Source organism: Psychrobacillus sp. FSL W7-1493 (assembly GCF_038004905.1).
GTDB lineage: Bacteria > Bacillota > Bacilli > Bacillales_A > Planococcaceae > Psychrobacillus.
The window spans coordinates 1-922,746 of sequence record NZ_JBBOSB010000001.1 but is presented as its reverse complement, the minus strand read 5'-3'; the positions used below and the strand labels follow the sequence as shown (position 1 = coordinate 922,746).

The window sequence follows — 922,746 nt, the reverse complement described above, 5'->3', positions numbered from 1 at the left end:
TCCATAGTCCAACTCCACTACTTCTTCCACAGTGTGAGTCGCTGTTGGCAGCTCAACCATCGGGAATTGCCACATATTAGCAAGTAAACCTTTAGAAGGACGCTTCTCTAAAAGAATCTTTCCGTCATCTCGTTGGATCACTACTGCCTTCATTTTATGTAATTTTGTCTTTTTGTTAATCGTTTTTACCGGAAGCTCTTCTTGAACTCCTTCATAAAATGCTGAACAAAATTCTCTTACTGGACAAAGTAAACATTTCGGCTTTTTTGGAGTGCATATAATAGCACCAAGTTCCATTAAACCTTGGTTAAAGGCAGAAGGATTTTCCTCATACATCAAGTTCATCACAGCATCTTCAAATATCTTTTTCGTCTTTGGTTTAGCAATATCCTCTTTTATCAGTAAAATCCGAGATAATACTCTCATTACATTTCCGTCTACCGCATGCTCAGGAACACCGTATGCGATACTGAGCACTGCTCCAGCAGTGTAGGGTCCAACACCTTTTAGCTTAGATATTTCCTTTCGGTTATTGGGTACGATGCTATTATATTCTTCTACAACTTCCTTCACTCCTGCTTGGAGGTTTCGCGCTCTAGAATAATAGCCCAAGCCTTCCCACTCTTTTAGTAATTCTCCCTCATCGGCTTCTGCAAGGGATTCAAGAGAGGGATATTTAGAAATAAATCTCTCATAATAAGGGATAACTGTATCAACCTTTGTTTGCTGAAGCATGACTTCAGAAACCCAAATTTTATAGGGATCCGTGGTTTTTCTCCAGGGTAAATCACGTTTTTCTTCTAAAAACCAGGAAACTAATGCCTCGCTCATTTGCTTATTGTATAATTCGTTCACAGTTAGAATCCTTTCTTGCGATTATTGTATGAGATAATAGGGTATAACACTAATAATTGCTTTGTTAATTTATATACTTTATCTTATGATTAAGATAACTTGTTTCCTTAAAAGGAGCTGGTCACACATGGATACAGGCACACATATAGTCATGGGTATTGCACTTGGTGGTTTGGCAATGGCAGATCCTGTTGTTACAAGTAGTTCTTTGACTACTACAGCGGTTATTGCAGGAACTATCATTGGTTCCCAAGCCCCTGATATAGATACTGTTCTAAAATTAAAGAATAATGCCATTTACATACGTCATCATCGTGGTATAACCCACTCTATTCCTGCCGTAATATTATGGCCGTTACTTATATCTGGAGTATTGTGGCTGATTATTCCAGAGGTGAATTGGCTTCATCTTTGGCTTTGGACATTTTTAGCAGTATTTCTTCATGTTTTCGTGGATATATTTAATTCCTATGGTACCCAAGCATTACGACCCTTCTCTAAAAAATGGGTTGCACTAGGTGTCATTAATACATTTGATCCGATTATCTTTGGCTTTCATGTATTAGGATTATTATTATGGATGTTTGGCTTTAACCCAGTACCTACATTCCTAACAATGTACGCTATTATCGCTATTTATTATATGCTACGCTTTGCAGTCCAAAGTGCAGTTAAAAATAGCGTGAGAAAAACAATTCCGGATACCACAGAAATTATTGTGGCTCCAACTATTAAGTTCTTTCAATGGAGGATTGCCGCAAGCTCCGAGACGCATCATTACGTTGGCAGAGCATACGGGCGTTCCATAACGATATACGACAAGTTTGAACGAGAGGAAATTCCAGACTCTCCTTTAGTAAAAGCTGCATTAAAGGATACAAACCTAAGTGCCTTTACTTCGTTCTCCCCTATTTACAGATGGGAAATAACACAATTCGATCATATCCATGAGGTTCGGTTAATCGATCTGCGTTACAGAAGTAATGATTACTATCCTTTTGTAGCAGTTGTACATTTGGATGAAGACCTTAATATCATCAACTCTTACACTGGTTGGATTTTCAGCGAAGATAAGCTAAGAAAGAAATTAGACTTTTTACCACATTAAACAGAGACGCTAGGAATTTAAATTCCTAGCGTTTAGTCTGTTTCTAATAAATGCTTGTACTTTTCGTTAGTACCCGCAAACTCGTGTAATTGTTCACCATATCCATCTATCCACTTTTTAATAACCATCTCAGTTACTGCAGCACCTTTATATTCATAGCCTGCACGTGCATAAGATGATTCAAAGTCAGACCAAAGTAATTCAATCCATGCTCTTGCCTTTTCAAAGGAAAGCTTGTCGTTTTTTTCAAGTAATAACTCTGTTAGTTCTAATATTTTAGTTTCCATATTATTTTCCTTCCTCTAACGGCTGTAGTATAGAAATCGGTAATGCTTCCTCATATTTGTCTCCACCTAAACGATATCCCCAAGCAAATTTACCTTTTAAGTACTCTACTTGAAAAAACATACCAGGATCACCACTAATTCGATACATTTCACCAGGTTTTATAGAATTTACATCTGTTAGAAATGACTGAGCCATCATTGCTTTTCGTTCATATACTGCATACTCATTCACAATGCCTAGTTGCTCAGCCTTTCTTGCCTTTTCCTTGAGGCTAGCAATTTCAGTTCTAAGCTCTTGCTCCGTCATCTGACTATATTTTTTATTGCTCATTTTGTACTTCCAGCTCCTTATTTTCTATATACATATCTATGTGCTCTGACGGGAATCCTTTTATATAAAGGGCCTGTTTAACACGATTTCTCAGGTCAAATCCACTATATTTTGCAGAATACTTTCTCCAAATCTTTTCTCCTTGTGCAGCAATTATTTCAAGCCATTCGTCTTCCTTTTTCTCTAAATCAAAAGATTCGATTGCCTGAGAAATGATGCTAAAGTTATACCCTTTTCTTTGAAGATTTTCCTGGACCTTTTGTTTAATTTGGCGCGGAGTCTTATTTTGGTTTTGATGAATAATTTTTTCTGTTAGTGTTTTAGCAATAGAAACTTGCTCCTCCTCCGAGTAGGTGGCAAGCACTTCCTCTTGGAGCTCTTTCTCTATCCCTTTTTTCTTCAGCTCCTGGCGAATTGCCGCAGGACCTTTTTTACTGCTATTCTTTTGAGTTTCTACCAAAGCCTTCGTAAAGCTAGCATCATTCAAAAATCCATGCTCATATAACTTTCGAATCGCCTCTAAAATTACCGCTTCTCCAAACTCGCTCTGCAGTAATTTTTGTTTGACCTCATGCTCACTTCTCATTCGAAAGCTTAAATAATTGATCGCTTTATTATATGCTTTTCTTACTTCATCATCAAAAACAATTTCATCTAGAGTAAAGGCTTCTATTACCTTCCCCTTCGTTAGCTGGTATTTTATAAGTACTGCTTCGTCCACACTAAAGGCATACTTTTCATCCAAATATAGATTATACCGTTCATTATTTTTTTTTTGACGTCCTATTTTTGTAATAACCGGCATTTTGTTAATCTCTCCATTCGCTTTCCTTAATTATAACGTAAAAATTAATATGTGATAAATGATTGAACTGGTATTATTGTGTTAAGAGGAGGCTGATTTCGATGAGAGTAGCAATTACTGGTGGAACTGGTTTTGTAGGAAGGGCTTTGACTGAGCTACTGCAGCAAAAGGGACATGAGGCTATTATTTTATCACGGTCGAGCTCGCACTCAGCAAGCAATGTTACTTATATTAACTGGCTTACAAATGATTCTAAACCTGAGGAATATTTAGAAGGTATTGATGCAATAGTAAATCTTGCTGGAGAATCTATAAATAACGGTAGATGGACAGAAAAGCAAAAAGCAAAAATTTATGCTAGTAGGATGGAAGCAACTGATGAAGTCATACGTATTATACAAGCATTAAAGCAAAAACCCGAAGTTTTAATCAATGCAAGTGCTATTGGAATTTATCCAGCTTCCAACACGGAAATTTATGATGAACAATCAACACAACGGGGTAATGATATTCTAGCCAAAACAGTTGCAGATTGGGAGCAAAAAGCATTAATTGCAGAGCAGCTTGGAGTCCGCGTAGCTTTAGGTAGATTTGGGATTATATTAGATAGAAAAGAAGGAGCACTTCCCTTAATGGCATTACCTTATAAAATGTTTGTAGGTGGTCCAATAGGAAAGGGAGATAATTGGATGTCATGGGTTCATATTCAGGATGTTGCTAGTTCCCTGTTATTCGCTATTGAAAATAATATTCAAGGACCTTTTAATATAGTTGCACCAGATCCTCGCAGGATGAATGAATTTAGTAAAACATTGGCTAAAGTATTAAATAAACCTTATTACTTCCCAGTACCGGCATTTGCTTTGAAATTAGTGCTTGGTGAAAAAAGTCAGCTTGTCTTAGAAGGACAAAAAGTAGTTCCAGACGTATTAATAGCTAATGGCTTTTCCTTTAAATATCCCGAACTTACGAGCGCATTGATCAATATATATAGTCAGTAATCGAGCCATTTTCCACAGGTGATGGTTTATTTCTCACCCTACGAAAAAGCGTCCGACTGGTGCGGAAATCAATTCTACTTTCTAATGTAAAGATTTATTATCAACCCTACCCTTTAACATAACCTTTTCTTAAAAAGGAATTATGAAATTGATTCATATAGTAAAACTAACCAACGAGTAAAAATGAATAAATATCAAACCCAGGTGCAATCTACTTTTAAGTTGATTGCATTTTTTTATGCAAATATATATTAAAAAGGAGCAAAAATCATGTGGAAGCATCATGTAATAGGAATTATTATAGCAGCCTTTATTATAAGCCTTGGCTTTTCCTATGAGCCATTTACGGCGGAAGCAAAAGAAATTCACTGGGGATTTAAAAAAGCCAGAGATGAAATTCCACCAGAGGCCGGAGCAGAACTCGACGCGTTATTAGAAAAGCACGGAGCCATTTATAAAGGACCAGCTAACAAAAAGGTTATTTACCTGACGTTTGATAATGGTTATGAAAACGGCTATACCGAGAGCATTTTAGATACATTAAAGAAAGAGAACATTAGCGCTACCTTCTTTTTAACTGGTCATTACCTCGAAAGTGCCACACCACTAGTAAAACGGATGATCGAAGACGGACATCAAATAGGTAACCACTCGTATGGACATCCAAACCTAGCTAAACTGTCAAAGGATGAAATAAAAAAAGAACTACAGAAATTTGATAATCGCCTAAAGGAGCTTACCTCTTTAGAAAGAACAACTGTCACTCGACCACCTGAAGGAATCTTTGATGAGGAAGTATTAGAAGCTGCAAACGAAATTGGTCACCAGCACTTTTTTTGGTCCATCGCTTTTATCGACTGGCATCGAGATCAGAAAAAGGGCGGACAATATGCATATAACGAGCTAATAACACAGATCCATCCTGGGGCAATTATCCTCATGCACACTGTCTCCCCAGACAATGCAGAGGGACTTCCATCATTTATCAAGGAAGCGAAAAAACGAGGCTATACATTTGGAAAGATTAACGATCTTAACTTATCCAAGCTTCAAATACCTGATTATTCTCTTCCTCAGTAAATTCCTTTATAATAGATAGAATGTAACTTGGTGCCAGTTTCTTTTAAAAACTGGCACCTTTAGCTTGCAATGATGCCTATAAAAAAGTTATACTGTTTTATTGGTTGATAAAGGACGTGAAGGAAATGACAGAAAAAACAGCAATACAGGCGGGACAAGAATTTCCACTTACTATAAAAAGATTAGGCATTAATGGAGAAGGTGTCGGGTTCTTTAAACGAAATGTAATATTTGTTAAAGGAGCACTTCCTGGAGAAGTAGTTACAGCACAGGTAACTACCGTAAATCCAAAATATGCAGAGGCAACAATTAAAAAAATTCGTCAGGCTTCTCCTGATAGAGTAAAACCACCATGCCCCGTTTATGATGCATGTGGAGGTTGCCAGCTTCAGCATATGACTTATGAGCGAGAGCTTATTGAAAAAAGGGATATAGTAATTCAATCCCTTGAGCGCTATCTGAAAGACCTTGCCACCACAATCGAAGTAAGACCTACTCTTGGGATGGAGAATCCATGGCTATATCGAAATAAGAGCCAGTTCCAAACTAGACAGCTAGGTAATGATGTAATTGCAGGTCTATATGCAGAGGGCTCTAACAAGCTTATCGATATTAACGAATGTATGGTACAGCACCCTGTCACCACTCGAATTACTAATGAAATAAAAGCTTATTTGAAAGAGCTTAATATACCAATATATGATGAAAAAAATCCTCAAGGTATTGTCCGTACAATTGTTGTGCGTACAGGAATTAAAACAGGGCAAATCCAGGTGACTTTAGTAACGACACAAAAGAAAATGCCAAATAAAGAAAACCTTGTACAAATGATTCGTAAAATCGATTCTAATATCGTATCCATTAGCCAAAATATTAATCCAGGAAAAACATCCTTAATATTTGGTGATACAACCTTTAACTTGTTCGGTAAAGAAATCATCCATGAAAAACTTGGAGAATTAGCTTTTGACCTATCCGCTCGTGCTTTTTTCCAATTAAATCCGGAACAAACAGAGCATCTCTACGATGAAATTGAGAAGGCTGCCAAGTTAACTGGTGAGGAAACCGTAGTGGATGCATATTGCGGCGTTGGGACGATCGGGCTTTGGTTAGCTAAAAATGCTAAAGAGGTTCGTGGTATGGATATTATCGAGGAATCTGTTAAGGATGCCAAGAAAAATGCTAAACGCAACGGCTACCATAATACAAAGTATGTTCATGGAACTGCAAAGAAATGGTTAAAGCAATGGCAAAGTGAAGGTTTTGTACCGGACGTACTGACAGTAGATCCTCCTAGAACTGGTTTAGACCAGGAACTACTGAAAACAGTTTTAGAGATAAAACCGAAACGCTTTGTCTATACTTCCTGTAACCCATCTACACTTGCAAAGGATCTACAGGAGTTAACAAAGCTTTACGAAGTAAAATATATGCAGCCAGTGGATATGTTCCCACAAACATCGCATATAGAGGTAGTTACGCTGCTAACACTAAAATAATAACTAAATTGAAAAGGATCCGGGAATCTGAATGATTTTCGGATTTTCTTCTAATCGTTTATCTCCTTCTGATGAAGGCTATTACATAATAGTAAATATATACGCAATACAATGCTTGAGGAGGATGTTTTAATGGAAAACAACGATATATTGATACGTTTGAGATATGCACTAGATATTAAAAACAAAGAAATGGTAGAAATCTTTAAACTAGGTGGAGTAGAAATTTCCAAAGAGGATGTCCTAAAGCTTTTAACTAAATCTAAGGATAACTATGAAAACGACTATGAAGAAGAGGCTGAAGAAAACGACAATCAGCTCAAATGTAACAATAAAATGTTAGAATCTTTTTTAAATGGACTCATCACATTCAAAAGAGGACCACAGGAGTCGAAGCCTGGACAGCCAGCCGCTCCGCCCTCCACATCTGGAAGCACTGAAAGTGTCAATAACATGCTTCTCAAAAAAGTAAAAATAGCACTGGCTTTAACAAGCGAGGATATGATTGATATTTTGGAAGAAGCCAGGGTAGCAATAACAAAAAGTGAGTTAAGTGCCATCCTTCGAAAAGAAGGCCATCGCAACTATAAGGAATGCGGCGACAAATTCGCTCGGAATTTCTTAAAAGGATTAGCAATCAAATATAGAGGGTAACAAATAAACTAATCATAGAAAGGCAAGAATGGTGTTAATCCACGTTCTTGCCTTTCAATACGTATTAGAATAATTTATTTCCCTTCCATCATCTTTAGAGATTTACTTAAATCAGAGTTTTAATTTTCAACATCTTACTTCCAGTTCTTTCTATGAAATTTATGAATAAATATACATAATTTATTCATAAAAATTTAGTATAAAGATGATTTATCTGTTATATTACATCTTAATAAAATCCAATAGAATATAAATAAAGTTGTTATATACCAATCAATTTTGGTAAATAAATGTACCTTAACCAACTGTATATTTTCAATTTTAAAAAGAAACTTTTAATTTCAAATGTGAATAAAAATTGAAGTTTCATCTTGCTTTCTTTTTTTAATTGGTGCATGATTTGATTATTGCTACGACGTCTGACGTCTAGCAGATCGCACTATAAAAATTTGGGGGTAAGAATATGATTTATGCTAATCCTAATACTGCTGGTGCAGTAGTTGATTTTAAAGATCGTTATGAAAACTTTATCGGTGGAGAATGGGTAGCTCCAGTTAATGGAGAATACTTTGATGTAGTTTCACCACTTACAGGTAAAGTGTTTACTCAAGCTGCTCGTTCTACTGAAGCAGATATCGAGCTTGCTTTAGATGCTGCTCACGCTGCTAAAGGTGCTTGGGCTCAAACATCTGTTGCATACCGTGCAATTATTTTAAACAAAATTGCTGATCGTATGGAACAAAATCTAGAAAAAATTGCTGTTGCTGAAACTTGGGACAATGGTAAAGCTGTTCGTGAAACATTGAATGCAGATATCCCACTAGCAATTGACCACTTCCGTTATTTTGCAGGAGCAATCCGTGCTCAAGAAGGTGGAATTAGCCAGATCGATAACGATACTGTAGCATACCACTTCCATGAGCCAATCGGTGTAGTTGGACAAATTATTCCTTGGAACTTCCCATTATTAATGGCTGTTTGGAAAATCGCTCCAGCTTTAGCTGCTGGTAATACAATCGTTATGAAGCCTGCTGAACAAACTCCTGCTTCATTAATGGTTCTTTTAGAGCTTATTCAAGATATTTTACCAAAAGGCGTCCTAAACGTTGTAAACGGTTTCGGTGCAGAAGTTGGGAAACCACTTGCGACAAACCCACGTATTCAAAAAGTAGCATTCACTGGTTCAACTGGCGTTGGTCGCTTAATCATGCAATATGCTACTGAAAACATTATTCCTGTAACATTAGAGCTTGGTGGTAAATCACCTAACGTATTCTTCGAGGACGTTATGGATGCAGACGATGAGTTCTTAGACAAAGCAATTGAAGGTCTTGTACTATTCGCTCTAAACTCTGGTGAAATTTGTACTTGTCCATCTCGTGCACTTGTTCAAGAATCAATCTATGAAAAATTCATGGAGCGTGCATTAGAACGCATCAAAGCCATTAAAATTGGTAACCCACTTGATACAGAAGTTATGATGGGTGCTCAAGCTTCTAACCAACAGTTACAAAAAATCCTTTCTTATATCGAAATCGGTAAAGAAGAAGGCGCTGAATTGTTAATCGGTGGAACACAAAATAAACTTGAAGGTGACCACGATGGCGGTTACTATGTTGCTCCTACAGTATTCAAAGGAAACAACAAAATGCGTATTTTCCAAGAAGAAATCTTTGGACCAGTACTTTCTGTTACAACATTCAAAGACTTTGACGAAGCAATGGAAATTGCTAACGACTCTGAATTTGGTTTAGGAGCTGGTGTTTGGTCTCGTAACATTGACATTGCTTACCGTGCAGGTCGTGCAATCCAAGCAGGTCGCGTTTGGACAAACACTTATCACCAATACCCAGCACATGCTGCATTTGGCGGATTCAAACAATCAGGTATCGGTCGCGAAAATCACTTAATGATGCTTGAGCATTACCAACAAACAAAATGTATGTTAGTAAGCTACAATAAATCTGCAATGGGCTTCTTCTAAGAAGTTAGAAAAGAGATGACAGAATGGTAGAACGCATCGTAGCAACAGATAAAGCGCTTGAGCTAATTCAAGAGCTTGAGGCAAAGCATGGGGCAATTATGTTCGTACAGTCTGCTGGCTGCTGCGATGGTTCTGCTCCAATGTGCTATAAGCAAGGTGACTTCTATATCGGAAGTCGTGACTTGCTTCTTGGAACACTTGGAAATGCACCATATTATATGCATCAGTCCCACTATAATTATTGGCAGCATACACAGCTAATATTAGATGTAGTTGATGGAATGGGAGCTGCCTTTTCTCTTGAAAGTACAGAAGGTATTTCATTTCATATTCATTCTCGTGTATTTACAGATAAGGAAAGAGCAGAGTTATCTCCGCTTTAACTAATTTATGGATAAAAAGAGCTATCTTTTTATCCATTTTTTTTATATCTCTTGCATATATAATACATTTTCACTTTCTTCTTTGATTTTTTTGTTATAATACCATTAGGTAATTGTAATATTTCAGATAGTAAATAGAGTTGGTTTTTATAAACCAACTCTATTTATTTATCCATCACATTTCACTTTATACTTGTGAAATGTTATAGAATAGCTTAATTAAAGCAATCTATATACGAAGTTTACATAACAAGCGTTACCGATTTTTAGGAGGAATTAATAATGGGTTTCTTTGAAAGTATGTTACAGGATGTGAATAATGCCTTATATTCTTACGTCTTGATCGTACTCTTGGTAGGAGTAGGAGTATTTTTTACAGTAAAAACTAGATTTATTCAAATTAGATTAATACCAGAAATGTTCCGTGTTGTTTCGGAAAAAGCGACGATAGATAGTACCGGAAAAAAAGGAGTTTCCTCCTTTCAGGCCTTTACAATATCCGCTGCCTCTCGCATTGGGACTGGTAACATAGCTGGGGTTGCAACTGCTATTGCACTTGGCGGCCCTGGAGCGATATTTTGGATGTGGATGATCGCTATTATCGGAGGAGCATCTTCTTTAATTGAAAGCACTTTAGCGCAAGTGTATAAAGTTAAAGATGGGAGAATGTATCGCGGTGGTCCAGCCTATTACATGGAAAAAGGCTTAAACAAGCGGTGGATGGGAATTCTCTTTGCAGTAGTTATCTCCCTCACCTATGGATTTGTATTTAACGCAGTACAAGCCAATACAATTACTATTGCATTTGAAGAAAGCTTTGGTTCAAGTCGAGTAGTAGTTGGCGTTATTTTATCTATTATTACTGCTGTCATTGTTTTTGGTGGTCTCAAACGAATAGTTAGCGTCACACAAATATTAGTACCAGTTATGGCAATAGCTTATATTGCAGTTGCTCTTCTTGTAGTATTTTTGAATATTAGTGAGCTACCAAATGTATTCATCCTTATATTCAAATCTGCCTTTGGCTTCGAAGAGGCTTTTGCTGGTATGGTCGGGGCTGCTATCATGAATGGGATTAAGCGAGGGTTATTCTCAAATGAAGCTGGGATGGGTTCTGCACCAAACGCAGCAGCCACTGCATCTGTATCTCACCCTGTAAAACAAGGGCTTATTCAAACACTCGGTGTATTTATTGATACAATAATCGTTTGTACATCAACAGCTGCGATTGTTTTAATGAGTGATGCTTACCTTCATTCAGAAGCTGCTTCGGTCAACCTGACACAAGTTTCTTTAGTTGATAATCTAGGTGGCTGGGCAAGTACATTTTTAGCTATAGCTATATTCATGTTTGCCTTCAGCTCAGTAATAGGGAATTACTACTACGGGGAAACGAACATCGGTTTTATTAAGGAATCTAAAACTATGCTGCTTATTTTCCGTGTGCTAGTAGTGGCTTTCGTTATGTTTGGTTCTGTTGCAAAGGTTCAGTTAGTTTGGGACTTAGCGGATCTCTTTATGGCTGTAATGGCTATCATTAACCTTTTAGCTATTCTAATGCTTTGGAAGATTGCTAAACGTGTTATTAATGATTATGTATTACAACGTAAAAAAGGTTTAGATCCTGTATTCTACAAGAAGAATGTTCCTGATATTGGAGAAGTAGAGTGCTGGGGCGATGAAGATAAAGATCGATAATATTTAAAACAAAAGGCGACGAAAACTTTACTGTTAGTAAAATTTTCGTCGCCTTCTTTTTTGTTTTATCTACATTAGTTGCTTTAGACTTCTATCTTTCTTTTATATGTGTTGCTATTTTTCAGAATTTATTATACAATAAAAATAGAATATACGTTCTCTTTTTGGAAAGGTAAGGTGATTACATTGGTTACTAGATGTGGATGGGTTGTTGGAAAAGATCAGTTATACTTAGACTATCATGATAAGGAATGGGGCGTTCCTGTGTATGAGGATAGACTATTGTTTGAAATGCTATGCCTAGAAGGAGCTCAAGCTGGCTTAAGTTGGTGGACGATTTTGCAAAAACGAAATAATTATCGACAAGCATTTGATAATTTTGAGGCAGAGAAAATTATTCAATACGACGAGGATAAAATTCAATCTCTTCGGGAAGATAGTGGAATTGTCCGAAACCGGTTAAAAATCCTCAGTGTGTTAACCAATGCACATGCTTTTCTCAAAATCCAACAGGAGCATGGCTCTTTTTCTAATTACATTTGGAGCTTTGTAAATGATAAACCCATCATCAACCATTGGAGCTCAATAAGTGAAGTACCCGCTTTTACTGAGCTAAGTGATTCAATGAGTAAACGTCTGAAAAAGGATGGCTTTGTCTTTGTAGGTAGCAAAGTTTGTTATTCGTATATGCAGGCAGTGGGCATGATTAATGACCACACAATAGACTGCCACTGTTACCCCTCTATAGAAAAATCGAAAGTTTTATATAATAACTAGCTCGCGAAATATTTTTTCACGAGCCTATTTTCTTAATCCAGTTTGTTACGCTTCAAAGAATTCATTTGTGAGTCTTTCCATATATTCTGCCTCACTTTCTCCCCCACCTTGTTGATACTCTTCCATTAGTATAGGTGTCAGCTTGGACCATAGGACATCCATAATATAGATATCTCTATCAAAAATGTTATCTAATTCTTCTAAAGTCACTCCTATACTTTGAGCGTATAGCTTCTTTTCCTCAGGCACTACTTCTTTTACATTCTCATCAATAAAATTAGTCACCTCTGCTTGTGTAACCTCGACATTATATTTTTTCTTTGCTATTTCTATGGCTAGTAAATCTTCTTTTACATAGTACTGGGCGTATGCATCTAGCTCTTGTCTATTGTATTCTTGGTTGCCTAGCACACTCTCTACTTTTAAACGGAATGCCATTTTATCTGTATTGAAATAGTTAAATAGCTCACCTGATACCCCCTTATCCACTTCATTTTGAATAGAAAAGCCAGGGGATTCCTTTAAAACCTGTCCAATAGCTTGATCCAATTTGGTATAATCTAAAGCGGCAGTATCGTCTTCATCATCGTGGTCATGTCCATCGTGTTCATCATGATCATGATCTTCATGCCCCTCTTCAGCTTCATAAGCTTCTTTTGGACTAGCCTCTTCTTTCCCACACGCTACTAGTAAACTAATAAGCATTATTCCTAATAAAAACATAATTTTTTTATTCATTGATACCCTCCAATTCTAAAATTTTGTTCAAAAACAATAACCAAATAAATATATAGACAAATATGTCATCTTAATTCAACAATACTTTGAAGACTCATTAAAAATGATATCTTTTTTTATGTTCGTATTTTATTTTTAATTGTTTAAAGTTTTTTTTATATCCTCAAGGGTAATAACTAATTAGAAAGAAAAAAGTTATTAGGAGGAGATCAATTGAAGGCTGTAACATACCAAGGTGCAAAAGATGTTCAAGTAAAAGAAGTACCAGACGCAAAAATTGAAAAAAGTGATGATATTGTCGTGCGTATTACTACTACAGCTATTTGCGGGTCCGATTTACATATTTACAGAGGTGCAGTGCCAGCTCGTAAGGATTATGTAATTGGTCACGAACCAATGGGAATAGTTGAAGAAGTTGGCCCCTCTGTTACAAAAGTTAAAAAGGGTGACCGAGTTGTAATTCCTTTTAACATCTCCTGTGGAGAATGTTTTTATTGTCAAAACGAAATGGAAAGTCAGTGTGACAATTCCAATGAAAATCCGGCAATAGATTCAGGAGCATACTTTGGATTTACAGAACGATACGGTGACTATCCTGGAGGTCAAGCTGAGTATTTACGTGTACCATACGGAAATTATTTACCTTTCAAAATACCTGAGACTTGTGAGCTAGAGGATGAATCATTATTATTCCTCTCAGATGTTCTACCTACAGCTTATTGGAGCGTAGAGCACTCAGGTATGAAAGAAGGCGATACGGTAGCTGTTTTAGGATCTGGACCTATTGGATTAATGGTACAGAAGTTTGCATGGATGAAAGGTGCTAAGCGTGTTATTGCTGTCGATCATTTACCATATCGTTTGAATCATGCAGTAAAGATGAATAAAGTGGAAGCATATAACTTTGAAGAATATGATCACATGGGAAAATATATTCGAGAAATCACAAATGGTGGTGTAGATGTTGTAATCGACTGTGTAGGCATGGACGGTAAAATGTCTACTTTAGAAAAAGTTGGGCAAAAACTAAAACTCCAAGGTGGTACTTTAAGTGCCCTTGACATTGGAATTGATGCTGTACGTAAATTTGGTACGATCCAATTAACCGGTGTGTATGGATCGAATTACAATATGTTCCCTCTTGGAAATATTTTCGAGCGAAATATTAATATTAAAACAGGACAAGCGCCTGTAGTACACTATATGCCAAAGATATATGAAATGATTACAAAAGGTGACGTTGACCCTACACAGATCATTACACATAGCGTTCCACTTGAGCAGGCTAGTGAAGCATATAAAATATTCCATGACCATGAGGAAGAAAGCATTAAATTTGTTTTAAAGCCATAAAGACTAACCCCTAAAAATAAAAAGCTCTAATGATTTTACAACTGTAAAATTTAGAGCTTTTTTGTATTTATCTTTAAACCTGATTTCATTAACTAATATTTTTACAACTCATCTGCAATACCTAATAAAGCAATTCCGACAATCACTACGATAATTACAGCATATTGTTTTTTCGTTAGCTTCTCTTTCAAAAAGATTCTGGAAAGTAACACAGAAAAAATGCTATAGGATGCAATAATTGGAGCTGCAATAATGGCATTTGAGGACATTGCAAATACATAGAAGAATTGACCAATAGTTTCTAAAATAGCAGCACTTGTCTTATCTCTTTCTTTAAAGATGTTGAATGGGACTTTTTTGACCGCTTTAAGATAAACAAAAGCTACCACAGCGCAGATGAAAAATGTAAACTCATAAGCAAGTAGTGCTGCATCCTCTCCAATGAGACTAAGCTCATCCAAATAAACTGCATCTGCAAACGTTCCAAGCCCATCAATCAATGCATATAAAATAGGGAAAATAATAGCCATGAATCCAATTGTATATTTAGTATCGATCGTCTTAGGATTAGCTTGAAGTACTTGTTTTTCCAGCTGTTTTTCAAAGACTGCCAAGCCAATTACCCCTAGAGTAATTATAATAATAGCCATGATTTCTAATGCACTTAATGAATGAGTAAAGAAAATAAATAAAAGGATTGTTGTAATAGCTCCTGATGAATTTTGAACTGGAGAAGCTATTGATAGTTCTAAATATCTCAATCCTATATATCCGATTGCCATTGATAGTATGTAAAGTGCGGAAACTGGTAAATATAATACCATGTCCATTGGGTCAAATTGAATACCTTTTAATAGCATATACACTATCCCGTGAATCCCCATAACTAAACCTACCATAACAACTATTTTAAGATGACTAAATTTATCTCTAGGGTCTGTTCCCTTTTTATAAAATAAGTCTGCTCCTCCCCATGCTAAGGCAGTTATAAGAGCAAATATAAACCACATAAGTCTTTCTCCTCTTCTATAAATAATATGTAAATGAAGCTTTACAATTATAATAAACGAGACTCGAATGTCAATACCCTAGAAATAAGTAAGAATACAAAATAAATTCGACCACCATAGCTCAGTTAGAGTCATAGTGGTCGAATTCATTTTTTGTAATTGGTTATACTATGGTAGGACGATTAGATTTTGTAAAAAATATCACGATTGCCAAAGACCCTAAAAGGATAGATATTAGCAATAAAAAGCTTACTCCCTCAAATAGCTGAATGAACAATCCACCAAAGAAAGGACCTGAAAGACTACCTAAGCTAAAAAATATACCACATATTAAGTTTCCTGTTGGTAAAAGCTCTTTTGGGGTTAAATCTGTCATATATGCGATACCAAGTGAAAAAGTAGATCCTACAAACATTCCTGCTATGAAGAAAAATGTCCCAACACCTATTGCAGATGCTTCAAAAAAGCTTGCTAACCCAAATGTTAGGGCACCTAACCCAAGCATACTATATAAGACCTGCCTTCTTCCTAGGCGATCACTTAACATACCAAGTGGCAATTGTGACACTACTCCACCAATAGAGAAAGCAGCTAAAATATAGGATAAATCACTAATTTCAATAGAGTTACGAAGTGCGTACACAGGATATATCGCATTTAGAGATGATTCTAAGAAGCCATAGCTAAAGGGTGGGATAAATGCTATCCATGCTACTGAAAAGGCAGCTCCAAACCTTTTCCATGTGCCTGTCATTGAAGACGTAGCAGCAAATGTTTCTGGCTTTTCATTTTTGAGGAAAAATACAAGAACCCATGCACACAAACATAAAAGTCCAGAAACGATAAAAGGAAGTCCTTCAAAAATTTCTACGAGTTGGACAAACAAAGGACCAACTGCAAAACCAACTCCAAATGATAAGCCATAAATGGCTATATTTCTACCCAACCTGTGCTGTGGTGAAAAACTTGTAATCCATGTTTGGGTAGAGAAATGTAGAGCATGATCACCAATCCCTATTAATAAACGAAGTACAAACCAAAACATTACGCTCTTCCATAAAGGGAAAAGGAGAAGCGATACTATAACGATAAGCCCTCCTACTACAATCATAGGCTTGTACCCATATTTTCGTAATGGTGGCTCTATAAAAGGTGATATTAACAAAGTACCTATGTATAAACCTGTAGCACTTAATCCATTTAAAGTAGCGCTGACCCCATCCTGTTCAAAAATAACTGAGATCAGAGGCAAAAGCATTCCTTGGGAAAACCCTGATATAGAAACAATAATAACTAAAATCTTAAAACGTCTGCTCTCCATAGCTGTAAATTGTTGCATAAGATAACCTCTTCACTATTTAATTTCAATCCAGGTTATCATAACAAAATTTAGCTTTTCTATAAACAACAAAAGGCCCAGTCAATATCGTTTAAGATTGACTGAGCCTTTATATATTACTTATATCCTTGTGAGTATTCATAACTGCATTTGCGGCTAGTTTGCCGGTGAAATGTCTGAACCGCCTCCTTCAAATGGTTGATTGGTTTTCGACTCTTCACTACGGCCTCCTTTCGTATAACTTAATGTTACTTTATCATATAAACTGAATAGTGTAAATATTTTAAATACATTAATTAATAAAATAACTCTTTTTACCTATCTTTTAATGTCATCTTGTTATATTCTTATCTTATAAAGTGAGGTGTTTTTCTGTGGGCAATCAAATATCAAATTCAGAACAACAAGTATCTTATTTAAAAGACCGACTTCAAATGTTTTTAGAAGTACTTGATTCTATTGAACCTGAGACGACTAATTTAGAAGATATAGACAGACTTATTCAAATGATGGATGACTTAGAACTAAAAATGGAACAATTTAAAGACTCTAAGGAGTAGTATTTAAAGGCATCGGAAAATTATATTTCTGATGCCTTTTATACGGCTCTTTTTTTCATTCTTGTAAAATAGTATACTTGTTAATGTTTGTAACTACATATAAAGGGGCATAACTAAATGCAATTGAAACAATTAGAAAAGAGTATTTATGATTTGATTACCGAAACTTCTACTAACTTACCTAAGGATGTTAGAAGAGCCATTCAAAAAGCAAAAGCTGCTGAAAATGAAGGCACACGTGCGGCCATGAGTTTAGATACAATTACAAATAATATTCAAATGGCAGATGAAAACATTTCACCTATTTGCCAGGACACTGGATTACCTACATTCAAGGTAAAAACTCCAGTCGGGGTAAACCAACTAGAAATTAAGGAAGCAATTAAACGAGCAATCGTTGCTGCCACGAAAGACGCTAAGCTTCGCCCTAACTCTGTTGACTCTTTAACTGGGAAAAATAGCGGTGACAACTTAGGAGAAGGCGTTCCCGTAGTGAAATTTGAACAATGGGAAAAAGATTACATAGAAATGAAGCTGATCCTCAAGGGTGGCGGATGTGAAAACAAAAATATACAATATAGCCTGCCTACTGAATTAGAAGGACTTGGACGTGCAGGGAGAGACTTAGATGGAATACGTAAATGTATTCTACATTCAGTGTACCAAGCTCAAGGTCAAGGCTGCTCAGCCGGCTTTATAGGGGTAGGAATAGGTGGGGACCGTTCATCAGGATATGATTTAGCAAAGGAACAGTTATTCCGCTCAGTAGACGATATAAATTCAAATGAAGATTTAGCAAAACTAGAAGCTTATATCGTAGAAAAAGCAAATACATTAGGAATTGGAACAATGGGCTTTGGTGGGGAGGCAACGCTACTAGGTTGTAAGATTGGTGTCATGCACCGTATTCCTGCAAGCTTCTATGTATCAGTAGCATACAATTGCTGGGCTTATCGCCGTATGGCCATTAATATTGATCCTTCTACTGGAGATATTACAGAATGGCATTACCAAGATGGGGAAAAAATTGAGTTTAAAGATGAAGCTCAAAATGAAACACCAAATAGAGTTGTTGAGCTTTCTGCTCCTATTACAGAAGAACAAATTCGCTCTCTTCAAGTAGGCGATGTTGTTTCTATCACTGGACGTATGTATACAGGGCGTGATGCTATCCACCATCATTTAATGAGCCATGATGCACCTGTAGATCTTGATGGTCAAATTATTTATCATTGTGGACCAGTAATGCAGAAGGATGAGGCTGGAAAATGGCATGTTCGTGCTGCAGGCCCTACAACTTCCATACGAGAAGAGCCATATCAAGGTGACATTATGAAAAAGTTTGGTATACGCGCAGTTATAGGTAAAGGTGGAATGGGACCTAAAACATTAGCTGCACTTCACGAACATGGTGGTGTTTATCTAAACGCAATTGGCGGAGCTGCCCAATACTATGCAGACTGCATTAAAGATGTAGAAGGTGTCGATCTGATGGAATTTGGAATTCCTGAAGCAATGTGGCATTTACGTGTAGAAAACTTCACTGCTGTTGTTACAATGGACTCTCACGGCAATAGTCTTCACGCTGATGTAGACAAATCCTCATTAGAGAAATTAGCCTTGTACAAGGAGCCAGTATTCGCTTAAATCAAATGGTTGACAGTTAAATTTCTCTAGATTATAATCATTATAAAGTAATATTTAATTTAATCTACTGGGTTTTCCATAGTGAAAATCCAGTTTTACTCTATTTTAGAGAGAAATAATAATGAAAATCAATATCAAGAGGAGGATTTATATGTCTGCTATAGAAGAAAAAAATACATTTTTATCTAAAGTTATGCCCCATCTAGAACTAGTTGCAGCACTATTTTCTGGTCTTTTAATATTAATCGCATGGCTTATAGGCAACTCAGGTTCTGAAACAGCCTCCATCATCTTCTACCTGTTAGCTTTTGTAATTGGTGGATTTGCTAAGGCTAAAGAAGGTATCGAAGCGACAATAAAAGAAAAAGAATTAAATGTAGAAATGCTTATGATTTTTGCAGCGATAGGTTCATCCATCATCGGTTACTGGACCGAGGGAGCCATACTTATTTTCATATTTGCAGTAAGTGGAGCGTTGGAAACCTATACGATGAATAAAAGTCGAAAAGAGATTTCTTCGTTAATGGAGCTTCAGCCTGAAGAAGCCTGGAAGCTTCAACCTGACGGGAGTACTAAACGTGTTTCTATTAAAGATTTAACACTAGGTGACAAGCTCGTAGTCAAACCAGGAGAAAGAATTCCCGCAGACGGTATCGTTATTAACGGAATGACATCTGTTGATGAAGCCGCGATTAGCGGTGAGTCTCTACCACTTTCTAAGCAACCGAAAGACCCCTTATTTGCTGGTACAGTAAATTTAAGTGGTGCTATCACAATGGAAATGACTAAAACTAACGAAGATTCCTTGTTTCAAAAGATAATCGATCTTGTCCAAACAGCACAAGATGAAAAATCTCCAGCACAGCAGTTTATAGAACGCTTTGAAGGTACGTATGTAAAAGTAGTTTTAATCGCTGTGGCAGTTATGATGGTCCTCCCTCACTTCATACTTGGGTGGGATTGGACTACAACCTTTTATCGAGCTATGGTTTTATTGGTAGTTGCTTCCCCTTGCGCACTTGTTGCATCTATCATGCCGGCTACTTTAGCAGCTATTTCAAATGGAGCAAAAAGTGGGATATTGTTTAAAGGCGGTATGCATTTAGAAAATATTAGCGCAATGAAAGCCATTGCATTAGACAAGACTGGTACATTGACTCAAGGGAAGCCAGTAGTAACAGACTTCTTTGTAAGAGACGACTTAGATCGCAAGTCTACACTTACTACTCTTGCAACAATTGAAGCACAGTCCAATCATCCGCTTGCTCAAGCAATCTCAGCATTTGCATTGGCAGAAGGAATTACCCAGCTACCAATTATTCCGATAGAAGACAAACCAGGATTTGGACTAAAGGCCAATATTAATGGTGTTGAAATCTTAGTAGGTAAACCAGAATTCGTAAATAAAGCCGATGCATTTGCGTTCCAAGGAGGAGTTGCAGCAGCTCTAGCCGAAGAAGGAAAAACCATCATTTTCATGCGTGACGATAAAGGAATAGCGGCAGCAGCAGCGCTCAAGGATACAGTACGAGAAGAAGCCAAAGAAGCCATTAAGCTACTGCAATCCTTAGGTATAAAAACAGTGATGCTAACTGGTGATAACGAAAAAACAGCAAAGGTAATTGCAAAAGAAGCTGGAATCGACCAATATATTGCCGAGTGTCTTCCCGAAACAAAGGTCCTGCATATGAAAGAGCTCTTAGCAGAGCATGCATTCGTCGGCATGGTAGGGGACGGAATTAATGACGCTCCCGCCCTAGCAACTGCAACAACCGGCTTTGCCATGGGCGAAGGAACTGACGTAGCCTTAGAAACCGCCGATGTCATCCTAATGAAAAATGATTTAAGCAAAATAGCATATGCAGTAAAAATGTCTCGCAAAATGCAGCGAATCGTAAAACAAAATATTTTCTTCTCTATCGCAGTAATTGCCATACTGATTATCTCCAACTTCCTGCAAGTAGTAGATCTTCCTATGGGCGTTATTGGTCATGAAGGAAGCACCATTCTAGTAATTCTAAATGGATTGCGAATGTTAAACCGTAACATTTAAAGTAAAAAAAGTATCCGACCTTTCTAGGTTGGATACTTTTTTATTCGCTAGTGTTTGAAAAGCTTAGGATGTTAAGAAGTTATAGGGGTCCACCACATAAACACCTTCTGTGGGGAGAGATTTGGCTTTATGGGCGGCTTGTGGCTTTTTATAGGACACTTTCCGATTGTTTATGGACCACCTTCTACGCTTTATGGGACAGTTATGCTCCGCTTATGGGCGTGCCCCCTCTTTATGGGCGACTTGTGGCTTTTTATGGGACACCTCCTGGTGGTTTATGGGCGACTTTCTACGCTTTATGGGACAGTTATGCTCCTCTTATGGGCGAGCCCCCTCTTTATGGGCGACTTGTGGCTTTTTATGGGACACTTTCCGATTGTTTATGGGCGACTTTCTACGCTTTATGGGACAGTTATGCTCCTCTTATGGGCGTGCCCCCTCTTTATGGGCGACTTGTGGCTTTTTATGGGACACTTTCCGATTGTTTATGGGCCACCTTCTACACTTTATGGGACAGTTATGCTCTGCTTATGGGCGTGCCCCCTCTTTATGGGCGACTTGTGGCTTTTTATGGGACACTTTCCGATTGTTTATGGGCCACCTTCTACACTTTATGGGACAGTTATGCTCTTCTTATGGGCGAAACTTCTCTTTATGGGACACTCCACGCCAGTTTACTGGAGGGTTGCCATCTCTGCTTTTATTACCTCAACAAAAAAACACCCATGGATTGGAGTGAAAAAGTCTCCAACCTATAGGTGTTTTTTTTGTGTTATCTACGTCGTTTTTTATTATCCATCTGTAACTTTCTTTCTTGCATAACAGAATTTATCTGGCCACCGACCAACAGGATAATTCCTGAAATGTAGAGCCATAGCATGAGGATAATAATACCCCCGATACTTCCGTAAGTTGCAGAATAATTACCAAAGTTACTTACATAGAAAGAGAATCCTAGAGATACAATGATCCATCCCAAGGTTGCAAATGCGGCCCCCGGGAAAACGCTTATTAGACCTAACTTTATGTTTGGTACAATCCAATATAATGCAGCAAGTACGATAAACATAATAATAGGACTAAGCGTCCATCTAATATTATTCCACAGGTTAACAAAGTCGTCTTGGAAACCAAAATAAGAAAATAAAATCGTCCCAATTTGTTGACCGAAAACTGGTAATACTAGTGCTACAGCAAAAAGTAAAATCATTAGCAAGGTAAATACTACTGATAACGCTCTAACGATAAAAAAGGGTCTCGTTTCCACAATATCATAAGATCTATTTAAGGATTTTACGATTGCGTTCATTCCATTAGAAGCAGACCAGATCGTACCGAGTATCCCTATAGATAATAAACCTCCGTTACGACTTACTAAGACATCAGAAATTGTCCCCTCAATTAATGTATAAACTTCCCCTGGTGCATAGTTTTCTAAAAAGCGGAAAATTTGAGCCTCATCTAAATTGAGATAGGGCAATAAAGTAACTAAGAAAATCAATAAAGGAAATAGAGAAAGGAGGAAAAAGTAAGCTAATTGAGCTGCAAAACCTGTAATATCCGTTCGCTGTATATGGGTTATTAAATGCTTGAAGTAGCCTGACCATGTAGTTAAATCATGATTTTCCGTTTTCTTTTGCTCCTTCTTTTTAACGTTTAAAAACTTTAGCTTAGTATACCAAGTTGGAGAGGCAGATTTTTTATTGTTCTTATCATCTCTATTCATGTGTGAAACCATCTATTCCTCTCCCTTCCTTGTTTATTGTAATTTTGGTTCGTAAATACTTTTAGGCTCCTCGTCCTCTGGTACAACAATAGATTTATACTCTTCTTTGGATTGAGAAAATGTATCCTTAGTCTCAGAAACAAGTGTCTTCACTTGAGGAGTAATTTCTTTTACTTCATTTACTTTTTGTGAAATATATTTTGCATCAGATGAAAATTGATTGTAAACAGATTGCCATTTATTAACTTGTTGATCAATCATTTTCTTTAGCTCGTCTCTATTTTTGTTGTAATATTTTATTTCATTTCTTACCATTCGAGATCTGTTCATTACGGAATCTCTTGTCTTACGATCTAACATAGTTAATGCTCCACCAAGAACTGCTCCGCATAATACACCTTTAACAAATTTGCTTTCACTCATACTAATTACCTCCATCGAATATCTATTTATATTAATTTTATTATACCCTGGCTTTTGCGAATCAAACTATTAATAATAATAATTTCAGAAATTAACCTTGACTATTTAAGAGAATTTTACGAATATTGTTACAAGGATAAATTTAATTGAAAGGAAATGAGAGCTTCAGAAATTTTCCAGGAGTGTATTACAACCAAGGAGGTAAATTAATTGGATAAGTTACTAGAAATATTAAAAAGCGTTTCAGACGTACTATGGGGTATCCCGTTACTAATACTAATTGTAGGAACCGGAATCTTTTTAACGGTTAGAGTTGCCTTTCTACAAATCAGATTACTGCCGGTAGCTTTAAGACTTACTTTCTCTAGAAAGCATGACAAAAAGGCAGAAGGAGATATTTCACAATTTCAAGCCCTGACTACTGCTCTTGCAGCAACTGTTGGTACGGGTAATATTGTCGGTGTTGCCACTGCCGTATTATTAGGAGGTCCTGGTGCAGTTTTCTGGATGTGGTTTTCTGCATTTTTTGGAATGGCAACAAAGTATAGTGAAGCCATCCTTGCCGTTAAGTACCGAGTAAAGGATGCCAATGGACAAATGGCAGGCGGTCCAATGTATTACATAGAACATGGTTTAAAACAAAAATGGTTAGCGGTTCTATTCGCTATTTTTGGCGCATTGGCTGCTTTCGGTATTGGAAACGGAACACAAGCTAACTCTGTTTCTTCAGCAGTAGAATCTACTTTTGGTATAGAAACGTGGATAACTGGCCTAGTTCTAGCGGTATTTACTGCGCTTGTTATTTTGGGAGGTATTAAATCTATCGGTAATGTGACCGCTGTTTTTGTACCTGTAATGGCTTTGTTTTACATACTAGCTGGTCTTTTCATAATGGTGACTAACATTTCAGCTGTCCCTGAAGCATTTGGCATTATTTTCAAATCAGCATTTACTGGAGAAGCAGCTGTTGGTGGAGCTATTGGTGCAGCTATCCGTTATGGTATTGCTCGTGGTGTATTCTCCAATGAAGCCGGCCTTGGATCCGCTCCAATTGCAGCTGCTGCTGCAAAAACGGATTTACCAGGACGCCAAGCGCTCGTTTCCATGACACAAGTATTTATAGATACTTTTATCATCTGTTCGATTACAGGGGTTACAATTGTAATGTCCGGTATGTATAAGGATACTAGTATCGGTGGTGGAGATTTAACATCAGCAGCCTTTGGTCATTTCCTTGGAGACTGGGGACCAATTATAATTGCAGTTGGTTTAATTTTCTTTGCTTCTTCCACGATTTTCGGATGGGCATATTATGGAGAAAAGTGTTTCCAATATCTATTCAAGAATCCAACGCTGTTAATTGTTTATCGTATTGCATTCGTTGCTATGGTATTCATCGGTTCGGTTGTTTCTCTAGATTTAATATGGACTTTCTCAGACATTACCAATGCATTAATGGCAATTCCTAACTTAATAGGTTTGCTAGGACTTTCAGGTGTTGTAGTTTATGAAACAAAACGTATTCAGAACAAGTTAAAGGAAGAAAAACTAGCTAGCAAGTCTTAATTAGTATTTGACATTCTAGGCTATGCGTGAAATGATATTTCTAATGTATGAAAGGCAGGTACAAAAGAATGGATTTAAATCAACCTTCCGTTGAGAATATTAGCTTTATGCTTGAAACAATCAAGGAAAAATTACGTATGGTCAATGTGGATGCCATGAAATCTGAGGACTTTAAAGCTACAGCCTATGATGATCTTGTGTATTTATATGAAATGGTCAACAAACGAGATTCTTTTAGTCCAAGTGAAATGCAAGCAATCGTCGCAGAACTTGGTAGTTTAAGAAAGTAATCACTTTATAATTCTTAATAATGAAAGAGAGGTAACCTGTTTACACAAAGGCTAGCTCTCTTTTTATATGTATAATAATTAATCATCCTTCTGGAGTTTCCTTTCCATTACTTTTGCGACTTGGTGAGAGTTCGTAGTCTTTTCCTCATACAGTTTATGAATGATGTTCTGGTAATCCTCTTCGTTACGGTTTTGACTTAGTTTATCCACAGCCTGAATTTCTTTTATCTTAATCTTAAATCCAACAATACCCTTCAGTTCTTTCTCTAATAACTGTGGGGATAGATTTTCCCATAAAACAGGATTTTTTCGATGTTTCTCATATTTTTGCAGCAACCATGTCAGGTCTTGTTTTAACTCGTCCTCCGTCATTATCATAGCCTTCCCATATACATGGACAGCTTGATAGTTCCATGTTGGAACATTTTCATGTTCATACCATGAAGAAGATACGTAAGAGTGAGGTCCTTGGAAAATAACCAATACATCTTCAGCTGTTTTAAATGTTCTCCATTGAGGATTCCCATAAGCCATATGCCCTGTAACGTAATAATCTTCCCCTTCATTATGAATCTGTAAGGGTAGGTGAGTTGCAATCGGCTTTTCTTTTTTCGTCGTAATAAGAACTCCGAATGAATTTGTTTGAATGAACTCCTTAATCTCTTCCCAATTTGTCACCTTATAATATTTCGGAATATACATAATGAGCAACCTTTCCATTCAATATGATGATTTTGTCCATTATTTACTTCGGTACTACAGAAAGAAATTCCTCCCTAAGCTTCTAACTCACTACTGCTCTTCCCAGGAAAGCGGTCGATAGTGGAAAACATTTGCACATTAAAATAAAAAAATCCTCCCCTAATTTTATAGGGAAGGATTAATACTTATTTAGATAGCTTATTTAACTCTACTGCAATTTTAGCTCCAACTCTTGCATTATTGTATACAAGCTCTATGTTAGATTCTAATGACTTACCTTCTGTTAACTCTTTTACTTTACCAAGAAGGAATGGTGTTACATCTTTCCCCTTAATCCCATTTGCTTCAGCTTCTTGCAATGCTGTTTGAATGATTCCATTCATGTATTCCTCATCCAATGAATATTCTGCTGGGATTGGATTAGCAATGATAGCTCCACCATTTAACCCTAGCTCCCATTTAACGTTTAGCATTTCAGCAACTTCTTTTTCTTCATCCATACGGAAGTCTGATTTAAAAGGGCTAGTGGATGTATAAAATGCTGGGAAAGCTTCCGTTTGGAATCCTACTACTGGTACACCCTTTGTTTCTAAGTATTCTAACGTTAATCCGATATCTAAAATTGACTTAGCACCTGCGCAAACAACTGCAACATTTGTAGAAGCTAACTCTTCAAGGTCAGCAGAAATGTCCATTGTCGACTCAGCACCTCTATGCACCCCGCCGATACCACCAGTTACAAACATTTGAATTCCTGCAAGGTCAGCACAAATCATTGTCGTAGCTACAGTAGTTGCACCGATTTCCTTTGAAGCAACTACATAAGGTAAATCTCTTCTAGAAGTTTTACGAGCATTGCTGCTAGTTGCTAAAGTTTCTAATTCTTCATTGGATAAACCAATTTTAATCTTCCCGTCCATAATTGCGATTGTTGCAGGAACTGCTCCATTATCACGAATAATTTGTTCCACTTTTCTTGCCATTTCAATGTTTTGTGGATAAGGCATCCCATGAGAAATGATAGTAGATTCTAGTGCTACGATTGCTTTTCCTTGTGCCATTCCTTGTTCAACCTCTTGTGAGTACGTTAGATATTTTTTCATTTTAAATATTCCTCCAGTTCATTAGTTAACTTTAATTTTGTTAGTTCAGTTCGTACTGTGTCTACAGATTGGAGTGTTTTGGTAGCGTTAATCATCCCAGTCAGCACAGCCTGCTTTACTTCTACTCCATCCAACGAAGCATGAAGAACCCCAGAAACAAAGGCATCTCCTGCGCCAGTCACGTCTACTACCTGCTCTGTTTGGATGGCAGGCATAAACAACGTCTCAATCTCTTTCCCTGCACATACTACTCCCTTACTGCCATTCGTTATAATGACATGGCGTATGCCTTTTTGGACAAATGCCTCGGCAGTACGTTTCCAAGATTCCTCATCCACAATCTGCGTTTGAAAGTATGTTTCTGCTTCATCCTTATTTGTTATAAGCCACTCTATTCCTTCCAGGTTCTCCGGCATTCGATTCATCTTCGGTGAAGACACTGGAATAATCGCAAGAGGAATCTTATTGCCGACCGCCAATGCGTGAATGTATTCCATTACATCTTTTGGACAGTTCATATCTATTATGAGCATTTGCGCATTGGTAAGATAAGCCTCTTGTTTTTTCATGTATTCCACTGTTAGCTGATCATAAATATCCATATTAGCCAGGGCAAAAAGCATTTCACCCTGTTGGTCTAGTACGGCTGAGTACGTTCCCGTAGAGTAGTTAACAAGCTTTTCTACAGAAAACAAGTTCATCCAGTGACTAGATGCCTTTTCGATAGAAGCGTATTCCATATCGTTTCCGACTACTGTAAGTAGCCTGACGGTATTGCCAAGCCTTCCTAAGTTTTCAGCAATATTTCTTGCAACTCCGCCTATACTTTGCAGGCTTGTAGTTGGATTAGAAGTACCCATTTGTAATTGATCTTTTACTATATACTTTCTATCTACATTAGCTCCGCCTATACAAATAATCTCTTTATTCTCTGGTAAAATGTATGCTCTGCCAATAATCTTCCCACTTTTAATGAGCTGAGAAATGATATTAGCAACTGCTGGCCTGGACATCTTTAAGGCATCTGCCATTTCTTGTTGAGATGCATAAGGATTGTTACGCAAATAGGTCAGAACTTTTAATTCCTTTGATTCCATTCGGACAACCTCCTCTCTTTAAACTTTTGTTTTAATTATAAACTTTTGTTTTGAAAAGTCAAAGAAAAACTGACAACTATTTTAAATAATTGTCAGTTTCATTTTATTGGGGTTGGTCGTTTAAGCTGCCATCCTCTAATACTCGAGGCTGTATCAGCACTTCGACACGTCTATTTTTTGCTCTGCCTTCTTCCGTATCATTAGCAGCAACCGGCTTGAATTCTCCGTAGCCCTTTGCACTGAAGTACAGAGGATCAATCGTATTATTGTTTACTAATATTTTCAAAAAGTTCACCGAGCGCATAACACTTAACTCCCAGTTAGAGGCATAAACACTACTAGATATCGGAATATTATCCGTGTGTCCTGTAATCACAACATTCCGAGGCGGATCAAACACCAGTAAATCTGATATATCTTCTGCAATTTGTCGATACTCTTTTTTTACCTCTGCCTGTCCCAAGTCAAATAAAATGCTATCTCTAATTGTCACTAAAAGACCTTCGCTTGTTAACTCAGTTGCAAATTGTTTCTCTAGCGCATTAACCGCTATGTATTCATCGACACTGTCTTGAATCTCAGATAAAGCTTGCTGATCCTCGATGTAAGCCATGCTTTGATTGGAATCACCGCTATTATTGTTTCTAGGTACGTCCATTGGCGACGGCTGTTCCATTAGTCCGGTCCCCCCATCAAACACTTGATTGAATACCGCGGACATTTGGTTTAGCTTTTCTTGATCAACAGTACTAGAAGCAAATAACACAATAAACAGTGCAAGTAGTAAAGTTAAAATATCTGCGTAAGGAAGAAGCCAAGATTCACTCATTTCCTCTTCATGCTGATGTTTTTTATGCTTCTTTGCCAAGGCCTGCCTCCCCGCTTTCATTTAAAACTTTTTTACGTTCAGACATAGATAGATAAGAAGCCAATTTCTGCTCTATCACACGTGGTGCATCTCCTTCTAAGACAGAAAGGATTCCCTCTAACATCATAGTTTTTTGTCTAACCTCTTGCTTTGACTTTCGTTTTAACTTGTTGGCAAATGGATGCCAAAGCACATAACCTGTGAATATCCCTAATAATGTAGCTATGAATGCAGCGGAAATTGCATGTCCTAATTTTTCTATATCATTCATATCACCTAGCGCTGCTACTAAACCAACTACTGCACCTAACACTCCAAGAGTAGGTGCATATGTACCTGCCTGCGTGAAAATCTGAGCACCAGTGGAATGCCTTTCTTCCAAGGCATTAATTTCTTCTGTTAACACATCTCTAATATAATCTGCATTCTGTCCATCGATAGCTAAAGTAAGTCCATTTTTCAAAAATGGATCTTCCACATCGGTTGTTTTACTCTCTAATGCAAGTAACCCTTCTCTACGAGCTAAATCAGCCCAGTTAGAAAACAATTTAATAACTTCATGATCTGGCACTAACTTCTGTTCTTTAAAAATTACTCCGAAAAGCTTAGGTATTCTTTTTAGCTCATCCATCGGGAAACCAATTACGATAGTCGCAATTGTTCCAACGATAATAATTAAAATAGCTGCTGGATTCAACAGCGCAGCTAATCCTACTCCCTTCAGAACCATTCCTACACCTAACGCAACAATTCCTAAGACGAGACCAATTACTGTAGACTTATCCAATTCATAAACCCCCACATTCTATTTCTGTTCTTTATTTCGGTTAATATATCAGGATTTTAATATTAGTTTCTAACTATAAATTTTATTTCAATTAATTTGAACTCTTTTTTGTCTTAATTGGCAGAGAGTCATTGATAAATCCCTCTATAAACTGATACTATAATCTTAAGAAAAGAAAGGATGTATGGATATGTCAACCTTTGAAAACAATTTAGAAAAGTATGCTGCTTTAGCTGTTGAAGTAGGAGTAAATATACAAAAAGGGCAAGATTTATATATTGCGGCCTCTACAGAAACGGTAGAATTTGTCCGACTTGTAACTAAAAAAGCTTATGAAGCTGGAGCTAAGACTGTTTACGTAGATTTTTCTGATGATGAGTTAACACGCATCCGTTATGAGCTAGCCTCAAAAGACTCTTTCGACTTCTATCCACCATGGAAAGTTCAAGAAAGAGAGCAGCTTGCTGAATCAGGCGCTGCTTTTATGAGTATCGTAAGTCAAAGTCCCGATTTACTGAAGGGTATAGATTCTAGTAAAATCTCAACTTTCCAAAAAGCTGCAGGTCAAGCTATGTCAAAATACCGCCAGTATGTTCAGTCAGATAAAATTAGCTGGTCTGTAGTTGCGGCACCTTCTAAAAAATGGGCTGCAAAAGTATTTCCAGAGCTTCCTCAGGAAGAGCAAGTTCCAGCATTATGGGAATCTATCTTTAGTGCAGTAAGAGCTGACCTGGAAGACCCAGTATCTGCTTGGAAAGAGCACGATCGTTTGTTGCACACAAAAGTAGACTACTTAAACGAAAAAAATTATAAAAAACTTCATTACACAGCTCCAGGCACTGACCTAACAATCGAACTTCCGAACGGCCATCTCTGGTGCGGAGCTAGTAGCACGAACGAAAAAGGCGAAGATTTTATGGCTAACATGCCTACAGAAGAAGTATTTACAGTTCCTTTAAAAACAGGGGTTGACGGGTATGTAGCAAGCACGAAGCCTTTAAGCTATGGTGGAAATATTATTGATAATTTCACTATCATTTTTGAAAATGGTCGCATTGTAAAAGTAGAGGCAAAAGAAGGTCAAGAAGTACTAGAGCAATTAGTTGATACGGATGAAGGCTCCCATTACCTTGGGGAAGTTGCACTTGTACCACATGACTCACCAATCTCTAACTCTAACCTATTATTCTATAATACATTGTTTGATGAAAATGCTTCGAACCATTTAGCAATCGGTAGTGCATATGCGTTCTGTATCGAAGGCGGCAAAAAAATGAGTCGTGAAGAGCTTGCAGAAAACGGATTGAATGAAAGTATCACTCATGTAGACTTCATGATTGGTTCTGAAAATATGAATATTGATGGGATCAAAGAGGATGGTACTAAGGAACCCGTGTTCAGAAACGGTAATTGGGCATTTTGATCACAATCTATTCATAAATTTTATGTTTTAGTGTTACAAAACTAGTGTAAATAAGTTATAATGATATTAATATGAATAGTGAGGTGTTAAAAATGGGCTTATTCATAGCTACAATTCTTGGTTTCTCTGGCGGTATTTTAGCCATTGGAGCGGTAATCATGTTTTACTTCTCTAAACCAATGAACAACCAAGATGCAATTATCGTCGATCCGAAACCAACTAATAAGTTTTAATATGTCAACCGCGACCTAAAAGTCGCGGTTGTTTTTTTGTACAAAAAACACAATAGTTCCTTACTAATGGGGTGCAACCGTTTAGGTGCGCTTTCGTGTTGGTTAGGTGTCATTTCTATAGCTTTTAGGTGCGCTTTTGCTCCGATTAGGTGCCACTTTTTTTCTTTTACGTGCGTTTCCCAGGTTTAGGTGACACTTTCTACTTTCTAGGTATCACTTCTCTATACTTTAGGTGCGCTTTTGCTCCAATTAGGTGTCGCTTCTTTTCTTTTACGTTCGTTTCCCAGGTTTAGGTGACACTTTCTACTTTTTAGGTATCACCTCTATAGCTTTTAGGTGCACCCTTGCTCCGATTAGGTGCCACTTTTTTTCTTTTACGTGCGTTTCCCAGGTTTAGGTGACACTTTCTACTTTTTAGGTATCACCTCTATAGCTTTTAGGTGCACCCTTGCTCCGATTAGGTGTCGCTTCTTTTCTTCTATCTCCGGCATCTTGCCCCTCGGGATCAAATGGGAAATACTGCGGTGGCTGAGAAACTGCCTCCTCGCATTTTCCCATTTGCCTGTCGGGGCAGACCAGGCGCCTTCGCTTTTCTTATTGTCTAGCTCCGGCACCTTGCCCCTCGGGGTCAAATGGGAAAATACTGCGGTGGCTGAGAAACGGCCTCCTCGCATTTTCCCATTTGCCTGTCGGGGCAGACCAGGCGCCTTCGCTTTTCTTATTGTCTAGCTCCGGCACCTTGCCCCTCGGGGTCAAATGGGAAATACTGCGGTGGCTGAGAAACTGCCTCCTCGCATTTTCCCATTTGCCTGTCGGGGCAGACCAGGCGCCTTCGCTTTTCTTTGTTATTTCTTATTTTTTTCATTTCATTTTAGATAAGATTGTATTACAAAACGAATACAAAATAGGTTTTTGTCATTATTTTTTTTCCTATAAATGCCCCTTACTACCCACAAAGTATTGAAACATACGTAAAATTCCATTATGTTACAAATGGCAATTGTGCTATTTTCCATTATAATAACGTAGAGCAAGTGAAATGGAGGAAGACATATGTTGTCAAATTCACATATCGGTATTGATTTAGGAACTGCTAATACTTTAGTTTATACAAAAAATAAAGGATTACTTATAGATGAACCAACTGTGGTGGCAGTAAACACAAAAACAAAAGAAATAATAGCCTTTGGATCAGAAGCCAAAAAGATGATAGGTAAAACACCAACATCTATTGAAGTAGTTAGACCTTTAAAAGATGGGGTTATCGCAGACTTTGATGTTACTACCCAGTTGTTAAAACTTATTATGCAAAAAGCTAGCAAAAAACTTGGTACTTCTCTACGTAAGCCTACTGTTATTGTTTGCACACCTTCAGGAGCAACTTCTGTAGAACGCCGTGCCATCCAAGATGCGGTACGTCAAAGCGGCGCTAAAGAAGTACAACTAATGGAAGAACCTGTTGCTGCTGCAATTGGAGCTGGATTGCCAGTCAATGAGCCAGTAGCAAGTATGATTGTAGATATCGGTGGAGGTACTACAGAGGTAGGGATTATCTCTTACGGAGGTGTAGTCGCGTCTAGTACTGTGAAAGCTGCAGGAGATCGAATGGACGAGGCAATTATCCACTATGTACGTAAAGAGTTTAATGTAATAATTGGTGAGCCTACAGCAGAATTGATAAAAATGACTATAGGGTATGCCCTTGTTCCTCATACAGAAGAAGTAATGGAAGTGCGAGGAAGAGATGTAGTGACTGGTTTACCAAAAATAGTGAAACTATCTTCTACTCAAATACAGGGAGTTTTAAAAGAATCGTTAGAGACAATTCTAGAAGCAATTCGTGCGACACTAGAAATTTGTCCTCCTGAGCTTTCAGGAGATATCGTAGACCACGGTGTCATATTGACTGGTGGCGGAGCGTTGCTAAAAGGATTAAAGGAATGGCTTAGCGGTGTAATTGAAGTACCTGTCCACCTTGCACCAGAACCATTACAGTCAGTTGTAATCGGTACAGGGAAGTCTTTCTTTATCAATGATCGCAAAAGAAACATTGCAAGATAATTTCTTTAAACAAATATTAAGTAAATTTCTTCTTTTTCGTATAAAATATATTAAGAAGGAGGAATTACTATGCCAAGTTTAAACGACATACTAACCTATAACAAATCATTTGTAGAAAACAAGCTGTATGAACCTTATGTAACTACTAAGTTTCCTGATAAGCGAATAGTTATTCTTACTTGTATGGATACACGTTTAGTAGAAATGCTTCCTAAATCAATGAATCTTAAAAATGGAGATGTAAAAATCGTTAAAAGTGCAGGGGCTGTTATTAATCATCCATTTGGTGGTATTATGCGTAGCTTAATCGTTGCAGTTTACGAGCTTCAAGCAGATGAGATTTATGTAATTGGTCACCATGATTGTGGAATGAGCTCCATCCAAACAGATAAAATCCTTGAAAAAATGACAGCTCGTGGAGTAGATCCCTCTACTTTCAATGTGCTTAAAAACTCAGGTATTGAAGTAGAAGAATGGCTTGAAGGTTTTTCAGATGTGAAAGAAAGCGTCTTACATAGCGTTGAAATGATACGTAATCACCCCTTGATGATTTCTGAAATTCCAGTTCATGGACTAATTATCGATCCACATACAGGAAGACTAGATTTGGTAACAGACGGTAAAATCGACAAAAAATGATGTATTTCCCGGGAAATCGTCAAGTAGTAAGAGCTTGCCTATATGGTAGGCTCTTTTTTTGTATTGTAATAACAACTGCATATCTTAACTCTCCATTTTTCTTCCATATAAAAAAGCCGTTGGCAAACTAACTAAGGTAGTTTGCTAACAGACTTTTGTACTCCCTATTATTCTCCTCTTAAAGAGGAATACATATAGTGATCTTCCCATTTCCCATTAATGAATAACAGTTTACGTAGCAATCCTTCTCGATCAAACTTGTTATTCTCTAACACTTTGATAGAGCCAAAATTTCTAGGGGATACATAAGCTTCTATTCGATTTAATTGAACGTCATTAAAGCCAAATTGCTTTACTAGACGAACGGCCTCAGACGCAATTCCTTTACCAATTTGCTTTTGGTCAACCGAATAGCCAATTAAACCACTAGAAAACGGCATTCTTTTCAGGCTATAAAGTGAAATGCTGCCTATCAAAATATCTTGTTCATGAGAAAAAATACCAAAGCTATATTCCCTTTTTTCCTGCATGAGCATGATTGATTCACGAATCTTTTCTCTTTGGACGCTAGCAGTATAATATTCTTCTTGGTGTAATGGTTCAAAAACAGACCAGTACAACTTGTTGTCATAGACTAAATTTGCAAGAGCAGGTGCATCCTTTACATTTAAAGTCCTTAAGTAACAACTTGCTCCTTCTAGATAAATCAAGTACCGTCACCCTTTAGCGTTAGTTAATTGCAAAAACTCTTGGACGTCTTGAATACAAAGGTCAATTCCCTTCTTCCAAAACGCTTCTTTCGTTATATCCTCTTGTAAATGTTTCATCGCTAAATCCTCCACAGACATTACTGCTGTGTCCTGTAATAAAGCAATATACTTCTCCTCAAAACCAGATCCTTCTTCTTTTGCCTTTGAATATATACTTAAAGAAAATAAGTAGCCAAAGGTATAAGGGAAATTATAAAAAGGAACGCCTGTAATATAGAAGTGAAGCTTAGATGCCCAGAAATGCGGATGTACCGTGTCTAAAGCATCCCCATAGGCTTCTCTCTGAGCTTCTTCCATTAGTTCGTTCAACCGGTTTGCAGAAACAATGCCATCTTTTCGTTCCTCATAAAATCTAGTTTCAAACAAGAAGCGAGCGTGAATGTTCATAAAGAAAGCAACACTGCGTTGAATTTTATCTTCCAACAAAGCAATTTTCTCTTCTTCGGACTTTGCTTCGCGAACAGAGGCATCCGCCACTATCATTTCGGCAAAGGTAGATGCAGTTTCTGCTACTCCCATTGCATATCTCCGGTTCATCCAATGCACTGGTCTTAAAGCATATGAGTGGAATGCATGACCTAATTCATGCGCAAGTGTAGAAACATTTGACATGGAACCACTATAAGTCATAAATATACGGGATTCCTCTGACACAGGCATTCCTGTACAAAATCCACCCGGTCTCTTATTTGGACGATCTTCTGCTTCAATCCATCCATTTTCAAAAGCATTTCTTGAAAAGGCTTCTAGCTTCGGTCCAAACTCTTTAAAATGCTTTAGGATAAATTCCGCTCCTTGTTGGAACTCCATTTTTTCGGTAGACGTACTGATAGGTGCATCTAAATTATACCAATGCATCGCTTTTTCGCCTAGCATCTCCGATTTCCTATTTAAATATTCCACAAATGGTGCTTTATTTTTAGAGATTGCTCCCCACATTGCATCCAATGTATCTTGCTTCATACGATTGATGGCAAGAGGTTCTTCTAAAACAGATTCCCAGCCTCTTTTTTTATACGTAGCCAGACGGAAGCCAGCTAAGTGATTAAGCGTTTTCGCAAAAACTTCTTCTTTTTCAGTCCATACACTTTCTAACGCTTCAAAGGAATTTTTACGAATTTCAGCATTATCACTCGAGCTTAAGTTATCAGCTTGTCCTACCGAAAGTGTTCTTTCTTCCCCATCGATGGTCATTTTTATTTGGATGTCCCCTACAAGCATGTTATATAGTTGACCCCATGCATCATAACCGTCTACTTCTAAGGTAGTTATTAAATCCTCTTCTTTTTCGGAAAGCATTTTACTCGCTTGCTCTCTCCATTCATTTAATATAAATTTAAATGGGGTTAATTCGTCCGTATTTAAAAGCTTTTCCCATACGGTAGATTCTGTCTTACTAAGCGTTTGTTGTATTGTAATCATTAATGAAGATAACCTTGCATACAATGAACCAACCTCGCCTTGTAGGAGCGTCGCTTTTTTATCTGTTGTATCCTGAGCTAGATAGCAGCCAATAACTGCCCCTGCTTCTGCTAAATGGACGGCTACATCTTTTAGTTCCTCGATTATTTGCCTAATTTGGTTAGACTCTTGAGCTGAGGCTGGGACAACTATTTCCTTAACATTTATTTCAAATATTTCTAGTTTTCCCTTAACTTTATCTAGGTGCTCGCGTAATTCAGAGGAGCTGCTACCACCAAGGAAAAATCGATCTAAATCCCACACGATTGGATAATTTTGTTTTAACATCTGAATATTCCCCCTATTTAAAAACTTTTACATTTTTCATTATATCATGAATTACTTTCTTAATTATTCATTTTTTTGTCACATAATTTCTATAATTGAATTTGTGTGCTCTTAGATTGAAAGGTATACTTATTAAATATAGAAGGAGGCGAATCTTTTGGTCAAAATAATCCTTTTGATTTGCGGTTATTTCGCAACAATCCTTGTTAATATACTTGCTAATACGTTACCTATTAATGGTCAAACGACTGGGGAAATCTCTGCTAGGATTCCAGCCCTCTTTACACCTGCTGGTTATGTATTTTCCATATGGATTGTCATTTATATACTATTAGCATTTTGGATATGGAATATTATAAGAGAATATAGAACCGAACAGAAGATTCCCTTACAAAGAGTATTATTATTTCTAGCGACTTGCGTATTTAATATTTCTTGGATTTTCCTATGGCATTACGAGCATTTTAGCTATGCTTTAATTACAATTTTAGCCTTGCTTTGGTCCTTATTCCTATTGTATTTAACTTACTCAAGTAATGAATCGAATTGGAAAAGAAGATTACCTATTTCCATTTATCTAGGTTGGATTTTTGTAGCTACTATAGCGAATCTTGATTATGTTTTGACATATTATGAGTTTAGCGGCTTTGGAATAACTACCTCTTTATGGGTGGTAATATTCTTAACTTTGGCGACTGCAATTGCCTTACACTTTAGATACCATTTTGATGATCGTGCTATCGTTTTAGTCTTTATATGGGCCTTCATCGGTATTGCTGTGCGTCATAATGTCAACGAATTATTAATATCTGCTGCTTCCCTCTTCTTAAGCGCTGTTTTAGTAGCTGGAATATTATTTATAAAAAAAACGCCAACGAAAAGTTAATTTCGTTAGCGTTTTTTATTTAATCTATTTTAGTTAAAATGATTGGTTGGTCTTTTGTAACGATAACTGTATGCTCGATTTGAGCAACTAAAGATTTATCTGGAGTAACAAATGTCCAGCCGTCTCCAGATTCAACGATATGTTCTGCTTTTTCGGAAATGAAAGGCTCTACTGCTAAAACCATGCCTTCTTTTAAAATGGTGGATTCCCATGCATCATAATAATTCAACACATGCTGAGGTGCTTCATGCAAGGATTTCCCAATACCGTGACCTGTTAGGTTCATGATGACATGTAGACCATTTTCCTTCGCTTCTCTCTCCACTGCCTTACCTATTTGGTTAAGACGAGAACCAGCTTTTACTTTAGTCATAGCACGATTAAATGCGCTTTCTGCAACCTGACAAAGCTTTTCCTTATCCTCGTAGCCATCTCCAACTACAAACGATATTCCAGTATCTGCGAAGAATCCTTCGTATGAACCGGAAACATCAATATTTACAAGGTCTCCTTCTTTAATCACTCGAGAGCCTGGAATTCCATGTGCAACTTCTTCATTGACACTTATGCAAGTATACCCTGGGAAATCATACTCACCCATTGGTCCAGAAACAGCGCCTTTTTCTTTAAATAGCTTACCGCCTATTTCATCAAGCTCTTTAGTAGTCACGCCGGGTTTTGTTGCCGCCTTCATCGCATCTCTAACCTCAGCTACAATGTGACCAATTATTTTTAACATTTCTAACTCTTCATTTGTCTTTACTATCATCTTTACAAGATCCCTTCTTCACTTAGATGTATGAATATCATATCATATATCTTATGACTTCGGGAGTAATAGGCGCGGGGCTTTTACGAATAGTATGGAACATATAAAAGCTGCAAATAGAAATACTGGTATCATATAAGTAGAATTATAAACTAATGAATACACAATTACATTTTGACCCTCAGCAAATTCCCCAAAGAATAATATTCCCGATAACACATGGGCTAAATAACGTAAAAAGGAAGCGATAAGAGCACCTAACACAATCGCTATCGTCATTTTTTTCTTATTTAGATTTTCATATGCTTTAATATATGCTGGTCTTAATAGTCCTGCAAGTCCTGCAACCATAAATGCTATAAAATAATCAATACCTACTTGCATAATTACTATTTCAAATGATAGCGGTGCTGGATAAAAGCGTCCTGTCACCACCTGCAGTAAGCCTATTAAAAAGCCTGTCACTATACCTGCCACTACACCTCGACGAAAGGCAATTAATATTATTGGAACAAGAACAAATGTAACACTGCCTCCCTGTGGCATACCAAATCCAATTAAATCTAATACATAGCCTAATGCTGCAAAAATAGCAATCTCCACGAGTAACACAACACGTTGATTTCCCATTGTAATCCCCTTTTTTGACCACAAAAAAACGCCGAAGGGACAGAGCCAGACATCGCGCGATTGCCAGTTTCCATCCACATCCCTACGCAAGTATGAACTTACAGGTTCTAAGGGTACTATCTCAGCCGCTCTTGCGACGCCCCTTGTGGTTTCGAATTTATTTTATTTGAGTTCATTGTAGCCGATAGGTGTTTAGAATGCAACCCCGATTGGTATTATATAATAATACAAATTTATTATTAGGGGTGTAATAGTTGATTAATTTACTTACGGATTTAATTAAAATAAAGAGTGATGATTTGAAAGGTGCAAATGAGGCACTGCTATACTGTAAGAATTGGCTCGAAAAACGAGGAGTTACGACAAAGACGTATGAGCTAAACAACAAACTAATGCTTGTAGCTGAAATTGGGAAAGGTGAAGAAACAATTATCTGGAACGGCCATATTGACGTAGTTCCAGGAAGCCCGGAACAATTTGAACCAAAAATTGAGGAAGATCGACTATATGGACGTGGTTCGGCAGATATGAAGGCTGGTGTTGCAGCGATGATGGAGGCTTTCTCGATACTTTCACAGCAGCAAGAATTACTTACGAAAAAAGTACAGCTACACATAGCTACTGATGAAGAAACCGGAGGAAAAACATCAAAGCATTTAGTTGAACAGGGACACCACGGCGACTTTGTTATTTGTGGAGAGCCCACTCATGTTAATATAGGCCTTCAAGCAAAGGGTATATTACAATGGGATATCCACCTAAAAGGTAAATCTGCTCATGGAAGCCGTCCGTGGGAAGGAGTAAATGCAATTGAAAAAGCCATGCTATTTGATCAAGACCTAAGAAAATGCTCTTTCATGCATGCAAGTAATGAATATTATGAATATCCTTCTCTAAATTTGGCAAAAATAGAAGGAGGAGACCGATATAATATGGTACCAGACGAATGTATCATAAGTTATTCTTTAAGGTTTGTTCCTGGACAAGATGTGGAGGAAATCTCCAAAGAGTTAAGAGACCTTTTAGAGAAATACCCTGGCAGTGAAATACATTTCCAAGGTCATACTCCAGCTATTACTAATAAAGAAGATGATAAGTATATACAGAAGCTTTTAGCTACTTGTAACTCTATCAGACAAACTCCAACTACCCTTTTCGGACAGCATGGTGCTGCAGATACTCGTTATTATGCAGCGAAGGGTGCGGTAGCCATAGAGTTCGGGCCAAGCGGCTCTGATTGGCACGGCGATCAGGAATCGGTTTCTATTTCATCCGTTGAGGAATATAAAGACATACTTGTTAAGTTTGTCTTAGACTAATTAAAAAAGTAGCGAGAATATGTGAGGAGACCATGTATGGATACCAATAAAATTTTAAGTGCATCAACCTATTTTTCTATTTTATTTGCTCCCTTTATTCTTCCAATAATTGTTTACTTCCTTACAACCGATAAAGGGGTAAAATACCATGCAAAAAGGTCTTTAATCTCACATATTATTCCTACTATTTTCTTTGTGCTTCTTATGTTAGCAGTATTTGCAAACTTTTCCCCACTTAGTTATACAGGCGACACAACAAACATGTGGTCTAGCATGACTACAGCATTAATTTTTATGGGCTTATATACGTTGATTAATATAGTTCTGTTCATTTGGAACATTGTCCAAGGAATCAAGGTATTGCGTCATGATGTTTAATTGCTTCTAGAATGGGAATAACATAAGTATAGAAAAGCAAGGAGCGGATTGATTATGAAAGTAGGCAGATTAGTAAAGTCAGCTATTAAATGGGCACCAGTAGTATATCCTATTGTTCGTAAAGTATTGAAATCGAAAAAAACAGTAAAGCGCTGAACTTTTTAAGCTAAAGCTATATAAAAGAAATTAAAGACTGAAGACAAACTCAAAGATATTTGAGTTTGTCTTCAGTCTTTTACCATTTTTGGTTAGCTTCTGCAATAGCAGAGACTACAAAAAAGAGCCGCCAATTTTATGAGTAATAAAATTGGCGGCTCTTGAAGTTCTCAGCTAATTTGATTGCTGATATTCCTTTTAAGGATATTAAATTTGAGCAATGTGACTTATGATAAAATACGTTGCAAGACCATAGCTATATAATTACCGTTTGTAAACGATAGATAGCGATTAATTGGCAATGCATTTGCCTGCGTTTGCGTTGAACCATTATTACTTTGATTTCTATTTTCTATAAGCTCTTCAAAGGTTAACGGATTAGGCTTAGGCAATTCGTGCTCATACACAAGCATACGGGAATTGTACTTACTAAAGAATGAGTTAGCCATTTGACGGTAGCCTTCTAGGGTAGGATGAACATCACCAACACTTGGTACCAATTCTTTTTCTTTCCCATCGAAAGACTCTTCCACTGAGATGTATGTTGCTCCATTTTGCTCTGCTACAGTTTGTAGAATCGTATGGAGCTTATCTAACTCTTTGCCGACACCTTCTTTTTGAGACTCATGCACATGAGGGTACGCAAAATAGTATCCCATCACGTATATTTTAGCCTTAGGTGCAGTAGCTTGAACTTCTTTTATGATTTCTTGCATATTTTTTCTAACATTATTTAGTGCAAAATTAGCGGAAACTTGTGAGTAAGTGACCATCCCACTCGCAGGCTTAATCTGTACTAGCCTCAACAAATCGTTAGCCCCTGCAGAGATGGTAACAAGTGTGGCATTTGCAAGAAGTTCCTTCGCTTCAGTTGACTGAACGGTTTTTAAGACATCACTAGTTGTATATCCTGGAAATGCTAGTCCTTTGGAGTAGAATCCAAGCAGATTGGCTCGCTTTAACTCTTGTGATATTAAGTCCGTATATCCTGCATCAATTGCCATATTTGGTGTTTGACCCGCGGCAAGTGAATCACCTAAAGGAATATAAACCTCTGGCGACTTTGCCTCTACTGCATACACAGGAGATAAAACTAAAAGAATCATAAGTAAACTTATCCATCTTTTCACTGAAGATCAGCTCCTTAAAATGCCCATGCACCTTTAATAAAGATTGGTTCCTTCGTTCCATCTGCTAATTCGCCTGTTATATCCATACCTGCACTTCCGATCATAAAGTCTTCATGGACGATAGAAGTGTTAATACCCATTCTTTCTAATTCCTCTGCTGTTAAACCTCTAGCTCCCTCTACACACGTCGGGTATGCTTCTCCGATAGCAAAGTGATTAGAGGCATTTTCATCAAACAAAGTGTTGAAAAACAATACATTAGATGCTGAAATAGGCGATTCATGTGGTACCAATGCGATTTCACCTAAATATTTTGCGCCCTCATCCGTTTGAATCAGCTCTTGCAGAAGCTTCTCACCAGAAGCTGCCTGAACCTTAACAATCTCACCATCTTTAAATGTCAATTTGAAGCCATCAATCACGTTCCCTTGGTAGACAAAAGGCTTAGTATTGCTTACAAAACCGTTCACACCAGTTTTGAGTGGCGCTGTGTAAACCTCCTCAGTAGGCATATTAGCGATAAATGGCACTGCTTGAGCGTTTTTACTAGCTCCAGATTGCCAGATGTGTTCTTTTGGCAATTCCACTTCAATATCTGTACCTTCTGCCTTGTAATGCAGTTTTTTATATCTTTTTTCATTCAATAATGCTGCACGTGACTCTAAATTATTAATATGCTCCTGCCATTGCTGAACCGCAGTTCCTTTTCCAATACGCACTACTTTGAAAATAAGCTCCCATAATGCATCCATTTGTTCTGTTTCGTTTAGGTTAGGAAATACCTTTGCTGCCCATTTTTTAGAAGGCATTGCTACAATCGACCAAGTAATCACGTCATTCATTACCGCCTTGCGGTAATTTTCTAATGCCTTACCTGAAGCCTTTTGATAGTTGGAAATCCGATCTATCGCAACTCCCTCTAGCAAATCTGGATTATCTGCATCAATCCATAACAAGGCCCCTTTATTTTCAATTAATTCATCCCGCTGTGCAACCACCCATTTTGGGACTTCATGAAATGCTTCATCAGGTGCCATATCATAAAACAATCTTGCATTTACTTCATCTGTATAATTGACCTCAACCCTTTTTGCTTCTGCTTCATATGCCTTTTTAACAATCAGTCTTGTAAAATCGATCGTATCCGTAGTGGTATTAATTAAAAGCGGTTGTCCCTTCTGAATGTTCAAGCCAACCTTAACAACTAACTCAGCATATTCCTCTAGATTTTGTTGGAACCCCATTACTTACTTCCCCTTTTTATCGATCGTTTTGGATGAACCTTCTATTAATTCACCACGATACCATATTTTTTGAACGGCTTTACCCGGAATGTCTTTTGTCCATTTTTTATAGGTTTTTTCATCGTTATATGATAAAAGTGTTAAAACTTCTCCATTTTTGCCTGCTCGTCCCGTACGTCCTGAACGATGTAGGTACTGTTCAATAGAATGTGGAACATCTACATGAATGACGTGTGTAAGTCCAGAAATATCTAATCCTCTAGCTGCAACATCCGTCGCTATTAAGATACTCACTTTTCCATTTTTAAAATCGTCTAGCGCTTTTTTACGTTCCTCTTTTTTCATCTCCGAATGCAAGGAAACGATAGGTGCATCTCTGTAGGATAGCTTATAATCCTTCATTAGCAACTGATCTAAGCTATTAACAAATGCTAGCCCTCTCATGCCTGGTAGGTGAGACAGCTTTCTTAAAAGCTCCGTTTTGTCTCTAGTTTCTGTTTTAACAAAGCTATGGATGACTTCACCTTTAGCTGGCACTTCCTCAGCTGTCACATGGATTCGGACAGGCTCCTTCATCATACGCTCTGCAACTAGCTCTATTTCCTCAGTAATCGTAGCAGAGGTTACGACAAGCTGTCTTTCAACAGTCGCATCTATTAAACCCTTTACAGTTGTACGATGCTCTCTGCTTAGGAGCTGGTCTCCCTCGTCTAATACGATTGTATTAATTTCATGCATTTTCAGCTTTTTCACTTTTACAAGCTCCTGCAGCCTACCTGGTGTTCCAACTACAATATTTGGTTTTTTCTTTAATCCTTCAATTTGACGATTAATATTCGCTCCACCGATTAATTGAGCTACAGAGACACCCGTTCCTGTAGCCCATTCTCTAAATACCTCTACAATTTGCATCCCTAATTCTTGTGAAGGGACTACGACTAGCGCTTGTATCTGTTTCTTAGAAGAATCAACCTTTTGTAGTAAAGGAAGAACGTAAGCCAATGTCTTACCTGTTCCTGTCGGGGACTCTGCTACTATATCTGAACCGTTAAGCATATGCGGGATTAGTTGGGTTTGGATAGGCATTTCAAATGCAAATTCAGCCTCTGCCCATTTTTTTTGTAATGTTTCATTTAAATTCTGTATAACTGTCAAGTTTTTCTCCACCTCATCTGTGTTTGAATCAAGTGTACCACATTTTTATTATCGACCATTAGCCATATAAGTAGATTAATGCAATTAAAAAAAGTGCCTTTTAATAGGCACTAATTTGTTTGTTTCTCATCATTTATATATTGCTTCATTAATTGATAAAAATTCAGTTCATATAATTGTTTTCCATCAATTTTAAAAACACCTTTGTTTACTAAATCCTCTATAATATTGTCTCTTCTTTTTTCTGTTTGTGTGTCCTTCTGTATCATCATTCTTGATGTCTCCTTGCTTTATACTGTCCGTTTCATATTTACCCAAACCGGAACCATTATAAACTCGTAGGTTGAATTTTTTTGAACACCCTACAAAAAGCAGGAAATTTCCTTTTAATAATTAGATAAAAAATATATCCTACTAGCGCTCCTAAGCTATTTAACCAAAGGTCATCTACGTCACTACTTCTATTTTGTGGAATCTGTACGATTTCTATAAATAGCGAAATAAAGAAGCCAATGAGTACAGGAAAGGGAAAAATCTCCATACGTCTAAAAAGAAGTGGAAAAAGAAAACCTAGTGGTACAAACAGAGCAATATTGCCAAGGAAGTTAATATAAAAGGGTTCCCAATACCCTAAGTAAATAATAGCATTCCAAGTTTCCTCTATTACTCGAAATAATTCTAAGTTTATACTGTGCACATATGCTTGCTCCTCTTTAGGCTTTGGAACAATAGTCTGTGAAAATAATCCCACTAATACAGCAATCAGAAATAGCACGCCAAGCTCGTATAACCCTTCCCTTAAATGAAAACCACGCCTTTTCCATCTGATTAGCCGCCAAATAATCAGGACCGGTAAAAAAATCATAATTGCATAAAGCATCTCATCTAGATAATCTAAAATCACTGGCATCTAATCACCTTCCAATAACTCTTTTAAAAATTTCTCCCGGTGATCTAGAAAATATTTAGTTGTTTGATAATGTGCTGTTTGCTCATATTCCACTTCTTCTATTTCTCCGTCATCAAAGCTAAGAATTGTCGCTTCTGGAAAACCTAAAATTATCGGCGAATGTGTAGCTATAATAAATTGGCAATCCTCTTCCTGAACTAAATCATACATTATCTTTAAAAAGGCCAACTGTCTTTGCGGGGAAAGTGCTGCCTCTGGCTCGTCCAATAAATAAATAGCTCTCCCATTAAAACGATGCAAAAATAAGGATAAAAATGATTCACCATGTGATTGCTCATGAAGTGATTTCCCACCATAGGATCCAATACTTTCACTTTCCGTTACGTGGGATGCAAATTGGTAGAAGGTCTCAGCTCTTAAAAAGAAGCCATTGGTCACCTTTGGCATCCAAGAGAGCTTCAAATGTTTTCCTAATGCACTCTCTGCAGCATCTACCTCATAGTAGTTGTTTCTTCCTCCGCCTGCAGTATTAAACTCGCATTGATCTGCGATTGCTTCTAATAGAGTCGATTTCCCTGTGCCATTTTCACCTACAAAGAAGGTGACGCTATTTGTTATTTCAAGTTCCCTAAATTTTTGGATAGTAGGTATAGTAAAGGGGTATTCTTCCCTTAATATGTTCTCATCAGTTCTCATCATCACTTTTTTTAAAAACATATGAAACTCCTTTCATTCATATAATTACTATTATGTTTGAAAGGTTGTGAACAGTGGATTTTCCAGTTTGCGTTACAAACAAAAACATTACCCATTCAAAACCTAACATTTCTGTTAATTATCCTCATATTACTAACTTACCTCATTCTTTAACAGAAAAAAAGATTAATGGAGATATTGTTTCTCTTTTAAATAATTTACTCATTGAACAGGGCTTTTATAATGAGTCATTAGTGGAGATGGTAGGAACTTATGAAATTAAGACAAACGAGCGAAATATTTTAAGTCTAAGCCTTACCGTTTATTCCTTTACAGGTGGTGCTCATGGTTTAACTATTACCAAGTCATTAACCTTTGATGTTACGACTGGCAAGCAATATGCATTAAAAGACTTGTTCAATCCAAATAGCAATTATGTAGAAAAGCTTTCTCAAATTATTTCGAAGAAAATAGAAGCCTGGGATGTTCCTCTTTTAGAAGATTTCACTACTATCAGACCCGATCAGGATTACTATCTGGCGGATCATACTATCGTCATATACTTTCAACTTTATGAAATTACCCCTTATGTATATGGTTTTCCATACTTCCCTATTCCGATTAAATCAATTGAAGATATTATTCGCACAGAAGGCCCGCTCAATACATTATTAACATTTTAACTAACGGTAGTGACATACATCCCTTTACTGAGGTAAAGTAATAAGTAAGTTAGTGGAGGGGGTACATAGATGAAGAAAAAGGCTATATTTTTTGATTTGGACGACACCTTACTATGGGACAAGAAAAGCGTAGAAACGGCTTTTCAGAAAACCTGTGATTATGCTGCTGCAAAGGCTGGCGTAAATTCTGAAGAGCTCGAAAAATCCGTTCGTGATTCTGCAAGCCAGTTATATGATTCATATGAAACACGTCCATTCACCCAAATGATTGGTATTAATCCTTTTGAAGGACTATGGGGTACATTTGATGATCCAGGGGAAGATTTTCAAAAGATGAAGCTACTAATTGCAGACTATCAACAACATGCTTGGACACAAGGCTTACAAAAGCTTGGCGTCGAGGATGAGACCCTTGGAAAGGAACTAGCAAGTTATTTTCCACGTATGCGCAAGGAAAGCCCTTTTGTATATGAAGAAACATTTGAAGTACTAGACATATTAAAGAATAACTATACGCTACTACTAATGACAAATGGCTCGCCAAGCCTGCAAAACACAAAGCTTGAAATTACTCCAGAAATTTCACCATACTTCGATCATATTATAATCTCTGGAGCATTCGGAAAGGGAAAACCAGATCCATCTATTTTTAAGCATGCCCTTGAGCTCGTTTCAGTTAGCAAGGAAGAAGCATTAATGGTTGGAGACAATTTAATGACCGATATCCTTGGAGCATCTCGTGCGGGTATTCAATCTGTATGGATCAATCGAGAAGCTAAGCAGGTATCGGAGGAAGTTCAGCCTACGTATACTATTAAAAGTTTACATGATCTACTTAATATATTAGAACAATAATTATATAATTTATTATTTTAAATTAGGCAAGAATGCTGTTAAATCAGCACTCTTGCCTTTTAATAGTTTGCTTATATAATGCTACTATAGAAAATTATTTCAGAATACTCCACTCGTTTATTTTCAGGTAAACCTTTGAATTGGATATTTATGTTAAAATAAGAATTATGGTCATAAAAAGAGTATATCCTCGAAAGGGAGAAGGATATTATTTTGAAGAAGATAGTTGGAGCTGTAGTACTTACTTTTACATTGCCAATCGTTGCATTTGTAATATTTATTTATTATGTTTTATACACTTGGGAAATGGAAAACCAAGGAGAGTTTAGAGATTATGATAAAGGAGTTACTATAGAGGTTAATAATTTGAGTAATCAAGATCTCTCTAATTTAATTTTTTCATATAGTGCCACTTATGGAGTCTTTGAAGAAGTCGGGACGATAAAAAGTCTTAAAGCTGGAGAGTCAGCCCGAATTACTGGAAGCAGCAAAGAGATTAAATCAAGTGATACAAGCTTGTATTTGCATTACTACATTGATAACGGTGGAAAAGCGGAAGAGAGTTTAGCTTATTATAATACAAGGGAACCATCAAAAGCAGTAGTTGTTTTAACGATACATGAAGTAGAACCCATTGGATTTTTAAAGTTCGAATTTAGCGGATACAATGGCTGGTCGCGATATGGTCCCATTAAAGTTAACTATGAATAAATCAAGTTAAGATGAAATTTTTCAAGTAAAAATCTTAGGTATTTTGCGGAAAAACTTCACAGGAGGTAATTAAATGGATGCTTTGATGTTAGAAGGATGGACTCCTATATTGCTTTGCGGCATTGTGTTTGCAATTGGTATGTTCATAATATCTCGTAAAGTTTCAAGAAAATCTTTATTTTCTACTTCTACTGTATTAAGTATGATGTGCATTGGGGTAATTATTTTTAGCGTAATTGGAGTTGGTGGTTGGGAAGGTATGGGAATCGGCTTATTTACAATCAGTATATTAATAGGAATATGGGTAGGTACTGGCATTGGATTTATTTCAAGGAGTTCAAATTAATAAAGTAGAATTTATTCGCCTCCCTCTCTCGTGTGGTGAGCAATAAGCCTTAACCCATCGTTTACGTCGATGGCCTCTCTAGACTTATTGCCCCTTCTATTTGGAATGTCACTTTGCAGCTTGGAACAGCACCATTTATTCAAACTCGATTTGTATCATCACTATCTCTGAGCGTGTACCAATCCGTATAGGCGGACCCCAAAAACCAAAACCGGATGTCACAATTGTATGCATCTGTTCTTTTTGCAAATGTCCCCAATCGTTTTCATAAATTGCATTAGTAATTAGGTTGCCCGGGAAGACCTGACCGCCATGCGTATGACCTGATACCATTAAGTCAATGCCTTCCTGCTGTGCTAGATCCAGCTCATATGGCTGGTGATCCAATAAAATGTTAGGTTTTGAAGGGGTTACATCTTTCATCAATGAATCTAAAGGTAACCTGTCCCGATCGATTCGGTCCTTGCGCCCGATGAGCGTAAATTGCCCTTGGACCTCTATTATTTCATCGTATAGTACATGGATTCCACTGTGTTCCAATGCTTCGATTAGTTCCTGCATCGTACCATCGTGTCTATCATGATTTCCAAGCGTTGCATAGACTCCAAATGGTGCATCAAGCCCGGAGAGTATTTCATCAATTTTCTGATCAAGGAATGGTTGAATATCATCATCGAAGAGATCGCCTGGCAGTAGGATCACATCTGGATTGAGCGCATTGATTTCCTTAACTAAACGCTCAGCGTGATCTTTACCTGATAATAAACCAAAGTGTGTATCTGCCGCCATTGCTATATCAAGGCTATCAAGAGTTGAAGTGCCTTTTTCTATCCTGATATCATAGCTTCGAACAACAGGACTGTACGCGTTATAAGTGCCGTATGCTAGAAAAAATACAACCAGTCCCAAAGTGACGAAACCAGCCCATTTTTGTGTTTTATGTCTAGGCAGCCGGGTATAACGCAAGAGGATAACCGTAATATGAGCAAGAGGAACTAAGAGCAACAGTAAATAAAAACATGCCATCCAGTAAGCACCTACAATGTTTATAAATGTGATACCAGATGTAAAGCCAACGATTAAAGAGCTAGCTGCCAGTACAACGATGAGGCTGTAAAGTAATTTGAAACGACGGCTTGATGATTCCGGACGGAGCCAACGATACCCCCGCCAGCCAATATAATAGACTAGACCGCCATAAAGCAGCAATGTGATGATGAGAATTAGGATGACCATATGTATGAGCTAGACTCCTTTTTATTATGTCAGATTTATAACCTATCCCCTCTATGAAATAGAGTATCTACCCAAGAAGGCAAGTTTAATAATCCTTGTGAGAAAGTTAGTTTGAGGCAGACCTTCAACACGTATAATAATTTTAACATAAATATCCAATAAAAAATCACCTCTCAGAAGACCTCGAGAGATGATTTTTCAATTTTAAACTAAGCTTTTAAATTTTCACTTATAAATCTATAGGTGTTGCATCGAATATATCTGCTAGACTCTTTAACTTCTCGACACCTTTACCCTCTATATGCTTGTCGATTGTAAGCATCATGATTGCATCACCGCCTACTTCAGAGCGTCCCACCTGCATCGTTGCAATATTCACGCCTTCCTCTGCAAGCAGCATACCTACACGCCCAATTGCACCTGGTTGGTCTTTATGACGAATAAATAGTAAGTATCCGTTAGGGACCACATCTACGATAAAGTCATCCACTCGAACGATTCGTCCGCCCAGTCCATTCAATAATGTACCAGACACTTTTCGTGATTCAGTAGCAGTTTTTACTTCCACTGTAATTAGACTTGTAAATCCTTTAGAGTTTGTCGTTTTTAATTCATTAATAGAAATGCCAAGACGATCAGCAAGGAATTTGGCGTTCACATCGTTTACAGACTCGCCTAACTTGCTTTTTAGGAAGCCCTTAACTGCGTTTCGAGATAATGGGCGTGTATCAAAATTAGAAAGCTCGCCAGCGTAGGTAATATTTATTTCTTCTGGAGGTCCCTCCACTAAATCGCTCAAGAAGGATCCAAGCTGTTCGACCAGGTTGAAATATGGTTCAATTTTTGCCAATATGTCCTTCGGTACTGAAGAAAGGTTAACTGGATTTTTTACGACTCCTTCTGTTAAAAAGCTCACTACATCGTATGACACGTCAATCGCTACTATTTCTTGTGCTTCTACTGTGCTAGCCCCTAAATGTGGGGTAGCAATAACCTGTGGCAATGTTAACAACTTATGCTCTACGAATGGTTCTTCTTCAAACACATCTAGTGCTGCCCCAGCCACCTTGCCCGAAAGAATAGCATCATATAAAGCATCCTCATCAATAATTCCGCCGCGGGCACAGTTAATGATTTGTACACCGTCCTTCATTTTTTCAAATGCGTCCTTATTAATTAAGTGGCGTGTTTCTTTAAGTAAAGGAGTATGTATAGTGATGAAATCTGCTGCTTTAATAACATCCTCCACTGTACCAAATTGTACGCCAAGCTTTTCTGCTTTTTCAGGGGTTAAGAAAGGATCGTAGGCAATTACGTTCATTCGTTGACCCTTTGCACGAACTGCAACCTCTTGACCGATTCGACCAAATCCAACGACACCCAATGTTTTATTCTTTACCTCTACTCCAATATACGTTTTGCGATCCCATTTTTTATTTTTTAAGGAATGGAATGCTTGCGGAATTTTTCGAGCAAGCGACATTAACATTGCAATAGTATGCTCAGCAGCAGAGTTGGTGTTGCCATCCGGTGCATTAACAACAATGATTCCACGCTCTGTTGCTGCAGGAAGATCGATATTATCTACTCCAACTCCAGCTCTGCCTATGATTTTTAGGTTCGTTGCCTTTTCAATAATTTCTCGAGTAACCTGAGTTTGACTTCGCACAAGCAAAGCATCGAATTCTCCAATTTTTTCTGCAAGTTGATCAGGGGTTAAATCTGTATCTACTACTATATTAAATCCCTCTGCCTCCCTTAAAGGGAAAATACCATCCTCGCTAAGTGGGTCGCTAATTAGTATATTGTAAGTCATCATTCATCTGCTCCTTCTCATTAAGTTTTACTTATGCTAAATAAACTCGTTGCGCCGCTGCTGTTCCTTTTCCAAGCTCAATATCTTTACCTATTTTTTTTAGAGCTATCTCTATCGCACTAATGATCTGCAGCTGATCTGCTGGAGAGCAATAGCCCATATGCCCAATTCGGAAGATTTTGCCCGTTAAATGCTGTTGGCCGCCTGCTATGGATATCGCGAATTCATTCTTCAGAATTTTACGGAACTCTTCTGCATCAAAATCCTCTGGCTGAACAGCTGTAACAGTTGGGGAAGCATCCTTATCTGTTGTCAGTAATGGAATGTCTAGTGCTTTAAACGCTGCACGAGTCATATTTTTCATTAGCTCATGGCGAGCATATACGTTTTCAAGACCTTCTGTCTCCAATAAGTTCAGCACCTGCTCAAGTCCAAATAATAATGACAAGGCGGGAGTAAACGGTGTAGTATCTTTTAGTAAATTATCTCTATATTTTTTTAGGTTCAAATAAAATCTAGGCTGATCGTTTTCTTCGATCACTTTCCAAGCTTTTGCACTAGCAGCGACGAACGTTAAACCTGCAGGAAGCATGAATGCCTTCTGAGAACCAGTGACCATTACATCGATTCCCCACTCATCCATTTTCGTTTCTACTCCTGCCACACATGAAACTCCATCTACTACGATTAAAGCCTCTGACACCTCTTGTACGGCTAAGGCTAGCTGATCAATTGGATTTAAAACTCCAGTGGATGTCTCACAATAAGTAGAAAATACTGCTTTTACTTGTGGATGCTTTACTAGAAATGCCTTAACTTCTTGTGGATCTAATGCCTTGCCCCATTCAGTACTTAATACGTGTGTTTTAATATGATAGGCCTCACAAATCTTAGTGAAACGATCTCCAAACGCACCTGTTACTACAACAAGCACTTCTTCCCCTGGCTTTACGACATTCACAACTGCCGTTTCTAAACCTGCAGTCCCACTCCCAGCAATAATGGCAACCTCTTGGTCTGTTCCAAACACTTTCTTCAACCCAGGGGTAATACGCTTAAGCATATCTGAGGTTTCTTTTCCTCTATGACCAATCATTGATTGATTCATCGCTCGTTGCACACTCGGTGGAATTGGACTTGGTCCTGGAATACGTAAAATGGTTTGATCTTGAAGCATACAAATCTCCTCCTTATTTTGGAAAAACAAAAAAGCCCTTCGTCCCCTACATTAATGTAAGGGGCGAAGAGCTAAAATAACTCACGCGGTACCACCCAAATTTACTGCAAACATACTGCAGCCTCTTAAGTCACATGCTTAACGCGCATTCACGGATGAGCCTACTGACTTCAGCCCACCGATTCAAGAGTGCTACCTCACATACGAAACCACTGATTTGCACCAACCATCAGCTCTCTGTAGATTTACAAAATGTAAAGCTTATCTCTGTCAAAATCGTTTATCACTTATTGAATTATCCCTATCATACGCAGGATATTTTTAGTTGTCAATATAGTTTGAAAACTTGAAAACGCTATCATTTTATTACATCGTATATAAACGTTGATATTATGCTATTTTAAAAAATTAAAAATATTTATTATTCGTATATAAAATGATTCAAGATGGACAATCCGTTGTTTTATTTAATTAATTAACCTAATTACGAACAATAATATAATTAATCACAGAATCATACACTTATATGAAATATTTTTTATTAAATATTGACTAACGTATTGACGAATATGATTAATATTTGTACACTGTATAAAATCATTTGTTTTTCCCATAAATACAATTAATCGAAAATAGTAAGGATTTGATGAGATGATCGTAAGTAAATTTGGAGGAACATCGGTAGCGAGCGCAGAACAAATTAAAAAGGTTGCTGAAATCGTAAAGGCTAATTCTAAAAGAAAATACGTAGTCGTTTCAGCACCAGGCAAACGTTTTGAACAAGATAAAAAAGTGACCGATTTATTAATAAACCTAGGCAACGCTGCCTTACATGGTGAAAATGTAGAGCCTTGCCTTGATGCTGTGTTAGATCGCTACAAGGAAATTGCTCTAGGCTTAGACTTAGATTTACTCATTTGTGATGTAATTGAAGAGGATTTACGTTCAAGGCTATCTATGAAACAAGAAAATCATAGTTTATTTATGGATTCCTTAAAAGCGAGCGGAGAGGATAATAATGCGAAGCTTATTTCTACTTATTTCACAAGCATCGGAATTCCAGCTAGATACATGTGTCCAAAGTCAGCAGGTCTGTTAATAAATGACTTACCCGAGCGGGCAATGGCACTCCCGGAGGCTTATAAAAACCTCCATACGAGTCTAAAAAATACTAGTGAAGTGATTGTTTTCCCTGGATTTTTTGGTTATACAAAAAAGGGCTTACTACGGACTTTTGATAGAGGTGGATCAGATATAACCGGTTCCATATTAGCAGCCTCTATTCAAGCTGAGCTTTACGAAAACTTTACCGACGTGGATTCGGTTTTTTGTGCAAATCCGAAAGTAGTTAACTGTCCTGTGGAAATCGAGGAAATCACATACCGAGAAATGCGCGAGCTTTCGTATGCCGGTTTCTCTGTATTCCACGACGAAGCATTAATGCCGGTATACAAGGCTAAAATTCCGGTATGCATAAAAAACACGAATAACCCCTCTGCACCTGGCACCAAGATTGTCTCATCCAGAAAAGTGAATCGAAGACCTATAACTGGGATTTCAGCTGATAGTGGATTCTCTATACTATACGTCAGTAAGTATTTGATGAACCGAGAGATTGGTTTTGGCCGTAAGCTACTACAAATTTTAGAGGAAGAGCATATTTCCTATGAGCATACTCCTTCGGGTTTAGATGATATATCTGTGATTTTTCGAAGCCACCAGCTGACACCCGAAAAAGAGGACAGAATAGTAAAGAGGGTTAAGGAGGAATTACACGCAGAAGATGCCCATTTCCGTCATGAGTTTTCCATGATTGTAGTTGTTGGAGAAGGCATGAACAATAGCACTGGCCTAGCAGCTAGAGCTGCCACAGCAATCGCTCGAACTGGAGCTAATATTGAAATGATTAACCAAGGATCGTCAGAAGTCAGCCTTTCCTTTGGTGTTCATCAAAGCAACGAAAACAAAATCCTTCGAGAGCTCTACCAGGAGTTTTTTGCTCCTGTGACAATATGATGCAACTTCCCTAGAAATTTCAAAAGCCTCAGAAATATAAATTTCTGAGGCTTTTTTTATTTGGCTATGTTAAAGATAAAGGTGGAATTGTGTTAAATTTTACATTTAAACGTGAGAAGGTTAGTCAAAGAAGGAATTTGACTCAAAACAAAGAATATAAAGGTATTGATCACATTAAATGTGACATCTATAAGGGGTGGGTATAGTGACTCAAAACGAGTATGAATGGGTTAGACAGACTCGAGTAACACTTCTTGACTTTTGTAGTGAACTAGATCCAAGTGACTTTACTCAAGAAAATAACTTTGGTTGGCAAAGTGTAAGAGACACGCTGGTTCACATAGCAGACTGTTATCATGCTTGGCTTGGCTCATTTGTTTTATTGAAAACAAAGAAACCTCTCACTTCAAAGGAAAAACTGTTGGAACTCGGTTGGAATGAAATAAAAGTACACTTTGAACAAGTAGATTCTTATGTAAATGAGGTATTTGAAGTATTCGCACAACAAATGGATAAGCCGATAAAGAGGCAGATTCCTTGGAGAGAAGGAGGAGAACCGATATCAATGACACCTCGTAAATTGCTCATGCATACAATCACTCATGAATTCCATCACAAAGGACAGATTATGGCTATGGCACGCCAGATGGGTTATGAACCTCCTAATACAGATGTGTTAGGAACAGTAGATTAAGGTGATTATACGTAGTACTTTCTAAAGTATGCTTTAGAAAACATGACCCACATTACGGTTGTCTGTTGTTATATTCAAAACATTAACTTTGCTCCATTAAGAATCGTATCCAATATACAAATATAGATTTAGAGAAAAAACAAGTTACAGGGGTAATAAAATATGGCTATGTTAAAGGGGAGAGTTGATTTATAATGCAAAGAAATCTTAAATCAGAGAGTAGAATTGATTTCCGCCCCAGCCGGACGCTTTCCTCGGGGTGAGCGATAAGCCATCACCCATCGCTTACGCGCGTGGTTGTGATGTCTTATCTGTCTCACTCATCCCGTAGGAGTCGCCGTCTGGTGCTCCAATCAATAAATGGGAACAGCTTTGGCATCGATAAAGCGCTAATAAATTTACTCGCATAAACAAAGCTAAAAACTGTCACCAACCCCAATTTCATCATCTATTTATGTTCTTAATAGCCATTTGAAAGTTCCTTTGTTTATGTTTACAGTCACTATAAAAAAAGAATTGTTAGTCAAAATCAACCAATAACTTTAACAAAGCGTAAAATATAATGGCGAAGCATATTTAACTATAATTGTGGATGTTCAAAACAATAATATAGAGAAGGGTTGCTAGATTAATAAACCCTTTCATAAAGCTAACTACATGGAAATAATTGAATCTGAAGCCAAATATTTAATAGAAAGTAGAATAACAAATCCAAAATAGTATGATTACCTAATCGTTAATTCCTAATTTAACCTGTGCTTCAGTAAAAAAATAACACATATAAAAAATGAGCTTAGATATACATTTTCCAGCTCATTTTTTATGTGTTTATAAATCAACCTCTAACCTTATGGTCATTTTATTTAATTGCCAGTGTTTCTGCTACGGATTTTCCTCGTTCTAGAAAAATTTACGACAATGACCCCATAATTTGCGACAATCCATCCTTACTTTACGACAATCAACCAATAAATTACTACAATCACTCAGCAACTCTTTCGTTCTAGAAAAATTTACTACAATGACCCCATAATTTACTACAATCCAGCTTTACTTTACGACAATCAACCCGTAGATTACTACAATCTCTCAGCAACTCTCTCGTTGTAGAAAAATTTACGACAATGACCCCATAATTTACTACAATCCAGCCTTACTTTACGACAATCAACCCGTAGATTACTACACTCATTCAGCAGCTCTCTCGTTCTAGAAAATTTTACGACAATGACCCCATAATTTACTACAATCCAGCCTTACTTTACGACAATCAATCAATAAATTACTACAATCACTCAAACCATCCACTAAAATTACATCACTTGTTCCATCACGTTTTAAATCATTATTAGCATTGCTGGATTTCTTTACTTTCCTCTTTGTATACTAGCCCCTCCTCCAAGTACACCTTTAGAAGTGTTAAAGTCTCTCCCCAGCCAATTGCACAGTTCAAGCAGGCTTTTATATCCTTATCTGAATTGGAATAGCCTGTTTCCTTAAATACAACAAGTGTACCATCTCGATAAGGTTCTAATTTAAACTCAATTGTTGTAACACTTTCTCCTGGAGTCCATTGAAAAATGAAGGATTTATTCGAAATGGTCTCCAATATCTTACCGCCATCCACTAAATCCTTTTTGTCCTTACCTAAGCCAGTCCATCTCAAACGTATCTCACCAGTTCCATCTGACTCTTGATGTATTGATGTTTGATCAGTAAACCAAGCGTTCCATCCTTCTGCCGTTGTTAGTGTATCAAATACTCTAGCAATACTTTCCTTAATGTATACTTGATGATTGATTTCTGGCATCGGTATTCCTCCTATAAAGGTTGTAATTGGCTAAGTCCTATATGTTTTTCATAAGAAATTATAGTCATGTTATCGTTAATCTTTTTCTGTTCTCCTGTACGTACATAGCCCATTTTTTCATATAAATAGCAGTTTTTTTCTTCTTGGAGAATGGTATCGAGCTCCCAGCTAGTCACTTCAGGATAGATCATTTCTAGCCGTGTCATTACCTGTTGAGCCAAACCCTTTCCTTGAAAGCTTTCTAATATATTGATCATATGCAAACGCATTGTTTGCGATGATTTTTTGTACACATGTACACTACCTGCTAATTCATCCTCTACTATAATTTTATAAAAGATACCTTGATGCAAGCGTTCTTGAAATCGTTCAAAAGTTTGTAATACAGGAGTCGTTTGATGATCCTCATATTTTTTATAAAGTGGCAGGAATACTTGTTTTTGAATTTCATATAGCACTTGCGCATCTTCTATTGTTGCTTTTCTTAAGCTAATTTTTGATGCTATTATGTCAAATACATTGTCTAATATATGATAAGCAATAAACTCTCCACGCTTCACCATTTCTTTTATTTCCTGAATCGTTGCCCATTTAGCATCTGCCACTTCTTCATATTGAAGCTTTAAATCCTCTTTCTCTACATTTTGTTTTATTAAATAATTATCATCGAAGCCTCGTAAGAATTTAACTGTGAATAAAACCTCTGCTTGCTCCATATTTATATCAATTCCCAGCTCTTCCTTTGTTTCACGGACCGCAGCCATTTCTGAGGTCTCTCCAGTTAATACAGATCCTGCAGCGGCACAATCCCACATATTTGGCCAGCCTGTTTTCCAAGCCTGACGTTTTTGTATTAAAAGCTGTCCTTCATCATTCATGATCCAAACATGGACAACTTCATGAAAGACCCCCTCTTCCATTTCTTCTCCACGGATATGAGTTTTTCCTGTTTTCTCTCTGTAATGATTAAACGTATCCCATACTTCCATTTTCCCACCAGCCTTGTCATTGTTTAGAATAGTTTATCATAAATCTATTGACCTTCAATAAAAAATATGATATATTATAGGTTGTTAACAATTTAGGTAGAACATAAAAAAGAAATTTGGCATTCTACAAACGTGTTTTTGAACATACTTATTCACACTGGAGCGATTATAGGGTCGCAAGGACGTAAAAGAAGGTAGGGTTTACGTTGCTTAGGTTAGAAGACAACCAGTGGAACAATTTACCGCGGCATTGAAAGCTTAAACCTTTCATGGAAATTATTCACCGAACATTCGGGATGAAATTTAAAAATTCAAAGATTATGTTTTACCTCATACAAATCAAGGGCTGGTCTCCAATGGAGATCAGCCCTTGTCCAATTTATTGGAGAATATAAAGTTACCCCGATGTATCTCTGATACGTCGGGGCTGTTGTTATAATTCGCTACTTTTCGCTAGACTATTTTGTCTTTTGTAGTATTCCTTAAACGTTAGTAGATAGATAAATCCGCTGAGTAATGACAAAACAGCAAGTAGAACAAACGTCCACGTGAAGCCAACCCATGTGACAAGCGGCAGAACAAGCGGTGCTATCGTTCTCCCTATAGTATATCTTAAGCTAGCGGCCGCAAAGTACTGTCCACGCATATCCTCTGGTGCTAGCTTAGATACAAAGCTTTCCTGCAATCCTACTGTTGCTAGTTCTCCTAAAGTAAATACAGCCATAGCAAACACGAATACCCAGAAGTTAGCCGTCATAGGGAAGATGAGCATGGCAATCGCATATAAGAGCGACGACAAGAAGAATACTTTGTGCTCCGGATACTTCGTCATCCAACGAGTGACAAACACGGTGAAAATAACTACTAATAAGCCGTTTTCAGATAAAAGTATACCGAAGGAGCCTGCTCCAGTTACCGCCCATTCACGACCAAATAGGTTACCAAGAACTTGAACATCAATTGCTTCCTTCATATAGACAGGAATTAGCATATCCAACTGCATATATGTTTGGGCTAGCAAGATTCCCGCAATGATAAATAGGAAAAATACTTTGTCCTTAACAATTAGTCCATATGCTTTTATTTGATTAATAACTACTTGAACCCAACCGTTTCCACCACTTTCTTTTAATTGCTGCTTTACCTCATCTGGTAATGTTTCCTCTGTTAGGAAACGTAGTGCTAATCCTACTAAACAGAAGATAACGCCTGATATTAGAAGCAATAAGAAACGATGGTTAAAGAATAAAACAGCTCCCACTATAGGTCCAATGACAACCGAAATATTAATAGATGTATAAAATACAGAAAACACCGTACTTCTGTCCTTTTCTGGCACAACATCAGCAACAATTGCCTGACTTGCAGGGTGATAAAATGATCCGCACATACCCGCTATCGTAAATGCGACAAAGCTAAGCATTGGTGAATCATACCAAGGAGAATTAGCAAAGGCAAATAAAATAAAAGCAAAACCTTCTGCGGTTGCAGAGAAAAATAACATCGTCCTTCTACCGAATCGGTCCGCACAATAACCCCCGATTAAATTAGCTCCAACAGAAAACACTTGGGATAAGACCAGCAATACCCCTGCCATACTAGCCCCGAATTCATCTGCAAAATAGATAGCTAAAAACGGAAAGACCATCCAAAAGCTTAAATTACTAAAAAATTCACCAAACAAACGAACCTGTAAACTACGATTCCAATCTCTAATTCTCATGATGTTGACCTCACCTAGTATTATTCTTGCAAATCCATATATTATTTCGACTTACGTAATAGTTATTTAAATAGTACTATAGTATAAAAAAAGAACTCTCAAAAAAAGTCGTAAACCCTAGGCTGGGTTTACGACTTTTGACTTTAACTAATCAGTCCCTATATGTAACTGCAGTACCTGTAGCTACACACATCATCATGCCCTCACGGATTGTTTCAAAGTCTAAATCTACACCAATTACAGCATTAGCTCCAAGCTTACTAGCAAGAGTCTTCATATCCTCTATAGCTATTTCTCGGCCTTGAGATAGCTTATTTTCATAAGCAGAGCTTCTTCCTCCTACTATATCTGTTACTGAGGCAAAAAGATCTCGTACAACATTTGCTCCCATAATAGCTTCTCCAGACACGATGCCGTGATATGTTTCAATTGTCTTTCCCTCAATGGTAGGCGTTGTAGTTACTAACATAAACATTCCTCCAATAATTGTAGTTACCTTTATCATACAACACTATCAGTTTATAAGCATTTATTATTCTGAATCTACTGTTTTTTCTTTCTAGTAGGTAGCATATTGAACAATATATTCAATATGATTGCCGTGAAGCTTCCCGCTACAATACCATTACTTGTTAAGATTCGGACACTCTCTGGTAAGGATATGAATAAGTCAGGAACAACCGTCACACCTAGACCTATACCAATCGAACACGCAATGATCATAGCGTTATCAGGTGAATCTGAATCGGAAATAATGGTGCTTAGCATTTTAATTCCTTGTGAGATTATCATCCCAAACATCGCAATCATTGCCCCGCCTAGGACAGCCTCTGGAATGATTGTAGTAAGTGAAGATATCTTTGGTATAAACCCTAGAAATATTAGCATACCTCCCGCAATATAAATAACCTTGCGTGTTTTAACTCCAGAAATCTGCATGAGCCCTACATTTTGTGAAAATGTAGTATATGGGAAAGAGTTAAAGAATCCACCTAATACCACTGCGATTCCTTCAGCTCGGTAACCTTTTGTTAAATCTTTCTTCTCTATTTTTTTCCCAAGCATATCCCCAAGTGCAAAATATACCCCTGTAGATTCTACTAACGAAACGATAGCTACTAGAGTCATCGTAAGAATAGGAGACCATTCAAATGTAGGCATCCCAAAATACAAAGGCTGAATCATATGAAAAACGTCTGCTTCTTTCACAGCGGTAAAATCTAAAATACCCATAAAATAAGCAGCAACCGTTCCACCAATAATACCTATTAATATAGAAATAGCTTTAACGAACCCTGTGGAAAATCTGTATAATAAAACGATAAAAATTAGCGTACCAAATGACAATAATACGTTTTGAATAGAACCGAAATCTTCTGCACCTTGTCCTCCACCCATGTTATTAATAGCAACAGGAATTAGAGTAATTCCAATAATAGTAACAACTGAGCCGGTTACTACTGGTGGGAAAAATCGAACTAACTTACCAAAAAAACCACTGATCAAAATAACAATAATACCAGAAACAATAATTGCTCCGTAAATAGCAGATATTCCATAATCTCCACCGATTGCAATCATGGGTCCCACTGCTGTAAATGTACATCCTAAAACTACTGGTAAACCAATCCCAAAAAATCGATTGCTCATTACCTGTAAAATAGTTGCAACTCCGGACATTAAAATATCGATTGCAACTAAATAGGTTAACTCCTCTGAGCTGAGCCCAAGAGCCCCTCCTACTATAAGAGGTACAATAACTGCTCCTGCATACATTGCTAATACGTGCTGTAAGCCAAGTGTGGTGTTTTTAAATATATTATTCATATGTAGGTGCACCTTCTAAAAATTCTACTTTGCCATCTTCCAAGGATTGAATAATGGCTAGTGATTCTACGCGAATACCTTTTTCGCGAATCAATTTCCCACCAGGCTGGAAACCTTTTTCAATAACAATACCTACACCAGCAGTAGTAGCTCCTGCTTGCTCGATAATTTCAAGTAATCCAAGGACAGCTTGTCCATTTGCTAAGAAGTCATCGATGATTAATACAGTTTCTCCTTCGTGCAGGAAATCTTTTGAGACAGAAATATCGCTAGTAATATTTTTTGTAAAGGAATGTACCTGTGACGTCAGTAAGTTTTCAGACAGAGTTACAGATTTGCTTTTCCTCGCAAATACAACAGGAACCCCAAGTTCAAGACCCGCAAACATAGAAGGAGCAATCCCAGAAGACTCAATCGTCAAGATTTTTGTTATTCCCGCTTCCTTATAACGATTGGCTATTTCTTCACCAATAGCCTTAATCACAACAGGATCAATTTGATGATTTAAAAAAGCATCCACCTTTAAAACGTCCTTTGATAAAACCTTGCCTACTTCTACAATTTTATCCTTTAATAACTTCACTTGGATTCCTTCTTTCCTCATATTTGGATACAAAAAAACTCGAATGACAAAGCCCCACCCTAAGAGTGGAGCAATGGCATTCGAGTTATAAATCGAATAATAAAATAGATGGTACACAAAGTGTCCCAATCATTTAACCATGCCACTCATAGTCGACTTCTTTACGGTAAGTCGGTAGAAACTTGCAGGCCATATCCCTGCTATTATACGAGTATACGAAATTTGATTGTTCTCATTATAGCACGGTAAAATTCTTTTACAATAATGAGTTAAAAAGTTCAATCATTCTTAAAATTCTGTTCATATTACAGGTGCCAGGCACCTGTAATAAATCTGCAATACAAAAACTGTCTATATCTTAGCTATAAAAAAACACATGATAGGCTCATGTGTTTTGGGGTGGGGATTATTTATAAGATGATTTTAATGTTTTGAAGGCCTCTATAAAATAAGCAGGATTTTCTTTAATATTGTAGGAAAAGACACCTTGATTGGTATGCAGATATAGTATTCCTGCTCCATACGAAAAGGGCTTATAGGATATATCATGTACATTTTGAAATTTAAATTGATGCTGAGCCGAGACAATTGCCATTCCGTCCATCTGCAGAGTAAAGCTAGACTCTATATGCTGCATTTGAAAATAGAAATCGATTTCTCTCTTAACTTCGATATAAATGATAGTATATTCACTCAAAACGGCACCTCCTATAACACTTCATAGTGTAACATGTTTTTATATAATCATTAAACCATAAGGAGTGATGTCGGTTGATAAGAGCAGTGCTTTTTGATTTAGATGGGACTTTGTTAAACAGAGAGGAATCTTTAAAGAAATTTATTAGCTGGCAATATAATGTGCTCCACACTCATTTAGGTCATGTTCCAAAGGAAAAATTCTGTAGTCGTTTTATAGAGTTAGATGATCGAGGCTATAAGTGGAAGGATTTTGTTTATAAAACCCTAATACAAGAATTTAACATAAAGGATATAACAGAAATGGAATTATTAAATCATTACATAACCAACTTCCATTCGTATTGTGTACCATTTTCAAATCTATTATCCATGCTGGATCAATTAAAAAAACTGTCCCTGTCGCTTGGAATGATCAGCAACGGAAAAGGACAGTTTCAAATGGACAACATTGTTTCTTTAGGAATCAGACCCTATTTTAAAACTATATTAATCTCAGAGTGGGAGGACATGAAAAAACCAGACCCTCGGATCTTTGAAAAGGCTCTTAGACAGCTTAATGTTAACGCTGAAGAAGCTGTCTATATAGGCGATCATCCTATAAATGACATAATTGCCGCCAAAAATGTTGGACTTCATACGATATGGAAAAGAGACATATATTGGCCTGACGCTAATGCCGACTACACGATAGACAATTTGGATGAAATTCCGTTTCTTCTAAACAAAATTAGATAAGCTTGCTAAATTCTTTAGTCTGATGCTCCAGTTTTTCAGAAGCAGTTGAAATATCCTTAAACTCTTCTAGTGCAGTTCTTATTTCCTCTTGGCTTTTTTCGATAACCGTCTGCGAGTGACTATTGCTCGCAGTTACCTTATCAACTTGTTTAGCTATTCCTTCAATATTCTCTCTTACTTCTACGATTGAAGCCTCGACTCTACCAGCCAGCTTACGCACTTCTTGAGCGACAACGTTGAATCCACGGCCGTGCTCTCCAGCTCGTGCTGCCTCAATAGCAGCATTTAATGCTAGTAAGTTCGTTTGTGCTGCAATCTCTCTGATAGTTTGAACAATCCCTTTAACTGAATCTGCCTGTTTTTGAAGGCTTTCTAATGTATTTGTATTTTCTCTAGAACCAGCAGCAATTTCATCTATTCTTTCTAGAAGGTCTTCGCTTCTTTTAATCCCCACTTCGGCACGATTACTCAATTCTTCAGACATATGATTTAATTCTTCTGTAACACCCATTAGAATTTGATGACGTCCCGTTACGTTAGTAGCTACTTTGGTAACCCCAAGTACTTTGCCGTTCCCCCCAAAAATAGGCATATAAGAAGCTTCTAAAAACACACTATTGCCATGTTTATCTTTTCTTTCTACCTTATCGAAAAAGGACTTACCCGCAAACAGATCCTTCCAAAGCTTTTCGTATGCCGGGCTGTTCACAAAATCTGGAAAACAGAATTCTCTGTGATGCATGCCTTTTACTTCACTTACAGTATAGTTAAGTTCTTTTGCAAAATTTTCATTAACATACGCCACACGGCGGTTCATATCAAAACGAATAATCGCCAAGTTTTTTTCTAGCGCCTCTACCACGGTCATATCATTAACTTCTTCTGTTTGTATGTAACTCATTTCTCTTCCCCCACGCCCTTTTTAATTGGGTGTATATTTTTCTAATTCTAGTATCGTTTCTCTTCCTAACACTAGCTTAGCTAGCTCTGAACCAACAAATGGCCCAGCCGTTAAACCAGATGCCCCAAGACCGTTCGCAAAATAAAAACCGTGCTGTCCCTCCAGCTTACCAAGCACAGGTAGAAAATCCGGAGTATACGGACGAAAGCCTACTCTTACTTCCTTTATTTTCTCATCTTTTAGGCTTTTTGCAACACTTATTGCATTATCAAGCAGTTCTTTTTTCCCTTCCTCAGTCACTTGAAAATCATACCCTGTATTTTCTTCATAGGTAGATCCGGCAACCACTTGTCCATTTTCAAAAGATAGCATATATTGATTAGTTGGAGGTAGGACAACTGGCCATTCCCCCGTAGACATATCATTCTCCAATTGAAAATGCATTATTTGAGCCTTTTGAAAGGTCACATTTAGATCTAAGCCTAACGTAGATGGAATCTCATTGCCCCAAGCACCGGCCGTTAATATAACCGCCTCTGCATCTGTCCGTACTCCGTCTATCCATAATTCATTGTTCTTCCAGACAGCTTCTCCATACACTATCTCTGCGCCTAGCTTTTTAGCTCCATTGATTAGAGCATCCCTCATAGCCTTGCCATCTACTCTTGCTCCCCCTTCTACAAAAAGAGCATGCCATTCACCTGAAATAATAGGAAACTTTTCTTTCGTTTCTTCTGGAGAAAGGATTTTTAGCTCTCCTATTTCTGGAGCATCCATTCTTTTTTCCAACGCTCTCTCTAACATCTTTTGCAGCTTCTTTTCATCATTCTGTAAAGCAATCGCACCCACCTGCTTATAACCGGTAGTATTTTCCCCTAACTCCTCTAGCTCTGCTACTAGCTGCTTATAGTATTTGGCACCATTTTTCACAAGCTCATACCATTTCTTATTTCTCCTTTGGGAAATCCATGGACATATTATACCCGCTGCTGCAGCGGATGCTTGTCCCTTATCCTGACGATCCACCAAAGTTACTTTCACACCAAATTTTGCGAGATGAAAAGCGGTAGAAGCACCTAAGATTCCACCGCCTACTACTACATAAGAAGACATCTATCACTCAACTCCACTATCTATAATCGAAAATTTAACTTCCTCACAATTAATCTCTGCCATTGCCCCATATGGAATGACAAACTTAGGCTCTGTATGACCAAAGTTTAAATTATATAAAACTGGCAATTCATTTAATCCAAGCTCATGCAAAATGGTAGCAATGGATTCTTTGTATTCTTCATAATACTTTTCGTGCTGTGGCTTTGCAAAAATAATACCTTTGATCTCTTGTAGTATTCCTTGGGTTCCATAATTTCGTAGCCAATATTCAATGTTAGCTGGAATAGGAAGATCCTCTGACGTTTCGAAAAACAATATGGAATCCTTAAAATATGCTTTATCTGGCCAAAGTGAGGTACCTTTAGCAAATTCCAACACTTCAATACACCCACCAATTAGTCTTCCTTGTGCAATGCCTTTTCCCTGTAGCAATTCATATCCCTTATTATCTTCATTCATTTCTCGGCTGATGTGCTTATTTTCAATAACCCATTCTAATCTTTGACTAGTCCAGACTGGTGACGGTTTAATTTCACCAATCACTTCATTAGCGAAAAGTGTTTTTTTAATCGACTCTACTGTATACTCATGCATCTGCACATTCTCTGCAAAGTCAGTTAGAATAGCTGGACCATAAAAGGAAGAAATACCTGCCTTATGGCAAAATAAATGCGTTATAGTAGCATCTGAAAACCCTATAAAAACTTTAGGATTCTCGCGGATTACATCAAAGTCTATGTAAGGGAGTAATCGTATGCTCTCACTACCTCCAATATTGGATACAATCCCTTTAATAGAAGGATCCTTAAAGGCATTCATTAAATCCTCTGCTCGAGCCTGAGGATTCTCATATAAATACGCTGCTCCCTTTAAGCTATTTGGCATAGCGACTACCTCTAAACCAAAAACATTTTTTAATCTTTCCACCCCTTGCTCATATCTCCACCTTAATTCAGGCTCACCTGCTCCGCCCCACGACAGACTAATCGTTGCGACTGTATCTCCACGTTGAAGCATTTTTGGTTTTGTTAACATGATTATATCCCCCCTTCCTTTATTATAATTCAAACCCCATCATTTGGATGCCTATTCTTTTTGCTAAATGGGTATAAGAAGATAGAAGACATGAAATAGGTGGTGAAGAGCATCAAATATAAAGGTCGTACACGTAGTTCAAACGTAGAAGATCGACGCGGTATGGGTGGCGGCAAAGCAATAGCTGGCATTGGTGGTGGCTTTGGTTTAATCATTATACTTTTAGTTACGCTGCTCGGAGGAAATCCCGAGGAGCTCTTAGGAAGTTTAAATGGGAATGAAGCAACTACTGGCTCTGTCCCTTATGAGGAAACGGCAGAGGAACAAGAACTCGTCGAATTTGTTTCGGTCGTTTTAGCAGACACAGAAAAGGTTTGGACGAAAATTTTTCAAGAAAATGGACTTACATATGAGGAACCAACACTTGTTTTATACACAAATAGTGTAAATTCTGCATGTGGTACAGCTGGTGCTTCTGTAGGGCCGTTTTACTGTCCAGGAGATCAAAAGCTTTACATAGACTTGAGTTTTTATAAGGAGCTTCAAACACAGTTCGAGGCTCCAGGGGATTTTGCAATGGCATACGTCATTGCTCATGAGGTTGGTCATCATGTTCAAACCCTATTAGGAAAAAGCAACGAGTTAGCTTCCCTTAGACAACAGTTAAGCGAAGAGGAATACAATCAATATTCTGTTCGCTTTGAACTACAAGCTGATTATTATTCTGGAGTTTGGGCAAAGCACGCTCAAGGAATGGACTTATTGGAGGAAGGTGACTTAGAGGAAGCACTAACAGCTGCAAGTGCTGTTGGAGACGACACTATTCAAAAGAAAGCCCGAGGCTATGTGGTACCGGAAAGCTTTACTCATGGTACGTCGGAACAACGGAAGCAATGGTTTTATAAAGGCTTTGAAAACGGAACTATTAAAGGCGGAGACACATTTAATATTAAAAATCCATAAATAACTATCTAAGCCCAATAGCTATGATGCATTGGGTTTTTATTTGTAAAGAAAAGCATTAGAAAAAATTATAAACACTATTTAGAATATTTATTGACCACCTTTCTTCCTAATTCTATAATAAAACAAATTGCCAAATGGAAGAAGGTTATAAAAATGATGATACCTTTTACGAAAATGCATGGCTGTGGAAACGATTATATTTATATCAATTGCTTTGAGAATGTAATAGAAAATCCTGAATCGTTAAGCAAGAAAGTATCCGACCGTCATTTCGGTATTGGTGGAGACGGTATTGTTTTAATCTGTCCTTCTGAAGTGGCTGATGCTAAAATGCGAATGTTTAATATAGACGGCAGTGAGGGAAAAATGTGCGGTAATGCCATTCGCTGTGTAGCTAAATATATATATGATAATGACATTGTCCCAAAAGAGATTCTAAAAATAGAAACACTAAGCGGTGTTAAAATAATTGAATTGCATATGGAAAATGGTGTGATGCATTCTGCCACTGTGGATATGGGGCAAGCAATATTGGACCCTGCTGAAATCCCTGTAGATCTAAACGGTAACAAATCTGAAGGGTTTGTGTTCCCCCTTACTATCGATAATGAGACCTATGCTATTACCCCAGTATCTATGGGTAATCCACATGGAGTAATATTTACTAATGACATCCTTTCATTAGATCTTGCCACTATTGGGCCTAAAATCGAACATCATTCTATGTTTCCAGCCGGTGTAAATACGGAATTCATAGAAATTGAAAATAGGAATTCACTTAAGATGCGTGTTTGGGAACGAGGAAGCGGTGAAACATTGGCTTGTGGAACTGGAGCTTGTGCTGCAGTGGTTGCCTCCGTATTAAATGGTTACTGCGATAAGAATACCGATGTGATTGTAAAGCTCATTGGTGGAGAGCTCATCATTCGCTATACAGAGGATACAGTTTACATGACAGGTCCTGCGACTACCGTCTTTACAGGTCTCATAGAATTCTCATAGTCACAACATACTATTTATAAATTAGTAAAAAATAGACTTACAACCTAATAAGTTTCATCTGACCAAGAAATTTAACAGAAAATACTGTCAATTGTAACGATAATGGAAATTCATTGTAATCAACCTGTAACATTCAACTGCTACTATATGTTTAGACTAAATAGCAGGGGGATAGTGTATTTGAAGAAAATCTTAGGAACACTTATCATAACAATTGTACTATTGGTCAGCGGAGTAAATGTTGCTTTTGCCGCAACCACGACTCACTCAGTAAAAAAAGGAGAAACTTTATATACGATTTCTAAAACGTATAAAGTTTCCGTTAACAACTTAAAAACATGGAATAAATTAACTACAGATAAGATTAAGCCTAATCAAAAACTAGCTGTTGCTGCTCCAGCAAAAAAAGAAAAATCTAAAACACCATCTAGATCTAATGACAAAGTAACAAAAGAAATTACCGTTTCAGCAAGTGCATTTACCGCAAACTGTAATGGCTGCTCTGGTATCACTAGCTCTGGTATTAATCTAAAGAAAAATCCAGATGTAAAAGTAATAGCTGTTGACCCAAGTATTATTCCGATTGGGACAAAAGTGCACGTAGAAGGCTACGGTTATGCAATCGCAGGCGATACGGGAGGAGCAATTAAAGGCAACAAAATTGATGTATTCTTCCCTACTAAGAACGAGGCTTACAAATGGGGACGCAAAAATGTAACGGTTAAAATATTGGAATAGGATTAAAAGCCATTAAATAGCGTGGACTATAGACAAATTCAAAGAAATTTGAACTTGTCTGTAGTCTTTTTTTATTTATACTTAATTTCAAGTTGCTTCAATTTATTGAGATATTCTTTTCACTTGCACTGCTTCGGACACTATAAACAATATAGTTTAAATTCCTTTATCCTCCTAAATATACTAATTTTAAAAGGCTATGTTAAAGTCTAGGGTTGATTTATGTAAAACTCTAAACCAGAAAGTAGAATTGATTTCCGCACCAGCCGGACGCTTTTTCGCGGTGTGAGCGATAAGCCATCACCCATCGCTTACGCGCGTGGTTGTGATGTCTGATCTGTCTCACTCATCCCGCTGGAGTCGCCGTCTGGCACTCCAATTACATTTCATAATCAATTTTTGTATAAGTCATTTGAATTGTCCCTAGTATTGTTTTCAGTCAATTTTTAAATTTTTTTATTCAAACTCAATCAATATCTTTAACAAAGCTTTTTAAAATTAGTAATCTACACCAGAAATTGTTTTAACACCTCATTTATCGACTTAATATGGTTATACTAGGATTATATAAAGTATTTGATTTTTATAAATACATAGATAAGGAGTCACAATACATGAATAGGAAAGACATAGGAAAAAAAATAAAAAGTGTTCGATCTAAGAGAAAACTCACTCAGCAAGTATTAGCCGACCTTGCTGGCATTACTAAAAGTCATATTTCAAAGATTGAAAATGGCTTGACTACCCCTACTCTAGTAACTCTTTCAAAAATTGCCAAGGCTCTTGATAGTCCAACATCTTGGTTTATTGAACAAGAAGAACATGGAGAACTATCCATTGTTCGAAAGGATAATCGTGAAGCAATTGAAGAGAAGAACGAAATTGGATACGAATATGAACTATTAGCAAATAAAAAGAATATGAGTTTAATTACTCCCACTATAGTAAGTGTTCTACCAGGAGCAGAAACTGTAGATCCATATATACATGAAAATGATGAGTTTATTCTTATTCTGACAGGCTCTATTATTCTTTCTTATGATGGGAAAAAATATGAAATGAATATTGGAGATTCCGCATACTTTTCAGGTAAAAAACCTCATATTTTTTTATCCAACAGCGAACAGCATACAACTGTTTTAACAATCTATATAGATAATAATTAAAAAATTCTAAATAAATAGCATATTAACTTTACAAACAATATATAATATTATACATTGAGTATAATGTTATTCAACTTTGTTGAATGACAGTTTATTTGTTGAAAGGAGAGTTTATATGTCTAGTTCTAGAATTAAAGGTTTTTATCACCTTAGCCTTGAAGACAGAGTGAAGATTGTTACTCAAGATAAGGGATTAACTGATGAGGAGAAAAATATCCTAACAGGCGAAACAATATTTCCCATGACACTTGCAGATTCTATGGTCGAAAATGTCATTGGACAATTTAGTGTACCCATTGGGGTGGCTGCTAATTTTAAGGTAAATGGAAATGATGTATTTATCCCTATGGCTACTGAGGAGCCCTCTGTCATTGCTGCAGCTAGTAATGCAGCACGAGCTGCTTACGATTTAGGTGGTTTTTATACCTCTTCCTCTGGAACAATTATGCGAGGACAAATTCAAGTGTTGGAGATATCTGATCCATTTGGTGCTAAGGCAAGAATATTTGAGAATAAAGAAGAAATACTAGTAAATTGTAATTTAAAAGATCCTACGTTAGTAAAACTAGGCGGCGGGGCTAAAGATTTAGAAGTCCACTTAATAAATACTGTTAGAGAAACAATGTTAGTTGTTCATCTATTGGTAGATACAAAGGATGCAATGGGAGCTAATGCTGTTAATACAATGGCTGAAGCTGTTTCCCCTCTTATTGAAAGGATTACAGGTGGAAGGGTTGTATTGAGAATTATAACTAATCTTGCAGACAAACGATTAATTAGAGCTAGAGGTGTATTCTCTGCAGACGCACTTGGGGGGCCTGAAGTTGTAAATAACATTGTAAGCGCTTACGAATTTGCTGATGCTGACCCATATAGGGCGGCTACCCATAACAAAGGAGTGATGAATGGGATTACATCCGTAGTACTAGCAACGGGAAATGATACAAGAGCTGTAGAGGCTGGAGCACATGCTTATGCTTCAAGAACTGGGAGATATCGTTCTTTAACCACATGGGAGATAAATGCAGATGGAAATCTAGTTGGTTCTATCGAGCTTCCAATGGCTGTTGGAATAATTGGAGGTGCTACTAAGACACACCCTGTAGCAAAGGCTTCACTCAAAATAATGAATATTACTTCAGCTATAGAGTTAGCTGGAATAATTGCATCAGTTGGTTTAGCAGAAAATGCAGCTAGTTTAAGAGCTTTAGCAGCAGAAGGCATTCAGTCTGGCCATATGAGGCTTCATGCAAAGAACCTTGCTGTAATGGCAGGTGCCAAAAAAGAAAATATAGATTTAATTGTTCAAAAAGCTATACATGAAAAAGATTTACGCTACGACAGAATCTTGCAGTTAACTAAAGAAGTTCAGGAGGGCTAAAATGGAGGAAAAGTTGAATAAACATAGTTTAGTAGACAAAGCTAAAAATGATAGCTTTGTAGAAATACTGGGGGATACCATTTCTGGAAAACAACTTATTTTCTCTATTTTACTTAGCGTTTTTGTTAGTATAGGTGGGTATAAATTAGGACAGTTTATTTTCCCTAAAATTGCAGAAGCACAAATGGTTAACTCTTATTCTCTTTTGCTAGGTATTGCTGGAACTGTTACCATATTAATTATCAATTCTATAGCGTTTAAACCAAAGAGAATTCTGGTCGAGGATGAGATTTCTTCCGAAAATATGGCTGAAATTTATGAAGACTTGCAGCTTGATTATGAAGAAGAAATTAGTTTAATAGAAAATGATCCTATTACAAGAAAAGAGCTTGAAGACTTAGGAGTACTTTCAAACTTTAACCTTCCTCAAAAGGAGGTTAAAAAATGAGTATTTATTTAGTTGCCCTGTTATTTGCTTTACTTGGAGCAATTGTCTTTTCTTTAATCGGGCTTATTTCTGGGACTGATGAAACTGCTATTATGGTCCCCCTTACCTTACTGGTAATTCTTTTAGGAGCGCCGCCTGAAGGTGTATTTGCCTTTTTCATGGCAGCAGTTTTAGCAAAACATTTAACACACGCTGTTCCTACAGCATTAATGGGTATCCCGGGTGATACTACAGCAGTCCCTTTAATTGATCATGCCAATACATTGAGACGAATGGGCATGCCTCATATAGCTTTAAGAAAAATGATTTCTGGCGGAATCATTGGAGCGTTTATTGCATTACCTACTGCAGTTTTACTTGGACAGTTTTTAGGGCAATTCGCAGATTTTTTCAAATCATCTTCCGGTCTTATTTTTACATTAGCTGCATTTTTAATTGCTTACTTCTCAAAAGGAAGATGGGCCAGTGTTCTATTAATTATTCCATTTGCATTTTTTATAAAAAGCCTAGATACATTAAGCTTTTCAATTTTAGACAAACATTTATCCATCACTTTCTTTCTTGGAATTGCAATAGGTCCCATGCTATCTGATATATTAATCGCTGCTTCTTCGAGTGCAAGGAAAAGTGTTTTAAGAAATAAAGCGAACGAGTATCATTTAGCTCCAGAAACAAAATCTTGGAAAGGGTATTTTCCTAATCCATTTAAAATTCTAACTGGAAGACAGACAATCTTTACTTCGATCACTACATTTATATCATCTCTTACGTTTGTATTTAGTCCAGTTGGGATGACTTCTCTTATGGGAGAAATCGTAGGATCTAGAACAAAAGGAGCTTATAAAAAATCTACTACTAGCTTAACAGTCATGAATGGGGTAACCGAATCTACCTATATTGCGGAAGCAATCATTCCGCTAATTGCCTTCGGAATTCCGTTAAGCCCTGTGGCTCTGGGACCAGCTTCTCCTTTGTTTAATGCTCCACCCGTTTTTACAGTAGAACCAATAAATAATCTACACACCTATTTAACGTCGTGGGATTTCTTTATTTTTGGTTTAATCGGAATTACAGTTGCTTCTTTAATTGCATATCCATTTTCGATGAACTATGCACGTAAAGCATCAGTCCTAGTCTTAAAATACGTTAGTCAAGAAGCAATTATTGCAATGTTTATTGGGCTAGCATGTTTATTAGCTTACCATGAAGCTCAGCTTGTAGGGATTGTGTTAACACTTACAGTTGCTACAGTAGGCGGACTTTTAAATCGTATTTTAGGTATTGGAGCTGGGGTTCAGTTTATGGTATTTTACGCATCAAGCTGGATTATTCTTCAACTATTTGGTTTTTAAAAATCTAAGAGAATGGACAAAACTTGTAAATAAATTTAAAAAACGTAAAATCAAGATGTCGATTTTACGTTTTTTTCCATTTCAAAGCCAACTGAATTACTGTAAGACATCTCTCCACCCTATTGTTTGGAAAGGAGGCGCCGACTCCAAGTGGACAGCACGTGCAGAAATCCCAAGCAGGAGCAAAGCGACGAGGAGATTAAGCCGTTCTCCTGTAAAGCGTCCGTCGTAACGGAAAACAATTATATTTTATGTTGAGGAGAGTTCTGTCCCATCCTCCTTTAGACTTCAGTGAGTAAGCCTTAGCTTTTCCTCTATTCTCTCTAGAACTTTTTCAAAGTAATCTAATGGATGAGGCACAAAGCTCTCCTTACCTACATTTTTTTCTATTCTACTCCTTACTCCTTGCTCGTCGACCAGTATTCCTTCTATCTTTATAGATTCTACGTCATCCTTCCATAGCCCCATAAAAGAAGAAAACTTGGTTCTAACAATTCCAGCTACCTCTTCTGTTTGTAATGTAAATGCATCCCATGTGGGAGTAGCTTTATAAACAAAGGTATGAGCAAACTCCTTATCGATTAACTTCTCTGAGATAATCGTGTAGCCTATTACCCCTAAGGACTCCAGCTCTCTAAAAGCCACTTCGATCCCTAGTTCCTCTTCTACCTCTCTGATCCCGTCTTCTACTGATTCTATTGATAATAAATGACCCGCCGCCGTAATATCCAATAAGCTTGGGTAATCTTTTTTCTTATCACTTCTTAGCTGGAGATAGATGTAATCCACTCCTTCTTCTCTACAGACAATCCAGCAATGGAAGGTTTCATGCCAAAGTCCTAACCTATGTATTTCCTCACGAGTAGCCACTCCCGTAACATTTCCTCTATGGTCGAACGTTTTCAGCAATTCCATTTTAAGACCCCTTTTAAAAATAATCATTTTTTATTCTATATGGTGTTTGAGTTGAATATATTTAAATATTGCAGTCATATAAAACTCGTAGAAAGAAAATAGGTGATTCCAATATGATAAAGCTTCTATTATCCTTCAGTCTGACATTACTAGTTTTTATTCTACCATTTCCATCGGTTAGTCTCGCCACTGAAAGCAATTCAGCTGTGGATCATACAGTTGTAGAAAAGCATATTAACAGATTACTAAATAAGAAAATAGAAGATAGCCGTCCTCCCGTTTTCCCCTCACCAAAGAAAGCTAACGTTTACCTAACCTTTGATGATGGGCCAAATGAGTTTACGACTATTAACCTTCAAACCCTTAAGCAATACGAGGTTAGTGGCACATTCTTTTTTTTAGGAAAGCATATGAAGGCACATGAATCCATTGTGAAAGCTGTAGCAAAGAATGGACATTATATTGGGACACATAGCATGACGCATGACAAGACTAAGGTTTACAAAAGTGCAGAATCCTTTATACAAGAAATTAATAGCGGTGTTAGCCTGATCGAACAGATGACGGGGCACAATCCAAGGCTGATTCGTGTACCTTACGGAAGCAAGCCACATGTAACAACAGCCATGAAGGATAAACTGATTAAACAAAATTATAAGCTTTGGGATTGGGATGTGGACACAAATGACTGGAGATATACGGATAAGCAATATAAAGAAATCGTTAAAAACGTCCAATTGGAAACAGAGAAAGCGTACAAATCGGGGGATAAAGATATCATTATACTCCTTCATGATAGAAGCCAAACTACTAAAGCACTCCCTCTTATTATTGAATGGCTCCAGAAAGAAGGCTATACACTTAAAACATATGAAGAAGATAAGCATATAGTTCAAAATTTCCTTCGTGACAAATCATTATAAAAATTACTTGTTAAACCATGAGAGGGCACCTGCCTCTTCATGGTTTTTTATATGACTCATGTTAATCTTTAAACTAACAATAGCTTGGAACTTCTTGACATCCTACCTCTATTAGCCTATTATTATGGATTGTTCGATAAATTAAACGTGGTTCGAGAACCTCCCACGGAAAAAAACTAAGGAGAAATGAATATGAACATAAAAACAATTGCTACAAGTGGAATTATTGCAGCTTTATATGTAGCTGTCTCTATGCTAGTGGCTCCTATCGCATTTGGTGCTTTTCAGTTTCGGATATCCGAGATGTTTAATCACCTCATAATATTCAACAAAAAGTATTTCTTTGGAATTGTAATTGGTGTTTTTATTACAAACCTTTTCTCTCCATTAGGACTCTACGATTTAACTTTTGGAGTAGGACATTCCATTATCACTCTATCTATTAGTATACTGATAGGGAAGTTCGTAAAGAATCAACTATGGCATATGATTTTAAACACCATTTTATTTACATTTACTATGTTCATAATTGCCATTGAATTGCATCTTGCGTTCGATATTGAACTATATTTTGCATTCAATATTGCTAATCCTTTTTATTACACGTGGTATACAGTTGCTTTAGGTGAATTTGTGGTAATGGCAGTAGGCATACCATTAATGCTTGCCTTAAATAAACGTTTAAAATTTAAGGAACTAATATAAAAAATGAGCCCCCATTTTCTTCTCAGAATTTGGGGGCTTATTTTAAGGTCACTTCCTACAAAGGAAATGACCTTTTTCAATTTACTCTTTTTTAAACTCAATTGTACTTCTTACCGTATCTATAGGTCTTACTAGGCCTTCAATTTGGGCACGTTTTGATTCTAAGAATGGAGGTAAGGAAAGTTTTTCTCCCAAAGTCTCATAAGACTCGTCTCCCATAAAGCCGGGACCGTCCGTAGCAAATTCAAATAATATCCCGTCTGCCACTCGAGCATATAAAGATTGGAAGAAGAAGCGATCTACAAACCCAGAAGTATGGAATCCAAAGCTTTCCATTCGCTCTGTCCACTCATCTAACACTGCTCTATCTTCCACTCGGAATGCAGCATGATGTACTGTTCCGAAGCCTTGACGACCTGGTGGTAGGATAACATTTTTCTCAATAATGACGCGTGCTCCATTTCCACCTTCTCCAACCTCAAATAAGTGAAGATCACCCTCTTGCGCAATTTCCTTAAACAGTAATACTTTTTCTAGTACTTCCTTCATGTAGTCAAACTGTGCAATGCGAATATGAATGGGACCTAAACCAGTAATGGCATGCTCTAAGGGTATTGGTCCTTTTTGCCAAGGAGTACCAGACTCTACACCTCTATTGTTCTCATCCGAAATCAATTCGTATTGCTGGTCGTCAAAGTCTACAAAAGATAGAACCTTCACTCCGAATTGCTCTTGAATACCTGTGTGTTTCACATTTAAACGGTCAAAGCGTTTCTCCCAATAATCTAAAGATGCATCGGTTGGAACACGAAAAGCCGTTTTATAAATCTCATTCGTCCCATGGGTGCCTTTAGGGATTCCTGGGAAATCAAAAAATGTCATATCTGTTCCTGCTCCACCAACATCATCTGCAAAGAATAAATGATAGGTTTGAATGTCATCCTGATTTACTGTTTTCTTTACTAATCGCATACCTAATACGTAAGTAAAAAATTTATAGTTTTCTTCTGCACTGCTTGTAATAGCAGTCACATGATGTATACCTTTTAAGTGATTCATTTATAATCCTCCTATTTTATCTTTAATTTAAATATCTTTAATTCGAGATAATTTTATCATGTAAAAAAATAGAAGTCAATCAGAAAAGCATAGGCGCCTATCCCTGCCCCGACAGGCAAATGGGAAAATGCGAGGAGGCAGGTCCTCAGCCACCGCAGTATTTTCCCATTTGACCCCGAGGGGCAAGGCGCTGAAGCTAGACAACAAGAAAAGCGCAGGCGCCTATCCCTGCCCCGACAGGCAAATGGAGAAATGCGAGGAGGCAGTTCCTCAGCCACCGGAGCTTTTATCCATTTGACCCCGAGGGGCAAGGCGCCGGAGCTAGACAACAAGAAAAGCGCAGGCGCCTATCCCTGCCCCGACAGGCAAATGTAGAAATGCGAGAACAGGTTTCAGAATTTTATAGTTTTCTACACAATTAGAAAAGGCCGAACAGCATAATTTGCTACTCGGACTTCTTTTTATACCTCTATTTCTGTACCAATATTATGTTCCCTTGCTTTTACAAAAACACCTTTTGCAACTGCTAAATCATAGTATGCTGCACCGACAGATTTAAATAATGTTATTTCTTCTTCATGCTGTCGTCCCTTCACCGCACCAGTAACAAGTGCTCCTATATCTCCATAAACTTGATCGAAGGACCATTCGCCAATCTCTACTGCATGCATGAGTTCCCCTGCCTCGCCCTTAACCCCGTCCAAATCATCTACTACAATTTTAGAGGACTTGGTTATCGTAGCTACATCCATTTCAAGCATATGAGGTAGATAAGAGCCAACTCCATTAATATGAGTACCCGGTTTTAAGTCACTCCCTTTAAAGACTGGCTCGTTAGATCTCGTTGCACAGCAGATAATATCTGCCTCACCTACAGCTCCTGAAACATCATTAAATACTTCATAAGGAATATCAATCCCGAAATCTGCTAGCTTTTGGCCAAATTGTTCTGCTTTTGAAATAGTTCTATTAACTAGCACAATACGTTCTATATCTCTCACTGCAAGAACTGCAAGTACCTGTTCAAATGCCATTGCTCCTGTTCCTATTACAGTTAACACCTTCGAATCTTTTTTTGCGAGATAATCGGTAGCAATACCGCTAAGCGCTCCAGTTCGTAATCTTGTTAAATAGGAAGCATTTAACATGGCCAAATGTTCTCCATTTTTTGCGTCCGACAGCAAGACAATCCCCTGTGTAGTAGGCTTTCCCTGTGAAGGATTGTTTGGGAAAATGGTCACTACCTTTACAGCTGTCACCTCCCCTATTAAATCAGCGCTTGGCATATACAACGCAGATGCTTCATGTTGTGGAAATTCAATTACTGTTCTATGTGGACTCGCTAATTTTTCTGCTGCTTTTGCTTCCAATATCTCTTTGATATCTTTTATTGCATCCTTCATCTTATATGTAGACATAATTTCCTGTTCATTAACCACTAGCATCATTATAGCCTCCCTAAAAAATACAAGCTCGCCTTGCCTAAAGTAGCGTAAGACGAGCTTTATGTTCACATCATTATACTTTACTAAGTTCTTTTTCATTTGTCTTTGAGAATGATTCATCTGCATTTACTGGAGTTACATCATCTAAATTTTGCTGGCTTCTATCCTTAACTGCCCAAATGGCCAATAAAGAAATAACAGCAGTGAAAATAATATAAAATGCAACTGGAACATAGGATCCATTAAACTGTAGCATAAGACTTGCAGCTATCAATGGTGCTGTTCCACCAGCTAGGGCAGCTCCAATTTGGTAGCCTAGTGTGATTCCTGTATAACGAACCTTCGCGTCAAAGATTTCTGAAAACATCGTTCCTAGCACGGCTGTAATCGGTGCCCAAATAATTCCTAACCCGATGATCGTTGCAACTACTAGTAACACAAGTGACTGCTGCTGAAGCATCCAAAAGTAAGGGAAGGCAAACAAAATCATCCCAACCGTTCCAGCCACATAAACCTTCTTCCGCCCGATTTTATCTGACAGACTACCCATGATAGGTATAAGAATAGTCGTCACAATTGTCGCTACCATTACCGTATTTAATACAGCAGTACGTGAGAAACCTAACTCAGCAGTAGCATAAGAAACAACAAAAGTACCAAAAATGTAGAAAGGTGCAGTCTCAACAACCTTTGCCCCTACAGCTATAATAACCTCTTTCCAATGATACTTTAACGTATCAGCAATAGGCAGCTTTGGAATCTCCCCTGACTCCTGTACCCTTTTAAAGGAAGGTGTTTCTTCAATTCCTTTACGGATCCACAAGCCAAAAATAACAAGTAACGCACTCATGATAAATGGAACACGCCATCCCCATGTCATGAAAGAACCTTCAGGTAATAGAGTCATAATGGACAACGCAACAGTACCCATTACCATCCCGATTGTTACACCCATTTGTGGAATTGCACCGTACAAACCTCGTTTTTCCTTTGGTGCATATTCAACTGCTAGTAATAGTGCACCTCCCCATTCTCCGCCGATACCCAGTCCTTGGATTAAACGTAGGGTGATTAATAGAATAGGAGCCCATACACCAATTGCTTGGTATGTAGGTAGTAGCCCCATCCCAAAAGTCGCAACTCCCATTAGACTCAATGTAATAACTAATGTTTTCTTTCTTCCAATCCTATCCCCGATATGACTAAATATGATCCCACCGAATGGTCGGATAAAAAATGCTAAAGCAAAGGATGCATAGGAAAGCAATAATCCTACAGTTGGCTCCTCTGTCACAAAAAATACTTGATTGAAAACGAGTGCGGCAACTGTACCATATAAAAAGTAATCAAACCATTCAATGGAGCTTCCTACTAAACTAGCAATCCAGACCTTCCTCATTTGTTTTGGATCCATCTTTCATCTCCCCTTTAAAATTGAAGTAACACTTTAATTTCTCCCTGTTTTTATTTTAGATAGTTTATAATTTTCTGTCAATGGTTATTTAATATGAATCATTGAGGGATACCTCATTACTAGGTATGATAAATAATAGAGAAGAAAAAAGGAGAGATAATATGTCTTCTAATTTAATAGGTACTATTCTAAAAGACTTAAGAAAAGAACGTAAGCTCACTCTAAAGGAACTTGCCGAGATGACGGATGTATCGATTAGCTTCCTTTCACAGGTCGAAAGAGGAAAATCTAGTGTGACGTTAGAATCTCTAAAAAAAATAGCGGATGCCCTAAAAGTCAATCCGACCGTTTTCTTTCCGGATGTAACTCCCCATGATGAATTAGCTGAAATTAGACAACAGTTTTACTATAAGGATTTATCCAATGGTATACAGGATGCGGCTTATGCACCTATTTTTGTTACGCTACAACCAGGGGAAAATAAAGGTAATGCATTCTCACATAGCGGCCATGAGTTTCTATTTGTAGTAGAAGGAACATTAACAGTAGTAGTTGGTAGTCAGGAGATGGAACTGAAGGAACAGCAGTCTACGATGTTTGACGCAAATCTATTGCATTACTGGTATAACTTGACGGACAAGCCTGTTCGCTTCCTAGTAGTATCCTCCCGATCATAGGTAGGACAAGAAAACACTTTTCTAAAACTTTGCACGCTAAATGATAAAGATAATCCGCTACTCCCTTTATGTTACCACTAATTGGATTATTCTATTTTCTATGAATTAATAGTAAATTTAACTAGTACGGAACAACAAAGTAAGGGGATGGGGAAATGAATCAACAATCGAGCAATAAAGAAATACAAGCAACAATTTCTATTACCGAAGAGAATATTGAAACTATAATGAGCACGATATTAGAGGATGAGAGATGGGCCATACATCAGGAAGAGCAGTCTAACTGGAGCAAAAAACCCTCGGGAATCTATCAAGACGAATGGGCAACTGAACTACTGCTTCAAGGAGAAACACTTAGGTTGACTGACAAAAGAAACTATTCCTTATGTTCAATGACTTTAGAAGACTTATTGGAGGGCATTATCTTAAGCTTAAAAGAAGGTAACATTAATCTCTTTCAAACCGTTACAAATAAGTCTGCAGATCGAATTATTCAATATGCATTATTCAAAAGAATTCTTTATTTAACTTAAACTTTCTTTAACTTAGCAGTCTATTTTTAGACTGCTTTTTTGATGGTCTTAAAAATAAAAATTGGACAGCTAGGTGCTTGTATTTATTCGTATTTACATTCAAGAATATCTTAATACATAAAGATTAAGGGGGTGTTTGTTTGCAACAAAGAAGAAAGAGAAAACGTGGCTTTTGTCTTCCAGGTTATAATTGGTGTGGACCAGGATGTAGTGGACCAGGGGCGCCCGTCAACGAAGTAGATGCTGCCTGTATGATGCATGATCTTTGTTATGAAAGTGGAAGAGGTAAATGTGACTGTGACCATGAATTCTTGAAAAGACTTAGCCCCCTCGTTAATCCCCATACTGAGTTGGGAAGACATGCCCGTTTAATACACAATTATATGCGCGTCCGAAGCAATATTAACTGCAGATCCCCTCGACATAAATTATATTAATTAGATACATCTAAAAAACTACCACTCAATGGGGGTAGTTTTTTTAGTGTGAAGCTTTATCATTACGCTATTATTTACTCAATATCTTTCATTCAACTCCCTCTTTTCTCTCGTCTTAAGAGTTATCTCCATTTAGTTTTGGACTCTAAGAATTTTTTAAATCAGAAAGTAGAATTGATTTCCACACCAGCCGGATATGCTTTCCTCAGTCTGTGAAATAAGCCATCGCCAATCGCTTATGCGCGTCGTTGTGATGTCCTACCTTCTTCCGCATCCCGTAGCATGCCACTTTTTTCATGTATTCAGTCACTAAAAATAAGAATCAACCAATACTTTTAATAAAGCTGAGTTTTTGATTAAAACACTTGAAGCTGACGTTACGTCATTTTATATAATCGAGAAAAGGGAGGAATGAGTTAGAATGAAACAAGGGGATATTATTCTTTACGGTTGCGTTATTATAGGAGCAGGTGTTGGTTTAATTTTCGATGCTGCATTTCCAGGAGTCTTGATAGGATTAGGAGTCGGCTATGTTCTACAATACTTTACCAAAAGGGAGGAAGGATGAATTGCTTCATATAAATAAAGTTGCTGAATTGACCGGAGTCACCGTAAGAACGTTACGGTATTACGATAAAATAAACTTGCTTAGTCCCGCTTCCAAGACAGAGGGTGGACATCGCTTATATAATGAGGAAAACCTACAAAGGCTCTTACAAATACAATTTCTAAAAAAAACAGGTTTGACACTAGAGGAAATCAAACAAATGCTTTCCTCTAGCGAATGGAGCTGGTCTACTAGCTTAAAAGAACAGCTGGATTATGTCGTAGAAGAGCAGGAAAAATTACAAAAGATCGAGCAGTCCTTGCGAGAAATGATTAATGCTTTTGACATAGAAATAGGAGATAGCGAAGTTGTATTAAAAAATCTAATGCAACTAGCAGCAGAGGACAAAGAGAAACATAAGCTGTACAGAGAAGCAATTTTTTCCCAAGCCGATTTAAAGAAATGGAATCAACTGCCCCATATGGCAAGTAATGAAATAGCATCTCTCGAATGGATCAGCTTGGTAGGACTATTAAAGGAATCTATGTCAGAGGATCCTCATTCTCCTAGAGTACAACATATCATTCTACAGATGGAAGAGAAACGAATAAGAGAATACGGGCAACAAAACGACTTTCTCGATAAGCTTTGGGAACTAAGACAATCCAAAACAGAATCTGAAAAACTAGGACTCTATCCTCTGGAAAAAGAGTTGCTTGAATTTATGTCACGTGCCTATTCCATCTATCTAGCTAGAAAGGAATAGAGCCTTTATGAATGTTGAAATTTTACTAATCATTATTGGATTGGCACTTATAGATACACTTAGCCCAACCGTAATTGGCATAACTCTCTATTTGTTACTAAGAGAACAGAGAAAGTTATATAGACTTTTAATAGTGTACCTGATGACTGTAGCTATTTTATATTTCCTTTTTGGCTCAGCTCTTCTGCTTGGCATTTCCTTATCAATCAGCTTTCTCCAAGGGCTCTTCCAGAACCGAGTTATTAGCTGGACAATCTTTTTAACAGGAATTATTTTATTTATCCTAAGCTTTTATATGCCTAAGAGGAAAGCTGCCGTCACTTCTTTACCGAGCATTATTAATAGTTCCTCTATGATATTTTTAGGGGTTATTACGTTCCTAATAGAAGGAAGTACAGCCCTCCCTTACTTTGCTGCTATCGGTCTAATGAGTACGTCTAACCTGAACCTATTTGAGTGGATACCTATACTTATCTTGTACAATCTAATTATGGTGCTGCCCAGTCTATTATTAATGATCTTTTATAAGCTATTCAGTCGCTTGCTAAATCCCCTTCTTCAAAAACTTAACAATAGGTTAGCAAACAGTAAAGAATCTGCTCTTTCTTGGGTGGTATGTATTGTTGGATTACTTTTGGTATTCATAAGCTTAGACTATCTTTAAAAAAGACCCCAACGCTATCAAGCAATGGGATCTTTTTTCATTAATTTACTTTCTTCGGTCCGTTCCAATACATTTCTCTTAGACGGAATTTTTGTAGCTTACCAGTAGCGGTTTTAGGAAGTGACTCTACAAAATCAAATGCTTTTGGAGCTTTAAAGTGAGCCATTTTAGAGCGACAATAATCAATTAGCTCTTGTTCTGTAATGCTACTTTCCGGCTGAAGTACGACAACTGCCTTTGGTACCTCACCCCACTTTTCATCAGGTACCGCAATGACAGCTACTTCTAATATATCTGGATGCTTATAAAGCACACCCTCTATTTCAGTCGAAGAGATATTCTCTCCTCCTGAAATGATCATATCTTTAATACGATCTTGAATCTCAATATATCCATCTGGATAGGTAACTGCTAAATCTCCTGTATAAAACCAACCATCTTTAATCGCTTCCGCAGTTTTTTCCGGGTCCTTATAATATCCTTCCATTACTACGTTGCCACGTGTAATAATTTCTCCTAGCTCCTTACCGTTCCATTCAACCTCCTTGCCATCCTCCTGATTAACGACCTTTGTTTCTCCATTAAACGCTAACTCGATTCCTTGTCTCGCCTTAATAGTAGATTGTTCATCTACAGTTAGATCATTAAATCTTTTTTTCCATTCGCAATATAGAATGAATGGAGATGTTTCCGTTAGACCGTATACATGCATCATATTAAGTCCAAGGATTGATTGCGCTTTTGCGATTAAGGCCGCGGCAGGCGGAGCCCCTGCAGTAGCCATACGCGGATTAGTTGTGATTTTCACATCTTTTGCCTTCGGTTCATTAACAAGCATATTAACAACGGTTGGAGCCCCGCATAATAAAGATATTTTATGCTTTTCAAATAAATCTAGTATTAACGGAGGATCTACTTTTCGTAAACAAATATGGGTAGCCCCTACTGCTGTGAGTGCCCAGACTCCTCCCCAGCCATTTGCATGAAACATAGGTAAAGTATGAAGATACACATCATCATGATTTACATTTAAATGATACATAAAGTTTGCTGCGTTCAAATAATTTCCTCTATGTGTCAGCATAACCCCTTTTGGCTTAGAGGTAGTTCCACTTGTATAGTTTAAGGTAAGCAACTGATTTTCATCTATCTCCGGGAATTTTAATGCCTCTGTCCCTGCTGTGATAAAGTCCTCATAATCCTTTGCTTTCAATGTATGACTATGTCCTTCAACAGCCACTACTACGATTTGGTCAAAAGGTAGATTTTCCTCTATCTTCTCAATCGGGCCTGTAAACTCTGCATCTACTATCAACATCTTAGAGTCGCTATGCTTGATAATATACTCAATATCTTCCGCATTAAGACGGTAATTTAATGGTACCATTACCGCTCCCAGCTGACAGATCCCATAAAAGCACTCCAGCATATAATGAGTATTCGGAAGCATTACTGCTACATGATCCCCTTTTCGAATACCTGCTTTATATAAAGAATAAGATAGCTGGTCAGCACGTTGTGAAAATTGCTTATATGTAAATTCCTTTTCTCCATCAATTACAGCTACTTTTTCCGGATAATACTTAACTGCTCTTCGTTTCCAATCTAACGGCGTTAACGGCGAGAACATAATTACCAGCTCCTTTTCTTTGCTTTTATTTTATTTGAGTAGATTCATTCTTATGCTTTGATTTCTCCAAAAACACCGTTTTCGGCAAGGGACTGAATCTCTGGCAAGTCCATTCCTAAACTCTTCAAGATTTCCGGAGTATGCTTACCTGTTGAAACACCTGCAAAGCGGTACTCTGGCCTACTTGCTGAAAATTTTATAGGGAAAGCAATTTGCTTTTGCTCTCCTCCTTCACTTTTCGGCACAGTGGTCACCATATTTCTAGCCTGTATTTGAGGGTGATTAACGGCTTCGCTAATATTTAACACTGGCTCTACACAGCCATCAAAATTATCTCCAAGAATTCCAAGCCATTCTTCAAAGCTTTTTGCCTTAAATTCCTTTGTCAAGATTTCTTTGAATGCCTGCTGGTCTTCCTTACTATTGCTGTTACTAAGCTTTATAAGATTCCTATCTCCTAATAGCTCACAAAGTTTTTGCTGAAACTTCGGCTCCAAACTTCCGACTGAAAAATGTCGACCATCTTTTGTCTCATAATAATCATAAAAGGTCCCGCCATTTAGCAGCATTTCCTCTTCCTTCGGATTTTCCCCGCCAACTAGAAAGTTCGGTCCATACATAGCGTTCAAAGAAAAAGCAACATCTGTTAGGCTTACATCAATATGCTGTCCTTCTCCAGTACTATGTCGATTATAAACAGCTGCAAGGATTCCAATGACAGCTGGCATAGACCCCCCAGCAAGATCAGCCACTTGGATGCCCGTTGGAACAGGAAGCTGATTTTTCCGTCTGGAATAGCTAGCTACTCCAGCTATAGATAAATAGTTGATATCGTGTCCTGCTCTATTTCGAAGAGGACCAGTTTGGCCATATCCTGTAATGGAACAGAAAATGATCTTAGGGTTTATTTCCTTTAACTTTTCATAGCCAATCCCGAGCTTATCCATAACACCGGGCCGAAACTGCTCAATGACAATGTCATATTCCTCTATTAGCCTATAGATAATATCCTTCGATTTTGCTAGTTTTAGATCTAAAACTAGCGATCGCTTAGAGCGGTTAAGATGAGCAAATGTTGCAGAAACCTCACCATCCTTTGGCTCAATATGCTTTAAAAAATCCTCTCGATTTGGATTCTCAATCTTAATGACATCTGCTCCCATGTCAGCTAACATCATCGTGGCAAAGGGTCCCGGCAGAAGAGTGGAGAAATCTAAAATCTTTAATCCATTTAATATTCCCATTGTCTCACCTCTCTATTAAACTAATTTGGTGAAAGCACTTACAAATTTAATTGTAAAGATTAATTTAAATATTTTCAATAGTCTTACTAATTAAAGTGTAGATAACCAACTTACAAATAATTAAATTATTTTTAAATAAAATGGATATTTATGTTAAAATTAACTTAAATAAGTCAAATGAATGAATAAATAGCAGTTTATAATAAAACAGCTCCTACAATCAATATGATGCCGTTTTAAAAAGCATCCGCCAGAGTGAAGTCAATTCTACTGTATTCCACAAATCCCCTTCTAAAATTTGCTAGTTTTTTTTAAAAATATGAAATCATAAATTAATTAAAACTTATAAAATCATCCAAGAGCCGGTTTAGACACACGAATTACAAGTTAAACAACAAGGAGGGGAAAAGTTGGCATACAATGCAAAAGTCCAGCGAGGAATTATGGTTTTTTTATTTGTAATGACGGTGGTTTTATTACTTTCAAACATTATAGGTAATAATTTTTCCAAAGGATTGTTATATTTTCATATTATTATTCTTTTATTTTCACTGTTTTCATTTTTTATTCAATATAAACTGGAAATAAAGGATGGTTATCTGACGTATCAATTCCTTTTCATCGAAAGGCCACTTTATAAACGAGTAATACACCCCTACCGAATAACAAATATTAAATTTGTCCGTTTTGGTTGGTCTACTAAAGGTGCTATTATACAAATTAATAAGGGCATCAATATTCGTGTTTTTAACTTCGAGCCTAACAACGTATTCTTAGATTTACTCGATTTTGCAAATCAAAATTCTATATCAATCAAAAAAACTAAAGATTACCAAATTTTAGAACGAATGAAGGAAACTTAGTCAATAGTCTCTCTGAATCTTTACATATGATGAATCTTACGAGGGAGCGTTTGTGTTGAAAATTAAAATTACAATAAGTTTTATATCATTGATTTGTTTGTTTTTGGCTGGTTGTGCTGATGATTACCAAGAAAGTTTTACTTTCTCCGGAACAGTCGAGGAGTTAGACGCTCAAGAAGAGATATTAGTTATTAAAGAACACAACAACATTAATAAGGGCATACGAGGAGGAAATGTATACGTAATACCTGTTGTTGATGTGAAGAGGTATAATATTGGTCAAAATGTCGTTGTAACTGTCTTTTCTAATACTGATGAAGATGTTTGGGATGTAGATCATATGAAATTTGATATAAATATAGTCAAAGAATAACCATGAGCTAGGAGATACTTTTCCAAGCTTTTTTTGTTTTTAGGCTATGTTAAAGAGTAGGGTTGATTTATGATGCAAAGAAATCTATAAATCAGAGAGTAGAATTGATTTCCGTAGGAGTCGCCATCTGGTGCTCCAATCAATAAATGGGAATGGCTTTCCTTTATCGATAAAGCGCTAATAAGTTTACTCGCATAATCAAAGCTAAAAAACTGTCACCAACCCCAATTTCATCATCTTTTTATGTTCTTACTAGCCATTTGAAAGTTCCTTTGTTTATGTTTACAGTCACTATAAAAAAGAATTGTGAGTCAAAATCAACCAATAACTTCAACAAAGCTTATTTTATTAAATATACGCTCTTCACTAATGAGGGAAGTGGCTATGGCACCCACTTCCCTTTTAGAGTTTAGTGTAAATAGCGCAATGCCCTACTCAAAACCGTAGGCACCACTGAGGCATGGTTTTCATCCTGAGCTATATATAGTTCCGTTTCTATACTTTCATGTAATACCGTATATAGTTGTTTTGCATCCTCACACATAAAGCCTTCTTTGCTACCGGCTGATATAAACAGTTTTTTATATTGAAGATTGGTTTGTAAACGAACAAAATTTTCTGCTTCCTTATATAGCTCGTATTCATTCCACCATACAGAAGGGCTTATTGATAGGTAGCAGGAAAATAGGGCTGGTTGTTTAAATAATGTCCACAGAACAAAAAGGCCACTTAAGGAGTGACCAAAAAGTGCCTGATTCTGTTGGTTAACAGGATAACGCTTATGTACATCCGGCATTAGCTCATCCTTTAAAAACGCTAGGAATTCCTCTGATCCGCCATGCTCTCCTAAGTCCTTCCCCTGCAAACGTTTTGGATAGATATATGCTTCTGCCTTGGGAGTAAAATCTAAAAATCTTCTTTTGCGAGCATCCTCTTCCCTACCAGAATGTCCAATCCCAACCACAATGGAAGGAGAAATAAGTGTTTTAAGGGAATTTTTAGATTGCAGCTTTACTACATCTCTTGCAAGCTGGAAATACCAGTTTCCATCTAGCATATAGTAGACAGGAAAGCCTTCCTTAGGAGGTTCCACATTTGGGATAGAAACCTTTATATCATACAAATAGTTTGTGTACTTGGAATCGATTTGAAAATGCTCTGTATTCTCTAACAGTACTTTATCCATCTATTAAACCTCCTCTAAAGTTTCATATCCATAGCAAACGGGTGCCTCTGTTTCCTCATCGAACATTATCTTTGCATCTATTTGGAACACGTTTTTCATAACTTCCTTTGTTAATATTTCCTTAGGAGTACCCGTTGTAATAATCTCTCCGCCTCTCATTGCAATAAGCTCATCCGAAAAGCGAGCAGCATGGTTAATATCATGCAATACCATCACTACTGTACATTGATGCTCCTTATTTAGCTGCTCCACAATTTTCAACATCTCTAGCTGATGGGCCATATCTAGGTATGTTGTTGGTTCATCGAGCAGGAGAATTTCTGTTTCCTGTGCTAGTGCCATCGCAAGCCATACCTTTTGACGCTGACCACCTGATAGCTGATTAATTTCCCTATTGCGGTATTCGATTGTTTTAGTGACAGTCATTGTCCATTCAATTACTTCAATATCTTTTTTTGATAGTGTTCCAATGTTTTTTCGGTGTGGAAACCTTCCATAGGAGATTAACTCATCTACCTTCAATTGAGCAGGAGCTACAGGGCTTTGCGAAAGCATAGCAAGCCTTTTCGCAATAGCCTTTGTAGGCATAGACATCATGTCTTCTTCCTGTAAAAAAACCTTTCCGTTCTTTTGATGAATAATACGTCCAATCGTTTTTAATAAGGTTGACTTTCCACAGCCATTGGGACCAATAATAGTTGTTATTTTTCCCTTTTTAATGGATGTATTTAAATTAGTGAACACGGTTTGTTTTTCATAACCAGAGCTAAGCTCCTCAACTCGTAATATACTCTCTATCATAGGTACCCTCCTATGCTTTTGTTTTGACTAATAAATATAAAAAGTAGGGAATTCCAATGATTGCAACGACAATTCCTACTGGCAGCTCGGAAGGCTCAAAAACCGTCTTAGCAATGTAATCAGAGATGACTAATAAAAACATTCCAATTGCACCACTCATCGGAACAACAAATCTATGCTTGATGCCAACCAACCTTTTAGCAATATGAGGTGCCATCAGTCCGATGAATCCAATCCCACCGGACACCGATACACAGGCACTGACAAGTCCTATACTACATAATAATAGAATAGATTTCTCTTTTTCCACTGAAATTCCTAGACTCTTCACATTGGCATCCTCCAACTGAAGATAATCTAGCAAATGACTTTTCAGGTAGATTACGTAGCTAAGAATAACAACCCAAGGCAGAATGGATAAAACGAAAGCCCAGTTAGCATTATAAATACTCCCGGAAATCCAAACTGCAGCCATCTCATAGTCACTTGCATTCATCTTAAGTGATACATATAAGGATAAGGCTCCGAAGCCACTACCTATTGCAATACCCGTGAGGATCAACCTTTGCATATCCAATACTCCATTTTTCCAAGAAAAGATAAAAATAATTGAAGCTGCAAGCGCACCTCCAACAAACCCAAAGAGTGGCATTAGAAAAATCGTATACCAGCCATCTCCCGCAATATTGGTAGCAGTCATTTGAAAAAAGAACATAAAAATCACAATAGAAGCTCCTGCACCTGCATTTATACCTAAAATACCAGGATCCGCCAAGCCGTTCCTTGTCACTCCTTGTATAACAGTTCCTGCAATCCCAAGACCGATTCCTACTAAGGCTGCAATGACAATCCTTGGTAATCTAAACGCAAATATAACCAAATCGTGTTTATCATTTGGATCAATTCGTAAAAAAGTTTTGAGAACCTCTAGGATCGTCATATCAAAGATTCCATTAGTAATGTGAAAATAGAAAGCGATAAGAGTCAACCCAGCAAAGATAGACAGCATCGTGATGAAACGTATAAACGGACCTTTATGCACGCTGTCCTCCCCCTCTCGTCCGAATTAGATAAAGGAAGAAAGGAACACCAATAATAGCCGTTACTACACCAACGGGAGTCTCAAATGGAAAGTTGATAAAGCGACTAATTACATCACAAAAAGCTAAAAACAACGCTCCGATTGCTGCAGAGCATGGAATTAGAACTCTGTAGTCAACCCCTACAAGAAATCGAGTAATATGAGGAATTATTAATCCAACAAACCCTATCTTTCCTACTAAGGCAACTGCCGTACCAGTCAGGCAAACTACCGCAAGAATACTAATGATTTTGACCATTTTTGTTCGTTGCCCTAAACCTACTGCAATGTCATCACCTAACGAGGCAATGGTAATTGACTTCGAAATCCCTAATGCTAGCATTAACCCGATTAGACCAAAAGGAATGGACAGCCATAGCATATCAGGATTTACTATATGTAATTTTGCGTTATACCAAACACTAACGCTTTGAGACACTTGAAAGTACATCGCAATAGCAGAAGATATACTGCTTAAAAATGTTCCAATGACTGTTCCAATAATGGCCAATCGAACAGGTGATAAACCACCCTTTATCAAGGAGCCAAAACCAAAGACAAGACCTGCACCAATAGCAGAGCCAATCATCGAAAGAATAATCATTTGATAGTTAGGAAGCCCCGGGAAAAAGACCATTGCTATTGTAATAACAAATGCCGATCCATCGTTTACTCCCATTATAGAAGGAGATGCCAAATAATTTTGTGTAATCCCTTGCATAATTGCCCCAGCAACAGCTAGAAAAGCTCCAACCAATAAAGCAGCGATTACGCGTGGTAATCGTGATGTCATAATAATGTTATGGTCCACATTATTTCCATCGAATTGCGTAATCGCCTGCCAAACTGTTAATAGACTAATATCTTTAGCACCATATAAAATAGATAAAGCTATTGCTAGTACGATGAACAGTGGAGAAACTATTAAAATGATGACAGCTAACGTATTTTTGTTTTTCATAATTCATCGCACCTAACTTTACTTCGATAAATTCTCTATCGCTGCATCTAAGAATTTCACTTTAGACCAAGCAGTACCACCTTGCGCTAAAGGGTCTACTACGTTTACAAACACCTGTTCATTTTTCGCTGCTTCTATGCTACCGAAAATCGGATTGGCTAAAAGCTCATCTAAAGCTGCTGCATTATCTGTATTTTCACTAGTTTCGAATTGAAGAAAAATGTAATCTGGGTTCGATTCAGCTAAAGCCTCAAGAGATAATTCTGATTGCGCCTCTGCTTTTGCAACTACATCTGGAACCTTCAGTCCTAAATCATTATAAAGAACTGGGTTAAAGTAAATAGATTCAGGATAAGCATTAATACTTCCTTTGCGTATACGTAATACAAGTGCTTCCTTATCCTTCAATGCTTCACCTAATTCAGCTTTAGCTTGTCCAGCTTTTTCCTCATAGTCTGTGATAATTTTTTCTGCCTCTGCTTCTTTATCGCCTAATTGTCCTAAGAGAGTAAGATTTTCTTTCCAGTTCGTAGATACATGCGAATAAGGAATCATCGTTTGAATTTTATTTAATGCTGTAACAACTTCTTTTCCATGCTTGGAAGAACCTAAAATAACATCGGGATTTAAATTTAGGATTGCCTCATTATTGGGGGCAAACTTATCTCCAACCAGTGCTGCTCCTTCTAGCTCATCCGCTAAATAGGTAGGGATGGCATCTGCAATTGCAAGCACTCCTACTGGCTTAATACCTAAAATAGCCGCATCTTCCATGGACTCCAAGCTCGCTGCTACAATATTATTTACTTTGGAGGGTACTACATAGTCTTCCCCTAAATATGTAATTGTTTGTTCTGTATCTAACCCATCAGCTGAAGCTTCTGTTGATTCCGCTTCAACTTCAGCTTTTTCTGTAGAGCCTTTTTCCTTATCTCCACAAGCAGCTAAACTTAGAGCTAGCACTGCTGTCGCGCCTAACATCCAATACTTTTTCATACTCAATAGTTTCATCTCCTACATTTTTAATTGATAACGATTATCATTATCATGATAACGTAAACTTTACTTTATTACAATAGTGATTTTAAAAACATATAATAATTAAATAATTGTACATATTTGATGGATTAGTAGTTTTGCTGACTACTAATATGGGAATATTATATTTAAAATAGAAGTTTTATAGGAGGAGTTTTCTCATGGCTAAAAAAACTAAAAAGCCATGGAGCAAAAAAAAGCGCATTATAGTCTCCTTAATAGGCGTGTTTGCTCTTATTTACATAATCGTTATTGCTTGGCATACATTTAAACCGCTTCCCCAAGGAGTTTCCTTTGCAGGTGAGTTACATAAGACGAATAACATTCAACTTTTAACGGATTTGACCTTTGCACAAGATCAAAAAGGTACAAATACCATTCATGAAAATCATATTTTTGATGAGGTATATCGAACGATTGAAGAAGCTGAGGAATTTGTGGTGTTAGATTTCTTTTTGATGGATGGCTATTATGATGAAGATGAGGACTTCCCTAATATAGCAGAGACACTTTCCTCCACTGTCGCAAAAAAGAAGAAGGCTAACCCTGACATGCCAATCGTTTTTATTACCGATCCACTTAATCGAGGGTATGGATCTTACGAAAGTGAATGGTTTAAAAAAATGCGTGATGCGGGTGTTGAAATTGTATATACAGATTTAGATGAGCTAAGGGATTCTACACCTGTTTATTCTGGTATTTATCGTATTTTCTTTCAATGGTTCGATATTGGTGGCAAAGGTTGGATTGCTAATGCTATGGCAAGTGACGCGCCTAAAATGACTATAGCTTCCTATATGACTCTATTGAATGTAAAGGCAAACCATCGGAAGGCTTTAGTAACAGAGAAGGCCGCTATAATAACAACCTCTAATCCCCACGATGCCAGTGGCTTTCACGGAAATATTGCTTTGAAGTTAGATGGACCAATCATTAATGATATTTTAGAAGCAGAAGAGGCAGTTTCTCTTTTTTCTGGAGGTCCTAAGCTTCCTAGAATAAAGACGGAGAACGCAGAAGGTGAGTATCAAGCCCAATACTTAACAGAGAAAAAAATATTGGATGCATTGCTAAACGATATAAATGATACTAAAAAAGGAGATACCATTTGGCTAGGCATGTTCTTTGTAGCCGAACGGAGTATAGTCAATACATTAGTGGAGGCTGCAAATCGAGGGGTAGAAGTAAATCTTATATTAGATCCGAACGAAAACTCCTTTGGTCGAGAAAAGTCTGGACTACCAAATCGCCCAGTCGTACAAGAACTAGTGGAGGATACGAATGAGAAGATTAATATACGATGGTATAATACCGTAATCGGTCAGTATCACACAAAGACTATATGGATTCAAACACCAGAGCATACAGTGATTTCAAGCGGTGCAGCAAATTATACAGAACGTGCTTTAGAAAATTATAACCTAGAAAGTAACGTAAGAATCATTGCCCCCAATGAGAGTGAATTAGCCTTAGAGATGGAGCAATATTTTCATAGATTATGGAACAATGAGGATGCTATGTATACTGTAGAGGTAGATGAATATCAAAGCAATTTCACTTGGTGGCAGCGTTGGATTTATGCTTTCCAAACCTATACCAAAATTACAACTTATTAATACTCATTGTAAAAGTACAGCTAGTGATGCTTACACTAGCTGTACTTTTTTTTCACGTTTATGAACGTGTGATTAGGTGAGTATTAATAGACATTAGATAAGTTACTTCGGTTCAAACGTTTTACAATCTGTTTCATCACTGTTGGAAGCTTGGTTCCCTTTACGACTAACTACATAAATAGCTTTTGCATTACATTTGTTCCCTTGTCTCCAAAATTTACAGTTGTTCACTTCACAAAGTACATCTTTAGCCATTAGTATCACACCTCCTCGTTACTAGCATGAACTTTTTCGAGAAAAGTCATACTATATAAAACGATTTACACGCTATTTAGTCTCTACTAAATGAGTAATCTGTTGTGGCAAGTCGTAACACTTTTCTTTTAGAAATAAAGGATAGACATTGAGCTTTTGTAATTCATCAAAAGTTTTCCAATAGTATGTATGAATTTTTCCATTTTCATTTTCCATAAAAGGATTGCCCTTGCTTAATAAATCTTTATTTTTTAAAGAGAGAAGATAGAAAAAACATATTTCATGAAATCTTTCTTTGGAAACTTCCTCTTCAAAAAAATTTTCATTCACCCATAACAGTCGATCAACGGAAATTTCAGTCGAGAGTTCTTCTTTAATTTCTCTGTGAATGGCATCCTCACTCTTTTCATGTAGGCTAACCCTTCCTCCAGGAACGTAATAATAAGGAGACCTTTCATCCTTCATAATTAATATTTTCCCATCGTTTATAATTAATCCTGCAACACGATAATTAAACCTACCCTCGTCTGTTTTAAATGATAAATCCATTTTGCACCTCCACTTTTCATTTCCCCACACTTTACAAATATTTATTAATTCTAACTTTTTTATATCAACTAGTAAATAGCTTGAGTATGTTGATTTCCACTGCGAGCGGACGCTTTCCGCGGGCACGGCTTCAGCCGCTTCCCTCGCTACGCTCAGTGCAGGGTCTTCAGCTCGCGCTATTTCCGCTGGAGTCGCCGCTCTCCCCTCCAATCAACAGTGCTCCTGTTAATGAATATATTAAAAATCAAATTTAACAACGCGAACAGTTGGAGATGTTGACCATAGCAGTTGGTTCCTAAAGAGCGGCTGGTGCTCAAACTAGATGCAGCAATTGATTTCTCCTTTATCTATTTATTAGTTGAAGACCTTTAATCAACGTTGGGAGACCCAGCATAGACCCTGTAGTAATGATCAAGATAACAATCATCCCATTTAGCATCCGTTCCATGACTCAGACAACCAAGGAAATTGAAACGTATTTGGCATAAGTTTGTTTCTCCTTTCTGGCCAAGAGGATGTATACTCCGTGTTAATATTTGTCATTTAAAGTCATTTAAATACCCCATGTGTATAATCTTTTGTATAATAAAAAGGGAAGAAGATTTATATAAACTTAGATTGGCTTTATTAGCTACAGGGGGAAAAAGCGATGACGATTTTACTGGTAGATGACAACACGGTCAATCTATTTGTAATAGAAAAAATGTTAGATAGTGCTGGTTATAAAGATACAGTATCTCTTAAATCAGCCCAGGAGCTATTTGACTATTTACAGATCAATGAGCAGAATCCAACCTGTAATTCGGTAGATTTAATTTTACTAGATATTATGATGCCTGAAATAGATGGACTTGAAGCTTGTAGACGAATTAAACAGCAAGAAAGATATAAGGATATCCAAATAATTTTTGTAACAGCCTTAGAGGATAAGAAGAAATTAGCAGAGGCATTGGATGTCGGTGGCAGTGATTATATAACGAAGCCGATCAACAAAGTAGAGCTATTAGCTAGAATTAGAGTTGCCCTTCGTTTAAAAGCAGAGTTAGATTGGCATAAGCAGCATGAAAACAAAATCCAGTATGAATTGGATTTAGCCACTCATGTGCAAAGAAGCCTTTTAAGCCCTCCTCTAAAAAGAGATGATATTCAAATCGAAGTGTCCTACCTCCCTTCCTTTAATTTAGCCGGAGATATGTATTATTGGCATAAAATAAGTGACAATCGATATGCTGTTATATTACTAGATATGATGGGGCATGGTATATCTGCTTCCCTAGTATGTATGTTCATATCCTCTGTTTTAAGAGAGGCCATTAAACAATTAGTAGAGCCAGAGCTTGTAATTAAAGAGCTAAATCGCTATATGGTTTTGATACATAATGAAAAGGTGGGCATACCATATTATTTTACAGCTGTTTATATGGTTGTAGATACGGATCAAAAAACGATAGAATACGTCAATGCCGGGCATCCACCTGGATTTGCTTTAATTGATGATGAAAAGGTTGTACCTATAAGTAAAAGCTGCTGTGCAGTTGGCTTCTTTGATGAAATTGAAGTGAAGAAAGAAGTCATTACCTATAAAAAGGATATTCAAATTGTTTTATACACAGATGGAGTTCTAGAAGGAATGGGACCAGATGAAATAGAGTCTGAAAAGCAAATTGAAATATTAACATCTAAAAAATGGGATCATTCTCATGCTTTAATTGATAATCTATTACCGAAGGAAAAACAACAGGATCAACCGGATGACATGTGTGTCTTAATGATTCAGTGTAAATAAAATAAGAAGCTTCGAAGATTTTACAAACAATAAATCTTCGAAGCTTTTTTAATGTTACTTTATTTAGTACCGACAAAAATTAGCTATTTGATAAGATCTTTTAACTTCAAAAAAAAGTGAAATCAAATATCTTGATTTCACGTTTTCCTCTTTTTATTTAAATCGTTGATAGATTCTTTCGCTACCAACTAATTCTTGATAGTTTTCCATTACACGCGAAAACTTCAAGGTTTCTTTATCACCTAAGCCTAAAACTCCTTCGGGACTTAAGCTTTGATAAAACAATTCCTGCACTTGCTCCTGTAATTCAGAGTTAAAGTAAATGAGTACATTTCGGCAAATGATTACATGAAATTCATTGAATGACTGATCAGTTACTAGATTATGCTGGGCAAAGATAATATTTTCTAAAATTGATGGATGAAAGTAAGCATGTTGATAGTCGGCCTTATAGTATTCAGAAAAGGCTTTGCTCCCACCGGCAAGCATATAGTTTTTCGTATATGCTTGCATCTTTTGAATTGGGAAAATCCCCTTGCTAGCCTTTTCTAACACTTGCTCATTCATATCAGTGGCATAAATAACTGCTTTATCCTTCAGCCCTTCTTCTTCTAATAAGATAGCCATCGAGTATACCTCTTCCCCAGTTGCACAACCTGCATGCCATATGCGGATTTCAGGGTATTCTCTTAGAATTGGAACTACTTCTTCTCTAAACGCCTTAAAAAAGCTTGGATTACGGAACATTTCTGTTACATTAATCGAAAAGTCATTCAACAACTGCTCTAAGTAACCCTCTTCATGGATAACTTTTTCTAGCAAGCCCGTTATTGTAGAAATGCCATTTATTTTCATTCGATTGTGTATTCGACGTGAAATAGAAGATTTATTGTACTGTCTAAAATCAAATCCTGATAACCGATATATAGCTTCTAGAAGAAAATCTACTTCCATTTCCTCATACTGAATATTAACTCCCTCGAGCTCCCCATTTTCATAATAATTGTCCATATCATTACTCCCTTAAGATGCTAACCAAACTCGAAGAACTGAGAATAATTGATCTAGATTTAATGGTTTACTAATGTAATCAGAAGCTCCTGCTTCTAGACATTTATCTCTATCATTTTTCATCGCTTTTGCAGTCAATGCGATAATCGGTAATTCCGTTAGAGATAGTTCATTTCTAATTCTAGACATTGTCTCATATCCATCCATATTAGGCATCATGATATCCATGAGTACCACATCTATTTCTGAGTTACTTTGAACTATATCTAAGCATTCTAAGCCGTCTTTCGCAACAAGAATATTAATACCTCTTCTTTCTAAAGCTGTTTTCAGTGCATAAATGTTTCTGTAATCATCGTCTACTATTAATACGTTTTTATTTGAGAATACATTTGCGTCCTCAGGTAGAGACTCCAGCTTTTCTTCTTGGGCTTTTATCTTCTGTTCTTGCTCTTCCAATGTTGGATGTTCCTCCACTACTTCTTGGACTTCTTCCACAGAATGGTCTGTAAGAGCTACTTCTTCTAGACCTAAGTGTATCTGCTCCATAATAGGAACATTAGGAAGACTTGGTACAACTAGAGTAAAGGTACTACCTAACCCTTCCTCGCTTTGAAGAGTAATCCAACCTCCAAGGAGATTAGCAAACTCTCTACAAATAGATAATCCTAAACCAGTTCCTCCATATTTGCGGACTGTTGCCCCGTCCGCTTGCTGGAATGATTCAAAGATTAGGTCATGCTTATCTTTAGGAATACCTATTCCAGTATCAGTGATGGAAATCTCAATCCATTCTTTACTGATTTCTTGCATTTGTTTAGTTTGTTTTTTAGCTTCCAATTGCTTGATTGATAAATCTACGGACCCTTTTTCAGTAAACTTAAATGCATTTGATAATAAATTTTTAATAATTTGTTGGAATCGTTTTTCATCTGTGAAGAAAATATCCGGTACATCTTGTTCCTTCGTAACATGGAACTCTAGGTTCTTCTTTTGTGCAACAGGTGAGAATATATGATCCATTTGAGTCGGAAGCTCGCTTAAATTAACTTCCTCAAATAATACGTCAATCTTCCCTGCTTCTACTTTGGAAAGATCTAAAATATCATTGATCAAGGATAGAAGATCTTCACCAGACGAATGAATAACTCTCGCAAACTCTACCTCGTCTTCAGTTAAGTTCTCTTTTCCGTTTTCTGAAAGCATTTCTGACAGTATTAAAATACTGTTCAATGGTGTTCGTAATTCATGTGACATATTTGCTAGAAACTCTGATTTATAATTGGAATGAAGTGTTAACTGTTCTGCTTTTTCTTCTAATTCTTGACGAATTTTTTCTAGTTCTTCTGTTTTAGCTTCTGCATCCTTTGTTCGTTCTTCTAATTGTTCATTTATTTGAGTTAGTTCTTCTGTTTGCATTTGAAGCTCTTCCGATTGTGTTTGAAGCTCCTCAGATTGAGTTTGTAGTTCTTCTGATTGTGCTTGTAATTCTTCTGTCATTGCTCTAGATTCGTTTAGAAGTCGTACAATTTCCATACGGCCCATTACACTGTTAACAGATAAACCAAACGTTTCGACTATCTGTGTTACAAGCTGTTGCTGAAGTTTGTCATACTGAGACATAGTGGCTAGTTCTAGCACTGCTATTACTTCACCCTCAAACAAAATTGGAACTATAAATATACTTTTTGGTGGTACTTCACCAAGTCCAGTAGAAATGAAACGATAATCGTTTGGAATTTCATTGAAAACAAATGCCTTGCTCTCAAGGGCACATTGTCCAACTAATCCTTGTCCTAAACGGAAGCTTTCTCTTCCAATCTCTTTTTCTGGATTAGAATCAGCAAAAGCAGCTTTCTTCACAAAACGTGTTTCTTGCTCGTTAGACTCTCTCACGTAAAATGCTCCATAAGAAGAATTGGTCAGTTTAGATATCTCGGACATAAACACACGAGCAAGCTTATCAATGGATCCTACTCCCTGATATTTCGTTACTGTTTCTGCAAGACTTGTTTGTAGCCATTCTCTATCTTCTAGATTATCTAATAACTCATTTGTTGCATCTGCTAAGTCTCTAATCTCGTCATTTGTAGTAACAACTATTCTCTCTTTACGGTCTCCGTTCTCGGATGCTATCTTTTTAATAGTGTCCGTAACATCTTTAACCGTTTTGACGATTGATTTAGAAATCTGACTAGCCATCGTTATCGCAATAGCTGATACAAATAATAAAATACCGAATAACGCTATAGTCAGCATATTATTTCGATCATCTAATTTCTGAGCATCATTTTGTGCCGAGTCTCTTTCAATCTCTCTAAACTCATTGAACTGGTTTCGAATAGATTGCATATATTCTCTACCGCGATCATTTGCATAGAACTGCTGAATTGATTCGTCATCGTTATTTCTTTTAAATACGATGGCGCGTTCGCCTGCTTCTGCCATCCATACTTCAATTGTCCCTTTAACCTCTGCTAGCTTTTCTTGCTGATTTGGCTTGTCCTTTAATAAGTTATAGAGCTGATCAAACTCTAACTGCCATTGCTCTTCAGCCTTATAGTATGGCTCCAAATAACTTTCATTACCTGTGATGATGAACCCTCGCTGACCAGCTTGCATATCCATAACATATTTTTCTACATTATTTGTCAATGTTTCAACTTCAGTATTATATTTTATTAAATTATTTCTCTCTTGTTGGAGTGAACGAATTTGACTGTTTAATATGATAACGGAAGCAAATAAACATACAATAATAATAATGTAGCCGACAGTAATTTTAGAACGTAGGCCGAGCTTTAATTTATCCCCCATGTTTAATTCCTACCTTTTTATAGTTTTTCACTCTATTAATAGTATATGAAATGGATATAAAATAACAGTTTTTCCCCTTATTATTTATTTACTAATTAACTATATTTATGTATGTGAGATTTGAAATGGAAATAGGCTTGGATACTAGGTAATTTTATTCAGCACAACGCACTATATATAAGAGAATACGTTAAAGGCTAGTTTATTTTCCATAAGATTGTTTGTTTTGAAATGTTACACTTCAACTAAAGATGCAATTTATTTGAAGAAGGGTTTTTGAATAGAGAGGTAGAAGGTGAATATACAACAATTAAGGAGCTGGTTATGTGAATCTGCCTTTGTTAAGGGCTGAAGGGATTATCGTTAATGAAGATAAGACCGAAATTCTTGTGCAATGTGATTTTGTTGAAAGTTTTTACCGTCTTCCAGGGGGAAGTATAGAATTCGGCGAAACAGCAGGTGAAGCTATAAAAAGGGAGCTAATTGAAGAATTTGATTTAGCTTTGAACATTGGCCAACTTGCTTGTATTTGTGAAAGTATTATTCTGTATGATGGGAAGAGAAGGCATGATTTCACCTTAATCCATTGGTGTTCAAGTAATAATACACTGAATTACCTTTTGCATAAAGAAGTTCCAAGTATCAAGCTTGTTTGGCGTACAATTTCTCAATTAAGCGAAAGACCATTCTATCCGGAAGGAATTTTGGATATTATTGTTTCAGGTGATAATTTTATTAAGCATATCAAAAGAGAAAAGACTTATGAATGATTTTTATTAAACTCCCGGGTACTTTCCTTCAAGATATAGTTCAGTTAAATGCAATAAAATATTTTAGGTATGGGAGGAATATTAATGGACGCATTTTTCTATTTTAATATGTTTAGAAATATAATTTCTAAATTTTTCTTAGATGGTATCTGGGTAGTCGGATTTTTTTACTTGTTAACCAAGACATATGAAAGTGATAGACTTAAACAGGTTTCCAAATATGTAATGGGAACTTCTTTGGCATTATTATTTATTTATTCCGTAATGGGAAGTATATAAATACTTCCTTTTCAACTAACAGGGTATCTTTACTTCAATTAGGAGTAAGGACTTTATTCTTCTACAACTAAACTTGCAGTTAAGTTGAGAAGGAATAATTTTTGAGGTTAGAATAAGTAAATAGAGATATAAAACTGGGGGAAAATAAATGGAGGAAAAGGATAGAGGCACTTTATATTTTAATATGGCTATTGGTACACTAGGACTTCTCGTTATTTTAGTAGGATTATTCAAATATGTTGAAACCGTCGGTGGGAATGCTTCATTTGCATTAGTAGGTTTTCCTTTAACAATGATTTACTTAAATTATCTTGAAGGGAAAGCTGGTATAAGTAAAAAAATATTATGGATTAAATCTATCATAGCGATTTCCTTGCTGATTATAATTTACATCTTCATTTTTAACTAATGAGGGAGGCTTTTAAAACAACATCTACCTTTATCATATACATAAAAAAACTGCATACACGCCTCAAGTTTCTTTGAGTGGGTATGCAGTCTTTTACATATTATTTTTTGATTAACTCTAAGTCAACCGGGATAGAAGCTTCCACTTCTTCTCCTTTTAATGCTTTGATAGCTGCTTCCATTGCCTTTTCACCAATTTGTTCTGGCTTTTGTGCAATTGTACCAGCAAGCTTACCATTTTCTACAGATTTTACAGCATCATCAGTAGCATCAAAACCGATGACAATAATGTCTTTTCCTGCAGATTCAATTGCTTCTAAAGCTCCTAGTGCCATTTCATCATTGTGAGCAAATACACCTTTGATGTCTGGATTAGCTTGAAGAATGTTTTCCATTACCGTTAAGCCTTCTGCACGGTTAAAGTTAGCAGTTTGCTTTGCTACTACGTCTAATTTACCATCGGCAACATTGTTAAATCCTTCTCCGCGGTCACGAGCAGCAGAAGATCCTGCAACACCTTCTAATTCAACTACAGCTGAACCTTCTCCAACTAATTCAAGTAAGTATTCACCTGCAAGCTCTCCACCTGCAACGTTATCTGATGCGATATGAGCTACAATTTCTCCACCCTCTGAGCTACGGTCAACTGTTACTACCGGAATATTAGCTGCATTTGCAGATTCCACAGATGAAACTACCGCTTGAGAGTCAACTGGATTAATAATAATCAAATCTACTCCTTGTTGGATTAAATCCTCTACATCACTTGCTTGTTTAGAAGCATTATCCTGTGCATCGACCACCGTTACGGCTGCACCCAATTCCTTAGCCTTCGCTTCTGCTCCATCACTTAATGTTACGAAAAATGGATTGTTTAAAGTAGAAACAGATAAACCAATTTTGTAATCACCCTCTGAACCAGTAGATCCTTTTTCAGAATCAGATTTCTCAGAGCCAGGTGAATCCAATGAACATGCTGCTAGAAACATTGATACGATTAACAGTAAAGCAAAATAAAGTTTTTTCATGAAGTTATTTCTCCTTTATGCTGTTTTTTTACGATCGATTAATACTGCTAATAATATAACTGCACCCTTCACCACTTGCTGGAAGAAAGAGGATACCCCAATTAAATTTAGACCATTATTCAAGACACCGATTATAAGTGCCCCGATTAAAGTACCAACAATCCAACCACGACCACCTGTTAAGCTTGTGCCACCAAGTACTACCGCTGCAATGGCATCTAGTTCAAACATGTTACCAGCAGTAGGCTGAGCTGAATTCAAACGAGATGTTAAAATAAGAGAAGCAAGTGCTGCTAGTGCACCGGTTAATGCGTAAACATATATTTTAATACGGCCAACCTTAATACCAGAAAGACGAGAAGCCTCCTCGTTACCTCCGACCGCATAAACTCGACGACCAAATGTCGTCTTTTTTAAGATAAAGTATAGAACTCCAAATGCAACAGCCATTGTTACGACTGGTACAGGTATACCTAAGAAATATCCTTTCCCAATCATTTGAAAAGATACAGAATCGCCTAAACCTGATATTGGTCTACCTTCTGTGTAAACTAATGTCAATCCTCGGTATATAGTCATTGTTGCTAAAGTAGCGATAAATGGAGCAACATTTCCTTTAGAGATAATAATTCCGTTAATTGCTCCTAGAACAGCTCCCAGAATAAGACCTATTAGCATAGCTAAAATTGGATCCATTCCACTAGCAAGTAATCCTGCTGTAACTGCTCCTGTTAGAGCTAAAATTGATCCAACTGATAGATCAATCCCTCCAGTTAAAATGACGAAGGTCATCCCAAACGCGATAAGCGCATTAATAGAAACCTGTCTAAGTACATTCATTAAGTTATTTACGGTTAAAAAATTTGGGCTTAATATAGTGATGATGACCACTAGTAAGATAAGTCCTAGCAACGGTCCTAATTTTTGTAGTACTGATTGTGAACTAGATTTTAGCAACTTTGTCCCCTCCGGTAGCGTAATGCATTATTTTTTCTTGTGTCATTTCTTCTTTGGTAACTTCACCGGTTAACTTTCCTTCATGCATCACGAGCACTCGATCGACCATTCCAATGATTTCAGGAAGCTCGGAGGATACCATAATGATAGATACTCCATTTTCTGCAAGTGTGTTAACAATGGAGTAAATTTCTTTTTTCGCGCCTACGTCTACACCGCGTGTCGGTTCATCCAATATTAAGATGTCTGGCTCAATACCTAGCCATTTGGCAATGACTATCTTCTGTTGATTCCCTCCACTTAATGATTTAACGGTTTGATCTGGACCAGAAGTACGTACACCTAGTCTTTTTACCATGGAATCATAGAGGCTTTTTTCTTTTTGCGTATTCACAACACCATTTTTAGATATTTTACTAAAATTTGTAATACCTAAATTTTCTTTTACGGAGAAATCTAAAATCAATCCTTCAGATTTTCTATCCTCTGTTACGAAGCCGAAACCGAGCTTTATCGCATCTTGCGGAGTATTTATTTTCACTTGTTTACCATCAAGTATTAGCTCTCCACTATCGAGCTTTTTATAACCAAATAGGGATTGAACTACCTCTGTTCTTCCTGCACCCATTAGGCCAGCGATACCAAGTATTTCTCCTTTTCGTAACTCAAACGAAATATCCTCGAAGTAACCTTTTCTAGTTAAGTTTTTTGCTACTAGCTTTACATCCCCAATTTTAGATTCTCTATCTGGAAAACGTCCGCCTAGCTCTCTCCCAACCATCATTTGTACAATTTCATCAAAGTTTGTTTCTTTTATATTTCTAACACCTACATAGCTTCCGTCACGTAGAATAGTGATGCGGTCACATATAGCAAATATTTCTTCCATTCGATGGGAAATATAGACGAAGGATACACCTTTCGCCTGCAATGCTCTAATAGTCTCAAAAAGTGTCTCTATTTCTCTATCGGTTAATGCTGCGGTCGGCTCGTCCATGATGATGACCTCTGCATTAGAAGAAATGGCCTTTGCAATTTCAACTATTTGCTGCTTACCAACTGAAAGATTTCTTGCAGTCGTCTTTACGTCTATATCTAAGCCCAGACTTAGCAGCACCTCTCTAGCAGCCTTGTTCATTTCTTTTGTTTTTAAAATACCCGATCTACCAAGGGTTTTTTCGTTCCCAAGAAATAAGTTTTCAGCCACTGATAGATCTGGAAGAATATTAAGCTCTTGGTGGATTACAGCTATCCCAGCCTGCTCTGCTTCCTTTGGGTTTTTAAATTCAACAGGTTTTCCTTTAATAGTGATTTCACCAGCATCTTTTGTATAGATACCTGTAAGAATCTTCATCAAGGTAGACTTACCTGCACCGTTCTCTCCCATTAGCGCATGAATTTCTCCTGGTGCTATTTCGAATTCCACATTATTTAACACCGTATTTCCATTAAAGGCCTTTGTAATACCAGTCATCTGAATCATTGCTTCCACCACCTTTAAAATATGACACCAGCTTGTAAGATTATATTTGCATAAGGACTAGCCTCACCAGTTCTTATAATAACTTTAGATTGTCTAGTCATTGCTTTAAATTTTTCATGTGAGACTTCAGAAATTTGTTCAATGGATTTATTCACTACATAGTGCATTTTTGCATTAGCGACCTTCATCTCAGCAGCAACATAAGCCTTTTCCACTACTAAATCGTCTAACACAATTGCTAAAATTTCATCGAATGATGGTTTCCCAAGGATATAAGATAAATCGATGCACGTAACGCCATTAGGAATTGGTAATCCACAATCGCTTATTGTAATTTGATCGGTATGCCCTAGCTTTGCAAAAATTCCAGCTAAATCACGATTTAATATGCCATGTTTTTTCAATTGCTAACACCCTCTAATCTTTTTACTACTTCCGTATGGCTTGGCATACCGCCTTGAGCACCAAATTTTTCTACAGACAAAGAGGCAGATGCATTTGCGTAACGAACCGCTTCTTCTAAACTTAAACTTTGTCCAAGTGCATGAGCGAGTGCTCCGTTAAATGTATCACCTGCACCCGTCGTATCTACTGCAGTTGTTTTAAATCCGGGTACGAGTATATGTTTCGTTCCATCAAAATATCTAGCACCTTCACTACCTAACGTCACAATTAGCTTGTTTGGATATTTCTCTAAAGTTGCTTCCATATTTTGACCAAATATTAGCTCACACTCCGTTTCATTTGGTGTTAAATAGGCAACATAGTCCATAAATTCTAGCTGAAAACCACTAGCTGGCGCAGGGTTAAGCAATACAGGAACGTTTAACTCTCGGCAAAGCTCTAGCGTGTATTTCACCACAGGAATTGGAATTTCTAGCTGCATGATCACAAACTTGCTTTGCTGAATTGTTTCTTTCATCCTTTTGATGTTTGCCTCAGTTAACAAATAGTTTGCTCCAGGGACGACGATAATTCTGTTATCGCCTTCGGATAATAAAATATTAGCGATTCCAGTTGCAGCCTCCTCTGTTTGCATAACTGAATCGGTATTTACTCCATTTGCTTTCAGGTCCTCTAATAATTCTCTTCCAAAGCTATCTGTTCCAACGCTAGCAAGCATATGTACATTGCTTCCTAAGCGTGCTGCAGCAACAGCCTGGTTTGCTCCTTTGCCTCCGGGGATAGTCGTAAAGAGTTGTCCTAAAACCGTTTCCCCTTGGACGGGAAAGTTGTCTGTTTGCACTACAATATCCATATTCATACTTCCTATAACTGTAATCATCGTTGTCCACTCCTTGTCGTTCCCCGTTCCACTAGCTCTACAGGTACTTGAATCACTCTTTCTTCTATCTCAATTTCTTCAATGATTTTAATGAGTACACGGGTTGCCAAAGCACCCATTTTGTAAATGTCTTGGGCTACCGTCGTCAGTCCTGGAGTCAACATTCCTCCAAGTGAAATCCCATCAAACCCCATAATTTGTAGCTGGTCAGGAACACTAATACCTAATGAATGTGCAGCCTTCAAAGCACCCGCTGCAGATACATCAGTACTCGCAAATATGCCGTCTACACCCTTAATATCTGCTAAGAATTCCCTTGCAATCTTTTCTGACTCCTCAAAATGAAAGGGACTTTCAATAATATGAGTTTGTACTGTTTTTCCTTCGACAGCCTTCAGAAACCCAGTCAATCGATCATCAGCTGGACCGAGCCCTTTAGGCCCTCTCATAAATACAATATTTTGGCAGCCTTTTTCCAGCAAGTAATTCGTTCCCATCCGTGCTCCTTCCACATTATTGGAGGAAATGGTAGGAATAGATTCGTGAATCATCCGATCTAATGCCACAAGCGGTACTTTTAAATCTTCATAGTGGCTTGCACGAAGCTGGTTTGTCGTTACGATAAACCCTGCTACATATTTTTGCTTTAAAGTATCTATATAATGTATTTCTTTTTCAGATTTTTCATCAGAATTACACAAAACTACTGTATATCCATAAGATAATGCGATATCTTCAACCGCTCGAGCGAGCTCTGGAAAGAATGGATTCGTAATATCTGGAACAATTAACCCTATAAAGTTTGTTTGCTTTGTCGTTAAAGATCTTGCTACTTGGTTAGGTATATATTCTAATTTTTCAATAGCTCTTTTAATCTTGAGCTTTGTATCTTCACTGATATACCCTTTTCTATTTAAATAACGGGATACAGAAGCAACGGAAACACCAGCTTCTTTTGCTACGTCTCTAATGTTTGCCATCTGTTTTCCCCTTCTCCTTTAAATGTGTAACCGGTTACACACAATATAACAAGGAGTTTTCAAACTGTCAATAAAAAATTATACTACACTTTCCCTCCCCTACATTTTTGTTGTATAACAGTGCGTTCTCTAGCCTTCAAGGAACTTAAAGACCTATTATTCGTAATATTCATTGAATATAAAAATAAAACTAAAGGATGAAACCTATGATTTTTAAGATATGGAAGATTACGAAGCATATTGTTTTAGGAGTGGTTGCTCTATTTGTTCTATGGTTTGTTGGTCATCAGATCATGTCTTTATATGAAATAAACAAATATGAAGCAATTGGCCAGCACGTTGAGGTAGATGGAAAAGAAATGCATGTCTATGAAAAAGGAGCAGGAGATAACACAATTGTTTTATGGACGGGACTCGGAACTGCTGCCCCTGCCCTTGACTTCGAGCCACTAGTGAAAGAACTATCAGTAGACAATAGAGTTATTGTTGTAGAGCCATTTGGATACGGCTGGAGTGAGAAAACTGATAAAAAACGTAGCGTGGAAAACATCACAGAGGAAATAAGGACTGCTATATTACAGTTAGATATTCAAGAACCATATATTCTCATGCCACATTCTATTTCAGGTGTTTATAGCATGTATTATGCGAACAAGTACCCTGAAGAGATAAAAGCGATCATCGGCATTGATCCAACCTTGCCCCAGGCTCTTGAGTACTTTGAAGAAGATGCTCCCACCATGCCAAAGGCTTTAAGCATTATTGCTCCTAGTGGGTTGGCGCGATTGGCTATGTACATTACCCCTGATAGTTTTTTACCAATAGCAGCGGAAAGTACATATTCTAAAGAAAACTTAAAGATGACTAAGCTTATTTCATCCTGGAGTGGATATAACGGAAATGTCATTAATGAAACCAACCTTATCCAAGAAAATATGGAGTTAACAAAGGAACTTACCTTTCCTCCAGATTTGCCTGTCATGATATTTACGAGTGACACCGAAAAAATAAATGAGGACGGTAAATCGAATATTACTTTTTATGAAACACAATTAAAAGATAGCACTTTAAGTAAGCTTGTTCCTTTAGAAGGTCATCATTATTTACATTGGACCCAATCGGAAACCATGAGTGATGAGGTGGGGGAATTTATAAAGAGGATGGAGTAGAATTTTTGGAGGGTAGGGAAATAACTAATTCACGTCTTTACATTTTAAAGAGTAACTAATTTCTTCTCAATTATCGTTGTTTGGAGAGGAGGCGGCGACTCCTGGGGGAACAGCGCGAGCTGAAAGCCCCGCAGGAGCAAAGCGACGAGGAGATTGAAGCCGTGCCCCCGGAAAGCGTCCGCTGGAACGGAAAACAACTATATATTATTTTGATGAGATTTTTGTCCCATCCTCTATCCATTTATGGAGTATATTTTTCAGAGACCTTCACTACAACTCCATCTTCTAAAGTTATATCATATGGCCCTTTTACAACTGCTAAGTAAGAAACGAATTCCTTTTCCTCTACTTGCTTTGGTTTGGCTGTATCATCTTGATTAACCAAATAGAACTCAGCATCTTCCGCTAGCTTTAAGCTTTCTGCCTTTTGTGATTCATCGTAAATCATAAATCCAGTAGCTAAATCCTTTTCCGTATCTAGCCCTAGTTCCTTGATACGATCCGTATCGGATTCCTCAATCCACTCTACTTCATCAATGATTAGACTTTTATTTGGTAGATCGAAGTCTCTTACGTAGGCTAGCATTTCTTTTTTCTCTTCCTTTGCCTCTTCTTCCTTCGGCTCGTCGCTACAAGCACCTAACAGTAAAAGTGCTCCTAAAGTTGTAAGGAGAAGCATAGACATTTTATTTGATAGTAGTTGTTTCATATACAATCATCCTTTCCTGGTAAGTGATTAGACGGAAAAACAAGTAAAAGGTTCTACCTATTTTAAAAATTCCAACTTCCAAGATATAAGTTTAATTTACTTTTTCTTAAAAAGAAACCATAAAAATATGAATATTATAAATGCAACAAATTCTAATGATAGAATATAGTACGGATATGGCCCAAGGAAATCCAACAAACTTCCTCCAGCTGGCTTCCTTTGTAGAAACATATAGTTTCCGTCCACAAGAGAGTTAATCCAAAAAACAAATGGTAGCAAAATATTTAAGGCAAGCATCGTTGTAAGAATTCCCTTAAAGGTCGGTCGATATCCTTTGACCCAAGTAAAGTAGAACGCTGCCAGTATGATCCCCGCATGTGTATAAAAAAAATGAAAATATCTAAAGTGAGGGTAATTCATATCCAATACAGGTGTAATCATGGCCTGTATTGCACCACCTATGCCCGCAAAAAAAACAAACTGATAAACTAAACGATTACCCGTCCATAGCAGAACGATTGTCAGTAGAAGGCTAATACTGCATAGTTCAAGAGGCAGTGAATTCCTTAGCTCCCATCTGTCTGTTTGAATGAGCCAAATATGATATAAAATATCCATCACTAACAACGACAAGCCAAATAGACGTTCACCTCGAAGAATCCCCTTCTCAGATTGTGGCCAACGATTCCTTGTGAAAAAAAGAAGAAGTATGAAAAGAATAAATGCAGCTATCGCACTCCAATGCTCGACTGAAAACATGATAAATCGCTCTTCCAACTAACTCACCACCCAATTTTATTACTATAATACTATTCGAGTTAGCTAGAGTATTTACCTTTATCTATTTGGTTAATATTGAAGCAGTAAATATTTGTGGGAACCTATTTTTTATGGGGACCGACCGATTATTTGCCGGAACCGACCGATTTTGCGGGAAAACCGACCGATTATTGGTAAGAACCGACCGATTCCTAATTTTTGGTGTGCTGTTCTATGGTAGCTACGATTTCTGCAACACTTAATGTGCCATCCACTACTAAATCAGAATTAGGCATTATCGTTTTTAGCATTTCTAGATATCCCGCTCTCCCACCAGCATTGTAATTTTCCATATCTTTTATTATTTCCTCTCCAGATTTCCCCTGGAAATCCCTCAAGACTCTACGTGCCATTGCAATATCCAAAGGGGTATCTATAAATACAGTCATATCAATATAGACGCTTCCTGCCGTATGCATTTTGGCGAAAGGATAATCTAACACAATATACTCCAATGGTTCTTCGATTAAATTTATTAAGTCCTTTTTGAAAGGGGCTATATCCCACTCATCATAATTAGCACCTCTTATTATCCATTCTCTGAAATTATGTGGACCACCTAATTCATAATCATCAAAATAGAGTGCCTTAGAATTATGTAATGCTTTTATTAGTTCTTTAACTACTGTAGTTTTCCCCCCGCCTGAGACTGCTGCTACAGAAATGACAAATGGTCTTTTTCTTTTATTCATTTTTTCTCCTTAAAATTTAATATTTCCATTAATGATGAGGTTAAATGACTATGCATAGAAAAAAATTAGTTAAAAAGCGCATCTCTATGCTCACTTACTTTTGATACTATATCTAATAATGAATTTGCTAGGTTCGATTAACCGGGACTTTTTAATCGAAACTTATACCTTCGACATCACACCTCAATCTGAAAAAGAATTGAATACTTTCATGCTCATTTTTAATAGGTTCCTTAAGTTTCTGCAATGTCCTTTTTCCTACTCGTCTATCAATTACAGCAAGAATTTTTATAATCATATCAGCTGACTTTAAAGACACTTCAATTGGTGTATTAAAGTACTCTTCCAATGCATCAAAAAAATCATATTGTGCTAAGATGCCTTCTTTTTTAATTATATTATGAGCCTGCAATCCAACTTCCCAATTTAACTTTCGATTATCAATATCATATTGGATATTTTGTTTCTCTCTAATATCCCATTCTTTAATATGCATTGTTCTATCAGCAGTAATTGTACACATACTTAATATTTCCTTTTTATCGACTGTAATAACAGCTCTTCCCAACTGGTCATGTGCTTTGCGATAATTAATAATGTGAAAATCAATTCGATCTTTTAATGAGTCACAAGTAAAACTTTTCAAATGTTTTTTTACTTTACTCCATTTCGGACTATACATTTTATACCCCTTTATCTTATAGACTTCTTTTTACAGCAATCATCAATTTAAGTGTAACATTTCAAATACGGTACTCCCTTATGAAATTAATTTTAATTAAGATATCAAAAAAGAGCATCGCTTAATAGCGATGCTCTCCTTTGGAACTAGACTTCTAGTTCCCAGCGTTTTTGTTCATCTTTTTTCATTTTATCTTCGATTTCTTTTGGCCATGTAGTACGGTATTTGTGGTTATCTGCCGGGATGATCTCAATCATTTTATCAATCATGTCTTGAGGGTCATATTGATTCTTCAAGGACTCCTCTTGCTCTTTCATGTCTTCCTTCTTCGTAAAATGTTGCTCTTCATTAAACCATTTATATTTTTCCTCTGCGCTTCGATCGTTAAAGCCTGTATTATATGGGCCTGGATTGATCGTAGCTACCTGAACGCCAAATTCCTTTAACTCCTGCTGCATCGTTTTCGCAATTGCTTCCACTGTATGCTTAGTTGCCGTATACGGTCCTACATATGGAGTAGCAGATAGACCTGCCACGGAGCTAAGGAAAACAATTTTACCGCTCCCTTTTTTCACTAGCTTGCGTGCTGCAATTTGTGCTGTCTCTAAAGTAGCAAATACGTTCACTTCGAATAATGCACGAAAACGATCCATTGGCACCTCTGCAAGTGGTCCACCTTCATTAATAGCAGCATTCGCTACAAATATATCAAAGTCGTAGTCTTCCATTTGGGCCCGATCTCTCGCATTCGTTATATCTAATTTAAAAATTTCCATATCTAAACCTAGATCTCTAGCTTCTCTAAGTAAATCTGTTTTTTGGGAAGTCGTTTCGGTGGTTGCAATTAAGCGATGCCCTTTTTTAGCTAGTCCTATAGCAGTCCCTCTTCCAAGGCCACTTCCGGCTCCAGTGATAAAAATTGTTTTACTCAATTGTATTCCTCCTAACAAAATAGTAGTCTATTTCTTTTCTTCCCTTTACAGACTAGCTAAAACATAGATACCTATCAGCTACCGACCTGATCCAATTCCTCCTAACTCCATTTATTCACCATTACACGGTCATACTGATAACGTCTAATAATAATGCTTAGCTTTTGATGCCATTCATTACAAACTCCCTTAGCCTCTTCGTATTCCTCATATTCCTTGTACTCCTCTTTATAATCTTCCAAGTAGGTAAAATAGTGAATAGGCTCCGACAAATCATCCGTGACGATTTTAAAGCAAAGACTGAATTCTAGCTCCTCGTCTTCTTCCTCATACTCTTCTTCTAGTTCTTCATTTTCCTCTTTATCCTCTAACTTAATCTGGCTACTTAGTATTCCCTCTTTAGGGAATACGGATATCGTTTTTCCGTCTTCTATTAGGGCTGCCTCTAATACTTTATTAAAAGATATATCTTTTATTTCAAAATCACTTCCTAGCTCGTCTCTACTAGCTATATAGAGAATTTCCGTGACTTCATTTATGAGTAAAGCATTGAGATTATTTGGTGTTACTAGTTTCTGAGTATGTGGAATTTCGTCTAGAATCTCTTCTGTGATTCTTCTATTCTCTTCATTAATCTCTTCATTTCTCCTCTTCCATTCCCAAGTCCCCCAGAAAAACAAGGCAACTGAAATAATTAAATATAAACCTATCGATCGCATATGGTCCATTGAAAAAGACAGGAAAAAATAAATAGCGCTAAGTAGATAAATTACGATAATTTTCATATGCATTGCCCCTTATTTTTAAACTTCTTATATAGACTTTATTCGATAGATTATAAATTTATACTTCTAATCTCATAGTTAATGCTCCAAGGAGACAAATTTATATACTTTATGTAAAATTAAGGAATGAGTTAATTTCCATAGGGGGTCTTATTATGAAGGAGCTTGTAGTTTATCAAAGTAAAGGAAAACAATTAAAGTTTGTTTTACTTGCATTTGTCATGGTTGCAGCTAGTTTAGTAGTCTTCCTGACGGGACTTGGGAGCCAAGATTCAAGGAACATCATTTTTATAGCTATTGGTGTAATCGGAATACTATTTTTTGGTTTCTGTCTTTTGTATATAATTAAAGATTTCATTGTTGGAAAGAAAATACTTGTTGTGAATGAAAAGGGGTTTTATGATTATTCCTCAGCAATTGCTAGTAAGGATTTTATCGGATGGGAGCGTGTCCAGGAATTAGGTACATACACTATACAAGGACAAGTATTTATAACTGTCTTTTTATTCGATGGTGATGAGTTTATAAAATCTCTACCCGCCATGAAGAGGACGGCGATTAAGGCTAATATAAAACTGGGTGCTGGACACATTAATATTAATACACAAGCAGCAAAAGGAATTACTCGGGATGAGATTCTACATGAGATGAGCATTTATTTCGATGAATATTTAAGAAAATCTTCCATAGTGGTTGAGGAAATTAGCATTTAGTAAAGCATATGTTTTTCATGGATAAAATTAAAAGGCATCCTTTGATTTTCTAGGGATGCCTTTCATTTTGCTTTATAAGTATTTAGACATTGTACAACAATTCTAATGTTCGCGATTGATAAGATAGTTTAAAAAGTGTTTTAAGAAGGTTGTATCTATAGAAACGTTTTGAAGAACATCCATAGCTAGACAGTAGTTCTCCCACATTTCTATAGTGGCACCCTCCTGACCCATAATAGAAACGAACGTCGTGCTATTGTTTTCTGCATCTCTACCTAGCCCTTTTCCGAGTAGCTCTGCATCTCCTTCTACATCAAGCAGGTCATCTTTAATCTGAAAGGCGATGCCAGCATAACGAGCAAATTTCTTTAGAGCAACAATCTCCTGTTCATTTGCTTTGGCTAAAATCGCAGGCATTACCAAGGCGGCTTCAAATCCTATTCCTGTCTTATAAAAACATAAGGTATTTAACTGCTCCCTCGTAAGTGTTCTATTTTTAGAGTCCAAGTCCATCGCCTGACCTTTACACATTTCAGCTATTGTGTGGGAAGAATATTGAATCATCTGTAGCACAGTATTTGCATCAAATTGTTTTAAGTTAGTTTGCTCCTCAATAGCTTTTTGAGTGAGGAAAAGACCTGTCAACTCCGCAACAGCTACATTATAAACTTCATGAAGAGTAGAGCGTCCGCGTCTTATTGGAGCATTATCCTGAGCTGGTAAATCGTCAAATATAAGAGAGGCAGTATGAAGATATTCCAATGATTTTAGTAGTGGAGCAATAGATGCTTCATCTAACTTGTAAATCTTCACTCCCATAAACCACGCTACGATCGGTCTTAGCCTTTTACCATCTCCTTCTAAGCTGTAATTGGTCGCTTCAGTTATAGAGTCTTCGAAATCGGTATTGTTAGAAGAAGTAATAGACAATGTCTCGTTAATTTCATTACGAACAATTTTTATCGTATTAGAGAAATCCTCTCTTTCTTTACTTTCACTCTTTAATACTGTAATCATATGATCTCTTAGTAATTTATCAAAGAAGTCCACATCATCTGCTTTTCGAACCATCTTTTGTAGAAGCTTATTAAAACCTGACGTCCCGAAACGAAAGAGATCCATAATTTCTTTGTATTTACTTTTGCCTACCCGCTTCTTTAACCGTTTAAGTCCATTAATAGCTCGATCTAATATTACTTCTCGTGTTTGTTCGTCGGAATGATAGACATTATGAATTAAATTACTAATAACAGCCCAATACAATTCAAAAGGGTTGATCAGGTCTGGACGTTCTTTATGATACTTTAAATAATACGTATAAGGAGTCACTGCTCCGTCCTTCATATCTTCGAACATATCAGCGAAATCATCTGAGAGCTGATTATAAATACCATAAAAAAATGTACGGTTATCCATCTCTTGATTGTCAGAAGTACTAAGGACTGAACGAACAATTAGCCTTGATGAGGAGGCTTTTAATATAACCGGTATATAAAGCTCCTGATTAGTATAGCTCGAATTCATTAAACTCTTATCACGATCCACTTCCTGCGAATGAAAAAACACATACGCTTGCTCAAAGAATTTTTTCCTTGTCTCAGGTCGCTGATTTTGCTCAATATACTGAAAAGCCTCTCCAAGCTCTTGGTGTATATAAATTATCAACTCTGCATTTTCGCCAAGCCACTCTCCAAGTACAGGCACAATACCCGTAGTGAGTGTTGTTCTTATTAAATTGGCATATTGTTTTTCCTCTTCGTTCGAAAGTATTTTGGCATCTAGCAAATCATCAATAAATGGATAGGTCAATCCATAGGAATAACCCAGTCTGATTGCCTTGTCGAGCCTCTTAGTACGCTCTTCAGGAGATACATCGCTGTCCATCTCTTCAATCTCTTGCATGATAACCCCTGCTATAATTTTAACAAGTTTTCGCTGTGCGTGTTCTGCATCCATACCTTTAGGTATATGGTTAGACACTTGCTTTAGCTTGTTTAATAACCAAATATAAGTTAATTCTACATTCTCATTTTTTGCCATACGATACAACTCGACCGCATTAAACCCTGCTACTTCCGTGTCTTCCCCGCTTGAATTCGTCAGCTTATCCTTTAAGCTACTTACTACATCCGAAATCCTGTCTTGAGTTTCATGAGAATCAAGGGATTTTCCTAAATCACGGAGAAAAATGTATGAAATGCTTCGATTTAAGTAACTGTCTAGCTTACCTCTGTAATTTAAATACTGTATGTAATGGTTAAAATCCTTCGTATCAGCGTTTCCTTTTGTCTTTGTAAAAAGGGATAGGATGGGATTATTAACATGATTAGATTTCCAAATCCTTATATCTTCCGTTAAAAGGGGGATATAGTTTTTTTCCTTAACCTGTATATGAAGCTCATCAAAATATTGGGCGGCTTTCTGATTGGCTTGCCTATAGCATTCATCGGCATTTATTATTGAGTTTAATTGAATATTCATCTGTCACCTTCATTTACATTTTTTATGATTTCCTAGTAATTATAACCTATATTTCATTCTCAGTTTTCATCTAGTTACTTACAATTTATTCTTAAGGTCAATCCGAAATGCCTAATTTTAAGAGGATAAAAAATAAGAAGGCAGCTACCTCTAGGGTTGCTACATTCCTTCCCCCTTTACTTAACAATAAAAAAATCCATCTAGCATAAGCTAGATGAATTTTTCTATTCTTTATTAAACCATAGCTCTTCTTGGTCATCCTCATCACCATTATAATTGATGAAAATCTCTTCTCCGGCTTTAATATCGGTATACGCATAAAAGTCGAAAGTCTCGTTTTTAAAATTAATCTCGTAGGTAGCATTTGGCTCATACGAATGGTTAAAAAGCATTCCATAGCCAAGTAGGATAGCTGACCTACCAATACCATATTCAAAGGCATAATCACCTAGTGTAGTTTTTTCTATATACTTATGTTGCTCGTTTGGATAAGAAATGACCGGTGCCTCATGTAAAAGCTCACCTTTTTTAATATCTTTAGTTGCAAATAATCCTCTGTTAAATTCGCCATCACTTACTTCAGACTTTTTTACTTCAATCATGTAGTTCTCCTATTCACGTTAAAATTTACTTATTAAGGATAACATTAAAAATCGTATCTGGCTCTAATAATGATTAATTATCTTACATTCGTAAATAGCAATCGATATAGGGTACGTCACTTCGGATAGATTAGATGCTCTTGTGGAATGGACGGGATAATATTAATTATGATTAAAAAGGATGCTCTCATCAGTCATAGTAACCTTGAGAGCATCCTTTTATTCCATTATCCTGCTGTAATTACATTAGGCGCTTTCTTACTTCTAAGATGATTAGTAATAAAAATCGCCGCTACAATAATCGTCCCAATTACTGTTGAATATGTCTCTGGGATTATCATACCTAAAGACGCTGCACCTAAAATGATGCGCTCTACGACTTTTAAGTTTGTAGAGAAATACCCCTCAATAGCCGCACTTAGACCTAATATTCCAACAATAGCGATAAAGGACACGAGTAAAATCGAGCCAATCGAGGCCATTGGGAAGTCTACTGCGTTTGTTGCTACATTTGTTGTATCAACCATTAATAATGCTGGCTGGTAAACAAATAGGAACGGTACGATAAAGCCTGCAATCGCTAAACGTACAGAGATAAAGCTTGTACGCATCGCATTTCCTCCTGATAAACCAGCTGCTGCAAATGAAGCTAATGCTACAGGTGGTGTAATGTTCGCGAAAATACCATAGTAGAATACAAATAAATGCGCCACTAAAATTGGTAGGCCGAATTCAGCTAATGCTGGAGCTGCCATTGTTGCAGTAATAATATACGCTGGAATAGACGGTAAGCCCATCCCTAAAATAATAGATGCAATCATTGTTAAGAATAAAGTTAAAAATAATGAACCTGCACCTACTTGAGTGATTGCCGCTGTTAATGTAGAACCAAAGCTTGTTAAGTTCACTACCGCAATGATAATCCCTACAACACCACAGGCAACAATTGTGGAAAGAGACTGGCGTGTACCTTCTTCAAGTGCCGTTAAGATATCCTTTAAGCCCATGCGTGTACTTTTTCTTAGCCACGACACCGCAATTGTTATTAGAATTGTATAGAATGCCGTATTGGCTACAGGAACCCCTGAACCCAGCATCCATACTAAGGCTACTAGCGGAATCATTAAATGTCCGCCCTCTTTTAATACCTCTTTCATACGGGGAAGATCCGGCTTTGGAATACCCTTTAAGTTTGAACGGCCTGCTCTAAAGTGTACCTGTGCTAGAGAGCCTAAAAAGAATAGTAATGCTGGAATCGCTGCTGCCAACGCGATGGTACCATACGATATACCCGTCGTTTCAGCCATGATAAATGCGCTTGCCCCCATTACTGGCGGTAAAATCTGTCCACCAATGGATGAGCTTGCCTCAACTGCACCGGCAAAGTTTTTCTCGTACCCAATTTTTTTCATTAATGGTATCGTAAATGCTCCCGTACCTACTACATTTGCTACGGCAGAACCATTAATACTTCCCATGAATGCACTTGAAATAACTGCTACTTTCGCTGGACCACCTTGTCGATGTCCCGCAAGTGCTAGTGATAAATCATTGAAAAATTGTCCCATCCCTGATTTTCCAAGGAACGCACCAAATAAAATAAACAAGAAAATATATTGAACAGAAGCCCCAATTGCTGTTGAGAATAATCCCTCTGTTTTCGTGTAAATTTGACCAAAAATATCTCCAAAGTCAAACTCACGCGTCATCATAATACGGGGTAAAAACTCTGCATGACTAAAGAACGGATATGCTAAAAATATGAGTGCTAATATCGGTAATATTAAACCTGTCACTCGTCTAGCACCTTCTAGTACCAGTAAGACAGTTAAAATCGACATCACAATATCCATTGTATTTGGAATACCGCCGCGCGTCGTCATAATATTATCGTACTCAACGAATAGATATATAAATGAAGATAAGCTTAGGGCAAAGAATATCCAATCATAAATAGGAATTTTTGTACGATCTTGATTTTTAAATGTCGGGTAAATTAAGAATACTAATCCTAATGCAAACATTAAGTGGATACTGCGCATAATTAGTGTTGGGATTGGATTAAATATCGCATATATATGTAGCAAAGAAAACATAACACCCATAAAGCTTATTATAAATACGATGCTTTTGTTATTAAACTTCCTGACCTTTGCATCACTATCGTATTTTTCAAGTACCTTCTGTATTTCTTCATTTGATATTTCTTCAACGATAGGCTCTTTTGTGCTATTGACGCTCATAAAAATTCCCCTCCTAAGTACTGCCATATGAAGATTTTCTTAACTGAGATTAAGACTGTGTCATAAGTCTCACCATAGTCATATATTTTAATTTCCTTATCAGCGAAGTAAATCGTAGTGTCTACATATTCTGAAATAGTGAGATTTAATTCTTTGTACGGTTGATTGATTTTCATCATAACGTAACCGTCCACTAACTCTACGTCTTCAGCTATAGAGGGAACTCCTGCACCAAAAGTTTTAAACTTTGTGCTAACTAAAAGTAGTTGATCCTGATCAATCTCATAATGTTCTATCCATTCTTCTTTTTCTACGGAATGAATCCACCCTAAGTCGAACTGCGTAGTCTTAGCAAACATAACTTTATCGGAGAATTCAAACACTACAACAGGAAAACGAATGAAAAAAATTGCCAGGAGTATAAGTAAAATCCCTATACTCCCGAACAATTTTTTATTGCTCATCGTAATAACGTTTTGCTCCTGGGTGAAGGTCACCGATAATACCTTCTTGTGCACCTTCTAGTGATATATCTCCAGCAGCTTGGTGAGAGTTTACTAGCTTAGGCAAGCTTTCGAAAAATGTTTTAGTTAATTTATACACATCATCTTCACTTAAATCACTTTTTACAACTAATGCATTTGGTACCGCTGCTGTAAATACTGGCTCTGTATTACTATATACATTGGCAGCGATTTCATAGGAGATGAAATATGGATGCTCTTTTGCAATTTCTTCTACTTTTTCTGGGCTAACTGTAACTAAAACGATGTCAGTTGTTTCAGCTAGTTCCATTACAGAAGCGTTTGGAATACCACTTGTTAAGAATGCAGCATCAATTGTGCCTGCATTTAAACCATCTGCAGCTTCAGCATAGCCTAAGTAATCTACTTTAATATCATCATATGTAATGCCATGACCATTTAAGAGAGTACGTGCGTTTACTTCTACCCCAGAATTTTGATCCCCTACTGCAACACGCTTCCCTTTTAAATCTTCAATTGTTTCAATCCCTGCATCTGCTTTGGCAATAATTTGTACTACGTTTGGATAAAGTGTAGCCATTGTGGAAACGCCTTCAATTGGCTCTTTAAAGCTAACTTCACCGTTGATTGCCTGTGATAAAGCATCACTCATTACATAGGCCATCTCTACTTTTCCTTGTGCCATTAAATTTAAGTTTTCTACAGATGACCCTGTCGTTTGAGTACGAGAATTGACGTCATACTCCGTTGTATAGATGTCAGCTAATGTTGTACCAATAATGTTATATGGACCTGATGCTCCTCCAGTTGCGATTGTTACGATATTAGTAGACAATCCATCATCTGATGAACTTTCCCCTTTGCTACCTCCATTTTCCGTGTCATCCCCACACGCAGCTAAAATTGCTCCTGCAAGTAACAAACTGGATAATAACGATAATTTTTTCTTAGAAATCATTTATTATCTCCCCCTTATAAAATAATTATATATTACAAAAATTGCAAAATAAAGAATTTTAATTATATTCAGTGTATTAGGTTGTTTTTTCTCTCTAAATTTTATTAATAACTAAGTTAATAATAGAGCTCTATAAAGCAGTGTTAGGACATCACTTTCCTAAAAATTAAAAACCCCTCGCTTTCCCCTCAAACAACTAGTTATGGAAAGCTATTCTCACAAGAAATGGGCTAAACAATATTAAAAAAAGACGGTTTAGAGGTGCATTATTACACTACTAAATCGTCTTTTATGTTATCCAAACAATCTTCATAGTAAGTGGAGTCAATGTTCCACTCCTGAGATGTTAGTCTTTTTCTATCCCTGCAATTCCAAATCCTCCAGGTCCAGCATGGGTAGAAATCATGGCACCCGCCTGCATCCATGTTATATTTTTAAAGCCTGCTTCCTTGGCCATTTCATCTATTCGACTCTTAATACTTTCATCGAGTCCGATAGAGTAAATCAGGTATAGCTGTTTTCTATCAATATCGTATTGGTTCAAATAATCTTCCATGAGCTTTTCCGCAACTTTGCTCATATTCCCACGGTATTTTCTAGTTGAAACAAGCTTTCCTTCTTTTAATTCAATGCATGGCTTTATTTTTAGCAAAGACCCTCCAATGTAAGCCATGTTACTTACCCTTCCACCTGATCTAAGAAAGTCTAAGCTTCCAGGGATGAAAGCCAGCTTTGTTTTTGAAACCACAGATTCTACTTTTTCTATGAGGCTAACATGATCCATGTTAGGTTCTTCCTCCAGTAAAGTGGCTGCATATAACACCACTGCGGCTAGTCCCCCTGTTACGTTTAGCGTATCAACCAGGTAAAGATTTTCAAATTCCTCAGCTGCAATTAATGCACTTTGAAAGGACGCAGATGCTTTTGACGTATAGCCAATGTGAATAATGATGCTCTCGGGATAGTTGGTTCTGATTTTTGTAAACAACTCTTGATACTCATGTACATTCGTTGCTGTAGTAGATGGGATTTTTTTTGTGCGGCTATGATAATCGAAGACGTCCTCTACAGGTAACTCTCCATCCAAATAATCTTTCCCATCCATGACCACATGCATCGGTACTACTTGAATCTGATATTTTTCTACCAGGCTCTCCGGTAAATCCGCTCCACTCTCTGTCGACAAGATAATTTTTCTCATAATACATTCCTTTCAACATGCGCAGTCTTTTCTGCGTTCTTGTTTATTTTATTTATCCTAAATATACACTATAAGGGGAAATTATACAGTTAAATAATCAGAAAATTTATACAATCTATCGCTCTATTTTGTCTAGAATTTATCTACGATACTAACCTATACCCTTTTGACGATAAATATAAAAGCAGATTGTCCAGATATGCATTTTAGCACTTCTAGACGATCTGCTTTTTTTGAATCATAAGCTTTTTTATACCATTAAAGTAGAATTGATTTTCGCTCTCGGCGGACGCTTTCCGTGGGGTGAGTGATAAGCCATCACCCATCGCTAACGCGCGTGGATGTGATGTCTTATATTACTCACTCATCCCACAGGAGTCGCCACCTGCCGCTACAATCAATCATTTGTAAATGTTCGTGTTTAATCAGTAAATTCCTATATTTATAACATTGACTCATTATAGAGAATAATAGATCCCCCCTCTAACTTTACAATCATTTTTAATATCAAAATAAGTTTGATGTATAATTCAATACTTTAGTGAAAACTGCACTATTTAATAGAAATGATACTGCTGTTATAAATTCTTTCGTCTAATTCAGTAACGGAAATTTTTTTGCCTGAAGGACTCCATTTGGTTTTCACATTTCCAATGTCTTGAACAATTTGTATGGATTCATCAGATGTTACTTCAAATAGGTATAGCCCACTAACCTCTTCACCGTTTATGACAGAGTTTGACTGATATACAATCATTTGCTGATTCGGAGACCAAGAAGCGCCTGTCACATCAGAACCTTCTGCAATTGTACTTTGTATATTTCCATCAGTATCCGCAATTATTAGCCTTTTCGTATTCCCTGTTATCTGCGTAACAAGTAATTGATTTCCATCAGGAGAAAGTGTGATTCTCTCTGCATTTTCCAATGGAAGTTTCTTTTTTTCTTTGGTCTTTAAATCCATCTTATATACTTGAAAGGAAGGGTTTTCTGTTGTTATATAGTAGATTTTTTCTTGCCTTTTATGAGCATTAAACAATTGCTCCTCTTGAAGCTCGGCAATTTGAGTTACATTCCCTTCCTTATCAGCCATAACTGCACCACCCGCATAGGAAGCACCGATTATATTGTTCTCGTCAGTCCACTCAGCGGTATAGACACTACCAATAATATCCTCGGTAACGGGTGTTTGTTTCCCTTCCTCTAGACTCATCTGATAAAAGGCGATATCTCCAATTGAATTTTCATAATATAAGAGGTGTTTTTTATCCGGAGACAAAGTTGCACCACCGAGAAACATATTTTTTTGGGCCTTGATCGTTTTAAATTCTTTAGTGTCCAAATTGTACGTATATAGACTTCTAGGATAGAACTCTGCATTTTCTAACAAACTCATTTTTTCTAATTCCTGGTTTTCTTTGGCAAGCACGACGGTATGTTCATCTATCCAGTCGGTAATTTCCATACCCTCATACTTTTCAACTTTTTCAACTGAAATCAGTTCTCCTTCACCTTCGTTAGTTTCGTTTCCACTATCAACAATTACTTCACCTGGCTCTTCCTTGTCTGTATTGTTTTCCCCCTGCCCTATACTGCAAGCAGAAAGAGTCAGTGTAACTAAGATGAGCATAGCAAACTTAATGAATTCCAGCTTTTTCATCTGAATCATCTCCCTTCCCTATCTTATGTAAAAACATCAATTAAATCTCGAAAATCCACAATCAAAGCTCTAGTATATGAAATTTGGTTCACAAAAAGAACGTATAACTCCTTTTGGCTTTGTTCTTAAAGTTGTTCGAAGCGGCAACCTATAATTAGACGTTAGCTTTCTTTTCGAATAGGAGTAATTTGAATTACCCAGGTAAGAATCAACCCAAGTCCTATTTACGACCATAACAATCAATTGGATAATTGTTGCCATTATGTGGCATTTAACAAAAGATGTCAATTTATTAACCTACTTTTTAACTTACATGTAGAAGACGGCATACCACTCAAATTCATTTTCAACATACAAAAAAACACCCTGTCACTGACAAGGTGCTTTAAAAATTTCTGACCTATTTATGATAAATAATTTTCTGATCAATTTCACTAATAAAAGTATTTAAGACATCGATTTGCTCTTCTAATTTTTTCTTGTGCTGAATTAATATAGCCTGCGTATTAATCTCTTCCTGTTCTAAACTAAGCTTTGAAATATTTTCTCTTATATCTTCAATTGCCATGCCTAGGCTTCTAAAACATTTAATTAATTTTAAAAGTTCAATGGCTTGTTCATCAAATATTCGATGCCCTTGTTGATTTCTTTTTATTGGTGGAATTAAATTTATTTTTTCATAGTATCGAATTGAACTTGCAGGAATTTCTATGAAGAGGCTCGCTTGTTGAATTGTATACACGAAGTGTCCTCCTTGACTTAAAGTATGGTTTAACCTTTAAGCTTGATAGTATCAAAATTAAAGGAGATTGTATAATGAAAAAGATTTTATTAGTAGTAACGAATACCTCTAAGTACCCCAATTTAGATCGTGCAACAGGATTATGGTTAGGAGAAGCTGTCCACTTTGCAGCTGAAATAGAAAAAGCAGGGTATCAAATTGATTATGTGAGCCCTAAAGGTGGTTATACACCACTTGACCCACACAGCTTGCAAGCTGATCAAATGACCGAATTAGATTGGGAGTATTACACAAATACTGATTTCTTAAATAAACTAAGCACTACTTTGCCTGCTGACTCTATTAACCCAAATGATTACGATGCTATCTATTATGCAGGTGGTCATGGAGTGATGTGGGATTTCGCAGAAGATGAAAACCTACAAAACATTGCAAGTACTATTTATGCTAACGGTGGCGTTGTTTCTGCTGTTTGTCATGGAGTTGTTGGTTTATTAAATATTAAAAATGTTGACGGTGAACTTTTAATTAAAAATACTAAAGTGACTGGTTTTACTAACACAGAAGAAATTGCTGTTGGCCTAGATAAAGTCGTTCCATTTTTAACGGAAGATGAACTTGTTCGTAAAGGGGCTAATTACGTAAAAGATGCTGATTGGTCAGTATTCACGGCAACTGATAATCGTATCGTTACAGGACAAAATCCTGCATCAGGTGGCGCGGTTGCCAAAGAGGTAATTAAATTATTAAAATCACTTTAATCTTTACTTATGTAAATTTCGTTTAAATAACTACTTGCAGAGCTAAAACAAAGTTCTCTCCATTTTTAAATTGATGAGCATAAGCAGATGTTTTAAGGGTGAGATATGTTCACCTCTAAAACATCTGCTCTTTTATATTTAACACGTACAAACAATTAGAGCTAACAAATTAAATTGACAATGATTTAAACTTCAATAGTAGAGGATGGTTAATATGCTACAACAAAAAACAGCTTTAGAAAAATTAATGGATGAACGTAAATCAGTGCGTAAATATGAGCCTAGTGTTACAATTCCTCGCGAAACAATCCAACATATACTAGAGCAAGCAACATCCGCTCCATCATCAAGTAACTTACAGCCTTGGCGCTTTCTTGTTATCGATGATCAGGAACAAAAGAAAGAATTGCGTATTGCTGGTTTTAATCAAGCACAAATTGAAACATCATCAGCGATTATTGCCGTTATAGGCGACAATGAAATGTATAAAAACGCGAAACAAATTAATGATTTAAACGTCGAACTAGGCTATATGCCACGTGATATTGCGGATATGATGATTTCAAATTCTGAATCTGCATATAGTAATTTTTCTGATATTGAACGAACAAACATTGCACATTTAGATGTCGGTTTAATTTCTATGCAAATCGTACTTTTAGCAAAAGACATGGGCTATGAAACAGTAATAATGGGTGGCTTTGATAAAGTAGCTTTCGCTAAAAAATACGAGCTTCCTGCAAACGAATTACCGATGATTTTAATTGCTATCGGAAAAGCTGCAGAACCAGCACGTAATTCATCCCGCTTACCATTCGAACAAATTATACGTTTTTCTAGTTAAGATCGTTTTCAACCTAAAAAAAGCTGTGCTAAAATCCCCTACAACTTGGATTTTTGACACAGCTTTTTTTATTGTACTTTCTATACTAACTCCAACCAAGTAACAACTTCACAATGTGGTGAGTGATGTGGCAACACAATGGTGCTGGTGGGTTTAATTAATTTGGTTCGGTTTCTTTTTAAGTGAATCGAGCCTCTTTATTTTGTCGGAGCGTAGGTTGGTTAACCAGTGTATTTAATCCCTTCATTCAAAAAAAATTAAATGGTCAGGTTCTTACAGCAAGATATGGATAGTGAAACAATTTTCACCGTGATAAATTTAGATCAATGGATTTGGCCAATTCAAACAGAATCATTTAATTATGATTTTCATCAACCCAAATTATAAATTTGAATCAATTGGCAGCTTTTTAATAGGAGTAAATATATGATAGTCCGAATCAAGATGATGAACGCTTCTAAAAACTTGAATAAGTTCAATCTCTGATTGTTCTCTTTCTTGCTTTGAAATTTTTAAAAATCGTGCGAAGTCAGTTTTAAACACATCCCCTACATCAAGAAGGTCACCCGAGTATTGGAACTTAGCACAAAAAATTTGCGGCACATCTACATTGAAGTAGAACGGTTTATCTATTTGTATATCATATGGAATGCCAAATAGAGCATTGAAGCGAGTTGAATTTGGATGGCAATTTGAATAGACCATTAAACAAGGTCCAGATATGGTCTCATCTATTGTTTCTAGGAGCATTTTCGAATGAGCGTGAATCTGTGCTTTGTAATCCTCACATGCCAAGTCAACTTCAAATGCGATGCCCGTCAATCTGATAGCATCAAATTCCGTTAACGTAAAATCGGTTACTACATCACCATTCATGTTTTTTAAAGGGCGTTTAACTACTGAAGGTATGGGTTCTGGAGATATGACGGTATCTTTTTCTTTTAGTAAGCTAGGAGCTAGTTTAAATTGACGTTTAAAAGCACGAGTGAACGAAGATTGTGATCCGAAGTTTAACTGATAGGCAATCTCCGTCAATGATAATCGATCTTCTTGTATTAATGTAACCGCGTTATTTAATCGTCTCGACAAAATGTATTGGTTCAAGGAACAACCCATAATTGCAGAAAAAAGTCTATGAAAATAAAATTTCGACATGTTGAATTTTTTAGATACCAAGTCCACAGACAAAGGTTCCTCAATATGATCTTCAATAAAAGCTAAAGAGGTTTCAATAATTTTATAATGATCCATAAGGCTTCCTTCCCTTCATAGGTTATCCAGAATATAACGTTGCAAATAAGGAGAAATCATTTCAAGGAGGTAAATGTAATGAAAAAGGATAGAGTGAATGGAATATTAATCGGTATATTTTATATCGTGGCAGCAACCAGTGCTGTTATTGCTGTACTATTATATCAGCCGATATTATCAGGAGATTGGTATATGGCTGTGGTGAATGGCTCGAAAACAGCCGTTTTGGTTGGTGTTATTAATGACATTTTGCTTATTTTGACGGCAGTTGGAACCGCAGTTATGTTATTTCCGTATGTACGACTTTGGAATGAACATTCTGCATTAGCATATCTTTGTTTTCGATTTATGGAGGCTGTTTTTATAGCGATTGGCGTAGTGAGTATATTAGGTTTGTTAAGTCTTAGTTCTGATTACGGAACTGGACAATTTGTTAATGAAGGAGCATATCATCACATAGGAAGCGTTCTTCAATCATTTCATGCTTGGACTGCTATATTGGGACCAAACTTGATGCTCGGCTCGAATACATTCTTGTATAGTTACTTATTATATAAAACGGAAATCGTGCCTAAACGGCTAGCGCTATTTGGAATGTTGACGGCTGTTATGGTATTCCTTGCTGGATTGCTCAATATGCTTGATATTATTGAACCATTCTCTACTATAAAGGGACTTATAGCCCTGCCAATCGGCATCTATGAGTTGAGTTTGGCAACCTGGTTAATTATCAAAGGCTTTAATACCGAGAAATTAGAAATATTAAGAGGAAGCAAGAACTAATATAATGCTGAGTGATGCACTAAGAGAAGAATTACTACACTAAACCACCTTTGGAATTACTCTACTCGATTTTAAGAATAATCTTCCCCTTTGTGCGTCCATTTTCCATGTGCCTATGTGCATTTACAATATCAGTTAAGGGAAAGCACTTTTCAATTACCGGTCTTAATCTTCCCATTTCAATAAGGACTCGTAATATGTCCAAATCACTATCATTAGGATTTGCAAGATGAATTTTAGCTTTCTTACTTCCTACGATAGAGCTTATCATCAGCTGAAATGGATGGTATTTGGGATAGAGTGGGTGTTCTGTTATATAAATACCGTTTTCGGTTAGAGAACGCAAACAACTGAAAAAAGTTCTCTTTCCGACAGCATCGAGTATGACATCATATTTTTTTCCGTCGTAAGCGAAATCCTCCTGGATATAATCAATTACATGATGAGCACCTAGACTTTTAACCCATTCAATATTTGACGTACTACAAACTGCGGTTACTTCAGCACCAAAATACACAGCAAGCTGAACAGCAAAATGCCCCACTCCACCCGATGCCCCGTAGATTAAAACCTTATCGCCTACTTTTATCTTCCCTACATCTCGTAATGCTTGTAGAGCGGTCTGTGCAGCACAGGGTATTGCGGCTGCCTCATCAAAGCTAGCGTTATTTGGCATAATGGATAAAACACTTTCTCTTGGACAGACATATTCAGCATGTGATCCGACGCAACTTCCAAAAACATGATCACCAATTTTAAATTTTTTCACATTTTTCCCTACTGCTTCAACGATACCTGCACCGTCTATTCCTAAAATTTGTGTTTTTGGCTTTGTAAGACCATTCTCCATTCTCGTAGGTAAATAACCTTTTCGATATAGCGTGTCATATTTATTAACAGATGCGGAGACCACTTTTATTAATACCCTATCTTCATCTTTGATGAACGGTTTCTCAACATCCATAATTTCCATTACTTCAGGGGAACCATAAGAACTATAAATTGCTGCTTTCAACTGTTTAACCTCCTGTAATTATCAAATCATTCGATATCTTCAATTCCTTTCCCAAAAATTGAGCCCACATTATATGGGGTTTACTTGATACCTAATTAATAAATTCACTCAGCAAATTTAATTCAGTTTATTCCTTAAATGTTCCTCATAAGTAATTATTCCTTTCTTCTGCATAGGATTTGTATTTTTTCCTTCCTTTAAAGAATTGTATAGTTTTCCTGAGAAAGGAATGCTTAAAATATCATTGGTTTCATTGTTAACCTTAATTTTCAACTCCGCCATTTCTCTTAATGTCATTATCTCTGGTCCGCAGAAATCATCTAATTTACCTTGTGGACCTTCATTAACTAAATCGATTAAATATCTAGCAAATTCATTAACATCGACACTTTGAAATTTAACCCTTCCAGGGATTATATATCTTTTAAAGAAAGGTTTTGATAAGAGTAAATTCTCAACAAAGCTATGAAACTGAGTTGCACGAGCAATTGTATAGGGTACAGAACTATTTTTTAATAATTCTTCTGCTTTGTATTTAAGTCTATAATATTGGAAGGGGATTTCCTCAATTCCTACAATTGATGGATAAATAAAAAGTTGTATATGATTCACCTTGCTTAATAATTTTTCTAACCCAGCAACCTCTATGCTTTTAGAATTTTTTATCGGACTAGTTGCTGCGTGAATAATGACATCCACATCTTTTACTGCTTCTTCTAAACCTTCACCTGATAATAAATCACTGTAAACCCATGTGAAGTCTACATCTTCTGGTTTTCTTCTCGAAGTTATTTTTACTTGATAATCTAAAGCTTTTAATTGCTTTGACAAAGCCGACCCTAATTGTCCTGTTGAACCAGTTACAAGTATTCTCAAGTACAACTCTCCCATTCAGATGGATTATCTTCCTATTCTAATATTCACAAGTTGTTACTTTATTCTAATAACCTACCAACTAGTTTAATGCGTAATCCATTCATAAATTCTTTATACCATTATATATATTACCTATATATGTTTTACTTTCCTCCACAATCTGGCCTAATTGTGGAATAAGAAGAAATCTTGCATAACAACACAGAATTTTTAATCAAACCTTACTATAAGTATCTGAACTTTGTTTTAAATGATTATTCTTTTTTTAATGCTACAACTTATTCCAATCGCGCCTGTTGATTTTTAGGTGCTATTTCGATTGCCAAAGATATTAACATTTGGAGGGGATTTTTATGGGTTTAATTATTTTGTATCGATTCTATTTAAGTGGGATCGAGCCTATCTTTCTTCAAGTAACTGACCCGTTAGTGGAGTAAGAAACTTTCCAAAATAAAAGAGACTGCCCCCATTAGGAGCAGCCTTGTTCGATATTTATCAAATTGTCACGAGAAAAGGGATTTAATTGTATCTTCAACTTTCTTTAACATACCTTTTTTATCAAAAACTCCTTATGTGAAATTTTTTTATCTGCGATCTGATTATTCAATTAAAAATCGTATTCTTCTTCCTTAGCTTTACGAATGCTCGTATATGTTTCCGTTAAAACTACTGTATCTTCAACCAACCGATTGATGCGGAATATCACATCGTCATTTATAATTTCTTTGCGATGGAAATCTTTCTCTTCAATGAATACATACGTTTGAACAATCTGTGCTTTCATATAAGATAAAATCGGCTTTAACTGTTGTTCAGCAATTAAGTAGTGCTTTGATGAGCCGGCTGTTACAAGCATACTCACGACTTTATCGCGAAAAGCATTAACCGGCAGTAAATCAAAAATGTTCTTTAATGTAGCTGGAATGGACGCTTGAAAAATAGGCGTCCCAATGATAATCGCATCTGCTTCCATAATCGTTTTTGTAACAAATCCTGTATCACCTTCATATTCCAAGTAATTGCGCCCATCACTAAATTGAACGTTATAGTCAGCTAAATCTATTAATGTAACTTCTGCATCGGGATATTTTTCCGTGATTGATTTTACTGTATAATCCATAGCGGTCCGTGTTTTTGAACCTACAATTGATCCTGATAATCCAACAATCTTCATGTTAGCATCCCCCTACTTCTTCGCTGTATATTTTTTAATTGCTGGTAAAATTTCAGTTCCAATCAACTCGATATTTTTCAATAATCGCTCAAATGGAACTCCACCGAAATCAATCTGTGCAATATAGCGCTGATGTCCAAACACTTCATGTTGATAAAGAATTTTTTCAATAATTTCCTGTGGACTGCCGACATTTATAATACTGTGCGGATCTACACTCTGTGCAAAAAGTTGCTTTGCAAAACCTTGTCCGTTCGTTTTCTTCATTCCTTCATTAATATGGGGATACATTTCTTTTATCGCCTGCTGAGATGTTTCAGCGGCATAGAAAAAGCCTGCTGTTGCTACAGGTAGCTCCGCTGGATTATGGCCACCACGTTCTGCAGCCTCACGATAGGCATCAATTGTTCGCTTAAATACAGAAACCGATCCACCTAAGTGAGCCATAAACATCGGAACACCAGCATACCCTGCTTTCATCGCACTAGCAGGTGTTCCACCAACTGCACGCCAAATAGGCATTTTGCCATTTTTCGGACGTGGAAGCACCTTTGCATTCTTTAATGGAGCACGATATTCTCCACTCCAATTGACAACTTCTTCTTCATTGATTTGACGTAGCAGATCAAATTTTTCCTCAAACAACTCTTCATAATCCCGAAGATTATAGCCTAACAAATCAAACAGCCCTATTCTTGATGCTCGACCAGCAATTATTTCCGCACGGCCCTTGGATATTAAATCAAGCGTTGCAAAGTCTTCATATACACGAACAGGATCTGATGTACTAATAATGGTAGAAGAGCTTGCAATTTTTATGTTTTCTGTTGCCTGAGCAATTGCAGCTAACACAACAGAATGTGCTTGTGTTGTGAAATACTCCTGGTGACTTTCCCCAACACTAAAAAAATCGATACCTGCTTGATCTGCTAGCTTTGCTAAATCAATGATTTCATGAATACGCTGCTCAGCGGAAATACGCTTTCCTGTGTGCGGATTCGGGAGGTGATCCCCTAGTGTATATAGTCCAAACTCTAGACCTTTACTTTGATCAATTCGATAGTTTTCCATATTAGCCAACCTTCCTTTTTATATATAGATACTTTTCCTTTTCAATTGATAATGCTATTATTAATCATAATTGTCATTTTAAAAAGTACGTACTTAAAAGTGGTATAGTATACAAAAAGATACTAAAGGGGCATTGGAAATGAAACTAGAACCAGAATTATGTCGTGTAGAAGATGCTTTAGGTATATTAGTTGGGAAATGGAAACCAATTTTATTATTGTATTTATTGAAGAACGGTACTCAAAGATTCAGCGAGCTAAAACGAAGTGTGCCTGGAATCACCCAAAAGGTGCTGACAAACCAGTTGCGAGAATTAGAAAAAGAAGATATTATTCAACGAGTTGTATATGCACAGGTTCCTCCCAAAGTTGAATATTCGATTACTGAATACGGCAGGAGCTTGGAATCGATTTTAGAAGCTATGCATGAATGGGGAACAAAGCATACTTTGCATAAAATGCAAAAATTGAAAGCAAATAGCCAGTAACCTAAAAAAGCCGACTTTATTAACAGCTTTTTTACTTTATATATATTAATTAGTACGTTTAAAATTTCTTTAAAAGTGTTGTTCAACAATCAGGTATATCTTTTCATACAGATAGTCAATTTAAGCTAGAAATATTTCGCACAACAATCTGGCCCGATTGTTGAACAAAGCTAAATACGATTATTAAATTAAGCTGTCCGTTAGTTCAATAACTTCAAAAAAACAATCTATAATCCTTTTTAGAACAACAAGAAAAAAAGAACGAATTCCATCATTGGGAATTCGTTCTTCTTTCATTATACTAACTCCAACCAAGCGACCGCTTCACAATGTGTCGTCTGAGGAAACATATCTACAGGCTGAATCTCCTGTGTCTTATAGCCGCCGTCTTCTAAGATGCGAAGATCACGCGCTAGAGTTGCTGGATTACAGGAAACGTATACTACACGTTTTGGACGTTGTTCAATGATTGTTGTTAGTAGTGCCTCGTCGCAGCCTTTTCTTGGAGGGTCAACTACTAATACATCTGCTGTTTTGCCTTCCTTATACCAGCGTGGGATAACTTCCTCTGCTGGGCCTGCTTCAAAGTACGTGTTCGTAAAGCCGTTCAACTCAGCGTTTCTTTTTGCATCCTCAATCGCTTGAGGAACAATTTCAACACCAAGTACTTGCTTCGCTTTTTGAGCAAGGAATAATGAAATTGTCCCGATTCCGCAATAGGCATCGATTACCGTCTCCCCACCTGAAAGCTGTGCATAATCTAGTGCCTGCTGATATAACACTTCTGTCTGCTCTGGGTTCACCTGATAGAAGGAACGAGCGGATATTTCAAAGCGTACATCTCCGATTAAATCCTCAATTGTTGGTTTCCCCCACAAAAGGTTTGTTTGGTCTCCAAAGATGACGTTCGTGTTTTTGGAGTTAACATTTTGCATGATGGAGGTAACTTTTGGCTCAACCTCTTTAATAAGCTCAATAATTTCTTCCTTTTTAGAGAGCTTAGGATGCTTCGTCACTAGAACAACCATTACCTCGCCGGTAGCTTTTCCTTTACGCACTACTAAGTGGCGCAGCTGACCTTTTTTTGTATCCTCATTGTAAGGGACTAAATCTAGTTTTAAGGCATTTTCCTTGAATGCTCTCATCAATCGGTCTGCTTCATCGGATTGAATTAGACAAGTCGGTGTGTCTGCAATACGGTGAGATTTTGCCTGATAGAACCCTGCAATCACCTTTCCATCGACTAAGCCAAATGGAATTTGAGATTTGTTACGGTATTCCCATGGGTTGTCCATGCCTTTTACAGGTAACACGGGAGCATCAATCTTACCTAGTCGCTGCATGACATTTCGAACCATCTTTTCCTTCCATTTCAGCTGACCTTCATAATTAATGTGCTGAAGCTGGCAGCCCCCACACTCATAAAAAACCGGACATGGAGCTTCTACTCGAAATGGAGAAGGCTCTACAATATGAAGTAATTTAGCAAAGCCATAGTTTTTTAATGTTTTTACAACACGTACCTCTGCTTTTTCATCAGGAAGACCCCCGTGGATAAACAGTGGGTAGCCATCGACCTTTGCTACTCCTGACCCATCATGTGTCAAATCCTCTATATAAACTGTTAACTGATCATTCTTATTTACTGGTGTGTTCACGTTAAATCTCCGTTCTTGTGTAATGGATATTATTATATCAAATAAAGGCGTCCAATAGTATTAGCTAGCTTATTTTCATTTTCCTGCTTATTTTAGCCACAAAAAAAAGTAAGGAATCTCCCTTACTCGTTTATTTTTAATATTAATGAATCTTCTATGACGGACCACTGCTTGTTAGGTAATATTCTTTTATTTAATCGAGCTACAAACTGTTCTGCCTCTTCATAATCATAAAATACTTTTACCAATTGGCTATTTGAGTTTTTCAAGACTTCTGTAACACCATTCGTGTTACGTGCAATCACAAACATGGTCAACTCCAAGTTATGTCTTTAACAATTATTATTGTTATAAAAACATTATCTCATATATTGGTAATTATGTATACATTTTTTGGAAAATTTTAAAAATTTATTTTATCTAAATGTGAGTTTTTCTAATTTATTTTTCTAATAATTGACCTTTCACAATTCCATTGAGCTGACTCCAATTCTTTATTTCATATGTAGGTAGTATAGCTGTTGTGTTTTCCTTTTGGTTTGGATTAAACCAGCATGTATCTATTCCAAATTGGCTTCCCCCCTGTATATCAGAAGTCAGAGAATCACCAACCATCAATACTTTAGACTTTTCTGTTATTCCTAATTTCTTAAATGTATATTCAAATATAGAAGGCTGTGGCTTTTGATAACCAGCTTCTTCTGAAGTGATGATAGCTTCAAACACATCCTTCAATGGTGAACCTTTGATCCTAGCATGCTGGGCAATTTGAAATCCATTGGTTAATATAGCTAAACGACAGCCAGCCAGACTAGCCAGCATTTCCTCCACCCCAGAGATTAAGTGAATTTCTCTCCCTAGATTTTCTATGTACTTATGACTTACTGCTTCAAGATCTAACTTTAGATTATGTTCTAAAAATAAACGTTTGAATCTCTCTATTTTAAGTAGCTCTAGTGTTGTGGTACCCTTTTCTAATTCATCCCATAAGACCTTACTAATTGCCTTATAGCTGCCTAAGTAATCGTGCAGACCGTTTGGCAGTCCATATTCTAAAAATAAGTGATGGAAGGCATTTCTCTCGGTCATTCCAAAATCGAATAGAGTATCATCCAAATCGAACAATATTACGTCATATTTCATTTATCTCTCCACTCCTCTATATCTATTTTAGCATTTAGCTTTGGTATTAGTCTGCATGAAAAAGGACCTCTCCACCTGAGGTCCTGGACAATTATTCATCTCTTACTGGTCCATCCATGGTAGATACCCAGAAGGCTATAATAATGGAGCCGATCAGTACGATGAAGGGAGCATAAAATATTAGGAATTCCATCATAACGTTCATTCCTCCTAAGCATGATTTTTCTTTTTCCCTTTTACATAGTCTTTATTGAACAGGAATAGCTTTAGTAACAGATATAAGGATGGAATTAGTAAGGCCAATCCTAGTATAAAGGCAATGATTAAGGAGATGGCCATAGCCTCGTTTGTAAAACTATCGTTTATAGTCAAATATGGATAAAGTAAATAAGGTAAATGGGAGAAGCCATATGCAAAAAAGGCGATTAAAAATTGTCCTGCCAAAAGTCCAAAGGCTAGACCATACTTGCTCTTTTTCCAAAGTAACCAAACGGTACCTAAAAACATGAGAAAGGATAAACCAAATGCCCACCAAATATTGAGCATATTATTATAATGCTCCACATTGTGTGAACGTAATTCTACAATTATGCCACCTGCAGTTATAATCGTTGGAAATGACCAAATCAGTGCATACTTTCTCATCAAATGAGTAGCTTTTGCATCCCCAGCCTTATTAGCATACCAAGTTAAGAAAACTGCAGAAATATATAAAACAGATGTCAGACTTAAAGCGACTATGGCCCAGGTTAAAGGACTTTTGAACAAGGTATCATAATTTAAACTTGGAGAGCCGTTGACCAGATCAACGAAACCGCCTTCAGAAATAGTCAGTACGATTGATAAGGAAGCAGGTAGTAACAATCCAGATAAACCATACATAAAGGAATATCCTTTATGGCCCCTTGATCCATACGTTTCAAACGCATAATAGGAGCCTCGAATTCCAAGCAGTATTAATGCTATGCCTACTGGCACGAGAAGAGTAGTTCCATAATAGAAGGCTGTCTTAGGAAAAAAGCCAATAATTCCTACGAAGAAAAATACAAGAAATACATTTGTGACCTCCCAAACAGGTGACAAATAACGCTGAATAATATTACTCAATATATGTTGCTTACCAGTTATCAAGCTATACGCATTAAAGAAGCCAGCACCAAAGTCAATGGAGCCTACCACTACATAACCAAATAGAAAAGTCCATAAAACGGTGAGACCTATAATCTCTAAACTCATGTAATGTCACCGCCTTTGTCCGATTTTCTATCCTCTATTTCCTGTTCAACAGGATTTCTTCGGAACATCCGAGTAAGTACTACAACACTTCCAACTCCAAGAACTAAGTAAAGGCCTGCAAACAGAACTAACATAAAATCTACCTGCCCACTTGTCGTTGCTGCATCCTCCACCCTCATGATTCCTCTTAATATCCATGGCTGTCTTCCTACTTCAGCTAGCCACCAGCCTGCCTCAATTGCAATTACGGCAGCAGGGCCACTTAAAAATAAGAGCCATAGAAATAATTTAGAATTAACGAAGGTCCATTTTAAACGTTTACCTAACCAATAGAATGCTGCTAATGCAGCAAGACCCATGCCGATTGCTACCATGATATTAAAGAGATAATGGATATAAAGAGGAGGCCTTTCATCTTCTGGAAACTGATCGAGCCCAATAACCTCTGCAGTTGGATTAGAATACGCTAGTATGCTCAAAGCATACGGAATCTTAATCGCATATTTCACTTCTCCATCGTCTAATATTCCAAACAAAATGAGAGAGGCGTTTTCCTGCGTTTCAAAATGCCATTCAGCAGCTGCTAGTTTTTCTGGCTGATACTCTGCTAAATATTTTCCGGAAAAGTCTCCTATAATAGCTGTGGCAATCGAAAAGATCAATCCTAGCTTAACGGTTAAGTATAAAGCTTTTTTATGATAAACATGGTTAGACCCCTTTAACAAACGAAATGCAGCAATAGATGCCAATACAAATGCAGATGTCATATACGCCGTTACAACAACATGTGCTACCTTTGTTGGCATAGCAGGGTTAAACATCGCTATCAGCGGATTAATATTGACCAACTCTCCATTTACCATATCAAAGCCCTGTGGAGAATTCATAAACGCATTCACAATCGTAATAAACACGGCAGAAAAGGAAGCACCGACTGCAACGGGAATAAGTAACAACAAATGCTTTTTCTGATTCTCAAAACGATCCCATGTATACAGATAAATGCCTAAAAAAATAGCTTCAAAGAAAAATGCAAAAGTTTCCATAAACAATGGTAGGGCAATTATATTACCAGCTAGCTCCATAAAGTTTGGCCACAATAAGGAAAGCTGCATCCCGATTGCAGTTCCCGTAACAACTCCTACTGCGACCGTAATCACAAATCCTCTAGCCCAACGCCTAGCGAGTAATATGTAATGTTCGTCATTCTTTTTTATACCTACCCACTGAGCAATCATAATCATCAGTGGAACTCCAACACCGATTGTCGCATAAATAATATGAAAAGATAAGGTTAACTCAGTTAAGACACGACTATAGAAAACTGAATCAGCATTTCCCATACTTGACTCTCCTCACCCTCCAAAAATTCTTCCAGCAATAGATAGTATCATAATACCTGCCACTACAAAGGCGAGCCACATTAAGTATCTCTCTTGTCTCTTATACACTAACCATTCCTCCTTTATGATGCCCAGATATATTATTAAATTATTCCCAATATTATTGGATTCATAACCTTTTAGAGAAGAAAGTCAAAAAATAAAAATCCTTTTGCAATAATTAAGAAAATAATGAAGTCTAATATTCATTTCAATAAGAGAAGATCGAATTCATAACAAGTGCTGATTAGTCTTCTAAAACTTCTAAATGCATAAGGTTATTAGAATCACTTTGTAATTCAGATGTACTCCACCCTAATTGGATAACATCACCTTTGTTACGAGCGAAATATTTATATTCCACTTGTGGTTCAGTATCAAATATTACTCCTATGTGATATGGATTTGAGGATTCATAGCCGTCCTCACGGTGAGGCACCGTCCTATATTCCCAAGTTTCCACAGGGTACCGCTCTTCCAAATAGTTCTGTATATAACCTACTTTTTTTTCTATTTGCATATCAATCCAATACGGACGAACAAAATAAAAGATAACGAAGGACACCAAAAACAAAAGAGCCAGTCCCTGAATAATTTTTCTCCATTTTCCTTTCAAAATAAAAGAAATTAATAGAGTAACTAGTAAAGTTCCGCAAACTATCACTAATTCAAGTAATTCTACTGGATGCATAATTATCCCCCTTTTTAAATCCATTGCTTACGTTTGTTCAATAAGAAAAAGGCTTTACTCCTTTTTGAAGTAAAGCATCTGTTCATATCAGTTTTGGCGTTCAATTTCTATTTGTTCTATTTGGTCTAAAATCCAAGGATGATTACCTTTTTTCGAATAAGTTGTAAAATATTCTTTACCTTCCTCAATTAGATGCCAAGCCATCTCTTCATCTACAACAATTTTAAAAGCATGTTCCTCTGTGTCATTATTGGGGTCATAAGCTTTTACCCAGTATTCCTTATAATCGTCTGAGTGACCTTTTTCTATAACTTTCAAAAAAGAAGATGTCGATGAATATGGTCCTCCACAAGATGTTAGTATCAATAATACAAATAAGAGTATATAAATCAGATTTTTTGTCATTGTCCCTCCCCCAATTATTGTTCCCTAATGTACTGTTCTCTGTACAATCTAATACTTCCTTCTTAAACTGGCTTTTTTAGCTAACCTATAGCATAACTGTAAATAGAAAAACGTGAAATCGGCAACTAGATTTCACGTTTTTACCACTTTTAAAGCTAGCTTATGGAGATGGCAACTCTCCTAGGAGACCATCCCCTCCGTAAGCATCTCAGGATTGAAGAGGATATGGAGAAGTGCTCCTGAAAAAGCGTACGCTTTAACAAAGAACACTATAGATAATTAGAATAGAAGCCCCAAAAACTTCACAAGATCGTAAAATTTTCGAGGCCTTATTAGGTTGAGGAGAGTTTTGTCAAAACCTCTTCATTTTATGGTCTATCTTGCTCACGGATCTCATCGATTGGAACAAAGACATCTATATGTCTATATAGGTTTTGGAATATGGCAGGAATAGTTCCTCCATACTCTCCATCCAAATTTAAGAGAACCTTATCTTCAGAGGTCACTTTAATATGCTGGGCTTTTTTATAAATGACATGAGGATCTTCTAAATGTTCTCCACGAAGAGCTAAACTGGCAAGTCTTATAAACTCAGCAATATTTACTTTCTTTAAGATAAGCAACGAAAAGTTTCCATCATTAATACTTGAGTTTGGAGCAAGCTTTTCGAAGCCACCTACGGAGTTGGTAAGGCCCACAAGGAACATCATCGCTTCATCTTCAAATACTTCCCCGTCATATTCAATTCGAACCTTCGTGGCATTTATCGATGGAAGCATTTCAATTCCTTTTAAGTAATAGGCTAGTTGTCCAAGCATTGTCTTTAATTTACTAGGAACTTCATAAGTAAGCTCTGTAATTCTTCCGCCGCCAGCAATGTTAATAAAATAACGGTCGTTTACTTTACCAACGTCCACTGGAATAGTATCACCCTGTAAGATAATATCTACTGCGCGTTTAATATCCCGAGGTATATGAACTGCTCGAGCAAAATCATTTGTCGTTCCCATTGGAATGAGACCAATCTTCGGGCGATTTTCAAATTCACTTACACCAGCAACAACCTCGTTCAGTGTTCCGTCTCCCCCAGCAGCAATAATTATATCAAAATTATTTTCTACCGCTTTTTTTGCTGCACTAATTGCATCTCCTTCACCAGTCGTTGCATGGCAGGACGTCTCATATCCAGCTATTTCTAAAGCTTCCAAAACTTCTGGAAGATGTTTCTTAAATAATTCTCTCCCTGAGGTAGGATTGTAGATAATTCTTGCACGCTTCATACGGATTTCCTTTCTACTTTACAATTTCTTCATTATAAAGACTCTATTTCCTCACAAAAAGTTCCTAACATATGAAAGAGCCGACTAAAGCCGACTCCCTAAAATATGCGGTTCGCTTATTTTTGAAGAATTGGCAGCCAGCTACTGCGGATTTCTTCGTAAACTGCCAAGTGAAACTCTTTGTTTGCTATAAATTCCTGTGTCATTTGCTCATAAAATTTCTTTTGGATGTCTTCGAATGCCGAATCTTCCTTATCAGGAAACTTGGCTCTTCCTTCCATCACAAATTTTTGGACCATTTCAGCACGAGGACCCCATTTAGAAATTACTTCTCCGTCCTGACTTAGCAATAAATAAACTGGAATGGAACGCCCTCCATTTGTTAAATACTGGTCCATCAGTTCTAGGTTCTCATCGCGGTAGACAGTGCGAATGTCCAAATTTCCAGCTTCTGCGATCTTTCGTACGATAGCATTATTCATCATGGCATCACCACACCAGTCTTCCGTAATAACTAATATATGCGGCTTTTCTGCTTTTAATATCTCAATGAATTCATCATCCGCTGGCACTTGAAATTGGTCGTATATACGAAAGGATTCCTCTTTTTTGGTAGTCATATCATTCATATACTGCTCTAAGGTTTTAGCTTCTTCAAAATATTGTTGTTCAGTTTTCAATGAAAAATCCCCCTTTTTCCTTAAGTATACTTTCTTTAGCCACTTGTTTCAAACAAGTTGTTGACAGGCGACCTGTTCAGGATTAAAGTAGTTATTATTTTACATCCAATAAAAGGAAGTGTCCCAATGGAGAAAAAGCTCTCTTTTTCACCGCCTGTTGTGATTGCAAGCAGCTTTGCCACCTTAATCTTTCTAGGAACAGTTTTGATGAAGCTTCCTTTTGCTACGACAACTCCGATTTCCTGGGTAGATGCATTCTTTCTAGTTACATCAGCTACCACGGTTACAGGTCTCAGTGTTTTTGATCCTGGTAGCACTCTAACAATGTTTGGAGAAATTGTATTACTAGTCTTAATTCAATGTGGTGGTATTGGGTTAATGACGTTTGCAGTAGCTATACTTATTCTTCTTCGCAAAAAAATTGGTTTGCAGCACCGTATTTATTTGCAGGAATCTTTTAATCAGCCTTCCATTGGAGGTATCGTCAAGCTAGCTAAGCATATTCTCTTATTTGTTCTTCTTACAGAGAGTATAGCTATTGTCTTCTTAACACTCCACTGGATACCAAGATTCGGCTTAGGAGATGCATTATATTATAGTTTGTTTCACGTAATTTCTGCCTTTAATAATGCAGGCTTCTCTTTGTTTCCGGACAATTTAATGAGCTTCACTAGTGATCCTCTAGTTATATTGATTATTACTAGTCTAATAATCATTGGAGGAATTGGATTTGTCGTAGTAATAGATATCTCTCGCAAAAATAAATTTCGTGCATGGTCACTTCATACCAAGCTTATGGTTGTGGGCACATTAATTATAAATGCAATTGCTACACTTATTCTTTTAATCTTAGAATTTAATAATAATGATACAATTGGCAAAATGGGAATCTTCGAGAAGATGATGACCTCCTACTTTAATGCAGTAACTCCAAGGACGGCAGGCTTTAATATGATCGATTATGGCCAAATGGAGGACCCATCTCTATTATTCACAATGCTTCTCATGTTTATCGGTGCAGGTAGTGCCTCTACGGCTTCTGGCATAAAGCTTACTACCTTTATTGTCATCATAGCAGCAACGTTTGCATTTTTCCGTCAGCAGGAGGACCCAGTGCTATTTAAAAGATCCATCTCACGAGAAATAATTATCAGGTCTCTCGTTATTAGCACAGTTAGCTTAGCAACCGTTTTTATATTTGCTTTTGCTTTAACTATAACAGAGCAGCTTCCTCTGCTCCCTTTGCTATTTGAGGTGTTTTCCGCATTCGGAACTGTTGGTATCTCAATGGGCATCACTTCTCAGCTTTCAGAGTTTGGCAAGGTATTCATTTGTGTGCTGATGTTCTTAGGCAGAATTGGACCGCTCACGTTATTTTTCATCTTAACTAAACCTAAAAAGGTTAAATATAAATATCCAAATGACCAAGTGTTTACCGGTTAAGGATAGAAACACCCCTGCACTAGCCTGTCTGCAGGGGTGTTTTTTTATAATCGGTCGGTTTTATGTAATAATCGGTCGGTTCTGGCTAAAAATCGGTCGGTTATGCACGATAATCGGTCGGTCCAAGTCCATGCCGCCCTCACTAGCTGAAACATTTTTTCTTAGTCCCGTTCTTAAAGGTAATGATTTCATTTATTCTTGTATGTATGGTGTCATTTTTATATAAGATTGCACTGCCGTCTGGTAGGGCATAGATTGTTCTATCCTTGGAAAGAGTCAGCAGCTCCTCATCTGATTCTGGACGATAGTGAACTTCTACACTAAAATCGACTAACCCTAATCCCTGCAAAATAATTGTGTCGGGGTAGTCCTCATCCTTTGTTAATATGCAGTCTGTGCAAAAAGCTAATGCACCTGCGCTATAGCCAATCATTAAGCCTGGAAAACTATTAATCGCAGCAGTCAGCTCTTTATCCAAAATAACCTGAAGTAAACGCTCAGGTTGTCCTCCTATAATATAAAGAACATCATACTCTTCAATCATATTAATCATGTCTTCTTTTGATAGCTTTTCATGCAACAAACCAAGCGTCACGTTAGGAATGCGTGTAAACGCCTGTTGCAGGCTTTCCATCCAACTCTCATATCTAGATTCATCGGTTGCAAAGGGCACTACCAGCACTTTCGTATTCGGACTTATTTTACACTCTAATTCTTCAAAAACATCATCAAGCTCACCCTTTAACACATGTCCCCCACCGATAAAACAAAGCTCCATAATAATCCCCCTTTTCATATATCTCATCATAGCATCTATAAAATTAAATGTAATTACAACTTTGCTAGATGAATAGCTTGGTTGATTTGATATTTCTTATTGGATCTAACTATTCTTAGCCTTATTGATATTGTTATTTTGCTGTAGAATGTAATTACTAAATGGTTATTTGGAGCGAAGGTGGCGACTCCTGGCTGAGGGCGTCCACCCGTAAAGCTCCGGTTTAATGGAAAACAACAATTGACACTAAAAAAAGCTCCTAAATTTTACTATTCGTAAAATTTTAGGAGCCTTTTATTTTAGTGGGAGGTTTTGTCCCAGTCATCTTCTTTTTATCGTTTCACGATTTCTTCGTTTAGGATTTTGTTAACAAGAGGTGGATTCGCTTGACCTTTTGTTGCTTTCATAATTTGTCCTACTAGGAAGCCGATAGCACGATCTTTACCATTTTTAAAGTCTTCAATTGATTGTGGGTTAGCATCTAAAGTAGCAGTTACGATTTCACGTAAAGCGCCTTCGTCTGAAATTTGTACTAAGCCTTTAGCTTTTACTACTTCAGCAGCATCTCCGCCGTTATCCGCAAGCTCTTTAAATACTTTCTTCGCGATTTTAGAAGAAATTGTACCATCTGATATTAGCTTAATCATGCCAGCAAGATTAGAAGGAGAAAGCTTGATATCCTTCAATTCTTTTTGATCTGCATTTAGATAAGCAGATACCTCACCCATTAACCAGTTAGATGCTAGCTTAGCATCTGCACCAAGGGCGATAGTTTCCTCGAAGAAATCAGACATTTCTTTTGTTAAAGTAAGTACCATTGCATCATATGCAGGTAAGCCTAGCTCCTCGATATAACGAACTTTACGTGCATCTGGAAGCTCAGGAATTTCAGAGCGAACTCGTTCTCTCCACGCATCATCAATGACAATTTGCACTAAGTCTGGCTCTGGGAAGTAACGGTAATCATCCGCTCCTTCTTTAACACGCATTAATAGTGTTTTACCAGTTGACTCATCATAGCGACGAGTTTCTTGTGGAATAACCCCACCTGATAGTAGAACCTCTGCCTGACGAATTTGCTCATGCTCAAGACCACGACGAACAAAGTTGAAGGAGTTTAAGTTTTTAAGCTCTGTTTTCGTACCGAATTTTTCTTGACCATATGGACGTAAGGAAATGTTCGCATCACAACGAAGGGAACCTTCCTCCATTTTACAGTCAGAAACTCCTGTATATTGGATAATTGATTTAACCTTTTCAAGATAAGCATAAGCTTCCTCAGGAGTGCGGATGTCTGGCTCTGATACGATTTCAATCAAAGGAGTACCTTGACGGTTGAAGTCAACAAGAGAGTATCCATTGCTTGTATGTGTAAGCTTTCCTGCATCTTCTTCCAAGTGAAGACGAGTAATACCAATACGTTTCTTTTCTCCGCCCACTTCAATTTCTACCCAACCATTTTCACCGATTGGCTTGTCAAATTGAGAGATTTGGTAAGCCTTTGGATTATCCGGATAGAAGTAATTTTTACGGTCGAATTTAGTTATAGGTGCAATGTCCATATTAAGTGCAAGAGCGGCTCTCATACCCCACTCAACTGCTGTTTTATTTACAACAGGTAATACTCCAGGGTAACCTAGGTCAATTACATGTGTATTTGTATTTGGTTCTGCTCCAAAGTGAGCTGGTGCTGGTGAGAACATTTTAGAGTCTGTTTTTAACTCTACATGAATCTCTAATCCAATAATCGTTTCAAAATTCATTATTTTGCTCCCTCCCATATTTGCGGAGTTTGTTTATGGAAGCTTGTTGCTTGCTCATAAGCATGTGCCACACGATAGATAGTTGCTTCATCAAAGTATTTACCGATAATTTGTAATCCTAGTGGTAGACCGTCTGAGAATCCGCAAGGAATAGAAATTCCAGGGACGCCAGCAAGGTTTACTGGAATTGTTAAAATATCATTGGCATACATCGTTAATGGATCCTTAACATTTTCCCCAATTTTAAATGCTGGAGTTGGTGTCGTTGGTCCAATGATAACATCGTATTTATCAAATACATTGTCAAAGTCTTGCTTGATCAAAGTACGTACTTGCTGTGCTTTTCTGTAGTAAGCGTCATAAGAACCAGCGCTAAGTGAATAAGTTCCTAGCATGATACGACGTTTTACTTCATCACCAAAGCCTTGTGCACGAGTTTCTTTATAAAGCTCCATTAAGTTTTCTACGTTGTCTGCACGGAAGCCATAACGAATTCCATCAAAACGAGCTAAGTTAGAGGAAGCTTCTGAAGAAGACAATAAATAGTAAGCTGCTAAAGCGTACTTAGAATGTGGTAACGATACTTCTTCCCATGTTGCTCCAAGTGATTCTAAAACTTTTAGAGCGTCAAGTACAGATTGCTTAGATGCTTCTCCGACACCTTGTCCTAAATATTCTTTAGGAACAGCAATACGAAGTCCTTTAATGTCACCTGTTAATGATTTAGTAAAGCTTGGTACTTCCACATTTGCAGAAGTAGAGTCACTTGCATCTAAACCAGAAATAGCCTCTAGTAAAAAGGCATTGTCCTCTACATTACGTGTAACAGGTCCGATTTGATCCAAAGAAGAAGCAAATGCCACTAATCCAAAACGTGATACTCGGCCGTATGTTGGCTTCATCCCAACCACTCCACAGAATGAAGCTGGCTGACGAATAGATCCACCAGTATCAGATCCTAATGAAAATGGTACCTCTCCTGCTGCTACAGCTGCAGCCGAACCACCTGAAGATCCACCAGGTACATGATTTAAATTCCAAGGATTTCTTGTGTTTTTAAAGGCAGAGTTTTCATTCGAAGAGCCCATTGCGAACTCATCCATGTTTAACTTACCAATTGTTATTAATCCAGCATCACGTAGTTTATGTACAACAGTTGCATCATAAATAGGGTTAAAGCCTTCTAAAATTTTACTTGCACAAGTAGTTTCAATACCTTCTGTTACGATATTGTCTTTTACTCCGATTGGCATTCCGAAAAGGGGGCCTCTTTCCTCGAAAGGAACTTGATCCATTTCTTTTGCTTGAGCAGTTGCTTGCTCTTCATTTAACGCTAGAAAAGCTTGAACTTCTCCGTCCACTTTATTAATTCTTTTATAGGATTCAGCAGTTAGCTCTTCAATAGATACTTCTTTCTTTTTGATCAAATCTTGAAGTTCTACTGCTGAATGTTTGAATAATGTCATCAGATGCCCTCCTAACTTTTTCTTATTCGATAATAGTTGGTACTTTTACTTGTCCTGCTTCTTCTTCTTTAACATTTTTCATCATTTTCTCACGTTCTAAGCCAGGTACTGATTTGTCCTCACGAAGCACATTCACTAATGGTAATACATGAGTAGTTGGAGCTACATCAGTAGTGTCTAATTCGTTCAGCTCATCTGCAAACTTAGTAATTGCAGCTAGTTGCTCTGCAAACATCTCCGCTTCTTCTTCAGTAATAGCAAGTCTAGCTAAATGCGCAACATGTTTTACTTCTTCTTTTGAAATATTCGCCAATTTTTACACCTCCGAATTCAATAAACCATAACAATAATCATATCATTTTTCACACTAGTTGAACAGAGTACGCATCGTTTCCTTAATGGTTATAGATATGAACAAATGCGTCCTCTTCACCAGCCTCTTTAACTAGCAATGCCTCAGCACCATCCAATGAGTTCACTTGAATTTCTACATTCATCGAAGCAGGGAAATTGGCTTTCATATATCCCGCAAGCTGCTGTGTAAATCCAATTAACTCTGCAGAACCAAAAAACTGTATTGGTATTTCAATAGTTAGCTTCTGTAGTTGCTCGTCCTTAAAGTATCCTGTGCCAATAACACTAGTATAATTAGAGAAATACTCTTCCACATCCCTCTTAAAGTTACTAAAGATTGTATTTAAGTCACGATATTTTTTTTCAGCATCGGAAGACGGGAACATAATATATTCTTCATTGATAGGCTTCCAATCAGACAAATTCCCTCCTTTAGAAGCAACACCGTATTCAAAATAAGTACCTGGAACAATAGCATTATTACTATTTTGTTTAAACAAACCTACAACAATAGGTACCTCTTCCAGGCCAGCTATTTTTCTCATACGACTAACAACTTCTTTAGCTATTCTTTCCCCATTCTGCTTGATTTGCTCATCTGTTAAGGCTTGTTCATATTCTGCCCCATATTCTTCCTTTGTATAATAATAAATTGAATTTAAGGAAAGACCTACAGATACTCCCGCTAACCTAGCTTTATTGTCCACTACCTCTAAATAGTTTTGTTCTACAATATGTGTGATATAAACAGGTGTTTTTAATGCTTTTTCTTCTCCTGTGAGGCCTTCATCATTCGGATTTAACCCTTCCTTTGTTTGACCTTCTCTGGCCAACCATTTCTGCAAGGTGTCTTTTTTTAAGTATTGTCCCTCTTGGAACATATACTTATCTGGTGAAAATTCTGTTTGAGAAATTCGAAATAGACCTAATTCTACTTCTTTCATGTCGTATTTCGTATTAAGATTTGAGACAACTAATCCTCTGCTTGCACTCTCTTCATACGGCATCAAAGTACGATAATAGGTTTCATCCAGCTGAAGACTTGGAATCACAACTGTTTTCGCTTCTTCCTCCGTATTTTGCACAACTTCTGTATCGTTTTTTTGATTCGGAGTACATCCCGTTATAACTAACGCCAAAATCAAAAGAGCTAACACTAAATATTTTTTGGTCATGCTTTTAACTCCTTTTATCCTTCTAAATGGTCCAATAGCTTTTGCTCATCCCAGACTTCAATACCAAGATTAGTAGCCTTTTCTAGCTTAGATCCAGCATCCTCTCCTGCAATAACTAAGTCTGTTTTTTTACTTACGCTGCCAGCTACATTACCACCTAATGATTCTATTTTTTCCTTTGCCTCTGGACGTGTCAATTGTGTGAGTTTCCCTGTTAAGACAACCGTTTTACCGGCAAATGGACTGTTTTCCATTGTAGCAGCATCAATAACCTTACCTGTGTATCTCATTGCTAATCCTGCTTCTTTTAATCGATCAATTAGCTTTTGAACCTCTTCCTGTTCAAAATAAGTTACAAGAGAATCTGCCATTTTTTCACCAATTTCATGAATGTCAGTAATTTCATCTCGTGTAGCATGCATTAGTGCATCAAAATCTAGGAACTTTTCAGAAAGAATTTTTGCTGCCTTTTCACCAATATGGCGTATGCCCAATCCAAATAATACTCTCTCCATTGAATTGGATTTTGAAGTTGTGATAGCCTCGACAAGATTAGTAGCAGATTTCATACCCATTCGCTCTAGCTTTACCAAGTCCTCGATCGTAAGCTTATATAGGTCCGAAACATCCTTTATAAGTTCTTCTCTATAAAGCTGTTCTACAACCTTACCACCTAGACCTTCTATATTCATCGCATTGCGGGAAGCAAAGTGATAAATTCCTTCACGAATTTGAGCTGGACATTGCGGATTAACACATCGTAGAGCGACCTCTTCTTCAATACGTATCAGTTCACTATCACATGCAGGACAGTTTGTCGGCATTTCATAAGGGACTAGGTTATCCTTTCTTTCTTGAAGGATTACTCCCACTACTTCTGGGATGATGTCCCCAGCTTTTCGAATGATTACTCGATCGCCTATTCGTATATCCTTTTCGCGAATAAGATCCTCGTTATGCAAGGAAGCTCTTTGTACTGTTGTACCCGCCACCTGTGCTGGTTCTAACAATGCAGTTGGAGTAACTACACCAGTTCGTCCCACTGTTAGGTCGATTCCGATTATCGTCGTAACTACCTCTTCAGCAGGGAATTTGTAGGCAATAGCAAAACGTGGACTTTTAGCTGTGAAGCCAAGTTCCTCTTGCTGCGAGTAATTATTCACTTTAATCACAATTCCATCTATCTCATAAGGAATATCATTTCTTTTGGTCGTCCATTCTTCAATAAAAGCCATAACCTCTTCAACAGAATGACATTCTCTTGTTTCATTGTTAGTAGGTAATCCTAGCTTTCTCATATACTTAAGGGCTTCCGAATGATCGTCAATATTAAACTCTTCTCCATCTCCCCCCATGCCATAAATGAACATGGACAAATTACGGCTTGCCGCAATTTTAGGATCTAGCTGACGCAAGGAACCAGCAGCTGCATTGCGAGGATTCGCAAATAATTCTAACCCGTCTTCTGCTCGTTGTTCATTTAGCTTTAGGAAAGAAGATTTAGGCATATATGCCTCTCCTCTAGCCTCTAACGTAACATTTTCCTGCAAACGTAAAGGGACAGCACGAATCGTTTTAATGTTACTCGTGATATCCTCACCTGTTGTTCCATCACCACGAGTAGCTCCGCGAACGAGTTGTCCATTCTCGTATAGAAGTGAAACAGCAAGTCCGTCTATTTTCAGTTCACATACGTAGACCGGTGTCTCATCAAGAATATTTCGGATACGTTTATCAAAGTCTCTAATATCCTCTTCATTAAATGCATTGGATAAACTTAACATTGGATTGGCATGGGTCACTTTTTTGAATCCTTCACTTATAGTTAATCCCACACGCTGAGTGGGAGAATCCGGGAAAATCAAGTCCGGATTTTCTTCCTCTAGTGCAATCAGTTCATGCAAATATTGATCATAGACAGCATCGGGTACTGTCGGTTTATCTAATACATAGTATGAGTAGCTATAGTCATGCAATATTTTATGAAGCTCTTTTACTCTTTCTAATTTATCCATCGATTTTCCTCCGCTAAGAAAATTATACTTTTTCAATCGGTGCATATTTAGCAAGTAATCGCTTGATCCCAGTCGGACTTGGGAAAGCAATATCAAGCTCTGTATTCTCACCATCGCCACGAACGCTGACAACCATACCCTCGCCCCATTTTTTATGGGCTGCCTTGTCACCAACCTGCCAGCCTAAACGCTCTCCACCGGTCGATTGATACGCTGGTCTAGAAACTGCAGCGCGAGGAACTGGTGCAATTACTTTTGTATCTCTACTTTTGTTTTTGCGGATATCTCTGGACCACCCTACAACCTCAATAATTTCATCTGAAATCTCCGCGATGAAACGAGAGGGACTGTTAAAGCTACTGCGTCCAAATATAGTTCGTGCTTGTGCACATGTGATAAATAATCTTTCCTCAGCACGAGTAATACCTACATATGCTAAGCGACGTTCTTCCTCCATCTCCTCATCGTTTCCAATGGAGCGAGCATGTGGAAAAATATTTTCTTCCATTCCAATGATAAATACTACAGGAAACTCCAGCCCCTTAGCAGCATGCATTGTCATCAGGATAATATTGCCCTGTGACTTGTCCTCATCTTCATCGAGCTTATCAATATCTGAAATGAGCGCCAAGTCTGTTAAAAATGCAACAAGAGATTTATCGTCACTTTTTTCTTCGAAGGCTTTCGTTACAGATAAAAACTCCTCGATATTCTCTAGACGGCTTTCCGCTTCAATTGTCTTTTCATTTTTTAGCATCGTTTTATATCCAGTTTTCTCTAATACCTGTTCCACAATCTCAGTTACTGACAAGAACTCCTGCATTTGAGTTAGGTTTTGAATGAGTCCATGGAAGCCTACTACAGAATTCACTGCTCTAGCAGGTAATCCCATGAAGTCTACCTCGTTTAAAGCGTCTAAAATGGAACGATCTTGTTCTATAGCATATCTCGCTATTCGGTCAAATGAGGTTGCTCCTATGTTTCGCTTAGGCTCATTAATAATTCGAGCAAGTGATAAATCATCATCATTATTGGCGATCAGTCGTAGATAGGCAAGTAAGTCTTTAATCTCTTTCCGATCATAGAACTTGGTACCTCCAACAATCGTATAGGCCATGTTCGATTTAACGAGCACTTCCTCCATTACACGTGATTGGGCATTCGTTCGATATAAGATAGCAAAATCGTTTAGCGTTCTGTTTTCTGTTTCTATTAGCTCTTGAATCTTTTGAACAACATATTGAGCTTCCTGCTGTTCTTCATTTGCACGGAACAACTCAATCTTTTCACCTTCAAGGTTTTCAGTTCGCAACACTTTTGGATAACGACTTTGGTTATTACAAATGACGTCATTTGCTGCTTTTAAGATTCTTTGAGATGACCGATAGTTTTGTTCCAGCATGATCACTTTCGCATTTGGATAGTCTTTTTCAAAGGAAAGGATGTTTTGTATATCCGCGCCGCGCCAGCGATATATGGATTGATCGGAATCACCTACAACACAGATGTTTTTGAACTTGTTTGCAAGCATTTGAACTAGCTCGTATTGAGCCTTGTTCGTATCCTGGTATTCATCTACATGGATATACTGAAACTTATTTTGATAGTATTCCAATACATCTGGCACTCGCTTAAACAATGTTAAAGTAGTCATGATTAAATCATCGAAGTCTAGCGACTGGTTTTTTCTCAGACGTTTTTGATACCCTTCGTATACCTTTGCTACTGTTTTCTCAAAGGGATTGGAATCATTCATTTGAGCCTTATATGTATCTGCATCAATACATATATTCTTTGCACTACTAATAGCATTCAGCATAGAGCGAGGATCATATTGTTTCGTATCAATATTCAAATCCTTCAAAATACCTTTAATAACTGTCAGCTGGTCAGAAGTATCTAATATAGAGAAACTTTTAGAATAACCAATTCGATCGATATCTCTTCTTAAAATACGTACACACATCGAGTGAAACGTAGAAACCCACATTCTCTCTCCAGTGCCTTCTCCTAAAATACTATTGATACGCTCTCGCATTTCGCGGGCTGCTTTGTTGGTAAAGGTAATGGCCAATATTTTAGAAGGATAAACTTCCTTTTCCACGATTAGATAAGCTATGCGATGTGTTAGCACTCTTGTTTTACCAGATCCAGCTCCAGCCATAATCAGTAGTGGACCGTCAGTTGATTTCACTGCTTCCTCTTGCTCTTTATTCATCCCGTTTAATAGGGTTTTAGCTATAAGTTCCATACTTTACTACACTTCCTCTACAAGAACATTTGTTCTTTCTATTATACCCTTGGCTATCTATTTCCTCAATTCATTTTACTGCATTAACAGTTTTCAAGGCTTCATTCAAATTATCGTAAATTTGGTTTCCTACAATAATGGTATGTGCATAGGCGGCCATTTCGCGGGCTTGTGCTTCTGTTTTAATCCCCCCACCATAAAAAAGCTGGGTTTGTTTTAAACCAGATCTTACCTTGGCTACAGTTTGAACATCACCGTATTTTCCGCTGTATTCCATGTAGAAAACAGGGAATTTGAACATATGCTCTACCATTTGAGCATAAGCAATTATATCATCGATTGTTTCAACTGGCTCCGCTTGTGTCAGCATAGCTGCCTTACAGTCAGGGTTTAAAATACAATAGCCTTCTGGGATTATTTCCTCCCAATTCATAACCTCACCAAATTCCTTTGTCGCCTTATGATGCAGGTCCTTCACCCATCTCGTATCGGTGCTGTTCAAAACACTAGGAATAAAATAAAAATCAAAACCAGGGGTTATACTATCTATCGTAGAAACTTCCAACGCTACCGGAACTGCGTATCTACGAATTCTCATTAATAGATCTATTACGTTGTCTAAGGTCACGCCATCAGAACCGCCAATAATAATAGCATCTGTTCCAGATTCGCATACCCTCTCTAATGCCTCGGAAGAAATCTCCTTCGCAGGGTCTAGCTTAAATATATGTCTCCACTCTTTATAATCCATTTTTTCACCTACACAATAGTTGTTTGATAACATTACTCCATTATACCAAAAATACCTGCTGACATCGCTCATAAGCCATGAGGAATCCAAATTTGTAATAAAAATTCAACAATCGTCAAGAGACTTCCCATAAATTTATTTTTCAGAGCTATTAGGTACTTCTCTTAACAAACAAAAAAACTCTCCCGAATAAGTTTCGGAGAGAGCTCTTCTCTATTACTCTTTTCTATTTAACACTGGTTTCTCGTCTGGATATAATCTATCTAACATTTCGTCATACGCATCATTGCCATAATCAAATGCTCGTCTAACACGTGAAATAGTAGCAGTGCTTGCACCAGTTTCTTTTTTAATAGATTCATAAGTTTTCTTTAGACGAAGCAAATGGGCTACTTCAAATCGCTGAGCAAGTGATTGAATTTCGCTGATTGTGCATAAGTCGTCAAAAAATCGATAGCACTCATCTATATCCTTCAACTGCAGAATAGCATTGAATAGTTGGTCTGTTTGTTTACCTTTAATTTTTTCAATCTGCAATGTATTCATTCCTTTCTTTAGTCGTTTACGGTATATACTTAACCATATTTTCTATCCCAGGACTTGTCGGAACAATACTAATCCATGTTTTTCCTTGAACTAGCTTTGCTGGTACACCATTTTCCATAGGAACCAATATACCTTCTATATTTTTCCACTCTATTTCCTTCATAATACCGGCTTGGAAAAGATATGCTTTTCCTCCATTAGCTAATGTTAACTGCTGACGCCCAGAATTATCAATGGTTTTATGTGGGATTTCCATAAAAATAAGATTTGAAAGTTTTACAGGAGTCTCGTTCTCCTTATCGGTTGTAAGGACTCCAGCAGACTTTCTTTCGTAAATCCCTTCGTCTGAAACATAATTATATTCGTTCTCAAAGCTAGTACCATTCCCGTAGCGAATAGTTATATTGGAAGCTGGATTTCCAATCTTAGCACCATCTATAGATTCTAAGAAAGAGAAGGTCGGTATCTTGTTCAATTCCATTGAAGCCCCTACTCGCTCTGCTCCAGCTAAAATATTCTCACCTGAAATATAAGAGTTGTGTGGTGCTTTTCTTTCTTTTGAACGTTTAAAGTAGATTCCATCATACTGCATACCGTTTATATTATCTACTACTCTTGCGTTTAACATTTTCTGTGCATCTGGACTATAGCCATGCGCCACATAAAAGGCATCTAACCCCTTGGATAGCTCTACAAAGTAATCTCTAGCACTTCTAACTGGTCCAATATTATCTGGAATCTCACTTTGAAAAACTGCCAAAAATCGAGTAACATTTCCCTCTGCAATGACTTCATAAACTAGATCTGCTTGAGATATCCCTGATTGCGGACGAGCTTGTGGATGGTTATTGATAGTTACCATAACTGGTCTTTGCTTTAACTCTTCTTCTGATCCAACCCCAGTAAATGGAGCAGTGAACGGCAAGACTGTCGGTTCCTCTTCAATTATTTCAGCCACACTCTCCTCTACCTCTTCTTTAATATCTTCAGCAACTACTTCCTCTATTACTGCTTCCTTTGAGCACCCTGAAAGTAAAACACAAACAACAGTAATCATTCCCCATTTTTTTAACACGCTAAAGCCTCCTACCTCATTACTGCTGGAAATAAAACCTTCTTCTTCATCACATCGAATATCCCTTTTTGAGTTACACGGACATACGGCAAATGAGTAGATTGTAAAAACAGCAGTGTGTATATAGCATCCCCATGCTTAAATCCTCTATTAGCTAGTTCTCTCTTTAACACTATCTCTTCCTCTATAAGCTCTTCCATTGGCTTATCAGAAAGCCCCCCACCTATTGGAAGATGGATTGAACAGACAACCTGGTCATCTTCTACAATGACAATCCCGCCGTTCATTTTCTTCATTTCATCAAAGGCCTGCATCATACTTTTTTTACTCTTCCCAATCAATAATATATCCCCCGTATTTGAATAGGAAGAAGCAAATCCCATTAAGGACGTTGCGAAGCCTTTTATTAAAGTAGATACTTTCCACTTACCATTTCTATCTATAAGTAGCAGGAAGCTTTGGTCGTGACTTTGAGACAATTCATTGTCCGTTGTATCAACACTAATGGAATAAGGCTTAGTAATGACGTCATTCACCATTTCAATACCAAATGGCATCGAGAATTGAAAATCGCTATCGGTTAAATCGAAGTCTAGCTGAAGCGGCGGCATATTAGACCAATCTACCTCTTCTAACCCTCGAACTTTTTCTCCGTCTTTTCTTAACCATACTCCTTTTGATAAAACTGCTATTGGGACAGGATTTCGCTCGTCCTCTAGGAAATTCAATGTTGCAAGTCTACCTGTTGCAATAACACCATGTAAATTTGAAAGATTATAGTACTTTGCAACGTTAAATGACGCCATCAAGTACGCATCAATCGGATCTACACCTGCATCTAATGCCACCTGGATACATTTGTCCATTACACCGTCGGTATGAAAAGATGGTGTCGAACCATCTGTAGTCATCATTAAATGATCAAAAATACGTAGATCCTTCTCTAAAATATCCTTTAGTAGGTTTGGTAAATCTGGACGAATAGAAGAATGACGTAAGGTAACTGCATAACCATGCAGTATCCGTCTCTCTACTTCCTCGATTGTCATAGACTCATGGTCACCATCTGCCCCTAATAATCTCATTCTAGCAAGTGTTTTCTCAGATGCACCAGGAAAATGTCCTTCGATTTTCATTCCTTTGGTTTTAGCCTGCTGAAGCCAATACAGCATCTGGTCATCTCCGGATAGTAATCTAGGCCATCCCGTCAGCTCACCACCCATAATGACATCCGGTCGATTAATCCATTCTCCTACTGTTTTGGAGTTAAAAAGCTGCTCCTCATTTTCTAATTCTGTTTGGGAATCAAAACGAGCCCACCAATAAAAAGAAAAAGGTAATTTTTTTAACTCATCCATTATTGAAAACGCTTTCTTATTTTCAAGCATCAGGAAAAGGATTAAATTATCTGATATAAATGTTGTGGTTCCAAGCTGTGAAGCGTAATCTGCAAATGTTTGTGGGTTATAAAGCTGGAATGGATGTACATGGGGTTCAATATAACCAGGTACAATCTTTTGCCCTGCAGCATCGTAGACTTCAGTCTCATCCGTAATGAGAGGTGTTTCAGTCCCTGAATACACGATACGGTCGTTGACGATCCAAATGTTTCCACTTATCCACTTTTTTAAATGACTATGTAAGTAAGTAGCATTCTTAATAAGAATGTCGGGTGCTTTTGTACCGTTAACCACTTCTATTTGATGCCTTATATGTTCGATTTTCCATATTGGATAATGCATGTAGCCCTTCTCCTTCCCGTATATTCTTTTCATAAAAATAATACTAGCACAGTACTTTAGTAAATCAAAGTGTTGAATTATATTTTTTGTAAATTCTGATAAACGAATAGGTAAATTTATCTGCTACTATATTTATCGACCGAATAATCTCTATTTTAAAGACAAGTAAAGTTTATATATTATAGTTAGAAAATCTATCGCATAGTTTCGTAGCCTTCTCTTATATAATAGTCACAATAAAGGAAAATATGATAAATATTATAAAAGATCATTGTTTAGAGCTAACAAGCGATGGCAGATTTCTACTCTTAGTGGACGCTTTTTCATGGTGTGATATAAACTTTACTGTTAAATTAGCAATTAAATTAAAGATAGGTAGAACAACCATTAAATGAGTGATAATAGATATTAATTTATAATAGCAAAATGCAACATCTGACCATTAGTTTTAGTTTAAAGAAGAATGAACTGTGAAAGTGATATAAGTCGGTTCTTTATTTCCTACATACTTATGATTGAAGCGACAGGTGGCGACTCCAGTGGGATGAGTGAGACAGATAAGACATCACAACCACGCGCGTAAGCGATGGGTGATGGCTTATCGCTCACCCCACGGAAAGCGTCCGCCGAAAGCGGAAATCTGTATCACTAAATTACTTACCTTTAGAAGTACAAGCAGCTCTCACACATTTCTAAAAAAAGAATGTCCAAGCGTATACCGGACATTCTTTTTCAAATTATTTAAATGTTCGCCAACCAATATCGGTTCTATAGAATAAACCATTCCACTCTGTTTTAGAAAGCTTCTCATAGACACTTTGCTGTGCAGCCTTTAAGGTTGCTTCTTTTCCCGCTACTAATAAGACACGACCACCGTTTGCTACTAGCTCTCCATCCTGCAACTTCGTACCTGCATGGAATATATGTAGTCCCTCTTCAGTCAAATAATCTAAATTAGGAATCACTGCACCCTTTGCCGGATTCATTGGATATCCCTCAGCAGCAATTACCACACCTAACATTGCCTCGTCGGACCATTCTACATGATAAGACGTTCCTTCCATCAACGCTTCCATAAATTCACCAAAATCACTCTTCATTCTAGGAAGAACTACTTGAGTTTCAGGATCTCCAAAACGAGCATTAAATTCGATAACTTTTGGACCTTCCTTTGTCAGGATAAGACCAGCATATAAAATACCTGTGAAAGGATAACCTTCCGCAGTCATTGCTTGAACGGTTGGTTCCACAATCGTTTGGTAAGCAGTCTCTATTACGTCCTTAGAGATTTGTGGCACAGGGGAATATGCACCCATACCTCCGGTGTTCGGGCCCTCATCCCCATCGAAAGCACGTTTATGATCCTGAGCTATTACCATTGGATAAATAGCTCCGTTGTGGACAAAGGACATATATGAAAATTCTTCTCCATCTAAAAACTCTTCTATAACAACACGAGAGGAAGATTCTCCAAACAATTGGTTACCAATCATGTCCTCTACTGCGGCTGTCGCCTCTTCAACCGACATCGCAACTACTACGCCTTTCCCAGCAGCAAGACCATCCGCCTTCACAACAATTGGAGCTCCAAGACGTTCAATGTATTCTTTTGCTTTGTCTACCTCTGTAAATGTTTCATAAGCAGCTGTTGGAATGTTATACTTGTCCATTAATTCTTTTGCAAAGGTTTTACTTCCTTCAATTTGTGCTGCAGCCTTAGTGGGGCCAAATATACGTAAGCCTTGTCCTTCGAAGAAATCTACAATCCCTTCTGCAAGAGGTTGTTCTGGTCCGACAAACGTTAAATCGATTTTGTTTTCTTTTGCAAACTTGGCTAACTCGTCAAAAGCTAATGCATCGATTGGAACAATCTGAACGTCCTTTTCCATCCCAGCGTTCCCAGGTGCTACAAACACTTTCTGAACAGACGGAGATAGCTGGAACTGCTTAGCAATTGCATGCTCTCTCCCTCCACTACCAATAACAAGAACTTTCATATAAGGGGAAGCCTCCTTAATGTTTAAAATGGCGCACGCCAGTAAATACCATCGCAATTCCATACTCGTTTGCTTTATCAATTGAATCTTGGTCTTTCACAGATCCACCAGTTTGTATAATTGCTGTAACACCAGCTTTGGCAGCTGCCTCTACCGTATCATTCATAGGGAAGAAAGCATCTGATGCAAGACTAGCTCCTTTTGCAAGATCACCTGCTTGTTCAAGAGCAATTTTAGCAGATCCTACACGGTTCATCTGGCCTGCTCCTACACCTACTGTCATTTCTTCATTCGCTACCACGATGGCGTTAGATTTAACATGCTTTACAACATTCCATCCCAATGTCATCGATTTCCATTCTTCCTCTGTAGGCTGACGTTCTGTAACTACTCGAACATCTGCATCTTTTAACCCGTAAGTATCTGGAGATTGTATTAATAATCCACCCTCTACTGAGACCGTATTCCATTTGTCTTTTTTCGTTTGCTCATAGGAAATAGTTAAAAGACGAATGTTCTTCTTAGCAGTTAGCATTGCAATGGCTTCCTCGGAGAAGGACGGAGCAATAATAATCTCTAAGAAAATGCCTGCTAATGTTTTAGCAGTAGTAGCATCCACTTCACGGTTTAAAGCCACAATTCCTCCAAAAATAGATGTAGAATCTGCTTCATAAGCTTTTTGGAATGCCTCGGAAATTGTGTTTCCTGTACCTACTCCACATGGATTCATATGCTTCACAGCAACTGCAGCTGGTAATTCAAATTCCTTAACAATTTGGATAGCAGCATTTGCATCTTGGATATTGTTATAAGAAAGCTCCTTACCGTGTAATTGCTTAGCCGATGCGATCGAGAAATCAGAACCAAGTGGGCGTTTGTAGAATGCAGCCTGTTGATGAGGATTTTCTCCATAACGCAAAGCTTGCTTACGCTCATATGTAAGAGTTAATAGCTCAGGGAATTCTTCTCCCGTAAGATTTGTCATATAATCTGCGATTAACGCATCATAAGCTGCTGTGTGACGGAATACTTTAGCTGCAAGTCTACGACGTGTTTCAATAGTAGTTTCTCCAGTTTCTTTTAGCTGACTTAACACTTCTTCGTAATCAGTTGTATCAGTAACTACTGTTACATACTGATGATTTTTAGCTGCTGAGCGTAGCATAGACGGCCCACCAATATCGATGTTTTCAATAGCATCTTCAAATGCTACATCAGGTTTTGAAATAGTTTCACGGAAAGGATAAAGGTTTACGCAAACCACTTGGATTGGGGTTATGTTATGTTCTTCTAATTGAGCTTGGTGAGAGGGATCATCATGCTTTGCTAGTAATCCACCGTGAATCATTGGGTTTAATGTTTTTACTCGACCATCCAAAATCTCTGGAAAATTAGTTACTTGGTCAACAGAGGTAATAGCAACTCCATTTTTCTCTAAAAATGATTTGGTACCTCCAGTTGATAAAATTTCATACCCAAGCTGTTCCAGCTCTTTTGCAAACTCAAGAATTCCTGATTTATCAGATACACTGATTAACGCACGTTTAGACACAATAATTCCTCCTAATTTTTTTAAAAATCGATATTAAAGTAAAGCTTATTTTATCCCAGCTTTAAAAGTAAATAGTAAAATAAAATACATTGATTTCCGCTCATATCTCGGACGCTTTTTCGCGGGGGGAGCGATAAGCCCTCATCTGTCGCTTCAATCAAGCATGGATAAAGGTAAAATAATCTCTTAAAAAAAGTGCTAAGTAATTGACCATGAAGAAACTTTCATACGTTTATTAATAAAGTTGAGCTTTTGGAAGTACTTAAGCTTATGTCCATTAACTCCACAGCTGTTGCAAGGTCTTTACGTATAATTCATGCTCTACTGCATGGATTCTTTCCTCTGTCTTCTCTCGGTCATCACATATGACGTCTACAGCACATTGAGCTAATATTGGTCCTGTATCCATACCTGCGTCTACTATGTGCACGGTGACCCCCGTAACTTTCACACCATGCTCCATTGCCTGTCCAATAGCGTCTTTTCCAGGGAAGGCGGGTAACAAGGAAGGATGAATATTAACTATACGATTCGGATATGCATCCAGTAACACATTGCCAACCAATCTCATGTAACCAGCAAGCACTAGCCATTCTACCTGTAACTCTTGTAATTCGTTTAAAATTTCCTGCTCATAAGCTTCCTTTGTAGAATAATCGGATGGCTTACATATTAGCGTTTCAATTCCTACTGCCTTTGCACGATCCACAACATATGCATCTGGTCTGTTTGTTACAACTAAGACGGGTTCACCTACCAGCTTACCCGTCCTAACCGCATCATAGATTGCTTGAAAATTAGTGCCGCTTCCTGAAGCGAAGACGGCAAACTTTGGACCTGTACTCATTACACTAAACTCCCGTCATGTGTTCCGTTGAATAGTACGCCTTCCCCTTTTACCACACGACCGATTGTGTATGCTTTTTCTCCATGAGTCTCAGCTATAGCAATCGCCTTTTCTGCCTCTTCCTCAGTTAAAGCTAGTACAAAGCCAATTCCCATATTAAATACATTGTAAAGATCTCTATCAGTCAGCTGCCCCTTTTCCTTGAGGAATTGGAATATCGGTAGCACTTCCCAAGAACCAAGATCTATTTCAGTTGCCAACCCTTCAGGCATCATCCGTGGAAGGTTTTCATAGAACCCTCCGCCAGTTACATGCGCCATACCATGGATGTTTAATTGCTGATGTAACTCCATTACTGGTTTTGCATAAATCTTAGTAGGAGTTAAGAGAGCCTTGCCAATTTCTCCAAGGTCCTCAAAACCCTCCACTATCGTATTTGCTGTATACCCTTGCTCTTCAAATACTATTTTACGTACAAGAGAATATCCATTGGAATGAACACCACTAGAGGCTATACCAACTAATACATCTCCTTCACTAATCTGCTCACCTGTTACTATTTTTGCTTTTTCACAAGCACCAACAGCAAACCCCGCTAAATCGTACTCATTCTCTTCATAAAGCCCTGGCATTTCTGCCGTTTCTCCGCCTATTAAGGCTGCACCAGACTGAACACATCCATCTGCAACGCCCTTTACAATTTGTTCGATACGAGTCGGTACTGCCTTACCTACCGCTACATAATCTAAGAAGAATAAAGGCTCTGCTCCTTGTGCAACGATGTCATTTACACACATAGCAACACAATCGATACCAATTGTGTCGTGACTGTCCATCATAAAGGCAAGCTTAAGCTTTGTTCCTACACCATCAGTCCCAGAGATTAAGACTGGTTCTTTATAATTTAAAGAAGATAAGTCGAACATTCCTCCAAAGCCACCAAAAGTACCCATGATTCCTTTTCTAGCTGTACGTTCGACATGTGATTTCATGCGTTCAACTGCTTCATAGCCAGCTTCAATATTTACACCAGCTTTTTCATATGCTTTTGACATCTATAATCCTCCTATCGAACAAGCTCTTTTTCATGTGGTAATTTTGTGTCTGGAAATATATCTGTCGGGTATTCTCCAGTAAAGCAGGCTAAGCAATGACCACAATTTTTTTCACCGTCTGGTCTGCCAATCGCTTCTACCATTCCCTCCACCGATAAGAAGGAAAGGGAATCTGCACCAATCAATTCACGCATTTCTTCAATAGAATTATTTGCTGCAATCAGTTCAGAATCAGAACTAATATCTATCCCATAAAAGCACGGATTCTTTAAAGGAGGAGAACTAATAACTACGTGAACCTCTGTCGCTCCTGCCTCCTTTAGCATATTTACAATTCTTCTAGAGGTAGTTCCACGAACGATAGAGTCATCAACCATAACAACACGCTTGCCTTTCACGACTTGACGAACTGGTGATAGCTTCATCTTAACTCCACGCTCACGCAAGTCCTGCGATGGCTGGATAAACGTTCGGCCAACATAACGGTTTTTGATCAGACCTAGCTCATACGGAATACCCGTTGATTCTGAAAATCCTATTGCTGCAGAAATACTGGAGTCTGGGACACCTGTTACCACATCTGCATCGATGAATACTTCATTTGCTAGTTGCTTTCCTAAACGCTTTCTTGCCATATGAATATTTATGCCATCTATATCAGAGTCCGGGCGAGAAAAGTAGACATACTCCATTGTACATATCGCACGGTCCTTTTTTTCAATATAACGTTCCGAACGACAACCTTCGTCATTAATAATTAAAAGCTCTCCTGGATGGATAGAGCGTACTAGCTCTGCTCCGATTAAATCGAAGGCACTTGTTTCAGAAGCCACTACCCAAGCATCGTCTAATTTCCCTAGGGAAAGAGGACGCATGCCTTGCGGATCCTGCGCGACTAGCATGCCATCCTCGGTCAGAATGATGAAGGCAAAGGCTCCTTCTAGTAATCGAAGAGATTGCTTTGCACGCTCTTCAAAGGAGGGTAATTTACTCTTTTTTAATAAGTGAGCAAGCACTTCTGTATCTGAAGTCGTTTGAAAAATACTTCCTTGCTGCTCTAGGTTACGCTTCAAACGAGTAGCATTGACGATGTTACCATTGTGCGCAATGGCTAAGCTGCCTGTCGTAGAATTGAATAGTAAAGGCTGTACATTCTCTAGTCCAGATCCTCCTGCTGTTGCATAACGAACATGAGCAATAGCCGAGTGCCCTTCCAGCTGCTCCAGCTTTCCATTATTAAACACGTCATTCACAAGGCCTTCGCCTTTTACGGCGCGTAAGGATTTGCCATCGGTTACAACGATCCCTGCACCCTCCTGTCCACGGTGCTGTAATGCATGCAGTCCATAATAACTCATGGCCGCTGGCTGGGTGTGACCCCAAATACCAAACACACCACATTCTTCGTTTAAGCCTCTGAGTTCAGCAAGCATGGTATGGCTCCTTTCCAAGCGGAACGGAATTCGTCAACAGAACCGCTGATCCATGTAGTTCCGTCTTCTTGAGAGATTACTAGATTATTTGTATCAGTTACCTGGCCAATTTTCACAGCATCTTCTACAATTGCTTCAAACTGTTCAACATCCTCTGGCTTGATCGTCACGATGAAACGAGATTGGGATTCACTAAATAAAGTCGTTACTGCTGAACCTTGAACCGTCACTTCTACTCCAAGACCTTTAGCGCCAAATGCTTTTTCAGCTAATGCTACTGCAAAACCACCCTCTGCGATATCATGGGCTGACTGTACTAAACCAGCTTGAATAGCTGATAATAAGGCTTGTTGGCGAGCTGCTTCTACCTCTAAATCGATGGAAGGCGCTTGACCAAAAATGCGACCTTCTACTAATTTTTGTAGCTCCGAGCCACCGAATTCTGTTTTAGTGTCACCAATCAAATAAACGAGATCTCCCGCTTGCTTAACAAATTGAGTTGTTACATGAGCCAAATCCTCTACTAATCCTACAAGACCAATGGTTGGTGTTGGATAAACGGCTGTTCCACTTCTTTCATTATAAAGGGACACATTTCCTCCAATTACCGGTGAGTCTAAGGCGATACAAGCAGCAGCTATCCCTTCTGCTGACTGATCTAACTGCCAGAAGATTTCCGGGTTTTCAGGGTTACCGAAATTCAGACAATCAGTAATTGCCAATGGCTTAGCTCCTGAACACACTACATTACGTGCTGCCTCTGCCACTGCAATTTTCCCTCCGGCTACTGGATCTAAATAAATATAGCGAGAGTTGCAATCTGTCGTCATAGCAAGGCCTTTATTTGTCCCACGAACACGTACAACTGCTGCATCGGAACCAGGAGTAACTACTGTACTAGTTCTAACCTGATAGTCATATTGATCGTACACCCATTCCTTTGAAGCAATTGTAGGCTGTTGAAGAAGCTTTATAAGAGCTTCGTTATAGTCCGTTACTACAGGTTCTTTGTTTTCCATAGCTTGGAATTCTGTGTAATAAGCAGGAATTTTAGAAGGCTTATGATAAACCGGTGCTTCCTCAGCAAGTGCATCTGCTGGAACCTCGGCTACAATCTCGCCATTATGAAGAAGGCGAAGCATTTTATCATTTGTTACCTTACCTACAGCAACACAATCTAGACCATACTTTTCAAAAACCTCAACGATTTCTTCTTCACGGCCCTTTTTAACAACAATTAGCATGCGTTCCTGTGATTCAGATAGCATCATTTCATAGGCAGTCATACCAGTTTCGCGCTGTGGAACAAAGTCTAAGTTCATCTCTACTCCGTGCCCAGCTTTTGAAGCCATTTCTGCCGAGGAAGAAGTTAAACCAGCTGCTCCCATGTCTTGAATCCCGATAATTGCATCCGATTTAATAACCTCTAGACATGCTTCTAATAAAAGCTTTTCCATAAATGGATCCCCTACTTGAACTGCAGGACGCTTTTCTTCAGAAGCTTCCGTCAATTCTTCCGAGGCGAATGTCGCACCATGAATTCCATCACGTCCTGTTTTTGCTCCAGCATACATCACTGTATTACCTTCACCAGCTGCTATTCCTTTTTGGATATCCTCATGGTTGATTAAACCGACACACATAGCATTTACTAGTGGGTTACCCTCGTAACAGTCATCAAACTGAATTTCTCCGCCAACTGTTGGAATACCAATACAGTTACCATAGCCAGCAATACCTGCCACTACTTCTTCAAACAAATATTTAACGCGTGGTGTTTTTAGTTCACCAAATCGCAAAGAATTTAACATAGCAATTGGACGTGCTCCCATTGAAAAGACATCTCGAATAATTCCGCCTACTCCTGTTGCAGCTCCTTGATAAGGCTCGATTGCAGAGGGATGGTTATGCGATTCCATTTTAAAAACTACAGCCTGCCCATCACCAATGTCGACAATACCTGCACCCTCTCCTGGCCCTTGTAAAACTTGAGGTCCCTTTGTAGGGAATTTACGTAGAACTGGCTTAGAATTTTTATAAGAGCAGTGCTCCGACCACATAACAGAGAATAAACCAGTCTCTGTATAATTAGGCAGTCTTCCTAGGATTTTTTCCACCATCGCAAATTCTTCATCGGACATTCCCATTTGAGCATATAGCTTTTGTTCTTTAATCTGCTCCGCATTCGGTTCAAGCATGACTGACATGAGATTCCCTCCACTGTTTCAAAATAGATTTGAATAATGCTAATCCATCACTTCCACCCATCATTTCGCTTACAGCGCGCTCTGGGTGAGGCATCATCCCAAGTACATTTCCTCTTTCGTTTACAATACCTGCAATATCTTCTATGCTTCCATTTGGATTGTCAGAAGCATAGGTAAAGACAATTTGGTTGTTTTCCTTTAGTGACATCAATGTTAGTTCATCACAATAATAATTACCTTCTCCGTGGGCAATCGGGATCTGAATCACATCATTCTTCTTATAAGCAGAGGTAAATTGGGTTTCATTATTTACTACTCTTAAGTCAACCGTGCGACACATAAACTTTAAGTCTTTGTTGCGCAATAAGGCACCTGGTAAAAGGCCAGCCTCTGTCAGCACTTGAAATCCATTACAAACACCTAGAACTGGCTTACCAGCTTCTGCAGCCTTCACCACTTCAGACATAATATTTGAGAAGCGAGAAATGGCACCACAACGTAGGTAGTCACCATAAGAGAACCCACCTGGCAGTAAAATGGCATCAAATTTGCTTAAATCCTTCTCATCATGCCAAACGTATTCTACTTCTTCGCCAAGCTCATCTTTAATCGCATGGTACATATCTAAATCACAATTGGATCCTGGAAATACGATGACAGCGAACTTCATTTGCTGACAGCCTCCTCCACCTCATAGCGATAATCTTCAATTACTGTATTCGTTAAAAGCTTTTCACACATCTCTCTTATCATTGCATCTAAATCACGTGTTCCTTCTTCTATTTGGAGCTCCAGATATTTACCAATTCTCACGTCCGTAACTTCTTTGTATTCCATAGAATGTAGTGCACCCATTACTGCACTCCCTTGTGGATCTAATACACTTTCACGAAGTGTCACATATACTTTAACTTTTTTCATTTTGATAGTCCTCCTAGACGGGAAAGTATAATCTCATAAACTTCTGTTAAGCTTCCTAAATTGCGTCTGAACACGTCTTTATCTAGTTTTTGGTTTGTTTCCTTGTCCCAAAGTCGACAAGTATCCGGAGAGATTTCATCGGCAAGCAAAATAGAACCGTCCGCTGTTTTACCAAACTCTAATTTGAAATCTACTAAAGTAACACCAATATCAGAGAATATTGGGAGAAGCACTTGGTTAACCTTGAGTGCCATCGTTTGAAGCGTATCTATTTCTTCAGAAGAAGCAATTTCCAATAAATCTAAATGTGCATTTGTTAAAAGTGGGTCACCAAGCTCGTCATCCTTTAGATAAAACTCAACAATTGGATGTTTTAGAAGGGTCCCCTCTTCCAAACCAAGTCTCTTAGAAAGACTTCCGGCAGCTATATTTCTTACAACAACCTCAAGCGGGATAATCTCTACTTTCTTTACCAGTTGGTCATTTTCAGAAAGCTGCTCAATAAAATGAGATTCAATCCCATACTTCTTTAGCTGTTCGAAAAGAATAGTAGTAATTTTGTTATTTAATATGCCCTTACCATTGATTTCTGCCTTCTTCTCTCCGTTAAATGCAGTTGCACTATCCTTATATGTAACGTAGAGAACCTCTTCGTTCTCCGTTGCATATAATCTTTTTGCTTTACCTTCGTATAATAGATCGCCTTTTATCACGATAGTTTCCCCCATATAATCAGATATGTCTTGATGTTTTTGTTAACTCTATTTATTTAAGCCTAAGCGGTCAAAAATCATATCGACGTGCTGAATGTGGTAATTGTAGTCAAAGCAATCATCCAATTCTTCTTTAGTTAATAATGAAGTAATTTTTTCATCTGCATCCACAAAGCTACGGAATGCCTTTTGAGATTCCCATGCCTTCATAGCAAGTGGCTGTACCGTATCGTATGCTGTTTCGCGCGCCAGCCCTTTGTCGATCAATGCAAGTAAAACTCGCTGTGAATATATTAAACCTAACGTGGAATCCATATTACGTTTCATGTTCTCAGGGAACACGGTAAGGTTCTTCACAATGTTACTAAAACGATTCAACATATAGTTCAATGCAATGGTTGCATCCGGTAAGATTACACGCTCTGCAGATGAATGAGAGATATCTCTTTCATGCCATAGCGCTACGTTTTCATAGGCAGTCATCATATAACCACGAATAAGTCTTGCCATCCCAACCATATTCTCAGATCCAATTGGATTACGTTTATGTGGCATTGCTGATGAACCCTTTTGTCCTTTTGAGAAAAACTCTTCTACTTCACGAGTTTCTGACTTTTGCAGTCCACGAATCTCTGTAGCAAATTTTTCGATAGAAGTAGCTACTAGCGCTATTACACTTAAATATTGAGCATGACGATCACGCTGTAAGGTTTGAGTAGAGATTGGAGAAGCTGCTAATCCGAGCTTTTCACATACGTACTGCTCTACAAATGGATCGATATTTGCATACGTACCAACCGCTCCTGACATCTTACCTGTCTCAATTACTTTAGCTGCTGCTTCAAAGCGCTCCAGGTTACGCTTCATTTCTTCTGTCCATAGTGCTAGCTTTAAACCGAATGTAGTCGGCTCTGCATGAACACCATGAGTACGTCCCATCATTACCGTATATTTATGTTCTTTTGCTTTATTTTCTAAGATTTCGATAAAGCTTTGAATGTCTTTTCGTAGTATACTGTTCGCTTGTTTAATCACATAAGAAAGAGCAGTATCGACTACGTCTGTAGAAGTTAATCCATAATGTACCCATTTACGCTCTTCTCCTAATGTTTCAGATACTGCACGAGTGAATGCTACAACATCATGTCTTGTCTCTTGTTCAATCTCTAAAATACGGTCTACCGAAAAGGAAGCATTTTTACGAAGAAGTGCGACATCCTCCTTTGGAATATCACCTATTTCTGCCCATGCCTCACAGGCTAAAATTTCTACCTCTAACCAGGCATTGTATTTGTTTTCTTCTGTCCAAATCGCTCCCATTTCAGGGCGTGTATAACGTTCTATCATTTTTATTCCTCCAAATTAAGACCAAATTTTTGATTGTTCGATTTCTACTAGTGTTTTCTCAATATCGTCCGAAAGAATCGTAACGTGTCCCATCTTTCTGTTTTCCATAGCCTCACTTTTGCCATACAGGTGTAGCGACCAATTTGGATACTTACTGAGCGAGTTTGTTACAGGAATTACATGCTGTCCTAGTATGTTGACCATAACTGAGTTCGTCCATAGCTTCGGTTGTCTTAAAGGCCAGCCACACACCGCTCTTATATGCTGATGGAATTGAGATACATTACAAGCTTCTATAGAATAGTGACCTGAATTATGAGGTCTAGGAGCTAACTCATTTATTAATATCTTGTCGCCTTCAAGCACAAACATTTCTACAGCAAGCGTTCCTACAAGATTCAAATGGTTCGCAATTACTTCCGCAGCCTCTACCGCTTTTTGAGATAGAGATTTACTAATTCTCGCTGGCACTATAGTTTCATGTAAAATATGATTCACATGAATATTTTCTCCGATTGGTAAGCAATACGTTTCTCCATTTCCATTTCTTTGTACAATTACTGAAATCTCTTTAGTAAATGGTACAAATGCTTCCGCTATGCATGGTGAGTGTTGAAAAAGAGGCTTAGCTAGTTGTAACTCTTCCTTACTTTTAACAATCTGCTGCCCTTTTCCATCATACCCTCCACGTGTAGTTTTCACCACGCATGGATAGCCGATATTATCTATGTTGGAGGATAGCTCCTCAAAGCTTTGTACCTCTATAAATTTTGCCACTGGCACTCCAGCTGCTCGAATCGATCTCTTCTCCAAAATTCGGTCTTGTGTAATTTTTACAAGCTCCGCTCCTTGAGGAACATAAGCAATTTCTGTAAGTCTCTTTAAACCTTCATAATCTATATTTTCAAATTCATAGGTTATCACTTCACTAACTTCGGCAAGCTCTTCTAAAGCTGCCTCATCGTTATATGGTGCAACAATTTGAATATCTGCAATCTGACCACAAGGAGAGTCCATCTTTGGTTCAAGGACAGCCACTTTAAATCCAGCTTCTTTAGCTGCAAGGGCCATCATTCTGCCGAGCTGTCCCCCGCCAATAATCCCTATTGTTTGTCCCGGATAGATTGTCTTCATCGTAGCTCACCATTACTTTCTAAGACATTTTTTTTAATTGCTTCTCTTCTATTTTCTAACCGAATAGCAATTTCGTCATTTTGAATGGAAAGAATTTGTGCAGCTAGTAAACCTGCATTTGTAGCACCGGCCTTGCCTATTGCCACCGTTGCTACTGGAACTCCTCCAGGCATTTGAACAATTGATAACAAAGAATCCAATCCATTCAATGCCTTGGATTGAACTGGTACACCTATAACCGGAAGTGTCGTCTTTGCCGCCACCATTCCTGGTAGATGTGCTGCTCCGCCTGCTCCAGCAATAATTACCTGAATACCTCTTCCTCGCGCTTGTTCCGCATATTCAAACATAAGATCAGGAGTGCGATGTGCAGATACCACCTGTTTCTCATATGGAATATGTAACTCCTCTAATATTTCACAGCTATGCTTCATCGTTTCCCAATCACTAGAACTACCCATAATTACACCAATTTTTGCGTCCATTATTTTCGTCCCTTCCTTTTAAACAAAAAATTCCTCAAATAAACTACTTTCTTTAAGAAGAAAAGCAGTTTACTTGAGGAACATAGTAAGGGTGTTTGATACTTGCATATGCATAGAAGAACACACCCTTTTAGCAGTTTCCAAAAGTCGCTTTCCCTCATAGTCCTGTCATTTACGGTGACTTGGTAGAAACGCTAAAGCCAATTCTTTAGCATATATGGGGATTAAATCGTTCTATTACTATTAATATTCTAACAAGTCTAGATAGCAACGTCAACGCCTAAAAGCGAACAATAAATTTTCAGAAAACTACAATGTTCGGTTTTTGATGTATTTTCTATTATTTCTTTTCTTTAATACCTTTTAATTGAATAATTTGCCTGATAGGAACAGGTTTTCCATCCACCTCTGCAAATAAAGGCTCTTCTCGCCTACCAACCACTTGAAAGCCATGCTCTGCCATCTTTTCCATACAGGCTGCAATGCTTTCGTTTTCTTGCACTTCAAACCATTGTGTTTCTTGCTTCATCTAAAGAGCTTCCCTTTCCTAATCGTTTTAACCCAGAACCCGCCATGAATAGTTTTAGGCTCATGTGCAATAATAAATATTTTTGGATCAATTTCCTTTAATCGAGCATATAACTTATTCTCGTATTTCCTAGGCGTTAATATTTGAAGGGCTTGTCTTTGCCCAGCTAGACCATTTACCGTCCAATCTGTAACCCCATATCCTTCTTCTCGAAGGATATTAGATAAGTGGTTTACATCACTTTCCACAGAAATAGCATTAACCATAATATATCCTAAAGACATCTTTTCCTCAAGCTTAGAACCAACAATGATTCCTGTTCCAAAACCAAGTGCATAGGCAACAAGATTTTGAATAGCATCCAAGTTATCTAACACTAGGCCAAGTCCTACTACATATACAGTAACCTCTACAATACTCATAAATGCAGCAATATATCGATATCCCTTTAACGTAAGAATCATCCTAGTAGTGGATAACGTAACGTATACAATGTTAATGACAAAAATCGTCAACACCATAATCCATGCATTTTCTAACATTCTTCCAACTCCTTTAAATAATAGTTCCTCATAGGTAGAAGATATTCTAATATATACCCTTTATGAACATATATAATCTGGGAACCTGCATGGAGTATGGAAACATGTAAAATGAATTTCATTCTATATATCGGTATTCAATTAATGTATAAACCAATTAGAAAATTGAAAAAGAAGGGAACTACAGAGCATTTATTGATTGGTTAAGAAGGAAGGACATTTTGAATTTGAATGAGAGTAAATTTCACCTCTGAGGGTAACGATGGGATTGTTACGTGTGGAGAATTTTCAATACAACATTCGTTATATGAATGATATTTTATATAGATTATACGGAAAGAAATAAACTCCCTAGTATTAAATTTAATACCCGGGAGCCCCCATTAACTATAACTCATAAGCCTTAAGACGATTAATAGATTTTGTTTACAACAGCCTTTGCGGTTTTCTGCTTCATCTCTAGTGATTTATCTTTTGATTGTAACGCTAATCCTGTGCATAAAAGATCGACGATAAAAAGCTGAGAAATTTTAGCCGTTAATGATCCACCTTCCAATGGAGACTCTTTTGCTCCGCCTAGTAAGACAATATCTGCAAATTGAGTAATAGGAGAACGTGAATAATACGTAATGGCAATGATTTTTGCTCCAGCCATTTTAGCTATCTCTAGCGCCTCCAATGTATCCCTAGTACTTCCAGATATACTAAGGCCAACTACTACATCCTCTGCAGTAAGCGTGGCCGCAGACATAGCTTGTAAATGTGAATCCGTAATTGCTTCTGAAGGTCTACCGATTCTTAACAATCTACTTTTCGCGTCTAATGCAGTTATTCCAGAGGTACCAACTCCAAAGAAACTAATGGTTCGAGCCTTATTTAATAGTTCGATAGCTGCCTCTAAATCGTTCTCAATAATCATAGAAGCTGTATTTTCTATTGCCTTAATGGTATTCCCTCTAATGGATTGGATAAAATTAGATGCTTCCGAGTTATCTTTGTCTCTTTCACCCTCAGACAAGTTTTGAGCAATCGTTAGTTTAAATTCTTGATACCCTTTTAATCCTATCTTCCTACAAAATCTAAGTACAGTAGTTTCTCCAACGCCTGCTTCATCGGCTAAATCTGTTACCGAATAATAAATAACCTTACCCAAATTTTCTTGGACAAATGTTGCTACTTTTTGCTCTGAGTTAGTCAATGATGGATAGTAACTATTTATTATTTCTATTATAGGCATTTTCATGTATTCTACCGTCCTTATCTTAGGAAATGTTAATATAAAATATATACTTCTATTTTATACTATTACTTCTTTGAATACAGTTTTTAGCTAAACCATACCTCTTCGGGAACTTTACATCCGAAAGACTGTGCGTCCGCGTTAATTATTGTCTATGCCGGTACTTAGCTTCACTTTTTCAAAGACTACCTGCATTTATGCATTTTTAATGTTCAGTGCTTGAACGAACTTTTCCGTAATATGCTGTGGTCTTGTAATGGCTGATCCAACAACTACTGTGTGTGCCCCTTTTTCTAAAAGGATACTTACTTCTTCTGGGTTATTCACCCTACCCTCTGCTATTACTGGTTTACTCGTTAACCTAGAAAGCTCCTCTACCAATTCTATATCGGGACCGCTGTTACTACTTCTAGTATATGATGTGTACCCTGACAGGGTAGTTGAGACACAATCTGCACCATATTCTAAAGCCTTCAAGCCCTCCTCGACGGTAGAGATATCTGCTAGCACTAATCTGCCATGTTGTTTAATATACGTAATCAGGTCAGGAAGGTTTTCTTCGTTGGGACGACTTCTAGATGTTGCATCTAGTGCAATCATAACCACACCTGTATCTAGTAGCTCGTCTACTTCCTTTCTAGTAGGTGTGATATAAACCTCACTATCCTCGTAGTCTCGCTTTACAAGACCAATTATCGGCAAGCTTGTCACTTGCTCTATTGCCTTAATATCTTCACTTCCATTTGCCCTTATTCCAGAGGCACCACCTTGTTCTGCTGCTACTGCCATCTTAGCCATTATGTTTGAGCCATGTAAAGGTTCATCCTCTAGAGCCTGACAAGAAACAATCAATTTACCTTTAACCTTACTAAAGAAGTCCGACTTTCTCATCTAATCACCACTGTTTGTACTAATCTATAAGATTATTATTTTTGTTCAATACCGTCACACCGTTCACCATACAGATTTATTCCGTAATTCCATGTAACTTTTCATATTTTGTTTCAATCTTAGCCTTTACAATTTTGTTCATGCAGGTTATCCATAAAAAGATTACCCCACCTGACAAAAATAGTAACGAAATCGGATAGATGATAGTTATAAAAGTTACCGTCAATACACCTAAAAGGTTAATGAAAGTCCAGTGTGGATAAGAAAACCCTGTAAAGAATGCTGTCTTAAGCGTATCTTTCATACTTAATTCGGATTCTACTATCATTGGGAAAGCATAAAAACTGATTACTAATAAAAAGACTAAGAAAATAGAAAAGGTAACTATTAAAGAACTCCAAATTATATTACTTTCAAAAGAAAGAAATAATCTAAGATCTATAATAAGGATAAAAAAGATTAACCCTAGCAAATAGCCCATTGATTGCGACTTCCAATAATTCTTTTTAAAGGATGTTTTAAACGTCCCCCAAACAGATATATCTGTATTTCCTTTTGTCCATTCATTTGTTACTACAAAAGCTGCTCTTGTAGCCGGAAACATACTAAATATAAAAACTCCAGCTATGCATGAGAATAGCCATAACAGATTGAGCTTAACAATTCGTATAAACCAATCAAATCCAGCGTAGATACCAGAAGTTATTGCATCCAAAACAGATTTACCTCCTTCGTAATCTTTTACCCCTTCACTGAGCTAGAATATGCAGCCTCTATAAAATAGCGTTGAAATGCTATAAACACGATAATAATTGGAACTAAAGCAATCATAGCTCCAGCTGCAACAAGTCTTGTGTTCGCAGAAAATGCCCCTTGAAGTTGATACAGACCTAAGGTTATCGGATAAGTACTTGGATCGTTTAGGATAAGTAATGGCCATAGGAAACTGTTCCATGCCCCCATAAAGCTTAGGATGGTAAGAACACCGAGCATCGGTTTAACCATAGGGAACATGATTTTCCAGAATACTTGCCACACGTTTGCCCCATCAATAATAGCAGACTCTTCCACTTCCTTAGGAATGCCCATAAATCCTTGTCTCATCAAGAAAATACCCATAACACTTATTGCCCCAGGTAAAATAACACCAGCATAAGAGCCCATTAAACCCAACTTATCGATGATTAGGTAGGTTGGAATCATTGTGACTTCTCCAGGGATCATCATTGTCGCAATAACTAGCAAAAACACGAAATTACGACCTTTGAAGGTCATTCTTGCTAGTGGAAAAGCTGCAAAGGAACATAACATTAAGGGAAGTACTACCCCAAAAAAAGTTAGGATTACACTATTCATTAAGTATCTAGCTATAGGCAATGTATTCCATACAGTAATGAAGTTATCGAAAGTAATATTCTTTGGTATTAATTGAGGTGGTATAGAAAATAAGACATCATTCGTTCCTTTTAAAGAAGTGGATAGCGCAAATAGGAAAGGGACAATGGTAATACATGTTATTACTAAGAGGAGTAGATAAGATAACAATTTAAATAATAGTTTTTGTTTATTTATTCTTTTGCTTGGATTATCAGACTTAGATTTTTTGCCGGTTTGATTTGTCGTTTTATTCATATCTTCTTCGATTATCGATTGTGCCAATGTATTCACCTCCGTTATTTCTCCGGATTATTATCCAACAACTTTTGATTTATAAGTGTGATTATTAGAATAAAAACAAATAAAATAAATGAAATTGCGCTCGCATATCCCATTTCAAGATTTGTAAATGCTTCTTTAAATACTAGAAATACAGCTGTAGTAGTTGAGCTCAAGGGACCACCATTTGTCATGGTTAACATCAAGGTAAATTCTTTAAATGCTCCCATTGTTGATATAACGGCCACAAAAAAGATCATTGGTTTAATCATAGGTATCGTAATATGTAAGTGTTTTTTCCAAGAACTAGCTCCATCTAATTCCGCTGCTTCATACAAGTCGTTTGGTACCCCTTGGAGAGCTGCTAAATAAAAAAGCATGTAATATCCGAATCCTTGCCAGATTGTCACTATTGCCAATGCAGGCATAGCGGTAAACGTATTGGTTAACCAGCCAACTGGATCTATTCCTACAAGACTAAATAAATAATTAATGATTCCCTGTTCGGCAAACATCCAAGTAAAAAGAATTGCAGTTACAACTACAGAAACTAATGTAGGAAAATAAAAAATAAGCCTGAAAACCTTAACTCCCTTAAGCTTCTGATTTACTAAGATAGCTACGAAAATTGGTAATATTACTAATGCAGGCGTAACAAGCAACCAGTAATAAACAGTGTTAAACATTGCCTTTCTAAATGTTGCATCCATAAATGCATCGATATAGTTTGTTAATCCTACAAATTCCAATGGACGAAACACATTATAGTTTGTAAAACTCAAAACAAATGCTGCAATAGTTGGAATAAATGTGAAGAGAAGCAGTAGGAGAAGTGGCAGAGATAAAAATCCCCAAGCATGTCTTGCTTTATACATAAGTTAACCTCCTTAGAAGAGTAGTGGACCCCCTCTAATCGGAGGTCCAATAAATTTATTGAAGAATATTGTTTACTTCTGCTTCAGCTTCTTTTAGCGCTTCTGCCGGATCCTTATCTTCTAAAATTACTCGTTGGAAAGCAGTATGAATAGCCTCATTAACTTTAGACACATGCTCAGTTGCAGGAGTCATATTTACTGCATCTGCAAGTGATTGTGCTGCATAATACTTTCCTCTCTCAGTTGCATCCTTTGAATCTGCTCCTTGTGCAAAAAATTCATCATTAACTGCCTCTTCAACTGGAGGTAATACAGATGCAAGTTTACCAAATTCCAATTGGTTCTCTGCATTTGTTACAAACTTAGCAAATGCAACAGCTGCTTCTTTCGATTTACTAGATGCCGACACGGCAATATTCATTGGGTTAGCATGTTGCTTTCCAGCATCACCTTTTAATGCAGGAGCTGCCATGGATTTTTCATACACTTCTGGAGAAAGATCGTTTACTTGACGGAAAAGCTGAGGACCTGTCGACCACCAAGCAACTTTTTCCTGTGCATATAGTTCAGGCATTGACACTTGCTTTAACATAATATCTAAAGGAAATAATCCTTCGTCATGATACTTTTTATAAGATGTCCATAGTTCTACAGCTTCCGGTGTATTAAAGGCCGCTGCTGTATAATCTTCATTCAAAATATTAATACCATTCTTTGGAAACAATAAATGCATATCCGGTGCAATTACTTCTCCATAAGCTCCTGTTTTTTCCTTAATAACTTTAGACATTTCCCATGCCTCTTCAAATGTTGAAGGTGGTTCGTCAAAGCCTGCTTCTTTTAGAATATCTGGATTGTAAATCATTCCACTAGTAGTGGTATACCAAGGTAATGCATAAACAGAACCGTTTACACCACCCGTTTCCCATAGTCCTTCAAAGAAAGTATCCTTGACGTCTGCTGCAGCCTCATCCATATTAACTAATGCTCCATTTGCTGCTATTTTCTTCACAAATTCGGTATTAAGATTCATTACATCTGGCATATTCCCACTTGCTGCAGATGTCAAAATTATTTGTTCCACTTGTTCATAAGGTACATCTCTAATAGATACCTTTACTTTTGGGTTTTCTGTTTCGAACGTTTCTTTTAAATTATTCAAGTACTCGTCAAAAGTAGGACTTAATGAGATAGTCATAAATTCAACTTCCCCAGATAGCTCACCGGATTCCTTTACGTCATCTGGTGAATCCCCTTTCGCTTCTCCAGCATCATCATCCGAACACGCTGCCATAAAAAACAACATCGCTCCCAAAACAAGCATCAATAAAAGACTCTTTTTCATCTTGAAACTAGTCAATATAATTCCCCCTCAATATTTTTTAATGAATAAAATCGGAGTAAATCTCCTTTTATGTAAATAAAAGCGAATATTTCCTCCTATTCCAACTATATCCTTCCAGAATATTCATGTCAATTTAATTTTTTGAATTTTAAGACTTTTTTCTTAGTAGGATTTATATAGTCGTGATTTCTGGCCAGTGAAGGCTGATGCCTCTATCCATTAGCAGACTTTGATATTCCTTAATTCGATCTGGGCTATTATATATTTCATGTAAACTTATATCCGAGTTAATAGAAAATGCGGCTAGTGTTCCAGCTGCTTCTCCTATATTCCATTCCACAGGGTGAACTCTAAAACAACCATTGGTAATTTGAGTTGTTCCAATATTTTTACAAGCAGGGATTAAATTCTTTATTCTCACGGGTATTAGGCTGCCCAATGGGATTTCAAATGGATAGCTTTTTGCATAAAATAATCGATTACTTTTCGTTGTTGGGTGTAAATCTATTCGATAGGCGCCTATTCCAACTGAATTTTCTAACGTTTTAATCCCTGCTTCCCCTCGTAGATCTGCATTTATATCTTCTTCTACGACTGTTTGTAAACCTTTAATCCTACGAGACTCACGGATGTATGGATGCATTGCAAAACCATCATGCGTTCCTGTAATATCAGGTCTTAGCTTCAGCTCTGGATAACCCATGCCTCCATCAGCTCTTGGCGCTTCCGTTTGTAGCCAATATAACAATGAAAGGCTTAACTGTTTCGCTCCTTTTAAATGAGTAGCCTTTTCTTCGGGACTTACATCAATAATTGATCCTAACCAATAATCATTTTGTGGCCAATTAATCAGAGAAATATCACCTTTAAAGAATTCATTTGTGAATTGATTAGCGTCAATGATTCTACGATATTCCCATAATGGTAGCTTGCCGCTATCGTCATTGAATAATGGTAGTTTCTTAGATTCACCTGTATCAGCCTCTGGTATATACTCACTTATTTGTTTATGCTTTAAAAATGGGGCTTGATAGTTTCTCCAAAATTCATATTGCTCCGGTTTTTCGATTGTATGGTTCTCCCCTTCAGCAAACTCTAAGGCAAATACATGTGTTATCGATTGCATATCTTGTGGGTCACCTACATCTAAAGCGTGGTACTCAGCTGTTTCACTCTTCGCCTCAGCCCCTATAGAATATTCTGCACCAGCTAACGGTAATACATCACCAAGTTCCGTAGCATCGAGGAAAAATTGTGCTTCAATTTCTATTTCCTCTTCCGTTAAAAGGTTTTGTACATATACTTGTTTAATTTCATCATTATTAACTTCTACTCTAGTAATTTTATGCTCCAGCAATAGCTCGATTTGTCCATTCGATAGATAAGGCTGTAGAAAGTCATATAAAATATTTAAAGCAACCCTTGGTTCATGTGCAATTCTACTAACCCAGCCGTTTCCAGGATTCAAACGATTATTATTTTTTGCATTCTCGTTTAAGGGATAATTCTTTTTATAATAGTCTCTTACTTCGTTTCTAAACTTCCTATATGTCTCTGTGCAGCCAAACTCTTCTATCCATGGATGCTCATCGGGTGGTACTGCTTGACTTGTTAGCTGGCCACCAATCCACTTCGTTTCCTCTGTCATGACCACTTTCTTTCCTAGCTTGACTGCTGACAGTGCTGCCATACAGCCTCCAATACCTCCGCCTATGATTGCTATATCTTTTTTCAAGAGAAACCCTCCTGTTCATACGACTTTACCTCTATACCAATCTCAAATGATCGATCCCAAGGAAGATAAATAGAATCTACCTCGTATTTCATATTGGTTTGTTCGATAAATGTAGTCGATGATTCTTTAAATAATTCCCTTACCTTTTCCAATAGCACGTCGTTTTGAACTTGTTCTTCATCTACTGTTTTTCTAACTTCCTGTCTGACAATTGTTTGATATATGTAATCATCGAGTAATCGGATTAAAATTTGCTTATCTTTTACTTGGCTGGTCACTCTTCCTTGTTTAGCAGCTAAATAAACTAAAGCAGCTTGCGCTATAGTGGTACCAATCGTGTTGCCTGCTGTATTCCATGCGGCAAATCCAGAAAGTTCTTCAATTGAAAAGACTGATAACAACTGAGGAATCATCGTCCGATCTGCCCCATTTGCATAAGCAACGTCCGCAATTGCAACTAATTTATCACGCATAAAATAATAGCGGAGTTTTCTTATCCACTCGCCTATATTTCTGTCATTTGTATCTACTTCATTTAAATTTACTTGTAAGGCCAAATCACCTTGTTTCCTACCCGGCACATTTACTCCAATTACAATATCTGCTTCCTCAGGGTGTTCAACTGTATGGCTACCAAAAGCATAAATTTGTCCTTTTACAGACTCAAAAAGAGGTCGGTCTTCATACATTGCTATAGATAACGCACCCTTCATACCACTGTATATCGGATAGAATGTTGGGAATGCTTCTTTCTCTAATTCATAGATCATTCTAGAGGTAAGTACACTTGCAACTTCATCTGCTCCTGGGTAAATAAATATTTTTTCATACAGACCCTTTTGAAAAATCTTTTCCTTTAATTGCTCCTGTTCCATAATATTCAAACCGTATTCACTCGTGTCATCCTGAGGAAATATCAACAAATCGATAATCCCTTTTTCCACATAATCTATTAAGGTTAGATTTACCTTAAAGTTTCGTTCCCTACTCGTTATATAGTCTGCAAGAAGATGATCTGGAATTTTACTTGTTAAATCATTCATAATGTCCCGGTCCGCATTCAATTGATACTTTTGAAATAGGTGGTAATGATATGAATAAGCCCATAGTTCTTTTCCATACACATTCCAGTAATCCTTTTCCTCTTGATTGACGTAATTATTGGAGATTCGCATCGTCGAGCTAAATGCCATTAACTGGACAGTTGGATATAGCTGTTTTATCTTTACTAACCAATCCAATCTTTGCCGGATGATCGATTCACTTTCGTTATTAATTCTAGAAGGAACCAAGCCACCGTAAAGAAGCATATCAATGGAAATTACGAAACCGTCTACACTTTCCGAAATATCTTCAATCCACTGAAACAAAGCGGAAAAGTTAGCTGCTTCCTTTAAAAAACCAAGCTCTGATTTTGGGGGTGTAATTACTTCCCAATCTGCTAGTTGAGCAAGATCCTTCGGTAAGTCGTAGGTTACTGGTCTTGCATCTACTGGTATTAAAGCTAGCTTTCTCATATGCATCCCTCTTTAGCTTTCCTTAGATATATTCAGTTCCTCAGCAAGGATATCCCACCAGTTATATTCCTCTAAATACACCGTATCAAAGATCATGACGCCAGCTGATTTTTCCTTACACATTCTAATCGCTTTTCTAAATTGATCTGGATTGTTTGTATAGTCTTTCAGAAATAGACTTCCTACAACAGGGATACTACCGTTAATGACTTCCAGACTTTTATCAATTGCACCTTCAACACTGTACCACTCGGCAGGACGTCCATTTTGTTCGGCTTCTTCAACATATACTTCTGGGTAATAACAGCCCGTCATAATGAAGTCCAATTGTTCTGCAAGCCCAGAGACATTATGGGTTTTGGATGTCCATTCAAGGTCTGGATGATATGTTTCACTCCCCCAATTGACTCCTTCGCTATAATATAGTGGGTACCAGGAGCCAACGTAATCAGAAAATATAAGATTTGGATTTGCTGACTTTACCAATTCCCTTGCCTTGCTTACAAAATTCTTGATGTTTAACGCTCGCCACTCTGTCCATTTTGGGAAAAGCGTTCCTCGATTAATTTCTTTTGTTACCTTGTCGATAGTAAAAATATCCTCTGGCCAATTGGTGACTTTTTTATCTATATAGGATTCAAAGCCACTTCTGCTTCGTTCACTAAAATCTCCATAGATATTAGGATAACGACAGCGATCTACGACAATTCCATCTAAATTATAGGCACAGATTTCTTTTATAATATTAAGTTCGTATTCCACTACCTCGGGATGAATTGGATTTACAAAAATGGTAGCCGCATCCGAGTATTCAGCTGCATTTGACTCATTAGAAACGGCGTCGTTATAAAATGTAATTTGCCACTCCGGCTTATCGTATGCCATTCCATCACGGGAAGAAGTTATACCTTCCGAAAAGACGTCCACGTTCGCTAAAACTTTAATGTGCTTGATGCCTTTCATCTTACTTAAAAACTCTTTTAAAAAATCACGATTCTCCCAAGCACTAAATGAGCCATCCGACCAGCTGCTAATATGGTGAGCATAGTTGCTTGGATAAGTAGTTTGACCAAAAGGCACCTTGGCATCAATAATCATATGTGTAATTCCAGACTCTACTGCTTGTTTGATCAATTTTACTTGTTCCTCTTCGTTAGCTAGACGTTCCCCATTTGCTAAAAAATCGACCCACAAAATATTCGCGTTTTCATTAAAAACATCATTCATATAAATTCCTCCTTTTAGTTTTTATCCATCCATACTTGATAAGCTGCTCCAATAAGCCCTGCATCTTGACCCAGTTTGGAGATCTTTAACTCTACATCCTTTACTAATGAAGACATCCCTATTGTCTCCAAACTCTTTTTTACTTCTGAAATCAGCCAACTGTTCGCCTCAGCTAGCCCACCTCCAAAAACAATCATAGATGGATTGAAAGTATGTATAATATTCACTACTCCAAAAGTTAATGCTTTTATGGTTTGATCGATTATCTCTATTGCTTCAATTGAGCCCTGTTCTCTCCAGACGAATACCTCTTTGCTCGTGAGTAGATGAGGATTCTCTTTATAATAAGTAAATTCTGCACGATTAGAGAGACATAACTTTTCCTTCATTCTATTGGCGATGCCCGTGCCCGAGGCATATGTCTCTATACATCCTTTAGAACCACAATTACAATCTGGTCCATTAAAGTTCACAGACATATGACCCAATTCCGCTGCACCTCCCCATTTACCACGAATGACATTCCCACCAGATATAATTCCGCCACCGATCCCGGTTCCTAGGGTTAGGCATACTACGTCATCCACACCTTTACCGCTTCCAAGCTGATGTTCCGCTATAGCAAATGTATTTGCATCATTATCAAGATATATTGGAAGGTTAGTTATAAGAGATAGAGATTTTCTAATATCAATATTGTTCCAGTCCTTGATATTTACCGTACCTGAGAGTATTTTCCCCCTTTTATAATCTATTTGACCGGCAGAACCTATTCCCACACTTACTAGTTCCATACCTTTTTCAGTTGCAATCCTTAAATAATCATCCACTGTTTCTGTTAAAAGTTCTACTATTTCCTTATTTGTAGAACTAGGGGTTGGGTAAATTCTTTTAGACAGTACATTGCCTTCACGTCCTACGATTCCTGTGGCAATCTTAGTACCCCCGATATCTATTCCGATACTATATTCCATTCCAATCTCTCCCAACACTTTTATGTAATGAAAGATAATGCGTCTTAACTCTAATAAAATAATGATAGAAATTATCCATTATTCAAAAAGTATTGAAGAGCCGTCGGTAAGTCTCTTCGCCAGAAATCCCATAAATGGTTTTCCTCTTGCACTTTGTATTCTATATCTGTATTTTTTTCCTTAAAGATTTGGTACATTTTCTGATTATGGGAATAGATATATAGCTTTTCATTAGAAATAGGGGAGATAAACTCATCCTCATAAATGCCGACCGTTTGATAAACATGCCAGGGTAATGTACTGAAACCTTCTAAATCACTTAATTCCCTAGGAGATATCGCTGACGACTGTAACAATAGATGCGACCAATTCTCTGGCTTTTGCATAGCAATATTTAAGCTAATATTCGCACCCAAAGAATCTCCTAGAAGTCCTCTTTTGCCTACCTGCAGATTTAATTTCTCTTCTACGAACGGTACAAGTTCCTCATTGAAAAAGGAGATATAATTATTAAAATTGGCTCCTCTTCTATCATAGGAATGCCATCTTTCAATCGAATCCCCAGGTGATACCAGTACACAAATTAGATTTTCACCTTGTTCTTTATACATTCTTATCAAGCTATTGTAGACCTTCTCAATTTCACCTAACTCCAAATAATCTCCGCCATCTTGTACATAGAGAAGGTTTACTTTTCCATTCGCTTCATTTACAGAACCTAATAGATGGTATTCGTAGTCTCTATTACAATAATTGCTCCTCAATACTTCTTTATCCATGTGCATATGTATACCTCCAACATAAGTCTGGGGTGTCGCTAAAGTTTCCCTAACACCCCAAACAATGAAAAACATTTGTTATTTAGGTAAAATTAATCCAATCATGCGTATAAGCTCTGTAGCATCTTCTTCACTGATATGCTTGCCTGCATGCTGCTCAATCATTTTCATCGTTGCTTCAAGCTTTTTATCTCCATTTTCTTGATGCTTAGCTGCTAGTTCTTCTTCTCCTTTATCCTTATATTCAGCCGCTTTTTTATAGTCTCTCATAGCATTATCGATTTGTGTAAGAATCGCATTTTTAATCCCATTTGGATTTATATCCGTTCTTTCTACCGCTTCCTTCAATTCTTCAATCGTTAGTTTTCCTGCATTAACTTCCACTACTTTAAAGTGAGTTTTATATCCATCTACATGAACAACTACTTCAATTTTGTTTGTTCCTGGCTGTAGCTCGACATTAGTGGTGAAACTACCATCTTCTTTTAAAATAGCCTCTGCCCCGTTTATCTCTACTTTTGCTTCACCTGGACCAACTACTTGAACACTTCCTTCGAGTTCAAGATTATGGTTATTAAACGTTTTTCCTTCATAATCTAAAAATCCACTTAATAATGCTGCTCTTACTTCGTCACCAATATCATATGCGAATGCTACTGTTTGTCTTTTTTCACGAGAACCAGATGGATCTTGTGCAGAAACAACAAAGCCGCCTTCTGGAATTAGGCTATTATTATCCTCTTGTGAGCCCCAACTCCATTCCATCGCCTGTCGTTTATTAACCATTTTGACAACCTGTCCTGATCCGTCGACTACCGCTTCAACCCCCCATTTATTTGTTGCAGTTGATGGTCCAAAAGCTTCTGAGTAAACATTGATATTCCCATCATTTCGGTTAATGTTGAGGAAATCGCCTTCTATAAAATTAGAGTTTTCTTTTGGATTACTTATTCCCAACTGGTAATCTTTAATATATTCCTCGTTATTAATGGAGGCTTTAATAACAGGAAAGTTTGCTTGCGAATAGTCGAAAAGCATAAGACCATCCGTATTTGCCAATCCAGCTTGAAATACTTCTCTTTGAACAGATGGTTCTTGAACATTCTCCAATGCCATTCCTGCATATAGTGGCAGCTTCCCATCAGTCAAAATATTTCCTTGCGTAATATACTTTTTCACTTCATTTGCCGTCGTTTGATATGTGCCGATCATTAGGAAGTCTAAGTCTTCCGTATAACCTGTTTTTGCATATTCCTCTGTATAAAGGCTTTCCTGTGGATAGTTCAGTCTTTCATCATATTGGAATGTCGGGCTTGCCCAGTTCACTCCGTTTAAATAATAAGATTCGTACCAGGAACCAACATAAGCAGATAGCAATACATCTCTATTTTCTGCTACATTATATGAATCTACTAAGTCCCTTACTTCACTTGTAAAGCTTTTAATCACACTAGATCTATACGTAAACCATTCATCAATTAGTGGCCCATCCATACGATTGCTACCGTTATAAGTGAATATATCCGCCGGCCAATTCGTTAGTTTTTTCCCCTTTTTACTCAAATATGCTTCAAATTGTACCCTGGATTCCTCACTAAAATCCGCAAAGTAGTTATCATATCTACCGCGATCTAAAAGCACTCCATCCACATCATAGTTCTTAATAATCTCTTCAAATGTATCTAATTGATATTTACGAGCTTCTAAGTTTGCTGGATTGACAAATGCAACTAGTGCACCGCCTTTCCCATATTTACTATCTCGTAATCGTAAAATTTCTCCGCCATCCTCATAGCGATAGACTTCCTCTTCCCAATCCAAATGATTGTTAAGCACCGCGTACTCACCATGAGCAATAGACCCTTCTGCAAATACGTTTATCGCTGCATGTACTTCCAAACCAAGCGTACGGGCATGAGTAATAAATTCCATCAATAAATCAAGATTAGGATTTGATCCAGCTCTTGCAGGCGAGGTCATTTCACTAATATATGGCCTCCCAGTTAAGTCACTTTCCTTATAAGCTGCAAATCCCTCTACTCCTTTAACGTCCAACGCAATTGCCGTGACACCAGCATCCTTTGCTTTTACGAGCATATTATAAACATCCTCTGATGATTGAAAATGACGTGCGTTTGGACCTTGTTCAACCCATAAGAAAACCTGCTTGTTTGCTGACTTCGTATCCTTAAAGTAAACAATCAGCGATTGAGTTTCATGCAAGCGATCATTTTTATAAATTTCTAAGTCTATATAATTGGTGCCATTACTAACTGATTGTGTGAAATTAAACGTACCGTCTGCTGCTAAGTTTATTTCTTGTCCATTCGCTAATAGCCGGTACCTTTCACCACTTTCAAAGTTCTTAATGGTTCCCGATATTTGCGTGTGAGGTTCTGTGACCGTATACATTAACTCATTATTTAATTGAATCCCAGCAAGTAACCCTTCTCCTGTCATGAATTCTGAAATTGGAACAACTTCACCATTCTTTCTTAATTTAATTACGTCAGCAGTTTTAAAGTTTGTAGCCAAAAATTTTCTGAAATCCTTGTTTCCCCAAGAGTCATCATGTGCTAATAGAATATATCCGCCCTTGGGAACTGAAAGTAATTGTTCATCTTCCCAGATAGGTACTGCTCCATTATTGGATTGACTTACAACCCTTACCACTCGGTTGTTTTGGTCTACCTGGACTGCAACCCAAAACTTTTTCACAAGTATTTCTCGAGCATACTCTTCAGTAAAAATAGCAATAAAGTCAGATTTACCTTCTATACTCTCATCAACAAAATCAATCTCATGCCTTGGACCTTCTACACTAATTGTTGGATCTACTGGTGCAGCTTCTACCTCAATAAAATCATTTTCTAAAACTTCTGCTGCTACCGAAATAGGTAGTAAACCAATAATAAGTAACAAAGAAACTAGAAAACTTACTTGTCGCCGGTAATACTTCATACAAATTTTCATCTCCTTTAAATTTATTAATATAGCTAGTTAATCTTATAGTTTTTTGCCTGGATGTAATTTATATAGGTGTTTATGGAGAATAATATTTCCTAAATAATTATAAATACTGGAATAATCCTTCATAATTAAAATACACCACCCTTGTTTTGTAGTCAATATAATAATTAGAAATTTCTAATTATTATATATAATTATTCTTTTTTTAATTTCTTTTACCTTAGCAGCATAATAATATTTATTAAGACATTAATTTTAAATTCAAATGAATATTCTGCTCTTTTCCGTTAAAATATACTAGGTAATTCTTATTTTTTATATTTGCTTTGTCACATCTAGTTTCTATTTCCCGGGAAATGTAAATTAAGCGCGAACACTTAAAATATCTTTCGACATTAAAGATGTACACTAAACAAAAAAACGCCACCGATTCTCGGTGACGACTTCCTTTAGTGCCCAGCGACGTCCTACTCTTGCAGGGGTGATCCTACAATTACCCTCCGAGTTCACAAAACCAGATTGGCTACAGATTTCTCTCTTCCTTGCTTCCTCGAACTCTTTGCCCCTCCGCTTTCTCGCTCACCTGCTTAGGAAGAGAGTCGCCTTCGGCTTTTTCCCGTATAAAATCAATACAAAAAAGCCGCCACCGATTACTCGGTAACGACTTTCTTTGGTGCCCAGCGACGTCCTACTCTTGCAGGGGGAGACCCCCAACTACCATCGGCGCTGAAGAGCTTAACTTCCGTGTTCGGTATGGGAACGGGTGTGACCTCTTCGCCATCATCACTAGACCTTTTCGGCTTTCAATACATGTATTGAAACCCTACTGAGTTGTTCACTCAAAACTGGATAAAAGACATCATATTAGAAACAAACCATTTGGTTAAGTCCTCGATCGATTAGTATTCGTCAGCTGCACGTGTCGCCACGCTTCCACCCCGAACCTATCTACCTCATCGTCTTTGAGGGATCTTACTTACTTGCGTAATGGGAAATCTCATCTTGAGGGGGGCTTCGTGCTTAGATGCTTTCAGCACTTATCCCGTCCACACATAGCTACCCAGCGATGCCCTTGGCAGAACAACTGGTACACCAGCGGTGTGTCCATCCCGGTCCTCTCGTACTAAGGACAGCTCCTCTCAAATTTCCTACGCCCACGACGGATAGGGACCGAACTGTCTCACGACGTTCTGAACCCAGCTCGCGTACCGCTTTAATGGGCGAACAGCCCAACCCTTGGGACCGACTACAGCCCCAGGATGCGATGAGCCGACATCGAGGTGCCAAACCTCCCCGTCGATGTGGACTCTTGGGGGAGATAAGCCTGTTATCCCCGGGGTAGCTTTTATCCGTTGAGCGATGGCCCTTCCATGCGGAACCACCGGATCACTAAGCCCGTCTTTCGACCCTGCTCGACTTGTAGGTCTCGCAGTCAAGCTCCCTTCTGCCTTTACACTCTTCGAATGATTTCCAACCATTCTGAGGGAACCTTTGGGCGCCTCCGTTACACTTTAGGAGGCGACCGCCCCAGTCAAACTGCCCGCCTGACACTGTCTCCTACCCGGGTTACGGGTATGGGTTAGAATTTCAATACAACCAGGGTAGTATCCCACCGACGCCTCCTCCGAAGCTGGCGCTCCGGGCTCTAAGGCTCCTACCTATCCTGTACAAGTTGCACCAAAATTCAATATCAAGCTACAGTAAAGCTCCACGGGGTCTTTCCGTCCTGTCGCGGGTAACCTGCATCTTCACAGGTACTATAATTTCACCGAGTCTCTCGTTGAGACAGTGCCCAGATCGTTACGCCTTTCGTGCGGGTCGGAACTTACCCGACAAGGAATTTCGCTACCTTAGGACCGTTATAGTTACGGCCGCCGTTTACTGGGGCTTCAATTCGCACCTTCGCTTGCGCTAAGCACTCCTCTTAACCTTCCAGCACCGGGCAGGCGTCAGCCCCTATACTTCACCTTACGGTTTTGCAGAGACCTGTGTTTTTGCTAAACAGTCGCCTGGGCCTATTCACTGCGGCTCTTCTAGGCTATTCACCCAAAAGAGCACCCCTTCTCCCGAAGTTACGGGGTCATTTTGCCGAGTTCCTTAACGAGAGTTCTCTCGCTCACCTTAGGATTCTCTCCTCGACTACCTGTGTCGGTTTGCGGTACGGGCACCTCCCACCTCGTTAGAGGCTTTTCTTGGCAGTGTGAAATCAGGAACTCCGGACATACGTCCTTGCCATCACAGCTCAATGTTACAGAGTGCGGATTTGCCTACACTCACACCTCACTGCTTGGACGTGCATAACCAACAGCACGCTTACCCTATCCTACTGCGTCCCCCCATCACTCAAACGGTGGGGTGGTGGTACAGGAATATCAACCTGTTGTCCATCGTCTACGCCTATCGGCCTCGACTTAGGTCCCGACTAACCCTGAGCGGACGAGCCTTCCTCAGGAAACCTTAGTCATACGGTGGATGGGATTCTCACCCATCTTTCGCTACTCATACCGGCATTCTCACTTCTAAGCGCTCCACCAGTCCTTCCGGTCTGACTTCAACGCCCTTAGAACGCTCTCCTACCACTGATACCAAAGGTATCAATCCACAGCTTCGGTGATTTGTTTAGCCCCGATACATTTTCGGCGCAGCGTCACTCGACCAGTGAGCTATTACGCACTCTTTAAATGATGGCTGCTTCTAAGCCAACATCCTGGTTGTCTAAGCAACGCCACATCCTTTTCCACTTAACAAATACTTTGGGACCTTAGCTGGTGGTCTGGGCTGTTTCCCTCTTGACTACGGATCTTATCACTCGCAGTCTGACTCCCAAACATAAATCATTGGCATTCGGAGTTTGTCTGAATTCGGTAACCCGGGATGGGCCCCTAGTCCAAACAGTGCTCTACCTCCAAGATTCTAACGTTTGAGGCTAGCCCTAAAGCTATTTCGGAGAGAACCAGCTATCTCCAGGTTCGATTGGAATTTCTCCGCTACCCACACCTCATCCCCGCACTTTTCAACGTGCGTGGGTTCGGACCTCCAGTAAGTGTTACCTCACCTTCATCCTGGACATGGGTAGATCACCTGGTTTCGGGTCTACGACCACATACTCATTCGCCCTATTCAGACTCGCTTTCGCTGCGGCTCCGTCTTCTCAACTTAACCTCGCATGTAATCGTAACTCGCCGGTTCATTCTACAAAAGGCACGCCATCACCCGTTAACGGGCTTTGACTATTTGTAGGCACACGGTTTCAGGGTCTATTTCACTCCCCTTCCGGGGTGCTTTTCACCTTTCCCTCACGGTACTGGTTCACTATCGGTCACTAGGTAGTATTTAGCCTTGGGAGATGGTCCTCCCGGATTCCGACGGAATTTCACGTGTTCCGCCGTACTCAGGATACACTCTGGAGGGAATGAACTTTTGACTACGGGGCTTTTACCCTATCCTGCGGACCTTTCCAGGTCGCTTCGTCTAGCTCATTCTTTTGTAACTCCGTATAGAGTGTCCTACAACCCCAAGAGGCAAGCCTCTTGGTTTGGGCTCTTCCCGTTTCGCTCGCCGCTACTCAGGGAATCGAATTTTCTTTCTCTTCCTCCAGGTACTTAGATGTTTCAGTTCCCTGGGTGTGTCTCAGATGCGCTATGTATTCACGCAAATGTACTGCCCCATTACGGGCAGTGGGTTTCCCCATTCGGAAATCTTCGGATCGAAGCTCACTTACAGCTCCCCGAAGCATATCGGTGTTAGTGCCGTCCTTCATCGACTCCTAGTGCCAAGGCATCCACCGTGCGCCCTTATTAACTTAACCTAAAAGTTAAAAGTACTACACTTGCAATCACGTAAGTGATCACAATTTGAATATCTTGCGTTTGTTTCTTTTTTTGATGTCGTTTTATCCAGTTTTCAAAGAACAAGTTAAAAAGCTTTAAATGCTCATATAGAATGAACATTCAAAACTGAACTGCAAAACGTTAAGATACAGATAAAGATCTGTATTCCGAATATATCCTTAGAAAGGAGGTGATCCAGCCGCACCTTCCGATACGGCTACCTTGTTACGACTTCACCCCAATCATCTGTCCCACCTTCGGCGGCTGGCTCCCAAAAGGGTTACCCCACCGACTTCGGGTGTTACAAACTCTCGTGGTGTGACGGGCGGTGTGTACAAGGCCCGGGAACGTATTCACCGTGGCATGCTGATCCACGATTACTAGCGATTCCGGCTTCATGTAGGCGAGTTGCAGCCTACAATCCGAACTGAGAACGGTTTTATGGGATTTGCTCACCCTCGCGGGGTTGCGACCCTCTGTACCGTCCATTGTAGCACGTGTGTAGCCCAGGTCATAAGGGGCATGATGATTTGACGTCATCCCCACCTTCCTCCGGTTTATCACCGGCAGTCACCTTAGAGTGCCCAACTGAATGCTGGCAACTAAGATCAAGGGTTGCGCTCGTTGCGGGACTTAACCCAACATCTCACGACACGAGCTGACGACAACCATGCACCACCTGTCACCGCTGTCCCCGAAGGGAAAAGCCTATCTCTAGGCCGGTCAGCGGGATGTCAAGACCTGGTAAGGTTCTTCGCGTTGCTTCGAATTAAACCACATGCTCCACCGCTTGTGCGGGCCCCCGTCAATTCCTTTGAGTTTCAGTCTTGCGACCGTACTCCCCAGGCGGAGTGCTTAATGCGTTAGCTGCAGCACTAAGGGGCGGAAACCCCCTAACACTTAGCACTCATCGTTTACGGCGTGGACTACCAGGGTATCTAATCCTGTTTGCTCCCCACGCTTTCGCGCCTCAGCGTCAGTTACAGACCAGAAAGCCGCCTTCGCCACTGGTGTTCCTCCAAATCTCTACGCATTTCACCGCTACACTTGGAATTCCGCTTTCCTCTTCTGTACTCAAGTCCCCCAGTTTCCAATGACCCTCCACGGTTGAGCCGTGGGCTTTCACATCAGACTTAAAGGACCGCCTGCGCGCGCTTTACGCCCAATAATTCCGGACAACGCTTGCCACCTACGTATTACCGCGGCTGCTGGCACGTAGTTAGCCGTGGCTTTCTAATGAGGTACCGTCAAGGTACGAGCAGTTACTCTCGTACTTGTTCTTCCCTCACAACAGAGTTTTACGATCCGAAAACCTTCTTCACTCACGCGGCGTTGCTCCATCAGACTTTCGTCCATTGTGGAAGATTCCCTACTGCTGCCTCCCGTAGGAGTCTGGGCCGTGTCTCAGTCCCAGTGTGGCCGATCACCCTCTCAGGTCGGCTACGCATCGTCGCCTTGGTGAGCCGTTACCTCACCAACTAGCTAATGCGCCGCGGGCCCATCCTGTAGTGACAGCCGAAACCGTCTTTTAACATTTCCTCATGTGAGGGAATGGATTATTCGGTATTAGCCCCGGTTTCCCGGAGTTATCCCAATCTACAGGGCAGGTTGCCCACGTGTTACTCACCCGTCCGCCGCTAAATCAGAAGAAGCAAGCTTCTTCATCATCCGCTCGACTTGCATGTATTAGGCACGCCGCCAGCGTTCGTCCTGAGCCAGGATCAAACTCTCCATAATAGAGAACTTAAAAAGCTCATTTTGTTTTGCTGGCATCATCATTAAATGATGTCAAAAATTGTTTTGCGTCAATCAAGCCGAAGCTTGTTGATGCTATATGTCTTAACGTTTTGCATGTTCAGTTTTCAATGTTCATTGTGCCGATTTGTTTCGACAGCTTTATTATCTTATCAAATCTAATTATCATTGTCAACAACTTTTTAAAATTTGTTTTTTGTAATCAGAAGTAAAAGTAACAACTTGATTACTATACCACCCTTTTAAACTATTCGTCAACACTATTTTTAATAAAATACGCTTAAATATAATAACAATTTATTCAGATAAATCTCCCGAAAGTATATAGGATTTATAGAACCTAAATCATTGACTTCTATTTAGCCGCTAAGGGCATAATATCTTCCCACCCGTATACTAGCTCATTAAGCTTTACTCCACCGATTTCTACTATTATACTATCTATCTTCTTTGCACCAAGCTTCTCATAAAAATGTCGCGAAGGGTTATCTTCTAGAACAAGTACTAACATAGTAAAGACCCCCTGGTTCGTTAGCTCTTTTACTATAGAATCGATTAATAACTTACCAATACCTATCCCCTGATATTCTTTTAAAATATAGATGGCATATATTTCCCCATTATAATTCGAGTAATCCCCACTTCGTTCCTTTCCCCCAGAAGCAAAACCAACGATTTGATTATTTTCATCTTCAGCTACATAAACTCCTCCGTCTGGAATAACAGAAAACCAGTAATCAGCTCTCCTTTCAAAAGAAAGGTTATTTAAAAATTCCTCCGGTACAATATTTACATAAGTAGACTTCCAGCTTTCCACGTGAACTTTGGTAATTCCTTTTGCATCATATGGTACTGCTTTTCTTATATAAATCACTATGTCATTCCTCCAAACTTAAAGTGAGTTTCTTCTATATACTATAGGTTCTATTTACACACTCTATATCCTTCTTAATTAAAATAAAAAAAGAGAGGCATAAGCCCCTCTTTATAAAATGCTATTTTATAAGAATATGAAGTAGCCAACAAATACTAGCCACATGCCATACATGATTGGGTGAATTTCTTTTATGCGACCTGCAACGATCATTGTAATTGGATAGAAGATAAATCCAATAGCGATACCAGTTGCAATAGAGTACGTTAAAGGCATTGCTATAATTACAAAGAAGGCTGGTACTGCAATTTCAAAACGTTTCCAGTCGATTTGACCAATAGAAGAAACCATTAGTACCCCAACAATAATTAAGGCTGGTGCTGTTACATAAGAAGTAATGACATCTAACAGTGGGAAAAAGAATAAAGAAAGTAAGAACAGAACCCCGGTTACTACTGCAGCAAAACCAGTTCTTGCTCCAGCCGCTACCCCAGCTGTTGACTCTACATAAGAAGTAGTAGTAGAAGTTCCGGAAACAGCTCCCGCTACTGTAGCAATAGAATCTGCTAACAATGCTTTACCTGCACGAGGTAACTTTTCACCCTTCATTAAACCTGCTTGGTTTGCTACGGAGATTAAAGTACCTGCCGTATCAAAGAAATCTACAAACAAGAACGTTAACACAACAATTAAAAATTGAGCAGTAAGTAATGCGGTTGGGTCTTCAAAAAACACGTCAAATGCTGCTCCGAAAGTAGGAGCCATTGATGGAACGCTTCCTACAACTGCATCTGGAACTGGAACTAAGCTTAGAATCATACCGACGATCGCAGTCACTAACATACCGTAGAAAATTCCACCCTTAACTCCTTTTACCATCATAATCACAGTAATGACAAGTCCAAAGATTGTTAATAGAATGTTAGGGTCTGTTAAATCACCTAAGCCTGCTACTGTATTTGGATTGGAAACAATAATTTTAGAGTTTTGTAGGCCGACAAATGTGATAAATAAACCAATACCTGCTCCTACTGCATATTTCAACTCAGATGGTATAGCGTTAATAATTGTTTCTCTTATTCCTGAAAGGGATAAGCATATAAAAATGAGACCAGAGAATAGAACGCCCGTTAAAGCGATTGGCCATGGGATTTCGAACTCAAGTACAACTGTATAAGCAAAGAATGCATTTAATCCCATACCTGGTGCAAGTGCGATTGGGTATCTAGCCAGCACACCCATTAATATAGATCCGATTGCTGCAGCAATAGCTGTTGCAGTAAACACAGATCCTTTATCCATGTACATAAACTCTGGTAACCCTTCGATTGTTTCAAGAGATAAAGTCATCGGGTTAACCACTAAGATATAAGCCATTGCCAAGAATGTTGTCAAACCACCTATAATCTCACGGCGATAGTTTGTTCCTAATTCCTCAAAACGAAAATACTTTTTCATAAGTTCCTCCATTTTTATCGCGACAACGAAAAAAAGTATACTACCATTTCTGGTCGTATACCTCTACTAACCCCAATAAGTGAATATAAATAAGCATCACTCATCGTAGTCGGATCATTTACGGTGATCCGGTAGAGACTTTTGGGCCTTATTCCCAACGTTATACGACGACATAATTAAATTATGTAGTAAATATAACATCGAATTATGACGAAATCAATAGAAAAACCGAACATTTTTTTCATTAACCAAATAATAGTTCGTTTTCTGCTTATAGATAAAGCAATTTTTGAAGGAAAATAGACCTATTCTATTATAAATAAAAAACTTGAAAACCAACAAATTAGTTTCCAAGCTCTTCACTAGTTATTATTTAACGTCATTTTTGGGTAGTTCTACAGTATGGGGAATCCTTAAAATTCGGTATTGGCTACCCATACATTACCGAGCCTATTCATCACTCTTAAAAATTTAAAACAAGTTAAACATCTTCCTATGTTCACATTCATATTATTTATCTGTTTGTTTTTGCTTGTTCTTCAAATACTCTGTACGTATTTTTTCAAGTTGCTGCTTTTTATCAAATTTAGCTGGCTTTTGTTTTTCATGATACTTTGCCACAGCCGCCTTACCTTTTGTATCCAATTGATATTTTCCCATTTGTTCACCTACTTTTCTTAACTCTTATAGAGAATCTATTCAACAAATATAATATACCTTATCTTACTGAAGTTAACCTTATACTTTATATTCCCCGCTAACGTTCCATATATCAGTAAAAACATTAAAAACTTAGTATAACAGTTCATCGCCAAAAGGTATTCATATACTTACCTTTACAATCTCAAATAAGATTATTCAATTAAACATCATCTTTCAACTATTTTAACCAAATAAAAACCCCTTTTAGTTATCTGTTATCAATAACTAAAAGAGGATTTAATATTTGAGATATGTTAATCACAAGGTATAACTTTGTTTATAATTAAAATACAGTCCTATTCCCACTCAATCGTAGCTGGTGGTTTACTCGTAATGTCATACAGCACGCGGTTGATGTGTGGTACTTCATTTACTAATCGAACAGATACCTTTTCTAGAACGTCCCATGGGATACGTGCCCAGTCAGATGTCATACCGTCGATAGAGGTAACTGCACGGATACCAATTGCGTAATCGTAAGTTCTTGCGTCACCCATTACACCAACGCTGCGGATATCAGGAAGTACAGTGAAGTATTGCCAGATATCGCGGTCTAAGCCTGCCTTAGCTATTTCTTCGCGTAGGATTGCATCCGATTCACGTACGATTGCTAGTTTTTCTTCTGTTACTTCTCCTAGAACTCGGATAGCTAGTCCAGGACCAGGGAATGGTTGGCGCCATACGATTTCATCAGCTAAGCCTAGCTCTGAGCCTAATGCACGAACCTCATCTTTGAATAAAGTTTTCAAAGGCTCAATTAATTTGAACTGCATGTCCTCTGGAAGTCCACCAACGTTATGATGAGATTTGATTGTTTGAGCAGTAGCTGTTCCACTTTCAATAATGTCTGTGTATAGTGTCCCTTGTGCAAGGAAGTCCATGCCTTCAAGCTTGGATGCTTCATCATCGAACACATAAATAAATTCATTACCAATAATTTTACGTTTTTTCTCTGGATCAGAAACTCCAGCTAATTTAGTCATAAAACGCTCACGCGCATCAATTTTAATAACGTTCATATTGAAGCCCTCAGTGAAGGTTTTCATTACGCCTTCTGCTTCATCTTTTCGAAGTAGATTATGGTCTACGAACATACAAGTAAGTTGGTCACCAATTGCTTTATGGATTAGGACTGCAACTACTGAGGAATCTACTCCTCCACTTAGCGCACATAGAACTTTCTTGTCCCCAACTGTTTCACGAATTTTTTCGATTTCCATTTCAATGAAACTTTCCATTGACCAATCGCCTTTTGCCTTACAAACGTCAAATACGAATTGGCGAAGTAGCTCTAGCCCATATACAGAGTGACGTACTTCTGGGTGGAATTGTACCGCATATAAACCTTTTTCAACATTTGCCATTGCAGCAACATCACAAGATGGGCTTGTCGCAATCACTTCAAAGCCTTCTGGTGCAGCAGTTACATGATCTCCGTGACTCATCCATACTACATGCTTAGAAGGAAGGTCGCCAAATAATGCTGTCGGATTCTTAATGTCAATCTCTGCTCTACCATATTCTCTTGAAAAAGCCTTTTCTACTTTTCCGCCAAATTGATAGGCCATTAACTGCATACCATAGCAAATTCCCAGAATAGGTATATTCAAATCATAGATTGCCTCATCGATATGAAAAGCATTCGTATCATATACAGAGTTAGGTCCACCTGAAAAAATGATACCTGTGGCATTCATTTTTTTAATATCCTCGGCAGTTACAGTATGGGGATGTAATTCACTATACACTCCAAACTCACGAATACGACGAGTGATTAACTGATTGTACTGACTGCCGAAATCTAGAACGACAATCTTTTCTTGTTCTTTCAACAATGGAGTTGAAGACATATGCATTCCACCTCTTCTATATATATTTATCCCAATCCGTTAAACCCAATACGTATTAAAAAAACGCGTGCGAAAGTTCCTCTTTCTACGCGTTTTTGCTTTCTACATTAAAAGGTGAATGCAGATGTCCTTAAAAAAGACATGACTGCATTCACCTTCATAGTCAAGTTATTAACGGTAACTTGGTAGAAACATCCGAACCATATTATCGGACATATACGAGGGCAACTTGGTCAAATTTAATTTGACTTCAGTTTACAGGTTGTTGAGGGTAAAATCAACCGCTTATACGATTGATTAAATATTCCCAACTTTCTCTAATCGACGCATAATTAAGTTCCGTTTTATTGTTCCCATAAAAGCCCTGTTGATACACCTTGGTTAAATCAGTCATATGGTTGGTACCGATATCCTTGTCCACTTTTTTAGCAAAGTCCAATAAGGTTTGTCCCTGCTCTCTTCGCATTCCATGAAGACTTAGCTGCTGTAGAAGCTGATGGTACATTTTCTCGAAAGAGTTCCAATCATTTTTACGCATTCTACCTACTGGTATTAATACCTTAGGTAACCACTTTCCGCGACGGCTATAAGCAAACAGGCTTATGATCCCAAGAATTATAAGACCCCAAATGATAGCTACCTTTCTTTCCGCCATCCAGTCTAAAGTATCTTGAAGGAAGGTCGTAAAGCTAAAGGAAACACCTTCATCATTTTTTCCTGTGGCAGCCTGATCCTCTGGTTTCTCCTCTTGTTGTTCTGGAGTCTGAGGTTCGTCAGTCTGTGACTCTATGTCGTATATAACATTGGCACTTGAGGAAAAGCCAATGGTCGGCTCAAATGTTACCCATCCTACGGTTGGAAAATAAGCCTCCACCCACGAGTGGGCATTATTATTCGTTACCTCATAAACCCTTCCAAGTCCCTCTACGTTTGTTCGTTCTCCAGGAGCAAACCCTTTCACCCATCGTGCAGGGATATCAAGGGAGCGAAGAAGGACAACCATTGAAGTTGAAAAGTTATCACAGTAGCCTACCTTCGTTTCAAATAAAAACTGATCTACATAATCGGTGTCGCCCTTTGGAACCGCAGCCATCGTTTGATTGTAGCTAAAGTTATTTCCTCTGAAATAGCGTTCAATATTAAGCGCCTTATCATAGAGACTTATCCGATCTTCTGTAATGGTGACAGCAAGCTCCTTTACCCTCTCTGGTAGTGTGTCAGGCAGCTGTAAATATCGCTGTAATTCAGCTGGCACCATACTTAAATCATCTACAGAGGTTTCCCGCATCGCTTTAAGACTATAGGTAGGCTCACTAAATGTCACATTGTAATCCCATAGAGCAGAATTACCGCTATTAAGAACAGAAATTTTTTGGGTTAGTGGATTACTTGTAAACAAAGCTTCTTCATTCGTTTGTATGCTTTTCATACCATAAGGCTGAAGAATTAATGGAAATTCTTGCGCCAACATTATATTAGCTTCCTCTGTATATTCCGCTTCTCCGGGTGGGAAATCCGTTTCAAATAGTTCTCCACTTCCAAAGCTTAGTAAAGGTGTCTCTTCCTCGGATTGTACCCAACCTTTAGAGGTATAAGTATCTTTGGTTTCAACTTTCCAGTATTGCGGGGTATCAGTCTTTGCCCAAAAAACAGGCGTGTCATCACTTTGGAAGGCTCCTCCTAATTGCTCATCGTTTTCCCCGTAGCCAACCCTCTTCACACCATTTACACTAGTTCCATTCCCTTCACGCTCATCCACTTCAAGTGTAGAGGTAGTGAAAAAAGGGACGGGATCGGGCCATATCGGACCTGCTTTTGGCATTGCATATGCCGTTATACCACTGATCATAACTAACAAGACTAAGCTAGTAATAGAAGCTGTGACAAAGGTTCCTTTTATGGAGACTTGATTTTCTTTTAATAATTTTTGGATATAGAGTAACCCCATAATGATAAACCCAGAAATTAATGTAATGACTATAGAATTTTTAGCATTGTAAGGACTGAATGTATCCAAAATAGTGATAAATAAAACGGTCAGTATGAAAAACAATAAAATTGTCTTTCTAATGGTGATCCAATAGTTTAGTAAATAGGTAGTCATCCAAAGTAGAGCAAAAAACAAAAAGGTCCGAAACGGATCCGTTATTGCTCCCCATTCCTGGCTAAAAATAGAGACAAAGTTGTGTTGAAGTGCTTCACTTAAATAATTCAATGCGTCTCTAGATAAAAAAGAATAATCCGTGTAGATATGAACAATAGTCCAACTGATAAATATTAGCTTTATCGGTATAGTAACCTTCCAGTTAAGCTTTATAAAGTAAAAAAAGAAGGATACGGCCAGATATATGACAAACAAAGATAAGTGGTCGGTATTAGTCAATTCCATAACTGGCTTCAACCATTCTACTATTAAAAAACAGGTGAACGTATAAATTAGGAAGGAAATGATCCCTTGTAAGTAGTTATCTTTCATGAACGATTCACCTCCATAAACGCTTGGGCAAAACGGTCCTTTGTAATATTATGAGCGTCTATTCCTCTACTTTTTGCGTATTGGTAAAGTGCAGTTTCATTTTTATTTGGTTTCTCGTTTTTGTTTTTTACGACAAAGCACCTACATAAACGTAGGTTTCCTGCGTTACGGTTTATCCCATCAATCCACTCATGTGTTAGCTCGCTTGTTATATATAATAACGAAGTTGCTTGAGCCAATGCTGGCTCCTGAGATATGACTTGTTCAATCGGCTTATTTAAATCAGGTTGCACCTTCGTTAAATGGTATAAGACTTGATGTAGCTGGGTCTCATTCTCTACATTTGGCAAGAAGAAACGATCTTCTCCAAGAGATAAAAAAGCACTGCTTGCTTGATGGCGAACAATGGCCTGCATAATAGAGGCAGATAAATCTACGACGTCCTCAAACATAGGAGTCAACGTTCGATCGATTAAGATGAACAAATCCTGAGATTGACGATCTTCAAATTCCTTAGTTTTAAGAGTTTGGGTACGGGCAAATGACTTCCAATGTATCCAAGAAACCCGGTCTCCAGGCTGATAGGAACGGACCCCTGTCGCCATAGTCGTATCCTTCATCACTTGAATTCTTGATGCAGCTGCTCCCTGATCATATCTAGTTTCCATCGGAATATAAATCATATCCGTTAGATTCGGAAAGACTAGTAAGGTTTTTGGATTCGAAATAAAAATACTTTTTTTCATCCATCCAAACAGATCGCTCACTTCAATTGTTGTCCCCTCTAATACATGCTCACCGCGTGGCATATGTTCTATTTCATACGTCCAGGTAAACTCTTTTTTTATTCCCCAAAAAACAAGCTGTCTTCTTGACCCTGTGTGCCTAAGAGAAGGTCCGACTCTTTCCTCAAACCACACAAACAACAGAGGAAAACGATTATTTCTTGTCACCCTGACCGTGGCAGAAAATCTTCCCCCGCTATACACTTTTCGTGTTTCAATTATCCTCTCTGCTTCTATCTTAGAGAGTGGGTAAAAAAACAGTAGAATTGAGTATATAGAGAGAGGAACAATGAGGTAAAAAAGAAACCAACTGACGAAGCCCCCCTGAAACATTGCATACACAAATGCCACCACCAAGAGAAGAAGGATACCAATAAAACCTTTATACTTCTTTAATCCTTCTGTCCGCTCAATCATCCGTGTACCTTCCTCTTGATAGGGACAGGAGTTCGTTTAACAATACGGGAAAGTACTTCCTCAGAAGAAATACCATCATACCTTGCCTCAGGACGAAGAATAACACGGTGCCCAAAAACAAATGGCAATAAATATTGAATATCATCTGGAATCACGTAATCTCTTCCCTGTAGTAAGGCATAGGCCTGAGAAGCACGCATCAACGCAATGGATGCTCGAGGGCTCACTCCAAGATAAACATAAGTATCTACTCGTGTTCTATTAGCTAAATCCACAATATATCCCTTCATTGTCAAATCTACGCTAACATTTTTCACTTGTTTCTGGAGGTGAATAAGCTCTTCAAGAGAAACTACTGGCTGGAGGCTATCAATAGGAGATGCATGCTCTAATCTATTTAATACTTCAATCTCTTCATGTTGATTAGGGTAACCCATTTTTAATCTCAACAAAAATCTGTCTAGCTGAGCCTCAGGTAAAGGGTATGTACCCTCATGCTCAATTGGATTTTGGGTAGCCATAACAAAAAATGGCTTTGGAAGCGGCATCGTAATGCCGTCAATTGTAACGGAAGCTTCTTCCATTCCTTCTAGTAATGCTGATTGTGTTTTCGGGGATGTACGGTTGATCTCGTCTGCTAACACAATGTTTCCTAGAATAGGTCCTGGTCGAAACTCAAACTCCATTTCCTTGGGATTATATATGGAGACTCCTAATACATCGGATGGCAATAGGTCTGGAGTAAATTGAATTCTTTTAAAATCGGCGCCGATAGATTTAGCGAGCGCACGAACCATCATCGTTTTTCCCACTCCCGGAACATCCTCGAGCAATACATGTCCATCTGCCAAAAGGGATACAACTGCTAATTCTGCAATGTCTTTCTTCCCTATCATTACTTTTTCTATATTAGAAATAATTGCTTCTATCTGTAATTTTTCATTCATCTGTTTTCCCCCAAAATTATAATTAAATGATTAGTTAGAAAATTTTTATAATACAGTATAAGCATAACCAAAAAAGGAAGATAAAACAATTTAAATTACTTTTTCAGTAGCCTTCAAAATATCTTTTCAAACCAAAAAGCATGGAGTCTCTATGATAAGAGATTCCATGCTTTTGTTTAGGCTATGTTAAAGGGTAGGGTTGATTTATGATGCAAAGAAATCTTAGATCAAAGAGTAGAATTGATTTCCGCACCAGCCGGACGCTTTCCTCGGGGTGAGCGATAAGCCATCACCCATCGCTTGCGCGCGTGGTTGTATGTCTTATCTGTCTCACTCATCCCGTAGCATAGCTATCAAGTTAAGAAAAATTTACGTCATTCACTCTCATATGAACTGGTATTTTTGAAAATTAGACCATATGAAATTAACACTTTTTGGTTTAACCAAAAAATGTAAGTTTAATTTCTTTCTATACAGGGCATAGAATACTAACTGTAATTTGCACCGAGTATAATCAATGGATCCTTTTCAGGTGGCCCTTTTGTTTTCAATGCATGTTTACAAAGAGCACCATGAAACCTTTTCAGTACCCCATTGGTAAGCTTGGTGTATTTTTTTATGCTTTCAAACATCAAGCGAATAAAGCGTAGTGCAACTGAGATGCCCTTTTGAATGCTTATCTCTATTCTAGATTTCTCTAGCAAGAATAAACGTGCCTGATAAGTTGTTGTAGTTGTGATTAGAAACAATAATAAATGAGCGAAAAAATGACATAGGACACGTTCTTCCTTTATCTGTTTATAAAAAGTGGTCGGGAAATTAGATTTCCATCCTTTAAACAATAACTCGATCTGCCAGCGCAATCGGTAAAGGTCCATCACTTTCTCAGCTGGGATAGTATCCGGGAGGTTTGTCATAATAATCGTCGCCCCATCTAGCGCTCTTACGTGCTCCTTTGTCTGGTAACGTGAATGTTTACGTTTATACTGATCACTTTTATCTTGTTCCTCTGTATGGCGATACAAAATTAAACGGGTAGGGAATTTATAGTCATACCCCACATAAACTTCCTCCCATTCCCTTACGGAGCCACGCTCCATTTGTTCCAGGTGCTCTGCCAAAGATTCCTTCTGATAAAAAGAGGATTTGACGACCCTGCCATCGGCATGGTAACGAGGGTTGGGATTCCCTGTATAGATAGAACAATCTGGTCGAACTCTAGAGACGAAATAGCCCCCGGACTCATCAATTTTTTGGAAGGTGGGTAGATGGAAATAACCCAAGTCTTGTAGAAATAAATCGCCAGGTGAGACCGTCTCTAATCGATTCTTCCCATATAGAGAATCGTTTTCCTTTCCGTTCATCCAGTCAGCCAATATGAACTGTCCTGTCAGGAATTCATACTCCAGTTGGCATTTTAATTCGGCTCGATAGACGCCAGGAAAAGTCTCCTTCAAATCCGAAGGAAGGGAATGGATGGTCGCGTCTATTATACGGATCCTCTCACAAAATTTTCGTAGTTCGTCACTGATCGGCAACTGATAATTTAACTCCACTTGTATAAAATGTTCCAAACACTTTTTTAGAAATACGATTAATTCTTTATTTAAACGTTGGTTTATTGCCTCTGGAGTCATAGAAATATGACAGGTTTCTTCTAATGACAGGCTGAGCTCGCGTAGCGAACTGCCGGCCAGGTTTCCGCAATGATAAAGAAGGATGTGGAGAAATGAATACGCATCAAGCTTTCGTTTTCGTTTGATCCATCCTGATTCTTTGGCCCAACAATCCAACTTATCTGGGGAAAATAGTTTATACAATTGTTCCATTAAGAGTTTCCATTCGTCTAAATCTGTTTTTTTCATGTGAAGCACCTCCTGTTGGTTAGTTTTCTATACCAACCTCGAGGGTTTTTATAAACTTCTTAACTTGATAGCTATGTCATCCCGTAGGAGTCGCCGTCTGGCGCTCCAATCAATAAATGGGAACAGCTTTAGCATCGATAAATCGCTAATCAATTTACTCGCATAAGCTAAGCTGAAAAACTGACACCAACCCAATTTCGTCATCTATTTATGTTCTGAATAGCTATTTGAAAGTTCCTTTGTTTATGATTACAGTCACTATAAAAAAGAATGGTTAGTCAAAATCAACCAATAACTTTAACAAAGCTTTTATTTATTTCCAGAAGTCGTCAAAAATTGTTATCGGTAATTGTCGTTTGTGTTCAGAACGATCATAGAATCCAACGATTTTCTCTTCTATTTCTGGAGACACATTCTTACCTTCTAGGTAATCATCAATATCATCGTAGCTCACACCAAGTGCAACCTCATCAGGTAGAGCTGGACGATCTTCCTCTAAATCGGCAGTCGGTACTTTAGTGTACAGATGCTGAGGTGCACCTAAATGTTTTAGCAATTGCTTCCCTTGTCTTTTATTGAGACGGAAAATTGGGGTTAAGTCTACTCCACCATCGCCGTATTTAGTATAAAAACCTGTGACAGCTTCAGCAGCATGATCTGTACCTAGCACAACACCGTTATACGTTGCTGCTATTGAATACTGAGCCTTCATACGTTCTCTCGCCTTTTCGTTCCCTTTTGCAAAATCACTGAGTGTGATACCAGCTTCCTTCAATGCACGGTCACTTGCGTCTACGGCTTCCTTAATATTAATCGTTACACGTTTGCTTGGCTGAATGAAGTTAAGAGCATCCTGACGATCGGATTCATCAAATTGCACCCCATATGGCAAACTAACAGCAATAAATGAATACGTGCCCGCTCCCATTTCATCATTTAACTCATCCACTGCCATTTGGGCAAGCTTACCAACTAAAGTGGAGTCTTGCCCTCCTGAAATACCCAAAACCATACTTTTTAAAAATGGATGTTTCTTTAAATAGTCTTTCATAAAATCGATACTTATACGAGCTTCCTCTTTTGGATCAATCTCCGGCTTTACTTTTAAGGCTTCGATAATTTCTCTTTGTTTGTCAGACATCTTAAATCCCTCCATTATTTGAAATAAGATTTTGCTCCATTTCCTTTACTTCTTGAATGTTACGCATTTTATTGTCCCAGCACTTCTGACTTAAATCGACTGGATATTCCTCTGGATTAAGAGAGCGCTTATATTCCTCCCACAGCAAATCTAAATTGTCATGAGCATAATTACGAATTTCAGTTAAATCTGGATTTTCATAAATCACTGCCCCGTTTTCAATTACTTTTACATGTAAATCCTTAGCTTCAAAGTTCGTTACAAACTTAGAAACGAATGTATGAACTGGGTGGAACATTTTTAGTCGTTCTTCATGAGCAGGGTCTTCATCATGCATGGCAATGTAATCGCCCTCTGCCTTACCATTTTCCTTATCTATAATACGGAAAAGCTTTTTCTGCCCAGGAGTAGTAACTTTCTCAGTGGTAGAGGAAATTTTAATAGTATCCTCCATTACACCTGCTTCACTTTCAATTGAAACAATTTTATATACAGCACCCAGTGCAGGCTGGTCATATCCAGTGATTAGCTTAGTACCAATACCCCAGCTATCTACTTTTGCTCCCTGAGCCTTTAAGTTCAAAATAGTATACTCATCTAAATCATTAGAAACGATGATTTTAGCATTTGGAAATCCTGCTACATCTAGCATTTTTCTGGCTTCCTTTGATAGGAACGAAATATCTCCTGAATCTAAACGAATACCGATAAAATTAATTTTGTCCCCTAGCTCTTTTGCTACTTTGATAGCAGTTGGCACACCTGTTTTCAACGTGTTGTAAGTATCTACTAGAAAAACACAGTCCCTGTGTCTTTTTGCATATGAGTGAAAGGCGTCATATTCACTCTTATATGCTTGCACCATGGAATGTGCATGTGTTCCAGAGACAGGAATACCAAACATTTTACCGGCGCGTACATTACTGGTAGCTTCGATTCCTCCGATAAAGGCTGCACGAGTTCCCCAAATTGCAGCATCCATTTCTTGAGCCCGTCGAGAGCCAAATTCCATTGCTACCTCGTCCTTGACAACCTGTTTAATACGAGATCCTTTAGTAGCAATTAACGTTTGATAATTTACGATATTAAGCAAAGCGGTCTCTACTAATTGTGCTTCTGCTAGAGTAGATTCCACTCGAATAATTGGCTCATTAGGAAATACTAATTCCCCTTCTTTCATCGAATAAACATCACCAGTAAAACGAACGGTTTTTAAGTAATCTATAAAATCATCACGATACCCTAATCCATTCTGCAAGTATTCTAAATCACTTTCCGAAAAGTGAAAATCTCTTAAGTATTCCAGACATCTTTCTAGTCCAGCAAAAATGCCATAACCATTCCCAAAAGGAAGCTTTCGGAAAAATAATTCAAACACTGCTTTTCTCTCATGCATATTATCAGCCCAGTAGGCCTCCACCATATTTATCTGATATAAATCAGTATGTAATGCTAAACTGTCATCGGCATAAATTTTTTTCATGATGATCTCCTTCTAATAACTATTGAACTTAGTATACACTATTTACCCTTTAGCATGGAAAATTAACCACAACAAAGCCAGCCCCTAACAGGACTGGCTAAACTGCCTATCTTATTATTTACCTAAAGGAGAGATGACCGTCAAGACATAATCCGCAACTGCATCTATTTCCTCTTGGGTTAGTGTCTCATTAAACGAAGGCATAGTAGTTCCCCCATTAGTGATTCGATCTATTACATTTTCTCTGCTTTCTGCAAACTTGCTATCTTGTAGATTCGGACCATTATGTCCATTGGCACCTTGATCTCCGTGACAAGCTATACAGCTATTAGTATAAATAGAGAGCCCAAAATCAGAACTAACCGTCTCCCCTACCGTCTCTTTACTATCACTTACCTTTTCTTTAACAGAGCCATCAATCACTTGCCCTTCAGGTAAGCTACCTCCAAGCTTGAAGGTATATATTTTATCTCCATGCTTCGATCCCGCTAAAGCATTACCCGCCACATAAATAGAAATATACTGCTCTCCATCTATTTCATATGTGATAGAAGGAGCATTTGCCCCAGCATCCATCATATATTCCCATAATTGGTTACCTGTTTTTGCATCAAAGGCTATGAGCCTTCCATCATTGTGACCTACAAAAACTAGATTACCTTTAGTTGTTAATACTCCACTGTATGCTTGCGCATCCCAATTTTGCTGCCAAACTATTTTATTTGTTTTCACATCTAACGCGGTGACTGTACCCCTTACCGGAGCATTAGAAACTGGTTGCATTATACTTCCTATATACATAGAACCCTCTTCGAAAGCTTCATCTTCTTGTCTTGCAAAGGAAAAATAATTATCATTCCCTAGCACATAGAACAACTCAGTATCCGGATTGTAAGCAGAAGGTGGCCAATTTGCTCCGCCTGCTGGACCTGGCTTAAGTGTGATTGGCTCCTCCCAAAAAGGAGTAAATATGTCTCCTATTTGCCCTTCAAATGTATCTCCTAAATCCTTATCAACGTCATCCTGAAAAACTCCTTGAGGAACGAATGCATCCCCAACTGGGAAAGGTTGTGTAGGAGAGGTTTTTTGTTCTGCCAATTGTGGAACGGGCTTTTCTTCAATACCAATAAGCGGTGTCCCGTCCGTTCGATCTAAGAAATACACCCAGCCAGTTTTTCCTGCCTGCCCAAGTCCCTTTCTCATAACACCATCTTTTTCTACGTCAAACAAAACAACAGGATTGGCTGGATCCATATCCCATATATCATGATGCACCTCTTGGAAGTGCCAAACATAGTCGCCATTTTCTGCATTTACAGCAACAACCGAGTTAGCATATAAATTATCACCCTCTCGATTGCTTCCATCTAAGTCGGGTGCTGTATTGCCAGTAGCAAAGTAAATATATCCAAGCTCAGGATCTACAGCTGGAGTATTCCAAACAGGTCCTCCACCAGTCAACCAAGAATCATTGTCTGGCCATGTATCGCCATTTATATCACCTGGACCTGGTATTGTATAGAATCTCCATACTTCGTATCCCAAATCAGCGTCATATGCCATTACACGACCACGGATTCCATATTCTCCTCCTGCCACTCCGGTGTAGACCTTACCATTATAGTAAAGAGGGGCACTAGTAACTGTATAGCCTTCCTCCCATTCTGCAACCTTTGTCTCCCATTGCAATTCTCCCGTTTTTTGATCCAAAGCTATAAGACGTGCATCTAGAAGACCTGCATATACTTTACCATCTCCTACTGCTAGACCACGCGTAGTCCAACCACAGCATACGGTATCCATCTCTTGGCTAATATCCGGCTCGTAGGCCCATATCAGTTCTCCAGTTTTGGCATCTAAAGCAAATATATCATTAGCACCGGTTGCCACATACATAATTCCATCCACAACTAATGGAGTTGCCTCACCTGAATACTTAGGCTCTGCTCCAGAACCTAAACTAGTAACCCAGGTTGGCTTTAAATCTCCAATGTTCTCTGATGTAATTTGATCGAGTACCGAATATCTCCTATTATAGTAATCTCCACCGTGAGTCACCCATTCTTTAGAGGAGTATTCTACTTTAACGTTAGGATTTGAAGGACTCGGAGTCGTCTTTCCTTCTACCTGTGGCTCTTCTTTTTCAATCTCCGTAACTGCGTCAACTTCCTCTGTCTCCACAGACCGTTCTTCCTTGTCCTTGTCAGCAATAAGATACAAACCAAACAAAACAACCATAGCAATACAACTACCTATAAATATTTGAAATATGACCGATGACTCTCTTCTTCTCCGCATTTCAATCCCCCCTTTTTTCTTTCGAACTACTAAAGAAAATAGATTTAATACTCTATAAAATATGCGTACCAATTGGGATTAATTCTCTCGGAAGGAAATACAATCACATATTTAATAAATATAAGTAATGTAACTGCCGATAAGTTTCCTGTCCTATTCAAATCTCTCTATAAGATAAAATATGCTATAGATTTCCACTATTCTATCTCTAAGTTTAGATGCTAAACTCCTTAAAACCGCAAAAAAACTACCTAAGTTTTTCGAGGGCACTGAAAAAGTCAATGAAATTACTAAAGCGATTGCGTGAACAGATTTCTGTTCACGCAATCGCTTTTTCTTTATCTTACATCCTCTTATCATAGTATAATGAGTAAAACTAACTAGAGGTGACGCAGCCATGATTTCCAAACAAGAAACACTAAATTTGAGCCCTTATATAGCTTTGTATGATTTAGTTATCCCAAAAGATAATATGCTTCGCCAAATCAACGAGCTCGTCGATTTTTCATTTATCTTAGACGAATTAAAATCAAAATATTGTTTGGATAATGGTAGAAATGCGATTCCACCTATTCGTATGTTCAAATATTTACTGTTGAAAGCCATACATGACCTATCAGATGCCGATCTCGTAGAGCGTTCAAAATTCGATATGTCGTTTAAATATTTTCTAGATATGTCACCAGAAGAAGAGGTCATTGATTCCAGTTCTCTTACAAAATTTCGCCGCCTTCGTCTCCAAGACATGAATCTATTAGATTTACTCATTGGAAAGACGGTTGAAATTGCGTTGGAAAAAGGGCTTATCACCAGTAAAACCGTTATTGTCGATGCAACTCACACAAAAGCTCGTTATAATCAAAAATCACCAAAAGAGTTTTTACAAGAAAAATCAAAAAATGTGCGTAAAACGGTTTACCAACTCGAGGAAGAGATGGTCGGAAAGTTTCCTAAAAAGCCAACTTCAAATGAAGTGACGGAGGAATTGGATTATTGCCGCCGAGTTGTGGAAGTCGTCGAAACACAATCAAAAGTAGCACAAATCCCTGCTGTGAAAGAAAAATTAAATGTCTTAAAAGAAGTCATCGATGATTACGATACACAGTTGGGTCATTCAAAAGATCCTGATGCGCGTGTCGGACATAAATCGGCAGACTCGGCTTTCTTTGGATTCAAAACGCATATCGCGATGAGTGATGAACGAATTATCACAGCCGCGATTGTAACAACTGGTGAAAAAAGTGATGGTCAATATCTTCAAGAATTAGTAGAGAAAAGTAAAGGGACAGGGATGGACATCGAGACGATCATTGGAGACACGGCTTATTCAGGCAAAGATAATTTACAATACGCCAAATCGGAAGAACTTCAATTAATTTCAAAATTAAATCCCGTTATCACAAATGGTAACGGTCAAAGAAAAATTGCATTTGATTTTAATAAAGATGCCGGTATGTTTGTGTGCCCAGTCGGGCACATGGCGATTCGAAAAGCACGGACTGGAAAGAAAAATGAAAATCAAAATCAAAAAATCACCTTTTATTTTGACATCGAAAAATGTAAAGTTTGTCCAATGCGTGAAGGCTGCTATACAGAAGGTGCGAAAAGTAAAACGTATAGCATCTCATTGAAATCAAATGAACATGAAGAACAAGAGGCCTTCCAAGAAACTGAGGCCTTCAAAGAACTAGCCAAAAAACGCTATAAAATTGAGGCGAAAAATAGTGAGATTAAAAATCCGCACGGCTATAAAACGGCAAAATCAGCGGGTTTATTTGGCATGGAAATACAAGGTGCCACAACGATATTCGCTGTCAACCTGAAACGGATCATGAAACTACTAAATGAAAAAGAGTAAGAAATAGACAATGAAATAAGGCACTTTCCGTTCGAATTGAACAGAAAGTGCCTTGTTTTTGGTTGAAAAACCAATTAGATTTTAAAACTCGTTAGTTTTTCAGTGCCCTCAGTTTTTCTTAGGTAGTTTTAACAGGCCAAATTATTTAGTTAGATCTTGGCAGCCCTTATAGATTAGGTTAAATAGCTCCTCAATATCCTCTTCTTCTACACAAGAGAAGGCTACACGAATATCAGTTGTATTACTAGCTATAACGCCAACACCATATTGATCTAGTAAATGTAGACGAAGCGTTTCCGCATCTAAATCATGAAGTTTTAAGCACATAAAGTAGCCAGAGTTAAATGGATAGTACGTCCAGTAAGCATTAAATCTTGCATCTGCAAGCACTTCTTTTGTTTTAGTTGCTCTTCCTAGCATAATATTGAACTTCTCTTGTTTTTCCTTTTGGAAGTCATCTGATTGAAGTGACTCTAAAATCATCGTTTGGGAAATATGAGACCCACTTGAGATCGTACCTCGAATAATACCCTTTGTCTTTTGCTCTAGTGCGTCTAATACGTCCGGAGAAGCAGCATAGGTGATAAAACCAACCCGGAGACCCCAAACGTAATTTTCTTTCGTTGCTCCATCTACTTTAATAGGTAATATATTAGAATGGGCACCCGCTAGTAGGGCAAATAGTGATTCCTTCATAGAATCCTCATAAAAAAGACCGAAATAGGCATCATCTAATACCACTACTATATCTAAACCGCCATCAGCCGCTTCCTTCAAAGCATCAACAATTGCTTCTCCTTCTTGAACAGATGGAGTAAAGCCAGTAGGGTTGTTAGGAAAGTTTAATAATACAATAGCTTTTCCTGTCTGCTTTAAAAGTGTAGCTCGGAAGCCTTCTACGTCAAAGCCACCATTTTCATTAAATAGAGGGAAAGTTTCCACCTTTCCTCCTCTTCTTATTTGAAAGACTGTATTGTAATTGCCCCAGTATTGATCGGGGGTAATAACTACATCACCGGCATTCATAAATAAATCGGCAACAATACTTAGTCCATGAGTTAATGCATTAGTAACAATCGGTAGCCCAAAGTTTTTCCCTTGGAGAGAAGGGTTGTCGATCAGTAGTTTTTCCTTCCAAGCAGAACGAAGTGCTTCCTTCCCTTGAGGTGGGGCATATGGATAAATGTCGCTAGGACTATAATCTAATTTATCTTGAATATGACGAAAATGCATAGGCTCTCCATTTTCAATAGCAATCCCAATAGTAGCATTAAAGCGATGTGCTTTTTTTCCAGCCTCTGCACTTTGACTTAATATTCCTTTTGGGTAGTATAGATTTTTGCCTAAATCGGATAACATATTAAAAATTGCAGGATTCTCTTTTTGCATTTTCTCATTTAATTGGACAGCTAAAGCATTCATCTATTGGTACCTCCAGAATTTTTCTATTTTAAACACATTGTACTCTATTTTATTAAGGGATAGTATCCTTTCCCTTAATATATTGAATATTTTATAAGCTATTCATGACTTTTAGTCCTTTATTTCTAATAAAATGGGACAGTGATCGCTACCTAACACATCTGCGTCAATCGAAGCACTGATCAGTCGTGGGCTTAACCTTTCGGATGCTATAAAATAATCAATGCGCCACCCGATATTGCGCTCCCTCACCTTACTCATGTATGACCACCACGTGTACGCGCCCTCTTGGTCTGGATGGAAGTATCGGTAGGTATCGACAAATCCTTCTGCCAATAACGAGGTCATCTTCCCTCTTTCCTCTGTCGTAAATCCTGAATTACCTTTATTGGATTTAGCATTTTTCAAATCTATTTCAGTGTGAGCCACGTTTAAATCTCCACACATGAGAACAGGCTTTATAGTATCTAACTGCTTTAAATATGTACGCATGTCGTCTTCCCACTCTAATCGATAAGCAAGTCTTGTTAAATCACGTTTGGCATTTGGAGTATAAACATTCACTAAATAGAAATCCTCGAACTCCATTGTAATAATGCGTCCTTCATCTTCGGTTTCTAAATCCCCTACACCATACTTAACTGAAATAGGTTTAATCTTTGTAAAGATAGCAGTTCCCGAGTACCCTTTTTTCAATGCATAGTTCCAATACTGCTCATAACCATCTAAAGCTAATGAGATTTGACCTTCTTGCAGCTTGGTTTCCTGAAGGCATACAACATCAGCATCTACCTCCTGAAAGTAATCTAAAAATCCTTTATTCACACAGGCTCTCAGCCCATTGACATTCCACGAAACGAACTTCACTTTAGTACCTCCTAAATAAGAAAGCGCTTAAATACAAACAACGAGAGGTAGCAGAGACATCTATTATAAAGAGCTTCACACATACGACTCAAAAAACAAAGCGCACTATATAACTCTTTTATTATAGAGGGAAACTAAAAGGTCTGTAAATTAACAAGGAAACCAATGTATAGTAATACATTTTCGAGGCAACCTAACTTGTACTATTTAATAGCATGCGAGATATAGTAAAGACTACAAATTGGAGGAACTGTTTATGACTAAACGTTTTAATGAAAAGGTAATTATTATAACTGGAGCTGGTTCAGGTCTAGGACAGGTCACTGCCATAACTTTGGCGAAAGATGGAGCTAAACTGACATTGGTAGATTTAAATAGCAATGGCCTAGAGGAAACTAAAAGTCGTATCCTAGAAGTGGCACCAAATACTGAATTACTCCTAGTTACAGCAAACGTTGCAGAAGAGGCAGCAGTTAAAAACTATGTGGATGAAACAGTTAACAAGTTTGGACGTATAGATGGATTTTTCAACAATGCTGGAATTGAAGGCAAGCAAAACCTGACAGAGGATTTCGGTATCGAAGAGTTCCACAAGGTCGTGAATATTAATCTAAACGGAGTATTTTATGGTTTAAAATATGTACTAGCTGAGATGAAAAAAAATGGAGCTGGTTCTGTAGTAAACACTGCTTCTGTCGGCGGTATTCGTGGTGTCGGGAATCAGTCGGGTTACTCTGCTAGTAAACACGGTGTAGTCGGACTTACTAGAAACTCTGGAATAGAGTACGGTCAATTCGGTATCAATATTAATGCAATTGCTCCCGGTGCAATCATGACTCCTATGGTAGAAGCTTCGTTAAAGCAAATCGGTGGAGAAGAAGGCTGGGAAGAGGCTGGAAAAGCATTTGTTTCCGTTAACCCTATGAAACGTTTCGGTAGACCTCAAGAGGTAGCAAACGTTGTCGCATTCTTGTTATCTGATGAATCTAAGTTTGTAAATGCGTGTGTTATTACAATCGATGGTGGACAATCCTATAAATATTAAAAGGAACGACCGAACGCTACTTTGCAATCGGTCTTTTTATTTTCAGCTAAAATCCTTTTACTTCTTAGATGTTTTCATCAACAAATAGATGATTCCTGTTAAAATAGCTACACCAAAAACAACTACCAATAGACTGATCAATAAAGCTACAAAGCTCATTGTTACAACTCCTTTTATATCACCATTTAGAATAGCTTCGCTTAATCTATTTTTTCTTTAAGCAATTATCTTCTCTAGATCCTCTATACTATCAACAATGTAAGTGGCACTTGCATGCTCCAACTCTTCAGACGAACCAAATCCATACGTTACCCCTATGGAATCTATGCCCGTTAAATTAGCTCCAATCATATCATGCTTTCTATCTCCAATCATGATAAAACTATCCTTCGTATTATCTTGAAACTCATCTAGAACATATTGTATGATTTCTGCCTTAGCTGACCTAGTTCCATCTAATTCACTACCAACCACTACATCAAAGTAATCTTCAATTTGGAAATACTTTAAAATTCCAATAGCAAATACCGTAGGCTTAGAGGTAGCAACTGCAAGCTTTTTCCCTGCCGCTTTTAACTTTTCCAACAACGGGATAATGCCCTCGTAAAGTTCATTCTCATACATGCCAGTTTCTATAAATCTCTCTCTATAAAAAGAAATGGCTTGGTGGCATTGCATTTCATTAAAGCCATAATGATCTGCAAAAGAAATCTGTAATGGCGGTCCTATAAAGCACTCTAACTTTTCAAGATCCTTCTCCAAAATCCCCATTTTTTCTAATCCATATTGGATAGAGGTTGTAATTCCTATTTTAGGATCAGACAACGTTCCGTCCAAATCAAATAAAATAACTTCATACTTTTTCATATTTCCCCTCTTTTCTCTATAATTAGCTTACTACCATTATATCTAAATAGTCTTTCTTTTTTTAAAAATAAAATTATAATGGAAAGAACTAACAAAAGGGAGGATGTTTTGGAATGGAAATTCAAACGATTTATGGGGACTTGCCACAATTGGAGACTGAAAGACTCATACTGCGGAAAATTACGCTAGGTGATGCAGAGGATATGTATACATATGGATCCAATCCAGAAGTATCTAAATATGTTACTTGGGATCAGCACAATACAATAGAGGACACGAAGGAATTCATTCATTTTATTCTAAAGCAGTACGAGAAAAAAGATATTGCACCGTGGGGGATTGAATACAAGAAAACAGGTCAGTTTATCGGAACTATCGACTTCGTCCAATGGCAAATTAAACATGATAGTGCTGAAATCGGATACGTTCTTTCCCCTGAATACTGGGGACAAGGGTTAACTACTGAGGCTGCCAAAGCATTGATACATTTTGGTTTTAATCACATGGACTTAATACGCATACAGGCTAGATGCTTTGTCAAGAATATCGGCTCCTCGCGTGTAATGGAAAAAGTGGGGATGTCCTATGAGGGTACTATGAGAAAAGGGATGAAAGTAAAAGGGAAATATGTAGATTTAAAAATTTACTCCATTTTAAAAGAGGATTTCTCTTAAAATATTACATATCTATGAAAGGAGAGGCATGAATTTCTCATGTCCCTCCTTTGTTCATTAGTTAAATGCTTTTAAGCTTTCTAGTGTTGCTCCTAGAAACTTAGCAAGCTCTAGCATGCCGTATTTTCCAGCCTTTTCCTCAGCGTCCGCATTGTAATTCGTATTCGTGTTTACATCATAGGTGTAGACTTCACCATTACTATCCCGTATGAATTCAATACCTGCAACATCTATTTTGTTTTGTTGAAGGAAGGCTTCATATTTTGCAATCCATCCTTCTTCTAAATCCTCTTGGATCTCAAACTTTGGTTTAACAGTTGGCTCCTCTCCCACTGGACAGAAGGCATCCCCAATTTGGCACGAATCAGCCGGGCAGAGTTCAAATCCCTCAGAGGTATCAACTCTAACAGCATATAAGTACTTTCCTCCGACAAACTCTGCTCTTGTAATATACGATTCTGGAGATTGAATATACTCTTGAATTAATGTAATGCCATCCACAGGTTCATCAAACATTGGGCCATAAATATATTCCTTTAATGCATCGACTGTTTGGAATAATTGAACCCCTAGTCCTTTCCCTGCTCTATTATGTTTGGTTATAAAAGGGACGACCCCTAATTTTTCGGCAGCAGAAACGATGTGTTCCTTACCAACGGCAGCTATTGTTTTAGGTGTTCGTATACCGCTTGCTTCTAATGATGCATACTGATTGATTTTACTCAGTTCCAAGCTTAATGCTTTTGTTCCATTAAATACCGTTCTTCCATGATGCTCCAACCATGTAAGCATACCTCCAGCCAGCTCTGGTGCATACCTATGTCCCCTAGTATGAGAAGATGCGCTCATGCGGTTATAAAATACACCATTTGGTGGTTCGACCGTTAAATCTACAATTCCTTGGTCTAAATGCCAACTTTCATAAGGCAGATTAAGTTCCTCTAATCTTTTCGTTAAATGAATCGTCCACTCATCATTTTCATGAATAATATAAATTTTTGACATATCCGACATCTCCTCATTATTAATCTATTTAAAGTCTAATCATGGTTAAGAAAAACAAGATTATTATATTATCATTAGTATATAGGAACTCTATTCCCTAGTACAACAATAGGTTTTAAAAGTAAGAAAAACTCTCTGAATTTTTAAATCCTTAGACCTTGTTATTTCCTCTCGTAGCTATATAGTTACCAACTGAGAAAAATAAAAACGTGAAATCAAGGAGCGATTTCACGTTTTTTTATATAAGGGTAGGGTTGATTTATGCAAAGAAATCTTAAATCAGAGAGTAGCATTGATTTTTCGCACCAGCCGGACGCTTTCCTCGGGGTGAGCGATAAGCCATCGCCCATCCCGTAGGGGTCGCCGTCTGGCGCTCCAATCAATAAATGGGAACAGCTTTAGCATCGATAAAGCGCTAATAAATTTACTCGCATAAACAAAGCTAAAAACTGTCACCAACCCCAATTTCATCATCTATTTATGTTCTTAATAGCCATTTGAAAGTTCCTTTGTTTATGTTTACAGTCACTATAAAAAAGAATTGTTAGTCAAAATCAACCAATAACTTTAACAAAGCGATTTTTTATATCAATAGGGATCTGATTCATGACTATTTTCTACTGCTTTCTGTGGAGCTTTCTCCCCATCTACATCACCAAGCGGGTGCTGACTAGAGCCACCTTTTGGTGCATTTTTCAAGCCTTCCTTAAGAAGTCTTCCATACTCTTCATCCGCTTCCTCTGCCAAGGCAATCATTTTGGCTTGGATTCTTGGATCACACTTGGATAAGTCATTCACTAAATTGGACAATAGTTCCGTTTTCTCCCATTGTTCAAAATTGCGATAAGTCTCACCAGCTTGCTTCGTATTACTTTGGCGATCTATCGATTCTCTAACTAAGTTTCCTTTAATCATTGGGGTGTATTCCTTACCGGTTTGCTCTGCCTCATGTAATCCATCTAAAATAGAAGGCTCATAGTTAATATGAGGATTTTGGAAAGGTCCTCTATCTAAACGATATGCCATTTGGCCGCCAGTTTGATTGGTTGCTACACGCTTTTTCGGTGCATTAATAGGAAGCTGTAAATAGTTAGCTCCTACACGATGGCGCTGCGTATCAGAATAAGAAAATGTACGACCCTGAAGCATCTTATCGTCTGAGAAATCTAACCCATCTACTAATACCCCTGTACCAAATGCTGCTTGCTCCACTTCCATGAAATAATCCTGAGGATTACGATTTAACACCATTTTTCCAACTGGCATCCAAGGAAATTGATCATTCGGCCATAATTTTGTATCGTCTAGCGGGTCGAAATCTAACTCAGGGTGATCACCATCACTCATAATTTGAACGTTTAACTCCCACTCAGGGAAATCCCCCTTTTCAATAGCATCGTACAAGTCTTGAGTAGCATGGTTGAAGTTTTTCGCTTGAATTTCTTCTGCTTCTGATTGAGTTAAATTACGAATTCCTTGTTTAGGTTCCCAGTGATACTTTATGAGAACTGCCTCACCGTCTTTATTCACCCATTTATATGTGTTTACTCCTGAACCTTGCATCATACGGTAATTTGCTGGAATGCCCCAAGGCGAATAGATGAATGTAACCATATGAAATGACTCTGGAGAACTTGCACAAAAGTCAAAAAATCTTTCTGCATCTTGAATATTCGTAACAGGGTCTGGCTTAAAAGCATGAATCATATCCGGAAACTTCATCGCATCCCGAATAAAGAAAATCTTTAAGTTGTTTCCCACTAAATCCCAGTTACCATCCTCTGTATAAAACTTAACGGCAAAGCCTCTTGGGTCGCGTAACGTTTCCGGTGAATGTCCTCCATGAATAACGGAAGAAAAACGCACGAATACAGGGGTTCTTTTCCCTTTTTCCTGAAACAACTTTGCACGGGTGTACTTTGCGATGTTCTCTTCTCCAGCCGCTCCGTATGCTTCAAAATAGCCATGCGCTCCAGCCCCACGTGCATGCACTACCCGTTCAGGGATTCTCTCTCTGTCAAAATGACTTATTTTTTCTATAAAATCATAGTTCTCAAGCGTTGCCGGACCTCTATTTCCAACCGTTCTAATATTTTGATTGTTTGTAATCGGATGTCCCTGTCTATTGGTCAGGGTATCCTCTGTCTCTCGATTGGTCTTGTTGTTAGAATGATCTTTTTCCATCTTTTATCCTCCTAGCTCAAACTTTACTTCCACTCCATTCTTTCCAAAAGTAAAAGTAAATATTCCAGTAAAGGAAAAAGGAAGTAGCTATAATATGCATTCTTTTCCTATTAAACTAACCATTTCTTCTTCTAAAAAGAATTGTATCCTGCCTTCATAAATTGGTTGCATACTAGGATATTCAGCAAAGTGATGCGGTTGTACTTGAGAAGGTGTTTTTATATTTAAAGATGATTCATTTAAGATTGTCGCAACAAACTGGGAACAAAAATAGGCATTTTCCCTTTGAATATTTAACTGAAGTGCAATTCCTAGCAAGCCAAGCAAATTATATTTATACCTCTCTTGGCAAGCTTTAAAGGTAAGCACCTTATCACGCATCCGATTATATTCGCTCAAAGATACTTTATATTCAAATATAGAACAACTTGCATTTGAAAGTAATCCTACCCTCGCGTTTTCTTGAACGAACCCCCCATTGATTGGATTATATCGTTGCTTTCTTCCAAAGCTATACATTTCCTTCAATTGCTCATCAAAGGCAATCGATGCGTGATTTTTGTTCTTGCCAGTATATAATCCTATTAACTTAGAAAACCACGTACCCGAGTCGCTCAATACAATATACACCGCTCTCTCCATCTTCCCACCCCACAAACAATACTTCTTTTTCCTTATCATCTCTTAACAAGAAAATACTAAGAAGAGACTGCGGATTGAATAGAACTAAGACCTGAGACGTATTCTTGTAAACTATTTTTTAAAAAAGCTTAGTTAAAGTGATTGGTTGATGTAAACAATAAAAAATGACATTTCAAAGCTATTAAATACATAAGTAGATTATGAAATATGGTTGGATCAGTTTTCCAGCTTTGTTTATGCAAAAAATAGAACTTTATCGACGAATGAAAGCCGTCTCCATTTATTGATTGGAGCACCAGACGGCGACTCCAGCGGGATGAGTGAGACAGATAAGACATCACAATCACGCGCGCTAGCGATGGTTGATGGCTTATCGCTCACCCCGAGGAAAGCGTCCGGCTAGCGCGGAAATCAATTCTACTCTCTGATTTGATTATGGATCACCCCTCCCCTTTAACATAGCCTTTAAAAAGAGTTACGTAATCCTCTGCTAAAACTTTATTAATCCCATTAGTTGGATAAAAATATGACCAAACACTATTTATTATTGTAATAAATTATGTAATTCACTCTCTTAAATAGACACTTCTAATGATTCTGTTGTGTAGGTAGTCGATTCTCGCATTATTAATGATTGAAGATAAAAATTTTAACTGATAAAATTCTTTCGTTACATAGTTCTATATGAAATAGTATTGAAATAAAATTTTCATCTTATAAAGGAGGATAATAATGTCTAATTATAATAGAGAAGAACTAGTTCTATTAAATCAAATCCTACTAGCTCTATTTCTAGTAGCTGATTTTGCACTTTTTCTACATTTCTCAAACAGTTCTTTCCCTTGGTTTGCATTACTTGGTGCGGGCGTCGGTTTAGCTATTATTGTTCTTTGCTGGGCAGAGAAAGTACAAATCTATTTTATTGCCAGTTTGATAGTTTTTACAGGTTTCTTTTTACTAATCTACAATTGGCATTCGATATTCCATTAAGCAAATCATAATAGGGGGTTTACAAAAATGTCAGAACAAGAAAACAAACAAACTTTTTTAGATAAGCGTTCTTCAAGACGGAAGTTCATCAAAAACTCTGGACTTACAGTTGGAGGTTTAGTACTAGGTGGTGCACTTGGTAGTTTAGTCGGTGGCAAGACGGAAGCTACACCTACTGCATCTCCAGCGCATAAAACTGTAGATTATAGTGAGACTCGTCAGTTTTTTGTTCGTCAAAAGGATTTTGACGCATTAGCTGCTGCTACTGAGCTAATCTATCCAGAGGATGAACATGGACCGGGAGCAATTGCTTTAGGTGCACCATACTTTATCGACAAGGCATTAGCAAGTCCATGGGGAACTAATGCGGATGATTACCGCAAGGGACCATTTAAAGCTGGCGAGGTTCCTTTGGACAACAGTGTAATTTTCCTTCAAGGTGTCCGTAAGCTAAATGAGGTTGCCGAAAAACAGCATGATGGAACTCTTTTCAAAGATTTAACAGAAGAACAACAGATTGCAATCTTAACTGCATTCCAAATGGGTGAGGTAGAAATGCAATTTATGAACTCAGCTGTGTTCTTCAATAATTTAAGAACTGTAACATTACAAGGCTGCTTTGCAGATCCACTATATGGCGGTAACAAAGATATGGCTGGCTGGAAGATGAAAGAATTTCCTGGAGCTCAAATGTCTTACACTGCTTATTTAGATGAAGAAGAATTCGTTTCAATAGCACCTGTTAGTCTAGGTGGACATAAACATTAATCAATAGAAAATGGAGGTTACTAAGTTATGGTTACAAAATTACCAAAAGTAGACGTTGTAACAACTGGTATGGGTTGGACTGGCGGAATAGTTGCTGCTGAACTGACTAAAGCTGGTTATCAAGTAGTTGGTCTTGAACGTGGAGTTGAAAGATCTATCGAAGATTATCTTCATGGACACGATGAACTAAAGTACAATGTACGTAAAGAACTAATGCAAAAACTAAATAAAGATACAATTACTTTTAGAAACACATTAAATGACGAGGCTCTTCCTGTGCGCAGTGAAAATGCGCTCGTTGTAGGTACAGGAACTGGTGGCGGTGGTGCTCACTGGGGTGGTCAAACGTATCGTTACTTCCCATATGACTTTGAAATTCGCAGTAAGACAATTGAAAAGTACGGCGAAGGTAAAATTGGGAAAGATGTAACTATTCAAGATTGGGGTCTTACTTACGATGAAATAGAACCGTACTACTCCAAGTTTGAGCAAATGGCTGGTATTTCTGGGGAAGTAGATCCTATGGCTGGTCCACGATCTATTGATTACCCTACTCCACCTTTAAAGAAACTTAAACAAATGAAAATGTTCCATGAAGCAGCAGAAAAGCTTGGTCGCCATCCATTTGTAGTTCCTACAGCAAATGTTTCCGAAACATATGTAAATCCAGATGGAGAACAACTAAACGCTTGTCAATATTGCGCTTTCTGTGGTAATTATGGTTGTGAATACGGAGCTAAAGCAGATCCGATCGTAACTGTTATCCCAACTGCTAAGAAGACAGGTAACTTTGAATTACGTACTCACTCTTTAGTTACTCGTGTTCTATATGAAAATGGAAAAGCAACAGGCGTGTTGTACAAAGATATTAGAACTGGTGAAGTATTTGAGCAACCAGCTGATATCGTTGCTTTAACAAGCTATACATTTAATAACGTTCGTCTACTTCTTTTATCTGGAATAGGACAACCTTATAATCCTAAAACAGGTACTGGAGTAATCGGAAAAAACTATACAGATCATCATACAATTACCGGAGCAATCGGTTACTTTGAAAAAGAAAAATTCAACAGTTTCATCGGAACAGGTTCATTAGGTTCAGCATTTAACGATTTCAATGCCGATAACTTTGACCATAGTGATGTTGATTTTATCCATGGTGGTCAAGTAGAAATGCACTTATTTGGTAACGAACCAATTGCGAACAATCCAGCTCCTTTTGGAACACCAACTTGGGGTAAAGAATTCAAGAAAAACTCATTACATTACTACCATAGAAATGTAACAGTTGTTTCACAAAGAGCTATTTTACCGCATAAAGAACATTACTTAGACTTAGACCCTGTCTATAAAGATGACAATGGAGATCCACTAATCCGTGTTACATTTGACTACACAGCAGAAGATCATAAACGTAATGAATTCCTTGTAGAAAAATGTGCCGAGGTTGTAAAAGAAATGGGTGCTGATATAATAGACGTTATCCCAATGGCAGAACATTTTGGTGGAAGATTTACATTCCAACATGATGCTGGTGGAGCAATTATGGGTGAGAATCCTGAAACGTCTGCAGTAAATAATTATCTTCAAATGTGGGACGCAGAAAATCTATTTGTATGTGGAGCATCTGCTTTCCCTCACTTTGGACCAACTAATCCAACACCAACAGCTGCAGCTCTTACTTATAGAGCGACAGAAGGTATGATAAAGTATCTGAAAAACGGTGGCGGACAATTAGTTGCAGCTAAAAAAGAAAAAGAATTAGTGTAATCTCTATATAGATTAGTCAACGAATCTAAGCTAGGGAAGACCATTTTTCTGTAATGATATGTTATAGTAAACGTGCACGGTCATTCAAATTACAGACAAGGAGGAAACAATATGCCAAATATAGGTATCCCGGGTCTAATACTAGTTTTAATTATTGCTCTAGTAATCTTTGGTCCCTCCAAACTACCTCAACTAGGTAAAGCGGTTGGTCAAACCTTAAAAGAATTTAAAACTTCTACGAGAGATATCATCAATGATGAAGAAAAAGATGATAAAAAACTTGTGGACTCTGAAAAAGAAAAACAATTATAATATATATTTACAAGAAAGTGGACTAGTAGCAGTAACTACTAGCCCACTTTCTTTGTGAGATTTATGATCAAGTATTGAATGTTCTAAATGAATGAATAAATAGATAATAAAAAGGCACTTTCTGTTCAAGAAGAACGGAAGTGTCTTTTTCTTTTAGCCAATTAGCTATTGGAAGTTTAGTTTTCCTAGAACATCATTTTCTAATAGCTGGTTTTTCTAGCTTAAAGGCACTTTCTGAAGTTTTAAAGATTTCTAAAAGTGTATCTGCAATTTCTTCAGGGGTTTCTTTACATCCTTCTTGTAGCCATTCTACAATCACTCCGTATGACCCATACATTTTATAAGTATTGAAGTGTTTAATCCCAATGACTTCATTGGACTCATTCAGATAGGTTATACCGTAGAATATTTCCTTGAATTTATTTAAAAAACAGTCTTGAAATCCAGGGATTGAATCTTTTACATATAAAAGACTATAAACACTTCTATGGTCATATAAATGTTTGAAGAAAGCATTTGATGTAGAAATAATTTTGTTATAATCTACAACAGCAGTTCCTAAGAACGGGCTGTGAAAAGCATATTCTAAATCCTTTAAAGTTTCTAGCACTAGCTCCTCCGCAAGATCCTCTTTATCCTTATAATATATATAAAATGTACTTCGATTGTAGTCCGCTCTTTCTACTACATCCGTAACGGTAACATTTTTATAGCCTTTTTCTTTCACCAATTCTATAAAATGAGACTTGAATATTTTCTTTGTTCTTCTCACTCTTCTATCAACCGTACTATTATCAGCGTTCACATATATTCTCCTTTGTTAAAATTACCCCTTATTACGGACATTTAATATATCTCTGATTCACGAGGAATATTATATCCTATTAAGCGTCGTTAAGGTAGGAAAATTTTCTATGCACCCCTCAAAATCAATAGTCCTTATAGACTACAGGAGTGCAGAAACTTCTTCTTTTTCTATTCGTCCCCTTTTATATGTGTTTGTTTAAACCAAAAAGACCATCAGTTAGGAGGTAAACCATGACGTGAAGAACTTTATATATTTTGGTTACCTACAAGCTATTTCATGCATTTTTCCTGTAATTATTTTTGGTGCTCTAGCCCTTTCCAAGACATTTTCTATACCTTATTTACCCCGCTATGATTTCATCCTCATTATTTGTATTATTGGCCAGGTCTTTATGCTAGCATCTAAATTAGAAACTTGGGATGAATTTAAGGTTATTTGTCTATTTCATGTGATTGGCTTAGCATTAGAACTATTTAAAGTACATATGGGTTCCTGGGCTTATCCAGAGGATGCACACAGTAAAATTTTGGGTGTCCCGCTTTATAGCGGATTTATGTATGCAAGTGTAGCAAGCTACATTTGTCAGGCATGGCGAAGATTTGATCTGCATATTTATCAATGGCCCGCATCCATCTTTGCAGTGCTGATAGGTGCTTTAATTTATATGAACTTTTTTACACACCATTACCTTTATGATATTCGCTGGATTTTAAAGGCCCTCTTATTCCTTATATTCTTTCGGACTATCGTAAGTTTTCGTGTAAATGAAAAGATATATAAAATGCCTATTATTCTATCCTTCTTATTAATTGGTTTCTTTATTTGGGTTGCTGAGAACATAACTACTTTTTTAGGAGCTTGGCAATATCCTAACCAAGAGCAAGCATGGTCCATCGTTCATATTGGAAAGATTAGTTCTTGGTTTCTTCTAGTAATTATCAGCATAATAATAGTCGTCCAGCTAAAAAAAGTGAAGAGTGGCACAGAAGTTATACGTTAAATCTATTTTCTCTAAATCAATATTGATCTATGTATATCCGAGGGTGATTATGAAAAATCACAATCATCCTCGTTTTTTAATCTTTATTTTATCACTACAGTTAAGAATAAATGTCTAGAAGATGTAAGAAAATTAGTTTAAATAAACTAATTTATATCCTATATAATTTTCTTCATATATCCCTCTATTTGATCTACTACATGCTCGTATCGAAAGTTTAATGCAGTTTGCCTTCCATTAGCGCCTAACAATTTCCTTAGTTCTATATCATTCAGAAGCTTCTCCAAATGCCCTGCTAGTTGGTTGGTATCTCCAGGATCCGCCATTAAGCAATTATAGCCATCAATCGCAAACTCCCCTACTCCTCCACAATCTGTTGTTACAACAGGCAAACCACAAGCCATTGCTTCTAAAGGAGGCATTCCAAATCCTTCGTAAAGCGAGGTAAATAAAAAGAGATCAGCTTCTTGGTAGCTTTGCACTAAAACGTCTTGAGGGGGATGGACAATTAATTCCATAGGAAAATTCACAGTGTAACCAGGATGCGATTGACACACCCATTTCACCTTAAACTTATAACCTTTATTCCATAACAAATCCAACGTACTTATCGCATCACCAAATGCTTTAAATCCATGATTTGGGTTGCCGACCAATAGAATAGTTGGTATTTCATTAACTTCTATCTTGCTTATAGGTCTATAAACTTCAGTATCTATCCCATTAGGAATAATCTCGGTATCTAGACCATATTTAGTTTTCAATATATGAGCGATACAGTTTGATACACTTACAACAGGCAATCCCGTTTTATAGCAATTTTTCAAAGTGTTTCTTATTTCTTCATAATTACTACCGGGGATATCGCCAAATAACCACTCATGCCCTTGTTCCCAATAGAAAACTGCAGGCGTTACATCCTGTAGCTCCGCCATTTGGTATACCCACCCTACGACAACTATGTCGCACGCCGCTACATAACTATTTGTTGGTGCACCATAAGGGATAATAACCTCCTTATCCACCTCAAGATTTGACCACGTAGGGATGACCTTCTCCTGTTCCAAATTACCTCTTAAAAATGCGGTAATATGGTGCCCTTTTTTGCGAAGCATTTCCATTTGCGATAACAGCATCTTCACTCCTCCAGTTAAACCCTGGTGAGGTAAAAGGTAGCCGATCTTTAAATAATCTTTTGGTGAAGAAGATTTCTTCCGAGGGGACGGATAAATTTTAAATAAACTTGCCCCATTATCATGAATTTTCACCTGACTATATCTGAAATCATAATCAATGAAGTCAATGATGTTCCACCGACTTTTATGGGTTTCTAGATCATTCCCTAAGTACTCCCCTTGCTCTGCTGGATATAGAGGGGTCGATATAATAATAGATTTATTCGTGATTTTTAATAAGTCGTCTATTAGGCGCAACCCATCTTTTTTATCGAAATGCTCCAGTACATCTATCAATAAGAGAGTGTCGTATCTCTTCGTTAAAGTAGGAAGCACCTCGAAAATATTCCCATAATAAATATTATTATATACATAATCATGTACTGGATTATTATATTCCTTAAAGCCTTCTATACCGTCCAATTGAAGACTCCAGGATTCCTTTTCATAACGTTCGTAAGGGATATCAAAAACCTCCCTTAGTAATAATCCATATTTTCCAAATCCAACACCTATATCTAAAATTGACCCTGGAGCGTCTTTTACTACTAAGTTCACAATTTCAGGGATTGCTTGATACCAGCTTGTAGGCATAATTTGTGCTCCTTACTTTTTTTTAATAACAAACCTAACCTCATACTTTCTATATGTATGATTTATTTGCTCGCATAGTTACTCGCTTTATCAAAACGAGAAAAAACCAATCACTTGAGCAAAAAAAAAAATAGACGAGGCTGGGACAAAATTCTGTTCAAGATACAACGTAGTTGTTTTACACTACAGCGGGCGCTTTCCGGGGGGAGGGCTTTCAGTTCGCGCTGTCCCCACCACGAGATGCCGCCTCCTCTCCTAAAAACAAGAATAGAGAACTCTTTTATTAGAAATCGGTTATCTTTAAAAAAGTAAAGACGTGAAATCAAGTTGCTGATTTCACGTCTTTTATTTATTGACTAGTTATGTCCTAGCCTCGTCTTTAGTAATGAATTACTTCATCTTTTCTACAATTCGTTCCGCTGTTTCTTTACCATTTTTGATACAAGGGCCAATTCCTACTCCATAATATGAGCAACCAGCCAATATTACTTGAGGGAATAGATCATTCATTTTTTTCTCAAGGGATTTGATCGCTTCTGCATGTTGCAAATGATAATTTGGCATCATATCGTTCCATTTTGTTACCTCAACTACGTGAGGAATGCCATCTAGCTTAAGACTATTTCTTATATCCTTCATAGCAACCTCAATTAGTTCTTCCTCAGTCATATGCTTCATCTGTGTAAATTCTGGGTTCGTGCTCTTATAAAACATACGAACCAATAACTTACTGTTTTTTGAAGTATGCGTCCATTTACGGCTAGTCCATGTACAAGCATTACATTTCACATCTGAGTTTTCCGATACAATATAACCCGTACCCTCTGCAGGTAGCTGCTCATCAGGTATATCAAAACCAAGATAAATACTAATGAGAGACGAATTTTTAAGTTTATTGAAGTCAGTATCTAATTCCTTATGCTTTAGTACTTTTTGTGCTACATCATGTGGTGTTGCTAGAATAACATAATCAGCTTCTTTTACCTGATGATCCGATAGAGATACATAATACATACTATCCTTTTGCTCTATATTAGAGACATAAGCGCCTTTAATAATAGTAGATCCTATAAGTTCCTTTTCTATCCCGTCAATTAATGTAGACAAACCATTTGCAAAGGATATAAACTTCTTATTGGCAGATTTTTGAAATTGTTCCTTGTTAGCCCCGAGTCCTTTGATAATACTACCGTATTGATTTTTATAATCGACCAAATAGGGCAACGTTGTTTCCATAGTCAGCTTGTCCAAGTCTCCGGAATATACGCCAGAAAGAACAGGAGCAATCTGTTTCTCCACAAGCTCCTCCCCTAAAAAATGCTTTAAAAAAGATCCAATAGAGCTTTCCTTCGTAAACCCTTCGTTCGGCATATCTAAATCCTTTAAGGCTTCCTCTTTCCCTTCATCTGACACAAGGGTACTACTTTCAAGCGATTCTACACTTGTAGGAATCCCAAACACAGAATCAGCTGGAATGGCATGCAGTTCATTATTCGTATATAAATAAGAAATTCCTGTTGCATTATATACTAGCTCATCCCCTAATCCCAGTTCCTCCACTAAAGGTAATACTGATTCATGACGTGCGACTATAGAATCTGCGCCCACCTCCATAATAAAGTCACCCTTATGTACAGAATGGATTTTCCCACCTAAGTATTCATTTGATTCGATTAAGGTCATTTCCAAATCTAAGGATTTCTCCTTTTTAAGCTGGTGCAAATAATGCATGACTGAAAGTCCTGTTATTCCCCCGCCTACGACAACTACCTTTTTCAAAGTAACCACTCCTCCTGTGCTTCATACATACCATGTTATCTTAAGTATAAACTTGTATAAAAAGATATAGTATGATTACTCTCACTCTCCAGGATGATTTTGAAGGAACGTTTACAGGATTGTCAAATTTAATGTAATAGGAGACAGCCGCTATACATACTTTTTGGTGTTATTTTAAAATATTAAAGCTGTGTTAAAGTTATTGGTTGATTTTGACTAACAATTCTTTTTAATTGTGACTGTAAACATAAACATAGGAACTTTCAAATGGCTATTAAGAAAATAAATAGATGATGAAATTGGGGTTGGGGACAGTTTTTTAGCATTGTTTATGCGAGTAAATTTATTAGAGCGCCAGACGGCGACTCCTACGGGATGAGTGAGACAGATAAGACATCACAACCACGCGCGTTAGCGATGGGTGATGGCTTATCGCTCACCCCGAGGAAAGCGTCCGGCTGGTGCGAAAAATCAATGCTACTCTCTGATCTAAGATTTCTTTGCATCATAAATCAACCCTACCCTTTAACATAGCCAATATTAAAGTGCTCTTAAAACAGCTCTGACCGGACTTCCATCTGCTCCAACTATTTTTAAGGGCAACGCGATTAACTCATACTCCCCTTCCGTAACATCTTGCAAGTATAGGTTCTCGATAATATTTACACCATGCTGATATAAAGTATGATGTATCGGAAGTTCCTTACTTTCGATATCATCTACAGAAGGAATATCCAAGCCCAATAAAAATATCCCCTTTTCTTGTAAAAACTCACCTATATCTTCTCTTAACAAAGGTATGGAGCTAGGAAACTGTTCCACATTGGTCACTTTTTTCGTTTTCAATAATAACCGTTTTGTACCATCTAAATGAAAGCCTTCTAATTCCTCACGACCAATCAAGTCCAAGCCTGTTACATCAACGACTTTAGCTGTTCCAATATAATTATTAATATTTAACTTATCTATCGTATCGGCACTATTATTAAAGTGAAATGGTGCATCCGCATGAGTTCCGGTATGCACACTTGCAGTAATCTGGCCAATATTCACTGAACCTGTTTGTTGCTTAGTATGCACAACTTCAAAGCTAAATGGTGTGTCTCCTGGCCAAACCGCAATTTCTTTAGATAATGGTAGCGTAATATCTATCCACCTATTAGACATATTCCCTCACCCCTATAGATTAGTTCGCAAATCCCATAACTCTGGAAAAAAACGATGATCTAGAACCTTTCGTAAATAATTTACTCCAGAGGAGCCCCCTGTCCCTACTTTAAAACCAATAATTCGTTCTACTGTTTTCATGTGACGGAATCTCCACTGCTGCAGCCAATCCTCAATGTCTATTAACTTTTCTGCCAGCTGATAAAGCTCCCAATGCTGATCCACATTTTTGTAAACTGTCTTCCACGCCTCAGCGACACTCTCGTCACCGGAATACGTGATTGAGTAATCCCTTTTCAATAAATCCGGATTAATAGGAAATCCTCTTCTAGCCAAACAGTCAATGGACACATCATAAATACTTGGTGATTTAAATGCCATTCCTAGCTCATGATGTAGTGCCGTATCCTTTTCGTAAATTTTTAATATATGTGCTGTTTTGTACCCTAGAGCAAACTCAATTTTACGATATTGATAAGACTGAAAACCGGATGACTTCCCTAAATGATCTCTAAACTCTAAATATTCAGCAGGAGTTAAAGTAGACAATACATCCCAGGCTTGAATTAACTGTGATTGTATTTTTGTTACTCTCGCTAACATTTTAAAGGCTGTTTGCAAATGATCCTCTTGAATAGCTTGAATAGCACTAGTCAATTCATGCAAAATAAGCTTCATCCATAATTCATTCACTTGATGAATGATTATAAAAAGCATTTCATCGTGATGAGTAGATAACGTATTTTGACTAGCTAAAATGGTATCCAGTTTAAGGTAATCTCCATAGGTCATATCCTGTACAAAATTTGTATGAATTCCGTTTTCGTTAGATTCTCTCTCTTCAGAATTAGCAATTGGATTAGACAATAGTTTTCCCCTTTCTAGGCTATTACTTCTCTTTCATTATCATATTGGGAGTATTCCTTTTTCTCCATAATTTCTTTTAATATATTTACAGTTATCCAAACCTCTTCAAACGTGTTATATAGAGCTACAGGGGCCAAGCGTATACCATTAGGCGGACGGTAATCAGGAATTATATTCCTAGATTTTAACGCTTTGCATATTCTTGCTGCTTCCTTATGCTTAAGAAACAGATGGCCACCTCTTTGTTCTCTTTCTCTTGGTGTAATAATTGTAAATTCAAAGTTACTTAGCTCGTTCTCTATTAGAATTCTCATAAATTCTGTTAGTTGCTCAGACTTTGACCTTATTTTGTGTATGCCTACCTCCTCAAACATTTCGAGAGAGCCTAACAACGGGGCTGCACTTAATATATGAGGGGTTCCTATTTGAAAAGAACCAGCTTGGCCAGCAGGTGTCATGAAGATTTCTAAATCAAATTGCTTCTCTTTTTGAGAACCAAACCAGCCTGCAAGTCCTGGCCTCTTGCCAAGATGCTTTCGATTTGTATAAAGACCACCTACAGATCCCGGACCTCCATTTAAATGCTTATAAGTACACCAAAACGCAAAATCCACTCCCCATTCATCTAAAGAATGAGGGATTGCACCAATCGAGTGGCAAAGGTCAAAGCCAATTAAAATATCTCTTTTATGTGCTTCATCTGTCAGCTTTTTCATATTTAAAATTTGGCCACTTCTATATAGAACACTAGGTAATACAATCATGGCTACTTCTTCAGTCATTGCTTCTATAATATCTTCCTCGAGTAAAAGCCCATCCTTCCCCTTCACTATTACAATATCCTCTTCCGGTGATTTCCCATGTAAGGATAGTTGACTGCTAACAGCATACAGGTCAGATGGGAAGTTCAGTTCATCTACTAAAATTTTCGTTTTCTTGCCTTGAGGCTTATAAAAGGTAGCGATTAACTGATGTAGATTAGTTGTCGTGGAACCCGTAATTATTACTTCCTCTGGCATAGCTCCTATCAATGGGGCACACATCTCCCCTAGCTTTTCAGAAAGATGAAACCAAGGATGCTCACCTTTTGTCCATCCATCAATTCCAAACCTTTTCCATGAATTCAATAAATTTAAAACGGCTAATTCAGCTCGTCTAGATAAAAGTCCTAGCGAATTGCCGTCCATGTATATAGTATTTGCTGGGATATAGAACTCTTGACGATAATGATTTATATCATCCTCTTGATCAAGCTTTCTAGCGAATTCGATATTACATTCCATTCTAGCATCATCCTTTTACCGAATTTTCTTTCTATTATATCAAAAACATGCATACATATGTATGCGATATAAAAGAACCGGCGACTTACATTTTACATATAAATATAAGGAGCAAAGGGGGAATTAATATGATTACTATAAGTTTATGTATGATAGTAAAAAATGAAGAAGAAGTTATTGGGAGATGTCTTGCATCAGTTAAAGACATAGTAGATGAAATTAATATTGTCGATACTGGCTCAACTGATCAAACAAAGGAAATAGTAAAACAATATACAAATCGCATATTTGATTTTAAGTGGATAGATGATTTTGCTGCCGCTCGAAATTATTCATTTGATCAAGCAACCAAAGAATATATATTATGGCTCGATGCAGATGATGTTTTTACGGAGGACGATCGAAATAAGCTTAAGCAACTAAAAAAGTCCCTTGATCATTCCTATGACGCTATTTCTATGAAGTACCATTTAGCCTTCGATGAAAATGGGAATGTAACCTATCTATTACGTAGGTATAGACTTGTTAATAGAAAGAAGCATTTTAAATGGATAGGTCAGGTCCACGAATATTTAGCAGTAGAAGGTAACCTTTTAGATAGTGATGTTGCAGTGAGTCATCTGCCTTTGAGTCATGATTCCAATAGAAATTTAAGCATCTACCAAAAAATGATAGATGACGGCAAACAACTAACCCCACGTGATACGTTTTATTTTGCAAATGAATTAATGGATCATGCTAAATATAATGATGCAATCATTTACTATGAAGTGTTTTTACAGTCAAATAAGGGCTGGATTGAAGATAATATTAGTGCATGCTTTAAGCTTGCTGATTGCTACTATGAATTAGGCAACAATCATCAAACATTATTATCAACGCTAAGAACTCTTTCCTATGATATACCACGTCCAGAGGCTTGTTGCAGAATAGGTTATTATTTTATGGAACAAAATAAAAATACAGAAGCCATTTATTGGTATAAGGAAGCTCTCAACTATAAAAATAATGACTTACTAAGTTTCCAGAATACTAACTTTTCTACCTGGTTACCTCATCTACAGCTTTGCGTCCTTTATGATCGAATTCAAGAACATAGAATTGCCTACTCTCATAACGAGGAAGCAAGAAAATATAGACCGACCGATGAACGAATAATAGGTAATAAAAAATATTTCGAACAAATATTGAACGTTAATTTAGAAGAATAGAACCTAGTAAATTAAACATTTTACCTATTTAAAGCCACTTATCTCAAAAAAAGTGGCTTTTTTTTTTGAATTTAATTAGACAAGTAGTCCTTTGACCTCCTTCAATCTATTTTCAACGAATAGGATGTGACAGAGAGGAGGTGAAACAATGGATTTAAATAATTACTTTAGTAGAAATGATGATTGTAACAAATGTAGAAAATGTCCTACTGGACCTACTGGGCCTACTGGACCTGCAGGAGGACCTGCTGGACCAACTGGTGCTACCGGACGTACTGGCGCTACCGGAGCTACCGGGGCTACCGGCGCTACGGGGGCTACTGGTGCTACTGGTGCTACTGGCGCTACGGGGGCTACTGGTGCTACTGGTGCTACTGGTGCTACTGGTGCTACTGGTGCTACTGGAGCCACGGGTGCTACTGGCGCTACGGGGGCTACTGGCGCTACTGGTGCTACTGGAGCCACGGGTGCTACTGGAGCCACGGGTGCTACTGGTGCTACTGGTGCTACTGGTGCTACTGGTGCTACTGGTGCTACTGGTGCTACTGGTGCTACTGGTGCCACGGGGGCTACTGGGGCTACTGGTGCTACTGGAGCCACGGGGGCTACTGGCGCTACTGGTGCTACGGGGGCTACTGGAGCCACGGGGGCTACTGGTGCTACTGGAGCCACGGGGGCTACCGGGGCTACTGGGGCAGATGGAACTTCAGCTGTAACAGAATTTGCTCATGTCTTTAACAGATCTACACAAACAGTACCTGTAGGTGGATCCGTAACTTTTGATACCAATGGACCAATAGTTGGTGATATAACCCACACTCCTGGCACAGCTACTCTCACTATCGGTAATTCAGGATATTATCTAATTACCTATTCTGTTACAGGAATCGAAAATAACCAATTTGCAATATTCGTTAATGAAACTCCACTACCGGAAACTCTTTACGGTACACGTGCTGGTACTCAACAAAACAATGGTCAGGCAATTGTATTCTTAAACGCTGGAAACGTTATTTCTTTAAGAAACCATGGCTCTGATCTTTCCATTTTCCTATCAATTGAAGATGGCGGTAATGAAACAAACGTAAATGCTTCAATTATCTTACAAAGATTGACGTAGTTCCTATAAGAAGACTATCTTTTCCTCTACAACTAGAGAAAGAAGCTGATAACTAGCTTCTATCAAATAAAAACCGTGAAACGTATAGTTTCTCGGTTTTTATTTTTGATTGTAAGAAGGTAGACAATATCTTTATCTAGGCAGATATACCTCCAGCTCTATTAATAGTAGTTTTAGTAGCTTTTCATTTCCACCATAAATAATTTATTTAAAATTATTATTTCTTTTTAAAGGGAACAAATGAAAAATCCCTATGATAGTTGTTATTATTAAGTTGTAGCAGAATAATCTGTCGTAGTGCTTGTGTTATTAAAAACAGCATTGTAGGCGATTAAAGTCACACCTAGCTTTTCTTCTAACTCGTGCACTTCCTGCAATTGTTCTTGATCTAACTCTGCAAATTTATAGTCTTCCACCTTAAATCATCCTTTCTTTCCTTTATAATCTCCGTCTCCAAATAATTTATACATTTTTAATCAAATGCTACTGTCTTCGTCATGCTAGTGTATTTTGAGAGAAAATATAGAGCTTTAACTATGAAGTAACTAAAAAAGCACCAGAAATTTTACGATTGGTAAAATTTCTCGTGCTTTTCGATTCTAAGGTAGACTTCAGCCTCAGTTAGTTTTCTATGTTATTCAGCTTCTGCAGCCATGAAAGCAGCAGATACTTTTTCAAATTCTTCATCACTTTCGATATTAGCTAGTTCATCTTCGCCTTCTATACGTAAAAAGAACACATCGAAATCTTCCTCTGTTTCTTTTTGAATTTCATCAGCAAAGCCAACAGCTGCATAGGTTTCACCTTCAACTTCTAGTAAACCTAAAACCTCAATATCCTGTTCTTCATCATTTTCATCAATAACAGTAAAAATGTCGCCAATTTCTACTTTTCCAGTATTTTCTTCCATTCCAATCTCCTCCTAACAAAGTTCTGTTCAAGTACCCTTTTTACTTTCACTTGATATTTCATCATTACACATTTACTAGCAAAAAGAAAGAAGTAAGATCACAGAAGATGTTCTTTTACATATTGTGATACTTCTTTGTCGGTTGCCAACGTTAATATGTGCTTAAGGTGTTCGCTTAATTCTTCTTTGTTTAATTTTGTAATTTGAGATCTAGCCCTTAAAATAGCAGAAGGATTCATCGAGAACTCATCTATACCAAGTCCTAATAAAAGTGGGATAGCTATTTGGTCTCCTGCCATCTCTCCACAAATCCCAACCCATTTGCCTTTCTTATGTGCTGCTTCTACCACAATCTGAATTGCTCTTAAAATAGCAGGATGGTAGGGCTGATATAGATAGGAAACCTGCTCGTTCATGCGATCAGCTGCAAACATATACTGAATTAAATCATTGGTGCCAATGGAAAAAAAATCAGCTTCCTGTACAAAAAAATCGGCAATTATTGCAGCAGCAGGCGTTTCCACCATCATGCCTATCTCAATTTCCTCTGAGACAGGAATTCCTGCATTTAAAAGCTTTTGTTTTTCTTCTAACAGAATAGATTTGGCAAGTCGAAATTCCTCAAGTATTGAAATCATCGGAAACATAATTTTTAAATTACCGTGAATACTAGCCTTTAATAGCGCACGTAGCTGTGTCCGAAAAATGTGCTGTCTATCAAGACTGATACGAATTGCCCGATACCCTAGAAACGGGTTACTTTCTTTAGGAAGCCCTAAATATGACAAGCCCTTATCTCCACCAATATCCATAGTACGAACAACAGTCGGCTTATTTTGCATTTTCAACAGTACTGTTTGATAGATTTCCAATTGTTCCTCTTCAGTTGGCAGCTCGCTTCTGTTCATATATAGAAATTCTGTACGAAATAAACCAACACCCTCTCCTCCATTAGCGAGCACGGCATCTATATCATGAGTATTACCGATATTTCCACCGATATGAACGTTATGCCCGTCGGCAGTAGTGCTAGCAATAGAAAGGTAATGACTTAAAGACCTGTCTCCTTCTACTAATACCTTTTGTTTATTCAAATAAAACCTTTTTATATCATCTACAGGATCAATAATTACTCTTCCCATTTCTCCGTCTACTATGAGAGGGATACCATGCTTTATATCTATTGTTCCTTTTTTTGTACCAACAACTGCTGGAATATCAAGTGAACGCGCTAATATAGCCGAATGAGAGGTTTTTCCACCAATGTTCGTGACAATTCCTTTTATATATTGCTTATTCAATTGAACTGTAAGGGAGGGCACTAAATCATCTGCAACTAGTATTACCTCTGATTGAATTAAACTAAGGTCGGGTAAATTTACACCTAACAAATTGGACAGCATACGTTTGGCCACATCTCGAATATCTGCTACCCGCTCTTTCATATAGTCATTTTCCATTTCAGCGAATGTTTTTGCATATACATCGGCTACGTTAGTTAGGGCCATCTCCGCATTGTTGCCTAGTTGGATTTGATCCGATATTGCAGATAACCAGGCAGGATCTTCTAGCATTAATTCTTGGGCGGCAATAATGGTTGCCTTCTGTTCCCCCATATATTGCTTGGTCGAATCATAAATAAGCTTTAACTGTTTTTTTGTATTAGAGATGCTCTGTTTCAATCGTTCCATTTCAATCTCAGGATCATGGACTCCCTTTGGGTCAAACATGAGATTGGGCTCAATTAAACAATATGCAGGCGCAATAGCCAATCCACTTGAAGCACCAATTCCCTTTAGTTCTCGCATGCTTCACCAATTCCTTGAGAAGATATCACTTCAGATAATTTATCCAACAGTTCTTTCGAATCGTCTCCCTTGGCAACAATCGTAATCATTGAGTGTACTGGAACGCAAAGAGTCATCACAGAAAGTACGGATCGTAAATTTGCAGATTGGCCATTATATTTCAGCTCAACCGCTGAAACGAATGGTTTTATCGCTGAAACTAGTATAGCTGCTGGTCTTGCATGTATACCCTCTGTAGCGGTAACTTTAAAATGTCTTTCCATCGCTTCTCCTCCATAATTCTTAATAGAAAAAAGAGGCAGACTCCTCTCAGAGTCGGCCTATCTTGAGCTAGTTTAATTACTCAGATATTTAATGCGCGAATTCTTTTACTTTCTCAATTTATCTACCTCATCAGCTACAAATTGAACGTTTGTGCCAACAATGACTTGAATACTTTTAGGTCCTACTACATTAATGCCATGAATCCCGGAAGATTTGATTTTCATTTGGTCTACTAGATCCATATTTTTAACTTCTACACGTAAACGAGTAGCACAATGCTCTGCAGACGTTAAATTTTCCTTGCCACCTAGTCCAGCAAAAATTTTAGCAGCCATTACTGCAAACTTATTATCAGCAGAAGTTGCCTCTGTTACCACCTCTACCTCATCCTCATCTTCTCTTCCAGGTGTTTTTAAATTGAATTTTATAATTAGGAAACGGAATAAGAAATAGTAGATAGCTGCAAATACCAACCCTTGCACTATGAGCATATAAGGCTGGTTGGCGATTGGAATACTCAAGCTTAAGAAATAGTCTATAAAACCTGCACTAAAACCAAATCCGGCTGTCCACTGAAAGGATGCAGCAATAAATAAGGATAAACCTGTTAGAGCAGCGTGAACCACATATAAAGCAGGTGCCAAGAACATGAAGGCAAATTCAAGAGGCTCTGTTACACCAGTGAAGAAGGATGCAAATCCAGCTGCAAGCATTAAGGATGCCGCTTGTTTTTTCCGCTTCGTTTTAGCTGTATGGTACATAGCTAACGCTGCTGCTGGTAAACCAAACATCATGATTGGGAAAAACCCTGCTTGATACATACCTGTTATCCCTTTTTCCCCTGTGCTCGACCAAAAATTCTTAATATCACTGATCCCGATCGTATCAAACCAAAAAACTGCGTTTAAAGCATGATGAAGACCTGTTGGAATTAAAAGACGGTTGAAGAAGCCATAAAGCCCTGCTCCCGCTGCTCCTAGTCCACTGATTGTTTCTCCAAATGAAACCAACCCTCCGTAAACAATCGGCCAAATGAAGAATAGGGCTACGGAAATAGCCAGCATCACAAAAGAAGTAACAATTGGTACCATTCGTTTTCCACTAAAAAAAGCAAGGAAGTCTGGAAGCTTTACATGACTGAAACGATTGAACATTGCAGCCGCTATCATTCCTGAAAGGATTCCGACAAAGGCATTATTTACTTTTCCAAATGCTGCATCTACCTCGCCCACATCAATTCCTTGAAGCAAGGAAACGGTAGCTGGAGAAAGCATAGTAGTTACGACTAAAAATGCAACTAGCCCACTAAGTGCTGCTGCACCATCTCTTTCCTTCGAAAGTCCAATTGCCACACCAACCGCAAAAAGGACCGCTAGATTATCTAATATTGCCCCGCCTGCTTTAATAAGAAAAGCGGCAACTGCATTGTCAGTTCCCCAGCCTGTTGGGTCGAGCCAATACCCCACTCCCAGCAATATTGCTGCAGCAGGTAGTACTGCAACCGGAAGCATTAATGAACGACCAAGCCTTTGAATATAGCTCTTCATTGTTTGCATCTCCTATTCTTTTCATAGATTCATGGGATAAAAGATAATGATTGCCTTAACTAATTCCACAAACTCTTATACTACTTTCACCTCTATTCGTTTATTTCGAAGAAACCGTCATAAGAATTGTTTTCCCTTCTTCAGCTTGTGGAGTGTCTATTAAATTGACTTTCTTCTCGTTACTATTAGTCACTACAATAGGAGTTACTAGATTTATGGCTTTTTCACGTAAAAAATCCCAATCTACCTGGATTAGTAATTGTCCTTTTTTTACTATGTCGCCTTGTTCTACACATGCAGTAAAGCCTTGTCCACCCAAGGAAACTGTCTCTAAACCGATATGAATGAGTATCTCCGTCCCATCTCCTGCTCGAAGACCGATCGCATGCTTTGTGGTCGCAAGATGAATAATAGAACCATCGCAAGGAGCAAAAACATCTCCGCTAACTGGCAGGATAGCTACCCCCTCACCTATCATCCTTTCACTAAATACTGGATCTGGAACTTGATCTAGAGGGTTTACAATGCCGCTAAACGGTGCGTAGATATTCAACTTTTGCTTAGAGAAGAATTTAGAAAGCATACTTTTGGTCCCCTTTATCCGTCTTTTAAAACGTTTACATATCCCTATACACCAATATATTGTCTAGTCCCACATTAAAGAACAGAAAAAGAAGCTGGCATAAAATTAATGCCTGCTTCTTTAATAAATTATTTGATTGAACTATTTTAGGAATCTTCAAAGTGGGTATATATAAAAAACGCTCATTGATTGACTTGCTTCTATCAATGAGCGTTTATGAATTTACATTGCCAAAAAACTCTGTCAGCTTAGTAGAATCTGTTATATTTTCATTGCATTTTATACTATCCATGCAGATCGTATTTCCTTGCTTCGTGAATGTCCCCTCACTACCTTTTTTGGAATTCATCATAAACAAAGTTACTTCTTCTAAGTGGTTACAGATGGCGCAAATGCCTTTTTTCACTTGGTTTCCGTACGTTCCCCGTCTTCCAAAAAGCTCACCAGCAATTTCAAAGATTATATATTTACGGGTAGTACCTAAATCAGTTACACAAAAATATACTATGCTACTTCTTTCTTCAATTGTTTGTTTAGGTGCCTTTAGTTTTTTATCTTTTGGAAAAAACTTTTTAATGGTTTGTCCCGTAATCTCTGGGAAAGGAATAACATAGTTCTTAGCTTCTGCCAAATACACTTCAAGTTGCTCTTTATTTTCTAGCTCCAACACTCTATCGATTAACATTTGCTGTGCTTCATTTAAACCTGTAAAAACCTCAGCACTTTTTTCCTGAACAAGCTCTTTTAATGCTTTTATAACAGATCTATCCCTAGTAACACCGAGACCTTTTACTAACTTTTTAGCTTGTTCCTTTAATATATTATATTGAATTGGTACCATGAACTGCTCCATTGCTCTAACTCCCTACTTTAACTTTGATACTACTTAAATTACCAACCTTTGTAAGTGAGTGCAAGTGAAGTTACAAAATAATATCCAATAGCTCCTCCAATCTATAAATTACAGAACAAGGTATAGCTTCTCTTGGAATAGCTCTAAAATTAACCTGTGATTCTCTCATCAGTTTAGCTAGGATAATATCCACGACCCCATCATGTCGGGTTCTTAACTCTAGCTTGATAGACTTTAGTTGCTCCGGTAAGCTTCTGTTAATCCAGATTGCCTTAGCTCCCCAAGTATTTGCAGGTATGATATCGTGATCAATTCGGTCTCCTATATGAGCTACAACTTCGCCTAACTCCATAAATACTCGCTCATCTGGCTTTGCATAGCCGATAATGTCAGGTGTAATTATTCTATCAAAATACGGGATCAGTCCTAAAGCCTCCATTACTGGCATCTGAAAGTTAGAGTAGCCATTTGTTATGACCGCAAGAGAATATCCCCTTAGCTTTAGCTCCTGCAGTACTTCTAAAATTCCTTCCTCTAAAAGATAGATAGCACCTGGAACACAATATTTTTTTACTATCTCTTCCACGTTAATCAACAAATTTAACTCATGTAACTGAATATAGGAAGTGATGATTTCTTCCCAATCATATGCCTCCACGTATTGTCGTTGATTCAGGCGATTCCTATGCTCAGCAACAAATGATTCTACACAATTTGTTAAGTTTCCATTCTCCCTACAAATGGCATTGCGTATTTCAGGAAATACATAATCAATAAAAGGATTTTGCATAATCGTTCCATCTAAATCAAAAGTGATCCATCTATTTACCATTTCACACCCCTCTAACAAATTTATAGAAGTAGAAAAGCCCTCGCTTCAACGAGGGCTCCTAGCTTAATGATTAATAATTATTGTATCTTCCCTTTTTAGCAATTTCATGCGCTAAGCGTATAGTAGAAACCGACATTTCTGCATAAGTAACTTCCTGTTGCGGATTAAATTGATTTTTTTCAGTGGCAAATAGCCCATATTTATTCGCTAACGCTACATACCCAAGGTAGTCTGATTTAATTTTATTTGTATCCTCAAAGTTAACCTTGTATATATCATAATGCTTAGCTGCATGCTCTAGCCCTAGCACACGGATATACCAAGTAGAAAGTTCTTCTCTTGTTACTGGTGAATCAACATCAAACTTCTTATCTCCAGCCTTTATAATTTCAGCACTTACAGCACGCTCAACCAACTGAAATAATGGATGTTTTGGATCTATATTATCGAATGTTTGCTCCACCGTTTCGTTGCCATAATAATACCTTCCCTCGTAGAAGTAGGTTAAGGAATTCATTAATATTTTTAGAGCCTCGCCCTTCGTAATAGCTGCATCCCCATTAAAAGCCTTAGCATCTTTTACATCTAAAATTTTTGTGCTTATTAGATAGTTTAGCTCTTCCTGTGCAGTTGGATGAGAAACAACCACAGAGCTTTGCTCTCCACCAAACAGACTGCTCCATTTACCAGTCGTAGCATCTAGGGTACTATAAGAGCTGTCGTTATATACAGGCACATATAGTAAGTCATAGTGCTTATTATCTTTCTTTTGCATTTGCTTTGAATAATTCAGCTTAACTTTTAAAGAATTATTTAAAAGTGTCTTTGCCTCTTTTGCGGAAATCACTTCCTTAAGAGAAGGCCACTCTTCCACCTTTTGTTCATTTACATATAAGCTGCTCAAGGAACCATCCGCAGAAACTCCAACGTTTATGGAATCTCCACTTACTATTATGCCATTAACCACTCGTGGGAAGGAGAAGTTATATGCGCCCATATTTTCCTCATAATAAGGCTCATCGACAGGCATACTAAAGTTGTGTAAGTAAGAAGGAATCCATTCTTTAATATAGCTTGTTGCTTTCGCTAAAGCATCCTTCTGAGAAATTGGCTTGGCAACCTCCTGTTTCTCTCCAAGTTCATTCATTAAATACCCTAACATATTGTGATATTGAATGACTTCCCCAGTAGCCTTGTTAATTTCAATACTAGCACCGCTACCACCGTTTCTATGGTTATACATATACTGAATACTGTAGACCGTCTGACCATTATAGTTCTCAATCTCATCAATGGATTGAATGCTCAATTTAAGCTTGTCAGATTTATTTTCTAACAGCTTTTCAGCTGCTTTCTTCGCTTGTTCCATAGTGATCCCCTTCTGCTTTGCAGGCAGAGGCTTCTCTACAATCTTTTTAAGCTTTGCTTTAGATGGAAATTGATCCGTATATCCATTTGGAGTTAACCACTTACCTGTAGCAGCACTCAATCCAAGAAAATTTCCTGTCGGTTGATAGACTAGCTTAACCGTACGCTCACCCGATTGATAGTCAATATTTACCTGGTATTGAAGCTCTACCCCTAGATTCTCTTTTAATTTGTTTAATATATCTTTTTCAGACTTAATATTTTTTACTTCGTCAAATGTATTCTTTTCTTGTGTAGATGGATATTTATAAAAACTAGTAATTTGACCATTTCCAAGAACATTTATATCTACACGGTTATCGGATATAGATATATCATTTTTAGTTTTAGTGAATGAAAAAGAGTAGTTAATTGGTTCTGTTAAAATCCTTGTTGGATAATAGTAATGATTATCGCTTTCGAGCTGATAGGAATCCTCCTTCAACAAGCTTTTCACAAAGTCTACGGCTAATTTTCTAGCTTCGTCCTTAGATACCTTTGCCGGGAATAAGGCATCTGATCCAATTGGTGGAGAATACGAAAAATGCTCGATATCTAAATTATCTCCAACAAACCCAACACTTCCATAAACTCGTTTACCTTCTATCGTCTGGGTAAAGCTAAGACTATACCGGGATGTCTCATCCTCTGGAGTATAATAGTTGCCACTACTCATCTGAAAATCACTGCTTTTCAATGAATCAAACTGCTTTGGAAAATACGAGCGAAACTTTTTAATTAAATCGTCCTTTGTATAAACAACGTTTGAAGCAGCTACCTGTACAATCGGTTTACTAGTCTGATTCGTCCCATTTGGAGCAGCGCTTACAGTAGTAGAAAATAACCCAACGGTCAATGCCGATGAAGTTAAAATAATCCCAAGCTTATTTAATCTCACCTAAATAGTCCCCCATTTTATTACTATATTTTCATATCTATATCTTCCTATGCTTGTCTATTAACTTATCTATGGAATAGGTTGCTTGAACATAATCTGTTTCCTAACTCTCCTCCCTTTTAAACACAAACTTATTTATATATATTCTCTATAAAATTAGAATATTCCATTTTTATTAAGATTTTTTTGACTTGAGAGGTAAAAGAGTATTTAGAGTGGATGATAGAGAACTATTTGGGAGAGTGTGGTGAAGTGAAAAAGGGATTGTAGTAAATTATGTGGGGATTGTCGTAATCCATTTAGATTGTAGTTAATCGAGGTGGCATTGTCGTAATCCATTGCTCGATTGTCGTAAATTTTGAGTTGAATGTAGTAATCTAGCCAGGCATTGTAGGAGTCCGAGCTGACATGATTGCAAACAAAAAAATGGCCGCGATTTTCATCACGACCACACACTTCTTCTAATTATGGATTAGTTGACCATAGTCCTGCAGATTTAAGCAGAATTCTTGGGTTCATTTTCAGCTGAGCTACCATAAAGTCAGCGATGTCTTCTGGTTGCATTACTTTTTCTGGATTTCCGTCTGTCAGGTTTAATTCGATTGCCATGTCCGTAGCAATAGTACTTGGTGTTAATGTGACAACGCGGATATTTTGCTTTCTTACTTCTAGCATTAGAGATTCACTAAGTGCGATTACCGCAGCTTTGGATGCACTATAGGCACTTGTAACTGGAGCGCCCTTTTGACCTGCAGTAGAAGAGATATTAATAATGTCCCCTGCATTTTTCTCGATCATGTCTGGTAATACTGCTCTAGTTACGTAGTACACACCCATCACATTTACTTGAATGATCTTAGCCCAATCCTCTGGATCTACTTCAAGGAATTTACCGAATTTAGAGATCCCGGCATTGTTTACCAAGATTTCAATTGGACCAAGCTCCCCACGGATTTTTTCAACTGCACTGTTTACAGATTCCATGTTGGATACATCAGCAGCAGCTATGGAAACTTTAACACCATATGTTTTTAGCTCACTTGCAACTGCCTCTAAGTTTTCGATTGTTCTTCCTAAAAGTCCTAGGTTAATACCCTCTTTAGCAAAGGCTATAGCTGTTGCGCGACCAATGCCTCGACCTGCACCAGTGATTAATGCTGTTTTCCCTGTAATTGCTTGCATGCAAATCTCTCCTTATGTATAAGTTTTTCTCACACATTTAGAGTACCCTCATTTGGAGAAAAAATATATTATTTTGCTTTAAAGGACATTTGCTTTGCTGGAGGTTTTATTTCCTTCACGCTTTCAAGCACGGCAAAAATAATCCCCAGCATTAACTGGACAAATCCGAAGGTTCTTAAATCTTCATTTGGTAATCCCAAAAATGCAGTGATAACCATCACCATTCCAAATGTCATCATATATATGCATATTACTATTGGCTTTACATTTAACTGAATTTGTTCGAGCTTAGTTAGCATAAAAATAACACCAATTATTAATAGGATAGAGCCAAGGTATACTAGAGAAATATTCTTCTGAATGTAACTTCCAAATAATAAAATGAGCCCTAAAACAGCTAAAGAGATCTCCGTCCGTTTGATGTTCAAAGGCTTTCTTACTCGTTTCGTTTTTCTCGAGCCAAGCACCAATGCACCTAACAAAAATAAACCTATCCCATAGATCAATAAATATGAGTTACCAGTCGAGCCTAGCTCATCAACTGTCAATGACATAAAAAGAGAACCAAACAACAAAGATAATAATCCTAGAAAAAGTGCCATAGTACCTCCCGCATTATTTTTCCTAATTATCCCACAACAAGAAACTAAATGGTATTTATTTTCTTGTTTTAAATTAATGCGCCCTAAATGGTATTATTTTTTTTAATGACTATGTTTTAACCTCCTATTTAACCTTTATGCGTGTTTCGTTCTCCAAATAGTTAGGATATCCCTGCAGTACAAAGGTTACTGGATTATTCTGGGTTCCTTTCTCTAAAGTAAATACTTGAGAATTAGTCGTGTCAGAAATTCGATGAGATATAGCTAGCGGTACTTTACGGCCATTTCTATCCTCGCCCATAGTGAAAATTGTTTGATTAAACCCTAAATAATTATCAAAATCTACCTTAAAGCTAGACTCATCTATTATTTCTAGCTGCAAAGGATATTGTTTAGATATAGAAGCCACTTCTTTTTTATCAAAGTCTATAACGATCTCTCGCTCATCCCTTGGCATAGCCAAAATATCACCGATAATTAAATATAATTCTTCTGATTCCTGAAAATAATTGCTTTCTAAATAAATCGTTCTTTTCGTAGTATCAGCACTTCCAAAGCCACTAATGGATGTGGATCCACTTCCCCATACGTTTCCACTTTCATTTTGCAACTTAATAGAAGAAAAATCAAAAATAACCATATCATTTTGTGGATCCGTTTTTATATCAATCGCAGCATGCAAAGGAGATATTTTTACCTGTTCTACAGTAAATTTTTGTCCTTCTACTACCACCTCACGATTTAGCTTGTAATGCTTTGGCTTGGCAACTTTATTTTTTAACTCAAATGGTATGACAAATTTTAAATCCTTTTCTCCACGTATTGAAAACTTTAATGTAAAGGCTGGATTATTATAATCGATCGCACCACTAGGGTCAGAAATCCTAATGGTGCTCTCCACTTTTTGGACCACTTCTTCTTGGGCATGCTCGGAAGTTACGTAAGCAAGACCAAGCTCTTTCTCATTTTGGAGCAGGACTGTGTCTCCTAGATGATAATCATTTACGGGATTAGGAGACTCGAGGGTATAGGAAAGTAGCATACCAGTATCATCTGCTATCACCCCATCCAACGTAAAAGTAACATCATTTTCTTTTACAGATTCACCAATTGCCTCAAAATAGTTGTTTATGACACTTTCTTCTACCCCTCTATCATATTCTACGATTGCTACGATAGCCCCCAAGCCCGGTACATCCTCAAAAATCTGGGCAAAGGCTGGAGAAATGCGTGTCATAAAGGCGAAGCCAAAGAAAAGCACAGCTATAGCTGAGAGGCTAAATACTATTTTAGACCTGCGCTGTTTTTTTCTTTGCGCTATTTTAATACCGTTTAATATGGCGCTTCCAGTAGCTGAACTAACCTGGATATCTTCCATTTGTTCGTTTACTAAATGCTTGATTTGTTTTACATTGGTCATTAAACATCGCCCCCTCTCTCTCCCATAAAAACACGAATTTTCTTTAGCGTATGATGTAACCTTGACTTAACTGTCCCCTCTGGAATTTGTAGCCTTCTTGCGATTTCGCTCACCTTTAATTCATTAAAGTATTTTAGATGAATGAGCTCTCGTTGTGCACTCGGCAACTCTCTAAGTGCAAGCATAAGATCCTGGTTAGAGGAATGTTCTTCTTTTCCTACATCTTCATTTAATGAAAATAAATTACCCTGCTTCTTCAATGTGTCCATACAATAATTTAACAGGATTCTCACTAGCCACGTTTGAAAGAAGGACGGCTCCTTTACTTGGTGACGCTTGGTGTAAGCTCGAAACGTCACTTCCTGAAGAGCCTCCAACACATCATGTTCATTTTTTAAATATATAAAGGCAGTTTTATATAAAACATCACGATGTATTTGCATTAGCTGTAAGAAAGCATCGTCATCTCCTGTGATTGCTCTCCTAACTAGGTGCTCCATTTTTGTTCCCCCTCTTTTGTAACAGTTAGACGTTAATTTACATAAAAACGTTCAATGTAAATAAAAAATATTTAAATGGAAAATGACTGCATCTTACGTACTGAATTCTTCTATTTCTCTTTCACTCTCTTTTACTTGTATGTTAAGATAGTGACCGATTGAAAGAGAGAGGTATGTAACATGAAAAAATGGATTATGTATATTTTATCCTTAACCATCTTATTAGGAGCATGCAGCAGTATAGATCAGTTAGTGGTGGAGGACGAAAATCCAATCACTGAGCAGGAAACTTCAGAGAAAGCTGAGGAAGCTCCACAAAAAGAATCATCTGAAGCTACGTCGAGCACTACTCATGACGTATCTAAGCTTGAAGAATTTCCATTGGTCAGCGTGATTGATGGGGATACGATTAAAATAAAATACAATGGTGCAAATGAAAACGTCCGTTTTTTATTGGTAGACACTCCCGAAACTAACCATCCTAAGCTAGGAGAACAGCCTTTTGGACAGGAAGCAAAAGATTTTACGAAACAATTACTAAAGGGTCAGGATACTGTCTTCTTAGAGTTCGATGTCTCCTATAGGGATAAATACAATAGGCTTCTTGCTTATATCTATACTTCTGATGGAAAGAGTCTGCAAGAAGAACTGTTAAAACAAGGTCTTGCCCGTGTTGCTTACATTTACGCACCTAACACTAAGCATGTAGACTGGTTTGAAGCCATTCAGAAAAAAGCTCAACAGCAAGCAATCGGGATATGGTCAGTGGAGAATTATGTAACGAACAGGGGTTACGATAAAGATGCTGTTGAAGAAGTGAAAGTAGTTGATAAAACTAATGAGGAAAAGAAGCCGAATGATATTACTGATTGTACAATAAAAGGTAATATCAACTCTAAGGGCGAGAAAATCTTTCATGTCCCTGGTCAGCAATATTATGAAATGACAGTTGCCGAAGAAATGTTTTGCAGCAAGGAAGAAGCTGAAGCAGCAGGGTTCCGAGCAACACAAAGATAATAATATCATCAGCCCCATCACTCGGTGATGGGGCTTTCTTTTATTTGTAACTTATTAAAAAAGCCCTCACTCAACCTGCTCCAGTTAGAAAAATGTACAAAAACTTCTCAAAAAAATGTTAATAATACATTAGAAGAGGGTATCTAGTTACCACAAATATATTTTCTGAATAATATAATAACATAGAATTAGTTTTAATTCTTAATTCTATATCTAATAAAAGGAGTGATTAAATGGAAAAAACAATAAAAAAACCATCTTTACTCTATTCATTATTCATCCTCATATTAATGGTTGCGGTTATATCCACTGGATTAATACTATTGGAAGCCCCTATCCAAATTATGCTGTTCACTGCGATCGTTGTTCTCATCCCTTTTGTTTTACGTCTTGGCTATTCTTATGAAGAAATTGAAAAAGCAATGTTCGCTTCCATGCTTAAAGCCCTTAAGCCTTCCTTAATATTAATGGCAGTAGGAATATTAATCGGTACATGGATAGCATCTGGTACAGTTCCTACTTTAATCTATTATGGAATACAGTCCATTTCCCCGCAATTTTTCTTAGTAACTACCCTCTTGTTTTGTTCCGTAGTCTCTATGGCTACTGGTTCTTCTTGGGCAACTCTAGGAACTGCAGGCATAGCTATGATTGGGGTTGGACAAAGCTTAGATATTTCTCTAGCGATGACAGCTGGTGCAATAGTAAGTGGAGCTTACTTTGGGGATAAGCTTTCACCCTTATCAGATACAACAAATCTCGCTGCAGCAGTCGTTGGAATAGATGTATTTACCCATGTAAAGCATATGCTTTGGACAACTGTTCCCGCCTACGTTTTATCAGCCATTATATTTACCCTTATTGGTTTAAATACAGAAGTGACGGCTGTTAATTCAGCTGAAGTTAATAGCTTGACTGGATATTTAGCAGCAAACTTTAATTTAGGTATTGTCTCCATTATTCCAGCACTATTTCTCTTTGTACTACTAATTACAAAACAACCTGCTATCATCTCCGTATTTTTAGGAGGAGTCGCAGGTGCCCTAATCGCCATTTTTTACCAAGGTATAGATATGACAAGTATTTTGGGAGTAGCTTATAATGGCTTTTTTGTGGAATCAGGTATTGAAGCAATCGATTCCTTGCTACAGCGAGGGGGATTAGTAAGCATGCTGCCTATGGTAGCAATCTTTATTTTTGCCCTTGGCTTAGGGGGGTTATTGAACATCTCGGGAGTTCTAGTAACCATCATTGATTCTATAGTTAAAATGATCAAGAGTAGAGGTTTACTCGTTTTTGTAACTATGATCATGTCCTATTTTACACTCGGTCTTGGGGGAAGCTTTTCATTTGCGGGTGTTATGACAGGAACGTTCATGAAACCGTTATTTGATAAGTTTAACTTACGGCCTGAAAACCTTTCAAGAGCTATGGAAGATACAGCAACTCAGGGCTGCGCTTTGCTGCCTTGGACTGCAAGTGGCGTCTTTACTGCAGCTACACTAGGCGTACCGACATTGACTTATCTTCCATTCTGCTTTTTAGCATTGCTAACCCCAATTTTTACGTTTGTTTACGGACTCACTGGTTTTTCAATGAAAGAGAAAACTCTTGCCAGTCGCTCGCCAAAAGAAGTTCCCACAACCTGATTAGCTTGTAATTCTCTGCAACATCGTATGAATGCAAAAATCCACTCTTCCTATATAGTAGAGTGGATTTTTGTAATTGTAAGCTATTACGAGGAACTGCCTCCTCGCTTTTTCCCATTTGCCTGTCGGGGCAGACACAGGTGCTTACGCTTTTCTTCTATGTCTAGCTTCAGCACCTTGCCCCTCGGGTCAAATGGGTAAAAGCTCCGGTGGCTGTGGGACTGCCTCCTCGCTTTTTCCCATTTGCCTGTCGGGGCAGACACAGGTGCTTGCGCTTTTCTTCTATGTCTAGCTTCAGCACCTTGCCCCTCGGGTCAAATGGGTAAAAGCTCCGGTGGCTGTGGGACTGCCTCCTCGCTTTTTCCCATTTGCCTGTCGGGGCAGACACAGGTGCTTGCGCTTTTCTTGTTATCTAATAGTTTTTAATGCTGTTGCCCATGGGATGACCTGATCTAGCATTTGATTTACTGAGTCTGCTTGAACAGTTGCTGGTTTGAAATCCGTACCATTTTCAAAGTCAGTAAATAATGAAAGAGCCGGATGTACACGTACATCTGCTACTAATAATTCTCCTAAGATTCCTCTTAAATGTTCCGTTGCACGTGCTCCACCAACTGATCCGTAAGATACAATGCCGGCCGCTTTGTTATTCCACTCCACACGAAGATAGTCGAGCGCATTTTTTAGTGCACCTGTAATTGAGTGATTATACTCTTGTACGATAAATACAAAGCCGTCACAATCAGCTACTCTTGCTGACCAAGCTGTAGCTCCTGAAGCATCGCCACCAGCTTCCCCTAGTAATGGTAGTTTAAATTCAGCAATATCAATAATTTCATATTGAGCATCTCCACGTTTGTCTGCTAAATCTTTTACCCAGTTACCTACTTGTGGACTTAAACGACCTTCACGAGTTGACCCTAAAATAATTCCTATTTTTAACATTGTTATTCCTCCTATTTGTTCTAAACTATTTTATCCAAAGGCTTTGTAGCCTAAACTCATTAAGCTTCCAGATTATAAAAAGCTAATACAATTCCTATAAATAATACTTTTAATTAATATATCTCTAATTCGAGATAATAATAACATATTCCAAAGTTAAAAGTCAAACAATTCTATACTTTAAATTTCCATACCGATACAGGTAAGCTTCGATTGAAAACTATTATTCTCTTTATAACAATTGAACTATCTTTTTCCTTCTCTTTTACTACAAATCATTCATCTAAGTTTCCAATAATCCCATGCTATTAAAATCACCACTTGCTTCTTCCATACAAAAACAAAGAGTCCCTCAACTAAAAGGGGCTCTTTGTTTAGTCGTTATAATCAGCAGCGACATCTGCTGTTGTACGTTTATTTTTGTAAAATACATTCCCATCCAAATATTTGTGGAAGAACCATTCGCCTGCTCCAATAATTACTGCTGCTATTAGTGTACCAAGAGCAAGGTTTCCATCAGCGTCTACTAAAGCAATTTGCATAAACCAAATGGTTAAAAAGGCTAATATAATATCTCCACCTGTTGCTATCATGTTTCTTACATTTTGGCTGGAGCGATTTGCCGCAAGTCGGAACAATAGGAAGTCTCCTAAAATGTAAGCTAAAACAGTCAACACTAAGCTAGTCCATATAGAATCTAGGAATGGGACATCAAATATTAATGTCAAAACAACTAAAAGGACTACTGTTATCATAAGAAATTTTATAAGAAGTGCTTTTAAATGCTTCATTTGTTTGTCCTCCTTTTTGTATTTGTTCTATTAAAATGTTCCCTTATTCTTTCCAATTAAACACAATGATTTTAAAATATAATTCTAGTGATGAAAGACCTCAACTTTTAAGCTGAGGCCTTTCTTATTGTTCTATTAAGCTTACTGAAACCTTTACTTCTAATGAATGACTTCCCCCTCTATACACTCCCTGAACAGGACTTACATCGTTATAGTCGCGTCCCACTCCTACGCGTATATGATTTTCTAAAGCTTCCACATTATTTGTTGGATCAAGACCAACCCAGCCAATCCCTGGAACCATTACCTCTACCCAGGCATGACTAGCTGCATCACCAACTAATGCCGAATTTTCACCAACATACAGATACCCACTTACATATCGAGCCGGTATATTCTTTGTTCTTAATACCCCAAGCATCACATGAGAAATGTCCTGACACACGCCTTTTTGAAGGTCAAACGATTCCAACGCCTTAGTGGTAACAGTAGTAGATGAACCATCATATGTGAAATGATTGAACAAATATCCCATTAAATCAATAGCGTACTTAACTGGGTTTACCATTTCCCCGATTTCTTTATCCACTTTTTCTATTTGCTCAGGTGTCAAATAAGTATAAGCTGTATTGCTTAAGTATGCTAAGTAATGGCTTCTAAAAAGCTCTGAATGGAAAATGGCATACATTTCCGGTGAATAGTCAATTCTATGAACCCAAGGACTTCTTTGGATACTGACAACAGAGGTTGTCTTAACCTCTAAATGACGATGATGATCTGCGATAAAAAATGATTCTACTACGTTGCCCCATATGTCAACATGCTCTTTCGTTAGTGCCACAGGGGTAATATCTGCTCGGTAAGAAAGCAAACGCTGACACTCATCCGTTCTAGGCTTTAAACGAATTGAGTTCATACTTTGATCGACCATAGTCTCATAATCAAAAATATTAGTATGCTCAATTTTATATTTTAAGGATGAAGGTCTTTCAATAACAGGCATCTGAGAATTACTAATCCAATTACTATCACCTTGTGATTGTATTTGGATAGCAGGTGTATACGGTTGCTTAATAGGTTCAATTAAATAATAGGTTTCAGAGAAGGTTTGCCCAATTTCATTACATTGATTTTGAAAACGATTCAGAAAGTCCATCATTTCTTCGGAGTCTAACTCCTGAATAGTCATTTCATCAAAGTCTTGATGAAGCCTTTGTAAAAGATAATGGAGCTTTTCTGAGTGTTTAGCCTTCTGTCCTCCCAAATTATCAATTGCATTTTGCACACTATTCATATTGTAATGAATGGATCTAGGAAAGGTTTCATCGACAATAAGAAAAGCAAGAATTGTTCGTGGATCCATTTTTGGTCTATTCACCTTCAAATAGGCCTCATACCCATTCAGCATTCTAAGTGCTGATAGCCACGCATAATATTCATCTCTTTTATAAGAAAGCTCCGCTTCACTTGTATGTTCACACACCACATTTAAAATTCTGGCAGTCTTTTCAGCCCGTTCTAACCAATTTCCTATTTTCATCATATGGTAAGCTATACCGCGAGACATGTTTGACTCAATAATTCCTTGAATAGTGAAAGAAGCCTTTTTAATCTGGCTTAGAAATAACCTCATGTTCTGAAGAGAATAAGGGATATTTTGAGCATCTTTTGTATATAAAAAGACATCATTCCAAACTTCAAACAGTTCATTAGGTATGTGATCACGACAAACCCTTGCATTCTCTCTAGCAATTCGTACGCAATTGAAAACCGAATTTGGATTTTCATGACTTAATGCCAAGTAAAATATTAGGTCTTCTTCTTTGCTATTCTTTTTATTTTCCAATGCCTCTAATTCTTCTAGAGTAGAACACGCTTCATATAATAGCTTCCACTGTGTCTCTTTAAATGATTCATCACTAGAGGTTTCGACCATTTGAGTTAAATGAACATCTAAAATTCTAGCGTTTTGTTCGGCTCGCTCAAAATTTCGAGACATCCAGTATAAAGAATCTGCTACACGACTTAACATGAACTAAAACCCCCTGATTTCATGACCCATGTATCTTTACCGCCACCACCTTGTGAGGAATTTACTACTAGCGAGCCTTTCTTTAATGCTACACGTGAAAGACCACCTGGAAATACATGTGTATCCTCTCCTCTAATGACAAACACTCGTAAATCTACATGACATGGATAAAACGCTTCTCCTTGATACGCAGGTGCTCTTGAAAGCTGAATAGTCGGCTGCGCTATATACTGCTCCGGTGTCTTTAAAATCTTCTCCCTAAATCTCTCTATCTCTTTTTTAGTAGCATGTGGGCCTATTAACATATCATAGCCACCTGAGGCACCAACATTTTTTACGACCAGTTCTGATAAATGCTGCAGCACCCATTCCCTCTGTTCTAAATCATCCAGACGATAGGTTTTCACATTATCAATAATTGGCTCTTCCTCTAAATAATATCTAATCATATCGGGAACATAGGCATACACTGCTTTATCATCAGCAACACCATTCCCTATACCATTTAATATTGCCACATTGCCTAATTTATATGCATCTATTAAACCAGGAACTCCAAGAGTAGAATCCTCACGAAATTCTAAAGGATCCAAAAAGTCATCATCAATTCTACGATAAATAATATCTACTTTTTCAAGTCCGCGGATTGTTTTCATATATACAATGTTATCAACTACTGTTAGGTCACGGCCTTCGACCAATTGTAACCCCATTTGTTGAGCTAAAAATACATGATCGTAATATGCAGAGTTATATATTCCTGGAGTAAGCAGTACTGCCTTAGGATTGGTCACTCCCTCTGGAGCATGTTCCACAATTGCTTCATAAATATAGGTTATTTGCTGTTCCAAAGCATGAATGGAGTGGTTAGCAAAAAATTCGGGATAGACCTGACGCATAACGTACCTATTTTGGAATACATAAGAAAGACCAGATGGGTTTCTTAAATTATCCTCAAGCACCAAATACTTACCCGTTTCATCACGAATTAAATCTATTCCTGCTAAAAATATGTTGTTATTTAACGGAATTTTAATATTTTTAATTTGCTTGTGATAATAATATTTATTATTTTCTATTAAATCTCTAGGAATAATTCCATCCTTTATAATTTTTTGCTGATGGTAAATATCCTGTAAAAAGCAGTTCAATGCCTCTGTACGTTGAATCATTCCCTTTTTAATCGTTTCCCAGTCTTCCGGAGGAATTATAATTGGAATGAAATCAAAAGGCATAGTACGCTCTGCTCCCATATTATTGTTATACACTGTAAACGTTATGCCTTGTCTTAAAAATGAAAGTTGGGCTGTTTCATGTTTTTCTTTTAATTCTTCTGAAGAAAAACGGTGAAGAATATTATAGAAGTTTTGATAGTGCGACTTGGGCTCACCGCACGCTTTTAACATTTCGTCAAAAAAAGGTTTAACTTCATAGGTTTTAAACATTTTCCAACTCTCGCTCTCTATATAGTTAATTTATGTAAATGGTGCACTCTATTTATCACACCCTTCATCATTCTATTACCCATATATAGTCATTAATAGACATCTTCTAAAAAAAATGCTTCTCGCTACATTTCAAGTCATATTAAACAGAGGCGGGGACAAAATTCTCTTCAAAAAAAAAAAGTAAAGACGTGAAATCAAGTTGCTGATTTCACGTCTTTTAATTTATTGACTAGTTATATCCCAGTCTCTTTAAAATTATTATTTAGTTGTTGGCTTTACTTGATTTTCTTCCTCTAGCTTTTGTAGAGCTGCTGGGCTAACATCTACTCGTTTCAAGAAGAAGGCTAAGACTAACGCGATTATGTTCATAACCAAAGCAACTAGGAAGGAGTATTGAATCCCTGCTAATAAAGCTTGTTGACCTAGTAAGCCCATTGTTTGCTCGGTCAGTGTAGTAGGGTCAACGTTTGCCATTAGGCTTTCCCCTTCTTTTGTTGTCACATAGTTCATAATGGAAACTAGCACTGCCGTACCAATGGAACCAGCAACCTGCTGAGCGGTGTTGTTAACTGCTGTACCATGCGGGTTTAAACGTGTCGGTAACTGATTTAAACCATTTGTCATGATTGGCATCATAACCATAGACATCCCTAGCATCCGTATCGTGTAGATTATAACAATAAATAAATAGGTAGAATCTATTTGTAATCTAGATAATTCAAAAGTAGAAATCGCTGTAATAACCAATCCTATTAATGCTAAAGTACGGGGACCAAACTTATCGAACAGTTTTCCTGTTATCGGAGACATAATTCCCATAACAATTGCCCCAGGTAGCATTAGTAGTCCAGAGTCTAAGGGAGATATACCGCGTACACTTTGCACATAGGCTGGTGTTAAAATCATACCCGAGAACATAGCAACTGCATTAACAATTGAAATAATGGATGCTAAAGCAAACATCGGATACTTATATACGCGTAAATCTAACAATGGCTGTTCTAACTTTAACTGACGAATTACAAAAATAACTATTGCTACTAATCCCACGATTAGTGTGGTTAATACAATTGGATCATCCCAGCCAGCTGTGCTTGCTGTGCTGACTCCATATAACAGACCACCAAAACCGAATGTCGAAAGAATTATTGATGCAAAGTCAATTGTTGCAGTTTTATCAGTTGTCATAACATTCCCTAGCTTCCAAACAGCTAGTAACAAGCTAATAACTGCTAATGGTAAAATCATGATGAAAAGAACGCGCCAGTCATAGTATTGTACTATGAACCCCGATAATGTCGGCCCAATTGCAGGAGCTGTGATCATAACTAAACCAAAAATCCCCATAGCCGCTCCTCTTTTTTCACGTGGGAAGGCAACCAGCATTACGTTCATCAGTAAAGGTCCCATTACAGAGGAACCAGCCGCTTGGACCATACGCCCTGTTAAAAGGAAGCCAAAGTTTGGAGCAACTGCTGCCATAGCAGTACCTAACGTAAATATTGCCATGGAGGTAAGAAACAAAGTTCTATTCGAAAACCTTCTTATTAAGAAGGCTGATGCAGGTATTAGGACTCCGCTCACTAACATATAACCAGTTGCCAACCATTGGACAGTAGAATATTCCACATCTAAGTCCACCATAATGGAAGGTAATGCTACATTTAAAAGGGAGTTATTTAAAAACGATACAAATGCTCCAACAAAGAGTACTGCGAGCATTAAATACGTAGCTTTTTTATTTTCAGTGTCACTCATCTTTCGTTTTCCCCTATTCTATTTTTCTATATTTACTTCATTACTCGAATTATATTAAACCATTAGTTCATTTTTTTCAATATATTTGTACACCTAGTTTAAATATAGTTGAACTTTGTGTTCACAATATATATACTAAAGCCATCAGAAAAGCATTCGGAGGACTTATGAATAAACGTAAAAGACATGTTGCAGATGTAGCTTTAAAGCTATTTGTAGAAAAAGGAATCCAACAAACTTCTATCCAGGACATCATTGATAGAGCAGCTATTTCAAAAGGAACCTTTTATAATTATTTTAGTTCAAAAAATGATTGTATCGCAGAAATACTAGAAGGATTAAGATATGATGCTAGTCAGCTTCGTATGCAAATCCAAGTTGGGAAAAACGAAAAGGACCAACAGATTTTAGCTCAACAAATATATAGTATTATTCAGTTAAATGAAGAACGAAGCCTATATGCTCTCTTTGATGCAATCCTTAGCTCCAATGAAATAGATCTAAAAAAACTTGTGATGCAGCATCGTATATTCGAGCTAGAGTGGTTAGCGATTCGGTTTAAATCTGTATTTGGAGAGGAAATTTCTGAAAACGCCTTTGAAAGTGCTATACTATTTCACGGCATGCTCCAGCACTTACTATTTACAAAACGTGTAACAAATGCAACGTTTTCACTTCACCGAATTGTAGCAGTCCTGCTCCAATATATCGGTCTTATCATTCCCTATATGCTTCAACATAATACTTCTTTAATTGACCCTTCTTCAGTCCATTTAATGAGGATGAATATAGATCGAAAGCCAGTAGAGTTAAGCGAGCTCATGAAAATGGCAAAGAACATTAAAGAGGAAGAGAATTTTACGATGGAGCAAGAGGACCTCTATGAGGCCATTATTTCTGAGCTCAACAAAGAACGTGTTCGCAAAAGCGTGCTTCAGCCATTGCTCAATCCTTTCTTATCATCTTTTGATGACACCTCTAGTAAAGGTCAAGTACAAACCTTCATCAATGCCATTTGGTTTTATCTAAAACTGAAGTAATACAAAAACTCACCAAGCTAATATGAGGGCACTGAAAAAGTCAATGAAATTACTAAAGCGATTGCGTGAACAGATTTCTGTTCACGCAATCGCTTTTTCTTTATCTTACATCCTCTTATCATAGTATAATGAGTAAAACTAACTAGAGGTGACGCAGCCATGATTTCCAAACAAGAAACACTAAATTTGAGCCCTTATATAGCTTTGTATGATTTAGTTATCCCAAAAGATAATATGCTTCGCCAAATCAACGAGCTCGTCGATTTTTCATTTATCTTAGACGAATTAAAATCAAAATATTGTTTGGATAATGGTAGAAATGCGATTCCACCTATTCGTATGTTCAAATATTTACTGTTGAAAGCCATACATGACCTATCAGATGCCGATCTCGTAGAGCGTTCAAAATTCGATATGTCGTTTAAATATTTTCTAGATATGTCACCAGAAGAAGAGGTCATTGATTCCAGTTCTCTTACAAAATTTCGCCGCCTTCGTCTCCAAGACATGAATCTATTAGATTTACTCATTGGAAAGACGGTTGAAATTGCGTTGGAAAAAGGGCTTATCACCAGTAAAACCGTTATTGTCGATGCAACTCACACAAAAGCTCGTTATAATCAAAAATCACCAAAAGAGTTTTTACAAGAAAAATCAAAAAATGTGCGTAAAACGGTTTACCAACTCGAGGAAGAGATGGTCGGAAAGTTTCCTAAAAAGCCAACTTCAAATGAAGTGACGGAGGAATTGGATTATTGCCGCCGAGTTGTGGAAGTCGTCGAAACACAATCAAAAGTAGCACAAATCCCTGCTGTGAAAGAAAAATTAAATGTCTTAAAAGAAGTCATCGATGATTACGATACACAGTTGGGTCATTCAAAAGATCCTGATGCGCGTGTCGGACATAAATCGGCAGACTCGGCTTTCTTTGGATTCAAAACGCATATCGCGATGAGTGATGAACGAATTATCACAGCCGCGATTGTAACAACTGGTGAAAAAAGTGATGGTCAATATCTTCAAGAATTAGTAGAGAAAAGTAAAGGGACAGGGATGGACATCGAGACGATCATTGGAGACACGGCTTATTCAGGCAAAGATAATTTACAATACGCCAAATCGGAAGAACTTCAATTAATTTCAAAATTAAATCCCGTTATCACAAATGGTAACGGTCAAAGAAAAATTGCATTTGATTTTAATAAAGATGCCGGTATGTTTGTGTGCCCAGTCGGGCACATGGCGATTCGAAAAGCACGGACTGGAAAGAAAAATGAAAATCAAAATCAAAAAATCACCTTTTATTTTGACATCGAAAAATGTAAAGTTTGTCCAATGCGTGAAGGCTGCTATACAGAAGGTGCGAAAAGTAAAACGTATAGCATCTCATTGAAATCAAATGAACATGAAGAACAAGAGGCCTTCCAAGAAACTGAGGCCTTCAAAGAACTAGCCAAAAAACGCTATAAAATTGAGGCGAAAAATAGTGAGATTAAAAATCCGCACGGCTATAAAACGGCAAAATCAGCGGGTTTATTTGGCATGGAAATACAAGGTGCCACAACGATATTCGCTGTCAACCTGAAACGGATCATGAAACTACTAAATGAAAAAGAGTAAGAAATAGACAATGAAATAAGGCACTTTCCGTTCGAATTGAACAGAAAGTGCCTTGTTTTTGGTTGAAAAACCAATTAGATTTTAAAACTCGTTAGTTTTTCAGTGCCCTCGCTAATATTGGTGAGTTTTTTCTAATTTAATGATTTATTACTAAGCAGGTGCAGATATAAGCGTCTTCGCCTAGTTTTAGGGTTTGCGCAAGGTTCAACCTCGTTTTTACAAGGTTCTCTCATGTTTATGCAAGGTTCAGTGGGATTTGTTTAAAATTCATCCTACTAACAATAACTTAGTAGCCGAATCTATAATCTCTTCCCTTTTTCGATATCTCATGTCCCAAACGAATTGTTGAAACAGCAAGCTCTGCATAGGTCACTTGCTTCGTAGGGTTAAACTGATTTTTCTCTGCCTTTACTAATCCTAGAGAATCAGCCAACACAATATAGCCAGTATATTCAGCCTTTATCTTCTTGCTATCCGTGAAGTCATTTTTGTATATCTTAGTTTGCTTAGCTGCTTCCTCTAAGCCTAATGCACGAATATACCATATAGACAGCTCTTCTTTAGTAATTGGACTATCTACATCAAAGGTTGATTTGTCTGCAGTTATTACACCAAGCTCTACTGCTCGTTCGATCGCCTGATAGGAAGCATGCTTCGCATCGATATTGGTAAAGGTTTGCTTAGCATTCTCGGAGTCCCCCATAGGATAGCCCTGGTAAATATATGTTAAGGAATTCATCATTACTTTGATAGCTTCTCCTTTAGATACTGCGGCATCTCCATTAAAAGCCTTAGCATCTTTTACGGTTAACACTTTAGATTGGATTAAATAATTTAGTTCGGCTGCTGCAGTAGGATGAGAAACTTCTGGTAGCACCTCTCTATTGTATTCGTTAAACCATTTACCAGTGCTTGCCTCTAATACCTGATGTTCTTCTTGATTAAACAATGGGGAAGATATTAAATAATAGTTATTATTTTCTTGCTTCAAATATTCTTTCATGTAGCTTGTCTTTAACGTAATGGCCTTTTTAAATGTCTCTGTTGCTTCTTTCTCAGAAATAATTTTTTCTTTTGATGGCCACTCATCAATTAGAGGTCTATCAATGCTTATGCTACTTAGAGAACCATTCTTATTAATATTTACGCTAATTTGGTCTCCTGAAACAGATATTCCATCAATAATTCGAGGGAACGAGAAGTAATATCCGCTCATCTGGTCGGCATAGCTGGTCTCAGTAGGAAGAGCATACTCGTGTACGTAAGAAGGCAAATACTCTTTTGCATACTCCACTGCCTTAGCTAACGCATCCTCATAAGATAGGGACTTCTGATCTATATTCTCGTCTAACATTTCCTTAATTTCTTGCTGCATACTATGAAAACGAATTAGCTCACCTGTTTTCTTATCGAATTCTATATTAGATCCAGAACCGGAACCATTAGAATAATGATACATATAGCTAACACTGATTACATCTTGTCCGTTATAATTTTTCATCTCATCTACAGATTGAATTGTTAATTTGATCTTATTGGAATCGACCTTCAGTAAACCCTCTGCTGTTTTCTTAGCCTCTTCTTTTGTAATGCCATTGTGTTTAGCAGGCAATGCCTTTTCTACAATCATTTGATATTCTTTAGGAGCAGGATATTCTTTTAAAAACTCATAGGAATTAAACCACTCGCCAGTAATAGCATTCACACTTAGTATTTCAGGCTTATAAACTAGCTTCACCTCTTGCTTATTACCTTCGTTTGGATAGGTAATTTGATATTGCAGCTTAGTGGTCAGCTTGTCTTTTATTTGATTTAAAATCACTTCAGCATCTTTCACCTTTTTAACATCATCGAACGTAGGAGACTTGCTTGGAATAGAACGATTAAACCCTACTATCTCTCCACTGCCTAGAATAGTCACATTAACGTGCTGATCCCCAATAGTAACCCCATCCTGCATACGGTTAAAAGTAAAAGTATAGCGAATGGGTTGGGTTAAAGTTTGTGAACTATAATAAAAGTCTTCCATTCCTTTATCTAACTGGTAGTTTCCATCCTTCATATACTTTTTCATAAAGTCATGAGCAAGTTGTTTAGCTTCCTCTTTAGATACCTTCCCTGGAAATAGCGAATCTGCAGTTGCTACTGGGTCATATTGAAAAGACTCTATCTCATAATTATCCCCATAAAAACCTATGCTCCCCGAGATATCCTTCCCCTTTTCTTGCTTATGAAAAGACATACTATGCCTAATTGCCTTTTCATTTGGATGATTAAAGGAATGCAAGTAAAATTCGCTTGGCTTGATCGAGTCGAAAATCCCCGGAAAGCTAGCTTTAAACTTTTTAAGCAATTCCTCCTTAGACACTAAAACGTCTGTAGCAGCAACCTGAGTCACTACATTATAAGGCTGTGTTCCTGTCGTATTTGATGCATTTGCAGTAGTCGATAACATTCCTAGCGATAATGCTGACGCGGTTAAAATAATCCCTATCTTCTTCAGAAAAAGTCCCCCTTTAAGGTAATAACTATATTATAAGCTAATATATGGAAATTAGAAACATATATTTTCCTAATATTTTAACTATTTAATTAAATTTACCTATAAAAGTGTTGTTCGTTTGAAGATTCCTAGTCTCCTATTTACAATTATTAAATTCGTAAAAAATCCTTCTCCACAGTCTACCAAAGTCCTTATTTTATATGTCATCTCTAGACCCATCTAACTATTTTCTCAAAATTCAAATAAAATATGAAGCTATTATTTTCATATCTATTAAGGTTTGATTACAATTAATAAAAACCGACAGTTTGAGCTTTAAAGCGGGAGGATTAATATGAAGAATAACAAAATGGCCGTAGCAATTGTTAGCACTACACTTTTATTAGGAGGCTGCAACATGGAAGTAGAAAGCAAAAAAGAACCTGAAATAATCGGTAAAGGAGATGTGGCTTTAGATTCTTCAAGCTTTGTTAGTGTTCAAGATTACACGGGGGAGGAATATACCCTACAGGATGGCGCGGAAACAGATAAAATAGCTGAAGCGAATCGAGAGGAAATTGAACAAGCGGTAAAGGACTTCTTTTTAAACAACTATAAAACAGAAGTGAAAATCCATAACATTGTGGGAGCTGTGGACGGTGCCTCTGTATTCGTCGAATCTTTAGGAGAACCTCATTTTTACACATTTGCCATTGTACCTATTGATATTGAAAAAGAAAAAGTAGAAGCAGATAAAGTATGGTCTCAAGAGGGACAGATAGAAGATGCCATTACTACTGGGCTTTATGCTATGATCCATGATCAGGAATTTTCTACACTTGATAACTACTTAGAGAAACTCACTGAAGAAAATCCTATTGTAGGTACCCGTATGGAGGCAGTTGAAAAGGTAGGAGCTAATGGATTTGCAACTCCCTATTATTATACAAGCGCTGCTGGTGAATACTTTACCGAGCTTTACAACAAATATATAGAAAATCCTACCATTAGCAAAGAAGAGCTAAAAAGCTCGATGAAAAAGTATGATTTAGATTCAAATCTAATGCTTATTACGGTTACTTTATATATGAAAGAATCCGATACCAACCCAGATGAAGTACTCTATGACAAAATAGTTTCAGATATCGAGCAAATGGACGGCCTACCACCAGGTTCATATTCCGTCATTTTACATGATAACTTGATAAATGCAGAATATGCTGACGGCTCCAAAAAAAGCTCGATAAACAAAACTGCCTTGAATGAAATTAGAAAAGAATAGGAGTGGAAATCTAGGTGACTACTATTAATCCTGTTTCTAACGTCCAGACAACTGACCAAGATTTAGTAGAATTAGCTGGTTTTCATGCGTACCGACATTATCCACCCGGCAAAATTATAACCGTTAACGATAAAATATTTAAAGTAGTAGATACCCAATATGGGATGTCCTCTGGCCTGGATGCTGTTACTGTCCAAAACCATGAAACAAAGGAATTAACGGTAGTTTATATAGGGAGTGAGGACAATAAGGATTGGATCGATACCAATGCAAAGCTACTCGCTGACACTCCCCCCGCACAAGTAAGTGATGCACAAGAATACTTTGACTGGGTAAATGCTAACCTTGGGAAAGTAGATTCCGTAACAGGTAACTCCCTAGGTGGAGGACTAACTAATGCTGTGGCTATTGAAAATCCTCAGGTGAAGGCTGTCACTTTAAATCCAGCCATCCTTCCTGCTGGTTTAGTAGATCCTACAACGATGTACGATAATATAACTAATTACTATAGCCGCTTTGACTTCCTTACGAGTACAGAGGAATCACTTGGACTAGGTAATAGAATACCAGGGAAAAAATATAGCATTAATAATGGGGTGCCCCTGCTTTCCATGATTGCCTCGAATCATACAGGTTATGTAGATCCAGATAAAGATGGGAACTTCGTGATTGAAGTTGGTATAAAGGGACAGCCTGGACATGGATTTATCCATATTGGGGCCGACGATCATATTGTAACAAGTATTTGGACAGGAAACCCTATTTATGCAGGCTATAGTGAAAAAATTGAAATTAATCAAGAAAATATGATTTTACTCTCCAATGGAATTAGAGACCAAGTAAAAGGTCGAATTACCAATGTCCAAGAGTATATAAGTAACTCAGTCAGTATTGTAGAGGACGAGAATGCAAAATTCAGTCAGCGTGTCACCACACTTCAAGAGACATTCCAACAAAAGTTGGAGGAAATAGCTGTAGACCCACTATTTAAAGGAATAGCGGAGACAGGGGCCATTATCAAAGCAGCAATCGATGACTTAATCGACCTTCTTAATAAGGCTGAGGATCGTTGTCTTATATTAAACAGCATTCTAAACTCAAAGCCTGCAGAACTTATTGAGTTTATTACCTCCACTAACATAAGTGTAGAAACGCTCTTTGCTCCAGCTAGGGACTATTTAAACCAACTCAAGCAAGATGTAGATCACCTAGTCGCTAGTGCTAACAATATCCTTTATAACGAAATCCCTGAACTATTTAGAGGAGGCACAGACAATTTTATTGATGCAGTTGTAGGGGAGCTCGGTGCACATTATAATATCTTAAAGATAAACAAAGAAGAAGTATATAATCAATTAACTGAGTACGAAGCTCAGGTTAACGATATTGCCCATTCTTTTATTAATCGAGATGTGAGCTTAGCAGATGCTATCCAATCGGGAGCCACACCAGGAGAACGTGTAGATGCTGTTCAAAAAACAGAAATTAAAACAATTCAGGAATCTTCTTATTTGGTAATCGGAATGAAAATGAAGGAAGTCCAAGTAGAATTAGCTCATAATACAATTGTTACTGTAGGAACAACGATATTAAGACCTATCCTTTCTAGGCTGGAACAAATTGTACTTTTAATAGAAGTTGCATTGACTGCCATTATTCTCGCTGTAAAGGCTGCTCAAAATATCGCTTTATATGGAAATCCAATCAGCTTGTTAATGAGCCTATTTACAGATTATGAGCAACGAGTTAAAAGTGCTGTTGCCAGTGCTCTAGAGCCTCTCATAGAAATGGAAGTCTTAATGGAAAGTTTCCGTGTTGGATTTAATCGGATGAATGCAAACCTACCGGAGATGCTTGATAACTTTAAGCCTTATCTGGATACCGCCATCTTTGAACCATCTAAGTTTGAAAATGTACGATTATACAATGTGGCGACCTTAGCCATTTTAGATGAAATGGAGCTACTGTTTAATGAAATCATTTACCAGCTAGCAGATGAAAAAGCTAATGCCATCGAAGAAACTTTAGAGGTCTCCAAAAATGTGTTAGGAAACTTACAGATTCTAAAGGAGCAAGTAGATAGAGGTACTTTATAATATAAAGCTTTGGGACTCCAGTGCAGCACTGCTACATTAGAGTTCTTTTATTTTGCTTATGTATGTTATCTAGTTCTTCTGTTCTCTAATCTTGCATTGTCTTTCAATAGTCTATATACTAGTCTTTGTGCAAAAAACAAACCGACCGTTCTGTTTTAGAAAGGAGTAATAGATATGCCCCCAGGGATGGAAACTAAACAACATCTCATTCAAACTGCTAGTCATCTATTTAGTTGTTATGGTTTTGAAGCGGTAAGTATCTCCACTATTATCAACGAAAGCAACACAACTAAAGGCGCTCTTTATCATCACTTTCCGAACGGTAAGGAAGAGCTACTCCTTGCTGCTATCCAATATACAGGAGATTTGTTACTAAGTGATACTAAAAATCTATTGAATAAATCTGCTGATCCTATTGAAATGTTATTAAATCAATTGCATATGATTGCTACGCAAATTGAGCAAAAGCATGAATTATATGGTGTTCCTATTGGTAATATTGCAGGAGAAATGGCTCTTAAAAATAATGGGATACGTCTAGCCTGTGATCACGTTTTTAAAAGCTGGCAAAAATTAGTAAAAGAGAAGTTTATCGAGTATGGTATGTCGGAAGAATGTGCAAGTAATCTTGCCATCACATTAAACGCATTATTTGAAGGTGGGATATTGTTGAGCGTCACAAGCGCTTCTGGTGATCCATTAAGAGCTATCGCCAAGCAAATACCCAATTTAGTACCACCAAAACAGTAATTTATAATAGAGAGTAGGATTTACATGTCACAACCAATTAAAAAATTACCTATACTCTCTGCTTTCTTAATAGCAGGCTTTGTAGGTCTCTTCAGTGAAACAGCACTAAACATGGCATTAGGACAACTAACTGTCGAGCTAGGCGTTGAACATACAACGATTCAATGGCTGACAACTGGCTTCCTGCTGACCCTAGGTATACTTGTCCCGATTTCCGGATTGCTAATCCAAAAATTTACGACTCGTCAGCTATTCTTAACCTCCTTAACATTTTCTATCGTAGGGACAATAATTGCAGGACTTGCGCCAACCTTTGCCTTCTTATTGATGGCACGTATTGTACAAGCAGTTGGTACTGCTATCTTATTGCCTCTGATGTTTAATACGGTTCTATTAATCTTCCCAGTTGAAAAACGTGGATCCGCGATGGGTATCATGGGACTTGTCATTATGTTTGCACCGGCAATCTCTCCTACCGTATCTGGAATCATATTAGAATACTTAACTTGGCACTGGATTTTCTGGACTACACTTCCATTCCTTGTATTTGCTTTAGTTTTCGGCTATTTCTATATGCAAAATGTTAATGAACTAACTCATCCGAAGATTGATGTACTATCTGTTCTCTTCTCCAGTATTGGATTCGGAGGAATTGTCTATGGCTTCAGCGTTGCTGGAGAAAATGGTTGGGGGAGTACTATTGTAATTGTTGCGTTAGCTGCAGGTATAATTGGTCTTGCTCTATTCACTTGGCGCCAGCTGAACATGGAAAAACCAATGATCAACTTGACTGTATTAAAATATCCTATGTTTGTATTAGGACTCATTGCGGTATTTATCGCATTTATGTGTATTCTTTCTACCATGATCTTGCTTCCGCTTTACCTACAAACAGGCTTAGCCTTAGCAACATTTACAGCAGGTCTGGTTTTGTTACCAGGTGGTGTCATTAATGGGATTTTCTCACCTATTGTCGGACGTCTATTTGACGAATACGGCGCAAAGGTATTAGTAATGCCAGGGTTTATCTTGATTGGAATTGCGTTTGTATTCTTTATGCAAATTGACCAACAAACATCTCAACTAACGATTATCGTGCTTCATAGTGTTATGATGATTGGCGTATCACTTGTGATGGCTCCTGCTCAAACAAACGGCTTAAATCAGTTACCGCGTCATTTATATCCAGACGGCACTGCCTTAATGAACACGCTACAGCAAGTATCAGGTGCAATTGGAACTGCCGTGGCCATTACTATTATGTCCACTGCTCAAACTTCATATATGAATAAAGAAGGTACTCCTATCCCTTCAGTAGATTCATTTATTTATGGAGTACAAACATCTTTTAAATATGCAATTGCATTAGCAGTAGTTGGTTTGATTCTTTCATTCTTTATTAAAGGAAAAAAACAAACGATCAATCAACATAATTAAAAACAAAAAAGAACCTTCAAGCTTAATTGCTTGAAGGTTTTCTATGTCTTTTCAGAGGAAAATGAAATTTTCACGCTTATCAATTTCCACATTATATATAATCGCTCTATTCCATATAAACATCTGTTTTTGAATGAAAACCATCTGAAATTACAGTCGTATTAATATTAGAATCATTTACTGGTATAGGTGTTAATAATACGGAAGGAACTTCTATTTTTCCATTATTCACTTTCTGCTTCGCTGAAATCTCCTTACCCTCCGCCATAGAAACTGCGAGTCTAGCTACTTCCTCTGTAAGCATACGAATAGGTTTATAGACAGTCATCGTTTGGGTTCCCTTAACGATCCGCTGTACGCCTGCCAGGTCTGCATCCTGTCCTGCCACTGGTATTTGTCCTGCTAGCCCATTCGCCTCCAGCGCTTCTATCACACCGCCTGCAGTAGCATCGTTTGCTGCTATTACTGCATCGATTTGCAAGTTTGTGTTTTGAAGAGCTTGTATCATGTTGGAATTAGCATTGACCGGAGTCCAATCTTTTGTCCACTGGTCATAAATAATATTAATATCCCCATTATCGATATATGGACGGAGTACTTTAAACACTCCCTTTTTTAGAAGATGCGCATTATTATCAGTAATGGCTCCTCCTATAAATACGTAGTTTCCCTTTGGAACACGCTCAATCATAGCCCTGGCTTGCATTTCTCCCACTTGTTCATTGTCGAAGGAAACATATAAATCGAGGTCTGCATTTTTCACGAGTCGGTCATAGGCAATGACTTTTATTCCCGCAAGATGAGCCTTATGGACAATAGCAGCAGTTGCCTCCGCATTATGAGGAACTATTACTAAAACATCTACACCGCTTTGAATAAGACTTTCTGCTTGTGAGATTTGAAGCGCGTCATCTCCACTGGCGGCAACAATCTCCACCTTGGCTCCCAAAGCTTCTACAGCCTCCTTGAACAAATCTCTATCCTTTATCCAACGTTCTTCCAGTAGGGTATCCATCGAAAACCCAATGCGAATGGGCTCTTCGTCTTTAATAGAGGGAGAATCTTTTTCGTGTTTGATAATCTCTGTAGGCTCTGGGACACAAGCTACCAATAGAAGTATGATTCCCACTAGCCAAATAGAATTAGCCTTTCGTTTCATCCCTTCCCCCCTTACGCTTTTGCTTTCTTACTTAACATTGTTTTTCTGTAATCCTTTGGAGAAACCCCACACATCTTTTTGAATACCTTACTGAAATAATTGGGATCATGATAACCAATTTCAAACGTAATTTCCTTCAAACTACTCTCGGAATTACTAAGAAGCTTCTTAGCCTTCTCAATTCGGCAATCTGTAAGAAAATCAATATAGTTAATACCTAACTTTTCCTTGAACATTTTGCTAATATAGATGGGGCTTAAGTCTACTCTCTGTGCTAGGATATCTAACGAGATATCCTTATGCGAATTATCATATATAAATTGTTTAATTTGGTGTATTTTATCTGCTTCTATTTTCTCAAAATGAACTATATAAACCGTTTTCATATGGTTAAGTAAATGGTTAGTTTCCACTCGCAATTGCCGATAATCACGTGCTTGTAGTGGAAAAACCGGTGCTTCTGAGTCAATTCCTAACTCATTCATCACTCTATGTGCAATCCAGAGTAGCTCCAATACTCTTTGTTGCGTGTAGATTAAACCATTCCCTTTGCTCTCATGCTGCTGAATCATTTCAAATACAAACAAACGAATGGACTCCCAATCTCCAAGTCGTAGTTGCTCGAAATAATGTTTTTCCTGCTGTCTGATAATCTTATAATCTGTTTCAACTGTAATAGTCTGCATTTCCGAATAAAACCGATATTTGACTATCAGGGTGGGATCCATTGTAGCTATAAGTGCTTCTTGGTAGGATTGTCGAATGTCCTCAAGTTCTTTGTAGACTTGGCCAATTCCCATGAACCAGTTCAAACCATTACTTTCTTTATTTAATGATAAAATTTCTTTTACAAATGCGATTGCTTGAGCTCGGAAGCTAATCTCTGGTTTTCTAAAAACAATAATAGGCAATTGTCTGCCGTATAGAGCACCTACCCAAGCATTAGTTGATTGCCGAGCTTTCTGCTTGATATTTGCATATAGGTGCTCTGTCCCTTCAGGTAGTAGAAGCACCACAACAAATTTTTCCAGTGTAGCAGGGGTATCTAACAGTTCAACAAGCAAATCTATATGCACTTCATGAACATGATCAAATAATAGCTGTGTTACAATATCTGTCTCCGCAAGCGTCAGTGTTTTTTGCCACATTTCATTTGCTAGCCGGCTGCTAGCCTCTGCTTCCTTCTCGATTCTATATTCCTCTAGCACTTTTTCAACCGTAGTAATAATTTCGCTTACTTTACTTGGCTTGAGTAAGTAATCCTTTACCCCAAGCTTAATAGCTTGTCTGGCATAATCAAACATGTCGAATGCAGTTACCATTACAAACTTTATCGATGGATTGATTTCTCTTATTTTTTCTATCGCTTCCAGACCTGTTATCCCAGGCATCATAATATCCATTAATACCAAATCTGGCTGAAACCTATTTGCCAGTTCAATTGCCTGCGTCCCATTTTTAGCCTGATAAAATGTAAACTCTGGAAAAGACTTTTGAAGAATTGCTTGCATGCCTTCACGTTCTATCGGTTCATCATCGACGATCAGAAGCTTCATCATCATTTTCCTCCCATGCTATTGGAATTTGTATGATTACCTTTGTCCCTTGACCTTCTATACTATGAATATTCATTGTACTTTTATCTCCATAAAATAGGGATAGCCTTTTTACAACATTTTGAAATCCCATTCCCGTAGAATGCCCTTCGCTAGGTATAATATTTCCCTTAAGCAATTCGTCTATTTGTTTACTAGTCATACCTTTACCACTGTCTTCTATCTCTATCATTACAATTGAATGCTCTTTATAAATTCTAAACCAAATAGTGCCTCCATCTATTTCGGGCTCTATCGCGTGGATTACCGCATTCTCAATGATAGGCTGAAGCGTCAGACCTGGAATATTAATATGTAAGCAAGAATCATCAATGTCGGATACAAATCGTAAGCGATCGATAAAGCGAGCCTTTTGGATTTCCATGTATTGATTGAGTACTATAACCTCCTCTAGTAAGGTGACAGTCCCATCCCCTCGCTTAAGATTATAACGAAGTAATCCTGCTACACTAACTAGGAGGTCACTCGTTTCCTCCGCTCCATCCAAATAAGCCTTTTTGGAAAGAGTATTTAGTGTATTAAACAGGAAATGGGGGTTTATTTGACTTTGTAGAGTTTTTAATTGGCTCTCCTTTAGGAGCAGTCTGCTTTGTTGAAGCTCATGCTCCAGCTGGGCCTTTTGCTGAATTTCCTGTATTAAATCATTAATATTAATGCGCATTTTATCAAATGTTTTAGCTAGAAAGGCTATTTCATCATTAGATTTAACCTCAATCAGCTGGCTAAATCTCCCTTTTGATAATTCATTGGCTGCCTTGGTTAGCTGATGGATAGGCTTTGTGATACTCAGTGAAAACCAATGTGTCGCTAGTAGTAACACACAAGTTATTAATAGTAACAAGTAGATTCCTAGCTTTTGGAGCTCTTCAGATTGTTTAATGATATCCCGATAAAACTCATTATAAGTTTGTAGTTCACTATCTAAAATCGTCAACGTCATTTCTGATATGTACATAGAAATACGATTTGCTTCGTTAAATTCCTTAGTAGATTCTTCTATACTTTGCTCATTCAAGAACATAATAGAACGCTCTGTTGTTTCAATGAGACTATCGATTAAATGAATATAATTGGTTAAGGAAAATGAGTTTTCTACGTTTCTAAGGTCTGCAGCATCCTGTTGAACCTCTTGTATATCTACTATACTTTGATCCAGCTGTTGTCTATTTTTCTCTGTAGGACTTAGCAAATAGTTATTTAAGCTAGTTATTATTTTTTGACTTGCTGTCGTAACCTCATTCATCCTTAAGTAACGCTGCAGTACATCATTTGTTTGCTCTTGAGTTTGCTGGTTGTAATACGTAAGCGTTAACCAAATGATACCCATGATAACGAGAACAACTGTTACGAGTATCCAAATCTTCTTATGAATTGTCGTCATTGTTCCGTACCATCCGATTGAGACATCCTTATTTCAGTTAGGTAGCCATTGGAATCAAGTGGTACCACTTCACCTGTCAGCCACTTCATTAGTTGTTTGACGCTTTCTCTACCCATTCTCTCAGGCTGTTGTTCCAACACACCATCTAGCAATCCCTGCTCTAGTAATGCTTTTGATTCTATACCATCATCAAATGTATAAATGTGGTATGGCTCTACCTGAGTGCGTCTGCCAATTTCCTGGATCATTGGTCCAGCAAAGTTAGCGTTTATCGCTATAAAAGCTTGAGCTTGAGGAGTTTCATTCATCAGTTGCTGCGTAGTAGCCATCACCTGCTCCTTTGTATCCTCTGTCCCTCTCTCAATAACACGAATTCCTTTATAATGTTCAAGCACTAATTGAATCCCTTTCAAGCGCTCTTCTTGATAATGTGCTTGTATCTCATCTCTTAGAATGATGATTTCTCCAGCGGTGCCCATTTCACTAACTAAACGTTGAGCAACCATTTTACCTGCTTCTAGCTGATCTGAACCGACATAGGTCTTTCTTAAACTTTCCGCAACTGGTACATCATTAGCGACTGTAATTACAGGAATACCATAGAAAGCAGCCTTAACCTTGGTTAGTTCTTTGAATTCTTCATTGTCTAGACCTTGAACGATAATTCCACTAACCTTAGAATGAAGAGCAACCTCTATCCGCTTCAAAAAATCTTCCTGGTTATTCCCATAGCTTCCCCAGACCTCTAATTGAACCTTTTCTTCTTCCGCTTTTTCAACCGCCCCTTGTCCAACCTTATTCCAAAAAGGAGTGTCCAGTTCTTGGGTTATAAGAACAAGTCGAATGGTACCCTCATTAGAAGGAATGGTTTCAGGTATTTTACTAGAAGTAAGGAAAGCCTTTGTTGCAGAGGAAAATGTCAAATAACTAAAGATCAATATAAGTATTCCAAGTATAAAGACTACTTTTTTCCTCATTCCTTCTCCCCTTAGCTCATCTTTTTCTACTATATTACCATTTGTCCATTAATTGACAATAACTTATCTCCATTATTAATATGATTCAAGATCTATTCCTATATAGAAAAACAAAAGGTATAAGCCCACTATACCTTTTGTCTATTTAACCCACACTAAGCTCTTTGTTTTCGAGTCATCACATCGAAGATTACAGCTCCAGCTAAAACTCCTCCGCGAATCATATATTGGTAAGATATTCCGACACCTAATAAATTCATACCGCTTGATAGAGAAGCCATAACAATAGCACCAATGATGGCACCAGTTACCTTTCCTACTCCCCCAGCTGACGAAACTCCACCTACATATGCAGCTGCTATAGCATCTAATTCAAAAAGAGTACCAGCAGTAGTACTTGCTGATTGAAGACGAGAAGTAAATAAAATTCCTGATAGCGCTGCAAGCATCCCCATGGAACCGAAGACGATATATGTAATCTTTTGTACGTTGATCCCACTAAGGTGGGCAGCTTCCGGGTTACTTCCTACTGCATATATATGACGACCAAGCACTGTCTTTGTTGTTAAAAAATGATAAATTATAACGACAATGACCATAATAACAACCGTCCAGGAAAAACCATTATATCCAGCTAAAATCCATGTAATATAAGCAATAATCCCTGAGATTAAAACCAGTTTAATAGTAAAAATCCCATTAGACATCACTTCAAATCCATAATTCAATTTATTTTTACGGTTTGAAAACTCACTATAGATGTACAAAATAATACCGATTAAGCCAACAAGCAATGTCATAAGGTGTAGTCCATTAATCTGCATAATGGAGGGAATGAAACCATTTCCAATCGCGTTAAATTGACTGTCCTTAATACTAATCGTACCTGTTTTTTCTGTAACCTGTAGGAGTGCCCCTCTAAATATGAGCATCCCTGCTAATGTAGCAACGAAGGAGGGAATACCAATTCGCGCAACCAAAACACCGTTAAATAAACCGATGATTGCCCCAAAAACTAAAACAACCGGTATTGTAATCCAGATGGAAACACCCCATTGTGTGAGGAAAATCGCTGCTACTGCTCCTAAAAACCCTGCAACAAAGCCTACAGATAAGTCAATATGACGGATAACAATGACTAGTGTCATTCCAACAGCTAGAACAGCAATGTAGCCTGCTGAATCTAGTAAGTTACTTATATTACGCGAAGACATAAAAAGTCCATTGGTCATAATCGTAAATGTTAATAGAATGACGACTAATGCAATATACATTCCATAATCTCGTATATTATCTTTCACAAGAGTTTTGGCCTCTTTAAATAAATTCATGATTCTTCCCCTTTCTATCTATTGAGTAGCGAGTTCCATAATAGCTTCCTGAGATGCTTCTTCTGCACCCAGTTCCCCTCTTATAGCCCCATTCGCCATAACATAAATACGATCACTCATTCCTAGCACTTCACCAAGTTCAGAGGAAATCATAATAATACTCATACCTTCATTAATTAACTGGTTCATAATGGTATAAATTTCAAATTTCGCACCAACATCAATTCCTCGTGTCGGTTCATCCAAGATTAAAATCTTAGGTCCAGTAAACAACCATTTTCCAAGAGATACCTTTTGCTGATTTCCCCCGCTCAATTTGCCAACTATTTGCTCTAAAGAGCTTGCTTTTATATATAAAGAATCCTTGTATTCTTGACCAACCTTCACTTCTTCATTTAAGTTGAGGACTCCTTTGTTTGAGATCCCTTTCAGATGAGCCGCCGAGACGTTACTTTTGATATCTTGCAACAAAAATAATCCATCTCCCTTTCTATCCTCTGTAACATAGGCAATACCAGCTTTTATCGCGTCACTAGTATGTTTCAACACTTTAGTAGTTCCTTGCAGCTCAAGTGTTCCTTGAAGCTTATAATTTTTGGGGTTTCCGAAAATACTTAATGCAAGCTCAGTACGCCCAGAGCCCATTAGACCTGCAATACCAATAATTTCTCCCTTCTTGAGTTGAAGGTTTACATTTTTCACCGTGTTTCTACCTAACTGGGGATCGTAGGCAGACCAGTCTTTTAAAGATAAAACGGTCTCTCCGATTTTCTTGTCTTGTCGCTTTGGATAAATATCTTCAATGGCTCTCCCAACCATATTCTTGATGATGACATTTTCCGTTACCTCTCCCGTTCCTGCATCTAATGTACAAATAGTTTTTCCATCCCGAAGGACAGTTACCTTGTCCGCTATGTGAATAACCTCTTTTAGCTTATGGGAAATCATAATACAACTGATACCTTGACCTTTTAACTCTTTTAAAAGATTTAATAGATTCTCGCTATCATCCTCATTAAGTGCAGCGGTTGGCTCATCTAATATAAGCAAATTCACGTCTTTGCTTAATGCTTTGGCAATTTCTACGAGTTGTTGTTTTCCTACACCTAATTCCTTAATCAAAGTTTCTGGCGTTACCTTTAAGTTCACTTTTTCGAGTAATTTAGTTGACTGAGCAATGGTTTGATTCCAATCTACAAAAGGACCTTTTTTAATCTCATTTCCAGCAAAGATATTCTCGTAGACCGATAAATCTGGAAAAAGTGCTAGCTCTTGATAGATGATTCCAATACCAGCCTTCACGCTATCACTGATGACCTGAAATTGTTGTACTTGACCTTCAAATACAATATCGCCTTCATAAGTACCATAAGGATAAACCCCGCTTAAAACTTTCATTAAAGTAGACTTGCCTGCGCCATTTTCTCCTACTAGGCAATGGATTTCACCCTTACCTACTTTGAAATTTACATTGGATAAGGCCTTAACTCCCGGGAATTCTTTAGATATATTGTTCATTTCTAAAATATAGTCACTCATTCTAATACCTCCCTCACCTATACAAATTAAAGATAGAGAAAAAGTGATTGAAAGTTACAACACTTTTTCTCCTATAGTTAGCTTTTACTCTATACCGGTGAACTCACTTGCTTCGTAATACTCTGAATCAATTAACTCTGCCTTCACATTGTCTTTATCAACCACAATTACATCTGTTTGTTTTGCTTTTATCTCCGCTGCTCCATTATCGTATGAACCAGTGGTTTCAGGAGTTTTACCGTCCAAAATTTCCACTGCCATACCCATAGCATCTTTTACTAATGAACGAACATCTTTAAACACTGTCATGGATTGTTTTTCATCAATAATGTATTGAACAGAAGCCTTCTCTGCATCTTGACCTGTGACAAAATAGCTTGTAATAGCACTATCTGAACCAAATACATCGGCAATCGAACGAGCCGTCCCATCATTAGGAGCAAGTATTAATACATCTCCTTTTAAGTCCTCACTAGCAGCAGTCAAATGTGTCTGTGCTTTGTTTTTTGCTTCATTAGGATCCCAGTTCGTTGTAATTTGCCCAATGATTTTCCCAAGCTGATCACGAGAAAGCTCTGCGGAATCTTTTAATGCCTCTGCTTCACTTGAGTTAACAATTTTAAACGTTCCATCGGCGATTTTAGGCTGAAGTACCTGCCAAGCCCCCTCAAAGAATAGGAATGCATTATTATCTGAAGCTGCACCTGCATACAAGTACAGAGGAACATTAGAACCATTTGCATTGTCCACTAAGTACTGAGCTTGTGCAGCACCTACTGCCAAACTATCAAAAGTTACATAGTAATCTACTGCGTCCGTATCTGTTATTAGACGGTCATATGCAATTACAGTTACTCCCTCTTTCTTAGCCGCCTCTACTGCAGAAGCAGCTGCCGCGCCATCATGTGGAGTAATAATTAATACCTTGATGCCTTTATTTAATAACGCCTCAACATTTTCTTTTTCTTTTGCAGACGACCCTTGGCTAAATAAGATTTCCGTAGAATAATCCGAGTCAGCTAAGGCATCCTTAAAACGCTGTTCATCCTGAACCCAGCGTGGTTCATCCTTTGTAGGCAATACAATCCCTACATCTACTGCGCTGTTTCCACCTGCGTCACAAGCAACAGCTACTATGGCAAAAGCCATTAACATAAGTAAAAATGTGAACCCCTTGAACTTCTTCAACATTTTTAACCCTCTCCCTTTGTATAAAATCCTTACTATTTTATTATAAATTCAGATAATTATAATGAAAGCGCTATCAATAGCACTCTTTTAACATCACCTATACTTTTTTATCTTTTGGGGAAAATAAAAAAGACAAACCAATTAAGGTCGTCTCTCAAAGTCAAAAGGAAATATGGAAGTTGGAAGGTTAACCAACTGATATTCCCAGATTATTTAATCCTATATGGGGTAAATATAAATAAAGATACTAAATGATAGATTACTTAATTTTTAAAGTTGTCAGGAGGAAGAAAAGAAACATGCGAAAATTTTTACTGTTCTTAGTTGTGGGTGCTCTGTGGGCTGCCTTTCCTACAAGTTCTATAGAGGCTAAGGCAGAAACCTATACGATCACGCCAAACAGCGATACATATGGACATAAGTTCGAGAGCGCTACTACATATAATTCTCATACGAAACATTATTATTTACTTCGTTCCTATCTGGAACAGCTCGAAAAGACAAATGGTGGAACGCTCATCTTAGAAAAAGGTACCTATACAGTTTCCAATGTCCTTTTTGTCCCTTCCAATATCACGATTAAGTTAGAAGACGGTGCAAAGATTGTCAACGGCGATGAAACTGGTACCTCTGAACTCGACGCCGATAAATCACTTTTTCATCTTATACGTCCTTCGTTAGGAAAAGAAGAAGGTGTATACGGTAAACACGAAGGTGAAAAAAATATCTCTTTCATTGGAGCAGGAACAGCTACCATGGATTTAAATTTTGACAAGGATGCAATTGCTATTATTGCAGGACATAATAAAAACCTTAAGATTGATAATATTCATTTTGTAAACATGTATTCTGGTCATTTTATCGAAATTGATGCCACAAAAAATTCGGTTATATCCAACAATAAATTTATGAATTCAAAAGCTTCCCCTACTGAGATAAAAGAAGCCATTAATATCGATACCCCGGACAAGCTTACGAATGGCTGGAGCTCAAAGTGGAGTAAGTTCGACAAGACACCAAACGTCAATATGTTAATAGAAAATAATGTGTTCTACGATTTAGACCGTGCAATCGGCACTCATAAATACTCTGGTGGGAAATATCACGATCAGATTGTTATTAGAAATAACAAAATAAAAAAAATGCGTCAGGACGCAATACGAGTGATGAACTGGAGTAATGCTACGATAGAAAACAATCACTTTGAAAACGTTGACCCTGGTGACTATAATTCGAATCGGGGAATTATGGCAAGTGGTGCCTTAAATCCTACCTTCCAAAATAATTTTTTTAGAGACATACCGCGAGCAATACAATTTATAGCGTGGAAAAACGATGATTCTGGTTCTGAGTACGATATAACCTACAATAAATTAACGGAGGATAATAAAGATGCGCTTTCAACCAACACCATTTTTGATTCTAAAGAGGATTACATTCGTATAAATCCTAAATTCAAGAAATATGATGACGAGCATACGGAATTTATACCGATAAAAACAGCGTTGACTCCGCCATTGCCAAATGTGTCCTCCCGTTCATCTAAGACATTAAATTATATAAAACATAATGAAAATAAAGAAAATCCTCAGGAGACACTTCCCTTTTATGAAGATCTATTTATCTCGGTGGAGCTACCGATAACTCACCAAAGCTATCGAAGCAAGTATCAGCAACATATTACAAATACATTTATAGATTTGTAAACCTACAACTCTATTATTCGATATCAGCGTGCATCAGGCAATTAGTAACTTTATTCCATAAAAGTATAAATACTCATAAAACCTTAAGATTTCCGCTAACTTTCCCTTAAGATTTCTTTGTTACGATAAACGTATCAAAGAACTTGGGAGGTTACATTTTAATGGATTTAATAAGTATAGTGTCTGGTCTTTTACCGTATGTAAAATATTCTATTATTATTTTCATCATCTTAATAATTGGGTATTTCATAATTAAAAAATTTTTTCCGAAAAAGTTTTCCATACGGCTATCTAAATCAGTTTTTATCATTTTGCTTCTTTGCTGGGGGATTGTTGTCTTAGGTATTACAACGTTAAGTAGACCAGCAATGTTTACTGGCCAATTTAATCCTAGTCTTTTTAGTAGCTACGTGAATGCCTGGAACAAATGGTCCTTGCCTGAATTGCAGTTAATCATCTTTAATATGTTAATGTTTGTGCCATTAGGAATTTTATTACCCTTGATCCACTACAAAAACAAATCGTTTTGGCGAGTATTCTTTATTTCGATTGTAGTTACACTTTGCTTAGAAACATATCAATTCATTTCAGGTAAAGGGATTTTTGAATTGGACGATCTTGTCCATAATACAATAGGGAGTTTAGCAGGCTACTTTTTCATAATGGCAATACTGACAAGCATTGAGCAACGAAAGTTAAAATCAGCTCCAATTGTAAAAGCGTTTGCTATTCCACTTAGTTTCGTGATGTTATTCGGTATTGCCAGTGTTGTATACAACGCACAGCAATTTGGAAACCTGCCATTTAAACCTGCCCAAAAGCAAAGCATGGAGCAAATTGCCGTGCAATTAGAGACACAGCTAACTAATGATTCGTCTAACGCTTGTATTTATTACAATTCCAATGTTAGAAATATCAATAACTTTAAAACCATCTCACAATCCATCTCCCGTCGATTTGATTTACAACAGCAAGGGGATATACGTATGGAGGGTGAAAATCGACAATTAACATTTATAGACGGTGAAGGTGATAACTATTATTTAACTTATTTCATGTCTAATGGTTCCTGGTCCTTTTCATCCGATGCTTATAGCGAAGGGGTTCCAAAAGTGGATATTAAACAGCAAAAGCAGTCTATGGAGGAATGGTTAGAAGATGAAGGTTTATTCCCTAGTAATGCTACCTATGAGCAGCAAGATGAACGTACTATTCGTTGGGATTTAGACGAGCCAGAGAATTTACAATCTACGTGTGAAGACATTACACAAGGTTTCCTCATCATTACACTTTCTGATCAGCAAACGCCCGACAGCATCGCTTATTATGTGAGTAATAATCAAATGGCCGGGGAGAAGGAAATTATATCTCGACAGGAAGCATATGAAGCGTTATTAAATGGAGAGTTTAGTTTATTTAATCCTCTACAAGAAGGAGATACGTTAACGATAACGGATGTTCGCATAGACTATACTTATGATACTAAAGGTTTTTATCAGCCTGTATATATTTTTAATGGTAACGTGAACAATCCAGACTCCACCGTTGAAATTTCAATACCAGCAATCAAATAAATAAAATAGCACTTTACTTTAATGAGACCAAAGTAAAGTGCTATTTTTAATTAAGAGATTAAATTTTAGTCTGATTGTTTCCATTACCGCTGTCTACCACTTCTTCTCCCGCTTCTTTCACTTTTCCACTTATTTCTTTTATATCAGAGGTGATTTCTTTAGCACTCGAAATAATTCCACTTGAATCTTCCTTTACTTGGCTAACTGGTCCAAGAATGTTCTCGTTTACTTTTTCATATAGCGATTGCGCGTCATTTATCGCATCTTTCAGAACTGTAGAGGCAGATTTCAGTCGCTCTTGTAAATCGTTTTTTACTTCTACTGGATTGTTTCTAACTTGGCTATACATATCCAATGTTGAGTCTTTCACGTTTTTGGTTGTGGATGTTACTTTGTTTCTTGTATTGGAATCAAGCATAGCAATAGCAGCACCAATCACAGCACCAACTACTAAACCTTTTAAAAGCTTTCCATTTTTTTCTTCCTCCGCATTACTCAGTGAGTTGTTATACGTAGCAATTTGTGTCATTAATAATTCCTCCTGTCTGTTTTTTGAAATTGTTTCCTTACTACTTTAAATGCCCTTTTTTCTTTTATTTAAACTAATGGTTTACGACAGAAAGTACATGAGGAATTTTTTAACGGACAGTTTAACTATATGAAACCTCTAATATTCAAACAGATAATAAAAATTGAAAAGCTTCACGAAAGTTTATAAACTTTCGTGAAGCTTCCATTAATTAAGTATTAAGATTTTAATTTCTCCTTACATTCAAACCCTTATATATCAAGCATCAAGAGATTGCAGACAGATGAACTTAGGCTAAGACCGCGACGTCCTGTCGCAACGCCTAAGCCACCACATCCTGTGGAAGTTACATCATGCCGCCCATCACTCAACCCTATTAACACTTATATAGAAAAATAAATAGAAGTGGTCAATCTAAAACTTTTATCTTAAACAAACTCATGTGGTTATTGTTAGCGTAGCCACTATCTTGTGAGACATTCACATCTACTTGTACATTAACTCAATCACATATTTTGTATTAGTTAGTTTAGAATCAATTCGAAAAATACTAATCCAAAGAACATGCCTAACATCCATAATGCAAAGTAAAGCAATTTAATTTTTAAAGTTTGATTATTAAATACCCTTCCAGAATAACGATAAACCCAGTAGATAATTGGAAATAAAATAATAAAACAAAAAATATATTCTTTTGAAAAACTATAATGAAAATCTTTATTTCTTTCAGAAATAAAGAAAGTCAGACTACCTAATACAAAACCAATTGTATAACTACTTAATAATAAATGAGTTAGTGTTTTATCTTTTTTTATTTCCATGCTCTACTCCACCCATTTTGCCGTTCATTTCTTGAACTTGCCATTGTTTTCTTAATGTCAGATACTAAACCATTCATATTTTTTTCCCATTACTATAAGCTTTAATACTATTTGTCACTCCCTTTAATATTTTTTCTCCAAATAGAATGTAAGGAACAGGATCTAGTGACATAAACACACCCGTAATATTTGCGTAAAGAAGGATTTTCTATGGTAATAAAACTTGTTACAACAAGGTTACAACGCATATTATCAAAATCCGATATCTCGAAACATACTATACTTCATGTTTTCCGACACATCCATACATCACTATTAATTGAAGCCGGTGCAGGTATTAAAGAAATTCAACAACGATTAGGCCATACCGATATAAATACCACTATTAACATCTAGCATATCTGACGAAAAACATGGAAGAAAAGGCCTCTCAACAGTTTAGCAAACTGATGAAAGACCTTCTCTAGAATTAGTCATATGCATTTTTTTACACACCGAAGTAGTCAAAAATTGGCCATGTAGTGTAGAACGAACTCGAAACCTCTCATTTTCAAAGGGTTTCTTGATCTTATTACATCATGCCGCCCATTCCGCCCATGTCAGGCATACCCATGCCGCCTGATCCTGCTGGTTCTGGAATGTCTGCTACTACTGCTTCTGTAGTTAAGAATAGAGAAGCTACAGATGCAGCGTTTTGAAGAGCTGAACGAGTTACTTTAGTTGGGTCTACGATACCTGCTTCGATCATGTTAACCCATTCGCCTGTTGCTGCGTTGAAGCCCATGCCGATATCTTCGCGTTTTAGGCGATCTACAACGATAGATCCTTCTAAACCAGCGTTGTTAGCGATCTGACGAACTGGCTCTTCTAATGAACGAAGAACGATACGGATACCAGTTGCTACGTCGCCTTCTTTTGTTTCTGCAAGCTCAGCTACTTTGTTGTATACATTTACTAGTGCAGTACCACCACCAGATACGATACCTTCTTCTACAGCTGCGCGAGTTGCGTTTAGTGCATCTTCAATACGAAGTTTGCGTTCTTTTAACTCAGTTTCTGTTGCTGCTCCAACTTTCACAACAGCTACCCCACCAGCAAGTTTAGCAAGACGTTCTTGAAGTTTTTCTTTATCGAATTCAGAAGTTGTTTCTTCTAATTGGCCACGGATTTGAGCAACACGGCTAGAGATGTTTTTCGTATCTCCGTTACCTTCTACGATTGTTGTGTTATCTTTTGTTACTACTACTTTAGAAGCGCGTCCTAATTGAGTGATGTTCGCAGATTTAAGGTCTAAGCCTAAGTCTTCTGTGATTACTTCTGCACCAGTTAGAATAGCGATATCTTCAAGCATAGCTTTACGACGGTCACCGAATCCAGGAGCTTTAACAGCTACTGCATTGAATGTACCACGTAATTTGTTTACTACTAGAGTAGCTAAAGCTTCCCCTTCTACATCCTCAGCGATTAGTAAAAGTGGTTTACCTTGTTGAACTACTTGCTCTAGCACTGGTAAGATTTCTTGAATGCTTGAGATTTTTTTGTCTGTGATTAAGATATATGGGTTGTCTAAGTTAGCTTCCATTTTATCTGAATCAGTTACCATGTATGGAGATGCATATCCGCGGTCGAATTGCATACCTTCTACCACATCAAGCTCTGTTGTGAATCCTTTAGATTCTTCGATAGTAATAACTCCGTCGTTACCAACGCGCTCCATTGCCTCAGCGATTAATTCACCAACTTCTTCATCACCAGAAGAAATAGCAGCTACTTGAGCGATCGAATCTTTACCTTCGATTTGTTTAGAGATTGCTTTAAGCTCTGTTACAGCAGCAGCTACAGCAAAGTCGATTCCTTTACGGATACCAACTGGGTTAGCACCAGCTGTTACGTTTTTAAGTCCTTCACGGATCATAGATTGCGCAAGAACAGTCGCAGTAGTTGTACCATCACCAGCGATGTCATTTGTTTTAGAAGCAACCTCAGCTACTAATTTTGCACCCATGTTTTCAAAAGCATCCTCTAGCTCGATATCTTTTGCGATTGTTACACCATCATTTGTAATAAGTGGAGAACCAAATTTTTTCTCTAAAACTACGTTACGACCTTTTGGCCCCAATGTTACTTTAACAGCGTCTGCTAATTTATCTACTCCACGCAGCATTGCACTACGAGCGTCTTCACTAAATTTAATTTCTTTTGCCATGTTAGTATGCCCTCCTAATTGTTCTTTTTAATTTCTTTTATTAGCCGATTACAGCAAGAATATCGCTTTCGCGTAAGATTAAATAGTCGTGGCCTTCATATTTCACTTCAGTTCCAGCATATTTAGAGAAGATAATACGGTCCCCTTCTGTTACGTCTAATTCAACGCGGTTTCCGTTTTCTAGTACTCGTCCAGTACCTACTGCAACGACTTTACCTTCTTGTGGTTTCTCTTTAGCAGAGTCTGGAAGTACGATGCCAGATGCTGTTTTTTCCTCAGCTTCGATTAATTCGATTACAATACGATCACCTAATGGTCTTAACAAGTGAAACTACCTCCCTAAAATAAGTTGAATTTAATATTTATTAGCACTCTCACACTTTGAGTGCTAACACACTTATAATAATAATTAAACTACGTAAAATTTGCAAGTCAGAACCTAAACTTTTTTTAAATTTTATTATCTTCTTTCTCCTCTTAGATCATGAGTATTTCACCTTGCCCTTGTGCGAAAGCAAGTCCCTTTTAAATACTAAAACTATCCAAGAATAAAATAGCTAACAAGCGATTTTATTTTAGTTTTCCATTACAATAAGGCTAGTACATATAATAATTACCCGCATGCTATTGCAATGGAAACTTTATAGAAGACGGAAAGGATATTTAGATGAAAAAACAACAAACAGCCTTATACATATTAATCACCTACTGTGTCATGCAGCTCTCCGGAATCATCTTTGCTTCTCTGCTATTTATGGCTTTTAAATACTATAACCTGGAAAATCCTATGTTACTGGCTAACGGCTGGTGGACTTTCATCGGAATGGGAACTGCAACAATCATCACTTTACTTATCATACGAAAAGACAAGAGCTTTATCCGACCTTTAAAGGGACAAGCTTCGAGCACACTTAAATCAGTTGCCTGGGGAGTATTGGGATTCATAATGGTTTTGTACGGCCAGGCCCTTGCTGCTAATATTGAGATCAAGTTTTTTGGAATCGAGCCCGGTTCTGAAAATACACAAGACTTCATGGAACTAGCTAGTTCGGTGCCCTTTGTTTTTTTCTCTATCGTATTCTTTGCCCCAATCTTAGAAGAGCTCATCTTCCGTCGTATCATTTTCGGAACATTATTACCTAAAACAAACTTCTTTGTAGCAGCACTTATAAGCTCACTGTCCTTTGCAGTCATCCATTTTGAGTTTACGCACATACTAATATATGCTGTGTCTGGTTTTATATTCGCATTCATTTATTATAAGACAAAACGAATCATTACTTCTATTATTGCCCATATGCTTTTAAATGGATTCGTAGTAATTGCACAACTATATAATGAAGAAATTATTAACTTCTTTGAAAGATTAGCAGAAATGTTGCAATAAGGAGGAATCATTATGACTTTTTCATTTACCAAATTTCCTACAATAGAAACGGAAAGACTTATTCTCCGAAAGGCAACCGAGCAAGACTCCGACGACATTCTAGAATTGTATGCCAATGAAAATGTTGTACAGCACATGCCACTCGATCCGTTTACTTCTATTGAAGATGCAAAAGGCGAGATTAGTTGGTACGAGAAAATATTTTTGGAGCAAACTGGTTTGCGTTGGGTAATAGAAAAGAAAGTAAACAAAAAAGTGATTGGTACGTGTGGTTACTTAAACTATGAGGTTGAACATAACCGGATAGAAATAGGATATGACCTCTCCCCTGAATCATGGGGAAAGGGAATTATGACGGAGACATTAAAGGCTATTATTCACTTTGCCTTTTTAGAGTTAAACGCAAACAAAATTGAAGCTCAAATTACGTCAGAAAACGATGCATCCCTTCACCTAGTAAGTAAGCTAGGCTTTCACAGAGATGGTGTTCTAAGGGAACATGAATTTGAAATGGGACGCTATATCGACCTTGTCATTTATTCCCTTCTTGCTAGAGAATATACGAATAAGCCTTCGACTAAATTATAGTCGAAGGCTTATTTCTTAGATATTTTTGTGGGAAAATACTTCGGTGGCTGAGGAACTGCCTCCTCGCATTTCCCCATTTGCCTGTCGGGGCAGTGACAGGCGCCTGCGCTTTTCTTGGTGTCTAGCTACTCCGCCTTGCCCCTCGGGGTCAAATGGGTAAAAGCTCCGGTGGCTGAGGAGCTGCCTCCTCGCATTTCCCCATTTGCCTGTCGGGGCAGACATAGGCGGTTTCGCTTTTCTTATATATCGTTTCGAATCATATAGATTAGTGTTTGAAGTTCTACGGAAAGGTCAATCGTATGTACGCGAATCTCATCCGGTGTGCTGATTGGAACAGGGGTGAAATTTAAAATCCCTTTTACATCTGATCCAACTAGGAGGTTGGCCACCTCTTGGGCAGAACGGCTTGGAAGAGTGAAAATGACTAATTCAATTCCGTATTCCTTCAGTTTTTCTAGCATCACACTGGAATGAAATACAGGGATATCACTGATAATTGTTCCTTCGAGTGGTGCCTTCGTATCAAATGCTACTACTATTCTAGTATTATGATTTTTTTGGAAATTATATTTTACAAAGGCTGTCCCTAAGCTACCAACACCTATCAATGCAACCTTCGCTGCTTCGTCTTGATCTAATGTTTTTCTGAAAAACTCTAGTAGATGGGGTACATCGTAGCCATAGCCTTTTTTACCTAATGCACCAAAATGAGAAAAGTCTCTCCGGATGGTTGCCGAGTCGATTTTCATCGCTTCACTTAGCTGTTGGGATGAAATACGTTTATGCTCTGCATTGTGAAAGCTTTGCAAAAATCTATAATATAAAGGAAGTCGTTTCATCGTCGCTTGAGGAATGCGAGGTACATCACGTTTCATAAGTATCCTCCTAATGTATAAGGCAAATTCATTTTTTCACGTTACCTTTCTTTCATTGTAAAGGGAGAACGTTGCAACGACAAGTCCTATCTATTACACTTAGGATAGAATTGAGGTGCAAATAATCGTGATCGTTTTACAAGTAAACCAAGTAACTAAATCCTTTAACGGGGAAGATATATTAACAAACGTAAAGCTAGAGGTTCAAGACCGTGACCGAGTTGCACTAGTCGGTCGTAACGGTGCTGGGAAATCTACCTTACTTAAAATAATTGCTGGAGAAATGTCCTATGATTCCGGTGACATTATCCTGCCAAAAAATATTAGACTAGGCTACTTAGAGCAGCATGCCGGTTTAGAATCCAAGCTGACCATTTGGGAGGAAATGAAATCCATCTTCAGTCATTTAATAGACTCCGAAAAAGAATTACGTTCATTAGAAGCCCAAATGGCTGACCCTGCTGTCTATGAGGATTCAGAAGCCTACGCTAAAGTAGCTGCTACATATGACGAGTTACAGCTTGCATTTAACGAGGCTGGTGGCTATCGCTTTGAATCTGACATCCGCTCTATCTTACATGGGATGCAGTTTTTCCCGGACGACTATGACAAGCCTGTACAAGCCTTATCTGGTGGACAAAAAACGCGCCTAGCTTTAGCTAAAATGCTATTAAGTAAGCCCGATTTACTCATACTCGATGAGCCTACAAACCATTTGGATATCCAAACACTCAGCTTCTTAGAAAACTATTTGAAAAACTATAGTGGAGCCATTTTAATCGTATCCCATGACCGGTACTTCCTAGATCAGGTAGTAAATCTAGTATACGAGGTTTCTCGCCATAATGTTACGAGATACGTTGGTAACTACAGTGCCTATCTAACGCAAAAGGCAAAAAATTATGAGCTGGATAAAAAGAAGTATGAGAAGCAACAAGAGGAAAAGGCAAAGCTAGAGGATTTTGTTAGCCGTAATCTCGCTCGTGCCTCCACAACCAAGATGGCGCAGTCTAGAAGAAAGGTAATCGAGAAGACAGACTGGATGGATGCACCTGATGGCGATGAAAAATCCGCTAACTTCGGTTTTACCATCGACCGCCCAAGTGGGAACGATGTACTGCGCTTAGAGGATGTTGCAGTTGGCTACTCCAATAAAACCGTCTCCTCTAACATCTCATTTTCTGTGTACAAGCAGGACCGGATAGCATTAGTAGGACCAAATGGTGTCGGTAAATCCACCTTGCTGAAAACAATTATGAAGCAGCTTCCAACTGCTGATGGTCATATTCAATACGGGACGAATGTCCAATTTGGTTACTATGACCAGGAACAGGCAGCTCTTTCCGGTAATAAAACTGTTTTGAAAGAGCTATGGGATGAATGGCCTCTCATGAATGAAAAGGATGTTCGCAATGTACTAGGTCGCTTCCTGTTCTCTGGAGACGATGTGCAAAAAACCGTCTCTACTCTATCCGGTGGGGAAAAGGCTAGACTTGCACTTGCCAAGCTTATGCTATTGAAATCAAATACGCTAGTTCTAGATGAGCCTACAAACCATTTAGATCTAGACAGTAAAGAAGTTTTAGAAAATGCGTTGCTTGATTTCCCTGGTACAATTATTTTCGTGTCTCATGACCGTTATTTTATTAACCGAATTGCAACGAAGGTAATTGAACTCTCCTCCAAAGAAGCCACACTATTTTTGGGTGACTATGACTATTATCTAGAGAAAAAGGAAGAGCTCGAAGAATTAGCAATGGAGAGCTCGATTTCACAAAATACAGTCGTACAAAAGATAAATACATCGACGATTGATAAAGAAGCGAAGAAAAAGGAAAGACAAATTCGACGTCAAATAGATGAGCTCGAGGAACAAATTCCTGCTATCGATTCAGAAATTGCTTTAATCGAGGAAAAGCTCTGTGATCCGGAAGTCTTCCAGGATCACGAGGCCGTCCAAAAATTACAGAGTGAGCTGGATACCTTAAAGGATAAGCAAGACACCATCTCCAACGAATGGCTAGAGCTACAGGAACAATTAGAAGACATTACAGGGTAAGCCGATTGACTCGGTTTACCTTTTTTTATATGGGGAAAAATATATAATGTCGAACTATTTATTTTCGGGCTTAACTAATCAATTTATAAAGAAAACAGTCAGATAAATGGGACAAGCCAACCAATTATTTAATTTATCGAGTCGGTTTATGGTTCAAAGTTGTCAGATCGTTCAAACAGGATATCCGTTACCTATGTTGTATTTTGTCGAACGATGGCATATATAGGTCAACCCCCTTTTTCCTTAAATTCTTTTTCCACATATTTATTAACATCAAAAGTACTGTCATATCAATCTATCAACAGGTTTATCCACATTGTCCACAGATTAAAAACTTAGTTTTCCACAAGTTGTGAGTATAAATAACCACAATATATTGAAAACACACAACTTACTAACAAGTTATCAACAAATTGTGCATAAGTACGAATGTTCTCTATTGACAACCGAAATAATACATGGTAAAAAATCCTCTTTTCTTGTCGAAGAAAAGAGGATTTCGTTTAGTTCCAGCTATTTAATTCTAACCCAGGACGACCGTTCATCGCTAAATCGCCTGTTTGCCCAGCTGAAAATTTAGAGCTACCGGCAGCGGCGATCATGGCTGCATTGTCCGTACATAATTTGATTGGAGGCACATAAAAAGGAATATTCTCTTTATGGAATGCTTCTTCCAATGAATTTCGCAGTCCTTTATTTGCTGCTACACCACCAGCAGCAATTACTTGTTTCACTTTAAACTCTCTAGCTGCTCGAAGAGTTTTAGTAGTGAGTACTTCTATTACGCTCTCTTGGAAGCCTGCGGCAAGATGGTTAGGATTGATTGCTTCCCCTCTTTGCTCCGCATTATGCTGATAATTGATGACTGCTGATTTTAAGCCACTAAAACTAAAATCATAAGAGCCTTCCTCTAGCCAAGCCCTTGGAAAAGGCACTGCTTGATCGCTCTCATTTGCTAGACGATCTATGTGTGGACCGCCAGGATAAGGGAGATTCAATACTCTAGCCACTTTGTCATAGGCTTCTCCGGCTGCATCATCGCGTGTTTCTCCGATTAGCTCAAACTGACCGTCTTCCTTCATCAACACTAGCTCGGTATGCCCTCCTGATACTACTAGAGCAAGTAACGGAAATTCCATCGGCTGAACCAACGCATTTGCATAAATATGTCCCGCGATATGATGGACTCCTACTAAAGGCAGACCATTTGCAAATGAGAATGCTTTTGCCGCGTTTATTCCTATCAATAGGGCACCTACTAGCCCAGGGCCTTCGGTTACTGCCACTGCATCTAAATCCTGAGGAGTCATGTCCGCTTGCTTTAAAGCCTCTTCTATAACAAGTGTGATTTGCTCCACATGATGACGAGAAGCCACCTCTGGAACTACTCCACCAAAGCGCTTGTGACTTTCTATTTGTGATGCTACGACATTGGAGATAATTTCTGTCCCATTTTTAACAATGGACGCTGCGGTTTCATCACAGCTCGTTTCTATTCCTAATATATATTGATCTTTTGTCATTTAAATTCCACCCACATTACAAGAGCATCCTCTTGTGTATCTGTATAATAGTTTTTACGAATGCCTCCGTCCTGGAAGCCAAGCTTGTAATATAAATTTTTGGCAATCGTATTGGATACGCGCACCTCTAACGTCATGAGGACTCCTTTTTGTGACTTTACAATACGTATTGCCTCGCGCATTAAGCCTTCCCCAATTCGATGGCCTCGCATACGTTCTGCAACTGCCACATTCGTGATATGACTTTCATCCATGACAATCCACATTCCACAATAGCCGACAATATCCTTTTCCTCTGTCTCCGCTACTAAATAGTAGGAATATAGATTAGTCGTCATTTCATGCTCGAATGCCTCTCTAGTCCATGGATGTGCGAATGCCTCTTCTTCTATTAAAAGCACCTGGTCTATGTCTTCTAGTGTCATTTTGCGATAAGTAATCGTTTTAGTTTCCATTTTTCTTCTGCTCTTTCATCCAATTTGCTTCTGCCTCTGTTATTCGCAAATATTCTGGAACCGTAGTATGTACGTCTACCGACTCCATATTTTGCGCAATTTCTATTAGGACTGCAGCACTTGGTAACGAAAATGATGCGCCTGCCTGATTGGCTTTATCGCCAAGCTCCTCTTTTATTTGGTTCCAATGAAGAGCTACATCCATTCCTACAAATAAAACCTGGTGCCCCATATCATCTAGGGTAGCTAGCAAATCTGCCATAGACATATGAGATTCCTTCACTAATTTTCCGTCCGTATAAATTCCCGCAAATACATTTCCACGTCGAGCATCCATAATGGAACACACCGTTCCTTGGAAATATGGTGCGTTCCCTGCAAGCACCTGCAAACTTGAAACCGAGTAAATTGGAATATTTAACGTCCAAGCGAGCGTCTTTCCGATTGTCACACCGATTCGCACTCCCGTATAAGAGCCTGGCCCTTTTGCTACCGCAATCGCATCTAGCTCGTTAGGCTGGATATTAGCTTTTTTCATAAGCTCCTCTATTGCTGGCATCGTTCCAATGGAATGAGTTACCTTCACAGAGGACTTATATTCTGCAAGCACCTGCCCGTCCTTTACGACTGCTACCGCAAGCGGTGTATGAGATGTATCTATTCCTAACCAAATCATTCAAAAAGCTCCTCACATAATTGTTCATATCTCTTTCCAAAAGGCTCAAACGTAAATCGACGCTTATCATTCTCCAGTCGATGAATCTGTATTGCCAATCGTTCAGGCGGCAAATCCTCCTGTATTAAATGAGCCCACTCAATAATGCTTACTGCATCACCGTAAAAAAGTTCGTCCCAGCCCAGATCCTCATCGCTATCCGCTAAACGGTAAACATCCAAATGGTTTAAAGGTAGCCTACCCTCATATTGCTTCAATATTGTAAACGTTGGGCTGTTCACGTTTCTTGTGATTCCAAGACCCTTCGCCACACTTTTCGTAAATGTTGTCTTCCCTGCTCCCAAATCTCCCTCTAATGTAAGGACATCTGCAGGCTGTAATAACTCAGCTAGCTGTCGGGCCAATACTTCCGTTTCCAGCTCCGAATCAATCAATCGCTCATACATCATCGTTCGCTTTCCTTTCAAGTACAAATCTATTTGACTCTATTATAAAGAATAACCGCTCATAATGTAACTCTAGGACATTTATATGTACAGAACTCTTTGAATGAAGAACAGCTCTAAGATAGAGCTGAATGCTCCGATTACGACAATCAAAGCCTAGATTACTACAATCAACCGGTAGTTTGCGACAATCAACCGCTCGGCTACCCTGAACACCCCTTTTTACTACAATGCTGGCCAAGTTTACTACAATCAACCTCTAGATTACTACAATCCTCACATAGTTTACGACAATCAATCGCAGACTCGTCCACATCTCCTATCCTATCCCTTACCAGCTTGCGAATCCCTACTCCAACACACAAAAGGACCGACTCACCTATGTGAGACGGCCCTGAGATAAATGTTATTGCAATAGTCGAAGCACTTTTTGTACTTCTTGCTCACCAGCATGCTCCCAGCGATTTTTGTCGGAAATGTTGCCGTCCTGGTCTATCGGAGATTGAAACTGATCAAATCCTGTCGTGGTTAGCAACGAATTTTCATCCTTATCTAATCCAACATTAACGACATGTTTTATTAAATAAGGAGATTGGAATTTAATATGCGCCTCATAATCATCAAGCTCTCCTTGAGTCACCGTAAAAGGGATTCGAAGATAGATGGTTTCTCCTTCCTCGCGGCAAAGGATAGAATCAAAGCTACCTTTATGGTAATCCCAGTTTCCTCCAATTGTATAACCTAAACTCGAAATACGGTCCTGTAAATCTCCAAAAAATGCTGTCTTACCTTCTAATTCTGTGTTTAACTGAAGCATTGCTATCACTCCTTCATTGGATACTCATGTATAGAGTTTCCCAATGCCAGTAATAACATACGTTATTTTTCTTTTTCAAAAAACAAGCCGATTACCTTTTCCAATAAACCCTTTTTCGGATGATTCAAGTTTATATCCATAAGTTTTTGAGCGATTAAATCGGTCAGCATGTTATAGCCTGCTTCCCCAAAATGAAGACCATCGTCCTTTTCGCCAACTAGTAGCTCTTTGTAATCTTCTCTTGAATACATAGCAGTAAAAAAATCTATGTAGTGACTACCTGTCTCTTCAGCTACCTCTCTTACAACGGTTGTATATTGTAGCAAGGACTCGTTAGAGCGATTCTCCTGCAAAGATTCGTCTACTGGAGGCGGTGAAATAAGAATAGTCTTACTTGGACCAATGACCTTCGCAAAGGTCGTTATATTACGCTTGAATAATTCTAAGTCTACTAAACGATATGTGGCAGAATCATTCGAACCAAAAAGAACTGTGACATAGTCAGGTTTTTTAGCAATTACATCCGCAGCAAAACGTTCAATCGCCTGTTCAGTTGTATTGCCCGAGACTCCGGCGTTGATAAAATTATAGTTCAGTAATTTCTGAGATAGCTTATACGTAAGCGCCGGACTTGGATTTCCTTCCTTTCTAGCGGTGATACTATCACCAAAGCAAACAACAGTTGTCATTTTTATCAAGCCTCCATTCTATTATTTTTTTCTCGCTTTAAGTTTATATTCACAAAAAAGTGGCTATACAAACATATGAGACGGCTATGGAGGAACATCATGAACAAGAAAAGAGTCACATGGGTAGACGTAACAAAGGGTTTTTTAATGATCCTCGTTGTTATAGGACATTACCCAGGAGAACTAGATTTCCCTCTATCAAAGTATATTTACTGGTTTCATATGCCAGCATTTTTTCTATTGAGTGGAATCTTCTTCAAAGAAATCAAAGAAGATACATCATCTAATAAAACAGTAAAGAAAAGATTTTTACAACTAATGGTACCTTATCTATTTTTCCTTTTAACGATCACAGGTATTCGATATGGTATGGAAATATCCCAAGGAAATCATGATTTTTCTTGGTATTTAAATGATTTGTGGAAATTATTCATTGCCGGTAGATTCGTACGAGGTGCTTACGGAGTTTTCTGGTTTGTCACTACTCTATTCTTTACTTATCTATTATTTATGTGGATGACAAAATATTTAAGCAAAGTACAACAAATAAGTCTCCTTGCGTTTTGCTATATTGCAGCGCATCTTCAAAGTATTTTTGCTAGAGAAGTAATCAGTGAATCAGCAGTAGAATCAGCACAATCTATCCCAATGGTATGGAATTTAGATGTCGTATTGATGGCAGTAGTATACTTTTCTTTAGGCTACTACGGTAAATCACTGTGGATGAATGTGACCAAGCCTTGGCTATTCAGCGCAGGAGCGTTAGCTTTTGGAATGATTCTACTAGATCAAAATGGATTGATAAATTACAAACTAAGCATGAAATTTCTTCGTTATGATCATATGCTATTAGATTTAATCATCCCGATTTCCTTTATCATTGTAATCGTAGGCTTCTTCCAAAGAATTACTAAAATTCTTTCACTGGAATGGCTTCGAAAAATTGAAAATCATTCCATAGCTATTATGTACTTACATATTTTTACGGACATGATTTTGAACGATTACTTTGAATATGGGGTTGTCGGTTACACTATATTATGTACAGTTATTCCAATCATTGTTTCTATTATCATTCAAAACGTTATCCCATATGGTAAATTTTTGCTCGGAGATATCCGCGCGAAAAGACCAATGCAGATAGAGATTTAAAAACCGCCAAATGGCGGTTTTTTAATGTTTAAACAAGTATTACATAAATAAAATAGAACATTAGTTCGTAAATATGTTATAATAGAAAGTGCAATTGCATACCAGGTTGGGCGGCGGTCACTTCTTTCAAAGGGGTGATGCCAATGACAATTTACGAATCGATCAATTTGTTAATGCAGCTAAGTGCTGTCTTCCTAACAGCTTTTTCTATCGTAGTGACATTGATTATTTTCTTCATAAAAAAGAAATAACCGTCCCCTGGCAAAGGTTTGACGGTTATTTCTGACCTAGGACCAACCGCTCTTTCTGCGGCTGCATATTGTAGGACTGGATATTGCAGTATCCAGTCCTTTAACTTGCTTATTTAAAGCTATTATATACAGAAACCGACATACATTCAACTTATAGCTGGTCAAATATGCCTTACTTTTCTGCATATCTCCCAGTATTATTAATACTAATGAATTACTTTATGATATGGAATATTCTCTTATAACGTTCAAAGATTCTTTCAACAAGAAAAGCGCAAGCGCCTGTCACTGCCCCGACAGGCAAATGGGGAAAAGCGAGGAGGCAGTTCCTCAGCCACCGCAAACGCTCTTGTTTGCGACGAGCTTGCGCAGGAGCACCTTTTATCCATTTGACCCCGAGGGGCAAGGCGGTGGAGCTAGACATCAATTTATCCACAGGTTCAGTATTTTATAATTTCCTAAACAATAAAAAAAGTAGACATTGAAACGTCTACTCTTTTGTCCTTTATGCTCAGCTGTCCAGTCGTCCTATATATCATTGCCAAAATACGTAGGAACAACCGTTTCATAAATTTGTCCGTCCATTTCATGTCTCAGACGCTTTACAGCAATTTGGAAATAATCTAAAATATTTTTCTCCGTCATAATATCTGACACACTTCCAGTTATCACAGGCATTTCTTTGGCAACCATTAATACTTTATCTCCTAGATAAAATGCATGATTTGCGTAATGAGTATTGATGACACAGGCCAAGCCCTTTTCTTTTGCTAGTCTTTTTATTGTTTGCAGGATAACCTTTTGCTTTTGCATATCTAGATGGGATTCCGGCTCGTCTAGTACTAAAATTTCTGGATCTGCCACTAGGGTTCGGGCGATTAGTGCTAATTGCAGCTCCCCTCCGCTGACAGATGTGCATGATTCCTCTGCTAAATGCTTGATACCTACTGAATCTAAGGCTTCTAAAGCCAAGGCATAGTCTTTTTTAGATGGCTGGGCAAAGGAGCGTATATAAACTGCTCTACCCATTGTCACTAAATCCAAAATGGAATAGCTGAATGTCATACTGGATGCTTGAGGTACATAACCAATCTTTGTCCAAACTTCCTTGGAATTCATCTGAGAAAGTGGCTTACCATCTAGTAAAGTTTCTCCTCTTTTCCATTCCTGTAAGCCCATCATACATTTTAACAGCGTCGTCTTTCCCGCTCCATTCGGACCTAGAATGGACAGTATTTCTCCAGGACGAAGCTCAAAGTTAATATCATTCATATACAAAAATTTTTGAGAATCAGGAGCCTTCACTTTTTTATAAAAGTAGTTTCCATCCTTCACCTGTAAAATCAATTCCAGCCACCTCCTGTTTTACGGAGCAAATATGCGAAAAACGGAGCTCCAATAATAGCTGTTAAAATAGAAAGTGGGATTTCAGCTGCCGTTAGACTACGAGCAAGGTTATCAATTATTAACAAGTACACTGCTCCTATGGAAATAGATGTTGGAAGTACATATTGATTGTTACTTCCTACTATCATTCGAGCGATATGTGGAATGATCAGCCCTACCCATCCGATAATTCCAGCAATTGAAACTGCTGCTGCAGTGATTAACGTTGCCCCTAAAATAACTAGCCATTTTAGCTTGTTAACAGATACTCCTAATGACAATGCCTCTTCCTCTGAAAGTGACAGGATATTTAGTCTCCAACGAAGTACATATAATATCAGAATACCAACCAAAATAATTGGACCACCAATCATTAAATCGCTATAGCTGGCAGTACCAAGACTTCCCATTAGCCAATATGTAATAGCTGGGAGCTTTTCCTCGGGGTCAGCAAGGAACTTCACAAGCGAGATTAGCGCCTGAAACAAAGCACTAGTGACAACTCCCGCAAGAACTAGCATAAATATAGGCATATCTCGCTTTACCCCACCTATTAGAAAGGTGAAGCCAATCGCTAGCATACCCATCACCAATGCCATGATTTGCATCGTAAAGCTATTACCAAATAATAAAATTCCAATGGAGGCTCCAAATCCAGCTCCTGCTGAAACACCTAGAATATCAGGGCTAACTAATGGATTGGCAAACATCCCCTGGAATGCTGCACCAGCGATGGACAATCCACCACCAATTAGCATAGCTAATATAATCCTTGGTAGCCGCACATTCATGACTACCGTCTCTTCCATGTTAGTCCATGTTTGCTCCATAGGAACTATTTGAGAAAGCAGTATTTGGATTTGAACAATGAAATCAATTTGATACCGACCTACCCCAATCGAAATCAACCCAACTATGATAGGCAATGTCCAAAGTAATATCTTGATTAATTTAGACTTCATTTTATAGACACCTTTGTATTAGTATTTTGCTGCTTCCGATGGTGGATTTAAGATCTCTTCCACTTGTGTATCAGTTAAATCATAATTATAGTAGCGTTTGTAATAGTCTTTTATTTCTTCGTTCATGTCATACGTAAATAGCTCTGGATGATTTTTTTGTGCCATCCATTTTAGCATCAATGGTGCATCTCCACTTGGTGGATACCAGCGATAGATACCGAGCGGCATTTTATAAACCTTTTTATCCTGAACGGCCTTTACTTCACTCCAGTCTTGGCTTTCAAAAACGTTGTTATACAAGTCCTCAGGCTGAGTTTCCGTAAAATTAGTAATATAAATGATATCAGGGTTCCATTTATAAATTTGCTCCATATTTACTGCTTTAATACCATCGACCTCTTCGGCTGCTACATCTGTTCCGCCAGTGGAGTTCAGCCAACGGTTTCCGTGCATTCCCGTTCCTGCTACAGAAATCTCTCCATCATTATGGTATTGCAATACCATCACTCGTGGCATGTCCTTCTCTTTGACACCTGCTTCATCGAGCGTATCGTAAATCATTTGTTGGTTTTCTTTACCCTCTGCAATAATCTCAGCAGGTCGATCTGTTATACCTGTAATTTCTCCTGTCAGAGTTAACCAACGATTTAATGTATCTAACGGATTAAGTGAATCTGTTGCAGTGTCTAAAGCAACAGTTGTAATTCCCGTATCTTCAAGCTTTTTCACTGTTTTCTCTTGGTTAGCTATCTCAAAATATACATCTGGATCTAAAGATAGTAACTCTTCCACGTTTACTTCACCATTTTCAATAAAGTTCGTTTTAGCATCTAGTATAGATGGAGAAATTTCCTTCAAAATAGAATGAGAAGCTGCATTATAAGAGTTTGGATGAATCCCTGCAATCTCTTCAGTAGAATTGGTAGCGATAAACCATGTGGAGAAGTACGGTAGTATCCCTCCCATTACAATGCTGTCTAGCTTTCCAGGAATCTCTACCTCTCTATTTAATTCGTCTACAATTATCTTTGTTTCTTGACTAGCCTCTAAATCCTTATTTTCCACTTCATTATTATTACTACCGCAACCAGCTAGTAATAACGCAATAGAAGCGGAGGCAATTATGTATCTATATGGTCGTTTCTTCATTATATTTGTCTCCATTTCTCATTGAGAATCATTTTCAATTCCTAACTAACTTATAATAATTTTCCCAAAAGGTCAAGAATGCTTATTAAAAAAACAATATTCAGAATGCAATATAGTAAAATTTTGCCTTTTTAATTTTTTTGTGGATATGATATGATGCAAATAAATGAGAATAGTTATCAATTATTTCAAACGATGGAGGGCTCTTTTTGACTAACATAAATAACATACTCTACTTGGATCCAGGTCATGCGTTTGGATTGTCCAACCGTACCAATTCTTTTATGAACGAACATTTTACGATTATCGATCAATATCAATTAACCGAATATCCGTTAGAGCCGTACTGTTGTATAGTCGTGCACGATTTTGCAGATCAAGAGTACTTATATAAACATAAAGCAATTATAGAAGACTTTTTAGAAGCAGGGAAAGTTGTCATATTCGGTGGGCACTTATTTAGAGAATGGCTTCCTGGTTGTCCTATCTTTACACCTAGAACGATTGAAAGCCATGAAGATTACAATGTTTTTAAGAAAATAGATCATCCTATTTTTAAGGGAGTAGACACCGATGATATGACCTACAATAAAGGAGTGGCCGGCTTCTTCGCAAGAGTGACTCACTCCCCTGTTCCAAATGGTGCGGAGGTGCTTTTAACTTTCCGCGATGGAATGCCTATTACATATATAGATCGTCAGTCAACGAACGGAACAATTTTAGTTCATTCTGGTCGAGATCTTTTTGCTCATCGCATGCAAAATAAAACGACGGATCGAATCAGCATTCAGCTCTTACAATGGATCCAAGATGAATATAAAGAATTACAAAAAGGGGGCAGCTCCAAATGAGAAAAATTGCTGTAATTTATAGTGGACATGCACCTCATCAAAGAACATTCAATGAACCAAAATATAAACAATATATCGACAGACTAATATATTTTCCAGACTTCCAGAATACTTCATTGGAAGGGGTAGATGTTTTGTTTGTCCCCTCTCAATTAAATGAACATTTATTGAAGGCTGCGAAGGAGAAAATTCATGCTTTTGCAAATGCGGGAGGGATCGTTGTAGCCTTTGGACCGCAACCGTGGGAATGGCTCCCAAATCAAAAATGGGAGGAACGAGAAACTAATTTCTGGTGGTGGCTCGAAAAGGATGCAAAAAGTGGACTAGTGCTAGCTGATCCAGAATATGATTTATTCAACTATATAACTTTGCGAGATGCGACGTGGCATCAGCACGGTGTGTTTTGGCCAGTGGAAGGCGCTCAAAAACTTATTACGACCGAGGATGGCGGAGCTGTTCTTTACGTTGACAAGGTGAGCACAAAGGGTACTTGGATTATTACTACCCTAGATCCTGACTATCATTTTGGCTCCTACTTCATGCCAGCAACCGAGCGATTCCTAGACGGATTTTTGCCATGGCTAGCTAAAGGTAATATATAAGAAAAGACCTGATACTCTTTTTAAAATACAGAAAAAAACGTGAAATCATTGCTTGATATGCTCCCCAATAGGTAGACAGATGAAAAAACAAAAATCTGTTTATCTGTTGGGGGGTATTTTTTTATGGCGCGAAGTAAGCATACAGTTGAACAAAAATTAACCGTTCTCCAACTGTTAGAGGATGGAGAATATACATTAGAAGAAATTTGTAGAATGCATGAATTGACCTATACCACACTTTACCGTTGGCAAGTGAAATATAAAGCTGAAGGATTAGAGGGTTTGAAGGAATCAAAAACTTGGAAACCTTACTCAAAAGAACTGAAGGAAGCTGCGGTACAAGATTACACCCGTGATGGATTAACCATTAATGAAATACTCTCAAAATATCAAGTGAGTAGTGATTCTGTTTTGTATAGTTGGATTCGCAAGTATAATAGTCATAGCGAATTAAAAGACTCAGGAAAAGGAATGAGTGAAACTATGACTAAAGGTAGACCAACAACGGTAGAGGAACGCATTGAAATTGCACAATATTGCTTAATCAATCAACGAAACTATCAAGCAACTGCAGAAAAATATGGGGTTTCGTATCAACAAGTGTATAGCTGGGTGAAGAAATTAGAAACAGCAGGCGAAATGGCATTAAAAGACCGTCGTGGGCGCACGAAATCAATGGAAGAATTAACAGAAGAAGAGAAAAGAAAATTACGCATGCAACAAATGGAACGTGAAATGGAACGCTTGCGTGCAGAAAACTTATTCTTAAAAAAGTTAGAGGAAATCGTTTACAACAGCGTTATCTAGCGATTCGAGAACTACATACAGAGGAACATATTCCGGTTACCGTCTTATGTAAAATCGCTAAAATTTCACGTGCTGCCTATTATAAATGGTGCGCGCGCACCTCATCAAATCGCGAACAAGAAAACGAAGCTTTAATAGAGGGGATTCGCCTACTGTATGACCAGGTTGATGGGATCTATGGATACCGTCGTATGACGATGACGATCAATCGTTATCGTGAAGTGGCAGGCTTACCTACGTACAATGAAAAACGAATTTACCGTTTAATGTGTATGTATCGAATACAATCTGTCATTCGTCGAAAACGAAAAGGATATAAGAAATCTACACCACAGCACGTTGCAGAAAATCTTTTAAATCGCGATTTTAAGGCTTCTAAGCCCAATGAAAAATGGTGTACAGATATTACCGAATTCAAATATGGTGTCGGAAGAAAAGCATATTTAAGTGCGATTATTGATTTACACGATGGGTCAATTGTTGGTTATAAACTAGGTAAATCCAATAATAATCGTTTAGTTTTTGACACGATTATTCCAGTGATAGAGCAATTACCAACTGGTGCCTTCCCGATGATTCATAGTGATCGTGGCTTTCAATATACTTCGAAGGGATTTAAACGCATCGTAGATGGCGCTAAAATGACGCACAGTATGTCTCGAGTTGGCCGTTGTTTGGACAACGCTCCAATCGAGAATTTTTGGGGTACACTGAAATCAGAAATGTATTATTTACGGGAATTCCAGTCGTTTGAGGAATTAAGAAAAGCAATTGATGTGTATATTTACTTTTACAATCATCAACGTTATCAAAAACGACTAAACGGCCTGAGCCCTCTAGAATTCAGAGCTCAAGCCGCTTAGTTCATTTTTTATTATTTCTACTGTTTACTTGACAGGGAGCAGTCCAGCTTTCGATTTCACGTTTTTTATATTTAAACGATAGTTTTGTCTAGCCTATTCACTTCAAATAAATTTCTTTCACTTTAAGGAGTTTTTGCGTTTATGAAATCCAAATGCTAGTAAGCCACCTATTAGAACGATGCCTATTGCTAGAAAGCCCGATTTGTTAGTTGTAGAAATAGAAGACTCTTCTACTGATTTTGGTTGAGTAGTTAGTGATGATAACTGTTCATCTAGTTTAGCTGTTTCTACAATTTGAGGAATCTGTTCTTCTGTGAATGCTTTTTCTTCCGCTTGAAATACAGGTTTTACCGAACGATCACCAATAACAATGAATTGTAGTGCAATGTCAGCTACTGTATCTTCTGAGATACCCACCGGTTGCTCATTGCTAGCCTTATTTTCGTCCTGATGCAGATGCCTAGCAGTATCTGTATCGAAGTTTGAACCGTACCATGATTCTGCAATATGTTGACCTTGCCAAACGAGCGGATCTACTGAATCTGCAATTGCTCGAGGGTGAAGACCTAGCTCAAACAATTTACCATCGATTGTTAACTGGTAGACATTCACGTTCTCACCTTTTGGCGTTTTCTTTGTCTTTCGCTCAACCCTTTCAATAACTCCTGTGGGACCAGACGTAAAGCCTGCCTTGTCCATTAATGAAAGACCATTTACCTTTTTATGTACATGAGCAGCAACAAATTTAGCAAATTCATCATGTGTCAGCTGTTCATTTGGGTTCTCTAATTGTAATTCACCTAAAAAGAAAGCTTCATTTACTAACGAATACGTTGCATTTCCTTCCATCGTTGATATTAACCCTTCCTCTACTGCTGCTTTAGACAATTCATTTAAGGTTTTCCCTTCCAATCTATTATAATAACCAATCCATCCCGCCAAATCCCTAGCAGTTAGTGTGTCTAGAGGTCGAAATGTTTGCTCCATATCTTGAGACGGAATCACACCTAGTGCTGAAAGTAATACTACCTCTTGCGCTGCTTCGGTAATGGACAAATCTTCTAGTAAATTTGTTTCATTCATAACATGAGCAAATGCTGGTGTTGTTGTAAGTATCAATATAGAAAACAGTATCCCTACTTTTTTAAACATACACTCACCCCTCTTTTGTATATAACAACAAGCCTCCATTAAATTGTTTAAAATATGGCTGCTGTATAGCTTTAAGTGTTTGTACTTTCTCATATTCTAGAGTGAAACTCGGTAGCTCTTCTAGCAGTTCCTCTGGTAAGAAGAATCCATTGTAAAAGCCAGCTTCTATGACAAGTTTAGCTGCGTCTCCTGCTCCGTTTTGCAATACCTGTCCCAAAAGGAGAACGTGTGCATATTCTAACTCGTATTCAACATATACATGGTCATTGCGAAAATAATAGTGAAGATTACTTTGTTCATTTAGCCATTCCTCATTTAATTCATAAGGGAGCGTCGGTGACTCTTTTACCCATTTTAGTAAATTCTTTTCTACTAACTCCGTGTCTTTTTGTAAATCTTCAATAATATGTTCTTCTACTTCGGCTGTCCAATCAATGTCTAAATAATTTGCTATTATATCTAATTCAAGACCTGCTGTTTCCTGAAGAAAGTCTTCTCGTGCGCTTAGATTCTTTTCGATTGCTTGTAGTAGCTGTTCATGGCCCTGTAGAGTTTTCTTGCTAATGAGTAGTTGTTTGTATTGTAAATATAAACCATTCAAATCCACTAGGTAACTTTCAATTTCGGATTCTATCACCCACTGATTTCCAAGTAAATCTGTTATATCTGCACCTTGTTGCATGAAGGCTAACCACGTATCTAATCCAATTTCGGAATAAAATTGCAATTGTTCAATTGCCATTTGCTGATCATTTGTAAATTCTTTTTCTGCTGCTTCAATTTTAGGTTCAAGTTCTTCCATTTCTGTCTTTGTCCGTTGCAGATCAATTTGAAGTTTTTCAATGGTTGATTCATCGTAAACAATCCCTAAAAAATCAGCAAATGCCCCAGTTAAATGAGCATAAGCAGGTAATCCCAATAGACAGCATAATCCGGCAATACAAATTATACGTTTACACATGTCGGATCAACTTTCTTGTAGATAGATAACTTGCCGCTAGACTCAACAACACACCTATTACAGACTGAATAATAATCGTCCCGATTAAGTCCGATAAGTTTAAGCTTCCAAGGTATGGAACTGCCTGTTGAATTTTTTGAAAGATAGTCCGATGAAATGCAGTAACAACTAATGCTGCTAAAAACGATCCTGCTATGCCTAACAAAACACCCTCAAGTAAAAACTGCAAGCTTACTAATCGTGGATCAATACCTAAAAGCAACTTCACCTTTAACTCCCGGTTCCGCTGATACATCGCTAAATGGAACGTGATGTATACCATAACAAATGCCAAAGCTAAAAAAATGATGAGGGAAATAGTTCCGTACAGTTCCATTTTTGTAATCCACTTTGACAAAATTTCAGCCATTTGCTGTGGGTAAACTACTTTTTTAATACCTTTAATTGCCTCTAGCTCTTTAGCAATCACCGGCATCAGTGATTTGTCCGTTATTTGAAATTTAACAGCATCCTCTACACTTCCATTTGTAAAAGTATCTAGTAAGTGCTCCTTTCCTTGAAAGAAAAATGCAAGCTCTCCAATGAGTTCCTCACCTGTTTCGATTTCAACACTATGAGTATAGTTCTGTTTTTCTAGAATCACTGCCACATCTTCCACTAGCCCATCCTCCACATACACCTTCATGGCTAGCTGGGACTCCACATAATCGACAGCATCTTGAACGAAAGAGCGTGTTAATAACAAACAACCAATCAACAGTAAGGCTATGAACAGCAAGACGATTGAAGCAATCGCACTACCTTTATTTCGTGTTAGCCCTAACCTAATGTCCTCCATCATATATTTAAAATGATGCTTGTTCATACAATCTACCGTCCTCCATCATCCAACATTTTGCAACAGAACTCAGCAGTCTATCGGAGTGTGTCACGATTAAAATTGCAATATTTTCTTCTTTATGTAATTCATCTAATAACACCATAATTTCATCAGACGTTTCGTTATCTAAATTTCCAGTTGGCTCATCCGCCAATAATAACAAAGGCTTGTTAAGTAGTGCACGTACAATTGCGACACGTTGTTGCTGACCGCCCGAGAGCTCCGGTGGAAAGGCATTTATTTTATCCGTCAGGCCAACTCGCTCAATTAATCGTAATGCCTCTGATTCCATTTCATGTAACGGGCGTCCAAGCACTCTTCCCGCCAACATAACATTTTCGATTACTGTCTTTTGCTCAATAAGTTCAAATGATTGAAAGATTATCCCTATTTTGCGGCGTAGCTCAAATTTTTTCATCGTGTTTATTGGTACACCGTCAAATTCTATCACTCCCCCGCTCACATCCACTTCTCGATAGAGCAGCTTCAATAAGGTACTCTTACCTGAGCCTGAACGCCCACGTAAAAAAACGAATTCGCCTTTCATTAATTGAAAATGAATGTTACACAACACTTCCATATCACCATAACGCTTTGATACATCTGTAATGCGAATCATCTTAAATTTGACCTTCCTTCAACCATGGAAATAAGCCACTTAGAAATCGCTCGGTTGCTGGCATAAAATACGAGCCAAAATGATAATCTGGATCGAGTGTTGTATTTACCCAAACCCCAGCAGTATTTACACGATCAATATATAACACCGACCCACCATCTACTGTAGAAACTAATGTTTCACAGCCCTCTGTCGGCCAATAAACCCCATGCTGATGCCAAGTTGCATCTGCTAAGGTTAAATAATTTCGGAATAAGTCATGCTCTTTACCCGGTAAACGTAATCCACTGTCTGCTCCTGGCTCTCTCCACCACCAAAAGTTGGTTGGACGGAATTCCCACTTATGTGCAGGAAGCCATTCACGATGTTGTGGCCCCATTGTCACCACAATTTTTCCCTCATTGGCAAATTCATAAATTTTATGTATGTTTTCATCTAATAAACGAGTATGAGTCTGTGATGGAATAATTAATACATCATATTCAGCGAGCGATGCTTCAGCAAACTGGCGAATGGGGATTAGCTGATCGATATACTTACCAAATGTTGAAGTCTTATACGTCCGGGAATTCTGTGAACTTCCACCATACATTACAGCAATATTACGCATCTATAATCACTCCCTGTTGTAAACGTTTATATTCTTCTTGTGTCCATCTTATAATTTGCGGTGAAATACGCTCTGTTGTTTTCTCCCCGGTTCTTTGCATACGTACATACTGAAACAAATTTCCTCCAGAGTGAACTAAAATGGTGCCCTCTGTTGTTTCACGGTCAATATACGTTACTGGCTCTCCTCCAGGCAGTGTTAATAAAACTTCTGCTCCAGTAGGTAATGGATGATGGCCACGTGCAAAGAACCCTTTCACGCCTTTATTAACTGTCATATCCTCTTCTAATACACCCTCGAAGATGGGATGGGGCTTCGCGATGGAAATATCATAATCCATATGACTGTGAATTTCTTTTGGGATAAATGGTTTTGCACCCGGTAGCCATTCTGTAACTAAATTGCCAAAGAAACAAACAATTTTCCGATCTGCTAAAAATCCTGCAATAATATTACGATGTTCGTATAAATAATCTTGGTCAACAAAGTTAGTAATAATCATGCATTTATAATCTTTTAAATCCTTCTCATGTAGTTTGTACATATCGACAATATCAAATTGCTCTTCAAACTCTGGGATAGATGGGTTCCCTTGTGAAAATACGTTACAAGAATGAACAATAATATAATCTTTTTTCATGATGAAAATACTCCTTCCTGTCTTTCAAGTATTAATAGTGCTTTAAGAAGTGATTTTGTAAATGGATGAGTTGGTTCGTTAATCACTTGTTCAGTCGGACCTTCATCGACAATTTCTCCTTGATGCAAAACAATAATGCGATCACAAAAACCGTTCGTTAATGCTATATCGTGCGTTACAAAAATGTAGGAAATATTGAATTGTTCATTCATCCGTTTCAATAATTGAATTAGCTCCAACCGAAGAGAGGTATCTAACATGGAGGTAGGCTCATCCGCAATAATCAGTTTGGGCTTACAAACAAATGCGCGCGCTACACCGATACGCTGACGTTCTCCTCCTGATAATTCATGTGGGTAACGATTCAAGTATTTATCAGGATCTAATGAAACGAAAGCTAATGCCTCCTTCACCATTTTTAATCGTTTCTCTTTTACTGGCTCTATTTTTTGGATAATTAATGGCTCCTCCACTAGCTCAAAAATTTTCATCCGTGATGACAATGATTCATAAGGATCTTGGAATATCATTTGAATATGCTTTGCAAAACTTCGACGTTCCTTAGCTTTCAATGTTGTCAGTTCAATATCTTCAAAATAGATTTTGCCACTACTTGGTTCCTCTAAGCCCGCCAATATTTTACCAATTGTACTTTTACCAGCACCTGAAGCACCAATTAGTCCAATAATTTCTCCTTGTTCAAATGAAAATGACACATCTTTTAATACCGCAACTTTATCGCTCTTTGAATGTCCATATATTTTCATCAGATGGTCAACTTTGACTAGCGTACTCATATTCAACTTCCTTTGGTTTTATTTTCTGTTTTAATAACGGTATTGCATCAATTAGTCGCCGTGTATATGGGTGTGTGGAATTTTCCGCAAGTTCTATGGATGGACCACCGTCAACAATATGTCCATACTTCATAATGATTAAATGATCTGTAATGGATAATACAGCCGGTAAATCATGCGAAATGAATATCATCGATAAATTGAGCTCTTTTTGAAGCTTAGCTAGTAGCTGTAAAATTTCTACTTGCACAATAACATCTAACCCGGTTGTCGGTTCATCAGCAATTACAAATTTTGGTTTATTAATCAGTGCCATTGCAATAATGACACGCTGACGCATCCCGCCTGACAACTCGTGTGAAAAGGCAGAACGCCATTTCGGATCAAGCCCCACCTGGATTAAAACCTCGTCGATACGTCGGTTTATATCCTTCACTGACATTTTTTGATGTGCTAAAATTGCTTCTTTTAATTGTTTTTCTACAGATAATACAGGATTTAATGCATTCATCGCGGCTTGCGCAATATAGCCAATTTGCTGCCCCCGAACATTGCGAATCTCTTCATCACTAAACAACTGCAAATCTTTTCCTTCAAAATAAATGGAACCATTCGGTACATGTGCAGATGATTTCAATTGCTGAATAATAGCAGAAGCAACCGTTGTTTTTCCACTGCCCGATTCTCCGACAATACCAAGTACTTCACCTGTTTTGACTTGGAAGCTAACACCCGATACAACGGTTGAATACGCTCCATTTTTAGGGAATTGAACCGTTAAATTTTCTACATCTAAAGCTATCTGTTGATGTACCAATACATCGTTTTGAACAAGCCGTTTCTTCGGTCGTTTCTTAACAGCAACATAATCACCTAAACGAGGGTTTACTTTCTCCTCTAAGTAATAGCCCATAAACGAAAACGCAAGTACAACTAGCACAATACAAATGCCTGGAGGAATAATCCACCACATCCATGCTTCTGTTAAGAAGGCACTTCGACTATTCGCGTAATACAATATACTTCCCCAGCTTTTCATCGTCGGATCGCTCATCCCTAAAAAGCTTAGCGATGATTCCAGCAAAATCGCTGCATTAACTGCTCCAACAAATTGAGGAATAAATAATGGAAATACTCCAGGTAAAATATGCTTTTTAAAAATATAAAAATTCCCCGCTCCCATTGTTTTAGCAGCTAGTACTGGACCAGCCGTTTTAATGGATAACGTCTGAGCTCGAATTTGACGGGCCTTGCCAGCCCACATGACGAGAGTAATAACGAACACTTGTGTAAAAACCCCAGGGCCAAGATAAACAGCAACAACAATCATAAGTGGTAAAAATGGCAAAGTTAACACAACGTCTATAAAGCGCATGACAATAGTTTCAAACCAACCGCCAATATAGCCTGAAAGGACACCGATAATACCACCAATTGCGGTCGCTAGCACAGCTGTCACAATTCCAATAAATAAGGAAGTTCTTGCTCCTACAGCTAACTCCGCTAAAATATCCTGTCCCATGTCATTTGTCCCTAACCAATGCTCACTACTAGGTGCAGCAAACGAGGGACCCGTTTGTTTATATGCATCATATGGTATGAATTGTGGACCTAAAATAGCGAATAACAGTACAAAACTAAACATAATGAGACCTATGACTCCAATAATTTTCGTTGCCTTGCGCATTATTGTCCCACCTTCGTTAACTTTGTTGATTTTGCCCGCGGATCAATAAGTGGATACGTTATATCTGCTAGAATATTCGCTGCAATTACACCTATCGTAATCATTAAAAACACACCCTGCATCATTGGGAAATCCCTTGCAACAACACTTTCATATAACAATCGGCCAATGCCTGGGTATGAAAATACAGTTTCAACAACGACTGAACCACCAATTAGCGTCCCTAAAGTCATCGTAAAATGTGTATAAATCGGTAACAGAGCATTTCGCAAACCATGGTTAAAAATCAATGTTCTTTTATGTACACCTTTTGCTTCCGCCATGGATATGTAATCTTGACCCAATGATTCCAACATGGATGACCTTGTTAATAAATAATTGGAGCCAACTGTTGCGATGCTCAAAGTCATAATAGGTAGTATTAGATGCCATACTACATCTTTTATGAAACCAATCGTTGTCCCATCCTGTACTATTGAGACAGCACCGTATGTTGGAAACCACCCCAGTTGAACAGCAAAAATAGCTATAAAAAGCATACCTATCCAAAACCCAGGAACCGCTTGAAAAGTTAACATTGTTGTTAAAAATGTGATATCCCGTCCTTTCCCTCGATTCCAAGCAGAGTAAGCTCCTAACATCACCCCAATAATCGTACTTAAAATCATTGCTGGTCCAATCAAAATGAGAGTCCATGGCAAACGTTCACCAATCATTTGAACAACTGGCTGTGCATGTTTGATAGACGTTCCTAAATCCCATGTAAATATTCCACTTATGTAATTTATATATTGCTCCCATAGCGAACCACCGAGTCCAACTGACTCAAGCACTGACTGTTTTTGTTCCTCCGAAAGCTCTCTTAGCGTGCCTTCGTCAAAGAAAAATAGTAACGGGTCGCCAGGGGCGAAGCGTGGCAACACGAAGTTAATCGTTATTGCCACCAAAAGCACCAATGCATATTGAATGAACTTTTTTCCAATAATCGAAGACGTTCTGTTCATTTACTTTTGCCACCTCATTTTATGGATACTGGTTCTGTTGCTGAAACGGCTGTTTGAACATCTTTCGATAAAAATGAATATTTATTAATGATGCCGTAGCCTAATGATTCTACGTACTGATCAAATACTTCTGCGTTGTATGCATATACCTCTTTTGGATAGTACAATGCAATAGATGTTGGTTGTGAATTGTATTGTTTTTGCATATCAAAAGAAATCAATTTACGACTTTCAATGTCAGTTGCTGCCATCCAATCAGAGATTAATGCATCCATCTCAGGGTAGGCAACCTCTTTTGTCCATAAGTAGCCTGAACGGTGAGACATAATAAATTGGTCTGGATCGGCTACGCCATGCGGTCCAATCAGACTTATCGTAGCTTGATAGTTCTTTTCACTTGAATGAGCAGCAAATGTTGTAGCATCTAATGCTTGAACATTCATTTGGATTCCCACGTTTGTCGTGAAATGCTCCGCCATTAATTCTGCTGTTCTAACAAATATTGGTTCGCCCGAAGATACTTTAATCGTTGTAGTGAGAACTTCCCCATCTGCTGTTTCGAGTAAACCGTCACCATTTGTGTCTTTATATCCAAGTGCAGCAAATTTTTCTTTAGCCTGCTTTAAATCATAAGGTGTTGACAAATCTGGATTTGTCCAAGGAGATGCTGGGTGTGGATAGCCTTTTGTTCCTGCTTGTCCTTGACCCAATAAAATCGTGTCAACAATCGCCTGGCGATCGATTGCAAGTGACATTGCTTCACGGAATTCTGGATTGTCATAAGGCTCTATTCCGTAATTTAAATTGAACTGAACAATAGATAATGCAGATGCTTCTGCTAGCTTGAAATTATTATCATTGATAAAAGTAGAAATGAGCTCTGCTGGTACTGGACGTGAAGAAACATCAACCTCTCCAGATTTCAGTGAGTTAAACATTGCAGTTGCATCCGAAATAATCGGAAGCGTTAGATTTGCAACAGTTGGTTGCCCCATGAAGTAATCATTATTTGCTTTCAATTTATAATGTTGGTTAGTTACATATTCCGTTAATATAAAAGGACCTGTACCTACCGCTAGTTCCGTGTGTTTACGTGGATTTTCTACTTTGCTCCAAATGTGCTCTGGTAAAATTGGTAAGTCTGCAAAGGTTATAGTTAAAAGTGATGGACATGGATAACCGCACTCAAAACGTACTGTCTTACCGTCTTCCTGTACCTCGATTGTGTCGATTTTCGGTACTTCGCTCACATGATGGGTATGACGATTTGCTGGACCATCACGGTAATACTCATATGTAAATTTTACGTCTTCTGCTGTGAACTCTTCACCGTCATGCCACTTAATACCATCTCGAACTACCACATCCCAAGTAGTGTCATCAATCTGTGTTGCTGACTCTGCTAACCACGGCGTTGGTTTTTCTACATATGGGGAAGGAGAAAATAATTTATCATAAACTAAATCCGTTAACCAATCTAAGTTTCCTGTATAAATATTTAATGGTCCTACATCATTCGTTAGACCAATCGTTAAATTCTCTAATTGCTGTGACTGAACAGATTTCTTATTGTCCTGCTCGCTTTCTTGTCCACTACTATCATTCACGCCTTTCTCATTTGATGAACAAGCTACCAAAACAAACATCAATAAAATCGTTAATGTTGGCAAGCAACACTTTATAAAAAACTGTTTCATTCTTATCCTCCTACAATATTATTTCAAACTGCATGTTGAATATATCAAGGTTGAGAATGATTATCAATATCACCAAAAATATGATTAACCATTTTAACTGAAGTCTCTAGGATGAAAAGAGCATTATTAAAATATGTTATACAATTATTAGAATTTCTAATAATTGTGCTAGATGAATCAATTTCATAAATAGGCTTTACCGATGAAATACGAACATTTTCTAATTGTTTATTGAAGTGACAGGCGGCGAAACAAGTAGGGATGAGTGAGATAGATAAGCCATCACATCGTGCGCATAAGCTACGGTGATGGCTTATCGCTCACCCTACGGAAAGCGTCCGCTAGATGCGCGGAAATCAATTCTACTTCATACATATAAAAGCATATTAACTTCATTATTCTCTATTAATTGTTCGTGTTTTTAGCTAAAAATAGAAATTATGAAATTGATTCACTCAGATAATAATATAAATCTATTGGTAGGCTCCATGACGACATTTACCTTTATCATCTATCTATGAAAAAAACTAAAATCCTCTTGTATGCCTTAAGAGGATTTTAGCTTTAAATTTTTTCGTATATGATTACAAAATGATTGTTCGGCAGTTGATAACGGTTGTTTACGATCGTACACTATACCATTCTTGCGTTTAATCGTCAGGCCCTTTACTTTTTTTACCGTAAGTCCCTCCAATCCATTCTCCATTAACTTAGAGGGTAAAAAGGAAATTCCAAATTGATGCTGAATAGCTTTAACTATTAGTTCAAAACTGGTCATTTGCATGTAATATACCGGCACATTTTTTTGTTCGATAGCTTGTTTGATATGTTGACTCAAATAAAAACTTTGCGGAAGCAATATCGGTAAATTTCTTAAATCTCGGGCATAAATAGTTTGCCGACTAGCTAACGGATGATTCTCAGGCATAACAAGTACAAATTCCTCTTCAAATAAAATATCGACATCAAAATTATTTAAGACGGTGTGATCATCCTCATAAATGGGCATAATCGCAAAATTTGTCTTTTTTTCTAGCAAACACTGCTTCAAATCTTTATAACAATAGCTATTAATTTCATAGGGACAGTGGTTGCACGCCATATTTTCTGCATCAAATAACTCGCAAAAAAAATAATTTGCTATGTATTGACTAATATAGAGTACCGTATTTTCTTCTTGTAAAGATTCATTTAGATCACTCTGCATTTTGCTCTCTAATCTTTTTACTTGTTTAGCATAATACAATACTATATCGCCCTGCTCTGTTAGCTCAACTTGATTTTTTCTTCTATTAATCAATTGACAATTCAGCTCGATCTCCAACTGTTTAATATGTTGTGTGACCGTAGGCTGGGAGCAATATAGTTTCTTTGCAGTTTCCGTAAATGTTTTATTCTGTGCCAACGCTATAAACGTTTTGTACTTATCACTTATCATATAAACTGCCTCTCCATCTAATTGATATTGATTATCAATATCGATATTACTACACATCGTTCAGGTTGTAAATCACCTATCGTGGAGTATGAAATTAGAGTTTTTATTTTAAATAAAAAAAAGTGAGCTTCTTCGGCTGGTATTATCCAACATCAGAAGCTCTCTTATCTTACACTCTAATGAAATACAATGGTTTTATTGCCCTCTACGATTACTCGGTTTTCAAGATGCCATTTTACAGCTCTCGCAAGTACACGTCTTTCGATTTTACGTCCAATTTTCTTAAGTTCCGTTACATCATCCCGGTGGTCTACCCGTTCCACATCCTGTTCAATAATAGGTCCCTCATCCAAATTGTTCGTTACATAGTGAGAAGTGGCACCAATTAGCTTTACTCCACGCTCATATGCTCGTTCGTATGGCCCTGCTCCAATAAAAGCTGGGAGGAATGAGTGATGAATGTTAATAATGCGACTCTCAAAATGAGCAACAAAATCTGGAGTTAGTATTTGCATATATCGAGCTAAAATAAGTAAGTCTACATCATACTGCTGCATCAAGTGGATTTGCTCTTTCTCCACCTGCTTACGAATATCCTTATTAGCCGGAATATAATGATAGGGGATTCCTAGTGCCTCTACCATTGGACGGGCAGTTTCGTGATTACTAATGACTGCCACTATATCTGTGTCGAGGTCCCCATTTTGCCATTCCCATAAAAGCTCTATTAAGCAATGAGTTTCTCGGGATACAAAAATTGCTGATCGAATGCGTTCTGCAGGATAAGAAAACTTATATTCCATTCCATGCTCAAGTGAAATTTCTTTAAAATCACTCTCCATTTGTGCAGCCCGTTCAGCCAGCTGACCACCGTGATATTCAATGCGAATAAAGAATGTTCCGTTTTCTGGGTCACTTGAATACTGACTAGACTCAATAATGTTACATTCATGCTTGTATAAAAAGGTCGATAATACTGCCACTATTCCAGGTTTATCAGGACACTTCACTAGCAGTCGACCTTTATTTTCCTGTGGTTTATGATACTTTTTCGTTTGTATTTTATCCATAAAGTATAACATCCTTTACTAAGGTATTAATTTTTCATTATCCTTTATTCTATTCATCTTCTCAAGTACTTTTTATATAGTATGTAACTATAAAAACCCATGTAAAATTACATGGGTTTTTTACGTTAGTTTAATATGATGAGTTTAACTTGTTTTCTACCCCACTGTATTGCATTATCATAGGATGGGATAAATACGTCAATTTTATTCCCTTTGATAGCCCCGCCAGTATCTCCAGCGATTGCCTCACCATAGCCCTCTACCCATACCCTTGTCCCCAGGGGTATAACACGAGGGTCAACGGCTATTACCTTTTCATTTGGATTGGCCCTTAGATCAATTCCATAGGCAGTCGTTCCTGAGCATCCTGTACAGTAGGCTGTGTATGCTGTGGCTTCCATCGTCATTTCAACAGAGCCTTCTGTTTTAGGTTCTGCTGTTACAACTGGCGCTGATGTAGCAACTTTTGTAGAAGCTGTATTCGGTGTTGAAGCTGCACTTGGAGCTACTGGTTCAATTGGTGGAGCAGTAACTCCCATTACTTGTCTTTTCGGTGTGTCCTCTAAGTCTCCTGTCCCCTGCTTTACAATGAGTTCGTCTCCCGGAAATATTAAATCTCCTGTTATATTATTCATATCCATAAGTTCATTGAGTGACAAATCATTTGCAAGGGCAATTCTATAGAGGTTGTCCCCCTCGGCAACCGTATAAGTTACTGGCTCAGAACGAAGCTTCATAAGCAATTTCATTGCATATAAGTCATCAAAGTGTATATTAAAGTCGTCCATATCGCTCTCTAAGTCAGCTTTTTTGTCTACTAGATTCCTGTGGTGTGAAGTGTCGGTAAGAAAAATCGATTCATCCTCTTGAGTTATAGGGGAGAATAGACTCTCTGCATGCGCTACTGTGTTTGTGGTCAACATCATTAGCACTACAAATAAAATAGTCCTAACCTTGAACATAAAGTTCCTCCTTTGTACCTCTTTTCGTAAACTCTTTAGAGTATTGCCCCAAAACTTCAAAAAACAAACCCTCTAAATAAAAAAATAGAAGTTTTCGTTCAAAACAACTAAAAAATTCAGAGAAAGGAAAGACTTTATATCATACTAGACTGAGAAATAATTCATCAAATGTATATTAATTCCACAACATAAAAATATCAAAAGACTGGTAGTATTAATTACAAATACCACCAGTCTTTTTTATTAAACCTATGTCTAGCATGGATTCTGGGTTAAGGTTGGTTGTTTAGATGATCACCGCTGTTTCGTGGGATATTGTCTTATTTGCTATCGGGATTGGTAGTCAATTTTATGTCTCACTTTTATGGGCGCTGCAGCTCGGTTTATGGGACACTTCTTGCCTTCATATGGGCTCCATACGCCTATTTACGGGCGCTAGTTGAATTTATGGGCGATTTTCTCCTTTTTATGGGCGCTATGACTTGCTTTATGGGACACTTTCTCCCTTCGTATGGGCTCTGCGATGGCTCATATAGAATGATTTTTTCCTCACTATGTATATACAAACAAAAATCCAAAAAGGATAACGAAATCTCGTTTCTTTTTGGATTAGCTTATTATGTCCATTTTAAATTCTCCAATAGCTGATGAAAGCTTTCTAAAAAATTCTTCTTGCTCTCCTCGTTGTTTAAAGATTTAACGTCTACTCCGCTCATAAATTGTAAAATCTCCGGGTGATGATCCCAATCCTGTTCAAATTGACTCTTAAAATCTACATACCAATCATACTGATACATCCTTTTCATATGTCGGACGGCTCTTCGACTCTCTTCCGTGACTTCTTCCTTTGTCCTCTCACCTAGAATAAAAATGGATTCTGCAAACCTTGAAATTTTATTTTTATATTGGGTAAACGCAGTGGATATCCTTTTAATCATACAATTCCTCCCTGTCCCATTTACTATTATTATACGCGAAATCATATAAAAAAGATTAATTTTTCAGTTTATTATTCAAAGAAATCCATTTATTCATGGCTGAACATATAACTAAAAGTCACTATAAAGCTACCCCTATCTAAAAAGATGGACATGCTGCTGGGTCTCTTCAAAAAAAACGTTCGGCTAGAGGCAGCCAAACGCTTTCTTTAAAAACAGTTCTCTATCTGACTTTGCATCATCGTAGCCTTATAAGGCCTCAAATTTCTTCACTCGATGCTGGTAAAAAGATGCCAAAAATGTTAAAAAGGCATAGGTTGTTGTCTTTACAGTTGCCTGCACCGAATTATCCTTTGTTGGATCAATGCATACGAAGTCGATTGCTCCTATTCCATCGCATTTCCCGACCTCATACAAAATTTCGAATAGCTCATCAGATCTCATGCCACCTGGTGTAGAGGCTGGAACACCAGGAGCGTATGAAATATCCAGAACATCCATATCAACCGTTACATAAATAAAGTCTACCTGCTCCATCAAAACGGATAGTATATCTTGTATCGTTTGCTCGATGCCCTTTTGACGCAGTTCCTTTAAACGAATACGATGAACCTCATAATCGTTTGCTGCCTCGATTAGAGAAGGAGCGTTATAAAACCCATGCAATCCAATATTATAGACATGCTTTCCCTCAATCACTCGACCCTCTATTAATTGACGAATGGGGGTTCCGTTTGTCGGACCGTGGTCATCTGTTGAACGTAAATCCAAATGAGTATCTAACTGTAAAATACCAATCTTCTTCTCTGGCATTACCTTCTTTAGTCCACGAATAGTTGCTGCCGTTACCGAATGGTCTCCACCAATGGTCACCTTCAGTGCATTTGGATAAGTCTCTGCGACACTCTCCATCGCATCCTCGATGTGTTGATGGCAGCGCAAAATATCAGTAACATGCATCTTTACATTTCCGATATCTGCTACGGTTAACTCACGAATATCTATATCTTCATCAATATAGTAGGTTGAGAATTTTTCCCACGATTGGCGAAAGGCATTTGGAAACTCGGAGGCTCCTGAAACACTAATAGAGGATCTGGAAAGCGGTGCTCCTAGAAGCACTACATTCCAATCTTTTTTCTCACTTTGCCACTGAGGAACTATCCAATCCTTTACTTTCATATCCTGATGTACTGTCCTTTGCCAATCAAATGGCGAGTGATCTATCGGAGCTTTATTATAGTCCATCGGTAATCACTCCGTTGTCCAAAACTACTTTTCCATTTTTGATAACAGTTTTTGTATGATTCATACCGTAGAAGTATTGCAATTGCTGATAGTTTGCTACATTTAGAATAAGTACGTCTGCCTTCTTACCCACCTCTAGAGAACCGATCTCATCTCCACGATTAATAGCATAGGCTGCGTTAATAGTAGTCGCAGTGATTACCTCTTCCATTGTCATACCCATGTTCATGCACGCTAAATTCATGATAAAAGGCATAGATATTGTTGGGGAAGAACCTGGATTAAAATCAGTGGATATAGCAACTGGCACCCCTTCATCTATCATTAGCCTTCCGCGAGCAGAAGCTGCCTTCAGGAAAAATGCTGTCCCTGGCAATAAAACAGCAACAGTTCCAGCCTTCGCCATTGCTTGTATTCCTTTATCCGATGCTACCAATAAATGCTCTGCAGATATGGCTCCAACCTCTGCTGCTAGCTCCGCCCCCTCATATGGTTCAATTTCATCTGCATGAATTTTAGGGATAAGCCCGTGCTCCTTGCCTGCCAATAAAATCCTACGAGACTGCTCTGGAGTAAATACTCCCTTCTCACAGAAAACATCATTGAACTCTGCTAACTGTTGCTCCACAACCATTGGAATCATATCATTCACAATCAGATCGACAAACGCATCTGGATTTGCTTTGTACTCAGCAGGTACCGCATGGGCTCCCATAAACGTTCGAACAACGTCGACCGGATGATTTTCCTGAAGCTTCTTTGCAACAAGTAGCTGTTTTTGCTCGGTCTCCCAGTCCAACCCGTAGCCACTTTTCGCTTCTACCGTCGTTACCCCGTGGCGAAGAAAATCATTTAGATGATTATATGTTTTCTCGTATAAATGATCGAACGATGACTCTCTCGTTTTCTTTGTGGTCGCATGAATTCCTCCACCAGCATTCATGATTTCCATGTAGGTAGCACCGTTTAAACGCATTTGGAATTCGTTTTCACGAGTTCCTCCGAAGACAAGATGCGTATGGGCGTCTACTAGACCCGGCATAACTATATGGCCTGATGCATCTATAATCTGTGCTTGCTTGATGAGCTCAGGATGCTGCTCCTGAAGCTCTTCCTTTGTACCGACAGCGACAATGCGATCATCTTCTATTAACATACTTCCACTTTCTATAATGTTAAGCTCGCTCATTTCTTTTCCTGTGCGTGCTTTTTTACTAGCCGATGCTAGTGTAATTAATTGGTTGGCATTTGTGATTAGTAATGTCATTTATCCTCATCCTTTTTTGTTTAGCATTGGTATATGAACATTCTTCTCTTGGGCAGTTTTTATAGCAATCTCATAACCGGCATCTGCGTGACGAGCAACACCCATTCCAGGATCTGATATAAGTACTCGGCTAATCTTTTCTGCAGCCATGTCGGTACCATCTGCCACGAGTACCTGACCTGCGTGCTGTGAATAACCCATGCCTACACCACCACCATGATGTACACTCACCCAGCTTGCTCCACCAGCCACATTCACTAATGCATTTAATATCGGCCAATCAGAAACTGCATCAGAGCCGTCCTTCATTCCCTCTGTTTCTCGATTAGGGGATGCTACAGAGCCTGAGTCTAGATGGTCTCGCCCAAACACAATGGGAGCCTTAAGTTCTCCTGAAGCGACCATTTCGTTTACCTTTAGCGCAAAGCGGTGGCGATCACCATAGCCTAACCAACAGATTCGAGCAGGGAGACCTTGCCACTTCACCATTTTCTGTGCCATATCAATCCAGTTTACAAGCGCCTCATCTTTTGCAAACATTTCCTTAGCCAGCGCATCCGTCTTTAAAATATCCTCTGGATCCCCGGACAATGCAGCCCAGCGGAAAGGGCCCTTCCCCTCACAGAACAGAGGTCTAATATAAGCTGGCACAAATCCCGGGAAGTCGAAAGCATTCGCTACACCCATCTCCTGTGCATACTTCCGAATGTTATTACCATAATCAAACACCTCTGATCCAACTTTTTGGAAATCGAGCATGGCCAGAACATGATCTGCCATAGCCTGTTTTGCCTTATGCTCATATGCCTTTGGGTCTTCCTTACGAAGCTTAAGTGCCTCTTCTAAAGACATATGATTTGGAATATATCCATTTAACGGATCATGTGCGCTTGTTTGATCTGTCACTAAATCTGGAACGATTCCACGCTCATATATTTCTCTATAGATATCCGCACAGTTTCCAACTAACCCAATGGATGCTGGCTCTTTCTTATCCTGTAACTCCTTCGCCATTTTCAGTGCCACATCTAAATCTTCTACTAAATAATCGCAATAGCCTTCCTTCATTTTCCGTTCAATCCGTTTTTTATCGACCTCTACAACCAAGATCACTGCCCCTGCCATTTTCCCTGCTAATGGTTGAGCACCACTCATCCCACCCATACCACCTGTTAAAATTAGTTTTCCGCGGAGGTCTGCACTACCAAACACCTTTTTACCTGCCTCCACAAAACTCAAATAAGTTCCCTGCAAAATTCCTTGAGCACCAATATATATCCAGCTACCTGCAGTCATTTGGCCATACATCATCAAATCCTTATCCTCTAGCTCATAAAAATGCTCCCAGTTAGCCCAAGCTGGTACTAAGTTAGAGTTGGCAATGAGAACGCGTGGCGAGTGCTCATACGTACGAAACACCGCTACCGGCTTACCTGATTGAATGAGTAACGTTTCATCATTTTCTAGCTTTTTTAGTGACTCGATTATTTGCTCAAAGCTCGCCCAGTTTCGTGCTGCCTTTCCTATTCCCCCGTACACCACTAGCTCATCTGGATTTTCAGCCACCTCGGGGTCCAAATTATTCATGAGCATACGCATAGCAGCCTCTTGCGTCCATCCTTTACAGGAAAGCTGGTTTCCTGTTGGTGCTTTAATATTTTGCATAACATGTTCCATCACACAACACTCCCTTTAAAATAATAAAAATGCGATTGGTGTAACAATGATTAAAGTTAGAACAACTCGTTGGAACCATATAATCACCATCTGACGGATTGTCAGTGGAATATCTGTAGAGAGAATGACTGGAATAACAGCCGAGAAAAACAAAATAGCCGACACCGACACAACAGCCACGATGAATTTCGTCATAGTTGTAGCAGAAGTAACTAATAACGCTGGAAGGAAGATCTCTGCAATAGAAACAGACAATGCCTTTGCCGTAAGCAATGGTTCTGGTATTTGCAAAGCCCATGTAAAAGGTAGGAAAATATACGCCATCCAATCAAACACTGGCGTGTACATAGCTAGGAGCAATCCTAAAAGTCCAATTGAAAGAATGGATGGCAGTACACTCATTGTCATCAATAATCCTTCTTTTAAATGTTGTAATAGGTTTTTCCATAAAGGAGGATTCGTTCGCACAGCCTGCATTGCCTCGGACCATGCTGTCTGTAGTCGATTCTCAGTTACAATTACCTCCGGGTCACCTTCCTCTACAATGTACTCATCCTTCAGCGTTGCTAAAGGCCAAATACGGGCAGTGATAGCTGTCACTAAAAATGTTACGACAAGCGACACCCAGAAAAACCAGCTCCAAAAAGCCATTAAGTCTAATGTATTTGCAATCACGACCATGAAGGTCACAGACACGGTGGAGAAGCCAGTTGCTATAATCGCTGCCTCTCTGATTGTGTACTTCCCTTGGTTGAAAACTCGGTTCGTTAGCAATAGGCCAACTGAATAGCTTCCTACAAAAGAGGCAACCGCATCTACTGCTGAGCGACCTGGAGTTCTAAAAACTGGTCGCATGATAGGTTGCATAAACACTCCTATAAATTCAAGCAGGCCATAGCTGACGAGTAGTGCTAAGAAAATAGCGCCAATTGGAATTAGAACTCCAACAGGCTTAATGAGCTTATCCATTAAAAATGGGCCTACACTTGGGTCGAAAAGCCAAGCAGGTCCGACACCTATCAATAGCATTATCCCTACCCCTAGACCAATAATTTTAAAGAAAGACATGATAATACTGACCTTATCTTTATTCCATATTTTAGTAAAAAAAGGATATACGGCGCCAGCTACAAGCATAAGGACAATATAGACCGTTACCAGTGTTGGAACATTTGTGGACAGCCAGGTTACGATATGATCAAGTAAAATGGAAGATTTTCCGTTATACGTAAAAGTAACAAAAAAGCTGAAAATCCCTATTAAACTACATACAACAAACTTAAATACCGAAATCATATCTCTCTTTCCCTCTTGTATCAGCCCTTTATTCGGGATATTTACCAAACCCACCACTCCTTTTTATTTAATTATAAAATTCAGAAAAAATAATATATATATAATCCAGGTTTAAAATAAAGGAATTTTATTAGATGAGCTGGAATTTTATAAAGATAAATAGAGAATAATTTATGATTTTATGAATTAAGGAATAAAATCATAAGAAAATCTCTACCGATTGATTTCAAACTAAACAATGAATAGGGGTGCCAAAGTGAAGCTCTTAATTATTGACAGGGATCAAACAGAAAGAAATGGTATAGAGTGGTTTATCAAGCGATATCAGTTGGATGTTATGACTGTTTTAGAGGCAGGAAATTTTAAGGAAGCAGTGGAGAAAATCGAGGCCGAAAGCCCAGAGGTTATCTTACTCGAAATGGAGTTACTTGCTCATGGTGATTCGAATCGATTGAGAAAAGCATTATCGCTTCATTCTGCTCACATCATCGGGATGACTGCAGAGCCGCTTTTTAAGCATGCTTTAGAAGCACTGTCCCTGCGAGCACTCACTCTACTGGTGAAACCAATTGACTTAAGCCTGCTTAAACAATATTTAACTCATGCAGTGAGAAATGAATTAAAAGTACAGCAAGAGAGTCTACCTTTAATAGGAGAGCATTCGATTTACCCTTCTTTATTTTTAGATCGGTATGAGATAGAGCAAGAATTTACATTTTGTCTGATGTTAGAGTCTGAGATTTTGGAGCAGAATGAACAGCTTTTTCATTGGCTAGAATCTCTAAATCATTTGACTCTCTTCCCCCTTTCTAAACGTATTGTGGCATTCTCAACAGAAGAAACACTAGAGGAGCTCCGTAAAAAAGCAAAGGCAATTATAAGGGAATGGTCTAACTCACAGAATGCCAACTTAAATATAGCTATCTATGATTTACCGAGAAAATCTGTAAAGGATATGTACCAAGCTATAAAAGAAACTCTAAAACTACGTTTTCAGCATGGCTTTGGGCAGATTTTTCTTGTGAGCGAACTTCCTACCTTTCAAGGTTTGGAACCATTCTTAACAATGGAGCAGCAACGACTTTGGATGTCGAGCTTAGAGCAAAATGACGTACAGACAATTAAGCATTTTTTATATAGCATCTCTACCATCAAAACGTATTATCATCCCGACACTATTCGCATCCATTTGACTAGCATTCTCGCACAAATTCGGAGATTCATGCTTAAATACCAAATGGAAAAACGAATAGATTTGGAACATCGCTACAATCAACTCTTTGAACTCATTCTAAATCATCCAGTCCTTTACACGATTATCCAGGAAATCGTTCTCCTCTGTCAGGACATAATGAATCAGGTGGAAAAACAAAAAGAAAAAGGCCAGTTCGACTACGTAAATGCCGCATTGGACTTCATCGACCTCCATTATACAGACGATAAGCTTAGCCTTGACGAACTCGCAAATTTTCTAGGAATCAGTCCTAGTTATATAAGTATGCTTTTCTCGAAAACAAACGCTTTGACCTTCAAGCAATACGTTACCAAGAAGCGACTCAACCATGCCATGCAGCTACTTCAGGAGACCAACCTAACTATCAACGAAATAGCAGCAAAAAGTGGCTTTAATGACGCCAACTACTTTTCTAAGCTGTTTAAGGCCAATCATAATATTAGCCCGTCCTATTATAGGCAGCAGGTAATAGGTTAAGGAGACCTCTACTATATAATTCATTTGTAAAGAGATATACGAAAGGTTTAAGATTAATATCAACAGTAGCAAACTAAATCAATAGTAAGGAGGAACAATTTTGCCAGTTTACAACAAGCTAGTACGTGATCAAATCCCCCAGGTAATCGAGAAATCTGGAAGTAAGTTTTCCACGCGCATTTTAGATAAATCCGAGCATTTGACCGAAGTGAAAAACAAATTATATGAAGAAGTGAAGGAATTTGAAGCAACGGATAACCGAAAAGACGCACTTGAAGAGCTTGCAGATATACTAGAATTAATCCATGCAGCTCTTCCCGTTCATGAAGCTACATATCAGGAGCTCGAGCAAATCCGCCTTGCCAAAAAGAAGAAGCGCGGAGGATTTAAAGAAGGAATCTATTTGCTAGAGGTTGAGGATGAGTAAGCTAAGGCTGATCCTTTAAGATTTGAATGTTCAAATGTTACTTATACTTAAAAGCTTAGTCATTACTTGGCTCCATCCTTTTGTAAGGAAGGTGTACATTCCCCTATATATAATAATGTAGAGTTTTTCTTTTCAAGTTATGAATGAGTAAGAATTGTAATCTCACAGTTTTCAATCGATAACTTCTTTAAACATTCTAGTGCCTCTATAGTAACAACTAGTTCACCTTTTGATGATAAAGAGAAGTGATGTCCCGACCATTCCTTAAAGCTTTTTCCTTCTACTTCAATTGTTCCAAATGGGATTAATCTACTGAAGGAAGGGAGGTTACAATCAGGTAATAGCTCCTTAAACCTCTCACTCATAGTAACAAGACACCTTTCAAGTCTATAATCATTAATCCCATCCTTTACTAACTCTTCTCCTAAACGGCTCGATACTATAAAGGCTGGTATTGACTCCAAAAGGTCATCTCCTAACCATCCTTCAAACTCATAGTGTAAGAACTCAACTCTACCTGAAACTCCTTTTTTTATTACACTTTCTTTCTTTCCATAAATTGTTTGTTCACCATGCCCACCAGCAACCTCTGGCTCTAAAAAATATAAATTCATAAGACATTAACCTCCTAGCCTTACATTTTTATAGAATAGCCACTTACTAGCTTCTTTCTTTTTGAATATTGGCCTATGTACAGTTAATCTTTATCAGCATACCCAATTGCCAAACAAGAGTTAGATATTACTAAAATTCATGGAAGAAAAAGAGAAAAAAGTAGATTGATTATGATGGTATTTGACCATAATCACCTGCTAGTTGTTTCTTTGTATGATTTCATTTAAACTTTTTAACTTATCCCAATAAACTCTTATAGCATGCAATTATTTAAGCTCATTAATAATTCCATTTACCCCGTGTACAACCACACTACTAAGTACGTCAGTATAATTATTGTAGTCATCTGACTTCTCGATGATCGTATCAAAGACTTCTTTTAACTTGCCATCAATTATAAGTGTAAGCCCTTCTACTTGTTCCTCGCTTCCCTCTTTCCCAAACATTTCTTTCATTATAGTAAAGGTTTCTGTCTTATTCATCGTCATTCTCCTTTTGAAATAAATTTTCGCCAGTGATTATCCAATATTGATAGTCTCTTTAATGATCAAACCATTTGCGTACGCATGGTACTTTATATTTTCTCCAACGTTTTCTTCAATTAGCGAGACTTTCATCTCTTCAAGGGTCTCAAAAGTATTCGAATTGATCGTTGTTCCAATTAACTCTTCATATTCTTCTACCCATAGATTGTTAGGATCTAAGAATACTTTAGGAAAGAGTTCTGTTCTAATCCCACTACCGAAGGTTATTGCTTTCCATTGACTGGACTGGAAAGAAGTGACTTTTACCCCTGCACCAAACATTCCTTCCATAAGTATTATCCATAAGCCTAACTCTTGTAGATTCTGTTCAACGGTGCTTAATGATGTAGTCTGGGAAGTATCAAATTGATGTAGATCTGCAATTGTGTTGTCACGTTTCTTTTTGGAATTTCGTACTCCCTCTTGCACCTCGCTATCATCTAGGGGTGGTAAGGCAACGATATCACTGACGGTCTCCATAATACTGTTCGCATCGTTGGTAAATCTTTCAGTCAAAGTACCAATCTGGGTAAGTCCCTGCTCCAATTCTCCTTCTAAAAACTGTTCAAGGATGTGACCAGCAGTATCAGGCTCTAACGATGTGAGCGCTGTCTCTATTTGTTGAAGCTGTTCCTTGAACCTTTTTATGAACAAAAGGAAGTAATTCAGGAATGGGAGATGAACTTCCGAGTAATAATTTCGAATTGCACTGCCTCCAGCGCCCTTCAATACTTCCTCCATTGCAACAAGTCCCTTAATAGAATCACTAATATTACTTACTTCCGTTTCTAGACGTTCCAGCATAGCCACATTGCGTTGTAACCCATCTTGAAGTAGGTCGACATCTAACGTTTTCATAAGCGTGCCCTCATAGAATCAAGGCTTAAATATCTTCAATTTGCTTTATTATATAACACTTCCTTACATATTATAGACATAATCTCTCCTCCTATAGTAATCTATTATTATCTATAATATTCCATTTTTTATATTGAAAGGTAAAGTGTGGACTCACCTATAACTCTAAAATGATTCGAAAGAAATATTAATTTTCAGTTAATTAGTTATTTGGAATTAGAATAACAGGGTTATCATTATTCTAAATTAAGTGTTACTGTACTTCAGTCCACATACGTTAAAAAACCTTGAAAGGCATATAAGCTTTCAAGGTTACGAGAATTCTCTCTACTGAACTTGATCTATTTTGTTAGGTCATATTCTAAACTTTCCTCATCCCATACGAGATTGTGGTCATCTACATGGACATCCCATTCTGCACCATCAATGACATTACGAATGTCTGCAAGTAACGAAGCCCAATGATCCACCCCATCAAACATCGCATATTCACTATTATTCGGTAGTTCCGTTGATCCCTCAAAAATCACGTCATAAGCAGTCGGATTTTTTGAATCATAGATAGTAAAACTTGTCCAATTATGACCTTCTCCAGTCTTTAAGTATTCATCTATTTCCTCATCAACAGAATACTTCTCCAATAATTGATTAATCGCTTCTTGTTCAGTATGGGTTAGTTTTTGTTTACGTTTCGCTGTGTAATAAATGGAAACACTCATCCTGAAACCCCTTTCTACTCAAAAATTTAGCACTAGTTATTCGGAAGAATAAACTTCAATTAATTCACGTTTAAAATCCTCGTACATTTCAAATGCAATCATCATAATTTCTTTTAATTCTTCATAGCTATGAAAGAATATTGTAGGAATTGATTCTGTATCATCAGATAATAATCTTGCAAATATATCCCATGGGTCTCCGGCCTTTATAACTCCCTTATGTCTTACAGACCAAATTAATTCAACTACCCCATATTTTAAAGATATATTGAATCTAAAAGTATATATATCCTTATTTTTTACTTCTCCGACAATAAAAAAATTTTCTTTTTTCATATAACGTGTTTGATAACCAAGTGATTCAAAAATATCTATTACTCTTTCATTTTCATAGTTACTTAGTTTATTTTCTTTATTTGAAAACTTTTCTGCCAAATTTTTATATCTTTTGACAAAATCAATTTTCTTCAGTACATCTCTTATTTCCGGTTCTAGATCGTATGTCATTAATTATTCCCTCCTGAATCTAATTTCAACATCATATTTGTCTTTGGCTAGCTTAATATATTCTTCTATTTGAGTGAAATTTTTATTTGTTGCTGGAATCTCTAATATTTGTTTTCCTTGTAATATAGTACCGTCTATTCTTTCATATTTATTTGAGCGAATTTTAGTTCCGGCAGGATACTTATTATTTAGTTCTTTTAAATACTTCTCAAATGTTTTGATATCAATTTCAATTAAATCGGTCGCTTTCCTAGAGACTATTTCCCCTTTAATTGGGTCATAAGAGTCTAATCTTTTTCCGTTACTTAAATGTACCTCATCATAAGGATACCATCTGTCTTCCCTTGCAGTTTTATTAAAGTTATTCCCCCTTGCCATGGGAGAATCGTTTAACCAATAATCTCTTGTTTTTTTCCATTCTAATCTTTCTCGGGGAGTTTTATCAATCTTTCCTTTACGTGCAAGATACTTTTCATAATCAGACTCCAATTTAGAATCTTTAAATTTCCCGTCATTTGATAGTAAGTTCTTACCCGTACCCTTAGTCTCAACATCCACACTCTTTACATCTGCATTCACATTACTATCAATACTTTTATTTGTTGGTGTAGTATCCACCTTTGCAGATGGAGTATTAATTGTCTTCGCATTTTTAGGAGGAGCTGTATAATCTGCATTCCCTCCAACAACTTTTGGCTTAGCCTGTATATTCGAATTTGGTGTTTCTGATTTCACATTTGCTTTTCCGCTACTAACGGGGGCTGGGTTGTTCGCTTTTGCCGTTGGTGTAGTCACTGTTTTAGTAGATTTGTTTGGAATCGTAGTGTTGCTCAGGTTTATGTGATCTCCATTGCCACCAACGACCTTCGGCAGATCCTGTATCTGCTCATTTGGATTCCCCTTAGTAGAGCTGGCAACCGCACTTTTGGCTTCAGGTGTATTCCCTTTAGATGGCGGCTGAACAGCAGATGCTTGTCCTTTATTTGTATTCGCTCCATTGCCGTCCAAATCGGGGGTCTTATTGGCAACGTTCGGGTTCTGGATCTCTGGATTAACACCGCCACTGGGAGTTTTAGATGTTGCTGGAGTTTTCCCTGTTGGCATGTTGAACATGAAGGGACTATTGTTGGCATTCGGTGTTCCATTCTGTAAGCTAGTAAACAGGTTTAATCGTGACTGCGATCCAATCAGTGGACTATTCGCCATATCACGATAAACGGATGTAGATACAGATTCTACTACTTTATCATTTAGGACGTTTTTGGGCTGAAAAAAATTACGTCCTTTATTTGCAATTTTAGTCCCAGTACTTCCCCAGCCTAAAAATGGAACAATCGCCGCAAAGGAGAGCGATGCGTTTAGCTTATCTCCTCTAGCATAATAGATTACTCCGTTTAAACCATCTGCTATTTCTCCGTATACAGGAACCAGTCCCGCTAGATCTAATACAAATTGAAAACCATCCAACAGTTTATTTTCTTTTGGTGGCTTAACTTGGACTACTTCTTCCTTGTATTCTACTTTAGAAACGATTTCGTAGTATACTGTCCCGTTTTCTGAGTACTCTTTTATCAATAAACCATTTTCATATTGATGGTACTGGATATTCTCTCCCACGTTTTCATCAATTGTAATCATCCTCTTCAGCTCTAGCGCTTGAAAGGTTTTGGCAGTGATCATCGTGCCGATTATTTTGTCTCTTTCTTCTACCCATAGTTTATTAGGATCTAAATATACCTTCGGGAATAGCTCTGTCCGAATCTCACTTCCAAACGTAATTGCATTCCACTGACTCGGCTGGAAAGTAATGTCCTTTACCCCTGCTGTAAACATTCCCTCCATATCCGTAAGCCAATTGCCCATAGTTTGAATATCTTCTTCTACTGTGGTTAGTGATGTGGTTTGAGAGCTATCGAATTCATGCAGCTGTAAAATCGTGTCGTCACGTTTCTTTTTAGAATTTTGAACTCCTTCTTGTACCTCACTATCATTAAGATGAGGTAGCGCAACGATATCACTTACTGTATCCATGATACTGTTTGCTTCGTTTGTAAGTCTTTCTGTTATGTTGGCAATCAGCGTCAGTCCTTGTTCCAGCTCTCCCTCTAAAAACTGCTCCAGGATATACCCTGCCGTATCTGGTTCTAACGACAAAAGAGCAGCTTCAATTTGTTGAAGCTTTTGCTTGTAACTATCTGAGAAAGTAAGGAAAAAATGAAGGAAAGGTAAATGAACATCCGAGTAAAAGCCTCGGATTGCACTACCTCCAGCCCCTTTCAATACTTCCTCCATTGCTACTAGTTCTTTAACTGTGTTTTGAATATTCCCCACTTCATTTTGCAAACGTTCCAACATAGCTATATTACGTTGCAATCCATCTTGAAGTAAGTCTACGTCTAGTATTTTCATAGGCATACCCTCGTTGAATCGGGTATAATGAAGCATTTCCAATTTTCTTTATTATACAATATTCCCCACCAGATAGACATAATTTCTCCTCCTCTAGCAATCTTACATTATCTATAATATTCCATTTTTTATATAGAAAGGTAAAGAGAAGTCTAGTATTTAGCACTAAAATGATTCAGAAGAAACAAGGTAAGTTATACAAAAATAAGCATTTAGAATTAAAGAGATATAGTATTTTGGAATTATTACTACAAAAATAAAAAGACCCTCTAAACAGTAGAGAATCTTTTTGAAATACTTTTTAAAGTTTTTGTTTCCTTTATCATAGTGACCTACATAGAGTTTTTTGCTTACCTCTTAATACTTCTGATCGTTTCTATAAAATGCTTTAACACTCGTGCAGTTAATCCCCAGATTGTATAGTTTTTATAATCGTAAAACCATTCCTCAATATCTCTAGGTCTCCATTGATATTTGTCCCCATTAAATATTTTTTCATAAGGAAAGTCCATCGGTGGCATAGATTGAACAGAGACAGTGTGCATATAAGGCTCATAGTCTAATAGCCAGCTAATTGGTATTGTAAATACTTCTTCAACCTCTTGTTTGTTGTAATTTTCGATTTGGTGATGATCAATGGTCGCCACAAATGGATAGACTACGAAAGATGAAGAAGCAATATAAGGGCTCAATTGACCAAGAATTTTTATAGATGTCGGGTCTATTCCTAACTCTTCATGTGTTTCTCTTATTGCAGCTTCCAATGGAGAGGCATCTGTAGTGTCGATACGACCGCCTGGAAAACTAATATCTCCGGGCTGTTTTCGCATCGTTAAGGAACGCACCTCAAACAACATATGCCATTCTCCTTCCACTTGCACAAGTGGAAGGAGAATGGCTGAGCGCAGAGCTGTATCCTCACCAATAAATAGTGGCTGACTATGCTGTAATTTTTTTGTTAGATCCTCTAAGAACATAGAATCCCCCTTACTTTATTTATCTATTACTAGAGTAACATTAATATTGTTTAGTTTAAAATAATGTGAGGTTTCAGGTGAAAGATTAAATCTTCTAGTAAAATAGAGGTTATCCTTAGACTTTAAAAAAAGACAAAACAAAAAAGCCGCCACCGATTACTCGGTAACGACTTTCTTTGGTGCCCAGCGACGTCCTACTCTTGCAGGGGGAGACCCCCAACTACCATCGGCGCTGAAGAGCTTAACTTCCGTGTTCGGTATGGGAACGGGTGTGACCTCTTCGCCATCATCACTAGACTTTTGAGTTGTTCACTCAAAACTGGATAAAAGACATCATATTAGAAACAAACCATTTGGTTAAGTCCTCGATCGATTAGTATTCGTCAGCTGCACGTGTCGCCACGCTTCCACCCCGAACCTATCTACCTCATCGTCTTTGAGGGATCTTACTTACTTGCGTAATGGGAAATCTCATCTTGAGGGGGGCTTCGTGCTTAGATGCTTTCAGCACTTATCCCGTCCACACATAGCTACCCAGCGATGCCCTTGGCAGAACAACTGGTACACCAGCGGTGTGTCCATCCCGGTCCTCTCGTACTAAGGACAGCTCCTCTCAAATTTCCTACGCCCACGACGGATAGGGACCGAACTGTCTCACGACGTTCTGAACCCAGCTCGCGTACCGCTTTAATGGGCGAACAGCCCAACCCTTGGGACCGACTACAGCCCCAGGATGCGATGAGCCGACATCGAGGTGCCAAACCTCCCCGTCGATGTGGACTCTTGGGGGAGATAAGCCTGTTATCCCCGGGGTAGCTTTTATCCGTTGAGCGATGGCCCTTCCATGCGGAACCACCGGATCACTAAGCCCGTCTTTCGACCCTGCTCGACTTGTAGGTCTCGCAGTCAAGCTCCCTTCTGCCTTTACACTCTTCGAATGATTTCCAACCATTCTGAGGGAACCTTTGGGCGCCTCCGTTACACTTTAGGAGGCGACCGCCCCAGTCAAACTGCCCGCCTGACACTGTCTCCTACCCGGGTTACGGGTATGGGTTAGAATTTCAATACAACCAGGGTAGTATCCCACCGACGCCTCCTCCGAAGCTGGCGCTCCGGGCTCTAAGGCTCCTACCTATCCTGTACAAGTTGCACCAAAATTCAATATCAAGCTACAGTAAAGCTCCACGGGGTCTTTCCGTCCTGTCGCGGGTAACCTGCATCTTCACAGGTACTATAATTTCACCGAGTCTCTCGTTGAGACAGTGCCCAGATCGTTACGCCTTTCGTGCGGGTCGGAACTTACCCGACAAGGAATTTCGCTACCTTAGGACCGTTATAGTTACGGCCGCCGTTTACTGGGGCTTCAATTCGCACCTTCGCTTGCGCTAAGCACTCCTCTTAACCTTCCAGCACCGGGCAGGCGTCAGCCCCTATACTTCACCTTACGGTTTTGCAGAGACCTGTGTTTTTGCTAAACAGTCGCCTGGGCCTATTCACTGCGGCTCTTCTAGGCTATTCACCCAAAAGAGCACCCCTTCTCCCGAAGTTACGGGGTCATTTTGCCGAGTTCCTTAACGAGAGTTCTCTCGCTCACCTTAGGATTCTCTCCTCGACTACCTGTGTCGGTTTGCGGTACGGGCACCTCCCACCTCGTTAGAGGCTTTTCTTGGCAGTGTGAAATCAGGAACTCCGGACATACGTCCTTGCCATCACAGCTCAATGTTACAGAGTGCGGATTTGCCTACACTCACACCTCACTGCTTGGACGTGCATAACCAACAGCACGCTTACCCTATCCTACTGCGTCCCCCCATCACTCAAACGGTGGGGTGGTGGTACAGGAATATCAACCTGTTGTCCATCGTCTACGCCTATCGGCCTCGACTTAGGTCCCGACTAACCCTGAGCGGACGAGCCTTCCTCAGGAAACCTTAGTCATACGGTGGATGGGATTCTCACCCATCTTTCGCTACTCATACCGGCATTCTCACTTCTAAGCGCTCCACCAGTCCTTCCGGTCTGACTTCAACGCCCTTAGAACGCTCTCCTACCACTGATACCAAAGGTATCAATCCACAGCTTCGGTGATTTGTTTAGCCCCGATACATTTTCGGCGCAGCGTCACTCGACCAGTGAGCTATTACGCACTCTTTAAATGATGGCTGCTTCTAAGCCAACATCCTGGTTGTCTAAGCAACGCCACATCCTTTTCCACTTAACAAATACTTTGGGACCTTAGCTGGTGGTCTGGGCTGTTTCCCTCTTGACTACGGATCTTATCACTCGCAGTCTGACTCCCAAACATAAATCATTGGCATTCGGAGTTTGTCTGAATTCGGTAACCCGGGATGGGCCCCTAGTCCAAACAGTGCTCTACCTCCAAGATTCTAACGTTTGAGGCTAGCCCTAAAGCTATTTCGGAGAGAACCAGCTATCTCCAGGTTCGATTGGAATTTCTCCGCTACCCACACCTCATCCCCGCACTTTTCAACGTGCGTGGGTTCGGACCTCCAGTAAGTGTTACCTCACCTTCATCCTGGACATGGGTAGATCACCTGGTTTCGGGTCTACGACCACATACTCATTCGCCCTATTCAGACTCGCTTTCGCTGCGGCTCCGTCTTCTCAACTTAACCTCGCATGTAATCGTAACTCGCCGGTTCATTCTACAAAAGGCACGCCATCACCCGTTAACGGGCTTTGACTATTTGTAGGCACACGGTTTCAGGGTCTATTTCACTCCCCTTCCGGGGTGCTTTTCACCTTTCCCTCACGGTACTGGTTCACTATCGGTCACTAGGTAGTATTTAGCCTTGGGAGATGGTCCTCCCGGATTCCGACGGAATTTCACGTGTTCCGCCGTACTCAGGATACACTCTGGAGGGAATGAACTTTTGACTACGGGGCTTTTACCCTATCCTGCGGACCTTTCCAGGTCGCTTCGTCTAGCTCATTCTTTTGTAACTCCGTATAGAGTGTCCTACAACCCCAAGAGGCAAGCCTCTTGGTTTGGGCTCTTCCCGTTTCGCTCGCCGCTACTCAGGGAATCGAATTTTCTTTCTCTTCCTCCAGGTACTTAGATGTTTCAGTTCCCTGGGTGTGTCTCAGATGCGCTATGTATTCACGCAAATGTACTGCCCCATTACGGGCAGTGGGTTTCCCCATTCGGAAATCTTCGGATCGAAGCTCACTTACAGCTCCCCGAAGCATATCGGTGTTAGTGCCGTCCTTCATCGACTCCTAGTGCCAAGGCATCCACCGTGCGCCCTTATTAACTTAACCTAAAAGTTAAAAGTACTACACTTGCAATCACGTAAGTGATCACAATTTGAATATCTTGCGTTTGTTTCTTTTTTTGATGTCGTTTTATCCAGTTTTCAAAGAACAAGTTAAAAAGCTTTAAATGCTCATATAGAATGAACATTCAAAACTGAACTGCAAAACGTTAAGATACAGATAAAGATCTGTATTCCGAATATATCCTTAGAAAGGAGGTGATCCAGCCGCACCTTCCGATACGGCTACCTTGTTACGACTTCACCCCAATCATCTGTCCCACCTTCGGCGGCTGGCTCCCAAAAGGGTTACCCCACCGACTTCGGGTGTTACAAACTCTCGTGGTGTGACGGGCGGTGTGTACAAGGCCCGGGAACGTATTCACCGTGGCATGCTGATCCACGATTACTAGCGATTCCGGCTTCATGTAGGCGAGTTGCAGCCTACAATCCGAACTGAGAACGGTTTTATGGGATTTGCTCACCCTCGCGGGGTTGCGACCCTCTGTACCGTCCATTGTAGCACGTGTGTAGCCCAGGTCATAAGGGGCATGATGATTTGACGTCATCCCCACCTTCCTCCGGTTTATCACCGGCAGTCACCTTAGAGTGCCCAACTGAATGCTGGCAACTAAGATCAAGGGTTGCGCTCGTTGCGGGACTTAACCCAACATCTCACGACACGAGCTGACGACAACCATGCACCACCTGTCACCGCTGTCCCCGAAGGGAAAAGCCTATCTCTAGGCCGGTCAGCGGGATGTCAAGACCTGGTAAGGTTCTTCGCGTTGCTTCGAATTAAACCACATGCTCCACCGCTTGTGCGGGCCCCCGTCAATTCCTTTGAGTTTCAGTCTTGCGACCGTACTCCCCAGGCGGAGTGCTTAATGCGTTAGCTGCAGCACTAAGGGGCGGAAACCCCCTAACACTTAGCACTCATCGTTTACGGCGTGGACTACCAGGGTATCTAATCCTGTTTGCTCCCCACGCTTTCGCGCCTCAGCGTCAGTTACAGACCAGAAAGCCGCCTTCGCCACTGGTGTTCCTCCAAATCTCTACGCATTTCACCGCTACACTTGGAATTCCGCTTTCCTCTTCTGTACTCAAGTCCCCCAGTTTCCAATGACCCTCCACGGTTGAGCCGTGGGCTTTCACATCAGACTTAAAGGACCGCCTGCGCGCGCTTTACGCCCAATAATTCCGGACAACGCTTGCCACCTACGTATTACCGCGGCTGCTGGCACGTAGTTAGCCGTGGCTTTCTAATGAGGTACCGTCAAGGTACGAGCAGTTACTCTCGTACTTGTTCTTCCCTCACAACAGAGTTTTACGATCCGAAAACCTTCTTCACTCACGCGGCGTTGCTCCATCAGACTTTCGTCCATTGTGGAAGATTCCCTACTGCTGCCTCCCGTAGGAGTCTGGGCCGTGTCTCAGTCCCAGTGTGGCCGATCACCCTCTCAGGTCGGCTACGCATCGTCGCCTTGGTGAGCCGTTACCTCACCAACTAGCTAATGCGCCGCGGGCCCATCCTGTAGTGACAGCGAGATGCCGTCTTTTAACATTTCCTCATGTGAGGTAATGGATTATTCGGTATTAGCCCCGGTTTCCCGGAGTTATCCCAATCTACAGGGCAGGTTGCCCACGTGTTACTCACCCGTCCGCCGCTAAATCAGAAGAAGCAAGCTTCTTCATCATCCGCTCGACTTGCATGTATTAGGCACGCCGCCAGCGTTCGTCCTGAGCCAGGATCAAACTCTCCATAATAGAGAACTTAAAAAGCTCATTTTGTTTTGCTGGCATCATCATTAAATGATGTCAAAAATTGTTTTGCGTCAATCAAGCCGAAGCTTGTTGATGCTGTATGTCTTAACGTTTTGCATGTTCAGTTTTCAATGTTCATTGTGTCAGCCAAACTTGTTTACCTCTTGGCGACTTCTACTATATTACTCTCGTTTATATTATAAGTCAACACTTTTTAAAAACTTTTTTAAAAAGATACTGTTGGAGTTTTATTACCTCTTCAAAATCAGCACTATCAAAGGCTTTTTAATGGTGCGTATATGTCTTGTAAACTATATCTTAATTTACTATCCTTCTATTGGTTAGTTTATCATGCGTCTACACAGCCCGTTTCTTCTTCTAGCTATCCAGAATTTATTAAAATAAGATATGTCTTCTTTCTATATAAAAAAGGCAACAGAAAAGTAATCCCCTTACTTTCTGCTGCTTTAATTTATTTTATGTGATGAAGAAGTTCCAGCGATTCGATTACACTAGTGAGGAAGTCATCTATTTCACTTATATTATCCTCTTTGATTTTTTGCTGGAAGCTTAGCGAAATTGTATTTACATAGTTTTCCTCCAAGTGTCCGTATTCAAAGCTCACATGCTGCTTGATGGTTATGTCACCTTCCCATATTTGCTTTAGGGCTAACTCAATACTCTTACACTCTGCAGACACATCCATTATATCTTTTTGAAATTTTAACTGGAGTGTACATCCTGGATCTTTTCCGGGTATCTCCATAATTTCAGAGGCGAGCTCCTCCAAGGATGCCTCTATTATAATTTCAGCCGAGACTGCTGGTTTATCGGATAGGACAAACTCAATAGAAAATTCTCTTTTTAAGATGGAGAAGTCCATCCGGTCTGTTCGGTTAATTATATTTATTTTACGTTCTATATTGTCTAGATCATATACATGATTTTCAAATGCAACCTTTATATTTTCGAAGACAGTTGGGTCATACATATGATATCCTCCTTGGTTATGCAGGTATAGGCAATAGTGTCATGATAGCGAAGAAAACTAAAATAGCAGCTACAAGAACAAATACATGCCATACTGCGTGATGATATGGAAAGCCTCTCCACACGTAAAAGACTGCTCCTCCGGTATATAGCAAGCCACCAAGTGCCAATAAAACAAGGCCCTCTGTAGACATGTTCGTGATTAGGGGCTTCCATGCAAATACTATTAGCCAGCCCATCACTACATATAGAATCGTGGAGGTATGTAAAAAACGCTTAACAAAATAGGCTTTGAACACAGTACCTGCTATTGCTAGCCCCCACATGATACCAAACAACGTCCAACCAAGCGGCCCTTTTACTACTATAAATAGAAGTGGTGTGTAGGAGCCTGCTATCAGATAATAAATAGAGGAGTGGTCCATGATTTCAAAAAAGTCTTTAGCTCTCCCTGCCGGAAAAGCATGTACCAGGGTCGACGACGTAAACAATAGCACCATGGATGCTCCAAACAGGGTGAAACTCACCACATGCCATGCATCCCCATACTTGACGGATGAAACAATCAAAATAACAAGTGCAGCTATACTCAAAATCGTACCAACTCCGTGTATGATTGCATTTGCTAGCTCTTCGCGTTTAGAAAAAATATGTGTATTACTCAATATCGTTCATCTCCATTAAATCGTTTATTCCATTTTATCCTACCACTTTTCCTCAATAAAAGCAGACACTCGTTAAATTCGAGTTGATATAATAAGGTAAGTATATAAGTAGAGTTTCTGTTATCATCTGACAAACTAGTATAAAGAGGAGCAATCATTATGTGTCTTGTTAATTTTCAATTTCAAACTCATCCTACCTATCCGCTAATAGTTGTTGCCAATCGGGATGAATTTTATGAGCGTCCGACTGAATCCGCTCATTTTTGGGAAGACCATCCATCTATACTTGCAGGACGTGATTTACTGCAAATGGGTACATGGCTTGGAGTTTCTAAAGCTGGTCGCTTTGCTGCGTTGACAAACTTTCGTGATCCACAGCTTGAGCCCGGTCATCTTTCTCGAGGAGAAATTGTGCGCAACTTTTTGATCGGACATCAGGACCCACTAGATTTTATCGAGGAATTAAAGAAAAATAGAGACAGCTATGGCGGCTATAATATTGTCATTGGGGATAGCCATCAATTGTTCCACTATAACAACATCCTTGATGAAATGAATGAAGTTTCACCTGGTACACATAGCTTAAGCAATCATACCTTGAATACACCTTGGCCTAAGGTAGAAAAAGGAAAGCAGAGTTTAGCTGAACATCTTCTATTAGATAACATAGAAGTAGGACCTCTATTTGACTTGTTAACAGACGAGAGTGTAGCAAAGGATTCTGAGCTTCCTGATACTGGTGTAGGAATAGAGCTTGAACGCAGCCTATCTCCTCTGTTTATCAAAATGCCAAACTACGGTACACGCTCCTCGACTGTTTTGCTAATGGACGAAAACCAAAACATTACTTTTGCAGAACGCACGTATTATAAAGGTAAAATGCATTCTGAGAAATTTTTTGAAATATAAAAGAGCTGGGATATAACTAGTCAATAAATTAAAAGACGTGAAATCAAGTTGCTGATTTCACGTCTTTACTTTAGTGGTAACCGATTTTAATAAAAAACTCTCTATTATTGTTGTTTGGAGAGGAGAGCGGCGACTCCTGGGGGAAAAGCACGAGCTGAAAGCCCCGCAGGAGCAAGGCGACGAGGAGATTGAAGTCGTGCCCCCGGAAAGCGTCCGCTGTAATGGAAAACAACTACGCTCTATTTTGAGGGAACTTTTGTCCTGATCTCTTTCCCTAACTTATTTACCACAGCATTTTTTATACTTTTTACCACTGCCGCAAGGACAAGGGTCATTTCGGCCAACCTTTGTATCAGTTTTTGTAGTCTCTGATTTAGTTGAGGCTATTTTTAGGTCTGGCTGCTCCATCAATGTGATCTCGTGAGGCGTATGTCCTCTATTGATCCAAAGGCGAGTTGTTACAGATACGAAGGCAATTGCCTGTACATACTTATTAAAAAGTTCCTGTTCTTGTATTTGATGACGTACCGCAAATTGCTGTGCCACCATATTAATACTACTGCCGACTGTTTGCATCTCACGGATTAGTTGATCCATGTTTTCTTTAATCATTAAGGAGCTGCCACCAAAGAAATCCTTTTGCATCATGGAAGCAAGCTTTTCTTGATAGATTGTTGCTTCATAATAGTTCGCATCCGCATATCGAAGAAGCTCTTCCTTTGCTGGGATATAATAAGGCTTCCCGTTCGCATTATCCTTTATGATTTTATAGTCATTGGGACGTATCGTTGTATGTATGAATTCATCTTTATCCACACGTACAAATTGATTTTGTAGCGATTCCATAGAAGTTTCAATCAATGACAATAATTCATTTCTCGTCAATGCTTTATTGTTTTGTGCATTATAAATCTCTAGAAATTTAGGGAAATCAATGACCCCATAAAGGTTGGTACAAGCAACTACATACTTTAATACGGTTTCCTTGTCTTCTATGTCACCTTGTGGGGTGGATTTCACACCTCGATACTTATCCGAAAGAACAAGATAGTTATCATGGTCGATTTTGTCCCATTCTGTTTTTTTGTATTTCACAAATTTTAACAAGTCATTTGTTCTGTCTATATCAAATGGTTTATACCCCTGTTGCTCTGCCCATCCAAACATATGTAAGTAATCAGGATGATTTGGATTATCCATAATTTCTTTAAACTCTTCAAACCCTGGGGGACCACCGACATCTTCGGGTGGGGCAGTTCCTTCTCCCTCTAATATAGTAGGAAAACCAAAATAGTAATCCTCAACTGTCTCTTCTAGCTCTATACGAATACGCCAATCGTCTCCGAAGTCGTAGTTATAAATGAGGTGACCCATTTCCTGAAGATACGGGTCAATCTTGATACGGGTTGGCTGTTTAACCTCTCTACCTTCGTACTTCTTTCCTTTATACTCATGTAAGATCGTTTCATTATTCGTAATGTATTTATCGTTTGTTGCTATTCCAAAGGAATGATAAGCTTCCATCGTGCTTCGGAAATTTGTCACGTATTGAATGGTCTCATGAAGTCTATTAAATGTCGCATCTGCCGGCAGAATAACCCGTCTCCACACCTTCGGATCTACGTGCTCAAATGATAATTTTAAAATATAAGCTTTCAAATAAATTCACCTTCCTCCTTTAATCATACGGTATTAAGCGGTTTTCATCGAGTAAAAACTACTTTTGGGAGTAGGCTTATGCAAGTATTCTATTTAATGTATTTTAGCAGGGTCTATTGCCGCTCGAATAGAGAATCACTTTAGTAAATATGACTTGTATATAAACCACGTAAAGCTAGTCCGCCCGTCAGGCAAGGACTCCACTATGTATCTAGTCCTTTTCATACTACTGCTCGTTAATAACGGAGCGGATGATATGAAAGGAGCTCCACTCACCCATAGAAAACCAATTAATAGGATATTTCTTTGGAAAAATAATACTGGTAATCTCTTTTTCACTTTTCCCCTCGGCGTGAAGCTGCAAAATATGTTGCTGCATCTCTAATAAATAATGTAGCTTTCTCTCTAAGTATCTTCTTCCCTTCTCTAAATACCCTGCATGACAACAATATACGTCCCCAAAATCATAGGTGAGGACCCGTTGAAGGGATTCTATGATGGTTGGAATACTTTCTTCTCGAAGTATAATCTTTGTTCGTTCTTGGCAATAAAGGTCACCTGTAAACAATTGACCCGTTTGTTTATTGAGAAATGCTACATGATCCTTGGCATGACCAGGTGTAGGGATAACATCCCATGTAGCTGATTTAGAGGTAAATGTCTCGCCTAACGGATTAGCTTTAAAGGGCTGTCTCTTCCCCCAAAATAGCTTGCGATAAAGGGGGTAGTCTGCTTTCTTTTGACTGTGATCTATGAAATGTTCTTTCATATAGATGCGTTTCCCCAGCTCCTGCATATAAGCAGCACAGCCAGTATGGTCCTCATGATGATGAGTAATCATGACCTTCTCCACCTCTTGCTGCTTCAAAAAAGGCTTGAGCTCATTCTCTAGTGACTGTGATCCCGTATCAATGAGGACACCATCTACCACGAAACAATGTACATTTAACCTCACGCCTTGAAAAGACACCTTTCCATTCGCCATTATTACCCCACTTTTAGTCGAAACATCGAATTGTTTCTTGAAAAGCATCTCATCCACCCCTATAAACAAAGATTTATTTTAGAAAAGAATACCATAAAATGAATGACTATTCACTCTATTTAAGGTCCTCAAGTGCTGGTATCACTGCGTTACCTTTAAGAAAAGCAGTAGACTTAAGTGCTAATACTTATACGGTTAATAAAAGAATTTTAAATAACCTAAGTACATTACTGGACAAATGACATTAAACGTTATATACTAAGTTCAATAGTTAAATTGCTTCATCAAGAAAACATTGAATTCACATATTACAAAAAGTGATCGTGAAATGTTTGTCGATACTTTTTCTAATATGTGAATTTTTTTATCTGTTGAAAGATTTATATTATTTAATTTATTTTATGGAGGTTTTTTACATGACACAAGGTACAGTAAAATGGTTTAACGCAGAAAAAGGTTTTGGATTTATCGAGGTTGAAGGTGGAAGCGACGTATTCGCTCATTTCTCAGCTATCCAAGGTGACGGATTCAAATCTCTTGACGAAGGTCAAAAAGTTGAATTTGATATCGAAGAAGGTAACCGCGGACCACAAGCAGTTAACATCGTAAAACTTTAATTCTTCGGAATTAACTTGATAAAAGCCGTACACTCGAAGCAATTCGAGTGTACGGCTTTTTATTTTTGATATGTATTACTTCCTGGAAGCTGCTTAATAGCATTCCATGCTTGGATAGCCTCCTGACGTGTTTTTCCTTTATTGTTAGAATCCGCAAAGAAGTCTTTTATGAATTGGTTATATTCAAATTGAGGTGCAATCGCCTTCGAGTAAGCCGGATCTCTCTTACGCTCCTCCTCCTCCATCCAAGCGTTCACCGCATCACGGTATGTGTTTCCTATATTGTTTTTAAAATAATTTTGAATATAAGTAGAGAAATGAAATTTCGGTCCAATGACTTCCCGAAAAAATGCCCTTACTTGTTGGCTACATCGATGTCCTTCTGTTATAACAGTATCCAAAGAAAGTGGTTCTTCTACTTTAGAGATTTTAGCTCTTCTGACTGGCTGGAGTATTTTGCCTGAGTGAAGGAATACCTCTATTCGATTAGCAATTTCTCCTTTCGAACCAGCTGGGCTTAAAAGGTGCTCTCTACAAAACGCTTGGAGCTCTTCCTTTAACCAATAATACTGTTTAAATTCTTCTATGTTTATATCTTTAGTTAGTTGTGGTCTCATCTCTTTTTCCTCCAAGTAATTGCTCTACCTTCCTATCTACTCGTAGAAGCACCTCTTTTATTTGGATAATTTGTTTTTCTTTCTCTATTAAATCCCGGTATTTTTCTTGAAATAACTCCCTTAACAATTGTAGCTTCTCTGTTTCGTGGTCTGTTAATTTATTATCTTTATCCACATGGTTAGTCCAATCAAATAGTAGCTTTATCTCCTGTAAGGAAAAACCATTTTGTTTTAACTTAATGATTGCCTGAATAGAGAGTATATCCTCATCTGTATAGTGGCGGTATGAGTTCATAATGGTGGGTTTTAATAGTTCGATCTTTTCATAATAACGAATAGTATCTTTACTTACCCCAGTACGTGAAGCAAATTCTCCAATTCTCATAATATCACTCCTATTACAATCATGACATGAAACATAAATCGAAAGATATGATGACTATAGCTAACTTTACTCTTTGTCTGTAGCCCCTCCCATAGAGCTAGAACATGTATACATATAAAACATATCACTATTAAACTTAACCTCATGTCTGTTATAAAAACACTAGCAATCATACCAAGCGATACGACGACAAACAATAAGGAACGTATCGATAAACCCTTTTCCTTCCATTGTACCATTCCAGCGATCATTGTTAATATCCCATACATACATATTAAACTGTACACGATTATCTCCATTTAGCACCCCTCCCCTATTTTTACTTTATAGGGTGGAGTTAACTCCATGTCAACCATGTTTTATTAAGATAATTTATTTATTAACTTTTTATCAATAACTTCCAATTATCAATAATTTCCCATAAATTCACTTCAAATACCAATACTTTTAGCCGATAAAAACGAGGTGATTATATTTATGGAAAGAAGGCAGCTTATGAGTATCGGAAAAAAGTTAAACATCGCATTTATCGTCATTATAGTTTTGTTATTAATCTCTACTGTAACAGCTATGCTTACATCTGCTAATGTAGAATCTAAGGTGGATGAGGCGCTTGATTATAGAGTCACCCAATTACGAGTAATTGACGAAATACGTTTTGGTATTGGAATGCAGGGGCAATATTCTCAAGAATTGTTAATCGATAATTCTCCGGAAACGAAGGAGCAGCTTGAATACTATATCCAGTATGTTGATGAGCAAATTGCTCAAATAGCTTCTCTTGCTAGCTCTAAAACAATGAAAGCTTACGTAGAGGAGATTTATGTTTATAAAAACGAGTTCAACGAAGCATCAGAGATATATTTGGAATATGCAAAAACGGGTGTTATGAGCTCTGGATCAAGAATTTTAAAGGATCGAATTACTCCGGCTAACGATGGTATATTAGAAGTTGCACAAAAAATGCTTGATTATCAGGATAACGAATTGAAAAAAATCTCTCAAGAAACAGATCGTGCAATGACTCTATCTAACATTGTAGCAATTGTTATGTTAGTATTCGTTTTGCTAAATGGAGTTCTCCTTATGTGGTTCACTCGTAAGCAAATCTCTAATCCGTTAATAAAAATGGTAGACGCAGCCGAAATAATTGCTACTGGAGATTTATCGGTGGAGGATTTGAACTACTCTTCCAATGATGAAATTGGAAAGCTAGCTACAGCTACTAATCAAATGAAAAATAATCTTCAAATGTTACTTAAAAGAATCCATGAAAATTCAGAGCATCTAAGTGCGGCTGCCGAAGAGCTATCCGCAAGCACCGAAGAGGTAACTGCTTCTACAAATGAAATGGCTAACCGAGCTAATGATACTTTAGAAGCCTCATCTTCTGCTGCCCAGTCGGCCAATGAAAGTTCTCGAGCTATGGAAGAGACTGCAACGGGAGTTCAACGAATTGCCGAATCGACACAGCACTTATACGACAACTCGAACCAAACTTATCAAACGGCACTGGCTGGAGGTAAGATTATTCAACAGGCAAGTGAACAGATGAACACCATAAATCATTCCTCTGAGATGATGAATAATTTAGTTCAAAAACTAAGTAAACAAACCTTGGAAATTGAAAATATAACTAATGTAATTACGAATATTACAGAGCAGACTAACCTATTGGCTCTCAATGCGGCGATTGAAGCAGCACGAGCTGGCGAACATGGGAAAGGATTTGCAGTTGTTGCAGACGAGGTTCGTAAGCTTGCTGAGGAATCTAGACAATCTGCCAATCAAATTGTTGATTTGATCAAGGATATCAAACTAGATACAGGCAATGTAGAAAAAGCAGCTGAGGAATCCCTAGGATCTGTAACAGTTGGGGTGAAGATTATTGGAGATGCCGGCCATGCTTTTCAAGAAATCGTTACTGCAGTAGAAGAGATGAACGTTCAAATCGAAGAGATCTCAGCTACTTCTGAAGAGATTTCCGCATCTGCTGAACAAGTTTCTGCTTCTGCCATGGAAATCGCTAACGGGGCTACAAATGCTTCCTCCAATGTTGAAGGTATTGCTGCCGCTATTGAGGAACAGACTGCTACCATGGAACAGGTCAGCGGTGTAGCAGTTGAACTTTCACAAAATGCACAGGACTTACAAGAGGAAATAAATAAATTTAAGCTAGCATAAAATGCTGCCGGGCATATGAGTCCGGCAGCATTTTTAATTTAAATGGCTATGCTTAATATTTCATTTCCCACAGCATTTTTTATATTTTTTTCCACTACCACAAGGACAGGGATCATTTCTACCGACCTTTTCGCTTACTGCTGGCTGAGGTGCTTGTGCTTGTTGCTCTTGTTCGAATTCTATGGCGTTTTGTTCGGCAATTTGCTTCCACTCTTCCATAGATGGATGGGAACGTCCCATTACTGTATAGAACGCATAAAGCGTCTGTTCAAGATCAATTAATCCACCATGATAGCCGTTATGGAGATAATCCTCTATCAACGGGAAGGCTTGCTCTGTTAATTGGGCTGTTAGAGATTCGATAACAGTTTCTTTACCGCTTTCATCTAACTTGTCGTAGCTTTTTACCAGCACTTCTATTGCCTTTTCAGTTTTTGTTTCTTTTAAGATACTAGCAGCATAAATACACGTCTCATTCTTCATCGCATATGGAGCAACTGCTTCTACTACGTCATCCGTCTGAAAGCTACTTAACGCAACTGCCAATTCTTCTAATAGAATTTCTTCTTCTCTATCTAGTAGGGATACAAGTGTAGGTATATATTCGTTTAACTGTAGGAGGCCAACCGCTCTTACTGCCAAAATACCAAACACGGAGAAAAACTTTTCCCCTAGTTCTTGCTGAAGGGTCTTCTCTACTTCCTGTTTCCCATAGCTGCCAATATCAATCAGTCGCCCAAGCAGCTTTTTCGACTTTTGAAATTCAAGTGCATTAAAGCCATCGCGGTTAACGTCACCCACAACGTCCTCATACGTTTTCCAAAGTGTATCCTCGCTTGCCTCCAATAATAGCTTATTAAAATCAGTATAATCCGTTCCTATATAGGGAGTAAGCTGATCTGCTTTATCTACTAGAACCTCAGAGGGAAGGTTCATCACATATTGAAGGACTAGATGTCTCTTCGATTTCTTTACCTTTTGGAGGAGCTTCATCAGAATCGGGAACGTTTCTTCTGTAACGTTATTTTCTTGTCCCCAGACTAGAATAGTATCTCTTTCTTTATCATCAGCATGTAATGCATTCGTCAGTTGTTCATTTACCACCTTACTAGGCGTAAACGGAAATTCATTTAGTACATACGATGCAAATTCTCTGACCAATCTCTCTTCATGATTGATAAGGGGGGTTACTTTGTTTAAGAATGATTGACTCATTAGAATTCCTCCTTTGATACTATCAATATACTTCCTTTTAGTAGTTAAATGCAACTGACCTATCAATTCCTACAGGTTGGCCAAACTAAAATACCTCTTACCGAAATACGCTCGAATACCACCTCATCTCATCATACAATTAGTTTATAAGAAAAACGGGAGTGATATTTGTGCATATCATTGAAGTTAGAAATTTTAAAAAATCGTACGGGGAGAAGGAGTTTTTAAAAGGAATAGATTTTCAAGCGTCACCTGGAGAAGTCATAGGGGTGATAGGAAAAAATGGAGCAGGTAAATCTACTTTTTTAGAAATTCTTATGACCATCAAACAATTTGATACAGGAATTGTCTATGTGTTGGAAGAAGACATTCGATTAGCCTCCATGAGCCGTTTAGAAGAACTTAGAAAACAAATTGCTGTCGTTCTTCAGCCAACCCAATTTTATCGAACATTAAAGGTGGAGGAATTATTAAAATTGTTTAGGTCTTACTATAGGTCCTCCATTGCTTTAGAAAAAATTATACATGACTTCAAGTTAGATCCCCATCGCCACAAGTATTTCGATAAATTATCAGGTGGCTGGAAGCAGATTGTTAGCCTAGCGATTGCATTTTTGTGCGAGCCCAAGCTACTTATATTAGATGAGCCAACTACCGGATTAGATCCACATATGCGTAATTTGTTATGGTCTTATATTACTGAATACAATGAACGCACTGGGGGCACTGTCATCTTGACTACCCACAATATGGATGAGGTGGAGATATACTGTGACAAGGTTTTACTTATCAATAATGGAATAACTGAAGTTTTTTCAACTACTGACAGTATTTTAGCTTTAGGCTATCGTTCTGTACATGATTTTTATCTTCAAAAAGTTGATATTTAGGAGGCAATTCTAATGCTAGCTACACAATTAAAATATGATTTACTTATGTTTAGTAGAGAAGTCTTTTATATGTTTTTCACCATTATTATCCCACCCGTAACGTATATTTTTATGGGACAGTTATATGGGGAAATGACGTATGATCATGGTCTAAACTATGCTCAATCTTACACACCATCCTTTATATTACTCATCACATTTACAGTAATATTTTTTGCTTTTGGCTTTGATCAGGTTAACCACCGTATAACTGGTGTGGAAAAACGAATACGCTTGTCTCCTGTTCCCAAAAACATTTTACTCGCCTCAAGCATTTTACGAGCGATTATTATTACGACCTTAGGTTATCTTATGATACTTAGCATTGGATTAGTTATGTATGATTTATCCTTCGTCCTACTCGATATGTTTTCTTCCTATGCTTTTTTTATAGCTATGAACATTGTCTTACTAATCATGGCATCTGCTATTTATTCCTTATTTGATAATATAAACAGTGCTCTTGTATTTTCTATCGTTATTATGCAAATCGTTATTTTTACCGGCGGCTTCGCACAGCCAATTAACCTAATGCCAAACTTTATACAAGTATCAGCAAAGCTTAACCCACTCTATCATATGAATAACATGTTTATAGATGTATGGAACGGCCAGCTCTCTCTAACTATTGAAACAATTCTCGCTGGAAGCTATATTGGAGTACTTCTATTTGTATCGGTTCTTATTATTCGCTTCATGCACAAGCGGAAAATCTAAAGACAATTATTATCAGAACCTTTACACTATTAAAGAAGAGAGGTGTCAAAGATGAAAGTATCGTTAAATATTGATAGTGATTTTAAAGAGACGTTGGTTAAAATTGAAACACCTACGCTAGATGGACCAGTCCAGGACTTACTGGAATTTATAAAAGGCAGTGAAATAGAATTTTTAGTTGGAAAAATCGATGAAATGCAACACATCTTAAAGCCCGCGGATATTCATTATTTTCATACAGATCAGGAAGCAGTCTATGCAGTAACCGCAACCGGCTCATACAAATTAAAGGAAAAGCTATATGAGCTAGAGGAAATGCTGCCATCAAGCAAATTTATACGTTTATCAAAATCTGTTATAGCAAACCTCTATGAGCTTAATCGATTTGAAGCTTCTTTCAATGGAACGCTATGTGTGTATTTTAAATCCGGAGCAAAGGAATATGTGTCTAGGACATACGTCGCTCACATTAAGGACGCACTGAAAATGAATAGGAGGAAAAAATAAATGAAAACATTTTTGTTTAGAAGTATGATTGGGATTTTCTTTGGAGCATTCATATCAGTAGTTTTTACAAGTGGGGTAGTACTCTTTAGCGACAAAGAAACGTTAAACGGGGCTTTGTTTCTAAAAAATTCTTTAGGCTCTATATTTTGTGGTTGGTTATTTACAGTAACCCCACTCTACTTTGAAAATAAGCGTTTTACTATGATGCAGGCTACCGGTTTCCATTTTCTTACCGTCTTCGTAGCATACTTTATCTTAGCTTTCTTTATTGGCTGGATACCATTTACTTTGTTAAGCTTTGGAATTGGCCTGGCAATTTTCATTGTTGTTTATATTTTACATTGGCTGGCATTCTACTACTATTTCCGTCTACAAGCCAAAAAACTGAACGAAAATTTAAATTCTATCTCGGAATAGCAAGGAGCTGCTTCGGGTAAGAGCAGCTCTTTGTTATTCAATCATTGGCACGTAACCCGTTTTCTCAACCAACTCCTGACCCTGAGGAGATAGAATCCATTCTACAAACTCATCAACATGAGGATTATCCGTACTAGCTGTCACTACATAAAACTCCGATGCAATTGGATACTGGTTGTTACGAATATTTTCTTTTGTAGGTGCAATTCCGTTTATATTTAATAGTTTAATCTGATCGTTCTTAACCATTTCGTTCGCATAAAATCGGAATGTGTACCCAATTGCGTTTTTATAATTCTTGTATTGAGCTACTTCTTCAATGATTCCCCCCATCCCACTGACAATATCTTCAGTAGGTGCTTCCATTAAAGGAGTTTCTCCCATTAAATTCTCTAAAGCTGTTTGACTACCACTTCCCTCGGGACGCTGGAATGCTCGTATAGAATCGTCGCTTCCCCCTACATCCTGCCAATTCTTAATGCTCCCTGAGTAAATATCTTGAATTTGCTGAAGGCTGAGCTCGTCTACCTCATTTTTATGGTGGACGAAGAACACGAACGCTTCTCTTCCAATCGGTGTAAGTTTAAGCTCCACACCATTACGCTTTGCATAGTTGATTTGCCCCTTAGATGGCCCCGCAGCAAAGATCATATCCACTTTACCTTCGATCAAATTATTGTATGCATCAGGGGTAGTATTTACCATAACTTCGCTGGAGCTTGGCTCATATGTTTTTTCGGGATAAACCGCTTGAGCAAAAGAAGCATACAAAGGATACAAAGCCGTTGCTCCGTCCAACCTTGGTAAGTCCTCTGTAATTTTAAATGTTGACTCCTCCTCTAGAGTTGCAATTTTTAAAGGCTCCATGAATGGTTGATAGTCCCAAACATTTAATTCTGCATCTACCGTCGGAATATTATTCTCATATATTTTTTTGACTGGAGTAATTGCACTGATCACTATGGCCATTCCCATTACCCCTAAAACCCATCGCTTTCTTTTTTTAGTAGTAAAAAAATTAAACAAATGGAATAGGTAAAATAAATACAATACAATCACTCCAGTAACCAACAGCGAGATATAATGCATATTGCCAGTTAAAACAATTACAATTAAGAGGAATGAGCCAAAGAAAAAAATACAGATTAACCAAAATACGGCGTATAAAATTTTATCACTCAAGGATTTTTGTTTTCTTTCATCCATTTTTACCAACTCCTATTACTCAATAGATGTCGTTAACATTGGCTCATACATCATGATTGCATGATTTTGAGCAATAAACTCATCGTCTATTAATTCATTTTGCATATTATAGACTCTCCTATAAATACTGTTATGTCGAACATAGCCTCCCCAATATTCTTTGGAAATTAAATGATCCTTCTCATACACCTCATATGTTCTGGTAGAAGGATTATCTGCTCTCCATTCCCCTACTAAATGGGTATTGGTTAGATACAGTACTAGTTGATAAGGCTGCTTCGTATCATTTTTGATTTGCAAATCCAGGTAGTTATATGCACATGTAGCTCCACTTCCAAAAGGTTGACTTCGGTTAGAGTCCGGGAATACATCATAGCTATGTCGATACCTTTCCGTCACCTGAAGTGGTGTATGTAATGTAATCCAGTAAATAAGGTTTGATAGCTGGCAAAGCCCTCCACCTACTCCAACAGTAACTTTTCCATAGTGTAAAATCATTCCCTCAACGTATCCCTTTCTCTTACTAGTGTTTCCGATCAACCGCCAATAAGAGAGTGTTTCTCCTGGTTGAACGATGACACCATTTAATTGCTTAATAGCTATTTTAAGATTAGTAATTTTATTGTGCTGCAACCACATGTCTACGTCTTTTAATTCACGTAGCAACTGGGTTTGATGAATCGCAATGATCTCCGATTTTCTTGTTGATTGCTTTTTTAAAGCATACTTTTTCTTCCCAGCATACCAATCCATATAACGCTTAATACGGAAATACTTCTTTCCAAAGTAGATACGTATCCGACTTCTGTTTCTCGGTTCAAGTGATTCCATTACCCACTTCCCCTCCCTATTAATGGTATATAATCAATAATAGACCAATTATTCAGAAATAAGAAGATATTTTGAGAACCTACCATTGCTCCTAGTTACGAGAAAAAATATAAAAACCACTACCTATAATAGGTAGTGGCATCTTTTTAAGCATTTATAAATAATTCAAATACGTCCTTGAAGTCTTTTTTCATGTATTTATCTTTTTGCTCTAGCATCCAGTTGGAGGAAAACTGGGTTATCGATTCGAACGAAGACAATGGAGTAATGTCTTTACTTTCCATCTTGCCTACTGACTGAGCAGCGTAGCCTAAGCTATTTTGAGCAATATCAAATTTCTTTTTGTTGTCTAGCATTTGAGTTGATATGGTATGGATTGCCTTATAAAGATCTTTGATTTCCGTAGCAAACTTTTTATGGATATCTATGCTTAATGGCACATTTCCAATCGTGAACTTAATCTCCATATCTAGATCGATAGTCCCTGCCGTTTCAAGCGCTACATCGGTGATTGGATAGTAAGCATAGTCATAGCGCCGAAGCGTTCTTTTCTTACTAAGGGCATTCTCTCCATCCACATGGATTAAGGCAAGGTTAGTAAAGCAATACTCATCTGCTTTTGTTTTGATAAGAAAATAAACCACTTCACCTGCTTCATGCATGACAAAATCATCGGACTCCGTTTTATCAAAATCCGCTTTAGAAACAACCACTCCAATGTCTGAAATACCTAATGCATCTGATGCTAGCTTTTTAAACAAATGATCGACCTCCTTAAAGTAACTTTATCCTATATTAATCCATTCTATTCATAAAGAAAAGTGGTAAAAATTATTATTTTTTGATAATATTAATTTCTATATGAGTTGAAAGGAATGTGATAAATGAAAAAGTTAGTAAAAGTACTTGCAATATCGTTTCTTGTAGGGCTTACTCTTACAGGCTGTAAGGATGAAGAGGCAAAAGATGATCAAGATAAAGTAAAGGACGGAGTAATCGATCAGTTAAAAGATGATTATTTATCATCTGTTGATGTAGATTATGCCTATGAATTTACTAAAAGCTTAGAAGAGTTTAAAACAAATGAAAAGCTTGGATATCGAACAGCTGGTTCTGAGGCAGAACTCAAGACCGGAGAAAAAATTGGACAAGAAATGGAGAAAATCGGCCTTACAGAAGTAACGAAGGACGAGTTTACTTTAGATACTTGGACATTTGAAAAAGCCGATTTAACGTTTACCGATGAAAACGGTAAAGAGCATTTAGCGGTTCTTGGTGGCTACCAGGTTAATTTCAATACAAATGGCGTCAAGGAATACGACATTGTTTACGGTGGCAAGGCCACAGCTGAGGACTTAGATGGACTCGATATCGAAGGCAAGCTCGTTTTAATAGACATAAATCAGCGTGAGGAATGGTGGATCAACTACCCCGCATACCAAGCTCATGTAAAAGGTGCAGCAGGAGTTATAGCTGTACAGGAAGCTGGTTATGGAGAAGTCTCTCCAGATGCCTTAAATGCTCAAGATTTTTGTGGACCGGATGATGCTCCTGCGTTTTCCATGTCCCAAACGGATGGAAATAAGTTAAAAAAATTATTGGAAGCTAGTGAGACAGGCTCCATGAAAGTGAAATTTGATGCAAAATCTACTGTTAAAATGGATGGCAAATCCTATAACTATTATGGAAAAATAGTAGGAAAGGATCCAGAGTCCTATATTATTCTATCCGCCCATTATGATTCCTACTTCACAGGATTTCAGGATGACCATGCAGCAATAGGATTGATGATGGGAGTAGCCAAAGGTCTGATCGATAGCGGCTACCAGCCAGAAAAAACGATTATCTTTAACGCACTTGCTGCTGAAGAGTGGGGAGTTTCAAACTCTCGCTATGACTGGTCCACTGGTGCATACAATCAAATATTTAACATTCACCCAGAATGGGCTGGAAAAGCATTTGCTAACATGAACTTTGAACTCCCTGCATATGAGCACACGACGCAGGACGAAATTCGTGCTACATACGAATTGAACAATTACCTTACAGAATTCTCTAAAGATGTTCCAGCGGTAGAAGGTGTTTATAAGGATGGAATTTCTGTAATATCTCCATTGCGTACTTGGTCAGATGATTTTTCCTTTAATATTGCTGGGGTTCCAGCTTTACGAAACGATTTCCAAGATAGCGATTTTATGCGCTCTCATTACCATTCACAATTTGATACAGAAGAAACGTTTAATGAGGAAGCTTTTAAATTCCACTTGAATTTATATGGTCTTCTAACTATGCATTACGACAAAACGGCTGTGGTGCCTTTAGACTTTACCACTCGTTTGAATGCTATGAAAGAAACAATTGATGAAAATGCCTTTGAACAAGCTGAGGTATCTAAGGACGAGCTGATTGACGAGATTGATCAGGTGATGGATACAGCAAAGGACGTAAATAAAAGAGTTACAAAGATTAATGAGGATTACTTAAATGCTATAGCTAAAGACGACCAAGCTGCTGCTAAGAAGCTTTATAACGAAAGCCGTCAGCTTAACAGTGATTTATTAGCTGCATTCAAGCATGCAGAGGACAGCTTCACTCGCCTGACTTGGGAGGACGTTGTTATATTCCCTTACGAGCACGCACAAAACAATATAAATAATTTATCCCTTTCTATTGAAGCGTTAGAAGATGGAGATCTTGCTACGCCTCTAGACGAATATTTATGGAATATCGATAACAACTGGTATGCCTATGATTTCGACCAAGAAGTATTTGATTACTTCACAGACTACGTGATAGATGCACCTGCTGAAAAGCTGATGTGGGGTGCTGGAAGAATTGTTGGTCATGAAGATCTATATGAAGTCATCCATTCTCTTAAAGGAAAAAGCGACATAGAAAATGCTGACTTAACAGAAGAAATTGAATCACTCAAGCAATCATTAACCAATCAAAAAGCTTTACTAAAAACAACTACATCACAGCAAGTTGCTGATTTAAGAGAACTAGGCAGACAGTTAGAAAATTTGAAGTAAAATGATAGAACGAGGCACAAGACTATGAGATAGTCTTGTGCCTCTTTTGCATGAATCGGTCGGTTTTCATTCATAATCGGTCGGTTCGCGCTATTAATCGGTCGGTCCCCCTAATTATTGGCCCACTGGCTTAATTTATCTTCCGAATTTCTGCTCCCTCAAGAAAAGCTACAATGTCCTCTACCGCTTCTGTAAAGTAGACGCGGTAATTATGTTCACTTACATATCCTAAATGAGGAGTTGCCAGAACGTTGGGTAGCGTACGATATGGATGTTTCTCTGGCATTGGCTCTTCATCAAATACATCTAAGCCTGCTCCTGCAATCCAGTTTTCTTCTAATGCCTTTACTAGTGCCTGTTGGTCTACTATTGCTGCTCGTGATGTATTGATGAGATAGGCACTATGCTTCATCTGCTTTAATTCCTGCCTGCCTATTATTCCTCTTGTTCTATCGCTCAACACAAGGTGGATTGACACAAAGTCACTCGTTGCTAAAAGTTCCTCCTTTGAATTTGCTAAACGAACTCCTAATTTATCTGTATCTTCCTTCTTAAGGTTTTGACTCCATGCAATAACGTCCATCCCAAAAGCTTGGGCAATCGTGGCCATACGTCCTCCGATTTTACCCAACCCAAGGAGTCCCAACGTTCTTCCGTGTAAATCTACTCCTACTGTGCTTTGCCACGGCCCGTTTTCTCTTAAAGCTCTATTCTCCAAAGTAATATTTCTAGCGAGATTTAAGAGTAGTGCCCACGTAAGCTCAGTCGGTGGCTCCGAGGAGCTCCCAGTACCACATACCGTTACTCCATGCGTTGAAGCAGCAGCTAAATCAATCGAGGCATTCCTCATCCCTGAGGTGATTAAGAGCTTTAATTTAGGTAATTTCTCAAATACAGAAGCCGTGAATGGAGTTCGTTCCCGCATAATAACAATAATTTCATACTCTTTGATTTCCTCTATTAGTTCTTCTTCATTATTGAAATGCTTCGTGAAGGCGCGTACCACCACCTGCTCCTCAATAGATGTCCAGTCTGCCATTTTTAAAGCGACTTGCTGATAGTCATCTAAAATTGCACATTTTAATTTCATATCATTTCCTCCTCACTTATTACTTCACATAATCCCAAATTATTTGCACAATCAATAATACGGTTACTACTCTTAGTAAAGGCTTAATATGCTCTGATTTTAATTTCCGGGCAAGCCTTACACCTAGCTGCGCTCCAATAATTGCACCAATCATTAAAGCAATGGTCACTGGCCACATGATCTTCCCGGTGGATATATACGTAATAGAAGCACCAAAGCAACTTGCGAATACACCGATTCTAGCAAGGCCAACAGCCCTGATGTATGCAATTTTCTCGCTGGCATACAAGTAAAGGGCAAGGGTACTGCTCCCTGGACCAAACATTCCATCATAAATGCCTATACCTAATAAGGATGGAACTGTTTTTCTATTCAGCTGAAAGGTCGATGTCCCATCAAAATTTCCTTTTCCCATAAATGAGTTGATGAAAGCAAAGCTTAATAATAGGATGGCTATGACCATGAGTGTCTCCCCACTTAGAAAGGATGCCGTAAGTCCCCCTAAAATTCCTCCACCTAAACAAAATACTAGAACAGACAACGCTTCTTTCGCTGACACTTCCTTTTTAGTAAAAATAACTAAAAAGCTAGATAGGGAGCTCACAGTATTTGAAACCTTATTGGCACCAATTGCTGAATGAATCGGTAAACCCATTAGCAGCATCATTGGAAGACTGATCAGTCCTCCCCCTCCAACTAGCGTACCAACCATATTTCCTGCAATCCCAATAATAAAAAATATTAGAAATTCCATTATTTTTCCTTCTTTCTAAACTTCTCTGTAAATTCAGCATACTCCTCCATTTATGATAAGTAAATTTGATAGAATCTATCGTTTCTCATTTGTAAAACTTATGGCGAAGAGCAGGAATCTGCATTTCATTCCTAGAAGTAGTAACTAGAGGAGGTTTTTATATGAAAAGACTCATACTTTTAACACTTCTATTAGTTGGTTGTTCTGAAGAAGCAGCCGAACCGGAAAAAGAAGCCGCAGATAAAATAGCAACCAATTTAGAAATCCCTTGGGCAATCAACCAACAGGACAGTATCTTTTATATATCAGAGAGAGTAGGTACAATAGCTGTCATTGATGGGTCTACCGTTACCCATGAGGAAGTCATTTTTTCGGATACCTTGTCCTCCGCGGCAGAAGCCGGACTTCTCGGCTTTGTATTAAAGTCTGACTTCAGTAAAACCAATGAGGCATTTGCCTATTATACGTATGACAAAGACGGGGAATCCTTTAATCGTGTAGTGACTCTAAAACGAGAGAATAATCAGTGGCAGGAAACTGAAATACACCTCGATGACATCAAGACCGGTAATATCCATCATGGTGGACGACTGGAGATAGGTCCTGATCATAAGCTATATGTAACTATTGGAGATGCAGGTGACCCTGAGCTTGCTCAGGACGATAATTCCTTGAACGGTAAAATTGTGAGAATGGAAGAGGATGGATCATTCCAAATTTTCTCCTCTGGTCACCGTAACCCACAGGGACTTGCCTGGCACGAGAACGGGACTCTTTTTGAGGCAGAGCATGGCCAGTCAGCTAATGATGAGGTCAATTTAATTGAGCAAGGAAAGAACTATGGCTATCCCATCATTGAAGGATCTGAAACTAAGAACGGCTATGTAACACCGCTCATCACTTCTGGCAGTAATGAGACTTGGGCACCTTCTGGAATAACCTTTCACAAAGGTAAGCTATATGTCGCTTCCCTCCGAGGAGAAGCTGTTAAGGTCATGAATGTTGAAACTGGTAAGGTAGAACAATCTATCACTGGCTTTGGTAGAGTGCGTGATGTCTACTCTGATGGAGAATCGTTGTACTTTGTCACTAATAATACCGATGGACGCGGTAATCCAAGCGAGGAGGATGATATCTTATATAAATTAAACTAAAAGTGGAAGAAAGGAATTTCAGAGTATTTTAGTTTTTATGTGACTAATATTTTCTCATCAAAAAAGCATCTATCACAGATGCTTTTTTCCTTAAATCTTTCGCTTATATTTTAAGGAGATTGCTTGGTCCTCTGGGTTACTCTCATAAGATTGCTCCTCGCATTGAAAGACAAAGCCACGTGCCTCATAAAAAGGAATTCCAAGCATATTGTTTTTGGCTACGGACACCCATTGCTCGTGCGCACCATACTTCTTTTTCTGAACATCCGATAAATAGTTTAAAAGCTTTGTCCCGATTCCTTTGTTTCGTTTCTCGGGATCTAAGTAAAGGACATATACCTCAGCAATTCCTTCTTCGTCAACCCCGCCACCTATAGCACCAACTATTTCATTGTTAAGCAGAGCGACAAAGTATCCATTCCAATAACGGTTGGTTTCAGCAATTTCCTTTTCAATTCTATCCACTGTGTAAAACTTTTCAATAACACCTTCTATGTATTCCTTGTTATATAAATTCTTGTATGTGTTCCATTGGGCGGCCACACATACATCGACTATCCCTTGTTCATCTCCAGGTATTGCTTTCCTTACTATTACCTGGTCAACCTTAAGACACAAAGCTAATTGGATTCCAGCATTACCTAAGTATCGACGCCCCTTGTCGATAAACCCATTTTTTAAATAGACAGCCTGAGCAGCTTTATTAGCCTCATTTACACCAAGCACAACCTGCTTAATAGATGGAAAATGCTCCATTACAAACTGGGGTAAAAGCTGCATAGAAGACTTTGCTATTCCTCTCCCTTGGAAACTAGGATGAACGGAATAACCTCTAAGTAGGATACTTTCTTTCATATCCGTATAATTTAACTTATCATCTCCAGTGTCCAATACAAAAAATCCAGCCACCTGTTCACCGTCTAAAATAACAACCGGTGTATAGGTAGGACACATTTCAACCTTTTTAAGCATTTCTATTGGGTGTCCCGTGAAGCCTAATTGCTCTTCAGATAATGGATAATGGTCTAATGCCTCTCGATGCTTTGATTCATACATGCGCAATGTAATCATGTTTCTCCCTCCCTCTTTTTATTAGCATATCATAAATTTTCTGCTAGACTAGAGATAATTAAGGAGGTAGATCCCATTGAACATTGCCATCATTGGCGGTGGTATTGGAGGACTTTGTGCAGCAGTTACTCTGCAAAAGCAAGGTCATGAGGTGCACGTGTTTGAGTCTGCTCCAGTTTTCCACCCAGTTGGTGCTGGAATAGGAATTGGCTCCAATGCTATGCAAGCACTAATGGAGATTGGTGTTGGAGAGGAGATATTCCGCAATGGCTATATCCTAAACACACAAGTCTTTCAGGACATGCATGGAAAAGTGCTCAATACGATCGATTTCTCGGTTCTTAAAAAAATGTTTGGACAAGAGAATATCACCATCCATCGAGCAAACCTCCATCGAACCTTTCTCGAAAATCTAAAACCAAATACCATTGAATTTAATAAAAGATGTATACGTATTAAGCAACATAAGGAGAGGGTCACTGCTTTTTTCGAGGATGGGACAGCCTTTGAAGCTGAGCTACTTATAGCGGCAGATGGCATTAATTCTCCTATTCGCCAACAGCTCGTTCCTGAATCTAAACTAAGATATGCTGGATATACTTGCTGGAGAGGGATAACTGAAAACAATGGTCGAGTAAAAGAATTTACATCCACAGAGCTTTGGTCCACAAAAGGGAGATTTGGTATGGCACCCATGAAAGATGGGCTCATTTATTGGTTTGCTTGTATTAACACTTCTCAAAAAAATCCAACCTATCAACAGCTTGAACCTAATGAGGTGTCATCTATCTTTCGTCATTTCCCTGAAACGGTTTCCGATATTATTGCTAGCACACCTTCTGAACAAATTCTTCACCATGACATTTCAGATATCAAACCACTACGCAGTTTTGTGTTCGATCGGGTTGTCTTATTAGGTGATGCAGCCCATGCGACTACCCCAAATATGGGTCAAGGGGCTGGGCAGGCTATTGAAGATGCAATCGTCCTCGGCAATGGCTTTAAACAATTTGAAGATATAAGAAGCGTATTAGATTTTTACAATGAAAAACGAGTAGCACGCACCGGAAAGGTAATTCGTCTTTCCAGACATATTGGAGCGATTGCCCAAATTTCTTTTAGCCCAATAGCAGCTGCTCGTGATTTGATCTTTCCCCTTCTCCCTTCAAAGTCTTTACTATGGCGTCTTAAGTTCTTATTTGATGTAAAACTATAAGGAATAAAAAAGGAAGCAAAAATCAAAAGACGTGAGATCAGCAACTTGATTTCACGTCTTACTTATTTTAAAAGTAACTAATTCGATTTTGAAATCTCTCAATAAGAAGACTACAAATATTTTTTTCTACGCCTCTTTACTGTTCTTTATCCCGTATTTTTTCTAGAATTTCAATGACACGGTCGTTTTGTCTTTCAAAGTTTTTTAATCTCTTTTCGATTATATTAGAAGAGAAAAACACGATAAGTACTAATGCTATTCCTGCTATTAAATCCAAAACCATATTCCTCCTCTTAATAAATTTGTAAACCTAAAGCATCATCTATTTCTATATGCTTTGGAACCTTTAGGTGAATATAGGTCATACCTCTTACATTTGTAAAGGAATAGGTATCGTCACTACTAGCTTTTGGTAAACTTACTAAACGGTTAGAAAACTCACTAAATTCCAGGCTTATTCCTATTGGCTCCTTCACAGATAAGTGATTTCCAGCCCAATATAGCTCATGTAAGGGGATTATTTTATCCAAGTGAATACCTTCTATAATAGAGTTAGATCTATATACTTTACCTTCTATCAATTGATTATTAGCATCTGTCCATTCTATAACAAACCTAGTGGAATAAGAATCAGCGCCTTCATAGCCTATAGATAACGTATTTCCACTTAACTCATGAGACCACTCATCTATCAGAAATCTTTCAGTAAGATTATTCCCCTCGTAGTTTCTTAAAGCTTCTTCTAATTGAATGTTTTCTGCTTCTAGAACTTGAACTTCTTCCTTTGTTAAAGGCTCCAAGTGGTTATTAGGAATGAGCTCATAAACTAACATTGCTATAAATAGTATGACAACATAGATGAAAATGATATATTTTTTAAGCTGCAAGGAACCATTTAAATTTTTTGTACCTTTCTTTATACCACCTATCAATACAAAGGATATTAATAATATTAGAACAATAGGGAGCAGGCCTACTATGAACGCTATCCACACACCACTCACGCTCGTACCTCCCATCTATTAGCTACTGCAACTGAAATTAAAAAGAAAATTACTGATAAACCAAATATTTTAAGCATGAATACCCACAAGTTTCCCTCCACTATAAAGAAAAACTCTACAATTTTAAGCCCCATAGAACTCATTACTACCCCAACAAGAACTATCGGAAAAATTAAAAACAATGCCTTATGCTTTTGGACTAAGGATCCGATTAAATATCCAAAGGAAGTGAACATCCATATTAAGATAAATAGTAAAAGCAAAGTTTGTATGGTCTGCATAGGCTCATCCAATATCCCTGGGCCATCAATAAACACCACGTTACTAAACAATACCTGATATAATCTCAACAAATACGTACATAAAAAAGTTGTAACCGATGCAACGGCACTTACAATCATCAGCACAGCAATATTCGCGATGTTGCTACTTAATCTCGTGGAAACAAATGTAAAATCGTCATAGCGATAAGCCTTCGTAGTGATTAAGTTTCCTACAAATACTGCCCATGCAGCTACAAAGAATAAGACACCATCAAGTGTATATGTGTTGATAGTAATTTCTGTGCCTATACTGCTTGTTCCTATCATTCCAGTGCTACTAGTGAGAAGTAATCCTAATATTTGTATAAATATAAGCGATAGAACAGCCCCTATATATGCCTGTAATTTGAATTTAACCTGCATCCTTACTATGCTTCCTAAACTGACATTACTTAAAAACATCATCAATCCCCTCCTTTGTTTCACTCGTCACGTACATACACACATCGCTTGCCGACAAAGCCTGGAGCATAGCACCCTCTGTTCGAGCCTTCTCTATAGAAGAATTGTATTTTACAACGACATATTTTCTTTGATGATCTAACTGCTTGGAGAAATAAACCTCTTCCCCTTGCGTCCATCTTTCAATGTCAGTTGCATTCCCCTGTAATCCCACGGCATACTCTCTTATTTCGTCAAGCGGTTGATGTAATACCACCCTTCCTTGGTGAATCAAGAGGATATCCTCCAACAAGTGCTCTATCTCTGCTAAATGATGACTAGAGATTAAAATAGAACGAGGATGAGCTATATAATCCTTTAGCAACGCTCGGTAAAAGTCTGACCTTACTGCTTCATCCATCCCATTCATCGGTTCATCAAGCAGGGTTAGCTCACAACGAGTAGAGAGCCCAAAAATTAGATTAAACGTAGCAGCTGTTCCTTTAGATAAGCTAGAATGATTAAGCTTAGGATTTAATTTGAAATAATCCATTAGTCTTTTAGCAAGCTCTCCATCCCATTTTTTATAAAAGGCTGGAGCCATTTTCAAAATCCCTTCTAAATTCAGTGTGTCAGGAAAAGTCATTTGATCATCCACTAAGATACTGTTCGCAGATACTAACAAATCATTATAGGGACTTCTATCGAAAACGCGCACTTCTCCAGAGCTATGGCTGGTAAAACCAGAAAGGATTTTCAGTAAGGTTGTTTTCCCAGCTCCATTGCGGCCAATAATCCCTGTAATTTTCCGATCACTTAGCTCGAAGCTTATATCCTCCAATGCATTCATCCGATGAAAAATTTTTTTGACATTTCGACATTCAACTACCTTCATTAGACTTCCTCCTCACATTTATGTATGAGTTGAATTAGCTCCTCTTTGGTTATTGACAATCTTTTAGCTTCCATCACTAAATCTGACACCATTTGCGTCAACGTCTGGTCTCTCCGTTTAGCTAATATCATTGCCTTGGCCTCTGTCGCTACGAACATTCCCAGTCCCCTTTTCTTATATAAAATCTCTTCTTCTACTAGTATCGTTAACCCCTTCGCTGCAGTTGCTGGATTAATATTAAACAATTCTGCAAGCTGGTATTGGGAGTAAATTTTCTCATCTTCTTTAAAATGCTCGGCTATAATTTCATTCTCTAACCATTCCGCAATTTGTACATAGATGGGCTTTGCACTATCCGAATTTAAAATCATTGCGGTAAGTCTCCTCTCAATCTAAAGTTAGTGCATTAGTGATGTAATGTAGTATATAACATAAAAATGTAATTGTCTATATAATTTAGACAATAAAAAAATCACACCCTTAGGATGTGATCAAGAACTCAAAGAATTTATTGCCGATAAAGAACTTCAGAACGATAATTAACACAAAAATAATTACTATAAAGAGATAACCTATTATATTTTTTCTCTTACTTTCCATACGACTAATTAATCTCTACATCAAAATTCAAATTAATCGGTTCTGTTGGCAAATTATCAGGAGCTTTTAAGTTGGTTGTCGGTGTTTTCTCATCTACTTCTTCAAAAGTAAACTCATCCATCCATAACGATCCGGAGCCTTGTAGTAAAACCCCGAAGTATATCGCTCCTGCATTTTGAGGCACATCTAACACGACACTATAATAGTTCCATCCAGTTGTACCAGTAATGGGACGATTACTCATATTATCAAATTGAAGTGTGTCCCCATCCTTGGCGTCGATGCGCATCCAAAGCCCTGCAAATCCATTTATATCCTCGGTTTTAATAAAACAAGATAGCTTTAGTCGTTTCCTACAGTATTTACTAGCTTGGAATTGTTGCATAACGGTGCCAAACTGTTCTTCTCCTCCTGCCTTAATAGAACGCAAGTAACCGGAAGCATTGCCTTTGTGGACCTCTTGAAAATCTCTACCCACCTCAAAGCTATGTGGGGTTGCCCCACTTAAAAACCAACCATTCATAACCTTTACCTCCTCTGGTTTTTCTAGTAAGGTTCGCATGAGCATTCGATACTTGCCTGGTGGCAAGCCATGCACCTTACGGAAGGCTCTCGTAAAAGCTTCCTGAGATTCAAATTGATAGGTTAAGGCCAAATCCAATATTCGTTCATCTGTATAAATTAGCCTTTGTGCTGCCATGGTAAGTCTCCTATTACGAACATATTCGTGTAAAGACATCCCGACTTTTTGTTGAAATAACCGATGGAAATGATAAAAGGAATAACCAGTGACTTGAACCACTTCATCATTACGAACCGGTTCTTCTAATTTTTTTTCCAGCCAATTAATCGTCTGGTGAATTATCTTCATTTGCTCATGCACCTCCTATTAGCTCCAGTTTATATGGTATAGGTTAAAATGTTTTGATATTTTTTGCGGAAGTTGAGTGGGGGTTGCCTTACCGACCGATTATCGGGGGAAACCGACCGATTTTCCTTGAGAACCTACCGATTATTTGGAAAAACCGACCGATTTTTTACTCGAACCGACCGATTATCTCTTTTTCTATAAAATGTTCTCTTATTCGATCCACATTCTTTTAAATTCATCGACTTTATAATTCGTAAAGTTGCTTGCTGAGAGTTTAACTGTAAAAATTCTCTACATTCTTTATTATTCAAGCTGCCTTTTACTAGAATAAACCATTCATTTATTGCTTTTTCATGTGCTTTCCGATCTACTTGACGACACACCTCACAATACCAACCAGCTTTTATTTTTTTCATTCCGAATAACGAACACTCTGGACACTGAACACCTTTAATTATATCCTTCGTTTCAATTCCCCATGCATCACACATAGGGTAAGGACAATAATCCTCATGATTGTTCTTTAAACTATTAGTCACCTGCTGAAACTGTTCTAGTGATAGGTAAGCCTTATCTCTCGGGAGCCCCCATATAAAGTTGGGGATAGTAGTAGGATACATAATAGGAGAGGTAACTGGAGATTTATGAACTCTTGACTTTGTAGACCCTAAGATTATTGCTCCTATAACTGGAATATCTACACGCTCCTTTTTTAACCACTTTCTAAGCAAGTTAATATTCCGTTCTAATTGCACTTCTGGGCTCTCATATATATCAACCTGCCCACTATCTAACTCTCTTCTCAAACAGAATGGATCTCTTTCAAAACTCAAGTTTCCAACAACGTTCTTAGACTCTAAAATCAGTATATAATGTCGAGTAATAAATAAGGCATCAATTTTAAATTTACCATTAGAACTCAAATTTAAGTCTAACAAAACTGCATAATCAAAAGGAAAACTATATTTACGGAAAATGGCTTCTACATTTTTCTCTCCTATAATACCTGCTTTCGCAGATAATATTTTGGAGTGAATACGTTCTTTTAGTGCATGATTATTACCTAAGCGTTCATATAGTGCTTGTAAGCCAATATAATTATAATTAATAGCCTGCTCTTTTAAAATCAAATCTTCCCTCCTTTTTGCATAATATAACATAATTTTAGAAAATGTAAATTTTACACATTTAATAACTCTTTTATTTAGCCTCCAATTATCAGCTCTTTTTTCTATTTTCCTCGTTATTACTCTTTGAAAATTTTATTTTGATTGTTTCTGTCGTATATAGTTTCTATTTCCCGGGAAATGTCAATTTAGAGGAGGAACTTAAAGGTTTTATTCGACATAAATTATAAATTGCAACGGGATTCTCAGTTGTATGCTTCGATGAAGAGATTATCTTTCGCTTTGGTAATAATAAAAGTAAAAAAAGCCGCCACCGATTACTCGGTGACGACTTCCTTTAGTGCCCAGCGACGTCCTACTCTTGCAGGGGAGACCCTCCAACTACCATCGGTGGCTGCGAAACCAGATGGGCGGCAGATTTCTTCGTCAGCCGCAGTCGTTCGGTTCTCGCGTATGCCATACGCTCCGATCCTCTCTTCCTTGCTTCCTCGAACTCTTTGCCCCTCCGGCTTCTCGCACACTTCTTTATGGAGAGAGTGCCTTCGGCTTTTATAAAAGACAAAACAAAAAAGCCGCCACCGATTACTCGGTGACGACTTTCTTTGGTGCCCAGCGACGTCCTACTCTTGCAGGGGGAGACCCCCAACTACCATCGGCGCTGAAGAGCTTAACTTCCGTGTTCGGTATGGGAACGGGTGTGACCTCTTCGCCATCATCACTAGACTTTTTCGGCTTTCAATACACTTCGCATTGCGTTGTCAACTTCGTTCGTTCAATCAGTCACGTACCTAAGTACGTTCCTTCATTCACTCACTCGTTTCCTAGCACTGCTTGCGCCTTGAAACCCTCAGAGTTGTTCACTCAAAACTGGATAAAAGACATCATTAATCGAAACAAACCATTTGGTTAAGTCCTCGATCGATTAGTATTCGTCAGCTGCACGTGTCGCCACGCTTCCACCCCGAACCTATCTACCTCATCGTCTTTGAGGGATCTTACTTACTTGCGTAATGGGAAATCTCATCTTGAGGGGGGCTTCGTGCTTAGATGCTTTCAGCACTTATCCCGTCCACACATAGCTACCCAGCGATGCCCTTGGCAGAACAACTGGTACACCAGCGGTGTGTCCATCCCGGTCCTCTCGTACTAAGGACAGCTCCTCTCAAATTTCCTACGCCCACGACGGATAGGGACCGAACTGTCTCACGACGTTCTGAACCCAGCTCGCGTACCGCTTTAATGGGCGAACAGCCCAACCCTTGGGACCGACTACAGCCCCAGGATGCGATGAGCCGACATCGAGGTGCCAAACCTCCCCGTCGATGTGGACTCTTGGGGGAGATAAGCCTGTTATCCCCGGGGTAGCTTTTATCCGTTGAGCGATGGCCCTTCCATGCGGAACCACCGGATCACTAAGCCCGTCTTTCGACCCTGCTCGACTTGTAGGTCTCGCAGTCAAGCTCCCTTCTGCCTTTACACTCTTCGAATGATTTCCAACCATTCTGAGGGAACCTTTGGGCGCCTCCGTTACACTTTAGGAGGCGACCGCCCCAGTCAAACTGCCCGCCTGACACTGTCTCCTACCCGGGTTACGGGTATGGGTTAGAATTTCAATACAACCAGGGTAGTATCCCACCGACGCCTCCTCCGAAGCTGGCGCTCCGGGCTCTAAGGCTCCTACCTATCCTGTACAAGTTGCACCAAAATTCAATATCAAGCTACAGTAAAGCTCCACGGGGTCTTTCCGTCCTGTCGCGGGTAACCTGCATCTTCACAGGTACTATAATTTCACCGAGTCTCTCGTTGAGACAGTGCCCAGATCGTTACGCCTTTCGTGCGGGTCGGAACTTACCCGACAAGGAATTTCGCTACCTTAGGACCGTTATAGTTACGGCCGCCGTTTACTGGGGCTTCAATTCGCACCTTCGCTTGCGCTAAGCACTCCTCTTAACCTTCCAGCACCGGGCAGGCGTCAGCCCCTATACTTCACCTTACGGTTTTGCAGAGACCTGTGTTTTTGCTAAACAGTCGCCTGGGCCTATTCACTGCGGCTCTTCTAGGCTATTCACCCAAAAGAGCACCCCTTCTCCCGAAGTTACGGGGTCATTTTGCCGAGTTCCTTAACGAGAGTTCTCTCGCTCACCTTAGGATTCTCTCCTCGACTACCTGTGTCGGTTTGCGGTACGGGCACCTCCCACCTCGTTAGAGGCTTTTCTTGGCAGTGTGAAATCAGGAACTCCGGACATACGTCCTTGCCATCACAGCTCAATGTTACAGAGTGCGGATTTGCCTACACTCACACCTCACTGCTTGGACGTGCATAACCAACAGCACGCTTACCCTATCCTACTGCGTCCCCCCATCACTCAAACGGTGGGGTGGTGGTACAGGAATATCAACCTGTTGTCCATCGTCTACGCCTATCGGCCTCGACTTAGGTCCCGACTAACCCTGAGCGGACGAGCCTTCCTCAGGAAACCTTAGTCATACGGTGGATGGGATTCTCACCCATCTTTCGCTACTCATACCGGCATTCTCACTTCTAAGCGCTCCACCAGTCCTTCCGGTCTGACTTCAACGCCCTTAGAACGCTCTCCTACCACTGATACCAAAGGTATCAATCCACAGCTTCGGTGATTTGTTTAGCCCCGATACATTTTCGGCGCAGCGTCACTCGACCAGTGAGCTATTACGCACTCTTTAAATGATGGCTGCTTCTAAGCCAACATCCTGGTTGTCTAAGCAACGCCACATCCTTTTCCACTTAACAAATACTTTGGGACCTTAGCTGGTGGTCTGGGCTGTTTCCCTCTTGACTACGGATCTTATCACTCGCAGTCTGACTCCCAAACATAAATCATTGGCATTCGGAGTTTGTCTGAATTCGGTAACCCGGGATGGGCCCCTAGTCCAAACAGTGCTCTACCTCCAAGATTCTAACGTTTGAGGCTAGCCCTAAAGCTATTTCGGAGAGAACCAGCTATCTCCAGGTTCGATTGGAATTTCTCCGCTACCCACACCTCATCCCCGCACTTTTCAACGTGCGTGGGTTCGGACCTCCAGTAAGTGTTACCTCACCTTCATCCTGGACATGGGTAGATCACCTGGTTTCGGGTCTACGACCACATACTCATTCGCCCTATTCAGACTCGCTTTCGCTGCGGCTCCGTCTTCTCAACTTAACCTCGCATGTAATCGTAACTCGCCGGTTCATTCTACAAAAGGCACGCCATCACCCGTTAACGGGCTTTGACTATTTGTAGGCACACGGTTTCAGGGTCTATTTCACTCCCCTTCCGGGGTGCTTTTCACCTTTCCCTCACGGTACTGGTTCACTATCGGTCACTAGGTAGTATTTAGCCTTGGGAGATGGTCCTCCCGGATTCCGACGGAATTTCACGTGTTCCGCCGTACTCAGGATACACTCTGGAGGGAATGAACTTTTGACTACGGGGCTTTTACCCTATCCTGCGGACCTTTCCAGGTCGCTTCGTCTAGCTCATTCTTTTGTAACTCCGTATAGAGTGTCCTACAACCCCAAGAGGCAAGCCTCTTGGTTTGGGCTCTTCCCGTTTCGCTCGCCGCTACTCAGGGAATCGAATTTTCTTTCTCTTCCTCCAGGTACTTAGATGTTTCAGTTCCCTGGGTGTGTCTCAGATGCGCTATGTATTCACGCAAATGTACTGCCCCATTACGGGCAGTGGGTTTCCCCATTCGGAAATCTTCGGATCGAAGCTCACTTACAGCTCCCCGAAGCATATCGGTGTTAGTGCCGTCCTTCATCGACTCCTAGTGCCAAGGCATCCACCGTGCGCCCTTATTAACTTAACCTAAAAGTTAAAAGTACTACACTTGCAATCACGTAAGTGATCACAATTTGAATATCTTGCGTTTGTTTCTTTTTTTGATGTCGTTTTATCCAGTTTTCAAAGAACAAGTTAAAAAGCTTTAAATGCTCATATAGAATGAACATTCAAAACTGAACTGCAAAACGTTAAGATACAGATAAAGATCTGTATTCCGAATATATCCTTAGAAAGGAGGTGATCCAGCCGCACCTTCCGATACGGCTACCTTGTTACGACTTCACCCCAATCATCTGTCCCACCTTCGGCGGCTGGCTCCCAAAAGGGTTACCCCACCGACTTCGGGTGTTACAAACTCTCGTGGTGTGACGGGCGGTGTGTACAAGGCCCGGGAACGTATTCACCGTGGCATGCTGATCCACGATTACTAGCGATTCCGGCTTCATGTAGGCGAGTTGCAGCCTACAATCCGAACTGAGAACGGTTTTATGGGATTTGCTCACCCTCGCGGGGTTGCGACCCTCTGTACCGTCCATTGTAGCACGTGTGTAGCCCAGGTCATAAGGGGCATGATGATTTGACGTCATCCCCACCTTCCTCCGGTTTATCACCGGCAGTCACCTTAGAGTGCCCAACTGAATGCTGGCAACTAAGATCAAGGGTTGCGCTCGTTGCGGGACTTAACCCAACATCTCACGACACGAGCTGACGACAACCATGCACCACCTGTCACCGCTGTCCCCGAAGGGAAAAGCCTATCTCTAGGCCGGTCAGCGGGATGTCAAGACCTGGTAAGGTTCTTCGCGTTGCTTCGAATTAAACCACATGCTCCACCGCTTGTGCGGGCCCCCGTCAATTCCTTTGAGTTTCAGTCTTGCGACCGTACTCCCCAGGCGGAGTGCTTAATGCGTTAGCTGCAGCACTAAGGGGCGGAAACCCCCTAACACTTAGCACTCATCGTTTACGGCGTGGACTACCAGGGTATCTAATCCTGTTTGCTCCCCACGCTTTCGCGCCTCAGCGTCAGTTACAGACCAGAAAGCCGCCTTCGCCACTGGTGTTCCTCCAAATCTCTACGCATTTCACCGCTACACTTGGAATTCCGCTTTCCTCTTCTGTACTCAAGTCCCCCAGTTTCCAATGACCCTCCACGGTTGAGCCGTGGGCTTTCACATCAGACTTAAAGGACCGCCTGCGCGCGCTTTACGCCCAATAATTCCGGACAACGCTTGCCACCTACGTATTACCGCGGCTGCTGGCACGTAGTTAGCCGTGGCTTTCTAATGAGGTACCGTCAAGGTACGAGCAGTTACTCTCGTACTTGTTCTTCCCTCACAACAGAGTTTTACGATCCGAAAACCTTCTTCACTCACGCGGCGTTGCTCCATCAGACTTTCGTCCATTGTGGAAGATTCCCTACTGCTGCCTCCCGTAGGAGTCTGGGCCGTGTCTCAGTCCCAGTGTGGCCGATCACCCTCTCAGGTCGGCTACGCATCGTCGCCTTGGTGAGCCGTTACCTCACCAACTAGCTAATGCGCCGCGGGCCCATCCTGTAGTGACAGCCGAAACCGTCTTTTAACATTTCCTCATGTGAGGTAATGGATTATTCGGTATTAGCCCCGGTTTCCCGGAGTTATCCCAATCTACAGGGCAGGTTGCCCACGTGTTACTCACCCGTCCGCCGCTAAATCAGAAGAAGCAAGCTTCTTCATCATCCGCTCGACTTGCATGTATTAGGCACGCCGCCAGCGTTCGTCCTGAGCCAGGATCAAACTCTCCATAATAGAGAACTTAAAAAGCTCATTTTGTTTTGCTGGCATCATCATTAAATGATGTCAAAAATTGTTTTGCGTCAATCAAGCCGAAGCTTGTTGATGCTGTATGTCTTAACGTTTTGCATGTTCAGTTTTCAATGTTCATGTATTACTTTAGTATAATTGGAGCGGGTGAAGAGAATCGAACTCTCATCATCAGCTTGGAAGGCTGAGGTTTTACCACTAAACTACACCCGCATATATAATATATTAAATAATTGTTTGTTTGGCGCGCCCGGCAGGAGTCGAACCCACAACCTTCTGATCCGTAGTCAGACGCTCTATCCAATTGAGCTACGGGCGCTTAGTAAAAGACAATGCTTGGTGCGGCCGAGAGGACTTGAACCTCCACGGGGTTAACCCCCACTAGGCCCTCAACCTAGCGCGTCTGCCGTTCCGCCACGACCGCGTAGTTATAAAATGGGAAGATATTTATTATAACTTACTCTCATGAGCTTGTCAACAATTATTGTAATATGATGAGCCATGAAGGACTCGAACCTTCGACCCTCTGATTAAAAGTCAGATGCTCTACCAACTGAGCTAATGGCTCACGAAACGAAATGGCTGGGGTACCTGGATTCGAACCAGGGCATGACGGAATCAAAATCCGTTGCCTTACCGCTTGGCTATACCCCAACATGGCGGTCCCGACCGGGATCGAACCGGCGATCTCCTGCGTGACAGGCAGGCATGTTAACCGCTACACCACGGGACCTATGTATCTTTAATTCAATTAAATGGTGACCCCTACGGGATTCGAACCCGTGTTACCGCCGTGAAAGGGCGGTGTCTTAACCGCTTGACCAAGGGGCCATTTAAAGATGGCTCCGAAGGTAGGACTCGAACCTACGACCAATCGGTTAACAGCCGATTGCTCTACCACTGAGCTACTTCGGAATAATTTATGTCGTTTTGTTCTACTCGACTTTTTCTATTATAGAGAGGGTTTGGACAAACGTCAACACTTTTCATCAAATTTCTTTCGTTTTTTTAAAAGAACTTAAATGCAGCTCCCCAAAACACTTGCCACACTTGAATTTCTGCGTATTTACTCGAATTTTCCGTCTATATAACAAACCACATTTTGCACACTCATACACATACAGTTTAGTATTTTTTTGATTTTTAGGCTCTACGAGTGTTGAGCAAAATCTAGGTGAATCTGTTTGTTTTAGAAGCTGACGAAAATCTGTATCTCTATGTTTATACCCTTTCCCTTCTATATGTAAGTGATAATGACATAGCTCATGCTTAATAACTCCAATTAATTCGTTCATTCCATGTTTCTCTAACACTAGAGGGTTTATTTCAATCATATGTGTTCTTAACATATACCTTCCGCCGGTACTGCGCAGTCTTTTATTGAAATAAGCTTTATGGTGAAACTTTCTTTTAAAAATCTGTATTGATATGCTACTTACTAATTCACTCAATTGTTCATCAGTCACTATACTCTCTCCTAGATATAAGAGCTTGTCCACTGATATTCATCAATGGACAACTCTGATTATTATTAGACTTGTTGTTCCGGTGGCAGCATCGTTAATGCAATTCTTCCTTTGTTCGCATCGAACTGTTCTACCCATACAGTAACGATATCCCCAAGGGAGACTACATCTAAAGGATGCTTTACAAATCCTTTTTTAAGCTTGGAGATGTGTACAAGTCCATCTTGTTTAACACCTATATCTACAAAGGCGCCGAAGTCAACTACATTTCGAACTGTACCTTGAAGCTCCATTCCTGCTTTTAGATCCTCTAATTTTAGTACATCTTTTTTAAGTAACGGCTGCGGGAAAGCTTCACGTGGATCTCTTGCTGGCTTAATCAATGCATCCAAAATATCCTTTAGCGTAATCTCACCAATCCCTAATTCTTTACTAGTTTCTTCTATAGAAATAGTTTTTAGTGCTTCTTCTGCTTCCTTAGAGCCTATTTGGCTTTTGGTTAGCCCTGCAATTTCAAGGACTTGTTCAGCTGCCTTATAGCTTTCCGGGTGAATTCCTGTTGCATCTAACGGATTTTTAGCGTCTGGAACACGTAGGAAACCAATTGCCTGTTCATATGTTTTAGCTCCAAGACGAGGGATTTTCTTAAGCTGAGCTCTTGAAGTGAAACGTCCTTGTTCGTTTCGCATGTTTACCACGTTCTCTGCTACCGTTTTAGAAAGGCCAGATACGTATTGAAGTAATGAAGCTGATGCTGTGTTTACATTTACGCCTACTTGGTTAACCGCAGTCTCTACTATAAAAGAAAGAGATTCCGACAGTTTCTTTTGTGACACATCATGCTGGTATTGTCCCACACCTACTGCCTTAGGATCTATTTTTACCAACTCCGCCAAAGGGTCTTGTAGTCTTCTAGCAATAGATACGGCACTTCGTTGCTCAACTTGAAGGTCGGGAAACTCGTTTCTTGCTGTTTCTGAAGCTGAGTATACCGAAGCACCTGCTTCATTGACAATTACATACGCTACTTCCCCTGTTACTTCCTTCAGGCAATCTACGATGAATTGTTCTGTTTCACGAGATGCCGTACCATTTCCAATCGCTATCAGAGAGATTGGATAATTCTTAAGATAAGAAAGAACTTTCTTTTTCGAGCCTTCTATATCCATTTTAGGTGCGTGAGGGTAAATGGCAGATACCTCTAATAGCTTACCTGTATCATCAACCACTGCAAGTTTACAGCCAGTACGGTAGGCCGGGTCCACTCCAAGTACCACTTTTCCCTTTAATGGTGGCTGAAGTAAGAGGTTACGTAGGTTTTCAGAAAAAATATGAATAGCCTGCGCTTCAGCTTTTTCTGTAAGCTCAGCGCGAATTTCTCTTTCTACGGAAGGTTGAATTAATCTCTTATATGAATCCTCTATCGCTAGCTTCACCTGTTCCACTGCTTCACTAGTAGTGTGATTTGGTATCCATTGTGCTTCCATTACTCTTAAAATTTTGTCCTGTGGTGTTTGTAGGCCAACTTTAAGAACATCCTCTTTTTCACCACGATTTAAGGCAAGAATTCGATGAGGCACTATTTTTTTCACTGGCTCTTCATATTCATAATACATTTCATAGACATTTTTTTCATCGAGCTCTGCTTTTTTCAAAGAGGATACAATTCTTCCATCGGTGCGTGTTAGGTTACGTATTTGCTCCCGTATTTTAGCATCATCTGCAAACTGTTCAGCTAATATATCACGAGCACCTTGAAGCGCCTCTTCAGTAGTCATCACCTCTAATTCTTCATTTACATAAGCCTCTGCTAGTGTTTGAATAGATTCTTTTGGGAATCCAAGTAGCTCCGTAGCTAAAGGTTCCAGCCCTTTTTCTTTTGCTATAGTAGCTTTCGTTCTACGTTTCTGTTTGTACGGTCTATACAGATCCTCTACTCGTTGAATGACAGTCGCATTTTGTATAGAAGCAGAAAGTTCTTCAGTAAGTTTTCCTTGTTCTTCTATTAATCGTAGAACTTCCTCTTTGCGTTGTTCGAGCTGTTGGATATAATGATAACGATCTTCTATTGCTTTTATTTGCACTTCATCTAACGAGCCTGTTTGTTCTTTACGATATCGAGCTATAAAAGGAACTGTGTTTCCTTCTTCTAATAATTTTATTACTTGCTCTGCTTGCGATGTTTTAGTGCCCGTCTCTTTGGATACGAGCTGAAGCATTTTCTTTAGTTCCAAAACAAACCCATCCTTTCTTTCTAACCTTATTTTAACATATACTGAACGCAGCAAAAAAGCTTACCCTTTAATTATGAGAGTAAGCTTCCTACAATGAATGTGGCGTCATCGCCATGTTCTATTTCTTTATAAACTGTTTCGTACAAACATTTAGTACCGCTAGATTCCTTAATAGTGGACTTTGGACTCTTCATCACTACTCCATCAGAATGCAAAAGGAACAAGTCATCTTTGGCACATGGGTATGTTTGTGTATTAATCTTTTGTTTACGTCCCGACAGATATCCCATTACTGGCAATGGATAAATCATTTTTCCTGTGGAGCGTTGGTACATATAAAACTTTATATTGCCTACACAGCTATAAGATATAGTTTGAGCTTTATAATCTATTTTCACAAGTGCAACGGCTGCTCCTCGTTTTTGTACCATAAGCTCATTGCATTTTAACAATAAGTTATCCAATGTCTCTTCAGGATATTGTTCTAAAATGTTTGGTATTACATCGGCTGATTCTTTTGCTATTGGACCGTTTCCTAATCCATCTGCAATTGCACAAAGCATAAAATCTTCATGCTTAGATACATAGTAAGTATCACCAGATTCCGCATTCCCTGTTTTTGCTTCCTGAAAGACTAGCAACTCGACTTTTTCATCTGAGTAGTTTATCAATTTACAATTCCACCTGACGATAATATTGCCTCTTGTAATTTCTTTATTGCTTTGCGTTGAATTCTCGATACGTGCATTTGCGAAATACCGAGACGGTCGCCTGTTTCTTTCTGACTCAGCTGCTCCATGTATGTAAGTAAAATTATCTCTTTTTCTCTTTCAGACAACACATTAAAAGCTTCGGCTACAAGTAAGCGCTGATCCGTTTTTTCAAACTCCCCGTCTGTCTGACCAATTACATCAAACAACGTTATAGTACTACCATCTGCATCGGATTCTAAGGAATGATCCATCGACAATGCTTGATAGCTTTTGCCCATTTCCATTGCTTCTAGAACATCTTCAACTTCTACATCAAGATAATCTGCAATTTCCGGTACTAAGGGAGATCTTTGAAACTCAGTTGTTAGCACTTCCACAGCCGATCTAATACGTGGACCTAATTCTTTAATTCTTCTTGGAACATGGACTGCCCAAGTCTTGTCTCTGAGAAATCTTTTTATTTCACCTATAATCGTCGGAATGGCAAAAGCTTCAAAGTTCTTACCAAAGGACGGATCGTATCTTCTAATGGCCCCTAATAGACCAAGCATACCTACTTGAACTATATCCTCATGATGAGACTTACCATTAGAATATTTACGAGCAATCGACTCAACCAAACGCTCGTAGTTTAACACAAGATTTGTTTGAGCCTCTTCGCTTTCTGTCGTTTGATATTCTTTAATCCACTTTAATATTTGTTCCTTTGACTCTTTAGGAAGAGATGTGTTCGACATTATCATCCACCTGCTTTACTCCGACATGCTTCGTCATAAATACAGTTACACCCTCTTGGTGATGAACTTTTACTTCATCCATCAATGTTTCGATAAGGTATAAGCCAAGCCCTCCTTCACGTAAGAATGATCCCTCCTCTAAATCATGGTAAGGTCCCACTTGCGCTTTTGTTTCCTCAAAGTTAAAACTTTTTCCATGGTCTGCAATCATAATTTCGATTCTATCAGAATATAACGCACAACCAATTACTACTTCGCCGTCCTCATCTTCTGCATAAGCATGCTGAACTGCATTAGTAATTGCTTCACTCGCTGCAATTTTTAAATCTTCTATATCATCATAGGAAAAGCCCATACGATTCGCCAGCCCTGAAATTGTAAGACGTGCTACACTTACATATTGAGGCTTTGCCGGCAAACGAATCTCCACATAATCAAACGGTTTCATCTATTTTCACCTCTTCGCTCGCTTGAATGTCCATAATATCCCCTAACCCAGTTATATCAAACAATCTTTTAAGGCGAGGTGAAAGTCCTGTTAACTCCATATGGACGCTAGACTCCTTAGCACTCTTATAAAAACCTACAAATACACCTAATCCAGTACTATCCATATATGTTACGTCAGTTAAATTTAACTCAACACGTATATCTTCTTTTAAATTGATTTCTGAAAGTTTTTCTCTTAACAAAGGTGCAGTAAATGCATCAATTTCACCTTTAATAATTCCTTTGACACGCATTTCTTCTTCGTGTAGTTCTACTAATATATTCATTATCAAATTATCCCCCGTTTTCACTATATATACGTATCTATACCACGATACAATCAATGTTAAACATTTTTAAAGCGATTTCTTGAATATGACTAGAGTAAAATCATCACGTTGTTCAAATTCCTGCAATTCCTCTAGCTTGTGAAATACATACTCAACCATTTCTTGAGCTGGCTTGTCCTTTACGCTTTCGATAATACTTAGTATTATTTTTTGGTCAATAAAGCCTTCCTTCGAACGACATTCAGTTACTCCATCAGTCATCATGACGATAAAGTCATCTTTTTCTAACGTAATAGAATGTTGTTCATATTTGACATTAGGGACCACTCCGAGCAATAGACCTTTCGCCTGAAGTTCTTTAAATTCTCCCGTGTGCGCACAATAGAATAAAGGTGGCTCATGTCCCGCGGATGCATATGTGAATTCACTTAATGCTGTATCGTATGTTCCATAAAACATCGATATAAACATCGAGTCACTAACACTTTTTTCAACAATCCGATTGATGATATCCAAAACGACTACTGGATCTGTATCAGGACCATCCAAACTATCCATACCATATTTAATCATGGACATACAAAGAGCTGCAGGTATCCCTTTACCAATGACATCAGCCACTGCGATACCTATTGCATGGTCATTACTCAAAAAGTGAGTATAATCTCCATTCATTTCTTTTGCCGGAACAGAGATTAACCCAATATCCAGGTTATTCATGTTTGGGATTTTGGATTTAAGCAGTGTTTGCTGCACATTAGTTGCCAGTTCCATTTCCATTTTAAAATTTTGTTGTTTTTCAATAAGCGTTTGATGTTCTTTTAAGGCTAAGCCATATCTAATCATAACTTCTATCAAAAAATCAAACGAATGAGATACCTCTTCCGGTAAATCAGGCATAATCTCTTCCAATGAAGCCTTATGTATACTGATTACTTCCTCCGGAGAAATACTTTTTTGTATGAGCTCTCTACTAACATTTTGACCTTCATATAAATTATGCTCCGTTTGACTTAACGTATACTGTCTCAAAATTTCCTTATACTGTTTTTTAAATTGTTGAGGCATTTATCTTACCTCCTACCTTAACCACTTAGTGGCAATAATTGTTGTCCCATCTCCAACTGCAGTTTCGATTTTGAAATCGTCCATTAGTCGTTTTACCCCTGGTAACCCTGCACCCAAGCCTCCTGAAGTGGTATACCCATCTTCCATAACTTTACGGACATCAGCAATACCAGGTCCTTCATCAGCAGCAATAATCAAAATCCCTTTTTGATTACCTTCTACAATTTGTTTGATCTCTATATTTCCTTTTCCAGCGTATAAATATATATTTCGAGCGAGTTCGCTAATAGCTGTCGTAATTCTTGCTTGGTCAACTGTTCCGAAACCAGCATCTTTTGCTTCGTTTCTCCCCAGTTGCCTTGCAGCTACTATATCCCACTCACTTATAATGTGAACAGAAGACTTCATATTCATAATGGATTAGTCCTCCAATTCTCGTTCAAGTTTTTCCAATCCATTTTCTAAGTCTAAAGCAGTTACTACATTCTCAAGTCTAATTCCTAACTCGATTAATGTGATGGCAACGGCAGGTTGAATTCCCGTTATCACTACTTTAGCTCCCATTAAGCCTGACATATTAATGACGTCTCCAAGGACTTTGGCGATAAAAGAATCAATAAAGTCTATCGGTGTTAAATCTAGAACTACTCCCCTAGCAGCCGTCGTATGCAGCTTGTCCAATAAATCCTCTTGAAATGACAAAGCAGTTTGATCATCTAACTCCCATTGTATGGATACAATTAAACAATCCCTTAACTTCAAAATTGGAATTCGCGTCATCATTATGATTTCACCTCAACTATCGCTCTATTTGTTAGTGCCAATGCTTGTTCCACTCCACGTTGCAAAGTACTTGTTGTTGTAAAATCATTTAAATTAATACCAAGCGTTACAATTGTTTGAGCAATCTCTGGGCGAATTCCCACTAAGAAACACTTTGCCCCTACTAAACGAACTGCATCGGCAGCCTGAATAATATGATGAGCGACCATTGTGTCTACTACGGGCACTCCTGTAATATCCAATAACACTACTTCTGCTCGATGCTTCACTACTCCTTGCAGTAAGTTTTCCATTATAAGCTTTGCACGCTCAGTGTCAATTGTTCCAACCAATGGCATCACTGAGATTTTCTCAAACACAGGAATAAGAGAAGCTGAAAGTTCCTGCAGTGCTATTTTTTGTAGGTTAACTGTTTTTTCCCACACAATAGAGTAAGCTTCTACAATTGTATGAGTAAGAGGCGTTAGCCAATTGTTCAAAATAGAGCGATAAGATTTATAATTATTTTCATTTAAATGTCCGGCACTTTCCATATCTTCATAGATAACTTCTGTAAAGTTAGTCAATGATTTTAAAACAAAAGATATGGACCACCCGTAGCGCACAATTTGTTCGGAAAAGTCGTTTAGCTTCCCTGTATAAATTTCCTGATCCTCCGTAAGACTCGATATCATTAATTCCCCAAATTCGCGTGCAGTATGGTCAATAACTTGATCTGACATAATTTGAAAAAAACGGTCATCTTTTTCATCTTCCATCTTTACTTTCCATTTTTCCAATATTATATCGATATTATCGCGAATGTATGTAGCAATTTGTTTATTCATTTGGTTGTACCCAGCTCCTCATAATTAAATGGTAATTATATTGTAACGAATCTTATAAGATTTTACATCTATTAATATCTTTACTGGATTTTTTATCTTGCTTAAACGTAATATAATCCCTTCTCACAATGCTATTCATTTAAATGGAATCTTTTTAAACATCCCCAAATATATATAAAATTAAAAAAACACAATGCGTATTTGTCGGTTACACATTGCGTCTTGTCTATGTATTTAAAATTTTACGATTCCTAAACTGATGCCTAGTGCATGATCTACTTCTTCCATTACATCTTCATCTAAATGTGTAATTTTATCTGTAAGCCTCGACTTATCAATAGTTCGTAATTGTTCTAATAATATAACTGAATCACGTTCAAAATCATACTCTTTTGCATTGATTTCTACATGTGTTGGCAATTTCGCTTTCTGAATCTGAGCCGTAATTGCTGCCACAATTACAGTCGGACTAAACCGATTCCCGATATCATTTTGTATCACCAATACGGGTCTGGTTCCACCTTGCTCAGACCCGACTACTGGCGATAAATCTGCAAAAAAAACGTCCCCACGTTTTACGATCAAGTTTTCATCCTCCACTTACGAGTCGCTCTGTCGTATGTTGGGCTTCATATTCCGCATGTAGACACTCTGTACATATGGATAAGTTAATATGAGACATCTCAACATAGCCTTTCATCATAGCTTCTCTTATAAGATTTGCCTGGCCTTTCTTTATATATTCATTTGCATGTACACGAGCAACGCTTTCCCTACCTGGTAATGATTGTGTAGCTTGCTTTTCCTCATTACCCATTTGCATTGGAATCTCTATAAGCGCTTCTTTTTTCTTTTTATCACTTACCACAGCAAACACCTCCGACAAAACATTTCCCTATCTGACAATATACTTCATCTTACCATTACTGGGCGTGAAATAAAAGACATTATAAGAAATGGTTAGACAAATTATGCATGAAGAACTACGTTTTGTCGACAGTTTACTTGCGATAAATTCTAGGTATTCTAGTAGATAAGGTACAGCATACTTCATATGGAATCGTTTGAAGCGTTTTTGCCCATTCTTCAACCTCGATTTCCTCGTCTCCTTGTTTTCCTATTAAGACAACTTTTTCTCCGACTTTCGTTGGGCCATCTAGACGTATCATACATTGATCCATACAAATCTTTCCGACGAACGGCATTCTTTTCCCTTTTACTAACACATGCTCAGTATGGAGTTTTCTAAGTAGCCCATCCGCATAGCCAATTGGTAATGTGCCAATCCATTCTTCGGTTTTAGCTGTATAAGACGCACCATACCCTATTGAATCTCCCTCACTAACCTTCTTTACATGTATTATTTCTGTATGCAAAGATAGAGGCTTTTCCAATGGGAAAGGAAGATGGTTATTTAAAAATGGTGATGGAGCAATTCCATACATAGATATACCGAAACGGACCGCATCCCAGCTTTGACTAGGATGTTGCAGGGCAGCAGCACTATTGGAAGCGTGAATCATAGCAGGCTTCTGTTCAAATAACCCTAAAAAGGAGTTAAATTTTTTGACTTGCTTATTAAAATATTCGGTATCCTCATCGTCTGCAGTAGCAAAGTGGGTATAAGCACCCGTAATTTCTAAACTACTAGATTCCTTTATAAAAGCTAGAGCTTCTTTCAGTTCTTCTTTTTTTGAGAATCCTATTCTTCCCATACCACTATCTATTTTAATATGGATCTTCACATTGCTTTTAAACTCTTTTGTAGCAAAAATCCATTCACATGAATAAGCTGTAAGAGTAATATTCTGGGCATTAGCCTCCGGTAAAAAAGAAGTTGGTGCAGCTCCCAAAACAAGAATCTCAGCTTTTATGCCAGCTCCTCTTAGATGTAATGCTTCCTCGGGAGTGGCTACAGCAAGCATTGAAGCACCTGATTGAAGAGCAGCTTGTGCCACCTCAATGTCTCCGTGTCCATATGCATTTGCTTTTACTACTGCAATTATTTGAGTGGAAGATGGTAAAGTCTCTTTTAGCCGCTCTATATTAGTTTGTATTGCTAGTAAATCTATTTCTATAAAAGTTGGTCTATATAGCTTTTGTGACATTTTTAAACCTCTTCTTCCAAGTCTTTAAAATTATTATGCTCCTTGGAAGAAGAGGTCGTCAACCTATAATCACTTTAATTCAGTAACTGTCATCGAAGCTGCGACCTCTATCATTTCCTCTTTAGTTAGTGAAGAGGAGGCAATAAAGAACGACATCCCATCTTGTTCCCAGCTAATAGATTGATCTGTAACTGCTCCTATCGCCACACCTAAATCTACTGGATCACCAGGCGCAAACACAGGAATAGTAGAAGGCATTGATGCATCGCTCAATTGTTGGATGACTGTAAAATCCTTGTCTCCTCCACTAAAAGTCAGCACTACTCGTTTTTGATTTTCTAATTGTATAACTTTCTCCTCCATTAGATGAGTATCTTCCCATTTAATGACTGGGTAGTGCGTTTCAAAGTCTCTATTTTCTAACTCCGCTGATGCCTCGACTGTATTTCCCTCAGCCTGAGCAGCAGGTGTTTGTTCAATTTTATAGTCTCCAGCAGCTCGTGTTTTTCCTAAAGAGACTTTATCAAACTTGATATGAATCTGTTCTTCTTGATTTTCATTTAATATCGAAACGTCTGTTGGTAACATCGTCTTTTTGTCGATATAGATTTTTTGAGTCGGAAGCATATTTTTGTGATTATTAGTAGTTTTAGCTTCAAATACATATTTATTTCCTTCTTCTTTAAATGTAGCAGCTTTGTCTTTCTTAATGTCCTCTGCTAACGAGCCGATTAAATACGCTTGGCTATTTTCTGAAGGCCACTTACTTTGGAATTTGTAAGTTTTGTTAAGGGCAGGTGTAACTACGAAAACACCTTCAGCATTACGAACAATCATTTGTGTGTTTTCTGCATTTGCATCAGAAACTTTAACGCGATAAAAGTCTGGTTTAGTATGCCAAACTTCCACATCATAAACTCTTGGCTCTGCACCTGTTAGAATACTCATTTCTGCAGTTAGTTCATATCCCTTTGCGTCACTCCATTTGTTGCTCAACTTCTTTACTACGTCTTCCTTCGATTCAGCTCCACATGCAGATAGTACCAGAATCATTGCAAATAAAACTACCAGTCTAGCCACTAGGCTCTTCAATTTTGTCCACCCTTTCTATTATCACTGCCTTCGTTCATTGTATGTAGGTGGACGACCGGTTATGATTGAAGAATTACTTGTGCAGCAGCATAATCTTTTGTGTGAGTGATAGAAACAAAGCCATTTATAGGCTTTTCCTTAAAATATAATATAGGTTTCCCAGAACTTTCTTTTAAAATTTCTATATCTTGAAAGCTACATTGCTTCCCAATTCCGGTACCCAAAGCCTTAGAGAAAGCTTCTTTAGCTGCAAATCTTCCTGCTAAAAATTCTAATTGCCGAGCACCTGATAATGTCTCCATAATTTCTTTTTCTTTTTTCGTTAAAACACGCGTAACAAACTTTGAAGTTTTAGTTGAAATGGATTCTATTTTTTTTATTTCAGTTATGTCTAAACCAATACCAGTTATCATGAATGTTCTTCCTTTCCTATATGCTCTTTACAAGATATACTATTAATAAGAAATTCGAGGTGAGAGTATGTTCTCGAGAAGAGAAAGCTTTAAACAATACATAAAATTATATCCGATTGTTTCTACCTTATTAGCCATCAATATTTTTATCTTCCTATTAACTATTATACCGGTTTATGGGATATATTTGCGGTATATGGGGATGGGGGTTAACCTACTCATTGCAGAGGGTGAATATTGGAGATTAATCACTTCCATGTTCTTGCATGCAGGATTTGCTCACTTACTATTTAATATGTTCTCTTTATACATCTTCGGTCCTGAGTTGGAACAGCTTACTGGTAAAGCTAGGTTCTTAACCATCTACTTCCTATCAGGCTTCATGGGTAATGTAGCAACTTATTTGATTCATGACTGGAATTACGCTGGACTTGGAGCTAGTGGAGCAATATACGGAATTTTAGGTGCTTTTGCTGCGTTAGTTTATTATACGAAACACTTATTACCCCAGCTCAGACAGATTATCATTCCTATCATCGTAATTGGTGTCATTCTATCATTCCTACAACCGAATGTAGGGGTGACTGCTCATCTTGGCGGTCTAATCACAGGGTTCATACTTGGAATGATCTATTTTCATCCTAATCGAATTGCTTCCTGGAAGAAAAAGAAGAATCCATACAGAGTGGTTAAGTAACTTACCATTGTACCCAAAACAACTAGAATGGAAAGATTTCTTACTTAGATATCAGGGAATAAAAAGAAGTAAAAACGTGAAATCGGGTTTTCCGATTTCACGTTTTTTTATGGATAGGCTATGTTGAAGGGTAGGGTTGATTTATGATGCAAAGAAATCTTAGATTAGAGAGTAGAATTGATTTTTCGCACCAGCCGGACGCTTTCCTCGTGGTGAGCGATAAGCCGTCACCCATCGAATGCGCGCGTGGTTGTGATGTCTTATCTGTCTCCCTCATCCAGTAGGGCTCGCCATCTGGTGCTCCAATCAATAAATGGGAGCGGCTTTCCTTTATCGATAAAGCGCTAATAAGTTTACTCGCATAAACAAAGCTGAAAAACTGTCACCAACCCCAATTTCATCATCTTTTTATGTTCTTAATAGCCATTTGAAAGTTCCTTTGTTTATGTTTACAGTCACTATAAAAAAAGAATTGTGAGTCAAAATCAACCAATAACTTTAACAAAGCTTATGGATAAAATAATTATCATTCCATCTCTTTTTCTATATCTATTTTAGGCTTTCGTATTGGCTCATACCAGCTTAATAGGTTTTCAGAATGTTCCTTCTCGATATGAGGAATCACTGTTTCTGCCCCGCCAACCCCTGATTTTATGGTTACTACTATAGAAGAAACATCTGATTTCTTCTGAAAGTACGTAGTTCGAGCAGTCATCGATTGAATCCTTCTTTTCTCCATCCAAACAGTCACTCTACTAAATAATCGATATTGGGCAACTAGCTGCGTCTCTTCTATATAAAAACCAGCCGTTCTCTTCTGCCACAAGCCTAAACCAAAGCTTGCAGGGATTAGTAGAAGTGATAATAATCCATAGGGATAAAAGAAGTAAATAACTGTGGCAGCTATAGGTAAAATCCACAGCAAATCTAAGCGATAGAAGAATTTTCGAGATTTACTTGGCACTCTTTGAAAGTTAGGGTGCATCTGAAAATCAGGGAAAATTTCTTCTAAGATTGGGTAAATCTCTGCTTTCTTTATTAATGGCAATAAACGAATGGTTTCATCTTTTTCTGCCATTGATCCTCCTGCACTATCTACAGTTACCGTAGCATATCCAGTAAGCTGACGAAGAGGGTTTTCTACTAATCGTATCCCTTGTATTCGAGTTAAAGGAATTGTAATTTTCTTTTTCTCTAAAAGTCCTCTAGTAATAATAATCTCGTCATCCTCTATCTTTATTGTAAAATCATAATAGTTGATGAAGGTTAACAGAACTGAAACAATCCAAGCCATAAGTAAAACAGCGAAGATTACTAAGACTACCATAAGCACTCCAAATTTGATGAAAATCATAATTTCGTTATAAATAGTTTCATAGGGAATAAATTCTGAGAACTGGGAGGCAAATACTGCAAGACCTGAAAAAAATACTCCTACACCACCTGAAGTGCTCGCTAGTACGAGAAGATCCTTTGTGGACATTCGGAAAATTGGCTTCTTTTCTTCTATAATTGTCTCTTCAACCTCTAAGTCATCTTCTATAATAGGTACTTTTTGACCTTTAGCGAGCATGATTTCTTTCTTTATTTGCTCTGCCGCTTCTTTCCTAATAGCAGTAAGCTCAGCGTCAGCCTCTTTTGTAGGACCTCCACCTGCTGTTTCCACCTTTACTTTTACCAATCCAAATGGTCGATGGAATATACCCTCCGTATAGTCAAGACTCTGAATACGTTCAAAAGGGATATATCGCTTTTTCTTTACAAAAAGACCATACTCTATTCGCAGCTCCCCGTCTTCAAACCAATAGCGAAATCTTCTCCACTTAATAATCCCACTGATTAGCATGAACAAGAGTAGCACTCCGTAAATGCCGTAAGTGAAAAGTCCAGACCAAAAGTTTGCATCGTCTCCAAAACCATTGACTAACACCAGAACAATTAACGGTAGAATCATTTCCTTTAAGACTTTCACAAAATTAATAACTGCAGAAATCGGGTGAAGTCTATACTTTTCTTTAGACATCTTCTTCCGCCACCCTTGCTAGCACCGAAATTCTTCCTCTCAGCTCATCCGCCTCTTCTGTTATTAATGCGGGAATTGTGTGGCTGGTAGCAGCCGTCGAGATAGTAATAGACGACAAATCATACTTACGTAAAATCGGTCCTTGCTCTGTGTCTACATGTTGAACTCTAACCATTGGGACTAGCGTTCTCTTCACAACAAATAGCCCATGCTGCAGCTCTATTTCCTGATCTCTTACCTCGTATCTCCATCTGCTCCATCTTACCTTTGGAAATAAATAAATGAATAAATATCCAAATAGCAATACTACTGCTCCTGCCACTATGTATAACCATATGTAGTTCCCCGTAAAATAATTGATTACTCCTGTACCAATGCCTAATAACAAAACGACTAGGGTTTGTATGATGCCATAAATTCTCCACACTCTTAAACCTTTTACGGATATTCGATTAATTGGTTCTTTTCTCATTATCATCCACCTCTTCTCTTGTCATTGTATACGAATATTACACAAAAATGTTTCAACTTTATAATTAGATTCATTAAATTAATTTTATTTGCTAGTCATACAGGCTAAATCATTATCTTTTTACATGCTACGCGCACAAAAGGCGAACCCACCAAAGTGGATTCGCCTTAAAGGATTATATAAAATTAGCCTTCGTTACGTGGTGTACGAGTTCTTGTGCTACGTTGTGTAGAACCGTCACGTGGACCGCTGCTACGACGACCACTTGGACGTGAACCGCTTCCTGAACGAGAAGATCCGCGATCGCTTCCTCCACGTGATGAAGAACTACGTCCGCCACCGCCGCTGCTACGGTTACCTTTGTATCCGCCGCCGCCACTGCGTCCGCCGCCACTACGCTCTCTACGAGCTGGTAATGGACGTTCTTCTGAAAGTGAGATTGGTGAATCGTCTGGCTCTTTCGTCATTGACTTGATTGCTGCTGCAACCACGTCAACTGCTTCATGCTTTTCAAGCATTTCTGCAGCAAGTGTACGATAGTCACCTAAATCATTTTTGTTAATAATTTCAGTAAGAGCTTCAATTGCTACACGTTGTTGCCCTACTAATGCTTCATCTGAGCTTGGTGGACGAAGAGCTGTCATACGTTTTTTCGTAGTGTCTTCGACAATACGAAGGTAGCCCATTTCTCTAGGAGTAACAAATGTTACCGCAATACCACTTTTACCAGCACGTCCTGTACGACCGATACGGTGAACATAGCTTTCTGGATCTTGTGGAATATCAAAGTTATAAACGTGAGTAACGCCTGAGATATCTAATCCACGAGCAGCTACATCAGTTGCAACAAGAATATCAATTTTATTTGATTTGAACTGTTTTAATACAGACATACGCTTCGCCTGGCTTAAGTCTCCATGAATTCCTTCTGCTAAGTAACCACGGATGCTTAGGGCATTTGCAAGCTCGTCTACGCGACGTTTAGTACGTCCAAAAATGATTGCAAGCTCTGGTTGGTGAACATTTAATATTCTAGAAAGGAAATCAAATTTTTCACGCTCAGTAGCTTTTACATAGAACTGTTCAATATTTTCAACAGTCATTTCTTTTGATTTGATCTTAACTTCAACTGGATCTTTCATGAATTTATCAGCAATTTTACGAATTGGTCCCGGCATAGTTGCTGAGAACAATAAAGTTTGACGATTGTCTGGAACACTTTCTAAAATTGTATTGATATCATCAATGAAGCCCATGTTTAACATTTCATCTGCTTCGTCCAAGATTAATGTTTCCACTTGGTCAAGCTTTAAAGTACGACGGTTAATATGGTCAAGAATACGACCAGGTGTACCAACGATTACTTGTGGCTTGTTTTTAAGCGCACGGATTTGACGGCCAATTTCTTGTCCTCCGTATACTGAAAGTAAACGAACTTTTTTATCATAGCCTAATTTATAAAGCTCTTCAGAAACTTGAATTGCAAGCTCACGAGTTGGAGCAATAATTAAAGCTTGAATGTTAGGGTTTTTAGGGTCAATCTTTTCAATCATCGGAATACCGAAAGCGGCAGTTTTACCAGTACCAGTTTGTGCTTGGCCAATAATGTCGCGGCCTTCCATAGCATGAGTGATAGTACCTTCTTGGATTGGTGTTGCTTCTTCAAATCCCATTCGTTGTACGGATTTTAGTGTAGAAGCGCTAATATTTAATTCTGAAAAATTTGTCAAAATTTTAATCTCCTTTTTGTTCTGTTTTGACAAATGGTTACATTTTCAGATGAAATTGCGGCAAATTCGAGCCTATACGAGGAACGTTTCCGTTACTTAAAATTCTCTGTGGTTTCAATCAGAGGGGTCTAATATAAAGGGAAAGCCCGGTCTTTTGCCGAGCGGTTCGTTAATTCTTACGTAAACAAACCGTTATGTTCAAAAAAAAGTACTCTTCAATAAATGCTGAAGAGTCTTCGCACAAAATGTATCCATTGTTCTAAACGTAGTATAGCATGCAATTGTCCCAGTTGCAATGAATTAGAATTTAAAGTCAGTAGCTCCGAACTTTTCTTCTACATTTCTTCCCTTAAAAATGTAAGAGCTTGTGGAAACCATTCCTGACAATCATCGCTGTAACAAATATGGTGCTTCCCGCTCTCCGAAAAAATTAGCTGTTTGTTTGTCGAACGGATATGGTCAAATAAGAAGGGTGCTGTCGTAAAAGGAACAATTCCATCTTTCTTTCCCTGAACTAAACATACTGGGATTGTAATTTGTTCATAATAAGGTTCAACCATTTTCACCACTCGAACAAATTCTAAAGCAGCTTGAATAGGAGTTGCACGAAGTTTGTTACTATAGATTTGAAACAGCGTATTTTCTTCTGCTTTACCTTCAACTATTTTTTTGGCGACGTCTCCTATATCATGTAGCAACTGCGTTGGATTTATGTATTTTGCGGCAGCACTTAATAAAACCAATCTTTCAATTTTATAGCGTAGCGCCAAGTAAATGGCAATAATCCCGCCCATGGAAAAACCAACCACAAACACTCGATCTACTTCCTTTTGCAGCAAACGCAACGCCTGCTCCGCTGCCATCATCCATGTTTCGGCTGTTAGGTTTTTTAACTCCAGTGTTTCCCCATGGCCAGGTAATGTAGGAACTACAATTTTCCAGTCTGTATTTACTTCTAGATAATCCACATAAGGTTTGACTTCATATGGACCTCCAGTAAAACCATGTAAGCAAAGTACTCCTGTTTTCATGTCATCCCTACTTTCTACTATTTTTGAAAGGGTTCAATTACCTTCTCTAACTTCATTCCCCTTGATCCCTTAACTAAAACAATAGATTGATTTGTTATTTTTGATTCTAAAAAGGATATAAGTGAATCGTAATCATTTTCCACCCATTTCAGCTGTTGCTCATCAAACTTGTCTGACAGTTGGTCTTTTAACCACTTCATACGTGAGCCAAATAAACAAACTCCTGAGAACACATCATTGGATATATACTCACCAATTTCCTCGTGGAATGTTTTTTCATCCGGACCAAGCTCCAGCATATCTCCAAGCACAAGCCATTTATCGGGTTTAATAGTCGACTTCTCTAAAAATTGAATAGCTGCTCTCATAGAGGTTGGGGCAGCATTATATGCATCGTTAATAAAAATACTGCCATTGTTAGTTTCAATTACCTGCATGCGCATATCCGTTAGTACGATTTTCTTTAAGGCATCACGCATCTGTTGACTCGACAAACCTATCTCTTTCCCTACAAGTAATGCAGCCAACGTATTTTTCACTTGATGCTCCCCTAGAATTGGTATAGACATTTCTTCATTTAGCTCTCCATTTACCATAAAGCTGCTTCCCTGCTCAGTAAATGTAACTTGTTCAATACATAAATCGTTATTATTTCCTGTGCCAAAGGATTTAGTATTTAAACCTGGTACATTCGATATAAACGGTTTCAAAAGAGGTTCGTCACCGTCATAAACGAGTAGCCCATCCTCATTTAAACCAGCTATAATCTCAAACTTCGCTTTAGCAATTCCTTCTCTAGATCCAAGATCCTTCATATGCGCCTCTCCAATATTTGTGATTACTGCATATGTTGGTTTTGCCATATTTGAAAGGAATTCAATTTCTCCAAACGAGCTCATTCCCATCTCAAGTACCGCATACTCAGTGTCCTCCTCAAGAGATAGAATAGTCAGAGGAAGTCCTAGTTCATTATTAAAGTTCCCTTCCGTCTTCTTCACACGGTAATAAGGCGAAAGCATTCCTGCGATTAGGTCCTTTGTGGATGTTTTACCGTTCGAACCAGTAATTCCTATGAATACAGTAGATAGCTCTTCTCGATACGCTCTAGCCATCTGTTGAAGTGCTACCTCACTACTGTCTACAAATAGCAAAGGTACATTCTTAGGAGGATTCGGCTCATCCTTTAACCAGAATGCTGCAGCTGCTCCTTTATCGAATGCACTCTCTACGAATTTATGACCATTTACATTCTCACCTCGAAAGGGGATAAATAAATCCCCTGGCTTTAAGGTACGTGTATTAATAGAAACTCCTGTTACTACGGGATTACTAGATGGTTGTTTTATACCTAACCATTTTGCGATATGCTCTAATGTTTTTTTCAACTTAGTCACTCTCCATCCTTTGAATGTTCGAGCTGCTGTTTTTCCTCATAGCGTTCAATAGCTAGTGATATTAGCTCCTCGATCAAGTCTGAGTAGGATAAGCCGGAAGCCATCCAAAGCTTAGGATACATGCTAATTGGGGTAAAGCCAGGCATTGTATTCACTTCGTTGATTAGTACCTCTTCTGTATCTGTAACAAAGAAATCTGCACGAACCAGCCCAGAGCAATCTAATACTTTAAATGCACGAATTGCCGCATCCTCTAGTGATTTTTGCAATCTAGTTGAGACATTTGCAGGTATTGCATAGTTTGTCGTTCCATCTATATATTTTGCAGAGTAGTCGTAGAAATCTTTCGTTGGCAATACTTCTCCCGCTACTGAACATCTTGGAGAATCGTTTCCTAAAACGCTCATTTCTATCTCACGAGCTACAATACCTTGCTCAACTAATATTTTACGGTCATATTTAAACGCTAGGTCGATTGCTTTTATAAGCTCTTGGCGATTGTTTACCTTTGTAATTCCAACACTTGATCCTAGATTAGCTGGTTTGACGAACAAAGGCCATTTTAAGCTTTCTTCAATTTTTTCAAGTAAAACTTCTTGATTGTTTTTCCACTCACGTCGAATGAAATGAACGAAAGGAACCTGTTTTAAGCCAGCTTGAGCAAACAGTTGCTTCATTACTACTTTATCCATTCCGGCAGCAGAAGCTAGCACTCCATTTCCAACGTAAGGCAAGTTTAATACTTCTAGTAATCCCTGAACTGTTCCATCCTCACCATTAGGTCCATGCAGCAATGGGAAGATTACGTCTAATCCTTCATTACCTTCCGCAGTTGCAAGGTTCTTAGTTGTATTATCAATTGGAAGGAAACTTGTTATATCATTCGCTTTTCCTGTATCTTCTCCAAATTGAAGCGTTTCAACCGTTTCAACTGGCCCTAATAGTTTTTGTCCCTTTCTCCATTCTCCCTCTTTCGAGATGAAGACAGGATACACTTCATATTTAGCAAAATCTATTGCTTGCGAAACCGCTCTTGCCGTTAATAAAGAAACCTCGTGCTCCGCAGATTTCCCACCATATAATAATCCTAATTTCAATTTCATCACTTTGACCTCCACGTTTTGGTATTTCTATTTTATCATTTCTCGTATCTATACATGAATTGTTAGCCAAATAGTTTTAGACCAACAACTCCACATATAATACAGCTTAAAAAGAATAATTTTAGACGGCTTTTCTTTTCGTTAAACAAATACATACCGATCAATACACTTCCTGCTGCCCCAATTCCAGTCCAAACAGCATACCCTGTACCTACAGATATATCTTTAAGGGCTAAGGAAAGTAAAAAGAAACTTAAAGATGCCGTAATAATAGTAAGTATAGAGAATTTCTTATTTGTAAAGCCATTAGAAAGCTTCATACAAACTACAAAACCAACCTCAAAAAGACCAGCTACAATCAGTATAATCCATTCCATTAGTCTGCCTCCTCTGTATCAATCAGCTTTAAACCAACGATACCGAAAAGCAGCAGACATAAGAATACGACTTTACCTGCATTTACTTGTTCATTGAACCATAAAATACCTACTACCGCCGTGCCGGCAGCTCCAATTCCCGTAAATATAGCATATGCAGTTCCAATCGGAATCGTCTTCATCGCCTGTGCAAATAAAAAAAAGCTAATCACTAGAAACATTATGGTGATAATAGAAGGGATAAGCTCTGTAAAACCATGAGCTTCCTTTAACCCAATTGCCCATATAATTTCAGTTAAGCCTGCTACTATAAGTAAAATCCATGCCACTATTTATCACCTCATATACATAATAGACGCTTTTGCAACAGAATGTAGCAAAAGCGTCCTCTTATATTTCTATTAAGAAATCATATGGTCTTTTAACATGGTGCTTAATATCCTCTAGCACCTCGTCAGGAAAAATATTTTCCGGTAAGCAACGAATTTCAATTCCATAATTAGTCTTATCCACGCGGAACAAAGACATGAGAACACCGTCTTCATAAAAATCGGTGTACCTTTCCACAGTTGCAGAGGACAACTCTGGCAATATAATATTATTCTTTTTTCTCCAAAATGCAGTAGATTTCGTTTTTTCTTTTATCACTTGATTGAATAAGTCAGCGATTAAACCGTAAAAATCCTCTATATCTCGAAAATATATTTTAGTAATATGCTCATCTTCATCGGTCAAATAGACAAATCGATTTTGAAGGTGATGATAAAATGGTGATCGAAACGCTTCTTTTTTGTGTGCTATATATAAAAGCTCTGCTTGTTCTTGAGGAGTCAGCAGATTTAATCGTCGCTCATCTGAGAAATCCAAAAAACAAAGGGAAGTAGGTTTTTCAGAGGACTCCTTTAAAAAATGCCCAAATTGATTTTCCCCTATAAAGTCCATTTGTGTATGGATATTAAAAGAAGCATCTTCGTAACGATGCTTTAACAACAAAAGGGAAGACAAATTAGCAAATTTTAAAAATAGTTGAACTGAAATACCACTAAATAATGTGAAATGCTCTATCTCATTTGCATGAACGTATAGATGAGTTAAATAGTCATCTAAGTCTCTCTCTTTTTTAGCCACTGAATTTTCACTCCTCATATAAGATATATATTAGCATAATTTTATTTAAACGAAACAACTGTTTTTGTAATATCGTCTATATTACTCACAAGCCAAAAAAGAGTATTTACGATATAATAGAAAAAGTGTGTTTCCTTCTATATAAGAGAATGGAAATGAAACAAAAAATTGTATATTTAGAAAGAAATCTAGGTGATTTTTATGGAAAATAAAAAAGGCTTTGCTGATCGCTTCGATTGGACATTAGCTTTTATTTTATTATTATTTCTGATCGTTAGCTTACTAGCCATTTCCTCGGCTCAGACTACAGGTCAATACGCGGCGTATAACTTTGTATCCAAACAGCTTTTTTGGTATGTTGTTGGGTGCGTTATTATTGGGATGGTTATGTTTTTTGAGCCAGAACAATACAAAAGAATGGCATGGTATATATACGGAATAGGAGTTTTCCTTTTAGCCATTCTTGCTATCCTACCAGAGAGCATGGCTTTAGTATCACCACGTAATGGAGCAAAAAGCTGGTTCCATTTACCAATAGGGGACATTCAGCCTGCCGAATTCATGAAGACCTTTTATATATTAGGTTTAGCACGCCTTATTACCTATCATCATGAACAGTATGTGATGAAAACAGTTAAAACAGACTTTATTCTATTAGGGAAAATTGGTATAACCTTAATTATCCCGTTAGCTTTTATCATGCTTCAGCCCGATTTAGGTACTTCGTTAGTTTTCTTAGCAATTACTGCTGCATTAATCGTCGTAGCAGGTATTACATGGAAAATTATTTTACCTCTATTTTTAGGTGGGCTTGGAATAGGTGGACTCTTTTTGTGGATGGCCTTGTATGCACAAGACTTCTTGGCTAAATATTTTGGCTTCGACCCTTACCAATTTGCACGTATTTATTCATGGATAGATCCATATTCATATGCTTCCAATGAAGGAATGCATCTTATTACAGCTTTGAATGCAATTGGTTCAGGAGAAATATTCGGTAAAGGGTATGGAGAACGTGTTGTGTATGTACCGGAAAATCATACCGACTTTATCTTTGCTGTCATTGGAGAGGAATATGGATTTGTTGGTGCTAGTATAGTAATAAGTCTCTACTTCCTACTGATCTATCACTTAACTAAAATAACCTTACAGCTCAAGGATATGTACAGCACCTATGTATGCGCTGGAATTATTGCCATGATCACTTTCCATGTATTTGAGAATGTTGGAATGACTATTCAGCTCCTGCCTATAACGGGTATTCCACTACCATTTATAAGCTACGGAGGTAGTTCCTTGATGGGTAATATGCTTGCTATCGGTTTAGTCTTTAGTATGAAGTTTCACCATAGAACATATATGTTTGCTAAGAATGAAGATTAAGCGACAAATATAAAAAAGAGTGACTGAAGCATTCGTTTTAACGAGGCTTCAAGTCACTCTTTTTTTAGGATTGCACATGTGGACTTTGTGCGGGTGGTGATAAAGCTTTAAGTATTTCAAGCCTAGATTTTGTCATTGTAACAGTCACACCAAGTTTTGATAGATTACTTACAATTTTCTTTAAATCAACTTCCTTAGCCAATCCACCTCAGTCCCTTCCATTTATTATTACGAATATATATTTAAAAGGTTTCTTTTATTTTATTTATTTTTCTCTATCCTATAATACCACTTTTTACATGGCCTAAACCTTTCATTTTTATTACATATTTTACGCATTTGTAAACCATCATAACCTCTAAAGGAGTGATATCGATGATTGTACAGGATGTAATGAGTAAGCAAGTGGTTACGTGTAGCCCTAATGATTATGTAAACGAAGTTGCGGAACAAATGCGTTCATTGGATATCGGTTGTTTACCAGTAGTAAGCAAGAAAAAGCTTGTTGGAATGATTACAGACAGAGATATTGTAACAAGAGCAGTTGCTAAAGATGTCAAATGCACGGTAGAAAACATTATGACTAAAACCGTTATCTCAGTTTCACCTCAAGACTCTACAGCTGAAGCATCTATTTTAATGGGTAAACATCAAGTCCGCCGACTCCCAGTAGTAGAAAATGAAGAGTTAGTAGGCTTTGTGTCTCTTGCTGACTTAGCATTTCCTTTTCCACATATACAAGAAATCTCCGAGGCTATACAGAGTATATCCGAACCAAGGAGTTATTAAACTGATCTTAGCTAGTTCACTTCCCTGATAATGTGAGTAGGGAAAACTACCTGGTAAGATCTGTCGCCATTTTAAAATTTACACAAAAGATTATAAATTTCTTCAGCTGGTAACATTCTTGATTAAACCTTGATATTCCTGCTTTTATTCACCAATTTATCTTCACCTATTTCGAGGTGAAAATTCCTTCCGAAACAGTTATTATAGAGGGTAAGGTTTGAGAAAGCAGGTTTGACAATGAAAAAATCACTTTTTATATTAATGTCCGTTCAATTTCTTGTTTATCTAGGTTTCGGGATTATTATTCCCGTACTACCTGAGGTTATACTTCAGGAGAACTATAACGAGGTTCATGTAGGAGGTCTACTAACAGTCTATGCTTTAGCTTCCTTTTTCACTGCTCCTCTTTGGGGAATGCTTTCTGATCGGATTGGACGTAAAACACTTATTCTAACAGGATTAATCGGCTTTAGCTTAAGCTTTTGGTTATTCTCCTTATTCTTCGATTCATTGGTAATGCTTTACCTTTCTCGTGTAGTCGGTGGACTATTTTCAGGTGCGCTTTACACTGCGGTAACTGGCTTTATAGCAGATCTATCCGATGAGGAAAACAGAAATAAGTATATGGGTTTCATGGGAATGTCTATTGGTTTAGGTTTTATATTTGGACCAGCAATTGGAGGTATTCTAGGTCATATTAGCTTGGAAACTCCATTTATCGTCTCAGCTATTCTATTGTTAGTCATTTTTGTTTATGCGTTAATCATTTTAAAAGAACCAGCTCGTACTGGTGAAGCCAATAAGCGAACGATTCTTCCTAGAGGCGCTTTGAGCTTATGGTCCTACCGTATAAAATACTTATTCCTCTTTTCTTTTATGGTTACCTTCCTACTTGCTGGCTTGGAGGCAACTTTTCAGTTATTTCAAATTGAAAGAGTAGCTATAACACCATTACAAATTGGTTATCTGTTCATGTTCAGCGGCTTTGTCGATGCAGCTATTCAAGGTGGAGTTGTACGACGTATCAAGAACGGAACGGAGACAACTTGGCTTCTTTATGCACAAGTAGTAACAGCTATAGGGTTGGTCATGACAGTTTTTACGACTAATATTTTTTGGGCGGGACTATCCCTTTGTGTTTTCACAGCAGGTAATGCACTTGCCCGAACAACCATTGTATCCCTTACCTCCAAAGAGTCAGGTGGTCGATATGGAACTGCAGCTGGGATGACTTATTCAATGGATAACCTCGGCCGCATCATTGGTCCTCTCTTGTTTGCATGGTTGTTTACGAAGCAGCCAGATAATATTTATGTATTGTCGGGGATTCTTGCGATATTAGCAATAGGTTTAATTTTCGCGTATCGTAGATCAACTAAAACGTTAAAACATGGGCTTTAAAATTAACTGTTAGGATAGTGCCCACAGAGCAAATAAAGGCATTGTAAATGTAAATTTACAGTGCCTCTATTTGTATTAATCTCAAATTTAACATTTACATATCATTAAAGTATTTCCATCAGGATCCTTAAAATTAAAATAATGATTATGTTCAATTTTAGTAAGAAGAGTTACCCCTTTATTCTTCATATATTGAAATGCTTCTTCAATATTTTTAGTATTGAAATGAAAGGCAGGTATTTTGAATATTATATCCTCTGAATAAATTTTACTATCTAATACTATCCCTGTACCTTCCATAGGTAAAACGTAAAGATGACCAAATTGAATATCTCCGTCTATTTTTATCCCCAAAATATCGCAGTACCAATCTCTAGCTTGTTCTATATTCCTTACTGGAATAAATACTGTTCCTATTTGTTTTAATATAGGGCTATTCAAAGAAACACTCCTTTTAATATACTGTGAACTCCCCGCCAATTAACACCCTTGAAGTGGGTGCTCATTGTAATCGCCACTTTTATTAGTTGTCTTAATGGACCAACTTAACCCTCTTTGTTCCACCAGAGCGGATTTCATTCTGGCTGAGGGTCTGGAGTAGTCTCCACTTTCCCTTTCGCAAGCTCTGGATGTGCTTTTCTAATAACCGATGGCCTTGCAAGCACTAAAACGGTAGCTATTAATAGAACTCCCGAAGTAATTAGGATAAGCTCTGCAGAGAACACATCATACAGAAACCCAAAAACAACCATCCCAAGTGGCATTAGAGCCATTGACCCTGTCTCTAAAATAGAAAATACGCGGCCTTTATAATCATCATCTATTGTCTTTTGCATCATGACCATTATTGGTGTATTAGTGACCATCATAGTCACTCCAAAAACAAAGAGGATTATAATATAAAATACCACGGTCCCAAAATAAGACATGTTCATTAGTAGTGGCGTCGCAATTGATGCCAATAAAAACCCTGTGCCCACTATGCTCCATTTAGAAACAAAAAGAGGGTATTTTAACTCCTTCGTACTTGAGAAGTAAATAGACATTAACAGCATTCCAAGAGCAAAGGCCATTTCTGTATAACCAAAATGAACTGGATCAAGCTTTAATTTTTCGATTAGGATAAACGAATATCCAACCTGAAAAGCCCCAAACAAAAAATTCACTATTAAAGAAATGAAAATAATTATTTTTACCACAGGCTTTTTCATTAAATATTTAAAACCTTCTTTGATGCTTTGTAGCATCGACTCTTTAGGAGCCCCTTCCACCACTTCTTTTCTTGTAGCAAATAATTTAAAGTTCATCGTAGATTCTAAGACTACCGCTATTATAGACGCTGTCAAATAAATACCTAAAAACACCAGCATAGTCACAGTTCCATATAATATTCCACCTACTGCTGGGCTTCCAATTGTCGCAAAGGAAATAGACATCTGATTTAATGACATCGCTTTTTGTATTCTCGCTTCATCTACTAGTCCCGTCATAGAAGAACTAAATGTCACCCCCGAAAACGTTGAGGTAATGGATAAGATGACCGTTGTTATATAAATCGCGATCAATGACAATTCTGCATTTATACTGAAGATTAATAAGCCACCTATTGCCAACGAGCTGGCAATTTGAGCTCCAATAATAATTCCTTTTCTAGAGTATTTATCAGCAGCATACCCCGCAAAAGGAGCAAGTAGAGTTCTAGGCAAAATACTACATATTAGGTTTGTTGCGAAGCTTGTGGCAGATCCAGTTAGCTGTAGAATATAAAAACTGATAGCAAATGCATAAACTTGAGCGCCAAAAATCGATATGAGCTTACTAATGGTGAATGTCCATAAATGATAAGTAGCTTTTTTCAACTTCACTATTTCTTCCATAATTATTTCCCCTTTGTTTAGCTTTTTCTTTCTATTTGTTCTGAAAAAACTAAAAGTTTAATTTTATTAAACAAATAATATCATATTCATTCTTCCATTTCAACAAAAAGTTTAATATAATTAAACTAAAGATAAAAGAGGTGAAGCAATGCAGACGCTTGGAGAGCGAATACGTACATTGAGAAAACAACAAAAGATGACTCTAGAGGCTCTTGCAGGTACCGAATTAACTAAGGGAATGCTCAGTCTAATAGAAAACAATAAGGCTAAGCCCTCTATGGAAAGCCTTCAATATATCGCTAAACAGTTAAACGTAGATGTTTCGGAGTTACTAGAGGAAGTAAGCGGACAAGAATTACGTGTAGTTTTAGAGAAAGCCGAGATTCTTTTTAATACACACTACGATGTTCTATCAGATGAATATGAGCAATTAATACAATTAGTAGAACCGTACTTGCCAAAGATTGGTCAGGGGTATGAATCAGCGCGTTTGTTAGAAATGTACAGTCGTTGTATGTACCAAGTACATAAAAAAGACTGGGAAGAACCATTAAACCAAGCTGCAGATCTTTATGAGAAGTTAAATATCACTTCAAGACGAGCTAAAATAGGAATTGTACGAACAGCCGTAAAATTTCAGGAGCATAAATACGAGGAAGCTTTAAAAATCCTTCAACGGGAACGTACTTACTTAGAGGATACAGGAATTTGGATTGACCCTATCTCTCGACTAGACTTTGACTATGTAGAGACTGCACTATACTATGCAATCGGTGACCATGAATCTGCGCTGAAGCTAATGGACCAAGCGATTGAGTATTCTAAAGAAAATAAAACGTTTTACCATTTAGATGACCTCTATAGAATCGCTGCTGCCCATGCAATGATGCAAAAAGATGAGGAAAAAATAGAGTACTATGTAAAGAAAATAGAGGCATATGGAGTCTTTGCAGATGATCCAGATGCCGGGCGCTTCTCTTCTTTTATGAAAATTCATTACTTGAATTCCTATACACATGAATATGAAGAAGCAGAGAAGCTATTCCAAGCCTATACTTTAGAAAAAAATAAGATATTTACCCCCTACTTTGTTTTGGAGAGAGGAAAAACCTTATTTGGTTTAAAACAATTTGACGCTGCAATTGAACAACTAGAAGAAGTCGTTATTCAGGAGACAGTCGGTCACCCTATTGATTTGTCCATTTTTTACGAGAAGGATGCTTATCTAGCATTATGCTACAAAGCGAAGGGACAGAATGAAAAAGCTAAAGAAGCTGTTCAAAAAGCATATGACAATATAAGTAATATGCCCGCCACTCCCTATAAAACATTCATCCAGCAGACTTATAAACAAATTAATTCTGATTAAAACTTTCCATACCTACATAAGTAAGGCTCATTGTAACCAATGTTACAATGAGCCTTATTTAATGTTGCGTTCATTTATTCACAGGTACTTGATTCAAAAAGCGACTTACTTCTTCCTTCATGATATAGGCGGTAATTAGCAAACCAATTTATAAATTTTGTCCATGCAACTTCAAAATCTGGCTGAATACAGGATATTTGAATAAGGCTTTTTTCTTTTAAATATTCACTTTTATAATGTAAATCAAAGCCTGACATTCTTGCATCCTCAGCAAGGTGTGGAAATTGGTTTTCTTGTAATGTGAATATCATAGGATATGTGTTATTTGTAAAGAGCTCTATATTATGTCGTTTAACTTCCTCTTCAATATACATCCATCGTTTATGTAAAAGCTTATATCTTTCCCCATTGTCATAGGCCATTAAGGCATTTTCTAGGCTATGGATAAGTTGGGATGGCATTGTAAAGGGTACGTGAGAGTTTGTCGTTAAGCCTATGTCTAAATAGGCAGGGATACGCTCACAGGAGACTATTTCTGAATTGGCAAAGACAAAGGAAAGTCCGCTCATGGTACCTATTGCCTTTCCACTGACCCCTGTAGTCAAATATAATCCTTCCATAGAGAATGGGAGAGAACCAAACGAGCTAACACAGTCAGCACAGAGCAATACATTATAACGACGGCAAATGTCTTTCAGTTCTTCTAATTCATTTAGCATCCCTGTCGAGGTTTCCCCATGAACCATTAGTAGCCAGCTATAATTTCCAAGCGCAAGTTTTTTTTCAATGGCCTCTAAATCATATGCCTGTCCCCAATCATAGCTAACCACGTTATAATCTAATCCCCAACGTAATGCCTGTTTTTGAAGACGCTCTCCAAAAGCTCCATTCGTTAAGATTAGACCCCTTTCATCCAACACCTTCAATTGAGCAATCATTGCTTCATTTGCTAAAGTACCGGTCCCAACTAGTAAGTGAACGTATTTAGCACCACTCAACTCGTTTAGCCTATGCTTAACTCGATCGAGCATTACCTCAAATTGATGAGAACGATGGGTGAGTGGATCTTCCTGAAAAGCATTTTTGATTACATTAACCTGATGAACAGGACCGGGATAAAAAGAATACCTTTTCTGCTTAAAGCGTGCAGCGACCGAATTATCAAAGCGCTCTCTCGTTAATACCATTGGGACAAATAAAGCATCCTCTGCTCCAATTGGATTTGCAAAAGGCTCAAAACCAAGTTGATTATACAGCTTTTGCTCTCTTACTGTTCCCGAAATAACGGCCGCTCCATATCCATTTTCGTATGCAAAGTCAGATAGTGCTCTAGCTAAATAATAAAAAACACGCCCATTCCGATGCTTTTTATCTACCGCTAGTAAACGAACCTCACAGAGTGCCCCTTTTAGAGCATCCTCTGGGAGATAATTTTCTACTGGTCCAAGCTTCTTGTCTAATGAGAATGGACGCTCCGCTCTAAAGGCTACCATTCCCGCAAGCTCTTGGTCTTTTAATACAATCACATAAACGTTTTCATGGTGAAAAGGATCTACTCTCATTCCACTTGGATCTTTTTCATGTTGCGGAATTTCTTCTACGAATGTTTCATAATTTAATTTTGCTATAGCTTCAAATTCTTCATTTGTTCTCGCTATTTTGCACCAGTACATTTCCATTCCCCCTTTTTACTCACTAGAATGGCCACGTTCTGCTTTCTTTTCTAATAAATATATACCCCCTGCTATAAACGTAGCCGCCAATAAAAGCATCATCCATAGGTACGCTGATACAGCACTTAAGGTTTCCCCATAAATGGTAACTCTTTTTAATGCTTCCATCGCGTAGTAAATAGGAGACAGCCATTTCATATTCAGTAACCCTTCTGATTGAACAATTTCAAGTGGCCAATATGCCCCACCTAACATAGCGAAAGCTACAGCCAGCAAGGAAACAATAACTCCACTTTGACTAACAGTTTTGGCTAGTGAAATGATTATTAAGGATATCGCCAAAACTAATAATACATAAATACTCGATATAATAATTATTTCCGAGAATGCTCCATACATATTAGTTTTCACGATAAATCGGAACACTAATAAAACTAAAAGCATTTGCAAAAAACCAATTAGAAAGCTAAAAGATAAATGCCCGAAATATAATTTAGTCCGACTAATAGAAGCTAACTTTAGACGATTCCACACTCCTGTTCGTTTATCTTCCAATATAAATTGAACATTTGTTGAGATGGTATAAAATACAAAAAAGAGCATATAACCAAATAAACTTTGTAGAGCTCCATCATATCGAAAAGTTTGCTTTTCATTCATAGCACGAATCTCGATTTCGAAAGCTTCCTCATCGTCTAAAATTCTATTCATTTCCTTCCACTTATCCCTACCGCCAACTTCTACTATTCTTTTCTCAAAGGCAATTTCGTTATATGCAGCTTCTATTATTAAAGATACATTTCTAACGACATCTGTTTCTGCACTACTCAAGACTGTATACGTAGACTCTGTAAGCAACACTCCTATTAAGTCAGGGTCTCCCTCTATCTTCTCTTCCAACTCAATTTTAGACAGTGGAAGAAAGGAATAATCCTCTAAAGATTTTAATTTATCTAATACGTCACTACTTGTTTCGGAATTATCATTAGTGATAAAAATTGCTTGCTGGCCACCTACACCACCACTGAGAACATATGCGAGGACAACTGTCATAATGGTCATTGTTAGAAGAACCAACGGCTTTCGCTTTAAATTTTGAGCCCTTGCAATCCAAATGCCCTTCATGATGTCACACCTCTTTTAGGAAATACTATAATGGACAAGCTGACACATATTAATAGGCCAATATATAGCACATACATCTGTGGCCATATCACACCAACTGAATCCCCGGTTTGAATAGAAAGAATTGCTTTCATTGTGGCTCCGTTAGGGGTATAGCCACCAATGTCACCAAGCGTCTCGGATACATCACTAATTTTAAAGAAGGAGCCTCCTAGGAAGGAGAAAATAGTAATCACTAATCCATTAAACACATTAGCAATACCTTCAGTTCCCGTTTTAAATTGTAAGGCGGTTAAAAGTGCTGAAAGTCCCCCGATAAATAAGCTGAAGCTAACGACTATTACAATCATAGTCTGTATGCCAACCCAGTCTATTCCCAGCACCAGGCTTCCATAAAGCAATATGATCGCCTGTTGCAGTAACGCTACAATTGCCCCTGTTATAAATATAGAAAGAGAGTAATAGGTTGAGGATACCCCTGCTAAAAGGATTCGGTCATAGACCTTCCAATATACTTCCTGTAACGCAAATCCTGCCAAAAAGGAGGGTATATAAAGAGCAAACATTACTAGCATTCCCACAGAGTAATAAACGGAAGATGGAATAGTACGTTCTCCCTCATTCATTAAATGCTCTAATTTTTGTACTGCAATTGTTTGACCCATTACTTCGTTTGGAGTTATACCCACTTTATTTAACGCCATTGACTGGCTAAACCCTTTTTTCCACTCCTCAAGAATTGAAACAATTATAGATGCCCTTATTTCATTCTCTTGATTTAATAACAACTCAAAACTCGGCTTATTTCCTTGGTCAAAATAAGATTGTTTAATATAATCTAATCTGAAATTATCAGGAATGACTAAGATACCATCCACATTATTACTCTTTCTTAAATCTTCTAGATTGGATATATCATCGTTAGTTGTTTTTACATATTTCTCCATTTCCGTAGAGAGGAGAATTGAATTTTGCAAAACATTAGTAGGATCGTTTTCTTCAAACGTTTGCAATAGAGTATTAAGAGTTGACCCTTCCAGTCCAGACTCTTTTAGAAAGGCTGTAATAGATGCCTGTTCCTTCTCCCAGCTAGTTTCATCTATAATTACCAAGTGAGCCTGAATAGCAGAAGATCCGTCTGTATCCATGATCCCCGCCAAGGCTGATGATAAAATAGTAATCAAGATAATAGGCATAGCTAAAAGGATAATAAGCGGCTGCTTATTACGAATAATCACCTTTAGTTGCTTACTAATTAAGTTTAAAAGCATTCTATTTCCTCCTAGTCTCTCAAAGCTCTTCCTGTTAAATGTAAAAAAACATCCTCGAGAGAAGGAATTTTAACTACTGCAGAAGTAATCGTCACTTCATTTTCGGCAGCAACTGCAAAAATACTTGATAATGGCTCCATAAACTTAGAAAGAGATACTAAAAGCTTTTCTTCTTCCCTGTGGATGTTAGCAGTTGGAAAATGCTTCTGTAAGCTTTCCTCAAATGCAACTGAAAGCGAATGACCCTTTAACTCAATTGTTTGTTGGTCGGAAACTAAAGACTTTAATTCCTCTTTTGTTCCCGATGCAATAATTTCACCTTGATCCATAATGTATATCTTTTCGCAAAGCAGCTCTACCTCTTCTATATAGTGACTTGTGTAAAGTAACGTCATACCTTCCTCTACAAGCTGCTTTACGGCCTCTAATATGTAAGCACGAGACTGAGGATCTATTCCTACAGTAGGCTCATCCATAATGAGAAAGGAAGGCTTATGCAGTAAAGCCGCTCCAATGTTAAGTCTACGCTTCATCCCACCGGAAAAGGTTTTTACTCTGTCCTTTCTCCGGTCACTTAAACCAATCTTTTCAAGCACATCCTCCACCCGTGTTTCTAAATCTTTTCCTTTCAGCCCATAAATTCGTCCAAAAAACTCTAGGTTCTCTTTTGCTGTAAGCTCTGGGTACAAGGCTATTTCTTGAGGTACCACCCCTAAATTCTTACGAAGCATTTGAGGATTCTCCTCAATGGAAGTCCCATTCCAAAGAACAGTTCCACTCGTAGGTTTCATTAATGATGAAAGCATGGATATAGTAGTTGATTTTCCTGCTCCATTCGGACCTAACAGTCCAATTGATTCTCCTGCGCCAAGCTCCAAATTTATCTTTTTCACTACTTCTTTTGCTTTAAACTTCTTCTGAAGATTTTTTGCTTGAAGCATTTTTCCCATCTCCTTAAGTCTAAATTCCCACCTTGATTATATCAGACTATTCAAACACCTTATATGTATATTTCATTTTGCTAATTACTTATGCTTATAGGTTTACTCAATATGTTACAATTCTTCTTTCTTTTAACTAAATCGGCTATACTAGAAAAGACAGACATAAAAGGGTTGGGGGTGTAATTTTGGCTGCAAGTATATACGGTTTTGTTGGTACAGGCATACTAATTTTAAATATTTCTTTGGCAATCGCCTTAATATTTTTAGAGAGAAGAGATGCGTCCTCCACCTGGGCATGGATTTTAGTTCTATTCTTCATCCCTATCCTAGGTTTCGGTATTTATTTACTGTTTGGAAGAAGATTGCGACGCAAAACCCTTTTTCGCTGGGAAGGGAAAAGTAAAATAGGTATCGATAAATTAATTGAGTTTCAAATGGAAGCTATTGAAGATGAATCCTTTGATTTTAGATTAGATGACGCTAGTCATTACAAAGACTTGATTATTATGCATCTTAATAATAACCATGCCGTTTTAACGCAGGATAACAAAGTAGATATCTTTACAGACGGGCGTGAAAAGTTTGATGCCCTCTTGTTCGATCTAGAAAACGCAAAGGACCATATACACATTCAATATTATATTTTCCGTTTAGATAATTTAGGACAAGAGATTTATAAGGTTCTACTAGCAAAAGCTAAACAAGGAGTAAAGATTCGCATACTGTATGACGATACAGGCTCTCGCTCTTTACGAAAGCGACACTTTCATGAACTCATTAAGCTAGGCGGACGCGTGGAAGCATTCTTTCCATCCATTCTTCCATTGATCAACCCACGGATGAATTACCGAAACCATCGCAAAATAGTAGTCATTGATGGACGAATTGGTTACATAGGAGGATTCAATGTCGGTGATGAATACTTAGGTAAGAAAAAGAAATTCGGGTACTGGAGAGATACGCACCTTAGAATTGAAGGAAGCTCCGTTCATCCGCTCCAAACTCGTTTTATACTCGATTGGAACCAAGCTTCTGCAGAACACGATATCGAATATTCCGATCGTTTTTTCCCAGCTATCCCATTGAAGGGTTCTGTTGGATTACAAATTGTTTCGAGTGGACCTGATTCTGAGTGGGAGCAAATTAAAAATGGTTATTTAAAATTAATCATGATGGCTAAGAAATACATTTATATTCAGTCTCCCTATTTCATACCAGATGCTAGTTTTATGGATACTCTCCGTGTAGCTTGTCTTTCAGGCATAGACGTAAGAATTATGATACCTAACAAGCCTGACCATTTATTTGTATACTGGGCAACCTATTCATATGTTGGAGAGCTTATCAAAGCTGGGGCAAAAGTATTCATTTATGAAAATGGATTCCTACACACGAAAATGATTGTTATTGATGATGAAGCTTCTACTGTAGGTACTGCAAATATTGACGTTCGAAGCTTCAAGTTAAATTTCGAGGTAAACGCATTTATTTATGACAATGAAACTTCCCATCAATTAGCGGAGTTATTTGAAGAGGACATGAAGCTTTCTACTGAACTTACATGGGAACTTTATGAAAGCCGGTCGACTATGATTAAGTTTAAGGAATCACTTGCTCGACTGATATCTCCAATTTTATAAAACGATGATTGATAAAAGGACATTAAGCCATTGTCTTAGTACAAGAAAAAGATCCCACGAATGATGGGATCTTTTTCTTATATGCCTAAATATTCTTCTAATGTTGTATTTGCTTCATATATTTTAGCTGCATGGTCCAATCCTACATATCTAAAATGCCAAGGCTCATACATATACCCTGTAATTTTTTCTTTTCCATTCGGAAAACGCATAATAAATCCATATTTATGGGCGTTAGAAGCTACCCATTGGCCAGCTGGCGTCTCTCCAAAGCTCTCTCTTGCGAAGTGCTGCTCAAAGTGTAATTCTCCAATATCGAATGCAAGCCCGGTTTGATGCTCAGAGTATCCTGGGCGAGCGCTATATCGATCTGCAGCTTCCACTCCATCATTGCTCACATATCTATTATATAGCTGCTGTTGATAGTCAAAAGAACGATATGTACTAAATGCTACTAATTCGTAACCGGAAAGCCTTGCTTCAGCTGCCATTGCTTCGAATGCTTGTCTTGCTACTTCGTTTTCCCCAGGCGCATAAGTGGCAGGTAGGGGATATTGCTTGCTTGCTATTAAAATTCCATCTACATAAGTAGGCTCGGCAGGTAAAGTTTCATTGCCTACATAGCCTTTTGCCCCTGAACGATCTACTTCTTCTATAGGCTCCTCTACAATTGGAGGCTCCTCTTTTACTGGATCTTTTGCTTCCTCTATTACTTGCGTTGGTTTCTCTAGTTCAACCTCAGGTTTTTCTTCCTGAACTGTAATACCTAACGCCTTTAAACTTTTATCTATATTCCAATCATTTATACCAATCCATCCCACGGCACTTACAACTATTAAACCCAAAATAATACTAACTACAATTTTTGGCCACTTTCTTTTCTTTTTTGCCTTCATTAAACTAAATCTTGATTGCATCCCTTGCTCTTCCTTCTTTCCAATTAGCGATATTACTAGTTTAACATTTTTCATAGAACTTATCCCTAATCAAATTAAAATGCTTTATAATGTTATTAAACTCGTTTCAAAATTGTAACTTATGCGAAAATAAAATCGCACCAAAAATTAAATCTAGACAGTTATTACAGCTAGTTAACTTATTTACTTAGCTTTAATAAGTCGAAAGTAAAGAGGTCATTCTATGAAGTCTCAAAAATGGTTATCCATTAATTTTTTCACGTTCTTCTTCACATGGGGAGTGTTTATGCCCTATTGGACCGGTTATTTAACCAACGCTAAAGGCCTTAGTGTCACCTCTGCTAGCGTTATTATGGGTGCCGGAATGCTTGCAAGAGCCTTTTCCACATTCGCCTTATTCCCACGAGCTACTAGTAAGTATAGTATGCAGAAGGTGCTTCGCTTGCTCGCGTTACTTTCTTTTGCAGCACTTGTTTTATACATACCCTTTAATTCTTTCTATTCTTTGTTAACTATTACTGTTTTGTTTAGCTTAATCTATCCTAACTTATTACCTGCTATGGAGAGTAGTGCATCCATTCTCATGCAAAAGGATAAAGTTCACTATGGAAAAAGCCGTTCGTTTGGATCAGTCGGCTTCATGGTAGCCCTGTTGTTTATCGGAGGAGTAACTGCTATATGGGACGAGCAAGCAATACTCTGGACGATGCTAGCTGCACTTGCAATTATCATGTTGACCTACTCTAGACCAATGCCAGCCTCTTTGAGTGAAATACCCTTGAGAACAACAAAAGAAAACTCAGTTAAATGGAAAGAACTTTTTACTTCTAAACAATTTATTATTATTTTAACGTTAACTGTACTTATACAGGGGTCTCACGCATCATATAATAATTATGGATTTATTTATCTTCAGGATATCGAAGTCAACAGCCTTTATATCGGAATCATTTTAAATGTTGCTGTTATATTTGAAATTGTATTCTTTCTTATTGCTGACAAGTTATTTTCAAGTAAGAAAATATCTTGGATGTTTCTCTTAGCCGGGATCGGCGCCACCATTCGTTGGATTGGAATCTATCTATTTCCATCAGTTTGGATGTTTATCCTCACTCAGGCACTACATTCCGTTTCTTTTGGAGTTGCACATTATGCCTTTATTCAATATATATCTAGAACACTAGACAAAAGACTCATACCTGCTGCCCAAGGAATTTATGCTGCTCTATCCATGAGTTTAAGTAGTGCCGTCCTAACACTAGCTGGTGGTTATTTATATGACATAGAACCAAAACTAGCCTTTTTAGGAATGGCATTTTGCACGGTTCCAGCTATTATACTCATTGTTCTGTCTAGAAAAAAGTTTAGCTATTAAATTTTAAAGAACTTTAAACAAAACAAGAAAAGCGCAAGCGCCTATGTCTGCCCCGACAGGCAAATGGAGAAAAGCGAGGAGGCAGTTCCTCAGCCACCGGAGCTTTTATCCATTTGACCCCGAGGGGCAAGGTGGTGGAGCTAGACATCAATTTATCCACAGATTCAAAACTTTATAATTTCCTAAACAATAAAGAAAACGTGAAATCATCTACACATGATTTCACGTTTTTTTAGGTAATTGTTAGAAATAATACGAGTACAAATAGGACAGCGAAAACGATTGCCATTGTTTTCATCCATTTCGCCTCTCGTTCATGCCCTTTTTCCTTAAATACAATAGCTCTGTAACCATTACTTAAGACAAAGATAAGAGTCATAAACAAAACAGCTAAATTTATATCTCCTTTTATAATAAATACTAAAGAAGCAATACTAACAGCTACAATTAAAATACCAAATATCCAATTTCTTTTCATACGAACACCTCTATTTATTTAATGCGCAAGCAGTCTGTCTCTGACCCGACAGGCAAATGGGGAAAAGTGAGGAGGCAGTTCCCCAGCCACCGGAGCTTTTTTCCATTTGACCCCGAGGGGCAAGGCTGCTTGCGCTGGATACCATTTAATGCGCAAGCAGTCTGTCTCTGACCCGACAGGCTAAGCATTGACCCAATCATTATAACTTTTTCATAAGAAAAGCGAAACCGCCTATGTCTGCCCCGACAGGCAAATGGAGAAAAGCGAGGAGGCAGTTCCTCAGCCACCGGAGCTTTTATCCATTTGACCCCGAGGGGCAAGGCGGTGGAGCTAGACAACAAGAAAAGCGAAACCGACTATGTCTGCCCCGACAGCAAATGGAGAAAAGCGAGGAGGCAGTTCCTCAGCCACCGGAGCTTTTATCCATTTGACCCCGAGGGGCAAGGCGATGGAGCTAGACATTAAAAAAAGAAGCTCTTTTTACAAAAAGCTCCTCTCTCTTTTATACAGACTCTTCTGCTTTTTCTGGATGGTTCGAATAAAATTTACGACCTAAATATGTTTGGAATATTAACAAGATACCACCTACAGCCCAATATAGCGGTAATGCTGCCATAGAACTGAACGAGATGAACATAATCATGATCGGTGAAATATAAACCATCAACTTCATTTGTTGTTGCTGTTGCTCAGGCACTGTCCATAGAGAAACTTTTGCTTGTGCAAAATATACAGCCCCAGCAATAAGCGTCATAGCGATATCAGGTGACCCCAAGTTATACCATAAAAATTCGTGTGATTTTATATCTGCTGAATATAAGATCGCAAAATATAATCCCATAACTATTGGCATCTGAATCAACATTGGTAAGCAACCCATGTTTAGTGGATTCACATTATGCTTACGGTATAAGCCCATCATTTCTTGTTGTAGTACCATCTGTTCTTCTTTTGATTTTGTTTCTTTTAGCTTCTTTTGAATCTCATCCATCTCTGGTTTGAGCTTGTCCATTTTTTCTTTCATACCTTGTTGATTCTTATAATTTTTAAGCATCAAGGGCATTAAGGCTAAACGAATAAGAATAGTAATAGCAATGATTGCCATCCCATAACTACCGTTAAAAATGTCTCCAAAAAATTCAATTAAAAACTCAAAAGGTCGAACAAATATATTGTAAAAAGTGCCTTCTTTGTTTTCTATTCCTGAACAGCCACTTAGTAGGACTGTTGCAAAAATAAGGATAGTGAATAAACTGATTTTCTTCTTCATCGCTTCACCTTCATTTTTCAAACTATCTCGAGTATACCCTCTATGAAGCTATTTTTCAAATATTACTTAGACAAACCTTTAATAAGTTTTGGGCTCTTTTGGAAAATTATACTTAAAATTAGGATGTTCTTGATGGTCTCTAAACTGCTTAGGAGTAAGACTCGTGTATTTTTTGAAGATACGCGTGAAATAGCTCTGATTACAAAAGTGGAATGAATTAGAGATTTCTGATATTGATTTGTTTGTATGCCGTAAAAAGTATTGGCACTCTTCTACCTTTCTAATATTTAAGTATTCTACCAAGGTTACTCCAGTATGTTCTCTAAAAATTCTAGAGAGATGGCTGGTACTAATATTAAATTGTTTGGCGATATCTTCTACTGTTAGATTTGTTTCAATTTCATCATTAATATAAAGAATTACCTTATTTACTGTCTGGTGCCCAAAGGAAGGTTTTTTCCTCTCAGTAATTACCATAACAAAGAATTCTACTAGCTCATCTGCACACTGCAAAAACTGTGCATCACTCATCTTCGTATCTATAATTTCCACGCTAGCATTATTAAAGGCCATTACCTTATCAAGCGGAACCTGGCTCTCATACAACTTTCTAGCCATAACAGCGGATAATTGTATGTAATAGTACTTTACATTTTGAATCATTTGCTTGTTATTCGTAGCGATTATTAAGTCAATGATTTCTCTTAATACCTTTTTCGCTCTCTCAATTTCAAAAGAATACATATCTAAGAATAGTTTCTTTTCTAATTCAAAAAATTTATCAAGACCTTCTACTCTATTAGTAATACCCATTTCTTTGGCATAGGCTTTTGTGAAGTAATCTAAGAATATTTTTTCTGTATTATCCATAAGTACCTCATCTTTCCAGTCAAATTTATAGTCCATTTGTACCTATCTTTTAAATAGGGATGTAGAATCATTTTATAACATTTTATAGTAAAAAACTAGACTTTTAATTACTTTCTGTTTTTTTAGGTAAAAGCATTTCCAAATGTCTAGGAAGAATGTGTATATCAAGAGGAGTACAGTCTCCTTGATCACCATCTACGTTGCAAAATAATGGACGATTCGATTCTATTCGGAGCTCCTCGGTAGTAAAAGTCTCTACTCCCTCATCCTTCCCTAGTGTTCCTAGCATTACTTTTGTTCCCATACGAGCGATTGCCGCTAATCCTGCTTGTTTTATGATAAAGACATGCATTTTCCCATCATCAATTTTAGCAGATTTAACCAAGTTCTCAAATCCACCTACAGAATTGGTTAGGGCAACTAAAACTAATATAGATGTCCCTTTCCATGAACCGTGATCATGGGTAATTGTCATCTCTACCTCTTCATTCGAGATGATTGCCTTTGCCCCAGCCATTAAGTAGGCCATAGATCCATACCTCGTTTTTTGTTCCACAGGAGTATCTGCAACACTACTAGCAATATCTCCTATTGCTACTACATTAACAAAGTACTTATCACCGATTCTTCCTACATCAACTTGTTCCGTATTGGTCATCTTAAGCGCTTCTATTGCAATGTCTGGTTCAAGCGGAATGCCAAGAGCCCTTGCAAAATCATTCACTGTACCGAGGGGGACAAAAGAGAATAAAGGTCGGTCTTCTCGTTCAGCAAGACCATTCACTACCTCGCTTATCGTACCGTCTCCACCCATGGCTAACAAAAAGTCCATTTTTTCAGTACAAGCCATTTCAGCAAAATGTGTGGCATCATCCTGCTGTTGTGTTTCTTTTACCGTCACATCAAAACCTAAATTCGTTAATACTTCAATTGCTCTATCTTTAAATTGTTTTGCTTCTTCTCGCCCAGCAGAAGGATTATAAATTAACATTGCCCTTTTCATTTTTTTGCTTCCTCCTTTAAAATATACTCGTTTCTTTTTCGTACCCTAAATATCCTATCTTGAAACTGCGGCAGTGATAGATAAATGCTAATTCAATCAAAGGAACAATATAGAAATGAGAAATTCCTTTGTGGAGAAACCAGATAGAACCTAAGTACCATTATTCACCATATAAATTTTAAAGGTATTTTTTAGAAATTATACAGTAATATCTATATATGTAAAATAAAAAAGGCACCTATTAGGCACCTTTTTTTCAAAGTTTATTTATCTTCTGGTTTTATATCCTTGTCAGAAACTGAGTTTGGAGTAGCTTCAGCTTCTTCCTCATTGTAATACTGGACGCTTGTCATGGCTCCCTCGTTCACCATATTATTATCTTCTTCATGGTAAGGATTAGGATTTCCTGTTTCTTCCTCATTCGTGCCTTGCTTTTGAGCTTCCATGAAAGAATTTACTTTATCTTTCGTATTATTAAATGCTTCCATTGCCTTATCACGATTTTCTTTTTTCCGGAAATAGGCATAAGCCCCAGCTGCAAGTCCCGCCAATAAGAGTGATCTATTTTTCGCCATATTTATTACCTCCTATATATTTATAAGATGTGTATACCCTAATAAGTACAATATAACACTTATTAATTTTTTGACCTAATCATATATACATGAGGTATACCATCCTCATCAAATTCATCACTAATTGTTTGAAAACCTACGGATTGATAAAAATGTTGTAAGTGACTTTGAGCGCATAGCTTTATACACGGAACGTTCCAAGAAGTTTCAATTATGTTTATAGCTTTTTGCATAAGCACCCGTGCGTAACCTTTTCCTCTTGCCTGTTCCCTAACAATTACCCTTCCAATAGAGCATTCGTCATACTTGAGACCTGCAGGTAGAATACGACAATAAGCAAGAATTTCGTTATTTTCTTTAAGATAAAGATGAAGAGCTTGTTGATCACAGTCGTCTAGTTCTGGATATGGACAGTTTTGCTCAACAACAAAAACCTCTACACGAAGTTTTAGTATTTCATAAAGATTATGAGTATCTAATTCACTAAATTTCTTTAACTCCCAGGACATGTTTGCCTCCTATGTAAAAATGTTTATTTTCAATTTTTTTCTTTTTACTTATAGAAGATTGATAGAAATTTTGTTATGCTTACAAAAAGCTAAAAGAGGTGTTTCAAATGATAAGGGCGACTACGTTAAAAGATATTCCTACTATACAACAGATCGCACAGGTCAGTTGGAATGATACTTATAAAGATATAATACCAGAAAACATTCAGAAAATATTTTTAGAAAAAGCTTATTCTCCGATGATGATAGCCAAGCGTATAGAAAAAACAATTTTTTTAATTGCTGAATATAAAGGTGAAGCTGTAGGCTTTGCTAACTTTACTTATGTAGACGAAGATGGTGATGCCGAGCTTACAGCGATCTACGTACTCCCAGAGTTTCAAAAAATGGGATACGGGAGGAAGCTGTTAGAGGCTGGCGTTAACCATATGTCCGTCGGAAAACAATTATTTGTTTATGTAGAAAGCAAAAATGAACCTGCTCGTATTTTTTACGAACACTTTGGCTTTGAATGTCTCGAGGAGTTTGATGAATACTTTGAAGGCCATCCATTGTCTACAGCAAAATATTTATTTCCATTAAAAACACCGGCTTATTAAGCCGGTGTTTTTTTAATATGTTTGTTCAGTAGTATATTCTTCTTCAAATTTAACTGGTGGCTTTCGAACAAAACACATAATTGCAGCTACGTATAAAATGATAGATGTTAAGGAAATAATTCCTGCAAAAACTCCACCTAATATAAACATGATACCTGCTAGCTTTGGTTTTTTGTTTTTAGAAACAAATACGATTCCTAAAATGTTAAAGATTAAACTGATTACGAATACAACTACTGCTGCCCAGCCAAGAACTCCAAATAAGTCTACAAACATCTCAGCAAAACCTAAAGCTTGTTCAGCTTCTTCAGCAGTTAGTTGTGGATCATTAAAAATTTCTTGTTCTAAAGCACTTGAAAATTCCTCGTCTTCAAATGCTGTACTGCCGTTAATGACAAGTAAAGAAACTAGTATGATTGCAATTACATTAAAAACTGCTCCGATAATTCCTAATACTACTTCTCCTGTTCTTGAAATCATTTTTCTACCCCCTATTATTAATTGACATAGCTATTGTACGAAAGCAATTTAAAAAAGTTTCATTTAATCATCAATTTCCCTGAGTTATTTTTAATAAACCTGTTTCAGTCTGCAAAAAACGGGTATTTTATTATTAACACCAAATAGAAAGGAAGATTAACATGGAAAAGAAATTGATCTTTAATCAAACAGACTTCTTATATACATTGGCAGGTGCATCCGCATTAACTGGTATTCTAGTGCTATTCACATCCATTTAATTACTAAAACGTAAAAGGCAATCCACTTTAAACTAAGTTAAAAGAGGATTGCCTTTTATTATGCCTTTAAGTCGTCGTATTCATCAGATTTAGCAAATGCATCTACTACGTATGAGCAAACAGGCTCCATTTTCAAATCGTTTTCTCGTGCATAGGAAGCGGCGTTATCTAATAGTTTTTTTGCAATTCCTTGGCCTCTAAGCTTACTTGAAACGAAAGTATGGTCCATAACCATCACGTCTCCTAGCAGGGTCCACGTAATTTCACCAAGTCTTTCCCCATCTTCTATTACTTGATAGGCAAATACATCATTGCCAAGTTCTTTATATTGAAAATCCATTATCACACACTCCTTTTTATGAATCTTAACACAACTATTTATTAATTGACAACGGACGTAACTTTGCCTCAATTTCTTTACGTCGTGGCTCTAAGAAAGGAGGTAAGGCCAATTTTTCACCTAGCATTTCCTGCTTTTCATCTGTATCAAATCCAGGTTCATCTGTAGAAAGCTCAAACAAGATTCCGTTAGGCTCTCTAAAGTAGATTGCTTTAAAATAATGCCGATCTACAAGGCCCGAGGTTGTATAGCCTTTTGCTCGAAGGAATTCTTCCCATTTAGGGTAATCATCCATATGAGGAATACGAAATGCCACATGATGAACACTTCCTCTTCCTGGTCTCTCTCTTGGTAAATCTTCTCTTGTTTCAATATGAACTTCTCCTGCTGGACCACCTTTTCCTACAGAGTACACTTGAATATCAGGTGCATCGGTAATAGCAGAGGGGTAAGAACCAATTAAAGTGAATCCTAATATCTGCTCTAAAACTTTCTTTGTAGGCTCTGGATTTTTTAAAGTAAGTGTAACCGGACCTAAGCCTACTATAGCATTTTCTCCACTTATCTCTTCCTTTATCCATGGCTCCCCAAATGGAATTCCATTGCCGTCATCTACAACTAGTCTCATCCTTGATCCTTCAAAATCCTCAAAATATAGAGTTTTTCTACCAAACATTTCGGAAATTTCATCATGAGGAACTTCAAGATCATGTAATCTCTTTTTCCAAAATTGCAAAGCTGCCTCACTTTTTACACGAAGCCCCGTGTTACTAATGCTTGACACTCCAGGATATGTTCTCCCTGCCATTGGTATGTCAAAATACGTCATATCCGTTCCAGGAGTCCCTACTGCATCAGCATAAAACAAATGATACGATGATGGATTATCCTGGTTTACACTTTTTTTAACCAAACGCATCCCCAATATCCTTGTAAAAAAATCATGATTTTTACTTATATCGGCGCTTATAGCAGAAACATGGTGAATTCCAGCCAATTTCATATGATGACCTCCATTTATCTCGAATTCGAGATATTTATAATACCTATTTTATCAAATACAATTTTTTAATGCAAATTTCTAACTTATTTGTGGTAAGAGGATGAGACATAACTAATAGATAAATTAAAAGACGTGAAATCAGCAAATTGATTTCACGTCTTTAATTCTTTTAAAGGTAACTGATTTCTAATTAAAAATTTCTCTATTCTTATTGTTTAGAGAGGAGCCGGCGACTCCTGGGGTTCCATTTAACTAAAAACGGAACGAATAGAATCGATTAGATTATTGAAAAAGTCTTTTACACTTTGCCAAAATCCTTCGTTATCTTTTATTTGATTAAACTTCTCTTCAATAGTTTTACTAAAGTCATTTAACTGATCTGACCATTTACTAAAATCGATGTCCAACTGACGTATACGGTCCATCAGGTCAATTAACAATTGGCGATCTTTATCTGATAGCTCAATCTTCAATTTGGAAAGCTGTTCCGAAACTATTTTCTCTACTTCTTCACGAGAGGCAGGGTTTTGCTCAGCAATTTGCTTTTTAATTTCTGTTAAAAGCTCTGTAACCTCTTCTTCGTTTACTCCAGCATCCTTAGAAAGAATCGTTGCCACTGATAACTCTTCATTTGCTACATCTGTCCGTTCTGGGTCTAGCTCTCCCCCAGTAACTTCATAGGCTTTGTAAATACCAACTAGAGCAGAATGTCCTGTTACCGGCTTTGGAGCTGCAATATCTACCACCGCATCCTCAATTCCTGCTGTAAGCATTGCATTAGCATACATATCAGCAGTTACTTCTGTAATATCATCAGGTGTCACTATGTTAATAACAAGACCTGAACCTGAATTTTTTCTAGTTATTTTTGCAGATGAGAACATTCTTGCTGAGGCATCACCATCTTTTAAATAGGTGGCTAAATCTTTTCCTGTCACAACAATTTCTTGTACATCTGATTTATCTGTAATTTTTAAGCTTTCTCTTACACTTTTCTTTTGGTCGTCAGTCAGGTTTCCTCCGTATACAACAATCGGTGCACCAAATTTTTCATTGACTACTTCGGTTCCTGTTTCTCCATTTGTATCTGCCAACGCTACATTGGAATTGGCTAAAACTCCTACAACAAGAAAAATAGCTAACCATACTTGTACCACTTTTTTCATTCCCCTAAAACCCCTTTCTCTTGGTTGGTACTATCATTAGTACGTAAAAAGGAGTAAAAAGTTCCGATAATTATCGATGCTTTTCCTCCTTATTATCTAATCCTATTGCTTCAATTCAGTCCAACCGTCCTGTTGAATAATTTTCTTTTCTTTCATTAGTTTACCTAGGGCACGTTTAAAGGCTGCCTTACTCATCGAAAACATTTCTTTAATTTCCTCAGGTGATGATTTATCCGTAAACGGCATTTTACCACCAACATCATTTAAATAACGATAGATTGACTCTGCATCGTCACCTAAACGCTCATGCTTTCTAGGCAATAATGATCCATTTAGCGAGCCGTCGTCCTTAGTATCAATGATACGAACAGTTAGGTCTTGTCCTAATCTTGGTTCTTCTACACGTTCAGATTCATGAACAAAAACGCGATAGTTTTCCGGGACACTTAGCAAAAATGTGCCTACAGGTAGGAGTCGATATGGTCTAGCTTGCAGGTTGCTATTTAAAAGAGTTGTTGGTGCATCAATGTACAACTCCTCTACTCGATCTTCTGTTGCCAATCGACCAAAAAGCTCCCCTTCTCTATCCGTACGTAGGGTCATATAGAGATGATCTCCTTGAGCAGGCCATAACTCTTTTATTTTAGGTAGATCCTCAGCCTTTACCTGAACCTCTTTTGAAGTGCCGATATCGACGAATGCACCTTCTTTATCTGAAACCTTAATCACTCTTGCCCAGCCATATGTCCCTTTTTGAATGGAAGGTAGCTGAGTAGTTGCAGATAGATTACCTCTTCTATCCACAAATAGGAAAACCTCAAGTGTATCATCCTCTTTGAGTTCTTCTGGCGCCTCCGAAGCATTTAAAGCTATTTCCGTGTCTTTATGCTGAAGAATCCATTTGGATCCTTCCTTGGATTTTACTTGTAATTTTAAAATTTCACCTGATAATAATTCTGTCAAAGTTACCGCTCTCCTTCTGACCATACTTTTTGGTTGGTCTTTACCTACTATTTATAAATCTATAGTTTTGTTTTCTCCGTAAAATTAGAGTGTTCTCCTATTTCGGAGATTTAGTGTAGCTTACTTATATTCTTTTCCAAATATATGATTTGAATTCGCTTAATTTGTGAGTTTATGTACCTTTTCTAATTCCCTTATAACCTATTCAATTGTAAGATAAACTTTTATAGTCATTACATTTAGTCGTTTAAGTCTCTTCTTAGCTCTAGTAGCTTTGTTTGAATAGAAGTATCGTCTTCTAATATAAGAACTAAGTCTGAAATTCGGTCTATAGAGTTCCAGCTTAAATGATGTTCGATTCCTTCTACGTCTGCATAAATATTCTCTTCTTCTACACCGATTAAACGTAAAAAATCCTCTAACAACTCATGACGCTTTACTAGCTTTTTTCCTAGTTTCATCCCTTTGTTTGTTAGAGTAAGTCCACGATATTTTTCATATATTAAAAATCCATCTTTATCTAATTTCTGAACCATTTTGGTTACCGAAGATGGCAGTACTGATAATGCTTCTGCAATGTCAGACACACGAGCATAACCCTTCTGTTCAATAAGTATATAAATTTGTTCTATATGGTCTTCCATGCTTGGTGTTGGCATATTAATCTTCCTTTCATCCGTTCTTACTTATTTTACTACAATAGGCCGGCCTTCTCAATTTAAGTTAGGGTCTTACCTTTTTAAGTAGGCTAGGTTAAAGGCTAGGGTTGATTTATGATGTGCTCTAAATCGGCAAGGCAAGTAGAATTGATTTTCGCGCCAACCGGACGCTTTCCGCGGGGTGAGCGATAAGCCATCACCCATCGCTTGCGCGCGTGGTTGTGATGTCTTATCTGTCTCACACATCCCGCAGGAGTCGCCGTCTGGCGCTCCAATCAATAAATGGAGAACGGCTTTAATTTATATAGTTCTATTTATAAATCATTCGTATAAACAAAGCCGTAAAAATGACTCCAACACACTTCAAAAATTTTTTATAAATAGTCATTTAAATTGTACAGACGGAATCAAAAGAAATGTTTAGTTAAAATCAACCAATAACTTTAACATAGCTTTTAAGTAATTAAAATTACTACCGTTAGTATAGCTAGTCCACTTCTTTTATTATACTCTCACATAGAATTACTCAATCCTCGCACTAAAGTATAAAAGAACCTTATCGTAAGACAAGGCTCTTTTTATCTATGAGGATATTTTCCAACGACATGAATAGAATGGATAATTCTTTTATTAATCCACTCTAAGTTTTCTAATGTATTCATCCGTTCAAAAACAGCCTTTCTCCCTTTTTCAGTCGTTACATAATGGGTCGGAAGTGTATTTAAGCTTAATGCAATAATGTCTAATTCACATTGAGGACACTTACAAAACGTTTGATATTCTGACCCTCTCATCAATACTCTCACAAGGCTCTGAACGATTTCTTCCATAACGTTTGTTAACAATTCTATCCTTCTTTCATTATTCAAAAATTATTATTTATGTTTAACCTGTAATACCTCGGGGTATCTAATTAATAATAACACGTATTAATAATTTTAAGAAGAAAGGATGACTTATAATGGGTAGAATTTTATGGGGCATTGTCGTAGTACTTATTGTGCTATGGTTGTTAGGCCTACTTTTAGACTTTGGTGGAGGATTAATCCATACGCTATTAATTATTGCAGGTATTATTTTTGTAATTCAACTTGTCACTGGTAGACGAGCCGTCTGACAAAAGGGGTTGCCATTAGGCAACCCCTTATCTTTTTGTCTTTGCATAAATACAAGTATCTCTTAATCTCTTACCATCAGCAGATAAGGAATCATGGTGAAGAGTCCCTTCTAGTGTGTAATTTAATCTTTCAGCAACTGAACGACTTCTTACATTTTCACTGTCACAACGGATTTCAACTCGATTAGCTTTTAACTCCTCAAAGGCAAACGTAGTAATACGTTCAACTGCTTCAGTCATCAAGCCCTTACCTTCAAATTTACTATCTATCCAATAGCCAATCTCAAACTTTCTAACATCCCAATCAATTCGATGAAGTCCAGAACATCCGACGAATTCTCCTGTTTCTTTTAAAAACAAATGCAGCCGAAGATCCTTGCGAGTGATAAAATCTGCTACTGCCTGACGAAGATTTTGAACTCTTTGCTCAAGCGACTCCTTTTCTTGTGCCCAAGGCATCCAGTCCTTTAATGCATGCTGAGAAGCTAGCACTGCTTTTTGAACTGCCTCTGCATCCGCGACTTTAGGTGCTCGGATGATTAATCTTTCCGTATAAAATTCTTTTGGGAAGACCAATTCTTCTTTTACCTTTTCGATAATATGAAAGTCATCGTCCCACTTTACTGGAGTCGAAGTTCCTTTTATAAAATCGTCTCTCGTCATTCCGTATGTAACTGCATCGTAGTACGATCCTTCTTTAGGTGAAAACCATGCTTGACGCAGCTGTGCTTCTTTAACAAAGCCTGCACGCTCAAACGTTTTTCTCATGGCAAAATTGTCTTGGCGCGTATGACCCTCTAAGCGAATTTTCCCTTCTGGAAGATTAAATACATATTCAGTAATCTTTTTTAAAGCAAGTGGCCCATATCCTCTTCCTCTGGCTTCATCCGCTATTCTTAAGTCAAAAAGAGGAATTTCATCCTGTAAATCATAGATTTTTACAATTCCAACTTTTTCATCTTGATCATTCTCCACCCAAAAAGTTTTTACTTCATCAGATTGATATCCACCCTCTTCAATCGTCTTTTCAATCAACTCTCGTACAGGATGAGAATTCCCATGATATGGCCATGTGTTCGTTGTCATAAAATGTATCAGTTGCTCTTGCTCTTCCATCGTCCATTCTGTAAGCTTCATTGATAACCCTCCAAACCTAGTGATAATATATCTCGTCCTCTTTTTAGTTAAAACAATAATGAAAGTTATATGCTTTGATAAAAATAAAATAGAATTGATTTTCGGTCTCGGCGGACGCTTTCCGCTGAGAGAGCGATAAGCGAGCACCGAAGATCCTGTTTGCACTGTCTTATTATTTCTGTGTTTCTTCAAGCTCTTTTCCATTGCTAAACTTATTTAATAATCGTAAAGAGTTTAAGACTACTAGCAATGTAGCCCCCATATCTGCAAATATGGCAATCCATAGCGTTAACCAACCAGGAATAATAAGAAGAAGAGCTATAATCTTTAACCCTAATGCAAACATAATATTTTCTTTAATAATATGCAATGCTTTTCTACTCAAGCTAATAGTATAAGGTAATTTTTCTAAGTCATCGGCCATTAGCGCAACGTCCGCCGTCTCCAATGCTGCGTCCGTTCCTGCTCCTCCCATAGCTATGCCGACATTGGCAGCAGCTAGTGCTGGGGAGTCATTAACTCCATCTCCAATCATAGCAACTGCTCCGTACTTTTCTTTTAATCTCTCAATAGCAATTAGTTTTTGATCAGGCATTAATCCTGCTTTCACATCGGTTATCCCTAGTTGAGCAGCAATAGCATTTGCCGTATTTGGATCGTCACCAGTCAGCATAACAGTATGCTTTATCCCAATATCCTTTAAATTTTGTAACACCTTACTGCTAGTAGAACGTATTGGGTCTGCAATGGCAACGAAGCCTCTATAGACCCCTTCCTCTGTTGCAAGGATTACCGTATTTCCTTCGATTTGAAGTTTCTCAACCTTTCGGAGAGCATCCTCTGAAATTAAACTTATCGTTTTTATCCAAGCAACGCTACCTACTGACCATTTTATACCATTTACGACTGCTTCCGCACCTTTCCCTGTTATCGATTTAAATTCGTCCACTTCAATTGGATGGATACTGTTATTAGCACCATACTCCACAATAGCTTTAGCTAGTGGGTGTTGAGAGTACGCTTCAATAGACATTATATTTTGGATAAAATCCTTTGAAGAAGCTGCTTCTACATATGTTACTTCTGGATAGCCTTTTGTCAGAGTACCCGTTTTATCAAATGCGATTGCCTCGATTCGTCCAATTTCCTCTAGATGAACCCCACCCTTTATCAGCACACCATGCTTTGCCGCATTTCCAATCGCTGTAACAATCGCGACTGGCGTTGATACTACTAAGGCACAAGGACAGCCTACAACTAAAACAGCAAGACCTTGGTAAATCCACAGCTTCCAGTCACCACCTAGAAGTGGAGGAATAATCGCCACCAAAAATGCGATTCCAATTATCGCAGGGGTGTAGTACTTTGCAAACTTATCTACAAAACGTTGAGAAGGGGCTTTTTCCGCTTGCGCTTCTTCCACTAAATGAATAATTTTGGCTATGGTGGTATCTTCTACACGTTTCGTTACTTCGATTTCTAGTGAGCCCTCTTCATTTAGCGTACCTGCAAAAACATCTTCCCCTTTTGTTTTAACTACAGGAACAGACTCCCCAGTAATGGATGCCTGGTTTACTGTTGAGCTTCCTTTTAATACAATCCCGTCCATTGCAATTTTTTGTCCGGGCTTCACGATTAGCACGTCACCAATTTGTATAAACTCGGTATCTAATTCGATTAACTCATTGTTCCTACGTACAATTGCTGTCGGTGGAGCGATATCGATTAATTCACTAATCGATTGCCTAGCCTTATTCATGGAATATGCCTCTAAAGCTTCACTTAATGCAAATAAGAAGACAACAACCGCTCCCTCGCGCCATTCTCCAATGATGGCAGCACCAATTATTGCAATTGTCATTAGTGTCTTCATATCAAAGTAAAAGCGTGTTAAGTTGATAAACCCTCCCTTAAATAAGTTAAATCCACCGATTGCGATGGATAATACAAATAAGGAAAGAGCTACAGGATGAGATTCCTCATAAACAAAAGAAGCAATGACTCCTCCTATTAAAAATATTAAAGATATCAATGTTACAACGTTCTCTTTGCGTTTTAAAAAAGGGATCTTTTCTAGTTTTCGTTGCGAAACAGGTACAATCTTGATGCCATCAAAGGCACCTGCCTTTTCTATTTCCTCGACAGTTACGTCGCCTATGACAGAAACTTTAGCTGCTCCAAAGTTAACGGTTGCTTCCTGTACAGTTGGAAGACTTTTTATATTATTTTCAAACTTCCTCGCACAATTGGCGCAAGATAAGTTTTCTAAACGATATTCCTTTTTTTCTACGTTATTCATGTTTCCACCTCTTCTATAGAATGCTCATATGCAATCTTAACAAGCTCATTAACATGATGATCTGCTAAAGAGTAATAAACGAGTTTTCCCTTACGTCGAGACTTCGCTAAAGACAAGTCCTTAAGAAAACGAAGATGATGGGATGCAGTTGCCACTGATGAGCCAATTATTTCGCTTACGTCACAAACACATAACTCCTCTTCAACCGTTAAAGCATAGGCAATTTTAAGCCTTGTTTCGTCCGCTAATGCTTTAAAGAGCATGACTAGCTTTGTTAAATCTGGAATCTGTTGTTTTACCTCTTCTACTATTGTTTCATTTACTTTTGTTACTTCACATACATCCTTCGACTGCATTTGAGCACCTCATTCAAATAGTTGTTTGATTGTTCCTCTATTATATGTTCGGACAATTCTAAAATCAACCATCATTCAAATATATATTTGAATGATGGTTGATTTTTGTTCCACAATGACAAACAAGAAAAGCGCAACCGCCTATCCCTGCCCCGACAGGCAAATGGAGAAAAGCGAGGAGGCAGTTCCTCAGCCACCGGAGCTTTTATCCATTTGACCCCGAGGGGCAAGGCGGTGGAGCTAGACATCAAGAAAAGCGCAACCGCCTATCTTTGCCCCGACAGGCAAATGGGGAAATGCGAGGAGGCAGTTCCTCAGCCACCGGAGCTTTTATCCATTTGACCCCGAGGGGCAAGGCGGTGGAGCTAGACATCAATTTATCCACAGGTTTAGAACTTTATAGTTTCCTAAACAACCAAAAAGGCACTTTTTGTTCAAATTGAACAAAAGTGCCTTCTAATTGTCTGGATAACCACATACGCTCGAGTTTCCAAACCCTTAATAAAATTACTAGATTTCATTTAACGACGTTCTTACTTCATTTCTTTAATCTGCCTTTAATATTAATTCAAAGCCATCCTTTATGTCGCCGTTAATCACCGTAGTGTGGTAATCACCATTCGCCCAATCTCTTACCTGGCTATGGTACCACTCTGATTTAATGTGTCCACTTTGTCCAGGCCCCACAATGTGATAGGCCTTTGAGAGATCAGCTAAATCAGCTACAAATCTCCAGGATGCACCGTGATCCACGCTTCCGTCTTCTTTATAACCTGCTGCTTGAACGGTAATGTTAGATCCACCTATCGGTACTGGTTCAGGGTTTAAAAAGTAGCCAAGTATAGGAGAGGCTCCTGAAATTGGATGATCAAACGTTAATTGATGATAGTCTCCCCATTTCCATTTGGCTTCGTTTTTCCCAAAATCGTCTTCAGTTTCTTTTATGGCGATTGTAAACGAATCGTAGACCCACTTATCTACGCCACCGTACTCCTCTAACCAAGCACTTGCTTCGCTTTTATACCCTTTTCGTAATAATTGATCTGAAATATTGCCCTTTCCAGGTAACATGGCATAAACGTCCTCAGGCATTTGCTCCTTAAACATTGTTTTTGGAAGCTGCTTCATCCATTTATGAAAAACTAATGGTGCTGACTGATCTTTATCATCCACTTGATCCCATTTCTTTAACACATTTAGAACATCATTATATTGACCATCGCTATCTTGCTTTTCTACCGACTCTACCATGGAAGCTAAAAATTCACGCGCATATAAATTTTTTTGATCCATCTGTAGTGTCATCATATCTTCCTTAGTTAGCTCACTTTTACTTGCCAACACTTCAGCAATTCTTTCGTAACGGTAAGATTGCGCCCAAAAATCAGTTATATGGTATAAATATGACTCATCGACAACCTCATTATTTGCTGTTGCAATAAAACCTTCTTCAGGGTTAACAACCTTAGGCAGTTCTGTATAAGGTACATAACCAGTCCAGCCAAATTCGTTAGAATCACCCGGAACCGGAAGCTGTCCATCACCTGTTTTACGGACCGGTATCCTACCATTCGCTTTATAAGCGATTGTCCCATCCTTTGCGGCAAATACAAAGTTTTGCGCTGGAGCATGAAAATCCTCTAAAGCACTCTCAAACTCCTCCCAATTAGAGGACTTATTCATTTTTAATATAGCCTGTAATTCTAAAGTAGGCTCTAACGCTGTCCACTGCATAGAAAATAATGCAGAAGGATCCTCTTCCTTGAAAAGCACATCAGAAATAATTGGTCCATGGCGTGTCACCAACACCTCAAATGGCACGTCCTCTTCTCCCTTTACTTTGATATTCGTTTTACGAATAGCTGCCTGCTCCCATTTACCCTCATACATAAATTTCGTACGATCATCTGGGTTTGGTGTTTCAATATATAAGTCCTGTACATCGGGCCCAACATTAGTTACTCCCCATGCCACTTCTTCGTTATGTCCTAAAATAATACCAGGTATTCCGGCGAATATTACACCACTTACATTTTGACTCGGTGACTCTAAATGCATTTGATACCAAATCGATGGGGTGCTTAGACCCAAATGTGGATCATCTGCCAGAAGCGGCATTCCACTAGCAGTCTTTTCTCCACTAACAACCCAGTTATTACTTCCATTAAACTCATTAGGTAGTATAGCTGCATCAAATCTGCCACTAACAGCAACTGGATTACTTAAATTCGCCTCAATAATAGAAGGTGCATCCTCTGGATAAGTGATAAATAGTTCTTCCACCTTTTCTTGCTCAAACTCATTAATTGCCCAATGTCGAAGTGCTAGGCTTGACCAATTTCCACCTAAATCATATGCCATAAATTTACCGACAGCCAAAGAGTCAATTGGAGACCACTCTCTAGGTTCATAGCCTAATAGTTTAAATTCATAACTGAGCTTTCCCTCTTCTATAGCATAATCAATGAATTCATTTACCCCTTCTGTATACCACTTCAAAACCTGCTTTGCTTCGTCACTATAGCCGGCGTAGGATTTCTCAGCTGCATCTCGAAGGCTAAAGGTTAAAAAGAACTTATCTGTATCTAACGCCCCTTTACCAACTACCTCCGCTAGCTGACCGCTCGCCTGCCTCCTAGCTAAATCCATCTGAAATAAACGATCCTGTGCTTGCACAAATCCTTGAGCACGATAAAGATCTTCGTCACTCTGAGCTTTAATATGAGGTACCCCGTCCTGATCCCGTACAACCTGAACGTCTTCATTCAATACTTTTACTGCCAGCTCTCCTCGAATAATAGGCTTAGTGTTAGACAAAAAAACGTTTAAGCCTACTACAACCACAATTACAATAGCCACTAGTATTCCTAATACCCAAAGAAGTACCTTCCTGCCTCTCTTCAAATAATTACCCCCTTTGTATTTCTATGTCATAATTCGACAAAATAAGGTAAACCCCTGCCCATCATTTTAAATTTCTTGGAATAGAGCCTGATACTTGAAGATAAAAAAAGCCCCATGAATAATGTATATTCATAGGACTAGATTTATATTATTTACTATTTTCCCCAACTATTTTAACTTCTAGTTCTAACTCAACCCCGAAGTTATCATGCACTGCTTTTTTAACCATTTCAATTGTATTTATATAGTCTGTAGCAGTTGCATTATTTTTATTGACGATAAAACCTGCATGCTTAGTAGATACCTCTGCTCCACCAAAGCCCTTCCCTTGTAAACCACTATCCTGGATTAGCTTACCAGCAAAATATCCAGGCGGTCGTTTAAACACACTACCAGCAGAAGGATACTCTAATGGCTGCTTAGACTCTCGTTGGAAGGTTAAGTCAGCAATTTTAGCATTTACTTCTTCTGGGTTTCCAGGCTTCAGCTCAAATTCAGCCGATAAGACATAGTAACCTTCTTTTGTAATTATGCTTTTACGATATTCTAACTCCAGCTCTTCTTTTGAAAGTACCAGTTTTTCACCTTCAGGAGTAAGAACAGTACACTGCAAAATTACATCCTTGATCTCTCCGCCATAGGCTCCTGCATTCATTGCCATTGCTCCACCAACTGTTCCAGGAATGCCACAAGCAAATTCCAAGCCTGTCAACGATTCTTTTGCAGCGGCTTTGGAGACATCTATAATAGCAGCTCCACTTTCAGCATATACATGATTACCTTCTATAACAATTTTATCTAGCTTCTCTAAGCAAAGAACAACACCACGTACTCCACCATCTCTAACAACCATATTAGAACCATTACCTAACAATAACAGTGGGATATTATTTTTATGAGTATAGTCAACTATAAAAGCTGCTTCTTGCTCGTTTTCAGGAGTTACAAATAAGTCAGCCATGCCACCCATGCGAGTCATCGTGTGTACATGAAGAGCTTCGTCTATTTTCACATTACTTGGATCTAGCTTTGTAATTAATTCTTTGTACCATACTTGTTTGTTCAAAAAAGACAATCCTTTCTTCTTTAACCTATCACCTTACATACTATGCGTTTCCCTATATAAACTTTCAAGTGTCTTATTATAACCAATCCTTGGACCAAGTTTCAATCCCAGTTATAACTTCCTTAAGAGCCATACCTTTATCCGTTAAATTATACTCTACTCGAACTGGAACCTCAGAAAAAAGTGTTCTTTGAACAATCCCTTCTCTTTCCAATTCTTTTAATCGCTCGGACAACAAACGTCCACTTATAGGAAGAGAAGACTCTATCTCATTAAACCTCTTAGAACCGTCTAATAATTGATAAATAATTAAAGTTGTCCATCTTTTACCTAACAATTCCATTGCTTTGGAAAGTCGCGGACATAATGATAATTCCTTCATATTAATCACCTCTATCACTAAGTATTATACGCCTGTTCATATTTTTTGTAAAACCAAAGTAATTAAATTACTTGACGTAATTATATTATTAATTTATAGTTACTTACATAAAGTAACTAAAAGTTACTCTCAAACTATTACGTTTGAATTTGCTATTAAAACAGAAATGTAGGAGGAAATGAAAATGACAAAATTTAATTTGGACGCTGCACATTCTAGTATCGATTTTTCTGTAAAACACATGATGGTATCTAAAGTAAAAGGTAGCTTTACTCACTTTACCGCTGATTTAGAGGGTACTGCTGAGGACTTAACAGGTGCCTCTATCACTTTTAACATTGATGTTAATTCAATCAATACGAATCACGAGGATCGCGATAACCACTTACGTGGCGAGGATTTCTTTGATGCAGAGAAATACCCATCTATAACATTTGAGGCTACTGAAATTAAAAACACCGATATAGGCGAATACGATGTAACTGGTAACTTAACTATCAAAGACGTAACTAAGCCTGTCACATTCGAAGTTGAGTACGGCGGTAAGGGTAAAAACCCTTGGGGACAGGAAGTAGTTGCTTTCTCGGCAGAAACTAAGGTAAACCGAAAAGACTTTGGCTTAGTTTGGAACCAAGCACTTGAAACGGGCGGCGTGTTAGTTGGCGAAGATATCAAAATTTCAGTAGAGTTAGAGCTTAATCCTGCTGAATAACTTATATTATTAAAGGGCATTCCACTAAAAATGGAATGCCCTTTTCCTATTTCTATATGAAAACACTTACATTTCCACCTAAATAAATTAATTATTCTGAAATATATTATATACTTTATTCTAGTAAAGTTTTATGTTAATCTATTGATTATTCTTTATTATCTGAAAGGACGGAAAATTATGCCACAAATGGTCGCTTTGGTTCTCGTTATCGCTATTTTATTTATTGGAGAGTTGGTCTCCACTCGGACAAAGGCTTGGATTCCTTCTGTTTTCGTTTCAGCCGTCCTTTTTATCATTGGATATTGGACCTTTTTCCCAAAGGAAATTGTCTCTATAGCCGGTGTACCACCTGTAGTTGCAACTATGATGATCTATTTGCTAATTACAAATATGGGAACACTTCTTTCTCTTAAACAATTAAAGGAACAATGGAAAACTATTTTAATATCACTAGCTGGAATTTTAGGTATAATTGTCGCACTATTCACAATTGGCATTCTATTGTTTGATTTTGAAACCGTGGTTGTAGCAATCCCTCCATTAGTTGGTGGAGTTGTTTCTGCCTTAATTATGTCAGAAGGTGCTGCAAATGCAGGGCTTACCACTTTATCTGTGTTTGCAATTGTTATATACGTCATGCAAGGATTTGCAGGATATCCCCTTACATCAATTGTTCTTAAGAAAGAAGGTAAATATCTTTTGAACAAATTCCGTCAGGGAGAATTGACTATTGACGGACAACCGGAAAATTCAACAGAGGATACAAAAGAAGAGCTGAAGATGTTTAAAAACCTACCTGCCAAATACAATACAGATTATTTCAAGCTATTTAGACTAGCCTTTGTCGGGTTCCTAGCCTATGGGGTTTCTACACTTTTGAACCCTATTATTGAAATTAGTCCCTTTGTTCTTTGCTTATTATTCGGTATTATCTCAGGAAGCATCGGCTTCTTAGAACGCAATGTACTTCAAAAGGCAAACAGCTTCGGTATTTGTATTCTAGTTTTAATGCTTTTTGTTTTCGACGCTTTAAAAAATGCAACTCCTTCTATGATTATGGAAATCCTATATCCGTTAGTCGGTACGATCATCTTAGGAGTAATTGGTATGTACATATTCTCATTCATCATCGGAAAGATATTAAAGGTAAGTAAAAACATGGCGTTTGCTGTTTCCTTAACCGCACTTTACGGTTTCCCTGCAGACTACATTATTACAAACGAAGTGATCAAGGCCTTAACCGAGGATGAGAAGGAACGAGAAGTTTTAACTAGCCACATGCTCCCACCAATGCTAGTTGGGGGATTCATTAGTGTAACAATTGTATCTGTTGTACTCGCTGGTATTTTCGTAGGATTCTTATAAGGAGTGATAGAATGATAGCCAATCAACTAAGAATAGAGCAGCATATCAACCTTTTAAGTCAATATACAGCTACCCCAAAAGCAGGGGTAACAAGATTAACTTATTCAAAAGAAGATTTGGAAGCTAGAAACTATATAAAAGATAAGATGAGAAATTATAACTTAACGGTTTCAGAGGATGGCCTCGGGAATATTTTTGGAAAACTGGAAGGTCGCGACCCAAGTGCACCATCGGTTATAGTTGGCTCTCATTTTGACTCTGTACCAAACGGAGGAGCATACGATGGAGCTGCTGGCGTTGTAGTCGGGTTAGAAGTTGCCGCTTTATTTCAAGAACAGCAAATCCAGCCAGTTAACTCGCTGGAGATCATTGCAATGGTCGAGGAGGAAGGCTCTCGCTTTGGCGGTGGGCTAATGGGCTCTAGGGGAATGATGGGGTTATTGTCTGAAGATGATTTCCAATCCATCATGGACAAAAATGGGGTTTCAATAAAAGAAGCCATGACTAATATTGGTTTAGATTTTACTAAGGAAAGATATCGTGACCCGAAAACGATTAAAGCTTTTTTGGAGTTACATATTGAACAAGGTCCTATTTTAGAAGAAAAAAACATATCTATAGGTGTTGTGGATGCTATTGTTGGTCTAACTCAGCTAGAGGTTACTATTCAAGGCAGAGCCGGTCATGCAGGTACGACGCCTATGGACAAAAGAGCCGACGCGTTAGTCACAGCTGCACAAATCATTTCCGCATTTCCAAAGCTAGCTGAAGAAGTAGGACATGGGACCGTTATTACTACAGGACAATTAGAAGTTTTCCCTAACGGTTCTAATGTAATTCCAAGCAAGGTAATCTTTTCCGTAGATATACGTTCAGGAGAAGAGGAAAAAGTTCAGCAAGCAATTAATAAGGTGATGGCACTAATTGAATCTAAAAATAATTCGAACGTGCAAAGCGTCGCTGAGCAGCTGCTTCACACGACGCCAAAGGTTATGGACAAAGAAGTTCACTCTCTTTTAACAGAGGCATGCGAGAAACTAGACATTTCCTATTGCCAGATTAGTAGTGGAGCAGGTCACGATGCCATGATCTTCTCTGATTATACTGCATGTGGGATGATCTTTATCCCTAGCAGGAATGGTCTAAGTCATTGCCCGGAAGAGTGGTCGGATACTAGGGACCTTGCTAAAGGAGCAACTATTTTATATGAAACAGTATTACGACTAACGGAGGGAACAGCATGATTAACACTCAAATTAAGGAATCCATAAAAAACAACAGTGAGGAACTAACTGAATTACGTAGGAAATTGCATAGTGAGCCAGAATTATCTTTTGAAGAGTTTAAAACTACAGAATTTATTTGTAACTATTTAGACAAGCTAGGTATTTCTTATCGTAAAACAGAGCCTACAGGAGTTATCGCAGAAATCTATGGCAAAAATGATGGAAAAACTGTGGCATTACGCGGGGATATGGATGCTCTATCGGTACAACAGCTAAATAATGTGCCGTACGCATCTAAAGTAGAAGGAAAAATGCATGCTTGTGGACACGATGCTCATACGTCTATGCTACTAATTGCTGCTAAGGCATTATCAGAAGTGAAGGACCAGCTGCCTGGTAAGGTTCGCTTGCTTTTCCAGCCGGCAGAGGAAATTGCTCAAGGTGCTAAAGCTATGGTTGAGCAAGGGGCTATGGAAGGCGTGGATAACGTTTTTGGTATACATATTTGGTCACAAATGCCGACAAGTAAAATATCCTGCACCCCTGGACCTTCATTTGCTGCAGCCGATCTTTTCACTGTAAAGTTCAAAGGTCGTGGTGGGCATGGTGCTATTCCTGAAGCATGTATTGATGCTGCCCTTGTAGCCTCTTCCTTTGTGATGAACGTTCAAACGGTCGTTTCGCGCACCATTGATCCACAAAGTCCAGCAGTATTAACAATCGGAAAAATGATTGTTGGTACTAGGTTCAATGTTATTGCTGAAAATGCAGAAATTGAAGGAACAGTACGTACGTTCCACCCAGAAACTCGTGATCATATGGAACAGAGCATTAAAGACTATGCAGAAAACGTGGCAGCCATATACGGAGCAACAGCAGAAGTAGTTTATACTCGTGGAACAGATGCAGTAGATAATGAAGAAGAAAGCGCAAAGCTTGTTCAACAGGTCGCTACCGAGGCATTTGGTTCTGACTCTGTATATGATGAAAAGCCTACTATGGGCGGAGAAGATTTCTCAGCATTTTTAACAAAAGCCCCAGGAAGCTTTGCACTAGTAGGATGCGGAAATTCTGAAAAGGATACAGAGTGGGCACACCACCATGGTAACTTTAATATTGATGAAGATTCACTTGTAACAGGAGCAGAGCTTTATGCTCAATATGCTTGGGCTTACTTAAATAAATAACAGGATTTTTGAAAAGCTAATCCAAAGGATAATACAATCCTTAGATTAGCTTTTTCATTTTCTAAAAATTTTCTATATACTCCCCTCTTAGGTCACCTTCAATTAAAGAAAAACGATAAGATATACGTCTATTTTTAAAATTTAACTCAATTGGAAACTATTTTCTGTATTTTTCGTATATACTAGGGGAAAAAGAAGAGGAGGAATTTAAATGGAAGATATAATTGGACTTTTTATTGGCCTTGTTGCTATAGTAATGGTCTTTTCGATTCCGTTAACGGCTATTTGGACAACCCATTTACGCAAAATGCAGTCTATGAAATCTAAAGTAATAAAGGATGAAATTGAACTAGAGAGACTAAAATACGACAATTTCCTATTAGAAACAGAAAAAATGCGATTAGATTTGCAAAACAAGCAAGCTAGTCTATTAGAAATGTCTGCAGACCCCCTAGTCGTAGAGTTGCAAAAAAGACCTAAGGCGGAGACTCAGGCTTTATAATGATCGTGCAGCTTTAGTTTGCACGATTTTTTTGATATAAGAAAAGGAGAAAGGAGTATTTAGCATGTCCTCTTCTACTAAAAATTTTTTCCAATTACTGAAAAGCTTAAGGTGGCCAGTTAAAATAGCAGTTTTAGCTATTATCCTTTCCTTATTAAGCACGGTCATTAGTTTAGTCGTCCCTTTAGTCACTAAAACTTTAGTTGACTCATTGACCACAACCAGCTTCAACTGGACACTTATTCTCTTGTTATTAGGTGTATTTATATTGCAGGCCGTATTCGGAGGATTTTCCTACTACCTCTTATCTTACATGGGAGAATTTGTCGTAGCTGACTTGAGAAATAAACTATGGAGTAAGGTTCTTCATTTACCTATCCCCTACTATGACCGACACGAAAGCGGAGAAACGATGAGTCGTATCACCCAAGATACTTCTACATTAAAATCATTAATCACTGACCACTTAGTTAACTTTGTATCAGGTATCATAACAATTATTGGTTCAGTTATCATCCTATTCTTTATAGACTGGAAAATGACATTAATCATGCTTATAAGCGTTCCATTAAGTATGGCTATTATGATGCCTTTAGGTTCTATGATGCACAAAGTCGCGAAGGCAACCCAAAAAGAAATGGCCTCATTTTCAGGATTGCTAGGTAGAGTTCTATCTGAAATAAGACTAGTAAAATCTTATCGGGCAGAACAAAATGAAACCGTTAGTGGCGGAGAGGCAATCCAAAGACTCTATCGGTATGGTCTGAAGGAAGCCAAGATTCAATCATTTATATCCCCTTTTATGACCCTTATTATGATGGCTATCCTAGTTGTCATCTTAGGTTATGGAGGATTGCAGGTTTCTAATGGTTCACTCTCTGCAGGAGACCTTGTGGCAATTATCTTCTATCTAGTCCAAATCATATTTCCCTTTGCTCAAATGGCTACATTCTTTACCTCGTTCCAAAAGGCAGTTGGAGCAACGGAACGGATTCAAGAGATATTTGCAATGGATAGTGAACCTGTTGAGGATCAATCAACGAAAGCGTTGGAAGATGGGATAATAACTTTTAAAGACGTTCATTTTTCTTATGGAGAAAACAAAAAAATTATAAATGGAATTACGTTTGAAGCAAAGCCTGGTACAGTCACCGCTTTTGTAGGACCAAGTGGTGGAGGAAAAACTACTATATTTTCTTTACTAGAGAGGTTTTACGAGCCTGACCATGGTTCCATTTATTTTAACGGATCTCCTATTCAAGAACTACCTTTAAGAGATTGGCGTTCTAAAATGGGCTATGTTTCACAGGAAAGCCCTTTGATGAGCGGTACTATTTTGTCTAATATGACTTATGGAATGACGAAAATCCCTTCTATGGAAAAGATTATAGCGGCCGCAAAAGCTGCAAATGCCTCCTCCTTTATAGAAGAACTTCCTGACAAGTACGATACCCTTGTAGGCGAACGAGGAATGAAGCTATCTGGCGGGCAAAGACAACGAATAGCAATTGCAAGAGCCCTATTACATGACCCTAAAATATTACTATTAGATGAGGCTACCTCAAACTTAGATAGCGGATCAGAATCTTTTGTGCAAGAAGCTTTAGAGCGCCTGATGAAGGGCCGCACTACTCTAATCATCGCACATCGATTAGCAACCATCATGCATGCAGACCAAATCTTCTTTATAGAGCAGGGAGAAATTACAGGCACCGGTACACATGAAGAATTACTAAGTAGTCATGAATTATATAAAGAGTTTACACAAGGACAAGGATTATCTTAGAATCTATCTGTCATATTTCTTTATAATGCTGAATAAGATAACTTTAACCCTCTAAATTCACCTAGGAAAATGTAAACGCCAAGCATAGTTTTTTGCTTATACCACAGGTTTTGAATGTAAAATTTTAACTTTGAAGTTCCCAAAAGACTATTTTATAGCTTTATTTTAGTAGTAAAATAAATTCATATTGATACCATTAAATTACAACTTTTAAAATATTCATAACTATTTTAGGAAAGTCATATACAAAAATACCGTTTTTTTGATAGTTTTCAACAACCACTTTCATAATAATTCAATTCTATACTTTTTTCAGTTTTTTTATGCTATCTTTATTATAGTATCTGATTCCTATTTAGATCCTACTCGAGGGGGGTTGAATTAGGTGAATATAGGGCAGCTAATCAAATTAGAACGACAGAGACAAAACATGAAGCAGGAATACTTAGCTTCAGGTATTTGCGTTCCATCTTATCTAAGTAGAATAGAAAATGGGTTAGTTATCCCTAGTGAGGATGTTCAGCAACACTTATTGAAACGCTTAAATATTCCTATGAATGCCTTGAACAGTGATGGTAATGAAGCAAAATTATCTCATTTTAAGTCTCATTTTAAAAATGTTATTAATTCTCGAGACAAACAGAAAGCAAAAACCCTTTACCACGACCTCCATGTCTACATAGAAGATCATCCCTTCGAACCTAACAGGCTAACACTTCTAGTTATGGAGACACGATTGATGCTTATGCTACCTGACTATACTAAAGAGGTACAATCAAACCTAGCTATCTTGGAAGAGTTCAAGAAAGAAATGTCTACCGATCAATTATTTTACTTATCTACAATTCAAGGAATTATTGCCTACCAAGACAATGAATTTAGGCAAGCCTCCGAGATTTTCTTGCAAATCTTTTCTCTGATAAAAAGCTATCGTATGGAAGACTGGGAAATGGCTGAGCTTTATTATATTTCTAGTTTAGCCTTTTTATCTGAGTCTAGGTATATACTAGCGATTGATTACGTAAAATCTGCTTTATCCTATTTTAATCAAGAAATTTTAATAGAGAGGTCAATTGAATGTCTAGTTATTTTAGGAATAGCTCAAAAAAATACTGGTGTATTAAAAGATGCTATTGCATCTTATGAAAAGGCAAGAGAAATTAGTTCTAAAATTGAATCTGCAAAATTTAAAGGAATGATAGAACAAAATATTGGAGCATGTTATTCTCTCTTGAAAGAGAGTGATTTAGCGCTTTTTCACTTTAAAAGTAGTTTACAGGCTAATTCAGATCCCAATAAGAATGTGATTTCTATTTTATCTATTTTAAAAGAGCATCATAAAAATAATGATATTAGTAATGCCTTAATTTGGTTAAATAGTGGTTTAGAAATATTAGATAAGCTCTCTGAGAGTAATAGAGATTTTTATTCTAATCATTTCACAGTCTATAAAGTATTATTGCTTAATGATTCTAATTCTATTACAACCTTTAAACAAGTCTTGGACTATTTTGAGGGTAAACAAGAATTCAAATATTGTTCTATTTATTGCTATGTTCTAGCAAAAAAGTTAGCTAAAGAGAAACAATATAAACAAGCTACTATTTATTATCAAAAAGGCTTTAACTATCATATAAAACAATCTAAAGTATCTAGTTGGGAGGAATTATCATGAAAAAATTTTTTATTGGTGTATTATGTCTTTCAGCATTATTAATAGCAAGCGTATCCAATGTTACTGAGATAGCTGTAGATGCAAAACCAGAAATCACTTCAATCAAGCCTGGTTCTAAATTTCTTTAAAATAGTTAGTTAAAAAAAGGCTTGGACATAATATTTTATCATTACACTTAAAGGGAAATTGCACTTTGGATTTCTCTTTAAGTGTATTTAGGAAAATATCTCACGAGATCTTTTCTCGTACTGTTTTGACCATGAATGTAATTATACTAGTTGTACGGAGTGAAGGCGGCGACTCCTAGGGGACAAGCACGTGGGAGAGACTACAGGCTCGACCCGTGCCCCCAGGAAAGCGTCCGCTGTAACGGAGTACAACGGCTACAAAGTAGGCATAAAATAAAGCAGTTCAAGTTTTACACATCGTAAAATTTGAACTGCTTTTAATTTGAGGTGGGTTTTGTCCCACCATCTTATCTTATATTCTTTTCAATAAGTTCTATCTAGGTGAGCTGCTTCATCGAGGATTATATGGTGGCTGTAGACTTCTGCAAATTCTAGTGATTCTTCAATTTTGTCAACCATTTCGAAAACATCAAGAATCATCACTAATTTTATTATTGTCTTTTCTCCAAAGGCATTGGTATAAGTGACGTCTTTAAAATGTTCCTTTACTAAACGATCTACATCTTCAAATCTAGGTGCTCGAACGATGTTGATGGTTTCTTCAAATGTTTTATTAGGCATAGATTCAGGCGAGGAAATATGTTCAAATAATAGTTTGACCGAAAACGTTCTCTCCATTCTTTTCACCTCAATTCCTTTTTTTTCTTATCTTAATTATTGAACATTCTTGTACTAAAAGCTACTTCTTTAAGTTGTGAAAGTCTCTATTGAAAATAGCTCTAAAACGTAAAAAAAATTAGCTACTTTCATACTAAGGTTTATTTCTTTTGTTGTATAATTCGACTTATATTTCACTTTAGCCACCTAAAGTTATTAGTTCTAAAATACTTTTAATTTTAAAAAACTCTGTGAGGCCATTGACAAGCCTCTCAGAGTTTTATATTAAATATTAAATTGACTTTCATATAGGTCATAGTAGAACCCTTTTTTCTGTAGCAACTGCTCATGTGTTCCAGATTCAATTAGCGTCCCATGATGGATAACCAATATTCGATCAGCGTTTTCTATCGTTTTTAGGCGATGTGCAATCACAAAGCTGGTTCGTCCTTCTGATAACCTATTTAATCCTCGCTGAATCTCAATCTCTGTCTTCGTATCTATACTAGAAGTAGCTTCATCTAATATGAGAATGTCCGAATCCGCCAATATTACTCTAGCAATCGCTAGAAGCTGTCTCTGACCCTGGCTAAGACTTGAGCCACCGGAGGTGATGATTGTCTCATACTGGTCTGGCAAGTGCTTGATGAAACTATGAGCAGATGCCATTTTGGCTGCAGCTACAACTTCCTCCTCTGAAGCATTTAAACGTCCATAGCGAATATTCTCCATAATTGTTCCAGAAAACAAGAACGTATCTTGAAGCACGATTCCAATTTTTTCTCGTAGCTGGCTAATTTTATAGTTTTGAATGTTAACTCCATCTATTTGAATACTTCCAGAATCAATATCATAAAAGCGCATAAGTAGATTTATAATAGTCGTTTTGCCGGATCCAGTGGGACCAACTAATGCAACCTTCTCTCCTGCCTTTACCTGAAAGGTTATGTCCTTTAGGATAGGGGCTTCCTTTTCATACGAGAAGTTTACATGAGAAAATTGTACATCCCCCTTGAAGGATTTTATATCTAAAGCATTTTCCTTATCTTGCATGTCTGGTGATTCATCCATAATCTCAAATACCCTTTCAGCCCCTGCTATCGCAGATTGAAAAGTGTTAAGCAGGTTAGATAGTTGGTTAATCGGACGGAAGAATTGACGAGAATAGGTAACAAAAGCAGCAATAATTCCAACTGTCGCCATCTCTTGTACTGTCATCACTGCCCCTACTCCGATAATTAGCGCAAGTCCAAGATTATTGATGAAGTTATTGATTGGGCCTAAAAATCCGGATACTGTATCTGCTGCCATGGCAGAGCCTCGCAGCCTTTCATTTACACTTGAAAATTTATTAAACGTATTCTCTTCTTGGCCAAAAAGAGTAATAACCTCATTACCTGAAATTGCTTCCTCTATAAAACCATTTAACTCTCCTAAATCTCGCTGTCTTTTTATAAAGTTACTGCTGCTATATTTGATGATTTTTTTCGTAGTAAAAATGATAAGCGGAATGATTAGCAGTGATACAATCGCTAATATCCAGTTTAATGCAAACATTGCGATAGCCACTCCACTTACCATCAGAATGGAAGAAAATATTTGGATAACGCTTTGACTCAATGCATTATTTAAGCTCTCTATATCATTCGTCACACGACTCATAAGGTCTCCATGGGTTCGTTTATCAAAGAATCGTAATGATAAGGTTTGGAATTTAATAAACAATTCCTGGCGCAGTGATTGGATGGTTTTTAACGACACTCGCACCATTAAAAATGTTTGTAGCCAAGTGAATATCGAAGATGCTGTATATACTAATGCTAAAAATATTAAGAAACGAAGAGTACCATTTAAATCCTTAGGAATAATATAGTCATCAATTATGACTCCGATAAGGTATGGTGCAAGTAAATTTAGCAAGGTGGACACAATAACAAAGCCGCTTGCTGCGATGAGAGCTATTTTTTGTTTCTCTAAGTAACCCCATATTCTCTTAATGGTGCCTTTACTATCCTTTGCCTTGACCACAGGGCCTCCGAACCCTCTTGGACCTCGAGCCCTTCCCATGGCATTGGGTGGTTGAGTGGATGCTTTATTCATCTGAAAGGACCCCCTTCCCACTTTGCGTTTCATAAATCTCTCTATATACCTTACTAGTCTGCAGAAGCTCATCGTGTGAGCCAGTAGCTTCAATACGACCATCGTCAATGACTAATATTTGATTGGCATCAATGATAGAAGATACTTTAGAAGAAATGATAAACACCGTTGCTTCTCCGTACTGTTCTTTTAAAGTCTTTTGTATTGTTGCTTCAGACAACGCATCTACTGCAGATGTAGAATCATCAAAAACTAGAATCTTAGGCTGGCGAATAAAGGCCCGCGCCATGGATAAGCGTTGCTTCTGCCCTCCGGATAAATTGGTTGCACCCTGCATCAGCTCATGTTCAAATTCTTGCTCCAGCTTCTCGATAAACTCGTAGGCTACTGCCGAGCGAGCTGCATTTTCCATCTGTCTAATATCTGCATTTTCATTTCCATAGCGTAAATTTTCCTCGATAGTACCAGAGAACAAAGTAGCCTTTTGAGGGACAAATCCGATTAGACTTCGTAACTCTTTTAAAGGGTATTCCTTTATATCTTTACCACTTATTTGAATCGTTCCTGTATCTGGGTCATATAACCGAGATATGAGCTTTACTAGAGTAGACTTACCGCTTCCTGTTGATCCAATTATGCCAATTGTGTCTCCAGGATTCGCGTGAAATGATATATCCTTTAAGACATATTCGCCGTTTTTACTATAGCTAAAGTTAACTTGGTTAAATTCTACTTCTCCAGTTACATGAGTATGATGTTTCGGATTTACTGGCTCTTGTATGTCAATATTCGTATCTAAAACTTGCTGAATACGGTTTGCTGAGGTAAAGGAACGAGTAATTTGCATTAATACATGACTACTTGAAATAAGACCATTCATAATAATATTAAGATAATTGATAAAAGCTAGAATAACTCCAACCTGCATAGTCCCTTCATCTACTTTGATGGCACCCATCCACATTCCAAAAACAACACCTACATTTACGATAAATAACATGACAGGCATTAGCGATAAGATAACTTGTTCTGCAGCCATATTTCTTTTAGTCAAAGTGTCATTCACATTTTTAAAAGATTCTATTTCATGATGCTTTCTATTAAATGCTTTTATAACTCGAATACCAGAAAATGTCTCTTGTAACTTCGTATTTACTTTATCCATTGCCTTCTGTACCTTGACGAAAAGCTTGCCTGTTCTTGAAGAGAAGAAATAAATAAATGCCATTAAAATAGGTATAGTCACTAATAATACTGGAAATAACTCTCTTGCAGTGACCCATACGATAATAACTGAGCCTATAAACAACAATGGTCCTCGTACGAAAATACGTAATGTCATCATTAATGCCTGCTGTACTGAAGTGACATCATTTGTCACAATCGTGATAAGCTTTCCAGTTCCATAGGTATCTGTGTTACCACTAGAAAATTGCTGTGTCTTTTGAAAGACATCTCTCCGAATGTCAGCAGCAAAATTGACTGCAGCCTTGGAACTATAAACCGTACAACCAGCTCCTCCTATTAAACCGATAAATGCGGTGACGAGCATTAATATACTCATCTGGATAACATAGGCATTATCATTTTCCGCAATACCATTATCGATAATATGCTGCATAATCGTTGGCTGGAGTAAATCCATTGCCACCTCTAAACACATGAGTAAAGGAGCTAATATAGCAAAAACCGTATATGGTTTTAAATAACGAAGCAGCTTTTGTAGGGATTTCATATATTATCTCCCCCTTCTATAGATTTTCTTTTTGCAATTGCTTTGTAATAGATTGGATGAAATTTGTTAACCTAATTGTATTTTCCTTATCTTTTCTAGAGGCTTTAACTGCTTTCCTTAATTCTTCCTCCCATAAATCAAGTTTCTCTTTAAGCTGAATGGCCTCCGACGAATTTTGCCATTCCCATCTTGACTGCCAATTATCCCAAAAGTCTTCATTTTTTTGTTCAGAGTATTCTTTAAGTCGAAACTGCCCCTTGTCACCTAGAGAGTAAGTCTTCTTCTCTGATTCAAGTAATAACTCAATCATTTCTTGCTCCATCAATTCCTGTAAAGCTGGATATACTGTCCCTGCACTGGCCGAATAAAATCCACCAGAGCGGTTTTCTAATTCCTTCATCAGCTGATAACCATGCTTCGGCCCTTCCTCTAACAAATGTAGTATCGCTAGCTGAACAAACCCTCTTCTCCTTTTTATATCGATCACTTCCTTTATGTATATCGATAATTTTAATCGATATACTTTAGAAAGACAATACTAATGATATCTGATAGCGTGAATAAGAAAAACAACACAAAAAGAGCCAAGAAAGTATAAATAACTTTCTTAGCTCTTATATAACGGCTAAGAATCTTAGCCTTCTTAGTTTAATCTTTTTAATGGTTCGAACGCTGGTCCCTCCAGCACCTCACCTTTATAGTTAAAGCGTGAACCATGACATGGACAATCCCAAGAGCTTTCTGCATTATTAAACGCAACATCGCACCCCAGATGGGTACATACTGGTTTAACTAAATACACTTTTCCATCCTGGTCCTTGTATGCGCCTACCTTTTTTCCTTCTACTTTTACAATATCACCTGTACCTACTTTTAAATCCTCTAGTTGGAGATCTACTTTTTCGGTCTTACCTTTCACAAATTCCTTAGCAACACTCGCGTTAGCTTTTGTGAATTTAGTAATATCTTCTTTTTTCATTTTTGATCTTGTAGGTGCAAAGAATTCTGCAAATCTATTTTCTTTCCCTAATACATTGTCTACCATAATTTGAGCTGCAACTACACTGTTAGTCATCCCCCATTTTCGGTACCCAGTTGCCACTAATACATCCGGTTTGTCAGAGGTCATCACACCAATATAGGGGACTTTATCTAATGTTTCTAAATCTTGTGCAGACCATCGATAGTTATACGATTGAAAGTTAAACTTTTCCCGACCATAGGCAGCTAAAGTTTCATACTTAGCAGTAGTATCTCCCTCCTGCCTTCCTGTCACATGACCTTCTCCGCCCAACAAAATATATCTTTTCCCGTCTGACCCTAAAGCTGAACGAATTGACCTTGTAGGTTGCTCTACATTAATGTACATACCCTTCAGAGAGTTTTTTTCTGCAGGAGCGGCTATGACATACGAGCGATGTGGTTCTAACCGTGTAAAGTATAAGCCATTCTCGTCGTTAAATGGATAATGACTGCAAACTAGAATTTTCTTCGCTTTTATCTTATGACCGTCTACTGTTTTAACAATATTATCTGAAAGAACGTCTTTAGCTCTAGTCTCTTCAAAGAAATGTACCCCGTTTTGTACTGAGTGATCTACTAAAGCTTTGGCATATTTTACAGGATGGAACTGTCCTTGATTGTCTAACCTAAGTGCTTTTTTCACCTGATATGGAAGCTCTGTTTGTTCCGTTAAAGTAGCAGGACCAATACCTAACTTCTCATAGGCGTCCATTTCCTTTGTAACAGTATCTACTCCCTCTTCCGTATCTGCATATATGTAGGCAGCTACCTTTTCAAAATCACATTTAATACCTAAATCTGAGACGGTACGTTCCACGAAGTTAAGAGCGTCCACCTGTGCTTCATAGTATAACTTTGCTTTTTCTTCGTTAAAAGTATTGATCAGTTGCTGGTATACATGTCCATGCTGGGCAGTTACCTTTGCAGTTGTAAAACCCGTTGTTCCATTTAAAATTTTACTTCCCTCAATCACTGCTACTGATTTACCACTTTTACTTAATAAATAAGCAGCAGTTATTCCTGTTAAACCTGCTCCAACTACTAATACGTCTACTTCTATATTTTCATTTAATTTAGGAAACAATGGGAGTTCATTATTAGCTAACCAATAAGACTCTAAGTTTCCCGGTAGTATCTTTTCTGTCATTATGTTTCCTCCTTTATTTATACTAGTGTCTATCTATTCATGAAAGTTTATTCAACAAAATACATAAGAATGGAAATAGCATGATAGTAAATCTCTTAAACTTTTGATACCCGCCTATATTATTACAAAACTCATAAGGTAAAATACAAAATGGATTTTATAAAATGAGAGACTTGGGACTTCTCAGAAAAAAACTAGATGATATCTAAAACAATGATTAGAAAAAATAAAGCTGCGAAATTTTACTGTTCGTAAAATTTTCGCAGCCTTTATGAGAATGTTTCCAGCTTCTTTACTGATTATCTATCTTCTTCCCAGCACTCTGTATTTTTCAGTCCTGGAATTGATTTTGCATAAAAGACTGGATCTTCCCCTTTTTTTCGTTGCCTTGTAAAATCGTCTAATACCTTAAAGGCTACTTTACCCAAGAGGATTATGACCGCTATATTCAGCGTTGCCATTAATCCCATAAACAGATCGGCTAGGCTCCAAACGAGCTGAACATGTGCAATGGAACCAAACATGACCATACCTAATACGACAAAACGATAAGCAGTTAGCCATCCCTTGCTTGCATTCATAAATTCTATATTCGTTTCCCCATAATAATAGTTACCCATAACAGAACTAAAGGCAAAGAAAAGAATAGCTATTGCTACAAAGTAAGGAGCCCATTCACCAACATGAACAGCTAATGAGTTCTGGGTAAGAACAACCCCATCATCCTCACCTGTGCTATAAAGGCCTGCCAAAATAATAATAAATGCGGTTGCTGAACAAATGATAATTGTATCAAAAAATACACCTAAACTTTGAACAAGGCCTTGTTTCGCTGGATGAGATACGCTTGCAGTTGCGGCAGCATTTGGAACACTCCCCATCCCTGCCTCATTAGAAAATAAACCACGTCTAACTCCTTGCATGATAGCCGCTCCGATTGTTCCGCCAACAGCTTCCTCTAGACCAAACGCATGTGTAACAATTAATTTGAATACTCCGGGAACTTCAGAAATATTTGTAATAACTACAAAAAGTGTAATCGCCAAATAGAATAAGGCCATTACAGGAACAACTATCTGAGTAACACGGACAATTCTATGTACACCACCGAAGATGATAACCGCTGTTAATATTACTAAAACAATCCCGATTATATAAGGAGGAATATCAAATACTTCTCCAACTGAAGCAGCAATTGTATTAGACTGTACGGCATTAAATATAAACCCAAAACACAGGATTAATAGAATACTAAACACTATTCCAAGTTTTCTACTTCCTAGAGCCTTCTCCATATAGTACGCCGGGCCACCACGAAAGTTTTTACCGTCTCTCACCTTATATACTTGCGCTAAAGTACTTTCAATAAATGCAGTCGCCATACCAATAATAGCTATGATCCACATCCAAAATACAGCCCCTGGCCCGCCAATACCTATCGCTAAAGCCACTCCCGTTATATTACCTGTACCTACTCGAGATGCAGTACTGATTGTAAATGCCTGAAAGGGAGAAACTCCACCCTTTTCTTCTTTTTTCTCTGTAATTAAACGAAACATCTCACCAAACAAACGAAACTGAACAAATTTTGTGCTAAACGTAAAATACAAGCCTGCTCCTACGAGCAAGGCAATCAATATATAAGTCCATAAAATATTATTGAACCCATCAACAAAGGTCTCAAGCCACCCCATATTATTTCCCTCCTAATTTTATACTCTTTGCTATATACCCTATTTGTCCTACAAATAACAAGATAACGTAAATTAATTTTATTTTTTCCTGATAAAGATTTGTTTTAAATAGTTCTTAATGATTAATAAAGCCAGTTATCGTAACCTCCTAATCTGAGACATGAGGTCGTTTCTTAAGTTTTCTACTATTAAAAAATTTGGCTGGGAAAAAATTCTCTTCAACATACATTGTAGTTATTTTCCACTACGGCTGGCGCTTTCTGCGGGTCACGACTTCAATCTCCTCGTCGCTTTGCTCCTGCTTAGGCTTTCAGCTCGCGCTGTTCCCCCAGAAATCAGTTACCCTTTAAAAAAAGCTTTGTTAAAGTTATTGGTTGATTTTGACTAACAATTCTTTTTTATAGTGACTGTAAACATAAACATAGGAACTTTCAAATGGCTATTAAGAACATAAGTAGATGATGAAATTGGGGTTGGGGACAGTTTTTTAGCTTTGTTTATGCGAGTAAATTTATTAGCGCTTTATCGCTGCTAAAGCTGTTCCCGTTTATTGATTGGAGCGCCAGACGGCGACTCTTACGGGATGAGGGAGACAGATAAGACATCACAACCACGCGCGTTAGCGATGGGTGATGGCTTATCGCTCACCCCGAGGAAAGCGTCCGGCTGGTGCGGAAATCAATTCTACTCTTTGATCTAAGATTTTTTTGCATCATAAATCAACCCTACGCTTTAACATAGCCTAAAAAAAGTAAAGACGTGAAATCAAGTTGCTGATTTCACGTCTTTTTTTAATTTATTGGCTAGTTATGTCCCAGTCTTATTTTTCCAATGTTACTTCCTAGAAACTACACTAGAAATTTTTATATTTATTCAGCTAATGCCTCTGTTAATGCTGGTACTACTTGCTTCTTACGTGAAACGACACCTTTTAATAATGCAACGTTATTAACGAATGCCACATTAAATGCTGCCTCTGCTTTTAATGCCATTTTACCTAACGCTAAAGCAACGGAGTCATTATTCAAGATATCTGTTACTACAAAGAAGAAGAGGTCTAATTCTTTTTCTTGAATTTCAACGTTAATCAATTCCTCTAATTGCTCTTGACGTCCCATCACATCATTCACGTCGACAGCATTAACTTGAGCAATGATTACCTTATGTTCACCCATAGTGAACTCTTTCGCATCTAACGAAAGTAGGTCCTCTAGGCTCTTATCGCTAAGATCAGCTCCAGCTTTTAGCATAGCTAGGCCATACTCTTCCACATTTACACCTGCTAGTTTTTCTAATTCACGCGCAGCCGTAATATCTTCTTCCGTGCACGTTGGAGATTTAAATAATAACGTATCTGAAACAATAGCTGATAGCATCAAGCCGGCAATGTTAGATGGTATTTCGATACCTTTTTCTTTAAATATTTTATTGATGATCGTAGCAGTACACCCTACTGGCTCTGCTCGATAATACAAGGGATCTGCTGTTTCAAAGTTAGCGATACGATGATGGTCAATAACCTCTGTAATTTGTACTTCTTCTATTCCAATTGCACTTTGTTGTTTTTCATTGTGATCTACTAGAATTACTTTTTCCGCTTCCGTTTCTACATTTTTTATCAATCGCGGAGCTTCAAACCCAAATTTCTCAAGTGCATATTTAGTCTCATTGTTTAATTCGCCTAAACGAACTGCCTCAGCCTCTACGCCAATTGCATTTTTTAAATATGCATATACAATAGCTGAAGTAATTGTATCTGTATCAGGGTTTTGATGTCCAAAAACTAGTACCTTTTCCATGAATAATCCTCCTAAAAATCTTTTTCCGACCTTATTTTATCATATATCTTGTCTATCATTGAAAAGTAAATTTGCTAATACATCCTTGTTATTAAGAAAGTCTGCAAGTGTATATTCGTCTAGCACCGTTAAATAGGCTTTTAGTGCTCTATTTAAAGCTCTCCTTAACCCGCAAGCTGGAGTTATGACACATCGATTTGCCTGACAATCAAAGCATTCTACTAAATGGAAATCATCCTCTGTCTTCCGTACAACTTGTCCTATGTTAATCTCCCCTGGTTCCATAGCCAAACGAATACCGCCACCTCTGCCACGAATCGTTTCAATATACCCAAGTTTCCCTAAATCATAGGTCACTTTCATTAAATGATTTTTAGAAATACCATATGCTTCTGAAATATCTTTAATAGTTGATAGGTCGCCTTTGTTTTTTGCTCCTAGATAGATCAATACTCGAAGCGAAAAGTCTGTATACATTGTCATTCTCATACTAACACCGCCATTCATTCCATTATACCTACTATGACAAACTCGTGAAAGAAATGTGACTGTTTATTTACAAAGATTAAAAGATGTATTTTAAATATTGCTTTTAATTTTGAGGAGGGGTATGTTGAACTTATAAAAACAAAGCGCTATTATTTATGCTCTTGTGAATAAGTCATGCAGGCACATACGGATAGCGCTGAAAATGAAAAGGATGTGCAGATGCATATGTTATCCCAACACACAATTGATATAGTAAAATCCACTGTCCCTGTCTTAGAAGTACACGGAGTAGCAATCACAACTACATTTTATAGAAATCTTTTTGAAGCTCATCCAGAGCTATTAAATATTTTTAATCATGCTAACCAAGAGAAAGGTCGCCAGCAAAATGCTTTAGCTAATACGGTCTATGCCGCAGCTGTTCATATTGATAACTTAGCTGCTATTATTCCTGCCGTAAAACAGATTGGGCAAAAGCATGTAAGTTTAGGGATTAAGCCTGAACATTATCCGATTGTCGGTCAACATCTATTAGGAGCTATAAAAGAAGTATTAGGCGATGCGGCAACAGACGAAATAATTAATGCATGGGCTGAAGCATATGGAGTGATCGCAGATGCTTTTATAGGAATTGAAGAGGATATGTACGTAGCAGCCGAAAATCAAGAAGGAGGCTGGAGATTTTTTAAAGACTTTATCATTACTGATAAGGTGAAGGAAAGTGATAATATTACCTCATTTTACTTTAAGCCTGCAGACGGAGGTGCCTTACCTTCCTATGAACCAGGTCAATATATTACTGTACGAGTAAATATTCCAGGAGAACAATATTTGATGAACAGACAATATAGTCTATCTAAAGCTTCTGATTTAGACGCATTCCGAATCTCCGTAAAGAAAGAAGACGAAAGCAATCCTGAAGGAAAAGTATCCGTACATCTTCATAAACAAATGAATATAGGTGATAAAGTGGAGATAAGCGCTCCTGCTGGGGAGTTTACGCTCAATATGGAAGAAACTGCTCCAGTAACTTTTATTAGCGGCGGAGTAGGAATCACACCTATGATGAGTATGCTTGAAACAGTAGCAAACAATCAGCCTGAACGTTCTGTTTCCTTTATATGTAGTACACGTAAGAAGAATTTACATCCCTTTGACCAAGATATTCGCTCTTTAATAGATTCCTTGGAAAATGGCGTATATAAATCTCTATACTCCGAAGAAGGAGATGGATATATAACTAAAGAGATTATTAAAGAGTACGCTCACAAAGATGGAGATGTATATGTATGTGGTCCTGTAAGCTTTATGGAAGCGATGATCAATCATTTGTTAGAGCTTGGATTTGCAAAAGATCGTATTCATTACGAATTCTTCGGACCTGCACTGAATTTAAATTTAACTGAAGTGTAATAAATCTTTAAGCTAGGATGCTGTCTATTTATGGGCAGCATCCTTTTTAGGTATTTTTTTACCAATTAATATGCTTTTAGATATATGAATAGTTAAAAGGAAATGCTATAATTAGCCTATATTTTATTTTAAAGATAGAAATGAGTGATAAATTCATAATGGTTAAACAATTTGAGAGTAAGTATATTCCCCTATCTAACTACTTTAAAAAGTGCATTAAAAAAGAATTTATCCTTACATATGAAGAAATTGAGGCAATCATAGGGCAAGCACTACCAAATGCAGCCTACTTAAGCAGCAGTTGGTGGAAAAAAACAAAACCACCTGCCTTACACTACTTTGCGTGGATAAATTATGGGTATTCAGTAAAGGATGTAGTTTTAGGAGAGACGGTTATCTTTCAGGCAATGAATGAAGTAGAAGATGAGGAAAACGACATAGATCAAGATATATTAGTTATCCGAGAAGCAGAACTAGAGGATGCTCGTCCCTTCATTACTTTGCAGGAGACTATTTTTTCAGAAACGGACTTTATGCTGTATGGGGAGTCTGATTTCCAAATGACCGTGCAGCATATAAGAAAGCAGATGACTGTTTGGAAAAGCTCGCCTAACTCGGTCCTTTTCCTAGCCATTATGAATGGACAGTTTGCGGGCTTTATATTACTTCAAGGTCATTCTGCTCCTAGAGCAAGACATCGCTCCTCTTTAGTAATAGGAGTAAAAAAGCAGTTCTCTAGAAAAGGTGTTGCCTCTTCACTTATTAACCGAGCATTTCTCTGGGCAAAACAAAATGGGGTCACTAAGCTAGAGCTCACCGTTGTAAAAGAGAATGTGGTGGCATATAGACTTTACCAAAAGGCTGGCTTTGAAAATGAAGGGCTAAGAAAAAACTCCTTGCTCATTAATGGACAATACGTAGATGAATACTATATGGGCCGAGTCATCGAGTCAGAGAATTGAAAGTTATCTATACAAACGGTATTTTATGCATCTAACTAGCTGTAAGAAGGCACAAAAAACTTACGATATTTAAAATGTATTCATGTTCAAAAAAAGAAGGCACTTTCTGTTCGATTTAGAACAGAATTGCCTTCTTTTTACTTATTTCCTCGTTTATTAGCTTCAAAATTAGCTTAAGATTCCTTGAGGACTTTTGAGCGCCCATCAATCAGTATTTTAGTTGTTCTATCGCATTTTCGATACATATGGATTGTCAGTTTCCCAGAAGCGATAAGGATAATGAACGGCTTCTCCACTGTTTTCTATCCCAATGCGTGGTCCAGTAGAGATGGATGGAGCTACCTCACCCTCTGACATATATAAAGGCTTTTCACTCCAATGATGACCATAGTAATCCATTGTAATAGCCATTGCCTTCGTCAGCTTTCCTGGACCGTTTGTCCATTGCTTCATTGGAAGCTCACGTCTATTCACTTTCATTTGTTCCAAGCCTTCTATTGGCTCTACAGCACGTATTAAAATAGCCTGAGGAATACCCATTGGAGCTGCAACTACATTAATCAATGTATGTGTGTGCATTTGATACGTATAAATTAGTCCTGGCTCCCCGAACATTACTTCTGTTCTCTTCGTTCTGCGATTACCAAAGCTATGAGCTGCTCGATCCTCTGTCCCCATATATGCTTCCGTCTCAACAATTTTCCCAATTAGCAGACCACTAGTATGCTCATGGATTATGTACTTCCCTATTAAATCCCTTGCAAGCTCTAGTGTTGGTTGATGAAAAAAAGTAGGCTCGATTGGTTTCATTATAAAATTAGCCCCATCTTTTTCGCTTCAAATGTTAGCTCTTCTCGGAACTTAGGATGAGCAATCGAAATCAGCTGCTCAGCCCGCTTGGAAATCGGCTTGCCGAACATACTAGCTACGCCGTATTCGGTGACAATCATATCGATGTCATTTTTAGATGTAGTCACTATAGACCCAGGTGTTAACGAAAGCTTAATGCGAGAAATCTCGTCATTTTTTGCGGTTGATGTCATACATACAAAGCCTTTTCCTTTTTTAGAGAACCTTACTCCCCTTGCAAAATCAGCTTGTCCACCTGAAGATGAATAATATTTACCTGCAACTGTTTCAGAAGCACATTGTCCATACAGATCTACCTCAGTAGTTGCATTAATAGATACAATTCGTTCTTCCTTTGCAATTTCACGTGGATCATTTACAACACTAACCGGCAAAAACTCTACGGATGGATTATTGTTTAGAAAGTCATACAACTTCTTGGATCCATGCGCAAAAGTAGCTACTATTTTTCCTCTGTTCGTAAATTTCTGTGTACCATCAATTGCACCTGCCTCCACTAAGTCAACAATTCCATCTACAAACATTTCAGTGTGGATTCCTAAATGCTTATGATTTTTTAGTAGGCTTACAACTGCATTTGGAATAGAACCTATTCCAATTTGTAACGTATCTCCGTTATCAATCATATCAGTAACATACTCTGCAATTTTTATGTCCTTGTCTCCGATCGGTGGCGCCACGTCTTCTAATAAAGGACGATTATTTTCTACATAACCAAGTATTTGACTAATATGAACCTGATTTTGACCAAATGTTCTTGGCATATGCTCATTCACTTCTAATATGAATGGCACTGTTCCAATAAACTCACTCACTATATCTGCCTGTGTCCCCAAGGAAAAGTACCCAAATTCATCCATAGGAGATGCAACTGCCATAACCATCGAAAGATTCGTGGATGACCTTAGAATTCTAGGCATCTCATGAAAGTGATTTGGCACTAAGTCGACTAGACCTTGATGGAATTCCTTTCGCGTTGCTCCACTTAGAAAGTAAGAAACATGCTTTAAATTTCCAGGATAGGCACCTTCCATATAAGGACGATGCTTTAATGCCAACAGTTGATGCACCTTTACATTCGTTAAGTCATGAGCATTTTCTTCTAATATATCCAAAAGCTTATGTGGTTCTCCATTTGTTAAAGGCAGAATGATATCTGCATTGGGAGGTATTAACTCAATTATTTGCCTGTCACTCAATATTTTTTCTTTCATTTTTTACACCCCTAATATATTTCATTTTACTGGTGGAGCAGTATTTAAAAATGTCTTTAGTTCCTTAGGATTTCTTAATATGCATATGTCCCTGCTCTTACCAGCTTCAGACAGCACCTTAAGTATGGTAGGCCTGACTTTACTTGGAAATCCCCAAACGAACTTTAGAAATTCCCAATCCAACTTCTCATTACAGCCGGAAGCCATGTCATCTCTAGTCTTCCCATGGTGTTTCCAAACGCGTTTTAATACTCTATATGTACAGAGTGTTCGCCGGAAATCCAAAAATATGATTAAATCAGCATACTTCACTCTCCACTCAAGTGTTGAGTTGAAGTTTCCATCTATAATCCATTGATCCTCTTCTAGCTTCTTTTTTACCTTTTCTATGAACTTATCTTTTGAAACTGGGACCCACCCCTCGTTCCAATAGAGGGAATCTAAATGAACCAATGGCAAATCCCACTTTTTAGCGAGCTGCTTTGAAAAAGTAGACTTACCTGCTCCACTAGACCCAATTATTAGTATCTTTTTGTGTTTTGAGCCTGGCATTTTATATATCCCCCTTTATATGTGATAACTTCATTGTACTATTTTTTAACCAAGAGACAAACAAGAAAAGCGCAAGCGCCTATGTCTGTCCCGACAGGCAAATGGGGAAAAGCGAGGAAGAATTTCCTAAACAATAAAAAAACTGCCTCATAGGAAGCAGCTTTTTACCTTCTTATTCTAGTTCCACTTGTTTAGTTTCCGTACCTAAAAATATAATTGCTATCACGCCTATGATAATGGCAATACAGAAGATACCAAAGATCCATCCAATTTCATACCCAGCAGTCACTAGAGAACCTACTAATAATGGGCCAAGTATTCCACCAATACGTCCAACAGATGCAGCCATGCCTGATCCTGTTGCACGAATAACAGTTGGATATTGCTCTGGTGAGTATGCATACAATGCTCCCCATGCTCCCAAGTTAAAGAAGGACAGCAGCATACCAGATACAATCAAGACTGCTGTTGTTTCCGCAGACCCAAATACAAAAGCACTAGCTGCAGTCCCTAACAAATAAGTAACAAGAACAAATTTACGCCCTGCTTTCTCAATTAGCCAGGCAGCAGAAAAATAACCAGGTAATTGAGCTAAGGTCATAATTAGAACATACTCAAAGCTTTGGATTAGAGAGAAACCTTTCATGACCATCACACTCGGTAGCCATAAGAACATCCCGTAATAAGAAAATACGACAGTAAACCAGACAATCCATAACATGAGTGTTGCTTTTGCATACTTCTTTGCCCATACACCCTTCATATTTTGGAGGATAGATCTAGTTTCAGTATTTTTTTCAGCATATTTTGGAGAATCAGGTAGCTTTAAACGTAAATAGATCGCATAAAATGCAGGTAACGCAGTGATTAATAGTGCAACTCTCCAACCATAGTCAGGAATTATAAAGTAAGCAATCAATGCGGAAATAATCCAACCAGCTGCCCAGAAGCTTTCTAGTAAGACAACTACTCGTCCTCTTTCCTTTGCCTCCACACTTTCTGACACTAAAGTAGATGCAACAGGTAGCTCTCCCCCAAGCCCCATACCTACAAGAAAGCGTAGAGCTAAAAATGCAAGTAACGTGGTAGTTAGAGCAGATAAACCACTTGCAACTGAGAACAAGATTAGCGTTATCATAAATATCTTCTTTCTACCGACCTTATCAGCCAATACTCCAAATACAAGAGCACCTACTGCCATTCCAATGGAGTTAACACTTCCTATCCAGCCCATTTCATTTGGAGTTAGCGCCCATTCTGTAGCTAATGCCGCAATCACGAAGGATAAAATTCCGACGTCCATTGCATCAAACATCCATGCCAGTCCTGCTATACCAAGCAATTTATTTTTAGATAATGGCTTTTGTACACTAACTTTTTCTTCTTTAGTTGTAGTCATCTTTTACTCCTGTCTTTACACATGTAATGTTTTTAGTTTACATGATTAGTATACTCATTGTTTAGGTAACTTACAATACAAATTTCTTATTGTTTTTTTAAAATATTTAGAGTAAAATGTCCTTTATACAAATACAAATGTTTCTTCAAGAAAAACAGAAGGGCGGAAATCCACATGGCTTGGCAAGGACTTATTGAACAATATAAAGAATTCTTACCTGTTACAGAAAATACACCTAAACTTACATTATTAGAGGGGAACACCCCTCTTATTAAATTAGAAAATTTATCAGAAGAATTAGGAATCGAATTATTTGCAAAAATAGAAGGAGCAAATCCAACAGGGTCCTTCAAAGATAGAGGAATGGTATTCGCAGTAGCAAAGGCTAAAGAGGAAGGTAGCAAAGCAGTAATTTGTGCCTCTACGGGTAACACTTCAGCGGCTGCGGCTGCCTATGCAGCAAGAGCCGGAATGCGTGCAGTAATTGTCATACCTGAGGGAAAGGTCGCGGCTGGGAAACTAGCTCAGGCTTATATGTATGGAGCTGAAGTTATTCAAATAGAAGGTAATTTTGATGTGGCATTAGATATGGTTCGTACTATTAGTGAATCTTCCCCGATTACTCTAGTAAACTCTGTAAATCCTTATAGAATAGAAGGACAAAAAACTGCATCTTTCGAGATTTGCGATGTACTTGGAGCTGCTCCAGATTATTTAGCAATACCAGTTGGCAATGCCGGAAATATTACAGCCTATTGGAAGGGGTTTAAGGAATATAACAACAAAAAGCAAACTGGACTACCCAAAATATTTGGTTTTGAAGCAGAGGGTGCTGCTGCTATAGTTCAAGGCAAACCTATAGAATTTCCTGAGACAATTGCCACAGCCATTCGGATCGGTAATCCAGCAAGCTGGGAATATGCCGTTGCTGCAAGGGATGAATCAGGAGGACTTATTGAGGCTGTATCTGATGATGAGATGATTGCGGCATATAAGTTAATTGCTAGTAGAGAGGGTATCTTTGCAGAACCTGCATCCTGTGCATCCATCGCTGGAGTTTTAAGATCTGTCAAGGAAGGTAAGATAAAACCTGGCAGCAAGGTCGTTGCCATTCTAACTGGAAATGGGTTAAAGGATCCGCAAACTGCAATTGATGTAAAAGTAGAACCACCACATAAAATTGAAAGTAACGCAACTGCACTAAGTGCATTTATAGAGGGGGTGCTCGCATAATGTCATGGACTATTTCAATACCAGCAAGCACAGCAAACTTAGGTCCTGGCTTTGACTCAATAGGTATTGCATTAGACAAATATTTAGAAGTTGAGGTAGAACTTGCTCCCCAGCTTTCTATCGAAAATTTGACTGAGAATCTGCCAGTTGTCTCCGACCCAGCTGATCATCTGATTGTCCAGGCTGCTTCTAAAACAGCGGCTATGCATGGACTGGAACTACCAGCTTGTGCATTACGATTAAAAAGCGAAATCCCTCTAGCCCGCGGTATGGGAAGTAGTGCGTCTGCAGTAGTTGCTGGAATTGAGGTAGCCAATCAATTGCTAGAGCTTCAGCTTACTGCTCATGACAAGCTAAAAATAGCTACAATGATAGAAGGCCATCCTGATAATGCGGCTGCCTCTATTTTTGGAGGCTTTACTATATCTTCTAGTACTGATTATGGAGAAATTCACGTTTTTCATTCATACCATATAAATGCTAGTTTTGTATTAGCTATTCCTTCATTTGAACTTAAAACAGAACTAGCTAGAAATGTCTTACCTGAGCATTACACACGACCAATCGCGACACAGGCTAGTGCTTCTGCAAATTTATTGGTAGCTGCTTTCCTCTCTCAGTCCTTTGAGCAGGCAGGTATATACATGGAAGAGGATTTGTTTCATGAGCCTTATCGCCTAGACCTCATCCCACATAGTAGAGCTCTAAAAATTGCAGCAAAAAAAGCTGGTGCTTTCGGTACTTGTATTAGTGGTGCTGGCCCTACCCTGTTGTCTCTTGTACAAAAAGGAAAGGAGATGGAGTTCATTTCTCATATGAAAGACTCTTTTCCTAGCTTTGAATTTGTACCAACCTCTATCAATAAAACAGGAATTGTTTCTTTAAAGCAAAAACCAAGCAAAGAGGTATCAAAACGCCCACCTCAGCTTTCCTCTATTTAAATAGGAGTCTCCGTTCTGTTCATATAAAAAGCAGTGAAAGTCTCTCATCACGAGGAGACCTCCACTGCCTTTTTATGCCATTAATACTAAACTTAAAGCCATCACAAGCATCCCAGCTACAACCCCATACATTGAAGAATGAGTTTCATCATACTTCTTCGCAGCAGGCAATAGCTCATCTAACGAAATAAATACCATAATACCGGCAACTGCCGCAAAAATTATCCCGAACATCACACCATTTAAAAATGGCATCAATATTAGAAAGGCAACTAAAGCACCTACTGGTTCTGCCAGCCCGGATAGGAATGAAAGTTTAAATGCTTTCATTCGACTACCAGTAGCATAAAATATAGGAACCGCTACGGCAATCCCCTCTGGAATATTATGAATAGCTACTGCAATAGCTATTGCTATACCAAGGTTAGGATCCTGTAATGCTGAAGCAAAGGTTGCAATCCCCTCTGGGAAATTATGAATACCAATAGCAAGAGCAGTAAACATACCCATTTTCATTAAACGAGCATCTTCTGCATTCGCTGGTTTGAGTTTCATATCCTCAACACCTTTTACTTCATGCGGATTTTCATGTGAAGGAATCAACCTATCTATTAAAGCGATGAAAAACATCCCGCCGAAGAAACCAGCTAAGGTAACCCAATAGCCATTAGTAGAACCTAGCTCTTCTACTAAGGAATCTTTGGCCTTAACGAATATCTCTACGAGGGAAACATAAATCATTACTCCAGCTGAAAACCCAAGTGCTACAGATAGGAACTTTTTGTTTGTTCTAGTAGTAAGTAAAGACAATAAGCTCCCTATTCCAGTAGCTAGGCCAGCAAATAAAGTAAGTAATAATGCAAAAACTACATTTCCATCCATTGACCCATCTTCTTTCTCTCTAATTTAAGCTTATTATACTTAAAAAGTTTCCTTTAAGCAACTTTCTTCAACTTAAGAAAGTGTCAAAATCTTTGCTTTTTAATGTAATCTCCTATCGTTTTCCAATCTTCTTCTAGAAATTCTCTGTTGGAAGGACGATAGAATACTGAAGCAGGATGATAGGTTGGAATAATTGTATAGGTTTCACTAGACCAAGTATATTGGGTGGAGTTTAAAGACTCTAAAATTTGAACCGGTCTTTGCAATAATTGACCGTGTAATTTAGAAACAGTCGCACTTTTTCCGAGTAAGCGTTGTAATCCCACATTTCCTAACGTAACGATTAGTAATGGAGAAATATTTAATAGTTCAAAATCTAAAATTGGAGCATGGGCTATGATCTCACTTTGAGTAGGAGGGCGATTATACTTCTTTTTTACTGTCTCGCCGTTTCTTTGTTTTTTTTCTTTCCAGATAAATGGACGGCTTCTTACAGCACTTGTCATATATACATCTTCTCTTGTTAGTCCTATACTAGCTAACGATTTTTTTAGTTCCTCCCCTGCTCTACCTACAAAAGGGAGACCTTGTATCGCCTCGTTCTCTCCGGGTGCTTCTCCCACTAGCATAAGAGTAGGCTTTCTCGGTCCTTTACCTTTTACAAAACCTTCAACCGGTGATCCCTCTATTCTTTTTATGCATATATCCATTAAATGGTTCGGTATCTCAAACACTTTCTTTCCTCCTTACAAAAAATCCTCTCCACGAATCGGAAAGGATTTATAATCTATTATTTTTATTTTTTCTATTACGCTTTCTATATTCGTACCACAGAGCCACCAATACAAACCATGTATACCCAACCATCCATCCAGCAAACACATCGGACGCATAGTGGCGAGATTCTGCTATTCGAGAAAGTCCTATCATGATGGACATGAATATGGCCCCCAACCAAATGGTTACGGTGACTTTTCTATTAGTCTGATGCTCAGTAGCTAAATAAGCAATTGTAAACAAATAGAGCAGGCCAACCATCGCATGACCAGAGGGGAAACTAAAAGTTTCTAATTGGGAAGGGACGTCAGGACGTTCTCGTTGGATCACTCTTTTAAGTAGCTGGTTCAAGGCATTCCCTACCCCAACCGTAAATAAAACAAATAGCATGCCTCGATAATTATGAGAACGTATCCATAATAATAAAATAATTAATAACGCAATAAGTAAAATAAATTTTGTATCACCAAAATAGTGAAATGCTGTGATGAATGAATTACCTTCAAAAAGGTTGCCCATTTTTTGATCTAACGACACTACTTCATCTTTAGCTATATTCAAAAACAGCATTGTAAACCCTAGTAATGTAACAAGTCCTAGTGGATAAAACCATTTTTTCACAGAATCCCTCCTATTTGTTATAAAAATTATAAGCCAGATAGCTTACAAGTACAAAGAATTAGCGAATGATATAAATCCATAAGCTAATATTAGAGAGGGGGCAGAGGTTCTAAGCAACCTCTGCTTTTAAGGATAATCGATTAGGGGAATAGACAGATTTTAATGAGTCAAAGATGCATTTATAAAAAAAACTAGAATCGTTCCTCTGTCAAATCTGTGTTAATGGAGACTGCCGCCTTATTTCCATCTGCAGCTGCAATCAAAAGAGATGAAGGTATAGGCTTTCTAGATTCTCCAGCAACATATACATTTTTTTGTGTTGTTCGACAACGTGGATCAGTCATCACTCTTCCTTTCTCATCTATTTCACACCCTAATTTCTCAGCAAAGTAGTTTGGGCGATAATACGTGGGAGCAACAAATCCAAGAGTTCTATTAATAATCTCACCGGACGCCAACTTTACCTCTTTGAGATAACCCTCTTCACCCACAAGTTCCTCTATTCGATCATTTTTTATTTCAATATTATGCTTGGCAAGCTCGCGCATACCTTCCTCTGATAAGTTATTTCCATTAGTTAGCACCAACAGGTCATTTGACCAATTATAAATGAGTTTAACCATATGTAGGATGTGTTCTTCCTTTTCAGCTAGAATCAGAAGTGGCTTATCCCGTAACTCCCACCCATCACAATAAGGACAACTAAAGAGGCTTTTTCCATAGAACTTCCGAATACTTTCAATCGGAAACACTTCTTGAATACCTGTTGCAAGCAATAATTTTTCGGTAACATATTCATTATTGTCTCTTGTTTTTACGATAAAATTACCTTCCTCTTTCTCTCTCCTTACTTCAATAATGGTCTTATTAAAGTAACTTACATTCGGGTAATTTTTTAATTCACTTAGCCCAATCCCTTTGAATTCATGTGGTTTTATGCCATCTCTTGTTATAAAGCCGTGTGATTCATGAGTTACTCTATTACGATTTGTCCCATCGTCGAATAAGGCAATTTTTCTTCGTGCTCTTCCTAAAGTTAAACTAGCACCCAAGCCTGCGGGGCCGCCTCCGATAATAATACAGTCATACATTGATATTGCCTCCTTACATAAGCCAAGTCAAAGAGGTTAGCATGCTAACCTTCCTTTTATTAAATAATTTTCCCCTTTTAGTGTTCCCTAAATTTAATGTTTCCTAACATTACTTTATTAAGAAAACTTTTAAAAAACTAAAGGGCTTGAAGGAAATATAAAAAGCCTGCCTATAAATGTTGAATTATCCAACAATTATAGGCAGGCTTTACTCATTTTTATATAGTTATCGCACTATCAATAACTTCTTGAGGAATTTCAATTTTTTCTACTCCATTAAAGTTAGAGAAATCTGTCTTCATATCTTGATTCATATTAATAGATTCGCCTTCTGCCTCCATATCCATATCTACAGTAACATCAACCTTAGTAGTTTGGAAGCTCTCTTTATCAATATGAATTAAGTAACTGATTGAATTAATTTTCACATCTAGTTGTACGTCTTCTCCAGCCTGTGCCATGCTTTGAAGCGTTTCATCTATTTGAGCTTGTACTAATTCATTAAATTTGTCACCTGATGCATCAAGTGTCAAAATATAATTTTTGTCATCTTGTTCAAACTTAAAGTCTTTAATATAGTCTTCAAGTTCAGCAAGCGAGCTAGCAGGATTAGCTGAGCTAGTTTGTGCCATGACGTCACCCAGTGCATCTGTTGGTAGCTTCATCCACTGCTTCCCTGTTCCCTCATACATATAGAACTCAGTTCCATTGAAGTACATCTCTGTTTCCATCGACTCGTCCATTGATCCATCTTCTGTTTTCATAGAAGTTGTTCCTTTTTGGTACATTTGCATTGGTTCAATAACTACATCCATATCCATGTCAGCCTTAAGCTCTACGTTTGCTTCTTCACTTGGTATATTCATTTTTTGATGTAGATTCACTTTAGCAGAAACACTTGACAGTTCTTCTGATACCGCCAATGATTTGTTATATACTTCTTCCAAAGTCATATCAGTAGTTTCTTTTACTTCCTTATTAGCCGGCGTAGCAGTGTCGTTACAAGCAGCTAATGCAAAAGTCATCGTAGTAGCCACTAATAGCATTTTCCATTTCTTCATGTTAGTCCCATCCCTTCTTTGTTTCACACTTAACATACGAACAAATTATTGAAAGGTTTCACTTTTTTTACAAATTAACGAATACCACGCATGTATTTTTGGATGACCGGTGTCATTAGATAAAGAATTACCCCTAACCCTATTGCAATTGCACCTATTACTCCAAAGTACATAATTTCTGTTTCTGGCTTGTACAATTTTACAACCTGCGCATTAATTGCTTGTGCCGAGGCATTTGTCATAAACCATAAACTCATCGTTTGTGCAGCAAAAGCAGCTGGAGCTAACTTTGTAGTTGCAGACAAACCAACTGGTGAAAGAAGTAACTCACCAAGTACTACTAAGAAAAAGCTTAGAACAAGCCACATAGGATTAGCTAACGTATCAGTACCATTAAAGTAAGCAGGGAAAATCATTACTACAAAGGACAGACCCGCAAAGAATAACCCATATGCAAATTTACGAGGAGTTGACGGTTGTCTATTCCCAAGTTTCACCCATAACCATGCAAAGACAGGAGCAAGGGCGATGATAAATAATGGATTCAACGATTGGAACCACGCAGGTGAAATTTCAAATGACCCAAGAGTTAGATCTACACGCTCATCTGCATATTGAGCTAAAATGTTAGAACCTTGCTCTTGAATTGCCCAGAACATCATAGCTGCTACGAAAAGTGGAATGTAAGCAAGTAAACGAGACTTTTCATCTTCCGTTGACTTATCACTTCTATACATAATAATGAAGTATAGAGTTGGGATTAAAATACCAAGTATGGAGATAGTCATAGTGAAAACGTTAATCGTCATAATACCAGCTTGAATCAGATAAAAACCAAGTGCTGCAATAATTACTACGGCTATTACTAATCTCGTAAAGAATTTTTTCTTTCCTTCTTTAGTAAGCGGATTTGGTACATAAGATCCTGCCAAGCCTAAATATTTTTTCTTAGTTAGTAAAAAGACTACTAAACCTATTGCCATACCTACAGCTGCCAAACCAAATCCTAAATGGAAGTTATACTCTAAGCCGATTGTCCCAACGATTAATGGTGCAATGAAAGCTCCCATATTAATACCCATATAGAAAATACTGAAACCTGAATCTCTACGAGCATCCTCAGCGGAATATAAATCACCGACAATAGTAGAAATATTAGACTTTAATAAACCAGTACCAATAATGATAAATGCCATGGATATGAATAAGGTAGTTAAACCACCTGGGAATGCCAGTACAATATGACCGATCATAATTAATACTCCGCCATAGAACACTGTTCTTGTAGTACCGAATAGTCTATCGGCTATCCAACCACCAATAATCCCAGACATATAAACTAAGGAACCATAAACAGCCATAATAGAGTTCGCTGTTGATCGTTCTAGCCCTAAACCGCCTTGAGTCACTTCGTAATACATATAATAGATTAAAATTGCGCGCATACCGTAGTATGAAAAACGCTCCCAAAACTCCGTAAAGAACAAGGATAGAAGACCTTTCGGCTGTCCAAAAAATCCTGTTTGTGGTACGGATTTTACTATTTCTTCTTTCGATAACATCTAATTACGCCTCATTTCTACAAAATAATAATTAAAATATTTCCTATTCTTTCAAAAAAGAAACATTATAATATTTCGACAACTGAAATTATTCGTTATAATAGTCGTTATGATAATGAAAAGGGGATACGAAATGCTCAAGAAATTTTTTTCATTTTACAAACCACATAAACGATTATTTATTATTGATTTTAGCAGTGCCGTTTTTGTTGCAATTTTAGAACTAGCATTCCCAGTAGCTGTGCAATGGTTTATCGATGACCTTCTGCCCTCAGGAAATTGGGAAACAATCGTGCGTGTAGGTATAGTTCTCTTATTCGTCTATATTATTAGTACTGTACTCCAATATATCGTGAGCTACTTGGGGCACAAGTTAGGTATTAACATTGAGACGGATATGAGACAAAAACTATTTAACCATGTCCAACGACAATCATTCCGGTTTTTTGATAACACGAAAACGGGCCACATTATGAGTAGAATCACAAATGACCTGTTTGATATCGGAGAACTAGCACATCATGGACCCGAGGACCTATTTATTGCCATAATGACTATTATAGGTACCTTCACTATTATGTTCAACATTAATCCCGAGTTGGCTATTATTGCTATTATAATGGTTCCATTTTTATCTATTGTAGCAACCTATGGGAATATCATGATGAATAAAGCTTGGAAAAATATGTACGGGAAAATCGCTGACGTCAATGCAAGAGTAGAAGACAGCGTTTCCGGAGTACGAGTTGTCCAATCCTTTACAAATGAAAATTTTGAAATTTCAAGATTCAAGGAAGATAATTCACAATTCCGAATAGCGAAACTAAAAGCTTACAAAGTCATGGCAGGTACTCATTCTACCATCTATATGATGACAAGGCTAGTAACTTTAGTTGTCCTGGTAGTAGGAGCATGGTTCTCTTTTCAAAACTACATAACTTATGGAGAGCTAGTAAGTTTTATTTTATATGTAAATGTACTAATTAAGCCAGTGGATAAAATTACCGCTTTATTGGAATTATATCCTAAAGGAATGGCTGGATTTAAGCGCTTCTTAGAATTAGTGGAGCAAGAGCCGGAAATAGAAGATAAACCGAATGCAATTCAAGTAAATCATTTAAACGGTAATATTTCCTTTAGTCATGTTAGCTTCCAATACGATGAGCATAAAACTGTGTTAAAGGATATTAACCTTTCCATACGTGCTGGTGAAACAGTAGCATTTGTTGGTCCTTCCGGGGCAGGGAAAACAACCATTTGTTCCTTAATACCTCGTTTTTACGATGTCAGTGACGGGGCAATTTCTGTTGATGGGATCAATATACAAGATTTATCTCTTCAATCACTCCGCTCACAAATCGGAATAGTACAACAGGATGTATTTTTGTTTACCGGCACCATTCGAGAAAATATTGCTTATGGAAAAAAGGATGCTACGGAAGAGGAGATTAGAAGTGCAGCTAAGAAAGCACATTTAGAGAGCTTAATCGCTTCCTTACCAGCCGGATATGATACACAAATAGGTGAACGTGGACTAAAATTGTCAGGTGGACAAAAACAAAGACTGGCAATAGCTCGAATGTTTTTAAAGAATCCGCCTATTCTCATTTTGGATGAGGCAACTTCTGCTCTCGATACAGAAACAGAAAAAATTATCCAGCAATCACTAATGGAGCTAGCAGAGGATCGTACTACTCTTATAATTGCACACCGCTTAGCAACAATTAGAGACGCGGACCGGGTAATTGTAGTAACTGAGGACGGAATTGCCGAAGATGGATCATACAACGAGCTTGTGGCTAAAGAAGGTATTTTTGCAAGACTTCATAACATACAGTTTCAACAAGTTTAAACTAAAATATACTTAGCTAATTTGAAAAAACAGTATAAAAAAGAAGCTCCGAAAATTTTTCGGAGCTTCTTATTTTTATGGGTGATACACAAATCCCTCTAAACGATCATAATCTGATTTTTTTAATTCCACGTGCACTAGCGTTCCTTCTTCCTCATATGAGGTCGACTTAACTGTGGCTTTCTCATTAAGATATGAAACGATATCTCCTCGATCAAATGGAATTAGCAGATCGCACTGAACATAGTCAGAGAATATATACTTTTTAATAATATCTAACAGTTCATCTAAACCTTTCCCATCTTTTGCAGATATCCAGATATTACTTCCTGCAACGTGTGGGTACATCATGTCTGCTAAATCCGATTTATTGTAAACAAAAATTGTTGGAACGTCCTTTACTCCCACTTCAAGTAGAGTTTCATTCGTCACATCCATCATATAGCGGTGTTCATCATTAGAAACGTCTACCACATGTAATAGTAGATTAGCGTCCCTTGCTTCCTCAAGTGTTGATCGGAATGCCTTCACTAGATGATGGGGTAGTTTACTGACAAATCCTACTGTATCAGTTAATAGGAATTCCTTTTGGTCTGGTAGTTTAATTTGACGGACGGAAGTTTCCAATGTAGCAAAGAGCATGTCTTTCTCAAATACTTGCTTCGATTGTTCTTGTCCAATCTTTTGAAGCAGTTGGTTCATAATCGTAGACTTTCCGGCATTGGTATAGCCAACTAGAGAAACAACAGGTATATTATTTTTTTTACGTTGTTTTCTTTGCGTTTCCCTTTGATCCTTAACTAGTTCTAGCTCTCTCTTCAGCTTTGCTATTTGGTCTTCAATTTTACGACGATCCAGTTCTAGCTTTGTTTCCCCAGCACCACGGTTACTAACTCCCCCGCCCGTACTACCACCCTGACGACCAAGGGAGGCTCGCAGTCCGACAAGTCTCGGTAGCATATATTGAAGTTGTGCTAGTTCCACTTGCATTTGTGCCTCATTGGATTTTGCGCGTCTTGCAAAAATGTCTAAAATTAGCATAGTACGATCTATTACCTTGCATTCTAAATCTCGCTCTAGGTTTCTTATTTGAGATGGAGAAAGTTCATCGTTAAATATAACGAGATTTGCATCTGTAGCATCGAAGAGATTTTTTATCTCCTCTACTTTACCTGTTCCTACATAATGAGAAGATGTCACTCGCTCTAAATTTTGAGTGATTTCACCAACAACCTCCACCTCTAAAGCTGCAGCTAAATTAATAAGCTCCTCTAATTCATATTCGAAATGCTCATCTTTTTGCAGCTTAACTGCAACTACAATCGCTCTTTCATCTAACTGTTCCATTATAAAATCCTCCTCTTAATCGAAACGATATACTCCTTGTTCGTAAACAATAGCTTCTTGGTTAGGGAGGCCTTTAATTTGCACACTAACAAGCCTTTCTTTAGTCCCTTGTTTCAGCTGTTTAAATATTAAATTTGTATTGGGTAAGAATAACGTTTGATGATTGTAAGTAACATTCAGATAGCTAGTCCATTTCTCTATTACTTCCCTTGGATTTTCTACATGAAACTCACAGCTCTCAATGTTGAGTTGGAGGTTACTATTGTTCACTGTTCCCTCCTTCTGAAGCAACTCATATCTTTCATCATCCGTTTCTTCCCACTCTATAAAAAATGGCGCAGGTAAGCTGTCACTAACTTCTTCTTTAATAAATAGCATTTTCCATTTACGTAAAGATCCAGCAGCTGTCTTTCTTTCAGCATACAATACTCCTGTTGTTTCTATACCTTTATTTTCTAAGTCTTTTCTAAGTACTTCCAAATCATTTGCTCTAATGCAAATCGTTCCAAAACCTGGACCTTCATTTAAATCATGGAGCATTAATTCTACTAAAGGGTGTACTACACGCCTAGCTACTTGTTCCTCTTCCATCGCTAACCATTCTACATAACTATTTACCGTATAAAGAAGCGCATTATACGTCCCCCAGTTTAAATGCTGTCCACCAACCACGGCATTAATTCCTTGCTGTTGCCAATCTCCGGCCACTTCTATAGGTTTTTTATTCACAAAATGAACAATATGGTCTAAAAACATACATTCACCTCTTATCTCAAAATTATCCTTTTATTAGATTAAGTATACAGGAAAACTGAAAAAAGCACCGATTATTACCTCGGTGCTTAAATCCTGTGTAAGCTCAAATCACAGCTAATACTCACTCTAGGAAACATGAACGGTCCTCACTTTTCCCCAGTTGCCTGTCGGGGCAGGGATAGGCGCTTGCGCTTTTCTTGGTGGCTAGCTTCAGCGCCTTGCCCCTCGGATCAAATGGGAAAATACTGCGGTGGCTGAACAGCTGCCTCCTCGCATTTTCCCATTTGCCTGTCGGGGCAGAGATAGGCGCTTGCGCTTTTCTTGGTGGCTAGCTTCAGCGCCTTGCCCCTCGGGGTCAAATGGGAAAATACTGCGGTGGCTGAAGAGCTGCCTCCTCGCATTTTCCCATTTGCCTGTCGGGGCAGAGATAGGCGCTTGCGCTTTTCTTGGTGTCGATTTCCCAGGAAATATGTCTATGCTTCTATTTTCTCTTTTGACATTTCTCTCAGTAAGAATTTCTGTATCTTCCCTGATGCTGTCATTGGGTATGCATCGATGAATTCAATATATCTTGGTATTTTATGATAAGATATTTTCCCTTTACAGAATTCCTTCAAATCATCTGACGTTAGGCTTTCTCCTGTTTTTAGAATTACCCAAGCCATTAGCTCTTCTCCGTATTTCGGGTCTGGGACACCTACAACCTGTACGTCTTGAATAGCTGGATGCTGATAAAGAAATTCTTCTACTTCTTTCGGATAAATATTCTCACCACCTCGAATTACCATATCCTTGATTCTTCCGGTTATATCGATATAGCCTTCGTCATCCATTACGGCAATATCGCCAGTGTGGAGCCAGCCGTTGTCATCTATTGTCGATTTTGTTGCTTCTTCATTTTTATAGTAGCCTTTCATCACTAAATATCCTCTTGTACATAGTTCCCCTGGTACTCCTGCAGGGGTATCTTCTCCTGTTGCCGGATCTATTATTTTCACTTCTACTCCTGGATGAGCCTTCCCAACTGAGGACACTCTTTTTTCAATTGAATCATCTGTTTTAGTTTGCGTAATAACTGGCGAGGATTCAGTTTGTCCATAGGCAATGGTAATTTCAGTTGCACCCATGTCTTCCATCACTTTCTTCATAACTTCTATCGGACAAATAGAACCAGCCATAATTCCAGTACGTAAAGTAGATAAATCAAATTGCTTAAAATTTGGATGATTTAATTCAGCGATGAACATGGTTGGTACCCCGTGTAAAGCAGTACATTTCTCATCCTGCACTATTTTCAACACTTTCCCTGCATCAAATTGTTCAATGATTACCATTGTGGTCCCATGTGTTACTGAAGCAATTGTTCCCATGACACAACCGAAGCAATGAAAGAAGGGTACAGGTATACAAAGACGATCATGTTCAGTTAGATGAATGTAGTCTCCTACAAGCTGACCATTGTTAACTATATTTTTATGGGAAAGCATTACTCCCTTTGGAAATCCAGTCGTTCCAGAAGTATATTGAATATTAATGACTTCATCATTATGAGTCTCTTTCATCGCATCTTCTAAAGTCTCATCAGATACTCTTTTTGCAAATTCAACGAACTCTGACCATTTATAAATTCCTGGGTAGTCATTTTCACTCATTACAATCACTCGTTTTAAATAGGGAAGTTTTTCAGATTGAATATTCCCTTTTTCTGCTGTATTTATTTGAGGGCAAATTGCACGAATAATGTCGAGATAAGAAGTAGTTTTAAAGGATTCACATAAAATAAGAGTAGTAGCATCTGATTGCTGTAATAGATATTCCAGTTCTTTTTCCTGATAGTTTGTATTAACCGTTACTAAAACTGCTCCCATTTTTCCAGTTGCAAATTGGCTTAATAGCCATTCCCTTTTATTGTCTGACCAAATGGCAATATGTTCTCCTTTTTGAACACCCATGCCAATAAATGCTTTAGCAAGCTCGTCAGTTTCCATATCAAACTCTTTATATGTTTTACGAATCCCATGCTCAGGGTACACATAAGCCTCTTTGTCAGGAAACTTACTTGCGGCTTCCTTTACTATCTCCCCAATTGTTTTTTCATTTAACAACCCAATCTCCCCTTTCGATTGACTACTCACCAATTATATTATCATAAAATTCTGATAGTATAAAAGGTATATAGACGTTTTATCTCTTCTTACACGATAGCTAATCTATCTATGAAATATGTCGTTGTGATACACTAATTTCAAGTATCTTACGAAAAAGAAGGCGATTATATGGAATTCAACGAAATGAAAGACAACGTATTAAAGCAAATCTTATCTAAACAGCTGATTCAAGCAACAATAAGCCAACCAAGGGCTAAATCTAATGAAATAAAGCGCATCAAACTAAAGCCTATTGAAATAAAAAATATGTACCACATCCAATTAGAATACCAATACGAACGTATTTTAAAGCACGAAAATATTCGAATAGAAGAATTCTCTTCAGCATGGGAAAAGTTACTGGATGACTTTCGCCAAATTCACGTTGATTTTATTGAGGAAAAGATTCAAATACAACTTTCTAAGAAAAATAAAGTGATGTATAAAACTGAAAAAAACACTTCATTGAAACAAGTGGATTTATCTCATAATCGTAAAAAAAACTACTTGTTAGACGAGCATACACCTTATCCTTTTTTAATCCGATTAGGAGTTCAAACTTCTGAAGGAAAAGTAAAAAAACAAAAGTACGATAAATTTAAACAAATTAATCGTTTTATTGAGTTTATAGATGATACTTTGGCTTATTTACCAAAGGATAAAACCGTTCGCATTTTAGATTTTGGCTCTGGTAAATCCTATTTAACGTTTGCCCTTTATCACTATTTAAAAATTGAAAAGGGATTAGACATTCGTGTTACGGGACTTGACTTAAAAAAGGAAGTAATTGAAGAATGTTCGCAAATCGCTAAAGATCTAGACTATGACGATTTGGAATTTTTAGTGGGAGATATTAATGATTATAACGACGAAACTGCCGTAGACATGGTTGTTACCTTACATGCTTGTGATGTTGCAACTGATATGGCACTTGCCCGAGCGGTTAAGTGGAATGCTAGCGTCATTTTAAGTGTGCCTTGCTGTCAGCACGAGTTAAATAGACAGCTTGATGCCCCTGGGTTAAACATTATGCTGAAGCATGGATTAATTAAAGAACGTTTTTCAGCACTTGCTACAGATTCAATACGTGCCGAAATATTGAATCTGGTAGGCTACGAGGCCCAATTAGTGGAGTTTATAGATATTGAAAATACGCCTAAAAATATTTTAATACGTGCCTATAAAACAGGTGGAAAGCCAACCCATGAACAAATAGAAGGCTATGAACAATTCAAAGAAATGCTAAACGCTCAACCATTTCTAGAAAATGAACTTAAGGAATACTTGAATATAGACTAATCATGACAATCCAAGGAGAGAACATATGAAAGATCCAACTTATCAAAAAGTGGTATATGGCATAGTAATGGCTATTGCAGTGATAATTGTTCATTTTTTAAATGTAAGGGTATATCCCCTGCATCCTATTTTCTCTATACTCATCGCTATATTAATAATTTATGTAGGCATTACTGCTGTAAAAAAGTCAGGGAAATTTGAACAGACAATATCAAGGATGAAGTATAACTTACTAAATATGGCGGTAGTCTTCATACTATTCATCGCCTATTTCACAATCGACCCCTCTTAAAAGAAAAGCGCAGTCGCCTGCTCTGCCCCGACAGGCAAATGGGGAAAAGCGAGGAGGCAGCTCTCCAGCCACCGCAGCTTTTTTCCATTTGACCCGAGGGGCAAGGCGATGGAGCTAGACATCAAGAAAAGCGCAGTCGCCTGTTTCTGCTCCGACAGGCACATGGGGAAAAGAAATTGTAAAAAGAGGGAACAGATACTTAGGTACCCGTTCCCTCTTTTGCTTTTATAATTCTTGTCTCAAAGCCTGTATAACGTCAATTTTAGTTGCTTTCTTTGCTGGTCTCCATCCAGAAATCATAGCTACCCCAATACTTATGCAAGACGCAATAGCTACAAGCTGCCAAGGAATTAACGAAAACGTTAAATTCATACCCGCAATACTTTCCTCCTCTAATGCCATGCCTACAACAATTGGCAAGACTAGATTAGCTAAATAACTCACTACATAAGAAATAATTACTGCAAGCACAGTTCCAATAATACCGATCCATGCACTTTCCATGAGAAACAGTCGACGGATCAATTTTGGGCTAGCCCCAATTGCTTTCATCACTCCGATTTCTCTTGTTCTCTCTGTAACCGCCATTGTCATTGTATTAAAGATACCTATAGATGAAATTAAAACTGCAATCGTACCTACAAATATAAGTCCTATTTTAAATGCCATAAAAAATACATCTAACTGCTCCAATTGCTCGGAAACAGAGTAAACACTGTAACCCATCTCTTTAATTTCATCTGTTGCAGCCTTGACGTCCTCTAGACTAGCAGTAAAAACTTTCGTTTCTGTGTATAGAACCTCTTCCGGTACCTCTGCTACATTCGCTTTATAGGATGCCATTAATGTTTCCGTCCAAGACTCATCCATTAGGACAATTTTATCGACTATCCAGTCTTTTGCTGGTTGCTTAGTAACACCTACAATTGTAAACGTCCATTGTTCTGGAAAAGTATCCTCTTGACCATATGGCTTCATGGCTAGAGTAACCTCTTTACCTAGTATGGATTCTTCATACCCTTTCGGTATTTCTCCGTCCTCTGCTGCTCCATCTTCCCAAGTCGCAAACTCTTGTTCTGTCCACAAGTTTTCTGCGAAGTGATAACCAACAATAATTTCATTACTATCTTTAGGCATTCTACCCTCGGATAATGATAGGTTTGAATTTGTTTCTTCTTTAAAGTTGGTTAGCTTGGAGTTTCCAAAAATTGTTCTATCCTCTAATTTGAAAATAGTTTCGACGTCTATGCTAGCACGTTGAACAACTGCTCCGACCGAATCTATATTTTTTATTTTCTCATAATCGATTACGCCGTCGTTACCATACACTTCTACCTCTGTAATAGCTTGGTCCTCTAATATTTCAGAACGCATCATATCTTGTACACCAAACCCTATAGAAGCTAGAACGATTAAAAATGCACAACCCATTGTTGCAGCAAGCACTGTCATAAATACTCGTAGTTTATTTTTCTTAATATGCTGGGATACAAATTCTAGCTGATCCTTAAATAACATGAGACATATCCTCCTTCCTAAGTTCTCCGTCGTGCATCTTTAACTTGCGGTGTGCGATGCTAGCTACCTCTTCATCATGAGTGATAATAACAAACGTAATCCCCATAGTCTGATTGAGTTCTTGAATGAGAAGTAGAATGTCCTGCTCTGTCTCTGAGTCTAGGCTACCGGTTGGCTCATCTGCCAATAAAATAGGGGGACTCGTGATTAATGCACGAGCTATACTAACCCGTTGTTGCTGCCCACCAGACAATTCATTTGGATAATGATCTGACACAGAATCTAGACCTACCTTTTTCATAATTTGAAGGACGGTTACTTTACGTTTTTTAGAAGATATCCCTTTCAGCTTTAATGGCAGCTCCACATTTTCAAAAGCAGTTAAACCAGGCATCAGCTGAAAGTTTTGAAAGATAAAGCCGAAATTATTTAAGCGAAAGTCTGCTCTTTCGGTTTCATTTAACTTAACAGTCTCTTGACCATTTATAAGAATAGACCCTTGTTCTGGACTCATAAAGCCTGCAAGCGTGTTCAATAAAGTAGACTTACCCGAACCACTTTTCCCAACTACGGCCACAATTTCTCCCTGTTGTACGTCAAAGGAGAGATTTTTTAGTACAGGCACCTTCTTCTCTTTTCCTTTCTTTCCAATTAAAAATGTATGATTGACATTCTTTACATGTATCATGCAATACCCCTTCCTTATTACCTTCTATTCATTATAGGTAACATTTCTTAACATTCAGGAAGGATAAAAATGAAGAAATTCTTAAGAAAGACAACTAACTTCATGAAATTGGTGCAAAAAAATGTTCCCTCTCACTTATAGTGAGAAGGAACAGTTATATTTTAAGAGGGCATTGGTGTGTCAGTTGGTTTTGAGTAGCCTTCTTGATAAGCCTCGTCTATGGCCTGGCGAATTTCTATAAGTGACTTACCTTCTTGAATCATGTTAATAGAGGCAACGGCAGTTTCTAAGCACGCTGCACAGCGAGTACCGTGGTCATCCCATACGACTTCACCATTTTCTTTAATTTCCTGTACAAAACAGTTGAAGTTGCTTTTATGGCCTGCACTATCACCGCAACCACAGTAACAAGGCATCCACTTGAGTACATCATTAGCTTTTGCTGCAGCTTGATAAATCAGCTGCATATTTTCAGGCTGTTTTTCTAGAAACTTAGGAAGCACATCAGTTGAAGAAGTAGTTTCTTGAATATCCCCATTAGCTAAATGAGTCGTATGGTCGTGATCCTGCTCCTGATGATCCACTTCTTCTGCAGCCTTGTGACTTTCTTCTTTTTGACCACAGGCAGCAAGCACCAACATTAAACAAAATAATAAAAACAGAATTTTTTTCATATATACCTCTTTTATATCATTTTTTCTGGTCTAACAATTTCATCAAACTTGTCAGCAGTTAGCAGCTCTAATTCGATAGCTGCTTCTTTTAGAGTTGTACCATTTTTGTGTGCATGCTTAGCAATTTTTGCAGCATTCTCATAGCCAATGTATGGATTCAAAGCAGTTACAAGCATTAGAGAATTATTAACATGATGTTTAATTGTTTCTAAGTTTGGTTCAATCCCTACTGCACAGTTATTATTGAAGCTAATAATGGCATCACTTAATAAGCGAACGGATTGTAAGAAGTTATGAATAATTACAGGCTTGAAGACATTTAATTGATAGTTCCCTTGACTTGCTGCAAAACTGATTGAAGTATCATTCCCCATAACTTGCGCTACTACCATCGTCATAGCTTCACTTTGAGTAGGATTTACTTTACCAGGCATAATAGAGCTTCCTGGTTCATTTTCCGGAATAGAGATCTCTCCAATACCAGAACGAGGACCACTTGCAAGTAAACGTACGTCATTAGCAATCTTCATTAAATCAGCTGCAAGTGCCTTCACAGCACCATGTACATAAACAACGTCATCATAGCTTGTCAAAGCATGGAATTTATTTTTAGCTGAAGTAAATTCAATTCCTAGCTCTTTAGAAATTTCTGCTGCTACTAAATCACCAAAGCCTTTTGGAGCATTCAATCCGGTACCTACAGCTGTACCTCCAACTGCAAGCTCTTTCATATCTTCCACAGCTGTAGTAATCATTTTAGAAGACTTTTCAAGCATTCTATGCCATCCACTGAATTCTTGGCCAAGAGACAGTGGCGTTGCATCTTGTAAATGCGTACGTCCAATTTTAATGATTTCCATAAACTGTTCAGATTTTTTACCCAACGTCTCTTTTAAAACGTCAATTGCAGGCAATAACTCTTTTTCGACTGCGAGTACTCCAGCAATATGAAGTGCAGTGGGGAAAGTATCGTTAGAGCTTTGGGATTTGTTTACATCATCATTTGGGTGAAGTCTCTCTTCACTACCTTTTTCCTCTAATAGCTGATTACCTCTATTGGCAATGACTTCGTTAACATTCATATTAGACTGCGTACCACTACCAGTTTGCCAAACTACTAATGGAAAATGATGGTCTAGCTTTCCTGCTAGTATTTCATCCGCTGCAGCTGCAATAGCATCTTTTTTTACTTTTGATAGATTACCAAGAGAATGACTAACGATTGCCGCTGATTTCTTTAATAGAGCTAATCCATGTACTACGCCAATTGGCATTTTTTCTGTACCAATTTTAAAGTTTTCTTTAGATCTTTGTGTTTGAGCTCCCCAAAGACTATCTTGTGGAACTTTAATTTCTCCCATAGAATCACGTTCAATACGATAAGACATTTTTTTCTCTCCTTTTTCATTTACCACTGATTATTTTTTTCTTGCAACATTTCGAGAAATTCATCTAGCACCTTTGGATTAAATTGAGTTCCTCTACCTCTCTTTATTTCGAGGATAGCGTCTTCAAAGGTCATTGCCCCACGGTAAACCCGATTAGTGGTCATTGCATCAAATGCATCTACAACAGAGACGATAGAAGCTTCTAAGGAAATTTCTTCCCCCATCAGTCCAAAAGGATACCCTTTTCCATCATACCTTTCATGATGCTGTTCGACAATAAAAGCAGCTTCCCGAATACAAGAAATTTCATGATTTTTCATCATTTCAGCCCCTAAAGTAGTATGCATCTTAACTACTTTCCATTCATCTTCTGTTAGTTTTCCAGGTTTATTTAGAATCTCTATAGGAATGGCGAGCTTACCAATATCATGAAAATAGGAGCCTATACTTAACCTTCGAACTCCTTTACTTTTTAAGTTCATTCTTTTCCAAAGTTCAATCGAATAATCTCTTATCCGTGCGCAATGATGATAAGTATAACCATCCACTTCTTGAATACGGAGAGCATCGCGATGAATAATTCCTCTCTCCATGAAGTTTTGGTTAAAATGTGTTTTTGTCATTTCTATTAAAATCTGTACTTTTTCCACTGCATTACAAGTGATTAAAGTATTATACAGCTCTGTCTCTATTACATCACCCGGTCCAAGTATTTTCTGTTTATCCGAGTACAATATTTTTAATCTGCCTGATAGAATAGAATATTTTTCAACGTAATTTTTTTCGTTACAGGGATTCGAATAAATCCAAGACGTGCTTTCAGGTATAAGTGTATAAAGGGCATAGGAAATATTATTCGAGCTTCCGATATAGGTTGTGATTGTTTTATCCGTAACTACCCTTGGTAGACTATGCTTTTCTTCAATATCATGAATTTGTTCTTTTGTAAGTATCATTGTTCCTCCACAATTCTACAACATTCGACAATCTAACCTTAATTATACAGTTAGTTAATACTAAAGGGAATATTAAAAAAACAGACTTTCAAATATCGAAAGTCTGTTTAAAATATACATTTTTATACCTCTTGTACTTCACGTACCTTTGTTTCTTCGTTTGCTTTCTTTACTTCTTGGGTCAGTTGCTCGATGCTTGGACGTATATTACCCTTCCCAGCATAGTTTTCTAACATATCCTTCATATCGATTCCTGAAGAAGCCTTTAAAGTTTCTTGAAGGGTAGACATTAGATTTGTAGCGTATGAGGTAACCTTATTGGCACCTCCGCCCTCTCCTCCACCAGTATCTACTACAGTGATTTTATCGATATTTGAAAGCGGGCTAGCAATTTGTTTTGCGTATTCCGGTAACATCCCAACGACCATGTCTAATACAGCTGCCTGACCGTAAAGATCAAATGCTTCTGCAATTTTTCGTTTTGCTTCTGCTTCAGCAAGACCTTTCAGTCGAATTATATCTGCTTCTGATTCCCCTTGTGCACGTTGCGAGTCAGCTTTTGCTAAACCATCTAAACGTACTTTTTCTGCATCTGCTTTTGCTTTTGCCTCAATACGATATTTTTCTGCATCTGCCTCTGCCATTTCACGAGACTTGGAAGCTGCAGCATTTTGTTCAATAGCATATCGGTCTGCATCTGCCTTTTTCTTTACCTCTGAATCATATTGCTTTTCGCGACGTAAAATCTCTTTCTCTTCTAGCTCAATTTGCTTTTGACGTTCAATAATTTGAATTTGCATCTCTTGCTCAGTTACTTCCTGTTTAGATCGAGCAGTTTCTAGCTCATACGCTTGGTCGGCACGTGCTTTAGCAATATCTTGCTCTCGTCTGTATTCCGCAACCTTTAATTGATTGTCCTTCTCAGCTTCTGCAATTTCAGTTGCACGTTCAATTTCAGCTTTTTGAGCCTCCTTGGAAGCCTCCGCACGTTTGATGCGTGTTTCCTTTTCTGCTTCTGCTGTTGCTATATCTGCGTCACGCTTAACTTGTGCAATTCTCGGCTTACCTAATGAATCTAGATACCCATTTTTATCCCGAACATCTTTAATAGTAAAGGAAACTATGATTAATCCCATTTTTGCTAAATCCTGCGAGGCAACACGCTGTACCTCTTGCGAGAACTTATCTCTGTTTTTATATATTTCTTCAACTGTCATTGATCCTAAAATTGAGCGAAGATGACCTTCCAATACTTCTTTCGCTTCATTTTCTCTGTCCTGTTTAGACTTTCCTAAAAATTGCTCAGCTGCAGTTGCAATTTCTGAAATTGAACCACCGATTTTTATAATGGCAGTCCCATCTGCCATTACCGGAACCCCCTGCTCAGTGTATACTTCAGGTGTTGTTACTTCTAGTTTACTTGATAGTAGACTAAGGGGCTCACTTTGCTGGAATACAGGAAATACAAATGTACCTCCACCTCTAATAATCTTTATGCGATTTCCCGAGTCATCTGTATGAACATTTTTAGAGCCTAAGTAGCTCCCTGTGACGATTAATGCTTCATCAGGACCAACTGTTTTATATTTCGTTATATAGACAGTCAGCATGATGAAAAGAATAAATACAACAACCCCTACTACAACTAACATTTCAATTCCCATTTTAAAATCCCCCTTTTTATTTTATAAAAGGCACATATTCTTTTACTAAAAACGTGCCGTCTTTCACTTCAATTATTAAGACCTGTTTTTCGTAATCGATCTCTTCGTTGTCTAAACCTGTAGCTCTTTTAGCGATTAGACCGTTTACTGACTCAATAACGATTTCACCATACCCATTTGAGGGTATAGGAACAATAACCTTTCCAACCTGCCCTAGTAATGACTCGTTTGTATAAGCTGTGGAAACTTCGGCTGAGGAAAGTGGCAAAAGTACAAAGAAATATAGCAAAAAAGTTAAAAATATAGAAATTCCAATCGCCACAGCGACTATTACCGTATTACTCCAATTAGTAATTTTAAGGAGAATAAAACCTGCTGCACAAATGAATAATAGAAAGGAGAGAATTGTGGTCGGATTAAAGATTCCGGCATCCATGCCGTCTATTGCATCCGCAAATAACACATAAAGAATAGTAAGAAGGCCAATGACAATTAAACCATACAAAAATATCTGTTCTATTTTTCTCACCACTTTTCCAATTAATAACGTCCTTAATAGTTATACGTATCTAAAATTAGAAGGTTTCAATATTTTTAATAATTAGTATTTATTTCTTTATCTCTCCAAAAATTAGCTTTTTTTGTCAATTATTAATCTTTTTTATACACTTGAATTGTTACAGGATTGTAAATTTATCGATTTTAAAGTAAAAAGTGTGTTGATTTTGTATGTTTTTTGGTATGCTATTTGAGGAAAATTCATACTAACTACAACACTTAAAGTCTAGGAGGCTTTTATGATTAGCTCAAAAAAACCAGATCCTTTTTTCCTATCCCTTTTGAAGATAGCTGAAAATGTGCGTGAAGCCACTCATTATGCAGATGACTTCCGTATTAATAATGCTTCAGATTTAAAAGAAATTAGCTTACACCTTAAGAATTACGAAACAGCTGGGGATACACTAATTCATGAGTTGATTGTTATGTTAAACAAATCATTTATGACACCAATTGAACGCGAGGATATTCTAGAGCTTGCTATCCGAATGGATGACATTCTAGATGGCATCGACAATTTCACAGCACATCTTGAAATGTTCACATTAGTGGAAATTGATGAATCCATGCGCACTTTCCTGGGTTATATTGTAAAAAGCACGGATGAGATTGTTAAAGCGATGGAGCTATTAGCTCAAAAGAAATTGCTTAAGATGCATGAGCATTCCATTCTAATCAAGGATTATGAGCGTAAATGTGACGAGGTACTTCGTACTTCCATTAAGCAGCTTTTCTTAAACGAAAAAGATCCGATCCGTATTATTCAATTTAAGGATATTTACGAGCAATTAGAAGATATCGCAGATTATTGTCAAAACGTAGCAAATACGCTTGAAACAATTATAATGCGTAACGCGTAGGAGCTTTAGTTATGGATACTATTTTTATATTAACTATCTTAGTTGTATTTTTTGCTCTTGCCTTCGACTTTATCAATGGTTTCCATGATACTGCAAATGCAATTGCCACCTCGGTTTCGACAAGAGCTTTAAAACCAAAAGTTGCCGTTTACATGGCAGCCATTATGAACTTTGTAGGGGCTTTAACATTTACAGGGGTTGCTAAAACAATTACGAAGGATATAGTTGATCCATTTACACTTCAAAACGGATCATTAATTATATTAGCAGCTTTACTCTCCGCAATAATTTGGAATTTGGTTACCTGGTATTATGGAATTCCATCAAGTTCATCCCATACTCTGATTGGTTCTATTGCAGGGGCAGCTATCTCTGCTGCAGGGTTTGGAGTTTTAAATTATGATGGGTTCACTAATATCTTGATAGCTTTAGTCGTATCACCATTTCTTGCTTTAGCAGTTGGATTTTTAATGATGTCACTATTTAAGGTGATTTTTAAACGAGGCAGCCTGTATGGGACAAACAAAAGATTCCGTATCTTCCAAATAGGAACCGCAGCACTTCAATCGTTTACCCACGGTACAAATGATGCCCAAAAAGCAATGGGGATTATAACGATGGCCCTTATTGCAGCACAATGGCAAGCTACAGACGACATCCAGCTTTGGGTTCGTATTGCAGCAGCAACTGCGATGGGTCTTGGTACATCTATCGGTGGCTATAAAATCATTAAAACTGTTGGTGGTAAGATCATGAAGATCCGCCCTATTAATGGGGCAGCAGCTGACTTATCGTCTGCTATGATTATTTTTGGTGCTACAACTATTCATTTACCAGTTTCTACAACACACGTTATTTCATCCGCTATTATGGGGGTTGGAGCAGCTCAGCGTGTGAAAGGGGTAAAATGGGGAGTCGCTAAAAAAATTGTATTAACTTGGATTATTACTTTACCGATATCTGCCGTAGTAGCAGCTATCATCTTCCAAGTCTTAAATTTACTCTTTTAAATAATTAAAACCTCGTAATTGAATACGAGGTTTTTTCTTTTACTCTTTTATAATCACTCCTAATGATTTGGCAAATCCTATAGCTTGTTCCGTGGAAACTGTGCAGCCCTTTAAATCCTCTAGGGATACTAATAGGTTTTCATATGTAGTGCTACTCAAGTCAATTCCATCTAAAGATGTATCCGTAAAGTTAGCCTCATCTATTTCACATGCTTCGAATTCTACATGCTGGAAGGTGGAATCAATAAAGTCTGCATGATTTAATGTACAGTTATTAAAGGATACCTTTTTCAACTTAGAAAAGCTTAGATTCAGGTAGTTCGCATGGTTTTCACAAACTCTTACATCAGTTAGCCTCGCATCCGCAAAATTTGCTCCAAAGAGCTTACACGCTATGAATTCCACTCGATGAAATACTGCCTGTTCCATTACTACATTAGAAAGATCACATTTTTCAAAAATACAATCTATAAATTCCACTTGGTATAAATGTAAATCCACAAAGGAAGCTTGTTTGAAAAGTACTTGATCAAAGATTATCTTTCCTTCTGATTCCTCAATACTTTCAAGCGAACAAACAGTGGCGTTGGAAATATAATAATCCTCTTGTAAAGCCTCCTTTAAATTGATTTGTTCTGGGTTCTCATTGAGCTTTGGAGACGTAATTTTCACTTATATTCCTCCTTCAAAAATTTTCTTTTATCATAGCATTATATTAGCAGTTAAACTTGCTTTCCATTACAATAAAAAGGAAACTCTACCACTGAAACTGGTAGATTTAACATAAGAGCTATATTACTACTTGGCTTTATCTAAGGAGGAAATATATGAAATTTTTAGCTAACCTAGTGACACGCCATTATAAAGTCACTTTGGGAGTTTGGATCATCCTGTTTGTGGCTCTTGCTTTTTTTGCATTACGGCTTCCATCTTTATTGGAGGGTGACGGTTTTAAAATGAACGGAGAACACCAGCAAGTAATGGATGAGCTGACTGAAACCTTTGATTTACCAGCTGAGACACTCTTCGTCGTATTCGATAAAACATCCGATCAAACAATCCAAGATACATTAAATGATATAGAAAACTTAAAAATAGTGAAAGACATCCAATCACCCTTGGAGGATTCTACTCTCTATAAGGAACATGTATCATACGCAATGTTGCACTTTAATACGGACACCGAGAACATGTCAGAGGTAGTTGATGACATTCGGCAATCTATCGGAAACGAAAAGGGGGTCACTTTAACAGGGGCTGCCGCCATCAATAAAGATATTAATTCAGCTAGCCAAAAGGACTTGGCTAGTGCAGAAGCAATCGGTCTTCCAATAGCATTGGTCGTTCTGCTCCTTGCATTTGGAAGTGTAGTTGCCGCTTTGGTACCAATTGCTGTGGGTATTGTCACAGTAGTTTCAGCACTTGGAGTCATGACATTCTTTGGCGAAGCCATGGATTTATCTATTTTCGTCCTCAATATAGTTCCAATGCTAGGCCTTGCGTTAAGTATTGATTTTGCTTTATTACTAATTAATCGTTATAAAGAAGAGCTTGCTGAAAAGTCCGTTGTAGAGGCTGTCCAAATCTCTATAAAAACAGCTGGCCGCTCTATTGTTTTCTCTGCACTTTGTGTATTTATTGGGCTTGGAGCAATGTTTGTATTAGAAGTAGAGATCTTTCAAAATATTGCTCTTGGCGGTATGCTTGTCGTCGCTATGGCAGTATTGGGCTCCATTACCCTATTACCAGCCTTACTAATGGTATTAGGTGACCGTATTAATAAATGGACTATCTTGCGTGTGAAGCCTGGTGCCTCTACCAAGTGGAGAAACTTTGCCTCCTTTGTGATGAAGCGACCTGTTACCTTAATCATTGTAGCTTTAGTGTTGCTAGGGATAGGTATAATCCCGGTAAAAGAAATGACATTAACCATCCCATCAGTAGAATCTCTACCTAAGGACTATGATTCCCGTCAAGCTTATGAAGTGATGGAGGATGAGTTTAATATGGGGGACCAGTCTACGATTTACGTGGTGGCTGATCGACCAGGTGGCTGGGAAAATACAGATGGACTAAACACTATGAAAAATTTAGAAGAGCAGCTTTTGAAGGATCCTGATGTTAAATCAGTAGATACTGTCTTTTCGGCTAGTGAAATATCTACCGTCGAACAATGGGAGCAAAGCATCATGATGATTCCAGAGGTATCCGGTCAACTCACCTCACTAATGGATACCTTTGTCCAAGGTGACAAATTAATGATTCCTGTTACATTAGGACTTAATGGCTCATCTGATGAAGCACAGGATTGGGCAAGAGAATGGGCAGATAAAGACGTTGGCACAGATATTTTAGTAGGTGGTCAACCTAAGTTTAATCAAGAAATATTTGATGAAATTTTTGATAAGGTCGGGATTTTGCTAGGAATAATATTGGGCTCTACCTTTATCATTTTAACCATCGCCTTCCGTTCCGTGCTTATACCTTTAAAGGCAATTATTATGAATGTAATTGGTTTAGCCTCCACGTTTGGCATACTTGTTTATATATTTCAGTACGGCCATTTTGGTTTAGAGGAAACGACCATTGCCTTAATAATTCCAGTCATTGTTTTCAGTTTAGTCTTTGGGCTAAGTATGGACTATGAGGTATTCCTCATCTCCCGTATTCAAGAGGAGTATTTGAAACATCATAATAATACGAAAGCAACTGTAGATGGATTAACATCCACTAGTAAAATAATTACCTCGGCTGCATTAATTATGATTGTAATCACTGGCGCCTTTGCCTTCACAGAGGTTATGCCAGTCAAACAAATCGGTATCGGAATAGCTATAGCGGTGGCTATAGATGCTTCGATTATCCGCTTACTATTAGTTCCAAGCTTGATGAAACTTTTTGGTAAATGGAACTGGTGGCTACCTTTTAGAAAGGGACCATACAAAGCCAAGAACTTTCACTAAAATTGAAAGTCAAAACTTAAACACAACAAAGAGACTGGGACAAAACTCTACTCCAAATTAACAGCCTCGAAAATTTTACAAGGGGCCATATATTCGAATTATCAGTAGTTGTTTTCCGTTACAGCGGACGCTTTCCGGGGGCACGGCTTCCTCTTCAAACAACTAAAGTAGAAAGTTTTTCATACAGGAAACGGATCGGCCTTATAATAAAGTAAAAACGTGAAATCGAGTTTTGATATGCTCCCCAATAGGTAGACAGATGAAAAACAAAAATCTGTTTACCTGTTGGGGGGTATTTTTTTATGGCGCGGAGTAAGCATACAGTTGAACAAAAATTAACCGTTCTCCAACTGTTAGAGGATGGAGAATATACATTAGAAGAAATTTGTAGAATGCATGAATTAACCTATACTACACTTTACCGTTGGCAAGCGAAATATAAAGCGGAAGGATTAGAGGGGTTGAAGGATTCACACACTTGGAAACCTTACTCAAAAGAACTGAAGGAAGCTGCGGTACAAGATTACACCCGTTATGGATTAACCATTAATGAAATACTCGCAAAATATCAAGTGAGTAGTGATTCTGTTTTGTATGGTTGGATTCGCAAGTATACTAGTCATAGCGAATTAAAAGACTCAAGAAAAGGAATGAGTAAAACTATGACTAAAGGTAGATCAACAACGGTAGAGGAACGCATTGAAATTGCACAATATTGCTTTAACAATCAACGAAATTATCAAGCAACTGCAGAAAAATATGGTGTTTCGTATCAACAAGTGTATAGCTGGGTGAAGAAATTAGAAACAGCAGGCGTAATGGCATTAAAAGACGGTCGTGGGCGCACGAAATCAATGGAAGAATTAACAGAAGAAGAGAAATTAAAATTACGCATGCAACAAATGGAACGTGAAATGGAACGCTTGCGTGCAGAAAACTTATTCTTAAAAAAGTTAGAGGAAATCGAGAGGAGGCGTTAATCAGTCAAATTCGCTTACAACAGTGTTATCTAGCGATTCAAGAACTACATACAGAGGAACATATTCCGGTTATCGTCTTATGTAAAATCGCTAAAATTTCACGTGCTGCCTATTATAAATGGTGCGCGCGCACCTCATCAAAGCGCGAACAAGAAAACGAAGCTTTATTAGAGGGGATTCGCCTACTATACGACCAGGTTGATGGAATCTATGGATACCGTCGTATGACGCTGACGATCAATCGTTATCGTAAAGTGGCAGGCTCACCTACGTACAATGAAAAACGAATTTACCGTTTAATGCGTATGTATCTAATACAATCTGTCATTCGTCGAAAACGAAAAGGATATAAGAAATCTACACCACAGCACGTTGCAGAAAATCTGTTAAATCGCAATTTTAAGGCTTCTAAGCCAAATGAAAAATGGTGTACAGATATTACCGAATTCAAATATGGTGTCGGAAGAAAAGCATATTTAAGTGCAATTATTGATTTACACGATGGGTCAATTGTTGGTTATAAACTAGGTAAGTCCAATAATAATCGTTTAGTTTTTGACACGATTATTCCAGTGATAGAACAATTGCCAGCTGGCGCCTTCCCGATGATTCATAGTGATCGTGGCTTTCAATATACTTCGAAGGGATTTAAACGCATCGTAGATGGCGCTAAAATGACGCACAGTATGTCTCGAGTTGGCCGTTGTTTGGACAACGCTCCAATCGAGAATTTTTGGGGTACACTGAAGTCAGAAATGTATTATTTGCGGGAATTCCAGTCGTTTGAGGAATTAAGAAAAGCAGTTGATGTGTATATTTACTTTTACAATCATCAACGTTATCAAAAACGACTAAACGGCCTGAGCCCTCTAGAATTCAGAGCTCAAGCCGCTTAGTTCAATTTTTATTATTTCCACTGTCTACTTGACAGGGAGCAGTCCATTTTCCGGTTTCACGTTTTTTATTGAGAGACTAGTTATGTCCCAGCCTCTTTGTTTTTTATAAAATAGTTAGTTCACAGGTCAGTTCCTCTAGAAATTTGCTTTATACCATTCCTTTGCAGCTTGTACTTCGCCTTGCGTTAGCTGATGGCCGTAATCGTGCCAATGCATCTCCACAACTGCCCCTGCATTTTGCAATAAATCCCGTAGTTCTTCAGATTCTACCGCCGGACACATAAAGTCATTCTTTCCTGCCCCAATAAACACAGGAGTACCTGACATGACTGGTAGCTCTACCCCACGCCTCGGCACCATCGGATGATGGAGAATCGCACCTTTTAAGACATCCTTATATTCAAATAAAAGGTTCCCTGCAATATTGGCTCCATTAGAATAACCAATTGCTACTATCTGCTTACGGTCAAACTTATAGTTTTGAGCAGCTTCATCTAAAAAGTTCTTCAATTCTTCTGTACGAGCCTGCAAGTCCTCCAGATCAAAAACCCCTTCCGCAAGACGTTTAAAGAAGCGTGGCATTCCATTTTCTAGCACATTCCCTCGCACACTCAGAATATTAGCTGAGCTGTCTATCTCTTTTCCTAGTCCAACTAAATCATGCTCATTACCACCTGTACCATGCAATAACAATAAGGTCGGTCTCGAAGAATCCTCCCCTTGAAAAAATAAATGCTTCATAATTAAAAGCTCCTCTTTTATCTCGAATTTGAGATAATTATAGCCAACATATATTTTCTAGTCAAACAATGCGCTTTACGTTGTTTCTAATATTTCCCTTAGCCTTTGTGGTTCATCTACTCGGATGGCAAAGTGCGTAACTACTTTCTCCTTCCCCATGAACATTGTCGCCTCTATAGGTTCATGCAAGTGGATTAAGGCCTGAGGTTCTAATGGTTCAAAATCACGATACATGAATTGAAGTGTATGCTTATCCGGAGCAGCCGCACCCCATTCTACATTCTTGATCAGATGTAGCGGCACAACTATTCGAGCACTAAGTCCTTGTGTCACATATAATTTACCATCTTTTACCTCAGCAGGGTGTAGTCGAGTTACTTGAATATCAGCTAAGAAATAGAAAACACTATAAATATTAAAGACCAATAACACTAATGACAGGAGAATCGATTTGTCATGTAGCCACCAATGAAGTCCAATTGTCTCTATAATAATTGCATGTATTATCATTACATTAAAAGCGATGTAGCTTGTATTTTTGTGTAAAGTAACTATATTTGGATGACTAGGAGCCTTCTTTTTCCACGTAAAAATTGCATAATAAAACATTAAAACTTCAGATGCAATGATACGAATAAGAATATTTTTTGTGACTATCTGCTGAATAGAAGGGATGAAGCTAAACAGTGCTGAAGTCTTCATCTCAGTCATCTGAGCCCTAATTTGGGGAATTTTATAAATGACTAGAATGATTAAACTTAGCTCTGCCACAATTAATAGTGCTTCAAAAGCGATTCCGAGATATAGAATTCCTTTGAATGGTGAAAACAATTCAGAGGGTATAAAAAATCTAGCAATAACTAGCCCACCAACCATAAGACCAATTACTTGTTTGAGGGAAATCTTAAAGTTTGCATAAACTAGTAAAGGAGCAACGATTGCTAAATCTATAAGAGACCCAATAGCAACTCCGCTATTAAGCTGAAGTGAAAAGAAATCCTGCACTTGTGGACGATACAATAGAAAATTAGAAAGAACTACAAGTAATAGAAAAGCAAATGCTATATTGGCAGTCTGTGTTTTTCGATAAATCAAATCCATCCCCCCTGTTTTTAGTTATATTTTAATTATAACTTCCCTTATAATCTAAACACTACCAAAATTAGTTAAATATTCAAAAAAGGAGCACAACTTTGTGAACATTCACCAAAAACAATTAAAAGAAAGAATTCTAGCCTCTCAAGGAAAAATAATAGCTGATTTCGTTCTTCGTCATGCAAAGATAGCAGATATATATTGATGAGAATGGAAATTAGCAGACATTGGAGTGCCGAACTGGTAGATGTAGCGGTGGATACAACTGGAGCTTTTGTCGCAAAACCTAAGGAAGATACTTAAAGAATTTTAGCCAAGTAAAAGGTAAAAGGCCTCTTCCATAAAGAAAGAGACCCTTTATAACTCAGTCTGCTTCTATTCGAATAGCTTGAATAAATTGGCAGTCTATGATAAGTGTTGATCCAGTTTCTGTTGTTGGATCATTAAAGAACGCACAGCAATTATTCTGGTCTAGGTTAATAAAAACAATATCTTCTAATACCTGACCACCTGATAAAAATACATCAACTTCAGTTTGAGTTTGTAATCTTCTTAATTGATCACAAGCACAACCATTACATTTATCGGAATGTTCTTTTTTCTTTTTGCATTCCTTACACTCATTACCCTTGCTACTTCTCTCACTAAAATAATAACTCATATTCAATACCTCCTTTTAGATTTGTAAAGCTTAACCTTACATTAATAAACTATGATTTCAGTATGAAATTTGCTTGTACAATCTGGTATGTGAAAATAAATAAGATTTATTTAGTAGTTTCACTTACTTAATGACTATGTTATAGGTAAGGGTTGATTTTTCGTGAGGTGGTATTGTATGTGAAATGTTACACTTCAACTACCAGGGCAGGTTAGTTGAAGAATAATTTGGAAAGCAAAAGGGTTTTAAATATGTTTATTGAACTAATATAGATGATTTATTAAGGGGAGAGTATTTTGGGTTCAAGAATAATGCACTCGATTATTGGGGGAAAAATTGCGGAGGGTTTATCGATGGAAGATAAAACATCATTTTTGCTTGGAAGCATTGCTCCAGATGCAGTTTTTTCACACGAAGAAAAGAACTTTTCACATTACTTTATAGGTGAAGTGCATGATTATTCCTCCTTGTCATACAATTAACCGGTAACCCCTATTCCTCCATGTAGTATCATAGCTTCGCTTGTTATACGAGATCAGAGTCCCAACCAGCCTCAATCATGTTTCTACAAGTAGGGGGCGAACTGTTTAGTTGACGGGATCATTAGCCCCACGGGTGCTTACGTTCTACCCCGGCTACCGCAATCATATATCGATATAAAAAAAGGTCAACCAGAAATATCTGGCTAACCTTATAATACGAACGGGTGCTTTAGTAAAAAAGGACATTAAAATAAAATAAGCTTGGAGAACATAGCCTAGCTCATTTTTTTATGTGCATTTTAAATCAACTTATCTTTAACATAGCTTACTTAATTAAAAAAATTCCCCATAGCAATTAGCACTATGGAGAACTTTAGATTATTCTTCTACTTTTTCAATCGTTTTAGCTTCACCTGATGCTGGATGAGATTCCTTTAGGGATTCATATCCGACTTTGACTACATCATACAATTCTAACTCATTGCGCTGAGCCATCGAAATATTAAACCAAGTAGCACTTTTCCCAGCTTCTAGTGCTTCTTCTACCGATAAAGTGCGCGCTTCATCTTCACTTAAATCTTCTATAACAAGAATACCACTGTCCTTCGTGTCTATAATAATCCCAGTGATATAGCCAATTGGCTGTGCTTGAGTAGGATTATTCTCAAAGAAGTTCATGATGAAGTAAAAGGTCGTTCCAATAGCGATGAGTAAAATCCCAATAATAATTACTACCGTTGTTTTACCTTTCATACAAAAACCTCCTTATCTTTTTGCAGTAAGACGGAAGCCTTCTTCTAAAAGATATGCTTTTGCTTCATTGTAGGTGCCAAAGCTCTCCTCTAGGTTATAGCCATGGTAGACATTCCAAAGAGTATCCTCTTGTAAAAGAGTTAGCTTAGAGCTTTCTTTGTTTGTCCATTCCTCCTCTACTTCTTCATCGATCAATTCCTCTTCCTCAGTCGCTAAATAGGCAATAGAATCTTTAATCATTTGGCGTAGCTCATCCGCTGATACTTCTCTAATATTAACTAATCCTTTTTCTTTTGCTTCATATTGCGGAAGATCTCCAACATACACAAAGCCATTGCCATTAGGATGTAGATGGTAGATTACAGTTGTTTTATCATATAAGCTTTCTTCATAATGGTAGTTAACTCGTTTCATCGATACTTCTTTACGTGTTAGTTCGGGAAACTCTTGAATAATTGCTTCTTTCTCTTCAAATGTTAGCATATGATTCCTCTTTCTTTTCTTATCTTTAGTTTATTATTATAGCATAAATTCTACCCTCTTCGTGTCCACCACTCTGCTACTATTATAAAACAAATGACAACCGCAATTGCCACAGCAAAAAACCAATCAGGTATGCTTCCCAATTTTATATCCTCCTAACACACCCGCACTATCTACGGCGAATATATTCTTAGTCTGTTCAGGAGAAACAACTCTCCTTCTATTCTAGCCGGGCTCTACCTTATTATCCTTATATTACTATACTTGTTCCTATCGCTCATATTCACTTTATCTTACTTCAAATTTAATCCCGTCTCTTGCGAATAGATATTACTGCTAAAATGTGATAAACTAAAGGACAGACAATAAGAGGACGTGAGAGAAATGATTAAAATTGAATTACCAAAACCAACCGTTACTATTACACAACGCACGCAAGCACTTAAAGAAGGAGAAGTTGAAATCCCATCTATCTTTGGATTTATCGACTTCCACCAAATCCCTCGTGATAAAGGCGGCATCTTTATGTTTTATAACAAAAATGATGAGCTGTTATTCGTAGGAAAAGCCCGTAAAATTCGTCAGCGCATAAAAAAACATTTTGAAGATAATGTTTCCCCGATGATTAAACATCGCGACGAAGTATACAAAATTAGCGTTTGTATTATAGAAGAGCCTATGGATCGTGAAATATATGAAACATATGCAATTAATACCTTAAAAGCTAAATATAATATCGATAAAGTATTCTATAAGTAAGAAATCTCATGCCTCCTAAACGAGGCATGGGATTTTTTATTTTGTTTCTTCAAAAATACTCGTACTGTGCTTTGGCTGCACTCTTGCCTTCGGATCTAATGATGCCTTAATATGGCTAATTGCATTAGGGACTTCCCCAAAGCCTACCGCTATAAGCTTTACTTTACCAGCATGTGTACAAACGTCACCTGCTGCATATATTCCTTCTACGCTTGTTTCCATCTTTTCATTCACTATTACCGAATTTTTCTCCATCTCCAGTCCCCAGCTTTTCAGTGGTCCGAGAGATGCTACGTTGCCATAGTTAACTAGTACATGGTCTACCGGGATTCTTTCCTCTACCTTATCCTTGCTGACTACAATCACTTCTTTAATACGATCTCCATCGCCAATTAGTTCATTGACCGCGTAGGAAGTTTTAACATGTACTTTTGAACCTTGAAGCTGTTGTACGGATTTTTCATGTGCCGTGAATTGCTCACGGCGATGGCAGATAGTTACTTTTGAAGCAATATTCTCTAACATTAACGACCAGTCTAGTGCAGAATCTCCACCGCCCAGTACTAATACATTAGAATTTTGAAAGTCATTTAAGTCTTTTACTTTATAATATAAATTTTTACCCTCATATTCCTTAGCTCCCGGCACAGTTAATTTACGTGGCTGAAATGAACCTACACCAGATGTGAGAAGGATAGTTTTAGAATAGTGAAAACCTTTGTCAGTTTTCAATATAAAATATTCATCGTGTTTTTCTAGCTCGTTTGCGGTTTCCTCTAAACATATGGTCGGATCACTATAGGAAGCCTGTTCAACTAAATTTGCCACTAAATCCTTTGCCAATATTTTGGGCAGGCCACCAATATCATATATATATTTATCTGGGTAAAGCTCCATTAGCTGTCCACCTAGCTCTGGAAGGCTATCAATTATTTTCACCTTTAAATCACGGAGCCCCGCATAAAAGGATGCAAACAATCCAGTTGGACCTCCCCCTATAATTGTTACGTCATACACTTCATGTTTCATGTTGAACAATCACCTCATTAATCTATTATTTACTTTATAAGAAACGGCTTCGTACTTCTGGAGAGGGTATCATACAGCTCTCCTTTTTACCAAACCAACGATAACGATTTTTTGCGATGAATTTGTAAACACTATTTCTAATGGGTTTAGGAACGAATCTGAAAATATAAAGATACTTCCATAAACCTTTTAAATTTTTACACACTCTTAAAGCCCCATCGGAAAATTTATAGACTCTTTCATCTTCTATCAAGATGAAACTATCGATGTGATTAGAAATACCATATTTATCCTTCAATTCCACTCCCGCATCACTTTGAAGTGCAGCAAACTTAAAATAACCACGAGTGTCTCGTTTTATTATAAATTGAACACTGGAATCACAAAAATTACATTCTCCATCAAACATAACGATAGCTGCCATTTAATATTCCCCCCTTGCTTCTAGTGTATCAGAAAGAATTTGGACTGTTAAATGACAGGGGTTAAATTCCCTTAAGACTTTTGACGGAGATAATAGAGCGAGTAAAAACAGAAAAAAAGATGCCCAATACAATTTGGAAATGGCATCTTTTCATTAGTTTATTTATCTTGCGGAGTATCTGATGAGCCATAGGACTCTACATCGTCGAAGCTATTACTGTAGTCTCTAAGTTCTTTTTCTTCCTGTTCTACTGGACGGTCTGTATCAGGCTTTAATATATCTTCTTCGACTGGACGGAAGTCCTCTATCTCCTGTTGGGCATCCTCAATACAGGTTAATGCTGTTGGCTTAGCTTCTAACCGTTCTATAGGGATTTGCTTGTTACATACCATACATTTTCCGTAAGTTCCCTCATCCATAGCCTGAAGCGCAGCCTTAATATCTTCTATTTCCTCTTCATTATGCTTTCGTATAGCTAGTCTCGTATGCTGATCAGTTAAATCCGTTGCATTGTCTGCAGGATGATTATCGTAGTTCGATAACTCCGTTGTTTCAAATTCCTCATCGCTATTTAAACTTTCCTCTAATTCTTTGAATCGGTTAAGTAATTGTTCTTTTAATTTTTCATATTTGGCCATGTTAATTCCTCCTTAGGTTAGTATTAGGATTACCCGAATGTAGGGAAAATAAAACTAAATAGGGTTGCTAGAGTTTCTATTACATAAAATACGGATATTTAAGTAATATATAGAGAAGGAGTGATTGTAAATGGGAATTCATCGTTTTTTTATGAGCATGAACGAATTAGAAAGAATTATACGAGCACCAGGAAGATTCAAATACGAAGAGCATAATGTAGCAGCTCATTCTTGGAAGGTCGCACAATACGCTATGTTCTTTGGAACTATAGAGGAAAACCATGGAGCAAAAATAAACTGGAAATCATTGTATGAGAAGACTATTAACCACGACTTTGCAGAAATTTTTATCGGTGATATTAAGACACCAGTTAAACATGCTTCTCCTGAATTAAAGCAAATGCTTTCGCATGTTGAAGAGAAAATGATGGAAAAATTTATACTGAATGAAATACCTGAAGAATTCCAACCCGTATTTTTTGATCGAATGAAAGAGGGTAAGGATGAAACTATTGAAGGTCGTCTACTGGAATTGGCAGATAAAATGGATCAGGTTTATGAAGCCTTTACAGAGCTACAGCACGGCAATACAGATCCGGAATTTATCAAGATGTATGAGACTGCATTAAGAAAGATTTTACACCTACCACTTAAAGAAAGTGTTACCTATTTTAAGGAAGTCATGCTACAGGATATTATTGCAGAGGATTCAGTCATAGACGTGAAAAATATTACGTTAAAAATTTTAGTAGAATAAGGAAAATTTTTCAATAAAACCTGCGATATATTGCATAATATAGTGTATAATATGAAACAACTAATACTTTTTGAAGGAGGTTGTTTTATGCCTATACCAATTGACCATACCAAACCAGTACGTACTACCGCTAAGCTACATGCGTTCAATCAGCTACAACAATGGATTATCGATGGTACTCTTCAACCCGATGAGAAGCTAAACGATATAGAGCTAGCACAAGCTTTAGGTGTTAGTCGTACACCAATAAGAGAATCACTTCAGCTACTGGAATCCCAGGGCTTTGTATCCATGCAACCAGGAAGAGCAACACAGGTAACTCCTGTGGAACCGGAGGACATTTATAATTTACTCCCTCCTTTAGCAGCATTACAAGCGCTAGCAGCTGAACTTGCAACTCCTAATATGGACGAAGAAATTTTAAATATGCTCGAAGAAAAAAATAAAGAATTCGCAGCTGCCCTGCAAGCTAAAGAATTTACAAAAGCACTAAGAATTGATGAAGAATTTCATCAGCTGATTGTGGATCGTGCGAATAATCCATACATATTCTCTATGGTAGAAATGCTCCAAGCTCATGTAAGAAGACTTTATTATTACGAAAAAATTAATTTAAGAGAGCAATCTATTGAACAACACCAAGAGTTAATTCAGTTGTTTAAAGATAAGGACGTTTCTAGGCTTACAGAAGTAATGCGCGCTAACTGGATTTATACGATAGAAGAATTTTAGTTACCTTAAAAAAATAGCTTTGTTAAAGTTATTGGTTGATTTTGGATAGACATTGCGTTTTTATACTGACTGTACAATTTTAAATGGCTAGTTAGAACATAATTAGATTATAGCGTGTGGTTGGAGTCAGTTTTCCGGTATTATATATGCGAGTAATTTATAAATAGAGTTTATTGAAATACAGCCCTACTCCATTTATTGATTGGAGCACCAGACGGCGACTCCTGTGGGATGAGTGAGACAGTTAAGACATCACAACCGCGCGCGTAAGCGACGGGTGATGGCTTAACGCTCACCCCACGGAAAGCGTCCGGCTGGCGCGGAAATCAATACTACTATCCGATTTAGAAAGCATCCTAAATCAATCCTAACCTTTAACATAGACAAAAAAATAAAGACGTGAAATCAAATTGCTGATTTCACGTCTTTTAATTTATGGACTTGTTATGTCCCGGCTTCTCAAATTTAATATTATCTAATTACCCTAGCAATAAGAGATGTTATAACAGTGATGACAATGAAAGGAATGACCCAGCCAAGTCCTACACCGTAAAATGGTAATATATTGTCATACAAGTTTAGAATTGATTGTAACCATCCAAAATACTCTATTTCTAAAGACTCACATAGCGCTTTCAATCCATCTACAATACTGATTAGGAAAGTAAAGAACATAACCACTACGTATACTAGCCTTGAATGATAGAACAATGGTGATAAAAAAGCTAGCAATATTAAAACTATAGCCAACGGATATAAAAGCATTAGTACTGGTACAGAGTATGTAATAATATTCGCTAAGCCAAAGTTAGCGATAACACATGTAAATACACTGAAAACGATTACAAATACTTTATAACTTACAGCAGGTAACAATGTATGGAAATACTCAGCACAAGCAGTGGTTAAGCCAATGCTCGTTGTTAAACAAGCTAAGATGATTACAATGGCTAATAGAATAGCTCCAAAGGAACCAAAATAATGCTCGGAAGCTGCACTTAAAACAGGACCTCCAGTATCCATTATCCCAAACAAATCAACAGACGTAGCTCCAAGATATCCAATACCAGCATAAATTATTCCTAAGAAGAAAATTGCAATGGCACCAGACTTAGCCGTAGCTACTAAAATACCTTTTTTAGAGGTGACACCCATTGCGCGAACTGCATTAATGACAATAATCCCGAAGACTAAGGAAGCCAAAGCATCCATTGTATTATACCCTTCTGTAAAACCTGTCATAAAGGCATTATTAACGTAACTTCCCTGCGGTGTACTAAAATCTCCCATAGGCTTGAATATAACAAAGACCAATAAGATCAGTAGCCCTATTAGTATTCCTGGAGAAAGGTATTTCCCCACATTATCTACAATCTTAGATGGATTCAAGGAAAGCCATAATGTAAGACCAAAGAAAAGAACTGTAAACACGAACAATCCGATTTGTGTATATTCAGAATTTACAAAGGGCATGATTCCAATTTCATATGAAACAGCACCAGTTCTAGGCAATGCGAAAAAGGGACCGATTGTTAAATATAGTAAAGATGTAAAAACAATAGCAAAAATAGGGTGTACTCGACTAGACAGTTCCTGTAAATTTTTACTTCCAGAGAAGCCCATTGCTAATGTCCCTAAAAATGGGAGTCCAATACCAGTTATTAAAAATCCTATTATAGCAACCCATAAGCTTGTCCCAGCATTTTGTCCAAGGCTCGCCGGGAATATTAAATTACCTGCTCCAAAAAATAGAGCAAATAACATTATTCCAATAACTAAATAACTTGAAAAGGATAATTTATTGTCCAAATGAATTGCCTCCTGTGATTTAAGAAATACTCATTTCTTCTATATTGTCATATTGTAATGAAAAAATGTGTTAAATGATCTTTCATCATCACTTAAATGTTAATAATAATCATGATAATACTATGTATTTATGCAGAATGCAATATATTATAAAAAGTTATAGAATAATTGTTTAATTTAAACAAAAAAGAGTTAGCCAATAAAATAACTTCATTAGCTAACTATTTTTAGCGTTTTCATCTTCTTCTTCAAATAAAATTTCTGTTAATGAATTATCAGAAGAATTTTCAGCCAATTCCACATTTGTTCTATATGCTGCCCTCGTCAATAGATGCCCTGCAACAGGAGCAGTTAAAAACACAAATAAAATACCTAATATTAATCTAATACTCACAAAGCCGTCATGAACCCAAAAATATACAAACGCTCCCGAAAGAGTTAGTAATACTGCAACTGTAGAGCTTTTTGTAGCAGCATGTGAGCGGGTGTAAACATCAGGAAGCCTAATAATTCCTATCGCACTAATAACACTCATTATACTTCCTAAAAGAACTATCAGTGCTGCAAGCAACTCAACTATCTGACTTACGCTCAATGATAACACCCCTCTCAATATAACGAGAAATAGCAATCGTACTTATAAATGCTAATATTCCTAATATAAGAATTGCCTCTAGAAAGGCTTTTGTCTTAAGTACAATCGATACTATAGCAATTATAGATATCAAGTTTACCCCAATCATATCTAAAGCTACGGCTCTATCTGGCATGGAAGGACCCTTTATAATTCGAAAAAGTGCTATTCCTATGGAAACTGCAAATAACGAAAGTGATAATACTAGTATTTTCTCTACCATTTAACGGGTCACCTCCATAATTGCTTTTTCAAATTTCTTTAATGATCGTAAAACGTCTGCTTTTGAGGTTTCCATATCCATCGCATGAATATAAAAAGTATCTCCTTCTGGATTTACTTCCATTACGACCGACCCCGGAGTTAAAGTAAGTAATAGTGCAAGCGTCGTAATCTCCCATTCACTAGATAGCTTAGTCTTATACGTAAAGATCCCTGGCTTAATCTTAAGCTTAGGACTAAGTATCTGTTTACTAATCACAATACTAGATGTAGCCAATTCCCTGTTAAAGATAAAGATCAATTTAAAAATTGAAAATAGACGCTTCAGATAAAACTGTGTTCCAAAAAATCGGTGCATGAGGAACACAATTCCAATACCAACGAAAAATCCGCTTACAAAGGTTTGTAATTGTAACTCCTCTGTGTCCATTAGTAAGGTCCACAAAAATGCTATGAATAAATTAAGTAGAAACTGTGCTGGCATTATATATCACCCCTCCCATTACTCTTCTCTGCCTAGAATGGCATCAATATATATGGAAGGATTGGTCAGCGTATTTGCTGCATCACTAACATACACCGATACCACCTCTGCTCCCAGACCGAGTGCAAGCGTTCCAATACCTAGTAAGAATATTGGAAAAATCATGCCAAACTTCAAGGGTGTTTCATCTTCTAGACTGATAATAGTTTCACCGAATATGGAATTTAAAAATATGCGAAGCAACGAATACAGAACTACTATACTCGAGAGAAATGCCAAGGCTAATAATATATAAGCCCCTGATTCAATTGCCCCTTGACCTACCAATATTTTTCCTACGAAACCGCTAAGCGGCGGAATTCCAGCTAGGGAACAAGTCACAATGAAAAACATCCAACCAAGTAACGGATAGTTTTTAATCAAACCGCTTATCTCATCAATTCTTGTTTTACCTGTTAAAGAAATCATTGTACCCACCAATAAAAATAGCATTGCCTTAGCAATCATGTCATGCATGATATAATATATAGAACCTTCAATAGCAACAGTAGTTCCTATTGCTAAACCAACAAGCATAAACCCAACAGCAATTACGACATTATAAGAGGCTATCAAGCGCATATCCTTGTAGGCAATTGCTCCCATACATCCAACAATGAGTGTGATACCAGCCATAATACCTAGCAGCGTGTGCGTTATAAAAGGATCATGATAGAAAATAATCGTAAATGTACGGAACAAGGCATAAATACCAACCTTTGTTAGAAGAGCTCCAAATAAAGCAGCTATTGCCATAGGTGGCGCACTATACGAACCTGGTAACCAAAAGAATAGTAATAATCCCGCTTTTACGCTAAAAACGACTAGAAACAGTATTCCTATAGTGGTTAACAGGGGATCTTGTCCTGCTTCAGCTACCCTCTGTGATAGATGGGCCATATTAAGCGTCCCAAGAGAACCATACAAATAAGCAAGTGCCAATAAGAAGAACCACGAAGCAACCACATTAATCACTACGTATTTAATAGATTCTCTTAGCTGCCGCTTTGTGCCGCCTAAGGTTATTAATACATAGGATGCCAATAGTGTAACTTCAAAACAGACAAACAGGTTAAACATATCACCTGTCAAAAATGAGCCGTTTACCCCAGCTAACAGAAACAACACAAACGGATAAAAGTACATCTTCTCGTGTCTTTCTCCAATAGAAGAAAAGGCATACATCATACAAAGGGTAGTTACAATACTTGCAGTCAATACCAGCAACATGGAAAAGGAATCTGCCACAAATAAAATTCCAAATGGAGGCTCCCAGCCGCCAAAGTCTAATCGAAGAATTCCTTCTTTTTGTATGGTATTCAAAGTATATATACTAATTCCGGTAATCGAAAGCAAGGTCACTAAAGTAATGATACGTTGCAATTTAACTTGACGATTAAAAAATACTAATAAAACTCCTATCATAATAGGAATGATTAAAGGTAAGACAATAATATTATTCATCATTTGTTCCTCTCAATGCATCCAGGTCATCTGTGCCAATGTCCTGATACGCTCGGTATGCAAGAACAAGTATAAAAGCTGTTACTGCAAAACTAATTACAATAGCAGTTAATATCAAGGCTTGTGGCAGCGCATCCGTATAAGGTGCGTTTGCTTCCTTTAACAAGGGCACGTTCCCTCTTTTTAAATCTCCCATAGTCAATATAAGTAAATGAGCTGCATGAGATAATACTGCAGTCCCTAAAATGACTCGAATTATATTACGAGAAAGGATTAGATAAGTAGCAACGGCAACTAAAATACCGATTAATATAACCATAATTGTTTCCATTAGCTATCATCCTCACTTATGCTTAAAATTATCGTAACGAGCACCCCAACTACCGTTAAGGCAACTCCTGCTTCAAAAATCGTGACAGTTGTTAGCTCTGTTTTACCGAAGATCGGCAAATCAAAATAGGCGAATGTTTGAGACATGAATGGAACCCCAAATAACAGGGAACCTAAACCTGTCCCAGTAGCTAATAATACTCCTACAGCAGCTACGAGCTTAAAGTCTAAAGGAAGACTTTTTTGAACGTTTTCGATCCCATTTGATAAGTATAGAAGAACGAAGGCAGAAGCTAATACCAGTCCTCCGATGAAACCCCCACCTGGTGTATTATGACCCGAAAGAAATAAATAAACACCAAAGGTTAAGATGATAAAAACACCTATTTTAGCAACGTTACGAAGAATAACATCATTGATTTTCACTGTCAGTGTCCTCCTTTTTCGCTCTAAGCTTAATCATGGTATATATACCTAAGCCTGCTATAAAAAGAACAACTACTTCTAGCATCGTATCGAACCCACGGAAATCGCCTAATATCGCGTTTACAATATTAGCTCCTCCCGCTAAGTTATATGCATCTTCAAATAGATAAGAAATCCGTTCGAACTGATCATAGTTCAACACTGACAATCCGACTAAAACTACTACTAACCCTACTCCAATTGATATAATGGCATTCATATTCTTAGTTTTTGATGATACTTTTTCTTTTTGCCAATCCGGTAAATGTGAAAATGCCAAAAGGAAAAGTGCAGTAGTAACCGATTCCACTACCAATTGTGTTAATGCTAAATCTGGAGCTCTAAATATTACAAAGAAAATAGCTACGGTATAGCCTAAAACCCCATTTAATAAAGTTGCAGTAATTCTAGATTTTGCAAATAACATGGCTAAGCTAGCAATAACCATAATTATCACTAAAATAATCTCGTATGTCCTAAACTTTGCACTTGGTGTTGTATCGAATGAAAAAGCACCCGAAATTAGTAAATATCCACCAACTGTTGCTATAAAGAAAATATAAATATACATAAGATAATCTCTTAAATAGCCTGTCATATAACTTTTTGTCGTAACTGTAGACTGCTTCTCTGAAAAGCTTAGAAAGTTCATATATAAAGCATTAAAGGAGTATTTCTGCGGTAGGATGTTATAAATTGGTCTCCAATATCTTAAAACTTTAAAGAGAAGAAAACCTACTATTATTACTCCGATTGTCATCTGTAACTCCGTATTAAAACCATGCCAAGCATAAATGGAAGGTGTTAGCTTCTCCGGATCTCCAAAGGATGGGTAAATACTAGCCATTGCCGGCTTTAGTAAATAATTACCAACTAAATTGGGAAAGAAGAATATACCTACTACTAAACCTGTTAGGATAGTTGGTGAAATAAGCATACCAATTGGTGCTTCATGAATTGGTTTATCCAACTTTTCAGGCTGTGCTTTCCCTAAAAAAGTTTTAAAGATGAAAACCATACAATATATAAATGTTAGTACACTCCCCACCCAAGCAATAACCGGGAATATTACACCCCATGACTGCAAGGAGAAAACATCTGCTTCCATTATCGAAATGGTGGCTGTAAAGAACATTTCCTTACTTAAAAAGCCATTAAAAGGTGGAAGTCCTGCCATCGATAGACTTCCAATTGTAGCAACTGTAAAGGTAATTGGCATAAAGGTCATTAGTCCACCTAATCGGCGAATATCACGTGTTCCGAGTTCGTGGTCAAGTATACCAACGACCATAAACAGCGCACCCTTAAAGGTAGAATGATTAATCATATGAAATAGCGCAGCAAACGTAGCCTGCGTATAGATAACAGACTCCTCAGAATAGCCATATTGTAAAGCAACAGAACCAAGACCTAACAGGCTCATAATTAATCCAAGCTGACTAACTGTAGAGAAAGCTAGTAGTGCCTTTAAATCGGTTTGCTTCACCGCGTTAAAGGAACCCCAGAACATGGTGATCATACCAACGATACTTACTGTCCAAAACCATACTTGATCAATACCGAAAATCGGCGTAAAGCGAGCTACTAAATATATACCTGCCTTAACCATAGTTGCCGAATGTAGATACGCACTGACAGGGGTCGGTGCTTCCATGGCATCCGGTAACCAAATATGAAACGGAAACTGTGCAGATTTCGTAAAGGCACCTAATAGGATTAAAAGCATGGCTGGCAAAAATAAATGGTGATTTGTTATTTCCAAGGTCATTGGAATGATTTCTCGAATACTGAATGTTCCAGTCATTGTATGGAGCATGATGAATCCAACCAGCATCGCAATACCACCACTAACAGTAATAAGCAGTGCCTTTTGTGCCCCTTGTCTAGATGCATTTCGATGGCTCCAAAATGCTATTAATAAGAACGAGGATACACTGGTTAGTTCCCAAAATACATATAAAACCATTAAATTATCAGAAAATACAACGCCGAGCATGGCGCCCATAAAGAGCAGTAAGTAGCAATAAAAGTTATGGAGAGATTCCTTACTAGAAAGATAAAAAATAGAATAAATTATAACTAAACTACCTACACCAGTAATAAGCAAACCTAATATGATACTTAGACCATCTAAATAAGTGGTGAAATTTATATCCAACGAGGGGATCCAATTGTATGTATTAAAGTATGTTTTTCCACTTGCTACAGAGGGAATAAAACTTGCAAGCATTACAAACAAAATGGTCGGTACTAACAAGACAAGCCAGCCAATATGTATTTTTTTAAAGTATCTATAAAAGACGGGTATAATCGCAGCTATTATAAATGGGAAAATAATAGCAAAGTTAATAGAAAACAATTGTTAACCTCCTATTTCCATATATTGTATGAAAATTCTATATAGAAAGATTTATTTCATTTGAAAGAGAGACTTGACTATTAGGGTAACTAGTTGCATAATAGGATTCCATATGGGGTTCATATGATAATCAGCAGAATAAGAGGTATAAATCATAGCCGTTACTTTGGCATGATTTTACGTTAATATAAATGGCTAAGCTAGAATAACTATTTTAGTATTCGGTAGCCTGATCATAGAGGGTAAAACCAGTGCATAAGAGACTAAGTCTTACAATCTCTTCATGCAGTATTAAGGAGAAAATTTCAATATTTAAAGAAGCGTTTTTTTAATCTTTTTGACTCCTTAACGGTAATTAATAGTATATTCTTGTTTTTCCTAAGTAAATTATACACTAAACCGCACTTCTCTGCACTTATAGTGTTTACTATAGCTTATAATTTGCATTATTTTGTACATGTCACTAGAATAGATGAGACTAAGATAAATGGGGTGTAGACAACCGTGAAACGCACAAAAGGTAGGATGGATGAAAGTATACTTGTCTGCGTATACTATGGACCAAATGGTGAACGACTTATTAGAAGAGGACATAAAATGGCTAGTATTATGGACTGCCCTCTTTATATATTAACTGTGGATCCACTTCCATACGATGCTTTCGATGCAGAAAAGTCAGGTTACGTAGATCAATGGAAAGCATTAGCAGATGAACTTGAGGTGGAAGAATTTATCATTCGTGATAATGAAAAACGCCCATCTCCTAAGGTGATTAAAGAAGTTGCACATAACCTGAATATTACTCAAATAATTATTGGACAAACTGCTCAAAGCAGATGGGAAGAAATTACTAAAGGGTCGTTTATGAATGTCTTGCTAAAAGAAATCCCTTTTGTCGATTTCCATGTAGTATCGGTTGAACGTGCTATAAAAGATGAAGAAGAAGGTGTCTTTGAAAAAGGTGTAAGAGCCTATTTAGTGAATGATGGAGACACTTATAAGGTTTCCTTTACTTGTGCTAAGAACATGTGCCAAGAAGGAATATTCTTCAAGGAAATAGGGACAGATTTTGATAACGGGATTTTTAAATTTATGCATAATAACAAAATGCAGCAAGTCCATATCCAAGACAATTTAGTTACAGACCCTTCCCAAGTACCCGATGATTGTACACTAAAAGCAAGATAACATACTAAGAGAAACCTTTAACAGCTTAAGAGACTGTAAACCAACTCAGAAATTTACGAAGTTGGTTCACAGTCTTTTTGTTTTGTATGATTTAAACTTTAAATTACGTCACTCTACAACCTTGCCATCCTTCGGCAAAGCAAATGCGACTACTCCTAGTAAGGGAAGAAGCGATACTACCACCATAGTAGAATAAATCCCGATGTAGTCCATAAGAATACCAATAAGAACAGACCCTAAGGCACCCATTCCAAATGCCAGTCCAACTGTAAGACCTGCCATCGTACCAATTTTGTTTGGCACTAGTTCTTGGGCATAAACAACTGTCACTGAAAAACTGAGCATGATTAAAAATCCTATTAAAGTCAGCAATAATAAAATAGCCCAAACTGGCACATAAGGTAAGACAAGACAGAAAGGAATTGGGATAACCGTTGAAATGACTATCACTTTTTTCCTTCCAATCTTATCTGCCATAGGACCTCCAAAAAATGTCCCCACTGCTCCTACAGCAAGAAATAGGAAAACAATTAGTTGACCTCTCTCCGTAACAAAATTGTAATTCTCGGTCAGATGAAATATATAAAAGCTAGTAATATTCGTTACATAAAAAGAACGTACAAAAATGATGATCATTAAAAGTCCAAGAGCGATGCCTACTTGTTTCTTAGTTAAAGCAGGTAACGAAGATATAAATGCTTTTTTCTTAGCTGCCAAATTCACCTCATTCAGCTGCGCCTTGTACCAACTTGAAATTTTGCTTAACATGAAAATCCCAATCGCCGCCACAATTAAAAACAATGCAGCTCCCCTTTGCCCTAGTGGAATTAGGATAAATGCACTGATAAGAGGGGCTAATGCTTGTCCGGAGTTTCCTCCCACCTGATAAATAGACTGAGAAAGCCCTCTTTTATTACCTGCTGCCATATAAGAAACTCTAGACCCTTCAGGATGAAAGACCGCAGAGCCTAAACCCAAAAACAATACCGCTATAATTATTATCCAATAATCCGTTGCAAAGGCAAGCCCGACCACCCCAATAAAAGAACTTACCATTCCTAGAGGAAGTGCATAAGGCATTGGCTTTTTGTCGCTTATAAAGCCTACAACTGGCTGTAGTAAAGAAGCAACCATATTAAGTGCAAACGAAATGAAGCCTAGCTGAGTAAAGGTTAATCCAATTTCATCTTTTAAGATTGGGAACATGGCTGGAACGATAGATTGTAGCGTGTCATTAAATAGATGGCATATGCCCATTGCTACCATAATTGGATAGATAGGATTTCCCTGTTTAAGCTGCGATGTTTGCGACAATTTTGCACACTTCCCTATCAAAATAGTTAGTTTCATTATTATATCGTAAAATCTTTGATTTTATAAAATTCAGCCTAAAATGGATATATAGAAGGAAGTAGGGCAAAATACGTGGAAGTATATTTATTTAAAGGAGTATCGATCACAATGGGTGATATTAACTTTTGGGAAATGATTTGGAGAACTACCATTTCCTTTGCAGTTTTACTATTTTTAGCACGAATAATGGGAAAAAAACAAATTAGCCAACTAACTTTCTTCCATTACGTCACAGGAATAACAATTGGTTCTATAGCAGCGGAACTCGCGTCGCAAAAAGAAACTCCCTTTGTGGACGGAATTATATCGTTAATATGGTGGGCAGTACTTACAATCATAATGACATATTTTTCGCAGCTTTCCCCCAAAATACGTCTGCTATTAGATGATGAACCAACTATTATTATCAAAAATGGTAAAATTTCTTTAAAGTCCTTAAAATCTGCACGCATGAATATGGATGATGTGATGATGTTACTAAGAGAACAATCCATTTTTTCCATAGATGACGTACAGTTCGCGGTATTAGAGACAAATGGAGAGCTTAGTGTTTTTAAAAAGCCTGCTGAACAAGGAGCAACAAAACAAGATGTGAAGGCAGATGTTTCATTACCGACTTATATGCCTACTGAAATTATATCAGATGGTAAAATTGTCCGTAAAAATCTCAAAGAATTAAATTTAGATGAAGATTGGTTAATGAAAAAACTACGTAAGCAAGGAGTTCAATCTATAGAAGAGGTTTATTTTGCCCAACTACAAACAAACGGTTCCCTTTCGATTAACTTGAAACATAACGGACTATAAATTATTATTCCTCATCACTATATGATAGACAAGCTTGGTTAAAGATAATCACATACAGTAATTTGCTTATAAAACTAAAGAAAAAAAGAAAGGGGCTGGGACAAAACCCAACTTAGAAGTTCAAAAGCCCTGAAAATTTTACAAACAGTAAAATTTTCAGGGCTTTTTTGCTACTTCATCATCGTTGTTCGCCGCTTTCGCTACGAACAACTAGTGTTTCCCTCTATATTTAGTAAATATCAATACTATTCCAAGCACCCAACAGTGAGACTAATTATGTCCCAACCTCTTTGTTCCCTTTTAAATAGGAAGCTTTTATTATTTCAAAATATTGTTAGTGAACTCGTTCGTTAAATTATTGATCTCTTCTATATTAATGGAAGAAAGCTGATTGTTGCTTAGTCGGTACTTTTCTTTTAAATGGAGAATACGTTCCACACTCTTATTAATCTGTTCTTCTTTTATCTCTCCATTACGGACAGCATCTAAAATAGCTTGAATTGCTCTTTCTACTTTTTCATAGTCATGAGCGATTAATACAATATCATTGCCAGCCTTTATAGCTTCTACTGATGCCTCTCCTATTTCATGATGATTTAAAATAGCCTTCATTGTCATATCATCCGTCATGATGACTCCTTCATACTGTAAACGTTCACGCAGTATATCTGTAATAATCTTTTTAGAGATAGAAGAAGGCATATCCTCATCTATCTTAGGCAATAGTATATGACCGATCATTACAACATCAGCTCCGCTTTTAATAGCATTTTCAAAGGGAATTAACTCTAACGCTTCAAGTTCCTTTAAATCCTTATTTACTATCGGAAGCTCAACGTGCGAATCAACTTCTGTGTCACCATGACCAGGGAAATGCTTAATAACCGAGATAACATTTTGACTTTGTAAACCCTTCATAGTTGAAATTCCAAACTCACTTACCACTTTAGGATTACTTCCAAAAGAACGATCGCCAATAATAGGATTGTCGGGATTACTATCTACGTCCATTACAGGAGCAAAATCTAGATTAAATCCATATGCATTTAGTTGCCTACCTAATATAACCCCTAATTGTTTTGCTAAATCCAAATTATTCTTTTGACCAATTTGTTTGTTCGTTGGTAAATCATTAAGTTCCGGAATCCTAGTCACCCGTCCCCCTTCTTGATCTACCCCTAAAAAAAGTGGAGGGTCTTCTTCCTGATTCTCAGCCTTCAAGGAATTCAGTAAGGTTACGATTTGGTTTGCATTCACTAAGTTATCTTTAAAAAGGATAACACCACCAACCTTATCCTCCCTAACCATTCTCCTACCTTCCTCCGATAATTCCACTCCATCAATTCCTCCAAAAATCATTTGACCAACTTTTTCTTCTAAGGTCATTCGGTCTACTGGAGAAGTTTTCACTGGGGAGCTTGCCTCTTTTAAATCTGTGTACACTGAAATATGATGTACATTGGGATTAGGAACACTTTCTGTGGGCTTCGGTAAAATCCATTTTAATTGTATATTTGGAGCTACTTCATAAACTAGGATAGTTTCTTCTTTCCCCTCATCCTGATAGCTTCGTATCATGTCTGGCTCACCTGCAACTGAATGGATGTCCTTTAACTGAACTTCCTGTATATATGAGGAATTAGTTCTAACGTCAAAAACAGTTCCTGAATGATGTCCAATCGTTGCGTAACGAGTTAGATAAGTATCATAAATATCATTGGAGAGGTTACTGCTTTCATCAGGTACTCCCCATAGCTCGTACAATTGTTCCGTATCGGTCTCGCCAACGATAAACGGAACATTTATAACCTGCCTTTTTTCTGCTAGCTCAAAAACGAGAGAGACAACTGCCTGCCCTCCTGTTACTGTTTCCTCTTTATTTATAAACTCTTTCGGCTCTTCCTCTTTGTTCGTTGTTAAAACTGCTTCTATTATAGTAAAGAAAAATATTACCACTAAGATTACCGCAATTTTTTTTGTCATATTTAAGGCCTCCGAACACTCGTCTACCTTATTGTATTTCAATTAGTATAGACACTATACCTTTTTTCTCGTTATTATTTATAAATATTTAGAGAATTGTATGCATATCTCCTTTACTGTGCTTCATTTATCAAAAAAAGCGCAAGCGCCTATGTCTGCCCCGACAGGCAAATGGAGAAAAGCGAGGAGGCAGTTCCTCAGCCACCGCAAACGCTCTTGTTTGCGACGAGCTTGCGCAGGAGCAGTTTTTATCCATTTGACCCCGAGGGGCAAGGCGATGAAGCTAGACATCAATTTACCCACAGGTTCAGAATTTTATAATTTCCTAAACAACAAAAAAAATCCCCTAAAGAGGGGACTTAAGCTTGTGATTTATGGTGAAATGGACATTTACCTTGAATCGGCTCAATGTCATCACCTATAAAGGATTGTTTCCATTCATTATGCGTTGGATCTCCGAAGTGACCGATATCTGGATGCTTAGGGAGTTGGTCCCATGCTTCTACACGTTTACGAACTTTCTCACGTGACATAATTCCACCTTTTTCAGTACCTTCTAGACCTTCAAATATTTTACGTGGCTGAAATCCTAGCACCATTGCATTCCCTAGATGACGAGTCTTTCGTTTTTTATAAGCAGGAGCATTTCCGAATACAAAGATTGGTTCACCATTGAATCGGAAATCCCATAAGTAGTGGTCAGGGTCGCGAGGACTATCTTCTGGCCATTCAACCTCATCGACCTCATGTAAATACTGAAGGATATCCCAAAATTGCTTTCTGTAATCATCAATAGAACCCTCTTGCTCAAAAGGCTCAACAAATACAAAGAGACCATGTCTCTTATAGTTTGGTAATTTAAATAAATCTAGAAAATCTGCTACTGCATAAGGTAAGTTACTCCAGTCATCTTGACTAATATAAGCATAGCGGAGCTCGCCTTTCAGTTCGCCACTCATTCCAAAAAAACACGGGAATGTTTTATCAGTTACCGTATTATGAAATGTTTCATATTCCTTATACAGCCAACTCGGCAAGTCTGTTCTAATTTTAAAGTCTTCCTTTGTTAATAACGCTTGTTCCTTCGTAATCATATAATCTCCTCCACTGTCTTGTTCGCACAAATCTTTATGTGTCTTTACCCCTTACTCGATTTCCTGAAACAACAAATAAATTTTACCAATAGGTTATAAAATACTGATTTGGGGAATATAAAGGGTGAATGAATAAACTGGAGGATGAATTATAGTGAAGATGATAGAAGATATAACACAAATAAATTGTCAGAGTGAATATGGCTCACTAAAAAAGGTATTCTTATGTGAACCTCAATATATGGAAATTAAAGAAGTGATTAATGATGTTCAAAAACAATATATAAATGATAATATTGATCGATCTCTTGCCCTGTCCCAACACAAGCAGTTTGAACAAACTTTAAGGGAGGCAGGTATCGAGGTAATTAAACTAAAACCAAGTAAAGAGCATCCTGAACAAGTCTTCACTAGAGATATTGGTTTTACTTTGGGCAAACATCTCTTTATTTCTGAAATGGCGAATCCCATTCGTCAAGGTGAAGAGAAGGTGCTTGCCGAATGGATGAAGGAACATGATATAACATATAAGAAACTCTCCAATCATTCGATTGAAGGTGGCGATGTAATTGTTGACGGAAAACGTGTATTTATAGGGATTAGTCATCGCACAAGTCAGAATGCTATTCAAGATCTCCAAAGTGAATTACCTGAGTTTGAAATTATCCCCATACCTTTTAATCCAAAGTATTTGCACTTAGATTGTGTATTCAATATTCTTTCGGCACAAGATGCATTAATTTATCCAGATGCGCTTGACCAGGAAACCTTCGAGCATTTATCGAGCATGTATCATTTGATTGAAGTAAGTGAACAGGAACAGTTCTCTATGGGGACCAATGTATTGTCTATTGGTCAAAATCGGGTGCTAAGTTTACCAGTAAACCGTGGTGTTAATGACCAAATGAGAAAACACGGATACGAAGTGTTGGAGGTCGACTTCTCTGAAATTATTAAATCAGGTGGGTCATTCAGATGTTGTTCCATGCCCATTGTTCGACAATAAGCAAAAACTCTCTATGGTGACGTTTCGAAGATAAAACAAGCTTAGAAATACGTTTTTAAGCTTGTTTTATATTTCATTTCTCTAATAGTTCATTACGTTTCATAACTAATACGTATTTGGAATATTTTTGTATGCAAGCTTTTGAATGACTGAAGCATGCTCCGGATATTTCTCTAGCAGCTCATCCTGTGTGAATATTTCAAAGTCTTCATATTCAAAGCCCGGTGCAACCATACACCCAACTAAAGAAAAGGCTCCCCCTTCTGCAACCGATGAACCAAAGATGGAATTTCCAGGCACAATTAATTGTGGGACTTCACCATTCATTAAATCTAATCCAAGCTTGTATTCATGGTAACTTCCTTCTTGATCAATTACATGGACAGTTAAAGGATCGCCTCCATGAAAATACCAAAGCTCGTCTGATTTCAAGCGATGTAAATGAGAGATATCTTTTTCCCCAAGTAAAAAGTATATGCTTGTGTATAGCTTTCTATCCAATCCATTTGCACTTATTGTATTGTCAGAGGAAAAGGTTGAACGAAAGTATCCACCCTCTGCATGTGGCTCCAAGCCTAAATGCTCAATATAATAGGAAGCGTCCTTTTCCATCATACCTCCCTCATTTCTAAATGCTTCATGCAGTTAAACAGGTGGCAATGGTTTCTCTCATCTTTTAGCTCAACAATGGTAACTGAGGTATTTCCAATATCATTAGAGAATTCTCCACCTGGTATAAGTGCGTTAAAAACTCTTGCAAGAAAACCACCATGACTAACAACTATTACTTTCTTACCTCGATGCGCTTTTTGTATATCCTCGATAAAGGACATACCTCTAGCGATAATAACCTCTTCCTTTTCGAAGCCCATATCCTGCGCTCTCCAATTTAGACCCCACTTATCTACTCGTTCTTGCTCAGTAGTTCCCTCTACAAGACCTCCTCCAATTTCTCCCAAACGGATATCTATATTAAAATTTATTTCAGGTTGCTTTTTTGCTATAATCTCAGCTGTACGCTTTGCTCTAATTAGTGGACTAGTATACATTACATCCCACTGCTCTTTTCCCATCCGCTCGGCAACTCGCTCTGCCATTAAAATTCCTTCTTCATCTAACGGCACATCCGTTTTACCCTGAGCTCGTCCCTCTTTATTCCAAGCTGTCACACCATGTCTAATAAACGCTATTGTAGTCATTTATAATAACCCCCTTTGTTCAAAGATAAGATAGAAAATACTTTTCGTAAAGTGCGGTCAAAAAGGTTTATGAAAAAAAGTTCTTTTTAAGTCTTGACCTTCACGCGACGTAAACCTTTACACTACATATAACTGGAGGTGAAGTAATGATATATACAATTCAGAAGCTTGGAGAACTTGCTGGAATTAGTACTCGAACTATTCGCTATTACGATGAAATCGATTTATTAAAACCAGCAAGCCTAAGCGAAGCAGGTTATAGAATGTACGGATCAGCGGAGGTAAATCGCCTTCAACAAATATTGTTTTACCGAGAGTTGGGGATAAGCTTGGGACAAATAAAAGAAATCCTCATTTCACCTGGCTTCGACCGTACTGTTGCTTTAAAGGAGCATAAGGAAAAACTAATTCAGAAACGAGCTCAGCTAGATTTGTTAATAAATAATGTGGATAAATCGATTCAAGAATATGAAAGGGGTATTAAAATGACAGACAAAGAAAAATTTGAAGGATTTAAACAAGAGCTTGTGGACAACAATGAGGATATGTATGGTGAGGAAATTCGAAACAATTACGGAAATAATGTTATAGACCAATCCAATGCTATTCTAAAAAACATGACGAAGGAACATTATGAAGATGTTGTAAATTTAGAGCAAGATGTATTAGATAGCTTAAAAGAAGCGATTGCTGCTGGTGACCCAACAAGTAAACTCGGACAAAAGACAGCAGAACTGCATAAACAGTGGATAAGTTTTCATTGGCCAAATTATTCAAAGGAAGTACATGCTGGCCTAGCAGAAATGTACGTGGCAGACGAACGCTTTCAAGCTTATTACGATAAAGTTCAACCTGGTGCGGCGCAATTTTTACGTGACGCTATTGTAGAATACACTAAAAACTAGAAGGCTAGCCTTCTAGTTTTTTAAGAGTTGCTCTATTATGTGGATATCATCCGGATAAGCTAGTGGCAAGTTCTTAATATCGTCCAATGACTTCCAAGCAATCTCATGGATAAATTCATCTGGATCATGAATCGTTAATTCTCCACTAAGAAATTCTACTATAAAATACTCTACATAATACGAGATACCATAATCACTTAATATTCCACTTTTTTTATGTATCATTTCAATTGGGCGAACAGTTAAGCCTGTCTCCTCCCAAAATTCCCGGACACAGCATTCTTCAAAAGTTTCCCCTTCCTCCACCGTCCCTGAAGGAACTGTCCACAGCTTGTCTTCTCCCGGTGCTGCCTGTAAAACCATTAATACTTCATTCTGCTCATTTAAACAAATACCAGCTGCCCCTTGCCATTTAAACATTCTTTCCACTGTCCTTCCTAAGCTATAAAATATTATTCTTTTATTATACCGTACTGCTGGGTATCATTCCTAAATTATAGAAGCGCCTATATCCTTATGGCAAGTGCCCAATGCGTGCTCGTCTCCGCCCATTACCTTGGTGAAAGTGCCCCATTCACTGCTCAGAATCGCCCGTAAACGAACCTAAATGATCCATACCACTTATTATTTTATTCAGTACCTTGCATTGTATAATAGCATATGGTATATTACTACCAACGGTACTGTTTATTGAATAGTAGCGAAGGGAGTGAAGGAAAATGAATATACAATTTAAAAAGGGTGTGCTAAACCTGTGCGTGCTTGTCTTATTGGATAAGCAGGATCGATATGGCTATGAACTTGTACAAAAAATATCAGATCAAATCTCGATTTCTGAGGGCTCAGTTTATCCACTCCTTAGACGATTAACAAAAGAAGGCTACTTCACAACTTATTTACAGGAATCAACGGAAGGTCCTCCACGTAAATATTATAAGCTGACGGATCTCGGTAGAACATATCTTCATGAGCAATTAAAGGAATGGAAAAGCTTTACGGATGGTGTGAATAATCTAATCGAAGAGGGTGTAAAAAATGACTGAGCAACAATTTATTAAGGAATTGGAACTTGCATTACATCAAATGACGACCGATGAGAGAAACGAAATAATCTCAGATATTAGAGAGTACTTTTCAAATGCACGAGAGGATGGAAAAACGGACAGCGACATTTCTACTTCACTTGGTTCTCCAAAGCTTATCGCACAGGAGCTTCTTGAAAATTATGTTCCGGTAAAGTCCCAGCCAAAGGCTTTTACAAGTGATAAGTTAATTGTTATACCGGATTCTAGTTTCAATAATGTGTTAATCGATCTTGATTACGGTTCTCTAAATGTCTTTCCATCAGAGAACGATGAAACAACTATCGAACTAATTGGAGACAATGACAAGCTTTCCTTCGTTGCTGAAGTTATAGATGACACCCTCTCCATTAAGTTAAAATCTAAAAAAATGAGCTTCTTTACTTTTATTTTTCAAGTAAAGGAATTGAAAGTAAACGTTGCTCTACCTAAAAAATTATATTCGACTATTATTATGAAAACAGATGACGGACGTATTCGAGCAGAAAAAATGCTAGGAAAAAATGTTAAAATTTCATCTGACAACGGCTCCATTGCACTTCAAGAAATAGCTTCTACTATGATGGAGGTTTCCACAGATAATGGGCGTATCGAGTTAGACCGAGTCCAGGCTGATAAGTTAACTACTACGACTGACAACGGCAGAATAGAGCTTCGCAATGTAGATACCGAGAAGGTTTATGCAGAGACGGACAATGGCCGAATTACCATGCAATATGTAAATGGGGATATCCTGGGGAAAACGGACAACGGACGTATCGAACTGTTAACAACTAGCATTGATCGCATGATTGACCTTAAAACGGACAACGGAAGTATCATGATTGAAACAGAATCCGACCCTACAGATGTATCTATCTCTGCAAAAGTCGATTGGGGTAAAGTCGATATTTTTGGTGAACGTAATTCTAAAACAGTCTTTGGCGCAGGGACTCATCAAGTCAGGTTAACATCTGACAATGGCAGACTAACTGTAGCTAGACGAGCAACTTCTGGAATTAAATTATAAACACTCTTTCTCCCCTTTTCTCATAGACTAGGTAAGGACTATAACAAAAGGGGAAATGTATGAATAAAACAGAAAATTATAACCAACAGATGTATGCTCAACAGGCTTTCCAACAATCGTTAACATTAATAGCCGGTGCCGTACAAGGAGAAAAAGAAGATCAAGTTTTTTATGATTATTTAATTTCCTTAGCTCCGACGCAAGAGCAAATTGAAATAATCACCTCCATTCGAAACGATGAAGTAAAACATAGGCAATGGTTCAAACAAATGTACAAAGCATTATCTGGTAATGAGGTTGTCATTACCACGGAAGAACAATTTGTCCCTCCAGCCGATTATATAAGCGGTATTAAGAAAGCATTTTTCGGCGAGCTAAAAGCAATGGAAAAATACAGAGTAATACGGGAAGGCCTACCCTATCGTGAATATAGAGATATTGTCTTTGAGATATTAACAGACGAAATGAAGCACGCTCAGCTGTATAATTATATTTTAACGGAGAATATTTCGATGAATACTCCTAAGAAGACAGCAACTGAAAATACTGCATCTACTACCACAAGCAATGGTCCCGAACCAGTTGCCTTTCCAGATCAATGGATTCAATATACGGAATACCTTGTAAATGAAGGTCTAAATGATGTTGAAAGAGGCATTAATACGAAGCACATCCTCCAAGAATTTATACTTATGGGGGTCCTAGTCGGTAAAGGCTATACTCCTGAACAAGCATACGAAACAGTAGAGAACTGGGAGTTATCAGGGGAATCACAAATACTTCAGCAAAGTAAAAATAGTCAATAAGCCATCGCTGCGTGCAAAACGCAGCCTTTTTTTATGTCCATTTTTTTACTTTCTCATGTTACTCTAAAATTAATATTTTATTTTTGAGAAAAATTAAAATCGTAGACGTTATATAGAGTGTAAAAGCTTTTACAACTACCAAAAGGAGCTATTGTAGATGAAATCAACTGAATCTAATTTTATCCACAGGCTGCAATCTGGAAAAGAAGATGCACTCGAATATATTGTGGATAATTACTTACCGCTAATAAAAGGCGTTACCTACAAGGTTCTCTCCCCTTTAAATAATGCTGGAATGATGGATGAATGTATTAATGATATTTTTTTATCCATTTGGGATCACTCCAAGGATTTTAATGGGGACACAACTGATTTTAAAAAATGGATCTGTGTGATCACTAAATTTAAGGCAATTGATTACTACCGAAAAGCAACTCGTAATATGGAGGTTTCCAGTGAGCAGATGGAGCTTCAGCCAGCTGATTCAATAGAAAAACGTTTAATCCTTACAGAAAACCGAAACGAGCTAATGCAATTAATCCATAAACTAGACCCAATTGACCAACAAATCTTCATCATGCGTTTTTTTCTTGGAGAAAGCACAGAGACAATCGCTAAGAAGCTCGGAAAAACAAAAGCCTCTGTCGATAATCGTATATACCGAGGAAAGAAAAGGCTAAATGGACAGGTTACAAAATTTCTTCTAGGAGGTAGCTTTGTATGAAGGACCTTTACAAGCAATTTAATGATATCGAAATAGATGTAGACGAATTTGAAGAGGTAGAAGTAAGCGAGTTTGAGCGAGCGAAGGTAAAAAAAGAATTAATAAATAAAATCAGCACATCTAAACAAAGGAAAGGGAAAAAGTTATTAGCTGCCGCTTCCCTTGCGATTGGACTAAGCATCTCTGCTTTAGTAGGGCTTTCTTTTACAGCCTATGCGGACAATATTACAGTAATCAGTAATATTTATAAATTCTTATATGGAAATACCGGTGACGGAGGAACTTATTATGAGGGTTATGCAGATATTTCTACTCCTATAAATATAACAGCAACAAGCAATGGGATAGACATAACCGTCGCCGATGCCATCTACGATGGGGAATCTATGATTGTTACCTATACAATCGATGCCAATAGAGATCTTGGGAACCCCGTTGTAATTAGAGGGGTACCACACCTTCAAGGCTCTCCGAAAACTGGAAGCCATGCAGCAAGTAAAGTACCAGAGAGCGAAAATAAATATGTAGGTATTATTACTATGAAAATGGACGAAAGGGATGCCACTTTGCCAATAGAGTGGAACATTGATTACTTACGTCCAGGAAGTACCATTGATAATGAACCTATCGAAGGCGATTGGAAGTTCAATTTTACTTTAAGTAAGGCTGATATCGCTATCTATCATTTAGATAAAAAGTTGGAACAAGAAGATATTGCAATTCATCTACAAAAGCTAACAATTTCACCGAATTCATTTCATCTAGTCTTCGAAGAATTTACCTCCGCTAAGTTGTATGAAGGGTGGGATAATATTTCTGTTAATTTAATGGTTCAAGATAATCTAGGTAATCATTATTCTCTTAAAGACCAAAGTGGTGGAGGAGATTATAACTCTGCTAAGCGTAATATTAAATGGGGTGCTATCTACGAGAAGATTAATCCTAAGGCTACCCAACTCATAATTACTCCTAAAGTAGAATTATATGATTATGATTTAGTTGATTATAATGAGGATGGTTCTATAAAAGAGGGAGGTCGCTCTAATGATAGTACAGCCGATCAAAAACAATTTAAGATGGATGACATCATTATTGATTTAAAATAAATATAACAGAGGACTGGTAGTGAGTATCCATAACCAGTCCTCTTTTTTTTACATCTGCTCCGGAGCTTCTATCCCCAGTAAGCTCAACCCTTCCTTTAAAACTATCGCAACCGCATAACAAAGTGTCAGTTTGGATACCTTTGTCTCGTCATCAACGAGGATTTTTGTATGTGCATAATATTTATTAAAGTGGCGAGATAGTGTTAGGCAGTATTTTGCTATAAGCGATGGATCTACCTGTTCAAAGGATTTCTGTATAACCTGTGGAAAACGTTGAAGTGTCATAATCGTTTGCCAAGTCTCTTTTTCTAACCCTTCCAGCCTTACATTGTTAGCATCAAAATAGCCCTTTTGAAGAAGCGAACAAATTCTTGCGTGCGTATACTGGACATACGGGCCAGTTTCCCCTTCGAAGTTAAGCATTTGTTCTAGTGAAAATTCTACATCATTCATACGATGATTTTTTAAATCATGGAAGATGACTGCACCTACCCCAACCGATTTTGCGACCTCTTCTTTATTAGGAAGAGATGGATTTTTCTCCTTAATGCTATTCTTCGCCTCTTCAATCGCCTCTTCCAATACTCCTTTCAATAAAACCACCTTCCCTTTACGAGTCGACATCTTCTTGCCATCCTTCAGCATCATTCCAAACGGTACGTGCTGACAGTCCTTTGCCCACTCATAGCCCATTTTTTGAAGCACACTGAACAGCTGATTAAAATGAAGCGTTTGCTCGTTGCCCACTACATAAAATGACTTTGCAAAATCATATTCTTTTTTGCGATACAAGGCTGCCGCTAAATCTCTCGTTGCATATAGGGTAGTTCCATCCGTTTTCTTAATCAGACATGGTGGCATATCTTCGAGCTCCACTACTAGTGCCCCGTCAGATGCAGTTAGTAAGCCCTTTTCTTCTATCTCTTTAACCACAGGTTCCATTTTATCGTTATAGAATGCTTCACCGTTAAAGGAACTAAATACAATCCCTAATAGTTCATAAATACCTTGAAACTCTTTGAGAGAGGCCTCCTTAAACCAATTCCAAAGCTCTCTAGCCTCCTCATCCCCCTGCTCCAAACTCTTGAAGGCAGCTCTTGCCTCCACATTCAAAGATTCATCTTTTTCGGCCCATTCATGAAACTTTACGTAAATCTTTAATAGCTCTTCTATCGGCGAGGCTTCTATTTTTTCCTTATCTCCCCATAGCTTATAGGCCACGATTAACTTACCGAATTGAGTTCCCCAATCTCCTAAATGGTTAATACGAATAGTCTTGTATCCGTTCTTTTCTGCTATATTGGCAAGCGCATTTCCTATTACCGTAGAACGTAGATGTCCCATAGAAAAGGGCTTAGCAATATTCGGTGAGGAGAAATCTATCGTAATTTTCTCGTTCTTCATTGGCAGCTGGCCGTATTGGGTTTTGGTTTCCATTATTTCCTTAAGTACTTGCTTAGCAACGGTTTGCTGGTTATAGAAGATGTTCACGTAGCCACCTACCGCTTCTACCTTAAAAATAAGAGAGCCTTTTAACTGAGTTGCCAATTCAGTAGCTATTAGCTGCGGGTATTTTTTATATATTTTGGCTAGTGTAAAACAAGGAAATGCTACATCTCCTAATTCTTCGTTCTTTGGCTTTTCAAAAAGCTTCTCTATCTCATCTACTGTTAACAGACCTTTTAAAACAGATTCTACCAAAAAAGCCATTTGCTTCACTAATTCCATATACATTCAGCCTCCACATTTTTTCTTCATATAAAAAGCCCTCGCCTCTATGAAGAGACGAGAGCTTAAATTCCCGTGGTACCACTCTAGTTGTCACACGTTGTGACCGCTTTAACGTTATTAACGAGGACTTCCCCGGTCTTTTCTACTCTTAGTTCAAAAAGCTTCTCCAAAGTGCGTTTCTCCGAAAAGTTTTGCATCAGGCTCTCACCTCCCCTGACTCGCTTGGCATTACTGCATTCGGATACTCTCTTTATCACTGAATTGTCTATTAATTTTTACTAATTTTAGTGGAATGCAATCCTAATGTCAATATACATTTGGTGTATACAACCTTATTTACTTCCTAGCTTCAAATGAACGGAGTCGATTAGCTTCTGATAACCAATTTCTTGGTAGATTTTGTTGGAGGTCGGGTTTAGCATATCCGTATATAGCACGCAGAAGTCATATTGCTTTAATAGCTCCTTGCTGCAGGCTGCCACCATGGTTCTGCCGTATCCTTTTCGTCGTTTCTCTTTTGGAGTAAACACCATAGAAACAGTCACCCCATGCGCGGAAGGTCTCGCCTTCTTCATCATGGACACGATTTCCCCTTCATCCTCCCAAAGAAAAACCTCACGAGCATTTAACATAGCTTCCACTCTTTGAGCTATATCTTCTTTAGCGCTTCTCGGAAGTCCCGTATCTCCTTCAAATTGGCTAAGCCAAGATTCGATTAGTGGAGCGTCTTTGTCATTAGCAAGCCTCCAGGAGCCTGGACTAGCTTCTAACATATCATCCACCTGATCTAATCGGTATAGCCCTTGGTCCATTAACAGGGAGTGGGGTTGACCGGTTTTTTCTTCCCATTTCTCTGCAAAATGCATAGCCCACTCTTTCACACTTATTATGGAGTCAATATGTATACCTCGTTGTATGATTTCTTCTATACCTAAATCAGTTGATGCCTCTATTTTATTTGGATCCACAAAAATAATATTTAGAGGATGTGGTGGAGTCATTTGAAAAAGAGCAATTAACTCTCCATCTTCTTCAATAGTCGCCATTAGCGGGTTTTCATATCCACCTACTCGTATTCTTTCTAGCACCCCTAGAAACAAGCTAAATTTGTCCTCATTTTCCTTTAAAAAAGGTATTGCCTTCTCGTAAAAATTCTCTGCACTTTCATAGATTTGAAATCTCATTTTTCCATCCCCTTTGTAATGTTTTATGTTAATATAACGTAAAACGTTGCATGATGGGAGATATTTATGAAAATTATTTCTATTCGGGATATTCATATTGGAGAAGGACTTCCTAAGGTCATTGTTCCATTAACAGGAAAAGATAAAGACTTCCTTTTAAATGAGCTACCACTAGTTAAAGAAAGCGCTCCAGATATAGTGGAGTGGAGAGTAGATTTGTTGCAAGGAGTGGAAAACATAGAAGTGGTCAAGGATACCCTTTCCTATATACGTAATTTTTTGTATCCGGTTCCTCTTCTATTTACCTTTAGAAGTCATAAGGAGGGCGGTTCTACTGTTATAGAGAGCACCTATTATAAGCAGCTTTTGCGTGAGGTCATCCAAACAAAAGAAATAGATTTAGTGGATATAGAGCTTTTTTCAGAGGATGTAGAGGAAATAGTAGCTTTAGCTAAGGATTTTAAAATTTCTGTGGTAATGTCAAGCCATGATTTTAAAGGGACACCTTCCAAAGAAGTCATAATAGAACGAATGACAACTATGCAAAAGCTAGGGGCAGATATCCCCAAAATAGCTGTGATGCCTAGTAGCCCCGCAGACGTCCTTACCCTTTTGGATGCTACCTACACAATGTATTCTACATATGCAGACCGTCCGATTATTACGATGGCTATGGCTAAGGCAGGTATCGTTAGCCGTATGGCTGGAGAGATTTTTGGTTCAGCTGCTACATTTGGTTCAGTTCTCTCTGCTTCCGCTCCCGGACAAATTAAAGCTGCCGAGTTAAAGAAAGTCTTAAAGCTTCTACATAACGCATAGCTTTATGCGATTTCAAACGGGGCGATGACTCCCGTTTGAAATCCAGAGTGTTGATATAAACTCTAATGCTCTATAGTCCTCCTGTGTATAATCTTTTTTCTAGTCGTATCATATCCACACACGGAATTCCGTTTTCCACAATTTCTTCCGAATAATGTATAGTGAAGAAATCTCTATCCACAGATACGATTCGGAAACCACACTTTTGATAGAGCGCCAGCTGGTTTAAACTAGAGTTTCCCGTTCCCACCTCTATTATTTTATATCCAAGCTCCATGGATTTTTCAATTGCATGAAGTACCAATTCTTTTCCTAGTCCTCTTCCTTGATATTGCTCATGCACAGCTATATTTTTGAGCTCTATAGTGTCGTCATCCAAGGGTAGCAATACATAAACTCCAATTGTTTCGTCGCTATCTTTCGCTATATAACATTGCCCTCTATCCAAATAGGCTTCCACCAATTCCTCTGAAGGATCAGCTAAAAGCAACAAATCCATTGGATAATTGCTATCTATTTTATGTATATTCATTTACTTTTCGCCCCTCTTTATTTTTATCCTAACAAAAGCCATCCCTCTCTAAAAGCAAGGATGACTTTCGCTCACGACTCAGGTATCAATAACTCTAAAATATCCTCAGACACATAGGTCTGCTTGTTGTGCAAAACAGGAGCCTCTTGGAATTCCCTTATACTTTTATTATATCCATACTTCAGCTCACCACGTGTTATGGTAAAAGAACCGTTACCAAGCTTTAAGTACATACTATTTCGTTTTGGATGAGATATGACCTCATACCCTAAGTATTGAGCCACTTGGCGTAAAGGAATCATTTTAACCCCATTGTGGATAAAATGGTTATCTTCTATTAGATGATTGAGCTCCTTTACAGCAGGTTCAACATAGTCTATTGCAATAATTTTAGAAGGAGTTATAAGCTTCTGTTCTCCCTTAGGAGCGCTATAGAATACGATTAACTCCTTACCCTTTAAATCCTTTTGTTTAATTTTCTTACCCTTTTCGTCCATTAATTTGGTTTGATTGGTAATTTGAAGATGAAGCTCTCTGTCTAAGCTTACAAAATCCTCATTGAATTTTGACACCTTTACTAAGCTACCCTTTTTTCCATGAGCAACAATTATATCTGGCGTGATTCTTGGTGGATAGATTAAAATCATTGGTTTATTTTTATCATAATAAGCATCCACTTTAGTTCCCTTTTGAAACGAGTCAATCGATACTTCTTTGGTTGAAGCATCGTTAAGCGCTATAACGTCTTTATTCAATACAAACATAGATACCAATGTCTCATCATCGTCTGACTCTACAGTCAAGGTCACTTCTTTATTATCTTTAGTAACTTCCTTAACGGTTCCTGTAAACTTGATAAAGTTGCTGGCATTCTGCTCTTCATCATCCAAGACCACTACTTTGGATGGTATTGCTTGTGCAGGAATACTTCTAGTTGTGGACTTGTAAAATACAATTAGCTCATGACCTGCAAAATTCTTTTGTATAATACTCTCTCCATGCTCATTAACCACAAGCGTGTCCTTAGTAATGTTAAGCTTCAGCTGATTGTCTTCACTTGTTAACTCATCATTAAAGATACCCACTTTAGCAAAGCCTACATTTTTGGAATCATGCGCAATTATTAGCTCAGGAGTGATTTGGGCAGGATAAATCATAATCCTAGGCTGTGTTTTGTCATAATAGGCTTCTATTCGTTGTCCTTTAACAAAATCCTTTTGTTTAATTTCCTTCGTGGTACCGCTGTTAAATAAAAGTGTCTCATCTGAAATAGTAAAAATAGTGACAATTGGTTCTTTTTCCTCTGTTTCTACCGTAAGTATGACATTGTCCGCTTTATGAGTGATTTCTTTAACCACTCCGGTAAACCTCTCTAATTTAGAATTCATGGAATTCTCCCCCTCCTTTGCTAATACAAATGTAGGTGCGAGAAGAAGACAAATGGCTATAAAGCTTAAATAAAGATAGCGTAATTTTTTCATTTTTTACCGTCCCCTTTGTTGTTATCAATGTATTAGACGGAAGGCTATACTAAACGTTTCACAATTTTTTGAAACGTTTAATGTAATTGCACGTATAAAGTATTATGTAAAAATACTTAGGAATGGAGCATATGTATGGCATTAGTAATCAATGAAGTAACCAAGCGTTACCATAATTTCACTGCAGTAGACCATCTTTCCTTTACCATTGAAAAAGGTGAAATCTTTGGCTTAATCGGCCAAAATGGCGCAGGTAAAACAACGACTTTTCGTATGATACTAGATTTACAGGAAACTACAGAAGGAACCATTACATGGGATGGTACGAATATCAACAATATTAACCGAGACCTTCTTGGCTATTTACCCGAGGAAAGAGGGATTTTTCCTGCAATGAAAGTAGAGGATCAGCTTTACTTCTTTGGTGAGCTTCGTGGTAAATCCCGAAAGGATCTAAAAAAAGAAGTCGATTATTGGATTGACCGTTTTGAATTAGAGGATAAAAGAAAAGCAAAAGCCGAAACTTTATCAAAGGGTAATCAGCAAAAGGTTCAATTAATCGCAAGCTTCATACACCAGCCTGCTTTTCTCATTCTAGATGAACCTTTCAGTGGCTTGGATCCAGTAAACAAAGACTTGTTAAAGGGAGCTATTTTAGAGCTAAAAGACAAAGGCACGACCATTTTATTTTCTAGTCATCAAATGGAAAATGTAGAAGAGCTTTGTGACCATCTATGCCTATTAAAAAGAGGCGTCTCTTTGTTTGCTGGTAGCTTACTAGACTTGAAGAAGCAGTACGGGAAGACAAGACTAACCATTCGAACAGATATACCTAAGGATAAGCTCGAAAGTATGGAAGGCGTCAAGCATGTCCATGTTGGCAAAGACCAGTATGTACTTACACTAGCAGACGAAAAATATGCTCAAGCGATTTTCGACTCCATTTTTGATGGTAAATATATCGAAAAATTTAGCCTGGATTACTTGTCATTAGATGAAATCTTCAAGGATAAGGTAGGTGGCAAGAATGTCTAAATTCTGGTTGCTTGTAAAACAGCTATATACTGAAAAGATAAAGGCAAAGTCATTTATTGTCATGCTTGCTATCTATGTCGGTGTAATTTCTATCGTATTGTTTTGGTCGGATATAAAGGCCGCTTTCTTTGAAAGTGAAGCATTGGAAATTGCTGTGATAAATGAAACAGATGCCGATATTGATGCTTTATTCCAATCGAATAGTGATTTAGCCTTCTCCTTTCCTACAGAATCTAATAATGAAGTAGAAAAGGAAGTAATTGATGGAGACTATGCGGCTGCTATTTTTATAAAAGATGAAGGGAATTCTCTAAGCGCTGAGATTGCTACGTATGAACCACTCACATTTAATGATCAGCTTAGCTTATCTTCAACCCTTCAATATGCCGGGAAATTGTATGAGGTACAACAGTTAGATTTATCAGCTGAGGAAGCTGATAAAATCCTGCAATCTGAGACAGTCATCACTATGAAAAATTTAGATGAAGCCTCGGTTGGTGGTAAGAGTGAGGATGAGAAAGCCATTGGAATCGTCGCTTCTATGCTTGTCGGCTCTTTAATTTATGGATTTCTAATTTCCTTTTTATCTATGATTACCACAGACGTAGCTTCTGAAAAAGGCTCTCGTGTTTTAGAAGTACTACTTGCAAGCGTTAAACCATCTACTCATTTAATCGCTAAATTGACTGGGACATTTCTCTTGGCGATCACTCAAATTGCAGCTTTGATCATAGTTTTAGCAGTCATCTTCATGACAGTTGATGGTGGCTCCAAAATGGATAGCCTACAACCTATGATTGAGGAACTTTCCTACTCTTACATTGGGTATGCTTTTGCCTTTTTAATACTGACAATAATATTAAATCTAATCATTGGCGCATTATTAGGCTCACTAGTATCTAAAGTGGAGGAAGCGGGCCAGGCAGTTATGCCAATGACTATCATTGGAATCATCGGTTTCTATGTGTTAATCTTTGGAGCACAAAGTCCTGACACTATGCTAGTGAAGGTATTTTCTTATATTCCATTTACATCCGGGATGGTAATGCCCCTACGTATTGGTGCAACAGACATTGGGACATTCGAGCCAATGTTAGCTTTAGCCATACTCGTTATTACTTCTATTATCGCATTCGTCATTAGTCTATCCTTCTATAAACGAAGTGTTCTCACATATAGTTCAGGTGGGTTAATCCAGAAGATTAAAACGATGTTGAAGGTAACAACCTAATATTAAATGAAAGTATCGCGAACCTCACATGTTCGCGGTACTTTTTACTATTTGGAGTGTTTTTCTCTCGTCACTTTTACAGTACTTTTTTGCATATACTATGGGGGTGAAAGAAGGGATGCGAATAATATGTGTGGAATAACGGGATGGGTTGATTTTAAAAGAGATTTACGAGGGCATTCCCCTATTGTCGAGAAAATGGCAGAGTGTTTAAAAAAGCGAGGACCTGATGACCATAATGTATGGAGCTCAGCCCATGCTGCCTTTGGTCACCGAAGATTAACAGTGGTTGACCCTATTGGAGGCAAGCAGCCAATGAGCAAAAGCTATCAATCTAGGAACTATACACTTTGCTATAATGGGGAGCTTTATAATACAGAGGACCTCCGAAAAGAATTACTAAGTCGTGGCCATTCATTCTCCGGGCATTCCGATACGGAAGTATTGTTAACCTCTTATATTGAATGGAAGGAAAAGTGCATTGATTACTTTAATGGAATTTTCGCGTTTGCGATTTGGGATGAAGAGGAACAAAAAGTGTTTATGGCCAGAGACCGCTTAGGGGTAAAGCCTTTGTTTTTTACAGAAAAAAATGAAGGTCTGCTATTTGGCTCCGAATTAAAGGCATTACTTGCGCATCCAGACGTTCCTACTGAGATTGACCGGGAAGGATTATCTGAAATTATTGGTCTTGGTCCATCACGTACTCCAGGCTTCGGTGTGTATAAAGGTATAAGAGAGCTTCGGCCAGCACATGCCTTAATCTTTTCAAAAAATGGACTTCGTGTATGGAGATATTGGAACGTGGAAAGTAAGGAGCATACCGACACTTTAGAAGAAACAGTTGAGAACGTAAGATACTTAGTAACAGATGCCATAGAAAGGCAGCTCGTATCTGATGTACCTTTATGTACATTCCTTTCTGGAGGAATAGATTCCAGCGCCATTTCTGCCATTGCTGCGAATGCCTATAAAAGAGATGGCAAGTCTCCCCTCCATACTTACTCCATTGATTATGAAAACAACAACGTACACTTCAAGGGAAATGAATTTCAGCCGAGCGAGGATTTTCCTTTCATCCAAAAGGTCTCCAGCACTCTTAATACTACCCACCACTTTTCTGTTATTACACAGGATGATTTAGCCCAATTCTTAACGGAGGCAGTCCATGTTCGCGATTTACCTGGAATGGCAGATATCGATTCCTCTCTTTTATGGTTTTGTAAGGAGATCAAAAAAGATTTCACCGTTGGATTGTCTGGAGAATGTGCGGATGAAATTTTTGGAGGCTATCCTTGGTTCCATAAGATAGGGAATGCAGAAACAGGCTTTCCTTGGATTCGCTCCAAGCATGAAAGACACTCATTGCTAAATGATAGCTGGCAGAAGAAATTGAACATCGATGACTATGTCCAAAATGCTTATGATGTCAGTGCAGCTGAAACGCCTCAGCTATTTGGAGAATCCTCCTTAGAAGCTGAGCGAAGAGAGCTTTTTTATATGAATATGATTTGGTTTATGACCACTCTGCTAGACCGTAAAGACCGAATGAGCATGGGAGCAAGTTTAGAGGTTCGCGTTCCCTTTGCTGACCACCGGCTTGTAGAGTACGCGTGGAATATTCCCTGGGATTTTAAAATGGTTGGAAATCAAGAAAAAGGTATACTTCGCAAGGCGTTAGAGGGAATTCTTCCTCACGAGGTACTATATCGTAAAAAGAGTCCTTATCCAAAAACACATAACCCTATTTACGCGGCAAAGATACAGCTTATGATGAAGGAACAGTTATTAGATAAGAATTCTATCTTACATGAATTATTTACACCAAGTAGCCTTCACTCTTTAATCGAATCAAATGGAGAGGCTTTTAAAACTCCTTGGTATGGTCAATTGATGACGGGTCCTCAGCTGTTAGCATATTTGGCTCAAATGCATATTTGGTTTAAGGATTATAATGTTCAGCTCGTTGACTGATAGATTGATAGAGGGGTGGACGTTAACAATCGCGTCCACCCTTATTATTTATTTTTTTATAATAGAGATTGATTAATAATACGAAAAAAATGAGCTGGAAAAAGTATCTCCAGTGTCATTTTACTTTGAAGTTGTTTTTACCTAACGCACGCATTAATTGAACAAGGACAATTTTTAAGTAGCAATATTTTTAGAAAATAAAATGCGGTCTTGTCCCACACCAGCGTAATCAGTTTTTAAGGATACGGAAAAACCCATTGATTTATGAAAAGAGACAGAACTCGTGTTTACTGGTGTAGTAATGCAACGGACAGTGTTACAACCTAAACTTCGAACCTTAGCAAAAAACAATTCATATAACTCTCTTGCTAAACCGTTCTTCCTGAATTCTGGGTTAACACCTACAAAATGTATGTATGCTTCATTTATATTTGTTTGCGACACAAATCCAATTAGAAATGCAGATAATACTTCATTATCTTCAACTATGAAACTAGTCGACTGAAAATGCTCGAAAAACAGGCGAGGCAACAAATGTGTCATCTCTCGACCACCCCACCATTCATTCAAAACATTAATTACTTTATAATAATCTTCTTCCGAAACGTTTTGTATTTGCATTAATACAACTCCTATTTATAAATATTTAAGTTATAACTAAATGCACTGTTAGTTTAATTGTAACATTTCAAAAAAAATACTAAAAACACCATTACCTTTAACATAGCCTATTTTTTTGTTCCAATGTACAGCAGGTGAGATGATACCCCTAGCATATAAGGGTCGCTGGCTTTTTCAATTAGCAAGTTTATTAATTTATCGTATTCCTGCTCCCCTTTTTCCTTCCAGTAGTCCCAACTTACCTTGTTCAATGTTGCAGCTACATTTGAGCCAATCAATTCCAGACTTTGAAATCCGTTCGATTCCATAAAAGGCTGTATGTCATCGATATTATAATAATAGGCTCCAGTAAAACGTCCAGTCTCCTGATGATCAAAGCAGCCAGTTTGATTGAATTGAAGGATGTCGTCCATCTGGTCATGTGGTTTCCAGTTCTCTGGGTGTGTCAAAGAGGTTAATAAGTGTTTAACTCTCGGCATAAAGGCAACAAAAACAATTCCTCCCTTTTTAGTCACTCTATGTAATTCTTTTATCGCTTCTACCCGATCAATGTCTTCCTGTAAATGATACATAGGACCAAGCATAAGAGACGCATCAAATTGCTCGTCTTGGATTTTAGATAAGTCTCTTGCATCAGCCACTAGGAAATCGGTGAAATGACTTTTTAGATTAAACTCTTCTGCTTTTTCTTTCGCTATTTCTACTAGTTTGGGAGTGAGATCCGTTAACGTAACGTTGTAGCCCTCCATTGCTAGCCTAATGGAATACTTCCCAGGGCCAGCTCCGTTATCAAGGACTTTTCCAATAGGAGGCATATACTTCATGATATAGTGCCAATTCACCTGAAATTCAATTGGCTCTCTTTCTAGTCTTCCCCATTCGTCAAATTGGTTGTAATAGCTAATAATATTACTCATAAAACACCCGCTTTCTTAAATATATTTATTTGTACCTAACTCATGTAAGGAATTGATTTCTACAATATTTGATAAAAAAGGACAGAGCAAGATTGTCTCTGTCCTTTCCGTTGTTTAGAAAATTATAGAATTCTGCACCTGTGGATAGATTGATGTCTAGCTCCACCGCCTTGCCCCTCGGGGTCAAATGGTTAAAAGCTCCGGTGGCTGAGGTACTGCCTCCTCGCCTTTCCCCATTTGCCTGTCGGGGCAGACATAGGCGCTTGCGCTTTTCTCGATGTCTAGCTCCACCGCCTTGCCCCTCGGGGTCAAATGGTTAAAAGCTCCGGTGGCTGAGGTACTGCCTCCTCGCCTTTCCCCATTTGCCTGTCGGGGCAGACATAGGCGCTTGCGCTTTTCTCGATGTCTAGCTCCACCGCCTTGCCCCTCGGGGTCAAATGGTTAAAAGCTCCGGTGGCTGAGGTACTGCCTCCTCGCCTTTCCCCATTTGCCTGTCGGGGCAGGGATAGGCGCCTGCGCTTTTCTTGTTTAATTGCTTGTAAGTGTTCTAAAGTACTGATCCACAAAAGGGATAAGATAGTCTAATAGCTCTTCACTTGGGTTCATCTTTGCATGATGAAGACCAAAAGGAGAATCGACACCCGCCCAGAATAACATGCCTGGTATGTCTTTTAAAAAATATCCAAAATCTTCACCTGTCATCGCTGCGTCACAATGAATGGCGTTGGTTGCTTGATGCTGATCAGCAAAAGCAAGAAAATCATTGGTAATGTCATGATCGTTATACACCTGATAATAGGATGATCCATAATCAATTTTTACCTCACACTCAAACGCGATTTCAGTAGCATGGCAAAAAGCCTCTATCTTTTCTTTTATTAATGCCATCGTAGTAGCATCCATCGTTCGAATCGTTCCTTCTAAACGAGCATGACCTGAAATAATGTTTTGTACGGTGCCTGATGTAAATTTACCAATCGTTAATACTGCAGGTTTCATTGGGTTAACTGTACGGCTAACGATGGACTGCAACTGCAACAATAGGGTTGCTGCAGCTATCGACATATCCTTTGCTTGATGTGGAAATGCAGCATGCCCTTCCTTCCCTATTAAATCAATGTAAAGCTCCGACGTATTCGCAAATAGGAGGCCAGGACGGGTAGCTATCGTCCCAACTGGATACTCCGGTGCTACGTGATAAGCAAATATCTTGTCAGGTACTAGCTCAGGATGTTCTTCCCTTAACCAGTTAAGCATCGGAAGAGCACCACCTGGGCTTTCCTCTGCTGGCTGAAACAAGAACACCATATTGTCGTTTATTGGTGTACCTACTATTTTTTCTAGTAACCCAAGTGCAACAGTCATATGCATATCATGACCACATGCATGCATTTTCCCTAGATGCTCAGAAGAAAAGTTAACCTCTGTAGCTTCCGTGATTGGCAGACCATCAATATCAGTTCTCCAACCAATCGTTTGAGTTGGTTGAAGCCCTTCTACTTTCACGACAATTCCTGTTTTCCAAGTAATAGTCGTTAACCGATCCTGCCGAAGGGACCCGATCTGCTCTAAAAGGTATGCTTGCGTTTTCACTTCTTCAAAGCCAAGCTCCGGTATACGATGCAAATCGCGACGAATATCAAGTAAGGCCTTCATATGTCACCTTCTTAAATTTGACGTAGTTCTTGCATGATTTCTGTTTTAGATTTTGTTTGTGCATCGATATCCTTAATCACCTTTGCAGGGGTACCAGCAACAACTGTATAAGGAGGCACGTCTTTCGTAACAACTGCTCCAGCTGCAACAACCGCACCTTTTCCAACACGGCATCCCTCTAGGACTACGGCATTCGCACCGATTAATACGTCGTCTTCAATAATTACCGGAGTTGCAGAAGGTGGCTCGATAACACCTGCAAGCACTGCTCCAGCTCCGATATGACAATTGTCTCCAACCGTCGCACGGCCACCAAGGATTGCTCCCATGTCGATCATTGTTCCTTTACCTATAACGGCTCCGATATTAATCACTGCACCAAGCATGATAATCGCATTATCCCCAATGCTTACTTGATCACGGATAACTGCGCCTGGTTCGATTCTCGCATTAATCCCTTTTAAATCTAATAGTGGAATAGCAGAATTTCTGCTCTCATTTTCTACTACTACATCTTCGATTTGATCCTTATGCTGTTCTAAAGCAGGTTGAATTTCCGACCATTCTCCAAATAGAATAAGAGAATTTCCTTGTCCAAAAACTTTTGTATTATCCCCAAAAGAAAGTTGGTCAATACCATTTCCCTTTATGTATACCTTCACTTGTGTGGATTTCTTTGCGTGTTGAATGTAAGAAATAATCTCATGTGCATCTAACTGTTTCATGTTCTCATTACCTCCTCAAATATGTGCTTATTGTACAGTAATTTTTATTAAAAATCACGAATTTAAATACATTTTGAAATAATTAATTAACTCCATCTATTAATACAAACCAACACACCTACTCAGAATTATTACAGATATATTGCAGGTGCCAGGCACCTGCAATATATCTGTAATAAAATCTTAAATATCTGAAAATACTGATATTTAGTTGTAAAATTTTAGATTAAAAGTATAATATTAATAATCATCTACTTAAAATGACAATTATATTATTGTTTTTAAATTTGAAAACGCTGTCATTTAGATGATAATAATCCTTTGGGGGGAGAGAAAATGAAGAAGAAAAGTTTTAGCATTATTTTGTTCGTCACAGTTTTAGCACTTTTTATGGCTGGATGTAGTGGGGGTAAGCCAAATATTGCAATTGGCCCACCTGCTAGTGAAACTAACTCTGTTTCCAAGCTAATTTTAGATGCATATGGAATTACAGACGATGATTACAAGGCTTATCAGGAAGGATTCGGAGATGCTGCTGATGGTGTACAGGATGGCAACATTGATATTTCTATAGGTATACTTGGTCTCCCTGCTGCTAGTATTGAGAGCTTGCAGAATTCTGCAGGAGATGTAGTAATGATGAGTTTATCTGATGATGCGATTTCCTATATCGAAGAGAATAGTGGCTATAGACGTCACACTATACCTAAGGACACGTATGACTTTTTGGATTCCGATGTAGAAACGGTTACAGCGTACGCCATTTTAATGGGAAGCACGGACACGATTGATGAAGAACTTGGGTATGAGCTAACTAAGATCATGATTGAAAATGCCAGTGAAAATACACATGCTCAGGCAAAGCAAATGATTTTAGAAAATGCTCTAAACGGAGCTGAAGGACTTCCAATTCATCCTGGGGCTAAACGTTACTATGAAGAACAGGGTCTTACTGTAGACAATCCGGTCGCAGAGCTGACTGCTGACAAAAGCAATCGAAAAAATGATTTTATTCTAGGTACCGGAAGCCAAGGCGGCACTTATTATCCACTAGGCGGAGAGATGGCGAGCATTTGGAACAAGCATATAGAAGGATTTAACTTAACTAATACAGAAACTGGAGCGTCTGTAGAAAATCTATCCAGTATTCGAGACGGCAACATGGATTTAGGAATGTCTGTACATGTGCCAGCATTACAAGCAGTAAATGGTGAGGCTGCATTTGAAGGACATGAGGTTCCAAACGCCGCTTTTATTGGTCATATTTATCCAGAGGTTATTCAAATTGTTACACGTGAAAGCTCAGATATTAAAAGCTTAGACGATGTAAAATAAAATCGATGTATAAATAAATCTAGTTAAAGATGAGGTGAGGCAATGAAAGATCAGCAACCTGTAAATGCACAAGAAATATTGGAAAAATACGATAAAGAAAATCAGTTCCGAACAAATATTGGAAAGTGGGCATGGGTCGTTACCTTTTTAGGTGTAGCCTTAACCGTATTCCATCTATATACTGCCTACTTTGGAACTCTGCCCACCCAAAAACAAGGGGCTGTCCATGTAGGAACTGCTCTCGGAGTTATCTTTCTTTTGTATCCATTCAAAAGGAGCTTAATTAAAACTCAAAGGAATATCCCCTGGTATGACATTGTACTTGCCTTTACTGCGATGTATGTGACCTACCATAAAATATTCTTTTTTGATTCAATTTTACAGAGCAGAATTTCCGGATATAGCATACCTGATGTAATTATTTCCATCCTTGGGATTCTTCTCGTCCTGGAAGCGACCAGAAGAACGGTTGGCTTACCAATCGTGATAGTGGCTTTAGTAGCCATACTTTATGCTATCTTCGGAAATTTTGTCCCTACTCAAATCCTTTCACATCCTGGATTTTCGATTGAGCGAACCGCTACTGCACTTTGGTACAAAGAAAGTGGAATCTTTGGCACCCCAGTTCAAATTTCAGCAAAGTTTATATTCCTCTTCCTATTCTTTGGCGTAATGCTCGTACAAACAAACGTAGGGAAATTCTTCAATGATTTAGCCTTTTCCTTAACAGGAAGATATACAGGTGGTACAGCAAAAACCGCAGTTGTAGCTAGTGCACTGCAAGGAACTATATCAGGAAGCTCCGTTGGTAATACGGTGGCAACTGGATCCTTCACCATCCCTATGATGAAAAAAGCAGGATTTAAGCCGGAATTTGCTGGAGCAACTGAAGCTGCTGCATCTACCGGCGGACAAATTATGCCTCCTATGATGGGTGCAGCCGCGTTCATTATGATGGAGATATTAGGGGTATCATATGGAACTATTATGATGGCCGCAATTATCCCAGCCATTCTCTATTTTACCGGTATTTTTATAGGGACACATTTTGAAGCAAAAAAACTAAAGATACATGGATTGCCTAAGTCCCAATTACCTTCTTTTACAAAGACGATGAAACGGAATTGGTATATGCTTTTACCACTTTTCGTAATTACAGGAACCATTATTTACGGATTTACTCCGCAGCGTGCTGCACTATTTGGAATAGTCGCTGCCTTTCTAGTGAGCTTAATACGCAAAGAAACAAGAATGTCCCTTAAAAAGACTATAAATGTTTTAGAGCAAGGTACAAGAGTTGCTCTTCCAGTTATAGCCGCGGTTGCTACAGCTGGTATTATAGCTGGAATAGTAAGTATGACAGGCCTTGGCTCCAAATTTGCTGCTGGAGTGATAGCCCTATCCAACGGATATCTAATTCTTGCTCTCATATTTACTATGATTGCTTGTATTGTATTAGGAATGGGTTTACCTACTACAGCAAACTATGTAGTTACTGCTACTATTGCTGCTCCAGTATTAATAAATGAATTTGGAGTAGCTCCAATTGCTGCACATATGTTTGTATTCTATTTTGGAATAGTCGCAGACATCACTCCTCCTGTCTGTCTAGCAGCTTATGCAGGGGCAGGCATTGCCGGCGCAAATCCATTTAAAACGGGTATGAACGCAGTCAAATTAGCCATTGCGGCCTTTATCGTTCCATTTATCTTTATCTATAATCCAATTTTAGTGATGGTAGATGTGGAACCAATCAGCATGATACTATCCTTAGCTGGTGCTTTAATTGGGATGGTTGCGGTAAGTAGCTCTATGATTGGCTATTTCATTAGATATTCAAGGTTTTGGGAGCGATCTGTCTTATTTGTAGCCGGGTTAATGCTTATTGTTCCTGAGGTTTTAAGTAGTGCGATTGGACTCGTGCTTATCATAGGAATTTGGTTCATACAAAAAAGAAGAACAGACGATGAGCTTGAAATGGAAAGTCCAAGGTCTAGTCAAGCACTGTATTAATTAAGCCTTTAATTTTCAGAAGAATATGTTATATTATTAGTAACTAATATCGAAGGGACGATGGGTGGACTATGATTTTATAATCTTATTTCTCGCTTAATATTACTGCTTTACGCAGAAAAATATTTTTAGCTAAAACGGAAATAGGATTAGTCTGCCCATTTTTCAAATCAGGTCAATGAAATTACTGCAAACATGTTGTAGTTATTTTTTGTCGTACATTTAAATGGCAGCAGAATCCTTCCGTCTAGAAACGGAGGGATTTTTTTAGTCTCTCCGGCAGGGAGGAAATGTTATGACAATACAAGGAAGAATAGTAAATCTAAGCATTACACATGGTCATAAAGAAATTATTAAAAATATAAAAACGGATATACCTTTAGGTGCTGTAATAGGTATTGTAGGGAGAAATGGTGAAGGTAAATCTTCGCTTTTGTCCGTCCTTTCAGGCGAAGCTCCCCCCTCTTCTGGACAAATCGAATGGATAGGAGCTCCTCCGACCATTAGCTACTGCAAGCAAGAGGACGAGAATTTCTATTCAACTGAAGTGGAGAAGGATGAATGGACTTATATGAGCAAGTGGTCTGTACCCCGTACCCTTTCTTATAATAGTTTAAGTGGTGGAGAAAAGATGAAAAAAAGACTAGCTAAAGTTTTTGCAGAAAGGTCTCACTTACTATTACTTGATGAGCCTACTAATCATTTAGACCAAAGCAGTCTATCTTTTTTAAAGGAGCAAATAGCTACCTATCCCGGAACCATTATTTTAGTCTCTCATGACCGTTATTTTTTAGATCAAGTATCCAATTATATATGGGAAATTGAATATCAAAATCTAACTCCTTACAAAGGAAATTATTCTACCTACCGAAAAAGAAAAGAAGAATTACTCCTTACTCAACAGAGAGAATACAACGCGCAACAATCGAAAGTACAACTTGTAGAAAAACAAATTGCAGAGTTAAGAAAATGGACTAATAAGGCTCACGCTGAGTCTACAAAGAAGGATGGCTACAAAGAATATTTCCGAATGAAGGCGAAGAAAAAGGATGTTCAAATCCGTTCTAAACAAAAACGATTAGAACTAGAGCTTTCTAAGCATCGGGTAGACCGTCCAGTAGAGGAAAAGGAAGTCAATTTCTCTATTGACGGGAATAAGAAAAAGGGAAAACGCATTCTAGAAGCCAAAAATTTAAGCAAATCCTTTAATGCCAAAACTCTTTTCCAAAATACCTCTTTTACTATTCAATCAAATGAACGCGTTGGTATTATAGGAGCTAATGGAAGTGGTAAAACAACCTTCTTTCGGATGCTTATAGGAGAGGAACCCTTTGATGGTGAGCTTTGGAAAACGGATTCGATGAATATCGGCTATTTACGACAAACTGTATTCGACCTTCCGAATGAGCAGACCCCCTCTAACTTTTTTGCAACTACAGATTTCGAAACACGAGGAATTATTCAAACTTTGATGACCAACTTGGGATTTTCAAAGGACCATTGGCTACGTCCCATTTCTACTATGAGTATGGGTGAAAGGGTAAAACTCAAGTTAATGGAGTTCATGTTAGATCAAAAAGATGTACTTATTTTAGATGAACCTACGAATCATCTCGATTTACCCTCTCGAGAACAGCTAGAAAAAACTCTTTCCACTTATCCGGGTACTATTTTACTTGTAACTCATGATCGTTATTTTTTAGAAAAGTTAACCAACAAGCTACTTATATTTGAAAATAAGAAAGTCCAGAAAGTCGAGATGACTTACAATGAGTGGCTCCATAGAGAAGAGGAAAATGAAGTCGAAAAAATTCTCCTGACTTTAGAAACAGAGCGTCTCGCCATTTTAGGCCAATTAAGCTACCTTCTACCTAAGGATTCCAAGTTTGCCGAGTTAGATGAGCAATTTAATTTACTGACCCAAAAGATTAATAAGTTAAAAACCAAATAACACAAAAGAGGATGTGACGTAACACTCCTCAAAATAAAATGTATGTTTTCTGTTACGACAGAAGCTTTCCGAGGGCACGGCTTCAATCTCCTCGTCGCCGTCTCCCTACCAAACAATAAGAGAGATCATTTAAAAAGAAATAAGGGCGTGAAATCAAGTTGTGGTTGATTTCACGTCTTTTAATTTATTGACTAGTTATTTCTCAGACACTTTTCAAAAAATATGTCGATTTCCCGGGAAATAGGTCATTGAGGTCTAAATTAATTTACATTAACTGAAAATCAACATATAATAATAGAAATCCAATCAGAAAAGTAGGTTTTAAGATGAAGACAATTCCAAAACCCCTTGTTATGGTCAATCAGTGGTCAATAGTAACCTCCGTAGTCATAGCGCTTCTTATTCAATCAGCATGGATTTTACTTATACCATTAATAGCTAATCTATCAAGTTTATTAATTGGATTCCACCCTATCTTATTTATAGCTAAAAGGTTTTTAAAGAAGCCTGGTAGTGAATACATCCAAGAGGATTATGATCAGCTAAGATTTAATCAATGGCTTGCAGTTGGCTTTTTAGTTGTAGCTAGCATTAGCTTTTTCCTAAAGTGGAGCATTTTATTTAATATTGCAACAGTCATGGTTGGCTTAGCAGCATTTGTAGCTATATTAGGGTTTTGTATAGGTTGCTTCTTTCGTTTCCAGTATCAGCAATGGAAATATCGGAGAAATAACTCTGCTACCCATTAAAAAAAAAGAGAAGAACGTCACAGTTCTACTCTTTTTTTATTTGACATTAACGATTATCCAAAGCACAAAGAGTTTCTTCACTCTTCACAATTCATGTTTCTTCCAGTACTTCTAGCTGTTTCACTAATGATGTAGCTTAGTTTCAAACGCTTAAACCATCTCTCCGAATCATTCATTTCTCCTGTTATTCCATTTACCTCTTCGTGATACTCAAGTCCATTCACTTCCAAGTAGCCTAATTGGAATCCTGCTATTCTGTATGCAATCATGGCCCATTCTGCATCCGTCATTTTGGCATTCGAATAATGATTGATATAATTAGCGCATTCTCTTTTAAAGGCGCAGGATCCTGCTGTAATATCAAAGCTTTGCCCTACCTCCAACGAAAATATTTTATTGGTCACTCTTTCAGTCTCGATCCATTCCAATGGATGAGTGAGCATGGCCTGTTGTGTTCTGCCTATAACTAAATAGTCATAATTAGATATTTTATTTACTACTCTCTTTAATTCATTTGGATAACTATGTATCCATGTCAGTATCCGATCTAAATCACAATAATGGTAATGCTCACTATGACTCTGAAGTGAAAATTTTAGAGCTTGCCTTCTAGCATCAGCTGCTCCCTTTTTAGGAATTACACGATATTTAACTGCAGTGTTTTGTATTACTTCTAACAATTTCTTAGAAGTTTCATCACTTATGGTTAAATATACATCTCCATATATATTAGAAAGTGCCTGATGGTAAGTTTTAAGTAGGTCTAAACTTTTCCCATCTGGATCATGAGTTACGGTGACAAGAACTGGTTTATCCACGATTGGTTTTCCCTTTCTTTCCAAGGCCATACGTTATAGCAATAGCTATGAAGAGAACAAGGAGTACCCCTCCAATGAAAGAAACGGATATTGTATTCCAATTGTTCTTCTTACTTCCCGCATACTCTCCGTCACTATTTGCTTTCACGTATATCCCTACTTCTGATTCAACAGCAATAGCTTCCTCTGGATTTACTTCCACTATTTCATAATACTTAGTCCCTTTAGGAAATGTATTAGAAAAATTACCTGAATACGTTCCTTCTCTATCGGAGTATTTAGTGACGTGTCCAATCTCCTTGCCTATTTTCTCTACGTTTTCTTCTGTAATTATATACACGTCACCATCCCAAACTACAAACTGATATGCCCAGCTTGCCATAGCTGGGCTTAGGATGACGAAGCTGCCTAACAGCAGGATTAATGCACAAATATAGGATGTCCTCATTCTCTTTTCTCTCCCTTTTACCAATTAGACGCTCCATAGTTCCAACAGTTTCTTTAAAAAAATTAATAGGATTCTTCTTGCCTTGATAAACGCTTAGCCCATGTGTCACTTATTTCCATTCTGCTAAATGATTTGTCTTTGGGGTTCATATACTTTGTAGAAAGTCCATATCAAAAAAAATCCTCACTCCAGTTTCCTGAAGTGAAGATTTTCTCTGTATATCATTAAGCTAATTCTACATTGTGATAGACTTGCTGAACGTCCTCTAAGTCTTCGATAGCATCAATCATTTTTTCAAATTGTGCTTGTGCATCTGCATCCAATGCAATGTCGTTTTGTGCAAGCATTGTAAGCTCAGAAATTGTAAATTCCTCAACTCCTGCTGCTCTTAAAGCTTCTTGCACCACGTGGAATTGATCTGGCTCAGCGTATACGATGACCGCGTCTTCTTCTTCCAAGATGTCACGAGCATCCACATCAGCCTCCATTAAGATTTCTAATACCTCATCAGCTGTTTTTCCTTCTAACCCAATAACTGCTGTTGCATCAAACATGTAAGATACGGAACCACTAACTCCCATGTTGCCGCCATTTTTACCAAATGCAGCACGCACATCAGAAGCAGTACGATTTACGTTATTTGTTAATGCATCTACGATAACCATTGATCCACCTGGACCAAATCCTTCATAGCGAAGCTCGTCATAGCTTTCCTCAGATCCACCTTTTGCTTTTTCAATTGCTTTATCAATAATATGTTTTGGCACACTGTAAGTTTTCGCACGCTCTAATACAACCTTTAACGCTTGATTGGAGACGGGATCAGGTTCACCTTGTCTTGCTGCAACGTATATTTCACGACCAAATTTGGCATAAATACGACTAGTATTCGCATCCTTGGAAGCTTTCTTTTCCTTGATATTATTCCATTTACGACCCATAAAGTCCCACTCTCTTTCTCCTATTGTTTTCGTACTCTAGAATTCTACTGTGTTATTATACATTAGATTCCTTACAAGTAGCAAAAATTAATACATTAACTTCCATTCACTCCACACTCAGATACCTTTATATCCAGGAGAATATCTTAGTTAGACCTAACTATTAACAATAACAATTCCATAAGAAAAAAAGAGTCTTTCCATTCTTAGGACAAGACTCTTTCAGCCAATTATTTTATTAACCTTCTGCTAAAACGTTCCGAACAGAGTCTCTTAGTTTAGCTGTAACAGTTTGCATGCTTTCTAGATTACGTACGAGTGGCTCATCTTGATAAAACTCTGCAAATTGTTGCCCTTCATACCTTGGTATAACATGCATATGATAATGGGTCAATTCACTAAAGACTCCTCCATTTTGACAGATTGTAATCCCATCTGGGGCATATAATCTTTTGATAGCCTTAGAGATTAGCCTAGATGCATCCATGATAGAATAGGCTACCTCAACATCTAGGTCATCCACATCCTCATAATGCCTTTTCGGAAGTATCAGCACATGCCCATTATTAAAGGGTTCATGGTCTAAAAAGCAGGTAATATGATCATTCTCAAATATAACAAATATCTCTTGTTTTTTATTCGCTAACATACAGCCTAAGCAATCGGTCATTTAGTTTCCTCCCTACAGCATTTTTTCTAGCACAATTTTATGCTTACCTTTATTACTTATAAATGTTTCTTTAATATCAAACCCAAACTTTATATTTAAAATCAGCATTTCTCTTTTTTCATTTCTTGAGATGGTACGTGCTTTTGTGTACCCCATTGACTTAACAAGTTCATGCTGTCTACGCATCAGCTCTTTCGCTATTCCTTTTCCACGATAATCCTTGTGAACACCGCCAAGCCAGCTATAAAAGGTGCGATTTCCGTAGTCGTAGCCAATTTTAAATCCTACTACACGGTCTCCATCTTTTGCTACAAACAGGATTAAATTGTTTTTTTCTTTTAACTTCTCTGTTGCCAAGTCCGAGCCATCAAATACATGCTTATGTAGCTCCAAAACACCAGAAAGCGTCTGTTTGTCCGGTACCCCATGAAAATATTCATACTCCACCTTTACTCCCCCTCCTGCTCCAGTTGCTCTTTATAATCGAGTTTAACTTTGCCTAAAAGTGCTTCACAGCCCTCTAAAACCAAATCATAGGTTTCCTGAAAATCACCAGTGAAATAAGGATCAGGTACATCTTTCTTGTGCTCAGTCAAATCTAAAAAACGAATAATTTTGGGATGGTCAGGTTGACCAAGCATGTGTCGTATATCTTTAATATTATTTTCATCCATACCAACAATATAGTTAAATTCTTCAAAATCTTCTTTTTGTAGCTGACGTCCGGACATACCCTCTGTGGAAATGTCATATTCTTTCAGCTTAGCTATTGTCCCTTGATGTGGTGGGGCTCCAATATGCCAGCCACTTGTAGCAGCTGAATCTACTTGTATACTCGCTTCTAATTTTTCCTTTGCTACTAGATGCTTAAATACTGCCTCCGCCATGGGAGAACGACAAATATTACCGAGACAGACAAATAAAATATGAATCATCTTTTAACATCCCTTCTTAGTCTATTGATACTCCATATGCTTTATCAATCCTATAAACTATCTTTATAATACCCTTTCTATGTCCCTCAAATCTTCTTGATTATAAAAGTACCAATACCAATTAACATAAATAGAATCATCATATAAATAATGAGCATTCCTATTTCTATTGATTCAACACCAAGCGCGAATAATATTAATAGTATCGCCCCTGTAACGAAGAGGACAACATAAAGTACAGTAGAAAAATAATTCTTCATCATTACAGTTGTGCGTTCATCCATATCCGGTACATTTCCTATCCGTTTTTGACGCCACCATGCATAAAGCAAAAAGACAGTAAAGCCCCCTAATGCTCCAGCTAACATGGGCAAGAATAGCCCCCAATTGAAGATGCCTTCCTCTTTACCCGCGATATACACCCCTAAAAACGAGCCACCAATGATACATCCACTAATAATTCCATACAATAGGATCTCATAGCCCTTCTTCATCCTTATTCCTCCTCTAGATAAAATAATTCTTCAATAGGTACTTCAAAATAACGTACTAGTTTAAGTGCAAGCTCTAAGCTGGGATTGTATTTATGGTTTTCAATCGCTGTAATGGTTTGTCTGGTAATTTGTAAATCACCCGCCATTTGAACCTGAGTTATCCCCTTTTTTAATCGGATTTCTCTTATATAATTAATGACCTTTGCCATTTACTTCCTCCTTGCTTACAATGTAAATATATCTTTACATACAGAATAATCAAAAATTTACCCAATGTAAAGAACTCTTTACATGTTTTCATTAATTTTTTGTTATAATTTTCTTAAAAATAGGTGTAGGGGGAATAAGATGAGAAATCGAGGAGCCACTATTATTTTAGAACAAGGTCGAGTTGCACTGATTAAAAGAACGAAACCATTTACCACCTATTATGTATTTCCTGGTGGAGGTATCGAGGATGGGGAAACCCCTGAGGAGGCAGCTATTCGCGAGACATATGAGGAGCTAGGGGTACATGTTCGCATCCAAAGACTTTTTAAAGTACTACCATATAGCGGAACTCAATATTATTATTTAGCTGTTATTGTAAGCGGTACGTTTGGCGCCGGATGTGGAGATGAATATGTAAGCACTTCTCAAGAAAAAGGAAAATATGAACCGATTTGGATCGACCTCAAGGATTTATCTACTCTTGATGTTCGTCCTAAAGAAATAGTAGAAGCAATCTTGGCAAATTAAACAGTCCAAGGAAACCCCAAAAATTCGGTTCATAATGTACAGACTGAAATTAACACAAATATATTAGAAGTATTTATAAAGACTGTGCAAGTTTCTTAATAGAGTAGTTAAAATTTTGTGGATGAATCCATATATTAAAAAACTGCTACCTTCTTTTGATGGAAAAAAGATAGCAGTTTATAAGTTGTTGGCTAATTCTATGAGTAAAAATTATTTGTAAAGTTTAAGCAAAATTATTTGTTTATATAGAAGCGTCTCGTTCTTAAACTAAAGATCCGCCAGTTTTTAAGTATTTTTCAATACCTTCTGCAGCACGATATGCTAGTGCTCCAACTGTACCAGTTGGGTTGTAACCTGAGTTTTGAGCAAAAGCACTTGCACCTGGTACAAATACGTTTTCACAATCCCACATTTGTAGATAGCTGTTTAAAGCACTTGTTTCTGGATCAGAGCCCATAATTACTCCACCAGTATTATGAGTAGATTGGTAGTTACGAATATCGTAATCTCCGACTTCGAGGCCATTAATTTTGATATCTTTTGCACCCATTTTTTTCATGATCTCAGCTGATTTTTCGCCCATAAACTTCATTAGTTGACGGTCTTGATCTTTCCAATTAAACGTCATACGAAGTAATGGATCACCGAATGCATCTTTATAAGTTGGATCTAAATCGATGTAATTATCTTGCCAAGGTAGGGAAGCCCCTTGTGCTTTAACAATAAGAGCACGGTTTGCATTTGTAACAGAAGCGTCTTTAAATTCTTTCCCCCAAGTAGGAACGCCTGCTGGAATCTGATTGTTTGCAATAGGACGATCCCCTAATTGGGTAATTTGAATTGTCGCACCATGTAAGAAATCTAGGTCAGTGTGATCAAAGAAGTCTCCGTTGAAGTCATCAATTTGGGCTCCTAGAGATCCTGCACCACCGTATAGATTGAACTCTTTATCGAAGAAACCTACAGCAGTCCCCAGAATTGTTTGGTATGCATAGTTTCTACCAATAACACCTGTACCAGTAACTGGATCATATGGACGGCCAAGTTGAGAGTTTAATAATAGTTTAATATTGTTCATTTGATAGGCTGATACTACAACTACATCTGCCTCTTGGATGAACTCTTCACCAGTGCGTATATCAACGTATAACACACCAGTAGCTTTTCCATTTGTGTGTAGAACTTTACGTACAACAGAATGAGTACGTACTTCGAAGTTACCAGTTTCTTTAGCTACAGGTAATACTGTAACTACTGGTGAAGCTTTTGCTCCATATTCGCAACCAAAACGCTCACAAAAACCGCAATATTGACAAGCGCCACGAGAAACGCCATCTGGATTAGTATAAGATTGCGATAGATTGTTAGAAGGCATATGGTATGGATGATATCCAAGCTCTTTCGCTGCACTTTTAAATAATTTTATAGCAGGTGTTTCCAGCATCGGCGGGTTAGGATATTTAATTTGTGGAGAATCAGGTAGTGGATTCGCCTCCCCGCTAATACCCGTCATGGCATCAAATTTATCAAAGTATGGTTCTAACTCTTCGTATGTTATACCCCAGTCTTGAAGCATCATCCCTTTAGGGATTTTACCTTTTCCGTAACGTTTAACAGTTTCTGAATAGATCTCGAAATCGTATGGTAGGAAGCGGTAAGTTTGACCATTCCAATGCTCTCCTGATCCACCTGTTCCTTCTCCGATTAGGAAGCTACCCCATTCACGGTAAGGTAATGCTCGTTGTGTCGTATTATGACGGAATGTAATTGTTTCTTTAGAAAGATCCTGCATCATTTCTTTACGCTCTGCGTAACGTAATTCATCGTGAGCCATAAAGTAATCCTCAGTTGAACGTTCTTTACCACGTTCAATACCCACTACTTTGTATCCTTTTTTTGTGAGTTCTGCTGCGATAATACCGCCTACCCAGCCTACCCCTACTAAAACTATATCTGTTTTTGGTAATTTAGTTGCCAAAGTTGTTCACCCTTTCTATTGGTGTATATTAGTGTTGATGCTGAGAGTTTAAGCTCATAGGATCTATTTTCACGAATTCATCTTTTTCTAACACATTAGTATAACTTGATTGATGTCCAGGGAAATTCTTCATTTTCCAACCAGCCATATCTTTGTTACCGCCGTACATAGGGTCAGCATATACTCCTTCAATTGTTACTTTTCTAAGTAAAGAGAAGAAAAAGGATGCACTAACAGCTCCATTTAATTTAACTTTATCAGCTTCAAAATCTTTTAAGATTTCGATTTGTTGTTCTTCTGTTAAAGTAGCGAATTTAGGTTTATCATCGGATTTCTTTGCAGCCTCTGCATTTAAAGCTGTAATTCCAAGGTTAAACACTTGCTGACGATTCAAATGTGTTTGGTACCCTTGTTGTGGAACTGCTTCTCCTGGAAAGAAAGGACCGGTCATATATTCTTTTGAGTTCAGACCAAAGCTTCCTGCGAGTTGGTGATCGATATAATATGCAACAAGTAATTCTTTCGCACCGGGTCCTACCTCAGTTTTAGGGAAAATTTGCTCTGCTGCAGCTTCTATCGTATCAAATTGTGCTTTGTCAAAATACATCAGTGCTTGGTTGAAGTTAACACTAGTAGTTGCTGAATGAACCCCAGTCTCGTTAGTTTTAGACGTTGAGTCTTTCCCTAGTAAAGAACCGAGTGCTCCACCTAATACAACTCCACCAACTGTTAATCCAGAGTTTTTGATAAAAGTACGTCTAGATGAACGTTTATCTAAGTATGTAGTCTTGTTTTCCTGTTCTGACATAATATGACCTCCAATGTAAATTAGTTGAAAATAGGTTAAATATTTATTTAGGTAAACAATTAGTTGAAAAAATCCTCATTAATGAAAAACTGAATGCCAGTTATAAACTAATGAGAATAAGATTGTATAAACCAATAAAAATGAGATAAAGTATATATATTTTTTTCCAGTCCAGCAAAGAACAATAATAGATAATCCGATACTTGAACCTATTAACGCGAACCAAGGAAACTCATTATTATAGTAAAAGAGGCCAAGAGCTAAATCTGCTACTATAAATAAAGCAAAAATTACTTGATTCAACAGTTTTAATTCTTCTAAGTTATATTGCGTCACTTTTATTCTCCTTTAACATAGTTCACACAACTATGAAAATGTAATTTTTATACAAAACAAAACAACCGTTTTACAGTCTACTCCTTTTATTTCTTCAATACTAGATATTTATTTCGAATAATAAAATATAATTTTATTCTGAAAAAACATTAAATTTTTATAATTATTGCAGATTAATAGCAAAAACCCTTGTATTATCGGTATAAAGTAATTATATTTCTTGGTTAAATAAACGATAAAATTATATTTATATAATAAAATCCCTGCAAAAGGAAATCCTACTTTTATAACGAGGAGAATTTTCCAGCTCACACCATTTGATCATTTTTAATACTAAATTATTTACAAATTTAAACGTAGGAGTATAATGTGTTATTGATACAAAACAACCAATTTTATATATGATTAACTACTCTTGAAAAAAACACATGAGAATATATCGAAACAGTATAGGAGAGATTATAATGCCAAATATCGGAATACCAGGTTTAATCATTATATTAATTATTGCTTTAATCGTGTTCGGTCCGAAAAAATTACCTCAATTGGGTAGAGCAGTTGGAGAGACGTTAAAAGAATTTAAAAGCTCAACTAAAGATATAGTAGACGATGTTGCAGAAGAATTTAGAATAGAAGACAAAGAAACAGCAACTAAAAAAAATATCTAATACAAAAAGCCGCCTAATTCTAATAGGCGGCTTTTTGTATGTGTTAATATACGTCGCTAGATCAGTCTATAAGAATCTATACAAAAGCTTGTTGCTCATTATTTCTTTAAATAACGAAGAAATAAAAGGTCCTCTTGGTGTTTGTCTGATGGGAGAAAATGTTGAAGTCGACAGTATGATGGATTATTAGATAGGGGTCAGTCATGTAGGTGATGCACCTTGAAAAGCTGGAGACATTATAAATACCAGCATCAAAATAGGCGACCTTTGAGGCCATGGAGCAATGCCCGATGCTATGTGGAAAGCTTGGAAACAAATTTACTCCAAACGGTTTTCCTCTAGCTCCTACAAACAGGCATGAACATCAGAGATGGAAGTGTATACAGATGTTGACCCATCTGATCCAAACTGTTATTCGGAAATATGGATTCCTATCATATAAAAAAGTTGAACTAGTTCAGTTTACTAAACAATTGTATTTGATATTGTGCTACGAAAGGGTTACTAGCCTTTGCCACATTTTATACATATGCACTGTCATATCTTACTTCTACAACAATCATTTCCTCTTCTGAGTAAGCCTTAAGTAATTCCCTTGCTATATATGATGGTGCTCCTAATGATACTATGGTTTCTTGTTCAGATTGTCCCTCTTTTAACAAATCACAAAAATAATTTTGGAAATCTCGAACTATGGCTTGGCGTTCCTTTGTATTCAACATATAAAGCTCTTTTTCTAACGTCTCAATATAAATATTCGCTGTCATGTTTCTCTCTCCCTCAGTACTATTCATTAAATAGTACTATACCATAACACTATTGTTCATTGCAAGGTACCTTGTTTTAAATAAAAAGTTGGTCCTGCTTCTTGTCAGGACCAACCTTTAACTTTATTTGAACAACTCTGGATATACGGTTTTAGCCACCAACTCTACTGCCTCTCCAATTCTTGGTCCGGGACGTGACATAATGTCTTGATCTAATTGGAATACAGCATTACTTTGAACTGCCTCTAGCTGGCCCCAACCTGGACGAGCTTTAATCTCACCAATTGGATCTTCTACATAATTTACAGTAGTCAAGATGATTGGTGGATTTCTTTTGATGACATCTTCCTCAGATAATTTAATCCATCCCTCTTGGTCTGCAAAAATATTGTTAACAGAAGCGTTATTTAAAACCTCTTGTTGAAATGTATCTTTACCTGTTGTAAATATTTCAGGTGACGGGCTTATTTCAAAATAGACTTCTTTCTTTTCATTTACAACAGCTACTTTGTCTTGAACACCTTTAATAGTGTCACGAATAGAATTAACAAGATCAGTTCCTTTCTCCTCTATCCCCATTACTGAGGCAAGTTGTGCAACATCTCCATAAACGTCTTCAAATGACAGTGCCGATTGAATGACGAATACATTTAGTCCCGCATTCTCCAACACTTTAAGCTCTTCCTCAGAACCTGTCGTATAAGCAATCACGACATCAGGGTTGATCTCCAAAATACGCTCTGCATTAAAGCTCATAGAATCGGAAATCCGTTCAATATCTTGTGCTTCTACTGGGTAGTTATCATAGTCTGTTACACCTACAATTTTTTCGCCAACACCAAGAGCGAATAAGATTTCAGTGTTACTCGGTTGCAGAGAAACAATTGTTTCTGGAACCTCTTCAAATATAATTTCTTTACCCCTATCATCCGTTACGGAATATTCCTTTATTTCTTCCGAGACAGTTTCTTTATCTGCCTGACACCCTACAAGAAATACAGATATTAATAATACCGCTAACCAATTCCTTAACTGTTTGTTCATTTGTTATTCCTCCACTTTTTTCTTTTTTTGTATTGGATATGATTTACTAACAAATTGAATTTCATCTACCCCGTGCTGTTTATTTACATAGACCGCCATGACAAACAACACATTTGCCAGTAGCTGTGTATAGTCGAATAATATCTCTGGCACTTCTCTTTCTAATGAAACCTTATGTAATGCCCTAACAGATTTCTTCGCTTCACTCCGACAGACATGTAATTCACAGGCTGCGGTAGAACCTTGTGGCAGTACAAATAGATTTACTCTACCTTCCACTTCACTTACGTAAAAATCATACATATCACTAAGAATATTTAAATCTTGTTCGCTAATTGCCAACTTACCTCTAACAGAACCATTTAAGTGATATGCCATAGGTGCCAGGTACATTAAGTCTTCGTAAACTCTTGGTATATCCTTTGTTAAAGATGCAGCAAGTCCTATCCGAGTGGTCAATGAATCCGTTTGGATTTCAAAATCTACAGTAGAAGGTTTCTCTCTCATAAATGGATAACAAATATAACGTAAATCCTTTTTCATCTCCTAGCCTCCTTTCCAATGTATTTGTGAAATTTCAGCAATAAAATACTCGACTTCTTACAGCACAAAAAAACGCCACCCCTAAAAGGGCGGCGCAATACCTATTTATCGTTAGAAATTCAATCTCAAAATAGAAACGTGCCGTACAATCCCTTAACTTCCGAAGAGTATTTATACGTTCAAGAAAAGGCTGGTCTCCTGGCTCATGCATCATTTTACTCTAAGAACCTTCCCATCGACTTCTAGCCGACAGTGGTATTTTTCTTATTTCATTAGCATTTACAGTTGCGGATACAGCTTCGGTTTTTCACCGAATTCCCAATTAAGCTGACAAGTCAGCACCTTTTCCCTGCAAAATTATTCACTTATCGTAAGTGTACCATAGCCTCTCATTCGAATGATAGAAGCTTGTCCGTCTATTTTCTTTCCTTACTATCAATCTTTAATCATTTTGATTTCTCTTATATTTATGCTACTGTTTTTATATGAAAAAATTTATCCCACTTTTACTTTTAATTCTCTTTGTATTTATTGCTTCTGGACAGACGTCCGAGCAGCAGTCTTTAGAGACTGTGCTTAAAAACTGGCTTCCGAATAAGCCATTGGAGTCCTTTTTATCTTTATTTCATATTCCATATTGGGGATTTAATGTCTCTGTCGAGGAACGTGGCTACTATGCATTTGTTGAATTCTTAATAAGAAAAGGCACACACTTCTTTTATTTTGGTTTGATTAGCGTAGCCATTCATATTGCTTTGTCTAAAAGATTAAAATACCGAAAACTGGTGGCAATATTCATTACCTTTCTTCTTGGAGCTGCTGATGAATTCCATCAATCCTTTACGAGTGGACGATCCGCTCTTTTTCAAGATGTCCTACTAGATACAAGTGGTGCAATTTTTGCCATGCTAGTATTAACATTAGTACAACGTATAAAGCACAGAAAAAACGCTACCCCCTAAAGGGAAGCGTTTTCTATCTAACTATTTACGTCTTTTTATTAGCAAGAAAGCAATTCCTAGCGTAACTACGGAGAATACTGTAAGTATTTGGTTTATCGGAAGGATAGGTTTAAATTTCACATTCTCAGCGGTGATTTCATATACTCCTATCGGTTTTACCGAAAAGGCACCACCTGCTCCTTCTCCTTGGCCACTTGAATTTTGCTCATCCGTAATCTCAGTTCCACCTCCGCCACCTCCACCCACAAAATAGTTAACCTTGGCAACGGGTAAAACTTTTTTATTATCCAACACAATTGGCTCTCCATATATTAGAGAAACGTCTTTTTCTCGAGAGAACTTTTCGAATATCGCACGTACGGGAGTTTGAAGCCACGGTAGCTTTACATCGCTTTTTAACTTTTCTTCCATAATGTCATCTCCTTTATTTTAGGATAAGTGTCATGTGATGTTCCTCGTAGTAAACATCTTCAACTTTTAAAGCCATTTCTTCTATTCCAAATACTTTAAAACCTAACTGAAGATATAAATTTTTGGCAGACTTATTGTCGGCAACAACTGTTAGATTAATCTTTTCTATCTCATAAGTTTCTCTTGCTTGTTTAATGGCCTGCTCCATCAAAGATCTCCCTATTCCTTTTCTTCTTCCTAGCGGGCTAACATACATCGCAAAAATATTTGCTCTATGCTTCATTTTTAAAGTACTTTCTTGTAAGAGGGTGACCATACCTATTAATCTTGTTCCTTCATATGCCCCAAAGGTATAATTTCCGTCTACCTTGAAATTAGCTCTTACTCTCTTAATGGGGTTTTCTCTTTGAATAGCCTCTTCATAGCTAGTTCCGAATGCTTCGGGACTATTTTGCAGTGCCTCAAGCCTAAGCTCCCAATAAGCCCTGGCATCATCAGATGTTAACCTTCTAATTTCCATGTTCTATGCCTCCTGAGAAAAATAGCGTGCATTACAAATTTCATGTGCGTACAATATTAAATCTCTACAAGCCTCTGCACGTGATTTTTCTGTTTCAAATAACGACGCAGACTGCTCTAAAGAGCGAATTCTCATTCCTTCTTTTAGTAAGGGATGCCAAACATTTGGCAGCATACTTAATCCTTTTCCCAGTGCTTCTTTTTTTGAAATAATCTGCTCATATTCGAGTGAATAAAGAATTCTGCAAATAGTAGCTGTAACAGCCTCCACCACTTCATCAGGCACTGAATCTGGTATTTCTTTTGCTTTCTCATACCAATAATGATTTATATTGTATTTTAACGTTTCCAAGACGTCTTCCCATTCAGTAGGGATATTTAGCTCCTGAATGGCTGTCCCCTGCAATACAATTCCATGCTCCTTTAACACCCACCAAGTTACATGATTAATGTCCCAATGACCTACCTCAACTAAACCTTCTGAACAATATGGATACGGCTGAAGAAGATTATTGGTTTTACCAAGGTCCTTTGTTTGAATATACATACCATCCATCCGAGAACCTAATTCTTCTTTAGACAATTGAAAATGAATGTCCTTTATTATTTCTATTTCTTTCTCATTCATCTCTCTTTTTAATAAAACAATAAAGTCAATATCACTCTTCTTCTCATCAAAAGCTCCTAAAGCAATGGAGCCATACAGATAAACTCCTTCTATTAAAGTCTTAGGTAGATTTGTGTTTAATTGCGGTAAATATAATTGCAGTAAGTTATGCGCAGACTGAGATATTAAATAACCCAAAGTTCTTCTCCCCTTCTAAATATGTTCAAAATATGTCCCAGGTTCCGAAATTTCGACAAAACATGACAAGTAACACTATTACTAAAAACTAGTCTAAGGTACATTAGCGCTAACAAATAATTTTTTTTAGGAGATTATCATACTGTGAATAAAAATGTTGCTTGGATTACTGACACTGCTGCTTTATTGGAACAATCATTTATTGAAAAACATAATATACATGTCTTACCGCTAAATATTGTTTTTGAAGAAGGTGCCTTCAAGGAAACAATTGATATGACACATGATGAATTCTATGACAAATTAAGAACCGCAAAAGTCCATCCTAAAACCTCTCAGCCCCCAATTGGCGAGATGGTGCAACTATATGAAGATTTAAAAGCACAGGGATATGACTGTGCAGTAGCAGTTCATACGTCTAGTGAGCTATCAGGAACTTATAACAGCTCACAAACTGCTTCTGAACTAGCCAACTTTAAAGTGTATTCGATTGATTCTAAAATAGGTTCTTATCCGATGGTCAAAATGCTAGAGGTTGGAAAAAGCATGGTAGAAGAAGGACATGATGTAGAAGAAGTTGTAGCCCATATTGAAAATATGACAAATAACTCCGAGTTATCCTTTATTCCTTCTAGCTTGACTCAGCTTCATAAAAGCGGTCGTGTGTCCGGCACGAAAGCTTTTCTTAGTAATCTCTTAAATATAAAAGTAGTCATTTCCTTTGATGAAGGAAAAGTGGTTATGAAAGAAAAAGTCCGTGCAGATAAAAGAGCTAAAAATTATGTAATGGAGCTACTTCGAAAAGACATGAAAATAGCTGAAGTTCCAGAAGTTGCCGTAATCAACTGCAACAATGTTAAGGATGCTAAAACCTGGAGAGAAGAAATCTTACAAGAATTCCCTAAGCTAAAGGTAATCGTTATCCCACTAAGCGCTTGTGTAGGAGTGCATGCGGGAGAAGGTACAACAGGACTTAGCTGGGTCAGATATTAATAGATTCAATCGAGGGGGTTTGCTATTTAGCAAACTCCTCTTTTAATAAGGAACAAATAGCAGCATCGCAAAACCGCCCTTTTTCAAATGCCGATTTTCTTAATGTTCCCTCATATATAAATCCTGCCTTCTCCAAAGTTCTTTTCGATGCACTATTTTCCGGATCATAGAGTGCTTCAATTCTGTTAAGCTCCATATTTTCAAAGCCATAGGTAAGTATAGGCTGCAAAATCTCTGTCATTACTCCCCTTCTCCAAAATTCTGGTGTGAGCTCAAACCCGATTTCAGCCTTATAGTGTTCCTTTTCCCAATTATGGTAGCCACAGCTCCCTATAATCTTATTGTTCTCCTTAGTAGCTATCCCCCAACGCAAGCCCTCATTTTTATGATATTTTTTCTGCCAGTTCTTTATTATCCTTCTTGCTTCGCTAACATCATTTAAGACATCCAGATCATAGTATTTCATAACCTCATCCTGAGAGAAATAATGGAAAACCTCTTTTGCATCGCTTAGTTCTATTTGGCGCAGTATAAACCGTGTCGTTTCCATTCTAGGAAACCTTTTATTGCGTTGATCATAGGCAAATAATACAAAGAATTGAGCAATGAAAATTATCCCTGACAAGAAACTAATAAAGATGCTTATCCAAACATGTGATGATATTTCTCCATTTCCAATAGGGCCAACTTTCGGCTGGTACATATCATAAACACCATAAGCATTAATCCCTAATATAACTACTCCAGCAAACAATATAATCCATTTAGCCATGACGACACTCCCTATCGAGAGTTTATTCGAGATGATGGCCATAAAATCCTTTTTTGTTGTTCTGAAAAGACCTATAGCGCCGCCGGACTATTTTACGACAATTAACTCTTCGTTTACGACAATCACCGGATAATTTACGACAATCTCTCGCCTGCCCTATCCCTTTGACCTGATTTACGACAATCCAGCCTCGGATTACTACAATGACCGGATACTTTACGACATTCACCTGATAATTTACTACAATCTCTCGCCTGCCCTATCCCTTTGACCTGATTTACGACAATCCACCCTCCGATTACTACAATGCCTGGATACTTTACGACATTCACCTGATAATTTACTACAATCTCTCGCCTGCTCTATCCCTTTGACCTGATTTACGACAATCCACCCACCGATTACTACAATGCCTGGATACTTTACGACATTCACCTGATAATTTACTACAATCTCTCGCCTGCTCTATCCCTTTGACCTGATTTACGACAATCCAGCCTCCGATTACTACAATGCCTGGATACTGTACGACAATCACCTGATAATTTACGACAATCCGTCATCCAATCCACTTACCACAACACCTTTACTCTCACAGATGTTGTCCAATAAATGTTTCTATCCCCATGTCACCAAGGCTTCCTACTCGATGCTTCCTAACGGAAACAACTTGATTCTCCATTTCCTGGTCACCGATGATCAGCATATACGGATGCTTTTGCATGGCTGCCTCTCGTATCTTCAATCCAATCTTTTCTACGCGTTCATCTACTTCTACCCGGTAGCCTTCTTGTTCTAGCTGCGACTTTACTTCTTCCGCATAAGCTAGATGAGCATCTGCGATAGGCAATACCTTCACTTGAACTGGGGCTAGCCAAAGTGGAAAATTACCTTGAAAGTGTTCTAATAGAATCGCGATAAATCGTTCAATGGAGCCATAGATCGCTCGATGAATCATGATAGGACGACGAAGTTGGTTGTTTTCATCGACGTACTGACAATTAAATTTTTCCGGCATTTGAAAATCAAGCTGAACTGTTCCACACTGCCAGCTACGTCCAAGTGAATCGAGTATATGGAAGTCAATTTTAGGACCGTAAAAAGCTCCATCTCCCTCGTTTACTTGATATTCAACCTGTTTACTCTTCAATACCGATTCTAGTGCTTCTTCTGCTTGGTCCCATGCTTCCACAGAACCCATAAAATCCTCTGGACGAGTTGATAGCTCCACCTTATAGCTAAATCCAAATTCACGGTAGAATTCATCCACTAGATCTAACACCTTCGCAAGCTCACCTTCAATTTGCTCCTCTAGAACAAACAGATGGGCATCGTCTTGAGTAAATGCTCTAACACGTAATAGACCATTCAAAGATCCCGAAAGCTCATGACGGTGTACTAATCCGAGCTCTGCATACCGTATTGGAAGTTCTCGGTAACCTCTTCTTTTACTATTAAAGATTAAAACTGCTCCTGGACAGTTCATTGGCTTTATCGCATACTTTTGTTCATCCACATCGGCAAAATACATATTTTCATGGTAATGATCCCAGTGTCCCGACTTCTCCCAAAGCTCCTGCTTCATCATGATAGGAGTCTTTATCTCCTGGTAGCCCGCTCTCTGATGCTTCTCTCTCCATAAATTTTCTAGTTCATTTCGTAAGACCATTCCTTTTGGTAGATAAAATGGCATACCGGGAGCTTCCTCCATGGACATAAATAATTCTAATTGCTGACCTAATTTTTGATGACTTAATCTTTCCTCGGCTTTTACTGACATTATAATTCCTCCTAGTTTTGGTTAAATATAAAAAGACCACACCCATCCCGGTAAAGGGACGAGTGTGGTCGTGGTTCCACCCTAATTTTGCCGACATTAAAAAATACGGCTCTCATAAAATATAACGGTTTTCCGATTATGGATACTAGTTGTTCCCCATAATAGCTCCAAGGTGGTAAACTATTCGCCTTTCTAACAGGGCTTTCAGCCAATGACCCTGCTCTCTAATTAGAAATTGTTGAATAATTCATGTCCTTTTCATAGCTTAAATATAAAATTGTATATACAAAAAAACACACCCGTCCCGGTAAAGGGACGAGCGTGGTCGTGGTTCCACCCTAATTTTGCCGTCGAATAAAAAATACGGCTCTCTAAAAAGATAACGGTTTCCCGATTATGGATACTAGTTGTTCCCCATAATAGCTCCAAGGCGGTAAATCATTCGTTTTTCTTACAGGGCTTTCAGCCAATGACCCTGCTCTCTAATAAGAAATTTATTGAAATGACTCATGTCCTTTTCTTTGCCTAAATAACATAAATTAATTTTCAATAGTATATTCAATAAGTTTAGAATAGTCAACTAAATTTTATTTTAAATGAAAGAACGTCCCATCACAACCGTGTGATAGTATTTCCCATCCCTTAAAATTTTATCGTTTTTTAATATACCCTCTACCTCGAAACCATACTTTTTATATAAGGAAATCGCTTTTTCGTTTGTATGTAATACATTTAATGAGATTTTTTTGATACTATTGGCATCAGCCCAAGCGATCGACTCCTTCAAGAAGTTGGTACCGATACTCAGCTCCCAATATTCTTTTAAGACACACACACCAAATTCTACTTTATGCGCAAACCGCGTTAAGCCGTTCCCTACACATCTAGAAAAGCCAACAATCCTCCCCTCAATCTCTGCGACTAAAAAGAGATTGTTCACGGAAAGGGTGTCATCCTCAATTAGCTTCTCAAAGCCTGTGACATCAATGAATGCTTCCCCTTGTTCTCTATCTAGATTCTCCGTCTCCCCGTCGATTTGAACCCTGACCTCGGACAGCTGTTTTGCATCGAGCTGACTAGCCGATCTGATTTTATACGAGATATCTCTAACCTTAAATTCCTTTGTCTCTATTTCCATCTCTCAATTTCCCACTTTTCTTTATTTATTCTTATCGAAGTTTCTTTTAGCAAGCTGCTGCAAAGGATCCCATACACCGTTAAATGGTGGAGCGTACGATAGGTCCAGGTCTAATAAATCGGGGAGCTTCATGCTGTGGTAAAGGGCAGTTGCTAATACATCGGTGCGCTTGTCTACTCCTTGCCCACCAACAATCTGACCACCTAGAAGCAATTGATCCTCTTTACGATAAAGGAGTTTTATCTGCATTAACTCTTTACCAGGATAATAACCTGCAATATCACTGGCCTCAATCGTACTTGTGTCGAAAGGAATGTCTAGTTCCTTTACTTCCTCCTCTGACAGTCCGGTTCTACCAATAGACAATTCAAAGAATTTCATAATAGAGGTACCGACAATACCTTTAAATGGTATTTCTTCTCCAATCATATTGAATCCTGCAAGTCTACCTTGTTTATTGGCAGTAGTACCTAGCGGGACATAATCGTTTTTTTGTTTCAAACGATTAAAATGAGTGGAGCAATCTCCTGCCGCATAAATATCTGGAATACTTGTTTCCAAATATTCATTTACGATTATGGCTCCATTCGCTAGAGTCTCTATTCCTGTCTCCTTAAGGAAATTAGTTGCAGGTTTTATGCCAATAGCTATTAACACTAAGTCTGTTGAGTATGTCCCTTTGTCAGTTACAACCGCTTGGACTCGTGTCTTCCCCGTAAAGGATTTAACCTCCTCATTTAGTTTGACCTCCACATGTTTTTCCTTTGCCTTTTGTAGTAATATGTCTGACATCTCTGGATCAAGAATTGGCATTAGTCGATCTCCACGTTGAATTACTCGGACCTCTTTACCAATTTCTCTTATGTTTTCTGCCATTTCTAAACCAATATATCCTCCACCGATAATCGTAACGTGATTTACAGCCTCTAAATCCGCTATCAATGCCTCGGTTTGTGGAATGGTTTTAAACGTATGTATCCCATCTAGTTGTGTACCCTCCCAGTCAGGTACAACGGAGCTAGCACCTGTTGCTACCAACAATCGGTCATACTTAACCTCAAATCTTTCTCCAGTTACTAATACATTCCCTGCAACTGTTTTGTTCAGATGGTTTACTTCAGTTACTTCATGTCCTATTTTTGCATCAATCTTGTATTTCGTTCGAAACATCTCTACACTTCTTGCAATTACATCTGTCGTAGAAAATATCTTTTTTCCAACTACATATGGTAGGCCACATTGTCCGTATGAGTAAATATTTCCTTTTTCTAAAGTCGTAATTTGAGCTGTAGAATCGTTGCGAAAAATCTCCATTGCAGCACTCATACCAGCTGCATCTCCGCCTATAATGACATAATGCATACATTCTCCTCCTCATCTCTCTTTTTATTACTTCTCGTTTAGATGATAATGTTCCTTCTATAAGTTAATAATGCCCTTAATTTCCTTAAGTTAATCTCAATCAAAAGAGGTATGCCCTGTCTTAAAGGACATACCTCTTTAACTGTAATTTGATTAAACCGCACGATCCCAAAAGCGATGCGCCGCCACTGCATTGATGAACTCATCTACAAAGTGTACTTTATCATTTGCTAACACACCAACTTGACCTACAAGTCCCATTTCTTCTAGAAGCTCGTCACCACTAAAGGTAGATCCAATAGGCTTATAATGTGTAAATGCTTCTTGGACAAATAACATGGCATTTTTCTTAAATGCAGGTGTTGTTCCATCATTACTTGCCACATAGACTGCGTCAAATAAAACGGAATCTGCTGTTAAGAAGGTGTGATCTACTGGTAAACTTGCACCATTTGCTCCAGTTACACTTCCATGATGATCACTCACGACCATAGGAAGAGTTCCTTTTGCTTTTAAAGCCTCCATAAAGCTCAATAACTCTTCATCAAAGCCATCTCCTACGAGAATTGCTATTTTTCTAGTATCAGGCTTCATTACTGTATTTAGCTGACTTAAGGCTGGTGAAGATTTGGTTACTTTATTCTCAGCAGTTCCTTGAATAACCATTCCTAAATTCTCTGCAACTTTGCTCGCCATTTCTAAATCTATGTTTGCAATCATTTCTAATGCTTGAGTACGTACCGACTTCTCTACACATTTACCAAGCTCAAAGCTAAATGCTTCAATTATGTGTTCCTTCTCTGGCTTACTCATACTATTCCAGAACATTGTAGCTTGAGTAAAATGATCCTTAAAGCTTTCGCTACGTGCTCTTACCTTACGAGCATCTATTTTTTCTTGATAGTGAGCATATCCGCCCTCTGCTTCGCTCACTGGCGCAGGCGTGTTGTTAGCAAGTGAATTTTTGTGATAGCTAACTTGTCCAACGTTAATCGTTTGTCTTCCATATCCATCTCGCTGGTTATTATGGAAAGGGCAAACCGGACGATTGATCGGAAGTTCGTGGAAATTAGGACCACCAAGTCTTATTAACTGTGTATCCGTATAAGAGAACAATCTTCCTTGTAAAAGAGGATCGTTGGTAAAGTCAATACCAGGAACGACATTACCTGGATGGAATGCTACCTGTTCTGTCTCCGCGAATACATTATCAACGTTTCGGTTTAATGTCATTTTTCCTATACGTTTAACCGGCACCTCTTCCTCCGGCCAAATTTTAGTAGGGTCTAATATATCAAAGTCAAAAGAGAACTCATCTTCTTCTGAAATAATTTGCACGCCAAACTCGTATTCTGGATAGTCTCCCTTTTCAATTGCTTCATATAAATCACGGCGGTGGAAGTCGGGATCCTTACCATTAATCTTTTGTGCTTCATCCCACACAACCGAGTGAGTTCCAAGCAATGGCTTCCAATGGAATTTAACAAAGTGAGCCTTTCCTTCTTCATTGACAAATCGGAAAGTATGAACACCAAAGCCTTCCATCATGCGATAGCTTCTAGGAATTGCTCGATCTGACATTGCCCACATAATCATATGTGCCGATTCCTGGTTGTTCGCTATAAAATCCCAAAATGTATCATGTGCCGTAGCTGCTTGAGGCATTTCGTTATGAGGCTCTGGCTTCATAGCATGGACTAAATCTGGAAACTTAATAGCATCTTGAATGAAAAAGACAGGAATATTGTTAGCCACTAAATCGTAGTTTCCTTCTTCTGTATAGAATTTAGTCGAGAAACCTCGAGCATCACGCGCTAGCTCACCTGACCCGCGGGAACCAGCAACTGTCGAAAACCTTACAAAGACAGGGGTCTTAGAACCAGGTGTTTGTAAGAACTTCGCTTTTGTATAAGGCTTCATGGATTCGTACACTTCAAATACTCCATGTGCTCCGTAACCTCTAGCGTGAACAATTCGCTCTGGAATTCGCTCATGATCAAAATGCGTCATTTTTTCTCTAAAATGAAAATCCTCCATAAGTGTTGGACCACGATCTCCAGCCTTTAAAGAAAATTCATCCTCAGAAACTTTTAACCCATGATTAGTTGTCATAGCTTTGTCTTTATCTACTGCTCGAAATTGTTCTAATTGTTCATTTTTACTGTTTTCATTTACTTTATTATCCAATCGAAGTCCTCCTCTAATATAAATTGCTTCTATAGGATAATTACCCATAATTTTAGTAAAAAAACTTCTTTATTATAATCTTTCTAAATTAGTAACTAGTTTAGAGCTTTAAAGCGCATAGTTTCTATTAATATATGAATGAGGGAAGTATGATTGATTTCATTTCTACGTGGGAAAGATAGAATTTGAAAACATGAATAAATTTATCTCATTTACTAACTAAAAAAATACCTCAAGAGATTATATATATCTCTCGAGGTATATCGCTTACACTCTGAAGCTAAAGCTGAGAATATCAACCATTGCTTGTATTTAACCCATTATATTGTATCCACCATCTACGTACACTATTTCTCCAGTGACACCTCGTGATAAGTTACCAAGAAGTGCAACCGTCATTTCTCCAACTTCTTGTTGAGTAACATTTCGTTTAAGAGGAGCAGTTTCTTCTATTTTATGCAAAATCGTGTTAAAAGAAGAGATACCCTTAGCCGCTAAAGTTCGAACGGCTCCAGCAGATATCGCGTTGACACGAACGTTTTGCTTGCCCAAATCTACTGCCAAATATTTTACAGATGCTTCTAAGGATGCTTTAGCAATGCCCATAACATTATATCCTTCTAAAACGCGCTCTGCTCCAAGATAGGACATGGTGACAATAGCTCCACCCTCTGTCATAAAAGGAGCTGCTTCTCTTGCTGCAGCAATTAAAGAGTACGCGCTAGTATCCTGAGCAAACGCATAACCCTCTCTCGAAGTTTTAATGAAATCATCTTTTAAATCTTCCGCATGAGCAAATGCCACTGAGTGAACGACCCCGTGGATCACTCCTACTTCCTTACCGATCTTCTCGAAGGCTTCTTTAATGCTCTCATCGCTATTAACATCACATTCTACTACTAACTTAGCCTCTAAATTATTATCTCCTAATAATTTTTGGATTTTCCCTAGAGAGCGTTCTTTTCGGTAAGTAAAAATAACATTTGCTCCAACATCAAATAAGGTTTTAGCTACTCCCCATGCCAAGCTTCGCTCATTAGCCACGCCCATTACTACTACATTTTTATCTTTTAGTTGTATTAAGTCCTTCATAAGAACCTCCCGTTTTAACCTGTTATTAGTACCTGTTACTAATTTTATCATACCACATGAATCTTCTCTTGTACTATGCAATTTTCTTTTTTCATTCAGTAGTTTATTATTATTTGAATTAACTTCATAATTTCTTTTTTATGAAAAAATACGAACACTTAAATGAGCATAATATGCCTTTTTAATAATCAAGTAGAATTGAATTCAGCTCTCGGGGACTCTTTCCTTCGGTTGAGCGATAAGCAACATAAAAGCTACTTGCTTTCCCCAATGAGGAAGCAAGTAGCTTTTTTAACTTATGACTTCTTCTAGCGTATTAGCTAAAATTATATTTTTTAAATTCTTGCAGGCAAAGTATTGCATAGCCCCTGCTCCACCTATATAAAATTTAGTTTCTTTATGATTTTCAGCAAACTGGTCCAACCCAGCTAGCAATTTAGGATTGCGTTCAAAAGGTATGCTTGTCGAGGCAGACAATAGAACCTTTTGTGGTTTAAGTTTTTCTACCATTGATTCTATTGCTCCCGGTGCAGGAGAAGCCCCTATTAAAAAGGATTTCCATCCCTTCATCATAAATTGTAATAATAAAATGTGAACAGGTATTTCATGGGTTTCATGAGGAAGACAGCATCCTATCACCAGCGGCGCATCATCCCTATAATGAAAATTACGACGAATTTGCACTAGGAAATCACGGACAATCATACTAGAAACAGCCTCCTGATACTCATCCCATTCTTCCTTTTCCCATCGGTTTCCCACCTCGAGTAAAAAGGGTAATACGACCTTATCTAAAAAATTCTCTAAGCCGTAGTGAAAGTAGGCTTGCTGCAAAGTATACGTTAACTCTATTTCATCGCAATCTGTTCCATGCTCCAACAACTTAAAAACAAAATCATTAAACTCCGGAAAAGAGGATTCATTTTCAATAGGTAGCTCCACTTGGGCATGATCTAATTGTTTTTCCTCCAAGACCTGAGCAACTGCTTGTTTTAGAGAGTATCCCTTCTCAGATAGAACCTTTACTTTTAAAAGCTTCTTTATATCCTCTTCACTATAAACTCGATAGCCGTTATCTAAACGTTCAGGTTGTATCAGGTCATAACGCTCTTCCCATTTTCGAATAACTTGCTTTGACAAACCTGTTACATTAGACACCTGTTGAATATTATAATTACTATTTGGGCGAGCTTGCATCATCTATATTCATCCTTTCAGCCTCTATGTAAAAGCTGTTGTTGCTTTTGTTAATTAATCTATAGTATAACATCATTCCCTCAACATTATACAGTAGTTCTACCAAAAAGAAAATTCTAGCTTTAAATCTTCATCCTAATATCTCTAAACTGAGCGATTCTTAGAGTATATTTGCATAATACATTCCAAATGAAATTGTATAACTTATGATAAATAATATTATACAAACATTTGACAAACGTCATACATCCTGTTAATAATAAGAGTATAAGAAAATCCATTTGCACCTATTCATCAAGTTTATTCAATAAGGAGAGATTAGATTGGTAATACCTTTTGCGAAAAAATGGTTTAAAGAAACGGAATTAAATACAACTGTAAAAGAACCAGTTATACAGTTGGAGCTTTATCCAGAATTAAAGAAGCAAATGAAGTTAATTGGTCTAGGCAAGGACGATATAAGAATGATACATACGTTTCAGCCCTATGTGGAAAAGGGTATAGACGATATTGTCTCTGTTTTTTATGAGCAAGTCCTTTCTGTTCCCTCCTTACGAGCAATTATTGAAGAAAGAACTCAAATCGAGCGTCTAAAGAAAACAGTCGGCAGTTATATTATTGAGATGTTCAGTGGTGAGTTCACGGAAACTACTATTGAGAGAAAACGAAGACTAGCCCAAATGCACTTTCGGATTGGATTAGAGCCCAAGTGGTATATGGGGACCTTCCATCAAATACAGTCAATTATCATTTCGTTAGTTAACAAGGAAATAAGGGATCACGCCCAAAAAGAAAAGATCTCTCTTACTATATCTAAGCTTATCAATTTAGAAATGCAGCTTGTGCTTGAAGAATACGAAAAAGAAAACGTGAAACTTCGCCAACAGCAATACGATACTGTTAAAACAGAGCTAAAAAGTAAAATTTCATCCATAAGTGAGGACTTGGCAGGCTTAACTGATGAGACGACGACCTCCATGGAACAGGTTGAATTGAATACTGCTAGGATACGCGAAAGTGTTCAGGCTAATATGGACAGCGTTAAACAAATACAAACAGAAGCTAACGACGGTAACAAATTAATAGAACTTCTGCAAAGACAAATGGAGCTTGTCACTGGTAATACAGGAGAAATGGCAAAAATTATTGTTGATTTAAAACATTCTTCCGAAGAAATTTTTCACATCGTTGGGCTAGTAAAGCAAATAGCGGAACAAACCAATTTACTGGCATTAAACGCATCTATAGAAGCAGCTCGAGCGGGTGAGCATGGAAAAGGCTTTGCAGTGGTGGCACAGGAAGTAAGAAAACTAGCGGAGCAGTCTAAACGCTCTGTAGAAGAAATTACATACTTGGTACAAACCTCTACCAAGCTTACAAACAAAGCCGTTAACACTATTGCAAATATGGAAAAGAGTGTTGAGCTAGGATTAGAAAGCTCCCAGGATACTAATCGGAAATTCAATAAAATCCTTTTTTCAATAGATGAAAACACCGACTATATAAACCAAGTAGAGTTTCAAGTGTCAAACCTTGTAGAGGTAATTAGAGATATTTCAAATGATACTAAAACAGTTGCTGTAACAGCCGATAGCCTTTATCAAACAGCAGTACAGCTTTAATAAAAGAGATAGGAAGTGAATGGAATGTTTTTAGCATGGAATGAAATCAAAAAAAATAAGTTACGCTTTTTTCTAATCATAGGAGTCTTAATGTTAGTGGCATACCTTGTATTTTTCCTTTCCGGGCTCGCTACCGGTTTAGCAAACCTAAATCGCGAAGCAGTAGATAAGTGGAATGCAACTGCTATTGTTCTTGCCGAGGAATCGGATAAAAGTCTACCGCAATCATTTATTAGCACCGAAGAATTAGATAACATCGATGCACAGGATAAGGCAATACTTGGACAAATAAGTGCCATTGCGACAAACGGGGATTCTAAGCAGAATGTGTCTATATTTGGCATAGACAAAGAAGAATTTTTGATGCCAAAAGTCAGTGAGGGTGAAGAATTCTCCGACGAAAATGAAGTAGTAGCAAGTGATAATTTAAAAGAAGAGGGTTTTAAAATCGGAGATGAACTAGAACTTTCATCTACTGATGAAACATTAACAATCGTCGGCTTTACAGAAAGCTCACGGTTTAACGGTGCACCCGTGCTCTATGGGGAACTAGCAACCTTCCATAAAATAAAGTTCGGTGAAGCAGCTGAAGCAAATGAGGATCAAATAAATGGTATTGTTGTTTCGGATGACAGTCTAGATGCTATAAACACTAGCAATGATGAGCTTCAAATTACAGAAATCGAAAACTTTATTGAGAGCCTTCCTGGATATACTGAGCAATCACTTACCTTAAACTTTATGATTTACTTTCTATTTGGAATCTCTTCTGTCATCGTTGCGATTTTCTTATATGTTCTAACCGTTCAAAAGATTAGTATGTTTGGTGTCATGAAGGCACAAGGAATTTCTAACGGTTATCTTTCTGTTTCAGTAATCGTCCAAACCTTCCTGCTTGCCTTCATAGGGGTTGTTGTCGGATTCGGATTAACCATTTTAACCGGAAAATTTTTACCAAGTGCAGTTCCTGTAGCCTTTGATTTAACGACTATGTTAATTTATGGGGCTGTATTAGTGGTTGTTGCTATTCTAGGAGCAGTTTTCTCTGTATTTACCATTGTGAAAATAGACCCGTTAAAGGCGATTGGAGGATAAGTAAATGGCGATTTTAAAATTAGATAAGGTAAAAAAAACATTTGGCTCTGGCCATAAACAGGTTGATGCTTTAGAGGAAACTGATTTTGTAGCCGATAAAGGGGAACTTATTGCAGTGATCGGCCCTTCAGGTTCAGGAAAGAGTACTTTTCTGACCATTGCCGGAGGGCTGCAATCCCCTTCTAGCGGAGAGATTATTGTAAACAATCAAAATCTCACCAATCTAAATGAAAAAAAACGGTCTAAAATTCGACTTAAGGAAATAGGCTTTATATTGCAGGCCTCCAACTTGGTACCTTTTCTAACAGTAGATAAACAGATGAAATTACTCGATAATGTAAAAAAAGACAATATGACAAAAGAAGAGCTCGAAACGTTGTACGAAAACCTAGGTATTACTGAGTTGCGTAAAAAGTATCCTTCTGATTTATCAGGTGGTGAAAGACAGCGTGTCGCAATTGCCAAGGCATTATATAGTAAGCCTTCTATCCTGTTAGCTGATGAACCAACCGCTTCTTTAGACTCTGATCGTGCATACGAAGTGATGAAGCTATTGAAGAAAGAAACAGAAAATAATGAAACTACTACGATTGTGGTAACTCATGATACTCGTTTAATTGAATACTGCGATAAAGTGTATGTCATGACGGATGGAATATTAGAAGAAAAAAGCAAAAAGGAAGTGGAGCAAACTGATCCACTATCTCACTAAATACTACTTTTAGGGGGGCTGGCAACAGCCTTCTTTTTTTATAAAAAGTTCTACGTAAAAACATTTGATGATTAAATAAAGCTCTATTTATGACTTTTACTCCCCACTACATAACAATATCTTATATTTTTCTCAATATTAATATAATTTGTGTTATGATGATACATAAAATTTATTAATTGTTTGCAAGGGAGTGCTTTCATTGATCATTCAACCTTCTACTAGAATGTCCTTATTTGAGCCAGCAATATTTGGTGACTTAAAAGCAGCAGCAGCCAGAAAAAAAGAATCCGGATTCGAGCTATATGACCTTAGCCTAGGAAGTCCCGACATCCCGCCAAGTGAGGCGGCTAGAAAAGTACTATCTGATTTGAGCTTTTCAGCAGACTCTTACGGATATACATTAAGTGGAACGAAACGTTTTTATGAGGCAGTGGCTAATTACTATAAACGATGTTATCATGTCCCATTAAATCCTGAGACTGAAATTGTCCAAACGATGGGCTCTCAAGAGGGACTAGTCCATTTACCTCTAGCCTTTTGTGATGAGGGGGATATTATTCTAACGACCAACCCTGGATATGTTGCGTATGATGCCGGTATAAAATTAGCAGGAGCAGAACCTTACTATATGGATCTTCTAGAAGAGAATGACTACTTACCTGATTTAGGTGCGATCCCAACAGAAATAGCTCAAAAAGCTAAGCTAATGATATTAAATTTACCTGGAAACCCGGTACCTGCCATGCCAAGCGAGGAGTTTTTCCAACAGGTAGTTGCTTTTGCTAATACATATAATGTCATTATTCTACACGATGCAGCATACTCTGAATTTTACTTTACTGGAGACTCTCCGTGTAGCTTTCTTTCCACGCCTGGTGCTCTTGAAGTAGGAATGGAGATTAACTCCTTATCTAAGAGCTTTAGTTTGGCGGGAACCCGGATAGCTTATATCGCTGGAAATTCAGAAATGATCGGTATTATGAAACAATTAAAATCTAATTTAGACTTTGGCATTTACGGTCCAATACAAGAGGCAGGTATTGTTGCTCTTAACTACGCTGAGGAAATTACGGAATCACTACGCAAAACCTTCTCTGAAAGACACCGAGTAGTCATGGATGGATTAAGAGACCTTGGATGGAATGTGGCACCCTCTAATGGCGGCATGTTTGTTTGGGCTAAGTATCCTTATGAAATTTCTGATAAGGAATTTGTCTTCGAGGCAATCGATCAAACTGGTGTAGTGATGGTCCCAGGTACTGTCTTTGGTTCAGCAGGAGCTGGCTATGTACGAATTGCATTGGTACAAAATGTAGAAATACTAAAAAAAGCGATTGAACAATTAAAGAAGCTAAAAATTAATTCGTTAGTTCTATAATTATCTTCTAAGTAACAGAAAAACCATCGACATTTAGCTGTCGATGGTTTTTGATCTGACAGCTAAACATTAGACTGTCTGACTGTCTAAATCAGAGTTCTCTTCTTTTTCATGAACAAGCGCATACTTTTCCCATTTCCTACTTTTCCATCTAAAGAACATGATAATACCACGTAGCCACTCATCTGCAGCTATAGCTAACCAAATTCCTGGTAGTCCCATATCAAGTACAAAAACAAATAAATATCCTAACGGCACACTCATCATCACCATAGACAAGGCACCCATTATTACTGGGAAGGTAGCATCCCCTGCTGCACGCAACGAATTGATAATTACTATATTCAACGTACGACCAGTCTCAAGTATGATACTTAAGACAAGTACAGAAGCTCCAATTTTAATAATTTCCTCGTTATCTGTGAATAAACTCATCAAAGGGTGGCGGAACGTGATTACAACAGCAACCATTGCTAATGTAAATACAAATGCTCTTTTTACACTATACCAAACAGATTTATAGGCCTCCTCTTTTTCATTGGCCCCTACAAACCTCCCGACAATTATTGCAGTTCCCATACCTATTGCGACTGCAAACAAATACGTAAACATCGATATATTGACAGCATACTGCCTAGCGGCCAATGCTTCTGCTCCTAAATAAGTCGCATAATATAAAAATACGATTTGACAGCCCTGATATAAAATTTGTTCAAAAGCTGAAGGCAAACCTATTTTAAGTATTTTTCCCACATACTCTTTAGAGATGGTGAAATAGTAACTTACTTGCACACGGTACTCCATTACTTGATATAGAAGCCAAAAGAACACAACAAGCGCTATAAATCGACTCACTACAGATGATATGGCAGCACCTTGTACGCCTAGCTCAGGAAAGCCAAATTTACCGAAAATTAGTGCGTAGTTACCCACGACATGAATTATATTCATCCCTAACGAAACAAACATTGTTTGCTTTGTATAACCATGTACACGAATAATGGCAGCCAAAGCATTAATCAATGCTTGAAGAAAAATACCACCGCCAACAATCATCAAATATTGATTGGCAAACTCAAGGACCTCTCCCTCTAAATTCATACCAGCCATAATACTTTTAGAAAATATGACAAACCCGATACTAAGAATAATTCCTACCCCAAGATTTAAAGTTACGGCAAGACCGGAAATTTTAGAGGCCTCTATATATCTTCTAGAACCTAAATATTGTGAAACTACGATAGCTGCACCGTTACCAACTACCTCTAAGATTAATATCGCAATATGGATATATTGGTTGGCTGCCCCAACTCCTGAAACAGCATTATCAGATACTGCACTTAACATAAAAGTATCTGCTATTCCCATTAACATAAACAAAAATACTTCTAAAAAGATTGGCCAAGTTAAATGAAATAAGCTTAGCTTTTCTCCTAAATCCTTCTTTTGTCTAATTGCCAAGTTTATTCCTTCTTTACTTTCATTTTTTCACAGGAAAAATCTTACCATAGAATCCTTCAATCTACTAATAATATTTTATACTTTTCATTTAATTTAAAATTAAGCTTCAAGTTAAAAGTGCCAGTTTACTATTACATTTTTATTATATTTTATTTAAATTATGCTAAAATTTATTAGATTTATAGAGGGAAAATAAGGGTAAAAATAGAATATATTAGTACGTATATTCTTTATAGGAGGTCTAACGCAGATGTCTCACTTTATCTCTCGTATCGCCACTGTAGAAATACCCGTCAGTAATTTAGAGAGCTCCATGGATTTTTATATGACTGTTCTCGGGGTTCATGTTGAATCTAAAGGAGACAAGACTGCCATGCTTTCCTTTCATACGAAAGGAGTTCCTACTATTTTTTTAGTAGAAACAAAAGAAGTTCGACCTTTATTTTTTACTAACACTCACTCTAGTGTGATCCATAGTATCATCGACTTTTATACGCCTTTGTTAAAAGATTTTTATCAATGGTTGAAGAAAAATAAAGTTGAGGTTGGGCCACTGAATGTAAATGAGGAGGGTCTAGGAGGTTTTGGTTTTAAAGATCCTGATGGGAATAATTTAAGTGCAAGTAATATTGAGCATTTTGGACAATAGTGGACATAAAATACGTCTGACTCTAAAGAGTCAGACGTATTTTATGGTTAATGAATAGATGGTTGTTCAATTCCAATATTTTGATGAATGTAATGCTTTAACGCGGGCTCCGAAAGCTCGATTTCATTTATTTGTAAGCTATCTTTGACGTATGCTAGTTTATTTCCTTCTGTTGCATATGATTGGATGTGTAAAGTGTTATCCATGTATAAAATTCCTTCATTTGTTATCATTTTATCCTCTTTATTCAACAGACCTTTTTTTGTAAGTTCCTCCTGAATGGTAGAGAGTCGGTCACCTAACCCTTCCTTCAAAGCTTTTGATAAGCTACCTTCTGATCCCTTTTCCAGAAAATTGCACACGTAATAGGCAAGTAGTGTTTGTTCTTTTACAGTTAGTCTCTCCATGCTATTTCCCCATTTCGTCTCTTTTTCTCTTTATTCCTTTTTTTCCTAAAACTTAAACATAAAGGACCTAGATCTTTGGCGATCCAGGTCCTTTACTTTATTCATTTATTATATTTTTTATGTCTTCTTCAAAATCATTAGGATTGTCAGTTGGTGCGTATCTTTTAACTATATTTCCCTCTTTGTCGATTAAAAATTTTGTGAAGTTCCATTTAATCTTACTTGAAAGCAATCCTTTGGTATGCGTCGTCAAGTATTTAAATAACGGATGTGCCTCACTGCCATTTAGTTTTACCATTTCATGCATGGGAAAGGTCACTCCGTAGCTCATACGACAAGCCTGTTCTGCTTCCGCTCCATTTCCAGGCTCTTGGAAAAACTGGTTGGAAGGGAAGCCTAGTACTACTAAACCTTCATCCTTGTATTTTTTATAAAGGATTTCTAGACTATCAAACTGATTACTTAGTCCACACTTAGTTGCCGTGTTAACGATAAGCATCGGCTTTCCTCTGTATTCACTTAAGTCATATTCTGTTCCGTCCGATTTTTGTACCTTAATGTCATAAATACTCATTTTCATCATTCCTCCATTTTCGATAAAAAAGCATTTAGTTCTTTTAATTGGGACATGAGTGTACTTGCATTCATGTCTAGGAAGTTACAGCTTGTAATTTTTTTTATAATGGATTGTTCAATTTCATCTTCTGCTTTTTTAGCCTTCTCAGTTAGAGATATAATATAGGCTCGTTTATCCTCGTTAGATTGTTTCTTTTCAAGCCAGCCCCGCTCAATCATTCGGTTAATAATAGGGTTTAACGTACCGATTCCTAGATCCAAACGCTTTCCAATATCCCTCGTCAGCAAATGATCCTCTTCCCATAATGCCAACAATACTAAATATTGAGGAAACGTTAATTGAAATGGCTCCAAGGTTTTAGCATATTGCTTAGCAAAGTTACTGGAAGCCTTATATACCTCGAAGCATAGCTGCTGCTCTAATTTAGAGGGTTTCTTGTTACTCATTTCTTACTCTCCTCACATAAATACATCGCACACGATGTATTTAAATCATATCGTACCTTTTCAAAAAAGTAAAAGAATCTGACTTCGAAGAAAAAAGGCTTCACAGCTGTCAAAAGCAACCGTGAGCCTTACCTTTATTAACTTCCTATATACAACGCGCATTGGCTTATAGCGATAAAGAAAGCAGGATTTTGTATTGGAGAGTCTTCATAAATTTCTAGCTCTATTACGAACTCATCTTCTACCTTAGCTTTCCACCTAGCAACTTCTTTTCCTTCACAAACATAGCTAGTCCATTCTTCTAGTTCCTTTTCAATTACTATATTGAAATCCTTACCAAGAATTAATAAATCAGCCACTAGTTCCTTCCATTTATCATAGGTTATTGTGTAATGTTCCTTTGTTTCATAATCAAAGGCTTGAAAATATACTCTACCCTTCTTTGAAACCTTTTTACATGTAAAAATAATTTGATCATTTAAGTCATATATATCGTAACGAAGGAAGTAACGGTATTCCATGGCTCTATCTAGGAATCGCTTCAAACGATTAGAGTAATACCTTTGAAATGTACAAATTCCCTTTCCCTCTTCGTTATATACAGTGGTTTTAGGGGTTATTTCTATCTCTAATGGTTGCGTATAGTGATATGTTGGCATTTTTATTTTCTCCTTTAAACAGTTGCTATAATAATAGCATTTTTGGACCTATATCTATATTATTTAGGCTATCCAAAAACAAAACGCTAATGTAAAATATTGTATAAACAAATTTAGACATCTTTTAGGAAGAGTGGGGGTCATGGTATGGCAGAAAAAAACACTTCTCAAACATGGGCAATAGTATTATTTTCTATTGGTGTTTTTATGGCTGCTCTTGATAACGGGATTATCAGTGCTGCTCTTACAACCATCAATAGTTCTTTTGAGGTTAATGCGAACTGGGGGGCGTGGGGAATAACACTCTACACTCTCGGTCTTGCAATCAGCGTACCAATAGTAGGAAAGCTCTCTGATCGTTATGGTCGCAAGCGTCTTTTCATTGTGGAGATTGCCATTTTTGGAATTGGTTCCTTGCTAGTTGCCTTAAGTCCTAACTTCACTTTTTATTTAATCGCCCGTTTCATCCAAGCTTTAGGTGGAGGTGGTATATTCATCATCGGAAGCTCTCATATTTTAAGCACTCTGCCGGTAGAAAAACAAGGTAAGGCTTTAGGTATGCTGGGGGGGATGAATGGTATTGCAGCAGTATTAGGACCCAACCTTGGTAGTGTGTTGTTAGACCTTACAGGAAGTTGGCATTTCTTATTTCTCATTAATATACCTATTGCAATCGCTCTTGTTATACTTGGTTTTTTAAAGTTAGAAGAAACAAAGGATGCAGCAGTTGGAAAACTGGATTTACTAGGAATTGTTTTACTTTCCTTGTCTATTCTAGGAATTATGTATGGGTTGACTAATATTGAAGGAGTTAACTTCTTTACGAGCCTGCTGGAGTTTGAGGTATATGGATATATTTTAGCAGGGATTGTTCTTTTACTCCTATTATTATTCCATGAAAGTCGTTTAGAAAAACGTGGTGGTGATCCCATCCTTCCATTTCGTTTGCTATCCAAATCGTCATACTTATTAACCTTGTTAATCGGTATGTTTTCAGGAGCTCTATTAGCAGGTATGATTTTTATCCCTGCCTTTTCTGAGCAAGTGCTTGGGATAGCCCAAGAAAACGCTGGGTATTGGATGACACCTCTTGCATTAGCAGCTGGGTTAGGAGCTGCGATGGGTGGTGTGTTAGTTGATAAAAAAGGACCAATTTTAGCCGTACTTCTATCTGGTATTGTGTCTGCCATTGGTTTTCTATTGTTTCCTACTTGGATTGAAGCTAAATGGCATTTCATTCTCGCTTCTTCAGTAGCTGGATTCGGAATGGGTATAATTCTTGGGGCGCCTTTAAATATATTAGCAACCGAAAAACTAAACGCCGACAAGGGCACTGCATTAGCAACTCTCTCTTTAAGTAGACAAATCGGTATGACCATTGCTCCAACTATTTATGCCGGATTTATTACTAGAGGATTTAACGAAATGCCAACCATTTTCCAAAATGATTTCCCAAAAATATTACAGCAAAACATCGAGGAAGCAAACATCAGTGAGGCAGGCCTCCAGGAGTTTCAAAACCTTTCCCAACAGGTGTCCTCCTCTGGGGAAATTATTTCCCAGGAAACTATGTCACGATTATTAGACCAAATACAAGATCCAACATTACTTCAGACTGTATTAAAAAGTATCGACCAAGTAACTACAATAGCTGCACAAAATGGCTACGGAGGGCTCTTCTATTCTGCTGTTGTAATAGCAACTCTAATTATCCTTACAACCCTCGTTCTGTCGCCCATTCGTAAGCGAAGTCTAGAAAGGTAAATCATAAAGGTATTACTGACTAAGCATATCAGTAATACCTTTTACCTTTTTTGGTCTAACAATATTCATCTACAGCGATTCAACTGGCTCTCTCTTATTAGATTTAATAAGTGTATAAATAATTCCTCCAAAAACCATTAAAATCCCTAAAACTTGCATAGGTGTTGGACGGAAATCTAATATCAATGTATCTAGTAATATAGCGACGACTGGGTCAACAAATACTAATGCGGAAATCACCACAGCAGTTAACTTTCTAAGACTATCAAAAAATAAATAATAGACAAATCCTGTATGTATTAAGCCCGTACCAATTATGTATAGCCAGTTTTCTATAGTTAATCCTTGAAATACATTAAGTTGAAGAAACGGAAGTAGTATTACAATTCCAATTGTGGTTTGGACAAAGGTCATTGCATAGGCACTTAACTGGTTAACACCTTTTCCAAGAAGCATAGTCATCGCATAGCAAAATGCAGCTAAAAGTGCCCATAAAAAGCCAGAGCCCAGAAACGCTGATAGGGATTGAGTGGTATTAATACCTACAATCAGAACACTTCCAAGAAAGCATACAAGTATCGCAACAAGTGATGTCCATGTCATCCTCTCCTTCAAAAATAAGGTTCCAAGTAACAATACAATGATCGGCGCCAAATTATATATAGTAATCGCAATCGTAATCGATGTGACTTCAAAAGCCTTGAAAAGGAATACCCAATTTAGAACTAAGAATACACCGCATAGAAGAGTTTGAAGCAGTTCTCTTTTTTTCCACGTTTCTGTCTTATGTTGACCAGTAATCAACCATAATGCACCAAGGAAAAGGGTGGCAAAAATACAGCGAACAAACACTAACTCTATAGCAGGAATACCAGTTTTTCCTGTAAAAAAACCAATTGATCCAAAAATGGCCATGGACAATGTCATTTTTAGCATTGCCGCTCTATTCATCTAAACTCACCCTACCTTTGTTTTGCTTATTTTCTTATATCCACTGATTTGTTGCATAAGGAAAAAGAAAACGCCGATTAAAACTATAAGACCACCAATAATTTGCCAAGCAACTATACGTTCACCTAGAATAATAACAGCTAAAATGGTTGCTCCAACAGGCTCTCCAAGAATACTCATAGAAATGGTCGTAGCATTTACGTAATTAAGAAGCCAGTTATTTATGAGATGTGAAATGGTAGGAACGACAGCCAATAAAACAAAAATCCCCCATTCCTTGGCATCATAGCCTGTCAACTGAACCGAAGTGACAACATTATAAAGAATTAAAGCGACTGCAGCAAAACCAAATACACAGAAACTATAAATCCAATGAGATACTTTCTTTACAGCACTTTGACCAATTAGTAAATAACCCACCACTGCAATAACACTTAAAAATGAAAGAATATCTCCTAATATGGCACTTTTACTAAGCCCAAAATCTCCCCATCCCACCATAACAGCACCTACAACTGCAATACCCATAGTAAGCAAAGCACTGGCAGTAGTTCTTTCTTTAAATAAAATCATTCCGCCGATTAAAGCAATGATCGGCTGGAGCGCTAGTATTATGGTTGAGCTTGCTACAGTAGTTAGCTTCAAAGAGCCAAACCAGAGAGCAAAATGCAAAGCTAAGAACATTCCCGAGAAGAACAAAAGGTACCATTCTCTTTTTGAAATCCTTTTAAATTCGTTTCTTTTTATCCAGACAACCGGCAAAAGCAATAAGCTAGCTAGGATCATTCGATACATACTTAAGATAGTTGCTGGTGCACTGGACCATTTCACAAAAATTGCTGCAAATGAAATCGCTACAATAGAAACTATTAACGGTAATACAATTGATTTAGAAGTTTTTTCAGAATTCACAACGTTACCCCATTTTTTCTTTTTCTTTTTCTTGTAACTATTATTATCCTATAATCTAGCACTTTATCAACATAAAGTAGACAATATAAAATATCTTCTTATACAAAAAAATCCCCTACTAGGGGATTAATCTGTACGCTCTCTTTTCCATTTTCTATATCTGTTTGCTAATCCCTTACCTCCTGTACTAATCAGTAGTGCTAAAGACAAGCCAATACCACTTAGCGCAGTAATTAGGGAAATCCATTCAAAGAATGAGTATCCAGGGACTTTCGACCAGTCAGCAAAGCCCTTCCAATCCTCTATGACTAAGTTCATGCCATAAATACCGGAAATAGTCGTATATACTGTCAGCATGAACAATAGCATATTATGACGGTTACTCGTTTGGTTATCTTGTGCACGATACAAATCATCTAATGTCTTTTTAACTTCAATAAAGAGGTGGTTTAGATTAAATGCTTCTCGAAGTAAATGGGTAAGCTCCTTCCCCTCTTGCCTAGGAGAAACCTGACCAAAGTAGTATCTTGAATAAAATTTAGAAATAAGCTCCATAAGCTCTCTCACATACTCCTTATCCTTGGACCAGCTTACCTCACTATGCTCAAAGGATAGTTTTAATAGCATTATCTTATAGTAGTAATGTAACAATAAATTATAATACATCGTTCCCATAAAGTCAGAGATGCTATTTGGGGAAGCTTGCTCATCTATTTTAGTAACAGTTGCCTGAACGTTCTCAGAGATAATAGTATATGTAAATGGAGCCCATCGATTATGTACCCGTTTTTCAACAAACTGCTCAATGTAGTTCGGGTTTGTACTAGATATATATGGATATCCATCGATTTTACCATCAACCTGTGCAACCCGATACAAGTGCTCCTCTAAGATTTCTTGATCATCCTTTACTACGAGAAAAATGGAAGAAAGCATTCTGGCATCCTCAAAAAAAGGAAGACTACCATAGTACCCCTCTAAATGTTCATTTCTTATAATAAACGGCTTAACTGAAGGACATAAATGATCCAATACTAATTGGTTGGTTGTTTCAAAGGTGTAGGAATCATTATATATAATGACTCCTTGCTCTTCCTCCAGTTTAGGTTCTAATACTCTAAAGTGAGAAACAAATTGCAAGAACTCTGATAAATTTTCATGCCCTTCCTTTAACGTTCGGATTGTTATTAATCCGATACCAAAAGGACATAGCGTAATGTCTACACTATTAATAACAAAGGTACTTTTTTGTTCTTTAAATTCCCATGTGAATTCTTCATTTATTTCTTTTGAGTATCTTAAAAACCCCCTATTTTTTGTAGTTTGGGGGAATAGTTTATCTTCTATATATGGTAAAAAAAATTGACTTAGTTGTTCATGTCTAACCCTTACTCCTTTTCCATAATAACCAGCTTGAAGTGTATTGTTCTTTAGTTTAAAAAATTTAAAATGATGCCTTTCTAGTGTTTCCATCATTTTATGTCTCTGTTTCTCATAAAAGGCGAATGGGAACATAAAAGTTACGTATGCTTTTTCTACATCTAACTCTTCTAACTTGCTTGTCACAGTCCATTCCCCCATTTCTTAACCTTTAGATACCACCTTTTCGTTTTTTCAAACAAAAAGCAACTTTACCTAAAAAGGTAAAGTTGCTTTTTAACCTATAAATTACAGGTTATTGTTATTATCGTTGTTGTTATTGTTGTTATTGTTGTTACGGTTGATATTCCGGTTGTTTCTGTCATTGTTATTGTTGTTATTATTGTTGTTTATGTTTTCAAAGTTGAATTCCTCACCGAATTCGTTGTTGTTATTGTTGTTGTTATTGTTATTGTTATTGCGGTTGATGTTATTACGGTTGTTGTTATTGTTGTTTGACATTATATTTTACCTCCCTTCTTCCGTATTAGAATGAGTTATAAACGATAAAATATACATTTTTTTATTTTTTCTTAAAGTCCTCTTTACTAAAAGCTTTTGCGAATTCCAATTGTGTATGAGTTCTTTGATAATAACCTGCTTTATCGCTTGGATTTGTTACTCTTGGTTCGAAAATATACAATTTTATATATTGATGCAAGTACATTTCCCCGATTATCAATATAAGAGAAATAATAAATGCAGCTCTTCCTACAGGGACGGAAGGGTCGAATAAGTAAGTACCTATTAGCCAAACTACTGCAAGTGCTAGTATGAAATCACCAAAGGTTGCAAGAACATTACCGATCTTTGGCATTAAAAAGATATCACCTATAAAGCCTAAAACAGTTAAAGCAATACTTGTAATAAAAATATTTAATAATTCTACCCCATAATAACCTAGTACAATCCAAATGACGGCTGTTGTCATAATAAACTTAATGAGACATGCTTTGAAATACATTCAAAACCACAGTCCTTTCTTTTAAGTTGATTTTTGACTATTTATTTCTTTATCCTTTAACTGTTTAGCTATTAATTCGTTTAACTCATTATAAGTTAATCCAGAATTAGCATTTTGCCTTTTGACTTCATCAATATTAGTTCCTGCAATCGTATACTTTGCGTTATCCTTCATATTAGCTCCTCTTTTCCATTTATGGGTTTAGGGTTAACTACCTCAGCCTTAGGACGAGTTTGTTTAAACCAATGATAATAAAGGATGACTATTAACCCTATCTCAATAGCGTCCCCACCATAATACATAATCATGCCTCCCATTTCTGCTTCTTCTCTGGATATACCAAGTGGTGGATTTGCATAAATATACTTGGATAGAATTGCATGACCAGCTAAAGCAAAGATAAAGACAACAGACCTGTAAACATAACTTTTTCTATATGGTGTTGGGTCAATATAAATGATGGAAATAGTAAAAAGATAACCTGCTAAGAAAATGTGTATATGAATGATAATATAAACCAAAGTACCTTCATGCATCATTGCGAATAGTGGAGTCGTGTATAATAACCAAAGCCCTCCCACATTTAGCACGGAAGCGACAATAGGATTTTGAAAAAAGTGAACGAATCTAGTTCGTAATATCCCTGTTATTTTTCTTGAGATTTTGACTGGCAGAGTTCTTAAAAATAGTGTCATAGGTGCTGCTAAAGCCAACAATAACGGTGCAAGCATTCCTAAAAACAAATGCCCAACCATGTGAGCAACAAAGTCTGTATGTGCCTGCTGTGCGAGATTCCCCGTTACAGATATCATTGCTAAAGCTATTCCTAATATCCATAAAACAGTTCGGTAAATAGGCCACTTTTTTTTGCTTTTATTTGATGATAAGACAGCATATAAATATAAGAACAGCAAGAGAACAAATGGTGCACCTAGTATAATCTGTACAAAATCAGTGTTTAAGCTGCTTTCATGAGAATGACTATGCAATTTATACACCTCTACTCTTTACACTAGTTTGCTTTAACAAAATAATTCCTACTACTATCATTAAAGCTGCAGTAATATTCCAAACTAGGTCATACGGCAATATATCCACATTGTAGCGAATTTGATGTAAACCTAATAGCTTGTGCTGAATGATTCCATCATATAGCTGGAAAATGCCAGCTCCCAAAAATATTCCTCCTAGCCACCTTTTTGGCCAAAATGCTTGGCGTCTGTGAAGATCTGCCATTAAAAAAGCTGAACCTACAGTAGCAAAGAAGCTAAAAGCATGGAAAATGCCGTCTGAAACAAGCCCGATGTCCGTGGTAGACTTGTCATAAAAATGATGCCAATGTAAAAGCTGGTGAAAAACTACTTCATCTATAAAGGCTACTACCCCTAATCCAAATAATATGCCCGTCCACATATTCTTAGTGGAATAAAGCCTCTGATTTTCTTTAGTAGGTGCATTACTTTTTATCGATGCCATGATATCCTCCTTTCTGTTTGCATTACCTCAAATTTTATTTTAGTTTTTCCCTGATTAACTGTTCTTAAACCATTAGTCTTATGAATCGTTACCTTCTCTATATTGCCAAAAACCAACTAGAGACTTTTAAAAGTATTAGCCTCGTGAAAATCGAGTAGGAGGGAGTGATTAACTCCCGACCTCTCACACCACCGTACGTACGGTTCCGTATACGGCGGTTCAATTAAGATGAATGACGCAAAGTTTCGTAACGAACGTGCAGACTTTTCAGCCCTTGGCTTTCCCAAAAGGAATTGCCAAGGGTTCTGTGTAATATGGGGCTTTTAGAAATGCGCCAGTACCCTTTACGGGTATTTCCCCACTCGTATGCTTTTCCATAAGGAACTTTTAATCGAGTAAGATTTCTGACTCTTGTTCGAGGTTTCTTCCAATCCTTCCAAAGGCACATACGTAATCTTCGTTTAATCCAGCTATCCAATATTTTAAATATGGTAGGTGTATCTGCTAAAGCGAAGTATCCACACCAACCCACTAGATATTGGTTTAACTTTTCAATTCTATATTCCATGGAATATGGCATCTTTCTAGAGGTAATTTCTCGTATTTTCTTCTTCATTCGTTGTAGACTTGTTTTTGCAATACGAACCTTCGGTTCTTTATGAGCAGTAAAGCTAAACGCCAAGAATTTTCGATTCCAAGGGCGGTCCACTGCCGATTTCTTTTCGTTCACTTTCAGTCGAAGTTTTCCTTCAATAAATCGTTGTATACTCGCCATTGTTCGTATCCCTGCCCGTTCACTCTTCACATAGATATTGCAGTCGTCTGCGTACCGAACGAATTTATGTCCACGTTTCTCTAACTCTTTATCAAGTTCGTCTAATACGATGTTTGATAAGAGTGGACTTAGAGGTCCACCTTGCGGGGTTCCTTCTTCTGTACTGGAAACTACTCCATTTATCATGACACCGGATTGGAGATATTTACGGATGAGTTTTAGTAAAGGTTTATCTGAAATTCGTTTCGCTAACGTTGCTATTAGTCGGTCATGATTGACCTTATCAAAGAATTTCTCTAAATCCATATCCACGACCCATCGATAACCCTCTTTTATATAACCCTTTGCTTCTCGAATGGCATCATGGGCACTCCGATTTGGTCGGAATCCATAGCTGTATTCTGAAAATGTTTTATCATATTCCTCAGATAATATCTGCGATATAGCTTGTTGAATCAAACGATCTATCACGGTTGGAATACCTAATAGACGCACACCACCGTCTGGTTTCGGGATTTCGACTCGACGTACTGGCTGCGGTTCATAGGTTCCATTCAAAATCTGCGATTTAATGGTTTCCCAATTTTCGAGGATGTGCTGTCGTAAGGTTTGTACGGGCATCATGTCTACTCCATGGCTTCCTTTATTCGCTTCTACCCGCTTTAACGCTTGTATCATGTTTTTCCGTTCCAGTATCTGATTCAACATCGCCATTTCGTTCCTTTCCGTGAATAACTTATCTTCTTTTGCCCAACTGGACTACACCCTCCGCAAATACCCTCGTGGGATTCACCACTACTTTCTAAGCGTGAGGTTTCTTTGTTTTCTGTGTTCATTCATCCAAGTTGGAAAGCCAAGGGTTATTCTCTCCTAATTGTTCAGTCCTTCCGAATGGTTCTAGACCCATTCGTACTATGACCTCTGCTGACTTCTGATGGTTCAGCCACTCCTCATGGAGTGGGTTATGAAGGGTACTTCACGTTTCCATCAGACCTCCCCGGGTAAGCGCATGCACTTTCACACCATCTATCCGCCTCATTTACTTGGTATGACCTTCGACAGAAAGAGCTTTGTTTTGTTATGCAAACTCACTCAATCATACCTAGCCTTCTATGAGATTCGTGTTCCTCGGACCGGTGATTTGCCTCCAGCTTCCTTCAGATTCCGCGTCACCACGGACACCCTTGCTCTCGGCTAACCTCTACTTCTGTCTTCGGGGTTCGGGACTTGCACCCTATAGTTCATGCGCATGCCGGGCGCACATAAAAAAAGATGCGAAGGACTATGTCTTTCGCATCTTTTTCTACCTATTATTTAACTGAGACTCCCAACAAATTTTAACTCTTCTACCTTAGTATGATCTTGCTTTCCTTCTAAAATAGCCTCAACATCATTTAGAGTTCGGTCTATTGAAACAGCTACTCCTGGACCCGTAAATTGTTCCGCTACATAAAATGATTGGGTAAAATATGCCTCTAGTCTTTCTCCTCGCTCGTAGGTTGTCAGTTCACTCTCTGGAAGCTTTTGAATTCCATGCACCCCTACAATGGAACGTAATTCTCTATAGCGTCTTAATAGCTTTTGTGCACGCTGTCTTAAACTAAAATGACGCTGGTCAACATCTATTCCCTCCATGACAGATGAGGTCGAATAGATAGGGTGAATCGCAGGATACATATGACGAGTTGCAAGGTCTGCATCTAGCTGCCATATAGTTTCTAAAGGACCAAACGGCATGTCTTCATCTACTACCTCTCCAGATAAATCTACTAAGATAGTTGTAATCCCATCTAGATTCTCTGCAATCATTTTTTCCTGTAAATCCAATAGTTCTCCTGAAATAATATAGCTTCTATCTGTGATAAATACTGTATCTCCTTGAATCTCTAAGAGCTTTTTATGTGTTTCATCAATAGTATTGGTAACAAAATCGGCTAGTTCTATAGTTCCTTCAAGCTCACCATGCTCTTTTTTGGGTAATAAAAACAGTGTTGTGTAATTACTATCCTTAAAACGATGCAGAAGCTCAGCAAGTATAACCAACTGACCCATTCCTGGTCTCGCCACCAAACCAATCGTCCCATCCTTTACTAGTGGTGCAAAAAAGTCTAATGCCTTGATTTGTGTTTCAATCATATCCTTCTTCTCCCCCCGTATGATCAATTCATCTACCGTGCAGTTCGCTAATGATGCTAAACCTACAAGTGTTTTAACCTCTGCCTTCCCCAAAGCAATCTTCCCTGTGCATAAATTGGAGACAGTAGCGGGTCGAATCCCAATGGATTTAGCAGCTGTCGTCAAGTTGGGTACCTTTCTTCTAAGCAAAGCGACATTTAATCTTATTTCTTCCACATTAACCCTCTCCCTTACTTTAAATAGTAATATAAATTACTTTAAAAAGCAATTAATTTATTTTTGAAAGTAATTTAAATTACCCTGAAATAAAAAAAGTACCAGGTTGCTTAACCTAGTACTCAATAACACTATGTCTTTATTTGACTTAATGAACTGTTCAATAGATATAAAATAGTTTCGTTGAACATGGATGGTGAAATACGTGACATTTCATCTATTGTCTTGTATTGTATCTCAGTAAATTGTGGATGTTTTTCAATTCCCCGAAGTATACTACGCATTGCATCTGCAGCTTGTTGATTCATTAAAATATCGGAAAATGTACTATTAATAGAAAATACACCCTCTGGAATTTCAATTTCTTTTACTATAACATTTTGTGTATTAGGGGCAGTAAACCAATCTGTAACTGCATATATATCAACCTCTTTTACTTCACTCTCAATTATTGGTTGTCCAATTAAAGTTTGGTCTGCTTCTGGATTTTTTTCTTTTTCTTCTTCAGAAATAGGCTTAACAGGCTTCTTCTCATTCTCCTCCTTATTTTCTTCCGTCTCATCATCAGGGCTTATAGGAGCTTCTTTTTCTTTTTCACTATCGTTAGAAGGAATAGTTATTAATTTGAATTCAGCAGCTTGTCCATCCATTTGTGCAATTGCCTGTGCGATAATGGCATCCAGGTTAGCTTGGATTATTTTCTCCTGTTCTGTATTATCTATCTTCATTTGAGATTTTAAAGACTTCGCATACTCATTTAAGGTATTGATTCTAGTTTGCTTTTCAAGTGCAGTAAATGAAACCAACTCGTCAGAAGCTTTTTGCATTTCCTTCGATAAAGAAGTTTCCAAGTCCTTTAACAGAATATCTTTTTCCTCTGAAATAGCCTTTTCTAGGTCTACTATGGACTTTTCTTTTTTCTTGTTAAACCAATTGCTCATCATGAGTGTTATATCCTGATCGGCTAGTACCGATTTTAGTCCCCCACCTAGTGTCATGCTGCATAGAATGACAAAAATAAAGAGGATAACCTTATAGTTTTTTATATTTTTTCCCATTTCCCTACCTCCATTTTGAGGTATAAGAGCTTCTAAAGAGGAACTCTTACAGAGAGTTTTTTTTACTCTTATTCATTTATCCCATTTACTAAATCCTGCATAGAAGTTAACGCAGCAGTCTCTAAATCTTTGGCAGCTGCTTCTATTGCATCTGTTTGGGTCTGAATCATGAAGTTAGTCATCATTTGTGTCCAAAGCGTAAAGTCTGCTAATTCCTTATCTATTTTTCCTTTCAAATCATCCGTTTTAGTGTCCACATGATTGTCAATGGTAGCCTGAAGACCTGACTTGGAAGCTTCTATTGCTGCTTCTAGCTCAGAAAGTGCTGCTGTTGTTGCAGCTTCTAATTCAGCATTTAATGTATCTAAAGCAGCAGATCCTTCGGCTATCGTATGTGCCTCCATATCTCTTTCTGCTTTTCGATTTGCCTCTAACCAGAGAAGACGTATATTCTCTTTTTCTGTCTCATAAATTTTAGTGAACTCAGCATTAGTGTAATTAGTAAGCTCTACTTTTTTCGCCTCTAACGCTGCCTTATGCTCTTGCAAGTCTTTATCAATCTTAGAAGCAGCACCTGCAGTAGAGTCTTCTTGAGATTCACCAATCTTATTGGTAGCTTTCGCCTCTAAAGCCCCGTACTGAGTTGATGCTACTAATGTTTTATCGTCTTGATATCCACCAACGGTTTCATCAAACTCCTCGGTAGCTGCACCAAACTGCGTATTAAACCAATTTTGTAGCATTTCACCAGCATTAGACGCCCCAAACGCAGATCCCGCTCCAACAAGTAATGTAACAGCCACTGTTCCTGTAATTATTTTCCCTTTAACTGTTTTCATCATCCTAAATATCCCCTTTTAGTTAGTAGTAGTTAATAGTTTATTTAAATTCCTTCTAGTACTTTTATAAATGTATTTTCGATATCTAGTTCCAGTTGTTCTTCCAGTTCCTTCTCAATAGCTGGTTCATCCAAATTCATGTTTTCAAGATCGCTTACAACTTCACTTAACTCACTCTTAAATTCTCCTTGTGTTTTTGTAATCTCTTTTTTAGAACGATCGATTTGTTTTTCTAAAATATTTTCTTGAATAGAGTTAGTTAGGTACTGTAAAGAGTCTTTAAGAATAACTTCATATCCTACTAACGAATTACTAATAGACTCGTCAACTTCTTTTTGTTCCTTTATTTCCTGAACTTTGATAAACCAATTTCCCAGAGCAAAATAGTTAATACTACTTGCCGAGATGTAGCTAGAACCAACAAAAACCAGTAGTATAAATGTAATAACCACTACTATTTTCCGAATTTCACTTCCCCCCAGTCACTTTCTTCTTTTAAGACAAAAGTACCTCAGACAATGAACCTAATTACTTAATTACCCTCCTTTTCTATAGGTATATAGACTATTTCACCTCTACTTCTGTTAAATTTCTTTGCTTTTTAACAGAAGATTAAGATTATTATACTTTTGATTCAATTCATTTCAATCTATTCGATAAAACTTCTTAGAATAATACAAAAATAGTCAAAATATTCTTATTTCCGACTTAAATAGACAGGCTAATGGAACCTTATATCTCCCTAAAAGGTATTTTTTCATCTAATTTTGATAAATGCTGAAAATTATACATTTTCGTGCCTTATATATATATTATTACTTACGAATAAAAAGAGGATTGTTCATAAATAGGTCCTAAGCTAGCTAGTTAAAGTGGAGTCATCAAAACTACGAAAATCGTGTAATACCTAAATTAGCTTTCAAAAATCAAAAACTGGATCCACGTCAGTTTTACGTTGACGATAGATAACTCTGTTATTTCTTTAAAAGCTTTTGTGTTACATATATTTTTTATTCCCATTCCGTATTTTTACGATTCGGCCCTTCTTCTGCTTTCTTACAAAAACTTCGAAAGGAACAATCGTAGAGGTTTCATATTCAAACACTATTAATAGACTACTAGCCCAGTTGATTCTTTACGTATTAAATAGTGAAGTCTGATTACGTTCGATTGTTTTAATTCCAATTCTATAGAACAAAGTCGTCTTTTTTCATGTAAAAAAATAGCTACTAATATTTTACTTTCGTAAAATATCAGTAGCTATTCTATTTTAATGTCAGTTTTGTCCCAGTCTCTAAAAATTTATATCTTTATTTCTTTTAAAGATTTATTAAGTAAATATAAAATAGTTTCATTGAAGAGTGAGGGAGATACTCTAGACATTTCGTCAATAGTCTTGTATTGTATTTGACTGAACTGGGGGTGCTTTTCAATTCCCTTTAAAATGCTTCGCATGGCAACAGCTGCCTGTGGATTCATCAATATGTCAGAAAATGTACTATTTATAGAAAAAGCATCTGATGGAATCACCAACTCTTCCACAGTCACCTCTTGTATATTAGGCATACTAAACCAATCCGTGATGGAATAAATATCTGCTGTCACTATCTCATTTACTACTTCAGCTGGTTTTGTTTCATTTATATAAGTATCAGCTTCTACTTTCTCAGGTTTTGATACTGGTGATGGTTCTTGAATAAATTCTTTTTCTTTTTCTTTTTCTTTTTCTTTTTCTTTTTCTTTTTCTTTTTCTTTTTCTTTTTCTGTTTCTGTTTCTGTTTCTTCCGGCACTGGTATCATTACAGGTGTAGGAACGGCTTCAGAACTAGTAGGAACTTGAATCGGCAATAGTTTTAAATTAGAAGCTTGACCATCTAATTGCGCTTTTGCATTTTCTAAAATAATATCTATGTTTTTCATAATTGCAGCTTGTTGCTCACTATTATCTATGTTCATCTCTGCTTTTATGTTATTCGCATATTCTTGTAAAGCTTCAATGCGAGTTCGCTTTTGAATAGCTGTAAACTCCGCCAATTGTTTTTCAGCTAGTTGCATCTCTGTATTTAATTGATCTTTCAATTGTTCCATAAGTACATCTCTTTCAGTACTTATGGCACTATCTATTTCTTTTAGTGACTCGTCTTGTTTTTTTAAAAACCATTTTTCCATTAATAGTTGAACGTCTTGATCAGCTAAAGCTGTTTTAACACCACCGCCGAGACCAATAAACAAGCAAAGAGCTCCTGCTATCATGGCTACCTTTTTAATCGGCTTTCTTTTATACTTTTCTATTCTACTTAGCATATCTTCTCCTCCAATCATAAAAATAAGGACCTCTTATAAATGGAGGCCCTTATTTAGTATTATAAGATTATTTATTAATGCCAGACACAATGCTATCTAACTTTGCGAAAGCCTGTCCTTCAAGTTCAGTTGCTTTTTTTGTAATAAGGTCTTGTTGTATTACAACTAATTCGTTTCTTTTTTCAGTAACAGTATTTCTTAACTCGATTATTTTAGCGTCAATTGCAGCGATAATTTCATTTTTCGTAGCAGTCTTTTCAGAGTTTAGTTGTGTCTGAAGTGAACTTTTCGCGTCATTAATCGCTTTAGTCAAATCGTTAACAGCTTTAGCCGTTGTAGCATTTAAATCTTCATTCAAGCTACCAAGAGCAGCTGACCCTTTATCTACCGTGTGTTTTTCTAAATCTCCTTCAGCGTATTTCACTGCTTCCGCACCAGTTGTATTAATAATAATATTAGCAGCATCGTAAAGCTGATTAAATTGTACTTCCATATAACCCGCGATTTCATTTTTCTGTGCATTTACTGCATCTATATGTTCCTGAGCTTCAGCTTTTATTGCAGTGTTTTTTGCAGCAACTTCATCCGCCCCAGTCTTATTAATACTATTAGTTGCCCCTGTTTTTAATCCCTGATACTCACCAGCTAATTTTGTGATTTTACCTGTTACGTTTTGCTTAACCCCACCAATAACTTCTTGTTGAGCTACCCCAAATTTACTGTTATACCAGCTTAATAAGTTTGTTCCAGCATCTGAAGCTCCGAATGCTACTCCTGCTCCTGCAAATAACGTTAATGCTAATGTTCCTGCGACTACTTTACCTTTTACTGTTTTCATCATTTTAATATCTCCCTTAGATTTTATATTTTTTATACTAATTCGTTAATTACCAAATACCTCATATAGTACTTCTTGTATGTCCTGATCGATTTCGTCTTCAATTTTTTTACTGTCCACGTAATCGCTAAGGTTTTCTTTTTTTAACTCGTTAACTGATTGGTTTAACTGAGTTTCAACTTCCTGTTGGTAATTCTCAATACCGTCCTTTGATTCTTTTATCTGATTCTCGATAGTCTTTTGAAGAGTATGATGATAATGTCCTAGACTTTCCATTATGAACGCATTTACTTCTTCAAAGGTCTTTTCTACTTCAGATAAAACATTATTCCGCTCACTCTCTTTCGTAAGTAATTGCCCATACCATTTAGAGAGAGGGGCTGGTGTCATGCCACTTGCATAAATGGCGTTAGACCCTATTCCTAATAGGACTAACAATCCCAAGATAATGCTTACTATTTTTTTCATAGTCGGCATCCCTTTCTAACTGCATTTAATTTCCCTAACAACCGACTCTGCAACTATTACTATATACTCACTATAAACTCCTCCCACTAGATATTTAGTTTATTTTTTTCACCACTTCTAGTTATCTCATAATTAATTCGTAACAGAAGATAACCATAATTATACTTTTATCATAAATGGTTTCAATACATTCTCTGAAACTTCTGACTTTTCTACAAAGAAAGTCATTTTATTTTATTTTCTGACCTTTAAAACAGGTAAAAAGATACCCACTTTCTATCTTTTATTCTATATTTTGCGCATTATATAAGTCTAAAGATTCATAAAAACAAAAAATGCATGCTATTTTATAGCATGCATCACTTTAATCTCATTTTTAATTTATATATTTACATTAGTAGACTTTATAATTAGTACCCATAAAGTCTTTTTCTTCTCTTTGAATTAGGTGGCTGGCTGCTCTTCATTCATTAATCTCTTTGTAATAAAAAATCGTCGCACTCATTTCCCCATTAGCAGATTTGGCATAACCGGGAATCTTGCCAGCCTGTATGTATCCTAGAGAAGTATATAAATTATTTGAAGCATCGCCCTCCCTTGTGTCCAAAACTATTAAGGTTCTACCCTCTCTTGCAGCTCTATTTTCTGCTTTTTCCATTAGCTGACGTCCTATTCCATTTCTCCGGTAATGGGGATGAGTCATAAGTTTAGCAATCTCTGCACGGTGCATACCATTTTGTTTACTGCAGAGTTGGAGCTGGATACTACCAATAATACGATTATTCCTTTTTGCAACAAACAAGATAACCTCAGGGGTTAAGACGTCTTCCCAATAATCCATGGCATCCGCTAGCTCCATTGGAGGCAAAAAGCCAATAGAGGCACCGTCTTCTACCACTTGTATTAGTAGCTCAGAAAGCTCCTCCATATGTTCTACGGTAGATGTTAACTGTTCGATTTTAACCTCGTTAAACACTTTCATCCCCCTCGTAAAATTAAATTTTAAATATTATTCTACAAGACTAGCTTTGTATCCTTCTATTTAGCGTTAACGTATATACGCAACACGTTATTATTGCTGCACATTTTTTATGATAGAAGCATTTTCTACATCTAAAACTAGATCTGCTTGTTCCAATGGCTTTTCTTCCCTTAAGTAAAACTCTTCACCCTTCCAATATCTCCGCTCATACTTATTTAGTCGTGCTTCCATATCTCCTATATAAGAATCTCGCTTCAACACCCGTACGTTTCGAATCTCTCTCGGACAATCCAAATAGATTAAATAATCAACAAAACTACGCCATTCCTTGCGTTGAAGGAATACCCCCTCAATTAATAGAACTGTACAGTCCTTCAGGGGTATATCCTTTGATAAGCACTGATCTTCTTGGGCAATATAAAATTTAAGCTGAAGAACCTTTGCCTTCTCATGATTTGACTTAAACAAGCTTTCCTGAATGTATAAAACATCCCATTGCATGCTATAGTATTCATACCATTCTGGTTGCCCGGTGTTATAACGCTTTTCCCGAACTTCTATTAAATCATCAAGGTGGATAATAACAATCTTATGACCCGCCTCCTCCAGTTCTTGGGCTAGTTGATCCGTAAAAGTAGTCTTTCCTGCCCCACTTAACCCGTCTACCCCCAAAACAAAAGGACGGTTTAAGCTTTTTATTTTTGTTAAAATCTGTTGTACGTTAAACATTTTTGGATTCTCCTGTGTTTAATAACTTGATAATAGCATTGGTAACTACGTAAGGATCCTCCAAATGAATAGAGTGACCTTTATCTGTTTGGATATGCTCTGTCCTGGCTGTTAACTTGGATAACAAAAGCTGCTGTTGAACCCATCTTTTCTCGGGATTATTAGAACTTAATACAGTGACAGGCAAGTCATTTAAAAGGGGCTTTGCATTCTTTAATTGATCTGCTGAAATGGCAATATCCCTATACTCTTGATAAATCGTTTGATACGCGCCCATTGTATATCCAGTATAATTTAAATAATGATTTTTCTCTCCAGCCAAAAACTTTCTTCCTGCCTTTTTCTTTAATATTCTAGGCAGACCAATAAGAGAAGTCACATACCCAAAAGTCGCCAACCGTTTAAATCCTCTGTTTTGGTTACCAGGAGCATACTGGTTCTCATGCACAGCATCGACTAGGAGTAGACCCTTCACCTGTTCTGGATACAAACTTACGTATAGCCTCATGATAAGTCCTCCAAAGGAATGCCCTACTAAAACATAAGGTGGTTGAAGATCTAACTTTTCCAGCAGCTCCTTTAACTCCTCTACATAATCTAGTGCAGTTAGAGTTTGTCGTCTTGTTTTACTCCACCCGTAATTCCCTCGATCATAGGACAATACTTTAGCACTCTTAGAAACTTTGGGCTGAATTTCGGACCAGTCAATAGAGATAGAGCCTAATCCCGCTTCTAATATGACTACATCTGGCCCCTCTCCTTCCAATATAACGTGTATATTAGAGTTCTTAGTTTTAATAATATTGCCTGGAGGATTTATTTTATTTTTGTGATTCATGGTTATATTCCATATGGTTAATGGAAATAAGGCAATTCCTAAACCCATTCTTAGAAAAGCAGCTAGCATTTTAGTCATAATTTTTCTCTACCGTTGATATTATTCTTTCATCTTTTACTTCTATTAAAAAATTTTCTTGAACATACTCCTTGCCACCATATTGTTCATACCATCCTTTAACGCTTGCAACATGTGGCTGATCACTTCTTACTGCAGCCTCTATTTGCAAATATTCCTCGTAGCTGTTATATTCCCAAATGGCAAAAATCTCGACTAAATCGTCTTTTGTAGCCGTCATCCATCTTCCTACTAAGCGAGAGCCATGCTTTAACTGATTCGGCAAATTAATTTCGTTGAATAGCTTGTTGAAGCTCTCCACAAATTCTTCCTTTACACGATAATACTTTCTTCGATAAAACATGCCCATCACTCCCTTAGCGCTTTGTCCATATAGCTTTCGTATAGGCTAACTTCATCCCTTGACGTTCCATGTTTCGATGACTACTACTTCCGAAAACAGCCTCACTAGTAATATACTTTGCACCCTGCTCCACCGCTTTCTCTATCCTCTTATTTAGCAGTGCACGTTGCACTCCCATTCCCCGATAAGCTGGTAGAGTTGCGGCAGCTGCCAAGGTGGCAAGTTCCCCTTCCACATATAAAACTCCAATGCCTACTGGGACATTTTGTCGAAGTGCTAAGTAAAAACTCCAGCCCGGCACGTCATATAATATTTGGTTGTTTTGCTGTATCCCGTCTTGTATAAAAGTTGGCAGACCGAAAGCATTTACATAGATAGATGAAAACAAGTCAAATTCATCCTTTTTTAGAGGACGAACTTCGATAGTTGTCGACAAACTTCCACTTTTACTACTAGAGACAGACCTTATAAAGGAGGAATGAAAACCAGATTGATAATATTCCATATCTGATAGCTTGCGAAACAGTTGATCAGAACTATTCAGTGGAGTAACCTCTATTCGAAAAGAAACAGATAGCTCCTTATAAAAGAAAAGGATTTCATCTAAGTATTTTAAATCGTAACTATTTAATCCTCTCACCGTATTAAAAGCAGGTCCCGGTATTTCCTTCACAGCAAAAGCATGGGTATTGCCTTTTACTATTCGCTCTGCTCCCATAGGATTATCTGGTAATGATTGAATTGTATTTATTCTAGATGTTAGTGTTTGTATTTCTGCTAATTCCGGTATGCTATATTTCATTTTCCATCTCCTATTATTTTATTTATACCTTGCCAAGTGCTGGCATCTGACTATATTTCTAAAGCTAGAGAATAATAACGAAATATGTCTAATTATAAACCTTTAACAATAATCATATACTTTAGAATATTTTACACTATTATTCTTTCATGCTAGAATATAATTCATATAATAACAATTAAAACCAATACAAAGGGGCGTATGTCATGAATACAAAGAGGTATAGACGAAGAAATACGATGGCTTTTACGGTGCTAGCTTATTTCACTTTTTTTGCAGGGGTCGTCATGTTTAGTATCGGGCTATACAATGCAGATAATTTGCAGCTAAACGAAAAAGGATATTATATTGCAGTAATGATTTTAGTAGCAGTAGGGGCAATCCTTACCCAAAAGGTTACGCGTGATAATGCTGAGGACAACGATATAATCGCTGAGCAAGAACAAGAACGTCAAATGAGCAATATTCGTATACCTTCAAGCTCCTCAAGCAGTAAAGAATCTTAAAAGCATATTATATTATGACAAAAATCCTGCCTTTAATTAGACAGGATTTTTTCTATTTCTACACGACTAATATTTGAGCCTTCTAGCAAGAAAATGTCTGGATTTTTCATGCGACTCCATTCGTCAAAGTCAAATGTACTATCAAAATGATTGAATAATAGAGACATGATATTCCCATGAGACACTATTCCCACATTTTTAACACCCTTTATACCTGACACCTCATTTACTACATTCAAAATACGGCCTAGCGCCTCTCGGCTAGATTCTCCACCGGGAAAGGTAAGATCTTTATCTTCAAAAGTCTTCTTTAGTTGCACTAGCCAATCATCCATAGGCTCTTTACTTAAAATACGCTCGCCTAACCCTTCATGGGTATGTATCTGCAAACCTGCATGAAAAGAAAACGGCTGGATTGTTTGTATTGCTCGCTGGAATGGACTAGAGATCAAATAGTCAATCTGTAATTTTTCTAATACAGATACAAGATCATTAGCACTTGCTTCACCTTCCAATGTTAAAACAGCATTTTCTTCTTGTCCTTCCGCCTTACAATGTCTTATAAAATATAATCTTTTGTTATGCATATACATTTCTCCTTTTAATATTTTCTTTTAATAATCTTATTTCCTTTTTACCTATGCATTTCATATAAAATTCCCTACAATGAAAGATGGAAAAGGAGGATGAATGATGAAAAAAGGTTATTTAGCAAATGGATTATTTGGATTAGGAGATCGTTTAGTAAATGAACTAGTAGCAAAGGAGATTCGAGCTTCACTCCCAGGCGTTGACTTATATGTACCACAGGAAAATGCAGCAATTAATGATAAAACGGCCTATGCAGATAGCCTGCTTATCGCTAGTGCAGACATCGATGCCCTGAAGAAGAGTGACTTCCTTGTTGCCGTAATTGATGGAGTTGAAATAGATTCTGGTGTTGCAGCAGAAATTGGTGCATTCTCTATGTTAAATCGTCCAATTTATGCACTCTATACCGATACGCGCCAACAAGGTCGAGAAAATAAGAAAAAAATTAACGCATTAATTGAAGATGGAACCGAAAATCAATTTATGTACCGCAACTTGTTTGTTATTGGACTGATCAAGCAAAACGGCGTCATTGTTAGCTCGATTGAGGAGCTAGGAAAAGCCTTGAGAAATTAATACATATATTTATAAAAAATCCTGTGTTTTTATCACAGGATTTTTTGTTTTATTTCACCAATTTCCAATTGACCATTTGCTCAGAAGTTCCTACTCTTTGCATATTTAGCTTTTCTAATACACGCATGGAGCCAAGATTATCGGAAAGTGTTTCAGCAATAATTGCATCCACCTTACCGGTTGCAAAAGGCCATTGAATGATGGCGCCTACTGCCTCTGTTGCATAGCCCTTACTCCAATACTCCTTTAATAAACCATAGCCAACCTCTACTTGTTTATCTACATTAGGATTTCCCTTAAAACCAATATCCCCAATGACCTGACCATCACTTTTCTTTATCACCAGCCACGCTCCCCAACCCAATGAGGTAGGATCAGCTTTAAGCATCTCTAAAGACATAGAAATCTGTGGTCCATTATCATAGCTCTGCTTTTCAGCTATTTGAGCAGTTTCTTCCGTACAAGGGATAATTTCTAATCTCTCAGTTTCTAATTTCATTTTGACTCTCCTTTTTATTTAGCTACATTTCACCTCTATAAAAGCTAATGTACAAAACATAGAACTATCCCCTTTCATTATTCAGTTAGTAAAATTATACCACGATACATTTTTTATTTTTTCATTTTTCTAAAATTATTATATAATTAGTTTACTAGTATCGAAGGGACTGATAGAGAATGAAAAACAAACTAATGGTGATTGAAAAGTAGACTTCTAACATTTCTCTTTTCAATACAAACAGAAAAAAATAGACCTAAAATGAAAAGAGGAAAACAACTTGTATCAAGATCAAGAATTAATCATACGACCAATTCAGTATAATGATTTACCTAGATTATGGGAATTAATGTGTAAAGATGAGGAGCCGGAGTGGAAAAAATGGGATGCACCCTATTACGACTATAAGCCAACTCCATATGATGTTTTTATGGAAAAAGCAGAATCCTACGTGGACAGTAAAAGCTTTTGGGGCATCGAAGTGGATGGAATAATACGTGGGATTGTGTCATATTATTGGGAGCATGAACCTTCTAAATGGCTTGAGATGGGTATAGGCTTTCATGAAGCTCCAAGCTGGGGTAAAGGGCTAGGAACCCGCGCTATGAGACTTTGGATGAACCACCTTTTTACTACAATGCCACTTGTCCGGGTAGGCTATACGACCTGGTCAGGTAATAAACGGATGATTCGGGTAGGAGAAAAGCTTGGAATGTCTATGGAGGCAAGAATTCGTAAAGTCCGCTTATATAATGGTGTTTACTATGATTCCATTCGAATGGGTATTTTAAGAGAAGAATGGGAAAAGGCACAGGAAGAAAGTATAAAAGAACTTTAAAAAAAGCTTGACAGTTATCAGAATTAATTGTAAATTCACTATAATAAGTTAATGCGATGAAGAGAAAAAGTAAGATGAGCGGTTTTCTTCAAAGAGAGCTTCGGTAGCTGAAAAGAAGCAGAAAACACCATTTGAACAATGGCCTCTGAGCACTACATTGAACGTGCAGTTACCTGCGCCTGAGATGCTAGCGGGATTGGTACCCGTTATCCACACCACAGTCTAGAATTTCATATTAACGGAATTTCTGTACTTGCTGAGGCTGCTTATGTGAATAAGTAGTGAATAAAGGTGGTAACACGAGTATCTCGTCCTTTTCAATCCAATGATTGAGGAGGGCGAGTTTTTTAATTCGCTCTCCTCCAAAAATAATGAGGAGAGTGTTTTAACATGACAGTAGGGTTATTAGTATTTCAATCAGATTTTGGTATCAACGACGGTGCGGTAAGTGCTATGCACGGGGTAGCCAATAGTGTGAAGCGTGGACTTCCGCTATTTGATCTGACACACCAAATTCCTCAATACAATATTTGGGAGGCATCTTATCGTCTCTTACAAACCATCAGCTATTGGCCAAGTGATACAGTATTTGTTTCCATAGTAGACCCTGGCGTTGGATCGGACCGGAGAAGTGTAGTTGCTAAGACCATAAACGATCAATATATTGTCACCCCAGACAATGGCACATTAACCCACATTAATCGATTTATTGGTATTAAAGAAGTGAGAGAAATTGATGAGTCAAAAAACCGCCTACCGAATTCTGGAGAATCTCACACGTTTCATGGACGTGACATTTTTGCTTATACAGGGGCACGACTTGCTTCTGGTGACATTCATTTGGAGGACGTCGGACCCTCTATCCATACATCTTTTATCGTGGAATTGCCATTAAAGGAGGCAGTTATTGAAAATAATTCGATTACAGGAGTCATTGATGTCATAGATCGACCATTCGGCAATCTTTGGACTAATATTCACCGTCTACAGTTTAAGCAGCTGAATGTAGAATATGGAGAGAAATTTGACGTTTCGCTTTCTATTAACGGGGAGGTAGCGTATGAGGGAGTAGTTACGTATGGTCGTTCTTTCGCTGCCGCAGAGTTAGGGGATGCACTCATGTATGTGAATTCTCTTGATAATATAGGAATTGCCTTAAATCAAGGCTCCTTCGCTGATACCTATAAGATTTCAACAGGTGCTAATACAGAAATAACGATTCGGAAAGCTGTTATTACAATCACTTAATTGGATGACTGGCAATAAAATATATAGGGGGAGAAATGAAATGAAAAAATCTATCTTTTCAACTAGGACGGTTGTTGCAATAGGTATCGGAACAGCTGTGTTCCTAATTCTAGCTAAATTTGCTGCAGTCCCTACCGGTATACCTAATACGACAATTCAAACATCCTATGCTTTTTTAGCACTCATTTCAGCTATTTTTGGACCGATAGCGGGTTTATTTGTTGGATTATTTGGTCATGCTTTAAACGACCTTACTTCTTATGGTTCTATATGGTGGAGTTGGGTCATTTCATCCGCATTTGTTGGATTAGGTATCGGATTATATTTTAAGAAGTTTTCTTTTGAGGATGGAGAGTTTGGTAAAAAACACATTATATTATTTAACATTGTTCAAATCGTTGTTCAAGTTATTGCATGGGCTTTAATAGCTCCATTATTGGACATTCTTATTTATGCAGAGCCTGCAAATAAAGTATTTACACAAGGGATCGTCGCTGCTGCTTCTAATATTATTACAGTTGCAATTCTAGGTACACTATTGCTTACTGCGTATGCAAAGACAAGAACCAAAAAAGGAAGCCTGAGCTACGAGGAATAAGTAGATAAGGAGATTTACATGAAAAAGCCAGTCATCGAATTTAAACACTTTAGCTTTCAATATAATAGTCAATCCGAACCTACTTTGCACGATATCAACTTAACGATTTACGAAGGGGAAAAAGTAGCTATTGTCGGACCATCCGGCTCTGGTAAAAGCACGCTCGTTCATTGCCTGAACGGGCTTGCGCCTTTTGCTTTTAAAGGCAGTATGACAGGAAACCTTACCATTCATGGGAGAGAGACCAGAGAGCTTGACCTCTTTACCATTTCACAGGAGGTTGGTACGGTTCTCCAGGATACGGATGGTCAGTTTATTGGCCTTACTGTAGGCGAGGATATAGCCTTTTCCCTAGAAAATAATGCTGTACCCACACAAAAAATGCACGAACGCGTTCAAAAAGCAGCCGCTTTAGTAAAAATGTCCAATCATTTAGATGCTCGTATTCATGAGCTCTCGGGCGGTCAAAAACAACGAGTCGCTCTTGCTGGCGTTTTAGTAAACGATGTGAATATTCTATTGTTTGATGAACCTCTCGCTAACCTTGATCCCGCTTCTGGGAAGGGAGCAATGAGACTAATTGATCAGCTTCATACAGATAGCAACAAAACGATTATCATTGTAGAACACAGATTAGAGGATGTTTTATCAGAACCTATCGATCGCATTATATTAATGAATCACGGGCAGATAATTGCAGACGGCAGCCCTAATGAGCTATTGGCAGGATCGGTATTAACGGATAATTGGATACGAGAACCACTTTACATTAAAGCCTTAAAATATGCTGGGTGTGAATTGAGTGATCACCCCAACCTAACTAAGGTTGACAGCATTGTAAATGACTCCTTCCGGCAGAAGCTAAAAACATTTAGCGATGCAAGATGCTCTCCAATTCAGCTTGGTTTTAAAAATGAGCCTGTCCTGACACTTGATGACATCAGCTTCCACTATGGTAATCATTTAGACATTATTAAAAACGTGTCTTTTCAATTACATAAAGGAGAAATGATAAGCCTTATCGGAGCCAATGGAGCCGGTAAATCTACCCTTTCCTCTCTTATCTGTGGTTTTGAACGACCTACTGAAGGCACTATATATTTCGAGGGTTTTAATGCGATTAACGACTCTATCAAGGAACGAGCTCATCGTGTAGGCTTTGTCCTCCAAAATCCAAATCATATGTTCTCTAAGCAAATAGTTTTCGATGAAGTTGCTTTTGGCCTTATTCAATTTGAACTATCAGATAGGGAAGTTAAGAGACGAGTGGAGGAAACATTAAAGACTTGTGGATTATACCCTTTCAGAAACTGGCCGATTGCAGCCTTGAGCTATGGACAGAAAAAACGTTTATCAATTGCCTCTATCCTCATCATTGAGCCCCCAATTATATTATTGGATGAGCCTACAGCGGGGCAGGATTACAAGCATACTACAGAACTAATGATGTTCTTAGAAGATTTAACGAAGCAGGGTACATCCATTATATTAATTACCCATGATATGCACCTAATGACGGAATATACAGACCGCGCAATCGTGTTAACAGAGGGGAAGATATTAGTGGATGACTCACCAGCCCATATCCTGTCGAATCCCTCTTTAATTCTAGAGGCTAATTTAAAGGAATCTTCCTTATATGAGATTGCTAAACAGCTCAAAATTGAGCATCCCTCTGACTTTGTAGAGCAATTTATACAGTATGATCGGGAGGTGCGATTTAATGGGCAACGAACTGCTAAGCTATCTTGATCGTGACTCTATTATCCATCGCCTAACAGGTTCAACCAAGCTGATCTGTTTCCTACTTTGGTCCACTGCGGCAATGTTAACGTATGACACAAGAGTTTTAATGGTGCTGTTGCTCGGTAGCTTTATTTTGTTTTATATATCGGATATTAAATTAAAGGATATCAGCTTAGTACTTGGTTTTATCCTCGTGTTTTTATTATTAAACAATATAGCCATATTTTTGTTCGCCCCTCAGCATGGGACAACTATTTATGGTACCTACCACCCTATTACTGGGTCCATGGGGCGTTATACACTTACGCAGGAGCAATTGTTTTACCAACTAAATATTACGTTGAAATATTTTGCAGTAATCCCTCCTGCTCTTTTGTTCTTAGTCACCACACATCCAAGTGAGTTTGCAGCTTCTCTAAACCGTATCGGTGTAAGCTATCGACTTGCCTACTCGGTTTCTATTGCTCTACGCTATATTCCTGATATACAAAGGGATTTTAAAACAATTTCTCGTTCCAAGCAGGCTCGCGGGGTGGACATGTCTAATAATGAAAAACTATTTACCCGAATAAAAAATGCTGGCTCTATTATAATGCCACTTATTTTTTCTAGTCTGGAACGTATTGAAACAGTCAGCAATACAATGGATCTTCGCGGTTTCGGTAAATTTAAAACTCGCTCCTGGTTTAGCTTAAAGGAGTTCAGAAAAAGAGATTTAATCGCTATTCTAATATCATCTTCATTATTTTTATTAATGGTTTTATTTATTTTTATTAACAATGGAAGGTTTTTTAATCCATTCACGTGAATCATTATTGACGTCTTACTAGAAAATGTTCTTATGTAGTAGGTGTTATGAAATTGGAACAACCTAAAAGTTAATCTCAAAGGGCCTCTCTTTAGGAGAAGCCCTTTTATCTTTTTAAAAATAAGTATTGACTGTCATTATAAATTATATTAATATTATAACAATTTAAAAGGTTGGAATAATATTTTTTTATTATTCACATATAATGTATTGCGTTAGTCCAAATAAGGACTATTTATTTTTAATACATTCGGTATATTTTATGCGATATATTATATAACTAGGAGGAATCATCATGAATCAAGCAACTAAGACATACCTAATCGACCGAATGTACAGAGGTTCCCAAGGACTAGCAAACGCCGTTCTTGTCACTTTAGGAATTGGACTACTTATTGAAACTATTGGTACGTTTACAGGCTGGGAAGGTTTTATGGCTATTGGGAAAACTGCTCAATTGATGCTTGCCCCAGCAATTGGTGCAGGTATCGCTTATCAGCTCGGAGGGAATACATTAGTTATTTTTAGTGCGATGGCCTGTAGCACCATTGGAGCGAATGCTCTCATACTACAAGATGGATTATGGGTTTTGACAACAGGACAACCAATTAGTGCAGTACTAGCAGCCGTGGTTGCTATCTGGGTAGGAAAACGTATTGCAGGAAAAACAAAGCTTGATATGCTTGCGATTCCTTTTTGCGCCATCCTTATAGGTGGTGTCGCGGGGGTTGGTTTAGCAGCTGTGACTACCCCTTTGTTACAGCAATTAAGTGAGTTTATTGCTGGTTCTGTTTCTGGATCTCCTTTACTTGGATCGATTGTTATTGCATTGGTGTGGAGTATTTTCCTTATGTCCCCTGCTTCCTCAGCAGCAATCGCCATTGCGTTACAACTAGACCCAGTATCTAGTGCGGCAGCATTAATCGGGTGTACAGCACAATTTGCAGGATGGACAGCTATGTCCTTTAAAGAAAATGACTTAGGTGCGAACATTGCACAATCGTTCTTGACGCCTAAAGTTCAAGTACCTAATTTGGTGAAAAATCCACGGTTAGTAATTGGGCCATTTTTATCTTCAATTATTTGTGCTCCGATTGCTATCTTATTATTTAATTTTGAGGCACCTTATACATTAGCCGGGCTTGGACTAAATTCATTCATCGCTCCTTTAAATGTTCTAGCAAACCAAGGTATTGGAGTGCTTCTTATGTATATCGTGTTAGGCGTTATTGTACCGGCAGTTATCTCTATGACAGCTTATCATCTGCTTAAAAAACGAGGATGGGCTAAAACTGGAGACTTACATATGGAAGTCCAGTAAATACGGTCATAACAAATAAAAGCTCCTTACATTTACAGACAGTAGATTTAAGGAGCTTCATTTATGTAATGAGGCAGGTCTATCCTAGCCTCTAATTTTATAAAATGTTACTTATAATGCCCTTGTCTGTGTAGATTGTCACTGGCGAAGCTATTGCTCTTTTATCGGAAAACAACCATCTCCTACCTACAGGTCCAAGCAATATATATACCCCATCCTCCTGATGCCCCATAAAGTTTAAATGTTCTGGTTCGTCCACTATTTTTCCATCCTGTGAAGGGATGCCTAGGTCCATTATTTGGTCTGCGAACTCAATGATATTATGGGTAGTTAATCCAATTTCACTAATTTCAACAACATTGTTTGAAGTGAAGTGCATAGCATTCGACTTTGGTGTAATTGCTTCTCTTGCAATAAACTCCACAACGTTTCCTGCCGGATCCTGAAAATAACAGGACTTTGCTTTAAAATGACCACTATATTCTACCTCATCCTTCCCTTCCTCTATAGATAACGTTACACGTTGTAGCAGCCATATTTTAGCCTTTGAAAACATATTTGAGTGTATATTAAAAGCAAAGTGATAGAAAGTATCCCTGGCTTCACTGTCCTTAATAAATCTAAGCAAACTATTCCCAATTTGAAATGTGGCCTCGGTAGCTTTCCATAACGTTAAAGGAAACTCTAATGTATCCCGGTAAAAGATGACCACTTCCTCTAAGTTAGATACCCACAAATCAATTTGCTGGATCTTCATTTTTATCCTCCTCTTTAGCTTCTACTCTCAATATATACAAGTAGTATTGGAGTCAACTCGGCCAATAGCAGGAAGAATAAATATAATGATAGCTTTTTTTAACTTTTCCCAATGGATATGGTAAAATTAAGTCATTAAAATATGTAAAATAAAGGGGTACTTCATGAAAATTTCCGTTAATTACTCAGAGGATTACCAAAGCCTCCTTACAGAAGAATTACATAACAAACTAGAGGCTACTCATGATTTTATCCAGTCAAAAACAGGATTGGGATCTGATTTTTTAGGATGGGTAAATTGGCCAAGCTCCACTCAGCAAGCTTTTTTACAAGATATAAAACAAACTGCAGAGCATATTCGCTCTAATTCAGATGTATTAGTTGTCATTGGAATTGGGGGGTCTTACCTAGGCTCCAAAGCAGTTCTAGAATCACTCGCTACTCCATTCCAAAAGGACAAACAATTAGAAGTCATCTTCGCGGGACAGCTAGTTAGTGGTGCTTATTTAAAGCAATTGATTGCTTACTTAGACTCTAAGGAAGTAACTTTAAATGTTATTTCTAAGTCGGGTACGACAACCGAACCTGCTATTGCTTTCCGATTCCTACGCCAGTACATGGAAGCGCGCTACGGTGAAGAGGCTGCAGCTCGCATCATCGTCACTACAGACGAGGAAAAAGGTGCTCTATTGTCTCTTGCGAAGGAAAAGGGCTACAAACGCTATGTAGTACCAGAAGATATCGGTGGCCGCTATTCTGTTTTTACAGCAGTTGGCTTATTACCAATCGCAGCAGCTGGGCATAATATTGAGCATTTGATAGCAGGAGCTAAACAAGCAGAAGAGGACTTTCAAGTCATGGACGTTCAATCGAATGCGGCTATTAAATACGCTGTCATCCGAAATCATTTATACGGTAAGGGATATCCTGTGGAAATAATGGCTACCTTTGACGAGAAGCTGAAGTATGTCCAGGAATGGTGGAAACAGTTATTTGGGGAGAGTGAAGGAAAAGAAGGAAAAGGTATTTTCCCTGCTTCCGTACTGTACTCAACGGACCTCCATTCATTAGGACAATACATCCAAGATGGTAAGCGTATGCTATTCGAAACATTCCTCATGGTTGAAGAAGTTTCAGATGATCTAACCGTCTTTGAAGCGGAGGATAACCGTGATGAGCTAAATTACTTAAGCGGTCTGACGTTACATGATTTCAATAAGGCATGTCACGAAGCAACCGCCTCTGCCCATTTAGACGGTGGTGTTCCTCAAATCACATTAACAATAGAACAGCTAGATGAAAAGCATATTGGTCACTTATTATATTTTTACATGATGACTTGTGCGTATAGTGCTTACTTGTTGGACATTAATCCTTTTGATCAGCCAGGAGTAGAAGACTATAAACGAAACATCTTTAAGATTCTTAAAAAGCCTGGATATTAAAACTGTAGCCTCCAAGTTGGGGGCTACAGTTTTTCATTTTTCAGTAGAGTTTTCCTATTTACTGTGGAACCGACCGGTTTTTCGGTGTGACCGACCGATTATTGGGTGGAACCGACCGATTTTTTCGTGAAACCGACCGATTATTACGGTGAACCGACCGATTCTCCATTTTATTTACACAACAAGCATTGCGGCACCAAGCATACCTGCTTCATTACCAAATTGTGCTCGTTTAATTTCAACTGGTTTAAGCATTAATGGTTTTACTTTTTCGATTAGCAAGTCCCACCATTCATCGGCAGATTCCGAAACGCCACCGCCAATAACTATACAATCCATATCAATTACTGCTTGAAGGGTAGAAAGAACAATTGCAAAGTCTGCTATAAAACGATCTCTTGCACGTTTTGCACTTTCAATCTCCCGAGAAGCTAGCTTAAATAAAGTATGGGGCTTAGCTAATTCTCCAGTAGCCGGATCAATCACATGCTCTTCTTTAATCAATCTCTTTAATGCAGTTCCTGATACGTATTGTTCACTACAGCCTGGTCGTCCACAACCACAAACTAACCCGTTAGGATATAAAATGAGATGTCCGATTTCTCCAGCTCCCCCATTCGCACCATTCATAACCTGACCATCAAATATAAAGCCACCGCCAAGACCGGTACCAACCGTTACACAAACTACTTTTGAAAAGTTACTTCCTGCTCCGATACGTGCCTCTGCAAGTGCCGCACAGTTCGCGTCATTATTTAACTCGACTCGAAGTCCCGTAGCTGTCTCTAATAGCGGTTTTACAGGTGTGCCCTCCCAGCCAGGCAGCTCCTTTTCAAAGGTGACTGTTCCAGTTTCAGCATCTACCATTCCTCTGGTTCCAATGCCAACTCCTGAGATGTCAGGGAACTGATCTTTAATCTTTAAGACCTGCTCCTCTAAATAGGGGTATAAGGGAAGCTCTGTAGGTACTGTTATATCAGCTAAGACTTCTCCAGTCTCATTCACAACGCCCATCCGTATTTTCGTTCCACCAATATCTATGCCAAGTACCTTCTTCACTTTATAATCTCCTTTCAAAAGCTAATACTACTGCTTCATAGGGACGTACATTTATCCCTTGTTCTTCTATTTCTGGTGAGTCGTAATTAGCTATCATTACTTTTCTGCTAAGACCCTCTACCTCACAGCTAGTCCATTGCAGTTTCTCTGTACTATTTGAGAAATTCGTGATGACAAGCCATTCTTCCTTCTCGGTTTGGCGCTTATATACAAAAAGCTTTGGATCGTTTGGAAATAGCAAATGAAAGCTTCCATAAGTTATAATGTCGTGCTGTTTTCTCAACTCAATAAGCTTTTGATACGTATAAAAGATGGATGAGGAATCAGATAGCACCTGTTCAGCATTAATTTCAGTAGTATTTGGATTCATCTGTATCCACGGAGTACCAGTTGTAAATCCCCCATCGCTTGTCCACTGCATAGGTGTACGTGCATTGTCTCTACCCTTAGCATAAATACCACGCATAATAGCACCCTCTGGTATACCTTGTTCTATTTTACTATTATACATATTAATCGTTTCGATATCCTTGTAGTCTTCAATACTATCAAATCTAACGTTAGTCATACCTAGTTCTTCTCCTTGATAAATATAAGGAGTTCCTTGTAGCATATGAAGACAAATAGCTAGCATTTTAGCAGAAGTAACTCGATATTCTTGGTCATTCCCAAAACGAGAAACGACACGAGGCTGGTCATGATTGTTCCAATATAAGCTATTCCATCCTACCCCATGAAGTGCATGCTGCCATTTCTCAAGATTGTGTTTTAACGCAACTAAATCCAGTGGCTTTGCATCCCATTTTTCAAAAGGTCCACTGTCTAAATCCATATGTTCAAAGGTGAATACCATGTTCACTTCTTTATTGGCAGGATTCGTATATAACTGAGCATCCTTAGGAGAAGCTCCTGGCATTTCACCTACTGTTAGTACATCATAGTTTTGAAGAACACGCTCATTCATTTCTTTTAAATATGTATGGATTTTAGGACCATTCATAAAATATGGACCTCCATCACCATATAGCTGTCCTTGTCCAACCTTTCCGTCCGGTAGTCCCTCCACCTTGGAAATAAAATTAATAACGTCCATTCGAAATCCGCCTATACCCTTATCTAGCCAATAGGTCATCATCTCATATATATCGTTACGGAGCATTTCGTTCTCCCAATTCAAGTCTGGTTGCTTCTTAGAAAACAAATGTAAGTAATAGGAATCTGTCGCCTCATCCTTTTCCCATGCAGATCCGGAAAAAACAGAGCCCCAGTTATTCGGCGGCAAATTGTCTTTCCCCTCCCTCCAAATATAATAGTCTCTATACTTAGAGTCCTTTGAGAATTTGGACTCGACAAACCACTTATGCTCGTCAGAGGTATGGTTAACGACAAGGTCCATTACTATACGTAAGTCTCTTGCTTCTGCTTCCTCTATCAATTGATCTAAATCTTCCATTGTTCCAAACTCATCTAAAATAGTACGGTAGTTTCTTATGTCATAGCCATTGTCATCGTTCGGAGAGTCGAAAACAGGACTCAACCAAATAACATTGACACCTAGCTTCTGTAAATAATCTAATTTAGAAATAATCCCTTGTATATCCCCAATTCCATCTCCGTTTGAATCCATAAAGCTACGTGGATAAATTTGATAAACTACACTTCGTTTCCACCAAGGCTCCTTATTTGTCTTCATGTTCTCCGACCCCCATCAGAAGTATTTGATATATTCATTATAATGCAAACGCTTGCATAAAGTGATATCTTTTTTCAAAAAGTTATTTGAATTGGATAAAAAATAAGAACTGGCAATATATATAAAAAAGCAAGTACATGAATGACGTACTTGCTTCTTTAGTGCCTAGTGATGCATTCTAAACGAAGAGACCTATATTAGCTCTTTTTCACAAACTCAGATTTTAACTTCATGGCCCCAAAGCCATCTATCTTACAATCAATGTTATGATCTCCATCTACTAGGCGGATACTCTTTACTTTCGTCCCGATTTTTAGCGTGGAAGAGCTCCCTTTTACTTTTAAATCTTTAATAACTGTAACAGAGTCTCCGTCCTGAAGGATATTCCCGTTAGAGTCCTTCACCACCAACTCTTCTGCCGTATCTCCTACTTCTTCTGTTAAGGACCATTCGTGAGCACATTCAGGACAAACTAAAAGAGAGCCATCTTCATATGTATATTCGGAATTGCACTTTGGGCATTTCGGCAATGCTGTCGTCATTTTATTACCTCCAATTTACCTCATTTTAATACAGGACTCTATGCCCTTCAACTCATTTCTATCCCCAATAGGTTTATTGAAATTTCTTTGTGGGTAATCATTTAATAACCTTCCTAATTAAAATATATTCAAAAATATGGTGAGAGGAGGAATGAACATGGCTGAAGAAGAAAAACGCGTAGAAGTACATCGTGAAGAACGAACTGATTCTGGGATGGTAGGAGCAACCTTCATCAAGTATGCTGCTTACCTAATTATATTCTTTGGTATCCTTTGGTTCCTAATCTCTTACGTATTCCCAATGTTTTAATTGGTGACTAAATCCACGTCTGACCACATGCAGACGTGGATTTTCCCTTTTTAAAAAAGAAGCCCTATTCCGGGCTTCTTTTTTTGTTATTCTGTTTCTGGGAAAAATGCTTGCTCGGTCCATACGTCGACTAATACTGGTCCTTTAGTTTGGAGGGCTTTGCTCAGTATTTCTTCTAAATTGTTATCTGCTTCCACACGGAACCCTTTCCAACCACATGCCTCGGCCACTTGAACGAAATTTGGGTTAGTCAGTTCTGTCCCTAACTCTTCATTGCCAGCAGCTTGAATCTTATCACTTTCCATTTGAAGAGCTCCATTATTAAAAATTACTACCGTGATATCCAGACCATAACGAGTAGCAGTCAATAAATCAGCTAACGTCATTTCTATACCACCGTCTCCCACCACGGCTACCACTTGTTTTTCTGGTTGCTCTAACTTTGCTGCAATTGCTGCAGGAAGACCAAAGCCCATGGAACGCCAATATCCTGAAAAGAGAACCTTTTGGTTAGTTTGACGGAAGTTCCTATTCATCCACACTGTTACGTCTCCTGTGTCTAAAGCAATGATTGCATCGTCTGCTACCGTATTTTCTAGTCCTCTTGCTATTCGTGATGGATGAACGGGAGATCCTTGTATTTGACCTTCCTGTTCGTTTTGATATGCCCATTTCTCTTTTACTGCGTCTATGCGATTAAGCCACTCTTCATTCTTCTGTTTGCCCTTCATGCTTTCTAATAGAAGAGGAATAACCTGCTCAGTTTTACCCTTAATCCCGTAATCTGCTGCCACTCTTTTCTTGGCATGCTCTAAATGAAGGTCAATATGGATAATAGTCGCATCTTCTGGCACATATCCCTCCGGCCACCACGTTGCTCCTGCTATTAGAACTACATCCGAATCTTTAAATACATTTGGGGCATGGGGATTTCCTCCCTCGCCAATCCCTTGGATGAGATGAGGTGTAGCGTCCTCAAAAATGCCTTTGCCGCCTATACTTAATAAAATTCCTGCTCCCCAAGTCGTAGCCAGCTCTGCTATATCTCCTGCTGCTCCTCTTGCTCCTGCACCAGCTAAAATCATTGGTTGTCGTGCCTGTTTCATCACTCCCGCTACCTCTTCTAAATCATTTAGTTCAAAGGTGCCTGTTCCCTCTAATACTTTCGGGAGTTGTCTAGCCTTTACAGTAGTCTCTTTTTCAAATAAATTTTTAGGCACTGATATGTGAGTCACTGTTCTCTGCTGTAGAGAAATTTCAGCTGCCTTCTGAAGCAAATCAACAATGGCATTCTCACTATTTAAGTTTGCTGAGTATGCTGCAAATGGCTTAAATAGCTCCTGCTGATCGACATATTGCTGAAAGTCTGTCCCCATTTCTTTTTGTTCGGCCTGACCCGTTAACGCTAATACAGGTGCCTTGTCTGAATATGCATCACCTAGACCATTTAAAAGATTGGCTGCACCTGGACCCATTGTAGAAGTACATACTGCTAGTCTACCCGTCAGCTTTGCTTCCGCCGAAGCCATGAATGCTGCTACAGACTCATGCTTTACAGCAATAAATTCGATTTTATCCTGTTTGGCCATTGCGTCTAAAAGCCCAATAATAGTATCACCAGTCACCCCGTAAATTCGCTTAACCCCTAAAAGGGATAGCTGGTCTAATATAACCTCTGCGACATTTTTATTCATATTAATCCTCTCCTTTAAACAGAGTGTGTTACTCGTTAAATTCCCTTATACAAATGGATTAAACAAATAACCTCAAGAAGAGGTTTACTCTTAAAAATGGATTCCTCAGCTGTTAATCCATTCTTTGATGTCTTTTTCCTGCTCTATACTTAATGAGTTCCCCATATCACGTTGCATTCTGATACCCGCCCAAACAAAAAATGCTGGAAGATTATTATAAGCCCCGTCAACACTTTCATAGCCCGTTCTCCAACCTGCTTCAAACGCCTTTATGAGAGATAGATTATCTTTAAAATGACGGTATCCCTCTATCTGTAAAATAGATAGAGTCCTTGCATAATCAAATCTTGGATCACCTAACGCTACATTAGTCCAATCTATTACTCCCGTAATCTTGCTACCATCTGTTAGAACATTTAATGGATGAAAATCTAAGTGAATAAGACATTCTTTAGCTGATGGCAGTTCTTCGATCATCTTTTTTTCTGAACCGATTGGCGTTAACCAATTGGGAGTTCTGATTTCTAAAGATTCTGGTACCGTTATGTGATGAAGTTTTGCATGTGTCTTTCCAAATTCTTCTCCTAGCTGATGAGCTACAGCTGGTTTTTCCATTAGCATTTGAAGTACAGTTACTCCTTTAATCCATTCCATTAGCATAGCAGCATAGGAATCCTCCACTATAACTGAATACACAATAGGTACAGGAATACCACTTTCTAATGCAAGTTCCATTATATTCTTTTCATATAAAAACTGGTCATATCGTTCAGCATGTTGGATCCGAAGGGCAAGATTAGTACCATCCTGTATTCGTACTTTATATACTAAGCAGTCTTTCCCCCCCTGTACCTCTTCAAGCCTTGTATACGATGTGATCCCTAATTTATTTATAATTTTATTTATGTCCATCCATTATCGCCCCTTATAATTCTTACACCGCTATATAACCTTTTAGTTCTGCTTTACCATTCAACATTCCTGCTGACTTACATATGTTAGAGATAAAAGCTAGAGGGGCTGAAAGATTGTCCAAAAAAATTGCTCTTGTGTGCAGTATTGAGTCCTATACGCTAGGTGATGCCCATCTATTCAAGGATGTTTGTCTTGTTCCAATATTACTTGGTGAATATTTAGGATACGAGGTAACCATAGTAACTGCTCACATTAACCAGACATTACTCCATGAGACCTTTCCAAATGTAAAGTTTGCACGTGTTTCCTCCGAGGGGAACTTCGAGGAAAATATGAAACTTTACATGATAGAGCATGCGCATGAAATTGATATTGCAGTTGCATTTGGTCCTTACCCATCTTATCTATCTATTTTGAAGACATATAAAATGTATAATCCGCTTGGGAAAATTTATATGAAACTAGATGTAAATCGTTACTGGTTGACTCGGTTATTACAAGAACCTTATTTTGAAGAACTATTGAATCTCTGTGACTTAGTTACCTCTGAGTGCGAGCCGATTCAAAATAAAATTAACGAAATGCTGAATTTAAAAGTAAAAAGAATTCCAAACGGTTTTTATGAATTTTTTCCTACAGAGCCTGTTTTATTTAAAGATAAAAAAAATGTAATTCTAACTGTAGGGAGAATAGATTCCCCGGAGAAGCAAGTCCTTCCGGCTGTAACAGCCTTCTTATCAGCAGGAATACCTGATTGGGAATTTCGCTTAGTTGGACCAATGAATGAGGAATTCAAAGCCAAATTATTTACCTTATTAGAGGGAAATCCATACGGCTCTCAAGTAAAAACCTTAGGTCCCATTTACGATAAAATTCTCTTAGAACAAGAATATAGAGCTGCTAAAATATTTACCCTTACCTCCATAGTAGAATGTCATGCTCATGTCTTAGCAGAGGCTGCTAAGAATGGTTGTTATTTGATCTGCACAGACGTGGACGGGGTCTCCGATATTACGTACAACCAAAGATACGGGAAGATTCATTCCACCTCCGATTGGGAAGGGATAGCTAAAACATTAAAAAAAGTGACAAGCGACGAGAAATTACTCTCAAGCACCTGCTATGAGCTACAGTCCATTGCACGAGCTTCCTTAAATTGGAGAAACCTTGTCCAACAAATTTCTCTTTTTCTGAGAGAAGCTCCAATGAAGTAGCTAGTCTAAGCAAACAAGGACCGCTCTTTATATGAATTATGCTATATTAACTCTATCAATAGGAAGGTAGGGAACAGTCATGAAAATTGAAGTATGGTCGGATTTTGTTTGTCCATTTTGTTATATTGGAAAGCGTCGTTTAGAGCAGGCTTTAGAGGAGTTTGATCAAAAAGACAAGGTAGAAGTTAGCTTTAAAAGCTTTGAGCTACAGCCTCATCTACCAAGCGATAAAAGTGTAACTGTTCATGAAATGCTCGCTAAAAAGATGAATATGTCTCCTGAGCAGGCAAAGGCAATGAACAATCAGGTCATTGCTAGTGCAGCAACTGTAGGATTGGCATACCAATTTGACGAAATGAAACAAACAAATACATTAGATGCGCATCGCTTAGTGAAATATGCAGAGTCTGCAGGAAAAGGTGGCGAATTAACAGAACGTCTTTTAAGCGCTCACTTCTTAGAATCTCAATTCATAGGTGAGCACGAAACTCTTTTAAACTTAGCTACCGAAGTAGGATTAAATCGGGAGGAAGCAAGCAAAGTTTTATCAAGCTCCGATTATTTAGACGAAGTCCGAATGGATCAGCAAGAAGGTCAGCAGCTCGGTGTTCAAGGAGTGCCTTTCTTTGTTTTCAACAGAAAATATGCCATTTCTGGAGCGCAGCCTCACGAAGCCTTCGTCCAAACATTACAGAAAGTTTGGGAGGAAGAAAATCAAACCACTCCTCTTCAACATATTCAAACTGATTCAGATGCAACTTGTACAGATGATGGTTGTGAAATTACGGAGAGAAACAAAGAAGTTTAAAAATAGAGGCTATCGTGATATGTCCGCGATCAATCTCTATCCATATATATAACAAAAGGCCATTACTGAATAGCTCTCAGCAATGGCCTTTTGTTATTTCATTTCTAATAAAGCCTTATAGATTTCATTTATAGTCGGTAGCTTTAACATTTTGCGATTACTGTAAACATTAATAAGCTCCTTTTGAATTATCTCTCTTGCAAACTGTTCACGATCATTAGACTTGAACATTTGGCGTAATAATTTAGGAATTTTGTATTTCGATTTAAATATATCCAAAAGAGTTTGAAGCTCTTTTTCGTTCAACAAATGGTTGTATACATGTTGTTCGAGCTGTACCTCGAATAAATCTAGCATCTCTTTTGCATCGTCTTCAATAAAACGATTTAAAATCCTACTTGCAATTTTAGATGTGACAATACTACCGATGATTAAACCAACTATACCGCCTATTAGAGCCCCAGTGCTTGTACTCCCCAATGGAATAAGAGCACCTATGGCCGCACCGATTGCCATACCTCCTATACTACCTGCCACATTTGCAGCTGTTTTCGTGATGTTTTTAAACAGCTGCGTTTTAGACATCTCACCTTTTATAGCTCGGGAAATGTCTAAGGTAGAAAGCATACCAGTTACTAATGCGCCGGTAACCACGTTAGCATTTAGTAGTAGAATAGTTTTTTTAGCTGCTAGTGAGCCAATCATAGCCTTATGAGTAAACTTTCCGGCAGCTTTCTTTGCTACAACCTTCGCTCCATTTTTTCGAATAGCCCCCCTGACGCCAATCCCTAATTCAAAAGCATCATCTAGCTCAATATCCTGCATGTCATTTGACAGTACCTCATCTACTACTGCTTCTCCCACTATATTTAACCCAGTGAATACCGCATTTTCTACCGCTTCCTCACGAGTGGCTCCGTTCCATGTACTTTGCGCAAAAGCAACAGCAGCACTCATTCCTAATGACTCATTTAGAAGCTGAACTCGCCCTGATTCCTCTAAGATTAGTCCGTCTACAAGACCAGCATGCGCTATATAGCGAACTTGTTTATATGTAAAAGCACCTTGCTTCACTGTTTCTCTTGCAAGCACTTCATTTTGTAAACGGTCTGATAGTTGTGAAACCACATCATCATACTGGTCAAATGCGACTTCTAGTTTGATAGGACCTAATTGGTTCATGTACAATAGCTGATTGTCTAACAAACTTGCCTCTACTGTTTCGTTTACAGAAGAGCAATAAATATTTTGTAAAAAGTGCTCATTCTTAATATATTCCATGTTTTCCACGTTCATCTTGCCTCCACTGGTTTCTTCTAATAAATAAGGAAACCATATAACTCATAAGTTGTATAGTAAAAAAGATATAACAACATTAATTTGTCACACGTTTGGTGAAATCCTTAATATGGGGATAACTTTCAGTAGTATTTAATAATAGGGATAACTATGTGTATAAGTGCATAACTTTTTAGGAATTATCTACATTCTCCCAAAAAAGATATTATAAATTTTTGGATATGTGTGTAACTTTGTGGAGAAAGTCTAATTTTTACTATAATGAGCTGCTACATTTTATCTTTTGGGGAGAAGCTGTTTATAAGTTTGTTTTTCTTTTTGAAGATAGAACACCTTTTAGATAAGACAAAAGCTTTCCATTTTAAAGTTTTCTTTAGTATCTTTAATTTACTATTTATCTTTTTTAAACTGTAAACTTGGAGAGGTGACGATAATTGCAAAACTATAGAATAGACCAAAGCAAAGGCTTAGAGTTTGGCCTTTATACACTAGGGGACCATATTCCTAATCCCCATACTGGTGAACGTATTTCTTCCGCTCAGCGACTTAACGAAATAATAGAGTTAGCCAAATTAGCCGAGCAGGCAGGGCTAGATTTTTTTAGCGTAGGGGAAAGTCATCAGGAGTACTTTACTACACAAGCTCATTCGGTTGTTTTGGCTGCTATAGCACAAGCCACGAACACACTTAAAATTGCGAGCTCTTCTACGATCATAAGTACCTCTGACCCCGTACGGGTTTATGAAGATTTTGCTACAATTGATTTAATCTCCAAAGGTCGCACAGAAATTATTGCTGGCAGGGCTTCCCGAGTTGGTCTTTTCGATTTGTTGGGCTATAACGTACGAGATTATGAAGAGCTCTTTGAAGAAAAATTTGAGCTGCTCCTTCAAATTAATAAAGAAGAGATCATAAACTGGAGCGGTGAATTTCGTGCTCCATTAAAGGATGCACAGGTTATCCCTCGCCCGCAAAACGGTTCTTTACCAATTTGGCGAGCTGTTGGTGGACGTCCAGAAAGCGCGATCAAAGCAGGACATGCAGGCGTTCCAATGTTTATAGCAACATTAGGAGGTCCTGCTACTAGCTTTAAAGTTTCCATAGATGCTTATCGAAATGCAGCAAAAGAAAATGGTTTTAATCCTGAAGCGCTTCCTGTTGCAACTGCAGGATTTTTCTATGCTGCAGAAACAACCCAGCTAGCACAACAAGAAATTTACCCTTATCTAAACCAAGGTCTCCAGCTAATCAACGGGCATGGTTATCCTAAGCATCAATTTATGCAAGGTGCCGATCGCCATGATGTGATGAATATCGGAAGTCCTCAACAAATTATTGAAAAAATCCTCTATCAGCATGAGGTTTTTGGCCATCAACGGTATATTGCACAAATGGACTTTGGTGGGGTACCTTTTGAGAATTTAGTAAAAAATCTCGAACTAATAGGCAATGAAATTCTTCCCGCTATTAAGAAATACACAAAAAAATAATATACATTAAAAGGAGATCCCAAACTAGGCGATCTCCTTTTTTCATCTATTTAAGTTTAGGTAATCTAACTTCAAGCTGGTTATTCTTATAGTTTACAGTGATGTCTTCCTTAGAAACCAAGCTCGGAAGTGATATAGAACGGTGAAATCGACTTACGTAATGTGAATTTCTATTGTTTGCTTCTTCGGAGTGGTTAATCATGCCATTTATCATTAGCATGTTGTTTACCACTTCAATTTCGATATCACTATTTTTGTCCAAGCCAGGAATATTGCACAATGCAACGATTTCATTTTCCGTTTCCTGCATATCCGTATGCAAGCTTCCGAGTTGCATCACCTTAAAAAGGGGAAGCTCTCCAAAAAAGCGTTCAATTTCTTTAAATATATTAGTGGTTAGCTGATTAAATGGATCAGACGGCAGTAATGACATTAACTTGCCTCCTCATTTTATTTGAAGGTGATACAAATATTTTGTACATCACCTTGCATCGTCTAACCTTTATATATGTAATTCAACTGCTTTCATCTAGGCTCCCTGTTTAATTCACAAAAAAAGAAAGAGGGGTAAGACCCCTCTTCCTGGTTATGCCTTTAAAAGAATATTAACAATAGAGTACCGACGATAAAGCAATAATAAGTAAAATAATGCAATTTCCCATTCTTCATGATTCCCATAAACCATCTCATAGCAAAATAGGACATGATAAAAGTACTTACAAACGCCGCCAAGTAAGGAATGGCTAATTCAGCCTTGTTTGGTTCATCGATAAAATCGGATAAGCCTAATACAACCCCTCCTAAACTTATCGGGATATAAAGCATAAAGGAGAACCTTAGTGCTGTCTCCTGTTTCATCCCTACTGCTATCGAGGAAATAATGGTAGCTCCTGATCTACTGATACCAGGTGTTAAAGCAACTGCTTGGCCTAAACCAACAATCCAAGCATCCTTGGCAGTCAGGTCTTTTTCTCCTTTTGTCCCCTTCATATTTCGAATGGTCCATAAGGCTAACCCTGTGATGAAAAGCATTATTGCAATTACTGTCAGACTGATGCTTTCAGCTATCCAATCACTCAACAGGACCCCTAATATGCCCGCTGGAATCGTCCCAATAATTATAAAAAGCACAAATCGAAAATCACTTTTGTAACGCGTGTCTTTCTTCTGCACATAGGAAATAGAATTTGTTGCTAGTCTAACAATATCCTGTCTATAAATGAGCAAGATAGCCAGCAAAGAGGCTGTGTTTGTTAGTATCGCAAAGGTGAAGCCTTGTTCTCCTACTCCTAGTAGCTCACTAACAATCATGACATGCCCACTCGATGAAACCGGAATTGGCTCTGTAAAGCCTTGAACAAGTCCAATAATAATCATTTTTAAAGTAAATATTAAGTCTTCCATTTTTCCCCCTATAGAACATTTATAATGTAAACAGACGTTTTATCCTAAAGAATGTTTCCATTGTTAAGCATTATATGCACGATATTATTAGAACAGTAATAGAGATTCTATATCTATAAGTTAATACCTAAAGAGTTAAAGCCAAGATAAATATGAAATTTTGAAACTGCCTTCTCTCTTTGCTAATTACTTCAACATCTATTTAGTAGCGGTGAGATTTTTAGACGTATTGTACGCTTCTAATCGAATAACACATTAAAAAGCAAAAATACCTCGAGAGTTTCATCCCTGGAGGTATTTTTCGATGCTCTTACTTTGATGCTCTTACTTAATAGAAAATAGTTAATGATAGTTAGTAAGCACTCCAACCACCATCAGCTGTTACTACAATACCATTGATAAGTGAAGATTCTTCAGAGGCTAGGAATAGGGCAATATTTGAGATGTCTGATACTTGACCTGCTCTTGTCATCATTCCAACACCTCGTGTGGCTTGCTTCATACCGAATGGATCAACATTATCCATAGCTGCTGCGAATCCTGTTTCTACGTGCCCAGGTGCAATGGCATTGGAACGAATACCAAGTGGTCCATAATGCGAAGCAACATTTTTAGTCATACCAACAACAGCATGCTTAGCTGCAGTATAAGTAAGTCCACCACGACCACCCATTACACCTGATAATGATGCCATGTTGATAATTGTGCCACTTCCGTTCTTTTCAAAATGAGGGAGCACTTGACGTATACAGCGCATAACACCTGTTACATTAATATTCATAACACGGTTCCATATATCATCCTCGACATTAGCGGCTGCTTGCATATTATCACCTACACCTGCATTGTTCACTAAAATATCAATGCGACCAAAATGCTCAATTGTGGAGGAAACCATTTTTTTCACATCATTCTCGTTTGCAACATTCACTTTAACACCAAAAGCAGAAAATCCTGATTCTGTTAATTCTTTTACGGTAGATTGCAGAGCTTCCTCGTTAAAGTCAGCGATTACTACACTAGCGCCTTCTTTTGCATATGCAATTGCAATTTCCTTACCAATTCCAGCTCCACTTCCGGTGATTATAGCAGTTTTGTTTTCTAAACGGTTCATTTTCAAGCTCCTCTTAAAAGTATTAGATTCATTGTTATCTTAGTACAAAAAGATTCAACTATACAAAAAATAAGTCTATCGCTAGCTACAACATGGAAAAACAACAATATTAAAGAGATAATAACGAATTTTATATTCGTTTATGTAATTTTTTTAAGTAAAGCCTACATAAAATAATTTTTTTCTAATAAAGTATTATATACGTTATAATTCGTCACCTAATAGTGTATGATATACAGTATAGAAAAAGAGGTGAGAATAATTGGTTAATTTGTTGGATTCATACATGACTGAACTTAGAAGAGGAACGCTTCCTTTAGCAGTTTTAAGTCAATTACGAAAGCCACAGTACGGTTATTCGTTAGTTCAAGGATTAGAAAGTGCTGGGGTTTCTATTGAACAAAGTACACTATATCCCTTACTACGTCGTTTAGAGAAACAAGATTTATTAACAAGTAGCTGGGATACAACAGAAAGTAGACCAAGAAAGTATTATGTACTAAGTGATTATGGCATAGAGGTTTTTGAACTATTAAAAGGAGAGTGGGAGAAAATGACTTTAGAATTGAGGTCACTTTTAGAGGGAGATGATTTAAATGAATTTGATTGATGCTTATGTGTATGAAGTAACAAGAAGACTTCCAAAAAAATCGCGAGATGATATTGCAATGGAGCTAAAATTTTCGATTGAAGATATGCTCCCAGAGGGCTATACAGAAAAAGAAGTAAAAGAGGCGCTAGCTAAAATGGACGATCCTGCTGTTTTAGCAGCAAGCTATCGTGATAAGCCGATGTATTTAATCGGTCCAAGGGTTTATGACGCTTATATAGAAACACTAAAGATGATTTTCCCTTGGGCAATCCTTATATGTGTCATCCTAAATGTTGTTGCAAGTATTGGGCTTTTCAATGGAGAAGAAGCGGTATTATCGGTAATTATTAATATCTTTACAGACACTATCGTTAATGTCATATACCTTATTTCACAAGTATTTATCTGGGTCACTATAGTATTTGTCATTGTAGAACGAGTTGGTCTATCCAAAAATGATCTACCCTTAACGAAAAGAGGCACTCCTTGGACACCAGAGGATTTAAAGGATGTCCGAATCGTCCCTGCAAAAAAAATGATAACAACCGGAGAAATAGTTTTTAGTATCTTGTGGACTGTAATATGGGCTGTAATTTATTGGAACGCTGATCACCTTGCTGGAATATACCGGTCAGCTGAAGATACGGGCTTACAGCTAGTAATGCCCATTTTTGACCAACAGGTGTTACTATCATATTGGCCTTTAGTAGTAGCATTTATTGTACTTGAGATTGGGTTGGCTCTTTACAAGTGGTATGTTGGTCAATGGACAAAGAATGTTGCAATTGTAAATGGAATCATCCATACGATGAGTATTATTACTTTTATCATCATAACAAGTCATGCTAATTTATATAACGAGGCTACGATTCCTTATATGGCAAACGTTTTAGAAATGAACATCCCCTCCTTGCTATCTGTGATTGAAATAATATGGATTATCATTGTGGTATCTGTAGTCATTTCTACAGTTATGGAGCTAGCAGACAGCTATAAAAAGGCTAAAATTTAATAATATATACTCAACCCTCCAAGCAAATAATGCTTGGAGGGTTAACTATATCCACAACAAATACTTATACTTCCTCCTAAATAAAACTAATCCCCCTCTTAATACCTACCAATAAAATCTCAATATTCAACCTTAAATATGTCTAAAATGTGAACTACATAAATTTCCCTACGAAAAAAACACTTACATCACAAGAAATTATTTTGTTATAGTAACAACTAGACCGGTCAAAACAAAGAAATTATAAAAATACACAAATCGCTTATAGTCGACATATAGTGATTGCTATTTTTTACTTAAGTGTACTCATAGTACAACTTATAAATTATTTCTAAATAATAATGAAGTATATAAATACTTGGATATGTTATTTTTAGAGCTCAAGAAGCCCTAGAATAATATCTGCCATATCGGGACGTCAGTAGATGTTTACTCACGTTTACAAAACAAAGAAGTATTCCCCTTAAGACAAAGTCTAGGGGAATATCTATTTTATAGAGGGAGTTTCAAATATAAATGAATAAACAGTTCAAGACAGGACCGATAATGGCTGCTCTTTTAGTAGCAGGATTTGTCGGACTTTTTAGTGAAACCGCATTGAATATTGCTTTAGGAGACTTAAGTTTAATATTTGATGTTAAACCTACAACCATTCAATGGTTAGCCACGGGTTACTTTTTAACTTTAGGTATTTTAGTACCTGTAACGGGAATTCTGATGCAAAAATTTACAACACGTCAAATGTTCCTTACTTCTATTTCTTTATCCATTATCGGAACTATTTTAGCTGCAGTTTCACCGACTTTTAGCCTTTTGCTAGTTGGACGTATTATTCAAGCAGCAGGATTAGCGATCAATTTGCCATTAACGCAAAATGTCATCTTTACTATTTTCCCTCCTAACAAACGTGGTGCTGCAATGGGAGTAATGGGACTAGTTATGTTAGCAGGACCAGCATTAGGTCCAACGATTGCTGGACTAATTTTAGATACACTATCATGGGAATGGATCTTTTGGGTAACCATTCCGTTCTTACTACTCTCTGCTATCATCGGCTTAGTGTTCTTGCCTAATGTTAACGAAATTCGAAAAGTTTCTATAGACATTTTATCTGTTATTCTTTCAACGCTTGGCTTTGGGGGCATTGTATACGGAGTAAGTGTTGCCGGAGAACATGGCTGGACGAGTACAATCGTTATAACATCCATTATTGTTGGTGTGATTGCATTAATTCTGTTCTCTCTTCGTCAAACGAAAATGGAGAATCCAATGCTGAATTTGAAGGCCTTTAAATATCCTTTATTCGTCTTGGGAGTTGTAATGAGCTTTATCACATTCTTTAATATGCTATCATTGCTTGTTGTTTTACCTATGTACATGCAAATGGCATTATTAATGCTTGCCTTTACTACTGGCCTGGTATTACTACCAGGAAGCTTGTTGAATTGTATTTTAGCACCTACCATCGGACGGATGTTTGATAAGTTTGGTCCAAAAGCTGTAATAACTCCAGGTACTATCTTTGTTGTTATTGGGTATATCCTTTATGCTTCATTTGGTACCGACACAGCTACATGGTTATTAGTTGTTACACATATTATCATGATGCTTGGTATCGGTATGGTACTTGCTTCTACGCAAACAAATACACTAAATTCATTGCCTAGAGAATACTATCCAGATGGAATAGCATTAACTCAAACAGTTCAACAAGTAGCTGGGGCAATGGGTATTGCCATCATGGTTTCAGTGTTGTCTGCAAAACAAAGTAGCTATTTAACAACGGTTAATGATAATTTAGCAGAGGCAACTGCTTCTGGCTCATCATTCGTATTTACCCTAGGTTTAATATTGGCAATCGTAAATCTTGTGCTATCTCTATTTATGAAAAAGCCAGGAGAAGTAAGACTTAAAGAATAATACAAGCCCTCTCTACAAATAAAAAGCTCCGAAGATTTACGTAAAGTAAATATCGGAGCTTTCTTTTTGGTTACAAGCAACTTTGGAATGCAAGTAGAAGCCTAGCCAAAAGATTAAGTTAATGCTTGGCATGGCTCACAGCCTGATGCAATAAGTTCATCACGTGATCATCATCGCTTGAATAGTACATGGTAGTTCCTTCACGGCGAAACTTTACTAAGCGCAAGTTCTTTAAAAAGCGAAGCTGATGAGAAACCGTTGTTTGCCCTAAATTTAATGATTCAGCTATTTCATTGACAGAGTGCTCTTCACAGCATAAATAATTTAATATTCGTATACGAGTAGGATCACTTAGTGCTTTGAACGTCTGGGATACAACGAAAAGTGTTTCTTCATCTAAATCATGCTGTAACTTTTCCTCCACTTTGAACCCTCCTTATTTTAGTGATGGTGGTGATGATGTGCTCCTGTGTCTTCAGCCTTCGTTGTACATAAAATGGATGATTCGTGCTTATGTGATTCTGTTTCAAGTTGAATAGTCACATGCTGTATACTTTGATGAGCTAAATCGTGTTCTACTTTTTGCAGTAGTTTTTCACCCTCACCAATAGTCATTTCCTTATCTACAACTACATGACAGGAAAGTGCATTCAAGCCACTAGTTATAGACCATATGTGTAAATCATGTACACTATGGATTTCAGGGTTTTGTTCGATTGTTTGTACAATGTTATTTATGTCTACATTTTGTGGGGTACCTTCCATTAGAACATGAAGAGATGCCTTTGTTACAAAGTATCCACTTCTTAATACAAGCGCAGCGACAATCACACTAGCCAATGGATCTGCCCAGCCCCAGCCAAAGAACATAATGAGTAATGCAGCAATGATTGCTCCGACTGAGCCTAGCATATCGCTAATAACATGCAAGTAAGCTCCTCGCATATTCAGGTTGTCTTCTGTGTCACTACCTCGCATCATGAACCAAGCTACAAAAATGTTAACCGCTAACCCAATAAAACTAATGATTAGCATTCCAGTTGTAGCAACCTCTGGTGGATTAGCAAATCGCATAAATGCCTCATAAAAGATAAAGAATGCAATCCCCATAAGCGTTAGGCCATTGAGCACAGCCGCTAATATTTCAAAGCGCTTATATCCATATGTTTTGTTATTATTTGCAGCTTTTTCTCCAAGGCTAAGGGCCAATAATGCAATGGCCAAAGATACAGCATCGCTTAACATATGGCCAGCATCTGAAAGAAGCGCCAAACTATTGGTCAAATAGCCCCCTATTGCCTCTACAATCATATAGGTAAAAATGATAAAAAAAGAAACGAGCAATACTTTTTTATTGGCACCGTGTGTGTGATTATGATGATCCGACATAATAACTCCCTGCCCCCCCATTTAAAGTAAACCTAAAACTTATATATGATTATATATTCATATATACATAATATATCCTCTTTATTATTTTGTAAACGGGATTGATTCACTAAAGGCATATTAAATTTTATGTATGAAAAAAAGCCCACACTAGTAAGTATCGGCTCCTGGTTTAGCTGCTTATAATATTTACTACTTATGGAACAGGGAATTCCTCTACTTTAAGTTGTTATCCCCTTATTTTTGTTTGTAGCAAGTAAGATAATTGCTACACCAATCGCTAAAATTCCTATTAAAAGAGTACTATAAAAAAACATGGTTAGACCTATCGTTGGGGAACCCGATACTAAACTACAAAGAACTAAGAATACAATTCCAATACCAGTTAGAAAATAAGAAAATAGCTTTGTTTTACGTCTAAATAATATGTAGCCGATCAGTATAATTAAATACGTTCCACTTAATAGCATAGCTAGAGGATAGGCAGGTACGAATTTAGCAGCATATATAAAATAATCTATTGTCAAAATGTCATTCGTTTGGTTTACTGACCCATTAAACCAATTTGAAAAAACAGCTGTATGCTTCCACTCCCATATATCTTGCGTTAATGTACTTCCCTCATACCAAGACGCAATTGTAGAAAATACTAATACTCCCAAAGCTATGCCAGCTTGTATAAAAAGTTTCAAATACTTCTCACCTCCTATTATAGATACATTACCATTTTTTATCTTTATGTGACCAGTTTTACCCGTCTAATCTACTGTTTATTTCTTCTTTTTAGTTATGTTACTCCGATATAAATCGCTAAAACTAAATTTATCATAAACAAAGCCAATCCAATCTAGATATATCATGAATCAATAGAAAGAGGGTCATTCAGCTATGGAATTAGCTGAATGACCCTCTTATATTTCATTTCTTTTAATACGTCTAATTAACTCCTCAAGCCAATGCGAGGTATGATCGGTCTTATCTGAAAAATATTCTCCAAGATAATTGACTAAATGCTCTTTCTCCTCTGTTAACTGTACTTGGTTTTCTAAGTTTTTTATGTTATCCCATCGTTCCTTGAGAAGCATTATTTTCTTTTCAAGTATCTCAATTACTTTTTCGCGATCAACATATTCTATATTTGCTAGAGCGATGACCATCCCGCTAATTGTATCTGTATTCTCAAATATATGATAAATTTTTTGTGGTAAAGCAGCTTTACCTTTCTCAGTAATCGCAAATACTTGTTTATCGGGTCGGTGCTCTTCCTTAATAATTTCTACCGGTTCAATCAGTCCTTGTTTTACCAAAGATTCAAAATGATAATATAGCTTACTTTCTGTCACTCCCCCTAATTGATCTAAGGGAATTGGCTCTGAAAGCTCTTTTTTTAACTTATATGGATAGTTATTATCCTGCATTAATTTGCCCAATATATATATTTGAATTGCCATTATAGTACAGCCCCTTTGGCAAGAATTATATTCATTGTAGCAAAATCATGCAGTAATTTCAGTATTATTCACAACTTCCTTTGTTTCGCTTATTGAAGCTCTTTCCATTGGAACGGGTTTATGGACGAAGGCTGCAAGCAGCATATTTATTAGCATTGCTCCTAAACCGACCGCAACCATGCCCCATACATAAGGTGCTGGGCTAATACCTCCATACATATTAGCAAAGTATGCTTGTACAGAATAATACATTGGGGAAATATAACTTACCCACTCGTACGGTCCATACATCATGTCTCTTGTAATGGTTGCTCCATTTGCAATGGTCTGTACTAGTAGGACTGGTATGTTCAGAATCATACCGCCCTCCCCCACAAGGAATATAAACATTGCCGTAAAGTTAAATGCTACCATATAGTTTAAAACTTGCTGACCAAAAAGACCTAAAAATAAATCTCCACTTGGTTCATTTACTAGATAGGTAATCCCCATTGCTGCAAGAGCCGCAAGCACGGCAATCATTAATGCAGTCAATTGCACGTAAACGAATAAACGAGTTTTGCTCGCTTTTCCAAGGCTCTCCTTGAAGGAAGCTACTAATTGCATTGCTGCAATCATTGCCCCTACATAACCTGCCATTGTTAAGAACATCGGAAGCATGTTGTTATGCATACCATCCGGGATATCATTGATCGTTACTACGTTTCCAACATAAGATGTTTCAATCGTTTCTGCCATTGCAGCAGCTTGGTCTTCAGGAACATTAAAGTTCATTAACACTCCCTGTGCGGTCTGCTGAGAAAACTGAGCGCTTAACTGATTGTTTATCTCCGTGACAATAGACGTCATGGAGGAAGAAACAACTGTTGCACCCGCTTCGTTAACAGTGAAGTCAATACTGGATGATACTTTTCCGTTTTGCATGTTTGCCGAGAAATTTTCAGGAATGTGAATTACTAGAGTTACTTCATTTTCCTCTAGCTGTTCTAACGCATTCTTATTGGACAAATCTGTTTTAATCTCTTCAAATGGTAAACTTTCTTTTAACTGGTCGGCAATCACCGAGCCATATTCACCGGCATCCTCATTGACTAGGGCTATTGGAAGTTGATCGATATTACCTGGGATCGCTGTATACCCTGGAAGAAAAATCCCCAGCATAGCAACTGCATAAAATATCCCCATAAAAATGGAAGCAATAGCTCCCTTTGTTTTCAAAAATTGTGTAAACTTCATTTACCTTTTTCCTTCTTTCATTATCTAATCACTTTAAATAAACTACTTTAATTTGAGTACTTTAAATAAATCACTTTGTAAGTATAATCTTTTAAAAGTAAATTGGCAAAAGAAAAAGGGTTCTTTTCGTATTTCATACGCTAAATATGTCCAAACTAAGAGTTAATTTTGTTTGAACAAATTCTCTAAGTGTTTTTAAGTGTTCCTACTTACTATGGTCGAGCTAAATATGGACTTATAAAAAAGAGCTTAGCAGTGAACATATGTTCATGCTAAGCTCTTTCGTTTCCACAAACAAACCTCTAAATTTGAGTTACTTAAAGCTTGGAATTGTGATCTATTTTCAATTGATGCACCACGGACAGAGAGCGATGTGAGTGACAAAATAAATAGTCCACGTTGGGAAGCTATCTATTTCTTCATCTTAATGGAGTTTAGAATTTTTAAAAACTAACCAATTATTTCTTGACGTGCCTTAAAACTAAACGTATAATTCTAAATCGTAACCATTACTATTTATAAAAGGAGTGTTATTTATGAAGATATCGTTAGGAAATGGGTTAAGCTTTTTAGCTATCAGCACCTTATTAGTTGGATGTCAGGCTACTGATCTCTCCGAAGAAAAGAACCTTGAGAACGAGACGTCCCAGGAAGCAACAGACAAGCGTGTTGAAAAAAGTGAACATGGGCATAATCACTCTCATGTCGAAAAAAAAGATAAGATTTACGCCGGTTATTTTAAAGATAGTCAAGTACAGCATCGTGCTCTTTCGGATTGGGATGGTGACTGGCAATCCGTCTATCCATACCTCGAGGATGGCTCACTTGATGAAGTATTTGCACATAAGGCAGAGCATGAAGGCAAGAAGTCTGCTGAAGACTATAAGGAATACTACCGAGTTGGATATCAAACAGATGTTGATCGTATTGTGATTAAGGAGGACACGATCACCTTTTACAGGGGGGAAAAAGAGGTGAAAGGCCAGTATATATATGATGGCTATGAGATTTTGACCTATGAGGCAGGAAATAAAGGAGTAAGATACATATTTAAGCTTAAGGAAGAAACACAAGGTCTTCCACAATACGTTCAGTTCAGTGATCATATTATATCTCCGAAGGAGTCTGACCACTATCACCTCTATTGGGGGAACGACCGACAGACTTTACTTCAGGAAGTAAATAACTGGCCAACCTTCTTCCCATCAGGAATGAGCGGGCATGATATAAGCCATGACATGATATCGCATTAACCTACAATCATCTACATCTTCACTATTTGTTGTTACATTATTAACCGCTATTTAAGAAAATTTTCTCAAACGTTGAAAGAGAGAATTAGTCCCCTTATCACGTTAAGTTTAAGTGGCAACGAATTATATCAATTTATTATTCTTATAAGAATTCCATTAAAAGTCTAAGTCTAGAAGGCACTTTTCCATATATTATAAATAGGTTTACTCTGTAAGGAGGTGAGTACATGCCACTTTTTTCACCAGTACCAAGAAGATCCTTTCCTCCAGGTTATAGACAAGGGTTTGGCCCTCCTTATCAAGGGCAACAGTTCGGTCCTCCTTACCAAGGGCAACCTTTTGGGCCTCCTTACCAAGGACAACCATTTGGGCAACCATTTGGACCACCTAATCAGGGGCAACAGTTTGGTCCCCCTAATCAGGGACAACCATTTGGGCAACCTTTTGATAATAGATGGAACCAGCCTTCTTCCAATAATACTTCCCCAGGCTTTTTAGGAAGACTGCCCAATCATATCAACACACTTGCGGGTCACGCCACTACCTTACAAAATGGTTATAACATGATGAGACAATTAGGATCTGCTATAGGCTTGTTTAGGTAGTTAAAAGCCGATGTTCCTCACTATTTAAGGACATCGGCTTTTTGTAATTATTGTCTTGTATTTGATTGTCATCTAAAAAAAACAACTAACTCAATTAAGAGAAAGTCGATTTTTTTAGAAGAAAGTTAAAAATGGGATATATTTTTTTAAAACATTATTAGTAGCTTTCTACCTAATAAATGAATGATGCTCCCACAATAATAAGTAGGATAAATAACACTACAAGCAGTACGAAACCTGATCCGCTATTGCCGTAACCCGATCCTCCGCCTTGATTTTCATATCCAGACATTTACTATTCCCCCTCTCCTCCTGATACTTATAGATTATGTAAGAAAAAAATTATGGATAAGGTAATTTATTACATAATCAATAAATAATTATTGGAGAAAAGAGAGAATCTGGGTAAAAGAGGTTTGTGTAGGACTTGCACCCATTAACCTGTTATTATAGTTGTTTTTTATTGAAAATAGCTATGGAACTTAAAAGTATTATGAAAATACTTGCAACGGTTAGCCAAATAACCATTGAAAAATCTTCTGTTCCCATAGCACCGGTTAATATTTCTACATTACTCGTTGCTAGTCGGATCGGGTTGTATGCTTCTGTTTTCTCAAACATATTTAGTAGTAATAATGCTACAAATACAATTCCTGAAAAAAGCATCGGCATATATGTTGATGTTGCTAAGACATTTCCAAACAAAAATACAGCAATCATTAAAATGCCAAATAACCATAGACAAAAAGCAGCAAAGTAGTAATGCGAAACAGTACTCATATCCCAATAATAAGATGTATATGCGAATGTCGTCCAAAAAGCAAGGGCATAGCTTAGTGTCCATATAAGTGATATAGCTGTGGCTTTCGACCAGATAACTGTTTTTCTTGAAAGTCCTTTTGTTAACATAAGGATAAGGGTACCTTTTGATAACTCTGAGGATAATGTGGTGCTAAATAAAATAATGAACAAAATAATACCCATTTGTGAAATATTTTTATAAAACTGTATCCAAGAGTCGAGAGCAGTTGGCTCTGGAATATCCATTAATACTCCTGCTGGCATAAACTGTTCAAATAATACAGGCATTAATTTTGCAGTTAACGGGCTCATAATGCCAAGACCTAAAAAAATAGTGACTATAATCCACAATTTATAAGTACGATGTGATTCCATTAATTCTTTTTTTATAAATGCTTGAAATGATTTCATTTAACCACATCCATAAATATATTTTCTAATGATTGCTCCATTTTTTCTAACTTTTGCGGAAAAACTTGTGCTTCCTGGAATGCTTGCAAAACTAATTGCTCTGTAAAATGGGTATGTTTAAATTGCAGACTCATTTTTTCCTCTTTAAAATTACTATCATTCAACAAATCTTGAATGCTTGATAAGCCACAAAATCTGTTTTTATCATCCTCTGTTCCAAATTGAATATACAATTGATCAGATTGATATTGCCTTTTTATAGCTTGTAGATCTCCCTCCATCAAAATTTTACCTTCATGTAACACAGCAATATCGTCACAAATACGTTCCACATCAGATAATACATGTGTTGAAAAAATAACCGTTGTTTTCTGCTTTACTTCATGTAAGATGTCTAGAATCTGTTTTCGACCAATTGGGTCCAATGCTGAGGTTGGTTCATCACAAATTAATAATTTAGGCTCATTTAAAAGTGCTTGCGCAATTCCTAGACGTTGCTTCATCCCTCTTGAATAAGTACCAATCCTACCAGATTCGTTAGCCAATCCAATAAGATCTAACAATTCCTCGCTTTTCTGCTTCGCATATGATTGCTTCAAACCAGTGATTTCACCACATAATAGAAGGTATTCTCTTGCAGTCATAAAGGGATAAAACATTGGAACATCAGGTAAAAACCCAATGTATTTATTGGTTTTCGTCTCACCGAAACGAACCAATTCTCCACAGATATTTAAACTACCTTCATCTGATTGTAGTAAACCTAATAACATTTTCATTGTAGTCGTTTTTCCTGAACCATTTCTGCCAAGAAAGCCAAAGACTCGATTCTCTTCAACTGTAAATGAAATATCATCAATTACCTTTTTTTCTCCGAATTGCTTCTTCAGTCCTTTCACTTCAACAATGGACATTTATTTATCACCCCGTCCAAATACGAAATAAATAACAGGACCAATAAATTGAAAGAAGAGTACTACGATAATCCACATCACCTGATTACCAAACCGATATGTCGGGTGTTTTATTACATGAACTACTGCAAAGATGGCCAATCCAAACTGAATAATAATCAGTGGTAATAAAAACGGTAAATATTCTATTAATGTTGACATGTTGCTCTCCATTTACTTTTTTCCTCCTAATGAGAATTTTAAATTTTCGACAAGCAATTTATATAAAGGATCCTCTTGAATAAAACCAAACACCGGTTGTGCGCATACGCTTTGCAGCATACTTTCTTTAATCACTTCATCATCCCGTACTGCATTAATACCTAAATCTAAATTTTCAAGCCATTCATCAATTAACGTAAAAAAATTATCTCCATGTAATGTAAATGGAAAAATGTTAGACGTGCAAACCCCTAAATATCTTTCCAACCAGTACAACGTTTTCTCTCGATTTCCTTGCATTGCGTATCCTTGGGCAGCTGCATAGTAAAACTGCAACACGATATTCGGATGCAATTCCTTTAATCCAAAAATAGAAGTAATCCCTTCCATGCGCAGAATGGTTTCTTCGAATTTCTCTTGATCGTCAATATTTAATAACATATATGAATGAGCAGTTCCTGCTAGACTTGATAAGCTTTGATACATATTCACTTGTAAGGTGCGTTTTGCTTGCTCTACATCACCCATCATTTGAAAGGCATTAGATAGTACAATTTCATCGCCAACAGCAGGGCGTAACGTATCCCCTAACAAAGACAGTACTTCTTCAGGTTTCTTTAATAATAAATAAATGACTGCTTGTAACGAATTTGCCTGTTTATTAAGCCAAACATCATCACTTTCTTGCTTAATCCTTACAAACAGTTGAGCTGTCTCTTCTAAAATAGCTTGTTGTTTTTCCTCCGTTGGTGCGAGCATATAATGATTCAAATAAAGAACACCCATTTGCAGTAAGAAGGGAAAGCATGCATAATACTTTTGAATTATACTTTGGCTTTCCTCGTATACTAAATCAAAATCCTGTTTACTAAATTTTGTAGCAAGCTCGTGATATTGTTTCTTTATCTCATCCTTCGTTAACTGCGGTGCATAACCAATCAGTTCGTCAATCGTTATATTATAAAATGAGGCAAGCTTCGGCAAAAGTGTTATATCTGGATAAGTTTTACCTGTTTCCCATTTGGATATAGAGGCTTTGGAAACACCTATAAATTTTGCTAGGACATCTTGTGTAATTGCTTTTTCTTCTCTTTTTTTTATAAGTATTTGACTAATCGTAAGTCTCATCATACTCATCTCCTTCATCCTTACCTTCATTGTACTAATCACACGAATAACCCTCAAACGGTTTAACGTTAACTTTAGTTAAAAAAATCAACCTACAAGCAACATTGAAATTGCCATTATATTTTGCAAAATCTCACTTCTTAATCAGACTATAGTTACAACAACATAAATTAAATACCTATACAGTGAATTAACGTATAATTTTCTCTTAAATAGTGGTTCCATATTATCTCGACAACTTTAGGATAAGGGTACCCAACTTTTTTAGAAACCTGTCCATTCACGACTGTAAACAACTTATTGAAATGTCTTAAAGATAATTTAGTAGTTAGTATTTATAATAAATAAGTAAAAGCCGATGTTCCAATTAATGGGACATCGACTTTTGTTTATTTCATTTCTTTACCATACACTTTACCTCATAGATAATTATAATAAAATAATTAATACGTATGGGCTGATAAAATAACGGATATTTAATTAATTGTATTATATTCATACTCTCTTATTTTTGATTTAATTATCTTAACAGAAAATGTTTTTACCATTACATCCTCGATATTAAAATGACACTGTTCGTTCATTCAAAAAAACTACTTAACTTAAATTTTAATGTTATTTTAACTATCCAATTTTTTAATCGTTATAGAAGCGTTTACGGTCTGTCCTGTGCCTCCTGCAGTTGTTAAGGTAACAGTTCCATCCGAACTATTTCTTAATGTTATTACATCGTCAGCCGCGAGGTTGGTTATTACATATCCATTATTTTGTACAACACCTGATCCGGAACCATAGCGTGTTCCTGGTATCGCAACACCATTTACAAACACTTCAAATTGGCTAGGTTCGTTGGTTGTCGTAGAGAAATTAATCTCGTAATCGCCTGGAGTCGTAACTGTAATCCCTGCTTCACCTTCTGTATGGGTAATTCCATCTGTTAGTAATCCATTTGTATTAAAAGTTCTTTAATAGCCTGCATATTTTTTTTGTAATTATTTCTTCCAAATTTTAAAGAATTCCACGGAAAAAAATAGTAAGTCTGAATTATAATTTTTCATTAACGGGTGCTTTAGTAAAAACAATATTAAAGTAAAATGAGCCAGGAGAAAATATCCTAGCTCATTTTTTTGTGAATTTTAAATCAACTTTTACCTTTAACTTAGCTTAACATGATAAAAAAACTGGCTAGAAAACTAACCAGTTTTTTTACGTCACGACTGAGTTATTTAAGAATGTCCAGTTACATTATAGTTGGTAACTCCAAAATTCAATAACAGCAATGAAATACGGATGTTTCAAAAAACTTTAATTTACATTATAGTTGGTAACCCATCCAATTGTACTTTTAAGGTATTTACATTATAGTTAGTAACCCAATGTTTACCTTAATGTTATTGATTTTTGTTATTACAAATTACTTTGAACGGCTTTCAAAATGAGAAACCTAACAAGAGTACACCTTTATGACTGAATCTCCATTTAATTTTATTGATTAGTCATGATATTTAGGAAAACTATTTTGAGTAGTTTGTGATGCTTCCTCTAAAATCTTTTTTACCCGCAGTATATAATCTAGCGGGGGAAGTTTATCTTCAGTCATAAAAGTATTGATGAATCTCTGAAATAAGAAATTATGTGGAATATGGGAAACATTTTCTTTTGTTTTACTATCAAATGTAGAATGAGCTATAACAGGATGGTAAAATGCTTTGTTTTTAAAAGGTATATTAGAAAATGGGTTATGAAAGACAATTAATCCATCTAATAAATGCTCCACATAATTTTCTTTGAATGTTACTTCATTAATAGGTTGAGTACCAAAATCGTTATATCTAGAATGGCTGACTAAAGTAATTCTTGGATCATCACACATTACCCTCACTTTACCAAACGTTGCTGTATTACTAAAAATAACAGCGCTAATATGAGCAAACTTGGGAGTTGTAAAATATCCTAAAGGTACTTTAGCTCCATTTTTTTTATCTATTTCCTCCATGTATATAACATCCAGTATATCTCTATTTTCATCATCCCAGTCTACTGCTATATATCGATCAAAACCATATAAAACTCTATGTATAGCTTGCATACGTTGCTCATTTGTATAAGGCGAGTCAAAAGGAGTAATTGCTATAATGAACGGTTTTCCTTTAACATGTTCCAACTGACCATACGATTCTTTATATTTGTGAGACTTGCTCATAAAAGCATTAGCAATTCTAATGGTGGCGTTATCAACAATCTTCTCCACTGGCCATTCTTTAAAGATATCTTTAGAAAAATCTTTTTTCCATTCTGGGGTCTCATCCTGTGCGTGACTAGCAATAGTTGCCTCTACATTAAAACCATCTTCACCTTCAATAACAAAATCTGGACGATTATAGGACATATTTACATTTAATTTAAGTTCCTTGCTCACTGCAAAAAGGTATAGCTCCCAAAACGATGAGTTAAAAGTTGTTTGAAACTCTTTAACAAATTTATGGTCACGATCTTCAAATCCTTCTGCCCAATCTTTTATAAATTCTCTAGCATAAGATAATTTTTCATTATAAATACTAAGGAAATTTGGATGTAATTTATCTTCAGGATATTGAGGAACAAATAATAAATCACTAACTTTTTCCATTTATAACCCACCTTTAATAAAAGAAGCTTAGATGTTACTACTTATATTACTACTTATTATACTATTTCTAATCCAAGTATGAGTACTAACATTCTTTTTAACATTCTTTTTTATGCTATTAACACTTAAATAGCGTTGGTTTTCTACACAATGGTATTAAAAAATTTAATCTCCACAACTTTTCCTTATTTCTTCTATATTATATATTAGTACACAAGGAAGGAGCATCCTCCTCATTGGAGCGACCATATGAGTAAATACTAATAACATTATCATAGGTGGTTTATAGTTTGTGAATGAATCGATAACACTCATTTCTTTAATGAGCACAACAATCAAATTTATCTTATTACTTTTCTTGAACTTGGGAATTGGTGCAATTGGCTTTATACCAAGTATCTTTGTTACTGCTATCAATATAAACTCCTTGGGTTTAGCGCTTGGTGTCATTCTTACATTTACTGGAGAAATTTTTGGTGCAATTATTGGTTTTCACATGTATCGGTGGGGCTTCTCTAAAATTAATCCTGGATGGCTAAGTCATACAATTATTAAAACTATAAAAAATAGTTCTCCCATGCATGTGTTCACACTAATTATTCTATTTCGAATTCTACCATTTGTTCCATCAGGGATAGTTACCGCAGGTGCTTCTTTAACAACTATTCCCGGATGGATTTTTATGACTGCAAGTTCAATCGGGAAAGTACCTGCAGTTGTCATTGAAGTAGCAATAGTCTTTGGGGTTCTTCAAAAAATTTCAATGAATTATTTATACGCGGTTATGATCTTGTTCTCGGTTGTATTTACAACTTTTTGGATTAAAAAGAAATGGTAAACCACTGGTCATAGTTAATGGCAAAATAAGATATTTACTGATATTTACTACACAACTAGTTTTCCACTTTAGGTTTTTATAGTTAGTCTCTATTAACAAGATGGCTCTACCCCATGGTGAATATTAATAAAATAGCTATTATTACTATTTATATTAGATTTAATAAAGAGGTAAATAAATGAAAGAAAATAAATTCAATAATCTAGATATAATAATTTACTTGGTAATTATTTTGTTTATGATTGTAAGCTGTACCTTCATATATAGCGCACAAAAATACTTGCCGTATGATGATAATTTTGCGTTAAAACAAGCAATATGGGTCCTATTCGGTATGATCATTTCAGCAATTGTATATTTTTTTGATTTTGAACAAATAAAAAAATTATCCCTATATTTATATATATTTGGTAACTTAATTCTGGCTTTGCTTATTATATCTCCAGAAACAATAGCACCTAATATTAAAGGAATAAAAGCTTGGTTTTTAATTCCGGGATTTGGTTCTATTCAACCTTCAGAATTCATGAAAATCTTTTTAATTCTTTACTTAGCAAGAGTAATATCTAATCATAACGTGAAATATCCAATAAGATTTTTAAAGTTAGACTTTTTTCTGTTATTTAAAATTGTTGGTATAACTCTAATTCCGTTAATCCTAGTAGCTGTTCAGCCCGATTTAGGGACTGGTATGGTTATGGTTTCTATTATGGTAGGTATGATACTCATATCAGGTATTAATATGAGAATAATATTATCTGTTTTTATAACTGTAATTATATCTTTAGGATTATTTGCATTGGCGTTTTTATACAGACCGAACTTATTATTGTATGTAATGGACCGGTATCAAATAGATAGGATAAATTCTTGGTTGGATCCATTTGCGGATACTTTGGGAACAAGCTATCAATTAAGTCTATCTATAACTTCAATAGGTTCAGGTATGTTAACTGGGAAGGGATACGGTAATGGCGTTGTTGCAGTACCTGAGGCACATTCTGACTTTATTTTTACAACCATTTCGGAGGAGTTTGGTTTTATTGGTTCTGCAGGAATAATTTTTATGTATTACATTATAATATACAGAATTTTCAGGATAGCGTATAAAAATAAAGGTGAGTATGAAACTCTAATTGCTGCTGGAGTTATTTCTATGATCTTATTTCATGTTTTTGAAAATATTGGAATGGTGATAGGGCTCGTTCCTATTACTGGGATTCCCCTTCCATTGTTTAGTTATGGAGGAAGTTCTGTTCTGGCTACTATCTTTGCACTAAGTATAGTCATAAACATATCACTTAACACGAAAGACTACATGTTCGGCGGTGATGATGATTAATATACCAAAAAATAGAATAATATTACTTGGCTTTCTATGTAATCTCCTCATCCTAATAATAGGAATTCTAGCAGCTATTTATTTCTATTATTTTTAACTGCAATTCTTTTTGCGATATTTTAAATTTAAAACGCTAATATAAGGAGAACAATTAACTCTCAAAAGCTAGCTATTCTCATGATAGAATAATTGAAAAACATTTGGTTAAAACAAAGTGGTATTTTATTAGTCTTTCCATACTATCATTTACCCAATAGACAACCCGAAATTTTTTCTAATTCAAGAGACTTTTATATAGGAGTGTTCGATTGTTAGAATGGATAGCAATCCTAACAATGCAGTGGTCAATTGTTAAGTGTTTTGGGAACTCTTATTATTATTTAGATATAAACTATCAAGTATGCCTGTAGCAAGAAAATTCTACCAAGCATTTTATCCTAGCCATTTACTGCTAGTTTGAATATTATCTTATTTATTATGAGGTGCAATTCATTGCAGGAAAAATCTGCTGAGTCTCTTCATTTAATTAAAGATAATTTATTATGCAACCTACATTGAAAAGGTGGACGGTTTCCTTTTCTCTTCACAAATAATTTAAGGCTACCGCTAAAGCCATGTGGTTTGACTTTTTGCAGTAGCCTTATTATATTTTAGTATTCTTCGTAAATTTTCTTACGCACTCATTTGACGACATGCTTCAGCACATTTGCGGCATGACTCAGCACAGCTTTGGCAATGGTCATGTTCGTGTTTAGCACACTCTTCTCCACAGCGTTCACAAATTTCTGCACAAAGTTGGCATATTTCTTTCACAAAAGGACTGTTCGAAGTCATCGCTTGTATCGCAAAGGCACAAGCATCTGCACAAGCGCGATCTAATCGTATACAATCGACCATCATCTTAACATCGCCTTCTCTTAAACAAGCATCAAAACATGTGTTACAAGCCTTTAGACATTCCATACAAGCTTTAAGACATTCTTCATATTTCTGATTCATGAAATACCTCCTAGATATTAATATTGCAATCAGTATTAATGTTCCCATAAGGTGTTAGTTCAAACAGAGAAATGAGAACTCCTTAGAAAATCCTTATTTTTGTAACTCGTATGTAATTCTAATATAAATTTTAATCTATTTTTACTTGTCCCATCATTCCATTCTCTTCATGCTCAAGAACATGACAATGGAACATATATATACCTTTGTTATTAAATTTAACAGCTAATTTCACTGTTTCTCCTGCATCAATTGCTACAGTATCTTTCCAGCCTTGTTCGTTTACTGGCTGTTCGTTTCCATCAATTGAAATAATTTTAAACTGTGTCCCATGAATGTGGAATGGATGTGTCATTCCGCCCATTGCATCAGGTTTATTATAAATTTCCCATACTTCAGTAACCCCTTGTTTTTGAGTAAAGTCAATTCGGTCTATATCAAATTGCTTATCATTAATGGTCACCATTGCACCCATTCCAAAAAGTTCTAGTTTCTTCGTAACAGGTAAATTTCTTTCTTCATCTGTAACAGCAAAATTATTTAAAGTTTTTGGTAAATCTCTTGAATTTGTTTTCTGTTCATCAATTTTAAATGGTAAAAGGTTTGTATCTTCCTCATTAATTAACGCTATATCACTTGAGGCTTTATACTTTGAAAAATCAATGATAATCTCTGCACGTTCACCGGGTGTTAACGTTATTTCACTCATTGTTGTTGGTTCATTTAAGAAACCACCATCTGTAGCGATTTGTTGGAATGAATCTCCTGTATTTAGTTTAAAAGAATAATTTCGAGCATTTGAACCATTTAATATACGTAATCTAACTTTTTCTTTACCTACCGTAAGTTTAGGATTCAATGTTCCATTTATTAATAAAGTATCTCCTATTGTTCCATCATCGTTAATTACTGCTTGGTAATCAAATTGCTTATCCTCGTTAAATTGTCTGTCTTGGAATACTAATGGAAAATCATTTGTCCCATATTCTTTTGGTAAATCTAGATTTTTCGAATTTTCATCCTCCACATAAATTAAACCAGCTAATCCTTTATATACTTGCTCAGCTGTAGCACCTTCAGGATGTGGATGGAACCATAGAGTGGAAGCCTCCTGATTTACAGTGAATTTTACATCTTCTGATTCACCTGGTTGTAGTATTTGATGAGGACCACCATCACCTTCGCCTGAAATATCTACACCATGCCAGTGAAATGTCGTTGGTTCTGATAAATCATTGTTAGTTCTAAATGTTACTGTTTCATCTTTTGATACCTGAATAATTGGCCCTAAAAAGGAACCATTATATCCATATGTTTCGGTTTGAACATCTTCGTAAAATTCGGTTGTTCCTTGCTGTGCTGTAATATCTATTACCCCATCCTTTGATTCAATTAATGGTGGAAGTATTAGTTCATTTTCTCCAGTTGAATTATTTAATGCCAAAGGGTTTGTATGGCTATCATGACCGTTTTCCATAGAAGCCATATCTTCATCGCTCGCATCTGAATGATCCATTCCTTCCATATTCGACATTTCTTCTGCAGTCATATTAGCATGATCCATACTTGCATTTTTGGCAGAAGAATCACTTGCACTACAACCTCCAATTATAATAATGCTTACCGACAATACGGAAGTAATCCACATTTTGTATTTCATCTTCATTCTCTCCAATTTATATTATTTAATATATTGGCAGTGTATCAAATAAATATGGAAAATTTATGGAGGTATATGCTTATACTAAATGGATGAACCAATTGACAATATTATTCGTAACATTTCGTGCACTTTTCTTTAAAATTAATAGTATTAAATTTTCTTATCTTACAAAATATATAGTTCTAATTCCTAAACTTCCAACATATTGTTGTTTGAGGTGTATTAATATGAGAAACCAAACAAGAATAATTATCGGACTATTCTTAATAATTTTTATATCACCAATTATTATAGCTACTCTTAGTAACCCTCAACAAATAGGAATTATGGAAATGGCTGATGAGAAGCCTGACGAGAAAGCAGACGAGAAAGCAGTCGTCGTATACGCTGCAACTCAAAATCAAAATCTTGATAATATCAAAATCATTGAGCCTAGGAAAGCATTATTGCTATTTACACACTCCCACGAATCCTTTATACCAATAGTAAAAAATGAGACCGGTCAAGCAGAGGTATACCATTCAACCTCAAACATAACCGCTTTTGAAGATATTATTAGAAATCATTTTAGTCTAAATTCTATTGAAACTGAGTTTCTCGGAATTGACACCATGAGTGAGCTAAAGAAAACAAATCGTACTTTTCCAGAAGCCTATAACGTTGTCCGTCCTTATTTAACAGATAATGTTCAGAACAATAAATATGACATAATTATTGATTTACACAGAGATTCTACAACTAGGAAAAATTCAACACTAACTTACAACAATGAAACATTTGGAAAAATATATTTTGTGGTAGGGGAAGAGCATCCAAATTACTTAATAAACAAATCCTATGCCCAACATCTTTCCTCACACTTAAATGAATTGGTTCCTGGAATATCTAAAGGCGTTATCGGTAAAAAAGGAGACCATGTGGACGGCATTTATAATCAAGATCTTGCTAACAATATGGTGTTAATAGAACTTGGTGGAATCGATAATACACAGGAAGAAATTAATCGTTCGATTTCAGTTCTAGCAAAAGCTGTTTCAGAACTATTACAAGATGAATCTAACAATCTAGTATCACATGCAGGACTTTAAAATTACAAAATGAAATGCACCTTGAAGCTTATGACTTAAGGTGCATTTAACTTTAAGATATAAAGTAATTTGAAATATAATAAGAAAACGAAAACGAACAAGTAATGCCATGGATCCAAAAGACTGATTTACCTTTCTTCATGGAAATAATATTCACTTAAAACATCAGCAAAAACCTCTGTAGTTCGATGAAGCTCTTCTACTGTATTATCTACACCTCCAATTTCCACAATAATAGAGTTTGGAGAAATATCTTGATTATAAATTCCATTGCCTTGTTTACTACTTTTTGGCATTATGCCTTTGGACAGTCCGGGGTATTGATTGTCTAAAATTGTTTGTAGCCCTTCCGCAAACGTAAGATTCTTTTCATAACCTTCATGGCCCGTACCTACAACAAATAATAATTTGGCATAGTTTACTCCATTCATTACAGTAGTAGTAGAATCACTACGCAAAGAATCGCGATGCAAATCTAGAAAGATCTCTAAATCTTTATTACCTTTTAACGCAGCACGTACTTGCTCTCCTGACACATTATAAGAACTATTATAGTTTAAACCTCTTGTAGCTAGTTCTTGAACGATATCGGTTGAATTGACTGTTGTTCCTACTCCCCTTCTTTCCAGTGCCCTTCCAAGCAGTTCTCCTACTAGTGTAATATTTGCTTTCGAGTGATACGCTTCTTCAGGTTTATCTGTTTCTTCTAAATATGGCAAAAAAGATTCCCTGCTATGAGTATGGTAAATATACAGGACTTCCTTTCCGAAAGTTGAATGAGATGATGAAATTTCTTTGGGAGATTTCATATTTTTAAAAAGAGCATCAATATTCTTTATAGTAAGTTCTCTTTCGTTAAAGAAACCGTCCATAGTAGGCGCAAATTCATCCCTATCCTCTAGATTCAAGTTTGATTTCCCTCCTGTATCTAGATTATTTGTTTTAGTAGGCATCCCATCTAATTCTTCGGATAAACGATCTTTTAATTCAACATGGAAAAAAGGATAGATTTTATCGTCAAATATATTTTCTTCCTCTTCTTTAGGAACATAAAAAATTGTCACCCAGAAAGAAAAAAGTAAGAGAATAAATAGCAAAACTACAAAGTATAACAAAATCCTTAGTAAAGTATCTTTCTTTTTCTTTGTTGTGTTCTTTTCTTTATTTAGGGAGTTTGAAGACATTCTGTCCCTCCTAGAATTTCTCTTTTTCAATATGATTTAGTTAAAAACATACCATAAAAAAGAATAACAAATAATTGTGGATAATATATGGACAAGTAAGATTTTCTTGCCTCCAAAAACAAAAAAGTACAATCATCTATACAGTGGATGATTGTACTTAAAAATCTCTAAAACTTAGTTGTTAGTATTTTTCCCTTTTTCCATAGCTACAGTTACATTAGATATCCGTTTCGCTCCGGCATATTTAGGACCCCAATAAGGATCTGTTTTTAAGTTAGCTTTTAAAATACCCTTACTTTTTGCAGATATGAATTCCCCGTTACCCAAATAAATTCCAGTGTGAGAAATACCTTTTTTATATGTATTAGCAAAAAACACTAAGTCTCCAGGTTGTAATTTATCTTTTTCAACTGTTTTTCCCACTTTAAACTGCTCGGCAGATGTTCTTGGTAAACTAATGTTGAATTTATTATAAACATATCTAATATATCCAGAACAATCAAATCCCTTAGGAGTTGTTCCACCAAATTTATATGGAGTACCGTATAACTTTGAAGCAAATGCTCCGATTTCAGTTGATGTTGCAGCATTGACTTTATCTGCTGAAAATACTTGTGCAGAAAAAATTAAAGATACCACAATTAATACTTGCATAATTATACTTCTCATTTTACACCCCAGTAAATGTTATATTTATAATTGTAACTTTATCACAAATGATGCAATATATTCGTTACGATTTGATTACAAAATCATTACAAATACCTAGTTTAACTTTCTAATTCTAGGATATTTCGGACTATAGTTTTAATTTATAGGATAAATAATAAAAAGTAAGAGTCTGTGTAAGTTAATAGCATGCTACTATTTTCAGTAGATTCAAATAGTATTTATTAGTTACTGCATTTCTTTATAAACGGATTACGCTCTACAAAAAGAAAAAAACCTATCCATATAATGGATAGGTTTTTTGAATGAATCTAAAAATAAAAAGTTATTTTGTTGGTGACAATTCACTTTCAGTTACCCACTTATGATTAGTCACTTTGTCTCCGGAAGTAGAAGTATAATTAACCATATACACTGTTGTTTCTTCAGCCGAATCAATTTCAGCGGTTGCTCCTTCCATCCCCTCCATATGTTCAGCTGTTAGGACTACTTCTGTACCAGGTTCTAATGGTGCCGATTGTGGTTCTCCTAATTCTTCATGAATGACCCATTTATGATTCTCTACTCGTTCCCCACCAGTTGTAGGAGTATACGAAACAGTATAAACAGTTGTATCATAAGCACCGACAATCGTTGCTTCGGCACCTTTCATACCTTCCATATGATCTGTTTCAATAATAGCTTGACTACCTACTTCAAAAGTTGGATTTTCAGCTACTTTTAAGTTTTCAGGAACTTCACCTGATCCAGACATATCCATATTAGAATGTTCCATACCCTTACTTTCTTCCGTATTCATTTCTTTGTGCTCTTGTGTGTCCATCTCCGTTTCCTTTTCATCACCAGCACAAGCAGACAATGTAATTGCGATAGCGAACGAACCAAGACCCATAAATAATTTTTTTTTCATTGTTATCCTCCTCTAAACTCTAATAAATTTACAACAAGATACAGCTGTTGTTTTAAACAATCTTACACTGAAATTATGAAAAAATTGTGCAGACCAGTTACTGAAGATTCTAATACCTGAATTTTATCACTATGTAATTTGTCTTTATACTTTATTATTTCCCTATTTGTTTGAAAAAAAACTAGGACTTTAATTTAATCTTATTTCCCTACACTTGTTATATCTATGTAGCAAATAAGATAACTGTCCTTAACAATAAGCATCCAATCAATTCTTCCATACAAATAATTTTTTCATAAAAAAAGAGCAATGATTCTTGTGAAATCAACGCTCTTTTTGTATTAAATAATATCTATAATATTGGTTACTGTTAGATATTCACTTAAGGGTATTAAAGTCTAGAAAAAATTATATAAAAAACCACCTGATAGAGGCCCAGGATATCAATAGAAAAACGCTTGAAATAGCGAAGAAATACCAGATAAACTGTCTACTTTCTCGATTTTGCAGTTTTTTATAATCTTTATAAGAGATTTCCCCCATAGCGTACCTTAACCCATTTTCATTTGGTTCTACACTAATTTGTAATCCTTCATTGTTTTCTAAATTTACCATTGTTATTAATGATATTTCTTCTCCGATATTTTGCATTTGAAAATCTTGTATTCCAACATTTTTTTCACTAATAAAATCCAGACTTACTGGTTTGTATATAGTGTTTTTAATTATCTTATCACTTATGATAAGAGCTTGTTGTTCGATTACATTAGTTGAAAAGCACATAGTTTTCACCTCATAACTATTATATTCAAATTATGTTCCAAAGGTCTCTATTACGTAAAATAAAGGTGATTATTGTTTCAAAATTCTTTATTGTATGGAAAAACTTTAACTTTATTCGGAAGACTTTTAAATACCTTATAACAAACATATTAATAGTGCAACGTGAGGGATTATTCATTAATTAAAAATATGGAAGATTTAACTTAATATAAGTAGCTCCTTAGTGAAGTTTAATTCACACCACCTCAGATAAATAAAAATTAACCCACCGAAGTGGGTCAGATTAAAAGTTTTACTTTTCTAGTTTTACTCTTTGAAGTCGTAATGCATTTAGTACAACAGATACAGAACTAAATGCCATAGCTGCCCCTGCTACCCAAGGTGCAAGTAATCCGACTGCAGCAATCGGTATGCCTAACGTGTTATATGCGAATGCCCAAAAAAGATTTTGCTTAATATTTCTCATCGTCTTGTGGCTCATAATAATTGCATCCGCTATGCTGTTTAAGTCTCCTCTTATCAATGTTATATCTGCAGCTTCCATCGCAACGTCTGTTCCTGTTCCAATGGCCATCCCGATATCGGCGACTGCAAGAGCTGGAGCATCATTAATTCCATCTCCAACCATCGCTACTTTTTTTCCAGCTGCCTGAAGTTTTTTAACCTCTTCGGCTTTTCCTTCAGGAAGTACCTCAGCGATAACATGATCTATTCCAACCTCTTTACCAATCGCTTTAGCTGTACGTTGGTTATCACCAGTCATCATGATCACTTCAATATTCATATCACGTAAACGCTTGATGGCTTTCTTAGACGTTTCCTTGATTGTATCCGCAACCGCAATAAGCCCTGCATATTGACCGTCTATACTTGCCAGCATGGCTGTTTTTCCATTTGCCTCTAATTCTTCCATTATCGTTAGTATGGTAGAAATATCCACGTGATATTGGTTCATTAACTTTCGAGTTCCTACAAGAACATCTCTTTGATTAACTGTTGTTTTTACTCCATATCCAGGGATTGCTTCAAAATCTTGAACTGTATCGAGTAATATCCCTCTATTTTGAATTCCTTTCACAATCGCTTCTGCAAGTGGATGTTCGGATTGTTTCTCTGCTGTACCAACCAAAGAAAGAAACTCCTCTTCATTTACACCATCTGCAACAATTACATCGGTTAACTCTGGTTTACCATTCGTAACTGTTCCAGTTTTATCAACAACTACTGTATCAATATGATGCGTGGTTTCGAGGTGTTCTCCACCTTTAAACAGAATACCAAACTCAGCTGCCCGACCTGAACCTGCCATAATGGAGGTTGGTGTTGCAAGACCAAGGGCACATGGACAAGCAATAACAAGAACGGCAATCAGAGCTTCGAGTGCAGGAGTAACTTCTCCTGGGTTTACCCATATAATCCATACCAAAAAAGTAATAATGGCAATACCTATTACAATTGGAACGAATACGCCAGATATTTTATCTGCAAGCCTTTGAATTGGGGCTTTGGAGCCTTGAGCATCTTCCACTACTTTAATTATTTGAGAAAGAGCTGTGTCTCTTCCGATTTTCGTTGCTTTCATTCTAATAAAACCATTTTTATTAATTGTTGAACCAAATAAAGAATCACCAATCGTCTTATCGACTGGAATACTTTCACCAGTTAACATTGACTCGTCGACAGCAGAGTTTCCCTCCATTACCTCTCCATCAACCGGTATTTTTTCTCCTGGTTTTACTAAAATAATATCTCCGGTTACAACTTCTTCAAGAGGTATTTCTATTTCCTTTTCATCTCTTAGAACCAAGGCTGTTTTAGCTTGAAGTCCCATAAGCTTTTTAATAGCCTCAGACGAACGCCCCTTTGCTTTTGCTTCGAAAAGTTTACCTAATATAATTAGGGTAATCAGCACTGAGCTCGTTTCAAAGTACAATTGGGCGTTATGGTGCTCACCAATTGTAATGAAAGCCTGATAAACACTATAAAAGTAAGCTGCGGATGTACCCATAACAACTAGGACATCCATATTGGCACTCCCATTTCGCAATGCTTTATAAGCACTTACATAAAACTGTTTCCCAATGATAAATTGAACTGGTGTTGCCAAAGCCATTTGTACCCAGGGATTCATAAGAAACTCGGGCATGTAAATAAACGATGTAAAAGAAAAGTGACCAACCATAGACCACAATAAAGGAAGGGACAGGATTGCCGAGATAATAAATTTTTTCTTTTGCTTTTTAATAGCTTGCTCTCGGTAATCTATTGCTTCTTTTTCATCTTCTTTATTAATTGCCCCATATCCTAATTTCTCAACTCGCGCAATAATATCCGAAACATTAATCTGAGAAGGGTTATATTCAATAGTTGCATTTTCAAGCGCTAGATTAACGTTGGCAAATGAAACTCCCTCTAACTTGTTAAGACCTTTTTCAATTCTCGTAGCGCAGGCAGCACAGGTCATTCCTGTTATTGCAAACTCTTTATTTTCCTTTGCAATGCCATACCCTAGATCTTGAATTTTCTTTTCAAAATCTTGATTAGTCAATTTTTCAGGATCGTATTTAATCATAGACTTTTCAAGAGCCAAGTTTACGTTGGCTTGTTCTACGCCATCCATTTTTTTTAGGCCTTTTTCAATTCTTGTAGCACAGGCTGCACAGGTCATTCCTGTAATTTGTAGACTAGTTTCTTTTAATTCACTACTCATTTTGTTTACACCTCTCCTTTAAATACTACCAGGGGGTATAAGTGGAAGTAAGAAAGAGAGTGCCAAATAGCACTCTTACTCTATTATTTCACGTCATAACCTTGGTCATCAATTATTGCCTTAATTTTATCTATACTTACCTTTTCTGAATCAAAAGCTAAATCCACATGACATTCCACTCACATTCAATGTTACGTTTTCCATATTTTTCACTTCTCCTTTTCTATTATTATTAAAATCCTATACCATATGGGGGTATAAAATATGAAAAAAATGCTGTGATTTAAACACCACTCTACTTATTATATTTAGGCAACTACTGTATATCCTTTACCTTCGATGGTATCCGTAATTTGTTTAATATCTGTTTGCGAATCATTAAATTCTATATTTACTTTTCCTGTTTCTAATTGTACATTAACTTTCTCCACACCACTAAGTGCGCTAACGCTATTTTCAACAGATTTTACGCACCCACCACAAGTCATTCCTTGAACTTGTATAGTCACTTGATTTGTCATTTAAATCTCCTCCTCTTATTTTCTCATTAATTTTTGAATTGTTACTAATAATTCATCTAAAACCTCATCGTCACCTTCAGCTAATCTATCCACTACACAGCCTTTTAAATGTCCTTGTAAAAGTACTTTAGCTACACTATTTAGAGCGGACTGAGTTGCAGAAAGCTGTGTGATTATATCGTCACAATAGACGTCTTTGTCTACCATTCCTTTTATTCCTCGAATCTGACCTTCAATACGGTTTAATCGATTTGTTAAATCTTTTTTCACATGTTCAGGATGATGACTTTTTCTACAAGACACCTTAGATAATAACGTACCTTCTTCTATTACACTGTCCAAATAAGCAACCTCCTATCCTTATTTTTATAATACAGTACCCGCAGGGGGTATGTAAAGAGATATGTTTAATGATTTATTTAGATTTACTAAATTTTTATTTATCACTCTAAAATGCCTATTTCACTACAACCTGACCGACCATTCCAGATTCCTTATGTCCTGGGATAGTGCAAATATATTCGTAAATTCCTGTGCTAACAGGGATGAAATATAAGTTTTCTGTACTTTTAGGTTCGGCATGAAGATGTATAAGATTTTCTTTAGTCTCGTGATTATGTTTTAGGTCGTTATCGTTAAGAGTTGGGATTTTTATTTCAATATCATGCTCAATTTTGTCCAAATTTTCTAGAACAAGAGTGACTGGCTGATTTTTCTCTATAAATACCTCTGTTATTGAGTATTTCATATTTTTAGCTTGTATCGTAATAACTTGTGAATTTTTATTTGTATTATTCGCCTCATTATTTGTATGGTTCTGATGTTCTGATATAGAATCCTTAGATTTGGAACTTATTTGCTTTTCCGCTAAGGAAACACCTCCAATAAAATAAAAAATAATACTAATTGCCAGGATGACCGGCTTTAATAGCCATCTTTTATTTTGTATCTTTTGATTTTTCTTGTCTGGTAATAAGAAAAATAGAAAGATTGTGGTAATAGATAACAATAGAAATATTCTTATTAAAGCAATTGATTGTTCCTCGTTTATCATTTCTCCTAACATCGCACCCATCATACCACCCATCAAACCAGACATTACCCCTTCTAAAACAGATAATACCCCAAAATATCCGCCACATATTGAACCGGCTAACATTCCGATACCCATCGATAGAATTGTGGAGAGGAATAAGTCCCCTTGAAATGTTACTCCTAAGAGAATACCAGCAGTCAACCCAATATTCATACCAAAAAACATAGAAGTTATCATCCCTTGCATGGGATTAAATATACTTTTCGATATCCTCGCTAATATAAAAACTATTAAAGCTAACCCCACAAGCGACGCTAATATAAATATTTGATAATATCCCATCTTTCCACCCTTTTTATTAAACTGTAAGAATTGTTTCGGTATTCTATATATACTTTATACCCCTTTATGGTATGCGTTTTTTTAGAAAAAATTTAAAACACCACATTTTTTTATGACTATACTGTTCAGTGTACTTGTGAAGAGTGTCAGTATTCCCTTCAAAAGTTACCAAACTGCTACGCGTTAAAAAATAGATACAGTAAACGCTTTGGCACGTTTTCGTGCACAAAGCCTTTTACTATTTAGATTGGAGGTACACAGATGGAACCTTTAAGTAATTTATTAATTGAAGATAAACAAATAAAAAAGTTAGTAAAAGAGTTAGAGAATGATAGAGACCAATAGTTAATAACTAATAGGGTTGAAAAACGACAAAAAAGCCCCCGTCCATGAAAAAGGGACGAGAGCATACCCGCGTTGCCACCCTGATTAATTCAGTCATAGACGGAATCCACTTACTTTACTGTAACGCTTCTCAACTCCACGACTTACTAATAATTCGCCGCACAAGTGTTAATATCAACTTTCACCATGCGCTGATGCTCTAATGAACGTGATTGTTACAGCTTCCGAACATCATTTTTGATTCATGAAATTACTCGTACATTATTTTACGTGAACCTCATTTGCAAGACTTTCCTTCACCATTTCTATAAAGTATGTCATTATACGATGATCATCTGTTAATTCGGGATGAAAGGAGCATCCTAACAAATGACCTTGTTTTACCATCACGATTCTATCTCCATGTGTAGCAAGTATTTCAACGTTTTCCTCTACACTTACGATTTGAGGTGCTCGAATAAATACTGCCGGAAAGTCAGTTGCAACACCTTCAATATTTAAATCTATTTCAAAGCTATCAACCTGTCGACCGTAAGAATTACGTTCAACAATAGCATCAAGTTCACCTACATGTGAATAATCATACCCAACTAATTCTTTAGCAAGTAGGATCAAGCCTGCACATGTTCCAAACATCGGTTTACCATCTAATGCAAATTGTCTCAGTGGTTCAAGCATTTCAAATCGATCAATAAGCTTTCTCATAGCTGTACTTTCTCCTCCAGGGAGTATTAAACCTTCCACTAACGCTAAGTCCTCCACACTTTTTACCGTGATAGCCTTTGCCTCGCATGCTTCAATAGAATGAATATGCTCTCTAATAGCACCTTGCAGTGCTAAAACACCTATTTTAACCATATTACCACCCTCTATCTTGCATACGATCTCCAGCAGACAAACGAGAAATTTCAATTCCTTTCATTGGTATTCCCAAATCTTTAGAAATCTCTACAAGTAATTTATAATCTTGGAAATGTGTTGTTGCTTCTACAATAGCTTTCGCATATTTCTCTGGGTTTTCTGATTTGAAAATACCGGACCCAACAAATACGCCATCAGCCCCAAGTTCCATCATTAGAGCTGCATCTGCAGGTGTTGCTACTCCACCTGCCGCAAAGTTCACAACCGGTAATTTACCAGCATGCTTAATTTGTAATAAAACATCATACGGTGCACCTAAAATTTTAGCTTCCGTCATTAGTTCATCTTCGCTCATATGTACAATTTTACGAACCTGTGCATTTACCTTACGTAAATGACGCACTGCTTCTACAATGTTCCCTGTTCCAGGTTCTCCTTTGGTACGCAACATCGAAGCTCCTTCTCCAATTCGACGTGCTGCCTCCCCAAGATCCTTACATCCACAAACAAACGGTACTGTAAATTCACTTTTACGTAGATGATATTCCTCATCTGCTGGAGTCAGCACTTCTGATTCATCAATATAGTCAACGCCCATTGCTTCTAAAATACGCGCTTCTGTAATATGTCCAATTCGTGCTTTAGCCATTACTGGAATCGTTACTGCTCCCATTACCTCTTCCATAATGCGTGGATCTGCCATACGAGCTACTCCACCTGCTGCACGAATATCCGATGGTACTCGTTCTAATGCCATAACTGCAACTGCACCTGCCGCCTCAGCAATTCTTGCTTGCTCAGCATTAATAACGTCCATAATAACGCCACCCTTTTGCATTTCAGCCATTCCTCTTTTTACTCGATCTGTTCCTGTTAAATTAATTGTCATATTTATTTTCCCTCCATTATCTTTATAAGCTTAGTATAATAAAATTTGACCCTGCGAAAAGCGTCAGAATTAAAATAATTGAAGTGGTCAGATTAGAGGGAAGGATGGATTTTTAATGTTCTAGCTGGTATAAGAATCAAAAACTCCACTGTATGAACAATTATATCGTGCTATAAAAGAAGCAAATATAAACGGAAATTGAAGAAGATATTAAGCTTCCCTCTAAAAGTAAACTAGCTAATTATTTAACTAACTGTTTAACCCACCCTGTATTGACAGCTGAAACCGTCTTTTATCATCTCCCTATGTGAGGAAATAGATTATTCGGCATTAGTCCCCTGAGCCGGGATCAAACACTCCATAATAGAGAACTTTAAAAAGCTCATGTTGTTTGGCTGACATCCTCATTGAGTGATGTCAAAATTGTTTTGCTATTATAATATTGCATAATTAATGCATATTTATTGTATATACTAATTGCAAAACTATATAACGAGGCAGGTGGAACTTGAAGATGACTAATCACTCACATCATGAACACAATTCCAATAACCAAAAAGGACAAGGAGAACATGATAGTCATGGTGCTGATCAGACCCATGGCATTAAACAAACTCTTAATGGACATCATAATCACCATTCCCATATGGTGGAGGATTTTAAAAAACGTTTTTATATTTCATTAATTATTACGATTCCAATTTTAATACTGTCCCCAATGATTCAAATGTTCCTTGGGGTTGATTGGCGCTTTGAAGGTGATATGTATATACTGTTTGCGCTCTCTACTTTCATATTCTTTTATGGTGGTTGGCCATTTCTTGTGGGAGCAAAAGACGAACTAAAAAAACGTAACCCTGGGATGATGACACTAATTTCCTTGGCTATTAGCGTGGCGTATGTATATAGTACAGCTTCTGTATTTGGTTTTGCTGAAAATGATTTCTTCTGGGAATTGGCTACTCTTGTTGACATAATGTTACTTGGTCATTGGATTGAAATGAAATCTGTTATGGGTGCTTCGAAAGCTTTGGAGGAACTTGCTAAATTAATGCCTTCGGAAGCTCATCTTGTCGACGATGAAGGTAGAGTAACAGAAGTAGAAGTGGCTAGTTTAAAACAAGGAAATCGAGTTTTGGTCAAACCTGGCGAAAAAATACCTATAGACGGTAAAATAGTCGATGGAAAATCTACGATTGATGAATCCATGCTAACAGGTGAATCTGTCCCTATTGAAAAAGAAGCTAACCAAGAGGCTATTGGAGGATCAATTAATGGTGAAGGTGCACTTATTATTTCTGTAATGAAAACGGGAAATGAAACCTATCTTTCCCAAATTATTAGTTTAGTTAAAGAAGCACAGGAATCTAAGTCCCGCGCTCAAGACCTTGCAAATAGGGCTGCAAAGTGGTTATTTTACGGTGCCCTTGTAGCAGGCCTTGCAACATACTTCATTTGGATTTCTCTTGGTTATCCAGTTTCCTTTGCCATGGAAAGAATGGTTACGGTATTAATCATAGCTTGTCCTCATGCTTTAGGGCTTGCAGCACCTTTAGTGGTTGCAGTATCCACTTCGATTGCAGCCAAAAATGGCCTTCTGATTCGAAATCGTGCAGCCTTTGAAGGAGCTCGCAATATCGAAGCAGTCGTTTTTGATAAGACAGGAACTTTAACAAAAGGTGAATTTGGTGTAACAAATATAAGTACTTCAAAGGATTATAGTGAGAAAGATGTTATTTCATATGCAGCGTCGGTAGAAGTTCAGTCCCAACATCCACTAGCAAAAGGTATTATAAAAAAAGCAACGGAAATGGGTATTACACCTTTAAAATTAGGGAACTTTCAATCATTAACTGGAAAAGGCCTCCGAGGAACAGTGAACGGAAAACAAATCCTAGTGGTTAGTCCGGGATATATCAAAGAATTGAATTTAAATTATGACAAAGAACAATTTGACACGTGGTCTTCAGAGGGTAAGACAGTTGTTTTCACTTTGGTGGATAATAAGTACGCAGGTATGATCGCACTTTCAGATATCGTTCGCGAAACAGCAATTGAAGCCATTAATCAACTTAAAGAAATGAAAATTAAATCTATTATGCTAACAGGTGATAATGCTAAGGTTGCTCAATATGTCGGACAACAGTTAGGTATGAAAGAAATCTTTCCAGAGGTTCTTCCTCATCAAAAATCCGAAAAGATTGAACATATACAAAGGACAGACGGCCTTCTTACTGCAATGACGGGAGATGGTGTCAATGATGCGCCAGCTCTTGCAAAAGCTGATTTAGGAATTGCTGTAGGTGCAGGAACTGATGTTGCAATAGAAACTGCTGATGTCGTCCTTGTAAAAAGTAATCCGCTAGATGTAGTTAATATTATCAAGCTTTCAAGAGCTACTTACCGAAAAATGACACAAAACTTATGGTGGGCTGCAGGATATAATATTGTAGCAATTCCATTAGCAGCAGGATTCTTTTATAAATATGGAATTGTACTAAGTCCTGCATTTGGGGCGATCTTAATGTCTCTAAGTACAGTAATAGTTGCTATCAATGCGCGACTACTAAAGCTGTAGATGTGTTTTTCATAATAATTTATTTAAGCTCTAAGGAGAAGTAAATTCTTCTTGGAGTTTTTGCAAATTTAGTGAATAGGAAATAGTTTAATACTTCTTAACAAATCTATCGTTCCAAATTGCAAATCCTATTACAGCACCTAGCATGTTGAGAATCAAATCATCAATATCGAAACTTCCTCTTCTTGAAACCACTTGTGTTACCTCAATAAATAATAATAAAACAGTCATTGTAATTACATATATACGTATATTATTAATTCTTTTAATAATGAGCGGTAAAAAAATGCCCATAGGTAAAAACAAAATTAAATTACCACCAAGGTTTTTTAAAGGGATCTTAATATTCAAAGTTCCATGGGCTATAGAATGAATATATAGATTTATAGTTCTAAATGGTATAAAATTTGAAGACCAATTTATGTATTCCCCAAAAGATACCTCTGACAATCTATAACCTCTTGAATCAAAGAATAATATAAAAACTAATGCAAATAAATATAATATTAAACTAATACAAACTAAAGTATTTTTAGCAGTGTTCATTTCTTTCCTCCTGATAAACTTTCCTCATCAACACGAACTACTTCATATAACATGTATTTTAAATAAAAAATACATGGAGAGACCCATTAGACAGGCTCTTCCATGCAGTACTTTTAGACTAACTATTTAAGTATTATATAATCTAACTGCTTTTTACTACTAACAGGGAATAATTTTGTCTTCTTAATATTTGACAGCTCATTTGTAAATTATATCCCCCAATAAGTGATGGTATCAAAAAGTCCTATAACTACTAAAACGCCCCCCGCTATGCGTTGTATCAATCTTCCCATTTTCATGCTACGTTTCATAATTATTTTCTTAGCATCAAATAACCATATTAAAACAAATAAAAGGATTAGTGGAATCGACGTTGCAATTCCAAAGACAGCAGGTAATAAAAAACCATAGGAAGTTGATACAACAGTTGGCATAAGCCAGACAAAAAAGAGAACAAACATAGTTGGACAAAATGCGAGTGAAAAGCTTGCTCCCAACATAAAGGATCCCGGCTTTCCTTCCTTTAATGCCATAGGGATATACATTGTTAAACGATTAAGAAATCTAAGCTTAAAAATTCCTAAAAGTACAAGTCCAGTAATTACTAGTAGTGGACCAATTACTTTACGAAATAAAGGGAAATACTCTGTCATTTTAGTTTCAAATGATTGACCAAATATCCAAGCCAGCAACCCAATCAGACTAAATACTATAATCTTTCCTGCTATAAAGGATAGTATTTCTCCCCAATTATTTTTCATTTGAACAGTGCGATTTCCGTAAAATGTAATTGCACTCATATTTCCTGTCAGTTGGCATGGTGCCACAGCTCCAATCAAGCCGAGAAGGAGCGCAACTACAATTGGGGAATGTTCATAGGAGCGTAAGAAAACAGTAACTGGTTCACTAATTGTTTGACTAAATCTCGACATCAAACTATACATCCGTGAAACACCCTCCATCTTCTTATTCTGCTAACTCACCGTTAGAAGCAATCTGGTCCCAAGTTAGTCCTTCATCTTTTGTTATATAAATATTATTACTATTTGTAACTAATACAATCTCTTGTTGATTTTCAGGATTTACTGAGATAAAAGTGATTGGATCCATCTTCAATTCTTTTGGAAGTTGTACATTAATTTCTTCGTTACTCTCAAACAAGAAGGACTTAAGGTAGACGGTATTATTCTCAAAATTAGTATATAAACCTCCCGTTTCAGTCAATGTTACATAAGTGATCATTTTTGTATCATTCATTAACTTAAAGTTTTGGCCATAATCATTCGAAATAAATAATCCATCCTTACTACCGATTGTAATCAATTCTTTACGAGTGGGATGAGCCGACAAATTAGAAATATAATCGGAATTAAACCCATTCATAGCAGCTTTAGTCCATGAATCTCCTTCATTTAGAGAATAATGTAGACCTGCGTCCATTTCTTCAACTGGCATTTCATTTAACACGTAAATCGTACTTGAATCATAACCAGCTGCAAGGTAATGAAAATCAATCTCTCCGTAAAACGCTAATTGTTCGAAACTTGCTCCTTCATCTATGCTTTTAATAAGACCAAGAGGATTTTTATATTCAGAACCTTCTTCTGGATGACCACTTGAAAAGAATCCTTCTCTTACAGCTTGAAAGCCCATATAGTCATGTTTTTGACTATTTGCTTCTTTCCAACCATCCTTGGCATATTTATATAACCCAAGATGAGTTGCAATGACGACATCGCTTTCTCCATTTATATAACCTAAACCGTGTATATGATCAATTTTATTATTATTTACTCCCTCGAATGAGAAAACATCATTTTCATTTGAGTTACATGCAGATAGGACTAATATTAATACTAATAAACTGAATATAATTTTATATTTCTTCATTTCGACTTTTCTCCTTTAGCTCCATTTATATCCTATTCCCCATACAGTTTTAAGAAATTCATCAATAGGAAAGCCAGCATTTTTCAATTTCTCTCTTAAATTTCGAATATGTGAGTCCACTGTTCTCGTATCTGTATATGTGTCATACTCCCACGCAGCATGCAAAAGTTCTTCTCGTGTAAAAGTCTTTTTAGGGCGAGAAATTAATGCTTCCACGATATAAAACTCCTTCAATGTTAATGGTGAGATTAGACTATGATATTGCAAGGAATAAGTTTCTTTATCTAACTTAAAGTCTTCGTATGAAATCTTTTCTTCCTCTGTTTTGTGTTCAGAGAACCGTCGTAAAACGGCATTTACTCTAGCTACCAACTCTTTTTCATCGAAAGGTTTGGTAATATAATCGTCCGCCCCTGTGTTTAATCCTTTTACTAAATCCATCTTATCGGATCTAGCTGTAAGCATAATAATAGGTACATTTGAAAATTCACGTATCTTTCTACATACTTCCCATCCATCTACATCTGGCATCATAACGTCTAACAGGACAAGATTAACTTTCTCGTTTCTTAGTAACTCAATTGATTCCAGGCCATTTGTTTCTTTAATACATCTGAATCCAAGCGGTAGGAGAAACAATTCAATTAGATCTAACATCCTTTGCTCATCATCAACCAATAAAATTGTCCGCATATATTCTAAAAACCTCCTATTCAATTACTGCTAGACGAAATTCTAAATAAAGCTAAATCATTATGGTAAATGTACTTCCTTTGCCCAAGACACTTTGGACTTCAATGCTACCACCATGTGCTTCTACTAATTCCTTCACAACAGCAAGTCCAATTCCCGAACCACCAGATAAACGTGAGCGCGACTTTTCAACACGATATAACTTTTCAAAAATGAATTCAATTTCATCAGAGGGGATACCTCTTCCGAAATCAATTACGGAAATGATTGTTTTCTTTTCTTTTTTATGAACTTTCAGTGTAACCTGTGTATTTTCTTTAGAATATTTCAAGGCATTATCCAGTAAATTCAATACAATTTGCTCTAATCGTAGGGAATCAGCATGGACTTGAAAGTTGTCCCCACATGCAAAACTAAGCTTAATATTCTTCATCTCAAAAGAAGGTCCAACTAGTTTGATAATATTTTCAAAAAACGTTTGTGCCCAAAAATAATCTTTTGTCACAGTAAAAGTATTCTCATCCATTTTTGCTAAATCTAATAAATTTCTCACAAGTTCTTTCATTCGTTCTGACTCTTCAGCTATTATTGCAAGATACTGTTCTCGTTCTTCTATACTAATTTCTTTTCTCATGGCTACATTTGAATAACCAATTAAGTATGTTAAAGGAGTTCTTAGTTCATGAGCAACCGAGGCTAGAAACTCATTTCGCTCTGTTTTCATCCTTTCTAAATCATCAGCTAATTTTTGAATAGAACCTGACAAATCACCAAGTTCATCTTTACCGATGTATGGAAGACTCACTTCAAAATCCCCTTTGCTTAATTTCTCAGTGGCTTCCTTCATACGTATTAAAGGTCTTGTGAGAAGTCTAGATAGAGCTGTATAGACAATAAATAGAAGAAAAACACTCGTCCCACCAGCAATCCCAAAATGCATGTTTAACTTATCCACCAATTGTTCAATAGAACTTGTACTTTGAAACATGACAACATAGCCTGATTGGTTATTACTCCCTTTGTAAGGGTGTGCACTAATGATATATGGAGACTCTTCCCAATCCGAAATCAATACCTCATCGCTTCTCAAATCAAGATTCTTAATTAGAGGAAGAAATTCTGTTAAAGATGCATTGTTTTTGAAGGAGCTACTAATGATTCCACCTTTATTATCCGTAATGACAACTTCTCTATCTCCTCCTTTTTCCATCAATACGATATGTTTCATGGTTGTTTCGGAATAGTATTCTTCAAGTACTTCTCTATGATTTGATCCGTTTTTCAACAATAAAGAAAATTCTTCATCAATTCTTGTGTGAATAATATTTCTATGGAGATAAAAAATTAGAAATGTTTCCATTATCAATACAACAATAAAAAAGTAGGCTGTTAACTTTGTCGATATTCTATTCATTAGAGCATTCGATCCTCCCAACTAGTTAAATCTGGATTGTTAAGTTGCAAATACATTGTTGTCTGATAACATTTAAGTTTAGATAGGCAATATTTGCTCCATATATTGTTTTATACTGTCTTCACTCATCTCGCCGGTTATTATTTTCTCTATTTTCCCTTCTGGGTTAATAAGAAAAGTAGTTGGCAAAGGGTTAATATTATAAGTTTCCATTACACTTTTATTGTCATCAATTAAAACTGGAAAAGTTAAGCCTTTTCGATCAATATATTTTTGAACTACAAAATCAGATTCTCCTATGTTTACCGCTAGTATTTGAAGTCCTTGATCTTTAACTTCTTGATACTGTTTGTCCATTAGCGGAAATTCTCTTTCACATGGTTTACACCAAGTTCCCCAGAAATTCAAAAAGACTCCTTGTCCTTTGTACTCCGACAATTGATGTCTTTCTCCATTCATATCAGTTAGAACGAAGTCAGGAGCTTCATCTCCTACTTGTAATACACCATTTTTCTCTTTAGATAAGTTAGAATATATGGTGAAGATAATTACTCCAACCATTAATATCAAGAGTACAAACCGTATGTAAAATCTTTTTTGCTTCTTATCCATAGTAACAATAAACCTACTTTCCTAATTATTTATAATTGTGCTCTAAAACCCTGTAAATCCTCCAAAAAAAGGAGTTAAAATTGCTATTATTTTTGTCATCATATCAAAATACAACAAGATACCCATTATAATCATTAAAAATCCACCTAATCTCATGAAAAGTCCATTTCTCTTTTGAAGAAACTTCATTTTTCCAATAAACAATGACATTATGAGAAACGGAATGGAGAAACCCAGTACATAAAATAGCATATACAACATTCCTCTGTCAGGGTCAGAAACTCCTAAAGCAATTACACCTGCTAGTATTGGTCCAGTACACGGTGTCCATCCAGCAGCAAACCCCATACCGATCAATACGGATCCTATATAACCTTTAGGTCTTTTTCTGAATTGGACTCTTTTCTCTGATAGTAAAAATTCAAATTTAAAAACCCCAATAACTACTAAACCAAAAAATACGAGGATAATAGCACCAATTTGTCTTAGTAAGTCTTGGTATTGAAGAAAAAACGTCCCGATGAAAGAGGTGGAAAAACCCAATGCCATAAAGATGGCTGAAAATCCAAGTAAAAATAGAAGCGTGTGTACCAATGCCTTCTTATTTAGTATTCCTTTTTCTTCTTTTAGTTCATTTAAAGATACCCCGGTAACATAGGACAGAAATGCAGGATAAAGGGGTAATGAACAAGGTGATATAAAAGACAGTAATCCCGCACCAAAAGCTAAAAATAAACTTAATTGTTCAAACAAAGAGTTTCACCTAACCTTTCATGCTTATAATCTACTAACAATGCTTTCTAATCCTTCTAGCAATTCAAAGAGTTTAAATAAGTCACTAAACTTATAGATATTTATCCAAGCTGTGCCTACTTGCGTGTCTTTATATTAAGAGGACATTAACTAACAAAATATTCTAAATAATAATATTTGAACGATTTAAGATATATTATTCAAACTAGAATCAACAAAGGATTAGCCTTGGGACAACTGATTAAGGCAATCCTCTGAGATAGTATAGAGAATAAATATGAAGAAACTATGCAGAAGTAACCCCAAAAAATATTATAATGAACTTTATGAGCTTTCTGTGTCTAACTATTTTTTTGTTTTCTTCATTAGATTTTTTAGATAAGACTACTTTCAATTCAAAAAAAAATGTATTTGAAAAACATTAGCACCGTAATTTTACCTATACAATTAATAAACGAGGTAACCCTAATCAAATTAGGGTTACCTCGTTTATTATAGAATGACATGTTTAGTTTACCTTGTAATTGCTTCTTACTTGTTTTGCTTTTTCCTCGAAAGTATCCTTGTCATATAGTTGACACTTTAAATAGAGCTATTTAATCTTATCTTTTTAATTATTAAATCTTTTAAATGATTTAGAACATCGGTTCTTAATCCTGCCTTCTTAGCAATTTTCCATACTTTTAATATTTCATTGTTTCTCATCAGCTCTTCAATACTTAAGTCTATTCTACGAATTTGAAATTGTTCTGTTGTTTCTACAACTCTTTCCAGTTCTCTTTTGGTTTTGGGTAGTTTTTCTAACTGTTTTTCAATCAAGGATAAGTATCCTATTCTCCTACCTATTTCAGCCTTAGTTATACGAAGCTGTCTTATTGTTATTAATTGATTTGCTGTTTCCCTTACCAGCATTGCCATATTCTCATCCCTATAATTCCAATCTACTCGATTCTTGTTAGATCTTTGATTCATATTATTGGGTTTATTTTGCATCAACCAATTCCTATCATGCTTATATAACCAATTGTATAACGATTTTCTTAATGGAGATGGTTGTTCATTTTTAATAAATATCCATTCATTTCTCCTTGTTTGTATAAAACCGTTTAGAGTTTTTAGTGTGCCATTATATATATTGGTATCAGTGATCAATAAATTAGCCTGGCGTTTAACAGTCTTAGGGTCAACACCCAATTGTCTTGCTTTTTCCCTTAAAGATAACTTTTCATCTCCCCATAATACCCAAAGTTTATTCTTCCAAACATCGCCAAACTCCTTTATCCGCCCAAATTCCATTTGAGCTCCTTCAGACGTATCAGGTCCCCTTCGTGAATAGACAAATCCGCATTCACAAGTAAAAGTCCCAACTGGTTTCCCCGTATCCGAGCATCTTGTAATAGTACATAAAGTAATGACTTTCTCTCCAAAATGTCTTGATACTTTATTTAAACAAGGCCAAGGACCATTGAAGAATGGATTAACTAACGTTGATGAAGAATTACTTTCTAAAATTGTGGAAGTTATGCTCTGCCCCAAGAAACCGTGTAATAAGATATGCCTCAGCGGGTGAATCACTTCATCAGAATTTCGCAAAAATTTATGTAACCAGGTATGCTGTTTATCTTCTTCCACATGACTTCCCATTAATGTTAATAAATCACGTCCATAATAATTGTTAAAGCTAGGGATTAGTTTATAGAACTTTATTCTACCCTTTACTGATAACATATTTATATTCTGTATTTCTTTTAAATAAATGTTCCTTACATTATTTTTTCTTACAATCTTCTCTGAATTGTAATTTAGTAAATAAAATGAATTCTGCGCTATAAATAAATTTAGATAATTTTCTACAATTACCTCTTCCGTATTAATATTTATTGTAATAGTGTCTAAAGGAACAAATTCATGCTTATTTCTTCTTTGCGAGTACGGAACATTAGCCTCTCTTAAATTAACCTTATGCTTGTAACATACTATAACTCCCGGTATTTGATGTGCACGATGCCAATAAGCTAAACCATACTGAGCTCTATTATTCATTGCACACACTGTACAATATCTTAAATTTTTGGGAGGTTTCACACCGTTTGCGGTTAAGCCCACCAACATATGGATAGAACGTCCGTTGCTAAAGTACATTTCCTCTCGAATATTTTCTAGTCTATCACTAGGAATAAAGTGACTATAATAGGGCATTAAAGTATGGTCATAAAGCAATTTCTCTTTGCTGATAACTTTACCAGGAATCCGTGAAGCTAATACATCTAGATTGCATGGTAAATCAGTTACAGAACATACTGTTTCACACCCGAATAAATCTCTCATAGTTTTTTTAAAGCTTTCATTTCCAGAGTAATTATGATATCTGGCTAATGCACTATATAGCAATTCGTCTGGATAAAGTGGAGGAAAAAAATGCATACTTCTTAATGCTCCTTACGACGAGTTAATTTGATCGATTTGATCCTCTAACCATTGTATAACCGTAAGTGAACTCTTTTTATACATTTTAAATCTATTTTGAATCAATTTTAACGATAAATTTTTATACCTGGATTCTTTAAACCACTTAACTACTTTCGGGAAAATACGAATTAAATATTGATCGTCTGTTTCTAAGCTACGCTCTATTAAATGTATTGTCCTTGGAAGATACTCACTAAATCTATAACAACGGTTCTGCACAAAACTTGGTATTGTTTTAAATATTGAAGTTTTGGTAATCTTCGTTTCAGGTGGATTTTCCCACAATCTATCTACAGCTGCTGAAACTAGTTGATACATTTCATCATCTAAAGATTCTAAATTCAGCATTTTAGGTAATTTTCTTTTTGGTGGCAAATGAAGTTCCATCCAAGTACGATCATGCTTCATTCCCCAATCGTATCGATGAATATTGTATTTTCTAATTTGAGGTCTATTTGCTCGCTTACCTAAAATACTAATAGCTTCGAGAACAGTCTCTTTACATAGTTCTAACTTTGAATTGTTGTCTGTTACCGCTACCTCAAGTTTTCCTTGCAAAATCTCTTTGTGTCCATTATTCTGGTTTATTGTTAACAGATTACTTTCATTTTCCTTCTTATAAAGCTTCAAATACTTTCTAACAGTTGTTCTATTTGAACGAAGGAACTCTGCAGTTTGAGTAATAGTATACCCTTTGTTAATATACTTTGTTGCCTGATTAATAAATAATGCACCCATTGTTTCAATTGAAAATAGAGTTTCATCTTCCAAATGGGGAAAACCTTTTCTATAATAAGTCATTCCACAATAATTACAAGTAAAATAGCCAGTAATCCACTCATGAACTTTTCTTCTACATATATTTATTACCCTTTGATTATACTGGGGACATATTCGATTATTACATACCCATGGACCATTTCCGAATGGTAATGGAAAGAAATAAGTTTCATCCTGTTTTAAGAAGTTCTCTGTATTCCCAGAAAGAAAACGCATTAATAAAATGTAAAATATTGTATGCTTCCTCAAATCATCTGGTGCGAATAAACTAGGCATTACTCTCAAAAGTTCATTAACATTCAATCCTAACTCAATTAAAACTTCTTTCCCATAGTAATCAACCATATCAGAAATAAGGTCCTTCTTAAAAATAGTATCTCCTTTAAAATGAATGTATCCTCTGTTTCCTAGGCGAACCATTAGTTGTTGATAGACATAGTTTAATGTTAAGGTGTTATACGACATAAGTGCTTTAATATCATCTAGGAATTCATATTTATTGGTGTCCATCCATTCTTTAGTATTTTCATTAATCTCATGGCCATTCGGACACTTGGGCTCGGTTAACATTAAATTAGCATTACTGCTTGCAAAGGGTATGTCGCAGTGAGAGCAACTATAAACGAGTTTTGTTTCGTGAATAGGACAAACGGTTAAAAAAGAAAATTGATGTGTTCTGTGCGCATATACTTCTCCGAACCTTTCATAATCATCATTTAGGCAAGTCGGGCAATACCTAATACTATTTGATAAAAACTGGTTTTCCAGTGTTTTAATTTTCATGCTTAAACCGCCACTAGAATTGTAAAATACATTGGTTATAGTATTATGTAAGTCTTTATTAACAAAAGGTCGAAAAAGAGGATAGAATGTGTGATTATCAATAAGATTTATTATAAATTCTTCAGAAACTCCTAGCCCATTAATAACATGAATTAAATTTTCAGGGTACATAACCATAGTAGAATATGCTTTTCCTAATAATTCTTTTCTATTTTTTAGATAAGATCTATGTGGGGAACGTAAATGGTATCTATATAAAATACTCCTAAAATCTTCATCTGGAAAAGTAGTTGGGAAAGATATGATATTGCTCATATCAAGTCTCCTCTTTCCCTAAAACGAATTCCTCATATAAACTAACAAGTCCAGCATCTCGAAGTGCTTCATCAGTGGTTTTATTAGTATTTAAACCTTCAAAGACCACGAACCTTAAATCATCGTGATCGTATTCTTCCAGGTTTTTCTTCCTTCTCTTATTGCTTTTACTTGATTTTCCAGTAACCTCTTCGCTCGTTACAATACTGTTGTTTTCCAATACTAACTTTGCCATTTCAGCATACAACAGCTCATTATCCTGTGAACCATTGTTTTCTCGTTCAACTCTTATTGCATACTTTTTAGCTTCTTCTTCTGTACAACCCATCCTTGTCGCAAAGCTAGTTAATTGTTCAATTAAGATTCTCTTATTTCTTTGCAATAAAATTCTTTTATGCTCTTCCGACATCTGACCGTCTATTTGTATACGGTGACGAATATCCATAAGATAACTATTAAACGAGATCCAGTCAGGTTTTAAATCATCGAACTCATCAGCGTTTACTTCTTCTCCATTTCGAATACGTTCGAATATTGGTTGTACCAGTCTTAAAGTTTTATTAGCAACACTTTCTATCATTTCAACATCTATCTTTTCAGTGTCACTATATAGAATTGCATGGGATTGTACATGCATAAATAGTTTGACCGCAAAATCAGGAATTCCAATCGTATGATAATACATGGCAGATTTAATTTCAGGTGTAATTTCAGTGAAGCTTTTGGTATATTGCAGATCCCATAAACTCTCAATAAACTGTTCCCATTCCCATTCATCTTTCATTCTGTCCGTTATATTTTCTCCATAGCTATTAGATACTCCCCTACGGGTATTGGCTAAGCTCGATTTAAAAATATAAAGAGCTTTAAAAGTTCCTATAATGACAATTGGAATACCTATAGAATTAGTAAGTTCCGTAATGAAATCAATCATTTTTTCATCTCCGCCTGAATGAGCACGGTTTACTCTTTGGATTTCATCAATTACTAAAATGCCCAAATTTATTAAACCTGCAACTTTTGCCATACGCTTTGCTAATACTTCAATTCTGCCATCCTTCTCAGCTAAATCCTCATAGTAAGTAGTGCCCAACAAGTCATCAACAGCTGTATAAAAATTCCGACATAGAGCACCTATTGATTTATTACTAGGACATTCAATTTTTAACCAAACCACTTGTTTACAAGTTAATTGGTTATTTTTGTAGCTAGTATGATGAATTACTTGAGGAATCAAGGATAAAAGCTTGTCGTATGACTTCGATTTTCCCATACCACTTAATCCAATTTCTGCGCACTGTTGAGCAGTTTGGGTTTGTCCAAGGAGGTTTAGCCCCTTCTCATCTGTGCCATGTTCTAATATTTTGTCATATCCAACAGAAAGATACCTATGATATAGAGGAGTCATCGGATTCCTTGATTGATAGCCGATTTTTATCATACTATATAGGTTCCGGTATTTATTGAAATGAGAAGAAAGAGGTAACCAAAAACTAGGCTTAATCTGTTGTACCAATTCAATTCTATCCTCATCATCGAGGCCATCTATATTACCATTGAACCTTGGAACTGAATAAAGTAGATCATAGAGTTCTTCTCGTGATAAACGATTAGGAAGTGCCTCGATAAAAGGATTCCCTATACTTTCAGGGACAATTTGTTCCTTATATTCTGCTCTTACTTGATAGCCCTTTAAATAGATAAAACGATCATTTTTCATTTCCACGATTTTCTCGTCTCTCCTTGTTTTTAGACATTAAGAAAAGCTGCATTTCTGTCATTTTTGTAATTTCGGATTGACGATTTGTATTTTCACTATTACTTGAGACTTCATTACTTACCTGTTTAATATCTTCCTCTCTCTTAACTGTAGTCCATGCATCCTCACTAGAAGTCATCCTCTTGTCTAAATTACGTGCAAGTCGCTTATTCTTAAACTTTCCAGATTTCGGCATACCTCTTTGTGCCTCTTTTGTTTTCTCTTTCTCAGATAAAGATAAACTTTCTGCAACAGCATCTAGGGGACCCTCTATATTTACCCGTTGTTTTTTTAGCTGTTTAAGCTGTTTGTTCTTATAACTCAACAACACCTTAACATCATTGAAGTGTAAATCCCTATAGTCATTGAATTTTGGTGTTAGGAAGCACGGTTCAAATGTTCCATCCTTTAAGCTAATAAAAATACTACTACAATTTCTAGGATCATAATTCACAACTACCTTTTTTTGTCCATAAATACTCTCTTGTTCAAACCACTTTTCCTCAAAACCTCTATCCGAAGAAAAGGACATTTTCTTAAAGGTAATACCGCTTCTTGTTACTATGCCTTCTCCTTTCGGTAGTAGTTTTAATCTAATTAAATCTCGTGGCATTTCGTGGAGGAGATTCTTTTTTAATCCCCAGTTCCATATTCCCAATGGAGTCAATTCAACTTTTTCCTCGAACATTTCCCTCGTCATTAGATATTCATCCGGTAAAGCAGATTTGTTAAACTCAAGGACAAATAAAATAGTCAATTTCGAAAAAGCCTCGATTGTATGGACCGCGTAGTTCTCTGGGTTCTTGTCCCCTCTTTCTCGATGCTCCTTTCGAACAGCACTAACGGGTATGGATTCTCGTATTCTTGCATTATATCTACGAAATTGTTGTTCAATATATGGCTTAAAATCTCCACGATAGGAAGGTGTGTTTCCGACTCTCACATTAATATCCACTAAATTATTTGAGTTTCTACTTTTATGTTCTCCACGGTCTCCAACAATAAATTTAGGCAAATGGAGGCAAGGCCAATCTTCTTCCGTTATTTCTATTCCAAACCTTTTACAATACTCTACTTTATTAGTAGAAGCATTTTCTAAAGCTACCATTTCTTCTTCCCAAGATGGAGTAATGCAAATGTGTACACCGACAATCATTCTGGACATAACATCTTTGACAAAATATACATGTGCCCTACCTATTACCGTTTCTCTATCTAACGACACAAGAATTACATCTGCTGGAGTCGAATCAATCTCATAATAAGCACCTGGACCTTGAACATTTTCCTCTGGTGTACCCTTAAAAGCTCTTGCATTCATCTCTGCTTTTCGCTCACCATACCTTGCACTGTATTTCTGCTTTGAGTTAAAGTTGTTCTGATACCAATAGCGAAACATTCTTAATGTTGGACATTTCTCGGGTTCTACTATTGGGACCATTTCGTTAAACTCTCGATAAAATCCCGTTTTATACCTATGTTGTAAAAGTTTTTTATGGGTTTCTGTAATAGTTAATCCTTGTTCAATATGAAATTTTTTTATGGCCCATAGAAAATTTTCCTTGTCTTCATCACGGATAATATACTCATTTCCATCTTCAGCTTTTGGACCAGCTTTCTTATCAGAGTATTGTCTTTTATTTACCCCACAATCAAAGTAATTATTTAATAGACCATTAATTGATTTTCCATAAAACCAGTATTTTTTTATCCATTCATGAATAGTTTTTCTTTGTTTTCCTGTAATTTTCATTACCTCTCTAACCATTAAACCTCTAGATTCTGGATAGTATATCTCTGGTTCTTTCATAACTATTGACTTTATTATCTCCCACTTAATATCTCTGTTATCAATATGCCTCTTCGAATATTCCTGATTGGCTTTAATCAACCTTATATCAGGCTCTAAATTATATGTGCTTGCAACTCCATCTTCAATTAGTTGAATTAAATCTTGATACGAGCGAAAATAGGGAAATTGCATTTTTTTCCTATTCATTATATTCATAAGAACTACTTTACTACGATCCTCAGAAATCCATAATATTCTTTCCAACACTAATTCTTGGTCGGAAATATTTTCAAATTGTATTATGGTATTTTCAAATAATTGCATACAAATTCACCTCATTTTTTTAATACTACTGTCTATCAACAATCAAACTTAGAGGTCTATTTTCCCTTATAAGCAGATTCATATCTGTTTTCCATAACTTATTTACCAACATGTGCTGAACAATATATAAAGATGTACCAGCCTCCAACCCAAGTTTCATATCGCATTTCAAACAATTTTTACTTATAGAATCTTTTGGGCTACAAGAGAAAAGGGTTTTAAGTAAAGGATCAGCAACTAAATCTATAACTTCTGAGTCAACACCTGGCCGTGTACCTAAAAATTTTGCATCATACATCCAGTCTATGTTTTTAATCATATTTATTGGTTTTGGTTTATCAAAAACCATTTTCCAACTTATACCCATCTCTAGGAAATATCGTCTCTCTATTTCAAATAATTCTAATGTTCTCTTTGTAAGCTTAGTCACTGGTTTTATAGTTCTAGCTACATCAGTTATTTCCCCGTCTTCGTTTACTACACTTAACATAAAATCCGTTGACATAATTACCTTCTCACCTTTGTAATGTGGATGGCGAATATTTAATTTATCCGCAATTTCAATAGTCATTTCTATTGGGGTCAACGGATACTGTTCTCTAATATCTACAACACAGTCTGCCCATTCTTGAACAAGAAGAAATTGGTATTCATGTTTGGATAGAGTATGATGTATTCTCCTTGTTTTCCATCCATGCGTCCTTGTCAACCATCCCTCAGAAGCTACCTTATTGTCATTGGCTTGTATAAAAGGTACATAGTCTTTCCCTCTCCCCTGGCCCCTGCCATCACTCAAACGATTTAAATGTGACTTACTAATACTGCTATTACTCATTTAACAACCCCCAATATAATAAAAGGCACATAACGGTATTCCATTATGCACCTCAATAATAGTTTTAATAATTTTCACTCTGAATTTTACTTATCAGAAAAATCTAAATGTTTATTTTATATGTAGTATAATAACCTTAATAGACTATTTTAAAACACTATTTTAAAAATAGTAGGAACTTTAAATTAAAAGATATAGTTTAAGGCAAAATAACGGATTCCTATTTAAAGCATTTGATAAATCCTTTGTTTGCTCCAAGAGTGGGAAACCTTTAATAATCCTTTTGCAAAGTTCTATGTTGAAAGGATAAAAATATTAATACAAATCCTTATTTTATTATGTTTATCTTCTTTATAAATTTTTAATGTAGCTTATAAGTCTAAAGAAAAGGATGAATTGAAAATGTATATCGCTGAATTAAGTATCGAGAATTTTAGAACATTTAATTCTAGAACAACAATTGAATTTCACGAAGGTACTAATGTGATAATAGGTCAAAATAATGCTGGAAAGACAACAATTATTAAAGCATTGCAATTGTTATTTGATAATCAACAGAACAAACGTTTATCTGTTGATGATTTTAATAGAACTATTACAACTACAGAATTAAAAAAGGCTCCTCCAAAAATAATAATTTCAGCAAAATTAGTTGAGTCGCTAGAGGAACCTGAATACTCTGATGACCTTGTAACTGTATCAACCTGGCTTACTAAAATTGAGAGTCCATATGAAGCTTGCATTACTTACGAGTTCTACCTACCAGATAAGGAAGTGGATTCTTACGTAAAAACGATGTCTGACATAGATGTAAATCAAACTGAAGAATACTGGAATGTCATTCGTAACATTTTTTTGAGAAAATACACACAAAAGATTTATGTAGGAAATCCAGAACAAAAAAACCTAATTGATCCAGAAAACATAAATAAATTTGACTTTCAATTCTTAACTGCCATTAGGGATGTTGAACGTGATCTTTTCACTGGAAGAAATACCTTATTAAAAGAAGTAATCGACTTTTTTATGGACTACGAGATTAAGATTGATGAAAAACTTAACAAAGATGAAAAAATAAAACAAATAAAAGCTAAGAAGAAAGCTTTTTCAACTGATGCACAACTTTTGATTACTTCATTGCAAGCTCGGATGAGTGAAGGAAACATTCACATGCTTAAATACGTTGAAGATACTGGAGCTGGATTTGGAGGTATGAAGCCATCTTTTGATGGGACGATATTAGATACAGAACTATATTCTGCTCTTAAACTAATTATAGAAAGTGAAACGGGTATTAAACTTCCTGCTATACATAATGGTCTTGGCTATAATAACTTGATTTACATTTCTCTTCTGCTGGCAAAAATGCAGAAAGATGCGTCAGGGGATTACTTAGGCTCAAATGCAAAGGTCTATTCAATTTTAGCTATTGAAGAGCCTGAAGCCCATTTACATCCTAATATGCAATATAAGTTTTTGAAGTTCTTAAAAGAAAACCAAAGTTCTCAAGTAAATCAAATTTTTATAACCTCTCATTCACCAAATATAACTGCAGCTGTTGAATTGGATGATATCATTGTATTGCAAAAAGAGCAGGAAAATGTTCATGTCGCTTATCCAGGGAGAGTATTTACTGCAAGTACAGAAGACCAAAAATCGAAAAATTACGTAAAACGTTTTATTGATGTGACAAAAGCAGATATGTTCTTTGCAAACAGTTTAATTTTGGTGGAGGGCTTAGCAGAGTTGTTGTTAGTTCCAGAGTTTGCAAAAAAGTTGGATTTTGATCTAGTGGATACTCATACTTCAATCATTAATATTGGTGGTCGGTACTTTGATCACTTTTTAAAATTGTTTGATCAAGAAAAGAGCGAGTATGCTATTAAGAAAAAGGTTGCATGTATTACAGACCTAGATCCCGTCCGAAAAGAAAGAAAAAAGGGTGCTTCTTGGGTTGCTTGTTCACCATTGTTTATTGACGTTGCTCCAAATAACTATGAATATAAATCATATTCGAATACTTTGATTGATAAAAGAAAAAATAATAAACAAGATTTAATTAAAGTATTTAGCCAAAAAGAAAAGGAAAGTTCTACATTTGAATATGACCTATTATTGAAAAATATTACTACTGAAAGCCTACTAACAGAATCAGTCTCTAATATAGAAGAAATAAAACGATTAATGAGCGCTTTAAAGGATGGGAAGTCGATTCAAGATATTACAGATATATTAAGCGAAAATAATTATGGAAAGGAAGTTAGAGAATATGTTAGTGGTGAAATATTTAATGAACCTAAAAAAGCGGAAAAAATAAAAGCTAAAATAATAGCCGGACGATATTTAAATTCTATAAAAAAGGGCCAAGTAGCACAGGAATTAGCTTATGTTGTTGCTACAAGTAATAAAGAAAAAATTAGTCCCCCAGACTACATTAAAGAGGCGATAACATGGATTTGTCAAAAGCAGTAAAGCTAAACGATAGTAATGGAAATATACCAATTGACAATCACTTCAAGCTTTATGCAGGTCCAGGTGCAGGAAAAACCACGTTTCTAACTCGTCATATTCACTGGATTTTAAATCAATCAAAAAAGCTATCGAAAGTTAAAAAAGTTGCTTGTATTACTTACACTAATATCGGTGTAGAAACCTTAAAAAGTCGTCTGAAAGATACAGCTGAAGATGTTGAGGTAAGCACTATACATAGCTTTCTTTACAAACATGTTTTAAAACCGTATTTGTGGATGTTAGATGATTGTCCTTTTCCTGTTGAACATTTAGACGGGCACGAAGAAGTTAAATTAGGAAGGTCTTTACTTCAAGAATACAAAACTAGAAGTAAACAACATTTTGATGAGAGTCTCAATAAGGATCTAGCTCATTCTTTGGGAAATTTAATGTGGATGTTAAATGGAACTACAATAGAACTGAATTTTCTCAAAGTATACCAATCCAAGGTTGGACGCTATAATATCAAGAAAAATTCATACTTAGTTTATAAAGAATTATGCTGGGAAAATGGACTTTTGAGTCATGATGATGTTCTATACTTTTCATATTTGCTTCTACTTCAAAAAAATGAAATAAGAGAAGTTATTAGAGCAAAATTCCCTTATATTCTACTAGATGAGTTTCAAGACACAAGTCCTCTACAAGCTGAAATCATTAAATTAATTGCGGAGAAAGAAACGGTAATCGGGGTTATTGGAGATCCTTGTCAGGCCATATTCTCATTTCAAGGTACTGATGATAATTTGTTTGATCAATTTAAACTTGATGGTATGTCCCTTCATTATTTAGAAAACAATCATCGCTCTACTGAACAAATCATCAAAATACTAAATCATATACGATCCCAGAGAGACTTTAATCAATGTAGTCCAGACAAAAAGGTTGGCGAGATTCCAGTATTACTAATTGGAAGTTCATTTACAGCACATAAGTATGTTTCTCAAACTCTTGGGATTAACAGTTTCTATACATTGGCTTACCGAAATAATGAAACTAATGCTATTAAATATGATTTCAAGGGTAATAACACGGAGGGAATCGATTTGATTTTTGGAGATAGTTCTAGAGGATGGATGATTTATTATATTATCCATGCAATTGAATACGGGAAGCAATTAAAGTTACAAGATGCCATCAAATTTATGAAAAAAGCTTACAGAAAGATTGATGGATTTTCAGATAAGAAAGCATTTAGCAATCTGAAAAGACTCTTAGAAGCATATAATAATTTTTGCGATGGAAATATTAAAGATTTTTATAACAATTACATTTTTGGTCATTATGGAGTTAAAGGAAAAATTTCGAGTGGAAAGGTGAAAGGCTACTATGAACAATTACTTTATAAGAGAGCAGCAATAGAAGTCAAAATTTCTGATGATATAAGTGTGTTTAAGACTATCCACAAGTCAAAGGGCGATGAATTTGACAATGTTCTTGTTGTGATTCCAGAGACCAATAGTGAAAAGAGCCTTGAATTTTTGCTTACACCTGATATGAGTAAAGAAGATCACCGCGTTTACTATGTCGCATTAAGTAGAGCAAAAAAGAACCTATTTATTAATGTTCCTGTTATTTCTAGTGAAGTACTTCAGGAGTTAGCACATCTAAATATAGACCCCATTTACTTATAAGCAAAAAAAGGACTCAATTTGGTCCTTTTTTTTGTGGATGTGGCCTCGACGCTATTAATAATTAACATAAACAAATAAAAATATTTCGGTTAAAGAATAAGGAGTCTATTAATGGACAATAAATATTGTAAATAGGAGGGAAAATTATCTATGTTAAAAAAAGATGATGATAAAGTAATCTATTGCTACAGTTGTCGTAAAAAGAGCATATTTACTCGGAGAGATGTAAGTAATAATAACGGTGTAGAAAGTCATTGTAGCGAGTGTGAATATGTGTGGTTTGAATGGCAAAACCGAGCAGTAGAGCGAGAAAAAGAAAAATGGCTGGAATACAATGGAGGATTAAGAAGTAAGTTTAAACTCCCCAATCAAACTTCATACAATAACTCCTGATATTTATTTTTTTCTCTTTAAGTACGATTATATCATTAACTTTTAAATCCTTTACATGCAATATTGATTAGGTATACTACCCAATTTTTAATCTGGTTCTACTATATTTGAGATATTTTATTAAAAGAAAAAGGAACTAGATTTTTTTGAGTCCTTTGTGAAAGAGAATTGTAGCGGGTTTTCACCAGGTCCCCCAAAAACACAAGTACCTCTAACAGAAGTTTAAGGTCTTATGAATTCGTTCTACTCGTAATTACATCCTTCATGCAACATCATCCAAAATCACGCTTGAAGTGTTCGGTTTGTTTGAAATTGGCGATGAATATCACACCATGAAAGAATAACACTTTTCTGTTGTAACTTTAAAATAAAGTTTGATTAAAGATATCCTTTTAACCCTAAAAAAAGCAAATAAACAAAGTAACCCGTCTTGATTTAAAATATCAAACTTTATTTAATACTAACACTGAAATGGAAAATAAAGACAGCCTGTGGTTTTGTAGCATCCACAGGCTGTCTTTAACAATAATTTTGTTATATAGATTTCTAACCATTTTCATGCTTTAATATATTATTTTGAAATAGTAGTATCTATCTGCTTGAGTTACCAACTATGTTGTAAAGTTACTAACTATGTTGTAAGGTTACCAACTATGTTGTAAAGTTACCAACTATGATGTAACTGGACAAAGAACAACCACTTAAATACATATAAGCAAATTACTCAACTGTAACAGATTTAGCTAGATTTCTAGGTTTATCTACGTCACAGTCTCTGTGAAGTGCTGCATAGTAGCTGATTAGCTGCAGTGGGATAACCGCTACTAGTGGGGCGAATAATTCATGTACTTTTGGAAGTACATAACGATCGTCCTCTTCATCAAAGCCTTCCATTGCAATGATACAAGGGTTTGCTCCACGAGCAACTACCTCTTTTACGTTTCCACGCACATTTAAGCTGACAGCCTGCTGTGTTGCTAAGGCGATGACAGGCGTACCATCTTCAATAAGTGCGATTGTACCGTGCTTAAGTTCTCCTCCAGCAAAGCCTTCTGCTTGGATATAAGAAATTTCTTTAAGCTTTAGAGCGCCCTCTAAGCTAATATAATAGTCCACGTTTCTTCCGATGAAGAAAGCATTTCTAGTAGTAGAAAGGTATTCTGTTGCAATCTCTTCAAGTTCTTCTTTAGTATCTACGATTGCTTGAACCGCATTTGCAACAATTCCAAGCTCTTGTACGACATCAAAGTCTAGCTCTTTGCCTTGGGATTTTGCGAATACAGATGCCGTGACCATTAGCACTGCTACCTGAGCAACATAAGCTTTTGTCGAGGCTACAGCAATTTCAGGACCAGCATGCAATAATAACGTATGATCCGCTTCACGAGAAAGTGTGGATCCAGGTACGTTAGTTACAGTTAGTGTTGGATACCCTTTTTCTTTGATTTTCACTAATACTTGGCGACTATCTGCCGTTTCACCAGATTGTGTGATGAAGATGAATAAAGGCTTTTCCGATAGAAGTGGCATGTTATATCCAAATTCACTTGAGATATGAACCTCTACTGGGATACCAGCAATTTTCTCAAAATACTCTTTACCGATTAGACCAGCGTGGTAGCTAGTTCCTGCTGCAATGATATACAGACGATCCGCATCTTTTAGTGCATCTAAAATGGCAGAGTCGATAGTAAGCTCGCCTTGCTCGTTTTGATAGGCTTGGATAATTTTACGGAGAACAGTTGGCTGCTCATCGATTTCTTTTAACATATAGTGAGGATATGTTCCTTTTTCAATATCACTCATGTCTAGTTCTGCTTTGTAAGAAGCACGCTCTACCTTTGCTCCATCAAGTGTTTGGATCTCTACTGATTCCTTGCGTACGATTACGATTTCTTGGTCATGAAGCTCGACGTATTGCTCTGTTACTTGTAGCATTGCCATTGCATCAGATGCAACCACGTTAAATCCTTCTCCCACACCCACTAGTAATGGGGATTTGTTTTTCGCAACATAGATCGTGCTTTCATCTTCATTATCGATTAAAGCAATTGCATAAGAACCATGAATCAAATGCAACGTTTTTCTTAATGCATCAACAGTTGATAGACCATCTTTTGAGAAGCGTTCGATTAACTGTACAATTACCTCTGTATCTGTATCAGAAGCCATTTGAACATCAGCCAAATAAGCCTTTTTCAATAAATGATAGTTTTCGATTACGCCATTATGCACAAGCGTAAAACGTTTCGTTGTACTTTGATGAGGATGAGCGTTTTCTTGGTTTGGAACTCCGTGAGTCGCCCATCGAGTATGACCAATTCCTAGGTTAGCACTTACATCACCGTCTACAGCTTCGCGCAAATCTGCGATACGTCCCTTTTCCTTAAAAACCATTACTCCATCTTCATTTAAAACTGCAATCCCCGCTGAATCATAACCGCGGTACTCTAATTTTTCTAAGCCTTTTAATAAAATTTCTTTTGCATCATTTTCACCGATATATCCTACAATTCCACACATAATATATATTCCTCCGTTATCATTCATGTCAAAATAAGCATACTAAAAAAAGCCTTAGCAATACAACGCCGGCTGGAAACGCACATAATCTATGCGATACCACTACTGCGCATATCCTAAACATTTTTTAAATACACATGCCTATTAAGCTAAGAATGCCTTCTTTTCCCCTTGGTCATTCAATCACTTGAATGGTTTCTGAAAAAGAATTACAACCGGGCAAATACGGTCGGGAGGCATCCGCCGAAATTTCGATAACCTCCACCTCGTCTGCTGAAAATTTGTTTCGTCCAATTTCTTCAGCTCAGGCGCTTTAATTGTTTTCCTTCTTTAACGCGTTACCTATCCTACCTTTCTACGCGATTACAAAATATTTTAATATAATGCAACTTCATCATTATATCTTCTCAGTATATGTGAGTCAATCGAAACGACAAGGCCTAAAGTACTGAGAAACCTATAAATAGAGAAAGAGACCTATCACTCATGGTCTCTTTTACTCATACTAAAACTGCTCCGTAAACAAGTGCTAGGATAATAACAAACGCAGGATGCAGCTTTACCTTCTCTAATAGTAGATAGCTTCCAACTATTAAAATAAGTGTTGATGGGATACCTAATCCACCTACTGATTCCTCTACGAATTGAATAGTCATCACACCTAATAGTACAGCAATTACTGGTCTTATGAGCTTTGTAAGGTTTTTAACTTCCGGTGCCTCTTTGTATTTTAATAGAATAGCCATCATACTAATCATAAGGATCAAGGAGGGAGCAACTGTCGCAAAGAGAGCAATAGCTGCTCCTAAAATCCCGCCCTCAGTATATCCAATATAGCCTGCCATTTTTGTGGCAATAGGTCCAGGCAAGGAGTTTCCAAGTGCTACTACTTCGCTGAATTCCTGAGTAGTCATCCACTCATAGTTCTCTACTACCTCATGCTCTACCAGTGGGATGGATGCAGGTCCTCCACCATAGCCTAATATGCCAGGTATAAAAAAAGCGAGAAACAATTGCCAATAAATCATTTACTTCCCCTCCTTTTTAATAGAGGAAAAAAGGCAATTGTCACACAGATTAATATGATGATTGCTGGATGTATATGCAGGAGCTCCATAAGCAGTGCAGCTAGTGCTAAGAGTAAAAAAGCCTTCCACCATCCAAAGGTTTCTCCAGATTTTTTGATAAAGTCCCAGGTCATTATTGCGAGCATAACTGCAACGACAGGAATAACTGCAGCAGTCATACCCTGCACCCTTGGAGAATCCTTGAAAGACTGGAGAAAACCTAGCAAGAGGATCATCAGCACCACGGTAGGAATGACAGAAGCAAGGAGAGCATTAACACAGCCCCAAAAACCGGCTATTCGATAACCAATATAGCCAGCCATCTTAGTAGCTATTGGACCTGGCATTGTGTTTGCCAATGCTAATGTATCGCCGAACTCTTCCTCATCCATCCATTTATATTTCTTAACTACCTCCTGATGCACTAGCGGTATAGAGGAAGGGCCACCGCCAAATCCTAGCATGCCTATTCGAAAAAATGCCTGGCTTATATCTCTTTGAAGTACTGGCTTAGGACGTACAGAGCCATCCTTCAAAGACTGATGTTCTACCACGTTGCAATAGCTCCATCCGTTCTCGATTCTGTTCCTCCTTGAAGGACTCCCGTTTCTGGGTTTCTCCAAATGATTTGCCCACGTCCAAAACTGCCGCCATCCGTTGCCACCTGAATATCATGTCCTTTTCTCACCAAGCTTTGCACCAAATAGTTAGGGAATTCAGGCTCTACATGTACCGTTTTGCCCCTCATCCACTGCCAACGCGGCATATCAAGTGTTGCTTGAGGATTTAACAAATAATCTACAGTGTTGGTTACAACCTGGAAATGCCCCTGTGGTTGCATATAGCCACCCATTACACCAAACGGCCCTACTGCTTCTCCGTCTTTCGTTAAGAAGCCTGGGATAATCGTATGGTAAGTTTTCTTCCCTGGCTTTAATACATTAGGATGTGACTCATCTAAAGAGAAATCATGTCCTCTGTTTTGCAATGCAATACCTGTGCCTGGAATGACAACACCAGAACCGAAGCCCATATAGTTACTTTGTATAAAAGAAACCATATTTCCTTCCTCATCAGCAGTTGCCAAATAGACAGTTCCCCCCTTTGGTAATTCATAAGGTTCGGGATCTGTAGCTTCGTCTTGGATTACCGCTTTGCGCTTTTCCGCATATTCCTCGGACAATAAATGCTCGACACTTACAGGCATTTCATCAGGCTCCGTTATGAATGCCTGGCCATCCGTAAATGCCAGCTTCATCGATTCAATTTGTTGATGAAGCGTATGAACACTTTGCCACTCGGGCTTATCCAGCTTATTAAATACATTAAGGGCCATCAAAGCGACCATACCCTGACCATTTGGCGGAATCTCCCAAACATCATAGCCTCGGTAGTTCACAGAAATTGGGTCTACCCACTGAGGCTGATAGGATTGTAGGTCACTTTTAGATAGATATCCCCCATGCTTTCTCATAAATCCATCTATTTGTTCAGCAAGATCTCCTTCATAAAAAGCTCTTGAATTTGTTTCTCCTATAGCTCGAAGCGTGCTTGCATGACCTGGAGACTTCCACACCTCTCCTATTTCTGGAGGGCGACCATCTGGAGCAAACGTATCAAACCATGCGTTGAATTCCTCTGTCGTAAAGCTCGCTTTAAACTTTTTGTATGCTATCTTCCAATACTTCCCTAAAATTGGGGACAGAGGATAACCCTCCTCCGCATATTGAATTGCAGGCTCTAGTACTTCTTTTAACGGCAATTTGCCAAACCTTTCTGATAAGGCTGCCCATGCAGCAGGAACTCCTGGCACCGTTATCGGCACTACTCCATGCACAGGCATCTTCTCTAAGCCTTGTGCTCTTAGCTTCTCAGCAGAAATAGACTGTGGTGCAGGACCTGATGCATTCAACCCATGAAGCTTTCCTTTTGTCCAGACTAAAGCAAAAGCATCTCCACCGATTCCATTGGAGGTTGGCTCCACCACAGTTAATGCAGCAGCAGTGGCAATAGCTGCATCAATGGCATTCCCACCCTTTTTTAATATATCTAAACCAGCCTGTGCCGCTAAAGGTTGTGATGTTGCAACCATACCTTTTTTAGCAAAAACGGTATTTCTCTTACCTGGAAATGGGTGATATAAGTAATCCATGATGTAATTCCCCTTTATATAATTTTTGTCCCTGCAAAGTGACAAGCAGCAAAGTGTCCTTCTTCTATTTGTTCCCATGCTGGCTTATCCTTTTTGCAAATATCTTGGGCTATCGGGCAGCGCGTATGGAATGGACAACCTGTTGGAGGATTCGCCGGGTTAGGTAGATCTCCTTGAAGTCGAATACGCTTCATATTCCGATTTACCGAAGGGCGTGGAATCGCAGACAACAATGCCTGAGTATAAGGATGCGTCGGATTTTTAAATAAATCCACCACTGTACCAAGCTCTACCGTATTTCCTAAATACATGACTAGCACTCGATCACAAAAATAACGAACTACCCCCAGGTCATGTGAGATGAACAAATACGAAAGACCGTATTTTTCCTGTAATGTTTTTAATAGCTTAAGAACTTGAGCTTGAACGGAAACGTCTAGAGCAGAAACTGCTTCATCACAGATGACAAAGGAAGGATTTAAAGCTATAGCTCTAGCTATTCCAATCCTTTGGCGCTGCCCCCCACTAAATTCATGAGGGTAACGCTCATAATGCTCTTCCTTTAGCCCAACTTCATTTAAGAGTTCCACCACAGCTTTGCGTCGCTCTACTTTGGATAAGTTCGTATGCATCACAAAGACTTCCTCTAACGCATGCCCAATTCTCTGTCTAGGGTTTAGGGAAGCAAAAGGATCTTGGAAAATCATCTGCATTTCCTTAACGAACTTTAACTTCTCTTTTCTCTTAAGGTTTTGAATTTCCTGCTCCTTAAATATTACTTTTCCATCCGTTAGTTCCTCTAGTCCTAAGATAGCTCTACCTAAAGTGGACTTCCCACAACCAGATTCTCCAACTACCCCTAGACTTTCTCCTTCGTAGAGCTTCAGATTTACTTCTTGAACTGCCTGGACATGCCCTTGAACTCTCTTTAATATTCCACCTTTTATAGGGAAGTACTTTTTAACTCCATTTAATTCAAGGAGGACCTTCTGATCAGTTTTGGGTGACGAGATGACCATTCTTTACTTCCTCCTCTTCCTCTTCATATAACCAGCAACTTACCGTATGTCCACGCTCGTCTTGAATCTCTTTTGGAGGTAGTACGCTACACTTTTCTGTCGCAAATTTACATCGGGGATGAAATCTGCACCCTTGAATGTCCTCATGTAAACTTGGAAGAGAACCCGGAATTGGCTCTAATTCAAAATCAGGATCATCTACATTTGGCACAGAATTTAAAAGCCCTTGGGTGTACGGGTGTTTTGGATTGTTGAAAATATCTTCAACCATACCTTCCTCCACCTTTTTACCTGCATACATCACCATCACCTTATCCGCTACCTCTGCTACTACTCCCATATCATGCGTAATAAGCATAATGCCCATATTTAACTTTGTCTTTAACTCATTGATTAGGTCCAAAATTTGAGCCTGGATTGTAACATCTAATGCGGTTGTTGGTTCATCTGCAATGAGCAAACCTGGGTGACATGATAGAGCAATGGCAATCATAACCCGTTGTCTCATCCCACCACTCAGCTCATGAGGGTACTGACTCATCCGTTTTTCTGGGTAAGGGATTCCTACTTGGTTTAACAGATCGATTCCTTGTTTGTGTGCCACTGATTTAGATAGTCCGTGATGAAGCATTAAAGGTTCTCTCAACTGGTATCCCACCGTCAATACGGGATTAAGTGCAGTCATAGGCTCTTGAAAAATCATTGATATCTTATTACCACGCATCTTTCTCAATTCTTCATATGAAAGACTTTGGATTTCTTTTCCTTCATACTTGACTTGGCCTGCAGCTATTTTACCGTTGCTTGGCAAAAGACCAATGACTGACAAGGATGTAATACTCTTACCACAGCCAGACTCTCCTACAATGCACAGTGTTTCTCCTTTTGAAACAGAAAAGGAGACATCTCGCACAGCTTGAACGTTACCGTCTGCTGTACGAAATTCAGTTACTAAATTGTTCACTTCTAATAATGTCTCCCTCATCGGATATACCTACTTTCCAGTTACATTTTTTAATGACCATTTACCAGTAGAATCAAGGTCCAACCCAGTGTATTTGTTATCCAAAGCAGATGTAACAACTCCATGATACATAACTACTACTGCATTCTCGTCTAACATTAATTTATTTGCTTGATTAAGTAACTTCGCACGTTCTTCTTGGTCAACTGTAGTACGTGACTGCATTACTAAGTCATCAAATGCTGGATTACTATACTGTGCACGATTTGACGCACCTACATTGTCACTATGAAAGTTAGGATAAAATAATTCAGAACCGTCTCCAGTAACATTTGACCAGCTTAAGAAGGTTAAGTCATATTCCCCTGCACGAGCTGAATCTAAATAAGTAGCCCACTCCATAGACTCAATTTCAACCTTGAACCCTGCTTCAGTTAATTGAGCTTGAACAATTTCAGCCATTAAAGTTGTATTAGCACGGTTAGCTGTTAACAGTTTAAAGGTTTGGTCACCATATCCATTTTTCTCTACTAATTCCTTTGCACGCTCCAAATCATAAGGAGTTCCTGCATTATCTGCTGACTCATCATATCCAAATACTTTTGGTCCTATTACACTATCACTTCTTACACCTAATCCGTTCAATTTAGTGACAAATGCATCACGATCGATTGCTGAGGCTACTGCTTCTCGGAAATCAGGGTCTTGGTTTCTTTCTCTTAGATGGTTAAATGCAAAATAATAGACTGGAGAACCATCAATTTTTTGAATATCAATACTGTCCATCGATTCTAAACGATTGATTTGCTCTGTTGGTAGGTTATCGATAAATTGAACCTCGCCTGTTTGAAGCATCGAAATGGCAGTAGAAATCTCAGGAACTACCTTGAACACTACTTTCTTTAAGTCAGGTGCTCCTCCCCAATATTCCTCGTTCGCTTCTAGTTCCAACTTGTCACCTGGAGTCCAACTAACAAATTTAAATGGTCCTGTACCTACAGGCTCTTTCATCAAATCCTGCTTCTGGTCAGCAGTTGGGCTTATGATTGCTGCATTTGAATGAGAAAGTGCTGCTAAGAATGCCCCATATGGATATTTCGTTGTAATTTTAACAGTGTTTTCATCCTCGACTGTAATTTCTTCCACTGATTCTAAAAGAGATGCACGTGGTGCTCCTGTTGCTGGGTCACGTAATTTGTCAAACGTATATTTAACCGCTTCTGCGTTAAACGGAGTTCCATCATGGAACTGTATGCCTTCTCTTAGTTTAAAGATCCATGTATTTTCATCTGGATTCTCATAGGATTCTGCTAATTTAGGTTCAATCTCTAATGTTTCTGAGTTGCGCTGAAAAAGTGTCTCATATACTTGTTCAATTACATTTGCTGAAGGAGAATCATTTGTCATGGTTGGAGACAGGCCGACCGCATCAGTTGTAGTAGCATAGGTAAAGGTATCTCCACTAATGTCACTTCCTGAGCCTCCGTTTTCTTTTGGAGCTGATGAAGACTCTCCTCCAGAACAAGCTGCTAGAACGATTGATACAACAAATAATAAAATAAATAACCATTTTTTCTTCATTTTCATATTCCCCCTATTTTCTATTTTTTATTGGATGTCCATATTTGGATCTAATGCATCTCGTAATCCGTCTCCTAATACGTTAAAGGCAAATACAGTTAACATAATTGCTATCCCAGGAATAATTGTTAAATGCGGTGACGTCCACATATAGCTTTGCCCTTGTGCAATCATTGCCCCCCATTCTGGTGTAGGAGGCTGTGCCCCCAATCCTAAGTAACTAAGAGAGGCTGTGGAGAGGATAGCTGTTCCCATTCTCATTGTTGCAAATACGATAATTGGTGCCATAGCATTCGGAAGAATATGACGAATCATAATCCTTAAATCAGAAGCACCTAATGATTTTAAAGCCATAATATATTCTTTTTGTTTTATAGAAAGTACTGATCCTCTCACTATGCGAGCACAGCTTGGTATGGACCAGATACTAATCGCTATTGCTACGTTAACCAGGCTGGTACCTAATATAGCAATGATTAGCATAGCTAGTAGAATACCCGGGAAGGAAAACAGCAAATCTACTATTCTCATAATGATTCCATCTAGTTTTTTATAATAGCCCCCGAGCAAACCAAGCGTAATACCTCCTAGCAGACCAAGAACGACAGCTGCTATTCCGACTAAGAGAGAAATTCTAGAACCATAAACGATACGAGACCAAACGTCTCTACCATAATTATCTGTCCCCAACCAATGCCCTTCTGAAAAGATAGGGAGTTCACTGGCTACTAGGTTTTGTTTTGATGGATCATGTGTGGCTAAGGAGGGAGCAAATACCGCTATGAAGATTAGCCCCAAAATAATAGCAAGACCAACTACTGCTAATTTATTTTTCATGAGGCGTTTCATCGTCGTGACGTATACCTTATCCTTCTTTTTTGTTGCAGTTGGAAGATTATTGTTTATTGAAATAGTATTCGACATATGATCCCTCCTTCTTAGTCATAACTTATCCTTGGATCGATGAATGTATAGACAATGTCTACGATGAGATTCACAACCACGAATAGTGTGGCTACTAATAATACGGAAGCTTGCACCATCGGGAAGTCCCTTTGTGCGATAGCGTCTACCATCAACCTTCCAACACCGTTAATCGCAAATACTTTTTCCGTGATAATTGTTCCTCCGAGTAAACCACCAAAGTTAACACCAATCACAGTAACTACTGGAATCATTGCGTTTTTTAGAGTATGTACCCAAATGACTGATCTTTCTTTCACACCTTTGGCTCTGGCCGTTCTTACATAGTCGGCTTTAGCCACCTCGAGCACTGAGGATCTTGTCATTCTTGCAATCATTGCTGCAGCGCTAGTGCCCAATGTAATTGCAGGAAGGATCATTTGTTTAAAGCCCTCAGCTGTATAGAATGGTGCTGACAGTCCACCTACTGGTAGCCATTGCAGATTTACAGCAAATACTAATATTAACAATGCACCTAACCAAAAATTTGGTATGGATATCCCGGCAAGTGCAAAAGTAGTTGACGTCACATCGAGCCATGAATTTTGTTTTAATGCTGATATCAATCCCGCTACCACACCTATTATGATGGCAACTATCATACTCGCAATTGCCAGCTTAAAAGTATTCGGTAGCCTAATAGCTATTGCTTCTGAAACGGATTGTTTAGATTGATAGGAATAGCCAAAGTCTCCTTGAACCGCATTTTTAACATATCGACCGTACTGAACTAGGAAAGGATCATTTAATCCCAAGTTCTCTCTTATTGACTCCAAATCAGATTCGGTCGCTGTCGGTCCTCCTACCATTGTGGCAGGATCCCCGGGTGCAATGTACATGGAGGAAAACACTAGAAATGATATACCAAAAAGCAAGAAAAGAAGCTGCATCCCACGCCTTACAATTAAAGAAACCAAAATCCCACCAACCTTTTCTACATTTGTTAATCTTTTTTTTATTTTTGATTAACAAATGATTGAATTTTAATAATTTTGATTATAATACAACTATCAATAAAAATCTATATGAATTTTCAAATAAATTTATTTATTTGATTTATTCTTTACATTTAGACTAAATAATTAATTTTACATTACATTTTGAATATTATATCTGCTATATCATTACTTTATGTTTTGTTATTTTTTTCATTTAAAGTAAACGCTTCCATTCTTTCTGTCCATGCAAAAAGGCATCCTCAAGGGGATGCCTTTTATAACTTTAAGCCACTACGGCTTTTAAACCTTCTTAATAAAATATGACTCTCAACTCTAGTAATACCTTCTAATGCGTATAACTCTTCGTTGATGAATTTTTCAAGACTAAGGAAGTCATCAACCAACACGTGCATATGTAAAGTGGAAGGTCCTGTCATTTGGTAGCAGCTAGCAACACTAGGATTGTTCGCTAGTTTCTCTGCGACTTCCACCAATGATGATGGTTCACAATCCACTTCAAAAAAGCCCGATACCCCTTTGCCTACTTTTTCCGAATTAATCACTACAGTAAATCTTTCAATAACTCCTTCTTTCTGTAGTTGATGTACTCGTTCTCTCACAGCAACCCTAGATAAATTTAACTCCTTCCCAATATCTACATATGATAATCGGCCATTAGCAGTTAACAGTTCTAGGATTTTTTTGTCTATCATATCTATTCCCATTTTTTCACACCCCTCATTTCTATCATAAATTATTAACTTTACTTTAGAAAGCAAAAATAACATTATACAGACATAATGTAAAGAATTAAACAATATATTACTATTATCGAAATAAAAAGCAATATATATATTAACTTAAACACACAAAAAGACACCCTTGCAGGGTGCCCTCCTTCATTATACTTTTAAGCCAACAGTTTAACAATTTCACGGTTGAACGCTGGAATGTCATCTGGTGTACGACTAGTAACTAATTGTTTTTGACAAACGAAAACCTCTTCGTCATGGAACTTAACTCCTGCATTTTCTAAATCTACTTGAATAGATTTATATCCAGTTGCATCTCGACCATTGAGTGTTTTAGCAGTAATTAAAAGCTGAGGTCCATGACAGATTGCAAATACGGGTTTTTTAGCATCCATAAAGTATTTTGCAAATTGTACGAAACGATCATCTGCTCTTAAAATATCGGGAGAAAATCCACCAGGAATGAATAGTGCATCAAATTCTTCTGGCTTCACATCGTCAATACCATAGTCAATCGTTACATTTACTTCACCATTTTTACCGGTTACTTGTTTCCCAGCCTCTTGTTCAATAGCGAATACCTCGTGTCCAGCTTCGTTTAATGCTTGTGCCGGTTTCGCATATTCCGAGTCCTCAAACATGTTTGTGATTAATGTTGCTACTTTAGCCATTTCCTCACTCCTCAATTGTTTGTTCTCTCTTATAATTCCACTAAAAAAGCTATATTAAACATCTTTAATGAAAATTAGAAAGAAGGGCTTTTGATAATTTATTTATAAGAATTTTTTAATCAAAAAGGCTACTAAAGTATTCGATTTATTTTACTTATATGGTTTATTTGTTAAATATAAAACTAAAATCAACGGGGAAGGTTAGTTTAGATTAAGAAAGTAGTCGAATATTAAAAGGGGGAATATATATGTTAAAAAAGATAATTATTAGTATTATTTTAGGAGGTTTATTTGGTTTTATAAGTCATATTATAATCAGTTCGCGACTATACTTACCGGAAGATATGTTATTTTTTTCAACGTTTTTAGGTGTTATTTTTGGTTTATTAATTTGTTTAATTGTTGATGTAAATAAACAAATTGGAATTAATTCTACGGGTGCATAGTAAAAAGCAATATCGAAGTAAAATGAGCCAGGAGAAAATATCCTAGCTCATTTTTATATGTCTTTTTCAACTTTTCCTTTAACATAGCCAACAAAAAACCCCGACCGTAATTCTACCGGTCAAGGTTATATTATATCTTTAGTCTACTAATCCCATTTCTGCTTTTACTACTTCAACTATACGATTTACATATTTCTCACAGTCTTCTACGGTAGAAGCCTCTACCATTACGCGAACTAATGGTTCTGTTCCTGAAGGACGAACTAACACGCGTCCGTTACCAGCCATTTCTGTCTCCACTTCACTAATGATTGCAGCTACTTTATCATTCTCAGTAACAGCATGCTTATCAGTAACGCGTACATTTACTAGCTTTTGAGGAAAGACTTTCATTTCAGCTGCTAGCTCAGAAAGTTTCTTCCCTGTTACCTTCATAATGTTTACAAGCTGTAAGCCGGTTAACAAACCATCACCTGTAGTATTGTAATCTAGGAAGATAATATGACCAGATTGTTCTCCACCCAGGTTGTAACCATTCTTCTTCATCTCTTCTACAACATAACGATCTCCAACAGAAGTTTTTACACTTGTCATATCATTCGCCTCAAGTGCTTTATAGAAGCCCATGTTACTCATAACAGTAGAAACAACTGTCTTGTTGTTTAATCGTCCTAGGGAATTAAGATATTTTGCACAGATATACATGATTTGGTCGCCATCAACGATGTTCCCTTTTTCATCTACTGCGATAATTCTATCTCCATCACCATCAAATGCTAATCCAACATTTGCTCCCTTTTCAAGAACAAACTTAGCTAAGCCTTCTGGATGTGTAGACCCTACACCATCGTTTATATTCAAGCCGTTAGGCGAAACTCCCATTGTCGAAAGGTCGGCATCTAAGTCAGCAAATACATGAGTACCTAAGGAAGATGTTGCACCATTCGCACAGTCTAAGGCTACATGAATGCCTACGAAGTCTTCATCAATTGATTGCTTAAGATATTGAATGTATTTTTGACCGCCTTCGAAGTAATCGGATACGGATCCGACACCACCACCTGTGGGTCTTGGCAATTCATCCTTCTCTGCATCAAGCAACTGCTCAATTTGTTCTTCTTGCTCATCCGTAAGCTTAAACCCATCTGAACCAAAGAATTTGATACCGTTATCTTCCACGGGGTTATGGGAAGCAGAAATCATTACACCAGCATCTGCGCTCATTACACGTGTAAGATAAGCTACTCCCGGTGTACTAATAACACCTAATCGCATTACTTCCACTCCGACAGATAAAAGACCAGCAACAAGCGCGCCCTCTAGCATATGTCCAGAAATACGTGTATCCCGTCCAATGAGTACCTTTGCTCGCTCTTTAGTATCTTTTGTTAAAATATATCCACCAAAGCGACCTAATTTAAATGCTAATTCCGGTGTTAATTCCTCGTTTGCTACACCTCTTACTCCGTCTGTACCAAAATATTTTCCCATTAATCTTCTCTCCTTAATTACCTGTTATCCTGCTTTTATGCGTCTTTTATCATTAATTTTGCTTCGGATTCAGATGTTTGCCATTCTACATTAGAAGGACCATCAATTTGAATAGGAAGAATTCTTTCACCAACTTCTATGTTTTGGGCATCTACGTAGATAGAAATGTCCCCTGACTGAATATCTTTCAAGGCATCCGGTGTTCCCTTGGCCACAACAGAAATTATTCCATCAGTAGGTGTTTCGAAGCTACTCGCTAGCTGCTCTGGTAATCCTTTTACAGCTATCCTCATTTCTGTAAAGGACTTCTCTGTTATCTCATCAGCTACAGCTGTGTCCTCATCTTCCTTCTCGGCTTCATCCGTACCGTTGGAAGGGGGTGTTGCGCTTGTAACATCTGCTTTTATATCAATTTTTTCTTGAGATAATTTGGTCACTCCCTCAGGCACAACCATTTTAACACTGATTGACCCAGTGTCTTCAATTTTACTCACATCTACATCGACATTCAACCTATCAATTTTATCAACAACTGACCTAGGACCATATACCCGCACCTTCTGAGTCGCTGTTGATAGTGCATTAATAGTTAAACCTTCCTTTGGAGTTCCTTTTTTCGAAAGCGAGATAGGTACTTCTTTACTGTATTCTTCAACTGTCACTTTAACATTTACAGTTCTCGGCTCAACAGAGACATCAAGCTTATTAAGATCCAAATCAAGCACTCTAACGCTAGCTTCTTGCTCAAAGGACTTATCTATGCCTTTTTCGCTCGAAATGGTTGCTTTTACATAGCCTATAGATTGTATAACACTTTTTGCTCCTGTTACGTTTACTGTTCGAGGTTCTACAGAAGAAGTCATGACATAGTTCTCTGCTAACAGGCTTTCATTCATGTCAAGATCTACCCGGAATTCCTGGGTGATTTTTTCTTCAATTACTACATTCACATATACGGGGTCTGTTCGGACCTTTAATTTTTCTGAGAAATTTTCCTGTGATATAGCAACTCTATGTTCGCCCATTGGAAGTTCTCTTAAGTCTACAAACAGCTTGTAGTCCTTCATAATCTTTGCCGAAGTCACAAAGTTTGCAGGGCCTTGTATATTTACATCTACCGTATCTGGAACTCCAGTGACGACTAAATTTTCATCATCATAATAGACTTCTACTGGAACATCCCTTAATACGTCAATTGCATTGTTGCTAGAGTTCTGATGATCAGATTCCAAATCCGATTTCACGGAAACAAACAGCAATATGGCAAAGGTAAGTGTAATAATTCGCAAAAGCCACGGATTATTCATCATTTTATCCATTTTGTTTCCCCCTCCATCGCCACTTAGAAGGTGTCACTTGCTCCTCAGTTGGACCAAACCAAAGTCTTGTTAAATGATTTTTAAATTCATCCATTGAAAGATTTCGATGTAGGTCTCCGTTAGAAGTAAGGCTTACTGCTCCTGTTTCCTCTGAAACTACAATTGTAATAGCATCTGTGACCTCACTAAGCCCTATTGCAGCTCTATGCCTTGTTCCAAGCTCCTTCGAGATAAAAGGACTTTCAGAAAGTGGTAAGTAACAGCCAGCAGAAACAATCTTATTTTTTTGAACAATAACCGCCCCATCATGTAGTGGCGTATTTGGAATAAAAATATTAATCATTAACTCAGAAGTTAAGTGGGCATTTAAAGGTATTCCCGTCTCAATATATTCTGTCAATCCAGTCTCTCGTTCGATGGAAATTAAAGCACCAATTCGACGCTTTGCCATATAGCTAACAGACTTGGTCATTGCTTCTATTAGACGAGTCTGCTCTTCTTCCTCTTGTAGAGAGCTTCTAGAAAACAATTTCCCCCTACCTATTTGTTCAAGTGCTCTTCTGATCTCAGGTTGGAAAATGATAATAATTGCTAAGAAACCATATGTGATAACTTGATTTAACATCCAGCCAAGTGTATCTAAACCTAGAAAATCAGTTACTACTTTTGCAATAACGATGACAAAGATACCTTTTAATAATTGAACTGCTTTTGTACCTTTAATAAGAGTAATTAATTTATATATAACGAACCATACGAACAAAACGTCTAATATATTGACGATTACGTTCACTGGCATCAAGTCTGTAAATTGTTCCATAAACGACATTGGGCATCCCCCACTTTTTCTCGCAAATCCATATAAAGTAAGTATAACATATTTGAAGTATAGATTTCTCGTTCTAATACTAACGCAAAAAGTCTATCCAGGTTCCTGGATAGACTCCTTTTTTAAAAAGATAGGATAATATATGTGTTTCTCGGGGTATTTATTTCTATTTTTATTCTTCAGTCTTATCGCTTTTAAAGAAAGAGGTAATTTCATTAGCAGTATCTTTTATGGTATACCATAACCAGTCAAATGCTTTGTTAATTTCCTCACTTTTACCTGTAACATTGGCTGTGGAAGCCATATATTTAGAACCGTCGATAATGGACCCATTAATCACTGTTAAATTGCCGTCCAATTCTCCATCAACGCGCACATCACCATTCTTAACTATCAAATCTCCTTTAACGACTTGTCCCTCAGGGATTATAACTGTTTCTCCCTCGACAATAACATTCTCTTGCTTTGTGAATGAAAACTGTTGGTCGTTATTATAATTGGAGAAAAGGGCACTACTCATTAAAAGCATAAACATAGCTGCTGCCGTAAGAACAGGATGCTGTCTAAACCATCTGCTTACACCTGTATGTGATTTTTCTTTTGGAAGTCTAGACATAACTGATAGAGTAAAATCATTTGGTGCCTCTACATGAGCTGCTCCTTTTACAAAGGCTACTACATCGCTTAACTCATGCATATGATTGCGACACTCTTGGCACGACTGCAAGTGTGACTTGAGCTCCAGCTCGTGTTCACGACTAATTTCACCATCTAGATATTCATGCATATAGTGAACAATTCGTTCTGGACACGCACTCATCATGATTCCTCCTATTAAAGATTCGGTTGTTTACTTAATTGTTTTCTAAGTGCTTCCCGACCTCGATGTATTCTTGTTTTTACTGTGCCTAATGGGAGATCTAAAATTTCACTTATTTCCTGTAATGATAGTTCCTCCATGTATTTAAGCACTATAGCAGATCGATACTTATCTGGAAGACGGCTGATCTCATATTGAATTCTATCTTGTAGCTCAAGTTTCATCAACTCTTCCTCAGGAAGTTCGTCAGAGGCAGCTATTTGAGAATACATGTCGAGACCTTCCGTACCTTTTACTTCTGCATCTAAATAATAATCAGGCTTTTTTTTACGTATACGATCAATACATAAATTGGTAGCAATACGATACAGCCACGTAGAAAATTTTCTCTTTTGATCGAATGTATGAATATTTATATAGGCCCGGACAAATGCCTCTTGTGCTATATCTTCAGCTTCGTGACGATTGCCAAGCATTCTATAACAAACTTGGAAAAGCCTATTTTGGTAAAGGTCGACAATCTCCGCGAATGCGTCTTTATCTCCTTTAAGTACTTGTTTTATTCTTTTGTTAACTATCGCATCCATCGTGTGATTTCCCCTCCGCTCTATGCGGCTGTCTCTACCTATACGTAAGAAGGATTCAACAGGTTTCATTTTTTTATATTATTTTAATTTTATCAAATATTTCCTGTGTTGTGTTGTTAAAAAAAAGAAAAAGCTGACAATTAGCCTGCTTTTCCTAAAATACTAATAAAACTATTATATTAAGCTTTCTCCAAATAATGAGCCCATAAGTGCTACTGCAGTATCAGCTGTTTTATTTTTCTCATCGAGAATAGGATTTACTTCTACAAATTCAGCAGATGAAATTAAATGAGAGGAATAAAGCATTTCCATAGCTAAATGACTTTCACGATAGCTTATACCTCCTGGTACCGGCGTTCCCACTCCAGGTGTATATAGCGGATCTAATCCATCTAAGTCAAGAGACAAATGCACACCGTCCACTTTACGTTCCAGGAAGTAAGTTATCGTTTGATTCATAACCTCGGTCATTCCTAGCTTATCTATTTCATGCATGGAGAAAACTTTAATACCTTTTTCTCTAATCAGTTCTCTCTCTCCCGGGTCTACAGAGCGGGCGCCAATTATAACTATATTCTCGGGTTTAATCTTCGGTGCAAATTCACGTATGTTCACTAAATCCTTGTGACCTAAGCCTATGCTTACGGCTAATGGCATACCATGAATATTTCCCGATGGAGAAGTTTCAGCAGTGTTTAAGTCCGCATGAGCATCGTACCAGATAACCCCTAGATTTTCATAATGATCAGAAAGACCTGCTAATGTACCGATAGCTATACTATGATCTCCACCTAGGACAAGTGGGAAATCCCCTGCCTCTACAACCGCATGCACTTTATTGGCAAGAGCTGTATTAGCTTCAATCACCTGCTCTAAATTTCTTAAGGTAGTAGATGATTCTTTTTTTCTAGTCTGACTGATTAAAATATCCCCTTCATCCTTCACCGTATGACCAAGGTCAGTTAAGCGTTCCACTACTCCAGCATAACGAATTGCACTTGGTCCCATATCTACCCCGCGTCTATTTTGGCCAAGATCCATGGGAACGCCTATAATTGTTAGATTTAATTTATTCATTATTTTATACCCCCTTTAGTTCATACACTTATTGTAATTCCTTAAAGGCAGTTGGCTCAACTCAGCATTTTCATGTATATTTATTCATTAATAATTGAAGATATTTTTTTGCTTCTGCCCATTCTTCATTTACAATCGAATATAAAACCGCGTTTCTGACGGTCCCGTTGGATCTCACACGTTCGTTCCTTAACACACCTTCCTTGATGCCCCCAATTCTTTCAATAGCTCGCTGTGACGGTAAGTTTAACTCGTCGGTTTTAAACTGCACACGAATCATCCCCAACGCCTCAAAGCAATGCTGGAGCATCAAGAACTTACAGGTCGTATTTACATGAGTTCTCTGAAAAGCTTTCCCGTAAAAAGTAGAACCAATTTCACAAGCACGGTTAACTTGATCTATCCCGTAAATCCTAGTCGTACCCATTATTTTCTTGGTATCTGTATGTTCCACTACATAAACAATTGCGGTTTGTTGACCTTGCATTTGATCAATTCCTGCCTGCAGCCAATCTCCTAGCTGTTCTTCACTTTCTACCCTATGTAACATATATTCAAATACGCTAGGCTCATACAGCTCCCACAGTAACGGTATATCGCTTTTCGTTAACAATCTTAACGTAACATCCCCTAGGATTAAGCTTTCCATTTCTCTCACAACCTCTTCTCTTTTTCTATTTATATCGGAATGTAGAAGTTATTTTGTTATATATCTAAATACAAAAAAACTCTTTTCAATTGAATGAAAAGAGTACAGTATACACACATTAGAATTAAAATGGAGCCTAGCGGGATCGAACCGCTGACCTCCTGCGTGCAAGGCAGGCGCTCTCCCAGCTGAGCTAAGGCCCCATAATAGATAATAGAAAATGGCTGGGGTACCTGGATTCGAACCAGGGCATGACGGAATCAAAATCCGTTGCCTTACCGCTTGGCTATACCCCAAAAACTGGTGGAGGGGGACGGATTCGAACCGCCGAACCCTAAGGAGCGGATTTACAGTCCGCCGCGTTTAGCCACTTCGCTACCCCTCCAGGCTATTATAAAAACTTTAAACTTTATGGTGGAGGATGACGGGCTCGAACCGCCGACCCTCTGCTTGTAAGGCAGATGCTCTCCCAGCTGAGCTAATCCTCCAAAACAGTAATCCTCTTTAAAAACCGGACAATTAATAGTTTAGCATAAGTATTACTTCAAAACAAGCATTTTTTTATGTACATTCTCTACTTTTATGTAAAATAGAAAAGCTTCCAACCGGATTTGAACCGGTGACCTCTTCCTTACCATGGAAGCACTCTACCTACTGAGCTATGGAAGCATAAAAATGGCTCCGAAGGTAGGACTCGAACCTACGACCAATCGGTTAACAGCCGATTGCTCTACCACTGAGCTACTTCGGAACGTTCTTATTATTTAAAGTACAAATATAATTATAACAAGTATACTTTAAATTTCAAGCTTAATTTAGGTATTTTTCCAATGAAATATTCAAGGTTCCAACATATAGAAGTTACCATCTTTTTGAATGATATTCTCTATATTTTATTTCATAGAAGATGCTTCACCATATTATATTGTCCATTTTTATTTAGAAATATGCGTAGAAGAATTTTTTATTTAGAGTTTTTTTAATCTATTTTTTAATTCTTATTTATAGCCAAAAATTTAAGCTATTAATAGAACAGTGAAATTTAATATTGCTTTTTTATGTTTAAAGTAGAGTTGGTTTTCGCTCTAGACGTAAGCTTTCCGCGGGGAGTCGCCGTCTGCCTCTCCAATCAATAGAGTAATTAATGTTAGTATTTTATAGGTAGTGCATTCTATATAAAATTCAACGCTCATTAAAAGATTTAATTATTGCTAGGAGAGTGCTTTTAAAGTAGACGAATGGTACGAGCAGGAATCACAGCTGTCACAGAGTTTAAACGCCTTTTTGATCAGGCTCACGTAATTATTACTCGTAACTCTTTCCTTGCCCTATTCATAACATGCTTAAGTATTTTTGTAATTTCTGGGGAGAGATTGCCTTCTAAACAAAAAAACACCAGCCACAGTCGTTCAGTTCCTCGAACTCTTTGCCCCTCCGGCTTCTCGCTCACTTCCTTAGGGAGAGAATGCCTTCGGCTTTTTTTTGATACAGGACAAAACAAAAAAGCCGCCACCGATTACTCGGTGACGACTTCCTTTAGTTGCCCAGCGACGTCCTACTCTTGCAGGGGCGACCCTCCAACTACCATCCGCGGCTGCGAAACCAGATGGGCGGCAGATTTCTTCGTCAGCCGCAGTCGTTCGGTTCTCGCGTATGCCATACGCTCCGAGCCTCTCTTCTTTGCTTCCTCGAACTCTTTGCCCCTCCGGCTTCTCGCTCACTTCCTTAGGGAGAGAGTGCCTTCGGCTTTTTTTTTGAAACAAAAAAGCCGCCACCGATTACTCGGTAACGACTTTCTTTGGTGCCCAGCGACGTCCTACTCTTGCAGGGGGAGACCCCCAACTACCATCGGCGCTGAAGAGCTTAACTTCCGTGTTCGGTATGGGAACGGGTGTGACCTCTTCGCCATCATCACTAGACTTTTGAGTTGTTCACTCAAAACTGGATAAAAGACATCATTAATCGAAACAAACCATTTGGTTAAGTCCTCGATCGATTAGTATTCGTCAGCTGCACGTGTCGCCACGCTTCCACCCCGAACCTATCTACCTCATCGTCTTTGAGGGATCTTACTTACTTGCGTAATGGGAAATCTCATCTTGAGGGGGGCTTCGTGCTTAGATGCTTTCAGCACTTATCCCGTCCACACATAGCTACCCAGCGATGCCCTTGGCAGAACAACTGGTACACCAGCGGTGTGTCCATCCCGGTCCTCTCGTACTAAGGACAGCTCCTCTCAAATTTCCTACGCCCACGACGGATAGGGACCGAACTGTCTCACGACGTTCTGAACCCAGCTCGCGTACCGCTTTAATGGGCGAACAGCCCAACCCTTGGGACCGACTACAGCCCCAGGATGCGATGAGCCGACATCGAGGTGCCAAACCTCCCCGTCGATGTGGACTCTTGGGGGAGATAAGCCTGTTATCCCCGGGGTAGCTTTTATCCGTTGAGCGATGGCCCTTCCATGCGGAACCACCGGATCACTAAGCCCGTCTTTCGACCCTGCTCGACTTGTAGGTCTCGCAGTCAAGCTCCCTTCTGCCTTTACACTCTTCGAATGATTTCCAACCATTCTGAGGGAACCTTTGGGCGCCTCCGTTACACTTTAGGAGGCGACCGCCCCAGTCAAACTGCCCGCCTGACACTGTCTCCTACCCGGGTTACGGGTATGGGTTAGAATTTCAATACAACCAGGGTAGTATCCCACCGACGCCTCCTCCGAAGCTGGCGCTCCGGGCTCTAAGGCTCCTACCTATCCTGTACAAGTTGCACCAAAATTCAATATCAAGCTACAGTAAAGCTCCACGGGGTCTTTCCGTCCTGTCGCGGGTAACCTGCATCTTCACAGGTACTATAATTTCACCGAGTCTCTCGTTGAGACAGTGCCCAGATCGTTACGCCTTTCGTGCGGGTCGGAACTTACCCGACAAGGAATTTCGCTACCTTAGGACCGTTATAGTTACGGCCGCCGTTTACTGGGGCTTCAATTCGCACCTTCGCTTGCGCTAAGCACTCCTCTTAACCTTCCAGCACCGGGCAGGCGTCAGCCCCTATACTTCACCTTACGGTTTTGCAGAGACCTGTGTTTTTGCTAAACAGTCGCCTGGGCCTATTCACTGCGGCTCTTCTAGGCTATTCACCCAAAAGAGCACCCCTTCTCCCGAAGTTACGGGGTCATTTTGCCGAGTTCCTTAACGAGAGTTCTCTCGCTCACCTTAGGATTCTCTCCTCGACTACCTGTGTCGGTTTGCGGTACGGGCACCTCCCACCTCGTTAGAGGCTTTTCTTGGCAGTGTGAAATCAGGAACTCCGGACATACGTCCTTGCCATCACAGCTCAATGTTACAGAGTGCGGATTTGCCTACACTCACACCTCACTGCTTGGACGTGCATAACCAACAGCACGCTTACCCTATCCTACTGCGTCCCCCCATCACTCAAACGGTGGGGTGGTGGTACAGGAATATCAACCTGTTGTCCATCGTCTACGCCTATCGGCCTCGACTTAGGTCCCGACTAACCCTGAGCGGACGAGCCTTCCTCAGGAAACCTTAGTCATACGGTGGATGGGATTCTCACCCATCTTTCGCTACTCATACCGGCATTCTCACTTCTAAGCGCTCCACCAGTCCTTCCGGTCTGACTTCAACGCCCTTAGAACGCTCTCCTACCACTGATACCAAAGGTATCAATCCACAGCTTCGGTGATTTGTTTAGCCCCGATACATTTTCGGCGCAGCGTCACTCGACCAGTGAGCTATTACGCACTCTTTAAATGATGGCTGCTTCTAAGCCAACATCCTGGTTGTCTAAGCAACGCCACATCCTTTTCCACTTAACAAATACTTTGGGACCTTAGCTGGTGGTCTGGGCTGTTTCCCTCTTGACTACGGATCTTATCACTCGCAGTCTGACTCCCAAACATAAATCATTGGCATTCGGAGTTTGTCTGAATTCGGTAACCCGGGATGGGCCCCTAGTCCAAACAGTGCTCTACCTCCAAGATTCTAACGTTTGAGGCTAGCCCTAAAGCTATTTCGGAGAGAACCAGCTATCTCCAGGTTCGATTGGAATTTCTCCGCTACCCACACCTCATCCCCGCACTTTTCAACGTGCGTGGGTTCGGACCTCCAGTAAGTGTTACCTCACCTTCATCCTGGACATGGGTAGATCACCTGGTTTCGGGTCTACGACCACATACTCATTCGCCCTATTCAGACTCGCTTTCGCTGCGGCTCCGTCTTCTCAACTTAACCTCGCATGTAATCGTAACTCGCCGGTTCATTCTACAAAAGGCACGCCATCACCCGTTAACGGGCTTTGACTATTTGTAGGCACACGGTTTCAGGGTCTATTTCACTCCCCTTCCGGGGTGCTTTTCACCTTTCCCTCACGGTACTGGTTCACTATCGGTCACTAGGTAGTATTTAGCCTTGGGAGATGGTCCTCCCGGATTCCGACGGAATTTCACGTGTTCCGCCGTACTCAGGATACACTCTGGAGGGAATGAACTTTTGACTACGGGGCTTTTACCCTATCCTGCGGACCTTTCCAGGTCGCTTCGTCTAGCTCATTCTTTTGTAACTCCGTATAGAGTGTCCTACAACCCCAAGAGGCAAGCCTCTTGGTTTGGGCTCTTCCCGTTTCGCTCGCCGCTACTCAGGGAATCGAATTTTCTTTCTCTTCCTCCAGGTACTTAGATGTTTCAGTTCCCTGGGTGTGTCTCAGATGCGCTATGTATTCACGCAAATGTACTGCCCCATTACGGGCAGTGGGTTTCCCCATTCGGAAATCTTCGGATCGAAGCTCACTTACAGCTCCCCGAAGCATATCGGTGTTAGTGCCGTCCTTCATCGACTCCTAGTGCCAAGGCATCCACCGTGCGCCCTTATTAACTTAACCTAAAAGTTAAAAGTACTACACTTGCAATCACGTAAGTGATCACAATTTGAATATCTTGCGTTTGTTTCTTTTTTTGATGTCGTTTTATCCAGTTTTCAAAGAACAAGTTAAAAAGCTTTAAATGCTCATATAGAATGAACATTCAAAACTGAACTGCAAAACGTTAAGATACAGATAAAAATCTGTATTCCGAATATATCCTTAGAAAGGAGGTGATCCAGCCGCACCTTCCGATACGGCTACCTTGTTACGACTTCACCCCAATCATCTGTCCCACCTTCGGCGGCTGGCTCCCAAAAGGGTTACCCCACCGACTTCGGGTGTTACAAACTCTCGTGGTGTGACGGGCGGTGTGTACAAGGCCCGGGAACGTATTCACCGTGGCATGCTGATCCACGATTACTAGCGATTCCGGCTTCATGTAGGCGAGTTGCAGCCTACAATCCGAACTGAGAACGGTTTTATGGGATTTGCTCACCCTCGCGGGGTTGCGACCCTCTGTACCGTCCATTGTAGCACGTGTGTAGCCCAGGTCATAAGGGGCATGATGATTTGACGTCATCCCCACCTTCCTCCGGTTTATCACCGGCAGTCACCTTAGAGTGCCCAACTGAATGCTGGCAACTAAGATCAAGGGTTGCGCTCGTTGCGGGACTTAACCCAACATCTCACGACACGAGCTGACGACAACCATGCACCACCTGTCACCGCTGTCCCCGAAGGGAAAAGCCTATCTCTAGGCCGGTCAGCGGGATGTCAAGACCTGGTAAGGTTCTTCGCGTTGCTTCGAATTAAACCACATGCTCCACCGCTTGTGCGGGCCCCCGTCAATTCCTTTGAGTTTCAGTCTTGCGACCGTACTCCCCAGGCGGAGTGCTTAATGCGTTAGCTGCAGCACTAAGGGGCGGAAACCCCCTAACACTTAGCACTCATCGTTTACGGCGTGGACTACCAGGGTATCTAATCCTGTTTGCTCCCCACGCTTTCGCGCCTCAGCGTCAGTTACAGACCAGAAAGCCGCCTTCGCCACTGGTGTTCCTCCAAATCTCTACGCATTTCACCGCTACACTTGGAATTCCGCTTTCCTCTTCTGTACTCAAGTCCCCCAGTTTCCAATGACCCTCCACGGTTGAGCCGTGGGCTTTCACATCAGACTTAAAGGACCGCCTGCGCGCGCTTTACGCCCAATAATTCCGGACAACGCTTGCCACCTACGTATTACCGCGGCTGCTGGCACGTAGTTAGCCGTGGCTTTCTAATGAGGTACCGTCAAGGTACGAGCAGTTACTCTCGTACTTGTTCTTCCCTCACAACAGAGTTTTACGATCCGAAAACCTTCTTCACTCACGCGGCGTTGCTCCATCAGACTTTCGTCCATTGTGGAAGATTCCCTACTGCTGCCTCCCGTAGGAGTCTGGGCCGTGTCTCAGTCCCAGTGTGGCCGATCACCCTCTCAGGTCGGCTACGCATCGTCGCCTTGGTGAGCCGTTACCTCACCAACTAGCTAATGCGCCGCGGGCCCATCCTGTAGTGACAGCCGAAACCGTCTTTTAACATTTCCTCATGTGAGGGAATGGATTATTCGGTATTAGCCCCGGTTTCCCGGAGTTATCCCAATCTACAGGGCAGGTTGCCCACGTGTTACTCACCCGTCCGCCGCTAAATCAGAAGAAGCAAGCTTCTTCATCATCCGCTCGACTTGCATGTATTAGGCACGCCGCCAGCGTTCGTCCTGAGCCAGGATCAAACTCTCCATAATAGAGAACTTAAAAAGCTCATTTTGTTTTGCTGGCATCATCATTAAATGATGTCAAAAATTGTTTTGCGTCAATCAAGCCGAAGCTTGTTGATGCTGTTTGTCTTAACGTTTTGCATGTTCAGTTTTCAATGTTCATATAATGTATTTTGTCGTTTTGTTTTAGCGACCTTTGTATCTTAACATCGTTTTAACATGAATGTCAACACTTAATCATAAAATTTATTAAAACAAATTGAAAAGGTGTGTGTTTCCTTGAAAACAAAGCTCTTAATAACCATCACTTCTATACTGTTATTCTTGCTGTTACTCTTCGCGCCCAATACTTATTCTACACTTCTTCCCGTGTTCCAAGTAACCGAAAAACCAAGTGTTATATCGAAGGGAACCTATGGGAATACGGTAACTATCGACCTATCATTTGGTAGAGAGGATGTAGAAACCCTAGTAGAAGGTTTGAAAGCTCCTTATCCTCATTTTTTCATTAGCATTGAATGGATTGAGCGATCTGAGCCCATTATTAAAATTATGCAGGATAAAAAAATTCCTATTAGTCTGCTGGGTAAAGAAGGCTTGCTGTATGTAGAGGACCGGAGTCTATTTAAAAAAGAAATAGCTAGATTTGAAGCGGCTATTGGTGTGAAGCCAGATTGGTTTCGGACTTCTGATTACGAGTTCCCTGTTGAACTTCAAAAGGATGCCTGGAAGGAGGAAGTAAATCTTTTAGGCTCTACTTTAGTTTTAGGAAATTCTGTGCCTAAGCTTACGAAGGGAGATATACTTACAGTTCCGCTCCACCAAGAAGAAAGAATCGATACAATCCAGCTTGCAAAATATTTAAGATCACAACCTTTTGTTAGTATTGAACAAAATATATTTAATATGAAAATGAAAACCAAAAGTTATCCGGAATAGCGTAGAATTCAACTATTCTTCTATAATAAAAACTGCTCCGACTAATAGTCAGAGCAGTTTTCTTATTTAACCTTTGCCGTAGCTTCTCTTCTCGCTTTTCTACGCGCTTCTAGTTTTAATCGGTCTTCATCAGATTTAGCGTTATATTTTGGCAAAGCTAATAACTGATATGCATTAACCGCTAAAATTGGGAACAACAATAAAGTAACCCAGCTATCGACGTTATCCGCATTTACCATTAAGACAGGAAGCCACTCTAATGTTGAAATTACAATCATAAAGAACAATGCAGAGATTAACACGTGTTTTTTTGTTTTATTTGCTTTAATAAGCGCCACCACTACTCCTGTTCCGATTAGAACGACTAACAAGAAAGCATATAGCCATACTTGCGAAGTAGTATCCGCGTTTGGACGGAAACGGAACATTATTAAATCAAATATGACAAATGCAATGATTAATAACTGTACCCAATTCCATAAAGTTAGGGTTCTAAATATATTTACACCCATTTGGTGAATCGTTAAATATGCGAAAAATCCCATTTGAGTAATAACACTTACGGTAAAGCCCATTACTACCATAAAAGCAAAGGCAGCAAGAAACTCACTCCATTGGCCTGCTTCAAAGTATTTAGCAAAGGCATCATCCCAACGGATAAATAGACCTAAAACTCCTGTTATTAAACCACCGATGAGCATGGAATTGATAAAAAATTTAAACCAATTTCGTATTGTCACAGCTAGGTTGCCTCCATCTACTCTATTTCATCCTTCAATTGTAACAACGATTTGTCAAAAAATCTATTTCTTCATAATATCAATACATATTTCCGTACTAATTGTGAACAATAATTGAAAAGGATGGTGAGGAATCAATGAAGTATTTCGCCCTGATTTTATTAAGTATTGGGTTACTAGCTGGTTGTAGTGACTCTTCTAGTACTCCTTCATATGAAGAAAACAAAAAGATGTTAATCGATGCTTTACAGACAGAGGATGGTAAAAAAGCTATTCGAACTCTTTTAGAGGATCCTAAGTTTCAAGAAATGCTTGTAATAGACAGTGAGCAAGTAAAAAAGTCAGTAGAACAGACAATGCTTTCGAAGGAAGCAGAGGAGTTCTGGAAAGAAATTTACCAGGATCCTAAATTCTCTGAGACCATGGCTAAGAGCATGAAGAAGCAACAAGAAGACTTAATGAAAAGCATGATGAAGGATCCAGAGTATCTGAAAGACTTAGAGACATTCTTTAGCTCAGACGAAATGAAAAAAGAATTAGAAAAAACATTGAAATCGAGTGATATGAGAAAAGAAATTCAAAAGGTTGTGGAAGAAACTATACAAAGTCCGTCCCTCCAAGCAAAATGGCAGAAGCTAGTGGAAGAAGCCGGTGCTTCTAAAGAAGAAGGTGGCTCTAAAGAAGAGGGAGGTAAAAAAGAAGAAGAAAAATAGGCCGCTCCTCTATGGAAACGGCCTTTTCTTTATGCTTTTTCTATTACTTTTTCAGCTATTTCTAAGTATAGCTTCCCAGTATCATGCGTTTCGCCGTATACAGAAGGAGCAAAGTCAATGTCGTTCCAGTCAGGCTGACCTAATGGAATTTGGCCAAGAAGCTCTGTACGAAGTTCATCCGCAAGTTTTGGTCCTCCGCCTTTTCCAAAAACAAATTCCTTTTCGCCTGTAGATTTAGATTCATACCAGGACATATTTTCAATAACACCTAGAATCTCATGGTCCGTCTGTAATGCCATTGCACCTGCACGCGCTGCTACAAACGCAGCTGTAGGGTGAGGAGTGGTTACAACTATCTCTTTAGAAGCCGGTAGCATTTGGTGTATGTCTAACGCGACGTCACCAGTTCCCGGTGGTAAATCTAGTAGCAAGAAATCTAACTCTCCCCACTCTACGTCTTTAAAGAATTGGTCTAGCACTTTCCCTAGCATTGGTCCACGCCAAACTACTGGAGTATTGTTCTCTACGAAAAATCCCATGGATATTACTTTTACGCCTTTGCGTTCCACTGGAATTATTCGATCCTCTTTAATCTGTGGTACGTCTTTAACACCCATCATATCAGGCACACTGAAGCCGTAAATATCTGCATCTACTAATGCAACTTTTTTACCTAATCTTGCAAGAGCAACAGCTAAGTTTACGGACACTGTAGATTTACCTACTCCACCTTTACCCGATGCAATTGAGATGATTTTTACTTTACTGTTTGGAGAAAGAATATCTTCGCTATCGCTTTCTTTCCCTTTTCCTCTGAACTGCTCCAATACTTCTTTAGGAAGCTCCTCAAAACGAATACCTACAGTATTTGCACCAGCGTTTTTTAACACCTCAACCACTTTTGTTTGTAATTGCATCTGCTCCGCAGAATTGATCTTAGCGATTGCAAGCTTAACGCTAACATGATTCTTTTCTTCTTTTATTGAAACTTGAGAGATACCATTCGTTTCTTCAAGCGTTCTATGTAAAAACGGATCGTTTAATTCCCCAAGTAATGTACGAACTTGATTCTCATTAATCATTGTGTAGACACTCCCCTTTAGTTAACTATTCGCAATATAGTATACCATATACGAGTGTCTACCATCCCATCAACGGCTCAATAAATGCTTTCCTCTACAAATACACCAATCCCTTTGGCAATTGCATTTACCATATCGTTTTGATATTTGTCTGATGTTAGCAATTCTCTTTCCTCCGTATTGCTTATAAACCCTGTCTCTACTAATACCGCCGGGGCTTTCGCTTTCTTTAAAATGTATACTTGTTTAATAGCTAGTGCTTCTCTTTCTGTATTCCCAATGTTAGTTCTTATAGAAGATTGAATAGACTTAGCCAATAACTGGCCGCCTTCATGTCCTTCCGCATGATAGAAAACCTGTGCTCCTCTCCATCTCTCCTCTGGCACAGCATTAACGTGCATACTGATTACCATATCTGGCTCAGAGTTATTCATTATTTCCTCGCGGAGCAAAAGGTCAGCTCGTTTTCTAGCTCTTGTAGTTGGAAAATCCTCATCTGGTGAATGTTCAGCTACAGCGTCTCCTTCTTTAGTTCTTGTCATAACAACGGTTGCCCCTTGAGACTTCAATAACTTCTCTAGTTTAAGAGACATAGCTAATGTAATATCTCTTTCCACTATTTCTCCGTAACTAGCGCCGCCATCCATACCACCATGGCCTGGATCAATCACAATCTTTACCCCACTCAAAGGCTCTGGTAGGAAGAAACCAATATCACTTGCTCTCGTACTGTACGTTACAGCTAATAGAGTGACAAAAAATAAAACCCCAATTGTTAACCATTTCTTCAGATTAATCGCCCCTTTTTCACTCATTATACGTACGAGGGACAAAGAGTATGATTAGATTCTAGGCTTCATTTTAGAACTTATCCAAAACGAGGGAACAGATAAAACTGTAATAATAGATATGATAAAAAACACGACAGCTCCAGCTCCTATGTTGTCTAAGAGTATGCCTCCCAAACTAGGGGCAATTATTCTACCTATAGACTTAACTCCGGTTAGAGCGAAGTAAGTTCCTTTCTCATGATCCTCGCACATACTGTCTATATGTATATCTACCATTGTAAATACGAGCACCTCTCCAGCAGTGAAGATTATCATTGCTCCAATCAAAACAATAATATTAGGACTTTGGCCAAATATTAATAACCCTAAGGATAACATCCCACTTCCTATCATTAGAGAAGTAGTCGTGCTAATCCGCTCACCAAGCTTATAAACAAAATATTGAATGACAAGAACCGTAATAGCATTCGTAGTGATCAACCATGCAAAATATTGTACAGCAAGCTCAGCGTCAAACGTCCTTCCAAGATATTGGCTGAAGGTCGAATCAAACTGACTGTATCCAAAGGTTACAAAAATAAGAGCTAGTACAAAAATGCTAAACGCATAATCTTTTTTAAATACATAAAATGATTGAAAAATAGATGATTTACTTGCACTAGCCACTGGCTTCACCATTGGATACTTCTTAAACAACACTAAAATTGTAATAATGTTGATTAAAAAGATAAAACCTACTCCAAAGAATATATTCTCTAGTCCAAAACGCTGAAAATAGACAGAAGTAAGGGGTGCTACAGCAGCAGATATATTAATCAAGAAATATCGGATATTAAAAATTAGTCTTCTATTCTCTGGTTCCGTATAAAGACTCAACAGAACACGATAGGTCGGCTCTACAATCGATTGACTCATTCCAAGAACAATTGCAAAAATGATAAATCCTGCGTATTGATCTATAAATGGAAAATATATATAGCAAGCAAGATACCCAGCTAAACCGGTAATGATTACTTTATTTTTTGGAAACTTGTCAATATAAGGACCAATAAAAAAACTCATAATAAGACCTGAAAACGCAAGGGTGGAAAGTATAGCTCCAATTTGCACACCCGTATATTCAAACTCATTCAATAAAAATAAAGTAAGATAGGGAATAACTAAAAATGTTCCAAATCTCGCTAAGAAAATGCTCACCAAAATGGTGGAGGTAACAACATTAAATTTTTTTCTCATTTCAACCCTGCTTCTCTCTATTTTTCGTATTCATATAAGCAAACTTGCTTGTCGCCCAAGATTATTTCTTTTGCTAGTCTCATACCTGTCTTCTCTGCTACCTTCCTAGATGCTAGGTTTCCCTTCTGAACAAGCGATATAAATCTATCTTCTCCTAGCTGACTCAACCCTCTTTCTAACAAAGATCTTGCCGCTTCACTTGCATAACCATTTCCCCAATGCTCTCTAGCAATCCAATAACCAACTTCTAGTTCTTCTCTACCCTCTATCACCTGTGGGACAATTCCCGCATGCCCAATAGGTACTCCATCCGTTTTACGGACGAGTAGCTTTAATCCATATTCCTTGTTTAGCTCATAATGTTGAAATATCCATAGTAAGAAATTTACCGATTCCTTCCGATTTCTTGGCTTTCCACTCCCTATAAATCTCATCATTTTCTCATCCGACAGCATCGAATATAGAAACTTAAAGTCATCCTCTGTATAAGAACGGAATATTAATCGTTCAGATGAAAACACTTCCCCACCTCCAATATGTATAATTGCTAACTTAATATACACCTTCGCAATTTATGCTACAATCACTATTTCGGTAGAAGATAAATTATTCTTAATAATTTGTTATTAAATAATAATTTCCCAGGTAATAAATTTTTCCATTGCGATAAAAAGGTAGATTGAGGTGCCGAAGACCCAATCTACCTTTCTTGTTAACCTATTTTTTTTACTAAGTAATATTGTTTACTATCCTTCGTAGGAAAATCATCCACGATCCCAATTTCTTCGTAACCAAATTTTTTATAAAAATTCGGCGCTTGAAAGCTAAAGGTATCTAATTGTATAAGCTTACAGCTATGTTCTATCGCATATTCTTCTATCCTTGTTAGCAGCTCTTTACCGTGACCCTGCCCTCTCAATGAGTCATCCACCCATAGAAAGTCTATATGGAGGTGGTACCAAAAAACTGTCCCTGTAATTCCTCCGAGAATTTTTTGATTTTCATTACGCAATATGTAACTGATCTGTTGTTTCGGGTGCTTCACTTCTTCGGGAACATTAGCCATATTATGCTCAATAACCTTTTGTCGTATATAATCACTATCCGCCTGATTCCATTGCTTTAAAATTTCCATACCAACATCCTCCTCGCCACATTCTTTGTTCCATTTTAACTTATATAAATTACCTAGTCTTTTTTTTAAATAAAACAACTCCTTAGAAATAAAATATTACAAGATTTCGCCGGAGCTATTTCACGAGCATCTGACTCTACTGTGTTGTGGTCAGTATATAAACAAATATTTTTTTGTCTCTAATTTATAATCTACATCTTTAAACTCTTAGCATTCGTCCATACCTGCCCACTGCGCTAACCTTTATTTTTCCACGAAAAAACCCTCTCCCAAATTGGGAAAGGGTTGTAAATTCGATATTAACGTTTTGAGAACTGAGGTGCACGACGAGCGCCTTTAAGTCCTGGTTTTTTACGTTCTTTCATACGTGGGTCACGTGTTAAGAATCCTGCTGATTTTAAAGCTGGACGGAAATCAGGATCTACTGTAAGTAGTGCACGTGCAATACCGTGACGGATTGCTCCTGCTTGACCTGTGAATCCACCACCATTAACGTTTACATGAACATCGTAGCTACCTAAAGTTTGAGTAGTTACTAATGGTTGTTTAATGATTTCACGTAAAGTTTCGTATGGTACGTAATCTTCTACGTCACGTTTGTTGATAACGATTTTTCCTTCGCCTGGTACTAAACGTACGCGTGCTACTGAGCTTTTACGGCGACCAGTGCCGATATATTGAACTTGTGCCAAGTGTATGTCCTCCTCTTAATTATTATCCGCGAAGCTCAAATGCTTCTGGTTGTTGTGCTGCATGTGGATGTTCTGCTCCAGCGTAAACGTGAAGTTTTCCGAACATTTGACGACCTAAAGTGTTTTTAGGAAGCATTCCTTTGATCGCTAATTCGATCATTTTTGTTGGGTACTTAGTACGCATTTCTAAAGCAGTACGTTGTTTAAGTCCACCAGCAAATTGAGTGTGACGGTAGTAAATTTTGTCGTTTAACTTGTTCCCAGTTAAATGAATTTTTTCTGCATTGATAATGATCACATGATCACCAGTGTCAACATTCGGTGTGAATGTTGGTTTGTTTTTTCCACGTAAAATAGCTGCTACTTCAGAAGCAAGACGACCAAGAGTTTGGCCTTCAGCGTCGATAACTAACCATTTACGTTCTACTTCGTGACCTTTAGCCATGAATGTTGTACGCATGTATTTTGTCCTCCTAATTCAATCATAATCGATCTATAATTTTCTATATCCTCATAACAATAAGTTTCGGGGCTTATATTGTGGGGCTAATGAAAATACCATACATCATCATAACCCGCCGTTGCTTAATAGTCAAGTATTTTTCCATAAACACCTGGAAAAGTTGCTATATCATGAATACTCTACTTTTTCTAGGTATAAACCGTGTGCTGGAGCGGTTTTCCCAGCGTTTTTTCTATCGCAAGATTGAAGAATTCCCGGTAGCTCGTCTACATTTTTTTTTCCTATTGCCACTTCCCATAAAGTACCTGCAATAATTCGGACCATATTATATAAAAAACCACTGCCGTTAATCACCATATGCAGTTGATTAGATTCTTCTTTCCATTCAAAGTCTATCGATCGTACCGTTCGAATAAAATCTTTCACACTAGTTTTAGATGCACAGAAGCTTGAAAAATCATGTGTTCCTAAAAGGTGAATGGAAGCTTCCTTCATCAATTCTACGTTAGGCTTATATCTGTCTACATGGACCGTATAGTTACGCTCAAAGGGACTTTGAATCTCCTCAAGCGACCATTTATAACGATACGTTTTACCCGCTGCATGATATCTAGCATGAAAGTCAGCAGCCACTTCCTCTACGAAATGTATTCGGATATCCTTTGGAAGTTGAACATTTAAAGCAGTTCTCCAGCTGTCCATAGATAAAGTAAAGGGACTATCAAAATGGATTACCTGCCCTGTAGCATGAACTCCAGCATCCGTTCGTCCACTTGCTACTACCTTTACTAGCTCTCCTTTATGGATTGTTTGTAGAACTCGTTCAAGCTCTAACTGTACGGTTCTTTTTCCCGGTTGGATTTGATAACCCGAAAATTGACTCCCGTCATAGCTTATTACAGCTCTTAAACGCATACGGTTACCTCCATTTACTGTCTAAAATAAACAAGTATAGCAGCCAGTAGAACAAGAACGACTAAAATTGACGTATCCTTCTTTCTCCACTCAAGCTTGCGATATCTAGTCCTTCCTTCTCCACCTTTATAGCCGCGAACCTCCATAGCTGTTGCTAAATCTTCTGCTCGCTTAAATGCACTCACAAATAGTGGAATGAGCAGCGGTACAATAGCATTCATGCGCTGCTTCATACTTCCCGACGTCATATCCGACCCTCTAGCCATCTGTGCTTTCATAATCTTGTCGGTTTCATCCATAAGTGTTGGGATGAACCTTAAAGAGATTGACATCATAAGCGCTAATTCATGCACTGGGAGCTTCCATTTCTTTAGGGGATTCAGAAGTATCTCTAAAGCATCTGTAATCGATATAGGGGTTGTAGTGAGCGTTAGAATGGACGTTAGTATAACAAGGACGAAGAAACGAATAGATATGAATATCCCTTGCTTCAAGCCTTCTTCATAAATCTTTATAAACTTCCATTCGAAAATAATAGCGCCCTCTCGGGTAAATATCATGTGCAGCAGGAACGTAAAGATAATTAGAAAAACGACCGGCTTTAATCCATTGATTAAAAAGTATAATCTAATTTTGGACATACGAATGATTAAAAAAGTAAATAACACTAATATCCCATATGTAATCCAGTTATTTGCGATGAAAACTACTGCAATAAAAAGAAAAACAAAGATTAGTTTAGCTCGAGCGTCTAAACGATGGATAAACGAATCTCCCGGAATATATCTTCCAAAAATCATTTTTTCTAACATTCATCCTCACACCCTTCCTTTAACAGGTGTGCCAATTCTTTCGCTAACACTTCCTCCGTTAAGCAGAGGTTCGGTAGCCTTTTACCCATCATTTGTTCTAGCTTCCGCTGAAACTTTACTGTTTGAGGTAGCTCTAGCCGGTAGTCCTTTAATTGAGTTTCATTTTGAAATATTTCTTCTGGAGTTCCTTGAACTACACATTTTCCTTTATGCATAATTGCTATTTGATCTGCATATCTAGCTGCATCCTCCATGCTGTGCGTTACGAGGATGGTCGTGAGCCCCGTCTCTTGATGGATTTGATAGAAGAGGTCCATAATCTCTTTCCGGCCTCTAGGATCAAGTCCTGCAGTAGGCTCGTCTAACACAAGGACATCTGGGTTCATTGCCAGAACCCCAGCTATAGCAACTCGTCTCATTTGGCCTCCTGACAGATCAAATGGAGACTTATCCATGACTTCATCTGGTAGACCTAATAGTCGAATTAATTCGATGGCCCGTACTTTGGCTTCTGCCTCTGGTATTCCGTAATTCATCGGCCCAAACATAATATCTTTCAGAACCGTCTCATCGAATAATTGGTGCTCTGGAAATTGAAAAACAATGCCTACCTTTTGTCTGACTGAGCGTAGCTGCTTATTTTTCTTGTCTGCCTTCACTTCTACGTTTCCTATGTTAACTATGCCTTCCGTAGGCTTTAACAATGCATTCAAGTGCTGTAATACAGTTGATTTGCCCGACCCTGTATGCCCTATAATTGCTTGATAAGAGCCAGATGAAATATGCATGTTTACGTTAAAAAGGGCTCTCTTTTCAAAGGGCGTATCTTTTGCATAAGCGTAGCTTACTTGTTGAAGTATGATGTCCATAAATCATTCACCAACTCTTCTTCTGTCATATGTTCTGCAGTTAGGGATATCCCTTCAGCTTTTAGGAGCTTGGACATTTTCATGGCGAAAGGTAGATCTAAACCTAAATCCACCAATTCTTGACCGCGTTCAAAAATCCCTTTAGGAGTATCTTCCTCATACTTTTCCCCTTGGTTCATCATTATTACTCTATCCGCAAGCAATGTTTCCTCTAAATCATGGGTGATGGAGATAACAGTTAAATCTGTTTCATCTCTTAACTGTCTGACAGTCGTTAACACCTCTTCCTTTCCTTGCGGGTCTAACATAGAGGTTGCTTCGTCTAACAGTAAGATTCGAGGTTGCATCGCAATAGCGCCTGCTATCGCCACTCTTTGCTTCTGACCGCCGGATAGATGATGAGGTTCGCTATTCATAAAATCTTGCATATTGACCTTTGCTAGCGAATGTCTAACTCGTTCTACCATTTCCTCAAAGGGGATTCCGTTATTCTCAAGGGCAAATGCTACATCATCCTGAACAGTAGCCCCGACGAATTGGTTATCAGGATTTTGAAAAACCATCCCCATTTTCGATCTTGTTTCCCAAAGATTGTCTTGTGACAAGGAGTCACCAAAAACACGTACTGTTCCCTCCTGAGGAAATAGAAGACCATTCATTAGTCGGGCTAACGTCGATTTACCAGAACCATTATGACCTACAATGGCGACCCATTCACCTTCCTTAATAGAAAATGATACATTATGTATAGCTGGCCGTATAATAGACTCCTCTTCAGCATATGTAAAAGTTACATTCTGTAAGGATATAATTTCTTTTTTCAACCACTTAACCTCCCTTAACTAAACTCTGCTCGGCTTAACTCTATCCTAACAAATTTTATGGACAAATTAAAAAAGCGCGCACCTCATTTGGAGAAATGCGCTCTTCTATAACTTATTTCTTGACTGGTTGCTCAAGACCAGTCAGAAAATGAGGTGCGTAGAGCTAGACGAGACGCCACTAATGAAAGTCCGCTCATCATAACACTCTGCTTTTATAATGTCGTATAAATCTGTTTGAAAAAAGAAGAGGGTGGTAGCAACACCAACATCCCTCTTCAGCTTTGGATTTTAATTTAGCAATCGATCAAACGACTGATCCATTAAATTAAACTAACTCAATTACTACAACTGGTGCTCCGTCTCCGCGACGAGGTCCAACTTTCATAATACGAGTGTAACCGCCTTGGCGATCTGCATAACGTGGTGCAACATCATCAAACAATTTTTGCAAAGCAAAAGTTGTTGATTCTTCGCCTTCTTCGTTTGTAGTAGTAACTACTTCACGACGAATATAAGCAGCTGCTTGACGACGAGCATGCAAGTCTCCGCGTTTACCTAAAGTGATCATTTTTTCAACAACAGAACGTAATTCTTTTGCACGTGCTTCAGTTGTTTGAAGACGCTCATGAATAATTAGATCAGTCGTTAAGTCACGTAACATCGCTTTACGTTGAGAACTTGTACGTCCAAGTTTTCTGTAACCCATGGATGTTTCCCTCCTTTGGTGAATATTCATATCTAGCTATATCAAAATTCGCTTAGTCTTCTTTACGTAATCCTAAGCCAAGCTCATCTAACTTAGCTCTTACTTCTTCTAAAGATTTACGTCCAAGGTTTCTTACTTTCATCATGTCGTCTTCTGACTTGCTAGCTAGCTCAAGTACTGTATTAATACCTGCGCGCTTCAAGCAGTTATAAGAACGAACAGAAAGATCAAGTTCTTCAATAGTCATCTCTAAAACTTTTTCTTTTTGATCTTCTTCTTTTTCGACCATGATTTCAGCAGTTTGTGCCTCATCTGTCATCCCTACAAAAATGTTCAAGTGCTCTGTTAGTATTTTTGCTCCAAGAGAAATCGCCTCTTTTGGACCGGTGCTGCCATCTGTCCACACATCAAGAGTTAATTTATCGTAGTTAGACATTTGCCCAACACGAGTGTTTTCCACTTGAAAATTAACGCGTGAAACTGGAGTATAAATAGAGTCGATCGGGATTACGCCGATAGGAAGATCCTCACGTTTGTTTTGATCAGCAGGAGTGTAGCCACGGCCTCTCCCTGCGTACATACGCATACGGAAATGACCATTTTTGCCGATTGTAGCAATATAAAGCTCAGGATTTAAAATCTCCACGTCGCTGTCATGAGTAATGTCAGCTGCTGTAATCGTTCCTTCTCCTTTAACATCTATCTCTATGACTTTTTCTTCATCAGAGTAGATTTTAAGAGCTAGCTTTTTCACATTCATAATAATAGATGCTACATCTTCCACAACGCCTTCAATAGTTGAAAACTCGTGTAAAACGCCATCGATTTGAATAGAAGTAACTGCAGCTCCTGGTAAAGAAGACAGAAGGATACGACGTAAAGAATTACCCAAAGTATTTCCATAGCCACGTTCAAGCGGTTCTACAACAAATTTACCAAATTTGGCACTTTCGCTGATTTCTACACTTTCAATCTTTGGTTTTTCAATTTCGATCATTCCAATTTACCCTCCCTCAAAACATCGAATGTATAGGTTCTTTCCATCATGAATTCGATCGTTTAACTGATTGCTGTGTTGCACAACCTCAGTCTGTACAATAAATGATGTTCTCAAACATATTGAGGATCACCTATTAAACGCGACGACGTTTTGGTGGACGGCAACCATTATGTGGTACTGGTGTTACGTCTTTAATTGCTGTAACTTCTAGACCTGCAGCTTGTAGTGCGCGGATTGCCGCTTCACGACCAGCACCAGGACCTTTTACAGTTACTTCTAAAGTTTTTAAACCATGTTCCATTGAAGTTTTAGCAGCAGTTTCAGCAGCCATTTGTGCAGCGAATGGAGTAGATTTACGAGAACCTCTGAATCCAAGAGCTCCAGCACTTGACCAAGAAATTGCATTACCTTGCATGTCTGTTATAGTCACAATAGTGTTGTTAAATGTTGAGCGAATGTGAGCAATACCGGATTCGATATTCTTTTTCACACGACGCTTACGTGTTTGTTGTTTACGTGCCATGTTAAGAAGAAACCTCCTTTACCGATTATTTTTTCTTGTTAGCTACTGTTTTACGTGGACCTTTACGAGTACGAGCATTGTTCTTCGTGTTTTGTCCGCGTACTGGTAAGCCGCGACGATGACGGATTCCTCGGAATGAACCGATTTCCATCAGACGTTTAATGTTTAGTGATACTTCACGACGAAGGTCACCTTCTACTTTGTATACACCGATTTGTTCACGGATTTTGTTAAGCTCGTCTTCAGTTAAATCACGAACGCGAGTCTCTTCAGAGATCCCAGCTTCCGCTAGTACTTTTTGTGACGTAGTTTTACCAATTCCGAAAATATATGTTAATGCAATAACAACGCGTTTATCGCGTGGAATGTCAACACCAGCAATACGTGCCATATGTGTCGTGCACCTCCTTCTTATTATCCTTGTCTTTGTTTGTGTTTAGGATTTTCACAGATTACCATTACTTTACCGCGTCGGCGAATTACTTTACATTTTTCGCAGATCGGCTTCACAGATGGTCTCACTTTCATCTAACCCAACCTCCTTAGTAGTCCGGAGTGCAAAAGATTTATTTAAAACGGTACGTGATACGACCGCGAGTTAAATCGTAAGGAGAAAGTTCAATTGTGACTTTATCTCCAGGTAAAATGCGGATAAAGTGCATACGAATTTTACCCGATACATGCGCAAGTATCGTATGACCGTTTTCTAATTCTACCTTAAACATCGCGTTTGGCAAAGTCTCAACAACTGTTCCTTCGACTTCAATTACATCATCTTTCGCCATCAACCCTGTCTCCCTTCTATATACAAATCAGGTTCTCAACAATAATCAAACGTAATTTGCTGTAGTATAGCCTCAAAATAAACGAAACTATTCGTTTTAAGCATATGTTTGGAAATCATGAGAGATGTTCGAAAGACACTCGTAAGGTTTCGTTTAACGCAATCCACCGAGTAGACTGACTGGTAGAAACCTGTCTCCCTCATGTCAACATGTTCGTACGAATGTGTTGGATGAGTTCCATAGTACCCGTTCGATTAATGCTTTCCACGAAACCCATTATACCCTTTCAGAAATCAAAATGCACGTGGACTAGGGGGTCCTCGCTGTTAACACATTTTAAAATCATCCAGTTCGTATACCGGGCGCAATATGCTTTTGCAGCTCTCGAAAAAAACGTTTACGTTCTTTGCATACTACCCGGATATTCAGTCGTCTGCGACGGGCACCGGGCTTTAGATGCGGTTGCCCTGTAACAGAGCATCGATGTCAGCAAATACTACTTTAATATCCTGCTGGCCATCTAAATTACTTAAAACACCTTTGTTCTCATAAAAATCAAGCAAAGGTTGTGTTTGCTTCATATTTACTTCCAGACGGTTCGTCACCGTTTCGGGATTATCGTCCGCACGTTGATAAAGCTCTCCTCCATCTTTGTCACAAACACCCTCCTTAGCAGGTGGGTTGAACAGTAGATGATAAGCAGTGCCGCATTCTTTACAAATACGACGACCTGTTAGACGTTTAATCAATTCTTCTTGTTCTACTTGAATATTAAGCACATGCTCAATAGATTTCCCTAGATCCGAAAGTAAAGCATCTAATGCTTCAGCTTGAGGAACCGTACGCGGGAAGCCATCTAATAGGAATCCTTGATCGCAATCTGGTTTACTTAATCTTTCACGAACAATACCAATCGTAACTTCATCGGGTACTAATGCACCTTGATCCATAAACGATTTTGCTTTTAAACCAAGCTCCGTGCCTTCTTTAATAGCTGCACGAAACATGTCGCCTGTAGAAATATGAGGGATTGCGTACTTCTCAACAATTTTATCTGCTTGAGTGCCTTTACCAGCACCAGGCAGACCCATTAAAACGATATTCATACGAAAATGCCCCCCAGGACTATTTGTTGATTTTTAGGAACTCTTATCGTTCCTAAAAACCGACATTATTTCATAAAGCCTTTATAGTGACGTTTAACTAATTGGGATTCTAATTGTTTCATTGTTTCAAGGGCTACCCCAACAATGATAAGCAGACTTGTTCCGCCAATTTGTATCGATTGTGGTAAACCAGCAAACTTTACAAATAATAGAGGCATAATAGAGATTACTGCTAAGAAAATAGCTCCAACAAAAGTTAAACGGTATAAAACGCTTGTTAAGTAATCTTGTGTGTTTATTCCTGGACGAATCCCTGGAATATATGCACCTTGCTTTTTCAAGTTATCTGCTACATTTTCCGGATTCACCTGAATGAATGCGTAGAAATAAGTAAAGGCAGCTATCAAAGCAACATAGATGATCATACCAACTGGCTGTGTGTAATCTAGCGTGTTTCTAATAAATTCTGTTGTTTTGTTTTCACCAAAGAACAAAATGATAGACTGCGGAGCCATAAGGAACGCAGATGCAAAGATTACTGGGATAACTCCCGCAGCGTTAACTTTTAAAGGTAAATGTGTTTGTTGGCCTCCAGTTTGTGAAGAACCAGCAACACGTTTTGCATATTGAATAGGAATTTTACGCAACGCTTGTTGAATATAAATAACTCCTACTGTAACAGCAATGATTGCCAATAAAAGCAAGATGATAATCACGATGTTGATGAATAATGCATCACCAGCATCTTGGATTTGTTGAGCATACAATTGGTTAACTCCGTTAGGGATAGCAGCAACGATACCTGCAAAGATAATGACAGAAATACCATTACCAACGCCTGAAGCAGTGATTTGTTCACCTAACCACATTAAAAATGCAGTACCGGCAGTTAATACAACCGCAATAGTTAGATACGTTAGAATACCATCGTCTTTTATCAAAGAACCACTATACATTTGGTTGAAACCGTATGACATGGCGATCGCTTGGATAAAAGCTAACACAATTGTGAAGTATCGAGTGAATTGAGCAAGTTTCCGTCTTCCGACTTCTCCTTGTTTTGCCCACTCAGTAAACTTCGGAACAACGTCCATTTGTAACAACTGAACGATGATTGATGCCGTAATGTATGGCATGATACCCATTGCTAAAATAGAAAAGTTAGCAAGAGCTCCACCACCGAATGTATTTAAGAAACCGATTAAACCTAGTTCATCTGTTTGCTTTAATACATCTGCATTAACGTGAGGTACTGGAACAAATGTCCCAATACGAAACACGATTAGCATCAATAATGTAAAAATGATTTTATTTCGAATATCTCTCACACGCATAAAGTTGGAGATTGTCTGAAACATTAAACCACCTCTGTTTGTCCGCCAGCATTCTCGATTGCTTCTTTTGCTGTTGCAGAGAATTTGTGAGCTTTTACTGATAGTTTCTTCTCAAGAGTTCCATTACCTAAGATCTTAATACCAGACTTTTCGTTACTCACAACACCTGTTTCTATTAATAGAGCAGGTGTAACTTCTGTGCCTTCTTCGAAACGATTTAATGTGTCAAGGTTTACAATTGCATATTCTTTACGGTTGATGTTAGTAAATCCACGTTTTGGTAAACGACGGAATAAAGGGTTTTGACCCCCTTCAAATCCTGGACGTACTCCTCCGCCTGAACGAGAATTTTGACCTTTATGACCTCTACCTGCAGTTTTACCGTTACCAGAACCGATACCACGACCTACGCGGTTACGTGTAGAACGAGATCCTTCTGCTGGTTTTAACTCATGAAGTTTCATATGGTGGCACCTCCTTATTCTTAAAATAAACCTTAAATTTCTTTCAAAGTTACTAAGTGAGCTACTTTGCCAACCATTCCGCGGATAGCGGCGTTGTCTTGGTGCTCAACTGTTTGATGAAGTTTACGTAATCCAAGAGCTTCTGCTGTTTTGCGTTGATTTGGTTTAGTACCAATCAAGCTTTTAGTAAGGGTGATTTCTAATTTAGTTGCCATTGTAATTTCCCCCCTTATCCTAACAGTTCTTCTACTGATTTACCACGTAATTTAGCAACGTCCTCAGCACGTTTTAGTTGATTTAAACCTTGTACTGTAGCACGAACCATGTTAATTGGTGTGTTAGATCCAAGTGATTTCGATAGAATATCAGTAATACCAGCTAACTCAAGAACCGCACGAACTGGTCCTCCAGCGATAACTCCAGTACCTGGTGCTGCTGGTTTAACTAGAATAGATCCAGCTCCAAAGCGACCAATTACTTGGTGAGGAGTAGTTCCGCCAACTCTTGGTACTTCGATTAGATTTTTCTTCGCATCTTCAACTGCTTTACGGATAGCATCAGGAACCTCTTGAGCTTTCCCAGTACCAAATCCTACATGTCCGTTTTTGTCTCCAACTACTACTAATGCAGTAAAGCGGAAACGACGTCCACCTTTTACAACTTTAGCAACACGATTAATTGTTACTACGCGTTCTTCAAGTTCAAGTTTGTTTGGGTCAATACCACGCATGAAATATGTCCCTCCTTCTTCTTAAAATTCTAAGCCGTTTTCACGTGCAGCTTCAGCTAAAGCTTTAACACGTCCATGATATAAGTAACCGCCACGGTCGAATACAACAGATTTAATGTTCTTTTCAGTAGCGCGTTTAGCGATTGTTTCACCGATCAATTTAGCAGCTTCAACGTTTCCAGCTGTTCCATTGAAATCTTTGTCCATAGTTGATGCACTTACGATTGTTACACCTTGTGTATCATCGATAAGTTGAGCGTATAAGTGTTTATTAGAACGGAATACATTTAAACGAGGACGTTCAGTAGTACCCGTGATTTTTGTACGAACACGTGCATGACGTTTCTTACGAACTTGATTTTTGTCTTGTTTCGTAATCACAGTAGTCACTCCTTTCTAATGCGCAATGCATTATTTACCTGTTTTACCTTCTTTGCGGCGTACAACTTCACCTTCATAGCGAATACCTTTACCTTTGTAAGGCTCAGGTGGGCGAACTTGACGGATGTTAGATGCTAATGCACCAACGCGTTCTTTGTTAATACCGCGAACGATAATTTTTGTATTAGAAGGAACTTCAACTTCAAGTCCATCTTCAGGAGTGAATTCAACTGGATGAGAGTACCCTACGTTAAGTACAAGTTTCTTACCTTGTAATTGTGCACGGTAACCAACCCCAACTAATTCAAGTCCACGTGCAAATCCTTCAGAAACACCAGTAATCATGTTTGCTAATAAAGCACGAGTTGTGCCATGGATTGTACGGTGTTCTTTAGAATCTGAAGGACGAACTAAAGTAATAACATTACCTTCTTGTTCAATCTTGATATCTTGGTTAAAAGAATTTGTTAATTCACCTTTTGGTCCTTTAACGATCACAGAGTTATCAGCGTTAACTGTAACTGTAACGTTAGCAGGAACCTCTATTGGTTTTTTACCTACTCGAGACATTTTGTTGCACCTCCATTCGTTTGTTGATTATTACCAAACGTAAGCTACGATTTCTCCGCCAACTTGTTTAGCGCGAGCTTCTTTATCTGTTAATAAACCATTTGAAGTAGAAACTAAAGCAATTCCTAAACCGTTCAATACTCTAGGTACTTCGTTTGTTTTAGCGTAAACGCGTAGACCAGGTTTTGAAATACGTTTCAAACCAGTAATAACGCGCTCGTCATTTTGACCATATTTTAAGAAGATGCGGATGATTCCTTGTTTGCTATCTTCTACATATTCAACATCACGTACGAAACCTTCGCGTTTTAAAATTTCAGCGATTTCCTTTTTCATGTTTGAAGCAGGAACTTCTAATTTCTCGTGACGAACCATGTTAGCATTACGAATGCGTGTTAGCATATCTGCAATTGGATCTGACATTGTCATTACATTTACCTCCTTCCCAGTTATAGGGGATTACCAGCTTGCTTTTTTAACGCCAGGAATTTGTCCCTTGTATGCAAGTTCACGGAAACAAATACGGCAAAGCTTAAATTTACGATATACAGAGTGCGGACGACCACAACGCTCGCAGCGTGTGTACTCTTGCACTTTGAACTTTGACGTACGTTGTTGTTTAACGATCATTGATTTTTTAGCCACGTTTTCGCCTCCCTTATTTTACTTTTGGAATGGCATACCGAACTGTGTTAATAACTCACGAGCTTCTTCGTCAGAGTTCGCAGTTGTTACAATTACGATGTCCATACCGCGTACTTTCGAAACTTTATCATAATCGATTTCAGGGAAGATTAATTGCTCTTTTACTCCTAGAGTGTAGTTACCGCGACCGTCGAATGCTTTTTTAGAAACACCGCGGAAGTCACGTACACGAGGAAGTGAGATAGAGATTAATTTATCCAAAAAGTCGTACATACGCTCACCACGTAGAGTAACTTTTGCACCGATTGGCATACCTTCACGTAGACGGAATCCAGCGATCGATTTTTTAGCTTTCGTAACTACAGGTTTTTGACCTGAAATAATTTGTAATTCTTCAACAGCAGCATCAAGTGCTTTTGTATTAGATACAGCATCACCCACACCCATGTTGATAACAATTTTATCAACTTGAGGAACTTGCATTACTGAACTATATTCAAACTTGCTCATTAGAGCAGGAGAAACTTCCTTAAGATACTTTTCTTTTAGGCGGTTCATGTGTGTACCTCCTTTCTCTTTACTTATTTAATAATTTCACCAGATTTTTTCGCAACACGAACTTTTTTGCCATCTTCTACTTTATAACCTACGCGAGTCGGCTCGCCAGTTTTAGGGTCGATTAACATAACATTCGATACGTGAATTGCAGCCTCTTGGCTTACAATTCCTCCTTGCGGATTAGCTTGGTTGGGCTTAATGTGTTTTTTGATGATGTTTACACCTTCAACTAAAACACGGTCTTTCTTAGGGTAAGCAGTTAGGATAACACCTGTTTTCCCTTTGTCTTTACCTGAGATCACCATTACTTTGTCGCCTTTTTTAACATGCATTCTGTCGCACCTCCTTGATTGGCACTTTCATGATAATTAAAGAACTTCTGGAGCTAAAGATACGATTTTCATGAAGTTGCTGTCACGTAGTTCACGCGCAACAGGTCCGAAAATACGAGTTCCACGCGGTCCTTTATCGTCTTTGATAATAACGCACGCGTTTTCATCAAATTTGATATAAGTTCCGTCTTTACGGCGTACGCCGCTTTTAGTGCGAACGATAACAGCTTTAACTACGTCACCCTTCTTGACAACGCCACCTGGTGTTGCTTTCTTAACTGTACATACGACGATATCGCCGATATTAGCAGTTTTACGTCCAGTACCACCAAGTACTTTTATTGTTAAAACTTCACGTGCACCTGAGTTGTCTGCAACTTTCATACGAGTTTCTTGTTGGATCACTTAGGTTACCTCCCTCCGGAAATTAGTAGTTCCGAATTTATTATTAGATAATAACCGCTTTTTCTACAACTTCCAATAAACGGAAACGTTTTGTAGCTGATAGCGGACGAGTTTCCATAATACGGACGATATCGCCGATTTGGGCTACGTTTTGCTCATCATGAGCCTTAAATTTCTTAGAATATTTAACACGTTTACCGTATAATTTATGTTTTTTATGTGTTTCAACTAAAACAGTGATTGTTTTATCCATTTTGTCAGAAACTACACGGCCAGTGTATACTTTGCGTTGATTACGCTCAGTCATGCCTGAAAACCTCCTTTATCAGTTGTTTGCACTGATTTCTCTTTCGCGAATTACAGTTTTCATACGTGCAATCGCTTTACGAACTTCACGAATGCGAGCTGTGTTTTCTAATTGACCAGTCGCCAATTGGAAGCGAAGGTTGAAAAGCTCTTCTTTCAGTGATTTTACCTTTTGTTCTATTTCTGCAGTAGTAAGTTCACGGATGTCATTAGCTTTCATTAGATTCACCACCAATTTCTTGACGTTTAACTATTTTACACTTAATAGGAAGCTTATGAGACGCTAAGCGCAATGCTTCGCGAGCTACCTCTTCAGATACGCCAGCAATTTCAAACATAATTTTCCCTGGTTTAACGACTGCTACCCAACCTTCAGGAGCACCTTTACCGGATCCCATACGAACCTCAAGAGGCTTTTTCGTATAAGGTTTATGCGGGAATATTTTAATCCATACTTTACCGCCACGTTTCATGTAACGTGTCATAGCAATACGAGCTGATTCAATTTGACGACTTGTAATCCAGCTAGCTTCAGTTGCTTGTAAACCAAATTCACCGAAAGCTATTTCTTTACCGCCTTTTGCTTCACCACGCATTTTCCCACGGTGTTCGCGACGATATTTAACGCGTTTAGGCATTAACATATTATTTGCCTCCTTCCTCAGAGTTCTTCTTAACTGGAAGGACTTCACCACGATAGATCCATACTTTAACGCCTAACTTACCATAAGTTGTGTCAGCTTCAGCATGTGCATAATCAATATCTGCACGTAGTGTATGAAGTGGTACAGTTCCTTCGCTGTAATGTTCAGCACGCGCGATGTCTGCTCCGCCTAAGCGTCCAGATACTTGAGTTTTAATACCTTTAGCGCCAGAACGCATTGTGCGTTGAATTGCTTGTTTTTGAGCACGACGGAAAGATACGCGGCCTTCTAATTGACGTGCGATACTTTCTGCTACTAATTTAGCATCAAGGTCAGCTCTTTTAATTTCTACGATGTTGATGTGTACACGCTTGCCAGTGATATCGTTTAAGTGTTTACGAAGTGCTTCGACTTCAGTACCACCTTTACCGATTACCATTCCTGGTTTCGCAGTGTGAATTGTAATGTTTACACGTTTAGCAGCACGCTCGATTTCTACTGTAGAAACAGATGCATCTTTTAAACGAGTTTCAATGTACTTACGAATTTTTAAATCTTCATGAAGTAAGTTTGCATAGTCTTTGCCAGCGTACCATCTTGACTCCCAGTCACGAATGATCCCAACTCGCAATCCTATTGGATGAACTTTTTGACCCACGAATTATCCCTCCTTCTTCTCAGATACCACTACCGTGATGTGGCTTGTACGTTTGTTGATAGCACTTGCACGACCCATCGCACGTGGACGGAAACGTTTTAGTGTTGGACCTTCATCAACAAATACTTCAGAAACAACTAGGTTGTTAATATCTAAATCATAATTGTGCTCTGCGTTCGCAATAGCAGATTTTAAAACTTTCTCAACAACAGGTGATGCTGCTTTTGGTGTAAGTTGTAAAATTGCAACTGCCTCGCCAACTTGCTTACCTCTGATTAAATCAACGACTAATCTTACCTTACGAGGAGCAATGCGCACTGTTTTAGCAATAGCTTTTGCTTGTGACATTTGAATGACCTCCTCTCAAATTAGCGTCTTGTTTTCTTATCATCTGCACCATGACTTTTATAAGCGCGTGTTGGTGCAAACTCGCCTAGTTTATGACCTACCATATCCTCAGTCACGTATACAGGAACATGTTTACGTCCGTCATATACAGCGATAGTTAACCCGATAAAAGTTGGGAAAATTGTTGAACGGCGAGACCAAGTCTTAATCACTTGTTTTTTCTCAGAATCCTTTTGTGCATCGACCTTTTTCAATAAATGATCGTCTGCGAAAGGTCCTTTTTTCAAGCTACGACCCATGCTGAAACCTCCCTCCGTGATTGCACCACGGCTCGTTCTTTGAACCGTAGTAAAACCACTTTATTTTTTACGACGACGAATGATAAGTTTGTCGGATTTGTTTTTCTTGCTACGAGTTTTGTATCCAAGAGTTGGTTTACCCCATGGAGACATTGGAGACTTACGTCCGATTGGAGTACGTCCTTCACCACCACCATGTGGATGGTCGTTCGGGTTCATTACAGATCCACGTACAGTTGGGCGTTTACCTAACCAACGATTACGACCTGCTTTACCGATGTTTACAAGTTCGTGTTGTTCGTTTCCTACTTCACCGATAGTAGCGCGGCAAACTCCTAGGATTAAACGTACTTCACCAGATTGTAAACGTACGATAACGTACTTACCTTCTTTACCTAGTAATTGAGCAGATGTACCAGCAGAACGAACTAACTGACCACCTTTACCAGGTTTCATTTCGATATTATGGATAGTAGTACCCATAGGGATGTTTTGCAATGGAAGTGCATTACCTGCTTTAATATCAGCTTCTGGTCCTGACACGATTGTCATTCCCACTTCTAAGCCTTTAGGAGCTAGGATATAGCGTTTTTCCCCATCAGCATAATTTACTAATGCGATGTTTGCAGAACGGTTTGGATCATATTCAATAGTAGCAACACGTGCTGGAATACCGTCTTTGTTTCGTTTGAAATCAATTACGCGGTATTGGCGTTTGTGTCCACCACCATGATGACGAACAGTAATTTTACCTTGATTGTTACGGCCGCCTTTACGCTTAACAGGAGCAAGTAGTGATTTCTCAGGCTTGTTCGTTGTGATTTCAGCGTAATCAAGTGAAGTCATGTTACGACGTCCGTTTGTCGTTGGTTTATACTTTCTAATCGCCATTTTATTCCCTCCTTCTTGATTATTAATTCCTTATATAAGGATTAAATTTCGAATAACTCGATTTCTTTGCTGTCTTGAGTTAATGTAACAATCGCTTTACGACGTTTGTTAGTATAACCACCAAATTTACCTACGCGTTTGAATTTACCTTTGTAGTTCATGATGTTAACTTTCTCAACATCTACTCCAAAGATTTCTTCTACTGCATATTTAACTTGAGTTTTGTTAGCGCGAGTGTCCACTTCGAAAGTGTACTTTTTATCTGCCATTACTTCAGAAGAACGCTCGGTAATGACCGGACGTTTAATAATATCACGTGCTTCCATTATCCAAGCACCTCCTCTACTTTTTCTACTGCAGCTTTAGTCATCACTAATTTATCGTGACCAACTAAATCTAAAACGTTAATGCCTGTTGCAGACACAACTGTGATTCCAGGGATGTTACGAGCAGCTAATGCTACGTTTTCATCTAAATCAGCAGTTACTACTAACGCTTTTTTATTGATTGAAAGGTTAGTTAACACTTTCACGAATTCTTTTGTTTTTGGAGCATCAAATGCTAAACCTTCAAGTACTACAATGCTTTCTTCACGCACTTTAGATGAAAGAGCTGAAAGAAGAGCTAGACGACGTACTTTCTTAGGTAATTTATAGCTATAGCTACGTGGAACTGGACCGAATACAGTACCACCACCACGCCATTGTGGAGAGCGGATCGAACCTTGACGAGCACGACCTGTTCCTTTTTGCTTCCATGGTTTACGACCACCACCAGCTACTTCAGAACGATTTTTCACTTTATGATTACCTTGACGTAGTGAAGCACGTTGAGAAATGATAGCTTCAAATAGCACAGATTCGTTTGGTTCAATTCCGAAAACTTTATCGTTTAACTCGATTTCACCAACAGAAGATCCTGCTTGATTGAATAAAGACACCTTTGTCATTCCTGTTTCCTCCTTTCTTCAGAGAATTATTTCGATTTAATAGCAGCCTTAACAACTACTAGTGATTTACGAGAACCAGGAACATTACCTTTTACTAATAGTAGGTTACGTTCAGCATCCACTCTTACGATTTGTAAGTTTTGGATTGTTACTGTGTGCCCACCCATTTGACCAGGTAATTTCTTTTGTTTGAATACACGGTTCGGAGCAACTGGCCCCATTGAACCTGGACGACGGTGGTAACGAGATCCATGGGCCATTGGTCCACGAGATTGTCCGTGGCGTTTAATAACACCTTGGAAACCTTTACCTTTAGTAATACCTGTTACATCAATTACATCGCCTTCTGCAAAACTTTCTACGTTGACTTCTTGACCAACCTCGTAATTAGCTGTATCCAAGCCGCGGAATTCGCGGATGAAGCGCTTAGGAGCGGTGCTAGCTTTGGCTACGTGTCCTTTAGCTGGTTTGTTAGAAAGCTTTTCGCGCTTATCTTCAAAACCTAACTGAATTGCTTCGTATCCGTCTGTCTCAGCAGTTTTCTTTTGAAGTACTACGTTTGGAGTAGCTTCAATAACTGTTACAGGGATTAAGTCACCGTTCTCAGCAAATACTTGCGTCATACCGATTTTTCTACCTAAGATTCCTTTGGTCATCCGTCACACCTCCTATAATAATTTGTTGTTTTTTATCTTTTACCATTAAAGTTTGATTTCTATATCAACGCCAGATGGTAAGTCAAGCTTCATTAACGCATCAACAGTTTGTGGTGTTGGGTTAACGATATCGATAAGACGTTTATGCGTACGCATTTCGAATTGCTCACGAGAATCTTTATACTTATGAACAGCACGAAGAATCGTATACACAGATCTTTCAGTCGGAAGTGGAATCGGACCCGATACACTTGCACCTGAACGTTTAGCAGTTTCTACAATTTTCTCAGCAGATTGATCCAGGATTCTGTGATCATACGCTTTTAAACGAATACGAATTTTTTGTTTTGCCATTATTTTCCCTCCTTTTCGCCTATTTTCTAGACATTCTCCACGAAAATTTTCCGTACACTCGCCATGGCAAAGCGGCCGGGTGTGTCGGTAACCTCTCGTTTCATCGCAGTCAAAGACCAACATTCAACATTATATCCAATAAAAATAGAATATGCAAGTCTTTTTCTCAAATTCTTTTTATATGCTTCAACTTTATATATATTCATTTAAACAATACATTTTTTAGCCGTTTTCTAGTATATAAAATTATCACTAAAAATACAAATGAAATGAATGGTAGAAATTCCTTTATCCCTTGTTCCACAAGTGTCATCATGCAAGAGACAAATTACCTTCTTCTATTCAAAAGAAAAAGAGCTCACTAAGGAGCTCTCTCTTCTATAGTATATATACAATTCCAAACCAACCAAAAATGATTAACGGGATATTGTAGCAAATGAACGTAGGCACACAAGTATCCCAAATATGATTGTGCTGACCGTCTACACTTAATCCCGCGGTCGGACCCAGCGTTGAATCAGATGCGGGGGAGCCGGCATCTCCTAATGCACCAGCTGTTCCTACCAGGGCTATAATCGCCATAGTACTTAATCCTAACTCTAATCCTAGAGGAACAAAAATAGCTGCAATGATAGGAATAGTTGCAAACGAAGATCCTATGCCCATTGTTACGATTAACCCAATGACTAACATAATGAGTACGGCTAAGCTGACGTTACCTGCAAGCAACTCCGCTGAAGCTTCTACTAAATTTTCTACATCACCAGTTGCATTGATCACAGAAGCAAACCCATTTGCTGTAATCATGACAAAACCTACAAAAGCCATCATTCTCATACCTTCAGTTAATAGGAGGTCCGCTTCCTTCCATTTTAAAGCTCCTGTGATATACAGTACAGTAATACCCGCTAAAGCCCCAGCTATCATTGAGTCTGTTTCAATCTGAACATACAAGGCAGCAATCAATGAAATAATAGTGAAAAATACACTACTCTTTTTAACGTTCAATTGTAATTCCTCTACAGCAACTTCCTGTTGTTTGTATTGTCTTGGCTTTCTATATAATACAAACGCCATAACTAATCCTGCCACCATTCCTAGCGCCGGTATTACCATTGCTCGAGGAATATCATCTAAATTGATTGCTAGACCAGATAGCCCCATCTGAGTAGCCACGATCTCTTGGTAGATTGCACCGAAACCATATGGCAACAACATGTATGGTGTAATCAATCCAAACGCTAAAATAGTTGCAATCAATCTACGGTCAATCTGAAGCATATTTAGTACTTTCAAAATTGGCGGAACTAATAATGGGATAAATGCGATATGGATTGGTATTAAATTTTGCGAGAATATAGCCATCATCAGTAATAACAAGAATATTAACGTCTTAGCTAGACCAGTCTTCTGGGAATCTCCTTCTCTTTTTACAAGCTTGAGAATAGCTGCTACTAATAGCTCTGGTATTCCTGTCTTGGAGATAGCCACCGCAAAGCCTCCTAAAAGCCCGTAGCTAAGCGCTATTGTAGCTCCAGCACCTAATCCATCCGTGAACGCTTTTATTGTATCTGCGACCGATAAGCCTGCTGTGAGGCCCCCTACCAATGCTCCTATAATCAATGAGAATACTACATTTATACGAAGTAGACTCAGAACTAACATAACTGCAACTGCAATTAGTACTGCATTCATTTTACACACTCACTTTCACACACTAGATTGCTAACATGATAGAAGTTTATATTCTTTTTTCCATATTGTCAATAGAATAAACTATGCCAATAGTTAACATCCAAGCATTTTACAGTGGCCCACTAGCTTCTATATAAAAAAAGCCTGACTTCCAATTGGAAACCAAGCTTTTTCTTTTTCTTTATAAAGCAGCTTTAACTACTTTTCGATAGTACCCTGCAGAAAGAATTGCAAAGATAGAGTATAGAACAATATATATACCCATCGTGATCAATAGTGGAGCTACCAACTCGGTGCCAAACAAAACCCACCCCGATTTTACTGCAAAATAACTGTGTGCTAACCCTATGATTAATGGAAAGCCGAAGTTGAACAGCTGCTTACGTCGGATCCCACTCATAATTTCATTAGTAGTGAAGCCCATTTTTCGTAAAACTTTATAGGTACCTTTCTCTTCATCCGCCTCAGACATTTGCTTGAAGTACAGAATACTACCCGTAGCTATTAAAAACGCTAAGCCTAAAAATCCACTTATAAAAATAGTCATTCCAAGTGAATCTAACATCTTTATACGATAATCTTCCTGAGATTCTACACTGACTGTGTTTGTTGCTCGGTCATTACCTGGAATAGGTATTTCCACTGACACTTTATTTGCTTCAAATACTTCTTGTGCCTTTATTAGTTGATTTTCTTCCTTCAAGTCCATACCAACTATTTTTTGATTCACAGTAAGAGGGTCATTAAGTAGCTTTTGAAAAAAAGAATCGGACACTACAACTGTAAATAAACCATAATTATGATAATCAGGTACTAACCGATCTTCTATCACTTCTTTAATAAATATTTCCTCTTTACCTGTTGAAGTATTGAACTGGATTGGTTTTTGTGATTCTATTCTTATGTTTTCTGCACTCAAACTATCATAACCCAGTATATAGCCTTCCCCTTCTTGTAATTGAATATTAGGAAGCTTATTTTGAATCGCCTTTAGGCTTACAACCTGTATACCTAGCTCGGTGGATAAATTTTTATTTAATGCAGACTCCTTGACTAATAATGGGCGAACATCTGCTGGAACCTCTAGTAAATCTATATCATACCTGGTATATTGAATACCTTCTTTATCAAATTCCTCTACCAATTCGAAGCCAGTATCCTCATACATTATATAATCATAAGGTACTGCCTCTTTTGCCACTGAGTCCGTGGAATAGTAAGAGATATAGGTTAATGTTAATATTGCTAGCGTAGTCGCTGACAATACTGTAATAGTAGTCAGAGACATGGCATTGGCTTTCATTCGGTGCATGATTGTGGATAAAGACAATACATCTTGAATAGACAGTAAACCTTTTTTACTTTTTCTTACAAAATTTAAGATTAATGCTACCGAGAATCGAAATACAAAATAGGTTCCGCCAATCGTTAAAGCAAGGATAGAAACCATTTTGAATAACAGTACATTAGCAGATGGTAAGTTATCCAAATCTAACAGTGTCGTCGATAAATAATAGCCATATCCTATAGAAATCAACCCTATAAATCCTAAAAACATCTGAAAGGCATTAAACTTTTTGACTCGCTCGTCTGCGACTGCAGTAGTTGTAATGAGAGCTAGCAGAGTTACTCTTTTGATTCTTATTGCAGTTTGTAGAATAACTATCAATAATAGTACGGAGAAAACAACTACAGTAGTCATTAGTGCTTCTATAGAAAATGAGAGCTCGACAAATGCATCCTTTTCTACTATTTTTAAGAGAATCATTACAAATATTCTTGAGGAAAGTAAACCTACTAATACACCAATGACAATCGCACTGAACCAGAGAATAATGTTCTCTATTGCTATTAGTCTAGCCACTAGGCTCTTGGACATTCCGACTAGCTGGTACAAACCTATTTCCTTGCTCCGTCTGTTCATAAAAAGCTTATTAGCATAGAGTACAAAGAAAGTTACAATAAATAATAATAAATAGGAAGCTGTTTCTAATGCAGCTGCTGATCTTCCAGTCCCGATTTCATTAACGATTGCGGGATTATACTGTAATGTGACAAAGGAATAATATAATGAAACACTGAAGACTAAAGCAAAGACATAAAGATAATAACTCTTTATATTTTTCCTCATACTTCTTAGAACCAATTGATTAAGCGTCATAGCCATCACCACTTAATACACCTTGGGTATTCATAATCTCTTGGAAAAATTGCTTGCGATCCTTATCACCTTTATACAACTCCGAGTATATTTGACCGTCCTTTAGAAATAGAACACGTGAACAAAAGCTCGCAGCTACAGAGTCATGCGTTACCATCATAATCGTAACTTTCTTTTCTTTGTTTATTTTTTCTAGATTACTTAACAACGCCGTAGCCGATTTAGAATCTAAAGCTCCAGTGGGCTCGTCTGCAAATACAATTGAAGGATTACCAACTAGTGCTCTTGCCGCCGATGTTCGTTGCTTTTGACCACCAGATATCTCATTAGGATATTTGTTTAAAATATCTTCAATTCCTAACAGAGTTGTAATCTCCCTTATCTTTTCCTCCCCCTCGCTCTTAGAGGATTTTCCTACAGATAATGGTAGATAAATATTTTCTTTAACTGTTAGTGTATCCAACAAATTATAATCCTGAAAGATAAAACCTAACTGTTCTCTTCTAAATTTGGAAAGCTTCTGTTCTTTCATTTTTTGAAGATTATTATTGTTAATCTCGATTAATCCAGATGTAACTTTATCAATGGAAGCTAAGACATTTAATAGCGTTGTTTTCCCTGAACCCGAAGGTCCCATAATTCCAACAAACTCTCCTTCTCGAACTTCTATGTCAATATCCTTTAATACTTCTTGAGTATTAGATTTTTTACCAAATACTTTTTTAATCTTGCGACCTCTTAAAATTACCATGGTCTACCTCCTACCTTTTATTAACTTCATTTTACCCATTAATTCTAGTAAAATCGTTCGTTTTAGGTGACAATCAAAGAAAGTAGATGACATTTTCGTCACCTACCTAGTATTTGTTGCATCTCATTTTGTAGTGGAAAGTGTAAGGAGAAGGTAGAACCCTGACCAATATCAGAAACAACGTTGATCCTGATCCCTAGCTTTTCGGCGGAATTCTTTGCTAAGTATAGACCCATTCCAGTTGAAGCAGCACTCTCTCTGCCAACCCTGCCAGTAAAAGACTTTTCAAAAATTCTTGGCAAATCCGATTGTGCTATTCCTATCCCTTGATCTTGAATAGAAAGGATTAGGTGACCTAAATCATCTGTAGAAGTAAAAATCCGAATTTCACTATTCTCTTTACTATATTTTACTGCATTTGATATTAGCTGCCTTAGAATAAACGCTAGCCATTTCTGATCTGTTAGTATGACGTGTTCCAAGTCGCTAACCTCAAACCCTATATTTCGTTGTATACACCATGGCATCAGCTCTTTAATTTCCTGAAATACAACTCTTTGTATAGTTACTTCCTCGATTACATTATCCTTTTCAATTGAAGGAAGTCGTGTTTTATGAAGTTGTTGATCTAAGAGCATATGCAGTCGAAGCCATTCTACTTCTAATTGCTTCTTAAGTGTTGGATCTTCTACATTGTCTATCATTAGTTTCATACTGGTTAGCGGTGTCTTCATCTCATGTATCCAGGAAAGAGTTTGATCCTTCTCTTCAAGAGAACTGGTATTGGAATCATTCAGTTCTTGTTTTCCGGTTAAAATTAGTAATTCAACCTCTTCTATAATCATTTTATCAAAAAGTGATTGTCCTTCTGGTAGTCTTGCTATAAGCTCATCGAAAGTCGGGTCACCCTGATTAATCTTTAAAACACTTTTTATAAACTTTGTTTCCCTAAAGTATCGCCATAAAAAGAATACTAAAAATAAAAGTAGGTTGGTACCATTCAAGTACACAATAGAAGTATTGGTAAAGGCAACGTCAACCGTCAGGAGAATATTGAGCCAAAGCTGGAAAAAGCCAAAAAATAAAATCCAGGCAATTCGCTCTCTAATATAATATAACAGTAACCTCATAGCTCCTCCTTAGTAACAGCTAGATAGCCTAATCCCTTCTTCGTTACAATAACCTCATCTAATCCAATTTGTTCTAACTTTAACCTCAATCTATTAACATTTACAGAAAGAGTATTATCATTTACAAACTTTTCATCATCCCATAGCTTTCTCATGAGTTCATCTCTCGATACTATTTTATCTACAGATTGGACTAATACTCTAAGGATAAATAACTCATTCTTTGTAAGTTCAGCCTCTTGTTCTTCTTTGGAAATTGTACTTCTAGAGTAATCAATAATTGCACCATTCCAATGAACGATATCTGACTGTTCCTCTCCATAATCATACGTTCTCCTTAAAATAGCTTGAACCTTTGCTAATAAAACCTCCATATTGAAAGGCTTTTGAACAAAGTCATCCGCCCCCATCTGCATGGCCATGACCATATCCATTGGGTGATCTCGTGAGGAAAGAAATATAATAGGTACTTTAGAATGTCTTCGAATTTCTCGGCACCAATGGAAACCATCATATGCTGGCAGCTGTATATCTATCATAACTAACTCGGGTTTCTGTTCTAAAAAACTAGGAAGTACTTGTTGAAAATCAGTAGGGCCTATAACTTCAAATGACCATAGATGAAATTTTTCCTTTAATAAATTAAATATAGAAACATCATCTTCTATTAGCATAATTTTTCGCATATAATTACCTCCTAATCCCAGTGTACACAATTATACACATAAAAAAAACCATCTCGTCGTCACGAGATGGTTTTAACAGTTTAAATAAGATTACTTAGTGATAGTAGCAACTACACCAGCGCCTACAGTACGTCCACCCTCACGGATAGAGAATTTAGTACCTTCTTCGATAGCGATTGGAGAGATTAGAGAAACAGTCATTTCGATGTTATCTCCAGGCATAACCATTTCTACGCCTTCTGGTAAGTTACAAACACCTGTTACGTCAGTTGTACGGAAGTAGAACTGAGGACGGTAGTTTGAGAAGAATGGAGTATGACGTCCACCCTCTTCTTTAGAAAGAACATAAACTTCAGCTTTGAAGTCTGTGTGTGGTGTAATTGAACCTGGTTTAGCTAATACTTGACCACGTTGGATCTCTTCACGAGAAACCCCACGAAGAAGAGCACCAATGTTGTCTCCAGCTTCAGCATAGTCAAGAAGTTTACGGAACATTTCAACACCTGTTACAGTAGTTGATTTTGCTTCTTCAGTAATACCGATAATGTCTACAACGTCACCGATTTTAACTTGTCCACGCTCAACACGTCCTGTAGCAACTGTACCACGACCAGTGATTGAGAATACATCCTCAACTGGCATCATGAATGGTTTGTCAGTTTGACGTTCTGGAGTTGGGATGTAGTTATCTACAGCGTCCATTAATTCAACGATTTTTTCTTCCCATTCTGGCTCTCCTTCAAGAGCTTTAAGAGCAGAACCTTTGATTACTGGAATGTCGTCGCCTGGGAAATCGTATTCAGAAAGAAGGTCACGAACTTCCATTTCAACTAATTCAAGTAATTCTTCGTCATCAACCATGTCACATTTGTTCATGAATACAACTAGGTATGGAACACCTACTTGTTTAGATAAAAGAATGTGTTCACGAGTTTGTGGCATTGGGCCATCAGCAGCAGATACTACTAAGATCCCGCCGTCCATTTGAGCTGCACCTGTGATCATGTTTTTAACATAGTCAGCATGTCCTGGGCAGTCTACGTGAGCGTAGTGACGAGTTTCAGTTTCATATTCAACGTGAGAAGTGTTGATTGTAATTCCGCGCTCTTTTTCTTCAGGAGCGTTATCGATGTCAGCGTAAGATTTCGCTACTCCACCCATTTTTTTAGAAAGAACTGTAGCGATTGCAGCAGTTAAAGTTGTTTTACCATGGTCAACGTGTCCGATTGTACCAACGTTAGCATGTGTTTTGGAACGGTCAAATTTTTCTTTAGCCATTAGAGAAATCCTCCTCAGTAATTGTTAGTTTTTTTTATGATAAAAGATAGGGACAAGTAGTCCCTATAATTCATACACTACAAGAAAGTTATGCTTGAATCAAGATGAAAAATTAATTATTCACCTTTATGTTTTTTGATGATTTCTTCAGCAATTGATTTTGGAACATCTTCATAGTGGTCAAATACCATCGAGAATACTCCTCGACCTTGTGTATTTGAACGTAATGACGTTGCATATCCAAACATTTCTGCAAGTGGAACCATTGCACGTACTACTTGTGCGTTACCACGAGCGTCCATACCTTCAACGCGTCCACGACGAGATGTGATATCACCCATGATGTCTCCTAAATATTCTTCAGGAATAACAACTTCTACCTTCATGATTGGCTCAAGAAGTGCAGGGTTTACTTTAGATACAGCATTTTTCAATGCCATAGATGCAGCAATTTTAAATGCCATCTCATTCGAGTCAACATCATGGTATGATCCGTCGAATAATCTAGCTTTGATATCGATTAATGGGAATCCAGCGATTACCCCGTTGTCAAGAGAGTCACGAAGACCTGCTTCAACAGCTGGGATATATTCACGCGGTACTACACCACCAACGATAGCATTTTCAAATTCAAAGCCTTTTCCTTCTTCGTTTGGTGAGAATTCGATCCAAACGTGTCCGAATTGACCACGTCCACCAGATTGGCGAACGAATTTACCTTCAACTTGTGCCGATGAACGGAAAGTTTCACGGTAAGATACTTGAGGAGCACCTACATTAGCTTCTACTTTGAATTCACGACGCATACGGTCAACTAGAATATCAAGGTGAAGTTCACCCATACCAGCGATGATAACTTGACCAGTTTCTTGGTCAGTGTGTACGCGGAATGTTGGATCTTCTTCAGCTAATTTTTGTAGTGCTTGACCCATTTTATCTTGGTCAGCTTTTGTTTTTGGTTCTACAGAAAGTGAGATAACTGGCTCTGGGAATTCCATAGATTCAAGAATTACTAGAGACTTTTCATCACAAAGTGTATCACCAGTTGTTGTATCTTTTAAGCCTACTGCTGCAGCAATATCTCCAGCATAAACTTGTGAGATCTCTTCACGAGAGTTAGCATGCATTTGTAGGATACGTCCTACGCGCTCACGCTTCCCTTTAGTAGAGTTTTGTACGTATGAACCAGATTGAAGAGTACCAGAATATACGCGGAAGAAAGTTAATTTACCAACATAAGGGTCAGTCATAACTTTAAACGCTAACGCAGAGAATGGTTCAGAATCGTCAGAATGACGTTCTACTTCTTCTTCACTGTCAGGATCGATACCTTTCATAGCTGGAATATCAAGTGGTGATGGAAGGTAAGCAACTACTGCATCAAGAACTTTTTGAACACCTTTGTTTTTGAATGCTGTACCACATACTACTGGATAGAATTCTACGTTAAGAGTACCTTTACGGATACCAGCAACTAATTCTTCGTTCGTAACTTCTTCTCCACCAAGATATTTTTCCATTAGATCTTCATCAAGCTCAGCTACCGCTTCAACTAATTTTTCACGGTATTCTTCAGCTTGTGCTTTATATTCTTCTGGAATTTCAACTTCTTGGATATCAGTACCTAAGTCATTTCCGTATACAGTAGCTTTCATTGTCACTAGGTCAATGATACCGCTGAATTCGTCTTCAGCACCGATTGGTAACTGAATTGGATGAGCGTTAGCTTGTAAACGGTCACGAAGAGTTCCTACAGAATATAGGAAGTCTGCACCTGTTTTGTCCATTTTGTTTACGAAAACAATACGTGGTACGCCGTAAGTTGTAGCTTGACGCCATACTGTTTCAGTTTGTGGTTCAACACCAGATTGAGCATCTAGTACTGTAACCGCACCATCAAGTACACGAAGTGAACGTTCAACTTCAACAGTGAAGTCTACGTGTCCAGGTGTATCGATAATGTTTACACGGTGATTATCCCAAGCAGCTGTTGTCGCAGCAGAAGTGATAGTGATACCACGTTCTTGCTCTTGCTCCATCCAGTCCATTTGTGAAGCACCCTCATGAGTTTCCCCAATTTTGTGGATTTTACCAGTGTAGTATAGAATACGCTCCGTAGTAGTCGTTTTACCAGCATCGATGTGAGCCATGATACCGATATTACGTGTTTTGTCTAAGGAGAACTCTCTAGCCATATTGTATTTCTCCTTCCAATTTCGGATTAGAGTATGATTGTATTAGAATCTTACCAACGATAGTGAGCAAATGCTTTGTTAGCTTCAGCCATTTTGTGCATATCTTCACGTTTCTTAACAGAAGCACCAGTGTTGTTAGATGCATCAAGAATTTCATTAGCTAAACGCTCTTCCATAGTTTTTTCTCCACGAAGACGTGAATAGTTTACTAGGTAGCGAAGACCTAAAGTATAACGACGGTCAGGACGTACTTCAACCGGTACTTGGTAGTTAGCACCACCAACACGACGAGCACGAACTTCAAGAACTGGCATAATGTTAGTTAATGCAGCTTCAAATACTTCTAATGCATCTTTACCAGAACGTTCTTTCACAAGATCAAACGCACCGTATAGAATTTTTTGAGAAGTACCTCTTTTACCGTCAATCATCATTTTATTAATTAAACGAGTTACTAGTTTCGAATTATATATTGGATCTGGTAACACGTCACGTTTGGAAACAGGACCTTTACGAGGCATGTGTTTTCCTCCTTTCGACGAATGTCAATTTATTAAATAGATTATTTTTTAACTTTAGGGCGTTTTGCACCGTATAGAGAACGGCTTTGCATACGACCAGTAACACCAGCTGTGTCAAGAGCACCACGTACGATATGGTAACGTACCCCTGGTAAATCTTTTACACGTCCTCCGCGGATAAGTACAACACTATGTTCTTGTAGGTTGTGTCCTTCTCCTGGAATATAAGCTGTTACCTCTAACGTATTTGTTAAACGTACACGAGCGTATTTACGAAGTGCTGAGTTTGGTTTTTTCGGCGTCATTGTCCCAACACGAGTACAAACCCCACGCTTTTGTGGCGAATTAAGATCTGTAGCTGATTTTTTAAAGCTATTGTAGCCTTTTCCTAATGCTGGAGACTTTGATTTCGTGATGTTGGATTTACGAGGCTTACGTACCAATTGGTTAATTGTAGGCATCGATTATTCCTCCCTTCATTTGTTCTTTTAATACCACACATCCAGGTGGTTCATTTTTTGGGTAAAAACAAAGTCTTTGTGCTTAACACAAAAACTGTTACACAGTAATAGCCACAACGGAAGCGCCTAAACGCAAACCACAGGCTCTACCAAGGTCTATTTTAGACTCGACATAGGTAATTGGGACATCATTATCGTTTGCTGCCTGACGTGCTAATTCAATGATTCTCAATTCTACATCAAGTGCAATATATACTTCTTTGACAAGCCCTTTTTTCATTGCTTTTACTGCTTGCTTTGTACCTATGATCGTTTTGTCTGCTTGTTTTACTTTTTCATAAGACATTTACATATCCTCCAAAGCTACAAGTCCGATAACTATCAACCTTAAATATATTATCATTCCCTGCAAAAAGTGTCAACACTTAACAAGAAAATATTAGGGAGAATTATTATTAACTCTCCCTAATATAAAGTTATTCTGCGCTTACTGCTTCTTTTTGTGCATCTGATTCGTTTTTAGTTATTTGAATTTGACGGTAACGTTGCATACCAGTACCAGCCGGAACTAGTTTACCAATAATAACGTTTTCTTTCAATCCAAGTAGCTCATCACGTTTTCCTTTAATAGCTGCATCCGTTAAGACACGAGTTGTTTCTTGGAAAGATGCTGCTGATAAGAATGATTCTGTTTCAAGAGATGCTTTTGTAATACCAAGGATAACTGGGCGACAAGTTGCAGGAATCTTACCTTGAAGTACTGCTTCTTTGTTCGCTTCAGCAAATTGATGAATATCTAATAGTGAGCCAGGAAGCAAGTCAGTTTCTCCCGCTTCAATTACGCGCACTTTACGAAGCATTTGGCGAACCATTACTTCGATATGCTTATCACCAATTTCTACCCCTTGCATACGATAAACTTTTTGTACTTCTTTTAACAAGTACTCTTGAACAGTTGAAACATCTTTTACTTTTAACAATTCCTTAGGATCGATAGAACCTTCTGTTAATACTTGGCCACGATGGATTACGTCATTTACTTGAACTTTTAGACGAGCATTGTATGGTGCTAAGTATTTACGAGTCTCTACATTACCTTGAATTGTAATTTCTTTTTGTCCTTCTCTAATTTCATCGATTTCAGTAACCGTACCTGTAATCTCTGAAATAACCGCTTGCCCTTTTGGATTACGAGCTTCGAAGATCTCTTGAATACGTGGAAGACCTTGTGTGATATCATCACCGGCAACCCCACCTGTATGGAATGTACGCATCGTTAACTGAGTACCTGGTTCCCCGATAGATTGAGCTGCGATAATACCTACCGCTTCCCCTACTTCTACCTTGTCACCAGTAGCTAAGTTCAAGCCGTAACATTTTTTACATACACCGTGTTTCGTATTACAAGTAAATGCTGAGCGGATAGTTAATTGAGTAATTCCAGCATCTTCAATCAAACGCGCGATTTCATTAGTAATTAAGCCGTCTCTTTCTAAAATAACATGCCCTTTTTCAGGATGGAAAATTGTTTTCTTCGTATGACGACCAACAATACGTTCGCCAAACTCTTCAATAACTTCCGTTCCTTCCATAAGAGATCCTATTAGTAAGCCACGGTCAGTACCACAGTCATCCTCACGTACGATTACATCTTGCGCTACATCAACAAGACGACGAGTTAGGTAACCTGAATCGGCTGTTTTAAGTGCTGTATCGGCAAGACCTTTACGTGCACCATGTGTAGAGATGAAGTATTCAAGTACTGTTAAACCTTCACGGAACGATGACTTGATCGGAAGTTCGATAATTCGACCAGCCGGATTGGCCATCAGACCACGCATACCTGCAAGTTGAGTAAAGTTGGACGCGTTACCACGGGCACCAGAGTCACTCATCATGAAGATCGGGTTCATATTATCTAATGATTTCATTAGTTTTTCTTGAATAACTTCTTTTGCTCTACTCCAATGTCCAATAACGCTTGCATAACGCTCTTCTTCTGTTATTAGACCACGACGGAATTGTTTCAATACTTTATCTACTTTTCCTTGTGCTTCTTCAAGAATCTCACCTTTGTCTGGAAGTACGACGATATCAGAGATACCAATAGTTATACCAGCCTTAGTGGAGTACTTAAATCCAAGTGCTTTCATACGGTCAAGCATTTTAGAAGTTTCTGTAATATGGAAACGTGTAAATACTTCAGCGATGATATTACCTAGAATTTTCTTCTTGAATGGTTGAACAAGATCCATAGATTCAATATGTTTTTTCACATCTGTTGTAGTAGAGATGAAATATTTTTCAGGTGTTTCAATTTGTAAATTATAATCCGTTGGTTCGTTAATGTACGGGAACGTTTCAGGAAGTATTTCGTTAAAAATAACTTTACCTACAGTAGTTAATAACAACATCTTGTTTTGTTCTTCCGTAAACGTCGGATTTTTTAATGATGATGCAGCAATTGCAATTCGAGTATGCAAATGTACATGACCAGTGTTATATGCGATTAACACTTCTTCTGGACCGTAGAATGTAGAACCTTCACCCATTGCACCTTTACGCTCTAGTGTTAAGTAATAGTTACCTAATACCATATCTTGAGAAGGTGTAACAACTGGTTTACCATCTTTAGGGTTCAAAATGTTTTGTGCTGCAAGCATTAATAGACGAGCTTCCGCTTGTGCTTCTGCTGATAAAGGAACGTGAACAGCCATTTGGTCACCATCAAAGTCAGCGTTATATGCTGTACATACTAGAGGGTGAAGACGAATTGCACGGCCTTCTACTAATGTTGGTTCAAATGCCTGGATACCTAGACGGTGAAGAGTAGGTGCGCGGTTTAATAAAACCGGATGCTCCTTGATTACATCTTCTAGTACATCCCAAACCTCAGGATGCATGCGCTCGATTTTGCGTTTTGCACTCTTAATATTATGTGCCAAGCCTCGTTCCACTAGCTCTTTCATAACAAACGGTTTAAATAACTCGATTGCCATCTCTTTTGGAAGTCCACATTGGTACATTTTTAAGTTTGGTCCTACTACGATAACGGAACGACCAGAATAGTCCACGCGTTTACCAAGTAAGTTTTGACGGAAACGACCTTGTTTCCCTTTAAGCATGTGAGAAAGTGATTTCAACGGACGGTTACCTGGTCCTGTTACCGGACGGCCACGACGACCATTATCAATCAATGCATCTACAGCTTCTTGTAGCATACGTTTTTCATTTTGAACGATGATGCTTGGAGCACCTAAGTCTAATAAGCGTTTTAAACGGTTATTACGGTTGATCACACGACGGTATAAATCATTTAAATCTGATGTCGCAAAGCGTCCACCATCTAATTGAACCATTGGACGTAATTCTGGTGGAATTACCGGAAGAACATCTAAGATCATCCAATCTGGCTTATTCCCTGAGTTACGGAATGATTCAACTACTTCTAAACGTTTAATCGCACGTGTACGACGTTGACCTTGAGCTGTTTTCAACTCTTCTTTTAGGTGTTCAGTTTCACTTTCTAGATCTATTTCTGATAATAGACGCTTAATAGCCTCTGCACCCATAGCCGCTTGGAATTTGCTGCCAAACTTATCTCGGTATGCACGGTATTCTTTTTCAGAAAGTAATTGTTTCTTTTCAAGAGGTGTATCCGCTGGTTCGATTACTACGTAAGAAGCAAAGTAAATTACTTCCTCAAGTGATCTTGGAGACATATCCAAAATCAGACCCATACGGCTTGGAATACCTTTGAAATACCAAATATGTGATACAGGAGCTGCCAATTCAATGTGTCCCATACGCTCACGACGAACTTTCGAACGCGTAACCTCAACTCCACATCGATCACAAACTACGCCTTTATAACGAACACGTTTGTATTTACCACAATGACATTCCCAGTCTTTTGTTGGACCGAAAATACGCTCACAGAATAACCCATCTTTTTCAGGTTTTAGTGTACGATAGTTAATTGTTTCAGGTTTTTTTACTTCTCCATAAGACCATGAACGAATTTTATCTGGTGAAGCTAAACCAATTTTCATATACTCAAAATTATTAACGTCTATCAAGGAGCCTACCTCCCTTTAGTCTTGAGTCTTTAGAAAGACCTTCCAAGTAGCTCTGCATAATGCAATTTAATACGGAAATACGGACAGGCATCACCTGTCCGATTTTTTATCTAATCAATTATTCCTGCTTTGCCTTACTCTAAGTTTCCAACTGGCTCTTCTTCGTTAGCTATTGGTAATAAACCAAGCGCATCAGCTGCCGGAATATCGTCATCTTCATCTAAATCGCGAAGTTCAATTTCTTCTTCGTCAATTGTTAACATCTTAACATCCATACCTAAACTTTGAAGTTCTTTTATCAATACTTTGAATGATTCAGGAACGCCTGGTTCAGGAACGCTTTCTCCTTTAACGATCGCTTCATATGTTTTCACACGTCCAACCACGTCATCGGATTTAACCGTTAAGATTTCTTGTAATGTATAAGCAGCACCATAAGCTTCTAGTGCCCATACTTCCATCTCACCAAAACGTTGTCCACCGAATTGTGCTTTACCTCCAAGAGGCTGTTGCGTAACAAGTGAATAAGGTCCTGTTGAACGAGCATGAAGCTTATCATCAACCATGTGGGCAAGTTTGATCATATACATAACCCCTACAGATACGCGGTTATCAAAAGGTTCACCTGAACGACCATCATATAGAGTCGTTTTACCATCACGGTTTAAGCCTGCTTCTTCCATTGTGTTCCAAACATCTTCCTCGTTGGCACCATCAAATACTGGTGAAGCCATGTGTACACCAAGAAGTCTAGAAGCCATACCTAAGTGAAGCTCTAATACTTGCCCGATATTCATACGAGAAGGTACCCCTAGTGGATTTAACATAATATCTACTGGTGTTCCGTCTGGAAGGAAAGGCATATCTTCTTCCGGTAGAATACGAGAGATTACCCCTTTGTTACCATGTCGTCCGGCCATTTTATCCCCTACAGAGATTTTACGTTTTTGAACGATATAAGCACGTACTAATTGGTTAACGCCTGGTGATAACTCATCTCCATCTTCACGATTGAAGACTTTAACGTCTAATACAATTCCGCCTGCACCATGAGGTACACGTAGAGATGTATCGCGAACTTCACGCGCTTTTTCACCGAAAATAGCATGAAGTAAACGTTCTTCAGCAGTAAGTTCTGTAACCCCTTTAGGTGTTACTTTACCAACTAAAATATCTCCGTCTCTTACTTCTGCACCAACACGGATAATCCCACGGTCATCTAAGTTACGTAATGCATCTTCTCCGACGTTTGGAATATCTCTAGTGATTTCTTCTGGCCCAAGCTTCGTGTCACGTGATTCTGATTCGTATTCTTCTATATGCACAGAAGTATAGACATCATCTTTCACAAGACGTTCACTCATAATTACAGCATCCTCGTAGTTGTATCCGTCCCATGTCATGAAGGCTACTAGTACGTTACGACCTAGTGCAAGCTCTCCTTGTTCCATAGATGGACCATCTGCAAGAATATCTAAAGGTTTAACGCGGTCTCCAACTTTAACGATTGGACGTTGGTTAATAGATGTACCATGGTTAGAACGCTCGAATTTGTGTACTTTATAAGTTGTTAAGTCACCTTTAACTTCTTTTCCGTCCACTTCTTCAATTCGACGTACACGAATTTCCTTCGCTTCTACGTGTTCTACGATACCGTGATATTTCGCAATAACCGCTGCACCAGAGTCACGTGCATTGACGTGTTCCATCCCAGTTCCGACAAACGGAGCTTCTGGGTTTAAAAGAGGAACCGCTTGACGTTGCATGTTCGCTCCCATTAGGGCACGGTTAGAGTCATCATTTTCTAAGAACGGAATACATGCTGTCGCTGCAGAAACTACTTGCTTCGGCGAAACGTCCATGTAATCAATTTGATCTCTTCTAAATACCGTGTTATCTCCACGGAAACGACCAACTACTTCTTCGTTTTTGAAAGCACCATCTTCAGATAGTGGCGAGTTTGCTTGCGCAACAACGTAGTTGTCCTCTTCATCAGCTGTTAGGTAATCAATACGAGAAGTCACAAGACCTGTTTCAGGGTCCACACGACGGTATGGTGTTTCGATAAATCCAAATTTATTTACTTTCGCAAAACTGGAAAGTGAGTTAATTAATCCAATGTTTGGTCCCTCAGGAGTTTCAATCGGACACATACGACCATAGTGAGAGTAGTGAACGTCACGTACTTCGAACCCTGCACGCTCACGCGTTAAACCACCGGGTCCTAAAGCAGATAGACGACGCTTATGAGTCAACTCTGCAAGTGGGTTTGTTTGGTCCATGAACTGAGATAACTGCGAGCTACCAAAGAATTCCTTGATAGATGCAATAACTGGACGAATATTTATCAGCTGTTGTGGAACAATTGCTTGTGTATCGTTAATAGACATACGCTCACGAACTACACGTTCCATACGAGAAAGACCAATACGGAATTGGTTTTGCAATAACTCTCCAACTGAACGTAAACGACGGTTACCAAGATGGTCAATATCATCTGTGTTTCCAACGTTGAATAATAGGTTAAAGAAGTAACCAATAGATGAAACGATGTCAGCAGGCGTAATGTTTTTAACTTCTGTTTCCACATACGCATTACTAATTACGTTAATTTCTTTTTGCTCTTCATCATTTGGCGCATAAATTTTAATCGATTGAACCGTAATATCGTCTTCTAACACTCCACCTACTTGAGAGAATGTTTTAAAGCCAATTCCGTTTTCCAGATGTGGAATCAGTCTGTCTAATACACGACGATCAATCAGCGTACCAGCTTCAACTAAGATTTCACCTGTTTCAGGATCCACTAGCGTTTCTGCTACCGTTTGGTTAAATAAACGATTTTTAATATGCAATTTTTTGTTCATTTTGTAACGACCAACATTAGCTAAGTCATAGCGTTTTGGGTCAAAGAAGCGAGAGTATAGCAAGCTCTTTGCACTTTCCACTGTTGGTGGCTCACCAGGACGTAAGCGTTCATAGATTTCTAATAACGCTTTTTCAGTAGTTTCTGTATTGTCCTTTTCAAGCGTGTTACGTAAATACTCATTGTCACCGATTAAATCAATGATTTCTTGATCTGAACCGAAACCTAAAGCACGAAGTAAAACAGTTACTGGTAATTTACGAGTTCTATCAATACGAACATAGACTACGTCCTTTGCATCAATCTCGTATTCCAGCCATGCACCACGGTTAGGAATAACTGTAGCACCAAAGCCTTTTTTACCATTTTTGTCAGTTTTGTCATGGAAGTATACACTTGGTGAACGGACTAGCTGAGATACGATTACTCGCTCAGCACCATTAATTACGAAAGTTCCGGTTTCTGTCATTAGTGGGAAATCACCCATAAAGACATCCTGTTCCTTCACTTCATCCGTTTCTTTGTTATGAAGACGTACTTTTACGCGTAGTGGTGCTGCGTATGTTGCGTCACGTTCTTTTGATTCATCGACTGAATACTTTGGTTCATTCAAACTATAGTCGACAAATTCCAATGATAGATTGCCTGTAAAATCCTCGATTGGTGAAATATCTTTAAACATTTCACGTAAACCTTCTTCAAGGAACCATTCATAAGATGCTGTTTGAATCTCAATAAGATTCGGTAACTCTAGCACCTCACTAATACGCGCAAAACTTCTACGCTGGCGGTGTTGTCCGTACTGAACTAGTTGACCTGTCAACTCATTCACCCCTCAATTAAAGCGATATTAGGTCTTTTCGATATAGACATTTTGGTGTATGATATCGAAAGACAAAAAGAAAACGAGTTCTTAATAAGAGCTCATTTTTGATTCACCAAACTTTTCTCGGCCAGTATACCCATAAAGTATAGCTTTTATACAAAAGGGCATAAGTCCTCAAAATAATATTTTTGCATTTTATTATAATATCATAGCGATTTTGTCAAGTCAATCTTTTGTACCTTTTATAATCCAATAACCTTTTTCTTTGTTCACAACTTCTACTTGACCAAAAATCTCTTCTAAAAAACTAAAAGTAGATGGTGCCCCTTGTTTCTTTTGAATTACAACCCACAATTCTCCCCCTGAAACTAATTTTTCATAGGAATCCTTATAGAAACGAAATATAGTCTCTTTTCCAGCACGAATAGGTGGATTAGTTATAATAGCCGCAAAGTTTGCAGTTTCCACTGCTGACAACCCATCACTTTCATAGATTCGCACATTTTGTACCCCGTTAGCAGCCGCATTTTTTACTGCAAGTTGGATTGCACGTGTGTTAACATCTACTAAATGAACTGTTCTTTCTTCATTTGCTTTTGCAACGGCAAGTCCAATTGGACCGTACCCACAGCCCACATCCAATATATCTCCTTCGAGATCTGGGGCACTAAAAGCATCAATTAATACACGGGAGCCAAAATCTACTTCGCTCTTACTAAATACACCAGCATCTGTTTCAAACCGAAAATTATGACCAAGTAATTTAAAATTCCAATGTTGAGGCTTACTTTCCGTTTGAGGTTTTCTAGAATAATAATGTTCAGACACCGTTTAACCCTCCATCATACATACGAAGAAAAGCCCGTCGTATATAGACGAGCTTTTTCCCCGAGTTGTACCAGAAATTACTTAACTTCTACGTTAGCGCCTACTTCTTCAAGTTGAGCTTTCATAGCTTCTGCATCTTCTTTAGATACGCCTTCTTTAATAGCTTTAGGAGCGTTATCTACTACTTCTTTAGCTTCTTTCAAGCCAAGACCAGTGATTTCACGAACTACTTTGATTACTTTGATTTTTTGGTCGCCTGCAGATGCAAGGATTACGTCAAATTCAGTTTGCTCTTCAGCAGCAGCAGCACCGCCACCAGCTGCAGCAGCTACAGGTGCAGCAGCAGTAACACCGAATTCTTCTTCGATTGATTTTACTAAGTCGTTTAATTCAAGAACTGTCATTGATTTGATAGCTTCTAAGATTTGCTCATTATTCATTTTATTTTCCTCCTATTATTGGGTATGTTAGGCTATTAGCCGGTTTTTTGTCGAAGAGTTGCATAATGAATTATGCGCCTTGCTCTTCTTTTTGTTCTGCAACAGCTTTTGTTGCAAGTGCGAAATTGCGCACTGGAGCTTGAAGTACAGATAAAAGCATTGAAAGAAGTCCTTCGCGTGATGGAAGTTCTGCAAGTGCTTTTACATCTTCAGCTGAAGATACGTTACCTTCGATGATCCCTGCTTTAATTTCTAATTGTTCGTTCTTTTTAGCAAAATCGTTGATGATTTTTGCAGGAGCAACTACGTCTTCGTTAGAGAATGCAACAGCATTTGGTCCAACTAAGAATTCGTTGATCGCATCAACACCCGCGATTTCAGTAGCACGACGTGTAAGTGAGTTTTTATAAACTTTGAACTCAACGCCAGCTTCACGAAGTTGTTTACGTAATTCCGTAACTTGTGCAACGTTTAAACCACGGTAATCAACAACTACTACTGAAGCAGCAGCTTTAAATTTACCAGCGATATCGTCTACAATTACTTTTTTTGTTTCGATTGCTTTGCTCATCTTGGCACCTCCTATAAGAATTGGCCATTTATACCGACAAAAGAAAAGCCTCTGATCTACGGATAGACACAGAGGCAGAAAGTCATCATCTAATTAGAATCTGAATTTACGTGTCCTCGGTAGGATATTAAGTGACAAGTCACTCCTACTGTCTTCGGTACAAATGTATATTACACAACAAAAGTCATCTTATCAGATAGACTATAGGTTGTCAATTATTATTTTACTGATTGAGCGTCAACTTTAATAGCTGGGCCCATTGTAGTTGTTACATTTACAGATTTCATGTAAACACCTTTTGATGCAGCTGGTTTAGCTTTTTGAATTACTTCAAATACTGCCATGAAGTTTTCTACTAATTTGTCGTCTTCGAAAGAAACTTTTCCGATAGGTGCATGAATAATCCCTGCTTTGTCAGCACGGTATTCTACTTTACCAGCTTTAATTTCTTCAATCGCTTTAGTAACATCAAATGTAACAGTACCAGTTTTAGGGTTTGGCATTAAACCTTTTGGTCCAAGTACTCGACCGATTTTACCAACTTCACCCATCATGTCAGGAGTAGCTACGATTACATCGAAGTCAAACCATCCTTGTTGGATTTTGTTGATATATTCCACGTCACCTACATAGTCTGCACCTGCAGCTTCAGCTTCTTTAAGTTTTTCACCTTTAGCAAAAACTAATACGCGTTGAGTTTTACCAGTTCCGTTTGGAAGTACTACTGCTCCACGGATTTGTTGGTCGTTTTTACGAGTATCAATTCCTAGACGGAAAGCAACTTCAACTGTTGCATCAAAATTAACTGTGCTAGTTTTTTTAGCAAGTTCAATTGCTTCTTTAGCTGAATACGTAGTATTTTTGTCAACTAATTTAGCAGCTTCTTGTAACTTTTTACCTTTGTTAGCCATTTTAAAATGTCCTCCTTGATAGTGGTTTTAGCGGAATAAACCTCCCACGTGTAAAGGTTGCAGTTATTCTAAGGAACAACTACAACCTTCCAAAAAACAATTGCTTCATATCAAAATCACATAAAGTATTAGTCTTCGATCGTAATACCCATGCTACGTGCTGTACCTTCAACCATCAACATAGCTGTTTCAACAGATGCAGCGTTTAGATCTGGCATTTTTTGTTCAGCGATTTCGCGAACTTTTTCACGTTTAACTGTCGCCACTTTAACGCGGTTCGGTTCACCTGATCCAGATTGAATTCCTGCTGCTACTTTAAGTAACACTGCTGCCGGCGGAGTTTTTGTAATGAAAGTAAAAGAACGATCTTCAAATACAGAAATTTCAACCGGAATGATTAGACCTGCTTGATCAGCAGTACGTGCGTTGAACTCCTTACAGAATCCCATGATATTAACACCTGCTTGTCCTAATGCAGGACCAACCGGTGGAGCTGGATTAGCTTTACCAGCAGGAATTTGTAATTTAACAACTTTAATCACTTTTTTAGCCACGAGACACACCTCCTTAAGTCCGTGATGTGGTAATTGGGTTGCCCCTCCCACTCAAATATCTGTCTCTCAGCTCTGCGCTGATAACATTTAGAAAATTCATGCAGACTTTTTTTCAGTCTGACCTTTGAAATGATACCACTTATCCATTTTTTTAGCAAGTATAAATTATACTTTAATTACTTGTTCGAAATCTAGCTCCATATTCGTTTCACGTCCGAACATATCTATAGAAACAGTAACTTTTCCTTTTTCTGCCTCGATTGCTTCTACTTTACCTTGGAAATGAGCAAATGGCCCTTCTAGTACTTCTACTAATTCTCCAACTGAGAAATCTACCTCGACTTTGCGATCGTTCATACCCATTTGCTTCAGCATAGATTGAACCTCTTCTGGAGCAAGCGGTGTAGGCTTTGTCCCTCCACCTGATGAACCTAGGAATCCAGTTACTCCTGGTGTGTTACGTACTACATACCAAGCGTCGTCAGTCATGATTAACTCTACAAAAACATACCCAGGGAATGTTTTTCTTGTAACCACACGTTTTTTTCCATCTTTAAAATCTGTTTCTTCTTGTTCCGGGATGAACACTCGGAATATCTTGTCAGACATCCCCATTGTTTCTACACGCTTTTCTAAATTTGCTTTTACTTTATTTTCATACCCAGAGTACGTATGAACGACATACCAATTTTTTTCCATAGTGTCAGGACTAGACGTCCTTCCCTCCTTTTCTAAGACAAATGAAAAAACCCGTTCGTTGACTAAGACGGGCTATTTTCAGATATTTACATGCTACAAACTTATAACTCCAAGTACCAACGGAACAATTCAGAAATACCTAAGTCCACTACTGCAAAGAATACAGCCATTACCGCTACTGTTGCAAGCACAATGATTGTGTACCGTGTTAGCTCTTTGCGTTTTGGCCAACTTACTTTTCTCATTTCTGACCCTACGTTTTTAAAAAACCCACTAATATTAGCCATTTAGTTGAACCTCCACATGAATATCTATCTTCTTACATACTCATAATGTTTGTTTGTGTACTGTATGAGCATTACAATGCGTGCAGTATTTTTTTCTCTCTATACGAACAGAACCGCTATCTTTAGACGCTGGAACTGTATAATTGCGATTACCACATTCTACGCAACTCAAGACGATTTTTTTAGTCATAATCTCACCTTTTTGGTGTATAAGTCTTTTTCAAGATTATCACCTTAGACTTACTGTGTCAACAAAATCCCAAATTATGCATAATTACTTCCAATCTCCATATAACGCTCTAGCTTACGCTTTACTCTTTGCAAGGCGTTATCGATAGACTTAACATGTCTATTCAATTCCTCGGATATCTCTTGATAGGATTGGCCATCTAGATATAAGGAGAGCACCTGCTGCTCAAGCTCGCTTAAAATTTCACCCATTTTACCTTCCATGTAATCATAGTTTTCTCTGTTTATGATTAACTCCTCTGGGTCGTCTACCACAGATCCTGCGATAATATCCATAAGTGTACGGTCCGATTCTTCATCATAGATCGGCTTGTCCAAGGAAATATATGAATTGAGCGGAATATGCTTTTGCCTGGTAGCTGTTTTAATAGCAGTAATAATCTGCCTTGTAATACATAATTCAGCAAATGCCCTAAAAGAAGAAAGCTTTTCCTCTTTGAAATCACGAATCGCCTTATATAGTCCAATCATTCCTTCTTGAAGTATATCTTCCTTATCCGCACCTATTAAAAAATAGGATCTACCTTTCATTCTCACAAATGAACGGTATTTCGTTATTAAATAATCTAGCGCTTCGGTGTTTCCTTGATGAACCATTTCTACAAGCTCTTCATCTAGTAAACTATCCAATTGTTGTAGATTCAGCTCTGTCTTTTCCAATGAAGTCACCTCAGCTAAATTAGACATATTTACCATCAGTATACAGGATTCAAATTTATAGCGTCAATGAGTCATTTCATTCCTCTTCGCCATTTTTCGAAAATTTCCGCTACTTCTTCTGATAAATCAATGGTCGAAGACGGCTTAGCTTCTTGGATATTCTTCACTTTTTTCGTAATATTCGAGGAAATAGAAATCATTTCAATTTCTAACTCTCTTGCAGATTTTCTTAGCGCACCTTGTCCAAATATGACTCGTTGCTCTGTCATATCAGAGGTAGCAACATAAATTTGTACGCGTCTACCACTTAACTCCCGAGTCATCTTTTCAATTCGCTCGTCTGCTGTTTCATTTTTTCTTGTAAAGATAATTTCCACATCATACTGTTTCTTTTTGTTTTCTATACCCGGTACTAGGTGGGCATCAAACACTACAATTACTCGTATACCAGTAAATGCTTTATATTCTGCCATTTGCTCGATTAGTCTATCTCTAGCATCTAGTAATTTATCATTTTTTAGTTTTCTTAACTCGCTCCATGCGCCGATGATATTATAACCATCGACAAGTAGAATCTGCATGATTTTATTGTTTAAGCGGGTTTCTTACGCGCAAAACTTCGTATAGAAGGATTGACGTAGCAACGGACGCATTCAAGCTAGTTACATGACCAACCATCGGCAAATGGTAAAGAAAGTCGCATTTATCTTTTAATAATCGACTCATCCCTTTTCCTTCACTTCCAATAATGAGTGCTAACGGGAGGGTAGCATCCATATTTCTATAATCTGTTGACTTCGCAGCATCTGTTCCTGCGATCCACACTCCGCGCTCTTTAAGCTCGTCCACTGTTTGAGCCAAGTTCCCGGCACGATAAACTGGCACATGCTCAATTGCACCTGTAGATGCTTTGGCTACTACTGCTGTTAACCCAACAGCTCTTCTCTTCGGAATGATAATACCATGTGCTCCTACTGCATCCGCAGTACGCATAATAGAACCTAGGTTATGTGGGTCCTCAATTTCATCTAAAATGATAAAAAGTGGATCCTCTTTTTTACTTGCAGCTAGATTAAATAAATCATCTAATTCTGCATATTTGTAAGCAGCAACTGAAGCTACAATCCCTTGATGATTTGCATCGGTTAGATTATCCAGCTTTTTCTTTGGGACAAACTGAACGATAATTCCTGCTTCCTTCGCCAATTGTATGATTTCTGTAACGCCACTTTTTTGAATACCTTCAGCTATCCAGACCTTATTCATGTCTCTTCCAGAGCGCAGTGCTTCTACGACTGGATTTTTACCAGCAATAATTTCACCAGTTTGTTCGGATTTCTCTATCATTATTTTTTCTCTCCCTTTTGCCCATCGATAAATTCAATGGAAAATCGCAGCACCTCTTGCAAACGATCTGCTTGCTCACTTAAGTATAAGCTACCAATAACAGCTTCAAACGCTGTACTGTAATGATACGTCAAAACATCTGTATTTTTAGGAACCGTTCCAGATTTGGCGTTTCTTCCTCTTCTTAAGACAGCCTCTTCTTCCTCAGTTAAGAAATTAGTGTTTAACATTTCTTTAACGATTGTTGCTTGTGCCTTGGCAGACACGTAATTTGTTGCTTCTTTGTGAAGGATGTTTGGTCTAACCCGCCCTGAGCGGATGAGGTGTTCTCGAACTACTTGTTCGAACACCGCATCACCCATATAAGCTAAGGCTAAAGAGTTAAGTTGCTTTACATCAGATAATTTAAATTCCACGAGGGTCACCCACGCTTCCATCGGATACCTTGGGCAGTATCTTCTAAAATAATATTCATTTCCTTCAGCTGATCTCTAATTTCATCCGCACGAGCAAAATTTCGATCTTTTCTCGCTTGGTTACGTTCTTCGATAAGCGCATCAATTTCTTCATCCAACACCTCTTGCTCCTTTGAAAGAGTAATTCCAAGAACTGCAGTTAATAAATCCAAAATGGAAATAAATTGTTTTAATACTTCTTCAGATGTTTGCTTTTCTAATAGATAAGTATTCGCTAGCTTAGATAATTCAAATAATGCAGCTATCCCATTGGCAGTATTAAAATCATCATCCATTGCCGTTTCAAATTGTTGCTTAACCTCTTGTATTTTGTGCACCCATATATCATGCTGGTCACCTAAATCCGCTGTTGTATTCAAACGGTGAAGTACATTTTCATATGAAGTACGAATACGTTCTAATCCTGCCTCTGCCTGCTCTACAAGCTCTTGAGAATAGTTAATTGGGTTACGGTAATGAACGCTTAGCATAAAGAATCGGAGCACCTGCGGGTTAATTTGCTTGCGAATGTCATTCACCAATACAAAGTTACCAAGTGACTTAGACATTTTTTCATTGTCTATATTGATATAACCGTTATGCATCCAATACCTAGCAAAGGTTTTTCCAGTTCTAGCCTCAGATTGAGCAATCTCGTTTTCATGGTGAGGGAAAGTTAAATCTTGACCACCAGCGTGTATATCAATTGTGTCTCCTAAAATCTCACGTGCCATAACAGAGCACTCAATATGCCAACCTGGTCGACCTTGCCCCCATGGACTTTCCCAGAATATCTCACCAGGCTTTGCAGCTTTCCATAGAGCGAAGTCTAATGCGTCTTCTTTCTTCTCTCCACGCTCAATGCGTGCTCCTACCTTTAAGTCATCTACGGACTGATGTGAAAGCTTTCCGTACCCTTCAAACTTTCTCGTACGGTAGTAAACGTCACCTTGTGATTCATAAGCATAGCCTTTTTCTACTAGCACTTTAATAAAATCTATAATTTCATCCATATGTTCCGTTACACGAGGATGGGAGTCTGCCTTTGTGCACCCTAGTGCCTCTACGTCTGCATAATAAGCTTTAATAAAGCGATCCGTAAGCTCTGATACATCTTCACCGAGTTCGTTGGCCGCTTTAATAATCTTGTCGTCTACATCAGTAAAATTACTTACGAATGTTACATCGTATCCACGATATTGCAAATACTTTCGGACCGTGTCATATACGATAACCGGTCGTGCGTTACCGATATGAATGTAATTGTATACCGTTGGACCGCATACATACATTTTTACCTTCCCTTCTTCTATTGGCACAAATGGTTCCTTCTCACGTTTTAGTGAATTAAAGATTTGAATTGTCATGGCGTTTGGCTCTCTCCTTTTCCTCTAGCAATCGAACTATTTCTTCCTGTAGCTGCTTAATCTTATCTTCCATTTCCTTGCATCGATCTGCAAATGGATCAGGAAGATCTTGATGATCTAAGTTTCTTTTTACCTTTTTACCATTTTGAATAACGACTACACCAGGTATGCCAACTACCGTAGAATCTTCTGGTACATCCTTTAGGACGACGGAGCCTGCTCCTACCTTACTGTTGTCGCCGATTGTGATAGACCCCAACACCTTAGCTCCAGTAGCTACTAAGACATTATTCTTAAGAGTAGGGTGACGCTTTCCTTTTTCTTTACCAGTCCCCCCTAAGGTAACACCTTGATAGATCGTACAATCGTCTCCTATCTCACAGGTTTCTCCAATAACCACCCCTGAACCATGGTCGATGAAGAAGCGTCTGCCTATCACCGCTCCAGGATGGATTTCTATACCTGTAAAGAACCTGCTGATTTGGGAGATTAGCCTTGCAAGGAAAAACCATTTCCTCTTATAAAAGACATGTGCTAACCTATGGCTCCAAACTGCATGTAAACCTGCATAGGTTAATATAACCTCCAACTTACTAGTAGCAGCGGGATCCTGTTCAAACACTACCTCTATATCTTCTTTCATCCGCTCAAACACGATAATCACTCCTTTTTTCCATAAGAAAAGCGCAAGCGCCTATGTTTGCCCCGACAGGCAAATGGAGAAAAGCGAGGAGGCAGTTCCTCAGCCACCGCAAACGCTTTTGTTTGCGACGAGCTCGCGCAGGAGCAGCTTTTATCCATTTGACCCCGAGGGGCAAGGCGCTGAAGCTAGACATCTATTTATCCACAAGTTCAGAATTTTATAATTTCCTAAACAATAAAAAAAGTCTCTGTCTATAAATATAGACAGAGACGCTGTTTTGCGCGGTTCCACTCTGATTGGAAAGATGTTTATCTTTCCCGCTTCACATCTTTAACGCAGATGATACGTCCAGCCTACTAATCGTTCGGCTTGGCGCTCCGAGGTGCATTTCCATAACTCATAGGTTCAGACCACTTTCAGCCGGTGATGGTCCTCTCTAAGGAACTTGCGTTACGTACTTCTCCTCTTCTTAGCTTTCTTTACTTCGTTCATGAATTACACTCATTTTCACACCTTGCAGTGGAAAAGTCAATTTTATTGTTTAGCGTATTTGGAAACTCTTGCAATTACTTTTTCTTTACCGATTAAGCTAATTGCATCCGCTAATTCCGGACCATGTGTTTGGCCAGTAGTTACGACACGGATAGGCATAAATAGGTTTTTCCCCTTATGACCCGTTTCCTTTTGCACTGCTTTAATCGATGCTTTAATTTCTGCTGGTTCAAATGTTTCTAGAGCCTCTAACTGTGCTTTAAAGGCAGCCATAACCTCTGGTACTTGTTCACCAGTCAATACTTCAAGAGCTTCTTCATTATATGCAACATCGTCGTTAAAGAACAATGATGACAACTCAATAATTTCTGCTCCAAAGCTCATTTGATCATGGTAAAGCCCTATTAAATTTGTAGCCCATACTTGTTGCTCCTCAGATAATTCCTCTGGAAGAAGTCCTTCTTTTTGTAGATGTGGCAACGCAAGCTCTACTACTTTTTCTAGTGGAAGTTGCTTAATGTATTGATTGTTCATCCAAGTTAGTTTTTGCTTATCGAACATTGACGGTGATTTGGAAAGACGAGCTACATCAAATTGTTTAATGAATTCCTCTTTAGAGAAGATTTCTTCTTCTCCTTCAGGAGACCAGCCTAATAGAGCAAAGAAGTTGAACATTGCTTCTGGAAGATACCCTAGGTCTTTATATTGTGCTACAAATTGTATGATTGATTCATCACGTTTAGATAATTTTTTACGGCTTTCGTTGATGATTAACGTCATGTGCCCGTACTTAGGATATTCCCAGCCGAAAACGTCAAATACCATTAATTGTTTTGGAGTATTGGATAAATGCTCTTCACCTCGGAATACATGCGTAATCTCCATTAAGTGATCATCTAATACTACTGCGTAGTTATAGGTTGGAATGCCATTTGCTTTGACAAGAACCCAGTCACCAACGTCTTTGGATTCAAAGGACACAGTTCCACGAACTAAATCGTCAAACTTATACGTTACATTCTCAGGCACACGCATACGAATCGTATAAGGTGTTCCTGCCGCTTCCTTCTCTTGTACTTCTTCTTTGGATAGATGTCGGCATTTTCCGTTATACATCGGAGCAGCTACACCATTTTCTTTTTGTTGCTCACGGTCAGCTTCTAATTCCTCAGAAGTACAGAAACATTTATAAGCATGGCCTTTTTCTAGCATTTCCTCTGCGTATTTCGTGTAAATATCTAATCGCTCCATTTGGCGATAAGGTGCATAAGGTCCACCGATATCTACTGATTCATCGTATTCCATTCCTAGCCACTTTAAGTTATCCAGCTGTGATAATTCTCCGCCTTCAATATTTCGCTCAATATCTGTGTCTTCAATACGAACGATAAATTTCCCATTATGGTGGCGAGCATATAAATAATTGAATAATGCAGTACGTGCTCCTCCAATATGAAGATTTCCTGTAGGACTTGGTGCATAGCGTACGCGAACTTCTTGTGTCATTATAAATCCTCCTAATTATCTTACGTTTAAATTAAACCGTTATCTGGAAAGTGGAATTAAACCGTTGATAGACAACGTGATTGTTGCCTGTTTCGCTAAAGTAGTAAACTTTATCTATTCTACCACTGCGTGTAGCATTTTTAAAGCTAGTCTTTTTTCATTAAAAGGATAGTTGCCATCGAAGCAATCCCTTCCCCACGCCCAGTAAACCCTAGCTTTTCGGTAGTTGTTGCCTTTACATTGACCTGAGAGACATCAGCTTGCAGAAGCTCTGCTACTTTTGAGCGGATTTGCTCTATGTACGGGGCCATTTTAGGCATCTGAGCTATTATCGTGCAATCTATATTTCCAAGCTTATAGCCTTTTGCATCTACTAGCTTCCAAATATACTCGAGTAATTTCGCCGAATCTGCATCTTTAAATTCAGGATCCGTATCAGGGAAATGTCTTCCAATATCTCCTTCTCCAATTGCTCCTAGCGCTGCATCTGTAATGGTATGGAGTAACACATCTGCATCCGAGTGACCTATTAAACCTCTTTCATAAGGGATCGTTATCCCACCTATGATTAATGGGCGGTTATCTGCAAATTCATGTACATCAAAGCCTTGTCCTATTCTTAACAATTTATTTTTCCTCCTGCTTTCGTTTATTTAAAATTACTTCTCCTAACAATAAGTCCTCTTGAGTGGTTACCTTTACGTTATCATAGGTACTCTCCACGATGTGAACATTTCCACCTTGCTTCTCTACTAGCATAGCCTCGTCTGTCCCTAAAAAGGATTCCTGCTCAGCGAGTCTTTCGGCTTTCTCCAATACATCATATTGAAAAGCTTGAGGTGTTTGGATAATCCAAAGACTCTCTCGATCAACCGTTTCCTGTATTATACCATTGTGAACCTTTTTCATCGTATCCTTTGCCCGTACTGCAGCAACTGCTGCGCCAAATTTTTCAGCTGCTTGGACTAGCTGATGAATGATTTCCTGCTGAATGAACGGTCTAGCAGCATCATGCACCAATACAATCCCTTTAGCAGGACTAGCCTTCAAGCCCGCATATACACTATGCTGTCTTTCAGAACCGCCTTCTACAATGGCTGACACCTTTTGGATGGAATATTGCTGAAGCAGCTGTTCTATATATGATTTTTCTTCTTTTTTTATCGCTAAAACAATATGAGCGCAGTCAGGGTCTTGTTCAAAAACTCTAAGCGTATGTATTAAAACTGGTATATTACTTAATTCGATAAAAAGTTTGTTGTGACCTGCTCCCATCCTTTTTCCACTTCCCGCGGCAGGTAAGATTACTGTATACAACATTATTTACGTACCTCCTATATTACAAAGAAAAAGGGTATGCTCCACAAAGGAAACATCCCCTCCTACTTATTTAGTTTCTTGGGGTTTCGCAAAGATCATTCGTCCTGCTGATGTTTGGAGAACACTCGTCACTTCTACATTAATAGCTTGTCCGATATAAGCTTTACCGCCTTCTACAACAATCATTGTCCCATCGTCTAAATAAGCTACCCCTTGATTATGCTCTTTACCATCTTTAATCACAACTACATGCATTATTTCCCCGGGAATAACTACCGGTTTAACGGCATTTGCTAAATCATTAATATTCAATACACGAACCTGATGCAGCTCACACACCTTGTTTAGGTTAAAATCATTTGTGACTACTATGCCGCCCATTTTTTTAGCTAGACGCATCAATTTTAAATCAACTTCTTGGACATCCTCAAAGTCTTCTTCCACTATTAAAACCGCAGTGCTTCTTTCATCCTTTAGTTTGTTTAGAACGTCTAAGCCACGGCGACCTCTTGTCCGTTTAAGTGTATCAGAAGAATCTGCAATATGCTGAAGCTCCGTTAGCACAAATTGAGGGACAACTAGTACCCCTTCCATAAAGCCGGTTTCAGAAATATCAGCTATTCTCCCATCAATGATCACACTTGTGTCTAAGAGCTTGTAAGTCCCCAATGGTAGGGACTGTTCTTCTTCCTCTGCTGTTTTTTTCTTCAATGCAGGGAGCTTAGAAGACGGAGTGAACACGTGTAGCAATTCATCTCTCTTTTTATAACCTACCTGGAATCCTAAATACCCTAAAATGATGGTCAATAGAACTGGAGCAACAGACCGAATGACTGGAAATTCAATACTCGATACCGCTGACCCTAAAAAGAAGGCTACGATTAAACCGATGACCATCCCTAACGTCCCAAACAACAAATCACCAATGGGTGCCTTTAATAGTCTTTCCTCCATCCATTTAATGAAATGAATTAAATAATCTGTTAAAAATAGCGCAGCTACATACAGCATGATTGCTCCGATTAATACAGAAACATATACATTGTTAATAAAAGAGTTGTTGGATAAATTAATCAGTTCATATAAGTGCGGTAAGAATAGCAACCCTAATGTACCACCTATTAATACAAAAGCAATTTGAATAATCCACTTTAACAAATATTCCACCTCCGTTTAAATTTTATTATACTTCCTTTTATGGCTCTATGCCTATTTTGACGTATGAGCAAGGCTAACCAATGCAGCAATACAATACTAGTATCAAAAGTTTACTTATACATAGTTTACATTACCACTCAGAAGTATACGTATTTTAGAAAGCAGGTGGCAGTTCCCCACCACCGTATCTTCTCTATTATTACCTCGAGTAGTTTGTCCTACTAGTCAGTTAAGAAAAAGCTTCCTTCATCACTTCATTTACTGATTCTACACCAATGACCTGAAGTCCCTTTGGATAGTCCCAGCCTCCCATATTCGATGCTGGGATGATTGCTCGTTTAAAGCCGAGCTTTGCAGCCTCTTGCACTCTTTGTTCAATCCTCGAAACTCTTCTTACCTCACCAGTTAATCCGACTTCTCCTATAAAACAGTCAGTTGAAGCAACACCTATATCTCTAAAACTAGAGACAATACTTACTAGGACGGCTAAATCGATGGCAGGTTCGTCTAATTTTACTCCACCGGCAACTTTTATATAGGCGTCTTGTGTTTGAAGTAGCAGTCCCATGCGTTTTTCTAGCACTGCCATTAACAAGGAAATTCTATTTTGGTCAATCCCTGTAGCCATTCTTTTAGGGTAGTTAAAGCTCGACTGTGTGACTAGCGCTTGAATCTCTACTAAAATCGGTCTTGTCCCTTCCATAGACGCGACGATTGCAGAGCCTGCTGCTCCATGAGAACGCTCCTGCAAAAATAACTCAGAAGGATTCAGTACTTCCTTTAGACCCTGTTGTACCATTTCAAAAATAGCAATCTCATTAGTCGAACCAAATCTATTTTTTTGTGAACGCAATATACGGTGATTGTGATGACGCTCACCCTCAAAATATAAAACCGTATCTACCATATGTTCAAGGATCCTTGGTCCGGCGATTTGCCCTTCCTTAGTTACATGACCAACTAAAAAGATCGCAATATTTTTAGTCTTCGCGATACGCATCAGCTCAGCAGTACTTTCACGTACTTGAGACACGCTACCTGGTGCACTCGTTACTTCTGGGTGATGCACAGTTTGTATAGAATCCACGATTACAAAACGCGGACTTACTTGATCGATTGTTTCATTTATCAGCTCTAGATTAGTTTCCGAATAGATATAAAGTTCGTTTGAAGTAACTCCTAGACGTTCTGCTCGGAGTTTCGTCTGGCGGATGGATTCTTCTCCGGAAATGTAGAGGACTCTTTCTCCCTTATTCGCAAGAAGTGCAGAAACTTGTAAAAGAAGCGTTGATTTACCTATACCTGGATCTCCCCCAATTAAAACTAGGGAGCCTGGCACAATTCCTCCACCTAATACCCGATTCAATTCTACTAAATCCGTCTGTACACGAGGCTCATCAATCGTTTCAATAGATATAATGGGCGTTGCTTTTTGAGTGACTCCAGAGGAATGCTGAAAAGAATGTCTAGGCCCCTTAGAAACAACCTCTACCTCTTCCACCATCGTGTTCCATTCTCCACATCCTGGACATCTACCCATCCATTTGGCAGCCTCATAGCCACATGAGTTACACATAAATTTCGTTTTCTTTTTTGCCATATAATCCTCCTATAATAAGAAAAGCATAATCGCCTGTTCTGCCCCGACAGGCAAATGGGGAAAAGCGAGGAGGCAGTTCCTCAGCCACCGGAGCTTTTATCCATTTGACCCGAGGGGCAAGGCGATGAAGCTAGACATCTTGAAAAGCGCAATCGCCTGTTCTGCCCCGACAGGCAAATGGGGAAATGCGACGAGGCAGGTCTTCAGCCACCGCAAACGCTTTTGTTTGCGACGAGCTCGCGCAGGAGCAGTATTTTTCCATTTGACCCGAGGGGCAAGGCGATGAAGCTAGACATCTCGAAAAGCGTATGTCCCTATGTTGCAAAGCTATGTAAAAAAAGGCATTCCGGTGATCTCGGAATGCCTATATTATTAACTTTCTGTGACAGGCTCTGTTGTTCGAACAACAAATTCGTCATTTTCTACATCAAATACTACACGCTGACCCGTTAAGACTTCACCTTTTAACAGTTCCTCTGAAAGACGATCTTCCACATGCTTTTGTAATGCACGGCGCAACGGACGTGCTCCATATGTTGGATCGTAGCCTTCTGTAGTAATTTTATCTTGAGCAGCTTCAGTAAGTACTAGCTCTATTCCTTGTTCTTTTAAACGCTTCGCTAGCTGCTCTGTCATTAATGTCACAATTTGTTTTAAGTGTTCCTTCTCTAATGAGTGGAATACAATCATTTCATCTAAACGGTTTAAGAATTCAGGACGGAATGCTTTTTTCAATTCTTCCAGCATTTTTCCTTTCATATCTTTATAATCCGTTTTTCCAGCTTCTTGTAAGTTAAACCCTACATGTTTATTGTACTTAAGTGCATCTGCTCCAACATTAGATGTCATAATCACTACTGTATTGCGGAAGTCGACTGTGCGACCTTTCGAATCAGTTAATCGACCATCCTCTAATACTTGTAAAAGTATATTGAATACGTCTGGATGTGCTTTTTCAATTTCATCTAATAAAATAACAGAATACGGTTTACGACGAACTTTTTCAGTCAACTGACCACCATCATCAAATCCAACATACCCCGGAGGTGAACCTACTAAACGAGAAGTAGAATGTTTTTCCATGTACTCAGACATGTCTACTCGGATCATCGCGTCCTCGTCTCCAAACATTACCTCTGCTAAAGCACGAGCTAACTCCGTTTTACCTACTCCTGTAGGTCCTAAGAAGATAAATGAACCAATTGGTCGCTTCGGATCTTTTAAGCCTGCTCGAGCTCGTCGAATAGCACGAGAAATAGCATCTACCGCTTCTTTTTGTCCGATTACACGTTCATGTAATTTATCCTCCAGCTTTAACAACTTCTCGGACTCTGTTTGAGCTAACTTGGAAACAGGAATTCCAGTCCACATCGAAACTACAGCAGCGATATCCTCGACTGTAACCTCTGACTCTTCTTTTCCTTGTTTTTCTTTCCAAGTATTTTTCATAGTTTCTAATTTATCTTTAATCTTTTGTTCTTTATCTCGGAAAGAAGCTGCCTTCTCAAATTCCTGGCTTTGCACAGCTGCATTTTTCTCAGAGCGAACAGCCTCTAGCTTCGTTTCTAATTCTTTTAAATTAGGAGGAGTTGTATAGGAGCGAAGGCGAACCTTAGAACCTGCCTCATCAATTAAATCTATTGCTTTATCAGGCAAGAAACGATCTGAAATGTAACGATCAGACATTTTAACTGCCGCTTCTACTGCTTCATCCGTAATTTTCACACGGTGATGTGCTTCATAACGATCGCGTAACCCATAAATAATTTGTACAGCTTCCTCAGAAGAAGGCTCATCAACTTGGATTGGTTGGAAACGACGTTCAAGCGCAGCATCTTTTTCAATGTATTTGCGATATTCGTCTAATGTAGTAGCACCTATACATTGAATTTCTCCTCGAGCCAGTGCCGGTTTCAAGATATTAGAAGCATCAATTGCCCCTTCTGCTCCACCTGCACCGATTAAGGTATGAAGTTCATCAATGAAAAGAATAACATTTCCTGCTTGGCGAATTTCATCCATTACTTTTTTCAGACGATCTTCAAATTCACCACGATATTTAGTACCCGCTACAACAGTACCCATATCTAAAGTCATTACACGTTTATCTCTTAAAATTTCAGGAACCTCATTTTGTACGATTTGTTGTGCAAGACCTTCTGCAATAGCAGTCTTACCTACACCAGGCTCGCCAATTAGGACCGGATTATTTTTCGTACGACGAGCTAATATTTCAATAACACGTGTGATTTCCTTGCTACGCCCTATTACAGGATCTAGCGTACCTTCTCTTGCAATTTGTGTTAAATCGCGTGCTAATCCGTCTAATGTCGGTGTACTAGCAGGAGCGACTCCGTTGTTATTACTATTGCTATGAGATTGATCGGAACTTCCTAATAATTGAAGCACTTGCTGACGCGCCTTGTTCAAGCTTACACCTGCATTGTTCAATACTCTTGCAGCTACTCCTTCTCCTTCACGGATTAAAGCAAGAAGTAAATGTTCTGTTCCAATGTAAGAGTGACCTAGTTTTCTCGATTCATCTACTGAAAGCTCAATGACTTTCTTAGCACGAGGCGTATAGTGAACGATTGGACCAACTTCCTCTGCTCCAGTTCCAACCAGTTCCTCGATCCCTGCCTCTATTACTTTAGGATCTACTTCGATTGCTTCTAATGCTTTTGCGGCAATTCCGCTACCCTCACGGATAAGACCAAGTAAAATATGTTCTGTTCCAATAGATTCATGCTTTAAGCGAATAGCCTCTTCTTGAGCTAATTGTAAAACTTTTTGCGATCTTTGCGTAAATCGATTAAACATCATGCAGGTTCCTCTCCTTTTGTATTATCTTTTTCTCCTTTTTGCAAACGTTCCCTTAACAGCTTAGCTCGAAACATGTCACGCTCCGTGGCATTTAAAGTTGTGCCAGCGTACTTTTGTAAAAAACCAGGCTGCATAAAGATCATACATTCATTTAGGATGGACATATCTATATCCTTAATAAGTCCAATATCTATTCCTAAACGCACATCAGACAGACATCTTGCCGCCTCCTCTGTGGTCATTAGACGAGCATAGGATAAGGTTCCTAGCGAACGGTAAAGACGATCCTCCAATGTATTTGGGGAGTGCTGTAAAAGTGCGTCTCTTGCTTCTCTTTCTTTTTGAATAATTTGTTCTGCTATACTTTGAAGATCAGCAAGTATATCTTCCTCAGTCTTACCAAGTGTCGTTTGATTTGATACCTGATAAACATTGCCGAGCGCTTCACTACCCTCTCCATATATTCCTCTTACGACCATACCAAGCCGAGAAATAATGGTTACGATTCGATTCATTTGCTTTGTTTTTGTTAAAGCAGGTAAGTGCATCATGACAGATGCTCTAAGTCCTGTTCCAGTGTTTGTAGGGCAGCTTGTCAAATAACCAAACTGTTCGTCAAATGCATATGGTAATTCCTTTTCTAATAAACGATCTATTGTATCTGCCCGTTCGTAAGCTTGTTGGATTTGGAGTCCTGGAAATAGGCATTGAATTCGAATATGGTCCTCTTCATTCACCATGACACTAACAGACTCATCTTCTGATAAAAGGACCGATCCCGTATTTGGTGAATTTGCGAGCTTAGGACTTATTAAATGTTTTTCAACCAAGACTTGACGTCCTAGCTCAGATACATCTTTAATGTGCACAGATGTAAAATTTTTCTGTAATTCTTCATCTGCATCTAGCAGTGTGGAGGATACAGATTGGTCAATTTTATGCGCTTCGTCCTCTGTAAATGCTAGAGGGAAGCGAAAACCATTTAGGTTTCTCGCCAAGCGAATTCTGGTGCTCATCACGATGTCAGAATGTTCTCCTTCTCCTTCCATCCAACTAGATCTGGAATTATCTAAAAAGTTCTCAATCGACATGTGAAGCGTCACCTCCTCCGGCAAGTTGCTGTTCAAGTTCTTTTACTTCATCTCTTAACTTCGCCGCATCTTCAAATTGCTCTTGCTCAACTGCCTGCTTCATTTGAGCCCTAATTGCTTCAATTCGTTTCTTTAAAGCTATTTTTTCACCAAGTCGCCCTGGTGCTTTTCCAATATGTGTAGTGTTGCCATTGTGTAGACGTTTTAGGGCTTGAGGTAAATGAGGACGGAAGCTTTCGTAACATGAAGCGCATCCAAACTTACCTTCTTCTAGAAATCTTTCAATAGACCAACCACATTCATCACATTCAAGTGTTTTTTGTTGTTTTTGTTGAACTATCTGATCTGCTTGGTTAAACCAATTAGATAGAAGCTGATGAAGAGATAATGGGTCTTGTTTGTATTCAACATAAAACGGGTGGAGGCTATTGGCACAGACCTCACAATAATGTCTTTCAAAGTGTTCTCCGTTATGCACTTGTGTAACCGTCACTTTAGCTGGCCGTTGTTTACAATTTTCACAAATCACCTTATCAACACCCCGTTCAATTTTCACTTTTTTCGTATTTTAGTGTTAAAAGCATGGCACATAGTATACGTGCTCGCAGCTCATCTCTTGCTGGTAGTGGGATGGCTAAAGTTGTTCTGTCTAGAGCTGCTAAAATTATCTTTGCCTCTCTTTTAGTAATAACATCTTCATCCAATAAACGAAAAACAATATCCTCTGTAGTGGATGCAGATGCTCCTGCTTCCAGACTTTGTATTATATGCTCAATTAATTCAGCTTTTGTGTGGGCTCGAACGCGGAGAATTCGAATATACCCACCACCACCACGTTTACTTTCCACCAAATATCCACGATCCAGTGTGAATCGGGTGTTTATTACATAATTTATTTGTGAGGGTACACATTGAAATTTTTCTGCGATCTCGCTTCTTTTGATTTCAATTTGCCCTCTACTTTCTTGTTCGATAATTGCCTTCAAATAACCTTCAATAATGTCAGATATATTTTTCATCTTCTCTCACCTCTTCTCACAAAAACTGACTTTGACTATCTTTGACTATATTATATAATGAATGTTTTGGTTGTGCAATTGATTTGCCTAGCATAAAAGAAACAAAAAAACTACCAACATTTATTGTCAGTAGTTTTAGGGTGTATCAAAATGAAAACTTATATTCTTATATTTGTGAATTGTATTTAAGCTGTGTAATAAAAATTGTTGGCTCTACCTCAATATCCTGTACTTTGAAAAAGTGATGTCTTTCATACAAATTAAGAGCTGGTATATTTTTTGCTCCGGTAGTAACTGTTATACTCACAGTTTTAGGAGTTGCACTTACAACATGGTGTAACAACTCAGAAGCTATTCCCTTTCTAAAATAATTTGGGTGGACAACTAACCTACAAATGTTTAGTACGTCTCCCTCATATTCATAGGAGATAAAACCAAGTAGGTTCTCCTTATTATACTTTCCTATAAAAATCTCTTTAGATACTTTAATATCCTCGATTGTTTCCTTAAGCTGTGGTATGCCTTCAAAACCGATAATTTCTGCTTCCTTGCGGTAAGCCGGAAGCTGTATTTCGAGCATTTCCTCTGCTACAGAATGTTTTTGGTGATCAATTAATCGAATCATACACACCTCTATTAAATTTTTCTTCTCTTATTAGTTTTTTGGATCTTCGATACTTGCTTCCATTTATCCCGTTCTGTTTTTTGAGCAGCTAAGTTGTTTTTTCGCTCGATATGGGCAAGCTCACGCAATAATTTCACATAGCTTACATATCGATCCTCTTTTAGCAAACCAGTTTGAATGGCTTCTTGAATGGCGCAACCCGGCTCTTTTTTATGCTGACAGTCTCTAAATCGACAGTCGATAGCAAGTTCTTCAATATCCTGAAAACTGTTGCTAATACCCTCGCTAGAATCCCAGAGCTGGAACTCTCTCATTCCCGGGGTATCAATTAATAGTCCCCCTCCAGGTAACAAGGAAAGCTCTCTATGAGTGGTTGTATGACGCCCTTTACTGTCATCAGCTCGAATATCGCTAACCTCCATTACATCCTCACCAGATAGAGCATTGATTAAAGAGGATTTTCCTACGCCTGAAGAACCTAGTAATGCACCCGTTTTCCCGTTGACCAGGAGAGCAGCTAAGTCTTCTATACCTTCTCCAGTAACACTAGATACTGCGAAAACGTCTACTCCGAATGCAATCGTTTCGACTTCACTGATGAAATAATCCACCTGTTCACAAGCATCTTTTTTCGTTAGCACCACGACAGGTGTAGCACCGGAGTCCCAAGCTGCAAGTAGGTAGCGCTCTAACCTTCTTACATTAAAATCATGGTTGAGTGACATCACTAAAAATACATAGTCTACATTCACTGCTACCAATTGAATTTCTGTTGTTGTACCTGCCACTTTTCTTGAGAATTGGGATTGTCTCGGTAGAACCTGTTGAATAATACCTTTATCTTCTCCGGGCATCTGCTCTAAAACCACCCAATCTCCTACTGCTGGATAGGCTTCTCGATTGTGATCAAATTTAAACCTACCCGAAAGAGAGCAAAGCCATTCACCTTCATTAGTAATTACTCGATAAGAATGCTTATGCTCGAGTAAAACTCGACCTACCAACCCATCGTTTGACATCTTTTCTTCCCATTTATTATTCCATCCATACTGTTCGATTAAATTCAATTCAATTTCCTCCTAATTTTCCCATTAAAATATTTGAGTCGCCATTTTTTTAGGCGAATTACTGGGCAACAAAAAAAACCATGATTGCTCGAATCAGCAATCATGGTCTCCCGTTCATTAGTAAAGAAATTTCAAAAAGTATGAAGAAATAAGCTCGATTGTCTGTGTACAATCAAACTAATACCTATTCCGCCTACATTTTAGAAAATAACAGGGTGAGACATCATGAACTTACTGATTCGAATCGAATTATATACAATAGCCATAATGCCTCACCTCTTTCTTTAAGTTAAATTCAGAATACTACAAGTTTTTGAAATATGCAATAGGCAATTACGCCGTTACATCACGTTTTGTAAATGACCAGTAGCTTGTCACTAGGAAAACTGCAAGGTAAATAAGGATTACGACAATAGAGAAGGCCATAGTCATTCCCTCTATTGAGGGATCATTTGCGCCAATGTATTGCCCCAAATTTGTATTAGCAAATAAAATATATTTCGAAGCCTCGATTTTCAGCGCCGCAAGAACTCCTGTAACTTGTACTCCTGTAAACATTAAGAAAATGGATATCCCTATTGCCAATGAGCTAGAACGGAAAACAGAGCCAATCATAAAGGCTAACATACCAATCACAAGTACATTAATTAAAGCTAGAGCAGTTAATAGCATTAACCTACCCCAGAAGGAAACTTCTACAACAGCTCCGTCCACTAGCTCTAACTGGGTTCCTGGTACATTATCAAAGAATATATATCCTAAAATGGTGCCCGAAATAAGAAGAATACCAGTCATTGCTACTGCAAATAAACCAACCGTTAAAAGTTTAGACGTTAGAATTTTCCAACGTTTTACTGGTCTTGTTAATAACATTTTAATCGTTCCTTGAGAAAACTCAGAAGCTACAATACCACCGGCAACGACTACTGTAAGTAGAGTAACAACAGACATCATACTAGGAAGACCAGTGATAAAGCCTTGTGCACTGTCATCAATAATTGGTGGCAGTTCATTATCCATTCTATACTTAGTTATCTCAGGTTCCTCTGCAACGGCCGTCATTTGACTCACTGTTATAGTTTCTCCTGAATCGTCCTGTCCTACTTCCAAGGAATTCATCCATTTAACAAAACCAGCGGAAGCAAGCATTACCAACACGAGCAATATAGCCATTATCCAGGTTGCTTTTTTACTCCATAGTTTTAACCACTCATTTCGTACGAGATTCAGCAATTTGTCCACCTCCTGTAATTTCTAAGAATTGATCTTCTAATGTTTTTCTATTTGGAGTGACGGAATAGATTTGTAGCCCATTCGCAATCATCTCTGCAACTAATGCAGGCACTTCCTCTTTATTAAGTGGGATTACAAAACCGCTTCCTTGAGTCTCCATTGTAATCTCTTTATGTTTAAAGAAATCTACTACTTTCTCTTTTTCAGATGCTTCGATGTAATAATAAGATTTCTGCTGTTCATTTACTTCTTGAATAGATAAAAGCTTTCCGTTTTGAATAACAGCAATCCGATCACACATTAATTCTATCTCTGCTAGTAGGTGGCTTGATACAAAGATAGCTACACCATCTTCTACGGCAATCTTTTTTAAGTACGTACGGAATTCCCGAATCCCTGCAGGATCTAAACCGTTGGTAGGCTCATCTAAAATTAGAAATTTAGGCTTATGTAAAATTGCCTGTGCTAGGCCAAGACGCTGTCTCATTCCTAATGAATAAGTAGATACCTTTTCATGAATACGCTTCTGAAGTCCCACCTGAGCAATTACTTCCTCAATGCGCTCTTTTGTTATATTCTTATTCATTCGTGCAAAATGAACTAAATTTTTATACCCGCTCATGTATTTATACATTTCAGGGTTTTCTACAATTACCCCTACCTTACTCATGGACTCCTCAAAATCCTCAGACAGAGGCTTTCCTTCTATAAAAACCTCACCTGATGTTGGCTTCATAAGACCAGTCATCATTCGTATAGTTGTTGTTTTCCCTGCTCCATTCGGCCCTAGGAATCCAGTTATTTGCCCAGAATACAAGTCTAATGTCAGGTCGTCGATAATTTTCTTTGTCCCGATTACTTTAGAAAGATTTTGTAACCGTACTATTGTTTTTTGTTCCAATTAACTCACCTTCCTTATCTCTAATTTTATCTCTATTAACTTATACGTCTCAAATTTGAATAAGTTCTATAAAAATCTAATTTAATTTGTTTTCCTTCTACTCAGCTATAAATCAAAATAAAAAAACACCAATCCATTTCAATCAGACTGGTGTAATCCCATATCAATTATAAAGATGACAGGCAACAAAATGGCCTGGTTCCTGCTCTTGCCAAATCGGCTTTTTCTCTGCACATATAGACATCGCGTGAGGACATCTTGTCCGGAATACACAACCTGAAGGTGGATTGATCGGACTTGGTAGCTCGCCCTGTAAGATAATCCGTTGACGGGATTCCTCAATATCAGGGTCTGGAATTGGAATAGCCGACAACAATGCCTGAGTATAAGGATGTAATGGGCTTTCATAAAGCTGACTACTTGTTGTTAGTTCAACCATATGCCCTAAATACATTACACCAATACGATCAGAAATATATTTAACCATAGATAGATCATGAGCAATAAATAAGTAGGTTAACCCTTTTTCCTTTTGAAGACGCTGTAATAATTTTACTACTTGAGCTTGTACAGAAACGTCCAATGCAGATATTGGCTCATCTGCTATGATAAATTCCGGATCTAATGCCAGGGCTCGCGCAATTCCTATACGTTGTCTTTGTCCGCCTGAGAATTCATGTGGGTACCTATTAGCATGATCTCGATTTAGTCCGACATCTTCTAACAGCTCGTAAACTCTTTCTCTAATCTCTTTTTTAGAGCTATATAATTTATGAATTTCGATAGGCTCTGCAATAATTTCGAGGACGGTGGACCTAGGATTTAGAGATGCGTAGGGATCTTGGAAAATCATTTGCATTTTCTTCAAATAATCTTTACGTTCTTTATCATTCATTTCATGTACATTCTTTTGTTCGAATAGAACATCTCCATCAGTACGGTTATACAGACCTAGGATAGTACGACCAGCGGTAGATTTGCCACAGCCCGATTCCCCTACTAATCCAAATGTTTCTCCCTTGAGAATATCAAAGCTAATCCCATCCACTGCCTTTAAAGTGCTGCCTTGACCAATATCAAAATGTCTCTTTAAATCCTTTACAGATAATAGTACATTCTCCGTCATATCTTTCCCCCCTAAACGGCATATCTTCTCACAGCACATATCTCTTTTTGTAGCTTGGAGCCCTCTAATACTAAAATTTCCACTGACTTTCCTGTTGAAGGTGAATGTAGTAATTGACCATTCCCATAGTAAAATCCAACATGACGAACTGAGCCTGTGCCTTCGTCATTTGCAAAAAATAGCAAGTCTCCCTTTTTCCATGAAGAAGGTTCATCCTTAGAGACCTCTATACCTTCTATCGCCTGATCACTTGCATCGCGTGGGATAAAATAGCCACACGCCTTTAACATGTTGTATGAAAATCCTGAGCAATCAAAGCCATATGGAGACATCCCTCCCCATAGATATGGTAAGTCTAAGTAGGCTTCCCCCAGCCTCACAGTTTCCTCTAGTGGGAGTCTTGGTAATTGTTCCTTAGATGTAGCATATTGTACATTTTCTTTTCGGAGCAACCCTTCTCCATGTGGCGCTCGAACCTTATAGAAATCATCCGTTTCCGCTAGAACAGGTAGAATTGTATTAAAAGGTAGAATCAGTAATGGTTTTTCTTCCGTATCCCATAACTGGGTTCTTGTACCCTTTACTCGAACAATTCCTTTGTTGCCAGCCTCTACTATTTCTTTCAATTGAGCCAATGGCACCCAACCCGGATAGCCTCTTTCGTCTTTTTTAGAGGGCTGCCAGACTGCAATTATTTTAGCCCACTCGTCCTTTATCTCATCCACAATAACTGGCTCTCCGTAAAGAAGCTGAGTTTGAACACGGTTCTCATCACAAAGGGCTAGTCGCTCCTTGTATGGCAAAGCTTCTAGCCATTCAACAAGTTGTACAGGATTGGATATTCCAGGACCATCTACTTCTCGAGCTGATGCTGGCTCTGTCCAGACCGTCGCAACCTTTACTGCACAAGCCCAATAACTTTTTTCTACTGTCATTTTTGTCCCTCCCCTATTTTAACGCTCGCAATGCCTAGCCCATAGGATTTCGAAAAGGTCATCGTGCTAGCTTGGTAGACGATTCCGCCTGTAACAATGTCCTCCGCCAACATTAAAGGGGCATCAAAATCATAAAAAAGGATATTAGACTGACTCGCTGCCAAATGAGCTGCCGCTGTTATACCTATTTTAGTTTCAATCATACTCCCTACCATACAGGTGATACCATTTGCCTCTGCCAATGTATTAATTTTTAATGCCTGATAAATGCCACCAGATTTCATTAATTTAATATTAATTAAGTCTGCAGCCCGCATTTCTAATACACGCTTAGCATCATAAATCGAGAAAACACTCTCATCTGCCATAATAGGGGTTGCTGTTCGTTCAGTTACGTATTTTAATCCTTCTAAATCCTCTGCAGGTACAGGCTGCTCGACAAACTCAATATTAAGCCCAGCATCTTCCATAGTACCTATAGCACGGACGGCTTCTTTTGCATTCCATCCCTGATTGGCATCGAGCCTTATTTTAATATCTTTTCCTACTCGCTTCCTAATAGCCTCAATACGTTCAATATCATCTTGTATCGTACCTATTCCAACCTTTACTTTCAGTATTTGAAAGCCTTCTCTTACGTAGCGCTCAGCGTCCTCTGCCATCTCAGCTGGTGCATTGACACTCACAGTAAAATCGGTTGTAAGGCAATTTCGATAGCCTCCTAAATATTGATAAAGTGGTAGCTCAGCATATTGACCCAAAAGGTCAAAGATTGCCATGTCAACTGCAGCTTTTGCACTCGTATTTCTGACAAGTGCTTTATGGAGCTTCTGAAAAATTATCTCCTTTTCTAGTAAAGAAAGTCCGATTAGCTGCGGAGAAATAATTTCGTTTATCGCGTATTGGATACTTTCTAATGACTCACCAGTGATCACATGAGTAGGAGGTGCCTCTCCGTAACCTACCTTTCCTTCATCAGAGGTTACCTTCACGACAATGGAAAAAGCAGTGGTAACTGTACGTAATGCTGTTTTGAAAGGTTTGGTCAGTGGAACAGCAACATAAAACGTTTCAATAGCTTGTATTTTCACCCTATCTTCCTCCTACTCTACACCTGGTAATATAGATAACGTTAAGTTCTCTGTATTTAACATACCGTCTACTCCTAATGGAATCGCAAAGTGAGGCTGACAGTGTCCAATAAGAAAACCTTTTACCGCTGGTTTACCTAAGTTCCCTAAGTAATGATCAAAAACCTCATCCATTGTGAGAGATTTTTTACCTCTCCTTGGCTCCGCATCACAGAAGTCTCCAATGACGAATCCAGCAGCGGCATCTAGCTTGCCAGCTAAACGTAGTTGATTTAGCATTCCATCTACCTTATATGGCTCTTCTCCAATGTCCTCTATTAGCAGAAGCTTACGATTGGTATCCACTTCATATTTGGTCCCTATTCCGCTTGCAAGAAGAGAGAGATTTCCACCAACTAGCTCCCCTCGGGCTACCCCAGGAGCAACTATGGATAAAGGAGATATATCCTCTGTGTAGTGTAACTCTATTGGCTGAAACAGCTGATAAAACATTTTTTTGGATAGCTCATTAAATGTACTTTTACCCACGTCTGAAGCTAACATGGGACCATGGAATGTGACAATATCCGAATATAAATTCATTGCACTATGTAAATAAGTGATGTCTGAATAACCCCAAAAAATTTTCGGATTTTCATTCATTAATTGATAATCGATTTGGTCTGCATACCTTGCAGTACCGTATCCTCCGCCAGCACAAATTATTCCATTGATGTTAGGGTCTGCGAACATCTCATGTAAATCCTCTAGTCGCTCTTCATCTGTGCCCGCTAAATACCCGTTAACTTGCTCTACACTTTTTCCCATTCTATAAGATAATCCTAATTCCTCTAAAAACGACAGGGAGCGTTTCAGTTGATCTAAGTTAGGAGGACTAGCTGGAGCAATAATTCCAATTGTATCCCCTTTTTTCAATCTATTTGGTTTTATTTTCATATGTATAATCTCCTTTGTTTTTAAAGAAAAGGGCGGCACTTGCAAAAGTGCCGCATCTTTTGTTTGGGAATAAATGCTTTTATTCCTTATCTGCCCATTTTAAATCCATGTATCCAACTGGATGTCTTACAATACCTTTAACATTCGATTTCTCCAGTGTTACTTGGTTGTAATAGTGGACTGGAATAACAGGCATTTCTTCCATTAAGAATTTGTCAGCCTCTATTAGCATATCCCAACGTTTTTGCTCATCTGTTTCATTTTTAATATCAGCAATCATTTTATCGAACTCTGGACTAGACCAAGTAGTACGATTCATAGAAGAACCAGTTATAAAGCTTTCTAATGCGTTTACAGGATCAGCATAGTCAAATAAGAAGGAAGAGCGTGATAACATGTATTTGAACTCTTTTTGCTCAGAAGCAAATACGCTAGCCTCTACATTTTGTAGTGCTACTTCTACTCCTAGAACTTCCTTAAATTTACTTTGAAGTGCCTCTGCAATTTTCTTGTGTGTATCACTTGTAGAATAAGTTAACGTTACTTGAGGTAGTTCAGTGTAACCTTCCTCTTTCATGCCTTCTGCTAAAAGTGCTTTTGCTTTTTCCGCATCATGCTGTATTAGCTTTCCTGCAGTCTCTCTAAATTCCTTGCCATCAGGACCTTTAAATCCGTACGGTACAAATCCCTCAGCAGGTTTCTCTCCATTTTTCGTAACGAATTCTACGATTTCTTGTTGGTCAACAGCCATACCAAATGCTTGGCGAATTTTTTTGTTTGTAAATGGTTCCATTGAAACGTTATAGCGGAAGAAATACAGACCTGCTTGGTCTTCGTTTTTTAACTCAGGATCATCTTTTAATTGGTCTGCAAGCTCTGCAGGAACACCAGAAACGTCTAAATCTCCTGTTGAATACATTTGATACTCTGTATTGGAATCATCAATCATTGCCCACTCGACTTTGTCTAACTTAACCGTATCGGCATCCCAATAACTTTCGTTTTTCTCGAAAGTGAAGCTTACATCATGATCCCAGCTAGCCAATTTAAAAGGACCATTCCCAACAAATGATTCTGCTTCTGTAAACCATTCAGGATTTTCTGTAGCTACCTTCTCGTTGACCGGGAAGAAGCTTGGGTTCGTGATAATATTTAAAAATGCTTCAGTTGGAGCAGCAAGTTTAACTTCAAATACTTTCTCACTAACAGCTTTAATCGCTACTGCATCAGCTGCTCCTTCTCCATTGTTATAAGCCTCTGCCCCTTCAATAAAATAGGCCAAGAACGCTGCTGGAGAAGCAGTTTCAGGATTTAACATATGCAACCATCCATAAACAAAATCTCCTGCTACAACAGGGTCTCCATTAGACCATTTTGCATTTTCACGAATCGTAAATGTATACGTTAGCCCATCCTCTGATATATCAATCTTCTCCGCCGTAGCCTCTTCAGCTTGGTGGTCTTTGTTTAATCTTACTAGACCCTCCATAAGGTTGTTTAACGCGCTCCATGATACTGCATCAAACCCTACCGATGGATCAAATGACGTTGGCTCATTGCCATTATTTAGCTTAAGTACTTTTTCTGCCTCTGGAGCAGCTTCCTCTTTACCCTCGTCCGTCTTTGTTGTCGTCGGCTCAGTCTCGGTCGGTGTCTTCCCAGCCTCTTCATTGGCTGTACACGCGCTTAACACAAGAACAAACAAAGCCATAATTAATAATGAAAGCCATTTTTTCATCCTAGTTTCCCCCTCTGTATTGTATATGTGAATGCACTTGCGCGCTCTCATCCCTTTTACTTTTGTAATTGTAAAACCTTTGCTCTGTCATCCTGGAGCCAGCAATCTACCTTATGGGCATCTGATAGCTTACTTGTAAATGGATACACATGATCACATACTTCCATGGCAAACTTGCATCGTGCAGTAAATGGACAGCCAGTAGGAGGCGAGAAAAGGTCAGGTGGTGTTCCATCAATTGGCTGCAACTCCTCATCCATTAAATCCAAACGTGGAACTGAGTTTAGAAGCCCTTGAGTATAAGGATGCTGTGGAGTGTAAAAAATTTCTCTTTTATCCCCTATCTCCACGATTTTACCTGCATACATCACAGCGATGCGATCAGCTATCTTTGCTACTACCCCTAGGTCATGAGTAATTAAAATAATTGAAATATCGGTTTTCCTTTGAATTTCTTCAAAGAGCTCCAATATTTGTGCTTGTATTGTTACGTCTAAGGCAGTGGTAGGTTCATCTGCTATAAGCAGTTCTGGATCGCAGATTAAAGCAATGGCGATTACGATACGCTGTCTCATCCCACCAGAGAATTGGTGAGGATACTGTTTTAATCTTTCCGAAGGATTCGGGATGCCTACCAGGTTTAGCATTTCGATTGCCTTTAGCCTAGCCTCTTGTTTGCCAACCTTCTTATGTGTCCTCAAACCTTCCGTTAACTGCTCCCCTATAGTCAGGGTAGGGTTTAAGGCGGTCATAGGATCTTGAAAAATCATGGATACATCAATACCTTGGATCTTTCTGAGTTCAGATTTACTTAGCTTCGTAAGCTCTTTGTTTTTAAATAAGATACTTCCATTCTTAATCATGCCTGCTGGCTCCGGTATCAACCCCATGATGGCATTGGAGGTCACACTCTTTCCACAGCCAGATTCACCAACGATTGCTAACGTTTCACCTTTATATAAATCAAAGTTGACTCCCCTGACTGCTTCTACCTCTCCCCCATACGTTTTAAATGAAACTTGTAGGTTATTAACCTGTAATATTTTTTCATCAGTTATTTTCTTTTTTGCTTTCTTACCGCTAGGCCTAGCTAAAGAGTCACCCGATTGTAAGGATGCAGCTACTTCATCTACTTTCCCTCGAGCAAGTTCCTTTGCATGATCTAATTGATGTTCATTCATCCATTCTTACCTCCTAAGCTTTGGATCAAGTGCATCCTGTAAGCCATCTCCTAATACATTAAATGCAAACATTGTCACAGAGATAAAGAATGCAGGGAAAAACAACCTCCACCAATGGCCAGATAAAATTACCGGCAAGGCATCATTTGCCATTACACCCCAGCTGGCAGCGGGTGCAGATACTCCTAGTCCTAAAAAACTAAGAAATGCCTCAGCAAATATCGCACTCGGTACAGTAAGAGTCATTTGTACAATAATAGGACCCATCGTATTAGGCAATAAGTTTTTCCGTATGATTCTAGAGCTTTTTGCACCAAAGGATTTGGATGCAGTTACAAATTCATAGTTTTTAATTTGTAATACCTGGCCTCGTACAATCCTAGCCATACCTACCCAGCCAGTTACAGTTAACGCCACTATAATGGTTGTTAGACTTGGACCCATAACAACCATCAATAAAATAACTACCAATAAATGAGGTAGACCATAAAGTACTTCAATAATGCGCATCATGATCGCATCTGCTCTGCCGCCCTTGTAACCGCTAAAGCCTCCATAAATAATTCCAATAAAGAAATCAATTAATGCAGCCATTACCCCTACAAATAACGAAACTCTAGCACCGTACCATGTTCTTGTAAAAACATCTCGACCTGCCTCATCCGTACCGAACCAATGCTCAGCTGATGGACCTTGGTTTTGCATTGGATAATTTACTTCATCCATATCATATGGTGAAAAGATCGGACCAAATATGGCAAACAGGGTGAGAAGAACTAAAAAGAGCAGTCCTCCCATTGCAAGCTTATTTTTCTTTAGCCGTCTCCAAGCATCCTTCCAATAGGACAAAGAAGGTCTCACAACTGATTCGGCTTCTCCCTCTTCTTTTACTTTTGGACGAAACCATTCATCCTTTATTTCTACTGGGGATACAGTCTCTTGTGTTTTAACCATTAAGCATCCCCCTCTTTACGATGTAATTTGATACGTGGATCTAATATGCCGTAGACAATGTCTACTAAGAACAGCATAAATACTAGGAATGCACTATAAAAGACTGTCGTTCCCATGATAACTGGATAATCACGATTATTAATGCTTTCTACAAAGTATTTCCCCATTCCTGGAATGGCAAAAATGCGTTCTATTACGAAGGTACCTGTTAGAATACCTGCAAGCATCGTACCCATAATGGTTACTACTGGCATTAAGGCATTTCTTAAGGCATGACGAAAAACAATTCTAGCTGGAGAAAGTCCTTTAGCTCTTGCCATTTTGATATAATCCTGTGTCAATACTTCTAGCATGCTGGATCTAGTTAAACGAGCGATTATAGCTGTAGGTCCCGTGGCCAATGCTAGAGTTGGAAGAATCATATGCAATGGACTACTCCAAGTGGCTGGCGGTAATAACTCCCACGTTACCGCCACTTGCTGAATCAGTAAAGTGGCTAAAACAAAGTTAGGAACTGATATACCAATTACCGCAAAAGTCATAGCCAAATAATCAATAATACCGTTATGCCGGAGGGCGGCCAATGTACCTAAAAGAACCCCGGACAATAAAGCAACTAAGATAGTTGCCATTCCTAACTCAAAGGAAATTGGAAACCCCCTCGCTAATAGTTCATTGACTGATTCATTTGGCTTTTTAATAGACGGACCAAAATCGAATGTAACAATTGACTTCAAATAGTTTAAATATTGCACGTACATAGGCTGATCAAGCTTATAAAACTTTTCTAAATTTGCTTGAATAGTAGGATTTGAAGTTCTTTCTCCATCAAAAGGTGAACCCGGTATGGTGTGCATTAATGCAAATGTGAGAGTTGCAATGATGAGGATTGTTGCTATCATCATCATAAAACGCTTAATAATATACTTCGTCACGGCAGGCTTCCTCCTAACAGAATTTGGTTTGCATTGCTAGCTCTACCATGACAAGCATCGCACGATACGCTTCAAGAATATCTTTTGCTTCAAATTTTACGATAGTTGTTCCTTCTATTATTTCACAGCCAGGCATAAGTGCTGCCCACTCAGCTTGTCCGTAGTTTGTAAATTCAATTTTTAATATTGGGTGCTCGGGAGGTGTCAGTGGTGGAATATGATTTCTTTTTTTAATAGCCTCTGCTACTTTTTCTTTAAGAAGGGCTTGTGATTTTTGAGGATGTAATGTTTTTACAGCAGACCTAGATATAGACTGCTTTACAGCAGCTGTTACAATGCCAGGTATAAGAGCTTCTGCCTCTCGACAAGCTCCGTCATCTCCAGCAACCATAATGACAGGAACTCCGTAATAGCCAGCCACGTATGCATTAAGTCCAAGCTCGCCTATCTCTACGTCATTGATGTACATATTACGAACTCCAAAAATCATGGAATGGCTCATAACCCCAGGTTGTCCTGCTCTAGAATGATATCCCGCAAATACTGCTCCTATGTAACTTTCGTCTAAAGACTGTACCATCGAATAAGGCTTAAGGTCTCCTGTTATTAAAGAGGCTTCTGGATGTAATTCCTCCACTAAAAGATTATTCATTTTTGAATGGCTGTCATTAACTAGGACCTCGTTAACTCCTGTAGATAGTGCCCCTTCTATAATTGCATTGGCTTCTTGCGTCATGATGCGTCTTGCTCTTTCATAGTTATGCTTGTTCGACTCCACAAATGTGTAATCCGGCAGACCTGTTATGCCTTCCATATCAACCGAAAGAAATAGCTTCAATACATTCTCCCCCAAATTCTAACTCTATTTTTCTATTAGTAAGACCAACTTTATCAAAATTTACGGAAAATTACAATATCTCGTTTTTGCTACATGTTTAGTATATTAAAAAAAAATTAATAAATTCATTTCTTCCTTTACCGAGAAAATAAAAAAGCAAATGCACCTTTTATAAAGGGCATTTGCAATATTCGATAAAGATAGACAAAACTTGGTTAAGTCGACGCTATAGTTCAAAAATTAACGAAATCTAGAGAAAAATCCACGATGGGATCCACCTGAAAACTGATTGTTAACAGGGTAAGCATTTTGTGCTTCAGGTACTACCACTGTTTCATTCGATTCTGTAACGTAATATTGCGGAACATTTACGATATGCTCTCTATTAACATTTACAATTGGTTGAATGACTGGCTGAACTCTTGGTATGAAAGAATCACAAACGCGATATTGCGGTGGGCAAATAATTGGCTCAGCTGCTGGTAGCTGTCTATTGCACCCACATTGTTGGCCCCAACTCATATTCTTCCCGCATGAATGGCACATATGATGATTACTCATATTTTTCACCTCCTCTTGCACTTATAGTAATAAATGCAAGAAATCATAAGAGGAATAGACAAACACCTCAATCACCAAAAAAAAAAGAATAATTTTATGTAAGCCATTATGCAAGATAAAACCAAGACAGACTTGATCCTTATTTAATATTCCTTAGCTATGGGCAGCTTATGAATAGCTTCATTTGATACGGACCATACTTTAAGAGACACTATCGCAAACATAATCGAATCGGCCCCTACAATTCGGTCTGGTCATGCTAGTACTCATTAAAATTATTACCAAATAATGTTTAATATGGATAATATCTGTTTATCAAATTAATACTCATAGATTTTATCGTATAAAATACCTAAAAAAAGCGTTTAAGTTGATTGAAAAACGGTTATTCTGGGCATATGGGTTGATTAAACAACTTTATCTTAGTATAGTAATAGACTTAACTTAGTTGATTTTAAAAGGAGGAAACATGAAGAATATTTCAAAAGTATTTTATATCACGATCGGCCTTATTATTATAGCGGTCGGTTATGGAGCACTAGCTCCGGAAAGTTTTGAGGCGCTTACTACACGAGGTAAGTCGTTTGTTTCAACATCATTTGGTTGGTATTACATGCTACTCATGTCAGTGATGTTGTTAGTTAGTATATTTTTTATCTTCAGTCCGTACGGGAAGATACGATTAGGTAAGGATACTGATCGACCAGATTTCAGTTTAATTTCCTGGTTAGCCATGCTATTCTCAGCAGGAATGGGAATCGGTCTTGTCTTTTATGGTGCCGCTGAACCTCTATCTCACTTCGCAACTAGTCCTGCTACTGAAGAACCTAATACGGATGCTGCATTTAAAGAAGGATTACGACAATCCTTTTTTCATTGGGGATTACACGTTTGGGCAATGTATGGAGTAATTGCTTTAACACTTGCTTACTTCCAGTTCCGTAAAGGGGAACCGGGGTTAATTTCGGCAACACTGAAGCCAATCTTCGGCAAAAAAATGGAAGGTCCTTGGGGTGTCCTTGTCGATGTGCTAGCTGTCTTTGCAACAGCATTTGGAGTTGCTACTTCCCTTGGCTTCGGCGCTGTTCAAATTAACGCAGGTCTTAACTACTTATTCGGTTTTGAAATAGGTATCTTTTCACAATTTATCATTATTTCTGTGGTTACTGTCTTATTTGTGGCCTCTGCATGGTCAGGGTTGAGTAAAGGTATTAAGTATCTTTCAAATCTAAACTTAATACTTGCTCTTGCCCTTTTACTTTTTGTAATTGTTCTAGGACCAACTTTACTCATTCTAAATATGTTCACGGATTCATTTGGTGGTTATTTAGCAAATATTATTCAAATGAGCTTTAGAACGGCTCCATTAAGTTCTACCAATAGAGATTGGTTGGATATGTGGACGATCTTTTACTGGGCTTGGTGGATATCCTGGGCTCCATTTGTGAGCATGTTCATCGCTCGAGTTTCTAAAGGTAGAACCATTCGCGAGTTTATGATTGGAGTATTACTAGTACCTACTCTTTTGGGTGCAATTTGGTTCTCATCTTTCGGAACAACAGCTATTGATATACAAAAAAGAGGCGTGGCAGATTTAGCAAGCCTTTCAACGGAGCTAACTATTTTCGAGATGTTTAATACCATGCCATTCTCTTTTATTATTTCTTTGGTAGCAATTTTGTTAATAGCATCGTTCTTTATTACGTCAGCGGACTCTGCAACATTTGTTCTCGGTATGCAGTCTACTAATGGGTCACTTACCCCACCTAATAGTGTCAAGCTTACGTGGGGAGTAATCCAGTCGACCATTGCGCTTATATTACTATCGGTCAATGGGCTCACTGCTTTACAAAACACTATCATCATTGCAGCTCTACCGTTCTCTTTTATTATGATACTCATGGTCATATCATTATTTAAATCATTAAACGGTGAAACTAAGTTAAAAAAGAAAAGATAAACAAAAATGCCAGGGAAAACCCCTTGGCATTTTTGTTTTAATATTTTTCATTGGGATATTATGAGATAATATACAAAGATCTGGTGAAAGTGTGGTTTCTTTATGATAAGTACAATAGGCAGGACAGTCAACCAAGAGGTCATTATGGATTTTCCTTTAGAATATATACAAACAAACGAACTGGAATGGTATTGGGTGGATATTGGTGAACCGACAAAAGAAGAGGAACAACTTTTAAGCTCCTTCTTTCACTTCCATCCACTTGCTATCGAGGATTGTTTGCAAATGTTGCAACGTCCTAAGTTAGATCACTATGGTGATTATGAATTTTTTGTTTTACATGCCTTTAATGAGAAAGAAATGGAGGCTGAGGAGCTCAACCTTTTTGTCGGAAAGGATTTTGTTGTAAGTTTCCACTTTCCCCCTATGCAAGAGTTACAAGAAGCTAGAGAGAGAATTAGAAGTAACCCTAGAAATTGGGATCGTGGCAACATCCTCATTACGTACAATATCGTGGATAAAGTAGTAGACACCTACTTCCCAATTGTTTACCACATCGAGGATTATTTGAATGAGGTAGACGAAAGGCTATCGATGGACATGGATCATTTGTCTATGGATCAAGTATTTGACCTACGAAGTGACTTATTGCGTTTACGAAGAACTATCATTCCTATGCGAGACTTGCTATACCGAGTGATGTACTCCGAGCGTATTAACTTAAACCAGAGTGAGCGTGCATATTTTGATGACATTTATGATCATCTTCTGAAGTTAACCGAGATGGTAGAAGCTAATCGAGAGTTAACTGCAGATATAAGGGACAGCTATGATTCAATCAATGCTAGCCGAATGAATCGTATTATGATGATACTGACCACGGTTTCTACCGTCTTTATCCCGTTAACGTTTATCGTTGGAGTGTACGGCATGAATTTTATTAATATGCCTGAGTTAGAGTGGAAGTATGGCTACTTTATTGTCGTTGGTTTAATGGTAGTAATTGCTACTGGGATGATTGCTTGGTTCAAGTATAAGGGCTGGTTTAATTTGTTTAGAAGTTAAAATTTACTTAGGGGGATAATATGATTGAGATTAAAGGAACACATAATAATGCATTAGTTTTTACAGATACAATAGAAGAAACTGCAAAATCTCAGGTAGAACAGCTTTGTAGTCTTCCATTTCTTCAGGACACCAAAATTAGAATGATGCCAGATTTACATGCTGGAAAAGGCTGTACGGTAGGCACTACTATGACGATTACTGATAAAGTAGTCCCTAATTTTGTAGGAGTCGATTTAGGATGCGGAATGATTTGTGCAAAGCTAGATACTAGAAAAGAAGATGTGGATTTTGCCAAGCTTGATAAGACAATCAAGAAAAATGTACCAAGCGGAACTCGTATTCGCCAAAAAGAACATCGTAATACAATAGAAATACCTTTCGAAGAAGTAGCTGCTCCTATTAATGAACAGCGCGCAAGGTTAAGCCTAGGTTCACTAGGAGGGGGAAACCACTTTATAGAACTGAATGAAGGGGAAGATGGCAGTATCTATCTAGTCATTCACTCTGGAAGTAGAAACTTAGGAAAACAAATTGCAGAGCATTATCAGCAAGTAGCAGCCGATACTTTAGGTAACAGCGTATCAAGAGATCTTGCATATGTAGAAGGAGACAATATGAAGGATTATTTATATGATCTTTCCATTGCCCAAAAGTACGCCGCATTTAATCGTAAGACAATGGTTGATGTTATTTGTAGAGGAATGAACTGGAGTGTTCAATCAGAGTTTGATACCATTCATAATTATATTGACTTAGATAACATGATTTTACGCAAGGGAGCAATATCGGCTCAAGCTGATGAAATCGTAATTATACCAATGAATATGCGTGATGGCTCACTTATCTGTCGCGGAAAAGGAAATCCTGAATGGAATTATTCTGGCCCTCATGGAGCTGGCCGTTTAATGAGCCGTTCTCAAGCAAGAAAACAAGTAGCGTTAGAGGACTTTCAAGCTTCAATGGAAGGAATTTGGAGTACTTCCGTAGTGTCTGCCACAGTAGATGAATCTCCTTTTGCCTACAAGGCTATGGAGGATATACTTGCTCATATTCATGACACGGTTGATGTATTAGAGGTTATTAAGCCCATCTATAATTATAAAGCACACTAATATAAGAAGGAGGCTCATCATATTTTCTTATGATGAGCCTCCTTCTTATATCTCCATTTAAATCAGGACTGATTAGCTGTCCAGTAATAAAATAAAGCTGTAAAAGTTAGTTTTTCTACATATGATAGGCCTTCTGCAAATGAAACGTGAACATTCATCCCTTGCAGCTCAAAGGCCGGGTGTGTAGCATACGGAAACATACCAAAGCGATAGGTTGCTAATCTTTTACCGTTCAAATCATTTACGTCTATATCACCGTATACACTCTTTGCTTCCATCTGATGTGTTTTTTCCCGATTTGGGTCAAATACTAGTGCTCTATTTTTTACTGAAAAAACTGGAAGTACTACAGTTGAAAGGTGTACCTGCTTATGATCAAACACTTGTATCTCCATAAATTTAAATTTGTTTGCAATAGTAAACTTGCTAACCACTTGACCATCCATTGTTATAACATCATAAGTTACTGGAAATATCATTCCTTTTCGAATAAGTGGAAATGCATTTAGCCTTCTTATGACCGGCTGTTCCACTGTAGGACTGATGCTATAAAGCCTTTCACCAGTGGGGGATACTAAAAAGCTCCTCGGAATAATCGAGACATCACTTTGGAAATTTAACTCCTTTAATGTAAATTCAGATGGAGTTTGTTCTGTAACTGTGCTCTGCTCCACTGGTAGCTTGTTCGCTGCTTGTTGGAACAAGAAAGTCAAACTAAAGAAAATGAGAAGCGTCCATCCTACAGATATATGTAATTCCCAATCCGTTAATAAAGTGTCCCTAAAGCCCAAAATTGCTGCTATGTAAACTATTAAAACAGTAATAGAGGCTATTTTAGCATATTTGGCTGTCCGTTCATAAATATGTTTCATCTACATCCCCCCTACCCCTTTTACGAAAACCTTCAGGAAATAGTTTCATAAAAAAATCCCTCCTAAAAGATTTCTCTTTTGGAGGGTCTTCTTTTAATGCTCTAATGCTCGCTTAAACAGTTTTCGTAAAAATTGCCACAAAATATAGAGGCCAAACGCTAGAAATAATACCACTAAAATGGTCTCTACTGCGTGTGGTAGATTAAATGGGTTTAAGAAGATTTGAAGCGTAACTAGCAAATAGATGAGTCCGGCGATTCCAGCAATAACTACAATACCCATTATTGCAATCTGCATATAACTAAGTTGCTTCATTTGATGACGGTGTATAAATAATTCTAAAATGATGACCAAAAGGATAACCATAATTGTAATTGTCATCTCATGGAGATAGATAGAATTTATTAAATAGATGCCAAGAAATAAAATCATTAAGTACTTATAATTCTCATCTATTAGCTTTAACATACAGTCACCTCGGTTTTTAATATTTCATCGCTAGACGTTGTTTACGGTGGGCCCTTCTTGCTGGTCCAGTTTCATACAGACGTTTTTCATCCTCATTTTCTGGATGAATACCCGGGACTGGAACTGGTTTCCCCTCTTCATCTACTGCAACCATTGTCAGGAATGATTCGGTTGTAAGTTTTTCTTCTCCTGTCAGTAGATTCATGGAAGTTACGCGAACGTATACCTCCATTGAACTGCGTCCCGTTGAGGATACAATTGCATCTAATTCAATTACATCTCCAACTTTTGCTGAAGATAAAAAGTCTACGGAATCAATAGAAGCGGTCACGACAGCTCCTTTTGCATGTTTCATCGCAGTGATGGCTGCGATTTCATCTATAAACGCTAAAACCTTGCCACCAAATATAGTTTCATGATGATTAGTATCTGGAGGTAAGATTAAATGGGTTTGAATTGTTCTTGATTGACTCATTGGATTAGTATTCACGAAAATCTCTCCTTGATGTTTAACTTCGATGTATAGATCTTTCTTATATTCTTACTTACTTAGTATAGCATTCCTTCTTTAATTTGAGTTGGAAGAAGATGCGAAACTTGTCGCTGCAATAGATGAAATCATCATAGCCTGCTGAGCCTGCAAAAGTAATTCAAGGGAGGTAGTCATTGATATTGCGGTAGTTTCACGTATGTCCCTAGAAGGATTCAAAGTCAGTCCAAGAGCAATAGGTAGTGCTGATTCCTTGTACCAGGTAAAAAGCTTCATATTAGTCAATGCTCTGTATGTCTCTACTATATCCATTAGCTGATTCTCGTTTAATTTAAGAGCAGCCATAAAACCAATAAGTGGATATTGCGAAATAGAGAATTTTATCTTCACACTTTTAAAACCATCCCTAATAACCACTACCCTTGGTACTGTTTCCTTATCATACCCTGGATTTGTATAAGTAAGCACTTGAGATAACCACTGGAGCTCATTTCCTGCATAAAATTTATGATTCTTTAACTCCTCATAGTATTTATTCATGGTCGCTGCCCTCGTTGTAATATCCCCTTCCAGCTTACCTAAAAAGATGGCAAATGGATAATCATCACTATTAGTTAAGAAACGATGATGGACCTTCATCGCTGACATAAGCTCCATAGCTCTACTGATTTCAAAATCCCACTTATCTGATTCATCCGACATCATTAGAGCAGCAACGTATGTGTAATCATTCATCTTAAACGATTTTTTCTTCAATTCCTCTACCTTCAGTAACAACTGATCGATTGCTTCTTCCGGTTCTTGGCCACTTACATCCAAAACGGAAGTAAATAATGGCTGTAGGTGGGAACGCAAGGGAGAGAACACACTTACTCTGTTCTTCAGAATCTCTTTTATCTTGTTAAAGCGAACTGAATCCACATCTTTTTCTAGGGACGTATAATAGCCAGCAAGGGACAGTGTTACTCTTTTATCTACTGACCATCCTAAAATCTCTTTGAGCTTATTATAATTATGCTCTACTTTTTGTATTTTCATCATTTTACCCACTCCTTTACTTTTTTACTGCTTAAAACCCATGAAAGTTTCACTAATTTGTTATACTAATACCACAAAGAAAAGTAGGTGTTAAATGATGCGTATAAATAAATTTTTAAGCGAGGCTGGCATAGTATCTAGACGTGGTGCAGACAAATGGATAGCAGAGGGCAAGGTTACCATTAATGGGGCAGTTGCTGAACTAGGAAGTAAAGTAGAGACTGGCGATGATGTACGTGTAGATGGAAAGCCGGTAACTGTGGAGCAGCCTTTAGTATACCTTGCTTTAAATAAGCCAGTAGGTATAACTAGCACAACAGAGCGTAATATTAAAGGAAATATCGTGGACTTTGTTAATCACCCACTCCGCATCTTCCATATTGGTCGCTTAGACAAAGATTCTGATGGCTTAATATTACTAACAAACGATGGGGATATTGTGAATGAAATTCTTCGGGCAGAAAACAAGCATGAAAAAGAATATATTGTAACTGTCAATGAGAAAATAACAGACACTTTTATTGAAAAAATGTCGTCTGGAGTTAACATTCTTGATACAACTACTTTACCATGTAAAGTAAAAAAAATAGGACCAAAAACATTTAATATTATTTTAACTCAAGGCTTAAATCGCCAAATACGTAGGATGTGTTCTGCCTTAGGATTTACAGTTAAGAGATTACAACGAGTTCGTATTATGAACATTTCCATTGATGGTCTTGCTATTGGTGAATGGCGCGATTTAACTGAGCAAGAAAGAAAAGAACTATTTATGGAATTAGATTATCATCCTAAACGATAATAAAAGAAGCAGTCCCCATTTTAAATGCGGACTGCTTCTTTTATTATCTAGTTTCCAGCCACACGTTTCTCTAATGGTTGGAATAATTTCTTTTTATCTACATCTGGTCGAAGGGATTCTAGCTGTTCTAAAGCAATCTTAGCACCATAGTCCATTCCTTGACATCCACCTAACAGAACAAGATCGCCTTCAGACACCTCACTCAAGCCAAAGCTAATGGCCTCTGGTAGTTCTTCATATAAATGAACCGTAATGCCTGCTTCGTCCATTACTTCTTTAAATACTTGTAACTCTTGTTCAGACACAACATCTTTCTTAGTAACGTGGGATTTACTAATGGTAGCAGTGATCTCATGAATACCTAATCTTGGTGCCCATTTAGCGATAGCTTCTGCATTTTCTCTATTGACGGTTACCCCTCTATCTCCACGAATTGCATATACAAGGGACAAGCGGTTAAAATCCATTTTTTCTAAAGTTCCAAGTGTGATATCTATGTTCCCACTATTTGCAAAGTGGTCATCTATAATTTTAAAATCTTCCTCAAAAATGATTTCAAAACGTCTTTCTACCCCTACAAATTCGGAGAGGCTTTTTTGGATGGTCTCCACTGGAACACCACATAACAAGCCGGCTACAATACTAACCATGGAATTGTAAACGGAGTGGTAACCCGGTGTAGAAAGCTCAATTGAAAATTGTTGCTTGGGTATGATCATATCATTTGTAACTAAATCACGTTGAATAACTAGATTGAATTTTGCTCTTCCTGTTGATAAATCCAATTCTTCACATATTACATCTGCCGATTGGTCTTCTACACCAATAGTAATAACTGTAGCCTTTGTTTTGTTAATTAGAGAGGCAGAATAAGCATCATCTAAATTCAGAATCGCTACCTTGTCTGCTCCAGCGTCTCGTATAAGACTAGATTTATGTTCAAAATATTTTTCAAAGGATGAATGTAAGTCGATATGTTCTCGACTTATATTGTTTAACGTCACAATGTCAAAATCGACACAGCCTACACGTTTTAACTCTAAAGCAGAGGATGAAACCTCCATAGTAGCGTGAGTCACGCCTTCATCGACCATCTTAGCGTAAAATCGCTGTAGATCCAGCGATTCTGGTGTTGTCAGTTCAGAAGGCTCTGCATAATCACCAATTTTAACTACGACAGTTCCCATTAGACCTGTTTTAAGACCATGATTCTCTAAAATTGCATTAGTCATAAAGGAGGTTGATGTCTTTCCATTAGTTGCCGTAATACCTATCGTTTTAAGCTTATGGGTTGGATGATCATAGTAAGCAGCAGCAAGTGCAGCTAGAGCTTTACGTGCATCCCCAACTTTATATTGTGGAACCTCTAAAGCATCTATAAACTCCTCTACCACAAGTGCTACAGCACCATTTTCCACTGCTTGTCCAGCAAACTTATGTCCGTCCGCTTTAAAGCCTTTTATACAAACAAATACTTGGCCCTTCTCCACCTTCTGTGAATTATAAGCAAGTCCTGTAATATTCATATTTTTAGCATTTTTGACGTCAATTATAGATAGTTGATTCATCAAATTTGTTAGTTCCATCAAAACAGCCACCTTTATATGTAAAATCTTCTCAGTTAAGTTTACATCAATTCAAATAAGAAGGAAACTAAAAGGAAATACAAAAACTATTTCCTTAATAGTCCTTCAATTGAGTCTATTCCATCATTTCTCTTGTTAAAAAGTCAGGCCGTTCCTGGAAAGAATGGCGACATAAAATATATGCTTTTCGTGAGAAGAAAGTAATCAATTTTTCACTTACAACGAGACATCTTTCGTCTAGGCATCTCGCCCTTAATCTGTCTACCTTCGCCTCAAATGAAAAAACGTGATATCCTAACGATTTCACGTTTCTCATTATTTGAGGCTAGTTGCGTTATTCCGCCTCGTTATAGTGTTCCATGCAAAAAGCAAGAACTACAGACTCTTCATTTTCTTCTAATCCGTAGTCTAATACTTTTCCATTACTGCGATCAAGAATGTGATATTGAACAATTTTTGACCCCGTATCTAAAACAGCTAAAATAACTCTTAAATCTAAAGAGCTTGCCTCTTCAAATAACTCGTCATCCTCTGGAACTTCAAAGCCTAATAAAAATTCATATCGATCCCCAGCAATTATTCCTGTTGGGTCCTTTATCTTTTCAACCTCATAAGATGTTATATTCACAAAGTCCACCTCCGTCTATAGTTTATCATTTTTACAGAGCTTTTTCTTATTTTGTTCGCTATAATAGAGAGATTATAAAAAGAAGGAGAGAGTCTCTCATGCTTAACCCTGAAAAAATAATATATATACTTGTACCTATTTTTCTTCTCGTATTAGTATTCGGTGAAGGTCTAAATAATATCGTATATTCTATCCTATCTTTCCTCTTAGGCTTGTCGATGCTTTACCTTGCTTATTCCCTTTTACGTAAACAACGCGAGGAGCGAAAGCAACGCAAATAATATTTAAAGGCAGTACATTTGCTCCAACACTTTCATCATAGCAAAAGCACCCTTGGACTTATTAGAGCAGATAGCTAATTTAAGTTGTTGAGCAGGATAGTACGCCGAGTGAAAGCTAACTCCAGGGTCATATCCCATTACGTGGTACTTGCTAATATTGTTCCCGTCTTTCTTTATCCATACCCCATATCCATAGTAATCATCATCCTGTTCTTTTACGTATGGTTGGAGTAAGGCTGCCGTTGTTTGCTCTTCTAATAGTTTATTGTCTAGGAGGGCATCCCAAAAATGAAGCATATCCTGAGCCGTTGTAAAAGCTCCTCCATCCGACCCGCCTAGGACGGGTAGAGAATAAATATTAGTTTTCCATGATCCATCCTCATAGTCTATATAACCTATTGCCGTATTATTTGGTAAGGCATCCATCGGAAAATACCCTGAGTCCTTCATTCCCGCTTTCTCAAAAATATTTTTTTCTACATATCGTTGAAACGAAAGCCCTGTAGTTTCTTCTACGATTAAACCAAGTAAGATATAACCTGCGTTGTTGTAATGAAATTGTTCTCCTGGCGTAAATCTCATCTTACCATTCTGAAATAATGGTAAGAAGTCCTCTAACTTACGCATATGGTACATCGGCTTTTCAATCCAAAGCTCTTCAAAGTCATCCATCACTTCTTCATCAAAATAGTCTGGGACTCCAGAAGTATGTGTCAGTAAGTGATGAATAGTTATTGAATTATCAAAGTGAGGAAGAGTGATGGACGTACAATCCTTTAATTTTTGGTCATAAGCTAATTTCCCTGCCTCTACTAACTGGCTAATGGCAACCGCAGTAAAAATTTTGCACCCAGATGCAATACCAAACCTGGTATCTATTGTGTTAAGTAGCAAATCGGAGCGGTTAGCATACCCAAAACTAGTCTCTACTAGCGAGGAATCCTTACTTTTCAATAGAATACTTCCTGAAAACTGCGATTCTTTTTGAGTCACTTCTATTTGTTGCTTGTTCATCTCTCCCATAATATTTCCCCCTGAAGATTATTTCTATTTTCTAAAAATCTTTACTACCTCGTTCACGATTAATGGTAGTAAGCTAAGCCCAATAACAATTAACCAGTCTTCTAGCTGTAGCGACTGTACACTAAACACATCTGCAATAGGTCCAATTGAAACAATGAGCACCTGTAAGACAACACCTAACAAAATAGAATATATTAATAACTTGTTTTTAAACAACCCCGCTTTAAACACTGACTGGTTCATAGATCGGAAATTTAAGGAATGAACTAGCTGAGAAAAGCTTAAAGTGATAAAGGCCATCGTCTGAGCATGTGTCAGTACTTCTTCGGACACATTATTCGTAACTCCCTCTAGCCCAATTAAAAATGCCACTAAAGTTGCAATACCTATTAATAGACCGTTTAGCAATAAGAAAGGAATCATTCCATGAAATAATTGTTCCTTTTTAGGTCTGGGTTTTTCCTTCATCACTCCCGGTTCCTCAGGATCCATCCCAAGAGCCAGAGCTGGGAAAGTATCCGTCACCAGGTTAATCCATAAAATATGAATAGAACGTAAAGGAGTGGGCCATCCAGCAATAATCGCAAAAAACAATGCAATGATTTCCCCAAGATTACAAGACAAAAGGAAGATAATAGATTTTTTAATATTTTTATAAATATTTCTACCTTCTTCAACCGCTTTTACGATGGAAGAAAAATTATCATCTGTAAGTACCATGTCTGAGGCACCTTTTGCTACATCCGTTCCGGTTATACCCATAGCAACTCCTATATCTGCCTCTTTTAAGGATGGTGCATCGTTCACTCCATCTCCTGTCATCGAAACCGTATTACCAGCAGCCTTCATTGCTTGGACAATTTTCACCTTGTGCTCTGGAGAAACACGAGCAAATACATTGATGTTTTGGCATGTCTTAACCAATTGTTCTTGGTCTAAGGAGTCTATTTCAACGCCCTCCATGACCTCCGCATCAGAAGAAGCAATTCCAAGATCCTTAGCAATAGCAAATGCAGTGTCCTTGTGATCTCCCGTAATCATTACCGTACGAATACCTGCACTCTTACATAGTGCAATAGAGTCTTTAACTTCTAATCTAGGAGGGTCAATCATCCCAACGAATCCAACGAAAATAAGGTCATTTTCAGCCTGCTCCAGCACTATCTCCGCATCCACCTTATATGCCGCAGCTAACACTCGCAGTGCCTCGCTAGACATCGAGTGAGATGCATTTAAAATGATTACTTTATCCTCTTCAGTTAATGGTTTAACTTCTCCATTACTCCAAATTCTATTACAACGACCAAGTAATCGATCTATTGCCCCTTTGGTCATATAGTAATAGCCGTCTTCAGACTCGTGGATCGTCGTCATTAACTTTCGTTCCGAGTCAAATGGAATCTCTGCGACTCTCTTTAGCTCAGCTTCGAGGACATTTTTGTCTATCCCATGGCTCGCTCCTGCAGCGATTAACGCAATTTCAGTTGGATCACCTGTTTCAGCACCTTTCGTATAAGTAGCATCATTACACAAAACAAAAATTCTCATTAAACGTTCATGCCCAGTACTAGCCTTTTTTAGATTAGCAATTTCCTGGTTCTCTCCATTTAAGAAAAACTTTGTTACGGTCATTTTGTTTTGCGTAAGCGTGCCCGTCTTATCAGAACAGATTACATTTACGGATCCTAAAGCCTCAACCGCTGGGAGCTTACGAATGATTACATGTTGTTTAATCATTCTTTGTACACCAATTGCCAACACAATAGAGACTATAGCCGGCATACCTTCAGGAATAGCAGCAACTGCAAGACTGATCGCAATCATGAACATTTCTAGTAAATCTCTTCCTTGAATCATTCCGATTAAGAAAATCAGCAAGGATATCCCCATTGCTGCAAAACCTAAATACTTACCAACTTGAGCTAGGCTTTTTTGTAATGGAGTTTGCTCATCCCCCGTATGTAGCATGCCTGCTATTTTACCAATTTGGGTGTTCATACCTGTTCCTACTGCTACGCCTGTTCCTCTACCGGCTGTAACTAGGGTGGACATGAATAACATATTTTTTTGATCGCCTAAAGGAATTGTCTTTTCCTCTGTATTAAGCTTTACATGTGCATCCTTTTCAACGGGAACAGATTCTCCAGTTAAAGCTGCTTCCTCTACTTTAAGATTGGCGGATTCAATTAACCTAATATCACATGGTATATACGATCCCGCGCCTACCACAATAATGTCACCCGTTACTACTTCAATCGAATCTATCTCTTTAGATTGACCATCCCTTTTGACTACAGCCTTTGGAGTGGACATATTTTTTAGTGCTTCTAATGCTTCCTCTGCTTTTGACTCTTGAATGACACCTACAACTGCATTGATAATAACTACTATCCCAATAATAATTGCGTCTGCCACTTCTCCTACAAAAGCTGAAACTGCGGCAGCAACAATAAGTACATAAATAAGAACATTATTAATTTGGGCAAAAATTCTTTCTAGCCATGACTTCTTTTTAGCAGCTGCTAAACGGTTCGGACCATTTTTCTCTAATCTCTGTCGTGCTTCATCTGTGGTTAGACCAGCTTGTACATTAACTTGAAGCTCTGTTGCTATATCTTCCGTCTTTTTTTTATACCACATGAGTTTTCGTACCTCCTTTTTATGTATATATCTTTCCCCTAGAAAAAACTATAATGTAAATAATTTTAAATATCAGTCGTACTTTAGGGTCTAAAAAAGCGACATTCTAAAAAAAGGCGACTGTAACACTAGAAGTGTTAGCTAGCCGCTCTCATCCTCTGATAACTCGCCTTTTTCATTAATTGCAACTCTTTTACCATTCGTAAAATGAATGTCTATTGGAGAGGTAACACTCATCTTTCTAGAGAAATACCATCTGCGTTGTGGAGGGACGAGTAATATAAATGTATCTTTTCTACCTATAAAGTTTAGCTCCTCAGGCTCGATCCGAACATGACCCGACACAGCAATACCTAGATTTTGAAGCTGTTCTCCTACCTGTTTTACAAAAGGAGTTGTTATACTTACCTCACTTATGTTCAGTAAGGATTCAATACTGAAGTCACTCCATTTATCTACATGTCTTCTAGCTATAAATTCGATTACATTACCAGCCGGGTCCTCAAAATAGAATGCGTCTGCGTCAAACCGACTATAGTATATATCGTCTAACCCATCCTCTCTATTTAGCACAACTCTTTCCTTTGCCCAAAGTTTAGCAAGTGTGTATTGATTGCCTGGAATATTAATCGCAAAGTGATACAACGAAGCATGTTCTGATTCTTGAAAAATAAGAGTAGACTCGCCAATTTCTACTTGAAAGTAATGGTCATCTGCTGCTGTAACATTGAGCTCTAGCACATTCCCATAAAATCCTCGCAGCTCCTGCAACTTATTTGTATACATAGTTACTGTTTTAAACATACTCGCACCCCTTTTTATTTAACATCAATTACTTCAAATCGTTCACAGACTAACAATAAATCTTCTTCAAACTTCAACCCAACTTTGTCTAATTCATTTGTGAAAAAATTTATGTGGGTTTTTTTCCAGTAATTATAACTTCTGTCTCCTTCACCCTCTGCATGCGCAAATTCTTCAGAAATTCTATTCATCGGTTTAATGGTGACATCCTTTGTTTTTATAATACAAACTGGTTCATCCTTGGTATTTAAGATAATATTATACTCACCAACCTGTGGAAGTGGCTCATTTTCTTTTTCATATAGAATATGAGCGGAACAAGTAGCAGTTTTTATTCTGTTTACAACTAGTTGTGCCAAAGTGTCCGCATCTTCTCCAAATTGCCAAGCGGAGACCTTGGGCTCATACTCTTTGTCTTTCCAAAAACTGTTCCAGTATTCTCTAGCAGCTACATTCATATGGATTACCTCTTTTATTTAATATTTCGTTAATTTTAGTATAGAGAAGGATTTTTCAAAATACTATTGATATTTTCACTATTTCTTTCAAGGTTACCAGAACTAACTAGAAGTAATGGAGGATTTATAAGATATTAGTGTATACAGTAAGACAAGAAGAACAAACATACAGGGATGCAATCGTTAATAAAGCGATCAGGACATCCTACATAAGGGAGCTAATGAAATGACTAACAAATTATATTACGAAGATCCTTACCTAACTACTTTTACTGCCTCTATCATAAAAAAAGAACCGGAATATGTAATAATTTCAGAAACAGCTTTCTATCCTACTGGAGGCGGCCAACCATGTGATATTGGTAGTCTAAATGATATTTCCGTAGTCAACGTAGAGATTATAGATGGAGAAATAAGACATTTTCTAGCTGAGCCATTAGATTCTCAGTCCATAGAAGTGAAGGGGAGTATTAACTGGAGGAGACGTTTCGACCATATGCAGCAGCATGCCGGTCAGCACATCTTATCTGCAGCCTTTGCGGAGCTTTTCCAAATGCAAACAGTAAGCTTCCACCTTGGTAAAGAAACTGCAACAATTGATTTAGATACAACCGAAGTTACTGAGGAGCAATTGAAAAAAGTAGAAGAATTAGCTAATCAAATAATTCTTGAAAACCGCGCTATTGAAACAAAGTGGGTGACAGAAGATGAGCTTACTCAATACAAATTACGTAAAGCAACTAGTATTAAGGAAGATATCCGTTTAGTCATTATTCCTGATTTCGATTACAACGCTTGCGGCGGCACTCATCCATCTTCGACTGGACAAGTAGGTTCCATTAAAATCCTACAGACAGAGAAACAAAAACGGCATATTCGAGTGGAATTTGTCTGCGGTAAAAGAGTGTTAACACAACTTGACCGTAAGCAGGATGTATTACTTAGCCTAATTAGCAAGCTGAGTTCACCAGAGGAAAAGCTAGTCGATGCTGCAAATAACCTATTGCATACTAACAAAACTTTAGAAAAGCTATTAAATGAGCACAAACAGGAGCTTTTAAAGTTCGAAGCCAAGGAGTTATTAAAACAATCTATTAACGATATAGTAGGTGTTACTTTTGAAAATAGAACTATTCAGGATCTACAAAGGCTTGCTCGCTTCCTTGTAGAGGAATCCCCTTCCTCCCTATGTGTATTAGTTTCACACAATGAAGAAAAGCTTCAAATCGTAACTGCCCGTGGTACAAATAGAGAAGAGAGTATGAAAGCATTGCTTCTACAGCTACTTCCTCTAATTAATGGTAAGGGTGGAGGAAACGATACACTTGCCCAAGGTGGAGGCGAAGCAGCGCTCTCTAGTACAGAGCTCTTAAATAAGGCTTTAACTTACATTAAGTAGCCGTGCCATAAAAGCTCCTTCTACATATACTAACTTGACTAAGTAGAAGGAGGATATTATTTTGACGAATCAATTTAATTTTCCGGGTTTATTTCCCGGCGGATTTCCGGGAAGACCACCTGGTGGACCTGGAAGCACAGGAAGACCGCCAGGAGGGCCAGGTGGCTTTCCGGGTATACCAGGTTTTCCAGGATCACCGGGTTCGCCAGGTTTTCCAGGGTCTCCGGGTTTTCCGGGCTCGCCAGGGATGCCTGGATTTCCAAATAGACCGCCAGGTGGCGGGCAGACTCCAGGTACACCAGGTAGGCCTCCAGGACAAAATACACAAGGAGGGCCACCTACTAGCCCTCCGCCCTCGTTTATTCCTCAACAAAGACAGGATGTAGGCGTGTTTGCGGTTGACCCTGGCGCTATTAGAAATTGCTTGTTCCGGAACACTTATATTTGGTTAAATAACGGAAGAGGCTTTTGGATTTACCCAACCTATGTTGGTAGAAATTCAGTTTCTGGTTTTCGCTGGAATGGTTTTCGTTGGACCTTCTACGGTACAGACCTAGGAAGAATAACATCTTTTCAATGCTTTTAAAAAGCCGAGTCTTCTCGGCTTTTTCTTATTTCTCCAGTTTTCTCCCACTTTACAAAGTGTATAATGAGGATTAAAATAAAACTTAGCTAGTTAAATAATTTTCCAGACAAGGAGCTAGAAGATGACAAATCCACTTATTCATGAGCTTTTCCAAAAGACTCGTTATTTATCGTATGAGGTAAACAAAACGCTAAAGGATTATAATCTTTATTCATCTCAATGGTCTGTCTTGAATTGCGTCTATCGACATAACGAAATGACACTGACTCAAATTTGGAAGTATTTAAATGTGGAAGCCCCTACGATCACTCGTACAGTCAATCGATTGGCTGTTTTAGGTTGGCTAGACATAAAGGCTGGAAAAGACCGTCGTGAAAAAATAGTAAGACTTTCAACCAAAGCGCTAGAAACCTTTCCTACTATTGAAAACTCTATGAATGCTTTCGAAAACGAAATGATTTCTGCCCTGTCTAAAGAAGACCAACAGCTTTTAATGGAGTTGTTAAAAAAAATTAATAAGGAGTAATGTTTTTTGACTAACAAGGAACCAATATGGACTAAACCTTTTATCAGTTTGTTCAGTACAAACTTCTCCATATTTATCATCTTCTATGGCTTAGTAACTGTTCTTCCTCTTTACGCTACCGATGTATTAGAGCGTTCGGATGAAGATGCCGGTTTACTAATGACCATTTTTTTAATTTCTGCAATTATTATGCGTCCGTTTACCGGTAAGCTTTTAGATTTAGCCGGTAAGAGAAAGATGCTATGGATCAGTTTATTTTTATACTTGATTTGCACAGTTATGTATTACTTCATAGAACCCTTTAGTATCTTGCTTATTTTGCGCTTTGTCCAAGGTATTTGGTTTAGTATCGCTACAACCGCCAGTGGCTCCCTTGCTGCAGACAATATTCCACCATCTAGACGTGGTGCAGGATTAGGATACTTTACTATGTCTACAAATTTAGCTGTAGTAGTAGGTCCCTTCATCGCTTTGACGATTGTTCAGTACTTCTCATATGATATTTTCTTTATAGCTATGAGTCTACTTTTATTAATTGGTGCTTTAACGGCATTATCCATTCCACCTGAGAAACAGCCAGCCGTGCCACCTGTCAGAGCAAAAATGACTTTAAACGATCTTTTTGAAAAGAAATCTTTACCAATCGCATTAATCGGGAGCTTAGTCGCTTTTTCATACGCAAGCATTCTATCTTATCTTTCTATATACTCCCAACAAAAAGATTTGTTGTATCTAACTAGTAGCTTCTTTGCAGTTTTTGCTATTGTGATGCTTGTAAGTAGACCATTTACCGGAAGAATTTTTGATGAAAAAGGACCAAGATACATAATAATACCGGGATTAGTCTTCTTTATGTGTGGACTTATTTTATTAGCATATATGGATAGTCCCTTTACATTCTTATTGTCTGGCGCTTTTATTGGTTTAGGATATGGAGCGATTGTGCCTAGCTTCCAAACACTAGCTATACAATCGACTACTCATGAGAGAAGTGGCTATGCAACAGCTACCTTCTTTACATTGTTCGATACTGGTATTGCTATAGGTTCTTTCATCCTCGGAATTGTTGCATCGAAACTTGGGTATCAAGGGCTTTACCTGCTATCTAGCGGTATTGTTGCCTTGACCTTGATTGTATTCTTAATGCAAATGAAGCGATTGAGAGCAAACCTTAATCGCTAAGCTTAATGCCTTTTGAGGGACAAACGCTTTGTTCCGAGTTAATCCGTTTATATTATAAAAAGCACAATGCAGAAGTCGACTGCATTGTGCTTTTTATTTAAATAGATGTATATAAACCCTATATTTGGTAAGACTTATGTGGACTTAAAAATGTAAAATTAGGAGGGACATAAGTGTATAAACATATTACAGTTACTTTAGTAATTACTAGCGTTTTATTGGCAGGGTGTAGCTTTTCTTCAGTTGATGCAGATAAAGGTGAGATGGTGGATGTTTCATTGATGAATTCAGAAGGTAAACAAGTAGGAACTGCAACGCTTTCAGAAACCTCCAAGGGTACCCATATTTTATTAAAAGCAGAGGGGTTAGCTCCTGGAATTAAGGCCATCCATTTTCATGAGAAGGCTAGCTGTGAAAAACCAACGTTTGAATCCGCCGGAGGTCATTTTAATCCTACTGGAAAAGAGCATGGATTTCAAAATCATAAGGGGTATCATGCCGGAGATCTACCCAATATTGAAATAGACAAGGATGGAACTGTTGAGTTAGAAACTATTTCACCTGCTGTAGTGTTAACTCAAGGGAAAAGTAATTCTTTGTTAGATGCTGATGGTAGTGCTATTGTTATTCATGAAAGTGCTGATGACTATAAAACCGATCCTGCAGGTAATTCTGGCAAAAGAATTGTATGCGGAGAAATTAAGAAATAAGTTGGAGTGTGAAACACGTGAGAAAAGTAGGCTGGTTTCTTCTTTTGTTAGTAGCCATTTTCTTCTCCAGACCTTTGTGGGAGGAATATACAACTGAATATGTTGATCTTTCTTTTCTTCAGCCTGTAGATGAATGGATAGAGTCTATGGAGGTTGGTCAGTATCTAAATGAAGCGAAGGCTTACTGGCAAGAGATGAAATCTAATCCTACTTCCTCCCCAACTAAAACGAACATTCCTCTTTCTGATGCAGGCATTGAGCTAGATCAGATTAAGATGGGTATGAAAAAAAGCGAGATTGAAACGATATATGGAAAAGCTCAAAGAGTTAGTCTAAACGAATACGGGTTAGTTTGGCATACTCACCATGAAAACTATCAAAATTTCATGATGGTTTCTTATGATTCTCAAAATAAGGTAAATGCCATGTTCACTAATCAGCCCTCTAACTCCATGTTTTTAGGGATGACTATGGATAGTAATAGAGAGCAGGTGCTTGCTGCTTTAGGAGAACCTATCAAACGTTTAAAAAAGGGTAACATCGTCTATATACTCCCAGACTCGGGGGAATATGATTTGTTTTTGGTCAATAACAACTATGTTACTTTTTTTTATGATATACATGAGAGCAGTACTATTACAGCAATACAAATTGTAGAGGAATCCGTGGAAAAAAATCATAAAAAAACATTTGGTGAGCCTTCTGAGGAATTGAAAAAAGGATTTGAATATCAGCTTTTCGATTTAACAAATGCTGCTCGTGCGATTCGTGGTTTACCTATCCTTGCGTACGATGAATCAGTAAGTGACACCGCTCGGAAGCATAGTGAGGATATGGCTGTCCATAATTATTTTAGTCATGACAACTTACAGGGGCTAACTCCTTTTGATCGAATGGAGCAGGACGGTCTTAGCTTTACCTATGCTGGTGAAAATTTAGCATACGGACAAAGCAGCAGTATATTTGCCCATGAGGGATTGATGAACTCACTTGGTCATCGTAAAAATATTCTCAGTCCAAATTACAGGAACTTAGGAGTCGGAACTGCTTTTAATGATACTGCTACACCCTACTACACTGAAAACTTTTTTACACAGTAAAAAGCTATAGAGAGGATCACGACTAATGTCGGATCCTCTCTTCTAAATTTCACTTACTTTAAGTTAAATCCTTTACTTGCTAAGAAATCTCTCACATGGGGTCTGCGAGGACTTTCTAGGAAGTCTGCCATTTGACTTGTCCAAGTAGATACTTTTTGGTTAGATCCACGACTCAAGTAATATTCCTTCATCGTTTCATCATACTCTTTGAGAAGCTCTCCGTATTTACCAGAATTATAATCATTTTCGTGGAGAATGGCCTCCACTGGTAGACGTGGCTTCACCTCATTTTGTTGGTCAGGCACACCTAGTGTAATTGCAAAGAGTGGAAATACCCCTTCTGGCAGATTAAACAAAGTACTAATTTCATCTAATGCATTTCTTACCCCACCTATGTAGCAGATGCCATAGCCTTTGTCTTCGGCAGCAATAACAAGATTTTGCGCGAACAGGGCTACGTCTACTGTTCCGACAATTACATTTTCAACCGTATCAATCGTTATTTCTTTTTCTTGAATTTTGCCAGCCGCTTGTAAGCGATTGAAGTCTGCACACATTAGAAGAGCTGCTCCTGCAGTAGCAAATTGAGTAGGGTTTTTGGATAGTCTACCTAGTTCTTCTTTTTTCTCCTCATCGGAAACCCATATCACGCTATAGGCTTGTACGAAGTGGGAGCTGGCAGCATGTTGAGCAGTTTCTATAAGCTCTACTACTTCTTCTCTCGGCAACTTATAGTCTTTATATTTTCTCACAGAAGCATGCGCTCGTAACAGTTCTTTAACCATTCGTATTCCTTCTTTCGTTGTTTTTTCTAAAGTAAGTATAGCTTAATTTATTTTAAGAATGAAACAAATCACACTCTAAGGAAACGGAATGGCTATTAAAGACGGCAAGTAACAAGCTATGGGCTCTGCAGTGTTTGTTGAGTCAATTACAAATAAGCACAGGAAGGGGATACCATTACTGTGCTTATTTCCATTATTCATAACTACTAAGCTGAGTGTTCTCGTCAGAGGTAAATGCCCGAGATCTTGTTAGGAATCGTTTGCCCTCTACTCCTTCTAAAGAAAACATTCCTCCTCTTCCCTCTACCACATCAATGATTAGCTGGGTATGCTTCCAGTATTCAAACTGATTCTTGTGCATGTAAAACGGAACATCCCCAATATGTCCCAAGAGGATATCCTGATCTCCGACAATTAGCTCCCCATTGGGATAGCACATAGGAGAGGACCCGTCACAGCACCCTCCTGATTGATGAAACATTAAGGGACCGTGCTTAATTTTCAATTGCTCGATTAGCTCTAGTGAAGCATCTGTTGCGATGACCCTTTCGACCATCTACATTCATCCTCTCTGTTGCTTAAAAGAATCCTAATTTATTTTCACTATAGCTCACTAATAGATTTTTGGTTTGTTGATAGTGACTGAGCATCATCAAATGATTTTCTCGGCCTATTCCAGACATTTTGTAGCCTCCGAAAGCAGCATGGGCCGGGTATTGATGATAACAATTTGTCCATACACGTCCTGCTTGAATAGCACGTCCAAAACGATATGCTGTATTCATATTGCGTGTCCATATTCCAGAACCTAAGCCGTATAACGTGTCATTAGCAATTTCCAGAGCTTCTTCTTTCGTCTTAAATGTGGTAACCGACACCACTGGACCAAAAATTTCTTCCTGGAATATACGCATTTTGTTATGACCCTTAAAGACTGTCGGCTTAATGTAATAGCCCTCTGCCAATTCACCTTCTAATGTATTCCGTTCGCCACCGATCAGGCACTCTGCTCCCTCTTGTTTTCCAATATCCAAGTAGGATAGAATTTTCTCCATTTGCTCTGTGGAAGCCTGTGCTCCCATCATTACATCAGGGTCTAAAGGATTTCCTATGTTAATAGACTCCACTCGAGCAATTACTCGTTCCATAAACTTATCATAAATAGACTCTTGAATAAGCACCCTTGAAGGACATGTACACACTTCTCCTTGATTTAAAGCGAACAATACAAAGCCCTCTATTGCTTTGTCTAAAAATGCATCATCTTCATCCATTATGTCCTCAAAGAAGATATTTGGTGATTTCCCACCAAGCTCTAGTGTTACTGGAATAAGGTTTTGAGAAGCATACTGCATGATTAAACGGCCAGTGGTAGTTTCTCCGGTAAAGGCAATTTTACTGATTCTAGGACTAGAGGCTAAAGGTTTACCAGCTTCTAAGCCAAATCCATTTACGATATTCACCACGCCAGCGGGAAGTAAATCCTCAATCAGCTCCATTAGTACTAATATAGAGGCTGGCGTTTGCTCTGCTGGTTTTAGCACGACACAGTTACCAGCTGCTAAGGCCGGGGCTAGCTTCCATACTGCCATTAGGATAGGGAAATTCCAAGGAATAATTTGTCCCACTACACCAAGAGGTTCATGGAAATGATATGCAACTGTATCATTGTCTATTTGGCTAAGTCGACCTTCTTGTGCTCTTATGGCACCAGCAAAATAACGAAAGTGATCAATAGCTAAAGGTAAATCAGCATTTAAAGTCTCTCGTACCGCTTTACCGTTATCCCAAGTCTCTGCAATAGCTAACATTTCTAAATTTTCTTCTAAACGGTTAGCAATTTTGTTCAAAATATTTGATCGCTCAGTTACCGATGTCAATCCCCAAGCTTCCTTGGCGGCATGAGCTGCATCTAAAGCCAATTCAATATCCTCCGATGTGGAACGAGCAACCATTGTAAATACCTTTCCTGTCACAGGAGTGACATTCTCAAAGTACTGCCCATTAACCGGTGGTGTCCACTCTCCGTTGATATAATTATCATACTTGTCCTTAAAGGAAACCTTTGCCCCTTCAGTATTAGGAAATGCATAAACCATCCCTATTCCTCCCCCACATTTTTTTGCGCATTTAAATAATATGCAAAAGAATAATTATGTATGCGCTTACATTTTCAATTACTTTCCATGAGATGAATCTTATATCCCCCCTCTAATAATATCAATCTTACAATAATATTAACAGATTAAAATGAATATTCAAATTATATAATTTGATAAACTTATTTAAAGATGGGCTCTGTTATTTTCATAATTCCTCTATCAGCCACGTGCAATATTAAAGCCTTCATTATTCTTTTCAGAAAGGACTACATAAATTTAAATAGATAGATTAAACATGCTTATAACATTTTTTGGATAATTTTATTAATATATAGAAAACACTCTTTTAATTTTTTGAATTTTTTTATAAAATAGAAGAATGGCTATTTTTTAGAAAAGAGGAGATTAAATTGAGTGATATAGCGATTGAGCTGGCAAAAGTTAAAATACCTCACAGAAAAACCCCCAAAAAAGTTGTTGCTGGGCGCATGATCATGATAGCAATTGGAGCTATCCTGATGGCCGTCGGTCTAGAACTTTTCTTAGTTCCCAATCAAATTCTCGATGGTGGAGTAGTAGGAGTTTCTATCATTATTTCACATCTAACGGGAGTAAGATTAGGAGTTTTTATCTTCATACTAAACATTCCATTCTTTTTCTTAGGATACAAGCAAATCGGAAAAACCTTTGCACTATCCACTCTTTTTGGTATTACTATACTGTCACTCTGTACATCTTATTTACACCATATTGATGCTTTTACAAAGGATTTACTCCTATCAACTGTATTTGGAGGCATCGTTCTTGGCGTCGGAGTAGGATTAGTTATTCGTCATGGAGGTTCCTTGGATGGCTCTGAAATTTTAGCTATTCTTTTTAATAAAGCATTACCTTTTTCAGTTGGCGAGATTATTATGATAATAAATCTAGTCATATTCTCTGTTGCCGGTTTCGTTTTCACTTGGGAGCAAGCTATGTATTCCTTTTTAGCCTACTTTGTAGCATTTAAAACTATTGATATCGTTATTCAAGGTTTAGATGAATCTAAATCCGTCTTTATTATTAGTGATAAAGTTGAGATTATTGGTGATACTGTCATGGACCGTCTTGGTCGGGGAGTAACATATCTTCATGGGGAAGGTGCCTATACAGGAGATAGTAAGAAGGTAATCTTTACAGTTGTTACTCGATTAGAGGAAGCCAAGCTAAAATCTATTGTGGAAGAAATAGATTCCCATGCCTTTTTAGCAGTAGGCAACATAGCCGAGGTACAAGGCGGCAGATTTAAGAAAAAAGACATTCATTAACAAGAAAAGCGCAACCGCCTATGTCTGCCCCGACAGGCAAATGGGGAAATGCGAGGAGGCAGTTCTTCAGCCACCGCAGTTTTTTCCCATTTGACCCCGAGGGGCAAGGCGGTGCAGCTAGACATCCAGAAAAGCGCAACCGCCTATCTCTGCCCCGACAGGCAAATGGGGAAAAACGAGGAGGCAGTTCCTCAGCCACAGGAGCTTTTCTCCATTTGACCCCGAGGGGCAAGGCGGTGCAGCTAGACATCGAGAAAAGCGCAACCGCCTATTTTTACCACTACTTTTTATTTTGCATATTAAAACCCCGTACCTTGTAGAAGGATACGGGGTTTTATTGGTTTTAAGCTAATGATTCTTCTTTATCTAACATAGTTCCAGTTTCAGCAAATTTCGTGTGGAAAGAGAATGCTTTCTCTAATACATGAGGAGTTTGTCCGCCTCTAGTTAGGGCCTCCACGAAATAACTGCTTAACTGGTCTCTATACATTGGATGCACACAATTATTAATAATTAAAGATGCACGCTCTCGAGGAGCTAAACCGCGTAAATCAGCATAGCCTTGCTCTGTCACTACTACATCTACGTCATGCTCGGTATGATCGACATGAGATACAAATGGAACGATACTAGAGATATTTCCACCCTTAGCAATAGATTTGGTTACAAATATAGCCAGTTTGGCATTGCGTGCAAAGTCTCCGGAACCTCCGATACCATTCATCATCTTTGTACCACATACGTGTGTAGAGTTTACATTTCCGTATATATCAAACTCTAACGCTGTATTAATAGAGATTAGTCCAAGACGACGGATTATTTCTGGATGATTTGTAATCTCCTGTGGTCTTAACACAAGCTTTTCACGATATTGATCGAAGCTACCGAATACCTGGTTCATCTTTTCTTCTGATAGTGTAACCGAACATCCAGAAGCAAAGTCGACCTTTCCTGCATCGATCAAATCAAAAACAGAGTCTTGCAATACTTCGGAGTAAACCTCAAGGTTCTCAAATTCCGAATCAATCATTCCGTGTAATACGGCATTAGCGACAGAGCCTATACCAGCTTGAATAGGCGCTAGCTTCTCTGTTAATCTTCCAGCCTTTACTTCCTCACGAAGGAAAGTGATTAAGTGATCTGCCATTTCCTTTGTTTCCTCATCCGGAGGAACAATTGTAGATGGAGAATCCAAATACTTAGTAAAAACGATTCCTTTAACCTTAGATGCATCAAAAGGGATACCAATGGTACCAATTCGTTCACCTACGGAGGTTACAGGGATTGGTTGTCTATTGTCTCCTTGTGCGACTGGCTCATAAACATCATGTAAGCCTTCGAACTCCTCAAGTTGCGCTAAGTTTATTTCAATAATAATGTTATTTGCATGAGTAACAAAGGTTGCAGAGTTACCAACTGAAGTAGTTGGTATAATCATTCCATCCTCTGTGATTGAAACCGCTTCCACAATAGCGAAGTCAATTGTAGGTAAAACCCCGTTACGAATTAATTCGGATGTATGAGATAAGTGTTGGTCAACAAATAGATGATCACCTGCATTAATATGCTTTCTCATAGTTGCATCCGCCTGGAATGGTAAACGTTTATTAATGATTCCTGCTTCTGATAGAAGCTTATCTATGTCAGAGCCTACTGAAGCTCCTGTAAATACGTTAACTTTAAAAGTATCTTTCTTAGCTCTATCTACTAATGCTAATGGCACCGCTTTCGCATCACCCGCACGTGTAAATCCGCTTAATCCTAAAGTCATTCCGTCTTGAATCCAGGAAGCCGCTTCTTCTGCGCTTACTATTAAGCTATGTAATTTAGTATTTTTTATACGATTAAGTTCTTTTAACATACAGACATCCCCCTCATTAGTTGCCTTGTCTAATTATTTTACTTCGTATCGTCACAAATTTGATAAAAACAGTCAAAGACACTTATAAAATGAATGAAGCAGAAAAAATAATGACTAAAACAGAATGGATTTTAAAAAAATTCATATTTTGCTATATCAAAAAAAGGAATAAATAAAAAAAGCTTGAATAAAAAGAGATTAACCCCTTATCCATGCCTTTTTTTTAAAAACCTAATAATTTCCTAAAATAGCTAGAATACGACTGGCTAACAGATACCTTTTCTCCGGTTTGCATAGCTAATACAAAGGTAGAATGTGTATCCGGGTATATTTCTTTAATCTGATGCACATTGACGATAAAAGAACGGTGACACCGTATAAAGGATTCTCTTGGTAGTCTATATTCAAAATCCTGGAGTGAACCAGCATGTGTACCAGTAAAATTTTTAGTCACGATTCTCGTTTTTCTATCTCTTGCTTCTAAATAGATAACATCTGAAAAAGGAACAGGCATCCAGCCGTCTAGTGTTTTGACTGTAATAACTGATTTTCCATCTGTAAGAGCAGGATAGATGGCTAAAACAGTTCCTTCTACCTCACCGTTGTGCTGCAAGGGTACAGCCATCCCATGATAAGGAATCCCAAACATTTCTCGATTGATAAACTCAGAGACCTTTTGGTTACTATGCAGCGCTTTATACGCTAAAGTTCCTTCCTTTATAGGGTCCCCTGGTTTTATCTTTAAATCAATGCGTGTGCTTGGTCTATAGTATATATACTTTTCTTTGTCTGAAACGGCTATGGATATTTCGTCCGAAAATAACTGGCCAACTACATCTAAAAGTCCACCTAAAGAGAGCTCATGCACCCTTTTCTCCCCCTTTCACTACTTTGATTCACAAACTAAAATCTCTCGCTCAAACTGTTGTTTCGTTGTAATACAGCGATCCTTTATATGAAGACCAATCGATTCTAACCGATCATCCATAGATTCGATTGTGACAATGACTACCCGCTTAGCAATCCTTTTCGCATGCTTTAATATGGTCAGTTGTTCCTCCCATGAGGCATGAGTATATAAATTATAAGGTAAGTCGATAATCGCTACGTCATAGGCTTCCTCTATGTCTTGAATAGCACCCTTCTCTACCTGTCCAGTTAGCCCAAAATAAGCCAGATTTTCTCTGGATCCTATACAAACTAAGGGATTAATATCTCTTCCTACAATATCGATATCCATAGATCTCGCTTCTACTAGGACAGTTCCAATTCCACAGCACGGGTCGATTGCTCGTACGCCTGAAGGATGAGGAACGGCTATATTAGCTACAGCTCTAGCTACTCTCGTACTTAGGGCAGTAGAATATTCTTTTGGTTTTTTTATATGATTAAACCAAATAGGTTCACTCTTTGTATAAGTACCAAAATACCATCGCTGTTGGTATGGAGCTATTGCAAAGAATTGTTCTGGATTATGAAGGTCAAAATCTCCCTTCATCTCTGATCCAATAGCTCGTTCAATGTGGAGACGCTCCTTGTTTTCAATCTTATCCTCACCTTGCCTATCATTTATTTTAAGAAAGATCACTTTGTTGGTTTCTCCTTCTTTACCAAATAAATGGGCAGCAGCAATAATTTCTTCTACAGTGTCCCCCTCCGCTAAGATATCCATTCTTCCCTTCATGAATGGACTTCTACTAGGATCTATCTTTGTATCACTTTTAAGTATTTTCATGTCTGTATCGTACCCAAAAAAAGAGCGCATCTCTAGATGACAAAGAGAGCGTTCTGCATCGTTATAAGCAAATGTATAAATAAATGACGGATGATCGTTTAAATTTTTCAACGTATTACCTCCAATAATATTTTTATTATAACATGTGGTACTTTTTAAAGTCCGTTATCATAACCCAATAGTTAATTAGCATAAAAAGGAAGTATAATAGGATCGATAGTAATTTTCAGAACTATTAGATATTTAAAAAGGGGATAAGCGAATGGAATTTGATGTAATCGTTGTAGGAGCCGGCTTAGCAGGGCTCGTGGCAACAGCTGAGTTAGTAGATGCTAGAAAGCGAGTTTTGTTATTGGATCAAGAACCGGAAAGTTCTCTAGGCGGTCAAGCCTGGTGGTCGTTTGGAGGGTTATTTCTTGTAGATTCTCCTGAACAAAGAAGGATGGGTATTAAGGACTCCTATGAGCTCGCATGGCAGGACTGGTTAGGGACAGCGGGGTTTGATGGAGATAACGAAGAAGAATACTGGGCAAAAAAATGGGCAGAGGCTTATGTACGATTTGCCCATGAGGAAAAAAGAGACTGGCTGCATAAAAAAGGAATTCGATTCTTCCCCGTAGTTGGATGGGCAGAACGTGGAGGTTATCTAGCTGAAGGACACGGCAATTCAGTTCCTCGCTTTCATATTGTATGGGGTACAGGCCCAGCAATTGTTGCTCCGTTTAAAAAACAGGTGCAAGGAGCAATATCCGAGGGATTGGTTACTTATAAGCCACGTCATCAAGTAGAGCATTTGATAACTAATAACGGTACGGTCATCGGAGTTAGTGGCTCCATTTTAATACCAAGTAACGTAGAACGAGGGCAACCTAGCTCCAGAGAAGTGATGGACAAATTTGACTACAACTCTAAAGCTGTAATAGTAACAAGTGGAGGTATAGGAGCTAATCTTGATCTAGTACGGCAAAATTGGCCTGCACGTCTTGGGACCCCTCCTACCAATATGATTTCTGGGGTGCCAGAGTATGTAGACGGTCGAATGATGGGAATTACAGAAAAAGCAGGAGGTCGTTTAGTCAATAAAGATAGAATGTGGCACTACACGGAAGGCATTAAAAATTGGAACCCAATCTGGAAGAACCATGGAATTCGTATACTACCAGGTCCCTCTTCTATTTGGTTAGATGCAGAGGGTAATCGCTTTCCTGCTCCTAACTTTCCAGGCTTTGATACATTAGGTACATTAAAGGCCATCCAGGATACTGGATATGATTACTCTTGGTTTATACTTACCGAAAAAATAATCGAGAAGGAGTTTGCACTGTCGGGCTCAGAACAAAATCCTGACCTTACTGAAAAAAGCATTAAACAAGTGCTAAAACGAGTTTTACCAGGTCCAACAGCTCCAGTTAAGGCTTTTATGGATAAGGGTGAGGACTTTGTTGTTGCTACTAATTTGAAAGACCTTGTAGATGGAATGAATAAAGTGGTCGGCAATAGCTTATTAAACTACGAACATATAGAAAAACAAATTTTAGCTCGTGACCGTGAGATGGATAATAAGTTTACAAAGGACCTACAAATCACTGCACTAAGGGGAGCCCGTCATTATATTGGAGACAAGCTCATACGTGTAGCAGCACCACATAAAATGTTAGATGAAAAAAATGGTCCGTTGATTGCAGTTCGTTTGAATATCCTAACTCGTAAAACATTGGGAGGGCTGCAAACGGATTTAGGCGGTCGTGTGCTGAACTCAGCAGGTACATCTATTCCCGGCCTATACGCTGCTGGAGAGGTCACAGGCTTTGGTGGTGGTGGAATGCATGGATACCGTGCGTTAGAGGGAACCTTTTTAGGAGGATGTCTATTTACCGGAAGAGAAGTAGGCAGAGCTTTAGCCAACGACTTATCCGAGTGAATATATAAAAAAACTTTGACTACAACCTGTCAAAGTTTTTCTTTTGGAAAAGAATAATATTCTCTATACTTCCTTACATAAATAATGATATATTTCGTTGCCTATTTGAGAGAGTATCCTTTTGGAAAGGACGTCATCCTCTTGCTCCGAGAGCACGGTTACAACTAGTTTTCTATTTCCAACAAAAAATATACCCACATCATGTCGAGTACCCGGTATCCAACCAGTTTTGTTTGCAAATTCCCAAGCAGGCATTCCATTGTTAAAGTTAGAATACGGAGAAGGAAGCTTTTCCGGCAAACAATCTCGAACTTGTTGTTTTTTCATAATATCGATCATTAGTTTACTTGCTTCAGTACTAACCAGTTCTCCTTGAGCCATTTTAGTCAGCAAGATGCCAACATCTTTTGCAGCAATGCGATTAGAACCAAGTGGATTGGGTTTACTCAACATAAGCTTGTTATAAAATGTACTATATACCATACCAGCATCTTTCATGGTCTGTTGAATGTTTTCTACTCCAACTAAATCTATTAATAGATTAGTAGCCGTATTATCGCTTTGAATGATCATCAGAAGAATGATATCCGATAGTGGCAGAGAAGTACCTGGAGTTAAATGCTGGAGAACACCGGACCCTCCTACATACTCCTCCTTTTTTAGGCTAATTAAATCACTCAGTGACAACTGCTTACGTTCCAACGCCTGAAAAACAGCAGCCATGATCGGCACTTTAATAACACTCGCTGCGTAAAACAGCTCTTGTTCATTGTGCTCCCACTTTTCACCTGTATTCAAATCCTCTAATACAATTCCCCAAGTCCCCTTGGAAGGTGCAATCAACTTTTGAACCTTGCTTCTAAGCTCCTCCACTATCCAGCCTCCTCTAGTCATTCTATTTCTTTTATTATAGACTAAAGTATATTATATTTTTTGAAAATTTAATCTACAAGGAGTATTTATATGACTCAACTATTATTGTTACAAAAGGTAATCGATCATATCGACAATCACATTAAAGAAGATATGAAAACTGATAACCTAGCACAGCTAATCGGTTACTCTCCCTTTCATTTTTCTCGTATTTTTCATCAAGCAACTGGTTATACCCCCATGGATTATGTACAAAAAAGGAAGTTACAATTTGCTTTGGTAGATCTCCTTCAGGGAAAAAGAATTATTGATATAGCAGTAGAATATGGTTTTGAAACACACGCTGGATTTACAAAATCGTTTAAGCGCTGTTTTGGTAGTCCCCCAAGCTTGTATAGGATGCATTGTCCCATATCATTTCCACAAAAGTTGTGTTTAGAAAGTCTTCTACAAAAGAAAACTGGCGGAATAGTTCTTCAACCTAAGATTATATCTCTCCCACCTTTTATGGTTGCAGGAAAGACATTTGAAACACGGTTAAAGAATATAACTTATACAAGAGATGCTCCTGCTTTTTGGGATCAAAGAATACCTTCTGAAGAATCTATTGAAGCCACTTTATATGATCTTCTGTCGCCTAAAATACACGGAGAGTATTGCTTTAACCTTAGCGGACCAGAGCTAGAAAATCATTTCACCTATCTTTTTGCCGTAAATTATGACGAGGGAACAACCATACCGGAGGGAATCATTAAGTTACAGGTTAAAGCGGCAACATATGCAGTATTTAAAACCCCTTTGGTACTAGAAGAGCACTTTGTTTCCTCTATAAAAGGAACTTGGCAGTATATTTTAGAGGACTGGCTCCCGAACTCTCAGTATGAAGTAGATGAAGGTAGTTACGATTTTGAATACTATGATGAACACTGCCATGATTGGGAGTATGACAAAATCTATATGGAAATTTACCTGCCGATTAAAGAGAAACTATAAGGTTCGGCAGGATTTGAAGCACTAGCCCTTAGCTTTTCTTAAAAGAAAACGATATAAGAACAGGACTGGGCTTAAAATTATTGCACTTACTATAATAGCCGTCCTAATAGTAAAGCTTGTGGCAATATAGCCAATAAACGGTCCTCCACTTATTTGCCCTATTGCATCGACTTGCCCCTTTACAGAAAAGAACGTTGCACGAGTCGAGGAGTCCTTAATGAGTTTATTTAACCAAATATCCTCCAATGGGTACATAACTTTTCGACTCACTTGAATGAAAACATAGCATATAAACAAGCCGATGAAGTACCTGGAAACCGCAAAGCCTATTAATGCAATCACCAGGCTGATGCTCCCTATAAAAAGAGCAATGTATATCCGATGTAATTCCTGATAGATTGTGCTTTTGTTTAAAAAGTGGAGTACTATAAACGACACTAGAACAACTACTAGTTGAAAGCCGCCCGTCAATAGCACTAGCTGTTCATTTCGCAAACTGCTTATGAACGTTGTATCAAGCACGTGAGCAAGCCATAGACGATCAAAGCCTTCACTATAAAAACCTATAATTAGTGCAATTAGAAAGAGCATACGTAGGATAAAGCTAGTTTTGGAAAAAAGAATAATCTTACTTACATTCTGTTTCATAGCCTCAAATGTAGTGATTCTATCCGTTCTTTCAATTGGTTTAAAATGCTCCTCTTTCATAAAGACTATAAGAATAGTAGCCAAGCCTATCATACAAAGGCCTCCAATAATAATAGGTAGATTAATCATGTAATAACCGGTTAAAATACTTAACGGTATGGCTACTAGTTGACCCAAATTCCCAGCCTTGGCTCCCCTCAGATATGCCATAGAAGCTTTTTCTTCTCCTATTTCATCTGCAATCCAAGCTTGCTGAGATCCACTTGTAAAGGTATAACCTATCCCCCACGCCACTTGGGCCAATAAAACTATCGAAAAGTAGGGAAACAATCCCTCTAATAAAAAACCTATTCCTATTAAAAAATACCCAATAATAATGGACAGCTTTCGGCTCTTCAAGTCGGATACCACTCCTGTTGGAATTTCAAATAGAAATACAGATAACTCTAGTACCGTTCCCACCAAAACAAGTTGCAACGGATCCAGCTTAACTACGCTCACGTGATACAACAAGCTGACTGTAAATATATACGTAAAAAATAATTGCGATACAAAGCAAATAAAAATATACAGCTGATAGGAATCCCTTGTTCTATTCAAAAACATTTACCTCACCTCTCCAATGATTATAAAAAGAGGTGCAACCTGTCGCTTATCCAAATTTGCTACATTGAATAGATTTTATGTTATATTGAAAGAACAATTAAATAATGTGTAGATTTAGGTGTTCTTTTGTCAGCAAAAGAACTTAAAAGGGAAGTTCGGTGAAAGACCGACGCTGTCCCGCAACTGTAAATGGGAGCGATTCTTTATAAACCACTGTGTAACAACGGGAAGGAAAGAAGAGCTATGAACATGAGCCAGGAGACCTGCCTATTTCAAGTACACACCGAAAACCTACGCGGATAGGAGGGTGTTAAGTCAGCTATGAACAAGCAATTGCTTGATTTTACTGTCGTACGAAAAACATAATAAAATTACAGGGGCTACTACGGTCCTGTTTTCATAGTGGATTTTATTAAGTTTCTAATCGTACTGATCAAAAAATTATACTAACTAGCATCTTCTTTTATAAAAAAGAGGATGCTTTTTTACGTACAAAAGAGAGGAATTTGTAAATGAAAAAAGATATTTATATTGCATACTTTAGACAAGTATTAATGACAAACCATGTTACAAATACATCAATATCACTACAGTCTACCTTTGAGGAATTGAAAAAAGACATTGAGCTTAATTCAACCTCGAGCATAGAGGAAAAAAAAATTATGCATCGTCATTTAATGGATGCACACCATCAAATGAAAAATGAGATTTCTGGACAAAAAGAAGAGTAAGTCTTAGGAGTATTCATCCTTTTGACAGCTACATGTGTTAAAAGGATTCCATAAAGAGTGCTTGGTACATAACTAATCAATAAATAAAAAACGTGAAATCGTCTATTTGATTTCACGTTTTACTATTTTTTTGCTAGATACTTCCTTCTAAGGAATTTCTCTATTCTAGTTGTTTGTAGAGGAGGAGACAACAACGAGGAGATGGAAGTCATTCCCCCGAAATGATTCTGCCGTAACGGAAAACAACTGTAAATCATGGAATATGAGCCCAAAAACTTTACTAGTTCGTAAAAATTTTCGAGGCTTTTTATTTGGAGGAGAGGTTTGACCCAGCCTCCTTTTTCTCAAGTTTAAAGATCCTGGTAATCCCTTTGATATTTCCCGCCGTCTTTTACTTCTGAATGGTACAAAGCTTTCAAAGCAAAACTTTTTTCTAAGTCATGCTCCTTCATTACTTCCTTCAATCTTTTTGCTAAGTCTGGACTAAACTTCACAAGCTCTTCCATTTTAGATTTTGAATATTGCATATCATTACCTCCCCACTATCATTGTTTCTACAGTATAGCACTTGTCTAAAAGTCATACGAAAAAATCGTTTTCTTAAGAACTGTAAAAAATCAGTAACCGATATTATTTAATTTGAGAATAGTGCCCATAAATTATGTAGTCACATTTTTTTCAATTTTACATAAATTAGTTTGACAATTCAAAATCGAAATGTTAACCTATTGAACAAATCTTTCCTTAAGGAAATTTATTATCACGAAAGAAAATTATATTTTTTTATTCTAAAAGTTTCCTTAAGGAAATAATTTATAACAAAGGAAAAGGAGTGTGCTAAGTGAAAAAGTTCTTTGTTTTTTTGATTGCGAGTTTTTTATTGGTTGGCTGTAGTGACAATAATTCCGGGAAGGCTAATGACGATAAGCCCCTAGTAGTCACAACTACGGGTCAAATTGGAGATGCGGTTAAAAAGATTGCCGGCGATTATGTGGTGGTTAAATCCTTAATGGGGCCAGGTGTAGATCCACATCTTTACAAGGCAACACAAGGGGACCTACAAGTATTAGAAGATGCAGATATCATCTTTTATAATGGCCTAGAACTTGAGGGGAAGATGAGTGATATTTTTGAGAAAATGCAAAAGGAGAAATCAGTAGTGGCAATTGGAGAAGCTGTTCCAAAGGATAGAATATTAAATGACGAAGCTCATCCAGAATTATTTGATCCACATATTTGGTTCGATATTGAGGTTTGGAAAATAGCTACCCATGAAATAACAAAAGCACTCGTCGAGGAATTTTCCTCTAACAAAGATCAATTCTTAGAAAATGAAACAAAGTTCTTTGATGAACTAGATCAATTAGATGAATGGACGAAGAAACGGATTAGTGAAATACCTGAAGAGCAACGAGTGCTTGTTACCGCTCATGATGCCTTTAAATATTTTGGTAAAAGCAATGGACTGGAAGTACGGGGATTACAAGGTCTCAGTACGGAAGCAGAATACGGATTAAAGGATATACAGAACATTGTAAATTTTTTAGTAGAGCAAAATATCAAAGCAGTATTTATAGAATCCAGTGTCTCAGATAAAGCGATGAATGCCGTGATTGAGGGTGCAAAGGAAAAAGGGCATACGATAAAAATTGGTGGGGAGCTATATTCGGATGCGATGGGTGCAGAAGGCACAGAGGATGGCACTTATATAGGAATGTATACGCATAATGTCAATACAATTGTAGATTCACTTAAATAGGAGGCAAAGAAATGAACGCATTACAGGTAAGGGATTTATCTGTTGCTTACGAGGAGAAGGTTGTATTAAGCAATATCAACCTAAATATCCCCAATGGCCAAATAACTGGTATCATCGGACCAAACGGAGCTGGCAAATCGACATTGATTAAAGCTGTACTAAATCAACTACCTAATAAAACCGGCTCTATATCCATTTTAGAGCGACCACTGAACCCCAAGGATCATGTAGTCGGATATGTTCCTCAGCGTAATGCTGTAGATTGGGACTTTCCAACAAATGCACTGGATGTAGTGTTGATGGGGCGGTATGGACATATTGGAATAATTCGAAGACCTTCTTTAAGAGATAAGCAAATTGCTCTGAATTGCTTAAAAAATGTAGGAATGGAAGCCTATGCGGAACAATCAATCGGCCAGCTTTCCGGAGGGCAACAGCAACGCGTCTTTTTAGCTAGAGCTCTCGCACAGGAAGCCGAGGTTTACTTCATGGATGAACCATTTGTGGGAGTGGACGCGGCCACGGAGAGAACGATTATTTCCATTTTGAAGGAGTTAAAATCTCAAGGTAAATCCGTGTTCGTGGTTCACCATGACTTGCAAACAGCTGCTGATTACTTTGATTGGATTGTGTTATTAAACCAAACAATTATTGCTGCCGGGCCTACTGACATTACATTTACTCCAGCTAATTTACAAGAAGCATACGGTGGAAAGCTTTTTTTCATGGATCAAGCAACTTCAGGAAAAAATGCCATATGAAAGAGGTGACCAGTAATGTTGTCGGGTAATTTACTTTGGGTTCTCGCTGGGGCTATTCTATTAGGGATAGCTGCTGGTTTAAATGGAACGTTTGCCTTTCTTCAAAAGCAAAGCTTAGTAGGAGATGCAGCAGCACATGCTGCACTTCCTGGCATTGCGCTAGCCTATTTAATATTTGAGAAAAAAGATTTACCCATCCTCATGATAGGAGCCGCTATAACCGCTACCCTTTCTGTATATATGATTCAATGGATTGTGAATCATTCCAAGCTAAAGGCCGATGCAGCCATTGGTTTAATATTATCCGTCTTTTTTGGAATCGGAATTGTATTAATAACAATAGTTAACCAAAGCGGGACCGGGAACCAAAGTGGTTTAAATGACTTTATATTTGGAAAGGCAGCTACAATGGCTAAAAGTGATTTAATCTGGTTATCCGGTAGCGCCCTATTAATCATTGCTATGTGTTTATTATTCTTTAAGGAATGGAAATTAATGATTTTTGATCCTGTCTTTGCAAAGGGTATTGGATTACCAATAGAACGTCTACGTATCTTGTTAACTGCCTTGACCGTATTAACTATAGTCACAGGTATTCAGGCAGTAGGAGTTATTTTAATGGCCGCCATGTTAATCATTCCTGCTGCTGCAGCTAGATTTTGGTCTAGCCACCTTGGTGTAATTTTGGTCACGAGTGCCTTTTTTGGGGCTTTATCTGGAGCACTTGGCACCATGATTAGCTCTCTGCGCACTGGTTTATCCACTGGCCCAATAATTGTTTTGGCAGCTGCTTCATTGTTTTTAATATCTTATTTTTTCGCACCAACAAGAGGGCTACTTTCTAAGCTTCGGAAAAAACGTATATTTAAACAACAGCGTGTGGCAAGAGAGGTGACTAACCATGAATGAGTTTTGGGTTCTTTTAACTGGGTCACTTGTTGGCATAACCTGTGGTCTTACCGGAGTCTTTCTAATCCTACGGAAAACAGCAATGATTGCGGACGCCATTAGTCATACAGTTCTGTTTGGAATTGTGGTCGCCTTTATGGTCACTCAATCATTAAATGGAGTTTGGATGCTTATAGGAGCGGCTATTGCAGGATTGCTTACCACCTTTCTAGTACAGGTGCTTCAATCAGGCGGTTTGCAAGAGGATGCGGCTATAGGGGTAGTATTTACCTCTCTTTTTGCCTTAGGTGTATTATTAATCACCTTATTTGCAAGCAATGTTCATTTAGACGTAGAGCATGTGCTGATGGGGGAAATAGCGTTCGTACCGTGGGATACATGGAGTATATTAGGATTTGAAATGCCTAAAGCAGTTTGGATGCTACTGTTTGTTCTATTACTAAACATAGCTTTTTTAGTATTGTTTTATAAAGAAATTAAACTCTCTACCTTTGATCCATTGTTCGCTATTTCTATTGGATTACCTATCATGGGAATGCATTATTCCTTTATGACACTAGTCTCCCTTACGACCGTAGCTGCATTTGATAGTGTAGGTGCAGTATTGGTCGTTGCCATGCTAATCGGCCCTGCGGCTACTGCCTATCTAATGAGCAAAAGTGTTCCCGGTATGATTATTTGGAGCATGACATTTGGTATAACAGCAGCTATATCTGGCTATTACTTAGCAAAGCTTTGGAACACTTCTATTGCAGGTATGATGGCAGCAATGATAGGCATTCTTTTTATGCTCGTTTTTCTATTGAAGCCTCATGATGGATGGCTTTGGAAAGCTTGGGTATCACTGAAAAAAGATTGACCGAAAGCTATTTCTCGATAACTCCCTCTCACCTTTTGTTTATCACTGCTTTTGCTATAATACAAGAAAGGAATAAACAGAGGGTGATGTTATGCATAAAACTATTGGAATTCTTGCACACGTCGATGCAGGAAAGACCACATTTTCAGAGCAACTGCTCTTTCATACAAAGACAATTAGACAGCGAGGAAGAGTCGACCATAAGGATTCCTTCCTCGATAGTCATTTAATAGAAAAAAATAGAGGTATTACTATTTTCGCTGACCAAGGAGTATTTTCTTATAATAACTCTACTTATTATGTTATCGATACTCCAGGCCATGTCGACTTTTCTCCTGAAATGGAGCGGGCCATTCAAGTAATGGACTACGCCATCATCATCATAAGTGCCGTAGATGGAGTAGAAGGACATACGGAAACAGTTTGGCAGCTACTTCGAAAGCATCAGATTCCCACGTTCTTCTTTATCAATAAAACTGATTACGAGGATACCGATCCTGCGGCAGTTTTACAGGATATTCAAGCTAATTTATCGAAGGATGCCTGTCACCTAACTAATGCATATACGGAGGAACTAATCGAGTTTATCGCTGAACGAGATGAGGTCCTTTTAGATACTTATATGGAAACCGGGTTTGATGAACAGCTATGGACAGGCAAATTCAAGCAAATGATTAAGGAATGTACCGTATTTCCTTGTGCATCTGGCTCAGCCTTAAAGGATATTGGAGTGTTGGACTTTTTAGAATCACTGGACTTGCTTACGGAAACAGACTATAACACTGACCAAGCTTTTACTGCTCAAGTATACAAGATACGCCATGATGAGAGTGGCAATCGAGTTACCTTTTTAAAGGTTTTAGGCGGAAAACTTAAAATAAGGGACGAAATAAATACTGGAGATGGACAGGAGAAAATAACACAGCTTCGTCAATATAATGGCAGCAAGTTTAAGACACTCGATGAAGCGAATGCAGGTGAACTAGTTGCTGTGACAGGGCTAACCGCTGCTTCTATTGGAGATACCATCGGTGCTACTCAAAGTAAAACACATTTCGATTTAATACCTACTTTAAAGTCTAAGGTAATCTTCGACGATTCCACCCATGTAAAAGAGGTACTGAAATCTTTTAGACTACTAGACGCTGAGGACCCATCCCTACAGGTTTATTGGGATGAGTATTTTCAAGAGGTCCAAGTACATGTGATGGGTGTAATTCAACTTGAGGTGCTTGTACAAATTGTTAAGGAGCGCTTTCATTTCGATGTGATGTTTGGAGAACCTAAGATTCTTTACAAGGAAACGATTGAGACCGCTGTTAAGGGCTATGGTCATTTTGAGCCATTAAAACATTATGCTGAGGTACACCTATTAATCGAGCCTGCAGAGAGAGGTTCTGGAGTGACCTTTCATAACATTTGCCATGCAAATGATCTGTCTATAGGAAACCAAAACCTTGTGCAGCATCACCTTTTAGAGAAGTCTCACCATGGTTTACTGACAGGTTCTGCACTTACTGACGTTAAAATCACTTTACTAACTGGGCGGGGACACAATGAACATACCTCAGGTGGAGACTTTAGAGAAGCGACTTACCGGGCACTACGTCAAGGCTTAGAAAAGGCACAAAATGTAATACTTGAGCCTTTTTATGATTTTAAAATTAAAGTAAATATGGATTTAATCGGAAGAGTTCTTTCAGATATCCAACAGGCACACGGAACATTTGATCCACCAGAAAATGTAGGCGATAAGGTTATCGTCAAGGGGAAAGTACCTGTAGCTACTTTTATGAGCTATAGCACTACCTTCGCTTCCTACACTCATGGCAAAGGGACACTCAGCCTGCTATACAGTGGCTATGATCGCTGCCATAACCAAGAGGAGATAATAGAAAGTATCGGGTACAACAAAGAGGCAGATCCAGAATACACCTCTACCTCTATCTTTTGTGCAAAGGGTACTGGATACAAAGTTCCTTGGTACGAGGCTGAAAAAGCGATGCATTGTCTATAAGACTTTTCAGGCCATATCTTATTTTTATATTTCATAACGATAAATCATAAAACGCTCATTGTGATTTTGTTCATAGAGCTCGGGTATACGTATTTCCTTCCATAGATTGAAAGCAGTCTCCTGCTCCAAAAATTGAAGATATTCGGGGGTTGGGTAGTAGAGAATGATATCTACTGTCCTCTCCGATTCATCTACTGACTCTAGAATATTATGAACAACCTTTTGAAATATAGGAGTAGAGAAAGGATTAAAGAAATAGAAGCAATCTTCCTGAGCGTCTATTTTGTATTCCTCTGCCAAGCAGCACTCAAAGCTAATGGATGCTCGTGTAGGCTTAGCTCTTTCCATATACTTCATGAGGTTTTCCATTGCCTGCTGATAAAGCTGACCACTCATCTCTATTCCTGTTACAGAGATGCTATGGAAATAATGCACATAGAACGGCACTCTACCTTTTCCGCATCCGAAGTCTAACATTCTGTTACAAGCCTTCCAATCATAGGCCTCAAACAATACCTGTAATGCGCTATATGGGGTTGCCTCGTAACGATTATAATGAGAGGACTGATATTGCCACTCCCTCATTCCAGCTGTTTGTATTCTTAATAATCGTTCGTAGTCTGACTCTTTCATCGCAACCTCCTTGATTCTTTTTATTGAGCAAAAATATGCTGCTGGACCCAGTCATTTTTTTGACTGTTAGCTTCCTCCAGTAATGATACCTTAAATGGATTACCTTTTGACACAATTGTCCCTGTAAACGAAGGATTTTCAATACGGATTATCACTTTCTCTTGAACTACTCTTTTGGTGATTTGTAGCTTCGCAATTCCACCAATGTTGGTGCTATCAAACTGTTGAGCAGAGAAGAAGTTACCTAGCGAGTAGAAGACATGGGTTTCACCCATGCTAGTCGCTATTCTTTCATAGGGCTGAATGACATGAGGATGGTGACCAAAAATTACATCGGCGCCTGCCTCGGCCATCCACTTGGCAAGCTCTTTTTGATGTTCACTTGGCTCTAGGGCGTACTCTTCTCCCCAATGTATACTTAGAACTACCACATCTACCTTGGACTTTAAGGCTATAATATCTTTTTTTATTTGTTCTTTATTTATTAGATTTACTAAATATTCTTTTCCCTCAGGTATCTGGTGTCCATTCAACCCATAAGTGTAATTTAAAAAGCCTAATCTGACACCCTTCACTTCGAATATCCTATCCGTTTGTTGGTCCTCCACTGATTTATGGGCTCCCACGTAAGGAATATCGTTAGCTTCCATTGTTTCAATAGCTGCTAATAAGCCTGCTTCCTTTTTGTCTAGCGTATGATTATTGGCGCTTGAGATGAGATCTACACCAACCGCCTTAAGATCTCGAATAATATGAGACGGACTAGAAAAGTTAGGGTATCCAGACAAGCCGAATGTTGTTCCTGCAGGTGGAGATTCCTGATTTGCTAATAAAAAATCTAAGCTTTTCAACTCTTTTTCCACTTCTTGAAAAGATGGTAGGAAGCTTGAGTAATTATAGAGAGGACTATGCAATAAAACATCTCCTACCATTCCTATCTCTATCTGAGTCTCTTTGTATAATTGATGAAAATTGGTTACCTGTTTACCAGAAAAATCTTCTTCAAAGGAATTTGTTATTTGTGCATTAAAAAAAGATAAAACGACGATAAATAGTAATAGAAAAGAGAGTAAAAATTTCATGCCTCAGACCTCCTCCTATCATCTTTATCTATTCTTCTGTCTAATATACACATATAAAAATCCACCAGCTCCTAGCAATCGTAAAAACGAATTGATTGTCATAGCTGACTCCATGCCAACAAGCTCTAATAAAATAATACCCATTTGAGGAGCAACAAACGCTACTAATGCCAATAAAACGTTATATGTCGTAATACAATAAGTTCTTGACTGTTCTGGTGATTTTTCTAAAAGCAAATTAAACAATATGAGTACAGTCCCAGATAGAAAGAAACCAGACGTCGTTTGAATCATAGTTAAGTAGTATAAGTTAGTAGACAGCACAACAAGGAATGGTGTTGTAGCCATTCCTACTGCAGCCCAAATAAACATTCGAAGATTGCTATATTTCTCTGCCCAGCGCCTCCATAAAGGAAAGGTAAAAAATTGCATGAGCATACTGCCCACCGAGAACATACTTATCCAAAAAATCGTAGCTCCTGCTATTCTAACATTATAAATATTGAATAGACCCCACGCCATCTGCCATGCAAAGTTAAAAAAGAGAGCGGCTGCTAAGAACGAAACATATTTGGAATCTTTAAATATAGACCAATCCATTGATTTCTTTTTTTCAACGCTTTCATCTATTTGAACAGGTGCTTCTTCATGCTTCATAACAAAGTACACTTCTAATATTCCAAATAATAAGGCTACCAAAAACAAAATTTGATATGCACTTACACTTGCAGAAGCCTCTCTCATTACGATACCGATCATTAACGTGGCTACAAGACCAACTAAAGTCAACAATCGATTTCGATCACTAAAAAATTGACCTCTCCGCTCTTCTGCAATCATCCCACTGATAAACGTTTGCCAACCTATATTGGCAACGGTATTGGGTACACTGATAAGGGCAATAATAATTAAAAAAGACCAGGCCTGCATAGATGGCGAAGGTAAATAAATCACTAATACAATAAATAAGAAACATAATCTTGCAAGTAAAATTGACCCTGCGACTAGCTTCTTTTGAGTATAGGCTTTGTTCAAAAGGATAGCTGCAGGCACTGTCATTAGCAATGCGATTAGAGGAGGAAGTGAACTGATTAATCCAACCTGGTAGTTAGTTGCGCCTAATATAGTGATCGCAAAGATCGGGAAAAAATTATTAGAAAAATTTAAAGCAATAGTAGAAGCCATGCCATGATATATACTGACTTTCTCGTTATACGTTCTCAAGATTCATTCCGTCCATTTCATATGAGATAGATAGAATTATATACCTCATTTCCAGGAAAACAAGAGTATTATTTACAAATATTTCCCTTATAAATCTAACGGAAAAAATACAAATTTAAACCAACCGTTAATAAAGCAATGCGTTAGACAATATTTCTTCATAGAAAGTACACAAAAGGGTAGCTTTAAACATTTCATTTTATTCGTTAAACCCTTAGAATATAAGGAGTTATCAGTTTTATCCTGATATGACAATTATAAAGTTTTCTAGTTTACAAATTGACTGGAAAGAGTATAATGGGTAGTTGGTACAGGACATTCATGTAACAATATGCTAACTTTAGCACTAATATAAACTGCTTCCCTTTTGTTTTAAAGAAGATGGGGTGAACAAAAATGGCAATTACACAAGAGCCGGAGCTTACACTAGTTGAACATTTAGCTGAGCTTAGAAAACGCCTAATAATTATAGCAGCTACCTTTATCCTATCTCTTGCAGCAGGATTTTGGTTTGCTCCTAAAACATTAAACTTTCTTAAGCAACAGCCCACAGCAGCACATGTAGAATGGAACATATTCGGTTACACGGATGGTTTATTGATCTATGTAAAATGTGCTTTAGTCTTGGCTATTCTTGTAACCTTACCAATTGCTATGCATCAATTATGGTTATTCGTAAGACCGGGGCTATTGGACAAGGAAGCTAGAGGGACTATTTACTTTATACCAGTTTCTTTTTTCTTATTTTTAGCTGGTATTAGCTTTAGCTACTTTATTTTATTTCCTTTGATGTTAGATTTCATGTCTAATATCAATGAATCTATAGGTGCCACAGAAACCTATGGAATGCAGCAATACTTTACATTTATGTTTAATTTAATTATTCCTGTTGGAATAGTGTTTGAACTGCCTGTAATTATTTTATTCCTTACGAAGCTAGGAATTATCACGCCAGATCGACTGCGTAAGATGAGAAAAGTTTCATACTTCGTATTAGTAGTTGTAGGGGTTTCCATTACACCTCCAGACTTTATCTCAGATTTCATCATTATCATACCTTTATTGTTATTATTTGAAATAAGCATTTTAGTATCATCTTGGTCTTATAAGCGTCGGTTAGCCAAAGAGGCTCTTTTAGAAAAAGAACTCGAGGACAGCCAAAGTGAATAAGCATGATATAATAACGATACACTTGACTAATACTTAAGCCATTTGAATAGATAGACAATTATATTCATTAGGAGGAAACACCATGCCAAACATCGGCGTACCAGGTTTAATCATTATTCTAATCATTGCTTTAATCGTCTTCGGACCTTCTAAATTACCTCAACTAGGTAGAGCAGTTGGACAAACATTAAAAGAATTTAAAAAGTCTACAAAAGACATCGTTGACGATGTAGCTGAAGAATTCAAGTTAGAAGACACTGATACAAACGCTAAAAAGAAAGCATAATAAAAAAACCGAGCATATATTTTGCTCGGTTTTTTTGTTCTTGATCACTTATATTCCAAGGGATGCGGGAGAGGTTTTCCAAAGTAGTATCCTTGAAATAATTGATAGCCTGCGTCTTTCAGCCATTCAAAATCCTCTTTTTGCTCTACCCCTTCTGCTAATGGGATGGAATGGATTTCTAATGCTTTTTCTAAAAATTGCAATGCAACTCTTTGTTTCTCTTTATCAGAGGTCACCCCTTGAACATATTTCATGTCCAGCTTCATATAATGGGGCTTAATATCCTCTAGCATTTGCAGAGTGCTATGTCCTACTCCTACATCGTCTAAGGCATATTGGTAGCCCCTTGCTTTATAAAAGGCCAGAATCTTTTTTAAGTGGTTAACATCTTCTATTTTTTCAGTTTCTACAACTTCAAAAACCAAGTTTCTAGGATTAACACCTAGACGATTGGCTACCTCGTTGGTGGATTTAAGACAATGCTCCGGCGAATAGATAGAGGTTGGTATAAAATTTATGAATGCTTTTTTATTGTCTAGCTTTGCAGCATATTTTACAGCAGTCATTCTACAAATCCGGTCTAACGCATAAAGTCTTCCTCTCTCTTTAGCAGCGCTAAAAATCTGGCCAGGATATAAGATTTCCCCATCCTCATCTAAAAATCTAGAAAGAAGTTCATAGGCATATGTCTTGTTATTTTTATCTACAATTGGCTGATAGTAGATAATTACTTGTTCGTTCCTAATTACACTGTCCACCCACTCTACCTTAAACAATTCCTCTATCTTATAGAAAGGTTGCCAATCCTTATTAGGAATCTTATAGGATATCTTCGTAATATCTAAATGATCTATACTATAGTCAACAAAGTCCTTCGCATCATTCTCGCGAAGAGTAAAATGACGATTATTCTCTTCTAACTTTAATGTCCTACTTTGAATAAACTCTATTATATCCGGGAACACCTGATTATTCAGGTCACCGTCCATTTTGAACTCAACTATCAAATCTCTTACTGCACAACCGCTACATTCCAATATAATCCCTCCTACCTATAATACTATTCATAATTATGTATTTTTTCCTATTATAATGATTATATTAAATATTTTGTTACATGCATAATCAGAAGTCTTTGATTGATGATTATTAAATAAATATAGGAAGATGGGAGTAGCAACAAAAAGTAATTTCAAAATTCATAAACACATTCAATGGCTGTCCGATAAGGAAACACAAAAAAAGAGAAGCGCATCTCAGGCTCCTCCTTTAAGGTCTTTATAGGTTTTTAAAGAATACTCTGATGACATCAGCACCTCCGATAATTGTGCCGAGAGAACCAAACAGGTTAGTTAACACTAAAACTAGCAAGACTCTTGTCACCTTATTTTTCCAGAATCCTTTTATCGTAAATACATCTTCGGACAGCCTTTCAAAATCCCCTATCGTTGGTCGTTTCATATAAGCCTGCACTAATCCTGAAAACCAACCAGAGGCTAATATAGGATGGAGTGCGGTTATTGGTGCCACGATAAATGCTGTAACTACAGCTAAAGGATGACCTAATGCTACAATTGCTCCTATTGCTGCCATGGATCCCGTCCAAATAATCCAGCTCCATGCTTGGTCCCATCCTGCCGTAGGATTAGCTATAAAAGTATAAGCAACCAAAGCTATTAAAAGGATAGGCAAGGACCATCCAATGATTTTAGGTAAAATAGATTTCGGAGGGACAGCAGATAGTCTTTCTAAATCTTGATGCTTGTATATTTCTTTTGTAATCCCCGGAACATGAGCTGCCCCTAAAACTGCTACAACTTTTTTCCCTGGAGCTTCCTTAATCTTTTGAGCTAAGAACTGGTCTCTTTCATCGATTAATGGTGTTTTCAACCTTGGAAATGACTCTGTGAATTCTGCAAGCACTGCGTTGAGAGTGTCTTGTGACTTCATATTCTCTAGCTCTTCTTCTGAAATGGTATCTTTACTAAAAATGCTATAAAATACTGACGTTAGGAGCTGAGACTTACCAAGCCAACCAAGATTATGCCAGATACGTGAAAATGTTATTTGGATATTACGATCAGCTAGTACAAGTTCTGCTCCATTTTCTTTTGCACTCTCTATCCCTTGAATCATTTCCTGGCCGGGTTTAATATCAAACTGCTTCGCCATACGGTTTTGAAAGGAAGAAATAGCTAAGTTCATCAATAGCAATGTTGCTTTCTTCTCTTTTATGATTTTAAAAATATCTGTCTCTTTCCATTTGTTATTATCTGTAATAGATTGATATCTCTGTTCGTCCAACTCTATACACACGGAATCCGGTTTTTCTTTTTCAATCACTTCTTTCACCTGCTCAGCACTTAACCTTGAAACGTGAGCAGTACCAATCAAAATAATTTCCTTGCCATCGACCTCTAAACGAGTTATATTTGCTTCCGACATAAACTACTTCCTTCGTGTAAATGTATTTCTTTACATAGTCGACTGAGCATGTAAAGACTTGTATCTATAATAATGAAGTACTTGGGCATAAAATTCAATTTGTTTATACAAAAAAATAGGAGATTTAATCGTAACCTAATCTGTTTATTTTGAGTTTTTCCCCTTGTATTTTAAGATTCTTCTTAGTACATGAAACGTTTAAATTTGAGATTGAAATGTTATACTTACATTGATTTAAATAAGTTATAAAGAGGAGAATGTCTAATGATTATCGTTACGAATCGTATTAAAACAAAACCAGGATTTGCAGAAAGAATGGCTCCAAACTTTACAAAGCCAAGCCCACTTCAAGAAATGGAAGGCTTCGTAAAAGTAGAGGTTACTATTACACAGGGTACCACTGAATATGATGAAATGAATGTCAATATGTATTGGGAAAACGAAGAAAGCTTCCAAGCATGGAAAAATAGCGACCTCTTCAAGGCAGCACATAAACGTCCAGAACCAGGTTCTGCAGAAGCATCGAAAGAATCTCCACTATTAGGTAGCGAGTTAATCATTTCTAAAGTGGCTTCTACTGTTGGAGCAATTTCCATCTAAATAAATTATTAAAAGGAGCAAGTGATGTTATATCGCTTGCTCCTTTGCATTTATTTATCGATTATCGATACGATAGATTCCTTTTTTATCCCTTAATAAGCATCCATTGGCTTTAAAAATCCGAATCATGTATTCATTGTTCTCATCTGTACTACCTACATAATATGTCGCATGCATATTCTTTAAAAGCTCTAATGAATATAAGTGAAGTACCTTCCCTAAACCTTTACCTCTATGCTCTGGAGTTACTCCAAAGTAAAACAATCTACCTTCCTCAGTAGTTCCGTCTTCTATATGAGGAATACTGATACCCAAAGGTTCTTTTGCTTTATAGAAGATATGACAATGGTTACGCCAGTTAGAACCTAACTCATTTAAGAAGGCATCCATAATTTGATCAATAGAGAATAAATTATTTTTGTTCGCAGATCCGCTTCGACATGCATCATATAGTTTGGCAAATTCCTCATCCCTCATCAAGCTATCCGAAAGAGATTGCACAAAAATAGAACTATCTAAAATAAAGTGTTCTTCTAGTGTTCTTGTATATTCCACCACGGAAGAAACCTTATGAAAACCTTCATTTAATAATTGTTCCTCATACTCCGCATCCATCAGAAGCGACAGATAATTTACCTGATTGCTTTCCCAATCTGCTAAAATATTTTTTAGTTCTGCCCAATATTCTTCTTTAGATTGACTCATTTTTATTTGATCGGCAAGCCAGTATTCCTGGTCTTTTTTTATGACGTTAAAAGCAACCATCTGTGCGCCCCCTATAAGTCGTCTATATGCGTAATTCTGTTTCTACCATTTCGCTTGGAATAATATAACGCTTGATCAGCCTTCTCTACCACGCTTGCATGCGTGTCTTCGGATGTATATGTTGCTATCCCCATGCTTATCGTCACTTCACCTATCACCCAATTTGCTGCTTCTATTTCCTGCCTTAAACGTTCTCCCTGGTTTTTAGCCTGTTGTGCATTAGTAAACGGGAGAAGAACGATAAACTCCTCCCCTCCGTATCTAAGTAATGTATCCGCTGGACGTACTGTTACTTCGGCTATTTTAGCTAGTTGCTCTAGCACTTGATCTCCCATTGTGTGACCCCAAGTATCGTTCACTTGCTTAAAATGATCGATATCTATTAAGCATAAGGAAAAAGCCTGTCCTTTCTGCTCGTAATGTATGATCATCTCTTCTAGCTTGATATGAAAATAACGACGGTTTTTTAAACCAGTCAATTTATCAGTTATAGCTAATCTCTCTAGCTTTCTATTTAGTTCAAGTAGCTTTTCTTGCTTTTCCTCTATTTCTTCATGAAGCTCTTCTAATTTAGAAAGAGCAAGTTCTTTTTCTCGAAATGCTTCCTCTAATTGCTTTTTGGCTAGCCTTATTTCTTGTTCATATCCTATTCGTTTTCCCATAGAAACTAATACACAGTCAATTACATCTGCACCCTCTCGAGTAGCTTTTTTCCCGTTTAACAACACAGGAATGCTCTGCCCATCCTTATGCTGTAGACTAAGAAATAATTCTTCCATATGTCCATATAATCGTATATAAGGATAAAAATAAGTATGGAATATAAACTGATTCGTTTTAGACATGATTGTTTCTATATGTTTTTGAGAAAGATCGTCAAAGGAAAACCCTATCATTTGAAGAAAGGTTTTATTCATATCAATTAGCATACCTTCTTGACTAATAGTGACATAGCCACAAGGTGCCAAATCCAAACGTTCCTCCATAAAATGTCATTCCCTTCCCTACACCTGGTATAGATACTCTTTAATGAGCTCTGCTGTTTCACACGGGTGACTTAGGTGAGGATAATGACCCTTTACATCCATTATCTTAAATTCACTATTCTCTATATGACGGTGTAAATATTCTCCTACCTGAATAGGAACAATACTGTCTTCTGAGCATTGAATGATTAGCACCGGAATAGATGATTTCTCTAAATCTTTACGATGGTCAGAAAAGAAGGTCACCTCTGCAAATTGTTTTGTTATCTTCGGATTTGTTGAACTAAAACTTTTTTCTACTTCCTTTGCTACCGCGGGGTGTTTTTCAGTGGCAGCCACTATTGGAGCCATATAGCTTGCCCACCCTATAAAATTCATCTCCATCATATCTAGCATCTCGTGGATATCTCTTTCATCGAATCCACCGTAATACTCGTGATCATTAAGATATCTCGGAGATGGTCCAATCATAACCAACTTCTGAAAAACATCCGGCTTTTGAATCGCTGCTAACATACCAATCATGGAGCTTACCGAATGACCTACAAATATAACGTCTCTCAATTCCAATGCCTCTACTATGTCTAAGACGTCTCGGACATAGCCTTTAAGCGAGGCGTATTTCTCTGCATTATAAACACTTAAATCCGATTCACCGGAACCAACATAATCAAATAATACAATTTTATAGTCATTCAAAAATGAAGGAATAATATGCCTCCACATCGTTTGGTCACATCCAAAGCCATGCGCAAACATGATTACTTTTTCCTTATTTCCAATTACTTTTACATTATTACGTTTTAATACTTCACTCATAGGAACACCTCTAGTTTATTTCATACCTTATATAAAAGGCTTCCTTTTCTTTTGAAAGGGAAGCCTTACATAGATTTGATAATTTAACCAATGTATATATTACCAATATACTATTTTATTGAATTTTATTCTAGGTAAAAGAATGAAATGCTACTAACATCCTAGAGTCTACTTCCTTGTTCTTTTTAAAAATTCCCTCGTTCGATCCTGTAAAGGATGGTTAAATATTTGGTCTGGAGGTCCTTCCTCTGCAATGACTCCTTTGTCCATGAAGACTATACGATCAGAGACTTCCTTGGCAAATTCCATTTCATGCGTAACAATCAACATGGTCAGGCCAGTATTCGCAAGCTCTTTCATAACTTTTAATACCTCACCGACCATTTCTGGATCAAGTGCAGATGTAGGCTCATCAAACAGCATTACATCAGGATCCATAGACAAAGCTCGTGCAATAGCTACTCTCTGCTTTTGTCCACCAGACAATTGCTTTGGCTTAGCATTGACGTAGCCATCCATGCCTACCACCTTTAAATATTTCATCGCAACTTTTTCGGCTTCTTCCTTAGAACGTTTTAATACCTTTACCTGTCCAACTGAACAGTTGCTTAATACATTATGATTATTAAACAAATTAAACTGCTGAAATACCATACCAAGCTTTGTCCTATAGGAATTGATATCATGCTTATTATCTAAAATATTATTTCCTTTATAAATAATTTGTCCCCCACTAGGCTTTTCCAATAAATTAACACATCGCAGAAGTGTTGATTTGCCCGATCCTGAAGAGCCTATGATACATACAACCTCACCTTTTTTTACAGAGAAATTTATATCTTTTAAAACTGCATGTGCTCCAAAGGATTTGCTTAGATGTTGAATATCAATTACGTGTTCCATATTTGCTCCTCCTTTGTTTACTTGTTTTCATAAGGACCTTTTGGCAGTACAGCCATTTGCATAGGCTGACCAATGACAGTGTAATTTTCGGGTCCATCTAGTTTCTTTTCAAAATGTCGTAAAATTAATGTAACCGCAAACGTCATGATGAAGTATAAAATACAAGCTACAAAGAATGACTCAAAATATCTGAAATTGTTTCCAGCTACAGACTTCGTTTGGAAGTATAATTCCGTTACCCCTATCACATTTAAAACAGAGGTATCTTTAATATTAATGATGAATTGGTTGCCCGTTGCTGGAAGTATGTTACGGATAACCTGGGGTAACACAACATATAGCATAGTTTGAATGTGATTCATCCCTATCGCTTGTGATGCCTCAAATTGTCCCTTATCAATTGAAATGACTCCCCCCCGAACAATTTCAGCCATATACGCTCCCGTATTAATAGATACAATAAAAATTGCTGCTAGTAAACGATCCATATCTAACCCAAAGGCCAGTGATGATCCATAAAAGATGACCATAGCTTGGACGATCATTGGTGTCCCTCGGAAGAATTCTATATAGATGGACAGAATAAGATTAACCAGCTTTAAAAAATATCTACTTACCCTCTTTTCAGGTAGTGGGATGGTCCTAATAACGCCTGCTAATAATCCAATGATTGCTCCTACAATAGTTCCTATAATAGAAATCAACAGGGTTACTCCTGCTCCACGCAAAAACATCGGCCAGTTATTGGTGATAATGGAGATAATCCATTCTAAACTCATTGTCTTCCTCCTTACACTTTCTGTTGCCTCGAACATCCACTAACCAATTGCGTAAGTACTTTAAAAAATGAAACGGCTGCTTTTATTAGCAGCCGTTAGTATACTTATTCTGCAGCTGGTTGATTGGAAATAGCATTATCCATAATTTCTTGACGCTCTTCTTCTGAAATTCCTGCTAATATTTCATTTATTTTATCTGTTAAATCGCTACCTTTTTTCAATCCTACTGCAACAGCTGTTTCTTCTTCATCTGCAACAAATCCTTCTTCGAATTCAACCATGCTGAAGTTGTCATTTGCAGAGGAAGCACTAATTCCTTCTGGACGTTCAGATACATAACCGTCGATCATACCAGATTCCAGTGCTACACGCATTGCTGGAAAGTTATCTGATGCAGGCTGTTTTTTTACACCTTTAATTTGGTCTATCACTCCGTAGTGAGAAGTATTTAATTGGCCTGTGACTTTTGCTCCATTAAAGTCTTGAATGGAAGTGGCACCCTCAAATTTTCCGCCCTTTTTTACAACCATAACAAAGTTGGAAGTATAATAGTTTTCAGAGAAATCGATTGTTTTTTTACGCTCTGCTGTTGGTGACATTCCAGCAATAATTGCATCAATCTTACCCGAAGTTAAAGCTGGAACTAGACCGTCCCATTCGGTTTTAACGATTACCAGTTCTTTACCTAAGCCTTCTGCAATTTTTTTAGCAATTTCTACATCGTATCCACCAGCATACTCTGCGTTACCGTCCAATTTTACTCCACCGTTTTTGTCGTCCATTTGAGTCCAGTTGAAGGGGGCATATCCTGCCTCAAGTCCTACAGTAAATGTATCTTGAGCAGATGCTGATCCACTGCTTTCTTCCTCTTTAGTTCCACAAGCAGCAAGCAATAAAAAAATGGATAGTAAAAATGTTAATGTAAATAGTCTCTTTTTCATCTCTAGTAATCTCCTTTTTTAAAGTTATTATATGTATGCAACCATACAAAAAGGACAACTGTACAAAAAAAGACTTGAGGTAGACTCAGGTCATAATGTATGGTTGCCCTAAATCCTCTACTTTTCCCCATGAGATAGCACACCATTATAAACCGGGACGTTTATAACGGACAGTCCTGCAATTCTTCACTGCAGACCCAGCATGTAATAATGAGTTTATTACAAGCTTCGGCGACATTTCCTTCTCCTTAGTATCTAAGCATCTCAAGCTCCTCTAAGGACTGTTAAATATCGCGCCTCTACCTCACTTATAAAAGCGAGGTTATATTCAATTAGTTGTTCATAGTCTACAATAGAGATTTTCATCTGTCAACAAACATTCTATTGATTAATCAAAATATTACTATTTTTATAACTTCATTATTCTAAATAGAAACGAACAGTCTTATTTAAAAAATGAACCAATAATACGGGGAATAAATAAGAAAAAATCTGCTAAAGTAAATGTATTTTCCACTTTATCAAAGACATCCATTTTTGACTTTTCGTTCGGTTTGTATGTCGTTACTGTATCGCCTTGAATTGGCTCAATCCCATCATTGAAACTTATACGTATAGAATGGCAGTTCACATAATCAGACGAATCCATCACCTGAAAATGTATATGAGGCTCAGAGGAGTTTCCAGAATTTCCACAAAGGCCAATTGTTTGTCCCTGCTTCACCGCGTCTCCTTCTTTTACTACTATAGAATATTGTTTAAAATGCGCAAGCAAGCTATATTCTCTATTTTTATGCTCCAAAATGACATAGTTTCCGGCTGGTTCTTTTTCATTCATTTCTCCGGGAATATTATCTACAATATTATTCATAACCTTTACTACCTTACCGTCTGCTGGCGCAACTACCTCTTTATCAAAAGCATAGTAACTTTCATTGAGTAATCTATTATCCTTATACGTCTGACCATCCTTCATCCTCACTAAATCATATGCATAGCGCTGAGATTCATAAACGTAATGATAATTAAGAAATTCATTCGTCCCACCCCAGAAAACAAGCCATTCTTCTTTAATAGGCATTATATATTTATTTTTGGTGTAACGTTGATCGCTTTTAGGGAAGGTTACATAAGGTTTTAATACTATGCCCTGGATGTAGTTAGCCGTATCAAAGGTTACACTAACTATTCTCTCCTTATTGTTATCTAACCATAAATACTGAGTTGAATAACCCATTTCGATCTTTTTATACATTTGGTAGCTTTCAACACCGTGATTAAAGGAAATGGCTAAATCAGTAAATTGGTCCAGTGATACTAGCTCTTTAAATTCTTTAACGCATTGGTTATAAATTTCTTCATGGTTTCCATATAAGAATACTTCTCCAAAACTTTCTGGAGTTATAAATTCCTCTACATTCATGGCTCTGTTTACCTCCAATTTATAACACTGTCAGTATTTATCATGTAATACGGAAAAAGTTAACTAAGGTTTCACTTAACATGAAAAGTAAAAGGAAACGAGGGTGTAGATTCTCCGTTTCCTTTTGCAGATTTTATTTATTTCTTTTTTGTATTGTTGATATCGAAGGAAAAGTTTCACATGGAACATAAATAGAAATTGAGAATAGCCTACATCTACACTTTAAAGGGTAGACATAGGCCTTAAACTAAACGAGTGGAAATGACAATCTTGCGTAGTCATTCCCACCCTAAATCAATTATTTTTGTATAAACATTTGAGTCCAATAGTTTCCGTCTTTCACGTAACCTACCCCAATATGAGTATAGTTTTTGTTTAAGATATTGGCTCTATGTCCTTCACTATTCATCCAAGCGTTAACTACTGCTTTCGCAGTCGTTTGACCTTGTGCGATATTTTCTCCTGCTGATTTATAGCTAATTCCAAAATTCTTCATCATTGTAAATGGAGTTCCATAAACAGGACTTGTATGGCTAAAATATTTTTGATCGTGCATATCTTGTGATTTATATTGTGCCACTCTTCCTAGCTCCCAGTCATAGCTTAATGGAGACAGGCCAGCATTTGCTCTTTCAACATTTACCAGTTTAATTACATCTTGTTCAATGTTATAAGAATCTTTTGTAGGAACATTTATTTTTTGTCCTGGATAAATAAGATTTGGATTTTCTAACTGAGGATTTTTCTCAATTAATTCTGAAACTCCAGTTTGTGTTTTTACTGCTATTTTCCATAGAGAATCTCCTGATACAACGGTATAGGTATTAGCTGCAAATGCAGTTAGTGGTAATAATAAAGAAATTGCGACTGCTACTGCAGCAACTTTTAATTTGGTTCTAAACAAGGTAATCTTCCTTTCTTTTTTTACTCTATTAATATAGTAAAATAAAAAAGTCCTATAAATCATCCCTTAATAATTGGATGTAATTTTACAGTTAGATTACAAAGAAAAACAAATAAAAGAGAAAGCTTGATAGTATGGGGAAAATAATTGGTTCAAAGGTAACGCTTTTGAAATATTCAAGGAGGAAAATTCCTCTATAGACAAATTCTTTTTATAATTTTTCCGTTTTTTTAAAAGTTAGGTTAAGTCTACTGTCCTATACAACAATGAGTGTTTAAGATATATTAAAAACAGGTGATTATATGAATATTAAAAATTATTTAAACAACGAACGTTTTCTCTCTGGAACAACTATGAAAGACCCTACTGCTTGGGAAGAGAACAATATGGCCTTACACATCTGTGAAAATCCACTAAACATAATAGAAAATCGCAAGAAATTAGCGGCCCAGATCAATTGCAGTTTAGATAATTTCGTTTGTGCCAATCAAACCCATAGTGCAAATTTCTATAAAGTTACTGCGATTGATAAAGGGCATGGAGCAACGCTTTTGGAAACTGCTATTAAGGACACAGACGCTCTTTACACATTTGAACCAAACCTATTGTTATGCAGTTTTACAGCAGATTGCGTACCAGTCATTTTTTATAATGAAACTAATGGGCTTATTGGAGTCATTCACTCTGGTTGGCAAGGAACCATCAAGGAAATTACAAGCCAACTATTTGAGCATCTGAAAACACACGAACAATGCAACCCAGCTGACTTTCATGTACAAATAGGCACTGCACTAAGCCAAGAAAAGTTTGAAGTGGATGAAGATGTCTACACAAAATTTAAGAACCTAGGGTATGCAGATGACTTTATGTATTACAGAGAAGAAACAGGTAAATATCATATCGATAATCAATTGACCGTTCAAAAGCAGTGTGAACTGGCTGGTATACCGCTTGAACAGATTTCTATAGATCGCACATGTACTTTTTTAAGTCCAGATGGCTTCTCTTACCGAGAGGATAGAAATACTGGGAGACATTTAAGTTTTATAATGAGGAAGAAATAACTTTCTAAAATAGGCTGTAATCTCTTTAATCAATTAATAGACGTCTCATTACTAAAAATGTTACTCAAGCTTCATTTAAACAGCCCGGTTCTTCACAGAATTGGGCTGTTTTTTTAAGTAAAGTATTCAAATTTTGCATTAGGAAAGAACTTTTCCATATAACTATATAGATGCTCTTTGATGTCTTCCTCTTCTTCTTTTTGATAAATGTATTTTCCTATACCATACTTCCCCCATTTTATTCTTCGGGATTCTTCGTCCAGTTCAAGCTTAGTCATTGGGTAGTTTTTTTCGATTACCTTTTTAGCTGGCTTCGTAAAACGATGCTGGATGAATTCAAAGGTAATATCATCTCGTGCATCCTTTGGAAGCTCTGCATCTAATCGTTCAAACATATGATAATACCCTTCTTTCCACCCTTCATGAAGATATATAGGAGCGACAATGAACCCAAGTGGATATCCTGCTCTCGCAACCTTTCCTGCAGCCTCAATCCTCTTGTCTAATGGAGAAGTACCAGGCTCAAAATTTTTAATCACATAATCTGCATTTACACTAAAGCGAAATCTGGTTTTTCCATTATGCTTTGCATCCAATAAATGATCTACAAAGTGAAATTTTGTCACAAATCGTAGTCTACCGAATTCCGATTTACCAAAATGTTCAATCGCTCTTTTTAAGGTATGAGTTAAATGATCTATTCCCACGATATCAGAGGTACAGGATGCTTCGAATCTTGTGATTTCCGGCGCACGTTCTTCCATATACTGATCAGCTGCTCCGAGAATTTCGTCTACATTCACATATGTACGGATATAAGGTTTGGTCCCCATCGTTGTTTGTAAATAGCAATAATGGCAATGCCCCATACAACCAGTAGCAAAAGGAATGGCATATTCCGCAGAAGGCTTCGAGGTATCAAATTTCAAGGTTTTTCGTATTCCTACAACTAGGGTAGACTTAGCAATACGGTATTTTTGAAAGTCATTATCGCCAGGAAGGTTACGTATTTGGTTATGAGAGGTTGTGTAATGAATTTCTTTTCCCATCTTCTCAAACTTTTCTTTCAGTTCTCTACCTAGTGGATAATCCAGCGCCTTTGGCTCAAAATACACAAGCTGAGGTGTAAATGGTTTTCTCATGTTCAACCTCCATTATTGAAAATAGTGACGATACGCTTGCTCTGCTTCATAGGCACTTGTATAAATAGCCATATCAGCTGTTAAAGGGTAATACGTTTCATATACAAAAACAGCTAGTCCATCCGGATTATCTGGATCATTAACTACTGCCGCCGATTGAATGTTAGCGACACTTTGAATATGGGGGTTTCTATAAAAAACATAAACGATATCTCCTGCTGTATAATCTTCCATTTGCTTCTCTCACACTCCTAGCTTTTTAACTAGCTTGGCTTTCCTAAGAGAATTTATGTAATAAATACAATTGAAAAAACCATATTCGCTAAATCGAATATGGTTTTTTTATTGAAATCAATTTCATAATTCCTCTTTAAAAGACCCTACAACATATTAAATATAAAGAAATTAGTGATTCGCTACATATATTGCGGTAACCAAGGAATGTTTTAATCCTTATTTCATTCAGACAGACCATCCCTCAGAAAAAATAAATAGGAGAATTTTAAAAAAGTATAAGTTCTACATTTATATTCGGTTAACTAAACATATGCTTTAGTAAACCTAAGAAAAAAGGAGCTGCCCATTGATTATATATGTCGTTAATAATGGAGATACGCTTTGGGAAATTGCTAATCGGTATCAAATAGATGTAAATGCGATTTTACAAGCGAACCAATTACCTGATCCAAATACTCTATTGGTTGGTCAATCACTTATTATTCCTATTTATGGAATATATCATACAGTTCAAACTGGCGAAACTCTTTGGTCAATTGCACAACAGTATGGTATTACGGAACAATCTATTCTTCTTTCTAACAGACTTGCAAACCCAAATCTCTTATATCCTGGTGAGCGAATTTTTATTCCTCCTATCATTCATGTTGTGCAGCCTGGTGAAACACTACGACAAATTGCTAGCCTTTATGGTACTACTATTCAAGCACTTATTAATCAAAATAGAATACAAACGCCTGGCCTCCTATATCCAGGAACACAACTAATCATTCCTAGAGTCAAGCCATTAATCGAAGTGAACGCCTATACCTATCAGAAAGAAGAGGATGCCGTCAAGACGGTAAACAGTCTTCAATCTCTACTCACCTATATTAGTCCCTTTGCTTACAAGCTTACAGAAAGTGGAGATTTAGAGCCCTTACAGGACGAACTGTTAATAGAAGCAGCTATTACCGACAATATTGTACCAATGATGGTGGTCACCAATTTTTCATCTACTGAGGCTGGAACTAATCTCATGCATGTCATTTTCTCTAATCCAGATATATTAAAGAAATTGATGACAAACATTCTTCAGATTATGGAGGATAAGGGTTATAGAGGATTGAATATTGACCTGGAAAACGTTTTACCAGAAGACAGAGATGCTTATACGTCCTTTCTCCAGCTAGCAGTAGATACACTTCATCCTAAAGGGTACTTTGTTTCCACTGCAGTGGCGCCTAAAGTTAGCGAGACTCAGTCCGGCTTGCTATATGAAGCACATGATTATGAAGCACATGGAAAAATTGCAGATTTTGTGATCCTAATGACGTATGAATGGGGTTGGCGCGGTGCATCTCCTCAAGCGATCTCCCCTGTCAATCAAATGAAAAAGGTAGTAGAATATGCTTTAACTGTTATTCCTGCAGACAAACTATTTTTAGGCTTTCAAATATATGCAAGAGACTGGCGAATTCCTCATCAGGCTGGGCAAATTGCAGAGACCTTTAGCCCGCAGGATGCAATAACATTGGCTACCCAATACGGAGCAAGAATACAGTTTGATACAGTGGCTCAATCACCTTTTTTTAATTACACAGATGAGCAGGGACAAAAGCATGAGGTTTGGTTTGAGGATGCTCGAAGTGCTCAGGCTAAATTTAATTTAGTCAAACAATATCGTTTGAGAGGCATTAGTTATTGGGTGTTAGGTTATTCCTTCCCTCAAAACTGGGTATTGTTAGATGACAACTTTGAAGTAAAGAAAATAAAAGATTAAAGCCGATCTCCTCTCATTTAGATATTGAGCGATAAGTCTATAAAAAAGAAAAGAACCTACCATCTATAGAAGTTGGTAGGTTCTTGATGATCTATAAATAATGCTTAGACTATATCGTCTATAACTTCACTAACGTCTTCCAAAGGTTCCATGTTCTCTGCTACCTTTTGGTCTACTTTTAGTCGAAGTGTTTCTGCAGTTTCTGCATGTACATCCTTAAGTAGCTCTGGGTTGTTCATAAGAGACATACCGTAAGATGGAATCATCTCTTTTATTTTTGGCTCCCACTCCGTTATATGATCTGGGAAGCATCGTTTAAGGACGTCCAACATAACTGGTACTGCAGTAGAGGCACCTGGAGAAGCACCTAATAAGGCTGCAATGGAACCATCCTCTGAAGTGATAACTTCTGTACCAAATTGAAGAGTTCCTTTTCCTCCAGCTTCAGTGTCCTTGATGACTTGTACACGTTGGCCTGCTACAACTAAGTCCCAATCCTCTGCTTTAGCATCTGGGATAAAGATTCGTAGCTCTTCCAAGCGTTGTTCTTTAGACAGCATAACCTGTTGTACCAAATATTTTGTTAGAGACATCTCTTTTGCTCCTGCTGCTAGCATTGTAAAGAGATTATGTGGCTTAACAGAAGTTACTAAATCCATCATCGATCCAGTTTTTAGGAACTTCGGTGAGAAACCTGCGAAAGGTCCAAATAGTAGTGATTTTTTATTATCAATAAAACGAGTATCCAAATGAGGTACAGACATTGGCGGAGCCCCAACAGCAGCTTTACCATATACCTTAGCATGATGCTTCGCAACTATTTCAGGATTGTTACATACCATGAATATACCGCTTACTGGGAAGCCCCCGATATGTTTCCCTTCAGGAATACCCGATTTTTGTAAGAGATGTAGACTTCCGCCTCCACCACCAACAAAAACGAATTTTGCTTTATGATTCTCAATTTTGCCTTCTGCAAGGTTTTTCACTTTTACTTCCCATTTGCCATCTGGCGTACGGTTTAAATTCTCTACACTAGACTTATAATTGACCTTAACATTTTTAGTCTTTAAGTGATCGAACAACATACGAGTCAATGCCCCAAAGTTAACATCTGTACCAGAGTCAATTTTAGTTGCAGCAATCGCTTCATTAGCCGTACGGTTTTCCATGATCAATGGAATCCATTCTTTTAACTGTGCTGGATCATCAGAGAATTCCATTCCTTCAAATAATGGATTTTGAGTCATCGCTTCAAAGCGTTTTTTCAAGAACTCCACATTTTCTGTCCCCTGAACCATACTCATATGTGGCAATGGCATAATAAAGTCCTGAGGATTTTTGATTAAATTACTTTTTACAAGATGAGACCAAAATTGCATAGAAACCTGAAACTGTTCGTTTACATTGATTGCTTTTGTGATATCAATAGAACCATCTGGTCTTACAGAAGTGTAGTTTAGCTCACAAAGAGCTGCATGTCCTGTTCCCGCATTATTCCATTCATTTGAGCTTTCTTCGCCTGCACTGTCAAGCTTCTCAAATACTTTTATATCCCACTCCGGTACTAATTCTTTTAAAAGCGTTCCTAAAGTCGCGCTCATAATACCGGCACCAATTAAGATAACATCTGTTTTAGTTTCTGTGTTGCTCACTTTTACCATCCCTATACTTTATATTTGCAGAAGCCTTGTTAACGTTACGAAAACAAAGAGTTAGTTAACTCTGCTTCTGACTCTATATAACCGTGACTATTGCTTTAAATTTGTTTATAAGTTCAGAATATCTATTCTATTATAATATAATTAATGATTTTTTTAAAGTGTGTAGAAATTGTGAATTAATTTAGATTAATGGGACTAAACAAACCCAAACTGTCTCCTCCCCATTGTTTATTCCCTCCTCCATCTAATTGATAAATAAAGTAATTACCAACCGTCAATGCATCTTCTTTATGAGTTCGAATAGCACTAAAATACTCTTGGAAAATGTACGGCCCCTCATGGTGCTTAAATACACGTTCCGATTTAAATATGCACTATGAACAGGGCGTGTTAGTAGCGAGTCAGAGAGATGTTGTGTAACATAATTTTGGGGTAGAATCGCAATTCCTAAACCTTCCTCTACTAATACTTTTATCATTTCAAATCTTTCTATTTTATATGATATATGGGGTGTTACATTTTCCTGTTCAAATGCTTTTAATATTTGGGCACTTGTTTGAAACTCCGGCATCCCTATGATTAATGGTTCCTCGGTAAAATCCTTAAGCATAAGCTGTTCTTTTTGTGCAAAAGGATGATCTTTTTTTATAAGTACAACATATGGTTCGTTGTACAATAATTCACTTTGTATTTCTTCATCCACAATGTGCTGGTTTGTAATTACTCCATGCACATGTAAGCCTAGTAATGCTTGTCTTACTGTTTGATTATACAGCGTGTCAATTAAAGTAAGCTGATTGGATGGGTATAGCTTCTGATAATCTGTAATGACCTGTGACAACCAATAATTTGCCGATTCGATTACCCCTAATCTTATTTCTAATTGTTCTCCTTTTGAGAGCTCCCTTAACTCCGTTTGCATGACCTCGAACTGAGCAACTAAGCCTTTCGACCGTTCCCAAAACTGCTGTCCCATTTCTGTTAATTGAAACTGCTTTGTTGTTCTTTCTATTAACGGAGTATCCATTTCTTGTTCAAGTGCCTTAATGGCGTTACTTAATGAAGGCTGAGAAATGTGCAAGGCCTTAGCTGCCCTGGAAAAGCTGCGATATTTTACGGTGGCATTGAAGTAATACATCTTTCGTAAATCCATCTCTTCACCCCCATTTATAGTTTTAAACTATTATAATATAAAAAATTAATATTGGTTATTATAAATATTTAAAATTATACTAACAATATGATTTTTTAGATAAATGAGGGTGGAAATATGCATAAACCTACAGATTTAAAAGTATGGCAAGGTCGGGTGGATCATGAGTCAGACCACACTTACTACCGTTATCATCAAGTAGTTCGGTTGGCGTCTCTAAAGACTCAAGGGAAAGTCGGTGTAATTGGCTTTGCTTGTGATGAAGGAGTACACCGTAACAATGGACGAATTGGAGCCAAAAATGCGCCTCTAGCTTTACGCAAGCAGCTAGCAACATTACCTTGGCGTCATGCCGTTCATGAAAACGCTTTAATAGACTATGGGAATGTTATTTGCGAGGGCAATGAATTAGAGCAAGCTCAGATTGAACTCGGAGAAAAGGTGGCCAATATTTTATCCAGTGGAAAGGCAATCGTACTTGGTGGTGGACATGAAACATTATATGGACAGTATCTAGGTGTGCGAAAAGCATTTGGCCCCGATGCGTCCATTGGAATACTTAATATAGATGCACACTTTGACATGCGTTCATACGATAAACAGACTTCCTCAGGCACTATGTTTAAGCAAATTTTAGATGAGGATCCAAATGCACATTATTTCGTTTGCGGTATTCAACAATATGGCAATACCACGGCCTTATTTAATATAGCAGATCAGTATAAGGTAACCTATTTTACAGATGAACAGCTGGACTTTCCTTCGTTTACTATAGAGTTACATAACTTTATGGATACACATGATGTGTTACTCGTTACACTTTGTATGGATGTTTTAAATGCAGCTGAAGCGCCTGGAGTCAGTGCACCGTCTCCATTTGGCTTATCAGCTGTAAAGGTCCGAGACATTCTACGCCAAATGGCTTCTCATAAAAAAACAGTCAGCTTTAGTATTTGTGAGGTCAACCCTTTACTTGATGTAGATAACCGGACGGCAAAATTGGGAGCTTACTATATCAATGAAGTAATTATGAATAGTTTCGAATAAACAAGGGGGATACGTATGGTATTAAATCAAATTACAACGCTCAGTCTAGCAGTGGCTTTATTTTTAATCGGTACATTTTTAGTAAAAAGAATTGGATGGTTAAACCGTTTTTGTATTCCAGCACCGGTAGTTGGCGGCTTAATCTTTGCGATTTTAGCAACGGTGTTAAAAAGTTTCGACATTCTTGATATAACATTAGACACTTCCCTTCAGTCTATTTTCATGATTACCTTTTTCACAACAATTGGATTAGGGGCAAGCTTTAAGCTTGTAAAATTAGGCGGAAAACTACTCGTCATATATTGGTTAGCTTGTGGATTTCTAGCTTTAATGCAAAACGTAATTGGTGTCTCATTGGCAAAAGTAATGGATATTCACCCTCTGATTGGTGTGATGGCAGGAGCTGTTTCCATGGAGGGGGGACATGGAGCTGCTGCTGCATATGGAGAAACCATTGAAAGCCTTGGAATTCCGTCTGCTATATCAATTGGTATGGCTGCCGCTACATGTGGTTTAATTGCTGGTGCTCTTGTTGGTGGTCCAGTCGTTCAATATTTAATACGCAAGTTCAACTTAAAGCCAGCTTCTGAAGAAACAGAAGAATATGTAGAAAAAGCACAGCACGAAATTACCGAGAAATCTTTTATGGTACAAGTCTTCTTAATTACCTTCTGTATGGCTGTTGGTACATATGTTGGTGAATGGTTCTCTAATATGACTGGTTTTGTTTTACCGGGCTATGTAGGGGCTATGTTCGTAGCTGTAATTGTTCGTAACATTTTAGACCGTTTTAATCCTGATTTAATTAATATGAAGGAAATTAATTTAATAGGAGATATCTCTCTTGGTATTTTCCTATCTATGGCACTGATGAGCATCAAGCTCTGGGAAGTAGCAGACTTAGCCCTTCCGTTGTTTGTCATCATATTAGCGCAAGTAATCTTCATTGTATTATTCGCGGTAATCGTTCTTTTCCGTTTATTAGGAAAAAATTATGATGCTGCCATTATGGTAGCAGGCTTCCTTGGCCATGGGCTCGGAGCAACACCTAACGCAATGGCCAATATGTCAGCAGTAGTTTCAAAATTTGGACCATCCCGAAAGGCGTTCTTAATAGTACCAATCGTTGGCGCCTTCTTAATAGACGTGTTTGGTATGCCGATTATTATTACTACAATTAATTTGTTTAAATAGACAAAATAAAAGCGCAATCCTTTGAACATCAAAGGTTTGCGTTTTCTTATTGGAATAGGTTATTCAAAATAGTTATCTCGAAGCAAATCTTGACTTCCAAGTCAAAAAGCACAATGTAATATTTCCCAATTAATGTTTGGAGGATTTAAATATTTTATTCTGGGTATCTAATATACTTACGAGTTGAGCTTAGGATGTGATGTTTTTATGTTTGGACTATCTGACCTCTTGTCACTGATTATTTCTGCATTTATCATCTTGCCTGTGGTCGTATTTCTGCGAGAATCCGGTTATTTAATCGTTAGCTGGTTATTCGGAGTAGTAAAACCACGGCTCACAATCGGTTCCGGACCCAGGCTCTTTAAAATTGGAATGATTGATATACGCAAGTACTATCATTTGTATAGCTGGTTTTCATATGATGACTTAAAGCGTAAAAGTAAGTTTGCTTATGTTAGCATTTATTCTGGACCAATATTGGTTAACCTGATTATTGCCCTCCTCATTAACTTCTTAATCGCCAACGGCTGGGCTGCAGAATATAAAACATTTTGGGATCGCTTTGTTTTCTACGCATTCTATTATTTGTTATTTGATATAGTACCCATGATTACGACTAATGGTAAACCGAACAACGGCATGATTATTTATGAAATGATTCGATACGGAAAGAGAATCGACTTTAACGAAGAATCCTTCCTCCCAGCTACTTCAGATGTGGAGAACGAGTACCACGAACAGATGAAGCAAATAGAAGAAATAAAAAAAGAGAGAGAAGAGGAAAAACATGAACACTAAACTATTGTTTTCTTCTCTCTCAAAAGAGCCGATTCAAGAATATCTCCTAAATCGGCTCTTTTTTATATAAAATCGCGTTAATGCATTCTTTATTCGTAAATCTAGCCTAGCCTAGAAGCTAAGCCTAATCCTTTATACCTCCCTTAGACGCCTTGCTTTCAGAGCAAGCCCTTGGTTCAGTATCAAGGCACCTATCATTTGAATGACTGTTTTCACAACTACTTGGCCGACAATTGCTGCAGGCACAGCTTCCCACGGTATAAATCCTGCTCCAAGTGGACTCAATCCAACGATTACAAAAACAACAGAGTCAAGAAGACCTCCCACAATCCCACTGTAAAAAACTCTCCACGCCATTGGTAACTTTAAGCGTGTATAGATTTCTGTATCTGCTGTCTCGGCGATTACAAAAGATAAAGCAGATGCTGCCACAATCATTAAAGTATCTCCAAGTGCAAATGATGCAGTCCCTGATAAGAGTAACGCTAAGAAGATAAATAAATATGTTTTAGCTCTACCATATTTATTTTGCACAAGATCTCGAAATATAAAGGTTGCTCCAACAAAAAGCGTCCCCATAGGAACGATAAACATGCCAAACTCTAACGGTGCAAATCTAGCCGTCACCACATTTGCAATAACAATAGATAATAAATACAATAATATTCTCATTATGCTTCTCCTTTAAATATCACTAACTCTGTAAAGGCTAGTAACATTTATATATTCTTTTCCGCAAGTTCTCGCTTAGTATTTAAATACTCCTCAAGCCCATTTTCACGTAATTTACATGCTGGGCACTCTCCACAACCATCTGCAATGATCCCGTTATAACAGGTTAAAGTTCTTTCTCTCACATACTCAAATACACCAAGTGAATCTGCTAGCTCCCATGTTTGTGCCTTGTTGATCCACATTAATGGTGTATGAATGACAAAGGAACTATCCATTGATAAATTTAATGTCATATTCATCGATTTGATAAAAACGTCACGACAATCGGGATACCCACTAAAGTCTGTTTCACAAACCCCTGTCACGATATGGTTTGCTCCTACCTGACTAGCTAAGACACCAGCAAATGAAAGAAAAAGCAGATTTCTTCCGGGAACAAATGTTGAAGGTAGCTCACCTTTAGCCCTTTCTTCAATTTTTATCTCCTCGCGTGTCAATGCATTAGCTGCAAGCTGATTTAGTAATGACATATCTAGCACATGATGTTCGATGCCAAGCTCTTTTGCTATTTCTTTTGCACAGTCAATCTCTAGACGATGTCTTTGACCATAATCAAAGGTCACGGCCACCACTTCTGCAAAATTTTCAATCGCCCAGAACAAACAAGTCGTACTATCTTGTCCTCCACTAAATACAATAAGTGCTTTACTCTGTTTCATGTATAAATCTCCTTCACGACGAAAAAACAGCACGCTAAGAGAAGTGCTGTTTTCATCTTAGTTTTTTTAAGAGGGTCGCTAATAACCTCTTCCTTGCTAACAAGGATTTATTTAATTAATTTTCATTTATAAGTAATCGTCTAGGAGTAAGAAGTTCCTATTCCATTCCATTTATCGATTATCAATATTTTCAGGATTAAGGTCATGGTTCATTAAACGGTAGCTCGCAATCTCCTCATATTTTGTTCCTGGTCGTCCATAGTTGCACCACGGATCAATGGAGATACCTCCACGTGGTGTGAATTTCCCCCAAACCTCAATATACCTAGGATCTAGCAGTTGGATTAAATCATTCATAATAATATTCACACAATCCTCGTGGAAATCACCATGGTTTCTAAAGCTAAATAAGTATAGCTTCAACGATTTACTTTCCACTATTTTTTTATCTGGGATGTATGAAATATACATAGTGGCAAAATCAGGTTGTTGCGTTATTGGACATAGACTCGTAAACTCTGGACAATTAAACTTCACAAAATAATCTCGATTAGAATGTAGATTGTCCACTGATTCTAATACTTCAGGCGCATAGTTAAATGCATATTGCACTTTTTGATTTCCTAATAAGGTTAAATCTTCTAATCCTTCAGCTGACTTTCGGCCAGACATAAAAAAACCCCCTTGAAAAGTAATACCAAATCTTTTCAAGGAGAGGTTGAGACATTTTCTATAAAACTTTACAGGATTAAAACAAAAAAGCCATGTCCAGTTATGGACATGGCTTTTTCGTCATGTATCCATAGTTTTTTATAGAGGGTATCTGCTATGAACCTCTCCTGAAAAATTTCAGGTATTTATCTAAAAAAATAATATAATACGTGGAGATAAATGTCAAATTGAAAAATAACACTTTTTGGGCTCGTTATTAGATAGGACGGAAATTTATGAAGCATTACCGACTAACTAATTGAGGCGTCGTGTTACGTATCAAATAATCAAATGATCCAAGTGCAGCTGTTGCCCCTGAACCCATTGAAATGATGATTTGCTTGTATACCGTATCCGTACAGTCACCTGCTGCGAATACGCCAGGCATGCTTGTCGCACCGTGCTTATTAATAATGATTTCATTATTTTGATTTAAATCAATTATACCTTTTAAAAATTCTGTGTTCGGTAGTAGACCAATTTGTACGAAAACCCCTTGTAGCTCAATATGCTCTTCTTTACCAGACACAACATCCAAATAAGTTAACCCGTTCACTTTATCTGTACCTGTAATTTCTTGTGTTAAGGCATTTGTTAAAACCGTTACATTAGATAGACTATGTAAACGCTCTTGTAATACTGTATCAGCCTTTAGCTCTGCATTCCGTTGTAATAGGTAAACATGGTTCACAATTCCCGCTAAGTCAATTGCTGCTTCAACTCCAGAATTTCCACCGCCAACTACAGCCACATCTTTCCCTTTGAAGATTGGACCATCACAATGCGGGCAATATGCTACGCCTTTATTTTTAAATTCTTGCTCGCCTGGTACACCTAATTGACGGTAGCGTGCCCCTGTTGAAAGAATAACTGTTTTTCCTTTCAATACTGCACCGTTTTCTAATGTTACTTCTACCATCTCGTTACGAGCAATACTTGTAACTCGTTGGGATTTCATAATATCTACATTGTAATCCGCTACATGTGCCTCTAAGCTTGAAACAAATTGTGGACCTTCTGTAGCTCTCGTACCAATAATGTTCTCAATAGCCAATGTGTCATTTACTTGACCACCAAAGCGCTCCGCTACTATACCTGTACGAATACCTTTACGAGCGGAGTAGATTGCTGCAGAGGCACCTGCCGGACCACCACCAACTACCAATACATCGAACGGCTCAACGTCTTGGAATTCAGACCCGTCTGACACTTCTCCAAGCTTGTTTAATATATCTTCAAGCTCCATACGACCACCACCGAAGTTCTCACCGTTCATATAGACAGTGGGTACAGCCATAATGTCTCGTTCTTTAATTTCGTCTTGGAACGCGCCACCTTCAACCATTGTGTTTGAGATATTTGGATTTAACACAGACATGATATTCAATGCCTGTACAACGTCTGGGCAATTGTGACAAGTCAGGCTCACGTACGTTTCAAATTTCATAGGTTTCTTAATGGCTTGAATGCGTTTAATCACAGCCTCATCTATCTTAGGAGCACGACCTGAAACTTGCAATAAGGCTAGTACTAATGATGTAAATTCATGGCCAAGTGGTAAGCCTGCGAATGTTACACCTGACTCCTCCCCCACCTTATTAATGCTAAAGCTAGGAGTACGCTCTAGTAATGCATGTTGTACGGTAATAAGCTGAGACATATTTTCTAACTCTGTTACAAGCTCAAGCATGTCATTAGATACTTTATCGTCGCTTACGCTTACTTTGATAACTATCTCACCTTCTAATAATGCTAAGTACTGTTGTAACTGAGCTTTTAAGTTTGCATCTATTAGCATAAATTTCGCTGTCGCTGAAATAATGAAATATTATATTCAGATAATTCAATAACTATAATTCAATAATAAATCAATCTGTTATTCTCAACGAGCAGCCCTTCACCTCTATTCATCTTTTTTTAATACGCGTATTTCTTTTTTCTTTATAATTCTAATAAAAAATAGCGACAAGGCTGTCTGAAAATAATTTCATAACAGGCACTTGCCGCTTAAATCTTGCTCTAGTTTATATAGCTTAGAAACTTAGATTTTACCAACTAGGTCTAAGCTTGGAGTTAAAGTTTCGCCGCCTTCTTGCCATTTAGCTGGGCAAACTTCGCCTGGATTGTTGCGAACATATTGAGCTGCTTTTATTTTGTTTACTAACGTAGATGCGTCACGACCAATACCACCAGCGTTAATTTCGTAAGCTTGTACAATACCTTCTGGGTCAATGATGAAAGTACCGCGCTCTGCTAAGCCATCCTCTTCATTTAATACATCAAATGCTTTAGAGATTGTGTGAGATGGATCACCAATCATTATATATTCGATTTTGCCGATAGTATCGGAAGTATCATGCCAAGCTTTATGTGTGAAGTGAGTGTCAGTTGATACAGAGTAAACTTCAACCCCTAAAGATTTTAATGTTGCATACTCATTTTGTAGGTCTTCTAGCTCTGTAGGACATACGAAAGTGAAATCTGCAGGATAGAAGCATACTACTGACCATTTGCCTTTGAAATTTTCAGAAGATACGTCGATGAATTCACCTTGTTGGAATGCTTTTGCAGCGAATGGTGCAATTTCTTTACCTATTAATGCCATGATTTATAGCCTCCTATGTATTATTTCTATCAAGTATTAAAATTATGTTGTAATAATTCTAATGTATAGTTTTATTATTCTATACATTTGATTTTCAGTCAACCATTAAGGTATGAAAATAGTTCGTTATCAATACCACTCTACAACATTTATAGTGTCCAAGAGAAATGGGCATACTGCGTTTTGAGAAAATAAAAGTCAAAAGAAAAGGATTAGAATTCCTTAATCTTTTACTTAACAGCACTTCCTTGTGGTAAGTTTTCAACACTAATCTGCATTTAAGACTCATGTCATTTTGTCCTCTTATCCAACAAGCGCATAATCTTAAGAAAAGTCTTGCAGTCATTCTGTAGACCCGAAAACTTCCTATAAAGCATGGTACAATCATTCTATGAAAAATAGCTGGAGTGATTATTAATAATGAGTAAACGAGAACAACAAAAACACCAACGCCGTCAAAACATTATCCAGACTGCCAAGAGCTTATTCTTGGAACAGGGCGTCCAACATGTACAAATGCAAGATGTAGCGACTGCTTCTGGAGTTGGGATCGCAACGTTATTCCGTTACTTTCCTAAAAAAGAGTATTTGATAATTGCGGCTACGAATGCAATTACAGATGAAATGGCCACGGATATTGGGCAGATTATCGAACAGCCTATAACGGCATATGAAAAAATTGAGCAAATTTTAGAGTATTATATGGGCATCATAAAGGATCCGCAGTTACGTTTAGCAAAGTACTTCGATTCCTTTGATTTATATGAAAAGATAGCTGAAGAATCACCGGAGCAATATGCTGAGTATTTATCGGCACGCAGCAATTTAGCCCGAGTTTTATTAACTATAAGTGAGCAGGGCAAGCTGGATGGCTCGTTAAGGTCAGAAATTGATTTGGATGTATTTGTCATGACAATGGTGCAAAATTTTAGCATCTTTACTTATAAATCAAGCCTAACAAAGCATGATTCCAACCTATCGAAGTTACTTTCTGCGGACAAGCAGCTTTTGGTGATGAAGGATGTATTTTTACGCTATATTCAACCATAGTAAGTAACAGCAACGGACATTTGAATTGACATTCAAACAAGAAAGTTGTTTACTAGTAAATATAAAAAGTGATAGTCAACTATCACTTTATATGAATCTATTTTAGGGGGCAATTTACATGAGTCGTTTAACAGGTAAAGTCGCAATTATTACAGGTGCTGCACAAGGCATGGGAGCAGCACATGCAAAATTATTCATTGAACAAGGTGCAAAAGTTGTTTTAACAGATTTAAATGAAGAAAAAGGAAAAGCATTCGCAGCTGAATTAGGCGAAAATGCCCTTTTTGTTAAACAAAATGTAACATCTGAAGAAGATTGGGCAACAGTTATTGCTAAAACAGAAGAAGCATTTGGTCCAGTAAATGTATTAGTAAATAATGCCGGTATTACGATGGCAAAAAATATGCTTGATATTACAGTAGAAGAATACCGTCGTATCGTAGACATTAACCAAGTGTCCGTATTCTTAGGTATGAAAACTGTAGTTGCTTCCATGATGAAAGCTGGTGGAGGTTCAATCGTCAACATTTCTTCCATGAACGGCTTAGTTGCTGGTGCAGTAGGTTATACTGATACGAAATTTGCAGTACGTGGTATGACAAAAGCAGCTGCAATTAACTTAGCGCCAATGGGCATTCGCGTAAACTCTGTACATCCAGGTGTAATCGCGACACCAATGGTGGTACAAGAAGATACAAAAGCAGCGGTTGAAGCATTTGCTAAACACATTCCATTAAAACGTGTTGCACAGCCAGAAGAAGTCTCTAATATGGTACTATTCTTAGCTTCTGACGAGTCTAGCTACTCAACAGGTTCAGAATTCGTAATCGATGGCGGATTAACAGCACAATAATAGTATGTATAAACTAATAAAAGGTCGATTTTCTATTAACGTAGAAAATCGACCTTATTTTTTATTTAATTTATAATCGCACTTACTTTTGAATCGTTTATCTCGGCGGATCTATGAGATTTTTTTACTAGCCTATATAAACGCTTTCGCATGTTCCAGCTGCTGGTTCATAAAAGCAATGGTCTTTATATTGACCAGAAAAAGGTTGACCATACCAAGTCGGAGGACAAGGACCGAATGGATTAAAATACCACAGTGCATATTTCGCTGGGTGTTCTCTCCAATAATCCAAAGCTTGTTTTGCTAACTTTTTTTCAGTAGTTCTCGCTCTTTCATAAAACAAATTACCTTTTTGAACGGCTTCAAAAGAATAATTTCCTCCTTGTACCTGAAAAATGACATCCTCAATAGTTCTTACATCATTAAAGTCCAAACAATCAGCTTTAGCGCGGTTTACAATTACATTACCAACATATAACATCCCTTGTTTCCCTTCACCCTCGGCTTCCGCTCTCATCATCCTTGCCATGAGATCAATGTCTTTATCTCGGTATTTAACTCTAGCCATTTTTTCACCCCTAGGTATTGTATGAAAGAAAACTGAATTATGTCATTCTATCCCCTTTACCAACTTGCACATTATTTTATTAAGAACTACTAAGTAACGTAGCTCAACAATATTAGACCGCTTTTGAGGTTTATTGCAAAATTTAATAACACTAGAAAAAGGCTAGCTTGGCCTATTTGGTCCCTGCTAACCTTTTTGCTTCTTCTCATCCAATTAAAAAAATCTTTACACCTGTGTCTTTTAACCAACCTCAAACTAAAAAATAGCATATTGGTAATAAAACGATTGGAGTTGGTGGCATGAGTAAGTTAAATCCAGATAAACTCACTGTTGAATATCGAGATGGTGTTTCAGCTACGGGACCCATCATTTCCAGAAGTCACACACTGACTCACTCTGATTTCACTGGAGAATTATTCTTAACAATTGGAACACAATTTGCATGGGATAAAATTAATACTGAAATGAGAGACGAAGTACTAGGCGTTTGGAAAACACAAGGGAATAGTTTAAATTACAACGTATATCTATATCTAGATAAAGAAAATCACGACTTAAGTGCAGCAACAAAGCGGAATGAAGTTTTTAGGCGCGAATTACCACTTGCATTAACAACGATTCGATATGGCGATCGGTTTTTATTTGACCTATATCCAAGATTGGATTATGCATTAATAATCGTTAACTTTATGTCCATTTATCCTTCATTATTTAAACAGGAGATTTGGGGTACTTTTAGTAATTACTCCATTTCATTATAAACAAATAACTTCTATGTTTGTTTATAATTGAATGCCTATCACCCTTATTATGGACGGCTTTATACAACTCGTTTACGTTAAATCTACCACCAAAACATGTCGGATTAATATTTTTGGTGGTTCTCTTATTAAATAAGTATGATCTGTATAAATTGAATTCTATACACAGAATACATAATTAGTAACGTTATCACGGTTTACTATGCTATATTAAATATGTAATAAACAACTCTCGTTGACATCGAATAATGGTACTTTAGATTAGGCAAATTAGCATTATTGGGTGCCAAACCCATTAGAGTTCTTTAGGAACAAAGAATTCTACCGCAGCATCTCCTTGTGAGATGCTGCTTTTTTGTTTCTTTTTCTTGAATAGGGTTTCCCATTTTAAAGGGGGGATTTTTATTCCATTAATGATTGTTATAATAATACTGTTAAATCGGTACCAGCTTATCAGTGGTTTTCCCACTTTCTTATGGTATGGTTCTCCGAATGTAGCTAAGTGCGGTCTTTTTTTATAACTTATTATTCTCAATTTCCTTCAGAAATAACAGCTTCTTTTTCTTCTACTTTATAAGAACACTTCTATTACTAGTTTCCTCTCTTCAACCTATTTTTCTGCAACGTATTTTTTTATTTTCAGCACTGTTATGGAGGCTAGCGCTTTCTATTTCAATAATCAACTTTAACAGAGCTATTAATTTAAATAAAAAAACCTACGTTTAAGTAACGTAAGTTGATTAACTATTAATTTTGTTGAATTTTATATTTGAAAATAAAAATCGAAAGACTAAAAAGGACAGCTGCATAAACTACCACAACATATAAATGGGGAAACATTGCGTTAAAGTCTTCTGCCACAATTGCTCGAACTAAATCAACAGCGTGGACGAATGGTAGCGCATAAGCGACTTTTTCAAAAGCTCCTCCAATTAACGATAAATCGAGCCATGCGCCAGATAAAAATGCTGTTAAGTTAGTTAATAAAGCTCCGCATAAGCCTACTGCTGCCTTTTCGTTAAATAAGGAGCCACATAACAGTCCGATTCCTATGAAAATAGTAGATGTAATGAGTAAGGTAATAAATGCAAATACATGGTTGAAAGATAGTTCCAAACCTAAAAAGTAAGCAGTTATAAAACAAGTAATACTTTGAAGCACAGCAAATATCCCTAAAGGAAGCGTATATCCAATAATGAAATCACTTGCTGTCATTGGAGTTGTTAGCAATCTTATTAAATAAGAACTAGAACGGTCCTTCGCTAACGTTTGTGCTGCAAATAAAGCAATAAAAGAAAGACTAAATACTGCTATACCTGGTGTCAATTGTTCAATATTAAATATTTCTGCTGGAACATTGCGATTAATCGCAGTTAAAAGCAACAGTAAAATGATTGGAAAGGCTATACCAAAAAATAATGAAATCGGGTCACGTACAATTTCTTTCGTACAACGTCCAGCAAATGCCAATGCCCTCATTATAATTCGCCTCCTGTTACGAAATGCACAAATGCATCCTCAAAGTTTTCTTTACTTGCTGTTGTAAGGAGCTCGTCTACTGTACCTAGTGCCTTTATTTCGCCATCCTTCATAATACAAATACGATCACACAAGCTTTCTGCTTCTTCTAAATAGTGCGTAGTAAGTACAATTGTCGTCGTCTCTCTCAGTATATTAATCATTGCCCAGAGCTCACGACGGCTAATGATATCTAACCCTAAAGTAGGTTCATCTAAAAATAAAATTTGAGGATTTGCAATTAGCGCCATGGCAATACTTAACTTTCGCTGCCAGCCACCGGATAAATTTTTCCCACGTTGATGCTCGTAAGGCTGTAGTGAAAACTGGCTAATTAAAGCTTCCGTTTTTTCAAAGGACTTCTCCTTCGAAAAACCGTGAATACGTGCCATTAATAATAAATTTTCGCGCACAGATAAATTTGGTGCAATTGACGTTTCCTGAGGCGAGACAGCGAGTAATTTTCGAATACCTGGTAACTCTTTACTAAGGGAATGCCCAAGGACAAGCGCATCTCCTGTAGACGGTTTTGTAAGGCCACTTAGCATATTTATAACAGTCGTTTTACCAGCACCATTTACACCGAGGAGTCCGAACAGTTCGCCTTGGTTAATCGTAAGTGTCATCGGCGAAACGGCAACTTTTTCTTTATAGCTTTTTGATAAACCGTGAAGTTCAATTGCAGCACTCATTTTTTATTCCTCCTCTTTTTGCTGAGCTTTCACCATATTTAAAAACTGTTTAATCATTTTTTCAGGTGCTAACGCCAACCCACGATCCTCATCCCCTATAATAACGACTGAATCACCTGGGTTAATTTGAAAAATCTCACGGGCTTTTTTCGGAATTACAATTTGGCCACGTTCCCCTACTGTTGCTGTCCCAAAAAAATGCTGGCCTTTGGGTGGAATATCTACACCTGTTTCTTCTGGGTTATGATTTACTAACGCATCTAAGGTTACTCCGAAGAAATTGGCAATATTCATACTATGGTGTAAATCTGGTGTCGATTCGCCTTTTTCCCATTTTGCAATTACTTGACGTGAAACATTTAATTCTTGGGCTAATTGCTCCTGAGTTAGGTTATGACGTTTTCTCATCGAGCATAAATTCATATTAATCATACTTTTCATCCTCTCATATGTAATTATAAACACTATTTTAATCGTATTTCTACCAACGGAGTATAACAATAATGTTACTATTCGTAGCGTAATGTGTGATGAAAGTAGATGTGATTAATAAACACCGTATTCTAACAAATTGCAAAATTTTTAAGCCATTAGCTCTGTTAAAATTGAATATTTAAATAAAGAGCGCTAGCCTCCGTTAAGGCTAGCTACAACTATTTAATAAGATAAGCAATTCTACTACTAATTACCTCCTAAAATCTTCTCTCATTTATCAACATTGAAATTCAACATATCCTTAATTAAAATAACCACCTAAAACGCTGACTAATCAACATCTCAGATGGATATTCGTGACGCGGCTAAGTGCGGTTTTTGTGAGTATATTAATTATTAATATCAGATATACTAAAAGTAATTACTTTATTTGATTTATCTCCATGTAATTTTAATGTTATTTCATCATTTGCTAAGTTTTCGTTAAATAAAACAGATTGGTCTGCTTCGACAGTTCTATATGTATCAAAAATATTAAAAATGTTAAATGACCAATTTGTTTGCATTGTCAAATTTCTATGGTCTTCGAAAACTAAAAACTCATCCGCTATAGGTTTAAAGAATACATTTTTAGATTTCATTTCTAAACTAATCGTTGTATTCCAGTCTCTATTTGGATCTTCACCATTATAACTATGATCTCGAATCATATGAACGTTACTTATTTCCAAGCTTTTAGGATTTGCTTCAAATGTTACAGTACTTACAACTGTATTCACTAAAAGTAGAGCTAAAATAACTACCAATGATATCAACATTCTTTTTTGTTTGATACCAAAATTCAACTTTTTCACCATTTTTTCATCCTCTCTTAGTAAGAAATCCAAAGAAACATTAAAACAGTCACAAATTTCAATAACCATTTCTAAATCAGGATAACTTCTCCCTGTCTCCCAGCTCGATATAGTAGATCTTGAAACCTTCAACTTTTCAGCTAACTGCTCTTGAGTTAATTTATTTTCTGCTCTTAGCTTTTTTATTTTCCCCGATAAATTCATAATTCGTCTCCTTTCAGAAATTAGACTATTTTAGATTGACCTAAATAGCTAGATAAGCCTATTCACATCTTCATTTTTTAACGACAAGATTCTTGTCATGTTGATATATCAACGTTTCTAAGCTTTTTAATTGCTTGCTAAAAACGATTGTAAAAAGACATAACCTTACATCTTTTCCCCTATAAATTGGTGAAATTCTGCCTTTGTAATTAACGAAATAAAAAATAGACATATTCATTTTATCTGAATATGCCTCAGTATTAATTATAAATATAGATACTATTTAAGGATTATTATGAAACCGCACTTACTTATGATACGGTTCGCCGTTACATGGCTAAAGGCGGTTTTTATACAGCACTTCAAGATAAAACCAACGAAGCTCCAGCTTCCTTTGCAGCTAGTAAAATATAGTCTTTATAATCCTCTGTTGTATGCGCGTTATCTTAAGCATTGTCGGAAGCTAAAGGATTTTCAACTTGAATACGTATCAGTGATATGCACAGCGCCTGAAATAAAGGATTTATAAATGATTAAAATGGACATAATTGAACGAGGAAGGGGTATTCGAATTATGGAGCATTATAATAATCATGGGCAACAACAAAGCGAAAATAACAATCGAAAAGTAATCATGTGGACGTTTTTACTCATTACATCATTTATGATTGTAGAAGTTATTGGCGGGTTTATGACAAATAGCCTGGCACTTTTATCAGATGCAGGGCATATGCTGAGTGATTCTGCGGCTTTAGGGCTTAGCTATGTAGCACTTATTGTTGGTCAACGTGCTGTATCAGGGCAAAAAACATTTGGATACCGACGCTTTGAAATATTTGCAGCGTTTATAAACGGTTTAACGTTAATTGCAATTTCTATCTATATTTTTTATGAAGCTGTAAAACGTTTTTCAGCACCTCCAACTGTTGCGAGTACAGGCATGCTAATAGTAGCTGTTCTCGGTCTAGTAGTAAATATTGTGGCAGCATTTATTTTAAATCATGGTGATAATGAAAATTTAAATGTAAAGAGTGCATTTTTACATGTTATTGGTGATATTCTTGGCTCTATTGGCGCGATTACAGCTGCATTACTTATTTTATTTTTCCAATGGAATATCGCCGATCCAATTGCTAGTATCATTGTGGCTGTTTTAATTATTTTTAGTGGATATCGCGTAACGCGCGACTCTTTTCATATTTTAATGGAAGGGGCTCCAAAACATTTAAATACAGATAAAATTGAAGAAAAAATATTATCTGTAAAAGAAGTAATAAAAGTAACGGATCTTCATATTTGGTCTATTACATCTGATTTTCCATCATTAACATGTCATGTAAGCGTTGGACAAGATGTAGATGAACAGGTCGTATTGCGTAAAATTCAAACATTACTTCATGATGAATTTAACGTGCATCATATGACAATTCAAATTGTAAAGTAGTGGAAATAGAAAGTGAAGTGCCTAATTGAAACCCTGTAATATGGTAGCTGTAGTTGGAACACTTGAAAATGGATGTTTGAACTGCAGTTATCATACGTACTCTTAAACCTCACGTACTTATGATACGGTTCTCTATGATAGATCTACATGCGCTTTCTTAAACTAGCAACACGTATTTTTACTACATCTTCTAAAAGTTGAATAAACTTTTGCTGTTCTTTTTGATTATTATTTAGACGAGTAACTAGAATAGGTATTTTCTTACCTTCGCGTTCATAAAGAAACTTTTATGATGTCGTTCATCTACATATAGGTCATTAAACCACTTTAACTTTCTAAGCTTTTTAATATTTTTATCAATTTTGTTAGTATTCAACCTACTATTGGAGGAGCTAATTAAATCTGTGGATGAAAGTAAACTCAGTATGACCCCTATTAAACTAATAATTGCTAAACCTATCCATCGAAAGACTTTTTTTATAATATTAGACCCGCAATTCTTTTTATTTTATTACAGTATAAAACCAACTAAAACATAGTTGTTTTAGTTGGTCTTTTAGACACCGTACTTACTTATGATACGGTTCGCCCTTCATTATTCGAAATGCTCGATAAATCTGCTCCACTAAAACGAGTTTCATGAGCTGGTGTGGTAGTGTCATTTTGGAAAAGGAGAGCTTTTCGTCGCTTCGCTTCATGACTTCTTCATGCAATCCTAGAGAACCACCGATAACAAAGGCAATTTTGCTTTTTCCATAGGTCATTAATGACTCTATATCCGCAGCAAGCTGTTCAGAGGTTTTCATTTTTCCTTCGATTGCTAGAGCAATGACGTAAGTGTCTGCTCCGATTTTTGCTAGAATACGATTCGCTTCCTTTTTCTTCACGATTTCCATATCTGCATCGCTTAAGTTTTCAGGGGCTTTTTCATCTGCAACTTCAATTAATTCCATTTTAGCGTAGCTTCCAAGTCTCTTTGTATATTCTTCTATCCCCATTTTCAAGTATTTTTCCTTAAGCTTCCCCACTGATATAATTTGTATATTCACAGGTTATCCACCTTTACAATTCATTTACAAACAAGTTATTAACATCACTTATCCACATATCCACAATAGTTATCTACATCTTGTGTCATCATTTTCATGAGCCACAAGATATATTGCAGAACTATTACAATAGGTACAACTTGTGGATAACTGTTTTTCCTCATTTATTTTCTCCATCATTGGGAACGTTTTTTCTTCTGCTACAAATATATCTAAAGCGTGATTTATATGGGTTTCGCAACTGAATATTCTCACTATTTAACTCCCTTTCTCTTTAAAATTACTCAACATAGTTATACACAATTTTTCTTTTGTTATCCACAGTCTATTTTAACAAAGAAAAAACGAGTAGGAAAGACAAGCTTTTCTTTCCTACTCGTTGTGTAAAACTCTTGTTACCACTTTTCAGTTATCCACATGTCTACAACTGCGTGGAGTCCTCTAAAGTTAATGTTAATTCCACTATTTCTCCTTGGCGATATACTTTTACATCCAAGCTGTCACCAATGTCTTTTTCATTATATAAATGCTTTCTTAGATCGATGGAGTTCTCAACTTTTTCTCCATCCATTTCTACGATGACATCATAGGTTTTTAGACCAGCATTTGCAGCAGGTGTACCTTCATATACTTCGTCTACTACTACTCCCGTAGTTACTTCTGCAGGAAGTTTTAAAGTATCTCGTTGATGAAATGCTGGAACATTTGTTAAGTCAATTAGTGTAATGCCCATAGAAGGTCGAATTACTTTACCATTGACTTCTAGGTCTTCAATTATAGGCATCGCTGAGTTTACTGGAATCGCTAAGCCGATTCCTTCTATTGTTGATTCGGAGATTTTCATCGAATTGATACCTATAAGCTGGCCTGCTAAATTGATCAATGCTCCCCCACTATTACCAGGATTAATGGCCGCATCGGTTTGTAAAACTTCCGCTTGCCAATCTACTGTCCCGTCCTCATTGATATCCACTGGAATGGCACGATCCGTACCAGAAACTACACCTGTTGTAACTGAACCATAAAAGTCTAAGCCGAGAGGATTACCAATAGCGATAACTGTCTCTCCCTGCTTTAATGTATCTGAGTTTCCAATCTCTAAAACTGTTTCAATACCTTTATCGTCTATTTCTAGGACGGCAAGATCTGTCCACATATCGCTACCGACCAATTTTGCCTCTGCTTTTATTCCATCCTTTAATGTAACTTCTAATGCTTCGGCACCTGCAATTACGTGGTGGTTTGTAATGATATATGCTTTTCCTCCTGCTTTTTTGTAGATAACTCCTGAACCTGTGCCTGCCTCCTGCTCAGAGGAACTTTGGCTCCAAAAGTTTCTGACCGACTGGATATTGGTAATGCCTACTACTCCCGCTGAGGCTTTTTCAACAGCTCCGGTTACATCCGTAGTAATGTCAACGCTGATTTGCTCTGTTTTAGTTGTTTTACTTGTCGTGGCTTCCCCTTCGGTTTGGGAAGGTAAATTGTTTACAACGGAAGGAGTTAAAAACCAAACAAGAAGTGCTCCTACTAGGACACCTGCTAATCCACTGAAGAAATAACCTGCTGCTCCTCTTTTCTTATCCTTATTTCTTACTTTTGGTGGTTCTTGTTCAGGACCATATGAATTATAGTAACCCATTGCACTCTCCCTTTCATTAAACAATATGTTCGTATGCTTACTTTACCCACTAAACATTAAAATTAAATGAAAATAATCTAAAATTAAATTAAAAATATCTCTAATAGTAAAGAAAAAATAGGAGAAATCTTGCCTCACCATATTTATGTATATAAAAAAGCTCCAAAAGCTTTTAGGCTCCTGGAACTTTATAATTATACTAGTACTAATTCAGTCGGCTGATTTGCATCCGTGTCGTGTAAGTGAACATATTCACCTGCGATGATACCACACGATTGTAAGGTTTGAGTAACGCTCATTCTTGCTAGGTCCTTCATGTTATTGTCCTTGCTAAGATGTGAGAGGTACACATTAGTTGATTTTAAATCAATTACCTCACTCATGGCTACCGCAGCATCTTCGTTAGAGACATGTCCTACGTCACTTAGTATTCGTCGTTTGACTGACCAAGGATAGCGTCCCATTTGTAGCATACTGACATCATGATTGCTTTCAAAGACAAAGGCATCTGCTCCTTTAATATGTCCCTTCATGCGATCACTTACATATCCCGTATCTGTAATTAAAACAAGCTTGCGCCCATTTTCATGAAAGATATAAAACATCGGATCTGCAGCATCATGGGAGACTCCAAAGGATTGGATATCCATAGAGCCAAACGTTTTCACCGATTCCATATCAAAAGTGAAACGTTGATCTAAGGGCACCTTTCCAACAAGTGAATCCATTGCTCCCCATGTTTTTTCATTGGCGTATATTGGTACACCATATTTTCTAGCTAATACACCGAGCCCCTTTATATGATCACTATGCTCGTGAGTAATGAAGATACCAGAAAGATTTTTTATTTCTCTTCCAATTCCTTGAAAGAGCTCGTCCATTTTTTTGCCGCTTAGGCCTACGTCAACTAAAAAGGAATGCTTCTCGTTTTCTACGTAGATTGCGTTTCCGCTGCTCCCGCTAGCTAATACACTAAACTTCATCATCAAAACTCCTTATTCTACTGCTGATGAATCTACTTCTGTTGGTATTTCAATAATTCTTCCTTCTACCGCATTTACAAAGTGTTCATCTATTGTTCCGTCTTCTCGTTCCACAAGTATTCGCCAAGTTGGAGCAAATACCTGCGTCTCGGCTTGCTGAACTAATGTAAAATAGCCAAGACTAATATCTGTAACGGTTGAATTGGCAACTAGCAAACCTTTGGAATATAGATTTGAAACTGCTTGAATAGTAGGTAACAAATTTTTAGACTCACTATAATCCTCTAAGTTATCTAGGATGGTTTGCTCATAGCCTATGAGTTCATTATTCTCGTTCCAATAGACTACTAATTTAGCTTTTTGATTGTAATAGACAAGACGATCATTTACTTTTTGAAAAAATATAGCCATGCGAGCTTCTTCGTCTTTCTTCCATAATCCATATGAAGAGCCCTTAAAAATATTATCACTGATGAGAGTTTCGATTGAATTCTCTTCGGTTATAGGTATAGGTTTTATAAACGTGCCAACTATTTGCGCATCTGGATTAAATTCAACTGTTTGATTTTTTAATTCTTCTATTTCCTCTGGCTTAAAGTTATGAACACTACCAGAAACATAATAGGCTTCTTCCACAGTAACACTAGAAGCTTTTGTCACATTAATGTTCTCTACTTTTAGACGTTCTTCTGTCGTGGTAGAGCTTAAAACTTCTATATTTTGACCCGCTGTATATCTATTTAAATATAAGGAAAACAAAAAGACATTCAAGATAGAAAAAACAATGATAAAAATAGTCTTCGTTTTATTCCAATCCATAGGTGCCACCTCCTATAGTTTCTGGAGATAGTCTCAACCATGATCCATTAATTTGATAATACCAAGATGGCACCAAAGTAAATAAAGGTTGGTCTTCATCTTTAGAAATATAATAGCCTTGTACTAAATCATCTATTAAAGAGACTTGTGAATTTGGGGCTAAGCTAAGTAATTCATATGCATTTTGACCGGAAGGTAACTCTAAATCAGTGGAAGTTATCGGTAGAGCATTTAACGTGTAATATGGTCTATTATAACGATAAACTCGATTACTTCCCCAAACTTGAACTATTTCTGTAGTCAACATATCCTTACTGAATACAGGCAACCCATCAAAATATAGTTGATAATTTACTTGACTCGCATTCTTATTCATCCTACTAAATCGATAATCATCAGTCCAACCATCATGCTCATTAACAAAGCTTAAGCTATTATATAAAAGTTCCGATGATTTACCAAGAAATTCACCTTCTGATGCTGGATGAACGTAGCTTAACCTTTTAGAAATAGGGTCTACAGTCATTAATGCGTTATCATCCGTATATTGTTCTCCTGATCCTACTGGGTTACTTCGTCGAACAACTAAACTTGGTATATTAAAAAGAGCATCTTTGAATCTATTCGTATCAATCTCTTCCACTAAATAAGTATATTGAACAACCTTTTCAGGATTACTTGTAGTATATAAGGATAATTTGCCTTCTCTGACGATTTCCTTATATTCCAGCATGGCATTGGAGGTCTTGACCATACGCTCAGAGAAACCAAAGATATCTTCCTTCGTCACATTTGCAGTATAAATTTTATTCAAGGTGGTGCTTATGAAATACAAAGTAGCCCCTTGATCAGATTCCTTTTCCCCTACTCTTTGGTCCACACTTTTCGAGGACCAATCTATAACTAGACGATTAAAAGAAGAGTTAGGGAAGATAGGATCTAAAAACTTTAAAATTGGACTATAAGATTCTATCGGTATATCTGCTTGAAAAAACAATGTACTCGTATATGGCTTGTTGATTAATTCATTTACCTGTTGAGAATTAGTATTATTACTATACAGTTTCACCGTTTCAATCTCCCAATTTTTCATGGGATTTATAACATTATTGATATCTACGATCGAATAGGAACCTCTTAGATTTTCGGGTTGACTAATCAGCAAACGATACGGTTTTATAACATCTTCCATCTTCTTCTTCTCTGCAATCGATATATTCACGACAGGTGGTTCAGTAGTATCATAATTTGGTGAATAGGTCCAAATCGTAAAGGTAAGTGTAAGACTAAGCAGTATGAGTAATAATAAAATAATAGATTTTACTGGTTCAATATACTTCAATCCCACTCACCTTCTTCATCCAACAGTATTTCTAAAGTAAAGAATATAGTAGTCCCGTGGCCTTCTTCACTTTCTGCCCAAATCTTACCTCCATGAGCTTCAATCATTTCCCGGGCAATGGCTAGACCAAGCCCCGTCCCACCCATTGACCGGGCTCTAGCCCGGTCTACTCGATAAAAACGATCGAAAATGCGATTTACATTTTCAGAAGGTATTCCCATGCCATCATCTGATATCATTACTTGTAACCACTCATCTTTGACTGCTATGCCAAATCGAATATTCCCTCCATCTGGGGAATACTTTAACGCGTTCGATATAATATTATCGATTACTTGAGTTAACTTATCTGTATCAATGTCTACATAGTACGGCGTCTCTGGAAGCATACGTTGGAACGTAACATTTTGTGATTTAGACAGTTCAAAACGATCAATAATTCGATTGAAAAATAGATTAAAATTAACGATTTCTCTATTCAGATCATAGTCACGACTATCCATCTTAGACAATTGTAGTAGGTCATTAACCAATCGAATCATTCGTTGGGTCTCCGTTTGAGTAACCATTAGAAACGACGGTGCTATCTCTTCATCCTTCCATGCTCCATCCGCTAGTGCCTCTAAATAACTGCTCATCGTAGTTAAAGGAGTTCGGAGTTCATGAGATACATTAGCTACAAACTCTCGACGTTCCATATCAATCTTCTCTTGCTCGGTATTATCATGTAAAACAGCGATTAAACCATTTACGAAACCAGTTTCTTTTTGGATAACTGAAAAATTTGCACGAAGTATATATGGTCGTTCCTGGGTACTGAAATCTAAATTCATGGATTCCTTTGAGTGAATGAGATCTTCGAAGGAATGAATGCTATCAATGCCAAGCACTGAAATAATAGGCCTGTTGAGAACCATTTCTCTTGGTATGCGCAAGAGCCTTAGGGCGGGATCATTGATCAAAATAACTCTACCCTTTCGATCAGTGGCTATTACTCCATCCGTCATATTAGTTAAAACAGAGGCAAGTTTCCTGCGCTCAGCTTCTGTAGTCGACTGAGATTCTTGCAGCCTATTTGTTAGATGATTAAATGCATGTGCTAACTGACCGATTTCATCATTTCCGTATACTCTTACCTTACGAGAAAAGTTGCCCTTAGACATAGCCTGTGCTTGTTTTCTCATCTCCGATATAGGTCTTGTAATTGTTTGTGCTATAAGAATACCTAGTACAATTGTGATTACAAGGGCTACTGCCGTACCCACTGCGAGGATTTGGTTTATTTCGTTCATTTGACCAAATACATTTTCAATATTCGATTCAATATAGAGAGTTCCAATTACCTCACCCTGTGAAATAATTGGTGTTACTAATATCCATACACGTTCTCCTGATTTAGAGGCGATGCTATCAAAATCTTCTTCTGCCGTGATAGATTTATGGACTAGTTCATCTAACGACTTTTGTCCAACGATTGCTTGGTTGTTCGAATCTGAGGTAGCTCGTATTTGATATTTCGCATCGATTACTCGAACTTCTTTAATATCATCAGAATTAAGACCAGTCAAAATAGAACGTAAGCTTTGTTCTAATGTTTGGTCTTCTTCAACCCGTATTTTAACAAGTTCTTCTCTTGCGCTAAACTCTAATACACCAACGCGATCCTTAACAGATTGTTGAAAGTTTTCTTTTAATGTATGCTCCAATCCCTTGACAAAATATAGACCAATTATTTGCATAGCTATTAAAATCAGTAAAACATAAATCAACACAATCTTTACATGAACTGATTTAAAGTAACCAACCTTATGCATCGAATTACTCCTGCTCAGGGCTTCTTAAATAGTAACCAACGCCTCGTCTAGTTACAATCCAGTTTGGATGACTAGGATTATCTTCAATTTTCTCACGTAAACGTCTAATTGTAACATCTACCGTACGTACATCACCAAAATAATCATAACCCCAAACTGTTTGTAAAAGATGTTCCCTTGTCATTACCTGTCCAATATGTTTAGAAAGATAATGTAAGAGTTCAAACTCACGGTGAGTCAATTCAATTGTTTCATCTCTTTTTAATACCAAATAAGCATCCGGTTGGATAGTTAGTGGACCTATAGTAATGTCATTAGTTACTACTTCATTATCTTCTTGAATGGTTTGGTGTCTTCTCATGTTAGCTTTAACTCGAGCTATTAATTCTCTTGTACTAAATGGCTTTGTTACATAATCATCTGCACCTAGCTCTAACCCTAAGACCTTATCTATCTCTGAGTCTTTAGCAGTTAGCATTATTATAGGAAAGCTAAAGCGTTTACGAATTTCTCTACAAACTTCCATTCCATCTCTGTTAGGCAACATTATGTCTAACAGCATGAGATCTGGTTGAATCTCGTCTACTTTTTTTAATGCATCGTCGCCATCATAAGCACAGAAAACCTGATACCCCTCTTTTTTCAAATTAAATTGTAGTATGTCAGCAATCGGCTTTTCATCATCCACTACTAGTATTTTCTTACTCACTTGTTAAACCCCTTTCGCCCTTTTCTGCTATATTTTAATCAAATACATTATTTTAAACAATTAATATATCATTACTCTATCATTCTTTTACTCTCCTTGCATCATTAAAGAAGTGAGAAAAAATAAGGGTAGAAAATGAAAATTTTAGGTCGAGCTTTGTCGAAATATTTCCCAGGAAATTTAATTCTTTCCTAATTCAATATTTCACAATACATAAAAAGACAGCCGGCTAGCGACTGTCTCTAACTTATATTTATTTTAACACAGATAAGGGATCAATCGTAACTCCATCCTTCTTCACTTCAAAATGCAAGTGGGTTCCTGTGGAGCGTCCTGTACTCCCCATAACGCCTAGTTTTGAGCCTTGAGGTACTACATCGCCCACACTTACACTAACTGAGGAGAGATGAGCATACGTCGTTTTATACCCATTTTTATGATTAACGATTACACGATTACCGTATGTACCATCCCAACCAGCTGCTTCAACTACTCCATTATCTGCAGCTTTAATATTAAATCCACTTGGTCGAGCAATATCAATACCTTCATGCTTACGTCCCCAACGGTAACCCATTTTACTAGAAATGTAGCCACCTTCTGCTGGCCATGCAAACACTCCGGAACCACGAGATGGAATGACTTTTGTTCCCTTTAAAACAACATGTTCCTTAGGTTGCTCTAAAATTGTTTCATCTGAAAGTGATTGGCCAATTTCTACACCATTCTCTTGACGAATCAAGTAAGTCGCCACTCGTTTTCCATCGGCACCTTCTTGCTTTACTTTTGTATCACCTTTGAACATCTCATCTGTTTCTATTACTTGTTTAGTATGAGGTACAGGTTCCTCTACCTTTTTCTCATAAACTACTTCCATATTTATAAGTGGTTTTAGTACAGTCACATTAAGCTCTTGATTTATCTGTAAGACACTTGTGTCTGTAAGTCCTGGATTGATCGCTAATAACTCCGCTGAGGTTAAATTAAATTTACCTGCAATATTACCAAGTACGTCACCAGCTGAAACTTTATATGTTTCTTGCTCTAAGGTTCCTTCTAAAAGAAGCTTAACTGCTTCATCAGCAGAAACAATCTTTTCGGGTGTCACATCTACCGTAACCCCTGAAACTTCTTGTTTTAAAATTAAATCTACAATTCTAGTTTCGCCAGTTTGTAATTCGGGTAAGCTATCTGTAACACTTTTTCTAGCTTCCAATGTGGCTAGCTCTTCTTCTGTGATAAACTGAAGTTTTAATTTTTTTATAACTTCATGGTATGTTGCAATGTCTTTGACGTAGACCGCCATCTCGTCATTGACAGATAAGGCAAAAGCGGTTGCTTCCACTTCTATTAATTCGTTAAGCTTTTGCAATGTTGTTTCATCGCTTGTTGAGGGAGTATAAACTTGTTCAGTAATAACCTTTAGGTTATTGCCTGCTTGTAGTTGAAGACCGTCATATTGGGAGCTACTCTCTTGCACTTTTTTATCAAAAAGCTTTTCCATTTCTTTTTTATCGGAAATTGCCCCAACGTACTGACCTTCTGCATATATATGATAAATTTCTTTTAAAGCTTTATTATTCTCTTCATTAGCAAATGCCATATTAAAAGTTAGAGATGACATAAGTAATACCATTATAGTAGCTTTTTTCACTACATTTGATTTTCTGTTTGAAAGAACAGTGAAGTTTTGATCCTCTTGTTCCTCATTCTTTCTATTCCAAAGCATGATAAAGCTCCTTCCAAACCTATTTAAGTTGCTAGTGCAAATTTTACACTATCTTAATTTAACATATTTGAAATAGTGAAGTGTAGGAATAGTCTATCTTGTAAAGAAAATGTATTTTTAAATCCATTATTTTCTATTTTTACATTTTGATTGTTATATTTAATCATTTTTATAGGTTTTAATCCTATGTTTTTAAGAATTTCCTCCAGTAAATTCTTATTTATACATATTACTACGGGTGCCTTTGTTATATTTGTAATAATTAGATAAATTTTAGATACCTATAGCTTTTATATGAAGAGAATCAAATGGGTAGACATGAATATCTTGTAAAATCCATTTCTAGCTATTGGCCATTTTTCCAATTATATTGTTAGACAGTTTAAATATATTACTTAGAACTGCTTTCCTACTGAGAGTATAGGTCTTATTTTCTTATGAATAGAAGGCAAATCACTGAGATAAATCGTTATTTGTCGGTGAAAATTCTTAAAATTATTTCACATAAAAAGCCGCCAAGTTTTCATTGGCGGCTTTCATTTTACTTATAATTATCTCCAAACACTTGAAATAACGTTTGTTTGTGTACGATCCGGTCCTACAGAGAAAATAGAGATAGGAACTCCTGTTAATTGAGATATGCGTTCTAAGTAATGTCTTGCAGTGTCCGGTAATTCATCGAGAGATTTACACTGAGTGATATCCTCACTCCAACCTGGTAATTCCTCATAAACTGGCTTACATTCGGCAAGCATACGCAGGTTTGCTGGATATTCTGTGATAAGCTCTCCTTTATATTCGTATGCTGTACAAATTTTAACCGTTTTTAATCCAGTTAAAACATCAATTGAATTCACTGTTAAATCCGTTAATCCACTTACTCTTTGCGCATGGCGGATTACCACTGTATCAAACCATCCTATACGACGTGGTCTACCTGTTGTAGTCCCATACTCTTTTCCTACTTCTCTGATTTGATTCCCTACTTCGTCAAAGAGTTCAGTAGGAAATGGTCCATCTCCCACACGTGAAGTGTATGCTTTACATACTCCTACCACATGCGATATTTTTGTTGGACCTACTCCTGCTCCAATCGTTACTCCACCAGCTACCGGGTTAGAAGAAGTGACAAAAGGATACGTTCCTTGGTCAATATCCAACATTACTCCTTGAGCTCCTTCAAAAAGTACGCGTCTGCCCTCGTCTAATGCATCATTAAGTACTTTAGAGGTATCCGTTACATACTGTTCAATTTCTTGGCCGTAACTGTAGAATTCTTCTAAAATTTCTTCTACTGTAAATCCTTCTGTTTCATAAAACTTCTCAAACATACGATTTTTTTCTTCTAGGTTATGCTCTAATTTTTCTTTAAACACTTCATAATCTAAAAGATCTGCTACACGTATACCTACACGAGCAGCCTTGTCCATATAGGCAGGACCAATTCCTTTACCTGTCGTTCCAATTTTTCTTGCTCCTCGGCGAGCTTCCTCTACTTCATCTTGCTTTATATGATAAGGAAGAATTACGTGGGCACGATTAGAAATACGTAAGTTTTCAGTCGTTACACCGCGATCATGCAGCCCTTTAAGTTCTTTTACTAATGCTCGTGGGTCAACAACCATGCCATTCCCAATAACTGAAATCTTGTCCTTATAGAAAATACCGGAAGGAATGAGATGTAGCTTATAGGTCTCTCCTCCGAAAATAATTGTATGTCCTGCATTATTACCACCTTGGTAACGTGCAATTACTTCTGAGTGTTCTGATAAAAAGTCAGTAATTTTACCTTTTCCTTCGTCTCCCCATTGGGTCCCTACTACAACTACTGATGGCATTGCCAACACCTCCGTCAGACATTTCGTCCTGATTAAAAATCAGTGTAATTGTACCAATCATTTTTACCATAGTCAACCAACTTAAGTAAAAAACACGAACGAATTGATGTTTAAATAATCAATTCGTTCGTGTTTTTATGCTGGAGGAGCTTGATGTTGACTCCAATCAATATTCACAAATTTATTAAATTCTTTTACAAATGCTAGAGTCACTGTACCAGTCGGACCGTTACGTTGCTTAGCGATAATAATCTCAATCATGTTCTGATTTTCTGTTTCCTTATCGTAGTAATCTTCTCGATACAGAAAGGAAACAATATCGGCATCTTGCTCAATAGAACCAGACTCACGTAAATCAGACATCATTGGTCTCTTATCTTGACGTTGCTCAACACCACGGGAAAGCTGCGAAAGAGCAATAACAGGAACCTTCAATTCACGGGCTAGCCCCTTTAATGAACGAGAAATCTCAGATACCTCTTGTTGACGGTTTGCCTGACTTCCACCGCTCCCTTGAATTAACTGTAAATAATCAATTAGAATCATGCCTAAGCCTGACTCCTGCTTTAATCGTCTACATTTTGCTCTTATTTCATTTACCCGGATACCCGGTGTATCATCTATATAGATTCCTGCATTTGATAAACTACCCATAGCCATCGTCAGCTTGCGCCAGTCTTCTGTAGTCAGCGCACCTGTTCTTAACACTTGAGCGTCAATATTACCCTCAGCACAGAGCATACGCATAACCAACTGTTCTGCACCCATCTCTAGACTAAAGATAGCGACGTTTTCATCTGTTTTAGTTGCTACGTTTTGTGCTACGTTCAAAGCAAAGGCTGTTTTACCTACCGAAGGACGGGCAGCAACAATAATAAGGTCATTACGCTGAAATCCTGCTGTTATACGATCTAAATCCCGGAAACCAGTAGGAATACCGGTAACGTCACCTTTTCTTGTGTGTAGCTTCTCGATATTGTCATACGTCTCTACTAACACATCTTTAATATGTTTGAAGTCGCCTGCATTTTTACGATTGGCAACTTCCATCATTTTTCTTTCTGCTTCGGAAAGGAGAGCTTCTACCTCATCTTCGCGAGTAAAGCCATCCTCTACAATTGTCGTAGCCACGCGAATAAGACGACGGAGTATAGATTTTTCCTCTACTATTTTAGCGTAATGTCCGATGTTAGCTGCGGTAGGCACTGCATTTGCTATTTCACTAATATAGGAGATACCACCGACATCTTCTAATTCCTTCTTAGAAGAAAGTTCTTCTGTGACTGTTACAACATCAATTGCTTTTCCCTGATCACTCAGACGAAGCATTGTCTGAAATATTTTTTGATGAGCTACCCGATAGAAATCCTCAGGCATGACAATCTCTGCGGCTGTTATTAATGCTTGTGGTTCTAAAAATATGGCTCCAAGAACAGATTGCTCTGCTTCTTGATTATGCGGCGGTACACGGTCCAATAATGGATCGCTCATAGAATTCTCTCCTTACGCTTCTTCAGATACGTGTACCTTCAAAGTAGCTACTACCTCTTGATGTAGTTTTACTGGTACATTTGTGTATCCTAGAGCACGAATTGCATCATCTAGTTCCATTTTACGTTTATCTATTTTAATTCCGTTAGTTTTCTCTAGTTGTGCGGCAATTTGTTTCGTTGTCACTGATCCAAATAGTCGACCATCATTCCCTGATTTTGCTTTTAGTTCAACAGTTAGTTGCTCTAAAGTTTCTTTTAATTTTTTTGCTTCTGCTAGTTCTTCAGCAGCTTCTTTTTCTGATTTTTTCTTTTGTCCTTCTAGAGCACTTATAGCAGCAGAATTTGCTTCTACTGCAAGTTTATTTTTAAGTAAATAGTTATGTGCATAACCATCTGCTACATTCTTAATTTCACCTTTTTTACCTTTACCTTTAACATCTTTTAAAAATACTACTTTCATTCTTCATTTCCTCCCTCAATTGTTTCTAATATAGCTTCATTTAATCGATTGATAGCTTCTGGAACAGTGATACCGGCTATCTGAGAGGCTGCATTTGTTAAATGGCCTCCACCGTCTAATTTTTCCATGATTACTTGAACATTTACTTCTCCTAGCGACCTAGCGCTTATTGCTACGGAAGAATCACTTCTTCTACCTACTACAAAGGAAGCAGAAACATTATTCATAGCGAGCAAAATATCTGCTGTTTGGGCGAGTAATACTTGACTATAAATCGTATTCTCATCACCGTAAGCTATTGCTATTCCATCCTTTAAAAAGTGAACATTTTGCACAATTTTTGAGCGTTCAATATACGTATCTAAATCCTCTTTTAGGAGGCGTTGTACTAATATGGTGTCTGCACCATGAGTTCTTAAATAAGAGGCTGCCTCGAACGTTCTAGCCCCTGTACGGAGCGTAAAACTTTTCGTATCGACTATTATACCTGCTAACATTGAAGTCGCCTCTAGCATGTTAATTTTCTCGTTTTTCGGCTGGTACTCTATAAGCTCTGTTACTAATTCTGATGTGGAGGAAGCATATGGCTCCATGTATACAAGCATCGTATTAGTGATAAACTCTTCTCCGCGACGATGATGGTCGATCACTACCACTTTCTCTGCTTTTTGTAATACCTTTTCATCTATAACCATACTTGGTTTGTGTGTATCCACTATTACTAGTAGTGTTTTCTCTGTCATTTTGTTAATCGCTTCTTCAGCACTAATGAATCGATTATATAGCTCTGGTTTTTCCTTAATTTCCTCCATTAAGCGCAGGACACTCTTGTCTAGCTCATTGAAATCAATTACAACATAACCATTTATCTTGTTCATTTCTGCCATTTTCCTTACACCAACTGCTGCACCGATGGCATCCATATCTGGGAACTTATGTCCCATCACGATTACTTGGTCACTATCCTGAATGAGGTCCTTCAATGCATGGGAGATGACTCTGGCTCTCACGCGCGTCCGCTTTTCTACTGGATTTGTTTTGCCTCCATAGAATTTTACCTTTCCACTAGGATGTTTGATGGCTACTTGATCTCCACCACGTCCTAAAACTAAATCTAAGCTGGATTGTGCAAGTGCTCCTAATTCTACTAGAGAAGTAGAACCTGCCCCTACTCCTACACTTAAAGTTAAAGAAAAGCCAAATTTAGAGGTGGTTTCTCTAATATCATCTAAAATGGAGAACTTACTTTTCTCTAGCTCCATTAATATGGATTCATTAAAAACAGCTAAAAAACGATCTGAGGATATTCTTTTAACGTATATACCATACTTGGCACCCCAATTATTTACACACGAGGTAACAAGGCTGTTTAACTGTCCTCTGGTTTGGTCATCCATTCCCTGTGATATCTCATCATAGTTGTCGATGAATAATACACCGATAACTGTACGATCACCATAATAGAGGGATTCCATTTCTATTTGCTCTGTAATATCAAAGAAGTATAGAAGTTTTTCCTCTGCTTTATAAAATACCTTATAATTATGATCGTCTAAAGAGATCACCATTTCCTTAGAATCATCTTGCTTTAGTAGCTGCTGAAAATCAGAGGATATGGAAAGCAACTCTTCCCCTATAATTGTGTCGAAGGGTAGTTGCTGTGTCATATACGGATTGGCCCATTCCACCACATGCTGATCGTTGATGAGAATAATCCCAATAGGCATTTCAAGCAAGGCTTCTTCTCCTACCTTCTTCATCCTGTAGGAAAGTGTCTCTATATGCCTTTCTGTTTCTTCATAAACACGTTGCTCGATAATCCATGCATATATGAATACGCCAATAACTAATAGCGCAAATAATAATCCAACTAACAGGTTGTCAGATAGAAGCAAATAGGATGCCACTCCACCTAAGAACATAAATAATATTAGTGGATATCGTAATGGTCGTTTTCTAAAAAAAGACGCCACTGAATCAGCTCCTTATTTCTTGTATCTGTCTTTTAAATATGCTCGCAAATTAAATCCTAAATCTAACACCCCTAGGATAATAGTAAACGTATAGAGCGGAATTGCTAAGAAGGTTGCTAAAATAGCACTCCATTTTGGCCAACCCTGAATATGAAAATAATATTGAATTAGGGATACACCTTGTAAGAATAATAATGCCCTTAAAATGAATGTAGCATTTATGATAAGCATATAGCTAAAGGTACCTACCTCAAATGTTGTAACTAAGGATATAATAGCTACAACTAAATAATACCACAACACCGCTTTAGGTAATTTAAAATACATGTATTTAGGAAATTTTGGAACTGGTACTTTTAATTTCTTTAAAATAGGTAAGTTAACAGCAATATAGATAAATGCTGTTATAAACATAAGAAAAATAAAGTAAGTTGGCGTTAAAGCTTCTAGGACAATTAAAAACTGCCTAACCATCTCATCATAGGTTTCTGGTTTTTGATTAGCTGATTCCAGTAAATTACCGACTTGTTCATAGGATATTTTAATGCCCTCTAAAAATTGCTCTATTAGGTTAATATTTAATACTAAGATAGAAACGATATACTGAGCAGCTGTCATGAGTAGTACAAATATTCCTGTGGCCATTAGCATATACAGCTTTGTCTGCTTTCTACGTAAAGAATCTCCTATTAGAAAACCAACTGGACCTACTATTAAACCAAGTGTAACACCTACTATACCTCCAATAATAAAAGTTATAATAACTGCTACAACTGTAACAAGTAAAGACTCTTTTCTTCCAAACTTGGCACTATACCAAGCTAAAGGTAAAGGCGCTATTAGGGACGTGATAATTGTTAGAATTGGAACATACACGGACATTGCTATCAAAATAGCAAATAGTGCAATCATTAAAGATCCAAACGTTAAAAAGCTTGACTGATTCTTTTGCATGATCGACCTTCCTTTTTTATAATCATCTATCCATTGTAACAGATTTTGCTATACAACTAAAATTACATGTTACCACACTGATTAGGTGAAATGTACTATGGAAGGTTTTAGTAAATGATTCTTGTATAGTTTATATTATTCGAGTCAACCTCATAATTCCTTTTTATTTAGTATACGACCAAGCAAGGAAAAATAAAGACTTCTATATGCTTTGCAGTGAACAAATACAATCAAATTTTTCTCCACATTGTTTATTTCACACGAGTTAATCGAAAAACCAATATTATGCTAACGAGATCTTGTAATAGCTATTATGGTCTAGCTGATTCTTTCAGATAGTAAGTTCTGTTGATCCTATTTGAACCATAGGAATATGACCCGCTAATGAGCTACATACTATAAAAGTTAAGTTATTACCGTTCTCTACATAATAAAGACAACAAAAAAAAGACCGGTTTCCCGGTCTTTCATATATACTTATCTCTCTTCAGAAGAGAATGGTAGTAAAGCCATAATACGAGATACTTTGATAGCTCGTGTTAACTTGCGTTGGTACTTCGCGCTAGTTCCTGTCACACGACGTGGAAGAATTTTCCCACGTTCTGACACGAATTTTTTCAACAAATCTACATCTTTATAATCGATGTGTGTGATGTTGTTAGCAGTGAAGTAACAAACTTTACGGCGTCTTTTGCCTCCGCGACGTGGTGCCATAATAGGTTGCCTCCTTTTCGATTAAAGTAAAACGTGCGAGAAAATTTTAGAATGGTAAGTCGTCATCCGATACTTCTATCGGACCGCTACTATTTCCAAATGGATCTTCATCTACACGCGTATAGTTTTGCTGATTCATTGGTTGGTTTTGCTGATATGTTGGATTAGAATTCTGTTGTCCGCCACCATATGATTGTCCACCTTGGCTACGTTCACCAGAGCCTCCACGTGGTTCTAAGAACTGAACGCTGTCTGCGACAACATCCGTCGTATATACACGCTTACCATCTTGTCCTTCATAACTACCCGTTTGAATTCTGCCTTCTACACCTGCTAAACTTCCTTTTTTCAAGAAATTGGCTGTGTTTTCTGCTTGTTTTCTCCAAACGACACAGTTGATAAAATCAGCTTCTCTTTCACCTTGTTGATTAGAGAATGTACGATTTACAGCAAGTGTAAATCTAGCCATTGCTACTCCACTCGGTGTATATCGAAGTTCCGGATCTTTTGTTAGTCTTCCAACTAATACGACACGGTTAATCATCAGTTAATAACCTCCCTCGTTCAGCATTCATCGTCGATTGTTATTATTTATCGTCCATACGAACAGCAATGTGACGGATAATGTCTTCATTGATGTTAGCTAAACGAATGTATTCATCGATTGCTTGAGAATCAGCGTTTACTTTAACGATTTGGTAGAAACCTTCACGTAAGTCATTGATTTCGTACGCTAAGCGGCGTTTACCCCACTCTTTAGCTTCGATGATCTCAGCACCATTTGAAGTTAAGATTTCGTTGAAACGCTCAACTAGAGCTTTTTTCGCATCTTCTTCGATTGCTGGTTGGATAATGTACATTAATTCGTACTTTCTCATCTATTTACACCTCCCTATGGTCTTTGGTCGAACTGTGGTCAGCCGACAAGGAGCAAGTAATGCTATTACTCACATCGGTTTATTGTATCATACACTTTTACTTATATCAAGGTTTGATTGTCTTATTTCAAATATTTGTCTATAATCGTGTAAAGGGGGAATGAGGATGGAAAAAAATGAGTCGATTCTTTCTACTATCGAAATTGATATAAAGAAGGTAGCTTGGCATAGCCTATGGATGACTATTCTATTTTCTATATTAGGTCTAGTTTTATATGGTTTTATTTATACAGAATATGAAATAAACATTACTCTTTTAGGTCTTTTATTAACATTCCTTGGTTTTATACTTTTAATAGTCTTACATGAAGCATTCCATCTGCTTGGCTTTTGGTTGTTCGGTAAGGTCCCGTGGAACAAAATGGACTATGGTGTGAATCTTAAATTAGGAGTTGCTTATGCAACTACCTCCCTCCCCATTTCCAATCGATCGATGAAAAAGGCATTACTGCTCCCATTTTGGATGACGGGAATATTACCTGTTATCATAGGTTACATGATTGAATCTCCCATATTAGTCTTACTAGGTGCCTGGCTTATTGCTGGTGCAGCTGGAGACTTTGCTATGTATAAAGAATTAAGAAAAATTCCTAACGATAGTTTAATAAAAGACGATCCTACTCTTCCAATATTATATGTAATATCAAAAGACCGGTCTGCATAATGCAAACCGGTCTTTTGATATTAAACGTTAAAACGGAACAGCATAACGTCCCCGTCTTGTACAATATATTCTTTACCTTCTAAACGTACCTTACCTGCTTCTTTAGCAGCAGACATTGAACCTGCTGAAACTAAATCGTCGTAAGCAACCGTCTCAGCACGGATAAATCCTTTTTCAAAGTCGGAGTGAATGACACCCGCACATTGAGGAGCCTTCATACCCTTACGGAATGTCCAAGCACGAACTTCTTGCACGCCCGCTGTAAAGTAAGTAGCTAGTCCAAGTAAGGAATATGATGCTTTGATAAGCTGATCTAAACCAGATTCTTGAATACCTAGCTCCTCCAAGAACATTTTTTTCTCATCGTCCTCTAGAGCAGCCATCTCTTCTTCGATTTTGGCACATACAACTATAACCTGCGCGCCTTCTTCTGCAGCAAATGCACGCACTTTTTGAACGTACTCATTATCTTCTGATTCCATAATGTCATCCTCAGATACATTTGCTACATAAAGCATTGGCTTGATCGTTAATAAGTGAAGTCCTTTTACAACACGAAGCTCTTCTTCTGTAAAATCTACAGAGCGACCAGATTTACCTTCTTCAAATGCTTCTTTTAAACGAGTCAATATAGGCTCTTCTACCATTGCTTCTTTATCTTTTTGTTTAGCCATCTTAGCAACTCTAGCTAAACGTTTATCTACGCTTTCCAAATCCGCTAAAATTAGCTCCAAATTAATAACTTCTATATCAGAAATTGGATCTACCTTCCCTGATACATGCGTTATATTGTCATCCTGGAAGCATCGTACAACCTGACAAATTGCATCTACCTCACGAATATGAGCAAGAAACTTATTGCCGAGTCCTTCGCCTTTACTTGCTCCTGCTACTATTCCAGCAATATCAGTAAACTCAAATGCAGTTGGCACTGTTTTCTTTGGTACTACTAATTCTGTCAGTTTATCTAAACGAGCATCCGGTACTTCAACAATCCCTACGTTAGGATCTATTGTTGCAAATGGATAGTTTGCAGCTAAAGCCCCTGCTTTTGTTATTGCATTAAATAACGTGGATTTACCTACATTTGGTAATCCAACAATTCCTGCTGTTAATGCCATATATGTCACAACCCTTCAATTTTCTTACTTAACGTATTCCCTTTAACCTGTCTATTATATTGATTTTGACAGTAAAAGTCTATCTTTACTCTGTCTCAGCTTGTACAAGCACTTTTTTCATTTTCTTCTCGAATTCTATACGTGGAATCATAACACTATGCTGACATCCCTCACATTTAATCCGTATATCTGCCCCTATGCGTATTATTTTCCAACGATTTGTTCCACAAGGATGTTGCTTCTTCATCTCTACAATATCATTTAGCTGAAATTTTTTTCTTTCCATTTACTCTCACCTACTCATTATTTTTCGCATTACGTACGACGATTGGATACGGAATATCCACGCCAGATTGCTCTAAAAATTCTTTTAGATCTCTTCTAATTCTTCTAGCAATGTCATCCTGCATCATAGGGATAGTCTCTACTCCAATTCTAAGCACCAAATCATCTGAGGATATCTCTTGTACCCCTAAAATTTCAGGAACCTTAACTAACTCCTTATACTTCAAAATTAAACTTTCTAAAAAGCCTTCTAACATTTTCTCTACCGCTTCTATATCGGATTCATAGGATACCTTTATATCTATGGTAACAATAGTATTGAATACAGAATAATTAACAACATTAGATATCGTGCCATTCGGAATAATAAACAGTTCCCCCACATAGCTTCGCACTTTCGTTGTACGCAAACCTATTTCTTCTACTACACCTCTGAACGTTCCAATCTGCACTTCATCTCCAACTGCAAACTGATCCTCAAATACTATAAAGAAACCTGTGATAACATCTTTAACTAGACTCTGTGCACCGAACCCTATCGCTAAGCCTATAACACCAGCACCTGCAATCAACCCTCTTACGTCAATATTAAATGTAGATAAAATGGATAGAACTGCTATGAAGTAAACAGCATACGTTAAAACGTTTTCTAATAACTTGATGAGAGTATTATGTCTTCTTTCCGAATATCTTAACGGACTCTTTAATCTGACAGCGAAAACTCTTCTTATAATTGATTTACCTACCTTTATAACAATAGCTGTTAAAAGAAAAATAAAGATAATTTTGATACATACTAAACCTAAGTTTATCCAATTATCTTCATTCAGTATGTAAGCTTCAATTCCTTTATATGTCTCCCCCATTGTATCCCACCTCACTGAATAAATATTTTCTATCATGCATATACTAACTTTAAAAAAGAAAGCGAGTTTATATATGAATAAAATTAATGTTGCTCCTCAAGCTTCCACTATCTATTATAAAGAAACAGGAGTTATTTGGCGATTAAGCAACCACTTTTTAGAATATATACCTTTTAATCATCAAAACCTTGTTTTTTGTTGTATAGGGACAGACCGTTCAACTGGGGATGCCTTAGGTCCAATGACTGGGTCATTTTTAACACAGCTTAACTCTTTTCCTTTTGAAATCATTGGAACATTGGATAGCCCACTCCATGCGTTGAATTTAGAAGAGACTACTAATACGCTCTACAGTTCTTCTGAAAAGCCATTTGTTGTAGCCATTGATGCCTGCTTAGGGAATGCTAATAACATTGGAGAAATTATTATTCATCCAGGCCCTCTTTTTCCTGGAAAAGCTGTAAAAAAAGATTTACCACCTATTGGTGAAATTTCAATTAAAGCTATTGTTAATATTGGTGGCTATATGGAATATAATGTATTGCAAAGTACTCGATTAAACCTTACTTTTGAAATGGGAAAGGTCATTTCTCGATCTCTACTTCTTGCATGGCATAGATATAATTTAAAAAATAAAAGCCACTACAATACCTACAAATAATAAAGATGGTAATAGATTTGCTACTCTAATTTTAGTTAATCCTATTAAATTCATTCCTATACCAATAATCATAATTCCTCCAGCGGCTGTCATTTCCTGTAGAAACAAATCAAGTGCAGCTTCTGGTACTAATCTTGTAATTTGTGTAGCAAGCAATGCTATTGTTCCTTGGTAGATTGCAACCGGAAAAGCTGAAAAAACAACACCTATTCCTAACGTTGCGGAGAGAATAATAGCAGTAAAGCCGTCGATGATTCCCTTGCTGATTAACAATTCGTGATCATTTTGAAGACCGCTATTTAAAGCTCCTAATATACCCATTGCGCCTATTACAAATATAAGTGTGCTTGTAACAAATCCTTGGGCAATACTATCTGTTTGTTTTTTTGAACCAAACTTTTTTTCAATAGTCTGCCCTAACCTGTTAATCCATTTATCTATATCTAACCACTCACCTACTACCGCACCAAGCACGATGCAAATAATGATAATAACAAAATTACTACTTTCTAATCCCATTTGTATACCCATTACCATTACTACTATTCCTATAGCATACATTACCGTTTGTTTCATATTTTCAGGGATGTCCTTTAAAAGTCGTCCGATTAATGTCCCTGCTATGATCAGTATTGCATTGACCAATGTACCAAATAACACCATATCCTATCCTCTTCTCCTAAAAATATAACCTATCTCTAGGTTGTCCTAGAAATAGGTCATGTCTAATCCTCTAATAATTTTAAAATTCTTTCCAAGTCATCCTTCGAGTAAAACTCTATCTCGATTTTCCCTTTTTCTTTTTCATTGTTTTTAGTTATTTTTACAGCTGTCCCAAAGAGTTCTCTTAATTCCGATTCTTTTTCTAAAGTAAAAATATCTTTATCTATTTTTTTTGTTTCACGTGGAACATTTTCATTTAAACGTTGAACCAAGGCTTCTAACTGCCTTACATTTAGATTTTCTTTAATTGTTTTTTGCATAATGAGAGGGATAGATTTTTTCTTCTTTAAACCTAATAATGCCTTCCCATGTCCCATGGATAATTTCCCTTCAGAGACAGCATTTCTTACAACATCAGGGAGTGTAAGTAAGCGAATATGGTTTGCTATATGAGGTCTACTTTTTCCCAGTCTGAACGCTAACTGCTCTTGGGTAAGACCAAGAGTCTCCATCAGATTTTGGTAAGCCTCTGCTTCTTCAATCGGCGTTAAATCTTCTCTTTGTAGATTTTCTAAGATAGCAAGTTCCATCATTTGTTGATCATTTAACTCTCGTACTACTGCAGGAATTGCATCTAAATGAGCCTTTTTAGAGGCTCTAAATCTACGCTCTCCTACCACTATCTCAAACTTAGAACCTTTTTTTCGAACGATGATCGGTTGTAGTACTCCGTGCTCTTTTATAGATTCAGATAACTCTTGTAATGCCTCATCGTCAAATATTTTCCTTGGTTGATAAGGATTAGGTTTAATATCAACAATACTAATCTGTTCTACTTTTTCTTCTGGCATTGTATCTTCTCCAGGAAAAAGAGCATTAATCCCCTTTCCAAGTCCTTTAGCCATGACGAATCACTTCCTTCGCAAGTTCTAAATATACTTCCGCTCCTCGAGATTTTGGATCATAAATAATTATAGGCTCTCCGTGACTAGGTGCTTCACTTAAACGAACATTCCTGGGAATAATAGATTTATATACTTTGTCTTGGAAATATTTTTTAACTTCTTCTATTACTTGAATGCCAAGATTTGTTCTGGCATCAAACATTGTTAATAACACCCCGTCAATTGCCAACGTTTTGTTTAAGTGCTTTTGCACCAATCTAATCGTACTCAGTAACTGACTTAACCCTTCCAAAGCATAAAATTCACATTGAACTGGGATTATAATGGCATCAGCAGCAGTAAGAGAATTGATAGTTAAGAGACCAAGTGAAGGAGGACAATCTATAATAATATACTCATAATCAGCTTGCACTTCCTGCAATGCTTTTTTAAGTCGCACTTCTCTTGAAATGGTAGATACTAGTTCAATTTCTGCACCAGCTAAAGAAATGGTTGCAGGAACTATATGTAAATTTTCCACTTTCGTTTCTAAAATTGTCTCTTTTACACTAACATCATCTATTAACACATCATAAATACATTGATTCACATCGCCTTTGTTGACACCAACGCCACTAGAAGCATTTCCCTGGGGATCAATATCTACCAGTAAAACCTTCTTTCCTAAGTATGCAAGACAGGCACTTAAGTTAACGGATGTAGTAGTTTTACCTACACCACCTTTTTGGTTGGCTATTGCAATAATTCTTCCCACTCTTGCACCTACTTTCATCAAAATAAAAAACCACTCTCTTCCATTCTATCAAATTTTACAGAAAAATGAATGTTATTATTGTTACAAAAGAAAAACTCTCACAAAATAGTGAGAGTTTCATATATTTTATATATTATAATATCTATTTATGATTTCTTTTTAGGAATTCTTACTGTTATTTGATAAAAATCTTCGGTGTCTTCTTCTTCGGTTTTTAAATTGATTCCGCTTTTAGTAACCATACTAAGAGATTGCTTGATCGTATTTAAAGCAATTCGTACATCTTTACTAATCGCTTTTCTTTTAGGTTTTGGAGCTTTTTCCTCTTTTACAGGAGGATTTACTATATCATTAACTTTTTCTTCGAGTTGTTTTACATTCCAATGATTATCAATGGATTCAACCATAAGCTTGATTTGTATTTCTTCATCCTTTATTTGCATAAGAGATCTTGCATGACGTTCCGACAATCTCTTATCCATAATTGCTTGTTGAATTTCTTCTGGTAGTTTCAGCAAACGTAGCTTATTAGCTACAGTCGATTGGCCCTTACCTAATCTTTGAGCGAGCGCTTCCTGAGTTAACTCATGCAGCTTAAGTAGTTTTTGATAGGCTACTGCCTCTTCAATGGCAGTCAGCTCTTCTCGTTGAAGATTTTCTATCAATGCAATCGATGCTGTTTCCTTATCACTTAAGTTACGAACTATAGCAGGTACTTCTGTCCACTTAAGCTTTGTCATCGCCCTGAAGCGACGTTCCCCTGCTATTATTTCATACTTATCGTCATCCATTTTACGAATGACGATAGGTTGAATTACACCGTGTGTATGAATAGTTCTAGCAAGTTCTTCTATTTTTGCATCATCAAAAACGGTCCTAGGCTGGTACCTATTAGGAACTATTTTTTCTATGGCTACTTGTACTACTTCTTCATTATTAGTCTGAGTAGCCTCAACGACTGGATCTTGTCCTTGCTTATCAGAACCTCCGAAAAATCGTGAGAAAGGACTTTTCATCTAACTAGCACCACCTTTTAGATACTCTTTACTTATGTTCACGACACAGAAAATAATATAATAATGTTTCACGTGGAACGTTCCTCATTAAATAATAGGTGTTTTGTTTGGTATACCTGGCTTTCGAGGGTATCTTTTCGGTGTGCTTTTAATTTTAGAAAAGACATATAACGTTCTCTCACTATTTTCTATCGGTAATAGAAAAGAATACTCCGCACTTTTTTCAGAGCCTAATACCTCAATAGCTTTTTGTGCATCTTTTAATTCATCTAATGCACTTGCTGCTTTCATAGCTATAAACTTCCCACCGACTTTCACAAGTGGAATACATAGCTCTGACAGTACAGAGAGTCTTGCTACTGCTCGTGCAGTAACAAGATCAAACTGTTCTCTATATTCTTTATTTTGTCCAAATTCCTCAGCACGCGCATGAACAAAATTAACATTTTTTAAATTTAGCTCCTTGCTTAAATGAGTCAAAAATTGAATTCTTTTATTTAAAGAATCAACTATTGTTACATTAAGGTTTGGAAAACAAATTTTTAATGGAATACTTGGAAACCCTGCCCCTGCTCCTACATCACAAACAGAAAGGGAACCATTAAAATCCTCATAGAAAGAAGCACTGATAGAATCTAAGAAATGTTTTAAGTAAACAGATGGTTCATCTGTGATGGCAGTTAAATTCATTTTCTCGTTCCATTCCACAAGTAACTCATAATATTTTCTGAATTGCTCTAATTGGAAATCTGTTAGTTCAATTCCTTTTTCATAGAGGGCATTTTTAAATTGTTCTTCGTTCATTTTGTTCTCCTCATTGTCTTAGACTAACCAGTGATTTTAGCTATCTTACCTTGTTCAATATATATTAGAAGGATAGAAATATCTGCTGGGTTTACTCCTGAAATACGAGATGCTTGTGCAATAGATAATGGTCTTACTTGCATTAGTTTTTGTTTTGCTTCTGTTGCAAGTCCGGAGATTGCATTGTAATCAATTTGATCAGGGATCTTTTTGTTTTCCATTTTTTTCAACTTATCAACTTGTTGTAGAGATTTATCTATATAGCCTTCATACTTAACTTGAATCTCAATTTGTTCTTTTTCTTCTTCACTTAACTGAACTTCTCCCGGAACTAGTTGGGCTACTAAGTCGTAGTTCATTTCTGTTCTTTTAAGAAGATCTGAAGCACGAATTCCATCTTTTAACTCGCTACCGCCTGCATTACGAACAACTTCTTGAGTCTCCTCATTCGGTTTGATAATAATGGAGCGTAGGCGACGAAGCTCATCTTCTATTCTTTTCTTTTTCTCTAAAAACTTATTATACCGTTCTTCTGGCACTAAGCCAATATTATATCCAATTTCTAACAATCTTAAATCGGCATTATCATGACGAAGCAGTAAACGATATTCAGCTCTTGAAGTAAGCAAGCGATATGGCTCGTTAGTTCCTTTTGTAACTAGATCATCAATTAAGACACCAATATACGCATCTGATCGGCTCAACACTTTTTCTTCTTTATTTAATACTCTAAGAGCAGCGTTTATTCCTGCCATTAGACCTTGAGCTGCAGCTTCTTCATAACCAGAAGTTCCGTTTATTTGTCCAGCAGTATATAAATTTTTAACTTTTTTTGTTTCTAACGTTGGCCATAGCTGTGTTGGAACCATTGCATCATATTCAATCGCATAGCCTGCTCGCATCATTTCCGCATTTTCTAATCCTGGGATAGAAGCTAACAGTTTACGTTGTACGTGCTCTGGAAGACTCGTTGATAACCCCTGTACATAAACTTCTCTTGTGTTACGACCCTCTGGCTCTAAGAAGATTTGATGACGTGGCTTATCATTAAATCTAACAATTTTATCTTCAATAGACGGACAGTATCTTGGACCCGTTCCTTTTATCATACCAGAATACATTGGCGATAAATGTAAATTATCATTGATAATTTGGTGTGTTTCAGAACTTGTATATGTTAACCAGCAAGGTAATTGATCCATAATAAATTCTGTTGTTTCGAAACTAAATGCTCGAGGAACATCGTCGCCTGGCTGAATTTCTGTTTTACTATAGTCCACCGTTTTACTGTTTACACGAGGTGGAGTACCTGTCTTAAATCTAACTAGGTCGAATCCTAAATTGCGGATACTATCAGCTAGCTTAATGGATGGTTGTTGGTTATTGGGACCACTAGAATATTTAAGGTCTCCTATAATAATCTCACCACGTAAAAATGTACCTGTAGTAATAACTACTGTTTCTGCTCGATAAACTGCCCCTACTTGGGTTACTAAGCCAACAATTTTATCATCTTCAACTAATAGTTCTTCTACTACTGCTTGATGAACTGTAAGGTTTGCTTGTTCCTCTATAAGACGTTTCATTTCATTTTGGTATAGAACCTTATCAGCTTGTGCTCGAAGTGCACGTACTGCTGGTCCTTTTCCTGTATTCAACATTCTCATTTGAATGTGAGTTTTATCTATAACTTTACCCATGGCTCCACCTAAGGCGTCAATTTCACGCACTACGATTCCTTTTGCAGGGCCTCCGATGGACGGATTACATGGCATAAATGCAATCATATCTAGATTGATTGTTAAAACAAGCGTTTTAGCGCCCATTTTAGCAGAGGCTAATGCGGCTTCAACACCCGCATGCCCTGCTCCTACAACAATCACATCGAACTTGCCTGCTTCAAAGTTTGGCATGTTCGTAACTTCCTCTCGTTTTTTATTTTCCTAAACAGAATTGAGCAAATAACTGGTCAATCAGGCTTTCTTCGACTGTATCTCCAATTATTTCTCCTAATATTTCCCACGTTCTAGTAACATCTATTTGAATCATATCGACTGGCACGTGATTATGTGCTGCTTCGATGGCATCAGTAATTGTAGATTTAGCAAGATTTAATAAAGCGATATGACGGGCATTAGAGACATAGGTAATGTCTGACACTTCAATGTTTCCTTCAAAGAACAAGGACGCTATAGAGTCTTCCAGCTCGTCAATTCCCTCTTCTTTTAATAAGGAAGTAGAAACAATTCTCTTATCAGTAGCAAGACGTTGTACCTCATCGTAATCTAACTTGGTTGGAAGATCCGTTTTGTTAACGATAACGATATAATCCATTCCTTTAATAGTCTCGAATAACCTTCTATCTTCTTCAGCTAGCTCTTCTGAATTATTCAACACAAGTAAAATTAAATCTGCCTCTTTTAGAACTTGGCGTGATTTCTCTACTCCAATACGTTCGACTATATCTTCTGTTTCACGGATTCCAGCAGTGTCTACTAATTTTAAAGGGACACCACGTACATTTACATATTCTTCTATAATATCCCTCGTAGTTCCTGCTATCTCCGTAACAATTGCTTTGTTTTCTTGAATTAAGCTATTTAAAAGTGATGATTTCCCTACATTTGGTCTTCCGACAATTGCTGTCGACAGCCCTTCGCGAAGAATTTTACCTTGAGATGAAGTAATTAAAAGCTTTTCAATTTCTTCTTTTACCCAAGTTCCTTTTTCAATCATCATAGGTAACGTCATCTCTTCAACGTCATCATACTCTGGATAATCAATATTTACCTCTACCTGAGCTAAAGTTTCAAGGAGTGCTTGCCTTAAGGTTTTGATGAGACGTGATAAACGTCCATCCATTTGACCTAAAGCTACATTCATTGCTTTATCAGTTTTGGCTCTTATTAAATCCATTACCGCTTCAGCCTGCGACAAGTCTATTCTTCCATTTAAAAAAGCACGTTTTGTAAACTCACCAGGTTCTGCAAGCCGTGCACCATTTATAAGTATTAACTGAAGAACTCTATTTACTGTGACTAGTCCTCCATGACAATTTATCTCTACTACGTCTTCTCTCGTAAAAGTTTTCGGACCTTTCATAAGAGACAACATAACTTCCTCTACTACTTCATTCGTCTTTGGATCCACGAGATGTCCATAATGAATAGTATGAGAAGATTGTTCACTAAGATTTTTTCCATTTGGAGACTGAAAAACTTTATTGGCAATTGAAATTGCCTCTGCTCCACTAAGCCTTACAATGGCAATGGCTCCTTCTCCTAATGGAGTGGAAATTGCAGCTATTGTATCAAATTCCAAAAGTGTACACCTCCTTGCACTTCCAGTTATCCACATGTGAATAACTAAAAAGAACATGACTATCTAACATATAACAATAACATATTTTGTCCTAAATCAGAAGTATAGATACTTTTTATTATGTGAACAAAAAAAGAATCCTACTGATGGCTTATCGCTCATCTTCGGAAATCTTCTTAAGCGGATTAATAACAGAAGAAAACGGATTCCAGCTTATTTTCAAGCTAAAATCCGTTTTACTTATTTTATTGATTCGATCACTAAATATCTATTTGGTTCATTACCGACTGAGTAAGTTTCAATGTCTACTCTTAGGGATAAAGCATTGTGAATAATCTTTCTCTCAGAAGAAGACATTGGTTCTAATTCTATCGGTTGACCAGTACGCACTGCTTTGTCAGCCATTCTTTCTGCTAACTGTTCTAATGCTTCTTGTCTTCTTTCACGGTAGTTACCAACGTCCAACCTAATAAGGATAAAGGAATTTGAAAATTTGTTTGCAACTAATTGAGATAGGTTTTCCAGTGCATTTAATGTTTGGCCTCTTTTTCCTATTAATAAGGCAGCCTTTTCACTGTTTAAATGAAGATAAATGTACTTACCCTCTCTTGTTTCACTAATTACTAAATCGTCAATATCCAATTCCTTAGCGATTGTTTCAAGATATAGTTTTGTTTCAGCTATCGCTTGATCATTATTTGGTGCTTCAGTGACTTCTATAGTTTCTTTTACTTCTTCTAATGTAGAGGTATTATCTAAAATCGGCTGTTCGATTACTTCCTCTACTATTTTTTCTTCCAAGACCTGATCGACTGGGTCGTCCTTTTTTAAAACAGTTACTTCAACAACTGCAGGCTTAGATAAAAATCCAAAAAAGCCTTTTTTCCCTTCTTCCACTACGGTAATTGACACATCTTCTCTCGATACTTCAAGTTTTTTAAGTGCAACGTTTATAGCTTCCTCTTTTGTAGGTGCAGTCTGTGTAATCTGCTTCATTTTTTGGCCCCTCCCGTTTTTGCTTTAACAGGTACTTGTTTTTCTCTTTTCCAAGGTTTATAAATGAATAAGTTTTGAATGATAGATATAATATTTCCGATTACCCAATACAATGTTAATGCAGCAGGTAATACAATACCAAATCCCATGATCATGAACGGCATGATATACATCATGATTTTCATTTGAGGGTTGTCCATTGCTGGGCCAGTTCTCAATACGATTAATTGCATGATTCCGGCTAAGACAGCAAGGATAATACTTGGCTCTGCCAATGCAAAACCTAAGAAATCACCAAGATTGATCTCAGGTGTATTATTCATACGACTAATTGCATGATAGAAACCGATTAGTATTGGCATCTGAATAAAAATAGGAAGACATCCAGCTGCTGGATTAATATTTCTATCTTTATATAAAGCCATCATTTCTTGTTGGAATTTTTGCTGTGTTACAGCATCCTTGGAGCTATATTTTTCTTTTAGCTTTAACATCTCTGGTTGTACTTCTTGCATTGCCTTAGAGTTTTTAGTTTGTTTAATCATTAACGGTAAAATTACTAAACGAATAATAATCGTTACTGCAATGATCCCTAGACCATATGTCCCTAATAGCTCTTGGAAAAATGTAATAGCGGAAACTAATGGCCAAACAATGTATTCATTCCAAAAACCTTCGGAAGTATTATAAATTGGTTCATTGAATTCCGTACATCCAGCTAGTAAAGCTGTCATTACTATTAATAATAATAGTAAAGGTAATTTTCTCTTCAACCTTCTTCCCCCTATTAAAATACATTCATCTTTCATCTATCCTTATCTTAACATCTCATCCAAAAGACTTCACTAGCTTTTCTTCTTTAAAACTTTGGCTACTTTCAAAACATGCTCTAAGTTCTTTTTTGTCTCATGAAAGTCAAGCTTGGCCGCCGAATTTCTGGCGATAATAATATAATCTTTGTTTCCTGCCACTGAATCATTCAACTCTAAAAAGGATTGACGAATGTATCTTTTAATACGATTACGAACTACTGCATTGCCAACTTTCTTACTTACAGATAATCCTATTCGAAAATAATCGTATTCATTCTCCATTGTATAAACTACAAACTGTCTGTTGGCGAATGATTTCCCTTTTTTAAAGATCTTTTGAAATTCAGCATTCTTTTTTATGCGTTGTTTCTTATTCATCTAGTCACCTGCTCCAACTAATCGGTTTGAAAGAAAAAAAAGACCACTGAATTGGTCAGTGGACTTATAATTATGCTGATAATACTTTTCTTCCTTTAGCACGACGGGCTGCTATTACGCGGCGACCGTTTTTTGTACTCATACGTGCGCGGAAACCGTGATTTTTTGCTCTTTTACGGCTATTTGGTTGGAATGTACGTTTCATCTATATGACACCTCCTGAGTGATCATCTTAAAATGTTCCTTAGACAGTCTCCGATATTATATAAAAACTACACTGTATTTGTCAATCTTTATTTAAGTCCATGTCTTGCTGCTTCTCTTTTCTACTTGCCCATTCTTATCCACATACTAAGATATCTTTTCCCACTTACCTGTGAATAACAATTTTCGACAAAAAAATATCCACATAGCTTATGAACATGTTTTTAACATATCCCTTTGCTGTGGACAACCTTAACTGTTAATTAATTTAATATTGTGGATAACCTTAAAGTATCTTGTAATTGCAACGTTTTTTTGATACGATATCTGTGTTTTACTTTTTCAAACGAAATATGTTATTTTTTATTATCCACAGTTGTTAGTAATCTGTGGATAATATTTTCCCCATACGTTTATAAAGTTTATCCACAGGACGTGGATTTGTGTATATAACTATAATTTATACATATAAAATATAAAGCAGAATGATTATTCTCTTTTTGTAAAACCGTCTTATTACTAAAAGGTAGGAAAAACGGATTTCCTATCAATCTTATAGAAAAGGAGATTATGTTATTGGAACACTTTGAAGAACTTTGGGCTAAAGTTCTCTCTGAAGTAGAAAAGAAAACATCGAAACCAAGCTTCGAAACCTGGTTAAAATCAACAAAGATGCTTTCTTATAAGGGAGACACTGTAACCATAGCTGCGCCCAATTCCTTTGCTAGGGATTGGCTCGAAAATCACTATGTTCATTTAATTGCTGGCATTCTTACTGAACTTACTGGCAATGAACTATTAATTTCTTTTGTAGTACCTAAGGGTCAGGACTTTGATGACTTTGAAATACCAAAGCCAAAAACACCGGTTACTCCAGATGATCAGCCAGACTTTTCTCCTGGAATGCTTAACTCAAAAAATACATTTGATACTTTTGTCATTGGTTCTGGTAACCGTTTTGCCCATGCTGCCTCTTTAGCTGTAGCAGAAGCACCTGCAAAAGCATATAATCCTCTTTTCATTTACGGAGGAGTTGGATTAGGAAAAACCCACTTAATGCACGCGATTGGACACTATGTTCAAGAACACAATCCGAATGCAAAAGTGGTTTATTTATCTTCTGAAAAATTCACGAACGAATTTATTAATTCTATTCGCGATAACAAAGCAGTAGACTTCCGAAATAAGTATCGAAACGTAGATGTTCTCTTAATAGATGATATTCAGTTCCTTGCCGGAAAAGAATCAACTCAAGAAGAATTTTTTCATACTTTTAATGCATTACATGAAGAATCTAAACAAATTGTTATCTCTAGTGACAGACCACCTAAAGAGATTCCCACTTTAGAGGATCGTTTACGCTCCCGTTTTGAATGGGGCTTGATAACAGATATAGCACCACCTGATTTAGAAACAAGAATTGCTATCTTACGTAAAAAAGCACGCGCAGACGGTTTAGATATTTCTGATGAAGTTATGGCCTATATCGCAAACCAAATTGACTCGAATATAAGAGAGCTTGAAGGTGCACTTATTCGCGTAGTGGCCTATTCCTCGCTTGTTAATAAAGATATTAATATCGACTTGGCTGCTGAGGCATTAAAAGATATTCTGCCAAATGCACGTCCAAGAATTATTACCATCTTAGATATTCAAAAGGTTGTAGGAGAGCATTTTCATATTAGATTAGAGGATTTTACTGCAAAAAAGCGTACTAAATCTATCGCATTCCCTCGTCAGATAGCTATGTTTCTTTCCCGCGAGCTAACTGATTTCTCATTGCCTAAAATTGGCGAAGAGTTTGGTGGACGTGATCATACTACAGTAATTCATGCACACGATAAAATAGCAACGATGCTAAAAACAGATATGAACCTGCAGGATGATATTAAGCAAATAAAATCTATCCTCGGTAGATAATTAGATTGTGGATAAGTTCCTATTTTAGATCCATACTTAAACACAAGTTATACACATGGGGATATGTAGCGAAATATAGCGAAATATGCACTTATCAACATATCCACAAGCCCTATTACTATATCTATTAATCTTTTAATAAATAATAAATATATAAGTGAGGTACTAAAATGAAATTTGAAGTAATGAGAGATAGTCTATTAAATGGACTAAATGATGTAATGAAAGCCGTAAGTTCTAAAACAACAATTCCTATATTGACTGGATTAAAATTAGAAGTAACAAAAGAAGGTTTGTATTTAACTGGTAGTGATTCAGATATTACGATCCAAACATTTATACCAGTTGAAAAAAATGGAGAACAAATTATAAAAATTGTAGAACCAGGATCAATAGTTGTCCAAGCAAGAATGTTTAGTGAGATTGTTCGTAAATTACCTACAAACGATGTAGAAATTGAAGTTACAAACCAATTCCACACACATATCCGTTCGGGTAAATCAGAATTTAACTTAATAGGCATTGATGCTAGTGAATATCCTTTGTTACCTCAACTTGAAGAAGATCGACAATTCTACATTCCTTCTGACTTGTTGAAATCTATTATTAAAGAAACAGTTTTTGCTGTTTCTACATCAGAAAGCAGACCGGTATTAACTGGAGTGAATTGGCAGGTTATTGATGGGGAGCTCCACTGTGTAGCTACAGACAGCCATCGTCTAGCAAAAAGAAAAACAGCATTAAAAGATTTACCTGAAGAAAAATATAGCGTAGTAATTCCAGGAAAAAGCTTAAATGAATTAAATAAAATTCTAGAAGAAACTTCTTCTGAAGTAGCTATAGTTATGACTCAGCAGCAGATATTATTCAAAACAGAGGATGTATTATTTTACTCTAGATTGTTAGAAGGAAATTACCCTGACACATCTAGACTGATCCCAAGCGAATATAAAACAACTATTGTCGTTAACGGTAAATCTTTATTGCAAGCAATAGATCGTGCTTCCTTATTGGCACGAGAAGAAAGAAATAATGTTGTTCGTTTTTCAACTCTAGATTTAAATTCCTTAGAAGTTTCCTCCAACTCTCCTGAAATCGGAAAAGTAGAAGAACAAATTCTTGCGGAAACTATAGAAGGCGAAGAGCTTAAAATTTCTTTCAGTGCTAAATACATGATGGATGCACTAAAGGCGATTGATGGTCAAGATGTTAAAATTCTTTTTGCAGGAACTATGAGACCGTTTGTTTTAAAATCTGTACATGACGATTCAATCTTGCAATTAATCCTTCCGGTAAGAACTTACTAAACAGCATAAACAAGAGATAGTCACCAATAGTGGCTATCTTTTTTACTTATTTGCTTTATTAGGGTAAAATGGTGGGATAAACAAAATGAGAAGAGGTTGAATAATTAGTGGAAGAGATTCGTTTTGATTCGGAATTTATTACCTTAGGTCAATTACTTAAGATGACAGACGCAATAAGTTCAGGTGGAATGGCTAAATGGTTTTTGAGCGAAAATACCGTATATATAAACGGAGAAGCAGATCAACGAAGAGGTAGAAAAATAAGAAACAAAGATGTAGTGAATATTCCAGGAGTAGGAAAATTTCTAATGATTGGACCTGAGAACGGAGAGTAATATGTATATTGAACGACTTGAGCTTAAAAACTTCCGTAATTACGATTCAATAGAATTGGATTTTTCCTCCAAAATAAATGTGTTGATTGGGGAAAATGCCCAAGGTAAAACTAACTTAATGGAATCCCTATATGTATTATCAATGGCGAAGTCTCATAGAACTTCTAATGATAAAGAATTGATACGCTGGGAAGCAGAGTATGGTAAAATAATAGGGGATATACACAAAAAATATGGACGACTCCCCTTGGAATTAATACTCTCCAAAAAAGGAAAAAAAGCAAAGGTGAATCACCTAGAACAAAATAGACTCAGTGACTACATAGGTCAGCTTAATGTTGTCATGTTTGCACCAGAGGATTTGTTTTTGGTTAAAGGTAGTCCTCAAGTCAGAAGACGTTTTCTAGATATGGAAATAGGACAAATATCTCCTAGGTATTTACATGATTTGCTTAACTTTCAAAAGATTTTAAAGCAAAGAAACCATATTTTAAAAAAACATCAAGGTCAATCTAAGTTAAATGATGTCATGTTTGACGTTTATACAGAACAATATATAAATGCTGCAGTAAAAGTAATTCAAAAAAGATTCCAATTTATGGAATTACTTCAAAAGTGGGCAGAACCAATTCATTTTGGGATCTCTCGAGGATTAGAAAAACTCACAGTTGCATATGACTCTACTATAGGTATTAAAGCAGACTATTCAGAAAGTCAGATGAAGGCAACTTTAGAGACAAAAATATTTGAAAATCAAAAAAGAGAATTAGATCGCGGAGTCACTTTGTATGGTCCACATCGTGATGACCTTAAATTTTTTGTAAATGACTATGATGTTCAAACTTATGGTTCGCAAGGACAACAAAGAACAACAGCCTTATCACTTAAATTAGCCGAAATCGAATTGATAAAACAGGAGGTAGGTGAAGCTCCTGTTTTATTGCTGGATGACGTTCTATCGGAATTAGATGATTACCGACAATCGCATCTATTAACGACTATTCATGGTGACGTTCAGACGTTTGTTACAACGACAAGTATTGAAGGAATAGCCCATGACACAATTAAACAAGCAAAGATGTTTCATGTGGAACAAGGGGCAGTTATAAAATAAAATTCACCAGTATTGAAAGTAATGAAAGAGTGGGTGAGCAAGTTGGCAATGGAAGAGAAAGATTTACAACCATCTTATGATGCTGATCAGATACAAGTATTAGAAGGTTTAGAAGCGGTAAGAAAACGTCCCGGAATGTACATAGGGACTACTAGCTCTAAAGGACTTCACCATCTTGTATGGGAAATCGTTGATAACAGTATTGATGAGGCGCTCGCTGGTTATTGCGATCATATTATTGTAACGATTGAAAAAGACAATTGGATTCGTGTGGAAGACAATGGCCGTGGTATACCAGTTGATAACCAAGAAAAAATGGGAAAACCTGCAGTTGAAGTTATTATGACTGTTCTTCATGCTGGTGGTAAGTTTGGCGGCGGCGGATATAAAGTGTCCGGCGGGCTTCATGGTGTTGGTGCATCAGTAGTAAATGCCTTGTCAGAGTATACGGAAGTTTATGTTAAACGCGATGGAAAAATTCATACGATTAAGTTTGAACGAGGAGCTGTTGCTTCACCTTTAGAAGTAACGGGAGAAGCATTAGAAACAGGAACTACTACAAGATTTAAAGCAGACTCGCAAATTTTTACGGAAACAACTGTTTATGAGTATGATATCTTAGCGCACCGCGTAAGAGAATTAGCTTATTTAAACCGTGGTTTGACCATCACTATTGCAGATGAACGAGAAGGCCAAGAAAAATCAGTTAAATACCTTTACGAGGGTGGTATTAAGTCTTACGTAGAGGATCTAAATAAATCAAAAGAGCCAATTACAGAAGAAGCTATTTTTGTAGAAGGCGAGAAAGACGGAATATCTATTGAAATTGCCATGCAATATAACGCTGGATATTCATCAAATATTTTATCTTTCGCAAATAACATTAATACGTATGAAGGCGGAACACATGAATCTGGCTTTAAAACTGCCCTTACTCGCGTAATTAATGATTATGCAAGAAAAAATGGTTTACTAAAAGATTCAGAAACAAACTTGTCTGGTGATGATGTACGAGAAGGTTTAACTGCTATTGTTTCAGTAAAACATCCCGATCCTCAATTTGAAGGACAAACCAAAACAAAACTTGGTAACTCCGAAGTAAGCACTATTACTAATAGTTTGTTTGCTGAAGGTTTTGACCGATTTTTATTAGAAAACCCTCAAATTGCTAGAAAAATTGTGGATAAAGGGCTGATGGCTGCTCGTGCACGTGTAGCTGCGAAAAAAGCACGAGAATTAACTCGTCGAAAGTCAGCTTTAGAGGTATCTAGTTTACCAGGGAAATTAGCAGATTGTTCTTCCCGTATTCCAGCAGATAGCGAATTGTATATAGTTGAGGGTGACTCAGCAGGTGGATCAGCGAAATCAGGGCGAGATCGTCACTACCAAGCTATTCTTCCATTACGAGGGAAAATATTAAATGTGGAAAAAGCACGTTTAGATAGAATACTTGGAAATGCAGAGATTCGCACTATGATTACAGCTTTAGGCACTGGCATTGGGGAAGAGTTTATTTTAGAAAAAGCTCGTTATCATAAAATCATTATCATGACCGATGCCGATGTAGACGGAGCTCATATTCGAACATTATTACTTACATTCTTCTTCCGATTTATGAGACCATTGATTGAAGCAGGTTATGTGTATGCAGCACAACCACCTTTATATCAAGTGAAACAAGGAAAGCATGTAGAGTATTGCTATAACGATGAACAACTAAAAGAAATTTTAGATCGATTGCCTAAAACGTCTAAGCCAAACATTCAACGTTATAAAGGACTTGGAGAAATGGATGCGACCCAACTTTGGGAAACAACGATGGATCCAGATAATCGAACATTGCTTCAAGTTAACTTGGATAATGCAATGGAGGCAGACGAAGTCTTTACACAGCTGATGGGCGAAGAGGTAGAACCACGTCGTCAGTTTATCGAAGACAACGCTGTATATGTGAAAAATTTAGATATTTAAGAATGCGTTTAACTGGAGGTCTTTAGGATGTCAGAAATACCGAATAAAGGTGTCAGAGGGATCAATATTAGTACAGAAATGAAAACATCTTTTCTTGACTATGCGATGAGTGTTATTGTATCCCGTGCATTACCTGACGTACGAGACGGGTTAAAGCCTGTACATCGTCGAATTTTATATGGGATGCAAGAACTAGGAAATACACCAGATAAGCCTCATAAAAAATCTGCTCGTATCGTAGGAGACGTAATGGGGAAATACCATCCCCATGGTGACTCCTCCATTTATGATGCAATGGTTCGTATGGCGCAGGATTTTAGCTATCGTTACATGCTGGTAGACGGTCATGGTAACTTTGGATCTGTCGATGGAGACGGAGCAGCAGCTATGCGATATACAGAATCACGTATGTCCAAAATTGCTTTAGAATTATTACGCGATATAAATAAAAATACGATAGATTATAAAGATAACTATGATGGTCAAGAAAAAGAGCCAGTTGTGTTACCAAGTAGATATCCGAATTTACTTGTAAATGGAGCTTCAGGAATTGCCGTAGGTATGGCAACTAACATCCCTTCCCACCACCTTGGGGAGGTAATAGACGGGGTTTTGGCTTTAACGGAAAACCCAGCCATCACTATTGAGGAATTAATGAATATTATTCCTGGTCCTGATTTCCCAACAGGCGGTATCATATTGGGCCGTAGCGGGATCCGTCGTGCTTATGAGACTGGGAAAGGCTCTATCCTAATCCGTGCGAAGGTCGAGATTGAACAAAAGCCTAGCGGTAAAGAAGTAATTATCGTTAAAGAAATTCCATATCAAGTAAATAAAGCTCGTCTAATTGAAAAAATAGCAGAGCTTGTACGTGATAAGAAAATTGATGGAATTACTCATTTGGCTGATGAATCAGATCGAAACGGAATGCGTATTGTTATTGAAGTTCGTAAGGATGCAAATTCTCACGTGCTCCTCAATAACTTATACAAACAAACTGCACTTCAATCGAGCTTTGGTATTAATATGTTAGCGTTGGTGGACAACCAGCCTAAAGTGTTGAACCTAAAAGAAATGCTTTACTATTATCTAGAACATCAAAAAGTAGTAATTCGTCGCCGTACGCAGTTTGAATTGAACAAGGCTGAAGACCGCGCGCATATTCTAGAAGGTTTACGAATTGCATTAGATCATATTGATGAAATTATTAAGCTAATTCGTTCTTCTCAAACAGGAGAAATAGCAAAAAACGGCTTAATGGAGCAGTTCGATTTATCAGAACGACAAGCACAAGCGATTCTGGATATGCGTTTACAACGTTTAACTGGATTAGAGCGCGATAAAATTGAAGAAGAATATAAGGCATTAGTTCAATTAATAGAGGAACTAAAATTCATCTTAGCTAATGAATATCGAGTAATTGAAATTATCCGTGAAGAAATTACAGAGATTAAAGATCGCTATGCAGATAAACGCCGTACGGAGATTGTTGCAGGAGGAGCAGAGGTCTTTGAAGATGAAGACCTAATACCTGTAGAAAATTCTGTACTTACTTTAACAAATAAAGGGTATATTAAACGTTTACCTGCAAATACGTATAAGAGTCAAAAACGTGGTGGTCGTGGGGTACAAGGAATGGGAACTAATGAAGATGATTTCGTTGAGCATTTATTGTACACATCCACCCATGATACGATTCTATTCTTTACGAATAATGGTAAGGTATACCGTGCAAGAGGATTTGAAATTCCAGAGTATGGCCGCACAGCAAAAGGCTTGCCACTGGTTAATCTTCTAGGCATTGAGAAAAACGAGCATGTAACTGCGATGATCCCAATGGCTTCATTCGAAGAAGATAATTACTTAATCTTTACGACCAAGCATGGTGTAACAAAAAGAACACCAGTATCAGGTTTTGCACATATCCGTGCTAATGGTTTAATAGCTATCTCTTTACGAGAAGAGGATGAACTGATAGGAGTTCGTTTAACCAACGGTAAAAAAGAGATTATCATAGGTACACGCCAAGGTAAGCTAGTAAGATTCGAAGAGACAGATATACGTTCTATGGGCCGGACTGCTGGAGGAGTAAGAGGAATCCGTTTGAAGGATGACGATTATGTAGTAGGAATGGAAATTATAGAACCTGGACAAGAGATACTAGTGGTTACAGAGAATGGCTATGGTAAACGTACACCAGAATCTGAGTATAGATTGCAAACTAGAGGTGGTATGGGTGTGAAAACATGCCAAATCACTGATAAGAATGGACCTTTATGTGCCGTGAAGGCAGTAGATGGCTCTGAAGACTTGATGCTAATCACAATTAATGGCATGTTGATCCGTATGGATGTAAACGACATTTCTATGACAGGACGAAGTACACAAGGTGTTCGTCTAATGAGATTATCTGGCAGCGAGTTAATTGCTACCGTAGCAAAAGTAGAAAAAGAAGAGGAAGAAGAAGTAATAGATGCTGATATTGAAGAAGCAGCTGTTACTCCTGATGAAGATTCATCCTCAACAGAAGAAATAGAAGAATAAGTAAAAACTACCCTTAGACATTGTTTAAGGGTAGTTTTTTTAGTTAGATAACTGCAGCTAAGTGTAAATACGATTTATATTAATTATAGAAACATAGAATTCCCATATACAAGAATCAATAGAATTTAGTATAATTAAGGAAAATAAAAGAAAAAGCAGGGTAACAAATGGAATATATCTTACAAAATCTAGAAGAGGTTAGAATTGGTAGTATAATAGCCGAAGATCTGTTTGTGAATACAAAGTCCCCAGTTGTGCGTAAAGATACAAAAGTTTCTAGGGAGCATATTGAGGTACTAAGAGCATTTAATATTATTAAAGTACCTATCTCTGTTGAAAATATCTTTAATAGGTCAGAAGAAGAAATTCTCGAGTTAAACAATAAAAAACAAGTAGATGAGCAGAAAAATAGTAACTCCTTATCGAATAAAACAAACTTTAATACCTTATATAACCAAGCAGTAAATAACTTCTTTAAAGAGTTTACTGCATGGGAAACAGGAATTAAGGTTGATGTAGCAAAACTAAGAAATATTGTTATGCCTTTAGTAGATCGTGCGATGCAGGAGAAGCATATATTTTCTCTTTTAAATAGTTTTTCTTCTATGGATAAATATGTAGCTCACCATTCTATAGCTGTAGGCATATTATCGGGAGCTATTGCTAAAAAGCTTCGTTACGAGCCGGGTCTTATCAACCAAATAGCGACTGCTGGCTTATTAGCTGACGCTGGAATGGCCAAGGTAAACTATAAGATTCGAGACAAAAAGACGCCACTTACGGAAAATGAGTTTTCCGAAATCAAAAAACATACTATTTTTAGCTTCCAAGCTATTAAAGATAGTCCTTTACTGAAGCCAGAGATGAAACTAGCAATCTTTCAGCACCATGAAAGATTAGATGGAAGTGGTTATCCAAAAGGAGAAAGAATGAACAATATATCTCTATTCTCTCAGATTATAGCTGTGGCTGATGTTTATCATGCAATGACATCAGAACGAATATATCGGGCTAAAGCTTCCTCTTTTAAAGTGTTAGAGATGATTAAAGAAGAAGAGTTTGGTAAGTATAATATAGAAGTAGTCAATGCTCTCATCTCGCTTGTCTGTGACTTACCTATTTCCACAAAGGTGAGATTGTCAGATGGAGAACTGGGAGAGATTATCTTTATTCATAGAGATTCTCCAATGAGACCTATGATCCGTCTCTTGGAAACTGGCCATATAATTGATTTGGCAGGAAAGAGATCCTTGCATATTGAAAGTGTAATCAATTGATAAGATAATGAAGTACCCTTCTAAATTAAAGAAGGTAACTCAAGCACTAGAACCTTTTTAAAACGGCTGTTATATAGAAGAATCACTTAGAACTTATATAAGTGATTCTCATACTTTAAATAGTTCTAAAGTTTATTCTTAAAAAGTATTGACGAATAGGTTCAAAGGATGGTATAGTAATCAAGTTCTCATTTTTAATTCTTATTTGCAAAAAAACAATTTGAATAAAGTTGTTGACAACAAGATAAGAATTTGATATGATAATAAAGCTGTCGGAACAAACGACACAATGAACATTGAAAACTGAACATGCAAAACGTTAAGACATACAGCATCAACAAGCTTCGGCTTGATTGACGCAAAACAATTTTGACATCATTTAATGATGATGCCAGCAAAACAAAATGAGCTTTTTAAGTTCTCTATTATGGAGAGTTTGATCCTGGCTCAGGACGAACGCTGGCGGCGTGCCTAATACATGCAAGTCGAGCGGATGATGAAGAAGCTTGCTTCTTCTGATTTAGCGGCGGACGGGTGAGTAACACGTGGGCAACCTGCCCTGTAGATTGGGATAACTCCGGGAAACCGGGGCTAATACCGAATAATCCATTCCCTCACATGAGGAAATGTTAAAAGACGGTTTCGGCTGTCACTACAGGATGGGCCCGCGGCGCATTAGCTAGTTGGTGAGGTAACGGCTCACCAAGGCGACGATGCGTAGCCGACCTGAGAGGGTGATCGGCCACACTGGGACTGAGACACGGCCCAGACTCCTACGGGAGGCAGCAGTAGGGAATCTTCCACAATGGACGAAAGTCTGATGGAGCAACGCCGCGTGAGTGAAGAAGGTTTTCGGATCGTAAAACTCTGTTGTGAGGGAAGAACAAGTACGAGAGTAACTGCTCGTACCTTGACGGTACCTCATTAGAAAGCCACGGCTAACTACGTGCCAGCAGCCGCGGTAATACGTAGGTGGCAAGCGTTGTCCGGAATTATTGGGCGTAAAGCGCGCGCAGGCGGTCCTTTAAGTCTGATGTGAAAGCCCACGGCTCAACCGTGGAGGGTCATTGGAAACTGGGGGACTTGAGTACAGAAGAGGAAAGCGGAATTCCAAGTGTAGCGGTGAAATGCGTAGAGATTTGGAGGAACACCAGTGGCGAAGGCGGCTTTCTGGTCTGTAACTGACGCTGAGGCGCGAAAGCGTGGGGAGCAAACAGGATTAGATACCCTGGTAGTCCACGCCGTAAACGATGAGTGCTAAGTGTTAGGGGGTTTCCGCCCCTTAGTGCTGCAGCTAACGCATTAAGCACTCCGCCTGGGGAGTACGGTCGCAAGACTGAAACTCAAAGGAATTGACGGGGGCCCGCACAAGCGGTGGAGCATGTGGTTTAATTCGAAGCAACGCGAAGAACCTTACCAGGTCTTGACATCCCGCTGACCGGCCTAGAGATAGGCTTTTCCCTTCGGGGACAGCGGTGACAGGTGGTGCATGGTTGTCGTCAGCTCGTGTCGTGAGATGTTGGGTTAAGTCCCGCAACGAGCGCAACCCTTGATCTTAGTTGCCAGCATTCAGTTGGGCACTCTAAGGTGACTGCCGGTGATAAACCGGAGGAAGGTGGGGATGACGTCAAATCATCATGCCCCTTATGACCTGGGCTACACACGTGCTACAATGGACGGTACAGAGGGTCGCAACCCCGCGAGGGTGAGCAAATCCCATAAAACCGTTCTCAGTTCGGATTGTAGGCTGCAACTCGCCTACATGAAGCCGGAATCGCTAGTAATCGTGGATCAGCATGCCACGGTGAATACGTTCCCGGGCCTTGTACACACCGCCCGTCACACCACGAGAGTTTGTAACACCCGAAGTCGGTGGGGTAACCCTTTTGGGAGCCAGCCGCCGAAGGTGGGACAGATGATTGGGGTGAAGTCGTAACAAGGTAGCCGTATCGGAAGGTGCGGCTGGATCACCTCCTTTCTAAGGATATATTCGGAATACAGATCTTTATCTGTATCTTAACGTTTTGCAGTTCAGTTTTGAATGTTCATTCTATATGAGCATTTAAAGCTTTTTAACTTGTTCTTTGAAAACTGGATAAAACGACATCAAAAAAAGAAACAAACGCAAGATATTCAAATTGTGATCACTTACGTGATTGCAAGTGTAGTACTTTTAACTTTTAGGTTAAGTTAATAAGGGCGCACGGTGGATGCCTTGGCACTAGGAGTCGATGAAGGACGGCACTAACACCGATATGCTTCGGGGAGCTGTAAGTGAGCTTCGATCCGAAGATTTCCGAATGGGGAAACCCACTGTCCGTAATGGGGCAGTACATTTGCGTGAATACATAGCGCATCTGAGACACACCCAGGGAACTGAAACATCTAAGTACCTGGAGGAAGAGAAAGAAAATTCGATTCCCTGAGTAGCGGCGAGCGAAACGGGAAGAGCCCAAACCAAGAGGCTTGCCTCTTGGGGTTGTAGGACACTCTATACGGAGTTACAAAAGAATGAGCTAGACGAAGCGACCTGGAAAGGTCCGCAGGATAGGGTAAAAGCCCCGTAGTCAAAAGTTCATTCCCTCCAGAGTGTATCCTGAGTACGGCGGAACACGTGAAATTCCGTCGGAATCCGGGAGGACCATCTCCCAAGGCTAAATACTACCTAGTGACCGATAGTGAACCAGTACCGTGAGGGAAAGGTGAAAAGCACCCCGGAAGGGGAGTGAAATAGACCCTGAAACCGTGTGCCTACAAATAGTCAAAGCCCGTTAACGGGTGATGGCGTGCCTTTTGTAGAATGAACCGGCGAGTTACGATTACATGCGAGGTTAAGTTGAGAAGACGGAGCCGCAGCGAAAGCGAGTCTGAATAGGGCGAATGAGTATGTGGTCGTAGACCCGAAACCAGGTGATCTACCCATGTCCAGGATGAAGGTGAGGTAACACTTACTGGAGGTCCGAACCCACGCACGTTGAAAAGTGCGGGGATGAGGTGTGGGTAGCGGAGAAATTCCAATCGAACCTGGAGATAGCTGGTTCTCTCCGAAATAGCTTTAGGGCTAGCCTCAAACGTTAGAATCTTGGAGGTAGAGCACTGTTTGGACTAGGGGCCCATCCCGGGTTACCGAATTCAGACAAACTCCGAATGCCAATGATTTATGTTTGGGAGTCAGACTGCGAGTGATAAGATCCGTAGTCAAGAGGGAAACAGCCCAGACCACCAGCTAAGGTCCCAAAGTATTTGTTAAGTGGAAAAGGATGTGGCGTTGCTTAGACAACCAGGATGTTGGCTTAGAAGCAGCCATCATTTAAAGAGTGCGTAATAGCTCACTGGTCGAGTGACGCTGCGCCGAAAATGTATCGGGGCTAAACAAATCACCGAAGCTGTGGATTGATACCTTTGGTATCAGTGGTAGGAGAGCGTTCTAAGGGCGTTGAAGTCAGACCGGAAGGACTGGTGGAGCGCTTAGAAGTGAGAATGCCGGTATGAGTAGCGAAAGATGGGTGAGAATCCCATCCACCGTATGACTAAGGTTTCCTGAGGAAGGCTCGTCCGCTCAGGGTTAGTCGGGACCTAAGTCGAGGCCGATAGGCGTAGACGATGGACAACAGGTTGATATTCCTGTACCACCACCCCACCGTTTGAGTGATGGGGGGACGCAGTAGGATAGGGTAAGCGTGCTGTTGGTTATGCACGTCCAAGCAGTGAGGTGTGAGTGTAGGCAAATCCGCACTCTGTAACATTGAGCTGTGATGGCAAGGACGTATGTCCGGAGTTCCTGATTTCACACTGCCAAGAAAAGCCTCTAACGAGGTGGGAGGTGCCCGTACCGCAAACCGACACAGGTAGTCGAGGAGAGAATCCTAAGGTGAGCGAGAGAACTCTCGTTAAGGAACTCGGCAAAATGACCCCGTAACTTCGGGAGAAGGGGTGCTCTTTTGGGTGAATAGCCTAGAAGAGCCGCAGTGAATAGGCCCAGGCGACTGTTTAGCAAAAACACAGGTCTCTGCAAAACCGTAAGGTGAAGTATAGGGGCTGACGCCTGCCCGGTGCTGGAAGGTTAAGAGGAGTGCTTAGCGCAAGCGAAGGTGCGAATTGAAGCCCCAGTAAACGGCGGCCGTAACTATAACGGTCCTAAGGTAGCGAAATTCCTTGTCGGGTAAGTTCCGACCCGCACGAAAGGCGTAACGATCTGGGCACTGTCTCAACGAGAGACTCGGTGAAATTATAGTACCTGTGAAGATGCAGGTTACCCGCGACAGGACGGAAAGACCCCGTGGAGCTTTACTGTAGCTTGATATTGAATTTTGGTGCAACTTGTACAGGATAGGTAGGAGCCTTAGAGCCCGGAGCGCCAGCTTCGGAGGAGGCGTCGGTGGGATACTACCCTGGTTGTATTGAAATTCTAACCCATACCCGTAACCCGGGTAGGAGACAGTGTCAGGCGGGCAGTTTGACTGGGGCGGTCGCCTCCTAAAGTGTAACGGAGGCGCCCAAAGGTTCCCTCAGAATGGTTGGAAATCATTCGAAGAGTGTAAAGGCAGAAGGGAGCTTGACTGCGAGACCTACAAGTCGAGCAGGGTCGAAAGACGGGCTTAGTGATCCGGTGGTTCCGCATGGAAGGGCCATCGCTCAACGGATAAAAGCTACCCCGGGGATAACAGGCTTATCTCCCCCAAGAGTCCACATCGACGGGGAGGTTTGGCACCTCGATGTCGGCTCATCGCATCCTGGGGCTGTAGTCGGTCCCAAGGGTTGGGCTGTTCGCCCATTAAAGCGGTACGCGAGCTGGGTTCAGAACGTCGTGAGACAGTTCGGTCCCTATCCGTCGTGGGCGTAGGAAATTTGAGAGGAGCTGTCCTTAGTACGAGAGGACCGGGATGGACACACCGCTGGTGTACCAGTTGTTCTGCCAAGGGCATCGCTGGGTAGCTATGTGTGGACGGGATAAGTGCTGAAAGCATCTAAGCACGAAGCCCCCCTCAAGATGAGATTTCCCATTACGCAAGTAAGTAAGATCCCTCAAAGACGATGAGGTAGATAGGTTCGGGGTGGAAGCGTGGCGACACGTGCAGCTGACGAATACTAATCGATCGAGGACTTAACCAAATGGTTTGTTTCTAATATGATGTCTTTTATCCAGTTTTGAGTGAACAACTCAAAAGTCTAGTGATGATGGCGAAGAGGTCACACCCGTTCCCATACCGAACACGGAAGTTAAGCTCTTCAGCGCCGATGGTAGTTGGGGGTCTCCCCCTGCAAGAGTAGGACGTCGCTGGGCAACTAAAGGAAGTCGTCACCGAGTAATCGGTGGCGGCTTTTTTGTTTTGTTTAAAATGAAAAAAAAAGCCGAAGGCACTCTCTCCCTAAGCAAGTAGGCGAGAAGCCGGAGGGGCAAAGAGTTCGAGGAAGCAAGGAAGAGAGGCTCGGAGCGTATGGCATACGCGAGAACCGAACGACTGCGGCTGACGAAGAAATCTGCCGCCCATCTGGTTTCGCAGCCGCCGATGGTAGTTGGAGGGTCGCCCCTGCAAGAGTAGGACGTCGCTGGGCACCAAAGAAAGTCGTTACCGAGTAATCGGTGGCGGCTTTTTTGTTTGGTCTTTTTATTTTTAAAGGAACAAGCCGAAGGCTATCACTCTCCCTAACCACAGATGTGAGAATAGCTTAGAAGCTCTTTGCGATTTTCTAGTTTCAAATAAACTTTCATAAGAATATTACATAGGTAAAAATTAATGATATATATAGCAATCTACCAGTAAAATACTTACCAATAGGCAGTGACACAAGCAGGTATAGTGAGGCAGATAATACATCACACCTGTGCGGTCTAATGCTCACGCCACAGGAAGCGTCTGTCAGAGCAGACATCAATTAAAAGCATATAAATATCGATATTACTCTTAGAGAAAGTTCAGTTTATATATTTATCTATTAAAATAGGTGTTATGGACTCAAACCTAGTTTCAACTTAATAGTTTTTAATCTTTTAATAGACAAAGTAATAAAATAATTGCAAGAAAAGTCGGAATATATATATTATTTATCGATTCTTGACAGTCTATGTGCCCGCTGATAACCTTGTAATAATATTTAATTATAGAGGAGGAAGTCAGCGTAATGTGGGAATCGAAATTTCAAAAAGAAGGTTTAACATTCGACGATGTTTTATTAGTTCCAGCTCAATCAGAGGTTTTACCAAAGGATATTAATTTATCAGTACACTTAACATCAAAAATCAAATTAAATATTCCGGTGATCAGTGCTGGTATGGATACTGTTACAGAGGCGAAAATGGCTATTGCTATGGCACGCCAAGGTGGACTAGGAATTATTCATAAAAACATGAGCATTGAGGAACAAGCAGAACAAGTGGAAACAGTTAAACGTTCAGAGAATGGCGTTATCACGGATCCTTTTTATCTAACACCGACTCATCAAGTTTATGATGCAGAGCATTTAATGGGGAAATACCGCATCTCTGGGGTTCCTATAGTAAATAATGAAGAAGAACTAAAACTAGTTGGAATAATTACGAATCGTGACCTACGTTTCATTCAAGATTATTCTTTACCAATTAATGAAGTAATGACTAAAGAACAGTTAGTGACTGCTGCAGTTGGTACTACATTAGAACAAGCTGAAAAAATCCTTCAACAATACAAAATAGAAAAATTACCAATCGTTGATGATAACGGAATCCTTAAAGGCTTAATAACTATTAAAGACATTGAAAAAGTAATTGAGTTTCCTAACGCTGCTAAGGATCAACACGGTCGATTGTTAGTAGGAGCTGCAGTTGGAGTAACAAGTGATACAATGATTCGTGTACAAAAGTTAGTGGCTGCACAGGTAGATGTAATTGTTATTGATACAGCTCACGGACATTCTAAGGGCGTAATAGATGTAGTGAAGGAAATAAGAGCAACCTATCCAGATTTAGATATTATTGCTGGAAATGTCGCAACTGGTGCTGCTACAAAGGCTTTATACGAAGCTGGTGCAGATGTGGTGAAAGTCGGGATTGGTCCAGGTTCAATTTGTACTACTCGTGTAGTAGCAGGAGTTGGTGTGCCACAAATTACAGCTATCTATGATTGTGCTACTGAAGCTCGCAAGGCTGGAAAAACGATTATTGCCGATGGCGGTATTAAATTCTCTGGTGATATTGTAAAAGCTTTAGCTGCTGGAGGACATGTAGTTATGCTAGGTAGTCTACTTGCTGGAACTACGGAAAGCCCAGGGGAAACAGAGATTTTCCAAGGGAGACGTTTTAAAGTTTACCGAGGAATGGGTTCTATTGCTGCAATGGAAAAAGGTTCTAAGGATCGCTATTTCCAAGAGGATGCAAAGAAATTAGTTCCAGAAGGTATTGAAGGTCGTCTTCCATACAAAGGTCCACTTTCTGATACAATTCATCAGCTTCTTGGTGGAGTTCGAGCAGGTATGGGGTATTGTGGTACAGGTACTTTAGAAGACCTACGAGAAAATGCACAATTTATTCGCATGACTGGTGCTGGCCTACGAGAAAGTCACCCACACGATGTACAAATAACAAAAGAAGCACCAAACTACTCTATCTCTTAAAATAAGTAGAAACTTTCGCACCCATTTCACGTCTATATATAGGCCGAATGGGTGCTTTTTTAAAGTGTTATGCACCTAGTTCAAAAAGTATGATAAAATGAGCATTGATAATAGAAAAAGTGGAGGTACAGTAGTGAAGAAATATTGGAAAACAACAATGGTAAAGTGGCTAGTACTTCCGATGTTGCTTGTGTCTTTAGTAGGTGGAATGCCAACTAACACAAAAGCAGAGGAAAGTTTAAATTTAAATGTTGATGCAGCAATCTTAGTAGATGCTGATTCTGGAAAAATTCTTTTTGAGCAAAATGCAGATGCAGCTTTAGGAATTGCAAGTATGACAAAAATGATGACCGAATATCTTCTTTTTGAAGCAATAGAAGAAGGTAAAATTTCATGGGAACAACAATATTCAGTAAATGAATATACATATAAAATTTCTCAAGATCGTCGTCTAAGTAACGTGCCTCTACGCGAGGATGGTACTTATTCAATTCGTGAATTATATGAAGCAATGGCAATCTATTCAGCCAATGCAGCAACTATTGCAATAGCAGAAACAATTGCTGGAACTGAAGAAAACTTTGTGAAGTTAATGAATGAAAAAGCTTCAGAAATGGGCTTAGAAAACTATAAATTTGTAAATTCAACAGGCTTAAACAACGCAGATTTACAAGGCATGCATCCGGCAAGCACAGGAGCAACAGATGAAAATGTCATGCCTGCTAGCTCGGTGGCAAAATTAGCTTATCTTCTGATGAAAGACTATCCAGAAGTGTTAGAGACAACAAAGATTCCTCATAAAATTTTTCGCGAGGGCACATCGGATGCTATCAAAATGAGTAACTGGAACTGGATGCTACCAGGACTAGTTTACGAATATGAAGGCGTAGATGGTTTGAAAACAGGAACAACAGATTTTGCAGGACATTCCTTTACCGGAACTGCTGAAAGAAACGGTATGAGAGTAATCGCTGTAGTCATGAAAGCAGTAGACGCTAACGGAAAAGGAAGTTATGAAGCTAGATTTGACGCAACTAGAGCGTTATTTGATTTTGGTTTTGCCCAATTTACTAAAGTAGAGCTAATACCCGAAGGATATAAAATTCCTGGTCATAAAACTTTGAAAGTAAATAAAGGAAAAGAAGATACGGTTGCAATTGCAGTGAAAGAACCTATCTCTATGCTGATCAAATCCAGTGATAAAGATCTGTACAAGCCTGTTTTCACTCCATTAGAAGACAAGCTAGAAGCAGAAGTCAAGAAGGACACAGTAGTAGGAAAAGTCCATCTTGAAAAATCTGAAGGTACTGATTATGGGTACATTACTGGCGATCAAGGAAGTGTTGATGTAGTAACAACAGAAGCTGTAGAAAAAGCAGGTTGGTTTAGTTTAATGCTACAAGGCATCGGCAAATTCTTTAGCGGATTATGGGATAGTACAACAGATTTTGTTGGTGGTTTATTTTAAATCTCTATAAAAAAGCACTGAAACTCTATATGGGTTTCAGTGCTTTTAGTTTGCAATGGATGTTATGACTTCTCTATTTTGATTGCCCGCATAAGTTCATGTATGGAGGACGAAAGATTTGTAAAATCTAGTCCACCGAAACCTAAAACTAACCTTGGAACAGTTTCGTCAATGGGAGAGGTTATATACTTATGCAAACCATAGATTTGAATGTTAGCTTGTTGGGCAAGAGAAACAAGCTCCTCTTCCTTCCTATCTGTCTGGATGGTTAATAGAAGATGCATTCCTGCCTGTTCCCCTGAAAGTTTAACAATAGGCTCATACTCTGAAAGTGTCTTCGTGACAATTTCCAGCTTTCTTTTATAAATTTTACGCATTTTATTTAAGTGCTTTGCAAAGTGACCGTCCTCCATAAATTTTGCAAGTATATGCTGATCCATGCGTGGTACAGTAGCAGAATAATAATAGTATTTGTCCTTATATTGCTTTATAAGCGTGTTTGGAAGGACAGCGTAGGCAATCCTTAAGGAGGGCATGAGAGACTTCGAAAATGTGCTTAAGTAAATTACACGGTCGTTTTGATCCATACCTTGTAAAGAAGGTATTGGTTTTCCTGTATATCTAAACTCACTGTCATAATCATCTTCAATAATATATCGTTTCTCTTCCTGATAAGCCCATGCTAGCAGTTGACTTCTGCGTGAGGCTGACATAACAGAACCAGTTGGAAATTGATGAGATGGTGTAACATACATAACCGTTGTATTAGTTTTCTCCAGCTCCTCCACCACTAACCCTTCCTCGTCTACTGGAACAGCAACAGACTTTTCCTCATTCTCTAAAAAAAGGTGATGGGATAATGGATACCCAGGATTTTCGTAACCATAAACGGCTTTGTCACCAAGAAGACGAACGAGAAGTGGCATGAGTTGTTCTGTACCTGATCCTAAAATAATTTGCTCTGGTCTGCTTTTTACACCACGGGATTGATAAAGATAGGACGATATTTGTTGTCTTAGTATATAGTCTCCCTGAGGATGTCCTAGCTGCAATAGATCTTTATGGTCTTCATGAGCTAATTCTTTTGCGTATTTTCTCCAAAGAGTAAAAGGAAAAGAATCTTCATCTATCTTTCCCGGTGAGAAGTCTATATGGAAGGAAGTAGCTTTCTCTTCTTTTCCAACAGGAGTATCTTCCTTTTCAATCAGAGCTAGCTCTTCTATGTTTTGGACAAAATACCCTTTTCTTGGCTCCGAATTAATATATCCTTCTGCGACAAGCTGACTATAGGAAAGCTCGATCGTTGTTTGACTTAGATCTAGGTATTCAGCTAGCTTTCTTTTAGATGGAAGCTTTTCTCCTTCCTTAATATGACCTTGCACAATGGCATCTTTTAAAAATTTATATAATTGTTCATATAATGGCAGATTTGTGTTCTTTTCTAAAGGAAGCATGAGAAAATCCATTGTATCATCCAATCTGACCATGTTCATTTTATTGTTTCTGGCACTTTTCATATGGTCAAATACCATTATACTAAATTTTATAACAATTAGGAGGTATATAGGATGAATTTACATATGACAGGAACAGAGCTAGTAAAAAGAGGTATGGCTGAGATGCAAAAGGGTGGAGTTATAATGGATGTTATTAATGCGGAGCAGGCTCGTATTGCAGAGGCAGCAGGAGCCGTGGCAGTTATGGCATTAGAACGTGTGCCATCTGATATTCGTGCTGCGGGCGGAGTGGCTCGTATGGCCGATCCTCGCATAATGGAAGAGGTAATGAGTGCTGTAACGATTCCAGTCATGGCTAAAGCGCGTATTGGACACATCACGGAAGCCAGAATGCTTGAAGCAATGGGTGTGGATTATATTGACGAATCAGAAGTACTGACCCCAGCGGATGAGGAGTATCACCTTCGAAAAAGTGAGTTTACTGTTCCATTTGTTTGTGGGTGTAAGGACCTGGGAGAGGCTGCTCGACGTATAGGAGAAGGTGCATCCATGCTTCGCACAAAAGGGGAGCCTGGGACAGGGAATATTGTAGAAGCAGTTCGTCATTTGCGTAAGGTAAATGCCCAAGTGAGAAAGATTGTGCATATGGATGAGGATGAATTAATGACAGAGGCAAAAATTCTTGGAGCACCATATGAAATTTTATTGCAAATTAAGCACAAAGGAAAATTACCAGTAGTAAATTTCGCAGCAGGAGGAGTTGCAACTCCAGCAGATGCTGCACTAATGATGGAGCTAGGAGCAGATGGAGTGTTTGTCGGTTCAGGTATATTTAAATCCGATAATCCAGAGAAATTTGCTCGCGCTATTGTAGAGGCAACTACTCATTATCAAGATTATAAATTATTAGTGGAGATTTCAAAGGATTTAGGAATCCCTATGAAGGGAATAGAGATTTCTCGTTTATCAACTGCTGAGCGTATGCAAGATCGAGGGTGGTAAGATGGTCACAATAGGAGTGCTTGCTCTTCAAGGAGCTGTTACGGAACATATCCGTTCAGTGGAGGAATGCGGAGCAAAAGCAGTAAAGATTAAAACAAAAGAAGACTTGAAAGGAATAGATGGCTTAATCCTACCTGGTGGAGAAAGTACCGCAATGCGCAAGCTTATAGACCGTTTTGATTTACTAGGTTGTTTAAAGCAGTTTGCAGATTCAGGCAAGCCTATATTTGGTACTTGTGCTGGTCTAATATTATTAGCAAAGCAAATTCAAGGTCAGGATACACATCATATTGGTGTGCTACAAGCAACTGTCGCAAGAAATTCCTTCGGTCGTCAGGTGGATAGCTTTGAAACTAATTTAGATATTCAAGGGATAGCGACTGATTTTCCAGCCATTTTTATAAGGGCTCCACATATTGTCGAAGTAGATAAGAGTGTAGAAATTCTTGCTACCCATGAAGAACGAATCGTAATGGCAAGACAGAATCATATATTGGGATGCTCCTTTCATCCCGAATTAACAAATGATCATCGTATAACTGCCTATTTTATACAAATGGTTCAGGAATCGCTTGCCAAACCGGTCAACCTATAGTAAAGTATGGTTAATTTCATGATTTAAAAAACGATGATAGGAAGTAGTAGCAAGTAAGTTTTTTTTAGAGAGTCAGCGGCTGGTGGGAGCTGATAAAAGCGCTTGTGAATCCGTCCTTTGAGTTGCGCAGCTGAAAAATAGGTAAGCTGTGGCCGGTTGAAAAGCCGTTATTAGACAAGTGGATCTGAGATGTCAGATCAATCAGGGTGGCAACGCGGGTAGCTCTCGTCCCTTTTATAAGGGATGGGGGCTTTTTTGTCGTTTTTTATGAATTTAAATCTGGTTAATAGGCCAAAAATATCAAGAGGAGGAAATCATATGTTAGATGTAAAATTTGTACGTGATAATTATGAAGAAGTGAAAGCTAAACTTGCGAAGCGTGGAGAAGATATCTCCGAGTTCGATCAATTTCTTCCTTTAGACCAAAAGCGTAGAGAATTAATAGCAAAAACAGAAGTACTAAAGGCAGAAAGAAACGAGGTTTCTCAAAAAATCTCACAAATGAAACGAAATAAAGAGAATGCTGATGATGTAATCGCTCGCATGCGTGAAGTAGGCGATGAGATTAAAGCATTAGATGAAGAACTACGCCAGGTAGAAGAAAAATTTGAATATATGATGATGCGCATTCCAAATATTCCACATGATGACGTTCCAATTGGCGATTCTGAGGATGATAATGTTGAAATTCGTAAATGGGGAGAGGTCCCTGCGTTTAACTTTGATACAAAGGCTCATTGGGATATCGCCACAGATTTAAAAATTGTGGACTTTGAACGAGCTGCAAAAGTAACTGGAAGCCGTTTTGCTTTTTACCGTGGTTTAGGGGCAAGATTAGAGCGCGCGCTATGGAATTTCATGATGGACCTTCATTCAGAAGAGCATGGCTATGAAGAAATGCTACCACCATATATGGCAAACCGTATGAGCCTAACAGGTACTGGACAGCTTCCAAAGTTTGAAGAGGATGCTTTCTTAGTTAACGAGGAGGATTATTTCTTAATCCCAACGGCTGAGGTGCCAGTAACTAACTTCTACCGGGATGAAATTTTAGATGGAGCTGATCTTCCACAAGCCTTTACTGCTTTTAGTGCTTGTTTCCGTTCAGAGGCTGGTTCTGCAGGTAGAGATACACGCGGGCTAATCCGTCAGCATCAATTTAATAAAGTTGAGCTGGTACGTTTTGTTAAACCAGAGGATTCATACGAGCAATTGGACCTTCTAACAGGACATGCAGAAAAGGTTCTTCAGCTTTTAGGACTTCCATATCGTGTGCTACGTATGTGCACAGCAGATCTTGGATTCACTGCAGCGAAGAAGTATGATATTGAAGTATGGTTACCAAGCTATGGCGAATATAAAGAAATTTCTTCATGCAGTAACTTCGAGGACTTCCAAGCTCGTCGTGCTGGAATCCGTTTTAGAAGAGAACCGGGTGCTAAACCTGAGTTTGTACACACATTAAACGGTAGTGGACTAGCAATCGGACGCACAGTAGCTGCCATCCTAGAAAATTATCAGCAACCAGATGGATCAGTTAAAATCCCAGAGGTCCTACAACCATACATGGGCGGAAAAACAATTATTAAATAAAGAAAAGCGGAACCGCCTATGTCTGCCCCGACAGGCAAATGGGGAAAAGTGAGGAGGCAGCTCTTCAGCCACCAGAACTTTTATTCATTTGACCCCGAGGGACAAGGTGCTGGAGCTAGCCAAAAAGAAAAGCGCAAGCACCTATCTCTGCCCCGACAGGCAAATGATCCGTTATAAGATACTTTTAATGATATAAAAGTAAGAACCAAAAACGCCTAGAGTTCTAAGCGTTTTTGGTTCTTTTTCTTTAGTCGTAGCTCTCGAAAGAAAGTCGTTAGTAAGTTACCACAGGTTTCCGCAAGAACCCCTTCCGTTACCTCACAGACATGGTTGAATCGAGTATCATTTAAAAGCGTATACAGAGAGGCTACACACCCTGCCTTCATGTCTCTCGCACCATATACTACTCGAGGGATACGTGACTGTAATATTGCTCCTGCACACATAGGGCAAGGCTCTAAAGTAACATAAAGGGTTGTTTCTTCGAGTCTCCAGCTACCAATTTTGGCACATGCCTCTTGAATAGCCAGAAGTTCTGCATGTGTCGTTGCATTTTGGGTCGTTTCTCGTAGATTGTAGGCACTCCCAATTACCTCATTTTTATGTACGATAATAGCTCCGATCGGAACCTCACCTATGGCAGCAGCCTTTTTTGCTTCCTCAATTGCTAAATTCATATAATATTCATCCATTTGGAGTCAACTCCTTACGCGTATTTTAGCATGTTTTGTAGATAACGTGCATATTCTGATTTGAAGGAGTGATGCGATGATTTATACAGTTAAGTTAGGTGATAGCTTATATTCTATTGCAAGACAAAATGGTACTAGTGCGGCTACTATTGCTTCCATCAATGGCTTGCCGAACCAGGATGTATTGGTCGTTGGACAATCATTAGTCCTACCCTCTACTCCAAGTCCAAATCGGCCAATGATTGAAACCAATTTATATGTGGAATGGTATACCGAGGCACCATCTGAAACAGTTATTAGCCAAGTAGAAAATGTAGCCTCTCTATTAACCTACATGATGCCATTTGCTTTTGAAGTTAAAAGAGATGGATCATTGACTAAAATGGATTGGGGAAGGTTGCCAGAAGTTGCTGCGGCAAATAACGTGGAAGAAGTTGTTATAATAGTCAATATTGAAGAAGGTGCTTTTAGCGACACATTAGCTCATACCATTTTTACGAATGAGGAAGTGAAGCAAAGAGTATTTGAAGAGACAGTTGCTGAGGCTAATAGAAGAGGAACGAATCATATTCATACTGATTTTGAATATATAGATCCAGATGATCGGGATGAATACGTAACTTTCTTAAAAGAGTTTCGGGCTTTTGCTCCTAGCTTTATTTTTTCTGCAAGCTTAGCTCCAAAAACAAGTGCTAACCAGCCTGGTAAGTGGTACGAAGGACATGACTATAAGGCTCTAGGTGAGGTGTTAGACTTCGTCGTCATTATGACGTATGAATGGGGCTATAGTGGAGGACCTCCGATGGCTGTGTCACCAATAGGTCCAGTAAGAAAAGTTTTAGAGTATGCCATAAGTGAAATACCTTCACAAAAGGTTATGATGGGGCAAAACCTGTACGGCTATGATTGGACATTACCCTACAAAGTAGGCAATCCATTTGCAAGAGCAATTAGTGCCCAAGCAGCAGTTCAACTGGCAATCGATCGAAATGCCGCGATAGAATATGATGAAGTTGCCCAGGCACCTTTTTTTAATTACTGGAGGGACGGGAAAGAGCATGAAGTGTGGTTCGAGGATGCTCGTTCTATTCAGGCTAAGTTCAATCTTTTAAAGGAACTGAACCTTTTAGGAATCTCCTACTGGCATAGTGGCTTCAATTTTCCTCAGAATTGGTATCTTTTAAATGATATGTTTCGTATTAAGAAAAAATAGGGGGTATTTGTCTTTCTCTGGAAAGACAAATATCCTCTATTTTTCATCATATCCCTATGCTAAAATAGAGGATACGACTTGAAACTTTAGAGTGAGGTTAGAGATATGTCTGTTCCATTTATAACGGTAGAGGGTCCAATAGGTGTTGGTAAAACCTCATTGGCCAAAGCAATTGCTAATACATATCAATTTGAATTGTTAAAAGAGATCGTAGACGAAAACCCCTTTTTAAATAAATTCTATGAAGATATAGCAGAGTGGAGCTTTCAAACTGAAATGTTCTTTCTTTGTAATCGCTATAAGCAATTAAGTGATATTGAAAAAAAATACTTATCTAACGAAACAGCAGTTGTTGCGGATTATCATATTTTTAAAAATCTTATTTTTGCAAAACGCTCCCTAAATGAGGTCGAGTATGAGAAATACGAGTCCATTTATCATATTTTAACGAGGGATATGCCAATCCCGAACATGGTAATTTATTTAGATGCAAGTATAGACGTGTTAGAAAATCGTATTGATTTACGTGGGAGAGAGTTCGAAAAGAAAATTAGTACAAGCTATTTAGAGCAACTTTCATCGGACTATAGAATGTTTATAGATGACTTTGAAGCAAAGCACCCAGACGTTCCTGTTATTCGTTTCAACGGTGATGAAATGGATTTTGTACAGAACAGCCAGGATTTAAATATAATTTTAGAAAAAGTAAGTGCTACACTACATAAAAGGAGTAAATAACATGAACTTAAGAGAAAAGTATGGCATCCCAGCCAATGCTGTCATTACTATTGCAGGAACTGTAGGTGTGGGGAAATCTACTATGACAAAAATGCTTGCTGACGCATTACATTTTAAGACTTCGTTTGAAAAAGTAGATACTAACCCATATCTTGACCGTTTTTACGAGGATTTCTCTAAATGGAGCTTTCATTTACAGATTTACTTCCTAGCAGAGAGATTTAAGGAACAAAAGAGAATGTTTGAATATGGTGGGGGATTTATTCAGGATCGTTCTATCTATGAGGATACTGGCATTTTTGCTCAAATGCACAAGGAAAAGGGAACCATGGATCCAATCGATCATGAGACATATACAAGCCTATTCGAGGCAATGGTGATGACACCGTATTTCCCGCATCCTAACCTTTTAATTTATTTAGAAGGCTCTCTGGACAGTGTAATCGATCGTATTCATGAACGAGGTCGTCCGATGGAGCAGCAGACGCCAATCGCTTATTGGGAAGAAATGCATGGTCGTTATGAAAAGTGGATTGATGGATTTAATGGTTGCCCGGTGCTTCGCCTTAACATTAATGATTATGATATCGTAGAAAATCCTGAAGATGTCGAGCTAATTCTTGAAAGAATTGGACATTTTATGGAACAAACACAGACAATTACCTTACGTAAATAATGAAAGCTTCCGCATTTATTGCGGAAGCTTTTTTGTTACAAAGGATGATATTAATGGAAAGCTTGGGGGCGACTAAGTATGTTGAGGATATCATTATGAATCAATTCATAAAATAAAAAAGAAGCTGACCCATAAAAAGTCAACTTCTTAATATTCTGAACATGTATGGCTAAGAAAAATTCGTTACAAAAGCAACGAATTCAATCTCAAATTTATGCGTGTGTGTTGTTAAAAAATGGAGGAGGAAGAGGGATTCGAACCCCCGCGCGGTATGACCCGCCTGTCGGTTTTCAAGACCGATCCCTTCAGCCAGACTTGGGTATTCCTCCGAAGTACAAGAACTAATTTATCATGGATGAAATTCAAAGTCAACATTTTTGAAAAAAATATAGTGTTTTTTTTAGAATAGAGTTATAGAAAAAGAGGAAAAGGATATTTCCATTGATTTCTCAACGAAAAAAGCTTATACTGAATATTGCCGTGCTAGGTGGGAAGGTAGCGGTGTCTTGTAACTCGCAATCCGCTCTAGCGAGACTGAACCCCTTCTCGAGGTTGTTTATATGTAGGGTCTGGTATTTGCACGTGATGTTGACGTCTGGGTCCTGCGCAATGGGAGCCCATGAACCATGTCAGGTCCGGAAGGAAGCAGCATTAAGTGGTGCATTCTCATGTGCCGCAGGGTTGCCTAGACTGAGTTAACGACAAAGGTGCCGCCTATGTGTATCAATCGAAGGAAGGTGCACGGCTTTAAATTATATAATTCAAACTCATTCATCTTCGGAGGAATGAGTTTTTTATTTGTCTATATTAGAGTTTGGAGCAGAAGTACAGTTCTCTTTATGATATAATTAGTCCATACTTTACTTAAACAAAAGAGGGAGGGAAACTTGTTGTCGTATCAAGCTTTTTACCGCGCTTATCGACCTCAGTCGTTTGCGGAAATGTCCGGTCAAACTCATATCAAGCAAACCCTTCAAAATGCCCTCCTTTATAATAAAACTACTCATGCATATCTATTTTCGGGACCAAGAGGAACAGGAAAAACAAGTGCTGCAAAAATATTTGCAAAGGCTTTGAACTGTGAAAATGGCCCTGCAAAGGAACCATGTAATGAATGTGAGACTTGTAAAAGCATTACAGAGGGTTCCAACACAGATGTAATTGAGTTCGATGCTGCTTCTAATTCTCGTGTAGAGGAGATAAGAGATATTATTGAAAAGGTGCGTTTTGCTCCTTCCAATGCTCGTTTCAAAGTTTATATTATAGATGAAGTGCATATGCTTTCTACAAGTGCCTTTAATGCTTTATTAAAAACATTAGAAGAACCACCGGCACATGCCGTCTTTATACTGGCAACCACAGAGCCACATAAGATACCATTAACCATCATTTCTAGATGTCAGCGTTTCGATTTTAAACGTATTACCTCAACTGATATCGTTTCTAGAATGATAGAAGTGCTGACTGATGCACGAATTGAATACGATGTAAATGTTTTGAAAATCATTGCCCAGGCCGCAGCAGGTGGGATGCGAGACGCTCTCAGCATGTTAGATCAGGTGGTATCCTTTAGTGGCGAAACAATGACTATAGAAGATGCTTTACTTGTAACTGGTTCAATAGGTCAGGATGTATTTTATCAGCTTGCAGAAGCATTGAGTGAAAGAGATGTTGCCCATGCATTAGGGAGCATTGAAAAGCTCGTAGATGACGGAAAAGATCCTGTAAGGTTAACAGAGGATTTTATCACGTTCTATCGAGATTTGTTAGTACTACAGGTAGCTCCCGATCAAGCGGAATTGTTAGAGATTGCTACGGGAGATGAGCATTTTAGAGAACTTGCCTTTAAGTTTCCGGTAGAAACTCTTTATAAGAGTATCTCGATTCTTACAAACACCCAACAAGAAATGCGTTTTTCTAATCATGCGAAGGTCTATTTAGAAACTGCCATTATACGATTGGCACAAGTACCTCAAGATGCAAACGTAGGTAACGTTAATACCACTGAATTAGAGAATAAAGTTCAGTTGCTTGAAGGGCAATTACAACAACTTCAGCAGCAATTAAGCCAAGGCACTTATACTACAGGAAACAGTCAAGGGGCTCAGCAGGAACAACCAAAGAGAACAAGACAAAAAGCTTCAGGAGTCAAAGTGTCTAGTGGGCGTATTCAAGAAATTTTAAAAATGGCGACAAAATCAGATATCCAAGCCATTAAATCTCATTGGGCAACTATCCTACAACAGCTACAAAAGTCACATGCAGCGTTATTAAATGATGCGGAGCCAGTTGCAGCATCTTCTACTGCATTTGTGTTAAAATTTAAGTATGATATACATTGTCAAATGGCAATGGAGAATAAAACATTCTCAACTTCTTTCCCTCAGCTTATCGCGAATCTTACTGGAACGATGTATGAGGTAGTGTATGTACCTGAAGAAAGTTGGTTAAAGATTAGAGAAGAATTTATTCAGCAAAATGGATTAAAGAAAGATTCAACAGAGTCAGAGGCGACGTCTTCTTCAGAACCATTAGAAGCGATGGAGTTACTGCAAGGAATGGAAGAGATTTCAGAAGATCCATTGATTGTGGAAGCTGAGAGGCTTTTCGGCAAAGATTTTGTAGAAGTACATGATGACTAAGGAGGAAAATAATTATGCGTGGAATGGGAAATATGCAAGGTATGATGAAACAAATGCAAAAGATGCAAAAGAAAATGGCTGAAGCTCAAGAGGAGTTAGCAACTCAACGTTTTGAAGCGGTTGCCGGTGGTGGAATGGTGAAAGTTACTGTTTCAGGACAAAAAGAAGTATTAGAGGTAGCTTTAGACCCTGCTGTTGTAGATCCAGACGATGTGGAAATGCTACAAGACTTGATCGTAATTGCAACCAACGAAGCAATGAAGAAAGCGGAAGAAACAGCTAATGCCACTATGGGTCAATTCACGAAAGGATTGAACCTTCCTGGCATGTTCTAGGAGGACAAATCATGCATTATCCTGAACCGATATCAAAGCTAATTGAAAGCTTTATGAAATTGCCAGGAATCGGGCCCAAAACAGCGGCCCGTCTGGCATTTTTTGTGTTAACTATGAAAGAAGATACAGTACTAGACTTTGCAAAAGCTCTAGTAGATGCAAAAAGGAACTTGAGCTACTGCTCGGTTTGTGGACATATCACGGACATAGATCCTTGCCATATTTGTCAGGATAAACAGCGTGATGGATCTATGATCTGTGTAGTACAAGATACAAAAGATGTAATTGCAATGGAAAAAATGAGAGATTACAACGGCTTATACCATGTACTGCATGGGGCTATCTCACCGATGGATGGAATAGGTCCAGAGGATATTAATGTACCGACCCTTTTAAAAAGATTACAGAATGACCAAGTAGAAGAACTGATTTTAGCAACAAACCCAACTATAGAAGGAGAAGCAACCGCGATGTATATATCTCGTCTAGTAAAGCCCTCAGGCATTAAGACTACGAGGATTGCACATGGTTTGCCTGTAGGTGGAGATTTAGAGTATGCAGATGAGGTTACTCTTTCTAAAGCATTAGAAGGACGTAGAGAGCTATAAGGAGATGTAGAGCTGGATGTTTTTTAAAAAGGGGAAACTAAAAAAAGAATTTGATGAACGATTTGTAGAGCTTATTAAAGCTACCAAAGAAGATTGGCAACAAGCTCAACGAATTGAAGATTACTTGAATGACTATGATCTAGATGCAGTTGCTAAAAGGAAAATGGCAGAGAGTATACACTTCTATCTATATAAAGAGGCAAAGATTCGAAATGTAATTATAAAATAGAATATTAATAGTACTAGCTTCATATAATAAGGATATTGATTTTATGGAGGGATAATAACATGAAGTTAACCATTATTGTGTGTTCGCTAGTATTATTACTTTTTTTAGTATTGAAGAGTTCGTCTTCTAATTTATTTGAGAGTATTTCTATCTTGTTATTTCGTTTAGGGTTTTCTATTTTACTGTTATTCGGAGTTCATTTATTACTTGGAACAGCAGGATACGCGGTTCCGATTAATCTTTTTACAGGCGCAGTAGTAGCAGTGTTAGGAGTTCCAGGAGTAGCGTCAGTAGTAGCTATTTCTATACTAATATAAAAAAATAAAAAAAGTTTTTAAAAAGTGTTGACGTAAGTTTAAAACGAGTGTAATATAGTAGAAGTCGCCAAGAGGTAAACAAGTTTGGCTGACACAATGAACATTGAAAACTGAACATGCAAAACGTTAAGACATATAGCATCAACAAGCTTCGGCTTGATTGACGCAAAATAATTTTTGACATCATTTAATGATGATGCCAGCAAAACAAAATGAGCTTTTTAAGTTCTCTATTATGGAGAGTTTGATCCTGGCTCAGGACGAACGCTGGCGGCGTGCCTAATACATGCAAGTCGAGCGGATGATGAAGAAGCTTGCTTCTTCTGATTTAGCGGCGGACGGGTGAGTAACACGTGGGCAACCTGCCCTGTAGATTGGGATAACTCCGGGAAACCGGGGCTAATACCGAATAATCCATTACCTCACATGAGGAAATGTTAAAAGACGGTTTCGGCTGTCACTACAGGATGGGCCCGCGGCGCATTAGCTAGTTGGTGAGGTAACGGCTCACCAAGGCGACGATGCGTAGCCGACCTGAGAGGGTGATCGGCCACACTGGGACTGAGACACGGCCCAGACTCCTACGGGAGGCAGCAGTAGGGAATCTTCCACAATGGACGAAAGTCTGATGGAGCAACGCCGCGTGAGTGAAGAAGGTTTTCGGATCGTAAAACTCTGTTGTGAGGGAAGAACAAGTACGAGAGTAACTGCTCGTACCTTGACGGTACCTCATTAGAAAGCCACGGCTAACTACGTGCCAGCAGCCGCGGTAATACGTAGGTGGCAAGCGTTGTCCGGAATTATTGGGCGTAAAGCGCGCGCAGGCGGTCCTTTAAGTCTGATGTGAAAGCCCACGGCTCAACCGTGGAGGGTCATTGGAAACTGGGGGACTTGAGTACAGAAGAGGAAAGCGGAATTCCAAGTGTAGCGGTGAAATGCGTAGAGATTTGGAGGAACACCAGTGGCGAAGGCGGCTTTCTGGTCTGTAACTGACGCTGAGGCGCGAAAGCGTGGGGAGCAAACAGGATTAGATACCCTGGTAGTCCACGCCGTAAACGATGAGTGCTAAGTGTTAGGGGGTTTCCGCCCCTTAGTGCTGCAGCTAACGCATTAAGCACTCCGCCTGGGGAGTACGGTCGCAAGACTGAAACTCAAAGGAATTGACGGGGGCCCGCACAAGCGGTGGAGCATGTGGTTTAATTCGAAGCAACGCGAAGAACCTTACCAGGTCTTGACATCCCGCTGACCGGCCTAGAGATAGGCTTTTCCCTTCGGGGACAGCGGTGACAGGTGGTGCATGGTTGTCGTCAGCTCGTGTCGTGAGATGTTGGGTTAAGTCCCGCAACGAGCGCAACCCTTGATCTTAGTTGCCAGCATTCAGTTGGGCACTCTAAGGTGACTGCCGGTGATAAACCGGAGGAAGGTGGGGATGACGTCAAATCATCATGCCCCTTATGACCTGGGCTACACACGTGCTACAATGGACGGTACAGAGGGTCGCAACCCCGCGAGGGTGAGCAAATCCCATAAAACCGTTCTCAGTTCGGATTGTAGGCTGCAACTCGCCTACATGAAGCCGGAATCGCTAGTAATCGTGGATCAGCATGCCACGGTGAATACGTTCCCGGGCCTTGTACACACCGCCCGTCACACCACGAGAGTTTGTAACACCCGAAGTCGGTGGGGTAACCCTTTTGGGAGCCAGCCGCCGAAGGTGGGACAGATGATTGGGGTGAAGTCGTAACAAGGTAGCCGTATCGGAAGGTGCGGCTGGATCACCTCCTTTCTAAGGATATATTCGGAATACAGATCTTTATCTGTATCTTAACGTTTTGCAGTTCAGTTTTGAATGTTCATGTATATTAATATTTTTAATAGATATGGAAATTCAAAGAGGGCCTATAGCTCAGCTGGTTAGAGCGCACGCCTGATAAGCGTGAGGTCGATGGTTCGAGTCCATTTAGGCCCACCATACCTTTTTTTATTTCGGGGCCTTAGCTCAGCTGGGAGAGCGCCTGCCTTGCACGCAGGAGGTCAGCGGTTCGATCCCGCTAGGCTCCACCAACGAAATAATTTGTTCTTTGAAAACTGGATAAAACGACATCAAAAAAAGAAACAAACGCAAGATATTCAAATTGTGATCACTTACGTGATTGCAAGTGTAGTACTTTTAACTTTTAGGTTAAGTTAATAAGGGCGCACGGTGGATGCCTTGGCACTAGGAGTCGATGAAGGACGGCACTAACACCGATATGCTTCGGGGAGCTGTAAGTGAGCTTCGATCCGAAGATTTCCGAATGGGGAAACCCACTGCCCGTAATGGGGCAGTACATTTGCGTGAATACATAGCGCATCTGAGACACACCCAGGGAACTGAAACATCTAAGTACCTGGAGGAAGAGAAAGAAAATTCGATTCCCTGAGTAGCGGCGAGCGAAACGGGAAGAGCCCAAACCAAGAGGCTTGCCTCTTGGGGTTGTAGGACACTCTATACGGAGTTACAAAAGAATGAGCTAGACGAAGCGACCTGGAAAGGTCCGCAGGATAGGGTAAAAGCCCCGTAGTCAAAAGTTCATTCCCTCCAGAGTGTATCCTGAGTACGGCGGAACACGTGAAATTCCGTCGGAATCCGGGAGGACCATCTCCCAAGGCTAAATACTACCTAGTGACCGATAGTGAACCAGTACCGTGAGGGAAAGGTGAAAAGCACCCCGGAAGGGGAGTGAAATAGACCCTGAAACCGTGTGCCTACAAATAGTCAAAGCCCGTTAACGGGTGATGGCGTGCCTTTTGTAGAATGAACCGGCGAGTTACGATTACATGCGAGGTTAAGTTGAGAAGACGGAGCCGCAGCGAAAGCGAGTCTGAATAGGGCGAATGAGTATGTGGTCGTAGACCCGAAACCAGGTGATCTACCCATGTCCAGGATGAAGGTGAGGTAACACTTACTGGAGGTCCGAACCCACGCACGTTGAAAAGTGCGGGGATGAGGTGTGGGTAGCGGAGAAATTCCAATCGAACCTGGAGATAGCTGGTTCTCTCCGAAATAGCTTTAGGGCTAGCCTCAAACGTTAGAATCTTGGAGGTAGAGCACTGTTTGGACTAGGGGCCCATCCCGGGTTACCGAATTCAGACAAACTCCGAATGCCAATGATTTATGTTTGGGAGTCAGACTGCGAGTGATAAGATCCGTAGTCAAGAGGGAAACAGCCCAGACCACCAGCTAAGGTCCCAAAGTATTTGTTAAGTGGAAAAGGATGTGGCGTTGCTTAGACAACCAGGATGTTGGCTTAGAAGCAGCCATCATTTAAAGAGTGCGTAATAGCTCACTGGTCGAGTGACGCTGCGCCGAAAATGTATCGGGGCTAAACAAATCACCGAAGCTGTGGATTGATACCTTTGGTATCAGTGGTAGGAGAGCGTTCTAAGGGCGTTGAAGTCAGACCGGAAGGACTGGTGGAGCGCTTAGAAGTGAGAATGCCGGTATGAGTAGCGAAAGATGGGTGAGAATCCCATCCACCGTATGACTAAGGTTTCCTGAGGAAGGCTCGTCCGCTCAGGGTTAGTCGGGACCTAAGTCGAGGCCGATAGGCGTAGACGATGGACAACAGGTTGATATTCCTGTACCACCACCCCACCGTTTGAGTGATGGGGGGACGCAGTAGGATAGGGTAAGCGTGCTGTTGGTTATGCACGTCCAAGCAGTGAGGTGTGAGTGTAGGCAAATCCGCACTCTGTAACATTGAGCTGTGATGGCAAGGACGTATGTCCGGAGTTCCTGATTTCACACTGCCAAGAAAAGCCTCTAACGAGGTGGGAGGTGCCCGTACCGCAAACCGACACAGGTAGTCGAGGAGAGAATCCTAAGGTGAGCGAGAGAACTCTCGTTAAGGAACTCGGCAAAATGACCCCGTAACTTCGGGAGAAGGGGTGCTCTTTTGGGTGAATAGCCTAGAAGAGCCGCAGTGAATAGGCCCAGGCGACTGTTTAGCAAAAACACAGGTCTCTGCAAAACCGTAAGGTGAAGTATAGGGGCTGACGCCTGCCCGGTGCTGGAAGGTTAAGAGGAGTGCTTAGCGCAAGCGAAGGTGCGAATTGAAGCCCCAGTAAACGGCGGCCGTAACTATAACGGTCCTAAGGTAGCGAAATTCCTTGTCGGGTAAGTTCCGACCCGCACGAAAGGCGTAACGATCTGGGCACTGTCTCAACGAGAGACTCGGTGAAATTATAGTACCTGTGAAGATGCAGGTTACCCGCGACAGGACGGAAAGACCCCGTGGAGCTTTACTGTAGCTTGATATTGAATTTTGGTGCAACTTGTACAGGATAGGTAGGAGCCTTAGAGCCCGGAGCGCCAGCTTCGGAGGAGGCGTCGGTGGGATACTACCCTGGTTGTATTGAAATTCTAACCCATACCCGTAACCCGGGTAGGAGACAGTGTCAGGCGGGCAGTTTGACTGGGGCGGTCGCCTCCTAAAGTGTAACGGAGGCGCCCAAAGGTTCCCTCAGAATGGTTGGAAATCATTCGAAGAGTGTAAAGGCAGAAGGGAGCTTGACTGCGAGACCTACAAGTCGAGCAGGGTCGAAAGACGGGCTTAGTGATCCGGTGGTTCCGCATGGAAGGGCCATCGCTCAACGGATAAAAGCTACCCCGGGGATAACAGGCTTATCTCCCCCAAGAGTCCACATCGACGGGGAGGTTTGGCACCTCGATGTCGGCTCATCGCATCCTGGGGCTGTAGTCGGTCCCAAGGGTTGGGCTGTTCGCCCATTAAAGCGGTACGCGAGCTGGGTTCAGAACGTCGTGAGACAGTTCGGTCCCTATCCGTCGTGGGCGTAGGAAATTTGAGAGGAGCTGTCCTTAGTACGAGAGGACCGGGATGGACACACCGCTGGTGTACCAGTTGTTCTGCCAAGGGCATCGCTGGGTAGCTATGTGTGGACGGGATAAGTGCTGAAAGCATCTAAGCACGAAGCCCCCCTCAAGATGAGATTTCCCATTACGCAAGTAAGTAAGATCCCTCAAAGACGATGAGGTAGATAGGTTCGGGGTGGAAGCGTGGCGACACGTGCAGCTGACGAATACTAATCGATCGAGGACTTAACCAAATGGTTTGTTTCTAATATGATGTCTTTTATCCAGTTTTGAGTGAACAACTCAAAAGTCTAGTGATGATGGCGAAGAGGTCACACCCGTTCCCATACCGAACACGGAAGTTAAGCTCTTCAGCGCCGATGGTAGTTGGGGGTCTCCCCCTGCAAGAGTAGGACGTCGCTGGGCACTAAAGGAAGTCGTCACCGAGTAATCGGTGGCGGCTTTTTTGTTTTGTCTTTTAGAGGAAAAAGCCGAAGGCACTCTCTCCCTAAGGAAGTGAGCGAGAAGCCAGAGGGGCAAAGAGTTCGAGGAAGCAAGAAAGAATGTTATAATAAAAATCATTAAAAAAAGGTCAACCAATTCAGGCTGACCTTTTAATACGAACGGGGTAGACAGTTGTGTAAATGAATTTGTGGGTAAATTGGAAAATATTATTGTTAGGAGGTATCTCATGGAACTCATTAATATTGTTGTCGGATTTATAGTATGTATTTGTATTGGTTCTGTATTGAATATACTACTTAAAACAACTCAAAAAAGAGATTGGCTAATTACATTCTTAATAAGTGTAGTGTTATCAATAATAATAGTGCCTTTGTTAGGTTAACGATATAACTATTTTATGGAACTAACAGTGTAATATTTAGCCGAAAAAAATTCCCTAACCCCCCCATGAAAAGTAGAGAGACAGAAGTTATTTGTTTCGTACATTTTCAAATCGACTTTTATCTTTAACATAGCTATAAAAATCAATCTCCCGCTAAGTCAGTGTGAAAAAAACATAAAAGAGACATGGGAGTAGTCCATGTCGTCTTGTCTGAAATTCATTATGTTAAGAATTAACTTTCAGTAGTTTTGTTACAGCTTGCAGGTGGACCAATAAATGTGGAAGGGACTACTGGTGCAATTGCTTTTTCCCAAAGAGTTTTATCTAAACAATAGGTCTGGGCCATAATATTCGCTGGAGTCAACTTCAGGATATCTGATCCGAGTATTACTTCGGGTGTTGGAGCATTAAAAATGGCCAGTAGATGTGTATGTTTCTCTGTAGCTACTTCATAATGCCACCATCCTTGAGGTACATTCGCTACTTGGCCAGGTGAGAGCGGAAAATGTTGCATTTGCTTGGTAAAGGGATTCAATAATGAGACGGTTAATCCACCAGAAATACAATAGACAAGTTCGGATGCATTTTGGTGGTAATGGGGCTCGATCACATTGTTTGGACTAAGAAAAATATCAAGTAAGGATACATTATCTAGTGTGTTTAATTGCTGAATCCCTAAAACATTAATAAAGTTTTGGCTATCTTTTTTAAACAAGGTACTTGTGTTCACATCAAAAGTGAATTGAGCGGATGGGGAGGTGTAATCAAACGGGAAAACCATAGGGCAGCTCCTTTCTATATCGTCATTGCTATACATTCTTCGCATAATATGTGTTAATCCAATTTGTTGTGCAGTAGGAGCCATATTCATACAATAAAATAATTTCCCGGAAAATAAATATTTAATAAAGTTCTACCCTTTCTGGCCAAAAATAGGTTCAAATCATCTATCCTTATTTCATGTCTTATTTCATGTATAATAGAAAGATAATAAAGTTTGGTGAGGTATAAGAAATGCATGAAAAACGACCTTTAGTAGAAGCGCTTGAAAAATTTCATAGTCAAAAGAATATCTCCTTTCATGTACCAGGACATAAACATGGGGTGTTATCCAATCTTCCTGAGGTTATTAAAGAGGCCTTATCCTATGACCTTACAGAACTTAAAGGCTTAGATGACTTACATCATCCAGAAGAAGCTATTAAAGAAGCGGAAGAATTGTTAGCCTCTACATACGGGGCAAAAAAAAGTTATTTTCTTGTCAATGGAACGACTGTTGGCAATTTAGCTATGCTATATGCAACATGCCAGTATGGAGAACAGTTAATAGTCCAGAGGAATGCTCACAAGTCAATTTTTCATGCAATTGAGCTTGTAGGTGTTGAACCTATCTTTGTTACTCCAGAATGGGATTCTCGCACAAAAACAACAACCTTTGTTTCTGCCAACACCATTAAAAGCGCAATAGAAGAGTTTCCTTTAGTAAAAGGTGTTCTACTCACTTACCCAACTTATTATGGATTGGCTTCTAATGAAATAAAAGAGATTATCGATTATTGCCATACAAAAGACATTCCAGTCCTAGTAGATGAAGCACATGGAGCACATTTTAAGGCAAACAGCGGTTTTCCATTATCTGCTCTTGATTTCGGTGCAGATATAGTAGTACAATCTGCACACAAAACATTACCATCTATGACAATGGGTTCTTACTTACATATGAATTCTTCTATTATAAAAGCTTCTAAAGTAAACAAGTATTTAAGGATGCTTCAATCAAGCAGTCCTTCTTATTTATTAATGGCATCCTTAGATGATGCAAGAAGCTATGTACAAAGATACAATGAAATGGATTTCAAACAATTAATATATAAAAGAAATTTGTTCATTCAGGCACTCCAAACGATTAAGTTAGTGGAAGTAATAGAAGTAAATGATCCACTGAAATTACTAATACGTGTTGGGAACTATTCTGGTTTTCAAGTTCAACAGGCTTTAGAAGCACAACATGTATATGCGGAGCTTGCGGATACTTATCAGGTATTATTAATTCTTCCTTTACTAAAAAAGGACCAAGACTACCCTTTTGCAGAGGTAAGAAAACGAATTAAAATGGCCGTAGACGAGCTTAAAAAAGAAACACCGATAATTCCTAAAGATATAAGAAATAAATCGTTTAAATCTGTTTCTACGATTGAAATGAATATGAGCCTCTTAAATGAGAAAAAAGGCGAGTGGGTTCCATATGTTCGCTCCATAGGAAGAATAGCTAAAGGAATACTCATTCCGTATCCACCGGGAGTACCATTGTTCATTCCAGGAGAAAAGATTACGATTTCTATGTTAACTGAACTGGAGGAATGGATTGATAAAGGAGCTACCTTCCAGGGGGATCATAGACTCGATGAAAAGCTAATTTATGTTGTGGAGGATTAATAGTGCAAAAAAAAGGGTATTTTATAACAAGCGAGGGTCCAGAAGGTGCAGGCAAGACAACTGTCATGCAATTACTTGGAAAAAGATTAATGGAAGAGGGCTTTGAAGTCGTGATGACAAGAGAGCCTGGAGGCATTAATATCTCGGAGAAAATAAGAGGAATAATCTTAGATAACGAGCATACAATGATGGATAGCCGTACGGAGGCATTATTATATGCTGCAGCAAGGAGACAGCATTTAGTTGAAAAAGTTTTGCCTGCTCTAGAAGCTGGTAAAATTGTTATTTGTGATCGTTTTATTGATAGTTCGCTTGCGTATCAAGGGCATGCAAGAGGTATAGGGGTAGAAGAAATATTAGCAATCAATCAATTTGCAATTGGACAGACTATGCCCGACCGCACGATTCTTTTTGATATAGAACCAAGTCTGGGGTTAGAAAGAATTAATGCACATAGCAGTAGGGAAAAAAATAGGCTAGATGTAGAGAGTCTTCAATTTCATGAAAAGGTTAGAGAAGGCTACCTTAACTTAGTAAAACAATATCCAGACAGAATTAAAGTAATCGATGCTTCTCAAAAGCTCGAAGAAGTATTAGAAGCTACCTATAAAGTAGTAAAAATGGAATTAGAAATTTTTAGGTAATTAATGCTATAATAAAATAAACAGAATAGAAAAGTGGGAGTGAGTAGCGATGAAATTAATAGTAGCCGTAGTGCAGGACCAAGATAGTAATAGATTGTCAAATGCGTTAACGAAAGCAAAGTTTCGTGCAACAAAACTTGCTAGTACAGGTGGGTTTTTAAGATCTGGAAATACTACATTTCTGATCGGTACAGATGACTCCTTAGTATCTTCTGCGTTAGAATTAATAAGAGACAATTGTAGAGCACGTGAACAGATGGTAGCCCCGGTTTCACCTATGGGAGGAAATGCTGATTCTTACATTCCGTACCCAGTGGAAGTAGAGGTAGGAGGAGCTACAGTATTTGTTCTTCCAATTGAACAATTCCATCATTTTTAATAATGAAGGAAAGGATCGAAAAATTTGAAGATAAATCAAGATGTACGAGTAGGGATAGATAAGATACGCAAGGATACTATGCAGAATAATATTCAATCTGCAAAGTTTGGCCAAATGATTACAAAGCAGGATCAGCGGATGCAAACCGAAGCCTTAACGAAACTGTTAGGAGATATTACTACAGCAGGAGATCGTTTAGCAAGATCTAGAAATCTACGTGATATGGCTAAGTTTAAAATGCTGATTAAAAAGTTTCTAGAGGAAGCTGTAGATTTTGGAATGGGATTAAAGCAATCTCATACATGGAATCGATTTGGTGAAGGAAGAAAGTTAAAAATCGTAGAGACTATTGATGAAAAATTGGTAGAGCTAGCAGAAGAAATTTTGAGCCAAGAAAAAAGCTCTATAGAATTATTAGATAAAATAGGCGAAATTAAAGGATTACTTATTAATCTATATACGTAATGTTCCCGTGTTATCGCACCGTGCGAAACACGGGATTTTTTAGAGAGGTGGAACCACTATGAGCATGGAAGAAGAATGGTCCATTGAAGGAATAGAAAAAATACAACCTACTGCTATTAAACAAATTCAATCCATAGTAGCAAAAAATCGTATTGGACATGCCTACATTATTGAAGGTGCTAATGGTACAGGTAAAACGAAAGTTATGCAATTTTTTGTACAGCTTATGTTTTGCGAAAATTCGACAGAAAATGTTCCATGTGAAACATGTCGAAACTGTAAAAGATTAAAATCATCTAATCATTTGAACATTATTCAACTGGAGCCAGATGGTCAAAATATAAAAAGAAATCAAATTGATGAATTAATACATGAGATGAGCAAAACCTCTATTGAAAGAGGAAGAAAGGTTTATGTAATACATGAAGCAGATCGATTGAACACAAGCTCCTCTAATACATTACTTAAATTTTTAGAGGAGCCTCAGAGCGAAATTACTGCCATCTTATTGACCGATAAGATGCATGCCTTATTACCAACAATACGGTCCAGGTGTCAGCATATAGGTTTAGCCACCATGCCACAGGGAGTATTAAAAAAGAAGTTAATGGAAGAGGGAATTACTGATTCAATGGCTTCTACAGTAAGTAGAATGACGAATCAAGTAGAAGAAGCTCTAATTTTAGCGAAAGACGAGCAATTTGGACTTGCAAGGAAATCAGTGATAAAATTGGTGGAAGCAAGTGAAAAAAGTGTTCAGGATGCGCTTATGTGCATACATGAAGATTTTGGTCCCTTGCTAAAAGAAAAGGAAAGTGCAGAACAAGTATTAGATTTACTACTATTTGCTTATCGTGATATAGTAGCTATAAAAGCAACTCCACTCGCAGTTTGTACCTATCCAGATATGATTTCATTCTGGAAACAGATAGCATTACACAAGACGTATGAGCAATTGTCTAAACAGTTAGAATTGATTTTAGATGCAAAGCAAAATTTGCATAGAAATATGAACCGGACACTGATGATGGAGCAGCTGATGCTTAACCTGCAGGAGGGGTATAGTTTTGTATAATGTTGTAGGAGTCCGCTTTAAGAAAGCGGGTAAAATATATTATTTTGATCCAGTAGACTACGCTTTAGAGAAAGATGACTATGTAATCGTTGAAACTGCTCGTGGCGTAGAATATGGGAAAGTCGTCGTACCTATTAAACAAGTAGGAGAAAACGATGTCGTTTTACCTTTGAAGCAAGTAGTCCGTCCTTCTACGGAGAAGGACAAAATCCAAGTGGAAGAAAATCGTTTAGAATCGGCTCAGGCATTAGCATTGGGAACCGAAAAAATATTACAAAGAGAATTAGAAATGAAGCTTGTAGACGTTGAATATACATTCGACCGAAACAAAATTATCTTCTATTTCACAGCGGAGGGTCGAGTAGACTTTCGTGACTTAGTAAAGGATCTTGCTTCTGTATTTAGAACTCGTATTGAACTCAGACAAATAGGAGTGCGAGACGAGGCAAAAATGCTAGGTGGTATTGGTCCTTGTGGAAGAATGCTTT

General features: G+C 37.9%; 870 protein-coding genes, 17 tRNA genes, 18 rRNA genes, 1 other RNA gene, 4 pseudogenes, 10 riboswitches and 8 other annotated features (1 of these 928 only partly in view). Of the genes and pseudogenes, 253 read left to right on the top strand and 657 right to left on the bottom strand.

Annotation, left to right across the window (positions count from 1 at the left end; all coding sequences use genetic code 11):
• A protein-coding gene (gene mutY / locus MKX96_RS04550) for an A/G-specific adenine glycosylase (RefSeq protein ID WP_445678178.1) crosses the window boundary here: on the bottom strand, window positions 1–855 show its 5' portion. Its footprint begins 216 nt before the window's first position; only the first 855 of its 1,071 coding nucleotides appear in the window; its start codon is at window positions 853–855; its stop codon lies beyond the left edge, outside the window.
• A 127-nt stretch (window positions 856–982) separates the two neighbouring features.
• Between mutY and MKX96_RS04545 the strand changes: the two genes are divergently transcribed.
• Window positions 983–1,963 carry a metal-dependent hydrolase gene (locus MKX96_RS04545; RefSeq protein WP_340882338.1) on the top strand — a complete coding sequence of 327 codons (981 nt, stop codon included), beginning with the start codon at window positions 983–985 and terminating at the stop codon, window positions 1,961–1,963.
• Between the two features lie 32 nt (window positions 1,964–1,995).
• Here MKX96_RS04545 and MKX96_RS04540 read toward each other — a convergent pair whose 3' ends face one another.
• From MKX96_RS04540 to recX, 3 genes are read right to left on the bottom strand one after another with little or no spacing between them, the layout of a single operon-like run.
• Window positions 1,996–2,250 (bottom strand): YfhJ family protein, encoded by a 255-nt coding sequence (locus tag MKX96_RS04540; protein WP_340882335.1) that lies wholly within the window; start codon window positions 2,248–2,250, stop codon window positions 1,996–1,998.
• A 1-nt stretch (window position 2,251) separates the two neighbouring features.
• On the bottom strand, window positions 2,252–2,581 hold the full coding sequence (locus MKX96_RS04535) for a YfhH family protein (RefSeq protein ID WP_340882333.1): 330 nt from the start codon (window positions 2,579–2,581) through the stop codon (window positions 2,252–2,254).
• Entirely contained in the window at window positions 2,571–3,386 is an 816-nt protein-coding gene (gene recX / locus MKX96_RS04530) for a recombination regulator RecX (protein ID WP_340882331.1), read from the bottom strand. Before recX ends, MKX96_RS04535 begins: the two co-directional genes overlap by 11 nt.
• Before the next feature lie 101 nt (window positions 3,387–3,487).
• Between recX and MKX96_RS04525 the strand changes: the two genes are divergently transcribed.
• The 8 genes from MKX96_RS04525 to MKX96_RS04490 all read left to right on the top strand — a co-directional run bounded on the left by MKX96_RS04525 (window position 3,488) and on the right by MKX96_RS04490 (window position 12,462).
• Entirely contained in the window at window positions 3,488–4,387 is a 900-nt protein-coding gene (locus MKX96_RS04525; RefSeq protein WP_340882329.1) for a TIGR01777 family oxidoreductase, read from the top strand.
• 270 nt (window positions 4,388–4,657) lie between these two features.
• Window positions 4,658–5,467, top strand: a complete 810-nt coding sequence (locus MKX96_RS04520; protein ID WP_340882328.1) for a polysaccharide deacetylase family protein — start codon at window positions 4,658–4,660, stop codon at window positions 5,465–5,467.
• A 125-nt stretch (window positions 5,468–5,592) separates the two neighbouring features.
• Window positions 5,593–6,966 carry a 23S rRNA (uracil(1939)-C(5))-methyltransferase RlmD gene (gene rlmD, locus MKX96_RS04515; protein WP_340882325.1) on the top strand — a complete coding sequence of 458 codons (1,374 nt, stop codon included), beginning with the start codon at window positions 5,593–5,595 and terminating at the stop codon, window positions 6,964–6,966.
• A gap of 132 nt (window positions 6,967–7,098) precedes the next feature.
• Window positions 7,099–7,620 (top strand): YehS family protein, encoded by a 522-nt coding sequence (locus MKX96_RS04510; RefSeq protein WP_340882323.1) that lies wholly within the window; start codon window positions 7,099–7,101, stop codon window positions 7,618–7,620.
• A 463-nt stretch (window positions 7,621–8,083) separates the two neighbouring features.
• Entirely contained in the window at window positions 8,084–9,604 is a 1,521-nt protein-coding gene (gene exaC, locus MKX96_RS04505; protein WP_340882320.1) for an acetaldehyde dehydrogenase ExaC, read from the top strand.
• Window positions 9,605–9,627: 23 nt separating this feature from the next.
• On the top strand, window positions 9,628–9,987 hold the full coding sequence (locus MKX96_RS04500; protein WP_340882317.1) for a DUF779 domain-containing protein: 360 nt from the start codon (window positions 9,628–9,630) through the stop codon (window positions 9,985–9,987).
• A gap of 282 nt (window positions 9,988–10,269) precedes the next feature.
• Entirely contained in the window at window positions 10,270–11,685 is a 1,416-nt protein-coding gene (locus MKX96_RS04495; RefSeq protein WP_340882315.1) for an alanine/glycine:cation symporter family protein, read from the top strand.
• A gap of 186 nt (window positions 11,686–11,871) precedes the next feature.
• Window positions 11,872–12,462 (top strand): DNA-3-methyladenine glycosylase I, encoded by a 591-nt coding sequence (locus tag MKX96_RS04490; RefSeq protein ID WP_445678208.1) that lies wholly within the window; start codon window positions 11,872–11,874, stop codon window positions 12,460–12,462.
• Window positions 12,463–12,507: 45 nt separating this feature from the next.
• Here the strand turns inward: MKX96_RS04490 and MKX96_RS04485 are convergent, their stop codons facing one another.
• Window positions 12,508–13,200 carry a hypothetical protein gene (locus MKX96_RS04485; RefSeq protein ID WP_340882312.1) on the bottom strand — a complete coding sequence of 231 codons (693 nt, stop codon included), beginning with the start codon at window positions 13,198–13,200 and terminating at the stop codon, window positions 12,508–12,510.
• A gap of 213 nt (window positions 13,201–13,413) precedes the next feature.
• Here MKX96_RS04485 and MKX96_RS04480 point away from each other — a divergent pair, with 213 nt between their 5' ends.
• Window positions 13,414–14,553 (top strand): zinc-dependent alcohol dehydrogenase, encoded by a 1,140-nt coding sequence (locus MKX96_RS04480; RefSeq protein WP_340882311.1) that lies wholly within the window; start codon window positions 13,414–13,416, stop codon window positions 14,551–14,553.
• A gap of 101 nt (window positions 14,554–14,654) precedes the next feature.
• Here the strand turns inward: MKX96_RS04480 and MKX96_RS04475 are convergent, their stop codons facing one another.
• Both MKX96_RS04475 and MKX96_RS04470 read right to left on the bottom strand, forming a co-directional pair.
• Window positions 14,655–15,563: an EamA family transporter gene (locus tag MKX96_RS04475; RefSeq protein ID WP_340882309.1), complete on the bottom strand. Its 909-nt coding sequence runs from the start codon at window positions 15,561–15,563 to the stop codon at window positions 14,655–14,657.
• A gap of 163 nt (window positions 15,564–15,726) precedes the next feature.
• Entirely contained in the window at window positions 15,727–16,902 is a 1,176-nt protein-coding gene (locus MKX96_RS04470; RefSeq protein WP_340882308.1) for an MFS transporter, read from the bottom strand.
• A gap of 374 nt (window positions 16,903–17,276) precedes the next feature.
• Between MKX96_RS04470 and MKX96_RS04465 the strand changes: the two genes are divergently transcribed.
• The 3 genes from MKX96_RS04465 to MKX96_RS04455 all read left to right on the top strand — a co-directional run bounded on the left by MKX96_RS04465 (window position 17,277) and on the right by MKX96_RS04455 (window position 21,162).
• Window positions 17,277–17,462 (top strand): SE1561 family protein, encoded by a 186-nt coding sequence (locus MKX96_RS04465; RefSeq protein WP_340882307.1) that lies wholly within the window; start codon window positions 17,277–17,279, stop codon window positions 17,460–17,462.
• A gap of 117 nt (window positions 17,463–17,579) precedes the next feature.
• Window positions 17,580–19,109 (top strand): fumarate hydratase, encoded by a 1,530-nt coding sequence (locus MKX96_RS04460; protein ID WP_340882304.1) that lies wholly within the window; start codon window positions 17,580–17,582, stop codon window positions 19,107–19,109.
• Between the two features lie 151 nt (window positions 19,110–19,260).
• Entirely contained in the window at window positions 19,261–21,162 is a 1,902-nt protein-coding gene (locus tag MKX96_RS04455; RefSeq protein WP_340882303.1) for a heavy metal translocating P-type ATPase, read from the top strand.
• 772 nt (window positions 21,163–21,934) lie between these two features.
• Here MKX96_RS04455 and MKX96_RS04450 read toward each other — a convergent pair.
• Window positions 21,935–22,900, bottom strand: a complete 966-nt coding sequence (locus tag MKX96_RS04450; protein WP_340882301.1) for a YihY/virulence factor BrkB family protein — start codon at window positions 22,898–22,900, stop codon at window positions 21,935–21,937.
• Between the two features lie 21 nt (window positions 22,901–22,921).
• Window positions 22,922–23,311, bottom strand: a complete 390-nt coding sequence (locus tag MKX96_RS04445) for a YtxH domain-containing protein (protein ID WP_340882299.1) — start codon at window positions 23,309–23,311, stop codon at window positions 22,922–22,924.
• Window positions 23,312–23,521: 210 nt separating this feature from the next.
• Here MKX96_RS04445 and MKX96_RS04440 point away from each other — a divergent pair, with 210 nt between their 5' ends.
• The gene (locus MKX96_RS04440) at window positions 23,522–24,877 is read left to right on the top strand and encodes an alanine/glycine:cation symporter family protein (RefSeq protein WP_340882297.1); all 1,356 of its coding nucleotides are present in this window, start codon (window positions 23,522–23,524) and stop codon (window positions 24,875–24,877) included.
• 68 nt (window positions 24,878–24,945) lie between these two features.
• A complete protein-coding gene (locus MKX96_RS04435) occupies window positions 24,946–25,167 on the top strand; it encodes a DUF1128 domain-containing protein (RefSeq protein ID WP_340882296.1) in 222 nt (73 codons plus the stop codon).
• A gap of 78 nt (window positions 25,168–25,245) precedes the next feature.
• Here the strand turns inward: MKX96_RS04435 and MKX96_RS04430 are convergent, their stop codons facing one another.
• The 5 genes from MKX96_RS04430 to motA form a co-directional block, all read right to left on the bottom strand.
• Complete coding sequence (locus MKX96_RS04430) at window positions 25,246–25,869, bottom strand: FMN-binding negative transcriptional regulator (RefSeq protein WP_340882295.1); 624 nt, start codon at window positions 25,867–25,869, stop codon at window positions 25,246–25,248.
• Window positions 25,870–26,054: 185 nt separating this feature from the next.
• Window positions 26,055–26,972: a pseudouridine-5'-phosphate glycosidase gene (locus MKX96_RS04425; protein WP_340882294.1), complete on the bottom strand. Its 918-nt coding sequence runs from the start codon at window positions 26,970–26,972 to the stop codon at window positions 26,055–26,057.
• On the bottom strand, window positions 26,969–28,069 hold the full coding sequence (locus tag MKX96_RS04420) for a carbohydrate kinase (protein WP_340882293.1): 1,101 nt from the start codon (window positions 28,067–28,069) through the stop codon (window positions 26,969–26,971). The genes MKX96_RS04425 and MKX96_RS04420 overlap by 4 nt, the downstream gene beginning before the upstream one ends.
• A gap of 103 nt (window positions 28,070–28,172) precedes the next feature.
• The gene (motB, locus tag MKX96_RS04415; protein WP_340882292.1) at window positions 28,173–28,937 is read right to left on the bottom strand and encodes a flagellar motor protein MotB; all 765 of its coding nucleotides are present in this window, start codon (window positions 28,935–28,937) and stop codon (window positions 28,173–28,175) included.
• Window positions 28,921–29,724 carry a flagellar motor stator protein MotA gene (gene motA, locus MKX96_RS04410; protein ID WP_169361476.1) on the bottom strand — a complete coding sequence of 268 codons (804 nt, stop codon included), beginning with the start codon at window positions 29,722–29,724 and terminating at the stop codon, window positions 28,921–28,923. The genes motB and motA overlap by 17 nt, the downstream gene beginning before the upstream one ends.
• A 190-nt stretch (window positions 29,725–29,914) precedes the next feature.
• On the opposite strand from motA, the gene MKX96_RS04405 reads away from it, so the two are divergent.
• The 4 genes from MKX96_RS04405 (at window position 29,915) to MKX96_RS04390 (ending at window position 34,080) form a co-directional block, all read left to right on the top strand.
• The gene (locus MKX96_RS04405) at window positions 29,915–31,147 is read left to right on the top strand and encodes an aminopeptidase (RefSeq protein WP_340882290.1); all 1,233 of its coding nucleotides are present in this window, start codon (window positions 29,915–29,917) and stop codon (window positions 31,145–31,147) included.
• 92 nt (window positions 31,148–31,239) lie between these two features.
• Window positions 31,240–31,380, top strand: a complete 141-nt coding sequence (locus MKX96_RS04400) for a hypothetical protein (protein ID WP_169361478.1) — start codon at window positions 31,240–31,242, stop codon at window positions 31,378–31,380.
• Between the two features lie 1,053 nt (window positions 31,381–32,433).
• Entirely contained in the window at window positions 32,434–33,441 is a 1,008-nt protein-coding gene (gene mreBH, locus MKX96_RS04395; RefSeq protein WP_340882288.1) for a rod-share determining protein MreBH, read from the top strand.
• Between the two features lie 69 nt (window positions 33,442–33,510).
• Entirely contained in the window at window positions 33,511–34,080 is a 570-nt protein-coding gene (locus MKX96_RS04390) for a beta-class carbonic anhydrase (protein WP_340882286.1), read from the top strand.
• 167 nt (window positions 34,081–34,247) lie between these two features.
• Here MKX96_RS04390 and MKX96_RS04385 read toward each other — a convergent pair whose 3' ends face one another.
• Both MKX96_RS04385 and MKX96_RS04380 read right to left on the bottom strand, forming a co-directional pair.
• Entirely contained in the window at window positions 34,248–34,790 is a 543-nt protein-coding gene (locus tag MKX96_RS04385) for a GNAT family N-acetyltransferase (RefSeq protein WP_340882285.1), read from the bottom strand.
• Between the two features lie 6 nt (window positions 34,791–34,796).
• Window positions 34,797–36,599 carry a M3 family oligoendopeptidase gene (locus tag MKX96_RS04380; RefSeq protein WP_340882283.1) on the bottom strand — a complete coding sequence of 601 codons (1,803 nt, stop codon included), beginning with the start codon at window positions 36,597–36,599 and terminating at the stop codon, window positions 34,797–34,799.
• Window positions 36,600–36,756: 157 nt separating this feature from the next.
• Here MKX96_RS04380 and MKX96_RS04375 point away from each other — a divergent pair, with 157 nt between their 5' ends.
• Window positions 36,757–37,485, top strand: coding sequence for a tryptophan-rich sensory protein (locus MKX96_RS04375; protein ID WP_340882282.1), 729 nt, complete (start codon window positions 36,757–36,759; stop codon window positions 37,483–37,485).
• A gap of 19 nt (window positions 37,486–37,504) precedes the next feature.
• Here MKX96_RS04375 and map read toward each other — a convergent pair whose 3' ends face one another.
• Together map and thiT are read right to left on the bottom strand one after the other, a co-directional pair.
• Window positions 37,505–38,254, bottom strand: a complete 750-nt coding sequence (gene map / locus MKX96_RS04370) for a type I methionyl aminopeptidase (protein ID WP_340882280.1) — start codon at window positions 38,252–38,254, stop codon at window positions 37,505–37,507.
• A 51-nt stretch (window positions 38,255–38,305) separates the two neighbouring features.
• Entirely contained in the window at window positions 38,306–38,884 is a 579-nt protein-coding gene (gene thiT / locus MKX96_RS04365; protein ID WP_340882277.1) for an energy-coupled thiamine transporter ThiT, read from the bottom strand.
• 62 nt (window positions 38,885–38,946) lie between these two features.
• A riboswitch (TPP riboswitch) is annotated at window positions 38,947–39,038 on the bottom strand.
• Window positions 39,039–39,138: 100 nt separating this feature from the next.
• Here thiT and MKX96_RS04360 point away from each other — a divergent pair.
• Together MKX96_RS04360 and MKX96_RS04355 are read left to right on the top strand one after the other, a co-directional pair.
• The gene (locus MKX96_RS04360; RefSeq protein WP_340882275.1) at window positions 39,139–40,203 is read left to right on the top strand and encodes a M20 family metallopeptidase; all 1,065 of its coding nucleotides are present in this window, start codon (window positions 39,139–39,141) and stop codon (window positions 40,201–40,203) included.
• 36 nt (window positions 40,204–40,239) lie between these two features.
• On the top strand, window positions 40,240–40,581 hold the full coding sequence (locus MKX96_RS04355) for a DUF4870 domain-containing protein (RefSeq protein WP_340882273.1): 342 nt from the start codon (window positions 40,240–40,242) through the stop codon (window positions 40,579–40,581).
• A 383-nt stretch (window positions 40,582–40,964) separates the two neighbouring features.
• Here MKX96_RS04355 and MKX96_RS04350 read toward each other — a convergent pair whose 3' ends face one another.
• The 6 genes from MKX96_RS04350 to MKX96_RS04325 form a co-directional block, all read right to left on the bottom strand.
• Window positions 40,965–41,867: an SGNH/GDSL hydrolase family protein gene (locus tag MKX96_RS04350; RefSeq protein WP_340882271.1), complete on the bottom strand. Its 903-nt coding sequence runs from the start codon at window positions 41,865–41,867 to the stop codon at window positions 40,965–40,967.
• A gap of 14 nt (window positions 41,868–41,881) precedes the next feature.
• Window positions 41,882–43,111 (bottom strand): aminopeptidase, encoded by a 1,230-nt coding sequence (locus MKX96_RS04345; RefSeq protein ID WP_340882269.1) that lies wholly within the window; start codon window positions 43,109–43,111, stop codon window positions 41,882–41,884.
• A gap of 3 nt (window positions 43,112–43,114) precedes the next feature.
• Window positions 43,115–44,266: a DEAD/DEAH box helicase gene (locus MKX96_RS04340; protein WP_340882268.1), complete on the bottom strand. Its 1,152-nt coding sequence runs from the start codon at window positions 44,264–44,266 to the stop codon at window positions 43,115–43,117.
• 110 nt (window positions 44,267–44,376) lie between these two features.
• Window positions 44,377–44,538, bottom strand: coding sequence for a Fur-regulated basic protein FbpA (locus tag MKX96_RS04335; RefSeq protein ID WP_169360728.1), 162 nt, complete (start codon window positions 44,536–44,538; stop codon window positions 44,377–44,379).
• A gap of 56 nt (window positions 44,539–44,594) precedes the next feature.
• A complete protein-coding gene (locus MKX96_RS04330; RefSeq protein WP_340882266.1) occupies window positions 44,595–45,176 on the bottom strand; it encodes a VanZ family protein in 582 nt (193 codons plus the stop codon).
• The gene (locus MKX96_RS04325) at window positions 45,177–45,893 is read right to left on the bottom strand and encodes an AAA family ATPase (RefSeq protein ID WP_340882264.1); all 717 of its coding nucleotides are present in this window, start codon (window positions 45,891–45,893) and stop codon (window positions 45,177–45,179) included.
• A gap of 53 nt (window positions 45,894–45,946) precedes the next feature.
• Between MKX96_RS04325 and MKX96_RS04320 the strand changes: the two genes are divergently transcribed.
• The 4 genes from MKX96_RS04320 (at window position 45,947) to MKX96_RS04305 (ending at window position 48,467) form a co-directional block, all read left to right on the top strand.
• A complete protein-coding gene (locus MKX96_RS04320) occupies window positions 45,947–46,555 on the top strand; it encodes a DUF3298 and DUF4163 domain-containing protein (protein ID WP_340882262.1) in 609 nt (202 codons plus the stop codon).
• 69 nt (window positions 46,556–46,624) lie between these two features.
• Entirely contained in the window at window positions 46,625–47,410 is a 786-nt protein-coding gene (locus MKX96_RS04315; RefSeq protein WP_340882260.1) for an HAD family hydrolase, read from the top strand.
• 213 nt (window positions 47,411–47,623) lie between these two features.
• Window positions 47,624–48,121 carry a hypothetical protein gene (locus tag MKX96_RS04310; RefSeq protein ID WP_340882258.1) on the top strand — a complete coding sequence of 166 codons (498 nt, stop codon included), beginning with the start codon at window positions 47,624–47,626 and terminating at the stop codon, window positions 48,119–48,121.
• Between the two features lie 73 nt (window positions 48,122–48,194).
• The gene (locus MKX96_RS04305) at window positions 48,195–48,467 is read left to right on the top strand and encodes a YesK family protein (RefSeq protein WP_298470949.1); all 273 of its coding nucleotides are present in this window, start codon (window positions 48,195–48,197) and stop codon (window positions 48,465–48,467) included.
• A gap of 135 nt (window positions 48,468–48,602) precedes the next feature.
• On the opposite strand, the gene MKX96_RS04300 is transcribed toward MKX96_RS04305, so the two are convergent.
• From MKX96_RS04300 to MKX96_RS04290, 3 genes are all read right to left on the bottom strand, one after another.
• On the bottom strand, window positions 48,603–49,703 hold the full coding sequence (locus tag MKX96_RS04300) for a metallophosphoesterase (protein WP_340882255.1): 1,101 nt from the start codon (window positions 49,701–49,703) through the stop codon (window positions 48,603–48,605).
• 229 nt (window positions 49,704–49,932) lie between these two features.
• Window positions 49,933–51,519 (bottom strand): phosphoglycerate dehydrogenase, encoded by a 1,587-nt coding sequence (gene serA, locus MKX96_RS04295; protein WP_340885861.1) that lies wholly within the window; start codon window positions 51,517–51,519, stop codon window positions 49,933–49,935.
• 31 nt (window positions 51,520–51,550) lie between these two features.
• Entirely contained in the window at window positions 51,551–52,696 is a 1,146-nt protein-coding gene (locus MKX96_RS04290; protein ID WP_298470945.1) for a pyridoxal-phosphate-dependent aminotransferase family protein, read from the bottom strand.
• Window positions 52,697–52,752: 56 nt separating this feature from the next.
• Window positions 52,753–52,979 (bottom strand) — a binding site (T-box leader).
• A gap of 368 nt (window positions 52,980–53,347) precedes the next feature.
• Here MKX96_RS04290 and MKX96_RS04285 point away from each other — a divergent pair.
• Complete coding sequence (locus MKX96_RS04285; RefSeq protein ID WP_340882254.1) at window positions 53,348–54,712, top strand: aspartate kinase; 1,365 nt, start codon at window positions 53,348–53,350, stop codon at window positions 54,710–54,712.
• 205 nt (window positions 54,713–54,917) lie between these two features.
• Complete coding sequence (locus MKX96_RS04280) at window positions 54,918–55,406, top strand: DinB family protein (protein WP_340882253.1); 489 nt, start codon at window positions 54,918–54,920, stop codon at window positions 55,404–55,406.
• A gap of 1,348 nt (window positions 55,407–56,754) precedes the next feature.
• Here MKX96_RS04280 and MKX96_RS04275 read toward each other — a convergent pair.
• The 7 genes from MKX96_RS04275 to MKX96_RS04240 all read right to left on the bottom strand — a co-directional run bounded on the left by MKX96_RS04275 (window position 56,755) and on the right by MKX96_RS04240 (window position 63,035).
• Window positions 56,755–57,216 (bottom strand): SRPBCC family protein, encoded by a 462-nt coding sequence (locus tag MKX96_RS04275; RefSeq protein ID WP_340882252.1) that lies wholly within the window; start codon window positions 57,214–57,216, stop codon window positions 56,755–56,757.
• An 11-nt stretch (window positions 57,217–57,227) separates the two neighbouring features.
• On the bottom strand, window positions 57,228–58,205 hold the full coding sequence (locus MKX96_RS19565) for a GNAT family N-acetyltransferase (RefSeq protein WP_445678177.1): 978 nt from the start codon (window positions 58,203–58,205) through the stop codon (window positions 57,228–57,230).
• A 433-nt stretch (window positions 58,206–58,638) separates the two neighbouring features.
• Window positions 58,639–59,928, bottom strand: coding sequence for an MDR family MFS transporter (locus MKX96_RS04260; RefSeq protein WP_340882250.1), 1,290 nt, complete (start codon window positions 59,926–59,928; stop codon window positions 58,639–58,641).
• A gap of 151 nt (window positions 59,929–60,079) precedes the next feature.
• Window positions 60,080–60,397 (bottom strand): YbjQ family protein, encoded by a 318-nt coding sequence (locus tag MKX96_RS04255; RefSeq protein ID WP_169360716.1) that lies wholly within the window; start codon window positions 60,395–60,397, stop codon window positions 60,080–60,082.
• A 74-nt stretch (window positions 60,398–60,471) separates the two neighbouring features.
• On the bottom strand, window positions 60,472–61,755 hold the full coding sequence (locus tag MKX96_RS04250) for a nucleobase:cation symporter-2 family protein (protein WP_340882247.1): 1,284 nt from the start codon (window positions 61,753–61,755) through the stop codon (window positions 60,472–60,474).
• The gene (locus MKX96_RS04245; RefSeq protein WP_340882245.1) at window positions 61,748–62,338 is read right to left on the bottom strand and encodes a xanthine phosphoribosyltransferase; all 591 of its coding nucleotides are present in this window, start codon (window positions 62,336–62,338) and stop codon (window positions 61,748–61,750) included. The genes MKX96_RS04250 and MKX96_RS04245 overlap by 8 nt, the downstream gene beginning before the upstream one ends.
• Window positions 62,339–62,467: 129 nt before the next feature.
• Window positions 62,468–62,569: riboswitch (purine riboswitch) on the bottom strand.
• A 175-nt stretch (window positions 62,570–62,744) separates the two neighbouring features.
• Window positions 62,745–63,035 (bottom strand): hypothetical protein, encoded by a 291-nt coding sequence (locus MKX96_RS04240; protein ID WP_169360712.1) that lies wholly within the window; start codon window positions 63,033–63,035, stop codon window positions 62,745–62,747.
• 74 nt (window positions 63,036–63,109) lie between these two features.
• On the opposite strand from MKX96_RS04240, the gene MKX96_RS04235 reads away from it, so the two are divergent.
• Complete coding sequence (locus MKX96_RS04235; protein ID WP_340882242.1) at window positions 63,110–63,772, top strand: HAD family hydrolase; 663 nt, start codon at window positions 63,110–63,112, stop codon at window positions 63,770–63,772.
• On the opposite strand, the gene MKX96_RS04230 is transcribed toward MKX96_RS04235, so the two are convergent.
• From MKX96_RS04230 to MKX96_RS04220, 3 genes are read right to left on the bottom strand one after another with little or no spacing between them, the layout of a single operon-like run.
• The gene (locus MKX96_RS04230; RefSeq protein ID WP_169360710.1) at window positions 63,765–64,673 is read right to left on the bottom strand and encodes a methyl-accepting chemotaxis protein; all 909 of its coding nucleotides are present in this window, start codon (window positions 64,671–64,673) and stop codon (window positions 63,765–63,767) included. The genes MKX96_RS04235 and MKX96_RS04230 overlap by 8 nt on opposite strands.
• 21 nt (window positions 64,674–64,694) lie before the next feature.
• On the bottom strand, window positions 64,695–65,786 hold the full coding sequence (locus MKX96_RS04225; RefSeq protein WP_340882239.1) for an NAD(P)/FAD-dependent oxidoreductase: 1,092 nt from the start codon (window positions 65,784–65,786) through the stop codon (window positions 64,695–64,697).
• 3 nt (window positions 65,787–65,789) lie between these two features.
• Window positions 65,790–66,824: a S66 family peptidase gene (locus tag MKX96_RS04220; protein ID WP_340882236.1), complete on the bottom strand. Its 1,035-nt coding sequence runs from the start codon at window positions 66,822–66,824 to the stop codon at window positions 65,790–65,792.
• 111 nt (window positions 66,825–66,935) lie between these two features.
• Between MKX96_RS04220 and ypfJ the strand changes: the two genes are divergently transcribed.
• The 7 genes from ypfJ (at window position 66,936) to MKX96_RS04185 (ending at window position 73,877) form a co-directional block, all read left to right on the top strand.
• The gene (gene ypfJ / locus MKX96_RS04215) at window positions 66,936–67,787 is read left to right on the top strand and encodes a KPN_02809 family neutral zinc metallopeptidase (RefSeq protein ID WP_340885857.1); all 852 of its coding nucleotides are present in this window, start codon (window positions 66,936–66,938) and stop codon (window positions 67,785–67,787) included.
• A 156-nt stretch (window positions 67,788–67,943) separates the two neighbouring features.
• Window positions 67,944–68,792 carry a diaminopimelate epimerase gene (gene dapF, locus MKX96_RS04210; RefSeq protein ID WP_340882235.1) on the top strand — a complete coding sequence of 283 codons (849 nt, stop codon included), beginning with the start codon at window positions 67,944–67,946 and terminating at the stop codon, window positions 68,790–68,792.
• Between the two features lie 180 nt (window positions 68,793–68,972).
• Window positions 68,973–69,530 carry a 3D domain-containing protein gene (locus tag MKX96_RS04205; RefSeq protein WP_340882233.1) on the top strand — a complete coding sequence of 186 codons (558 nt, stop codon included), beginning with the start codon at window positions 68,973–68,975 and terminating at the stop codon, window positions 69,528–69,530.
• Between the two features lie 614 nt (window positions 69,531–70,144).
• Window positions 70,145–70,696: a helix-turn-helix domain-containing protein gene (locus MKX96_RS04200; RefSeq protein ID WP_340882231.1), complete on the top strand. Its 552-nt coding sequence runs from the start codon at window positions 70,145–70,147 to the stop codon at window positions 70,694–70,696.
• A 115-nt stretch (window positions 70,697–70,811) separates the two neighbouring features.
• The gene (locus MKX96_RS04195; RefSeq protein WP_340882229.1) at window positions 70,812–72,077 is read left to right on the top strand and encodes a hydroxymethylglutaryl-CoA reductase, degradative; all 1,266 of its coding nucleotides are present in this window, start codon (window positions 70,812–70,814) and stop codon (window positions 72,075–72,077) included.
• Window position 72,078: 1 nt separating this feature from the next.
• Entirely contained in the window at window positions 72,079–72,525 is a 447-nt protein-coding gene (locus MKX96_RS04190) for a hypothetical protein (RefSeq protein ID WP_340882227.1), read from the top strand.
• Window positions 72,522–73,877 carry a tripartite tricarboxylate transporter permease gene (locus MKX96_RS04185; RefSeq protein WP_251556509.1) on the top strand — a complete coding sequence of 452 codons (1,356 nt, stop codon included), beginning with the start codon at window positions 72,522–72,524 and terminating at the stop codon, window positions 73,875–73,877. The genes MKX96_RS04190 and MKX96_RS04185 overlap by 4 nt, the downstream gene beginning before the upstream one ends.
• Window positions 73,878–74,165: 288 nt before the next feature.
• Here the strand turns inward: MKX96_RS04185 and MKX96_RS04180 are convergent, their stop codons facing one another.
• Window positions 74,166–74,792, bottom strand: a complete 627-nt coding sequence (locus MKX96_RS04180; protein WP_340882221.1) for an NUDIX hydrolase — start codon at window positions 74,790–74,792, stop codon at window positions 74,166–74,168.
• 113 nt (window positions 74,793–74,905) lie between these two features.
• Between MKX96_RS04180 and MKX96_RS04175 the strand changes: the two genes are divergently transcribed.
• Together MKX96_RS04175 and MKX96_RS04170 are read left to right on the top strand one after the other, a co-directional pair.
• Window positions 74,906–75,715 carry a polysaccharide deacetylase family protein gene (locus MKX96_RS04175; RefSeq protein WP_340882219.1) on the top strand — a complete coding sequence of 270 codons (810 nt, stop codon included), beginning with the start codon at window positions 74,906–74,908 and terminating at the stop codon, window positions 75,713–75,715.
• A gap of 141 nt (window positions 75,716–75,856) precedes the next feature.
• Window positions 75,857–75,901: riboswitch (PreQ1 riboswitch) on the top strand.
• Between the two features lie 6 nt (window positions 75,902–75,907).
• Complete coding sequence (locus MKX96_RS04170) at window positions 75,908–76,420, top strand: QueT transporter family protein (RefSeq protein WP_340882216.1); 513 nt, start codon at window positions 75,908–75,910, stop codon at window positions 76,418–76,420.
• A gap of 81 nt (window positions 76,421–76,501) precedes the next feature.
• Here MKX96_RS04170 and MKX96_RS04165 read toward each other — a convergent pair whose 3' ends face one another.
• The 3 genes from MKX96_RS04165 to MKX96_RS04155 all read right to left on the bottom strand — a co-directional run bounded on the left by MKX96_RS04165 (window position 76,502) and on the right by MKX96_RS04155 (window position 80,338).
• The gene (locus tag MKX96_RS04165; RefSeq protein ID WP_340882214.1) at window positions 76,502–77,479 is read right to left on the bottom strand and encodes a ring-cleaving dioxygenase; all 978 of its coding nucleotides are present in this window, start codon (window positions 77,477–77,479) and stop codon (window positions 76,502–76,504) included.
• A gap of 461 nt (window positions 77,480–77,940) precedes the next feature.
• Window positions 77,941–78,924 (bottom strand): ornithine cyclodeaminase family protein, encoded by a 984-nt coding sequence (locus MKX96_RS04160; RefSeq protein ID WP_340885854.1) that lies wholly within the window; start codon window positions 78,922–78,924, stop codon window positions 77,941–77,943.
• A gap of 73 nt (window positions 78,925–78,997) precedes the next feature.
• Window positions 78,998–80,338 carry an MFS transporter gene (locus MKX96_RS04155; RefSeq protein ID WP_340882212.1) on the bottom strand — a complete coding sequence of 447 codons (1,341 nt, stop codon included), beginning with the start codon at window positions 80,336–80,338 and terminating at the stop codon, window positions 78,998–79,000.
• Between the two features lie 161 nt (window positions 80,339–80,499).
• Between MKX96_RS04155 and MKX96_RS04150 the strand changes: the two genes are divergently transcribed.
• From MKX96_RS04150 to MKX96_RS04125, 6 genes are all read left to right on the top strand, one after another.
• On the top strand, window positions 80,500–81,015 hold the full coding sequence (locus tag MKX96_RS04150; protein WP_340882210.1) for a helix-turn-helix domain-containing protein: 516 nt from the start codon (window positions 80,500–80,502) through the stop codon (window positions 81,013–81,015).
• 155 nt (window positions 81,016–81,170) lie between these two features.
• Window positions 81,171–81,548: a hypothetical protein gene (locus MKX96_RS04145; protein ID WP_340882209.1), complete on the top strand. Its 378-nt coding sequence runs from the start codon at window positions 81,171–81,173 to the stop codon at window positions 81,546–81,548.
• Between the two features lie 140 nt (window positions 81,549–81,688).
• The gene (locus MKX96_RS04140; protein ID WP_340882208.1) at window positions 81,689–81,985 is read left to right on the top strand and encodes a phospholipase; all 297 of its coding nucleotides are present in this window, start codon (window positions 81,689–81,691) and stop codon (window positions 81,983–81,985) included.
• A gap of 421 nt (window positions 81,986–82,406) precedes the next feature.
• Complete coding sequence (locus tag MKX96_RS04135; RefSeq protein ID WP_340882206.1) at window positions 82,407–82,553, top strand: hypothetical protein; 147 nt, start codon at window positions 82,407–82,409, stop codon at window positions 82,551–82,553.
• A gap of 1 nt (window position 82,554) precedes the next feature.
• Window positions 82,555–83,298 (top strand): MerR family transcriptional regulator, encoded by a 744-nt coding sequence (locus MKX96_RS04130; protein WP_340882203.1) that lies wholly within the window; start codon window positions 82,555–82,557, stop codon window positions 83,296–83,298.
• 7 nt (window positions 83,299–83,305) lie between these two features.
• On the top strand, window positions 83,306–83,962 hold the full coding sequence (locus tag MKX96_RS04125) for a GAP family protein (protein ID WP_340882201.1): 657 nt from the start codon (window positions 83,306–83,308) through the stop codon (window positions 83,960–83,962).
• A 40-nt stretch (window positions 83,963–84,002) separates the two neighbouring features.
• On the opposite strand, the gene MKX96_RS04120 is transcribed toward MKX96_RS04125, so the two are convergent.
• Both MKX96_RS04120 and MKX96_RS04115 read right to left on the bottom strand, forming a co-directional pair.
• On the bottom strand, window positions 84,003–85,592 hold the full coding sequence (locus MKX96_RS04120; protein WP_340882198.1) for a long-chain-fatty-acid--CoA ligase: 1,590 nt from the start codon (window positions 85,590–85,592) through the stop codon (window positions 84,003–84,005).
• Between the two features lie 50 nt (window positions 85,593–85,642).
• Complete coding sequence (locus MKX96_RS04115; protein WP_340882196.1) at window positions 85,643–86,836, bottom strand: CaiB/BaiF CoA transferase family protein; 1,194 nt, start codon at window positions 86,834–86,836, stop codon at window positions 85,643–85,645.
• Between the two features lie 410 nt (window positions 86,837–87,246).
• Between MKX96_RS04115 and MKX96_RS04110 the strand changes: the two genes are divergently transcribed.
• Window positions 87,247–87,699 (top strand): hypothetical protein, encoded by a 453-nt coding sequence (locus tag MKX96_RS04110; protein WP_340882193.1) that lies wholly within the window; start codon window positions 87,247–87,249, stop codon window positions 87,697–87,699.
• 55 nt (window positions 87,700–87,754) lie between these two features.
• Complete coding sequence (locus MKX96_RS04105; RefSeq protein ID WP_340882191.1) at window positions 87,755–88,072, top strand: hypothetical protein; 318 nt, start codon at window positions 87,755–87,757, stop codon at window positions 88,070–88,072.
• A gap of 409 nt (window positions 88,073–88,481) precedes the next feature.
• Here the strand turns inward: MKX96_RS04105 and MKX96_RS04100 are convergent, their stop codons facing one another.
• Genes MKX96_RS04100 through MKX96_RS04080 form a run of 5 tightly spaced genes read right to left on the bottom strand, consistent with a single transcriptional unit; the run spans window position 88,482 to window position 93,097 of the window.
• A complete protein-coding gene (locus tag MKX96_RS04100; protein ID WP_340882189.1) occupies window positions 88,482–89,258 on the bottom strand; it encodes an alpha/beta hydrolase in 777 nt (258 codons plus the stop codon).
• Window positions 89,259–89,261: 3 nt separating this feature from the next.
• Window positions 89,262–90,059, bottom strand: a complete 798-nt coding sequence (locus tag MKX96_RS04095; RefSeq protein WP_340882187.1) for an ABC transporter ATP-binding protein — start codon at window positions 90,057–90,059, stop codon at window positions 89,262–89,264.
• A 10-nt stretch (window positions 90,060–90,069) separates the two neighbouring features.
• A complete protein-coding gene (locus tag MKX96_RS04090) occupies window positions 90,070–91,101 on the bottom strand; it encodes a FecCD family ABC transporter permease (RefSeq protein ID WP_445678176.1) in 1,032 nt (343 codons plus the stop codon).
• The gene (locus tag MKX96_RS04085) at window positions 91,094–92,101 is read right to left on the bottom strand and encodes a FecCD family ABC transporter permease (protein ID WP_340882185.1); all 1,008 of its coding nucleotides are present in this window, start codon (window positions 92,099–92,101) and stop codon (window positions 91,094–91,096) included. The genes MKX96_RS04090 and MKX96_RS04085 overlap by 8 nt, the downstream gene beginning before the upstream one ends.
• Before the next feature lie 18 nt (window positions 92,102–92,119).
• On the bottom strand, window positions 92,120–93,097 hold the full coding sequence (locus tag MKX96_RS04080) for an ABC transporter substrate-binding protein (RefSeq protein WP_298470086.1): 978 nt from the start codon (window positions 93,095–93,097) through the stop codon (window positions 92,120–92,122).
• A gap of 203 nt (window positions 93,098–93,300) precedes the next feature.
• On the opposite strand from MKX96_RS04080, the gene MKX96_RS04075 reads away from it, so the two are divergent.
• The gene (locus tag MKX96_RS04075) at window positions 93,301–94,755 is read left to right on the top strand and encodes a phospholipase D family protein (protein WP_251556492.1); all 1,455 of its coding nucleotides are present in this window, start codon (window positions 93,301–93,303) and stop codon (window positions 94,753–94,755) included.
• A gap of 102 nt (window positions 94,756–94,857) precedes the next feature.
• Here the strand turns inward: MKX96_RS04075 and MKX96_RS04070 are convergent, their stop codons facing one another.
• On the bottom strand, window positions 94,858–95,010 hold the full coding sequence (locus MKX96_RS04070; protein ID WP_144541288.1) for a DUF1540 domain-containing protein: 153 nt from the start codon (window positions 95,008–95,010) through the stop codon (window positions 94,858–94,860).
• Window positions 95,011–95,082: 72 nt separating this feature from the next.
• A complete protein-coding gene (locus tag MKX96_RS04065; protein WP_298469991.1) occupies window positions 95,083–95,559 on the bottom strand; it encodes an NUDIX hydrolase in 477 nt (158 codons plus the stop codon).
• Between the two features lie 272 nt (window positions 95,560–95,831).
• Here MKX96_RS04065 and MKX96_RS04060 point away from each other — a divergent pair.
• A pseudogene (locus MKX96_RS04060) lies at window positions 95,832–96,044 on the top strand (IS5/IS1182 family transposase); the annotation flags it as partial.
• A gap of 164 nt (window positions 96,045–96,208) precedes the next feature.
• Window positions 96,209–97,345, top strand: coding sequence for a fused response regulator/phosphatase (locus MKX96_RS04055; protein ID WP_340882180.1), 1,137 nt, complete (start codon window positions 96,209–96,211; stop codon window positions 97,343–97,345).
• A 153-nt stretch (window positions 97,346–97,498) separates the two neighbouring features.
• On the opposite strand, the gene MKX96_RS04050 is transcribed toward MKX96_RS04055, so the two are convergent.
• Complete coding sequence (locus tag MKX96_RS04050; RefSeq protein ID WP_251556486.1) at window positions 97,499–98,356, bottom strand: CheR family methyltransferase; 858 nt, start codon at window positions 98,354–98,356, stop codon at window positions 97,499–97,501.
• A 12-nt stretch (window positions 98,357–98,368) separates the two neighbouring features.
• Complete coding sequence (locus MKX96_RS04045) at window positions 98,369–101,173, bottom strand: CHASE3 domain-containing protein (protein ID WP_340882177.1); 2,805 nt, start codon at window positions 101,171–101,173, stop codon at window positions 98,369–98,371.
• A gap of 326 nt (window positions 101,174–101,499) precedes the next feature.
• Between MKX96_RS04045 and MKX96_RS04040 the strand changes: the two genes are divergently transcribed.
• The 3 genes from MKX96_RS04040 to MKX96_RS04030 all read left to right on the top strand — a co-directional run bounded on the left by MKX96_RS04040 (window position 101,500) and on the right by MKX96_RS04030 (window position 102,631).
• Window positions 101,500–101,943: an NUDIX domain-containing protein gene (locus MKX96_RS04040; protein WP_340882175.1), complete on the top strand. Its 444-nt coding sequence runs from the start codon at window positions 101,500–101,502 to the stop codon at window positions 101,941–101,943.
• 84 nt (window positions 101,944–102,027) lie between these two features.
• Window positions 102,028–102,222, top strand: coding sequence for a hypothetical protein (locus MKX96_RS04035; RefSeq protein WP_340882173.1), 195 nt, complete (start codon window positions 102,028–102,030; stop codon window positions 102,220–102,222).
• 148 nt (window positions 102,223–102,370) lie between these two features.
• A complete protein-coding gene (locus MKX96_RS04030; protein ID WP_298470013.1) occupies window positions 102,371–102,631 on the top strand; it encodes a hypothetical protein in 261 nt (86 codons plus the stop codon).
• 100 nt (window positions 102,632–102,731) lie between these two features.
• On the opposite strand, the gene rbsB is transcribed toward MKX96_RS04030, so the two are convergent.
• From rbsB to MKX96_RS04000, 6 genes are read right to left on the bottom strand one after another with little or no spacing between them, the layout of a single operon-like run.
• Window positions 102,732–103,658, bottom strand: coding sequence for a ribose ABC transporter substrate-binding protein RbsB (gene rbsB / locus MKX96_RS04025; RefSeq protein WP_169360417.1), 927 nt, complete (start codon window positions 103,656–103,658; stop codon window positions 102,732–102,734).
• Window positions 103,659–103,673: 15 nt separating this feature from the next.
• A complete protein-coding gene (gene rbsC / locus MKX96_RS04020) occupies window positions 103,674–104,615 on the bottom strand; it encodes a ribose ABC transporter permease (RefSeq protein WP_169360416.1) in 942 nt (313 codons plus the stop codon).
• On the bottom strand, window positions 104,602–106,098 hold the full coding sequence (locus tag MKX96_RS04015; protein WP_340882170.1) for a sugar ABC transporter ATP-binding protein: 1,497 nt from the start codon (window positions 106,096–106,098) through the stop codon (window positions 104,602–104,604). The genes rbsC and MKX96_RS04015 overlap by 14 nt, the downstream gene beginning before the upstream one ends.
• 14 nt (window positions 106,099–106,112) lie before the next feature.
• Window positions 106,113–106,502: a D-ribose pyranase gene (gene rbsD, locus MKX96_RS04010; protein ID WP_340882167.1), complete on the bottom strand. Its 390-nt coding sequence runs from the start codon at window positions 106,500–106,502 to the stop codon at window positions 106,113–106,115.
• A complete protein-coding gene (gene rbsK / locus MKX96_RS04005) occupies window positions 106,499–107,383 on the bottom strand; it encodes a ribokinase (RefSeq protein ID WP_169360413.1) in 885 nt (294 codons plus the stop codon). Before rbsK ends, rbsD begins: the two co-directional genes overlap by 4 nt.
• Window positions 107,380–108,363 carry a LacI family DNA-binding transcriptional regulator gene (locus tag MKX96_RS04000; RefSeq protein WP_340882163.1) on the bottom strand — a complete coding sequence of 328 codons (984 nt, stop codon included), beginning with the start codon at window positions 108,361–108,363 and terminating at the stop codon, window positions 107,380–107,382. The genes rbsK and MKX96_RS04000 overlap by 4 nt, the downstream gene beginning before the upstream one ends.
• A gap of 206 nt (window positions 108,364–108,569) precedes the next feature.
• On the opposite strand from MKX96_RS04000, the gene MKX96_RS03995 reads away from it, so the two are divergent.
• Window positions 108,570–109,532 (top strand): alpha/beta fold hydrolase, encoded by a 963-nt coding sequence (locus tag MKX96_RS03995; RefSeq protein ID WP_340882161.1) that lies wholly within the window; start codon window positions 108,570–108,572, stop codon window positions 109,530–109,532.
• A gap of 241 nt (window positions 109,533–109,773) precedes the next feature.
• On the opposite strand, the gene MKX96_RS03990 is transcribed toward MKX96_RS03995, so the two are convergent.
• The 6 genes from MKX96_RS03990 to MKX96_RS03965 form a co-directional block, all read right to left on the bottom strand.
• Entirely contained in the window at window positions 109,774–110,241 is a 468-nt protein-coding gene (locus MKX96_RS03990) for a hypothetical protein (RefSeq protein ID WP_169360410.1), read from the bottom strand.
• A 96-nt stretch (window positions 110,242–110,337) separates the two neighbouring features.
• Window positions 110,338–111,018, bottom strand: a complete 681-nt coding sequence (locus tag MKX96_RS03985) for a YwaF family protein (RefSeq protein WP_340882159.1) — start codon at window positions 111,016–111,018, stop codon at window positions 110,338–110,340.
• Between the two features lie 194 nt (window positions 111,019–111,212).
• Window positions 111,213–111,752: a hypothetical protein gene (locus tag MKX96_RS03980; RefSeq protein ID WP_340882158.1), complete on the bottom strand. Its 540-nt coding sequence runs from the start codon at window positions 111,750–111,752 to the stop codon at window positions 111,213–111,215.
• 151 nt (window positions 111,753–111,903) lie between these two features.
• Window positions 111,904–112,434, bottom strand: coding sequence for an SF0329 family protein (locus MKX96_RS03975; protein WP_340882156.1), 531 nt, complete (start codon window positions 112,432–112,434; stop codon window positions 111,904–111,906).
• 146 nt (window positions 112,435–112,580) lie between these two features.
• The gene (locus tag MKX96_RS03970) at window positions 112,581–113,366 is read right to left on the bottom strand and encodes an SDR family oxidoreductase (RefSeq protein ID WP_340882155.1); all 786 of its coding nucleotides are present in this window, start codon (window positions 113,364–113,366) and stop codon (window positions 112,581–112,583) included.
• Between the two features lie 101 nt (window positions 113,367–113,467).
• A complete protein-coding gene (locus MKX96_RS03965; RefSeq protein WP_340882153.1) occupies window positions 113,468–114,151 on the bottom strand; it encodes a hypothetical protein in 684 nt (227 codons plus the stop codon).
• 155 nt (window positions 114,152–114,306) lie between these two features.
• Between MKX96_RS03965 and MKX96_RS03960 the strand changes: the two genes are divergently transcribed.
• Complete coding sequence (locus tag MKX96_RS03960) at window positions 114,307–114,864, top strand: STM3941 family protein (protein WP_340882151.1); 558 nt, start codon at window positions 114,307–114,309, stop codon at window positions 114,862–114,864.
• Between the two features lie 102 nt (window positions 114,865–114,966).
• On the opposite strand, the gene MKX96_RS03955 is transcribed toward MKX96_RS03960, so the two are convergent.
• The 8 genes from MKX96_RS03955 to MKX96_RS03920 form a co-directional block, all read right to left on the bottom strand.
• Window positions 114,967–117,345, bottom strand: coding sequence for a polyprenyl synthetase family protein (locus MKX96_RS03955; RefSeq protein WP_340882149.1), 2,379 nt, complete (start codon window positions 117,343–117,345; stop codon window positions 114,967–114,969).
• A 224-nt stretch (window positions 117,346–117,569) separates the two neighbouring features.
• Complete coding sequence (locus tag MKX96_RS03950; protein WP_169360402.1) at window positions 117,570–117,947, bottom strand: SET domain-containing protein; 378 nt, start codon at window positions 117,945–117,947, stop codon at window positions 117,570–117,572.
• A gap of 227 nt (window positions 117,948–118,174) precedes the next feature.
• Window positions 118,175–120,190: a TRAP transporter permease gene (locus MKX96_RS03945; protein ID WP_340882147.1), complete on the bottom strand. Its 2,016-nt coding sequence runs from the start codon at window positions 120,188–120,190 to the stop codon at window positions 118,175–118,177.
• Window positions 120,187–120,654 (bottom strand): DUF1850 domain-containing protein, encoded by a 468-nt coding sequence (locus tag MKX96_RS03940; protein WP_340882144.1) that lies wholly within the window; start codon window positions 120,652–120,654, stop codon window positions 120,187–120,189. The genes MKX96_RS03945 and MKX96_RS03940 overlap by 4 nt, the downstream gene beginning before the upstream one ends.
• A complete protein-coding gene (locus MKX96_RS03935) occupies window positions 120,644–121,633 on the bottom strand; it encodes a TAXI family TRAP transporter solute-binding subunit (RefSeq protein ID WP_340882141.1) in 990 nt (329 codons plus the stop codon). The genes MKX96_RS03940 and MKX96_RS03935 overlap by 11 nt, the downstream gene beginning before the upstream one ends.
• Window positions 121,634–121,979: 346 nt before the next feature.
• A complete protein-coding gene (locus tag MKX96_RS03930; RefSeq protein WP_340882140.1) occupies window positions 121,980–122,834 on the bottom strand; it encodes a DegV family protein in 855 nt (284 codons plus the stop codon).
• Window positions 122,835–123,387: 553 nt separating this feature from the next.
• Window positions 123,388–124,494, bottom strand: a complete 1,107-nt coding sequence (locus MKX96_RS03925) for a TolB family protein (protein ID WP_340882138.1) — start codon at window positions 124,492–124,494, stop codon at window positions 123,388–123,390.
• A 400-nt stretch (window positions 124,495–124,894) separates the two neighbouring features.
• A complete protein-coding gene (locus MKX96_RS03920) occupies window positions 124,895–125,236 on the bottom strand; it encodes a MerR family transcriptional regulator (RefSeq protein WP_340882137.1) in 342 nt (113 codons plus the stop codon).
• Window positions 125,237–125,310: 74 nt separating this feature from the next.
• On the opposite strand from MKX96_RS03920, the gene MKX96_RS03915 reads away from it, so the two are divergent.
• Together MKX96_RS03915 and MKX96_RS03910 are read left to right on the top strand one after the other, a co-directional pair.
• A complete protein-coding gene (locus MKX96_RS03915) occupies window positions 125,311–125,997 on the top strand; it encodes a type 1 glutamine amidotransferase domain-containing protein (RefSeq protein ID WP_340882135.1) in 687 nt (228 codons plus the stop codon).
• Window positions 125,998–126,211: 214 nt separating this feature from the next.
• Window positions 126,212–126,841, top strand: a complete 630-nt coding sequence (locus tag MKX96_RS03910) for a nitroreductase family protein (RefSeq protein WP_340882132.1) — start codon at window positions 126,212–126,214, stop codon at window positions 126,839–126,841.
• Window positions 126,842–127,222: 381 nt separating this feature from the next.
• Here the strand turns inward: MKX96_RS03910 and MKX96_RS03905 are convergent, their stop codons facing one another.
• Window positions 127,223–128,092 (bottom strand): helix-turn-helix transcriptional regulator, encoded by an 870-nt coding sequence (locus tag MKX96_RS03905; protein WP_340882130.1) that lies wholly within the window; start codon window positions 128,090–128,092, stop codon window positions 127,223–127,225.
• A 78-nt stretch (window positions 128,093–128,170) separates the two neighbouring features.
• On the opposite strand from MKX96_RS03905, the gene MKX96_RS03900 reads away from it, so the two are divergent.
• Entirely contained in the window at window positions 128,171–128,875 is a 705-nt protein-coding gene (locus tag MKX96_RS03900; RefSeq protein ID WP_340882128.1) for a DUF4386 domain-containing protein, read from the top strand.
• Between the two features lie 61 nt (window positions 128,876–128,936).
• On the opposite strand, the gene MKX96_RS03895 is transcribed toward MKX96_RS03900, so the two are convergent.
• The 4 genes from MKX96_RS03895 to MKX96_RS03880 all read right to left on the bottom strand — a co-directional run bounded on the left by MKX96_RS03895 (window position 128,937) and on the right by MKX96_RS03880 (window position 133,011).
• Window positions 128,937–129,890 carry an NAD(P)-dependent alcohol dehydrogenase gene (locus MKX96_RS03895; RefSeq protein ID WP_340882126.1) on the bottom strand — a complete coding sequence of 318 codons (954 nt, stop codon included), beginning with the start codon at window positions 129,888–129,890 and terminating at the stop codon, window positions 128,937–128,939.
• Window positions 129,891–130,007: 117 nt separating this feature from the next.
• Window positions 130,008–130,766 (bottom strand): SDR family oxidoreductase, encoded by a 759-nt coding sequence (locus MKX96_RS03890; RefSeq protein ID WP_340882123.1) that lies wholly within the window; start codon window positions 130,764–130,766, stop codon window positions 130,008–130,010.
• Window positions 130,767–131,373: 607 nt separating this feature from the next.
• The gene (locus tag MKX96_RS03885) at window positions 131,374–131,940 is read right to left on the bottom strand and encodes an NADPH-dependent FMN reductase (protein ID WP_340882122.1); all 567 of its coding nucleotides are present in this window, start codon (window positions 131,938–131,940) and stop codon (window positions 131,374–131,376) included.
• Window positions 131,941–131,952: 12 nt separating this feature from the next.
• Entirely contained in the window at window positions 131,953–133,011 is a 1,059-nt protein-coding gene (locus MKX96_RS03880) for an LLM class flavin-dependent oxidoreductase (protein WP_340882121.1), read from the bottom strand.
• Window positions 133,012–133,150: 139 nt separating this feature from the next.
• Between MKX96_RS03880 and MKX96_RS03875 the strand changes: the two genes are divergently transcribed.
• Window positions 133,151–133,498 (top strand): winged helix-turn-helix transcriptional regulator, encoded by a 348-nt coding sequence (locus MKX96_RS03875; protein WP_340882120.1) that lies wholly within the window; start codon window positions 133,151–133,153, stop codon window positions 133,496–133,498.
• A gap of 296 nt (window positions 133,499–133,794) precedes the next feature.
• Here MKX96_RS03875 and rlmD (MKX96_RS03870) read toward each other — a convergent pair whose 3' ends face one another.
• From rlmD (MKX96_RS03870) to MKX96_RS03830, 10 genes are all read right to left on the bottom strand, one after another.
• Entirely contained in the window at window positions 133,795–135,156 is a 1,362-nt protein-coding gene (gene rlmD / locus MKX96_RS03870; protein WP_340882118.1) for a 23S rRNA (uracil(1939)-C(5))-methyltransferase RlmD, read from the bottom strand.
• A 122-nt stretch (window positions 135,157–135,278) separates the two neighbouring features.
• Window positions 135,279–135,461 (bottom strand): hypothetical protein, encoded by a 183-nt coding sequence (locus MKX96_RS03865; RefSeq protein ID WP_340882117.1) that lies wholly within the window; start codon window positions 135,459–135,461, stop codon window positions 135,279–135,281.
• Between the two features lie 136 nt (window positions 135,462–135,597).
• Complete coding sequence (locus tag MKX96_RS03860) at window positions 135,598–136,299, bottom strand: YjjG family noncanonical pyrimidine nucleotidase (RefSeq protein WP_340882116.1); 702 nt, start codon at window positions 136,297–136,299, stop codon at window positions 135,598–135,600.
• A 91-nt stretch (window positions 136,300–136,390) separates the two neighbouring features.
• Window positions 136,391–136,495 (bottom strand): cytochrome bd oxidase small subunit CydS, encoded by a 105-nt coding sequence (gene cydS, locus MKX96_RS19560; RefSeq protein WP_445678175.1) that lies wholly within the window; start codon window positions 136,493–136,495, stop codon window positions 136,391–136,393.
• Between the two features lie 14 nt (window positions 136,496–136,509).
• Complete coding sequence (locus tag MKX96_RS03855; protein WP_340882114.1) at window positions 136,510–137,535, bottom strand: cytochrome d ubiquinol oxidase subunit II; 1,026 nt, start codon at window positions 137,533–137,535, stop codon at window positions 136,510–136,512.
• Complete coding sequence (locus tag MKX96_RS03850) at window positions 137,532–138,878, bottom strand: cytochrome ubiquinol oxidase subunit I (RefSeq protein ID WP_340882112.1); 1,347 nt, start codon at window positions 138,876–138,878, stop codon at window positions 137,532–137,534. Before MKX96_RS03850 ends, MKX96_RS03855 begins: the two co-directional genes overlap by 4 nt.
• 286 nt (window positions 138,879–139,164) lie before the next feature.
• The gene (locus MKX96_RS03845; protein ID WP_340882111.1) at window positions 139,165–139,608 is read right to left on the bottom strand and encodes a hypothetical protein; all 444 of its coding nucleotides are present in this window, start codon (window positions 139,606–139,608) and stop codon (window positions 139,165–139,167) included.
• Between the two features lie 87 nt (window positions 139,609–139,695).
• Window positions 139,696–140,013, bottom strand: a complete 318-nt coding sequence (locus MKX96_RS03840) for a hypothetical protein (RefSeq protein ID WP_340882107.1) — start codon at window positions 140,011–140,013, stop codon at window positions 139,696–139,698.
• Window positions 140,014–140,381: 368 nt separating this feature from the next.
• Window positions 140,382–141,293, bottom strand: a complete 912-nt coding sequence (locus MKX96_RS03835; RefSeq protein WP_340882105.1) for a diacylglycerol kinase — start codon at window positions 141,291–141,293, stop codon at window positions 140,382–140,384.
• A 116-nt stretch (window positions 141,294–141,409) separates the two neighbouring features.
• The gene (locus MKX96_RS03830) at window positions 141,410–141,973 is read right to left on the bottom strand and encodes a thioredoxin family protein (protein ID WP_340882103.1); all 564 of its coding nucleotides are present in this window, start codon (window positions 141,971–141,973) and stop codon (window positions 141,410–141,412) included.
• Window positions 141,974–142,099: 126 nt separating this feature from the next.
• Here MKX96_RS03830 and MKX96_RS03825 point away from each other — a divergent pair, with 126 nt between their 5' ends.
• Window positions 142,100–143,416: a TrkH family potassium uptake protein gene (locus MKX96_RS03825; protein ID WP_340882101.1), complete on the top strand. Its 1,317-nt coding sequence runs from the start codon at window positions 142,100–142,102 to the stop codon at window positions 143,414–143,416.
• A gap of 142 nt (window positions 143,417–143,558) precedes the next feature.
• Here the strand turns inward: MKX96_RS03825 and MKX96_RS03820 are convergent, their stop codons facing one another.
• The 51 genes from MKX96_RS03820 to MKX96_RS03570 form a co-directional block, all read right to left on the bottom strand.
• On the bottom strand, window positions 143,559–144,194 hold the full coding sequence (locus MKX96_RS03820) for a Type 1 glutamine amidotransferase-like domain-containing protein (protein WP_340882099.1): 636 nt from the start codon (window positions 144,192–144,194) through the stop codon (window positions 143,559–143,561).
• 332 nt (window positions 144,195–144,526) lie between these two features.
• A complete protein-coding gene (gatB, locus tag MKX96_RS03815) occupies window positions 144,527–145,957 on the bottom strand; it encodes an Asp-tRNA(Asn)/Glu-tRNA(Gln) amidotransferase subunit GatB (protein WP_340882098.1) in 1,431 nt (476 codons plus the stop codon).
• Window positions 145,957–147,423: an Asp-tRNA(Asn)/Glu-tRNA(Gln) amidotransferase subunit GatA gene (gatA, locus tag MKX96_RS03810; RefSeq protein WP_169360565.1), complete on the bottom strand. Its 1,467-nt coding sequence runs from the start codon at window positions 147,421–147,423 to the stop codon at window positions 145,957–145,959. Before gatA ends, gatB begins: the two co-directional genes overlap by 1 nt.
• Window positions 147,424–147,445: 22 nt before the next feature.
• A complete protein-coding gene (gene gatC, locus MKX96_RS03805; protein WP_169360564.1) occupies window positions 147,446–147,736 on the bottom strand; it encodes an Asp-tRNA(Asn)/Glu-tRNA(Gln) amidotransferase subunit GatC in 291 nt (96 codons plus the stop codon).
• Window positions 147,737–147,818: 82 nt separating this feature from the next.
• Window positions 147,819–148,952: a CamS family sex pheromone protein gene (locus MKX96_RS03800; RefSeq protein WP_340882094.1), complete on the bottom strand. Its 1,134-nt coding sequence runs from the start codon at window positions 148,950–148,952 to the stop codon at window positions 147,819–147,821.
• Window positions 148,953–148,966: 14 nt separating this feature from the next.
• Window positions 148,967–150,967 (bottom strand): NAD-dependent DNA ligase LigA, encoded by a 2,001-nt coding sequence (gene ligA, locus MKX96_RS03795; protein WP_340882091.1) that lies wholly within the window; start codon window positions 150,965–150,967, stop codon window positions 148,967–148,969.
• A gap of 22 nt (window positions 150,968–150,989) precedes the next feature.
• Complete coding sequence (pcrA, locus tag MKX96_RS03790; RefSeq protein WP_340882089.1) at window positions 150,990–153,218, bottom strand: DNA helicase PcrA; 2,229 nt, start codon at window positions 153,216–153,218, stop codon at window positions 150,990–150,992.
• Window positions 153,219–153,288: 70 nt separating this feature from the next.
• The gene (locus MKX96_RS03785; RefSeq protein ID WP_340882087.1) at window positions 153,289–153,969 is read right to left on the bottom strand and encodes a heptaprenylglyceryl phosphate synthase; all 681 of its coding nucleotides are present in this window, start codon (window positions 153,967–153,969) and stop codon (window positions 153,289–153,291) included.
• Window positions 153,970–154,185: 216 nt separating this feature from the next.
• The gene (locus MKX96_RS03780) at window positions 154,186–154,506 is read right to left on the bottom strand and encodes a YerC/YecD family TrpR-related protein (protein WP_169360559.1); all 321 of its coding nucleotides are present in this window, start codon (window positions 154,504–154,506) and stop codon (window positions 154,186–154,188) included.
• Between the two features lie 25 nt (window positions 154,507–154,531).
• On the bottom strand, window positions 154,532–155,590 hold the full coding sequence (locus MKX96_RS03775) for a DUF3048 domain-containing protein (protein ID WP_340882086.1): 1,059 nt from the start codon (window positions 155,588–155,590) through the stop codon (window positions 154,532–154,534).
• Window positions 155,591–155,601: 11 nt separating this feature from the next.
• Window positions 155,602–157,332, bottom strand: a complete 1,731-nt coding sequence (locus tag MKX96_RS03770; RefSeq protein ID WP_340882084.1) for an adenine deaminase C-terminal domain-containing protein — start codon at window positions 157,330–157,332, stop codon at window positions 155,602–155,604.
• A 737-nt stretch (window positions 157,333–158,069) separates the two neighbouring features.
• A complete protein-coding gene (purD, locus tag MKX96_RS03765; RefSeq protein ID WP_340882082.1) occupies window positions 158,070–159,329 on the bottom strand; it encodes a phosphoribosylamine--glycine ligase in 1,260 nt (419 codons plus the stop codon).
• Window positions 159,330–159,345: 16 nt separating this feature from the next.
• Window positions 159,346–160,881 carry a bifunctional phosphoribosylaminoimidazolecarboxamide formyltransferase/IMP cyclohydrolase gene (gene purH / locus MKX96_RS03760; protein WP_169360556.1) on the bottom strand — a complete coding sequence of 512 codons (1,536 nt, stop codon included), beginning with the start codon at window positions 160,879–160,881 and terminating at the stop codon, window positions 159,346–159,348.
• Window positions 160,882–161,158: 277 nt separating this feature from the next.
• Window positions 161,159–161,728, bottom strand: coding sequence for a phosphoribosylglycinamide formyltransferase (purN, locus tag MKX96_RS03755; protein WP_340882079.1), 570 nt, complete (start codon window positions 161,726–161,728; stop codon window positions 161,159–161,161).
• Complete coding sequence (gene purM / locus MKX96_RS03750; RefSeq protein ID WP_298470735.1) at window positions 161,728–162,783, bottom strand: phosphoribosylformylglycinamidine cyclo-ligase; 1,056 nt, start codon at window positions 162,781–162,783, stop codon at window positions 161,728–161,730. The genes purN and purM overlap by 1 nt, the downstream gene beginning before the upstream one ends.
• 11 nt (window positions 162,784–162,794) lie before the next feature.
• Complete coding sequence (gene purF / locus MKX96_RS03745; protein ID WP_298470737.1) at window positions 162,795–164,216, bottom strand: amidophosphoribosyltransferase; 1,422 nt, start codon at window positions 164,214–164,216, stop codon at window positions 162,795–162,797.
• A complete protein-coding gene (gene purL / locus MKX96_RS03740; RefSeq protein WP_340882077.1) occupies window positions 164,192–166,423 on the bottom strand; it encodes a phosphoribosylformylglycinamidine synthase subunit PurL in 2,232 nt (743 codons plus the stop codon). The genes purF and purL overlap by 25 nt, the downstream gene beginning before the upstream one ends.
• Window positions 166,407–167,093 carry a phosphoribosylformylglycinamidine synthase subunit PurQ gene (gene purQ, locus MKX96_RS03735; protein ID WP_169360551.1) on the bottom strand — a complete coding sequence of 229 codons (687 nt, stop codon included), beginning with the start codon at window positions 167,091–167,093 and terminating at the stop codon, window positions 166,407–166,409. Before purQ ends, purL begins: the two co-directional genes overlap by 17 nt.
• Window positions 167,090–167,344 carry a phosphoribosylformylglycinamidine synthase subunit PurS gene (gene purS / locus MKX96_RS03730; RefSeq protein ID WP_169360550.1) on the bottom strand — a complete coding sequence of 85 codons (255 nt, stop codon included), beginning with the start codon at window positions 167,342–167,344 and terminating at the stop codon, window positions 167,090–167,092. The genes purQ and purS overlap by 4 nt, the downstream gene beginning before the upstream one ends.
• Window positions 167,341–168,057 carry a phosphoribosylaminoimidazolesuccinocarboxamide synthase gene (gene purC / locus MKX96_RS03725; protein ID WP_340882073.1) on the bottom strand — a complete coding sequence of 239 codons (717 nt, stop codon included), beginning with the start codon at window positions 168,055–168,057 and terminating at the stop codon, window positions 167,341–167,343. The genes purS and purC overlap by 4 nt, the downstream gene beginning before the upstream one ends.
• 48 nt (window positions 168,058–168,105) lie before the next feature.
• Window positions 168,106–169,404, bottom strand: coding sequence for an adenylosuccinate lyase (purB, locus tag MKX96_RS03720; protein WP_251556581.1), 1,299 nt, complete (start codon window positions 169,402–169,404; stop codon window positions 168,106–168,108).
• 15 nt (window positions 169,405–169,419) lie between these two features.
• Complete coding sequence (gene purK, locus MKX96_RS03715) at window positions 169,420–170,538, bottom strand: 5-(carboxyamino)imidazole ribonucleotide synthase (RefSeq protein ID WP_251556583.1); 1,119 nt, start codon at window positions 170,536–170,538, stop codon at window positions 169,420–169,422.
• Window positions 170,535–171,023, bottom strand: coding sequence for a 5-(carboxyamino)imidazole ribonucleotide mutase (purE, locus tag MKX96_RS03710; protein WP_340882071.1), 489 nt, complete (start codon window positions 171,021–171,023; stop codon window positions 170,535–170,537). The genes purK and purE overlap by 4 nt, the downstream gene beginning before the upstream one ends.
• A 140-nt stretch (window positions 171,024–171,163) precedes the next feature.
• Window positions 171,164–171,264: riboswitch (purine riboswitch) on the bottom strand.
• A gap of 99 nt (window positions 171,265–171,363) precedes the next feature.
• A complete protein-coding gene (locus tag MKX96_RS03705; protein WP_340882069.1) occupies window positions 171,364–171,552 on the bottom strand; it encodes an NETI motif-containing protein in 189 nt (62 codons plus the stop codon).
• Window positions 171,549–172,094, bottom strand: a complete 546-nt coding sequence (locus MKX96_RS03700; protein ID WP_340882067.1) for a DUF2179 domain-containing protein — start codon at window positions 172,092–172,094, stop codon at window positions 171,549–171,551. The genes MKX96_RS03705 and MKX96_RS03700 overlap by 4 nt, the downstream gene beginning before the upstream one ends.
• Window positions 172,095–172,506: 412 nt before the next feature.
• Window positions 172,507–173,337: a MurR/RpiR family transcriptional regulator gene (locus tag MKX96_RS03695; protein WP_240949767.1), complete on the bottom strand. Its 831-nt coding sequence runs from the start codon at window positions 173,335–173,337 to the stop codon at window positions 172,507–172,509.
• A gap of 192 nt (window positions 173,338–173,529) precedes the next feature.
• Entirely contained in the window at window positions 173,530–174,225 is a 696-nt protein-coding gene (locus MKX96_RS03690) for an N-acetylmannosamine-6-phosphate 2-epimerase (protein WP_340882064.1), read from the bottom strand.
• Between the two features lie 76 nt (window positions 174,226–174,301).
• Window positions 174,302–174,940, bottom strand: a complete 639-nt coding sequence (locus tag MKX96_RS03685; RefSeq protein ID WP_340882062.1) for a YesL family protein — start codon at window positions 174,938–174,940, stop codon at window positions 174,302–174,304.
• A gap of 26 nt (window positions 174,941–174,966) precedes the next feature.
• A complete protein-coding gene (locus MKX96_RS03680; RefSeq protein WP_340882060.1) occupies window positions 174,967–175,884 on the bottom strand; it encodes a carbohydrate ABC transporter permease in 918 nt (305 codons plus the stop codon).
• Window positions 175,885–175,898: 14 nt separating this feature from the next.
• Window positions 175,899–176,756 (bottom strand): carbohydrate ABC transporter permease, encoded by an 858-nt coding sequence (locus MKX96_RS03675; RefSeq protein ID WP_340882058.1) that lies wholly within the window; start codon window positions 176,754–176,756, stop codon window positions 175,899–175,901.
• 55 nt (window positions 176,757–176,811) lie between these two features.
• A complete protein-coding gene (locus MKX96_RS03670) occupies window positions 176,812–178,116 on the bottom strand; it encodes an ABC transporter substrate-binding protein (RefSeq protein WP_340882057.1) in 1,305 nt (434 codons plus the stop codon).
• 157 nt (window positions 178,117–178,273) lie between these two features.
• Window positions 178,274–179,836 (bottom strand): FAD-dependent oxidoreductase, encoded by a 1,563-nt coding sequence (locus MKX96_RS03665; protein ID WP_340882056.1) that lies wholly within the window; start codon window positions 179,834–179,836, stop codon window positions 178,274–178,276.
• The gene (locus tag MKX96_RS03660) at window positions 179,833–181,353 is read right to left on the bottom strand and encodes a DUF4127 family protein (protein ID WP_340882054.1); all 1,521 of its coding nucleotides are present in this window, start codon (window positions 181,351–181,353) and stop codon (window positions 179,833–179,835) included. Before MKX96_RS03660 ends, MKX96_RS03665 begins: the two co-directional genes overlap by 4 nt.
• Window positions 181,354–181,365: 12 nt before the next feature.
• Window positions 181,366–182,580 (bottom strand): alpha amylase family protein, encoded by a 1,215-nt coding sequence (locus MKX96_RS03655; protein WP_340882052.1) that lies wholly within the window; start codon window positions 182,578–182,580, stop codon window positions 181,366–181,368.
• Window positions 182,581–182,594: 14 nt separating this feature from the next.
• The gene (locus MKX96_RS03650) at window positions 182,595–183,554 is read right to left on the bottom strand and encodes an ROK family protein (RefSeq protein ID WP_340882049.1); all 960 of its coding nucleotides are present in this window, start codon (window positions 183,552–183,554) and stop codon (window positions 182,595–182,597) included.
• 71 nt (window positions 183,555–183,625) lie between these two features.
• Window positions 183,626–184,339, bottom strand: a complete 714-nt coding sequence (locus tag MKX96_RS03645; RefSeq protein WP_340882048.1) for an alpha/beta hydrolase — start codon at window positions 184,337–184,339, stop codon at window positions 183,626–183,628.
• Between the two features lie 72 nt (window positions 184,340–184,411).
• Window positions 184,412–187,294, bottom strand: coding sequence for a hypothetical protein (locus tag MKX96_RS03640; protein ID WP_340882046.1), 2,883 nt, complete (start codon window positions 187,292–187,294; stop codon window positions 184,412–184,414).
• A 684-nt stretch (window positions 187,295–187,978) separates the two neighbouring features.
• Window positions 187,979–188,094 (bottom strand): 5S ribosomal RNA (gene rrf / locus MKX96_RS03635).
• 88 nt (window positions 188,095–188,182) lie between these two features.
• Window positions 188,183–191,111, bottom strand: a 23S ribosomal RNA gene (locus tag MKX96_RS03630).
• Window positions 191,112–191,316: 205 nt separating this feature from the next.
• Window positions 191,317–192,870: ribosomal RNA gene (locus MKX96_RS03625) — 16S ribosomal RNA — on the bottom strand.
• A gap of 373 nt (window positions 192,871–193,243) precedes the next feature.
• Entirely contained in the window at window positions 193,244–193,762 is a 519-nt protein-coding gene (locus MKX96_RS03620; protein WP_340882044.1) for a GNAT family N-acetyltransferase, read from the bottom strand.
• A gap of 126 nt (window positions 193,763–193,888) precedes the next feature.
• Complete coding sequence (locus MKX96_RS03615) at window positions 193,889–195,220, bottom strand: NCS2 family permease (RefSeq protein ID WP_340882043.1); 1,332 nt, start codon at window positions 195,218–195,220, stop codon at window positions 193,889–193,891.
• An 86-nt stretch (window positions 195,221–195,306) separates the two neighbouring features.
• A riboswitch (purine riboswitch) is annotated at window positions 195,307–195,408 on the bottom strand.
• Between the two features lie 322 nt (window positions 195,409–195,730).
• A complete protein-coding gene (locus MKX96_RS03610; RefSeq protein WP_251557058.1) occupies window positions 195,731–195,880 on the bottom strand; it encodes a hypothetical protein in 150 nt (49 codons plus the stop codon).
• 338 nt (window positions 195,881–196,218) lie between these two features.
• Window positions 196,219–197,772: a glutamine-hydrolyzing GMP synthase gene (gene guaA, locus MKX96_RS03605; RefSeq protein ID WP_340882040.1), complete on the bottom strand. Its 1,554-nt coding sequence runs from the start codon at window positions 197,770–197,772 to the stop codon at window positions 196,219–196,221.
• 140 nt (window positions 197,773–197,912) lie between these two features.
• Window positions 197,913–198,014: riboswitch (purine riboswitch) on the bottom strand.
• Between the two features lie 35 nt (window positions 198,015–198,049).
• Window positions 198,050–200,248: a transglutaminase-like domain-containing protein gene (locus MKX96_RS03600; protein WP_340882038.1), complete on the bottom strand. Its 2,199-nt coding sequence runs from the start codon at window positions 200,246–200,248 to the stop codon at window positions 198,050–198,052.
• Complete coding sequence (locus MKX96_RS03595; protein WP_340882037.1) at window positions 200,245–201,450, bottom strand: DUF58 domain-containing protein; 1,206 nt, start codon at window positions 201,448–201,450, stop codon at window positions 200,245–200,247. The genes MKX96_RS03600 and MKX96_RS03595 overlap by 4 nt, the downstream gene beginning before the upstream one ends.
• Window positions 201,447–202,397 carry an AAA family ATPase gene (locus tag MKX96_RS03590; protein WP_169360495.1) on the bottom strand — a complete coding sequence of 317 codons (951 nt, stop codon included), beginning with the start codon at window positions 202,395–202,397 and terminating at the stop codon, window positions 201,447–201,449. The genes MKX96_RS03595 and MKX96_RS03590 overlap by 4 nt, the downstream gene beginning before the upstream one ends.
• A gap of 488 nt (window positions 202,398–202,885) precedes the next feature.
• The gene (locus MKX96_RS03585) at window positions 202,886–204,262 is read right to left on the bottom strand and encodes an IS4 family transposase (protein WP_169360310.1); all 1,377 of its coding nucleotides are present in this window, start codon (window positions 204,260–204,262) and stop codon (window positions 202,886–202,888) included.
• 313 nt (window positions 204,263–204,575) lie between these two features.
• Window positions 204,576–205,403, bottom strand: coding sequence for an ammonia-dependent NAD(+) synthetase (nadE, locus tag MKX96_RS03580; protein WP_340882032.1), 828 nt, complete (start codon window positions 205,401–205,403; stop codon window positions 204,576–204,578).
• Between the two features lies 1 nt (window position 205,404).
• Window positions 205,405–206,886, bottom strand: coding sequence for a nicotinate phosphoribosyltransferase (locus MKX96_RS03575; RefSeq protein ID WP_340882030.1), 1,482 nt, complete (start codon window positions 206,884–206,886; stop codon window positions 205,405–205,407).
• A 114-nt stretch (window positions 206,887–207,000) separates the two neighbouring features.
• Window positions 207,001–209,184: an outer membrane protein assembly factor BamB family protein gene (locus tag MKX96_RS03570; RefSeq protein WP_340882027.1), complete on the bottom strand. Its 2,184-nt coding sequence runs from the start codon at window positions 209,182–209,184 to the stop codon at window positions 207,001–207,003.
• A 397-nt stretch (window positions 209,185–209,581) separates the two neighbouring features.
• On the opposite strand from MKX96_RS03570, the gene MKX96_RS03565 reads away from it, so the two are divergent.
• The gene (locus MKX96_RS03565) at window positions 209,582–211,042 is read left to right on the top strand and encodes an IS1182 family transposase (protein WP_340881957.1); all 1,461 of its coding nucleotides are present in this window, start codon (window positions 209,582–209,584) and stop codon (window positions 211,040–211,042) included.
• 141 nt (window positions 211,043–211,183) lie between these two features.
• On the opposite strand, the gene MKX96_RS03560 is transcribed toward MKX96_RS03565, so the two are convergent.
• Window positions 211,184–212,464, bottom strand: coding sequence for an aminotransferase class I/II-fold pyridoxal phosphate-dependent enzyme (locus tag MKX96_RS03560; RefSeq protein WP_340882025.1), 1,281 nt, complete (start codon window positions 212,462–212,464; stop codon window positions 211,184–211,186).
• 111 nt (window positions 212,465–212,575) lie between these two features.
• Complete coding sequence (locus tag MKX96_RS03555; RefSeq protein ID WP_340882024.1) at window positions 212,576–213,331, bottom strand: exodeoxyribonuclease III; 756 nt, start codon at window positions 213,329–213,331, stop codon at window positions 212,576–212,578.
• 256 nt (window positions 213,332–213,587) lie between these two features.
• Between MKX96_RS03555 and MKX96_RS03550 the strand changes: the two genes are divergently transcribed.
• Window positions 213,588–214,376: an SDR family oxidoreductase gene (locus MKX96_RS03550; protein WP_340882022.1), complete on the top strand. Its 789-nt coding sequence runs from the start codon at window positions 213,588–213,590 to the stop codon at window positions 214,374–214,376.
• Between the two features lie 216 nt (window positions 214,377–214,592).
• On the opposite strand, the gene MKX96_RS03545 is transcribed toward MKX96_RS03550, so the two are convergent.
• Entirely contained in the window at window positions 214,593–215,243 is a 651-nt protein-coding gene (locus tag MKX96_RS03545; RefSeq protein ID WP_340882019.1) for an HAD family hydrolase, read from the bottom strand.
• A 113-nt stretch (window positions 215,244–215,356) separates the two neighbouring features.
• Here MKX96_RS03545 and MKX96_RS03540 point away from each other — a divergent pair, with 113 nt between their 5' ends.
• Complete coding sequence (locus MKX96_RS03540) at window positions 215,357–215,917, top strand: GNAT family N-acetyltransferase (protein WP_340882017.1); 561 nt, start codon at window positions 215,357–215,359, stop codon at window positions 215,915–215,917.
• Window positions 215,918–215,974: 57 nt separating this feature from the next.
• Here MKX96_RS03540 and MKX96_RS03535 read toward each other — a convergent pair whose 3' ends face one another.
• From MKX96_RS03535 to MKX96_RS03525, 3 genes are all read right to left on the bottom strand, one after another.
• On the bottom strand, window positions 215,975–216,922 hold the full coding sequence (locus tag MKX96_RS03535) for an ATP-grasp domain-containing protein (RefSeq protein WP_340882015.1): 948 nt from the start codon (window positions 216,920–216,922) through the stop codon (window positions 215,975–215,977).
• 588 nt (window positions 216,923–217,510) lie between these two features.
• Window positions 217,511–219,106 (bottom strand): catalase, encoded by a 1,596-nt coding sequence (locus MKX96_RS03530; RefSeq protein ID WP_340882014.1) that lies wholly within the window; start codon window positions 219,104–219,106, stop codon window positions 217,511–217,513.
• Between the two features lie 87 nt (window positions 219,107–219,193).
• Window positions 219,194–219,748 (bottom strand): hypothetical protein, encoded by a 555-nt coding sequence (locus MKX96_RS03525; RefSeq protein WP_340882012.1) that lies wholly within the window; start codon window positions 219,746–219,748, stop codon window positions 219,194–219,196.
• Window positions 219,749–220,480: 732 nt separating this feature from the next.
• On the opposite strand from MKX96_RS03525, the gene MKX96_RS03520 reads away from it, so the two are divergent.
• The 4 genes from MKX96_RS03520 (at window position 220,481) to MKX96_RS03505 (ending at window position 223,588) form a co-directional block, all read left to right on the top strand.
• Window positions 220,481–220,738, top strand: a complete 258-nt coding sequence (locus MKX96_RS03520) for a hypothetical protein (RefSeq protein WP_340882009.1) — start codon at window positions 220,481–220,483, stop codon at window positions 220,736–220,738.
• 27 nt (window positions 220,739–220,765) lie between these two features.
• A complete protein-coding gene (locus MKX96_RS03515) occupies window positions 220,766–221,506 on the top strand; it encodes a gluconate 2-dehydrogenase subunit 3 family protein (protein WP_340882008.1) in 741 nt (246 codons plus the stop codon).
• 27 nt (window positions 221,507–221,533) lie between these two features.
• Window positions 221,534–223,276, top strand: coding sequence for a GMC family oxidoreductase (locus tag MKX96_RS03510; RefSeq protein ID WP_340882007.1), 1,743 nt, complete (start codon window positions 221,534–221,536; stop codon window positions 223,274–223,276).
• A 111-nt stretch (window positions 223,277–223,387) separates the two neighbouring features.
• Window positions 223,388–223,588 carry a twin-arginine translocase TatA/TatE family subunit gene (locus MKX96_RS03505; RefSeq protein ID WP_340882006.1) on the top strand — a complete coding sequence of 67 codons (201 nt, stop codon included), beginning with the start codon at window positions 223,388–223,390 and terminating at the stop codon, window positions 223,586–223,588.
• A gap of 193 nt (window positions 223,589–223,781) precedes the next feature.
• Here the strand turns inward: MKX96_RS03505 and MKX96_RS03500 are convergent, their stop codons facing one another.
• Window positions 223,782–224,393, bottom strand: coding sequence for a TetR/AcrR family transcriptional regulator (locus MKX96_RS03500; protein ID WP_340882005.1), 612 nt, complete (start codon window positions 224,391–224,393; stop codon window positions 223,782–223,784).
• 238 nt (window positions 224,394–224,631) lie between these two features.
• On the opposite strand from MKX96_RS03500, the gene MKX96_RS03495 reads away from it, so the two are divergent.
• Window positions 224,632–225,396: a DUF817 domain-containing protein gene (locus tag MKX96_RS03495; RefSeq protein WP_340882004.1), complete on the top strand. Its 765-nt coding sequence runs from the start codon at window positions 224,632–224,634 to the stop codon at window positions 225,394–225,396.
• Window positions 225,397–225,554: 158 nt separating this feature from the next.
• Here the strand turns inward: MKX96_RS03495 and MKX96_RS03490 are convergent, their stop codons facing one another.
• From MKX96_RS03490 to kynU, 5 genes are all read right to left on the bottom strand, one after another.
• Complete coding sequence (locus MKX96_RS03490) at window positions 225,555–227,165, bottom strand: glycosyltransferase (RefSeq protein ID WP_340882002.1); 1,611 nt, start codon at window positions 227,163–227,165, stop codon at window positions 225,555–225,557.
• 390 nt (window positions 227,166–227,555) lie between these two features.
• On the bottom strand, window positions 227,556–228,944 hold the full coding sequence (locus MKX96_RS03485) for a protoporphyrinogen oxidase (protein ID WP_340882001.1): 1,389 nt from the start codon (window positions 228,942–228,944) through the stop codon (window positions 227,556–227,558).
• Window positions 228,945–229,484: 540 nt separating this feature from the next.
• Window positions 229,485–230,111, bottom strand: a complete 627-nt coding sequence (kynB, locus tag MKX96_RS03480; protein WP_340881999.1) for an arylformamidase — start codon at window positions 230,109–230,111, stop codon at window positions 229,485–229,487.
• A gap of 12 nt (window positions 230,112–230,123) precedes the next feature.
• Window positions 230,124–230,978, bottom strand: coding sequence for a tryptophan 2,3-dioxygenase (gene kynA / locus MKX96_RS03475; protein WP_340881997.1), 855 nt, complete (start codon window positions 230,976–230,978; stop codon window positions 230,124–230,126).
• A gap of 14 nt (window positions 230,979–230,992) precedes the next feature.
• A complete protein-coding gene (gene kynU / locus MKX96_RS03470) occupies window positions 230,993–232,261 on the bottom strand; it encodes a kynureninase (RefSeq protein WP_340881995.1) in 1,269 nt (422 codons plus the stop codon).
• Between the two features lie 128 nt (window positions 232,262–232,389).
• On the opposite strand from kynU, the gene MKX96_RS03465 reads away from it, so the two are divergent.
• Together MKX96_RS03465 and MKX96_RS03460 are read left to right on the top strand one after the other, a co-directional pair.
• Window positions 232,390–233,472, top strand: coding sequence for a glycosyltransferase family 2 protein (locus MKX96_RS03465; RefSeq protein WP_340881993.1), 1,083 nt, complete (start codon window positions 232,390–232,392; stop codon window positions 233,470–233,472).
• 148 nt (window positions 233,473–233,620) lie between these two features.
• Complete coding sequence (locus tag MKX96_RS03460; protein ID WP_340881990.1) at window positions 233,621–234,592, top strand: BclA C-terminal domain-containing protein; 972 nt, start codon at window positions 233,621–233,623, stop codon at window positions 234,590–234,592.
• A 269-nt stretch (window positions 234,593–234,861) separates the two neighbouring features.
• On the opposite strand, the gene MKX96_RS03455 is transcribed toward MKX96_RS03460, so the two are convergent.
• The 13 genes from MKX96_RS03455 to MKX96_RS03395 form a co-directional block, all read right to left on the bottom strand.
• Entirely contained in the window at window positions 234,862–235,008 is a 147-nt protein-coding gene (locus MKX96_RS03455) for a hypothetical protein (RefSeq protein ID WP_340881989.1), read from the bottom strand.
• 218 nt (window positions 235,009–235,226) lie between these two features.
• Window positions 235,227–235,502: a DUF1292 domain-containing protein gene (locus tag MKX96_RS03450; protein WP_340881987.1), complete on the bottom strand. Its 276-nt coding sequence runs from the start codon at window positions 235,500–235,502 to the stop codon at window positions 235,227–235,229.
• A 98-nt stretch (window positions 235,503–235,600) separates the two neighbouring features.
• Complete coding sequence (ptsP, locus tag MKX96_RS03445) at window positions 235,601–237,310, bottom strand: phosphoenolpyruvate--protein phosphotransferase (protein ID WP_340881986.1); 1,710 nt, start codon at window positions 237,308–237,310, stop codon at window positions 235,601–235,603.
• Entirely contained in the window at window positions 237,298–237,573 is a 276-nt protein-coding gene (locus MKX96_RS03440; RefSeq protein WP_340881984.1) for an HPr family phosphocarrier protein, read from the bottom strand. The genes ptsP and MKX96_RS03440 overlap by 13 nt, the downstream gene beginning before the upstream one ends.
• A 105-nt stretch (window positions 237,574–237,678) precedes the next feature.
• Window positions 237,679–239,121, bottom strand: coding sequence for an N-acetylglucosamine-specific PTS transporter subunit IIBC (nagE, locus tag MKX96_RS03435; RefSeq protein WP_340881983.1), 1,443 nt, complete (start codon window positions 239,119–239,121; stop codon window positions 237,679–237,681).
• Window positions 239,122–239,221: 100 nt separating this feature from the next.
• Window positions 239,222–239,704, bottom strand: coding sequence for a PTS sugar transporter subunit IIA (locus tag MKX96_RS03430; protein ID WP_340881981.1), 483 nt, complete (start codon window positions 239,702–239,704; stop codon window positions 239,222–239,224).
• Between the two features lie 214 nt (window positions 239,705–239,918).
• Window positions 239,919–240,557: a FusB/FusC family EF-G-binding protein gene (locus MKX96_RS03425; protein ID WP_340881979.1), complete on the bottom strand. Its 639-nt coding sequence runs from the start codon at window positions 240,555–240,557 to the stop codon at window positions 239,919–239,921.
• A gap of 70 nt (window positions 240,558–240,627) precedes the next feature.
• A complete protein-coding gene (locus tag MKX96_RS03420; RefSeq protein WP_340881978.1) occupies window positions 240,628–241,389 on the bottom strand; it encodes an HAD family hydrolase in 762 nt (253 codons plus the stop codon).
• A 70-nt stretch (window positions 241,390–241,459) separates the two neighbouring features.
• Window positions 241,460–243,694, bottom strand: a complete 2,235-nt coding sequence (locus MKX96_RS03415) for a YcdB/YcdC domain-containing protein (protein WP_340881977.1) — start codon at window positions 243,692–243,694, stop codon at window positions 241,460–241,462.
• A 465-nt stretch (window positions 243,695–244,159) separates the two neighbouring features.
• Window positions 244,160–244,876, bottom strand: a complete 717-nt coding sequence (locus MKX96_RS03410) for a 3-ketoacyl-ACP reductase (protein WP_340881975.1) — start codon at window positions 244,874–244,876, stop codon at window positions 244,160–244,162.
• 68 nt (window positions 244,877–244,944) lie between these two features.
• Complete coding sequence (locus MKX96_RS03405) at window positions 244,945–245,478, bottom strand: hypothetical protein (protein ID WP_340881974.1); 534 nt, start codon at window positions 245,476–245,478, stop codon at window positions 244,945–244,947.
• Between the two features lie 124 nt (window positions 245,479–245,602).
• Complete coding sequence (locus MKX96_RS03400; protein WP_340881973.1) at window positions 245,603–246,898, bottom strand: DUF4179 domain-containing protein; 1,296 nt, start codon at window positions 246,896–246,898, stop codon at window positions 245,603–245,605.
• Complete coding sequence (locus tag MKX96_RS03395) at window positions 246,898–247,398, bottom strand: sigma-70 family RNA polymerase sigma factor (RefSeq protein ID WP_340881971.1); 501 nt, start codon at window positions 247,396–247,398, stop codon at window positions 246,898–246,900. Before MKX96_RS03395 ends, MKX96_RS03400 begins: the two co-directional genes overlap by 1 nt.
• Before the next feature lie 180 nt (window positions 247,399–247,578).
• Between MKX96_RS03395 and MKX96_RS03390 the strand changes: the two genes are divergently transcribed.
• Window positions 247,579–248,415: a thermonuclease family protein gene (locus tag MKX96_RS03390; RefSeq protein WP_340881970.1), complete on the top strand. Its 837-nt coding sequence runs from the start codon at window positions 247,579–247,581 to the stop codon at window positions 248,413–248,415.
• Between the two features lie 233 nt (window positions 248,416–248,648).
• Window positions 248,649–250,064 carry a Na+/H+ antiporter NhaC gene (gene nhaC, locus MKX96_RS03385; protein ID WP_340881969.1) on the top strand — a complete coding sequence of 472 codons (1,416 nt, stop codon included), beginning with the start codon at window positions 248,649–248,651 and terminating at the stop codon, window positions 250,062–250,064.
• Window positions 250,065–250,472: 408 nt separating this feature from the next.
• Here nhaC and MKX96_RS03380 read toward each other — a convergent pair whose 3' ends face one another.
• The 5 genes from MKX96_RS03380 to MKX96_RS03360 form a co-directional block, all read right to left on the bottom strand.
• On the bottom strand, window positions 250,473–251,009 hold the full coding sequence (locus tag MKX96_RS03380) for an NADPH-dependent FMN reductase (RefSeq protein WP_340881968.1): 537 nt from the start codon (window positions 251,007–251,009) through the stop codon (window positions 250,473–250,475).
• 374 nt (window positions 251,010–251,383) lie between these two features.
• On the bottom strand, window positions 251,384–251,800 hold the full coding sequence (locus tag MKX96_RS03375) for a DUF2512 family protein (RefSeq protein ID WP_340881966.1): 417 nt from the start codon (window positions 251,798–251,800) through the stop codon (window positions 251,384–251,386).
• Window positions 251,801–251,924: 124 nt separating this feature from the next.
• Window positions 251,925–253,832, bottom strand: coding sequence for an alpha-E domain-containing protein (locus MKX96_RS03370; protein ID WP_340881964.1), 1,908 nt, complete (start codon window positions 253,830–253,832; stop codon window positions 251,925–251,927).
• Window positions 253,826–255,277, bottom strand: a complete 1,452-nt coding sequence (locus MKX96_RS03365) for a circularly permuted type 2 ATP-grasp protein (protein WP_340881963.1) — start codon at window positions 255,275–255,277, stop codon at window positions 253,826–253,828. Before MKX96_RS03365 ends, MKX96_RS03370 begins: the two co-directional genes overlap by 7 nt.
• A gap of 261 nt (window positions 255,278–255,538) precedes the next feature.
• Window positions 255,539–257,038: a DHA2 family efflux MFS transporter permease subunit gene (locus MKX96_RS03360; RefSeq protein ID WP_340881961.1), complete on the bottom strand. Its 1,500-nt coding sequence runs from the start codon at window positions 257,036–257,038 to the stop codon at window positions 255,539–255,541.
• Window positions 257,039–257,205: 167 nt separating this feature from the next.
• On the opposite strand from MKX96_RS03360, the gene MKX96_RS03355 reads away from it, so the two are divergent.
• Window positions 257,206–258,078, top strand: a complete 873-nt coding sequence (locus MKX96_RS03355; RefSeq protein ID WP_340881959.1) for a TetR/AcrR family transcriptional regulator — start codon at window positions 257,206–257,208, stop codon at window positions 258,076–258,078.
• A 159-nt stretch (window positions 258,079–258,237) separates the two neighbouring features.
• On the top strand, window positions 258,238–259,698 hold the full coding sequence (locus tag MKX96_RS03350) for an IS1182 family transposase (RefSeq protein WP_340881957.1): 1,461 nt from the start codon (window positions 258,238–258,240) through the stop codon (window positions 259,696–259,698).
• A gap of 286 nt (window positions 259,699–259,984) precedes the next feature.
• Here MKX96_RS03350 and MKX96_RS03345 read toward each other — a convergent pair whose 3' ends face one another.
• Complete coding sequence (locus tag MKX96_RS03345) at window positions 259,985–262,153, bottom strand: YcdB/YcdC domain-containing protein (protein WP_340881956.1); 2,169 nt, start codon at window positions 262,151–262,153, stop codon at window positions 259,985–259,987.
• Between the two features lie 382 nt (window positions 262,154–262,535).
• Between MKX96_RS03345 and MKX96_RS03340 the strand changes: the two genes are divergently transcribed.
• From MKX96_RS03340 to MKX96_RS03325, 4 genes are all read left to right on the top strand, one after another.
• Complete coding sequence (locus MKX96_RS03340; RefSeq protein WP_340881954.1) at window positions 262,536–263,462, top strand: DUF1672 family protein; 927 nt, start codon at window positions 262,536–262,538, stop codon at window positions 263,460–263,462.
• A 14-nt stretch (window positions 263,463–263,476) separates the two neighbouring features.
• A complete protein-coding gene (locus MKX96_RS03335; RefSeq protein WP_340881953.1) occupies window positions 263,477–265,558 on the top strand; it encodes an SA1320 family protein in 2,082 nt (693 codons plus the stop codon).
• A gap of 174 nt (window positions 265,559–265,732) precedes the next feature.
• Complete coding sequence (locus MKX96_RS03330) at window positions 265,733–266,308, top strand: TetR/AcrR family transcriptional regulator (protein ID WP_340881951.1); 576 nt, start codon at window positions 265,733–265,735, stop codon at window positions 266,306–266,308.
• A 24-nt stretch (window positions 266,309–266,332) separates the two neighbouring features.
• Window positions 266,333–267,745, top strand: coding sequence for a DHA2 family efflux MFS transporter permease subunit (locus MKX96_RS03325; RefSeq protein ID WP_340881950.1), 1,413 nt, complete (start codon window positions 266,333–266,335; stop codon window positions 267,743–267,745).
• 106 nt (window positions 267,746–267,851) lie between these two features.
• On the opposite strand, the gene xylF is transcribed toward MKX96_RS03325, so the two are convergent.
• The 7 genes from xylF to MKX96_RS03290 form a co-directional block, all read right to left on the bottom strand.
• Window positions 267,852–268,904 carry a D-xylose ABC transporter substrate-binding protein gene (gene xylF / locus MKX96_RS03320; RefSeq protein WP_340881949.1) on the bottom strand — a complete coding sequence of 351 codons (1,053 nt, stop codon included), beginning with the start codon at window positions 268,902–268,904 and terminating at the stop codon, window positions 267,852–267,854.
• Between the two features lie 11 nt (window positions 268,905–268,915).
• A complete protein-coding gene (locus MKX96_RS03315; RefSeq protein ID WP_340881948.1) occupies window positions 268,916–270,463 on the bottom strand; it encodes a response regulator in 1,548 nt (515 codons plus the stop codon).
• Window positions 270,438–271,901, bottom strand: a complete 1,464-nt coding sequence (locus MKX96_RS03310) for a sensor histidine kinase (protein ID WP_340881946.1) — start codon at window positions 271,899–271,901, stop codon at window positions 270,438–270,440. The genes MKX96_RS03315 and MKX96_RS03310 overlap by 26 nt, the downstream gene beginning before the upstream one ends.
• The gene (locus tag MKX96_RS03305) at window positions 271,898–272,878 is read right to left on the bottom strand and encodes a sugar ABC transporter substrate-binding protein (RefSeq protein WP_340881943.1); all 981 of its coding nucleotides are present in this window, start codon (window positions 272,876–272,878) and stop codon (window positions 271,898–271,900) included. Before MKX96_RS03305 ends, MKX96_RS03310 begins: the two co-directional genes overlap by 4 nt.
• 155 nt (window positions 272,879–273,033) lie before the next feature.
• Window positions 273,034–274,209, bottom strand: a complete 1,176-nt coding sequence (locus tag MKX96_RS03300) for a sugar ABC transporter permease (RefSeq protein WP_340881942.1) — start codon at window positions 274,207–274,209, stop codon at window positions 273,034–273,036.
• 18 nt (window positions 274,210–274,227) lie between these two features.
• A complete protein-coding gene (locus MKX96_RS03295; protein ID WP_340881940.1) occupies window positions 274,228–275,748 on the bottom strand; it encodes a sugar ABC transporter ATP-binding protein in 1,521 nt (506 codons plus the stop codon).
• A gap of 84 nt (window positions 275,749–275,832) precedes the next feature.
• Complete coding sequence (locus MKX96_RS03290) at window positions 275,833–276,939, bottom strand: sugar ABC transporter substrate-binding protein (protein WP_340881939.1); 1,107 nt, start codon at window positions 276,937–276,939, stop codon at window positions 275,833–275,835.
• Between the two features lie 299 nt (window positions 276,940–277,238).
• On the opposite strand from MKX96_RS03290, the gene MKX96_RS03285 reads away from it, so the two are divergent.
• Together MKX96_RS03285 and MKX96_RS03280 are read left to right on the top strand one after the other, a co-directional pair.
• Window positions 277,239–278,645 carry a right-handed parallel beta-helix repeat-containing protein gene (locus MKX96_RS03285; RefSeq protein WP_340881938.1) on the top strand — a complete coding sequence of 469 codons (1,407 nt, stop codon included), beginning with the start codon at window positions 277,239–277,241 and terminating at the stop codon, window positions 278,643–278,645.
• Between the two features lie 161 nt (window positions 278,646–278,806).
• Window positions 278,807–280,219, top strand: coding sequence for a VanZ family protein (locus MKX96_RS03280; RefSeq protein WP_340881936.1), 1,413 nt, complete (start codon window positions 278,807–278,809; stop codon window positions 280,217–280,219).
• 58 nt (window positions 280,220–280,277) lie between these two features.
• On the opposite strand, the gene MKX96_RS03275 is transcribed toward MKX96_RS03280, so the two are convergent.
• The gene (locus MKX96_RS03275; RefSeq protein ID WP_340881935.1) at window positions 280,278–280,748 is read right to left on the bottom strand and encodes a YtxH domain-containing protein; all 471 of its coding nucleotides are present in this window, start codon (window positions 280,746–280,748) and stop codon (window positions 280,278–280,280) included.
• Between the two features lie 524 nt (window positions 280,749–281,272).
• Window positions 281,273–281,569: a hypothetical protein gene (locus tag MKX96_RS03270; RefSeq protein ID WP_340881933.1), complete on the bottom strand. Its 297-nt coding sequence runs from the start codon at window positions 281,567–281,569 to the stop codon at window positions 281,273–281,275.
• Window positions 281,570–281,779: 210 nt separating this feature from the next.
• Between MKX96_RS03270 and MKX96_RS03265 the strand changes: the two genes are divergently transcribed.
• Window positions 281,780–281,965 (top strand): tyrosine-type recombinase/integrase, encoded by a 186-nt coding sequence (locus tag MKX96_RS03265; protein WP_340881931.1) that lies wholly within the window; start codon window positions 281,780–281,782, stop codon window positions 281,963–281,965.
• Window positions 281,966–282,140: 175 nt separating this feature from the next.
• Here the strand turns inward: MKX96_RS03265 and groL are convergent, their stop codons facing one another.
• Window positions 282,141–283,775 (bottom strand): chaperonin GroEL, encoded by a 1,635-nt coding sequence (groL, locus tag MKX96_RS03260; protein WP_340881928.1) that lies wholly within the window; start codon window positions 283,773–283,775, stop codon window positions 282,141–282,143.
• Window positions 283,776–283,815: 40 nt separating this feature from the next.
• Window positions 283,816–284,100 carry a co-chaperone GroES gene (gene groES, locus MKX96_RS03255; RefSeq protein WP_169360458.1) on the bottom strand — a complete coding sequence of 95 codons (285 nt, stop codon included), beginning with the start codon at window positions 284,098–284,100 and terminating at the stop codon, window positions 283,816–283,818.
• Window positions 284,101–284,442: 342 nt separating this feature from the next.
• Between groES and MKX96_RS03250 the strand changes: the two genes are divergently transcribed.
• Window positions 284,443–285,162: a CPBP family intramembrane glutamic endopeptidase gene (locus tag MKX96_RS03250; protein WP_340881927.1), complete on the top strand. Its 720-nt coding sequence runs from the start codon at window positions 284,443–284,445 to the stop codon at window positions 285,160–285,162.
• 12 nt (window positions 285,163–285,174) lie between these two features.
• Window positions 285,175–285,750 (top strand): GNAT family N-acetyltransferase, encoded by a 576-nt coding sequence (locus MKX96_RS03245; protein WP_340881925.1) that lies wholly within the window; start codon window positions 285,175–285,177, stop codon window positions 285,748–285,750.
• A gap of 239 nt (window positions 285,751–285,989) precedes the next feature.
• Here the strand turns inward: MKX96_RS03245 and MKX96_RS03240 are convergent, their stop codons facing one another.
• Entirely contained in the window at window positions 285,990–286,625 is a 636-nt protein-coding gene (locus MKX96_RS03240) for a redox-sensing transcriptional repressor Rex (protein WP_169360460.1), read from the bottom strand.
• A gap of 127 nt (window positions 286,626–286,752) precedes the next feature.
• Here MKX96_RS03240 and MKX96_RS03235 point away from each other — a divergent pair, with 127 nt between their 5' ends.
• Window positions 286,753–288,684, top strand: a complete 1,932-nt coding sequence (locus MKX96_RS03235; protein ID WP_340881921.1) for an ABC-F family ATP-binding cassette domain-containing protein — start codon at window positions 286,753–286,755, stop codon at window positions 288,682–288,684.
• Window positions 288,685–289,187: 503 nt separating this feature from the next.
• On the opposite strand, the gene tsaD is transcribed toward MKX96_RS03235, so the two are convergent.
• From tsaD to MKX96_RS03205, 6 genes are all read right to left on the bottom strand, one after another.
• Window positions 289,188–290,207, bottom strand: a complete 1,020-nt coding sequence (gene tsaD, locus MKX96_RS03230) for a tRNA (adenosine(37)-N6)-threonylcarbamoyltransferase complex transferase subunit TsaD (protein WP_340881920.1) — start codon at window positions 290,205–290,207, stop codon at window positions 289,188–289,190.
• Complete coding sequence (gene rimI / locus MKX96_RS03225; RefSeq protein ID WP_340881919.1) at window positions 290,204–290,662, bottom strand: ribosomal protein S18-alanine N-acetyltransferase; 459 nt, start codon at window positions 290,660–290,662, stop codon at window positions 290,204–290,206. The genes tsaD and rimI overlap by 4 nt, the downstream gene beginning before the upstream one ends.
• Entirely contained in the window at window positions 290,652–291,338 is a 687-nt protein-coding gene (tsaB, locus tag MKX96_RS03220) for a tRNA (adenosine(37)-N6)-threonylcarbamoyltransferase complex dimerization subunit type 1 TsaB (protein WP_340881917.1), read from the bottom strand. The genes rimI and tsaB overlap by 11 nt, the downstream gene beginning before the upstream one ends.
• Window positions 291,335–291,787 (bottom strand): tRNA (adenosine(37)-N6)-threonylcarbamoyltransferase complex ATPase subunit type 1 TsaE, encoded by a 453-nt coding sequence (tsaE, locus tag MKX96_RS03215; protein WP_340881915.1) that lies wholly within the window; start codon window positions 291,785–291,787, stop codon window positions 291,335–291,337. Before tsaE ends, tsaB begins: the two co-directional genes overlap by 4 nt.
• A gap of 403 nt (window positions 291,788–292,190) precedes the next feature.
• Complete coding sequence (locus MKX96_RS03210) at window positions 292,191–292,601, bottom strand: YugN family protein (RefSeq protein ID WP_340881914.1); 411 nt, start codon at window positions 292,599–292,601, stop codon at window positions 292,191–292,193.
• A 62-nt stretch (window positions 292,602–292,663) separates the two neighbouring features.
• Window positions 292,664–293,290: a GDSL-type esterase/lipase family protein gene (locus tag MKX96_RS03205; protein WP_340881912.1), complete on the bottom strand. Its 627-nt coding sequence runs from the start codon at window positions 293,288–293,290 to the stop codon at window positions 292,664–292,666.
• A 99-nt stretch (window positions 293,291–293,389) separates the two neighbouring features.
• Here MKX96_RS03205 and MKX96_RS03200 point away from each other — a divergent pair, with 99 nt between their 5' ends.
• The gene (locus tag MKX96_RS03200) at window positions 293,390–294,442 is read left to right on the top strand and encodes an acyltransferase family protein (RefSeq protein WP_340881910.1); all 1,053 of its coding nucleotides are present in this window, start codon (window positions 293,390–293,392) and stop codon (window positions 294,440–294,442) included.
• Between the two features lie 779 nt (window positions 294,443–295,221).
• Here MKX96_RS03200 and MKX96_RS03195 read toward each other — a convergent pair.
• From MKX96_RS03195 to MKX96_RS03185, 3 genes are read right to left on the bottom strand one after another with little or no spacing between them, the layout of a single operon-like run.
• The gene (locus tag MKX96_RS03195; protein ID WP_340881908.1) at window positions 295,222–296,040 is read right to left on the bottom strand and encodes an ABC transporter ATP-binding protein; all 819 of its coding nucleotides are present in this window, start codon (window positions 296,038–296,040) and stop codon (window positions 295,222–295,224) included.
• Window positions 296,037–297,041, bottom strand: a complete 1,005-nt coding sequence (locus tag MKX96_RS03190) for a FecCD family ABC transporter permease (RefSeq protein WP_340881907.1) — start codon at window positions 297,039–297,041, stop codon at window positions 296,037–296,039. Before MKX96_RS03190 ends, MKX96_RS03195 begins: the two co-directional genes overlap by 4 nt.
• 18 nt (window positions 297,042–297,059) lie before the next feature.
• Window positions 297,060–298,190, bottom strand: coding sequence for an ABC transporter substrate-binding protein (locus MKX96_RS03185; protein WP_340881905.1), 1,131 nt, complete (start codon window positions 298,188–298,190; stop codon window positions 297,060–297,062).
• Between the two features lie 209 nt (window positions 298,191–298,399).
• On the opposite strand from MKX96_RS03185, the gene MKX96_RS03180 reads away from it, so the two are divergent.
• The 3 genes from MKX96_RS03180 (at window position 298,400) to MKX96_RS03170 (ending at window position 301,313) form a co-directional block, all read left to right on the top strand.
• Window positions 298,400–299,041 (top strand): phosphate starvation-inducible protein PhoH, encoded by a 642-nt coding sequence (locus MKX96_RS03180; RefSeq protein WP_340881902.1) that lies wholly within the window; start codon window positions 298,400–298,402, stop codon window positions 299,039–299,041.
• Window positions 299,038–299,643: a hypothetical protein gene (locus tag MKX96_RS03175; protein WP_340881901.1), complete on the top strand. Its 606-nt coding sequence runs from the start codon at window positions 299,038–299,040 to the stop codon at window positions 299,641–299,643. Before MKX96_RS03180 ends, MKX96_RS03175 begins: the two co-directional genes overlap by 4 nt.
• A gap of 123 nt (window positions 299,644–299,766) precedes the next feature.
• A protein-coding gene (locus MKX96_RS03170; protein WP_340881899.1) for an IS3 family transposase occupies window positions 299,767–301,313 on the top strand; the annotation gives its coding sequence in 2 pieces (ribosomal slippage) (window positions 299,767–300,400 and window positions 300,400–301,313; 1,548 coding nt in all).
• Window positions 301,314–301,430: 117 nt separating this feature from the next.
• Here the strand turns inward: MKX96_RS03170 and MKX96_RS03165 are convergent.
• The 18 genes from MKX96_RS03165 to MKX96_RS03080 all read right to left on the bottom strand — a co-directional run bounded on the left by MKX96_RS03165 (window position 301,431) and on the right by MKX96_RS03080 (window position 321,256).
• Window positions 301,431–302,465: a hypothetical protein gene (locus MKX96_RS03165; protein ID WP_340881897.1), complete on the bottom strand. Its 1,035-nt coding sequence runs from the start codon at window positions 302,463–302,465 to the stop codon at window positions 301,431–301,433.
• A 4-nt stretch (window positions 302,466–302,469) separates the two neighbouring features.
• On the bottom strand, window positions 302,470–303,426 hold the full coding sequence (locus MKX96_RS03160) for a hypothetical protein (protein WP_340881895.1): 957 nt from the start codon (window positions 303,424–303,426) through the stop codon (window positions 302,470–302,472).
• Window positions 303,419–304,291: a cell division protein FtsX gene (locus MKX96_RS03155; RefSeq protein ID WP_340881893.1), complete on the bottom strand. Its 873-nt coding sequence runs from the start codon at window positions 304,289–304,291 to the stop codon at window positions 303,419–303,421. Before MKX96_RS03155 ends, MKX96_RS03160 begins: the two co-directional genes overlap by 8 nt.
• Window positions 304,272–304,925, bottom strand: a complete 654-nt coding sequence (locus MKX96_RS03150; protein WP_340881891.1) for a cell division ATP-binding protein FtsE — start codon at window positions 304,923–304,925, stop codon at window positions 304,272–304,274. Before MKX96_RS03150 ends, MKX96_RS03155 begins: the two co-directional genes overlap by 20 nt.
• Window position 304,926: 1 nt before the next feature.
• Complete coding sequence (locus MKX96_RS03145) at window positions 304,927–305,535, bottom strand: hypothetical protein (protein WP_340881890.1); 609 nt, start codon at window positions 305,533–305,535, stop codon at window positions 304,927–304,929.
• Window positions 305,528–306,175 carry a phosphate starvation-inducible protein PhoH gene (locus MKX96_RS03140; RefSeq protein WP_340881888.1) on the bottom strand — a complete coding sequence of 216 codons (648 nt, stop codon included), beginning with the start codon at window positions 306,173–306,175 and terminating at the stop codon, window positions 305,528–305,530. The genes MKX96_RS03145 and MKX96_RS03140 overlap by 8 nt, the downstream gene beginning before the upstream one ends.
• Window positions 306,172–306,972, bottom strand: a complete 801-nt coding sequence (locus MKX96_RS03135) for an ABC transporter ATP-binding protein (RefSeq protein WP_340881887.1) — start codon at window positions 306,970–306,972, stop codon at window positions 306,172–306,174. The genes MKX96_RS03140 and MKX96_RS03135 overlap by 4 nt, the downstream gene beginning before the upstream one ends.
• Window positions 306,950–308,659 (bottom strand): dipeptide/oligopeptide/nickel ABC transporter permease/ATP-binding protein, encoded by a 1,710-nt coding sequence (locus MKX96_RS03130; RefSeq protein WP_340881885.1) that lies wholly within the window; start codon window positions 308,657–308,659, stop codon window positions 306,950–306,952. Before MKX96_RS03130 ends, MKX96_RS03135 begins: the two co-directional genes overlap by 23 nt.
• Complete coding sequence (locus MKX96_RS03125; RefSeq protein ID WP_340881884.1) at window positions 308,659–309,663, bottom strand: ABC transporter permease; 1,005 nt, start codon at window positions 309,661–309,663, stop codon at window positions 308,659–308,661. The genes MKX96_RS03130 and MKX96_RS03125 overlap by 1 nt, the downstream gene beginning before the upstream one ends.
• A 14-nt stretch (window positions 309,664–309,677) precedes the next feature.
• Window positions 309,678–311,360, bottom strand: coding sequence for an ABC transporter substrate-binding protein (locus MKX96_RS03120; protein WP_340881882.1), 1,683 nt, complete (start codon window positions 311,358–311,360; stop codon window positions 309,678–309,680).
• Window positions 311,361–311,907: 547 nt separating this feature from the next.
• Complete coding sequence (locus MKX96_RS03115; RefSeq protein ID WP_340881881.1) at window positions 311,908–312,798, bottom strand: LysR family transcriptional regulator; 891 nt, start codon at window positions 312,796–312,798, stop codon at window positions 311,908–311,910.
• A gap of 176 nt (window positions 312,799–312,974) precedes the next feature.
• Window positions 312,975–313,868, bottom strand: coding sequence for a formyltetrahydrofolate deformylase (gene purU / locus MKX96_RS03110; protein WP_340881879.1), 894 nt, complete (start codon window positions 313,866–313,868; stop codon window positions 312,975–312,977).
• Between the two features lie 125 nt (window positions 313,869–313,993).
• Window positions 313,994–314,830 carry a 3D domain-containing protein gene (locus MKX96_RS03105; RefSeq protein WP_340881878.1) on the bottom strand — a complete coding sequence of 279 codons (837 nt, stop codon included), beginning with the start codon at window positions 314,828–314,830 and terminating at the stop codon, window positions 313,994–313,996.
• 617 nt (window positions 314,831–315,447) lie between these two features.
• Window positions 315,448–315,768: a hypothetical protein gene (locus MKX96_RS03100; protein ID WP_340881876.1), complete on the bottom strand. Its 321-nt coding sequence runs from the start codon at window positions 315,766–315,768 to the stop codon at window positions 315,448–315,450.
• A gap of 249 nt (window positions 315,769–316,017) precedes the next feature.
• Window positions 316,018–317,016, bottom strand: a complete 999-nt coding sequence (locus MKX96_RS03095) for an agmatinase family protein (RefSeq protein ID WP_340881874.1) — start codon at window positions 317,014–317,016, stop codon at window positions 316,018–316,020.
• Window positions 317,006–318,283 carry an imidazolonepropionase gene (gene hutI, locus MKX96_RS03090; RefSeq protein WP_340881873.1) on the bottom strand — a complete coding sequence of 426 codons (1,278 nt, stop codon included), beginning with the start codon at window positions 318,281–318,283 and terminating at the stop codon, window positions 317,006–317,008. The genes MKX96_RS03095 and hutI overlap by 11 nt, the downstream gene beginning before the upstream one ends.
• Before the next feature lie 6 nt (window positions 318,284–318,289).
• The gene (hutU, locus tag MKX96_RS03085; protein WP_340881871.1) at window positions 318,290–319,960 is read right to left on the bottom strand and encodes a urocanate hydratase; all 1,671 of its coding nucleotides are present in this window, start codon (window positions 319,958–319,960) and stop codon (window positions 318,290–318,292) included.
• Between the two features lie 15 nt (window positions 319,961–319,975).
• Window positions 319,976–321,256 (bottom strand): YjiH family protein, encoded by a 1,281-nt coding sequence (locus tag MKX96_RS03080; protein ID WP_340881870.1) that lies wholly within the window; start codon window positions 321,254–321,256, stop codon window positions 319,976–319,978.
• A gap of 256 nt (window positions 321,257–321,512) precedes the next feature.
• Here MKX96_RS03080 and MKX96_RS03075 point away from each other — a divergent pair, with 256 nt between their 5' ends.
• Both MKX96_RS03075 and MKX96_RS03070 read left to right on the top strand, forming a co-directional pair.
• Window positions 321,513–322,967 (top strand): helix-turn-helix domain-containing protein, encoded by a 1,455-nt coding sequence (locus MKX96_RS03075; RefSeq protein ID WP_340881868.1) that lies wholly within the window; start codon window positions 321,513–321,515, stop codon window positions 322,965–322,967.
• Window positions 322,968–323,067: 100 nt separating this feature from the next.
• Window positions 323,068–323,394 (top strand): nucleoside triphosphate pyrophosphohydrolase, encoded by a 327-nt coding sequence (locus MKX96_RS03070; protein WP_340881867.1) that lies wholly within the window; start codon window positions 323,068–323,070, stop codon window positions 323,392–323,394.
• Window positions 323,395–323,531: 137 nt separating this feature from the next.
• Here the strand turns inward: MKX96_RS03070 and MKX96_RS03065 are convergent, their stop codons facing one another.
• From MKX96_RS03065 to trhA, 12 genes are all read right to left on the bottom strand, one after another.
• Window positions 323,532–324,008 carry a hypothetical protein gene (locus tag MKX96_RS03065; RefSeq protein ID WP_340881865.1) on the bottom strand — a complete coding sequence of 159 codons (477 nt, stop codon included), beginning with the start codon at window positions 324,006–324,008 and terminating at the stop codon, window positions 323,532–323,534.
• Window positions 324,009–324,275: 267 nt separating this feature from the next.
• Window positions 324,276–324,491: a hypothetical protein gene (locus MKX96_RS03060; protein ID WP_298472369.1), complete on the bottom strand. Its 216-nt coding sequence runs from the start codon at window positions 324,489–324,491 to the stop codon at window positions 324,276–324,278.
• A 36-nt stretch (window positions 324,492–324,527) separates the two neighbouring features.
• Window positions 324,528–325,391: a ribonuclease YeeF family protein gene (locus tag MKX96_RS03055; protein WP_340881864.1), complete on the bottom strand. Its 864-nt coding sequence runs from the start codon at window positions 325,389–325,391 to the stop codon at window positions 324,528–324,530.
• A gap of 341 nt (window positions 325,392–325,732) precedes the next feature.
• Complete coding sequence (locus MKX96_RS03050; protein WP_340881862.1) at window positions 325,733–326,110, bottom strand: hypothetical protein; 378 nt, start codon at window positions 326,108–326,110, stop codon at window positions 325,733–325,735.
• 36 nt (window positions 326,111–326,146) lie between these two features.
• Entirely contained in the window at window positions 326,147–326,617 is a 471-nt protein-coding gene (locus MKX96_RS03045; protein ID WP_298472364.1) for a hypothetical protein, read from the bottom strand.
• A 3-nt stretch (window positions 326,618–326,620) separates the two neighbouring features.
• The gene (locus tag MKX96_RS03040) at window positions 326,621–329,026 is read right to left on the bottom strand and encodes a T7SS effector LXG polymorphic toxin (RefSeq protein WP_340881860.1); all 2,406 of its coding nucleotides are present in this window, start codon (window positions 329,024–329,026) and stop codon (window positions 326,621–326,623) included.
• A gap of 350 nt (window positions 329,027–329,376) precedes the next feature.
• Window positions 329,377–330,003, bottom strand: a complete 627-nt coding sequence (locus MKX96_RS03035) for an NUDIX hydrolase (protein ID WP_340881859.1) — start codon at window positions 330,001–330,003, stop codon at window positions 329,377–329,379.
• 181 nt (window positions 330,004–330,184) lie between these two features.
• A 5S ribosomal RNA gene (rrf, locus tag MKX96_RS03030) occupies window positions 330,185–330,300 on the bottom strand.
• 56 nt (window positions 330,301–330,356) lie between these two features.
• Window positions 330,357–333,285, bottom strand: a 23S ribosomal RNA gene (locus MKX96_RS03025).
• 205 nt (window positions 333,286–333,490) lie between these two features.
• A 16S ribosomal RNA gene (locus MKX96_RS03020) occupies window positions 333,491–335,045 on the bottom strand.
• A gap of 469 nt (window positions 335,046–335,514) precedes the next feature.
• Window positions 335,515–336,033, bottom strand: coding sequence for a hypothetical protein (locus tag MKX96_RS03015; protein ID WP_340881858.1), 519 nt, complete (start codon window positions 336,031–336,033; stop codon window positions 335,515–335,517).
• 16 nt (window positions 336,034–336,049) lie between these two features.
• Entirely contained in the window at window positions 336,050–336,697 is a 648-nt protein-coding gene (gene trhA / locus MKX96_RS03010; protein ID WP_340881856.1) for a PAQR family membrane homeostasis protein TrhA, read from the bottom strand.
• A gap of 159 nt (window positions 336,698–336,856) precedes the next feature.
• On the opposite strand from trhA, the gene MKX96_RS03005 reads away from it, so the two are divergent.
• Window positions 336,857–337,606 (top strand): NRDE family protein, encoded by a 750-nt coding sequence (locus tag MKX96_RS03005; protein ID WP_340881855.1) that lies wholly within the window; start codon window positions 336,857–336,859, stop codon window positions 337,604–337,606.
• Window positions 337,607–337,885: 279 nt separating this feature from the next.
• Here the strand turns inward: MKX96_RS03005 and MKX96_RS03000 are convergent, their stop codons facing one another.
• Window positions 337,886–339,265 (bottom strand): IS1096 element passenger TnpR family protein, encoded by a 1,380-nt coding sequence (locus tag MKX96_RS03000; protein WP_340881854.1) that lies wholly within the window; start codon window positions 339,263–339,265, stop codon window positions 337,886–337,888.
• A 226-nt stretch (window positions 339,266–339,491) separates the two neighbouring features.
• Complete coding sequence (locus MKX96_RS02995) at window positions 339,492–340,298, bottom strand: MBL fold metallo-hydrolase (RefSeq protein WP_340881852.1); 807 nt, start codon at window positions 340,296–340,298, stop codon at window positions 339,492–339,494.
• A gap of 368 nt (window positions 340,299–340,666) precedes the next feature.
• On the opposite strand from MKX96_RS02995, the gene MKX96_RS02990 reads away from it, so the two are divergent.
• On the top strand, window positions 340,667–340,867 hold the full coding sequence (locus tag MKX96_RS02990; RefSeq protein ID WP_169361140.1) for a cold-shock protein: 201 nt from the start codon (window positions 340,667–340,669) through the stop codon (window positions 340,865–340,867).
• A gap of 59 nt (window positions 340,868–340,926) precedes the next feature.
• Here the strand turns inward: MKX96_RS02990 and MKX96_RS02985 are convergent, their stop codons facing one another.
• The 3 genes from MKX96_RS02985 to MKX96_RS02975 form a co-directional block, all read right to left on the bottom strand.
• Entirely contained in the window at window positions 340,927–341,484 is a 558-nt protein-coding gene (locus tag MKX96_RS02985; protein ID WP_340881849.1) for a DUF6434 domain-containing protein, read from the bottom strand.
• Window positions 341,465–341,869, bottom strand: coding sequence for a MerR family transcriptional regulator (locus tag MKX96_RS02980; RefSeq protein ID WP_340881848.1), 405 nt, complete (start codon window positions 341,867–341,869; stop codon window positions 341,465–341,467). The genes MKX96_RS02985 and MKX96_RS02980 overlap by 20 nt, the downstream gene beginning before the upstream one ends.
• 162 nt (window positions 341,870–342,031) lie before the next feature.
• Window positions 342,032–342,175 (bottom strand): hypothetical protein, encoded by a 144-nt coding sequence (locus tag MKX96_RS02975; RefSeq protein ID WP_340881847.1) that lies wholly within the window; start codon window positions 342,173–342,175, stop codon window positions 342,032–342,034.
• A gap of 189 nt (window positions 342,176–342,364) precedes the next feature.
• On the opposite strand from MKX96_RS02975, the gene MKX96_RS02970 reads away from it, so the two are divergent.
• Window positions 342,365–344,053: a methyl-accepting chemotaxis protein gene (locus MKX96_RS02970; RefSeq protein WP_340881845.1), complete on the top strand. Its 1,689-nt coding sequence runs from the start codon at window positions 342,365–342,367 to the stop codon at window positions 344,051–344,053.
• Window positions 344,054–344,113: 60 nt separating this feature from the next.
• Here the strand turns inward: MKX96_RS02970 and MKX96_RS02965 are convergent, their stop codons facing one another.
• Window positions 344,114–345,268, bottom strand: coding sequence for a YecA family protein (locus MKX96_RS02965; RefSeq protein ID WP_340881844.1), 1,155 nt, complete (start codon window positions 345,266–345,268; stop codon window positions 344,114–344,116).
• A gap of 170 nt (window positions 345,269–345,438) precedes the next feature.
• Between MKX96_RS02965 and MKX96_RS02960 the strand changes: the two genes are divergently transcribed.
• From MKX96_RS02960 to MKX96_RS02945, 4 genes are read left to right on the top strand one after another with little or no spacing between them, the layout of a single operon-like run.
• Window positions 345,439–346,158, top strand: coding sequence for an ABC transporter ATP-binding protein (locus MKX96_RS02960; RefSeq protein WP_340881843.1), 720 nt, complete (start codon window positions 345,439–345,441; stop codon window positions 346,156–346,158).
• Window positions 346,159–346,170: 12 nt separating this feature from the next.
• Window positions 346,171–346,914, top strand: a complete 744-nt coding sequence (locus MKX96_RS02955) for an ABC transporter permease (RefSeq protein ID WP_298470234.1) — start codon at window positions 346,171–346,173, stop codon at window positions 346,912–346,914.
• A gap of 51 nt (window positions 346,915–346,965) precedes the next feature.
• Window positions 346,966–347,421 carry a LytTR family DNA-binding domain-containing protein gene (locus MKX96_RS02950; RefSeq protein WP_251557081.1) on the top strand — a complete coding sequence of 152 codons (456 nt, stop codon included), beginning with the start codon at window positions 346,966–346,968 and terminating at the stop codon, window positions 347,419–347,421.
• On the top strand, window positions 347,422–347,838 hold the full coding sequence (locus MKX96_RS02945) for a DUF3021 domain-containing protein (protein WP_340881838.1): 417 nt from the start codon (window positions 347,422–347,424) through the stop codon (window positions 347,836–347,838).
• A 33-nt stretch (window positions 347,839–347,871) separates the two neighbouring features.
• Here MKX96_RS02945 and MKX96_RS02940 read toward each other — a convergent pair whose 3' ends face one another.
• From MKX96_RS02940 to MKX96_RS02930, 3 genes are all read right to left on the bottom strand, one after another.
• On the bottom strand, window positions 347,872–349,044 hold the full coding sequence (locus tag MKX96_RS02940; protein ID WP_340881836.1) for a substrate-binding domain-containing protein: 1,173 nt from the start codon (window positions 349,042–349,044) through the stop codon (window positions 347,872–347,874).
• A gap of 15 nt (window positions 349,045–349,059) precedes the next feature.
• Window positions 349,060–349,875: a VanW family protein gene (locus MKX96_RS02935; protein ID WP_340881835.1), complete on the bottom strand. Its 816-nt coding sequence runs from the start codon at window positions 349,873–349,875 to the stop codon at window positions 349,060–349,062.
• Window positions 349,876–350,021: 146 nt separating this feature from the next.
• Entirely contained in the window at window positions 350,022–350,636 is a 615-nt protein-coding gene (locus MKX96_RS02930; protein ID WP_169361130.1) for a PH domain-containing protein, read from the bottom strand.
• Between the two features lie 123 nt (window positions 350,637–350,759).
• On the opposite strand from MKX96_RS02930, the gene MKX96_RS02925 reads away from it, so the two are divergent.
• Window positions 350,760–352,907, top strand: a complete 2,148-nt coding sequence (locus MKX96_RS02925) for a M28 family peptidase (RefSeq protein ID WP_340881833.1) — start codon at window positions 350,760–350,762, stop codon at window positions 352,905–352,907.
• A gap of 130 nt (window positions 352,908–353,037) precedes the next feature.
• Here MKX96_RS02925 and MKX96_RS02920 read toward each other — a convergent pair whose 3' ends face one another.
• Together MKX96_RS02920 and MKX96_RS02915 are read right to left on the bottom strand one after the other, a co-directional pair.
• Complete coding sequence (locus MKX96_RS02920; protein ID WP_340881830.1) at window positions 353,038–353,997, bottom strand: D-2-hydroxyacid dehydrogenase family protein; 960 nt, start codon at window positions 353,995–353,997, stop codon at window positions 353,038–353,040.
• Window positions 353,998–354,016: 19 nt separating this feature from the next.
• Window positions 354,017–354,751, bottom strand: coding sequence for a sulfite exporter TauE/SafE family protein (locus tag MKX96_RS02915; RefSeq protein ID WP_340881829.1), 735 nt, complete (start codon window positions 354,749–354,751; stop codon window positions 354,017–354,019).
• A 161-nt stretch (window positions 354,752–354,912) separates the two neighbouring features.
• On the opposite strand from MKX96_RS02915, the gene MKX96_RS02910 reads away from it, so the two are divergent.
• The gene (locus MKX96_RS02910; RefSeq protein ID WP_340881828.1) at window positions 354,913–355,905 is read left to right on the top strand and encodes a PQQ-dependent sugar dehydrogenase; all 993 of its coding nucleotides are present in this window, start codon (window positions 354,913–354,915) and stop codon (window positions 355,903–355,905) included.
• Between the two features lie 90 nt (window positions 355,906–355,995).
• Here MKX96_RS02910 and MKX96_RS02905 read toward each other — a convergent pair whose 3' ends face one another.
• Window positions 355,996–356,976, bottom strand: a complete 981-nt coding sequence (locus MKX96_RS02905; RefSeq protein WP_340881827.1) for a GNAT family N-acetyltransferase — start codon at window positions 356,974–356,976, stop codon at window positions 355,996–355,998.
• 76 nt (window positions 356,977–357,052) lie between these two features.
• Here MKX96_RS02905 and MKX96_RS02900 point away from each other — a divergent pair, with 76 nt between their 5' ends.
• Entirely contained in the window at window positions 357,053–358,192 is a 1,140-nt protein-coding gene (locus MKX96_RS02900; protein WP_340881826.1) for an FAD-dependent monooxygenase, read from the top strand.
• Window positions 358,193–358,328: 136 nt separating this feature from the next.
• Here MKX96_RS02900 and MKX96_RS02895 read toward each other — a convergent pair whose 3' ends face one another.
• The 33 genes from MKX96_RS02895 to acpS form a co-directional block, all read right to left on the bottom strand.
• Window positions 358,329–358,469, bottom strand: coding sequence for a hypothetical protein (locus MKX96_RS02895; RefSeq protein WP_340881824.1), 141 nt, complete (start codon window positions 358,467–358,469; stop codon window positions 358,329–358,331).
• 16 nt (window positions 358,470–358,485) lie between these two features.
• Window positions 358,486–359,196 carry a hypothetical protein gene (locus MKX96_RS02890; protein ID WP_340881823.1) on the bottom strand — a complete coding sequence of 237 codons (711 nt, stop codon included), beginning with the start codon at window positions 359,194–359,196 and terminating at the stop codon, window positions 358,486–358,488.
• On the bottom strand, window positions 359,193–359,924 hold the full coding sequence (locus tag MKX96_RS02885) for a hypothetical protein (RefSeq protein ID WP_340881821.1): 732 nt from the start codon (window positions 359,922–359,924) through the stop codon (window positions 359,193–359,195). The genes MKX96_RS02890 and MKX96_RS02885 overlap by 4 nt, the downstream gene beginning before the upstream one ends.
• Complete coding sequence (locus MKX96_RS02880; RefSeq protein ID WP_340881819.1) at window positions 359,908–360,795, bottom strand: ABC transporter ATP-binding protein; 888 nt, start codon at window positions 360,793–360,795, stop codon at window positions 359,908–359,910. The genes MKX96_RS02885 and MKX96_RS02880 overlap by 17 nt, the downstream gene beginning before the upstream one ends.
• Window positions 360,795–361,166: a GntR family transcriptional regulator gene (locus MKX96_RS02875; protein ID WP_340881818.1), complete on the bottom strand. Its 372-nt coding sequence runs from the start codon at window positions 361,164–361,166 to the stop codon at window positions 360,795–360,797. Before MKX96_RS02875 ends, MKX96_RS02880 begins: the two co-directional genes overlap by 1 nt.
• A 233-nt stretch (window positions 361,167–361,399) precedes the next feature.
• Window positions 361,400–362,266 carry an AraC family transcriptional regulator gene (locus tag MKX96_RS02870; RefSeq protein ID WP_340881817.1) on the bottom strand — a complete coding sequence of 289 codons (867 nt, stop codon included), beginning with the start codon at window positions 362,264–362,266 and terminating at the stop codon, window positions 361,400–361,402.
• A 134-nt stretch (window positions 362,267–362,400) separates the two neighbouring features.
• Complete coding sequence (locus MKX96_RS02865) at window positions 362,401–363,396, bottom strand: nuclease-related domain-containing protein (protein ID WP_340881815.1); 996 nt, start codon at window positions 363,394–363,396, stop codon at window positions 362,401–362,403.
• 604 nt (window positions 363,397–364,000) lie between these two features.
• A 5S ribosomal RNA gene (rrf, locus tag MKX96_RS02860) occupies window positions 364,001–364,116 on the bottom strand.
• Window positions 364,117–364,295: 179 nt separating this feature from the next.
• Window positions 364,296–367,224 (bottom strand): 23S ribosomal RNA (locus tag MKX96_RS02855).
• 205 nt (window positions 367,225–367,429) lie between these two features.
• A 16S ribosomal RNA gene (locus MKX96_RS02850) occupies window positions 367,430–368,983 on the bottom strand.
• Window positions 368,984–369,137: 154 nt separating this feature from the next.
• Window positions 369,138–369,211 (bottom strand) — tRNA-Gly (locus MKX96_RS02845).
• A 29-nt stretch (window positions 369,212–369,240) separates the two neighbouring features.
• Window positions 369,241–369,317: transfer RNA gene (locus MKX96_RS02840), tRNA-Arg, on the bottom strand.
• 18 nt (window positions 369,318–369,335) lie between these two features.
• Window positions 369,336–369,422, bottom strand: a tRNA-Leu gene (locus MKX96_RS02835).
• A 71-nt stretch (window positions 369,423–369,493) separates the two neighbouring features.
• A tRNA-Lys gene (locus tag MKX96_RS02830) sits at window positions 369,494–369,566 on the bottom strand.
• A gap of 11 nt (window positions 369,567–369,577) precedes the next feature.
• Window positions 369,578–369,652, bottom strand: a tRNA-Gln gene (locus MKX96_RS02825).
• Between the two features lie 3 nt (window positions 369,653–369,655).
• Window positions 369,656–369,731: transfer RNA gene (locus tag MKX96_RS02820), tRNA-Asp, on the bottom strand.
• A 23-nt stretch (window positions 369,732–369,754) separates the two neighbouring features.
• Window positions 369,755–369,829 (bottom strand) — tRNA-Glu (locus MKX96_RS02815).
• Between the two features lie 9 nt (window positions 369,830–369,838).
• A tRNA-Asn gene (locus tag MKX96_RS02810) sits at window positions 369,839–369,913 on the bottom strand.
• A 74-nt stretch (window positions 369,914–369,987) separates the two neighbouring features.
• Window positions 369,988–370,464, bottom strand: coding sequence for a SprT family protein (locus MKX96_RS02805; protein WP_340881814.1), 477 nt, complete (start codon window positions 370,462–370,464; stop codon window positions 369,988–369,990).
• 65 nt (window positions 370,465–370,529) lie between these two features.
• Complete coding sequence (locus MKX96_RS02800) at window positions 370,530–372,698, bottom strand: Tex family protein (protein WP_340881812.1); 2,169 nt, start codon at window positions 372,696–372,698, stop codon at window positions 370,530–370,532.
• Window positions 372,699–372,769: 71 nt separating this feature from the next.
• Window positions 372,770–373,369: a PP2C family serine/threonine-protein phosphatase gene (locus tag MKX96_RS02795; RefSeq protein ID WP_251553346.1), complete on the bottom strand. Its 600-nt coding sequence runs from the start codon at window positions 373,367–373,369 to the stop codon at window positions 372,770–372,772.
• Entirely contained in the window at window positions 373,366–374,148 is a 783-nt protein-coding gene (sigB, locus tag MKX96_RS02790; RefSeq protein WP_169360992.1) for an RNA polymerase sigma factor SigB, read from the bottom strand. The genes MKX96_RS02795 and sigB overlap by 4 nt, the downstream gene beginning before the upstream one ends.
• Entirely contained in the window at window positions 374,126–374,596 is a 471-nt protein-coding gene (rsbW, locus tag MKX96_RS02785; RefSeq protein ID WP_251553344.1) for an anti-sigma B factor RsbW, read from the bottom strand. Before rsbW ends, sigB begins: the two co-directional genes overlap by 23 nt.
• Window positions 374,583–374,924 (bottom strand): anti-sigma factor antagonist, encoded by a 342-nt coding sequence (locus MKX96_RS02780; protein WP_340881808.1) that lies wholly within the window; start codon window positions 374,922–374,924, stop codon window positions 374,583–374,585. Before MKX96_RS02780 ends, rsbW begins: the two co-directional genes overlap by 14 nt.
• A 69-nt stretch (window positions 374,925–374,993) precedes the next feature.
• Complete coding sequence (locus MKX96_RS02775; RefSeq protein WP_340881806.1) at window positions 374,994–375,995, bottom strand: PP2C family protein-serine/threonine phosphatase; 1,002 nt, start codon at window positions 375,993–375,995, stop codon at window positions 374,994–374,996.
• Between the two features lie 12 nt (window positions 375,996–376,007).
• Entirely contained in the window at window positions 376,008–376,409 is a 402-nt protein-coding gene (locus MKX96_RS02770; protein WP_169360985.1) for an anti-sigma regulatory factor, read from the bottom strand.
• A 6-nt stretch (window positions 376,410–376,415) separates the two neighbouring features.
• The gene (locus tag MKX96_RS02765) at window positions 376,416–376,778 is read right to left on the bottom strand and encodes an STAS domain-containing protein (RefSeq protein ID WP_169360984.1); all 363 of its coding nucleotides are present in this window, start codon (window positions 376,776–376,778) and stop codon (window positions 376,416–376,418) included.
• On the bottom strand, window positions 376,778–377,605 hold the full coding sequence (locus MKX96_RS02760; protein WP_298471356.1) for an RsbT co-antagonist protein RsbRA: 828 nt from the start codon (window positions 377,603–377,605) through the stop codon (window positions 376,778–376,780). Before MKX96_RS02760 ends, MKX96_RS02765 begins: the two co-directional genes overlap by 1 nt.
• Window positions 377,606–377,839: 234 nt before the next feature.
• The gene (locus MKX96_RS02755; protein ID WP_144539613.1) at window positions 377,840–378,190 is read right to left on the bottom strand and encodes a type II toxin-antitoxin system PemK/MazF family toxin; all 351 of its coding nucleotides are present in this window, start codon (window positions 378,188–378,190) and stop codon (window positions 377,840–377,842) included.
• A gap of 4 nt (window positions 378,191–378,194) precedes the next feature.
• Window positions 378,195–378,473, bottom strand: a complete 279-nt coding sequence (locus MKX96_RS02750; protein WP_445678174.1) for a transcriptional regulator — start codon at window positions 378,471–378,473, stop codon at window positions 378,195–378,197.
• A gap of 133 nt (window positions 378,474–378,606) precedes the next feature.
• Complete coding sequence (alr, locus tag MKX96_RS02745; RefSeq protein ID WP_340881799.1) at window positions 378,607–379,713, bottom strand: alanine racemase; 1,107 nt, start codon at window positions 379,711–379,713, stop codon at window positions 378,607–378,609.
• A gap of 69 nt (window positions 379,714–379,782) precedes the next feature.
• Window positions 379,783–380,805, bottom strand: a complete 1,023-nt coding sequence (locus tag MKX96_RS02740; RefSeq protein ID WP_169360980.1) for a LolA family protein — start codon at window positions 380,803–380,805, stop codon at window positions 379,783–379,785.
• Between the two features lie 59 nt (window positions 380,806–380,864).
• Window positions 380,865–381,218, bottom strand: a complete 354-nt coding sequence (gene acpS, locus MKX96_RS02735) for a holo-ACP synthase (protein WP_340881796.1) — start codon at window positions 381,216–381,218, stop codon at window positions 380,865–380,867.
• A 67-nt stretch (window positions 381,219–381,285) separates the two neighbouring features.
• Between acpS and MKX96_RS02730 the strand changes: the two genes are divergently transcribed.
• Window positions 381,286–381,915 carry a rhomboid family intramembrane serine protease gene (locus MKX96_RS02730; protein WP_340881794.1) on the top strand — a complete coding sequence of 210 codons (630 nt, stop codon included), beginning with the start codon at window positions 381,286–381,288 and terminating at the stop codon, window positions 381,913–381,915.
• Window positions 381,916–382,441: 526 nt separating this feature from the next.
• Here MKX96_RS02730 and MKX96_RS02725 read toward each other — a convergent pair.
• From MKX96_RS02725 to MKX96_RS02685, 9 genes are all read right to left on the bottom strand, one after another.
• Entirely contained in the window at window positions 382,442–383,938 is a 1,497-nt protein-coding gene (locus MKX96_RS02725) for a PH domain-containing protein (RefSeq protein WP_340881793.1), read from the bottom strand.
• On the bottom strand, window positions 383,931–384,410 hold the full coding sequence (locus tag MKX96_RS02720) for a PH domain-containing protein (protein WP_340881792.1): 480 nt from the start codon (window positions 384,408–384,410) through the stop codon (window positions 383,931–383,933). The genes MKX96_RS02725 and MKX96_RS02720 overlap by 8 nt, the downstream gene beginning before the upstream one ends.
• A 185-nt stretch (window positions 384,411–384,595) precedes the next feature.
• Window positions 384,596–386,140, bottom strand: a complete 1,545-nt coding sequence (locus tag MKX96_RS02715) for a DEAD/DEAH box helicase (protein ID WP_340881791.1) — start codon at window positions 386,138–386,140, stop codon at window positions 384,596–384,598.
• A 335-nt stretch (window positions 386,141–386,475) separates the two neighbouring features.
• The gene (locus MKX96_RS02710) at window positions 386,476–387,171 is read right to left on the bottom strand and encodes an alpha/beta hydrolase (protein WP_340881790.1); all 696 of its coding nucleotides are present in this window, start codon (window positions 387,169–387,171) and stop codon (window positions 386,476–386,478) included.
• 17 nt (window positions 387,172–387,188) lie between these two features.
• The gene (locus tag MKX96_RS02705) at window positions 387,189–388,556 is read right to left on the bottom strand and encodes a UDP-N-acetylmuramoyl-tripeptide--D-alanyl-D-alanine ligase (RefSeq protein WP_340881788.1); all 1,368 of its coding nucleotides are present in this window, start codon (window positions 388,554–388,556) and stop codon (window positions 387,189–387,191) included.
• 5 nt (window positions 388,557–388,561) lie between these two features.
• Entirely contained in the window at window positions 388,562–389,668 is a 1,107-nt protein-coding gene (locus MKX96_RS02700; protein ID WP_340881786.1) for a D-alanine--D-alanine ligase, read from the bottom strand.
• 62 nt (window positions 389,669–389,730) lie between these two features.
• Window positions 389,731–390,045: a DMT family transporter gene (locus MKX96_RS02695; RefSeq protein ID WP_340881784.1), complete on the bottom strand. Its 315-nt coding sequence runs from the start codon at window positions 390,043–390,045 to the stop codon at window positions 389,731–389,733.
• A complete protein-coding gene (locus MKX96_RS02690; protein WP_340881782.1) occupies window positions 390,045–390,374 on the bottom strand; it encodes a DMT family transporter in 330 nt (109 codons plus the stop codon). The genes MKX96_RS02695 and MKX96_RS02690 overlap by 1 nt, the downstream gene beginning before the upstream one ends.
• Window positions 390,375–390,435: 61 nt before the next feature.
• Window positions 390,436–391,173, bottom strand: a complete 738-nt coding sequence (locus tag MKX96_RS02685) for a hypothetical protein (protein WP_340881780.1) — start codon at window positions 391,171–391,173, stop codon at window positions 390,436–390,438.
• 201 nt (window positions 391,174–391,374) lie between these two features.
• Between MKX96_RS02685 and MKX96_RS02680 the strand changes: the two genes are divergently transcribed.
• A complete protein-coding gene (locus tag MKX96_RS02680) occupies window positions 391,375–392,556 on the top strand; it encodes an FtsW/RodA/SpoVE family cell cycle protein (protein WP_340881779.1) in 1,182 nt (393 codons plus the stop codon).
• A gap of 64 nt (window positions 392,557–392,620) precedes the next feature.
• Here the strand turns inward: MKX96_RS02680 and MKX96_RS02675 are convergent, their stop codons facing one another.
• Window positions 392,621–392,758: an Lmo0850 family protein gene (locus tag MKX96_RS02675; RefSeq protein WP_251553339.1), complete on the bottom strand. Its 138-nt coding sequence runs from the start codon at window positions 392,756–392,758 to the stop codon at window positions 392,621–392,623.
• A 173-nt stretch (window positions 392,759–392,931) separates the two neighbouring features.
• On the opposite strand from MKX96_RS02675, the gene MKX96_RS02670 reads away from it, so the two are divergent.
• Together MKX96_RS02670 and MKX96_RS02665 are read left to right on the top strand one after the other, a co-directional pair.
• Window positions 392,932–393,345, top strand: coding sequence for a CBS domain-containing protein (locus MKX96_RS02670; RefSeq protein WP_340881777.1), 414 nt, complete (start codon window positions 392,932–392,934; stop codon window positions 393,343–393,345).
• Window positions 393,346–393,582: 237 nt separating this feature from the next.
• The gene (locus MKX96_RS02665) at window positions 393,583–394,746 is read left to right on the top strand and encodes an MFS transporter (RefSeq protein WP_169360966.1); all 1,164 of its coding nucleotides are present in this window, start codon (window positions 393,583–393,585) and stop codon (window positions 394,744–394,746) included.
• Window positions 394,747–394,833: 87 nt separating this feature from the next.
• Here MKX96_RS02665 and MKX96_RS02660 read toward each other — a convergent pair whose 3' ends face one another.
• Both MKX96_RS02660 and MKX96_RS02655 read right to left on the bottom strand, forming a co-directional pair.
• Window positions 394,834–395,187: a VOC family protein gene (locus MKX96_RS02660; RefSeq protein ID WP_340881775.1), complete on the bottom strand. Its 354-nt coding sequence runs from the start codon at window positions 395,185–395,187 to the stop codon at window positions 394,834–394,836.
• Between the two features lie 134 nt (window positions 395,188–395,321).
• Entirely contained in the window at window positions 395,322–396,623 is a 1,302-nt protein-coding gene (locus MKX96_RS02655) for an MFS transporter (protein ID WP_340881773.1), read from the bottom strand.
• A gap of 148 nt (window positions 396,624–396,771) precedes the next feature.
• On the opposite strand from MKX96_RS02655, the gene MKX96_RS02650 reads away from it, so the two are divergent.
• The gene (locus MKX96_RS02650) at window positions 396,772–397,992 is read left to right on the top strand and encodes a helix-turn-helix transcriptional regulator (RefSeq protein ID WP_340881772.1); all 1,221 of its coding nucleotides are present in this window, start codon (window positions 396,772–396,774) and stop codon (window positions 397,990–397,992) included.
• A gap of 74 nt (window positions 397,993–398,066) precedes the next feature.
• Here MKX96_RS02650 and MKX96_RS02645 read toward each other — a convergent pair whose 3' ends face one another.
• From MKX96_RS02645 to MKX96_RS02630, 4 genes are read right to left on the bottom strand one after another with little or no spacing between them, the layout of a single operon-like run.
• Window positions 398,067–399,665, bottom strand: a complete 1,599-nt coding sequence (locus MKX96_RS02645) for an aminotransferase class V-fold PLP-dependent enzyme (RefSeq protein ID WP_340881770.1) — start codon at window positions 399,663–399,665, stop codon at window positions 398,067–398,069.
• Between the two features lie 15 nt (window positions 399,666–399,680).
• Complete coding sequence (locus tag MKX96_RS02640) at window positions 399,681–400,790, bottom strand: ABC transporter permease (protein ID WP_340881768.1); 1,110 nt, start codon at window positions 400,788–400,790, stop codon at window positions 399,681–399,683.
• Complete coding sequence (locus MKX96_RS02635; RefSeq protein WP_340881766.1) at window positions 400,787–402,061, bottom strand: ABC transporter permease; 1,275 nt, start codon at window positions 402,059–402,061, stop codon at window positions 400,787–400,789. The genes MKX96_RS02640 and MKX96_RS02635 overlap by 4 nt, the downstream gene beginning before the upstream one ends.
• A gap of 11 nt (window positions 402,062–402,072) precedes the next feature.
• Entirely contained in the window at window positions 402,073–403,002 is a 930-nt protein-coding gene (locus MKX96_RS02630) for an ABC transporter ATP-binding protein (RefSeq protein WP_340881764.1), read from the bottom strand.
• A gap of 188 nt (window positions 403,003–403,190) precedes the next feature.
• On the opposite strand from MKX96_RS02630, the gene cls reads away from it, so the two are divergent.
• On the top strand, window positions 403,191–404,645 hold the full coding sequence (cls, locus tag MKX96_RS02625; protein ID WP_340881763.1) for a cardiolipin synthase: 1,455 nt from the start codon (window positions 403,191–403,193) through the stop codon (window positions 404,643–404,645).
• Window positions 404,646–404,722: 77 nt separating this feature from the next.
• Here cls and MKX96_RS02620 read toward each other — a convergent pair whose 3' ends face one another.
• Complete coding sequence (locus MKX96_RS02620; RefSeq protein ID WP_340881760.1) at window positions 404,723–405,616, bottom strand: M15 family metallopeptidase; 894 nt, start codon at window positions 405,614–405,616, stop codon at window positions 404,723–404,725.
• 169 nt (window positions 405,617–405,785) lie between these two features.
• Here MKX96_RS02620 and MKX96_RS02615 point away from each other — a divergent pair, with 169 nt between their 5' ends.
• Complete coding sequence (locus MKX96_RS02615; protein ID WP_340881759.1) at window positions 405,786–406,937, top strand: MFS transporter; 1,152 nt, start codon at window positions 405,786–405,788, stop codon at window positions 406,935–406,937.
• A 232-nt stretch (window positions 406,938–407,169) separates the two neighbouring features.
• Here MKX96_RS02615 and MKX96_RS02610 read toward each other — a convergent pair whose 3' ends face one another.
• From MKX96_RS02610 to MKX96_RS02585, 6 genes are all read right to left on the bottom strand, one after another.
• Window positions 407,170–407,415, bottom strand: a complete 246-nt coding sequence (locus tag MKX96_RS02610; RefSeq protein WP_251553334.1) for a hypothetical protein — start codon at window positions 407,413–407,415, stop codon at window positions 407,170–407,172.
• Window positions 407,416–407,917: 502 nt separating this feature from the next.
• Window positions 407,918–408,685, bottom strand: a complete 768-nt coding sequence (gene yidC / locus MKX96_RS02605) for a membrane protein insertase YidC (RefSeq protein WP_169361374.1) — start codon at window positions 408,683–408,685, stop codon at window positions 407,918–407,920.
• A gap of 78 nt (window positions 408,686–408,763) precedes the next feature.
• Window positions 408,764–409,555 (bottom strand): AraC family transcriptional regulator, encoded by a 792-nt coding sequence (locus tag MKX96_RS02600; protein WP_169361373.1) that lies wholly within the window; start codon window positions 409,553–409,555, stop codon window positions 408,764–408,766.
• Window positions 409,556–409,658: 103 nt separating this feature from the next.
• The gene (locus tag MKX96_RS02595) at window positions 409,659–410,558 is read right to left on the bottom strand and encodes a diacylglycerol/lipid kinase family protein (protein WP_340881758.1); all 900 of its coding nucleotides are present in this window, start codon (window positions 410,556–410,558) and stop codon (window positions 409,659–409,661) included.
• Between the two features lie 263 nt (window positions 410,559–410,821).
• A complete protein-coding gene (locus MKX96_RS02590) occupies window positions 410,822–411,133 on the bottom strand; it encodes a hypothetical protein (RefSeq protein WP_340881757.1) in 312 nt (103 codons plus the stop codon).
• 62 nt (window positions 411,134–411,195) lie between these two features.
• Complete coding sequence (locus tag MKX96_RS02585; RefSeq protein WP_340881756.1) at window positions 411,196–411,642, bottom strand: GNAT family N-acetyltransferase; 447 nt, start codon at window positions 411,640–411,642, stop codon at window positions 411,196–411,198.
• Window positions 411,643–411,749: 107 nt separating this feature from the next.
• Here MKX96_RS02585 and MKX96_RS02580 point away from each other — a divergent pair, with 107 nt between their 5' ends.
• On the top strand, window positions 411,750–412,241 hold the full coding sequence (locus tag MKX96_RS02580; RefSeq protein WP_340881753.1) for a GNAT family N-acetyltransferase: 492 nt from the start codon (window positions 411,750–411,752) through the stop codon (window positions 412,239–412,241).
• Between the two features lie 12 nt (window positions 412,242–412,253).
• On the opposite strand, the gene MKX96_RS02575 is transcribed toward MKX96_RS02580, so the two are convergent.
• The 7 genes from MKX96_RS02575 to MKX96_RS02545 all read right to left on the bottom strand — a co-directional run bounded on the left by MKX96_RS02575 (window position 412,254) and on the right by MKX96_RS02545 (window position 417,957).
• The gene (locus tag MKX96_RS02575) at window positions 412,254–412,721 is read right to left on the bottom strand and encodes a DUF4064 domain-containing protein (protein ID WP_340881751.1); all 468 of its coding nucleotides are present in this window, start codon (window positions 412,719–412,721) and stop codon (window positions 412,254–412,256) included.
• A gap of 318 nt (window positions 412,722–413,039) precedes the next feature.
• Complete coding sequence (locus MKX96_RS02570) at window positions 413,040–413,345, bottom strand: GNAT family N-acetyltransferase (protein WP_251553354.1); 306 nt, start codon at window positions 413,343–413,345, stop codon at window positions 413,040–413,042.
• Window positions 413,346–413,355: 10 nt separating this feature from the next.
• Window positions 413,356–414,324 (bottom strand): ring-cleaving dioxygenase, encoded by a 969-nt coding sequence (locus MKX96_RS02565; protein WP_340881749.1) that lies wholly within the window; start codon window positions 414,322–414,324, stop codon window positions 413,356–413,358.
• A gap of 248 nt (window positions 414,325–414,572) precedes the next feature.
• Complete coding sequence (locus MKX96_RS02560) at window positions 414,573–415,490, bottom strand: DUF1002 domain-containing protein (RefSeq protein ID WP_340881748.1); 918 nt, start codon at window positions 415,488–415,490, stop codon at window positions 414,573–414,575.
• 102 nt (window positions 415,491–415,592) lie between these two features.
• Window positions 415,593–416,453 carry a CvfB family protein gene (locus MKX96_RS02555; protein WP_340881747.1) on the bottom strand — a complete coding sequence of 287 codons (861 nt, stop codon included), beginning with the start codon at window positions 416,451–416,453 and terminating at the stop codon, window positions 415,593–415,595.
• 239 nt (window positions 416,454–416,692) lie between these two features.
• Window positions 416,693–417,112, bottom strand: a complete 420-nt coding sequence (mntR, locus tag MKX96_RS02550) for a transcriptional regulator MntR (RefSeq protein ID WP_169361364.1) — start codon at window positions 417,110–417,112, stop codon at window positions 416,693–416,695.
• Between the two features lie 578 nt (window positions 417,113–417,690).
• Complete coding sequence (locus MKX96_RS02545) at window positions 417,691–417,957, bottom strand: late competence development ComFB family protein (protein WP_340881746.1); 267 nt, start codon at window positions 417,955–417,957, stop codon at window positions 417,691–417,693.
• Window positions 417,958–418,073: 116 nt separating this feature from the next.
• Here MKX96_RS02545 and MKX96_RS02540 point away from each other — a divergent pair, with 116 nt between their 5' ends.
• Entirely contained in the window at window positions 418,074–418,229 is a 156-nt protein-coding gene (locus tag MKX96_RS02540) for a lmo0937 family membrane protein (protein ID WP_169361363.1), read from the top strand.
• Window positions 418,230–418,256: 27 nt separating this feature from the next.
• Here MKX96_RS02540 and MKX96_RS02535 read toward each other — a convergent pair whose 3' ends face one another.
• From MKX96_RS02535 to MKX96_RS02510, 6 genes are all read right to left on the bottom strand, one after another.
• Window positions 418,257–419,366, bottom strand: a complete 1,110-nt coding sequence (locus tag MKX96_RS02535) for a GNAT family N-acetyltransferase (protein WP_340881745.1) — start codon at window positions 419,364–419,366, stop codon at window positions 418,257–418,259.
• A 172-nt stretch (window positions 419,367–419,538) separates the two neighbouring features.
• A complete protein-coding gene (locus MKX96_RS02530) occupies window positions 419,539–421,665 on the bottom strand; it encodes a heavy metal translocating P-type ATPase (RefSeq protein WP_340881743.1) in 2,127 nt (708 codons plus the stop codon).
• The gene (locus MKX96_RS02525) at window positions 421,662–422,021 is read right to left on the bottom strand and encodes an ArsR/SmtB family transcription factor (RefSeq protein WP_340881741.1); all 360 of its coding nucleotides are present in this window, start codon (window positions 422,019–422,021) and stop codon (window positions 421,662–421,664) included. The genes MKX96_RS02530 and MKX96_RS02525 overlap by 4 nt, the downstream gene beginning before the upstream one ends.
• A 546-nt stretch (window positions 422,022–422,567) precedes the next feature.
• Entirely contained in the window at window positions 422,568–424,925 is a 2,358-nt protein-coding gene (locus tag MKX96_RS02520; protein WP_340881739.1) for a penicillin acylase family protein, read from the bottom strand.
• Between the two features lie 148 nt (window positions 424,926–425,073).
• The gene (gene murB / locus MKX96_RS02515) at window positions 425,074–425,991 is read right to left on the bottom strand and encodes a UDP-N-acetylmuramate dehydrogenase (protein WP_169358512.1); all 918 of its coding nucleotides are present in this window, start codon (window positions 425,989–425,991) and stop codon (window positions 425,074–425,076) included.
• A 76-nt stretch (window positions 425,992–426,067) separates the two neighbouring features.
• A complete protein-coding gene (locus tag MKX96_RS02510) occupies window positions 426,068–426,373 on the bottom strand; it encodes a winged helix-turn-helix transcriptional regulator (RefSeq protein WP_169358511.1) in 306 nt (101 codons plus the stop codon).
• Between the two features lie 184 nt (window positions 426,374–426,557).
• Here MKX96_RS02510 and MKX96_RS02505 point away from each other — a divergent pair, with 184 nt between their 5' ends.
• From MKX96_RS02505 to MKX96_RS02470, 8 genes are all read left to right on the top strand, one after another.
• The gene (locus tag MKX96_RS02505; RefSeq protein WP_340881737.1) at window positions 426,558–427,085 is read left to right on the top strand and encodes a YceI family protein; all 528 of its coding nucleotides are present in this window, start codon (window positions 426,558–426,560) and stop codon (window positions 427,083–427,085) included.
• Window positions 427,086–427,265: 180 nt separating this feature from the next.
• The gene (locus tag MKX96_RS02500) at window positions 427,266–428,453 is read left to right on the top strand and encodes a hypothetical protein (RefSeq protein ID WP_340881735.1); all 1,188 of its coding nucleotides are present in this window, start codon (window positions 427,266–427,268) and stop codon (window positions 428,451–428,453) included.
• Between the two features lie 11 nt (window positions 428,454–428,464).
• Complete coding sequence (locus MKX96_RS02495) at window positions 428,465–429,697, top strand: Zn-dependent hydrolase (RefSeq protein ID WP_340881733.1); 1,233 nt, start codon at window positions 428,465–428,467, stop codon at window positions 429,695–429,697.
• Entirely contained in the window at window positions 429,694–430,866 is a 1,173-nt protein-coding gene (locus tag MKX96_RS02490) for an amidohydrolase (protein ID WP_340881731.1), read from the top strand. Before MKX96_RS02495 ends, MKX96_RS02490 begins: the two co-directional genes overlap by 4 nt.
• Window positions 430,867–431,077: 211 nt before the next feature.
• Entirely contained in the window at window positions 431,078–431,368 is a 291-nt protein-coding gene (locus MKX96_RS02485; RefSeq protein WP_169358507.1) for a hypothetical protein, read from the top strand.
• A 64-nt stretch (window positions 431,369–431,432) separates the two neighbouring features.
• Window positions 431,433–433,154, top strand: coding sequence for an ABC transporter ATP-binding protein (locus MKX96_RS02480; RefSeq protein ID WP_340881729.1), 1,722 nt, complete (start codon window positions 431,433–431,435; stop codon window positions 433,152–433,154).
• 385 nt (window positions 433,155–433,539) lie between these two features.
• Window positions 433,540–434,829, top strand: coding sequence for a helix-turn-helix transcriptional regulator (locus MKX96_RS02475; RefSeq protein WP_340881727.1), 1,290 nt, complete (start codon window positions 433,540–433,542; stop codon window positions 434,827–434,829).
• Window positions 434,826–434,957 carry a hypothetical protein gene (locus MKX96_RS02470; RefSeq protein WP_340881724.1) on the top strand — a complete coding sequence of 44 codons (132 nt, stop codon included), beginning with the start codon at window positions 434,826–434,828 and terminating at the stop codon, window positions 434,955–434,957. The genes MKX96_RS02475 and MKX96_RS02470 overlap by 4 nt, the downstream gene beginning before the upstream one ends.
• A 363-nt stretch (window positions 434,958–435,320) precedes the next feature.
• Here MKX96_RS02470 and MKX96_RS02465 read toward each other — a convergent pair whose 3' ends face one another.
• The 8 genes from MKX96_RS02465 to MKX96_RS02430 all read right to left on the bottom strand — a co-directional run bounded on the left by MKX96_RS02465 (window position 435,321) and on the right by MKX96_RS02430 (window position 445,601).
• A complete protein-coding gene (locus MKX96_RS02465) occupies window positions 435,321–435,635 on the bottom strand; it encodes a DUF4288 domain-containing protein (RefSeq protein WP_169358504.1) in 315 nt (104 codons plus the stop codon).
• Between the two features lie 264 nt (window positions 435,636–435,899).
• Window positions 435,900–437,714: an ABC transporter ATP-binding protein gene (locus tag MKX96_RS02460; RefSeq protein WP_340881722.1), complete on the bottom strand. Its 1,815-nt coding sequence runs from the start codon at window positions 437,712–437,714 to the stop codon at window positions 435,900–435,902.
• The gene (locus tag MKX96_RS02455; protein ID WP_340881720.1) at window positions 437,707–439,449 is read right to left on the bottom strand and encodes an ABC transporter ATP-binding protein; all 1,743 of its coding nucleotides are present in this window, start codon (window positions 439,447–439,449) and stop codon (window positions 437,707–437,709) included. Before MKX96_RS02455 ends, MKX96_RS02460 begins: the two co-directional genes overlap by 8 nt.
• 16 nt (window positions 439,450–439,465) lie before the next feature.
• Window positions 439,466–439,936, bottom strand: a complete 471-nt coding sequence (locus MKX96_RS02450; protein ID WP_340881719.1) for a PadR family transcriptional regulator — start codon at window positions 439,934–439,936, stop codon at window positions 439,466–439,468.
• Between the two features lie 156 nt (window positions 439,937–440,092).
• On the bottom strand, window positions 440,093–441,619 hold the full coding sequence (locus MKX96_RS02445; RefSeq protein ID WP_340881718.1) for an FAD-dependent oxidoreductase: 1,527 nt from the start codon (window positions 441,617–441,619) through the stop codon (window positions 440,093–440,095).
• A 299-nt stretch (window positions 441,620–441,918) separates the two neighbouring features.
• On the bottom strand, window positions 441,919–443,313 hold the full coding sequence (locus MKX96_RS02440) for an alanine/glycine:cation symporter family protein (RefSeq protein ID WP_340881716.1): 1,395 nt from the start codon (window positions 443,311–443,313) through the stop codon (window positions 441,919–441,921).
• Window positions 443,314–444,182: 869 nt separating this feature from the next.
• Complete coding sequence (locus MKX96_RS02435; protein WP_298470890.1) at window positions 444,183–445,112, bottom strand: manganese-dependent inorganic pyrophosphatase; 930 nt, start codon at window positions 445,110–445,112, stop codon at window positions 444,183–444,185.
• 39 nt (window positions 445,113–445,151) lie between these two features.
• Window positions 445,152–445,601, bottom strand: a complete 450-nt coding sequence (locus MKX96_RS02430) for an Rrf2 family transcriptional regulator (RefSeq protein WP_298470888.1) — start codon at window positions 445,599–445,601, stop codon at window positions 445,152–445,154.
• Window positions 445,602–445,826: 225 nt separating this feature from the next.
• Between MKX96_RS02430 and hmpA the strand changes: the two genes are divergently transcribed.
• Together hmpA and MKX96_RS02420 are read left to right on the top strand one after the other, a co-directional pair.
• Window positions 445,827–447,014: an NO-inducible flavohemoprotein gene (gene hmpA / locus MKX96_RS02425; protein WP_340885849.1), complete on the top strand. Its 1,188-nt coding sequence runs from the start codon at window positions 445,827–445,829 to the stop codon at window positions 447,012–447,014.
• 158 nt (window positions 447,015–447,172) lie between these two features.
• The gene (locus MKX96_RS02420; RefSeq protein WP_340881713.1) at window positions 447,173–447,976 is read left to right on the top strand and encodes a GNAT family N-acetyltransferase; all 804 of its coding nucleotides are present in this window, start codon (window positions 447,173–447,175) and stop codon (window positions 447,974–447,976) included.
• Window positions 447,977–448,201: 225 nt separating this feature from the next.
• Here the strand turns inward: MKX96_RS02420 and MKX96_RS02415 are convergent, their stop codons facing one another.
• The 4 genes from MKX96_RS02415 to MKX96_RS02400 form a co-directional block, all read right to left on the bottom strand.
• A complete protein-coding gene (locus MKX96_RS02415) occupies window positions 448,202–448,789 on the bottom strand; it encodes a DNA-3-methyladenine glycosylase (protein ID WP_445678207.1) in 588 nt (195 codons plus the stop codon).
• Entirely contained in the window at window positions 448,786–450,060 is a 1,275-nt protein-coding gene (locus MKX96_RS02410; protein WP_340881711.1) for an acetyl-CoA hydrolase/transferase family protein, read from the bottom strand. Before MKX96_RS02410 ends, MKX96_RS02415 begins: the two co-directional genes overlap by 4 nt.
• Before the next feature lie 21 nt (window positions 450,061–450,081).
• Entirely contained in the window at window positions 450,082–450,612 is a 531-nt protein-coding gene (locus MKX96_RS02405) for a DNA topology modulation protein (protein ID WP_340881709.1), read from the bottom strand.
• Between the two features lie 172 nt (window positions 450,613–450,784).
• The gene (locus tag MKX96_RS02400; protein WP_340881707.1) at window positions 450,785–452,011 is read right to left on the bottom strand and encodes an MFS transporter; all 1,227 of its coding nucleotides are present in this window, start codon (window positions 452,009–452,011) and stop codon (window positions 450,785–450,787) included.
• Window positions 452,012–452,185: 174 nt separating this feature from the next.
• Here MKX96_RS02400 and thrC point away from each other — a divergent pair, with 174 nt between their 5' ends.
• On the top strand, window positions 452,186–453,244 hold the full coding sequence (gene thrC / locus MKX96_RS02395) for a threonine synthase (RefSeq protein WP_340881705.1): 1,059 nt from the start codon (window positions 452,186–452,188) through the stop codon (window positions 453,242–453,244).
• Window positions 453,244–454,185 carry a homoserine kinase gene (gene thrB, locus MKX96_RS02390; RefSeq protein ID WP_340881702.1) on the top strand — a complete coding sequence of 314 codons (942 nt, stop codon included), beginning with the start codon at window positions 453,244–453,246 and terminating at the stop codon, window positions 454,183–454,185. Before thrC ends, thrB begins: the two co-directional genes overlap by 1 nt.
• Window positions 454,186–454,257: 72 nt before the next feature.
• Here thrB and zupT read toward each other — a convergent pair whose 3' ends face one another.
• The 6 genes from zupT to MKX96_RS02360 form a co-directional block, all read right to left on the bottom strand.
• Window positions 454,258–455,067: a zinc transporter ZupT gene (gene zupT, locus MKX96_RS02385; RefSeq protein WP_169358489.1), complete on the bottom strand. Its 810-nt coding sequence runs from the start codon at window positions 455,065–455,067 to the stop codon at window positions 454,258–454,260.
• 83 nt (window positions 455,068–455,150) lie between these two features.
• Window positions 455,151–455,777: a uracil-DNA glycosylase gene (locus MKX96_RS02380; protein WP_340885847.1), complete on the bottom strand. Its 627-nt coding sequence runs from the start codon at window positions 455,775–455,777 to the stop codon at window positions 455,151–455,153.
• A 70-nt stretch (window positions 455,778–455,847) separates the two neighbouring features.
• Window positions 455,848–456,465, bottom strand: coding sequence for a phosphatase PAP2 family protein (locus MKX96_RS02375; RefSeq protein WP_340881700.1), 618 nt, complete (start codon window positions 456,463–456,465; stop codon window positions 455,848–455,850).
• Window positions 456,466–456,656: 191 nt separating this feature from the next.
• A complete protein-coding gene (locus tag MKX96_RS02370; RefSeq protein WP_340885845.1) occupies window positions 456,657–457,562 on the bottom strand; it encodes an NAD(P)/FAD-dependent oxidoreductase in 906 nt (301 codons plus the stop codon).
• 212 nt (window positions 457,563–457,774) lie between these two features.
• On the bottom strand, window positions 457,775–458,617 hold the full coding sequence (locus MKX96_RS02365; RefSeq protein WP_340881699.1) for a DUF6612 family protein: 843 nt from the start codon (window positions 458,615–458,617) through the stop codon (window positions 457,775–457,777).
• A gap of 74 nt (window positions 458,618–458,691) precedes the next feature.
• Complete coding sequence (locus tag MKX96_RS02360) at window positions 458,692–460,179, bottom strand: peptide MFS transporter (protein ID WP_340881698.1); 1,488 nt, start codon at window positions 460,177–460,179, stop codon at window positions 458,692–458,694.
• Between the two features lie 133 nt (window positions 460,180–460,312).
• Between MKX96_RS02360 and MKX96_RS02355 the strand changes: the two genes are divergently transcribed.
• Window positions 460,313–462,031, top strand: coding sequence for an ABC transporter ATP-binding protein (locus MKX96_RS02355; RefSeq protein WP_298467690.1), 1,719 nt, complete (start codon window positions 460,313–460,315; stop codon window positions 462,029–462,031).
• Between the two features lie 75 nt (window positions 462,032–462,106).
• Here MKX96_RS02355 and hflX read toward each other — a convergent pair whose 3' ends face one another.
• The 3 genes from hflX to MKX96_RS02340 all read right to left on the bottom strand — a co-directional run bounded on the left by hflX (window position 462,107) and on the right by MKX96_RS02340 (window position 466,239).
• Window positions 462,107–463,378 (bottom strand): GTPase HflX, encoded by a 1,272-nt coding sequence (gene hflX / locus MKX96_RS02350; RefSeq protein WP_340881697.1) that lies wholly within the window; start codon window positions 463,376–463,378, stop codon window positions 462,107–462,109.
• 15 nt (window positions 463,379–463,393) lie between these two features.
• Window positions 463,394–464,134, bottom strand: coding sequence for a VOC family protein (locus tag MKX96_RS02345; RefSeq protein ID WP_340881695.1), 741 nt, complete (start codon window positions 464,132–464,134; stop codon window positions 463,394–463,396).
• A gap of 473 nt (window positions 464,135–464,607) precedes the next feature.
• Window positions 464,608–466,239, bottom strand: a complete 1,632-nt coding sequence (locus MKX96_RS02340) for an AMP-binding protein (protein WP_445678173.1) — start codon at window positions 466,237–466,239, stop codon at window positions 464,608–464,610.
• Between the two features lie 171 nt (window positions 466,240–466,410).
• Here MKX96_RS02340 and MKX96_RS02335 point away from each other — a divergent pair, with 171 nt between their 5' ends.
• Window positions 466,411–467,580 (top strand): class I SAM-dependent methyltransferase, encoded by a 1,170-nt coding sequence (locus MKX96_RS02335; RefSeq protein WP_340881694.1) that lies wholly within the window; start codon window positions 466,411–466,413, stop codon window positions 467,578–467,580.
• 25 nt (window positions 467,581–467,605) lie between these two features.
• Window positions 467,606–467,872: a hypothetical protein gene (locus MKX96_RS02330; RefSeq protein ID WP_340881692.1), complete on the top strand. Its 267-nt coding sequence runs from the start codon at window positions 467,606–467,608 to the stop codon at window positions 467,870–467,872.
• Window positions 467,873–468,097: 225 nt separating this feature from the next.
• On the opposite strand, the gene MKX96_RS02325 is transcribed toward MKX96_RS02330, so the two are convergent.
• From MKX96_RS02325 to MKX96_RS02295, 7 genes are all read right to left on the bottom strand, one after another.
• Complete coding sequence (locus tag MKX96_RS02325; RefSeq protein WP_340881690.1) at window positions 468,098–469,390, bottom strand: ABC transporter permease; 1,293 nt, start codon at window positions 469,388–469,390, stop codon at window positions 468,098–468,100.
• Window positions 469,380–470,078 (bottom strand): ABC transporter ATP-binding protein, encoded by a 699-nt coding sequence (locus MKX96_RS02320; RefSeq protein ID WP_340881688.1) that lies wholly within the window; start codon window positions 470,076–470,078, stop codon window positions 469,380–469,382. The genes MKX96_RS02325 and MKX96_RS02320 overlap by 11 nt, the downstream gene beginning before the upstream one ends.
• Window positions 470,079–470,239: 161 nt before the next feature.
• Window positions 470,240–470,752 (bottom strand): PCYCGC motif-containing (lipo)protein, encoded by a 513-nt coding sequence (locus MKX96_RS02315; protein ID WP_340881687.1) that lies wholly within the window; start codon window positions 470,750–470,752, stop codon window positions 470,240–470,242.
• An 11-nt stretch (window positions 470,753–470,763) separates the two neighbouring features.
• Window positions 470,764–472,140: a class II fumarate hydratase gene (gene fumC / locus MKX96_RS02310; protein WP_340881685.1), complete on the bottom strand. Its 1,377-nt coding sequence runs from the start codon at window positions 472,138–472,140 to the stop codon at window positions 470,764–470,766.
• 20 nt (window positions 472,141–472,160) lie between these two features.
• Window positions 472,161–473,096 (bottom strand): HD-GYP domain-containing protein, encoded by a 936-nt coding sequence (locus MKX96_RS02305; RefSeq protein WP_340881683.1) that lies wholly within the window; start codon window positions 473,094–473,096, stop codon window positions 472,161–472,163.
• 122 nt (window positions 473,097–473,218) lie between these two features.
• Complete coding sequence (locus MKX96_RS02300; protein WP_340881681.1) at window positions 473,219–474,760, bottom strand: flotillin family protein; 1,542 nt, start codon at window positions 474,758–474,760, stop codon at window positions 473,219–473,221.
• Window positions 474,761–474,776: 16 nt separating this feature from the next.
• Window positions 474,777–475,289, bottom strand: coding sequence for a hypothetical protein (locus tag MKX96_RS02295; RefSeq protein WP_340881679.1), 513 nt, complete (start codon window positions 475,287–475,289; stop codon window positions 474,777–474,779).
• A gap of 268 nt (window positions 475,290–475,557) precedes the next feature.
• Here MKX96_RS02295 and MKX96_RS02290 point away from each other — a divergent pair, with 268 nt between their 5' ends.
• Both MKX96_RS02290 and MKX96_RS02285 read left to right on the top strand, forming a co-directional pair.
• The gene (locus tag MKX96_RS02290) at window positions 475,558–476,178 is read left to right on the top strand and encodes a DUF47 domain-containing protein (protein WP_340881678.1); all 621 of its coding nucleotides are present in this window, start codon (window positions 475,558–475,560) and stop codon (window positions 476,176–476,178) included.
• A gap of 11 nt (window positions 476,179–476,189) precedes the next feature.
• Window positions 476,190–477,188: an inorganic phosphate transporter gene (locus MKX96_RS02285; RefSeq protein ID WP_340881677.1), complete on the top strand. Its 999-nt coding sequence runs from the start codon at window positions 476,190–476,192 to the stop codon at window positions 477,186–477,188.
• Window positions 477,189–477,227: 39 nt separating this feature from the next.
• Here the strand turns inward: MKX96_RS02285 and MKX96_RS02280 are convergent, their stop codons facing one another.
• On the bottom strand, window positions 477,228–477,860 hold the full coding sequence (locus MKX96_RS02280) for a pentapeptide repeat-containing protein (protein ID WP_340881675.1): 633 nt from the start codon (window positions 477,858–477,860) through the stop codon (window positions 477,228–477,230).
• 155 nt (window positions 477,861–478,015) lie between these two features.
• Here MKX96_RS02280 and MKX96_RS02275 point away from each other — a divergent pair, with 155 nt between their 5' ends.
• Complete coding sequence (locus MKX96_RS02275; RefSeq protein WP_340881674.1) at window positions 478,016–480,151, top strand: MMPL family transporter; 2,136 nt, start codon at window positions 478,016–478,018, stop codon at window positions 480,149–480,151.
• 302 nt (window positions 480,152–480,453) lie between these two features.
• Window positions 480,454–482,027 (top strand): IS3 family transposase gene (locus MKX96_RS02270; RefSeq protein ID WP_340881672.1). Its coding sequence is split into 2 segments (ribosomal slippage): window positions 480,454–481,087 and window positions 481,087–482,027, totalling 1,575 coding nucleotides; the frame shifts between segments, so codons are not numbered across the junction.
• A gap of 135 nt (window positions 482,028–482,162) precedes the next feature.
• Here the strand turns inward: MKX96_RS02270 and MKX96_RS02265 are convergent.
• The 3 genes and pseudogenes from MKX96_RS02265 to MKX96_RS02255 form a co-directional block, all read right to left on the bottom strand.
• A complete protein-coding gene (locus MKX96_RS02265; protein ID WP_340885839.1) occupies window positions 482,163–482,771 on the bottom strand; it encodes an alpha/beta hydrolase in 609 nt (202 codons plus the stop codon).
• A 72-nt stretch (window positions 482,772–482,843) separates the two neighbouring features.
• Window positions 482,844–483,863, bottom strand: a complete 1,020-nt coding sequence (locus MKX96_RS02260) for a beta-carotene 15,15'-monooxygenase (protein ID WP_340881670.1) — start codon at window positions 483,861–483,863, stop codon at window positions 482,844–482,846.
• Window positions 483,864–484,227: 364 nt separating this feature from the next.
• Window positions 484,228–484,434: pseudogene (locus tag MKX96_RS02255) on the bottom strand (hydrolase); the annotation flags it as partial.
• A 386-nt stretch (window positions 484,435–484,820) separates the two neighbouring features.
• Between MKX96_RS02255 and MKX96_RS02250 the strand changes: the two are divergent.
• Window positions 484,821–484,988, top strand: a pseudogene (locus MKX96_RS02250) (hydrolase); the annotation flags it as partial.
• A 396-nt stretch (window positions 484,989–485,384) separates the two neighbouring features.
• On the opposite strand, the gene MKX96_RS02245 reads toward MKX96_RS02250, so the two are convergent.
• Both MKX96_RS02245 and MKX96_RS02240 read right to left on the bottom strand, forming a co-directional pair.
• Window positions 485,385–485,759: a DUF3221 domain-containing protein gene (locus MKX96_RS02245; RefSeq protein WP_340881667.1), complete on the bottom strand. Its 375-nt coding sequence runs from the start codon at window positions 485,757–485,759 to the stop codon at window positions 485,385–485,387.
• Window positions 485,760–485,771: 12 nt separating this feature from the next.
• Window positions 485,772–486,242 carry a hypothetical protein gene (locus MKX96_RS02240; protein WP_169358464.1) on the bottom strand — a complete coding sequence of 157 codons (471 nt, stop codon included), beginning with the start codon at window positions 486,240–486,242 and terminating at the stop codon, window positions 485,772–485,774.
• A gap of 384 nt (window positions 486,243–486,626) precedes the next feature.
• Between MKX96_RS02240 and MKX96_RS02235 the strand changes: the two genes are divergently transcribed.
• Window positions 486,627–487,001, top strand: a complete 375-nt coding sequence (locus MKX96_RS02235; protein ID WP_340881664.1) for a nucleotide excision repair endonuclease — start codon at window positions 486,627–486,629, stop codon at window positions 486,999–487,001.
• 36 nt (window positions 487,002–487,037) lie between these two features.
• On the opposite strand, the gene MKX96_RS02230 is transcribed toward MKX96_RS02235, so the two are convergent.
• The 3 genes from MKX96_RS02230 to MKX96_RS02220 form a co-directional block, all read right to left on the bottom strand.
• A complete protein-coding gene (locus tag MKX96_RS02230; RefSeq protein WP_340881662.1) occupies window positions 487,038–488,030 on the bottom strand; it encodes an NAD(P)/FAD-dependent oxidoreductase in 993 nt (330 codons plus the stop codon).
• Between the two features lie 34 nt (window positions 488,031–488,064).
• Window positions 488,065–488,454, bottom strand: a complete 390-nt coding sequence (locus MKX96_RS02225) for a thiol-disulfide oxidoreductase DCC family protein (RefSeq protein ID WP_340881661.1) — start codon at window positions 488,452–488,454, stop codon at window positions 488,065–488,067.
• 158 nt (window positions 488,455–488,612) lie between these two features.
• Entirely contained in the window at window positions 488,613–489,092 is a 480-nt protein-coding gene (locus MKX96_RS02220) for a TraR/DksA C4-type zinc finger protein (RefSeq protein WP_340881660.1), read from the bottom strand.
• A 130-nt stretch (window positions 489,093–489,222) separates the two neighbouring features.
• Here MKX96_RS02220 and MKX96_RS02215 point away from each other — a divergent pair, with 130 nt between their 5' ends.
• On the top strand, window positions 489,223–489,849 hold the full coding sequence (locus tag MKX96_RS02215; RefSeq protein WP_340881658.1) for a YfbR-like 5'-deoxynucleotidase: 627 nt from the start codon (window positions 489,223–489,225) through the stop codon (window positions 489,847–489,849).
• Window positions 489,850–489,936: 87 nt separating this feature from the next.
• The gene (locus MKX96_RS02210) at window positions 489,937–490,581 is read left to right on the top strand and encodes a GntR family transcriptional regulator (RefSeq protein WP_340881656.1); all 645 of its coding nucleotides are present in this window, start codon (window positions 489,937–489,939) and stop codon (window positions 490,579–490,581) included.
• A gap of 471 nt (window positions 490,582–491,052) precedes the next feature.
• Here MKX96_RS02210 and brnQ read toward each other — a convergent pair whose 3' ends face one another.
• From brnQ to MKX96_RS02170, 8 genes are all read right to left on the bottom strand, one after another.
• Window positions 491,053–492,390 carry a branched-chain amino acid transport system II carrier protein gene (brnQ, locus tag MKX96_RS02205; RefSeq protein WP_340881654.1) on the bottom strand — a complete coding sequence of 446 codons (1,338 nt, stop codon included), beginning with the start codon at window positions 492,388–492,390 and terminating at the stop codon, window positions 491,053–491,055.
• Between the two features lie 217 nt (window positions 492,391–492,607).
• Window positions 492,608–492,985 carry a Na+/H+ antiporter subunit G gene (locus tag MKX96_RS02200; RefSeq protein ID WP_340881652.1) on the bottom strand — a complete coding sequence of 126 codons (378 nt, stop codon included), beginning with the start codon at window positions 492,983–492,985 and terminating at the stop codon, window positions 492,608–492,610.
• The gene (locus MKX96_RS02195) at window positions 492,963–493,247 is read right to left on the bottom strand and encodes a Na(+)/H(+) antiporter subunit F1 (protein ID WP_169358455.1); all 285 of its coding nucleotides are present in this window, start codon (window positions 493,245–493,247) and stop codon (window positions 492,963–492,965) included. The genes MKX96_RS02200 and MKX96_RS02195 overlap by 23 nt, the downstream gene beginning before the upstream one ends.
• Window positions 493,248–493,730: a Na+/H+ antiporter subunit E gene (locus tag MKX96_RS02190; protein WP_340881649.1), complete on the bottom strand. Its 483-nt coding sequence runs from the start codon at window positions 493,728–493,730 to the stop codon at window positions 493,248–493,250.
• A gap of 18 nt (window positions 493,731–493,748) precedes the next feature.
• Entirely contained in the window at window positions 493,749–495,233 is a 1,485-nt protein-coding gene (locus MKX96_RS02185) for a Na+/H+ antiporter subunit D (RefSeq protein ID WP_340885837.1), read from the bottom strand.
• On the bottom strand, window positions 495,226–495,564 hold the full coding sequence (locus tag MKX96_RS02180; RefSeq protein WP_251553286.1) for a Na(+)/H(+) antiporter subunit C: 339 nt from the start codon (window positions 495,562–495,564) through the stop codon (window positions 495,226–495,228). Before MKX96_RS02180 ends, MKX96_RS02185 begins: the two co-directional genes overlap by 8 nt.
• Window positions 495,564–495,989: a Na(+)/H(+) antiporter subunit B gene (locus MKX96_RS02175; protein ID WP_340881645.1), complete on the bottom strand. Its 426-nt coding sequence runs from the start codon at window positions 495,987–495,989 to the stop codon at window positions 495,564–495,566. Before MKX96_RS02175 ends, MKX96_RS02180 begins: the two co-directional genes overlap by 1 nt.
• Window positions 495,976–498,387, bottom strand: a complete 2,412-nt coding sequence (locus MKX96_RS02170; protein ID WP_340881643.1) for a Na+/H+ antiporter subunit A — start codon at window positions 498,385–498,387, stop codon at window positions 495,976–495,978. Before MKX96_RS02170 ends, MKX96_RS02175 begins: the two co-directional genes overlap by 14 nt.
• A 504-nt stretch (window positions 498,388–498,891) precedes the next feature.
• On the opposite strand from MKX96_RS02170, the gene MKX96_RS02165 reads away from it, so the two are divergent.
• Window positions 498,892–499,575 carry a histidine kinase gene (locus tag MKX96_RS02165; RefSeq protein ID WP_340881641.1) on the top strand — a complete coding sequence of 228 codons (684 nt, stop codon included), beginning with the start codon at window positions 498,892–498,894 and terminating at the stop codon, window positions 499,573–499,575.
• Window positions 499,576–499,683: 108 nt separating this feature from the next.
• On the opposite strand, the gene MKX96_RS02160 is transcribed toward MKX96_RS02165, so the two are convergent.
• Window positions 499,684–500,841, bottom strand: a complete 1,158-nt coding sequence (locus MKX96_RS02160; protein WP_340885836.1) for an MFS transporter — start codon at window positions 500,839–500,841, stop codon at window positions 499,684–499,686.
• Between the two features lie 195 nt (window positions 500,842–501,036).
• Here MKX96_RS02160 and MKX96_RS02155 point away from each other — a divergent pair, with 195 nt between their 5' ends.
• Window positions 501,037–501,735 carry a DUF421 domain-containing protein gene (locus MKX96_RS02155; RefSeq protein WP_340881639.1) on the top strand — a complete coding sequence of 233 codons (699 nt, stop codon included), beginning with the start codon at window positions 501,037–501,039 and terminating at the stop codon, window positions 501,733–501,735.
• Window positions 501,736–502,053: 318 nt separating this feature from the next.
• On the opposite strand, the gene nagZ is transcribed toward MKX96_RS02155, so the two are convergent.
• Together nagZ and MKX96_RS02145 are read right to left on the bottom strand one after the other, a co-directional pair.
• Window positions 502,054–503,718 (bottom strand): beta-N-acetylhexosaminidase, encoded by a 1,665-nt coding sequence (nagZ, locus tag MKX96_RS02150; RefSeq protein ID WP_340881637.1) that lies wholly within the window; start codon window positions 503,716–503,718, stop codon window positions 502,054–502,056.
• A 359-nt stretch (window positions 503,719–504,077) separates the two neighbouring features.
• The gene (locus MKX96_RS02145) at window positions 504,078–504,812 is read right to left on the bottom strand and encodes a YqcI/YcgG family protein (protein ID WP_340881635.1); all 735 of its coding nucleotides are present in this window, start codon (window positions 504,810–504,812) and stop codon (window positions 504,078–504,080) included.
• A gap of 160 nt (window positions 504,813–504,972) precedes the next feature.
• Here MKX96_RS02145 and MKX96_RS02140 point away from each other — a divergent pair, with 160 nt between their 5' ends.
• The gene (locus MKX96_RS02140) at window positions 504,973–505,818 is read left to right on the top strand and encodes a dimethylarginine dimethylaminohydrolase family protein (RefSeq protein WP_340885834.1); all 846 of its coding nucleotides are present in this window, start codon (window positions 504,973–504,975) and stop codon (window positions 505,816–505,818) included.
• Window positions 505,819–505,923: 105 nt separating this feature from the next.
• Here MKX96_RS02140 and MKX96_RS02135 read toward each other — a convergent pair whose 3' ends face one another.
• Window positions 505,924–506,433: a cupin domain-containing protein gene (locus MKX96_RS02135; RefSeq protein WP_340881633.1), complete on the bottom strand. Its 510-nt coding sequence runs from the start codon at window positions 506,431–506,433 to the stop codon at window positions 505,924–505,926.
• A complete protein-coding gene (locus MKX96_RS02130; protein WP_340881632.1) occupies window positions 506,430–507,017 on the bottom strand; it encodes a histidine phosphatase family protein in 588 nt (195 codons plus the stop codon). Before MKX96_RS02130 ends, MKX96_RS02135 begins: the two co-directional genes overlap by 4 nt.
• Before the next feature lie 146 nt (window positions 507,018–507,163).
• Between MKX96_RS02130 and MKX96_RS02125 the strand changes: the two genes are divergently transcribed.
• Complete coding sequence (locus MKX96_RS02125) at window positions 507,164–507,922, top strand: MerR family transcriptional regulator (protein WP_340881630.1); 759 nt, start codon at window positions 507,164–507,166, stop codon at window positions 507,920–507,922.
• A 12-nt stretch (window positions 507,923–507,934) separates the two neighbouring features.
• On the opposite strand, the gene MKX96_RS02120 is transcribed toward MKX96_RS02125, so the two are convergent.
• Window positions 507,935–508,342 carry an NUDIX hydrolase gene (locus MKX96_RS02120; RefSeq protein WP_340881629.1) on the bottom strand — a complete coding sequence of 136 codons (408 nt, stop codon included), beginning with the start codon at window positions 508,340–508,342 and terminating at the stop codon, window positions 507,935–507,937.
• 299 nt (window positions 508,343–508,641) lie between these two features.
• On the opposite strand from MKX96_RS02120, the gene MKX96_RS02115 reads away from it, so the two are divergent.
• The 5 genes from MKX96_RS02115 to MKX96_RS02095 all read left to right on the top strand — a co-directional run bounded on the left by MKX96_RS02115 (window position 508,642) and on the right by MKX96_RS02095 (window position 512,649).
• The gene (locus MKX96_RS02115) at window positions 508,642–508,965 is read left to right on the top strand and encodes a PadR family transcriptional regulator (RefSeq protein WP_298474236.1); all 324 of its coding nucleotides are present in this window, start codon (window positions 508,642–508,644) and stop codon (window positions 508,963–508,965) included.
• A complete protein-coding gene (locus MKX96_RS02110) occupies window positions 508,958–510,013 on the top strand; it encodes a DUF4097 family beta strand repeat-containing protein (RefSeq protein WP_340881626.1) in 1,056 nt (351 codons plus the stop codon). The genes MKX96_RS02115 and MKX96_RS02110 overlap by 8 nt, the downstream gene beginning before the upstream one ends.
• Before the next feature lie 59 nt (window positions 510,014–510,072).
• Window positions 510,073–510,819 carry a ferritin-like domain-containing protein gene (locus MKX96_RS02105; protein WP_340881624.1) on the top strand — a complete coding sequence of 249 codons (747 nt, stop codon included), beginning with the start codon at window positions 510,073–510,075 and terminating at the stop codon, window positions 510,817–510,819.
• Window positions 510,820–510,976: 157 nt separating this feature from the next.
• Window positions 510,977–511,543, top strand: coding sequence for a sigma-70 family RNA polymerase sigma factor (locus MKX96_RS02100; protein ID WP_340881623.1), 567 nt, complete (start codon window positions 510,977–510,979; stop codon window positions 511,541–511,543).
• A complete protein-coding gene (locus MKX96_RS02095; protein WP_340881622.1) occupies window positions 511,540–512,649 on the top strand; it encodes a DUF4179 domain-containing protein in 1,110 nt (369 codons plus the stop codon). Before MKX96_RS02100 ends, MKX96_RS02095 begins: the two co-directional genes overlap by 4 nt.
• Window positions 512,650–512,697: 48 nt before the next feature.
• On the opposite strand, the gene argS is transcribed toward MKX96_RS02095, so the two are convergent.
• Both argS and MKX96_RS02085 read right to left on the bottom strand, forming a co-directional pair.
• The gene (gene argS / locus MKX96_RS02090; protein ID WP_340881621.1) at window positions 512,698–514,377 is read right to left on the bottom strand and encodes an arginine--tRNA ligase; all 1,680 of its coding nucleotides are present in this window, start codon (window positions 514,375–514,377) and stop codon (window positions 512,698–512,700) included.
• 50 nt (window positions 514,378–514,427) lie between these two features.
• Window positions 514,428–514,646: a binding site (T-box leader), on the bottom strand.
• Between the two features lie 66 nt (window positions 514,647–514,712).
• A complete protein-coding gene (locus MKX96_RS02085; protein ID WP_340881619.1) occupies window positions 514,713–515,564 on the bottom strand; it encodes a GNAT family N-acetyltransferase in 852 nt (283 codons plus the stop codon).
• Between the two features lie 66 nt (window positions 515,565–515,630).
• On the opposite strand from MKX96_RS02085, the gene aroD reads away from it, so the two are divergent.
• Window positions 515,631–516,383 (top strand): type I 3-dehydroquinate dehydratase, encoded by a 753-nt coding sequence (gene aroD / locus MKX96_RS02080; RefSeq protein WP_340881617.1) that lies wholly within the window; start codon window positions 515,631–515,633, stop codon window positions 516,381–516,383.
• Window positions 516,384–516,453: 70 nt separating this feature from the next.
• Here the strand turns inward: aroD and MKX96_RS02075 are convergent, their stop codons facing one another.
• Window positions 516,454–516,915: a GNAT family N-acetyltransferase gene (locus tag MKX96_RS02075; protein ID WP_340881615.1), complete on the bottom strand. Its 462-nt coding sequence runs from the start codon at window positions 516,913–516,915 to the stop codon at window positions 516,454–516,456.
• A 71-nt stretch (window positions 516,916–516,986) separates the two neighbouring features.
• Entirely contained in the window at window positions 516,987–518,303 is a 1,317-nt protein-coding gene (locus MKX96_RS02070) for a stalk domain-containing protein (RefSeq protein WP_340881613.1), read from the bottom strand.
• 228 nt (window positions 518,304–518,531) lie between these two features.
• Here MKX96_RS02070 and MKX96_RS02065 point away from each other — a divergent pair, with 228 nt between their 5' ends.
• The 3 genes from MKX96_RS02065 (at window position 518,532) to asnB (ending at window position 522,636) form a co-directional block, all read left to right on the top strand.
• The gene (locus MKX96_RS02065) at window positions 518,532–519,431 is read left to right on the top strand and encodes an ABC transporter ATP-binding protein (RefSeq protein ID WP_340881612.1); all 900 of its coding nucleotides are present in this window, start codon (window positions 518,532–518,534) and stop codon (window positions 519,429–519,431) included.
• The gene (locus tag MKX96_RS02060; RefSeq protein WP_340881611.1) at window positions 519,424–520,662 is read left to right on the top strand and encodes an ABC transporter permease; all 1,239 of its coding nucleotides are present in this window, start codon (window positions 519,424–519,426) and stop codon (window positions 520,660–520,662) included. Before MKX96_RS02065 ends, MKX96_RS02060 begins: the two co-directional genes overlap by 8 nt.
• Before the next feature lie 129 nt (window positions 520,663–520,791).
• On the top strand, window positions 520,792–522,636 hold the full coding sequence (gene asnB / locus MKX96_RS02055) for an asparagine synthase (glutamine-hydrolyzing) (RefSeq protein ID WP_340881610.1): 1,845 nt from the start codon (window positions 520,792–520,794) through the stop codon (window positions 522,634–522,636).
• Window positions 522,637–522,810: 174 nt separating this feature from the next.
• Here asnB and MKX96_RS02050 read toward each other — a convergent pair whose 3' ends face one another.
• From MKX96_RS02050 to dapD, 4 genes are all read right to left on the bottom strand, one after another.
• A complete protein-coding gene (locus MKX96_RS02050; RefSeq protein WP_340881608.1) occupies window positions 522,811–523,257 on the bottom strand; it encodes a GNAT family N-acetyltransferase in 447 nt (148 codons plus the stop codon).
• Window positions 523,258–523,364: 107 nt separating this feature from the next.
• Window positions 523,365–524,174, bottom strand: coding sequence for a class I SAM-dependent methyltransferase (locus MKX96_RS02045; RefSeq protein ID WP_340881607.1), 810 nt, complete (start codon window positions 524,172–524,174; stop codon window positions 523,365–523,367).
• A 528-nt stretch (window positions 524,175–524,702) separates the two neighbouring features.
• Window positions 524,703–525,830, bottom strand: a complete 1,128-nt coding sequence (locus MKX96_RS02040) for an N-acetyldiaminopimelate deacetylase (RefSeq protein ID WP_340881606.1) — start codon at window positions 525,828–525,830, stop codon at window positions 524,703–524,705.
• Window positions 525,831–525,841: 11 nt separating this feature from the next.
• Window positions 525,842–526,555 (bottom strand): 2,3,4,5-tetrahydropyridine-2,6-dicarboxylate N-acetyltransferase, encoded by a 714-nt coding sequence (gene dapD, locus MKX96_RS02035; RefSeq protein ID WP_340881605.1) that lies wholly within the window; start codon window positions 526,553–526,555, stop codon window positions 525,842–525,844.
• Window positions 526,556–526,891: 336 nt separating this feature from the next.
• Here dapD and MKX96_RS02030 point away from each other — a divergent pair, with 336 nt between their 5' ends.
• The 4 genes from MKX96_RS02030 (at window position 526,892) to MKX96_RS02015 (ending at window position 532,603) form a co-directional block, all read left to right on the top strand.
• Entirely contained in the window at window positions 526,892–527,890 is a 999-nt protein-coding gene (locus MKX96_RS02030; protein ID WP_340881603.1) for a TAXI family TRAP transporter solute-binding subunit, read from the top strand.
• 42 nt (window positions 527,891–527,932) lie between these two features.
• Window positions 527,933–529,903: a TRAP transporter permease gene (locus tag MKX96_RS02025; protein ID WP_340881602.1), complete on the top strand. Its 1,971-nt coding sequence runs from the start codon at window positions 527,933–527,935 to the stop codon at window positions 529,901–529,903.
• Between the two features lie 295 nt (window positions 529,904–530,198).
• Complete coding sequence (gene abc-f / locus MKX96_RS02020; RefSeq protein ID WP_340881600.1) at window positions 530,199–531,854, top strand: ribosomal protection-like ABC-F family protein; 1,656 nt, start codon at window positions 530,199–530,201, stop codon at window positions 531,852–531,854.
• A gap of 326 nt (window positions 531,855–532,180) precedes the next feature.
• Complete coding sequence (locus MKX96_RS02015) at window positions 532,181–532,603, top strand: DUF4395 domain-containing protein (protein ID WP_340881599.1); 423 nt, start codon at window positions 532,181–532,183, stop codon at window positions 532,601–532,603.
• Window positions 532,604–532,680: 77 nt separating this feature from the next.
• On the opposite strand, the gene MKX96_RS02010 is transcribed toward MKX96_RS02015, so the two are convergent.
• From MKX96_RS02010 to MKX96_RS01975, 8 genes are all read right to left on the bottom strand, one after another.
• Window positions 532,681–533,421, bottom strand: coding sequence for a hypothetical protein (locus MKX96_RS02010; RefSeq protein WP_340881598.1), 741 nt, complete (start codon window positions 533,419–533,421; stop codon window positions 532,681–532,683).
• Window positions 533,414–533,869, bottom strand: coding sequence for a hypothetical protein (locus tag MKX96_RS02005; RefSeq protein WP_340881597.1), 456 nt, complete (start codon window positions 533,867–533,869; stop codon window positions 533,414–533,416). Before MKX96_RS02005 ends, MKX96_RS02010 begins: the two co-directional genes overlap by 8 nt.
• A 224-nt stretch (window positions 533,870–534,093) precedes the next feature.
• The gene (locus MKX96_RS02000) at window positions 534,094–534,810 is read right to left on the bottom strand and encodes a YebC/PmpR family DNA-binding transcriptional regulator (protein ID WP_340881596.1); all 717 of its coding nucleotides are present in this window, start codon (window positions 534,808–534,810) and stop codon (window positions 534,094–534,096) included.
• A gap of 238 nt (window positions 534,811–535,048) precedes the next feature.
• A complete protein-coding gene (locus tag MKX96_RS01995; protein ID WP_340881594.1) occupies window positions 535,049–535,480 on the bottom strand; it encodes an HIT family protein in 432 nt (143 codons plus the stop codon).
• 12 nt (window positions 535,481–535,492) lie between these two features.
• Window positions 535,493–535,927: a GNAT family N-acetyltransferase gene (locus MKX96_RS01990; RefSeq protein WP_340881593.1), complete on the bottom strand. Its 435-nt coding sequence runs from the start codon at window positions 535,925–535,927 to the stop codon at window positions 535,493–535,495.
• A 2-nt stretch (window positions 535,928–535,929) separates the two neighbouring features.
• Window positions 535,930–536,415, bottom strand: a complete 486-nt coding sequence (locus MKX96_RS01985) for a low molecular weight protein-tyrosine-phosphatase (protein ID WP_340881592.1) — start codon at window positions 536,413–536,415, stop codon at window positions 535,930–535,932.
• Window positions 536,416–536,501: 86 nt separating this feature from the next.
• A complete protein-coding gene (locus MKX96_RS01980) occupies window positions 536,502–536,909 on the bottom strand; it encodes a hypothetical protein (protein ID WP_340881591.1) in 408 nt (135 codons plus the stop codon).
• 2 nt (window positions 536,910–536,911) lie between these two features.
• Window positions 536,912–537,118 carry a helix-turn-helix transcriptional regulator gene (locus MKX96_RS01975; RefSeq protein ID WP_340881589.1) on the bottom strand — a complete coding sequence of 69 codons (207 nt, stop codon included), beginning with the start codon at window positions 537,116–537,118 and terminating at the stop codon, window positions 536,912–536,914.
• A 139-nt stretch (window positions 537,119–537,257) separates the two neighbouring features.
• On the opposite strand from MKX96_RS01975, the gene MKX96_RS01970 reads away from it, so the two are divergent.
• The gene (locus tag MKX96_RS01970; protein ID WP_340881588.1) at window positions 537,258–537,647 is read left to right on the top strand and encodes an NUDIX hydrolase; all 390 of its coding nucleotides are present in this window, start codon (window positions 537,258–537,260) and stop codon (window positions 537,645–537,647) included.
• A gap of 262 nt (window positions 537,648–537,909) precedes the next feature.
• Here the strand turns inward: MKX96_RS01970 and MKX96_RS01965 are convergent, their stop codons facing one another.
• The 3 genes from MKX96_RS01965 to MKX96_RS01955 all read right to left on the bottom strand — a co-directional run bounded on the left by MKX96_RS01965 (window position 537,910) and on the right by MKX96_RS01955 (window position 540,769).
• Complete coding sequence (locus MKX96_RS01965; protein WP_340881586.1) at window positions 537,910–539,625, bottom strand: GMC family oxidoreductase; 1,716 nt, start codon at window positions 539,623–539,625, stop codon at window positions 537,910–537,912.
• 28 nt (window positions 539,626–539,653) lie between these two features.
• On the bottom strand, window positions 539,654–540,433 hold the full coding sequence (locus MKX96_RS01960; RefSeq protein ID WP_340881585.1) for a gluconate 2-dehydrogenase subunit 3 family protein: 780 nt from the start codon (window positions 540,431–540,433) through the stop codon (window positions 539,654–539,656).
• Between the two features lie 78 nt (window positions 540,434–540,511).
• Window positions 540,512–540,769 carry a hypothetical protein gene (locus MKX96_RS01955; RefSeq protein ID WP_340881583.1) on the bottom strand — a complete coding sequence of 86 codons (258 nt, stop codon included), beginning with the start codon at window positions 540,767–540,769 and terminating at the stop codon, window positions 540,512–540,514.
• Window positions 540,770–541,230: 461 nt separating this feature from the next.
• Here MKX96_RS01955 and tatA (MKX96_RS01950) point away from each other — a divergent pair, with 461 nt between their 5' ends.
• On the top strand, window positions 541,231–541,437 hold the full coding sequence (gene tatA / locus MKX96_RS01950; RefSeq protein ID WP_340885831.1) for a twin-arginine translocase TatA/TatE family subunit: 207 nt from the start codon (window positions 541,231–541,233) through the stop codon (window positions 541,435–541,437).
• Between the two features lie 521 nt (window positions 541,438–541,958).
• Here the strand turns inward: tatA (MKX96_RS01950) and MKX96_RS01945 are convergent.
• The 3 genes from MKX96_RS01945 to MKX96_RS01935 all read right to left on the bottom strand — a co-directional run bounded on the left by MKX96_RS01945 (window position 541,959) and on the right by MKX96_RS01935 (window position 543,791).
• Window positions 541,959–542,204: a DUF1700 domain-containing protein gene (locus MKX96_RS01945; RefSeq protein WP_340881581.1), complete on the bottom strand. Its 246-nt coding sequence runs from the start codon at window positions 542,202–542,204 to the stop codon at window positions 541,959–541,961.
• Window positions 542,205–542,327: 123 nt separating this feature from the next.
• Complete coding sequence (locus tag MKX96_RS01940) at window positions 542,328–543,248, bottom strand: ABC transporter substrate-binding protein (RefSeq protein ID WP_340881580.1); 921 nt, start codon at window positions 543,246–543,248, stop codon at window positions 542,328–542,330.
• Window positions 543,249–543,251: 3 nt separating this feature from the next.
• A complete protein-coding gene (locus MKX96_RS01935) occupies window positions 543,252–543,791 on the bottom strand; it encodes a hypothetical protein (RefSeq protein WP_340881578.1) in 540 nt (179 codons plus the stop codon).
• Window positions 543,792–543,962: 171 nt separating this feature from the next.
• A riboswitch (cobalamin riboswitch) is annotated at window positions 543,963–544,152 on the bottom strand.
• Between the two features lie 124 nt (window positions 544,153–544,276).
• Between MKX96_RS01935 and MKX96_RS01930 the strand changes: the two genes are divergently transcribed.
• Window positions 544,277–544,753 carry a VanZ family protein gene (locus MKX96_RS01930; protein WP_340881576.1) on the top strand — a complete coding sequence of 159 codons (477 nt, stop codon included), beginning with the start codon at window positions 544,277–544,279 and terminating at the stop codon, window positions 544,751–544,753.
• Window positions 544,754–544,774: 21 nt separating this feature from the next.
• Here MKX96_RS01930 and MKX96_RS01925 read toward each other — a convergent pair whose 3' ends face one another.
• The 3 genes from MKX96_RS01925 to MKX96_RS01915 are packed head-to-tail and all read right to left on the bottom strand — an operon-like array spanning window position 544,775 to window position 546,488.
• Entirely contained in the window at window positions 544,775–545,164 is a 390-nt protein-coding gene (locus MKX96_RS01925; protein WP_340881575.1) for a GerW family sporulation protein, read from the bottom strand.
• Window positions 545,165–545,177: 13 nt separating this feature from the next.
• A complete protein-coding gene (locus tag MKX96_RS01920; protein WP_340881574.1) occupies window positions 545,178–545,684 on the bottom strand; it encodes a GNAT family N-acetyltransferase in 507 nt (168 codons plus the stop codon).
• Window positions 545,685–545,687: 3 nt separating this feature from the next.
• On the bottom strand, window positions 545,688–546,488 hold the full coding sequence (locus MKX96_RS01915) for a nucleotidyltransferase domain-containing protein (protein WP_340881572.1): 801 nt from the start codon (window positions 546,486–546,488) through the stop codon (window positions 545,688–545,690).
• A gap of 144 nt (window positions 546,489–546,632) precedes the next feature.
• Here MKX96_RS01915 and MKX96_RS01910 point away from each other — a divergent pair, with 144 nt between their 5' ends.
• Complete coding sequence (locus MKX96_RS01910) at window positions 546,633–547,481, top strand: DegV family protein (protein ID WP_340881570.1); 849 nt, start codon at window positions 546,633–546,635, stop codon at window positions 547,479–547,481.
• Window positions 547,482–547,503: 22 nt separating this feature from the next.
• Here MKX96_RS01910 and MKX96_RS01905 read toward each other — a convergent pair whose 3' ends face one another.
• The 8 genes from MKX96_RS01905 to MKX96_RS01870 form a co-directional block, all read right to left on the bottom strand.
• Window positions 547,504–548,253 carry a GNAT family N-acetyltransferase gene (locus MKX96_RS01905; RefSeq protein WP_340881569.1) on the bottom strand — a complete coding sequence of 250 codons (750 nt, stop codon included), beginning with the start codon at window positions 548,251–548,253 and terminating at the stop codon, window positions 547,504–547,506.
• A gap of 134 nt (window positions 548,254–548,387) precedes the next feature.
• Window positions 548,388–548,585, bottom strand: coding sequence for a hypothetical protein (locus MKX96_RS01900; protein ID WP_340881567.1), 198 nt, complete (start codon window positions 548,583–548,585; stop codon window positions 548,388–548,390).
• Window positions 548,586–548,845: 260 nt separating this feature from the next.
• Entirely contained in the window at window positions 548,846–550,033 is a 1,188-nt protein-coding gene (gene thrS / locus MKX96_RS01895) for a threonine--tRNA ligase (protein WP_340881565.1), read from the bottom strand.
• Between the two features lie 51 nt (window positions 550,034–550,084).
• Window positions 550,085–550,304: a binding site (T-box leader), on the bottom strand.
• Window positions 550,305–550,341: 37 nt separating this feature from the next.
• Window positions 550,342–550,564, bottom strand: a binding site (T-box leader).
• A 61-nt stretch (window positions 550,565–550,625) separates the two neighbouring features.
• Window positions 550,626–551,171 (bottom strand): GNAT family N-acetyltransferase, encoded by a 546-nt coding sequence (locus MKX96_RS01890; RefSeq protein ID WP_340881564.1) that lies wholly within the window; start codon window positions 551,169–551,171, stop codon window positions 550,626–550,628.
• A 21-nt stretch (window positions 551,172–551,192) separates the two neighbouring features.
• The gene (locus tag MKX96_RS01885; RefSeq protein WP_340881562.1) at window positions 551,193–552,533 is read right to left on the bottom strand and encodes an FAD-dependent oxidoreductase; all 1,341 of its coding nucleotides are present in this window, start codon (window positions 552,531–552,533) and stop codon (window positions 551,193–551,195) included.
• Window positions 552,534–552,686: 153 nt separating this feature from the next.
• Entirely contained in the window at window positions 552,687–554,720 is a 2,034-nt protein-coding gene (locus MKX96_RS01880) for a catalase (RefSeq protein ID WP_445678172.1), read from the bottom strand.
• Window positions 554,721–555,032: 312 nt separating this feature from the next.
• Complete coding sequence (locus MKX96_RS01875; protein WP_340881560.1) at window positions 555,033–555,812, bottom strand: enoyl-ACP reductase FabI; 780 nt, start codon at window positions 555,810–555,812, stop codon at window positions 555,033–555,035.
• A 291-nt stretch (window positions 555,813–556,103) separates the two neighbouring features.
• Window positions 556,104–557,012: a MerR family transcriptional regulator gene (locus tag MKX96_RS01870; RefSeq protein WP_340881558.1), complete on the bottom strand. Its 909-nt coding sequence runs from the start codon at window positions 557,010–557,012 to the stop codon at window positions 556,104–556,106.
• 320 nt (window positions 557,013–557,332) lie between these two features.
• On the opposite strand from MKX96_RS01870, the gene MKX96_RS01865 reads away from it, so the two are divergent.
• The 4 genes from MKX96_RS01865 (at window position 557,333) to MKX96_RS01850 (ending at window position 561,819) form a co-directional block, all read left to right on the top strand.
• Window positions 557,333–558,631, top strand: a complete 1,299-nt coding sequence (locus MKX96_RS01865) for a globin-coupled sensor protein (RefSeq protein ID WP_340881556.1) — start codon at window positions 557,333–557,335, stop codon at window positions 558,629–558,631.
• Window positions 558,632–558,655: 24 nt separating this feature from the next.
• Entirely contained in the window at window positions 558,656–559,726 is a 1,071-nt protein-coding gene (locus tag MKX96_RS01860; protein WP_340881555.1) for an ABC transporter permease, read from the top strand.
• 4 nt (window positions 559,727–559,730) lie between these two features.
• Window positions 559,731–560,438: an ABC transporter ATP-binding protein gene (locus tag MKX96_RS01855; RefSeq protein ID WP_340881553.1), complete on the top strand. Its 708-nt coding sequence runs from the start codon at window positions 559,731–559,733 to the stop codon at window positions 560,436–560,438.
• 202 nt (window positions 560,439–560,640) lie between these two features.
• Entirely contained in the window at window positions 560,641–561,819 is a 1,179-nt protein-coding gene (locus tag MKX96_RS01850; protein WP_340881552.1) for an aminotransferase class I/II-fold pyridoxal phosphate-dependent enzyme, read from the top strand.
• Between the two features lie 69 nt (window positions 561,820–561,888).
• On the opposite strand, the gene MKX96_RS01845 is transcribed toward MKX96_RS01850, so the two are convergent.
• Window positions 561,889–563,286: an MATE family efflux transporter gene (locus MKX96_RS01845; RefSeq protein ID WP_340885828.1), complete on the bottom strand. Its 1,398-nt coding sequence runs from the start codon at window positions 563,284–563,286 to the stop codon at window positions 561,889–561,891.
• A gap of 244 nt (window positions 563,287–563,530) precedes the next feature.
• Here MKX96_RS01845 and MKX96_RS01840 point away from each other — a divergent pair, with 244 nt between their 5' ends.
• Window positions 563,531–563,929, top strand: a complete 399-nt coding sequence (locus MKX96_RS01840; RefSeq protein WP_298474101.1) for a VOC family protein — start codon at window positions 563,531–563,533, stop codon at window positions 563,927–563,929.
• A 47-nt stretch (window positions 563,930–563,976) separates the two neighbouring features.
• Here MKX96_RS01840 and MKX96_RS01835 read toward each other — a convergent pair whose 3' ends face one another.
• The 4 genes from MKX96_RS01835 to MKX96_RS01820 all read right to left on the bottom strand — a co-directional run bounded on the left by MKX96_RS01835 (window position 563,977) and on the right by MKX96_RS01820 (window position 566,018).
• A complete protein-coding gene (locus MKX96_RS01835; protein ID WP_340881549.1) occupies window positions 563,977–564,336 on the bottom strand; it encodes a hypothetical protein in 360 nt (119 codons plus the stop codon).
• Window positions 564,337–564,433: 97 nt separating this feature from the next.
• Window positions 564,434–564,910: a glutathione peroxidase gene (locus MKX96_RS01830; protein WP_340881547.1), complete on the bottom strand. Its 477-nt coding sequence runs from the start codon at window positions 564,908–564,910 to the stop codon at window positions 564,434–564,436.
• A gap of 5 nt (window positions 564,911–564,915) precedes the next feature.
• Entirely contained in the window at window positions 564,916–565,359 is a 444-nt protein-coding gene (locus tag MKX96_RS01825; RefSeq protein WP_340881545.1) for a MarR family winged helix-turn-helix transcriptional regulator, read from the bottom strand.
• Window positions 565,360–565,496: 137 nt separating this feature from the next.
• Window positions 565,497–566,018, bottom strand: coding sequence for a tubby C-terminal domain-like protein (locus tag MKX96_RS01820; RefSeq protein WP_340881543.1), 522 nt, complete (start codon window positions 566,016–566,018; stop codon window positions 565,497–565,499).
• Between the two features lie 147 nt (window positions 566,019–566,165).
• Here MKX96_RS01820 and MKX96_RS01815 point away from each other — a divergent pair, with 147 nt between their 5' ends.
• A complete protein-coding gene (locus tag MKX96_RS01815) occupies window positions 566,166–567,782 on the top strand; it encodes an MFS transporter (RefSeq protein ID WP_340881541.1) in 1,617 nt (538 codons plus the stop codon).
• A gap of 69 nt (window positions 567,783–567,851) precedes the next feature.
• Here MKX96_RS01815 and MKX96_RS01810 read toward each other — a convergent pair whose 3' ends face one another.
• The 20 genes from MKX96_RS01810 to MKX96_RS01715 form a co-directional block, all read right to left on the bottom strand.
• Window positions 567,852–568,733 (bottom strand): DMT family transporter, encoded by an 882-nt coding sequence (locus MKX96_RS01810; RefSeq protein WP_340881537.1) that lies wholly within the window; start codon window positions 568,731–568,733, stop codon window positions 567,852–567,854.
• Window positions 568,734–568,739: 6 nt separating this feature from the next.
• Complete coding sequence (locus MKX96_RS01805; protein WP_340881535.1) at window positions 568,740–569,645, bottom strand: DMT family transporter; 906 nt, start codon at window positions 569,643–569,645, stop codon at window positions 568,740–568,742.
• A gap of 126 nt (window positions 569,646–569,771) precedes the next feature.
• The gene (locus MKX96_RS01800) at window positions 569,772–571,211 is read right to left on the bottom strand and encodes a hypothetical protein (protein WP_340881533.1); all 1,440 of its coding nucleotides are present in this window, start codon (window positions 571,209–571,211) and stop codon (window positions 569,772–569,774) included.
• Between the two features lie 376 nt (window positions 571,212–571,587).
• Window positions 571,588–572,028: a DUF2512 family protein gene (locus tag MKX96_RS01795; protein ID WP_340881531.1), complete on the bottom strand. Its 441-nt coding sequence runs from the start codon at window positions 572,026–572,028 to the stop codon at window positions 571,588–571,590.
• A gap of 21 nt (window positions 572,029–572,049) precedes the next feature.
• A complete protein-coding gene (locus tag MKX96_RS01790; RefSeq protein WP_340881529.1) occupies window positions 572,050–572,202 on the bottom strand; it encodes a hypothetical protein in 153 nt (50 codons plus the stop codon).
• Window positions 572,199–573,017 (bottom strand): cytochrome c oxidase assembly protein, encoded by an 819-nt coding sequence (locus MKX96_RS01785; protein WP_445678171.1) that lies wholly within the window; start codon window positions 573,015–573,017, stop codon window positions 572,199–572,201. Before MKX96_RS01785 ends, MKX96_RS01790 begins: the two co-directional genes overlap by 4 nt.
• Before the next feature lies 1 nt (window position 573,018).
• Window positions 573,019–573,504, bottom strand: coding sequence for a DUF2243 domain-containing protein (locus MKX96_RS01780; protein ID WP_340881525.1), 486 nt, complete (start codon window positions 573,502–573,504; stop codon window positions 573,019–573,021).
• Between the two features lie 223 nt (window positions 573,505–573,727).
• The gene (gene ltrA, locus MKX96_RS01775; protein WP_340885825.1) at window positions 573,728–574,987 is read right to left on the bottom strand and encodes a group II intron reverse transcriptase/maturase; all 1,260 of its coding nucleotides are present in this window, start codon (window positions 574,985–574,987) and stop codon (window positions 573,728–573,730) included.
• A gap of 606 nt (window positions 574,988–575,593) precedes the next feature.
• On the bottom strand, window positions 575,594–576,631 hold the full coding sequence (locus MKX96_RS01770; protein WP_340881523.1) for an ATP synthase beta subunit C-terminal domain-containing protein: 1,038 nt from the start codon (window positions 576,629–576,631) through the stop codon (window positions 575,594–575,596).
• A 131-nt stretch (window positions 576,632–576,762) separates the two neighbouring features.
• Window positions 576,763–577,689, bottom strand: coding sequence for a hypothetical protein (locus MKX96_RS01765; RefSeq protein WP_340881521.1), 927 nt, complete (start codon window positions 577,687–577,689; stop codon window positions 576,763–576,765).
• A gap of 68 nt (window positions 577,690–577,757) precedes the next feature.
• Complete coding sequence (locus tag MKX96_RS01760; RefSeq protein ID WP_340881519.1) at window positions 577,758–578,531, bottom strand: hypothetical protein; 774 nt, start codon at window positions 578,529–578,531, stop codon at window positions 577,758–577,760.
• 41 nt (window positions 578,532–578,572) lie between these two features.
• Window positions 578,573–578,980, bottom strand: coding sequence for a hypothetical protein (locus MKX96_RS01755; RefSeq protein ID WP_340881517.1), 408 nt, complete (start codon window positions 578,978–578,980; stop codon window positions 578,573–578,575).
• An 850-nt stretch (window positions 578,981–579,830) separates the two neighbouring features.
• Window positions 579,831–580,850 carry a hypothetical protein gene (locus tag MKX96_RS01750; protein WP_340881515.1) on the bottom strand — a complete coding sequence of 340 codons (1,020 nt, stop codon included), beginning with the start codon at window positions 580,848–580,850 and terminating at the stop codon, window positions 579,831–579,833.
• Between the two features lie 49 nt (window positions 580,851–580,899).
• Complete coding sequence (locus MKX96_RS01745) at window positions 580,900–581,673, bottom strand: hypothetical protein (protein WP_340881513.1); 774 nt, start codon at window positions 581,671–581,673, stop codon at window positions 580,900–580,902.
• 42 nt (window positions 581,674–581,715) lie between these two features.
• Window positions 581,716–582,138 carry a hypothetical protein gene (locus tag MKX96_RS01740; protein ID WP_340881511.1) on the bottom strand — a complete coding sequence of 141 codons (423 nt, stop codon included), beginning with the start codon at window positions 582,136–582,138 and terminating at the stop codon, window positions 581,716–581,718.
• A gap of 463 nt (window positions 582,139–582,601) precedes the next feature.
• Window positions 582,602–583,066 (bottom strand): GNAT family N-acetyltransferase, encoded by a 465-nt coding sequence (locus MKX96_RS01735; protein WP_445678206.1) that lies wholly within the window; start codon window positions 583,064–583,066, stop codon window positions 582,602–582,604.
• Window positions 583,067–583,210: 144 nt separating this feature from the next.
• A complete protein-coding gene (locus tag MKX96_RS01730; RefSeq protein ID WP_340881507.1) occupies window positions 583,211–583,849 on the bottom strand; it encodes a kinase in 639 nt (212 codons plus the stop codon).
• Entirely contained in the window at window positions 583,842–584,765 is a 924-nt protein-coding gene (locus tag MKX96_RS01725; protein ID WP_340881505.1) for an alpha/beta hydrolase, read from the bottom strand. The genes MKX96_RS01730 and MKX96_RS01725 overlap by 8 nt, the downstream gene beginning before the upstream one ends.
• Window positions 584,758–585,108 (bottom strand): NIPSNAP family protein, encoded by a 351-nt coding sequence (locus MKX96_RS01720; RefSeq protein WP_340881503.1) that lies wholly within the window; start codon window positions 585,106–585,108, stop codon window positions 584,758–584,760. The genes MKX96_RS01725 and MKX96_RS01720 overlap by 8 nt, the downstream gene beginning before the upstream one ends.
• A 13-nt stretch (window positions 585,109–585,121) precedes the next feature.
• The gene (locus MKX96_RS01715) at window positions 585,122–585,910 is read right to left on the bottom strand and encodes a GNAT family N-acetyltransferase (protein WP_340881501.1); all 789 of its coding nucleotides are present in this window, start codon (window positions 585,908–585,910) and stop codon (window positions 585,122–585,124) included.
• Between the two features lie 206 nt (window positions 585,911–586,116).
• Between MKX96_RS01715 and MKX96_RS01710 the strand changes: the two genes are divergently transcribed.
• Window positions 586,117–586,416, top strand: coding sequence for a YiaA/YiaB family inner membrane protein (locus MKX96_RS01710; RefSeq protein WP_169358373.1), 300 nt, complete (start codon window positions 586,117–586,119; stop codon window positions 586,414–586,416).
• Between the two features lie 32 nt (window positions 586,417–586,448).
• Here the strand turns inward: MKX96_RS01710 and MKX96_RS01705 are convergent, their stop codons facing one another.
• Window positions 586,449–587,003: a histidine phosphatase family protein gene (locus MKX96_RS01705; RefSeq protein WP_340881498.1), complete on the bottom strand. Its 555-nt coding sequence runs from the start codon at window positions 587,001–587,003 to the stop codon at window positions 586,449–586,451.
• Between the two features lie 106 nt (window positions 587,004–587,109).
• Between MKX96_RS01705 and MKX96_RS01700 the strand changes: the two genes are divergently transcribed.
• On the top strand, window positions 587,110–587,583 hold the full coding sequence (locus MKX96_RS01700; RefSeq protein WP_340881496.1) for a nucleoside 2-deoxyribosyltransferase: 474 nt from the start codon (window positions 587,110–587,112) through the stop codon (window positions 587,581–587,583).
• A 49-nt stretch (window positions 587,584–587,632) separates the two neighbouring features.
• On the opposite strand, the gene MKX96_RS01695 is transcribed toward MKX96_RS01700, so the two are convergent.
• Window positions 587,633–588,082, bottom strand: a complete 450-nt coding sequence (locus MKX96_RS01695; RefSeq protein ID WP_340881494.1) for a GNAT family N-acetyltransferase — start codon at window positions 588,080–588,082, stop codon at window positions 587,633–587,635.
• A 280-nt stretch (window positions 588,083–588,362) separates the two neighbouring features.
• Between MKX96_RS01695 and MKX96_RS01690 the strand changes: the two genes are divergently transcribed.
• From MKX96_RS01690 to MKX96_RS01665, 6 genes are all read left to right on the top strand, one after another.
• Window positions 588,363–588,920 carry a GNAT family N-acetyltransferase gene (locus tag MKX96_RS01690; RefSeq protein ID WP_340881492.1) on the top strand — a complete coding sequence of 186 codons (558 nt, stop codon included), beginning with the start codon at window positions 588,363–588,365 and terminating at the stop codon, window positions 588,918–588,920.
• 47 nt (window positions 588,921–588,967) lie between these two features.
• Window positions 588,968–589,239: a binding site (T-box leader), on the top strand.
• 71 nt (window positions 589,240–589,310) lie between these two features.
• On the top strand, window positions 589,311–590,168 hold the full coding sequence (locus MKX96_RS01685; RefSeq protein WP_340881490.1) for an SAM hydrolase/SAM-dependent halogenase family protein: 858 nt from the start codon (window positions 589,311–589,313) through the stop codon (window positions 590,166–590,168).
• 40 nt (window positions 590,169–590,208) lie between these two features.
• The gene (locus MKX96_RS01680) at window positions 590,209–590,766 is read left to right on the top strand and encodes an ECF-type riboflavin transporter substrate-binding protein (RefSeq protein WP_340881488.1); all 558 of its coding nucleotides are present in this window, start codon (window positions 590,209–590,211) and stop codon (window positions 590,764–590,766) included.
• A gap of 18 nt (window positions 590,767–590,784) precedes the next feature.
• Window positions 590,785–592,518 carry an ABC transporter ATP-binding protein gene (locus tag MKX96_RS01675; protein WP_340881486.1) on the top strand — a complete coding sequence of 578 codons (1,734 nt, stop codon included), beginning with the start codon at window positions 590,785–590,787 and terminating at the stop codon, window positions 592,516–592,518.
• Window positions 592,490–593,320: an energy-coupling factor transporter transmembrane component T family protein gene (locus MKX96_RS01670; RefSeq protein WP_340881484.1), complete on the top strand. Its 831-nt coding sequence runs from the start codon at window positions 592,490–592,492 to the stop codon at window positions 593,318–593,320. Before MKX96_RS01675 ends, MKX96_RS01670 begins: the two co-directional genes overlap by 29 nt.
• A 295-nt stretch (window positions 593,321–593,615) precedes the next feature.
• Window positions 593,616–594,641 carry a PTS transporter subunit IIC gene (locus MKX96_RS01665; RefSeq protein WP_340881482.1) on the top strand — a complete coding sequence of 342 codons (1,026 nt, stop codon included), beginning with the start codon at window positions 593,616–593,618 and terminating at the stop codon, window positions 594,639–594,641.
• 97 nt (window positions 594,642–594,738) lie between these two features.
• Here MKX96_RS01665 and MKX96_RS01660 read toward each other — a convergent pair whose 3' ends face one another.
• A complete protein-coding gene (locus tag MKX96_RS01660; RefSeq protein WP_340881480.1) occupies window positions 594,739–595,398 on the bottom strand; it encodes a hypothetical protein in 660 nt (219 codons plus the stop codon).
• A gap of 163 nt (window positions 595,399–595,561) precedes the next feature.
• Here MKX96_RS01660 and MKX96_RS01655 point away from each other — a divergent pair, with 163 nt between their 5' ends.
• Entirely contained in the window at window positions 595,562–596,842 is a 1,281-nt protein-coding gene (locus tag MKX96_RS01655; protein ID WP_340881478.1) for a glucose-6-phosphate isomerase, read from the top strand.
• Between the two features lie 174 nt (window positions 596,843–597,016).
• Here the strand turns inward: MKX96_RS01655 and MKX96_RS01650 are convergent, their stop codons facing one another.
• The 3 genes from MKX96_RS01650 to MKX96_RS01640 form a co-directional block, all read right to left on the bottom strand.
• Window positions 597,017–597,901, bottom strand: coding sequence for an ROK family protein (locus MKX96_RS01650; protein ID WP_340881476.1), 885 nt, complete (start codon window positions 597,899–597,901; stop codon window positions 597,017–597,019).
• Window position 597,902: 1 nt separating this feature from the next.
• Window positions 597,903–599,594 carry a glycoside hydrolase family 13 protein gene (locus MKX96_RS01645; protein WP_340881475.1) on the bottom strand — a complete coding sequence of 564 codons (1,692 nt, stop codon included), beginning with the start codon at window positions 599,592–599,594 and terminating at the stop codon, window positions 597,903–597,905.
• Between the two features lie 197 nt (window positions 599,595–599,791).
• The gene (locus MKX96_RS01640) at window positions 599,792–600,136 is read right to left on the bottom strand and encodes a zinc ribbon domain-containing protein YjdM (RefSeq protein ID WP_169358359.1); all 345 of its coding nucleotides are present in this window, start codon (window positions 600,134–600,136) and stop codon (window positions 599,792–599,794) included.
• Between the two features lie 157 nt (window positions 600,137–600,293).
• On the opposite strand from MKX96_RS01640, the gene MKX96_RS01635 reads away from it, so the two are divergent.
• Complete coding sequence (locus MKX96_RS01635; RefSeq protein ID WP_169358358.1) at window positions 600,294–600,446, top strand: hypothetical protein; 153 nt, start codon at window positions 600,294–600,296, stop codon at window positions 600,444–600,446.
• 86 nt (window positions 600,447–600,532) lie between these two features.
• Here the strand turns inward: MKX96_RS01635 and MKX96_RS01630 are convergent, their stop codons facing one another.
• Together MKX96_RS01630 and MKX96_RS01625 are read right to left on the bottom strand one after the other, a co-directional pair.
• On the bottom strand, window positions 600,533–602,140 hold the full coding sequence (locus tag MKX96_RS01630) for a thiamine pyrophosphate-binding protein (RefSeq protein ID WP_340881470.1): 1,608 nt from the start codon (window positions 602,138–602,140) through the stop codon (window positions 600,533–600,535).
• Between the two features lie 105 nt (window positions 602,141–602,245).
• Window positions 602,246–603,052: a phosphotransferase family protein gene (locus MKX96_RS01625; protein ID WP_340881468.1), complete on the bottom strand. Its 807-nt coding sequence runs from the start codon at window positions 603,050–603,052 to the stop codon at window positions 602,246–602,248.
• Between the two features lie 116 nt (window positions 603,053–603,168).
• Here MKX96_RS01625 and MKX96_RS01620 point away from each other — a divergent pair, with 116 nt between their 5' ends.
• Window positions 603,169–604,269, top strand: coding sequence for a glycosyltransferase family 4 protein (locus tag MKX96_RS01620; RefSeq protein ID WP_340881467.1), 1,101 nt, complete (start codon window positions 603,169–603,171; stop codon window positions 604,267–604,269).
• A 79-nt stretch (window positions 604,270–604,348) separates the two neighbouring features.
• Window positions 604,349–605,077: a DsbA family oxidoreductase gene (locus MKX96_RS01615; protein WP_340881465.1), complete on the top strand. Its 729-nt coding sequence runs from the start codon at window positions 604,349–604,351 to the stop codon at window positions 605,075–605,077.
• Window positions 605,078–605,170: 93 nt separating this feature from the next.
• On the opposite strand, the gene MKX96_RS01610 is transcribed toward MKX96_RS01615, so the two are convergent.
• Window positions 605,171–606,367 (bottom strand): hypothetical protein, encoded by a 1,197-nt coding sequence (locus tag MKX96_RS01610; protein ID WP_340881463.1) that lies wholly within the window; start codon window positions 606,365–606,367, stop codon window positions 605,171–605,173.
• A 443-nt stretch (window positions 606,368–606,810) separates the two neighbouring features.
• On the opposite strand from MKX96_RS01610, the gene MKX96_RS01605 reads away from it, so the two are divergent.
• Window positions 606,811–607,866 carry an LLM class flavin-dependent oxidoreductase gene (locus tag MKX96_RS01605; protein ID WP_340881461.1) on the top strand — a complete coding sequence of 352 codons (1,056 nt, stop codon included), beginning with the start codon at window positions 606,811–606,813 and terminating at the stop codon, window positions 607,864–607,866.
• A gap of 46 nt (window positions 607,867–607,912) precedes the next feature.
• Here the strand turns inward: MKX96_RS01605 and MKX96_RS01600 are convergent, their stop codons facing one another.
• The 3 genes from MKX96_RS01600 to MKX96_RS01590 form a co-directional block, all read right to left on the bottom strand.
• Entirely contained in the window at window positions 607,913–608,299 is a 387-nt protein-coding gene (locus MKX96_RS01600; protein ID WP_340881459.1) for an Hsp20/alpha crystallin family protein, read from the bottom strand.
• Between the two features lie 161 nt (window positions 608,300–608,460).
• The gene (locus tag MKX96_RS01595; protein ID WP_340881458.1) at window positions 608,461–609,270 is read right to left on the bottom strand and encodes an undecaprenyl-diphosphate phosphatase; all 810 of its coding nucleotides are present in this window, start codon (window positions 609,268–609,270) and stop codon (window positions 608,461–608,463) included.
• 352 nt (window positions 609,271–609,622) lie between these two features.
• Entirely contained in the window at window positions 609,623–610,384 is a 762-nt protein-coding gene (locus MKX96_RS01590) for a glucose 1-dehydrogenase (protein WP_340881456.1), read from the bottom strand.
• 262 nt (window positions 610,385–610,646) lie between these two features.
• Between MKX96_RS01590 and MKX96_RS01585 the strand changes: the two genes are divergently transcribed.
• The 3 genes from MKX96_RS01585 (at window position 610,647) to MKX96_RS01575 (ending at window position 613,908) form a co-directional block, all read left to right on the top strand.
• On the top strand, window positions 610,647–610,994 hold the full coding sequence (locus MKX96_RS01585) for a PadR family transcriptional regulator (RefSeq protein ID WP_251556975.1): 348 nt from the start codon (window positions 610,647–610,649) through the stop codon (window positions 610,992–610,994).
• Window positions 610,981–611,988 carry an HAAS signaling domain-containing protein gene (locus MKX96_RS01580; protein ID WP_251556976.1) on the top strand — a complete coding sequence of 336 codons (1,008 nt, stop codon included), beginning with the start codon at window positions 610,981–610,983 and terminating at the stop codon, window positions 611,986–611,988. Before MKX96_RS01585 ends, MKX96_RS01580 begins: the two co-directional genes overlap by 14 nt.
• A gap of 516 nt (window positions 611,989–612,504) precedes the next feature.
• Window positions 612,505–613,908, top strand: a complete 1,404-nt coding sequence (locus MKX96_RS01575) for a DHA2 family efflux MFS transporter permease subunit (protein ID WP_251556977.1) — start codon at window positions 612,505–612,507, stop codon at window positions 613,906–613,908.
• Window positions 613,909–614,026: 118 nt separating this feature from the next.
• Here the strand turns inward: MKX96_RS01575 and MKX96_RS01570 are convergent, their stop codons facing one another.
• The 5 genes from MKX96_RS01570 to MKX96_RS01550 form a co-directional block, all read right to left on the bottom strand.
• A complete protein-coding gene (locus MKX96_RS01570; RefSeq protein ID WP_251556978.1) occupies window positions 614,027–614,332 on the bottom strand; it encodes an ArsR/SmtB family transcription factor in 306 nt (101 codons plus the stop codon).
• A 17-nt stretch (window positions 614,333–614,349) separates the two neighbouring features.
• Window positions 614,350–615,297, bottom strand: a complete 948-nt coding sequence (locus MKX96_RS01565) for a cation diffusion facilitator family transporter (protein WP_340881452.1) — start codon at window positions 615,295–615,297, stop codon at window positions 614,350–614,352.
• A gap of 221 nt (window positions 615,298–615,518) precedes the next feature.
• The gene (locus MKX96_RS01560; protein ID WP_340881450.1) at window positions 615,519–615,989 is read right to left on the bottom strand and encodes a YjdJ family protein; all 471 of its coding nucleotides are present in this window, start codon (window positions 615,987–615,989) and stop codon (window positions 615,519–615,521) included.
• Between the two features lie 219 nt (window positions 615,990–616,208).
• Window positions 616,209–616,748, bottom strand: a complete 540-nt coding sequence (locus tag MKX96_RS01555) for a PadR family transcriptional regulator (RefSeq protein WP_340881448.1) — start codon at window positions 616,746–616,748, stop codon at window positions 616,209–616,211.
• A gap of 45 nt (window positions 616,749–616,793) precedes the next feature.
• Window positions 616,794–617,984 (bottom strand): YhgE/Pip domain-containing protein, encoded by a 1,191-nt coding sequence (locus tag MKX96_RS01550; RefSeq protein ID WP_340881446.1) that lies wholly within the window; start codon window positions 617,982–617,984, stop codon window positions 616,794–616,796.
• Window positions 617,985–618,520: 536 nt separating this feature from the next.
• On the opposite strand from MKX96_RS01550, the gene MKX96_RS01545 reads away from it, so the two are divergent.
• Both MKX96_RS01545 and MKX96_RS01540 read left to right on the top strand, forming a co-directional pair.
• Entirely contained in the window at window positions 618,521–619,237 is a 717-nt protein-coding gene (locus MKX96_RS01545; protein ID WP_251556987.1) for a metal-binding protein ZinT, read from the top strand.
• 227 nt (window positions 619,238–619,464) lie between these two features.
• Window positions 619,465–619,842 carry a hypothetical protein gene (locus MKX96_RS01540; protein WP_340881443.1) on the top strand — a complete coding sequence of 126 codons (378 nt, stop codon included), beginning with the start codon at window positions 619,465–619,467 and terminating at the stop codon, window positions 619,840–619,842.
• A gap of 172 nt (window positions 619,843–620,014) precedes the next feature.
• Here the strand turns inward: MKX96_RS01540 and MKX96_RS01535 are convergent, their stop codons facing one another.
• The 7 genes and pseudogenes from MKX96_RS01535 to MKX96_RS01505 all read right to left on the bottom strand — a co-directional run bounded on the left by MKX96_RS01535 (window position 620,015) and on the right by MKX96_RS01505 (window position 625,926).
• Window positions 620,015–620,134, bottom strand: a complete 120-nt coding sequence (locus MKX96_RS01535; RefSeq protein WP_169358338.1) for a YjcZ family sporulation protein — start codon at window positions 620,132–620,134, stop codon at window positions 620,015–620,017.
• A 155-nt stretch (window positions 620,135–620,289) separates the two neighbouring features.
• Entirely contained in the window at window positions 620,290–621,054 is a 765-nt protein-coding gene (locus tag MKX96_RS01530; protein ID WP_340881440.1) for an ABC transporter permease subunit, read from the bottom strand.
• Window positions 621,051–621,968, bottom strand: a complete 918-nt coding sequence (locus MKX96_RS01525) for an ABC transporter ATP-binding protein (protein ID WP_340881439.1) — start codon at window positions 621,966–621,968, stop codon at window positions 621,051–621,053. The genes MKX96_RS01530 and MKX96_RS01525 overlap by 4 nt, the downstream gene beginning before the upstream one ends.
• The gene (locus MKX96_RS01520; protein WP_240949579.1) at window positions 621,969–622,181 is read right to left on the bottom strand and encodes a PLDc N-terminal domain-containing protein; all 213 of its coding nucleotides are present in this window, start codon (window positions 622,179–622,181) and stop codon (window positions 621,969–621,971) included.
• Entirely contained in the window at window positions 622,182–623,339 is a 1,158-nt protein-coding gene (locus tag MKX96_RS01515) for a helix-turn-helix domain-containing protein (RefSeq protein WP_340881438.1), read from the bottom strand.
• Window positions 623,340–623,917: 578 nt separating this feature from the next.
• Window positions 623,918–624,244: pseudogene (locus tag MKX96_RS01510) on the bottom strand (BclA C-terminal domain-containing protein); the annotation flags it as partial.
• Between the two features lie 545 nt (window positions 624,245–624,789).
• A complete protein-coding gene (locus tag MKX96_RS01505; RefSeq protein WP_340765961.1) occupies window positions 624,790–625,926 on the bottom strand; it encodes a hypothetical protein in 1,137 nt (378 codons plus the stop codon).
• A gap of 292 nt (window positions 625,927–626,218) precedes the next feature.
• Between MKX96_RS01505 and MKX96_RS01500 the strand changes: the two genes are divergently transcribed.
• Window positions 626,219–626,764 carry a TVP38/TMEM64 family protein gene (locus MKX96_RS01500; protein WP_340765964.1) on the top strand — a complete coding sequence of 182 codons (546 nt, stop codon included), beginning with the start codon at window positions 626,219–626,221 and terminating at the stop codon, window positions 626,762–626,764.
• A 178-nt stretch (window positions 626,765–626,942) separates the two neighbouring features.
• Window positions 626,943–628,106 carry an FtsW/RodA/SpoVE family cell cycle protein gene (locus MKX96_RS01495; protein WP_340765966.1) on the top strand — a complete coding sequence of 388 codons (1,164 nt, stop codon included), beginning with the start codon at window positions 626,943–626,945 and terminating at the stop codon, window positions 628,104–628,106.
• Between the two features lie 672 nt (window positions 628,107–628,778).
• Here the strand turns inward: MKX96_RS01495 and MKX96_RS01490 are convergent.
• Together MKX96_RS01490 and MKX96_RS01485 are read right to left on the bottom strand one after the other, a co-directional pair.
• Window positions 628,779–629,105: a four-helix bundle copper-binding protein gene (locus MKX96_RS01490; protein ID WP_277587601.1), complete on the bottom strand. Its 327-nt coding sequence runs from the start codon at window positions 629,103–629,105 to the stop codon at window positions 628,779–628,781.
• Window positions 629,106–629,235: 130 nt separating this feature from the next.
• A complete protein-coding gene (locus MKX96_RS01485) occupies window positions 629,236–630,765 on the bottom strand; it encodes a multicopper oxidase family protein (RefSeq protein ID WP_340765968.1) in 1,530 nt (509 codons plus the stop codon).
• 230 nt (window positions 630,766–630,995) lie between these two features.
• On the opposite strand from MKX96_RS01485, the gene spoIIP (MKX96_RS01480) reads away from it, so the two are divergent.
• A complete protein-coding gene (gene spoIIP, locus MKX96_RS01480; protein WP_340765970.1) occupies window positions 630,996–631,856 on the top strand; it encodes a stage II sporulation protein P in 861 nt (286 codons plus the stop codon).
• Window positions 631,857–631,984: 128 nt separating this feature from the next.
• On the opposite strand, the gene spoIIP (MKX96_RS01475) is transcribed toward spoIIP (MKX96_RS01480), so the two are convergent.
• From spoIIP (MKX96_RS01475) to pdxS (MKX96_RS01430), 10 genes are all read right to left on the bottom strand, one after another.
• Window positions 631,985–633,040, bottom strand: a complete 1,056-nt coding sequence (gene spoIIP / locus MKX96_RS01475; RefSeq protein ID WP_340765972.1) for a stage II sporulation protein P — start codon at window positions 633,038–633,040, stop codon at window positions 631,985–631,987.
• Window positions 633,041–633,214: 174 nt separating this feature from the next.
• Window positions 633,215–633,694: a C40 family peptidase gene (locus tag MKX96_RS01470; protein ID WP_320415376.1), complete on the bottom strand. Its 480-nt coding sequence runs from the start codon at window positions 633,692–633,694 to the stop codon at window positions 633,215–633,217.
• 340 nt (window positions 633,695–634,034) lie between these two features.
• Window positions 634,035–634,619 (bottom strand): YdhK family protein, encoded by a 585-nt coding sequence (locus MKX96_RS01465; RefSeq protein ID WP_277586686.1) that lies wholly within the window; start codon window positions 634,617–634,619, stop codon window positions 634,035–634,037.
• A 408-nt stretch (window positions 634,620–635,027) separates the two neighbouring features.
• Entirely contained in the window at window positions 635,028–635,402 is a 375-nt protein-coding gene (locus MKX96_RS01460) for a hypothetical protein (protein ID WP_340765981.1), read from the bottom strand.
• 292 nt (window positions 635,403–635,694) lie between these two features.
• Window positions 635,695–638,112, bottom strand: a complete 2,418-nt coding sequence (locus MKX96_RS01455) for a heavy metal translocating P-type ATPase (RefSeq protein ID WP_340765983.1) — start codon at window positions 638,110–638,112, stop codon at window positions 635,695–635,697.
• 308 nt (window positions 638,113–638,420) lie between these two features.
• Window positions 638,421–638,633 carry a copper ion binding protein gene (locus tag MKX96_RS01450; protein ID WP_277586689.1) on the bottom strand — a complete coding sequence of 71 codons (213 nt, stop codon included), beginning with the start codon at window positions 638,631–638,633 and terminating at the stop codon, window positions 638,421–638,423.
• Between the two features lie 15 nt (window positions 638,634–638,648).
• Entirely contained in the window at window positions 638,649–638,975 is a 327-nt protein-coding gene (locus MKX96_RS01445; protein WP_340765985.1) for a metal-sensing transcriptional repressor, read from the bottom strand.
• Between the two features lie 115 nt (window positions 638,976–639,090).
• Window positions 639,091–639,894: a plastocyanin/azurin family copper-binding protein gene (locus MKX96_RS01440; protein WP_340881437.1), complete on the bottom strand. Its 804-nt coding sequence runs from the start codon at window positions 639,892–639,894 to the stop codon at window positions 639,091–639,093.
• A 723-nt stretch (window positions 639,895–640,617) separates the two neighbouring features.
• Window positions 640,618–641,214, bottom strand: a complete 597-nt coding sequence (gene pdxT / locus MKX96_RS01435) for a pyridoxal 5'-phosphate synthase glutaminase subunit PdxT (protein ID WP_340765989.1) — start codon at window positions 641,212–641,214, stop codon at window positions 640,618–640,620.
• Between the two features lies 1 nt (window position 641,215).
• Window positions 641,216–642,100: a pyridoxal 5'-phosphate synthase lyase subunit PdxS gene (gene pdxS, locus MKX96_RS01430; protein ID WP_340766100.1), complete on the bottom strand. Its 885-nt coding sequence runs from the start codon at window positions 642,098–642,100 to the stop codon at window positions 641,216–641,218.
• A 520-nt stretch (window positions 642,101–642,620) separates the two neighbouring features.
• On the opposite strand from pdxS (MKX96_RS01430), the gene MKX96_RS01425 reads away from it, so the two are divergent.
• Window positions 642,621–644,684, top strand: coding sequence for a copper-translocating P-type ATPase (locus tag MKX96_RS01425; RefSeq protein ID WP_277586693.1), 2,064 nt, complete (start codon window positions 642,621–642,623; stop codon window positions 644,682–644,684).
• A gap of 87 nt (window positions 644,685–644,771) precedes the next feature.
• Here MKX96_RS01425 and MKX96_RS01420 read toward each other — a convergent pair whose 3' ends face one another.
• From MKX96_RS01420 to MKX96_RS01365, 12 genes are all read right to left on the bottom strand, one after another.
• Complete coding sequence (locus MKX96_RS01420) at window positions 644,772–645,230, bottom strand: VanZ family protein (RefSeq protein WP_340765993.1); 459 nt, start codon at window positions 645,228–645,230, stop codon at window positions 644,772–644,774.
• Window positions 645,231–645,439: 209 nt separating this feature from the next.
• The gene (locus MKX96_RS01415; protein WP_277586695.1) at window positions 645,440–646,174 is read right to left on the bottom strand and encodes an urease accessory protein UreH domain-containing protein; all 735 of its coding nucleotides are present in this window, start codon (window positions 646,172–646,174) and stop codon (window positions 645,440–645,442) included.
• Window positions 646,175–646,196: 22 nt separating this feature from the next.
• Window positions 646,197–647,120 carry a F510_1955 family glycosylhydrolase gene (locus tag MKX96_RS01410; protein WP_340765996.1) on the bottom strand — a complete coding sequence of 308 codons (924 nt, stop codon included), beginning with the start codon at window positions 647,118–647,120 and terminating at the stop codon, window positions 646,197–646,199.
• A gap of 15 nt (window positions 647,121–647,135) precedes the next feature.
• Complete coding sequence (locus MKX96_RS01405; protein ID WP_277586697.1) at window positions 647,136–647,813, bottom strand: response regulator transcription factor; 678 nt, start codon at window positions 647,811–647,813, stop codon at window positions 647,136–647,138.
• 52 nt (window positions 647,814–647,865) lie between these two features.
• Window positions 647,866–649,227, bottom strand: coding sequence for a HAMP domain-containing sensor histidine kinase (locus tag MKX96_RS01400; protein WP_340765999.1), 1,362 nt, complete (start codon window positions 649,225–649,227; stop codon window positions 647,866–647,868).
• 78 nt (window positions 649,228–649,305) lie between these two features.
• Window positions 649,306–649,839, bottom strand: a complete 534-nt coding sequence (gene resA, locus MKX96_RS01395; RefSeq protein ID WP_169360597.1) for a thiol-disulfide oxidoreductase ResA — start codon at window positions 649,837–649,839, stop codon at window positions 649,306–649,308.
• 42 nt (window positions 649,840–649,881) lie between these two features.
• Window positions 649,882–650,592: a cytochrome c biogenesis CcdA family protein gene (locus tag MKX96_RS01390; RefSeq protein ID WP_169360598.1), complete on the bottom strand. Its 711-nt coding sequence runs from the start codon at window positions 650,590–650,592 to the stop codon at window positions 649,882–649,884.
• Window positions 650,593–651,174: 582 nt separating this feature from the next.
• Window positions 651,175–653,016, bottom strand: a complete 1,842-nt coding sequence (locus tag MKX96_RS01385; protein ID WP_340766005.1) for a TnsD family Tn7-like transposition protein — start codon at window positions 653,014–653,016, stop codon at window positions 651,175–651,177.
• A gap of 15 nt (window positions 653,017–653,031) precedes the next feature.
• A complete protein-coding gene (locus tag MKX96_RS01380) occupies window positions 653,032–654,939 on the bottom strand; it encodes a TnsD family Tn7-like transposition protein (RefSeq protein WP_169360600.1) in 1,908 nt (635 codons plus the stop codon).
• 1 nt (window position 654,940) lies between these two features.
• Complete coding sequence (locus MKX96_RS01375) at window positions 654,941–656,659, bottom strand: ATP-binding protein (protein ID WP_169360620.1); 1,719 nt, start codon at window positions 656,657–656,659, stop codon at window positions 654,941–654,943.
• Complete coding sequence (locus MKX96_RS01370) at window positions 656,649–658,814, bottom strand: Mu transposase C-terminal domain-containing protein (RefSeq protein WP_169360601.1); 2,166 nt, start codon at window positions 658,812–658,814, stop codon at window positions 656,649–656,651. The genes MKX96_RS01375 and MKX96_RS01370 overlap by 11 nt, the downstream gene beginning before the upstream one ends.
• Window positions 658,815–658,839: 25 nt before the next feature.
• Window positions 658,840–659,649 (bottom strand): TnsA endonuclease N-terminal domain-containing protein, encoded by an 810-nt coding sequence (locus tag MKX96_RS01365; protein ID WP_169360602.1) that lies wholly within the window; start codon window positions 659,647–659,649, stop codon window positions 658,840–658,842.
• A 402-nt stretch (window positions 659,650–660,051) separates the two neighbouring features.
• On the opposite strand from MKX96_RS01365, the gene MKX96_RS01360 reads away from it, so the two are divergent.
• From MKX96_RS01360 to MKX96_RS01350, 3 genes are all read left to right on the top strand, one after another.
• Window positions 660,052–662,121, top strand: a complete 2,070-nt coding sequence (locus MKX96_RS01360; protein ID WP_169360603.1) for an ATP-dependent nuclease — start codon at window positions 660,052–660,054, stop codon at window positions 662,119–662,121.
• Window positions 662,100–663,794: an ATP-dependent helicase gene (locus tag MKX96_RS01355; protein ID WP_169360604.1), complete on the top strand. Its 1,695-nt coding sequence runs from the start codon at window positions 662,100–662,102 to the stop codon at window positions 663,792–663,794. The genes MKX96_RS01360 and MKX96_RS01355 overlap by 22 nt, the downstream gene beginning before the upstream one ends.
• Before the next feature lie 150 nt (window positions 663,795–663,944).
• Entirely contained in the window at window positions 663,945–664,187 is a 243-nt protein-coding gene (locus tag MKX96_RS01350) for a hypothetical protein (RefSeq protein ID WP_169360605.1), read from the top strand.
• A gap of 720 nt (window positions 664,188–664,907) precedes the next feature.
• On the opposite strand, the gene glmS is transcribed toward MKX96_RS01350, so the two are convergent.
• The 11 genes from glmS to MKX96_RS01295 all read right to left on the bottom strand — a co-directional run bounded on the left by glmS (window position 664,908) and on the right by MKX96_RS01295 (window position 676,817).
• On the bottom strand, window positions 664,908–666,710 hold the full coding sequence (gene glmS / locus MKX96_RS01345; protein ID WP_340881436.1) for a glutamine--fructose-6-phosphate transaminase (isomerizing): 1,803 nt from the start codon (window positions 666,708–666,710) through the stop codon (window positions 664,908–664,910).
• A gap of 500 nt (window positions 666,711–667,210) precedes the next feature.
• Window positions 667,211–667,738, bottom strand: coding sequence for a chromate transporter (locus tag MKX96_RS01340; protein WP_340881435.1), 528 nt, complete (start codon window positions 667,736–667,738; stop codon window positions 667,211–667,213).
• Window positions 667,735–668,241 (bottom strand): chromate transporter, encoded by a 507-nt coding sequence (locus MKX96_RS01335; RefSeq protein WP_445678205.1) that lies wholly within the window; start codon window positions 668,239–668,241, stop codon window positions 667,735–667,737. Before MKX96_RS01335 ends, MKX96_RS01340 begins: the two co-directional genes overlap by 4 nt.
• An 83-nt stretch (window positions 668,242–668,324) precedes the next feature.
• A complete protein-coding gene (locus MKX96_RS01330; RefSeq protein WP_340881432.1) occupies window positions 668,325–669,929 on the bottom strand; it encodes a gamma-glutamyltransferase family protein in 1,605 nt (534 codons plus the stop codon).
• Window positions 669,930–669,943: 14 nt separating this feature from the next.
• Window positions 669,944–670,948: an ABC transporter ATP-binding protein gene (locus tag MKX96_RS01325; RefSeq protein ID WP_340881430.1), complete on the bottom strand. Its 1,005-nt coding sequence runs from the start codon at window positions 670,946–670,948 to the stop codon at window positions 669,944–669,946.
• Entirely contained in the window at window positions 670,923–671,933 is a 1,011-nt protein-coding gene (locus MKX96_RS01320; RefSeq protein WP_340881428.1) for an ABC transporter ATP-binding protein, read from the bottom strand. The genes MKX96_RS01325 and MKX96_RS01320 overlap by 26 nt, the downstream gene beginning before the upstream one ends.
• A 9-nt stretch (window positions 671,934–671,942) precedes the next feature.
• Complete coding sequence (locus tag MKX96_RS01315; protein ID WP_340881427.1) at window positions 671,943–673,493, bottom strand: glutathione ABC transporter substrate-binding protein; 1,551 nt, start codon at window positions 673,491–673,493, stop codon at window positions 671,943–671,945.
• A gap of 27 nt (window positions 673,494–673,520) precedes the next feature.
• Entirely contained in the window at window positions 673,521–674,417 is an 897-nt protein-coding gene (locus tag MKX96_RS01310; protein ID WP_340881426.1) for an ABC transporter permease, read from the bottom strand.
• 14 nt (window positions 674,418–674,431) lie between these two features.
• Window positions 674,432–675,373 (bottom strand): nickel ABC transporter permease, encoded by a 942-nt coding sequence (gene nikB / locus MKX96_RS01305; RefSeq protein ID WP_340881424.1) that lies wholly within the window; start codon window positions 675,371–675,373, stop codon window positions 674,432–674,434.
• 296 nt (window positions 675,374–675,669) lie between these two features.
• Entirely contained in the window at window positions 675,670–676,119 is a 450-nt protein-coding gene (locus MKX96_RS01300) for an Lrp/AsnC family transcriptional regulator (protein ID WP_340881422.1), read from the bottom strand.
• Window positions 676,120–676,304: 185 nt separating this feature from the next.
• On the bottom strand, window positions 676,305–676,817 hold the full coding sequence (locus tag MKX96_RS01295) for a type 1 glutamine amidotransferase domain-containing protein (RefSeq protein WP_169360610.1): 513 nt from the start codon (window positions 676,815–676,817) through the stop codon (window positions 676,305–676,307).
• Window positions 676,818–677,065: 248 nt separating this feature from the next.
• Here MKX96_RS01295 and MKX96_RS01290 point away from each other — a divergent pair, with 248 nt between their 5' ends.
• Window positions 677,066–677,263: a hypothetical protein gene (locus MKX96_RS01290; RefSeq protein WP_340881421.1), complete on the top strand. Its 198-nt coding sequence runs from the start codon at window positions 677,066–677,068 to the stop codon at window positions 677,261–677,263.
• 138 nt (window positions 677,264–677,401) lie between these two features.
• On the opposite strand, the gene glmM is transcribed toward MKX96_RS01290, so the two are convergent.
• From glmM to MKX96_RS01210, 16 genes are all read right to left on the bottom strand, one after another.
• Window positions 677,402–678,754: a phosphoglucosamine mutase gene (gene glmM, locus MKX96_RS01285; RefSeq protein ID WP_340881419.1), complete on the bottom strand. Its 1,353-nt coding sequence runs from the start codon at window positions 678,752–678,754 to the stop codon at window positions 677,402–677,404.
• A 35-nt stretch (window positions 678,755–678,789) separates the two neighbouring features.
• Complete coding sequence (locus MKX96_RS01280; RefSeq protein ID WP_340881416.1) at window positions 678,790–680,073, bottom strand: CdaR family protein; 1,284 nt, start codon at window positions 680,071–680,073, stop codon at window positions 678,790–678,792.
• On the bottom strand, window positions 680,066–680,902 hold the full coding sequence (gene cdaA, locus MKX96_RS01275; protein ID WP_169360613.1) for a diadenylate cyclase CdaA: 837 nt from the start codon (window positions 680,900–680,902) through the stop codon (window positions 680,066–680,068). The genes MKX96_RS01280 and cdaA overlap by 8 nt, the downstream gene beginning before the upstream one ends.
• A 172-nt stretch (window positions 680,903–681,074) precedes the next feature.
• Window positions 681,075–681,722, bottom strand: coding sequence for a zf-HC2 domain-containing protein (locus MKX96_RS01270; protein WP_169360621.1), 648 nt, complete (start codon window positions 681,720–681,722; stop codon window positions 681,075–681,077).
• Window positions 681,723–681,736: 14 nt separating this feature from the next.
• Window positions 681,737–682,309, bottom strand: a complete 573-nt coding sequence (sigW, locus tag MKX96_RS01265) for an RNA polymerase sigma factor SigW (RefSeq protein WP_169360614.1) — start codon at window positions 682,307–682,309, stop codon at window positions 681,737–681,739.
• Between the two features lie 174 nt (window positions 682,310–682,483).
• Window positions 682,484–683,386, bottom strand: coding sequence for an arginase (rocF, locus tag MKX96_RS01260; RefSeq protein ID WP_169360615.1), 903 nt, complete (start codon window positions 683,384–683,386; stop codon window positions 682,484–682,486).
• Window positions 683,387–683,456: 70 nt separating this feature from the next.
• Entirely contained in the window at window positions 683,457–684,035 is a 579-nt protein-coding gene (locus MKX96_RS01255) for a GNAT family N-acetyltransferase (protein ID WP_340881411.1), read from the bottom strand.
• Between the two features lie 130 nt (window positions 684,036–684,165).
• Window positions 684,166–684,238 (bottom strand) — tRNA-Ala (locus MKX96_RS01250).
• Between the two features lie 18 nt (window positions 684,239–684,256).
• Window positions 684,257–684,331, bottom strand: a tRNA-Gln gene (locus tag MKX96_RS01245).
• A gap of 5 nt (window positions 684,332–684,336) precedes the next feature.
• A tRNA-Tyr gene (locus tag MKX96_RS01240) sits at window positions 684,337–684,420 on the bottom strand.
• Window positions 684,421–684,447: 27 nt separating this feature from the next.
• Window positions 684,448–684,523: transfer RNA gene (locus MKX96_RS01235), tRNA-Val, on the bottom strand.
• A 108-nt stretch (window positions 684,524–684,631) separates the two neighbouring features.
• Window positions 684,632–684,704: transfer RNA gene (locus MKX96_RS01230), tRNA-Thr, on the bottom strand.
• A 7-nt stretch (window positions 684,705–684,711) separates the two neighbouring features.
• Window positions 684,712–684,786 (bottom strand) — tRNA-Asn (locus MKX96_RS01225).
• Window positions 684,787–685,838: 1,052 nt separating this feature from the next.
• Window positions 685,839–685,954: ribosomal RNA gene (gene rrf / locus MKX96_RS01220) — 5S ribosomal RNA — on the bottom strand.
• Between the two features lie 57 nt (window positions 685,955–686,011).
• Window positions 686,012–688,940 (bottom strand): 23S ribosomal RNA (locus tag MKX96_RS01215).
• 205 nt (window positions 688,941–689,145) lie between these two features.
• Window positions 689,146–690,699, bottom strand: a 16S ribosomal RNA gene (locus tag MKX96_RS01210).
• A 252-nt stretch (window positions 690,700–690,951) separates the two neighbouring features.
• On the opposite strand from MKX96_RS01210, the gene MKX96_RS01205 reads away from it, so the two are divergent.
• Window positions 690,952–691,611, top strand: a complete 660-nt coding sequence (locus MKX96_RS01205) for a hypothetical protein (RefSeq protein WP_251555622.1) — start codon at window positions 690,952–690,954, stop codon at window positions 691,609–691,611.
• A gap of 62 nt (window positions 691,612–691,673) precedes the next feature.
• Here MKX96_RS01205 and MKX96_RS01200 read toward each other — a convergent pair whose 3' ends face one another.
• Window positions 691,674–692,351: a KinB-signaling pathway activation protein gene (locus tag MKX96_RS01200; protein WP_251555623.1), complete on the bottom strand. Its 678-nt coding sequence runs from the start codon at window positions 692,349–692,351 to the stop codon at window positions 691,674–691,676.
• A gap of 137 nt (window positions 692,352–692,488) precedes the next feature.
• On the opposite strand from MKX96_RS01200, the gene gerD reads away from it, so the two are divergent.
• Window positions 692,489–693,064, top strand: coding sequence for a spore germination lipoprotein GerD (gerD, locus tag MKX96_RS01195; protein WP_340881408.1), 576 nt, complete (start codon window positions 692,489–692,491; stop codon window positions 693,062–693,064).
• Window positions 693,065–693,093: 29 nt separating this feature from the next.
• On the opposite strand, the gene MKX96_RS01190 is transcribed toward gerD, so the two are convergent.
• From MKX96_RS01190 to MKX96_RS00750, 89 genes are all read right to left on the bottom strand, one after another.
• Window positions 693,094–694,146 (bottom strand): Mrp/NBP35 family ATP-binding protein, encoded by a 1,053-nt coding sequence (locus tag MKX96_RS01190; RefSeq protein ID WP_169359341.1) that lies wholly within the window; start codon window positions 694,144–694,146, stop codon window positions 693,094–693,096.
• 77 nt (window positions 694,147–694,223) lie between these two features.
• The gene (locus MKX96_RS01185; protein WP_251555654.1) at window positions 694,224–694,937 is read right to left on the bottom strand and encodes an N-acetylmuramoyl-L-alanine amidase; all 714 of its coding nucleotides are present in this window, start codon (window positions 694,935–694,937) and stop codon (window positions 694,224–694,226) included.
• A gap of 51 nt (window positions 694,938–694,988) precedes the next feature.
• Window positions 694,989–696,173: an MFS transporter gene (locus MKX96_RS01180; protein ID WP_340881405.1), complete on the bottom strand. Its 1,185-nt coding sequence runs from the start codon at window positions 696,171–696,173 to the stop codon at window positions 694,989–694,991.
• 17 nt (window positions 696,174–696,190) lie between these two features.
• The gene (locus MKX96_RS01175) at window positions 696,191–696,694 is read right to left on the bottom strand and encodes a GNAT family N-acetyltransferase (RefSeq protein ID WP_340881404.1); all 504 of its coding nucleotides are present in this window, start codon (window positions 696,692–696,694) and stop codon (window positions 696,191–696,193) included.
• Between the two features lie 191 nt (window positions 696,695–696,885).
• A complete protein-coding gene (locus MKX96_RS01170) occupies window positions 696,886–697,308 on the bottom strand; it encodes a GNAT family N-acetyltransferase (RefSeq protein WP_340881403.1) in 423 nt (140 codons plus the stop codon).
• Between the two features lie 299 nt (window positions 697,309–697,607).
• Entirely contained in the window at window positions 697,608–698,000 is a 393-nt protein-coding gene (gene rpsI / locus MKX96_RS01165) for a 30S ribosomal protein S9 (RefSeq protein WP_144512714.1), read from the bottom strand.
• A gap of 22 nt (window positions 698,001–698,022) precedes the next feature.
• A complete protein-coding gene (gene rplM / locus MKX96_RS01160) occupies window positions 698,023–698,460 on the bottom strand; it encodes a 50S ribosomal protein L13 (RefSeq protein WP_151112062.1) in 438 nt (145 codons plus the stop codon).
• A 171-nt stretch (window positions 698,461–698,631) separates the two neighbouring features.
• The gene (gene truA, locus MKX96_RS01155) at window positions 698,632–699,378 is read right to left on the bottom strand and encodes a tRNA pseudouridine(38-40) synthase TruA (protein WP_340881401.1); all 747 of its coding nucleotides are present in this window, start codon (window positions 699,376–699,378) and stop codon (window positions 698,632–698,634) included.
• Window positions 699,379–699,392: 14 nt separating this feature from the next.
• The gene (locus MKX96_RS01150; RefSeq protein WP_169359345.1) at window positions 699,393–700,190 is read right to left on the bottom strand and encodes an energy-coupling factor transporter transmembrane component T family protein; all 798 of its coding nucleotides are present in this window, start codon (window positions 700,188–700,190) and stop codon (window positions 699,393–699,395) included.
• Window positions 700,184–701,059, bottom strand: a complete 876-nt coding sequence (locus MKX96_RS01145) for an energy-coupling factor ABC transporter ATP-binding protein (protein ID WP_340881399.1) — start codon at window positions 701,057–701,059, stop codon at window positions 700,184–700,186. The genes MKX96_RS01150 and MKX96_RS01145 overlap by 7 nt, the downstream gene beginning before the upstream one ends.
• On the bottom strand, window positions 701,035–701,883 hold the full coding sequence (locus MKX96_RS01140; protein WP_340881397.1) for an energy-coupling factor ABC transporter ATP-binding protein: 849 nt from the start codon (window positions 701,881–701,883) through the stop codon (window positions 701,035–701,037). Before MKX96_RS01140 ends, MKX96_RS01145 begins: the two co-directional genes overlap by 25 nt.
• 325 nt (window positions 701,884–702,208) lie before the next feature.
• Window positions 702,209–702,589, bottom strand: a complete 381-nt coding sequence (rplQ, locus tag MKX96_RS01135; RefSeq protein WP_169359348.1) for a 50S ribosomal protein L17 — start codon at window positions 702,587–702,589, stop codon at window positions 702,209–702,211.
• Between the two features lie 52 nt (window positions 702,590–702,641).
• Window positions 702,642–703,586, bottom strand: a complete 945-nt coding sequence (locus MKX96_RS01130; protein ID WP_169359349.1) for a DNA-directed RNA polymerase subunit alpha — start codon at window positions 703,584–703,586, stop codon at window positions 702,642–702,644.
• Between the two features lie 136 nt (window positions 703,587–703,722).
• Window positions 703,723–704,112, bottom strand: a complete 390-nt coding sequence (rpsK, locus tag MKX96_RS01125; protein ID WP_169359350.1) for a 30S ribosomal protein S11 — start codon at window positions 704,110–704,112, stop codon at window positions 703,723–703,725.
• Between the two features lie 25 nt (window positions 704,113–704,137).
• Complete coding sequence (rpsM, locus tag MKX96_RS01120) at window positions 704,138–704,503, bottom strand: 30S ribosomal protein S13 (RefSeq protein ID WP_090567879.1); 366 nt, start codon at window positions 704,501–704,503, stop codon at window positions 704,138–704,140.
• 23 nt (window positions 704,504–704,526) lie between these two features.
• A complete protein-coding gene (rpmJ, locus tag MKX96_RS01115) occupies window positions 704,527–704,640 on the bottom strand; it encodes a 50S ribosomal protein L36 (RefSeq protein WP_003247619.1) in 114 nt (37 codons plus the stop codon).
• A gap of 38 nt (window positions 704,641–704,678) precedes the next feature.
• Window positions 704,679–704,897, bottom strand: a complete 219-nt coding sequence (gene infA / locus MKX96_RS01110) for a translation initiation factor IF-1 (RefSeq protein WP_016429904.1) — start codon at window positions 704,895–704,897, stop codon at window positions 704,679–704,681.
• 452 nt (window positions 704,898–705,349) lie between these two features.
• Window positions 705,350–706,003, bottom strand: coding sequence for an adenylate kinase (locus MKX96_RS01105; RefSeq protein WP_169359351.1), 654 nt, complete (start codon window positions 706,001–706,003; stop codon window positions 705,350–705,352).
• A gap of 65 nt (window positions 706,004–706,068) precedes the next feature.
• Window positions 706,069–707,361, bottom strand: coding sequence for a preprotein translocase subunit SecY (gene secY / locus MKX96_RS01100; RefSeq protein WP_169359352.1), 1,293 nt, complete (start codon window positions 707,359–707,361; stop codon window positions 706,069–706,071).
• On the bottom strand, window positions 707,361–707,801 hold the full coding sequence (gene rplO / locus MKX96_RS01095) for a 50S ribosomal protein L15 (protein ID WP_169359353.1): 441 nt from the start codon (window positions 707,799–707,801) through the stop codon (window positions 707,361–707,363). Before rplO ends, secY begins: the two co-directional genes overlap by 1 nt.
• Before the next feature lie 32 nt (window positions 707,802–707,833).
• Window positions 707,834–708,016, bottom strand: coding sequence for a 50S ribosomal protein L30 (rpmD, locus tag MKX96_RS01090; protein ID WP_142538201.1), 183 nt, complete (start codon window positions 708,014–708,016; stop codon window positions 707,834–707,836).
• 14 nt (window positions 708,017–708,030) lie between these two features.
• Complete coding sequence (rpsE, locus tag MKX96_RS01085; RefSeq protein ID WP_144541001.1) at window positions 708,031–708,531, bottom strand: 30S ribosomal protein S5; 501 nt, start codon at window positions 708,529–708,531, stop codon at window positions 708,031–708,033.
• A gap of 21 nt (window positions 708,532–708,552) precedes the next feature.
• Window positions 708,553–708,912 carry a 50S ribosomal protein L18 gene (rplR, locus tag MKX96_RS01080; RefSeq protein ID WP_169359354.1) on the bottom strand — a complete coding sequence of 120 codons (360 nt, stop codon included), beginning with the start codon at window positions 708,910–708,912 and terminating at the stop codon, window positions 708,553–708,555.
• Window positions 708,913–708,942: 30 nt separating this feature from the next.
• A complete protein-coding gene (gene rplF, locus MKX96_RS01075) occupies window positions 708,943–709,482 on the bottom strand; it encodes a 50S ribosomal protein L6 (protein ID WP_298472514.1) in 540 nt (179 codons plus the stop codon).
• A gap of 30 nt (window positions 709,483–709,512) precedes the next feature.
• Window positions 709,513–709,911: a 30S ribosomal protein S8 gene (rpsH, locus tag MKX96_RS01070; protein WP_169359356.1), complete on the bottom strand. Its 399-nt coding sequence runs from the start codon at window positions 709,909–709,911 to the stop codon at window positions 709,513–709,515.
• A 30-nt stretch (window positions 709,912–709,941) separates the two neighbouring features.
• Window positions 709,942–710,127 carry a 30S ribosomal protein S14 gene (gene rpsN, locus MKX96_RS01065; RefSeq protein WP_169359357.1) on the bottom strand — a complete coding sequence of 62 codons (186 nt, stop codon included), beginning with the start codon at window positions 710,125–710,127 and terminating at the stop codon, window positions 709,942–709,944.
• An 18-nt stretch (window positions 710,128–710,145) separates the two neighbouring features.
• A complete protein-coding gene (gene rplE / locus MKX96_RS01060; protein ID WP_169359358.1) occupies window positions 710,146–710,685 on the bottom strand; it encodes a 50S ribosomal protein L5 in 540 nt (179 codons plus the stop codon).
• 23 nt (window positions 710,686–710,708) lie between these two features.
• The gene (gene rplX, locus MKX96_RS01055) at window positions 710,709–711,017 is read right to left on the bottom strand and encodes a 50S ribosomal protein L24 (RefSeq protein ID WP_169359359.1); all 309 of its coding nucleotides are present in this window, start codon (window positions 711,015–711,017) and stop codon (window positions 710,709–710,711) included.
• A 36-nt stretch (window positions 711,018–711,053) separates the two neighbouring features.
• A complete protein-coding gene (gene rplN / locus MKX96_RS01050) occupies window positions 711,054–711,422 on the bottom strand; it encodes a 50S ribosomal protein L14 (RefSeq protein ID WP_053591327.1) in 369 nt (122 codons plus the stop codon).
• A gap of 43 nt (window positions 711,423–711,465) precedes the next feature.
• Window positions 711,466–711,729 carry a 30S ribosomal protein S17 gene (gene rpsQ, locus MKX96_RS01045; protein ID WP_169359360.1) on the bottom strand — a complete coding sequence of 88 codons (264 nt, stop codon included), beginning with the start codon at window positions 711,727–711,729 and terminating at the stop codon, window positions 711,466–711,468.
• 18 nt (window positions 711,730–711,747) lie between these two features.
• A complete protein-coding gene (gene rpmC, locus MKX96_RS01040; protein WP_053591325.1) occupies window positions 711,748–711,948 on the bottom strand; it encodes a 50S ribosomal protein L29 in 201 nt (66 codons plus the stop codon).
• Entirely contained in the window at window positions 711,938–712,372 is a 435-nt protein-coding gene (rplP, locus tag MKX96_RS01035; protein ID WP_144540987.1) for a 50S ribosomal protein L16, read from the bottom strand. Before rplP ends, rpmC begins: the two co-directional genes overlap by 11 nt.
• Before the next feature lies 1 nt (window position 712,373).
• Window positions 712,374–713,030 (bottom strand): 30S ribosomal protein S3, encoded by a 657-nt coding sequence (gene rpsC, locus MKX96_RS01030; protein ID WP_169359361.1) that lies wholly within the window; start codon window positions 713,028–713,030, stop codon window positions 712,374–712,376.
• A gap of 3 nt (window positions 713,031–713,033) precedes the next feature.
• Complete coding sequence (rplV, locus tag MKX96_RS01025; protein ID WP_144540983.1) at window positions 713,034–713,378, bottom strand: 50S ribosomal protein L22; 345 nt, start codon at window positions 713,376–713,378, stop codon at window positions 713,034–713,036.
• Window positions 713,379–713,398: 20 nt separating this feature from the next.
• The gene (rpsS, locus tag MKX96_RS01020) at window positions 713,399–713,677 is read right to left on the bottom strand and encodes a 30S ribosomal protein S19 (RefSeq protein ID WP_090567829.1); all 279 of its coding nucleotides are present in this window, start codon (window positions 713,675–713,677) and stop codon (window positions 713,399–713,401) included.
• A 60-nt stretch (window positions 713,678–713,737) separates the two neighbouring features.
• Complete coding sequence (gene rplB, locus MKX96_RS01015; RefSeq protein ID WP_169359362.1) at window positions 713,738–714,568, bottom strand: 50S ribosomal protein L2; 831 nt, start codon at window positions 714,566–714,568, stop codon at window positions 713,738–713,740.
• Window positions 714,569–714,609: 41 nt separating this feature from the next.
• A complete protein-coding gene (gene rplW, locus MKX96_RS01010; RefSeq protein WP_144512677.1) occupies window positions 714,610–714,894 on the bottom strand; it encodes a 50S ribosomal protein L23 in 285 nt (94 codons plus the stop codon).
• Window positions 714,894–715,517 (bottom strand): 50S ribosomal protein L4, encoded by a 624-nt coding sequence (rplD, locus tag MKX96_RS01005; RefSeq protein ID WP_169359364.1) that lies wholly within the window; start codon window positions 715,515–715,517, stop codon window positions 714,894–714,896. Before rplD ends, rplW begins: the two co-directional genes overlap by 1 nt.
• 26 nt (window positions 715,518–715,543) lie before the next feature.
• A complete protein-coding gene (gene rplC / locus MKX96_RS01000; protein WP_144540976.1) occupies window positions 715,544–716,173 on the bottom strand; it encodes a 50S ribosomal protein L3 in 630 nt (209 codons plus the stop codon).
• A 45-nt stretch (window positions 716,174–716,218) separates the two neighbouring features.
• Window positions 716,219–716,527 carry a 30S ribosomal protein S10 gene (rpsJ, locus tag MKX96_RS00995; protein WP_042478628.1) on the bottom strand — a complete coding sequence of 103 codons (309 nt, stop codon included), beginning with the start codon at window positions 716,525–716,527 and terminating at the stop codon, window positions 716,219–716,221.
• A 378-nt stretch (window positions 716,528–716,905) separates the two neighbouring features.
• Complete coding sequence (locus tag MKX96_RS00990; protein ID WP_340881386.1) at window positions 716,906–718,222, bottom strand: Na+/H+ antiporter family protein; 1,317 nt, start codon at window positions 718,220–718,222, stop codon at window positions 716,906–716,908.
• A 181-nt stretch (window positions 718,223–718,403) separates the two neighbouring features.
• Entirely contained in the window at window positions 718,404–720,383 is a 1,980-nt protein-coding gene (locus tag MKX96_RS00985) for an ABC transporter permease (RefSeq protein ID WP_340881384.1), read from the bottom strand.
• Window positions 720,373–721,134 carry an ABC transporter ATP-binding protein gene (locus MKX96_RS00980; RefSeq protein WP_340881381.1) on the bottom strand — a complete coding sequence of 254 codons (762 nt, stop codon included), beginning with the start codon at window positions 721,132–721,134 and terminating at the stop codon, window positions 720,373–720,375. Before MKX96_RS00980 ends, MKX96_RS00985 begins: the two co-directional genes overlap by 11 nt.
• A gap of 98 nt (window positions 721,135–721,232) precedes the next feature.
• Window positions 721,233–722,264 carry a sensor histidine kinase gene (locus tag MKX96_RS00975; protein WP_340881378.1) on the bottom strand — a complete coding sequence of 344 codons (1,032 nt, stop codon included), beginning with the start codon at window positions 722,262–722,264 and terminating at the stop codon, window positions 721,233–721,235.
• The gene (locus MKX96_RS00970) at window positions 722,261–722,950 is read right to left on the bottom strand and encodes a response regulator transcription factor (protein WP_169359369.1); all 690 of its coding nucleotides are present in this window, start codon (window positions 722,948–722,950) and stop codon (window positions 722,261–722,263) included. The genes MKX96_RS00975 and MKX96_RS00970 overlap by 4 nt, the downstream gene beginning before the upstream one ends.
• 90 nt (window positions 722,951–723,040) lie before the next feature.
• Window positions 723,041–724,228, bottom strand: coding sequence for an elongation factor Tu (gene tuf, locus MKX96_RS00965; RefSeq protein ID WP_298472467.1), 1,188 nt, complete (start codon window positions 724,226–724,228; stop codon window positions 723,041–723,043).
• Between the two features lie 116 nt (window positions 724,229–724,344).
• Window positions 724,345–726,423, bottom strand: a complete 2,079-nt coding sequence (gene fusA / locus MKX96_RS00960; RefSeq protein ID WP_298472463.1) for an elongation factor G — start codon at window positions 726,421–726,423, stop codon at window positions 724,345–724,347.
• A 50-nt stretch (window positions 726,424–726,473) separates the two neighbouring features.
• Window positions 726,474–726,944 (bottom strand): 30S ribosomal protein S7, encoded by a 471-nt coding sequence (rpsG, locus tag MKX96_RS00955; protein WP_169359372.1) that lies wholly within the window; start codon window positions 726,942–726,944, stop codon window positions 726,474–726,476.
• A 41-nt stretch (window positions 726,945–726,985) separates the two neighbouring features.
• Window positions 726,986–727,405: a 30S ribosomal protein S12 gene (gene rpsL, locus MKX96_RS00950; RefSeq protein ID WP_169359373.1), complete on the bottom strand. Its 420-nt coding sequence runs from the start codon at window positions 727,403–727,405 to the stop codon at window positions 726,986–726,988.
• Window positions 727,406–727,502: 97 nt separating this feature from the next.
• Window positions 727,503–727,751 (bottom strand): ribosomal L7Ae/L30e/S12e/Gadd45 family protein, encoded by a 249-nt coding sequence (locus MKX96_RS00945; RefSeq protein WP_340881372.1) that lies wholly within the window; start codon window positions 727,749–727,751, stop codon window positions 727,503–727,505.
• A 130-nt stretch (window positions 727,752–727,881) separates the two neighbouring features.
• On the bottom strand, window positions 727,882–731,484 hold the full coding sequence (gene rpoC / locus MKX96_RS00940) for a DNA-directed RNA polymerase subunit beta' (RefSeq protein ID WP_340881369.1): 3,603 nt from the start codon (window positions 731,482–731,484) through the stop codon (window positions 727,882–727,884).
• 134 nt (window positions 731,485–731,618) lie between these two features.
• On the bottom strand, window positions 731,619–735,173 hold the full coding sequence (gene rpoB, locus MKX96_RS00935) for a DNA-directed RNA polymerase subunit beta (RefSeq protein ID WP_340881366.1): 3,555 nt from the start codon (window positions 735,171–735,173) through the stop codon (window positions 731,619–731,621).
• Window positions 735,174–735,401: 228 nt separating this feature from the next.
• On the bottom strand, window positions 735,402–736,004 hold the full coding sequence (locus MKX96_RS00930) for a class I SAM-dependent methyltransferase (protein WP_169359377.1): 603 nt from the start codon (window positions 736,002–736,004) through the stop codon (window positions 735,402–735,404).
• A 77-nt stretch (window positions 736,005–736,081) separates the two neighbouring features.
• A complete protein-coding gene (gene rplL, locus MKX96_RS00925) occupies window positions 736,082–736,444 on the bottom strand; it encodes a 50S ribosomal protein L7/L12 (protein WP_340881364.1) in 363 nt (120 codons plus the stop codon).
• Between the two features lie 70 nt (window positions 736,445–736,514).
• The gene (gene rplJ / locus MKX96_RS00920; RefSeq protein WP_169359379.1) at window positions 736,515–737,015 is read right to left on the bottom strand and encodes a 50S ribosomal protein L10; all 501 of its coding nucleotides are present in this window, start codon (window positions 737,013–737,015) and stop codon (window positions 736,515–736,517) included.
• A 32-nt stretch (window positions 737,016–737,047) separates the two neighbouring features.
• Window positions 737,048–737,191 (bottom strand) — a sequence feature (ribosomal protein L10 leader region).
• Between the two features lie 42 nt (window positions 737,192–737,233).
• On the bottom strand, window positions 737,234–737,926 hold the full coding sequence (gene rplA, locus MKX96_RS00915; RefSeq protein ID WP_169359380.1) for a 50S ribosomal protein L1: 693 nt from the start codon (window positions 737,924–737,926) through the stop codon (window positions 737,234–737,236).
• 128 nt (window positions 737,927–738,054) lie between these two features.
• Window positions 738,055–738,480 (bottom strand): 50S ribosomal protein L11, encoded by a 426-nt coding sequence (rplK, locus tag MKX96_RS00910; protein WP_169359381.1) that lies wholly within the window; start codon window positions 738,478–738,480, stop codon window positions 738,055–738,057.
• A gap of 165 nt (window positions 738,481–738,645) precedes the next feature.
• A complete protein-coding gene (gene nusG / locus MKX96_RS00905; RefSeq protein ID WP_169359382.1) occupies window positions 738,646–739,179 on the bottom strand; it encodes a transcription termination/antitermination protein NusG in 534 nt (177 codons plus the stop codon).
• Window positions 739,180–739,280: 101 nt separating this feature from the next.
• A complete protein-coding gene (secE, locus tag MKX96_RS00900) occupies window positions 739,281–739,466 on the bottom strand; it encodes a preprotein translocase subunit SecE (RefSeq protein WP_169359383.1) in 186 nt (61 codons plus the stop codon).
• A 40-nt stretch (window positions 739,467–739,506) separates the two neighbouring features.
• Window positions 739,507–739,656 carry a 50S ribosomal protein L33 gene (gene rpmG / locus MKX96_RS00895; RefSeq protein WP_298472447.1) on the bottom strand — a complete coding sequence of 50 codons (150 nt, stop codon included), beginning with the start codon at window positions 739,654–739,656 and terminating at the stop codon, window positions 739,507–739,509.
• A gap of 74 nt (window positions 739,657–739,730) precedes the next feature.
• Window positions 739,731–740,402, bottom strand: a complete 672-nt coding sequence (sigH, locus tag MKX96_RS00890; protein WP_169359385.1) for an RNA polymerase sporulation sigma factor SigH — start codon at window positions 740,400–740,402, stop codon at window positions 739,731–739,733.
• Window positions 740,403–740,446: 44 nt separating this feature from the next.
• Complete coding sequence (locus MKX96_RS00885; RefSeq protein ID WP_298472443.1) at window positions 740,447–740,956, bottom strand: NYN domain-containing protein; 510 nt, start codon at window positions 740,954–740,956, stop codon at window positions 740,447–740,449.
• A 4-nt stretch (window positions 740,957–740,960) separates the two neighbouring features.
• Entirely contained in the window at window positions 740,961–741,722 is a 762-nt protein-coding gene (rlmB, locus tag MKX96_RS00880; protein WP_169359387.1) for a 23S rRNA (guanosine(2251)-2'-O)-methyltransferase RlmB, read from the bottom strand.
• On the bottom strand, window positions 741,722–742,084 hold the full coding sequence (locus tag MKX96_RS00875) for a Mini-ribonuclease 3 (RefSeq protein ID WP_445678204.1): 363 nt from the start codon (window positions 742,082–742,084) through the stop codon (window positions 741,722–741,724). Before MKX96_RS00875 ends, rlmB begins: the two co-directional genes overlap by 1 nt.
• Window positions 742,085–742,143: 59 nt before the next feature.
• Complete coding sequence (gene cysS / locus MKX96_RS00870) at window positions 742,144–743,544, bottom strand: cysteine--tRNA ligase (protein WP_340881357.1); 1,401 nt, start codon at window positions 743,542–743,544, stop codon at window positions 742,144–742,146.
• Complete coding sequence (gene cysE, locus MKX96_RS00865) at window positions 743,525–744,199, bottom strand: serine O-acetyltransferase (protein WP_169359390.1); 675 nt, start codon at window positions 744,197–744,199, stop codon at window positions 743,525–743,527. The genes cysS and cysE overlap by 20 nt, the downstream gene beginning before the upstream one ends.
• A 250-nt stretch (window positions 744,200–744,449) precedes the next feature.
• Window positions 744,450–744,667 (bottom strand) — a binding site (T-box leader).
• Between the two features lie 54 nt (window positions 744,668–744,721).
• Window positions 744,722–746,185 carry a glutamate--tRNA ligase gene (gene gltX, locus MKX96_RS00860; RefSeq protein WP_169359391.1) on the bottom strand — a complete coding sequence of 488 codons (1,464 nt, stop codon included), beginning with the start codon at window positions 746,183–746,185 and terminating at the stop codon, window positions 744,722–744,724.
• A gap of 146 nt (window positions 746,186–746,331) precedes the next feature.
• Complete coding sequence (ispF, locus tag MKX96_RS00855; RefSeq protein ID WP_169359392.1) at window positions 746,332–746,811, bottom strand: 2-C-methyl-D-erythritol 2,4-cyclodiphosphate synthase; 480 nt, start codon at window positions 746,809–746,811, stop codon at window positions 746,332–746,334.
• Between the two features lies 1 nt (window position 746,812).
• Entirely contained in the window at window positions 746,813–747,505 is a 693-nt protein-coding gene (ispD, locus tag MKX96_RS00850) for a 2-C-methyl-D-erythritol 4-phosphate cytidylyltransferase (protein WP_169359393.1), read from the bottom strand.
• 66 nt (window positions 747,506–747,571) lie between these two features.
• Window positions 747,572–748,663, bottom strand: coding sequence for a PIN/TRAM domain-containing protein (locus tag MKX96_RS00845; protein WP_340881355.1), 1,092 nt, complete (start codon window positions 748,661–748,663; stop codon window positions 747,572–747,574).
• A 229-nt stretch (window positions 748,664–748,892) separates the two neighbouring features.
• On the bottom strand, window positions 748,893–750,263 hold the full coding sequence (radA, locus tag MKX96_RS00840; RefSeq protein WP_169359395.1) for a DNA repair protein RadA: 1,371 nt from the start codon (window positions 750,261–750,263) through the stop codon (window positions 748,893–748,895).
• 372 nt (window positions 750,264–750,635) lie between these two features.
• Window positions 750,636–753,086, bottom strand: coding sequence for an ATP-dependent Clp protease ATP-binding subunit (locus MKX96_RS00835; RefSeq protein ID WP_169359396.1), 2,451 nt, complete (start codon window positions 753,084–753,086; stop codon window positions 750,636–750,638).
• On the bottom strand, window positions 753,083–754,177 hold the full coding sequence (locus tag MKX96_RS00830) for a protein arginine kinase (RefSeq protein ID WP_298474074.1): 1,095 nt from the start codon (window positions 754,175–754,177) through the stop codon (window positions 753,083–753,085). Before MKX96_RS00830 ends, MKX96_RS00835 begins: the two co-directional genes overlap by 4 nt.
• Window positions 754,167–754,706, bottom strand: a complete 540-nt coding sequence (locus MKX96_RS00825) for a UvrB/UvrC motif-containing protein (protein ID WP_340881351.1) — start codon at window positions 754,704–754,706, stop codon at window positions 754,167–754,169. Before MKX96_RS00825 ends, MKX96_RS00830 begins: the two co-directional genes overlap by 11 nt.
• Window positions 754,707–754,722: 16 nt before the next feature.
• A complete protein-coding gene (locus tag MKX96_RS00820; RefSeq protein ID WP_340881349.1) occupies window positions 754,723–755,196 on the bottom strand; it encodes a CtsR family transcriptional regulator in 474 nt (157 codons plus the stop codon).
• A gap of 166 nt (window positions 755,197–755,362) precedes the next feature.
• Complete coding sequence (locus MKX96_RS00815) at window positions 755,363–755,821, bottom strand: GNAT family N-acetyltransferase (protein WP_340881347.1); 459 nt, start codon at window positions 755,819–755,821, stop codon at window positions 755,363–755,365.
• A gap of 11 nt (window positions 755,822–755,832) precedes the next feature.
• Window positions 755,833–756,840: a ribosome small subunit-dependent GTPase A gene (gene rsgA, locus MKX96_RS00810; protein WP_445678203.1), complete on the bottom strand. Its 1,008-nt coding sequence runs from the start codon at window positions 756,838–756,840 to the stop codon at window positions 755,833–755,835.
• A 381-nt stretch (window positions 756,841–757,221) separates the two neighbouring features.
• Window positions 757,222–758,130 carry an ABC transporter permease gene (locus tag MKX96_RS00805; RefSeq protein WP_340881345.1) on the bottom strand — a complete coding sequence of 303 codons (909 nt, stop codon included), beginning with the start codon at window positions 758,128–758,130 and terminating at the stop codon, window positions 757,222–757,224.
• Window positions 758,099–759,022: an ABC transporter ATP-binding protein gene (locus MKX96_RS00800; RefSeq protein WP_340881343.1), complete on the bottom strand. Its 924-nt coding sequence runs from the start codon at window positions 759,020–759,022 to the stop codon at window positions 758,099–758,101. The genes MKX96_RS00805 and MKX96_RS00800 overlap by 32 nt, the downstream gene beginning before the upstream one ends.
• A 163-nt stretch (window positions 759,023–759,185) precedes the next feature.
• Window positions 759,186–760,148: an ABC transporter ATP-binding protein gene (locus MKX96_RS00795; RefSeq protein WP_340881341.1), complete on the bottom strand. Its 963-nt coding sequence runs from the start codon at window positions 760,146–760,148 to the stop codon at window positions 759,186–759,188.
• 11 nt (window positions 760,149–760,159) lie between these two features.
• Complete coding sequence (locus tag MKX96_RS00790; protein ID WP_340881339.1) at window positions 760,160–761,083, bottom strand: C40 family peptidase; 924 nt, start codon at window positions 761,081–761,083, stop codon at window positions 760,160–760,162.
• The gene (locus tag MKX96_RS00785; protein WP_340881338.1) at window positions 761,080–762,174 is read right to left on the bottom strand and encodes a mandelate racemase/muconate lactonizing enzyme family protein; all 1,095 of its coding nucleotides are present in this window, start codon (window positions 762,172–762,174) and stop codon (window positions 761,080–761,082) included. Before MKX96_RS00785 ends, MKX96_RS00790 begins: the two co-directional genes overlap by 4 nt.
• A gap of 12 nt (window positions 762,175–762,186) precedes the next feature.
• Window positions 762,187–763,110, bottom strand: a complete 924-nt coding sequence (locus MKX96_RS00780; RefSeq protein WP_340881336.1) for a S66 peptidase family protein — start codon at window positions 763,108–763,110, stop codon at window positions 762,187–762,189.
• Between the two features lie 79 nt (window positions 763,111–763,189).
• Window positions 763,190–764,848 (bottom strand): peptide ABC transporter substrate-binding protein, encoded by a 1,659-nt coding sequence (locus MKX96_RS00775; RefSeq protein ID WP_340881335.1) that lies wholly within the window; start codon window positions 764,846–764,848, stop codon window positions 763,190–763,192.
• A gap of 56 nt (window positions 764,849–764,904) precedes the next feature.
• Window positions 764,905–766,029 (bottom strand): ABC transporter ATP-binding protein, encoded by a 1,125-nt coding sequence (locus MKX96_RS00770; protein ID WP_340881333.1) that lies wholly within the window; start codon window positions 766,027–766,029, stop codon window positions 764,905–764,907.
• Between the two features lie 6 nt (window positions 766,030–766,035).
• Entirely contained in the window at window positions 766,036–766,983 is a 948-nt protein-coding gene (locus MKX96_RS00765) for an ABC transporter permease (RefSeq protein ID WP_169359408.1), read from the bottom strand.
• The gene (locus tag MKX96_RS00760; RefSeq protein WP_340881330.1) at window positions 766,983–767,918 is read right to left on the bottom strand and encodes an ABC transporter permease; all 936 of its coding nucleotides are present in this window, start codon (window positions 767,916–767,918) and stop codon (window positions 766,983–766,985) included. The genes MKX96_RS00765 and MKX96_RS00760 overlap by 1 nt, the downstream gene beginning before the upstream one ends.
• A gap of 13 nt (window positions 767,919–767,931) precedes the next feature.
• A complete protein-coding gene (locus tag MKX96_RS00755) occupies window positions 767,932–768,756 on the bottom strand; it encodes a M55 family metallopeptidase (protein WP_169359410.1) in 825 nt (274 codons plus the stop codon).
• A 240-nt stretch (window positions 768,757–768,996) separates the two neighbouring features.
• Entirely contained in the window at window positions 768,997–769,317 is a 321-nt protein-coding gene (locus MKX96_RS00750; protein WP_169359337.1) for a hypothetical protein, read from the bottom strand.
• Window positions 769,318–769,786: 469 nt separating this feature from the next.
• Here MKX96_RS00750 and MKX96_RS00745 point away from each other — a divergent pair, with 469 nt between their 5' ends.
• The 3 genes from MKX96_RS00745 (at window position 769,787) to MKX96_RS00735 (ending at window position 773,457) form a co-directional block, all read left to right on the top strand.
• The gene (locus tag MKX96_RS00745; protein ID WP_169359411.1) at window positions 769,787–771,277 is read left to right on the top strand and encodes a glycine betaine uptake BCCT transporter; all 1,491 of its coding nucleotides are present in this window, start codon (window positions 769,787–769,789) and stop codon (window positions 771,275–771,277) included.
• Window positions 771,278–771,379: 102 nt separating this feature from the next.
• Window positions 771,380–772,342, top strand: coding sequence for a magnesium/cobalt transporter CorA (gene corA / locus MKX96_RS00740; protein WP_169359412.1), 963 nt, complete (start codon window positions 771,380–771,382; stop codon window positions 772,340–772,342).
• 20 nt (window positions 772,343–772,362) lie between these two features.
• The gene (locus tag MKX96_RS00735; protein WP_169359413.1) at window positions 772,363–773,457 is read left to right on the top strand and encodes an RtcB family protein; all 1,095 of its coding nucleotides are present in this window, start codon (window positions 772,363–772,365) and stop codon (window positions 773,455–773,457) included.
• 62 nt (window positions 773,458–773,519) lie between these two features.
• On the opposite strand, the gene MKX96_RS00730 is transcribed toward MKX96_RS00735, so the two are convergent.
• From MKX96_RS00730 to MKX96_RS00715, 4 genes are all read right to left on the bottom strand, one after another.
• Window positions 773,520–774,329 carry a hypothetical protein gene (locus MKX96_RS00730; RefSeq protein WP_169359414.1) on the bottom strand — a complete coding sequence of 270 codons (810 nt, stop codon included), beginning with the start codon at window positions 774,327–774,329 and terminating at the stop codon, window positions 773,520–773,522.
• A 93-nt stretch (window positions 774,330–774,422) separates the two neighbouring features.
• Entirely contained in the window at window positions 774,423–774,797 is a 375-nt protein-coding gene (locus MKX96_RS00725; RefSeq protein WP_169359415.1) for a hypothetical protein, read from the bottom strand.
• A 16-nt stretch (window positions 774,798–774,813) separates the two neighbouring features.
• Entirely contained in the window at window positions 774,814–775,272 is a 459-nt protein-coding gene (locus tag MKX96_RS00720; RefSeq protein WP_169359432.1) for an acyl-CoA thioesterase, read from the bottom strand.
• Between the two features lie 93 nt (window positions 775,273–775,365).
• The gene (locus MKX96_RS00715) at window positions 775,366–776,328 is read right to left on the bottom strand and encodes a DUF4003 family protein (RefSeq protein WP_169359416.1); all 963 of its coding nucleotides are present in this window, start codon (window positions 776,326–776,328) and stop codon (window positions 775,366–775,368) included.
• Between the two features lie 94 nt (window positions 776,329–776,422).
• Between MKX96_RS00715 and rluF the strand changes: the two genes are divergently transcribed.
• The gene (rluF, locus tag MKX96_RS00710; protein ID WP_169359433.1) at window positions 776,423–777,127 is read left to right on the top strand and encodes a 23S rRNA pseudouridine(2604) synthase RluF; all 705 of its coding nucleotides are present in this window, start codon (window positions 776,423–776,425) and stop codon (window positions 777,125–777,127) included.
• A 47-nt stretch (window positions 777,128–777,174) separates the two neighbouring features.
• On the opposite strand, the gene MKX96_RS00705 is transcribed toward rluF, so the two are convergent.
• The 6 genes from MKX96_RS00705 to MKX96_RS00680 form a co-directional block, all read right to left on the bottom strand.
• Window positions 777,175–778,713 carry a Mur ligase family protein gene (locus MKX96_RS00705; RefSeq protein ID WP_240949693.1) on the bottom strand — a complete coding sequence of 513 codons (1,539 nt, stop codon included), beginning with the start codon at window positions 778,711–778,713 and terminating at the stop codon, window positions 777,175–777,177.
• A 334-nt stretch (window positions 778,714–779,047) separates the two neighbouring features.
• Window positions 779,048–779,341 carry a DUF6509 family protein gene (locus tag MKX96_RS00700; protein WP_169359418.1) on the bottom strand — a complete coding sequence of 98 codons (294 nt, stop codon included), beginning with the start codon at window positions 779,339–779,341 and terminating at the stop codon, window positions 779,048–779,050.
• A gap of 284 nt (window positions 779,342–779,625) precedes the next feature.
• Entirely contained in the window at window positions 779,626–780,645 is a 1,020-nt protein-coding gene (locus MKX96_RS00695; protein ID WP_340881323.1) for a serine hydrolase domain-containing protein, read from the bottom strand.
• Window positions 780,646–780,669: 24 nt separating this feature from the next.
• Complete coding sequence (locus MKX96_RS00690; RefSeq protein ID WP_340881322.1) at window positions 780,670–783,285, bottom strand: calcium-translocating P-type ATPase, PMCA-type; 2,616 nt, start codon at window positions 783,283–783,285, stop codon at window positions 780,670–780,672.
• Window positions 783,286–783,426: 141 nt separating this feature from the next.
• A complete protein-coding gene (locus tag MKX96_RS00685) occupies window positions 783,427–784,089 on the bottom strand; it encodes a glyoxalase (protein WP_340881320.1) in 663 nt (220 codons plus the stop codon).
• A 14-nt stretch (window positions 784,090–784,103) separates the two neighbouring features.
• Entirely contained in the window at window positions 784,104–784,547 is a 444-nt protein-coding gene (locus MKX96_RS00680) for an ASCH domain-containing protein (protein ID WP_169359421.1), read from the bottom strand.
• Window positions 784,548–784,773: 226 nt separating this feature from the next.
• On the opposite strand from MKX96_RS00680, the gene MKX96_RS00675 reads away from it, so the two are divergent.
• The gene (locus MKX96_RS00675; protein WP_340881317.1) at window positions 784,774–785,946 is read left to right on the top strand and encodes an alanyl-tRNA editing protein; all 1,173 of its coding nucleotides are present in this window, start codon (window positions 784,774–784,776) and stop codon (window positions 785,944–785,946) included.
• Window positions 785,947–786,020: 74 nt separating this feature from the next.
• Here MKX96_RS00675 and MKX96_RS00670 read toward each other — a convergent pair whose 3' ends face one another.
• A complete protein-coding gene (locus MKX96_RS00670; protein WP_340881315.1) occupies window positions 786,021–786,272 on the bottom strand; it encodes a hypothetical protein in 252 nt (83 codons plus the stop codon).
• 381 nt (window positions 786,273–786,653) lie between these two features.
• Between MKX96_RS00670 and MKX96_RS00665 the strand changes: the two genes are divergently transcribed.
• From MKX96_RS00665 to MKX96_RS00650, 4 genes are all read left to right on the top strand, one after another.
• A complete protein-coding gene (locus MKX96_RS00665) occupies window positions 786,654–787,058 on the top strand; it encodes a MarR family winged helix-turn-helix transcriptional regulator (protein ID WP_340881313.1) in 405 nt (134 codons plus the stop codon).
• A 6-nt stretch (window positions 787,059–787,064) separates the two neighbouring features.
• Window positions 787,065–788,240, top strand: a complete 1,176-nt coding sequence (locus tag MKX96_RS00660) for an MFS transporter (protein ID WP_340881311.1) — start codon at window positions 787,065–787,067, stop codon at window positions 788,238–788,240.
• Between the two features lie 173 nt (window positions 788,241–788,413).
• Entirely contained in the window at window positions 788,414–788,950 is a 537-nt protein-coding gene (locus MKX96_RS00655; RefSeq protein WP_251555631.1) for a superoxide dismutase family protein, read from the top strand.
• A 17-nt stretch (window positions 788,951–788,967) separates the two neighbouring features.
• Complete coding sequence (locus MKX96_RS00650; RefSeq protein ID WP_298474017.1) at window positions 788,968–790,050, top strand: CAP domain-containing protein; 1,083 nt, start codon at window positions 788,968–788,970, stop codon at window positions 790,048–790,050.
• 53 nt (window positions 790,051–790,103) lie between these two features.
• On the opposite strand, the gene MKX96_RS00645 is transcribed toward MKX96_RS00650, so the two are convergent.
• The 3 genes from MKX96_RS00645 to adh all read right to left on the bottom strand — a co-directional run bounded on the left by MKX96_RS00645 (window position 790,104) and on the right by adh (window position 792,934).
• Complete coding sequence (locus MKX96_RS00645; protein ID WP_298474014.1) at window positions 790,104–790,835, bottom strand: NADPH-dependent oxidoreductase; 732 nt, start codon at window positions 790,833–790,835, stop codon at window positions 790,104–790,106.
• A 193-nt stretch (window positions 790,836–791,028) separates the two neighbouring features.
• Entirely contained in the window at window positions 791,029–791,391 is a 363-nt protein-coding gene (locus tag MKX96_RS00640) for a DUF779 domain-containing protein (RefSeq protein ID WP_251555634.1), read from the bottom strand.
• Between the two features lie 22 nt (window positions 791,392–791,413).
• Entirely contained in the window at window positions 791,414–792,934 is a 1,521-nt protein-coding gene (gene adh / locus MKX96_RS00635) for an aldehyde dehydrogenase (protein ID WP_169359428.1), read from the bottom strand.
• 491 nt (window positions 792,935–793,425) lie between these two features.
• Here adh and MKX96_RS00630 point away from each other — a divergent pair, with 491 nt between their 5' ends.
• The gene (locus MKX96_RS00630; protein WP_251555656.1) at window positions 793,426–794,244 is read left to right on the top strand and encodes a YitT family protein; all 819 of its coding nucleotides are present in this window, start codon (window positions 793,426–793,428) and stop codon (window positions 794,242–794,244) included.
• A 343-nt stretch (window positions 794,245–794,587) separates the two neighbouring features.
• On the opposite strand, the gene MKX96_RS00625 is transcribed toward MKX96_RS00630, so the two are convergent.
• The 3 genes from MKX96_RS00625 to MKX96_RS00615 form a co-directional block, all read right to left on the bottom strand.
• Window positions 794,588–796,105, bottom strand: coding sequence for an acetyl-CoA hydrolase/transferase family protein (locus tag MKX96_RS00625; RefSeq protein WP_169361266.1), 1,518 nt, complete (start codon window positions 796,103–796,105; stop codon window positions 794,588–794,590).
• 223 nt (window positions 796,106–796,328) lie between these two features.
• Window positions 796,329–796,973 (bottom strand): LytTR family DNA-binding domain-containing protein, encoded by a 645-nt coding sequence (locus MKX96_RS00620; protein ID WP_169361267.1) that lies wholly within the window; start codon window positions 796,971–796,973, stop codon window positions 796,329–796,331.
• 18 nt (window positions 796,974–796,991) lie between these two features.
• Entirely contained in the window at window positions 796,992–797,951 is a 960-nt protein-coding gene (locus tag MKX96_RS00615; protein WP_340881302.1) for a TRM11 family SAM-dependent methyltransferase, read from the bottom strand.
• A gap of 151 nt (window positions 797,952–798,102) precedes the next feature.
• Here MKX96_RS00615 and MKX96_RS00610 point away from each other — a divergent pair, with 151 nt between their 5' ends.
• A complete protein-coding gene (locus MKX96_RS00610) occupies window positions 798,103–799,761 on the top strand; it encodes an FAD-binding dehydrogenase (RefSeq protein ID WP_340881300.1) in 1,659 nt (552 codons plus the stop codon).
• Window positions 799,762–799,824: 63 nt separating this feature from the next.
• Here the strand turns inward: MKX96_RS00610 and MKX96_RS00605 are convergent, their stop codons facing one another.
• Window positions 799,825–800,634 carry a serine hydrolase gene (locus MKX96_RS00605; RefSeq protein ID WP_340881299.1) on the bottom strand — a complete coding sequence of 270 codons (810 nt, stop codon included), beginning with the start codon at window positions 800,632–800,634 and terminating at the stop codon, window positions 799,825–799,827.
• Between the two features lie 90 nt (window positions 800,635–800,724).
• Here MKX96_RS00605 and MKX96_RS00600 point away from each other — a divergent pair, with 90 nt between their 5' ends.
• A complete protein-coding gene (locus MKX96_RS00600; RefSeq protein ID WP_340881298.1) occupies window positions 800,725–801,627 on the top strand; it encodes an AraC family transcriptional regulator in 903 nt (300 codons plus the stop codon).
• A 21-nt stretch (window positions 801,628–801,648) separates the two neighbouring features.
• On the opposite strand, the gene MKX96_RS00595 is transcribed toward MKX96_RS00600, so the two are convergent.
• Window positions 801,649–802,881, bottom strand: a complete 1,233-nt coding sequence (locus MKX96_RS00595) for an MFS transporter (RefSeq protein ID WP_340881297.1) — start codon at window positions 802,879–802,881, stop codon at window positions 801,649–801,651.
• Between the two features lie 99 nt (window positions 802,882–802,980).
• Window positions 802,981–803,166: riboswitch (cobalamin riboswitch) on the top strand.
• Window positions 803,167–803,393: 227 nt separating this feature from the next.
• Here MKX96_RS00595 and MKX96_RS00590 point away from each other — a divergent pair.
• Entirely contained in the window at window positions 803,394–803,612 is a 219-nt protein-coding gene (locus tag MKX96_RS00590; protein ID WP_340881296.1) for a hypothetical protein, read from the top strand.
• 350 nt (window positions 803,613–803,962) lie between these two features.
• Here the strand turns inward: MKX96_RS00590 and MKX96_RS00585 are convergent, their stop codons facing one another.
• Entirely contained in the window at window positions 803,963–804,139 is a 177-nt protein-coding gene (locus tag MKX96_RS00585; RefSeq protein ID WP_169361273.1) for a hypothetical protein, read from the bottom strand.
• A 314-nt stretch (window positions 804,140–804,453) separates the two neighbouring features.
• Here MKX96_RS00585 and MKX96_RS00580 point away from each other — a divergent pair, with 314 nt between their 5' ends.
• The 5 genes from MKX96_RS00580 (at window position 804,454) to MKX96_RS00560 (ending at window position 809,917) form a co-directional block, all read left to right on the top strand.
• On the top strand, window positions 804,454–805,371 hold the full coding sequence (locus MKX96_RS00580; protein WP_340881295.1) for a metal ABC transporter solute-binding protein, Zn/Mn family: 918 nt from the start codon (window positions 804,454–804,456) through the stop codon (window positions 805,369–805,371).
• A gap of 11 nt (window positions 805,372–805,382) precedes the next feature.
• On the top strand, window positions 805,383–806,132 hold the full coding sequence (locus tag MKX96_RS00575; protein WP_340881294.1) for a metal ABC transporter ATP-binding protein: 750 nt from the start codon (window positions 805,383–805,385) through the stop codon (window positions 806,130–806,132).
• A 15-nt stretch (window positions 806,133–806,147) separates the two neighbouring features.
• On the top strand, window positions 806,148–807,041 hold the full coding sequence (locus MKX96_RS00570; protein WP_340881293.1) for a metal ABC transporter permease: 894 nt from the start codon (window positions 806,148–806,150) through the stop codon (window positions 807,039–807,041).
• Entirely contained in the window at window positions 807,034–807,900 is an 867-nt protein-coding gene (locus MKX96_RS00565) for a metal ABC transporter permease (protein WP_340881291.1), read from the top strand. Before MKX96_RS00570 ends, MKX96_RS00565 begins: the two co-directional genes overlap by 8 nt.
• 91 nt (window positions 807,901–807,991) lie before the next feature.
• On the top strand, window positions 807,992–809,917 hold the full coding sequence (locus tag MKX96_RS00560) for a translation factor GTPase family protein (protein ID WP_340881290.1): 1,926 nt from the start codon (window positions 807,992–807,994) through the stop codon (window positions 809,915–809,917).
• A 24-nt stretch (window positions 809,918–809,941) separates the two neighbouring features.
• Here the strand turns inward: MKX96_RS00560 and MKX96_RS00555 are convergent, their stop codons facing one another.
• The 3 genes from MKX96_RS00555 to MKX96_RS00545 are packed head-to-tail and all read right to left on the bottom strand — an operon-like array spanning window position 809,942 to window position 812,856.
• Window positions 809,942–810,550: an SAM-dependent methyltransferase gene (locus tag MKX96_RS00555; RefSeq protein WP_340881289.1), complete on the bottom strand. Its 609-nt coding sequence runs from the start codon at window positions 810,548–810,550 to the stop codon at window positions 809,942–809,944.
• A gap of 20 nt (window positions 810,551–810,570) precedes the next feature.
• Complete coding sequence (locus tag MKX96_RS00550) at window positions 810,571–811,632, bottom strand: CapA family protein (protein WP_340881287.1); 1,062 nt, start codon at window positions 811,630–811,632, stop codon at window positions 810,571–810,573.
• Window positions 811,633–811,656: 24 nt separating this feature from the next.
• Window positions 811,657–812,856, bottom strand: coding sequence for an MFS transporter (locus MKX96_RS00545; protein WP_340881286.1), 1,200 nt, complete (start codon window positions 812,854–812,856; stop codon window positions 811,657–811,659).
• Between the two features lie 396 nt (window positions 812,857–813,252).
• On the opposite strand from MKX96_RS00545, the gene tatC reads away from it, so the two are divergent.
• Together tatC and tatA (MKX96_RS00535) are read left to right on the top strand one after the other, a co-directional pair.
• Window positions 813,253–814,026 carry a twin-arginine translocase subunit TatC gene (tatC, locus tag MKX96_RS00540; RefSeq protein WP_169361282.1) on the top strand — a complete coding sequence of 258 codons (774 nt, stop codon included), beginning with the start codon at window positions 813,253–813,255 and terminating at the stop codon, window positions 814,024–814,026.
• Between the two features lie 82 nt (window positions 814,027–814,108).
• Window positions 814,109–814,312, top strand: a complete 204-nt coding sequence (gene tatA, locus MKX96_RS00535; protein ID WP_169361283.1) for a twin-arginine translocase TatA/TatE family subunit — start codon at window positions 814,109–814,111, stop codon at window positions 814,310–814,312.
• A 44-nt stretch (window positions 814,313–814,356) separates the two neighbouring features.
• Here the strand turns inward: tatA (MKX96_RS00535) and MKX96_RS00530 are convergent, their stop codons facing one another.
• Together MKX96_RS00530 and MKX96_RS00525 are read right to left on the bottom strand one after the other, a co-directional pair.
• Window positions 814,357–815,349 (bottom strand): EAL domain-containing protein, encoded by a 993-nt coding sequence (locus tag MKX96_RS00530; RefSeq protein WP_169359773.1) that lies wholly within the window; start codon window positions 815,347–815,349, stop codon window positions 814,357–814,359.
• Between the two features lie 241 nt (window positions 815,350–815,590).
• Window positions 815,591–816,757, bottom strand: a complete 1,167-nt coding sequence (locus MKX96_RS00525) for a TraB/GumN family protein (RefSeq protein ID WP_340881282.1) — start codon at window positions 816,755–816,757, stop codon at window positions 815,591–815,593.
• A gap of 264 nt (window positions 816,758–817,021) precedes the next feature.
• On the opposite strand from MKX96_RS00525, the gene MKX96_RS00520 reads away from it, so the two are divergent.
• Window positions 817,022–817,357 carry a heme oxygenase gene (locus tag MKX96_RS00520; protein WP_340881280.1) on the top strand — a complete coding sequence of 112 codons (336 nt, stop codon included), beginning with the start codon at window positions 817,022–817,024 and terminating at the stop codon, window positions 817,355–817,357.
• 54 nt (window positions 817,358–817,411) lie between these two features.
• Here the strand turns inward: MKX96_RS00520 and MKX96_RS00515 are convergent, their stop codons facing one another.
• From MKX96_RS00515 to safA, 8 genes are all read right to left on the bottom strand, one after another.
• A complete protein-coding gene (locus tag MKX96_RS00515; protein WP_340881278.1) occupies window positions 817,412–818,122 on the bottom strand; it encodes a GNAT family N-acetyltransferase in 711 nt (236 codons plus the stop codon).
• Between the two features lie 11 nt (window positions 818,123–818,133).
• A complete protein-coding gene (locus MKX96_RS00510; RefSeq protein ID WP_340881276.1) occupies window positions 818,134–819,108 on the bottom strand; it encodes a sensor domain-containing diguanylate cyclase in 975 nt (324 codons plus the stop codon).
• 18 nt (window positions 819,109–819,126) lie between these two features.
• A complete protein-coding gene (locus MKX96_RS00505; protein ID WP_340881275.1) occupies window positions 819,127–819,927 on the bottom strand; it encodes an alpha/beta fold hydrolase in 801 nt (266 codons plus the stop codon).
• 168 nt (window positions 819,928–820,095) lie between these two features.
• Window positions 820,096–820,830 (bottom strand): amino acid ABC transporter ATP-binding protein, encoded by a 735-nt coding sequence (locus tag MKX96_RS00500; protein ID WP_340881273.1) that lies wholly within the window; start codon window positions 820,828–820,830, stop codon window positions 820,096–820,098.
• Window positions 820,831–820,847: 17 nt separating this feature from the next.
• Window positions 820,848–821,609, bottom strand: coding sequence for an amino acid ABC transporter permease (locus MKX96_RS00495; RefSeq protein WP_169359780.1), 762 nt, complete (start codon window positions 821,607–821,609; stop codon window positions 820,848–820,850).
• Window positions 821,610–821,713: 104 nt separating this feature from the next.
• On the bottom strand, window positions 821,714–822,550 hold the full coding sequence (locus MKX96_RS00490; protein WP_340881270.1) for a transporter substrate-binding domain-containing protein: 837 nt from the start codon (window positions 822,548–822,550) through the stop codon (window positions 821,714–821,716).
• A gap of 127 nt (window positions 822,551–822,677) precedes the next feature.
• Window positions 822,678–822,860, bottom strand: a riboswitch (Lysine riboswitch).
• 135 nt (window positions 822,861–822,995) lie between these two features.
• A complete protein-coding gene (locus MKX96_RS00485; protein WP_340881268.1) occupies window positions 822,996–823,973 on the bottom strand; it encodes a M23 family metallopeptidase in 978 nt (325 codons plus the stop codon).
• Window positions 823,974–824,271: 298 nt separating this feature from the next.
• Window positions 824,272–824,877: a SafA/ExsA family spore coat assembly protein gene (gene safA / locus MKX96_RS00480; protein ID WP_340881266.1), complete on the bottom strand. Its 606-nt coding sequence runs from the start codon at window positions 824,875–824,877 to the stop codon at window positions 824,272–824,274.
• A gap of 302 nt (window positions 824,878–825,179) precedes the next feature.
• Between safA and pgeF the strand changes: the two genes are divergently transcribed.
• Entirely contained in the window at window positions 825,180–825,941 is a 762-nt protein-coding gene (gene pgeF, locus MKX96_RS00475; protein ID WP_340881265.1) for a peptidoglycan editing factor PgeF, read from the top strand.
• Window positions 825,942–826,054: 113 nt separating this feature from the next.
• On the opposite strand, the gene splB is transcribed toward pgeF, so the two are convergent.
• Together splB and MKX96_RS00465 are read right to left on the bottom strand one after the other, a co-directional pair.
• A complete protein-coding gene (gene splB, locus MKX96_RS00470; RefSeq protein ID WP_340881263.1) occupies window positions 826,055–827,083 on the bottom strand; it encodes a spore photoproduct lyase in 1,029 nt (342 codons plus the stop codon).
• 12 nt (window positions 827,084–827,095) lie between these two features.
• Window positions 827,096–827,317: a transcriptional regulator SplA domain-containing protein gene (locus MKX96_RS00465; RefSeq protein ID WP_340881262.1), complete on the bottom strand. Its 222-nt coding sequence runs from the start codon at window positions 827,315–827,317 to the stop codon at window positions 827,096–827,098.
• 349 nt (window positions 827,318–827,666) lie between these two features.
• On the opposite strand from MKX96_RS00465, the gene MKX96_RS00460 reads away from it, so the two are divergent.
• Complete coding sequence (locus MKX96_RS00460) at window positions 827,667–829,082, top strand: LysM peptidoglycan-binding domain-containing protein (RefSeq protein ID WP_340881260.1); 1,416 nt, start codon at window positions 827,667–827,669, stop codon at window positions 829,080–829,082.
• A gap of 104 nt (window positions 829,083–829,186) precedes the next feature.
• Here MKX96_RS00460 and MKX96_RS00455 read toward each other — a convergent pair whose 3' ends face one another.
• Both MKX96_RS00455 and MKX96_RS00450 read right to left on the bottom strand, forming a co-directional pair.
• Complete coding sequence (locus MKX96_RS00455) at window positions 829,187–830,746, bottom strand: malate:quinone oxidoreductase (protein WP_340881258.1); 1,560 nt, start codon at window positions 830,744–830,746, stop codon at window positions 829,187–829,189.
• Between the two features lie 274 nt (window positions 830,747–831,020).
• Complete coding sequence (locus MKX96_RS00450) at window positions 831,021–831,899, bottom strand: LysR family transcriptional regulator (RefSeq protein WP_340881257.1); 879 nt, start codon at window positions 831,897–831,899, stop codon at window positions 831,021–831,023.
• 117 nt (window positions 831,900–832,016) lie between these two features.
• On the opposite strand from MKX96_RS00450, the gene hutG reads away from it, so the two are divergent.
• From hutG to MKX96_RS00435, 3 genes are all read left to right on the top strand, one after another.
• Entirely contained in the window at window positions 832,017–832,946 is a 930-nt protein-coding gene (gene hutG / locus MKX96_RS00445) for a formimidoylglutamase (protein ID WP_340881255.1), read from the top strand.
• Between the two features lie 9 nt (window positions 832,947–832,955).
• Window positions 832,956–834,140: a sodium/glutamate symporter gene (gene gltS, locus MKX96_RS00440; RefSeq protein WP_340885815.1), complete on the top strand. Its 1,185-nt coding sequence runs from the start codon at window positions 832,956–832,958 to the stop codon at window positions 834,138–834,140.
• A gap of 207 nt (window positions 834,141–834,347) precedes the next feature.
• Window positions 834,348–834,938, top strand: a complete 591-nt coding sequence (locus MKX96_RS00435) for a hypothetical protein (protein WP_340881253.1) — start codon at window positions 834,348–834,350, stop codon at window positions 834,936–834,938.
• A gap of 132 nt (window positions 834,939–835,070) precedes the next feature.
• Here the strand turns inward: MKX96_RS00435 and MKX96_RS00430 are convergent, their stop codons facing one another.
• The 5 genes from MKX96_RS00430 to ahpC form a co-directional block, all read right to left on the bottom strand.
• The gene (locus MKX96_RS00430; RefSeq protein ID WP_340881252.1) at window positions 835,071–835,610 is read right to left on the bottom strand and encodes a VUT family protein; all 540 of its coding nucleotides are present in this window, start codon (window positions 835,608–835,610) and stop codon (window positions 835,071–835,073) included.
• Between the two features lie 47 nt (window positions 835,611–835,657).
• Entirely contained in the window at window positions 835,658–836,332 is a 675-nt protein-coding gene (gene queC / locus MKX96_RS00425; protein WP_340881250.1) for a 7-cyano-7-deazaguanine synthase QueC, read from the bottom strand.
• A gap of 171 nt (window positions 836,333–836,503) precedes the next feature.
• Window positions 836,504–837,004: a preQ(1) synthase gene (gene queF / locus MKX96_RS00420; protein WP_340881247.1), complete on the bottom strand. Its 501-nt coding sequence runs from the start codon at window positions 837,002–837,004 to the stop codon at window positions 836,504–836,506.
• Window positions 837,005–837,128: 124 nt separating this feature from the next.
• Window positions 837,129–837,175, bottom strand: a riboswitch (PreQ1 riboswitch).
• Window positions 837,176–837,287: 112 nt separating this feature from the next.
• A complete protein-coding gene (gene ahpF, locus MKX96_RS00415) occupies window positions 837,288–838,841 on the bottom strand; it encodes an alkyl hydroperoxide reductase subunit F (protein WP_340881246.1) in 1,554 nt (517 codons plus the stop codon).
• 243 nt (window positions 838,842–839,084) lie between these two features.
• The gene (gene ahpC / locus MKX96_RS00410) at window positions 839,085–839,648 is read right to left on the bottom strand and encodes an alkyl hydroperoxide reductase subunit C (protein ID WP_340881244.1); all 564 of its coding nucleotides are present in this window, start codon (window positions 839,646–839,648) and stop codon (window positions 839,085–839,087) included.
• Between the two features lie 420 nt (window positions 839,649–840,068).
• Between ahpC and MKX96_RS00405 the strand changes: the two genes are divergently transcribed.
• Both MKX96_RS00405 and MKX96_RS00400 read left to right on the top strand, forming a co-directional pair.
• Complete coding sequence (locus MKX96_RS00405) at window positions 840,069–840,698, top strand: TetR/AcrR family transcriptional regulator (protein ID WP_340881243.1); 630 nt, start codon at window positions 840,069–840,071, stop codon at window positions 840,696–840,698.
• A gap of 118 nt (window positions 840,699–840,816) precedes the next feature.
• Window positions 840,817–841,551 carry a glucose 1-dehydrogenase gene (locus tag MKX96_RS00400; RefSeq protein WP_340881241.1) on the top strand — a complete coding sequence of 245 codons (735 nt, stop codon included), beginning with the start codon at window positions 840,817–840,819 and terminating at the stop codon, window positions 841,549–841,551.
• Window positions 841,552–841,678: 127 nt separating this feature from the next.
• Here the strand turns inward: MKX96_RS00400 and MKX96_RS00395 are convergent, their stop codons facing one another.
• The gene (locus MKX96_RS00395; RefSeq protein ID WP_340881239.1) at window positions 841,679–842,119 is read right to left on the bottom strand and encodes a cell wall hydrolase; all 441 of its coding nucleotides are present in this window, start codon (window positions 842,117–842,119) and stop codon (window positions 841,679–841,681) included.
• A 299-nt stretch (window positions 842,120–842,418) separates the two neighbouring features.
• On the opposite strand from MKX96_RS00395, the gene MKX96_RS00390 reads away from it, so the two are divergent.
• Window positions 842,419–842,880, top strand: a complete 462-nt coding sequence (locus MKX96_RS00390; RefSeq protein ID WP_340881238.1) for a staygreen family protein — start codon at window positions 842,419–842,421, stop codon at window positions 842,878–842,880.
• A 747-nt stretch (window positions 842,881–843,627) separates the two neighbouring features.
• Here MKX96_RS00390 and MKX96_RS00385 read toward each other — a convergent pair.
• From MKX96_RS00385 to MKX96_RS00370, 4 genes are all read right to left on the bottom strand, one after another.
• Window positions 843,628–844,359 carry an ABC transporter permease gene (locus tag MKX96_RS00385; protein ID WP_340881237.1) on the bottom strand — a complete coding sequence of 244 codons (732 nt, stop codon included), beginning with the start codon at window positions 844,357–844,359 and terminating at the stop codon, window positions 843,628–843,630.
• The gene (locus MKX96_RS00380) at window positions 844,359–845,090 is read right to left on the bottom strand and encodes an ABC transporter ATP-binding protein (RefSeq protein ID WP_340881235.1); all 732 of its coding nucleotides are present in this window, start codon (window positions 845,088–845,090) and stop codon (window positions 844,359–844,361) included. Before MKX96_RS00380 ends, MKX96_RS00385 begins: the two co-directional genes overlap by 1 nt.
• 3 nt (window positions 845,091–845,093) lie before the next feature.
• A complete protein-coding gene (locus MKX96_RS00375) occupies window positions 845,094–845,522 on the bottom strand; it encodes a helix-turn-helix transcriptional regulator (RefSeq protein ID WP_340881233.1) in 429 nt (142 codons plus the stop codon).
• A gap of 392 nt (window positions 845,523–845,914) precedes the next feature.
• On the bottom strand, window positions 845,915–846,583 hold the full coding sequence (locus tag MKX96_RS00370) for a helix-turn-helix transcriptional regulator (RefSeq protein WP_340881231.1): 669 nt from the start codon (window positions 846,581–846,583) through the stop codon (window positions 845,915–845,917).
• Window positions 846,584–847,157: 574 nt separating this feature from the next.
• On the opposite strand from MKX96_RS00370, the gene MKX96_RS00365 reads away from it, so the two are divergent.
• Window positions 847,158–848,027: a cation diffusion facilitator family transporter gene (locus tag MKX96_RS00365; RefSeq protein WP_340881230.1), complete on the top strand. Its 870-nt coding sequence runs from the start codon at window positions 847,158–847,160 to the stop codon at window positions 848,025–848,027.
• 569 nt (window positions 848,028–848,596) lie between these two features.
• Here MKX96_RS00365 and rlmH read toward each other — a convergent pair.
• From rlmH to rpsF, 17 genes are all read right to left on the bottom strand, one after another.
• Window positions 848,597–849,076 carry a 23S rRNA (pseudouridine(1915)-N(3))-methyltransferase RlmH gene (gene rlmH / locus MKX96_RS00360; protein WP_340881228.1) on the bottom strand — a complete coding sequence of 160 codons (480 nt, stop codon included), beginning with the start codon at window positions 849,074–849,076 and terminating at the stop codon, window positions 848,597–848,599.
• Window positions 849,077–849,145: 69 nt separating this feature from the next.
• Entirely contained in the window at window positions 849,146–849,331 is a 186-nt protein-coding gene (locus MKX96_RS00355) for a CxxH/CxxC protein (protein ID WP_340881226.1), read from the bottom strand.
• A gap of 166 nt (window positions 849,332–849,497) precedes the next feature.
• On the bottom strand, window positions 849,498–850,718 hold the full coding sequence (locus MKX96_RS00350) for a S1C family serine protease (protein ID WP_340881224.1): 1,221 nt from the start codon (window positions 850,716–850,718) through the stop codon (window positions 849,498–849,500).
• Window positions 850,719–850,912: 194 nt separating this feature from the next.
• On the bottom strand, window positions 850,913–851,701 hold the full coding sequence (locus tag MKX96_RS00345; protein WP_169359840.1) for an MBL fold metallo-hydrolase: 789 nt from the start codon (window positions 851,699–851,701) through the stop codon (window positions 850,913–850,915).
• 12 nt (window positions 851,702–851,713) lie between these two features.
• Entirely contained in the window at window positions 851,714–852,520 is an 807-nt protein-coding gene (locus MKX96_RS00340; RefSeq protein WP_340881222.1) for a two-component system regulatory protein YycI, read from the bottom strand.
• Entirely contained in the window at window positions 852,507–853,862 is a 1,356-nt protein-coding gene (locus MKX96_RS00335; RefSeq protein WP_340881221.1) for a YycH family regulatory protein, read from the bottom strand. Before MKX96_RS00335 ends, MKX96_RS00340 begins: the two co-directional genes overlap by 14 nt.
• The gene (walK, locus tag MKX96_RS00330) at window positions 853,859–855,676 is read right to left on the bottom strand and encodes a cell wall metabolism sensor histidine kinase WalK (protein ID WP_340881220.1); all 1,818 of its coding nucleotides are present in this window, start codon (window positions 855,674–855,676) and stop codon (window positions 853,859–853,861) included. The genes MKX96_RS00335 and walK overlap by 4 nt, the downstream gene beginning before the upstream one ends.
• 4 nt (window positions 855,677–855,680) lie before the next feature.
• Complete coding sequence (gene yycF, locus MKX96_RS00325) at window positions 855,681–856,385, bottom strand: response regulator YycF (RefSeq protein WP_169359808.1); 705 nt, start codon at window positions 856,383–856,385, stop codon at window positions 855,681–855,683.
• A 253-nt stretch (window positions 856,386–856,638) separates the two neighbouring features.
• Entirely contained in the window at window positions 856,639–858,114 is a 1,476-nt protein-coding gene (locus MKX96_RS00320) for a M23 family metallopeptidase (RefSeq protein WP_340881219.1), read from the bottom strand.
• A 551-nt stretch (window positions 858,115–858,665) separates the two neighbouring features.
• Window positions 858,666–859,952, bottom strand: a complete 1,287-nt coding sequence (locus MKX96_RS00315; protein ID WP_169359810.1) for an adenylosuccinate synthase — start codon at window positions 859,950–859,952, stop codon at window positions 858,666–858,668.
• A gap of 135 nt (window positions 859,953–860,087) precedes the next feature.
• The gene (gene dnaB, locus MKX96_RS00310) at window positions 860,088–861,443 is read right to left on the bottom strand and encodes a replicative DNA helicase (protein ID WP_144540259.1); all 1,356 of its coding nucleotides are present in this window, start codon (window positions 861,441–861,443) and stop codon (window positions 860,088–860,090) included.
• 12 nt (window positions 861,444–861,455) lie between these two features.
• A complete protein-coding gene (gene rplI / locus MKX96_RS00305) occupies window positions 861,456–861,905 on the bottom strand; it encodes a 50S ribosomal protein L9 (protein WP_169359811.1) in 450 nt (149 codons plus the stop codon).
• On the bottom strand, window positions 861,902–863,878 hold the full coding sequence (locus MKX96_RS00300; protein WP_340881216.1) for a DHH family phosphoesterase: 1,977 nt from the start codon (window positions 863,876–863,878) through the stop codon (window positions 861,902–861,904). The genes rplI and MKX96_RS00300 overlap by 4 nt, the downstream gene beginning before the upstream one ends.
• Before the next feature lie 12 nt (window positions 863,879–863,890).
• A complete protein-coding gene (locus MKX96_RS00295; protein ID WP_340881215.1) occupies window positions 863,891–864,832 on the bottom strand; it encodes a YybS family protein in 942 nt (313 codons plus the stop codon).
• A gap of 477 nt (window positions 864,833–865,309) precedes the next feature.
• Entirely contained in the window at window positions 865,310–865,546 is a 237-nt protein-coding gene (rpsR, locus tag MKX96_RS00290; protein WP_142540806.1) for a 30S ribosomal protein S18, read from the bottom strand.
• Window positions 865,547–865,592: 46 nt separating this feature from the next.
• Window positions 865,593–866,090, bottom strand: coding sequence for a single-stranded DNA-binding protein (gene ssb / locus MKX96_RS00285; RefSeq protein WP_169359814.1), 498 nt, complete (start codon window positions 866,088–866,090; stop codon window positions 865,593–865,595).
• 43 nt (window positions 866,091–866,133) lie between these two features.
• Window positions 866,134–866,424 (bottom strand): 30S ribosomal protein S6, encoded by a 291-nt coding sequence (gene rpsF, locus MKX96_RS00280; protein WP_169359815.1) that lies wholly within the window; start codon window positions 866,422–866,424, stop codon window positions 866,134–866,136.
• Window positions 866,425–866,590: 166 nt separating this feature from the next.
• Between rpsF and MKX96_RS00275 the strand changes: the two genes are divergently transcribed.
• On the top strand, window positions 866,591–867,148 hold the full coding sequence (locus MKX96_RS00275) for a DUF3267 domain-containing protein (protein WP_340881213.1): 558 nt from the start codon (window positions 866,591–866,593) through the stop codon (window positions 867,146–867,148).
• Window positions 867,149–867,168: 20 nt separating this feature from the next.
• Here MKX96_RS00275 and ychF read toward each other — a convergent pair whose 3' ends face one another.
• The 3 genes from ychF to MKX96_RS00260 all read right to left on the bottom strand — a co-directional run bounded on the left by ychF (window position 867,169) and on the right by MKX96_RS00260 (window position 869,420).
• A complete protein-coding gene (gene ychF / locus MKX96_RS00270; RefSeq protein ID WP_340881211.1) occupies window positions 867,169–868,269 on the bottom strand; it encodes a redox-regulated ATPase YchF in 1,101 nt (366 codons plus the stop codon).
• 85 nt (window positions 868,270–868,354) lie between these two features.
• Complete coding sequence (locus tag MKX96_RS00265) at window positions 868,355–868,555, bottom strand: DUF951 domain-containing protein (RefSeq protein WP_169359818.1); 201 nt, start codon at window positions 868,553–868,555, stop codon at window positions 868,355–868,357.
• A gap of 10 nt (window positions 868,556–868,565) precedes the next feature.
• On the bottom strand, window positions 868,566–869,420 hold the full coding sequence (locus tag MKX96_RS00260) for a mechanosensitive ion channel family protein (protein ID WP_340881208.1): 855 nt from the start codon (window positions 869,418–869,420) through the stop codon (window positions 868,566–868,568).
• Window positions 869,421–869,493: 73 nt separating this feature from the next.
• Here MKX96_RS00260 and yyaC point away from each other — a divergent pair, with 73 nt between their 5' ends.
• Window positions 869,494–870,081, top strand: coding sequence for a spore protease YyaC (yyaC, locus tag MKX96_RS00255; protein ID WP_340881207.1), 588 nt, complete (start codon window positions 869,494–869,496; stop codon window positions 870,079–870,081).
• On the opposite strand, the gene MKX96_RS00250 is transcribed toward yyaC, so the two are convergent.
• The 11 genes from MKX96_RS00250 to rpmH all read right to left on the bottom strand — a co-directional run bounded on the left by MKX96_RS00250 (window position 870,046) and on the right by rpmH (window position 879,935).
• Window positions 870,046–870,744 (bottom strand): DUF554 domain-containing protein, encoded by a 699-nt coding sequence (locus tag MKX96_RS00250; RefSeq protein ID WP_340881205.1) that lies wholly within the window; start codon window positions 870,742–870,744, stop codon window positions 870,046–870,048. The genes yyaC and MKX96_RS00250 overlap by 36 nt on opposite strands.
• A gap of 62 nt (window positions 870,745–870,806) precedes the next feature.
• Window positions 870,807–871,649 (bottom strand): ParB/RepB/Spo0J family partition protein, encoded by an 843-nt coding sequence (locus MKX96_RS00245; RefSeq protein WP_340881204.1) that lies wholly within the window; start codon window positions 871,647–871,649, stop codon window positions 870,807–870,809.
• Window positions 871,642–872,403: a ParA family protein gene (locus tag MKX96_RS00240; RefSeq protein WP_169359841.1), complete on the bottom strand. Its 762-nt coding sequence runs from the start codon at window positions 872,401–872,403 to the stop codon at window positions 871,642–871,644. The genes MKX96_RS00245 and MKX96_RS00240 overlap by 8 nt, the downstream gene beginning before the upstream one ends.
• A gap of 146 nt (window positions 872,404–872,549) precedes the next feature.
• Window positions 872,550–873,419, bottom strand: a complete 870-nt coding sequence (noc, locus tag MKX96_RS00235) for a nucleoid occlusion protein (protein WP_251556724.1) — start codon at window positions 873,417–873,419, stop codon at window positions 872,550–872,552.
• Window positions 873,420–873,506: 87 nt separating this feature from the next.
• A complete protein-coding gene (rsmG, locus tag MKX96_RS00230; RefSeq protein WP_169359824.1) occupies window positions 873,507–874,223 on the bottom strand; it encodes a 16S rRNA (guanine(527)-N(7))-methyltransferase RsmG in 717 nt (238 codons plus the stop codon).
• A 23-nt stretch (window positions 874,224–874,246) separates the two neighbouring features.
• Entirely contained in the window at window positions 874,247–876,136 is a 1,890-nt protein-coding gene (gene mnmG / locus MKX96_RS00225) for a tRNA uridine-5-carboxymethylaminomethyl(34) synthesis enzyme MnmG (RefSeq protein ID WP_169359825.1), read from the bottom strand.
• 22 nt (window positions 876,137–876,158) lie between these two features.
• Window positions 876,159–877,544 carry a tRNA uridine-5-carboxymethylaminomethyl(34) synthesis GTPase MnmE gene (gene mnmE / locus MKX96_RS00220; RefSeq protein ID WP_169359826.1) on the bottom strand — a complete coding sequence of 462 codons (1,386 nt, stop codon included), beginning with the start codon at window positions 877,542–877,544 and terminating at the stop codon, window positions 876,159–876,161.
• A 240-nt stretch (window positions 877,545–877,784) separates the two neighbouring features.
• Window positions 877,785–878,540, bottom strand: a complete 756-nt coding sequence (jag, locus tag MKX96_RS00215) for an RNA-binding cell elongation regulator Jag/EloR (RefSeq protein WP_340881199.1) — start codon at window positions 878,538–878,540, stop codon at window positions 877,785–877,787.
• Window positions 878,537–879,313, bottom strand: coding sequence for a membrane protein insertase YidC (gene yidC / locus MKX96_RS00210; RefSeq protein ID WP_169359828.1), 777 nt, complete (start codon window positions 879,311–879,313; stop codon window positions 878,537–878,539). The genes jag and yidC (MKX96_RS00210) overlap by 4 nt, the downstream gene beginning before the upstream one ends.
• Before the next feature lie 72 nt (window positions 879,314–879,385).
• A complete protein-coding gene (gene rnpA / locus MKX96_RS00205) occupies window positions 879,386–879,730 on the bottom strand; it encodes a ribonuclease P protein component (RefSeq protein WP_169359829.1) in 345 nt (114 codons plus the stop codon).
• A 70-nt stretch (window positions 879,731–879,800) separates the two neighbouring features.
• Window positions 879,801–879,935, bottom strand: a complete 135-nt coding sequence (gene rpmH, locus MKX96_RS00200) for a 50S ribosomal protein L34 (protein ID WP_144540295.1) — start codon at window positions 879,933–879,935, stop codon at window positions 879,801–879,803.
• Window positions 879,936–880,510: 575 nt separating this feature from the next.
• Between rpmH and dnaA the strand changes: the two genes are divergently transcribed.
• The 12 genes from dnaA to MKX96_RS00140 all read left to right on the top strand — a co-directional run bounded on the left by dnaA (window position 880,511) and on the right by MKX96_RS00140 (window position 899,460).
• Window positions 880,511–881,854 (top strand): chromosomal replication initiator protein DnaA, encoded by a 1,344-nt coding sequence (dnaA, locus tag MKX96_RS00195; RefSeq protein WP_340881197.1) that lies wholly within the window; start codon window positions 880,511–880,513, stop codon window positions 881,852–881,854.
• A 170-nt stretch (window positions 881,855–882,024) separates the two neighbouring features.
• Entirely contained in the window at window positions 882,025–883,161 is a 1,137-nt protein-coding gene (gene dnaN, locus MKX96_RS00190; protein WP_169359831.1) for a DNA polymerase III subunit beta, read from the top strand.
• Window positions 883,162–883,268: 107 nt separating this feature from the next.
• Window positions 883,269–883,496: a S4 domain-containing protein YaaA gene (gene yaaA / locus MKX96_RS00185; protein WP_340881194.1), complete on the top strand. Its 228-nt coding sequence runs from the start codon at window positions 883,269–883,271 to the stop codon at window positions 883,494–883,496.
• Between the two features lies 1 nt (window position 883,497).
• Window positions 883,498–884,610 carry a DNA replication/repair protein RecF gene (gene recF, locus MKX96_RS00180; RefSeq protein ID WP_340881192.1) on the top strand — a complete coding sequence of 371 codons (1,113 nt, stop codon included), beginning with the start codon at window positions 883,498–883,500 and terminating at the stop codon, window positions 884,608–884,610.
• A 48-nt stretch (window positions 884,611–884,658) separates the two neighbouring features.
• Window positions 884,659–886,581: a DNA topoisomerase (ATP-hydrolyzing) subunit B gene (gene gyrB, locus MKX96_RS00175; RefSeq protein WP_340881190.1), complete on the top strand. Its 1,923-nt coding sequence runs from the start codon at window positions 884,659–884,661 to the stop codon at window positions 886,579–886,581.
• 27 nt (window positions 886,582–886,608) lie between these two features.
• Window positions 886,609–889,125 (top strand): DNA gyrase subunit A, encoded by a 2,517-nt coding sequence (gene gyrA / locus MKX96_RS00170; protein WP_340881188.1) that lies wholly within the window; start codon window positions 886,609–886,611, stop codon window positions 889,123–889,125.
• A gap of 167 nt (window positions 889,126–889,292) precedes the next feature.
• The gene (locus MKX96_RS00165; protein WP_340881186.1) at window positions 889,293–890,402 is read left to right on the top strand and encodes an HD-GYP domain-containing protein; all 1,110 of its coding nucleotides are present in this window, start codon (window positions 889,293–889,295) and stop codon (window positions 890,400–890,402) included.
• 424 nt (window positions 890,403–890,826) lie between these two features.
• A 16S ribosomal RNA gene (locus MKX96_RS00160) occupies window positions 890,827–892,380 on the top strand.
• Window positions 892,381–892,585: 205 nt separating this feature from the next.
• Window positions 892,586–895,514: ribosomal RNA gene (locus tag MKX96_RS00155) — 23S ribosomal RNA — on the top strand.
• 56 nt (window positions 895,515–895,570) lie between these two features.
• A 5S ribosomal RNA gene (gene rrf, locus MKX96_RS00150) occupies window positions 895,571–895,686 on the top strand.
• An 839-nt stretch (window positions 895,687–896,525) separates the two neighbouring features.
• Window positions 896,526–897,992, top strand: a complete 1,467-nt coding sequence (gene guaB, locus MKX96_RS00145) for an IMP dehydrogenase (RefSeq protein WP_340881184.1) — start codon at window positions 896,526–896,528, stop codon at window positions 897,990–897,992.
• Window positions 897,993–898,149: 157 nt separating this feature from the next.
• The gene (locus MKX96_RS00140) at window positions 898,150–899,460 is read left to right on the top strand and encodes a serine hydrolase (RefSeq protein ID WP_445678202.1); all 1,311 of its coding nucleotides are present in this window, start codon (window positions 898,150–898,152) and stop codon (window positions 899,458–899,460) included.
• 62 nt (window positions 899,461–899,522) lie between these two features.
• On the opposite strand, the gene pdxR is transcribed toward MKX96_RS00140, so the two are convergent.
• Window positions 899,523–900,977: a MocR-like pyridoxine biosynthesis transcription factor PdxR gene (gene pdxR, locus MKX96_RS00135; RefSeq protein WP_340881181.1), complete on the bottom strand. Its 1,455-nt coding sequence runs from the start codon at window positions 900,975–900,977 to the stop codon at window positions 899,523–899,525.
• A gap of 51 nt (window positions 900,978–901,028) precedes the next feature.
• On the opposite strand from pdxR, the gene pdxS (MKX96_RS00130) reads away from it, so the two are divergent.
• The 3 genes from pdxS (MKX96_RS00130) to serS all read left to right on the top strand — a co-directional run bounded on the left by pdxS (MKX96_RS00130) (window position 901,029) and on the right by serS (window position 904,107).
• Window positions 901,029–901,919, top strand: coding sequence for a pyridoxal 5'-phosphate synthase lyase subunit PdxS (pdxS, locus tag MKX96_RS00130; RefSeq protein ID WP_169361356.1), 891 nt, complete (start codon window positions 901,029–901,031; stop codon window positions 901,917–901,919).
• A 1-nt stretch (window position 901,920) separates the two neighbouring features.
• Window positions 901,921–902,514 (top strand): pyridoxal 5'-phosphate synthase glutaminase subunit PdxT, encoded by a 594-nt coding sequence (pdxT, locus tag MKX96_RS00125; RefSeq protein ID WP_340881178.1) that lies wholly within the window; start codon window positions 901,921–901,923, stop codon window positions 902,512–902,514.
• Window positions 902,515–902,538: 24 nt separating this feature from the next.
• Window positions 902,539–902,750: a binding site (T-box leader), on the top strand.
• Between the two features lie 82 nt (window positions 902,751–902,832).
• The gene (serS, locus tag MKX96_RS00120; RefSeq protein ID WP_169361354.1) at window positions 902,833–904,107 is read left to right on the top strand and encodes a serine--tRNA ligase; all 1,275 of its coding nucleotides are present in this window, start codon (window positions 902,833–902,835) and stop codon (window positions 904,105–904,107) included.
• Window positions 904,108–904,322: 215 nt separating this feature from the next.
• Here serS and tadA read toward each other — a convergent pair whose 3' ends face one another.
• On the bottom strand, window positions 904,323–904,799 hold the full coding sequence (tadA, locus tag MKX96_RS00115; protein WP_340881176.1) for a tRNA adenosine(34) deaminase TadA: 477 nt from the start codon (window positions 904,797–904,799) through the stop codon (window positions 904,323–904,325).
• A 76-nt stretch (window positions 904,800–904,875) separates the two neighbouring features.
• Between tadA and MKX96_RS00110 the strand changes: the two genes are divergently transcribed.
• From MKX96_RS00110 to MKX96_RS00100, 3 genes are all read left to right on the top strand, one after another.
• Window positions 904,876–906,012 (top strand): glycosyl hydrolase family 18 protein, encoded by a 1,137-nt coding sequence (locus tag MKX96_RS00110; RefSeq protein WP_340881175.1) that lies wholly within the window; start codon window positions 904,876–904,878, stop codon window positions 906,010–906,012.
• Window positions 906,013–906,117: 105 nt separating this feature from the next.
• Entirely contained in the window at window positions 906,118–906,750 is a 633-nt protein-coding gene (locus MKX96_RS00105; RefSeq protein WP_340881172.1) for a deoxynucleoside kinase, read from the top strand.
• Window position 906,751: 1 nt separating this feature from the next.
• Window positions 906,752–907,426, top strand: coding sequence for a deoxynucleoside kinase (locus MKX96_RS00100; protein WP_169361350.1), 675 nt, complete (start codon window positions 906,752–906,754; stop codon window positions 907,424–907,426).
• 236 nt (window positions 907,427–907,662) lie between these two features.
• Here the strand turns inward: MKX96_RS00100 and MKX96_RS00095 are convergent.
• Window positions 907,663–907,755 (bottom strand) — tRNA-Ser (locus tag MKX96_RS00095).
• A 149-nt stretch (window positions 907,756–907,904) separates the two neighbouring features.
• On the opposite strand from MKX96_RS00095, the gene ffs reads away from it, so the two are divergent.
• The 11 genes from ffs to rrf (MKX96_RS00040) all read left to right on the top strand — a co-directional run bounded on the left by ffs (window position 907,905) and on the right by rrf (MKX96_RS00040) (window position 916,838).
• An RNA gene (ffs, locus tag MKX96_RS00090) (signal recognition particle sRNA large type) lies at window positions 907,905–908,171 on the top strand.
• 145 nt (window positions 908,172–908,316) lie between these two features.
• On the top strand, window positions 908,317–910,068 hold the full coding sequence (dnaX, locus tag MKX96_RS00085; RefSeq protein WP_340881169.1) for a DNA polymerase III subunit gamma/tau: 1,752 nt from the start codon (window positions 908,317–908,319) through the stop codon (window positions 910,066–910,068).
• Between the two features lie 14 nt (window positions 910,069–910,082).
• The gene (locus MKX96_RS00080) at window positions 910,083–910,403 is read left to right on the top strand and encodes a YbaB/EbfC family nucleoid-associated protein (RefSeq protein WP_340881167.1); all 321 of its coding nucleotides are present in this window, start codon (window positions 910,083–910,085) and stop codon (window positions 910,401–910,403) included.
• Window positions 910,404–910,414: 11 nt separating this feature from the next.
• The gene (gene recR / locus MKX96_RS00075) at window positions 910,415–911,011 is read left to right on the top strand and encodes a recombination mediator RecR (RefSeq protein ID WP_169361347.1); all 597 of its coding nucleotides are present in this window, start codon (window positions 910,415–910,417) and stop codon (window positions 911,009–911,011) included.
• A gap of 16 nt (window positions 911,012–911,027) precedes the next feature.
• The gene (locus MKX96_RS00070) at window positions 911,028–911,240 is read left to right on the top strand and encodes a YaaL family protein (protein WP_169361346.1); all 213 of its coding nucleotides are present in this window, start codon (window positions 911,028–911,030) and stop codon (window positions 911,238–911,240) included.
• A gap of 59 nt (window positions 911,241–911,299) precedes the next feature.
• Window positions 911,300–911,557, top strand: coding sequence for a pro-sigmaK processing inhibitor BofA family protein (locus tag MKX96_RS00065; protein WP_340881164.1), 258 nt, complete (start codon window positions 911,300–911,302; stop codon window positions 911,555–911,557).
• Between the two features lie 232 nt (window positions 911,558–911,789).
• A 16S ribosomal RNA gene (locus MKX96_RS00060) occupies window positions 911,790–913,343 on the top strand.
• Window positions 913,344–913,452: 109 nt separating this feature from the next.
• Window positions 913,453–913,529: transfer RNA gene (locus MKX96_RS00055), tRNA-Ile, on the top strand.
• A gap of 16 nt (window positions 913,530–913,545) precedes the next feature.
• A tRNA-Ala gene (locus MKX96_RS00050) sits at window positions 913,546–913,621 on the top strand.
• Window positions 913,622–913,737: 116 nt separating this feature from the next.
• Window positions 913,738–916,666, top strand: a 23S ribosomal RNA gene (locus MKX96_RS00045).
• A 56-nt stretch (window positions 916,667–916,722) separates the two neighbouring features.
• Window positions 916,723–916,838 (top strand): 5S ribosomal RNA (rrf, locus tag MKX96_RS00040).
• 653 nt (window positions 916,839–917,491) lie between these two features.
• On the opposite strand, the gene MKX96_RS00035 is transcribed toward rrf (MKX96_RS00040), so the two are convergent.
• Window positions 917,492–918,040 carry a cupin domain-containing protein gene (locus tag MKX96_RS00035; RefSeq protein ID WP_340881162.1) on the bottom strand — a complete coding sequence of 183 codons (549 nt, stop codon included), beginning with the start codon at window positions 918,038–918,040 and terminating at the stop codon, window positions 917,492–917,494.
• A gap of 233 nt (window positions 918,041–918,273) precedes the next feature.
• Between MKX96_RS00035 and MKX96_RS00030 the strand changes: the two genes are divergently transcribed.
• The 6 genes from MKX96_RS00030 to MKX96_RS00005 form a co-directional block, all read left to right on the top strand.
• Complete coding sequence (locus MKX96_RS00030) at window positions 918,274–919,695, top strand: aminotransferase class I/II-fold pyridoxal phosphate-dependent enzyme (protein WP_340881160.1); 1,422 nt, start codon at window positions 918,274–918,276, stop codon at window positions 919,693–919,695.
• Between the two features lie 2 nt (window positions 919,696–919,697).
• A complete protein-coding gene (gene tmk, locus MKX96_RS00025; RefSeq protein ID WP_251556947.1) occupies window positions 919,698–920,339 on the top strand; it encodes a dTMP kinase in 642 nt (213 codons plus the stop codon).
• 49 nt (window positions 920,340–920,388) lie between these two features.
• Window positions 920,389–920,718, top strand: coding sequence for a cyclic-di-AMP receptor (locus tag MKX96_RS00020; protein WP_142643831.1), 330 nt, complete (start codon window positions 920,389–920,391; stop codon window positions 920,716–920,718).
• Between the two features lie 24 nt (window positions 920,719–920,742).
• Window positions 920,743–921,183, top strand: a complete 441-nt coding sequence (locus MKX96_RS00015; protein WP_169360334.1) for a YaaR family protein — start codon at window positions 920,743–920,745, stop codon at window positions 921,181–921,183.
• 58 nt (window positions 921,184–921,241) lie between these two features.
• A complete protein-coding gene (locus MKX96_RS00010; protein ID WP_445678170.1) occupies window positions 921,242–922,258 on the top strand; it encodes an AAA family ATPase in 1,017 nt (338 codons plus the stop codon).
• The coding region (locus tag MKX96_RS00005; protein WP_340881153.1) for a PSP1 domain-containing protein at window positions 922,251–922,746 on the top strand (496 nt) is incomplete at its 3' end. The genes MKX96_RS00010 and MKX96_RS00005, both read left to right, overlap by 8 nt.

Excerpts from the sequence above, each read along its gene's own strand:
- MKX96_RS03465 (WP_340881993.1), top strand. The coding sequence starts at position 232,390 with ATGATTACTATAAGTTTATGTATGATAGTAAAAAATGAAGAAGAAGTT.
- MKX96_RS01835 (WP_340881549.1), bottom strand. The coding sequence starts at position 564,336 with ATGGAGAGACTAACTGTAAAAGAACAAACACTACTTGCCTATTACGTG.
- rplD (WP_169359364.1), bottom strand. The coding sequence starts at position 715,517 with ATGACAAAGGTGTCTTTATTCAATCAAGCAGGATCTTCTGTTGGTGAA.
- recF (WP_340881192.1), top strand. The coding sequence starts at position 883,498 with ATGTATATTGAACGACTTGAGCTTAAAAACTTCCGTAATTACGATTCA.
- MKX96_RS02910 (WP_340881828.1), top strand. The coding sequence starts at position 354,913 with ATGAAAAGACTCATACTTTTAACACTTCTATTAGTTGGTTGTTCTGAA.
- yidC (WP_169361374.1), bottom strand. The coding sequence starts at position 408,685 with ATGAAGAAGAAAATCAGTTTATTCACTATCCTTATTTTTGCAACAGTC.
- MKX96_RS03290 (WP_340881939.1), bottom strand. The coding sequence starts at position 276,939 with ATGTTGAAGAAGTTCAAGGGGTTCACATTTTTACTTATGTTAATGGCT.
- pgeF (WP_340881265.1), top strand. The coding sequence starts at position 825,180 with ATGAATATTAAAAATTATTTAAACAACGAACGTTTTCTCTCTGGAACA.
- MKX96_RS00575 (WP_340881294.1), top strand. The coding sequence starts at position 805,383 with ATGAACGCATTACAGGTAAGGGATTTATCTGTTGCTTACGAGGAGAAG.
- MKX96_RS03825 (WP_340882101.1), top strand. The coding sequence starts at position 142,100 with ATGGAGAAAAAGCTCTCTTTTTCACCGCCTGTTGTGATTGCAAGCAGC.
- MKX96_RS02410 (WP_340881711.1), bottom strand. The coding sequence starts at position 450,060 with ATGAAAGAAAAAATATTGAGTGACAGGCAAATAATTGAGTTAATACCT.
- MKX96_RS04485 (WP_340882312.1), bottom strand. The coding sequence starts at position 13,200 with ATGAATAAAAAAATTATGTTTTTATTAGGAATAATGCTTATTAGTTTA.
- MKX96_RS03105 (WP_340881878.1), bottom strand. The coding sequence starts at position 314,830 with ATGTTCAAGGTTAGGACTATTTTATTTGTAGTGCTAATGATGTTGACC.
- MKX96_RS04230 (WP_169360710.1), bottom strand. The coding sequence starts at position 64,673 with ATGAGTTACATACAAACAGAAGAAGTTAATGATATGACCGTGGTAGAG.
- MKX96_RS03595 (WP_340882037.1), bottom strand. The coding sequence starts at position 201,450 with ATGATTGAGCGGACAGAAGGATTAAAGAAGTATAAAGGTTTTATTGGT.
- MKX96_RS01745 (WP_340881513.1), bottom strand. The coding sequence starts at position 581,673 with ATGATGAAAACAGTAAAAGGTAAAGTAGTCGCAGGAACATTAGCATTA.
- MKX96_RS02030 (WP_340881603.1), top strand. The coding sequence starts at position 526,892 with ATGAAGAAGAAAAGTTTTAGCATTATTTTGTTCGTCACAGTTTTAGCA.
- MKX96_RS04185 (WP_251556509.1), top strand. The coding sequence starts at position 72,522 with ATGAGTATTTATTTAGTTGCCCTGTTATTTGCTTTACTTGGAGCAATT.
- MKX96_RS02110 (WP_340881626.1), top strand. The coding sequence starts at position 508,958 with ATGACTGAGCAACAATTTATTAAGGAATTGGAACTTGCATTACATCAA.
- MKX96_RS02125 (WP_340881630.1), top strand. The coding sequence starts at position 507,164 with ATGATATATACAATTCAGAAGCTTGGAGAACTTGCTGGAATTAGTACT.
- MKX96_RS00600 (WP_340881298.1), top strand. The coding sequence starts at position 800,725 with ATGACTCAACTATTATTGTTACAAAAGGTAATCGATCATATCGACAAT.
- MKX96_RS01825 (WP_340881545.1), bottom strand. The coding sequence starts at position 565,359 with ATGAGTAACAAGAAACCCTCTAAATTAGAGCAGCAGCTATGCTTCGAG.
- truA (WP_340881401.1), bottom strand. The coding sequence starts at position 699,378 with ATGCGTTTAAGAGCTGTAATAAGCTATGACGGGAGTCAATTTTCGGGT.
- MKX96_RS01885 (WP_340881562.1), bottom strand. The coding sequence starts at position 552,533 with ATGCATTATGTCATTATAGGCGGAGATGCAGCTGGTATGAGTGCTGCA.
- ltrA (WP_340885825.1), bottom strand. The coding sequence starts at position 574,987 with ATGTTGAATCAGATACTGGAACGGAAAAACATGATACAAGCGTTAAAG.
- MKX96_RS02005 (WP_340881597.1), bottom strand. The coding sequence starts at position 533,869 with ATGAGGACATCCTATATTTGTGCATTAATCCTGCTGTTAGGCAGCTTC.
- MKX96_RS04150 (WP_340882210.1), top strand. The coding sequence starts at position 80,500 with ATGTCTTCTAATTTAATAGGTACTATTCTAAAAGACTTAAGAAAAGAA.
- MKX96_RS02510 (WP_169358511.1), bottom strand. The coding sequence starts at position 426,373 with ATGAAGGAATTATCATTATGTCCGCGACTTTCCAAAGCAATGGAATTG.
- MKX96_RS03835 (WP_340882105.1), bottom strand. The coding sequence starts at position 141,293 with ATGAAGCGTGCAAGAATTATCTACAATCCTACCTCAGGGAGAGAATTA.
- MKX96_RS04125 (WP_340882201.1), top strand. The coding sequence starts at position 83,306 with ATGAATGTTGAAATTTTACTAATCATTATTGGATTGGCACTTATAGAT.
- tatA (WP_169361283.1), top strand. The coding sequence starts at position 814,109 with ATGCCAAACATCGGCGTACCAGGTTTAATCATTATTCTAATCATTGCT.
- MKX96_RS02535 (WP_340881745.1), bottom strand. The coding sequence starts at position 419,366 with ATGAAGCTTACAGAATGGACGATGGAAGAGCAAGAGCAACTGATACAT.
- MKX96_RS03855 (WP_340882114.1), bottom strand. The coding sequence starts at position 137,535 with ATGAGTTTAGAGATTATAGGTCTCACCGTTTTATGGACTTTTCTATTT.
- guaB (WP_340881184.1), top strand. The coding sequence starts at position 896,526 with ATGTGGGAATCGAAATTTCAAAAAGAAGGTTTAACATTCGACGATGTT.
- MKX96_RS02880 (WP_340881819.1), bottom strand. The coding sequence starts at position 360,795 with ATGAAGGTAGTTGAATGTCGAAATGTCAAAAAAATTTTTCATCGGATG.
- MKX96_RS00465 (WP_340881262.1), bottom strand. The coding sequence starts at position 827,317 with ATGGAAGATTATACAGCAGGAGATATCGTTTATGTTTTTTATAGAAAC.
- serA (WP_340885861.1), bottom strand. The coding sequence starts at position 51,519 with ATGACTTACAATATACTAATTAGCGACCCACTTAGCGAGGATGGTATT.
- MKX96_RS02720 (WP_340881792.1), bottom strand. The coding sequence starts at position 384,410 with ATGAGAAAAGAACCAATTAATCGAATATCCGTAAAAGGTTTAAGAGTG.
- hmpA (WP_340885849.1), top strand. The coding sequence starts at position 445,827 with ATGTTATCCCAACACACAATTGATATAGTAAAATCCACTGTCCCTGTC.
- MKX96_RS04135 (WP_340882206.1), top strand. The coding sequence starts at position 82,407 with ATGAAACAAGGGGATATTATTCTTTACGGTTGCGTTATTATAGGAGCA.
- MKX96_RS04075 (WP_251556492.1), top strand. The coding sequence starts at position 93,301 with ATGGCTAAAAAAACTAAAAAGCCATGGAGCAAAAAAAAGCGCATTATA.
- MKX96_RS03995 (WP_340882161.1), top strand. The coding sequence starts at position 108,570 with ATGATTTTTAAGATATGGAAGATTACGAAGCATATTGTTTTAGGAGTG.
- MKX96_RS02455 (WP_340881720.1), bottom strand. The coding sequence starts at position 439,449 with ATGAAATCCCTACAAAAGCTGCTTCGTTATTTAAAACCATATACGGTT.
- alr (WP_340881799.1), bottom strand. The coding sequence starts at position 379,713 with ATGTCACAAAAGCTATATAGACCAACTTTTATAGAAATAGATTTACTA.
- MKX96_RS04195 (WP_340882229.1), top strand. The coding sequence starts at position 70,812 with ATGTCTAGTTCTAGAATTAAAGGTTTTTATCACCTTAGCCTTGAAGAC.
- MKX96_RS01970 (WP_340881588.1), top strand. The coding sequence starts at position 537,258 with ATGAGAAATCGAGGAGCCACTATTATTTTAGAACAAGGTCGAGTTGCA.
- MKX96_RS02230 (WP_340881662.1), bottom strand. The coding sequence starts at position 488,030 with ATGAAACATGAAGTGTATGACGTAACAATTATAGGGGGAGGTCCAACT.
- MKX96_RS01760 (WP_340881519.1), bottom strand. The coding sequence starts at position 578,531 with ATGATGAAAACAGTTAAAGGGAAAATAATTACAGGAACAGTGGCTGTT.
- MKX96_RS04120 (WP_340882198.1), bottom strand. The coding sequence starts at position 85,592 with ATGTTCTCGCCGTTAACGCCGTTAGATTGGAAACGAAGAGCAGTTAAG.
- MKX96_RS00140 (WP_445678202.1), top strand. The coding sequence starts at position 898,150 with ATGGTAAAGTGGCTAGTACTTCCGATGTTGCTTGTGTCTTTAGTAGGT.
- MKX96_RS03300 (WP_340881942.1), bottom strand. The coding sequence starts at position 274,209 with ATGAATTTATTTAAAGAGGCCAAAACTCTTGTGAAAGATAATATACGA.
- MKX96_RS01530 (WP_340881440.1), bottom strand. The coding sequence starts at position 621,054 with ATGAAATCATTTCAAGCATTTATAAAAAAAGAATTAATGGAATCACAT.
- MKX96_RS03880 (WP_340882121.1), bottom strand. The coding sequence starts at position 133,011 with ATGGAAAACTATCGAATTGATCAAAGTAAAGGTCTAGAGTTTGGACTA.
- MKX96_RS02085 (WP_340881619.1), bottom strand. The coding sequence starts at position 515,564 with ATGAGATTTCAAATCTATGAAAGTGCAGAGAATTTTTACGAGAAGGCA.
- MKX96_RS01400 (WP_340765999.1), bottom strand. The coding sequence starts at position 649,227 with ATGAATAGAATATCGACAAAGTTAACAGCCTACTTTTTTATTGTTGTA.
- MKX96_RS01340 (WP_340881435.1), bottom strand. The coding sequence starts at position 667,738 with ATGATTTATTGGCAATTGTTTCTCGCTTTTTTTATACCTGGCATATTA.
- MKX96_RS01180 (WP_340881405.1), bottom strand. The coding sequence starts at position 696,173 with ATGAGAAAAAAATTTAATGTTGTTACCTCCACCATTTTGGTGAGCATT.
- MKX96_RS04435 (WP_340882296.1), top strand. The coding sequence starts at position 24,946 with ATGGATTTAAATCAACCTTCCGTTGAGAATATTAGCTTTATGCTTGAA.
- MKX96_RS03570 (WP_340882027.1), bottom strand. The coding sequence starts at position 209,184 with ATGCGGAGAAGAAGAGAGTCATCGGTCATATTTCAAATATTTATAGGT.
- MKX96_RS01655 (WP_340881478.1), top strand. The coding sequence starts at position 595,562 with ATGAAAATTTCCGTTAATTACTCAGAGGATTACCAAAGCCTCCTTACA.
- MKX96_RS00590 (WP_340881296.1), top strand. The coding sequence starts at position 803,394 with ATGAAAAAAGATATTTATATTGCATACTTTAGACAAGTATTAATGACA.
- hflX (WP_340881697.1), bottom strand. The coding sequence starts at position 463,378 with ATGGAACAGTTAGATGAAAGAGCGATTGTAGTTGCAGTTAAGCTGCAA.
- MKX96_RS04300 (WP_340882255.1), bottom strand. The coding sequence starts at position 49,703 with ATGGTCATCCTAATTCTCATCATCACATTGCTGCTTTATGGCGGTCTA.
- MKX96_RS01780 (WP_340881525.1), bottom strand. The coding sequence starts at position 573,504 with ATGGCATCGATAAAAAGTAATGCACCTACTAAAGAAAATCAGAGGCTT.
- MKX96_RS04290 (WP_298470945.1), bottom strand. The coding sequence starts at position 52,696 with ATGCTTCAAGATCAAACCATTTTACGTATTCCAGGACCAAGTCCAATT.
- rpmJ (WP_003247619.1), bottom strand. The coding sequence starts at position 704,640 with ATGAAAGTGAGACCATCTGTGAAGCCGATCTGCGAAAAATGTAAAGTA.
- MKX96_RS03615 (WP_340882043.1), bottom strand. The coding sequence starts at position 195,220 with ATGAAAAAGTATTTTCGTTTTGAGGAATTAGGAACAAACTATCGCCGT.
- MKX96_RS01925 (WP_340881575.1), bottom strand. The coding sequence starts at position 545,164 with ATGGAAGAAAAGTTAAAAAGCGATGTAAAGCTACCGTGGCTTCAAACT.
- queC (WP_340881250.1), bottom strand. The coding sequence starts at position 836,332 with ATGAAACAGAGTAAAGCACTTATTGTATTTAGTGGAGGACAAGATAGT.
- MKX96_RS03200 (WP_340881910.1), top strand. The coding sequence starts at position 293,390 with ATGAACAAGAAAAGAGTCACATGGGTAGACGTAACAAAGGGTTTTTTA.
- MKX96_RS00035 (WP_340881162.1), bottom strand. The coding sequence starts at position 918,040 with ATGGTTTTCCCGTTTGATTACACCTCCCCATCCGCTCAATTCACTTTT.
- MKX96_RS03050 (WP_340881862.1), bottom strand. The coding sequence starts at position 326,110 with ATGAGTGTTTCCATTTATTACACAGCGAAACGTAAACAAAAACTAACC.
- MKX96_RS00770 (WP_340881333.1), bottom strand. The coding sequence starts at position 766,029 with ATGAATGAACATCAATTAGATCATGCAAAGGAACTTGCTCGAGGGAAA.
- MKX96_RS02530 (WP_340881743.1), bottom strand. The coding sequence starts at position 421,665 with ATGAATAACGTAGAAAAAAAGGAATATCGTTTAGAAAACTTATCTTGC.
- xylF (WP_340881949.1), bottom strand. The coding sequence starts at position 268,904 with ATGAAACGAAAGGCTAATTCTATTTGGCTAGTGGGAATCATACTTCTA.
- MKX96_RS01660 (WP_340881480.1), bottom strand. The coding sequence starts at position 595,398 with ATGAAGATCCAGCAAATTGATTTGTGGGTATCTAACTTAGAGGAAGTG.
- thrB (WP_340881702.1), top strand. The coding sequence starts at position 453,244 with ATGTCATGGACTATTTCAATACCAGCAAGCACAGCAAACTTAGGTCCT.
- MKX96_RS03095 (WP_340881874.1), bottom strand. The coding sequence starts at position 317,016 with ATGGACTATAATAAAGCTCCGATAGATCACTCGCCATTTGATTGGCAA.
- MKX96_RS03945 (WP_340882147.1), bottom strand. The coding sequence starts at position 120,190 with ATGAGCGTCAATAGCACAAAAGAGCCTATCGTTGAAGAAATATCAAAT.
- rsmG (WP_169359824.1), bottom strand. The coding sequence starts at position 874,223 with ATGAACGAAGAACAATTTAAAAATGCCCTCTATGAAAAAGGAATTGAA.
- MKX96_RS03120 (WP_340881882.1), bottom strand. The coding sequence starts at position 311,360 with ATGAAACAGTTTTTTATAAAGTGTTGCTTGCCAACATTAACGATTTTA.
- MKX96_RS04315 (WP_340882260.1), top strand. The coding sequence starts at position 46,625 with ATGAAGAAAAAGGCTATATTTTTTGATTTGGACGACACCTTACTATGG.
- MKX96_RS02480 (WP_340881729.1), top strand. The coding sequence starts at position 431,433 with ATGTCCTCTTCTACTAAAAATTTTTTCCAATTACTGAAAAGCTTAAGG.
- MKX96_RS03785 (WP_340882087.1), bottom strand. The coding sequence starts at position 153,969 with ATGGATTATAAAGAGTGGAGACATATATTTAAGCTAGACCCTGCGAAG.
- MKX96_RS04180 (WP_340882221.1), bottom strand. The coding sequence starts at position 74,792 with ATGGAATTGCTGAAAACGTTCGACCATAGAGGAAATGTTACGGGAGTG.
- MKX96_RS03265 (WP_340881931.1), top strand. The coding sequence starts at position 281,780 with ATGGTAATAAAACTTGTTACAACAAGGTTACAACGCATATTATCAAAA.
- MKX96_RS01375 (WP_169360620.1), bottom strand. The coding sequence starts at position 656,659 with ATGAAAAATGATCGTTTTATCTATTTAAAGGGCTATCAAGTAAGAGCA.
- MKX96_RS04405 (WP_340882290.1), top strand. The coding sequence starts at position 29,915 with ATGTCAACCTTTGAAAACAATTTAGAAAAGTATGCTGCTTTAGCTGTT.
- MKX96_RS03705 (WP_340882069.1), bottom strand. The coding sequence starts at position 171,552 with ATGAAGCAAGAAACACAATGGTTTGAAGTGCAAGAAAACGAAAGCATT.
- MKX96_RS03980 (WP_340882158.1), bottom strand. The coding sequence starts at position 111,752 with ATGAATAAAAGAAAAAGACCATTTGTCATTTCTGTAGCAGCAGTCTCA.
- MKX96_RS03690 (WP_340882064.1), bottom strand. The coding sequence starts at position 174,225 with ATGAGAAAGTCGGACTTCTTTAGTAAGGTTAAAGGTAAATTGATTGTT.
- MKX96_RS02315 (WP_340881687.1), bottom strand. The coding sequence starts at position 470,752 with ATGAAAAAAATTCTGTTTTTATTATTTTGTTTAATGTTGGTGCTTGCT.
- MKX96_RS04425 (WP_340882294.1), bottom strand. The coding sequence starts at position 26,972 with ATGAAAAAATATCTAACGTACTCACAAGAGGTTGAACAAGGAATGGCA.
- fusA (WP_298472463.1), bottom strand. The coding sequence starts at position 726,423 with ATGGCTAGAGAGTTCTCCTTAGACAAAACACGTAATATCGGTATCATG.
- pdxT (WP_340765989.1), bottom strand. The coding sequence starts at position 641,214 with ATGGTTAAAATAGGTGTTTTAGCACTGCAAGGTGCTATTAGAGAGCAT.
- MKX96_RS04470 (WP_340882308.1), bottom strand. The coding sequence starts at position 16,902 with ATGCAACAATTTACAGCTATGGAGAGCAGACGTTTTAAGATTTTAGTT.
- MKX96_RS02915 (WP_340881829.1), bottom strand. The coding sequence starts at position 354,751 with ATGGAATTTCTAATATTTTTTATTATTGGGATTGCAGGAAATATGGTT.
- MKX96_RS01820 (WP_340881543.1), bottom strand. The coding sequence starts at position 566,018 with ATGCCAACATATCACTATACGCAACCATTAGAGATAGAAATAACCCCT.
- MKX96_RS04400 (WP_169361478.1), top strand. The coding sequence starts at position 31,240 with ATGGGCTTATTCATAGCTACAATTCTTGGTTTCTCTGGCGGTATTTTA.
- MKX96_RS01415 (WP_277586695.1), bottom strand. The coding sequence starts at position 646,174 with ATGTATAGTTTGATGTCGAGATTTAGTCAAACAATTAGTGAACCAGTT.
- MKX96_RS00370 (WP_340881231.1), bottom strand. The coding sequence starts at position 846,583 with ATGAATTTATCGGGGAAAATAAAAAAGCTAAGAGCAGAAAATAAATTA.
- rpsK (WP_169359350.1), bottom strand. The coding sequence starts at position 704,112 with ATGGCACGTAAACAACAAACACGTAAGCGTCGTGTGAAAAAGAATATC.
- MKX96_RS01710 (WP_169358373.1), top strand. The coding sequence starts at position 586,117 with ATGAATACAAAGAGGTATAGACGAAGAAATACGATGGCTTTTACGGTG.
- MKX96_RS00550 (WP_340881287.1), bottom strand. The coding sequence starts at position 811,632 with ATGAAATTTTTACTCTCTTTTCTATTACTATTTATCGTCGTTTTATCT.
- MKX96_RS04475 (WP_340882309.1), bottom strand. The coding sequence starts at position 15,563 with ATGTGGTTTATATTTGCTCTTATAACTGCCTTAGCATGGGGAGGAGCA.
- MKX96_RS01765 (WP_340881521.1), bottom strand. The coding sequence starts at position 577,689 with ATGGGAAAAAATATAAAAAACTATAAGGTTATCCTCTTTATTTTTGTC.
- MKX96_RS02290 (WP_340881678.1), top strand. The coding sequence starts at position 475,558 with ATGATTAGCTCAAAAAAACCAGATCCTTTTTTCCTATCCCTTTTGAAG.
- MKX96_RS04000 (WP_340882163.1), bottom strand. The coding sequence starts at position 108,363 with ATGGCAAACATTAGAGACGTAGCAAAAGAAGCTGGTGTTTCCGTTGCT.
- MKX96_RS03955 (WP_340882149.1), bottom strand. The coding sequence starts at position 117,345 with ATGAATATTCAATTAAACTCAATAATAAATGCCGATGAATGCTATAGG.
- MKX96_RS01860 (WP_340881555.1), top strand. The coding sequence starts at position 558,656 with ATGTTTTTAGCATGGAATGAAATCAAAAAAAATAAGTTACGCTTTTTT.
- MKX96_RS01870 (WP_340881558.1), bottom strand. The coding sequence starts at position 557,012 with ATGATGCAAGCTCGCCCAAATAGTAATTATAATATTCAACAGGTGTCT.
- MKX96_RS01470 (WP_320415376.1), bottom strand. The coding sequence starts at position 633,694 with ATGCAAGTATTAATTGTGGTATCTTTAATTTTTTCTGCACAAGTATTT.
- gerD (WP_340881408.1), top strand. The coding sequence starts at position 692,489 with ATGAAGTATTTCGCCCTGATTTTATTAAGTATTGGGTTACTAGCTGGT.
- MKX96_RS01670 (WP_340881484.1), top strand. The coding sequence starts at position 592,490 with ATGGGCAACGAACTGCTAAGCTATCTTGATCGTGACTCTATTATCCAT.
- aroD (WP_340881617.1), top strand. The coding sequence starts at position 515,631 with ATGAAAATTATTTCTATTCGGGATATTCATATTGGAGAAGGACTTCCT.
- MKX96_RS02885 (WP_340881821.1), bottom strand. The coding sequence starts at position 359,924 with ATGATGTTTTTAAGTAATGTCAGTTTAGGAAGCATAGTAAGGATGCAG.
- MKX96_RS03875 (WP_340882120.1), top strand. The coding sequence starts at position 133,151 with ATGAAACTAGAACCAGAATTATGTCGTGTAGAAGATGCTTTAGGTATA.
- MKX96_RS04380 (WP_340882283.1), bottom strand. The coding sequence starts at position 36,599 with ATGTTAAAACAAAATTATCCAATCGTGTGGGATTTAGATCGATTTTTC.
- MKX96_RS02670 (WP_340881777.1), top strand. The coding sequence starts at position 392,932 with ATGATTGTACAGGATGTAATGAGTAAGCAAGTGGTTACGTGTAGCCCT.
- MKX96_RS02945 (WP_340881838.1), top strand. The coding sequence starts at position 347,422 with ATGAAAACATTTTTGTTTAGAAGTATGATTGGGATTTTCTTTGGAGCA.
- MKX96_RS04525 (WP_340882329.1), top strand. The coding sequence starts at position 3,488 with ATGAGAGTAGCAATTACTGGTGGAACTGGTTTTGTAGGAAGGGCTTTG.
- MKX96_RS00685 (WP_340881320.1), bottom strand. The coding sequence starts at position 784,089 with ATGTTTAAAACAGTAACTATGTATACAAATAAGTTGCAGGAGCTGCGA.
- MKX96_RS02160 (WP_340885836.1), bottom strand. The coding sequence starts at position 500,841 with ATGGTAGCAATGGGCATATGCCATCTATTTAATGACACGCTACAATCT.
- thrS (WP_340881565.1), bottom strand. The coding sequence starts at position 550,033 with ATGTCAGTAAAAGCCGAGGAAAGATTAAGTCATCAAAAATTAGGTCAG.
- MKX96_RS02220 (WP_340881660.1), bottom strand. The coding sequence starts at position 489,092 with ATGGCCAAATATGAAAAATTAAAAGAACAATTACTTAACCGATTCAAA.
- MKX96_RS03305 (WP_340881943.1), bottom strand. The coding sequence starts at position 272,878 with ATGAGGAAAAAAGTAGTCTTTATACTTGGAATACTTATATTGATCTTT.
- MKX96_RS03940 (WP_340882144.1), bottom strand. The coding sequence starts at position 120,654 with ATGAGCAATAAAAAATTGTTCGGGAGTATAGGGATTTTACTTATACTC.
- rpsH (WP_169359356.1), bottom strand. The coding sequence starts at position 709,911 with ATGACAATGTCAGATCCAATTGCAGATATGCTAACACGCATTCGTAAT.
- dnaB (WP_144540259.1), bottom strand. The coding sequence starts at position 861,443 with ATGAGCGATCCATTATTGGACCGTGTACCGCCGCATAATCAAGAAGCA.
- MKX96_RS01905 (WP_340881569.1), bottom strand. The coding sequence starts at position 548,253 with ATGGCTAAATGGATTATATTGTTTGCTGGAGTAGTTATATTAGGGATT.
- MKX96_RS01385 (WP_340766005.1), bottom strand. The coding sequence starts at position 653,016 with ATGCATTTTTTTCCTCCACTTTATCCAGACGAATTGCTATATAGTGCA.
- MKX96_RS03115 (WP_340881881.1), bottom strand. The coding sequence starts at position 312,798 with ATGATAAGTGATAAGTACAAAACGTTTATAGCGTTGGCACAGAATAAA.
- MKX96_RS04445 (WP_340882299.1), bottom strand. The coding sequence starts at position 23,311 with ATGAGTGAAAGCAAATTTGTTAAAGGTGTATTATGCGGAGCAGTTCTT.
- MKX96_RS04335 (WP_169360728.1), bottom strand. The coding sequence starts at position 44,538 with ATGATGATACAGAAGGACACACAAACAGAAAAAAGAAGAGACAATATT.
- MKX96_RS01105 (WP_169359351.1), bottom strand. The coding sequence starts at position 706,003 with ATGAATATCGTTTTAATGGGTCTGCCTGGTGCTGGTAAAGGCACTCAA.
- MKX96_RS00520 (WP_340881280.1), top strand. The coding sequence starts at position 817,022 with ATGATTATCGTTACGAATCGTATTAAAACAAAACCAGGATTTGCAGAA.
- exaC (WP_340882320.1), top strand. The coding sequence starts at position 8,084 with ATGATTTATGCTAATCCTAATACTGCTGGTGCAGTAGTTGATTTTAAA.
- secY (WP_169359352.1), bottom strand. The coding sequence starts at position 707,361 with ATGTTTCAGACAATCTCCAACTTTATGCGTGTGAGAGATATTCGAAAT.
- asnB (WP_340881610.1), top strand. The coding sequence starts at position 520,792 with ATGTGTGGAATAACGGGATGGGTTGATTTTAAAAGAGATTTACGAGGG.
- MKX96_RS02095 (WP_340881622.1), top strand. The coding sequence starts at position 511,540 with ATGAAGGACCTTTACAAGCAATTTAATGATATCGAAATAGATGTAGAC.
- rplE (WP_169359358.1), bottom strand. The coding sequence starts at position 710,685 with ATGAACCGCCTAAAAGAAAAGTATCTTAAGGAAGTTTCTCCTGCTCTA.
- MKX96_RS00705 (WP_240949693.1), bottom strand. The coding sequence starts at position 778,713 with ATGGAACTAACAAATTTGATGAATCAACTATCTATAATTGACGTCAAA.
- MKX96_RS03330 (WP_340881951.1), top strand. The coding sequence starts at position 265,733 with ATGCCCCCAGGGATGGAAACTAAACAACATCTCATTCAAACTGCTAGT.
- MKX96_RS03175 (WP_340881901.1), top strand. The coding sequence starts at position 299,038 with ATGAGAAAAATTGCTGTAATTTATAGTGGACATGCACCTCATCAAAGA.
- acpS (WP_340881796.1), bottom strand. The coding sequence starts at position 381,218 with ATGATAACTGGTATTGGTTTAGACATAACTGAAATAAAAAAAATAGAA.
- MKX96_RS01960 (WP_340881585.1), bottom strand. The coding sequence starts at position 540,433 with ATGTCAGAACAGGAAAACAAGACTACATACTTAGATAAACGTTCATCT.
- MKX96_RS02710 (WP_340881790.1), bottom strand. The coding sequence starts at position 387,171 with ATGAAAACAGGAGTACTTTGCTTACATGGTTTTACTGGAGGTCCATAT.
- MKX96_RS01685 (WP_340881490.1), top strand. The coding sequence starts at position 589,311 with ATGACAGTAGGGTTATTAGTATTTCAATCAGATTTTGGTATCAACGAC.
- thiT (WP_340882277.1), bottom strand. The coding sequence starts at position 38,884 with ATGGGAAATCAACGTGTTGTGTTACTCGTGGAGATTGCTATTTTTGCA.
- MKX96_RS04390 (WP_340882286.1), top strand. The coding sequence starts at position 33,511 with ATGCCAAGTTTAAACGACATACTAACCTATAACAAATCATTTGTAGAA.
- MKX96_RS01490 (WP_277587601.1), bottom strand. The coding sequence starts at position 629,105 with ATGAATCAGAAATATGAAGAATGTCTTAAAGCTTGTATGGAATGTCTA.
- MKX96_RS00695 (WP_340881323.1), bottom strand. The coding sequence starts at position 780,645 with ATGGGAGAGATGAACAAGCAACAAATAGAAGTGACTCAAAAAGAATCG.
- MKX96_RS04305 (WP_298470949.1), top strand. The coding sequence starts at position 48,195 with ATGGATGCTTTGATGTTAGAAGGATGGACTCCTATATTGCTTTGCGGC.
- purU (WP_340881879.1), bottom strand. The coding sequence starts at position 313,868 with ATGGATAAAATACAAACGAAAAAGTATCATAAACCACAGGAAAATAAA.
- MKX96_RS00625 (WP_169361266.1), bottom strand. The coding sequence starts at position 796,105 with ATGTTAAAAGAACTTAATCGTATAAAAAATACTAAATTACATAGCTTA.
- MKX96_RS02050 (WP_340881608.1), bottom strand. The coding sequence starts at position 523,257 with ATGCAAATACAAAACGTTTCGGAAGAAGATTATTATAAAGTAATTAAT.
- MKX96_RS00820 (WP_340881349.1), bottom strand. The coding sequence starts at position 755,196 with ATGAAAAATATATCTGACATTATTGAAGGTTATTTGAAGGCAATTATC.
- MKX96_RS02240 (WP_169358464.1), bottom strand. The coding sequence starts at position 486,242 with ATGCTAACATTTGAAGAGAAAGAAGCAATTATTCAAGAGTTTCCCGAA.
- MKX96_RS04165 (WP_340882214.1), bottom strand. The coding sequence starts at position 77,479 with ATGAATCACTTAAAAGGTATACATCATGTGACTGCTATTACAAGCAGT.
- MKX96_RS03140 (WP_340881888.1), bottom strand. The coding sequence starts at position 306,175 with ATGAAAAAAGATTATATTATTGTTCATTCTTGTAACGTATTTTCACAA.
- MKX96_RS03840 (WP_340882107.1), bottom strand. The coding sequence starts at position 140,013 with ATGACAAAAAATCTGATTTATATACTCTTATTTGTATTATTGATACTA.
- MKX96_RS02580 (WP_340881753.1), top strand. The coding sequence starts at position 411,750 with ATGATAAGGGCGACTACGTTAAAAGATATTCCTACTATACAACAGATC.
- MKX96_RS01350 (WP_169360605.1), top strand. The coding sequence starts at position 663,945 with ATGTTAAAAAAAGATGATGATAAAGTAATCTATTGCTACAGTTGTCGT.
- MKX96_RS04255 (WP_169360716.1), bottom strand. The coding sequence starts at position 60,397 with ATGTTAGTAACTACAACGCCTACCATTGAGGGAAAGACAATTGAAACA.
- MKX96_RS02060 (WP_340881611.1), top strand. The coding sequence starts at position 519,424 with ATGTCTAAATTCTGGTTGCTTGTAAAACAGCTATATACTGAAAAGATA.
- MKX96_RS02780 (WP_340881808.1), bottom strand. The coding sequence starts at position 374,924 with ATGAATATATTAGTAGAACTACACGAAGAAGAAATGCGTGTCAAAGGA.
- MKX96_RS01625 (WP_340881468.1), bottom strand. The coding sequence starts at position 603,052 with ATGGACATAAATAAAATTATAAATAAATTAGGGATCACATCGTATACA.
- MKX96_RS00875 (WP_445678204.1), bottom strand. The coding sequence starts at position 742,084 with ATGGGTGATGCGGTGTTCGAACAAGTAGTTCGAGAACACCTCATCCGC.
- MKX96_RS01935 (WP_340881578.1), bottom strand. The coding sequence starts at position 543,791 with ATGAAAAAGGATTTACGTTATATTTGTTATCCATTTATGAGAGAGAAA.
- ispD (WP_169359393.1), bottom strand. The coding sequence starts at position 747,505 with ATGTTGTATACAGTAATCTTACCTGCCGCGGGAAGTGGAAAAAGGATG.
- MKX96_RS01290 (WP_340881421.1), top strand. The coding sequence starts at position 677,066 with ATGTTAAAAAAGATAATTATTAGTATTATTTTAGGAGGTTTATTTGGT.
- MKX96_RS00110 (WP_340881175.1), top strand. The coding sequence starts at position 904,876 with ATGATTTATACAGTTAAGTTAGGTGATAGCTTATATTCTATTGCAAGA.
- ahpC (WP_340881244.1), bottom strand. The coding sequence starts at position 839,648 with ATGGCATTAATAGGTAAAGAAATTGCACCATTCGCTGCAAAAGCATTC.
- MKX96_RS00345 (WP_169359840.1), bottom strand. The coding sequence starts at position 851,701 with ATGAAGTTTAGTGTATTAGCTAGCGGGAGCAGCGGAAACGCAATCTAC.
- MKX96_RS02730 (WP_340881794.1), top strand. The coding sequence starts at position 381,286 with ATGTTCTCGAGAAGAGAAAGCTTTAAACAATACATAAAATTATATCCG.
- MKX96_RS00100 (WP_169361350.1), top strand. The coding sequence starts at position 906,752 with ATGAACTTAAGAGAAAAGTATGGCATCCCAGCCAATGCTGTCATTACT.
- mnmG (WP_169359825.1), bottom strand. The coding sequence starts at position 876,136 with ATGCCAAACTTTGAAGCAGGCAAGTTCGATGTGATTGTTGTAGGAGCA.
- MKX96_RS02215 (WP_340881658.1), top strand. The coding sequence starts at position 489,223 with ATGGGAATTCATCGTTTTTTTATGAGCATGAACGAATTAGAAAGAATT.
- sigH (WP_169359385.1), bottom strand. The coding sequence starts at position 740,402 with ATGTCTAATTTAGCTGAGGTGACTTCATTGGAAAAGACAGAGCTGAAT.
- MKX96_RS00585 (WP_169361273.1), bottom strand. The coding sequence starts at position 804,139 with ATGCAATATTCAAAATCTAAAATGGAAGAGCTTGTGAAGTTTAGTCCA.
- MKX96_RS00295 (WP_340881215.1), bottom strand. The coding sequence starts at position 864,832 with ATGCAAAAGAATCAGTCAAGCTTTTTAACGTTTGGATCTTTAATGATT.
- MKX96_RS00560 (WP_340881290.1), top strand. The coding sequence starts at position 807,992 with ATGCATAAAACTATTGGAATTCTTGCACACGTCGATGCAGGAAAGACC.
- rluF (WP_169359433.1), top strand. The coding sequence starts at position 776,423 with ATGCGTATAAATAAATTTTTAAGCGAGGCTGGCATAGTATCTAGACGT.
- MKX96_RS03430 (WP_340881981.1), bottom strand. The coding sequence starts at position 239,704 with ATGCTTTCTAAATTCTTCTCTAAGCAAAAGTTGAATATCTACGCACCG.
- walK (WP_340881220.1), bottom strand. The coding sequence starts at position 855,676 with ATGCATAAGGTTGGTTACTTTAAATCAGTTCATGTAAAGATTGTGTTG.
- MKX96_RS03190 (WP_340881907.1), bottom strand. The coding sequence starts at position 297,041 with ATGAAGTCTAAATTAATCAAGATATTACTTTGGACATTGCCTATCATA.
- MKX96_RS02225 (WP_340881661.1), bottom strand. The coding sequence starts at position 488,454 with ATGGCAGCTATCGTTATGTTTGATGGAGAATGTAATTTTTGTGATTCC.
- MKX96_RS01635 (WP_169358358.1), top strand. The coding sequence starts at position 600,294 with ATGGCTGAAGAAGAAAAACGCGTAGAAGTACATCGTGAAGAACGAACT.
- MKX96_RS03355 (WP_340881959.1), top strand. The coding sequence starts at position 257,206 with ATGAATAAACGTAAAAGACATGTTGCAGATGTAGCTTTAAAGCTATTT.
- MKX96_RS01420 (WP_340765993.1), bottom strand. The coding sequence starts at position 645,230 with ATGAACACTGCTAAAAATACTTTAGTTTGTATTAGTTTAATATTATAT.
- MKX96_RS01495 (WP_340765966.1), top strand. The coding sequence starts at position 626,943 with ATGAAAGAAAATAAATTCAATAATCTAGATATAATAATTTACTTGGTA.
- MKX96_RS03850 (WP_340882112.1), bottom strand. The coding sequence starts at position 138,878 with ATGGGAAATGCTGATTCAGTTTTCTATAGTCGTGTCTTAACTGAGTTA.
- MKX96_RS03770 (WP_340882084.1), bottom strand. The coding sequence starts at position 157,332 with ATGCATTATCCAATATGGAAAATCGAACATATAAGGCATCAAATAGAA.
- MKX96_RS00690 (WP_340881322.1), bottom strand. The coding sequence starts at position 783,285 with ATGTGGTATAAAAAAAAGACGGAAGATATAGCAACAGAGCTTCAAGTT.
- MKX96_RS00455 (WP_340881258.1), bottom strand. The coding sequence starts at position 830,746 with ATGGTAAAAGTGAGCAACACAGAAACTAAAACAGATGTTATCTTAATT.
- MKX96_RS02320 (WP_340881688.1), bottom strand. The coding sequence starts at position 470,078 with ATGATACATGTAAAGAATGTCAATCATACATTTTTAATTGGAAAGAAA.
- yyaC (WP_340881207.1), top strand. The coding sequence starts at position 869,494 with ATGAATAAAATTAATGTTGCTCCTCAAGCTTCCACTATCTATTATAAA.
- MKX96_RS03280 (WP_340881936.1), top strand. The coding sequence starts at position 278,807 with ATGGATTTAATAAGTATAGTGTCTGGTCTTTTACCGTATGTAAAATAT.
- MKX96_RS03960 (WP_340882151.1), top strand. The coding sequence starts at position 114,307 with ATGAAGGAGCTTGTAGTTTATCAAAGTAAAGGAAAACAATTAAAGTTT.
- fumC (WP_340881685.1), bottom strand. The coding sequence starts at position 472,140 with ATGTCTTATCGTATTGAACGTGATTCTATGGGAGAAATTAAAGTTCCA.
- MKX96_RS02105 (WP_340881624.1), top strand. The coding sequence starts at position 510,073 with ATGAATAAAACAGAAAATTATAACCAACAGATGTATGCTCAACAGGCT.
- dnaN (WP_169359831.1), top strand. The coding sequence starts at position 882,025 with ATGAAATTTGAAGTAATGAGAGATAGTCTATTAAATGGACTAAATGAT.
- MKX96_RS02335 (WP_340881694.1), top strand. The coding sequence starts at position 466,411 with ATGGAATTCAACGAAATGAAAGACAACGTATTAAAGCAAATCTTATCT.
- MKX96_RS02540 (WP_169361363.1), top strand. The coding sequence starts at position 418,074 with ATGGGTAGAATTTTATGGGGCATTGTCGTAGTACTTATTGTGCTATGG.
- MKX96_RS00385 (WP_340881237.1), bottom strand. The coding sequence starts at position 844,359 with ATGAGGGCATTGGCATTTGCTGGACGTTGTACGAAAGAAATTGTACGT.
- MKX96_RS00070 (WP_169361346.1), top strand. The coding sequence starts at position 911,028 with ATGTTTTTTAAAAAGGGGAAACTAAAAAAAGAATTTGATGAACGATTT.
- MKX96_RS03205 (WP_340881912.1), bottom strand. The coding sequence starts at position 293,290 with ATGACAACTGTTGTTTGCTTTGGTGATAGTATCACCGCTAGAAAGGAA.
- MKX96_RS04420 (WP_340882293.1), bottom strand. The coding sequence starts at position 28,069 with ATGGAATCAAAGGAATTAAAAGTTCTGACCTATTTGCGTAACAATCCT.
- MKX96_RS02330 (WP_340881692.1), top strand. The coding sequence starts at position 467,606 with ATGAAAGATCCAACTTATCAAAAAGTGGTATATGGCATAGTAATGGCT.
- pdxT (WP_340881178.1), top strand. The coding sequence starts at position 901,921 with ATGGTCACAATAGGAGTGCTTGCTCTTCAAGGAGCTGTTACGGAACAT.
- MKX96_RS03185 (WP_340881905.1), bottom strand. The coding sequence starts at position 298,190 with ATGAAGAAACGACCATATAGATACATAATTGCCTCCGCTTCTATTGCG.
- sigB (WP_169360992.1), bottom strand. The coding sequence starts at position 374,148 with ATGTCGAACACATCTCTTCCTAAAGAGTCAAAGGAACAAATATTAAAG.
- MKX96_RS01830 (WP_340881547.1), bottom strand. The coding sequence starts at position 564,910 with ATGAGTATTTATGACATTAAGGTACAAAAATCGGACGGAACAGAATAT.
- MKX96_RS00595 (WP_340881297.1), bottom strand. The coding sequence starts at position 802,881 with ATGTTTTTGAATAGAACAAGGGATTCCTATCAGCTGTATATTTTTATT.
- rpsF (WP_169359815.1), bottom strand. The coding sequence starts at position 866,424 with ATGAGAAAGTACGAATTAATGTACATTATCCAACCAGCAATCGAAGAA.
- MKX96_RS01365 (WP_169360602.1), bottom strand. The coding sequence starts at position 659,649 with ATGAGTAATAGCAGTATTAGTAAGTCACATTTAAATCGTTTGAGTGAT.
- MKX96_RS01790 (WP_340881529.1), bottom strand. The coding sequence starts at position 572,202 with ATGAAGGATAACGCAAAGTATACGATTGCAGGAACTAATATTGATGAA.
- MKX96_RS04325 (WP_340882264.1), bottom strand. The coding sequence starts at position 45,893 with ATGTTTTTAAAAAAAGTGATGATGAGAACTGATGAGAACATATTAAGG.
- MKX96_RS04345 (WP_340882269.1), bottom strand. The coding sequence starts at position 43,111 with ATGGGGTTCCAACAAAATCTAGAGGAATATGCTGAGTTAGTTGTTAAG.
- ychF (WP_340881211.1), bottom strand. The coding sequence starts at position 868,269 with ATGGCATTAACAGCAGGAATTGTTGGATTACCAAATGTAGGTAAATCC.
- MKX96_RS02615 (WP_340881759.1), top strand. The coding sequence starts at position 405,786 with ATGAAGTCTCAAAAATGGTTATCCATTAATTTTTTCACGTTCTTCTTC.
- rbsK (WP_169360413.1), bottom strand. The coding sequence starts at position 107,383 with ATGATTACAGTTATAGGAAGTATGAATATGGATATTGTAGTGCAAACA.
- MKX96_RS02955 (WP_298470234.1), top strand. The coding sequence starts at position 346,171 with ATGCTAGCTACACAATTAAAATATGATTTACTTATGTTTAGTAGAGAA.
- MKX96_RS03935 (WP_340882141.1), bottom strand. The coding sequence starts at position 121,633 with ATGATTTCTAAGAAAAAATTATCGTTATTATCCAGTTTGTTACTTGCA.
- MKX96_RS00610 (WP_340881300.1), top strand. The coding sequence starts at position 798,103 with ATGGAATTTGATGTAATCGTTGTAGGAGCCGGCTTAGCAGGGCTCGTG.
- MKX96_RS03700 (WP_340882067.1), bottom strand. The coding sequence starts at position 172,094 with ATGTTAGAAAATGCATGGATTATGGTGTTGACGATTTTTGTCATTAAC.
- MKX96_RS02980 (WP_340881848.1), bottom strand. The coding sequence starts at position 341,869 with ATGAGAATTGGAGAATTTGCTTCACGTACTGGGGTAAGTAAAGATACT.
- splB (WP_340881263.1), bottom strand. The coding sequence starts at position 827,083 with ATGAGAAAACCATTTACACCTCAGCTTGTGTATTTTGAGCCAAAGGCG.
- MKX96_RS01545 (WP_251556987.1), top strand. The coding sequence starts at position 618,521 with ATGAAGATATCGTTAGGAAATGGGTTAAGCTTTTTAGCTATCAGCACC.
- MKX96_RS00405 (WP_340881243.1), top strand. The coding sequence starts at position 840,069 with ATGAGTAAACGAGAACAACAAAAACACCAACGCCGTCAAAACATTATC.
- MKX96_RS00500 (WP_340881273.1), bottom strand. The coding sequence starts at position 820,830 with ATGGAACACGTAATTGATATTCAACATCTAAGCAAATCCTTTGGAGCA.
- MKX96_RS00065 (WP_340881164.1), top strand. The coding sequence starts at position 911,300 with ATGAAGTTAACCATTATTGTGTGTTCGCTAGTATTATTACTTTTTTTA.
- MKX96_RS02435 (WP_298470890.1), bottom strand. The coding sequence starts at position 445,112 with ATGGAAAAGGTACTAGTTTTTGGACATCAAAACCCTGATACAGATACA.
- purK (WP_251556583.1), bottom strand. The coding sequence starts at position 170,538 with ATGAAGACAATCTATCCGGGACAAACAATAGGGATTATTGGCGGGGGA.
- rpsG (WP_169359372.1), bottom strand. The coding sequence starts at position 726,944 with ATGCCTCGTAAAGGTCCTGTTTCCAAACGTGACGTGTTACCAGATCCA.
- MKX96_RS01615 (WP_340881465.1), top strand. The coding sequence starts at position 604,349 with ATGAAAATTGAAGTATGGTCGGATTTTGTTTGTCCATTTTGTTATATT.
- MKX96_RS02600 (WP_169361373.1), bottom strand. The coding sequence starts at position 409,555 with ATGGATAATACAGAAAAAATATTCTTAGATTACTTCACAAAAGCCTAT.
- ligA (WP_340882091.1), bottom strand. The coding sequence starts at position 150,967 with ATGGATAAATTAGAAAGAGTAAAAGAGCTTCATAAAATATTGCATGAC.
- MKX96_RS01540 (WP_340881443.1), top strand. The coding sequence starts at position 619,465 with ATGCCACTTTTTTCACCAGTACCAAGAAGATCCTTTCCTCCAGGTTAT.
- MKX96_RS04160 (WP_340885854.1), bottom strand. The coding sequence starts at position 78,924 with ATGCTAGTGGTTAATGAACAGGAAATTATGTCTACATATAAGATGAAG.
- MKX96_RS00450 (WP_340881257.1), bottom strand. The coding sequence starts at position 831,899 with ATGGATTTACGAAAGATGTATTACTTCAATGCCACCGTAAAATATCGC.
- MKX96_RS02300 (WP_340881681.1), bottom strand. The coding sequence starts at position 474,760 with ATGGGAATTGAAATGTTAGTTGTAGTAGGGGTTGTTGTATTTATTCTT.
- MKX96_RS00720 (WP_169359432.1), bottom strand. The coding sequence starts at position 775,272 with ATGAGTCAATCAAGAACAATTCAAACCCATTTAATCTTACCTCCAGAT.
- MKX96_RS01455 (WP_340765983.1), bottom strand. The coding sequence starts at position 638,112 with ATGAGTAGTGAATTAAAAGAAACTAGTCTACAAATTACAGGAATGACC.
- MKX96_RS01795 (WP_340881531.1), bottom strand. The coding sequence starts at position 572,028 with ATGTATTTCAAAGCATGTCTCATTAAGTTTATTATGACAACAGCCGTC.
- MKX96_RS02460 (WP_340881722.1), bottom strand. The coding sequence starts at position 437,714 with ATGAATAAAGCATCCACTCAACCACCCAATGCCATGGGAAGGGCTCGA.
- MKX96_RS01600 (WP_340881459.1), bottom strand. The coding sequence starts at position 608,299 with ATGTCATTACTGCCGTCTGATCCATTTAATCAGCTAACCACTAATATA.
- MKX96_RS04015 (WP_340882170.1), bottom strand. The coding sequence starts at position 106,098 with ATGATTCAGATGACTGGTATTACAAAGGCCTTTAATGGAAATACGGTG.
- MKX96_RS03965 (WP_340882153.1), bottom strand. The coding sequence starts at position 114,151 with ATGAAAATTATCGTAATTTATCTACTTAGCGCTATTTATTTTTTCCTG.
- MKX96_RS00665 (WP_340881313.1), top strand. The coding sequence starts at position 786,654 with ATGACAAATCCACTTATTCATGAGCTTTTCCAAAAGACTCGTTATTTA.
- MKX96_RS02590 (WP_340881757.1), bottom strand. The coding sequence starts at position 411,133 with ATGGCGAAAAATAGATCACTCTTATTGGCGGGACTTGCAGCTGGGGCT.
- MKX96_RS03015 (WP_340881858.1), bottom strand. The coding sequence starts at position 336,033 with ATGTATGACCCAACTGTCTTCGAAAATATAAAGGTTGCATTTGAAAAT.
- MKX96_RS03100 (WP_340881876.1), bottom strand. The coding sequence starts at position 315,768 with ATGATTAAAAGGATATCCACTGCGTTTACCCAATATAAAAATAAAATT.
- MKX96_RS03525 (WP_340882012.1), bottom strand. The coding sequence starts at position 219,748 with ATGGAGAGAGCGGTGTATATTGTATTGAGCGACTCGGGTACGTGGTTT.
- kynB (WP_340881999.1), bottom strand. The coding sequence starts at position 230,111 with ATGTCTAATAGGTGGATAGATATTACGCTACCATTATCTAAAGAAATT.
- rocF (WP_169360615.1), bottom strand. The coding sequence starts at position 683,386 with ATGAATAAATTAAATCTAACAATTATAGGCGTTCCCATGGATCTTGGC.
- MKX96_RS04450 (WP_340882301.1), bottom strand. The coding sequence starts at position 22,900 with ATGGTTTCACACATGAATAGAGATGATAAGAACAATAAAAAATCTGCC.
- MKX96_RS00790 (WP_340881339.1), bottom strand. The coding sequence starts at position 761,083 with ATGACAGTAGAAAAAAGTTATTGGGCTTGTGCAGTAAAGGTTGCGACG.
- mreBH (WP_340882288.1), top strand. The coding sequence starts at position 32,434 with ATGTTGTCAAATTCACATATCGGTATTGATTTAGGAACTGCTAATACT.
- MKX96_RS01325 (WP_340881430.1), bottom strand. The coding sequence starts at position 670,948 with ATGGTCATCTCGTCACCCAAAACTGATCAGAAGGTCCTCCTTGAATTA.
- MKX96_RS00815 (WP_340881347.1), bottom strand. The coding sequence starts at position 755,821 with ATGATTCGATTAATTGATCACCAAAAACATTCTGTAGCAGAGGAAATG.
- MKX96_RS04190 (WP_340882227.1), top strand. The coding sequence starts at position 72,079 with ATGGAGGAAAAGTTGAATAAACATAGTTTAGTAGACAAAGCTAAAAAT.
- MKX96_RS00780 (WP_340881336.1), bottom strand. The coding sequence starts at position 763,110 with ATGAAAATAAAACCAAATAGATTGAAAAAAGGGGATACAATTGGAATT.
- MKX96_RS00435 (WP_340881253.1), top strand. The coding sequence starts at position 834,348 with ATGTTTGGACTATCTGACCTCTTGTCACTGATTATTTCTGCATTTATC.
- MKX96_RS03315 (WP_340881948.1), bottom strand. The coding sequence starts at position 270,463 with ATGATGAAGCTTCTGATCGTCGATGATGAACCGATAGAACGTGAAGGC.
- MKX96_RS01190 (WP_169359341.1), bottom strand. The coding sequence starts at position 694,146 with ATGATTAATGAGAATCAAGTTCGTACATTACTTGGGGAATTAAACGAT.
- MKX96_RS01840 (WP_298474101.1), top strand. The coding sequence starts at position 563,531 with ATGTCTCACTTTATCTCTCGTATCGCCACTGTAGAAATACCCGTCAGT.
- rsgA (WP_445678203.1), bottom strand. The coding sequence starts at position 756,840 with ATGTCAAACGATGGGTTGGTAGGTCGAGTTTTACTCGAGCATAAGCAT.
- groL (WP_340881928.1), bottom strand. The coding sequence starts at position 283,775 with ATGGCAAAAGAAATTAAATTTAGTGAAGACGCTCGTAGTGCAATGCTG.
- MKX96_RS01890 (WP_340881564.1), bottom strand. The coding sequence starts at position 551,171 with ATGGAAATAGAGACAAAGGAATTTAAGGTTAGAGATATCTCGTATAAA.
- MKX96_RS03975 (WP_340882156.1), bottom strand. The coding sequence starts at position 112,434 with ATGTATAGTCCGAAATGGAGTAAAGTAAAAAAACATTTGAAAAGTTTT.
- rpsS (WP_090567829.1), bottom strand. The coding sequence starts at position 713,677 with ATGGGTCGTAGCTTGAAAAAAGGACCTTTCGCAGACGATCATTTATTG.
- MKX96_RS01145 (WP_340881399.1), bottom strand. The coding sequence starts at position 701,059 with ATGGACATCATACTTCAACAAGTAAGCTACGCTTATGCAAAAGATACG.
- MKX96_RS02575 (WP_340881751.1), bottom strand. The coding sequence starts at position 412,721 with ATGATTTCAAGAACAGGAGAAGTAGTATTAGGAATTATCGGAGCAGTT.
- MKX96_RS01730 (WP_340881507.1), bottom strand. The coding sequence starts at position 583,849 with ATGTTTAACGTACAACAGATTTTAACAAAAATAAAAAGCTTAAACCGT.
- MKX96_RS00945 (WP_340881372.1), bottom strand. The coding sequence starts at position 727,751 with ATGTCTTATGAAAAAGTAAAACAAGCAGACAAAACGATCATAGGTACA.
- rplL (WP_340881364.1), bottom strand. The coding sequence starts at position 736,444 with ATGAATAATGAGCAAATCTTAGAAGCTATCAAATCAATGACAGTTCTT.
- MKX96_RS03530 (WP_340882014.1), bottom strand. The coding sequence starts at position 219,106 with ATGGAAAAAGATCATTCTAACAACAAGACCAATCGAGAGACAGAGGAT.
- MKX96_RS03545 (WP_340882019.1), bottom strand. The coding sequence starts at position 215,243 with ATGAAAAAGTATGAAGTTATTTTATTTGATTTGGACGGAACGTTGTCT.
- MKX96_RS02305 (WP_340881683.1), bottom strand. The coding sequence starts at position 473,096 with ATGATACTTACAAAAGAACAAATTCATGATATTGAAGAAAAGCATAGT.
- MKX96_RS03845 (WP_340882111.1), bottom strand. The coding sequence starts at position 139,608 with ATGCATCCAGTAGAATTACTTGAATTAGTGATAGTTTGCGGAACTTTA.
- gatB (WP_340882098.1), bottom strand. The coding sequence starts at position 145,957 with ATGAATTTTGAAACGATTATTGGATTAGAGATTCATGTAGAGTTAAAA.
- MKX96_RS02015 (WP_340881599.1), top strand. The coding sequence starts at position 532,181 with ATGAAGACAATTCCAAAACCCCTTGTTATGGTCAATCAGTGGTCAATA.
- MKX96_RS03660 (WP_340882054.1), bottom strand. The coding sequence starts at position 181,353 with ATGAGAAAGCTAGCTTTAATACCAGTAGATGCAAGACCAGTAACCTAC.
- MKX96_RS03420 (WP_340881978.1), bottom strand. The coding sequence starts at position 241,389 with ATGGTAAATAGATGGATCACTTTTGATTTAGATGGAACGATTATGCAA.
- MKX96_RS04095 (WP_340882187.1), bottom strand. The coding sequence starts at position 90,059 with ATGATAGAGAGTATATTACGAGTTGAGGAGCTTAGCTCTGGTTATGAA.
- jag (WP_340881199.1), bottom strand. The coding sequence starts at position 878,540 with ATGAAGCAGATTACACAGACTGCACCTACAAAAGAGGAAGCTATAAAC.
- rplA (WP_169359380.1), bottom strand. The coding sequence starts at position 737,926 with ATGGCTAACAAAGGTAAAAAGTTACAAGAAGCTGCTAAATTAGTTGAC.
- MKX96_RS02650 (WP_340881772.1), top strand. The coding sequence starts at position 396,772 with ATGCAGACGCTTGGAGAGCGAATACGTACATTGAGAAAACAACAAAAG.
- MKX96_RS00630 (WP_251555656.1), top strand. The coding sequence starts at position 793,426 with ATGATCATGATAGCAATTGGAGCTATCCTGATGGCCGTCGGTCTAGAA.
- MKX96_RS03065 (WP_340881865.1), bottom strand. The coding sequence starts at position 324,008 with ATGAATTTATATTTTTTAGAGCCAGAGGTTGCTGGTGGGCATGGTGAA.
- MKX96_RS01640 (WP_169358359.1), bottom strand. The coding sequence starts at position 600,136 with ATGACGACAGCATTGCCGAAATGCCCAAAGTGCAATTCCGAATATACA.
- MKX96_RS03060 (WP_298472369.1), bottom strand. The coding sequence starts at position 324,491 with ATGAATAAGACAGAAACCTTTACTATAATGAAAGAAATGTTTGGGAAA.
- rpsM (WP_090567879.1), bottom strand. The coding sequence starts at position 704,503 with ATGGCACGTATTGCTGGTGTTGACATTCCACGCGATAAACGCGTTGTT.
- MKX96_RS03250 (WP_340881927.1), top strand. The coding sequence starts at position 284,443 with ATGAAAAAACAACAAACAGCCTTATACATATTAATCACCTACTGTGTC.
- MKX96_RS03950 (WP_169360402.1), bottom strand. The coding sequence starts at position 117,947 with ATGATTGAAGTAAAAAAGTCTGAAGTAAGTGATGGCGAATTTAACAGA.
- MKX96_RS01665 (WP_340881482.1), top strand. The coding sequence starts at position 593,616 with ATGAATCAAGCAACTAAGACATACCTAATCGACCGAATGTACAGAGGT.
- MKX96_RS02075 (WP_340881615.1), bottom strand. The coding sequence starts at position 516,915 with ATGAATATACATAAAATAGATAGCAATTATCCAATGGATTTGTTGCTT.
- rplO (WP_169359353.1), bottom strand. The coding sequence starts at position 707,801 with ATGAAACTTCATGAGTTAAAACCAGCAGAAGGATCTCGTTCTACACGT.
- MKX96_RS00020 (WP_142643831.1), top strand. The coding sequence starts at position 920,389 with ATGAAATTAATAGTAGCCGTAGTGCAGGACCAAGATAGTAATAGATTG.
- MKX96_RS03350 (WP_340881957.1), top strand. The coding sequence starts at position 258,238 with ATGATTTCCAAACAAGAAACACTAAATTTGAGCCCTTATATAGCTTTG.
- MKX96_RS03510 (WP_340882007.1), top strand. The coding sequence starts at position 221,534 with ATGGTTACAAAATTACCAAAAGTAGACGTTGTAACAACTGGTATGGGT.
- MKX96_RS01550 (WP_340881446.1), bottom strand. The coding sequence starts at position 617,984 with ATGAAGTTTACACAATTTTTGAAAACAAAGGGAGCTATTGCTTCCATT.
- MKX96_RS01255 (WP_340881411.1), bottom strand. The coding sequence starts at position 684,035 with ATGGAAAGCTTAATCCTAGGGGATGTTACGTTAAGATTGTTAACGAAA.
- MKX96_RS02130 (WP_340881632.1), bottom strand. The coding sequence starts at position 507,017 with ATGACTACAATAGCGTTTATTAGACATGGTGTGACAGCTTGGAATAAA.
- MKX96_RS00885 (WP_298472443.1), bottom strand. The coding sequence starts at position 740,956 with ATGCAGATTCTACTTGTCGATGGTTATAATATCATCGGCGCATGGAGC.
- MKX96_RS02595 (WP_340881758.1), bottom strand. The coding sequence starts at position 410,558 with ATGAAAAGGGCAATGTTAATTTATAATCCTTCTGCTGGGCGAGAAGAA.
- ahpF (WP_340881246.1), bottom strand. The coding sequence starts at position 838,841 with ATGCTAATAGATGCAAACTTAAAAGCTCAGTTACAACAGTACTTAGCA.
- nagZ (WP_340881637.1), bottom strand. The coding sequence starts at position 503,718 with ATGACAAAAAAAATTGCGGTAATCTTAGTGGTAATATTTTTCTTTACT.
- MKX96_RS02965 (WP_340881844.1), bottom strand. The coding sequence starts at position 345,268 with ATGAGTCAATCATTCTTAAACAAAGTAACCCCCCTTATCAATCATGAA.
- MKX96_RS03360 (WP_340881961.1), bottom strand. The coding sequence starts at position 257,038 with ATGAGTGACACTGAAAATAAAAAAGCTACGTATTTAATGCTCGCAGTA.
- MKX96_RS01535 (WP_169358338.1), bottom strand. The coding sequence starts at position 620,134 with ATGTCTGGATATGAAAATCAAGGCGGAGGATCGGGTTACGGCAATAGC.
- MKX96_RS00260 (WP_340881208.1), bottom strand. The coding sequence starts at position 869,420 with ATGGGGGAGACATATAAAGGAATTGAAGCTTACATACTGAATGAAGAT.
- MKX96_RS01320 (WP_340881428.1), bottom strand. The coding sequence starts at position 671,933 with ATGAGGGAGACATTATTAGAAGTGAACAATTTAGTAACTGAATTTCGT.
- MKX96_RS04355 (WP_340882273.1), top strand. The coding sequence starts at position 40,240 with ATGGATACCAATAAAATTTTAAGTGCATCAACCTATTTTTCTATTTTA.
- MKX96_RS00165 (WP_340881186.1), top strand. The coding sequence starts at position 889,293 with ATGGAATATATCTTACAAAATCTAGAAGAGGTTAGAATTGGTAGTATA.
- MKX96_RS03905 (WP_340882130.1), bottom strand. The coding sequence starts at position 128,092 with ATGGATCATTATAAAATTATTGAAACCTCTTTAGCTTTTATTGAAGAT.
- MKX96_RS01555 (WP_340881448.1), bottom strand. The coding sequence starts at position 616,748 with ATGGCAATTCAAATATATATATTGGGCAAATTAATGCAGGATAATAAC.
- MKX96_RS00245 (WP_340881204.1), bottom strand. The coding sequence starts at position 871,649 with ATGGCTAAAGGACTTGGAAAGGGGATTAATGCTCTTTTTCCTGGAGAA.
- MKX96_RS03400 (WP_340881973.1), bottom strand. The coding sequence starts at position 246,898 with ATGACCAATGTAAAACAAATCAAGCATTTAGTAAACGAACAAATGGAA.
- MKX96_RS02100 (WP_340881623.1), top strand. The coding sequence starts at position 510,977 with ATGAAATCAACTGAATCTAATTTTATCCACAGGCTGCAATCTGGAAAA.
- MKX96_RS01330 (WP_340881432.1), bottom strand. The coding sequence starts at position 669,929 with ATGGATTACTTATATCACCCATTTCCAGGTAAGAGAAATACCGTTTTT.
- MKX96_RS01370 (WP_169360601.1), bottom strand. The coding sequence starts at position 658,814 with ATGCAATTATTTGAAAATACCATAATACAATTTGAAAATATTTCCGAC.
- MKX96_RS00495 (WP_169359780.1), bottom strand. The coding sequence starts at position 821,609 with ATGAGTTTAGAATGGATTATCTCCATTATCACCAATAACTGGCCGATG.
- rplF (WP_298472514.1), bottom strand. The coding sequence starts at position 709,482 with ATGTCTCGAGTAGGTAAAAAACCAATAGAGGTTCCTGCTAACGTTACA.
- MKX96_RS04495 (WP_340882315.1), top strand. The coding sequence starts at position 10,270 with ATGGGTTTCTTTGAAAGTATGTTACAGGATGTGAATAATGCCTTATAT.
- zupT (WP_169358489.1), bottom strand. The coding sequence starts at position 455,067 with ATGGATGGAAATGTAGTTTTTGCATTATTACTTACTTTATTTGCTGGC.
- MKX96_RS01975 (WP_340881589.1), bottom strand. The coding sequence starts at position 537,118 with ATGGCAAAGGTCATTAATTATATAAGAGAAATCCGATTAAAAAAGGGG.
- adh (WP_169359428.1), bottom strand. The coding sequence starts at position 792,934 with ATGGTTTATGCATTTCCTAATACTGAAGGGGCAAAGGTTTCCTTTAAG.
- rplJ (WP_169359379.1), bottom strand. The coding sequence starts at position 737,015 with ATGAGCAAAGCAATCGAAACAAAAAAAGTAATTGTAGACGATATCGCT.
- MKX96_RS03055 (WP_340881864.1), bottom strand. The coding sequence starts at position 325,391 with ATGAAAACGTTAGATGTCGACCTACTTCAAGATGGGTTACAACGCAAT.
- MKX96_RS03045 (WP_298472364.1), bottom strand. The coding sequence starts at position 326,617 with ATGACATACGATCTAGAACCGGAAATAAGAGATGTACTGAAGAAAATT.
- MKX96_RS02140 (WP_340885834.1), top strand. The coding sequence starts at position 504,973 with ATGATAGAAGATATAACACAAATAAATTGTCAGAGTGAATATGGCTCA.
- MKX96_RS03590 (WP_169360495.1), bottom strand. The coding sequence starts at position 202,397 with ATGAATGAAAAATTACAGATAGAAGCAATTATTTCTAATATAGAAAAA.
- MKX96_RS01985 (WP_340881592.1), bottom strand. The coding sequence starts at position 536,415 with ATGATTCATATTTTATTTGTCTGTCTCGGTAATATTTGTCGTTCTCCC.
- MKX96_RS01580 (WP_251556976.1), top strand. The coding sequence starts at position 610,981 with ATGAATTTGATTGATGCTTATGTGTATGAAGTAACAAGAAGACTTCCA.
- MKX96_RS03145 (WP_340881890.1), bottom strand. The coding sequence starts at position 305,535 with ATGCGTAATATTGCTGTAATGTATGGTGGAAGTTCACAGAATTCCCGG.
- MKX96_RS03900 (WP_340882128.1), top strand. The coding sequence starts at position 128,171 with ATGAAAAAGGATAGAGTGAATGGAATATTAATCGGTATATTTTATATC.
- MKX96_RS02905 (WP_340881827.1), bottom strand. The coding sequence starts at position 356,976 with ATGATTACATTGCGCATGTATGAATCAAAGCATCGAGAGGCATTAGAC.
- MKX96_RS00645 (WP_298474014.1), bottom strand. The coding sequence starts at position 790,835 with ATGGTTAAAGAACTGTTACGAGCGCATGCTTCTGTGAGAAAATATAAA.
- MKX96_RS02070 (WP_340881613.1), bottom strand. The coding sequence starts at position 518,303 with ATGAATTCTAAATTAGAGAGGTTTACCGGAGTGGTTAAAGAAATCACT.
- MKX96_RS00985 (WP_340881384.1), bottom strand. The coding sequence starts at position 720,383 with ATGACGCTTAATCAATTGGTTCTAAGAAGTATGAGGAAAAATATAAAG.
- MKX96_RS00970 (WP_169359369.1), bottom strand. The coding sequence starts at position 722,950 with ATGCGAAAAATTATGCTAATAGAAGATGATGTTTCTATATTTAATTTA.
- rpmG (WP_298472447.1), bottom strand. The coding sequence starts at position 739,656 with ATGACTAAAAAAATCGTCTTGAGTTGCGTAGAATGTGGTAATCGCAAT.
- MKX96_RS04250 (WP_340882247.1), bottom strand. The coding sequence starts at position 61,755 with ATGAATAATATATTTAAAAACACCACACTTGGCTTACAGCACGTATTA.
- purQ (WP_169360551.1), bottom strand. The coding sequence starts at position 167,093 with ATGAAGTTCGCTGTCATCGTATTTCCAGGATCCAATTGTGATTTAGAT.
- infA (WP_016429904.1), bottom strand. The coding sequence starts at position 704,897 with ATGGCGAAAGATGATGTAATTGAAGTCGAAGGAACAGTTGTTGAGACT.
- rpmC (WP_053591325.1), bottom strand. The coding sequence starts at position 711,948 with ATGAAAGCTAATGACATCCGTGAACTTACTACTGCAGAAATAGAACAA.
- MKX96_RS02470 (WP_340881724.1), top strand. The coding sequence starts at position 434,826 with ATGAAAAAATTTTTTATTGGTGTATTATGTCTTTCAGCATTATTAATA.
- MKX96_RS00715 (WP_169359416.1), bottom strand. The coding sequence starts at position 776,328 with ATGATGAAAATACAAAAAGTAGAGCATAATTATAATAAGCTCAAAGAG.
- MKX96_RS03575 (WP_340882030.1), bottom strand. The coding sequence starts at position 206,886 with ATGAAAAAAATTTATGCCGATGACAGTTTAGCATTACATACTGATTTA.
- MKX96_RS01170 (WP_340881403.1), bottom strand. The coding sequence starts at position 697,308 with ATGGAAATTTTAAAGCAATGGAATCAGGCGGATAGTGATTATATACGA.
- MKX96_RS02870 (WP_340881817.1), bottom strand. The coding sequence starts at position 362,266 with ATGAAGATAATTCACCAGACGATTAATTGGCTGGAAAAAAAATTAGAA.
- MKX96_RS04080 (WP_298470086.1), bottom strand. The coding sequence starts at position 93,097 with ATGAAAAAGTATTGGATGTTAGGCGCGACAGCAGTGCTAGCTCTAAGT.
- MKX96_RS04330 (WP_340882266.1), bottom strand. The coding sequence starts at position 45,176 with ATGCCAGTGATTTTAGATTATCTAGATGAGATGCTTTATGCAATTATG.
- purF (WP_298470737.1), bottom strand. The coding sequence starts at position 164,216 with ATGCTTGCTGAACTCAGAGGCTTAAACGAAGAATGTGGTGTGTTTGGT.
- MKX96_RS19565 (WP_445678177.1), bottom strand. The coding sequence starts at position 58,205 with ATGGAAGTATGGGATACGTTTAATCATTACAGAGAGAAAACAGGAAAA.
- MKX96_RS04170 (WP_340882216.1), top strand. The coding sequence starts at position 75,908 with ATGAACATAAAAACAATTGCTACAAGTGGAATTATTGCAGCTTTATAT.
- rpsQ (WP_169359360.1), bottom strand. The coding sequence starts at position 711,729 with ATGACTGAGCGTAATCAACGCAAAGTATACACTGGCCGTGTAGTTTCT.
- kynU (WP_340881995.1), bottom strand. The coding sequence starts at position 232,261 with ATGGAATGTAATATCGAATTCGCTAGAAAGCTTGATCAAGAGGATGAT.
- MKX96_RS00485 (WP_340881268.1), bottom strand. The coding sequence starts at position 823,973 with ATGAATGTAGAGGAATTTATAACTCCAGAAAGTTTTGGAGAAGTATTC.
- MKX96_RS02445 (WP_340881718.1), bottom strand. The coding sequence starts at position 441,619 with ATGACAGAAAAGATACTACCGGGAAACTTAGAGTCTTATTGGTTAGCT.
- MKX96_RS03395 (WP_340881971.1), bottom strand. The coding sequence starts at position 247,398 with ATGGAGCACCTAGTTAGGAGAGCAATCACAGGAGATGACGATGCTTTC.
- MKX96_RS01940 (WP_340881580.1), bottom strand. The coding sequence starts at position 543,248 with ATGAACAAACAGTTAAGGAATTGGTTAGCGGTATTATTAATATCTGTA.
- MKX96_RS00010 (WP_445678170.1), top strand. The coding sequence starts at position 921,242 with ATGAGCATGGAAGAAGAATGGTCCATTGAAGGAATAGAAAAAATACAA.
- guaA (WP_340882040.1), bottom strand. The coding sequence starts at position 197,772 with ATGTCTTCAACTCCATTGTTGAAAGAACAAGAAAAGATTGTCGTTCTA.
- MKX96_RS00570 (WP_340881293.1), top strand. The coding sequence starts at position 806,148 with ATGTTGTCGGGTAATTTACTTTGGGTTCTCGCTGGGGCTATTCTATTA.
- MKX96_RS02495 (WP_340881733.1), top strand. The coding sequence starts at position 428,465 with ATGATAGCCAATCAACTAAGAATAGAGCAGCATATCAACCTTTTAAGT.
- purS (WP_169360550.1), bottom strand. The coding sequence starts at position 167,344 with ATGAAAAAAGTTAAAGTATATGTGACACTTCGTGAAAGTGTATTAGAT.
- MKX96_RS00430 (WP_340881252.1), bottom strand. The coding sequence starts at position 835,610 with ATGAGAATATTATTGTATTTATTATCTATTGTTATTGCAAATGTGGTG.
- MKX96_RS03365 (WP_340881963.1), bottom strand. The coding sequence starts at position 255,277 with ATGTTTAAAACCTATGAAGTTAAACCTTTTTTTGACGAAATGTTAAAA.
- MKX96_RS02525 (WP_340881741.1), bottom strand. The coding sequence starts at position 422,021 with ATGCAGTCGAAGGATGTATGTGAAGTAACAAAAGTAAATGAAACAATA.
- MKX96_RS01440 (WP_340881437.1), bottom strand. The coding sequence starts at position 639,894 with ATGTTTTTTGGTATGAATATTGGGTTGACTGCTGGTATTCTCTTAGGA.
- MKX96_RS04510 (WP_340882323.1), top strand. The coding sequence starts at position 7,099 with ATGGAAAACAACGATATATTGATACGTTTGAGATATGCACTAGATATT.
- MKX96_RS02430 (WP_298470888.1), bottom strand. The coding sequence starts at position 445,601 with ATGAGAATGACAATGTATACAGACTTTTCGCTTCGAGTATTGATCTAT.
- MKX96_RS00400 (WP_340881241.1), top strand. The coding sequence starts at position 840,817 with ATGAGTCGTTTAACAGGTAAAGTCGCAATTATTACAGGTGCTGCACAA.
- MKX96_RS03655 (WP_340882052.1), bottom strand. The coding sequence starts at position 182,580 with ATGAATGATGTTTTTAATGAAAACGCGAATATTTTGTGGGTCGATTTT.
- MKX96_RS02775 (WP_340881806.1), bottom strand. The coding sequence starts at position 375,995 with ATGCCTCAACAATTTAAAAAACAGTATAAGGAAATTTTGAGACAGTAT.
- rpsJ (WP_042478628.1), bottom strand. The coding sequence starts at position 716,527 with ATGGCAAAACAAAAAATTCGTATTCGTTTAAAAGCGTATGATCACAGA.
- MKX96_RS02185 (WP_340885837.1), bottom strand. The coding sequence starts at position 495,233 with ATGAATAATATTATTGTCTTACCTTTAATCATTCCTATTATGATAGGA.
- MKX96_RS03270 (WP_340881933.1), bottom strand. The coding sequence starts at position 281,569 with ATGGAAATAAAAAAAGATAAAACACTAACTCATTTATTATTAAGTAGT.
- MKX96_RS02970 (WP_340881845.1), top strand. The coding sequence starts at position 342,365 with ATGAGTATCGGAAAAAAGTTAAACATCGCATTTATCGTCATTATAGTT.
- nusG (WP_169359382.1), bottom strand. The coding sequence starts at position 739,179 with ATGGAAAAAAATTGGTATGTCGTTCATACGTACTCTGGGTATGAAAAT.
- MKX96_RS00510 (WP_340881276.1), bottom strand. The coding sequence starts at position 819,108 with ATGGAGGAACGTTTGGATTTGGCACCTTGTGGCTATGTCACTATTAGT.
- MKX96_RS00525 (WP_340881282.1), bottom strand. The coding sequence starts at position 816,757 with ATGTCGGAAGCAAATATAACTCGTTTAGAGGTCGATGGCAAGGAAATT.
- MKX96_RS03600 (WP_340882038.1), bottom strand. The coding sequence starts at position 200,248 with ATGAAAGATAACTACTTACAAGGGATCATTTCCTTCCTAATTTATACG.
- mntR (WP_169361364.1), bottom strand. The coding sequence starts at position 417,112 with ATGCCAACACCAAGCATGGAAGACCATATAGAACAAATTTATATACTT.
- MKX96_RS00515 (WP_340881278.1), bottom strand. The coding sequence starts at position 818,122 with ATGGTTGCTTTTAACGTCATAAAAAAAGACCAGGAATACTGGCTTGCC.
- MKX96_RS04225 (WP_340882239.1), bottom strand. The coding sequence starts at position 65,786 with ATGTCTTCTTATGTAGTAGTAGGCGGTGGAATCTTAGGTGCTTCTACC.
- MKX96_RS03645 (WP_340882048.1), bottom strand. The coding sequence starts at position 184,339 with ATGCACATGGATAAAGAAGTATTGAGGAGCAATTATTGTAATAGAGAC.
- MKX96_RS02235 (WP_340881664.1), top strand. The coding sequence starts at position 486,627 with ATGATTAAAATTGAATTACCAAAACCAACCGTTACTATTACACAACGC.
- MKX96_RS03405 (WP_340881974.1), bottom strand. The coding sequence starts at position 245,478 with ATGGCACTTTTTCTAGGATTATTATCTTTGTTGTTTGGTTCTCTTTTT.
- tatC (WP_169361282.1), top strand. The coding sequence starts at position 813,253 with ATGGCAATTACACAAGAGCCGGAGCTTACACTAGTTGAACATTTAGCT.
- MKX96_RS03550 (WP_340882022.1), top strand. The coding sequence starts at position 213,588 with ATGACTAAACGTTTTAATGAAAAGGTAATTATTATAACTGGAGCTGGT.
- MKX96_RS01295 (WP_169360610.1), bottom strand. The coding sequence starts at position 676,817 with ATGGCTAAAGTAGCAACATTAATCACAAACATGTTTGAGGACTCGGAA.
- tsaD (WP_340881920.1), bottom strand. The coding sequence starts at position 290,207 with ATGACAAAAGATCAATATATATTAGGAATAGAAACGAGCTGTGATGAA.
- MKX96_RS02725 (WP_340881793.1), bottom strand. The coding sequence starts at position 383,938 with ATGTCTAAAGAAAAGTATAGACTTCACCCGATTTCTGCAGTTATTAAT.
- MKX96_RS02565 (WP_340881749.1), bottom strand. The coding sequence starts at position 414,324 with ATGAAATTGGCTGGAATTCACCATGTTTCTGCTATAAGCGCCGATATA.
- MKX96_RS03440 (WP_340881984.1), bottom strand. The coding sequence starts at position 237,573 with ATGGAAAGACATTTTAAAGTTACCGCTACAGAGGGTATACATGCAAGA.
- MKX96_RS01705 (WP_340881498.1), bottom strand. The coding sequence starts at position 587,003 with ATGCATAACAAAAGATTATATTTTATAAGACATTGTAAGGCGGAAGGA.
- rplV (WP_144540983.1), bottom strand. The coding sequence starts at position 713,378 with ATGTCACAAGCAAAAGCTATTGCTAAAACAGTGCGCATTGCTCCTCGT.
- resA (WP_169360597.1), bottom strand. The coding sequence starts at position 649,839 with ATGGATAAGAAGCAAAAAAGATTTTACATACGGTTTGTACTCTTGATA.
- MKX96_RS03930 (WP_340882140.1), bottom strand. The coding sequence starts at position 122,834 with ATGAGAAAAATTATCTTGTCGACAGAGAGTGGAGCGGATTTACCGGAG.
- rplQ (WP_169359348.1), bottom strand. The coding sequence starts at position 702,589 with ATGGGTTACAGAAAACTTGGACGTACAAGTTCTCAACGTAAAGCGATG.
- MKX96_RS03005 (WP_340881855.1), top strand. The coding sequence starts at position 336,857 with ATGTGTCTTGTTAATTTTCAATTTCAAACTCATCCTACCTATCCGCTA.
- MKX96_RS00275 (WP_340881213.1), top strand. The coding sequence starts at position 866,591 with ATGGAAAAAAATGAGTCGATTCTTTCTACTATCGAAATTGATATAAAG.
- rbsB (WP_169360417.1), bottom strand. The coding sequence starts at position 103,658 with ATGAAAAAACTTTATTTTGCTTTACTGTTAATCGTATCAATGTTTCTA.
- MKX96_RS03650 (WP_340882049.1), bottom strand. The coding sequence starts at position 183,554 with ATGGAATATAGTATCGGAATAGATATCGGGGGTACTAAGATTGCCACA.
- MKX96_RS01675 (WP_340881486.1), top strand. The coding sequence starts at position 590,785 with ATGAAAAAGCCAGTCATCGAATTTAAACACTTTAGCTTTCAATATAAT.
- MKX96_RS01715 (WP_340881501.1), bottom strand. The coding sequence starts at position 585,910 with ATGAAATATAGCATACCGGAATTAGCAGAAATACAAACACTAACATCT.
- MKX96_RS02640 (WP_340881768.1), bottom strand. The coding sequence starts at position 400,790 with ATGAAGGGCATTTGGATTGCAAGGGCTCAAAATTTAAAGCGAAAGCCG.
- MKX96_RS00505 (WP_340881275.1), bottom strand. The coding sequence starts at position 819,927 with ATGAGTGAAGTATTAAAACGTAATAATGTAAAAGTAATTGGAAATAAG.
- MKX96_RS03520 (WP_340882009.1), top strand. The coding sequence starts at position 220,481 with ATGTCTAATTATAATAGAGAAGAACTAGTTCTATTAAATCAAATCCTA.
- MKX96_RS02245 (WP_340881667.1), bottom strand. The coding sequence starts at position 485,759 with ATGAAAGGTAAAACAACGGTAGTAATTATTATTGGGATTTTACTCATC.
- radA (WP_169359395.1), bottom strand. The coding sequence starts at position 750,263 with ATGGCAAAAAAGAAAACGAAATTTATGTGTAACTCATGTGGCTATGAG.
- MKX96_RS02925 (WP_340881833.1), top strand. The coding sequence starts at position 350,760 with ATGAAAAAGTTAGTAAAAGTACTTGCAATATCGTTTCTTGTAGGGCTT.
- MKX96_RS02935 (WP_340881835.1), bottom strand. The coding sequence starts at position 349,875 with ATGGAATCACTTGAACCGAGAAACAGAAGTCGGATACGTATCTACTTT.
- MKX96_RS01525 (WP_340881439.1), bottom strand. The coding sequence starts at position 621,968 with ATGTCCATTGTTGAAGTGAAAGGACTGAAGAAGCAATTCGGAGAAAAA.
- MKX96_RS03155 (WP_340881893.1), bottom strand. The coding sequence starts at position 304,291 with ATGAACAAGCATCATTTTAAATATATGATGGAGGACATTAGGTTAGGG.
- MKX96_RS02325 (WP_340881690.1), bottom strand. The coding sequence starts at position 469,390 with ATGTTATTTAAGGATCAGCTAGAATTTGTATCCCAGCATATTAAGAAA.
- MKX96_RS03640 (WP_340882046.1), bottom strand. The coding sequence starts at position 187,294 with ATGAAGTATTACCGGCGACAAGTAAGTTTTCTAGTTTCTTTGTTACTT.
- secE (WP_169359383.1), bottom strand. The coding sequence starts at position 739,466 with ATGGCTAATATTAGTGGGTTTTTTAAAAACGTAGGGTCAGAAATGAGA.
- cysS (WP_340881357.1), bottom strand. The coding sequence starts at position 743,544 with ATGACAATTCAAATCTTTAATTCACTAAAACGTGAGAAGGAACCATTT.
- MKX96_RS01150 (WP_169359345.1), bottom strand. The coding sequence starts at position 700,190 with ATGTTAGAAAAAATGATTTTTGGAAGATATATTCCGGGAGATTCGTTT.
- MKX96_RS04050 (WP_251556486.1), bottom strand. The coding sequence starts at position 98,356 with ATGGACAATTATTATGAAAATGGGGAGCTCGAGGGAGTTAATATTCAG.
- MKX96_RS04500 (WP_340882317.1), top strand. The coding sequence starts at position 9,628 with ATGGTAGAACGCATCGTAGCAACAGATAAAGCGCTTGAGCTAATTCAA.
- MKX96_RS03340 (WP_340881954.1), top strand. The coding sequence starts at position 262,536 with ATGAAGAATAACAAAATGGCCGTAGCAATTGTTAGCACTACACTTTTA.
- MKX96_RS02190 (WP_340881649.1), bottom strand. The coding sequence starts at position 493,730 with ATGCCAGCACAGTTTCTACTTAATTTATTCATAGCATTTTTGTGGACC.
- MKX96_RS00675 (WP_340881317.1), top strand. The coding sequence starts at position 784,774 with ATGACTAACAAATTATATTACGAAGATCCTTACCTAACTACTTTTACT.
- MKX96_RS02655 (WP_340881773.1), bottom strand. The coding sequence starts at position 396,623 with ATGGAAGAAATAGTGAAGTTGAAAAAAGCTACTTATCATTTATGGACA.
- MKX96_RS02465 (WP_169358504.1), bottom strand. The coding sequence starts at position 435,635 with ATGGAGAGAACGTTTTCGGTCAAACTATTATTTGAACATATTTCCTCG.
- MKX96_RS02665 (WP_169360966.1), top strand. The coding sequence starts at position 393,583 with ATGAAAAAATCACTTTTTATATTAATGTCCGTTCAATTTCTTGTTTAT.
- MKX96_RS03540 (WP_340882017.1), top strand. The coding sequence starts at position 215,357 with ATGGAAATTCAAACGATTTATGGGGACTTGCCACAATTGGAGACTGAA.
- dapF (WP_340882235.1), top strand. The coding sequence starts at position 67,944 with ATGATGATACCTTTTACGAAAATGCATGGCTGTGGAAACGATTATATT.
- MKX96_RS03040 (WP_340881860.1), bottom strand. The coding sequence starts at position 329,026 with ATGAAAATACTAGACGTAGACTTACTTCAAGATGGATTGCAACGTAAT.
- MKX96_RS02485 (WP_169358507.1), top strand. The coding sequence starts at position 431,078 with ATGGAAGATATAATTGGACTTTTTATTGGCCTTGTTGCTATAGTAATG.
- MKX96_RS00745 (WP_169359411.1), top strand. The coding sequence starts at position 769,787 with ATGAAGAATATTTCAAAAGTATTTTATATCACGATCGGCCTTATTATT.
- MKX96_RS02155 (WP_340881639.1), top strand. The coding sequence starts at position 501,037 with ATGGGTGATATTAACTTTTGGGAAATGATTTGGAGAACTACCATTTCC.
- MKX96_RS03860 (WP_340882116.1), bottom strand. The coding sequence starts at position 136,299 with ATGAAATATGACGTAATATTGTTCGATTTGGATGATACTCTATTCGAT.
- MKX96_RS01520 (WP_240949579.1), bottom strand. The coding sequence starts at position 622,181 with ATGGAGAGCAACATGTCAACATTAATAGAATATTTACCGTTTTTATTA.
- MKX96_RS00375 (WP_340881233.1), bottom strand. The coding sequence starts at position 845,522 with ATGATTAATATGAATTTATGCTCGATGAGAAAACGTCATAACCTAACT.
- MKX96_RS02000 (WP_340881596.1), bottom strand. The coding sequence starts at position 534,810 with ATGGGTCGTAAATGGAATAATATCAAGGAAAAGAAAGCTTCCAAGGAT.
- MKX96_RS04275 (WP_340882252.1), bottom strand. The coding sequence starts at position 57,216 with ATGCCAGAAATCAATCATCAAGTATACATTAAGGAAAGTATTGCTAGA.
- MKX96_RS01355 (WP_169360604.1), top strand. The coding sequence starts at position 662,100 with ATGGATTTGTCAAAAGCAGTAAAGCTAAACGATAGTAATGGAAATATA.
- MKX96_RS03990 (WP_169360410.1), bottom strand. The coding sequence starts at position 110,241 with ATGAAACAACTACTATCAAATAAAATGTCTATGCTTCTCCTTACAACT.
- MKX96_RS01630 (WP_340881470.1), bottom strand. The coding sequence starts at position 602,140 with ATGAATAAAAATGTCGCAGAGGTTATATTAGACCAGCTATCCCTTTTA.
- MKX96_RS03375 (WP_340881966.1), bottom strand. The coding sequence starts at position 251,800 with ATGAAGCATTTAAAAGCACTTCTTATAAAATTTCTTATGATAACAGTA.
- MKX96_RS00320 (WP_340881219.1), bottom strand. The coding sequence starts at position 858,114 with ATGCTTTGGAATAGAAAGAATGAGGAACAAGAGGATCAAAACTTCACT.
- MKX96_RS04455 (WP_340882303.1), top strand. The coding sequence starts at position 19,261 with ATGTCTGCTATAGAAGAAAAAAATACATTTTTATCTAAAGTTATGCCC.
- MKX96_RS03800 (WP_340882094.1), bottom strand. The coding sequence starts at position 148,952 with ATGACCAAAAAATATTTAGTGTTAGCTCTTTTGATTTTGGCGTTAGTT.
- MKX96_RS03370 (WP_340881964.1), bottom strand. The coding sequence starts at position 253,832 with ATGTTAAGTCGTGTAGCAGATTCTTTATACTGGATGTCTCGAAATTTT.
- MKX96_RS02360 (WP_340881698.1), bottom strand. The coding sequence starts at position 460,179 with ATGTTATCGAAAGAAGAAATAGTAAAATCCGTACCACAAACAGGATTT.
- MKX96_RS01855 (WP_340881553.1), top strand. The coding sequence starts at position 559,731 with ATGGCGATTTTAAAATTAGATAAGGTAAAAAAAACATTTGGCTCTGGC.
- MKX96_RS02990 (WP_169361140.1), top strand. The coding sequence starts at position 340,667 with ATGACACAAGGTACAGTAAAATGGTTTAACGCAGAAAAAGGTTTTGGA.
- recR (WP_169361347.1), top strand. The coding sequence starts at position 910,415 with ATGCATTATCCTGAACCGATATCAAAGCTAATTGAAAGCTTTATGAAA.
- MKX96_RS03450 (WP_340881987.1), bottom strand. The coding sequence starts at position 235,502 with ATGGAAGAAAATACTGGAAAAGTAGAAATTGGCGACATTTTTACTGTT.
- MKX96_RS04065 (WP_298469991.1), bottom strand. The coding sequence starts at position 95,559 with ATGGATTTATCATTTAAAACAGACGAGGGTAGGTTTAATTATCGTGTT.
- MKX96_RS02700 (WP_340881786.1), bottom strand. The coding sequence starts at position 389,668 with ATGAAATTGAAATTAGGATTATTATATGGTGGGAAATCTGCGGAGCAC.
- MKX96_RS02145 (WP_340881635.1), bottom strand. The coding sequence starts at position 504,812 with ATGATTACGAAGGAACAAGCGTTATTAACAAAGGAAGACTTTAAAATT.
- MKX96_RS00775 (WP_340881335.1), bottom strand. The coding sequence starts at position 764,848 with ATGAAAAAATGGCTTTCATTATTAATTATGGCTTTGTTTGTTCTTGTG.
- MKX96_RS02985 (WP_340881849.1), bottom strand. The coding sequence starts at position 341,484 with ATGAGACCACAACTAACTAAAGATATAAACATAGAAGAATTTAAACAG.
- MKX96_RS00390 (WP_340881238.1), top strand. The coding sequence starts at position 842,419 with ATGAGTAAGTTAAATCCAGATAAACTCACTGTTGAATATCGAGATGGT.
- MKX96_RS04115 (WP_340882196.1), bottom strand. The coding sequence starts at position 86,836 with ATGGGAATATTAAATGGATTAAAGATTTTAGATTTCTCCACTCTTCTG.
- MKX96_RS02505 (WP_340881737.1), top strand. The coding sequence starts at position 426,558 with ATGACAAAATTTAATTTGGACGCTGCACATTCTAGTATCGATTTTTCT.
- rplP (WP_144540987.1), bottom strand. The coding sequence starts at position 712,372 with ATGTTAATGCCTAAACGCGTTAAATATCGTCGCGAACACCGTGGGAAA.
- MKX96_RS04145 (WP_340882209.1), top strand. The coding sequence starts at position 81,171 with ATGAATCAACAATCGAGCAATAAAGAAATACAAGCAACAATTTCTATT.
- MKX96_RS02620 (WP_340881760.1), bottom strand. The coding sequence starts at position 405,616 with ATGAAAAATGTTAAACTAGTAATATCGCTAATTGGAAAGAAGGAAGAG.
- hutU (WP_340881871.1), bottom strand. The coding sequence starts at position 319,960 with ATGGAACATGTTATGCAAAATATTAAAGCACCAACAGGAAACCAGCTT.
- MKX96_RS02040 (WP_340881606.1), bottom strand. The coding sequence starts at position 525,830 with ATGAAGGCCTTACTTGATATTCGTCGCGATTTGCATCGTATACCGGAG.
- MKX96_RS02995 (WP_340881852.1), bottom strand. The coding sequence starts at position 340,298 with ATGCTTTTCAAGAAACAATTCGATGTTTCGACTAAAAGTGGGGTAATA.
- rplM (WP_151112062.1), bottom strand. The coding sequence starts at position 698,460 with ATGCGTACAACATTCATGGCTAAAGGTCACGAAGTAGAACGTAAATGG.
- MKX96_RS02770 (WP_169360985.1), bottom strand. The coding sequence starts at position 376,409 with ATGAATATGAAGTCTTCTGTTCACATTATAAGTGAGTGGGATATAGTA.
- MKX96_RS01130 (WP_169359349.1), bottom strand. The coding sequence starts at position 703,586 with ATGATCGAAATTGAAAAACCAAAGATTGAAAGTGTAGAAATCAGCGAA.
- MKX96_RS04045 (WP_340882177.1), bottom strand. The coding sequence starts at position 101,173 with ATGGGGGATAAATTAAAGCTCGGCCTACGTTCTAAAATTACTGTCGGC.
- MKX96_RS02365 (WP_340881699.1), bottom strand. The coding sequence starts at position 458,617 with ATGAAGAAATGGAAAATGCTATTAGTGGCTACTACGATGACTTTTGCA.
- MKX96_RS00030 (WP_340881160.1), top strand. The coding sequence starts at position 918,274 with ATGCATGAAAAACGACCTTTAGTAGAAGCGCTTGAAAAATTTCATAGT.
- MKX96_RS01315 (WP_340881427.1), bottom strand. The coding sequence starts at position 673,493 with ATGAAGAAAAAATGGTTATTTATTTTATTATTTGTTGTATCAATCGTT.
- rplB (WP_169359362.1), bottom strand. The coding sequence starts at position 714,568 with ATGGCGATTAGAAAGTATAAACCAACGACAAACGGACGTCGTAACATG.
- MKX96_RS02420 (WP_340881713.1), top strand. The coding sequence starts at position 447,173 with ATGGTTAAACAATTTGAGAGTAAGTATATTCCCCTATCTAACTACTTT.
- rplW (WP_144512677.1), bottom strand. The coding sequence starts at position 714,894 with ATGGAAGCACGTGATATTATTAAACGTCCGGTCATTACCGAGCGTTCT.
- MKX96_RS00350 (WP_340881224.1), bottom strand. The coding sequence starts at position 850,718 with ATGGGTTACTATAATTCATATGGTCCTGAACAAGAACCACCAAAAGTA.
- MKX96_RS03150 (WP_340881891.1), bottom strand. The coding sequence starts at position 304,925 with ATGATTCGCATTACAGATGTATCAAAGCGTTATGGTGATATGGAAGTG.
- MKX96_RS02400 (WP_340881707.1), bottom strand. The coding sequence starts at position 452,011 with ATGACTACAACTAAAGAAGAAAAAGTTAGTGTACAAAAGCCATTATCT.
- MKX96_RS01875 (WP_340881560.1), bottom strand. The coding sequence starts at position 555,812 with ATGAAGGACTTAATACAACTAAAAGATAAAAATGTAGTAGTAATGGGC.
- rplX (WP_169359359.1), bottom strand. The coding sequence starts at position 711,017 with ATGCATGTTAAAAAAGGCGACAAAGTAATGGTGATCTCAGGTAAAGAC.
- MKX96_RS01590 (WP_340881456.1), bottom strand. The coding sequence starts at position 610,384 with ATGAACCGTTTAGAAAACAAAACTGCTATAATCACCGGAAGTGGAGCT.
- MKX96_RS04055 (WP_340882180.1), top strand. The coding sequence starts at position 96,209 with ATGACGATTTTACTGGTAGATGACAACACGGTCAATCTATTTGTAATA.
- ptsP (WP_340881986.1), bottom strand. The coding sequence starts at position 237,310 with ATGCGAGAACTAAAGGGAATTGGTGCTTCAAGTGGATTGGCTATTGCG.
- MKX96_RS02115 (WP_298474236.1), top strand. The coding sequence starts at position 508,642 with ATGAATATACAATTTAAAAAGGGTGTGCTAAACCTGTGCGTGCTTGTC.
- noc (WP_251556724.1), bottom strand. The coding sequence starts at position 873,419 with ATGAAAAGTCCTTTCTCACGATTTTTCGGAGGTTCTGATAAGCAAGGA.
- queF (WP_340881247.1), bottom strand. The coding sequence starts at position 837,004 with ATGTCTGGCCGAAAGTCAGCTGAAGGATTAGAAGATTTAACCTTATTA.
- MKX96_RS03080 (WP_340881870.1), bottom strand. The coding sequence starts at position 321,256 with ATGATTTCGGTATTTAAGTTTGTTGTATGTAGTTTAATAGGGATTTTC.
- MKX96_RS03560 (WP_340882025.1), bottom strand. The coding sequence starts at position 212,464 with ATGAATGCTTTAGCTGTCCAATTAAATGAGAAAATGCAAAAAGAGAAT.
- MKX96_RS00265 (WP_169359818.1), bottom strand. The coding sequence starts at position 868,555 with ATGGAAAGAAAAAAATTTCAGCTAAATGATATTGTAGAGATGAAGAAG.
- MKX96_RS00365 (WP_340881230.1), top strand. The coding sequence starts at position 847,158 with ATGGAGCATTATAATAATCATGGGCAACAACAAAGCGAAAATAACAAT.
- MKX96_RS00735 (WP_169359413.1), top strand. The coding sequence starts at position 772,363 with ATGATTGAGATTAAAGGAACACATAATAATGCATTAGTTTTTACAGAT.
- MKX96_RS01645 (WP_340881475.1), bottom strand. The coding sequence starts at position 599,594 with ATGAAGACAAATAAGGAGCCTTGGTGGAAACGAAGTGTAGTTTATCAA.
- MKX96_RS01485 (WP_340765968.1), bottom strand. The coding sequence starts at position 630,765 with ATGAAATACAAAATGTGGATTACTTCCGTATTGTCGGTAAGCATTATT.
- MKX96_RS03125 (WP_340881884.1), bottom strand. The coding sequence starts at position 309,663 with ATGAACAGAACGTCTTCGATTATTGGAAAAAAGTTCATTCAATATGCA.
- MKX96_RS02345 (WP_340881695.1), bottom strand. The coding sequence starts at position 464,134 with ATGTTTTTAGACCATATTGTTCATTTTGTGAATAAAAAACCTATAGAA.
- tadA (WP_340881176.1), bottom strand. The coding sequence starts at position 904,799 with ATGGATGAATATTATATGAATTTAGCAATTGAGGAAGCAAAAAAGGCT.
- MKX96_RS04100 (WP_340882189.1), bottom strand. The coding sequence starts at position 89,258 with ATGGATAAAGTACTGTTAGAGAATACAGAGCATTTTCAAATCGATTCC.
- rnpA (WP_169359829.1), bottom strand. The coding sequence starts at position 879,730 with ATGAATAAGAAACAACGCATAAAAAAGAATGCTGAATTTCAAAAGATC.
- gyrB (WP_340881190.1), top strand. The coding sequence starts at position 884,659 with ATGGAAGAGAAAGATTTACAACCATCTTATGATGCTGATCAGATACAA.
- purN (WP_340882079.1), bottom strand. The coding sequence starts at position 161,728 with ATGAGTACAGGTCCAAAGTTTGCCGTCTTCGCTTCAGGAAGCGGCACT.
- MKX96_RS00990 (WP_340881386.1), bottom strand. The coding sequence starts at position 718,222 with ATGAATGCAGTACTAATTGCAGTTGCAGTTATGTTAGTTCTGAGTCTA.
- MKX96_RS01300 (WP_340881422.1), bottom strand. The coding sequence starts at position 676,119 with ATGGGAATAGATATGATAGACAAAAAAATCCTAGAACTGTTAACTGCT.
- MKX96_RS03380 (WP_340881968.1), bottom strand. The coding sequence starts at position 251,009 with ATGTTAAAAATAGGAATTATTTTAGGGTCAACTCGTGAAGGTCGTTTA.
- MKX96_RS03565 (WP_340881957.1), top strand. The coding sequence starts at position 209,582 with ATGATTTCCAAACAAGAAACACTAAATTTGAGCCCTTATATAGCTTTG.
- MKX96_RS03245 (WP_340881925.1), top strand. The coding sequence starts at position 285,175 with ATGACTTTTTCATTTACCAAATTTCCTACAATAGAAACGGAAAGACTT.
- map (WP_340882280.1), bottom strand. The coding sequence starts at position 38,254 with ATGATAGTAAAGACAAATGAAGAGTTAGAAATGTTAAAAATAATTGGT.
- MKX96_RS04175 (WP_340882219.1), top strand. The coding sequence starts at position 74,906 with ATGATAAAGCTTCTATTATCCTTCAGTCTGACATTACTAGTTTTTATT.
- MKX96_RS01310 (WP_340881426.1), bottom strand. The coding sequence starts at position 674,417 with ATGTCGAATACTATTTCAATAAACAATAATCTTCCAACTGCAACAAAA.
- nadE (WP_340882032.1), bottom strand. The coding sequence starts at position 205,403 with ATGTCTGACAAACAAAGAGAAATTATCGAAGCCTTAAAAGTAAAGCCG.
- rlmD (WP_340882325.1), top strand. The coding sequence starts at position 5,593 with ATGACAGAAAAAACAGCAATACAGGCGGGACAAGAATTTCCACTTACT.
- tsaE (WP_340881915.1), bottom strand. The coding sequence starts at position 291,787 with ATGATGTATGAGCGATTGATTGATTCGGAGCTGGAAACGGAAGTATTG.
- MKX96_RS00795 (WP_340881341.1), bottom strand. The coding sequence starts at position 760,148 with ATGACGGAGAATGTACTATTATCTGTAAAGGATTTAAAGAGACATTTT.
- MKX96_RS00725 (WP_169359415.1), bottom strand. The coding sequence starts at position 774,797 with ATGTTAAAGCTAATAGATGAGAATTATAAGTACTTAATGATTTTATTT.
- MKX96_RS02490 (WP_340881731.1), top strand. The coding sequence starts at position 429,694 with ATGATTAACACTCAAATTAAGGAATCCATAAAAAACAACAGTGAGGAA.
- MKX96_RS03610 (WP_251557058.1), bottom strand. The coding sequence starts at position 195,880 with ATGGGAAAATATCAATTGGATACAAAAGGTAAGGCGGCTGTGGCAAAG.
- MKX96_RS03165 (WP_340881897.1), bottom strand. The coding sequence starts at position 302,465 with ATGTTTAAAAAAGTAGGGATACTGTTTTCTATATTGATACTTACAACA.
- MKX96_RS04220 (WP_340882236.1), bottom strand. The coding sequence starts at position 66,824 with ATGTTAACAAAACCAAAAATGCTTCAACGTGGAGATACAGTCGCAACG.
- MKX96_RS03585 (WP_169360310.1), bottom strand. The coding sequence starts at position 204,262 with ATGAAAAAAACAGATTTAGACGAATGGAAACTCTTAATGGAACAATTG.
- MKX96_RS01460 (WP_340765981.1), bottom strand. The coding sequence starts at position 635,402 with ATGTGCTTTTCAACTAATGTAATCGAACAACAAGCTCTTATCATAAGT.
- MKX96_RS01575 (WP_251556977.1), top strand. The coding sequence starts at position 612,505 with ATGAATAAACAGTTCAAGACAGGACCGATAATGGCTGCTCTTTTAGTA.
- MKX96_RS02380 (WP_340885847.1), bottom strand. The coding sequence starts at position 455,777 with ATGGATATATGCATAAAAAGAATAGAGGGATCACCGGTTGAAGGTTTT.
- MKX96_RS02695 (WP_340881784.1), bottom strand. The coding sequence starts at position 390,045 with ATGGAATGGATTATACTGATTGTAGCTGGTCTTTTTGAGGTTGGTTTT.
- spoIIP (WP_340765970.1), top strand. The coding sequence starts at position 630,996 with ATGAGAAACCAAACAAGAATAATTATCGGACTATTCTTAATAATTTTT.
- MKX96_RS04545 (WP_340882338.1), top strand. The coding sequence starts at position 983 with ATGGATACAGGCACACATATAGTCATGGGTATTGCACTTGGTGGTTTG.
- rimI (WP_340881919.1), bottom strand. The coding sequence starts at position 290,662 with ATGGAAACTAAAACGATTACTTATCGCAAAATGACACTAGAAGACATA.
- MKX96_RS01930 (WP_340881576.1), top strand. The coding sequence starts at position 544,277 with ATGAAAAAATTTATCCCACTTTTACTTTTAATTCTCTTTGTATTTATT.
- MKX96_RS01405 (WP_277586697.1), bottom strand. The coding sequence starts at position 647,813 with ATGCGGACAATTTTATTGGTTGATGATGAGCAAAGGATGTTAGATCTA.
- MKX96_RS01680 (WP_340881488.1), top strand. The coding sequence starts at position 590,209 with ATGAAAAAATCTATCTTTTCAACTAGGACGGTTGTTGCAATAGGTATC.
- pcrA (WP_340882089.1), bottom strand. The coding sequence starts at position 153,218 with ATGGAACTTATAGCTAAAACCCTATTAAACGGGATGAATAAAGAGCAA.
- MKX96_RS03695 (WP_240949767.1), bottom strand. The coding sequence starts at position 173,337 with ATGAAAATGCCTATAATAGAAATAATAAATAGTTACTATCCATCATTG.
- argS (WP_340881621.1), bottom strand. The coding sequence starts at position 514,377 with ATGGAATTAGTGAAGCAAATGGCTTTTTTGGTAGAATCTGTTTTAAAA.
- MKX96_RS01980 (WP_340881591.1), bottom strand. The coding sequence starts at position 536,909 with ATGAAGAAGGGCTATGAGATCCTATTGTATGGAATTATTAGTGGATGT.
- MKX96_RS01995 (WP_340881594.1), bottom strand. The coding sequence starts at position 535,480 with ATGACCGATTGCTTAGGCTGTATGTTAGCGAATAAAAAACAAGAGATA.
- MKX96_RS01410 (WP_340765996.1), bottom strand. The coding sequence starts at position 647,120 with ATGAAGAAATATAAAATTATATTCAGTTTATTAGTATTAATATTAGTC.
- MKX96_RS01700 (WP_340881496.1), top strand. The coding sequence starts at position 587,110 with ATGAAAAAAGGTTATTTAGCAAATGGATTATTTGGATTAGGAGATCGT.
- MKX96_RS03410 (WP_340881975.1), bottom strand. The coding sequence starts at position 244,876 with ATGCAAGCAATTACAGGGAAAACAGCATTAATCACTGGTGCAGGTCGA.
- cydS (WP_445678175.1), bottom strand. The coding sequence starts at position 136,495 with ATGATGGAATTCCTAATATTTTATGCTCCCTTCATCGTACTGATCGGC.
- MKX96_RS01725 (WP_340881505.1), bottom strand. The coding sequence starts at position 584,765 with ATGACTAAAATGCTAGCTGCTTTTCTAAGAATGGGTTTAGGAATTGCC.
- MKX96_RS03490 (WP_340882002.1), bottom strand. The coding sequence starts at position 227,165 with ATGCCTACAAGCTGGTATCAAGCAATCCCTGAAATTGTGAACTTAGTA.
- MKX96_RS03925 (WP_340882138.1), bottom strand. The coding sequence starts at position 124,494 with ATGAAAAAGCTGGAATTCATTAAGTTTGCTATGCTCATCTTAGTTACA.
- MKX96_RS00250 (WP_340881205.1), bottom strand. The coding sequence starts at position 870,744 with ATGGTGTTATTTGGTACATTGGTCAATGCAATACTGATCATAGCAGGG.
- MKX96_RS00835 (WP_169359396.1), bottom strand. The coding sequence starts at position 753,086 with ATGATGTTTAATCGATTTACGCAAAGATCGCAAAAAGTTTTACAATTA.
- MKX96_RS02920 (WP_340881830.1), bottom strand. The coding sequence starts at position 353,997 with ATGAAATTAAAATGTGCAATTTTAGATGACTATCAGCAAGTCGCTTTA.
- MKX96_RS03160 (WP_340881895.1), bottom strand. The coding sequence starts at position 303,426 with ATGTGTAAACGTATAATTTGTATTGCCGGATTATGCTGTCTATTGGGA.
- rsbW (WP_251553344.1), bottom strand. The coding sequence starts at position 374,596 with ATGAAACCGTTTGATTATGTGGAGATTCGTTTGCCGGCAAAGCCTCAA.
- MKX96_RS04030 (WP_298470013.1), top strand. The coding sequence starts at position 102,371 with ATGGAGGAAAAGGATAGAGGCACTTTATATTTTAATATGGCTATTGGT.
- MKX96_RS03515 (WP_340882008.1), top strand. The coding sequence starts at position 220,766 with ATGTCAGAACAAGAAAACAAACAAACTTTTTTAGATAAGCGTTCTTCA.
- MKX96_RS00380 (WP_340881235.1), bottom strand. The coding sequence starts at position 845,090 with ATGAGTGCTGCAATTGAACTTCACGGTTTATCAAAAAGCTATAAAGAA.
- MKX96_RS02210 (WP_340881656.1), top strand. The coding sequence starts at position 489,937 with ATGCCTATACCAATTGACCATACCAAACCAGTACGTACTACCGCTAAG.
- MKX96_RS04035 (WP_340882173.1), top strand. The coding sequence starts at position 102,028 with ATGGACGCATTTTTCTATTTTAATATGTTTAGAAATATAATTTCTAAA.
- MKX96_RS00980 (WP_340881381.1), bottom strand. The coding sequence starts at position 721,134 with ATGGTAATTTTAAGAGGTCGCAAGATTAAAAAAGTATTTGGTAAAAAA.
- MKX96_RS01595 (WP_340881458.1), bottom strand. The coding sequence starts at position 609,270 with ATGGAAGACTTAATATTTACTTTAAAAATGATTATTATTGGACTTGTT.
- MKX96_RS03130 (WP_340881885.1), bottom strand. The coding sequence starts at position 308,659 with ATGCGCAAGGCAACGAAAATTATTGGAGTCATAGGTCTCATTATGTTT.
- tsaB (WP_340881917.1), bottom strand. The coding sequence starts at position 291,338 with ATGATTTGGTTAGGAATAGATACATCTCATACACCGCTTGCGGTAGCA.
- MKX96_RS01920 (WP_340881574.1), bottom strand. The coding sequence starts at position 545,684 with ATGGAAATTAGAAGGTTAACATCTGATGATGCCAGGGCTTATTGGGAG.
- abc-f (WP_340881600.1), top strand. The coding sequence starts at position 530,199 with ATGACAATACAAGGAAGAATAGTAAATCTAAGCATTACACATGGTCAT.
- MKX96_RS01565 (WP_340881452.1), bottom strand. The coding sequence starts at position 615,297 with ATGTCGGATCATCATAATCACACACACGGTGCCAATAAAAAAGTATTG.
- MKX96_RS02500 (WP_340881735.1), top strand. The coding sequence starts at position 427,266 with ATGCCACAAATGGTCGCTTTGGTTCTCGTTATCGCTATTTTATTTATT.
- MKX96_RS04540 (WP_340882335.1), bottom strand. The coding sequence starts at position 2,250 with ATGGAAACTAAAATATTAGAACTAACAGAGTTATTACTTGAAAAAAAC.
- nagE (WP_340881983.1), bottom strand. The coding sequence starts at position 239,121 with ATGAAGAGCTATATTCAAAGGCTTGGTCGTTCATTAATGCTTCCGGTT.
- MKX96_RS03035 (WP_340881859.1), bottom strand. The coding sequence starts at position 330,003 with ATGTTCTTAGAGGATCTAACAAAAAAATTACAGCATAGTCAGCCACTA.
- MKX96_RS00565 (WP_340881291.1), top strand. The coding sequence starts at position 807,034 with ATGAATGAGTTTTGGGTTCTTTTAACTGGGTCACTTGTTGGCATAACC.
- MKX96_RS02940 (WP_340881836.1), bottom strand. The coding sequence starts at position 349,044 with ATGGATGAAAGAAAACAAAAATCCTTGAGTGATAAAATTTTATACGCC.
- MKX96_RS03535 (WP_340882015.1), bottom strand. The coding sequence starts at position 216,922 with ATGTCAAAAATTTATATTATTCATGAAAATGATGAGTGGACGATTCAT.
- MKX96_RS01720 (WP_340881503.1), bottom strand. The coding sequence starts at position 585,108 with ATGTTTTATCGAAGAAAGTATTATCGTGTAAAGGAAGAATTTGTGGAG.
- rpsR (WP_142540806.1), bottom strand. The coding sequence starts at position 865,546 with ATGGCACCACGTCGCGGAGGCAAAAGACGCCGTAAAGTTTGTTACTTC.
- ssb (WP_169359814.1), bottom strand. The coding sequence starts at position 866,090 with ATGATTAACCGTGTCGTATTAGTTGGAAGACTAACAAAAGATCCGGAA.
- MKX96_RS03275 (WP_340881935.1), bottom strand. The coding sequence starts at position 280,748 with ATGACACAAATTGCTACGTATAACAACTCACTGAGTAATGCGGAGGAA.
- MKX96_RS01380 (WP_169360600.1), bottom strand. The coding sequence starts at position 654,939 with ATGAGCAATATCATATCTTTCCCAACTACTTTTCCAGATGAAGATTTT.
- tuf (WP_298472467.1), bottom strand. The coding sequence starts at position 724,228 with ATGGCTAAAGAAAAATTTGACCGTTCCAAAACACATGCTAACGTTGGT.
- MKX96_RS01425 (WP_277586693.1), top strand. The coding sequence starts at position 642,621 with ATGACTAATCACTCACATCATGAACACAATTCCAATAACCAAAAAGGA.
- thrC (WP_340881705.1), top strand. The coding sequence starts at position 452,186 with ATGGCTTGGCAAGGACTTATTGAACAATATAAAGAATTCTTACCTGTT.
- MKX96_RS04070 (WP_144541288.1), bottom strand. The coding sequence starts at position 95,010 with ATGGCTAAAGATGTACTTTGTGAAGTGAACAACTGTAAATTTTGGAGA.
- MKX96_RS02760 (WP_298471356.1), bottom strand. The coding sequence starts at position 377,605 with ATGAATAAACAAATTGCTACATACATTCGCGATAATATCGATATAATA.
- purE (WP_340882071.1), bottom strand. The coding sequence starts at position 171,023 with ATGGACGCAAAAATTGGTGTAATTATGGGTAGTTCTAGTGATTGGGAA.
- MKX96_RS03345 (WP_340881956.1), bottom strand. The coding sequence starts at position 262,153 with ATGTTATCGACTACTGCAAATGCATCAAATACGACAGGAACACAGCCT.
- MKX96_RS03310 (WP_340881946.1), bottom strand. The coding sequence starts at position 271,901 with ATGACGACAATTCATAAGAAGATTTGGATACTCGTAACAGTTGTTCTC.
- MKX96_RS00730 (WP_169359414.1), bottom strand. The coding sequence starts at position 774,329 with ATGAAACATATTTATGAACGGACAGCCAAATATGCTAAAATAGCCTCT.
- dapD (WP_340881605.1), bottom strand. The coding sequence starts at position 526,555 with ATGAAACAGTTAGATGCACATGAGATTATTTCTTACATTCAACACGCA.
- MKX96_RS02045 (WP_340881607.1), bottom strand. The coding sequence starts at position 524,174 with ATGAGTAATATTATTAGCTATTACAACCAATTTGACGAATGGGGAAGA.
- MKX96_RS02630 (WP_340881764.1), bottom strand. The coding sequence starts at position 403,002 with ATGCTTCAAGCAAAAAATCTTCAGAAGAAGTTTAAAGCAAAAGAAGTA.
- MKX96_RS03240 (WP_169360460.1), bottom strand. The coding sequence starts at position 286,625 with ATGAAACGTGATGTACCTCGCATTCCTCAAGCGACGATGAAACGACTT.
- MKX96_RS02195 (WP_169358455.1), bottom strand. The coding sequence starts at position 493,247 with ATGGTAGAGAAAATACTAGTATTATCACTTTCGTTATTTGCAGTTTCC.
- MKX96_RS03425 (WP_340881979.1), bottom strand. The coding sequence starts at position 240,557 with ATGGAGCAGTTCATGGTACCAATTCAATATAATATATTAAAGGAACAA.
- MKX96_RS02680 (WP_340881779.1), top strand. The coding sequence starts at position 391,375 with ATGGAAAATAAAAAAGGCTTTGCTGATCGCTTCGATTGGACATTAGCT.
- MKX96_RS02120 (WP_340881629.1), bottom strand. The coding sequence starts at position 508,342 with ATGTTTAAATGGCAAGGGGCAGCTGGTATTTGTTTAAATGAGCAGAAT.
- MKX96_RS03135 (WP_340881887.1), bottom strand. The coding sequence starts at position 306,972 with ATGAGTACGCTAGTCAAAGTTGACCATCTGATGAAAATATATGGACAT.
- MKX96_RS01360 (WP_169360603.1), top strand. The coding sequence starts at position 660,052 with ATGTATATCGCTGAATTAAGTATCGAGAATTTTAGAACATTTAATTCT.
- rpsL (WP_169359373.1), bottom strand. The coding sequence starts at position 727,405 with ATGCCTACAATTAACCAATTGGTACGTAAGCCTCGTAAATCCAACATC.
- rpsE (WP_144541001.1), bottom strand. The coding sequence starts at position 708,531 with ATGCGTGGTATTGACCCAAACAAACTTGAACTTGAAGAACGCGTAGTA.
- MKX96_RS02585 (WP_340881756.1), bottom strand. The coding sequence starts at position 411,642 with ATGTCCTGGGAGTTAAAGAAATTTAGTGAATTAGATACTCATAATCTT.
- MKX96_RS01505 (WP_340765961.1), bottom strand. The coding sequence starts at position 625,926 with ATGGAAAAAGTTAGTGATTTATTATTTGTTCCTCAATATCCTGAAGAT.
- MKX96_RS00080 (WP_340881167.1), top strand. The coding sequence starts at position 910,083 with ATGCGTGGAATGGGAAATATGCAAGGTATGATGAAACAAATGCAAAAG.
- MKX96_RS01815 (WP_340881541.1), top strand. The coding sequence starts at position 566,166 with ATGGCAGAAAAAAACACTTCTCAAACATGGGCAATAGTATTATTTTCT.
- glmS (WP_340881436.1), bottom strand. The coding sequence starts at position 666,710 with ATGTGTGGAATTGTAGGATATATCGGTGAAAATGATGCAAAAGAAATT.
- MKX96_RS02025 (WP_340881602.1), top strand. The coding sequence starts at position 527,933 with ATGAAAGATCAGCAACCTGTAAATGCACAAGAAATATTGGAAAAATAC.
- MKX96_RS00765 (WP_169359408.1), bottom strand. The coding sequence starts at position 766,983 with ATGGTTAAAACACAAGAGACTGTATCCCCAGTAGAAATAAAGGATGAA.
- MKX96_RS00105 (WP_340881172.1), top strand. The coding sequence starts at position 906,118 with ATGTCTGTTCCATTTATAACGGTAGAGGGTCCAATAGGTGTTGGTAAA.
- nhaC (WP_340881969.1), top strand. The coding sequence starts at position 248,649 with ATGGAAAAAACAATAAAAAAACCATCTTTACTCTATTCATTATTCATC.
- purL (WP_340882077.1), bottom strand. The coding sequence starts at position 166,423 with ATGTCAGTCATGCTTGAACCGAATGCGGAGCAGATTAAAGAACAAAAG.
- MKX96_RS00340 (WP_340881222.1), bottom strand. The coding sequence starts at position 852,520 with ATGGATTGGAATAAAACGAAGACTATTTTTATCATTGTTTTTTCTATC.
- MKX96_RS04430 (WP_340882295.1), bottom strand. The coding sequence starts at position 25,869 with ATGTATATTCCGAAATATTATAAGGTGACAAATTGGGAAGAGATTAAG.
- spoIIP (WP_340765972.1), bottom strand. The coding sequence starts at position 633,040 with ATGTCTTCAAACTCCCTAAATAAAGAAAAGAACACAACAAAGAAAAAG.
- MKX96_RS01750 (WP_340881515.1), bottom strand. The coding sequence starts at position 580,850 with ATGATTGGAGGAGAAGATATGCTAAGTAGAATAGAAAAGTATAAAAGA.
- MKX96_RS01740 (WP_340881511.1), bottom strand. The coding sequence starts at position 582,138 with ATGAAAAAAATAGTAAGCATTATCTTGGGATTGTTAGTCCTATTAGGA.
- MKX96_RS03820 (WP_340882099.1), bottom strand. The coding sequence starts at position 144,194 with ATGGAGCTTTGTTTTATCGGTGGGGGACATGTGTTAAAGGGTGAGCTT.
- MKX96_RS01735 (WP_445678206.1), bottom strand. The coding sequence starts at position 583,066 with ATGGAGGAGCTTTCTGAGCTACTAATACAAGTGGTAGAAGACGGTGCC.
- MKX96_RS00975 (WP_340881378.1), bottom strand. The coding sequence starts at position 722,264 with ATGAGGTTACTGTTATATTATATTAGAGAGCGAATTGCCTGGATTTTA.
- MKX96_RS00315 (WP_169359810.1), bottom strand. The coding sequence starts at position 859,952 with ATGCCATCAGTAGTTGTAGTAGGGACCCAATGGGGAGACGAAGGAAAA.
- MKX96_RS01450 (WP_277586689.1), bottom strand. The coding sequence starts at position 638,633 with ATGACAAATCAAGTGACTATACAAGTTCAAGGAATGACTTGTGGTGGG.
- MKX96_RS02765 (WP_169360984.1), bottom strand. The coding sequence starts at position 376,778 with ATGATGACGCGAATTCCAATTTTGAAGTTAAGGGATTGTTTAATTGTA.
- cdaA (WP_169360613.1), bottom strand. The coding sequence starts at position 680,902 with ATGTCGTTTATGGAACAATTTACAGACTTGATGCCAGTGAACGTAATC.
- purM (WP_298470735.1), bottom strand. The coding sequence starts at position 162,783 with ATGTCAAAAGCATATGAAAAAGCTGGTGTAAATATTGAAGCTGGCTAT.
- MKX96_RS03390 (WP_340881970.1), top strand. The coding sequence starts at position 247,579 with ATGAAAAAATGGATTATGTATATTTTATCCTTAACCATCTTATTAGGA.
- MKX96_RS03285 (WP_340881938.1), top strand. The coding sequence starts at position 277,239 with ATGCGAAAATTTTTACTGTTCTTAGTTGTGGGTGCTCTGTGGGCTGCC.
- MKX96_RS02285 (WP_340881677.1), top strand. The coding sequence starts at position 476,190 with ATGGATACTATTTTTATATTAACTATCTTAGTTGTATTTTTTGCTCTT.
- rpmH (WP_144540295.1), bottom strand. The coding sequence starts at position 879,935 with ATGAAACGTACATTCCAACCAAATAGCCGTAAAAGAGCAAAAAATCAC.
- MKX96_RS00640 (WP_251555634.1), bottom strand. The coding sequence starts at position 791,391 with ATGGTCGAAAGGGTCATCGCAACAGATGCTTCACTAGAGCTAATCGAG.
- purB (WP_251556581.1), bottom strand. The coding sequence starts at position 169,404 with ATGATAGAACGTTATACACGCCCTGAAATGGGAGCGATTTGGACAGAA.
- MKX96_RS03915 (WP_340882135.1), top strand. The coding sequence starts at position 125,311 with ATGAAAAAGATTTTATTAGTAGTAACGAATACCTCTAAGTACCCCAAT.
- MKX96_RS02405 (WP_340881709.1), bottom strand. The coding sequence starts at position 450,612 with ATGCCAGGCTCAAAACACAAAAAGATACTAATAATTGGGTCTAGTGGA.
- MKX96_RS01945 (WP_340881581.1), bottom strand. The coding sequence starts at position 542,204 with ATGACAGCGAATATTTATATTGAGACGTTAGAAAAAGAGCTTTATATG.
- pdxR (WP_340881181.1), bottom strand. The coding sequence starts at position 900,977 with ATGAAAAGTGCCAGAAACAATAAAATGAACATGGTCAGATTGGATGAT.
- MKX96_RS01695 (WP_340881494.1), bottom strand. The coding sequence starts at position 588,082 with ATGAAATTAGAAACTGAGAGATTAGAAATTATCCCTTGTACGGAAGAA.
- MKX96_RS00830 (WP_298474074.1), bottom strand. The coding sequence starts at position 754,177 with ATGTCGATTGAGAACTTTTTAGATAATTCCAGATCTAGTTGGATGGAA.
- MKX96_RS01465 (WP_277586686.1), bottom strand. The coding sequence starts at position 634,619 with ATGAAAAAAAAATTATTTATGGGTCTTGGTTCGTTCGCTATCGCAATT.
- MKX96_RS04085 (WP_340882185.1), bottom strand. The coding sequence starts at position 92,101 with ATGAAAAACAAAAATACGTTAGCTGTCATCATTTTAATAGTTTCTCCA.
- rpmD (WP_142538201.1), bottom strand. The coding sequence starts at position 708,016 with ATGGCAACTAAATTAGAAATCACCCTTACTAAAAGCTTGATTGGTACT.
- MKX96_RS02065 (WP_340881612.1), top strand. The coding sequence starts at position 518,532 with ATGGCATTAGTAATCAATGAAGTAACCAAGCGTTACCATAATTTCACT.
- glmM (WP_340881419.1), bottom strand. The coding sequence starts at position 678,754 with ATGGGAAAATATTTTGGTACAGACGGAGTAAGAGGTGTAGCAAACGAG.
- MKX96_RS01335 (WP_445678205.1), bottom strand. The coding sequence starts at position 668,241 with ATGCTAGGATTTGGCGGTGGCCCTTCCTCTATACCGCTAGTGCATCAG.
- MKX96_RS04520 (WP_340882328.1), top strand. The coding sequence starts at position 4,658 with ATGTGGAAGCATCATGTAATAGGAATTATTATAGCAGCCTTTATTATA.
- hutI (WP_340881873.1), bottom strand. The coding sequence starts at position 318,283 with ATGACATTACTAATCACAAATGCCAACCAATTAATTACACTAGCATCG.
- rplI (WP_169359811.1), bottom strand. The coding sequence starts at position 861,905 with ATGAAAGTAGTATTTTTAAAAGATGTTAAAGGTAAAGGTAAAAAAGGT.
- MKX96_RS02180 (WP_251553286.1), bottom strand. The coding sequence starts at position 495,564 with ATGGAAACAATTATGGTTATATTAATCGGTATTTTAGTTGCCGTTGCT.
- corA (WP_169359412.1), top strand. The coding sequence starts at position 771,380 with ATGATAAGTACAATAGGCAGGACAGTCAACCAAGAGGTCATTATGGAT.
- gltX (WP_169359391.1), bottom strand. The coding sequence starts at position 746,185 with ATGACACAAGAAGTTCGCGTACGCTATGCACCAAGTCCTACAGGAAAT.
- MKX96_RS00490 (WP_340881270.1), bottom strand. The coding sequence starts at position 822,550 with ATGAAAAAGAGACTATTTACATTAACATTTTTACTATCCATTTTTTTA.
- MKX96_RS02950 (WP_251557081.1), top strand. The coding sequence starts at position 346,966 with ATGAAAGTATCGTTAAATATTGATAGTGATTTTAAAGAGACGTTGGTT.
- MKX96_RS02635 (WP_340881766.1), bottom strand. The coding sequence starts at position 402,061 with ATGCTTTTAAACTTAATTAGTAAGCAACTAAAGGTGATTATTCGTAAT.
- MKX96_RS02560 (WP_340881748.1), bottom strand. The coding sequence starts at position 415,490 with ATGAAAAAAGTGGTACAAGTATGGTTAGCTATTTTTCTTGTTGTAGGA.
- MKX96_RS00680 (WP_169359421.1), bottom strand. The coding sequence starts at position 784,547 with ATGAATGTAGCTGCTAGAGAATACTGGAACAGTTTTTGGAAAGACAAA.
- MKX96_RS02645 (WP_340881770.1), bottom strand. The coding sequence starts at position 399,665 with ATGTACTGGTGCAAAATAGCGAGAACAAATGAAGAATTTGAAGCTATA.
- MKX96_RS03460 (WP_340881990.1), top strand. The coding sequence starts at position 233,621 with ATGGATTTAAATAATTACTTTAGTAGAAATGATGATTGTAACAAATGT.
- MKX96_RS03885 (WP_340882122.1), bottom strand. The coding sequence starts at position 131,940 with ATGAAGATTGTTGGATTATCAGGATCAATTGTAGGTTCAAAAACACGG.
- purD (WP_340882082.1), bottom strand. The coding sequence starts at position 159,329 with ATGAAAGTTCTTGTTATTGGTAGTGGAGGGAGAGAGCATGCAATTGCT.
- hutG (WP_340881255.1), top strand. The coding sequence starts at position 832,017 with ATGCATAAACCTACAGATTTAAAAGTATGGCAAGGTCGGGTGGATCAT.
- MKX96_RS03210 (WP_340881914.1), bottom strand. The coding sequence starts at position 292,601 with ATGCTTCAGTTAAACACAGAATTAGAAGGTAAGACAGCATTTTTTGGA.
- MKX96_RS00395 (WP_340881239.1), bottom strand. The coding sequence starts at position 842,119 with ATGGCTAGAGTTAAATACCGAGATAAAGACATTGATCTCATGGCAAGG.
- MKX96_RS03295 (WP_340881940.1), bottom strand. The coding sequence starts at position 275,748 with ATGAGTGACTATATTTTAGAAATGAACAATATATCTAAAGAATTCCCG.
- MKX96_RS04285 (WP_340882254.1), top strand. The coding sequence starts at position 53,348 with ATGATCGTAAGTAAATTTGGAGGAACATCGGTAGCGAGCGCAGAACAA.
- MKX96_RS02355 (WP_298467690.1), top strand. The coding sequence starts at position 460,313 with ATGCTCAAGAAATTTTTTTCATTTTACAAACCACATAAACGATTATTT.
- pdxS (WP_169361356.1), top strand. The coding sequence starts at position 901,029 with ATGAATTTACATATGACAGGAACAGAGCTAGTAAAAAGAGGTATGGCT.
- MKX96_RS04535 (WP_340882333.1), bottom strand. The coding sequence starts at position 2,581 with ATGAGCAATAAAAAATATAGTCAGATGACGGAGCAAGAGCTTAGAACT.
- rlmB (WP_169359387.1), bottom strand. The coding sequence starts at position 741,722 with ATGATAGAGAAATCCGAACAAACTGGTGAAATTATTGCTGGTAAAAAT.
- sigW (WP_169360614.1), bottom strand. The coding sequence starts at position 682,309 with ATGGATGCGATAGTTAACAAAAGAATAAAACAAGTACTTAAAGGAGAT.
- MKX96_RS04155 (WP_340882212.1), bottom strand. The coding sequence starts at position 80,338 with ATGGATCCAAAACAAATGAGGAAGGTCTGGATTGCTAGTTTAGTAGGA.
- MKX96_RS04260 (WP_340882250.1), bottom strand. The coding sequence starts at position 59,928 with ATGAGAATTAGAGATTGGAATCGTAGTTTACAGGTTCGTTTGTTTGGT.
- serS (WP_169361354.1), top strand. The coding sequence starts at position 902,833 with ATGTTAGATGTAAAATTTGTACGTGATAATTATGAAGAAGTGAAAGCT.
- MKX96_RS02875 (WP_340881818.1), bottom strand. The coding sequence starts at position 361,166 with ATGATTTTAAATTCGGATAGTGCAAAGCCCATCTATGTACAAATTGCG.
- gatA (WP_169360565.1), bottom strand. The coding sequence starts at position 147,423 with ATGACATTATTCAAACATTCAGCAGTAGAACTTCAAGATTTGATCAAA.
- MKX96_RS03325 (WP_340881950.1), top strand. The coding sequence starts at position 266,333 with ATGTCACAACCAATTAAAAAATTACCTATACTCTCTGCTTTCTTAATA.
- recX (WP_340882331.1), bottom strand. The coding sequence starts at position 3,386 with ATGCCGGTTATTACAAAAATAGGACGTCAAAAAAAAAATAATGAACGG.
- MKX96_RS03910 (WP_340882132.1), top strand. The coding sequence starts at position 126,212 with ATGCTACAACAAAAAACAGCTTTAGAAAAATTAATGGATGAACGTAAA.
- MKX96_RS00555 (WP_340881289.1), bottom strand. The coding sequence starts at position 810,550 with ATGAAAGAGTCAGACTACGAACGATTATTAAGAATACAAACAGCTGGA.
- MKX96_RS02135 (WP_340881633.1), bottom strand. The coding sequence starts at position 506,433 with ATGATGGAAAAGGACGCTTCCTATTATATTGAGCATTTAGGCTTGGAG.
- MKX96_RS02610 (WP_251553334.1), bottom strand. The coding sequence starts at position 407,415 with ATGAAAAGAAATTGGATATTTGGTATTTTAATTGTAGCTGTTAGTATT.
- MKX96_RS00750 (WP_169359337.1), bottom strand. The coding sequence starts at position 769,317 with ATGAGTAATCATCATATGTGCCATTCATGCGGGAAGAATATGAGTTGG.
- MKX96_RS01270 (WP_169360621.1), bottom strand. The coding sequence starts at position 681,722 with ATGAGTGCGTGTCCAGAACGAATTGTTCACTATATGCATGAATATCTA.
- MKX96_RS02275 (WP_340881674.1), top strand. The coding sequence starts at position 478,016 with ATGAAATTTTTAGCTAACCTAGTGACACGCCATTATAAAGTCACTTTG.
- MKX96_RS04200 (WP_340882231.1), top strand. The coding sequence starts at position 70,145 with ATGAATAGGAAAGACATAGGAAAAAAAATAAAAAGTGTTCGATCTAAG.
- gyrA (WP_340881188.1), top strand. The coding sequence starts at position 886,609 with ATGTCAGAAATACCGAATAAAGGTGTCAGAGGGATCAATATTAGTACA.
- MKX96_RS04460 (WP_340882304.1), top strand. The coding sequence starts at position 17,580 with ATGCAATTGAAACAATTAGAAAAGAGTATTTATGATTTGATTACCGAA.
- MKX96_RS03675 (WP_340882058.1), bottom strand. The coding sequence starts at position 176,756 with ATGTATAAAGCAAGACATGCTTGGGGATTTTTATCTCTGCCACTTCTC.
- rplC (WP_144540976.1), bottom strand. The coding sequence starts at position 716,173 with ATGACCAAAGGAATCTTAGGTAGAAAAATCGGTATGACGCAAGTATTT.
- MKX96_RS03505 (WP_340882006.1), top strand. The coding sequence starts at position 223,388 with ATGCCAAATATAGGTATCCCGGGTCTAATACTAGTTTTAATTATTGCT.
- MKX96_RS01280 (WP_340881416.1), bottom strand. The coding sequence starts at position 680,073 with ATGGATAAAATGATGAATAATCCGTGGCTTTTGCGAATTATTACACTT.
- MKX96_RS02440 (WP_340881716.1), bottom strand. The coding sequence starts at position 443,313 with ATGGGGTGGCTTGAGACCTTTGTTGATGGGTTCAATAATATTTTATGG.
- MKX96_RS01810 (WP_340881537.1), bottom strand. The coding sequence starts at position 568,733 with ATGAATAGAGCGGCAATGCTAAAAATGACATTGTCCATGGCCATTTTT.